The sequence below is a fragment of the Thermohalobaculum sediminis genome, assembly GCF_023487995.1.
Taxonomy (GTDB): Bacteria; Pseudomonadota; Alphaproteobacteria; order Rhodobacterales; family Rhodobacteraceae; genus Thermohalobaculum; species Thermohalobaculum sediminis.
In genome coordinates this window covers 1-674,617 of sequence record NZ_JAMFKN010000002.1, presented here as the reverse complement: position 1 = coordinate 674,617, position 674,617 = coordinate 1, and the positions used below count along the sequence as shown (strand labels likewise).

The window sequence follows — 674,617 nt, the reverse complement described above, 5'->3', positions numbered from 1 at the left end:
CCGAAACCCCTAGGTGGCCGATATGCGTCGATCCGTCCGTCGCCAAGACAAACCAAACCGCCCGCATATCCCTTCATTTTCAGTATCTTGTCAAAGAGCGGCTCCGCTTCCAGGAGCATCCGGCGCCGCGTCCCCGAGGGGTCTCCGTCGCCGGTGAGCGCGGCTTATATGGAGATTCGCCGGACCGCGCAACACCCATTTTCCACTTTTTTGAGCGGCCCCGCGAGGGGGTGCGTCAGCGCGTCCCGAGGCCCTGCGAGGCGGCCCCGAGCCGCCCCTCGCGGGCCAGCACGAGGTGCAGCACGAACCCAGTGACCAACAGCCCCTGCATGGTCAGCAGCGACGGCAGCACGGTGCCGTGCGGCAGGAAGCCGGCGACCTGGGCCATCACCCCGCCGCCCAGGAACTGACAGAAACCCATGAGCCCCGACGCGGCACCAGGGCGGTCGGGCGCCGCGCCAACGGCCCCCGCCATCGTGTTCGGGACCGAGAGCCCCGCACCCAGCGACTGCAGCATCATCGGGAGCATCAGGACCATGGGGTGGACCGCCCCGCCAAGCGCCAGCGCGACGCCCACGCCCACGCCTGCGATGGCGAAGGCCGCTCCCGCCCGTAGCGCGCGACGCTCGCCCAGCCGGCGCGTCAGCGGCCCGCACAGCATGTTCGAGACCATGTAGGTGGCCGAGATCAGCATGAAGTAGAGGCCATAGCCGGTCGGACCGATGCCGTAGGCCTCCTGCATCACGAAGGGCGCCGAGCCCACGAAGAACAGGAAGCTCGCGAAGGACCCCACACCATAGAGCGCATAGGCCCAGAACGTGCGGCGCCCGGCCACCTCGGCGAGGCCGCGCCCGACATCCATCCAGCCTCGCGGCTCGGCGGGGGGGGCGGTTTCGGGCAGGCGCGCCTGCGCGAGCAGGGCAAGGCCGACGGCGACCGCGGTGACCAGCGCGAAGACCACGCGCCAGCCGGCGAGCTCGACCACGACGCCCGAGATCACGGGCGCCACCATCGGAGCCACCACCATCGCCGCGGTGATCTGGCCGATCACGCCCGCCGCGCCCTGCCGGCCATAGACATCCTGCGCGATGGCCCGTCCCAGCACCATGCCGGCGACCGCACCCGCCGCCTGCAGCACCCGGCCCGCTACCGCGAGGCCCAGATCGGGCGCGACGCCCGCCGCCGCCGAGCCGAGCGCCGCGAGCCACATCGCGCCGATCAGGACCGGCCGGCGTCCCAGCCGGTCGCTGAGCGGCCCCCAGACCAGCGTCGCCACCGCCATCGCCGCAAGCGACACCGACAGCAGAAGCTGTGCGGCCGCCGCACTCACCTCAAGATCGCGCGCCACCGCCGGCAACGCGGGCGCCAGCGCCTGCATGGCGAATGGGCCGATCGCGGTGAGCGCCGCGAGCAGCGCGACGAGCGAGACGTGGCTGGGCATGGAAGGACCTCCGGGCGACAGATAGCCATCTGGCTTGCACCTGCCGCAAGGCAAACCGTGCCGCGCCCCGTGCAACCCTGCATCCCCTTGACCGTCCCCGCGCCCGATGATCTGTGGGGAGCCCGCCCGTGCGCCGAGGAGCCCGCAGATGCGCAACGCCTGGATCGTCACGCCCCAGTATTTCGAGCATCCCGAGCCCCGCCTCGTGGATTACGCTCCGGTCGACGCACGCCTCAACGGCCCGCATTCCATCCCCGACCGCGAGGCCGAGAGCATGGCGCGGCTGCACGGGCCGATCGCTCGCTTCACCGAGGCCGCGCTGAGGCGGGGCGAGCGGCCGGTCAGCCTCGCTGGCGACTGCTGCGCGGCGGTGCCGGCGCTTTCGGGCATGCGGGCGGCGGGGATCGAGCCATGGCTCGTCTGGATCGACGCGCATGGCGACTTCAACACTCCTCAGACCTCGCCCTCGCAGTTCCTGGGCGGCATGCCCCTTGCCATGATGGTCGGGCGCGGGCCGCAATGGATGTGCGAGAGCGTGGACCTCGCCCCCTTTCCCGAGGAGCGGGTGATCCTGGTGGACGGGCGCGACCTCGACCCGCTCGAGGCCGAGGCGGTGGCGGGCTCACGCCTCACCCATATCGGGGTTGGAGAGCTTGCGACGCTGGCGCTGGAGGGGCCCGTTCTGGTGCATATCGACCTCGATGTCATCGACGCGCGCGAGGCCCCGGCCTTCAACTACCCGGTCCGCGGCGGTCCCACCGCGTCGCAGATGGCGGTAGCGCTGGAAGGCTTCGCGGCGGGGACGGATATCCGCATGGTCTCGATCAGCGCCTGGTCCCCCTCGAAGGACCTCGACGGGGCGACGGGGCGGGCCTGCCGCCGCGTTCTGGCGGCGCTGACCAGCGATTAGCCAATGCAGCGGGGCGGACGGCGGCGTGCCCGGACCACGGAGGGCGCGTCTCAGTCCCGCCGGACCGCTCTGGTTCCCTCGGCGCGCCGGCCGAACGAGGCGCCCAGCGTCAGCACGGCGGCGGTGGCGCACATCGCGATGGGGAACATGGTAAAGACCGTGAAGCCGAATCCCCAGTACATGCCGACCGACGAGGCGGCTATGAGGGCGGTGGCGATGGCGGGACGCCCCGGCGCCATCGCGCCGCCCGCGATGCCGAGGATTGGTGCCGCGAGGCTGATCGCCTTGATCCGGTCGTAATGCTCGTTGATCGGCCCGCTGTCCGAGAGCCCCGAGAAGAAGGCGTCGACCACCACCAGCCCGTAGCCGAAGAAGCCGACGAAGATCCCGATGATCCCGCCGATGATCCCCAGCACCATCGCCGCATTGCGCATCCGCTCGCTTCCTGCCCCCGATGGATCCTGCTTCTGAATAGGCGTTGCGGGGGCGAATGAGAAGAGTGTGCAGTCCTGCCGACATTGGCCGGCTCCGCGCCTCGTGCCGCCGGCGCTGCTGGCGGGGGTGATGCGGGAGATCTTGCTGCGGCCACGCATCGTCGCGCGAGGGTCGCGGAAAGAACCCCTGTGAAAACTCCCCAAGGCTTGTATCCTTGGCCCGCGGGGAGCGGGGAAGTTGGAGGTGTGCCATGCTCCCACTCGCCCGAACGCCTCTTTTGGCGATGGCAACCCTGATGGCGAGTTCATCCGCGCTTGCCGACCCGCTCAGCCCGGAGAACACCCAGAAGCTCATGGCTCAGGCGCCTTGGCATATTCAGACCGGCGGCCTGACGAATTACTTTTTCTGGAACGAGGATGGAAGCCTCTGCGTGCGCATGCATGATGCGGCTGCCGAGTCCTGCGATGATGAAGGGAAATGGCATCGCAGCTGCTCTGAGATATGCTACGAGTTGACGTGGTGGGGCTCGGCTTACGGACAGGATGCAGCGTGCTTCAAGGTGGAGCGCGCCGAAGGGAGCCCGGTCGACTTTCACGCGAAGGAGTCGAACGGGATGACGCTTCTGTACTTTTCGGTGCCGGGCGCACAATAGGTGCGCTGCCGCGCCGGTCAGCGGATTCCCGGGAATGTCCATCGAACTCGTGCTGGCGGCCGCCATGGCGATACGACGTTCAGCTCGATCCGAGCCTTCATCGAGCCACACATGGGCATTGCCTCAGGGCCTATCCCTGCAATCCCGTGCACATCCTAAGGCCGGGATTCTGACCACCGACCACCCGATTCCACCTGACGAACGCTCAGCATCACGCCGCCAGGGCCGCACGGACACCCCCGCCCCACCCCACATGCACCTCGCCCCCCGCCACGATCACCGGGCGCTTCATCAGGGCGGGGTGGCGGGCGATCAGCGCCGCGGCGCCCTTGGCCGTGGCGACGGTTGCGCGCTCGCCCTCGGGAAGCCCGCGCCATGTCGTGCTCGCGCGGTTGACGAGGGCGTCCGCGCCAAGACGGGCGATCCATCCGGCCAGCAGGGCGGGTGGCACGCCGTCGGCGCGGACATCCCTGAACGTCACGCCCCGCCCCTCGAGCGCCTTCAGCGCCTTGCGGCAGGTGTCGCAGGTCCTGAGGCCGTATAGGATGATTTCGCTCACGCCGTACCCTTCAGCGCCGCCTCGAACTCGCGCCACTCGCCTTTCGACATGCCGGAATTCTCCTGCGTCACCGTCTCGCCCGCCAGCATCCGCCTGAGGCAAGCCATGCCGCTGGCCGAGAACTGCGTGGCCCCCAGCCGGTAGTCCTCGAAGGCGGCATAGGTCACCGGGACCCAGGCTTTCACGAGGTCGCAGATCGCCTCGGCATAGACGCGGATCTCGTATTGCGCGTGGGCGTCGGCGCGCAGGCGCAGGAAGTGCATGAGGTTGTGAAGGTCGATCTTCCAGTACCACTGGGTATAGATGTTCGCCGGCAGGTTCATCCGCGCAAGCTCGCGCGCCAGCCCCTGCTGGCCGTCCTGGGCCAGCATCGCCTCGTAATGGTCATAGGCGCGGCCGGCATCCGACTTCAGGATCTCGAGCACGCGCGCGGCTTCCTCGCCCTCCAGCACCGCGCCGCGGCCCTGGTTGTTGACGGTCGACTGGGCGGCGAGGTGTTCGGGCGCGGGGATGTAGAACTCGCGGTCGAGGATCGAGTAGCGGGCGGAATACTCGTTCACGTTGGCCGTGCGATGGCGGATCCACTGGCGCGCGACGAAGACCGGCAGCTTCACGTGCAGCTTGATCTCGCACATCTCGAAGGGCGTCGAGTGCCAGTGCCGCATAAGGTAGCGGATCAGCCCGGAATCGTCGCGCGAATGGCGCGTGCCCTGCCCGTAGCTCACGCGCGCCGCCTGCACGATGGCCGCGTCGTCGCCCATATAGTCGATCACGCGCACGAAGCCGTGGTCGAGCACCGGCACCGCCTCGTAGAGCCGGGCCTCGAGCCCCTCGGCCACGACGCGGCGTGTCTCGCGCGTTTCTGACCGGCTCGCCTCAATCTCGGCCTGTTGTTCCGCGGTCAAAGGCATATCTTCCCCCGTGAGCCCGATGCGCGGCCCGAGTCGCGCAACCTAGATATTGTATATACCGCGTGAGGGACCACGACATGAAGACCAAATATCTCCACACCATGATCCGCGTTCACGACCTGGACAAGACCGCGGACTGGTTCAAGACCTATCTGGGCCTCGAGGAGACGCGGCGCTACGAGAACGAGGCGGGCAAGTTCACGCTGGTCTTCCTCGCTCCCCCGGGCCAGCACGACGCGCCGATCGAGCTCACCTGGAACTGGGGCTCGGACGAGGAATACGGGCACGGCCGGGCCTTCGGCCATCTCGCCTATGGCGTCGAGAACATCTACGAGACTTGCCAGAAGATGATGGATGGCGGGATCGTCATCAACCGCCCACCCCGCGACGGGCGCATGGCCTTCGTCAAGACGCCGGACGGCATCTCGGTCGAGCTTCTGCAGATCGGCGACGCGCTTCCGGCGGCCGAGCCATGGGCGTCGATGCCGAACACGGGGAGCTGGTGAGCCGCCCCACGGCATCGCGGCGGGGGCGGGCGCCGGGATGATCCGGCGGGCGCGCCTCCTCGGCTCGCTCGCCGCGCTCGCGGGCGCGGCGTTGCCGGGGCCTGCGGCTGCCTTCTGCAAGCTTGCGCTGGCCTTCGCGCTCGACATCTCGTCGAGCGTGAACGACGCCGAATACCGCCTGCAGCTTGACGGGCTCGCTCATGCGCTCGAGCGGCCCGAGGTGATCGAGGCGATCCTGACGCCCGAGGGCGCGCATATCGCGGCGATCGCCTACGAGTGGTCCGGCTACAACCAGCAGGACCTGCTGACCCCGTGGACGCGGCTCGACAGCCCCGAGGCGGTCCGCGCCTTCGCCGGGCGGCTGCGGGCGCACCAGCGGATCTATTCCGACTTCCCCACCGCCATCGGCAAGGCGGTCGAATACGGCGCGCGGCTGTTCGAGACGGCGCCCGACTGCGGGCGGCGGGTGATCGACATCTCGGGCGATGGCGAGAACAACGACGGCGTGGGCCCCGAGTATTTCCGCGCCCAGGGGCTGCTCGACGGCATCACCATCAACGGGCTGGTGATCCTGGGCGCCTACCCGCATCCCGGCATATATTACCGCGAGCACGTGATGCAGGGCCCCGACGCCTTCGTCGCGCTGGCCCGGGACTTCGAGGACTATCGCGACGTGATGATCGGCAAGCTCCTGCGCGAGATCAACGCCGAGCTGGTGGTCGGCATGGACGCGGGCGGCGAGGCGGCGCGATGACCGCGCGCGCGGCGGCGGGGCTTGCGCTGGCGGGTGTCGTGTGGCTTGCGGCGCCGGCGGCGGGGGCCTGCGGGCTCGAGCTGATCCTCGCGGTGGACGTCTCCGGCTCGGTCGATGCGGACGAGTTCGCGATCCAGATGGGCGGGCTTGCCGACGCCTTCGCCAGCCCGTCGGTGGCCGCGGCCATCGCCGGGGTCGAGGGCGGGGTGCTGGCGACGCTGACGCAATGGTCGGGGGTCTCGCGCCAGCGCCAGATGGTGGGCTGGCACCGGGTGACCGACGCCGCCTCGGCGCAGGCCTTCGCGGCGGCGGTGCGCGCGAGCCCGCGGGCATGGCGCAACTTCTCGACCGCCATCGGCGAGGCGATCGCCCATGCCCACGCCATCGGCGCCGAGGCGCCCGAGCCCTGCGGGCGGCGGGTGATCGACATCTCGGGCGACGGCGCGTCGAACGAGGGTCAGCGCCCGCGCGACGTCTCGCGGGCGGTTGCCGCGGCGGGCTACACGATCAACGCGCTGGTGATCCGCGGCGCCGACCCCGACCCGCTGGAAGAGTACATGACCCAGGTGATCGCGGGCCCCGGCGCCTTCGTCGAGGTGGCGGAGGGGTTCGACGCCTATCCGCAGGCGATCCTGCGCAAGCTGCTGCGCGAGATCGAGCAGCCGCTCGCGGTCTCGGCGGCGCCGGGCGGCGCGGGCGCGGCGCGCTCGCCCTGAAACCGGCGAGGCGAGATCAGCGCCCGCATCGCGCGGCGCCTGTATCCGCGGCAGTGCCGGCGGAGGACTGCGGCGGGGACGCCGCGGCCCCTGCCCCGAGATGCGCACCTCCCCGCCGCCGCGGCGCGGCGCCGCAGGCCGCCGGAGCAGGAATCGCGATGGCGAGTTCGCAGGCCCCGCCGTCGAGATGCGCGACCGAGGCGCTTCCCCGCATCAGCGCGATGAGCTCGCGCGCGACGGTGAGACCCGACGCGTCGCCGGCGAGCCCGCAGCCGCCTAGGGTGGTGGGATCGAGGATCGTCTCGACCGGCCAACGCAGCCGCGTGCGGTCCGTGATAGTGATGGCGATGACGAGCTGCGCGCCGACCGTCCCCAGGCGGCAGTGGCAGTCCGTAGCGCCGAGGGTGTCGCCCGCGTGGAACAGCATCTGCGCGGCAAGCTGGGCGGTCCGCCGCAGGTCGCCCGCATGGCGCGCGGCCGGCCTGTCCCCGGGATCGACCCGCGGCAGCACCGCCCCGGGATGGGCCAGTGGCTCGAGCCGGTCCTCGATCGCGCGGGCAAGTTCGGCCAGCGAGAACTCGGCGTGGTCGAGGCTCAGCCGCCCGTCGCGCAGCTCGGACATGTCGAGCAGCGCCTCGATGGCGCCCAGCATGATGTGGCCCGAGCGGCAGGCGTGGCGGGCGTAGAGCGCCTGAACCGGCCCGAGCTGCGACGCCCGCAGCAGCGAGATCATGCCGAGAACGCCGTTCATCGGCGTGCGCAGCTCGTGGCTGACCATGGCGAGGAAGCGCTCGCGGGTCAGCGAGGCCGCCTCGGCGCGCATCGCCTGCGCGCGGATCTCGCGCAGCCGGCCGGCGTCGCGCCGCGCCTGGCGGCGGTGGGCGGCGACGATCAGGCCGCTGAGGACCAGCGCGAGGATCCCCGCGCCCTTGATCGCAACAGAGCTTGCCAGCATCGCGCCGTGGATTTCCTGCGTCCGGCTCTGCTCGGCGCGGTCGGCGAGGGCGGCGAGCCCGTTGACCGCGCGCTCGAACGCCTCGAACTCGGCCAGCATGGCCTCGTTGCCGCCGGCATCGCCCGGGTCGAACGCGGCCGCGCGCGCTTCGTGCCGATGCAGGAGCTCCATCAGGCCGGGCAGCACCGCCGAGCTGTCGACCGCGGCGAGGCGGGCCCCGATCGGTCCGGAGGTCGAGGCGACCATCCGGCTCCAAAGAAGGTCGAAGCGGAACGAGACCTCGGCGATTCGCGCCGCGCGCTCGGTGCCCGGCCGCGCGGCCGACGCCCTCGCCACGGCGCGGGTGAAGCGCAGCAGCTCGCGATCGAGGCCAGCGACATGCCACAGCGTGTTGTCGGCACCCAGCGCCTCGAGGCTGCGGGCATCGCGGCGCTGGCCGAGATAGGCGAGGGCGACGAGCGCGACCATGCCGAGCAGCGCAAGGGCGATCAGGAAGCCGCCGCGCGGTCGCCAGCGCGCCATGCGCTCAGCGCGCCTCGATCCGGACGAGCTGCCAGATCAGCCGGTCGACATACTGCGGCTGCCTGAGTTCGGGGAAGTCGTCGGCCGGATACATGACCCATATCGGCCCCCGGTCGCGCAGCGACAGGCGCCTGCCGTCGAGCTCGGTCGCGAGGATCACGCCATAGGCCCGGAAATCCGCGACGGGCACGGTCACGGCATAGTCGTTGGCGGCGACCAGCCGGACCTCGCGTGCGGCGCCGATCCCGGCGCGGTCGAGCAGATCGGCCGCGAGCGGGCCGCGGAACTCGGACCGCCCCTCGGTGAAATCGGTGCGGGTCGCGATCACGGCCTGCGGCAGGGCGTCGATCTCCGAGCGCGTGAACGCGGCCTGCCGGCCCGTGGCTGCGTCGACCACCGTCAGCAGCACCGGGTCGGCCTCGGCCCCCGCGAGGGATGGCGGCACCGGCACGACGAGGGCGAGCGCAGCTAGCACCGCGCGGCGGGTGATGAACGGCATCGGTCTGCTTCCGGAACTGTTGGCCCGCCTTCAGCCCTAGCGCGCGATCACGAAGGAAAAGTTAGCCGCATCCGGCGCGGACGGTGGCACGGGGACTTCACTTCCGCCCGCGCGGACCCTATGTTCGTCGCGTCCCTTCGGGGACTATGGCGATAAACGCGCACGGAATAAGCGGACCGGACCCGGGGGCGGTACCCGGCGGCTCCACCAACGTCCCGTCATTGGGGGGCAAAGGGGCCGAAACAGGATCGACGGACGTGTAAAGGTGTCTGCTTTCGCCCGGTGAGGTACCACCGTTATCGGTCCGAAAAGTACAGTTGCCAATGACAACCGTGCTCCGGTGGCCCTCGCCGCGTAATGCGGCGCTAGCCATCGAAAATCCAAGCCCTGACGCTTAGCCGCGGCAGGCGGGGTTCGCAGGCACCTGGCAACAGAAGCCTGCACTTCCCTCCCCCGCGCCATCGCCTTCCCCTGCCCGCACCGTTGCGGTTGTGCCGATGCTGGACGATTCTCGCGCCACCCCTCTACCCACGGGCCGCGAATCGTTTATGGTTCTGGCGGAGCAGTCTTGGGGGTCGCCGCGAGAGATGGCCGGGAAGCGAGGCATCAACTACGGCCGATTCATGGAAAGGGCGATGCGCGGCGTCGTGGCCGACGTTCTGGGCCATGTCGCGAAGCACGGGCTTTCGGGCGACCATCACTTCTACATCAACTTCGACACCACCCATCCGGGCGTCGACATCCCCGCCTACCTGCGCGAGCACTACCCGCGGGACATGACGATCGTGCTGCAGGACTGGTTCGAGGACCTCGCGGTGACGGGCGACCGCTTCCGGGTGACGCTCAACTTCTCGAACCGGCCCGAGACGCTGGTGATCCCGCTCGAGGCGGTCAAGACGTTCGTCGACCCGTCGGTCAAGTTTGGGCTCAAGTTCGACGACCACGACGAGGACGACGAGGGCGCCGAGGCCGCGCGCTTCGCGCCCGTGGCCGAAGACGAGGTCGACGCGGACGGCGACGGCGATGGCGGCCCGGACCATCCCGGCGGCACGCCGTCGGCCGATGTCGTGAGCCTCGACCGCTTCCGCAAGCGCTGAGGCGCGCCCCTTCCCCACCCCGCACGCAATCGTCACCGGCCTGCGGCGCAGGGCGCGCTTTCCAATCGCGCGGGCGGGGCGCTATACCCGCGCCAGTCCAAGGAACGCCTGATCGAACGAGGGGGCAAGACAGATGGCCACGCGCATCGAGACCGACAGCTTCGGACCCATCGAGGTCCCGGCCGACCGCTACTGGGGGGCGCAGACGCAGCGCTCGATCCAGAACTTCCCGATCGGCTGGGAGAAACAGCCCGTCGCCATCGTCCGCGCGCTGGGCGTCATCAAGCAGGCCTCGGCCGAGGCGAACATGGCGCTGGGCAATCTCGACCCGAAGCTGGGCGAGGCGATCGTCAAGGCCGCGGGCGAGGTCGTCGCCGGCAAGCTGGACGACCACTTTCCGCTGGTGGTCTGGCAGACCGGATCGGGCACGCAGTCGAACATGAACGCGAACGAGGTGATCTCGAACCGCGCGATCGAGATCCTGGGCGGCGAGAAGGGCTCTAAGACGCCAGTCCACCCCAACGACCACGTCAACCGCTCGCAGTCCTCGAACGACACCTTCCCCACGGCGATGCATGTCGCGGCCGCCCGCACGGCGCATGACGTGCTGCTGCCGGGGTTGCGCAAGCTGCACGCCGCGCTGGCCGCCAAGGCCGAGGCCTTCGCCCACATCATCAAGATCGGCCGCACCCACACGCAAGACGCGACGCCGCTCACGCTGGGCCAGGAATTCGGCGGCTATGCCTTCCAGGTCGAGCAGGGCATCCGGCGCATCGAGATGGCGCTCGGCAACATCTGGCCGCTGGCGCAGGGCGGCACAGCGGTGGGCACGGGGCTCAACTCGAAGGCCGGCTTCGCCGAGAAGGTGGCGGAACGGATCGCCGCGATCACCGGCCTGCCCTTCGTCACCGCGCCCAACAAGTTCGAGGCGCTGGCGGCCCATGACGCCATCGTCGAGATGTCGGGCGCCTGCAAGACGGTGGCGGCGAGCCTGTTCAAGATCGCCAACGACATCCGGCTCCTGGGCTCGGGCCCGCGCTGCGGCCTGGGCGAACTGATCCTGCCGGAGAACGAGCCCGGCTCGTCAATCATGCCGGGCAAGGTCAATCCCACCCAGTGCGAGGCGCTGACCCAGGTCTGCGCGCATGTCATGGGCAACGACGCGGCGATCGGCTTCGCGGGCTCGCAGGGGCATTTCGAGCTCAACGTCTACAAGCCGATGATGATCTACAACCTCCTGCAGTCGATGCAGCTGCTGGGCGACGCGGCATCGGCCTTCACCGACAACTGCGTGGCGGGCATCGAGGCGGACGAGACGCGCATCGCCAAGCTGATGTGGGAGAGCCTGATGCTGGTCACGGCGCTCGCCCCCGTCATCGGCTACGACAACGCGGCCACGGTGGCCAAGACGGCGCACAAGAACGGCACCACGCTGCGCGAAGAAGCGATCAACCTGGGCCTGTGCGACGGCGCGACCTTCGACCGCGTGGTGCGCCCGCAGGACATGCTCGGGCCGAAGTGAGCCCCGCCCCGAGGGACCCGTCGAGGGTCCACCACGCGCCCGTGCCGCCGCTGGCGGCACGGAGCGGCACCGCGGCGGGACGCCCGCGAGGGCTTCCCCCGACGGCCGCGATGACCCATCATCGCGCGCAACCTTCAACCCGGGGAACCGGCGGTCCGACATGACGGGCGATGTCATCAACCTGCGCCAGCGCCGAAAGGCGAAGGGCCGCGCCGAGCGCAAGGCCGAGGCCGACCGCAACGCGGCGGCTCATGGCCTGCCGAAGCACGCGACCCGGCTTGCGAGAGCCCGCGAGGAGAAGGCGCGCCTCGCGCTCGACGGTCACCGGTTGGACCCGCCCGGCGACAGCCCGGACGAGGACGGATGAGCGCCCCGGCGACGGGAAAGACGCCGGCGCCCGGCGAGAGCCGGAAGGCGCGCGCGGCCGACCCCTACCCCGCGCCTGTGAAGCGCTCGCTGACGCTGAGCGGGCACCGCACCTCGGTGAGCCTCGAGGAGCCGTTCTGGCAGGAGTTCCGCCGGATGGCCGAGGACGAGGGGCTGTCGGTCAACGCTCTGGCCAGCCGGATCGACGCGGCGCGGGGCAGCGGCACGACGCTCGCCTCGGCCATCCGGCTGCACGTGCTGGCGACCCTGAGCGGGGGGCGGTGAGGCAGCGGCGCGCCGCTCAGCCGAAGCTCGCGAGGACCGGGAAGGTTTCCAGCAGCCAGAAGGCGAGGCGCTCGAACTCGCCGGTCATGATCATGAGGCCGACGACGAGAAGGAGAACGCCCATCGCCTTCTCGATCAGCCCCATGTGGCGGCGCACCCCCTTGGCCCAGCGCAGGAAGGGGCCGATGAACAGCGCCGCCACTAGGAACGGCACGCCGAGCCCCGCGGCATAGACGGCGAGCAGCGCCGTGCCCGCGCCCAGCGTCTCCTGCTGCGCGGCGAGGGTCAGGATCGCGGCGAGGATCGGGCCGATGCAGGGCGTCCAGCCGAAGGCGAAGGCGATGCCGATGAGATAGCTGGCGCCGAGGCTGCCGGCGCGCGCCGGCCCGCCGAAGCGGGCCTCGCGGTTGAGGAATGGAATGCGGATGATCCCGAGGAAATGCGCGCCCAGCACCATGATGACGGCGCCCGAGACCTGCGCGAGCTCGGTCTTGTAGCTCAGGAGCGCCTGGCCCACCGCCGAGGCGCCCATGCCGAGCAGCACGAAGACCGTGCCGAGGCCGAGCACGAAGAACACCGCCGCGAGGAACACCCGCCGGCGCAGCGCGGCATCGGCCTCGCCATCCTCGCCCGAGATCTGGTCGAGCGTGGTCCCGCCCAGATAGGCGAGGTATGGCGGCGCCAGCGGCAGCACGCAGGGGCTGAGGAAACTGATCAGACCGCCGATGAAGGCGGTGAAGAGCCCTATTTCCATGCCTGCCGTCGCTGTCCGCCGCATCATCCGGGCCAGCCGGGCCCTGCCGTGCATCTAGACTGCTGCATCCGCGGGCGCAAAGGAAAGCGGCGCTTTGCCGCCTCACGTTCCCGTCAGGGTGGCGCAACAGGGCGTCGCGCTCAAGGCGCGCCGTCCAGCGTGGCGAGCCAGGCGACGAGGTCCTCGATCTCGGCCGGCGCGAGTCGCGGGCCGTTGTAGCGCGGATCGTCTGCCCCCTTGCGCTGCCCCGGGAGGAAATAGGCGGGCATCGCGCTGCCGGGGTCGACCGCCGCCGGATCGACGAGCCAGAGCCGGATCTCGCCCGGCGCGAGCCGCTGGCCCACGCCGTCCAGCGGGACGATCGCGCGCGCCTCCCCCTCGGATCCCGCCGGGCGGGCGTCCACGCCACCGCCGGTGCCATAGCCGCCCACGGGCAACCCGCTTGCCGCGCGCGCGGCATGGCAGGCCGTGCAGCCGGTGCGGACCGTGTCGAGGAACAGCGCCCGGCCGCGCTGGGGATCGCCCGCGACGCCGCCCAGTGGATCGGGGATCTCGTGGCCGTTGAGGACGGTGTAGGCGCTCAACGCATCAATCGCGCCCTCGGCCCGCGGCACACCCGGCGACCCGGCGACGAGCGCGCCCGCAAGGAGTGCGGCGGCCATGGCGGCGCGGCCCGCGGCGGGCCGGGTGCGGTCGATCGGCATGTTCATCCACGCGGGGTCCCGGCGCGGCGGCGGCAGGGACACGCCGGTCCGTGCGCGCGCCGCAACTGGGCCGCAAACTAGGGCAGCGGGGGCGCCCCGCGCAAGGGGCCCCTTGCGACGGGCCGATGCCCCGGCTAGGCCTGTGCGGGCCGAGCGACCGGATCACCGGGACCACCCGCAGCCCAATGAGCGACACGCCGATGACCGACGAGCCCCCCTTCGATGCCGAGCTCGACGCGCGCGGCCTCCTGTGCCCGCTGCCGGTGCTGAAGGCGCGCAAGCGCCTGGGCCCGCTCGCGCCGGGCGCGGTGCTGCGAATCCTGGCCGACGATCCGGCGGCGCGGGTCGATGTCCCCCATTTCTGCCGCGAGCAGGGGCACGAGCTGGTCCATCAGCGCGACGGGACGGGAGCCGAGTTGCTGTTCTGGGTGCGCAAGCGCCCGGCCTGACCGGCTCAGCGCGGCGTGAAGCCGGCGCAGGGATCCTCGCGCTCGGCTGCCTCGGAGAACCACACGAAGTCATAGGGCAGCGACGCGATCCCGGGCGGCTCGGCGCCGATTTCGAGCTGGCCCAGCGACACCACGTCGAGCCCGGGCGCCAGCCGGACCAGATAAAACGGCACGCCGCGGTCGGTCCGGGCGTGCCCGTTGCCGGTGATGAGCACGGAAGGCCCGCCGCCTTCGCGATGGGCACGCATGAGCGCAGCGGCGAAGCGGGCATCGCGCAGGCGCTGGGCCTCGACCATCGGCGCGGCGCGCTCGGCGGACAACTGGCCGCAATGCGAGGCGACCATCTCGGCCTCGGCGGCCTGCTGCTGCGCCTCGGGCAGCGGCTCGGCAAGCCCCGCCGCCTCGGCGCCCTCGCCATGCGCGGCGGCGGCCCCCTCGGCGAAGGCGCGGCGCGGGTCGGCGCGCGCGACGCCGCCGCCTGCCACGTAGGCATCGGGCGCGGCCTCGAAGATCGGCCGGTAGAGCGGCCAGTCGGGCCAGCCGAGGCGATCCCACCCGATCGCGGGACCGATCTCGCCGGCCGCCCCGCCCTGCGCGCGGAACACGGCGATGCCTTCCTCGGACGCCTCGGGCACCATCTCGAACGCGAGGCCGCGCGGTGCCGCCGCCGCCACCGCCCATGCCTGACGCGCGTGGTGGGTGGAGTTGTCGTGCACCTCGCCGAGGATCACGAGATCGGCGCGACGGAGCCGCTCGGCGAACTGGTCCGCCGGGATCTCGCGCCCGGCGGCGACGTCCCAGATCCGGCCGGTCAGCGGATCGGGCCCGACCGGGCCCGGCGGTGGCGGCAGGTCGCGAGTGCAGGCGCCAATTCCGACCGCAAGCAACGCTGCCCCGATGGCCGCCCGAAAACCCGACCTTGCCGCTGACCTTGCGCCCGTCACGTCCTCGCTCCGCGCCGATGCTCCCGCCCGAAGGCTAGACCCCAGCGCCGCGGTTGCAAGCCCGTTGTCTGGTATCAGGGCGGGTGGATTGCTATCTCTTGCGACGGGGGCGGCCCGAAGCGGGCGTCGTTCACGCCCCGGGAGGACGCAGATGTCGCGAAGCTGGGCAGGATGGCTGGCCTTCCTCGTGCTGGCGGCAACCGTCAGCGTCGTGTCCTGCCAGGCCTGGCGCGGCCCGGCGGCGGCGCAAGGCCCCGTGGCCGCGGCCCCGGAGCGGGCGGAATGATCGCGCGGCGCCATGGCGGCGCATACAGCCCCGGCGCGAGGACGGATACGGGCCCGAACGGGGCCGGAGCGCAGCCCGGCGCACGTTTCCGCGGCCGCCGCGCGGCGTCGGTCGACGTGCGCGGGCTTCTCCTATTCGTCCTTCCCACGCCGCTTCTTCTGGCGGCACTGTGGGACATAGGCGGCGGCGCGGTCGCAGCGGCCGGAGGCGATCTTGCAGCCTATGCGCTCATGATGGCGGGGGCGTGGCTGCTGCGCGAGGGGCAGAAGGCCGAGGCCGCGTATCAGGCCCGTGCCGTCGCGCGCCGCCCGGCGGTGCCGCGCAAGATCCTCGCGGCCTGCGCTGCGGGGCTCGGCGTGGCGCTCGGGACGCTTGCGGGATGGGGTCAGGGGCCGGTGACGGCGGCGGGGATGGGGCTGCTTGCCTTCCTCGCGCACCTGATGGCCTTCGGGGTCGATCCGCTGAGGCACAAGGGCATCGACGTTCTGGAGGGCGAGGCAGGGCGCGTGGCCGAGGCGCTCGACAAGGCCGAGGCGCGGCTCGCCGAGATCACGCGGCTTGCCCATGCGATCCGCGACCGCGAGATCGAGGGGCGCATCGACACGCTGATGACGGCGGTGCGCGGCCTCCTCAAGCAGATCGAGGGCGACCCGCGCGACCTGCCGCGCGCCCGGCGCTACCTGTCCGTCTATCTCGCCGGCGCCGAGGAGGCGACGCGCAAATACGCCGAAAGCCACGAGGCGCTGGCCGATCCGGGCCTGCGGGCGCAGTATCTCGAGCTGATCGGCGAGCTCGAGGCGAATTTCCAGCGCGGGCGGCGAATGCTGCTCGAGGACGACCGCACCGCCCTCGAAGTCGAGATCGAGGTGCTGCGCGAGCGGCTGGGACAGGAGGTCCGCTGAACATCCACCGCGTTTCCATCGAACGGTTCCCAGGGAGAGATTCGAGATGACCGAGATCGACCGCACCGCCGTCGCCGCCGAAGCCGAGGCCATCGCAGCCGTTCGCCTGCCCGAGCCGAAGGCGGAGATCGTCCCCGCCGCCGCGGCCGACCCGGCGCTCAAGGCCGAGATCGACAAGCGCGTGGCCGAGCTCGACATGAGCGACACCCAGTCGATCATCAAGTTCGGCTCGGGCGCGCAGGTCCGGCTCACCGAGATCTCGGACCGCATGCTGGAAGGCGTGCGCAACAAGGACACCGGCCCCGCGGGGTCGAGCCTGCGCACGATGGTGACGACGCTCAGGGGCTTCGACCCGGCCGAGATCGACCCCAACCGCAAGCAGAGCTGGTGGGATCGCCTGCTAGGCCGCACCCGCCCAGTGGCCGAGTTCGTGGCCCGCTACGAGACGGTGCGCGGCCAGATCGACACGGTGACCGAGAAGCTGCTCGAGCACGAGACGGTGCTGCTCAAGGACATCAAGTTCCTCGACAGGCTCTACGCCAACACGCTCGACTTCTACGACGAGCTCGCGCTCTACATCGCCGCGGGCGAGGCGAAGATCGGGGAGCTCGACGCCGAGACCATCCCGGCGATGGAATCGGCCGTGGCCGCCGCGCCCGAGAACGAGGCGGTGATCCGCGCGCAGGAACTGCGCGACATGCGCGCCGCGCGCGACGAGCTGGAGCGGCGGATCCACGACATGAAGCTGACCCGGCAGGTGACGATGCAGTCGCTGCCCTCGATCCGGCTGGTGCAGGAGAACGACAAGAGCCTCGTCAACAAGATCAACTCGACGCTGGTCAACACCGTGCCGCTGTGGCGCACGCAGCTTGCGCAGGCGGTGACCATCGTGCGCTCGCGCGAGGCGGCGGGAGTGGTGAAGGAGGCGACCGACCTCACCAACGAGCTGCTGACGAAGAACGCCGAGAACCTGCAGCAGGCCAACCGCGAGATCCGCACCCAGATGGAGCGCGGCGTCTTCGACATCGAGGCGGTGAAGGCCGCCAATGCCCGCCTGATCGAGACGATTGAGGAGAGCCTGAAGATCGCCGACGAGGGCAAGGCCGCCCGCGCCCGAGCCGAGGCGGAACTGAAGAAGATGGAGGGCGAGCTCAAGGCCACCCTTGCCGCGGCCCGGGCGCGCGGCGGTGCCGGGTCGCAGCCGGGCGGCGCGGCAAGCGCCGGCTGACGCCGCTGCGGGGCGCGCGCGGGCGCGGACCGGCGCGCCCCGCCTCACGCCGGGATCACGCAAACGTTTGCGGCCCGCGGATTTACATTTTGTCAACCATTGCGCCATCAGTCTGCCGCTCGCGAGCAAGGGACGGGAGTGGATGCGATGCGGTTCTGGGAGGCTGTTGCCGCGTGCCTCGGCGGTTTCGCGACCTTCACGGGCAGGTCGGGCCGGCGGGAGTTCTGGTGGTTCGCAGGCTTCGTGTTCTTCGCGTCGGCCCTGCTCGCGGCGCTCGCGGCCGAGGTGCCGGCGTTCGCGCCGATCGCCCACATCGCGATTGTCACGCTGGCGGTGCCGCTCGCGGCGGTGACGGTGCGGCGGCTCCACGACATCGGGCGGCCGGGCGGCTTGGCGCTGCTGGTGCTGGTGCCAGTCGCGGGCGTGCTCGTGCTCGGCCAGATGCTCGCGCGGCGCGGCGAGCCGGGCGACAACAGGTTCGGTGACGATCCCCGCTATACCGTCTTCGAGGTCGCGGGTTGATCGCCCGGCCGGGCCGCGCCAACCGCCCCCCGGCGGCGCGACCCGGCCGAGAGTTTGCAGGACGGGCAGGGGCCGGCAGGAGAAATGAGGCGCTCCCGCCGGCCGGTCCGCGGATCCTAGCGCCGACCGGAGCCGGCCCTCAGAGGCCGAGGCCGGCCGGCTCGACCAGCCCCGGCCCCTCGGCGCCGACCCGGTTCACGTCGCGCGACACCTCGGTCACGCGCACGCGCGCATCGGGCGCGGGATGCATCAGGACCGTGGCGTCCCCCGTGCCGGTCAGCCAGCCTTCCCATTCCTCCTCGAGCAACACCACCGGACTGCGGGGATGCAGGTGCCGGGTCGCCGCGCCCGCCGCCGTGGTGAGGATGGTGGCGGTGACGAGCGGCTCGCCCCCGAGCATCGGCGCGGCCCAGAGCCCGGCCATGCAGAAGCCGGGCGCGTTGGTGGCGAGGCTCACGAACCACGGCGTCTTGTCGCCGCGGGGACCCGTCCACTCGTAATAGCCGATCGCCGGGACGAGGCAGCGGCCATGCCGCCACGCATCGCGGAACATCGGCTTTTCGGCCGCTTCCTCGGCCCGCGCTTGAAGGTCGAGGCGCGCATTTCGGCCAGCGGCTTGCGCCACCAGCGCGGCACGAGGCCCCAACGCGCGACCGACATGGTGCGCCGCCCCGCCGCGTCCCGCCGCAGGATCGGGATCGGATCGGTGGGCGCGATGTTCCAGCGCGGCTCGGGCCACGCGCCCGGCGCCGCCTCGTCGAGGCCCAACCACGCCGCCGTCCCCGCCTGGCCGGCAATCAAACCGGTCGCAAATCTTCCGCACATCGCGCATACTCCGCTTCGAACTGACGGAATTCCGACTGATGTCCAGCATCTGGCTATCCGATCCCCGGCCGCTGCGCCATGACGCCGGGACGAGTGTTGTCGCGAGGCGGGCGCTCTCGGTGGCGGCTTTGTGCCTGGGCCTCGCCGCCTGCGCGGGCCAGCCATCGTCCTCGGCCTATCGCGAATACGAGCTTGCGCTGACCGCGATCGGCGATCTGCGCACCGACACCGCGCCCGACGACGCGCCCTTCACCAATGCCGACCTCGTGCGCAACTTCAGCCGCATCGCGCTGCGCCACGAGGTCGACATCGAGAAAGCGGGCGACGACAGCAACTCGGCACCCAACCCGTTGCAGCGCTGGGAAGGGCCGATCCGCTGGGGGCTCTATGGCCGCGGCGCCACGCCTGCCGATCACGCCGAGGTCGAGCGCTATCTCGCCCATATCTCCGAAATCACCGGGATCGAGATGGAGGAGGTCGAGCGCGACGTCAACCTGATGATCCTGATCACCGACCCCGCCGAGCGGCCCGCCTTCTCGGCGGCGCTGCGGCGGCTCTACCCGGCGCTGGCCGACGGCTTCGACACATGGCGCTCCTCGGGGCGCGTGGTCTGCATGGCGTCGAACCTGTTCTCGGCGATGGAGGACGACGTGATCGTCTTCGGCATGGTGGTGATCGGCTCGGAGGTCACCGGCCTGCTGCGCCGCTCGTGCATCCACGAGGAGATCGCGCAGGCGCTGGGCCTCGGCAACGACCACCCGGAGGTGCGGCCCTCGATTTTCAACGACGACGAGGAGTTCGCACTGCTGACCGAGCATGACGAATGGCTGCTGCGCATCCTCTATGACCAGCGCCTCGCGCCCGGCATGACCGAGGAGGAGGCCATCCCGGTCGTGCGCGAAATCGTCGAGGAGATCAGGCCCGGCCCCGACGGAGACGGGATATGACCCCGCGCGCCGTCCGCCCTGTCCGCTTTATGCAGTGGACGCACCGGGCGGGCGGGCCCATCGCGCTGGCAGCGGCCCTGGCGCTGGGCGGCGCGGCCTGCGCCCCCTACCAGGACGGCGCCGCCTGGACCGGCTATGCGCTCGAGCGCCAGGAGACCGGAGGGCTGCGCACCGACCGCGATGCGCCCGACGTGCCGTTCGACGCGACCGACATCGCACGCAACTTCCTCGTCGTCGCGCTGGGGGCCGAGCCGAACCCGGTGGGCGCCCAGCGCGGCGAGCGGACACTGCCCGCGGGCGTGCTGCGCCGCTGGGACGCGCCGGTCCGCTGGATCCTGACCGACGACAGCGTCACCGCAGGCCGCGACGGCCCGATCGTCGCCCGGACCTTCGAGCGGATCGCGGCCATCACCGGGCACGACATCGCCCCGGCGGGCGCAGAGGCGCCGAACCTCTACGTCTTCTTCCTGCGCCCCGAGGACTATACCGCGATCGCCGAGACGCCGCCGGAATGGCCATCGGGACGGTGGCTCACCGGCTTCGTCGACCGCTTCGGGCGGGCCCCCGGCACGCCCTGCGTCGCGACCTTCACGGCGACGCCCGCCAACTCCACCGGCGGGGGCGACCGCATCGCCTTCGCCGTCGTGCTGATCCGCGCGGGCCTGCCCGCGCGGCTGGCCCAGGCCTGCATCGAGGAAGAGCTGTCCCAGACCATGGGCCTGCCGAACGACGACCCCGGCATTCGGCCGTCCATCTTCAACGACGACCAGGAATTCGCCTTGCTGACCCGGCACGACGCGACGCTGCTGCGCATCCTCTACGACCCGCGGCTCGAGCCCGGCATGGAGAAGTCCGAGATCGAGCCGATCATCGGCGCCCTCGCGGACGAGGCCATTCGGCACGACCCTGGCGGCGCGCAGGCCGCACTCGACCGCCGCCGGGACGCTTCCGGCGGCTGAGCGCCGATCCCGCGGGATGCGACGTTCACGCTCACCGGCCGGCATGCCACGGATCGGTCGGGCGCGCGCGGCCATCCTGCTTCTCGCCGGGCTCGCCGCCTGCATCTCCGCGGGCATCCCCGGCCCGGAGACCCTGCAGGATTACCAGGACCGCCTCGTGGCAAGCGGCAGGATGCGCACTGACCGCAACCCCCCGGACGTGCCGTTCACGAACGCCGATCTCGTGCGCAACTTCGAGCGCGTGGCCTTCGGGCAGGACCCCGAGATCGAGCGCGCCCTCGGCGTGAGCCGCGCCGGGACCGACCGGATCATGCGCTGGGAGGAGGACATCCGCTACAGCTTCGGCGGCCGCGTCACCCTGAGCGACGCGCTTGCGCTGCGGGACATCGGCGAGCGGCTGTCGCGCGCGAGCGGCCGGGCGGTCGCTGCGGCCGCGGTGCCGGAGGAGGCGAATCTCCTTGTTCTCTTCGTCGCGTCCGAGGATCGCCCGATGCTGCGCGAGCAGTTCCTCGGCTGCGGGGCCGCGCCCGAGATTCTCGAGCGCCTCGTGGTCTCACTCTCGGACGAGTTCCTCTGCTCGGGCACGTTCTTCTGCGCGCCGCCCGGCCCGGACGGGCGCACGCACGCCTTCGGCACGATCGTCATCCGCGCCGAGGCGCCCGGGCTGCTGCGGCGCTCGTGCATCGAGGAGGAATTCGCCCAGGCCATGGGACTGCCGCGCGACGACGACCGCGTGCGCCCCTCGATGTTCAACGAGGACGAGGAGTTCGCGCTGATGACGACGCATGACGAGTATCTCGTCCGCATCCTCTACCACCCGAGCCTGCGGGCCGGGATGCCGCGCGCCGAAGCGATGTCGCGCGTGCCCGGCATCGTCGAGGAGCTTCGCCCCGGCGGGTGAGCCGGCGCAAGGCGTCTCCCCCTCGGCGCCGGAATGCTCTAGCGTCGGCAGGCGCAAGGATCGCGAGCCGAAGGGAGCGAGGCATGATCTGGGACATGCTCAAGGGCGAGTTCATCGATGTCATCGACTGGACCGACGACACCCGCGACACCATGGTCTGGCGCTTCCAGCGCCACGGCAACGCCATCAAGTACGGCGCCAAGCTGACGGTGCGCGAGGGGCAGGCGGCGGTCTTCGTGCACGAGGGGCAGCTGGCGGACGTGTTCCGCCCCGGCCTCTACATGCTCGAGACCAACAACATGCCGGTGATGACCACGCTGCAGCACTGGGATCACCTGTTCAATTCGCCCTTCAAGGCCGAGGTCTATTTCGTCTCTACGCGCCGCTTCCAGAACCTGAAATGGGGCACCCGCAACCCGATCATGCTGCGCGACCCGGAATTCGGGCCGGTGCGGCTCAGGTCCTTCGGAACCTACGGCATCCGGGTGTCGGACCCGGGCTTGTTCCTGCGCGAGATCGTCGGCACCGACGGCGAGGTCACGACCGACGAGGTGCAGTTCCAGATCCGCAACGTCATCGTCGCGCGCTTCTCGAACGCGCTGGCCTCGTCGGGCATCCCGGTGCTGGACCTCGCGGCCAACACCGACCAGCTCGCCGACTACCTGCGCACCCGCATCGCGCCCGAGATCGCGGCCTTCGGGATCGAGATGCCCGAGCTGTTCGTCGAGAACGTCTCGCTGCCCGAGGCGGTCGAGCAGGCGCTGGACCGGCGCACGGCGATGGGGGTGGTGGGCGACCTCACGAAGTACGCGCAATACCAGGCAGCCGAGGCGATGCGCGCGGCGGCCGAGAACCCCGGCGGCGGCGCCATGGGAGCGGCGATCGGGGCGGGCATGGGCGTCGCGATGGGCAGCCAGATGGCGTCAGGCCCCTGGGGGCAGGCCCCGGCCACACCGCCGCCACCGCCCGCGCCGGAGGTGGTGTGGCACATCGCCGAGAACGGGCAGACCACGGGGCCCTTCAGCCGCGCCGATCTGGGTCGGATGACCGCCGAGGGGCGCTTCACCCGCGGGACGCTGGTCTGGTCGCCGGGGATGGAGGGCTGGACCGCGGCCGGCGAGGTGGCAGCACTCGCCCAGCTCTTCACCATCGCGCCGCCGCCCCCGCCGCCGCCCGCGCCGAAGGGCTGAGGGCGCGGCCCCTCCCCCCGCCGGGGCGGTGGACCTACATTGAGGGGATGGCGGCGTCGGGCCGCCCGACCCTTGCTCCGAGCCGGAAAGCCGATGACCCCGCCCCAGCCGATGCCCCGCTTCGCCTTCGACAACAGTTACGCGCGCCTGCCCGACCGCTTCTTCGCGCGGCTGGACCCGACCCCCGTGCGCGCGCCCGCGATGATCCGGGTGAACGAGCGGCTGGCGGCCGAGCTCGGCCTCGACCCGGCGGCGCTGGCGAGCCCCGCGGGTGCCGCGGTGCTGGCCGGGAACGCCACGCCCGAGGGAGCCCAGCCGCTGGCGCAGGCCTATGCGGGGCACCAGTTCGGCAACTGGGTGCCACAGCTTGGCGACGGGCGCGCGATCCTTCTTGGCGAGGTGATCGACGCGCAGGGCCGCCGGCGTGATATCCAGCTCAAGGGCTCGGGGCGGACGCCCTTCTCGCGCATGGGCGACGGACGCGCACCGCTGGGGCCGGTGCTGCGCGAATACATCGTCTCGGAGGCGATGGCGGCGCTGGGCGTGCCGACCACGCGGGCGCTGGCGGCGGTGGCGACCGGCGAGCCGGTGATGCGCGAGGACGTGCTGCCGGGCGCGGTGCTGACACGCGTCGCGGCCAGCCATATCCGCGTCGGCACCTTCCAGTTCTTCGCCGCGCGCGGCGACGACGCGGCGCTGAAGGCGCTCGCCGATCACGTCATCGCGCGCCACTACCCGGATTCGGCGGAGGCGGAGGACCCGTACCTCGCGATGCTCGACGGCGTGATCGGGCGGCAGGCGGCACTTATCGCGCGGTGGATGAGCCTCGGCTTCATCCACGGCGTGATGAACACCGACAACATGACCGTTTCGGGCGAGACGATCGACTACGGGCCCTGCGCCTTCATGGACGCCTACCACCCGCAGACGGTGTTCAGCTCGATCGATACGATGGGGCGCTATGCCTATGGCAACCAGCCGCGGGTCGCGCACTGGAACCTCTCGCGGCTGGCGCAGGCGATGCTGCCGCTGATGGGGGAGGACATCGACGCCGCCGTCGAGCGCGCGCAGGCGGCGATCGACACCTTCCCCGCGCGATTCCGAGCCGCGTGGCTGTCGGAGATGCGCGCGAAACTGGGCCTGGGATCGGCTCGCGACGAGGACGAGGCGCTGATCGACGCGCTCATGGAGGCGATGGCAGCGAGCGGCGCCGACTTCACCCTGACCTTCCGTCGCCTCGCCGATGCCGCCGAGGGGTGCGACGGGCCGCGCGGGCAGTTCGCCGACCCTGCCGCCTTCGACGCCTGGACGGCGCGCTGGCGGTCGCGGCTCGAAGCAGACGCGATGACGCCCGCGGCACGGCCAGCCGCGCTGCGGGCGGCGAACCCTCTCTACATCCCGCGCAACCACCTGGTCGAGGAAGCGATCGCCGCCGCCATGGCGGGCGACGTCGCGCCGTTCGAGACGCTCAACGCCGTGCTCGCGCGGCCTTTCGACGAGCAGCCGGGGCACGAGCGCCACGCCGCCCCGCCACAGCCCGGGGAAGTGGTCGAGCGCACCTTCTGCGGGACCTGAGCGGGCGGGGGTTGCGCACGGGCGCAGGCGCGCCGACACTCCGCCCCCGCGGCGCGAGAGGGAGGGGGCCATGGCCCGGGCGAGGAGCAAGGCGGCAGGCGAGGGCGCAAGCACGCTCGCCTGCTCGAACTGCGGCGCCTCGCTCGAATACGCACCGGGGGTGGGCCGGCTTGTCTGCCCCTATTGCGGCACCGAGAACGAGATCCCGGACGCGGCGACCGGCCCATGGGAGAAGCCTGCCCTGCGCGAGATCGACCTCGCCACCACGCTGGCCGAGCGCGCGGGCGCGACCGACTTCGAGGAGACCGAGACCGTGGCCTGCCCCGGCTGCGGCGCCGAGATCGGGCTCGACGCCGGCACGCTGGCCGAGCAATGCCCGTTCTGCGCGACGCCGCTCTCGCGCCGGAACCTGCACCGCCACCGCCACCCGCGCCCGCAGGGGGTGCTGCCCTTCGCGATCACCGAACCCGAGGCCCGGGCGCGGATGAAGGCGTGGCTGGGTGGGCTCTGGTTCGCGCCCTCGGGGCTCAGGCGCTATGCCGAGGCGGGACGGCCGCTCGCCGGGGTCTACCTGCCGCACTACACCTATGACGCGGCGGCCGAGGCCGACTATGCCGGCTTCCGCGGCGATGCCTATTACGTCACGCAGATGGTGCCCGTGCGGCGCGGCAAGGGGATGTCGATGCAACCCCGGCAGGTGCGCAAGATCCGCTGGACGCCGGTGAGCGGGCGCCTCGCGCGCGACTTCGACGACGTGCTGGTCTCGGCCTCGGACACGCTGGGCGCGCTGGGGACGGGGGCCGAGGTGTTTCCCGGCTGGGATCTCCAGGGCCTTCGCCCCTATGCGCCCGACTTCCTTGCGGGATTCCGGGCCGAGGCGCCCGCGCTGGAACTGGGTGTGGGATTCAAGCAGGCGGGCGCGGCGATGGAGGGCGCGCTGGCGGCCGAGGCCCGCGCCCGGATCGGCGGCGACGCGCAGCGGCTGACCTCGCTGTCGGCGCGGTTCGAGCGGGTGACCTTCAAGCATGTGCTGCTGCCGGTCTGGCTTGCGGCCTACCGCTATGGCAACCGGCCCTATCGCGTGGTGGTGAACGGGCGCACCGGCGCGGTGACGGGCGAGCGGCCCTATTCGGCCTGGAAGCTCGCGATTGCCGTGGTGGCAGGGCTCGCGGTGGCGGCGCTGGTGGCCTTCGTGCTCGCACGCGGCTGAGGGGGTGGCGCAACGTCACGGGCCTTGCCCGCTTCCGCCGCCCGCGCGTGCCCGCTAGTCTGGCCACCCGCGCCAGCCGAGGACCGCAGATGACCTACCAGACGCTCAGCTACGACCTGACCGACCATGTCGCGACCATCGCGCTGGGGCGGCCCGAGAAGATGAACAGCCTCAACCGCGCGATGCGGCTGGAACTGGTGGACGCGCTTGGCCGCGCCGGGCACGAGGGGCGGGCGGTGATCCTGACCGGCTCGGGCCGCGCCTTCTGCGCCGGGCAGGACCTCGGCGACGGCGGGAGTGCCGCGCAGATCGACCTCGCGCGCACGCTGGCCGAGGAATACGAGCCGCTGCTGCGCCTGATCGCCGACTGCCCCGTGCCGACCATCGCGGCGGTCAACGGGGTCGCGGCGGGCGCGGGCGCGAACATCGCGCTCGCCGCCGACATCGTGATCGCCGCGCGTTCAGCGAGCTTCGTCGAGGCCTTCGCGCGCATCGGCCTGATCCCCGACGCCGGCGGCACCTTCTGGCTGCCGCGGCTCGTCGGGCAGGCGCGCGCGATGGGCATGTGCCTGCTGGCCGACGCCATCGACGCCGAGCGCGCCGCCGAGTGGGGCCTGATCTGGGAGGCGGTCGAGGACGACCTGCTGGCCGCCCGCGCGCGCCAGATCGCCGAGCGGTTGGCGGCGGGGCCGACGGTGGCCTACCGGCTGGCGAAACAGGCGCTGCGGGCCTCGGCCGAGAACGGCTTCGAGGCGCAGCTCGCGCTCGAAGCCCGGCTGCAGGGCGAGGCGGGGCGCACGCGCGACTTCGCCGAAGGCGTGATGGCCTTTCTCGAGAAGCGAAAGCCGGTCTTCGAGGGGCGCTGAGCGTCCCTTTGACCCCTTGATCGGCGCGGACTGCCCCGCCACGGTTGCGGAATGGACAGACCCTCGCTTGCCGCGCGCCTGAGTGCCGCGCCCATCCCGTTCGAGCCCGAGCGCGCCGCCGACCTCGCGAGCCGCCTGCCGGGCGAGCTCACCCGTGGTGCGCTGGGCGACGTCCTGCGCGGTGCGGCGGGGTCGAGCCCCTACCTCGCGCGGCTGGCCGAGCGCCACGCCGAGTGGCTGGCCGAGGCCGCATCGCTGCCGCCCGAGGTGAGCCTGCCCGCCCTGATTGCCGCCGCACGCAACGCCGCCGACGGGGGCGACGCGCGCGAACTGGCCTCGGCGCTGCGGCGCGCCAAGGCGCGGGCCGCGCTCCTGATCGCGCTTGCCGATCTTGGCGGAGCGTGGGACCTCGGCGCGGTCACCGGCGCGCTGACGGACCTCGCGGACGGGCTGACGGGGATCGCGGCGCTGTGGCTCCTGGGCCAGGAGATCGCGCGCGGGCGCCTTCCCGGCATGACAGCCGAGAGCCTCGCCAGCGGCGCGGGCTATGTCGTCCTCGCCATGGGCAAGCACGGGGCGCGCGAGCTGAACTATTCGTCCGATATCGACCTCATCTGCCTGTTCGACCAGGACCAGATCGCGCCCGACGACTTCGCCGAGGCGAAGGCGCGCTACATCCATGTCACCCGCGGGCTGGTGAAGCTCTTGTCCGAGCAGACCGGCGAGGGCTATGTCTTCCGCACCGACCTGAGGCTGAGGCCCGCGCCTTCGACGACGCCCGTCTGCCTCGCGATGGAGGCCGCCGAGCGTTACTACGAATCGGTCGGCCGGACATGGGAGCGCGCGGCCCACATAAAGGCGCGCCCCATCGCGGGCGACCGCGCGGCGGGGGCGGCCTATCTCGAGCGCCTCGCCCCCTTCATCTGGCGGCGCCATCTCGACTTCGCGGCAATCGAGGACGTCGAGGACCTGCTGCGCAAGATCCGCGAGAAGAAGGGCCGCTTCACGCCCTCGACCGTCCCCGGCCACGATCTCAAGCTGGGTCCCGGCGGGATCCGCGAGATCGAGTTCTTCGCGCAGACCCGCCAGCTCATCATGGGCGGGCGCGAGCCCGCGCTGCGCGACCCCACGACGCTGGGCGCGCTGGAGCGGCTGGTCGAGGCCGGCCATGTCCCTGCCGGCACGGCGGCCGAGCTTGCGGCGGATTACGTCGCGCACCGCACGCTCGAGCACCGCCTCCAGATGATCGAGGACGCGCAGACCCACACCATCCCCGTGCCCGAACCCGCCCGCGCGCGGCTGGCGGCGCTGGCGGGCTGGTCGGACCTCGCGGCCTTCGAGCGCGACATCGCCGAGCGGCTGGCGCGCGTGCATGGCACGACGCAGGCGTTCTTCGCGACGCCCGGGCGCGGCGCCGCGGCGGGCGACGGGCCGCGCCCCGAGATCGACGCCGAGGCGCTGGCCCGCGCGGGCTTCCAGCGGCCCGAGGACGCCCTGCGCACCATCGAGCGCTGGCGCTCGGGCCGGCTGCCGGCGACACGGACCGAGCGCGCGCAGCGGCTGTTCGCCGGGTTCGAGTCGCGGCTGGTCGCGGATCTGGGCGAGGCGGCGAGCCCCGACGATGCGATCGCCGAGTTCGACCGCTTCCTCTCGGGCCTGCCGGCGGGGGTGCAGGTGTTCTCGCTGTTCACCGCGAACCCGCATCTGCTGGACCTGATCGTCGAGATCTGCTCGGCGGCGCCCCGGCTGGCCGCGCATCTGGGGCGCGAGCCGCAGGCGCTCGACGCGCTGATCGGCGGCGGCTTCTTCGAGCCGCTGGAGGGTGAGACTGCGCTCGCCACCGATCTCGAGCGCTGGCTGGGCCGCGAGACCGACTACGAGCGCGAGCTCGACGCCGCCCGCGCCTGGGCGCGCGAGCAGATGTTTCGCGCCGGCGTGCAGGTGCTGCGCGGCGTGGCGGACGAAGCCGAGGCAGGCGCCGCCTTCTCGGCCATCGCTGGGGCGGCGCTCGACCGCCTGCTGCCGCGGGTGATCGCCGATTTCGCGTCTCGTCATGGCCCCCCGCCGGGGCGCGGCATGGCGGTGATCGGCATGGGGAAGCTGGGCACGCGCGAGATGACCGCGGGCTCGGACCTCGACCTCATCACCGTCTACGACCCAGGCGAAGCCGAGATGTCCGACGGCCCCCGGCCACTGCCGCCCGCCACCTATTATCCGCGGCTCACGCAGGCGCTGGTGGCGGCGATCACCGCGCCGACCGCGCAGGGGCGGCTGTTCGCGGTGGACATGCGGCTGAGGCCCTCGGGGCGGCAGGGGCCGGTCGCAGTCTCGCTCGCGGCCTTCCGGCGCTACCAGATGGAGCAGGCCTGGGTCTGGGAGCATCTGGCGCTGACGCGCGCGCGGGTGGTGGCAGGGCCGCACGACCTCGGCCGCGAGGCGACCGAGGTGATCCGCGAGGCACTGGCCCGGCGCAAGGGCGACCCGGCGGTTCTGGAGGAGGCGGCGGCGATGCGGCGCAAGCTGATCGAGGCCCATGCCGGCGCACGCGCCAACCCCTGGTCGCTCAAGCACGCGGCCGGCGGGCTGATGGAGATCGAGTTCCTCGCCCAGACGGGCTGCCTGTATCATGGGCTCGCCGTGGCGCTGCCCGCGCGGGCGCTGCTCGGGCCACTGGCCGATGCGGGCTGGATCGGCGCGGACGAAGCTGGCGCGCTCGCCGAGGCGCTCAAGCTCGAGGCGCGGCTGCAGCAGGTCGAGCGCGTGGCCCTCGAGCAGCCGCTCAATCCCGACACGGCGGGCGAGGGGCTGCGCCGCGTTCTCGCGCGCGTCGCCGGGACCGAGGATTTCCCCGCGCTCGCCGACCGGCTGGGCGCGCTCCAGGCAGAGGCCGCGGCAGCGGTCGAGCGGGTGTTCGCCGGCATCGTCCCCGCCGAGCCCGGCTGAGACACCCCTTCCTCCCGGCAGGACAGGGTGCGGGCGCTACTTCACCTCGGAGGCGAGCGCCCAGATCTTCTCGTTCGTCTCGGGCGTGCGCACCCGGCTGATCTCGACGCCGAGCCGCGCGCCGTTCGGCAGCCGGTCGAGCTTCTCGATGCGCACATGCACCCGCCGCGCGCGCGGATCGACCAGCACCGCCTGCGCCAGACGCTCGGCAAAGGTCTCGAGCAGCGTGATGCGCGGCCCCTGGGCGATGGTCTCGATCGCGTCCACGAGGTCGTCGTAGTTGATCACCCGCCCAACGCGGTCGTCGATATGGGCGGTGTTGCGGGTCACCTCGAGCACGATGTCGAAGCGCACCCTCTGCGTCACGCCCACTTCCTCGGCATATGCGCCGATCTCGATCTCGCGCAGGTAGTCCAGCAGGAAGATGCGGTCCGCGACCATGTCCTGGCCCATGGCCATCTCGGTCTCGACATCCAGCCTCTGCGGCAGGAGGGCCCGTTCCACCATCGCGATACTCCGATTTCGCCAGTGCCCGGATGCGGCGTCGCGGCATCCATGGCTCGACTCACGTTAACTCTTTACGCGCGGAACGGCCATGCCAAAGCGACGGGCGGGGGTGGTTTCGAGACATCCCGCCGCCCGGGCGCCCGTCAGCGCTGCGACAACTCGACGGGTCCGCGATAGAAGATGTGCTCACCGATCCGGGCGGTCCGCACCAGCCGCCTCGCCCATTTCGGGCGCACGGCCGTGGTGTGGTAATGCGTGGCCTTGCCGGTCAGCGTCCTCGGGCGGCCCTGCAGCATCACCCAGGCGATCTTGCCCAGCGCATCATAGGCCGCGCGGTTCCCGATCACCTCCTTCTTGCCGTCGCAGTTGTACGAGAACTGGCAGGAGCGTCCCTTGCCAGCGCCCTGACGCACGACGGCGCAGACGCTGTCGGGATAGCGCGCGCTGTCGACGCGGTTCAGGATCACCTCGGCGACCGCGATCTGGCCGATCGGGCTTTCGCCGCGGGCCTCGAAATAGAGCGCCTCGGTCAGACAGCGCCACTCGGTGTCGGTGGTCTCGACCTGCACGCGCGCCATCGCGGAGAGGTCGATTGTGCCGCCGGGATCGGCGATCAGGAGCTCGGTCAGCGTGCGGTCCTGGGCGCCCTCGATCAGCGCTGCGGTGCTGGCGTCGTCGCTGTTGAGCCGGGTGAGGCGGCCCATCGGCGCGTCCTCGCCATCGGGCATCAGCCGCGCCGCGCCGGGCGAGCCGAGGAAGCCGGCAAGGCCCGCGCGCTCGGCACCGATCATGTCGGCGATCTGGGCCCCGCGGCCGATCGGCGGGCGGACCTCGCTCCGGTCGACATCGGCGAGCGCGGCTCCCGCCACAGCCCCCGCCAGCGCCACCGCACCGAGAATTCGGCACACGCCGGAAAATACCGCGCGCGCGGCCTGAAGACGATCGCAGCCGATCATGTCGTTCCTCGTTTCCTCGGGCTTCGCCGCCTGTCGCGAGAGCCGCAGGACACGTCAATGGCTCCTTGCCCTTGGGAGCCGCCTGACCTCATCAAATCGGGGTGGGGAAGGTTGTCCCGGACACGCCCCGCGTCACGCGCTTGAGATTGCGCGCAGGGCGCTCAATAGCGTGGAATCGACCCAAGCGAAAAGCCCGGACGGCGCAATTGCCGCAGCGCACGCGAAAAACTCTTTTGGAATCAATACGGCGTACCGCAGCGCAGCGTCACTTTTTCACGACCGGGAACGCCGCATCGAGCGCCGCGTCGAGCTTTTCGCCCAGGGCGCGCGCCTCGCGGAAGGGGCCCGATTCGCTCCGGCCGGCCCGGCCGAGGGCACCCGAGGCCGCGATGCGGGCCAACCCGGCCTGGCCGTAGCGCTCCGACAGGTGGCGCCTCAGCCACTCCTGCGCCTGCACCTGCCGCCGGACGGCGAGGCGCGACGCAGGCACCGCCGCGCGTTCCTCGATCGCCGCGAGCAGCCGGTCGATGCCTTCACCGTCGAGCGCCGAGACGGCGATCACCGGGGGCGGCCCGCCCTCGCCCGCGGCGAGCCCCAGCGCGCCCTTCAGGTCGGCCGCGGTGCGGCGTGCGACCGCGCCCATGTCGGCCTTGGTGACCGCGACGATGTCGGGGATCTCCATGACGCCCGCCTTCATGTACTGTACTGCGTCGCCCGATCCGGGCTGGGCGCAGAACACCACGGTGTCGGCGATGTCAGCCACCGCGGTCTCGGACTGTCCGACGCCCACGGTCTCGACGATCACGCGGTCCATCAGCGCCCGCATCAGAACCGCCGCCGGATAGGCGAGATCGGCGAGCCCACCGAGCCGGTCGCGCGCCGCCATCGAACGCACGAACACGCCCGCATCCTCGGGGTCGCGGCGCATCCGCGTGCGGTCGCCGAGCAGCGCGCCGCCCGAGATCCGCGACGAGGGATCGACCGCGATCACTCCCACCGTCAGGCCTCGCGCCCGGCAGGCATGGATCAGCGCGTCCGTCAACGTCGACTTGCCAACCCCCGGCGGCCCGGTCAGGCCCAGCACGTGACCCCGCGGACTGGCCGCCGCCTCGTCGAGCAACGCGGCCACGGCAGCGGACTCGCCCTGCGCCTCGATCGCGGCAAGCGCCTGTGCGAGCCCCGCCTTGCCGCGCGCCGCAAGCTCGGCGAGAGCGGTCATGCGCCGCCGTCGACCTCGGCCCAGCGCCGCGCGCCGATCGCCGCCTGCGCCGCCGCGAGCCGCGCGATCGGCACCCGGTAGGGCGAGCACGAGACATAGTCGAAGCCCGCCCGCTCGCAGAAATCGACCGAAGCGGGGTCCGCGCCGTGTTCACCGCACAGGCCAACCGAGATGCCGGGGGCATGCGCCCGCGCCCGCTCGGCGGCGATCTTCATCATCTCGCCCACGCCCTCGAGGTCGAGCGAGTGGAAGGGATCGTGCGCATAGACCCCGCGCGCCACGTAGTCGGGCATGAACCGCCCGGCATCGTCGCGGCTGAGACCATAGACCATCTGCGTGAGGTCGTTCGTGCCGAAACTGACGAAGGCCGCGGCATCGGCGATCTCGCCCGCGCGCAGGCAGGCGCGCGGCGTCTCGATCATCACGCCGACGCGATAGTCGACCATCGCGCCCCGCTCGGCGCGCACGGCCTCGGCCACCTCGGCGATATGGCCCTTGAGCACGATCAGCTCGCGCACCGCCGAGACCAGCGGCAGCATGATCTCGGGCACCACGGCGCGCCCGGCGCGGGCGCCCGCCTCGAGCGCTGCCTCGAAGATCGCGCGGGCCTGCATCTCGTAGATCTCGGGATAGGCAATGCCGATGCGGCAGCCACGCTTGCCCAGCATCGGGTTGAATTCCGACAACTCCAGCACCCGGGCGCGCACGATGGCCGGCGCGATGCCCAGCGCCTCGGCCAGTTCCTCGATGTCGGCCTCGCCATGCGGCAGGAACTCGTGCAGCGGCGGGTCGAGCAGGCGGATCACCACCGGCTGGCCCGCCATCTCGGCGAACAGCTCGATAAAGTCCTCGCGCTGCATCGGCAGCAGTTCGGCCAGCGCGGCGCGGCGGTCGGCCTCGGTGTCGGCAAGGATCATGCGGCGCATGGCGCTGATGCGCCCGCGCTTGAAGAACATGTGCTCGGTGCGGCAGAGCCCGATGCCCGCGGCGCCGAAGCCGCGCGCGACGCGGGCGTCCTGGCCGGTGTCGGCGTTCGCCCGCACGCCCATCCGCCGCGCGTCGTCGGCCCATTCCATCAGCCGCGCGAAGGCGCCGGTGATCTCGGGCGGCACGGTCGGAACCTTTCCCGCCAGCACCTCGCCGGTCGAGCCGTCCACGGTGACCGCGTCGCCCGCGCGGAACACCCGCCCGTCGCGCGCCCGGATCTCGCCCGCGCGGCGGTCGAGGATCAGGTCCTTCGCCCCCACCACGCAGGGCGTGCCGAGGCCGCGGGCCACCACCGCCGCGTGGCTGGTCATGCCGCCGCGCACGGTCAGCACGGCCTTGGCCGCATGCATGCCGCGGATGTCCTCGGGGCTCGTTTCCACCAGCGCGAGGATCGCCGGGCGACCCGCTGCCGCCGCCGCCTCGGCCGCATCGGGCGAGAACACGAGCGCGCCCGAGGCCGCGCCGGGCGAGGCGGGCAGGCCATGCCCGATCCGGTCCCGCGCGGCGTCGGGGTCGATCGAGGGGTGCAGGTGCTGGTCGAGCGCGGCCGGGTCGATGCGCATCAGCGCCGCCTCGCGCCCAATCGCGCCAGCCTCGGCCAGTTCCACCGCGATGCGCACGGCCGCGCGGGCCGAGCGGCGGGCGGGCCTGACCTCGAGCAAGTGCAGCACCCCGTCATCCAGCGTGAACTCGAACGAGAAGGCCTCGCCCAGCGCCCGCTCGAGCCGGCGCGCGGCCTCGCCCAGCACCTCGGCCGCGGCGGGGCAGCGCTCCTCGAGCGAGGGCTCGCGCAGACCCTGGTCAAGGCGCTCGGCGACCGTCAGCACGGCGGGCGTGCGCAGGCCCATCAGCGCCTCCTCGCCCTGCGCCTGCTCGAGGAACCGGCCCGAGAGGCGTTGCGCGCCCGTCGTCTCGTCGCGCGTGTGGGCGAGGCCCGCCCCCGAGACGCCGGGGCCGAGGCCCAGCGTCATCGCCTGCACGATCAGCGCGAGCGGGGCGTCCTCGGGCAGCCCGCGGGCCAGCCGGCGCATCCGGGCGCGCGGCCCGCGCCAGAGCTCCGCCATCGCGGCGATCGCGCCCTCGAGCTGCGCGCGGGGGTCGTCCGGGAAGGGCTCGCCCGCTTCCTCCATGATCAGCCCGAGGCAGGTGTGGCTCAGCTCGGCCAGCGCCGCGGGACCGAGATCGGTCTCGCTCTCGACCCCCGCGAGGCGCATGGCGTCATGGAGGGCGTATTCGAACTCCTCGCCCTCGATGCCGAGCGCGGTGGCGCCATAGGACTGCACGAGGCGGCGATGCAGGTCGCGCGCCACCCGCTCGCCCCGCTCGGCGGCCAGCGCCGGCAGCGCGAGCCCGCTCGCGCCGATGTCGAGGATCGCGGGGACGACGCCGCCCGCGCCACCCTCGGCCGAGGGGCGGACCGACAGGAGCAGCGGCCGCGACGCCGCGCCGAGGCCGCGGCCGGTCGCGGCCTCGACCCGCTCGAGGCCCGCGTCGAGCGCCGCGCGGATGGCGGCCGGGCAGGCAAGCGTGGCGGGCGCGAGGACGAAGCCGGGCGGCACGGGCAGGCCAAGGGCCGCAGCATGGCCCAGCAGCGACGCCTTCTGGCCGAACACCGCCGCCTCCGGCACGGGATCCCCCGCGCCGAGCCCGATCCAGCCGAGATCCACGACCACGTCCTTCATGGTCCTGTCATACAGAATCTGTTCGCACCTGCACAAGCGGCGCGGGGGCGCGGCGACAGATGGGCGCGGGGGTGATGCCCGGCGCGCACGCCCGGTCCGGCATGGCGCGGTGCCCTTCGCGGGGTTTCGCGCGTGAGTCTCGTGGTAGAATATTGATTCAATTACATTATACGAACAGAGTCACTCGGCGGACGTGATCCGAAACGATCGCGGGCCCGGAAGGCCCCGGCTCGGAGGCCGGGGCAGCGAGAGTGTCGGGCGGTGGCGCGAGCCGGGAGGCGCCGGGCTCCTCTGCTGGGGCCGTTGGAGGCTCCGACCAAGGCGCAGGGCGCGCGCGGCACGCGAGGGCGGGGCCGGGCTCAGCCCTCGATGGCGTCCCAGACCGCGACCTGGCGCATGACCTGCCGGATGCGGGTGAGGAGGCAAAGGCGGTTGCGCCGCAGGATCTGGTTCGGCGCGTTCACCGTCACCTTGTCGAAGAACGCATCCACCGGCAGGCGCAGGCGGGCCATCGCGGCCATGGCGGCCGTGAAATCCTCGGCCCTCAGCGCCGCGGCGATGGCGGGTTCGGCGGCGTCGAGCGCCTCGAACAGTGCCGCTTCCTCGGCCCCTTCCGCGAACATCGGGTCGGGCGGCATCGAGTATTCGACGCCGTCCTTCTCCTCCTCGATGCGGACGATGTTCGAGGCGCGGCGGTAGGCAGTGAGCAGGTTCGCGCCGTCCTCGGTGGCAAGGAACTCCTGCGCGGCGCGGACCCGGTTGACAAGCAGCACGAGGTCGTCCTGCCCGCCGAGATCGAAACAGGCCTGGATCACGTCGTGCCGGATGCCCTGGTCTCGCAGGGCGACCTTGAGGCGGTCGGCGAGGAAGGTGAGGAGGTCGTCGCGAGGATCAGGAATGTCTGCCATCTTAGTATTCAGCAGATCTGCCAATCGCGCTTCTCGCCTATCGCTCCGAAAATTCTTCTCAATCAACCTCTTGGCGGAGTCAAAGTCTTCAACCTCGATACCAAGCTCGGCGCAAATCGAACGCCGCACTTCATCGACCTTTGCGAACGCTGAGGAGGCCCACTGGAGGTAGTGGAGGTCATCACCCAACGTCAGGAGAGGCTTGATGCGTAGCCTGATGTCGTTCTCCAGAACAGTTCGAATAACCCCCAGCGCCGCCCGTCTCAGCGCAAACGGGTCCTTGCTCCCGGTCGGCTTCTCGTCGATGGCCCAGAAGCCGGTCAGCATGTCGATCTTGTCGGCCAAGGCCACCGCGACCGACACCGGCTCGCTGGGCACCGCGTCGGACGGCCCCAACGGGCGATAATGCGCCTCGGCGGCGTTCGCCACCGGCTCGGGCAGCCCGGCGGCCCGCGCGTAATACTTCCCCATCACGCCCTGAAGCTCGGGGAACTCGTAGACCATGGCCGAGGCGAGGTCGGCCTTGGCGACCTTCGCCGCCTGTTCGGCCAGATCGGGGTCGGCGCCCACCGCCGGGGCGATCTCGCGCGCCAGCGCGGCGATGCGGGCGATGCGTTCGGCCTGGCTCCCCAGCTTCTGGTGAAACACCACCGAATCGAGGGGCTTTGCCATCGCCTCGATACCCGCGATCCCCTGGCCTGCGACCTTGCGCCGGTCGTTCTCCCAGAAGAACTTGGCGTCCGACAGCCGCGCCGCCAGCACGCGGCGGTTGCCCTTGAGGATGGCGGCGCCCCCATCGGGCGCCTCGATGTTCGCGACCGTCACGAAGCGCTCGATCCGGCCGGTTTTCGGGTTGCGCACCGAGAAGAACTTCTGGTGCTCGCGCATCGAGGTTTGCAGCACCTCGGGCGGCAGGTCGAGGAACTCGGCGCCGATCTCGCCCATCAGCACCACGGGCCATTCCGCGAGGCCCGCGACCTCGGCCAGCAGACCCTTGTCCTCGACCACCTCCATCCCCAGCGCGAAGGCCATCTGCGTCGCGTCGTGCCAGATGCGGTGGGCGCGTTCCTCGGGGTCGAGCACCACGCGGTGGGCGGCCAGTTTCGCCGCGTAGTCGTCGAAATGCGCCACGCGGAACGGCCCGCGCGCCATGAAGCGGTGGCCCTCGGTCTGGTCGCCCGAGCGGATGCCGTCGATCTCGACCGGCACGACGCTCGCCCCCGCCTCGTCCGACAGCACGCAGACGATGCGGTGGAGCGGGCGGACCCAGCGAAGGCTGCCCGGCCCCCAGCGCATCGACTTGGGCCAGGGGAAGTTGCGCACGGCATGCTCGACAGCCTCGGCGATCACCTCCGAAGCCGGGCGGCCGGGGCGGCGGATGACGGCGAAGAACACCTCGCCCTTCTTGTCGGCGCGGCGCTCCAGTGCGTCGAGCGTGAGACCCGTCGAGCGCAGGAACCCCTCGATGGCCGGTTGGGGCGCGTCGGTGCGCGGGCCCTTGCGCTCCTCGGCGGTGTCGGGCGTGACCTTCGGCAAGCCGGTGAGCGACAGCGCCAGCCGGCGGGGCGTCGCGAAGGCGGCCGCCGCCGCATAAGTCAGCCCGTTCTCGACCAGCCGGTCGGTGACGAGGCGCCTCAGGTCTTCGGCCGCGCGGGCCTGCATCCGCGCGGGGATTTCCTCGGAGAAGAGCTCGAGCAGGAGGTCGGCCATGTCTGCCTCAATCGGGAATTTCGGCGCTAGCGCAGACCACGGCGAAGCGGTCGGCCAGCGCGGCCAGCGCCGCGCGGTGGATCGTGTCGGCCGCGATCACCCCGCCCATGGGATCGGGCAGGTCGCGCGTCGCGGTCGCGTCCATCGCCACCGTCGAGAAGCGCCCGGCATCGAGCGCCGCGCGCACCGTGGCCGAGACGCACATATGCGTCATGAAGCCCGCGACGATCAGCGGCTTGCCCGGATGGGCGGCCAGCGCGTCGGCCAGCGTGGTGCCCGCGAATGAGTTCGGCAGACCCTTGTCGATCACCGCCTCGCCCGGGGCGGGGGCGACCGAGGCGTGGATCTGCCCGCGCGGCGCATCGGGGTCGAAGGCGCCCCCGGCGCGGCCGCGGTGGCGGACATGGATGACCGGCGTTCCCGCAGCGCGGGCGCGGGAGAGCAGGGTTGCCGCCTGCGCCGCCGCGGCCTCGACCCCCGACAGCCGCAGGGGCCCGTCGAAATACTCGTTCTGGATGTCGATCAGCACCAGCACGCCGTCCGCGAGGCGGGCGGGGCGGACATCGGCGCCGGCGAGTTGCAGCAGGGTCCTGGCCATCTCGGTCACTCCGCGAATTTCTCGTTCAACTGGCGCCAAAGGTATCCGCGCCCGTCCGCATAGACGGCGACGTAGAGGTCGAAGCCCTCGGGGCGGTCGGACTCGAGCCGGTAGGCCACCGCGCGCCCGGCGGCAAGGTCGTTAGCGATGGCCTCGGCGTCGAAGCAGTCGAACCAGAAGGGTGCGACGAGGGGCTGGGCCCGCTCCGCCAGGGGGGCATCGGCCAGCATCGCAGGATCGACCCGGAAGCAGCCGCGCAGCTTGAGGGGCGAGGACGTGGCGTCGATGCCGTCGTAATCGGAAATCGGCACGACCCGTTCGCCCACCTTCAGCGCGCCCACGCCCGCGGCCCGCTCGTAGAAGGCATAGTTCTGCGCATAGAACAGCGCCGCGCCGAACAGCGCCGCGAAGGCGACGAGGCCGCCCGCGATCCAGCGCCCGGGGACGCGCATCAGGCGGCCGCCCCGGCTTCGGTCTGCACGAAGGCGTCGGCGCATTTCTTCGCCAGCGCCCGCACCCGGGCGATGTAGGCCTGACGTTCGGTCGGCGAGATCACGCCGCGCGCGTCGAGCAGGTTGAACAGGTGCGAGGCCTTGATGCACTGGTCATAGGCGGGATGTGCCATGACGATGCGCTTGGCCGTTTTCGGGTCGATCGCGGGGTTCAGCTCCGGGTCGAGCAGGCGGGCGCATTCTGCCTCGGCGTCCTCGAAGTGGCGCAGCAGCATCGACACCTCGGCCGCATCGAAGTTGTGGCGCGAGTATTCCTCCTCGGTCTGGCGGAAGATGTCGCCATAGGTCAGCGGGATGGGGGCCGAGGGGTCGTTGAACGGCATCTCCATCACGTGGTCGATGCCCAAAACATACATGGCGAGGCGCTCGAGCCCGTAGGTCAGCTCGCCCGAGACCGGGCGGCAGTCATGCCCGCCTACCTGCTGGAAATAGGTGAACTGCGACACCTCCATCCCGTCGCACCAGACCTCCCAGCCCAGGCCCCAGGCGCCCAGCGTCGGGCTCTCCCAGTCGTCCTCGACGAAGCGGATGTCGTGCAGGGCCATGTCGATGCCGATGGCCCGGAGACTGCCGAGATAGAGGTCCTGCAAATTCGGCGGCGAGGGTTTGATAAGCACCTGGTACTGGTAGTAGTGCTGCAGCCGGTTGGGGTTCTCGCCGTACCGCCCGTCGGTGGGCCGGCGCGAGGGCTGGACATAGGCCGCGGCCCAGGCCTTCGGTCCCAGCGCGCGCAGGGTCGTCGCGGGGTGGAAGGTGCCGGCGCCGACCTCGAGGTCGTAGGGCTGCAGGATGGCGCAGCCCTGCGCGCCCCAGTAGGCCGAGAGGCGAAGCAGGATCTCCTGGAACGAGCGGGGCTGGTCGGGCATCGGGTCATCCTCGTCGCGGGGCCGCCGTTGTCCTAGTCCGGGGCGCGCGCCCGGGTCAATGCCGCCAAGCGCGCGGCTGGCGGAGCGCCTCGCGCGGGCAGGCGGCCTTAGGCCCCCTGCCGCCGCGCGCGGCGGGCTTTGAATTTGAGCGATCGTTCCGGACATGGCACAAACCCCCATGCCCTGGGAGAAGAAATACGACGAATCGGAGGTGCTGGACCGCGCGGTCGCGGCCTTCTGGGACCATGGCTACGAGGCAACCTCGATCAGCACGCTGGTGAAGGCGACCGGCCTCAACCGCGGCTCGCTCTACGCCGCGTTCGGTGACAAGCGGGGGCTGTTCCTGCGTGCGCTCGATCATTACGACCAGACGCGCCGGCAGGTCTTCCTCCACGCGCTCACGGCCGGCGAGCCACCGCGCGCGGCGATCCGCGCGCTGTTCCGCCGCGTCGCGGAGGGCAGCCTCGGCGGGCACGACCGGCGCGGTTGCCTGCTGGTGAACACCGCCCTCGAGCTCGCGCCCTACGACCCCGAGATCGAGCGCATCGTCACCGAACGGCTGGGCGAGCTCGAGGCCTTCTTCCGCGACCGCATCATCGCGGCCCAGCGCGACGACACGGTCGCGCCCGGGACCGATGCCGAGGATGCGGGGCGGCTGCTGCTGTCCCTGTTCATCGGGCTGCGCGTGATCACGCGGTCCTACCCCCGGCCGAAGGTCGTCGGCTCGATCCTCGGGCAGGTCGACGCGATCCTCGGCTGACCCGGTCATTCCCCGTCATGGGACGGTGAGCGGGAGGTGAGGCGGGGCCGCATGCCCCGCCGGGGCACGTCGCGCCGGGCCGGCTGGACAGGGGCGCCGCACGCGCATAAATCCTAGCGCCATGGTCGGAGATACCCCAACCCTCGCCCGCCCTCTGGCGCCGGACGGCTGGACGCTCGGAAGCCTCGCGCTGGCGGGGCTCCTGCTGATGCCGCTGGTCGCGGTGGCGTGGATGGCGCTGTTCCCGACCGAGAACATCTGGCCGCACCTGGTCGAGCATGCGCTGCCCGTCTATCTCTCAAACACCCTGATCCTGATGGGACTGGTCGGCGTCGGCGCGGCCTGCGTCGGCACGGGCGCCGCCTGGCTCGTGGTGATGACCGAGTTTCCGGGGCGGCGGGTGATGGAATGGGCGCTGCTCGCGCCGCTCGCCATGCCGGCCTACATCGGCGCCTACGCGCTGGTCGACATGCTGGAATATGCGGGGCCCGTGCAGACGGGGCTGCGCGCGCTGTTCGGCTGGAGCTCGGCGCGCGACTACTGGTTCCCCGAGATCCGCTCGCTGGGCTCGGCCGTGTTCGTGCTGACGATCACGCTCTACCCTTACGTCTACCTGCTCACACGTGCGGCCTTCCGCGAGCAGTCGGTCTGCGTGCTGGAAGTTGGCCGGTCGCTGGGCTGCGGGCCCTGGGGCGTGTTCTTCCGCGTGGGCCTGCCGCTGGCACGCCCCGCGGTCGCGGCGGGAACGGCGATCGTGGCGATGGAGACGCTGAATGATTTCGGCGCGGTCGACTATTTCGGGGTGCCGACGCTGACGCGGGGCATCTTCTCGATCTGGCTCGACACCTTCAACGCCGGCGGTGCCGCGCAGATCGCCTGCGTGATGCTGGTCTTCGTGCTGGCGCTGCTCGCGGTCGAGAAGATCTCGCGCCGGGGGCGCAAGTTCTTCCACACCTCGCGCCGCTACCGGCCGATCCGTCGCGCCGACCCTGGGCCGGTCGGGCGCTGGCTGGCCTTCGGGCTGTGCCTGCTGCCGGTCCTGATGGGGTTCGTGGCACCCGCCGCCATCGTCGGCTGGCACGCGCTCGATCACCTCGACCAGTGGCTCAGCCCGGCCTTCTGGCGGGCGCTGTGGCACACCGCGGCGCTGGCGGGGGTGGCGGCGGGGGTGTCGTGCCTGATCGGCGTGTTTCTGGTCTACGGGGCGCGGGCTTCGCGCCTCTCGGCGCCGCGCTGGCTCGCGCAGGCCACGGCGCTGGGCTATGCCGCGCCGGGGGCGGTGCTGGCGGTGGGGGTGCTGATCCCCTTCGCTGCGCTCGACAACATGGTGGCCGATTTCACGGCGGCCCGGCTCGGCTTCGACCCGGGGCTGATCCTGACGGGCTCGGCCGCGGCGGTGGTCTTTGCCTATGTTGTGCGCTTCGCCGCCATCGCGCATGGTGCGATCGATTCCGCATTCGGGCGGGTCACTCCGTCGATGGAACTGGCCGCGCGCACGCTGGGCGAGACGCGGGGCGGCACGCTGCACCGGGTGCATCTGCCGCTGATCCGAGGCTCGGTCCTGACGGCTGCGCTGCTGATCTTCGTCGATGCGGTCAAGGAGCTGCCGGCGACACTGATCCTGCGCCCCTTCAACTTCGAGACGCTCGCGACCACGGTCTATGGCGCGGCCTCGCTGGAACAGCTCGACCAGGCGGGGCCAGCGGCACTGGCGATCGTCGTGGTGGGCCTGCTGCCGGTCGTTCTGATCGTGCGGACGATGGACCGGAGCCGGCCGGGCGAGGCGCTGGCGCCCTGAGCGCGGCCGCCTCAGAGATCGACCTCCACCGCCCCCACGCTCCGGACCAACCGCTCCGCCACGATGCGCCGATGGCAACCCGCCGCATTGGCCTCGAAGCACAACAGCGCCGCGCGGCGCGCGGTGACGATGGATTCAGCCCGCGCCATGTCGAGCTGGGCCTCGGGGGTTTCCAGATGTGCCTCGAAAATCAGGCACATCTCGGCGGTCCGGCCCTTGCGCGCGGCCTCGCGCCCGGCCTTGGGGGGTGCCAAGAGCGCGCAGGTGCACGTAGTCGATCCCGGCCTCGGCCAGCGAGGCGGCGAGGATCGACTTCGAGAACCCTGCCCGGCGTGACGACGCGACCGCGCGGACATCGACCAGCACCTCGACCCGGGCGGCCCTGAGCTTTTCGATCACCTCGGCCTGCGTCGCGCCTTCGTAGCCGATGGTCATCAGTTGCGGCATCGCGCCCTCCCCCGCCCGGTGTCTCTGGGCCTTTCCATCCCGCGCCGCATCCGGTAAACCCCGCCGGTCCCGGATGGCGGGACAGTGTAACAAGGAACGGAGAGATGGGTTATCGGGTTGCCGTCGCGGGCGCCACGGGCAATGTGGGCCGCGAGATGCTCAACATCCTCGCCGAGCGGGAGTTCCCGGCGGACGAGGTGATCGCGCTTGCCTCGCGCAAATCGCTGGGCACCGAGGTGAGCTATGGCGAGAAAACCCTGAAAACCCGCGATCTCGACACGTTCGACTTCACCGGCACCGACATCGCGCTGTTCGCCATCGGCTCGGGGCCGACCAAGAAATACGCGCCCAAGGCCGCGCGCGCGGGCGCCGTGGTGATCGACAACTCGTCGCTCTACCGCTACGAGCCCGACATCCCGCTGATCGTGCCCGAGTGCAACCCGGACGCGATCGAGATGTACGCCAACCGCAACATCATCGCGAACCCCAACTGCTCGACCGCGCAGATGGTGGTGGCGCTCAAGCCCCTGCACGACCGGGCGCGCATCAAGCGCGTGGTGGTGGCGACCTACCAGTCGGTCTCGGGCGCCGGCAAGGAAGCGATGGACGAGCTGTGGCTGCAGACCAAGGGCCTCTACGTCCCGGGGCAGGAGGTCGAGCCATCGAGGTTCCAGAAGCAGATTGCCTTCAACGTCATTCCCCAGATCGACGTCTTCATGGAGGACGGCTCGACCAAGGAGGAATGGAAGATGGTGGTCGAAACGAAGAAGATCGTGGACCCCAAGATCCGGGTGCACGCGACCTGCGTGCGCGTCCCCGTGTTCGTCGGCCATTCCGAGGCGGTGAACGTCGAGTTCGAGGAGCCGCTCGACGAGGACGAGGCGCGCGAGATCCTGCGCGAGGCGCCCGGCATCATGCTGGTCGACAAGCGCGAGCCCGGTGGCTACGTCACGCCGATCGAATGCGTGGGCGAGTTTGCGACCTACATCTCGCGCCTGCGCACCGATCCCACGGTCGAGAACGGGCTCAGCTTCTGGTGCGTGTCGGACAACCTGAGGAAGGGTGCCGCACTCAACGCCGTCCAGATCGCCGAGCTTCTGGGCCGGCGCTGCCTCAAGAAGGGCTGAGGCTCCGGGGCGCAAGGCTTCCTTAACCATCCTTCCCGCGCCATTGGAGCGGGGAGGATGCCGCCATGACGCCCGATTCGATCCCGCTCGACCACCTGCCGCTGGCGCTGCGCGCGCGCCTTGCGCTCGAGAGCGCGCTCACCGGGCTCAGCCCGGCCGAGATCCTCGCCGACGCCCTGGCCGCCCATCTGCGCCCGGCGCCGCCCGCGCGTCAGACGAAGGCGCGCCGCGCCGCGTCGTAGACCGCGAGCTCGCCGCTGCCGATGTCGATCCAGCAGCCGTGAAGCGTGAGGCCGCCATCGGCCATCGCCCGCGCGACGAAGGGGAACGAGGCGAGGTTGGCGAGCGAGACCAGCACCGCTTCCTTCTCGAGCGCGGCGATGCGCGCCTCGCGGTTGCCGGTGCTTGCGGCCACGCGCTCGAAGCCGGGACGCAGGATGTCGATCCAGCGGCCGATGTAGCTCGACCCCTCGGCAAGCTCCGGCGCATCGCCCGCACACATGTCGTGGCAGGCGCTGATGCCGCCGCAGTTCGAGTGCCCGACCACCACGAGATGCGCGACCTTGAGCACCGAGACGGCGTATTCGACCGCCGCCGACGTCCCGTGGAAGCTGAGATCGGGGCTGTGCGGCGGCACTAGGCTTGCGACGTTGCGCAGCACGAACAGGTCGCCAGGCTCGCCGCCGAACATCTGCACGCTGTCAACGCGGCTGTCGCAGCAGCTGATGACCATCGCGCGCGGGTGCTGGCCGGAATGGGCCAGGCGCTGGTACCAGGCCCGGTTCTCGGAGAAGCGGGTGGCGTGCCAGAAGGCGTGGCGCTCGCGCAGGTAAGCCGGCAGGGCGGTGGCGGGCAGCGCCGCGCGCGTCGTCTCGTCCATGGCATCCCCTTCCCACGGTCGCGGGTCCTGCGCGCGTCGTCTAGCGCAGCTGGTCGCGCACCGCAACATAGCGCCGGCCGGCGGCCACGGCGCGCGCGTGATTGCCGATGCCGTCCCGCAGGGCTAAACCGTTGGCTCGCAGCCGAGAGGGAGGAACGCAATGAGCGACATGGCCGTGATCGAGATCTCCGAGCCGGGTGGGCCCGAGGTGATGCGCCTCGCCCGCCGACCGGTGCCGCAGCCCGGCCCCGGCCAGGTGCTGGTCAAGGTGACCGCGGCGGGCGTGAACGGCCCGGACCTCAAGCAGCGCAAGGGCGCCTATCCGCCGCCGCCGGGGGCTTCGGACCTGATGGGGCTGGAAGTGTCCGGCGAGGTGGTCGAACTCGGCGAGGGCGCCTGGCGCTGGCAGGTCGGCGACCGGGTCTGCGCGCTGACCAATGGCGGCGGTTACGCCGAATACGTCACGATCGACGCGCGGCACTGCCTCGCCCTTCCCGAGGGGGTGGACGAGGTGGACGCCGCCGGGCTGTGCGAGACCTACTTCACCGTTTGGTCCAACATCTTCCACGGCCATGCGATCCCCGATGGCGCGCTGTTCTTGGTGCATGGCGGCTCGGGCGGGATCGGCTCGACGGCGGTTCAGCTTGGCGCGGCGCGGGGCCTTCGGGTGTTCTCGACCGCGGGCACGGACAAGGGGCTCGACTTCATCCGCAGCCTCGGCGCCGAGCGGGCGATCAACTACCGCTCGGAGGATTTCGTCGAGATCGTCAAGGAGGCGGGCGGCGCTCGCGTGATCCTCGACTTCATGGGCGGCGACTACGTGGCGCGCAACTTCTCGGCGGCCGGGATGGACTGCCGCATCGTGCAGCTTGCCTTCGACCGTGGCGCCAAGGTCGAGCTGAACCTCGGCCCGATCATGATGAAGCGTCTGATCCTGACCGGCTCGACCCTGCGTCCGCGCCCGCCCGAGTTCAAGGCGGCGGTGGCGCGCGGCCTCGAGGCCGAGGCCTGGCCGCTCTTCGCGACCGGGCGCCTCAGGACCGTGACGCATGCCGTCCTGCCGATGAAGGACGTGGCCGAGGCGCATCGCATCCTCGAGGCCGGCGGGCATCAGGGCAAGGTGATCCTGAAGATGTGAGGCCTTCCCTGCGCGTGGGCGACGCTATCCGCACAGGAAAGGGCCCGCGCCATCCCGGCGCGGGCCCTTGTCGTTCGGAGGTTGAAGGTGGTCGCGTCAGGCGGCCATCTTCTGGCCCCGCATCTTGTTGCGGATCACCTTGAACAGCGGCAGCAGGATCAGGATGACCGCGATCACCGTGATCGGCCCTGCCACCGGGCGGTTCAGGAAGATCATCGGATCGCCCGACGACAGCAGCAGCGACTGGCGCAGCGTCGGCTCGGCGATGGGCCCGAGCACGATTGCCAGCACCGCGGGCGCCAGCGGGTAGTCGAACTTCCGCAGGAAGAAGGCGCTGATCCCGAAGACCACCATCAGCCAGATGTCGTGCATGTCGCGCACCGCCGCGTAGCCGCCGACGACCGAGAGCACGAAGATCATCGGCGCGAGGATGGTGAACGGCATCCGCAGCATCCAGATGAACAGTGGGATGAAGGCGAGGTTGATGACCAGCGCGGCGAAGTTCGATACGTAGAACGACCCGATCAGACCCCAGACGAACTCGGATTCATCCACGAACAGGCGGGGCCCGGGCGTCAGGCCCCAGATGACCATGCCGCCCAGCAGGATCGCCGTGGTGGGCGAGCCGGGAATGCCCAGCGTGATCATCGGCAGCATCGAGCCCGTGGAGGCCGAGTTGTTCGCGGCCTCCGGTGCAGCGACGCCGCCCGGATGACCCTGGCCGAACTCGCGCGGATTGCGCGAGACCATCTTAGTGACACCATAGGCCATCAGCGAGCCGGGGGTGGCGCCCGCCGCAGGCAGCACGCCGACGAAGAAGCCAAGCAGCGAGCCGATCGTCGTGCCCTTCCATCCGCGGCGGGTGGCTTCCTTCGCATCGGAGACCATGCCCTTCACGGTCAGCTTGGCCTCGGACATGGTGATCGAGCCGCGCGTCGAGTCGATCGTCCAGAGCATCTCGCCGATGCCGTAGACGCCGATGGCGAGCACGAGGAAGTTGATGCCGTGCAGGAAGCCGGAGATGTCGAACAGGATCAGCCGCGGCGCGCCCGACACCTCGTCATATCCGACGGCGGCCAGAACGAGCCCGAGACAGATCGACAGGATCGTCTTGGGAATATCATCGCCGCCGAGGCCGACGAAGGTCGCGAAGGCGAGCAGCATCAGGGCGAAGATCTCGGGCGGGCCGAAGCTGAGCGCGACCGAGGCGAGCGCCGGGGCAAAGCCGGTGAACAGCAGCACCGACACCGTGCCGCCAACGAAGGAGGCGAGCGCGGCAGTGACGAGCGCAAGGCTCGCTCGGCCCTGGAGCGCGAGCGGCCGGCCGTCGAAGGTCGTGGCCACCGCCGTCGAGGCGCCGGGAATTCCGAGCGTGATCGAGCTGATGGCGCCACCATACATCGCGCCGTAGTAGATCGCCGCGAGGAAGATGATCGCCGAGCCCGGCGGCACAAGGAACGTGATCGGCAGCAGGATCGCCACGCCGTTGACCGAGCCGAGGCCAGGCATCGCGCCGATCCAGAGGCCGACCGTGACGCCGATGAAGATCAGCGCGAGGTTGAGCGGCTCGATTGCTTCAAGCAGGCCGCTTCCGAGAAGTCCGAGGATTTCCATGGTCTTGGTTCCACTCCCACCAATGTCGGATCGCGTTGCCCGGCGGTCAGTAGATGATGCTGTAGAGCAGGTTGAACACCGGCTGCGTAAAGCTCATGCCGCTCGGCATCGTGATGCGCATCAACCCCTCGAAGAAGAAGAAGAACGCGACCGGTGACACGAGGGAGAGGGTCAGCGACAGTTTCAGCGAGTGGCGCCCGAGAAACCAGAGGTAGTAGAAGAGGAATACGGCCATCGCACCGTACATCGAGATGATGTTGATGAGCGCGACAAAGCCCACGATCCCGCCGCCGACCTGGATCAGCATCCGGCGCCCTTCGGCGTCGAGGACGGGTTCTTCGGATTGGGAAGGCGGAGAGGTCCGCCTTACCCAGTTGTATGCGATCATCGCCGTGCAGATCAGCATGATCGCGGAGAGCCAGAACGGCCAGGCTCCGCCTCCGGGACCTTGCCCTCTGATGTAGCCGACTTCCAGCTCGGTGCTCTTCCACATCATGTAGATGGAAAGCAGAGCCAGTATTCCGGCCGTAATGATCTCTCCGCGCCGCATCCTGACCTCCCGTTGATTGCGCGCCTGCTCTGGGACCTATTACTGGTCCATCTTCGCGAGCAGTTCCTTGTGCCTGTCGATCTGAAGCTGCCAGTAGGCCTTCTGCTCGTCCGGGTTCATCCACAGCGGCGCGAGGCTTTCGGACTCCATGTAGCCCTGCCACTCCGGCGTGTTGTAGATGGTCTCGAACAGCTCCTGGTAGTAGGCAGCCGCCTCGGCCGACTGACCCGGCGCGCCGACCACGGCACGCTGGTTGTAGTAGCTGAAGTCGTAGCCCTTCTCCTTGATCGTCGGGACGTCAGGGAAGGCCGGGAGCCGCTCGTCCGAGAAGGCGACCAGGGGCACCACGTCGCCCGAGGCGTAGAAGCCCTTGGCCTCGGACGGGTTGTTGACCGACGAGTTGATCTGCTGGCCGGCGAGATCCTTCGCGACGTCGCCACCGCCCTTGTAGGGGATGTACTTCATCTTGAGGCCGAAGGTCTGCTTGAGGAAGGTCGTGACCAGCGAATCCTCCTGGCCCGTGCCAGTGCCGCCCATCACCCACTCACCGTCCTTCGCCTTCACGGCGTCGAGCCACTGTTCGAAGCTGGTGATGCCGGTGTCCTTGTGGACCCAGAGCACGAACGGATCGACGCCCATCATGGCGACCGGCGTGAAGGTCATCACGTCGATGCCGAGGTTCTCCTGACGCAGCGGCGTCGTGAAGAACGAGTTCAGCGTGACCAGGATCGTGTGGTCGGGATCGTTGGTCTTGTTGAGGTGAATGAGCGCCTCGGCGCCCGAGCCACCGCCCTTGTTGTTCGGCACGAGCGGACGGCTGGTGAGCTTGTTCTTCTCGGCGGTCGACTGGATGAAGCGCGCGATCTGGTCCGCACCGCCACCGGCGCCCGCCATGATGACGAAGTCGACCGGCTTCACGGGCTCCCAAGCGAAAGCCGTGGCGCCGAAGCTCGCAAGCCCGATCGCGGCGGCGCTCGCAGCCATGACAAAGCGTCTGGTGAAAGTCATTCGATGTCCTCCCTTGATGGACGGTGTGTTCCAAGTCCGGTTCGCGGCATGCCCGTTCGTCCGGGTCTTTCGTCGCGCGTGGGGGGTGGCTCCCGCTGCCCTCCCACAACCCTCGTTCTCAGTTCGTCTTTCTGGTTACCCCTCTGGTATACCAGCGCCCCGATCATATTGGGGGGGGATGGAAATGCAAGGCTTGCCATCTCCCATGCCGCCCGGCAACCCCGTGCGGGGCCGCCGGGCGGAAGGCCTCAGTGCACCATCACCACCGGCATCGTCGTGTGGTCGACGACGTGCTGGGTCGCACCGCCGAACACCGTCTCGTGCTCGCGGCTGTGGCTGTAGGCGCCCATCACCAGCGTGTCGGCGCCCGATGCGGCCGCCTCGCGCAGGATCGTGGCGCCCGGCTCGTCGCCCGCCTTGATCGCCCGGATCTGCGAGGTCACGCCGTTGAAGCCGAGATAGCGCTGCAACTCGGCCCCGCTGCTCGCACCATGCGGCGAGCCGCCATCGAGGATCGTCACCATGTCGGCCTCGCGCAGCAGGTCGAGCGAGAGCGCGACCGCGCGGCTCGCTTCCATCGACCCGTTCCACGCGATCGCGATCCGGCGGCACAGCGCCGCCGGCACCTCGGCCCGCGCCGGCACCATCATCACCGGGCGGCCACAGTGATAAAGCGCGGCGCGAAGCGTGTTCGTGCCGAGATTGCGGTCCCGGTCGGGCTTGGCGACCACGATGAGGTCGGCGAGCCGGCCCCAGGGACGGATGGCGTCGGCCATCTTGCCCTGCTCTTCGTGCCAGCTTGCGGTCGCCCCGTCATGGCCGTTGGTGCCGTCGGTATGGGCAAGGCCCAGCTTCGGCAGGAGCGCGGTGAAGCTGGCCTTCAGCGCGGCCTCCTCGGCATTGGCGATCTCGACCGCGTGGCTCTTGATCTGCTCGCGCAGGGCTGCGGGCACCACCACCCCATAGGGGATCATGTCCGCCGGGCGGGCCCGGCAGTGCAGGACCTCGACATGCGCGTGGTGGTGTCGGGCGATGGCGGCGGCGTGGGCGAGCACGTTCTCGCCCTTGCCGTCCCCACGCACCGGGACCAGGATCTTCTTGACCGGCATCGCCCCTCTCCCTTCAGAACAGGCCTTCGATTTCGCCGTTCGCGTTCAGCCCGATCACTTCCGCCGCCGGCACCTTGGGCAGGCCCGGCATCGTCATGATCTCGCCGCAGATCGCCACCACGAAGCCGGCACCCGCCGAGAGCCGCACCTCGCGCACCGGGATATCGAAGCCGGTGGGCGCGCCGCGCCAGTTCGGGTCCGTGGTGAACGAGTACTGCGTCTTCGCCATGCAGATCGGAAGGTTGCCGTAGCCCGCATCCTCCCAGGCCTTGAGCTGGTCCTTGATCTTCTTGTCGGCCACCACGTTGTCGGCGCGGTAGATCGACTTGGCGATGGTCTCGATCTTCGCGAAGAGGCCCATCTCCTCGGGGTAGAGCGGCTTGTAGGCGGCACCGCCCTTCTCGATCAGGTCCACGACCTTCTGCGCCATCTCGGTGATGCCCTTCGAGCCGAGCGCCCAGTGCTTGTTCAGCACCGCCTCGACGCCCATCGCCGCGCAGTAGTCCTTGACGGCCTGCACCTCGGCATCGGTGTCGGTGACGAAATGGTTGATGCCGACGATGCAGGGCACGCCGAACTTCTTCACGTTCTCGATGTGCCGGCCGAGGTTCGAGCAGCCCTTGGTCACCGCCTCGACATTCTCCTTGCCGAGATCGTCCTTCTTGATGCCGCCGTTCATCTTCATCGCGCGCACGGTGGCGACGATCACCACCGCCTTGGGCGAGAGGCCTGCCTTGCGGCACTTGATGTCCATGAACTTCTCGGCGCCGAGATCCGCGCCGAAGCCGGCTTCGGTCACGACGTAATCCGCAAGCTTGAGCGCCGTCTTGGTGGCGACGACCGAGTTGCAGCCATGCGCGATGTTGGCGAAGGGCCCGCCATGCACGAAGGCCGGGTTGTTCTCGAGCGTCTGCACCAGGTTCGGCTGCATCGCGTCCTTGAGCAGCACCGTCATGGCGCCGTCGGCCTTGATGTCGCGGCAGTAGACCGGCGAGCGGTCGCGGCGATAGGCCACGATCATGTCGCCGAGCCGCTTCTTCAGGTCGTCGAGGTCGTTGGCGAGGCACAGGATCGCCATGACCTCCGACGCCACGGTGATGTCGAAGCCGGTCTCGCGCGGGAAGCCGTTCGAGACGCCGCCCAGCGGGCCCACGATCTCGCGCAGCGCGCGGTCGTTCATGTCCATCACCCGGCGCCACGCGACGCGGCGCAGGTCGATGTCGAGCGAATTGCCCCAGTAGATGTGGTTGTCGATCATCGCCGACAGCAGGTTGTGCGCCGAGGTGATCGCGTGGAAGTCGCCGGTGAAGTGGAGGTTCATGTCCTCCATCGGCACGACCTGGGCGTAGCCGCCGCCCGCGGCGCCGCCCTTCATGCCGAAGTTCGGACCCAGCGAGGCCTCGCGGATGCAGATCGCGGCCCTCTTGCCGATCGCGTTCAGCCCGTCGCCGAGGCCCACGGTGGTGGTGGTCTTGCCCTCGCCCGCGGGGGTCGGGTTGATCGCGGTCACGAGGATCAGGTTGCCGTCGGGGCGGCCCGCCACCGACTTGATGAACTCGGCCGAGACCTTGGCCTTGTCATGGCCGTAGGGCAGCAGGTGCTCGGACGGGATGCCGAGGCGGGCGCCAACTTCCTGGATCGGCTTCTTGTTGGCTTTGCGGGCAATTTCGATGTCGGACATGATCAGTGATATCCCCTCTGTCCCTTGTCGCGGTGTCTCAGGCGCCGAGCGCGGTGCCGGCCTTGACGCCGGCGTCGGCGGCCCATTCGGCAGCGGCCACCTTGGCCCCGCCCGCCGGGCGCACGCGTTTTACGACGATGCGGCCGCCCTCGGCCTGCACGGTTACGCCGTCCTCGGATACGGACACGACCTCGCCGGGCGTGCCGCTGCCGTCGGTGCGGCGGGCGTCGAAGATCTGGACCTCAGTCCCTGCCAGGGTGGTCCAGGCGCCGGGCTGCGGGTTGCAGCCGCGGATCAGGTTGTAGACGTCGGCCGCGGGCTTGGACCAGTCGACCTGGGCGTCCTTCTTGCGGCACCAGCTCTCGTAAGTGGCCTTCGACTCATCCTGCGGGCTGCGCGGCGGGTTGCCCGACCGGATCAGGTCGATGGCTTCCAGCGTCGTCTCGATGCCGAGCGGGAAGATCTTCTTGAAGTAGACATCGCCCAGCGTGTCGTCGGGGCCGACCGCCACCTCGCGCTGCAACAGGATGTCGCCCTCGTCGAGACCGTCATCCGGGAAGAACCAGCTCAGGCCCGTCTTGGTCGAGCCCCAGATGATCGGCCAGTTGATCGAGGACGGGCCGCGGTGCAGCGGCAGAAGCGACGGGTGGAAGCAGATCGAGCCGTGCTTGGGGATGTTCCGCGCCTCCTCGGGCACGAAGATGATCATGTAGGCCATGACCATCAGGTCCGCGTTGAGCGCCCGCATCTCGTCGAGCACCGCCTTGTCCTTGTAGTTCGGCGGCTGGAACAGCGGCAGGCCGTGCTCGAGCGCCGCCTCCTTCAGCGGGTCGATCGGCTTTCCTTCCTTGTCGGGGGCGGTGTAGACGCCGACGACCTCGTCCTTCCCGGCCTCGAGGATCTTCTCGAGCGCCGCCCGGCCGAAGGCCTGCTGTCCGTTGACGATGAGGCGCATGGTCTCTCCCTGTCTCTCGTATCGCCCGGCGGCGGTCCCGCCGGTCTGTCTCGCGCCGGCCCCGGCGCCGCAGGTCCTCCCCTTTCGCGGGGAGGTTGGTGGTTCGGTGCGCGGTCGACGAGTCCCGCGCCGCCGGTGTTCCGTCGCCGCCTACGCCGTCCGCACGCCGTAGACCAGGTACGGCAGCGCTGCGCCGGCGACGAGAAGTCCGAAGGCGATGATTGCAACCGCCCTGCTGCTGATGCCGGCCGCGAACAGCGTCACCTGCCGGTCTGCCCGAACCTCCATGACCACCGCCATCGCGGTCATGACGGCTCCGGGCGCGAGCGCGAGCGCCCGGAGCAGGATCGGTGCATCTGTCGCCGGCAGGGGCACGTGCTTACTCGGCCGCCTTGGGCAGGGCGCCGATGGCGCCCGAGCCCGCGATCTCGTGAATCTCGTTCTCCGTATAGCCCAGCACGTCGCGCAGGATCTCCTCGGTATGTTCACCCAGAAGCGGCGAGCGCTTCACCTCGACCTCGAGGTCCGAGAACTTGATCGGGCAGCCGACGCTCAGATACGCGCCGCGCGTCGGGTGATCGACCTCGACGATGGTGCCGGTGGCGCGCAGTCCCTCGTCCTCGGCGATCTCCTTCATGCTGAGGATCGGGCCGACGGGGATGTCGAGCGGGTTGCAGATCTCCATGACCTCGAACTTGGTCTTGGTCATGGTCCACTGCTCGATCGTCTCGAAGATGAAGTTCAGCCGCGTCAGGCGCGCCTTCGGCGTCGCGAAGTCGGGGTCGTCCTTCCACTCGGGCTTGCCGATCACGTCGCAGACCTTGGGCCAGGCCGCGGCCTGGGTGATGAAGTAGGTGTAGGCGTTGGGATCGGTCTCCCATCCCTTGCACTTGAGGATCCGGCCCGGCTGGCCGCCGCCCGAGTCGTTGCCCGCGCGCGGCACCGACTCGCCGAAGGGGATGCCCTCGCCATGCTGCGAGTACTCGGTCAGCGGTCCCTTCTCGAGGCGCTGCTGGTCGCGCAGCTTGACGCGGCAGAGGTTCAGCACCCCGTCCTGCATCGGCGCCAGCACGCGCTGGCCGCGCCCGGTGCGCTCGCGCTGGAACAGCGCCGTCATGATGCCCAGCGCTAGGTGCAGCCCGGTGCCCGAGTCGCCGATCTGCGCGCCCGTCACCAGCGGCGGGCCATCGAGGAAGCCGGTGGTCGAGGCCGAGCCGCCGGCGCACTGGGCCACGTTCTCGTAGACCTTGCAGTCCTCGTACTTGCCGGGGCCGAAGCCCTTCACGGATGCCATAATCATCCGCGGATTCAGCTCCTGGATGCGCTCCCAGCCGAAGCCCATACGGTCGAGCGCGCCGGGGGCGAAGTTCTCGACCAGCACGTCGCAGCTCTTCACCAGGCGCGTCAGGATCTCCTTGCCCTTCGGGGTCTTGGGGTTGAGCTCGATCGAGCGCTTGTTGTGGTTCAGCATCGTGAAATAGAGGCTGTCCGCACCGGGCACGTCGACAAGCTGCTTGCGCGTGGCGTCACCCTCGCCGGGGCGCTCGACCTTGATCACGTCCGCGCCAAACCAGGCGAGGAGCTGCGTGCAGGTCGGGCCCGACTGGACATGGGTGAAGTCGAGGATCTTGATTCCGTCGAGAGCTTTCATTGCATCCTCTCGTTCTCGTTGGGGCTGAGGTGCGTACCGATCACTTCTTGCTCAGCACGCTCTGCGGGTTGAGGTTGCCGATGCGGCCGCTCTCGGTGCCGGCATCCTCGGCGATGATCGCGTTGATGAGCGTCGGCCGCCCCGAGTCGAGCGCCGCGCGCACGGCGCGGCCCAACTCGTCCGGCGTGGTGACATAGACGCCGACGCCGCCGAAGGCCTCCATCATCTTCTCGTAGCGCGAGTCCTTGACGAAGACGAGCGGCGCGGGATCTCTGCCGCCCAGCGGATTCTTCTCGCTGCCGCGATAGATGCCGTTGTTGTTGAAGACGACGACGCAGATCGGCAGGTCGTAACGGCAGATGGTCTCGACCTCCATGCCGCAGAAGCCGAAGGCGCTGTCGCCCTCGACCGCCAACACCGGGCAGCCGGTCTCGACGGCTGCGGCGATGGCCGAGCCCATGCCGATGCCCATCACCCCCCAGGTGCCGACGTCGATGCGCTTGCGCGGCCGGTGCATGTCGATGATCGAGCGGGCGAAATCGAGCGTGTTGGCACCCTCGTTCACCAGTACCGTGTCGGGCCGCTCGGCGATGATCTCCTTCAGCCTGCCCAGCGCGCCGTGATAGTCCATCGGCACGTTGTTGTTCATCAGCCGCGGCGCCATCTTGGCGACGTTGCCCTCGACCTTCTCGCGGATCGCGCCGGTCCACTCGGCCGGCGGGGCCTGCCAGCCGCTGCCCATCGCGTCCGTCAGCGCCCGCACACACGAGCCGACATCGCCGACCAGCGGCGCCGCGATCTCGACGTTCGAATCCATCTCCTTCGGCTCGATGTCGATCTGCACGAACTGCTTGGGCGCACTGCCCCAGGTCTTGCCCTTGCCGTGGCTCAGCAGCCAGTTGAGCCGCGCGCCGATCATCACGACCACGTCCGACTGCTGCAGCACCATCGAGCGCGCGGCACCGGCCGACTGCGGATGGGTGTCCGGCAGCAGGCCCTTGGCCATCGACATCGGCAGGTAGGGGAAGCCCGACTTCTCGACGAAGGCGCGGATCGCCTCGTCCTCCTGCGCGTAGGCCGCGCCCTTGCCGAGGATGATCAGCGGACGCTTGGCGCCCTTCATCACCTCGATGGCGCGCGCCACCGCGTCCGGCGCGGGGATCTGCGCGGGCGCGGGGTCGATGACCTTCACCAGCGACTTCTCGCCTTCCAGCGCGTCCATGGTCTGGGCGAGCAGCGCCGCGGGAATGTCGAGATAGACGCCGCCGGGGCGGCCCGACACCGCCGCGCGGATGGCGCGGGCGACGCCGATGCCGATGTCCTCGGCATGCAGGATGCGGTAGGCGGCCTTGGCATGGGGCCGGGCGATGGCAAGCTGGTCCATCTCCTCGTAATCGCCCTGCTGCAGGTCGACGACCTCGCGCTCGGACGAGCCCGAGATCAGGATCATCGGCCAGCAGTTCGTCGTGGCGTTCGCCAGCGCCGTGAGCCCGTTGAGGAAGCCCGGCGCCGAGACGGTGACGCACACGCCCGGCTTCTTCGTGAGGAAGCCCGCGACCGAGGCGGCATAGCCCGCATGCTGCTCGTGGCGGAACGAGATCACCCGCATCCCCGCCGCCTGCGCCATGCGCATCAGGTCGGTGATCGGGATGCCCGGCACGTTGTAGAGCGTCTCGATGCCGTTGAGCTTGAGCGCGTCGATGATCAGGTGGAAGCCGTCGGTCAGCGACTGCGTGGCAGTGTCGTTTGCCGGGGCGGATGCGGTTTGCGAGGCGGCGGCCATGGTCTCAGGTCTCCTGCAGGCTCTCGGTCTGTGGTGTCGTAGACTGGTCGGCGAGGGCCTCGCCGACGATGAATTTCCAGCTGCGGCGGATGTAGGCGTGCAGCCGCATGGTGTGCTCGCGCACCAGTTCCTCGGCGAGACCGGCGTCGCGCGCCTCGATCGCCTCGATGATGTGCATGTGGTCGACCACCGAGCGGTCGGCGCGGCTGGTGTCGCGCAGCGCCTTGCGGCGCACCGCCTTGAGATGCGTGAACAGTCCCTGCGCGATCGTCTCGATCAGCCGGGTCTTGGAGAGGCGCAGGATGCAGAGGTGGAACTCGATGTTCGCCTCGGAATACTCGCTCAGCTCCGCCTTGGCGCGGTCCTTGGTATATTTCGTGCCAAGGCGCCTCAGTTCCGCGATCTCCTCGTCGGTGGCGTGCAGGCAGGCCATCCGGGCGGCCATGCTTTCGAGCGCGGCCCAGACCACGATCATCTCGAGGATCTCGTTGAGGCTCTTGCGCCGGATGAACACGCCGCGGCGGGGCTGGATGTCGACAAAGCCCTCCTGCTCGAGGCGCATGATCGCCTCGCGGATCGGCGTGCGGCTGATGCCCAGCTGGTCCGCAAGCGTGCGCTCGTCCATCCGCAGGTTGGTGCCCTCGTCATAGATGTCGAGATTCATGATCGACGTCTTGAGGACATCGTAGATGTGCTCCTTCAACGAGAAGGAGCCGTTGACCGGCTTCAGTTCCAGTTGAGTGCCCATCGGTCCTCCCGCGCGGGGCGCATCGGTCTTTCGCCGCTTCTCCCGCCTGCGCTCACGCGCTTTCGCAATCTGGTATACCATGAACCATGGACGCGCAATCCCTGTTTTTGGCATGCCAGAGACCACACGCCCGACTCCGGGACGGTTTTCCGTAACGTGGAAAATCCGTCGCACGGGGCGGCGCGCTTCCGGTCCATGCGCCGGGCGTGTTATCGAGCGGAAGCGGCAGCGGGCCGGGTGGACGAGGGCGCATGAACGACCAGCCGATCAGCGACGAGGCCGAGGCGGAGACGGGTGCCGCCACGCCGATGATGGCGCAGTATCTCGAGATCAAGGCCGCGCATCCCGAGGCGCTGCTGTTCTACCGCATGGGCGATTTCTACGAGCTGTTCTTCGACGACGCGGTGGCGGCGGCGGCGGCGCTCGACATCGCGTTGACCAAACGCGGCAAGCACTTGGGCGCCGACATCCAGATGTGCGGCGTGCCCATCCACGCCGCCGAGAGCTACCTGCTCACGCTGATCCGCAAGGGCTTCCGCGTCGCCATCGCCGAGCAGATGGAGGACCCCGCCGAGGCGAAGAAGCGCGGCTCGAAGGCCGTGGTCCGGCGCGAGATCGTGCGCCTCGTCACGCCCGGCACGCTGACCGAGGAGACGCTGCTGGACGCGCGGCGCAACAACTTCCTCGCCGCCTGGGCCGAGATCCGGGGCGACGGCGCGGTGGCCTGGGCCGACGTCTCGACGGGCGAGCTGGGCGTGGCAAGCTGCCCGCGGGCGGCGCTTGGCCCGATGCTCGCGCGACTCGCGCCGCGCGAGGTGCTGGTGCCCGAGCGCGCGGCCGGCGATGCGGGCCTCGACGCGCAGGTCGCGGATGCGGGCGCGGTGACCACGCCGCTCGGCCCCGCGAGCTTTGATTCGTCGGCGGGCGAGGGGCGGCTCTGCCGGCTCTTCGGGGTCGCGGCGCTCGACGGATTCGGGACCTTCGGGCGGGCGGAACTGGCGGTGCTGGGGGCGCTGGTCGATTACCTCGAGCTGACCCAGAAGGGCCGCCTCCCGCTGATGCGCCCGCCGGTGCAGGAAGCGCCCGGGGGCGTCATGCGCATCGACGCGGCGACCCGGCGCAACCTGGAACTGACGCAGGCGCTGTCGGGCGGGCGCGAGGCGACGCTGCTCGCCGCCATCGACCGCACCCGCACCGGGGCGGGGGCGCGGCTGCTGGCGCAACGCATCTCGGCGCCGCTGACCGACGTGGCGGCGATCCGCGCGCGCCACGACGCGGTCGAGTGGCTGGCCGGGAGCCGCCCGCTGGCCGACGCGCTGGGCGACGCGCTCGCCCGCGTGCCCGATATCGAGCGTGCACTGGCCCGGCTCGCGCTCGACCGCGGCGGCCCGCGCGACCTCGGCGCCATCCGCGGCGGGCTGGCGCAGGCCGCATCCATCGCCGACATGCTGGCGGGGGCCGAGCCGCCCGAACTGGTGGCCGGCGCCGCCACACGCCTCGGCGGACATGACGCGCTGATCGGCCTCCTGGACGCCGCGCTGGTCGCCGAGCCTCCGCTGCTCGCCCGCGACGGCGGCTTTGTCGCGCGTGGCCACGACGCCGATCTCGACGAGGCCCGGCGCCTGCGCGACGAGGGGCGCGGCGTGATCGCCGCGATGCAGGGCGATTACGCGGCCGAGACGGGCATCGACAGCCTCAAGATCCGGCACAACAACGTGCTCGGCTATTACATAGAGACCACGGCGCGCCATGCCGAGGCGATGTTCGAGCGCAAGGATCGCTTCATCCACCGCCAGACGCTGGCAAACGCCGTGCGCTTCACAACGGTGGATCTCTCGGACCTCGAGAACCGCATACTGAATGCCGGCAACCGCGCGATCGAGATCGAGAAGCGCATCTTCGAGGCCCTGCGCGAGGCGGTGCTGGCCGCGCGCGGCCCGCTGGGCGAGGCCGCGCGCGCGCTGGCCGAGCTCGACGTCGCCGCCTCCGCGGCCCGGCTCGCGGTCGAGGAGGGCTGGACCCGCCCCCATGTCGAGGCCTCTCGCGCCTTCGCGATTCGCGCGGGGCGCCACCCGGTGGTCGAGCAGGCGCTGCGCCGGCAGGGCGCAGGGCCGTTCGTCGCCAATGACTGCGACCTCTCGGCCGAGCCCGCCGGCCCCGCGCCGATCTGGCTGCTGACAGGTCCCAACATGGCGGGCAAGTCGACCTTCCTGCGCCAGAACGCCCTGATCGCGGTGCTGGCGCAGGCGGGGCTGTTCGTACCGGCGGCCGAGGCGCGGATCGGGATCATCGATCAGCTTTTCAGCCGTGTCGGGGCCGCCGACGATCTCGCCCGCGGGCGCTCGACCTTCATGGTCGAGATGGTCGAGACGGCCGCAATTCTCAATCAGGCCGGGCCCGGCGCATTGGTGATCCTCGACGAGATCGGGCGCGGCACCGCCACCTGGGACGGCCTCTCGATCGCCTGGGCGGTGCTCGAGCATCTGCACGAGGCGAACCGCTGCCGCGGCCTGTTTGCAACCCATTACCACGAGCTGACGGGGCTCGCAGACCGCCTCGACAAGCTCTCGACCGCCACCGTCGCCGTGCGTGAATGGGAGGGCGAGGTGGTGTTCCTGCACGAGGTCCGCCCCGGCGCCGCCGACCGCTCGTATGGCGTGCAGGTCGCCCGCCTCGCCGGTCTGCCCGAATCGGTGACCACGCGCGCCCGCGAGGTGCTGGAGAAGCTGGAACGCCACGAACGCGAGGGCTCGCCCGCCGATCTCGTGGACGCGCTGCCGCTGTTCCAGGCCCGCCCGCGGCAGGCCCCCGCGCCCGCGCCCGCGCCCGCGCCGAAGGTCTCGGTCGTCGAGGCGCGGCTCAGGGGCATCCACCCCGACGAGCTCACCCCGCGCGAGGCGCTCGACCTGGTCTACGAGCTGCGCGCGATGCTGGAGGACAAGCCATGACCGACACCCCGCGCATCGCGATCCTGGTGGATGCCGACAACGTGGACGCGGCCCATATCCGCTTTGCCGTGGACGATGCGCGCGCCCGCGGACGGGTGGTGATCCGCCGCGCGGTGGGCCGGCTCAGCTCGATCAAGGGGCGCGAGAAGGTGCTGACGGATCTGGGCTTCTCGGCCGAGGTCGCGTTCTCGGGCGCGCGCGCGACGAAGGACACGGCGGACCTGATGATCGCCCAGACAGGCATCCGGCTGGCCGAGCGCGGGACTGTCGAGATCATCGCGCTGGTCTCGTCCGACAGCGATTTCGCCACCATCGCGCGCGGCATCGCGGAATCGGGCGTCGAGGTGATTGGCTACGGCAAGGCCAATACGCCCGCGGCCTTCCGCGAGGCGGTGGCGACCTTCACCGCCTTCCCCGAGAACGGGGCCGGCGGCGCCGAGCCCGAGCGTTCGGGCCCCCGCGACATCGAGAAGGCGCGCCGCATCGTCACCGCACAGCTCGACCGCAAGGGCCGTGCGCGCACCCAGACCGTGGGCAGCCAGCTCAACCGCGCCTTCGACGGCAACTACAAGACCCGCTTCGGCGTGAGGACGCTGCACGAACTCGTCGAAATGATCGGCGGGTTCGAGATCGTGGACGAGCCGGGCGGCCAGGGCGTCTCGGCGCAGATGCTGCGCCGCAAGGCGTGAGGCGGGCCTAGTCCTTGCCGCCGCCGGCCTCGGCCTCGGCCGGGACGCCGTCGGGCCGGGTCAGGATGAACAGCGCCACGGCGGCGAGCGCCAGCGCCTGCAACACCATTACATGGCCCGGCACGCCCAGCGCCAGCGACAGCAGCAGGCTGAACGCCAGCGCCACCATCGCCGCGCGCTTGGCGCGGCGGCCGATCGCGCCGCGTTCGCGCCAGTCGCGGATGCCTGGTCCGAAGCGGGAATGGTTCACCAGCCAGTCATGGAAGCGGTCCGAGCCGCGGGCGAAGCAGAAGGCGGCCAGCAGCATGAAAGGCACGGTCGGCAGCAGCGGCAGAAAGGCGCCGACGAAACCGGCGGCGAATGCCGTGCCCCCTGCGATCGTCCACGCCATGCGCATCGCGCCCTCCGTCCGCCTGCGCCCCAAGAGATAGGGCGGCGGGCCGCCTCAGGCCAGAAGCTCCGCCAGCACCCGGTCGAGCACGAGCCGGCCCTCGGGCGTCGCGACCAGCCGGCCGGCCCGCCGGCTCACCAGCCCCGCGCCTTCCAGAGCCGCGATCCGCTCGGGCGCGATGGGCGCGCCCGCGACCGCCGCGTGGCGTGCGAGGCCGATGCCCTCGGCCAGCCGCAGTCCCATCAGCACCATCTCGTCACCATGCTCGGCCGGCGAGAGCGGCGTCTCCTCGACCAGCGCGTGGCCACGGTCCGCGACCTGCGCCATCCAGCCCGCGGGGTCGCGCGCCGTCGCGGTGGCAAGCCGCACGCCGTCCTCCCGGGTGATGCGGCCATGCGCGCCCGGCCCCAGGCCCGCGTAGTCGCCAGATCGCCAGTAGACCAGGTTGTGCCGGCTCTCGGCCCCCGGCGCCGCGTGGTTCGACACTTCGTAGGCCGGCATCCCGGCCGCCTCGGTCAGTTCCTGCGTGATCGCATACATCTCGGCCGATGCCTCGTCCGGGGGCACGACCAGCCGCCCGCGACGGTGGAGGTCGAAGAAGCGCGTCCCCTCCTCGATCGTCAGTTGATAGAGCGAGAGGTGGTCGACCGCCATCGCGAGCGCCGCGCCGAGCTCGGCCTCCCATGCCGCGGGGGTCTGGCCCATCCGGGCATAGATCAGATCGAAGCTCACCCGCCGGAACGCCGCGCGCGCCACGTCGAAGGCCGCGCGGGCCTCCGATACCGTGTGCATCCGGCCGAGCGCCTTCAGGTCCGCGTCGTTCAGCGCCTGCACGCCCATCGAGACGCGGTTGATGCCCGCCGCCCCATAGGCCCGGAACTTCGCGGCCTCGACCGAGGTGGGGTTTGCCTCCAGCGTGATCTCGGCCCCCGGCGCGAGTCCCCACAGCCGGTCGGCCTCGTCGATCAGCCGCGCCACGGTCTCGGGCGCCATCAGGCTGGGGGTGCCCCCGCCGAAGAACATCGTGTCGGCCCGTCGCGGCCCGGTGAGCTCGCGCATACGGCGCATTTCGGCCACCAGCGACTCGGCCCATGCGGCGTGGTCCACGACCCGCGAAACATGGCTGTTGAAGTCGCAGTAGGGGCATTTCGCGAGGCAGAACGGCCAGTGGACATAGACACCGAAGCCGCCCGCCCGCCAGTCGGGCGCGGTCACTTGCGCTCCAGATGCGCCCAGATCACCCATCCGAGCCCCGCAACTCCTGCCAGCCCCGCGAAGGCGTTGCCGCGCCAGCCGGCGAAGGCCAGCAGGCCGAGAAAGAACAACGCCAGCGCCACCGCATGGCGCCGCGCGAAGGCGGATCGGTCGGGCCTGCCCATCGCCTCACCCCCAGATCATCCGCGGTAGGCCGTGACCTCGATCTCGACCTTCATCTCGGGCGCGATCAGGCCCGCGACGACCATCGTGGCGGCCGGGCGCACACCGCTCAGTGCGCGGCGCAGCGCGGGCGCGATCTCGTGCCGCAATTCCGCATCCGTCACGGTGTATTGGACGCGCACGATGTCGGCCATGGCAAAACCCGCCTCGGCCAGCGTGGCCGCGATGGTCGCAAGGGCGTTGCGCGCCTGCTCGGCCGCGCCTTCGGGCATCGCCATCTTCGCGTAATCATAGCCCGTGGTCCCCGCGACGAAACACCAGTCGCCCGCGACCACCGCGCGGGAATAGGCGAACTCGTCCTCGAAGGGCGAGCCGGTCGAGATCAGGCGTCGCGTCATGGCGTTCCCCCGAAACAGGCAGCGACGAGCTTGCGGAAGGCGTCGGCGCGGTGCGAGATCGCGTGCTTGGCGGCGGGCTCCATCTCTCCAAAGGTGAGGCCGCCGCCCGCGGGCAGGAACATCGGGTCATAGCCGAAGCCCTGCGCGCCGCGGGGCGGCCAGATCACCTCGCCCTCGGCCGTGCCGCGAAAGGTCTCGTCATGCCCGTCGGGCCAGGCGAGAGACAGCACGCAGACGAAGCGCGCCCGCCAGGGCCGTGGGGCGCCCCTCGCCACCAGCGCGTCATGCGCCTTTTTCATCGCCGCGCCATAGTCGCGGCCGGACGGCGTCTCGGCCCAGTTGGCGGTGTAGACGCCGGGCGCGCCGTCGAGGGCGTCGATCTCGATCCCCGAATCGTCAGAGAGCGCGGGCACCCCGCTGGCCTCGGCCGCCGCATGGCTCTTGATCCGGGCGTTCGCCTCGAAGGTCGTGCCGGTCTCGTCTGGCTCGGGCAGGCCGAGATCGGCGACCGAAACGGTCTCGACCCCGAAAGGCGCGAGCAGCTCGCCGATCTCGCGCACCTTGCCCTTGTTGTGCGAGGCGACGACCAGCCGCCCGCCGCCGAACGCCCGCGTCATCCCAGCGCCGCCTTCTGCGCCGCCACCAGTTCGGCCACGCCCTGCTTGGCCAGCGCCAGCATCGCGTGGAACTCGGCCTCGGAGAAGGTCGCGCCCTCGGCCGAGGCCTGCACCTCGACCATCGCGCCGTCGCCCGTCAGGACGAAATTCGCGTCCGTTCCGGCCTCCGAGTCCTCGGCATAGTCGAGGTCGAGCACCACCTGCCCGCCATGCACCCCGGCCGAGACGGCGGCGATATGCGTGGTGATCGGGTTCATCGCGATCAGCCCGCGCGCGACAAGCGTCTCGGCCGCGAGCCGCAGCGCCACCCAGCCGCCGGTGATCGAGGCGGTGCGCGTGCCGCCATCGGCCTGGATGACGTCGCAGTCGACGATGATCTGGCGTTCGCCCATTATCACCCGGTCGGTGCCGGCCCTCAGCGCGCGCCCGATCAGGCGCTGGATCTCCTGCGTGCGGCCCGTCTGGCCGTTCTTGGCCTCGCGCCGGTTGCGGGTGTTGGTGGCGCGCGGCAGCATGCCATATTCGGCCGTCACCCAACCCAGCCCCGAATTACGCAGGAAAGGCGGCGCCTTGTCCTCGACCGAGGCGGTGCACAGCACATGCGTCTCGCCCATGCGGATCAGCACCGAGCCCTCGGCATGGCGGTTCACGCCGGTCTCGATGGTGACGGGGCGCAGGGCGTTGGCGGCTCGGCCAGAGGGACGCATCGGTGGCTCCTTTCGCGTGTCTGGCCGGCTCTCTAGCGCCAAGGGGCGCGGGCGTCCAGAACCCGCCAGCCGATTGACGCGGGGACGTGCGCGTCATACCTGAATCCGGCAACCCTGACACACGAGCGAGATGAGCGCACCGACCCCGAGCCTTGCGGATCTGAACGAGCGCAGCCGCGCCATCTTCCGGCGCCTGGTCGAAACCTATCTCGACACTGGCGAGCCGGTCGGCTCGCGCACACTGTCGCGCGGCTTCGACATGGCACTTTCGCCCGCCACCATCCGCAACGTGATGCAGGACCTCGAGTTCCTGGGCCTGCTCGACAGCCCGCACGTATCGGCGGGCCGGGTGCCGACGCAGCTCGGCCTGCGGCTCTTCGTCGACGGCGTGCTCGAGGTCGGCGAGATCCCGCCCGAGGAGCGCCAGCAGATCGACCGCCTCGCCGCCCAGCCCGAGCAGGACCTCTCGGCCGTGCTCGACGGCGCGAGCGAGCTGCTTTCAGGCCTGTCGCATTGCGCGAGCCTCGTCTTCGCGCCCAAGGCGGGCGCGCCGGTCGAGCACCTGGAATTCATCTCGCTCGCGCCCGAGCGCGCGCTCGCCGTGCTGGTGATGGGCGACGGGACGGTCGAGAACCGGCTGTTCTCGCCCCCTCCCGGCCTCACGCCCTCGGCGATGCGCGAGGCCGCGAACTTCCTCAACGCCAAGCTGCGTGGCCACACGCTGACCGAGGCGCAGGAGCTGATGGCACGCGAGATCGCGGCCCATCGCGCCGAGCTCGACGGCCTCGCGGCCAGCCTGATCGAGCGGGGCATCGCGCTCTGGGCGGGCGAGGGCGCGGAGGGCGCCGACCGGCTGCCGGACCGCCTGATCGTTCGGGGACGGGCGAACCTTCTGTCCGAGACGCAGGGCGCCGAGGAGCTCGAACGGATGCGCCGGCTGTTCGACGACCTCGAACGCAAGCGGGACCTCAGCCAGCTCCTCGATCTCACCGAGGGGGCCGACGGCGTGCGCGTCTTCATCGGGTCCGAGAACAAACTCTTCTCGCTCTCGGGCTCGACATTGGTTATCTCGCCCTACACCGACACGAACCGCCGGGTGGTCGGCGCGATCGGCGTGATCGGCCCGACGCGGCTGAACTATGGCCGGATCGTTCCCATAGTGGACTACACCGCGCGCCTGGTCGGGCGCATGGTCACGGGCGACGGCATGCAGAAAAGATGAGAGGCAAGGACATGGCGAAGACGCAAGCCAAGACCGATGAGCCCCAGACCACCGGGACCACCCCCGAGGAGGCGCTGCCCGAGATGGGTGCCGTGCCGGGGCCGGACGTCCGAATCGCCGAGCTCGAGGCCGAGCGCGACGAGCTGAAGGACCGCCTGCTGCGCGCGCTGGCCGAGGCCGAGAACACCCGGCGCCGCGCCGAGCGCGACCGCAAGGACGCCGAGACCTATGGCGGCACCCGCCTCGCGCGCGACATCCTGGCGGTCTACGACAACCTCACCCGTGCGCTCGCCGCCGCCGACGACAGCATCAAGACCGAGCATGCCGCCCTGTTCGAGGGCATCGAGCTCACCCGGCGCGAGCTGCTGAACGCCTTCGAGAAGCACAAGATCCGCGAGACCACGCCGCAGAAGGGCGAGAAATTCGATCCCAACCTGCACCAGGCGATGTTCGAGGCCCCGATTCCCGGCGCCCAGCCCGGCACCATCATCGAGGTGATGCAGGCGGGCTTCGTCATCGCCGACCGCCTGCTGCGTCCGGCTCTGGTCGGCGTGGCCCGGGCCATGCCGCAGGCGGCCGGGCCAGCGGCCGAGGCCGCGCCGGAGAATGGCGAGGACAAGGCCGGTTGAACCGTCGCAGCCGGAGGGCGCGCCCGATGCCGATCACGACCGAGGCGCGCCTGCGCGAGATCTACGGCGAGGCCCATCCCCGCGCCGCGGCCAAGGTCATCGGGCGGCTCGATGCCCATTGCCGCGCCTTCGTCGCGGCATCGCCCTTCGTGGTGGTGGCGACATCTGACGGCACGCGGCTCGACGCCTCGCCCAAGGGCGACCGGCCCGGCTTCGTGCAGGTCGAGGGCGAGCGTGCCCTGCTGATCCCCGACTGGCCCGGCAACTCCCGCATCGACGGGCTGCGGAACATCCTCGTCCACCCCCGCGCGGGGCTGATCTTCCTGATCCCCGGCGTGCGGGAGACGCTTCGGGTGAATGGCCCCGCCACGATCCACGACGAGTCCGCGATGCGCGCGCGTTTCGCCCGCGACGGGCGCCTGCCGCTGACGGTCCTGCGGGTCGAGGCCGAGGAGGTGTTCCTGCACTGCGCCAAGGCCTTCCTGCGCTCGGCCCTGTGGGACCCCGCAAGCTGGCCCGCGGCGCGCCCGGTGCCAACCATGGCCGAGATGCTGCGCGACCACTGCGACCTCGAGGGCGAGCCCGAGCCCGAGGAGGCGATGCTCGCCCGCTACCGCGCCGCGCTCTACTGAGACGCGGCCCGCTCAGGCCATCAGCCCCAGCACCAGCCCGATCAGCCCGCAGGCGATGGCCGCATGGCCGCCGTCGATCCACCACAGATCGCGCGGCCGCCCGGCGAAGGCGTAGTTCGTCACGATCCAGGGCAGCACCACGAAGGCGCCGAGGCCGAGTCCGGCGACGAAGCCCGCGCCGCCACTCGAAACGCCTGCCGCGGCAAAGACATGGCGCAGCATCCCGGCGGTCAGCAGAGCCGCAGCCGCCGCGATCAGGAACGGCACCGCGTTACGGTCGGCCTTGTGCTGCGCCACCGTCCGGCCGATCGCCTGCGCCCAGCGTCCGCCCAGCAGGCCATACCAGATGGCCCCCCAGGCGAAGCCCGCCGCCGCGGCGAGGATGACCGCAAGAACCCCCATCTGCCCCTCCCCCGGCATGTTGCGACCAACCGATCCTACTCCGCCCGGCCCCGGCAGGAAATGCCCCGCCGTGCCCGTCAGGCCGAGCGCACCACCCGCAGCGTGAGATTGATGCGCCCGCCGCCCGGCAGGAGGTCGCCCTCGCCCGACAGCACCCGGTCGATGCCGTGATAGGCGAGCCGTGCCGGGCCCCCCATCGCCAGCACGTCGCCCGAGCGCAGGAGCAGGCGGGTCGTCTGCCCGCGCCGCTCGGTGCCGCCGATGCGGAAGCGCGCAGGGTCCCCGAGGCTGATCGAGACGACCGGGGCGTGGAACCCCTCCTCGCCCTCGTCGGCGTCGCGGTGCAGGCCCATCCGCGCGCCCTCGCCATACCAGTTGACCAGGCAGCAATCGGGATCGTCGTCCCAGCCGGAAACCGCGCGCCAGACCGCCAGCACCGAGGCCGGGATCGGCGGCCAGGGAGTGCCAGTTTCGGGGTGGCGCGGCACATAGGCATAGCGCCCGCGCGCGATCACCCAGCCGACGCGGCCGGCCGAGGTCATGCGCACGCTCATCGGCCGCCCCCAGGCTGTGACCGGGCGCACCAGGGGCGCGGCCGCGATCACCCCGCGGATGTCGGCGACCATTGCCGCCTGCGCCGGCCGGTCGAGCAGGCCGCGCCACAACAGCAGCCCCGGCACCACCTCCTCCGCCATGCCGGTCATTGCCTCCGCCATCGCCGCCTCCGCACCGCGCGGCGGCCCCGCCGCTGCCGCCTCGCCGCCTTGCGACCACCATGCCACGGCCTTATATAGCCGCCAGTTTCGACCGAGACCGCAAGCAGTGTGGGATGAGTTCCGGGGGCCGCGCACGGACCCGGACGGACATCGCCGGAAGGGAGTGACAGATCCATGTCCAAAGTTATCGGTATCGACCTTGGCACCACCAACTCCTGCGTCGCCATCATGGACGGCAAGCAGCCCAAGGTGATCGAGAATTCCGAGGGCGCGCGCACGACCCCCTCGATGGTCGCCTTCACCGAGGATGGCGAGCGCCTCGTCGGCCAGCCCGCCAAGCGCCAGGCCGTGACCAACCCCGAGAATACGCTCTTCGCCGTCAAGCGCCTCATCGGACGGCGCCATTCCGACCCGACGGTCGAGAAGGACAAGGGGATGGTCCCCTACAAGATCATCGAGGGCAAGAACGGGGACGCCTGGGTCGAGGCCCGCGGCCAGAAGTATTCGCCCTCGCAGATCTCGGCTTACGTGCTGCAGAAGATGAAGGAGACGGCCGAGAGCTATCTCGGCGAGAAGGTGACGCAGGCCGTCATCACCGTCCCCGCCTATTTCAACGACGCCCAGCGCCAGGCCACCAAGGACGCGGGCAAGATCGCCGGGCTCGAGGTTCTGCGCATCATCAACGAGCCCACCGCCGCCGCGCTCGCCTACGGGCTCGACCGCGAGGGCGGCAAGACCATCGCCGTCTATGACCTCGGCGGCGGCACCTTCGACATCTCGGTGCTCGAGATCGAGGATGGCCTCTTCGAGGTGAAGTCCACCAACGGTGACACCTTCCTGGGCGGCGAGGACTTCGACCTGCGGCTGGTGGACTACCTCGCGGACGAGTTCAAGAAGGACAACGGGCTCGACCTGCGCAAGGACAAGCTCGCGCTCCAGCGCCTCAAGGAGGCGGCTGAAAAGGCGAAGATCGAGCTGTCTTCCTCGTCGCAGACCGAGATCAACCTGCCCTACATCACCGCCGACGCCTCCGGGCCCAAGCATCTGGCGCTGAAGCTCACCCGCTCCAAGCTCGAGAGCCTGGTCGAGGACCTCGTGAACCGCACGCTCGAGCCCTGCCGCAAGGCGCTCAAGGATGCGGGCGTCACCGCGGCCGACATCGACGAGGTGGTGCTGGTCGGCGGCATGACCCGCATGCCGAAGGTCATCGAGACGGTGAAGAAGTTCTTCGGCAAGGAGCCGCACAAGGGCGTCAACCCGGACGAGGTCGTGGCCATGGGCGCCGCGATTCAGGCGGGTGTGCTGCAGGGCGACGTCAAGGACGTGGTGCTGCTCGACGTGACGCCGCTCTCGCTCGGCATTGAGACGCTGGGCGGCGTGTTCACCCGGCTGATCGACCGCAACACGACGATCCCGACCAAGAAGTCCCAGGTCTTCTCGACCGCCGACGACAACCAGTCGGCCGTGACGATCCGGGTCTTCCAGGGCGAGCGCGAGATGGCGGCCGACAACAAGCTGCTGGGCCAGTTCAACCTCGAGGACATCCCGCCCGCGCCCCGCGGCGTGCCGCAGATCGAGGTCACCTTCGACATCGACGCGAACGGCATCGTCAACGTCTCGGCCCGCGACAAGGGCACGAACCGCGAGCAGCGGATCACCATCCAGGCCTCGGGCGGCCTTTCGGATGCCGACATCGACCGGATGGTGAAGGAAGCCGAGGAGAACGCCGACGCCGACAAGAAGCGCCGCGCGCTGGTCGAGGCGAAGAACCACGCCGAGAGCCTGGTTCATGCCACCGAGAAGTCGCTGGCCGAGCATGGCGAGAAGGTCGACGAGGCCACCCGCTCGAGCATCACCGACGCCATCACGGCGCTCAGGGGCGTGCTCGACGGCGAGGATGTCGAGGCGATCAAGGCCAAGACCCAGGCGCTGGCCGAGGCGTCGATGAAGCTGGGCGAGGCGATCTACAAGTCGGAGGCCGAATCGACCGCCGCCCCTGATAGCGACGGCGCCGGGTCGAAGGATGACGTCGTGGACGCCGAGTTCGAGGAAGTGGACGACGACGGCAAGAAGCGGTCCTGACCGCGCGCCGTCCGTGTCACCAGCATGACCGGCCCCGCCGATCCGCCGTTCGGCTCCCATGCCCTGCCCGCGCCGATGGAATGGCTCCGCCGCCTCGGCGCGGGTGTCGGGACGTGGGGCGCGCCCGGGCGGCGGGCGGCCTCGCTGATCCGCCGGATCGTCTGCCTCGGGCGTGACGACCCCTTCGACGTCGAGCCCTTCCCGCGCCAGCGGGCGCGCCTCTACCCGCGCGACAACCTGTCGGAGAAGCGCGTCTTCACCGCCCCCGGGCGCTGGGACGCGGCCGAGCGGGCGGTGATCGCGCGGGCGGCCGCGGCGGCGGGGCAGGTGTTCCGCTTCGTCGACGCGGGCGCAAATGTCGGGCTCTACACGCTGGCCGCGCGCGCCACGGCACCCCGCGGCTTCCAGGGCCTCGCCATCGAGCCCGATCCCGAGAACCTGAGGCGCCTGCGCTTCAACCTCGCGGCCTCGGGCGCCGCGGATGTGATCGTGGCACCCGTCGCGCTGTCGGACCGGGCGGGCGAGGCCACGCTGGCGGCGGCGGGAGGCAATCGGGGCGAGATCCAGCTGGGCGCCGAGGGCGCGGGGCTTCGCGTGCCGACCCGAACGCTGCTCGACATCGTGCGTGAGGCAGGTCTCGACGGGATAGATGCGCTCAAGATCGACATCGAGGGGCACGAGGAACCGGCGCTCGCCGCCTTCCTGCGCGACGCGCCCCCAGCGCTCTGGCCCGGCGTCGTGCTGATCGAGGCGCCGCACGGCGCGGACACCCCGGCTCTGGCACTTCTGCGGTCGAATGGCTATGTGGTGGCCGAGCGGACCAGGCTGAACGCGATCCTCACCCGCCCCGGACCGCACCGCGCGGCGGCGGGCGCAGGCAAGACCCAAGGAAGTCTCGATGGCCAAGCGTGACTACTACGATGTGCTCGGGGTCGCCCGTGGCGCCTCGGCCGAGGAGCTGAAGAAGGCCTATCGCGCCAAGGCGAAGGAACTGCACCCCGACCGCAACAAGGACAACCCCGAGGCCGAGGCACAGTTCAAGGAGGTGAACGAGGCCTACGACGTACTGAAAGACGCCGAGAAGAAGGCCGCCTACGACCAGTTCGGCCATGCCGCCTTCGAGGCGGGCATGGCCGGGGGCGGGGCCGCCGGCGCACGGCCGGGAGATTTCGGCTCGGCCTTCTCGGACGTGTTCGAGGACCTGTTCGGCGATTTCATGGGCGGCCGGCGCGGCGGGCGCGGCGGCAACGGCATCCGGCGTGGCGCGGATCTGCGCTACAACCTGCGCGTCAGCCTCGAGGACGCCTTCCGCGGCAAGCAGGCCACCATCTCGGTCCCGGGCTCGACGAAATGCGAGGCCTGCAGCGGCACCGGCGCCGAGGGCGGCGCCCAGCCGCAGACCTGCCCCACCTGCGCGGGCCACGGCAAGGTGCGCGCGAGCCAGGGCTTCTTCACCATCGAGCGGACCTGCCCCACCTGCCACGGCCAGGGCCAGATCGTGAAGAACCCCTGCCGGGCCTGCGGCGGCCAGGGCAATGTCCGCAAGGACCGCGCGCTCAACGTCAACATCCCCCAGGGCATCGAGACCGGCACCCGCATCCGGCTGGCCGGCGAGGGCGAGGCGGGCGTCAAGGGCGGCCCTCCGGGCGATCTCTACATCTTCATCGAGGTCGAGCCGCACCCGATCTTCGAGCGCGACGGGCTCAACCTCTACTGCCGCGTGCCGGTGCCGATGACCACCGCGGCGCTTGGCGGCGAGATCGAGGTGCCGCTGATCGACGGCGGCCGCTCGCGCGTCAAGGTGCCCTCCGGCGTGCAGACCGGCAAGCAGCTGCGCCTGCGCGGCAAGGGGATGCCGGCGCTGCAGCGCGCCGGGCAGGTGGGCGACCTGATGATCGAGGTGCAGGTCGAGACGCCGGTGAACCTGAGCAAGCGACAGCAGGAACTGCTGCGCGAGTTCGAGAAGGCGGGCGTCGACAACAGCCCCTCCTCGAAGGACTTCTTCTCGAAGGTCAAGAGCTTCTGGGACGGGATGACCGGGACCGGCTGAGCCCGCCGCTCGGCCCTTCGACCAACTGCCAACCCGCGCTGCCCCAGGCTTGGCCCGGGGCATCCCGGATCCGCCATCAAACCGCAACGGCCAGTTGCCCCGACAGCCGCACCCGGCGTCGCTGGCGCCATCGGGCGCCGCACTGTCGCGGCCCCGGGTCAAGCCAGGGACCGCGGGCGTTGAGCCCGACGCAGCACGCGCCGCCCTCGCGTCAGAGCGGCGCGCGGATCGGGATCGTTCTTCCTTCCTCGCCCTTGCCCTTGCGGCCGATCGTGACCGTCAGCACGCCCTTCGCGGCTTCCGCCTCGATCTTCTCGGGGTCGGCGTCGGCGGGCAGGCGGAAGCTGCGCTCGAAGCGGCCGTATTCGCGCTCGGTGAAGAAATAGCCCGCGCCTTCCTCGCGCCGCTCGGCGCGCTTCTCGCCCTTCACGGTGAGGATGCCGTCGCGCAGCGTGACCTCCATGTCGTCCTCGGCCACGCCCGGCAGCTCGATGCTGACCCGGTAGGCGGCGGTGTCGCCGCTGGCCTCGGAACGCGGCGCGAACCAGCCGGCGATGCGCGAGCCAAGCGCGCGGAACGGCTCGGCGATGTCGGGCAGCCAGCCATGGGCAGGCGTCTTCTCGACCATCATCGGTTCTCCCATGCAGTGTCCGGTGGAGCGATCACAGCACCGCGCCCGCCCGCCGGCCTTGACGGCGATCAAATCCGCGGAGCTTTCCCCGCCCCGGCCCGCCTGCTAGATGAAGGTGCGACAGCCGCCCCGGAGAGCCGCGATGACCGACGCCCGCCCCATCGACATCACCGTGACCGGCGCCGCGGGCCGCATGGGCCGGATGCTGGCGCAGGCGGTGCGCGAAAACCCCGCCTGCCGGCTGGTGGGGGCGACCGAGCGGCCCGGCCATCCCTGGATCGGGCGCGACCTCGGCGAGGCGATGGAGGGTCCCGCGATCGGCGTGATGGTCGAGGACGACCCGCTGCCAGTGTTCGCCCGCTCGCGCGCCGTGCTCGACTTCACCTCACCCGCCGCCACGGTTGCGCACGCCGCGCTGGCGGCGCAGGCGCGGCTGGTCCACGTGATCGGCACGACCGGGCTCGAGGCCGACCATCTCGACCGGATCGAGGCGGCGGCGCGCCATTCGACCGTGATCCGGGCGGGCAACTTCTCGCTGGGCGTCAACCTGCTCACGGTGCTCGCGCGCCGGGTTGCGGCGGCGCTGGGCGAGGAGTTCGACATCGAGATCCTCGAGATGCACCACCGCCACAAGGTCGATGCCCCTTCGGGCACCGCGCTGATGCTGGGCGAGGCGGCTGCCGAGGGGCGCGGCACCACGCTGGCCGAGGCGCGTCTGGCCGCGCGCGAGGGCATCACCGGCGCGCGTCCCGCGGGCGGCATCGGCTTCGCCGCGCTCAGGGGCGGCGACGTCGTGGGCGAGCACGAGATCCTGTTCGCCGGCCCCGGCGAGCGCGTGGCGCTGCGCCATGTCGCGACCGACCGGATGCTGTTCGCGCGCGGCGCCGTCAGGGCCGCGATCTGGGGTGCGGGCCAGAAACCGGGCGAGTACGGCATGACCGACGTGCTGGGCCTCGCCTGAACGTTGATAGGTTGCAAGATCGCGACTTATTCGCCGGCCCACCCGCGCTAGGTTAGTGGAGGCGGAACCATGCCACCTGAGGCCCGGAGCGAACCGGTCCATCTCGTCAAGCTCTGTGTCGGCGCCGACAGCGTCGAGGACCTCGCCGACTGGCAGGCCGCCCGGATCGCCGAACGCGCGGGCGCGGGCCTCGACCCCTGCCCGCGTCACGTCACGCGCATGTGGCCGCGCAGGCAAGACGCCCTGCTGGCAGGAGGATCGGTCTATTGGGTCGTCCGTGGCCTTATCCTGGTGCGCCAGCGCATCGTCCGGCTCGACCCGGTGACGGGCGAGGACGGGATCACGCGCTGCGCGCTGGTGCTCGACCCCGAGCTGGTGCGGGTCGAGGCACGGCCGCGTTCGGCCTTCCAGGGCTGGCGCTATCTCGCGCCCTCGGATGCGCCGCCGGATCTTGGCCACACGGGGTCCGGCGAGGCGGGTCTGCCGCAGGACATGCAGGCGGCGCTCGCAGCCCTGGGCGTCCTTGGCTGAGCCGCGCGCAGCCCGCCGCTGCGGCGCGGAGGGGCCTCGCATGAACCGGCTCGACTCGCGCCTCGCCGATCTGCTGGGGCCAGTCCGCGACGTCACCGTGGGCGCGCTGCTCGAGGTGCTGGCGCGGCGCCTCGATTCGGGGGCCGAGATCGAGGCCGAGCCGATGCAGCGCGAAGGCGAGGGCCGCGTCGCCCGCGACGGCACGCTCCAGCTGCCGCGCCGCGGCGACCTTCGGGTGACCGCGGGCGGACGCAGCCTGGTCGAGCGCGTCGCAAGCCCCGCGCCGCTCGCCTTCGCACCCGTCACGCTGGTCGAGGCCGATGGCTTCGTGACGACGCTTTCCCCCTTCCGCTGGGACGCGGCCGCCATCGTCGTCACTGCCGCCCAGCCGCGGCCGAACTGGGCACCGATCCGCCGCTGGTTCCTCGAATGGTTCCAGAGCCGCTATGCCGACGTGGCGCCCGACCTCGCGGGCGCGGTCCATTCGATTGACGGACCCGAGAAGCTGGGGCAGCAATGGCGCTTCACCGCCGATCTCGGCTCGGCGCCCATCGAGTGCATCTCGGACCTCATCGGCGCCTTCGTCGCCACGGGCGCGAGCCGCATCCACATCGGCGAGCCCGAGGGCTGAACCCGGGGCAGCGCGCCTGCTCCATCAGCCCACCCCGTCAGCCCGCCGCCCAGCGCGCCCTGCGGGGAAGGTCGACCGCGTTATCCACATCGCTCAGAACCGCCGCGAGCCGCGCCGGGCCTAGCCGACCCAGCGTCGCCTCGGTGTCCGTGAGCGCATGCGGGCCAGACCAGCGCACGCCTTCGAACAGCCCCGCCGGCAGCCGCCCGCCATGCGGCACCGCGACCAGCCAGTAGCCCCCATCCGTCGCCGGCCCCAGCACGGCACGACCGCCGCGCGCCATCGCAAGGGCCTCGGCCACCACGGCGGGGCTCACGCCCGGCACGTCGGCGCCCACGATTGCTACCGGTCCCGGCCCGAAGGCCGACAGCGCCCGCGCCATCCGCGCGCCCAGGTCGCCCGGCCCCTGCGGCCAGCGCGCGACCCCGGATGGCCAGGCGCGCGAGCCCAGCGCCGTGTCGGGCGCCACCGCCAGCACGGTGCGCCAGCGCCGGTCGCGCGCCATCGCCCGGATCAGCCGCGCCGTCTGGTGGCGGAACCACCACGCCGCCTCGACCATGCCGATGTCGCGGCCCAGCCGCGTCTTGACCCGGCCTGGCCGCGGCTCCTTGACGAACAGCACCAGCGTCGGCCTCATCCCTGCCCCCGGTAGAAGCGCGCCAGCCGCTCGGGCGAGGCGCCGAGGAACCACAGCGCAAGCGTCGCGAGGTTCCGCGCACCGCGCCCCATCCAGCCGCCGCGCCGATAGCGCGCGGCGGAGGTCATGACCTGCCCGGGCAGCCGTCTCAGCCCCCGCCGTCCGATCCGCCGGACCAGCGCCACATCCTCCATCAGCGGGATCGGCGGATACCCCCCCGCCGCACGGTAGAGCGCCACGGGCAGCAGCAACCCCTGGTCGCCATAGGGCAACGCGAACAGCGCCGAGCGCAGGTTCGCCCAGGCCCCGACCCAGCGCGCGCCCATGCCGCCATCGTCGAAGCCCAAGCCGAAATAGCCCGCCCGGTCCGCGTGGCCGGACAAATGCGCGGCCACGGTGTGCTCCCAGCCCTCGGGCAGCAGCGTGTCGGCATGGAGGACCAGCAGCCAGGCCCCGCGCGCGGCGTTGCAGCCTGCTCCAAGCTGCTGCCCCCGCCCCCGCGGCGCCACGACCAGCCGCGCGCCGACCGCGTCGGCCACGGCCTCGATCCCGTCGGACGAACCCCCGTCGGCGATGATCAGCTCGCGGATCAGTCCCGCCGCGAGCCCCGGCACCAGCCGCTCGATGCACGGCCCGATCCGATCGGCCGCCTCGAGCGTGGGAATGACGACCGAGACCGGCGCCGTCATGCGCCCTCCTCCATCCGCCCCCCGAAGGTGACGAGGCACGCCCCGATCAGGCCGAGCGCCGCGAACCCCGCGAACAGCGGCGTGACCGAGCCGTCATAGGCCTGTGCGATGGCCGCCCCGATCGCCGCCGCGCCCACCGTCGAACAGGCGAGGATGACCGACGACGCGGTCCCCGCGATGTGCCCAAGCGGCTGGATCGCCAGCGCGTTGAGATTGGCGAACAGGATCGCGACACACAGGAAGATCAGCCCCAGCACTGCCATGAAGACCCCGAGCGACGGTACGCCCCCGCTCGCGGCCGCAAGCCCTGCACCAGCCGTCGCGATACCCGTCAGCGCCCATAGCGCGCGGCGCGCCAGCGGCTGCATGCCAAGGTGCATCACCAGCCAGCCATTCAGCACGCTCCCCGCCGCGAACACCACGGCGAGCGCCGAGAAGGCCAGCGGAAACCACGGCCCCAGGCCGTAGAGCTCCTCCATCACCTGCTGGGCGGTGGCGAGATAGGCCACGAAGGTGCCGAACACCGCGATGATGGCGAGGATCGCGACCACGGTCTGGCGGGTGGTGGCCACCTCGGCGAAGGCCGCCGCCAGCACCCGCGGGCGAAAGGGGCGCCGCCGCGCCGGGTCCAGCGTCTCGGGCACCGCCACCAGGTACCAGCCGCCCGAGACCAGCGCGAGCGCGAGGTAGAGCCCGAAGATCGCACGCCAGCCCGCCACCGCCTCGATCCCCTGGCCCATCAGCGGCGCCAGCATCGGCACCAGCATGAACACCGTCATTACCATCGACAGCACCCGCGCCATTGGCCGCCCCGAGTAGAGGTCGCGCACGATCGCGACCGCCACCACCCGCGGCCCGCCCGCGCCCACACCCTGCAGGAAGCGCCCGGCCAGCAGCATCTCGGGATTGGCGGCCGCAAGCCCCATCAGCGTGCCGGCGAGATAGATCGCCCAACCGATCAGCGTCGCCCGCTTGCGCCCCAGCGCGTCCGCCAGCGGCCCGAACACCAGCTGCGCGAGGCCGAGCCCTGCGAACACCAGCAGCAGCACCAGCTGGCGGTCGTTCTGGTGCGCGAAGGCGAGGTCGGCCGCCATCGCGTCGAGCGCGGGCAGCACCGCGTCGATGGTCATCGCGACGACCGAGGTCATCAGCGCAAGGAATGTCACAAGGGCCAGCGGCGCGCGCCCCTCGGCCCGCGCGGTGTGGTCGGGCAGCGTCATCAGGTCCCCCTCCCCGGGGCTTGCCGCGGTATAGCCTTGGGCCGGACGCGGTGCGACCCCTATATCTTCACCGTTGCTTCAGGGGAGATGGGAATGCCGGGCTTGAGGGGTTTCGTCGCGCGCGACCGCCGCGTTCTGAGAATGGCGGGGGCGAATGCGCGCGAGGTGCTGCAGGGCGTGGTGACGAACGATGTGCAACGGCTTGCGCCGGGCCGCGCGGTCTATGCCGCGCTGCTGACGCCGCAGGGCAAGTATCTGTTCGACTTCTTCCTCGTGGACGGCGGCGAGGCGGTGCTGATCGACGTGGCCGCCGACCGCGCCGAGGCGCTGGCGCAGCGCCTGCGGATGTACTGCCTGCGCCGCGACGCCCGGATCGAGGGCGACACAGGCCTTTCCGTCGCGCTGATCTGGGGCGAGGGCGCGCCGCCCGACGGCGCGATCCCCGACCCGCGCCTGCCTGCCCTGGGCTGGCGGCTCTATGCCGAGGCGCCCGCGCTCGACAGGATGGAACCCGCCTCGCCCGCCGACTACCTCGCGCTGCGTGTCGCGCATCAGGTGCCCGAGACCGGGGTCGAACTGGTGCCCGACGACAGTTTCATCCTCGAAGCCGGCTTCGAGCGCCTCAACGGCGTCGATTTCCGCAAGGGCTGCTATGTCGGGCAGGAGGTCACGGCCCGCATGAAGCACAAGACCGAGCTGCGCAAGCGCCTCGTCCCCGTCCGCGTCGAGGGCGCGGCCCCGCCGGGGACGCCGATCACCTCGGACGGCAAGCCCGCGGGGACGCTCTACAGCCACCACGGCGGGCGCGGCCTCGCGCATCTCAGGCTCGACCGCGCCACTGGCGAGATGGAGGCAGGCGGTGCGCGGGTGATCTACGAGGAATGAGCGCTGCGCCGGGATCTCATGCCGCAGCTCGTGCACGCGGGTCCGCCCCGCACCCCTGTGGGGGGCTCCAGCCTGCCGCTGCTCTCCCGGACCCCCGATCTGTCGCGCGGCGCCGAGCCCGACCGCCATTCCGGCGGCAATAGTTTGCCGAATCGGGCTCGCATGAGATTGGCCGAAGTGTCGGTCGATTCGAGAGTTCGTTACAGATCAGAACGATGACTAAGCTTTCGCGCGTGCAAGCTCCTCCGCCAGCAGCGCCGCCAGCCCCTCGCGATAGGTCGGATAGGCCAGTTCCACCCCCAGCTCCTCGTGCATGAGGCCGTTCGCGACCCGCTTCGATTCGGCATAGAAGCTGCGCGCCATCGGCGTCATCTCGGCCTCGTCATAGGCCACGGCCTCGGGCAGCGGCAGGCCCAGAAGTTCGGCGGCATGGGCGATCACGTCCTCCGGGGGCGCGGCCTCGTCGTCGCAGACATTGTAAACCGCGCCCGGCCGCGGCCGCGCGATCGAGGCCTCCAGCACGCTGGCGATATCCTCGACATGGATGCGGCTGAACACCTGCCCCGGCTTGACGATCCGCCGTGCCGTGCCGTCGCGCACCTTCGCGAAGGGGCCGCGGCCGGGGCCGTAGATCCCCGCGAGCCGGAAGATGTGGAGGGGCAGGCCGGCCTCGCGGTGCAGCCGCTGCCACGCCTGCTCGGCCTCGAGCCGCCACTGCCCGCGCCGCGTCGAGGGGCGGCACTCCGAGCCCTCGTCGACCCAGTCGCCGCCCCGGTCGCCATAGACCCCGGTGGTCGAGAGATATCCCACCCATTCGAACTGCGTCGCCCGCGCCCGGATCGCCTCGCCCGCCGCCGCCAGAACCGGGTCGCCCGCCGCATCCGGCCCGGCCGAGACCATGAGATGCGTGGCCGCGTCCAGCGCCGGCCCGAGCGCGGCCCCCGGCCAGACCAGCGCCTCGGCCCCTGTCTCGCGGATCAGGGCGGCCTTCCCCTCCGAGCGGGTGGTGCCGATCACCCGCCAGCCCCGCGCCGTCAGCCGCCGCGCCAGCGCCTGCGCGCTGTAGCCATGGCCGAAGCTCAGAAGGGTCGCGCGGGGCATGGGCAAGGCTCCGTGGATCGACTAGTGTCGCGCCCGACAATAGCGGAGGATCGGACGAATGCGAGGGGCGGCTGCCATCATGTTTGGCGTTGCGCTGGCATTGCCCGCGGGCATGGCTCGCGCGGTCGAGGGCTATGACGCCTGCCTCGCGCTGGTCGCGACCGACCCCGGCCGCGCCGAGGCCGAGGCCGAGGCCTGGGCCCGTTTCGGCGGCGGCCCGGCGGCCGAGCACTGCCGCGCGATGGCCTTCGCCGCGCTTGGCGCGACCCGCCGCGCGGCCGAGTCGCTGACCGCGATCGCGTTCCGCGCCCGCGACCTGCCGGACGAGACCCGCGCCGAGATCCTGATTCAGGCCGCCGGCTTCCTCCTCGAGCTTCAGGAGATCAAGGCCGGGCTCGACGTCGCCGAGCAGGCCCTGCGCCTGGACCCGAGCGCCGAGGGCCTGACGATGCGCGCGCGGCTCCACGCTGCGGCGGGCCGCTACGGGGCGGCGCTGGGCGATCTCGACGCGGCCATCGACCGCTCGGGACCCACCCCCGACCGGCTGATGCTGCGTGCCACCGCGCGGCGCGAGGAGGGGCGGCTCCTGGAAGCGCGGCAGGACATCACCTGGGCGCTCGAGCTCGAGCCCGAGCTTCCCATCGCCTGGCTCGAGCTTGGCCGTATCGAGGCGGCCCAGGGCGCGAAGGACCGCGCGCGCGACGCCTTCATGCAGGCGATCGAGCTCGATCCCGGCGGCGATATCGCGGCCTCGGCGCGGCTCAGCCTGCAACGGATGGAAGCGGGGAATTGAGGGCTGCCGCCCATTCCTCGGCCACCATCGGATCGGGGTCCGCGACCGCCTCGGCGGCGAGCGCGCCGGGCGCCAGCAGCCGCGACAGTGCCCAGACACCATGCGCGCGCACCAGCGGATCGGCATCCGCCGCCAGCCGCCGCGCCGCCGGGATCAGCGCGGGGTCGACAGAGTTCCCGACCGCCACCGCGACGTTGCGCAGGAACCTTGCCCGCCCGATCCGCTTGATGGGCGAGCCCGAGAACACCTCGCGGAAGGCCGCGTCGTCCAGACAGGCAAGATCCGCAAGCCGCGGCGCCACCGTCTCGGGCCGGGCGCGGTAGACCGCATTCGCCGCCACGGCGAACTTGTTCCAGGGGCAAACGGCGAGGCAGTCGTCGCAGCCATAGATGCGGTTGCCCATCAGCGGGCGCAGCTCGCGCGGGATCGGCCCCTTGAGCTCGATCGTCAGGTAGCTGATGCAGCGCCGGGCATCCAGCCGGTAGGGCGCGGGGAATGCCCCAGTCGGGCAGATGTCGAGACACCGCCGGCAGCCGCCGCAATGGTCGCCCCCCGGCGCGTCGGGCGGCAGCGCCAGCGTGGTGAAGATCGCCCCGAGGAAGAACCACGAGCCCCCCTCGCGTGCCACCAGGTTCGTGTGCTTGCCCTGCCAGCCGATCCCGGCGGCGGCCGCCAGCGGCTTCTCCATCACGGGGGCTGTGTCGACGAACACCTTGATCTCGCCGCCCACGCGTTCGATCAGCCAGCGCCCCAGGCGCTTGAGCCGCTTCTTGACCGTGTCGTGGTAGTCCACGCCCTGCGCATAGACGCTGATCGCCCCGCGCCGGCGCCGCTCCAGCACCGCCATCGGGTCGGCGGCGGGCGTGTAGGCGTCGGCGAGCATCACCACCGACCGCGCCTCGAGCCACAGTGCCGCAGGGTCCGACCGCCAGGCGATCCGGTCTGCCATCCAGCTCATCTCGCCATGATGGCCCGCGGCCACCCAGTCCCGCAGCCGCGCGCCGGCCCCGGCCACCGCGTCCGGTCGCGTCACGCCCGCCTGCGCGAACCCCAGCGCGCGGGCCTCCGCGATCAGGTCGGACTTTATTAGGGCAGCGTCAGCCATGCCGGCAGCCTACACCCGATCCGGCACGCAGCGGGAGGCCGCGCTCAGAAATCGAGGTCGGCGTAATGCGGCGGTGGCTTCATCCCCGGCAGGTGATCGGCCAGGAGGCCGCGGAAGCTGGGGCGCGACTTCAGCACGGCATACCAGTCGCGCACCGCCGGATAGTCCTCCCACGGCACGTCGCCGCAATAGTCGAGACAGCTCAGATGCGCGGCTGCGGTGAGGTCCGCGATCGTCATCCGTGGCCCCGCCAGCCAGTTGTGCCCCTCGAGCAGGAAGGTCAGGTAGTCGAGATGCACCCGGATGTTCTGGCTGCCCGCCTTGAGACAGGCGCCGTCCGGATAGCCGAGCTTTGCGATCCGCTTGGTCACGCGCTCGAACAGCAGGTTCTCGGTGACCTCGCGGTTGAACTTGTCGTCGAACCAGGCGACCAGCCGGCGCACCTCGGCGCGGGCTAGGGGGTCTTGCGGCAGCAATGGCGGCTCGGGCGCCACCTCCTCGAGATACTCGAAGATGGCGACCGAATCGGCCAGCGCCCGGCCCCGGTCGGTCACGAGGACCGGCACGGTGCCGGCGGGGTTGAGGCGCAGGAAGTCGAGCCGCCGGTCCCAGGGACGCTCCTCGATCAACTCGGCCTCGATCCGCTTCTCGGCCAGCACGAGCCGGATCTTGCGGCAGAAGGGCGAGAGCGGCAGGTGATAGAGGCGGTGCATCGTCAATCGATCGTTCCTGTCCGGAGGCGAGACCTTCCTGCCCGAAAGCGGCACGGGCGCGCAAGGGTGCGGCGAAGATTGTGCCGGGGTGAGTCCCGCGCGCGACACCTGGCGGGGGCCTCGCGGCGCGGGCGGGCGGCGGGCTGAAGCCCGCCCTACGGGTTCGGGCCGCTTGGCACGCTAGGGGCGGATGAAGCAGGCGTCGTCACCGCGCGCCGCGATGGTCTCGGCCCCTTGCGCGATCTGGGCGGCGCGCCGGCGCAGGTTCGATCCCAGCCTCAGCGGGTCGCGCGCCTTCGGATTGGGCAGGATCGCCGCCAGCGCCGAGGATTGCGCGAGGCTGAGCTGGGAGGCCGCGACGCCGAAGTAATGCCGCGACGCCGCCTCCGCCCCGAAGATGCCCTCGCCGAACTCGGCGACGTTGAGATAGACCTCGAGGATCCGCCGCTTGCCCCAGGCCAGCTCGATCATCAGGGCGAACCCGGCCTCGAGCCCCTTCCTCGTCCAGCTTGGCCCATGCCACAGGAACACGTTCTTGGCGGTCTGCTGCGTGATGGTCGAGGCGCCGCGCACCCGGCCGCGCTCGCGCTCCTCGAGCGCCTTGTCGATCGCCTCCAGATCGAGGCCCCAATGGGCGCAGAAGCGGGCGTCCTCGGCCGCGACCACGGCGCGGGCGAGGTTGGGCGAGATGCGCCCGAGCCCGCGCCATTCGCGCTCGATGCCGCCGAGACGCCACGTCTCGGCTGCCATGTAGAGCCCGCCCGGCAGCGGCGCCACGCGCCAAAGCACGATCCAGACGAACACGACCAGCAGCACCCGCCCCGCGATGCGGAGCGCCCAGCGCATGACCCGGCGGCGCCGCCCGCCGCTCGGCAGCGCCTTGCCCGGCTTGCTGCCGCCGCGCTTTGGGGCCGTCAGTCTCGCCATGCGCCGCCGCCTCTCCTGCCTCCGGCCGAAAGAAGACCGTCCTCGCCGCAGGAAGGCAACGGGGATGCAGCGACTTTTCGAGCGGCCACCGGGCGCCGGATCGAGTCCCTGGCGGCGAATCACCTTCCGTATATGGGGTCGCGACCCGCGACCGGCTGGGAACTTTCCCGCCGTGTCGCCGGCTCGACCCGGGACATCGGGGTGGGGAACGCTCCCCTCCCGCGTTCCAGCCCCGAGATCGGCATGGCAAGTGGGAGCAATGGCCTCGGGCGTGCCGCACGCGGCAGGCCCGATCGGCGATCGGGGCTGGACCCCCGACCAAGGCAGATGCACTGATGGCTGGGAATCCACTGGAGATAAGATGAGATGAGATGACCGGGCAGGCTGCGCTACCTCGGCTCGATACGGCATTCTTTCTGGCGCTCGAATCCGCCATCTGGGAGGGGCTGGTCGCAGGCGACGCTTCGCGCGACGGTGCGGCGCTCGATCCCGATTTTCTCGGCGTCTATCCCGACGGCTTCGCCACGCGCGACGATCATGTCGCGCAGCTCGGCGGTGGCCCGACAGTGCAGAGCTTCAGCCTGTCATCGGCCCGCCTGATCGCACTGGGTGCCGATCACGCCCTGCTGGCCTATCGCGCAACCTTCACACGGTCCGGGCAAGTAGCGTCCGAGTGCATGCTTGTGAGCTCGGTCTGGCGCAGGACAACCGAGGGATGGCGCAACGTCTTCAGCCAGGATACGCCACTGGCGGAGGCCGCGCGCCGCGACTGAGCGGTGCCCCGCGGCACAAGCCGGTCCGCAGCATGTCACGGGGCCGCGGCGGCATTTTCCGGGGCGCGCGCGGGGCCCCAGCTCGGTGGCTGGGGCCCATGGCGGGGGCGTGCGTCTCAGGCGGTCTCGACCGCCGCCTGCTCGGTCAGCGGATGGTCGAGACGGCTCACCATCTCCTTCGGGCAGATCTGCCAGAAGCGGCCGACATGCTCGGACCAGTCGCGAATGATGCCCGCGGCAAGCGCCGATCCGGTCTGGCGGGCGTGCTCGGCCACGAGGTCGCGCAGCACCTCCTCCCAGTAATGCGCGGCGATGCGCTGGACGACGACCGTTTCGGGGTTCACCCGCCGCTGGAACTGTCCGTCCGCATCCAGCACGAAGGCCATCCCGCCTGTCATGCCGGCCGCGAAGTTGTCGCCCACGGGGCCGAGGATCACCGCCCGCCCGCCGGTCATGTATTCGCAGCCGTTCGAGCCGCAGCCCTCGACGACCACCTCGGCGCCCGAGTTGCGGACGCAGAACCGCTCGCCCGCGCGGCCGGCGGCAAACAGCTTCCCGGCCGTCGCGCCATAGAGCACCGTGTTGCCGATGATGGTGTTCTGGTGCGCAACCAGCGGCGAGTTGAGCGGCGGGCGCACGGTTATGACGCCGCCCGACAGCCCCTTCCCGACATAGTCGTTCGAATCACCCACCACCTCGAGCTTGAGGCCGGGGGCGGCAAAGGCGCCCAGCGACTGGCCGCAGGACCCCTCGAGCCGCACGGTCAGATGCCCTTCCTGCAACTGGTTGCGCATCCCGAAGCGGCGGACGATATGGCTGGAGACGCGGGTCCCGATGGTGCGCAGCGTGTTCTGAACCGAGTAGTTGAGCTGCATCTTCTCGCCGTCCTTGAAGAACGGGCCTGCATCCTTGACGATCTGGGCATCGAGCGTGTCGGGCACCTCGGTGCGGCCCCGCAGGCGGTCGAGCTTCACGGCCTCGCCCTCGTCGACGCGCACCAGCATCGGGTTGAGGTCGAGGTCGTCGAGATGGGCAGCCCCCCGGCTGACCTGCGTCAGCATGTCCGAGCGCCCGATGATCTCGTCGAAGCTCCGCACGCCAAGGCGTGCCATGATCTCGCGCACCTCCTCGGCCATCAGGGTGAAGAGGTTGACGACCTTCTCGGCCGAGCCGGTGAACTTCTCGCGGAGCGCCGGATCCTGGGTGCAGACGCCCACCGGGCAGGTGTTCGACTGGCACTGGCGCACCATGATGCAGCCCATCGCGATCAGCGCGGCGGTGCCGATGCCGAATTCCTCGGCCCCCATCATCGCGGCGATGACGATGTCGCGTCCGGTCCTCAGCCCGCCATCGGTGCGCAGCGTGACCCGCCCGCGCAGGTCGTTCAGCGCCAGCACCTGGTGGGCCTCGGTCAGCCCCATCTCCCAGGGCAGGCCGGCATACTTGATCGAGGTCTGGGGCGATGCGCCGGTGCCGCCGTTGTGGCCCGAGATCAGGATCACGTCGGCCTTGGCCTTGGCCACGCCCGCGGCAATCGTGCCGACCCCGGTGGCCGAGACCAGCTTCACGCAGACCTTGGCCTCGGGGTTGATCTGCTTGAGGTCGTAGATCAGTTGGGCGAGGTCCTCGATCGAGTAGATGTCGTGATGCGGCGGCGGCGAGATGAGCGTCACGCCGGGGGTCGAGTGCCTGAGCTTCGCGATCATCTCGGTGACCTTGAAGCCGGGCAGCTGGCCACCCTCGCCGGGCTTGGCGCCCTGCGCGATCTTGATCTCGAGTTCCGAGCAGTGGTTGAGATATTCGGCCGTCACGCCGAAGCGGCCCGAGGCCACCTGCTTGATCTTGGCGGACGGATTGTCGCCATTCGGCTCGGGGAGGAAATGCTTGGGGTCCTCGCCGCCCTCGCCCGAGTCCGACTTCGCGCCGATCCGGTTCATCGCGACGTTGAGCGCCTTGTGCGCCTCGGGGCTGAGCGCGCCCAAGCTCATCCCGGGGGTGACGAAGCGCTTGCGGATCGAGGTGATCGACTCGACCTCCTCCAGCGGCACGGCCCGGCCCACGGGCTTGAAGTCGAGAAGGTCGCGCAGGTGGATCGGCGGCTGTGCCCGCATCGCGTCTGAATAGCGCTTCCACGCGCCGTAGGAATTCGCGGCGACCGCGTTCTGCAGCGCGTGGATGACCTGCGCGCCCCAGGCATGGGCCTCGCCCTTGCGGCGGGCCTTGTAGATGCCGCCGATCGGCAGCATCTCGGTGCGCTCGTCCCAGGCGCGGGCGTGGAGGGCGCGCAGCTTAGTCTCGATGCCCGCGATGCCGATGCCCGAGATGCGCGAGGGCATGCCGGGGAAGAATTCCGCCACCACGGCGCGGCTGAGGCCCACCGCCTCGAAGTTGCAACCGCCGCGGTAGGACGAGATCACCGAGATACCCATCTTCGACATGATCTTGAGCAGGCCCTGGTCGATGGCGGTGCGGAAGTTCGCCACCGCCTGCTCGACCGTCATGTCGCCCAGCAATCCGCGACGCACCCGGTCGGCGATCGACTCCTGCGCCAGCCACGCGTTCACCGTGGTCGCGCCCACGCCGATCAGCACCGCGAAGTAATGCGGGTCGATGCACTCGGCCGAGCGCACGTTGAGCGAGCAGAAGGTCCTGAGCCCATGCCGGGTCAGCCAGGCATGGGCGGCCGAGGTGGCGAGGATCATCGGCATCCCGATGCGCCCGGTCGAGACCGCCTCGTCGGTCAGCACGATGTGACCGCAACCCGCGCGCACGGCCTCCTCGGCCTCGGCGCGGACCCGGTTGAGGTGCGCGCGCAGCGCCCGCGGCCCGTCCTCGGCGGGGAAAGTGCAGTCGATGACCCGGTAGCTCTCGCCGAAGGCCGCGATCATCTTGGCGTACTGGCCATTCGAGACGACCGGGCTTTCCAGCGTGATAATCTCGGTCTGGGACGAGTCCTCGTCCAGCACGTTCTTGAGGTTGCCGAAGCGCGTCTTGAGGCTCATCACCCGGTGCTCGCGCAAGCTGTCGATCGGCGGGTTCGTGACCTGGCTGAAGTTCTGGCGGAAGAAGTGGCTGAGCGGCCTGTAATGGTCCGAGAGCACCGCCGCGGGCGTGTCGTCTCCCATCGAGCCGATCGCCTCCTTGGCGTCCTCGGCCATCGGATGGAGGATCGCCTCGAGTTCCTCGACCGTGTAACCCGCGGCGATCTGGCGCCGGCGCAGGGCCTCGCCCTCGAGGCCGCGCGGCTCGCGCAGAGTCTCGATATCAGCCGATAGATCGGTGATCCGCTCGATCCACTCGGCATAGGGGCGCTCGGCGGCCAGCTCGTCCTTGATCTCGGCGTCGTGCAGCACGCGCCCCTCGGCCATGTCGATGGCAAGCATCTGGCCGGGGCCCAGCGCGCCCTTCTCGCGCACCGTGGCCTCGTCGGTCGGCACCATGCCGACCTCGGACCCGGCGATGACGAGGCCGTCGCCGGTGATGACGTAGCGCATCGGCCTGAGGCCGTTGCGGTCGAGCCCCGCGACCACCCAGCGGCCATCGGTCATCGCCAGCGCGGCGGGGCCGTCCCAGGGCTCCATCACGGCGTTGGAATAGGCATACATCGCGCGCCAGGATTCCGGCATCGCGCTGTCGTTCGACCAGGCCTCGGGCACCAGCATGGTCTTGGCCATGGGCGCGGTGCGGCCCGCGCGGACCATCACCTCGAAGACGGCGTCAAGTGCAGCCGAGTCGGACGAGCCCTGTGCCACGATCGGCTTGATGTCCTCGGCAAGCTCGCCGAAGGTCGCCGAGGCCATGCGGATCTCGTGGCTCTTCATCCAGTTGAGGTTGCCCTTCAGCGTGTTGATCTCTCCGTTATGGGCGAGCATGCGGAAGGGCTGCGCCAGCCACCACTGCGGGAAGGTGTTGGTCGAATAGCGCTGGTGGTAGATCGCGAAGGCCGACACGAAGCGCTCGTCCTTGAGATCCGGGTAGAACTCGGCGACCTGCTCGGCCAGCATCATGCCCTTGTAGATGACCGACCGGCAGGACAGCGAGCAGACGTAGAAGCCCGCGATCTGGGCTGATACCACGGCCTTCTCGATGCGGCGGCGGATGACGTAGAGCTCGCGCTCGAAGGTCTCCTCATCCACGCCCTTCGAGTTCGAGATCAGGATCTGCTCGATGGCCGGGCGCGTGGCGTTGGCCTTCTGGCCCAGAACGCCGATGTTCACCGGCACCTGCCGCCAGCCATAGATGTAATAGCCGAGGCGCAGCACCTCCTGCTCGACGATGGTGCGGCAGGTCTCCTGCGCGCCGAAATTGGTGCGCGGCAGGAACACCTGGCCCACGGCGAGCAGCGCGTCCGAGGGCTCGTGCCCGGTGCGGCGGACCTGGTCGCGGAAGAACTCGACCGGGATCTCGGTGTGGATGCCCGCGCCGTCACCGGTCTTGCCGTCGGCATCCACCGCGCCGCGGTGCCAGACCGCCTTGAGGGCTGCGATGCCGTATTCGACCACCTGCCGCCGGGGGGTGCCATCGACCGCACAGACGAGGCCGACGCCGCAGGAGGCATGCTCCTCCTCGGGCAGATACATGCCGGTGCCGGCCAGCTTCTCGGCCTTGGCCTCGCGCGCCGCGATCCACGTCTCGTCGATGATCCTGGTCATGGGCCGGCTCCTCCTTCGAGCTCCCGCGCCGGTGGGGCTGCGGGGATGATGCGTGCCGCGCGAGGTCCGCGCGGCGCAACGGTCATTCGGCGGCGATCGCCGCGGCCGCGTCGAAGCGCGCGAGCATGGCGTCGGCCGCCTCGCGCCCGTCGCGGATCGCCCAGACCACCAGGCTTGCGCCCCGCACGATGTCACCCGCGGCATAGACCCCGTCGAGCGCGGTCGCGTGCGTGCGGAAATCCGCCTTGATCGTGCCCCAGCGGGTGACATCGAGCCCCTCGACGCCCCACAGCTTCGGCAGGTCCTCGGGCTCGAAGCCCAGCGCCTTGATGGCAAGCTCGCAGGGCTCGGTATAGTCCGCGCCGGGGATCTCCTCGGGCACCTGGCGGCCCGTCGAGTCGGGCGCGCCGAGGCGCATGCGCTGGACCTTGACGCCGGTCACCCGGTCGGCCGAGGTGAAGCCCTTCGGGGCCGCGAGCCAGACGAACTCGACGCCCTCCTCTTCGGCGTTCTGGACCTCGCGCTGGCTGCCCGGCATGTTCGCCCGGTCGCGGCGGTAGAGGCATTTCACCGACTTCGCGCCCTGCCGGATGGCGGTGCGCACGCAGTCCATCGCCGTGTCGCCGCCGCCGATCACCACGACGCGCTTGCCTTCGGCGTTCAGCGTGCCGTCGTCGAACTCGGGCACCGCGTCGCCGCAGCCCTTGCGGTTCGAGGCGGTCAGATAGTCGAGCGCCTGCACGATGCCGGTCGCGCCCGAGCCAGGACCGCCGATCTCGCGCGCCTTGTAGACGCCGGTGGCGATCAGCACCGCGTCATGGACGAGGCGGATTTCCTCGAAGCTCTTGGCCGCGCCGATGTCGCAGTTCATGACGAAGCGCACGCCGCCCTTCTCGAGCTGCTCCCAGCGGCGCAGGACCACGTCCTTCTCCAGCTTGAAGCCGGGGATGCCGTAGATCATGAGACCCCCGGCCCGGTCGTAGCGGTCATAGACCGTGACCTGCACGCCGGCGCGGCGCAGCCGCTCGGCGCAGGCGAGGCCCGCGGGACCCGCGCCGATGATGCCGACCGACTCGGGACGCTCGTGGCGCGGCGTCGGGGCCTCGATCCAGCCCTCCTCGAAGGCGGTCTCGGTGATGTATTTCTCGATGGCGCCGATGGTCACGGTGCCGTGGCCCGACTGCTCGATGACGCAGTTGCCCTCGCAGAGCCGGTCCTGCGGGCAGATCCGGCCGCAGATCTCGGGGAAGGTGTTGGTGTCGGACGAGAGGCGATACGCCTCCTCCATCCGGCCCTCGGCCACGGCCTTGAGCCAGTCGGGGATGTTGTTGTGGAGCGGGCAGCCGGACTGGCAGAACGGCACGCCGCACTGGCTGCAGCGCGCCGCCTGCTCGGCCGCCTTCTCGCGCGCGAACTCGCGGTAGATCTCGTCGAAGTCCTGCGCGCGCTCGGCGGCCGCGCGCTTCGGCGGCATCTCTCGCCCGAGCGAGACGAATTTCAGCATCCGTTGAGCCATCGGCCCTGTCCCTTCTTCCTCGGCGGCGTCCCGGCCGTGCCGGGTTGCCGTCCGCTTCCTGTTCCCGGCGCAGCCCGACGGGCCGCCCGCCATCGGGGGTCGGAAACCGGGTTTCGGGGATACATCAAGGGATCGCGGATGAAAAGTCAGTATAGTTGACCTTTATTCATGTTTTTTTGGCCCGCCCGCACCCGCAGGATGGAAGAGGTGAATTTTTAAGTCAATTCTGCTGACCTTTCTTTCCCGTTGCCTTCCCCGCCGCGGGCTCTAGGACTGTCGTCACGCGGCTGAGAGAGCCGGGCGCGGATGCGGGCGCCGCGAATCAGGGTGGGCCATGGCGCTCTTCGACATCATCATGCTCGCCCTGATCCAGGGGGTGACGGAATTCCTGCCGATCTCGTCCTCGGGGCACCTGATCCTGTGGCCGTTGATGACCGGACGGCCGGACCAGGGGCTCATGATGGACGTCGCCGTGCATCTGGGCACGCTGGTGGCTGTCTGCATCTACTTCCGCCGCGACGTCGCCGTGCTGGGGCGCGGCACCTTGCAGATCGCCTCCGGGCAACGCCGCGGCGCCGAGGCGCGCACGGCGCTCCTCGTCGGGATCGCGACGTTGCCCGCGCTCGTCGCCGGGCTGGGCCTGAAGCTTGCGGGCGCCATGGATGCGCTGCGCGTGGTCGAGGTGATCGGCTGGACGACGATCCTTTGGGGTGTGGCGCTGTGGCTTGCCGACCGCTTCGGCGCCGAGCGGCGGATCGGTGCCGACTGGGGCCTGCGCGACGCGCTGGCGATGGGCTTCGCACAGGCGCTGGCGCTGGTTCCGGGCACCAGCCGGTCGGGCATCACGATGATGACGGCCCGCGCGCTGGGGTTCCGCCGCGACGAGGCGGCGCGCATCTCGCTATTGATGGCGGTGCCGGTGACGCTGGCGGCGGTGGTGCTGGAGAGCGCCGAACTGGTGAGCGCTGGCAGCTTCGCGGTGGGCGGTGAATTGCTGCTCGGCGCGGCCCTCTCGTGCATGGCGGCGCTGGCGGCGCTCTCTGTCATGATGCGGATGTTCCGGGCCAGCTGGACGATGACGCCCTTCGTGCTCTACCGGCTCGCGCTTGGAACGCTCCTGCTCGCGCTCGCGTATTCCTGAGGGGAGCGCCGCGAGAAGGAGACCCTCGGATGACCATTCAGGGAATCATCGCCACCCTGCTGATCGGCCTCGTCGCCGGATGGCTCGCAAGCTTCGTCGTGGGCGGCGGGGGGCCCCTGAAATACATCGTCTGGGGCATTCTGGGCGCAATCGTGGGCGGCATCGTCCTGCCCGCCCTGGGGGTCGCGATCAACCTCGGCTCGCCGGTCGTCAACCAGATCGTCGTCGCGGCGATCGGCGCGGTTCTGCTGGTGCTGGTCGCGCGCGCGATTGCCTGACGCGCGCTATCAGGCTTCGCGGTTCTCGGTCAGACGCGAGTACTGACCGTAGGGTCGACAGGCGTAGAGATAGGTCTCGATGATCCCTTCGGCGGCCTTCGGCTCGATGCCCAGCGCCTCGAAGCCCCGCGCGCCCGGGCTCACGACGTTGTCGCTCTCGAGCAGGCGCACCTGGTCCTCGGTCAGCGGCGGGTTGGGCAGGATCGACAGGAGCTTGCCCTGGATGCGCCCGATGAAGAAGGGCAGGTCGAGGATCAGCCGGCGGCGGCGGATCACCCTGAGCGTGAGCGAGACGAGATCGCGGAACGTGTAGATCCGCGGGCCGCCCAGTTCGTAGGCGCCCGGCGCGGCCTCGCCCGCCGCGGCCTTGGCGGCGGCGTCGGCCACGTCCTGCACCCAGACCGGCTGGAAGCGCGTGGCGCCGCCGACGATGGGCACCACCGGCGACAGCCGCGCCATGGCGGCAAAGCGGTTGAAGAAGCCATCCTCCTGCCCGAACACCACCGAGGGACGCAGGATCACCGCCTCGGGGAAGGCCGCGAGCACGCCGGCCTCGCCCGCAGCCTTGGTGCGGGCGTATTCCGAGGGGCTGTCGGCATCCGCGCCGATCGCGGAGATGAGGACGAAGCGGCCGACGCCGGCCTCGCGGGCAAGGCGCGCGGCGCGCGCCGGTCCCTCGGCCTGCACCGCTGCGAAGCGGTTCGCGCCCGACTCGAACAGCACGCCGACCGAGTAGATCACCGCGTCGGCGCCGGCGATCACGCGCGCCATCGAGGCGTCGTCCCGCACGTTGCACTGCACTGGCTCGACCTGGCCCACGACACCGTAGGGCTTGACGAACATCGCCTCGTTCGGCCGGCGCACGGCCACCCGGACGCGCCAGCCGCGGCGCGCCATGTTCTGCGCGATGTAGCGGCCGATGAAGCCTGAGCCGCCGACGATGGTGACGAGGGGGGCTTGCTCGGTCATGGCGCTCAACCTCGGTTGTGATGCCGCTTGCGCAGCGGTGGGCCGTTGCGTCCATCCGATAGCGGCTCGGCCCGGCCCGGGCAAGGGATCGCATGGCCGCAGGCACCGGCCGGGCGAGATCAAGATCGCGTGCGGCGCCCGTTGACAGCGCCCGCCCGCGCGTTTAGATGACGCACGCGCCGCGAGGCGAGCGGTTCCGTGCCCAGGTGGCGGAATTGGTAGACGCGCTGGCTTCAGGTGCCAGTGGCCGAAAGGTCGTGGAAGTTCGAGTCTTCTCCTGGGCACCACGCCGCTCGCAGACGATGACGAAGAAGAAGGCGCCGCGCCGAGGATGAGCGTCACCCTCCACAAGCGGGATCTGCCCGACGGGCTCGATCTGGGCCCCTTGGTGGCGATCGACACCGAGACGATGGGGCTCAATCCCCACCGCGACAGGCTCTGCCTCGTGCAGCTCTCGGCCGGCGACGGCACGGCGCATCTCGTGCAGATCGGCGCGGGGCAGCGCGAGGCCCCGAACCTCGCGCGCCTGCTGGCGGATCCGGCGGTCGAGAAGCTGTTCCATTTCGGCCGGTTCGACATCGCCGTGCTCGCGCATGCCTTCGGCGTGGTGGCGCGGCCGGTCTACTGCACCAAGATCGCGTCCAAGCTGGTGCGCACCTTTACCGACCGCCACGGCCTCAGGTATCTGTGCCAGGACCTGATCGGGATCGACATCTCGAAGCAGCAGCAGAGCTCGGATTGGGGCGCCGAGACGCTGACGCAGGCGCAGCTCGACTATGCCGCGTCGGACGTGCTGTATTTGCACCGGCTCAAGGCCGAGCTGGACCTGCGCCTCACCCGCGAGGGACGGGCCGAGACGGCCGCCGCCTGCTTCCGTTTCCTGCCGGATCGCGCCATGCTGGACCTGGCAGGCTGGCCCGAGGAAGACATCTTCGCGCACTGATGCCGGGGGCGCACGCCCCGACATCCGGCCTCGCGGAAAAGGAGAGCCCGTGACCCTCGCTGAAAGCCATCGGGGCGACGCCATCGCGGAAGCCGAGGCCGCGCGCGCGCGCGCGATCGAGACCGGCCGGCGCGTGCTGGCGACCGAGGCCGAGGCGCTCGCGCTCTACTCGGGTACGCTGGGCGAGGCCTTTGCCGACGCGGTCGATCTCATCATGTCGATCGAGGGCCGCGTGATCTGCTCGGGCATGGGCAAGTCGGGGCATGTCGCGCGCAAGATCGCGGCGACGCTGGCCTCGACGGGCACGCCCGCGCAGTTCGTGCACCCGGCAGAGGCGAGCCATGGCGACCTCGGCATGGTGACGCAGAAGGACGTGGCGCTGGTGCTGTCGAACTCGGGCGAGACGCGCGAGCTTGCCGACATCGTGGCCCACACCCGGCGCTTCTCGATCCCGCTGATCGGGGTGGCGAGCCGGCCCGGCTCGGCGCTGCTGCGCGCGGCCGACATCGCGCTGGTGCTGCCGCAGGCGCGCGAGGCCTGCTCGGTGGGGCTTGCCCCCACCACCTCGACGACGCTGACGATGGCGCTGGGCGACGCGCTGGCGGTGGCGCTGATGGAGCGGCGCGACTTCACCCCCGAACGTTTTGCCGTCTTCCACCCCGGCGGAAAGCTGGGCGCGCAGCTCGTCAAGGTCTCGGACGTCATGGCGACCGGCGCCGCGTTGCCGCTGATCCCCGAGACGACCCCGATGACGGAGGCACTGATCGTGATGACGCAGAAGGGCTATGGCGTCGCCGGCACGGTCGATGCGAAGGGGCGGCTCACGGGCATCATCACCGACGGCGACCTGCGCCGGAAGATGGACGGCCTGCTTACCCGGCGCGCCGACGAGGTGGCCACGCCCATGCCGCTCAGCATCCGCACCGACCAGCTCGCGCAGGAGGCGCTGGCGCTGATGAACCGGCGCAAGATCACCTGCCTGTTCGTCTGCGAGACGCCGCCCCCTTCGGTGCCGGTGGGGATCATCCATGTCCACGACTGCCTGCGCGCGGGCGTCGATGGCTGAGGACGGATCCGCCCCGCGCGAGACGGGCCGCGCGCTGCGCGCGCTCGATCGGCGGCAGCGGTCGGTGAGGCGGCACTCGCGGCTCGTGCGCGCGATGAAGGTGGCGCTGCCGCTCTGCGCGCTGGGGCTGGTCGCGCTGATCTTCCTGCAAGGCCGCGAGCGGGGCACGGTCGCGGACCTCTTCACCGCCGAGGAGCTGGCCCGCCTCGGCGCGGGCCTCAGACTGGAACAACCACGCTTCGCGGGCGTCACGGATGGGGGCGATCCTTACGTGGTGACGGCCGACTGGGCGCTGCCCGACCAGGCCATGCCCGAGGAGATCGTGCTGGAGCAGCCGCGCGGCGAGCTGAGCCTGCGCGATGGGCGGCAGGTGACGGCCTCTGCCACCAGCGGGCTGCTGCGCCGCCGCGCGCAGACCCTGACCCTGACGGGCGATGTCGTGATCCTCGCCACGGACGGCCAGCGGGTGGAGACGGACGAGCTTCTGATCGATTTCGGCAACAAGCGCGCCTCGACCCCCGGCGCGGTGCACGGAACCGGCCCCGAGGGAAGCATCGACGCCGGCCGCTTCCACGCCGAGGCCGGCGAGGGCGGCATCGCGGACGCCCATATTTGGTTTGAAAACCGCGTGCGCGTGCTGTTCATTCCGTCGAAGGATGGCTAGGTTCGGGCCGCCGTCCGGCGTGCCTTTGGGAGGATGACGTGTTGTTCAGCTCGATCCGGCTCGCGCTCGTCGCCGCCGCACTGGCGGCGGGTGGCGCAATCGCCCAGACCGCGAGCCCCTTCGGCGGCTTCAAGCACGACTCGACCGCGCCGATCGAGATCACGTCGGACAGCCTCGAGGTGCAGCAGGCGAACAACCTTGCGATCTTCGCGGGCAGCGTCGTCGCGGGGCAGGGCACGCTGCGCCTGACCGCCGACCGCGTCGCCGTGACCTACACCCAGGAGAAGGCCGACAGCGAGACCGGCGCCATCCGCAACATGCGCGCCGATGGCAACGTCTTCCTGTCGAACGGCGCCGAGACCGCGACGGGAAGCTGGGCCGAGTACGACGTCGCCGGCGGCGTGGTCCGAATGGGCGGCGCCGTGGTGCTGACCCAGGGCGGCAACGCGATCTCGGGCGAGTCGCTCACCATCGACCTCAATTCCGGCACCGGCCGGATCGACGGCCAGGGCAAGGGCCGCGTGAAGAGCGTCTTCACCCCCAGCCAGAACAACTGATCCGATGACGGCCAACTCGCAGGTCAGGGCCGTGCAGGAGGGGCTGGTGATCACCGGCCTCGGCAAGTCCTACCGCCGCCGCCCGGTGGTGCGGGATGTCTCGTTCTCTCTGAGGCGCGGCGAGGCGGTGGGACTCCTCGGCCCCAACGGCGCGGGCAAGACGACCTGCTTCTACATGGTGATCGGGCTGGTGCCCTGCGATTCGGGCTCGATCGTCGTGGACGGGATCGACGTGAGCCTGCTGCCGATGTACCGCCGCGCGCGGATGGGCCTTGGCTACCTGCCGCAGGAGGCCTCGATCTTCCGCGGCCTCTCGGTCGAGGACAACATACTTGCCGTGCTGGAACTGGTCGAGCGCGACCGCGTCAAGCGCAACCGCCGGCTCGATGCACTTCTGGCCGAGTTCTCGATCACGCACCTGCGGCGCACGCCCGCATCGGCCCTGTCGGGCGGCGAGCGGCGGCGCGTCGAGATCGCGCGCTGCCTTGCCACCGACCCGTCCTACATCCTGCTGGACGAGCCCTTCGCCGGCATCGACCCGATCGCGGTCGGCGAGATCCGCGAGCTGGTGGGCCACCTGAAGGAGCGCGGGATCGGGGTGCTCATCACCGACCACAACGTGCGCGAGACGCTCGAGATCATTGACCGGGCATACATCTTGCATGATGGTCACGTCCTGATGAGCGGCACGCCCGAGGAGGTGGTGCGCGACGAGAACGTCCGCCGGGTCTATCTGGGCGAGGGATTCCGCATCTGACGGGCCGCGCCCGGCGCCATGCCGGGGGGCGCGGGAGACGGGATGGCCCAGGGACTTCGGCTCGAGCTGAGGCAAAGCCAGCAGCTGGTGATGACGCCGCAGCTGCAGCAGGCAATCCGCCTGCTGCAGATGTCGAATCTTGAGCTGGCCGCCTTCGTCGAGCGCGAGATCGAGGAGAACCCCCTGATCGCGATGGCCGGCCCCGCCGCGCCAACACTGCCCGCCGAGCCGCCTGCCCCCGCGCCGCGGGCGACCGACGGGCCGCCGGGCGACGACCCCGGCCGCGCCGCGGAACCCTTCGACACCGGCACCGAGAACCTTTTCGAGCCCGAGCCCGGCCCGGCGCCGCGCGCGGGATGGGACGACGCCCTGCCATCGCACCCGGCCGGCGGGCGGCGCGGCTCGGGGCCGGATTCCGACGCCCCAGCGCACTGGCCCGAGACGGCGGCGGGCATCACGCTGCGCGAGCATCTCGTGGCCCAGATCGGGCAGATGCGGGCGTGGCCCGCGGCGCGGGCGCTGGCGATCCACCTGGTGGGTCTGCTCGACGACGACGGCTACCTGCGCGAGGATACCGACGAGCTTGCCGTGCAGCTTGGCGCGAGCCCAGCCCTGATGCAGGCGGCGCTGGCGCTGGTGCAGGGCTGCGAGCCCACCGGCGTGGGCGCGAGGTCGCTGGCCGAGTGCCTGGCCCTCCAGCTTGCCGAGCGCGACCGGCTCGACCCGGCGATGCGCCGCCTCGTCGATAATCTCCACCTGCTGGGGCGCGGCGAGCACCGGCGGTTGCGCGGCCTCTGCGGGGTCGATGCCGAGGATTATGACGACATGCTGGCGGAGCTTCGGGCGCTCGACCCGCGCCCCTGCGCCGCGTTCGGCCCCTCGACGGCTGCGACGGCTGCGACGGTCGTGCCCGACGTGCTGATGCGGCGCATGCCCGACGGCGCGTGGCAGATCGAGCTCAATCCCGACACCCTGCCCCGCGTGCTGATCGACCGGCGCTATGCCGCCCGGGTCGGACGCGGCGGCGCCGAGGTCGAGACATGGCTGGCCGAGCGCCGGGCGCAGGCAAACTGGCTGATCCGCAGCCTCGACCAGCGCGCCCGCACCATCATGACGATCGCGACCGAGATCGTGCGCCAGCAGGGGGCGTTCTTCGAGATCGGCATCGCCGGCCTCAGGCCGCTGACCCTGCGCATGGTGGCCGAGGCGACGGGGTTGCATGAATCCACCGCGAGCCGGGTCACCGCAAACAAGTACATCGCGACGCCGCGGGGAATCTTCGAGCTCAAGTTCTTCTTCACCAACGCGCTGGGCGGCTCGGCCGGGGGCGAGGACGGCGTCGCCGCCGAGGCAGTGCGCCACCGCATCCGAGCACTGGTCGACGCCGAGGCGCCGAACGCGATCCTGTCGGACGACGCCATCGTCGAGATGCTGCGCGCCGAGGGAATCGACATCGCGCGCCGCACCGTCGCCAAGTACCGCACAGCGCTGCGCATCCCGTCCTCGGTCGATCGGCGACGGATCAAGGGCGGTCGCGGCTGAAAAGGCTTACGGCGATCTGCATTTCGCCGCTCGCGCATTCCCGTTATCATTGACCAGAAACGAGTCGGCGTTTATGTAGCGCGTCTTTCCGGCCGCAGAGGTCCCGCGCATCCCCGTGCGCAGCCTGGGGCAGCCGGAAATGGCAGGGGAGGACCGGAATGTTGCCAGCTCCTGGTCCGGTAAATGCTGGAGACATCATGCACATCACGGTTTCGGGCAAGCACATCGACGTTGGCGATGCGCTTCGCAGCCATGTCGAGGATCGCCTGGACATTGCCGTCGCGAAATACTTCGATCGCGCGGTCGGCGCGACGGTCGTCTTCTCGCGGGATGCGCGGAACTTCTTCAAATGCGATGCCTCGGTGGACCTCTCGACCGGCCTGCACGCGCAGGCGCAGGCGCAGGCCGACGACATCTATGCCGCCTTCGAGCAGGCGGTGGAACGCATCGAGAAGCAGGTACGCCGTTACAAGCGCCGACTCAAGAACCACCACCAGCGCGACGCGTCCGAGCTGATCCCGGCGCAGTCCTACGTGCTTGCGGGCGGCGAGGACGAGGAGGACACCGGCGTCGATGGCGCGGCCGACCAGCCCGTGATCATCGCCGAGACCAAGACCGAGATCGGCACGCATTCGGTCGGCGACGCGGTGATGCGGATGGAGCTGGCGCACGCGCCCTTCCTGATCTTCCGCAACGAGGCGAACGGACGGCTCAACGTCGTCTTTCAGAGAGACGACGGCAACATCGGGTGGATCGATCCCGAGTTCGCAGCCGGCCGCGCCTGAGCGTGGCCGCTGGCCGTTCGGGATGGATCGAGGGTGGATGACACCGCATGGAACTCACTGAACTCGTGACACGCGAGGCCGTGCTCGCCACGCTCAAGGCGTCCGGCAAGAAGCAGGTCCTGCAGGAGATCGCAAACCGTGCCCGCGACGCCTACGGGCTGACCGCGCGGCGCGTCTTCGAAGGGCTGATCGCCCGGGAGAAGCTCGGATCGACCGCCATGGGCTACGGCGTCGCCATCCCGCATGCCCGGATCGAGGGGCTCGACCGAATCGTCGGGGTGTTCGCGCGGCTCGACCGGCCGGTGGATTTCGAGGCCGCGGATGGCGAGGCGGTGGATCTCGTCTTTGCCCTGCTCGCGCCCGAGGAAGCAGGGGCCGACCACCTGCGCGCCCTCGCGCGGGTCTCGCGCTTCCTGCGCGATGCCGAGACGCGGACCAAGCTGCGGCAGACCGATCGGGCCGAGGCGCTCTATGCGCTGCTGACCGAGCCCTCGGCCTCCCGCGCGGCCTGAACCCGCGCGTCGCCGTCCAGGCCGCCACGCGAAAGGCCCGGCACGCGGTGCCGGGCCTTCGTCATTCCGGCGCAATCGGGCGCGGCGCCGCTCAGTGGACGCTGCGCGGCTCGAGGTCGTTGCGCCGGGCGAGTGCGAAGGCGAGCTTGCGGTCGGGTGCCAGGGCAAGCCGATTGCCGGCCTCGTCGTGCAGCGCGTAGATCGGCCCCGGCAGGCGCCTCAGCTCGTCGGGCAGGCTGTCGAGCTCGGCCTCGCGGACATAGACGATGGGATGGCCGGACCCCTTGGGGAACCCGGCAGGATTGGCCTTGTCGGTCATCTCGCGCACTCCTTTGCTTCACTCGGCCCGGGCGATGCGGATCGTCTGCACCGTCGACTCGGGCGCACGGCGCACGAGGTCGATGTGCAGGAGGCCGCGATCGAGCGCCGCGCCCGCCACCTCGACCCGGTCGGCCAGCACGAAGCTGCGCTGAAAGGGCCGCGCGGCGATGCCGCGATGCAGGAACTGGCGCTCGGTGCCGTCCTCGACCTGCCGGCCGCGGACCACGAGATTGCGGTCCTCGACGGTGACCGACAGGTCCGACTCGCCGAAACCGGCCACGGCGAGCGTGATGCGGAAGGCATCTCCGCCGCGCTGCTCGATGTTGTAGGGCGGATAGCCGTCCGTACCGGCCTTGGACACGCGCTCGACCATGCGGTCGAGCTCGTCGAAGCCGAGCAGGAACGGGTGCGACGCGAACGAGATGCGCGACATGTCAGACGGTCCTCGGTTGCCAAGCGACGTCTTGCCGGGGCCCGGTCATCGGCACCCCGATGTCGGGGATATGGGCCTGCCAGGCAGACTGCGCAATAGCGGGATGCCTGCGGGACCGCTAACGTCCGGCTCCATGCGGAGCGAGCCCTCCCCTCTCATGATCGCCCTCGGCGGATTCGTGGCGCTGGCCGCCGCGATGGGTCTTGGGCGGTTCCTCTACACGCCAGTGCTGCCGATGATGGCCGGCGCGGGGCTTGGGCCGGCCGAGGCCGGGCTGGTCGCCAGCGCGAACTTCGCGGGCTATCTGGCCGGCGCGCTGGCCGCGAGCCTGCCGGGCCTGTCGCGCCACGCGCGGGGCCTGATGCTGGGCGCACTGGTGGCGAGCGCGCTGACCACGGGGGCGATGGCGGGGGCGCAGGCGCTCTGGCTCTGGGCGGCCCTGCGCTTTGCCGGGGGGGTAGCGAGTGCCTTCGTGCTGGTGCTGGCCTCGTCGCTGATCGTGGCGCGGCTGAACGCGGCGGGCCGCGGCGGGCTTGCCGCCGTGCATTTCGCCGGCGTGGGCGCGGGCATCGTGGTCTCGGCCCTCATAGCCTCGCCCGTGCTGGCCACGGCCGATGCCTGGCGGCAGGTCTGGCTGAGCGGCGGCGCGCTGGCCCTCACGGCGGCAGGAGTAGCGGCGCTGATGGTCCCTGCCGCCCCGGGCGCGGCACGCGGACCGCGGGCGAACGGGGCGGCACGCGCGCCGGGCCTCTGGCGGCTGGTAGCGGCCTATGCGGCGCTGGGCTTCGGCTATGTCGTCACCGCGACCTTCATCGTCGCGATCCTGCGCGAGGGCCCGTCGGGCCGGCTGGGCGAGACGGTCGTCTGGCTGATCGTGGGCCTCGCGGCCATCCCGTCGGTCTGGCTCTGGACGCGGGCGGGAGCGCGCTGGGGGGTGGTGCGGGCCTATCGCGCCGCGATGCTGGTCGAGGCCGCCGGGGTCGGGCTAAGCGCGGTGGCGACGGGGACGGCCGCGCTCGCCTTCGCGGCCGCAGCACTGGGCGGCACCTTCATGGGCCTCACCGCGCTGGGGCTGCAGGAGGCGGCGCGGCGGGCCGGCGGGGACGGGCGCGCGGTCATGGGGCTGATGACGGCGGCTTTCGGGCTGGGGCAGATGGCGGGCCCCGCCATCGCGGGCTGGATGCGGGACGCGAGCGGCAGCTATGCAGGGCCGAGCCTGATCGCCGCCGCGGTGCTGGTGGCGGGCGCCCTGATCCTTGCGCCGCTGGCGCGAGGGGACGCGCCTTCAGCCGTGAAAGCCTGCTCAAGCAATTGAAACGAAGGTGAGTGCCAAGCGGCACGCGCCGTCCGAATCGCGTGCGACGGGCGGTGCTGGGGCTCAGATCGAGATGTCGCCCTTGCCGCCATTGGCGGCCGACCATTCGAGCGGACGGTCGAGGAACGCTTCGACCTGGTCCATGGTCGCCGTGTCGAAATAGCTGCCGGCGCGGGCCTCGGCCAGCACGTCGCGCCACGTGGCGAGGTGGTGAAGCGCAATACCCTGATCGGCAAGGCGCCCCCGCACCTCGGGGAAGATATCGTAGTAGAACACGACGACGGTGTGGGCGCACTCGCCCCCGGCCTTGCGGATCGCCTCGACGAATTTCACCTTCGAGCCGCCATCGGTGGTCAGGTCCTCGACCAGCAGGACGCGCGCGCCCTCGGCCATCTGCCCCTCGATCTGCGCGTCGCGGCCGAAGCCCTTTGGCTTCTTGCGGACATAGAGCATGGGAAGGCCGAGGCGCTCGGCGATCCAAGCGGCGAAGGGGATGCCGGCGGTCTCGCCGCCCGCGACGGCATCGAACCGCTCGTAACCCGCATCGCGCATCAGGATCGAGCAGGCGAAATCCATCGCCGCCGCCCGGATGCGGGGGTAGGAGATCAGCTTGCGGCAGTCGATATAGACCGGGCTCGCCAGCCCCGAGGTCAGCATGTAGGGCGGATCGGCGCGAAAATGGACGGCGCCGATCTCGAGCAGCATCTTCGCGGTCTCGGGCGCGATCACGGCGCGGTCGGGCATGGCGGTGGGGATCACGGGCGGGGCTCCTCTTCCACCCGCCATGTCAGCGGGAAGCCGGGGTCGAAGACGGTGACGGTATCGGCGCCCACCTCGATCTCGGAGGGGAGGAGGCCGAGGGCGTCGTCCTTCACCAGCCGGATGCGCGCCTCATTCGGGGGCAGCCGATAGAAGGCGGGCCCGTTGAGCGAAGTGAAGGCCTCGAGCCGGTCGAGCGCGCCCTCCTCCTCGAACACCTGCGCGAGGATGGCCATCGCGTTCGGCGCGGTAAAGCATCCGGCGCAGCCGCAGGGCATGAGCTTGGCCGCATCGGTGTGCGGGGCCGAATCGGTGCCGAGGAAGAAGCGCGGATCGCCCGCGACGGCGGCGGCGCGCAGGGCGAGGCGATGCGTCTCGCGCTTGGCGACCGGCAGGCAGTAGTAGTGCGGCCGGATGCCGCCGGCGAGGATGTGGTTGCGGTTGATGACGAGGTGATGGACCGTCAGCGTGCCGGCGATCCCCTCGCCGCCCTCGCGCACATAGGCCACGCCCTCGCGGGTCGTCACATGCTCGAGCACCACGCGCAGGCCCGGCACGCGACGGCGCAGGGGCTCGAGCACCCGCTCGAGGAACACCGCCTCGCGGTCGAAGATGTCCACGGCGGGGTCGGTCACCTCGCCATGCACGCAAAGGGGAAGGCCGATCTCGGCCATGCGCTCGAGCACCGGCAGCACGCGCGCCATGTCGCGCACCCCGGAGGCCGAGTTGGTCGTCGCGCCCGCCGGATAGAGCTTGACCGCGGTCACGAGGCCCGAGGCCGCGGCGGCGGCCACGTCAGCGGGATCGGTCGATTCGGTGAGATAGAGCGTCATCAGCGGCTGGAAATCCGCGCCAGGCGGCATCGCCGACATGATGCGCGCGCGGTAGGCGGCGGCATCGGCGGCCGTGACGACCGGCGGCACGAGGTTCGGCATGACGATCGCCCTGCCGAAATGCGCTGCGCTGAAGGGCAGGACCGCAGCCAGCATCGCGCCGTCGCGGAGATGGAGGTGCCAGTCGTCCGGCCGCCTGATCGTGAGTTGCGTCACCACCCCGGTCCCCCCGTGCTGCCGATGTGCTGCCCCAGCGCCGCGGCGGATCGGACGCCACGCTTCACCGGCGCACCTGACAGGAGCGGGCCTCAGCCGTCAAGCCCGCGGGACAGCGCGCCCATTACCCCGGCCGCCGCCGCGTGGAAACGAAAAACCCGCCTTGCGGCGGGTTGTTCGGCATCGGCAGAGGCGTTCTTGGTGGAGCCAAGGGGAGTCGAACCCCTGACCTCTTGAATGCCATTCAAGCGCTCTCCCAACTGAGCTATGGCCCCCAAGAAACCCCGCCTTTCGGCGTGCGCGGAACATAGGGAGGTGGGCGCGGCGGTTCAAGCGGAATCTTGGGCCGCGCGCGCCCCGCCGCTTCAGTCGTCGTCCGGCCCCTTGACCTTGACGTCGTCGAGCGGGAGGTCCTCGTCCTCGTCTTCCTCGTCGTCGAGCAGGACATCGGCGACGAAATCATCCTCCTCGTCCTCGAGATCCTCGTCGATCACGTCGTCGTCGTCGCCGCCGGGAGCCGCAGCAGCGGCGGGCTTGGCCACCTCGTCCTCGTCATCGTCATCGGCGATGACGAGATCCTCCTCGGCCTCGTCCTCGTCGAGATCGGCATCCTCGTCGTCGAGCGCGTCCTCGTCCTCGTCGATCAGATCCTCGTCGTCATCGAGAACCACGGCGGCCTTGGCCGCAGGCTTGCCACGCTTGACGCGCGCAATGGTCGAGACGTCGAACTGCGACCCGCAGCTCGGGCACAGGATCGGATCGCGCATGAGGTCGTAGAACCGCGCGCCGCAGCTCTGGCAGGTGCGCTTCACGCCCCATTCCGGATTGGGCATCTGGACCACCCCTTTGACGGACCAACTGTCGTTTGAAGAAGGCGCCCTTGCCACAGAACCGCGGAGCTTGTCAAAGCCTATTCCCCGCGAGGCTCCCGCTGCGTGGCTGCGGCCCATTGTGCAGTTGCGAAGAAGCGCTTGCCGGGGGGAAACCACAAGCGTAAGCTGAATAAAAGAAACTGTCGCATATCCTGCGACGGACACAATCCGGGGGACGTTGGAGTGCTCTACCACGCATACGAGATGACCCATGCCGCCATGGGGCCGATGCGCACGGCCGCCCGGATGTCCTCGCAGGCGCTGCGCAACCCCTTCTTCCCGCTGCGCGAGGCGCTGCCCTTCCGGGCCACGGCTGCGGCCTTCGAGATGTTCGTGAACGCGACCCGGCGCTACGGCAAGCCGGACTTCGGCATCGAGGACGTCGAGATCTCTGGCGAGACGGTGCCGGTGGTCGAGGAGGTGGTGCTGGCGAAGCCGTTCGGCCAGTTGGTCCACTTCAAGCGCAATGCCACGGTGGCCGCGGTCCGCAACGACCCAAAGGTGCTGATGGTCGCGCCGATGTCGGGGCATTTCGCGACGCTGCTGCGAGGCACCGTCGAGGCGATGCTGCCCGAGCATGAGGTCTACATCACCGACTGGACCGACGCGCGCGATGTTCCGGTGTCGGAGGGGCGCTTCGATCTCGCCGACTACGCCGACTACATCTCGGAGTTCTGCCGGTTCCTGGCGAAGGACGGCGAGCGCGTCACCGTCATGGCGGTATGCCAGCCGGGGGTGCCCTGCCTGGCCTCGGCCGCGATGATGGCCGAGGACGCCGATCCCGCGCGGCCGGCCTCGCTGATCCTGATGGGAAGCCCGATCGACACGCGGGTAAGCCAGACCGAGCCCAACCGCCTGGCCACCACCCGGCCGATCTCGTGGTTCGAGAAGAACATGATCGTCATGGTGCCTTGGCCTAACCGCGGGTTCCTGCGGCGGGTTTATCCGGGTTTCCTGCAACTCTCGGGCTTCATGTCGATGAACCTCGACCGCCATGTCGACGCGCATGTCGACCAGTTCCGCAACCTGGTGCGCGGCGACGGCGATTCGGCGGCGGCGCATCGCGCCTTCTACGACGAGTATCTGGCGGTGATGGACCTCACCGCCGAGTTCTACCTGCAGACGGTTGCCGAGGTGTTCCAGAAGCATTCGCTGCCGAAGGGCGAACTGCGGCTGCGCGACCGCCCGATCCGCCCCGGCGCGATCCGCGACACGGCGCTCATGACCATCGAGGGCGAGAAGGACGACATCACCGGCCGCGGCCAGACCGAGGCCGCCATCGCGCTCTGCGAGAACATCCCCGAGCCGAAGAAGTTCCACTACACCCAACCCAAGGTCGGGCATTACGGCGTGTTCAACGGCTCGCGCTTCCGGCTTCACATCCAGCCCAAGATCCGCGACTTCATCCGCGCCAATCGCAAGATGATCCGGGGTTGAAGCGCGCGGGGGCCGGCGGCACTCTCGCCGACATGCGCCGAGACCGCATCGACCTGTCGCGCCTTCCCGTGACCGTGCAGCTCAATGTGAGCGCGCGGGCGCGCAGGTTCACCCTTCGGCTGGGCCCGCCGGGCGAGGATGCCGTCCTCACCCTGCCGCCCGGGGTGCCGCGGATCGAGGCCGAGCGATTTCTCGAGCGCCACGTCGGCTGGCTCGAACGCGCGCTCGCCCGCCAGCCGCAGGGGGTGGCGGTCGCGCCGGGCTGCCTGCTGCCGGTCGGGGGCGCCGCGGTCGTGATCGTCGTCCGCGACGGCCCGCGCCGCGCGCCGCGGCTCGAGGGTGGATGCCTCGTGCTGGCCGGAGCCGAGGCCGCGGGGCCGCGGATCGCCGCCTGGCTGCGCGAGCGGGCGCGCGAGGCGCTGGTCCCCGCCGTGCACGATCATGCCGCGCGGCTGGGCCGGAGCGTGCGGGGCGTGGCGCTGCGGGACACCCGCTCGCGCTGGGGCTCGTGCTCCTCGGCGGGGCGGATCAGCTTTTCATGGCGGCTGGCCATGGCGCCGCCCGAGGTGCTGGATTACGTCGCGGCGCACGAGGCGGCGCATCTCGCCGAGATGAACCACGGGCCGCGCTTCTGGGCGCTGGTCGAGCGGCTGCGCCCCGATCACCGGGCCGAGCGCGAATGGCTGCGCCGCGAGGGCCGGGCCCTGCACGCCTATCGCTTCGATTGACGCTCAAGGGGGGCGGCTGTCTCAGCGATCCGAGGTGTTCGGCCGGAAATCGCCGCCTCTGCGCGTGTCGCCGCCGCCACCGCCGCCGAGCAGGCCGCGCAGCACGTCGTTGAAGACGCGCTCGACCACGGTATCGGCACCGCCGAGGCTGCTCGCGCCGCCCGCCATCAGGAGCGAGCCGGGGCCGGGGGATTCGAGGCGCAAGGGCTTCGGCTCGATCCCCTCGTGGATGGCCAGCATTGCCTCGCGCCAGATCTCGGCCGGAAGCCCGCCGCCGGTGACGCCCGTCAGCGGCGTGTTGTCGTCGTTGCCCATCCAGACGCCGGTCACGTAATCCGCCGTGAAGCCGATGAACCAGGCATCGCGCGCGGCCTGGGTCGTGCCGGTCTTGCCCGCGGCTTCGCGCCCCGGCAGGCGGGCACGCCGGCCGGTGCCGGCCTCGATCACCTCGCGCATCATGTAGGTCAGAAGCGCCGCCGAGCGGGGCGCGATGACCTGCTCGCCCACCGCGGCGTCGCCGCGCATCAGCGGCAGATCCTCGCCGCGAAGGCGGATCTCGCGGATGCCGTAAGGCGCGGCCGAGCCCCCCGCATTCGCGATCGTGGCATAAACGCCGGTCATGTCGACGAGCGTGGCCTCGGACGTGCCGAGCGCGACCGCCGGACCCGGCGCAATCGGCGAGGTGATGCCAAGGCGCGTAGCCATTGCGGCGACGCGCTCACGGCCCACCTGCTCGGAGACGCGCACCGCCACGGTGTTGATCGAGTTCGCCAGCGCATCGGTCAGCGTGATCGGCCCGCGGAAGCGGTTGTCGTAGTTCGAGGGCGACCAGTTGCCGATGGTGAGCGGCGCGTCCTCGACGATGTCGTTCGGCGACCAGCCGGCCTCGAGCGCCGCCGCATAGACCACCGGCTTGAAGGCGCTGCCAGTCTGGCGCAGGGCCTGGCTGGCGCGGTTGAACTGGCCCGTGCCCTGCTCGCGCCCACCCACGATGGCACGCACCGCGCCGTCGCGGCTCATCACCACGATGGCAGCCTGGGCGGTCGACCCCTCCTTGACCTTTTCGGCGAACACGCGCGCCAGCGCCGCTTCGGCCTTGCGCTGGATCTCGGGATCGAAGGTCGTCGCCATGGTCACGTCCTCGGTCGTGTCCTTGGCGAGGAAGCCCGGCGCGGTCTCCATCACCCAGTCGGCGAAATAGCCGCCGGCGCGCGCGGCGGCCGCGGCGCTGAGTTCGGCGGGGCTCGCCAGCGCCTCGGTGACCTGGGCCTGGGTGAGGTATCCCTCCTCCTCCATCAGCCGGATGATGACGCTGGCCCGCCCCTGGGCGCGTTCGAGGTCCGAGGTCGGCGCATAGCGCGAGGGCGCGCGCAAGAGGCCCGCGAGCATCGCCGCCTCGGCGGAGCTCAGGAGCCGGGCCGACTTGCCGAAATAGCGCTGGCTCGCCGCCTCGAAGCCGAAGGTGCCGGCACCGAGATAGACCCGGTTGAGGTAGATCGAGAGGATGTCCTCCTTGTCGTATTTGAGTTCTAGCGCGAGCGCCATCGGCACTTCCTTGAGCTTGCGCTCGATCGAACGCTCGGCGGTGAGGAAGACGTTCTTGGCGACCTGCTGCGTCAGCGTCGAGCCGCCCTGCACGACGCGTCCGGCCCGCAGGTTCACCAGCATGGCGCGCGCGAGTCCGCGCACATCGACGCCGGGATGGTCCCAGAATCGGCGGTCCTCGGCCGAGACGACGGCGTGGATCAGGTGCGGCGAAACCTCGGTCGCGCGCAGCTCGCCGCCATATTGCTCGCCGCGCCACGCGAAGACGTTGCCATGACGGTCGAGCATCGTGACCGAGCCGCCACCACGCCCATCGAACAGGACGCCCGGCGCGGGAAGCTGGCTGTAGTAATACCCCGTCGCAAGCGCGAGCACCGCCGCGCCGACAAGCCCCACCCGCCAAAGGATGCGCCAGACGAGGCCCGCGGTGCCAAGCACCACGAAGCGCACGGCGCGTCCGACAGGACCCGGATCGGCCCCGTCGGGGTGCCGGGACTTGCGGCCCTTGCGCCGATTGGGCTCGTGCCCGTCCTTGCCCATGCCTCGCTGTGCCACGTCTCCCCCGGGTCGCGCTCGCTCGCCCGCCGCTGGCCTTCGCCCGCTAGATATGACCTCTGGCGGGTCCGCGCCAGTGCAGGCTTCGCGTGGCCGGCAGATTATGGACGGGTGTGACTGCGGCTGGACATATTGATTTTATGCATAATTTTTAGACATTTCTAATCAGATGATTACTGGATAGGCGAAATAGGTGCCGTTCTCGCGCCATCACTCTGCCCCGAAGCATTGAATCGCCGGTTGCTGCCACGAAGCGGCCGATCTGGCACGCAACTTGAATATGCCACCACGAGTGATCCGCGCGGTCACACGCAAGCTGGGGAGACAGATGAAACTCGTAATTGCCGTCATCAAGCCCTTCAAGCTCGAGGAAGTCCGCGAGGCCCTGACCGGGATCGGTGTGCAGGGGCTCATGGTTTCCGAGGTGAAGGGCTATGGCCGTCAGAGCGGCCATACCGAGATCTACCGCGGCGCGGAATACGTCGTGAACTTCGTGCCGAAGATCAAGATCGAGATCGTCGCAGTCGACGATCAGGTCGACCGCATCGTCGAGACGATCGCCTCGACCGCCCGCACCGGCAAGATCGGTGACGGCAAGATCTTCGTCGTCAATGTCGAGGCCGCGGTGCGCGTGCGCACCGACGAGCGCAACGAAGACGCGCTCTGAGCGCGCCGGGATCAGAGAGAGCCATGAGAAACACCATGAAGCAGTTCCTTCCCCTCGCAGGCGCCGCATCCGCGCTGATGCTGGCCGCTGGCCCCGCGCTCGCACAGGAGGCCTCGCCCGAGGTCCCGGCGAACTCGGTCTACATCTTCAACACGCTGCTGTTCCTGATCGGCGGCTTCCTCGTGATGTTCATGGCCGCGGGCTTCGCCATGCTCGAGGCGGGCCTCGTGCGCACCAAGAACGTGGCGATGCAGTGCACCAAGAACATGGCGTTGTTCTCGATTGCCGCCATCATGTTCTACCTCGTCGGCTACAACCTGATGTATCCGGGCGAGGGCTGGATCATCGGCGACGTGATCGGCGCGCTGGGCGCAAAGTCGATCGACGAGGTGGGCGGCGGCGACGTTGCCGCAGGCTACTCGGCGGGATCGGATTTCTTCTTCCAGCTGATGTTCTGCGCGACCACCGCGTCGATCGTGTCGGGCACGCTGGCCGAGCGGATCAAGCTCTGGCCCTTCCTCATCTTCACCGTGATCCTCACCGGCTTCATCTACCCGATCGAGGCATCGTGGGAGTGGGGCACCGGCTGGCTCGACGACCTCGGATTCGCCGACTTCGCGGGCTCGACGCTGGTGCATTCGGCCGGCGGCTGGGCGGCGCTGGCAGGCGCGATCATCCTTGGGCCGCGGCTTGGCAAGTACAAGGACGGGCGGGTCAACCCGATCCCCGGCTCGAACCTGCCGCTGGCGACGCTTGGCACCTTCATCCTGTGGCTGGGCTGGTTTGGCTTCAACGGCGGCTCGCAGCTTGCCATGGGTTCGATCGGCGACGTGACGGATGTGAGCCGGATCTTCGTGAACACCAATGTCGCGGCGGCGGCGGGGGCGCTGGTGGCGCTGGCGCTCACGCAGGTGCTCTATGGCAAGGTCGATCTCACCATGGTGCTGAACGGCGCTCTTGCCGGCCTCGTGTCGATCACGGCCGAGCCGCTGGCGCCGACGCAGTTCCTCGCGATCATCATCGGCGGCGTCGGCGGCGCGCTGGTGGTGTTCGCGGTGCCGATGCTCGACAAGTTCAAGATCGACGACGTCGTGGGCGCCATCCCGGTTCACCTGGTCGCTGGCATCTGGGGCACGATCGCGGTGGTCCTGAGCAACAGCGATGCGACGCTGATGGCGCAGCTCACGGGCATCGTCGCCATCGGGGCCTTCGTCTTCGTGGTCTCGCTGGTGGTCTGGTCGGTGCTCAAGTCGACCATGGGCATCCGCGTGAGCCAGGAGGAGGAGATGCTGGGCCTCGACAGCGCCGAGCTGGGCATGGAGGCCTATCCCGAGTTCGGCAAGGGCTCGCAGTTCGTCTGAGGCGAACCGGAATCCCCTGGGGGTGCGCCGCTGCGTGCCCCCGCCTTGACCCGGAGCCCCGCATATGGCTCCGGGTTTTTTCGTCCGTGGCCTGAGTTCAGCCGTGGGCGCGCGCGCCGAACAGCGCCGAGCCGACGCGGACATGGGTGGCCCCCTGCGCGATAGCCTGCTCGAAATCGCCGCTCATGCCCATGGAGATGCCGGTCAGGCCGCAGCGCTGCGCTAGCGCCGCAAGCCGCGCGAAATGCGGTGCCGGGTCGTCGTCCACTGGCGGGATGCACATCAGGCCACGCACATCGAGGCCCAGCGCCCGGCATTCGGCCACCAGCGCCTCGGTCTCGTCGGGCGGGCAGCCGGCCTTCTGCGGCTCGGCCCCGGTGTTCACCTGGACGAAAACCGGCAGGTGGCGGCCCGTCTCGGACATAACTTCGGCGAGGCGGCGGGCAAGCTTTGGCCGGTCGACCGACTCGATCACGTCGAAGAGCTCGACCGCCTGGCGGACCTTGTTCGACTGGAGGGGCCCGATCAGGTGCAGCTCGATGCCGTCATGGCGCGCGCGGAAGTCCGGCCACTTGGAGGCCGCCTCCTGAACGCGGTTTTCGCCGAAGACGCGGTGGCCCTGGGCGAGGATGGCCTCGATGCGGTCGAGGGGCTGGACCTTCGAGACCGCGACCAGCGTGATCGCGTCGGACGCGCGACCGGCCGCGCGGGCGGCCGCGTCGATGCGGGCACGGATGTCTTCAAGCGGGCTCATGCGCCGGCCGCGAAGGTTGCCGTCTCCTCGAGGAGCTCGGGATACCAGGTCTCGAGCGTCGGCAGGAAGGCCTCGCGCAAGCGGGCCACCTGGGCGGGGCTGAGATCCTCGCGCCAGCTTCCGGCCTTGCCCTTGGCGAAGAAGCGCTCCATGCCCGGGGGGCGCTCGACGAAGCCGGCCTTCTCCTCCTGCTTGCGGAGCTGCTCGAAGGAAGCCGCGCGTATGGCACGACGGAGCTGCCCGTCGTTCACCGGGGCGCGAAGGAAGCCGAGCAGGCCGCGGAAGGCGCGCTCGGGGTCGGCCACCATGTCCTCGTACCGCATGACATGGCGGGGAAGGCCGGGGGCACTAAGCCAGCTCTGGACATGGGTCTCCCAGCTGCCGAGGACCTCGCAGATCATCGTGGGGCCGTAATTCACCGCGCGCGCGTCCATCATCCGATCGATCGCCGCATCGAGGCTGCTGACGAGGTGACGTGCATAGGATTGCGCCACGTCGAAGGGATTGCGGATGATGTAGATCGCAGCAGCGGTTACCTCGGGCGGGATCAGATCGATGTCGCCGATCCGCTCGATACGGGAATGGGTCTTGACGAAATGGTGGTGCGGCTTCGAGAGCGCGATAAGCCGCAGCGCCTTGGGCCGCGTCAGCAACCATTCGTCGAAGTCGGCGGCATGAAAGGGCCGCCCCGCGGCGCGGTCGAAGAAGTCTTGGCGAACATCGCCCGTTGTGAAGCGGCGCAACGAGTTGATGTCAAGCTGCTCGCTCTTTGGAGCGAAGTAGTTCGCGAGAAACCCGCGCGTCCAGGTGTTTCCCGACTTCGGATAGGACGCGAGCCAGATGATGCGTTGCGCGGACTGCATGCGGTCTCCGTGGTCTCAGGCGCGGCAGCGGCGCGCCGGGGCGGCCTTCAGAGATACCCGAATTCGGCCATGACGTCGTGGTGATCCTTGCGGATGCGCTCGACGATCTCGGGCGCGAGTGCCTCTTTCCACTGGTCGGCCTTGCCGGTGTGGAAGAAGCGCTCGCTGTTGTCGGAGCGCTCGATGAAAGGCGCAGCCGTCTCCTGCCGGCTCACTTCCTCGAAGGACGAGAAGCGGATCGAGCGCTCGACCTTCGCGGGGTCGGGCCTGAAGCCGATATGGCGCAAGAGGGCGGTGAACGCCGTCTCCGGATCGGCAAGCATATCCTCGTAACGCACGACGAGGACAGGAAACGCCTTGGTGCGCGTCCAGGAGCGGACATGCGCCGACCAGTTCCCGAGATACTGCTTGACGGAATCGCTCTTGCCCACGGTGGTGTTGTCGTCGCGGGCGATTGCCGCGGCCGCGTCTGCCGGCGTCTTGCCGAAATGGCGCGCGTAGGAGAGCACCATGTCGAGCGGGTTGCGGATGATATAGACCGCGCCGCGGGTGAGATGCGGCGGGATCAGCTCGACGCCAAATGCCTTGGCATTGATGCAGTGGGTCTTGACGAAGTTCACGTCGGCATCGTTCGCAACGATGCCGCGCAGGACCTTACCGCGCAGTGCGAGCGTGCGCTGGTGATCGGATGGATCGAAGTCGCCCTTGGCGACCTTGCGATACGTGACGGTCACGGAATCTCCGATGCCGAGGCGGTGCACCTCGTTGATCGGGATAGGCGTATCGTTCGCAAACACGTAGTTGGCGAGGAAGATCCGGGTCCAGGTGTTGCCGGACTTCGGATACGACGCCAGCCAGACGATGCTCTTGGTCGGCATGGACCCGCGCTCCCGTGCTGCCGGTGGATGGAACAAGACCACGCCTATAACGAAAAAAGAGAGGGGGGCAAGGCCCCCCTCCCGGTATCCCTGGCAGATCGGGTCAGGATCAGAAGCTGATCTTGATGCCGGTGCCGATGATGAAGCCATCGACGTCGTTGCCGCCGCCGACGCCGCCGTCGCTCAGGTCCTCGTCGAAGTCGACATAGGCGCCGTAGGCACCGAGATCGACGCCCTTGGCCAGCGTGTAGTTCACGCCGAGCAGGAACTGGTCGAGCTCTTCATCCGCGCCCAGAGCCGCGTTCTCGTTGTCGACGTTCTCGCCGTGGAAGTAGGTGAACGAGAAGCCCCACGGACCGGTCTCGTAGCTGATGCCGGCATCCCACGCAGTACCGTCCTGCGAATTGAATCCGCCACCCGCGGTCGAGTTGTTCTGCTCGGCCCACGAACCACCAACGGTCACGCCGGCGAAGCCGAAGTTGGCGCCAAAGCCCAGAACGGTCGGGTCATCCTGACCGGCGCGGTCGTTGAAGGCGATGCCCCAGCGAGCCGACAGGGCGATGTCGAAATCGCCGAACGAGTTCACGTAGTTCGCCCCGAGGTCGATATAGTCACCCGTCAGGTTGTCGAGGTTCTGCTGGGTGTTGTTGTCCTGCGACGCGTCACGCGCATAGGACGCGCCGACCTGGAAGCCCGCGAAGCGCGGCGTGTAGTAGGTGATGCGCTGCGCGTCGTTGTTGCGGTCGTTCTCGAGGTAGGTGGTGCCCAGCGTGCCGCGGAAGATGTCGTCGCCGACGTCGACGCTGGTGCCGCTGTTGTTGCTGACGCTGCCCGAGAACGGGATGAACGCGGTGGTCGAGCCCGAGTTCACGTTCAGGAAGGTCACGTCGGGCGCGGCATACTGCATCTTGTAGCCGGCCGAGTTCTCGGACCCGAGGTTGACCTCGCCGAACGAGCCCTGGATGAACATGTAGGATTCGTCGATCGTGTCCGTGCTCGTGTTGCCCTCGAGCTGGATGTTCGCGCCGATCTTGATGCCGTTGTCGAGCGTGATCGACGGGATGAACCAGATTTCCGCGTCCTGCTTCGAGTCGACGCCGCCGAGCTGCTCGCCGGTGATGCCGTCAACGCTCGAGTCGGCGTAGGCGACAAACTGCTCCATGTAGCCGCCGACGCGCACGTTCCACTCGGCCGCGCTGGCGGTCGAAGCGAACGCCCCGGCAAGCGCGATCGCGCTGGTGCTGAGGAGAACTTTCTTCATTGTGTCCCTCTTTCGATTCCACACGTGTGTTTCAGAATCAGCAGTCGGCAAGGTTTTCCCCACCGAGTTTGTCAGGAGGCTCGCCTGCCCCACCTCGCTTTTCTCACCCGGGAGCCCCATGTCGTCAATCAGATGTGCGTCGCGGCTCAAGCGGCAGAGGCAGTGCGGTGCATTTTGGCAACAAGCCGGATGGTGGTCGCCGACGGCTAGGCAGCCCCGTTCCGCTATGTTAGAGACGGCGCGGCCGGCACGCTCCGCTCAAGAGACGCGAACCGGGCTCAGGGCTCAGGACACTCCGGGGGCAGGATGACACGACGACTGGCCATTGCTCTCATGGTCGCGGTGGCGCTTGCGGGATGCGGCGCAGGCAGCAACGAACTGGCGGCCGAGCCCTACGAGGGGCCAAAGGGATCGCCGCGGGATTTCAATCCCGACCGCGCGGATTCCGTGTTCGGCGAGGGCGGCTTCAGCGTCAACAATCTCAACAGTATCTTCGGTGGCGGCGACGAGACGGAGAGGAAGGGCGCGATCCCGGTCAACAAGTATCTGTGGCAGGCGTCGCTCGACACGCTGTCGTTCCTGCCGCTGGCGTCGACCGATCCCTTCACCGGCGTGATCGCAACCGACTGGGGCACGACGCCCGAAGCCGCGGGCGAGCGCTTCAAGGTCACCGCGTATCTGCTGAACACCGAGCTTTCGGCCTCGTCGCTCAAGGTCGCGGTGTTCCGCGAGCGGATGAGCGAGGCCGGCGCCTGGATCCCGGCCGAGGTCAACCCCGACACGGCGCGCCGGCTCGAGGACGCGATCCTGACGCGCGCGCGCCAGCTCAGACTGGCGGCCGACGGGACGCCGACTTCGGGCTGACGCCCGCACGCGCCGGCGCTCACCGCGCGCGCCTTCCGTTGAATTCGCGCCGCGCCCCTCGTATGACGGGCGCGGCTTTTTCGTCTGACACCGAGAGGGATCGCGCCGATGTCGCGCTACAACGCCCGCGAAGCGGAACCGAAATGGCAGCGGATCTGGGAGGAGCGCGGCGCCTTCCAGGTCGAGCGCGACCCCGCCCGGCCGAAATACTATGTGCTCGAGATGTTCCCCTACCCCTCGGGCCGCATCCACATGGGGCATGTGCGCAACTACGCCATGGGCGACGTAATCGCCCGCTTCAAGCGCGCCCAAGGCTACAACGTTCTGCACCCGATGGGCTGGGACGCCTTCGGCATGCCGGCCGAGAACGCAGCGATGGAGCGTCGCGTCCATCCGGGCGCGTGGACCTACCAGAACATCGAGGCGATGCGCGCGCAGCTCAAGGCGATGGGCCTGAGCCTCGACTGGTCGCGCGAGATCGCGACCTGCGACCCCGAATACTACGCGCAGCAGCAGGCGATGTTCCTCGACATGCTGGCGGCCGGGCTGGTCTACCGCAAGTCATCGGTGGTGAACTGGGATCCCGTCGACCAGACCGTTCTGGCCAACGAGCAGGTGATCGACGGCAAGGGCTGGCGGTCGGGCGCAGCCGTGGAGCGGCGCGAGCTCACGCAGTGGTTCTTCCGCATCTCGGACATGGCGGACGAATTGCTGACGGCGATCGACGGGCTGTCGAAATGGCCCGAGAAGGTGCGCCTAATGCAGCGCAACTGGATCGGCAAGAGCCGCGGGCTGCAATTCGCCTTCGAGACGAAGGGGGCGCCGGAAGGCTACGAGCGGCTGGAGGTCTATACCACGCGGCCAGACACGCTGATGGGCGCGAGCTTCGCGGCGATCTCGCCCGACCATCCGCTGGCCAGGGCGCTGGAGAAGGACAACCCGGACGTGGCCGCGTTCTGCGCCGAATGCCGGCGCGTCGGCACCTCGGAGGAGGCGCTCGAGACCGCCGAGAAGCGCGGCATCGACACCGGCATCAGGGTGGTCCACCCGCTCGACCCGAACTGGGAGATGCCGGTCTGGATCGCGAACTTCATCCTGATGGATTACGGCACGGGCGCGATCTTCGGCTGCCCCGCGCATGACCAGCGCGACCTTGATTTCGCACGGAAATACGGGCTTCCGGTCGAGGATGTCTTCCTGCCGCGCGAGGGCGGCGAGCCGGTCGGGACCGAGGCCTACGTGCCGCCCAAGACCGAGCCGGTACGTTATGTGCGCGGCTTTGCCGGGCCCGAGATCCAGACCGGCGAGGCCGCGGTCGAGGCGGCGATCCGGCACGCCGAAGCCAACGGCTATGGCCGCGGCGTCGAGAACTTCCGCCTGCGCGATTGGGGCATCAGCCGCCAGCGCTACTGGGGCTGCCCGATCCCGGTGATCCATTGCGACGCCTGCGGCGTCGTGCCGGTGCCGAAGGCTGACCTTCCGGTGCGCCTGCCGGACGATGTCGAGTTCGACCGCCCCGGCAACCCGCTGGACCGCCACCCGACCTTCACGAAGGTCGACTGCCCGGCCTGCGGAAAGCCCGCCCGGCGCGAAACCGACACGATGGACACCTTCGTGGACTCGTCCTGGTACTACGCGCGCTTCACCGCGCCGCGCGCCCAGACGCCGACGGACGCGGCGGATGTCGGCTACTGGATGAATGTCGACCAGTATATCGGCGGCATCGAGCACGCGATCCTGCATCTCCTGTACTCGCGCTTCTTCGCGCGGGCGATGCACCGCACGGGGCACCTGCCGGAGCGGTGCATCGAGCCCTTCGAGGCGCTGTTCACGCAAGGCATGGTCACGCACGAGACCTATGCGACCGTCCGCCCCGACGGCCGCCGGACCTGGCACATGCCCGACGAAGTCGAGCGCACGGTCGAGGGCGCACGCCTCGTCGCGACGGGGGCCCCGGTCGAGATCGGCCCCTCGATCAAGATGTCGAAATCCAAGAAGAACGTCATCGACCCCGAGGCGATCATCGAGCAGTTCGGCGCCGACACGGCGCGCTGGTTCATGCTCTCGGACAGCCCGCCGGAGCGCGATGTCGAGTGGACGACCGCGGGCGTCGAGGGGGCCTGGCGCTTCCTGCAGCGGATCTGGCGGATGCTCACGGCGGCGTCGATCGCGCCGCGGGGCACGGCCGAGCCGGCAGCCATCGGAGCCGAGGCCGAGGCGCTGCGCCGCGCCACCCACAAGGCCATCGCGGGCGTCACGCGGGACATCGAGGGCTTCACCTTCAACAAGGCGGTGGCGCGGATCTACGAGCTCGCCAACGCCATCCAGAAGGCGGAGAGCGCGGGCGAGGACATCGACTTTGCCCGGCGCGAGGCCTTCGAGACGCTGGCGCGGTTGATGACGCCGATGACGCCGCATTTCGCCGAGGAGATGTGGCAGGCCCTCGGCCACGCGACGCCGCTGGTGGACATGCCCTGGCCAGTGGCGGACCCCGCGCTGGCGCGCGACGAGCGCATCACCCTGCCCGTGCAGATCAACGGCAAGAAGCGCGCCGAGATAGAAGTCGAACGCGAGGCCGATGCGCCCACCATCGAGGGATTGGCGCTCGCGCTGCCGGACGTTCAGCGCTACCTTGAGGGCCGCCCGCCGAAGAAGGTGATCGTGGTGCCGGGACGGATCGTCAATGTCGTCATGTGATCGCAGACGCCTCATCGCACTTGGGGCTGCGCTCGCGCTGTTGCCCGGCTGCTTTCGTCCCATGCTGGCCGAGGGCGGCGGGGCGGCGGAGATGCGCGGGCGTATCGCCCTTCCGCAGACCACGGACCGCTTCAGCTTCCACCTGAGGGACCGGCTGGAGCAGCGTCTGGGAACGCCGCAGCAACCGGATTACCGGCTCGAAGTCGTCACCGCCGTGACCGAGAGCGGGCTTCTGGTCGCGCAGGACAACACGATCACGCGCATCCGCGTGCAGGCCGTGGCCGACTTCCGCCTCTACCGCGACGGGGTGGCCGAGCCGGTGCTCGCCGACCGGATCGTCACGGAATCGGGTTATGATTCAACCGCCTCGCTCTATGCCTCGCGCACCACGCAGCGCGACATCGAGCGGCGCGTGGCGCAGGACCTCGGCGAGCGGATCGCCCGCCGGATCCAGGCGCAGGCCGCGCAGATCGAGGCGGCGGCGCAGTCGTGACGTGAAGCTCTCGGGCCGCGACAGCGCGAGTTTCTGCCGGACCCCCGACATGCGGCTGGCGGCGGCGCTGTTGTTCGGGCCGGATGCCGCGACCGTCTCGGTGGCGCGGCGCGAAATCGTCGCCGCGCTGTCGGAAGGCGACGAGATGCGCGTGACCCGCCTCGATGGCGGCGCCGTTCGGAAGGATCCCGCCGCGCTCGACGAGGCGGTGCGGTCGCGCGGCTTCTTTCCGGGGCGCCGGGTCGTGCTGATCGAGGGCGCCCGGGACGAGCTTGCCGACACCATTGCGGCGGTGCTGGCGGACGCAACGCCGGAGGATGCGTTCGTCGTGGCCGAGGCCGGGGCGTTGGCGCCCCGCTCGGGCCTGCGGAAGCTGTTCGAGGCGAGCCGCGTCGCGGCCGCCTGCGGCCTCTACCCCGATCCGCCAGACCCCGCCGAGCTGAGCGCGGCGCTGCAGCGCGCCGGTCTCTCGGCGGGCGTCACGCGCGAGGCCGAGACCGCGCTCGCCTCGGCGGCGCAGGAGCTCGACCGCGCGCAGATGGCGCAGCTCGTCGAGACGATCGCGCTCTATGGTGCTTCGGCGAGCGCGCCCTTGCCGGCCGAGGCGGTGCTTGCCCTGCTCCCCGCGGCGAGCGATGCCGAAATCGACCGACTGATCGACGCGGTGGCAGGAGGCCGGGCGGAGGACGTGGTCGCCCTCTACGACCGCGTCGCCGCCGGCGGCGGCGGCCCGGTGCAGATCCTGATCGCCGCCGGGCGGATGTTCCGGCAGATCCTCACGCTCGCGAGCGCGCCGGACGGGCTCGACGCCGCGCTCGCGCGGCTACGCCCGCCGGTCTTCGGACCGCGCCGCACGGCGCTGGCGCGGCAGGTGGCGAACTGGCCCGCAAGCCGGGCCGAGGCGGCCCTGCGGCTGTTGCAGGACACCGACAGGACCTTGCGCTCGCCCGGCGCGCGGCCCGACCGGGCGCTGGTCGAGCGCTGTCTCATTCGGATCGCGATGATGGGCGCGCGCCGCTGAGCCCCTCGCCGCGGCCCTAGCCGGTCAGCCGCTGGCACAGGCGATCGAGATCGTCGAGATCGCGGTAGCGGATGCGCACCTCTCCAGATCCGTCTCCGACATGCTCGATCGTCACCCGCATGCCGGTCGCGGCCGAGAGATCGCCTTCGAGCAGCCGGGTGTCGGCGTCCTTCTCGCCTGCCGCGCGGCCCGTGCGGGGGCGGGCGCGGCGGGGTGCGGCGCTCGCCTCGCGCACCAGCTTCTCGACGTCGCGCACGGTGAGACCCGCGGCGACCGCGCGGCGGGCGAGCCCGACCGGATCGGGGGCGTTGATCAGCGCGCGCGCATGTCCCGCGCTCAGCTCGCCCTTGCGCAGGAGATCGAGCACCTCGGGCGGGAGGGCGAGCAGGCGCAGGATGTTGGCAAGATGGCTCCGGCTCTTGCCCACGATTCGGGCGAGCTCGTCCTGCGTGTGGCCATAGCGATCGAGCAGCTGCGAATAACCCTGAGCTTCCTCCACCGGGTTGAGATCGGCGCGCTGGACGTTCTCGATCACGGCGACCTCGAGAACCGTGCGGTCGTCGAAGTCGCGCACCACGACCGGCAGCCGGTGAAGCTGCGCGCGCTGCGCCGCTCGCCAGCGCCGCTCGCCCGCGACGATCTGGAACTCGCCGGGACGCGCGGGATGGGGGCGCACGATCACCGGCTGGATGATGCCGCGCTCGCGGATCGACGCGGCGAGCTCGGCAAGATCCTCCTCGCGGAAGTCGCGGCGCGGCTGGTCCGGATTGGGGTGGATCCGCTCGATCGGGGCGCTGGTCACGGCGCGCTCGGCCATACTGCCGGTCTCGACCGTGCCCGGCTCAGCCGCGCCTCCCCCGCGCGGTGCGGTGTCCTGCGGGCCGACCGGGACCTCGGCCGCCTCGATGTCGCCGAGCAATGCCGACAGGCCGCGTCCGAGGCTCTTGCGGTCGGGCTTCTTCATGGGTCTCTCCTCAGGCCGCGGCGCTGGCGGCGTTGCGCCGGATCAGTTCCTCGGCAAGCTGGCGGTAGGACAGGCTGCCGGCGCATTCCGGGTCGTAAAGCAGCACCGGGAGCGCGTGGCTCGGCGCCTCGGACAGCCGGACATTGCGCGGCACGATGGTCCGGAACACGGTATCGCCCAGGTTCTCGCGCACATCCTGAGCGACCTGCGCCGAGAGATTGTTGCGCCGGTCGTACATCGTCAGAACGATGCCCTCCATCCGCAACCTTGGGTTGATCTTCTGCTGAATGCGCCGAATGGTGCTGAGGAGCTGGCTCACACCCTCGAGCGCGAAGAACTCGCATTGCAGCGGGACGAGGATCGAGTCGGCGGCGACCATGGCGTTAACTGTCAATATGTTGAGAGATGGTGGGCAATCTATCAATATATAGTCATAGTTTGCCAGGGACTCGCCGTCATCGAGCGCTCGCCGCAAGCGCTCGCTTCGATCCGCCTGATCCGCGAGTTCGACATCCAGGCCCGAGAGATTGCCGCTGCCCGGAATGATCGACAACCCTTCGACCGGAGTCGGCGCGGCGGCGGCGGCAAGGTCGGCCTCGCCGGTCAGGACCTCGTAGACCGTCGTCTCGCGGCGCGATGCGAGCAGACCCAGACCTGTCGAGGCGTTACCCTGAGGGTCAAGATCGACCATCAGGACCGACTTGCCCGCCATCGCGAGGGCGGCACCCAGGTTGATGGCCGTCGTCGTCTTGCCGACGCCGCCCTTCTGGTTGGCAATGGCGATGATCCGTCGAGAGCCCATGCCGGCATTCCTCGGTTGTCAGCGACGCGCAGAGTAATCGTGGATTTTAACGATCCGCCCCGAGGGATCGGTCCTGCTCGGATGAAGACGGGCCTCAATATGCCAATGCGCCCGGGCCTCGGTCAATTCGCTTTCCACCGATCGGCCCTTGGGAAAGAGCAGGCAGGTGCGCGGCCCCCGGAATCGTTCGGCGAGCCGCAGCAGCGTGTCGAGCGGCGCGAGGGCGCGGGCCGAGATCACGTCGGCCGCGCGGGGCGGCGCCGTCTCGATGCGACAGTTCTGGATGGTCACCGCGACGTCCATCGCAGACGCCGCTCGGGCCAGAAAGGCGCATTTCCGCGTGTCGCTCTCGATCAGGGCGACATGCGCCGCAGGGGATCGTTCCGCAAGGACAGCCGCGACCACGAGGCCCGGAAATCCCGCGCCCGAGCCCATGTCGACCCAGAGCGCCACACCCGCAGGCGCAAGGTCGGTCAGTTGCGCCGAATCGGCCATATGCCGAGCCCAGACATCCCCGAGAGACGCCCGCGCCACCAGGTTGATGCGCGAATTCCATTGCCGCAGAAGGGCTTCGTATCGGGAGAGCCGTTCGAGTGTTTCACGTGAAACACCGAAGACTGCCGAAAACTCCTCCGGCGTCACACCCGCCTCCGCCGCCCATCCTGCGCCGTGATGGCGAGGAGAAGCGCAAGCGCGGCCGGTGTCATCCCCTCGATCCGCGAGGCTTGGCCCAGCGTCTCCGGCCTCACTCGTTCCAGCTTCGAGCGAAGCTCGGACGAGAGGCCCGGGATCGCCGCGTACTCGAGGTCCGGCGGAAGAGCGCGGCCCTGCTCGGCACGCAGTCGCGCCGCCTCCGCCCGCTGGCGCTCCTCGTAGCTGCGGTAGATCGCCTCGCGCTCGATCTGCCGCGCGGTCTCGGGGTCGAGCGCGCCAAGCGCCGGCCAGACCCGCGCAAGCTGCGCGAGATCGACACCCGGGAAGGCGAGCAGCGCATGGACGTCGCGGCGCAGCCCGTCTCGGTTGACCGCGATCCCGTGCGCGGAAAGCGCCGACGGCGTCGCCGAAAGCTCGGCGCAGATCCGGCGCCCAGCCTCGAGCCGCTCCCGCTTCGCCTCGAACGCCGCACGCCGGTCGTTCGACACGCAACCGGCCGCAATCGCCCGGGGTGTCAGCCGCTGGTCGGCATTGTCAGCCCGCAGGCTGAGCCGATACTCGGCGCGCGACGTGAACATCCGATAGGGCTCGGACACGCCCTGCGTCACGAGATCGTCGATCAGTACCCCGATATAGGCCTCGTCCCGCTCAAGGATCAGCGGCGGACGCCCAAGGCATGCTGCCGCCGCGTTGAGCCCCGCCACCAAGCCCTGGGCGGCGGCCTCCTCGTAGCCGGTGGTCCCGTTGATCTGACCGGCGAGGAACAGCCCCGGCAGGGCCTTGACCTCAAGGCTGCGCGCAAGCGCCCGGGGGTCGATGTAGTCGTACTCGACCGCATAGCCCGGCTGAAGGATCACGGCGTGTTCGAGACCCGAAATGCTCCGCACATAGGCCTCCTGCACGTCGACAGGCAGCGAGGTGGAGATGCCGTTCGGATAGACGGTATGGTCGTCGACGCCCTCGGGTTCGAGGAAGATCTGGTGCGACGGCTTGTCGGCGAACCGGGCCACCTTGTCCTCGATCGAGGGGCAGTAGCGCGGTCCAACGCCCTCGATCCGTCCGGAATACATCGCCGACCGGCCCAGGTTTTCGCGGATGATCTCGTGCGTGCGCGAGTTTGTATGGGTGATGTGGCACGGCACCTGAGGCGCCTGCAACCCCATGGTGAGGAAAGAGAAAAAGGAGGGCTCCTCGTCGCCTGGCTGGGCCTCGAGCTGTGCGTGGTCGATGGTTCTCCGGTCGAGCCGGGGGGGCGTTCCGGTCTTGAGGCGGCCCACCGGCAGTCCGAGATCACGGATCATCGCCGCGAGCCGGTTAGATGCCGGGTCGCCAATGCGCCCAGCCGGACGGCTCTCGGTCCCGACATGGATCACGCCCCGGAGAAAGGTGCCGGTGGTGAGAACCACGGCACGGCAGGCGATCTCCCCACCCCCGCCAAGCCGGACGCCCGCGAGTCGCCCCGACACGGCGAGAAGCTCAACGACCTCGCCCTCGACGACCGCCACGCCGGGCGCCGCGGCCACCGCGTCCTGGGCGAAGCGCCGGTAGAGCCCCCGGTCGCACTGCGCCCGCGGCCCCTGCACGGCGGGACCCTTGCGCCGGTTCAGCAGCCGGAACTGGATGCCGGCGGCGTCTGCCGCGCGGCCCATCAGGCCATCGAAGGCGTCGATCTCGCGCACGAGGTGGCCTTTGCCGAGCCCCCCGATGGCCGGATTGCACGACATCTCGCCGATCCGGTCGAAACGGTGTGTGACCAGGGTCACGCGTGCTCCCGCTCGGGCAGCGGCAAGTGCGGCTTCGGTGCCCGCATGGCCTCCGCCGACGACGACGACGTCGGTCTCAGATTGTTTCACGTGAAACACTCCTATTTCCCGACACAGAACGAGACGAAAACACGATCCAGCATCTCCTCGACACCCGACCTCCCGACGAGCTGGCCCAGCGACAACAGGGCCGCTCGCAGGTCTTCCGCAACGATCTCCGCCGCCGCCGAGGATAGTCCCTCACGCGCGCGGCACAACGCATCGCGGCAGTCGGTTAGCGACCCTCGCTGCCGTGCGTGGCTTGTCACGCCATCGGCAGGAACCCGCGCCGAAAGCCGCTCAAAGACATCGGTCAGGAGGTCCGCAACCCCCTCACCATCCAGCGTCGAGATGCAATGGTCTCCGGGCCCGGTCGCAAGGTCGGACTTCGTCCAGACCGTCAGATCGCCCTCCTGCCAAAGCCGTGCGGCGGCACCATCACCCATCGCGTCCTCCGTGCGGAAATGCAGCCGCAAATCCGCAGCGCCGGCACGCGCCATGGCCTTCTCGACTCCGATCCGCTCGACATCGTCATCGGTCGCGCGAAGCCCCGCCATGTCGAGAAACGTGACAGGCAAACCGCGAAGATCGTATCGCAACTCGATCACATCACGCGTCGTTCCCGGATGCGGCGACGTGATTGCCGCCTCGCGGCCCGCCAAGTGATTGATAAAGCTTGATTTCCCACAGTTCGGCGCACCCACCACCGCAACCTCGAAACCCTCACGCAGCCGCTCCAGCCCGACCGACGCGGACAATTCCGCCTCGAGTTCACCCACCATCCGCCCGAGAGCCTCATCGAGTGCGGGCGAGAGCTCCTGTGGCACGTCCTCGTCCGCCCAGTCGATCGTGATCTCGACCTGCGCGAGGATATCGAGCAGGGCCACTCGCCACGCCTCGGCGCGCCGGTGAACCGACCCCGCGACACCCGATGCCGCGAACTGGCGCTGTCGTTCGGTCTCGGCCGAGAGCAGATCGCCAAGCGCCTCGACCTCGGCAAGGTCCAGCCGGCCGTTGAGCAGTGCCCGGCGCGTGAACTCGCCCGCCTCGGCCGGCCGCAGGCCCGCGATCCGCGAAAGACGGGCATGGACCGCGGCAACGACCGCCCGCCCGCCATGGCAATGGATCTCGACCATCGGCTCGCCAGTGAAGCTGGCCCCCTCCGCGAACCTGAGCACGAGGGCCTCGTCGAGTATCCCGCCCGCCTCGTCCACCAGCCGCCGAACCGTCGCCACCCGCAGCGCCGGCAGTGGTGCCCCCGTCATCGCACGAAGCGCATCATCCGCCTTGCTGCCGGACAGACGCAGCACCGCGATGCCGCCGACCCCCGGCGGGGTCGCGAGTGCGAAGATCGTGGCGCAATCGAGCATGTGGGACACCAAAGCTGCATTCGCTCCTTGACCGCGGTGCGCCGAATAGCATCCTCTGGCGCCCGAGAACAGCCAGACGGAGAAAAGAGATGGCAGAGGTCCAGGGGATCCGGATCGCCGCTTTCGGCGGCCCCGAGGAGATGTCCTACACGAGTTGGGAGACGCCCGTTCCCGGCGACGGAGAGATCCTCGTGCGCCACGATGCGATCGGCGTCAACTTCATCGACACCTATCACCGCACCGGGCTCTACGCCATCCCGCTGCCGAGCGGCATCGGGCTTGAGGCCGCCGGCGTGGTCGAGGCGGTCGGCGGCGGCGTGACTCGCGTGCGGCCGGGCGACCGCGTGTCCTATTGCTCGGGGCCGGTGGGCGCGTATGCGCAAGCGCATGTGATCAAGGCCGATCGTTGCGTGAAAGTGCCGGACGGGCTTTCCAGCGACATTATTGCGGCGAGCATGCTTAAGGGCCTGACGGTGCAGTACCTGATCCGCCAGATCCATCGCTGCGGGCCCGAAGACACGGTGCTGTTCCATGCGGGCGCGGGCGGTGTCGGCCAGATCGCGATCCAGTGGCTGAAACACCTTGGCACCACGGTCATCGCAACCGCTGGCGGTGATGAAAAGTGCAATATCGCCAAGGCGTTGGGTGCAGACCACGTGATCGACTACCGCGCCGGCGAGGTCGCGCCGCAAGTCCGCGAGATCACCGGCGGCAAGGGCGTCCGGGTGGTCTATGACGGGGTCGGCAAGGACACCTGGCTCGCCTCGCTCGACTCGCTGCAGATGCGCGGGCTCATGGTGAGCTTCGGCAATGCCTCGGGCCCAGTGCAGGGGGTCGATCTGGGCATCCTCGCAGCCAAGGGCTCGCTGTTCGTCACGCGGCCGACGCTGGTGCATTACACGGCGACCGAACAGGCGCTGCAGGACGCCGCGGACGACTACTTCTCCGTCCTGCAGTCGGGAGTAGTGAAGATTGCACCGCCCACCGTCTATGCCCTCAAGGACGCTGTGCAGGCGCACAAGGACTTGCAGGGGCGCAAGACGACCGGCTCGCTGATCCTGCGGCCCTGAGGGCCGCGGCGTGTCCCCGGGGCAGGCCCCGGGGGCGCGCCTCAGGCGTTCATCGAGTCGAAGAACTCGGCGTTCGTCTTCGTCTGCTTGAGCTTCGAGAGCAGGAACTCGATGGCATCCGTCGTGCCCATCGGGTTCAGGATCCGCCGCAGGACGAACATCTTGGTGAGATCGGTCTTCGAGACCAGCAGATCCTCCTTGCGGGTGCCGGACTTGAGGATGTCCATCGCCGGGTAGACGCGCTTGTCGGCCACCTTGCGGTCCAGCACGATCTCGGAGTTACCGGTGCCCTTGAACTCCTCGAAGATCACCTCATCCATGCGGCTGCCGGTATCGATCAGCGCGGTCGAGATGATGGTGAGCGAGCCGCCTTCCTCGATATTGCGTGCAGCACCGAAAAAGCGCTTCGGGCGTTGCAGGGCATTGGCATCGACGCCGCCCGTCAGGACCTTGCCGGAACTCGGGACCACCGTGTTGTAGGCGCGGCCCAGCCGGGTGATCGAGTCGAGCAGGATCACGACGTCGCGGCCATGCTCGACCAGGCGCTTGGCCTTCTCGATCACCATCTCGGCCACCGCGACGTGGCGGGTTGCCGGCTCGTCGAAGGTCGAGGACACCACCTCGCCCTTGACCGAGCGCTGCATGTCGGTGACTTCCTCGGGCCGCTCGTCGATCAGCAGCACGATCAGGTAGCACTCCGGGTGATTGCGCTCGATCGAATGGGCGATGTTCTGCAGGAGCACCGTCTTGCCGGTCCGCGGCGGAGCCACGATCAGACAGCGCTGGCCCTTGCCGATCGGTGCCACCAGGTCGATGATCCGGGCCGAGCGATCCTTGATGGTGGGATCCTCGATTTCCATCTTGAAACGCTGATCAGGATAGAGCGGCGTCAGGTTGTCGAAATGGACCTTGTGCCGCGCCTGCTCCGGGTCCTCGAAATTGATCGTGTTGACCTTGAGAAGCGCAAAGTAGCGCTCGCCATCCTTGGGCGCGCGGATCGGTCCCTCGACGGTATCGCCGGTGCGCAGCGCAAAGCGTCGGATCTGGTTCGGCCCGATATAGATGTCGTCGGGGCCGGGCAGGTAGTTCGCCTCGGGCGAGCGCAGGAAGCCGAAGCCGTCCTGCAGCACCTCGAGGACGCCTGAGCCGATGATCTCGACGTCGCGCTCGGCCATCTCCTTGAGGATGGCGAACATCATGTCCTGCTTGCGCATGGCCGAGGCGTTCTCGACCTCGAGCTCCTCGGCCAGCGCAAGAAGCTCGGTGGGCGACTTCGCCTTGAGGTCGGATAATCTTTGCTGGCTCATGGGATCTCGTCCGGAAGCGTGGAACGGCGGTCGGGGATGCGAAAGGCAAATTTGCGCCCCGGGGGAGGGTTGGGCGCTCGCCAAGGCGACATGAAACCGCCTGTTGAGGGCCTATATGGGAACTGTTTCGGGCTTGTCAATCGTCGATGCCGCGCGCACGCGCGTCAGAACGGCTTGACGATCACCATCACCACGATACCGACCATCAGCAGGGTCGGCACCTCGTTCATCAGCCGGAAATACCGGCCCGGATGCCCGTTGCGACCCTGCTCGAAGGCGCGCTGCCATCTGACGAGCATGTGGTAGAAGACGGTCATCGCGATCACGAGGACCGCCTTCACATGCGCCCAGATGTCCGAGGACCAGTCGATGATTCCGGGCGTGAAGACCAGCGCAAGGCCGAACATCCAGGACGCGACGCCCGCCGGATTTATGATTAGCTTCAGTAGCTTGCGCTCCATCACGATCAACGTGGCCTCGAGCTCCGAGCCCGGCGACGCCCGTTCGGCGTGGTAGACGAAAAGCCTGGGCAGGTAGAAGAGTCCCGCCATCCACGCGATGACCGAGATCACGTGGAGCGATTTCGTCCAGGGGTAGGCGCTGGCAAGGAAGTCCCAGATCATGATGCCGCCTTCAGCCCCGGATAGCCTCGAGGAGAATGTCGACATTCGCAGGGTCGGCATCCGGCGTGATGCCGTGGCCAAGGTTGAAGATATGCGGATGCCCTGCCATCGCGTCCCGGATCCGCCGCGCCTCGTGGCGCAGGGCGTCGCCGCCCACGACCATCAGCATCGGATCGAGATTTCCCTGCAGTGCCACGCCGCCAAGGGCCTCGCGCGCCCAGCCGAGCGGCACCTGCGCATCGAGCGCCACCGCCTGAACGCCCGACTCCCGCGCGAAGTCCCGATAGAGCGCCCCCGCACCCCTCGGGAACCCGATGACCGGAATGCCGGGATGGCGCGCCGCGAGCTCGGCAACGATCCGCGTGACGGGCCGGATCGCGAACCGCTCGAACATCGGCGGCGTCAGGGCACCCGCCCAGCTGTCGAAGATCTTCACCACCTCGGCGCCAGCGTCGATCTGGCGCGACAGATAATGGATCGTCGCATCGGTCACGCGGTCGATCATGGCGACGAACCCGTTGGGGTCCGAGAACATCCAGCGCCGTGCCGGACCCTGGTCGGGCGTCCCGCGGCCTGCCGCCATGTAGGTGGCAACCGTCCAGGGCGCGCCGGCAAAGCCGATCAGCGTCGTCTCCGCGGGCAGTGAGGCGGACAGCCGGCGCACGGTCTCGTAAACGGGAGCGAGCTTCTCGTCGACCTCGTCGACCGGGCGCAGGCGGCCCGGGTCGCGGTTGCCATCGGGCCAGCGCAGCCGTGGTCCTTCGCCTTCGACGAAGGAAAGTTCGAGCCCCATCGCCTGCGGAACGAGCAGGATGTCGGCGAACAGGATCGCTGCGTCGAAGCCGTATCGACGGATCGGCTGCAAGGTGACTTCCTCGGCCAGCTCCGGCGTGTAGCACAAATCGAGGAACGAACCCGCTTTGGCGCGCGTGGCGCGGTACTCGGGCAGATACCTCCCGGCCTGTCGCATCAGCCATACGGGCGGTGTCGCCAAGGCTTCGCCGCGCAGCACTCTCAGCACGCTTTTCATGGCATCTCCCGGGGAGGTTGGACCGGAGTCTTTATCTTTATGGATGATGTGGTCTGGAGTGCGCTGAGTCATGGGGATTACCGCAATCTGTGAAGCATTCACAGGGTTATCCTCAGATCCGGCAGTTGCAATCGACCATGCTGCCGTTCCGCGCGGCGTTCCGGGGGCTGGCGGGGTTGCGAATTCCCCTTCGCAGTCAGTCTCTTGCAAACCGCGCGCGAAATGTATCGCTGATTGCTCGCCCAAGGGTTGTAGTTGCTTGCGACATCCGGCGAAATTGTCCACATACGTCGTCGCACGCCGCGGGTGGCAATTAACAGGTGGATATCTTTCTCCCTTACCCACAGCTTCCGGACTTGACGCGATCCTGTCACCGGTATCCACGATTCCCACAGCCCGGTCCGCGCGCGCCGGTCCCGCCGCAGGAGAGACGATGCCCCAGTCCGGCAGACCAAGCCTACATCTCGTGTCGGACTCGACCGGCGAGACGCTCTACGCCATGGGCAAGGCCGCACTCGCGCGCTTTGCGGGCACCGATGTCGCGATCCACATGTCGGTGTTCGTGCGCAGCGATGCCGATGTCGAGACGACGCTGCGCCGCATTTCGGCCCATCCCGGCCCCGTGTTCCACACGCTGGTCGATCCTGTCCATCGCGCCCGTGTCGACGAGGCCGCGCGCGCGGCCGGGCAGGAAACGGTGGCCGTGCTCGACCCGGTGGTCGATTGCCTCGCGCGCCATCTCGGGCGCGCGCCCGAGCACAGGCCGGGAATGCAGCACCGCCTGAACGACGCCTATTTCGAGCGGATCGCGGCGCTGGATTTTGCCATCGCCTTCGATGACGGCGCGCTGGGCGAGCGGCTCAAGGCCGCGCATGTAATCCTGACGGGCGTGAGCCGCACCTCGAAGACGCCCACCTGCATCTACCTCGCCTACCGGGGCATCAAGGCCGCGAACATGCCGCTCGTCCCGCGCCGCGAGCCGGACCCGGCCTTCTTCGAGGCGATGGCGGCGGGGATCCCCGTGATCGGCCTTACTGCCAGCCCCGCGCGTCTCGCGCAGGTGCGCAGCCAGCGGCTCGAGGCGCTTGGCGACCGTTCGCATGACTACGCCGACATCGAGCAGATCCGTGCCGAGGTCGCCGACGCCCGGCTTTTCTTCCAGCGGCATGGCATCCCGGTGATCGACGTGACGCGGCGCTCGATCGAGGAGACGGCGGCCGAGATCCAGGCAATCCTCCATGCCGGCGCGGGGAACGTGGAATGAGCGCCATCGTGCTTGCCAGCGCGAGCGAGGCGCGCGCGGCCATGCTGCGTGCGGCCGGGGTCGAGATCGAGACCATGCCCGCGCGGATCGACGAGGAAATGGTCAAGGCAGCAATGCGCGCGGAGGGTGCACCGCCACGCGATGTTGCCGACAAGCTGGCCGAACTCAAGGCGCTCCGCATCTCGGCCCGCTCCCCCGGCCGGCTCGTAATCGGTGCCGACCAGGTCCTGGTCTGCGAGGGGCGTGTGTTCGACAAGCCCTCCGCCCGCGATGCTGCACGCGAGCAGCTTCTCGCGTTGCGCGGCAAGGCGCACCAGCTTCTGTCGGCCGCGGTCGTGGCACGCGACGGTGCGCCCCTGTGGCGTCATGTAGGGCAGGCGCACCTGGTGATGCGACCATTTACGGATGCCTTCCTCGCGGGGTATCTCGACCAGATGGGAGATGCCGTCACCCGGACCGTGGGCGCCTACATGCTGGAGGGTCTGGGGGCGCAGCTCTTCTCGCGGGTGCAGGGCGACCACTTCACGGTGCTTGGCCTGCCGCTGCTCGAACTTCTGGGGTTTCTGCGCGCGCAAGGGATGCTGACCGAATGAGCGATCATGACGAGCGCCCGTTGCTGGCTGGCGTGGCCGGCTGGCCGATCCTGCATTCCCGCTCGCCGGTGCTGTTCGACCACTGGTTTCGCGTGACCGGCATCGCCGGGCGCTATGTGCCGCTGGCCATCCGGCCCGAGCGCTTCGCCGAGGTCTACGGGGTGCTGCCCCATGCCGGGTTCCGCGGCATCAATGTGACGATCCCCCACAAGCTCGAGGCATTGCGCCTCGCCGACGAAGCGACCGAGGCTGCCCGCGCGATCGGGGCCGCGAACATGATCCGCTTCGACCCGGCAGGCCGCATCCTTGCCGACAACACCGATGCCTATGGCTTCATCGAGAACCTGCGGCAGGGCGCGCCCGGCTGGATGCCTGCTTCGGGTCCGGCGCTGGTGCTGGGCGCAGGCGGCGCGGCGCGCGCGATCCTGCATGGCCTTCTGGCCGCGGGTGTGCCGCAGATCCGCCTTGCGAACCGCTCGCAGGACAAAGCCGAGGCCTTGGCGGACGCCTTCGGGCCGCGCGTGACCTGCGTGCCATGGTCTGCACGCAGCGATGCCGTGAACGGTGCCACGCTGATCGTCAATGCCACCAGCCTCGGCATGAGCGGCAAGCCGGCCCTCGACATTTCGCTCGCGGCGGCACCTGCCGGCGCAGTCGTCAACGACATCGTCTATGTGCCGCTCGAGACACCGCTGCTTGCGCAGGCTCGGGCCCGCGGGCTGCGCGCCGTCGATGGGCTGGGGATGCTGCTGCATCAGGCCCGGCCTGCCTTCCGCGCGTGGTTCGGCGTCGATCCCGTCGTCGATGCCGCGCTGCGGCGCGCCTGCCTGCCGGATGCGGCATGATCACGCTTGGGCTCACCGGCTCGATCGGCATGGGCAAGAGCACGACGGCGAAGATGTTCGCCGAGTTCGGGGTGCCGGTGTGGGACGCGGACGCGGCCGTGCACCGGCTCTACGGTCCGGGGGCGGAGGGGACGGCCGCCATCGCGCGGATCGCTCCGGTTGCGGCGGGGCCTGACGGGGTGGATCGCGACGCGCTTCGGGCGGCCGTCCTTCAGGACGCGACCCTCCTGCCGCGGATCGAGGCGGCGATCCATCCGCTCGTGGCGGCCGACCGGCGGGCCTTCCTCGATGCCGCGCGGGCAGGCGGTGCCGGGCTCGTGGTGCTCGACATCCCGCTGCTCTTCGAGACCGGGGCCGATGCCTGGCTCGATCGCGTTGCAGTCGTCTCGGCGCCCGCCGAGGCGCAGCGCGCGCGGGTCCTGTCGCGTCCGGGGATGACCGAGAGCGGCTTCGAGGCGATCCTTGCGCGGCAGGTTCCCGACGCGGAAAAGCGCAAACGCGCCAACTATGTGATCGAGACGGGCGACGGGCTCGACCCGGCGCGGCGCGCGGTGGCCCGCATCGTCGCCGAGCTCAGGGCCGAGGCAGAGAAGGAAGGACGTCCGCGACATGCGTGAGATCGTGCTCGACACGGAAACCACCGGGCTCGAGCCGGCCGACGGTCACAGGATCGTCGAGATCGGCGCAGTCGAGCTGTTAAATCATCTGCCAACCGGCCGCACCTATCACCAGTACATCAATCCCGAGATGCCGATGCCGCCCGACGCCTTCCGCGTCCACGGCCTCGGTGACGAGTTCCTCGCGGACAAGCCGGTCTTCCGCCGGATCGCGGCTGACTTCCTGGGGTTCCTCGGCGATGCGCGGCTGATCATTCACAACGCGGCCTTCGACATCGCGATGATCAACGCCGAATTCCGGCGGCTGGGGATCCCGGAGCTGCCGATGACCCGCGCGCTCGACACGGTGCTGGTCGCGCGCCAGCGCTTTCCCGGCGCGCCGGCAAATCTCGATGCGCTGTGCAAGCGCTTCGGCGTGGACAACTCGGCGCGCACGAAGCATGGCGCGCTGCTTGATTGCGAGCTCCTGGCCGAGGTTTATCTCGAGCTGATGGGCGGACGTCAGACCGGCCTGACGCTCGAGATGCACAAGAAGGCCGAGGCGAGGTCCGCGTCGGTGGCTGGCCGCGGGATACCCGCGGCCGCCCGTCCGCGCCCGCTCGGGCCGCGGCTCACCGACGAGGAGGCCGCGGCGCATGATGCCTTCGTCGCCGGCCTGGGCGACAACGCGCTGTGGAAGCGGCTGGTGGCGGGCGACTGAGCCGCGCCCCATGGTCCCGGGCCGCGTCCGCCTCAGGCGGTCCCCGCCTTCTCGGACTGGAACTGCGCGAGGCGCTGGCGATAGAGCGCGGCAAAATCCACATTGTCGATCATCAGCGGGGGATAGCCGCCGTCGCGGGTGACATCGGCGATCACGCGCCGGGCAAAGGGCAGGATCAGGCGCGGGCATTCGATGAACACCAGCGGATGCACGAAATCCTTGCGTGCGTTCGCGATCGAGAAGATCCCGGCGTAATCGAGCTCGACCAGGAACCGGGTGCGCTCGCCGGTCTTGGCGGTCGCGCTGATCTTCATCGCCGTCTGGTAGCGATCCTCGCCGATCGAGTTGCCCTCGAGGTTGACGTTCACGCTGATCTCGGGCGTGCCGTCCGCCGGCGTTCCCTCGATGGCGCCGACATTCTCGAAGCTCAGGTCGCGAACGAAATGCGCAAGGATCTTGACTTGCGGAAGCTGCTGCGGCTGGGCCTGCGCGCTGGCCTCGCCGCCCTCGTTCTCGTGATCTTCGGCCATTCGAAATCCCTTCCTGTCGAACATGTTCCGGTTTCGTCGCGGCGTAGCAGATCGACCCGGGCCGGGCAATTGCCCCGTGCGGCGCGTGGGCTCAGCCGTCGTCGCCGGGGCGGCGCGTCCAGCCGCTCGGCGGACCCGGATCGGCGCGCGGGGACGGCTCGGCCTCGGTGACATCCTCGTACTCGCCCTCGACGGTCCGGCCGCCGGGATGGGCGCGCGGCGCGTGGCCGCGACGGCCATGCACATGCACCACCGTCATCCGCCGCGCCGCCGCGGCGATCAGCGCCGCGCGGATCGGCGGTACCAGAAGCAGGAATCCGACCGCATCCGTGAAGAAGCCGGGCGTCAGCAGCAGAACTCCGGCGATCAGGATCATTGCTCCGTGGGCCAGGACCGCGCCGGGATCGCGCCCCTCGGAAAGCCGTGACTGCAGCTCGACCAGCGCCCGCAGCCCCTGCCGCCGCAGCAGCAGCGTGCCGGCGGCGGCGGTCAGGATGACGATGGCAATGGTGGGCCAGAGACCGATCAGGCCGCCGATCTCGATGAACAGGCCGATCTCGATCAGGGGCACGATCAGCAGGATGGCGAACAGCCACATCGTCCTCACTCCGCTCCCAGGGTCCCATCAGCTGCCTTGATGCGGCACTGGCGATAGACTTGGACCCGCGCGCCCCCTACATAGGATAGGATAATCCATGCACCAACCGCCCGCGCCGCCGGAACGGGTAGCTTTCGCGTGACAGGGCGAGCAGCAGGAAGACGAGAGGCCGGAAAGCGATGAGTCCCCAGATGATCGAGCTCCTGATCCTGGTCGCGGTCGCGGCCTTCGTGCTGCTGCGTCTGAAATCGGTCATCGGCACCCGGACGGGCTACGAGGCTCCGCCCGAGCACCGCGCCCCGGGCTACGACAACGGGGCGCCCGCGGCCGAGACCCAGCGGGCCGAGCCCCCGGCCGAGGAGATGGCGCTGCGCCATGCCTTGTCGCAGGACGCGCGCGATGCGCTGATGGCGATGCGCGCGGCCGAGCCCGATTTCTCGCTCGACGATTTCCTCGAGGGCGCACGCTCGGCCTACGAGATGGTGCTGATGGCCTTCGAGGAGGGCGACCGCCAGACCCTGCAGAACCTGCTGACGCCCGATGTCTATCGGGCCTTCGAATCGGTCATTGCAACCCGCGAGGCCGAGGGCCTGAAGGTCGAGGCGCGCTTCATCGGGGTGCGCGACATCCGCGTCGAGACCGCGTCTTTCGATCCCGAGACAAGCGAGGCGGACGTGACCCTGCGCTTCGTGGGCGAGATGATCACCGCCGTGCGCGACCCCGAGAACCGCATTGTCGAGGGCGACCCGAACGAGATCCGACGCCAAACCGATGTCTGGACCTTCTCGCGCGTGATGGGCGCGCCGAATCCGAACTGGCTTCTCAGCGCGACCGGCGACTGAGGATGGCGCGGGGACTGCCGCGCCGTGCGGTGCTCGCGGGCATTGGCGCTGCGGCGTTCGTTCCGGCCGGGGGCGTTGTCATGACCGCAGGTGCATCGGGCGTCCCCGGCTTTGCCGATCTCGCCGGCTGGGCCGGGGATGCGCATGATGCGGCACTTGCCGTCTGGCTCCGGGCGAACCCGCGCGAACTTGCGCACCGGCTCGATGCGCCTGCACCGCACGAGGGGGCCGACGTGGCGCGCCGGTGGTGGGAGACCCGTTTCCGCCCGGTGCTGGTCGGGGATCCTGCCCGGTCGCTGCTGACCGCCTATTACGAACCCGTCATCGACGCATCCGAGGCACCCGACGCGCGTTTCCGCGCGCCGCTTCTTGCGCCCCCGCCCGAGCTGGACGCGGGCGGCCCGTTGCCGGACCGCGGCGCCATCATGGGGGGCGCGCTGTCGGGGCGTGGGCTCGAGCTTTACTGGCTCGAGGACGAGGTCGACGTCTTCTTCCTCCAGATCCAGGGGTCCGGGCGCCTGCGGCTGCGCGACGGGCGGCTGGTGCGCGTGGGCTATGCGGGGCGCAACGGCCATGACTATGCCTCGATCGGCCGCATCCTGCTGGCCGAGGGGCATCTGCCGCCGAATGGCGCAAGCGCGGGGCGCATCAAGACGTGGCTGCGCGCGGATCCGGCGCGCGGTGCCACCATGATGGCCCGCAACCCGTCCTACGTGTTCTTCAGGGTGGTCAAGGGCCTCGGCGAGCGCGACGGGCCGATCGGCGCTATGGGCCTGCCCCTGACCGCGCATCGCTCGCTTGCGGTTGACACGGGCTATCATCCCTTCGGCAGCGCCATCTGGGTCGAGGCCGAGCGCCTCGCCCCGCGGCTGATGGTGGCGATGGATCGCGGGACCGCGATCCGCGGCGCCCAGCGCGGCGACATCTTCTTCGGAACGGGGGCGCAGGCCGGGCACAAGGCCGGCAGGGTCTCGGCCCGCGGCCGGCTCGTCCGCCTCGTGCCGGTGGAGAGCGACGCGTGAGCCGCACTTCGGAACGCGGCCGCCGCGGCTCGCGGCGGCTGACGCCCGAGGACCGCGCGGTGTGGGACCTGATCGCGCGGCAGGTGCGCCCGCTGGCGCAAGCCGCGCCGAGCGTGCCCGAGACGGCGGCTGGCAGCGATTCCGGGCGCGCGGCTGTGCCTTCCGCACCCACGGCCACCCCGGCCGCGACCTCGAGCGCCGCCCTCTTCGCCGCTGAGCAAGGCGGCACCCGCGACGACACATCGGTCGCGCGCGCGACGCTGCGCCCGTCCGTACCGACGCGTGCGCGGATCGCCTTCGATCTCCACGATTCCACGCCCACCGCCGTTGGACGGCCCGAGGCGGGGCTCGACCGCCGCACCGCCGAGCGGCTGCGGCGGGGCGAGCGGGCACCCGATGCGCGGCTCGACCTCCACGGCATGACGGCCGAACGTGCGCATCTCGCGCTTGATCGCTTCATCGCGAGCGCAGCGGCGCAAGGGCTGCGTTGCGTTCTGGTGATCACCGGCAAGGGCGGCCGCGGACGGTCGGGCGAAGATGGCTGGTTCGGACGACCGGACCGCGGCGTGCTGCGCCACGACGCGCCCCGCTGGCTGCGCGCAGGCCCCGCGGCGGCCGAGATCGTCGGCATCTACGCCGCGCACCGCCGCCACGGCGGGGAGGGAGCCTTCTACGTCTACCTGAAGAAGCGCCGCTGACGCCGATGCGCCGCCGCTTGACGCCTTGGCGGATTGCGATTAATTAAGCCGCCTCTTTGGGGCGCATAGCTCAGTTGGTAGAGCAGCTGACTCTTAATCAGCGGGTCCAAGGTTCGAGTCCTTGTGCGCCCACCAAATAAATCAAGGGCTTAGGTGGAAACGCCTGAGCCCTTGTTTCTTTCCGGGGTAATCCCTTCGCGACTCGGCCTCGGGGCCGGTCAGTCGCGCTCCGCGATCGGCGGGGGGTCGAAGGCGGTCACCGGCGGCAGCGGGCCATCCCAGCGCTCGACCTCGACCAGGGTCGAATGCGCCGAGGGCCCCTGGCCCAGCCGCGACGTGCCGCGATCGGCCGTGAGCACGTTCGGGTTGCCGTGCTTGCACATGCCGAAGGGCTCGATGGGGTCGTACCACGCGCCGGTCGAGAGCTGTACCACGCCCGGCCGTACCTTGTCCGACACGATCACCCCCGCGAGGCAGGCGCCGCGCTCGTTGTGGATGCGCGCGACATCGCCGTGCTTCAGGCCCCGGGCGGCGGCGTCCTTGGGGTGGATGGTCATCGGCTCGCGTCCCCGGATCTTCGAGGCGAGGCTGACGCCGCCCGGATCGAGCTGGCCGTGCAGACGGGTCTTGGGCTGGTTCGAGATCAGGTGCAGCGGGAAGCGCGCGGCCGCCTCGGCGCCCAGCCACTCGCGCGGCTCGATCCATGCGGGATGGCCGGGGCAGTCGTCATAGCCGAACGACGCCACGCGCTCGGAGAAGATCTCGATCCGGCCCGACGGCGTTCTCAGCGGCGCTCCCTCGGGATCGGCGCGGAAGGCGTCGTAGAGCACGGGCTCGCGACGGTTGGCCGGAAGCTCGACCATCTCGCGCGCTCGCAGCTCGGCGAGCGACGGCAGCTCGAACCCGGCCTCGGCCGCGCGCTGCCGGGCCTGGTTCCAGAGGTGCTCGATCCATTCCTCCTCGGTGCGCCCCTCGGTGAAGGCCTCCTCGACGCCGAAGCGCCGCGCGAGGCCTCGGAAGATCTGGTGGTCCGAGCGCGACTCGCCGACCGGGTCGATCGCCTTGCGCATGGCGACGATCAGCGGCTCCCAATGCGTCATCGCGATGTCCTCGCGCTCGAGCGCGGTGGTCGCGGGCAGCACGATGTCGGCATGGCGCGCCGTCGCGGTCCACCAGATCTCGTTGACGATGACCGTCTCGGGGCGATGGAAGGCGCGCACCAGCCGGTTGAGATCCTGGTGGTGATGGAACGGGTTGCCGCCGGTCCAGTAGACGAGGCGCAGGTCGGGATAGACGCGTTTCTGGCCATTGAAGTCGTAAGCCGCGCCCGGGTGCAGCAGCGCATCGGCGATGCGGGCCACCGGGATCGCCTCGCGCACGGCATTCATGCGCTGCGGCACCGCAGGGAACTGGAAGGGTAGCACCGGGTTGCCGATCCCGTTCTCCGAGCCGTAGCCGATGCCAAAGCCGCCGCCCGGCAGCCCGATCTGCCCCAGCATTGCGGCCAGCGCAACCGCCGCCCAGCCCGGCTGCTCGCCGTGGTCGGCGCGCTGGATCGACCAGGAAATCGTGATCATCGTACGGTTTGCCGCCATGCGACGGGCCAGGTCGCGGATTGTGCCGGCGTCCACATCGGTGATCGCGGCGGCCCAGTCGGCATCCTTGGGCTGGCCGTCGGCCTCGCCGGTCAGATACCCGGCAAACCGCTCGAATCCCGAGGTATATCGGTCGAGGAAGGCCCGATCGGCCAGCCCCTCGGTGATGAGCGTGTGGCCGAGCCCAAGCAGGAGCGCGGTGTCCGAGCCCGGCCGCGGCGCGATCCACTGGGCATGGAGGCCCGAGATCGCATCCGTCCGGATCGGGCTGATGTTGACGAACTCGCAGCCGCGCGCGCGTGCCTTGAGCAGCCACTCGCGCATCGTGTGGCGGCCGACGCCGCCCGAGGTCACCTGCGCGTTCTTGCGGGCAAGGCCCCCCAGCATGACGACCAGCGTCGCGTGCTCGGCGATCACCGGCCACGAGGTCGCGCCGTCGAGAATGTCGCGGAACGGCCCCGTGACATGCGGCATGGTCGCGCTGATCGCGGCGTAGGAATAGGTGTCGATCGCCTGCACATGGCCACTGATCAGGTTGAAGAAGCGGCGAAGCTGGCTCTGCGCGTGGTGGAAACGCCCGGCCGAGGCCCAGCCATAGGAGCCGGCGAAGATCGCATCATTGCCTTGCTCGCGCCGGACGCGCGCGATCTCGGCGGCGGCGAGGTCGAGCGCCTCGTCCCACGGCACCGCCACGAATGGCTCGCGGCCCCGGCCCGTGCGGTCGCCTCGGTGGCCGTGGCGCAGGAAGCCCTTGCGGACCATCGGGCGGCCGACCCGCGTGGGGTGGTCGATGGCCTCGACGATGCCGTGGCCGATCAGCGCGGGGTCCGGGTCACCCGCATAGTCGCGCACGGCCGTGAGGCGGCCGTCGCGGACCTCGGCGTGATAGGTGCCCCAATGGGTCGAGAACGGGGTGATGCGGGGGTCGTCGGCGCCGGCCATCGGGTCTCCTGCCTCCGGGTCGAGGGCTGGCGCCGCAGGCGCCATGGCCCGGTTCCCCTGTTCTAACGAGTCCGCCGGGCGGCGAAAACGGATTTTGCCGCGAAGCGCGCCTTCCGTTGACATGCGTCAATGTGGGACGGTATCGGGAGTGATACGCACTCAACCGTTGGGTGAGTCGCGTGCGGATCGCTGGCTCGCGTGCGTCGGGCATCGTTCGCGGAACATTGCCCAGGGCCTCCGACCAACCCGACTCGCAAAGGATGCTCGATGATGGCGAAGCAGAATGGAGGCCGGCCCGCCGCCGGCGCGGTAGATCTGGGCGAGGTCGCTCGCGTCGGCCAGCGGTCCTTCGCGACCATCGCTCACCTGCATGGCCGAATGATCCGCGACAGCCTGCGCTTCCAGGCCGAGCTCCTGGACTTCGCACGCCGTCGCGTCGGCGCCGACATCGAGGCGCAGGACCGGCTGATGCGCTGCAGCTCGCCCAACGATGCCGCGCAGGTGATGAACGATTTCTACCAGTGCGCGGCGCGCGACTATTCCGAGGAAGCGGCGGGCCTCATGAAGCTCTGCGTCGGCATGGCGGCCGAGGCCGCCGAGGAAACCGTGGCCGAGGCGAACCAGAAGGCGAGGCCTGAGAGCTGAGCGGCGTAGTGCACGATCTTGGCGGCCGGACGGCGCCGGCATAGGCTGCGCCGGGGTCCCGGGCCCGGGGCAGTCCGGGACCAGCCATCGCGATGGAGCCGCCATGAAGATCGACCGCATCGACCATATCGTGCTGACCGTCTCATCGCTCGACGCGACCTGCGAATTCTACCGCCGCGTGCTCGGCATGACGGTCGAGACCTTCCGCCCCGGCGATGGGACCGAGCGGCGGGCGCTCTGCTTCGGCCGCCAGAAGATCAACCTGCACCAGGCCGGGGCCGAGTTCGAGCCGAAGGCGGCGGCACCCGCGCCCGGGACGGGCGATTTCTGCCTGATCGCCGCCGTGCCGCTGGCCGAGGTCGTCGCGCATCTGGCGCGCGAGGGCGTCGAGATCGAGATCGGGCCGGTCCCGCGCACCGGCGCGCTGGGCCCGATCACGTCGGTCTATTTCCGCGACCCGGACGACAATCTGGTCGAGGTCTCGGCCTATTCCGAGGCGCCGGCCGCCTGAGCCTGCGCGTTCAGCGGATCTTCATCCTTCCGGCGCATCCTTGGCGCCCAGGCTGCGGGTCACCGGGTTTCAGGGAATGCAGATCAGCGAGCGGCGGGTGGGCGATCGGCTCGTGATCACCCTCGGGGAGGCACGCCTCGACCATGTGATTGCCGCGGACTTCCGCGATCACGTGCTTTCGCGCGCGGCGGGCGAGGTGACGGGGCTGGTGCTTGACCTCGGGTCGGTGCAGTTCATGGACTCGAGCGGGCTCGGCGCAGTCGTCGGCATCCGAAAGCGCCGTGGTTGGGGTGTCAGGATCGTGCTGGCTGGCCTGCGAAGCCCGGTATTCCGCTTGTTCGAGCTGGCTCGGATGACCGACGTCTTCACCTTTTACACCTCTGCGGATGCCGCGGTCGCCATGTCGGGCCTCGGCGGCTACCGCGCGCCGCGGGGTCAGAGCACGTAGCGGCTCACATCGACCGAGCGGGCGAGGTCGCCAAGCTGCGCCTCGACCATGGCGCCGTCCACCACCACGCTCTCGCCCTTGCGGTCGGGGGCGGTGAAGGAGAGCTCCTCGAACACCCGTTCGAGCACCGTGTGGAGCCTGCGTGCGCCGATGTTCTCGACCTGGGCGTTCACCTCGGCCGCGATCCGCGCGATCGCCGCGACCCCGTCCTCGGCAAAGCTCACTGCCAGCCCCTCGGTCTCCATCAGCGCGGCGTACTGGCGCGTGAGCGAGAAGTCGGTGTCGGTCAGGATCGCGCGGAAATCGGCCTCGGTCAGTGCCTTGAGCTCGACCCGGATCGGCAGGCGGCCTTGCAGCTCGGGCAGCAGGTCCGACGGCTTGGCGATGTGGAAGGCGCCCGAGGCGATGAACAGGATGTGGTCGGTCTTGACCGGCCCGTGCTTGGTGGCGACCGTGGTACCCTCGATCAGCGGAAGCAGGTCGCGCTGCACGCCCTCGCGGCTGACATCGGCGCCGCGCACGTCCTTGCGAGCGGCCACCTTGTCGATCTCGTCGATGAAGACGATGCCATTGCTCTCGACCGCCTCGACCGCCTCGCGGGTGATGGCTTCCTGGTCGATCATCTTGTCGGCTTCCTCGGCGATCAGGATCTCGTAGCTCTGGGCCACGGTCATCTTGCGCCGCCGCGTCCGGCCCGAGAACGCCTTGCCGAACAGGTCGCCCAGGCTGACCATCCCGCCCTGGCCCGGCATCCCGGGCATGTCGAGCATCGGCATCGGGTTCGAGGTGTCGGCCACCTCGATCTCGACCTCGGTGGCGTCGAGCTCGCCCGAGCGCAGCTTGCGCCGGAACGCCTCGCGCGTGGTCTCGGACGCGGTCTTGCCCACCAACGCCTCGATCACCCGGTCCTCGGCCGCCTTGTGGGCGGGGGCCTTGAGCTCCTCGCGCTTCGCGGCGCGGATCATGACGATCGCGGTCTCGACGAGGTCGCGGACGATCTGCTCGACATCGCGGCCGACATAGCCGACCTCGGTGAACTTGGTGGCCTCGACCTTGAGGAAGGGCGCGTTCGCAAGCTTCGCGAGCCGGCGCGAGATCTCGGTCTTGCCGACGCCGGTCGGGCCGATCATCAGGATGTTCTTGGGCGTCACCTCGTCGCGCAGGTCGGCGTCGAGCTGCTTGCGCCGCCAGCGGTTGCGCAGGGCCACGGCAACCGCGCGCTTGGCGTCGCGCTGGCCGATGATGAAGCGGTCGAGCTCGGAGACGATCTCGCGCGGGGTCAGTTCGGTCATGCCGGTCCTCGGTCCTCGTTCGGGTATTGGGACGGTCCGCGGGCGATCAGGCCCCGGGGCGGGCCTCGTGCCGCGCTTTTCGCTCTTCCATCAGGTCCTTCCACTGCCGGCGCGACATGAAGGCCGGGTCGGTCCACTCCCACCTAATGTTGCGGACCCTGCGCGTCCAGCCGGAGGCCGCCGTCCGCCGCCGCGCCAGCAGCCAGACGATCATCCCCAGCCCGACCATCGCGTTGTAGACCCCGCCCCACTGCCAGATATCGAGCCTCACACCCAGCGGCTCGATCACCGCGAGCGCAAGCGGCCGGGTCATCGCCACTGTCCCGGCGGTGAACACGGCCATCCGGTCGATACGGAGCGACCAGGCCAGCAGGATGCCGAACAGCACGATCAGCGCGGCCAGGTTGATGCCTGCGGGCAGGGTGCTCGCGAACTTGCCCGCGATCAGCGCAAGGATGCCGCCGCCCACGATATGCAGCGGCCGCGCCGCCTCGAGCCCGAAGTACCCCGCGCGGCGGTCGAGATGCCAGCCCAGCCAGCAGGCGCCGAAGGCAAGGGCGGTCGACGCGACGGCGATCAACGGCCGGTCGACCAGCGCCGCCAGCACGCCGCGTGGCGTCAGCCCTTCGACCTTGGCGAGCGCGCCCAGATTTCCGCCCGTCATCCACAGGAACAGCGCGAGGATGCCCGAAAGCGCGATCGGCGAGACCAGCCCGGGCAGCCGGAAGCGCAGCAGAAACAGCAGCATCCCCGCCGACGTCACGCCATAGATCACCGGCAGGCGTGCAAGCGGCGTCATCGCCCGCAGCTCGGGCGTCGCGATCGAGGCGGCGAGCCCGAAGGCGATCGGCCCGAGGATGCCGAGCGCCGAGCCGGGCCACAGCATCAACCGCCGCCGCGCCACCACCTCGGCAAGCCCCCAGCAGCCGAGCCCCAGCGCCACGAGCGCCGGCAGCGGCTCGGCCGTGCGGGCATGGGTGACGGCGACGCCGCCGAAGATCAGCCTGAGCGCCACGATCCAGGCCACCAGGATCAGGAGCGAGAGCAACAACTCGCGCGGCTTGTTCCGCGGCGGGCGGAACGCGGGCGCGGGCGTCGCGCCGGGGGTCATGCCCCGATCACCTCGACGATCATGTTGCCGTTGGTGTAGACGCAGATGCCCGCGGCGATCTCGAGCGCGCGGCGCGCGATCGCCTCCGCATCGCGGTCGGTGTCGGCCATAGCGCGCGCGGCGGCGAGGGCGTAATTGCCGCCCGAGCCGATCGCCGCGATCCCCCCTTCGGGCTCCAGCACGTCGCCCGCGCCGGTCACGACCAGCAGCGTCGCGCCGTCGGTGACGATCAGCATCGCCTCGAGCTTCTGCAGGTACTTGTCCGTGCGCCAGTCCTTGGCGAGCTCGACGCAGGCACGCATCAATTGCCCGGGCGCGGCCTCGAGCTTGGCCTCGAGCCGCTCGAGCAGCGTGAAGGCGTCGGCCGTGGCGCCCGCGAAGCCCGCCACCACGTCGTGCCCGCCGGGGGTCAGCCGGCGCACCTTGCGCGCGTTCCCCTTGATCACGGTCTGGCCGAGGCTCACCTGCCCGTCGCCCGCGACCGCGACCCGGCCACCCTTCTGCACGGCCACGATGGTCGTGCCGTGCCAGCCGGGAAATCCGCCGCTCTCCAACGCCATGTCGCACTCCCCTTGGTCTTTCGTCCCGCATATAAGACGGCAGGCGCGGTTTCCACCGCAAGGCTGGTCTCGGGCCGGATCACGATCTATAGAAGCGCCGACAGGCTCGGGAGGGAGCGATGCGCAAGGCAAGCCTCAGCCGCAAGACGGCCGAGACGGCGATCGAGGTCGAGATCGACCTCGACGGCACCGGCGCCTATGATTGCCAGACGGGCGTGGGTTTCTTCGACCACATGCTGGACCAGCTTGCGCGGCACTCGCTGATCGACATCCGCGTGCGGGCCGAGGGCGATCTGCACATCGACGACCACCACACCGTCGAGGACGTGGGCATCGCGCTGGGCCGGGCGCTGGCGCAGGCGCTGGGCGACAAGCGCGGCATCCGCCGCTACGGCGCGTGCCTGCTGCCGATGGACGACACGCTGGTGCGCGCGGCGCTCGACCTCTCGGGCCGGCCCTTCCTCGTGTGGAAGGTCGATTTCACGGCGCCGAAGATCGGCAGCTTCGACACCGAGCTGGTGCGCGAGTTCTTCACCGCCTTGGCGATGAATGGCGGCATCACGCTGCATGTCGAGCGCATCGACGGCATCAACAGCCACCACATCGCCGAGGCCGCCTTCAAGGCGGTGGCGCGCAGCCTGCGCGAGGCGGTCGAACCCGACCCCCGCAAGGCCGACGCGATCCCATCGACCAAGGGGACGCTGTGAGCCGATGGGCGGGCGCGTCGGCCTCTACACCATCCACTCGCGCGGCCGCGCCGACGAGGTGATCGCGGTGGGCGACCATCGCCACCCGCTGGGCGTGGTTCCGCCATTCTGGGCGCTTTGGCGCGGGCTCTGGATCACGGCCTCGCTGATGGCGCTTGCGATGATCGCGGCGGTGACGCTCCACCCGTTGGCGGCCGGCACGGTCTGGGGCGCGCTGATCGCGATCACGGTGTTCGAGGGCTCGGTGCTCGAGCGGCTGGAATGGCGGATCCGTGGCTGGCGCGAGGTGGGCGTCGTCGAGGCGCGCACCGAGGAAGGCGCCGAGGAACTCTTTCTCAGGGGCGAGGCATCGTGACCACGGCGATCATCGACTATGGCTCAGGCAATCTGCGCTCGGCCGAAAAGGCCTTCCAGCGCATGGCGGCCGAGACTTGCGGCGGCGATGTGATCGTCACCGCCGACCCCGACCGCGTGGCGCGCGCCGACCGGATCGTCCTGCCGGGCGTCGGCGCCTTCGCCGACTGCCACCGCGGGTTGCTGGCGGTCGCCGGCATGGCCGAGGCGATCGAATCGCGCGTGACAGCCGGCTATCCCTTCCTCGGCATCTGCGTCGGCATGCAGCTCATGGCGACCCGTGGCCTCGAGCATGGCGAGACGCCGGGCTTCGGCTGGATCCCCGGCGAGGTCGAGCGCCTCGCGCCGAACGACCCCGAGCTCAAGGTGCCCCACATGGGCTGGAACGAGCTGCTGATCACGATGCCGCATCCCGTGCTGGCGGGCATCGAGCCCGGCGCGCACGCCTATTTCGTCCATTCCTACCACCTGCGGGTGCGCGTGCCCGAACACCGTCTGGCGCATGTCCATTACGGCCAGATGGTCACCGCGGTGGTCGGCCGCGCCAACATGGTCGGCACCCAGTTCCATCCCGAGAAGAGCCAGGCGACCGGCTTGCGCCTGATCGCGAATTTCCTGAGCTGGCGGCCCTGAGCGCCGCCGCGGGCTCAGTTCACGCGGACCCAGTCCTGCCCGCGACAGATCAGGCCGCCCAGCACGCAGCCCGAGATCTCAAGCCCCGCACCCTGAACCTCAAGCTTGCCGCTGTAGGTCTTGTCGTCGTCCGGCGCCCAGATCTCGCCACCTGCCCAGCGGCCGTCGCCATCGGGCGCCATGCCCCAGAAGATCCGCTTGCCGACCGTGCGGTCGCTGGCCCCGCCGAAGGCGCCGATGGTGGTGCCGCACAGCGCCGCCGCGTCGTCCGCGCAGGGCGCGATCTCGACATGCAGATAGCGCCCGTCCTCCTTCGGCTCGGTCTTCCAGACGCCGAGCGGCCCGTCCGCCCGGGCCGCGCCCGCGATCGCGAAAGCCGCCACGGACAGCGCCAAGATTGCCCTCACCCGCATTCTCCACCCCTGTTCTGCGGGTCCCTGCGCCCGCGGGGCTGAGACTGGCGCGCCGGGACGGCCGGGCTCAAGCCGTGACTTCGCGTCATCACTGCAACGTCATTGGCCGCGAGCGGTCAAAGGGCGAGCAGGTGCCGGCGCATGAGTTCGGCAATACGCGCGGGGCCAACGATCGGCGGCAGCACGCTGCGCACCCGCCCGTCCGGCCCGACGAGGTATATGAAGCTTCCATGGGCGAAGATGGGCGCGCCCGCCGCATCCCTCGCGACCTCGGCGGCTTCGACCTGAAAGGCCGCGCGCGCCTCGGCAAGCGCCTCGGCCGTGCCGGTCAATCCGATCAGGCGGTCGTGATAGCGTGGCAACGCGCGGGCCAGCGCCTCGGGCGTGTCGCGGGAGGGGTCCACGGTGATCATCACTGGGGCAATTGCCGCGCCGTCGTCGCCCAGCAGGTCGAGCGCTTCGGCCATCGCCGGCAGGGCAACCGAGCAGATCGCCTCGCAGTTCGCGTAGCCGAAGAACAGCGCGACCGGGCGACCCGCGAATTCCGCCTCGCTGACCCGCCGGCCCGCCTGGTCGCTCAGGTCGAACCGCATCCTGATCTCGACAGGGAACGGCGGCGGCGCGGCATCGTTGGCTGCGTGCGGCGCCGGGGCGTCATGCGAGCGCCCGTCATGCGCCGCCGCGCCGCCGCTCGTGGCGAGAGCCACGAGCGCGGCTGCAACCGCGCGCCGCGGTGTCACTGGTTCTCCCGGATGAAGGCCTCGTCGGTCTCGCGCCCGAGGCCGAGATAGCCGTCTCGTTCGATCCGCTCGCGGATGCGCGGGTCGTTGCGGAACCACTCGCCTTCCTGCCCGCCATTCGCCGCACGCCACTGTTCGAGCCAGCGATTCGTCCGCTCGGGCATCGCGCTCCCCGCGGCGCTGACCGTCTGGACCTGCATCAGGCGCGCGCCCCGGGTCTGCTCGGGGTCTCCCACCATCAGCCCGTCGACGGTCACGGTCTGCCCGCACCACGGTGCAAGGTCGACGGTCGCCCCGGTGAAGATCGGCTGGATGTTCTTGAGAGCGAGCACCATCACGCCATCGGACTCGCGCAGCAGCACCATCTGCCGCAGGCCGGCGCCGCAATCGGCCGGGCAGTCGCCGGTCAGCGCGCAGACCGCGTCCGTGACCCGCGTCGAGAAGCGCGCAGGCTGTTCGCCGGTGAGGCCCCAGCCTTCCGCCTTGCTTCCAGCCGAGAAATCCTCGGTCGCCTGCGCCGCCGGGGCGAGTGCGAGTGTCGTCGCGATGATCCAAGCGGCCCGGATCATTGCGAAAGCTCCGGGATCGCGAAGGGCGGGACGACACCGTAGTCCTCGTGGCTGCGGTTGACGATGCCCTCGTCGGCCAGAACCTCGGCGACCATCAGGTAGTTGATGCCGTCCCGGACATGCAGGGTGCCATCGACCGTGATCCGGTGGCTCTGGGTGTCGAGAAGCGCCGTCCCGTCAGCGATCTCGGGCGCCCCCTGCCATTTCATCACCATGTAGACGGCGCCGTCGTCGGCGAGCACGCCCACCGGAATGCCGCCCGCCGCGCACCACATCGCGCAGGTGTGGTGGGCCGAGCCGACGACCGCCTCGGGTCCGCCCATCACCCCCGAGAAGTAGCACCAGGTGTCGATCACCTCGCCGGTGATCCGCACGGCCTCGCCCTGGGCCGCGCGCGCACCCGGCACCAATGCCGCGAAGAACAGGAACGCAAGCGGTACAAGCGGGATCCTTCGCATCTCTCTCCTCCGGTTGCCGCACGGGGGCCAAGGCTGCCGCATCCTTGCGGAGCCGTCGATTCACATCTGCTCGCCCGGGGTGACAAACTGCCCCTCGCCGGGGCGCTTTCCTTTCCGCCCCGGCTCCGCTAGAGCGGGCACGCCCGCCAGAATTGAATTACAGAAGCGCCTCGCATGATCCTTTACCCGGCAATCGACCTCAAGGACGGCAAATGCGTCCGCCTCGTGCGTGGCGAGATGGACGCGGCGACCGTCTTCAATGACGATCCGGTGGCGCAGGCGGTCGCGTTTGAAGAGGCCGGCTGCCGTTGGCTGCATCTCGTCGATCTCGACGGCGCCTTCTCGGGCCGGCCGGAGAATGCCGCCGCGGTCGACGCGATCATCGCGGCCACCTCGCTCCCGGCGCAGCTTGGTGGCGGCATTCGCAGCATGGCGACGATCGGCGACTGGCTCGACCGTGGGCTGGCGCGGGTCATCCTGGGCACGGCGGCGGTGCGCGACCCCGGCCTGGTCCGCGAGGCCGCGCGCGCCTTTCCGGGGCAGATCGCGGTCGGGATCGACGCCCGCAAGGGGATGGTCGCCGTCGCGGGATGGGCCGAGACGACCGACATCACCGCGCTCGACCTCGCGCGCCGCTTCGAGGATGCCGGCGTCGCCGCGATCATCTACACCGATATCGACCGCGACGGCGCGCTGGGTGGCCCGAATGTCGAGGCGACCGCCAGCCTCGCCCGGGCGGTTTCCATCCCTGTCATCGCCTCCGGCGGCGTGTCCTCGCTCGACGATCTGCGGGCGCTGAAGGACTGCGGCGCGTCCCTGAACGGCGTCATCTCCGGCCGCGCGATCTATGACGGGCGCATCGATCTGGTCGAGGCGATGGCGCTCCTGGCCGAGTGAGCCGCACCTTGGCGCTACCAACGCCGCGCGAAACCGGCTAAACCCCGGCACCGGAACGCAAGGGTCAGCGCCATGCTCAAGGTTCGTGTCATCCCCTGCCTCGACGTCAAGGACGGGCGCGTCGTCAAGGGCGTCAACTTCGTCGGCCTGCGCGATGCGGGCGACCCGGTCGAGCAGGCGCGCATCTACGACGCGGCCGGCGCCGACGAGCTGTGCTTCCTCGACATCACCGCGAGCCACGAGAATCGCGGCACGATCCTAGACGTCGTCCGACGCACCGCCGAGGCCTGCTTCATGCCGCTGACGGTGGGCGGCGGCGTGCGCACGATCGAGGACATCCGCGCGCTTCTGCTGGCCGGTGCCGACAAGGTCTCGATCAACACCGCCGCGGTCAGGAACCCCGATTTCGTGCGCGAGGCCGCCGAGAAGTTCGGCAGCCAGTGCATCACTGTCGCGATCGACGCCAAATCGGTCGAGCCGGGCCGCACGCCCTCGGGCTACGAGATCTTCACCCATGGCGGACGCCAGCCCACCGGCATCGACGCCGTCGAGTTCGCGAAGCTGGTCGAGACGAAGGGCGCGGGCGAGATCCTGCTGACCTCGATGGATCGTGACGGCACGCGCGAGGGCTTCAATCTCGGCCTCACGCGGGCCATCGCGGATGCCGTCTCGATCCCCGTGATCGCCTCGGGCGGGGTGGGCACGCTCGACCACCTGGTCGAGGGCGTGACCGAGGGCCACGCCTCGGCCGTGCTGGCCGCCTCGATCTTCCATTTCGGCGAGCACACGATCCGCGAGGCCAAGCTCCACATGGCGCGCGCGGGCGTGGCGGTGCGGCTGTGACGGGGGGCGTGCTCGAGCGGCTTGCCGCCACCATCGCGGCGCGCAAGGGGGCGGATCCGACCACCTCGCACACCGCGGCGCTGCTTGCGAAGGGCCCTGCCAAATGCGCCGAGAAATTCGGCGAGGAGGCCGTCGAGGCGATCATTGAGGCGGTCCGTGGCGACCGCGCGCGCCTGACGGCCGAAGCTGCCGACGCGCTCTATCACCTCCTCGTCATGCTTGCCGCGCGCGACCTTTCGCTGGCCGACGTGCTGGCCGAGCTCGAGCGGCGCGAGGGCGTCTCGGGGGTCGCCGAGAAAGCGGCCCGGGCCGCGCCTCTGGCGCCGGTGGACGTCCGCCCAGCCACGGCAGACGCGGACATCGCGCGCTGCCTCGCGATCCGCGAAGCGGTGTTCATCCACGAGCAATCCGTTCCTCGCGAGCTAGAGCTCGACGGGCGCGACGTGGAATGCCGACACTACCTTGCCACGCTCGGCGACCAGCCGGTGGGCGCGGCCCGGGTGCTGCAGCAGGGCGATCGGGCCAAGATCCAGCGCGTCGCGGTGCTTTCGGCGGCGCGCGGCCGCGGCGTCGGCGCGGCACTCATGCGGCGCATCCTCGACGATCTCGCCGCCGAGCCCGGCATGGCCGAGGCTTGGCTCGAATCCCAAACCCACGCGCTCGCCTTCTACGAGGCGCTGGGATTCGTCGCGGAGGGCGAGGAATTCCTCGACGCGGGCATCCCACACCAGGCGATGCGCAAGCGGCTGCGGGACGCCTGAGCGGGGCGTCGCGTCCGGTCAGTCGGGCGTGAGCCGTGCGATGTAGGCCCCTGCGATCTCGAGCGTCGCCTGGGCCTGCGGAATCCAGCCCTGGAAGATCGGCCAGCCATGCGGCACGCGGGGCCAGATTTCCAGCCGGACGTCGCCACCCGCCGCGGTGAGGCTGCGTGCCATTGTGCGCGCGTCGTCGACAAGGATCTCGTCGCGCCCGGCGAAGATCAGCGTGGGCGGCGGCGCGGCAAGCCCCGCGTGGACCGCCGACACTTCGGGATCGTCGGCCGCGTGCGGGCCGCGCGCCATGGCGCTCGCCTCGAGGATGCGGCTTGCCGGCAGCATCGGGTCGCGCCGGGCATTGCGCTGGATGCTCTCCCCCGAGCAGCCAAGATCCGTCCAGGGCGAGAAGGCGACGATCGCGGCCGGCCGCGGCAGTCCCTCGCGTTCGAGGCGCGCGGCCAGAAGGAAGCACAGCCCGCCGCCCGCCGAGTCGCCGGCAAGCGCGATGCGCTCGGCCCGCAGGCCTTTCGACAGCAGGAAGCGATAGGCGGCCAGCGCGTCCTCGGTCGCGGCGGGCAGGGGATGCTCCGGCGCGAGGCGGTATTCCGGGAGGAGGACGCGCGCCGCAGCCGTCTCGCCCAGCGCCGCGGCGAGCCGCCAGTGCGTCTGCATCGATCCCGCGATGAAGGCGCCCCCATGCAGGTAGAGAATGGCGCGATGCCGGTCGGGCCTGCCGGCCGAGCACCAGCGCGCGTCGATCCAACGCTCCGCCGGCTCCGGCCCAGGGCGCGGGATCCGCTCGGCGCTGACATACGCGGCCTCGGGCCCGCGCAGCATGTGCCTTGCCTGATCCTCGAACAGGCGGCGCATCTCGGCCGGGGTTTGCAGCCGGGCGAGACGCCGCTTCACACTGAAGCGCAGCGCTAGATTGAAGAGGGCGAGCCGAAGCGACATGGCAGTCCCCGCCCGCCCGCTCAGGCGCCGCGCCGGCGCTCGATCGCTTCCCAGATCAGGGCGGCGACGTTGGTGCCGTCGAACCGCTCGAGCTCCTGGATGCCGGTCGGCGAGGTCACGTTGATCTCGGTCATCATTCCGCCGATGACGTCGATGCCGACAAAGATCAGCCCGCGCTCGCGCAGCAAGGGGCCGATGCGCGCGGCGATCTCGTGGTCGCGGTCGTCGAGCGCGATCTTCTCGGGCCGCCCGCCGACGTGCATGTTCGACCGTGTCTCGCCCTTCTGGGGCACCCGGTTGATCGCGCCCACCGCCTCGCCATCGACGAGGATCACGCGCTTGTCGCCCCGCTCGACTGCGGGCAGGAACTTCTGCGCGATCAGCGGCTCGCGGTTGATCCCGGCGAACAGCTCGTAGAGCGCGGTGAGGTTCGTGTCCGAATGCCCCAGCTTGAACACCCCGGCCCCGCCATTGCCGTAGAGCGGCTTGAGGATGATGTCGCCATGGCGCCCCTTGAACTCGCGCAGCGCAACCAGGTCGCGCGCGATCATGGTCGGCGGCATCAGGTCGATGAAGTCGAGCACCAGCAGCTTCTCGGGGCTGTTGCGCACCCAGAAGGGGTCGTTCACCACCAACGTCGCCGGGTGGATCTTCTCGAGCAGGTGCGTGTTCGTCACATAGGACATGTCGAAGGGCGGATCCTGGCGCAGCAGGACGACGTCGGTGGTCGAGAGGTCGCGCGTCTCCTGCGCCCCAAGCGAAAAGTGATTGCCCTTCTCGCGCCGGACCTCGAGCGGCCAGCCGGTGGCACAGACCCGCCCACCCTCCCAGAAGAGGTCGGGCACGTGGTAATAGAACAGGGAATGCCCGCGGGCCTGCGCCTCGAGCGCCAGTCGAAAGGTCGAATCGGCGTCGATGTTGACGCTTGCGATCGGGTCCATCTGGATCGCGACGGACAACGGCATCAGGTCTCTCCTCTGCCGTCATGCGGCGTCAGACGAACGAAAGCCGGCGGCCCCCTGCCGCCGGCGGGTGTCGGACCGCAGCCCGCGGGCGCCGCTGTCTCAGCCCTGGCCGGCGGGTGCGAGCGGCGCCGACTCGATCGACTGCGGCGCGCCGGTTCCGCCCGGGCTCGTCGTTACGGTTGCGGTCGCGCCGCCCGCCGGGGCCACGGCATCCGCCGCGGGCGCCTGCGGGCCGCGCGCCGCCACCCTGCGGCGGGGATCGTCGATCGTCAATACGTGGCTGACCACCCGCTTGACGCCGTTGACCGAACGGGCGTGATCCACGACCCTTCCGATCTCGGCCTCCGAGCGGGCGAGACCCGTCAGATGCACCACGCGGTCGACCGTCTCGACATTGAAGTTGACCGAGCGCACGTCGAGATCGGTGAACAGCTCGTAGCGCACCCGGTTCGAGATCGCGACGTCCTCGAGATAGGCCATTGTGCCGGAATCCTCGGCCACGGTCAGCTCGTCCGTCACCTCGCGCACGCCCGGGGTCTCCCAGGCGAGCCGGGTGGCCGTGATCTTGTCGTCGCGCGTCGGGACCGAGCCGGTCAGCACCACGCGCCCCTCGATCGCATCGATCGAGACGTTCCGGTAGAGGCTGCCGGAATGGTTCGCCAGCCGATTGGCGAGCGAAAGTTCGATCTCGGTATCCGTGAGCGCGTCGAAGGTCGTGCGCTCCTGCGCCACCGAGCGCGCAACGACGGTGCTGGTGCCGATGACGGCGACCGGTGCACAGCCTGCCGCGGCGCAGGCGCAAAGCGCCAGCGTCGCCGCTGTCAGGGAAGGTTTCATCGTTCTGCTCCGCCTCAATGCTCGTCAAAGCTGCGGGCGTTCTCGATGATCTGCGGTATCGCGTCGGGGCCCACGATGGCCAGGTCGAAGCGGCAGCCGCGGATCGCACCCGTCTTTTCAGCTGCCGTCATCATATAGTGAGTTGCCGCTGCCTCCAAGCGCCGCCATTGGCGGGCGGTCACGACCTCGTCCGCGGGCACGAGGCGGGCGCGCCGCTTCACCTCGACGAACACCAGGATATCGCCTTGACGCGCGACCAGATCGAGCTCGCCGCCGGGTGTCCGCAGCCGCCGGGCGAGGATCTCGGCGCCCGCGCGGCGGTAGCGCCGTTCGACGCAATCCTCGGCAAGGAGCCCGGCGAGGTGGTTCCGGCGCCCCCGGACCTGCCGCAGGGCCGAAGGGTCCGCCGCCTGTCCTTGCGCTATGGCCCACGCCGCCTTTGGGATCATCCTGCGCCCCTCCCGCTGCTTTCCGCCGGCGAGGTTCGCGCAGCAGCACGAATTTTCGGTTAACGCGCGCCGTTCCCACCCTCCGCGACGGCAAGCGCGCGGGCATAGACATCGCGCCGCGGCAGGCCAAGGCGCGCGGCGACCTCGCGCGCGGCATCCTTGACGCTCATCCGGCCGAGCGCCTCGCGCAGCGCCGCGTCCAGCTCCCCGGCAGGCGCCCCGGCGGCCTCGCCCGGCGGGCCGACCATCACGACGATCTCGCCGCGCGGCGGCGCCCCTGCCGCCACGCGCGCCGCGAGCGCGCCGAGCGCGCCACGCAGCACCTCCTCGTGCAGCTTCGTCAGCTCGCGCGCGACGGCGGCCGGCCGCTCCTCCCCCAGCACCGCGGCCATGTCGGCAAGGCTGGCGGCCAGCCGGCGGGGGCTCTCGTAGAACACCAGCGTGGCGCGCAGCGGCGCGATCGCGGAAAGGGCGCGTCGACGCTCGCCCGCCCGCGCGGGCAGAAAGCCCGCGAACAGGAAGCGGTCGGTCGGCAGCCCCGCGAGCGGAAGGGCGGCCAGCAGCGCCGACGCGCCCGGCACCGTGGTCATGGGATGGCCGTCCGCGATCGCCAGCTGCGCCAGCCGATAGCCCGGATCTGCGACCAGCGGCGAGCCCGCATCGGTGCAATAGGCGACCGCCAGCCCCTGTTCCAGCCAGCGGGCGATCCGCGGCCGGGCCTGCGGGCCGTTGCGGTCGTGGTAGGGGGTCATGGGCCGCCCGCCCAGCGCGATGCCGTGGATTTCCATCAGCTTGCGGGTCTGACGGGTGTCCTCGGCCGCGATCGCGTCGGCGCGGGCGAGCACGTCGAGCGCCCGCAGGGTGATGTCGGCAGCGTTGCCGATCGGCGTCGAGACGAGATAGAGGCCCGGCGAAAGCCGCGCGCCGGCATCGGTGTCGATGGCAGCTGTGGCTGATGCGACGCGCTCGGTCCGATGCGGCTCGCCGCCCGGTGCCTTGCGTTTACTTTGCATACCGCTCCCCCTAACGTCGGCGCCCAAGTGTCGGTGGCCGAACTGCCGCCGGAATGCAAGGAGACTCGCTTGATGCTCGCTCGCGCCTTCAACTCCGCGCCGGGGCTCGGGTTCGCGTTTGGCCTGCTCGCGGCGCTGGCGGCCTGCGCGCCACGCGGTGTCGCGCCGGGGCCGCAGGCAACGGGGCCGGCGTCGCCCGCGCAGACCGCCCCGTCGCCCGCACCGCTCCGCGGCGGTCCGCCTGTCGTGGCGCTGCTGGCGCCGACGGGAGCCGCGAACGAGAAGGTCGCGGGCGATGCGCGGGCGATCGTGAACGCCGCGCGCGCGGCCGCGTCGGACCGCGGCGCCGGCCTGATCGAGCTCAGGGTCTACGACACGATGGGCGACCGCGCCCGGACGGCCGCGATCGCGCGCGAGGCCATGGACGACGGGGCGCAGCTCATCCTCGGACCGCTGTTCGGCGCGAACACGCCGGCGGTGGCCGAGGCGGTGGCCGGGCGCGGCGTCCCGGTGATCTCGTTCTCGACCGACGGCACGGTGGCCGGCGGGCCGGTCTACGTCTCGGGCTACATGCCTGAAGCCGAGGCCGAGCGGATCCTCGACTATGCCGCACGGCAGGGCATCACCACGGTCGGGGTCTACGCGCCGCAGACGCCCTATGGCGACGCCGCGCTGCGCGGGGCCGAGGCGGCGGCTCCCCCGACCGGCACCTTCATCGCCGTGCGGCGCAGCTATCCGCGCAGCTTCCAGGGCATCCAGGACACCGCCGCCGACTTCGCCGAATCGGCGCTTGCGTCGGGCGTGCAGGCGGTGCTGCTGCCCGACTCGGGCGACGGGCTCAAGATCGTGGCGAGCTTCCTCGACTTCAACGGGCTTGTGCCCTCGCAGGTCAGGTACATGGGGCTCGGCCAGTGGGAGACGCGCGCCACCCTTACCGAGCCCGCGCTTCGCGGCGGCTGGTTCGCCGGCGCCGACCCCGAGGCCGTGCAGGCCTTCGCGCGCGACTATGCCGCGCGCCACGGCGCGACGCCCCCCTTCATCGCAGTGCTGGGCCACGATGCGGTCGAAGTCGCGCTTGCCCTCGCGGCCGAGGCACGCGCGCAGGGTGGCGACGTGCCCGCCTTCACGCACGAGGCACTGACCCGGCCCGAAGGGTTCCGCGGCGCGCTCGGGCCCTTCCGGTTCGAGCCGGACGGCACCTCGCGCCGCGCGCTTGCCGTGCTCGCGGTCGGCGAGGGCGGCTTCGAGGTGCTCGAGCCCGCGCCGCCCGCGTTCGGAGCGGGCTTCTAGGAGCATCCGCAGTGAGCGACATCGGGATGCACGCGACGGACGTCACCGACGAGGGTGACGACGCGGGCGGCCTCAGCTTCGCGGGCCTCGGCCACATGGTCTTGCGCGCCGCCGAGCTGCCGCCGGTCGGGGAGATGCGCGCGCGCGTCGATGCGCTGGTGGCCGCAGCGCCACGACCCGCCGATGCCCGGCCCGCGATCCTCGACTTCCTTCTCGACACCCTCGCCGAGGGACGCGGCACGGTCCGGCAGGCGATGCTCGACGAGCCGCTCGCGGGGCTGCGGCTTGCCCGCACGACGGCGCATCTGACCGACCTCGTGGTCGCCTCGGCCTGGCATTACGCCTCGGCCCATCTGCACCCCGCCCCGATCCGCACGAAGGGCGAGCAGCTTGCCGTCGTGGCGGTCGGCGGCTACGGGCGCGGCGAGATGGCGCCGTTCTCGGATGTCGACCTGCTGTTCGTGACGCCGTGGAAGCGCACCGCCTGGGCCGAGAGCGTGGTCGAGTCGATGCTCTACCTCTTATGGGACCTGCGGCTGAAGGTCGGGCAGGCCGTCCGATCGGTGGACGAGTGCCTGCGCCTTGGCGCGGAGGACATCACGATCCGCACCAACCTGCTGGAAAAGCGCCTGATTGCCGGCGATCCCGCGCCCTTCGAGACGCTCGACCGACGGCTCTGGGACGATCTCTTCCTCAGGACAGGCCCTGAATTCGTCGAGGCCAAGCTCGAGGAGCGCGACCGGCGACACGAGCGGCATGGCGGCTCGCGCTACCTGCTCGAGCCCAATATCAAGGAAGGCAAGGGCGGCCTGCGCGACCTGCAGACGCTGCACTGGATCTCGCGCTACCTCTACCGTGTCGACAAGGCGTGGGAGCTTTGCGACATGGGCGTGTTCGAGCGCGAGGAGGTCGCCCGCTTCGCCGAGGCCGCCAAGTTCATCTGGGCCGTTCGCTGCCATCTCCACGACCTCGCCGGCCGCGCGCAGGAGCAGCTCACCTTCGACCGGCAGGTCGAGATCGCGGCGCGCATGGGATACCGCGATGCCGGCGGGCGGATGGGCGTCGAGCACTTCATGCACGCCTATTTCCGCCACGCCAAGGACGTCGGCGATCTCACCCGCATCTTCTCGGCGGCGCTCGAGGCCCAGCACGCCAAGGCGTTGCCGCGCTTCTCGATGCTCCTGCGGGCGCTGAGCTTCCGGCCGGCCGCGGCGGGGCCCTTCGTCGTGCGCGACGGGCGCCTCGCGCCGCGCGACGAGCAGGTGTTCCGCGAGAACCCCGTGAACCTCCTGCGCCTGTTCCGCGAGGCGGCGCGGCTCGACGCCCAGATCCACCCCGCGGCGCTGAGGTTGGTCACCCAGAGCCTCGATCTCATCGACGACGACCTGCGCGCGAACCCGCAGGCCAACGCGCTGTTCATGGAGATGCTGACCGACCGGCAGAATGCCGAATGGCTGATGCGGCTGATGAACGAGACCGACGTGCTGGGCCGCTTCGTCCCCGATTTCGGCCGCATCGTCGCGATGATGCAGTTCAACATGTATCACCACTACACGGTCGACGAGCACACCATCCAGACGATCGGCGTGCTGAACCGGATCGAACAGGGCCGCGCGGGCGAGGAGCACCCGGTCGCCACCGAGATCGCGAAATCGGGCGTGAACCGCCGGGTGCTCTACACCGCGCTCCTGTTCCACGACATCGGCAAGGGCGATGCGCGGGATCACGCCGAGCTGGGCGCCGAAATCGCCGAGCGGGTCTGCCCGCGGCTGGGCCTCGACGAGGCCGAGGCCGAGCTGGTGGTCTGGCTGGTGCGCCATCACCTGCTGATGTCGGACGTGGCGCAGAAGCGCGACATCGCCGACCCCGTGACCGTCGCCGACTTCGCCCGCGTCGTGCAGAGCCCCGAGCGGCTGCGCCTGCTGCTGGTGCTCACGGTCTGCGACATCCGCGGCGTGGGGCCGGGGGTGTGGAACAACTGGAAGGCCCAGCTTCTGCGCAAGCTCTATTGGGACACGCGCGCGGTGCTGACCGGCGGCGGCGACCTCAAGACCACGCAGGCCGCGCGCGTGCAGGAGGCGAAGGACGCGCTCGCGGCGCTCCTCGCCGGCTGGTCGGCCGACGAGATCGACGCGGAATGCGCCCGGCACTACCCGCATTACTGGCTCGGCCTCGAGCCCACGACGCACCGCATCTTCGCCGGGCTCGCGCACGAGGGCGCGCAGGGGCGGATCATCTCGCATTTCGAGCAGGACCCGGGGCGCGACGCGACCACCGCCTGCATCTACATGCCCGACCACCCCGGTATCTTCAGCCGCATGGCCGGGGCTTTCGCGCTGGCCGGGGCGAGCGTCGTCGATGCCCGCACCTACACCACGGCCGACGGCATGGCCTGCTCGGCCTTCTGGATCCAGGACGCCGACGGGCGGCCCTTCGAGGACAGCCGCCTGCCGCGGCTCAAGCGCACAATCGAGCGGACCGTGAAGGGAGAGGTGATCGCCCGCGACGCGCTGCGCGAGAAGCGGCGCGACAAGCCCCGCGAGATGAGCTTCCGCGTGCCCACCCGCATCGTCTTCGATAACGACGCCTCCGAGCTCTACACGGTGATCGAGGTGAACGCCCGCGACCGGCTGGGCCTGTTGCACGTGCTGGCGCGGACGCTGACGGACTGCAACATCAACATCTTCTCGGCCATCATCGCGACCTATGGCGAGCACGCGGTCGACGTCTTCTACGTCAAGGACCTGTTCGGGCTGAAGATCCGCAGCCCGCAGAAGCAGCGGCTGATCGAGAAGCGGCTGCTGGATGCGGTCGAGGCCCTGTCAGGCTCCGGCGCCGCCGCGAGTTCCGCCAGATCATGAGCGTCCCGCAGGTCCGGCTGTTCCGCGCCTTCGCGACCGTGGGCGGCTGGACGATGGCGAGCCGCGTGCTCGGCTTCGTGCGCGACATCCTGATGGCGGCCTTCCTCGGCTCGGGGCCCGTGGCGCAGGCCTTCGTCGTCGCCTTCACGCTGCCCAACCTGTTCCGCCGATTCTTCGCCGAGGGGGCGTTCAACACCGCCTTCGTGCCGATGTTCGCCAAGCGCCTCGAAGGCGAGGGCCCCGAGCCCGCGCGCCGCTTCGCCGAGGAGGCGATGGCGGGCCTCGCGGCCGTCCTGATCGTCTTCACCCTGCTCGCGCAGGCCGCGATGCCGTGGCTCGTGCTGGCGCTGGCCAGCGGCTTCGCGGGGGATCAGCGGTTCGACCTCGCGGTGCTCTATGCCCGGATCGCGTTTCCCTACATCCTGTTCATCTCGCTTGCCGCGCTGATCTCGGGCGTCCTCAACTCGCTCGGGCGCTTCGCGGCGGCGGCGGCGGCGCAAGTGGCGCTCAACGTCGTGCTGATCGCGGCCCTCGCGATTGCCGAGAGCGGCGCGCTTGCGGGCCTCGTCACCACGGGCGACGTGACCGGCGCGGGCAGCGAGGGGCTGCACCACGGCGCGCTGCTGACCTGGGGGGTCGGCGTCGCGGGGGTGGCCCAGCTGTGGCTGGTGTGGCATGCGGCAGCGCGCGCCGGGATGCGGCTGGAGCTGCGCCGGCCGCGGCTGACGCCGGCGCTGCGCCGGCTCGCGGCGATCGCGCTGCCGGCGGCGCTGGCGGGCGGCGTCATGCAGATCAACATCGTCGTGGGCCGCCAGGTCGCGAGCCATTTCGAGGGCGCGATCGCGTGGCTTTGGTATGCCGACCGTGTGTTCCAGCTTCCGCTCGGCGTCGTCGGCGTGGCCGTGGGCGTGGTGCTGCTGCCCGAGCTGTCGCGCCGCGTCCGCGCCGGCGACATGGCGGCTGCGCGCGATGCGATGAACCGCGCGGCCGAGTTCTGCCTGATCCTGACCGTGCCCGCCGCCGTCGCCTTCGTCGCCATCCCCGGCCTGATCAGCGCGGTTCTGTTCGAGCGCGGCGCCTTCACGGCCGAGGACACGGCCGCCACCGCGCTGGGCCTTGCGATCTACGCGCTGGGCCTGCCCGCCTTCGTGCTGCAGAAGGTGCTGCAGCCGGCCTTTTTCGCGCGCGAGGACACGCGCACGCCGCTGCGCTTCGCGCTGTGGTCGATGCTCGCCAACGTCGCGATCGCCGCCGGGGGGGCGCCGCTCATCGGCTGGACCGCGGCGGCGATCGGCTCGACGGTCGCGGCCTGGGTCAACCTGGCTCTGCTGTGGCGGGGCGCGCGCCGGCTCGATGGCGGCATCGACGTCGATCCGCGGCTCGCCGCGCGCGCGCCGCGTATCCTTGCCGCCTCGCTCCTGACCGGGCTGGCCGCGCTCGGCATGGCCGAATGGCTCTCGATCCATGCGCCGGGGATGCGGGCCGCGGGGCTCGGCGTCATCATTGCCGTATCTGCCGCGTTCTACTTCACCGCGGCGACGCGGCTCGGGGCCTTCCGTCTTGCCGACCTGCGGGCCTCGATGCGCCGCGGTTGAGGCGCGTCAGTCGAACTGCCACGGCCGGGGCGGCCAGACGCGCGCCATGAGCCAGCCGGCGACGAAACCGCCGAGATGCGCCTCCCAGGCCAGCGCGCCGCCAAGACCGGTGAAGCCGAAGGCCATCACGGCGTTGATGGCGACCAGCCCCGCCACCAGCCGCCACACCGGCGCGGTCGAGAGCCCCACGGCCCTGAGCGCCCTCAGCCGCCACGCCGTCGCCGTGCCGAGGAAGCCGAACACCGCGCCCGAGGCGCCGACCAGCGGCCAGCGCGTCTCGGCGATCAGCGCGAACACCAGCGCGCCCGCGGCTGCCGTGATCAGGAACAGCCCCACGGTGCGCCCGATGCCGATGCTGCGGCTGATGCCATGCCCCAGCGCCAGGAACACTGCGCCGTTCAGCGCCAGGTGCAGCCATCCGCCATGCAGGAAGGCATAGGTGACGAACGACCAGATCAGCTGCGGCTCGACCGCGATGCCCGCGCGCGCCAGCTCGAACTGCACGTCGAAGAAGGCGAACATCGTGTAGATCCAGACGCGGTGGAAGATCTGCGGCGCGAGGCCATGGTCGGCCGCGGTCATCAGCCCCTCGAGCGCGACCATCACGCCCAGCATGGTCCACAGCACGGGGTGGACGGGAACGCCCTCGGCGGGGCGGGGCCAGAAGGCGGGGCTCTCGCTCATCGCGGGCGGTTCTAGCGCGTCGCGGGGCCCGCCGCCAGTGCGGATGGCGCCGCCCGCTTGACGATGACGGCGGCGCCGGCGCATTAAGGCCGGCGCATTCCGGCAGGCCCGCCGTCGCGGGCAGGACGACAGGGACAGGACCACGATGACCGAGGCCGCAGCACCGACCGCGAAGCACCGCCCGCGCGTCTTCTCGGGCGTGCAGCCCACCGGGGCGCTCACGCTCGGCAACTATCTCGGCGCGCTCAAGCGTTTCGTCGAGATGCAGGACGAGGCGGGGATGGAGACGATTTACTGCATCGTCGATCTCCACGCGATCACCGTCTGGCAGGAGCCGAGCAGCCTGAGGGACGCGATCCGCTCGGTCGCCGCCGCCTATCTCGCCTCGGGGCTCGACCCCGCGCGCTCGATCATCTTCAACCAGAGCCAGGTCTCGGCCCATGCCGAGCTCGGCTGGATCTGCTCCTGCGTGGTGCGGCTTGGCTGGCTCAACCGCATGACCCAGTTCAAGGAGAAGGCGGGGAAGAACGCCGAGGCGCAGTCCGGCGGGCTCTACATGTATCCCGCGCTGATGGCCGCCGATATCCTGGCCTACCGTGCGACCCATGTGCCGGTGGGCGAGGACCAGAAGCAGCATCTCGAGCTGTCTCGCGACATCGCCGCCAAGTTCAACAAGGACTTCGGCGTGCCCGATTTCTTCCCGCTGCCCGAGCCGATGATCGGCGGCCCGGCGCCGCGCGTGATGTCCCTGCGCGACGGCACGAAGAAGATGTCGAAATCCGACCCCTCGGACATGAGCCGGATCAACCTCACCGACGACGCCGACACCATCGCCGCGAAGATCCGCAAGGCCAAGACCGACCCCGAGCCGCTGCCCGAGGCCGCCGAGGGCCTCGACGGCCGGCCCGAGGCGCGCAATCTCGTGGGCATCATGGCCGCGCTCACCGACCGCACGGTCGAGCAGGTTCTGGCCGAATATGCCGGGCAGGGTTTCGGCGTCTTCAAGCCCCGGCTGGCCGAGGCGGCGGTCGCGCACCTCTCGCCCATCACCGCCGAGATGTCGCGGCTGATGGCCGACCCGGCCGAGATCGACCGCATCCTCGCCGATGGCGCCGCGCGCGCCGACGCGATCGCCCGGCCGATCCTCGCCGAGGTCTACGACACGGTGGGCCTGCTGCGACCCCGGCCGTGAGCCCCTTGCCGGTGATTGCGCGCCGCCCGGCCGTCGTCTAGCGTTCCTGCGCACGGCCGGGGACGGAGAGGAACATGGTCGAGGTCACGCGCGCCGAAAGCTGGGAAGCGATGCGCGCCGCCCACCGCTGGCAGGTGCCGCAGCACTACAACATTGCCTGGGATGTCTGCGAGAAATGGGCGCGGACTGATCCGGACCGGCTCGCCCTCCTCTACCTGCGCCCGGACGGCGAGGCGCGGCACTACACCTATGCCCAGCTTGCCCGCGCCGCGCGCCGCCTTGCCAACGCGCTGGCCGAGCACGGGCTGAAGCGGGGCGAGCGGATCGCCGTACTGCTGCCGCAGATGCCCGAGACGCTTATCACCCACATCGCCGCCTACATGATGGGCGCCGTGGTGGTCCCGGTCTTCACGCTGTTCGGCGAGGACGCGCTGGCCTTCCGGCTGGGCGATTCCGGCGCGCGGATGGCGGTGACCGATGCGGCCAACCTGCCGAAGCTCATGGCCGTCCGCGACGGCCTGCCCGCGCTAGGGACCGTCTTCTCGGTCGACCGCCCGGGCGATGGCGCCTGGGGCTTCTGGCAGGAGCTGGGCAAGGCGCGCGACGAGTATCCCGTGGCCAAGACCGGCCCCGACGATCCGGCCTTCATCTCGTACACCTCGGGCACCACCGGCCCGCCCAAGGGGGCGCTGCACGGCCACCGGGTGCTGCTGGGCCATGTGCCGGGGGTGACGCTGACGCACGACTTCTTCCCGCAGCAGGGCGACCGCGCCTGGACGCCCGCCGACTGGGCCTGGATCGGCGGCCTGTGCAACATGGCGCTGCCGTCCTTGCGCGCGGGTGTCACGCTGGTTGCGCACCGGATGGAGAAGTTCGACCCCGAGCGCGCCTTCGACCTGATCGCGCGGCACGAGGTGCGCAACTCCTTCATCCCGCCGACCGCGCTCAGGATGATGCGCACGGTCGCCGATCCTGCGCGCTTTGGCGCCCGGCTCAGGACGGTGGGCTCGGGCGGCGAGGCGCTGGGGGCCGAGATGCTCGACTGGGGCCGCGCGGCGCTGGGGCTCACGATCAACGAGTTCTACGGCCAGACCGAATGCAACCTCGTGCTGGGCAACTGCGCGAGCGTGATGGAGGTGCGCCCCGGCTCGATGGGCAAGCCCTTCCCGGGTTCGGAGGTTGCAATCCTCGGCCCCGACGGCGCGCCGCTGGCCCCGGGCGAGACCGGCGAGATCGCCATCCGTCGCGGCGATGCGGCGATGTTCCTCGAATACTGGAACCAGCCCGAGAAGACTGCCGCGAAGTTCGTCGGCGACTGGATGCTGACCGGTGACGAGGGCCGGGTCGACGAGGACGGCTACTTCTTCTACGCCTCCCGCACCGACGACGTGATCACCTCGGCCGGCTACCGCATCGGGCCGAGCGAGATCGAGACCTGCCTCGCCGGCCACCCCGCGGTCGCGCTCGCAGCCTGCATCGGCGTGCCCGACCCGGTGCGGACCGAGATCGTCAAGGCCTATGTCACGCTCAAGCCCGGCGCCGAGGCCGGCGAGACCCTGGCCGAGGAACTGAAAGCCCTGGTGCGCAGCCGCATCAGCCCCCATGTCGCGCCTCGCGCCGTCGAGTTCATCGATCAGATGCCGGTCACCGCGACGGGCAAGATCATGCGCCGCGAATTGCGCGCCCGCGAGCGCAGCTAGGCGCGCGGGTCCCGCCGCGCTGTGGACGCGGCCCATGGGCACCGATATATGAGGCGCCTGACCGCGCACTCCGAGGGAGCACCGCATGTCCAGCCACCAGCCGCGCCCCGCCACCGCGCACCGATCCCGGGGGCTTTCGGGCACGGCGACGATCCCCGGCGACAAGTCGGTCTCGCACCGGGCGCTGATCTTCGGAACGCTCGCAGTGGGCGAGACCCGGGTCACGGGCCTGCTCGAGGGCGAGGACGTGCTGGGCACCGCGCAGGCGATGCGCGCCTTCGGGGCGCAGGTGATCCGCACCGGCAAGGGGGCCTGGACGATCCACGGCCTCGGCGTCGGCGGGCTGATGGAGCCCGAGGATGTGATCGACTGCGGCAACGCCGGCACCGGCGTGCGGCTCATCATGGGGATGATGGCGACCTGCCCGATCAGCGCCACCTTCACCGGCGACGCCTCGCTGAGGCGCCGGCCGATGGGGCGCATCCTCGACCCGCTCAGGCGGTTCGGTGCGACGTCGATGGGGCGCGCGGGCGGCCTTCTGCCGCTGACGCTCAAGGGCGCGGCCGATCCGGTTCCGGTCGAGTATTCTCTGCCCGTCCCCTCGGCACAGGTGAAGTCGGCGGTGCTGCTCGCCGGCCTCAACGCGCCGGGCGAGACCGTGGTGATCGAGCGCGAGCCCACCCGCGACCACACCGAGCGGATGCTGCGCGGCTTTGGCGCCGAGGTGGCGGTCGAGGATTTGCCCGAGGGCCGAGCGATCCGCCTGACCGGCCGCCCCGAACTGCGCCCGCAAACCATCGCGGTGCCACGCGACCCGTCCTCGGCCGCCTTCCCGGTGGCGGCGGCGCTGATCGCCGAGGGCTCGGAGGTGCTCGTCCCCAACATCTGCCTGAACCCCACCCGCGCCGGCTTCTACCAGACGCTCGCCGAGATGGGCGCCGACATCGCCCATGAAGATCCGCGCGAGGAAGGCGGCGAGCCGGTCGCCGACCTGCGCGTGCGCCACGGCGCCACGTTGAGGGGCGTCGAGGTGCCGCCCGCGCGCGCGCCCTCGATGATCGACGAATACCCGGTGCTCGCCTGCCTCGCGGCCTATGCCGAGGGCGACACGGTGATGCGCGGGATCGGCGAGCTGCGGGTGAAGGAATCGGACCGCATCGCCGCCGTGGTCGCCGGGCTGCGAGCGAACGGCGTCGAGGTGACGGAGGAGCCCGACGGCATGATCGTCCACGGCCGCGGCCAGGTTCCGGGCGGCGGCACGGTGGCCACGCATCTCGACCACCGGATCGCCATGAGCTTCCTCTGCCTCGGGCTCGGAGCCGCGGCGCCCGTGAGCGTCGACGACACGGCCCCGATCGCGACGAGCTTCCCCAACTTCATGAGCCTCATGGCGGCGCTGGGCGCCGAGATCGTCACCGCATGAGCTTCGTCGTCGCGATCGACGGGCCCGCCGCCGCCGGCAAAGGCACCATCGGGCGGCGGCTGGCCGAGCGCTTCGGCTTCGCCCATCTCGACACCGGGCTTCTCTACCGCGCCGTCGGTAAGCGCGCGCTCGACATCGGCCGCGGCGTGATCGACGAGGGCGTGGCCGAGATGGTGGCGCGCGAGCTGATGCCCGCCGACCTCGATCAGCCCGGCCTGCGCTCGATCCTGGTGGCGCGCGCGGCCTCGAAGGTCGCGGCGTTTCCGGGCGTCCGCAAGGCACTGCTCGACTTCCAGCGCCGGTTTGCTGACCAGCCGGGCGGGACCGTGCTCGACGGGCGGGACATCGGCACCGTGATCTGCCCCGACGCGGCCGTGAAGCTGTTCGTCACCGCCAGCGCCGAGGAGCGTGCCCGCCGCCGGCAGGCCGAGCTGGCGGCGAAGGGCGATGCGCCCAGTTTCGAGCGCGTCCTCGCCGACGTGCACGACCGCGATGCCAGAGACGCGGGCCGGGCCGACGCGCCGATGCGTCAGGCGCCCGATGCGATCTTGCTGGACACGACCGAGTTGGATATAGAAACGGCCGTCGCAAGGGCGGCCGAGATCATCGAGCAGGCGCTGAGTCGCGTGGGGCGCACCTAGCCCCCCGGCCCGGGCCTGTTTTGTTTCGTGCCCCCGAAATGACCCTCACCAAGACCGCCGGACCCAACCGGCTGGCCAGTGAAATCGAAGATCGAAGGAGAACTGAACGCATGTCCGCACTCGCCTCCATGGACGAATTCGAGGCCCTGCTCAACGAGAGCCTCGACAAGGAGACCCCCGAAGAAGGCTCGGTCGTAAAAGGTACCGTGATCGCCGTCGAGAACGGCCAGGCCATCATCGACATCGGCTTCAAGGTCGAAGGCCGCATCGATCTCAAGGAATTCGCCTCACCCGGACGCCCCGCCGAGATCAAGGTGGGCGACACCGTCGAGGTCTATCTCGAGCGCGTCGAGAACGCCCGCGGCGAGGCCGCGATCAGCCGCGACAAGGCGCGGCGCGAGGAGGCGTGGGACCGGCTCGAGGCCGCCAACGACAAGCAGGAGCGCGTCGAGGGCACCATCTTCGGCCGCGTCAAGGGTGGCTTCACCGTCGACCTCGGCGGCGCCGTGGCCTTCCTGCCCGGCAGCCAGATCGACGTGCGCCCGGTGCGCGACGTGGGCCCGCTGATGGGCATGCCGCAGCCGTTCCAGATCCTCAAGATGGACCGCCGCCGCGGCAACATCGTCGTGTCGCGCCGCGCCGTGCTCGAGGAGAGCCGCGCCGAGCAGCGCGCCGAGATCGTCGCCAAGCTCAGCGAAGGCGACATCGTCGATGGCGTGGTGAAGAACGTCACCGACTATGGCGCGTTCGTGGACCTTGGCGGTGTCGATGGCCTGTTGCACGTCACCGACATGGCCTGGCGCCGCGTCAACCACCCGTCCGAGATCCTGAACATCGGCGAGACCGTCAAGGTCCAGGTGATCAAGGTCAACAAGGACACCCAGCGCATCAGCCTCGGCATGAAGCAGCTCCAGGCCGATCCGTGGGAAAGCGTCGCGCAGAAGTATCCGGCGGGCTCGAAGTGGACCGGCCGCGTCACCAACATCACCGACTACGGCGCGTTCGTCGAGCTGGAGCCCGGGGTCGAGGGCCTCGTCCACGTCTCCGAAATGTCCTGGACCAAGAAGAACGTGCATCCGGGCAAGATCGTCTCCACCTCCCAGGAGGTCGAGGTGATGGTGCTCGACGTCGATCCGCAGAAGCGGCGCGTCTCGCTCGGCCTCAAGCAGTGCATGGGCAACCCGTGGGAGACCTTCGCGGCGACCCACCCCTCGGGCACCGAGGTCGAGGGCGAGGTCAAGAACATCACCGAGTTCGGGCTGTTCATCGGCCTCGAGGGCGACATCGACGGAATGGTGCACCTCTCGGACCTCAGCTGGGAGACCCCCGGCGAGCAGGCGATCCAGGAGTACCGCCGCGGCGACGTGGTGAAGGCCGTGGTCCTCGACGTCGACACCGAGAAGGAGCGCATCTCGCTCGGCATCAAGCAGCTCGAGGGCGATCCCTTCGCCGAGGCGACCAAGGGCGTGAAGCGCGGCGCGGTGGTGACCGTGACCGTGACCAAGATCGAGGAAGGCGGCATCGAGGTCGAGTATGACGGCATGAAGGCCTTCATCCGCCGCTCGGACCTCGCCCGCGACCGTCAGGACCAGCGCCCCGACCGCTTCCAGGTCGGCGACCGGATCGACGCCAAGATCACCAACGTCGACAAGGCGTCGCGCAAGCTCGCGCTGTCGATCAAGGCGCGCGAGATCGCCGAGGAGAAGGAGGCCGTCGAGCAGTACGGCTCGTCCGACTCCGGCGCCTCGCTCGGCGATATCCTTGGTGCCGCGCTCAAGCAGCAGCAGGGCAATTGACGAAGCCGGGGTCGCGGGGCATCTCTAGGGCATGACCGCGACCTCGGACCTCATCATCGAGCGGCGCCGGATTCGGCGCCGTCTTGCTTTCTGGCGGATCCTCGCCATCGTCGCGCTGGCGGCGGCGATCATCGTGCTGATTCCGCGCCCTTCGGGCGGCGTGCGCGGCGAGCATGTCGCGCGCATCACGATCAGCGGCATCATCGTGGACGACCCCGACCGCGATGCGGCGCTCACGCGCATCGCCGACGACACGAACGCGCGCGCCCTGGTCGTGCGGATCAACAGCCCCGGCGGCACCGTCGCCGGCTCGGAAGCCCTCTACGAATCGCTCCGCGCCGTCTCGCAGGAGAAACCCGTCGTGGCGGTCATGTCGGAGGCCGCGGCCTCGGGCGGCTATGTCGCGGCGATCGCGGCGGATCACATCGTGGCGCGGGCGACCACGCTCACCGGCTCGATCGGCGTGGTCGCCGAGGCGCCCAACGTCGCGGGCCTGCTCGACCATCTCGGGATCGAGGTCATGCGCACCAAGTCGGCGCCCCTGAAGGCCGAGCCCTCGTTCCTGACCGAGCCGGAGGACGGCTCGATCGCCGCGCAGCAGGCGCTGATCGACGACAGCTTCGCTTGGTTCCGCGACCTCGTCGCGGAGCGCCGCGGGCTGGCGGGCGACGGGCTCGCGGCGGTGACCGACGGGCGGGCTTTCACCGGGCGGCAGGCGCTCGGTCTCGGCCTCGTCGATACCATCGGGGGCGAGGAGGCGGCGCGCGCCTGGCTTGATTCGGAGCGTGGCGTCGCGGAGAGCCTGAAGATTCGCGACTGGAACTGGGACGAGCCCGAACTCCCCTGGCCTTTCACCGGAATCGAGGAAAGCCTCCTCGGCGGAGCCCCGCTCGAGCACCTTCTCGGGGCCGGGCCGCGCCTCTTTGCCGTTATTCAGTAGCCGAGCGCCTTCAAGGCGTTGACGTGGGGCCGACCCGCGTGACAGCCTTTGTCGCAAATAGAAATCGGGCATGGGCCCGACGCGCATCAGCACCGTGGGGAACGCGGGCAGCATGGTTCGGGGGGATGGAATGATCAAGTCGGAACTCATCCAGAAGTTGTCCGAGGACAATCCGCATCTGTTCCAGCGGGACGTCGAGCGCATCGTCTCGACTGTCTTCGAGGAAATCACCAATGCGCTGGCCCGTGGCGACCGGGTCGAGCTCCGCGGGTTCGGGGCCTTTTCGGTCAAGAAGCGCGATGCCCGCACCGGCCGCAATCCGCGCACTGGCGAGGCGGTACCGGTGCCCGAGAAGTCCGTGCCCTTCTTCAAGGCCGGCAAGGAGCTGCGCGAGCGGATGAACGGCTCCGAGTGATCGGAGGACCCGGCCGCGTGGCGTGAGAGGACGCGATGCTGAGACTGATCAAATGGGCGATCCTCGCCGTGCTCTGCGCGGCGCTGGTCGTTCTGGGCGTGGCGAACATGGCGCCGGTGGATCTGTATCTCGTACCCCCCGGCATCGTCCGGACGGACCTGATGCTGTCGGGCATTCCGCTCGCCGTGGTGATCCTCGCCGCCATCCTCCTCGGCGTCGTGATCGGCGAGCTGTTCGAGTGGCTGCGCGAACACAAGCACCGGCGCCGCGCTTCCGAGCGCAGCCGCGAGGTTGAGCGCCTCAAGGCCGAGATCGCCACGCTCAAGCGGCGGCTCGGCGACAAGGACGACATGCCGCGGATCGCGGCCCAATGACACCCGGCATGCCGGGCTCGCCCTGAACACGGGACCCATGCGCGTCAAGATCTGCGGCCTCAGCACATCCGAGGGCGTCGCCGCCGCCGTGGCGGCGGGGGCGCGCTATGTCGGCTTCGTCTTCTTCCCGCCCTCGCCCCGGTCGGTCGACCCCGAGACGGCGCGCGTCCTTGCGCTCGAGGTTCCGCCAGGCATCGCCAAGGTCGGGCTGTTCGTCGACCCTGATGACGCGCTGCTCGACGCGGTGCTCGCGAAGGTTCCGCTCGACATGATCCAGCTCCACGGCGAGGAGACGCCCGCGCGCGTGGCCGAGATCCGCCGCCGCCATGGGCTGCCAGTGATGAAGGCGGTGGGCATCCGCGAGACGTCCGATCTCGCGCTCATCGACCTCTACGCCCGGGTGGCGGACCAGCTCCTGATCGACGCCAAGCCCCCGAAGGGCGCGCCGCTGCCTGGCGGCAACGCGGTCCCATTCGACTGGCGGCTGATTGCCGGGCGGCGCTGGCCGGTGCCCTGGATGCTGGCGGGCGGGCTCGCGCCGGGAAACGTTGCCGAGGCGGTGCGCCTGACCGGGGCGCGGCAGGTCGATGTCTCGTCGGGGGTCGAGAGCGCGCCCGGGGTGAAGGACCCCGCAAGGATCCGTGCCTTCGTCGCCGCGGCGGGCGCATGACGCAGCAACCGCCGCGCCTGGCTAACGCCCGGAGGCCCGCCCGGGCGCCAGCCCCGCGACCCGAATGATCCGGTTTCGCGAGGCAGCGGTCGACGACCTCGGCGCCATCGCCGCCCTCCTGGCCGATGACGGGCTTGGCCGGGGGCGCGAGGCGCCGGGCGACCCGGCCTATTGGGCGGCCTTCGCGCGGATGTCGGCGCAGACGGGGAACATCTGCCTTGTGGCCGAGGAGGGCGGCGAGATCATCGCCTGCCTGCAGCTCACCATCATCCACGGTCTCTCGCGCCGCGGCATGTCGCGTGCGCAGATCGAGGGGGTCCGCGTCGCCGCGGGCCGGCGAGGCACCGGCCTCGGGCAGGCCCTGATGCGCGAGGCCATCGCCCGTGCCCGCGAGGCGGGATGCGGCCTCGTGCAGCTCACCACCGACCTGCGGCGCGGGGACGCGCACCGATTCTACGAGGGGCTCGGCTTTACCGGCACCCACCTCGGGATGAAACTGGAACTCTGACTCGACCGCCGGGGGCAGAGGCACTAAAGAGTGCCGGTTGCCGATCAGGAGCACGACAGGACCATGAACGACACCCCGCCCAACAGCTTCCGCACCGGACCCGACGAGCGCGGCCGCTTCGGCATCTTCGGCGGCCGCTTCGTGTCCGAGACGCTGATGCCGCTGATCCTCGCGCTCGAAGCGGAGTACGAGAAGGCCAAGACCGACCCCGCCTTCTGGGCCGAGATGGACGATCTGTGGACCCATTACGTCGGCAGGCCCTCGCCACTTTATTTCGCCGAGCGGCTGACCGAGCATCTGGGCGGCGCGAAGATCTACCTCAAGCGCGACGAGCTCAACCACACCGGCGCGCACAAGATCAACAACGTGCTGGGCCAGATCCTGCTCGCCCGCCGCATGGGCAAGACCCGCATCATCGCCGAGACCGGCGCCGGCCAGCACGGCGTCGCCACCGCCACGGTCTGCGCGCGCTTCGGGTTGGAGTGCATCGTCTTCATGGGGGCGACCGACGTCGAGCGCCAGAAGCCAAATGTCTTTCGCATGAAGCTTCTCGGCGCGAAGGTCGTGCCGGTGACGGCGGGCCGCGCCACGCTCAAGGACGCGATGAACGAGGCCCTGCGCGACTGGGTCACGAATGTCGAGAACACCTTCTACTGCATCGGCACCGTGGCGGGGCCGCATCCCTACCCCGCGATGGTGCGCGACTTCCAGTCGATCATCGGCAAGGAGACCCGCGCCCAGATGATGGAGCGCGAGGGGCGGCTGCCGGACACGCTGGTCGCCTGCATCGGCGGCGGCTCGAACGCCATGGGTCTGTTCCACCCCTTCCTCGACGACCCCGACGTGCGCATCATCGGCGTCGAGGCCGGCGGGCACGGCGTGGACGAGCGCATGGAGCACGCGGCCTCGCTGACCGGCGGGCGGCCGGGCGTGCTGCATGGCAACCGGACCTATCTCCTGCAGGATGCGGATGGCCAGATCCTCGAGGGGCACTCCATCTCGGCCGGGCTCGACTATCCCGGCATCGGGCCCGAGCATTCCTGGCTGCACGACATGGGCCGGGTCGAGTATGTCAGCGTCACCGACGACGAGGCGCTCGAGGCGTTCCAGCTCTCATGCCGCACCGAGGGCATCATTCCGGCTCTTGAACCCAGCCACGCTTTGGCGCATGTGGCCAAGCTCGCGCCGACCCTGCCGCCCGACAACCTTCTGGTGATGAACATGTGCGGCCGGGGCGACAAGGATATCTTCACGGTTGCCGAAGCGATCGGCGCCAAGCTCTGAAAGGACCACGGACGTGGCCAAGTTCGACATCGGGGACCTCGTGGTCCTCAAATCAGGCTCCATGCGCATGTGCGTCGAAGGCGTCGAGGACGACGCGATCTCGTGCGTGTGGTGCAACGAGGGGGTGATCGGGCGCGACACCTTCGACGTTCGCCTGCTGAACAAGTGGGAGGTCCGCGAGGATTCGGGCCCCCGCGAGCGCAAGCCTTACACGCCGCGTGGCGACCGCGACGGCGACGAGCGTCCGCGCAAGTCCTACGACCGCGACGGCGGCGACCGGCCGAAGAAGCCCTACACGCCGCGCGGCGAGCGGTCGGGCGACGACGAGCGTCCGGCGCGCAAGACCGGCTGGGACGGCAAGCCGCGCGAGAAGAAGTATTACCGCAAGGACGACTGAGACCAGCGGCCGCCACGGGGGGTCCCGGGCTCGGCCCGGGACCATGTGGGGCCGTCGCCGCACCCAGCCGGGCCTCGAGCCCCGGCGGGCGCGGAACTGAGGGGAGACCGGGAACATGTCCCGCATCGAGGCGAAATTCGCGAGCCTGAAGGCCGAGGGCAAGGCTGCCTTTGTCAGCTTCATCATGGCGGGCGACCCGGACTACGAGACCTCGCTCGAGATCGTGAAGGGCCTGCCCGCCGCGGGGGTCGATGTCATCGAGCTCGGCATGCCCTTCACCGACCCGATGGCCGACGGCCCGGCGATCCAGCTTGCCGGCCAGCGCGCGCTTGGCGCGGGCACGACGCTGAGGCGCGTGCTCGACATGGTGGGCGCCTTCCGCGCGGGCGACCAGACCACGCCCATCATCCTGATGGGCTACTACAACCCGATCTACTCGATGGGGGTGGATGCCTTCCTCGCCGCGGCGAAAGAGGCCGGGGTCGACGGCCTGATCGTCGTGGACCTCCCGCCCGAGGAGGACGAGGAGCTCTGCCTGCCCGCGAATCGCGCGGGGCTGCACTTCATCCGGCTCGCGACGCCCACGACCGACGACCGCCGCCTGCCGGCGGTTGCGCGGAACACCTCGGGCTTCGTCTACTACGTCTCGATCACCGGCATCACCGGCGCGGCCTCGGCCAATGCGGCATGCGTCGCGCCCGAGGTCGAGCGCGTGCGTGCGGCCACCGGCCTGCCAGTCTGCGTGGGCTTCGGCATCAAGACGCCCGAGGCGGCGGCGGCGATTGCCCGCGTGGCCGACGGCGTGGTGGTGGGCTCGGCCATCGTCGAGCGCATCGGCCAGGGCGCGCGCCCGGGCGAGGTGCTCGACTTCGTTCGTTCTCTGGCCGACGGGGCGCACGGCGCCTGATCCGGTCATCCGGCCTGCCCGCGGGTCGGAAAATCACCTCCCGACGCTTGCAGAACGCCGGCGCGTCCACACATCGTTAACCAAGGTTAACGATGTCCCACGCTCCGAGGCGAGGCCGCCATGCGCTTTCTGCTCGTGCTGCTGTGCGCCATGGCGCTGCCGTCAGCCGGCGCGCGGGCGCTAGAACTGCAGGGCGCCGCGCGGGTGATCGACGGCGACACGCTCGAGATCGCGGGCGAGGTCGTTCGCCTCCACGGCATCGACGCGCCCGAGGACGCGCAGCGCTGCGGCACGATTGCCTGCGGGGCGGAGGCATCCAAGGCGCTCGGCCGGCTGGTGCGGGGAGCCGTGGTGACATGCCGCGGCGAGACGCGTGATGCATATGGCCGGCTGATCGCTGTCTGCGAGGCGGGCGGGACCGAGATCAACGAAGGCCTGGTGGCGGCGGGCCTCGCGCGGGCCTTCCTGCGCTATTCCGACGCCTATGCCGCGGCCGAGGCTTCGGCCCGCGCGGCAGGGCGCGGCTTCTGGCGCGCGGGGTTCCCCGCCCCCTGGGAGTTCCGCGCAAACGCCTGGCGCGCTGCGGCCGAGGCCGCGCCGTTCCGCGATTGTCCGATCAAGGGCAACATCTCGGCGAACGGTCGGATCTACCACACGCCCCATTCGCGCTGGTACGAGCACACGCGGATCGACACGCGGCGCGGCGAGCGCTGGTTCTGCACCGAGGCCGAGGCGCTGGAAGCCGGCTGGCGCCCCGCGCGGGGCTGACCGCCTCAGCCGTGGGCATAGGCCCAGTAGAGTTCGCGCGCGCGCCGCGCCATCGGGCCGAACTGCATGTCACGCTCCTCGAAGCGGGTGACCGGCAGCACCTTGTTGGCATTACCGGTCGAGAATACCTCGTCGGCCTGCCGGAAGTCGTCGAGCGTCAGCGTCGTCTCGGTCACCCGGACCCCGTCCGCGCGCAGGAGCGCGATGATCCGCTGGCGCGTGATGCCGTTGAGGAAGCACCCGGTCGGGATCGGCGTGAGCACCTCGCCGTCGCGAGCCATGAAGATGTTCGACGTCGCGGTCTCGGCGACATTGCCCAGCATGTCGAGCACGATGGCGTTGTCGTAGCCCTTCGAGCGGGCCTCGCGCAGCATCCGCGCGTTGTTGGGATAGAGGCATCCCGCCTTCACGTCGGTGGGCATGCACTCGATGGTGGGGCGGCGGAAGCGTGTCGGCGTGATCGAGAAGCCGTTCGGGCCCGCCATCGGCCGTTCCTCGAGGCAGAGCGCAAAGGCGGTGGTTTCCGCCTCCGGCACGATCATCGAATGCCCGCCGCCGCGCGCCCACAGCATCGGGCGGACGTAGATTCCCGTGCCCCGCGGGAACTTCGCGATCCCTTCGCGCGCGAGCGCGGTCATCTCCTCGTCCGACATCGGCGGGGTGAGGCCCATCCGCCGGGCGCTCTCGTTCGCGCGGGCGCAGTGGAGGTCGAGATCGGGTGCCACCCCCTCGAAGGCGCGCGCGCCGTCGAACACCAGCGAGCCCAGCCAAGTGCCATGATCGGCCGCGCCGAGGATCGGGACATTGCCCTCCTGCCATCGGCCCTCGTACCAGGTCCAGATCGCGCCGATCCCGCTCATGTCATCCTCCATCTTGCGGCGCGCACAATGCCCTGCAAATACTCGGCGCTCAAGCGGCTGACGCATCCCGCGCGACCCGCCTCGTTTTCCACCGGAGCGACCCGAGAATGCCCATCCTCAGGATCGACGAGGCGAACGGCCTCTACCACCTCCATACGCCGCCTGCCCGCGCGGGCGCGCCCAGCTTCGTGTTCGTGAATGCGCTCACCGGCAGCACCGATGCCTGGGAGGCAAAGGTGGCGCCCGTGCTGCGCGAGGCGGGCTTCGGCACGCTGAGCTGGAACTTCCGCGGCCAGGCCGAGAGCCCGCGCGACCCTGCGCTACCGCTCACGGAGGGCCTCATCACCGGCGATCTCGTCCATCTCGTGGACCGGATCGCGCCCGCGCGTCCCATTCTGGTCGGCCTCTCGATCGGCGGGCTCTATGCCGCGCGCGCGATCGGGCGAGGCGTGAAGGCCGAGGGCCTCGTGCTCCTGAACACCCTGCGCGAGATCGGACCGCGGATCGCCTGGGTCAACGACGCGTTGCCCGCACTGGTGGGCCATGGCGGCGTCGCGCTGTTCATGGATGCGCTGCTGCCGCTTCTGGTGAATGCCGAATTCGCCGCCATGGCGCGGGCCGGCGCGCTCAAGGGCGCCTACGCGCCGATGGACCCCGGCCACGGCCATCTCAACCTCATGCGCCACGCGCCCGAGACGGACTGGGGGTTCGACTGGCCGTCGCTGCGCCTGCCCGTCCTCAACGTGACGGGGCTGCAGGATCGCGTGTTCCTCGACATCGAGGTGGTGGACCGCCTCGCCGCCACGATTCCGGACCTCACCCGCGAGGACTGGGAGGACGCGGGCCACCTGCTGCCGCTCGAGCGCCCCGAGCGGCTGGCCGAGAGCCTCGCCCGCTTCGGCGCCCGGATCGAGGCGCGGGCATGAACATCCCGGCGCGCTGGGCGTATCTTGCGACCTTCGTCGGCGTCTGCGGCCATGCCTCGTCCGAGTTCTTTTCGAAGCTCACGACGATCACCGGCCCCGAGGTCTCGGTCTGGCGCTATGTGCTTGGGGGTTCGGGGCTCGTGCTCTGGGCGCTCACCCGCGCTGACAGCCGGGACCTGATATCGCCCCTGCGGGCCGAGGGATGGCGGTTCATCGCGCTCTGCCTCGTGGGCGTCTCGGCCACCTATCTCGCCTTCCACTGGGCGCTCGACTTCGCCACCGTGATCCAGGTCGCGACGGTCGTGACCACCATCCCGATCTTCGTGGCCTTCGCCAACTGGATCGTGAACGGCACGCCGCCTTCGCGCGTCAAGGTGGTCACCGGGGCGCTGGCGACGCTGGGGGTCGTTCTGCTGATCACCGACGGCGCGCTCGAGTCGCTGTCGGGGGACGGGCGCTCGCTCTACGGCGTGCTGCTGGCCATCATCTGCGCGGCGCTGGGCTCGTTCTACTCGGTGCTGGCGCGGCCGATCATGGCGCGCCATGGCGGCATGCGGATCACCGCGCTCGCGTTGATGATCGGCGGCGTCGGGCTCTGGGTCGCGGTGGGCGCCTTCTGGGGCACCTGGGTGAATCCCCTGACCGCCTTCGATCGCGCCCCAAGCGAGGCGAGCCTCGGCGTGAACCCGGGCGTCTGGCTTCTGGTGCTCGCGCTCTGGAACACGACGGTCACGCAGCTTCTGTGGTTCGGCGGGCTCGCCTCGGCGCCCGACATCACGCGGGCATCGTATCTCTTCTTCCTCAAGCCGGTGATCGCCGCAGTCCTCGCGGTCTTCATCCTCGCCGCCCAGCCCACGATCTTCGAGATCGGCGCCATCGTCGTCGTCACCGGGTCGGTGCTGGTCGAGATCTTCTGGCCGCGCATCTCGCGCGCACTGGGCCGCAGCGCCGCCTGAGGCTCGGGCGCGCCCCGCGCCCGATTGCAACGGCGGGCGCGGGGGGCTATCTAGCCGGAACCGCAGGCGAGAGGGCGCGCGCGCATGAACTGGATCACCGACTACGTTCCGCCGAAGATCAAGTCGTTCTTCCAGCGGCGCGAGATGCCGGAGAACCTCTGGCACAAGTGCGACAGCTGCGGCCAGATGCTGTTCCACCGGGATCTGGCCGAGGCGCTGAACGTCTGCACCTCCTGCGGGCATCACATGGCGATCACGCCGCGGGATCGCTTCCGGGCCCTGTTCGACCATGGCGCCTTCGCCGAGATCGCGGTGCCCGAACCGCTGGCCGACCCGCTGCATTTCCGTGACGAGAAGCGCTACACCGACCGCATGAAGGACGCTCGCCGCAAGACCGGCGAGCACGAGGCGATGCTGGTCGCCAAGGGCAACATCTTCGGCCTTACCACGATCTGCGCCGGGCAGGACTTCAGCTTCATGGGCGGCTCGATGGGCATGCATGTGGGCAACGCCCTGCTGGCGGCCGCGGACGCGGCGGTGGCGGCGCGCGCCCCCCTCGTCGTCTTTACCGCCGCGGGCGGCGCGCGCATGCAGGAGGGGATCCTCAGCCTTATGCAGATGCCGCGCACCACCATCGCCGTGGCGCAGCTGCGCGATGCGGGGCTGCCTTTCGTCGTGGTGCTGACGAACCCGACCACGGGGGGCGTGACCGCCTCCTACGCCATGCTGGGCGACGTGCACATCGCCGAGCCGGACGCGCTGATCTGCTTCGCCGGCCCCCGGGTCATCGAGCAGACCATCCGAGAGACGCTGCCCGAGGGGTTCCAGCGCTCGGAATACCTGCTCGACCATGGCATGATCGACCGCGTGGTCAAGCGCGGCGAGATGCGCGAGGAGCTGGGCCGCATCCTGCGCCTGCTGATGGGTCTGCCGCCCGCGGTGCATGGCGAGCTGCCGCCGCCGCCTGCCGGGGGCAAGCCCGCCGCTGCCGCGGCGCAGGCCGGGACCAGCGGCCCGGCCGCTCCCGCGGGCGGCCCCGCGCCGAAGCCGGAGGCGCTCTGAGCCCGGATGCGCGACACGGTTCCCAGCGACGCCATCCTCGAGCGTCTGCTCTCGCTCCATCCCAAGGTCATCGACCTCACGCTCGACCGGGTCGAGCGCCTGCTCGCGCGTCTCGGGCATCCCGAGCGCGCCGTGCCCCCGGTCGTCCATGTCGCCGGCACGAACGGCAAGGGCTCGACCATCGCGATGATCCGCGCGGGGCTCGAGGCCGCAGGCGAGCGCGTGCATGTCTACACCTCGCCGCATCTCGCGCGCTTCCACGAGCGCATCCGGGTCGCCGGACGCCTGATCGAGGAACCGGCGCTTGCCGCGCTGCTTGAGGAGTGCGAGCAGGTGAACGGCGCCGAGCCGATCACATTCTTCGAGATCACCACCGCCGCGGCCTTCCTCGCCTTCGCCCGCGCCCCGGCCGACCGGCTGCTGCTGGAGGTGGGCCTCGGCGGTCGGCTCGATGCGACGAATGTGATCGCGCGCCCGGCTCTTACCGTCATCACCCCGGTCTCGATCGACCATCAGCAGTATCTGGGCGAGACGCTGGCGGAGATCGCGGGCGAGAAGGCCGGCATCCTCAAGCCCGGCGTGCCCTGTGTCGTGGGACCCCAGCCGGATGCCGCGCGCGCGGTGATCGAGGCACGGGCCGCCGCGGTCGGCGCGCCGCTGAGCATCCACGGCCAGGACTGGATGGCGCGGGCCGAGCGCGGGCGCCTGGTGTTCGAGGACGGCGCGGGCCTTCTCGACCTCGACCTCCCGAACCTGCCGGGGCCGCACCAGATCGACAACGCCGGCGCCGCGCTGGCCGCGCTGAGGCAGCTGGGCCATGACGAGGCGGCCTGCGCCGCCGCCGTGAGCCGTGCCGAATGGCCCGCCCGGATGCAGCGCCTCAAATCAGGGCCGCTGGTCGCGCGCCTGCCCGCAGGCGTCGAGCTCTGGCTCGACGGCGGCCACAACGCCTCGGCCGGCGAGGCCATCGCCGCGGTGCTCGACGCGATGGCCGCGAAGGGGTCGCCTCCCGTGCCGGTGCATCTCGTCGTCGGCATGATCGACACCAAGGCGGCCGAGGATTTCCTCCGTCCGCTGGCGGGGCGTGTCGGGCGGGTTGCCACCGTCACCATTCCCGCGACGCCGGCCGCGATCCCGGCCGGACGGCTGGCCGAGCGGGCGCGCAGCGCGGGCCATGACGCGATTGCGGCCGAATCTCTCCACGCCGCGCTCGACCATGTGCTCGCGGCGCATGACGGGACCACGGGGGCGCCCGCCCGCGTGCTGATCTGCGGCTCGCTCTACCTCGCGGGGCAGGTGCTGACGGAGAACGGCTGAGCGCAGATCACGCGCAAGCGAAAGCGACCAGCCGGTTGTTCGCCGGCATCGCGGTGACCACAGGCGCGCCAAGCCCCGCGGCGCGCGCGAGCGCTGCCACCTCGTCGAGATCGCGCACCCCCCATTCGGGGTTCTCGGCACGAAGGGCCGCGTCGAAGCGCGCATTGCCCTCGCCGGTGTGGCGGCCGCCCTCGGCGAAGGGGCCGTAGAGGATTAGCCTCCCGCCCGAGGCGAGGCTGCGCGCGGCGCCGGCCACGATCCCGTCGGCCACCGCCCAGGGGGCTATGTGGATCACGTTCATGGCGAAGACGGCCGCGAGCGGCCCGAGCGAGGTCACCTCTGGGTGCGCGGCCCAATCCTGCGCCGCGTCGAGGTCGAGCGGCGCCGCGAGGTTCAACGCCCCCGAGATTGTGCGCCACGCCGCGATGCTTGCGCGGTGTTCCGGCACCGGATCCGTCGGGACCCAAAGGAGCTCCGGGAACGCGGGCGCGAAATGTGCGGCATGCTGCCCGGTGCCCGAGCCGATCTCGAGCACCGCGCCGCCGCCGGGCGCCCCGCGCAGCAGCGGCGCAAGGGCCGCGCGAATCGGCCCGGCATTGCGCTCGAAACTGGGGGAAACGAGGCGGCCGTCGGGATGAGCGGCAACGGTCGACGGCGAGTATCGGCCGACATGCCGCGGCGGAGCCGTCATGCCGGCTCCGTGCTGCCCCGCGCGGAGCGGGTCAGCTCTTCGCCGCCGCGATGACCATGGTCATCTGCCGGCCTTCCAGCTTGGGGAAAGATTCGACCTTGCCGATGTCGGTCACATCCTCGGCGATCTTCTGGAGAAGGTCGCGCCCGATCTCCTGATGCGCCATCTCGCGGCCGCGGAATCGCAGCGTGATCTTGACCTTGTCGCCTTCGCCGAGGAACTTCTGCACCGAACGCATCTTCACCTCGTAGTCGTGGGTGTCGATGTTCGGGCGGAACTTCACTTCCTTGATCTCGATGATCTTCTGCTTCTTGCGGGCTTCGGCGGCCTTCTTCTGCTGTTCGTACTTGAACTTGCCGAAGTCCATGATCTTGCAGACGGGCGGGGTCGCGTTCGGCGAGATCTCGACCAGGTCGAGCCCGACTTCCTGCGCCATCTCGATCGCCCGCGACGGGCTGACGAGGCCGACATTGTTGCCTTCGTGGTCGATCAGGCGGATTTCGGGATTGCGGATCATGCGGTTGATGCGCGGACCCGTCTCGCGGGTCGGGGGCGCATTGTGCGGACGTCTGGCTATTGCTCACTCTCCTCGGCATCGTCGGCGCCGGCCGACAGCAAAGCCCGGCCACCCGGGTCGGGCGAGCCGCGCATTCGCGCGTTATACAACGCCGCGCCGGGCGCGGAAAGGCCGTGCGTCAGTCGAAGAAGCCCCAGGCGATGTTCGATGGCACCATGACCGTGGGCTCGGCCGGCAGTGTGTCGAGCGACACGGTGAGCGAGGGCCCGCCGATCTGGCGGATCGCGAACTCGTCCGACATGCCATCGAGGAAGATCCGCAGGCTCGCGCCGCCGAAGGCGTGCATCGGCAGGACGACGCGGGCCTTGAGGCGCTTGAGCACCTCGATCATGCCGGGCAGGTCCAGCGTGTAGGTCCCGTCCACCGGCGCCATCACCACGTCGAGCTGGCCCAGCATGGCATAGTGCGACTCGTCGAGACGGTGGTGCAGATGCCCCAGATGCCCGATGCAGATGTTCGCCACCTCGAAGACGAAGATCGAGTTGCCGTCGCGCCCGCGCTCGCCCCAGCCGCGGATATCGGTTGTGACGTTGCGGATCACGACGTCGCCTTCCTCGACCAGATGCTCGGCCGGGCCGTCGCCGAGCGGGTCCCAGCCGCGCAGCACGTGGCGGATCGCGGGGCTGGGATAATCCGTGAAATGCGTCTCGTGCGCCTGGTTCATGGTCACGACGTCGGGGGGCGGGCCGTCGCCGTGGCGGCCGAAATAGTCGGTCGCGATGACCACGTCGCCGGCGGTGTCGATGCGGTAGGTGGAATGCCCGATATAGGTGATCGTCACCTCCTCGGCCGCGGCGGCAACCGGGCCGAGGCTGGCCACCCGCACCCCGGGCACGCCCTCGACGAAGGCATGGCAGATCGAGGCGAGCGCGGCGGCGGGCACGAGGGCGGCTGCGGCCGCGATGGCGGCGGCGAGGAACCTTGGGACGACGGTCATGCGCGTGTCTCCTGCGACGGTGCGGGGCAGGGGTTCAGACCAGAACATAGCACGCGCTTCCGCGAGACCAGCACCGCTGGCGCCGATGTGACCGGATTGCGGGCGGCCCCGCCCCGCGGCTATCCTGATACAGAGCGCAGGCGCAGTCCGGCACGGAGCCGCGGGCCGACGCCGCGCCGCTGGGGAGGACGGGACATGGCGGCGAGCGGAGCACTCGACCGGGACCGGGGGCCGTGGCGCGAGGCGCGGGGGGTTCCCCCGGTGCGGCGCGCGAGCCCCGACGATCTTAGGGCCGCGCTGGCGGCCGGCTGGGCGGATTTCCGCGCCGCACCCTGGCTGGGCATCATGGTCGGCGCAATCTACGCGCTGGGCGGCTGGCTGCTGATCGCGGTGATCGAGGCGCGCGACTACCGCGGCCTCACCTTCCCCGTCATCGCGGGCTTCGCGCTGGTCGGGCCGTTCTTCGCGACCATCCTCTACGAGATCTCGCGCCGGCGCGAATACGGGCTGCCGTTCCGGGTCTCGGACGCGGCCGCGATGGTGCGCGCCACCGCCCGGCGGCAGATCATGTTCCTGGGCTTCGTGCTGATGTTCTGGCTGGCGGTCTGGAGCCGGATCGGTGTGATGCTGTTCGCGCTGCATTTCAGCGCCCAGCCCGACCGCTTCGTCGAGTTGATGGGGCAGTTCCTGACCACCTCGCACGGCATCAGCTTCCTGATCGTGGGCCACGCTTTCGGCGCCTTTTTCGCGGCGGTGGCTTTCGCGATCTCGGTGGTGGCCTTCCCGTTTCTGCTGGACCGCGACGCCGACGTGATCACGGCGATTGTGACGAGCTTCAAGACGGTGCTGGCAAGCCCGGTCGTGATGCTGGGCTGGGGGGTGTTCATCGGGGCCGTGCTGGCGGCGGCATCGCTGCCGGGCTTCCTCGGGCTGATCGTCGCGCTGCCGGTGCTGGGACATGCGAGCTGGCATCTCTACCGGCGGCTGGTCGAGGACTGAGCGGTCCTGCTGCGAACGGCGCGGTGGATTTCACGCTTGCAGGCGACATCAGGCGGAGGGTTTCATTGATCTTCTCAACACGCATCCGGGCTCGCAGCGCTGCATTGCAGCCGGGTGGTTTGCTGGTCGTCCTGCTGGCCGCCCTTTGCCTTGGCGCGGCCGCGCCCGGCAATGCCGCGTCGGACCTTGCGGAGGCGAGGCTCGCAGAGGCCAGCGCCGACTGCGAGGGCCTAGATGGCGGCGTCTTCTCGACCGACGGGGCCGCCATCACCGAAGTCGATCTCACGGGGGACGCCATCCCGGATGAGATCATCGACGAGGGCACGTTCCGCTGCTCGTCGGCCGCGTCGCTCTGGTGCGGCACGGGTGGTTGCGGGCTGACGGTGATCGCCGAGGGCACGGCGACGCAGCTTCTGGTCAAGGACTGGCGCGTCATCGACTGGCACGACCGCAAGATCCTTCTGACGGCCGTGCATGGCCATGAATGTGGCGGCAGCAACCTGCGCTGGTGCTACGAGGCGCTGGTCTGGTCCGAGGGAGCGCTGCGGAGCGTGAGCCCGTTCCGGCGGGGCGAGTAAGGGCGCGTTCGGGTGAGGGTCGTGTGCCCGCACCCACGAATCTCGGGTTGGGATAAACGTATGGTGCCGCCGGGAATGCCCCGCACGTGCCTCGGGGTCGGGGCCGGCCTCAAGGGCGAGTCCGATCTAGCGAGGCCCCGGGTCAAGCCCGGGACCCGGCCCACTCGCAGCGGCCGAGGGCGCCCTCGACGAACGGACAGAGTGCCCTGATCAGGCCCCGATTCCGTCGTCCGCGACGCGTCTCAGATCCGGCGCCGCCGCCTCGGCCGCGATGGCCGCGATGGCCTCGGCCAGCCCCATCACCTTCTGCCCCTGCTCGCCGAGGCGGCGGAGCGAGACGGTCTCGGCCTCGACCTCCTGCCGGCCGAGGGCGAGGATGACGGGGACGCCGGCGACCGAGTGTTCGCGGACCTTGTAGTTGATCTTCTCGTTGCGGGTGTCGGTCTCGACCCTGAGCCCCTTGGCGCGCAGATCGCGTGCCACGCGCTCGGCATAGCCGTCGGCGTCGGACACGATGGTCGCGACCACCACCTGCACGGGGGCGAGCCACAGCGGGAAACGGCCGGCGCAGTTCTCGATGACGATGCCCAAGAACCGCTCGAAGCTGCCCAGGATGGCGCGGTGCATCATCACGGGCCGCTTCTTCTCGCCATCGGCGTCCACGTACTCGGCATCGAGCCGCTGGGGCAGGTTGAAGTCGGCCTGCAGCGTGCCGCACTGCCATTCGCGGCCGATCGCGTCGGTCAGCTTGAAATCGAGCTTCGGCCCGTAGAACGCGCCCTCGCCGGGATCGACCTTGTAATCGTTGGTGACCTTGCGCACCGCGGCCTCGAGCGCCGCCTCCGCCTTGTCCCAGATCTCGTCACTGCCCACGCGCTGCTCGGGGCGGGTCGAGAACTTGATGTCGAAGCGCTCGAAGCCGAGATCGGCATAGATCGAGCCGAGGAGCTCGATGAAGCGCGCCGTCTCGTCCTCGATCTGGTCCTCGGTGCAGAAGATGTGCGCGTCGTCCTGCGTGAAGCCGCGCACCCGCATCAGGCCATGCATCGAGCCTGAGGGCTCGTAGCGGTGGCACGAGCCGAACTCGGCAAGGCGCAGGGGCAGATCGCGATACGACCGCAGCGAGTGGTTGTAGACCTGCACATGGCAGGGGCAGTTCATCGGCTTCAGCGCATTGATGCGCTTCTCCTTCGCGTGCTCCTCCTCGACGTAGGCCAGGAACATGTTCTCGCGATACTTGTCCCAGTGGCCCGAGGCCTCCCACAGCTTGCGGTCGACGACCTGGGGGGTCTTGATCTCCTTGTAGCCCGCGGCGGTGAGGCGGCGGCGCATGTAGTCCTCGAGCACGCGGTAGACCGCCCAGCCGTTGGGGTGCCAGAACACCATGCCCGGCGCTTCCTCCTGCAAATGGAACAGGTCCATCTGCTTGCCGATGCGGCGGTGATCGCGGCGCTGCGCCTCCTCGAGCATCTTCAGGTAGGCGTCGAGATCGGCCTTGCTGCGGAAGGCCGTGCCATAGATGCGCTGGAGCTGCTTGCGGCTGGAATCGCCGCGCCAGTAGGCGCCCGCGACCGACATCAGCTTGAAGGCGTCGGCCGGCACCTGCCCGGTGTGGACGAGGTGGGGCCCGCGGCAGAGGTCCTGCCAGTGCCCGTGCCAGTACATGCGGATCGGCTGGCCCTCGGGGATCGCCTCGACCAGCTCGACCTTGAAGGGCTCGCCCGTGCGCTCGTAATGGGCGATGGCGTCGGCGCGGGTCCAGACCTCGGTGCGCACGGGATCGCGCGCCTCGATGATCTGGCGCATCCGCTTCTCGATGGCGGCGAGATCGTCCTCGGTGAACGGCTCGTCGCGGTCGAAGTCGTAGTAGAAGCCGTTCTCGATCACCGGGCCGATGGTGACGCGCGTCGCGGGCCACAGCTCCTGCACCGCGCGGGCCATGATGTGGGCGCAGTCGTGGCGGATCAGCTCGAGCGCGTCCGCCTCGTCCTTCGCGGTGACGATGGCGAGCGCGGCATCATGCTCGATCGGCCGCGACAGGTCCGCGAGCGCGCCGTCGATGCGGCAGGCAAGCGCAGCCTTCCCCAGCGATTTCGAGATGTCGGCCGCGACCTGCGAGCCCGTCACGCCGGTGCCGTATGTCCGGGTCGCCCCGTCCGGCAGCGTGATCGTGATGCGGGCCTCGGCGAGATCGCTCATCGGTCTTCCCCGTGATGGGTGGGCGGACCCCAGCGGAGGGGTCCCGGAAATCGCGCGCACAATCGTTTAGGGGGGCCGAGGAAGTCAAGCGCCGGGGGCTGGCGCCCGGTGTCGCGGCCCGGCGGGCGTCACGCCTCGCTGAACAGCCGCCCAGTCGCGCGTTCGTAGACGCTCAGTGTCGCGCGGCGCATCGCGGCGATGGTGAAGCGGGCATGGATGCGCGCCTTGGCCTGCATGCCCATATGCGCGCGCGCCGAGGGGTCGAGCGCCAGCGCCGCGTCGATTGCCGCCGCCAGCGCCGCCGCGTCGCCGGGGGGGTAGAGCCAGCCGGTCTCGCCATGCACCACAGTCTCGCGCGCGCCGCCATGGTCGGTGGCGATCACGGGGCGGCTCATCGCCTGCGCCTCGACCGCGACGCGGCCGAAGGCTTCGGGCTCGATCGAGGCCGAAACGACGACCGAGGCGAGCTTCATCGCCGCCGCCATGTCCGAGGTGGCGCCGGTCAGATAGACGAAATCGCCGACGCCGCATTTCTCGATCCGGCGGCGCAGCTTGACCTCGAAGCCCGAGCCACCGTCGTCGCCGACGATCAGCACGAGGAAATCGGCTATGCCGTGGCGCTCATGAAGGATGGCGGCGGCGTCGATCACCGTCTCGGCCCCCTTCCAGCGCGTGAGCCGCCCCGGCAGCATGACGATGGGCCGCGTGTCGTCCAGAAGCCCCCAGGCGTCGGCGAGCGAGGCCGCGCGCTCGTTCGAGACCATGTCCTCGGAGAATACCGCCGTATCCGCCCCGCGCGGGATCACCACGATGTCGGCGGGATCGACATGGTGGCGCGCGATCACGAGGTCGCGGATGAACTCCGAGATCGCGATCACCGGACGGCCCTTCGCCATGACCGAGTTGTAGAAGCGCTTTAGCGGAAAGCCCTCGCTGTAGGCGCCGTGATAGGTCGTGACGAAGGGAACGCGGCAGCGTTCCGCCGCCCATCTCGCCGACCATGCGGGCGCGCGCGAGCGGGCGTGCACGAGGTCGATCCCCTCGGCCCGGATCAGGCGCTCGAGCACGCCCGCATTCTGCCAGATGTTGAGCGGGTTCTTGGTGGCGGCGTTCATCACCACGATCTCGGCGCCCGCGCGCAGGGCCTTCTGCGCGAGCTGGCCGCCTTCGGTCGCGATGATCGCCCGCCCGCCCGCCTGCACGATGGCCTCGGCGATCTCGACGGTGCCGCGCTCGACCCCACCGATGCCGAGGCGGGGGACGACCTGCAGGATCGTGAGCGGGTGCGGATGGTGCGTCGGCCCTTTTCGGGCGCCGGCCTCGGCCGGGATGGCGGCCCCTGTCGCGTGCGGGCGCTCGCGTGTAGTGTCCCCGGCAGTGCTGCCGACGATGGAGGACGACGCGGACATGAACGCTCCGGACCTGCTCGAGATCTCACCAGACCGAAGGCTCGCTTATCACAGGACCGCGGCCCGAGGCGACGGCAAAGCGGCGCCGGGCGTGGTTTTCCTTGGCGGCTTCCGGTCGGACATGACGGGGACCAAGGCGGTTTGGCTCGAGGACTGGGCGCGCGAGCGTGGCCGGGCCTTCCTGCGCTTCGACTATCGCGGGCATGGGGCAAGCTCGGGCGGGTTCCTTGACGGCGCGATCGGCGACTGGGCGGACGATGCGGCCGAGGCGGTGACCCGACTGACGGAAGGCCCGCAGATCCTGGTGGGCTCGTCGATGGGCGGCTGGATCGCGCTCCTGCTCGCCCGGCGGATGCCGGGGCGGGTGGCGGCGCTGGTCGGGATCGCCGCGGCGCCGGACTTCACCGAGGACTCGATGTGGGCGGGCTTCGACACGGAGGCGCGCGCGGCGCTGCTGCGTGACGGCCGGGTGGAACTGCCCTCGGATTATTCGGACGAGCCCTATGTCATCACCCGCCGGCTGATCGAGGAGGGGCGGAACAACCTCGTGCTGCGCGACCCCCTGCCGCTGCCCTTCCCGGTGCGGCTGCTGCAGGGCACCGCCGACACCGACGTGCCGCCCGAGGTGGCGCTGCGACTGCTCGGCCACGTCGATTGCCCGGACGCGCGGCTCACGCTGGTCAAGGGGGCGGATCACCGCTTCTCGGGCCCGCGCGAACTGGCGATCCTTGGTGCGACGCTCGACGAGGTGACGGGCGCGATCTCGCAAGGGTTGTGACGATTGCCACTGGCATCGCGCACTGCGTGCGCGCAAACTGTCTCTCGCGTCAGCACCGGGAGGCGGAGATGCCGATCGAGATCAAGGAACTCATCATTAGGGCCGAGGTCAACGACCGTGCAGCGGGGACCGGGCCGGCCGATCGCCCCGGGCAGGGGCCGGACAGGTTCGACTTCATCGAGATCGGAATCCTCGTGGCCGACGAGGGTCCCGACGGCGTCACGGTGACCGGCCCGAGCCTCGGCGGGTGGCAGCCGCCCGGCATCGAGGGCGAGCCCCCGATCGAGGTGCCGGCCGCGCCCGAGGCGGCGTTCCTGTTCGCCGACGACTGTGGCTGAGCGGCCGCGGATCAATACGGGATCGGCGTGCCGCGGTAGTCCTCGAACACGCCTGTCGTGTCGAGGTCGAGCGTCTCGAAGCGCGCGAGAAGCCCCGCGGCCGAGGTCGCAGCGTCGAGCTCGGCGCCCGTGCCGCCCATGTCGGTGCGCACCCAGCCGGGATGGTAGGCGCCGACCGCGATTCCCCGCGGGCCGAGATCGGTGGCGAGGTTGCGCGCAAGGTTCGTGGCCGCCGCCTTCGAGGCGCGATAGATGTAGCTGCCGCCCGGCGCCTTGGCGCTTGAGGCCATCACCGACGAGATGATGGCGATTTTCGGGTTCGGCGCGCGCTCGAGATGCGGCAGGAACGCGCGAACGGTGAAGAACACGCCCGCCACGTTGGTCATCATCGTCTCGGCCCAGGCGTCGGCGGTGTAGCCGGGCGCCTCGATCCCGCCGCGGGCGCGGTAGACGCCGGCATTGCACACGACGACGTCGATCGCGCCCTGCTCGGCCAACGCGGCGGCGGCGAGGCTCGCGGGGTCCGTCACATCGGCCGCGCGGATCGCGATCGCACCCGGCGCGGCGCCTCGTGCCGCCGCGGCGAGGTCCGCCGCCGAGCCGGGGTCGCGGACGCAGGCGATCACGCGGTCGCCGCGCCCCGCGGCCGCGCGGACCATCGCGAGCCCGATTCCTCGGCTCGCGCCGGTGATCAGCAGTGTTCTTTGCATCGCCGCCTCCCTAGAGTCGGACCAGTCTATGGCGCGGGATGGCGCCGCGCCAACCGTCACGGGGAGGTCGAGCAATGCGGCAGGCGTATCGTCATGCCCTGATCGTGGGCGTTGGAACCGGGCTCTCGGCCTCCTTGGCGCGGGCCTTCGCGGGACGTGGCATGAAGGTGACCCTGACGGCGCGGGGCGCGGGCAAGCTCGCGGCGCTGGCGGCCGAGCTTGGCGCGACGGCCCATGCCTGCGACGCGGCCGATGCCGCCTCGGTCGCCGCGCTGTTCGCGGCGCTGGATGCGGGGGGCGAGCCGGACGTGGTGGTCTACAACCCCTCGGCGCGGCTGCGCGGGCCGATCGCCTCGCTCGATCCCGCGGCGGTGGCTCACGCGGTGACGGTCACCGCGCTCGGCGCCTTCTACGTCGCGCGCGAGGCGGTGATCCGGATGGAGCCCGAGAGGCGCGGCGCCGTGCTTTTCACCGGCGCCTCGGCGGGCGTGAAGGGCTATGCGCAGTCGGCGCCATTCGCGATGGGCAAGTTCGCGCTGAGGGGACTGGCGCAGTCGATGGCGCGTGAGCTGCATCCCAAGGGCATCCACATCGGCCATTTCGTGATCGACGGCGCGATCCGAAATCCGGGCCGCGAGGAACCGGCGGACGCGCCCGACTCGATGCTGGACCCCGACGCGATCGCGGCGAGCTATTGCGATTTCCTCGACCAGGACCGAAGCTGCTGGGCGTGGGAGGTCGAATTGAGGCCTTGGGTCGAGCGGTTCTGAAGGTTTTGCGGGCAGATGCCGCGACACACTCCGTTCGTGCGCCGGGCAATGCATCACGGTATGAGTTCGGTTCCGCGCCGAACGAGCGCGGTATTGTGGTTATCCGTGAGATCACTCACGCATCATGGTGTGTGACTGGAATTCGTAAGAATATTTCTTGGATATTATATGAGCACTACAATAAAAATTGCAAAAATATCCATTTTGACGCTCTCTTTTTTGGCGTGGATGACCATATTTTCTGTGGTGATCTTGAAGAATATCGAACTGCTCGCGCTTCGGCCGGAAGCTGCGACGACAGATGTCGATATTTCGACCTTCTGGTCGGCGGCTGTGTTCGCGTGGAACGGCGCACACTTGGCGGCCTTCGATCTCGATGCCATGCGCGCGCTTCAGGCGAATGCCAGCACGGGCGGCGCGTTCGTCTATCCCTGGCTGTACCCCCCTGCGGTGATGTTGATCCTGATGCCGCTCGGCGCCCTGAGTTTCATCAATGCCTGGATTGCGCTGGTGATAGGCTCGCTTCTTGTCCTTCGCGCCGCGCTTCGAAAATTCAGCCACCCATACGAAACGCTCAGTTTCTTGGTGCTCTTTTCTCCGGCGACATTGTATTGCGGACTCCGCGGCCAATTGACGATGCTGCTCGCGGCGGCACTCCTGATGGGGTTCGCGAACCTCATTCGCGGCCGCGAACTGCGCTCGGCGGCATGGATGTCGCTCGTGACGCTGAAACCTCAGATCTGTCTGGTTCTCCCGGTGGCGCTTGCGGTCTCGCGATCATGGTCGCTCATGGCGTTTGGTCTTGCCTTCATCCTCGTTCTGTCCGTCGTGCCGCTACTGATCCTTGGCCTTGGATATTGGGCGGAGTGGCTCAATGCGCTTGAGGCGCAGGCCGCATGGCTAGAGAGCGTGAAAGCGCAGCAAGATGGTTTTTTTACCCCCGAGGCATTTTCAATGTATTCGATGACTTGGGAGGCATTCTTCGTGAATCTCGGGCTCGAGCAGCTTGCAGGTCGGCTGCAATGGGTGTTCGGGTTGCTGATGCTCTCGGCGATGACGGCGGTCTGGGCGGCGAAGGGCTCTTCGCCCGAACTGCGTGCATCGGCCCTTTTGTTCTCGATGATCGGCGCTTCGCCTTACGCGTGGAGTTACGAGGTGTTGTTCCCGCTCCTTGGGGCGCTTGTCCTCGTGCAGGTCACCTGGACGGCCAGGGGACGGCCCCGGTACGGTTGCTGGATGGCGGGCATGTCCGCAGCGCTGTTCCTCGCGGTCTGGTTCGGGCCGTTGGTGAGGTTGGGGGAGCAACCGATTTCTGTGGCAATGATGCCACTCTGTCTTGCCGGACTGACGCTCGCCCTCATCCTGAGCCGAACGAGCGCCTGCGCCGACGGCGAATCCGCGAGGCAACCCTAGGCCGCTCAGTGTTGATCGACCAACCGATTCAAATCAGCATCCCCACCACCATCACCGCGAGGCCGAAGAAGCCGATGCCGACGGCCGCGCCGTTCATCAGGATCAGGCGGCGCAGTTCGGCCTCGAGCGCGCCGGGCTCGAACTGCGAGGCGCGGATGCGGGCGGCGCGCTGGATGCAGCGGACCAGCATCAGCACGCCCGCCACGGCGATGGCGATGCCGGCATAGACGATGACCGTGCCGGTCATCCCGGCCGGCCCCAGCCGCCGCCGCCCGGGGTTTCCAGCACCCAGGTATCGCCGGCGGCAAGCTCGCGCTTGTCGGCGGAGTTCAGCACCTCCTCGCGCCCGTCCGCGCGCAGGATGCGCGAGCGACCCAGCGCGCCGGGCGCACCGCCCTCGAGGCCGGGCGGGGGCACGACACGGTGGCCCGACAGGATCGCGATGGTCATGTCCTCGAGGAACCGGATGCGGCGGGTCACGCCGTTTCCGCCCCGGCAGCGCCCCTCGCCACCGGTGCCCTCGCGGATCGCGAATTCCTCGAGCACCACGGGGAAGCGCCATTCCAGCACCTCGGGGTCGGTGAGGCGCGAATTGGTCATGTGGGTGTGCACGCCCGAGGTGCCGGGATGCCCGGTGCCGTCGTTCAGCACGCCCGCGCCCGAGCCGCCGCAGATCGTCTCGTAGTATTGATACTTCGCGTTGCCCCAGGTGGTGTTATTCATCGTGGACTGCGCCGCCGCCTGCACGCCGAGCGCAAGGAACAGCGCCGAGGTCACGGCTTGCGAGGTCTCGACATTCCCCGCGATCACCGCCGCCGGATACTCGGGCGACAGCATCGTGCCCTTGGGCAGGATGACGCGGAGCGGCTTCATCACCCCCTCGTTCATCGGGATCGCGTCGTCGACGAGGCAGCGGAAGACATAGAGCACGGCCGCCCGCGTCACCGGCTCGGGCGCGTTGTAGTTGGTGCGCAGCTGCGCGGTCGTGCCGGTGAAGTCGACCGTGGCCGAGCGCGCGGCATGGTCCACGGTGATCTTCACCCGGATCTCGCGCGGCTCGCCGTCGAAGCCCGGATCCATCCGGTAGACATACTCGGAATCCCGCAGCGCCTCGATGCGCTGACGCACCAGTTCCTCGGCATTGTCCTGGACATGGCCCATGTAGGCGCGCACCACGTCGAGCCCGAAGTGATCGACCATGCGGCGCAGCTCCAGCGCGCCCTTCTCGCACGAGGCGACCTGCGCCTTGAGATCGGCGATGTTGATGTCCGGCGCGCGGGCGGGATACTTCGCGCCGGTCAGAAGCGCGCGCATCTCGGCTTCGCGGAACTGTCCGGTCGGGCCGTCGACCAGCAGGAAATTGTCGATCAGCACACCCTCGTCCTCGACCACGCGGCTGTCGGGCGGCATCGAGCCGGGGGTGAGCCCGCCCACATCGGTGTGGTGGCCGCGGGCCGAGGTGTAGAACAGCACCTCGCCGCCCGCATCGTCCCACACCGGCGTGACCACGGTGATGTCGGGCAGATGCGTGCCGCCATTGTAGGGCGCGTTCAGTACGAACACATCGCCCGGGCGCATCCTTGGGTTCTGCGCGATCACGGTCTTCACCGAGGCGGCCATCGAGCCCAGATGCACCGGCATGTGCGGGGCGTTGGCGATGAGATCACCCTCCGCGTCGAACACGGCGCAGGAGAAGTCGAGCCGCTCCTTGATCGTTACGCTGGCCGCGGTGTTTTCCAGCACCGCGCCCATCTGCTCGGCGATCGACATGTAGAGGTTGTTGAAGACCTCGAGCATCACCGGATCGGCCTGGGTGCCCACGGCCACGCCCTCGCGCGGCGCGACGCGGTGCAGCACGACGTGGTCGTGCGCGGTGATGCGGGCCTGCCAGCCGGGCTCGACCACGATCGAGGTGTGCGGCTCGACCAGCACGGCGGGGCCGGTCAGGCGGTCGCCGGGGCGCATCGCCTCGCGCAGCACGAAGCGGGCGTCGTGCCATTCGCCCTGGCTGAAGAAGGGGGCCGTCTTGGCGGTCTCGATGTGCGACTCGGGCCGCTCGCGGATCGGTTGGGTGGCTTCGGCAAGGTCGGCGGCGGCGCCGATCGCTTCGGCGGAAACCGCCTCGATCACGAGGGGCACGTCGCCCGCGTCGAAGCCGAAGCGGGCGCGGTGAGCCTCGCGGAAGGCGGTGCGCATCGCGGCCTCGGTGCCGAAGGGGATCGGCAGGGCGGTGTCGGTGCCCTTGACCTTCAGCATCGCGGTCCGGGCGACCCGGATCTGGGCCTGCGCCACGCCCTGGCGCTCGACCTCCGAGAGCGCATCGACCCCAAGCCGGTCGAGATCGGCCGCGGCCTGCAGGCGGCTGTCGGCCGACAGCACCGCCTCGACCGCCTGCTGGCGGCTCGCGCGGATGTCGGCCAAGCCCATGCCATAGGCCGATAAGAGCGAGGCCATCGGGTGGACGAGGCAGGTCTCCATGCCCAGCACATCGGCGATCAGGCAGGCGTGCTGCGCCCCCGCGCCGCCGAACACGGCGAGGCAGTATTCGGTCACGTCATGGCCCTGCTGGACGCTGATCTTCTTGATCGCGTTGGCCATGTTCTCGACGGCGATCCTGAGGAAGCCGTCTGCGAGTTCCTCGGGCCGCTTGCCGACCTGCGTTGCCATCGCCTCGAACGCACGCCGCGTTGCCGCGGCGTCGAGCGGGCGGTCGGCATCGGGGCCGAAGATGGCGGGGAAGAATTCGGGGCGCAGCTTGCCGGTCAGCACGTTCGCATCCGTCACCGCGAGCGGCCCGCCGCGGCCGTAGCAGGCAGGGCCGGGGTTGGCGCCTGCGCTTTCGGGGCCGACCCGAAGGCGCGTGCCGTCGAATTGCAGGAGCGAGCCGCCCCCCGCCGCCACGGTGTGAATGTTCATCATCGGCGCGGTGATGCGCACGCCCGCGACCATGGTGTTGAGCACCCGTTCGTAGTCGCCCGCGTAGTGGCAGACATCCGTCGATGTACCGCCCATGTCGAAGCCGATCACCTGACGGAAGCCTGCAATCTCGGCGGTGCGGGTGCAGCCCACCACGCCGCCCGCGGGACCCGACAGGATCGCGTCCTTGCCCTGGAAGAAGCGCGCGTCGGTGAGGCCACCGGAGGACTGCATGAACATCAGCTTCGAGCCGAGGTCCTGTGCCTCGTCCGCGCCCTCGAAGGCCTCGGCCACGCGATCGACGTAAGCGCGCAGGATCGGGCTGAGATAGGCATCGACTACGGTGGTGTCGCCGCGGCTGACCATCTTCATCAACGGCGAGACCTCGTGGCTGACCGACACCTGCGGAAAGCCGATTTCGCGGGCGATGGCGGCGGCGCGGGCTTCGTGCGCCTGGTGGCGGTAGCCGTGGACGAAGACGATGGCGACGGCGCGGACGCCCTCGTCGAATGCCGCGCGCAGGTCGGCCTCGAGCCGCGCTTCGTCCAGCGGCCGCTCGACGGTGCCGTCGGCGCGGATGCGCTCCTCGGCCTCGATGGTGCGGCTGTGCAGCATCTCGGGCAGGACGATGTGGCGCGCGAACAGGTCGGGCCGGTTCTGGTAGGCGAGGCGCAGCTGCTGGCCGAGGCCGCGGGTCGTGACCAGCACCGTCGGCGCACCCTTGCGTTCCAGCAGCGCGTTGGTCGCGACCGTCGTTCCCATCTTCACCCGGCCGATGCGCGCGGGCGGGATCGGGGCGTCGGGCGCGAGGCTCAGGAAGCCGCGAATCGCATGGAGCGCGGCATCGTCATACTGCTCGGGATTCTCGGACAAAAGCTTCCGCGTGGCGAGGCTGCCTTCCGGGTCGCGGGCGACGACGTCAGTAAAGGTGCCGCCACGGTCGATCCAGAAGTCCCAGGCACCGTCCGACATGACCCCAGCCCCTTGCATCGACGTGGCAAAAGTCCACTTAACTGTGGACCCGCACCGCTTAGACGATTAGCGTGAGAAGGGAAAGAGAGGGAGACTGGCATGATCCTGGCCATTGTCGCGTTCGCTCTTCTGACTGCCGGGCTCGTGCTCCTGTCCCGGCGGCCCGAGGAGCGTCGGGTGCCCATCCGGGTCCGCCGCGACGTCCATCCCCGCGACCGGCGCCGCTGACCGGGCCCGCGCCGCTTCTCGCCACGGCAGGTCCTTGCATCAGGCCCGCCGGGGAACGGGATCTCGACTCGATCCGCGACATCCTGAATGCCGAGATCCGCTCCGGCACCGCAAGCTGGGCCGAGACCCTCAGGACCGCCGATGACATGACCGCCTGGCTCGCCGCGCGCGAGGCCGGGGGCTTCCCCGTGATCGTTGCCGAGGCCGATGGGCGCGTCGCGGGCTATGCGAGCTTCGGCCCCTTCCGCACGGGCGAGGGATATCGCTTCACGGTCGAGCACTCGGTCTATGTGGCACACTGGGCCCGGCGGCGCGGCGTCGCGCGCCTGCTGATGGAGCGCCTGATCGCCGAGGCCCGCCTGAGAGGGCTGAGACGGATGGTGGGCGGCGTGAGCGCCGACCAGACGGCGAGCCTTGCGCTGCACCGGGCGGTGGGTTTCGAGGAACAGGGGCGGCTTGGCGGCGTCGGCGTGAAGTTCGGGCGCCCGCTCGATCTGGTGCTGATGGTGCGCCCGCTCGACGCGCCCGGCTGACGCGGACCCCTCTGCGGCGCCGTGCCGCTGCGACTCACCGCGGCTTGAGGCGACGTGCGAGTCGCGCGTGCTAACATCCGAATCATGTCGATCTGGACGCGAATCGGGGAAAGCCTGGCCGCGCTCGCCCGTGGCGAGCCGCTGAGCCGCGTCTTCGAGCGGCTCTCGACGCCGCCCGAGCGCACCGTCGCCTTCACCATCGCGGTGATCGCGCTGGGCGCCAAGATGGCCAAGGCCGACGGGCAGGTGACCCGCGACGAGGTGGCGGCCTTCCGCGAGATCTTCACAATCCCTCCCGCCGACGAGGCGAACGCCGCGCGCATCTACAACCTCGCGCGCAGCGATGTGGCGGGCTTCGACGTCTATGCCCGCCGCATCGCGCGGATGTTCGCCGACCGGCCCGAGGTGCTGGCCGATCTGCTGGAGGGGCTGGTCTACATCGCGGTGGCGGATGGCGAGTATCACCCCGCCGAGGACGCCTACCTGGCCGAGGTCGCGCGCATCTTCGGCATCGGGGAGGCGCGTTTCCGCGCGATGCGGGCCCGCCACCTGCCGGGCGAGATAGACCCCTGGGCGGTGCTGGGGATCGAGCCGGGCGCCGACCCGGCCGAGATGCGCGCGCGCTACCGCGCGCTGGTGCGCGAGTTGCACCCCGACCGGATGGTGGCGCGCGGCGTACCGCGCGAGGCGCTCAGGCTGGCCGAGCAGCGGCTCGCCGTCGTGAACGAGGCCTATGCGCGGCTGAGGGCCGAGATGGCCGAGTGACGGCCGCTCGGCCCCGGCCACCGAACCGGGGCAGCGGCGGATGGAGGGCCGTGCAGGATGGGCCGAGACCCGCGCTCAGCCCAGTGCCGCGAAGGCGCCGCCGTGGTAGACCAGCGCCTTGCCCTCGTGCCGCGAGAAGCCGAGCACACGGCCCATCAGGATGTCGTGATCGCCCGCCGCCACGCGCTCGTGCATCGCGCAGTCGAAGCGCGCGAGCGAGCCGTCGATCAGAGGCGCGCCGTGGCGGCCGGGCTTCCACGAGACGGCGGCGAACTTGTCGGCGCCGCGGGTGGCGAAGACGCGGGCCACCGCCTCCTGCTCGGCCGCGAGCACGTTCACGGCGAAGCCCCCGGACGTGCAGAAGATCCGGTAGCTCGCCGCCGTATGGGCGAGGCAGACCAGCAGCAGCGGCGGGTCGAGCGAGACCGAGGTGAATGAGTTGGCGGTGAAGCCCACCGGCTCGCCGGTCTCGCCGTCCATCGCGGTCACGATGGTCACGCCGGTCGCGAAGGCGCCGAGCGCGCGGCGCAGGCCGGCCGTGTCGGTGGGCGGGTGCATCATGGGCCGTTCCGTCTCCTTCGTGCTGCCCGCCATAGATAGTGCGCCCGCGGCGCTCAGACAGGATCGGCCTCGCCCGCGAGCCAGGACGACAGGAGGACGCGCGCAATCGCATCCGCCCGCGGCGAGCCGAGGCGCGGGTGCCGCCCGTCCAGCATCGAGGCCAACTCGGCCCGCGGCAGCCACAGCGCGTCCTCGAGCTCGGTTGCGTCGCGGGTGATCTCGTCCGTCAGCGCCTCGGCAGTGCAGCCGAGCATGAGGCTCGCGGGGAAGGGCCAGGGCTGGCAGGCGAGATAGCGCACCCGGCCCACGCGCACGCGGGTCTCCTCCCAGACCTCGCGGCGCACGGCGTCCTCGATGGTCTCGCCGGGCTCCATGAAGCCGGCGAGGCAGGAATAGAGCCCTGCGGGCCAGGCCGACTGGCGCCCCAGCAGCACGCGCGTGCCGTCGGTCACCAGCATGATCACCACCGGGTCGGTGCGCGGGAAGTGCAGCGCGCCGCAGCCGCCGCAGCGCCGCCGCCATCCGCCGTCGTCGGGCGCGGTGGGCTCGCCGCAGCGGGCGCAGCGGGGATGGGTTTCGTGCCAGCCCAGAACGCCCTTGGCGGTGGCGGCGATGCTCGACTCGGCCGGCGCAAGCTGGGCTGCGACCGAGCGCAGGTCGATGAACTTGACCCCCTCGGGAAGGCGGGGGTCGGGGCCTTCGGCGGAATACGCGGGCACATCGGCCGCGAAGCAGGGTGCCCCGCCCGCGAGGCCGAGGAACACTGGCGCCTCGCGCGCCTCGGCCAGCAGCGGGTCGGCCGGGGCAAGCCAGTTCAGCGCCGGCGCCGCACCGCGCAGGTCGATCGCCGGCCGCCCGCCCGCGAGCGCGAGGACCCGCGCCTCAGCACCGGCAAGCAGCCCCGCCGCCCCCGCCCGCAGATGCGCCGCGCGGTCGAGCGCGGCCGAGCCGTCCGCGAAGGTGATGGGAAGCGAGAGCGTCATGGGCGGGCAGCCTGCAGGCAAGGGGCGAGGAGGCCCTGAATGCCAGACCGGCGCTGGGGCCGCAATCCCGCAGCCGCCCGCGCCACGCACCTTCCCGCGCGCGCCCTGACCCCTGCCCGGCCCCGGTTGTGCGCCGCGCCGCGAATCGCTATATCCGCGGGCGAGAGGTTGGCGCGGGCGAGCGCCTCGCCAACCCGGTCAGGTCCGGAAGGAAGCAGCCGTAACGAGCCCCGCTTGGGTCGCTGTCCAGCCTCTCACCTCCCGCGCCGCATCATCCCTGCGCCCCGACGCCGTGCCCGGGCCTGCGCGCCGCGCCGGGGTCATCCGTGCTTGCCGCGGCCCGCATCCGCGCCCTAATCTGCCGCCGATCCCCCTGAGACCGGAGAGCCGATGGCCGATGCCGCCCCCCCGACCGATGCCGCCACGCCCTATCAGGTGCTGGCGCGCAAGTATCGGCCGGGCCATTTCCGCGACCTGATCGGGCAGGAGGCGATGGTGCAGACGCTCACCAACGCCTTCGCGCTGGACCGTATCGCGCATGCCTTCATCCTCACCGGCGTGCGGGGCGTGGGCAAGACCACGACGGCGCGGATCATCGCCAAGGGGCTCAACTGCACGGGTCGGGGCGATCAGCCCACCATCGACCCCTGCGGCGAGTGCGACGCCTGCCTGTCGATCGCGGCGGGTCGCCACGTCGACGTCATCGAGATGGACGCGGCCTCGAACACCGGTGTCGACAGCATCCGCGAGATCATCGACTCGGTGCGCTACCGCGCGGCGCAGGCGCGCTACAAGGTCTACATCGTCGACGAGGTGCACATGCTCAGCACTTCGGCCTTCAACGCGCTCCTGAAGACGCTGGAGGAGCCGCCAGCGCATGTGAAGTTCATCTTCGCGACGACCGAGATCCGCAAGGTGCCCGTCACCGTGCTCAGCCGCTGCCAGCGCTTCGACCTGCGCCGGATCGAGCCCGAGGTGATGATGGAGCATCTCGGCGCGATCGCGGCGCGCGAGGGGGCGAAGGTCGCGGCCGACGCGCTCGCGCTGATCACTCGGGCGGCCGAGGGGTCGGTGCGCGACGCGCTCTCGCTGCTCGATCAGGCGGTGGCGCATGGGCAGGGAGGCGAGACCGACGCGGCCGATGTGCGCCGGATGCTGGGGCTCGCGGACCGCGGCCGTGTGTTCGACCTCTTCGAGGCGATCATGCGGGGCGATGCGGGGGCCGCGCTGGCCGAGCTTGGTGCGCAATACGCCGAAGGAGCGGACCCCGCCGTGGTGCTGCGGGATCTGGCGGAACTCACGCACTGGATTTCGGTCCTCAAGATCTCGGAGACGGCCGCCGAGGACCCCACCGTCTCGCCCGACGAACGCAGGCGGGGGCGGGAACTGGCCGCGAAGCTGTCCATGCGGGTGCTGACGCGGGCCTGGCAGATGCTGCTCAAGGCGCTCGAGGAACTCGGCGTCGCGCCCTCGGCCATGATGGCGGCCGAGATGGCGGTGATCCGGCTTTGCCACGTCGCCGACCTGCCGACGCCCGGCGATCTGGTGCGGCGGCTGCAGGAGGCGGGCGGCCCAGCAGCTGCCGGCGCGCCGTCGGCTGGCGGCAGCGGTGGCGGTGGCGGCACGCGGGCCGAGGGCCCGCCGCTCAGGGCGATCGCGGGCGGGGTCACGGCGGCCGCGGCGCCGAGGTCCGCGCCGGCCGCCCGGCTCGCCCCCGCCGGGATGCCGCTCGAGGACATCGCCGCGATGGTGGCGGGCGAGCGCGACATCAAGCTGCTCGACGAGCTCGAGCGCTTCCTCAGCCCCGTGGCGCTACATCCGGGCGTGATCGAGTTCAACCCGCGCCCCGGCGCGCCCGCCGACCTTGCGGGGCGGCTTGCGCAGATGCTGCACCGCGTGACCGGACGGCGCTGGTCGGTGGCGGTGAGTGACCAGCCGGGCGGGCAGACGCTGGCCGAGCGCCGGGCCGAGGCCGAGGCGGGGCGGATGCGCGATGCAGCGCGCCACCCGCTGGTGGCCGCCGCGCTCGCGGCCTTCCCCGGCGCGAAGATCGGCGCGGTGCGCCCGCTCAGCGATCTGGCGCCGGGCGCCGAGCCCCATTATCTCGCCCCCGTGCCCGAGGACGACGCCGTCGACATCGAGGGCGACATCCTCGACATGGACGACCCCTTCGGAGAGGAGAGCTGACATGCTCAAGGGACTGGGCGACATGGCCAAGCTGATGCGCGAGGCCCAGAAGATGCAGGAGCGCATGGCCGAGGCGCAGTCCCGCATCGCCGGGATGACCGCCGAGGGCTCAGCCGGCGCGGGGCTGGTGCGCGCGACCGCCACGGGCGAGGGCGAGGTCAAGGCGCTGAAGGTCGATCCCTCGCTCCTCGACGGCTCGATGGAAAAGGAAGTGCTCGAGGACCTCATCGTCGCCGCGGTGAACGACGCGGTGCGCCGTGCGCGCGAGCAGGCGCAGGGCGAGCTTGCGAAATTGACCGAGGGGCTGCCCCTGCCCCCGGGCTTCAAGTTCCCCGGCATGTGAGATGGCGATGGACGGCGAGACGCGAGGCGCGCCGCTCGGCAACAGCTTCGGCACCGCCGCGTATGGCGGCGAGGCGTGGTCGCAGCGCGTCGCGTCGCATGGCGAGGAAATCGGCACGCACTGGGCCGCGTGCGGAATCGCCAACGAATGGGCGCCGCTGACCGCGGTGCTGCTATCGGCGCCCGGGCCCGCGCTCGCGGCTGCCGGGAAAGAGGCCGACCGCAACCAGCTGCTCGCGCCCGTCGACCTGGGCCGCGCGGCCGAGGAGCATGCCCGCATGGCCGACGCCTACCGCGCCGCGGGCGTCGCGGTGCTCGAGGTGCCGCCCTCGGCCACCCATCCCAACCAGATGTTCTGCGCGGACCTGTTCGTCATGACCCCCGAGGGCGCGATCCTCGCGCGCCCCGCCTCGACCGTGCGGGCGGGCGAGGAGGTGGCGGTGGCGGCCTGCCTCGCTGCCGCGCGGGTGCCGATCCTGATGACGCTGCGGGGCGAGGCCACCTTCGAGGGCGCCGACCTCATGTGGCTCGACGCGGGCTGTGCCATCATCGGGCGGGGGCTACGCACCAACGACGCCGCGATCGCGCAGATCGGCGGGCTGCTGGGCCAGATGGGGGTCGAGACGCTGGCCGTCGACATGCCCTTCGGCACCATGCACCTGATGGGGATGCTGCGCATTCTGGACCGCGACCTGGCCGTCGCCTGGCCGCGGCGCACGCCGCATGCGGCGGTGATGGCGCTGCGCGCGCGCGGCTATCGGGTCGCCTTCCTGCCGGATCTGGGCGAGGCCGGCACCAACAACGCCATGAACGTGGTGACGCTGGGACCACGGCGCATCCTGATGCCGGGCAACCCCGCCGCGCGGGCCTTCTATGAGGCGCTGGGCGTCGAGGTGACCGAGACGCCCACGGCGGAACTCAGGAAGGCCGCGGGGGCGGTGGGCTGCCTCTCGGGCGTGGTGGCGCGGGCGCGGACGTGAGCGGCGGGCCCGAGATCGAGCGGCTGATCGAGCTGATGGCCAAGTTGCCGGGCCTCGGCCCCCGCTCGGCCCGGCGCGCGGCGCTGGCGCTGGTGAAGAAGCGCGAGCGGCTGCTGCTGCCGCTGGCGCAGGCGATGGCGGAGGTTGCCGACAAGGTCGGGCTCTGCGAGGTCTGTGGCAACATCGCCACCGGCCCGCGCTGCGCGATCTGCATCGACGCGCGGCGCGATGCGACGCGGCTCTGCGTGGTCGAGGACGTGGCCGACCTCTGGGCCCTCGAGCGCGCGGGCGTGTTCAAGGGGCGCTACCACGTGCTGGGCGGCACGCTCTCGGCGCTCGACGGTGTGACGCCCGAGACGCTGCGGATCCCGGAACTTGCGGCACGGGTGCGCGCGGAAGGGGTGGTCGAGGTCATCCTCGCGGTCGGCGCCACGATGGACGGGCAGACCACGGCGCATGTGGTGGCCGACTATCTGGACGGCACCGGAGCCGAGGTCACGTCGCTCGCCAAGGGCGTGCCGGTGGGGGGCGAGCTCGACTATCTCGACGACGGGACGATTTCCGCCGCGCTGGCGGCGAGGAAGGCGTTCTGAGGACGATGCAACGCGACGCCCCCCCGCCCCGGGGCGACGTGGAAGAGGTGCCGCGGCTGCGAGGGGGCCCCGGCTCCGGGGCCGGGGCTGCGGAACTCCGGCCGAGCGGCGCTTCCTCGGATGCTGGCGCAGCCTTCGCTGCCGCGGACTCGACCCGGGGCCTCGCGGAGGTGGCATTTCGCACAGGCGCTGACCCCGGCGCCGAGGCCGGGACAGCGACGATGGCCGGGCCCGTCAGCGCGGGTCGCCAAGAAAGCGCGTGAGGCAGGTGATGCGCCGGTCGACGTGATCGGGCGCCTTCTCGCCCGCCTTGTGGCAGACCCAGACCGTCGCCATGCCGCGGGCCTTGGGGACCGCGAGGTTGCGGGCATCGTCCTCGACCATGGCGGCGCGGGCGGGGTCGAAGCGGGCGTGCTCGCGCACCCGGTCATAGGCGGCGGCCGAGGGCTTGGGGATCAGCCCCTTGTCCTCAATGCCGTAGACAGCCTCGAACAGCCCGTCGAGGCCGCGGGCGCGCAGGACCCGCTCGGCATGGGCTCGGGCACCGTTGGTGTGCACAATCCGCCGCCCCGGCAGGCGGGCGAGGGCGTCCGAAAGCGCGGGGTCCGGCTTCAGCCCCGACAGGTCGATCTCGTGCACATTGTCGAGGAAATCCTGCGGATGGATGCCGTGGTGGTCCACGAGCCCCTTCAGCGTGATGCCGTAGCGCTCCCAGTAGAGCCGCCGCAGCCGGTCGGCCTCGGTCCGCGCGACACCCAGCGCGCCGGAAATGAAATCGGTCATCCGGCGGTCGATCTGGTCGAACAGCCGCGCCGAGGGGTGATAGAGCGTGTTGTCGAGATCGAAGACCCAGGTCTCGATCCGGGCGAAGTCGGTCGCGGCGGGCGCGGCGGCGGGCATTGTCAGCGGGGCTCGGGTCATCGCAGGATCCGACTATGGCCAATGCGGCGGCCTGATGGGAGGGCGAAGATGGCCGAAGCCGAGGAATGGGCCGGGCGGATGGGTCTCGAGTGGGCGCGCCACGTGCAGGCGCTCGACCGCCAGCTTGCGCCCGCGGGGGCGCTGGCCGTCGCGGCGCTCGACCCGAAGCCTGGCGAGCGCGTGATCGATCTCGGCTGCGGGGCGGGCGCGATGGCGCAGGCCATCGCCGCCGCCGTCGTGCCGGGCGGGTCGGTCACGGCGGTCGACATCTCGCCCGATCTTCTTGATATAGCCCGGGCGCGCGCCGGCATGGGCTGTGTCCGCTTCCACGAGGGCGACGCCGCGCGCCTCGATCTGGGCGAGCCGCATGACGCGCTGTTCTCGCGCTTCGGCTGCATGTTCTTCGACGACCCGACGGCCGCCTTCACGCGGCTGCGGCGCGCGCTGAAACCCGGCGCGCGGGCGGTGCTCACGGTCTGGGCCGAGATGGCGCGCAACCCCTGGGCGCGGATCCCGGCCGAGGCCGGGCAGCGCGTGCTGGGCCCGGCCGAGGCGAAGCCCGCCTATTCGCCCGGCCCGTTCGCATGGGCCGAGCCCGCCTATCCGCGCGCGATCCTCGAGGCCGCCGGGTTTCGCGACATCGGCTTCGACGAGTACGCGATCGAGCTGGTCATCGGAGACGGCACCGACCCGGACCCCGTCGAGCGCGGCATCGCGCTTGTCCTGCGGATCGGCCCGCTCGCGCGGCGGCTGAGGGCCGCCGATCACGACACCCGCGCCCGCGTGGCGGCCGAACTGCGGACCGCGCTCGCGCCCCATGTCCGGGACGGCTGGCTGCGGATGGAGGGCGTCATCCGGATCATTCGGGCTCGAAGCTGAGCGCCACGCCGTTGATGCAGTAGCGTAGCCCCGTGGGCCGCGGTCCGTCGGGGAAGACATGGCCCAGATGCGCGTCGCAGGCGGCACAGACCACCTCGGTGCGGCGCATGAACCAGCTCCGGTCGTCATGCTCCTCGACCGCGCCGGGGGCGGCGGGCTGCCAGAAGCTGGGCCAGCCGGTGCCGCTGTCGAACTTGTGGGCGGCGTCGAACAATCCGGCGCCGCAGCAGACGCAGCGGAAGGTACCGGGCGCTTTCGGGAAATCGTCATGGGTGAAGGGCCGCTCGGTCCCCTTCTTCCGGGTGACGCGATAGGCTTCGGGCGAGAGCTGCGCGCGCCATTCCTCGTCGCTGCGGGAAACCTTCTGCCTCATCGCGGGTTCTCCATGTGATGACGTTGCGGCAGCCGTCATACTGCTGTCGCGCCCGGCCCCTTATATAGATCGCAGGGCGCGCCCGCGCATCCCGCGCAGCGCCGCCGCTCCGGGACGGAGGTCTCACATGTTCGGAATCGGGAGATACAGCGCACGCCTGGCCGCGACGCCCGAGGACATCCGGCGCTGTCAGCAGCTTCGCTATCTCGCCTTCATCGCCGGCCGGGGCCTCGGTGGCGAGGGGCAGGACCTGGACGCGGATCGTTTCGACGAGGTCTGCCAGCACATGATGGTCGAGGAGGTCCGCACAGGGCGACTGGTGTGCTGCTTCCGCATGATGCCCCTGCCCGACGGCACCGAGATCGAGCGAAGCTATTCGGCGCAGTACTACGAGCTTTCCGCCCTCAGGTCCTTCCCCGGCAAGATGGTCGAGATGGGGCGCTTCTGCATCCATCCCGAGCACCGCGACCCCAACATCCTGCGCACCGCCTGGGCCGCGATGAGCGCCCATGTCGAGCGCGAGGGGGTCGAGCTTCTGTTCGGCTGCTCGTCCTTCCAGGGCGTCGATGCCGAGGAATACCGCGACGCCTTCGCGCTGCTGCGCGAGAAGCATCTCGCGCCCCGCCGCTGGCTGCCGCGGGTCAAGGCGCCGGCGGTGTTCCGTTTCGCCACGGCGTTTCGCTTCCTCAAGCCGGACCTCAGGCTTGCCATGCGCCGAATGCCGCCGCTTCTGCGCAGCTATCTGGTGATGGGCGGCTGGGTGTCGGACCACGCGGTGATCGACCGCGACCTCAACACGCTCCATGTCTTTACCGGGGTCGAGGTCAGGCGCGTGCCGCAGGCACGCGCGGCGCTGCTGCGGCCTCGCGGTCCCAGCCCGGCCGGGGCGTGACGCTCGGGCATTTGCGCGGGAACCGTGGCGCGTTATGACGGCAGGCGCCGGGGCCTCGCCCGGCCACTTGCCGGAGCCTGCCGATGACCGCCGCCTCGCCGTTCGACCCCGCCGCCGTCGCGCCCGAGACGGCGGCCTTCAACGAGACGCTGGAAAAGGCGCTGGCGCTGATGCCGCCGGTCCACACCATCCCGCCCGAGCTCACGCGCAAGGCGCGGGCCGAAGGGCGCGGGGTGTTCCCGATGGCGGGGCCGCTGCCGGGCTCGGACTGGGTCTCGATCCCCGGCGCGCCGGGTGGACCCGGGCGGGTGCGCCTGACCCCCGGCGGGGGGCGGGGCACCTACCTGCACATCCATGGCGGCGGCTGGACGCTGGGTTGCCCGGACCAGTCCGACGCCCACAACCAGCGCATCGCGCGCAACACGGGGCTCGATGTCGTCTCGGCGCAATACCGCCTCAGCCCCGAACACCGCTGGCCCGGTTGCGCCGAGGATGCCGAAGCCGCCGCACGCTGGGTGCTGCAGACGCGCCCCGGTCCGGTGGTGATCGGCGGCGAGTCGGCGGGGGCGCACCTGACCATGGTGACCTTCCTCCGCCTTGCCGCGGCGGGGCTGGCGGGGCGCGTCGCGGGACTGGTGCTGAACTACGGCGTGTTCGACCTGCGCATGACGCCCTCGGCGCGGGTCTGGGGGACGCGCTACCTCATCCTCTCGACCCCGGTGATCGACTGGTTCGCGGCGAACCTGCTGGATGGGGCCGACCGTGCCGATCCCGCCGTCTCGCCGCTGCTGGCCGCCCTGCCCGCAGGGCTGCCGCCCGCGCTGTTCCAGTGCGGCACGGCCGATCCGCTGATCGACGACACACTGTTCATGGCGGCGCGCTGGCAGGCGGCGGGCGGACGGGCCGAGGTGGCGCTCCATCCCGGCGGGGTCCATGCCTTCGACATGTTCGACCTCTCCATCGCGCGCGACAGCCACGCCCGGCAGGATGCGTTCGTGGCCGCCTGCGCGGCCTGAGAAGCCGTTTCAGAATCGCGTCGCCCCATGCTATGGATTGGGGCATGAACACGCCTCACCGCAACATGCTGGGCGAGCCGCCCCGAATCCGCCGCCTGTCCGAGGCAGCCGCCAACCGCATCGCGGCTGGCGAGGTGGTCGAGCGCCCGGCCTCGGCGGTCAAGGAGCTGGTCGAGAACGCGATCGACGCGGGCGCGGGCCGGATCGAGGTGGCGCTGGCCGATGGCGGCAAGACCCTGATCCGGGTGGCGGATGACGGCATCGGCATCCCCGAGGACCAGCTGGCGCTCGCCTTCGAGCGGCACGCGACATCGAAGATCGACGGCTCGGACCTCGTGAACATTGCAAGCTTCGGCTTCCGCGGCGAGGCGCTGCCCTCGATCGGGGCGGTGGCAAAGGTGCGGCTGACCTCGCGCGCGGTAGGCGCCGACGGAGCCTGGGAGATCGCGGTCGGCGCGGGCGAGATCGGTCGCCCCCGCCCCGCCGCGCGCGGGCAGGGCACCACGGTAGAGGTGCGCGACCTGTTCTCGGCCACCCCCGCCCGGCTCAAGTTCCTCCGAACCGAGCGCGCCGAGATGCAGGCGGCCTCCGAGACGCTGCGCAGACTCGCGATGGCCGAGCCGGGCATCGGCTTCGTGCTGCGCGACGTGACCGGGGGCGGCGAGGGGCGGGCGCTGATGAGCCTCGCGCCCGAGACCGGCAATGCAATGGAGGCCCGGCTCGCCCGCATCGACCGGGTGCTGGGGCAGGGCTTCGCCGGCAACGCGCTCGCCATCGAGGCCGAGCGCGAGGGCGTGCGCCTCACGGGCTTCGCCGGCCTGCCGGCGGCGGCGCGGGGAGCGGCGGTGCACCAGTACCTGTTCGTCAACGACCGCCCGGTGCGCGACAAGCTGCTGGCGGGGGCGCTGCGCGCGGCCTACGGCGATTTCATCGCCCGCGACCGGCACCCTGCCGCCGTGCTCTGGATCGACCTCGCGCCCGAGCGGGTGGATGTGAACGTCCACCCCGCCAAGGCCGAGGTGCGCTTCCGCGAGTCGGGCGTGGTGCGGGGCCTCGTTATCTCCGCGCTTCGCCACGCGCTGGCCGAGGCCGGGCACCGGGGTATCGCGACGCTGACCGATGCGGCGCTCGGCGCCTTCCGGCCGGCGGCGCCCGCCCCGCGCATGGGCTGGAGCGGGGGCGAGTGGCGCCCGCCCGCGCCGGACCTGCTGGCGGCGGGGCATGCGATGCAGGCGCCCGCCGCGGCCAGTCCCGCGGGATTTGCCGAAGCGCCCGGCCTGTCGGCGCGTGCCGAGGCGCCCCAGGCCGACGAGCCCACCGCCTTCCCGCTGGGGGCCGCGCGCGCGCAGATCCACGAGAACTACATCCTCGCCCAGACCGACCGGGGCATGGTGATCGTCGACCAGCACGCGGCGCACGAGCGGCTGGTCTACGAGCGCCTCAAGCGGCAGATGGAAGCCGATGGCGTCAGGCGCCAGGGCCTGCTGATCCCCGAGATCGTCGATCTGGGCGGCGGCGCAAGCCCTGTCATCGACCATGCCGACATCCTCGAGACGCTCGGCCTGGTGATCGAGCCCTTCGGCGAGGGCGCGGTCTGCGTGCGCGAGGTGCCCGCGATGCTGGGCGACTGCGACGTGGCGGGACTGGTCCGCGACGTGGCCGACGAAATTGCCGACGGGGGCGCTGCGGGCGGCCTGCGCGCCCGGCTCGATGCCGTGCTTTCGCGCATGGCTTGCCATGGCTCGGTGCGCTCGGGCCGCAGGCTTTCGGTCGCCGAGATGAACGCGCTGTTGCGCGAGATGGAGGCGACGCCGGGCGCGGCCACCTGCAACCACGGGCGGCCCACTTCAGTCACCCTCTCGCTCTCCGAGATCGAGCGGCTGTTCGGGCGGCGGTGATGGAGGCGTTTGCGGCGGCGCTCCGTGCCACCATCGCCGGGTCCGATCCACTGCATCTGCTGGCCGGGGCGGCCGCTGCCCTGATTCTCGCCGTTCTCATCACCGCGCGGCTCGCCGGGCGGGGCGGCGGTGCCGAGGCGCTCGACCGGCTGGGACGCGGCCAGCAGCAGCTTGTCGGTGCACTGACGCAAATGGCCGAGGCGCAGGCGGGCGCGCAAATCCGGGCGATGGAAGCGATGGAGCGTCGGCTCGACGAGGTCTCGGCCCGCGTTTCCGCCTCGCTCGCGGGATCGGCCAGCCAGACGGCCCAAAGCCTCGGCGCGCTGGGCCAGCGCCTCTCGGTGATCGACGCGGCACAGGGCCGGATCGAGCAGCTTTCCGGCAACGTGCTGGGGTTGCAGGAGATCCTGTCAAACAAGCAGGCCCGCGGCGTGTTCGGCGAGGTGCAACTGGCCGAGATCCTGCGCCACGCCCTGCCGTCCGATGCCTATGCGCTGCAGGCGACGCTGTCGAACGGGCGTCGGGCCGACGCGCTGATCCGCTTGCCGCAGCCGCCCGGGCCGATCGCGATCGACTCTAAATTCCCGCTGGAAGCCTATCGCGCGCTGGCCGAGGCGAAGGGCGAGCGCGACAGGCGCGAGGCCGCCCGCGCCCTGCGCGCGGCGGTGCAGACCCACATCGCCGACATCGCCGGGCGCTACATCATCGAGGGCGAGACCGCCGAATCCGCGCTGATGTTCCTGCCGTCGGAGGCGGTCTATGCCGAGCTCCATGCGAACCATGCCGAGGTCGTGCGCCATGGCTTCGAGCGCCGTGTCTGGATCGTCTCGCCCACCACCACCATGGCGCTTCTGACCACCATGCGCGGCGTGATGCGCGACGCCCGCATCGCGTCGGAAAGCGGCCGCATCCGGGCCGAGCTTGGCGCGCTCGGCCGCGACATCGGGCGGCTGGTCGAGCGGGTCGGCAATCTCGAGCGGCATCTGGCGCAGGCGGGCGAGGACCTGCGCGGCATCCGCATCTCGGCCGACCGGACGGCGGCGCGCGCCACCCGGCTCGAGGAGGTCGAGTTCGGCGAGGAGGTGAAGGCCGCGGAATAGCGCTGCCCCGCCTTCCGGCCTCTGCGCCCGGGCCTTGCGGGGTCAGCGCCGCGAGGGACCCCGAGGCCCCGGGTCAAGCCCGGGGCAGCGCGGTGTCCGGCGGCGCGCCAACATCCGCCACCGGTTCCGGGCCTGACCATGGACCGTCCTGACCCGGACCTTCGCGTCAAAGCCAGTCGATCCGCGCCACCAGTTGCCCGTGATCCGAGGCCAGCAGGTCATACCGCCCGCGCGGCAGCCCGCCATCGTTGAGGTGATCGTTGAAGGCGCGCAGATGCCTCATCCGCCCGATCTGGCGCGCATCGCCATCGCGGAAATGCACCGACAGGAGCAGTCGGTCGAGGCTCTCGTAGACTCCGCCGAAGGCCGCGGTGTGGAACGCCGCCCGCCCCACGCGCGCCGAGGCGACGGCCTCGGCCGAGTCGAGCCGCAGCCCCTCGATGCGGGCGCGGATGGCGCTGGCTTCCTCGGCGGACCACGTCCCCTCGCCACCCACGCGCGGCTCGGCGGTGTAGTCGGGCTCGGGCCGCTCGCCCGAAAGGATCAGCGCGGCATCGCCCATGTGCGGCGCGTTCACGTCGCCCGCGACGATGACCGGCAGCCCTTCGTCCAGCACCGTGACCACCTCGCGCCGCACCGCCAGCGCCTCGCCCATGCGCCGCACGCTTGCGCGGATCGCGCCCCGCGCCCGGCCCACGGCGTCGTAGGCCATGAGATCCTCCTCGGGCGCCGCCGGGCCGCCATGGGGGAACTCGGGCGTGGGCGACTTGAGATGGACGTTGAACAGCACGATCTCGCGCCCCCCGGCGTCGATGCGCGCCCACTGGATCGGGCGCGACAGGCGCGTGAGCGTCCATTCCCCCGCGAGCCCCGAGCCGAGCTGCATGAAATCGACGGAAATAGGGCGCTCGGCGATGTCCTGAAGATGCCCCGAATCGAGGATCGGGTGGCGCGACAGGATCGCAAGGCCCGGCCGGGCATGGCTCGCCGTCTCGTTGAGGTTGCGGGCAAAGCGCATGTCCTCGCGATAGGGCCGCCATTCCCCGCCCCGCCACAGCGTGCCGCGATAGCGGGCCGTGCCTGCGCCGCGCGCGTCGGCCCGCGCCGCCAGCGCGCGCAGGGCGTCGGCGTCGAACACCTCCTGCAGCGCCACGATGTCGGCATCCATGGCCAGAAGCTGGTCCGCTGCCCAGTCGAGCTTCCAGTCGAAATCGGCGTCGCTCAGTCCCTCGCCGTGATAGAACGGCCGGCCCGGCGAGACCAGGTTCTGCAGGTTGAAGGTGGCGATCGTGAAGCCCATCCCGGCCTCAGAGCATGGCGAGCGCGCGGGCGAACATCGCGGGGTCGACATTGCCGCCAGTGGCGACCGCGATCACCGCATCGCCCGCAATCTCGTCCCCGCGCGATAGCGCCGCGGCAAGCCCCACCGCTCCGCCGGGTTCCAGCACGATCTTGAGACGCAGGAACGCGGCCGCCACAGCAGTCAGCGCCTCGTCGTCCGTCACCGCAAGGCCCGGCCCTGCGCGGCGGCTCAGGATCGGCCACGTCAGCGCTCCGGGGCTGGGCGTCACGATGGCATCGCAGACCGAGCCCGACTCGGACGGGTTGCGCAGCCGCTCGCCGGCGGCGAGCGAGCGCTTCCAGTCGTCGAAGCCGGCGGGCTCGGCGGTCCGCACCCTGAGACCCGGCGCCTCGGCCTCGAGCGCGAGCGCGATGCCCGAGGCGAGGCCCCCGCCGCCGGTGCAGACCAGCACGTCGGCCTCGCGCAGCCCCGCCGCGCGGGCCTGCTCGGCCAGCTCCAGCCCCACCGTGCCCTGCCCCGCGATCACCATCGGCTCGTCATAGGGCCGCACGATGGTCAGGCCGCGCGCCTCGGCGATCTTGGCGCCCACGACCTCGCGGCTCTCGCCGCCAGCGCGGTCATAGGTCACCACCTCGGCGCCATGGGCGCGGGTGTTGGCGAGCTTGAGATCGGGCGCGTCAGCGGGCATCACGATCACGGCGGGCACGCCCATCAGCTCGGCCGCATGGGCCACGCCCTGCGCGTGATTGCCCGAGGAATAGGCGATCACGCCGCGCCTGCGGGCGTCCTCGGGCAGCGCGCTCAGCGCCGACCAGCCGCCGCGGAACTTGAAGCTACCGGTCTTCTGCAGGCATTCCGCCTTGACCAGCACCCTCCGCCCGGCCGCGCGATTGAGCAGCGGGCTCTCCAGCAGCGGGGTCCGCACCGCATGGCCGTCGAGCCTGGCTGCCGCGGCGCGGATGTCGTCGATGGTTGCGGCTTCGGTCATGCTGCGTGCTCCGCAAGAAAGGCGTCGATGGCGGCCACCGCCACCGGCTCGTCGAGGAAGGGGACATGGCCGCGGTCGGGCACCGTCACCGCGACGAGGCCGGGCTTGCGGGCCTGCATCTCGGCCAGTGTCGCGGGGCTCAGCAGGTCGGAATGCTCGCCCCTCAGCGCAAGGATCGGCACCTCGATCGCATCGAACAGCGGCCAGAGGTCGGCCGGCCCGGCGGCGAGCGCGGCCTCGACCGCGTCGCGCAGCCTTGGATCGTAGTCGAGCGCCGGGCGTCCGCCCTCGTCGCGGAAGATGCGCCGCGCCTGCGCGAGCCACGCCGCTCGCCCGAGCCCCGGAAAGCGCGGCCCGAAGCTCGCCTCCAGCCCCGCCGCCGCGGTCTCGAAATCGGGGAAGCCCGGCTCGCGGCCAAGATAGCCCATGATCGCGGCCAGCCCCGCGGGCTCGACCACCGGCCCCACGTCGTTGAGGACGAGGCACGAGACCATGCCCGGCGCCTTGGCGGCCAGCCCCATGCCGATCAGTCCGCCCCGCGAGGTGCCGAGGATCGCCGCCCGCGCGATGCCAAGATGTGCCATCAGGAGGGCTGCGTCGCCGCCCTCGACCATCGGCGTGTATTCCGCCATCGGGTCCGCGGCCCAGTCCGATCCGCCGCGCCCGCGATAGTCCATTCGCACGACCCGGTGGCGGGGCGTCAGATGCGCGCCCACCGCCTCGAAATCGCGCATGTTGCGGGTGAGGCCCGGCAGGCACAGCACCGCCGGTCCCGCCCCCGCCACGTCATAGGCAATCCTCCGCCCGTCGGCCGAGGCGAAGCGCAAGGGCGTGCCCCCGCTCACGCCGCGCCCGCCAGCCGTGGGATGCCGGTCAGGTCCGACATCTCGTGCACCGGGCGCCAGGGCAGGCGGTCGACCGGCTCGCCCCGGCGGTTCACCCAGGCGGTGACGAAGCCATAGCCCGTGGCGGCGCAGGCGTCCCAGCAGTTAGACGAGACGAACAGCACCTCGCCCCGCGCCGCGCCGAAGGTCTGGCCCACCAGGTCATAGACCGAGCGGTGCGGCTTGAACACGCCCACCTGCTCGACCGAGAGCACGGCGTCGAGCACGTCGCCGATGCCCGCGCTCTCGACCGCGCCGCCCAGCATCTCGGGCGAGCCGTTCGACAGGATCGCGGTCCTGAGCCCCGCGGCCTTCAGCGCCGCCAGCATCGAGGGGACCTCCGGGTAGGCCGCAAGCTCCCAGTAGAGCTGCAGCAGGCGGTCGCGCAGGTCGGGGTCGGCGATGCCATGGGCCTCGAGCGCGTAGTCGAGGGCGTGCGTCGTCACGCTCCAGAAATCGGTGTGGGTGCCATAGGTCGCGCGCAGCCAGGTGTATCGCAGCTGCCGCTCGCGCCAGGTGGCGGCGATCTTCGACCAGACCGAGGCGAAGGCGTCACGCCCCGGCTCCTCGGCCGCCTCGCGCGCGGCGGCGTTCACGTCGAACAGCGTCCCGTAGGCATCGAAGACGCAGGTGGTGATGGTCATGGTCGTCCCCCTCGGCTGGCATCCGGTCGCGGGCGCAGATTGCACGGGGGGGGCGGCAATGAAAAGGCCCGCCGCATCACGTGGCGGCGAGCGCGGCGGCGCCGGCGAGGGCGCGCCCGCCCGGCCCGTCGAGGGCCGGCCGGCCGCCACGTCCCGGGCTGCGCCCGTCCCGTGCGGCGCCCCCACATGCGGGGCTCGATGCCCGGCATCGCGCGACCGTCAGCGCCGGCCGAGCCAGCCCCGCCGCTTCGCAAGCCGGTGCAGCACGGCGATCGCGACGATCCCTGCGGCCGAGACGCCGATCAGCCAGGGCCAGCTCAGCTCCGCCATCGTCGCGCCCATATGCACCATGAGCACGGTGAGCGGCAGGATGCCGAGCCCCGTCGTCCAGAGGAAGGTCCAGAAGCTCACCCGCGTGAGCCCGGCCGCGTAGTTGATCAGGTTGAACGCGATCACCGGGATGAAGCGGCTCGCGAGCAGGGTGACCGCGCCCTGGTCCGCCGCCCAGTCGTCGAGCGCCGCGCGATGGCGCGCGGGCAGAAGGGCCTCGATCGCCGCCCGTCCCATCGCCCGCGCCAGCCAGAACGAGAGCGCGGCGCCCAGCATCGCGCCCGACCAGATTACCGCGGTGCCCACGAGCGTCCCGAAGGCTGCGCCCGCCGCGAGCGCGAGCAGCTCGGCGGGAAACGGAACGAAGCAGTGTACCACCATCAGTCCCGCGACGGCGAGCGACCCCCAGATCCCCGTCTGCTCGATCCAGCCCGAGAGATCGGCCCCGGCGATCCAGCGCTGGTCCAGCACCAGCGCGAGGACCCCGCCCACCACGATCAGCACGAGCAGGCCCGCGACGGCGAGGCAGTGCTGCATCTTCGGCCCGCCGGTCATCCTGTTCACGTCCCCTGCTTTGTCCTTCCCCCTTGCCGCCTGGCCGTGCTGGCGGGGCCTTGGGAGAGCGTGCGGCGACGCTAGCGCCCCTCGCGGGCGGCGACCAATTCACACTCGCGTGGGCGGGCTGGGCGCGCGCGCAGCCCGGTGGCGGGGCTCAGACGACCAGCCGCCGCGCCACCTGCTCGCCCACCCCGAAGACGCGCTTGTAGCGCGCGACCGCCGCGGCCGATCCCATCGCCTTGTTGGGGTTGTCGGAGAGCTTCACCGTTTCGCGCCCGTTGGCCGAGACGACCTTGCAGACCAGCGAGAACGGGTCGAGCCGCGCATCCCCGATCAGCCCGCGGAAGTCGTTGGTGAGCAGCGTTCCCCAGCCGAAGCCGAGTTGCGTGCGCCCCGCGAAGCGGCGGTAGAGCGTCTCGATCAGCTCGACATCCAGCCCGTCCGAGAAGATCATCAGCTTCTTCGCCGGGTCCTGCCCGCGCCGGCGCCACCAGTCGATGACGAATTCGCCGCTCTCGACCGGGTCGCCTGAATCGATCCGCACGCCGGTCCAGTTGGCGATCCAGTCGGGCGCGCGTTCCAGGAACCCGCGCGTGCCGTAGGTGTCGGGCAGCACGATGCGCAGGTTGCCGAGATAGTCCTGCTGCCAGTCGGCAAGAACCTCGTAGGGCGCCTCGGCCAGCGCCTCGTCGCTGCCGGCGAGCGCGGCATAGACCATCGGCAGCTCGTGCGCGTTCGTGCCCACGGCCTCGACCTCGCGTCGCAGCGCGATCAGGCAGTTCGAGGTGCCGGTGAAGCGGCTCCCCAGTCCCTCGATCATCGCCTGCACGCACCAGTCCTGCCAAAGGAAGCCATGCCTGCGGCGGGTGCCGAAATCCGCGACCGCGACATGGGGCAGGCGGCGCAGGCGCTCGATCTTCTCCCAGACCCGCGTCATGGCGCGGGCGTAGAGCACCTGCAGCTCGAAGTGCCCCATGCCGCGCAGCACGGCGCGCGAGCGCAGCTCCATCAGCACGGCGAGGGCGGGGACCTCCCACATCGTGGTCTCGATCCAGCGGCCCTCGAAGGTCAGCTCGTACTGATCGCCGCGGCGTTCCAGATGGTATTCGGGAAAGCGGAAGCCCTCGAACCAGTCGAGGAAGTCGGGGTCGAACATCCAGCGCCGGCCGTAGAAGGTGTTGCCCCTCAGCCAGGTCGACTCGCCGCGCGAGAGCTTGAGCGTGCGGATATGGTCGAGCTGCGCGCGCAGCTCGCCCTCGTCGATCAGCCGGGCCAGCGGCACCTCGTCCGAGCGGTTGATGACCGAGAAGGTCACCCGCGTCTGCGGGTGGTGGCGGAAGATGCTCTGCGCCATCAAGAGCTTATAGAAGTCCGTGTCGATCACCGACCGCACGATCGGGTCGATCTTCCAGCTTCGGTTGTGCACGCGGGTGGCGATGTCGGTCATGTCCGGGTCCGCTCAGGCAGGGCGCTCATCGGTGACATGACCGGCATTCCGCCCCGAATTGCAAGCCCCGCGAACCCGTGGGATGTCGCGATGGCGCGGCCGTGAGTTCCTCCGGCCGCGCCGCCGCAAGCGTTCAGCAGCTCAGGGTCGCCGCCGGCTGGCAGCGCCCGCCGCGCGCGAGGTCGTCCAGGATCGTCATCTGCCCCACCTGCCCCGCGAGGCGCGAGCGGTAGACATAGAGCCCCTCGATCACCCGCTGCACGTAGTTGCGGGTCTCGGAGAACGGGATGTCCTCGATCCAGTCGATGATGTCGGTGCCGGGCAGGCGCGGATCTCCATTGGTGCCGATCCATTCGTCGACCCGCCCCTTACCGGCATTGTAGGCGGCGGCCGCGAGCACGTAGGAGCCGCCGAATTCCTCGATCCGGCGCGAGAGATAGGTATGCCCCAGCCGCGCGTTGTAGCGCCAGTCGGCGGTCAGGCGCGGCTCGGAATAGTCCTCGCCGATCCAGCTTGCCACCTTCTTCGCGGTCGCGGGCATGACCTGCATCAGCCCGCGCGCCCCGGCAGGGCTGATCGCCGCGGGGTTGAGCTCGGTCTCCTGCCGGGCGATCGACATGGCCAGCGCCGGCTCGACCGCGCTCGCGTATTGCGCAAGCTCGGTCAACGGGTAGTAGGCGGGCATCAGCACATGCCCCTTGCGGGTCGCGTTCTTGGCGATGCGCACGGCGTAGTGCGGCCGGTCGAGCGCGAGCGCGAGATCGGCCAGCGCGCCCAGCGCCGCGCCCCCCTCGATGTGGCGCGACAGGTGCGTGAAGGCCTGGAAGGCCAGCGAGTCCTCGCCCGCGAAATGGACGATCGCGGCCATCCGAACATCGTCCGTGCGGGTGACCGGGCTCTTTTCCCAGTCCGGCAGGTCCGTTGCGGTCAGCGCGGGATCGCCCGGCGCGCCGATCGCGGCCGCCGCGAGCTGGCCGTAGAACGAGGTCTGGTGCTGCGCCGCGCGGGCATAAGCGGCCTGCGCCGCGGCCGGGTCGCCCGCGGCCTCGTGGGCCCGGCCCAGCCAGTAGCCGGCGCGGCCGAGGCTGATCGGCGTCTCGACGGTCGCCTCGAACCGCTCGAAATGCGCGATCGCCCGCTTCGGGTCGCCCAGCCGGCGCAGCGCGGTCCAGCCAGCGAGCCATTCGAGGTCGGAATAGTCGTAGCCCGCCGCCGGCGTGAGGCCGTGGCGCGTGGCGATCCTGTAGGCCCGCTCGCCGCGTCCCTCGCGCACGGCGCGGCGCACCAGCATCGCCCGGCGCTCGGCCCACAGGCCGGGGTTGCCGAGCTCCGACGCGTCCACGCCGTCGAGGAACCGCTCGGCCGCGTCGTAGTCGCGCGACTTCATCAGACGGTCGAAGGCATCCCATTTCGCCCGCGCCTGCGGCGTCAGCATCGAGCCGCCGCTGTCCGGCACCGGCCGCTCGCCCAGCACCGCCTCGGCGAGGCTGTCGAGGCCCGGCCACGTGCCGCGGCGGCTGACGAAGGACTGGTATTCCGGGACCGTGCCGCTGCCCGCCCGCAGCTTGCGCCACAGCACGATGTCCTGCAGCACCACGTCGTTCGTGCCGCGTGCCAGCGCCTCGGCGCCCGTCCAGTCGCCCTTTTCGCCCAGCGCCAGCGCGCGCCGCAGCACCTCGCCCTGCACCCTGGTTTCCTGGAGGTCGAGCGCCCGCGCGGCCTGCGGCGCGGCCAGCGCCGCGGCGAGTATGGGAATCGCGTGAAGAATCGTTCTCATGCTCCGGAACGGCGTTCTGCGCACCATTCTCATTGCTCCTGTACCTGCTTCAGTCTGCCTCGAGGACAAGCCTAGCACATCGCCGCCCCATCGCCGAGGACCGCCGGGCCCCGGGCGCGCAAATTTCGCCGCGGTGGCGCCTTGCCGCACCATCTGGCGGGGGGTGACCGGCGCGGGGTCGTCTCTTGTCAACCGGGGGCTTTGGGCATAGGGTCGCGAACCTCGAAAACCGCGCCCGTGCCGCGCAATCGCGAGTGAGCCCCATGTTCAAGGGATCGATGCCCGCCCTCGTCACCCCCATGTCGGACGGGCGCGTGGACGAGAAAGCGCTGGAGGCGCTGGTCGAGTGGCAGATCGCCGAGGGCAGCCACGGTCTCGTGCCCGTGGGCACCACCGGCGAGAGCCCGACGCTGAGCCACGATGAGCACGAACGCGTCATCGAGATCGTGGTCAAGACCGCCGCCGGACGCGTGCCGGTCGTCGCGGGCGCGGGCTCGAACAACACGGCCGAAGCGGTGAGCCTGATCCGCTTTGCCGAGAAGGTGGGCGCGGACGGCGCCCTCGTCGTCACGCCCTACTACAACAAGCCCACGCAGGCGGGTCTGGTCGCGCATTTCACCGCCGTGCACGACGCGGCGGACCTGCCGATCATCATCTACAACATCCCCGGCCGCTCGGTCGTCGACATGAGCCCCGAGACGATGGGCACGCTGGCCCGGCTGCCGCGCATCGTCGGCGTCAAGGACGCGACCGGCGACATCACCCGCGTCTCGAAGCAGCGCGAGACCTGCGGCAAGGACTTCATCCAGCTCTCGGGCGAGGACGCCTCGGCGCTCGGCTTCAACGCGCATGGCGGCGTGGGCTGCATCTCGGTCACCGCGAACGTGGCGCCGCGGCTCTGCGCCGAGTTTCAGGAGGCCACGCTGAGGGGCGACTATGCCCGCGCGCTCGAGCTTCAGGACCGGCTGATGCCGCTCCATGTGGCGATCTTCCTCGAACCGGGCCTCGTCTGCGCGAAATACGGCCTGTCGCTGCTGGGCCGCTGTTCCGAGGAAGTGCGCCTGCCGCTGGTCGGCGCGACCGATCCGGTCAAGGCCCGGGTCCGCGCGGCGATGGTCCATGCCGGCGTGCTCAACGGCTGAGGGGGCATGGCCGGGGCGCTGCTGCATCTGGTCTGCGGTTCGACCGGCGCTGGCAAGACGACCTATGCCGCGGCGCTCGCGGGCCGGCTGGGCGCGGTGCTGTTTCCGATCGACGAGTGGATGAACCGCCTCTACTGGCCCGACGCGGCGCCCGGCGCGGATCCCGACTGGGGGATGGAGCGGATCACGCGGGCGACCGCGCAGATGCGCGCGGTGATCGGCCAGCTTGCGCGCCTCGGCGTGCCGTCGGTCGCGGATGCGGGCTTCACGACCCGCGCCGACCGCGCCGAGTTCGCGGACTGGGCACAGGGCGCGGGGATCGCCGTGCAACTGCATTGGCTCGATGTGCCCCGCGAGGTCCGCTGGGCGCGGGTCGAGGCGAGGAACCGCGCCGGCGGGGAAGGAACGGGCTTCGAGGTGACGCGCGAGATGTTCGATTTCGTGGAAGGGCTGTGGGAGGCGCCAGGCGCGGCGGAGATGGCGGCGTTGGGCGGCATCCGCCTCGGCGCGGAGGGACGGCCATGACCGCGAAGAAGCCCAGCCCCCAGCGCATCGCCGCCGAGAACCGCAAGGCGCGCCACAACTACTTCATCGAGGACAGCCTCGAATGCGGCATCATGCTCGAGGGCTCCGAGGTCAAGGCGCTGCGCGAGGGCCGGGCCAACATCGCCGAGAGCTATGCCTCGATCGAGGGGGGCGAGCTGTGGCTCATCAACAGTTACATCCCGCCCTTCAGCCAGTCGAAGGACCGCGCCTTCGGTCACGAGGAACGCCGACGCCGCAAGCTGCTGGTCAGGCGCGACCAGCTTGCCCGCCTCGCCAAGGGCGTGGGGCGCGAGGGCATGACGCTGGTGCCCCTCAAGCTCTATTTCAACGAGCGCGGCATCGCCAAGATCGAGATCGGCATCGCCCGCGGCAAGAAGATGGCCGACAAGCGCGAGACCGAGAAGCAACGTGACTGGGCGCGCGAGAAGGCGCGGCTCATGAAGCAGGGCTGACGCCCCCGCCACATCGCCCGCCGTCACGGGTTCGACCCGGGACCTCTGGCGCACCGACGCGCCGGCCGGGGCAAAGGCACACAATCTCCACCCCCTTGCACCGCGCCGCCGTGCGGCGTCTAATCCGGCCCGATCCCTTGCCACGCCGGTGACCGCCCGCCATGCCCGATCGTGCCGACCCTGTGCGCCCCGGCGCGTCCGCCTTGCCCGATGCCGCGCGGCTCCTTGCCGCCGTCGACGCCACCTGGCCCCCGGCCGGGATGCGCGAGGCCGCAGGCTGGTGCCTCAGGCGCGGCTCGGGCGGGGGCAAGCGCGTCTCGGCCGCCTCGGCGGTGAGGTCGGGCGAGGTCCCCGACATCGGCGCGGCGGTCGCGAGGCTAGCCGCCTGGGGTCAGGAGCCGCTGTTCCGCATCGGGCCGGGCGAGGCGGCGCTCGATGCCGAGCTGGGCGCACGGGGCTATGGCGTGATCGACCCCGTGGCGATCTATTGCGCGCCCTCTGCGGCCATCGACGACGGCGCCGACCAGACCGCGCGGGTGATCCGCGTGGCCACGCCCTTGCGCATCGTCGAGGAGATCTGGGCCGAAGGCGGCATCGGCCCCGGCCGCCTCGCGGTGATGGAGCGCCCCGCGGGCCCGCGCAGCGTGCTGCTCGCGCGCGTCGAGGACCGCCCGGCGGGCGTCGCCTTCGTGGCCGTCGACCGCGAGGTCGCGATGATCCACGCGGTCGAGGTCGCCACGGGCTTCCGGCGCAAGGGTGCGGGTGGCGCGCTTCTGCGCGGGGCCGCGCGCTTTGCGCTCGAGCATGGCGCGCCCTGGCTCGCGCTCGCGGTGACCGAGGCGAACGAGCCTGCCCGCACGCTCTATGAACGGCTGGGCATGGGCATCGCCGCCCGCTACCACTACCGCATTCTGGACTGAGCCGGGGAGCGCCCGATGCACCTGCCGAAACCCACCGCCCTCGACCTCGTCCTGCCCGACCCGCTGCCCGAGGACGTGGCCGAGCTGTTCGGGAAATGCCAGGCGAAGCTTGGGCTCGTCCCCAACGTGCTGGTGGCCTATGCTCACCGGCCCGAGAAGCTGCGCGCCTTTGCGCTGATGTACAACGACCTGATGCTCGGCCCCTCGGGGCTGAGCAAGCTGGAGCGCGAGATGATCGCGGTCGCCGTCTCGGCCGAGAACCGCTGCTGGTATTGCCTCGTCGCCCATGGCGCGGCGGTGCGCGTGCTCTCGGGCGAGACGGCGCTGGGCGAGGCGATGGCCTTCAACCACCGATATGCCCCCCTCGATCCGCGCCAGCGCGCGATGGTCGATTTTGCCGTCAGGATCACGCGGGCGAGCGCCGAGATCACCGAGGCCGACCGCGAGCGCCTGCGCACCCATGGCCTGAGCGACGAGGATATCTGGGATCTCGCCGCGGTCGCCGCCTTCTTCAACATGTCGAACCGGATGGCGAGCGCGACCGGAATGCAGCCAAACCCCGAGTATCACGGGCAGGGACGGGGTTGAGCGCGTGCGGCGACGGCTGACGGCGGCACTGGTCTGGATCGCGGCCGGGCTTGCGGCGGCGGCTCCGGCGCAGGAGCAGGCGCCGCAACCCGCCCCGGCGCCCGCGTCCGCGCCCGTCGATCCCGGCGCGCCCGAAGGGGCGACGCCCACCGCCATGCAGCGGCAGGCCTTCGACCGCTACGACCTGCCGGTGGGCATCTATGGCCCGGCCGGGCCGAACGCGCTGAGCCTCGAGGGCGAGGTGACGATGCGCGCCTTCCGCCTCGACGACCCGGCCGCTAGCACCGCCGGCACGATCGCCGGCTATCGCGAGCGCCTGGCCGCGCTGGGCTTCGAGACGGTGTTCAGCTGCCGCACCGCCGAGTGCGGCGGCTTCGACTTCCGCTTCGGCGTGGCGCTCCTGCCCGCCCCCGCGATGCTGATCGATACCGCCGATTTCCAGCAGCTTTCGATGCGACGCGACGCCGGGGACGGCTCGTCGGTCTATGTCTCGGTGCTGGCGAGCCGGGTGCTGGGGCAGGTGCATGTGCAGACCGTGACCGTCACGCCGGGCGAGCGGGCGACGCGGGTCACGACCTCGCCCGGCATCGACGCCGGGGCCGGAGCCCTCGTGCTCCCGCAGGATGAGGCGGACCTGTTCGACCGCCTGATGGCCGATGGCCACGTCCCGGTCGAGGGGCTGGCGTTCGACACCGGCGGCGCGCGGCTCTCGCCCGGCTCGGCCGCCGCGCTCGACCTGCTCGCGCAACTTCTCGCGCGCAATCCCGACATCCTCGTGGCCATCGTCGGCCACAGCGACAACCAGGGCGCGCTCGACGTCAATGTCGACCTCTCGCGCCGCCGGGCTGAGGCGGTGATGGCGGCGCTGACAGAGCGCGGTGTCCCCGCCGGCCGGATGGAGGCCCATGGGGCGGGCTGGCTCGCTCCGGTGACCGCGAACGACACCGAGGCCGGGAGGGCGTTGAACCGGCGGGTCGAATTGGTGCTGCGCTGAGCTGCGCGCCCGCTTCCCTCTTGCCGCGGCACGCGATGGTGGCGATGCTCGCGCCGGCCGCCATCGCGGCGGCACGGCGGATGCAGAGGAGACCCTGTCATGGCCCACGAATTGGCCCCTGAACTCTACTGGCTTGCGCTGACGGCAATTGCGACCGGGCTGATGTGGCTGCCGCATATCCTGTGGCTGCTCGGCGATCGCGGCGTCGGGCCCGCGCTGATGGATGGCGAGCACGACATCGCCTACACCGCGCCCTGGGCCGCACGGGCGCGGCGCGCGCATCTCAACGCGGTCGAGAACCTCGCGGTCTTTGCGGCGCTGGTGGCGGCGCTCGTGATCTCGGGGCAGGGCGACGGGCTGACCGCGGCGGCGGCGGCGCTCTACTTCTTCGCGCGCGTCGCGCATTTCGCGGTCTATGTCGCGGGGCTGCCGGTCGTGCGCACGCTGGCCTTCGCGGTCGGGGTGGGCTGCCAGCTGGTGATCGGCTTCCGCGTGCTCGGCATCATCTGAACCGTGGCGCGGACGCCCGCCGGACGCTCATGGCGCGGCAGGTTGACGCGATTTTTTGCCGGCGTGATCTGGTCATCCGCCGCCTTCGTAGCACTTTCCATGCCGAGCAGGGTCGGGAGACGCGTTGCATGGAAAGACTTAGACTGGCCGTCGTCGGTGGCGGGATCGCCGGGCTGGGGGCGGCATGGCTGCTCTCGCGCGGACATGATGTCGTCCTTTACGAGGCCGAGGATCGCCTGGGCGGTCACGCCCGCACGATCGCCGTTCCGGGGCGCGATGGCGCCGTCCCGGTCGATACCGGCTTCATCGTGTTCAACCACGTCAACTACCCGCACCTGAAGGGGCTGTTCGAGCATCTCGACGTGCCTACCAAGCGCAGCGACATGTCTTTCGCCGTCACCGTGGATGACGGCGCGATCGAGTATGGCTGCAAGACCATCAACGCGGCGCTCGCCCAGCGGGCCAACGCGCTGCGGCCCGCCTTCTGGCGGATGGTGCGCGACATCATGGTGTTCAACCGCACCGCGCTCGCGGTGGCGCAGCGCGACCCGCGCATGACCATCGGCGGGCTGATCGAGGCCCAGCGCCTCGGCGAGTGGTTCACCCGCTACTACCTTCTGCCCATGAGCGGCGCGATCTGGTCCACCCCGCGCGAGGAGATGCGCAACTTCCCCGCGCTCGCGCTCGCGCGGTTCTTCGAGAACCACGGGCTCCTCTCGCTCAATGGCCAGCACCAGTGGTGGACGGTCGAGGGCGGCTCGCGCGAGTATGTCGCGCGGATGGCCGCGAGCATGGCCGCGCAGGTCCGGCTCGGCGCCCCGGTGCGCGAGGTGACGCGCGACGACCAGGGCGTGATCGTCAGGGCCGAGGGCGCCGAGCCCGAGCGCTTCGACCAGGTGGTGCTCGCCGGCCATTCCGACCAGACCCTGGCGATGCTGACCGACGCCGACGCGGCCGAGCGGCGGGTGCTCGAGCGGGTGCGCTACAAGCCCAACCTCGCCGTCCTGCACAGCGACGCGAGCCAGATGCCCAAGCGCCGCGCCTGCTGGTCGAGCTGGGTCTACCAGGCCTCGAGCACCGCGACCGAAAACGCGGCCTCGGTCACCTACTGGATGAACAGCCTGCAGGGCATCCCCGGCACGACGCCCCTGTTCGTCTCGCTCAACCCCGCGCGCCCGATCCCGGAGGAGAAGATCCTCGACCAGCATGTATGCCATCACCCGCAGTTCGACCTGCACGCGATGGCGGCGCAGGCCGAACTGCCGACCATCCAGGGCCGCAAGCGCACGTGGTTCTGCGGCGCGTGGACCCGGCACGGCTTCCACGAGGACGGGCTCGCGAGCGCTGTTTCGGTCGCACGCGAGCTTGGCGTCACCCCGCCATGGCCGAGCTGAGCCCCGCAGTCATCGCGGCGCGCGTCACCCACGCGCGGACCATGCCGGTGAAGAACGCCTTCGCCTACGGCATGGACTACGTGATGCTGTCCGAGGATCAGCTTTCTGGCGGCCGCACGCCCAAGCTGTTCTCGTTCGGGCGGCGCAACCTCGTGAGCCTGCACCCCGCCGATCACGGCTTCGCGGGCGAGGGGGGCGCGCCGTGGGTGCGCCGCCTCGCCGCCGAGGCGGGGGTTGGCGAGGTGGCCACAGTCTCGCTCCTGACCCATCCGCGCTACTGGGGCTATGCCTTCAACCCGGTGAGCTTCTGGTTCATGAAGGATGCGGGCGGGGCGCTGATCGCGGTGCTGGCAGAGGTGCACAACACCTTCGGCGACCGGCACTGTTACCTGTGCCGCGCGGCCGATGGCGGCCCGATCCGTCCCGATCAGTGGGTCGAGGCCGAGAAGCGTTTCCACGTCTCGCCCTTCTTCGCCATCGAGGGGCGCTACCGCTTCCGCTTCGTGCTGGCGCCCGAGCGCGTGGGCGTCTGGATCGACTACCAGGACGGCAGGGGCGGCGGGCTCTACACTGCGCTCACGGGTCATCGCCGTCCGCTCTCGGACGCGGAGCTGGTGCGTGCGCTGGTGCGCCGCCCGCTCGGCGCCGCCAAGGCCACTGCCCTGATCCACTGGCAGGCGCTGAAGCTTTTCCTCAAGGGGGTGCGCTACCGCACCCGGCCCGAACCGCCAAAGGAGCGCGTGACATGATCCGCCATGCCCTTGCCTCCCTGATCGCCACGCTTCTTGCCGTGCCGGCCGCGCAGGCGACGCCCAGCGAGCTTGCGCCGCTGGTCGATTCCGAGCGCCCTGCCGGGTGCAGCGAGTACCGCTTCCTGTTCTGGGACTTCTATCGCGCCGAGCTGTGGACCGACGCCCGCGACCTGCCGGGCGAGGCCTATGGCCTGTCGCTCACCTACCGCTCGAAATTCTCGCGCGACGAACTGGTCGAGGCCTCGATCGACGAGATGGCGCGCATCGCGGGCCGGCCGGAGGCCGATTTCGACGCGGCGCGCGCCCAGATGGCGCAGGCCTTCCGGGACGTGGTGCCGGGCGACCGCATCACCGCCTGGCGCGAGGCTCCGGACCGGGTGATCTTCTTCGTGAATGGCGCCGAGGCGGGAGCCCTCACCGAGGACGCCGAGCTGTTCCTGTCGATCTGGCTGGGCGAGAAGACCCGCCACCCCGAGGGGCGCATGGCGCTGCTCGACGGGCGGTGCGATGGCTGAAACGGGGCTCGCGCGCGCCGATCTCGCGCGCAGCGGCGTCATGGCGGCGGCGCTGGCCTTCGGCGGCCTGCCGCTCTATGTCCACGCGCCGCGCTTCTATGCCGAGGAAATGGGCCTCGGTCTGGGTGCGCTGGGCGCGATCCTGCTGGCCGCCCGCGCAGTCGACAGCGTGCAGGACCCCATCCTAGGCTGGCTCGCGGACCGAACCCATGCGCGCCGACAGGTCTGGGCGCTCGGGGCGGCGGCGATGCTCGCCGCGGGCTTCGTGATCCTGTTCTCGCCGCCCGGCTGGGGCAGCCCGGCGCTGCGGCTGGGGTTGGGGCTGCTCGCGGCCTTCACCGGATTCAGCGCTCTGCAGATCGCGCTTTACGACCATGGACTAGCGCTCGCCCGCGCGGCAGGGGGTGGGCACACGCGCGTGGCGCTGTGGCGCGAGGCAGGGGGCCTGATCGGCGTGTGCCTCGCCGCGATGGCGCCTGCCCTGCTGGGCGCGGCGTTCGGTCCTGCGGCGGGGTTCCTCGGATTCGCGCTCCTTTTCGTCGCGGTTGCCGCCATCGCCTCGGCCGCAATGGCGGGACGCTGGCGGGCTTCGGGGAACGCGGGCGCCGCGGGTGGTTTCCGCCAGGCACTCGCCGCGCCGGGCGTCGCGCCGATGCTCGCCTTCGGCTTCGTCAACGCGCTGCCCACGGCCGTGACGTCGACGCTGTTCCTGTTCTTCGTGGCCGACGTGCTGGAGGCCGAGGATCATGCTGGCCCCATGCTGCTCCTGTTCTTCGCCGCCGCCGCCGCGGCCGCCCCGTTCTGGGCGCGGCTTGCCGGGTGGCTCGGGCGGCGGGCGACGCTGGGGCTTGCCATGTCGCTCTCGATCGCGGCGTTCGCCTGGGCCTGGGTGCTGGGGCCCGGCGATGTCGCGCCGTTCTACGCGGTTGCCATCGCCTCGGGCGCCGCGCTGGGCGCCGACATGACGCTCGCCCCCGCCATGCTGGCCGCGCGCATCGAGGGCGAGGGCGGGCGGGTCTTCGCGCTCTGGACCTTCCTGCAGAAATCGGCGCTCGCGCTTGCCGCGGGCGTCGCCCTGCCGTTGCTGGCGCTTTCGGGCTTCGAGCCGGGGGCGGTGGACGCCGAGGGCCGTGCCGCGCTGTCGGTGGCCTACGCGCTGGTGCCCTGCATTCTCAAGATTGGCGCCATCGCGATGCTGGCCGTTCTACCCGTCGAGAAGGAGACCGCCCTTGCCAATGCCTAGGCTCGCCGCCGCCCTCGCGCTCGTGGCACTGCTCGCGGGCTGCGCCGGCCAGCGGCTGGAGGATTACGCAGCCGAGACGCCGAGGCTCGACCTGCGCGAGTATCTCGACGGGCCCCTCCAGGCCTCGGGGATCTTCTTCGGCCGCTCGGGGCGGGCCGACCTGCGCTTCACCGTGGACATGGTGGGCAGCTGGGACGGCAACACCGGCACGCTGGAGGAGGATTTCGTCTACAGCGACGGCCGCACCGAGCGGCGGGTCTGGACCCTGACCTTCGCCGATGACGAGGCTTTCACCGGCACCGCCCATGACGTCGAGGGGCAGGCCGTGGGCCGCCAGTCCGGCAGCGCCGCGACCATGACCTACCGACTGCGCCTCACGCGCGAGGGCGGCGACGAGATCACGGTCTCGATGGAGGACTGGTTCTACCTGCTTGAGGACGGGACGCTGATCAACCGCGCGCGGATGTCGAAATTCGGCATCACGGTGGGCGAGCTGATCGTGACCTTCCGCAAGCCCGCGCCATGACCGATCTGCGCGGCAGACGCTACTGGCTGGTCGGCGCCAGCGCCGGGATCGGCCGGGCGCTGGCGGCGGAACTGGCGCGCGCGGGTGCGGTGCTGGTGCTCTCGGCCCGCGACGGCGCGGCGCTTGACGCCTTGCTGGCCGAATTGCCCGGAGCGGGACACAGGGCCGTGCCCTGCGACGTGACCGACGAGGCGTCGGTGGGGGCCGCATTCGGGCAGGCGGGCGCGCTCGATGGCGTGATCTACAACGCCGGCGCCTATCAGCCGATGTCGGCCCGCGTGCCGGACGTGGCCGCGCTCGAGCAGATGGTGGACGTGAACCTCGCAGGCGCCTTCCGGGTGCTGGCCGCGGTGGTGCCGGACTTCGTGGCGCGGAAGGCGGGGCATGTGGTGCTCGTGGGCTCGGTCTCGGGCTATCGCGGCCTTCCCGACGCCTGGGGCTATGGCGCCACCAAGGCCGCGCTGATCCACATGGCCGAGAACCTGCGCTGCGATCTGCGCGGGATGCCGATCAAGGTGCAGGTCTGCAATCCGGGCTTCGTGGCGACGCGGCTCACGGACAAGAACGACTTTCCCATGCCCTTCCTGATGCAGCCCGACGAGGCCGCGCGGCGGATGCGCCGGGGCATGGAGGGGGGCGCCTTCGAGATCGCCTTCCCTCGCCGCTTCGCGCTGATCCTAAAGGCGCTCGCCTGGCTGCCGCGCCCCGTCTACTTCTGGCTGGTCGGACGGATGTCGAAACCCGTGGGCTGAGGGCGTCGTGCGCCGCCGTCGAGCGCCCGAGGCGGACGCTCGGTGCGCATGGAGCGGCGCGAAGGAGGCCCCGGCTCGGAGGCCGGGGCAGCGCGGGCGGAGGCGTGGGGTTGCTCGCCCCGCGCGGAGGCTCAGAGGCTGACCACCTGCGCGCGCCCCGCGGCCTTCGCGAGCTCTGCGGCGACCGACGCCACCGCGAGGTCCTGCAACCCCACGCCCGTGCCGTCGAACAGCGTGATTTCCTCCGCGCTGGTCCGCCCCGGATGCGCGCCGTTGATGACCGCGCCGATGGGCGTGATGTCGGCCTCGGCCTTCAGCCCCTGCGCCACCGCGTGCTGCGCCTCGCCGATGGTGACCGACTGCGCCACCTCGTCGGTGAAGACGGTCGCGTCGGCAACCAGCGCGGCATCGACCTCCTGCTTGCCCTTGGTGTCGGTGCCCATGCAGGCGATATGCGTGCCGGGCCTGATCCATTCGCGCCGCATCAGCGGCTCGAAAGCCGAGGTGATGGTGATGATCACGTCGGCCTCGGCGCCCAGCCGCTCGCGCTCCACCGCCTCGAAGGGCAGGCCGATCTCGGCCGCGACCTTGCCCAGCGCGGGCAGCATCTCGGGGTGGAAGTTCCAGGCGACCACCTTCTCGAAGGCGCGCTGTTCCGCCGCCGCGCGCAGCTGGAACGCCGACTGGTGGCCCGCGCCGACCATGCCCAGAACCTTCGCGTCAGGCCGGGCGAGATGGGCGATCGAGACCGAGCTTGCCGCCGCCGTGCGCACCGCGGTCAGGTAATTGCCGCCCACCAGCGCCTTCAGCCGCCCGGTATCGGGGTCGAACAGGAACACCGTGGACTGGTGGTTCGTGAGCCCCTTCGCGGCGTTCCCCGGCCAGTAGCCGCCCGACTTCAGCCCCAGCGCCAGCCCCGCCCGGTCGAAGCCGGACTTGAAGCCATAAAGCGCGTCGGCATAGCCGATCGCCTCGCGGATGACGGGGAAGTTGTAGGCATCGCCCCGCGCCATCGCGGCGAACACGGCCTCGACCGCGTCGAAGGCGGCCTTGCGGCCGACCAGTTCGCGGCAGGCGTCTTCCGAGACCACGAGAATTCCGGCATCGGTCATGGCGGTGTCCTTGTCCTTGGGGCGGGAGTCGCGGGAGCGGAAGGGGCGTGCCTCCCGCACGCCCTTCCCCCCAAGCGGGGGAAGGGCAGGTCTCAAGGCGCGCGCGCGTCCGCGCCGGCCTCAGTAGGCCTTGCCGCGCGCGCTGATCGGCCAGACCACCTCGACCTTGCCGCCCCGCACGCCGACATACCAGTCATGGACGTTGCAGGTCGGATCGCAATGCCCCGGCACCAGGCGCAGCTTCTCGTTGACCCTGAGCACGCCCTTGGGGTCCTCGATCACGCCATGCTCGTCCGAGCACTTGATGTATTTCACGTCGTCGCGGCCATAGACGAAGGGCAGGCCGGAATCGACCGACTGCGCCTTCAGGCCCGCATCGCAGATCGCCTTGTCGGCCTTGGCGTGGCTCATCACGCTGGTCAGGATGAACAGCGCGTTCTCCCACTCGCCCTGGTCGATGCGGTTCCCGTCCTTGTCGTGGATGCGGCCGTAATCGGCATCCATGAAGGCGTAGGAGCCGCACTGGAGCTCGTTGTAGACGCCCGACTCGCTCTCGAAGTAGTAGCTGCCGGTACCGCCGCCCGAGACGAGCTCGGGCTTGAGCCCTTCGGCCTCAAGCGCCGCGACCGCGTCCTTCACCTGGGCGATGGCGGCGTCGAGCTTGGCCTTGCGCGCCTCGAAGCTGTCAATGTGCTGCATCGCGCCCTGGTAGGCCTGGATGCCGGTGAACTTGAGACCGGGGGCCGCGTCAATCGCCTTGGCGATCTTCACCACGTCGGCGCTGGTGGTCACGCCGCAGCGCCCGGCGCCGCAGTCGATCTCGACGAAGCACTCAATGGTCGTGCCATGCTTCTGGGCGGCCTTGCTCAGGTCGGCCACGTTCTCGACGTCATCGACGCAGACGATGATGCGCGAGCCCAGCTTGGGCAGCCGCGCAAGCCGGTCGATCTTGGCCGGGTCGCGCACCTGGTTCGAGACCAGCACGTCCTTGATGCCGCCGCGCACGAAGACCTCGGCCTCGGACACCTTCTGGCAGCATACGCCGACGGCCCCGCCGAGCTTCTCCTGAAGCTTCAGCACGTCGACCGACTTGTGCATCTTGCCATGCGCGCGGTGACGCATGCCATGCGCCTTGGCGTAGTCGCCCATCTTCCTGATGTTGCGCTCCAGCGCGTCGAGATCGAGGATCAGGCAAGGCGTCTGGATATCGGCCTCGTCCATGCCCGGCAGGGCGGGAATGTCGTAGCCGACCTCGAAGCCCGAGAGGTTGGTGGGTGCGTTCATGGCGTCCTCCTCAGCCCTTGATCCAGGGCAGCTTGTCCAGGTCCACATTGCCGCCGGTGATGATGACGCCGACACGCTTGCCCGCGAACACCTCCCGGTTCTTCAGAATGGTGGCGAGCGGCACGGCGCAACTCGCCTCGATCACGATCTTCATCCGCGCCCATGTGAGCTTCATGGCGTCGATGATCTCCTGCTCGCTCGCGGTCAGGATATCGGTCACATGGTTCGACACGAAGTGCCAGGTCAGCTCCTTGAGCGGCACCTTGAGCCCGTCGGCCACTGTCACCGGCGCGTCGTCGGCGATGATGTGGCCTGCCTTGAAGCTGCGATAGGCGTCATCCGCCTGTTCGGGCTCGGCGGCGTAGATCTTCACGCCGGGCGCGATGGTCGAGAGCGTGAGGCAGGTGCCCGACACCATGCCGCCACCGCCGATCGGCGCGATCACCGCGTCGAGCCCCGGCACCTGCGCGTTGAGCTCCAGCGAGCAGGTGCCCTGGCCCGCGATCACGCGGGGGTCGTTGTAGGGGTGCACGAACTCGGCGCCGGTCCGGGCCTCGACCTCGGCGAAGACCGCCTCGCGCGAGCTGGTCGAGGGCTCGCATTCGGTGATCATGCCGCCATAGCCGATCACCGCGTCCTTCTTGGCCTGCGGCGCCGTGCGCGGCATCACCACGTGACAGGGGATGCCCCGCCGCCCGGCGGCGTAGCTCAGCGACAGCGCGTGGTTGCCCGAGGAGTGGGTGGCGACGCCCTTGGCGGCCTTCTCGTCCGACAGGCCGAAGACGGCGTTGCACGCGCCCCGCACCTTGAAGGCCCCGGCCTTCTGGAAGTTCTCGCACTTGAAGAACAGCTCCGCCCCGGTGAGCCGGTTGAGGAAGCTCGAGGTCAGAACCGGCGTGCGGTGGATGTAGGGCGCGATCCGCCGCGCGGCCGCTTCGACATCGTCGAAAGTCGGGATCTGCATCGTCATCTCCTCAGGCCGCGGCCTTGCGGGGCGCTGCCCGCGTCGCGCGATAGTAGTCCTGCGCCGCGGCGACACCCTGCCCCAGCCGGACCGGGTATCCCAGATCCTTCATCGCCATCTCGATCGTTGCAATGCCCGACAGCGCCATGACGTCCGTGAGCGAGCCCAGATGCCCGATCCGGAAGGCCCTGCCCGCCATCTGCCCCAGCCCCACGCCGAACGACACGCCATAGGCGTCGAAGGCGTGGTTCGTCAGCACGTTGCTGTCGAAGCCCTCGGGGACGTAGATGCAGCTCACGGTGTCCGAGTAGAGCTCGGGCGAGGTCGCGCAGAGGCTGAGGCCCCACGCCCGGACGGCCTCGCGCACCCCTTCGGCGATGCGGCGGTGGCGGGCGAAGACATTGTCCAGCCCCTCCTCCAGCAGCATCCGCAGGCTCTCGCGCAGGCCGTACATGATCTGCAGGGGCGGCGTGTAGGGGAAGCCGCCCCGCGCATTCGCGCCGCCCATGTCGCGGAAGTCGAAGAAGCAGCGCGGGCATTTCGCGGTCTTCGTCGCCTCCATCGCGCGCTGCGAGACGCCGACGATCGCCATGCCGGTGGCCAGCATGAAGCCCTTCTGGCTGCCGGTGACGGCAAGGTCCACGCCCCACTCGTCCATGCGGAAATCCATCGAGGCGAGCGACGAGACGCAATCGACATAGAGCATCGCCGGATGCCCCGCCGCGTCCATGGCCCGGCGCACGGCGGCCACGTCCGAAACCACGCCCGTGGCCGTCTCGTTGTGCGTGACCAGAACCGCCTTGATCGCGTGGCCCTTGTCGGCCGACAGCCGCGCCTCGAAGCGGTCGGCGGGGGCGCCGGTGCCCCATTCGCACTCGATCACCTCGACATCGAGGTTGTGGCGCTGGCAAAGGTCGATCCAGCGGTGCGAGAACATGCCGTAGCGAGCGACCAGCACCTTGTCGCCGGGCGACAGCGTGTTGGTGATCGCCGCCTCCCAGCCGCCGGTGCCGCTGGCGGGGAAGGTGATGACCTCGCCCGTCGCCGTCTTGAAGACCTTCTTCAGGTCGCCCAGAAGCGGACCCAGCAGCTCGACGAAATCGGGCGCGCGGTGGTCGGTGGTCTGGATGCTCATGGCATAGCGCAGACGGTCGGGGATGTTGGTGGGGCCCGGGATGAAGACCGGGTTCTGGCCGATGAAGACAGGCAGATGCGCAGTCATGGCGTCTCCTCCTCGCCTTGATGGGGGGAAGATGCGCGCGCCGAGGGGAATTTGCAATTTTTCTGAAAAAATATTCCATAATGCCGTTGAAAAATTCCAAGATGCTGACAGGTTAAGGCAAATCCAATTTTCCATTGATGCGCCTCCGGTCCATGGCGGAAAATGATTCCGGGCGGCGGCGAGCGGAACAAGGGGGTGCGGATGACCGGTCAGGACGCAAGGCGCCGCGCGCGCGGTCGGCCGCGTACCGTCGAGCCCGAGGCGCCAGGCACGACTGTGCAGGCGCTCGACCGGGCGGTGATGCTGCTGAGGGCACTGGCGCGCGAGGGCAAGGCCACGCTGACCGACCTTGCCGCGATCACCGGGATGCCGGCGTCCTCTGCGCACCGGCTGCTCGCCACGCTCGAGACCCATGGTCTCGTCGAGTTCTCGGACACCACGCAGGACTGGATGATCGGGGTCGAATCCTTCCGCATCGGCACAGCCTTCGTGCAGCGCTCGAACCTTGTGGACGCAAGCCGCGAGGTGATGCGCCGGCTGGTGGACGAGACCGGCGAGACCGCGAACCTCGCCATCGCCGACGAGGGCGAGGTGGTCTTTCTCGCCCAGGTCGACACCCAGAACCCGATCCGCGCCTTCTTCCGCGCGGGCACGCGGGTGCACATGCATTCCTCGGGCATCGGCAAGGCGCTGCTGGCGTTCTTCGACCGCGCGCGGTGCGATGCGGTGGTGAAGCGGCGCGGCCTGCCGGGCTTCACGGCGCGGACGCTCACCGACCCGGTGGCGCTCACCGCCGATCTCGACCGCACCCGTGCCCGCGGCTGGTCGCTGGACGACGAGGAACGCTTCGACGGCATGCGCTGCATCGCGGCGCCGATCTTCAACACCTATGGCGAGCCGGTGGCGGGCGTCTCGATCTCGGGCCCCGCGGTTCGCTTCGGGGATTCGGCGCTCGCCACCCTCGGCGCCCGGGTACGCGCCGCGGCCGACGAGATCACACGGTTGACCGGCGGCACCCCGCCCGCAGTGCGGGGATAGCGCCCGCCCGTGACGAGGCGCTGTCCCGGGCGCGCCGCAACGCGCAGCGGTGTGGTGCAGACCCGGGACCTCCCGGACAGAGTTCCGCGCTCAGGGCGCCTCCGGCCCGATCATCCAAGGCTCGGAAAAGCGGTGCTCTTCGAGATTCACCCCCGGCCCGCTGCGATCGACGATCAGGAAATCCTGCGTCCCCTCGAGCGGCGTCAGCACCCCGTGCCAGACATTGCGCCGGTAGTTCACCCCCTGCGCGCCATTCGTCAGGAACGCAAGCGGCTGTCCCGGCCGGCCGCTGTCGTCGGTCGCGACGACCACGAGGAATGGCGCGGACGAGAGCGGCATGAAGGCCTGGCTGCCCAAAGGATGCCGCTCGACCAGCGTAAGCGCCAGCGGCAGCGCATATGGCGCGGCGCGGGCGAGGCTGATGGCGACCCGCCCCCCCTCGCCCGCCACCTCGGGGAAGGCGAGGCCCGCCCATCGCTCGGCCATGCCTGCGTTGAAGGCGAAATCGGGCTCGCCCGCAATCTCCAGCACCTCGCCGAAGGGAGCGAAGGCCGCCGCCGTCAGGGCCTCGACCGCGACCCGCCTGCTCATGCCCCGAGCCTCAGCCGGGGATGGCGGTTCACGTCCTTGTAGAGCAGGTAGCGGAACCGCCCCGGCCCCCCCGCATAGCAGGCCTGCGGGCAGAAGGCGCGCAGCCACATGAAGTCGCCCGCCTCGACCTCGACCCAGTCGCGGTTGAGCCGGTAGGCGGCCTTGCCCTCGAGCACGTAGAGCCCGTGTTCCATCACATGCGTCTCGAGGAAGGGGATGCAGGCGCCGGGCTCCATCGTGACGATGGTGACGTGCATGTCGTGGCTGAGGTCGTCGGGGCTCACGAAGCGCGTCGTGGCCCAGGCTCCGTTCGTGCCCGGCATCGGGTCGGGCGCGACCTCGCGGTCGCTCGAGATCACGGGGCGGGGCGCGGCCAGCCCGTCGACCGGCTCGTAGGCCTTGCGGATCCAGTGGAAGCGTGCGGGCGCGCCGCCCCGGTTCCTCAGCCGCCAGTCGGTCCCCGGCGGGATGTAGGCGAAGCCGCCGGGTTCCAGCCGATGCGGGGTCCCCTCGATCGTCAGCGTCACCGCGCCGTCCACCACGAACAGCACGCCCTCGGCGCCCGCGTCGGGCTCGGGGCGATCGCTGCCGCCGCCCGGCAGCACCTCGACGACGTACTGCGAAAAGGTCTCGGCGAAGCCCGTCATTGGCCGGGCGATGATCCAGGCCCGCGTAGCCTCCCAATGCGGCAGGCGGCTGGTGACGATGTCGCGCATCACGCCCTTGGGGATGACGGCATAGCTCTCGGTGAAGGTCGCCCGCCCGCTCAGCAGCTCGGTCTGGCCGGGGTGTCCGCCATGCGGCGCGAAATAGGTTCTGTGGCTCATGCTCGGACCCTGTTCATGGTGGGCTTCGATTTTCGCGCTGTCGTCAGGCATGGATGGCCTCCGCAGGATGCTCGCGGTGCCAGTGCTCCGCAATCTCGATGCGCCGGGCAAACCAGACGCCCTCGTGTCCGGCCGCGTAGTCGAGGAAGCGTGCGAGCGCCGCCGCCCGGCCCGGACGCCCCGCCAGCCGGCAGTGCAGCCCGATCGACAGCATCTTCGCCGCCCCCGCCTCGCCCTCGGCATAGAGCGTGTCGAAGCTGTCCTTCAGGTAGCTGAAGAACTGGTCGCCCGAGTTGAAGCCCTGTGGCGTCGCGAATCGCATGTCGTTGGTGTCGAGCGTGTAGGGCACGATCAGGAATGGCCGCTTCGGCCCCTGCACCCAATAGGGCAGATCGTCGGCATAGGCGTCCGAGCAATAGGCGAAGCCGCCCTCCTCCATCACCAGGTCGAGCGTGTTGACGGAACACCGCCCCGTGTACCAGCCGCGCGGGCGCGTGCCGGTCACATCGGTGTGGATGCGGATCGCCTCGTCGAGATGGGCCCGCTCGTCCTCGCGCGTGAAGTCGCGGTATTCGATCCATTTGAGCCCGTGGCTCGCGATCTCCCAATCCGCCTCGCGCATCGCGGCGACCTGCTCGGGGCTGCGCGCGAGAGCAGTGGCCACGCCATAGACCGTGACGGGAATGCGCCGCCCGGTGAGCATCCGCCACAGCCGCCAGAACCCCGCGCGGGCGCCGTATTCGTAGATCGATTCCATGTTCATGTGGCGCTGGCCGGGCCAGGCCTGCGCGCCCACGATCTCCGACAGGAACGCCTCGGATGCCGCATCGCCGTGGAGGATGCAGTTCTCGCCCCCCTCCTCGTAATTGACGACCACCTGCACCGCGATGCGCGCCCCTCCGGGCCAGCGCGGGTCGGGGGGCGTGCGTCCATAACCGGTCAGGTCGCGCGGGTAGGTCATCGGGCTCTCCTTCTCGTGGCGGACGGGGCGTCAATCGAACTCGCCCAGCGCCTCATGCTGCGTCTCGATCCATTCCAGGTGGTCGTGCCCGGCCTTGCCTGCCCGGCGCATCGCGGCGACGGCCAGCAGCCGCAGCACCGCGAGCACACCGGCATAGGAATCCAGCACATGCGGGTTCTCGACGGGGCAGGTGACGGTCCAGCGCGCCAGCGCCGGCATGCCGCGCGCCGAGGGGTCAGCGATCAGCAGCACCGGCACCCCGCGCCCCGCCAGCGCCTCGAGCGCGCGCGAAAGCGTGCCCACGACGCGTCGCACGCCAACCACGACGACCATGTCCTCCGGGCCGAAATCCGCGATCCCCTCGGCCAGCGTCTCGCCCGGGCCGGGCAGAAGCCGCGTGTCGGGCCGGAACTGGATGAACTGCCAGCGCGCATAGCCGGCGAAGAAATGGCTGTTGCGAAAGCCCAGGAACCCCAGCCGCCGCGCCGCCACCAGCGCCTCGGCCAGCTCGTCCACCAGTGCGGGCGCGAGCCCGTCGAGCGCGGCGCCAAGGGCCGCCATCTCGGCCTCCGCGAAGCTCGCTATCAGACCCTCGCGCCCGTTGCCCTCGCCCTCGCGCGGCGCGAGGAACAGCGGCGAGCCCCAGCTTCGCGCCTCGCGCGCGGCGAGCCGCATCTCCTCGTAGCTCTCGAAGCCCGCGCGCTGTACGAAGCGGGTGACGGTCGAGTTCGACACCCCCACCAGCCGCGCAAGTTCCGAGGCCGGATACATGCTGATCTCGCCCGGTGATTCGAGGATGAAGTCCGCCACCTGCCGCTCGCGCGCGCTCAGGCCGTCATAGGCGCGATGGATCATCTCGACGATGGATTTCAACGGCTTGGTCACGGTCTCACCCCAGGGCTGCGGCACGAACCGGAAAGGTGCGGTCGGCTAATTGGAATGTTATTTCCATGTATATTGACATTTTGGAAAATTGTTTGCAACATCCTTGCATCACCGCCGACCATCCATCCCGGGCCGCCAGAAGCGCACCACCCGCCACCGCGCCGCCCCGCAGAGAGGCCGATATGACTCACAACCACTACGACATCACCAGCAAGGATGGCGCCCTCTGGAACGAGGACCTCGCACCCCTGGCGCCCGAAAAGCGCCACTGGGGCGCCTTCGAGATCTTCAACGTCTGGAACAATGATATCCAGAGCCTGTTCGGCTACACGCTGGCTGCCTCGCTCTTCATCAGCTACGGGCTGAACGGCTGGTGGACGCTTCTCGCCATCGTGCTCGCGGGCTTCTTCGTGATGTGGCTCGTGAACCTCACCGGGCGGCCGTCCGTGAAGTACGGCGTGCCCTACCCGGTGATGGCGCGGGCCGCGATGGGGGTCGAGGGAGCGAAGTTCCCGGCGCTGGTGCGCGGCATCGTCGCGATCTTCTGGTATGGCGTGCAGACCTATTTCGCCTCGACCGCCGTGGCGCTGCTGATCCGCTCGGTGTTCGGGATCGAGGGCGGCGCCGAGTTCCTCGGCATGACCGGGGTCGGCTGGGTGTCCTACATCATCGTCTGCGTGTTCCAGCTCGGGCTCTTCATGATGGGCATCGACTGGGTGGGCCGGTTCCTGAACTGGGCGGGGCCCTTCGTGTACGCCGTGATGATCGCACTGATGCTGGCGATCTGGTGGAAGGCGGGCAATGGGCTCCTGACCGAGCTTGGCGTCATCTTCCAGGGCGGCGCTGTCGAGAACGGCCGCCACCCCGTCGCCGCCTTCTTTGCCATCACCGGCACGATGATCGCCTATTTCGCCGCCGTCGTGATCAACTTTGGCGACTTCTCGCGCTTCGTGAAGACCGAAGGGCAGATGCGGCGCGGCAACTTCTGGGGCCTGCCGGTGTCGATGGCATTCTTCTCGTTCATCGCGCTGTTCATCACTGCGGGCACCGTGGTGCTGTTCGGCGAGCGGCTGACGAACCCAGCCGACATCGTCGAGCGCGTGGACAACATCTGGCTCACCGTCATCGCCGCGATCACCTTCTTCGCAGCCACCGTCGGCATCAACCTGGTCGCGAACTTCATCCCGCCGGCCTATGACCTGGCGAACCTCGCGCCCTCGAAGATCAGCGCGAAGACCGGCGGCATCCTGACGGCCGTGATCGCCTTCTTCATCGGCGCCTTCTGGGTGTCGGTGATCTCCGAGATCGGCATCGCGGGCTTCGTCGACACTCTTGGCGCCTTCCTCGCGCCGCTCTACGGCATCCTGGTCGCGGACTACTACCTGATCCGCCGCCAGAAGATCGAGGTGCAGGACCTGTTCTCGATGAGCTCCGATGGCGCCTACCACTATACCGCTGGCTGGAACCGGATCGCGATCACCGCCTTCGGCATCTCCGCGGTGTTCTCGGTCGCCACGGTTTGGGTGCCGGCGCTGAGCGATCTCTCGGGCTTCGGCTGGGTGATCGGCGCGGTGCTGGGCGGCGGGCTCCATGTCGTGCTGATGCGCCGGGCCGGGCATGCCTTGACGGCGGCCGCGACGGCGGCGGGGTCGTCCAGCTACTGAGCCGCGCTGGAGAGACCGGGGGCCGCGCCCGGAGGGGCGCGGCCGTTCGCATGTCGCGACACTTTTACCCCGGACCGAAGTGGGGCCGGGGTTTCGACAACCACGCTGCCCCGGCCTCCGCGCCGGGGCCTCCCCGACAAGACGCGCCCTTGCCACGAGGCCCCGGGTCGAGCCCGGGGCAGCGGCGCGTCCGACGCCGTGCCCGGAACCAGACCCACGCAGCGACCGCGCCGCCACGCGCTCCCCGCCGATCCCCCGCGCAGGGCCGCCATCATCGCGCTGCCCCTGCCCCCGAGCCGGGGCTTCGTAGTCACCGCCGCCGCGCCGCCCCGGCCTTCGTGCCGGGACCGCCATGCCCTGCCCCTCAGCTCATGGCCCGGCGGTAGGCCACGGCCTCGGCCACGTGCACCTTGCGCACAGCGTCCACGCCCTCGAGGTCCGCCAGCGTCCGCGCGAGCCGCAGCACCCGGTGATAGCCGCGCGCCGAGAGCCGCAGCTTCTCGGCCGCCGCCTGCAGAAGCTGGCGCCCGGCATCATCGGGCCGGCTCACCCGGTCGAGCGCCTCGCCCTCCAGCTCGCCATTCGTCACCGGAGCATCGCCAGGCTCCGCGCCCGCCCGGTCGGCCTGCGCCGCCCGCGCCCGCGCCACGCGCGCGGCCACCCGGGCAGACGAATCCTGATGCGCGGGCAGGCCGAGCACGTCCGCCGTCACCGGCGGCACCTCGATGCGGATGTCGAAGCGGTCGATCAGCGGCCCCGACAGGCGCGCCGCATAATCCGCCCCGCATTTCGGCGCGCGCGAACAGGCCCTCGCAGGGTCGCCCAGATATCCGCAGCGGCAGGGGTTCATCGCCGCCGCCAGCAGGAACCGGGCGGGATAGGTCACATGCGCCTCGGCGCGCGCCACAACGGCCGTGCCGGTCTCGATCGGCTGGCGCAGCGCCTCCAGCACAGGCCGCGCGAACTCGGGCAGTTCGTCGAGGAACAGGACACCGCGGTGCGCGAGGCTGATCTCGCTGGGCTTGGCGTTGCGTCCACCCCCGATCATCGCCGCCATCGAGGCCGAGTGATGCGGCGCCCGATAGGGCCGCTCGCGCATCATGCCGCCATCGCCGGGTTCGAGCGCGAGGGAGTGGATGATCGACACCTCAAGCGCCTCGCGCGGGCTCAGGGGCGGCATGATCGAGGTCAGCCGCGCCGCCAGCATCGACTTGCCCGAGCCGGGCTCGCCGACCATCAAGATGTTGTGGTTGCCCGCCGCCGCGACCTCGAGCGCCCGGCGCGCGCCCTCCTGCCCCTTCACGTCCGAAATGTCCGCACCCGGCCGCCGCGCCGCCACCGCGCCCAGCGCGGGCGGGGGCAGCGCCGCCGTGCCGCGGAAGTGGTTGACGAGCGCCAGCAGGCTGTCAGGGGCGAGGATCTCGGCCCCGCCCACCCAGGCGGCCTCCGCGCCCGAGCCCGCCGGGCAGACCAGACCCTTGTCGAGCTCGGCCGCCTTCAGCGCCGCCGGCAGCGCCCCCTGCACCGCCCGGATCTGCCCGTCGAGCGACAGCTCGCCCAGCGCCAGCGCGCCGTCGGCCTCGTCCTTCGGGATCACGTCGAGCGCGGCCATCAGTGCCAGCGCGATGGGCAGGTCGTAATGCGAGCCCGCCTTGGGCAGGTCGGCGGGCGAGAGGTTCACGGTGATCCGCTGCGGCGGCAGGGCGAGGCCGCAGGCGGTCAGCGCCGCGCGCACCCGCTCGCGCGATTCCGACACCGCCTTGTCCGCGAGTCCCACGATCTGGAACGACGGCAGCCCCGGCGCGATGGCGCACTGCACCTCGACCGGCCGGGCCTCGACGCCGAGAAACGCAACCGTGTGGGCGCGCGCAAGCATGGGATCACCGCAAGGGGACAAGGACGCCATCGCATCAGGTGCCCGGCCGTGGTTAATTGCGGGTTAAGGCGGGTTAAGATCGCGCGCCGCAGCGTCGATCCCAGCGCGCCGCTGCAAGATGACCGGAGATCCAGATGCCCCTGCGCCTTCCCGCCGCCCTCGCCCTCCTGCTCGCCGCCGCGACCGCCCTCGCGCCCGCCGCTCGGTCGGGGGACGCGGACGTGGTCGCGGCAAGTGCCATCCGCACCGGTGCCGCATGGCGCTTCGATGTGACCGTTGCCCATGCCGACGAGGGCTGGGACCACTACGCCGACGCCTGGCGCGTCGCCGGCCCCGATGGCGCCGTCTACGGCATGCGCGAGCTTCTGCACCCCCATGTGGACGAGCAGCCGTTCACCCGCTCGCTCACGGGCGTCGCAATCCCCGCGGCCGTGACCCGCGTGCGCGTCGAGGCGCGCGACAAGGTGCATGGCTGGGGCGGCGCGGTGGTCGAGGTCGATCTTGGCGGCTGAGCCGCGCGGCCTGCCCCCGCCCCGAGTCGCGTCGCGACATTCGGGGTGGGGATTCTGAAAATCGTTTTGAACCAGTCAATTGACCCCCCCTCACGTGTGAAAGTGGGGTGCTTGCGTCACGCCGCCGCGCGCGCGGCCACTGCCGCGATGATGGCGTCGCCCATCTCGATCGTGCCGACGGTCCGCGTCCCCTCGCCCGACCCGAGGTCCGGCGTGCGGAGCCCCTGCGCCAGCACGTCGTTGACTGCGGCCTCGATCATCTCCGCCTCCGCGGCGAGGTCGAAGGAATAGCGCAGCGCCATCGCGAAGCTCAGGATGCAGGCGATCGGGTTGGCCTTGCCCTGGCCGGCAATGTCCGGGGCCGAGCCATGCACCGGCTCGTAGAGCGCCTTGGGCCGGCCGTTCGCCATCGGCGCGCCGAGCGAGGCCGAGGGCAGCATGCCGAGCGAGCCCGTCAGCATCGCCGCCGCGTCGGACAGCAGGTCCCCGAACAGGTTGTCGGTCACGATCACGTCGAACTGCTTGGGCCAGCGGACCAGCTGCATGGCACCGGCATCGGCGTACATGTGGGAAAGCTGGACGTCCGGGTATTCGGCGTCGTGCACTTCCTGCACCACCTGCCGCCACAGCACGCCCGATTCCATCACGTTGGCCTTCTCCATCGAGCAGACCCGGTTCGCCCGCTTGCGCGCAAGCTCGAAAGCCGAGCGCGCGACGCGGGCGATCTCTCCCTCGGTATAGCGCTGGGTGTTGATGCCGACCCGCTCGTTGCCCTCGGTGTGGATGCCGCGCGGCTCGCCGAAATAGATGCCCGAGGTGAGCTCGCGGATGATCATGATGTCGAGGCCGGCCACCACGTCCTTCTTGAGCGACGAGAACTCGGCCAGCGCGTCGAAGCATTGCGCCGGCCGGAGATTGGCGTAGAGGTCCATCTCCTTGCGCAGCCGCAAGAGCCCCCGCTCGGGCTTCACGCTGAAGTCGAGGATGTCGTAGTTCGGCCCGCCGACCGCGCCCAGCAGCACCGCGTCGACCGACTGCGCCTTCTCCATCACCGCGTCGGTGAGCGGCGTACCGTGCACGTCGTACGAGGCGCCGCCGATCAGATCCTCGTCGATCTCGAACGGCAGGCCGCGAACGGCCTTGAACCAGTCGATCAGCTTGCGGACCTCGGTCATCACCTCGGGGCCGATGCCGTCGCCGTGCAGGATCAGGAGTTTCATGGGGGTCATCGCGCGCTCTCCGGACAGGATTTCGCGCGCGGTTTTGGGCGATCCGGGCGCGATTGGCAAGGCCCGGCTGCGCAATGGTGGTGCAAGATCAGGATTCTGGTAAGCTTCATCGGGGACCATGCTTCCGGATGGCGTGCGGTGGGTCGAAGGGATGCCCCGCGGGCATGAGATGTGCGTGTGAGTGAATGACCCTCGGAATTGACCAGCGTGTCGGCGGACCCGCGCTCACCATGCCGGGCGAGGTGCTCGATCACCTCTCGGACGGCATCATGCTGTTCGACGCCGAGCTGCGGGTCGTCGGCTTCAACCGCGCCTATGCCCGGATCTTCGAGCTAGGCCCGGACGAGCTGGGGCCGGGCGACACGCTGGAGACCGTGCTGCGAACCCTCGCGGGCCGCGGCATGCTCGACCTCAACCCCGGCGGCAGCGAGCACGAGATCGCCCGGCGGCTCGCCGGCTGGCGCTTGCCGGAGAACCGGCTGGAGACGCGGCGGCTGCGCAACGGGCGGCTGATCCGCATCACACGGCGCGACCTCCCGGATGGCGGGATGATCAGCATCCATGTCGAGCTGACCGAAGCCGCCGACCGCGAGCGCGAGCTCGAGCGCCAGCGGGCGCTGATGGCCAGCATCCTGTCGAATATCACCGATGGCGTGGCGCTGGTCGATTCAGCCTGCCGGTTCATCGCGTTCAACGACCGGTTTCTCGATCTTTACCGTGTGCCCCGCGGCGCGGTGCAGTGGGGCGTGCATTTCTCGGAGCTTGCACGCCATTTCGGCGACCTCGCCGCGCTCGGCGAGGCGCGCCGCAAGACCGAGATAGACCGGCGCTACCGCTTCCTCTCCGATCCCACGCGCAGCCGCGTGGTCCGCAACCTGTTCGACGGGCGCACCATCGATGTGGTCAAGTCGATCCTTCCCGGGGGCGCTGCGGCGGTGCTGACGCTGCGCGACGTGACGACCGACCTGCGTCGCCGCCGCGAGGTCGAGGAGGCGCGCCGCGAAGCCGAGGAGGCGAGCGAGCGCAAGACCTCGTTCGTCGCGCATCTCAGCCACGAGATGCGCAACGCGCTCAACGGCATCCTCGGGGTTGCCGCGTTGCTGGAACATGCCGAACTGGGCGCGCGCGAACGCGCGCAGGTCGGGCTGATCGCGACGTCCGGGCGGATGCTGCTGCGGCTGATCGACGATGCGCTCGACTTCAGCCGCATCTCGGTCGAGACCTCGACCATTCGCGAGGAGCCCTTTTCGCTGATCGACCTGCTGGACGAGTGCTTCGCGCTGGTCGAGCCCGCGGCGCGGGAGAAAGGCCTCGAGTTGTGCCGCGCCTTCGGCTCGACGCCCCTGCCGGCGCTGCTGGGAGACGCGGTGCGGTTGAAGCAGATCGTCCTCAACCTGCTGACGAACGCCGTCAAGTTCACCGAAACCGGCCACGTCTCGCTCGGGCTCGGCGCCGACCTCGGGCCGAACGCGGCCTATGTCACGCTGTGGGTTGCCGACAGCGGCATCGGCATCGCGCCCGACCAGCGAGAGGCGATCTTTGGCGAGTTCTACCAGATCCGCGACCGAACGGCTGGCCGCGCGGGCGGCGTGGGGCTTGGGCTTGCGATCACCCGACAGCTGCTGGCGGCGATGGGCGGCAGCATCCGGGTGGACGACGAGTCGCCGCAAGGAACCCGCTTCACCATGTCGTTGCGCCTGCCCTTCGCGCGCGACGACGATGCCGAGGCCCCGCAAGACGCGTGAGGGGGCAACAACCCGGCCGTCCCCGTCACGCCCCCCGGTGCCCGGGCATTGCCTTGGCGAGCGTGGCGAAACGGGCGAGGAGGGCTTCCTTCACCTCGGTGATCGGGCGGGGCGCTAGCCGGATCTCCCGCGCCCAGGCCGCGCGCGGGCGGGGGAAGAACTTCGCCGCCTCGGCCTCGGTAAAGCCGGCAAGCTGGGTCGCCTCGAACCAGGCGGCGAGACGGTCGGCGCGCTTGATCTGCTTCTCCAGCGCCTCGGGCGTGACGGGGGGAAGGCCGAAGCGGATGTGGACGGCCGCCATCAGCCGCTGCTCGAAGGCCTTGTAGTCCAGTCCAAGCGCGGCCTTGAAGGGCGAGATCATGTCGCCGATCACGTATTCCGGGGCGTCGTGGAGGAGCGCGGTCAGCCGCTCGGCCACGCTCGCCCTGGGTTTCAGCGCGCCGAAGATGCGCTCGACCAGCAGCGAGTGCTCGGCCACGGTGAAGGGGTGATCGCCCAGCGTCTGCCCGTTCCAACGCGCGACGCGCGCGAGCCCGTGGGCGATGTCCTCGATCTCGACGTCGAGCGGCGAGGGGTCGAGCAGGTCGAGCCGCCGCCCCGACAGCATCCTCTGCCATGCCCGCGCCGTCATGCCCTGCCACCCCCGCCGTCCCGCTGTGTCATGCGCCCTCCCGTCTCACTCGGCTTGACTATGGGCAGATCGCTTCATTGTCGAGACGGGGCGGGGCTGCTATAGCCGCAGCCGGAATTCAGGGGCGCCCGGCCGGGCCGCCCGGTCACGCAAGGAGCAGTCGATGACCGATTACGTCGTCAGGGATCTTGGCCTCGCCGATTACGGCCGCAAGGAGATCGCGATCGCCGAGACCGAGATGCCGGGCCTGATGGCCTGCCGCGCCGAGTTTGGCGAAGCAAAGCCGCTGAAGGGCGCGCGCATCACCGGCTCGCTGCACATGACGATCCAGACGGCGGTGCTGATCGAGACGCTGACGGCGCTGGGCGCCGAGGTGCGCTGGGCGTCGTGCAACATCTTCTCGACCCAGGACCATGCCGCCGCCGCCATCGCCGCCGCCGGCATCCCGGTCTTCGCGGTGAAGGGCGAGACGCTGAAGGACTACTGGGACTACACCGACCGCATCTTCCAGTGGCCGGATGGCCAGCCCACCAACATGATCCTCGACGATGGCGGCGACGCCACGATGTACATCCTTCTGGGCGCCCGCGCCGAGGAGGGCGAGGACGTGCTGTCGAACCCGGGCTCGGAGGAGGAGGAATACCTTGTCGCCCAGATCCGCAAGCGCATGGCAGCCAGCCCCGGCTGGTTCACGCGCCAGCGCCACGCCATCCGCGGCGTGACGGAGGAGACGACCACGGGCGTTAACCGGCTCTACCAGCTGATGGAAAAGGGCCGCCTGCCCTTCCCGGCGATCAACGTCAACGACAGCGTCACCAAGTCGAAATTCGACAACAAGTACGGCTGCAAGGAATCGCTGGTCGACGGCATCCGGCGCGGCACCGACGTGATGATGGCGGGCAAGGTCGCGGTGGTCTGCGGCTATGGCGACGTGGGCAAGGGCTCGGCCGCTTCGCTCAAGGGCGCGGGCGCGCGCGTGCTGGTGACCGAGATCGACCCGATCTGCGCGCTTCAGGCGGCGATGGACGGCTTCGAGGTGGTCACGCTGGACGAGGCAGCACCCCGCGCCGACATCGTCATCACCGCGACCGGCAACAAGGACGTCGTGACCGTCGATCACATGCGCAGTCTCAAGGACATGGCGATCGTCGGCAACATCGGCCACTTCGACAACGAGATCCAGGTGGCCGCGCTGAAGAACTTCAAGTGGACCAACATCAAGCCGCAGGTGGACATGATCGAGTTCCCCGACGGCAAGCGGATGATCCTCTTGTCGGAGGGGCGGCTCCTCAACCTCGGCAACGCCACGGGGCATCCGAGCTTCGTCATGTCGGCGAGCTTCACCAACCAGGTGCTCGGCCAGATCGAGCTCTACACCAAGGGCGCGCAGTACGAGAACAAGGTCTACGTCCTGCCCAAGCATCTCGACGAGAAGGTGGCGCGGCTGCATCTGGAAAAGCTCGGCGTGAAGCTGACCGAACTCAGCGACAAGCAGGCCGACTATATCGGCGTGAAGCAGACCGGGCCGTTCAAGCCAGACCACTACCGCTACTGAGTCAGGACGCGCGCGGCACGGCCCCGGACCCCGTCCGGGGCCTTTCGCATTCAGCGTCGGTGAAAGACGGCCACCAGCGCGCGGTCGGCGGCATGCTCATGCGTGGCGCCGCGGTAGATCGGCGCGCTCGCGAAGTCGATGGGCGTGATCCGGCGCTCGGCCACCAGCATGGCGAAGGCCGAGCCGAACCCCGCCTTGTCGAACGCGTCCGCCTTGATGCCCAGCACGAACAGAGCGCCTGGCGCGGCGATCCGCATCAGCTCGGGCAGGCAGGCCGGGCCGACATGGCCATGTGTGAAGGTTCCGGTGCTGATGAAGCCGGAATAGGCGCCGTCGCCAATCATCTGCAGGGGCCGGGTGAGGTCCGCGACGATCCGCCTGCGATAGAGCCCCTTCGCCTCGGCGACCGCCAGCATCTCGGCGGAGATGTCGATGCCGTCGATCGTGACCCCGGGCAGCGCCTCGGCCACGAGGCCCGTGCCGGCGCCGATGTCGAGGACTTGGGCGTGCGCGGCGCTGCCGCGCTCCGTGAAGAGCTTCGCGACCTCGGCCGGAAAGACGTAACCATGCGCCGCGGCGAAGTCGCGGTCGTAGTCCTGCGCCCATCCGCCGTAGAGCCGCACCGAGTCCTCGGGCGTCTGCAACGCATAGGCGGCGTCGAGGCTTGCGTCCGTCTCCTTCATGCCGCCGAGCCTAGCACCCCGATCCGGCGCGGGGAACCGGTTCGGCGCGCTCAGTCGGCCCGGTCCCTCGGCAGACCGATCATCGCCAGCATGTCGCTGTAGCTCCCGGCCCGCGCCTTCTCGGGCGAAAAGCCCGGGGGCGCCACGTTCTCCTTGAGACCCGCGCCTTCCAGCAGCCGGTTCATCATCGCGTAGACGCCGGTGATGAAGATGATGTCGTTGATGCCGTTCTCGGACCAGCCGGCCGACAGCAGCGCGTCGAAATCCGCCTGTGCCACCGCCCATGGCTCGCGCGTCAGCTTGGCGGCATAGGCCAGCGCCGCGGTCATGCCCGGGCGCAGGCTCGGATGCGCGGGATCGACGCTCATCTCGCCGAACACGCCGTCGTCGATGCCGAAGGCGCGCGCATAACGGGCATGCGCGGTGAAGCAGTAATGGCAGCGGTTCAGGGCCGAGACATGGGTGGCGATCAGCTCGCGCTCGCCGACCGAGAGCTCCGAGTCCTCGCCGCGGCAGAGCGCGTCGTGCAGGTGCAGCAGCGGCGCGATCCCCTTCGGGAAGCGCTTCCACAGCGCGCTGAGGTGATGCTTGCCGGGGAGCGAGGGATAGAAGCTCATGCGCCGTGCCTTCCGGGGCCGCATGCCGCGCGGCGATCGCCGGTGCCCGGGGGAATTCCCGGCCGGAAGGGCAAGCTAGGGCGAAACCGCGGGCCGCGAAAGACGACGGGCCGGGGAAGCGATGCCCCGACCCGCGTATTCTCTCGCTGCTCGCTCAGAAGTGAACGACGAGGTCCGTCAGAATGCGCCAGCCATAGACGTGATCCTTGTCCTGGAGCACGTTCACGTCGGCGCCGACGCCGAACATCACGTTGTCGGTGACGGCGTAGCGGAAGCCGCCGCCCAGCGTGAGGATGGTCTCGGGTTCGTCCGAGGCGAGGTCGAACAGGTCCGCGCCGGTGAGCTTGCCGAGCACCGGGCCCGCGAGCTGGTCGCCGCCGTCGATCGGCGCGAAGAGGTTCATCTCGAGCATCGGGTAGAAGCCCGGGAGCACCTCGTAGTCCGCGTGCAGGGCGGCGAGGAAGGTCGAGGTCCCGTCATCGGTGAACGAGATGTTGGCACCGACCATGCCCTGCAGCTGCATCTTGTCCCAGATCTTCGCGGCCGACACGAACGGGTTGAAATACCCGCCGGCATGGCCGTTGAGGTCGATCCCTGCCGTGTCGATGTTGCCCACCGGAATCGTGTAGCGCAGGCCCGGCGTCACGATCAGGCCCGAGGCAGGATCGCTGATCAGCGCGTATTTCACGCCGACCGTGATGTCGTTCCAGCCATCCGCGTCCGGCAGGACGTTGTCGAAGTCGAGCCACGAATAGCCGTCGGTTGTCGCGATGATTCCAAGCCGGTCATTGACGGCCAGGCGCGCCTGGATCGCTGCCACGTTGACGTTGCCGCCACCGGTGACGAAATCATCCGGGATATCGTGATAGACATAGATCGGCCGCACCTCGGTGGTGATGAAGGGCGACTCGTTAAAGATCGGGTTGGTGATCGGCGGGCGGTAGTTCTTGAAGCCACCCTCGCCGAACGAACCCTCGAGTTGCAGGCCGAATGGACCTTCCGCCGTGGCGGGCGATGCGGACAGGGCGGCGGCCAGCACGGCGGCTCCGGCCGCGGCAGTAGCACCTCTCATTGTCGTTCTCCGTTCCTTGATGTACCCCGGCGCCACAATCTCCCCGTTCGGCGCCGCGTGAAGCTTTTGCGACCGCTGGGACCGACCGACCTTGATCTCGATCAGATGCGCCTTTCGGTCGCACAAGAAGTCACGTTTTCGTGGCGAGCCGCGAGGACTTGCCGCGCTCGATTCGTCGCGGCCCGGATTTCGGGGTTGCCTCGGGCGCGCGGCGGCGACAGGGTCTGCGCGGGAGGTCGGGCGGAGCAGGTCGCATGCCGGGCCTTGCCAGCGGCGCGCGGAGTCGATGGATGATCAGTCTCTACACCCCCATCCTGCCGCAGCGTACGGGGACGGCGGACTACGCGAACCTGATGCTGCGCGACCTCGCCCGCGCAGGGGTGCCGCGCGGCCGCCTGCGCGTCGTCGTCGACAGCGACCGGATCGACGTCCTCGAAGCCAGCGTGCCGGGCGGGTACGAGGTGCTCTCCTACCGCGCGCTGCCCAATGTCGTCGCCCCGGGCGACACGGCGGTGTTCTTCGTCGCCAACAACGAGCATCACGGCTACATCCACGCCACGCTGCGCGATCTCACGACGTTGCCCGGCGGCCGGGTGATCGCGGTGGTGCACGAGCCCTGCTGCGCGATGCTGCTCGACTCGCCGGCATTCCAGCACCGGCATGGCTTCACGCTCGAGTCGCTCAAGGCGGCGCTCGCCAACCAATACGGCGCGATGACGCCGGTGTTCCTCTCGCAGTTCCGCGACGGCTGGCTACCCGACATCTTCCACTACACCAGCCACGCGCTCGGCCATGTGCTGACGAAGGCGGACGAGATCTGGACCCACAGCATCTTCGCCGCGCTCAAGCTCTCGCTCGAGTCGGCCCTGCCGCCCGAGACGCTGCCGCGCTTCCGCCTGGTCGAGCATCCCGATTACGACCCGCCCCCAGCGGAACCGGCGCTGGCCGCCGCGGCTGTGCCGGAGGAGGCGGCCGATCGCCGCTTCGTGGTCGGCGTGTTCGGCTGGGTGGCGCGGCCCAAGCGCGTCATCGAGGCGATCCGCGGCTTCCACCGCTTTCTCCTGAAGCTCGACCCGTCGGAACTGGACCGCGTCGAGATGCGCGTCGTCGGCGCCTTGCCCGACCCGCGCCATTACGACCCGCGCGGGGTGGCGGCCGAGCTCGACCTCGGCGACCGCGTCTCGTTCCATGATTTCGTCGAGGCCGAGACGTTCCGCCAGCTCCAGGCGAGTTCGACCGTCCAACTCAACCTGCGCTTCCCGTCCTGCGGCGAGACGAGCGGGACGCTGAAGGGCGCGAGCCAGAGCGCGATCCCCTCGATCGTGACGGATTATCAGGCGTTTCGCGAGAGCGACGCCGACGAGGCGGTGGGCTTCCTGCCGGGCCGCGAGGTCGGCGAGATTGCCGACGCCCTGTTCCGGCAATACGAGATCTGGGCGGGCCGCACCGCGCCCGGGCGGCGGCGCGTCGTGCCGGCGCCCGTCCGCCAGCGCCTCGACCGGCTGCTCGCGGGGCTCGCGATGGAGCGGGGCCCTCTTGATGCGCCGGCGGTTCGCGACATAGATGACGGGGTGCGGAGGATCGGAGCGGCATGAAGTTTGGCCTCGGAGGAAAGACCGCGCTGCCGGCGTTCAGCGGAGGGTCGAAGGTCACGGCGCTCGAGCGCAAGCTCGAGCGGATGGAAGCGCGCATCGCCGATCTCGAACAGCGCCTCGCCCGCAGCGAGACCCGCTTCGAGATGTCGGTGCGGTTCTTCGAGCACCGGGTCGACCAGATCTATGCCCGGATCCTTCCGGTTCTGGGGCGCGAGACGGGCCTGTTCGCCGGACCCGACGAGCCGGTGGCTGCCCCGCCGCTTGCGGCTCCCGCCGCCCCGGTCGCTCTGGCGGCCGATGCGCTCGACTGGGCGGCCGACGATTCCGGCGGGTTCATCCGGCCCGGGCGCTATGTGGCCCCCCTTGCGGATGCCGGCTTTCGCCTCGCGCTCGGTCTGGTGGTCGAGCGCGACGGTGTGATGGAACTGCAGGCCGGCCAGCGCGGCGCGGCGGTTTTCGGCCCCTACAAGCGCCTCTCGCCCGGCTCCTACCGCTTTCGCTGGATTCTCGAGCCGGCCGGCGCGGACGACGAGGCCGTCGACCTGGGGTTCGATCTCTACTCGCCGAGCACGGACCGCGTTCTCGCGCAGACGAGGCTGACGGGGCCGGTCGACGGCGAGCGGCTGGTCGAGTTGCCCGTCACGGTCGGCGCAGAGTTGAGCGGGTCGGTCTTCGAGCTGCGGCTCCATCAGCATGGCGGGGGGGCGGTGGGCCTCGTGGCCATCGAGGTCGAAAGGACATGACCAGCTCCCGCAGGCGCGCGATCCTGCATCTCGGGTTCAACAAGACGGGGACGTCCTCGCTCCAGGACTTCGTCGCACTGAACCGCGAGCGGCTGCGGGAACGCGGCATCTGTTATCCGAAGGCCGGCTCGGACGGTGTCGCGCATCATCCGCTCGCCGAGGCGCTGCGGGCCAACGACCGCGAGGCCCTGCGCCGGATCCGGGACGCCCTGTCCGCCGAGGCGGCGGCTGGCGAGGACCTGCTGTTCTCCAGCGAGGCGCTGGCGTCCGTGACGGAACTGGACGCGCTGCGAGATCTTCTCGCCGATTTCGACGTCACCATCGTCGCCTATGTGCGGGAGCACACCAGCCATCTCGTGAGCTGGTATCAGCAGGACATCCAGATGAGCGACATGTCCTGCTCCTTCCGGCAGTATGCTTGGCAGAATCGCCGCGTGTTCGGATGGCAGCTGGAGTCGTGGCGCAAGGCGTTCGGGCGCGAGCGGATGCAGGTGCGGCTCTACGATCGGCGGGTTCTCGCGGATGGCGACATCGTTGCCGATTTCATGGGCCTTGTCGGCGTGGGCGACCGGGACGGCTGGCAGCGCAAGCCATACGAGAACAACCCGTCGGTGACCGGTAACCTGCTGTTCTTCAAGAAGCTCTGTAACTGCTTCGGGGGGCCGGAGCTTCGCGCGATCACGTCGGAGATCCAGCAGCTCTCCAAGCTCAGCCCGCGGTTCCGCGGAAATCTGCACGTGCCCGAGGCGCTCGTCGCAGACATCGTCCGGCAGAATTCCTCCGATCGCGAGATGCTGCGCGCCACCTATGGCATCGAGATCCCGGAGCGGAAGGGGGCGCTCGACGGCCAGCCGATGCCGGATGCCGCGACGCTGCGCGAGGACTGGGACCTGGTCTTCGGCGCGGCGCGGGAGGGCGACATGGCATTCGCGCGGCTGCTCGCGCCGTTCCGCATCGTCGGCGTCTGAGGGGCCGTAGAAGCCCGGAGGCCGCGCCGGCCACGGCGATCATCTGGAGAGACAACGACATGCGCCGATGCATTGTCCATCTGGGCTGCGAGAAGACCGGCACCACGAGCGTGCAGGCGCATTTCGCGCGCAACCGTGCCGGCTATCGCGCCGCGGGGGTCCTCTACCCCAAGACGGGATGCGATCCGCGTGGGTCCGTGCACAAGCGCATCAGCGGCGCCATCCGGGGCGAGCCGCCCGAGGTCGAGGCGGAGGTCTTCGAGGCCCTCGCTGCCGAGGTTGCCGGGGCCGGGGGGTGCGGCACGGTCGTGCTCTCGTCCGAGTTCTTCCACAGCCAGTTCCGCCGCCACGCCCGCATCGCCGCATTGCGCGACGCGCTTGGCGCGATCTTCGACCGGGTGGAGCTGATCCTCTATGTCCGGCGTCAGGACCGGATGGCCCTGAGCATGCATTCGACCGCGCTGAAGGGCGGCTGGACGGCAGAGAAGAATCCGCTCTCGGTCCGAAAGGGCAAGGGCGACTATTACTTCGACTTCGCCGCGATCGCGGACAACTGGGCGGGCGTGTTCGGGCGGGACGCGCTCAAGGTGCGGATCTATGACCGGAGGCTGCTGCTGAACGGCAGCATCGTCGACGATTTCTGCAACATGGCCGCCGTCCCGCGGCTCGAGGGCGCCGACGAGCCGGTCCTGAATGCCTCGCCCTCGTGGCAGACGCTCGAGGTGATCCGGCTATTCAACGCCGGCGGGTGCCGCGAGGACGACGCGTTGCGCCAGATGCTCTGGCGGCGTCTGTCCGAGCAGGCGGGCGAACGAATGCCGCTGCTCTCTCGCGCGCAGGCCCGCGAGTTCCTCGCGCGGTTCGCCAACTCGAACGAGCGGCTGGCGCGCGAGTATCTGGGCATGGACGCGGCTACGCCCTTCGACGATGACTTCTCGGACTATCCCGAAGAGCGGCCACAACTTCGCCCGGCCGAGATCGTCGAGCGTCTCGCAAGCTGCCTCGCGAGGCGCCCGGCCTGAGGCCGCGCGACGCAGGCGAAGCTCCGCGCGGCCCTTGCGCGCAAGAATGACATGGCGCTGTTGCCATGTCGGTGCCGGCTCGCCGCGCCCCGCGACGCGAAGGAGCGGCCGATGGCGCGTGCAGAGCATGTGGTGCGGCTGGGCATCCGCTCAGGCGCTTGCTCCCTGCACAAATACCTCGGACGGCCAGGTGTTGAGATCGAGCCATTCGACGAAGCTGTCCTCGGGCATCGGGCGTGCGATGGCGAAGCCCTGCTGGCCGTCGCAGCCGACCTCGGTGAGGAGATCGATCTGGATGCGCGTCTCGACGCCCTTGGCGATGATCGAGACGCCGCGCGACTGCGCCAGGCGGGCAAGATCCTGCAACCGCTGCTCGGCCGCGTCGTCCTCGCCCAGGCGGCCGACGATGGCCATCGCGACCTTGGCGGTGGCAAAGCCCACCCGGTCGAGCACGGCCGGATCGCAGGGCCCGGCGCCGAAATCGTCGAGGCAGACCTCGACGCCCAGTCCCTTGAGCCGCCCGAGGGCGGTGGCCGCGACGCCCGCGCGCGCGCCATGCAGAACGTCCTCGGTCACCTCGACGGCGATCTCGCGGGGCGAGACCTGCGCGTGGTCGAGCGCCCAAAGCATCCGGTCGAGCACCGCGCCCGAGCACAGCTCGTCGCCGGTGAGGTTGAACGACATGCGCCGCGGCGCGAGCCCGCGGGCGCGCCACTCGGCCAGAGCGGCGAAGGCCCGGGCGTGTAGCGCGCCGCTGACCACCGCCAGCGTGTCGGTGCGAATCGCCTGGGTGATGAAGGCACCGGCCGGAATGACGCCGGCGACCGGGTCGTCCCAGCGCGGAAAGGCCTCGGCCGACAGCAGCGCGATGCCGTCCGTGTCCATCACCGGCTGGAACCATGGCACGACATGCCCCGCTTCGACGGCCGCGGCGAGGCGGTCGGGAAAGGTCTGGTCGGAAATCTCGTTGCTCGGCACGCGGCTCTCCTTGTGCTTGTTCGCGGCTTGAAGGGGGACCCGCCTTTGCGGCCGGGCGGCTGCTGCGGCCAACTGCTCGCATCACGAGATTAAGAACCCGTTTTCGCGGCCATGCGCCGGACATGACCCCTGCGCGCCGGGCCGAGCGCCGGCTTAAGCCAGTTTTAGGGTTCGCGTCGAATGATGCCGCCGAACCGCCCCCGGTGACGAGGCTGCGCACGATCCGCGCTTGCTGCCGGGCCGCATGCGACGGAGGCCGAAGTGAGCGCCGGACAAAGCCCGATCGACACCTTTCTGAGCGAGGCTGCCGAAATTCTCGAATCGCTCGAGGGGCATCTCCTCGAACTCGAGGCCGCGCCGGACGATTCCGAGCGGATCGGTGCCGTGTTCCGCAACCTGCGCACACTGAAGGGCTCGGGCGAGATGTTCGGGTTCTCGGCACTCGCCCATTTCGTGCACCGATTCGAGAACGCCTACGACGCGGTCCGCGCTGGGCGTGCCCGCGTCACGCCGGGGCTGATCGACGTCTCGCTGCGCGCGCGGGATCACATCGCGCGCCTGATCGAGATCGGCACCGATCCGGTCGAGAACGCGCGGATCGAGCGGGCGCCGGAAGCGCGCACGCTTGTCGAGGCGATCGACGCCTGCCTGGGTGCCCCGGGTGGTGCGGGCGATTCGTCTTCCCCGGCGGGCCGGGCGACGCCGGGCCAGCCCGCAGGCGCCGGTCCGCGGCGCTACGAGCTGACTTTCGCCCCCGGCCTCGATGCGCTTCGCAACGGCATGCGCCCCGCCATGCTGTTCGACGAGCTCGCAATGCTGGGGCAGACCGAGATCGCCTGCTTCACGGACGAGGTGCCCTGCCTCGACGAACTGGACCCCACCGCGTGTCACCTCGCCTGGAAGATCCGGCTGACCACCGACCGCGGCCGCGCGGCAATCGAGGATGTGTTCATCTTCGCCGATGACGGGGCCGTGACCATCGGTGACGCGGGTCCCGCGGAAGGCACGGACGGCGGCGCCGGGGCCGCAGGCGTGCCCGCCGCGACCACGCAGATGCGCACCATACCCTCGGCCTCGGCCGCGCCGGATCCCGATGGGCGCGGCGCGGGTGCGGGCGCCGCGCGGACCGAATCGGTTCGCGTCCAGTCGTTCCGCCTCGACCAGCTGATGGACCAGCTTGGCGAGCTGGTGATCGCGCAGGCGAGGCTCAACCGGATCGCCGACCAGATGCGCGAGCCCGGGCTCACGGGGGTGGCGGAGGAGATCGAGCGGCTGGTCACCGGGCTCAGGGATGCCACGCTGTCGATCCGCATGCTGCCGATCGGCATGGTGTTCGCGCGCTTCCGTCGACTCGTGCGGGACCTGTCGGGCGAGCTTGGCAAGGACGTTCAGCTCGTTACCGAGGGTGGGCAGACCGAGCTCGACAAGAACGTCATCGACAGCCTTGGCGAGCCGCTGGTTCATCTGATCCGCAATTCGGTCGATCACGGCATCGAGACCGTCGAGCGCCGCCGGGCCGCCGGCAAGCCCGAGCAGGCGACGGTGCGAATCGTGGCCGAGCAGCTTGGCGGCGAGGTTCTGGTCCGGATCACCGATGACGGGGCCGGCCTCGACGCCGCGGCGATCCGCGCCCGGGCGATCGAGCGGGGCCTTATCGCCCCTGATGCCGACATCGCGCCCGAGGCGCTCTATCAACTGATCTTCGAGCCGGGCTTTTCGACCGCCAGGACGGTATCGAACCTCTCCGGGCGCGGGGTCGGCATGGATGCGGTCCGGGCGGTGATCGGCGAACTGCGCGGCACGGTCGAGGTGCATTCCGTGCCCGGTCGGGGGACCACGGTCACGCTGCGCCTGCCGCTGACGCTCGCGATCATCGACAGCCTGCTCGTCCGCGTGGGCAAGGGGGTCTTCGTGCTGCCCCTGCCCAGCGTGATGGAATGCGTGGAGTTGCCGGCGGCGGAGGCGGGGCGCGAGAGCGGCCGCTCGATCCTGAAGATCCGCGACCAGCTGGTGCCCTTCGTCGAGGTCGGCCACCTGTTCGGCTTCGAAACCGACCCGGCGCGGGAGGCGCGGATCGTCATCATCGCGGCCGAGGGCAAGCGCGTCGGCCTCGTCGTAGACGACATCATCGGCCAGCACCAGACCGTCATCAAGTCGCTCAGCGCCTACCACCGCGACATCGCGGGCCTCGCCGGGGCGACGATCCTCGGGGACGGCTCGGTTGCGCTGATCCTCGACCCGCCCGCGCTGGTCAAGAGCAACCCCCCGATTTCGCTGGAGGCCGCGTGGTGACCCATGCCCCGCAAGCTAGCGCGTCGAGCCGGGAGGGGTCGAGCCTCGTGCTCACCTTCTCGCTGCAGGGCGAGACATTCGCACACGATGTCGCGCGCGTGCACGAGATCATCGACCCGCTGCCGATGACCCGCGTGCCGCGCGCGGATCCCTTCGTGCCCTGCCTGATCAACGTGCGCGGCGCGATCGTCCCCGTGGTCGATGTGCAGACCCGCCTGGGCATGCGCCGGGCTGCCGACGAGAAGGCGATGCGTCTCGTCGTGATCGAGGTGCCGATCGACGACGAGGCCACCAAGGTCGCGATGATCGTCGATGGCGTCAACGAGGTGATCGAGATCGACGGCTCCGCCATCGCGGAGATTCCCGAACTCGGCTCGCGCTGGCCCGCGGATTTCATCCGCGGGATCGCGCTGAGGGGGGATGAACTCGTCGTCCTCCTGAACACCGAAACCCTCTTCCGGCCCCGCCGCAGCCCGGCCCGGACCCTCAACTGAAAGGTTCTCGCGTGAAACTCTCCATCAAGGCCCGCCTCATTGTCGTCTTTGGCATCGTCATGACGATGTACGGGGCGTCGAGCTTTCTCACCCTCGAGCAGACCTCGCGCGTGCAGCGCGACGTCGACGCGCTCGGCGACCGGGAGATCGTCAAGCTGAGCCAGGCGCTCAGGATCGAGACCGCGGCGACCGCCACGATGCAGCACATTCGCGACTATGTGATGACCCCCGATCAGGCCGCCTCGACCGAGGCGGCGGCGCGCGTCGACCAGGGGTTCGCCGCGCTCGATGCGCTCGTCGCGGGCATGGAGGCCCTGCTTCTGGCAGAGGAAGAGCAGGCCGAGATCGCACGCGTCAACGAGGCGCTGCGGCTGTTCCGCGACTTCGAGGATCGCCTGCGTCCCGTCGGTCTTGCCAATTCATCGTTGCAGGCGCGCGCGAAGAGCCAGGAAGAGGGTGGAGCGCTCCACGCAACTGCGGTCGCGGAGAGCGAAGCCTACCTCGATGATCTGGGCGCGCAGCTCTCGCGCCTCGGCCGGTTCCAGGGGGCGCAAGTTGCCGGGCTCGAGGCGGCAATCGGCGCCGCGCTGGACAATCTGCGCGCACTGCGCTCGATCGAGAAGGATCTCCTGCTTGAGGTCCATGCCGCCCACATGGCGCCGGTTGTCGATGCGATCCGCGCCGAGCAGGCGGGCCTCGCCGACACCCTTGCACGGGCGAGGGCCGCCGCCCGGCCCGAAGATGCGGCACCGCTCGAGCGGATCGAGGCCGCGGTTCGCGCCTATGGCGGCGTGCTCGACGACGTCATCGCGCTCACCCTGGACGACACCAACCGCCGCGCGCTCGACATGATCGCAGCGGATGGCGACCCCGCCTACGAACATCTCCTCGAGGTTGCGGAAGACTTCGTCGCTTCGATCGAGCATCAGGTCGCCGGCGTCCGCGCCGGCGTCGCCGGCGACTTCCAGCTCGTGCGCAAGATCGTGGTGGGCTTCGGCGTGGCGGCTGCCCTCGTCGCGCTCATTGCCGCGATCTGGATCGTCGTCACGATCACGCGCCGTCCGCGCGCCGCGGCCGCTGTGAGCGAACAGGTCGCGCGCGGCAATCTCGACACCGAGGTCGACGCGAGGACCGGCGACGAGTTCGGCGCCCTGCTCGGCGCAATCGACCGCATGGTCAAGGCGCTGCGCGAGACCACTCAGACGGCCGGCGCGATCTCCGAGGGCGACCTCACCGCCGAGTTCCGTGCGAGCTCGGATGAGGACCAACTCGGGATCGCCGTGGAGCGGATGCAGATCCGGCTGCGTGAAGTCATCGCGCGGGCGAGCGAGAACGCCTCCGGCGTGGCCGCAGGCGCGTCCGAGCTGAGCGCGACGGCCGAGCAGATCAGCAGCGGCGCGAACCAGCAGGCGGCCGCTGCCCAGCAGGCCTCGGCGGCGATCGAGGAGATGACGGCCAATATCCGCCAGACCGCCGACAATGCCGCCGAGACCGAGCGCATGGCCGACCAGTCCGCCGACGATGCACGCCAGAGCGGCGATGCCGTGGGGCGCGCGGTCGAGGCGATGAAGACGATCGCCGACAAGATCACCATCATCCAGGAGATCGCGCGGCAGACCGACCTGCTGGCATTGAACGCCGCGGTCGAGGCGGCACGCGCGGGGGAGCATGGGCGCGGCTTCGCCGTGGTCGCCTCCGAGGTGCGCAAGCTGGCCGAACGCAGCCAGCTCGCGGCCTCCGAGATCAGCCAGCTCTCGGGCGAGACCGTCGAGGTCTCGACGGTCGCCGGACGGATGCTGGGGACGCTGGTTCCCAACATCCAGCGCACGGCGGATCTGGTTCGCGAGATCTCGGCCGCGACCCGTGAGCAGAACATCGGCGCCGAGCAGATCAACCAGGCGATCCGGGATCTCGACCGGATCATCCAGCAGAACGCGGCGGCCGCGCAGCAATCGGCGGCGACGTCCGAGCAGTTGGCGGCACAGTCGCAGCAGATGAATGGCGTGATCGGGTATTTCCGCTTGCCACCGCGCGACGCCGACGCTGCGCACGCCACCGGGTCGCCCCCCGGCTCGCGGCCTCCGCTGCTGTCTGGCGCCAGCGCTGGGGCCGAGAACGATCGCATGGCGGTGGCCGCGCGTGGCGAGGCCGCGATCCGGCCGACCCATCGGCCGCACCGCCCGGCAGCCGCCGGCGCGATGAACGGGATTGCACTCGATCTCGGCGGCGCGCGGGTTTCCGATGACGATTTCCAGCCATATCAGGCGTGATCGATGACAACCGGCTTCGTCAGATCGTCGCCTGCGGGCGAGTTGGCCCCGAACGGCGCAACCTATGTGGTCTTCGACCTTTTCGGACAGACCATGGGGGTCGATGTGCGCCACGTCCGCGAGATCCTGGCTCCGCAGGAGATCGCGCGGCTCCCCGGCGCACAGCCCGAGGTTACCGGCGTGATCGATCTCAGGGGACGTTGCGTGCCGATCGTGGACCTCGCGTCGGGCTTCGGCATGAGCCGGGTCGAGCCCGGCACCGACGCGCGGATCGTCGTCTTCGACATCGAAGCGGGCGAGCGCCGGTGTCAGATCGGCGTGATGGCCGACCGGGTCCGCGACGTCGTCTGGATCGAGGGCGCGCGGATCGAGCCCGCATCGGGCCGCGGCCTCGCGGGATGGGACGGGCCCGGGTTGCTCGGTGCAACGCGCCGCGAAACCGGCCTGGTTTTCCTGATCGACATCAAACATTTCCTTGCCGCCCGCTGCGATGCGGGCCTTCTCGAGACGGCCTGAGATGAGCGGGGGGGCTCCGTCATGCCAGCTCAGAGCGGATCGGGGATTTCCCGCTCTGATGTCCTGCGGCTCGCCGCGATCGCGCTCCGCGAGTCGGGGCTCCGCATCGACGAGAGCAAGGCCGATTTCCTGCTCGCCCGACTCGGCAGTCGCATCGCCGAGCTCGGCCTCTCGAGCTTCTCCGACTATGCCGCGCATCTCGAAAGCGCGGGTGGCGGCGGCGAGATGAGCCGTTTCATCGAGAGCATCACGACGCACACCACCGAGTTCTTCCGCGAGCGCGCGCAATATGACTGGCTTGCAGCGCAGGGCATCCCTTCACTCTGGTCCGCCGGCGTCGGGCGCAGCCGCGACCTCGTGGTGTGGAGCGCCGCCTGTTCGACAGGGCAGGAGCTCTATTCGGCTGCGATGATTCTCGAGGATCTCGCCCTGCGCGCGATGCGTGGGCTGCGGTGGCGGGGGATCGGCACCGATATCTCGCGAGCGGTGCTGGAGCCGGCCGCACTTGCGGTCTACCGCATCGACGAGATCGGCGCGATTCCGTCCGGCTTTCGCGTCCAGTCGCTGCTTCACGGGCGGCGCGACCCGCGCCTCGTGCGGTTCCGGCCGGAGATCCGGCGTCGAACCGAATGGAGGCGGGCGAACCTCTGTGTCGCGGGGGACCTTGAAGGAATCCGCTGCGACGTCATCTTCCTTCGGAACGTGCTGATCTACTCCGACGCCGAGATGCGACGGCGCATCCTCAGGAATGTCGTGGCCTGCCTCCAGCCGGCGGGATACCTGCTGACCGGGCATTCTGAGCCGATCGAGGCGGCGAGCTACGGGCTCGTCTCGCTCCGCCCGTCGGTCTATCGGAAGGCGGGCGGATGACGGAGCCCGGACGAAAGCGGCGCGTCCTTGTGGTCGACGACTCGGCGGTCGTGAGCGAGGCGCTGCGTAGCATCATCAGCGCCCATCCCTCGCTCGAGGTAATGGCCTGCGTGAACGACCCGCTGCAGGCGGCTGAACGCCTTCGGCACGAGATCCCCGACGTCATCATCCTCGACGTCGAGATGCCGCGCATGGACGGGCTCATATTCCTGAGGCGGCTGATGTCGCAGCATCCCATTCCGGTGGTGATGTGTTCCTCGCTTCTGGCAGAGGGGTCGAAGACGCTGATGGAGGCGCTGGAGGCAGGAGCCGTCGACATCGTCAAGAAGCCGCAGATGGCGACGCGCCAGTTTCTCGAGGACTCGGCGATCCGCATCCAGGATGCACTGATCGCGGCCGCCCGTGCCCGGGTCGGGCTGCGGCGTCCGCCCTCGCCACCCTCGCCGCGGCTCGGCGCAGACTTGGTCGTGCCCGCGACGCAGAGGCGCCCCGTGATGCGGACGACGCAGCGGATCGTCGCGGTCGGCGCCTCGACCGGCGGGACCGAGGCGCTTCGCTTCCTGCTCGAAAGCATGCCGGGCTACGCGCCGCCCATCGTGATCGTCCAGCACATGCCCGAGCAGTTCACCTCGGCCTTCGCCGATCGGCTGAACGGGCTCTCGGCGATGACGGTGCGGGAGGCACGTGACGGCGACCGGCTGATCCGCGGGCAAGCCCTGATCGCGCCGGGAAACCGCCATCTGGTGCTGCAGCGAAGTGGCGCGACCTACTTCGTCGAGGTCAGGGACGGCCCGCCCGTGAATCGCCACCGCCCATCGGTCGATGTGCTGTTCCGGTCGGTCGCGGCGGCTGCCGGCGGGAACGCCATCGGGATCATCCTCACGGGCATGGGCGATGACGGCGCGCGCGGTTTGCGTGAGATGCGGGACGCAGGGGCGCGAACCCTCGGCCAGAACGAGGCAAGCTGCGTCGTCTACGGCATGCCGAAGGAGGCGAAGCGCCAGGGCGGCGTCGAGGAGGAAGTGCCGCTCGCCGACATCCCCAAGCTGCTGCTCAAGCTCGGCGCCGAGGAAGCCGCCTGACGGCGCAGGGCGACCGCAGGCCACTCCCGGCACCAAGCTCCGGCACCGGCACGGGGGGCTGAGTGCCGTTGCACCGACGGGGGGCGCTCGCCGAACCCGCAATGGCCCGAGGGCCGCCGGAGCCCGGAAGGCATCGGGGCGCCTCTCGCGCTCGGCGCGGAACCGGCCATGGCCGTATTGCCGCGCCCGGCTCGCGTCGCGTCGGGTTTGCCATACCAGCCTGGTCCTCGGCCCCGGTGCGACATCTCGGGCGGTCGCCGCGCCGCAGCCGCAGCACGTCGCGCCGGGGCGCCTTGCGATCCGGGCCCCTGTGGCAGCCGTGGTGCCGGAATGCCCGCGCGCGGGTGCGCGCGGTCCGCGCTCAATCATCTCCCGAGCGCGTCGTGCGGCCGCGCGACGCGATGACCGGAGTTCGCGCTGCCGTCATCCGGCCCCTCGCGGCCCGGCCTGCGCCGTCAAGCCAGCGCGCGGGCATGCACCTCCCGCTCGGCATCCATCGTGTAGAGCGCGGTGAGCCATCCCAGATCGGCGCGGCTCGCCGCCTCCACGATCATGCCGCCGGCATGGCCTGGATCGACCTGCCGGCCGAAGGCGTCGATCTCCCGCGCCAGCCCCGACAGGAGCGCGGCGTCGAGGCGCATTCCCGCGACGCTCACGGCCCCCGCGCCATCGCCGACGGCATTCGAGATCGGGACGAGCTCCGCCTCGATCTGGTTGACGACCCCGGCGAGCGTCTCCCCCAACGATGCGAGCTGGCGCGCCATGATGCGCGCGACCGCGAGGCCGTCAGCGCCCTCCAGCGCGTCGTGGCGCAGGGCCATCGCCTCGACATGGGCAAGACGCTGGTCGCTTGCGTCGGCTGCCTGGAGCGCCACGGCAAGCCGGCCCACCGGGGCTGCGAGCCTTGGCGACGAGCGGCCAAGCGTCGCGCGGAGCGTGGCGCTCGTCTCCAGCATCGCAGTGAAACACGCGGCCAGCCGCGCGCGCAGCGTCCCCAAGGCCTCGGCCGCCGCCATCGGGGATGGGGCGTGATCGGGTGTCGTCATGTCTCTCTCCTCGCATCACTAACACCGCCGCGCGCCGGGCCCGACCCGCGCGCGGCGCGCCGGCCTCTGGCGGCGCGCGGCACGTTAGGCAGCAATTCACGAATTTCCGGTTATCCCGGACGAAGCGCAGCGAGGGAGGACGGGATGACAGCCGCGGGGAACGAGCCAGCCGGGCGCGAGCCGGAGACGCTGCAGATTCCGCCCGACCTCCTGCCGTCGGAGGCGGACGCGGTGCGCGTGGCGCTTCTCGAACGGCTGCGTGGTGGCGCGCCGTGCGATGTCGAGCTTGGCGACGGCGCGGCATCGCCCACCGCGCTGCAGCTTCTGGTCGCGGCCCGGCGTATGGCGCTCCGGGACGGCATTCCGGCCCGCGTCGGCGCGCGTGCCAGCGCGGCGCTGGCGCAAATCGGGACCTTTGAAAAGATCGGAGACTGAACGCGATGGCAAAGACGATCCTCGCCGTGGACGATTCGAAAAGCATCCCCGAGCTCGTCCGCTTCGCCCTCGAACCGATGGGCTATGGGGTCGTTCTGGCCGAGGACGGCGTCGAAGGGCTGGAGCGGCTTGGCGAGGGCAAGGTCGATCTCGTGATCACCGACCTCAACATGCCGCGCATGGACGGGCTCGAGTTCATCAGCGCCGTCCGCCGCGATGGCCGCTATGCCGGCCTGCCCATGATCATGCTCACCACCGAGGGGCAGGCAGAGACCATGCGCTCTGGCAAGCAGGCGGGCGCCTCGGGGTGGATCGTCAAGCCGTTCAACGATTTGCAGCTCGAGATGACGGTCCGAAAGTTCATCGGCAAACCGGACTGAGCGGTGCTGGACACAGGCCCGGAAGCCCGGCCCGTCGAAGGCTCCCAAGCGATCGGGCAGCCGCCGGGCCGTCCCTATCGTCGGTCCGGGCCTGCCGCGTCGCGCCCGTCCCCTCGGCGTGTCGCAGAGACGGCAGAATCGGGACTTCGCCGCATCGGCCGATGGCGTTTCATGCCCTGGCGCGGCAAGCTGGCGGTGGCCAGTCCCGGAACTCGGCCCCGCGTGACGGGGCGCGCGCTGCCGGGCTCGCGCCTTGGACGACAGCGGATGCGAGACACATGATGACCGGCACACCTGACACCCGTGCGATCGCCTATCGCCATCCGCAACCGACGGCGATGGTGCCCGACCTGTTGACGGGCGGTGCCCTCGACCTCGACGCCAACCCGGAAAGCTGGGTGCCGCAGGCCGAGGGGGTCTGGTTCCGACCGCTCCTGCTCTCGGTGTCAGGCGGCTATTACGTCAATCTGCTGCGGGTGCGGAAGGCGGGGATCCTGTCGCGCCACCGGCATTCGGGCCCCGTCCACGCCTTCACCCTGCGCGGCGCGTGGCACTATCTCGAGCATGACTGGATCGCGCGCGCCGGCGATTACGCCTTCGAGCCACCCGGCGAGACCCATACGCTCGTCGTGCCCGAGGGGGTCGAGGAGATGGTGACCCTCTTCCACGTCACCGGAGGTTACACCTATGTCGACCCGGACGGGGTTGCCTGCGGCTACGAGGATGTCTTCACCAAGCTCGACGCCGCGCTCGCCCACTGCGAGCGGAGCGGCCTGCCGCGCGCGTGCATCAACGCCCTGATCCGCTGACCCGGGGCGAGCTGCTCTCCGATTTGCCGACGCAATGGTGTCGTGGCATCGCCGCCCGGCCCTCGGCGGCGTGCGCGGTGAAATCGATTTTCGCAAAAATTGGCCAGACCAGTTGACCGATCCCTGCCCTTGGGGAAAGGTGGGCCCGACAATCAGCGGCCGATCCAAGGCCCAACCGTCAAGGGGAGGACATCATGACGATCTCGCGCAGATCCGCCGTCCTGGCGCTCTCGGCACTCGCGCTCGCAGCGGGCCTCGGTGAGCCGCGCACCGCCAGCGCGGCCGAGGATATCCCGGTCGGCATCCTCTTGCCGCTGTCCGGCTCGGTCGCGCCGATCGGGATCAACAACCGCCGCGGCCACGAACTCGCGATCGAGGAAATCAATGCCGCCGGCGGCATCAAGTCGCTGGGCGGCGCCAAGCTGGTCATGATCGACGGCGACACCCAGGGCAACCCGAACGTCGGCATCTCGGAGGTCGAGAAGCTCGCCCGCCGCGGCGTGGTGGCGATCATGGGGGCCTACCAGTCGGGCGTCACCTTCCCGACGACGCAGATGGCCGAGCGGCTGCGCGTCCCCTATATCGACCCCGTCGCGGTGGCGGATTCGATCACCGAAGGGCGCGGCTTCAAGTACACCTTCAAGGTCTCGCCGCTCGCCTCGTGGTATGCGCGCGACCAGGTCCGCTTCGTTCTGGACACCTCGACCGCGGCGGGCAAGCCGGCCAAGAGCGTCGTGCTGCTGCACGAGGACACGCTGTTCGGCACCTCGACCGCCGAGGGGCAGGTGAAGGCGGCCAAGGAGTTCGGCCTCGAGGTCCTCGCCGACATCTCCTACCCCAAGGACACGCCGGACATGACCTCGACGATCGCGCAGATCAAGGAACTCAATCCCGACGCTCTGCTGCTGGTCTCCTACATCAACGACGCGGTGCTGATCACCAAGACGATGAAGGAGTTGGGGGTCAATATCCCGATCATCGGCACGTCGGCCGGGCATATCGATCCTGCCTACATCACGAACCTCGGCAAGGACGCCGATCTGACCTTCACCGTCGGCGAGTGGAACGTGGACATCGAGAAGGCGGGCGCGGCCGAAATCGCCAAGCGCTTCGAGGAGAAGTTCAGCGTGCCGATGAACGGCCATGCGGCCGAGACCTACATGTCCACCATGGTGCTGCGCGACGCGCTGGAGCGGGCGGGCTCGACCGACCGCGACAAGCTGCGCGACGCGCTGGCCGAGACGAAGATCTGCGGCGACGCGAACATCCTGCCCTATGACTGCATCCGCTTCGGCGAGAGCGGCCAGTCGCCCGAGGCGCAGCTCGTGGTGCTCCAGATCATCGACGGCGTGCACAAGACCGTCTGGCCGGCCGAGGTCGCCGCCGCGCAGCCGACCTGGCCGGTGCCCGCCTGGGACGCGCGCTGAGCGCGTCTCGAGCGCATCCGGCCGGCGCGCCAGGGCACGGCGCGCCGGCCGATCCTCCCAGCCCGAGCCAGACGGAACAGCAGCCATGTCGGACGTCTATCTCCAGGCCCTGATCAGCGGGCTGATGATCGGGGGCGTCTACGCCCTCGTCGCCGTCGGGCTCACCCTGATCTTCGGCGTCATGGACATCATCAACTTCGCCCATGGCGAGTTCCTAATGTTCGGCATGTATGGCGCCTTCTTCGCCTCGGTTCTGTTCGGGATCGACCCCTATCTCAGCGCGGTGCTGGCGCTGCCGCTGTTCTTCGCGATCGGCTGGACGGTGCAGGGGGTCCTGATCCGGCCGGTGGTGGGCAAGAGCCACGCGATCCAGATACTGCTGACGCTCGGGCTTTCGCTGCTGATGCAGGCGCTGGCGCAGTTCCTGTTCTCGGCCGACTTCCAGAGCCTCAAGCTCGACTACGGCTCGGCCACCTTCGACCTTGGCGGCGCGCGGGTCAGCTACACGCGGCTTGCGGCCTTCCTGATCGCGATGGGCCTTTGTGCGGCGCTGTGGGTGTTCCTGCAGCGGACCGACACCGGCAGGGCGCTCAGGGCCTGCGCCGAGGAGCACGAGGGCGCGCTCGCCGTGGGCATCGACCTGAGGCGGATGTACAAGATCGCCTTCGGGCTTGGCATCGCCTGCGTCGCGATCGCAGGGATCGCGATGACACCGTTCTTCTACGTCGCGCCGGTGGTTGGGCCCAAGTTCACGCTGGTGGCCTTCGTCATCGTCGTCCTCGGCGGGCTCGGGAACATCCCCGGCGCGGTCGCAGGCGCCCTGATCGTGGGCGTGGTCGAGAGCGTGGGTGCGCTGGTGATGCCATCGCCGTCGCTCAAGGACCTTGGCGTCTACCTGCTGTTCATCCTGGTGCTGCTGTTCCGGCCGCAGGGCCTGTTCGGCGCCAAGGGGTCCTGAGATGGCGGGGCTGCGCGCGAACTGGTTCTATCTGATCGTGCTCGCGGGGCTGCTGATGCTGCCGCTCTTCGCGGAATCCGACGCGGTGGCGGCGGTGATGCCGCGGGGGCTCACGGGCTCGGCGCTCCTGCACGTCTTCGTGCTGATCTTCTTCTTCGCCTACATGAGCCAGGCGTGGAACATCATCGGCGGCTTCGCCGGGCAGCTGTCGATCGGCCACGCGGCGTTCTTCGGCATCGGCGCCTATGTCTCGACGATCTGCTACATCCATTTCGGCCTTACGCCGTGGCTGGGGATGATCGTCGCGGCCGCCGTGACCGGGCTGATCGGCGCGGGGCTTGGCCTCGTGAGCTTCCATTACGGGCTCAAGGGGCCGTTCTTCGCGCTCGTGACCGTGGCCTTCGCCGAGATCACGCGCCTCGTGTTGCTGCACTGGGAGTTCGTGGGGGCGGCGAACGGCATCCTGCTGCCCTTCTCGCCAGACCCCACCTTCTGGGAATTCCAGTTCACCACCAAGGAGCCATACTACTACATCGCGCTTGCGATGATGCTGGGCTCGATCGCGCTGGTGGGATGGATCGCGCGCTCGCGCTTCGGCTACTACCTCCACGCCATCCGGCAGGACGAGGACGCGGCCGAGGCCGTGGGCGTGCCGACCAAGCGCTGCAAGATACAGGCGATCGCGTTGTCGGCGGCGCTGGCGGGGCTGGGCGGGACCTTCTACGCGCAATACACCCAGTACATTGTCCCCGACGACATGGTGGTGGGCCGCGTCTCGGTCGAGATCCTGCTCGGCGCCGTGATCGGGGGGGCGGGCACCGTGATGGGGCCCATCGTCGGCGCCTTCATCCTCATCCCGGTGGGCGAGGCCACGCGCGTGATCTTCGAGGGCGGCGGCACCGGGACATCGCTGTCGGCCCTGATCGCCAGCGACATGGGCTTTGCGGACAAGTTCCTCGCCTACCTGGACTACCTCGCGGCGGGCGGCGGCGGCGGGCTCGCGATCATCCTCTACGGCTTCCTGCTGATGGCGGTCGTGCTGGGGATGCCGGGGGGTGTGCTGCCCTGGCTCGCGGGGCTGAGGGCGCGCGCCGCGCGCAGGACGAGGGCGCGGTCATGAGCCTGCTCGAGGCCCGCAGCGTCACCCGCCGCTTCGGCGGCCTCACGGCGGTCAACGCCGTCGATTTCCGGGTCGAGACGGGCGAGATCGTCGGCCTCATCGGCCCGAACGGCGCGGGCAAGACGACCTTCTTCAACCTGATCTCGGGCTTCCTGCGGCCGGACGAGGGCGACGTGCTGTTCGACGGGCACAGCATCCTCGGCCACAAGCCCTCCGACATCTGCAAGCGCGGCATGACGCGCACCTTTCAGATCGTGAAGCCCTTCCCCGAGATGACGGTGACCGACAACGTGCTGGTCGGCGCCTTCAACCACCATGGCGACACCGGCGCCGCGCTCGCCAAGGCGCGCTCGGTGATCGAGCTGGTGGGCCTTGGCCCGCAGGCCGGCAAGCTCGGCCGCGAGCTGACGGTCGCCGGCCGCAAGCGGGTCGAGCTTGCCAAGGCGCTGGCGACCGAGCCGAAGCTGATGCTGCTCGACGAGGTGATGGCCGGGCTCACCCCGTCCGAGGTCGGCGCGATGATCGAGGTCCTGGGCCGCGTCCGGGACGCCGGCGTGACCATGGTCATCGTCGAGCATGTGATGCAGGTGATCATGAACCTCTCGGACCGAATCTATGTCCTCCACCATGGCGAGGCGATCGCCGAGGGCCCGCCGCGCGAGATCGTCGCGAACCCGCGGGTGATGGAGGCCTATCTCGGCGAGAGCTTCGTGGCCGAGGCGGGCGCGGAGCCGGCGACATGAGCGTGCTGGGGATTTCCGGCCTGCACACCGGCTATGGCGACGTGCCGATTCTGCACGGCCTCGACCTCGCGATCGACGAGGGCATGATCGGCGCCGTCGTCGGCGCGAACGGCGCGGGCAAGACCACCATGATGCGCGCCGTTGCCGGCATCCTGCCCGCCTGGCGCGGCGAGATCCGGCTCGACGGCATGCGGCTCGACGGGCTGCCCTCGGGCAAGCGAGTCGAGGCCGGCGTCATCCTCGTGCCCGAGGGGCGCAAGCTGTTCCCCTCGATGAGCGTGCGCGAGAACCTCGAGCTCGGCTCGCTCCACCCGCGGGCGAAGGCAGCACGGGCGCGGACGCTGGAACAGGTCTTCGAGATCTTCCCGCGGCTGCGCGAGCGCGAGGGGCAGCGTGCCGGCACGCTCTCGGGTGGCGAGCAGCAGATGTGCGCGATTGGCCGCGGCCTGATGGGCCTGCCGCGGGTGCTGATGCTGGACGAGCCATCGCTCGGCCTTGCGCCGATCGTGGTCGAGACGATCTTCGACGTGGTGCGTCGGATCCGCGCGGAAGGCGTGACCGTCCTTATGGTCGAGCAGAACGTGCGCCACGCTCTGGCCCTGTCGGACCGCGCCTGGGTGCTCGAGCACGGCCGGATCGAGATCGAGGGCGCCGGGCGCGAGATGCTCTCGGACGAGCGCGTGCGGCGCGCCTACCTGGGAATGTGAGCCGGGCCGCCCTGGCGCGGTGCCGCGGGAGATGGACATGGCCAAGACCTACGGCGTCGCCATCATCGGGCTGGGCGTGATCGGCCGACGGATGCTGACCAACATGCCGCAACAGGGGCGGCTCGCGATCGTCGGCGGCTGGGATCTCGACCCCGCGGCCTGCGCGCGCGCCGCCGCGGATTTCCCCGGCCTCGCCATCGCCGCGAGCGCCGAGGCGCTGATCGGCTCGCCGCAGGTCGATGCCGTCTATATCGGCGTCCCGCCGCGCGCCCATGGCCTCTACGCCCGCGCCGCCATCGCTGCCGGCAAGGCGGTGTTCTGCGAGAAGCCGCTCGGCGTCGATCTCGCGGATAGCCGCGCGCTGGTCGAGGTCGCGCGCGAGGCGGGGGCGGTGCAGGCGGTGAACCTCTCGCTCGCGGCCGCGCGCGGCGTGAGCGCGATGCGCGCGGCGCTGGCCGAGGGCAGCCTCGGCCCGGTGGCGGGCGCCGACATCCGGCTGCATTTCACGCGCTGGCCGCGCGGCTGGCAGGCGTCGGCCAGCTGGCTGGCCGGGCGCGCCGAGGGCGGCTTCACCCGCGAGGTGGCCACCCATTTCCTCTATCTCGCCGACGCGCTGTTCGGGCCGGGCGAGCTGATCGCGGCCTCGGCCGCCTATCCCGGCGACGACGGGCGGGCCGAGACGCATGTGCTGGCGCAGCTCGATTTCGGCGGCGTGCCGGTCACGCTCGCGGGCTCGGTCGGCGGCGCCGGGCCCGACCTCGTGGAATTCACGCTTTGGGGCGAGCGCCGGTCGCTGCGGCTGAGCGACTTCTACCGCCTCTCGGCTTCGGCCGGCGAGGGGTGGGAGAATGCCCTGCCGGAGATCGGCAATCCCGCGCTCGACGCCTACATGCTGCAACTGGACGAGCTAGTGCGGATGCTCGATGGCGAGGCCCATGTCCTGCCGGACTTCGCCACGGCCTTGCGCGTGCAGGAACTGGTCGAGGGCATCCTCGCGGACTGAGCGGCGGCGCGCTCAGACCGGTTCGACCCCCGCGTCGAGGCCCAGCACATGCCCCACCCAGCCCAGATGCGACAGGAAGGCGGCATCGCGCCGGAAGGCGCCGACAAGCTGCACCCCCACCGGCATGCCATTCGGTCCGCTGGCTGCGGGCAGCGTGGCGCAGGGGCCCAGCAGCACCGTCCACATGCGGTTGAACAGCGGGTCGCCGGTGGTCTCGAGGCCGCGCGGCGCCTCGCCCTTCGCGGCCGGGGCCAGCACGACGTCCACATGGCCGAACAGCCGTGCCAGCGTCGCATGGCACGATTCCGCCAGCATCCGCGCGTCGGCCAGCGCCTCGGCCGGGATCGCCTCGCCGCGCGCCAGCACCTCGCGAAGCTGCGGGCTCAACCGGTCGCGGTCCGAGCGCCACTCCAGCGCCAGCGCCGCGACCGCCCCGGCCGCGAAGATCGCGTCCTGCGCCCCGGCCAGCCGCGCGAAGCCCTCGGGCAGCGCGGGCTCGCTCACCTCGGCCCCTGCCGCTGCAAGCCGGGCTGCCACGGCCTCGACGGCCGCGCGCGTCTCGGGCTCGGCCTCGTGCCAGTGCGCGGTGCGGACCAGGGCGACGCGCGGGGCCGAGCCGTGCTGCACCGGCACGCGCTCGCCCGAAAGGGTCTCGAACCACAGGACGGCGTCGGCCACGCTGCGGGCAAAGACCCCGAGCGAGTCGAGCGCCGCCGCCAGCGGCTTGACGCCAGTCAGCGGCAGCCGCCCCTGGCTCGCCTTGAAGCCCACCACCCCGCAGAACGCCGCCGGGCGGATCACCGAGCCCACCGTCTGCGTGCCCAGCGCCAGCGGCGCCATGCCAGCGGCGACCGCCGCGGCCGAGCCGCTCGACGAGCCGCCCGGCGTGCGGTTCGGATCATGCGGGTTGCGCGTCTTTCCGGGTCGGAAGGTCGCGAACTCGGTGGTCACGGTCTTGCCGAGGATCACCGCCCCCGCGCCCCGCAGCCGCGCCACGCAGTCGGCATCGCGCGTCGGGCGATGGCCCGCATAGATCTCCGAGCCATAAGCCGTGGGCATGTCGGCGGTTTCGATGATGTCCTTGACTGCCACCGGCACGCCGTGGAGCGGGCCATGCGGGGTCTCGGCGTCGCGCGCGCGGGCCTCGGCGAGCGCCGCATCGGCGTCGAGCCACTCCCAGGCACCGACGGTGCCGTCCCGCGCGGCGATGCGTTCGAGGCAGGCACGCACCGCGGCCTCGCTGGTCAGCGTGCCGGCGCGGATCCGCGCGGCCATCTCGGTTGCGGTAAGGCTCCAAGACGCGGCCATCCGACGCCTCCCGTCGCAGATCCCGCACCTCGGGGGATCGCGGCGATCCTAGCGCGCCGGCGCGGCCCGCGCCAAGCGCCGTGGCCGGTCAGGTCATCAGCACGTAGCTGCCGGGCGCGTCCGGCAGGCCCGGCTCGGCCGCGAGGCCCAGCCCCGGCGGCACCGCCAGCGCGCCTGAATGGCGCGCGAGCCATTCGGTCCAGGCGGGCCACCACGACCCCTCGTGCTGCGCGGCCTTCTGGAGCCATTCGTCCGGCGACAGGTGATTGGCGTCGCGTCCGCGGGTTCGGATGCGATAGCGCCGCCGCGGGTGGCCGGGTTCGGCCACCACGCCCGCGTTGTGGCCGCCATTGGTCAGCACGAAGGTCGCCTCGGTGTCGGTCTGCTGGTGCACCTTGAAGGCCGAGCGCCAGGGCGCGACGTGGTCGGTCTCGGTGCCCACGGCGAAGATCGGCACGCGGATGTCGCCCAGCGAGACGGGCCGCCCCTCGACCTCGTACTTTCCGGCCGAGAGCTCGTTCTCGAGGAACAGCTTGCGCAGGTATTCCGAATGCATCCGGTAGGGCATGCGCGTGCTGTCGGCGTTCCAGGCCATGAGGTCGTTCATCCGGTCGCGCTCGCCCATCAGGTAGGTGCGCAGCATCCGAGACCAGATCAGGTCGTTCGAGCGCAGGATCTGGAAGGCCCCCGACATCTGCTTCGAGTCGAGGAAGCCCTGCTCCCACATCATGTCCTCTAGGAAGGTGACCTCGCTCTCGCTGATGAACAGCATCAGCTCGCCCGCATCCGAAAAGTCGCTCTGCGCCGCGAAATAGCTGATGGTTCCCAGCCGCTGGTCGCCGTCGCGCGCCATCGCCGCCGCGGCGATCGACAGGAGCGTGCCGCCCAGGCAATAGCCCACCGCGTGCACCTTCTCGCCCGGGCAGACCTGCCCGACCGCGTCAAGCGCGGCCATCGGCCCCAGCCTGCGGTAGTCCTCCATGCCGAGGTCGCGGTCCTCGGGCCCCGGGTTGCGCCACGAGATCATGAAGACGGTGAAGCCCTGTTCGGTCAGGTACTTCACCATCGAGTTCGCGGGGCTCAGGTCGAGGATGTAGTACTTCATGATCCAGGCGGGCACGATCAGCACCGGCTCGGGCCGCACCTTGTCGGTCGCGGGGGCATACTGGATCAGCTCGATCAGGCGGTTGCGGTAGATCACCTTGCCCGGCGTGATGGCGACGTCGCGGCCGACCTCGAAGGCCTCGGCCCCGACCGGGGGCTTGCCGGCAACGGCGCGGTCGAAATCCTCGACGAAGTTCTGCATCCCGCGGACCAGGTTCTGCCCCAGCTCGTCGCGGGTGCGGGCCAGCAGTTCGGGATTGGTCGGCAGGAAGTTCGACGGCGAGAACACGTCGAGGATCTGCCGCGCCGCGAACTCGACGCCGCGCTCGTGGTGGCGGGTGACGCCGCGCACGCCCGTGGTCGCGTTGTGCCACCACTGCTGGGTCAGCAGGAAGCTCTGGTAGATCAGGTTGAAGGGCGGCTCCTGCCAGCTCTCATGCGCGAAACGCCGATCCTGCGCCAGCGGCTCGATGCAGGCCTCCGCCGTCCCGCCCGAGAGTGCGCAGTCGCAGGCATGGCGGTGCAGGCGCATGGCTTTGCGCAGGGCCTTGGACACGAGCTGGCTCTGCTTGCCGGGCGACGTGGCGAGGTGGATCGCCCAATCTGCCCATGTCGCCCACATCGCCGCGGGCGACAGGCCAGCCGTCGTGCGCGCGATCAGGGCGCGTGTGGCGTGATCCATGATCTCGCCCGCGGCGGTGACCGAGTAGCTGTCCATCTGCGACTCGGGCGGCAGGGGAATCGGCCTTGGGAATGCGGGTCCCGTCGCGCTCCCGGCCTGCCGCGCCGGGGCGCGCCTCTGCGTTCGGGCGAGGCTGCGGGCCATGATGTCCTCCGTCCTGCTTCTGGCTTCCCTATAGCCCTGCACGCGCGTGGCGCATTGATGCAGCGCAAGAGCGCCCGCCGCCACATCGGCCGTCGCGCGGGAACGGCCCCACGGCCCGGCTGTGCATCCGCATGTGCTGCCACGTCCGCTTCGGCGGCGGGCATCGAGACCCAGCGGAGCCAGGCCCGATCATCCCTGCGTCAGCCGTCGGCCCGAACGCATGAGCCGCACGATCGAGGGTGAGACCCGCGAACGCGGTCATTCCGACAGCTACGGCCGGCCCCGCCGGAACGTCATCGGCGTACGCGAATTTGGACGCCGGCCCGGGCCGCTGCAAGGGCCGGTCCCCCGTGCATACCTCCGTAGGCCCTGCGCTTCAGGCTCGGATCGAAGCAGCCTCGATCCAATCCACCGAATGTTGCGACCGACCACCGGGCGCGGGCCGCGGCCGTCAGAGCCCGCCGCGCGGGCGCACGATCAGCCGCGAGCGCATGCCCCAGCGCCGCAGGATCCAGTCGAGATCGGCGCGGCGGAAGGCGACGCAGCCGGCCGTCGGGTGGCGCGGCTTGCGCCACAGATGCACGAAGATCGCCGAGCCCGCGCCCGGCACCACGGGCGCCGCGTTGTGGTCGGTGGCGGCACAGATGTCATAGAGCCTGTCACCGCGCGCCATCCGGTCGGCTGGGAAGGCGTGCGGGAGCCGGACCGGGCGGTTGTAGGCCGGATCGGCGGGATCCTCGGCCCAGCCCTGCTGCGGGCCGAGCGGCCGGGCGGCGAGCAAGCTGCGCGGCTGGCGCGCGCGGTCGGCGCGCCAGTAGAGGGCGGCGAGCCGCCATGTGCCTTCGGGCGTCGCAAGGTCGCCCTCGCGCTTCCAGGCCGCGGGCAGCGTGCCGCCTCGCCCGAGCGCGCACGGCATCCGCCGGCCCATGAAGCGCGCGCCCCAGGGGCCGACGACGAGGTCGCGCGGGCCCGGCGGGCGGCTCACAGCAGGTGCCCGCTCTTCCGCGCCTTGGTGGCGAGATAGCGGGCGTTGTGACGGTTGAGGCCAACCCGGAGCGCCACCCGCTCCGCCACGCGGATGCCCGAGGCTTCCATCATCGCGATCTTGCCGGGGTTGTTGGTCATCAGCCGCACGGCCGAGAAGCCCATCGCCCCGAGGATGGCCGCGCCCAGCCGGAAGTCGCGCTCGTCGTCCTCGAAGCCGAGTCGGTGGTTCGCCTCGACGGTGTCGTAGCCCTGATCCTGCAGCGCATAGGCGCGCATCTTGTTGGCGAGCCCGATCCCCCGCCCTTCCTGGTTCATGTAGAGGAGGACGCCCGCCCCCTCGGCCGCGATCTGGTCCATGGCCGCGGCAAGCTGGGGGCCGCAGTCGCATTTGAGCGAGCCGATCACGTCGCCGGTGAAGCAGGCCGAATGGAGCCGCGCGAGCACCGGGCGGTCGCGCGGGGGCTGGCCGATCTCGATGGCGTAATGCTCCTCGGCGCCATCGTCGGGGCGGAAGACATGGACCCGGCCGGCCTCGGCGAAGCGGGTGGGGACGCGGGCGCCCGAGACCTCGCGAAGGCGGATCGTGGCGGCGGCGGCCTCCTCGACGGTCTCGGCGGTGAGGCCGGTGAGGCTCGCGCCGTCAGCAATGCGTCGCACGGCTTCGGCCTCGCGCCAGACCGCGACCACCGCCGCGGGCAGGAGGCGCGCCTGCTTGGCCAGCACCAGTGCCAGCGCATGCAACTCGCACGGCCCCTCGCGGCGCGTGGCGTAGGGACCCTTCAGCGGATGAGCGAGGTCGAGGCTGGGATCGGCGGTCGCCATGACCCACGCGGCATCTGCCTCTCCCGGCACCACGATGCGCGCGAGCTCGCCGTCATAGGCGCGCGCCTTCAGCGTCTCGGCCCGCCGGTGCGTGACGGCGAGGTCGAGCGCATCGGGCGCGAGCCCGCGAAGATCCGCGAGCCGCGCGTCGGACAGGGTCTCGGCCGCCATCACCAGCGCGCCCCCGGTGCGCCCAAGCAGCGCGATGGGTGCCCCGATCCGCAGGTCCGCGCGGGCGCGCGATACCAGTTCCTCCCCGCTGAGCGAGAGCGCCATGTCCGCCGGTCCCCTTGCCTCGTGCGACGCTATATAGGAACAGCACGCGGTCGATTCCCAGATGCGCCACGGTGGCCTTGTAACAAAGCTCGCGACAGCTTGCAGCGGCCACACGGATCGGTGAGAGATTGACGAAAGACATAGGATTACGAAAGGCTATCCACCATCTTCCGTTTGGAACGGTCGGTCAAAGGGCCGGGTGGTAAGGAGGAAGCGATGGCGGTGTCGAAGAAGATCCTGCTGGTCGACGATGATGGCGACCTGCGCGAGGCACTGGCCGAGCAGCTGATGATGATCGACGAGTTCGACGTCTACGAGGCCGGTAGCGGCGCCGAGGGCATCGAGCGCGCCAAGGACGAGCTGCACGACCTCATCATCCTGGACGTGGGTCTGCCCGACATGGACGGGCGCGAGGTCTGCCGCCGGATGCGGCGCGAGGGCATCCGCTGCCCGGTCCTGATGCTGACCGGCCACGGCACGGACGCCGACCAGATCCTGGGGCTGGATGCGGGCGCGAACGACTACGTGGCCAAGCCCTTCAAGTTCCCGGTGCTCCTGGCGCGCATCCGTGCCCAGCTGCGCCAGCACGAGCAGTCCGAGGATGCGGTCTTCCTGATCGGGCCCTACAGCTTCCGCCCCAGCGCCAAGGTGCTGGTCGACGAGCAGGACCGCAAGATCCGGCTGACCGAGAAGGAGACGAACATCCTCAAGTTCCTCTATCGCGCGGGAGGGCGGGCGGTCGACCGCGACACGCTCTTGCGCGAGGTCTGGGGCTACAATGCCGGCGTCACCACCCACACGCTCGAGACGCATGTCTACCGCCTGCGCCAGAAGATCGAGCCCGACCCGCAGAACGCGCGCATCCTGATCACGGAGAGCGGCGGCTACCGGCTTGGAATGTGATCGGCAGGGGGTTGAAGGACGGCCGTCACGAGACCATCTCACGCTCATCGGCAGCGGCTCCCCCCAACGTACTGCTGCCGGCGGGCGGATCCCCCTCATTCCGCCCGCATGCCCCATAAGGGCGGCGCCCGGTGCTCCCCCCGCACCGGGCGCTTTCTTTTGCGCCGCGCCCGAAAGGGCTTGAGCCGCCCCCTTGCGCGGGCCATGCTCCGCCCCCGCTGGGAGATGGGTGCGAGGAACATGCCGGTCACGATTTCGACGTGGAATATCAACTCGGTGCGCCTGCGCGCGGGACTGGTTGCGCGACTCCTTTCCGAGGAGCGGCCGGACATCCTGTGCCTGCAGGAGACGAAATCGCCGGTCGATAAGATCCCCTTCGAGGTGTTCGCCGAACTTGGCTACGTGCACGCGGTGGCGCGTGGGCAGAAAGGCTACAACGGCGTCGCGATCCTCTCGCGCGTGCCGATCGAGGACGCAGGCTCGATCGACTGGTGCGGCAAGGGCGATGCGCGTCATGTCGCCGCACGGCTGCTGGGCGGGGTGCTGCTGCACAACCTCTACATCCCCGCCGGGGGCGACGAGCCCGACGCCGCGATCAACCCGAAATTCGCCCACAAGCTCGCCTTCCTCGATGAACTGGCCCGGTGGGGCGAGCGGCTGCGCGACCCCGCGATCCTGGTTGGCGACCTCAACATCGCGCCGCTCGAGGACGATGTGTGGTCTCACAAGCAGCTCCTGAGGGTCGTCAGCCACACTCCGGTCGAGGTGGACGGGCTCGGGCGCGCGCAGGGCGAGGGCGGCTGGACCGACGTGACGCGCGCCGACATCCCGGCGCCGGAGAAGCTCTATTCCTGGTGGTCCTATCGTGCCCGCGACTGGGACGCGGCCGACCGCGGCCGCAGGCTCGACCACATCTGGTCTCGCGGGGGCGTCCCGGCCGTGCCCGGCTCAAGCCGCATCCTGCGGGCGTGGCGCGGCGCCGAGCAGCCCTCGGACCACGTGCCGGTGATGGCGAGCTTCGACATCTGAGAGCCGGCCGCGACCGCGCCCCACTGGCCTCCCTGACGCGACCGACGCGCACCCGCCACGCGGCGAGAGCCGAGGCCCGCGGCGCTCCCGTCTGCCGGGACCGCCGGCGCTTGACCCTCGGACCGAGGTGCCGGCCCGCCCGCCGGGCAGCATCCGGCCGCCGCCGCGGGCGGCCCTTGCCGGTCTGTGGCGTTCCTGACGCAGGAATCCCTGAACGGTGCAGCGGAATCCAAAAACGGGACTAGAGCGGGGCTGCACTCGTGTTAGGGTTGTGTTATCGAAGAGCCTGTAAAGCGAGTGTGCGTAGCCTGCCTGACGTGTAGAGCCGCCCGGCGTCGTGTGACCTGGGCATGTGTAAAGTGGAGAGTTACATGTTTTTCGTTCGCAGATTCCTCCGCGAGGAAGACGGCGTGGTGACCATCGAGTGGGTCGCCTTGGGCGCAGGGGTTGTGGTTCTGGCCCTTGGGATCGTCATCGCGCTCGATCCCGCGATCGGCGCGGTGGTTGTGGGCATCGCCGACACGATCGGACAGGTGTCGTCGGACCTCGCCGACAAGGCCGTCAACGGCTGAGACAAGTCCCGACGCGGCGCCGGCCCGTGATGGCCGGCTGATGAATGCGGGCGGCATGGGCACCCCCCCTTGCCGCCGGATCGTCGCCGGCGCCGGGGCGCATGTCAGTTGCGCGCGGGCTCGGCGATGAAGAACTTCTCGCCGTCGATGTCGACATTCGCGCGCAGCTCGGACAGCGCGATCGTGGTCGTGAGGCCCTGCGCATCGACCACCACCCATTGGCGCAGTTCCAGCGGATTGTCGCTGAAGATCATGGTGATCGAGCCCTGGTCCGGCGCGTCGGGGTCGATCGCACGCACGCGGATCTGGCCGTCCGAGCGCTCCATCGCCGTGACCACGCCCTCGCGCCTGAGGTCGACGCGGTCGCGCAGCAGGATGTCGAGGGGCGTCTGGCCCAGCGGCACGCGGTCCAGCGTCTCGAGCGAGCGGTCGTAGATGCCCACCCAGGTGCCGTCGGCGACGATCAGCGCCGGGTTCGGCAGGTCGTACTCGAAACGCACCCGCCCGGGGCGCCGCATCCAGAAGGTGCCGGTCGACAGGTCGCCATCCGGGCCGACCTGAACGAATTCGCCCGTCAGCGTGGTGGTGCCGTTGAGATAGTTGGTGATCCGCGCGAGGTCGCGCGCATCCACGCCCTGCGCCCCGGCGAGGCCCGCCGCCGCCAGCATCATGGCCCCGCCAAGGGTGCCGAGGATGAAATCGCGTCGTTTCATGCCACCTGTCTCTTGACTGCCCCTTGCCGGATTGAACGGCTGGCGCGGGCATTCCGTTGCCGGCGCGCACCGCGTACGGGCCGCGGCCCGCTTGTGCGGGGCCGGGCCACCCGAGTCAAGGGCCGCGCCCCGGCGGTGCCTCAACGCTCCTCGATCAGGATCTCGCGCTTGCCGACCGCGTTGGCCGGGCTGACGACGCCCTGGTTCTCCATCATCTCGACCAGCCGCGCGGCCTTGTTGTAGCCGATCGCAAGCTTGCGCTGGATGTAGCTGGTCGAGCACTTGCGGTCGCGCGCGACGATGGCCACGGCCCGGTCGTAGAGCTCGTCGTCCGAGTCGCCGGGTTGGGCGAGGCCGAGCTTCTCGTCGACGATCGCCTGGACCTCGTCGTCGGCCCCCTCGGTCACGGCGCCGACATAGTCGGGCTGGCCCTGCGCCTTGAGGTGGCGCACGATCTCCTCGACCTCCTCGTCGGACACGAATGGCCCGTGCACGCGCCGGATGCGCCCGCCACCAGCCATGTAGAGCATGTCGCCCTGGCCCAGGAGCTGCTCGGCCCCCTGCTCGCCGAGGATGGTGCGGCTGTCGATCTTCGAGGTGACCTGGAAGCTGATGCGGGTCGGGAAGTTCGCCTTGATCGTGCCGGTGATGACGTCGACCGACGGGCGTTGGGTCGCCATGATCAGGTGTATGCCGGAGGCGCGCGCCATCTGGGCGAGGCGCTGGATGCAGGCCTCGATCTCTTTCCCTGCCACCATCATCAGGTCGGCCATCTCGTCGACGATGACGACGATGAAGGGCATTTCCTCGGGCTCGAAGAACTCGGTCTCGTAGATCGGCTCGCCCGTGGTCTCGTCGAAGCCGGTCTGGATGGTGCGGCTGAACTCCTCGCCCTTGTCCAGCGCGTCGCGGACGCGCGCGTTGTAGCCGTCGATGTTGCGCACCCCCATCTTCGACATCTTGCGGTAGCGCTCCTCCATCTCGGCCACCACCCATTTGAGGGCGACGATCGCCTTCTTGGGGTCGGTGACGACGGGGGCGAGCAGGTGCGGGATGTTGTCGTAGACGCTGAGTTCCAGCATCTTGGGGTCGATCATGATCAGCCGGCACTGCTGCGGGCTCAGCTTGTAGAGCAGCGAAAGGATCATGGTGTTGATGGCCACCGACTTGCCCGAGCCGGTGGTGCCCGCGATCAGCAGGTGCGGCATCTTGGCGAGATTCGCGACCACCGGCCGCCCCTCGATGTCCTTGCCGAGTACGAGGGACAGCATCACCCGGCCGTCGCCGTATTCGGGGGTCTCGATCACCTCGCGCAGCCAGACCTTCTCGCGCTCGGCATTCGGCAGTTCGATGCCGATGACCGAGCGCCCCGGCACCGTCGAGACGCGGGCCGAGAGCGCCGACATCGACCGGGCGATGTCGTCCGAGAGGCCGATGACGCGCGAGGCCTTCAGCCCCGGCGCGGGCTCGAGCTCGTAGAGCGTGACCACCGGCCCCGCCTTAACGGCCGTGATCTCGCCGCGCACGCCGTAATCCTCGAGCACGGTCTCGAGCATCCGGGCGTTTTCCTCAAGCGCCGCCTGAGACATCTGCGGGCGCTGGATCGCGATGGGCTTGGCCAGCAGCGCCAGCGGCGGGGGCGCATAGCCCTCGGCGTCGCCGTCGAACAGCGTGGGCTGGGCCTCGCGCTCGGCGCGCCGGCTCTTGCGGGGAAGACGCTGGCTGCCCACCCCGGCGACGGCCGGGCGGCTGGGCGGCAGGTCGTCGTCCTCGTCCTCCCACGCCTCGGCGGCTGCGGGGGCGGTTCCGGCCGCGTTGAGCGAGCGGATGGCGGCGGAAAGCGCGCGGTCGTCGCCGGCGGGACCGGCGGGCGCCGCGGGGGATGCGGGGGCGGCGACCTGCGGTTCGGCAGGGCGGCGGGCAAGCTCGGGCTCGCGGCGGCGCAGGGCGCTCGCGACCGGCGGTTCGTCGATGGCGTCGAGGCGACCGAGCGGGCGATCGGCCGCAGGCTCGTCCCCGCGCCCGGTCAGGCGGCGCGCGAGGGCGCCAAGGCCGAAGCCGCGGCGCGCGGGGGCGGATGGCACTGCCGTGTCGTCCGCCTCGTCCCCGGCGGGCTCGGCATCCGGCGCGGCGCCTCCGGGCCTGCGCCAGCTGCCAGTCGGGCGCGCGGGTTCGAGGCGCTCCGAGCGGGGCAGGGCGGGTTCGGCCGGGGCTGGGCGACGCGCGAGGCTCAGCGCGGCCCGCAGCCCGCGCCCGAGGATGCGCAACAGGCGGTGGAGCACCGCGGCCAGCGAATGCCACAGCCAGCCCAGGATCGCCCGCGTCTCCGCCCCCGAGAGGCCGAGCGCGAAGCCGAGGACGCCCAGCGCCACCAGCGCCGCGCCCAGCGTCCCCCACAGCACCGCCTGCGGCGACAGCGCCGGCAGAAGGCCTAGCAGCGCATGGCCCGCCTCGTCGCCCACCATGCCGCCAAGGCCGAGCGAAAGCTGCCAGCCCGCCCAGGGCGCGTGCAACGCGGCGAATATCGACACGAGCGCGACCGCCACGGGCATGGCAAGGAGGCGCACCCAGATCCGTTCCTCGCCGCGCCCGAAGGCGAAGCGCCAGCCCCAGACGCCCAGGAGCACCGCGACCGCCCAGGCGCCGAGCCCCAGCGCCTGCATGACCGGCGCCGCAACCATTGCGCCCAGCGGCCCCAGCCAGTTCGCGGGCGGCTTGGGCGTCGCGCTGAAGAAGCTGGGATCGGTCGCGTCGAAGCTGGCGAGCGCCAGCGCCAGCGCCACCGCCAGCACGAGCACGAGCGACCCACCCGCGCGTTTCAGCACGGCCCGAAGCGCGCGGCCCGCGCCGCTGCCCGCACGCCCGCTGTCCTCGCCCATGCCCCAGATCAGCGCCATGCCTCCCGGCTCCCTCACCGTTGCGCGGCCGGGTCGCGCCGCGCGCGTCCCCGTGCGTCCGCCCGTGCTGCGTCCACTCCCGTCAGGCAAGACATTCCCTCACCGCTTCCAGCCCGCGCCGCACCTCGGCCGCGGGCGCCACGAGCGCGAGGCGCAGATAGGCCCGCCCCGGATCGCCCCCGCCCAGCGCCGCCGGCACCTCGCGCGACAGATACGCCCCCGGCAGCGCCTTGACGCCCGCCTCGCGCCACAGCCGCTTTGCCGCCGCCTCGCCATCCCCGACGCGCAGCCACAGGAAGAACCCGGCCTCGGGCGACATGTAGCCCGGCAGGTTGCCGAGGATCTCGTCGGCAAGATCGAACTTCTCGCGGTAGAGCGCGCGGTTCGCCTCGACATGGCCCTCGTCGCGCCAGCAGGCGGCAGCGGCATGCTGCGCCGGGATAGGCAGCGGCGCCCCGGCATACGATCGCAACTGCAGCAGCGCGGCGCGCGCGCCCGGCCCCGTCGCGCAGAAGCCCGAGCGCAGCCCGGCGAGGTTCGAGCGCTTCGACAGCGAATGGAACACCACCAGCCGCTCGGGGTCGGCGCCCATGTACGACGCCACCTCAAGCGCGCCGGTGGGCGGGCGCTCGCGCCAGATCTCGGAATAGCACTCGTCGGCGAAGACGCGGAAGTCGTGCGCTTCGGCCAACTCCAGCAGGCGCCGCCAATAGGCTTCGTCCGCCGTCGCGCCCTGCGGGTTGGCGGGCGCGCAGATGTAGACCACCGCGGTGCGGTCCAGGAGGTCGCGCGACAGGCCCGCGAAGTCGGGCAGGTGCCCGGTCTCGGCGGTCGCCGGCACATAGACGGGCTCGGCCCCGGCGGCGAGCGCGGCCACGGCATAGCACTGGTAGAACGGGTTCGGCAGCAGCACTGCGGGGCGCGCGCCGTTCTTTTCCTCGGGGCAGAGCGCGAGGCAGGCATTGAACAGCCCCTCGCGCGTGCCGTTGAGCGGCAGGATCGAGCGTTCCGGGTCGCGGTAGTCGGGGGCCGCGCCGTAGCGGCGGCCCAGCCAGTCCGAGATCGCCTCGCGCAAGGGGGCGATCCCCTCGTTCGGCGGGTATTTCGAGAGCGTCGCCGCGTGCTCGGCCATCACTGGCATGACGAAATCGGGCACCGCGTGCTGCGGCTCGCCGATCGACATCGCAATCTCGGGCCCGCCCGGGGCAATCCCTTCGAGCAGGCGCCTCAGGCGCGGAAACGCATATTCCGGCAGGTCCGCGAAGCGCGCTGGATACTGCATCACTACCCTCACATCCGGGCGTCTGGCGCGCCCTGAGTGACGGAAGATACAGATGCGGAGGCCCCAGGTCCAGAAATGCCCGACAGGTGGCGCGCTTGGCCCCCGCTCTTAACTTTCGAGCGTGCCTTCAGGACAACGCGCGCTCAATGACGCGGCCCGCGCGCAGCAGCCGGGCCTCGTCTCCCGGCCTGCCCACCAGCATCAGCCCCACCATCGGCGTGCCGGTCGGCAGGGTCAGCGCCGTGCAATCCAGCAGGTTCCCCAGCCGCGTGTTCCGCAGCGCCAGCAGGTTGCGCGCGATGTAATAGTCGTCATCGGCCATGAGCCGCTCGACCGGCGGCGGCAGGATGGCCGAGGTCGGCATCACCAGGAACCCGCGCTCGGCGATCAGCGCATGTACCGCGGCCTTGAGCGGCGCGAGCGCTGCGCGCGCGGCGCGGTCGGCCTCGGGGGTGATGCTCGCGCCGGTGCGGAAGCGCGCCTCGATCATCGGGAACATGACACCGGGCTGCGCCTCGATGGTGGGGCCCCATTCTGCCCAGCCCTCGAAATTGACGATGGCCGAAAGCCGCGCCGCGATATCGAGGCATTCGGCGAGCTGCGGCACCGACGCGCGCGCGATGCGCACGCCCGCCCGGCCGAGGCGGCCGAGCGCATCCGCGTGCCCCGCCGCGACCGCGGCGTCGGCGGTGTCGAGCACCAGCGCCTCGGGCTCGACCAGCGCCACCTCGGCGGGTTCGAGCCCCTCGACCTGCGGCGCCGGGACGCCCGCGAGCACGCCGAACGCGAGTGCCGCGTCCTCGACCGTGCGGCAGAGCGGCCCCACCGTGTCGAGCGAGCGCGCCAGTGGCACGGCGCCCTCGCAGGGGATCAGCCCCCAGGTGGTCTTGAGCCCCACGAGATCGTTCCAGGCCGCCGGGATCCGCACCGAGCCGCCGGTGTCCGACCCGAAGCCGATTGCGGCCAAACCCGCCGCGACCGACACGGCCGCGCCCGAGCTGGAACCCCCCGGCGCAAGGGCGGGGTCGTGGATGTTGGGCGGCGTCGCGGTGACCGGGTTCACCCCGAGGCCCGAGAAGGCGAGTTCCGACAGGTGCGTCTTGCCGAGGCACACGAGTCCCGCCGCGGCGCCCCGGCGCACCACCTCGGCGTCATGGGTGGGCGTGCGGCCTTCCAGCAGCTTCGAGCCCGCCTCGGTCGCCACGCCCGCTGTGTCGAACAGGTCCTTCCAGCTCACCGGCACGCCGTCGAGCGGCCCCAGCGGGTGGCCCGCCTGCGCCCGGCCTCGCGCGGCCAGCGCCTCGCCGAAGGCACGCTCGGTGGTCAGGCGGGCATAGATGCGCGCGCCATGCTCGTGCGAGCCGATGGCGGCGAGGAAGGTCTCGGCCAGCTCCACCGGGTCGATCCGGCAGGCCCTGATCCCGCGCGCCAGATCGGCCGCGCTCATCTTCCGCCAGTCCGCCCTGCCTGCCATTTCCCGCCCCCGATGCCGATCTGTCGCAGCCGCGCCCGCGCCTCGCCCGCCCGCGGCGGATGGACATTCGTCAACCCCGCTCCAATAGTAAAGCCCATGGAGGGCAACGGGATCATTCGCGCCGACGTGGCGGTGGCGGGCGGCGGGCTGATCGGCCCGGCGCTGGCGCTGGCGCTGGCGCGCGCAGGGTTCGAGGTCGCGGTGATCGACCGGCTGGCCGAGCCGGTACGCGCCGACCCCGAATTCGACGGCCGCGCCTACGCGGTGGCGCTGGCCTCGGCGCGGCTTCTCGGCGTGCTGGGGCTGTGGCGCGGGCTCGAGCCGCTGGCCCAGCCGATCCGCGACATCGTGGTCGGCGAGGGCGTGCCCGGCAGCCATCCCGGCGCGATGCTGCATTTCGACCCGCGCGAGACCGACGAGGGGCGCGTGGGCTGGATCCTCGAGGATCGCTACCTGCGCCGCGCGCTGATCGACGCCATGGACGCCGAGCCGCGCATCCGCCAAGTCGCCCCGGCCGAGGTGGCGGGCGCCGCCTTCGACGGGCCACGCGCGCGGATCGCGCTGGCGGACGGGCGGGCGGTCGAGGCGGGGCTGGCGGTCGCGGCCGACGGGCGGCGCTCGGCGCTCGGGGCGGCCGCGGGCATCCGGCGGCAGGTGTTCGGCTACGACCAGACGGGGCTCGTGAACGCCATCGAGCACGAATTGCCGCATCACGGCACGGCGCATCAGAGCTTCTTCCCCGGCGGGCCCTTCGCGGTGTTGCCGCTGCCGGGCAACCGCTCGTCGCTGGTCTGGTCCGAGCGCAGCGCCGAGGCGCGGCGGCTCCACGCCCTGCCCGACGATGTCTTCACCGCCGAGATCGCGGCGCGCGTCGGCGGGCGGCTGGGTGCGATCAGGCTGGCGGGGCGGCGCTGGGCCTATCCGCTGGACCTGACTCTGGCCGAGCGTTACGCCGCGCCTCGCCTGGTGCTGGCTGGTGACGCCGCCCATGGCGTCCACCCGATCGCGGGGCAGGGCATGAACATGGGGCTGCGCGACGTCGCCGCGCTGGCCGAGGTGCTGGTCGAGGCCGCGCGGCGCGGCGAGGATATCGGGGCGGTGGACGTGCTCGAGCGCTACCAGCGATGGCGGCGGTTCGACGCGACCGCGATGGCGCTGGGGATGGACGCGCTGAACCGGCTGTTCTCGAACGCGAACCCCATGCTCAGGGGCGTGCGCGACCTTGGCCTCGCGGTTGTCGGCCGCATCGGCCCGCTGAGGCGGGGCTTCATGCGCGAGGCGACGGGACTTGCGGGCGACGTGCCGAGGATGCTGCGCGGGCATCCGCTGTGAGCACGCTTGCCGCGCTCTTCGACCGCGCGGCCACGGCCTACGACGCCGAGCGGCGCGCGCTGGTGCCCTGCTTCGATGCCTTCTACGGCGCGGCACTCGGGGAACTGCAGGGCATTCCGCGCGGGGCGCGCGTGCTCGATCTTGGCGCGGGAACCGGGCTCTTCGCGGGCCTGCTCGCGGCCGCGCGGCCCGACCTGCGCTTCACGCTGTGCGATATCGCGCCCGCCATGCTCGACGCGGCGCGCGCGCGTTTCGGCGCGCTGGGGGTGGGGGCCGAGTTCGTCACCGCCGACTATGCGCGCGCCATGCCGCAAGGGCCGTTCGGGGCTGTCATCTCGGCGCTGTCGATCCACCACCTCGACGAGGCGGGGAAGCGCGCGACCCTTGCCGCCGCCCGCGCCCGGCTCGTGCCCGGCGGCGTCTTCGTCAATGCCGAGCAGGTGGCGGGCCAAAGCCCGGAAGCCGAGGCCGCGCTCGACCGCGACTGGGAGGCTCGCGCCCGCGCGCTGGGCGCCACCGCCGCCACCATCGCCGCCGCCCGGGCGCGGATGGCGCATGACCGCTGCGTGAGCGCGGCCGCGAACCTCACCCTGATGCGCGATGCGGGCTTCGACGCGGTGCGCGAGGTCTTCCGCGACGGGCGCTTCTCGGTCTTCTCGGGCCGCACAGCAGGGGCGCCGCCTCGGACCTGAGCAGCCGCTTGCCGCGGCGCCGGGCGTAAGGCCCGGCAGGAATTCTTGCGGCGGCACACGCTTTGCGTGTATTCGTCATTTGGGCAATTTCATTGATCAATATGTGGGGACCATGCATCTGGACGGAATTATCGTAGATGCCCTGGGCTACCTTGCGGCGGGCATCGTCTTTCTGACTTTCTGCATGAAGACCATGCTGGCACTGCGGATCATCGCGATCGCCAGCAATACCGCGTTCATCGTCTACGCGCTTGCGGCGGATCTCATGCCGGTCCTGCTGCTGCACGCCGCGCTTTTGCCGCTCAATCTGCTGCGGCTCGCGCAGATGCGCCGGATGGCACGGCTGGCGGGCGAGGTGGCGAGGACCACGCCGACGGCGGATCAGTTCGACTGGCTGATCCCGCTGGGACACCGCCGCAACCTTCCCGACGGGGCCACGCTGTTCAGGAAGGGCGAGCCAGCCAACAGCCTCTTCGTCATCGCCGAGGGCAACATCGTGCTGCCCGAGATCGGCGTCACCCTCGGCCCCGGCGCGCTGCTCGGCGAGGTCGCCCTGTTCTCGCCGAGCAATCTGCGGACCACGAGCGCCGAGGCCCGCGGCCCGGTTCAGCTTTTCGAACTCACCGAACGGCGGGTGGAGGAACTCTATTTCGACAACCCGGTCTTCGCCTACAGGCTCATCCGACTGATCACACGGCGGCTTCTGAGCAACATGGTGCAGCAGGAAAGGGAGTTGGAGGCCCGCCTCGCAGCTGCAACGCTGCCCGCGGGCGCGGCGCGGCGCTCGGGGACCGGATGACCCCGCCGCACCCCGGAACGGGCGACCGCTCGGGTTGACTATTCTCCGAACAGTCTCCCGACATGCGCACAGAATCCGGGCAGTTTCCCGAATGGGCGCGTCGATTGGGCCGGTCGGGCCGCGGCGGCGTGTCTTGCAGCTTTCCGCCACGCCGTTAAGGATGGAGATCGAGGGCTCCGAAGTGGGCCCGTGGAAAGTTCCGGCGACCGGGGATCGCGATGTTCGATGAGATGTCGGTCGAGGGTGGCACGACCCGCCCGCCCTATGCGCGGGTCGAGGGGTGGATCGCCGATTCCGGCCTCGAGCTGCTGCACAAGCGCTCGGCCGAGGCGGAGGCGATCTTCCGGCGCATCGGCATCACCTTCGCGGTCTATGGCGAGGGCGGCGACCCGGAGCGCCTGATCCCCTTCGACCTGATCCCGCGCGTCTTTTCGGCGGCCGAGTGGCGGCGTCTCGACCGCGGCATCCGCCAGCGGGCGCGTGCGCTCAACGCCTTCCTCTACGACGTCTACCACCGCGGCGAGATCCTTCGCGCGGGCATCGTGCCGGAGCGCCTCGTCTACCAGAACGCCGCTTTTCAGCCCGCCATGATGGGCGTGGAGCCGCCGGGGCGGGTCTATTCCCACATCGTCGGCATCGACATCGTGCGCACCGGCGAAGCCGCCTTCCAGGTGCTCGAGGACAACTGCCGCACCCCATCGGGCGTGAGCTACATGCTCGAGAACCGCGAGATCATGATGCGGATGTTCCCCGACCTCTTCGGCGGCGGCGGCGTCGAGCCGGTGGACCGTTACCCGGACGACCTGCGCAAGACGCTGGAGGAGGTCGCGCCCCCCGCCTGCAAGGGCGATCCAAACGTCGTCGTGCTGACGCCGGGGCCGTTCAACTCGGCCTATTACGAGCATTCGTTCCTCGCCGACCTCATGGGCGTGGAGCTGGTCGAGCCGCAGGACCTGTTCGTGGACGAGGGGCTGTGCTGGATGCGCACCACGCGCGGGCCGCAGCGGGTGGACGTGATCTACAAGCGCATCGACGACGATTTCATCGACCCGCTGGCCTTCCGCCCGGAATCGGTGCTGGGGGTGCCGGGCCTCTTCAACGTCTATCGCGCGGGGGGCGTCACGCTCTGCTCGGCGCCCGGCGCGGGGGTGGCGGACGACAAGGCGATCTACACCTACGTGCCCGAGATGATCCGCTTCTACATGGGCGAGGCGCCGATCCTTGAGAACGTGCCGACCTTCCGGTGCGCAGACCCCGACCAGTGCGCCCATGTGCTGGCGCATCTCGAGGAACTGGTCGTCAAGGAGGTCCACGGCTCGGGCGGCTACGGCATGCTGATCGGCCCGCGCTCGACCGCCGAGCAGCGCGCGGAATTCGCGAAGAAGCTCGCGGACGACCCGGCCAACTTCATCGCCCAGCCCACGCTCGACCTCTCGTCGGTGCCGACGCTGGGTCCACGCGGCATCGCGCCCCGCCATGTCGATTTCCGCCCGTTCTGCCTCGTCGGCAAGTCGATGCGCCTCGTGCCCGGCGGGCTCACGCGCGTGGCGCTGCGCGAGGGGTCGCTGGTGGTCAACTCCAGCCAGGGCGGCGGCGTCAAGGACACGTGGGTGCTCACCGAATGAGGGCGGCGCATGGGATGGAGGACATCGCTCCTGACGAGTGCCGCGCCGGCACTGGCGCTGGGCGGCCTGCTTTCGGCTGCTCTCTACGCCGCGCTCATCTGGCCGCCCGAGGTCGACCGCTGCCTCGACGCGGGCGGGGCCTTCGACCATTCGGCCGGGCGCTGCCTGGGGCTCGAAAGGGGACGCTGACGCGATGCTGAGCCGGACCGCCGAGAACCTCTACTGGATGGGCCGCTACATGGAGCGGGCCGAGTGCACCGCGCGGCTCATCGAGATGGGCCACCGCATGGCGATGGTGCCGGGCTCGTGGTCGGACGACGAGTGGCGCTCGGTCGCCGCCGCCTCGGGCTCGGCCGACCTGTTCGACAAGGACGCGGCCATCACCGATGCCGCGATCCTGCGAACGCTGATGCTCGACCTCGACAACCCGTCCTCGATCCGCTCGTGCCTCAGGCAGGCCCGGGCAAACGGCCGGGCGGTCAGGAACGCGCTGACCCGCGACATGTGGGAGACGCTGAACGAGGGCTGGCGCCGGCTCGACGAGGTCGACGTGGCGGGCGCCCAGCGCGACCTCAGGACGCTGCTCGACTGGATCAAGGGCAGGGCGATCATGTTCCGCGGGGCTGCGTCGACCTCGATGCTGCGCGAGGACCGCTACGATTTCCTGCTGCTGGGCGCCCATGTCGAGCGCGCCGACATGATGCTGCGGCTTCTGGACGTGAAGTATTACGTGCTGCTGCCGGAGACCGAGGTGGTGGGCGGCGGGCGCGACTATCACCAGTGGACCTCGCTCCTGCACGCGACCTCGGCGCTCAGGGCCTTCCACCATGTCTACCGGGGCGACTACAGCCCCTGGAAGATCGCCGATTTCCTGATCCTCAACCGCGCCTTCCCTCGCTCGGTCGCCTTCTGCTACGACCAGATCGGCCATTTCCTCGACCGCCTCGCGCGCGGCTACGGCCAGCGGCATGTCTGCCATTTCACGGCGTCCGAGATGATCGCCCGGCTTGGCGATCTCGAGATGGGCGAGATCTTCCAGCAGGGCCTGCACGATTTCATCACCGGCACGATCGCGACGACGCGGCGGCTCAATGCCGAGATCTACCGCGCGTATCACTTCTGAGGGGGCGGAGCCATGCGCCTGACCGTCGAGCACCGCACCCGCTACGCCTATGAGCCGCCGGCCGTGCACCTGCACCTGCGGCTCAAGCTGTTCGCGCCCGCGACCGCAGCGCAGGCGGTGAAGGCGTGGGAGGTGACGGTCGATGGCCGCCCGGTCGAGCCGCTGGTGCGCGACGCCTTCGGCGACGCCGAGGCGCTGGTGGCCCTGCGCCGCAAGACCGAAAGCGTCGAGATCATCGCCCGCGGCACCGTCGAGACCACCGACACCGCGGGCGTTCTGGGCCGCATCGGCGCCGCGCGGCCCGAGGTCGCGCTGCGCACGACGCCGCTGACCCGCCCCGACGCGGCGATCGAGGCGATGGCGCGCGAGGCGGCAGGCGAGGACGGCGCGCTGGCCCGGATGCACCGGCTCTCGGCGCTGGTGGCCGAGGCGCTCGACTACCGCCCCGGCGCAACCGAGGCTGGCACCACGGCGGCGCAGGCGCTGGCCATCGGCGGCGGCGTCTGCCAGGACTTCGCGCATCTGCTGATCGCGGGCGCCCGCGCGATGGGGGTGCCGGCGCGCTACGTGGTGGGCTACCTGCACGACCCCGAGGCCCCGCTCGCCGAGACCCACGCCTGGGCCGAGGCGCATGTCCATGGCCTCGGTTGGGTCGGCTTCGACCCCGTGCACCAGGTCTGCCCGGCCGAGAGTTACGTCCGCCTCGCCTCGGGCTTCGATGCCGCCGATGCCGCGCCGATCCGCGGAACGCTGTCGGCCGGGCACGAGGAGGAGATGGAGGTTGCGGTCCGCGTGAGCGCGGGGCAGATGCAACAGCAGCAACAGCAGGGCTGAGTCGCGGCCCTGCGTCACGGGACACGGGACATGACCTACTGCGTCGCGCTCAAGCTCAAGGCGGGGCTCGTCATGCTCGCCGACACCCGGACGAATGCGGGCGTCGACAACGTCTCGCGCTTTCGCAAGATGTTCGCCTGGGAAGTGCCGGGCGAGCGCGCCATCTGCCTGATGACGGCGGGGAACCTCTCGATCACGCAGGGCGTCGTCACCCGGCTCGACACCGACGTGAAGGCGAGCCTCGCGGGCGAGGAGGTGGAAAGCCTCGTCTCCGCCCCCTCGATGTACCGCGTGGCCGAACTCGTGGGCCGCCAGATGGCCGCGATGCAGGCCGAATACCGCGAAGCGCTGGCGGCACAGGGGGCGGCCCCCGATGCCGCGATCCTGGTCGCGGGCCAGCGCCGCGGCGGCGAGCACCGGCTGTTCATGATCTACAGCCCCGGCAATTTCATCGAGGCGACCGAGGACACCCCCTATCTGCAGATCGGCGAGCACAAGTACGGCAAGCCGATCCTCGACCGCGTGATCACCCCCGCGACGCCGCTGCCGCGGGCGCTCAAGGCGGTCTATGTCTCGATGGACTCGACGCTGCGCTCGAACCTCTCGGTCGGCATGCCGCTCGACCTCGCGGTGATCCGGGCGGGCGAGCACCGCTTCGCCACCCGCCGCCGGATCGAGGCCGACGACGAGGAATTCGGCCAGATCAGCCAGATGTGGTCGGCGGCGCTGCGCGACGCGTTCCAGAGCTTGCCGGACATCGGCGAGGGCTGAGAAAGCCGCGCGTCGGGCGTGCCGCCCGTGGTGGCGGACCGCCCGCGCGGCGTTGCACCGTTCGCGCCTGTGGCGGGGACGGGCGCCCGGCCGGGGACTCCGGCGACGGATCGCGGCCATGCCATGCGCGACACTCCGACGGCCGAGGCGCGCGGCGGATCACCGTGGACGAGAAGCGGCGCCGCCACTTCTCCCCAGCCCGCAGGCGCTGCCCGTGGAGCGCCGGAGGGGCGCATCGACCGATCGCGGGGCGTAAGGTCCCGCGATGCCGCGCGATCGCTCAGCGCGGGCTGCGCTTGGCCAGGATGCGCTGCAGCGTGCGGCGGTGCATGTTGAGCCGGCGCGCGGTCTCGGACACGTTGCGGTCGCACAACTCGAACACCCGCTGGATGTGTTCCCACCGCACGCGGTCGGCGGACATCGGGTTCTCGGGGGGCGCGGGCTTGTCCTCGCCGGTCGAGAGCAGCGCCTTCTCGATGTCGTCGGCGTCCGCGGGCTTGGCGAGGTAGTCGACGGCGCCGATCTTGACCGCCGCGACCGCCGTGGCGATGGCGCCATAGCCGGTGAGCACGATCACCCTGCTGTCGGGCCGGGTCTCGCGCAGCGCCTCGACGACATCGAGGCCGTTGCCGTCTTCGAGGCGCAGGTCCACCACTGCGAAGGCCGGCGGGCGCGAGCGCGCGACGCCCAGCCCCTCGGCCACCGTCGCCGCCTGCACCGGCTCGAAGCCGCGCCGCTCCATCGCACGGGCAAGCCGCTGGCGGAAGGCCGCGTCGTCGTCGAGGATCAGGATCGAGGGGTCCTGCCCGATCGCCGGGCTCCGCCCGTCCTGGCCCGTCATCTCGTCTGCCATGCGCTCTCTCTCCCAAGCCGCCCTTCGGGGCTCCACGGCCTTTTTCTTTGCCGAGGATTGTGATCAAAGACGGATCGAAGTCAAACCCTCGTCCACCAGACGGAGCGCGATCCCGGATGGCTGCACAGTCAAGGGCCGGCCTGATGGTCGCCCGGCTCTTCGTCGTGCTGTGGAGCACGGGCTTCATCGGCGCCAAGCTGGGCCTGCCGCACGCCGAGCCGCTGACCTTCCTTTCGCTGCGCTTCGCCATCGTGATGGCGATCATCGGCGCCTGGGTCGCGCTGTCGGACGCCCGTCGGCTGACGGCGCGGCAGGCGGCGGATGCGGCGCTGATCGGCGCGCTGATCCATGGCGTCTATCTGGGCGGCGTGTTCGTCGCGATCTCGCTCGGCACCGAGGCGGGGATGTCGGCGCTGATCGTCGGGCTCCAGCCGATCCTTACGGCGCTGATCGCGGGGCGCGTGCTGGGCGAGCGGCTGGGCCGCGTGCAATGGGCGGGCATGGCGCTGGGGGTCGCGGGGGTGGCGCTGGTGGTCGCGCGCAAGCTGGACGGCGGGGTGGGCGACTGGTGCGGCGTCGCGCTCTGCCTCGTCTCGCTGGTGGCGATCTCGGTGGCCTCGATCCTGCAGAAGACCCGCGCGGCCGACCATCCGATGCGCGCCGCGGCCTTCGTGCAGTTCGCCGCGGCGCTCGCGGTGACCGCGCCTGTCGCGCTCCTTCTCGAGACCAACCGTATTGCCTGGACGGGCGAGTTCGTGTTCGCGCTGGGCTGGCTGGTGCTGGTGCTCTCGGTGGGGGCGATCACGCTCCTCTACGTGCTGATCCGGCGGGGCGCGGCCTCGAACGTCGCGAGCCTCTTCTTCCTCGTCCCGGCCTCGACCGCGCTGATCGCCTGGGGCCTGTTCGGCGAGACGCTGACCGCCGTCGAACTGGGCGGGGTCGCCGCCACCGCGCTCGGCGTCCTGATGGTCAACCGGCCCGGCCTGTTCCGCCTGCCCGGCCGGGGCTGAGCGCGGGCTCTCAGCCGGCGAGCCCGCGCGCCTTCAGCACGCGCTCGATCTCGCCCGCCATCTCCTCGGCCGGGAAGCCCCGTCGGAACAGCGCGGCGATCCCGTCGGGCAGCATGAAATAGGTGAAGCCCGTGTGGTTCATCAGGTACTCGGCCGCCGAGCCCTCGACATCGACGCGGGCGAAATAGACCTTGTAGGCGTCGGCCGCCGCCTTGATCGCCGCCGCCTCGCCGGTCAGGCCGACCATCTTCGGGTGCATCGCCTCGACGAAGGGGGCGAGCGCCTCGGGCGTGTCGCGGGCGGGGTCGACGGTGACGAAGACCGGCGTGACGTCGATCCCCCGTTCGGCCAGAAGGTCCACCGCGTCGGCCATGATCTGCACGTCGATCGGGCAGATGTCGGGGCAGAAGGTGTAACCGAAATAGACCAGCGTGGGCCCGGTGATCACGTCGGCGTCGGTCACCGGCATGCCGTCGTGGCGGATCAGCGCGAAGGGACCGCCGATCTCGGCGCCCGAGACGTTCACGGCGGCGGGCGAGACCGGCGCGTCCTCGCGCGGCGCGAGCAGGAAGAACAGCGCCGCCGCGGCCACCGCGACCATGACGATCCCTGCCACCGCGATCATTGCCTTCTGCATGCCCGTCCTCCCGTTGCCCGACTCGGGCGCCTTGCGGCGCGCCACCTAGGAATGCCCTCGGGCGCCCGAATGCAACCCCGCGCGGCGCGATGGCGCGGCCTGGGGCTGCTGCGCCCTTCCCTTGGCCCCCGCTTGCGGCGATAGTCGGCGCGATGAGCGAGGCGGCGCGCAATTACCTGTTCGACATGCGGGCGCGGGGCGACTGGGTGCGCCTGCGCACGCTGGTAGTGCTGCGCTGGGTGGCAGTGATCGGCCAGAGCATGGCGGTGCTGATCGCCTCGCAGCTTCTGGGCTTCCAGCTGCCGCTGGCCTACTGCGCGCTGCTGATCTCGGCCTCGGTGATGGTCAACCTGATCGCGGTCACGATGTTCCCGGTCGAGACGCGCCTCACCGAGCAGGGCACCTGGGCATCGCTGATGTTCGACCTCGTGCAACTGGTGGCGCTGCTGATGGTCACGGGCGGGCTCAACAACCCCTTCGCGCTGCTGATTCTCGCGCCGGTGACGATCTCGGCCACGGCGCTCAGGCTGCAGCCGACGCTGCTGCTGGGGATTTCGGCCATGGGGTTCGTGACGCTGATGGCCAATGTCCACCTGCCGCTGATCCAGGCCGACGGCACGGCGATGGAGGTGCCCGAGCTGTTCCGCAGCGGCATCTCGGCGGCGCTGGCGATCGGGGTGGTGTTCCTCTCGCTCTATGCGCGGCGCGTCACGGTCGAGGGCTACGCGATGAGCCAGGCGCTGAACGCGACCCAGGTGGCGCTGGCGCGCGAGCAGCGCCTCGCCGCGATCGGGGGTCTTGCGGCGGCGGCGGCGCACGAGCTGGGCACGCCGCTTGCCACCATCAAGCTGGTGGCGGCCGAACTGGTGCGCGAGCTGGCCGACCGCCCCGAGCTGGCCGAGGACGCGCTCCTGATCCGCGCCGAGGCCGAACGCTGCGGCGGCATCATGGCTGATCTCTCGCGCTCGGGTCGCGACGACAGCCATGTCAAGACGGCGCCGATCTCGGCGGTGCTCGAGGAGGCGGCAGGCCCCCATGCCGGGCGCGGCAAGCGGGTCATCCTGCGTATCGGCGGGCGCCTCGCCGCCGAGGCCGGCGACGCGCAGCCCAGCGTGCGCCGCACGCCGGAATTCATCCACGGGATGCGGAACCTGGTGCAGAACGCCGTCGATTTCGCCGAGACGACGGTATGGATTGACGTGGACCACGACGACGGACATCTGCGGATCGCCGTGGGCGACGACGGCCCCGGCTTCAGCCCCGAGCTGATGCCGCGCCTGGGCGAGCCCTACGTGTCGACCCGCGCCCGCGGACAGCGCCGCCATGCGGACGGCGAATACGAGGGCATGGGCCTCGGCCTGTTCATCGCCCGGACGCTGCTGGCGCGGACTGGCGCGCGCATCTCGTTCGCCAACGGCACCGACCTTCGCGGCCGTCGCGCGCAGGTCCCGCAGACGCCGCCCGAGGCCGCGCGCCCTCCCGGCGCGATCATCGAGCTGGTCTGGAACGCGGCCGAGGTGGTGGTCGACAAGGCCGCGACCCGCCGCGCGCTGGGGCCGAACGCGCCGGTCCGCCGCCCCCTCTGACCCGATCGGCCGCGCGTCACGCCAGCCGGTCGGCGATGTCGTTCAGCGCGTTCCAGCCCGCGCGCGCCGCGTCGTGCTTGACGTTGAGCGCCGAGCGCAGCGCTTCGGGCGTCGTCGCGTCCACCTCGGCGGGGTCGGGCATGCGGCCCAGCGCGGCGTCGAGATTGCCGCCATCGAGCCCAGGCACCCGCCAGCCGCCATCGAGATGGCGCTTCAGTCGCCGCGCGGCCCGGCGCAGCCGGTCGTTGCAGTCGGCTAGGAGCCTGTGGAAGTCGGTGTTGACCTGTCGCACCGCGTCCGGTCCGGCCTCGACGTTGAGCCGGTTCAGCCGCCGCATGCTCTTGATGTGCTTGTCCGTGAGCGTGACGGTGTCGACGAAGGTGCGGACGTCGCCCTTGACCATCTCGTTCATGCGATCGCGCGCCAGTTCCACGATCCTGAGCTTGATCTTCGGGTTGACCAGGTCCTTCCTGCAATCGGCGACGCAGGTCTGGATCTTCTTTAGGCGCTCGATCAGGGCCTTGTCCTTCGGCGCCGCCTTCCTGGCGGCGGCGAGCGCCTTGTCGGTCAGCTTCGCCACCGTCGCAAGCTTGTGGCCCAGGTCGGAATAACCGTGATCAGCCGCCTCGACGGCTGCGGCCTCTAACGCGACCACGGCGGCGAGGTCGCGGGCCTTCGAGAAATCCGCGAGCCCGCGCATCATCGTCTCGAACGAGGTCTTGGCCGCGCCGAGCGCGACGACGAGCGGGTCCCTCGCGTCCTTGACCGGTGGCCTGAACTCCTCCGGCCAGTCGTAGCGGTCCTGACGATAGAGCTTCCATGCCATGCACAGCCCTCCCGGCCTCGGCACTCGCGGACCCCGCCCCCCCCACGCGCCCCCGGCGGCATAGTCCGCAAGGGTACACACCCCGCCGGGGCATCCCAAGGCTTTCTTCCCGCCGGCGCGTGCCCGCCCCCGCCGATGGCGACAGGCTTTGCAATTCGTAAACCATTTGTTGACACTCTCGCGCCGGCCTCGTCGTCGGCCTGGCAGGCGGCGCGGCAGTGGGGCGCGGGGGAAAGATGCGGCGGTGAGCGGCGCGGGGTTCGATCTTCTCGGCAGCGTGACGGTGCTGCTTTCGCTGGCGCTGTGCCTGATGGGCGCGCTGGTGGCGCGGCTGCGCCGGGCGCTGCTCCGCGAGCGCCGCCGGCGCGAGGATCTCTGCGACGGCATGGTCCTGCGCGCGCGGGACGGGCGGATCACCGACCTCTCGGATGCAGCAGCCGAACTGCCGGGCGCGCGGCCGGGCGCGCGTCTCGCGGCCGTGCTGGAGGCCGCCATAGGAGAGGGGCGCGAGGCGGCGCTGGCCGCGCTCGGGCGCCTCGTCGACAGCGGCGAGCCGATGCACCTCATGGTCCGCCGCACCACGGGGGCGCATTGCGAGCTGATCGGCCAGCCCAGCGGAGGCGAGAGCCTGCTGGTCATGCGCGACGCGCGCCTGATCGCGTCCGAGCTCGAGCGCGCCGAGGCCGCCCTCGCCGTCCGCGAGCGCAGCCTCTCGGCCGGCTGGTACGAGCGCGAGACCATCGCGAGCCTGCTGGAGAGCGGGGCCACCATCGCCTGGCATCGCACCGCGGACGGGGCCGTCTCGTGGTGCGCGGGGCAGGTCCGCAGCGACAACGGCACCGTCGGCGCCGAGCAGGTGGTGGCCTTCCTGGGCATCCGCCCGCCGCAGGCCGAGCCCGCCGGCGCGGTCGAGCGCACGCGCATCGACATCCTGCCGCCCGGCGGCATCGAGCCCGTGCCGCTGAGGGTGGTCGAGGTGCTGCGGCCCGACGGGCGGCGCTATGACTTCGCCACCGACGCGAGCCACGCGGTCGCCGCCGAGCGCACGCTGAGCCGCTTCGTGCAGACGATGACCGAGACCTTCGCGCATCTCACCGTGGGTCTCGCCATCTTCGACCGCAGCCAGAAGCTTGCGCTGTTCAACCCGGCGCTGGCGCAGATGCTGCAGCTCGACCCCGCCTGGCTCGCCGGCCGGCCCGCGCTGAGCGATCTGGTCGACGCCATGCGCCATGCCCGGCGGATTCCCGAGACGGCCGACTATCACCTGTGGCGCCGCCGCCTGCTGCGGCTGTTCGACGACACCGAGGCGGCCGATTACGAGGAGATCTGGCACCTCGCCGACGGCTCGTCGATCAACGTGCTGGCGCGCCCGCATCCGCATGGCTCGCTCGCCTTCGTGTTCGACGACGTGTCCGAGCGGATGCGGCTCGAGCAGAACTACCGCCGCTCGGTCGACCTGCGCCACGCGACGCTCAACCGGCTCGAGGAAGGGCTCGCGGTGTTCGGCGCCGACGGGCTGCTGCAGTTCGTCAACGACGCCTTCCACAAGATCTGGGGCACCGATGCCGAGAGCATCCGCCCCGGCATGCATGCGCGCGAGGTGATGCGCCTGTGCCAGGGCCTGACCATCGAGACCGAGGTCTGGCGCCGCGTGACCGGCTTCATCACCTCGGACGAGACCCGGCGCGCGTGGAGCGCGCGGGTCACGCTGGGATCGTCGCGCACGCTCTCGGCGCGGCTCGCGCCCCTGCCGGGGGGCGCCAGCATGGTGGTCTTCGCCGACATCACCGACAGCGAGCGCATCGCGCTGGCGCTGCGTGAGCGCAACGAGGCGCTCGAGGCGGTCGAGGAGATGCGAACCGCCGTGCTCGACCAGATCTCGCACCGCCTGCGCACGCCGCTCAACACGATCTTCGGCTTCGGCCAGCTTCTGGGCGACCCGCGCTTCGGCTCGCTCACCGCCGACCAGCGCGAATATACCGACGGCATCCTCGAGGCATCGGGCCAGCTTCTCGACACCATCGACGACGTGACCGAACTCGCCTCGTTGCAACTCGACCCGCTGCATGACGAGGGCGCCGATCCGCCGCTGGCCGAGACGCTGGAGCTGACCCGCCAGCTTCTCGACAAGCGCGCCGGCGAGGCCGGGGCCGTGCTCGCGACCGAGCTGCCCGACGCGACGGTCAAGGTGCGATGCGATGCGGTGCGCCTGCGCCAGATCGTGTTCAACATGGTGGCGGGCGCGATCCAGCGCAGCCCCTCCGGGACGAGGATCATCCTCGCCGCCGAAGAGGTCGCGTCCGGCCGCGTCGAGATCCGCGTGAGCCAACGGCGCGAGGCGTCGATCCCGCTTGCCGATTTCGCCGAGGACGGCGAGTCGCTCGCCTTCTCGGTCATCCGCCGGATGGTCGCGAACGAGGGGGGCCGGTTCGAGCGCCGCCGCGGCACCAATTCAAGCGACGCCGTCAGCGTGTGCAGCTTCGACAGCAGCGCCGCGTCGCGCGATGCCGGCGCCCCGGCCGCGCCAAAGCCCGCCGCCGGCACACTCCCCCTCGCGCGCTGAGACGTGCCGAACATCTGGCACGCCTTCGCCGATCGCGCTAACACCGGGGGCGTGGCGGCGCGGAGCATGCGCCCCTGCGGGAGAGCGAGGCCCATGATTGCAGAGACGGCGGGCGCCACGCGCCTGATCCTGCCCGACGAGGCCGCGACCGCGGCGCTCGGCGCGCGGCTCGCCGCGGCGCTACGGCCGGGCGATCTCGTGGCGCTCTCGGGCGGGCTCGGCGCGGGCAAGTCGGTGCTGGCGCGCGCCATTGTGCGCGCCCTCCTGGGCGAGCCCGACGCGATCGTCCCCTCGCCCAGCTACACGCTGGTGAATGTCTACGCCGCGCGAGCGGGCGAGGTCTGGCACGCCGATCTCTACCGCCTCGGAGGGCCACCCGATGCGCTTGAGCTGGGACTGGTAGAGGCGCTCTCGCACGCCATCGTGCTGGTCGAATGGCCCGAGCGGCTGGGCGCCGATCTGCCCGCGCGCCATCTCGAGATCGCCCTGGAGCTCCTGCCGGGCAGCAATGGCGCCGAGCCGCGCGAGGCCCGCGCAACGCCCCGCGGTCCCGGCTGGGACCGCGCGCTCGCAGCCATCGGGGGCGACGCATGAGCGCCGCGCGGGCCGAGGCGCTGTCGCGCTTCCTGCGCGCTGCCGGCGCAGGCGGCGCCGTGCCGCGCCCGCTGGCGGGCGATGCCTCGAACCGGCGCTACCTGCGGCTCGACCTGCCCTCGGGCCGGCCCGCGGTGGTGATGGATGCGCCCCCGGAGCGGGGCGAGGATGTGCGCCCCTTCGTTGCGGTCACCCGTTGGCTGCGCGGCCTCGGCCTCGCGGCGCCCGAAATCCTCGCGGCCGACGAGGCGGGCGGATTCCTGCTGCTCGAGGATCTGGGCGACGATCTCTATGCCCGGGTCTGCGCGGGCGACCCCGGCGCCGAGGCCCCGCTCTACGAGGCTGCCGTGGATCTCCTTGCCACGCTCGCGGACCACCCCGCCCCCGCCCGGATGGGCGACCGCCCGCTGCCACCCTACGACGCCGCCGTGCTGTGGCGCGAGGCAGCGCTCGCGATGGAATGGTGGCTGCCGGCGGTCACCGGCGCCCCCGCCTCGCCCGATGCCGTGGCGGAACTCCGCGCGCTCCTGGCCGCCGCGACGGCCCCGGTCGAGCCCGCCCGCGATGTCGTCGTGCTGCGCGACTATCACGCCGAGAACCTGATCTGGCTGCCCGACCGGGCGGGCGACGCCCGCGTGGGGCTCCTCGACTACCAGGACGCGCTGGCGGGGCACGCCGCCTACGATCTAGTCTCGCTGCTTGAGGACGCGCGCCGCGACACCTCGGCGGAGCTGCGCGCGGCGATGGTCGCGCGCTATCTCGACCGCCGCGGGCTCGGGTCGGGGGACGCGCGCGCTTTCCGCACGGCCTATGCCGCCCTGGGCGCGCAGCGTAACCTCAAGATCGTCGGCATCTTCGCGCGGCTTGCCATCCGCGACGGCAAGCCCCGCTATCTCGGACTGATCCCGCGGGTCTGGGACCACCTTGCGCGCGACCTCGCGCATCCCGACTTCGCGGCGCTCGCGGGCTTCGTGGCCCGCCACATCCCGGCGCCCGCCGCGGACGCGCTGGCGCGCGCCGAGGCCGCGGCCCGCGGCCCGCTTGCGGCCGCGCCGTGACCGACCCGATGGTGGGCGCGCCGCCTCGCACCGCGATGATCCTCGCCGCGGGCCTCGGCACGCGGATGAGGCCGCTGACCGACCGGCTGCCGAAGCCCCTGCTCGAGGTCGCGGGTCGCACGCTGATCGATCGCGCGCTCGATCTTGCCGAGGGCGCGGGCGTCGCGCGCGCGGTCGTCAACCTGCACTATCTGGGCCACATGATAGGCGCGCATCTGGAAGGCCGCGACCGGCCCGAGATCCTGTTCTCGCCCGAGGAGCCTGCGATCCTCGAGACGGGCGGCGGCATCCGCCACGCCTTGCCGATGCTGGGCCCCGACCCGTTCTTCACGCTCAACTCGGATGCCGTCTTCGCGGGCCCGAACCCGCTTACCCTGCTCGCCCGCGCCTGGGACCCTGTGGCGGCGGACGCCCTAATGCTGCTGGTCCCCCGCGCGCGGGCCCGGGCCTACGCGCGGCCTGGCGACTTCTTCATCTCGGGGCAGGGCGCCGCCCCCGTCCGCCGCGGGGCCGAGGCCACGGCGCCGCTGGTCTTCACCGGAGCGCAGATCATCGCGCCCGGCGCCTTCGCGGACATGCCCGAGGGGCCGTTCTCGCTCAACCTGGTCTGGGACCGGCTGCTGGCCTCGGGGCGGCTCCGGGCCATCACCTATCCCGGCCTCTGGGTCGATGTCGGAACACCCGCGGGCCTCGCTGCGGCCGAGGCGGCGCTGGCCGAGGCCGGCCCTGCCGGGTCGGGGCCGGACGCGTGAGCCTGTTCCCCGCGACCGACGCGCCGCGCGTCTTCGCGGTGCTGCCTGGCGCCGATTACGCGGCCGCGCTGGCCGAAGGGCTGCGCCGCCGCCTCGGTCGCGCGCCGCCCGAGGCGTTGGCGCGGGTCGAGATACTCGCCAACACCCCGCGCGCACTCCGCGCGATTGCAGACGCTCTCGCAGCGCCGACGGGCACCACCTTCCTGCCGCGGCTCGGCCTGATCGCGGCGCTTGCCGACGACCCCCTCGCCCTGCCCGGCACGCCGCCCGCGGTCGATCCCCTGCGCCGCCGCCTCGCGCTCACCCGGCTCGTCGAGCGGTTTCTCGCCGCCGCCCCCGGCCGCGCGCCGATGGCGGCTGCCCCCGACCTCGCCGAGAGCCTCGCCACCCTGATCGACGAGCTCGACGAATGGGGCATCGCGCCCGCCCGTCTCGACGGTCTGGTCGAGGGCGAGCTTGCCCGCCACTGGCAGGAGGCGCTGGCCTTCGCCGACATCGCCCGCGCCGCCTGGCCCGCCATCCGCGCCGAGACCGAAGGCGCAGCCCTTGACCCCGCCGCGCGGGCCAGCATGGCGGTCGAGGCGCTGGCCGCGCGCTGGGCTTCGGCTCCACCCGGCCATCCGGTGATCGCCGCCGCCTCGACCGGCGCGCGGGCGATGACGGCGCCGCTTATGGCCGCGATCGCGCGTCTGCCGCAGGGCGCCGTGGTGCTGCCGGGCTTCGACCCCGCCATCGCGCCCGAGGTGTGGGAGGCCGCGGGCCCCGACCACCCGATTGGCCCGTTTCGCCGGTTCCTCGACCTCGTCGGGATCGCGCCCCGGGACGTCGCGCTCTGGGTCGACGCCGCCCCCGGCCCGCGCCTGCGCCTGTTGGGGCAGGCGCTGCGCCCTGCTCCTGTGACCGATGCCTGGGTGGCGGTGCGCCCGGCGCTGGCCGCCGAGGCCGGCCCTGCGACCGAGGGGCTCGCGCTGATCGAGGCGCGCAACGAGACCGCCGAGGCCGCAGCCATCGCGCTCGCCATCCGCCGCGAGATCGCGACGCCCGGCCGCCGCGTCGCCCTCGTCACCCGCGACGCCACGCTGGCCCGCCGCGTGACGGCGGAACTTTCGCGCTTCGGCATCGAGCCCGACGACTCGCTCGGCCGCCCGCTGGCCGAGAGCGCGGCGGGCGTGTTCCTGCGCCATGTCGCGGCGGCGGCCTCGGGCAGGGGCGACGCGCTGGGGCTGGTCGCGCTGTTGCAGCACCCGCTCTGCGCGCCGGGGATGGCGCGGGCGGCGCATCTCCGGATAGCTCGGGCTTACGAGCTGGGCTGCCTGCGGCGGGTTGCGGACCCCGGCCTCGCGCCAGGCCGCCTGCCGCCCTGGCCCTTCCGCCCCGCCGACGAACGCACCGACTGGACCCCGCCGCCCGAGGGGTTTGCCGCCTGGCGCGCCGCGATCGAGGCCGCGCTCGCGCCGCTGGCGCGGGCACTGGCCGAGGGCGCGCCGCTTGCCGCGACCGTCGCCGCCCACATCGCCGCCGCAGGCGCGCTCGCTGCCCCCGAGGGCGAGCCGATTGCCTGGCAGGGCGCCGACGGCCGCGCCGCCCGCTCGCTGCTCGACCGGCTCGCAGGCGCGGCCACCGCCTATGGCGATGGCGCGCCGCCGCGCTATGCCGCGCTGGTCGCGAACCTCATGCGGGCCGAGACGCTGCGCCCCGAGCCCGTCCGCCCGCACCCCCGCGTCGCCATCCTCGGCACCCGCGAACTGCGGGCCGAGGGGGCAGATCTCGTCATCCTCGCCGGCCTCAACGAGGGCAGCTGGCCGCCGGCCCCCTCGCCCGACCCGTGGCTGAGCCGCCCGATGCGCGAGAGCCTGGGCCTGCCCGCGCCCGAGCGCGAGATTGGCCTCTCGGCGCATGACTTCCTGCAGGCGGCGGCGCGCCCGCGGGTGATCCTCAGCCGCGCGCTGCGCGCGGGCGGCGCGCCCACCGTGGCCTCGCGCTGGCTGGTGCGGCTCGAGAACCTGCTGGGCGGCACCGACCCCGCGGCGCTCGGTGCCATGCGGGCGCGGGGGGCCGAGCTTCTGGCGCTGATCCCCACGATCCACCGCCCCGCCGCCGCCCTGCCGCCCGCCGAGCGCCCGGCGCCGCGCCCGCCCGTGGCCGCGCGCCCGCGGCGCCTGTCCGTCACCCGGATCGAGACGCTGATCCGCGACGCCTATGCGGTCTATGCCGAGCGCATCCTGCGGCTTTCTCCCCTCGGCCCGCTGGGCAAGGCGCCCGACTTCCTCGACCGCGGCAACGCGATCCACGCGATCCTGCACCGCTTCGTGGCCGAGACCCCGCCGGGCAGCCCCGACCTGGCCGCCGAGCGCGCCCGGCTGATGGCGATCGCCGAGGCCGAACTGCGCGCCCGCATCCCCTGGCCCGCAACCCGCCGCGCCTGGGCGGGCCGGATCGCGCGCGCGGCGGACTGGTTCGTTGCGGGCGAGGCTCAACGCCGGGCCGAGGGCCGCCCGCTGGGGCTCGAGGTCAGAGGACAGCTGGAAATCCCGTTGCCCGGCGGCGCCTTCACCCTGTCCGCCACCGCCGACCGCATCGACGCGGTCGAGGGCGGCGCCATGATCTACGACTACAAGGCCGGCCTGCCGCCCAGCCCCAAGCAGATCGGCGTCTTCTCGCAGCAGTTGCACCTTCAGGGCCTGATCCTCGCGACCGGGGGCTTCGAGTGCATCCCCCCCATGCCCGCGCTTGGCGGCGCCTATCTCGGCCTCACCGGCTCGGGCGAGGGTGGCAAGGAAACCCGACCCGAGACGCCGCTGCCCGACACGCTGGCCGAGCATCACGCGCGGCTGATCGCGCTCCTCACGGCCTACGATTCGGCCGAGATGCCATACCTTGCGCGCGGCCGGGTCGAGTTCGGGGCCGAGGAAGGCACCTACGATCACCTCGCGCGCCGCGCGGAATGGGAGGCGGCAGGTCCTGCCGGCGACACCCCGTGAGCGCGCGCCTCAGCCCAACGGGCCCGCAGGTCGAAGCCGCCGACCCCGCCGTCTCCGCCTGGGTGGGGGCCAACGCGGGCTCCGGCAAGACGCGGGTGCTGACGCAGCGCGTGGCGCGGCTGCTGCTGTCGGGCGCGCGGCCCGAGCGGATCCTGTGCCTCACCTACACCCGCGCGGCGGCGGCCGAGATGCAGACGCGCCTCTTCGCCATGCTGGGTGGCTGGGCGATGGCGCCCGACGCCAAGCTCGCGGCCGAGCTTGCGGGGCTGGAAGGCGGCGGGGGCGCCCCGGCCGATCCCGCCCGCATCGCCCGCGCCCGCACGCTGTTCGCCGCGGCGCTGGAAACCCCCGGGGGGCTCAGGATCCAGACCATCCACGCCTTCTGCGACGCGCTGTTGCGCCGCTTCCCGCTCGAGGCCGGGGTCTCGCCGCGCTTCGAGGTGCTGGACGACCGGCAGAAGGCACTGATGGTGCAGGCGATCCTCGCGGACCTCGCGGCCGAGGCCGAGGTGGCGCCCGGCGCCCCCTTCGACCGCATCGCCGCGCGGCTCAACGAGGGCGGCATCAGCGATCTGGTGGACGCGATCTTCGCGAAACGCGAGCACTTCCCGGTGGCGGCGGTCGCCCCCCGCATCGCCGCACATCTGGGCGAGGCCGCGCTTGCGGGGGCCGATGCCACCGCCACGGCCCGGCTCGGCCTGCTCGACTGGGATGCCCTCGCGGCGCTCGCCAGGGTTCTGGCGGCGCTCGGCGGCAAGACCGACAAGGCGGTGGCCGAGGGCATCCTCGACGCCCGTACCCTGCGCGCAAGCGTGCCGCTGGCTGCCGTGCAGGCACTCCTCGCAGCCTATCTCACCGGGAAGGGCGAGCCGCGCAGCCGCCGCGGTTTTCCGGTGCAGGCCGTCCTCGCCGCGGCGCCCGATGCCGACAGCCTGACCGCCGACATGCTCGAATGGGCCGTGGACACGGCCGATGCGCTCAACGCCGCCGCTGCCGCCGCGCGGGCGGCCGACCTCGACGCCTTCGCCCGCGCCGTCCTGGACCGCTATGCCGGCGCCAAGGCCGCGCGGGGCCTCCTCGACTTCGACGACCTCGTGGCGCGGGCGCGCGACCTCGTGGCGCGATCGGACCTCGCGGCCTGGGCGCTCTACAAGCTCGACCGCGGCATCGACCATATCCTGGTGGACGAGGCGCAGGACACCGCCCCCGCGCAGTGGGAGGTGATCCGGGCGATCACGCAGGAATTCTTTGCGGCCGAGGGCCCGCGCAACCGCAGCCTCTTCGTCGTGGGCGACGAGAAGCAGTCGATCTATTCCTTCCAGGGGGCCGAGCCGGGCGCTTTCGGGGCAACCCGGAAGGCGCTGGCCGACTGGCTGGGCGGCATGGGCCGCGCGCTGGCGCGCCCCGCGCTCACCACCTCGTTCCGCTCGGCGCCCGGCATCCTCGACTTCGTCGACGCGGTCTTTGCGGGCGAGGCGGCGGCGGGCCTCACGGTCGACGGCGCGCCGGTCGAGCATGCGGCCCATCGCGCTCAGGATGGCGCGCGCATCGACCTCTGGCCGCTGGTGACGCCGGGGCCGCGCGACGATGACCGCGAGTGGTGGCGCCCGGTGGACCAGCCGCCGCCCGGCGCGCCCAAGCTGCGGCTTGCCCGCATGCTCGCGGCCGAGATCGCACGCATGATAGCCGAGGACAGCCTGCCGCCGCGTGCCGGCCGGCCCGCGGCCCGCGTGCGCCCCGGCGACATCCTGGTGCTGGTGGCGCGGCGCGACCTGCTTGCACGCTCGCTCATCCGCCGGCTGAAGACGCTGGGCGTGCCGGTGGCGGGGGCCGACCGGCTCAGCCTCGCGGGCGAGCTTGCGGTCAGGGACCTGATGGCGCTGGTCAAGGTCGCGATCACGCCGGCCGACGACCTCTCGCTCGCCGCGCTGATGCGCTCGCCGATCCTGGGGCTTTCCGAGGACGACCTCTTCGCCCTTGCCCATGGCCGGGCGCGGGGCGAGCGGCTGATCGACCGCCTGCGCGGCGCGCGCGCGCGTCACCCGCAGGCCACCGAGCTGATCGACGACCTCGCCGCCCGGGCCGACTACCTCAGGCCCTACGAGTTCCTGCAGCGCGCGCTGATCCGCCACGGCGCGCGCGCGCGCCTGATCGCCCGGCTCGGCGCCGAGGCCGAGGACCCGATCGACGAGCTGCTCGAACAGGCGCTGGCCTTCGAGAGCCGCGAGACGCCCAGCCTCGCGGGCTTCACCGCCTGGGTCGAGGCGGGCGAGATCGAGGTCAAGCGCGAGATGGAGGCGGGCGCGGGCGAGGTCCGCGTCATGACTGTCCACGGCGCCAAGGGGCTGGAAGCCCCCATCGTGATCCTGCCCGACACCATGGCCCGTCCCGGCGGCGGCGGCGGTCGCCCGCGCCTTCTGGCGCTGGAGGGCGAGGGCAACACGCCGCTGCTGGTCGCTTGGGCCGGTGCGGCCTCGGGCGAGCCCAAGGCGGTGCGCGCGGCCGCGGACGCCGCCGCGGGGCGCGAGGCGGATGAGCGCAAGCGCCTCCTCTACGTCGCGCTGACGCGCGCCGAGGACTGGCTGATCCTGTGCGGCGCGGGCGACCCCGCGCGGGTCGAGGGCACGTGGTACGGCATGATCGAGGCGGGCGCGGCACGCCTCGATGGCTGGTCGGAGATCGCGGGGCCCGAGGGGCTCGACACCCCCCGTCGCCGCCTCGAGACCGGGGACACCGCGCCGGAGGTCGCGCCCGCATCCGCGCCCGAACCCGCGGGCCCGCCCGAGCGCCCGGCCGCGGTCGCGCTTCCGTCCTGGCTTGCCCCGGCGCCGCCCGAGGCGCGCGCGCCGGCCCCGCTCGCGCCGTCGGCGCTGGCGCCCGACGAGGCGGCGCCCTCGGGCGGCGCCGGGCGGGGTCGTGAGGCCGCGCTCGACTACGGCACGGCGGTGCATCTGGTGCTCGAGCGCCTCGCGGGCCGGCTGCCGGACGAGCGCGCGGCGCTGGGCCCCGCCCTGCTCGCCGGGGCGCTTCCCGCGCTCGACCCCGCGCTGCGCGACGCGGCGCTGGCCGAGGCGGGGGCGGTGCTGGACGCGCCCTTCGCCGAATCGCTCTTCGGCGCGGGCTCCCTCGCCGAGGCGGGTTTCTCCGACCGGCTCGAGGACGGCACCGCGATCGAGGGGCGCATCGACCGGCTGATTTCAGGCGACGGCGGCGTGCTCGCGGTGGACTTCAAGACCGACCCCGTGCCCCCCTTCGCCGAGGACGCGGTGCGCGCCGAATATCTCGCCCAGCTTGGCGCCTACAGGGCCGCACTGTCGCGGCTTTATCCCGGACGCGCGGTCTCGGTCGCCATCCTGTGGACCGCGGGGCCGCGGCTGATGCGGCTGCCCGACGCGCTGGTGGACGCGGCCTTCGCCGCCGCGCGGGCCGGCGTAGGCGACGGCAGCGCACGCGGGCGTTGACGATCGAGTGGCTTGATTCCCGTGGGCACGGTTCATAGCTTCGTCACTCGCGGTCATCGACCGCTGCCCCCGCGGGGGCTGCCAGACAAGGGGAAGACTCATGGCGACCATGCATGTGAGCGACGCCAGCTTCGAAAGCGACGTCCTCAAATCCGACCTTCCGGTCGTGGTGGACTTCTGGGCCGAGTGGTGCGGCCCCTGCAAGCAGATCGGCCCCGCGCTGGAGGAAATCGCCAGCGAGATGAAGGGCCGCGTCAAGGTCGCGAAGGTGAACATCGACGACAACCCGAACGCGCCGTCGAAGTATGGCATCCGGGGCATCCCGACGCTGCTGATCTTCAAGGACGGCAAGATCGTCGAGCGCAAGGTTGGCGCCGATTCGAAGCGGGGCATCGCGAACTGGATCGAGGACGCGATCTGAGCCACCCGCCGGGCCGCCCCGGCGCATCGCGAGAGCCAGACCCGCCCCCGCGCATCGCGACGGGGGAGTTTTCCGTTCTACGGCCCGCGCGACCCGGCGGACGCCCCTGGCGACATGCGCGCGATCATCTCGCCGATGGCCGGGCGACGACATCCGGCGTCATTCTTCCCGAGCCCCACAGGTGCAACGCAGATGCCGCTCGCGCCGATACAGTTCAACGGGACGGGCGGATCATAGGGAAGAGCGGCGGCGCGCGCGCCCGGTATCGATCAGCCCGATCTGCTCGAACCCGTGACGCCTGTAGAGCGACAGGTTCGCGGGATTGGTCGATTCCAGATAGGCTGGCCTCCCATCCCTTTCGCATTGCCGCAGACCTTCCCCGAGCAGCGCCGACCCGAGCCCCTTGCCGTGACGTGACGGGTCCACGGCAATGAACGCGAGGTGCCAGCAGGGCTCGTCGGGGTGATAGCTGGCCATCTGTTCGAAGGTCGCGAACAGGGCATCATGCTTTTCGGGTGCAACCGTCTCCTGAAAGCAGGCAACGAGCTGCTCCTCGTCGGGATGCACACCGGGCGGCAGCCAGAGCGCACCCGCCGTGAATTCCTCGTTCCCGTAGGCCGCCCCGTGCTCGAACGCCCGGCCACCAAAGTGTTCGATCACCGAAGGGAAGTTTTCCAGATACGCTCGCGGCTCGGGGAAAAGCCAGCGAACGAACGGATCGGCGGCAAAGCCGAGAGCAAGACCGGAAACGACCTGCTCCGCCTCGCACCGGTTGGAGATGTGGAACATGGCGACCCGCGAGCAAAGCTCCGTGACCCACCCATATCGAATGGTCACGCCGCGGCGCCGACAAGTCAAACAGGATCTGACCTGACCCGGAGCGAGCTTACCGAATTGCGCAAGGCCGGTTCCCGAACTGCCCTCTTGGCGGCGCACTCGCCGCGGGCTAGCGTGACCACCATGCAGGATGATTTCGACACCGGCCGGCGCTGGCACGACATGGGCGGCTTGCCCGCGGGCGGGATCGACCGCGCGGGGCACGACTTCGCGCTGTGGGAGAAGCGGGTCGATGCGCTCGTCATCCTCTGCGGGGTCAAGGGCCTGTTCTCGGTCGACGGGCTCAGGCGCGCGCTCGAGGACATGGGGCCGCAGGCCTTCGAGGAGCGCACCTACTACGAGCGTTGGGTGCAGGCCTGCGCGCAGAACCTAGTCGAATGCGGCGCCATCACGCTCGAGGAGCTGAACGCCCGGATGGCCGAGATCGTCGCCCGCGGTTCCACCTATGGCGAGGCGCAGGGCCATGGCGAGACAGCGGGGGATGCGGCGTGAGCGGGCCGGGCCAGATCCTGCGTGCGGCTCAGATCGACGCGGCGGCGCGCGACTTCGTCCACTCGCTGCAGCCGGCGGCCGCCTGCCGCATCACCGATCTCTCGCGGCTCGCGGGCCATCGCGGGGCGGGGCTCAACATGGTGAGCGTGGCACCGGGCGGCCAGGCGTTCCCGCATCACCGCCACCACGCCGAGGATGAATGGACCTTCGTCGTCTCGGGCAGGGCCGCGGTGCGGCTGGGCGACGAGACGCACGACCTCGGCCCAGGCGATTTCGTGAGCTTCCCGGCCGGGGGCGAGGCGCATTCGATACGCAACGCCTCGGACACCGAGCCGCTCGTCTGCCTGATGGGCGGCAGCATCGTGCCTGCGGACATCACCGACTTTCCCGAGCTCGGCATGCGCGTGACGCGCAGCAGCGCCGGCCTCGAGGTGGCCGAGACCACCGCCTTCGGGCCTTTCAGCTTCCGGACCGGCGCCCGAGCGGCGGAGCGCGCGCCATGAAGCCCGTTCTGCCCGACGTCACGCCCCCCGGCTTCGCGCCGCCCTATCCGACCGCGGGCGGACGCTTCCGGCCCGGTCAGGCGGTGCGCGTCAAGCCCGGCATGTCGATCGGCCACCTGCGCACGCCCTTCTATCTGCGCGGCCGCACCGGGCGGATCGAGCGGATCTGCGGCGATTTCCACAACCCCGAGGAACTGGCCTACAACCATCGCCGCGGGAACCCGGTCACGCTCTACCGCGTGCGCTTCACCATGGCCGAGATCTGGGGCGGGACGGCCGAGCGTCCCGGCGACACGCTCGATGCCGAGATCTTCGAGCACTGGCTGGAGCCCGTCGATGCCGCATGACCACGATCACGACCATGGCCACGATCACGGGCATGACCATCACGGCCTCAGCCCATCGGGCCACCCCTACCGGCCGGACGACGACACGGCCCTGAGCCGCTTCCAGATCATGGAGATCGCGCTGCGCGAGATCCTGATCGAGAAGGGCATCACCACCGCGGCCGAGATCATGGCGCAGGTCGAGCGCATGGACGCCCGCTCCCCTGCCCTCGGTGCGCGGGTGGTGGCCCGCGCCTGGGTGGACCCCGCCTTCAAGGCGCGGCTCATGGTCGATGGTTCCGCCGCCTGCCGCGAGCTTGGCATCGAGGTCGATGCGCTCAAGCTGGTGGTGGTCGAGAACACGGCCGAGGTTCACAACGTCGTCGTCTGCACGCTCTGCTCGTGCTACCCGCGCAACCTTCTGGGATTGCCGCCCGACTGGTACAAGACCCGCGCCTACCGCTCGCGCGTCGTGCGCGAGCCGCGCGCGGTGCTGGCCGAGTTCGGCACGCGGCTGCCCGGGGACATGCGCGTGCAGGTCCACGATTCTACCGCCGACATGCGCTATCTGGTCCTGCCTGCCCGCCCCGCCGGCACCGAGGGGTGGACCGAGGACCGCCTCGCCGCTCTCGTCGGGCGCGACGCCATGATCGGGGTTGCGCTGGCCGGCGTACCGGAGGGGGCGCCCCCCGCATGATTGCCCGCATCGCCGCCGCCTCGGAGCGGCTGAGGCCCGAGACGCGCGGCGCGCTCGGCATGGTGGTCGCCACGCTCTTTTTCGTCGCCATGGATGCGATGGCCAAGGATCTCGCGGATCGCGTGCCGCCCCTGCAGGTCGTCTGGGCGCGCTACACCGGGCAGACGGCGTTCCTGATGCTGGTCTTCGCGCCGCGGCTGCGCTCGGTCCTGCGGACCACCAACCTGCGCATCCAGATGCTGCGCTCGGCGCTGCTGTTCGGGGTGACGATCCTCTACTTCACCTCACTCAAATATCTCGATCTTGCCGAGGCGGCGGCGCTGATCCAGCTCGCGCCCCTGATGATCGTGGGCCTTGCCGCGCTGGTGCTGCGCGAGCAGGTGGGCCCGCGGCGCTGGACCGGCGTGGTGCTGGGGCTGTGCGGCGCGGTGGTGATCCTCAAGCCCGGCGTGGGCGTGTTCCAGCCCGCGGCGCTGCTCGCGGTCGGCTCGGCCTTCTGCCTCGCTTGGTACCAGATCGCGACGCGGATGCTGGGACAGGCCGATTCGATCTGGACGACGATGCTCTACACCACGGGCTTCGGCACCCTCTGCGGCGCGCTGGCGCTGCCCTTCGTGTGGGTCACGCCCGACGCGGGGACGGCAATGATGCTCACGGTGATCGGGCTCGTGGGCTTCGTCGGGCATCTCTGCCTCGTCTGGGCGCTGGGGCAGGCGCCGGCCTCGCAGCTTGCGCCGTTCAACTATGCGGGTCTGGTCTGGGCCATCGCCTTCGGGATGATTCTGTTCGCCGAGGTGCCGCAGACCACCACGCTGATCGGCGCGGGCGTCATCGTTGGCGCGGGCCTCTACGTCTGGCATAGAGAGCGCGTGCGCAAGGCGCCCACCCCCGATTGAGCCCCCGGTAACCCGAGCCCGGAGCGATGAGAGACACCCCAGCCGCCACCCAGGGGACCGAGAGCCTCGGCCCGCGCATCGCGCGCCACGTCGCGGACCTCCTGCGCCTCGCCTGGCCGGTGATGCTGTCGCGCGCGGGCATCCTGCTGATGGCGTTCTGCGACATCGCCATGCTGGGCCGCTACGGCCCCGGCGCGGTGGGCGAGGCCAACCTCGGGCTTTCCGTCTTCGTCCCGGTCCTGGTGATCGCGATCGGCCTGTCGTCGGGCATCGCCCCGGTGGTGGCGCATGCCTTTGGGCGCGGCGACTGGGCCGAATGCGGGCAGGCCTGGCGGCGCGGCATGGTCTGGGCGGTGGTGATCTCGACCCTCGGCGCCTGGGCGGTGTGGCAGGGGGAATGGGTGCTGGCGGCGCTGGGCCAGTCGCCCGACTTCGCCGCCCCGGGCGGCGCGGTCGCGCAGGCGCTGGCACCGGGGCTGGTGGCGCAGACCGTCTTCGCCGTCTCGGCCTTCTATCTCGAGGCGACGCGCCGACCGATGGCGGGGCTCGTGGTCATGCTGTTCGCGAACCTTGCGAATTTCGGGCTCAACTGGCTGCTGATCTACGGCAATGCGGGCTTCCCCGAGATGGGCGCGGTGGGCGCCGCGCTCGCCTCGACCGTCGTGCGCTTCGGTGCGGCCGTCGCGATGGTCGGCATGATTCTGACGCAGCGCGAGGCCCGGCGCGCCGGCGTCACCGGCCCGCAGGAGACCTTCTGGGGCCCCGGCGGCTGGCGGGCGGGGTATCTGATGCGCAAGCTGGGCCTGTCGGCGGGGCTCTCCAACGGGTTCGAAACGGTGGGCTTCGCGACCATGAGCCTGTTCGCCGCGACGCTGGGCCCGCTCGCGCTCGATGCCTACTCGATCTCGCACAACCTCGTCTCGACGCTGTTCATGGTGGGCCTCGGGCTTGCGGTCGCGACCGGCGTGCGCGTGGGCATCGAGACGGGCCGCGGCCGGCCGGACGAGGCCGCCTTCGCCGGCTGGACCGGGCTGGGCGTGGCCTTCGTCACCATGGGAATCCTGGGCGCCGCGGTGTTCCTCGGCCGCCACCAGATCGCCGCCATCTACACCGACGACCCCGCGATCATCGCGCGGGCGGGCGCGCTCTTCATGTTCGCGGCCTTCGCGTTCATCCCCGACTCGGCGCAGGTGGTGATGGGCCAGGCGGTGCGGGCGCTGGGCGATGCCTGGGTGGCGATCGTTGCCTATATCCTCGCCTTCACGGTCCTTCTGATCCCGATGGGCTGGTGGATGATCAACCGCGGCGGCTGGGACGAGAGCGGGCTGCTGGTTGCCATCATCTTCTGCTGCGCCGTGGCGGTCGCGCTCCTGGCCTGGCGCTTCAGGGTGCTGACCCGCGGGGCGCGTGCGCCATGAGGCGGCGCGGGGGGATGGCGACCCGGGCGGGGGAATGGCTGGTCTATGCCCTTGGCCGCAGCTTCGCGGCGCTCACCCGCTTCGTGCCCCTCTGGCCGCTCGAAGGGGCGTTCGGCGGGCTTTGCGGGCTTCTGGTCATGGCCGTGCCGGGCTTCCGGCGCCGGGTAGGGGACAACCTTGCCCTAGTGCGCCCCGATCTCGACGCGCCGGCGCGCCGACGGCTCACGCGCGACGCGGCGGCCCAGTTCGGCCGGCTGATGGTCGAATATGCCCAGTTCCGCCGCTTCCTGCGCGAGATCGAGATCCGGGCCGAGGGGCTCGATCGGCTGGCCGAGGCCGCGGCCTCGGGCCGGGGCGCGGTCCTCGTCACCGCCCATTACGGCAACTGGGAGGCCGCCCGGATCGCCGCCCTGCGCGCGGGCATCGAGTGCGGCATCATCTACCGTGCCTTCAACAACCGTTACATCGACCGCCGCGCGATGGTGGTGATCCCCGAGGCCGGGCGCCCCGTGCTCCAGAAGGGACCGCGCGGCATGCGCGCCTTCCTCGAGCACGTCGAGCGCGGCGGCATCGCGATGGTGCTGATCGACCAGCGCAACACCGGGGCGCCCCTGATCCCATTCCTCGGCCATCCGGCCGAGACGGTGACCATCGCGGCCGAACTCGCGCGCCGCACGGGTGCGGCCCTGATCCCGGTCGTTGCCCGGCGCAACACTGCCGCGCGGCGCTTCGACGTGCGCTTCGAGCCCGAGGTGCCGCCCGCCGACCCGCGCGAGATGATGGCCGAGGTCAACCGCCGCATCGGCGCCTGGATCGAGGCCGACCCCACACAATGGTTCTGGTTCCATCGCCGCTGGAAGCTCCGGGGCAGCCTGCGTCGCAGCGGCGACAGGCGGCGTGCCACGCGGGATGGCGGGGGCGGTGCGGCGTCGGCCCGGCGCGGCGACAGGGATGGCTGAGGGCGCGGCAGCGGCGCTTTACGAGGTCGGGCCGTGCCTCGCAACGGCGAGGATGCGCCCGCCGCCGGGCTCCTGAAGCCAGATGGCGACGCCCCGCCCCGCCTCGGGCAGCGGCATCACCAGGTCGTCCTCGCCCACGGCGCTCACCGTCCCCAGCGCCTCGATCGAGCGCACGACGTTGTGGTAGGTCATCTGCCGGCCGGCGTTCTCTCCGCGCTCGATCTCGACCGTCCGCTCGCGGTCGTATTGCGCGAGCCAGACGACGCTTCCCTCGGGCGCGCCGCCCATCGCGTAGCGCAGGACCGCGCCCTCGGCCGTCAGCTCGATCCAGGCGGAGGGCGCATCGGCCCGCGCCGCGGCGATCGCCGCGTCGAGCTCGTCGGCGCGCGCGCCGCGCACCTCGACACGGCCGTCCACCACCATCTGCGGCGTGTAGACGTAGCGCGCGTCCCAGGCATCGCGATATTGCTTCTGGCGCTCGGTCACCTCGGGCATTCCGAAGGTGTCGCGCCAGCCCAGATAGTCCCAGTAATCGACATGCAGGCTCAGCGGCAGCACGTCGTCGCGCCCCACCAGCTCGCCCAGCAGCCGGTCCGCGGGCGGGCACGAACTGCAGCCCTGGCTCGTGTACAGCTCGACGAGGACCACGTCCCGCCCGGCCCGTCCGGGCGCCGCCACGCCACACAGCAGGATGGCAAGGGCGTAGAGAAGGACTCGGTGGCCGGATGCGATCATGCCGCGAGGATATGCAGCCTCGCGGCATCGTGCCAATCACCCTCGTGTTACGCCCCGTCATCCGGCGCGCAACGCCGGACCGATGCGGGCCGGGCCTGCGCGCCGCGATTCAGTGCAGCACGAACTCGTGTTCGACCATCCGGATCTCGGCGGGGCGCAGCAGCCGCGCATGCGCAAGCCTGACCGAGTGGATCGGCCCATCCAGCTCGCGCGTCCAGAAGTCGAGGAATTTCCGAAGGTTGGGGAACTCCGGGGCAACGTCGTAGTCCTGCCAGACATAGGTCTGGATGAGCGACCGCGCGTCGGGCATCCGGTAGAAGATCTCCGCCGTCGCGAGCGAATAGCCCTCGAGCTGGCGGCGGAAGTCGGGGTCGGGTCTCGTCATCTCGTGGTCCGTATGGCTGCTCCCTTCGCCGTTTGCGCGCCATGCCCGGCGTGCGTTGCGGCACGGGCCCGGACCGGTGCGGTAAGATCATGCTGCCATCGAAACATGGCGAAATGGTAGCGATAAATTTCATGGTCCCGGGCGAAAAGCTCTTGCGGGGGAAGGGGCTGGCGGCCCTCGTTCGACCCTGGCCGGAACCTGTCGGGGCAGGTGCCGCGGGCAGGCCCGCGCTCCGGGCCTAGGCCGGCAGGCCGGCGCGCCTCAGGGCCTCGGCCAGTGGTGTTGCGACGGCGGGAGCGATGTCGAAGGTCCGCTGCCAGCTCGTGATCGTGTAGTCGGGCTCGAGCTCCAGCACCTTCGCCGCCGCCATCCGGGCGGCTTCGGCCCGGCCGAGCACGGCATTGGCCGCGGCCAGCAGCACATGCGCCGAGCTCCAGTAGGGATTGGCCTGGAAGGCCCGGCCCGCGGCCTCGGCCGCCGCCTCGAACTCGCCGCGCTGGAAGCGGCCCAGCGTGATCGAGAACCAGGCGGCGTAGCCCAGCGGGTCGAGCGGGCTGAGGCGCAGCCCGCGCTCGCCCCAGTCCACCGCGCGCTCGGCATCGCCGGCAAAGGCCGCCATCACGCTGCCGAGGATGTAGGTCAGCGCGGTCGAGGGGCTGAGCGCCGCCGCCGCCTCGAAGGCCTGCCGCGCCGCCGCGCGGTCATGCCCGATCAGCCCGATGCAGAAGCCCCCCAGCGCAAGCGCCGTCGCGTCGTCGCGGCCATGCGCCAGCGCCGCGTGGGCATGGCGCAGGGCGCCGAGGCGGTCCTCCTCGCGGCCGCCGCCGCGGGCGAACCGGATCTCGTGCGCCCAGGCGGCGAAGCCATGCGCCAGCGCGTAGTCGGGCTCCTTCGCCAGCGCGTCCCCGAGGATGCCGAGCGCTTGCGACGCGCCCTCGGGCATCGCGGTATAGACATGGGGCAAGGCGCGCAGCACGAGGTCGTAGGCGTCGAGGCTGTCGGGCCGCCGGCGCTTCACGCGCTCGATCTCGGCCTGCCGCAGGCTGGGTTCGAGCGCGGCCACCACGCTCATGGTCAGCTCGTCCTGCAGGGCGAAAACGTCGTCGAGCGTCCGGTCGTAGCGGTCGGCCCAGACATGGCGCCCGGTCTCGGCCTCGATCAGCTGCGCGGTCAGTCGCAGGCGGCTCCCGGCCTGCCGCACGCTGCCCTCGAGCACGTAGCGCACGCCAAGCTCGCGCCCGGCTTCCTTCACGTCGACGGCGCGGCCCTTGTAGGCGAAGGTCGAATTGCGGGCGATCACGAACAGCCACTTGATCCGCGCCAGCCCCGTGATGATGTCCTCGACCATGCCGTCGGCGAAGTAGTCCTGTGCGGGATCGCCGCTCATGTTCTGGAACGGCAGGACCGCGACCGAGGTCCGCTCCGGTGCCGCCGCGGCCGGCGCCCCTGCCGCCCCCGCGCCGGCACGCGCCGCCCCGTCGGGACCCACGCGCAACGCGTAGAGCCGCATCGGCTCGGCCACGTTCTTGAGGCTGGTCTCGCCGAGATCGCTGATCGCCATCTCGAGCCGCGCGCGCACCTGCCGGTAGGCGTCCTCGGACAGGCAGATCGCCCCCGGCTCGGCCACGACCTCGAGGCGGGCGGCGATGTTGACCCCGTCGCCCATCAGGTCGCCGTCGGCCTCCTCGACCACGTCGCCCAGGTGGATGCCGATGCGGAACTCGATGCGCCGGTCGGGCGGCAGGCCAGCATTGCGCTCGACCATCGCGGTCTGGACCTCGATGGCGCAGCGCACCGCATCGACGACGCTGCGGAACTCGACCAGCGCGCCGTCGCCCGTGCGCTTGACGACGCGGCCCTGATGGATGGCGATGGTGGGGTCGATCAGGTCGCTCCGGAGCGACCTGAGCCGCGCGAGCGTGCGTTCCTCGTCGGCGCCCGCGAGCCGCCCGAATCCGACCACGTCTGCCGCGAGGATCGCCGCCAGCTTCCGTCGTTCGGCCATCGCAGCTTATCCCCCCGGCCCGGCTTCCATGGCCGACCCAGCCAAGCGCGAATCGACGGGCGACGCAACGCGGATGATGCCGGGCGCGCCACGCGCTGCCGTGGCGGACGCGAAAAGGGCGCCGCGGCTTCCCGCAGCGCCCCGTCGGATCTCGCTGGCCAGTTGATCAGGCGGCGAGGTTCCTCAGCACATAGTGCAGCACGCCGCCGTGCTCGACATACTCGATCTCGATCTCGGTATCGATCCGGCACAGGAGGTCGATCTCCTTCACCGTCCCGTCCTTGTAGGCGATCGTGGCCTTCACCGTCTGGCGGGGGCGCAGGTCGCCCGAGAGGCCCTTGATCGAGACCGTCTCGTCGCCTGTCAGGCCCAGCGACTTGCGGGTCTGCCCGCCGGTGAACTCGAACGGCACGATGCCCATTCCGACGAGGTTCGAGCGGTGGATGCGCTCGAAGCTCTCGGCGATCACGGCCTTGACGCCAAGGAGAGCGGTCCCCTTTGCCGCCCAGTCGCGCGACGAGCCGGTGCCGTATTCCTTGCCGGCGAAGATCACCAGCGGCACGCCCGCGGCCTTGTAGGCCATGGCGGCATCATAGATCGCCATCTGGCTGCCGTCGGGCCCCTTGGTGTAGCCGCCCTCGACGCCATCCAGCATCTCGTTGCGGATGCGGATGTTGGCGAAGGTGCCGCGCATCATCACCTCGTGGTTGCCGCGCCGGGCGCCATACGAGTTGAAGTCGCGCACCGGCACCTGGTGCTCCTCGAGATACTTGCCCGCGGGCGTCGTGGCCTTGAACGATCCGGCGGGCGAGATGTGGTCGGTCGTGACCGAGTCTGCCAGGAGCGCCAGCACCCGGGCGCCCTCGATGTCCTCGATCCGGCCCTTCTCGCGGCCCATGCCGACGAAATAGGGCGGGTTCTGCACATAGGTCGAGGTCGAGGGCCAGTGATAGGTCAGTCCGCCGCCCGCATCGATCGCCTGCCACTTGTCGTCGCCCTTGAAGACATCGGCATATCTCGACTGGAACGCCGCGCGCGTCACGGTGCGCTCGACCAGTTCGGCGACCTCGCGGGCGGTCGGCCAGATGTCCTTGAGATACACCGGCTTGCCGTCCAGCCCTTCGCCCAGCGGCTCGCGGGTGATGTCGAGGTTCATGTCGCCCGCGATCGCATAGGCCACCACGAGGGGCGGCGAGGCGAGGTAGTTCGCCCGCACGTCGGGGTTCACCCGCCCCTCGAAGTTGCGGTTGCCCGAGAGCACCGAGCAGGCGACGAGGTCGCCCTCGGCGATCGCCTTCGAGATCGGCTCGGGCAGCGGGCCCGAATTGCCGATGCAGGTGGTGCAGCCATAGCCCACCAGGTTGAAGCCGATGGCGTCGAGATCCTCCTGCAGCCCCGCGGCCTCCAGATACGCCGAGACGACCTGCGAGCCCGGCGCGAGCGAGGTCTTGACCCAGGGCTTGCGCGTGAGCCCCAGCGCGCGCGCTTTCCGAGCCACCAACCCCGCGCCGATCATCACGTAGGGGTTCGAGGTGTTGGTGCAGGACGTGATCGCCGCGATCACCACCGAGCCGTCGCGGATGGCGTAATCCGCCCCGTCGACGGCCTTGGTCTTGCGCGGGTCACTGGCTTCGGCCGCGACCGTGGCGCCGCCTTCGGCCGCCATGTCCTTGGCCCCGTTCGAGATGTCGGCACCGCGATAATCGGCCACGACCTTCAGGAACGCCGGCGCTGCCTCGCTCAGCAGCACCCGGTCCTGCGGGCGCTTGGGTCCCGCGAGCGAAGGCTCGACCGCGCCCATGTCGAGCGCGAGCGTGTCGGTGTAGACCGGCTCGTAGCCGGCACCGCGCCACATGCCGTTGGCCTTGGCATAGGCCTCGACCAGCGCGATGCGCGCCTCGTCGCGGCCGGTGGTCCGCAGGTAGCGCAGCGTCTCGTCGTCTACCGGGAAGAAGCCGCAGGTCGCGCCATATTCGGGCGCCATGTTGCCGATGGTCGCGCGGTCCGCCAGCGGCAGGTGGTCGAGGCCCTCGCCGTAGAACTCGACGAACTTGTTCACCACGCCCTTCTTGCGCAGCATCTGCGTGACCGTCAGCACGAGATCGGTGGCTGTGACGCCTTCCTTGAGGCGGCCCGTCAGCTTGAAGCCCACGACCTCGGGGATCAGCATCGAGATCGGCTGGCCCAGCATCGCGGCCTCGGCCTCGATGCCGCCCACGCCCCAGCCCAGCACGGCCATGCCGTTGACCATGGTGGTGTGGCTGTCGGTGCCGACCAGCGTGTCGGGATAGGCCACCTCCTCGCCCGCCTGGTCCGTGTCGGTCCAGACCGTCTGCGCGAGGTATTCGAGGTTCACCTGATGGCAGATGCCGGTGCCCGGCGGCACCACGCGGAAGTTGTCGAAGGCGCCCTGGCCCCATTTCAGGAACTCGTAGCGCTCGCCGTTGCGCTCGTATTCGCGCTCGACATTGAGCTGGAAGGCCCGCGGGTTTCCGAACTCGTCGACCATCACCGAATGGTCGATCACCAGGTCCACCGGGTTCAGCGGGTTGATGCGGTCGGGATTGCCGCCCAGCGACACCATCGCGTCGCGCATCGCGGCAAGGTCCACCACGGCGGGCACGCCGGTGAAGTCCTGCATCAGCACGCGCGCCGGGCGATAGGCGATCTCGCGGTCGGCCTTGCCGCCCTGCGCCGCCCATTGCGCGAAGGCCTTGATGTCGTCGGTCGTGACCGTCTTGCCGTCCTCGAAGCGCAGCATGTTCTCGAGCACGACCTTGAGCACGGCCGGAAGCTGCGAGAAGTCGCCAAGCCCCGCGCGCTCGGCCGCATCGATCGAGTAATAGGCGTAGGATCTGCCATCCACGCTCAACGTGCGGCGCGTCCTTGCCGTGTCGGTTCCGACGGTGATCGGCATCTCGTATCCCTCCCGGATCAGGCGTGTTCGCTCGCGGGCCCGCGGCACGCGATTGCCCCGCGACTCGGGGCTCGCGCCGGGGGGCTTAAGATGGACCCTCTATGCACAAAAAATTATCTTAAGACAACCCGTGCGCATGTCGCAGGTCCCGCCGCACCCCGCGGCACTCCGATGCCCGGAGGCGCGCCCGTCAGGATGCGCCCAGATGGCATCTTTGCAAAGCCCGGCAGCCTCTCTAACAGGGTGCGATGGAGCTCGTCCTCGAGAATCTGGCCTGCCGCCGCGCCGGGCGCATCGTCTTCCGCGGCCTCGACTTCCGGCTGGCCGCCGGCGAGGCCGCGAGCCTGCGCGGGCCGAACGGCGTGGGCAAGTCCACGCTGCTGCGCGTGCTCGCAGGGCTCATCCCGGCGGCCGAGGGCGACGCGCGGCTCGGCGGTATCTCGCTTGCACGCAGCCGCGGCGCGTTCCAGGAGAGAGTGGCCTATGCCGGCCACCTCGATGCCGTGAAGCCCGCGCTGGGCGTGGCCGAGAACCTCGCGATCTGGGCCGGGCTCCATGCCGCGGACCCCTCGCGCGTCGGCGCGGCGCTCGAGCGCTTCGGCATCGCGCACATCGCCGGCCACCCGGCGGCACAGTGCTCGGCCGGGCAGAAGCGCCGGCTGGGGCTGGCCCGGCTCATGGTGATGGACCGCCCGCTGTGGCTGCTCGACGAGCCCACCGTCTCGCTCGACGCCGCCGCCTCGGCGCTGGTCGCGGAACTCGTGCGCGAGCACTGCGCGGGCGGAGGCATGGCGCTGATCGCCACGCATATCGACCTCGGCCTAGGTGGTGGACCGGTCCTCGGGATGGCCCCCTTCGCCGAGGCCGCCGAGACCGGCGGCGCCGACCCCTTCCTCGAGGGGGCATGGTGAGAAGCCCCTTCGCCGCCCTCGTGCGCCGCGACACGCGGCTCGCGCTGCGCCTCGGCGGCGGCGGCGCGGTGGGGATCGCCTTCTTCGTCCTCGCGGTCGTGCTGATCCCGCTCGGCGTGGGGCGCGAGACGGCGACGCTCGCCCGCATCGCGGGGGGCGTGCTGTGGGTGGCAGCGCTGCTCGCGGCGCTGCTGTCGCTCGACCGGCTGTTCCAGGCGGATTACGAGGACGGCTCGCTCGACCAGCTGATGCTGGCGCCGATGCCGCTCGAGCAGGTGGTGCTGGCCAAGACCATCGCGCACTGGCTGACGACGGGCCTGCCGATGACGCTGATCGCGCCGGTCCTCGGCGCCATGCTGCAACTGCCTGACACCGCGCTGCCCGCGCTGGTGCTGGCGATGGCGGCGGGCACGCCAGCGCTCAGCTTCATCGGCGCCATCGGTGCCGCGATCACCGTGGGCGTGCGGCGCGGCGGCCTCCTGCTCTCGATCCTCGTGCTGCCGCTCTACATCCCGACACTGGTGTTCGGTGCGCGGGTGGTCGAGCATGCGCTGCTCGGCCTCTCGACCGCGGGGGTAATGGGACTCCTCGGCGGGCTCACGCTGTTCGCCGCAGCGCTCTCGCCCTTCGCCTCGGCGCTCGCGCTCAGGATCAACGCGCGCTGAGGCGCCTGCGGCACGGCGTATCAATGGGCGCGGGGACATTGCCGGGCGCCGCCGGACCGATTACCTAGGGCCTCATGTCGATCTGGCGCTATGCGAACCCGGCCGAGTTCATGCGGATCACCGACCCGCTGGTGGCGCCCCTGTGGGGGGCGGCGGCGGTGCTGCTGGCGGTGGGGCTGTGGTGGTCGGTGGCGCTGACGCCCGACGACTACCAGCAGGGCTCGACCGTCAAGATCCTGTTCATCCACGTCCCCGCCGCGATGCTGGCGATCAACACCTACGCGGTGATGGCGGTGGCCTCGGGCGTCGGGCTGATCCGGCGCCATCACGTGAGCTTCCTCGTGGCCAAGGCCGCCGCCCCGGTGGGCGCGGCCTTCACGGCGATTGCGCTGATCACCGGCGCGGTCTGGGGCCAGCCGATGTGGGGCACCTGGTGGGTGTGGGACGCGCGGCTCACGGCTGTCCTCATCATGTTCTTCTTCTACCTGGGCTACATGGCGCTCTGGGCCGCGGTCGAGGAGCCCGAGAAGGCCGCCGACCTCTCGGCCGTGCTCTGCCTCGTCGGCGTCGTCTTCGCGTTCCTGTCGCGCTACGCGGTGAACTTCTGGGCGACGCTGCACCAGGGCGCCTCGCTGAGCGTGGCCGAGGGGCAGCGGGTCGACGACGCCTTCCGCACGCCGCTGTATCTGATGATCGTGGCCTTCTACCTGTTCTTCGTCGCGATCCTCCTGGTGCGCGCGCGCACCGAGATCCGCGCGCGGCGCGCCCGCTCGCTCAGGCTGCAGGAGGCCCGCGCGTGATCGAGTATCTGACCACCGACCGCCATGCGCTCTACGTCGTCGCGGCCTATGGCGCGACGGCGGCGATCCTCGGCTGGCTGGTCTGGACCACCCTCGCGGCCAACGCCCGCGCGCGCCGCGAGATGCAGGACGCGGAACAGAGGCGCAAGCGATGACCGACGACGCGAACGACACGCCCAAGGGCGGCTTCCGCCTGTGGATGATCGTGCCCGCGCTGGGCGCGGCTTCGGTGATGGCGGTGTTCCTGCTGGGGCTCGAGCGCGAGAACCCGCGCGACCTGCCCTCGACCTTCATCGACAAGCCCGCGCCCGAATTCAGCCTGCCCCCGCTCTACGAGGGCCAGCCCGGCTTCTCGACCGCCGACCTGCGCACGCCCGGCGCCAAGGTCGTCAACATCTGGGCAAGCTGGTGCGTCCCCTGCCGGGCCGAGCATCCGATGCTGGAACAGCTCGCGGCCGAGGGGGTGACCATCCACGGCATCAACTACAAGGACGACCCCGAGAAGGCCAAGGCCTTCCTCGACGAGCTGGGCAACCCCTTCGCGCTGATCGGCGCCGACACCAGCGGCCGCACCGGCATAGAGTGGGGCGCCTACGGCGTGCCCGAGACCTTCGTGATCGATGGCCAGGGCCGCGTCGTCTACAAGCATATCGGCCCGATCGTTGGCGCCGATATCGAGAAGAAGATCCGTCCAGCCCTGGCCGAGGCTGCCAGCCGCTGAGGCTGGCTCAGCCGGTCAGCGCCTGCCCGACGATCCCCACCGCGAACCCGCCGAGTGCCGCGAGCGAGGGCGCCTGAGCGTTGCGCAGATGCGCCTGCACAGCGATGTCCTGGAACATCAGGAACAGGATGCCGCCCGCCGCGGCCATCATGATCGCCCCGGTCACGACCGGCAGCCCCGACAGCAGCAGCAGGCCCGCGAGCACGGCGACCGGCCCCAGCGCCGCGAGGCAGAAGAACAGCACCATGATGCGCCGGGCCGAAAGCCGCCCGTCCGCCCGCAGCTCGCGCCAGGCGTTGAACGCCTCGGGCAGGTTCTGGACGGCGATCAGCACCGCCAGCAGCCCGACCTCGGGCGAGCCAGTGGCGAGGAAGGCGCCGAGCGCCAGCGCCTCGGGCAGGAAGTCGGCGAGCATCGCGATGAACTGCGCGTGCGACCCGCCGCGCCCGCGATGCCCCCGCTCGATCGCCGCGAACAGGAGGCCTCCGCCCCCGAAGGCCGCAAGCGCGAGCCAGAGCGGCAGCACCTCCATCGCCTCGGGGACCAGCACCAGGGCGACCGCGGCAACCAGTACGCCGCCCCCGAAGGCGATGACGCTGTGGCGCACCTCCTGCTCCAGCCACTTCCGCTGAAAGCCGGGAATGCGCCCGAGCGCCCCGCCCAGCGGGATCGTCAGCCCCACCAGCAGGCCGTAGAGGATTGCGCGCGCGATTTCGTCCATGCCGCCGAGCCTACCGCCCGCGGGCGCAGCGGCAAGCGGGATCTCAGCCGCGCTCCTCGATCATGTGGCGCCTGAGCAGCGGCAGTTGCAGGGCGGTGAACCCCATGGTCAGCGGCAGGTTGCCGAAGGTCTTGAAGCTCACCCAGAACTCGGTCGTCTGCGTGCGCCAGACCGCCTCGTTCAAGAGCGCCATGAACAGGAAGAACACCGCCCAGCGCCGGGTGAAGATCATCCAGCCGCGGTCGTCCATCGGGATCGCCTCGCCCATCAGGTACTTGATGTAGCTGCGCCCCTGCATCAGCCCGATGCCCAGCGCGATGGCGAAGAGGCCGTTCACGATGGTGGGCTTCATCTTGATGAAGGTCTCGTCCTGCAGCCACAGCGTCAGCCCGCCGAACACCGCGACGACCACGCCCGTGACCACCGCCATCCGCGGCAGCCGGCGGGTCAGCCACCACGAGGCCGCAAGCGACGCCGCGATCGCCACCATGAAGGCCGCCGTGGCGACGAACAGCGGCCCCGACGCCGAGGCCAGCGCCGCCTCGCCGGTGGCGCGCGCCATCAGGTCGTGCAGCGGCCCGATGTCCAGAAGTTCGCGCCCGTAGCGGAACACGAGGAAGAACACCACGAGCGGCCCGAGTTCGAGCGCAAGCTTGAGGAAGGACGACGGTTCGGCGGGTGTCCGGGTCTCGGCGGTCATGGGCCAGATGTAGCGGCGCCGTGGCCGCATGTCACCCACCCCGCGACAGCTTGTTCAGCCGAACTCGACCAGCATCGCGCCCGTGGCGATCAGCCCGATCAGCCCCAGCCGCAGCGCATCGATGCGCTCGCGGAACACCAGCACGCCGATGGCGGTGGCGAAGATGATCGAGGTCTCCCTCAGCGCCGCCGCCTCCCCCACCTTGTCGAGCCGGGTGGCCAGCATGATCGCGCCGAAGCTGACGAAGGCGATGATCGCGCCGAACACGCCGCGCACCGCCAGGTCGAAGGGCTCGGGACGCCGCTCGGGCGGCATGGTCCGCCAGCGGTGGAGCGCAACGAAGGGAAAGCCGAAGCCGCCCAGCACGAAAAACCAGGCGAGGAAGGTGAAGGGGTTCTCGGCCAGCCGGATGCCATAGGCGTCGACGATGGTGTAGACCGCGATCATGCCGCCGGTCATCAGCGCGACCCCGATCGCCTGCCTCAGGCCGTGCAGCGCCGCGATGTCGACGCGGCGCGCCCTCAGGTTCGCCGCCGCGAGCCCCCAGATCGAGGCAGACAGCAGCGCGAGTCCCGCCCATTGCACCGGCCCCAGCCGCTCGCCGAAGATGAACACCGCCCCCACCGCCGTCGCCAGCGGACCCGTGCCGCGCGCGATCGGATAGACGAGGGTGAAATCGCCCTTGTGGAAGGCCGTGCTCTGCAACCATTCATAGAGCAGGTGGATGAGGTAGGTCAGCGCCAGCACCTGCCAGACCGCGGCCGAGGGCAGCGGAAAGACGAAGAAGGCAAACGGCATCGCCATCAGCGAATAGGCCGCGTTGATCGCGCCGCGGTTCAGGTAGGGGTCGGCGCCCCCCTTGTTGATCGCCCCGAAGGTCGCGTGCGCGAAGGCCGACAGAAGCGCCAGCGCCAGCGCCAGCACGCCACCTTCGGGCGTGCCCGCCATGGTCACGATCATCTCGCTCACGAACGACCCCCGTCGCCCTGCCCCGGCACCGCGAACCCCGCCGCGGCCAGCCGCTCGCGGAAATAGGCCTCGACGGCGGCGGCCACCGCCTCGACGCCGCAGCCGTGGAAGGCGCCCGAGTGATCCGCGCCGCAACCGGGGGTCACCAGGCGCAGGCTCTCGGGGAAGCGGGCGGTCAGGAAACCAAGCTGATCGGGCCGGTTCCAGGCATCGTTGCTGAAGGCGACCAGAAGCCCGGTGATGCGCTCCGCCGCCGTCATTTGCCCCCATAGCGCGGCCTGCTCGCCCTCTCCGATGCCCTCGCCGCGCATCATCCCCTCGCCGCGGCCGAAGCAGGCGGGGGCGAAGAGGATGCCGGCGTTCATCGCCTCGGGCGCCGCGCCCAGCGCCATCAGCGAGGCGCAGGAGCCGCCGGACTGCCCCGCCACGAAGATCCGTCCCGCCGGCACACCCAGCGCCCGGAAACGCGCGACCAGCGCCAGGATCTCGTCGCGCCGTTGCAGGGCGAAATGCGGCGTTCCAGGCTTCTGGGTCGAGCGGGTGCAGAGGTAATACACCCGCGTGCGGCCGATGCGCTCCAGCCGGATGATCGCCGGCGGCGGGAAGTAGAGCGAGCCGAGGCAGGAGGGCGGGCCCTCCATCGCCTCGGTGTGATGGTTCCAGATGATGATGTTGGTCTCGGCCGGGTGATCGACGCGCAAGGCCAGCCGGTCCGACCACCACCAGGTCCAAGGGGCGACATCGGCATGGTCGTTGACGAAGCCCGAAGCCATCATCGAGCGCCGGTCCTCGGACGGCGGCGCCGCGATCCAGGCGGGCGGCATCACCGCCATCGCGCCCGCGGCGACGATCAGCAGCAGGAACAGCGCGCCCAGAGACCTCAGGACCGCCCGCTGCCCCACCGCCGCCCCCTCAGTCGCCGAGGCCGGTCAGCGCGCGGGCGAACTCGTCGGGCTCGAAGGGCGCGAGGTCGTCAATCCCCTCGCCCACGCCGATCGCGTGGATCGGCAGCCCGAAGCGGTCGGCCAGCGCGACCAGCACGCCACCCTTTGCGGTGCCGTCGAGCTTGGTCATCACCAGTCCCGAGACATCCGCGATCTTGCGGAAGATCTCGACCTGGCTCAGCGCGTTCTGCCCCGTCGTGGCGTCGAGCACCAGCACCGTGTTGTGCGGCGCCTCCGCGTCCTTCTTGCGGATCACGCGGACAATCTTGGCCAGTTCCTCCATCAGGTCCTGACGGTTCTGCAGCCGGCCCGCTGTGTCGATCAGCAGCATGTCGGCGCCCTCGCGCTCGGCCCGTTCCATCGCCTCGAAGGCCAGCGAGGCGGGGTCCGAGCCCTGCGGCGCGGTCATCACCGGCACGCCCGCGCGCTTGCCCCAGACCTGCAACTGCTCGACGGCGGCGGCGCGGAAGGTGTCGCCGGCGGCGATCACCACCGATTTGCCCGCCGCGCGCAACTGCGAGGCGAGCTTGCCGATGGTCGTGGTCTTGCCCGACCCGTTGACGCCCACCACCAGCACCACCTGCGGGCGCCTCGCGTAGATCGGCAGGGGCTTTGCCACCGGCGCGAGGATCGCCGCGATCTCGCCCGCCAGCGCCGCCTTGATCTCGCCCGCGCCGACGCGCCGACCGAAGTGCTTCTCGGCAAGCCGGGCCGAGAGCTTTATCGAGGTCTCGACCCCCATGTCGGCCTGGATCAGCACCTCCTCGAGGCTCTCGAGCATGGCGTCGTCCAGAACCCGCCTGGCCTCGGCCGACTTCGCCCCGAAGGCGCGGGCGATGAGGCCGGGCCGTGGTTGCGGCGCCGCCGCATCGGTCCCGGCTCGCGGCGCCTCGGCGCCGGAGACGGCCTCCGCGGGCTCGGGCCCGCCGACCCGCTCCTTCCCCGGCGCTTCGGCCGGTGCAACGGCCAGCGCGACAGGCGCCTGGGCGCGGGCCTCGGGCTCGGCCGTCCCGCCTTCCTCGACCAGCGCCCCGATGCCTTCGTCGAGCTTCGACGACGACTTGAAGAGCCGCTCTTTCATCTTCTTGAAGAAGGACATCGGGCCGCCTCGTTTGGGTTCTGCACGTCCCTTAACGTTTTCGCGCCGCCGAGAAAAGGCGGCGGGGGCGCCACGTTGTCGAAAGGACCCCGGTCGATGCGCTCCCCGGCACCGCCGCGAGGCTCGCGGCTCAGGCGGCCGACAGCCGCTCCGTCTCGCCGTCGGCGCCCGCGATCTCTGCGCTCACGATCTCGCCGACCGGCTGGTCGGCGGCGAAGGCGACCTCGGCAAAGCCCTCGGTCCGGCCAAGCCGCGGGCGCTCCATCAGCACCCGCTCGGTCGCGCCGATGCGGCCCGCGAGATAGGCCGCCACCCGCTCGGCCCCTGCCGCCCGCAGACGCGCCGCGCGCTCGGCCCGCAGCGCCCTCGGCACCTGCGGCATCCGCGCGGCCGGCGTGCCCTTGCGGGCCGAGTAGGGGAAGACATGCAGCCAGGTCAGCCCGCACTCCTCCACCAGCCTGAGCGAGTTCTCGAACATGCCATCGGTCTCGGTCGGGAAGCCCGCGATGATGTCGGCGCCAAAGACGATGTCCGGCCGCCGCGCCCGCATCTCCTCGCAGAAGCGGATCGCGTCTTCACGCAGGTGGCGCCGCTTCATGCGCTTGAGGATCATGTCGTCGCCTGCCTGCAGGCTGAGATGCAGATGCGGCATCAACCGTGCCTCGGATGCCATGGCATCCACCAGCGCCGCGTCCGCCTCGACGGAATCGATCGACGAGATCCTCAGCCGGGCGAGGTCGGGCACCATCCTGAGAATCCGCTGCACCAGATCCCCCAGCGGAGGTCGCCCCGGCAGGTCGCCGCCCCAGGATGTGAGGTCGACCCCGGTCAGCACCACTTCGGCAAAGCCCCGATCCACCAGCCGCCGGATCTGCTCGACCACCACCCCCGCCGGCACCGAGCGGGAATTTCCCCGGCCATAGGGGATGATGCAGAAGGTGCAGCGATGGTCGCAGCCGTTCTGCACCTGCACATAGGCCCGCGCCCGCGTGCCGAAGCCGTCGATCAGGTGCCCCGCGGTCTCGCGCGCCGACAGGATGTCGTCCACCTGCACCCGCTCGGTGCGGCCCACGAAGTCGGGGGTCGCGAGCGCGCGCCAGGTCTCGCCCCGCATCTTCTCGAGGTTGCCGATCACCCGGTCGACCTCGGGCATTGCGGCGAAGGTCTGGGCCTCGGTCTGCGCGGCGCAGCCGGTGACGATCAGCGTGGCGTCGGGGTTCTCTCGCCTCAGCTTGCGGATCTGCTGGCGCGCCTGACGCACCGCCTCGGCGGTCACGGCGCAGGTGTTGACGACCACCGCGTCGCCGAGCCCCGCCTCGGCCGCGAGATCGGTCATCGCCTGGGTCTCGTAGGCGTTGAGCCGGCAGCCGAAGGTGACGAAGACGGGCGGGCGCGCGCTCATGCCCCCACCCCGGCGAGGAAGGCGGGCGAGAGGCGCCCCTCGAAGACCTCCGACACCGGGCCGGTCATTAGCACATGCCCGTCATCGCGCCATTCGAGCTCGAGTTCGCCGCCGTCGAGCTCGATCGTGACCCGCCGGTCGAGGAGCCCCTTGCGCACGCCCGCCACGACCGTCGCGCAGGCGCCCGAGCCGCAGGCCAGCGTGATCCCCGTGCCCCGCTCCCAGACCCTCAGGCGCAGGTTGTCGCGGCTTCGCACTTCGGCGAACTCGACATTCGTGCGCTCGGGGAACAGGGGGTGATGCTCGATCCGCGGCCCGATGGCGGCAAGGTCGATGGCCGCCACGTTTGGCACGAAGAAGACGCAGTGCGGATTGCCCATGCTGACCCCGCCCGGCGCGCCGTCGAGCGGCAGGCTCACCGTGTCGCAGGCCTCGGCCAGCGGGATCTCGCGCCAGCCGGTGCGTGCCGGCCCCATGTCGACCGTCACCCGGCCGTCGGGCAGCCGGATGGCGCCGAGCCGCCCGTTCCCGGTCAGCATGGCGGTGTCGGCCCGTCCGGTCTCGGCCATCAGCAGATGTGCCACGCAGCGCGTCGCATTCCCGCAGGCGCCCGCCATCGTCCCATCGGCGTTCCAGAACTCGACGCTTGCATCGGCCCCCTCGGCGCCGCGGATCACCGCGAGCTGATCGAACCCCACGCCGCGGTGCCGGTCGCCCAGCGCACGCGCGAGCGCAGGCGTCACGCCATCGCCCCGCGCGTCCCGCGCGTCGATGATGACGAAGTCGTTGCCGAGCCCGTGCATCTTGCGAAAGCCGAGGCTCGGAGACGCGCTGTCGTTCCCGGTGCTCATGCGCGAGCATATAACGCCAGACGCCGCGCTGCACCAGTGCGCCCCGCCCCTTGACCCGAACCCGCCCCGGCCCTAGGGTCCGCGCCGTCCGCGGCCCGCTGGGCCTGTTCGGCAAGGGCGGGTAGCTCAGTGGTAGAGCAGCTGACTTTTAATCAGCTGGTCGTGGGTTCGATCCCCACCCCGCTCACCAACAAAATCAACGGCTTGGGTGGAAAACGCCAAAACCCTTTGAGTTTTGTGTCACCACTATGTCGCCAGAAAGCGGATTGTGTGGCGGCGAGAGAGTGGTGAATCGTCTTGCGACTAGATCTTCTGTCGGAGGGCGTATTGGCCACTCCATGGAAGCGCTCGCCTTTGCCCTGTCTTCATCTCGACGTCTCGTGCGAGGCTTGTCGGAGCCAATGCCGGCGATCTTGCGACGCTTATCTCCCATAGGCTACCGTAGTTTATTAGTATCGTTCTTCAGCCACGCTGTGTCACGAGAAGGCGCGGTCGAGAAAGATCAAGGAGCCCAAAATGCGGACTGCCCTATCGAGCGGGCTTATTTTTCTTTTCGCTACACTAGTTACACCCTTCGCGGTAGCCGCCGAGAGAGTGGAGGTCTGCGCCGAGTACGAGAGCACTGGGAAAAAATATCGGGTGATGGCGACAATCGCTAAGGGCTCGGAACTCAACCGGGCGACGAAGAGCTACTCCTACACGGGCTTCTCGACCTACGTGGTCATCTTTTGGTCCCAGGAGAACGCTTCGATAATAAAGATGCCGTTCGGACCGCCGAGCGCGTTCGGAAGCGCTGGAGAGGATCAAGAAGGGAGGAAGTGGAGGGTTTCGACCAGCACCACGTTTTGTTTTTAGTCGAGAGGTAAGAGCCTAACCCGGAGAGAGTAGAGCGGTTTCCGCATGAAGGGGTGGATGCCTCGTTTTTGTTACGTGTCCAGAGACTCCCAAGAGACTCGGATAAACTTCTCCGTTGATCTGGGAAGCGCTTTTCGGTCGATCATCCGACCCGACACCTCGAAATCTTCGTCGATCTTCACGATCAAGAGTTTCGAGAAGTTGCGATCGAGCCTAATGGTAACCTCGTCGCTCCCTTTGAACGGACTAATCGTCTTGATCTCCACGAAGTCATTGCCGAGGCGGCCATCGGAACCTTGTGCATATGGGCGATGGAGCTTGATGCCGTAGGTGATCGCCCCGAAGAGTTCGCCCAACTCTCCATAGACCTGAAGATGTCTGCCGGTCGTCAGGTGATAATCCTGGGCAAGGTCTAGGCCGTGGACTCATAAACACCCAACCAAAGGCGGATTGCCGCGAGTTTGACGAAGGCGAGGAAGTTTGCTGCTCGCTTCTCATACCGCGTTGCGATGCGGCGGCAGTGCTTGATGCGGTTGAAGAACCGCTCGACCAGGTTTCGGTCCCGATAGAGGTACGGACTGAAGCAGATCGGATCTCGCCGATTGCGACGTGGCGGGATGTTTGCCCAGCCTCCACGCGAAGCGACGAGCGACCTGATGGCGTTCGCGTCATACGCCTTGTCGGCTAGTAACATTCCGCCTTCAGGCAGTCCCTCGATGAGAGCGGTGGCGCTCAAGCTGTCGTGTTGATGCCCGGGTGCGAGAGCCAACCTGAGCGGCAAACCATTCCCGTCCACCACGGCATGGATTTTGGTCGTCAGTCCTCCGCGGGAACGTCCAAATTCCTCGGTGACACCATGTTTGATGCATGTGGCGTGCTGATGAGCCCGGACAATCGTGCTGTCGATCATCTGAACATCAGCGTCGTCGCGGCGCGAGATTGCAGCCAGGACACGATCCCAAACGCCCGCAAAACGCCACCGAACGAACCGATTGTAGCAGGTCGTGTAGGGGCCGTACCGCTCCGGCAAGTCCCGCCATGGCGCTCCCGATCTCAAGACCCAGAATATCCCGTTCAGAACCCTCCGGTCATCCACACGCGGAACGCCTCTCGGCTTGCAGGGCAGGGTGGGTTTGATGAGACGCCACTCGGCGTCGGTGAGGGCGTAGCGCATTCAGACTGCTCCTTTTCGGAGCTTGAATCACGCTGACGCGGCTCGTTCAATGTCTGCGTCGCCGCCAAAACCTGACATTGCGCTCCGCAGGCCAATCGTCTTGAGAGAGCCCGAAGCGGACGCTGACTGACATCTGAGAAAATCGAACCTCTTTGTACCTCTCCACCTCGGAAAAAATTCCAATGTCGGCCTGGGATGGGAACGAAAGTGTGGCGCGGAGCCAAGACACAGTTACTATGACATAAAGTCGCCTTACGCTTCGCTCGGCGCTGCCGGTCGATTTCTAAGCTGCGGTCAAAAAATAAAAGATGCCAGGGGGACGCGCATCGTATGAATCTATTGCATGATTACCCGGAGATCAGCTTCGCTCTCATGGTTGCGGTGGCTTTGGCCGCGTCGCCCTTCCTTCAACGGTTCATCGGCCGTGTGGCGCTTCGCGTGGCTATACGGACAGAGACGGTCTTGGATGATCTGATCGTCGATGCCCTGCGCCCTTTCCGGTTTATCTATGTTCTGCCTGCGTCTCTCGGGTACTACCTCTCCGACTGGGTTGCGCCTTTCGACTACGAAGCCCGTTTGGTTTCTGGGCTGGTACTAATTTTTCTTGGGGTCGAGTTTGCAATCAAGATCCTAGGCGCAATTGCTGCCGTCATCCGTCACAAAGCGGGCGTGCGAGGCGTCAGCTCCACCGGGTACATCGACCTTCTCAAGATCTTGGCTGTACTCGTTGGCCTGGCGGTTGCGGCCTCCGTAACGCTTGATGCCGAGCTTTCGAGGATCATCGCCGGGCTCGGCGCCGCCACCGCTGTCGCTGGATTTATCTTCCACGACACCCTCCAATCGCTGTTCGTTGGTATCAAGATCGCTTCGTTTGACTTGATCCGCGAGGGAGATTGGCTGTCTGTTCCGAGCTACGATGCAGATGGGATCGTCGAGCATATCGGCCTTTACGACATCAAGATACGCAACTGGGATCAGACCACGTCCCTGATACCCACGCATAAGGTTCTCGACGTTGCAAACCGGAACTATTCTAGCATGCAGAACGAGGCCAAGGCGCGGCAGATCGTTGCGAAGCTGATGTTCGACATCGATAGCGTACGCTTGTGCGACCGGGACTTTCTCGAGATGCTGAAAGAGGTTGCGCTAGTTTCGGATCTGGCTGTCGAAAAACTTGAGACCATGGGCGACAGCGGTGCCGTCGAGCCTAATCCTCAAGCCGCACATGAGCTGGCCACCAACTACGACTTGTTCCGTGTTTATGCCGACCGCTACCTCCGACAGCGGCAAGATCTGCATCAGAAGCGATACTTCATTCTCGTTCGTACGCTGGAACCCAACAGAGATGGATTGCCCATGCAGATTTTTGCCTACGCGCGGGAAACAGGGATGGTCGCATTCTCGGACACCCAATCGAACATCCTTGGCCACCTGATTGTCATGGCCCGGGTCTTTGGTCTGAAGTTTTTCCAATACCGACTCGAAGGGTAACGCTATGCCCCACGCAGATAGCATTCTTGGCATGATGGACCGGCGGGATGCGGCGTTGGCAGCGAAGAGCAGCACGGCCGCATGGTCCTTCATTCCAATCCTGCCGATCTGCAATAACATTTTGACTTCGTTCGGAAATTCTTGCGTGGCGCGGGTGACCGCGCTTCTGGGTCGTCCCGCCTCCTCGCGCACCCCCATGGCCACGCTCTGCAAACCTCTTCTCCTGGGCCTCCTCCTTGCTGGCGCGCTGCCCAGGCTGGCCAGTTCGGAGGAACTGGGTACGATACGGATTGGCGTCTTGCATTCTTTGACCGGGACGATGGCATTCAGCGAGGCGCCTCTCAAGGACCTCATGGAGATGTTGATTGAAGATCAGAACGCCCTAGGCGGATTGCTCGGCCGCCCGCTGGAAGCGGTGATTGTAGATGCCGGATCAACCGATACGGCCTATGACGCCGGCGCGCGGGAACTTATCGTGCAGCATGGAGTCGATGTAATCTTCGGCTGCTGGACGTCGGCCTGCCGCAAAGTCGTCCTCCCGATGGTCGAAGAGCATAACGTATTGCTCTTTTACCCTGTCCAATATGAGGGTCAGGAAACTTCTCGCAATGTATTCTATTTTGGGGCCACGCCAAACCAGCAAGCCATTCCCGCCGTCGACTACCTGATCGACGAGAATGGCGGTGCGACGCGGCGTTGGGTCCTGCTCGGGACAGATTACGTCTATCCGCGCACGACCAACGCCATACTACGCGCCTATCTGAGGTTCCTTGGTGTGTCGGAGGACGACATTTTGGAAATCTACACGCCTTTCGGACATTCCGACTGGACCTCGATTGTCGATGAGGTCCGTGCTTTCTCGGCGATTGGTCTGAAGACGGCGATCATCTCAACCATCAACGGCGATGCGAACCTATTCTTCTTTCGCGAACTCGCGGCACAGGGGATCGAGCCTTCGAATATTCCTGTAATGTCCTTCTCCATCGGCGAGCCTGAAATCCGCCAGCTGGGCACGGCTGCGGTGGGGCATCTGGCGTCGTGGAACTACTTCATGAGCTCCGGGACACCACAAAACCAAGCCTTCGTGGAACGCTGGCGGGATCAGACGGGTGATCAGCAAGCGGTCACAAACGATCCTATGGAAGCCCACATGATCGGCTTTCGGATGTGGGCACAGTCCGTTCTGCAGGCGGGCACGACGGACACAGATGCGGTTCGCCAGGCGATGTACGGTCAGAAGGTTCGCAACCTCAGTGGCGGCATCTCAATGATGCAGGGCAATCACCATATTTCCAAACCGGCTTTGATCGGTCGCGCAGGTCCTGACGGCCAGTTCGAATTGGTCTGGTCCAGCGATGATCTGATACCGGCGGACGCCTGGTCCGATTTTCTTCCCGAAAGTGCTGCTCTGACGGCTGATTGGCGGTACCCTTGGGTTTGCGGTGGCTGTCGAGTGCCGACATACGGTTTTCCCGAGAACTGACAGGGGAACCGGCCGCTCATGTTTTCCAATCTCAGCATCCGCTCGAAATTCCTTGTCGCCCTCATCGTGACATCCTTTGTGACCTTGCTCGCGACATCTCTAATTGTCTTCAATACCAATCGCTCGGCGCTGGAGCACGCAGCCTTCCAGAAACTGACGCTCGTTCGGGAGATGAAGGCGCAGCAGATCGAGGATTATTTCGATCAGATCATCAACGAGATGCGGATTTTCACCGAACTCGAAGCGGTCAAGAATGCTGTTCAGAATTTTGCCCTGGGCTTCGAGATCCTCGAAGGAGAGGCATCGCGGAAGCTCTCGGACCTTCAGACCCGGCGCACCTTCGAGGATGATCTGGAAAAACTGGGGCACTACTACGCGACGGAGTTCTTTCCGCGGCTCGAGCCCAACCTCGCGGCGACCGAAAAGGTCGATCTCGACAGCTTTGTCCCGGAAGCCGGTGTCACAAGCCTGCTCCAAGCGCGCTTCATCGCGAACAATCCAAATCCGACCGGAGAGAAGCATCGGCTGGATGCGGTCAGCGACAACAGTGTTTATGACGATCTGCACGAACGGTATCATCCGCTCTTCCGCAGCTTCCTCGACAAATTTGGCTTTTACGACATCTTTCTAGTCGAGCCTGAGGATGGCCATATCGTCTACTCGGTGTTCAAGGAGGTGGACTACGCGACCTCTCTGTTCGGCGGGCCATACCGCGATACGGGGCTAGCCCAAGTCGTTCGTCAGGCCATCGAAAGCGGCCGGCCTGGCGACGTCTTCATAGCTGATTACGCGCCCTATGCGCCGTCTTACAACGCGCCCGCGGCCTTTCTGGCAGCTCCGGTCTTCGCAGGTGGCGCGCTGGTCGGCGTCGCGGCGTTCCAGATGCCGGTGGACAAGATCAACGACATCATGACAAGCCATCAGGCATGGTCCGACGTCGGGCTAGGGGCGACTGGCGAGACCTATATCGTCGGCTCCGATCTTCTGATGCGAACCCAGTCGCGTTTCCTGATCGAGGACCGGGAGGGATATCTCGGTATGGTGCGCTCGCTGGGCGTACCGGAAGAAACCGTGCAGCGGATTGATGCTTTCAATAGCTCCATCGGCCTGCAAAAGGTCGAGACCAAAGGCACTCTGTCCGCTCTCTCCGGATCAGAGGATACGCAGATTTTCCCCGACTATCGGGGGGTCAGTGTGCTTTCGTCATATCGCCCGCTACGTCTTCAGGGGCTGGATTGGGTGATCATGAGCGAGGTCGACGAGGCCGAAGCATTTGCCGAGATCGCGAACCTGCGCAACCTCATGTTGGCAGTCGGGGCCGGTATCGTGTTGCTCGCCGCCGGATTCTCGCTTTTTCTGGCGCGAAACCTGAGCAACCCGATCAAGGAACTGACCTCCAAGGCACAAAGCCTCTCGGCTGGAAATCTCGACGTGGCGATCGACACGCGCGGCGGAGACGAGATCGGGCAACTGGCGCGCAATTTCGATCAGATGCGACAAGCATTGCAAAGCCTGATCGAAGGCCTTGAGGCAAAAGTCGCAGAACGCACGAAGGAACTTACCGACAGCGAGGTCAGGATCCGCTCCATCCTGAACAACGCGGCGGACAGCGTAATTGTCATTGATGGCAATGGCGTGATCAGAGAGTTCAATCCGAGCGCCGAGGCAACCTTCGGATACAAGGCGAGCGAAGTCGTGGGGGGCAAGGTAGACGTCTTGATGCCCAAGAGGCACGCGCGCGACCACGACGCTCATCTTAAACGCTACCACGATACCGGGGAGAAACGTGTCGTCGGCTACACCCGAGAGGTCGAGGGGCTTCGGAAAGACGGCACCGAATTCCCCTTGGAACTCCACGTCGGAGAGGCCAAACTGGAAGACGAAAAGCTTTTCGTCGGGATTATCCGCGACATTACCGACCGCAAGAGGCAGGAAAAGGAAATTGCGGACAATCTGAGCTTTGTCACAACGCTTGTGGACTCGGTTCCCAATCCGATCTTTGTCAAGGATACCTCGGGCCGATACCTGAACTTCAATAGAGCCTACGAAAAAGCGTTCAGTGTTAGGCGCGAAGACATCATCGGAAAAACGGTGAACGAGCTGGAGTTCTTCCCCGAAGACTACCGGAATGAGCGGCACGATGAGGATGTCCGGCTTCTGCGAGATGGCGGAAGTACGCACCGGGAGACAGGCGTCGTCCTAGGTGACGGAAAACTGCATGACATGCTTTTCTGGGCACGCGCATTCGACCTGTCCGACGGCTCCCGCGGCGGTGTGCTCGGTGTCTTCGTTGATATCAGCCAGCAGAAGGATCTCGAACGGCAACTAGCGATTGCGAACAAGCGCATGGGCGACGAGCTCAATATTGGGCGCCAGATCCAGATGAGTATGATACCACTGACCTTTCCGAGGTTCCCAGAGCATAAGGATCTGGACGTCTGGGCCTACATCCGCCCTGCGCGTGAGGTTGGGGGGGATTTCTACGACTTCTTCATGATTGATGACCGGTATTTCGCCTTCGTGATTGCGGATGTCTCCGGCAAGGGGGTTCCCGCAGCCCTGATGATGGCGGTCGCGAAAACGCTGCTCAAGTCACGATCACAGGACACCAAGTCGACGGCCAACATCATTTCTTCGACAAACAACGAACTCAGTCAGAACAACGATGACTGCATGTTCATCACGGCCTTCTTCGCTATTGTCGACACGAAGACTGGACAACTCACCTACACGAACGCAGGGCACAATCCTCCCTATCTGATCAAGAATGACGGGACCGTGCGCGCCCTGGAAGAGCTTCACGGCCCGATGGTCGGGGTGATGCCTGACGCTCCCTATGGGGAGGCGCAGATGACGCTCGACGTGGACGACAAGATCATACTCTACACCGACGGCGTGACGGAAGCCTTTGACGCAAAGGGAAATATCTACGGGGAAGAGCGGCTCGAGGAATTCCTCGAACGGTCGAAGACGCTTGGCACGAAATATCTCGTCGAGTCGGTCCTGCGGGATGTGGATGGCTTCGTCGATGGTGAGGAACAGTCGGACGATATTACTCTCTTCTGCCTCCGCTATGTTGCCTGGGACGTGCGCGACGCTCGGGGCACAGTAGAGCTGCGTCTGGTCAACGAGCTTGGCGAGATCGATCGCTGTCTTGCCGCCCTTCAGGAGATCTGCCAGAGGTTCGAGCTGCCGCTCGAGATCCAGAACAATTTCTCCGTGGTCCTGGATGATCTTCTGAACAACGTGATCAGCTATGCCTATGACGATGAAGGCGAGCACGTCATCGACGTCGTGCTGTCGACAGATGGTCAACGGTTCATCGTGTCGGTTAGTGACGAGGGAATTGAATTCGATCCTTTCGCGAGGAAGGAGCCCGACACAGACTCCGATATCGAGAAGCGGGAAATCGGCGGGCTAGGAATTCATCTCATTCGCAACCTCATGGACGACTATTCCTACCGACGCGTCGGCGGAAAGAATGTCACGACGCTGATGAAGCGGTTTTCTGGAAATACAACAACAGAAAAAGACGAGATAGCAAAGGCCTGAGGGAAACAAGATGCATACGGAAGTGACCCACCGTTCAACAGATGCGGCTGTAGTGATCTATGTGGACGGCGATTTGACAACCAATACCAGTCCGGACGTGGAAGCCGAAATTCTTGAACTCATGAAGAATGAGGCAAAGCACGTGGTGATAAATGTCGAGAAGGTGAATTTCATCGCTTCCACCGGACTACGGGTGATTCTTGCGCTCGGAAAGAAGTTGAGTGGCAAGGGTATGAAGCTGATTGTGTGCTCGATGAACCCGTCTACGAGGTCCGTCTTCGAGATGTCGGGCTTCACAAAGCTCTTCCCGATATATCCGAATGAAGAGGACGCTATAAAGGACTTGTAGCCGGTTAGCGCAGTTATTTTCCCGGAACCGAATTAAAAGGAAACTTTAGCCAGGAAACACCGAAGGAGCATGAGATATTCTGCCGGGGAAGTGATTATTAACTGAGCGCTCGAAACCGGGCACTGCAAAGTCCGATACACCATCACAATATGAAGTGGGGCGAAGAGAAGTGGAAATCAGAACAAAGGAAGTTGCGGGCATAACCTTTGTCTATCTCAAGGGCGAGATTAAGAGCACGACGTCTGGCGAGGTAATGGATTCCTTGGTGAACTTGGTAAAAGGAGGGGCAGACAAGCTGCTGCTCAACATCAAGGGCGTTGATTTCATGAGCAGCGCCGGGCTGAGAAGTATTCTCGTTGCGGCCAAGGTGCTCAAGAACTCAAACGGTCAGATGAGGATCTGCGGCGCAAACGAGTCCGTTAAAAAGGTTCTCGAAACATCCGGCTTTACAAGTCTGGTGAGCCTGTACCCTGATGAGAACGAGGCGCTGGCGGCGTTCACCTAAGTCAATCTGATTGACGAACAAAGACTTTGTGTCCGAACGTCCGCTTTGTCCGCAACTCCGACCTTGTCGGCCCTGCACCCCATGTCCGGTCAGCAATCGAAATCCGACTTCGCCGTTTATGAGTACACGGCCTAGCAATTCCTTGAACAGGTTGACGAGGGAGAGATCCGCGTTCGGGTAGCGCTCTCGCATTTCCAACTCTGCGAGATGGCTGTTGATGAAATCCCAACTAACCCATTCTCCGTCGTCCCAAATGGCGTCGTCCGGTCCGAGCGTCGATCCCCCGAAGTTAACGGCAAGCCCGCTAGCGCGACCGTAGCGACTTTGTTGTCCAGTGCAGCCATGCTAGGCGAGGCGCATGCGCGCGGCCACGTTCATTTTTCTCATCAGCGTTCCTTGCATCGCCGTCGCTTCGGACCTCCGAGGCGTCCCGCGCGTGATCGATGGCGACACGCTGGCGCTTGGCGATGTTCGTATCCGGCTTCACGCGCTGCATGCGCCCGAGATGGACGAGCCACGCGGGCGAGAGGCAAAGGCCGCGCTCGCCGCGATAGTCGGGCGCAAGCCCATCACCTGCCGAGCCGTGGATCGTGACCGGTATGGACGGATCGTCGCGGACTGCCAGAACGCGGATGGTCGCGACCTTGCCCGCGCCATGATCGAGGCGGGTGCCGCGCGGCATTGCCCACGCTACGGACGGCGCGACTTGGCCGAGCTTCCCGACAACGGACTCAAGCTTCCCGGGTACTGCCAATGACGTCAGGATTTGTTTGTCTGGTGAGCACCTGACGGTGAGCGGCCCGCCTCAGCCGTCTTCAAGCGTCAGGACAAGTTTTGCCATCGCCCTCAGAAATGCCGACGCCCGCCGCCTTTGCGCGATGTTTTCGGCCCTGTAATGCCCATGCTTGAGGGCATTCTGATTGCCCGGGGGCGCCCCGGAAGACGCGCCGCCATGCATGCGGCACCTACCGTTCGTCATCGCGGGTGACTGGCACTGGCTCCCGCGCCTTGTCCTCGCACCGCAACGGCGGCTCAGGTGCATCGGTAATCTGCTTTGCATGGGATTGTTCCTCCGATATCGCGCGCCCCCCTCCCCCAGAGCGTTCGACATGGCCGACAATTGCCTGCCCGCCCGCATGAACGTGGACATGCTCGACCGTAACTTTCTGCTGGCCTTTCCCCCGATAGCGGTTCAGTGCCTCGAGGAGAGTGCAGAAGGTGCGGGATAGCTTGTTCGCCTGGTTGAGACACTCCTTGCGCGCTTCGCTGAACTGCTCGGGGATCATCGCTCGTCGAAAGCACTCCATCGAAGCATGATGCGCCGCAATCATTTGGGCTGCGAGCATGCCCTCAATCTCGTCTCTCGGTTCGATTCCCGCGAGGCCCATCACTGCGGCCTGAATTTGCTCCTGCCTCTTCGGGCCGGGAGGCTCAAGCCAGAGCGCGTTGCCGACCTGCTTGATCAGGATCTCGTTCCAATCGTCGCAAACGGACCCGCCAAAACTCTTGAGGCGGCCGTGACCTTGCGCCGGACTGTCCGAGTCGATGCGCCTGCTCTCGGTCTCGGGCTTCTTTCTCTTCATAGTGTCAGCCTCGCTGTTCGTGTTCGGTGAATGGCCGCCCGCGCCAGTGTCACTGAAAGTCCCGCCAGTCGTCCCGGAACCCGGAAGCATCATCCGAAACCTCGAAACTTTCTTTGTTTGTCAGAGCGTTAGAGGCGGGCGAAACCGAAACCTGATAGGTGCAGGTTTCGGGTTGAGCATGGCCTAAGCCACTGGTGTCATTGGTCGGTTTCGGGGTTTCGACTCGATCGGGCATCGTGGCGCAGTACCGGTCGTAGGCGTCGCGGATCTCCGACCGCTGGTAGCCCTTCGCGCCATACGTACCGAACTTCATCTGCCTCGGCTTTATGCCGAAGGGCTTCAGGAGGCGGGCGAGACTGATGGCCGTTATCGGGCGCCCCTGCTTCAACTCTCCCCACGGCCGGTCCTCCATCTGGACGAGCCAGGCAACCAGCTCGGAGGATTGGAGCCGCTCGCAGGCGTGCTGCTCGAAGAGCGCCATCAGGTCCCGGATCGCCACGACACCGTCGCGCTCGTCGCGGTCCTCATCGACCGCTTCCTTCAGGAGGTAGGCTGCAGCCACGCGCTCAGGCCAGGGGTCGCCGAGCAGCGTGGCGATGCGAAAAAGCGGCGCCCAGTTGTCCTGCGCCCGGTCGTTGCCGCAGGCCGGCGGGACGAGATCGAGGTCGCCGATACGGCGGGAGTTGTCAGCTGCCCAGCGTTGCAGCTTCTGCCGCACGATTGCCCTCTGCTCGAAGTAGTCGACCGGGAGCGCGGACACGCTCTCCGATGCCAGCCTTCGGCGGAGGCCGATGCGGATCGCGCGATCCTCGAGGGTGTCCATCTGCCGGCCGATGCAGGCTATGGCCTGGGCACCCCAAACCGAGAACTTGCGGGCCTCATGCGTGCCGTTCACCTCGACGGTGCGGATCACTGTCGCCGTCCGCCGCGTATGGCCCGCGTTGATGATGCCGTTCGCCTGCTCGTTATCGCGGAGGAACCGGTCGGCCTCATCGATCAGGAGCGTCGGGCGGGCGGTCTCGATGACCCGGAAGAGGGCCGCCGCGGTGATGTTCGCCGTCATCATGGGACGGCAGGCATGCGCCTCGACGACCTCGAGCAAGGTGGACTTGCCGCACCGCTTTTCCGGGCTCTGTATGAGAAGCTTCGGCCAGAGCCGCCAAGCATCCATCAGCCACGCTCCGATGAGCCAGAGGGTCGCTGCGTCTGCATCCGCCTCGCTCGGAAAGACGACATGGGCGAAGAGGGCGCGACGGATGTCTTCGGCAAGGTCACATCCGCTCACCGGCCCGGGCCAGGGCTCCGTGACCTCGACGAGTTGAAGCTGGTCCGCGTCGTCATTCCCGCCGCTCTCGCGATGACGCACGACCGCCTTGTCGAGGGCGCTGACACGAATGCCGAGATCCTTTGCCTCGGACTCGCGGCACTGCTCGTATTCCAGCCGCGGAAGAAGTGCGAGCTGCTTCGCCCGAGCCTCCGCGTCGGGCCTTGGATCGGCGATCGGGACCGCATCGGTCTCAAGTGCGTTTGGCCAGTCGAAGGTCATGCCGCGTCCCTCGCCGCGCGGAGAAAGGCGGCTTTCTCTGCGCCCGGAAAGCGCCGCCAGATCGCGGCGAAGTAGGCCCTGCGTTCGCCGAGGAGCGCGAGAGCGGCCCAGTTCTCAGCCTCTGCGGTGATCGTATCGAAGGGCGCGATCGGGGGCCCGGCGTGTGTGGCCTCCTCCATCGCCGCGAGGAGTTCCTCGGCCTCATCACGATCAAGGCTTTCGATCGAGGCGCGCGCCAGCAAACTCCGCTGCCCAGGCTGCAACCACGCCCGCAATATCGTCCCGACCCCATGAGCGAGCGCCCCGGGCGTGGCGTGGCCTGGCTCGGAGGACGCCGGCAAGAGCTCTAACGCCTGCCGGATGGCATTCATCACTTTCTCCACCCTCACCGCCCTCCTCCATCGTAGGCGTGTGTGGCGATGAGCGCGGCGAGCGGCCCTAGGAGAAGGTGCAGGCGACGCAGGCGCTCAAGGCGCATCGCGTGATGGAGATCGACCGGAGCCGTACGATGCTCGCGACCGACCCGATGCCCCCTGTGGAAGGTCATTTCAGCACCGGCGCGGTGGATTAGACCGCGCCCGGGGTTTCCGGTGCGGGACATCTCAGGCCACCTCGTCGTTTTCGACGCGGCGAGCGGCAAGCCAGGCAAGCACGTCGGCTCCGAGATAAAGCACGCGGGAGCCGGACTTGATGTAAGCTGGCCCTTTCCCCTCGTGCCGCCAGCGGGCGAGGGTCTGAACGGCGCCAATCGTGCGCATCTCGTTGGCTGACGGCGAATAGTAGCAGTCAGATTCTATCTTCACGGTGCATCCTCCGGAAAGCCCAGCTACGGGCGGGGATGCGACTACAATGCGAAGAATGAGTGGACGTATTAATCCTCGGACTTCTCGAGGTTCGGGTAGGTTATCTCTGCGCCCGTCATTCGAAGTCGATCGAGAAGCCGCTGTCCGTGTTCTCTGTGCGCGCGCGCAATGCGCTTCCTTCCGACCCGGCCGGGACCATCGTAGCCCTCAAATTGGACGGCGACCTCGTCGATTGCCTTACCAACGCTGATCATCTTCCCCGTTTGTCCGAGATGCGATTGGGTTACAAGGACTTGCAAGGCAAGGTATTCATCGACCTCAAGGGCGTTGAAAGCGTCCCGATCGTTTGACAAGCCTTGGCCGCTTGCTTTCCCTTTAGCTTCCACTCCCGCCGCTCTTCCAAGCGAAAGATTGTGGTCGGCCTCCCGATATCTGCCCCATGCCTCTGTGAGTGCGCCAAGCATCGCGAGCGGAATCGTGACTGTTGGTTGAGAACCCTTGTAACGGCTGGTGATCTCTGAAAACTCCCTCACCCATTCCGGATCAGTCACCGACGTCAACGTTATGAAAGAAAGTATCTCCGCATAATATCCGAATAGCGAAATTTCATTTCTAGAATATAGATATTCTAATCTTTCCATTAGGCACTGAAATTGAAAATCGGACTTTAACTCCTTTAAATCTTCATTGAGGCGCTCAAGCTCCTCTACTGGCACAACTGGTGGGTTTGGCTTGCGCCCCATCAGTCTTTCCTCTTCCATGGTAAAGCGTGCAAATCCGCTGCCGGGGAGTTGGAGAGCTTCGCAGCCATGCTGGCGCCCATCCTCTCGCGCAACTCGGTAAGCGGCGCCCCGGCGCGCCGCGCGTAACGATCGGCCATAGCGGTGGTCTTGTGGCCAACCATGTCGCGGAGGAGATGCGAGCCAACGCCGAGTGCTGCGGCTTCCGTCATGATGGTGCGCCGCAGATCATTCAGACGCGCGCCCCTGATACCGGCGGCGTCGCAGGCACGGTCCCAGTGGTTGCGGATGCTGGTGTAGTCGAGCGGACGATCAGGGTCCCGACCTGGAATCACGCAAGCGCCGATCCTCGGGGCGTCAGCCAAAAGCGCAAGAGCTGCACTGGGCAGCGTGTGAATGCGTCGACCGGTCTTGGTCTTCGGCAGGGTCAGGAAGCTCCCTTCGAAGTCAACGTCCTCCCACTTCATGTTCTTTATTTCACCGATCCGCAGTCCCGTGATCGCCGCCAAGCGTATGGCCAGGATCGCGCCCTGGTTGCCATCGAGTTGGTCCAGAGCCCGTCCAAGCACGGAAAACTCGCTCTCCGAAAGAGTGCGGTCCCGCGCATCTTCCACTGCCTTTTCGATGCCGCGCGCAGGATTGGTGTGCTGCGGCCGGTACTCCCAGTGCTCGAACAGGGTGAATAGGCGCGAGACCAGCGCTCGCACACGGTTCGCCATTATTGGCGGCAGAGGCGCCAGAACCTTTTCCACATCGTGGCGCGTGACATCGCAGATCCGCCGCTTCCCAATTTTCGTCAGAATGTACGTGTTGGATTGCCGGAAATACTCGCGCCGCGTCGTCTCGGCCATCCGGCCCATCGCCATGCGCTTTGGCACATACTCTGAAAAGAAGCGCTCGACCCCCTCAGCGACCGTTGGCAACTGGCGCCGCGCAGAGCGTTCCTCCAGAGGGTCGCCACCACCGCGGATCTGGATCTTCGTTTCCGAAGCCAGAGCCCGCGCCCGGGCGAGTGACATCTCCGCGGCCCGGCCAAGGGTCATGAGGCGTTTGCGCCCGTCGGCCCTGTAACTGAGCACAAATGATTTCACCCCCGCAGGCGTGATCCGGAGCCCGAGGCCCTTAACCTCATCATCCCACTCGATCCGCGTGCGATCGCTCGCTTTAGCGTCTCGGACTTTCTTGGCTGTGAGGGACATCCCGCTCTCCAACGCGGTGACACAGGGGGCTCCATGTCACCACCATATCACTAGATCACTGGAATATGAGGGAATGCAGGTCAATCGACAAGAAGCCAAATCACTGCTTTTAATGATATAATGGAATTTGAGGGAATAAACAGGAATGGCGATAAATCTAAATCCCAGTGACTTTTAATCAGCTGGTCGTGGGTTCGATCCCCACCCCGCTCACCAAATAAATCAATGGCTTGAAGATTATCTTGAGGCGCGAGCGGCGCCTCATCTTCCACCTGCCTTCCACCACGACAGTGTTTCGCGATCACCCCTCTTTGCGTGGAAGTGCTCGCCACTGCTCTCCCACAGGTTCGATGATCATATGGGGGAACCGAGAAAAGCGCGGGCACTCCCGCTCTTGCTCCTGAACGTCGAGGACTTGCTGCACGAGCGGGGCATCGACATCAGCCATGAAACAGTGCGGTTCTGGTGGCACCGATTTGGCCCGATGTTCGCCGCCGAGATCCAGAAACGACGCGTCGAGGGCATGCGGTCAACGGGCGTGGTGGGGCTTTATCGAGAAGGGCCCTACCGGACGCCATTGCGACTGCCTCGACGCGCGCTAGAGACGACTTCCCAACGCCACCAGGAGCAGCCGTCACCGAGACGAAGCCCGCAATTAGGTGCCGGTCGTAGAGCCAGCGGCGAGGCGGCAGAGCCGTCGGGTCTGGCAGGGTGAGTGGAGTTGGCCGGATCGTTGCCGCAGACGACGTCTGCAGAGCCGTCGGCGCTTGCGCAGCCTGCCTGTAGCAGGTCGTCCACCCGCCCAGAAGATACACGACAGAGCCCAGTGAAAGGCTTCCGTTCGGCTTCGCGCTGTCCCACACACGCTCCGCTTCACCGGGAGTATTTTGCCCAGCATAGCGCGCCGAGAACGCAAGCCAGTCTTCGCGCGCCCTAACGCCAAAGTGGGCCTTCAGAGCATGGCAAACTCTGACCCAATCATCGCGTTCCAGCGTATTCGGCGATGCCCTGAGAAGAGCGAGGACGCGCTCGCCACTGTCACTGGCGCTGTCGACCGTGCCATCGGCGATGAGCGCGTCTGCCCGCCGCTTTCCGCCCGTCTCATCTTCGGGGTGCGAGGCAAAAACCTTCTCCAAATCTGATGGATCGTAGCTTTTTACGCCCTCTCGCTCAGTCAGCGTAACCAGTTCCAGCACGCGCCCCTGCTTGCCCGTCTTCGGCCAGGCCAGAGAGCCCGCCAACCGCATGACGCGGTTCGCACCCTTCGCTCCCGTGTCCGCATTCGTAGCAGCGACCGCTCGGTCCAGTAGTCGGTTCAGACGATCCCGATCGATCTCCTCGGAAAGAAGGAAGAACGCCTGAGCACGGACGTGCGGCACCCTGCCGGTCGTGACCCAAAAGGTTGGCGGCACGCCCCATTCCTGAAGCCTTGCATGCGCTTCCTTCACCCCGCCTTCGTGATCGAAATCGAGCCATATCCACCGGGACCCCACGACGTGCGATGCTTCGGCTCGTGCATCTTCTGGGGCGCCTTCTCGACGGGCGGGGCCAATGTAAACGCAGACACCCTCCGCGGCATTCACTTCCGCCGCATAGGCCAGCATCTCGTCGATCTGGTTGGCCCTGAAATGGCGCGCCCCACGCGCCCAGCTGCCCTCAAAGACATTCCCAGCGCAAATCTCAATCTCGCCCGTCGCGTATGCGCCGCAGATTAGCTCCAGCATCCGCCGAGCATCCACGTTGTCGAAAGCTGGGACCCTTGCTGGCGCGTTCAAAGCGCACCTGCCCGTCTGAACCGCAGAATTTGAGCGGTATGGAGCCGACGCCCATGCTTTGCGGCCCACGCTCGCGCGGCACGCCCTGCGTCGACCCGCAGGTCATAGACGCCAATGCGTCGCGTCCGAAAAGTGGCTCGATACCGGCTTTTCGCAACGTTCCAAGCGCGTGCTCGCGGCGAACGACAAAACGATCGGAGCCGTAGATCGCATACTTTTGCCGGTTCTCTTCGGGTGTGAAGTTGATCGTGATCACGTTCGCTCCCGCCGCGAATCCAAGCACTTGTCCGCCCGGCTCCGGTTTCTCCAGTGCGCTGACGGCTGGTATCAATGCACTGGGGTGCAAGAGGCGCATGACCGCCAGCATGTTCAGGGTGAGACCCAAGTCTCCCATCAACGCGCCTGACAGGGGGGAGTTGGCTGCAGGGATGAAGGGTGACGCACTCATCATCTGCGCCCCGATGCGGCCGGGCAGCAATACATCCTCGATCAGCGAGGCCGTACCTTGACCCGGAAGCCCGACAATCGCTCCCATTCCGGTTCGAAAGCCCAAGGCGACGAGATCGTGCGCGCAGCCGAGGCGTGAACTGAGTGGCACTGCGCGCATGGTGAGATGGAGCTCGGGATCTGCCGTCTCCTGCTTGAGGATATAACTATCCGCGCCGGCGCGTTTCAGGCGTTCCAGGTCGGCACGGCTCTTGTCCCCCAGGCAGAGAAGAACCTCGACATCGTCGTCGAAGGCCTGGCGAATTGCAGGTATCAGTCGTGTTGCGAGGGTGGTTGATGCCGGTGTCTCGCCGCCCTGAAGGGCAACGACCCCAAGGCCTGCCTGCCGGATCGCGTCGGTGGCCTGCAAGATGTCATCCGAGCGCTGGAAGTACCGCTGGTAACGGTTCTCCACACGCATCGGGCAATAGAGGCAGGACTTCACACAAACGTCTGTGATCTCGATAACGCCACGAACAACCGCGGTTCTCCCGAAAAACGTATCGCGCACCTCCGAGGCTTCGTCGAAGAGCCTTCGCTGCGCGGCACCGGTCGCCTCGAGCATCCCGGCAATCGCACGACGCGTTCGACGTCGGGCCGGGAGGTAGCTGTGGGCTGGCGCGGTCGTCATCTCGGTTCCTCAAGCGTGTTCCATCATCGGAAAGCGACGTCTGGGCGCGCAGCATCGCTGATCAACGGGCCCGCCAGCCCTTTCTTGGGGAGGGGATGCTTGTCCGCCTTCTGCGGCGCCTCGAGCATGAATTCCCAGCGATTCTCGATGTCTGCGCAATTTGCGGGCGCAAAACCGTAGAAATATGTTGCACGTGAATTTCTCTCGGTGGCTCTATCGAGATTGAAATTACCTCGGTCAGAACGTCAAAGGAAAATCCGGTGAGATTGGCAATTTTGTTCGCCTTGATGACCCTCGCAGGCTGCGCCATCGGCAACGAATACGATTATCGTGCGGCCTCTGCCCCGGTGCCGGCGAGTTCGGCGGAGACGCTCGCCGTCGCCGTTACCGATCATCGTCCCTATGTCCTGAGCGGCGACAAGAGCCCCGACTTCGTCGGGTTGCAGCGTGCGGGCTTCGGCATCCCATACAATGTTACCACCGCATCGGGCGCGCCTCTGGCGGACGACCTGTCAGTCCTCCTCGCCAATTCCTTCGCCGCTGCGGGCACCGAGGTGGAGATCATCCGGTTGCCGAACGGTGCGAGCGCAGACGCTGCGTTGGAGCAGTTCAAGGGGACGGCCGCCGATCGATTCCTTCTGATCGAGATGCTCGAGTGGAAGTCGGATCATTACGCGCAAGTGACCATTCACTGGAACCTCGTTGGGCAGGTCTATGACCGGTCTGGAAGGCTACTGGGCGAGGACCGAATACAAGGCACAAGGGGCACTGGCGAGGGGTTCTGGTCACTTGAGGCCGGGAAGAACCGGATCGTTACGGCCGAGGCGAAGCGCCTTTTCGGGGAGTTGTTGGCCAGGCCTTCAATCGCAGGAGCCCTTGGCTAGCCAGGGCACTTCCGTGGTTTCCTGTCTTTCAAGGGGGGCGAAGATGGGAGGCGGAGGGCAGCGGAGACATTCCCCTCGATTGGTGACTGCCAAGGAGATCCGAAGCAGGGAGTAGATCATGCCGGGCAACGACCTGACGCGAAGGACGATGCTTGTTTCCGGTCTCGCTGTTCTGGCTTTCCAAACCCCGGCCCGCGCGACGACGTTCGGACCCGAGGCGGCGCGAGCCCATGTGGATGCGACGATTGACGAAATTCTTGCCCTGATCGTCGCCAGCCTCCCGAGAGGCGAGACGGCCGTCCGCTTGAACCGCATTCTGCGGGAGAAAGCTGCGCTCCCGCAGTTGGCAAAGTTCGCGGCAGGCCGCCACTGGCGCACGATGGCCGCAGGGCAGCAGGAGCGGTTCGTTGCGGCGTTCGGGCGCTATGTCTCGCGCGTCTATGCCGGCTATTTCCGTTCCTTCGAAGGCAGCGTGGAGGACTTGAGGAAGTATGTCCTTCTCGGCAAGGCCCACGATGCAGGATCCAAGGGGATCATGATCGAAAGCGAGATCCGCCCACTCGATGCGCTCGCCATTTCGGTCAACTGGCTCGTCTCCGACAGGTCGGGTCAGATCGCCATATCCGACCTGGTCGTCGAGGGTATCTCTCTTGCGGTCACTCAGCGCGAGATCGTCGGCGCACTCGTCGAGAAGCACCGCGGCGACATTGACGCAGCCATTGCAGAACTCGATGGCATTGGCATCGGGGACTGAGCGCTCGTCGGGCTTCAGACGGAGCCGCCCGCCCGGCCCCGTAGGAAAGCTCGGCGTTGGGCCGGCTCGCCCGGGTTCGCCGCGTCCTGGGACGAGCAAACCGATCCGGTTCAGGGGCTTTCAAGGAAGCGCCTAGATCATTCGCCTTGCCGAGATGATGTGCATCCGGTTCCCTCTCTCGCTGGGGAATGTCGAGTATGTGCCGGATGAGCGCGGCACCGATGCGCGCTACGAGACGGTCCGTTTCCGGTGGCATTGCTTGTTCCCGCCCAGGGCGCGAGTGCTTCAGCACGCCTGCAATGCAGCATCGCCCGTCAGTTGATCTCGCGCAGGAAAGCCCGAGCCTCGCGAACCTTGATGACGCAATTCTGGTATTCGCCGAACTGTTCCTGCACCTTCGCGGCCCCGAGAAGGCTGGCGGCCTTGCTCCACTTGACGCTCCCGCTCAGGCCGCTTGCTTCGGCCTGATTGAGTTCGCGATAGCCCGCCTCCAGCCCGCCGGCGCAAGCGGGGCCCAGACCCACATCGGCGCGATCGCCGGAACATCCGGCGGCGAGCGCGCCGAGAACGATCCCGATGGCGAACGGGTGGATCGACTGCATGCTGATCTCCATCCTGACTGGCCCGAAGCCACCCCTGCGCCATCAGCGCCGATGCGGCTCGAGGGGGCTACCTTCGAAAGGGAACGGCCGCTGGTCCATCTGCAAACCGACAGACAGAAGCCGATCCTTTTCAACGTTGATGAACACCTCGAGTTCCTGCATCAGCGCCGCCGAACTCTGGCCCGGCTCGACGGGCGTGCAGAAACGAAGGGTAACGAGACCGGGGATCTTGGTCCGGAACCCGTCGAGCCAGAGCAGCCCGGCATTGTGCACGATGGGGATGACCGGCACACCCGACGACCGATAGAGAGCTTCCAGCCCCCGCTCGAAAGTGCGACGGCCGCCCGGCGGCACACGTGTGCCCTCGGGGAAGATCAGAATGCTCCTGCCCTCGCTCAGCGTCGCCTTGGCCTCGCGAAGCACGCGGCGCAGGTTGGTCCCGCGACGGTCACGATTGACGAAGATCATGGGCGCGTGCCGCAAGCCCCAGCCAAAAACGGGAATGCCGGTCGCCTCGGCCTTCGAGACGACATTGATGTCGGCGATCAGAGCCGTGAGGGCGATCGACTCCCAATAGGACTGGTGATTGCAGACGAAGATGGCAGGGGCGTCGGGGATGTTCTCGCGTCCCTCGATCACGTAGCGCACGCCGACGATCCAGCGTGCCGCCGCGATGAACCCCGTCGACCAGAGCCGAAGCGCGCGGCGGACGACATGCGGGGGCCGCCAGACCTGGAACAGGGTCAGGATCAGCACCCCGAACGGCAGACTCCAGAGCAGGATCGCGACCTCGAACAGGCGCGTGCGCGCGGCGCCGACAAGACGGCCGATCCGCTTCGCTTCTCCGTCCATGGAAACGTCAGCGAGATTCGCCATGCCTTCCTGAAGCTGTGTCCGTGAATCGGATATCTCGGCTTACCCCGCCCGGGAGGCGGGAGCAAAAGTTGCGTGCGGGCTCCGCAATGCCTTGCACTTCCCACCCGGCTGTGCAGTCCTCACCAAGCCGCCCGAGATTGCGTGCACGGGCCCCGAGGCAGGCGCCCCGGTTGCTGAGAGGGATTGAGATCAGTGACAAACCGTAAACCCTATGTCATTGGCCAGTATTATTCCTGCCCTGACGAGAAGCAGGCTTTCCTTCGCGAGATCTTCGATCGCACCGCACCATATTACGAAGGCATCGCGAAGTGGGGGTGGTTCGGCTCGGGTCAATTATACCGGCGGAATGTCCTGAAGCGTGCGGGCCTCAAGCGGAACATGCGAGTGATCGACGTGGCCTCGGGCACAGGCCCAGTGGCGCGGGCGCTGATGTCGCTGCTCGACAGCCCCAGCCAGATCGTCTGCGTCGAGCCGTCGGCCGGGATGATCGCCGAGTCGCGCAAGACCGTGCCCTGCGTCCACCACCAGGCCACGGCGGAGAACCTGCCGGTCGAGGACCAAAGCTTCGATTTTCTCACGATGGGTTTCGCGCTTCGCCATGTCGACGACCTCGACAAGACCTTCCACGAGTTCCGCCGCGTGCTGAAGGACGGAGGAAAGGCGCTGGTGCTCGACGTCACCATCCCGGACAATCCCGTGGGGCGTTTTCTCTTCAAGGCCTACTTCAAGCACATTCTCCCAACGCTGACGCTCGTCTTCAGCCGTAATCGCGAGGCGCACAGGCTGATGAAGTATTATTGGGAGACGATGGAGCAGATGACCGGGCGCGAGGAGGTGGCCGAGATCATGCGCGAGGCCGGCTTCAGTCCCGTCACCCACCGCGTCCTGCTCGGCTGCTTCTCGGAATACGAGGCAGTGCGCTGATGCCGCAAGTCGCGCGGGACAGTCCGCACTGGACGGTCATCATCCCCGCCCACAACGAGGAAAAGACCATTCGGGCCATTGCCGAGGGCGCGCTCAGGCATGCAAGCGACGTGATCGTGATCGATGACGGGTCCACCGATTCGACGGCCGAGGCGCTTGAAGGCCTGCCCGTGGAAATCATCCGGCACAAGCTCAACCGAGGGAAGGGCTGGCGGCTCGCCGAGGGCCTTGCGCATGCGGCCGCCCGGGGGGCGGATGGCGTGCTTACGCTCGACGCGGACGGCCAGCACGATCCCGACGACATCCCCGCCTTCCTTGCCGCAGCCCAGGCTCATCCCGGGGCGCTGGTCCTCGGCGACCGCTCATCCGACAGGATGTCCATCCCTTTCAGCAGGCGCGCGGCGATCGGGTTCGGGGACTTCTTCATCGGCTGGGCGGCTCGGCGGCCGATCCGGGATGCGCAATGCGGCATGCGGCTCTACCCCGCGGCCGTCGCTGCGGAACTCGACGTGCCGCAGTGCGAACGGGAGCGCTTCGTGTTCGAGACGGCCATTCTGTTGCGGGCTGCGCTCGCGGGAAAACGATTCGCACGCGTTCCGATTCGCGCCCGGTATCACGGCTTTCAGCAGCGGCCGAGCCATTTCCGGCCAATCGTCGATACGCTCGAGATCGCGCGCGTTGTCACCCGCCTGCTCTGGCGGACGCGGTTGAGCCCCAGCCGTCTCTTGATCCCGCTCCGCGCAGTGCGATAGCCTGACCACAATCAGAAGTATTTGAAATTGGGGGATGAAATAAAGTCGTTTCTATCGGGAGCTGTCCTTGTGATCGCGCTGGCAATGGCTGGTTGCCGCGCTGCGCCGATCTACGACGCCGAAGACGTCGCCTACGCCGCGGCACCGACGACCGCATCGAAGACCTTCACCCTTGATGACTACCGCGCCGCAATCATCCGGGCCGGTGCAAAACGGGGCTGGACGTTCACCGAAGAGGGCCCGGGGCATCTCGTTGGCGATGTCGCAGTTCGCAACAAGCACTTCGCGACAGTGGATGTCACCTTCGACACCGAGTCGTTCTCGATCCGGCACAAGTCGTCTCAAAACCTGAACTACAATGCCAGCCGGGGCGAGATTCATCCGAACTACAACTCCTGGATCTCCAACCTTCAGAAGGACATTCTGGCGGAGATCGCCGTCATGAAGGCAGGCTGAGGCCAGAAGCCGAGAACCGATGGAAAATCTGAGATGCCCGCTCGTTGGCTCCTTCCGGGCGGAGAGCCCGTTCCTCGATGGGCACTTCGTGGGAAATCCGATCGTGCCGGGTGCGATCATCCTCGGCTTTCTTGCCGCCGGCTTGAAAGAGCGTGGGCAGCGGCTCGTGAATGTTCAGCGAATGAAGTTCATCCGCCCGTTGCGGCCCGACGTGTCCTTCGAGGTGACCATCGGCCGGCGCGGCTCCGGCCTTCGCGCCGAGTTCAGCGACGGCGAAGGTATCTTTGCCACTGCCAGCCTCGTCATCCGGCCGATCGATGAGTGACGCCGCGCCGGATTGGCTTCGCGAGCCCGAGCGCGGCAGCCAACTGGCACTTCGCGTGATGCGCACCATCGCCCAGAGCGCGCCGCCGCAGGTGACCGATCCGCTGATCTGGCTGATCTCGCTCTACTTTGCGGCCTTGCCAAGCCATGCTTCCGCCACGGGCGCGAAAGCCTATCTCGCGGCCGTGCTCGGTCGCGCGCCGCGTTTCTCCGACCGGCATCGCCAGGTCCGGACCTTCGCCCATGTCATTCTCGACCGGGTCGGGCTGCTGTCCCACGGGGCACCGGCCTTCGACCTGCGCGCGCGCGGAGAGGGGCTCGTTGCAGGTCTGCATGCGCAGAGACGGGGCGCGGTGCTTCTTGGTGCCCATTTCGGCAGCTTCGAGGCGATGAGAGCCTTCGATCGGACCCTCCCGGGTCTTGCGGTGCGCTACCTGATGTTCGAGGACAATGCTGAGAAGACCTCAAGGCTGCTGGAGGGGATCAACCCGGAACTGGCGCATCAGGTGATTCCCCTCAGGGATGGCATCGACGCCATGCTCGCGGCTTGCAGCGCCCTCGAAGAAGGCCAGTTCGTCGCCTTCCTAGGCGACCGGGCGCAGCGCAGGAACCCGCGTGCTGAAGTCGAGGTCGAGTTCCTCGGGCGCCCTGCGCGGTTTCCCCGCGCGCCCTATGTAAGCGCCATGCTGGCGCGGGCGCCGATCATCCTTTGCTTCGCCCCCCGGGTCGGTCGGAGAACCTATGAAATCACCTTCACGGAGTTGCATGACGGATCGCCCGTTCCGCGCCATGAGCGGGACGCGAAGTGCCGCGAGTGGGCGCAGCGCTATGCCGATGCTCTCGGCGAAATGTGCCGCCGTCATCCTTACAATTGGTTCAACTTCTTCGACATATGGCGCTGAGATGACCTTCGGTGCCTGCGCCGCCCCATCCCCCGCGAGCGCGGCCGAGACCCTCGAGGGGCTAAGGATCGACAGCGCGGCTACCATCGCCTACCGCGAGGAGGTCCACCACCCGGCGCTGGCCGAGCCGGAACGGGCGCACGGCCTGATGTGGGTGACGCCAGACGGCCGTCTGATCAAGGAGCAGGCGGCCCCGAGGCGGGAGATCAGCGAGATCGGCAAGGATTTCGTGTCCGTGCGCGAGTTTCCCGAAGATGCGGCGAACCTGCTTCCGATACCGCCCGAGGCGAGACGGATGCTCGATGCGCTGCGCGCCGTCATGTCGGGAAGGGTCGGATCGGTGGCCGCGGAATACGCGCCCGAACTGACTGAGGTGCGACCGCTCTGGCGCCTTCGGCTGGCCGTGCACGACGACCCGGAATATCTGCCGGTCTTCCTGATCGGCTGCGGTGCCGAACTGCGGGGGATGGAGATCCGCGAGCCGGGCGCGGTTCGCCGTCTGATCCTGTTCGACCGGCAGCCATGACGCGGCTCTCGCTGGCTGCCCTCGTCGCCCTCGGCCTTGCGGCCGCGGCGGTCGCGACGGCCGAGATCGACACCGACGCGCGTGCTCTGCTCGGGGACGACGGATCGATCGTCTCGGCGCTCGACACGGCGGACGGGCGGTCGGCGCTGCTCGCGGTCGTCGATGCGGACCGCGAGAGGCGCAACGCGATCGCGCGGGCGATCGTCGAGGATCTGGCGGACGAGCCGATGGTTGCGCGCGCGTCGGCGGGCGTCATGACCCCGCCGCCGGGCCTCGCGGACTGGCTCTGGCGCGAGAGGTTCACGCTGTCGCCGCCGCCGCCTCCGGCCTTCGCATCCGAGGCCATGACGATGGAGCTGATGTCGGCGCGGGCGGCGCTCACCAGCGTCGGCGGCGGGGGGCTCGCCCATTACTATCTGCTCGATCCGACGGGCAGCTTTCGGCGCCTGATCGAAGCCCTGGCCCTCGCGGCCGGCGGCGGCCTGCCGGTCGCTGACGGGGTGGTGCAGTCGCTCGATGACAGGGCGGCGCTCGTCACCATCGAGCTCGCGGCCCGCCCGTTCGACGTCGATGCGCAACGAGCGCTCGACCGATCGATCATCGAGCATGTGGAGCATGCGGGCGCCGAGGCCATCATGGTCGGTCCGCGCCCCATCGCGGCCCGCGTCAGCGCCGGTCTCGAGCGAAGCTCGAAGATCGTCGCCGGTGTTGGCGGCGGGCTGCTCCTTCTCTGGCTCGTCGCGGTCCTGCGATCCGCGCTCTCGCTCGCGCGCGTTTGCCTCCCGCTCGCGATCGGCCTCGCGGGGGCCGTGCTGGCGGTCCAGACAGTCTTCGGCAGCGTGCATGTCGTGGCCCTCGGGTTCGGGGGCGCTCTCACCGGCCTCGCGCTGGACTACCCGCTGCATCTGCTGTCCCATGCACGGACAGGCGGCGACATGGCACGGACGCGGCGGCTCATTCTGCTCGGGGCATCGACGACTGGCGTTGCCTTCCTCTCCCTGCTGGGCGCCGGAATTCCCGCGATCGGGCAGGTCGGGCTCTTCGTCGCGGCAGGCCTCTCCGCCGCCGCGGTCGCCGCGATCGCCATCGGCGTCGAAGGCGAGTCAAGGCACGCCTGGCAGTCCCCGCGCAGAACCCCACCGCCGGCGATACGCTGGAAGCTGCCTGCTCTCGCCATACTCGGCCTCGTTGCGGGCGCCGTCGTCTCGGTCTCCTCGGGGCCCGGCACGCGCGGGCTCTTCGAACTGCCGTCGGCGGTCACGGAGTCGATCGCCGCTCTCGATCGCATGATCGGCCTGCCCTCTGGTCGCTACCGAATCGAGGTCGAAGCATCGACGCTCGGCAGCCTTCTTGCCCAGCAGAGACGGCTGGAGAAGGTCCTTGCCGAAGCCCGCGCGGCCGGAGCGATCGGCCGCTCCTCGATGCTCGCAGACAAGCTGCCCGGCGGCGACGATCCGTCGCTTCCGGACGTCGAGGCCTTCGCTGCCGCGCTGTCAGGGGGCCTGCGCAAGGCCGGCATGCGCGAAGGCTTCGGCGCCGAGATCATCGACGCGTACCGCAAGGCTCTGCAGGGACCGCCACTCGGCTCCGGCGAGGTCGCGCCGATGGCCGGGCCGCTGGCGTCCGCGCGCCTCGTTCGGGTCGAGGGCGACCGCCTCGTCGCGACGGTGAGCCTCTGGGATGTTGCGGACCCCGCCCGGATCGAGGACGCCGTCCGAGGACTCTCCGGGGTTCGCTTCATCGACGAACAGACCGCGCTCTCGGAGCGGCTCGACCAGTTGATTGCGCGCATTGGTGTCTGTTTCCTGATCGGCATTGCCGGATGCGCGACCATTCTTGCCCTTGCGCTCCGCAGCGTGAGACCCGTCGTCGAGATTCTCGCATCATGCCTGGCCGCAGCCGCCCTCGCAGCCGCCTCGCTCGCCATCGTGGGAGATGGGATCAGCGTCTTCACCCTGATCGCCCTCGCCCTTGTTGTAGGTATAGGGATCGACTATGGGATCTTCCTGACGTCGAGCGAGGATCCCGAGGCGTCCGCCGTGGCCTTGAGCTCGGTCGGCTTGTGCGCGAGCACGACGCTCATTGCGTTCCTTGTCATGGCATTTTTCGGCACCGGCTTGCTAAGGGATATTGGCATGACTGTTTCCATCGGTGTGGCCGCGACTGCCGTCGCGTCATCGCTTCGCCAGAAATGGAGCGTCGGGCGCGGCTGATGACCAGGACCGCGCACCTGCCCCCGCTCGACGAACTCGCCATCACCGCGCGGGTCGCCGTGTCGTGCATAGGCCACGGGCGGGACGCGCATGTCGAGGCGATGTCCAGCGGTCGATCCGGTCTCACCCCCTGCGATTTTCCCGGAGCGGCGATCCCGTGCTGGATCGGGCAGGTGAGCGGCATCGAGCAGGGCGCGTTCCCGCGTGGGCTGGCCGCCTACGATAACCGCGCGACACGGATTGCATTGGCCGGCCTCGAGGCAGACGGGTTCGCGGCTCGCGTCGCGGCAGCGATCGCGCGCTGGGGCAGCGACAGGGTCGGGATCGTGATCGGCACCTCGACCTCGGGCGTCGAAAAGCTCGAGCAGGTATACCGACGATGGTCGGGGGACGGGCCGCTCGATCCCGCCTACTCGCTCCGGCACCACAACGACCATCACGCCGTCACGGCGTTCCTTGCGGAGCATCTCGGGATCGCAGGGGTGGGCTACACCGTCTCCACCGCCTGCTCGTCCGCGGCCAAGGCCCTGATCGATGGCGCGCAGCTGGTCCGTCTCGGGCTGTGCGACGCCGTGCTGACGGGAGGCGTCGACAGCCTGTGCTTGACCTCGCTCTATGGCTTCGAGGGGCTCGAGCTTCTCTCGCGCGCGCCCTGCAGGCCGTTCGACGTCCGGCGCGAGGGCCTGTCGATCGGCGAGGGCGCGGGCTTCCTTCTGATCGAGCGCGAGGGGGATGGACCGCGGCTTCTCGGCTATGGCGAGACGTCGGATGCCGTCAGCATGTCGACGCCGCCACCGGACGGTGCGGGTGCCCAGGCGGCTATGCGCGAAGCGCTGGCACGCGGCGGTCTCGCCGCCGCCGAGATCGGCTTCGTCAAGCTGCACGGGACCGGGACCCGGACGAATGATGCCGCCGAGGCGGCGGCCGTCGCGGCCGTCTTTCCGCACGTCCCGCCGGCGGCGTCGCTGAAGGGGATGATCGGCCACACGCTTGGCGCCGCCGGCGCGGTCGAAGCGGTGCTCTGCCTCGACGCCATGGAGGCGGGCGTCGTGCCCGGGACGGTGGGCCTCGATCAGCCCGACCCGACACTCGCGATCGCTCCCGGCGCGCGGCCATCGACCGGGGAAATCCGCCGCGCCATCTGCAACGCCTTCGGCTTCGGGGGCAGCAATTCCGCACTCCTGTTCGGACTGGCATGAAGGCGCGACTGCATATCGACGGCGTGGGCTTCGCCGCGCCGGGACTGCCGACGGCCGAGGCGCTGCGGGGCCACCTCGAGGGCGCGCCGTTCGCGCCCGAGGCCGAGTGGAAGCCAATGCCTGCGTCGCTCGCCCGTCGCCAGGCGCTGAGGCTGAGCGAGGCGACGCGCGTCGCGATCATGGCGGCCGAGCAGATCGCGGCTGCGTTGCCCGCCGATTGCCCCTGGGTCTTTGCTAGCTCGACGGGCGAGGGTGGCACGCTCAACGAGATCCTACTCGCGCTCCGCTCGGACCCGATCATGATCCAGCCCCTGCGGTTCCAGAACGCGGTCCACAACGCCGCCCAAGGCAACTGGTCGATCGCCGCCGCGAACAAGGGCGCCATGACCAGCGTTGCGGCCTATGACGCGACGCCGGGCATCGGATTTCTCAAGGCGGCGATGCAGGCATTGACCGACGACCGGCCGGTCGGGCTGGTCGTGTTCGACGCGCCGATGCCGCCGCCGCTGCATGACAAGCGCCCGTTCGGACTTGCGATGGCGGCGGCCTTCGCCCTCTCGCCGCGCCGGGGGCCCGAGAGCCTCGCGGCTCTCGATCTCGCGGTCGTGGCGGACGAGGAGGCCACGGCCCCATCCGTCTCGGGGGCCGATCCGAGGCTTGCCGACAATGGCAACCCGGTCCGGATGCTCCTCCCGCTCCTGCGCCGGATCCATCGGCCGGAGGATGGGGCAATCCTTCTGGACCTACCCGGATCGCACGCATTGAGGATAACGGTTTCGGGCTGCCGCGATGGATGAGGACGCCCTGAGCCGCATGCCCCATTCGGGCCCGATGCGACTGATCGCGTCGGTGATTGCCTCGGATTCCCAGCGGGTGCGGTGCCTCGCGACGGATCACCGGGCGCCCTCCTTTCCCCTTCGTCTCGGAGGCGTGCTTCATGGCGCTGCGATGATCGAGATCGGCGCTCAGGCGGCGGCGGTTCACGCATCGCTCCACGCGCTTGACGCCGCGCATACGGGCCTCGTTCTGGCGCTCGGCGATGTCGTCATCGCGCGCGACGTGGTCGAGAGCGCGGGGCGCGTCGAGGCCATGGCCGAGCGGATCGCGGGCGACGATGCCGGCGCGCGCTACCGCTTCGAGGTGGTGGACGGGGATGGCGTCATCGTCTCGGGCGAGCTTCTTCTCAGCATGCGGCGGAGGGACGGTTGAAGCGCGCGCTCGTCACCGGCGGGTCGAGCCCGATCGGCTCGGCCATCGCGTGGGAACTCTCGCGCCAAGGTCACCATGTCATCGTCCACGCTGGCCGGAACGAGGCCGCCGCGAGAATGACGGCCGAGGCCATCCAGCGGGCGGGTGGGAGCGCCGAGGCGATCGCGCTCGATCTCACGCGGATCGAGGAGACACAGGAGCGGCTTGGCAAAGTCGTCGATACCGCCCCGATCCAGATCTTCGTCCACAATGCGGGCATGCACCGCGACATGCCGTTTGCAGCGATGGAGCCCGATGACTGGCGCGCCGTCATCGACGTCAATCTCAACGGTTTCTATGCGGCGCTGAAGCCGCTGATCCTGCCCATGATGCGCATGCGCTGGGGGCGGATCGTCGCCATCTCGTCGCTGACCGCGATCACCGGCAACCGCGGCCAGACGAACTACGCCGCCGCGAAGGGCGGGCTCCTGCCGCTCGCCAAGTCGCTGACGCGGGAGTGCGGCAGCCGGGGCATCACCGCGAATGTCGTGGCGCCTGGCCTCATCGCGACGCCCGAGACCGAGCGGCTCGCGAACTTCGACCAGCTCAAGGGCCTCTGTCCCGCGGGACGGGCCGGCCGCCCCGAGGAGGTCGCTGCAATTGTGGGCTTCTTGGCGTCCGAGGCGTCGGGGTATATTTCAGGCCAGCTGATCGCGGTCGATGGAGGAACGAGCTGATGGATGGCGCAGCCCCCCAGCCCGAGCGAGGCGTCACCGCGTCCAGGCGCTGCGATGTCATGGTGATCGGCGGCGGCCCCGGCGGCGCGGCGACCGCGGCCTTCCTGGCCGCGAAGGGCCACCAGGTCGTCCTGATCGAGAAGGACCGCCACCCGCGCTTCCATATCGGCGAGTCGCTGCTGCCACGCAGTCTGCCACTGCTGGACGAGCTTGGCGTGCATGACGAGGTGCGCCGGATCGGCGTCCTGAAGCCGGGGGCCGAATTCATCAGCGAGGACGGCAGCCGCGAGGCGATCTTCGAATTCCGCCGCGCCCTGCGCGACGGACCGGCGCATGCCTATCAGGTGCGCCGGTCGGAGTTCGACCAGATCATCTTCGACCGGGCCGTCGCGCTCGGCGTCGAGGTGCAGCAGGAGGCCACCGCCCGTGTCGTCTCGCTCGATGACGATGGCGCGAGCGTGAGGACCGAGGGCGCGGATGGCGAGAAAATCGACTGGGAGACCGGTTTTCTCGTCGACGCTTCGGGCCGCTCCACGCTGGTCTCAAAGATGCTCTCCGAGAAGCTTCCGGACCCGCGCAACACCTCGGCGGCAATCTTCGGGCATTTCCGCGGCGTGCCCCGGCGGGACGACGAGCGCAGCGGCAACATCCGGATCTACCTCACCCGGCCGGGGTGGATGTGGCAGATTCCCTTGCGCGACGATGTGACCTCGGTGGGGTTCGTGGCCCCGGGCGAACATCTCCAGACACGAGACGGCTCCATCGAGGCGTTCTTCGATGCGCACTGTGCCCGCCATCCGCACATAGCGGAGATGCTGGCTTCGGCCGAACGCCTTGGCCCGCTGCACGCGACCGGCAATTTCTCGTATCGCGCGACCGCAGCCGCGGGTGCCCGCCACGTCAAGGTCGGCGACGCCTATGGCTTCATCGACCCGATCTTCTCGACGGGTGTCCATCTCGCGCTGACGAGCGCGCGCGAGGCGTCCATCGCGATTGCCGACATCCTCGCGCAGCCCTCCACCCGGGCCCGGCGCCTGGCCCAGTATCACGACGAGATCGAGCGGCGGTTGAAGTTCGTCTCGTGGTTCATCTACCAGATTCACGATCCCAGCTTCCGCAAGATGATGGTGAATCCGAAGAACATACTCGGCGTCGAGCGGGCGATGATCTCGCTCCTCTCGGGCGATTTCCGACCCGACTTCCAGATCCGGTGGCGCATTGCGCTGTTCAGGCTGTTTCGCTACATGGTCGCCGCGACCGAGCGGCAGGACAGGAGAAACCCGAATGGATGATTTGACCTCGGTCGGCCGCTTTCATGCCTTCCGCCACGAGGTGGCATGCATGATCGTCGAGGAACTGGTCCTCGACGATGTTGCGCCCGAGGACATCGACCCAGACGCTCCGCTGTTCATCGACGGGCTCGGCCTCGACTCGATCGACGCGCTCGAACTCTCCTTCGCGATCACGAAGCGCTATGGCGTCCAGCTCCGGTCTGGCGACGAGCGCAACCGCGAGATCTTCTCGTCGCTCGATGCCCTCAGCCGTTACCTGCAGGAGCACAGGACGAAGTGAGCGGGAACCGATCATCGATCGGCTACTTGGTCGTTGGAACACTGATCATCGCCTTGGCCGGAAGAGCGGCGGGATGGCTGTCGGACGAGACCGCGGATCTCGTGTTCCTTGTTTCGTTCGGGTGGTTTGCCTACAGTGCTCTCGTCACGCGCATCCGCGCCACGCCAGCCGCCCTGGCGGTGCTGTCCCTGGTCCTTGGGCTCATCGCGTTGCGGCAGAGCTTTCCGTCGTTGCGCTACATGCCGTTCCTGATGATCGCTCCAGTCAATTTTGCCCTGGCTGCGATCTTCGCCCGCGGTCTGATGCCGGGTCGTCGCCCAGTTCTCCTCAAGTTGATCGATATCATCGGGATGGCGCCGGCGGAGGATCTGGCGTTCCAGCGCTTCGTCGCGCGTCAGTGCCTGCTCTGGAGCCTCATGGCACTTGCCACCGGGCTTCTGGCGCTTGGCGGGATCTTCGTCGAGGCGGCAAGACCCGCAATCTCGCTGGCGCTTCAGGTCCTGATCGGCGCACAAGTCGTGTGGTTCGCGCTCTCCCACCACTATGCGTCGCTGCGCTATCGGCGGCCGGAAACGTGGTGGACGACCCTGAAGACCATGGCCCAGCCTGGCGTGTGGTCCCGCCTCGGGAAGCTGTCGTGATGCCGCACAATCGACCCCTCCCGCTCTCGGAGCCATTCTGCGTGACGGCAGGCGGCGCGGTCGGCGGCGCATCCTTCCTCGCAGATGTCGCGGCCGCGCGCCCACGCCTCGCCGGCCATGACGCCATCTGCAACATGGCCGATCGGCGCTACGACTTCGCGGTGGTGCTGACCGCCGCCATGGCGAACGGGCAGACCACCGTCCTTCCACCCTCACGCGCGGCCGGGGCGGTCGCTTCGGCGCTCGAGGGCTGGCAGTCGCCGAGGATGGTGCACGCTCTGTCGGATCTCGGTATCGGCGATCGCGACCCGGGGACGGCCATGGAAGGGCCTCCCCTCCCGAAGCTGGCAGGACCTGTCCATGTCTTCACATCGGGATCGACCGGCAAGCCTGTTCGCCATCTGAAAGACTGGCATTCGCTCGCCGAAGGGGCTCGCCTGACCGCAGAGATCATCGCCAGGGCAGGTATTCGACGCGCCCGCTCGGCGCTTCTCGGGACCACTCCGCACCAGCACATGTACGGTCTCGAAGCCGCAATCTTCGCTGGCCTCGCGCACGGTTACTGCTTGCATGATGCGACGGTCTTCTACCCGGCCGATCTCGAGCGGGCCGTCAGTGACGCGAAGGCCGCGGGCATATCGGAAATCGTCCTTGTCACGAGCCCGGCACATCTTCGGTTCCTCGAGGAATCGATCGTCGCGGTGCCCGAGATACGCTGCATTATCTCGGCGACGGCACCGCTTCACCGCGAGGTCGCGCGTCGCCTCGAAGCGGGCGGCGAGCGCAAGGTCTTCGAGATCTACGGCAGCACCGAGACCGGCTCCCTCGCCTGGCGGAGGAGTGCGTCGGCGGAACTCTGGACCCCCCTCGAGGGCTTCACGATCGTTGGCGTCGGCGACCGCTGGTTTGCATCCGCCCCCCATCTCGCAGCGACAATCCCGCTCGGGGATGATCTCGACCTCGAGCCGGACGGGCGCTTCCGTCTCGTCGGCAGGCATGGGGACATGATTCGGGTTGCAGGCAAACGCCAGAGCCTTGCCGGACTGAACGCCGTGCTCGCCCTGATGCCGGGGCTGTCGGATGGCATCATCCTGAGCGAGGCGGGCCCCGACGGCGACCTGCTGAGCCTGTTCGTGGTAGCGGACCCGGCGATGAGCGCCGATCCTGAAGCCCTGCGCAGAGCCGTGCGGTCGCATCTTCTCGGCTATGTCGACCCGATTTTCGTTCCGCGCCATCTCTGTGTCGTCGACCGGATCCCTAGGGGCGAAACCGGAAAGGTCTCGGCGGCCGATCAGGCGATGTTGCTGAGTCTCGCGCGCGGATGTCCCAACGAGGGCGAGCACCGCGGGGCCAAGAAAGGCGGGTGATTTCCTGTCAGGGGGCAATGTCGAGGGAAACGCGCTCGGGGCGGAGTGCTGGCCTCCCTACCCTCGCGGCATGAGCAGACGCAGCCCCATCCGCTCCTTCAAGACGAGCCCGGAGATCATACGCCTGGCGGTCATGGTGGACGTCCATGTCCCGCTGCCGCTCCGGCAAGTCGGGGATCTGCTGCACGAGCGCGCGATAAACCTGAGCGATGAGACGGTGCAGTTCTGGTGGCCGGGTAGGGCCGATCCCCGCCGCGGGGAGCCCCAACATCGCCAGCGGCAATGGGGAGCTGTCCGATCCCGATCTCGGGGCGTTCAACCCATTCTTGCCGAGAGGCGACATCTTTTCCGAGGCTCCTATTCTGGGGCCGAGCAGTTCCTTCAACGTCCGCCCATTCCTGACCACCCATCGGAACGGCAACTGGTCTTCGACAACCGATCTGAACGTCTTCTGGCGGATGAAGGCCGAGGGCGGCGTCTGTCCGCCAGGCGGGCAGATCATTCGGCCCCGAACGGCAGCGGCGAGCGCTTCGTTGGCTCGGCCATCACGCCCATGCCCGCCGTCAACTACGTTGAACCCGCGCGGTGGACGGGTCGCAACCTCAAATCTCGCCAAGCATGATTTCGCAGCCGGTGTGCCCACCGAGCAGTCGTCCAAGATGAAACAACGGAAGCGGATCGGTGTCGTCCGCTCCAACGAGGCCCGCAAAGGCTTGGCGGGCACGCGCATCCCCCGCTTCGAGCAGGGCGAAGGCTTCAGCATAGCGTGCAACTGCCGCCTCGTCGCAACCGCCAGGCCCGAGGGGCTCGTAGCATCTCAGAGACCGCGACTTGCCCCGGAGAAGAAGGGCGCCGATCGGGCGTCCCGCGAAGGCGGTTGTGTGCTCCACGACGCTCTCGCTTACGCAGATCCGCGTGCCCACGATCTTGTTGGCCCCCTCGAGTCGCGCCGCAACATTCACCGCGTCTCCAAATGCGGTGTAGTCGAAGAACCGCGCGCCCCCGAAGTTGCCGATGACGGCATGGCCCGTGTTGACGCCAATTCGCGTCGCGCCGAGTGCGATGCCGCGGCCGCGCTGCTCGGCCTCGAAGTCCCGCGCAAAACGGTCGATTGCGAGCGCGCAGGTAATCCCTTGGTCGGCGTGCGCCGCATCCTCGACCGGCGCGCCGAAGATGGCCTGCACCGAGTCGCCTATGATCTTCATCACCGTGCCCCCGTGGGCGAAGACGATCTCGGTCAGACCCTCGAGGTAGGCATTGAGGAGGCTCACGAGCCCGCCCGGCTCCAGCGCCTCGGCGAGCGGCGTGAAGTCCGCGAGATCGGTAAAGAGGAAGGTCGCCTCCCGCCACTCGCCATGCGGCGTCAGGCAGTCCGGCTGCGCGCTCAGCGCAGCGACCACGCCGGGCGAGAAGTATCGCGCGAGCGTCGCGGCGGTCTGTTCCGCCACGCGTTTCTCCTCGCGGAGCCGCCGCATCAGGATCTGGTGTTCGAGCGTCTTCTCGAGGGTGGCCTCGAGGTCCTGGAACTCGATCGGTTTCGTCACGAAGTCGAAGGCGCCGCGGTTCATCGCGATCCTGATGTTCCGCATGTCGCCATAGGCCGAGACGATCACCGTCTTGGCCTCGTGTCCGAGTGCGCCGAGCCGGTCGAGGAGCGTGAGTCCGTCCATCCGCGGCATGTTGATGTCGGAGAGCACGATGTCGAAGTCGGGGTCGACCATGAGCGTCTCGAGCGCCTCCTGCCCGTCGCGGGCAAAACGGAAATCGAGCTCGCCCGCACGAATCCGCCTTCGGAACCGCTGGCTCACGAGCGCCTCGACGTCAGGCTCATCGTCGACCACAAGGATGCGGGCTGCGCTCACGCCCCGTCTCCAAGCGCTTCAGCGACCTGACGGCGAAGCTTCTCGAAGTCGACTGGCTTCGTCAGGAAGGCCTCCGCCCCAAGCGTCCGCACCTGCGTCTCCGTCGCGGCGTCGCCGTACGCAGTGATCATGCAGACTGCAACCTTCGGCCATTCCGCTCGAATGGCAGCAAGAAGGTCGACACCTGACATCCCGGGCATGTTGATGTCGGAGAGCACAAGAAGGATGTCGGGTGGCACACCGTGGCGCAGCACATCAAGCGCCTCGGTTGCAGAGAAGGCGAAATCGAACCGGTACCGCCCCGCCCGGATCTCGCGCCGGAAGTTCTGGCGGAAGAGATCGGCAACATCGGCCTCATCGTCGACGACAAGGATTCGGACAGTCATGCCCTGGCCTCCCGATTTCCGGCCGTGCGCGGCAGGGTGACGCGAAACAGGGTAAAGCTGCCGGGCTCGCTCTCGACCGTGAAGGTGCCGCCATGCTGCTCGACCACGATGTCGTGGCTGATCGAAAGGCCGAGCCCGGTGCCCTCGCCTGCGGGCTTCGTCGTGAAGAAGGGGAGAAAGATCCGGTCCCTGATCTCGACCGGGATGCCGCTGCCGTTGTCGCGCACCTCGATCTCCACACCGTCCTCCGCGTTCCTGGTGGAAATATCGAGCCGCGGCGTGAAACCCGCGACCGCCCCCGCGCGCTTCCGGTTCGCGGCGTAAATGCCATTCGAGACAAGGTTCAGGATAACGCGCGTCAGGTCCTGGGGGCAGCACTCGATCTGCCCGAGCCCCGGGTCGAGCGACCGCGCGATCTCCACGGTGAAGTCGGGATGCTCGGCACGCGCGCCGTGATAGGCGAGGTTCAGCGCCTCCTCGACGAGTGCGTTGACATCAGCCATGCGCCATTCCGCCGCCCCATGCCGAGCGTGCTGGAGCATGTTCTTGACGATCGAGTCTGCGCGTGCGCCGTGGTGGGCGATCTTGGCAAGGTTGTCGCGCACCATCGCGAACAGTTCGACTGCCTCGTCCCGGGCCGTCTGATCGAGCGCCGCGATCGGCGCCTCCAGGAATTCCGCCAGCTCGACGAGCAGATCGCTCGAGAGCGTGGCGAAGTTGTTGACGAAGTTGAGCGGGTTCTTGATCTCGTGCGCGATGCCCGCGGTGAGCTGGCCGAGAGACGCGAGCTTCTCGGTCTGGATCAGCCTGTCCTGCGTGGTTCGCAGGTTCTCGAGCGACGCGGCCAGCTCGCCCGTCCGGGCCTCGAGCTCGCCGAAGAGCCGCGCGTTCTCTATGGCGATCGCAGCCTGGTCGGCGAAGGTCTGCAGCCGCGCCACCTGCTCGCGCGAGAAGGGCTGCACCTCGGTCCGGCGAAGCGAGATGACCCCCTGTGCTTGCCCTTCCCGGATCAGCGGAACGGCGAGCACGGTCCGGACGCCTGCCTCCCGGGCCAGCGCGCGTCCGGTCGGGAAGTCCTCCGCTGCGAGGAGGTCGACGACCTCGACCGGGCGTCCGTCCAGCACCGCGCGGCCGAGCACCGTCTCGCGCGAGAGCTCGAGGCGGTCGAAGCGGCGGGGTATCGTGCCCTTGGAGGCCGACAGCCGGAGGCCCTCGCTCTCGCGCAGGAAGACGGCGCAGTCTGCCGCGTTGCAGAGGCTGGCGGCGCGCCCCACGATGGCGTCGAGAACGGGGCCGATGGCGCCGGGTGAACGGCTGATCGTCTCTAGAACCTCGCTCGTTGCGGTCTGGTAGTCGAGCGCCTCCTGAAGATCCTCGGTCCGGGCCTGAACCTCCTGAAACAGACCGACATTGCCGATCGCGATCACAGCCTGGTCGGCGAAGGTCGTCACGGCTTCGACCTCGACTGCGGAGAACGGCTCGACGACGTTGCGCTGGAGCGCGATGACGCCGAGAACCGTCCCGCCGCGCATGAGCGGCACCGCGAGGGCTGTGCGGTAACCGCCGGCCTGCTGGGCATCGTGCCAGCGGTACTCGGGATCCTCGAGGACGTCTTTGACGTGCACGGGGCCTGCGTCGAGCACCGCGCGGCCGACAAGGCTGCCCCGGTCGACGGGGCGCGGGCGGCTGGCCACGTAGTCGAGGAAACCCTGCGTCCCCCCGCTGCCGGCCACACAATGCAGCAGCCCGTCATCCAGAAGCCGGAAGATTACGGCCCAGCCGGCCCGGCAGAGTCGACAGGATGTCGCCACTATGGTGTCGAGGACGGGCTGCAGCTCGTCGGTCGCACGGCTGATGACAGCCAGCACCTCGCTCGTCGCGGTCTGGTACTCGAGCGCCTGCTGAACTTCGAGCGTGCGGGACTCGACCTCGTGAAAGAGCCGAGCGTTCTCGATCGCGATGAGGGCCTGGTCAGCGAAACCCTCGAGAAGGTCCTGCTGGCGCTTCGGGATGGGCCCGGGCTCTGCCCAACCGACCACGATCACACCAAGCGCGACGCCTTCGCGCATCATCGGCACGCCCGCGACCCTGCGCCAGCCGCGCTTTCCGCGGAAGCGCTCGTCGTACTCGGCATCGGCAAGGGTGTCGTCGATGCAGATCGTCTTGCCCGAGAGCACTGCCCGTCCCGCCACCTGCGACCGGTCGGGGGGTGTCGGATACTTCTCGGTGAGCAACTTTTGGTGGAGCTTCAGGGCTTCGCCGTCGTGCCCGTTCCAGCGCGTGGCGACGAAATGGAGGAACTCCCCATCGTAGCGGAAAACATTGGCGTAGAGTCCGTCGCAGAGTGTCACCGCGTTCTCGACGATCGCCTCGAACACCGGTTGGGCGTCGGCGACCGAGAGACTGGTGAGGCGTTGAATCTGCGACGTGACCTCTAGAGTGCGGAGAGCGTCCTGCAGTTCCTCGGTGCGCTCGCGCAGCGCATGGAAGAGTTCCGCATTGTTTATCGCGATGACCGCCTGATCGGCGAAGGACTCGACGAGCCTGATCTCGTCGAGCGAAAAGGGCTGCACCTCCCGGCGCCTCAGGTTCAGGACGCCGATGACCTCACCGTCGCGCAGCATCGGCACTCCGAGCATGGATCGGTAGCCGAGAAGGCGCTGGACATCGTGGAACGTATAGCGAGGCTCCCGCAGAACGTCCGGCAGGTGGACCGTCGAACGGCTCTCGAGGACCATGCCGACCAGGCTGCCGCAGCCGGGGCGATGGGTGATCTTGCCCAGGATCTCGAATTGTTCATCCGTGATGCCGTGCTTCGTGACGTAGTGGAACACGTCGCCTTCCCTGCGCATGATCGACATGAGATCGACGTCGCAGAGCCTGACGAGGGAGGACGTGAGGGCATCAAGAACGGTCTGCAGATCGAGCGCCGAGCGGCTTATCGTCCTCAGCACTTCCGCCGTCGCCGTCTGGTGGTCGAGCGCCTGCTGGAGCTCCCCCGTCCGGGCCTCCAGCTTCTCGAAGAGCTCGACATTGTTGATCGCGATAACCGCCTGATCGGCGAAAGCCTCGAGAAGACCGATCTGCCGATCCGTAAAAGGGCGCACTTCGAGGCGGCGGATCAGGATTGCGCCGAGCGCTTCGTCCCCGCGCATGAGTGGCGTTGCCAGCGTGGTGCGGTGCCCGTAGCGGCGCTGGTAGGCGACGCCTAGCGGAAACTCCTCCCCGGCAGCGGCCAGATCCTCGACGTGTACGGTGACGCCGTCGACCACCGCGCGGCCCGTCACCCACTCCCGGTTCACGGGGTGGAGGCCGCCGTGTAACGGCAAGGCTCCGTAGGACGCGCGGAGGCGGAGGCCCCCATCATCGAGCCGGAAGATCTGCGCATCCGTCGCATCGCAGAGGCGTGCAGCGTGTTCGGCCATCGTCCGGAACACGGGATCGAGGTCGGTCGGCGAGGACGAGATAACCCGCAGGATCTCGCCCGTCGCGGTCCGCTGCTCCGACGCCTCGGCGAGTTCGCGGTTGCGCGCCGCGACGTTCTCGAAAAGCTCGGCGTTGTTGATGGCGATCACAGCCTGAGCTGCAAAGGTCTCAAGGAGCTCGATCTCGCGCTCCGAGAAGGGGGCGACCTCGGCGCGCATCAGCGTGACGACTCCGATGGCGACATCCTCGCGCACGAGCGGAACGCCGAGGATCGTGCGGTGCCCCCCGAGGCGCTCATAGTTCTTTGCCGAGAGGTCCGGGTCCTTGGTGCAGTCGGCGACGTGAGCTGTCCGGCCTTCCAGCACGGCACGACCTGAGACCGCCCCAGTCTCGACTGCAAGTGGGTTCGCGCGCATGTAGCTCATGAACGCGTCGCTCGCATTGCTTGCCGAGGCGAGCTCCAGCCGGCCGTTGCGCACCAGGAGCACGAAGGCGAACTCGGCGCGGCAGAGCTCAGCAGCCAGTTCGGCAATGGTGTCGAGGACGCGCTGCACTTCGGCTGGCGAGTGATCGAGAAGTGCCAGCACGGCCGACGCGGCGCGCTGCCGCTCTCGATCCAGCGCAAGGAGTGCCTCGAGTTCCGCGCATCGACGCGGAAGGCCGGTGACGCAGTCCGACTCGGACGTATCCATGTCGCTTCGCCCCAACACGTCCCGTGTCCGGAACGGACTGGCGAACCCAGAGAGGCAGGTCCGGTCGCGCGCGACGTGCAGCACGCCGACAACTTTTTCTTACTCCAGCACGCCTGCGAAGACCACAACTCCCGGGAAAAGCGCGGGGCCGATGACGTCGCGCGATCCGACAGACAGATGAGCGTCGGGAGGTGGTGTCAGACGGGGAATATCAAAGGAACCTGGCTTGAGGCGGGATGCCGGCCACCCTACCCTCGCGGCATGAGCAGACCCAGCCCTTCTCGCTCCGTCATTACGTAGGGTTCAGACGGATGCGACGTCTGCAGACCTTTGCCGCCATCCACGCCTCCGTCCACAATCACGTCAACCAGGAACACAGGCGCTCCAGCACGGGCGTCTTCAAGCTCAATCGTGCCCCCGCACTTGCCCAGTGGCGTCAGTTCGGCGTGGCCTGAAAGATCCCGGCCCCGGCAGAACCGAGACGGGTTTGCACTCGTCCGACAGCACCTTCTTCGGGTCGAACAAGCGTTTTCGACGCGGGCCTGAAATTCACACGTCCATGCCTATGAGACGGTAGCCCTGGCGCCAGTGCTCCCGGTCCTCCTCGCGCTCACAGAGCCGGATGTGGCTCTCGAACAGCAGCTTCTCGTCGTAGCTCTGCGGCAGCGAGGCGCGGTACTGCGCCATGTGGCGCTCGGCGGCCTCGGTCTCGCCAAGCTGGGCGAGGGCGATGGCGATCTGCTGGTGATGGTAGAAGATCGGAAGCTTCAGCATCTGCTCCAGCACCGCGATCGACTCGCTGTACTTTCGCAGCATGTAGTAGGACTCGGCCAGAATCTCCTTTCGGATGTTCTCCTCGCTGAAAGGATCGAGCCGGACCGCACGGTGGAAGGTCTCGATCGCCCCGTCCGGATCGCCGGTATAGGCCTGCAGCATCGCCCAGTCGCCCAGCACCGCGACGCTGTTGGGGTTGAGTGCCATGGCGCGCTTCAAATGCTGGCGGGCCAGGGCATGGCGGCCGAGCTGGCGCAGGGCCGAGCCGTAGGCGGCGTGCGAGCGGTAGTCGTTGGGATCGAGTTCAAGCGCACGGCAAGCCGCGGCCTCGGCCCGGGCCAGCGGGTTGTCGTCATAGGTCGAGAGATCCCAGACCGACATACCCTCGGCGCGGGCGATACCGGCATAGGCGGCGGCAAAGTCCGGGTCGATGCCGATCGCCGCCTTGTAGTGCTCCAGCGCCTTGCGAATGCTGTCGCCGCGGCGCACCAGCACATGGTTGCCGCGCAACAGATGGTCGAAGGCGGTCAGACTGCCGGTGGGCTTGCGGCGGCTTGACTCGGCGCCCGCGTCGGCGATCCGGCCCGGCAGAACGGCGACGATGGCGCGGACCACGTCGTCCTGAACCTCGAAGATGTCCTCCAGCTTCCGGTCGTAGCGCTCGGCCCAGAGATGGGCGCCGGCCTGCGCGTCGATGAGCTGCGCGCTGACGCGGACACGATTGCCAGCCTTGCGCACGCTGCCTTCGACCAGGTACCGGACCCCAAGGCGCCGGGCCACCTCCTTCAGGTCGACCGCCTGACCCTTGAACACGAAAGACGAGTTGCGGGCGATGACGAAGAGTTCGGAGAAGCGTGAGAGCTCGGTGATCACGTCCTCGGCAAGGCCGTCGGAAAAATAGTCCTGATCCGGGTCGCCGGACATGTTGGTGAACGGCAGCACCGCGATCGACGGCTTGTCCGGCATGTGCAGCGGCCCAATCGTCGTTGTGTAATCCGCCCCGACTCCGGGGCTCCAGAGGAAAATCCTGACGGGTCGGGCTATGTTCTTCAATTGCTTCTCGCCGGCGGCGACGAACCCGGCCGGCGCGCGGCTTCCGAGGCTTTCCTGAACGATGCCAGAAATGCAGATGCCGCCGGGCTTGGCCAACGCCTCGAGTCGCGCCGCCACGTTGACCCCGTCGCCGTAGATGTCGTCGCCCTCGACGACCACATCTCCGAGATTGATGCCGATGCGGAGCTTCAGCCGCTCCGTCGGATCCCGGGACAGCGCGGTCTGGATCGCAACCGCGCATGCCGTTGCATCGACCACCGACGCAAACTCGGCCAGCAGGCCGTCGCCCAGAAGCTTGACGATCCGCCCGGAATGGCGGGCGATCTCGGGCTCGAGGATTGCGTTTCGCTGGGCAATGAGCGCCGCGAGCGTGGCGTTCTCATCCTCGGACATCAGGGCCGAGTAGCCGACGACGTCGGCGGCCAGGACTGCGGCAAGCCTGCGTGCCAAGGGCAATCTCCGTTTGGCAAAAGACTAGCATCAGAAAAACCCCTTCTCATAGGGACTTGGTGAGAGAGTATCGCGCCCGATTGCACTATTGAGAATTGGTCCCTGCGGCAGCAATCGGGATAAAGCCGGACAGCACAGCATCTTGTCGATGCGGCAGCCTTGTCCCGCTGAGCCGGAATTCGGTGCTGAGCGCGGCGAAAGTCGGCTCTCCGCCCCTTCCGGCGGCCCCGTCAGCGTCGCTCACCGCCCTTGGTTGTCCCTGGAGCCTCGCGCAGCGCGGCCCGCTTCGAGCTTGTTCTGGAATCAGCGAACGCGTGCCTCCGCTCATCCCTTTGCGGCGATCGCCTGGACCTTCACCTTGCCACCAAAAGGCAGTCGCGCGGCCTCGTAGATCGTGCGGGCGGGTCGACGTCCAGGCTCGAACAGCGTCTCATAGAGGGCATTCACTTCGGGAAGGTCGCCGAGATCGGAGAACGCCAGATCGACGTAAACGATGTCGGCGGGCGCGAAGCCAGCCGCCTCGGCGATCCGGAAGACGTGCCCGAACGCGATCTCGGCTTCTTCACGTGCCGTGCCGGGGATGTAGCCGTTCTGCCCGACCGAAAGTTGGCCGCTGATCCAGCAGGTGTTTCCGACCACGACCGCGTTGCTGATCGGCGAAGGAGACGCGGGCACTCCCTCGACCTCGACGATGTATCTTCGCGACATTGCGGTCCCCAGGATGGAGTTGCGAGGCAACCATGAATGAGCGGCACCCTCGGAGTGGTCAAGTTCCGTTGTTGGTGGGTCACCGGCCTGCGGACGACCGGAACGATTGCATCGAGAGCGGGCGGTCGCCGGTCGAGGGTGCCATGTGGCTGGACCCTATTACGGCGCAGTTGCCATTTCTCGATGACGGCCTCTCCTTGGCGGTGTGGGAAGGAGATCTGCCTTCACAACGGCTCGTCTCGGAGGCCCGAATGGAAGCTCCGGAAGAAGCGCGTCGATGACTGACCGGCGGTCATGGCCGTCGCGCGTCGCGGGCTCGGGATCCATGTCGGCTGCCGGGGCCTTCTGAAAGCCGATCTTGCGAGCGGTGTCCTCGGAACGCCGTTCGACAGCACCGTCGAGAAACGACAGATATCTCGACCGTCGCCATCCTACCCCCGGCAAGCGGGGGCGACCTAGGACGGATGTTCTCCGGCCTCCGCGGTGGTGGTGACCGATTGTTCTTCAGGGAGAGTGAACACCTCGATCCGGCGGGCGACGTCGCGGATCTCGACTTCGCCGTCGGAGAGCCACCCTCCGGGCGCCACGGCGGCGAAGCCGGCATCGGCCAGCACGACCCGATCGACCGTCTTCGTCGCCGTCTCGATGCGCTGTACCAGGTTGACCACGCGGCCAATGGCGGAGAAGGCCAGTCGGCTCGATACGCCGATGTTGCCGAACTTGACCTCGCCGATGGCGAGGCCGATGCCAAAATCGAGCGGCGCCCCGCCCGGCGTGCCGCGCGCGACCGCCTCGGCGCGCAGCCGGCGCGTCGCGCGCACAGCGGCTTCCGCATTCGACGCAGCCACGCCGGGGTTGCCGCTGATCGGAAAGATCGCGAGGACACCGTCGCCAATGAAGTTCAGGATCTCGCCGCCATGGTGGATCACCGGCGCTGCCGTGCACTCGAAGTAGCAGTTCAGCAGCGCGAGGTAGTCGTCGGGATCCATCGTGTCCGAGAGCTGCGTCGAGGCGCGCAGGTCCGAGAACCAGACGACCGCATGGATCCGCTCACCGTCGCCGCGCCGGATGTCGCCGGCGAGGACACGGCCGCCTGCAGTCGGGCCCAGATAGGCGTTGGCAAGATTGACGGACACGCGCTTCTGCACTGTCGAGCGGCACGCGACGCCGAAGATCCTGTGAATCCGCTTCAGAACGTCGATGTCGTCGTCGGTGAAGCCGTCCGGCTGTTTCGTCGACCAACTTGCGACGATTCCCGGTGTGCCAGCGCCGACGTCGTCAACGTCGGCGATCCGAAAACGCAACGACGTCACCAGGTAATCGGTGAAGCCTTGGCTCTGGAACTCCTCCAGCACCGGGAAGTCGAGGAGCGCCGCCGGCCCCGTCAGATGCCGGCGCAGATGCGGCAGGCCATGACTGACGACGTGGTAAAGTGGCGAGACGAGCCACGCCTCGTTGTTCGCGCTCGCGTGCATGTACTGCGCGAACCGCGTGCCCGTTTCACGTGACCAGAACACCTGCTCCGAGCGGAACAGCGGGTGCAGCGTTGCCCAGCTCAGCCGAGCACGATCGAGCGGCACGCCCAGCGCATGCAGCCGCTGGCACAGGATCTCGAACACTGCCGGAATGTCGGCATCGCCCAGCGCCTTGTCGATCAGCCAGTCCTCAATCTCGCCGAGGAAGGGTGCGTGCGACATTCGCGCAACCAAAGTTTCCCTTTAAGGATCTTTGCTTAGAAATATCGCGACCGATTGCCGCGATCCAGATGATTTCGATCCCCGAAGGGACCGTCGTTGAACCGAGAGCGGTTTCTCGGGGCCTGTCAGCGCAAACCGGATTGAGGCGGGACGCAGGCTTCCCTGCCGTCTCGGCATGAGCCGACGCAGCCCTTTTCGCTACTTCAGGAGATCACTCGAGATCATCGGCGCGGCGGAGATGGTGTACGTCCGTTCCGACCTGGTCTCTGGTCCGTTCGTCATGCAACACTCCGAACTGGATGGTCTATCCCCGGAACCTGGGCCAGTTCAGATGAGAGCCTCCGGCGCTTCGGGAGCTCGGCCGTCAGGGCCCGACCAAGCGGTTGTGTCGACCGACAGTCAGGGTCTCCAGGCAGAACGTCGACGAGCGAAGGTATCGGTGACTGCGCGGTGAGCGGAATGGGATTGCACACAGCGCGCCAAGGATGGACGCTGGCCGTGTTGCGCCCGCCCGGCGCGCCGTTGGGGAGGCCCGAGAGCATGTACCGCGCCCGACTCTTCGCGATCCGGCATTCCGGCGCCTTCGGATGGATCTACGGGCGGCTCGAGCGGCTGATGATCGCGCTCGATCCCGTGTTCGCGCGGCTCGGCTATAACCGCGTCGAGCGGCCCATCGCGCTGGTCGAGCGCGTCGTGAAGGGCGTGCTGTTCGACTGCCGCATGTGCGGGCAGTGCGTCCTGTCCTCGACCGGCATGTCTTGCCCGATGAACTGTCCCAAGGAGCTGCGCAACGGCCCCTGCGGGGGCGTCCGGCCCGGTGGCTTCTGTGAGGTGCGCCCGGCGATGCGCTGCGTCTGGGTTCTGGCCTGGGACGGCGCCACGCGGATGCAGGGCGGCGACCGGATCCGCGAGGTTCTGCCGCCCGTTGATCGCAGCCTGAAGGGCTCGTCGGCCTGGCTGCGCGTGAGTCGCGAGAAGGCCGCACGCCTGCGCGAGGCGCGCGAGGCCTCGCGCACCACGCTGGCGCAGGCCTTCCCCGGCGCGCGGCGCAACGAGCCCTCGACCGCGCCGCTGGCCGAGGAGCCGCCCAGCGCGGTGAACCGGGGGCAGCGGCGATGAGCGGCCTCGGCGAGCACGCGGACGCGCTCCCCGCCTACGAGGAGCCGCCTCCCGGCCATGTCTCGGGCAGCCGGCTCGAGCGCGTGCTGCGCGCGGGGCGCTTCGCGGTGACGGCCGAGCTCAACCCACCCGACAGCGCCGATCCGGCCGACGTGTTCGAGGCGGCGCGCCCGCTCGGCGAGGTGGCCGACGCGATCAACGCCACCGACGCCTCGGGCGCCAACTGCCACATGTCCTCGATCGGCATCAGCGCGCTGCTCACGCGCGCGGGCTATGGCACGGTCTACCAGATCTCGTGCCGCGACCGGAACCGGATCGCGATCCAGGGCGACGTGCTGGGTGCGGCGGCGATGGGCGTGCGCAACGTGCTGTGCCTGACCGGCGACGGCGTGGGCGTCGGCGACCAGCCGGGCGCGAAGCCGGTCTTCGACTTCGACTCCGTCTCGCTCTTGCGCACGATCCGCACGATGCGCGACGAGGGGGTGTTCCTGTCGGGCCGCAAGATCACCCGGCCGCCGCGCATGTTCCTGGGCGCCGCCGAGAACCCCTGCATCGAGCCGCATGAGTGGCGCCCGGAGCGGCTGGCCAAGAAGGTCGAGGCGGGGGCCGAGTTCATCCAGACCAACTACATCTTCGACATTCCGCTGTTCGAGAAGTTCATGGCGCGGGTCCGCGATCTTGGGCTCGACAAGCGCGTGTTCATCCTCGCGGGCGTGGGGCCGCTGGCCTCGGCGCGGGCGGCTCGCTGGATGCGCTCGAACGTGCCGGGCATCCACATCCCCGACCCGGTGATCGAGCGGCTGGAGCGCGCGGCCAAACCCGCCGAGGAGGGCAAGGCGCTCTGCATCGAGCTGATCCGGCGGATCCGCGAGATCCCCGGCGTCGCGGGCGTCCATGTCATGGCCTACCGGCGCGAGCACCAGGTGTCCGAGATCATCCTCGAATCGGGCGTGCTCGAGGGCCGACGCCCGCGCCGCCGCGGCGCCGAGCATTCGACCCCGCCGCCGAGCGACGGACCCGCCGCACCCTGACGCGGCGCGCGATTCTCTCGTCCCGTCAAAGGCCCCCACGCGGAGTTGCCCGAAGATGATCGCCAACGAGATCCCCGCCATCGCCAATTCGCTCTGGTCCGCGAGTGCGAATCCGACGCCGCCCTGCCCACCGCTCGAGGGCGAGGCCGAGACCGAGGTCGCCATCGTCGGCGGCGGCTTCACCGGGCTCTCGGCGGCCCTGCACCTGGCCGAGGTCGGCATCGCCGCAACCGTGCTCGAGGCGGAGACCCCCGGATGGGGCGCCTCGGGGCGCAATGGCGGGCAGGTCAATCCGGGGCTGAAGGAAGACCCCGACACGGTCGAGACCCGCTTCGGCGCGGAGATGGGCGGACGCATGGTGCGGATGTCGGGCGAGGCCGCGGACCTCGTCTTCTCGCTGATCGAGCGCCACGGCATCGACTGCGCTGCGGCGCGGACGGGCTGGGTGCAGCCGGCGCATGACGCCCGGGCGATGGAAACGGCCCGGACCCGCGTCGGACAATGGGCGCGGCGCGGTGCGGCGGTGCGGCTCCTGACCGCCTCCGAGACCGCCGACATCCTCGGGACCGAGGGCTATCTCGGCGCGATGCTCGACGAGCGCGGCGGCAACCTGCACCCGCTCAACTATGCGCTGGGTCTCGCATGGGCGGCGCAGCGGGCCGGCGCGGTGCTTCACGGCGCAAGCCGCGTGACCGGGCTGAAGCGCGAGGGAGAGCGCCATGTGCTGCACACCGCGCGCGGCAGGCTGGCGGCGCGGCGCGTCCTTCTCTGCACCAACGGCTACACCGACGGGCTGGCACCCCCGATGGCGCGCACGATCGTGCCGGTCCGCTCGGTGCAGGTCGCGACGGCGCCGCTTGGCGACAATGTCCGCAGATCGATCCTGCCGGGCGGGCACGCCGCCTCCGACAGCCGCCGGCTGCTGCTCTATTTCCGCCTCGACCCGCAGGGCCGCTTCGTGATGGGCGGGCGCGGGGCTTACGATACCGCTGGCACCGAGCACCAGATGGCGCGGCTGCGACAGGTCTCGCGCGAGCTCTATCCGCAGCTTGGCGATGCCGAATGGACCCATGCCTGGGGCGGCTATGTCGCCATCACTGCCGATCATTACCCCCATCTCGACGCGATCAGGCCGGGGATCATGGCGGCGCTGGGCTACAACGGGCGGGGCGTCGCGATGGCGACCGCGATGGGCCGCGTGCTGGCCGAATGGGCCGCGGGCCGGCCCGAGGCCGAGCTCGACTTCCCCGTGACACCGCCGCGTCCGATCCCGTTCCACTTCCTGCGCCGCCCGGCGGTCGCGGCCACCGTGGCGCTGCATCGGCTGCGCGACCGGATCGGGATCTAGGCTGCGGCGCGGCGGGCAACGCCCTCCGGCTGCCCGCGACGCGAAAGGGCGAGGGGATGCCCCCTCGCCCTCGCGTGGTTCCAGGTGCGGGACCGGCTCAGCCGATATGCGGCAGCAGCGCGTCCATCGAGGCCTTGGCGTCGCCGTAGAACATCCGGCTGTTCTCCTTGAAGAACAGTGGGTTCTCGATGCCGGAATAGCCGGTGCCCTTGCCGCGCTTGCAGATGAACACCTGCCGCGCCTTCCAGACCTCGAGCACCGGCATGCCGGCGATCGGGCTGCCGGGATCCTCCTGTGCCGCCGGGTTCACGATGTCGTTCGCGCCGATCACGATCACCACGTCGGTCTGGGGGAAGTCCTCGTTGATCTCCTCCATCTCGAGCACGATGTCGTAGGGCACCTTGGCCTCGGCCAGCAGGACGTTCATGTGCCCCGGCAGGCGACCCGCGACGGGATGAATGGCGAAGCGCACGGTCTTGCCCGCCGCGCGCAGCTTGCGGGTGAGCTCGGACACCGACTGCTGCGCCTGCGCCACCGCCATGCCGTAGCCCGGCACGATGATGACGCTGTCGGCGTCGTTCAGCGCGCTCGCGACGCCATCGGCGTCGATGGCGACCATCTCGCCCTCGATCGCCTGCCCCGCCTGCTGCTCGCCGCCCCAGCCGCCGAGGATGACGCTGACGAAGCTGCGGTTCATGCCCTTGCACATGATGTAGCTGAGGATCGCGCCTGACGCGCCCACCAGGGCGCCCACGACGATCAGGAGGTCGTTGCCCAGCGTGAAGCCGATCGCCGCCGCCGCCCAGCCCGAGTAGCTGTTCAGCATCGACACCACCACCGGCATGTCTGCGCCGCCTATCGCCATGATCAGGTGCCAGCCGATCGCACCCGCGATCAGCGCGACCAGCACCAGATAGGTGACGTCGCCCGACGCCATGTACTGCCCGCCGAGGATGACGCAGAGCGCCGCCCCCGCGAGGTTGAGCTGGTGCCGGAAGGGCAGCGTCAGCGCCGCCGAGGTGACCTTCCCGGCCAGCTTGCCATAGGCGACGATCGAGCCCGTGAAGGTGATCGCGCCGATGATGATGCCCAACAGCAACTCGACCTTGAGGATGTTGAGCTCGACCGCCGACTTCTTGGCGATGGTCGCGGCAAAGCCCGCAAGCTCCTTGGCCGTTCCCGCCTCGACGGCGGCCATGGCGCGCACCATCTCGGCATCGGCGTTGAAGCCGATCAGCACGGCGGCAAGGCCCACCAGGCTGTGGAACCCCGCGACCAGCTCGGGCATCTGGGTCATCTGGACCTTCTTGGCGACATACCAGCCGCCCGCGCCGCCGACCGCGATCATCGCGAGGATCAGCGGGCCTACGCCGCCGCCCGCGCCCGGCGTGCCGATCGTTGCGCCCACGGCGAGTGCCATGCCGATGATGCCGTACCAGATCGCCCGCTTGGCCTTCTCCTGGTTCGAGAGACCGCCGAGTGCGAGGATGAAGAGGATGGCCGCCACGACATAGGCGGCCGTCACCAGACCGATGCTCATTCTGCGCGCCCCCCGCTCAGCTCTTCTGGAACATGGCGAGCATCCGGCGCGTCACGAGGAAGCCGCCGAAGATGTTCACCGCCGCGATCAGGATCGAGAAGGCCGCAAGATTCGTGACCATCGAGTCGGATGACCCGATCTGCAGCAATGCGCCGACGATGATGATCGAGGAGATCGCGTTCGTGATGGCCATCAGCGGCGTGTGCAGCGAGTGCGCGACCCCCCAGATGACGTGGAAGCCCACGAAGCACGACAGCACGAAGACGATGAAGTGCTGCATGAAGCTCGCAGGCGCCACGGTGCCAACCAGCAGCAGCAGACCGCCGCCCACGGCCAGCAGCTTGGCGGTGCGGTCGAGAGACGCCTTCAGCTGGGCCGCCTCGCGCGCCGCCTTCTGCTCGGGCGTCTCCTCGGCTTCCCGCTTCTTCGGCTGTGCCGCAATCGCCTTCACCTTGGGCGGCGGCGGCGGGAAGGTGATCGCGCCCTCGTGGCAGACCAGCGCCCCGCGGATCACGTCGTCCTCCATGTTGACGAAAGGCACGCCATCCTTCTTCGGCGTGAGATCGTCCATCATGTGGCGGATGTTGGTGGCGTAGAGGTTCGACGACTGCGTCGCCATCCGGCTGGGGAAGTCGGTGTAGCCGACGATGGTGACGCCGTTCTCGCTCACGACCTTCTCGTTCGGCACCGTCAGGTCGCAGTTGCCGCCGCGCTCGGCGGCAAGGTCCACGACGACCGAGCCGGGCTTCATCGCCTTGACCATATCCTCGAGCCAGAGCTTCGGCGCGGGGCGGCCGGGGATGAGCGCCGTGGTGATCACGATATCGACCTCGGGCGCAAGCTCGCGGAACTTGGCGAGCTGCTTTTCGCGGAACTCGGGCGAGGACGGCTTAGCATAGCCACCGGTCTCGGCGCCGTCGGTTTGCTCTTCCTCGAAGTCGAGATAGACGAACTCGGCGCCCATCGACTCGATCTGCTCGGCCACCTCGGGGCGCACGTCGAAGGCATAGGTGATGGCACCCAGCGCGACCGATGTGCCGATCGCGGCCAGACCCGCGACGCCCGCGCCCACCACCAGCACCTTGGCCGGCGGCACCTTGCCCGCCGCCGTCACCTGTCCGGTGAAGAAGCGGCCGAAGTTGTTCCCGGCCTCGATCACCGCGCGGTAGCCCGCGATGTTCGCCATCGACGACAGCGCGTCCATCTTCTGCGCGCGGCTGATGCGGGGCACCATGTCCATCGCCAGCACGGTCATGCGCTTGTCGTTGAGCTTCGCCAGCAGATCCTCGTTCTGGGCGGGCCAGACGAAGCTGATCAGCGTCTTGCCCTCGGGCGCCTTCTTCACCTCGTCGAGGCCCGGCGCGCGAACCTTGACGATGATGTCGGCCTCCTTCCAGAGCGCGGCCGCGGTCTTGACGACCTTGACCCCCGCCGCCTTGTAGGCGTCGTCCGATATCGACGCCGCAGCGCCTGCGCCGCTCTCGACGAGGCATTCATAGCCAAGCTTCTGCAGCCGCCCGGCGCTCTCGGGCGTGAGCGCCACGCGCGCCTCGCCCGGCTCTGTCTCTCTCGGTGCTCCGATCTTCATGTCGGCATCCTTGTTCTCTTCGGACGAATCCTGGGTGAGCTGACCCCTGCCACTATCAGGATTGTCCCCCCTGTTTCAGCAGGAAAGCGAAGCCGCGGCCCCTCGCAGGCCGGAAAACCTGCCCGGCGTGGCGCTTCTCATAGCGGCAGGCGGCGCCCGCGTCACGCCACGTGGCGGAAAATTCCGTCCCTCGGCCCTCGGACGCCGCTTCGCAGGGCATGGGGACGATTCGCCGCAGGGCCCGGACGGAGGTCCGCGCCCGCCCCTGTTCAAGACATCCGCCGCGCGCTACTCAGGCGCAAGGGCGCGGCGACGGCGGGCGGCAGGCATGACGGATACCTTCGACTACGTGGTGGTCGGCGCGGGTTCGGCCGGGTGCGTGCTTGCCGCGCGGCTCTCCGAGGATGCGGGCGCGACGGTCTGCGTGCTCGAGGCCGGCCCCCGAGACTGGCATCCGATGATCCATGTTCCGGTGGGCTGGATGAAGCTCATGCGCAACCCTCGCCTCAACTGGATGTACGAGACCGAGCCGTCGGAATGGACCGGCGGGCGCCATGTCCCCGTGCCGCGCGGCAAGACGCTGGGCGGCTCGTCGGCGATCAACGGCAACATCTTCAACCGCGGAACGCCGGGCGACTTCGACCACTGGGCGCAGCGGGGCAATCCGGGCTGGGGCTATGCGGACGTGCTGCCGCTGTTCCGCCGGCTCGAGGACTGGCAGGGTCCCGACCCCGACGATCGGCGCGGCCGCGGCGGCCCGCTGCGCATCACCCCGAGCCCCTGGCGCCACCCCCTGTGCGACGCCTTCATCGCCGGGGCCGCGAGCCTCGGCATTCCCCCGAACCCCGACTACAACGGCGTGCGGCAGGAGGGCGCGGCCTACACCCAGCGCACGATCGCGCGCGGCCTGCGCCAGAGCGCGGCGCGCGCCTTCCTGCTTCCCGCGATGCGGCGACCGAATCTCGAGGTCCGCACCTCGGCCCATGCCTGCGCCGTCCTTTTCGACGGGCGGCGCGCCACCGGCATCCGCTACCGCCGGGACGGGCGGATGCACGAGGTCCGCGCCCGGCGCGAGGTGATCCTCGCGGGCGGCGTCATCAACTCGCCGCAGCTCCTGCAGGTCTCGGGCATCGGCGATCCGGAACATCTCGCCGCGATCGGCGTGCCACTACTCATGGCCCTTCCGGGCGTCGGGCGCAACCTGCGCGACCATTACACGCCGCGCTTCACGGCGCGGGTCAGGAACGCGCGGACCTTCAACGAGCTGGCCCGCGGCCTGCCCTTCGCGGCCGAGGTCGTCCGGTGGCTGATCGGCAAGCCCTCGATCCTCAGCCTGCCGTCCACCGCCTGCTATGCCTTCGCCCGCTCGGACCCCGCGCTCGAGGTCAACGACCTGCAGATCACCTTCATGCCCGCGAGCTACATGGAAGGCCATCAGAGCCGGCTCGACGACCGGCCCGGCATGACCATCGCGGCCTGGCAGCAGCGGCCCGACAGCCTGGGCCACGTGCTGGCCCGCAGCGCCGACCCGTTCGAGAAGCCCCTGATCCAGCCGAACTACCTCGCCGAGGCGAGCGACCGGCGGGTCCTGCTCGCGGGCCTCAGGCTGGCCCGCGCGATCCTGCGCAGCGCCCCCATGGCGCCCTATTTTGACGGCGAGATCTTTCCCGGCGATGCGGTGCAGTCCGATGACGAGCTGCTCGCCACCGCCAAGGCGCGCGGCACCACCACATTCCACATGATGGGCACCTGCCGCATGGCGCCCGAGAGCGACCCGACCGCGGTCGTGGATCACCGCCTGCGGGTGCGCGGCATCGGCGGGCTGCGCGTGGCCGACGCCTCGATCATGCCGACCATGCCGTCGGCGAACACCAATGCCGCGGCCCTGATGATCGGTGAAAAGGCGGCCGACCTGATCCGCGAGGACGCGCGCGCCTGAGCACTGCCGCGCCTCAGCCGCCGAGTTCGCGGATTGCCGCCGCAAGCCCGGCGGTAGAGGCATCGGCCTGCGCCAGCGGCGCGCCGTCGCGGATCGCGGGGATCAGCGTGCCGGCCAGCGCCTTGCCCAGCTCGACCCCCCACTGGTCGAACGAGTTGACGCCCCAGACCGCGCCCTGCACGAAGACCTTGTGCTCGAACAGTGCCGTAAGCCGCCCCAGCGCGAAGGCGTCGAGCTCGCGGAACAGGATGGTGGTGGAGGGACGGTCCCCCGGAAAGGTCCGGTGCGGCGCGAGGCGGGCGATCTCGGCCGGCGACCGGCCGGCGACCGCCATCTCGGCCTCGACCTCGGCGGCGCTGCGTCCGAAGGCCAGCGCCTGCCCCTGCGCGAGGCAGTTCGCCAGCAAGAGCGCATGGTGTCCGGCGTCTGCGGCCCGCGGCCGGGCAGCGGCGATGAAGTCGACCGGCACGATGTCGGTGCCCTGGTGGAGGAGCTGGAAGAAGGAATGCTGCGCGTTCGTCCCCGGCTCGCCCCAGATCACCGGGCCGGTCGCCATGGCCACCGGCGTGCCGTCGCGCGTCACGCGCTTGCCGTTCGATTCCATATCGAGCTGCTGGACATAGGCGGCGAAGCGCTCGAGCCGCTGGTCGTAGGGGATCAGCGCGACGCCGGGCCAGCCCATGACGTTGCGCCGCCAGATGCCGGCCATCGCCAGCAGAACCGGCAGGTTCCGTTCGAGCGGCGCCGTCAGGAAATGGCGGTCCATCGACGCCGCGCCCGCCAGCAGCTCGCCAAAGCGCCTCGCCCCGATGCCGATCGCCAGCGCCAGACCGATCGCCGACCACATCGAGTAGCGCCCGCCCACCCAGTCCCAGAAGCCGAACACCCGCGACTCGGGGATGCCGAACCCGGCGCAGCCCGCGAGGTTCGTCGACACCGCCGCCATCTGCCTCGCCGCATGCGCCCCCAGCCAGTCGCGGACGAGCCGTGCATTCGCCATGGTCTCGAGCGTGGTGAAGGTCTTAGAGGCCACGACTGCCAGTGTCCGCGCGGGATCGAGCCCGGCCAGCGTGTCCGCCATGTGCGCGCCATCGACATTCGAGACGAAGTGGAGCCGCGGCCCGTCGCAGTCGGGCCTGAGCGCCCGCGCGGCCATCGCCGGCCCGAGGTCCGAGCCCCCGATGCCGATGTTGACGACATCCGAGAACGGCCCGCCCGCGCCGGTGAATCGGCCGGCGCGCACGGCCTCGGCGAAGTCGAGGAACCGCGCGCGGGTGCCCGCCACGTCGTCGCCCTCGGGCGCCGGCACGCTGTCGCGCAACGCCATGTGCAGAACCGCCCGGCCCTCGGTCAGGTTGATCTCGTCGCCTGCGGCCATCGCGTCGCGCAGCCGCTCGACCCCGGCCGCTCGGGCGAGCGCGACCAGCGCGCCGAGCGCGGGGGCGTCGAGCTTCTCCTTCGACAGGTCCACGACGAGGTCGTCGAGCCGGAACGACAGCCGCGCGAAACGCGCGGGATCCTCGGCGAAGAGCCTGCGCAGCTGCCGGCCCCGCAGCCGCTCGGCATGGGCGTGAACCTCGGTCCAGTGCTCGGTCATCGCGATCTCCTAGCCCCCGCGCGGGCTGCCACGGCATCCCGCCCCCCCGTTTTGCCCCCGATCCGCCGCGTCGCCAAGCGCCCGCGCGGCACATGGAAGGTCGCGCGCTTGGCGGGCTGTTGATCCTGCAGCGCAGGGTTGGCTCCATCCCGGCCGCGACACGGGCGCCTCGGGCGGTCACGTCGCACGCCATGGCCGGCACCCGCGGGGAGCGAGGGGTTGCGCAGGGAAGCTCTCGTCAGCGGCGCGGCTCGCGGCTTCGGGGGCTTGCGGGCGCGCGCCCGATCGCGTGGCTCACCCGCCTCGACATCGTCGAGCCGCCAGGCCAGCGGACTTCGCCGGACCATCGAGGCCTACATCGCCGACGATATGGACGGCCGGGGGCCTTGAGCGCCGGGGGCAGGCCGCAGCCGCGCCCGGCCGCTTCAGCCCGGCTGGTCCGTGCGCTGGTTGCCTTCGAGGCGGGCGAGCGCGGCCTCGAGCTCGGCAATCCGAGCGGTCATCGGCGCCGTCATGGCGCGCACATCGTCGAGCGTGAAGTGGGGCGTGATGTGCTGCGGACAGTTCCAGTCGAAGGCTTCGACCGTGATCACGAAGCCACGCTCGATCCGGGCGCGATACTCGGGCATCTCGAGACGCGCGAGCGTCGCCCGGTCGTCGAGGCCGACCAGGCGCGCCCGGCCGAGCAGCTTGAGCCGGGTCCGGTTCGGGTAGTCCATGAAGAACAGCGACACGCGGTCATTGTTCGCCAGGTTGCCGACGCTGACATACTGGCGGTTGCCGCGGAAATCGGCGAAGCCGATCGTGTTGGCGTCGAGCACGCGCACGAACCCGGCCGGTCCGCCGCGATGCTGGATATAGGGCCAGCCGGTCTCGCCCACCGTCGCCATGTAGAACGACTCGCGTCCCGCGATGAAGCCTGCCTCGGCCTCGCTCAGCTCGTGGTTCATCGGCTCGTCGAAGTCCTCGAGCCGGGCATAGGACGCGCGGCTGCCCTGCTGTTCCTGCACCTTCTTCACCGTGGGCGTGAAGGCGAGCTCGGCGAAACGATGCGACATCACTTCCTCCTGCGGGCGACGGCCCGCGCATCGAGGCCCGCGGCCCGAGGGCCGGGGCGGGCGAGGTCTCCGGCGCGGCGTGCCGCGCCGGAGCTTGCGTTCAGTCGGTGTAGGACCAGTCCGCCGGCAACCACCTGAGCGAGTCGCCATCCTTGACGATCCGCCCGACGCCGGGGAAGGGCATGTGCGTGGCCGCGAGAAGCGAGCCCCGCTCCGCCGCCTGCGGGAAGAAGCGGGCGCGGGTGGCGTCGGCCGCCGCCTTGTCCATCTCGAAGATGATGCCGAAGCCTGGCAGCGCCGGGTGGGCGGCGGGATGGAACAGCATGTCGGACACGAGCTCTAGGCTCTCTCCGCCATCCTCGATCCGCACGCCGATCTGCCCCGGCGTGTGTCCCGAGAGATCGAAGACCGACACGCCCTTCACGATCTCGCGCTCGCCGTCGATCCGCTGGAGCCGGGGATAGAGGTCCACGAGCTGGCGCGCCGCGGCGAAGCTCGACTTCGTGATGGCGGGCGTGCGGGCCTCGATCGACGGGTCGGTGAACGCCGCCACGTCGCGCCGGTCGATGAACACCTCGGCGTTCGGATAGTTGTTCCTCCCGCCGGCCACCATGCCGCCGATATGGTCGATATGGGCATGGGTGAGGATCACGGCGTCGATGTCCTCGGGGCCGATGCCGAGCGCCGCGAGCGTTCCCGGCAGGTAGCCCGATGTCGGGCTCACGGTGCCCGCGGGGCCGCTGTCGACCAGGATGAAGCGCTCGCCGTCGTTGATCAGCCAGGTAGAGAAGCTGCCCCGCACGCCGTTCACGCCCGCGGCATGGACCGCCGCGGTGGCTGCCCGCGCCTGATCGGGCGTGACGCCGGTGAAGAAGTCGAAGGGGAAGTCGATGTAGCCGTCCGAGATGACGGTGACCTCGAAGCGCCCGATCCGGAGGCGCGCAGTCACCGGAAGCCGAGGCAGCGGGCCGGACGAGCGCGCCCGGAGCGGCGCGGGCATGGCCGCCACGATCGGCAGGGCGGCAAGCGATGCGGCAAGGCCGCGGCGGGTCAGGTTGACCATGTCGGCTCCTTTGGTGTGGCCCGGCCGCGCGGCCGGGCCGGTTGCGGGATCGGGCTCAGGCGGCGGCGGTGAGGTCGACCTTCGGGAAGTCGATCTCGACCTGCGTGGCCTTGCCGAGCAGGTTGGTGAAGATGTTCATCGCCACATGGGTGATGATCTCGACGATCTCGCCGTCGGAATGGCCGGCGGCGCGCACCGCCTCGACCTCGGCCGCGCTCACCTGGCCGGTATGCTCGACCAGCGCCCGCGCGAAGGTCAGCGCGGCTTCCGCCTTGGCATCCGCCGAGCGGCCCTTGCGGTTCGCCAGCATCTCGTCGTTGTCGAGGCCCACCTTGCGGCCGATCGCGGTGTGGGCCGAGACGCAGTACTGGCAGGCGTTCTGCTCGGCCACCGCGAGGGCGATGCGCTCGCGCGTCAGCGGGTCGAGCGCGCCGGCGCCGGCGATTCCGTGGATGCCGAGGAAGGCGTTCAGCGCCGCCGGGGAATTCGCCAGCACGCGGATGAAGTTCGGAACGATGCCGAGGCCGGACTGGACGGCGTCGAGCAGCTGCTTCGCTTCGCCGGTGGCGCTCTGGGGGTCGATGACGGCAACACGGGCCATGTGATCAGTCCTTGTCTGGTTGCGGATGCGGCGCGGGCCTGCGCCGGTCCGCCAAAAGTTGGCTTCCTGCTGCTCTTGAAAGAATGCCCGATGCGTGGAATTCATTATTCCGCCTGGAGGAAATAAAATGGACCGGCTGCATGAGCTCGAGGTCTTCGTCGCGGTGGCCGAGGCTGGCAGCTTCGCCAGGGCCGGCCGGCGTCTGCGCCTTTCGCCGCCCGCGGTCACCCGCGCGATCTCGGCGCTCGAGACCCGGCTCGGCGCCCGGGTGTTCAACCGCACCACGCGGAGCCTCGCGATCACCGATGTCGGGCAGCGCTTTCTCGAAAGCGCGAGGCGCATCCTCGCCGACCTCGACACCGCCGAGAAGGAGGCGGTCGGCGAGACCGCGACGCCACAGGGCCACCTCACGGTCACCGCGCCGGTGACGTTCGGCCGATCGGTGCTCGCGCCCGTGATCCGCGATTTCCTGGGTCAGCATCCGCGCGTGACGGCATCGCTGGTTCTCGTCGACCGGGTCGTCAACCTGGTGGACGAAGGGGTCGACCTTGCCGTGCGGATCGGCCCACTGCCGGATTCGAACCTGATCGCGAAGCGCGTCGGAGCCGTGCGCCGCGTGCTGGTCGCGAGCCCCGAATACCTTGCCCGGCGCGGAACGCCTGCGGCGCCCGCCGACCTGAAACTCCATTCGGTGATCGCCTTTACCGGCCTCATGCCCGGCCGGGAATGGCGCTTCGAGGGCGAGCGCGGCCACCATGGCGTCGCGCTGCATCCAACCTTCGAGGTCAACGACGCGCTCGCCGCCATCGAAGCCGCCGAGACGGGGCACGGGATCACGATCGCGCTGTCCTACATGGTCCATGACAAGGTGCGGGACGGCAGGCTGGTCCCCGTCCTCGACGACATCGCGCCGCCGCCCAGCCCCGTTCACCTCGTCTACCCGCAAGCCCGTCTCGTCGCCCCCAGGCTGAGGGCGCTGGTCGACTTCGCAGCTCCACGCCTCAAGGCGGCGCTCGACCGGATCACGGCCGGAGGCGCCGCCGAGGCTTCGGGATAGCGGGGCACGCCAGCGTCCGGTGCTCGCCTCTCGCGAACGGGCGCGTTCTTCCACCCTGCCGAGGCATCCGACGCGGCGGGGCTTGGAGCGCAATGCCGTGCGTCCGAACGAAGCCGCGATGCGATGGCGGGGCTGGCTGGGGCGGCAGGATTCGAACCTGCGGATGGCGGTACCAAAAACCGCTGCCTTACCACTTGGCGACGCCCCAACGCGGCGCGACATTAGTCGGCGGCATCGGGCCCGGCAAGAGCACGCGCCGACGCAAATGCCGCTTGCTCCGCCCCGCCGCCGCCGCTATACACCGCGACGCTGGTTTTCGGAGTGTAGCTCAGCCTGGTAGAGCACTGTCTTCGGGAGGCAGGGGCCGCAGGTTCGAATCCTGCCACTCCGACCAGCCAGCCTTCCCCTGCTCCATGCTCCCGCGTCACTCGGCGCTCCAGACCTGGTTGCGCCCGGCCTCCTTCGCCCGCAGCACGTAATCCTCTAGCCGCGCGACCAGCTTGAGCGCCGTGTCGCCGGGACGCAGCGACGTCACCCCGAACGAGGCGGTCAGGCTCGCGACCCGCTCGCGCGTGCCGGCGCGCACGAGCTGCAGGCTGCCGAACTGCAGGCGCAGCCTGTCCGCGACCGCGCGCGCCGTCTCGAGCGAAGCGCCGGGCAGGAGAAGCGCGAACGCGTCGCCGCCGAAGCGGGCGCCGAGATCGCCCTCGCGCAGGCTCTGGCGCAGGACCGCGGCGAACCGCAGGACGACCTGATCGCCCGTCGCCTTGCCCCAGCGCTCGTTGAACGCGCGGAAATGGTCGATATCGGCGACGATCGCGCCGAAGCCGGTCCGGTCGCGGCGCGCGCGCAACATCGCGGCGTCCAGCGCCTCGTCGAACATGCGCCGGTTCGCTAGCTGGGTGGTGTGGTCGATCAGGACGCTCTGGCGCAGCTCGCGCAGCTCCTTCTGCATCGAGGTGAACTGTGCGCGGAGCGCCATCACCCCGTCGCTGAAGCGCGACACGCGCTCGGCATGTTCGCGGTTCGCCTGGCGCAGCGAGGAGATCTGCCGGCGCAGCTCGGCCTCGCCGGCGCCGGGGCGGATCGTGGTGTCGATCCGCCGGATCGTCGCGGCGTAGCCTTCGCTCGCCGCCATGCCATCCTCGATGAGGTCGACCGCCTGCGCAAGCTCGCCGTCCATCTGATCGCCAAGCCGCGTCACCCCCGCGCTGACCCCCGCGGAGGAAAGACACTCGTCATGGAGGCGATGGATCAGCGCGGCCGGGACCGAGCCGTCCGAATCGAGCGCCCGGTCGATCCGGTCGCAGATCGTGCTGTTCAGCCGACCAGCATAGGCGAACCAGACCTCGAAGGCCGCGGGAACGGGCGGAATGCCGTGCTGGCGCGCGAGGTCGAGGGCGCGCTCGGCAATCCGCAGCGCGGCCTCGTAATCCTGCCCGCGAAAGGTGAGATCCATGTCCCGGTGCAACATGCGCGGCGTGCTCCCCATGCGAAACCGGGACGATCATCGCCGGCGCAGGTTTCGGAGCGGTAAACCGCGGCGTCCGGGACGCGCTGGCCGCAGGCGCCAACGGCCGCTAGACTGCGCCAGAGTAAAAGAGAAGGGCCACGCATGACCCGCCGCTTCACCGTCGCCTGCCTGCAGACGCGACCCCGCGAGACCGCCGATTCAGCAACCGCCGAGGCGATGCCGCTGGCCGAGCGCGCCGCCGACGCCGGTGCCGCGCTGATCTGCCTGCCGGAATACGCCGGCGGGCTTGCTACCGACGGCGCCGCCGTTCGGCCCCCGGCGATCGCGGAGGGTGCCCACCCCCTCGTCGCCGCGCTGACCGGGCTTGCACGGGCGCGCGGCGTCTGGATCCTGCTGGGGTCGGTCGCGGTGCCGGGCGCGGGCGGGCGCATCCTGAACCGCGGCCTCATGATTGCGCCAGATGGGCGCGTCAACGGCCACTACGACAAGATCCACATGTTCGACATCGACCTAGCGCCGGGTCAGAGCCACCGCGAGTCGGCAACCGTGAGCCCCGGAGCGCGGGCGGTGCTGCACGACACGCCGCTGGCGCGCATCGGTCACACGATCTGCTATGATCTGCGCTTCCCGATGCTCTACCGGGACCTTGCGCAGGCGGGGGCCGAGATCCTCGCGGTCCCGGCGGCGTTCACGCGGAGCACGGGCGAGGCCCACTGGCACATCCTGAACCGCGCGCGGGCGATCGAGAACGGCGCCTTCGTGATCGCGCCCTGCGCCGTCGGTCCGGTGCCCGGCGGCGGCGAGGTCTATGGTCATTCGCTGGTCGTCGACCCCTGGGGCACCGTGCTCGCCGATGGCGGGACCGAGCCCGGCGTGGTGCTGGCCGAGATCGATCCCGAGCAGGTGGCGCAGGCACGCCTGCGCATCCCCAGCCTTCGCCACGGTCGTCCCTACGACGCGCCCGAGCAGCGCCGCCCGGCGGCAGAATGAGCGCCCGGCGCGGCCCGCTGACGGGCCGGAGACCCGCTCAAATCGCGCTTGCGCCCCCAGATCGAATCTGCAATAACCCCGCCACTTTCGGAACGCGGGTGTAGCTCAGGGGTAGAGCACAACCTTGCCAAGGTTGGGGTCGTGGGTTCGAATCCCATCGCCCGCTCCAAAATTCGCCTTGCAGACAAGCAAGAAGGGCCGGTCCAAGCGACCGGCCTTTTGCTTGTCGGGCAGCCTCTTGCGTGCCCGGCTCCTATCTGCGCTGATCTCGACACCCGCGCCATGGAACGTCGGAAGGAGAGCCGACATGAGCCTCGAGTTGTGGATTGCCTTTGCCCTTGCCTCGGCCGTTCTGGTCGCGATTCCCGGCCCCACGGTGATGCTCATCGTGAGCTATGCGCTGGGCTACGGCAGGCGCAGCGGCTTGGCGACCGTCCCCGGCGTCACGCTCGGCGATTTCACCGCGATGAGCCTCTCGCTCGCGGGGGCGGGCGCGATGCTGGCGGCGTCGGCCAGCCTGTTCACGGCGCTGAAGCTTGTCGGCGCGGCATATCTCGTCTGGCTCGGGCTGTGCCTGTGGCGAGCCGAACCGCAGCCGGTCGCGGTGCCTGGCGGCGCCCATGTGCCGGGCGATCTGAGGCGGATGTTCTGGAGCTCCTATGCGGTGACGGCGCTGAACCCAAAGAGCATCGTCTTCTTCATTGCGTTCGTTCCGCAGTTCATCGATCCGGCGGCGCCGCTGCTGCCCCAGATCGCGATTCTCGAGGCAACCTTCCTCACGCTCGCGGCGATCAACATCGCGCTCTGGGCGGCGATGGTGGGCGGGATGCGGGCCCGCTTCCGCGATGCTGCGACGCTGCGCCTCGTCAACCGGATCGGCGGGAGTTTCCTGATGGGGGCCGGGGTGCTGACCGCGATGATGCGCCGCGTGGCCTGAGCGGCGGTGCCTGTCCCGCCTTCCCGGCACGCGGGCGCAACCGCGGCCTCAGCGATCGGCGGGAAGCGGGGCTGATGCGGTCGCGATGGCTTCGTCGTCGCCGAGCTTCGAGAACAGCCGCTGGAAGCCCTCGCGGACGCCCTTGAGGTCGCAGCCGAAGCTCTGCTTGCCGACGATGCGCCCGTCGTCGCCGCGCTCGCATTCCGACCGTCCGTCCGGCGGCACGCTCGCCTCGGGGGCAGTGTCCGAGGGGGCTGCCATGCTGGCGTAGCGGACGCGCGCTGCGTCCCACTCGTTCCAGGCGGTGGCCGAGCGTTCCTCGATCGACGCGAGCTGGACGGCGTCGACATAGCCCGTCTGGTGAAAACCGAAATCGCGCTGCCAGGCCGCGATCGCCTCGCGGCTCAGCGGGCCCAGGACGCCGTCGACGCCCCTGGGGTCATAGCCGATCAGGGCGAGCCGGCGCTGAAGCTCGGCGCGCGTCGCGCGGGTGAGCCCGAGTTCGGCCTCCCTCGTCGGCGCGGTCGCAACCATGTAATCCCAGAGATGCGCGTCCTGCTCGGGCGCGGGCTCGGGCGCAGGCTCAGGCTTGACCTGCTGGACGTCCGGCGGGGCCGGGACCGCCGCGGGCTGCTCGTCCGCCCGGGAAGCCAGGAAAAGGCGCGGTTCGGGCAGAACGCCTGCCAGCGACAGCCCGGCCGGGGTTTCGCTGGTGACGACGATGGGCCCATGCGCGCGGACATGATCGGTCATGCGGACAACCGGATCGCTGATCGACACGGCGACCACGACCCCGCCGATCAGCAGACTGATCCAGCTGAGAGAAAGATTGGGCGCCCGCGCAGATGCAACGACACGCCGCCCACCAACGGGTTCACGGTTCCAGACCACCCCCGTAACCCTCGCACAAAGGATGCACTCGGCACCCTAACACCACACCCGAATTAACATTATCTTAAAATGGGACACCCGCCAAGCGCGATTCCGCAATTGATCCGGATCAATGCTGGGGCCTGCCGCAACTGCGAAACGTGGCTCATCGCGATTCCGGCCGGACAGGAGCAGTCACATGAGCGGAGCGAAGGGTGCGGCCTCGGGCGGGGCGGGCAACCTCTACGCCGCGCGCGAGCCCGTGTTCCCGAAGGCGACGCAGGGGTTCTACCGGCGCCTGAAATGGCTGATCATGCTGGTCACGCTGGGCATCTACTACGTGACCCCGTGGATCCGCTGGGACCGTGGCCCGCATCAGCCGGACCAGGCGGTGCTGGTCGATCTCGCGAACCGGCGCTTCTATTTCTTCTGGATCGAGATCTGGCCGCAGGAATTCTATTACGTCGCGGGCCTGCTGATCATGGCGGGGCTGGGGCTTTTCCTCGTGACCTCGGTGCTGGGCCGCGCCTGGTGCGGCTACACCTGCCCGCAGACGGTTTGGGTCGATCTGTTCCAGCATGTCGAGCGCTTCATCGACGGCGACCGCAACGCGCAGTGGCGGCTATGGAACGCGCCATGGACACCGCACAAGATCGCGCGCCGGTCGATCAAGTGGTTCGTCTGGCTGGTGATTTCCGTCGCGACCGGCGGCGCGTGGATCTTCTACTTCGCCGACGCCCCCACGCTCGCGCTGGACTTCCTCACCGGCGAGGCTGCCTTCGTGGCCTATGCGACGGTGGGCGTGCTCACCGCAACGACCTTCGTCTTCGGCGGCTTCATGCGCGAGCAGGTGTGCATCTACATGTGCCCCTGGCCGCGCATCCAGGGGGCGATGCTGGACGAGAACTCGCTGATCGTCACCTACAAGGACTGGCGCGGCGAACCGCGCGGCAAGCACCGCAAGGCCGAAGGCGCCGACAAGCTGGGCGACTGCATCGACTGCAACGCCTGCGTCGCGGTCTGTCCGACGGGCGTCGACATCCGCAAGGGTCAGCAGATCGGCTGCATCACCTGCGCGCTGTGCATCGACGCCTGCGACGACATCATGGCGAAGATCGGCAAGCCACGCGGCCTGATCGACTACTGCACGCTGAAGGACGAGACGCTGGAACGCGCGGGCAATCCGCCCGTCGCCCCCTGGCGCCGCGCCGTGCGGCCGCGCACGATCCTCTATTTCGCGCTTTGGTCGGCGATCGGCGTTGCGATGGTCGTCGCGCTGTTCATGCGCAGCAACATCGACCTTGCGGTGCATCCCGTGCGCAACCCGGTCTATGTCACCCTGTCGGACGGCACGATTCGCAACGCCTACGACATCAAGGTGCAGAACATGCAGGGCCAGCCGCACAGTTTCCGCCTGTCCGTCCGGTCCTACGAAGCGAACCTCGCGATCTCGCTTCAGGGCGAGGACAGCACGAGCTTCGAGGTGAAGGCGGACGAGGCCCGGCGGATGCGCGTCTTCCTCGATGCCGTGCCGACGATCCCGCTGCCGGAGCGGATCCCGGTCCGCTTCTGGATCGAGGATCTCGAGACGCGCGAGCGAGCCCATTACGACACCACCTTCCGCAGCCCGACCGCCGACTGAGGGCGGGAGGGACGGCAGGCAAGAGGGGACAGACCCGATGCAGACCAGGGAACTCACGGGACGCAAGGTGCTCGTCATCGCATTGGCGGCGTTCGGCGTGATCCTCGCGGCAAACCTGACCATGATGTTCGCGGCCACGGGGACCTTCCCGGGCCTCGTGGTCAAGAACTCCTACGTGGCCAGCCAGGACTGGAACCGCAGGACCGAGACGCAACGCGCCCTCGGGTGGCGGGCCGAGGCGGCGATCGTCCCCGAGGGCCTCGCCGTGCGCTTTACCGACGCCGCGGGCGCGCCGGTGCGGGGTCTTGCCGTGACCGCGGTCATCGGACGGCCGGCGAGCCAGGCGGGCGACCGCAGCATCGAGCTGCGCGAGCAGGACGGGCTCTACCGCGGCGCAATCGGTCTCGCGCCCGGCCTGTGGCGCGTCGAGATCCGCGGCACCGACGCCGCGGGCCGCAGCTTCGATGCCAGGGTGGAACTCTACGCGAAGGCGGCCTCCTGATGCGCGACACGACACGCGGGTCCGTGGTCGGGCTTCCCGGCAGCACCGCGTCGGGGGGATGCTGTCCGACGGGCCTCGCGGCCCAGCTTGCGGCCGAGCGCATGACCGACACCGGCGCCGGGCGTTGGGTGCGGCCGGCGGCGCAGGACGCGGTCGCCCTCGATCTCATGGTCCCCGCGATCCGCTGCGCGGCGTGCATGTCGGCGATCGAGACGGGTCTGTCGAATCTTCCGGGTGTCGCCTCGGCGCGGGTCAATCTCAGCCTGCGCCGGGTCCGAGTGCTGTTCGATCCGGCGCGCAGCAGCGCCGAGGATGTCGTCGGCCGTCTCTCCGCGCTTGGCTACGAGGCCCGCCCGTTCGACGCGAAGGCGATGGCCGACATCGACCGCGACGCGGTCGGGCGCGACCTGCTCGCACGGCTCGGCGTCGCGGGTTTCGCGATGATGAACGTGATGCTGCTGTCGGTCGCCGTCTGGTCCGGGGCGGATGCCGCGACACGCGACCTGATGCACTGGATCTCGGGGCTGATCGCCTTGCCCGCGATCGCTTTCTCGGGCGTGCCGTTCTTCCGCTCGGCGATCGCCGCGCTGCGCGCGGGGCGCGTCAACATGGACGTGCCGATCTCGCTCGCCGTCGTCCTCGCCGTCGGCGTCTCGCTCTATGAGACCGCGCATTCGGGCGAACATGCCTATTTCGATGCCGGCATCAGCCTCGTGTTCTTCCTGCTGATCGGGCGTTATCTCGACCATCGCACGCGGGCGGTGGCGCGGTCCGCGGCGGCCGAACTCACCGCGCTCTCGGCGCGGGCGGCGACCGTGATCGCGGCGGACGGCAGCCGCACGACCGTGGCGGCCGAGGATCTCGCGGCCGGCATGCTGGCCGAGGTCCTGCCGGGCGAGCGCATCCCCGCCGACGGCCGGGTCGAGTGGGGCCAGTCCGATCTCGACCGCTCGATGGTCACGGGCGAGACGATGCCCGAGGCGGTGGGCCCGGGCGCCGCGGTTCATGCCGGCATGCTCAACGTCTCGGGCCCGCTGCGGGTGCGCGTGGGCGCGACCGGCGAGGCCACGCTGCTGGCCGAGATCGCGCGGATGATCGAGGCGGCCGAGCGCGGCAGGACGCGCTACGACCGCTGGGCCGACAAGGCGTCGCGCCAGTATGTCTGGGGCGTCCATGTCATGTCGTGCGTGGCCTTCGGCGGGTGGATGTGGGCCACCGGCGGCGACGTCTACCGCTCGGTGATGATCGCGGCCGCGGTGCTGATCATCACCTGCCCCTGCGCGCTGGGCCTTGCCGTGCCCGCGGTCCATGCCGTGGCGGGCGGGCGGCTGTTCCGGCGGGGGATCTTCCTCAAGGATGGCGCGATCCTCGAGCGCCTGGCCGAGATCGACACGGTGGTGTTCGACAAGACCGGGACGCTGACCGAAGGGCGCCCCGTCCTCGTCTCGTCGCCCGAGTGCGACCGGGCGTGGCAGTTCGCCGCGTCGCTTGCGGTGGCCTCGCGGCATCCGCTCGCGCAGGCCCTGGCCGAGAGCGCGCGCGGGCGGGGCATCGAGCCCGTCGCGCTCGACGGCGTGACCGAGGTGCCGGGCGCGGGCGTCGAGGGCTGGCTCGGCGGCAAGCGCCTGCGCCTCGGCCGCGCCGACTGGGTGGGTGCGGCCCCGGACGACCGCACGGCCGTCTGGCTCGCAGAGGGCGACGCGGCGCCGCAAGCCTTCGCTTTCGAGGACCGGCTGCGCGCGGACGCGCCCGAGACCGTGGCCTGGCTTCGGGCGCAGGGACTGCGGGTCGCACTCTTCTCCGGCGATTCAGAGGGGCCCGTCGCACGCGCGGCGGAGGCGGCGGGCATCGGGGACGCGCGCGCCCGCATGACGCCGGCCGCCAAGCTCGCGGCGCTCGAGGCGCTGGCGCGCGGCGGCGCGCGGGTGCTGATGGTCGGCGACGGCATCAACGACGCGCCCTCGCTCGCCGCGGCGCACGCCTCGATGTCGCCGGTCGCGGCCTCGGACGTGAGCCGCGCGGCGACGGGGCTCGTGTTCACCGGGCAGCACCTCGCCCCGGTGCGCTTCGCCATCGAGACCGCGCGCGCGGCGCGGGCGCGGGCGCTTGAGAACTTCGCCTTCTCGGCGCTCTACAACGTCGTCGCCGTGCCGGTGGCGCTGTTCGGCTTCGTGACGCCGCTGATTGCCGCGCTCTCGATGTCGGGCTCGTCGATCGTCGTCACGCTCAACGCCCTGCGAATCCGGAGGGGCCGGCCATGACCGTCCTGGGGTTGCTGATTCCCGTCTCGCTGCTGCTCGGCGCAATCGGGCTCGCGGCGTTTCTCTGGTCGCTCAGGTCGAACCAGTACGACGACCTCGAAGGCGACGCCGCGCGCATCCTGTTCGACGAGGCCGACAAGCCGCGGGACTGAGCGGGGTCAGGACAGCGCGGACGCGCGGACCTCGACGAGGATCGCGGCATAGAACACGAAGCTCGCCGCCAGGACCAGCGCGTGCCAGATCGCGTTCTGGAACGGCAGGCCGTGCCAGAGGTGGAAGACCACGCCCAGCGTGTAGAGCGCGCCGCCCGTCACCATCAGGATCAGGCCTGCCTCGCTCAGCCCCTCGATGATCGGCCCGCCGACGACCAGCGCCGCCCAGCCCATGCCGAGATAGAGGACAAGGCACAGCGCCTCGAGCCGCCGCGGCGCGGTCACCTTGATCGCCAGCCCCACCAGCGCCGCGGTCCAGATCCCGGCGAGGATGGTCGCGGCCTCGTCGCGGCCCAGGAGCACCGCGAAGGGCGTGTAGGTGCCCGCGATCTTGACATAGATGGCGGCGTGATCGAGCCGGCGCAGGATCTCCTTCGCCCCGGGATGCCGGACCAGGTGATAGGCCGCCGAGAACGCGAACATCGCGATCAGCGAGGCGCCATAGACCGACGCCGCGAGAACCGCCGGCAGGCTGCCATGCCAGACCGCGGCCAGCGTCACCAGCACCGGCACCGCCACCAGCGCCGCGACGACGCCCAGCACATGCAGCACCGCGTCCGCGATGTGCTCGGCCCGGCTGTAGGCGGGGAAGGGCTGGCTGCGCGTCACCGGCGCTGCGGACATCTCGCGGCTCCGTCACCGATCGTCGACCTTCGAATCCTAGCAGCCGACGGCACGGGCTTTCAATGCCGCGGGCCTCACGCCGACGTGCCCCCCGGTGAGGGCCCGGCGGCGGGCATGCTGCGGACTTTTCCGTCCCCGCAAAGCATGCAATCCTCGGCCCCGCACGGCGCGCCGGGGGGCCGGCGGCCTTCAGGGAGAATCCGTCATGTGCCATCACTGCGTCACCGACAGCGTCAAGCGCCGGATGCTGAGCCGGCGCGACTTCCTCGGGGCGGCTCTTGCCGCGGCCGCTGCCGTGGCGCTCGCCTCGACGGCTCAGGCGCCCGCGGCGCTCGCAGCCGGCGCGGCGAAGGTCGAGGACCTGACGCACGAGTTGCACCATGATTTCCCGACCTATTTCGGCGAGCCCGGTATCACGGTGACGCCGAAATTCATCTGGGCCGAACACAAGTTCAACCTCAACACAATCGCGCTCAACGAGCACACGGGCACCCACATGGACGCGCCCCTGCACTTCTCGGCCGATGGGCAGAGCGTGAACGAGATCCCGGTGGGCAGCCTCGTTGTGCCGCTTGCCGTCGTCGACATCCGCGAAAAGGCAGCCCAGAACCCGGACGCGCAGGTCACGCCCGACGATCTCGCCGCATGGCAGGCCGCGCATGGCGACTTTCCCGAGGGCTGCTGCGTGGCGATGCTCTCGGGTTGGTCGGAAAAGGTCTCGGGCGACGGCTTCCGCAATGCCGACAGCGCGGGCGTGATGCATTTCCCCGGCTTCCATGTCGAAGCTGCGAAGATGCTGCTCGAGCAGACCAGCGCCGTCGGCATGGCGGTGGACACGCTCAGCCTCGACCATGGCCCGAGCGGCGATTTCGCGACGCATTACGCCTGGCTGCCGACGAACCGCTGGGGCATCGAGTGCCTCGCCAATCTCGAGCGTCTGCCGGCGACGGGCGCGACGCTGATCGTGGGCGCGCCCAAGGTGCGTGGCGGCACGGGCGGTCCCGCCCGGATCTTCGCGCTGGTCTGATGCCGACCGTCCGCCCCGCTGCCGACGCCGGGCTCTCGCCCCGGGCCGCCGCCGTCTTTGCCGACATCCGCGCGACCCGGGGGAGCGATTTCGTCAACAACTTCTGGCGCTCGCTCGCCGCGCTCGACGACGCGCTGCTCGAACGGGTCTGGGGCCAGCTCAAGGCGGTGATGGCGGCTCCGGGGACGCTCGACCCGGTGACCCGCGAGATGATCTACATCGCCGTGTCGGTCACGAACGGCTGCTCGTACTGCGTGCACTCCCACACCGCCGCGGCCCGTGCGAAGGGCATGACCGGCGCGATGGAGGCCGAGCTCCTGTCGATCATCGCCCTCGCGAGCCAGACCAACGCGCTTGCGACCGCGCTGGCCGTGCCCGTCGATGCGGCGTTTGATGCGTCCGATGGCCCGCCTTGACGGTTGATTTCGGGGCCGCCTTCCCGCGAGTATCGGGGAAAATTCCTGGGGAGGACCCGCCCATGTGCCAGATCTTTGCCGGACAGGATCCCGCCAACTACGATTGCGAGACCCGCTCGATCCGCATGAACGGCCTTTCGACCTCGATCAGGCTCGAGCGCGCCTTCTGGCGCGTGCTCGAGGAGATCGCGGCCGCGGAAGGCATGACCGCCTCGCAGTTCATCTCGCGTTTGCACTCCGAGGTGCTCGACCTGCATGGCGAGGTGCGAAACTTCACCTCGCTGCTGCGCTGCGCCTGTCTGGTCCATCGTGGACGGGCGGCGCCGGAGCTCGACCGGATCGCCGCCGAGTAGTAGCAGGCTAACACCCGGCCCCCCGCCCTCTGCGCTAGCCTGACGCAGGACGGGCAGAAAGGGAGATGCCGGTGGCCAAGGCCATTCATTCCATGATCCGCGTGCTCGATGAGGCGCGCTCGGTGTCGTTTTACGAGACCGCCTTCGGGCTGAGTGTCGCCGACCGTTTTGATTTCGACAGCTTCACGCTGGTCTATCTGCGCAATTCCGAGGCCGATTTCGAGCTGGAGCTGACGATCAACAAGGGCCGGACCGAGCCCTACGACCTCGGCAGCGGCTACGGCCACATCGCCTTCGCCGTCGACGACCTCGATGCCGAGCATGCGCGCTTTACCGCCGCAGGCCTGAATCCGCGCAAGATCGTCGAGTTCAATCGCGACGGCGCGCTGATGGCGCGCTTCTTCTTCGTGGCCGACCCCGACGGCTACCAGATCGAGGTCCTGCAACGGCATGGCCGCTATCGCTGAGAACCGGAGGGGCGGCGCCAGACCCGCCCCCCAACGTCATCATCCCAAGGGAGGGAAACCCATGTCACAGCATCAGTCCCCAAGGGGCCTGACCCGGCGCGAGCTGCTGAAATCCGGCGTCGCGGCCGGCGCGGCCTTCGTCGTCGGGTCGGGCTTCGTGCTACATTCCCGCGAGGCCTGGGCGATGGAGACCAAGGCGCTCGCCCCCGCCACCATGGCGACGCTGATCCAGATGGCGCGCGACATTTATCCGCATGATCGCGTTCCGGACCAGTACTACGCGATCGCCGTGAAGGGCTACGACACGTCGGAAGCGGCCCCCGCGATCGAGGCGGGTGTCGCCGCGCTCGACGCGGCGGCGCAGGGAATGGGCCATGCGAGCTATCTCGCCACGCCATGGGAGCGCGACCGCGTCGACATCCTCCGGTCGATGGAGGGAGGTCCCTTCTTCCAGACGATCCGCGGCGGCCTCGTCACCGGCCTCTACAACAACAAGGAGGTCTGGCCGATCTTCGGCTACGAGGGCGAGTCCTACAGCGAAGGCGGGTACATCAACCGCGGCTTCGACGACATCAGCTGGCTCTGAGCGACGGGTCGGGAGGAACACATCATGGCTGCACCATTCGACCTGAACGACGACAGCGTCGTTGTCATCATCGGCACCGGCGCCGGCGGTGGCGTGCTTGCGAACGAGCTCGCGCAGAAGGGCGTCTCGGTCGTCGCGCTCGAGGCGGGCGGGCGCTACCTGCCCGAGGACTACATCAATGACGAGTGGGAGAGCTTCGGGCAGCTCGCCTGGCTCGACCCGCGCACCACGTCGGGCGACTGGCGCGTCGCGAAGGACTTCTCGGGCCTTCCCGCCTGGATCGTGAAGGCAGTCGGCGGCACCACCGTTCATTGGGCGGGGGCCTCGATCCGCTTCCAGGAGCATGAGTGGAAGGCGAAGACGACCTATGGCGACGTGGCGGGGGCGAACCTGCTCGACTGGCCGATCGACGCGGCCGAGATGGCGCCCTGGTACGAAAAGGCCGAGACCAAGCTCGGCGTTACCCGGACGGGCGGCCGGGCCGGACTGCCCGGCAGCAACAATTACAAGGTCTTCGAGGCGGGCGCGAGGGCGCTCGGCTACAAGGAAGTCCATACCGGCCGGATGGCGATCAACTCGGCCGACTACGACGATCGCATGGCCTGCCAGCAGACGGGCTTCTGCTTCCAGGGCTGCAAGTGGGGGGCCAAGTGGTCCGCCGCCTACACCGACATCCCGCGCGGCGAGGCGACGGGCAATCTCGAGGTCCGCGAGCGCGCCCATGTCGCACGCATCCTGCACGATGCGTCGGGCAAGGTGACGGGAGTCGAGTATTTCGACAAGGACGGCACCCTTCAGATGCAGAAGGCGCGGATCGTCTGCGTCGCTGGCAACTCGTTCGAGAGCCCGCGCCTGCTGCTCAACTCGGCCTCGTCGATGTTCCCCGACGGGCTTGCCAACTCTTCGGGCCAGGTCGGGCGGAACTACATGCGCCACACCACAGGCTCGGTCTACGCGGTGTTCGACAAGCCGGTGCGGATGTGGCGCGGCACGACCATGGCGGGGATTGTCCAGGACGAGGCGCGGCACGACCCGTCGCGCGGCTTCGTCGGCGGCTACGAGCTCGAGACGCTCTCTCTCGGCCTGCCCTTCATGGCCGCCTTCCTTGATCCCGGTGCCTGGGGGCGCGAGTTCACCTCGGCGCTCGACGGCTACGAGAACATGGCCGGTATGTGGATCGTCGGTGAGGACATGCCTCAGGAGACGAACCGCGTCACCCTCAATCACGAGGTCAAGGACCAGTACGGCCTGCCCGTGGTCGACGTTCATTTCGACGACCATCCGAACGACGTGGCGATGCGCAACCATGCCTACAGGCAGGGCGTGGCGATCTATGAGGCGGTCGGCGCGACGCGGACCTTCCCGACGCCGCCCTATCCCTCGACGCACAATCTCGGCACCAACCGGATGTCGGAAAATCCGCGCGACGGCGTCGTGAACAAATGGGGCCAGGCCCACGACATCGCGAATCTGTTCGTCTCGGACGGCTCGCAGTTCACGACCGGCGCGGCCGAGAACCCGACGCTCACGATCGTCGCGCTGGCCATCCGCCAGGCCGACCACATCGCGCGCGAGATGGGCAAGGGCGCGCTCTGAAGTTTCCCTGTCGTGGCGGCTCCAAGGGCGGGCCGCGCGCGAAACTCGGGCCGGGTGCCAGCGGCACCCGGTCTTTTTTTCCCTATTATCCACGAGAGAAAGCGGGAGACGAGCCGGACTTGTGTGCGACAGCATTCGCGGAATGCAGCAAGCATCGGAACAGACCCTGTGGTCAACCTGTTGAAGATCGGCATCGCCTCTCTATCCAAAGGCCAAGAAATGTGCCGGCCACGATCAGTCCCGCGCCGAGCAGCGCCGTCGGGGTGGCGCGTTCGGACAGGAGCATCCAGGCCAGGGCAAAGCCGAACAGGGGCTCGGTCCCCATCAGGAAGCCGACGCGCGTGGGGCTGGTGCGGCGGACCGCCGCGTTCTGCATGTAGAAGGCCCCCACCGTGCAGAAGAGCGACAGGAAGGCCACCGCGCCCCAGGCGGCGACATCGGCCCTGACCAGGAGCCCCGTTGGCCCCGATTGGCCCAGAAGCAGCGCCATGGTTAGCCCCGCAACGGTGGCGGCCTGCACCGCCGTCAGCGCGGCAGAGGAGAGGCGGCTGCCCTCCATCAGGCGCTTGGTCGACACCACCATGACCGCCCGCAGCCCGGCCGCGCAGAGAACCAGCAGGTCTCCCGCAACGATCGCTCCCATGCCGCCCGACAGCACCATGACGCCGATCACCGCCACGACCGCTCCCGCCATAACCCCGGCAGGGGGCAGCCTTCGCTGTAGTCCGAACTCGAGGAAGGGCGTGAAGATCGTGCAGAGCGAGATGATGAGCGCGGTATTGGTCGCCGTGGTCATCGACACGCCCCATGTCTCGGCGAGGAAGATGGCGCAGAGAATGGCTCCGAGCAGTACGCCCGCCGATAGGTTCCGCCGGGGCGCTGCGCGCAGGTCGCGGTAGGCCACTGCAGTCATCACCAGCGTGGTCAATGCAAAGCGGTAGAAGATCAGCAGGAGCACCGGCATATGCGCCAGCGCGCCCTTGGCGACAGGGTAGCTCGCCCCCCAGACCAGCGCCACGCCGAGCACCGCCAGATCCGCCCAGAGCGTGGTCCGCCGTGCCATGAAACTTTCCGATACCGTCACCTTGGTCCCCGTGTCCCGTGTGAAATCACGGCGGGATAGGCCAGCGGGCGCGTCGCAATATAGAACGAAAACGCGGTGTCAGCCCCTGGCGAAGGCGGCTGGGGTGATGCCGACGATGGCCCGGAAGTGGCGGCCCATGTGGCTCTGGTCTGCAAAGCCCACCTGCGCAGCCGCTTCTGCCGGAGATAGGCCCGTGCGGAGCAGGCGTTTCACCATAAGGATTTTCCTCTGCAGGTGCCAGGCGTGGGGCGGTAGACCGGTGGCGCGCCGGAAGGCCTCGATCGTCTGCCTGCGCCGCAGACCGGTGATCCGGCACAACTCGTCGAGCGAGACATCCTCTTCGACGTGGCTGTCCAGATAGTCGACCGCATCCGCTATCCGCCCGTTGCCCCGCCTTTCGGGAGCGGAAAGCTGGGGCGCCAGTTCCCGCAGGAGCGCGCCGAGCAGCGTTTCGAGCGCCACGTCCCGGGACAACCGCTGAACCGATGCGTGCAGCGCCTCGTGCAGGGCGGAAAACCTCTGCGCCAGATCGGGCCGGGCATGAAAGGCTGCGCCAAAATCCAGCGTTCCGGTCGGCGCGCGGCCGAAGCTGTCTTCCACCAGCTCTCGCATCCCGGCTTCCGGAATGTAGAGCATCCGCTGCCGCCATCCGGTCTCGCTCCCTGCGCCGCCGTGATGGATGTCGCCGGGGCGCATCGTGACCACCGAGCCGCGCGGCACTTGGTGCATCTCGCCGCGGCACCAGACGGTATGGACGCCGCCGTCGATCACGCCGAAGAGGTATTCGTCATGGGCGTGGGGCTTGAAGGTTTGCTTCAGGTAGCGCGCCGAAAGGGTTTCGATGCCATAGAGGTCGGGGCGCGACCGCAGGGTTACCTCGTCTCTCCGGCTGTGCAGTTCCACTTCTGGCAAGACAGGACGTCCCCTCCGGTTGACCGCCAGACGTTTATCGTCGGGGCTTTTGCCGGTCAAACATGGCAGTTTCCGGGAGGGGCTCCCGTCAGACCTTTGCCGGGGCCTGGTCATGGCCACCGAAGACCCCATGATGGTGTGCGTCTTAGCTGGCGACCGTGGGCCTCGCAGAGCAGGCCGCGCATCTGATCCGCGACAGGGTTCGGCTTCCAGACCGTTGTGGTCTCGGTCGACGGGAGGCCGGATGAAGACTTCCGATTGCGCACCTTTGCATCCGGGACACGGTGGTTCCATCGCCAGATGATCTCGTCAAGATATCGCTGGAGGTGCTTCCTCCCCAGTCGATGATACACACCTATCAGAGCACGCAGGACAACCGCGTCCACGGCCTCGACGGGGTTAAGGTGCGCGCCGGTCTTCCTGTTAGCATACTGGCGCTTGTTGTGCTGCACAGTAAGATGGTTTGCAAAGGACTTTCCGATCTTCGTGTAGCTGGAGTTCTTGTCAGTGATGATCACTTAGGCCGGGTCAATCCGGTCCTCCATGATGGGCTTCATCGTGCGCCCTTGCGTGTTCGGTATAAGGACCGCCCGAGCCTGACCGTTCCGCCCAGCAGCAACGAGGGCGCTCGGCTTGCCAGTCCCTCGCCCACGCTTGTTCTTGACTCCATGGCGGAACGTCGGCTTGCCGCCGACGAAGGCTTCGTCGACCTCGACGACCCCCGACAACCGTCCTGCGACACCCTGCCGATCGTCCATCATCTCGCGGATGGCGTGGGCGAGCTTCCATTCTGTCTTCTGGTTCACGCCAAGGATGCGCGACATCACGACCCACGAGATACCCTTGGAGGATGTCAGCACGAGGAACATCGCCGCAATCCAGATCCGCAGGTCGAGCTTTGTCGCATGGAGTGGCGTCCTGGTCGTGACGGTGAACTGGCCGCGGCATTCCTTCTCACTGCACTGATACAGACCGGGGCGGACGGACGCCCCGCGCAGCGGGCGTGAGCTCAGGCTGCCGCAGTGCGGACAGAACCGGTTATCGCCCCAGATGGCGTTCTCGAGAAAGAGCCCCGCGTGACGCACGGTGGGCATCTTCTTCCAGACGTCGCGGACGGAATTCAGTTCGGTTATCATGACTTAGCCTCGCTTCGGGTCATAACCCAGAAGATTGGCTCGTTGCTCCGAACCGGAAGCGATTACGTCATGGCGTCTTCGAGGCGGTCGAGAGGCAAGCAACCTGAGTGTTCACGACGAGCCTGCTTTTTCTCGAGGATAGTAGGGTTTTTTTTGACCTGAATCATGGGCGCGGGCGCGCTGGGCTGCGATGCCCGGGAGCCGGCGCACCGGGAGATGACGACGCGACGCCGAGGACGGTTGGCCATCCCCGCCGCAGGATGGCAGACTGGCGCGAACCACGCCACGGGAAGCGACGAGGGGTCATGTTCCGCAACCTGCTGCGCCTTGCCGCGCTTGCCCTGCTGGCGTCGGCCGCACTCTGGTTCTGGGCCCTGCGCCCGCAAGGCGTGACGACGGCCGAACTCACCCGCGGCGATGCCGCCGAGATCGTCTATGCCACCGGCGTGGTCGAACCGGTGCGCTGGGCCGAGGTGGCGCCGCTCCGGCGCGGGCGCATCGTCCAGACCTGCCGCTGCGAGGGGCGCGTGGTGCTCGAGGGCGAGGTCCTCGTGCGCCTCGACGCGAGCGAGCTCAAGGCGCGCATCGCCGAGCTCGAGGCCCGCCTCGACTTTGCCGAGAAGGAACTGACCCGCGCCGAGGGCCTGTTCGAGCGCCGCGTCGCCACCCGCGAGACGCTGGAGGAGCGGATCTCGACCGTCGCCGAATATCGCGCAGCACTTGGCGCGACCCGTACGCAGCTCTCCGAGATGGAGATTCGCTCGCCGATGGCGGGGCAGGTGCTGCGGCTCGACGGCGAGGTGGGCGAGGTCGTCGAGCTGGGGCAGACGCTCGCCTGGGTCGGGCAGTCGCGCCCCCTCCAGGTCGTGGCCGAAGTGAACGAGGAAGACATCCCGCGGATCCGCGAGGGCCAGTCGGCGCATATCCTGGCCGACGCCTTTCCCAGCCGGAACCTGCCTGCCACCGTCGGCTCGATCACCCCGAAGGGCGATCCCGAGCTCAAGACCTACAGGGTTTACCTCGCGCTCCCCGACGACACGCCGTTGTTCATCGGCATGTCGGTGGACGTGAACGTCGTCATCCGCGTCGTGCCGGCGGCGGTGCTTGCGCCCGCGCCCGCGGTCACCGGCGGCGCCGTCTTCACCATCGAGGACGGTCGGGCACGGCGCGTCGAGGTCGAGACGGGCATCCGGGGCGCCGGCGCCGTGCAGATCACCGCCGGCGCCACCGAGGGGCTCCTGGTGGTGTCGCCCGTCCCGCCGGACCTTGCGCCGGGCGACCGGGTCAGGGACATCGGCCCGGCGGCGCCATGAGACTTCTGCTCGAGATCGCGCTCACCCATATCCGCGGTCGCGCCCGGCAGACGGTCGTCTCGGTCGCGGGGGTGACGCTCGGCGTGGGCTTCGCGATCGGGATGGCGGCGCTGATGCAGGGGAGCCAGGACGAGTTCGTCACCACGCTCATCGACGCGATGCCGCATGTCCAGATCACCGACGAGACCCGCACGCCACGCACCCAGCCGGCCGAGCGGATCTACGGCGCGGTCGAGATCCACGGCCTCAAGCCCCGCGACGACCCCCGCGGGATCCTGAACCCCGTCGAGGCGATGACCGGCCTGCGGAGCTGGGTCCCCGGTGCGATCTCGGCCGGTCTCAGGGTGTCGGGCGTCGCTCGCTATGGGGGCACCGACCGGGGCGTGTCGATCCTGGGGATCGAGCCGGCCGACGAGTTGCAGGTGTCGAAGGTCGCCGAGGACATCATCGCTGGCGGCCTGTCCGACCTCGTGGGCGGTGGCTTCGCCGCGGTGATCGGCGACAGCCTTGCCGAGCGGCTGGGCGCAGGGATGGGCGACAGCATCCGCCTCTCGGCATCGACCGGGGTGGCGCGCAACTTCAAGATCGTGGGCCTGTTCCACACCGGGGTCGTCGCCACGGACGAGACGCTCGTCTATGTCCGGCTCAAGAGCGCGCAGGTCCTTGCCGGTCGGCAGAATGCCGTGAACGACATCCGCATCCGCCTCGGCGATCCCGACGCCGCCCCGGCGGTCGCCGCGCGCGCCGAGGAGCTTCTGGGCCTCAAGGCCGTGAGCTGGCAGGAGGCCAACGAGAGCATCCTCGAGGCCTTTGCGGTCCGCAACATCATCATGTACACGGTCGTGGCCGCGATCCTCGTCGTCGCGGGCTTCGGCATCTTCAACATCGTGTCGATCATCACGCACGAGAAGGCGCGGGACATCGCGATCCTGAAGTCGATCGGCTTCCGCGAGCGCGACGTGCGCATCGTCTTCATGGCCGAAGGGGCCGTGATGGGAGGGCTTGGTGGCGCGCTGGGCGCGCTCCTCGGCGCGGCGCTCACAGCCTATATGGGAACCATCGAGTTCGAGTTTCGCGAGGCGACCGAGGTCACGCATCTGCCGGTCACCTGGAACTGGATCCACTACGCCATCGCGGCTTCGCTCGCGCTGGTGACGGCGGCGCTCGCGGGATACCTGCCGGCGCGCAAGGCCGCGCAGGGCAACCCGGTCGACATCATCCGAGGGGCAACCTGATGGCCCCGCTGGTCGAGGCCAGGGGTGTGACCCGCGTGCTGCCGCTCACCGTGCCGGTGACGCTGGTCGAGGGCGTCGATCTGGCCATCGGGCCGGGCGAGCTCGTGGCCATCACCGGGCCGTCGGGGTCGGGGAAGTCGTCGCTGCTCTACCTGCTCGGCCTGCTCGACAGCCCGACCGAGGGCGAGGTCCTGATCGACGGGGCGCCGACCCATGCAATGTCGACCGACCAGCGGGCCGCGCTCAGGCTCGAGCGGATCGGGTTCGTCTTCCAGTTCCACTTCCTGCTGCCCGAATTCAGCGTGCTCGGAAACGTCGCGATCCCGATGCGGCGGCTGGGGCGGCTCGCGCCGGGCGACATCGAGGCGCGCGCGGCCTCGATCCTCACGCGCCTCGGGCTGGGCGATCACATGCACAAGCGGCCCGACCAGCTTTCCGGCGGGCAGCGCCAGCGCGTGGCCGTCGCGCGGGCGCTGGCGAACGACCCGCCCCTGATCCTGGCCGACGAGCCGACCGGCTCACTCGACAGCGCGGCATCCGAGCAGGTCTTCGAGATCCTCGCGGGAATCGCTGGACAGGCGGGCAAGAGCGTCGTGGCAGTCACGCACGACATCGACATGGCCGAGCGCATGGACCGGCGTGTCCATCTCGTCGATGGCAGGATCGTCAGTGACGAACGCCGCAGCACGCGATCCGAGGGCAAAGAGGCCCGGACCTGACGGACCGGGCCTGCAAGGATCCGCGCATTGGGTCTCAGTTCAGCCGGGCGCCAACCGTCCTGATCGAGTCCGCGACCAGCGCGTCGGCCTTCTCGGCCGGAAGGCGCTGCTTCATCACGTCGGCCGCGGCGGCGACGGCGACCTGGACGGCACGATTGCGCACTTCCTTGATCGCGCTCGCCTCGGCCATCGCGATCTGCTCGTCCGCCCCGCGCAGGCGGCGCTCGACGGCCTCCTTGATCTCGGCCTTGGCACGTTCGGCCGCCCGCTCGGCCTCGAGCTTGGCGTGCTCGACGATCTCGGCGGCCTGACCCTCGACTTCGAGGCGCTTGCGCTCGAAGTCGGCGAACACCTTCTGTGCTTCCTCGCGAAGGCGCCGCGCCTGATCGAGCTCGGAGCGAATGCGCTCGGACCGCGCGTCGAGGGCGCCCGCGAGCTTGCGGTGCACACCGACGTAATAGAGGATGCCGACGAAGATCAGGAAGCTGATCGCGACGACCAACGTGCTGTTCGCATACCACATGCTGGCGCCTCCCCTCAGGCCCTGGCCTTGACCGCCGCAGCGACCGCCTTGGCGTTCTGCGCCTCGGGCAGGATCGCGTCGATCAGCGCGCCGGCGGTGTCGGTGGCGACAGCGACGACAGCCGCGGCAGCCTCGTCGCGGATCTCGCGGATGCGCTTCTCCGACTCGGCGGTGCGGGCCGAAATCTCGGCGTCCGCCCTTGCGAGTGCCTCGTCGACCTGCGCCTGGATCTCCGCGCGTGCCTCGGCGGCGATCGCCTGGGCCTTTGCGCGGGCATCCGCCAGCGCCTGCTCATAGGCCTTCTCGGCCTCGGCGGCACGGCGGCGGAACTCGTCGGCCTTGTCGAGGTCGTCGGCTATGGCGTCCGCGCGCTCCTCCAGCGTCTCGGAGATGCGGGGCAGCGCGATCCGCGACATCAGGTAGTAGAGCACGACCATTGCGACCGCGAGCCAGAAGATCTGGCTCGGCCAGGTCGCGAAATCGAGCTGGGGGAGCCCCCCGGAGCCATGCGCCGCCTCGGCAGCATGGCCTGCAGCGTCGGCTGCGGTCTCGGTCGCCATCACGTTCTCCGCGAATTCGGAGCCCGGTTGTCCCCGGGCCTTGTTCGAGCGGCCCCGGTCTGCCGGGGCCGCGCCGCACTCTCGTCAGCCGATCCGACGTGGATCAGACGGCGAACAGCAGCAGCATCGCGACCACGAGGCCGAAGATGCCGAGGGCTTCGGCGAAGGCCATGCCGATGAAGAGCGTCGCGGTCTGCTCCTTCGCGGCGGCCGGGTTGCGCAGCGCGCCCGCCAGGAAGTTGCCGGCCACGTGGCCCACGCCGATGCCGGCGCCCGCCATGGCGAGACAGGCAAGACCGGCACCGATGTACTTGCCCAGCAGGGCCGCAGCTTCAGCTTCCATGATCCTTACTCCTTGGTTTGGCTGAATTTCGTCGAAAGTGGCGGGGCGTATCCTCAGTGCATGTGCAGCGCGTCGTGCAGGTAGACGCAGGTGAGGATCGCGAAGACATAGGCCTGGATGAAGGCGACCAGGAACTCGAAGGCGGTGAGGCCCACCATCGCCGCGAGCGGCACCACCGCCATCGGCCCGAGGCCGCCCGCGATCACCATCGCGAAGAGGCCGGCAAAGACCTTCAGCACCGCGTGGCCGGCCAGCATGTTGGCGCCAAGACGGATCGAGTGGCTGACCGGGCGGACGAAGTAGGAGATCAGCTCGATGACGCACAGGACCGGGCGAAGCCAGCCGGGCGCCTCCTTCGGCCAGAAGAAGGTCAGGAAATGCGTGCCGTGCCGCAGGAAGCCGATGACCGTGACGGTAATGAAGACGGCGAGCGCCAGCGTCGCCGTCACGGCGATATGGGCGGTCGGCGTGAACGAGCCGGGGATCATGCCCAGCATGTTCGAGAACAAGATGAAGGCGAACAGCGTGAAGATGTAGGGGAAGTACTTCATCGAGCCTTCGCCCGCGACCTCCTCGACCATTTGCCGCACGAAGCCGTAAAGGAGTTCCGCAACCGACTGGACGCGGGTCGGCACCAGCGCGCGGCCCGAGGTTCCCCAGACCGTGAGGGCCGTGATCGCGAGCACCGAGATCGCCATCCACAGCGTCGAATTCGTGATCGACAGAAGCTGGACCTCGCCGCCCCCGAAGAGCGGCTTGATCACGAACTGGTCCATCGGGTGGATGAAGCTCTCTTCGCCGTTCGCTGCCGCCACGTCCTGCCCTCGCGTCTCGTCCCCGCGTCACGCGGGTGGGTTCTCGTCCTTCGGGGGCGCATCCCTGCGGGACGCCGCCTCCTGCTTCCGCTGGATCTCGGCGGCCGAGCGAAGCATCGTCTTCACCCCGGCCGCGAAGCCCAGAATCCCGAACACGATCAGGAACAGGGGAAGCGTGCCCGCCAGGCGGTCGATCCCCCATCCGATCGCGGCGCCGATGAACACACCGACGACCAACTCCGTCACCATGCGCCACGCGATTGAGGCGGCACGGACCTCACCTTCGGCCTTGCTCGTCACGGGGCGCTGGGCATTGCGCGCGGCCGAGATCCGGTTGCCCAGATCGTCGAGAGGCTTCCCACGATCCCCGGGCGCGGCCATCGGTGGCTCCTTGCACGGCACCAGCGCCGGCCCGACTGGCCCGGCGAAAGTTGCGGCGGACATTACGGAGGGGTCAGGCCTGAGTCAAGCCGGGCGTTCACCCGTCGAATTGTAGTCAACCATTTGATTTATATGTAATTTCCGACCATGCGACCGCGCGGCGCACCGGCCGGCGCGCCTGCGGCAGATCGCCCGCGCCGCTTGCCCGCCCCGGTCCCGGGCACGATCGGGGCGCGTCCATGCGCGGCAATTCCGCAGAGCGGCAGGGGCCGGGCACCGGCGCCGGTTGCGCCGGGCCGCCTTGCTGCTACCATTCAGGGTGCCAATTCCGTGCAAGGAGGCAGTCGATGACGAAGCTCGTCCTTCCCGCCTCCATGGCGCTCGCCCTCGGGATCTCCGGGGCGGCATGGGCCCAGTGCAGCGGCTATTCCAAGCAGACGCAGACGACGGCCGAGGCTCCGGTCGAGAAGCCAGCCGAGCCCGCGCCGCAGAGCTGATCAGACGAAAGCCGGGCCGGTCACGCTGGCTGGCCCGGTGCGCGCGCCCTCCCGTCAGGCGTCGACCATCTCCGCGGCCCGCGCGAGGTCGACCGACACCAGCTGGCTGACCCCCTTCTCGACCATCGTGACGCCGAACAGCCGATCCATGCGGCTCATGGTGATGGCGTGGTGCGTGATGATCAGGAAGCGCGTGGTGGTCACGCGGCACATCTCGTCGAGCAGATCGCAGAAGCGCGTCACGTTCGAATCGTCGAGCGGCGCGTCCACCTCGTCCAGCACGCAGATCGGCGCGGGGTTCGACAGGAACACCGCGAAGATGAGGCTGAGCGCGGTCAGCGTCTGCTCGCCGCCCGAGAGCAGCGACAGCGTCGAGAGCTTCTTGCCCGGCGGCTGGCACAGGATCTCGAGCCCGGCGTCGAGCGGGTCGTCGGACTCGACCATGATCAGCCGCGCCTCGCCGCCGCCGAACAGGTGGCGGAACAGGCGGGCGAACTTCTCGTTCACGCTGTCGAAGGCCTTGACGATGCGCTCGCGCCCCTCCCGGTTCAGCTCGCTGATGCCGCCGCGCAGCTTGGCGATGGCGGCGTCGAGGTCGGCCTTCTCCTGCGCAAGCTGGTCGCGCTCGGCGGCGACCTCGCGGGCGTCCTCCTCGGCGCGCAGGTTGACGGCGCCCAGCGCATCGCGCTGGCGGCGCAGGCGCGCGACATCCGTTTCGGCGGCGCTCACGGGGGGCAGGGTCGCGACCTCGGCGAGCTCGGCCGCGAGCGCGTCGGGCTCGATCTCGAGATCCTCGCGGATGCGCGCGGCGGTCTCGGCGACCTTCTCGCCCGCCCCTTCCAGCACCGCCTGAAGCCGCGCGCGCGCCTCGCGCCGGTCGGAGGCCGCGCGCTCGGCCTCGCGCTCGGCCGCCTCGGCCTGGCGCAGCGCGGTCTCGGCCTCGGCGAGGTGGTCGGAGGCCGCGCGCCGCCGCGTCTCGGCCCGCTCGATCTCGTCGGCGAGCTTGCCGGCCTTTGCCGCGATCTCGTCGGGCAGCGCGTCGGCGGCCTTGCGGGCGGCGGCGGTCTCGGCGCCGCGGCGGTCGAGGTCTGCAAGCCGCGTCGAGGCGTTGGCGAGCCGGTCCTGCCAGCCCTTGGTCTCGCGCGCAATGTCGCCAAGGCGCTTCTCCCGCGCCAGCCCCTCGCGGCGCACTTCGTCGGCCCGCCCGCGCGCGGAAAGCATGGCGGTGCGGGCGAGATCGACCTCGCCGCGCTGGCGCTCGACCGCGGCGCGGGCCTCGGCCACGTCGTCGAGCTCGGCCACCGCCGCCTCGGCCTCGGCCAGCGCCTTGGCGGCGGCCGCCATCTCGTCGCGCCGCGCGGCCAGGCTGCCGCGCTGGGTCTCGAGCCGGCCGCGGCGCATCTCGAGCTCGGCCTCGGTCTTCGAGAGAGCGCGCGCGGCGTCCGCCACCGACTGGTCGGCGGCGCGGCGCCGGGCCCGCGCCTCCTGCTCGGCGCTTGTGGCGGCGTCGAGGGCCGCGCGCGCCTGCCCATGCGTTTCCTTCGCCGCGTCGCGCGCCGCCTGCGCCTCGGCCTGCGCGCGGCGCAGCGCGACGAGGCGGTTCTTCTGCTGGAGCCTCAGCGCCGCGGCCGAGGGTGCGTCCTCGGCCCGCTGGCAATAGCCGTCCCAGCGCCACAAATCGCCCTCGCGGCTCACCAGCCGCTGGCCGGGCGCGAGCAGGGGCTGCAGCCGGGCGCCGTCCGTGCGCCCGACGACACCGACATGCTGGAGCGTGCGGGCGAGCTCGCCCGGCGCCTCGACATGGGTCGCGATGGGCGCCGTGCCCGCGGGAAGCGCGCCGGGCGCTGGGTAGGGATCGAGCGCGAGCCAGCCCGTCGCGCCGGCGTCGCGCACGCCCGAGGCGCGCAGGTCGTCGCCAAGGGCCGCGCCCAGCGCCGCCTCGAAGCCCGGCGCCACGCTCACCCGGTCGAGAAGCTGCGCGCCGTCGCCCCGGTCGCGGGCGAGCAGGCGCTCGAGCCCCTGCACCTCGGCGGCGAGCGCCGACAGCGCGCCTTCGGTTTCCGACGCCCGCCCGCGCGCCTCGCTCTCGGCCCCCTGCGCGGCGGCCCGCGCGGCCTCGGCGGCCTCGAGCCGGGCTTCGGCCTCGTTGGCTGCGGCGCGGACCTGCACCTCCGCGGCGGTGGCGGCGGCGAGCGCGCCCTCGGCGGTCGCGATCTCGGCGGCGAGCGCGGTCTCGGCGGCCTCGGCCCGCGCGATCTCGGCCGAGAGCCGGGCCTGGTGGCCGCGTGCCTCGGTCAGACGCCGCTCGGCCGCGGCGGCGCGGGCGGCGAGGCGGGCCGCTTCCTCGGTCAGCCGGTCGAGCGCGGTCTCCTGCTGCGCGAGCCGCTCGCCCGCCGCGCGCGCGCCCTCGGCGGCGGCGGCCTGGGCGGCGTCGTGACCCTGATGCGCGGCCGACAGTTCGGCTCCCTCAGAGGCGAGGCGCCCGATCGTCGCATGGGCGTCGCGGCCCAGGGTCTCCTCGCGCTCGCGGTCGGCGGCGATCTGGCGGGCCAGCGCCGCGAGGCGCTCGATCTCGCCGCGGGCGCGGGCCTCCTCCTCGGCCAGCCGGTCCCGCTCGATCGCGAGGCGCTGGTGCACGGCGGCGGCGATCGCCTCCTCCTCGCGCAGGGGGGGAAGCGCCGCCTCGGCCGCCTCGCGCACCTTGCGCGCAGCCGCCACCTCGGTCTCGGCGCGGGCGGCAGCGCGCACGCCCTCGGCCAGTTCGGCCTCGGCGCGCGCGCGCGCGGCCTCGGCCTGCTGCCAGCGCAGGTAATTGAGCACCGCCTCGGCGCGGCGCAGTTCCTCGGCGATCTCGCGGTAGCGCCGGGCCTGCGCGGCCTGCCGCTCGAGGCTGCGGAGCTGCGTCTCGAGCCCGTCGAGCACGTCCTCGACACGGCCGAGGTTCTGCTCGGCGCCGTTGAGCTTGAGTTCCGCCTCGTGGCGGCGCTGGTAGAGGCCCGAGATGCCGGCGGCTTCCTCGAGGATGCGGCGGCGGGCCTTGGGCTTGGCGTTGATGAGCTCCGAGATCTGCCCCTGCCGGACCAAAGCCGGCGAGTGCGCCCCGGTCGAGGCGTCGGCGAACAGCATCTGCACGTCGCGCGCGCGGACGTTCTTGCCGTTGAGCGTGTAGGCCGAGCCGATGTCGCGGGTGATGCGCCGGCTCACCTCCAGCGTGTCGGCATGGTTGAAGGCGGCGGGCGCGAGCCGGTCGGCATTGTCGATCACAAGGTCCACCGAGGCCCCGTTGCGGGCGGGCCGCGACGAGGTGCCGGCGAAGATGACGTCGTCCATCCCCTCGCCGCGCATCGCCTTGGCGCGGTTCTCGCCCATCACCCAGCGCAGGGCTTCCAGCAGGTTGGACTTGCCGCAGCCGTTCGGCCCCACGACCCCCGTCAGTCCCTCGCGGATGACGAGTTCCGTCGGGTCGACGAAGGACTTGAAGCCCTGGAGCCTGAGCCTGGTGAACTGCACGCGGCCTGCCTCTGCCGTTTGTTGTCCGGCAATGGTGGTCGAGTCGGGCGGGCCTGTCAATCCGGACGCGCGCGATGTGGGGGTTATCCACAGCGCGCGCACAAGATGTGGGGCCGGCCCACCCGCATCGCTGCGTGGCAGCGGTGCCGCGTCAGAGATGCTTGTCGATCAGCGCCGCGAAATCCGCGATCGGCATGTTGCCGGTGTGCTTCTCGCCGTTGATGAGGAAGGTCGGCGTCGAGCGCACATCGTCGGAGGTGGCAAAGCCCTGGTAGCGCTCGATCAGCGCCTTGGCATAATCCTGGTCCGAGAGGCAGGCGTCGATCGCCTCGGCCGAAAGGCCGTTGAGCCGCCCGATCTTGCGGATCTCGGCGGCGATGTCCTCGGCGCGGCTCCACTGGTCCTGCCGCTTCAGGAACTGGTCCGCCATCGGGTAGAACCCCGCCTCGCCGCCGCAGCGCGCGACCATCGATGCCCACAGGCCGTAGCGGTCGAAATAGACCTCGCGCAGGACGAAGCGCACCTTGCCGGTTTCGACGTAGCGCGCCTTGATCTCGGGCCAGGTGTTGACGTGGAAGGCGGCGCAGTGCGGGCAGGTGAAGGAGGCGTACTCGATCACCGTCACCGGCGCGTCCGATGCGCCGAGGGCCACATCCTCCATGAACGGCTCGGCCCATGCCGCCCCGGGCAGGGCTGCGGCCAGCGCGGCCGCGGCGGCGGCGGTCATCAGGTCACGGCGGCTCGGGCGAAACTGCATCGGTCACTCCTCGGTGCGTCGGTCGCGGCCCGCTGCGCGGGCCAAGGCTGCGTCCCCAGCCAGATAGGCGGGCCGTCGCGGAATGTCACGTCAAACCCGCGTCATTCCGGCGGCTTGGGGCGCGAGAGCACGAAGGCGCCCATGCGCGCGAGCGCGTCGCGCAGCTCCGGGTTGCGCAGGCCCTCGGCCATCTCGGCGGCCCGCGCGCGCGCCTCGGCGGTGACCGGGACGGGCGCGCGCGCCTCGCCGCGCCACGGGTTCGCGGCGGGCTTCGCGCCGGGCGCGGCCGACACGGCCCCGGCGAAGGCGGCCGGGTCCTCGGCGAAGCCGACGCGGCTCTCGCCCGCCAGCCCCGAGCCTTGCGTGATCCTGAGCCGGGCAATCGCGCGGTAGCCGTAATGCGCGTTGATACGCTCGACGATCTGCGGTGCGCGATGCTCGAGCTCGAGCGCGGCGGGGCCGTCGGCCCGCACCATCAGGGTGGCGCCGAGCTCGGCGCCCCGCCCGTAGGTCACCTTCACCGGATGGCACAGCCCGGCCCATGCCGCGCCCACGATCTCGGGCCAGTGCAGCAGCACCGCGGCCTCGGCGAAGCCCTGCCTGCCGGCCAGCGGCACGACCCGCGCGCGTGCCGCCGCGCCCGCCGCGCGAAAGCACTGGCACCGCGGAGCGGGCTCGCGCCCGCCGCCCTTGCCCCCCGGGTCCGATGCCGCCATGCTCGCCGCTCCCCTGCCGTGCCGCCCGCCGCCGCGGCACGGATTCGCTGTGGCGGAGGATAGGAACTGCAGGCCCAGACCACAACGTCCGGGACAGAGGCGATCGGTGCCGGGGCGGCGCTCGCGCCCCTGATCCTCGAATGGTACGACCGCCACCACCGCGACCTGCCCTGGCGCGTGCCGCCCGCGGCGCGCGCGGCGGGCGTCCGGCCCGACCCCTATCATGTCTGGCTGTCCGAGGTGATGCTGCAACAGACCACCGTTGCCGCGGCGACCGGGCATTTCCTGCGCTTCCTCGGGCGCTGGCCCGACGTTCACGCCCTTGCCGCGGCGCCGCGCGAGGCGGTGCTCGCGGCATGGGCGGGGCTGGGCTACTACGCCCGGGCGCGCAACCTGCATGCCTGCGCGGGCGAGGTCAGCGCCCGGCTGGGTGGCCGCTTCCCCGAGACCGAGGAGGAGTTGCGCCGGCTCCCCGGCGTCGGCCCCTACACCGCCGCGGCGATCGCCGCGATCGCCTTCGACCGCCCGGCAGCGGTCGTCGACGGCAATGTCGAGCGCGTGATGGCGCGACTCTTTGCCGAGCGGGAGCCCCTGCCGGCCGTGAAGCCCCGGCTTGGGGCCCATGCCGCGCGCCTAACGCCCCAGCTGCGGCCCGGCGACTACGCGCAGGCGGTGATGGATCTCGGCGCCACGATCTGCACGCCCCGCAGCCCGGCTTGCGGCATCTGCCCGTGGCGCGAGCCCTGCGCGGCCCGCGCGCGCGGCCTGCAGGCGGCCCTTCCGGCCCGCGCCGCGAGGACCGCGAAGCCCGTCCGCCATGGCGCGGTCTATGTCGCCTCGGACGGTGCGGGCCGGGTCCTGACGGTGCGGCGGCCCGATGCCGGGCTTCTGGGCGGCATGCTGGCCCTGCCCTGCGACGAATGGGCCGAGACGCCGGCGCCGATGCCCCCCTTCGAGGCGGAGTGGCGCGACCTCGGCGAGGTGACGCATACCTTCACGCATTTCCACCTGCGCCTGACGGTGAAGGCGGCACCGCTCGGCGCCTCGGCCACCGGCGGCGAGCTTGCGCCCGCACGGGCCGCCATCGCGGCGATGCCGACGGTGTTTGCCAAGGCGTTGCGCCTCGCGTTGACGCATCCCGACAGCGGGATCGCCTGAAGCGAGGGCCCACCCTGAAACGGCACGGCCTTCCCGCGCTAGTCGGGAAGGCCGCGGCATCTGCGTGGCGCAAAGCCCCGCGGCGGAACGCATCCGCAGGGACGATTTGAGAGTGGCGCCGAACCCGCCCCGAGCGCAAGTGACGTTCGCGTAAGCCATGTTTCAGCACCGGGCGGCGTGGCGCCACGGCATCTGTAAGGTTAAAAAAAACGGACCCGCGAGGGGTCCGTCGAAGGTGTGGCCGCAGGCAACCGGCCAGGCAGAGAACCTTGAATTCCTGTGCGTGCGTCAGTCCGTCATCTCGGCGCGCACCTGCTGGCGCAGCCAGTCGATCGGCACCGGGCGCCCGTCGCGCTGCACGTGCCAGTAGGTCCAGCCGTTGCAGGACGGCGCCCCCTCGAGTTCCGCGCCCACCTTGTGGATCGAGCCGGTGGTGCGCTCGGCGACCAGCGTGCCGTCGGCCCGCACCTTTGCGCGGTGGCGACCGTTCACCGAGACCAGCACCTCGCCGGGGCTGAGCAGCCGCCGCTCGACCAGATGGCCGAAGGGGATGCGCGGCTCGGCGCGCTTCGAGACGGCGACGCTCAGGCTCTCGCGGTCATGGGCGCTCACGGCCGCGATCCGGGCGCGGGCGATCTTGGCGTAGCGCTCCTCGCGCTCGATGCCGATGAAGCGGCGGCCGAGGCGTCGCGCGACCGCACCAGTGGTGCCGGTGCCGAAGAAGGGATCGACCACGACGTCGCCCGGATGCGTCGTGCCCAGCAGGACCCGGTGCAGCAGCGCCTCGGGCTTCTGGGTCGGATGGGCCTTCTGGCCGTCGGCGTCCTTCAGGCGCTCGCCCCCCGAGCAGATCGGCAGCATCCAGTCGGAGCGCATCTGGAGCCCTTCGTTCAGCTCCTTCAGTGCCTCGTAGTTGAAGGTCGGACGCGCTTCCTCGGACTTCGCGGCCCAGATCAGCGTCTCGTGCGCGTTGCAGAACCGCTTGCCGCGGAAGTTCGGCATCGGGTTGGTCTTGCGCCAGACGACATCGTTCAGGATCCAGAAGCCAAGATCCTGCAGGATCGCGCCGACGCGGAAGATGTTGTGATAGCTGCCGATCACCCACAGCCCGCCATTCGGCTTGAGGATGCGGCGAGCCTCGGTCATCCAGGCGCGGGTGAAATCGTCATAGGCCTTCAGGCTCTCGAACTTGTCCCAGTCGTCGTCGACCGCGTCGACGAGGCTGTTGTTCGGCCTGTGAAGGTCGCCCCTGAGCTGCAGGTTGTATGGCGGGTCGGCGAACACGAGGTCCGCCGACCCCTCCGGCAGCGCCGCGAGATGCGTGACACAGTCCCCCACCAAAACCGTGTCGAGCGGCATGCTGCTCATTGCGTCCAAGCTCCCTGCACCAGCGATGCAAGGACCATGATCGAAAGATGATTCGCCGTCAATAGTGTTTTGAATCAGTGGCTTGAAGAACTTTCCTCAAGTTCCGCATTCACACAACATCTTGTGGATGGGCGCGAAGCTGCGTCTATGCAGCGGGGTCACACCGTGTTGCAGCAGCGCCGCGCGGTGGGCCGCGGTGCCATATCCGGCGTTGTGCTCCCAGCCGTAATGCGGGAAGTCGAGGGCCAGCGCCGCCATGATCCGGTCGCGCGTGACCTTGGCGACGATGGAGGCCGCCGCGATCGACAGGACCGAGCCGTCGCCGCGCACCACGGCCTCGGCGGCGCAGGGCAGGCCGGGCGGCACGCGGTTGCCGTCGATCAGGACCCGGGCGGGCGGCCCGGGCAGGGCTGCGAGCGCGCGGCGCATGGCGAGGTCGTTGGCGAGAAGGATGCCGAGCGCGTCGATCTCGTCCGCCTCGGCGCGGCCGACGCCGATGGCCGCGACCGTGGTCAGGGCGTCGAACAGCACCGCGCGCCGCGCGGCCGTCAGCTTCTTCGAATCGTCGAGCCCGGGCGGCAGCCGCGCGGGATCGAGGACGACGGCGGCGGCGACCACAGGTCCCGCCCAGGGCCCCCGCCCGGCCTCGTCGATGCCTGCGCATGGCATGACGCCCGCGCGTTCGGCGGCGAAATCCAGCATGTCAGTCGTGCGTGACCACCACGCGCCGGTCGTCGTCCTGGTCGGATGAGAGCAGGCCGAAGAACGTCACCGCCTCGTCCTGCAGCGCGATCTTGATGCTGTCGGGCTTGACGCCATGCTTGATCAGGAAGTCGCGCACCTTCTGGGCGCGGCCCTTGGCGACCTTCTCGTTGGCGGCCTTGGTCCCCTGCTTGTCCACCTGTGCAAGGATGCAGATGCCGAAGCGGCGGCTGGCGGTTTCCGCGAACTTCTCCAGCCGCTCGACCTGGTCCTTCGGGATGGTTGTCGACCCGACCGGATACCCCTTGATCACGACCCGCCCCGATTCGGAGAAGCCGCAGGGATTGGCAAACGCGGCTGTCGCACTTACGAGAACAAAAGCTGCGGCGAGGCAGAGATGGCGCATGGCGGACCCCCATCCATCCGGACGATACGCCAAGTCTAGACTGTCGCCAGGCCGCGGGGAAGCCGCCTCAGAACAGCGCGAGCTGGTCGCCCGGCCGCGGCGGGGGCCGGAACAGGTCGCAGCGCAGCGCCGGTGCCCGCGCCCACAGCCCCAGCCGTGCCCGCGCCACCTCGAATCGCCGGGCGATCAGGGCCGCGTGAACGCCCTCGCCGCTCAGCCGGCGTCCCCAGGCGGGGTCGTAGTCGCGCCCGCCATGCATCTCGCGCACCCGCCCCATGATCTTCGCGGCCCGGGCGGGGAAGGCGCGCTCGAGCCATTCGCGGAACAGCCCCGCCACTTCCATCGGCAGCCTGAGGGCGATCCAGCCGGCGAAGCTGGCCCCCGCCTCGGCCCCCGCTTCCATCAATTTCTCGAGCTCGTGGCAGGTCAGGCCCGGCACCACCGGGGCGATGTTGACGCCGACCGGCACGCCGGCGCGCGCCAGCGCCCGGATCGCGGCGATCCGCCGCCCCGGCGCCGCGGCGCGCGGCTCCATCGCGCGGCTGACATGCGGGTCGAGCGTGGTCAGCGACACCGAGACACGCGCGAGCCCGGCGCGCCCCATCCGGCCGAGGATGTCGAGATCGTCGAGGATCGCCGCCCCCTTGGTGGTGATCGTGACGGGGTGGCGATGCGCCTCCAGCACCTCGAGCACCCGGCGCATGATCCGGTGCTCGCGCTCGATCGGCTGGTAGGGGTCGGTGTTCGTGCCGATCGCGATCGGTCGGCAGTCGTATCCGGGCTTGCGCAGTGCCCGGTCGAGGAGCTCGGCCGCGCGCGGCTTGACGACGAGGCGCGTCTCGAAGTCGAGGCCGGGCGAGAGGCCCAGATGCGCATGCGTCGGCCGCGCGAAGCAGTAGACGCAGCCATGCTCGCAGCCGCGGTAGGGGTTGATCGAGCGGTCGAAAGGCACGTCGGGCGAGCTGTTGCGCGCGATGATCGAGCGCGACGCATCAACGCTCACGGTCGTGCGCAGCGGCGGCGCTTCGCCATCCGGCTGCCAGCCGTCGTCGACGCTCTCGGTCGCGTACCGCTCGTGGCGCCCGGCCGGATTGACCGCGGCCCCCCGCCCCCTGCGCCGATGCTCGGGCACCCTGTCGTCGAAAAGCTGGGCCATGCGGCACCTCCCGACGCGGAACAATACAGGAACATTCCCATGGCGCGCAAGCTGCGGAGCAGGGCGCGTCGACCATCGCGCGGAGCTGGGGTGAGAAAGGGGCGTGGCGGTCCTGACATGACTCATTTTACTTCATAATTTCAATATCTTAATTTAAATGCGACCTGGCTGGCGCACGATGCGGATCAATGGGTTGCAAGGAGTCTTGGAACGCTCCAAGAAGGGCGGTGAACGGACCACGAACACCGGTGCAGCCGTGGATGCGGCGATGCGTCCGGCCACGCAGTTGGACCAGATGCGGGTTGGATCTCCTTCTGATCCTTCGGTGCCAGGCGAAGGTTCGAACTCGAAGGATGAGGCCCGCCCAATGGCTCAAAGCCCGCGTTGCGGACGGTCGTCACGACGCTGCTCTCGATCCCTTGCAGACGCCGGTTTCGCACGCAGCACCCGGTTGAATCGGGCGAAAAGCAGAAGTTCGCTGCAGAAGCACCGAATGTCAGGTTATCGGATCCAGTCAAAAGCCAGCAGCGAATAGCAGATCTCGAAATTCCTGCCTCTTCGCCGCATCCCTCAGCGGCATGCGCTCGGCATCCGCTAGCGAGATGCCAGGCAGCACCGCACGGCAGGCCTCGACTGCGGCGCGGGCCCTCTTGGGTCGCCCGAGCGCGGCGTGACTGGCCGCCAGGAGGAAATGTGCCAGATACCAGCGCGGCATGCGGTGTATGGCGCGTTCAGCCCACAGGATTGCCGTGTCGAAATCCCCTGCCGTGTAATGGGCCAGCGCGAGACCAGAGAATCGAAAGAAGATGCTCGGATCGCGAGGGTTCATGCGGATGGCGATTTCCTGGTTCGCGATGGCATCCTCCACCCGGCCGGCAATCGCCAGCGCTGTGCCGAGGCTGCCATAGGCGACCGAGCAGTTGGGATTGAGCTCGACGGCGCGTTCCAGCGCCGCGATTCCCTCGTCGAGCCGGTGCAACCCCCAGCAGCTGATGCCAAGCGCCCAATGCGCGTACTCGTTCCGATCGTCGAGCTGCACGGCGCGGCGGCCGAGCGCATAGGCCGCTTCCATCGCCGGGGTCGGGTCCGGCGCGAAGCCCAGGATGGCGATGTGATGGTTGATCAGCGACAGCACCATGTTCGCCTCGGCGCTCTCGGGGTCGATCGCGAGGGCGCGCTCCAGCAGCGTCTTGGCTGAGGCATAGGCCTCGGGGGTGAAATCATAGAGCAGGTGCCAGGACCGCATGGTCAGCTCCCACACGGTCAGGTCCGGACGGTTCAGGCGTTCGACAGGTTCTTCGATGGTGCTGCGATGCACGATGGTCTGGACCTGTGCGACGACCTGTCGGGTGATCTCGTCTTGCAGGTCGAACACATCCTCGATGCGGCCATCGTAGCGTTCCGACCAGACGTGCCCCCCTGTCAGCCCATCGATCAGTTGCGCGGTGACCCGCACCCGCTGGCCCGCGCGCCGGACGCTGCCTTCGAGCACGAAGCGCACACCAAGTTCGGCCGCGACGCGCCGGACATCGACGCGTTGGCCCTTGTAGGTGAAGGTCGTGTTTCGGGCGATGATGAAAAGCCAAGGCGACCGCGACAGGGCGGTGATGATGTCGGCGGTGATCGCGTCCGAGAAGTATTCCTGCCCGGGATCGTCTGACATGTTCTCAAATGCCAGCACGGCGATCGAGGGCTTGTCGGGGCGGGGCGGCAGGTCGGATGCCGGATCGGCGGGCGGCGATGCCTCGATCTGCTTGCGCAGGTCCAGCTTCGTCGAGACCCCGAGCTTCCGGTAGATCGTCGCAAGATGGGTGCGCACGGTCGATGGAGCGAGGCTGAGGCGGTCCGCAATCTGCTGATAGGTCTCGCCCGTGGCGAAGGCCTCGGCAATCTGGCGCTCGCGCGGGCTGAGCGGGTCGGCGGAGACGCTCATGCCGGCGCTGCCTTCTGACGCAAGGCGTCGATCATCCGCGCGTTGTCGAGCGCGATGACGCTCTGATCGGCAAACGTCTGCGCCAGCGAGGTTGCCTGCGCGCCGAAGGGACGGACGGTCTGGCGGTAGATCGTGAAGGCGCCGACCAGCGCATCGCCCGACATCATCGGAATGGCGACGAAGGACCGAGCACCCCCCAGGTCGATCGTCGCGCGGCGCAAGGGGTCGTCGCTGTGCGCGAGTTCTTCGGCGCGGACGTCGAGGATGTTGACCACGTCGCGCAGCTGCGCCATGCGCCCCAGCCCGGTTCGGCTTCCGGGGTGAAATCGCCCCCGTTCGGCGAACCATGTCCGGAACGCATCGGGAAGCCCGAGCGAGTAACCCGCGGAAAACCGTCCGTCCGGATGATGGTCGAGCAAGAGGCCGAACTCGGCCTCGCAAAGGTCGAGGGCAAAGCCGAGGATCGCCGACATCACCGCGTCGATGTCGCCTCGCGACCGGCTGATGATGCGCAGCACCTCGGCCAGCGCCTGTTCGCGGCGCAGCGACTCCTCGAGGCTGAGCGCGAGTTCCGAGATGACGGCGGCGTGGTCAGTCTGCATCTCCGTGGTGGACCGAGCGCCGCCGAGCCGGGCATGCAGGTCCAGCTTCGATGACACCTCGAGCTTGCGGTATATCGTGGCGAGATGCGTGCGAACCGTCGAGGGGGCGATGCCCAGCCGGGCCGCGATCGCCTGATAGGTATCGCCCTGCGCGTAGGCGCCGGCGATCTCGATCTCGCGCGGGCTGAGAATTTCGTTGGGCGACACGAGGTTGGCACATCCTTCCGTGAAGTCACCCCGATCCTGTTGCACGAGGATCCATCAGGCAATCCTGCAGATGCTGTAGCAGAATACTGCAGGCGCCGGGCGCAGATTACTGCAGCTGACCGATATCCGCCGGTCCGTCATGGGAGCATCCTGACCCCATCTTCAATTGGGGAGACGGACCGATGACACATGAACGGACGGCCCGCGATTTCTTCGAAGCCTGCGAAACCGGCGGCGGCTGGGAGGCCTGCAAGGGCTATTGCCATGCCGACGCGAGCTTCGCCTGCCAGGCGGATGCGCTCGCAGACACCACGACGCTGGCCGGGTATGCCGAGTGGATGAAGGCCCTGCTCGGTCCGATCCCCGACGGGCGATATGAACTGACGGCCTTCGCGGCGGACGCCGATCGCGGCACGGTGGTTGCCTCGGCCGTGTTCCGCGGCACGCAGACCGGCGCCGGCGGACCGGGCGAGCCGACCGGGAAGGCCGTGGCATCCGACTACGCCTATGTCATGCGGTTCGACGGCGACCGCATCGTGCACATGACCAAGATCTGGAACGACGCGCAGGCGCTGCGTCAACTTGGCTGGGCGTGATGCGCTGGCGGATCCTCGCGCTGCTCTTCGCCGCCCGCGTCGGCCTCGGCTTCCAGTTCCAGACCATGGGCGCGGTCGGCGGAGAGCTTTCGGATGCGTTCGGGCTCGACAATGCGCAGATCGGCCTGATGATCGGTCTGTTCATGGCGCCGGGCCTGTTCCTCGCCCTGCCGGCCGGGTTCTCCGGACGGTTCGCCTCGGACCGCGTTCTGGCCGGGCTCGGGCTCGGCGCTCTGGCGCTCGGCGGCGCATTGTCGGCGACGGCGGGCGAGCTTGCCGGCATCGGGTTCGGGCGCATCCTGTCCGGCGCCGGGTTCCTGTTCGCCACACTCTACTTCACCAAGATGACCGCCGACTGGTTCGAGGGCCGCGAGATCGCCACGGCGATGAGCATCCTGGTGATGAGCTGGCCCTTCGGCATCGCCATGGGCCAGGTCGTGCACACCTGGCTCGCCGAGGTCTATGGCTGGCGCGTCCCCTTTGCCGTCGCCTCTGTCTGGTGCGCGGCGGCGGCCGTTGCCGTCTTGACCCGTTACCGTCCGCCGCACGACCTTCCCCCCCGCATTGCAAGCCGGATCAGGGGTCTCTTGCCGCGCGAATGGGGGCTGATCGTGCTTGCGGCGATCGCCTGGGGCGTGTTCAACGCGGGCTACGTCGTCTACCTGAGCTTCGGCCCGAGCATGTTGCAGGCGCAGGGGATGGGCACGCTTGCGGCGGCCTCGGTGATCAGCGCCGGCAGCTGGCTGATGATCCTGTCGGGAACCGCCTGCGGCCAGATCGCCGACCGGTTCGGGCGGCGCGAGACGATCCTTGCCATCTGCATGGCGGGCGCGGTTCTGGCGCTGATTCTGCTCGCCCTGCCCGGAGCGGGCCTCGCTGCAAGCCTGCTCTTCGGCCTTGTCGGCATGGCCCCCGCCGGCGTCATCATGGCTCTCGCGGGCCAGGCCGTGGCGACCGAGCGACGGGCCTTCGGCATGGGGGTCTTCTTCACAGTCTATTATGCCATCATGACGGCTAGCCCGCCGGTCGCCGGCAGGCTTTTCGACCTGACCGGCGCGCCCGACGGTGCGATTCTGTTCAGCGCCGTGCTCTTTTCTCTCGTCTTGCCCGCAGCCGTCCTGTTCGGGATGCTCAAGACAAGAGCAATCGGCACCCCCACAGAAGAGGTTGTCTGATGCAGATCCGAAAGACGATGTTGTTCCGGGACCGGACCGAGACCGACGAAATGGGCGCACCCTGCGACCCGCTGACCCGCGCGGCGGCACTTGCCGTGCTGCGCAATCCCTTTGCCGGCGTCGATCAGGACGATCTGACCGAGTTGTTCGAATACGGCGCAATGCTTGGCGCGCAACTGGCGGCAGAGGCCGTGGCCGCTCTGGGTGCGCCGCCTGTCAGTTATGGCAAGGCCGCCATCGTCGGCGCTCATGGAGCTGCGGAGCACGGCGCGGCGCTCCTGCATCCGCGGCTGGGGAAACCCGTCCGCGCCGCCATCGGCGGCGGTCGGGCGCTGATGCCGTCGAACGTGAAGATGGGGGTGGTCGGCGCCGTCATCGACGTGCCGCTCGGGCACAAGGACGAGCCTTGGTCCTTCGATCATATCGACACCCTGAGCATCGCCGTGCCAGATGCCCCGCTCCCAAATGAGATCGTTGTCTGTGTCGGCATGTCGGATGGCGCGCGGATCCGTGCGCGTGTTGGAAAGGGACCAAGCTGATGACAGTGCCGTGCGGTGTCGCCGGTCAGACAGTCTCCTGACCGCGGCGGACATTCGCCGCAACGCGAAGCCGGCGGCAGGTACGGGCCGTGAGCCGCCATCGGGCGAGGCTTTGCGAATGGCAATCGTGTTCGCGCTCTGGGCGATCACGTCGAGCGGAACTCGAAGCGTTTGAGTCGGACCCCCAGCGTGGCAAACAATCTCACCCTGCGATCCTGCCCATAATGTACCCTCGCTGAACGTCGCGGTCAGAGCAGGACGACGCCGAGCGACGTCCTTGAGCCAAACTACTGACCCCAGGTCGATGCTCATCCTGACCATCGGAGAGCTCTTTAAGGTCAGAACGGAAAAAGAACATTTAAACGCTTGGCAATGCGCGTTCCAAGGGGCCTTGCTAAGTGGCTGATATCAAGTGGATTTAATTTCATTTGGCGACCCCGACAGGATTCGAACCTGTGACCTGTCGCTTAGGAGGCGACCGCTCTATCCTGCTGAGCTACGGGGTCCCGACGGGCAGGGGTAGTGGAACCGCGCGCCGCGGTCAATCCACGCCGCCCCGGACTGGGGCACGGGAAAGGGACGAGGGGCACGGGACGCGGAGGTGGATGATGAACCTTGCAGGACTTCTCCGATCAGTCGTGCTGGCGCTGGGCGCGGGCGCGCTTGTCGCGTGCCAGACGACCGGCGGCTCGGGCGGCTTCAGCGGCGCGGAGCCCCAGACCTCGCCGGTGCGCTCGGTCTCGGAGCAGCGGCAGGGAGATTCCAACCATGCGAAGATCGTTGCCCGTTTCGGCGGCGAGTATCGCGACGCCCGTATCCAGGACTATGTCGAGCGGATCGGGCGGCGCGTTGCCGCCATCTCGGAGCAGCCGAACGAGCGCTGGACCTTCACCGTGCTCGACAGCCCCGATATCAACGCCTTCGCGATCCCTGGCGGCTATGTCTACGTGACCCGCGGCCTGCTGGCGCTGGCCGAGAACGAGGCCCAGCTTGCGGGCGTGATCGGGCACGAGATCGGCCATGTCACCGCCGGGCACAGCGGCCAGCGCGAGGATCGCTCGACGGTCGCGGGGCTTGGGCTGCTCTTGGGCGCGATCGGACTGTCGGCGATCGGGGTAGACCCCTCCGTGACCCGCGGCGCGCTCGAATTGGGGCAGGTGGCGGCGGGGGGCATCGTCGCGAGCTACTCGCGCCAGGATGAGCTCGAGGCCGATCACCTCGGCATCCGCTATCTGGCGCGGGCGGGCTACGACCCCTACGCGCAGGCCGAGTTCCTCGACAACATGGCCGCGTCCGCGGCGCTCGACGCCCGGGCCGCGGGCAGGCGCTACGATCCGAACCAGGTCGATTTCTTCGCCTCGCACCCGGCGACGGGCCAGCGCACGCGCCAGGCGATCGACACCGCCCGCGCGCAGGGTGCGATCTCGGGCACGGGCGAGTTGGGCGCGGATCGGCACCTCGCCGCGATCGACGGCATGGCCTGGGGCCAGTCGCCGGAGCAGGGGATCGTCGAGGGCGTCTCGTTCCGGCATCCGAGGCTCGGCTTCGCCTTCGAGGCGCCGTCCGGATACCGGCTCACCAACACCCCCTCGGCCGTGCTCGCGCAAGGCTCGGGCAACACACGGCTGATCTTCGACGGCGGCGCGGACCCGGGGGGCGCGCTCGATTCGTACATCGCGAACCGCTGGGTGCCCGAGATCGCGCGCCAGACCAGGGTGGGCCAACTGGCGCGGCTCGAGCAGCTTACCATCAACGGGCTTCCGGCCGCGCGCGGCGTGCTGCCCGTGGCGCTGCAGAACGGAACCTACGACGCGCTTCTGGTCGCGATACGGATGGACGGGACGATCTACCGTTTCACCGGGCTCGCGCCGCGCGGCTCGCGCGCCCTCAACGACATGGCGGTCGCGGCGAACAGCTTCCGCCGGCTGAGCGCCGCCGAGCGCAGCGCCATCAAGGCGCGCCGGGTCGGCATCGTGACGGTCGGACGCGCCGACACCGCCGAGAGCCTGGGGCAGCGGATGGCTGTGGACGCGCTGCCGGTCGAGCGCTTCCGCGTGCTCAACGGGCTCAGGCCCGGCGAGCAGCCGAGGCCGGGCGAGCGGGTGAAGCTGGTCCGCTGAGGCGGCCAGAAAAACGGCCCGGTGCAGGACGACTGCACCGGGCCGAGGAACCGATCGCCTGGGAGAACGATCAGGAATGCATCACAGGGTGTTGGCAAGCTCGGTCACGGCGGGGCCATGCACGGTCTCGAGCCGGGTGCGCATCTTGCGCAGGGCCTGCGCCTCGAGCTGCCGAACGCGCTCCTTCGAGAGGCCCAGCTTCTGGCCGAGGCTCTCGAGCGTTTCCGGCTCGTCGGAGAGCTTGCGCGCCGCGATGATCATCTTCTCGCGGGGCGTAAGCGCCGTGAAGGCGTCCGTGAGCCAGCCGCGGACGGTGCCGATGTCGGAGCGGCGCGAGACGATCTCGTCCGGCTGCGGGCCGTCGTCCTCCAGCGTCTCGACCCATTCGCGGCCTTCCTCGCCCGCCTGCTGGGCATTGAGCGAGAAGTCCGAGCCGGCGAGCCGCGCCTCCATCATCTCGACGTCGCGCAGCGGCACGCCCAATTCCTCTGCGATCTCGCGGCGCAGGTCGGCCGGCGTCGCCTCGGCGCCGTCATTGGCGAGTTCGGTCTCGATCTTCGCGCGCACGCGGCGCATGTTGAAGAACAGCGCCTTCTGCGACGAGGTCGAGCCCGTGCGCACCAGCGACCAGTTGCGCATCACGTAGTCCTGGATCGAGGCCTTGATCCACCAGACGGCATAGGTCGAGAAGCGCACGCCGCGGTCGGGGTCGAACTTCGAGGCCGCCTTCATCAGGCCCACGCCCGCCTCCTGGATCAGGTCGGACATCGGCGCGCCATAGCGGCGGTATTTCGCGGCCATCGAGATCGCGAGCCGCATGTAGGCGGTCACCAGCCGGTGCAGCGCGGCCTCGTCGTGCTCGTCGCGCCAGCGGCGGGCGAGGGCAAGCTCGGTCTCGGCATCGAGGAGCTCGGCGGACATCGCGCGGCGGGCGACGTCGCCAACGGCAGGATGGGGTGCGGCGGTCATGCGAAACCTCTTCCTTGGGAACGTCCCCGCCGTCTTGAGCGGCTTTCGGAAGAGGATACGGCGCGCCCGCGGGACCGGATCACCGCGGGCGCGAAGATTTTTTGGAAAACGGCTGGCCGGCGCGCGGCGCGGGATCAGACGGCGCCGGTATACTCGCCCCGCGCCGGGTAGTTCTTGGCGATCGCGAAGTCGAGCGCGGCCACCAGTTCCGAGAAATGCGGCCGCACGAAGGGCATGGTCTGGACCGAGCCGTAATAGAGCGTGCCCTCGGGCGTCACCATGAAAAGCCCCGGCTCGCCGAAGAGCGCGGGCTCCTCGATGCCGATCGAGGTCGCGCCGCGCCCGGTCGAGATGTAGAGCCCCCATTCGCGCGCCTGCGCGAGCGGCAGGCTATGCGCGAAGCGCAGGGCATTGGCGCCGATCTTCTGGGCCATCGCCACCGCGCGATCCTCGCCATCGGTCGAGACCGCGATGGTGCTCACGCCGCGCTCGGCGAAGGCGGGGGTCTGCTTTTCCAGCTCGGTCAGGTAGTTCGCGCAGATCGGGCAGTGCAGGCCGCGGTAGAAGCAGACGACCGTGCCGCGCTCGGATTTCTCGGCGGCAAGGTCGAAGGTGCCGCCGCCGACCAACGGCAGGCTCAGCGCGGGGACGGGCTTGCGGGGGGTGAGCATCGGTCTCTCCTGTGGATGGCTGTGTTGCCCTGTGCCATATCAGAGGTTATGGACAGGGAATTCCGATTTTCCTGACCGGGACGCCGGACATGTCGCGCATCGACCGCCTCTCCGCCCTCATCGCCCGCTTTTCGCTGTCCGTTCGCCCGGTGACGGGGGGCGAGGCAAATCTGGGCGTGCTTTGCGACGCGGGCGAGGCGGGGATGCACGTCGTCCTGACGCCACGGGCGACGGGAGCGCTGGGGCTCGGGCCGGGGGCGCTGGCGGCGCGGCTGGACTGGGGAGGCGCGTCGAACCCGCTGATCGCGGCGCTGCCCGAGCGGGTCGAGATGGCGGTCGACGCGGCCAGCGAGACGGCGGCGCTCCTGCGCGTCTTCGCGGCCGAGGCGCGCGAGATGCGCTGCGGCGCGGGCTCGGTCCTCGACCGGCTGGGCGAGGTGATCGTCATCCGCCTGCTGCGCGCCGAGATGGGACGGGGCGCGGCCGGGCCGGGCCTGATCGCGGGGCTCGCGGATGCGCGCCTCAGCCGGGCCATCGTCTCCATGCATGACGACCTCGGTCGGGCCTGGACGGTCGCCGATCTCGCGGCCGAGGCGGGGCTCTCGCCGTCGCGGTTTGCCGAGGTGTTCGCCGGGGCGGTGGGCGAGACGCCGTTCGCGTATCTCAGGGGCTGGCGGATGGCGCTGGCGCGGCAGGACCTCGCGGGCGGCGCGCGGGTCGAGAGCGTGGCGCGGCGATACGGCTACACCTCGGGCGAGGCGCTGACGCGGGCCTTCCGCAAGGCGTTCGGCGAGAGCCCGACGGCGCTGCGCCGCCACGCGGCCTGAGGCGGCTCAGTCGCCCGGATAGCGCACCCCCGTCAGCGTCAATCCATCCGGCGGCGCGACCGGCCCGCAGGCTGCGCGGTCGCGGGCGGCCAGCGCCTCGGCCATGCGCGCGACCGGCCAGCGGCCCGCGCCCACGCGCTCGAGCGTGCCGACGAGGCTGCGGACCTGATTGTGCAGAAAACTGCGCGCGCCGAGATGACACAGGATCTCGTCACCCTGCCGCTCGACATGGAACGCATCCAGCGTCTTGACCGGCGATGGCGACTGGCACTGGACCGACCGGAACGTGGTGAAGTCGTGCCGCCCCACCACGAGATCCGCCGCCGCCTGCATCGCTCCATCATCGAGGGGGGTCGACACCCGCCAGGCCAGCCCCGCGTCGATGGTCAGCGGCGCGCGACGGTTGAGGATGCGGTAGGTGTAGGTCCGGAAGGTGGCCGAGAAGCGGGCGTGGAAGTCGTCCGCCACCCGTGCCGCGGCCAGCACGGCGACCGGGTGCGGGCGCAGGTGGTGGTTGAGTGCCTCGGCCAGCCGGAAGGGGTCCCAGTCGCGCCCAAGGTCGCAATGCGCGACCTGCCCCGTCGCGTGCACGCCCGCATCGGTGCGTCCCGCGCCCTGCACCGCGCGCGGCCCGGGCTCGAGTGCCGCGAGCGCCGCCTCGACGACGCCCTGCACCGAGAGCCCCTGCGCCTGGCGCTGCCAGCCGACGAATGGGCCGCCATGGTATTCGAGCGTGAGGCGATAGCGGGGCATGGCCCCGCCTCTTGCGCGAAAGACCGCCGCCACGCAAGGCATGGCGTGCGGCGCGATTTGCATGTGCCGCGCGCCGCCCCCATCTTGGGGGCCTTCGCGGCGATGGGGACAAGGCGCTTGGCAATCGGCAATCTCGGGCTCGGGGGGCTCGCGGATGACCTTCTGGGCGGGCTCGACCGGCTGCGCGAGCAGGCGGGCTCGGCGTTCGACCCGACGCTCAGGCTGGGCGTGACCGGGCTCGCGGGCGCGGGCAAGACGGTGTTCATCACCGCGCTGGTGGCGAGCCTCATCAGCCGCGACCGGATGCGCCTGCTCGGCGCCGAGGCCGAGGGGCGGATCGAGGCCGTGATGCTCCGCCCCCAGCCCGATCCCGACCTGCCGCGCTTCGCCTTCGAGGCGCACATGGCGGTGCTGGGCGCGACGCCGCCGCACTGGCCCGAGTCGACCCGCAGCGTGAGCCAGATCCGCGTTGCCATCCGCCACCGCCCGCGCGGGATTCTGGCGGGACTGGCGGGGCCGGTGACGCTCAATCTCGACATCGTGGACTATCCCGGTGAGTGGCTTCTGGACCTGCCGCTGATCGAGCAGGACTATGACGAATGGGCCACGGGCGCGCTGGCCGCCGCCGCAAGCCCGGCGCGGCGCGACCACGCCGCCGGCTGGCGTGGGGCGCTCGCCGCAACCGATCCCGCGGGGCCGCATGACGAGGCGGCGGCCGAGCGGCTGGCCGAGGCGTATCGCGGCTATCTCGCCGCCTGCCGGGCGGCAGGGCTGTCGGCGCTGGCGCCGGGGCGGTTCCTGATGCCGGGCGAACTGGCGGGCTCGCCCGCGCTCACCTTCGCGCCGCTGCCGCGCCCGGAGGGCGGCGCGCCGCGCGGCAGTCTCTACGCCGAGATGCGCGCGCGCTTCGACGCCTATCGCCGCGTGGTGGCCAAGCCGTTCTTCCGCAACCACTTCGCCCGGCTCGACCGGCAGGTGGTGCTGATCGACGCGCTGGGGGCGCTGGCGGACGGGCCGCGGGCGCTGGCGGACCTCACCGCCAGCATGGGCGAGACGCTGGCGGCATTCCGCCACGGGCGGCCCGGCTGGCTCGACCGCATCACCGGGGCGCGGCGGATCGACCGCATCCTGTTCGCCGCCTCGAAGGCCGATCACCTGCACCACGCACAGCACGCCCGGCTCGCGCGCCTTGTCGAGACGATGCTGGCCGAGGCCGCCCGCCGCGCCGCCTTCCGGGGCGCGCGCACGCGCGGCATGGCGATCGCCGCGATCCGCGCCACCGCCGAGCAGGAGGTGACCGAGAAGGGCCGGAGCGTTGGCCTCGTCCGCGGCGTGCGGGCGCGCGACGGGCGCGAGGTCGCGATCTATCCCGGCGCGCTGCCCGAGGAGCCCGGCGCGCTGATGGCCGCGGCCGAGGCCGCGCGGCCGGGCGACGCGCCCGCCGACTGGCCCGACATGCGCTATGCGACGCTCGACTTCGCGCCCCCGCGCTGGCCCGAGGGGTCGGGGCCGCCGCACCTGCGGCTCGACCAGGCGCTCGACTTCCTCATTGGCGACAGGCTGGAGTGACGGCGATGACTGGCGAGCGCCGCGAGCCCCTGATCCTCGACCTTGGCGAGACCGCGCTGCCGCCCGCGCCCGCGCCGTCGGACGCGCCGCCGCCGCCCGATGCCGCGATGATGCCGCCCGCCGCCGCCGAACGGGCGCTGCGCGGCGCGGGGGGTGCGGGCCTCTCGGCCCTCGGGCGGCTGTTCTGGCTGTCGGCCTTCGGGCTTCTGGGGATCTGGCTGGCGACGGGCATCGAGGCATTCGTCGCCGATCTGTTCGCGCGCTCGGACGCGCTCGGCTGGGCTGCGACGGCGCTGGCCGCGGTGCTCGGGCTTGCGCTCGCGGGCTTCTTGCTGCGCGAGCTTGCTGCGCTCGCGCGCGTCCAGCGGATCGCGGGGATCCGCCGCCTCGCGGCGCGGGCGCTGTCGGGCGAGACCGGCGCGGATGCGGCGCTCGCGGCGCTGGCGCGGCTCTACCGCACGCGGCCCGAGATGGCCGAGCCACTGGCCCGCGTCGCCGCGGCGCGGCCCGACACGCCCGATGCGCCGGCAATGCTGGCTTTCGCCGAGCGGCAGGTGCTGGCCCCCCTCGACCGGCGGGCCGAGCAGGCGGTGGCGCGGGCCGCGCGGCGGGTCGCCGCGATCACGGCGGTGGTGCCGTTGCCGGTCGCGGACGTCCTGGCGGTGCTGGCGGCCAACCTCGCCATGGTGCGCGAGGTGGCGCAGATCTATGGCGGGCGAGCGGGAACGATGGGGTCGTGGCGGCTCCTGCGGGCGGTGGCCGCGCATCTGCTGGCGACGGGCGCGGTCGCGGCGACCGACGACATCCTGGGGCCGATGGTGGGCGGCGGCGTGCTCGGCAAGCTCTCGCGCCGCTTCGGCGAGGCGGCGGTCAACGCGGCACTGACCGCCCGCGTCGGCACGGCCGCGATCGAGGTGTGCCGCCCGCTGCCCTTCGCAGTCCGTCCCTCGCCGCGCGCCGGGATCCTCGTGCTCGACGCGCTCCGGCGCTGGCGCGAGGTGCCGGAGGGGAGCGGCGAGGCCAGGGTCCCGCAGGCCGGCGGGAAGGCCTGACCGGCACCGCGACGGAAGTCTGCGCCTGCGGCGTATCACGATCCGAGGCGCCTGCGAACGACCTCGGAACCCGGCATTTGCGCGCGTGGATTTCATGCGTGAGCCGGGGTTGATGTGTCTGAAATGAAATCGTTTCCCCGGCAGTCCGGACCAACGGCACGCCGCCGCGGCCGAACGGGGCACGAGGCGCAGGCGTGGCGGCACCCCCCTCTGCCGCCATGCCTGCAGGCGCCTGCCGGTCCCCCAACCGGCAGGCGCCGACGCGCGCGCGGCTTGACCCGGGGCGCGCGGGATGCGCTTCTCGGGCGATGCGCACGACCGACAAAGCCGCTCCCGCCAACAGCGCCACGCCATGACGCTTGCAGACCATGTCGTCCTCGTCACCGGCGCCGCGGGCCTTCTGGGCCGCGCGAGTGCCGATGCCATTCGCGCGGCGGGCGGGATCGCCGTCTGCACCGACCTCGCCGCGGGCGAGGGGATCGACCACGCCCACGACGTGGCCGACGAGGCCGACTGGTCGCGAGTGATCGACGCGGTGGCGGCGCGCCACGGCCGGCTCGACGGGCTGGTGAACGCGGCCGGGATCGTCCATGTCGGCCTGCTGGCCGAGACATCCTTCGCGGACTGGCGGCGGGTGATGGCGGTCAACGCGGACGGCACCTTCCTCGGCTGCAAGACCGCCTGGCCGCTGCTGCGCCAGAGCCGCGCCGCGTCGATCGTCAACCTCTCGTCGGTGTCCGGGCTGACCGGCCACGCGCGGCTGGCGGCCTACACCGCGTCAAAGGGGGCGGTGCGGCTGCTGACGAAGTCGGTGGCGCTGGAGGGCGCGCGCCTCGACCCGCCGATCCGCTGCAACTCGGTCCATCCGGGCTTCGTCGAGGGGCCGATGGTGGACCGGATCGCGCTGGCGCTGCGCGACCCGGGGACGGCGCACGAGCGGATGCGCGCGGGCATTCCGATGCGCCGCTTCGCCCGGGCCGAGGAGGTTGCGGCGGCGGTGGTGCACCTGCTCTCGCCAGCCTCGTCCTTCATGACGGGCGCCGAGATGGTGATCGACGGCGGGCTGACGGCCTGACTCCGGGACTGGGGCTTGCGAATCCCCGGCGCCGGTCGTATATGAGCCGCAACATCGCGGCGGCCTCGCTGGACACGGCGAGACCCCCACCGGGTATCGTCAGGCGGGCCGCGTGGCCCGCTTTTCGTTTCGAGCCCCGGAGGCACACCAGCCAATGACCAGCATGGTCGCCAAGGCACCGATGGACGAGCGCCTCGCCACGATCGTGCAGCCCACGGTCGAGGCGATGGGCTTCGAGCTCATCCGCCTGCGCTTCATGGGCGGAAAGCGCAAGACGTTGCAGATCATGGCCGAGCGCCCCGACGGCACGATGGAGGTCGAGGACTGCGCCCAGCTCAGCCGCGCGCTCTCGGCGGTGCTGGATGTCGAGGACCCGATCTCGGATGCCTATGCGCTGGAGGTCTCGTCGCCCGGCATCGACCGGCCGCTGACGCGCCTTGCCGACTTCGCGCGCTGGGAGGGCTACGAGGCCCGGCTCGAGACCGCCGAGATGATCGAGGGGCGCAAGCGCTTCAAGGGCATCCTCGCCGGCGTCGAGGGCGACGAGGTGCTGATCGAGATCGACGAGGGCACGATCGGGCTCAAGTTCGACTGGCTCAGTGACGCCAAGCTCGTGCTGACCGACGAGCTGGTGGCCGAGAGCCTGAAGGCCCGCAAGCACGCCTTCGACGAGGCCGAATACGACGAGATCGAGACTGACGAGGAGGGGGAGACCCCCGAGACCGAGGAGGAAGAGGTTCCGATGCACAGGAAGGATGCCTGAGATGGTCAGTGCAAACCGTCTCGAGCTTCTCCAGATCGCCGACGCCGTCGCGCGCGAGAAGCTGATCGACCGTGAACTGGTGCTGGACGCGATGGAGGACAGCCTCGGCAAGGCTGCCCGCTCGCGCTATGGCGCCGAGTACGACATCCGCGCCTTCATCGACCGCAAGACCGGCGAGATCAAGATGAGCCGCGCGCTCGAGGTCGTGGACGAGGTCGAGAACCACTTCACCCAGATCTCGGTCGAGGAAGCCCGCCTCAAGAACCCCGAGGCCGAGGTCGGCACCTTCATCACCGAGCCGCTGCCGCCGATGGATTTCGGCCGCATCGCCGCCCAGACCGCCAAGCAGGTCATCGTTCAGAAGGTGCGCGACGCCGAGCGCGAGCGGCAGTACGAGGAATTCAAGGATCGCGTCGGCGAGATCATCAACGGCATCGTCAAGCGTGTCGAATACGGCAACGTGATCGTCGACCTGGGCCGCGGCGAGGGCATCATCCGCCGCGACCAGCTGATCCCGCGCGAGGCGTATCGCGTCGGCGACCGCATCCGCGCCTATGTCCGCGACGTGCGGCGCGAGGCGCGCGGGCCGCAGATCTTCCTCAGCCGCACCGCGCCCGAGTTCATGGCCAAGCTGTTCGCCATGGAGGTGCCCGAGATCTACGACGGCATCATCGAGATCAAGGCGGTCGCGCGCGACCCCGGCAGCCGGGCCAAGATCGGCGTCATCTCCTACGACAGCTCGATCGACCCCGTGGGCGCCTGCGTCGGCATGCGCGGCAGCCGCGTCCAGGCGGTGGTGAGCGAGCTGCAGGGCGAAAAGATCGACATCATCCCGTGGAACGGCGATGCCGCGACCTTCATCGTCAACGCGCTCCAGCCCGCCGAGGTCACCAAGGTGGTGATGGACGAGGACGCCCAGCGCATCGAGGTCGTGGTCCCCGACGAGCAGCTTTCCCAGGCGATCGGCCGGCGCGGCCAGAACGTGCGCCTCGCCAGCCAGCTCACCGGCTGGGACATCGACATCATGACCGAGGCCGAGGAATCGGAGCGCCGCCAGCAGGAGTTCAACGAGCGCACCGCCATGTTCATGGAGACGCTGAACGTGGACGAGATGGTGGCGCAGCTCTTGGTGTCCGAGGGCTTCACCTCGCTCGAGGAGGTGGCTTACGTCGAACTCGAGGAACTCACGGTGATCGACGGCTTCGACGAGGACACCGCCGAGGAGTTGCAGGCCCGCGCCCGCGAGAGCCTCGAGGAGATGAACCAGAAGGCGCTCGACGAGGCTCGCGGCCTAGGCGCCGAGGACGCCCTGATCGGGTTCGAGGGGCTCACGCCGCAGATGGTCCTGGCGCTCGCCAAGGAGGGGATCACCTCGCTCGACGAGTTCGCCAAATGCGCGGACTGGGAGCTTGCCGGCGGCTACACCACGGTCGATGGCAAGCGGGTGAAGGACGACGGCATCCTCGAGCCCTTCGACGTGAGCCTCGAGGAGGCACAGTACCTGGTGATGAAGGCGCGGGTCGCGCTGGGCATCGTCGATGCCGCCGACCTCGAACCCGCCGAGGTCGAGGTGGAGGCGGCCGAGCCCGCGGCGATGAGCGAGGCCGAGGCGCTGTTCAGCAACGAGGGGGCGGCGCAGCGGTGAACATGGCGGCGGCCGGGGACGGAGAGGCGGAGATGGCCCGCGGCGGGCGGCGCGAGACGCGCGGTGAGCCCGAGCGGCGCTGCATCGCCTCGGGCGAGAGCGGTCCCACGGGGCCGCTCCTGCGCTTCGTTCTCGGCCCCGACGGCACGGTGGTGCCCGATCTCGCGGGTCGGCTACCCGGACGCGGCGCCTGGCTGACGGCAGACCGGGCGCTCGTGGCGAAGGCGGTGAAGAAGAACCTCTTCTCGCGCGCCTTCCGCCAGCCCGTGAAGGTCGAGCCGGACCTCGCCGACCGGCTGGAGGTGCTGATCGCGCGGCGGCTGGTCGAGCTGATCGGTCTCGCGCGCAAGGCCGGGCAGGCGGTGACGGGCTTCGAGAAGGTCCGCGCGCGTCTCGCCGAAGGCAAGGCCGCGGTGCTGGTGACCGCCAGCGACGCAGCTCAGGACGGGCGGGCCAAGATCGCCCGCGCGGCGCCGGAAGGGACGGCACGGGTCGACCTCCTCGACAGCGGGGAATTGGGTTTGGCTTTTGGACGTGATTTTGCGATACATGCCGCGCTCGACGCCGGCGGCATCGCGGACCGCGTCCTGATCGAGGCAGGGCGGCTCGCGGGATTCCGCTCCCCTCCTGCGATGGACGAGGCAGCGCGGGTCCCCGCGGGGGCCTCGGGCAACTGACGGAAGAAGGGGCCGCATGGCTCCCGGACAAGGTGATCGATGAGCGACAAGGACAACGACGGCAAGACGGGTGGGCGTGGGCGCGGGGCGCCGGGCGGCGGCATGCGCGGCTCGGTGCGCCAGAGCTTCAGCCACGGCCGGAGCAAGGCCGTCGTCGTCGAGATGAAGCGCTCGAAGCGCATCGTCGCGCCCGGCGCGGGTGCGGCTGCGGGGACGACGCAGGCCGCGGGCCAGGCCGGCACGCAGACGCCGCAGCCAGGTGCGAAGCCCGCGACCGTGGCGCTGAGGCCGCGCGCGGAAGGCGCCGAGGCGCCCGCCCAGGCGCCCGCCGGTGCGCGGGCCGAGGCGGGTGACGCCCAGCGCGCGCGCCAGCCGCGGCCGAAGATGCTCAACACCCTCTCGGAGGAGGAGTATGCCCGCCGGCTCGAGGCCCTGAAGCAGGCCAAGATCGACGACGAGCGCCGCCGCAAGGCCGAGGAGGAGGAAGCCCGCCGCCGCGCCGAGCGCGAAGCCCAGCGCCGCGCCGAGGAGGAGGCCGCCCGCCGCGCCGCCGAGGCGGAGGCCGAGGCCCGCCGCGCCGCCGAGACGAAGGAAGCCGAGGCCCGACAGGCCGCCGAAACCGAGACCGAGGCCGAGGCCGCAGCGCCCGCGGCCGCGACGGATGCTGTGGCGACCCCCGCGCCCGCGGCGCGGCCGCGGCCCGCCGCCGCCCCCGCGGCCGAGGCGCCGTCCCCGCGCGCGCTCGACGACGACGAGGGCCGCGGCCGCGGCCGTGGCGGTGCTGCGGGCGCCGCGAAGAAGCCCGCCCCCTCGCGCCGCGCCGGCGACGAGAAGCGGCGCACGGGCAAGCTCACGATCTCGAAACTCGGCGACGACGAGGGCGGGCGGCAGCGCTCGCTCGCGGCGATGCGCCGCCGGCAGGAGCGCGACAAGCGCCGCATGGGCGGCGGGCAGGAGGCGCGCGAGAAGGTCATCCGCGACGTGCGCCTGCCCGAGGCGATCACCGTGCAGGAGCTGGCCAACCGCATGGCCGAGCGCGTGGCCGATGTCATCAAGGCCCTGATGAAGAACGGCATCATGGCCACGCAGAACCAGTCGATCGACCAGGACACGGCCGAGCTGATCGTCGAGGAATTCGGCCACCGCGTCACCCGCGTGTCCGAGGCCGACGTCGAGGAGGCGATCGAGACGGCGAAGGATCGCGACGAGGACATGATCCCGCGCGCGCCGATCGTCACGATCATGGGCCATGTGGACCACGGCAAGACGTCGCTCCTGGACGCCCTGCGCAAGACCAACGTCGTCGCCGGCGAGGCGGGCGGCATCACCCAGCACATCGGGGCCTACCAGATCACGACCGAGGGCGGGCAGAAGATCACCTTCCTCGACACGCCGGGCCACGCGGCCTTCACCTCGATGCGCGCGCGCGGTGCGCAGGTCACCGACATCGTGATCCTGGTGGTCGCGGCCGATGACAGCGTGATGCCGCAGACCATCGAGGCGATCGCCCACGCCAAGGCCGCTGGCGTGCCGATGATCGTGGCGATCAACAAGTGCGACAAGCCCGCCGCCGACCCGCAGCGCGTGCGCACGCAGCTCCTGCAGCACGAGGTGGTGGTCGAGGAGATGTCGGGCGACGTGCTCGATGTCGAGGTCTCGGCGGTCACCGGCAAGGGTCTCGACCGGCTGGTCGAGGCGATCGCGCTGCAGGCCGAGCTGCTGGAACTCAGGGCCAACCCCGGCCGGGCGGCCGAGGGCGCGGTGATCGAGGCAAAGCTCGACGTGGGCCGCGGGCCGGTCGCGACCGTGCTGGTCCAGCGCGGCACGCTGAAGCTCGGCGACATCTTCGTGGTCGGCGAGCAGTGGGGCCGCGTCCGCGCCCTCATGAACGACAAGGGCGAGCGCGTCGAGGAAGCCGGTCCCTCAGAGCCGGTCGAGGTGCTGGGCCTGCAGGGCACGCCCGAGGCGGGCGACACGCTCAACGTGGTCGAATCCGAGGCCAAGGCGCGCGAGATCGCCGACTACCGCCAGCGCAAGGCGCGCGAGAAGCAGGCGGCGCAGGGGGCGCGCGCGACCCTCGACCAGCTGCTGGCGCAGGCCGGCGCGGCCGACGTCAAGGAACTGCCGCTGGTCGTCAAGGCCGACGTGCAGGGCTCGGCCGAGGCGATCGTGCAGGCGCTGGAGAAGGTCGGCAACGAGGAGGTGCGGGTGCGCATCCTGCACTCGGGCGTCGGCGCCATCACCGAATCGGATGTGACCCTGGCCGAGGCCTCGAAGGCCCCGATCATCGGCTTCAACGTCCGCGCCAACGCCCCGGCGCGCGAGAGCGCGAACCAGAAGGGCGTCGAGATCCGCTACTACTCGATCATCTATGACCTGGTGGACGACGTGAAGCAGGCGGCGTCGGGCCTTCTGTCGCCGGAAGTGCGCGAGAAGTATCTGGGTTATGCCAAGATCAAGCAGGTCTTCAAGGTCTCCGGCGTCGGCAAGGTCGCGGGCTGCGAGGTCACCGACGGCGTGGCGCGGCGCGACGTGGGCGTGCGGCTCTTGCGCGACAACGTCGTGATCCACGAGGGCAAGCTCAAGACGCTCAAGCGCTTCAAGGACGAGGTCAAGGAGGTCCGCGCCGGCCAGGAATGCGGCATGGCCTTCGAGAACTACGAGGACATCCGCGAGGGCGACGTCATCGAGATCTTCGAGAAGGAGGAGGTCGAGCGCACGCTCTGACCGCCTCCGCCGCGCGCCCGCGCGGCAGATTTCGCCTCGCCGCGCCGTGGCGCGGCCGGAGAGACCCGCCGCGGCGTCGCAAGGCGCCGCGGCATGCGTTTGAGACCCCGGGCGGGAAAGGAACGGCCAATGTCGAGACGGGGACACGAACGGGCCGAGGGCCCCAGCCAGCGCCAGCTTCGCGTCGGCGAGACCATCCGCCGCGTGCTGTCGGGCATCCTGCTGCGCGGCGACCACCATGTCAGCGACCTCGAGGGCGTGCCGGTCACGGTGGGCGAGGTCCGCATCTCGCCCGACCTGCGGCAGGCCACGATCTATGTCATGCCGCTGGGCGGGCGCGACGCCGCGGGCGTGCTGGCCGCGCTCAACCGCGCGCGCGCCGAGTTCCGCCACCTCGTCAGCCGCGAGGTCACGCTGAAATTCGCGCCCGACCTGCATTTCGCGCTGGACGAGACCTTCGACCGGATGGACGAGACGCGGCGCATGCTGTCTGACCCCGCGGTGCGGCGCGATCTCGAAAGCTGATCCCAGGCGTCGCGTTTCACGCCATGGCGAACGCTTTGTTCACGTTTGTTCTCTTTTCTTTCCGCGTTACTGACCGGGCGCGCCTCGTGCCGTCCGTCGCGGAAAGGGATGGGGCATGGCGTCGACGGTGCAGTCCGGCAGCATCTTCTTCGGGCGCAGCGAGGGCGCGCGGCTCGGCTATTCCGCCTCCGTCGCAGGCGATATCGATGGGGATGGATGGGCCGACTGATCCTGGGCGCGCCGGGCGCCGCGGCGCGCGACGCCGGCGGCGCAGTGGTCTCGCAGATGGCGGGCGAGGCGGTGGTGATCCTCGGCGGGCCCGGCGGCTTCGCGCCTGTCACGCGGCTGGCCGTCGCGGCCAATGGCCCGGGCGTCGCGCTGTTCGAGGGCTCGCAGGCGATGGACCGGGTCGGCACGGCCGTGGCGGGCGGCGGAGACATCGACGGTGACGGCTACGACGACATCCTGATTGGCGCGCCGTTCCGCGATCAGGTGGCGGGCACCGATGCGGGCGCGGCCTTCGTGGTGTTCGGCGGCGGCGAGGCACTCGCAGGCTGGCGCGCAGGGGCACCTGCGGCCGGCAGCGTCTCGCAGGAGATGCAGGGCGGCGCGCCCCGCGCCTATGCGGGCTTCTCGGTCGCGATGGTGGGCGACATCGACGGCGACGGACGCGCCGATTCGGCCATCGGCATGCCGGGGGCGAGCCTCGGCGCCCGCTTCGGCGCCGGGACGATCGAGATCCGCTTCGCGGGAACCGGCGACCGCGACCTCGACGACGATGGTCAGGGCGGCGGGCGCCTCGCGATCCACGGCGGCGCGGCCCTCGACGCGGCGGGCGCGGCGATCTCGGCGGCGGGCGACGTGAACGGCGACGGCATCGGCGACCTGCTGATCGGCGCCCCGGCGGCCGCGGGCGCGGCGGCGGCGTCGGGCGCGGCCTATGTCGTCTTCGGGCGCGCGGGCGGGTGGCAGGCCGATCTCGACCTCGGCGCGCTCGGCCCCGGCTCGGGCGTCGTGCTGCGCGGGGCTGCCTCGGGCGATCTCGCCGGGGTTGCGGTCGCCTCCGCCGCCGATGTGAACGGCGACGGCATCGGCGACGTGATCGTTGGCGCGCCTGACGCGGTCGGCGGCCGTGGCGCGGCTTATGTGGTGTATGGACACCGCGACGGATTGCCGGCGGCGATCGACCTCGGCGCGCTCGACGGCGCCGCGGGCTTCCGGATCGAGGGCGCCATGGCCAGCGAGGCGCTGGGAACCTCGGTCGTGGGCGTCGGCGACGTCAACGGCGACGGATTCGACGACGTTCTGATCGGCATCCCGCGCGCCGCGGCACCGGGGCGGCTCTCGCCCGGCGCGGCAATCCTGGTGTTCGGCTCGGCTGAGGGGCCGGCGGGCGGCGCCCTGCCGGGCCGCCCCGCGCCGGGCGAGGGCTATGTCTTTCGCGGTGGCGGGTGACGTGAACGGCGACGGCTGGGCCGACTTCATGATCGGCGCCGACCTTGCCAATGACGGCAGCCGCGTGGACGCCGGCGCGGTCTATCTGGTGCATGGCGGGCCGGGCATCCTCGCCGCCCTGGATGCCCTCGACGGGGCGATCGACAGCGTGATCGAGCTTGCGCGCGTGGGCTCGTCGGTCACGGTCGAGACGGTGTTCGCGCCTGCGCCGCAGAGCAATCTCGCGCCGCCCCCGGTGACGGAGATGGACAACGACCCGGATACCGCTCCGGCCCTGCGCGGGCCCTACGACATGATCGCGGACGACAGTGTGGCGAGGCTAGGGGCGGGGCCGTCCGTGGCCGTCAAGCCGCGTGCCGGGCGGGACGGATCGGCGGTTCCGGATGGCGATGCCCCAGCGGCCGAGGCCGCCGAGGCCCAGGCGACACGCGCATGGAGCGGCACCGGGGCCGACGCCTCGCGCCCGCGCGGCGGCATCGACCGATGGGAGCCCGGCGACGACAGCTTCGACTTCGCCGCGATGGGCGATGGCGAGGCGGCGCGCTCCGCGGTGCTCCACCCGCTTGCCGAGGACTGGCGCATGTCGACCGGATCCGGTGCCGGGACGGAGAGCCATGACGCCGGCATCGAGCCGGCCGATGCAATTCAGTTCCCGGTTCCGGACGATGGCGCCAACTGGGACGGGCTGCTCTGAGCGCACGCCCGTGGTGCGAGGCCTGTGCGCGCGGCGACCGCAGCGCGTGCGGCAGCGACGGGGCAGGGCGTGTCTCGAACCGACGCGCCACTGTGGGTCGGCGATGCCTCGCCGGACCCGCGCTGCTGGGGGGGAGATACCGAGCCGGACCCTTGCCGCTGATGGGTCGGCGATGCCGCGGCGGACCGGCGCCGCTTGGGGGGCGGCGATGCCGCGCCGGGCGCGCGCGTCAGGCGAAACGATCGGTCGCGCGGACCAGTTCGGCGGCGATACCGGGTTCGGACAGTGCGTGGCCCGCGTCGTCCACCATCCTGAGCGCCGAGGCGGGCCAGGCGCGGACGAGCTCCACCGCGGTCGCGGGCGGGCAGATCATATCGTAGCGGCCCTGCACCACCACCCCCGGCACCCGGGCGATCCGGTCCATGCGGGCGAGGATCCGGCGATCGTCGTCGAGCCAGCCGCCATGCTGGAAATAGTGGCACTCGATCCGGGCGAAGGCCCGGGCATAGGCGCCGTCGACGAAACCCGTGCCGACCGGCCGGAGTGCCGCCGTCGCGGTCTCCCAGCGCACCCAGGGACGCGCGAAGCGCAGCTGCTCGGCCTCGCTGGGGCCGGTCAGGCGGCGGTGATAGGCGCCAATCAGGTCGTCGCGCTCGGCCGGCGGGATGGGCTGGACGAAATCCGCCCAGGCCTCGGGGAAGAAGCGCGCGGCCCCCCCGCCATAGAACCAGTCGAGCTCGGCGCGCGTCAGCGTGAACACGCCGCGCAGCACCAGCCCGGTCACACGCTCGGGATGGGCCTGGGCATAGAGAAGCGCGAGCGTCGAGCCCCAGGAGCCGCCGAAGGCGAGCCAGCGGTCGATGCCCAAATGCGCGCGGATCGCCTCGATATCCTCGACAAGATGCCAGGTGGTGTTCGCGCCGAGTGCGCCCTGCGGACGCGAGCGCCCCGCGCCGCGCTGGTCGAACATCACGATGCGCCAGCGCTCGGGGTCGAAGAAGCGGCGCATGAAGGGGCTCGACCCGGCGCCTGGCCCGCCATGCAGGACGATCGCCGTCGGGCCCTGCCGGCGGCCCGAGATCTCGACATAGATCTCGTGCCCGTCGCCCACGTCGAGATGGAAGCGCGTGTGCGGCTCGACCGGCGGGTGCAGCCGCGCCTCGTCCTGCGCTCTCTGGCGGATGTTCACGCGGCGGCGACTCCCTCGGGCCGTGGCGATGCGACGCAGCCGCCGGCCCGGTGGCGGCAGACGCGGGCTTGACCTATGTCAGCCGGTGGGCCCATGCAAGGCAAGCCGAAAAGGGAGCGCGTCCGATGGCACTCAGCGCGAGCGTCGATACCGCCGAGATCGCCAAGTTCGAGGCGATGGCCGACGAGTGGTGGGACCCGAACGGCAAGTTCCGCCCGCTGCACATGCTGAACCCCTGCAGGCTGGGCTATGCCGTCGAGCAGATCGCCCTGCAGCACGGCCGCGACCCGGCCTCGCTGCGCCCCTTCGAGGGCCTGCGCGTCCTCGACATCGGCTGCGGCGGCGGGCTCCTGTCCGAGCCGATGGCCCGACTCGGCGCCAGCGTCACGGGGGTGGACCCGGCCGCGCGGAACATCCCCGTGGCCCAGATCCATGCCGAGCGCATGGGCCTTGCCATCGACTACCGCGTCTCGACCGCCGAGGAGCTGGCCGCCGCGGGCGAGAGCTTCGACGCCGTGCTGAACATGGAGGTGGTCGAGCATGTCCCCGACCCGCAGGCGTATCTCGACGCCTGCGCCGCGCTGGTGCGGCCGGGGGGGATCATGATCTGCTCGACCATCAACCGGAACCCCAAGAGCTACCTCATGGCCATCGTCGGCGCCGAGCAGATCATGCGGTGGCTGCCGCGCGGCACGCATGACTGGCGCAAGTTCATCACGCCGGACGAGCTGTTCGCCATGATCGCGAGATCGGGCCTCACGCCGGTGGACCGCAAGGGCTTCCAGTTCAACCCGGTGACCTGGGGATGGCGCATCTCGGAGCGGGATCTCACGGTGAACTACGTCACCGCCTCCGTCAGGCCCGCCGCCGGGGCCTGACCAGCGCAAGCCCCGCGAACAGGAGCGCGAGCGCCGCCCAGACGTAGGGCGAATGCCGCTCGCCCAGCACCAGCATGCCGAGTGCCACGCCCGAGCCGGTGACGACATAGGCCGTCTGCGCCGCGAACACCGCGCCCCCGTTGGCAATGAGCCAGACGAAGCCGAGATAGCAGCCGACATTGAGCACAGCCGAGCCCAGCAGCGCCCCCTCGCGCCAGCCGAAGCCCGACAGGTCCGGCACCGCGTCCGCGGCCAGCATCACCGGCGCCACCATGATCGCCGCGGCCCACAGCAGGCCGCACATGGTCTGCACCGCGTCGATCCCGCGTGGCATCCAGCGCGCGATCACCACGTTCTCGGCCGAGTAGGACAGCGCCACCATCACCGGCAGCGCCACCCAGGCGGCCTGCGCGGGGTCGGGGAGGCTCGCCTCGGGGCCCACCAGCAGCAGCATCGCGGCAAGGCCCAGCCCGAGCCCCGCGACCCGCGCGGGCTCGGCCCGCTCGACACGCAGCGGAAGGGCCAGGACCAGCGTCATCATCGGCACGGTCGAGAGCACGATCGACTGCACGCCCACCGGCAGGTGCCTGATCCCCTCGTAGCTGAGCGTCGAGGGCAGCGCCGTTCCCAGCAACCCGCAGACCGCGTAGAACACCAGATGCCCCCGCCCCAGCGGCAGGCGCCGGCCCGAGAGCCGCATCGCCGCGGTGATGATCGCAAGCCCGATCACCGCCTGCCAGAAGGTCACGCCGATCGGGTGATGCCCGGCCGCCATGCCGATCTTCGAGAGAAGCTGCGTCGAACCCCAGGCCGCGCCGATCGCGACCATCGCGAACCAGAGCAGCGCGGGACGCGCCCCGGTTGCAGCGGCGGCGATGGTGTCGGCGGGCATGGCGGGCGGCCTTCGATGACGCCGCCGGGAATGCGGCGGAGCCCGACATCAATCACCCCGGAACGGGCGCCACGTCAACACCGACCGTGAGGCGCTGAGCGCCAGCGCCGACGACGAAGCCCGAGACCGGGCTGACATCGGCATAGTCCCGCCCCCAGGCCAGCGTGACATGGTCCTCGCCGGGGACGAGGTCGTTGGTGGGGTCGAACTCGACCCAGTCGAACACGGGGTCCCATACCGCGACCCAGGCGTGACTGGCATCGGCCCCGGCAAGCCGCGGCTGCCCCTCGGGCGGGATGGTCCGCAGGTAGCCCGAGACGTAGCGCGCCGGCACCCGGTGCGCGCGCAGCGCCGCCAGCATCACATGCGCGAAATCCTGGCAGACGCCGTGCCTGGCCTCGAAGCTCTCGGCCGGCAGGGTGTCGGCGCCGGTCGCACCGGGGATGTAGTCGAACTCGGCGTGGATGCGGGCCGAGAGCGCCGCCGCCGCCGTGAGAACCGGGCGGCCGGGCGCGAAGCAGGCGCGCGCCCAGTCCTCGATGGCGGGCGAGGCGGCGGTGAGCGCGGTCGGGAACGCGAAAGGCGCGACCTCGGCCGGGGCGGGGCCCGCCGCCGCGCCGGTCGCGCGGGCGCGCACGTCCTCCCATGGCGACGAGGCCTCGAAGATGAACTGCGACGGCGCCTGCCGCTCGACCCTGCTGACGGCGAGGATCTCGAGCCGGCCGTGCGGGCGGCTCACGGTCGCGGCATGGGCGAGGTTGCCGAACATGTCGCGCTCGGGCTGCAGGGCATCGGGCCGAGGGTCGACCGTGATGCGGCTCTCGAGCACGCGCTGATCGCCCGTCTCGCGCGGGGTCAGCCGCAGCAGGTGCTGCGAGAAGGCCGCAGCCTCGGCATAGTCGTAGACCGTGCGGTGGGTGACCTCGTAGATCATCGCGTCTCTCCCGAACGGCCCTGGCTCACCAGCGCCACAGGGGCCTCGGCATGGGCGAAATAGGCGCGCGCTAGGGCGTCCGAGATCTCGGCGAGGTCGGCCCTGCAGCGCGCCATCAGCGCGGCGAGGGCCGGGCGCGCGCTGCCGCCACCATCCGGCCCCGTCGCCACCAGTCGATCCGCCTCGATCAGCCTCAGCTCCGTCAGCAGCGCGAGCGCGCGGCGGTGCTCGGGCCGCCGATAGGGGCTGTCCGAGGGCAGCAGCGCCAGCACTGCCTCGAGCTGCACGAGCTGGAAGGCGAGCGCGCGGGGATTCGTCTCGTCGAGGATCAGCAGGTCCATCACCGCGGCGGGCGTCGGCACCATCATGTAGCGCGTGCGGTAGGCCGAGGCCGAGTCCGAATAGGTGAGCAGCGCCCGAAGGAAGCTCTCCTCATGCGCGCGCTGGTGCCCCGCGATGCGGCTGACCACCCGGGCGATCTGGGTGCCACGCTCGATCCGGCGGCCCATCTCGAGGAAGCGCCAGGCGAAGTTGCGGGTCAGGTTCTCCTGCGCCGAGCCCGCGAAGGCCGCGAGCGAGCGCAGCGCGTCCTCGATGAGCCGCGCGATCTCGCCCGAGGCGCGGAAATCGAGCTTCGCCCGCCAGCGCGGATCGGCGCTGAGCCGGTCGATGTAGCGCCAGCTTTCCTCGGAGATCGACATCCGCGCCCGCACCGCGCCCGAGCGCAGGGCGCCGAGCGTCGGGACCAGCCCTTCGGGCTCGTCGGGGTCGCAGGCAAGCCGCAGCATGGTCTCGCGCAGCCGCGCGGCCGAGGGCGGGCGGTCGTCGCCCCGGGCGTGGATGGCGAGCAGTTCGGCCAGCGCCCCCGGGTCGGCGTCGATCCGGTTGCCCGAGAGATAGCGGCGTAGGCAGACGCTGAGGATGCGCAGCACCGACTCGGCGCGCTCGGCGTTGCGGCCCAGCCAGAACACCTCGTCCGCGACGCGGCTCAGGAGGTCGCGCCCGGTGCGGCGCAGATGTCCCTCGGCCAGGCGCGCCGCCAGCAGGCTGCCGGGCTCGTCGGGCGCCGGGGCCGCGGGATCGGGCAGTACCCAGACATCCTTGCCGAAGCCCAGCGCCGGCGGCGGGCAGCCGGGCTCGACCGTTGCGGCGACGCCGCCGGGGGCGACGCTCCATGCCTCGCCCGTCCAGTTCGCGAAGGCGCGCATCATCCATTCGCGGGGCGCGAGGCGGCCACCGCTCCAGACCGGCGAGGTGGCCAGGGGTGGCGTCGCCACCGCCGCGAAGGCCTCGCCCGTCCGCTCGAGATCGCGCGCGAGGCGGTCGCGCCGCTCGCCCGTCAGCGGCGCCGCGGGGTCATCGGGCAGCGCGGGCGGCCGGTCGGGGCTGGCGCCGCCGGTGAGCGGCTCGATCCGCCAGAAGGGCAGCTCGTCCAGAACCTGCGCGCGCGCCGCCGCATCGCCCAGCCACAGGCAGGGCGCGTCGGCGATCATCAGGGGCTCGCCCAGCAGCCGCTCGCACAGCACATGAGCATAGGGCGCGAGCGCGCGGTAGGCCATCACCGCGGTGCCGATGGCGTTGCCCATCACCAGCCCGCCCCCGCGGGCCGCGACGGTCAGCGCGGGCGCCCCGGGTGCCGCGCTGCGCGGGCGGTGCAGCGCGTCGATCCGCCGGTCCGGGACGCCGCGCAGCAGGACATCGACCTTCTTGAGCCCGTCCAGCGTCTTGAGGAAGGCCGCGCCCTCGCGCACCGTGAGATCGGCGGGCTCGACCAGCGTGGCGTTGAGATAGCGCGCGAGATAGGCGTGGCTGAAGTAGCGGGGGTCGCCCTCGCCCCCGGTCAGCAGCGCAAGGCGTCCCTCCCAGCCGGTAATGCTGTCGAGCAGGTCCTGGAAGCGCGCGAAATGGCTCGCCAGCCGGCGCACGCCGAAGTCGACGAAGGGCTCGGCCAGCGCCTGGCTTGTGGCGATGCGGTTGGCGATGAGCCAGCCGTCGCCCAGTGGCGCGTCGAGCCGGTCGGCGAGGATCATCCACCGCCCGTCCGCGCCGCGTGCGACATCTGCCTCGTAGACCAGCGTGAAGCGGGCCGGTGGCGTCTCCCAGCCCGCCGCATGTGCCGCGAAGGCGTCCGAGCCGAACACCAGACCCGGCGGGATCAGCCCCTCGCGCAGCGTCGCACGGGGCCCGTAGATGTCGGCGATCACCGCCTCGGCAAGCCGCGCGCGCTGCGCGAGCCCCAGTTCCAGCGCCGCCCAGTCGGCGGCAGACAGGACCACCGGGACGGGGTCGGCGGCGTCGGGCGCCAGGGGCGCCGCGCGCGAGGTGAAGGCGATGCCGGATTCGTCCCTGAGCCGCGCCAGCTCGCGCGCCGCGGCCTCGACCGCGCGCGGGCCCGCCTCGTCGATCCAGCCCGCGAGCCGGGCCCAGTGCGGACGCACCCGGCCGGCGGCGTCGAAGCCCTCGTCGTGCCGCCCGGCAAAGGGCAGATAGGCCGCGGCGCCTTGCAGCGCCGCCTCAGCCTTTCCCCCGCCCGCCGCACGCGCGCCTTCGGCCATGCCACCCTCACCCTGCCCTGCCGCGCGCCTCGCCGCGGCCCGCGGCGACTTTCTCAGGCCTGAAGCCTAAGGTCCAGCGTCAGCGGGAACTCGGGCGACAGGCGCGGCGCCCTCGGCCAGACCTGCCCCGGCCGGTGGCCCATCGCCTCGAACCGCGCCATCCGCCGCCCTTCGGCCTCGAGGTCGTTCACCGGCTGCGTCTCGAAGCTGCGCCCGCCGGGATGAGCCACTCGATAGACGCAGCCGCCCAGCGACCGCCCCGACCACGTGTCCCATAGATCGAACGTCAGCGGCGCATGCACCCCGATGGTCGGGTGCAGGCACTGCGCCGGGCGCCAGGCGCGGAAGCGGATGCCCGCGACATGCTCGTCGGCGCGGTCGGTTGGCGTCAGCGGCACGTCGAGGCCGTTGCAGAGCACCCTGTAGCGCCCCGCGAGGTCGCCCTCGACCCGCAGCTGCACCCGTTCGAGCGAGCTGTCGACATAGCGTGCCGTCCCCCCGATCGCCCCGGTCTCGCCCAGCACGTGCCAGGGCTCGAGCGCGGCGCGCAATTCCAGCCCGACGCCGCGGTGGCGCACGTCGCCCAAAAGCGGGAATCGGAACTCGAACTGCGCCTTGAACCATTCGGGGTCGAAATGGATGCCGAGGCCGCCCGACAGGTCCGCCAGCACGTCGAGGAAGTCCTGCCAGACATGGTGCGGCAGCATGAAGCGGTCGTGCAGCGCCGTGCCCCAGCGCACGGGGGGCCGGGTGAAGGGCTGGCGCCAGAACCAGGCGATCAGCGCGCGCAGCACCAGCGCCTGCGCCATCGCCATGCGCGGGTGGGGCGGCATCTCGAAGGCGCGGAACTCCACGAGCCCCAGCCGTCCCGTGGGCCCGTCGGGCGAGTAGAGCTTGTCGATGCAGATCTCGGCGCGGTGGGTGTTGCCGGTCAGGTCCGTCATCAGGTCGCGGAAGATGCGGTCCACCAGCCAGGGCGGCGGCGCGCCCTCGGGCCCCGGCACCTGGCCGAGCGCGATCTCGAGTTCGTAGAGCACGTCCTGCCGCGCCTCGTCGATGCGCGGCGCCTGGCTGGTGGGCCCGATGAACACGCCCGAGAACAGGTAGCTGAGCGAGGGATGCCGCTGCCAGTAGCGGATCAGGCTGGCCAGAAGGTCGGGCCGGCGCAGGAACGGGCTGTCCTCGGGGCTCGCGCCGCCGACGACGATGTGATTGCCGCCGCCCGAGCCCACCATCCGCCCGTCATGCAGGAACTTGACCGTGTCGAGCCCGGCATGGCGCGCGGCGTCGTAGAGCGTGTCGGTCACGCGGCACTGCTCGGCCCAGCTGGTGGCGGGGTGGATGTTCACCTCGATCACGCCGGGGTCGGGGGTGGCCTTGATGACGTTGAGCCGCGGGTCGAAGGGCGGCGCGTAGCCGTCGAGATGCACCGGCTGCCCGGTCTCGGCCGCGGCCTCCTCGATGGCGGCGATCAGGTCGATATAGGCCTCGGCGTTAGGCACCGGCGGCAGGAAGACGCACAGCTTGCCGTCGCGCGGCTCGACCGTCACGGCGGTGCGCACGAATTCGGTGTGAATCGCGCGGGCCGGGTCGGGCGGCAGCGCGGGGGCGCCCACGTTGACCCACGCCCCGCCTGCGGGGGCGTCCCAGTAGCGCGCGCCCTCGCCAGGGCGCTGCGGCTCGGGGCCCGGCGCGCCGGCATCGCCACGCTCCTGCATCCGGATCGAGGTGACGGGCAATTCGGGGCGCGCCGCGAAGGGGTCGCGCTGGAACAGGAAGGGGTAATCGCCCTCGCCAAGGAACGGCAGCGAGGTCAGCGGCAGCCGGTAGCCGGCCGAGCTGTCGCCCGGCGCCAGATAGAGCCGCCCGCGCCGGGTCCTCCACTTCTCGGTCGCCCAGCGATAGCGCCGGCGCGGCCCGCGCTCCGCCGCCTGGCTCATGGCAAGCTGGCAGGGGATCACCATGCAAGTGGGCTGGCCCAGCCCCCGCTCGAAGGCCGCGGCCATCTGCCGGCGCTCGAGTGGGTCGTCGAGGCGGTTCGAGGCGGGATCGAGGTTCACCGGCAGGCGGCTCTCCTGCAGCACATAGGTGATCGGGTCCTCGTACGCGGGTTCCGGCGCGTCGGGCGGCAGGTCGAGCGCACCCGCCAGCGCGGCGGCGAAGCGCTCGGCCTCGGCGATGCCCGCGCCCGTTGCGCCCTCGGGCGCGATCAGCTCCGGGTCGTGCCACAGCCGCACCCCGTCGCGCCGCCAGTAGAGCGCGAAGGCCCAGCGCGGCAACTGCTCGCCCGGATACCACTTGCCCTGGCCGTAATGCAGCACGCCACCGGGCGCGAAGGCGTCGCGCAGCCGCCGGATCAGCCGGTCGGCATGATCGCGCTTGGTGGGACCCACGGCCGCTGTGTTCCACTCGTCGGCGTCGCGGTCATGGGCCGAGACGAAGGTGGGCTCGCCCCCCATCGTCAGGCGCACGTCGCCCTCGGACAGCATCGCGTCCACCGCCTGCCCGGCCGCGTCGATCCGCGCCCAGTGCTCGTCGGTGAAGGGGAAGGTCACGCGCGGCTCCTCGCGCACGCGGCGGACCTCCATCTGGTGGTCGAAGGCGACCTCGCATTTCTCCAGCATGCCCGAGATCGGTGCTGCCGATTTCGGGCTGGGCGTGGCGGCGAGCGGGATGTGCCCCTCGCCCGCGAACAGCCCCGACGTCGGGTCGAGCCCGATCCACCCCGCGCCGGGCGCATAGACTTCGCACCAGGCGTGCAGGTCGGTGAAATCGGCGGCCGGCCCGCTGGGTCCGTCGATCGCCTTCACGTCGGGCGTGAGCTGGATGAGGTAGCCCGACACGAAGCGCGCCGCGAGGCCGAGCCGGCGCATCAGGTGCACCATCAGCCAGCCGGAATCGCGGCACGAACCGGTGCCCTTTTCCAGCGTCTGCTCGGGCGTCTGCACGCCCGGCTCCATGCGGATGGTGTAGCCGACCGCCGCCTGCACGCGCTGGTTCACGTCCACGAGGAAATCGACCGTCTGCTGGCGCGCGCGCGGGATCGAGGCGAGCAGCGCCTCGAAACGCGGGCCCTGCGGAGCGGTTTCCAGGTAGGGGGCGAGATCCTTGCGCGTCTCCTCCTCATAGGCGAAGGGGAAGTGGAAAGCGCTGTCCTCGAGAAAGAAGTCGAAGGGGTTCACCGCCGCCATGTCGGCCACGAGGTCCACCGTCACCTCGAAGTGGTCGACCTTCTCGGGGAACACGACGCGGGCAAGGTAGTTGCCGAAGGGATCCTGCTGCCAGTTGATGAAATGCGGCTCGGGGGTGATCTTCTGGCTGAAGGCGAGGATCTTCGTCCGCGAATGCGGCGCCGGCCGAAGGCGGATGACCTGCGGCCCCAGCGTGATCCGCCGGTCGTAGCGGTAGGTCGTGCGATGCGTGATCGCGGCGTTGATGCTCATGCGCCCCACCTCGGATGCTGCGACGCAATAACCAAGCCCTGCCGCGCCGCGGGTGTCAATCGCGCCGGCGCGCGACCGGCGGCTTGAAGCGCTGCGGCTTTCGCGCTTAAGTCGGCCTCCGCGGCACAAACCGGATGACGATGTTCCGTTTCCTGCACAGCTCGGACCTGCACCTCGGCAAGCGCTTCGGCCAGATGCCCGAGGAGCTGCGCGGCCAGCTCACGGCGGCGCGGCAGGGCGCGCTGGCGCGGCTGGCCGAAGCCGCGCGGGCGGCGGGGGCGGGCACCATCCTGGTCGCGGGCGACGTGTTCGACACCGGCACGCCGACGCCCGCCACGCTGCGGCAGGCCCTGACCCAAATGGCGGCGGACCCCGGGCTCGACTGGGTGCTGCTGCCGGGGAACCATGACGCGCTGGCGGCGGACGAGCTGTGGGCCGAGGCGGCGCGGCGCGCGCCGCCCAATGTGCGCCTGGCGCAGCGGCCCGAGCCGATCGAGCTGGCGCCGGGCGTCGTGCTGATGCCCGCGCCCTGCACGACGCGGCGGCCAGGGCGCGACCTCACCGCCTGGATGGACGACGCCGCGACGCCCGAGGGGGCGATCCGGCTCGGGCTCGCGCACGGCGCGGTGCAGAGCTTCGGCGAGGAGGGGGCCGAGGACGTGATCGCCCCGGACCGCGCGGCGCGGGCGGGGCTCGACTATCTCGCGCTCGGCGACTGGCACGGGCAGGTCAGGCTGGACGCGCGAACCTGGTACAGCGGCACGCCCGAGCCCGACCGCTTCAAGCATGACGCGCCGGGCCGGGCGCTGGCGGTTTCGGTTGCGGGGCCAGGTGCGGCGCCCGAGGTCGACCCGGTCGACACCGGCAGCTTCGACTGGACAAGGCTCGCGATCGGCCTTCTGCCGGGCGAGGACCCGGCGGCCCGCCTCGGCGCCGCGCTGCCCGATGTCGGCCGCCGCGGCCGGACGCTGCTGCGCGTCGAGGCGACGGGGCGGGTGCGGCTGGCGGGACAGAGCGCGCTGGCCGCGGCGGTGGCCGAGGCGGCGCCGGATTTCGCCTTCCTCGAGTTCCGCGGCGCCGGCCTCGCTCTCGAGCCCGAGGCGGCCGATCTGGACGCGATCGACCGGGAAGGCGCGCTGCGCCGTGCCGCCGATGTCCTGATGGCCGAGGCAGCCGACCCCGCGCGCCCGCCAGCCGAGCGCGCGGCGGCCCGCGCGGCGCTTGCGCGCCTCTACGCCTTCGTGGCTGAGGACGCATGAGGCTGCGGGCGCTCCGCCTCTGGAACGTCCGCCGCTTCGCCGGGCGTGGCGTCGCGATCGAGGGGATCGCCGACGGCGTGAACGTGCTGGCCGCGCCCAACGAGGCGGGCAAGTCGACCGCCTTCGACGCGCTGCACGCGCTGTTCTTCGCGGCTCATGGCTCGACCGCGCAGGCGGTCCGCGACCTGCGCCCTTATAGCGGCGGCAGCCCCCTGGTCGAGGCCGAGATCGACCTCGGGCCGTCGAGCTTCCGCGTGAGCAAGCAGTTCTCCCGCGGCGCCTTCGCCCGTGTCACTGACCTCGCGTCAGGCCGCCTGATCGCACAGGCCGACGAGGCCGAGGCGTTCATCTCGGGCCTCGTGTCGGGTGGCGCCGCGGCGCCCGCGGGGCTCCTGTGGGTGCGGCAGGGCGTGACCGCGATGGGCGGCGGCACGAACGCCGAGCGGGCCGAGGAGCGGCGCGCGAGGCAGGATGTGCTGGCTTCGGTCGCGGGGGGCGAGGTCGAGGCCCTGACCGGCGGGCGGCGCATGATCCGCGCGGCCGAGCGGTGCGCCGCGGCGCTGACCGAGCTTGCAACAGCGACGGGCCGACCGAGGGCAGGCGGCCCCTGGGCCGAGGCGATCGCCGAGGTCGAGCGGCTGACCGCCGAGGAGAAGCGGCTCGGAGACGACATCGCAACCTTGCGGCGCGACCTCGAAGACCGGCGCCACGCCCGGACCCGCCTCGCCGCGCTCGACGATGCCGAGGCGCGAGCGGCGCGCGAAGCGGCGGCGCGGACCACGGCGCGGGCGTTCGAGGCCGCGCGCGCCCATGCCGAGCGCCTGCGCGCCGCCGAGAGCGCCGAGACGCTGGCCGCCGAGCGCGCCCGCGCGGCATCCGTGTCAGCCGCCGAGTTCGAGCGCGCCGCGACCCGCGCGACGGCCCTTTCGGCGACGTTGCGCGAGGCCGAGACCCGCCGGGCCGAGACGGCGATCACGCGTGCCGCCGCCGCGGCTGCGGATGCCGAGGCCGCCGCCGCCTTGCGCGTGGCCGAGGAGGCGGCGGCCGCCGCGCGCGCCAGGCTGGACGACGCCCGCCGCGCCGCACGTGCCGCCGAGGCGCAGGCCCGGCTGGCCGAGCTGCGCACGCGGCTCGAACGCGCCGAGGCTGCGCGCCGGCGCGGCGAGGAGGCGGCGGCCGAGGCCCGCGGCCTGAGCGTGCCGGAAAGCGCCTTCACTTCGCTCGACGCGCTCGAGCGCCGGATCGCGGGGCTCGAGGCGGCGCGCGCCGCCGCGGCGGTCCATCTCGCCGCCACCTACCTGCCGGGCGCCGAGGGGCGGGTGCGCATCGACGGCGCGCCGCTCGTGGCGGGCGCGGTCCACGCGCTGTCCGGGACGGCGACGATCGAGCTCGACGGCATCGGCCGGCTCACGCTGACGCCGGGCCACGCCGCCGGGGCCGAGGACGCCGACGCCGCCCTCGCCGCGGCCGAGGCCGAGCGGCAGGCGATGCTCGGGCGTGTGGGCGCCGCGAGCCTTGCCGAGCTGCGTGCCCGCGCGGCCCGCGCGGCCGACGCGCTGAGTGCCGCGGGCGGCGCAAGGGCCGAACTCGACGCGCTCGCGCCCGAAGGCCTCGACGCGCTGCGGCTTGCGATCGGCGAGTTGGAACGCCTCGCCGCACGCGCCGGCGAGGCCGACGCGCCGTCGCCGGACCCCGAGCAGGCGGAGGCGGCCCTGGCCGAGGCCGAGGCAGCGCTGCGCGCCGCACGTTCCGCGCGCGAGTCAGCCCGGAGCCGCCATGATACCGCGAAGGAGGCGGACATGGCCGCCGCCCACGAGCTTGCCCGCGCGGAGGAGGCGCTGGCGGCGCTCGACGCCACGCTCGGCCCGGCCGACGAGCGGCCCGCGCGCCTTGCCGCGCTGGCCGCCGACGCGACGCAGACGGCCGAGGCTCTGGCCTCCGCCCGCGCGGCGGTCGAGGCGCTGCGCGCCGATGCGCCCGACCTCGCGAGCGCCGAGGCGGCGGCGGCCCGAGCGGCCTCGGCGCTGTCGCGGGCGCGGGAGGAGGCCGAAATGCTGGAGCGCGAGATCGCGGGTCTCACCGGCCGGATCACGGCACGGGCCGAGGAAGGCATCGAGGAGCGCCACGAGGAGACCGTGGGCCGCCTCTCCGCCGCGCGGGGGCGCCTTGGGCATTTCGAGGCCGAGGTTGCCGCGCTCACCCGGCTCGGGCGGGCGCTCGACGAGGCCCGGGCCGAGGCGCGCGAGCAGTATTTCGGCCCCGTCATGGCCGAGCTGAGGCCGCTGCTCGCGATGCTGCTGGACGAGGCGGCGGTGAGCTTCGACGATGCCACCCTGCTGCCCGGCACGCTGGCGCGAGACGGGCAGGACGAGGAGGTCGCGGCGCTCAGCGGCGGCACCCGCGAGCAGCTGGCGGTGCTGACGCGGCTTGCCTTCGCGCGGCTGCTGGCCAAGGGCGGCCAGCCTGTGCCCGTCATCCTCGACGACGCGCTGGTCTATTCGGACGACGCGCGCATCGAGCGGATGTTCGACGTGCTCCACCGCCAGGCGCGCGACCTCCAGATCCTGGTCCTGACCTGCCGCGCCCGCGCCTTCGAGCGGCTGGGCGGGCGCGGCCTCGGCATGGCCGACTGGCGCCCCGAGGGCTAGGTTCCGAAGGCGCGTGAGGCTGTGGGTGAATGCGTCGACGATATGTGCCGCGGCGGGCACGCCTGAGGCGTGCTTGTCGTGGCAGGTGGCAAGGTGGCGCCCGGCCTCGATGTGGCACCGCGTGCCCTCGGCGAGATTGCGAGCCTTGCAGGCCCTGGCGCCGAAGGGCGCGCGCCTTGCGACATGGTCGCGTCAACCGACCGCTACCCCATGTGTGCGGCACCTCGATCGGTGACCTGCCGTCCCGCAGGAACGGTCCCACGGCCCGGCTGTGCAGCCATATGTTCGGCCCGTCTGCCCCGGCAACGGGCATCGGGCATCGCCGGACCACGCCCAGTCATCCCGGGACCAGCGGCCGTCCCGAACGCATCGGCCGCACCACCACCCCGCGATCGTCAGGCGCTCGCGCCACGAACGGCCCCGCCGGCATGTCGCCGATGCGTGCAACGCAAGGCGCCGGCTCGAGACGGTGAGGGGGCGGCCCTCCCGATGATTGCATCTGCAAAAGCGACACGCCGGAAACGGGTCGATCCAGCCTCGATCCAATCCACCAGATGCCGAGACCGAACGCCTAGCGCGGTCCGAAGATCAGCCAGACGATGAAGCCGATCAGCGGGAAGACGATCACCACCAGTATCCAGACCACCTTCACGCCCGTGCCGGCGGCCGAGCCCGCGATCTTCAGCACGGCGTAGATGACGAGGGCGAGCTGGATCAGCCCGAGAAGTCCGAGTTCCATCGGCGATGCTCCCTGCCTCGGCGGCGCGCGTGACCTCTCGCGGCCATGCCCGCGATCATGCCCTGCCCCCGCCCGGCTGGACAACTGCCTGCGGGCACAGGGCAGAGCGCGCGCGTCCGCTCTCCGGGCCGCGACCGCTCTGCCGCTCGTCCCGTCGATCGGGCGCGACGTGCCGGAGCGCCTGCGCCGTCTGGCGCCGGCCGACCCGCCGACGCGCGGCGCACGAGGGTCAGAGGTTGTTGCGCGCCATCAGTTCGGCGAGGTCCGTCTCGGGCCGCGCGCCGTAATGGCTAATGATCTCGCCCGCGGCGATGCAGCCCATATGGGCGGCCTTGCGGTCGTCATGGCCGCGGATCAGCCCCGCCATGAAGCCCGAAGCGAACAGGTCGCCCGCGCCGGTCGTGTCGACGACATCGACGCCCTGCGCCGGCACAGCGGTGCGGGACTTGCCCCGTACGATCACCGCGCCGTCGCCCGACAGCGTGACGGCGGCGATCGCGACCTCGCGCGACAGCACGCCCAATGCGATCTCGAGGCTGTCGGTCTCGATCAGCGACAGTGCCTCGTCGCGGTTGGCGAACAGCAGGTCCACCTCCTCGGCGATCAGCCGGCGGAAATCGGCGCGGTGGCGGTCGATGCAGAACGGGTCCGAGCAGGTCAGCGCCACCTTGCCGCCGCCGCGGCGGACGGCGGCGATGGCGCGGGCATAGGCCGCCTTCGCCTCGGGCGTGTCGAACAGGTATCCCTCGAGATAGAGCCAGTCGGCGCGCTCCAGCATCGCCTCGTCGATGTCGGCGGCATGCAGCGTCGTCGAGATGCCGAGATATGTGTTCATCGACCGCTCGCCGTCGGGGCTGACCAGGATCAGCGAGCGCGCCGTCTCCTCGGCGGCCTCGCCGTTCACCACGGGGCCGGCATAGTTCACCCCCGCCGCGCGGATGTCGTGGGCGAAGATGCGGCCCAGCTGGTCGCCCTTCACCTTGCCGATGAAGCCCGCGCGGCAGCCCAGCGCCGCCGCGCCCGCGATGGTGTTGGCGCCCGAGCCGCCCGAGACCTCGCGCGCCGGGGGCATCGCGGCGTAGAGCTCGGCCGCGCGAGGGCGGTCAATCAGGGTCATCACGCCCTTGGTCACGCCGTTGGCGGCAAGGAAGGCGTCGTCCACCGGGGCGATCACGTCGACGATGGCGTTGCCGATTCCGACGATGTCGAGACGTTCGGTCATGCGGTCTTGTCCTCGTAGGGGCAGAGGTCGCGGATCACGCAGGTCCCGCAGGCGGGCTTGCGCGCGGTGCAGGTGTAGCGCCCGTGCAGGATCAGCCAGTGATGGGCGTGCAGCGCAAATTCGGCGGGCACGTTGTCCTCGAGCGCGCGCTCGACGGCGAGGACGTCCTTCCCGGGCGCGATGCCGGTGCGGTTGGCGACGCGGAACACATGCGTGTCCACCGCCATCGCGGGCTGGCGCCACCACATGTTCAGCACGACGTTCGCGGTCTTGCGCCCCACGCCGGGCAGCGAGGCGAGCGCCGCGCGCGAGGACGGGACCTCGCCGCCGAAATCGTCCACCAGGATGCGGCTGAGGCGGATCACGTTCTTCGCCTTGTTGCGGTAGAGCCCGATGGTGTGGATGTGCTCGACCAGCCCGTCCTCGCCCAGCGCCAGCATCTTCTGCGGCGTGTCGGCGATGGCGAAGAGCGCCCGGGTGGCCTTGTTCACGCCCTTGTCGGTCGCCTGCGCGCTCAGCGCGACGGCGACCAGCAGGGTGTAGGCGTTGACATGCTCGAGCTCGCCCTTCGGCTCGGGGCGCTCGGCCCGGAAGCGGCGGAAGATCTCGCGGATCGTGTGGTAGTCGAGCTGCGCGGTCATGGCGCGCGACCAAGCACAGCGCCCGCGCTTTGGCAAGCGTCCTGCACCGCCGCGCTGCGCGCAGGGTCCACGACAATTGGCGACTCCCAAGATCCCGGTTTCCGGCTACGCTGTCAGAGATGCCCGACGTCAGAAGGGGGTGACACCTTGCGATTCCTGCATGCTGTGGCAGCCGCGATGCTGCTCCTTCCGTCCGTCCCCGCCGCCGCCGAGGGGCCCGTGCTCGATGCCGAGGCGATCGAGCTCGCCCGCGCGTCGGCCGAGTTCCTCGCCAGCCGCCCGGCGATGTCGTTCAACTGGTTCGTCAGCTACGACGAGGTCCGGGACGGCCGCGAGAAGCTGACCTACATGCGCTCGGGCACCAACCTGCTGGTGCGCGACAAGGGGTTCTATTCCTACGTCGAGGATGATGACGGCGTGCGCGAATACTTCTTCGACGGCGCGGCGGTGACCGTCGCGGCGCCGGATGAGGGCTTCTATGCCACCGGGCCGTTCGACGGCAGCTTCGAGGCGCTGGTCGAGGCGATGCGCGCCGAGGCCGCCAGCGAGCTGCCGCTCTACGGGCTCATGACCCGGGATCTCGCGCAGTCGCAGACCGAGGGGCTCGACGGCGCCGCCTATCTCGGGATCACCCGGATCGCGGGGCGCGAGGTGCACCACCTCGCCTTCTCGGACTACGACGAGGACTGGCAGATCTGGATCTCGACCGACCCGGCCCAGCCGGTGCCGGTCGCGATCGTCGGCACCGATCCCTACGAGCAGGGCTGGCCGCAATACCGCGCCTATCTGACCAACTGGGAGTTCGAGCCCGAACCGGCGGAGGGCGCCTTTACCTTCACGCCGGCGCCCGACGACGAGCGGATTACCTTTCCGGACCTGAAGGCACGCGTGCGGGGCGACGCCGAAGCGGGTGCAAGTCCGGCGGCGCCGAAGGCCGGGGCGGATCCCGCCAATCCGCCCGCGGCCGTGCCGGGCGCTGCTGACGCGGCGAAGAACTGAGGGCGGCCGGATCATGAGAAAGATCCTTCTGTCCCTCACCGTCGCCATGGCCGCGGTCCTGTTCTCGCCCGAGGGCATGGTCCGCCTCGACCAGCCCGCGGGAGAGGCCCAGGCCAAGGGCCGCGTGGGCGGCGGCATGAAGGCGGGTGGCGGCGGCCACCGCGCCGGTGGCGCCAAGTCGCGGCCCAGCATGGGCGGCGGGCAGCGTCCACGGCCCGGCGCGTCCGGGGGCGGACGCCTCCGGCCGGAGGCCAGCAGCGGCCGTCCGCGCCCCAGCGCCGGTGGCGCGCGTCCAAGCCGGCCCGGCGCAGGCGCGCGGCCGAACCGGCCCGATGCAGGGACGCGGCCCTCCCGCCCCGGTGCGGGGGACCGGCCGAACCGGCCCGGGCGCCCCGACGCCGGGAACCGCCCGAACCGTCCGGATCGCCCGAGCATGGGCGATCGTCCGAACCGGCCCGGCAGGCCGGATCGTCCCGATTCCGGGAACCGCCCCGGCCGTCCCGAATTGCCCGGCGAGGGCCTTCGCCCCGGCCGCCCGGATCGCCCCGACGCGGGGAATCGTCCGAACCGGCCCGGAACCGGGAACCGGCCGAGCCGCCCGGATCGTCCGGGTGCCGGGAACCGCCCCGGCCGCCCCGATCGCCCGGACTGGGGCAACCGCCCAGGCCGTCCGCCGAACTGGCGGCCCGGCAACCGGCCGCCCGGCTGGCGCCCGCCCTATTACCGCCCGCCCTACTGGCGCCCGCCCGGGTGGCGTCCGCCCTACTACCGCCCGCCCTACTACCGGCCGCCCAATTCGATCTGGGGGCCGTACTTCTGGTATCCGCGCTGGGGCTGGTACTTCACCGCCGCGGTCGCAGGCGCCACGCTCGCCTATGTGATTAACCTTCCAGACGACGATCCGTGCGAGCGGGTGCGAGTGGATGGCGAGGATCTCTACATCTGCGACGGGGTGCTCTACCGCCCGGCGATGTATCGCGACCAGCGGGTCTACGAGATCGTCTCGTCCAGCGAGGACGAGCCCGCCCCGGCCGCCGCGCAGGGCATGTTGCGGCTCGCCTCGCCCCTCATGCGCGGCCCGGCAGTGCGCGAGGTGCAGGAGGCGCTGGTCTACTACGGCTATGATGTCGGCACGGTGGACGGCATCTTCGGCCGCGGCACCGACCAGGCGCTGCGCCGCTTCCAGCGCGACGAGGGGCTGCCGGTGAGCGGCGTGGTCGACGACGAGACGGCCGCCGCGCTCGGCCTCTGAGCCCAACCCGCGGCGCGCGCCGCCGCGGGCACGCCCCGGATTGCGTGCGGCCGTCGCCCGCTCCTATCGTGGAGCCCGGCAACGGAGGGCATTTCATGCGCAATCTCGACCCCCGCCTCTACACCGATCCCGCGACCTTCGCCGCCGAGCGTGCACGCATCTTCTGGTCCAGCTGGCAGATGATCGGGCCCGCGGCGCCTTTGGCCGAGCCCGGCGGCTACATCGCCACCGAGATCGCGGGGGCGAAGGTGCTGGCCATCCGCGATCACGACGGGGGCTTGCGCGCATTTCGCAACGTCTGCCGCCACCGCGGCGCGCGGCTGCTGGAGGAAGGCACGGGGCACTGCCGCATGATCCGCTGCCAGTATCACAACTGGGTCTACGACCTCTCCGGCGCGCTGATCCGCGCCCCATGGTTCGGCGACCGCGAGGGCCGGGCCGAGGGGTTCGACATGGCCGACTGGCCGCTCGAGCCCTTGTCGGTCGAGCTCTGGCGCGGTCTCGCCTTCGTCGCCATCCGCCCCGTGCAGCCGCTGGCCGAGCAGCTTGGCGCGCTGGTCCCCGAGATCGCCGACGAGCCGATCGAAACATTTCACCCGGTCGCCGAGCGGCGTCTGGTGTTCGACGCCAACTGGAAAACCTATACGGACAATTTCGTCGAGGGCTACCACATCCCCGGGATCCATCCGGGCTTCTTCCAGGCCATCGACTTCGAGGCCTTCGAGACGGTGGCCCGCGACAACCTCGTGCGCATGACCGCGCCGCCGCGCGAGGGGTTGTTCTACAAGGGCAAGTGGCTGTGGATGTGGCCGAACTGGACGCTCTCGCTGTTCGGGGGCGGTATGAACACGAGCCGCATCAACCCCCTGGGGCCCGGGCGGACGGAACTGATCTATCACTTCTATTTCGCCGACACCTCGGGTGCTGCCGCCGAGGCCCGCGCCGACACGATTGCGCGCAACATCGCCGTGGTCGAGGAGGATTTCGGCATCTGCATCGAGACGCAGAAGAACTACGAGACCGGCGGCTATGCCCCCGGCCCGCTGAGCCCGCGCCACGAGCAGGGCGTGGCATGGTTCCAGAACCGCATCCGCGAGGCGCTGGAGCAGGCCGCAGCGGAGTGATCCGCGGGGGCGGGGTCACGGCGGACAGCATCGGATGCGCGGGACCGGCCCATCCGGCGCCGCGCGGTTGCGGCTCGGGGCCGGGACGGCGCCAGTTTCGACGTTGGCGTCCCGCCGCCGCGCCACGACGAGCGCGGCCCCGGCTCGGGGCCGGGGCCACGGCGGCTTCGAGGGCGGTACCTCGTGCGCCGGATTTGGCGGCGGCACCCTGCCGCCGCGTGCGGGGATCAGAGGCAGACCACCTCGAGCGGCGGGAAGCCGTTGAAGCCGACCGACGAATAGCTCGACGTATAGGCGCCGCAGCACAGGATGCGGATGCGGTCGCCCGCCGCCAGCGCCATCGGCAACTGCACCGGGCGCTTCTCGTAGAGCACGTCGGCCGAATCGCAGCTTGGCCCGGCCAATATGCAGGGTCCGGTCTCGCCGCCATCCGCCGTGGTCTCGAACTGGTAGCGGATCGCCTCGTCCATCGTCTCGGCGAGGCCCGAGAACTTGCCGATGTCGAGATACACCCAGCGCACGATGTCCGAGGGACGCTTCTTCGAGACCAGCAGCACCTCGGCCGCGATCACGCCGGCCTCGGCCACCATGCCCCGGCCGGGCTCTGCCATGACATAGCCGGGCATCTGCGGGAAGCGGGCGCGAATTTCCTCGGTCACGCCGCGGGCATAGGCCTCGGGGCCCTCGACCGGGTCGCCGTAGAAGGCCGGGAAGCCGCCGCCGATGTTGAGCACGTCGAGCGCGAATCCCGCCTCGGCGGCCTCGGCCCAGACCTCGGCCACCATGTCGAGCGTGGGGCCCCACATTGCCGCCGCCCGGGTCTGGCTGCCGACATGGAAGGACAGGCCCGACGGGCGCAGGCCCAGAGCCGAGGCGACTTCCATCAGCCGCACGGCCTCATCCGGCGCGCAGCCGAACTTGCGCGAGAGGGGCCAGTCGGCCTCGGAATGCTCGACCAGCAGGCGGATGAACACCCGCGCGCCGGGGGCATGGGCCGCGATCTTGGCCAGTTCCTCGTCCGAGTCGGCGGCGAAGAGATCGACCCCGACGGCATGGGCGAAGGCGATGTCGGAGGGCCGCTTCACGGTGTTGCCGAAGCTCACGTGATGGGCGGGCGCACCGGCCTCGAGGCACAGCGCGATCTCGGCCCGGCTGGCCGCGTCGAAGCGGCAGCCGAGCGAGGCGAGCCGCGCCAGCACCGCCGGGTGCGGGTTCGCCTTGACCGCGTAGTGGATATGGGCATCGCCCAGCCCCGTCGAGAGCGCGCGGAACTGCGCCTCGACCCGGTCGAGGTCGATCACCAGCGTCGGGCGGTCGAACTCGGTCCCGTCGAGGAAGGCCGCGACCTTCTCGCCATAGGGCGCGGGTGCGTCGGAGTCGGAGAGTCGTCGGAGGAACGCCCCACGGGCGCCCCCCATCGAGTATGCAAGCATGATCGTTCCCCATGCAGACCCGGATTTTCGCCCGGACGGTCCAGACAGAGACGCGACCGTCGCTGCGTTAACTCATGCTGTGGGGGGCATGGCCAGAGGCGCGTGCGTTGGCGTCGCCGCGACATATGCGGCCGATGCGATCAAATCGCAAGGGGTAATTCCTTGAGCGTCCATGCAAATTTCATATCCCGCGCGGGGTGTTGCAGGCCCGCACGATCCGGGTGGCGCGGGCGGGCGGCAGGGGCCATGATCGCGGGACGCAACCAGACGATCACGGACCGACCGAGATGACCGCCAGCGCCCCCCGCGACCCCTACCGGCTGATGGCAGAGGCCATCGCCTACATCGAGGACCGCCGCCTCGACCAGCCCAGGCTCGACGAGGTGGCCGCCGCCGTCGGCCTCTCGCCCCAGCATTTCCAGCGCGAATTCTCGAAATGGGTGGGAGTGAGCCCCAAGCGATACCTGCAATACCTCACCCTCGACCATGCCCGCCGGCTGCTGGCCGAGCGGTTCAGCGTGCTCGACGCGGCGCTCGAGACCGGGCTCTCGGGCCCCTCGCGGCTGCACGACCTGTTCCTGCGCTGGGAGGCGATGACGCCGGGCGACTACGCGCAGAAGGGCGCAGGCCAGGTGATCCGCTGGACATGGTTTCCCAGCCCCTTCGGCGAGGCGCTGATGATGGCGACCGAACGCGGCATCTGCGGGCTGGCCTTCGCCGCCGAGCAGGGTCGCGACGCGGTGATGGCCGACATGCGCGCCCGCTGGCCGGACGCCACGTTCCGCGAGGACAGGGGCGGCCTCGGGCCCTTCGTGCGGGCGCTCACGGGCGGCGAGGGCGAGGTGCCGCTCGCGCTGTTCGGCGCACCCTTCCAGATCAAGGTGTGGGAGGCGCTGCTGTCCATCCCCTCGGGCCACGTCACCACCTATTCCGAGATCGCGAAGGCAATCGGCCACCCTTCGGCGGTGCGCGCGGTGGGCACGGCGGTCGGGCGCAATCCGATCTCGTGGCTCATCCCCTGCCATCGCGCGCTCAGGCGCGACGGCGCGTTGGGCGGCTATCACTGGGGCCTGCCGGTCAAGCGCGCGATGCTGGCCTGGGAGGCGGCACGGGCCGACGCGCGGGAAGGTGAGGCGGCCTGAGGCTCACGCGGCCCGGCCGCTCGCGCCGCCGCCGACGGTCCGCAGCCGGGCAGCCGGGGCAGCTTGGGGCATGGCGTCGCCGCGCTCTTCGCCCGCCTCGTCCCGCTCGCGGCCAAGGGCGCGGATCGCCCGCAGCGCCGTGAACACGATCGCCACCGCAACCATCGCCGTCAGCCAGTAGACGAGCATGTCCTGCTGGGCCGGCAGGTAATCCGGCCAGTCCGGCAGGCCGGCCAGCGCGGTCGCAGGACCGGGCTCCTCGGTTATCGGGGCCTTCTTGAACTCGATCATGACTCACTCTCTGACTGCACGCACAACTGTTCATGCAATCATGACGCGAATTTTCGAATCTGCAAGCCATGTCGGTCGGGCCCCGCGCCGCGCGCGGTCTGCCGGGTTGAATGCCTAGGCCACCAGCTTCGCCACATAGCCTGGCAGCGCGAAGGCCGCCTTGTGGACCTCGGGGGTGTAGTAGCGCGTTTCGATCGCGGCGGCGGCGTAGCGGCGCTCCAGCTCCTCCAGCGCCACGTGCCGCCCGTCGCCCATCGCGCCCCAGCCGAAGGCCATCGGCCCGCCCGCGTAGGTCGGCACGCTGGCGAGGTAGCAGGTCGCGTCGCGGAACAGGGCCCGGAAAGCCCGCATCGTGCCCCTCAGTTCCTCGGGCTGCATGAAGGGCACGCCGTTCTGGGTCGCGAAGATGCCATGTTCCGTCAGCAGGCCCCGGACATGGCCGTAGAAGCTGTCGGTGAACAGCACCTCGCCCGGGCCGATCGGGTCGGTCGAATCCGAGATCACCACGTCGAAGCGGCGGTCGGTATGGCGCACGAAATCGGCCCCGTCGGCGATCACGAGGTCGAGCCTCGGGTCGTCGAATGCCCCGTTCGAGATCGCTGGCAGGTGGCGCTTCGAGAACTCGACCACGCCCGCGTCGATCTCGACCATGGTGACATGCTCGACCGAGGCGTGGCGCAACACCTCGCGAGCCATGCCGCCATCGCCGCCGCCGATGATCAGCACCCGCCGCGCCGCGCCATGCGCGAGGATCGGTACATGGGCCATCATCTCGTGGTAGATGAACTCGTCCCCCTCGGTCACCTGCACCACGCCGTCGAGCGTCAGCACCCGGCCGAAGCGGGGGTTCTCGATCACCCTGAGCCGCTGATGCGCGGTCGCGCTGTCATAGAGAACGCGGTCTACCCGCAGCGCCTGCCGGTAGTCGTCATGGAGCGTCTCGACGCTCCAGCCCGGCATGATGTCGTCGCTCATCGCAGCCTCCGCTCGCTGGCCCAGGTCAGGGGCCTGAATGGGTCACGCGCCGCCGCCTGTCCAGCCCCAAGGCAACCCGTCCGGCCGCCGCGAGGTTGCCTTCGGGTTTCCGCCGACGCAGGATCGCCGCCGCATCATCCGTCCGAACAGGGAGCCCTCGATGGCCGAGATCATGACCCTTCTGACGTTGCCCGAAGTCTGGATCGCGCTGGCGACGCTGATCGTGATGGAAGTGGTGCTGGGCATCGACAACCTGATCTTCATCTCGATCCTGACGAACAAGCTTCCCGTCGGGCAGCGGACGCGCGCGCGGCGCATCGGCATTGGCCTCGCCCTGGTCCTGCGGCTCGGCCTGCTCGGCGCGGTCGCCTGGATCGTCCGGCTCACCTATCCCGTGGTGACCGTCTTCGGCGAGGCGTTCTCTTGGAAGGACATCATCCTGCTGGCGGGCGGCCTGTTCCTCGTCTGGAAGGCGACGAAGGAGATCAACCACAAGGTCGATCCCGACCCCGAGGGCGACATGTTCACCGGCAAGGCGGTGCAGGCGACCTTCGTCGCGACGATCGCGCAGATCCTTGTGCTCGATCTGGTGTTCTCGGTCGACAGCATCATTACCGCGGTCGGCATGACGCCGCACGTGCCGGTGATGGTGGTCGCGGTCTGCGTGGCGGTGGGGGTGATGCTGCTCGCGGCCGACCCGCTCGCCGCCTTCATCGAGGAGCACCCCACGGTGGTCATGCTGGCGCTGAGCTTCCTCATGATGATCGGCATGACTCTGATCGCCGAGGGGCTCGGCTTTCATGTCCCCAAGGGCTATGTCTATGCCGCCATGGCATTCTCGGCCGCGGTCGAGGCGCTGAACCTGCTCGCGCGGCGGGCGCGCGAGAAGCGCCGAGCCGCGGGCGGCGCCGGGCACTGAGCCGGATGCGAAAGCCCCGCCCGGAGCTTCCGGGCGGGGCTTCATGGGATCGCGGCTGCGGCATGCATGTCAGAGGCGGGCAGCCACCACTTCCTCGCCCCGCAGCAGTTCCTTCACGCGGATGTCGCCCGCGTTGAAGGCCGCGCGCAGCACCTCGACCGCGCGCCAGGGCTGCGCGTCGCCGCACATGAAGACGTCGAAGGCGCCGTAGCCGATCTCGGGCCAGGTGTGGACCGAGATGTGGCTCTCGGCCAGCACCGCCACGCCGCTCACGCCCTGGGGCGAGAACTTGTGCGTGTGGATGTGCAGCAGCGTCGCGCCGCAGACCTCGACGCAGTCGCGGAACGCCTGCTCGATGCGGTGCTGGTCGTCCAGCCCCTCGCCATCCACCACCTCGATGATGAGGTGCGTGCCGGCAAAGACCTTGCCGTCACGACGGATGAAATGGTCGTCGCGGGAATCGTCGAAGATATCCCGATCGGCAACGACGGTCAGGTGACCGCGGTTCCCCGTGGTGTCTTCCGCATGGGTGGTGCCTGTCTCCAGGTCCATCCCCAGTTGGAAGAGGTGTGCCTGGCTCATGGCATCGCCTCCCCTACCAGCAGATGAAGTCCCAGAGGCCCCTTAGCGCCCCCCCGCGGACGGGGTTGGGATCGGTGACCCTGTGGCGGGGGGACATACTGGTTCCATGCGCGCGTTTCAATCGCGGAATTGCGACGAGGCCGATAAATATTTCGATGGGTGGCGCCTCGGCGCGTGCGGATTCATTAAGGTTGCGTTAAGGTTTATGCCGATAACGTTTGCTCCAAAGCGGCACACCTCGCAGAGCCTTTGCGCCACGAAGGAGACAAATTGCGAGGATCGGGACCGGGGCCGAACGGGGTGTGTGATTGCCTCTGGCCCGGAGGTCCGACCGGATCATGCGGCACATGTGCGCCACTCGTGCGCCAGGCGTGCGGGGCCTTTTCTTGCGCGATCAGTGGCGAAAGTGGCGCCGGCCGGTGAACACCATCGCGAGCCCCCGCTCGTCCGCCGCCGCGATCACCTCGGCATCGCGCATCGAGCCGCCCGGCTGGATGATCGCGGTCGCGCCTGCCTCGGCGGCGGAAATCAGGCCGTCAGCGAAGGGGAAGAAGGCGTCCGACGCGACCACCGATCCGCGGACCGTGGGCTCGGGCAGGCCCAGCGCCTCGGCCATGTCGGCGGACTTGCGCGCGGCGATCCGGGTCGAATCGATCCGGCTCATCTGCCCCGCGCCAATGCCCACGGTGGCGCCTGCCTTCGCATAGACGATGGCGTTCGACTTGACGTGCCTTGCCACCGACCAGGCGAAGAGGAGGTCCTGCAACTCCCCGGTCGTCGGCGCGCGCTTTGTCACCACCCTCAGCGCCGCGGGGTCGAGACGGCCGGCATCTTGGTCCTGCACGAGGAACCCGCCCGACACCTGCCGCACCGCGAGCCGCGCGGCATCGGGGTTCGGCAGGGCTTCGGTGAGCAAAAGCCGCAGGTTGGGCTTGGCGGCGAACACCTCCTTCGCCGCCTCGTCCGCGCCGGGGGCGATCACGACCTCTGTGAAGATCTGCGCGATCGCCTGCGCCGTTTCCCCGTCGAGCGGACGGTTGAGCGCAACGATCCCCCCGAAGGCCGAGACGCGGTCGCAGTCGTAGGCGCGCGAATAGGCGTCGAGCAAGCGAGCGCCGCGCGCCACGCCGCAGGGATTCGCATGCTTGATGATGGCGCAGGCCGCCGCCTCGGCCGGGTCGAACTCGGCGACCAGCTCGAATGCCGCGTCGGTGTCGTTGATGTTGTTGTAGCTCAGCTCCTTGCCCTGCACCTGCATGGCGGTGGCGACGCCGGGTCGGGCGCTGTGATCGACATAGAAGGCGGCGCGCTGATGCGGGTTCTCGCCGTAGCGCAGCGTCTGGGCGAGGTAGCCCGCAAAGGTGCGCCGGCGCGGGGTCTCGTCGCCCACGGCCTGCGCCATCCATGTAGAGACCGCCGCGTCATAGGCCGCCGTGCGGCCATAGGCGATGGCGGCGAGGCGCCTGCGAGTGGCGAGCGAGGTACCGCCGGTCGCCTCGATCTCGGCCGCGACTGCATCGTAGTCCTGCGTGTCCACCACCACGGTGACGTCGGCGTGGTTCTTGGCGGCCGCGCGGATCATCGCGGGACCGCCGATGTCGATGTTCTCGATGCACTCGTCATACGAGGCGCCGCGCCCGACGGTGGCCTCGAAGGGATAGAGGTTGACCACCAGCAGGTCGATCGGCGCGATTCCGTGCGTCTCCATCGCCGCGACATGCTCGGGGTTGGCGCGCTGGGCGAGCAGCCCGCCATGCACCATGGGATGGAGCGTCTTGACCCGCCCGTCCATCATCTCGGGGAACTCGGTGAGGTCGGCGACGTCACGCACCCCGAAGCCCGCGTCGCGCAGCCGCCGGGCGGTGCCGCCGGTCGAGATCAGCTCGACGCCAGCGTCCGACAGGCGGCGGGCCAGCGCCTCGAGCCCGGTCTTGTCCGAGACCGAGATGAGCGCGCGGCGGATCGGGGTGATGGCGTCGGTCATGGCGGTCTCCGTTGCCCGGGCTGCTTGGCGGATGCCGCAGCCTCTATGCCATGATCGCGCGCAGCGCCACAGACACAGTTGTCGCGCCGCACAGCCGCGGCGCCATAGACAGGTTTGTTGCGCCGCTTAGCCGCGGCGCCCCAGACACAACTGGCGCGCCGCTCAGCCGCGGCGCTCGATCCGGGTGGCGAAAAAGCCGTCGAGCCCGCCGAGCCCCGCCAGCATCGACGGGCGGGTGCGCAGGTCGCCCTCGGGTGTGAGGAACTCCGGCGGAAGGTCGTCCGTCGTGAAGGCCATGCGCCGGGCCGAAGGCGAGCGGGCGAGAAAGCCCGCCGCCTGCGCCTCGCCCTCGGCTTTCAGCAGCGAGCAGGTGGCGAACACGAGCCGCCCGCCCGGCGCGAGCCAGCCGAAGGCGCGGTCCAGGAGCCGCGCCTGAAGCCCGGCAAGCGCCGTCACGTCGCCCGCGCCCTTGCGCCAGGGCAGGTCCGGGTGCCGCCGGATCGTGCCGGTGGCCGAGCAGGGCGCATCGATGAGGATCGCGTCGAAGGGCGCCTCGGGCTCCCACTCCAGCGCGTCCGCGGTCACCAGCTGCGCCGCGAGCCCGGTGCGCGCGAGGTTGTCGGCGAGCCGCGTCATCCGCGCGGCCGATATGTCGAGCGCCGTGACCTCGGCCCCGGCCGCGGCGAGCTGCATGGTCTTGCCGCCCGGCGCGGCGCAGAGGTCCAGCACGCGCGCGCCCGCCACGGGGCCGAGCAGCCGGGCCGGCAGGCTGGCGGCGAAATCCTGCACCCACCATTTCCCCTCGGGATGACCCGGCAGGGCGCTGATCTGCGGCCGGTCGGCCAGCCGCAGGACCCCGGCCGCGAGCACGGTGCCGCCCAGCGTCGGGGTCATCGCCTCCGCCTCGTCGGGGTCGCGGAACACGAGGTCGTGCGGCGCCGGCATGAGGTGCGCCGCGGCGATGGCGTCGGTCTCGGCCTCGCCCCAGTCGGCGGCGAGGCGCGTCCAAAGCCAGCGCGGCAGGTTGCGCCGCCGCGCGACGGGATCGTCGGCGGGCGGGGGGGCTTCCGCGATGCGGCGCCCGATGGCGTTGACGAGGCCGGCGAGCCGTCCGGCGCCCTCGGTCGCGCGGGCAAGGCGCACGGCGGTGTCGACGGCGGCATGCGGGGCCACGCCGCCGAACGTCAATTCGGCTGCCATCAGCCGCAGGACGTGGCGGACAGGGGGCTTCGGCATGTGCTCGAGAAGCCCCGCGAGCAGGTGGTCGATCTGGCCGAGCCGGCGGAGCGTTAGGTCGGCGAGGCTACGCGCCTCGGCCCGCGCGGCGGGGGGCAGGCGGTCGAGCCGCCCCTCGCCCAGCATCCCGCCACGCTCGAGGACATCGCCCAGCAGCATCATCGCGCCGCGCCGCGCCGCCATGCCGGGCGGCTCCTGTACCGGGTGCGCGGTGGGGCGGCGCCGCTTGAGCGAGGGCGCGCCGGGGCGCGGATCGCGGCTCACCGCCAGCCGCCGCGGGTCGAGGGCATGCCGAAGCTGCGGCCAGGCCGCGTCGCCGCCACCGAAGGCCCGCCGCCGCCCCCAAGGCCCATCTCGGCCGCCTGCGCCTGCAACGCCGCTATGCGCTTCGCCGGGTTCGGATGGGTCGAGAACAGATCGTCCACCCCGCGATGCGTCAGCGGGTTCACGATGAACATGTGGGCGGTCGCCGGATTGCGCTCGGCCGAGCGCATCTCTGCGCGCCGCCCGTCCGAGATCTTGCCGAGCGCCGAGGCCAGCCACAGCGGGTTGCCGCAGATCTCGCCCCCCGCGCGGTCGGCGGAATACTCGCGCGTGCGGCTGATCAGCATCTGGATCATCATCGCGGCAAAGGGCGCGAGGATCACCGCGAGGATGACGCCGATGATGCCCAGCGGGTTGCGCTCGCGGTCGCCGCCCCCGCCGAAGAACAGCCCGAACTGCGCGAGCATCGAGATCGCGCCCGCGACCGTCGCCGCGATCGTCATGATCAGCGTGTCGCGGTTGCGGATATGGGCCAGCTCGTGCGCCATGACGCCCGCAAGCTCCTCTCGGCTCAGGGTCTGCATGATGCCGGTGGTGGCGGCGACGGCGGCGTTCTCGGGGTTGCGGCCGGTTGCGAAGGCGTTGGGCTGGGGGTCCTCGATCACGTAGACCGCGGGCATCGGAAAGCCGGCGCGGGCCGAGAGCTGCTCGACCATCGACCACAGTTCGGGCGCGGTCTGCCGGCTCACGGGCCGTGCGTTGTGCATCCTCAGCACCAGCTTGTCCGAGTTCCAGTAGGCAAATGCGTTGGTCGCGAGCGCGAAGATGAGCGCCAGGAGCGCGCCGCCCGTGCCGCCGATCATGTAGCCGACGCCAAGGAACAGCGCGGTCATCGCCGCCAGAAGGAGCGCCGTTTTCGCGTAGTTCATGCCGTCATTCTCCCGTTGTCACGCGGCCCCGGCAGGGCCATATCGTGCCCGAGGCCCGCTGCGGAGGGATATATGGACGACTCGAAAGACAGGGAAGCCCGCATCAGTGCCGCCGCCGAGCGGGCGCTGGCCGAAGCCGAGGCGCGCCGCGAGGCCGCGCAGGCGCCAGCTCTGCCACGGGAGCTTGGTGGCCGCCGCGGCCCCGAGCCGACCCGCTTCGGAGACTGGGAGAAGGACGGCATCGTCTCGGATTTCTGAGCGCATCAGGCGAGCACCGGGTAGCCCGCGCGCCGCGCCGCAGCCTCCATCGCCGCGATCTCGTCATAGGCCGCGTCGGGGAGGATCTCGACGCCCTCGATCAGGAGCGCCGCGAGAACGGGCGCGAGCGTCTCGTCCGCCATCACAGCGCGCAGCGCCGCGCGCAGTGTCGCGACCGTCCCCTCGGACCGGGCTGCGGCGGTGATGAAGGGCAGCGCCGGCGCTGAGGGGGTGAACCCGATCACCCTGAGCGCGCCACCGAGCCGTGGGCGCAGCGCCGCGAGATGCGCCCAGCTCACGCAGTCGAGGGCGGCGACATCGGCCCGCCCCTCGGCGACGGCGAGCGCCGAGGCGGCATGGCTTCCGGTCTCGACGACCGCGCCGAAGAAGCGCCCCGCCACGGCCAGCGGCGCCGCCGCCGCGCGCAGGGCGTTCATGCCGGATTGCGAGTCGGGCGCGTTGACGGCGGCGCGCCGGCCGCGCAGGCCCGCGAGCGTGCCGGCAGGATCATCCGCGCGGACCACGATGGCCGAGCTGTAGCGTGGCCCCTCGCAGCCCGGCGCGCGATAGACGGGCGTCGCCACCAGCCGCGCCCGGCCGCGCAGGCGCATCGCATAGGGATAGCCGCAGGTCTGGCTGAACAGGAGCGCCGGGTCGGCCCATGGCGCGGCATGGTCGTCCTCCCGCGCCAGCTCCCGCGGCGCATCGATGCCCGCGGCGGCAAGCTGCCCGCGGAGGGCCGACCAGAAGGCATCGGTCGCCGCCCGTAGCTCGGCGAAATCGTACATCGGCAGCGAGACGAGCAGTCGGCTCATGCGGCGGGCTCCAAAGGGGCCGGGGACGACGCCCAGCCATACCCTGCCCTCGCGCCGTCCGCCACGGCGGATGCGGCTTCGCCGGCGCTCAGTGCTTGATCGCGGCGGCGGGCGGCGTCGTGATGCGGCGCGCGGCCTGTGCCTCGCGGTGCGAGATATAGGTGACCGAGGCCACGACGATCCCGCCGCCGACCAGCACGAAGGGGTCGAGCGCCTCGCCGAACAGCACGATCCCCAGGATCGCCGCCCACACGAGCTGAAGGAAGCCGATCGGCTGCGTCACCGTCAGGGGGGCCGCGCGGAAGGCGCGGGTCAGAGTGTAATGCCCTGCCGTCGCAACCGCGGCGCAGAGCGTGAGCCAGGCGATCTCGTCCAGCGTCGGCGGGCGCCAGACCATGATCGCGCCGGGCAGGAGCGTGAGTGTGCAGCCAAGCGACAGCATTCCCACGATCACGCCGGGGCTCTGATCCCGCGTGAGGCCCTTCGCGATCAGGAACGAGCAGGCGAACAGCGGCGCCGCCGCGAGCTGCGCGAGATGGCCTGGCGCGATCTCGGCAAGGCCAGGGCGCAGGATCACCAGCGTGCCGGCGAAGCCGATCAGGACGGCCGCGATCCGGCGCAGGTGCAGCCGCTCGCCGTAGAACAGGGCGGCGCCCAGCGTGACGTAGATCGGCGCGGTGTAGCCGATCGCGGTCACCTCGGCGATCGGGATGCGCGCCATGGCGTAGAACCACAGCATCACGGCGACGCCATGCACCAGCCCGCGCGCGGCATAGAGGCCGAGCACCCATGGTCGCACGGGCTGCGTGACGAGTGGGTGCAGCATCGGCAGCACCATGACCAGCCCGATGCCGTAGCGGATGAACGCCGCCTGCACGGCGGGAATGTCCGAGCCGAGATGCCGCACGATGAGCGTGACGCTGACGAACAGCACGGTGGTCAGGACCATCCAGCCGATGCCGGCAAGAGTGCCCTCGCCCGCCTGTCCGGCGGCGGCATCGGCGGTCGCGCTCACCCGGCCGCCCCGGCGCGCCGGGGCCGGGCGCGAGGTCGCTGACGGGTGGCGGTCAGGGACATGGCGGGACTCCGTCGGCATGTTCAGCCGCGCGCCGCCGGTGGCGGGCGCGCATGAACCCTCACGCTAGGGCGAAACCCATCCCCGGCGCATCTGTCGCGAAACCAAACCGGCTTTGCGCGTCGTGCAACCCTGCCTTGCCGGCCGGGCGGCAGGGGCGGCTTTGTGCCCCGCGCCGGGTCTGCTAGGCAGTCCGGGTCGCGCCAGTCGGGAGGAGCCGATGCCCGAACGCCTCAGCCGCGCGGTCGAGCGGCTCAACGCCGCGCCCGCGCTCCTGCTCACGCTTACCGCGCTGTTCTGGGCGGGGAACGCGATCGCGGGACAGCTTGCGGTGGGCGAAATCGGGCCCTTCACGCTCACTTTCCTGCGCTGGATCCTCGTCAGCGTCGTGCTCTGGATACTCTATGGCGGTGAAGTCGTCGCGGCGTGGCCGCAAGTGCGGCCGCGGATGCCGCGGATCGTGGTGATGGCGAGCCTCGGCTTCACGATCTTCAACGCACTCTTCTATGTCGCCTCGCATCGCACGACCGCGGTCAACATCGGCATCCTGCAGGGGTCGATCCCGGTCTTCGTGCTGATCGGCGCCTTCGTCTTCCACGGCACGCGGGTGGGCGCGCTGCAGGGCGTGGGGGTTCTGGCGACGATCGCCGGCGTCGTGCTGGTCGCGACGCGCGGGGCGCCGGGCGATCTGCTCGCGCTGGGGGTCAATCCGGGAGACGCGCTGATGCTGCTCGCCTGCGCGCTCTATTCGGGCTACACGGTCATGCTGCGCTCGCGCCCGGCGATCCCGGGCCGGGCGTTCTTCACCCTGATGACGCCGATCGCGGCTGCGACCGCGCTGCCGCTCGCGGCAGTCGAGGCGCTGTCCGCCGGCTTCGAGCTGCCGACGCTGCAGGGCTGGCTGGTCACGCTCTATGTCGCGGTGTTTCCGTCGTGCCTGTCGCAACTGTTCTTCATGCGGGGCGTCGACCTGATCGGGCCGGGGCGGGCGGGGGTCTTCGTCAACCTCGTGCCGGTGTTCGCGGCGCTGCTGGCGGTGGCGCTGCTGGGACAGGAGTTCGCGTGGTTCCACGGCCTCGCGCTGGTGCTGGTGATCGGTGGGATCTGGCTGGCGCAGCGGGGAGCGGATCCGTCCGCCATGCCGGCCGTGAGGCGCAGCAGCTGAGGATCCACCCCGTTCTGTCACGCGGGCTCGTCAAGATGCCGACAAACATTTGACTTTACACACCTTCCACGTCAATATTCCCTGTCAAACACGTGCCCGGAAGGAGCGTGCGTCGAGGGAGCGGAGCGTGGCACGCAGCATCATCGGGGCCCGGATCCGCGAGCGCCGGCGCAGCATCGGCGTGACGCAGAGCGAGCTTGCGCACCGCATCGGGATATCGCCCTCGTATCTGAACCTGATCGAGAGCAACAAGCGCGGGGTTGGCGAGAAGCTGGTCGGCAGGCTGGCGCGCGAGCTCGGCGTCAGGGTCGAGGATCTGGACGGCGCCGCCGAGCGGCGGCTCCTCGACCAGTTGCGCGACGTCGCGGCCGACCCGCGGCTGTCGGGGCTGGGCGTCGAGGACGAGCAGGCCGGCGAGGTGGTGGGCCGCTTCCCCGGCTGGGCGCGCGCGATCGCCACGCTCGCGCGCTCCGAGCGCGAGCTTGCCGCGATGGTGCGCGCGATGTCGGACCGGCTGAAGCACGACCCCTTCCTCGGCGAGGCCGTGCACCGGATGCTGACGCACACGGCGGCGCTGCGCTCGGCCTCCGAGATCCTCACCGACGTCCCGGACCTCGAGCCGGCGCAGCGCGAGCGCTTCGAGGCGATCCTCGCGACCGAGAGCCGGCGCCTGTCGGACGTGGGCGGGGCGCTGGCGGCCTATTTTGACCGCAGCAACACGACACGCGTCGCCGCCACCCCCGCCGACGAGATCGACGCGGTGTTCGAGGCCAACGCCAACCGCTTTGCGGCGATCGAGGCGGCCGTGGCCGGCGACAGCCCATCGCCCGCGCCCGGCGCGACGACCGAGGACGACCTCGTGACCGAGGCCGAGGCCCGGGCCGGCGGCGCGATCGAGGCGGTGCTCGACGCGGCCGCAGACCTCGCGGGCGAGCCCGCGCGCGCGCGCCTCCGTGCCCGCCTCGTGCGCTACGCGGCCGATGCGATCGCGCTGCCCGATGCGGCCTTCGCGTCCGCTGCCCGGTCGGCCGGCTACGACCTCGACGTCATCGCGGCGCGCCTGGGCCAGCCGCACGACCGTGTCTGCCGGCGCCTGACCAGCCTCGCCCCGGCGCCCGGTCGTCCGCGCTTCGGCTATCTCGCGACCAATGCGGCCGGCGTCGTGACCGAGTGCTTCACGATCCCCGGCCTCGCGCCGCCGCGGCATGGCGAGGCCTGCCCGCTCTGGGTGAACTGCCGCGCGGCAGTCACCCCCGGACGCACGCTGCGCCAGCGGGCGCTGTTCCCGACGGGGCTCGGCTTCGTCTTCGTCGCGCGCGCGCGTCAGGTCGGCGCGCCCGGTTTCGGCAGCCCGACGGTGCATGTCACCGACCTCCTTGCGATGGACGAGCACGACGCGACGCTGACCGTCTATGCGCCGGGCCGGCACGGCGACACCCCGGCCGAGCCGGTCGGCACGAGCTGCCGCATCTGCCCGCGCGACGGTTGCCTGCACCGCGTCGGCGAGATGCGCGCGGGCGGCTGAATACCCGCCCTCCCGTTCCTGCGGCACCGGCGTTCGCAGGCGAGACTTGCGCCGCGCGATAGGCTAGGTTCGGAAACGAAACCCCGGATCACGCGGGGGTCGAGGGGGAAGCGTGCCGATGACGAGGAGCGTTCTGCTCGCCGAGGATGAGCCGCATATCGTGGAGTCGCTCGAGTTCCTGCTCGGGCGGGCGGGGTTCTCGGTGACCGTGGTCTCGGATGGCGAGGCGGCCGTGGCGCGCGCCATGGCCGACACGCCCGACGTGCTGGTGCTGGACGTCATGCTGCCGGGCATCAACGGCTTCGAGGTGCTGCGCCGACTGCGCGCCGAGGCGGGAACGGCCCGGCTGCCGGTCGTGATGCTGACCGCGAAGGGCCAGCGCGAGGACCGCGAGACGGCGCGGCGCTGGGGGGCGGACGTGTTCATCGCCAAGCCCTTCTCGAATGCCGAGCTGGTCGAGACGGTGTCCCGGCTGGCGGCGTCCGGCACGTCATGACGCCCGAACCCGCCCCGCGGCGGCGCAGGGGCGCGTCGGGCGATCCCGGCCTCGCGGTGCGCAAGGCGCGGGACGCGGCGCTGGCGCTGCCGCTGGTCGGGCTGATCCTGGTTATGCCGCCGGTCGCCCAGATCTTCGCGATCGACGCGCGGATCGGCGGAGTGCCGGTCGTCCTCGCCTACATCTTCGGCGTCTGGATCCTGCTGGTCGCGGGCGCGCGCAGCGTTGGCCGGCGCATCCTCGAGACCGAGACGCTGGCCGATCCCAAGGCCCCGCCGGCCGAGGCGCAGGGCGGCGGCGAGGCGGTGTGATGCTGTCGAGCGACCTGCTCCTCGGCGTCGCCATCGCCTATGTGGTGCTGCTGTTCGCGGTGGCCTTCATCGGTGACAGCCGGGCGCGGCGGGGGCGCAGCGCCTGGCTGCGCTCGCCGCTGGTCTACACGCTGTCGATCTCGGTCTACTGCACGTCCTGGACCTTCTACGGCGCGGTGGGCTCGGCCGCGCGCTCGGGGCTCGAGTTCGCGACGATCTATCTCGGCCCCACGCTCGTCTTCATCGGCTGGTGGTGGTGCCTGCGCAAGCTGGTCCGGATCGGCCGGGTCCATCGGATCACGTCCATCGCCGACCTGATCTCGTCGCGCTACGGCAAGAGCCCGAGCCTTGCGGTCATCGTCACCCTGATCGCGATTGCCGCGACCACGCCCTACATCGCGCTTCAGCTCCAGTCGGTGACGCTCAGCTTCGAGGCGATCACCGGCACCGACCAGGACCTGCGCTCGGCCTTCTGGGTGGCGGCGGGGATGGCATTGTTCACCATCCTGTTCGGCACGCGGACGATCGACGCGAACGAGCGCCACCATGGCGTCGTCGCGGCCATCGCGGTCGAGGCGGTCGTCAAGCTCGTGGCCCTCCTCGCGATCGGCATCTTCGCGGTCTGGGGCCTTGCGGGGGGCGTGCGCGAGATCTTCGCCGAGATGCCGGTCGGCCTCGTCGAGGTCGAGCAGATCTTCGGCCCGCGCTGGGTGACGCTCACCTTCCTGTCGGCGGCGGCGATCCTCTGCCTGCCGCGGCAGTTCCAGGTGACGGTGGTCGAGAACGCCGACGAGCGCCACCTCGTGACCGCCTCGTGGATGTTCCCGTTCTATCTGTTCCTCATGTCGCTGTTCGTGATCCCGATCGCGATCGCCGGGCTCGCCTACCTGCCGGCGGGCTCGAACCCGGACCTCTTCGTGCTGAACCTGCCGCTGGCCTTCGGCGAGGACGAACTGGCGCTGCTCGCCTTCATCGGCGGCTTCTCGTCGGCCACCTCGATGGTGATCGTCGCGGCGATCGCGCTCTCGACGATGGTGTCGAACCATATGGTTGCGCCGTTCGCGATCAAGATCCTGCTGAAGGGCGACGCCGCGTCGGGCGATGTGCGCGACCTGCTTCTGGCCAGCCGGCGCGTGTCGATCGGCATCATCCTCGGGCTCGGGTACCTCTATTACGAGCTGAGCGGCGGCGCGGGCGCGCTGGCGGCGATGGGGCTGATCGCCTTCGTGGGGGTCGCGCAGATCCTGCCGGCCATGCTGGGGGGCATCTTCTGGCGCGGCGCGACGCGGTCGGGCGCGCTGGCGGGCCTTTGCGGGGGCGCGGCGCTGTGGCTCTACACCCTGTTCCTGCCGAGCCTCGGCACGGGGGGGCTGCTGCCCGAGGCATGGCTGGTCGATGGCCCCTCCGGCATCGCGCTGTTGCGGCCGCAGGCGCTGCTGGGGCTCGCCGGCGCCGATCCGCTGGTGCATGCGACCGTCTGGAGCCTCGGCGTCAACACCGTGCTGTTCATCGGGGTCTCGGCGCTGTCGCGGATCGAGCCGCTCGACCGCTTGCAGGGGGCGCTGTTCATCGAGGTCTTCCGCTCGCCCGAGGGCGAGAGCCACCGCCTGATCCGGCGCGACGCGGCCGCCGAGGACCTCTACGTCCTGGCGCAGCGCATCCTTGGGGCGGGGCCCGCGCGCGCCCTGTTCGACGAGATGGCGCGCGCGCAGGGCGTGACGCGCGGCCTGCCGAACCCGACAGATGCCCTGATCGCCCGTCTCGAGCGCGAGCTGGCGGGTTCGATCGGGGCGGCGTCGGCACATGCGATGGTGACGCGCGCGGCCGGCGGCGAGGTGATCTCGCTGACCGAGCTGATGGACATCGCGGACGAGACCCAGCGGCTGATCGAGACCTCGGCGCGGCTCGCCGACAAGACGCGCGAACTCGAGCGCACGGCGGCCGAGCTGCGCAAGGTCAACGAGAGGCTGCGCCGGCTGGACCGGCAGAAGGACGATTTCCTCAGCCAGGTCAGCCACGAGCTGCGCACGCCCATGACCTCGATCCGCTCCTTCGCCGAGATCCTGCTCTCGGGCACGCGGCTCGAGCCGGGCGAGATCCGCCGCTTCACCACCATCATCCATGACGAGAGTCTGCGGCTCACGCGGCTGCTCGACGAGATCCTCGACATCAGCCGGCTCGAGGCCGGCCACGCCGCCATCCCGCTTCGTCCGGTCGTGCTGGCCGACGCCATCGCGGGGGCGATGGACACCATCTCGGGCCTGGCGCGCGAAGCCGGCGTGGGCATCTCGGCCGATGTCCCGCCACGCCAGCTCTGGGTCAGCGCCGATGCCGACCGGCTGAGGCAGGTGCTGATCAATCTCCTGTCGAACGCGATCCGCTACAACACGGCGCCCGAGCCGCGGATCGAGATCCGCTGGCGCGCCGAGGGCGAGAAGGTCGAGGTCGATGTCGCCGACAATGGCGGCGGCGTCAGCCGCGCCGAGGCAGAGGACGTCTTCGCCAAGTTCACCCGCGGCACGCGTGCGGTCGAGGGGCAGGGCGCGGGGTTGGGCCTGCCGATCAGCCGCGCCATCATGCGCCGGATGGGAGGCGACCTCTCGGTCGTCTTTGCCGAGGACGGCACGAGCTTCTTCCGCGTGACGCTGGCCAATGCCGAGCGCAGGCCCGTGCGGCGTTCGGCGGCGGCGGAGTGAGGCCGGTCCGACCCACGGCGCAGGCCGTGCGACCGGGCCGGGCGCCGGCTCATGCGCCGGTCAGTTGCAGAAGGCCGTCCACGCCTCCATGTCGTTGTTGCGCACCCAAGTGCAGCTTCGATAGCGGCTGCAGCTGTAGAACTCGTAGCCCCACTGGTAGATGTAGGTGTCATACTGCACCTTGCCCGGGTTCGCCGGGCCGGACTGGCAGACCACGTCGCCCCTTGTCCCGGGCACCCTGCGGTCGATCAGGGTCACGCCGCGCGCCTCGCATGTCTCGGCCAGCGGAAGCTGGGTGCAGGTCTGCGCGTCGCCCGCCATCGGCAGCAGGATGCCGGCGGCGGCAAGGCCGCCGACAAGGCCCGTTCTCGTCATTCTCGTCTGTCCCCCAAAAAAGTGCAAAGTGGGCAAAGATCCGCTCAGAAACGCAACCTTAACCTCGCCAAGGCTGCAAAATCACGCGCGAATCGTGGTGCGGCGACCGGGACGGTGACGCCCTCGATGGGCCGGTCCTCAAAGCCGAAATCGGCATCCACCACGTTCATCAGATCGAGGCTCAGCACGCCCCGCCGGTCGGGCAGGCGATAGCCGAGCGAGAGCTCGGTGATCGGGAAGATGTCCGAACCCCGGTCGCGGAAGCTGTTCCTGCGGTTGACGAACTCCGTCCACCCGATGCCGGCACGGCCGCTCGCAAAGAAGCCGCTCGGGTGGAACCAGCCGAGCCCGGCGGTGACCTCGGTGACCTCGAAGCGGCCGAGATCGTTGGCAAGCGCCGAGCCCGACGATTCGGCGTCGAGATGCCGGACATCGAGCCGCGCCGCGAAACGCTCGAGGAAGGTGGCGTTGAGATAGGCGCGGATCTCGAGCTCGTCGGTGTCGCCCTCGGTAATGAGCGGGTTCACGTCGATCCAGCGCCGGACGCCCTCGGCGCCGATGTCGAGCCAGCCGGTCAGCGCCGCGTCGAGCCCGACGCCGGCCTGATTCACCACCGAGCCGCTGAACTGGTCGATATACTGCACGAAACCCGCGACGGTCACCGGCTCGAGCCGCTCGTCGGCAGGCTGCGCGTGCTGCACGGTCCGGGTATAGGCGCCGCGCAGCGTCACGCCCTCGACCACCTCGAGCCGCGCGCCGACCTTGGGATTGGCGCGCGTGAGGTCGGCATCGCGGGGCAGGTCGGTGTCGAGCCTGTCGAAGCTGACACCGCCCGTCAGCTCCAGCGCCGCGAATGGGCCGGGATTGTCGATCAGCCAGGTGCCATAGAGATAGGCCGAGACCCGGCTCTGCTCGATCGCGAGCGGGGGCAGCGCGAAGCCGCTGCCGCCGAAATCGAGGATCGCTACGGCATCCCCTTCGAAGTCGTCGTAGGAGAGGCCGGCGACCGTCGAAAGCGGCCCGAAGCGGCCGACATGCTGAGCCTGAAGGTTGAAGCTCTCGGAATGGCCGGCCGAGATCAGGAACGGCACGGCGGGCGTGCCCTCCCCCGAGCGCCGGCCGTCATTGGTGCGGATGTAGGTTCCGACCACCGCGACATCGTGGTCGGCGCCGATCCGCGCATGTCCGCCCAGCCGGAAGAGATTGCGCTCGTCGCGGATCTCGACGCTTTCGTCCACGTCGCGCAGGTCGAATTCCAGCGTGCGGTCGCCGCCATCCATGCTGCGGTAGCGATATTCGCCGAACAGGTCGAGCCAGGGCGTCGCCTGCCCCTTAAGCCGCACGCTCACCACGTCATGCCGGACGTCGTTGTTCGTCCGGAAGCCGTCCGTCTGGTAATGGAACTGGCCCACGCCCACGGCCACGCCGCGATGGAGCGCGGTGAACGACGCCTCGTCGCCGAACGTCGACTGCGTGCCGCCAAAGCCGAGAAGATCCGCGCGCATGCCGTCGGACTCGAAGAAGGGCGAAAGCTCGGCAAAGCTCGGCCGCGTCGCGCCGGGGCCGTTCAGCAGCGCGAGGTCCGACTCGGTCAGCGACGGCTGGATCGGGGCGGTGGAAGGCGGCTCGAACACCTGGGCGCGGAAGGCCGAGCTCGCGCGCGCCGTGTCGGCGTTCTCGCGCCCGCGCAGCACGTCCGCCAGAACCCGGTGGGCCGCGGCGTTGGCCGGGTCCTGCTCGGCGCCGCGCGCGCCCTCGCGCACCGCCTGCTCGGTAAAGCCCAGCGTGTCGTAGGTCCGGGCGATCGCTGCGCCACGGATCGCTCGGTCCTCGCCAAGGCCGCGGGCCGAGCGCAGCACGCTCCGCGCGCCCGCGCGCTGCTCGGCGGCGCGCAGATCGGCCAGAGCCGCGACGGGTCGGTTCTCGGCGAACAGCACCTCGGCCCGGGACAGCCGCGGCGCCGGGTCGTCGGGGTCGCGCGCGATGGCGAGGTCGAGCTGCGAGAGCGCCTTGTGCGGCAGCCCCTCCTGGTCGTAGGCGCGGCCGAGCAGGTCGCGCGTGGCGGCGCGGCGGGGATCGAGGCTCGCGGCAAGCTCGAGCGCGCGCCGCCCGGCGGCAATGTCGCCCCGGCGGATCGCCAGCATGGCCTCGCCGATGCGCGGCGTGGGGTCCTCGCTGTCGAGCGCGACACCTGCGGCGAAGGCCGAGGCCGCCGCCTCGTAGTCGTTGGCGTGCAACCGGGCGAAGCCCTGGATGGCATGGGCGAGCGAGGTGGGCTCGATCGCGAGCGCCTCGGCCGCCATGCGCCCCGCGCCCACGGGATCGCCCGCGATGAAGCGCAGTTCGGCCAGCCGCGCGCGCGAAGCCGTCGCCGGGCGCCACGGTGACGGCCCGCGCTGCCGCGGCGAGCGCCGCATCCACGTCGCCCTGCGCCTGGAGCGCATAGCTCTGCGCCACATGCGCGGCGCCAAGGCCCGGATCGGTCTCGACCGCCCGCGCGGCCAGCGCCGCGCCTTCGGCCGCGCGGTTGCGCAGGATCGCCGCGACCGCCCCCAGCGCGAGGGCGCGCGCGTCGTCGCGGCCGGCGAGAAGCGCCTCTGCCCCGTCGGGATCGCCCGCGTCGAGCCGGCGCGCGGCCTCCGCCAATTCCGGGTCGCTGCCGCCCGCGAGCAGGATCGGCGGAAAGTGGATCGCCCAGTCCGACGCGGCCTCGGGCGCGACGAGGAGCGCGCGGAAGGCGGGCGGCAGTGCCGCCTCGCCAGCCGGGCGCGGCGCTTGGCCGGGCGCGGCGAACCCCGCGGCGCCGGCGGGCAGGGCGAGTTGCGCGCCCGCCTGGCCGCGCATCGTCACGTCCCCCTCGGCGACCATGACGAGCGTGCCCGCGGCGCCGGTCGCCACGACGGCCTCGGTGCCGTCGATGCCGGCATTGGCGTGGCGGGTGTCGATCGAGAAGAAGCCGCGGACCGAGCTGATGAACCGCATGAGGCCCGAGCTCAGCTCGACATTCGCCTCGCCGTCGGCGCGTTCGGGGATCCGCACCTCGCTGTTGCGGGCGAGGCCGATCGTGGTCTCGTCGGCGCTGAAGCGCAGCTCGACGCGGCCGTCGTCGCCGGCGCGGACCGTGTCGTCCGGACAGATGAGATCCCCGAGCGCCGCCTGCCGCGCTGCGCCTTCGCGCGGGACGATCGCGACCTCGCCGCTGATGGCGACGATCTCGGCGCCCTGCCCGGTCGCGCAGCTCGCGTCGGCGGAGGCGGCGCCCGGCGTCCCCGCGCCGAGTGCAATGGCGATGGCAACAAGACGCGACACATGGTTCCACTTCATCCGCCCATCCCCGCGCAACCGCTGATCCGCGAACAAACAAGACAACACGACCGCAACGCAGAAGCATCGCGGCCGTCCGTGGTCCGGCTCCCCATGTCCGGCCGAACTTATCGGGGCTTTGCCGGGCTTGTCGACATGTCAAGCAGGCGGAACACCTGCATTGCGTCCCTTTTTCCGCGCAGCGCGAACTCGCCAAGGCTCTCCACTGCCTCGTCGGGCAGGCCCCCGGCGTCGCGCGCGGTCTGAGAGAGCAGGATAACGTCGCGCTCGCCGTCGTCGAGCGCCTTGCCGAGCTGTTCGAGCCGGGCGGCGGTGTTCACCGCGTCACCCAGAACCTTGAAATTGAAGCGATGGGCCGGACCCATGCCGCCGGTCGAGGCTGTGCCGGTGTGCACGCCCATGCGCAGCCGCTGCCGCCCGCCGGGGTTGGCGCCGTCCATGGCGGCGTCCTGCTGCATCATCCGGCTGAGACGGCGCGCCGCCGCGCAGCCCGCGGCGGCATGGCGGGGGCCGGTCACGCTCTCGGTGAAGGCCGCGAGGATGCCGTCGCCCATGAACTCGACGACCATCCCGCCCTCGGCCTCGACCGCCGCCGTCGCGCGTTCGTAGTAGTGGTTGATCACGGCGCTATAGCTCGTGGGGTCGAGGCGGTCGCCAAGGCCGGTCGATCCGACCAGATCGGTATAGAGCACGGTCACCGTCTCGGTCCTCAGCACGCGGCTTGCCCGCTCCGGCCGGTCGAGCAGCCGGATCGCCATCGGCCGGGGAGCGAGCCGCGCCACCATGCGTCGCGCCAGCGCGTAGCGCGCGATCAGCGCCCAGAGCACCAGCGCCGGCACGCCCACGAACAGCGGCGTCGCGTAAGGAAGCCAGATGCGGGCGCCGACGAACGCCGCGAAGCCGGCCAGACCGTAGCCGGCGCCCAGGGCGACGACGAGGGCGAGGCCATGCCAGCCGCCGACGAACTGCACGGCGAGGGCGCCGAGCAGGCCGAATGCCGCGACGATGCCAGCCGCCGCCATCCGCTCGGGGCGGTCCAGTAGGTCGCCGTGAAGCAGGTTGAGAAAGGCAGCGGCGCCAAGCTCGACGCCGCCGATGTCGTTGGCGCGCCGATCGGAGATCGGGATCTTGAAGTGATCCTTGGTGCCGAGGAACTCGGGGTCCGAGACGCCGATGAAGACGGTGGTTCCGCTCAGGTCGCCGGGCAGCGGGCGGTCGCTTGCGCGGTCGAAGATGTCGCGCAGGCTCCAGGTCGGGATCGCGCGCGGCGGTCCGTAGAGCCAGATCGGCTGCACCGCGGGCCCGGTCGCGGGCGGCGCGGGCGCGGGCTCGCCGCGATGCAGGGCGGCGGCGATGTCGGGCAATGCCGCGAGGTCGGGGAAATCGGCTGTCCGCGTGATGTAGCCCTCGACGAAGTTTCCGCTCGGCGCATTGACGAGGAACGATCCGGTCGCTGCGGCGGCTTCGGCGAATATCGGGCGTGGGCGGACGCGCTGCGGGGGCGCGATGCTGCCGCGGCCTGCGCCCTGCTCGACCGCGTCGCGGATGCGCTCGAACAGCACGACGGGCGGGCCGGCGCGGATCGCCGCCGCCAGCGCCGCGTCGTCGGGGGTCTCGATGCTGAACAGGATGTCGAAGACGACCAGCCGCGCGCCCCGCCGTCCAAGCTCGTCAAGCAGGCAGGCATGGATCCCGCGCGGCATGTCGCTGACGTTGCGGAGCCGCCCGAGCGTCGCGCGCGTCGTCTCGGGCAGGCAGCGCGGCAGGCCGTCCGAGACCCGCGCGAAGTCGCCGGCGTGAAAGGCGAGCCAGTCGCTTGACTTCTGGTCGAGCGCGATCACCAGCGCCTCGGGCGGCACCTCGACGCTGCCGCGCAGGGCGTAGAGCGCCGCCAGCCCGACATTGCGCTCGAGACGCTGCCCCTGCCCGCTGGCGAGGAACGCGGCCAGCACCAGCCCGAACGCGGCCGCCGCCAGGAGCTGCGGGAGCGCGCGCCTCATCCGCCGCCGCGCGGCCGCGCCGGCCCGGCGCGGCGATGGTCAGAGGGCGCGTTCATAGATGCCGAGCGCGGCCTCGAGCGTCATTTCCCGCGGGTTGTTGACCAGGAGCCGGGTCTGCTTCATCGCGTCCTCGGCCAGCATTGGCAGGTGGTTGTGACTGACGCCCATGTCCGAGAGGCGGGTGCGCATCCCCAGCTCGGGCCCCAGCGCTGCGAGGTTGCCGATCAGCCCCGACACCCGCATCTCGGGGTCATGGGCGGCGAGCTCGGGGAAGATCAGGGGCGCGAGCTCGGCATACATGGCCTCGGCGGTGCCCGTGGGATCGCCACGGTTGAAGTCGAGCACGTAGGGCAGGACCACGGCGTTCGACAGGCCATGCGGCACCTTGAAGTGCCCGCCGAGCGGGTAGGCCAGCGCATGGACGGCCGCGACCGGGGCATTGGCGAAGGCCATCCCGGCCAGCATCGAGCCCAGCAGCATCGCGCCGCGCGCGTCGAGATCGCCCGGCTCGGCCACCGCGCGGCGGATGTTGGCGCCAAGCAGCCGCAGCGCCTCGCGGGCGAGGCAGTCCGAGACCGGGTTCTTGCGGTGCCGCGAGGTGAAGGCCTCGATGGCGTGGACCATCGCGTCGATCCCGGTCGCGGCGGTCACCTCGGCCGGCAGCCCGGTGGTCAGCGCGGCATCGAGGATCGCGGCGTCGGGCAGGAGCTGCGGCGCGACGACCCCCTTCTTCTCGGCGTCGCCGGTGGTGACGATGGCGATCGGGGTGACCTCGGACCCGGTCCCCGCGGTGGTGGGCACGAGCACGAGCGGCACGCGCGCGCCCGACACGTTGCCGATGCCGTACATCCCTGCAAGCGGCTGGTCCCGGCCCAGCAGCACCGCCACCAGCTTGGCCGTGTCCATCGGCGATCCGCCGCCGATCGACAGGACGCCATCGACCCCGGCGGCCCTGCACGCCACGACGGCCGCGAGGACCTTGGCCTCCGGCGGATCGGCCACCACGTCGGACCAGATGAACAGGCTCAGCCCGTGGCTCGCGAGGCTGGCGCGCGCGGCGTCGGTGAGGCCCGCGCCGATCACGCCCGGATCGCTCACCAGCGCGACCGTCCGGCAGCCCAGCCCGGCAAGGATCTCGCCCGCCTGTTCGGCCGAGCCCGGGCCCGCGACGATGCGGGGGGTCGTCTGGAAGGTGAAGGGCGTCATGGCAGCCTGTCTCCGGCGCGGCTTTCAGACGCCCCAGATGAAACGATGCGCGCGCCGCTTGCAACCCCCGCTCAGCCGCTGGCGGCGGTCATCGGCGTGGCCGGCATGTCGCCGCGCCCGGCGCGGGTCTGCGGCAGCTTCAGCCCCAGCTCGGCGCTCGCGACCTGCGTGCGCAGGATTTGCGCCGTGCCGCCCCCGATCGTGAACATGCGCGCGTCGCGCACCATCCGCTCGAGCGGTTGGCTGCGGGAATACCCCGCCGCACCGTGCATCTGGAGCGCGTCGTTCGTCACCTTCACCGCCGTCTCGGCCGCGAGGATCTTGGCCTGCGCCGCGGCCGTCATGTCGGGGAACCCGCCCTCCGGCGCCGACCGCGCGGCGCGCCACACCAGCGCCTCGGCCGCCGCGAGCCCCACCGACATGTCCGCGAGCATCCATTGCAGTCCCTGGAACTCGGCCAGCGGACGGCCGAACTGCTCGCGCTCGAGCAGGTGGTCGCGGGCCAGCGCGAAGGCCCCCTGGCCCAATCCCAGCGCAACTGACGCCGCGCCGACCCTCTGGCCGTTATAGGCGGTCATCAGCTTCGCGAAGCCGTGCGCGGGATCGCCGTCGGGGATCAGCGCCATGTCGTCCGGCACGAACAGGCCGTCGAGCAGGATCTCGGTCTCGGGGATGCCGCGCAGGCCCATGGTGGGCTCGCGGCGGCCGACCTCGAGCCCCTTGCTGCCGCCAAGCGCGAGGAACGCGCCGATCCCGCGCGCCCGGCCGCCCTCGACCACGCGGGCGAAGATCAGGTGCAGGCGCGACACCCCGCCGCCGGTGATCCAGTGCTTGCGCCCGTCGAGGACATAGCCTCCGGCCACCCGGCGCGCGGTCGTGGTCATCTGCGTCGCGGCCGAACCCGCGCCCGGCTCGGTGATGCAGATCGCGGGCTTGTCGCCGGCCAGCACCAGATCGGCGGCAAGCTGTTTCTGGGCGGGAGTGCCATAGGCGAGGATGGCCCCGATCGCGCCCATGTTGGTCTCGACCACGATGCGCGCGGTGACTGCGCAGTGCCGGGCGATCTCGCTCACCGCCAGCACCGCGGCCATGAGCGACGCACCGCGGCCGCCCAGCGCGATCGGGATGGTCATGCCCGCGAGGCCCGCGTCGCGCAGCGCCTCGACGTTCTCCCACGGGTATCGCTCGTCGCGATCGATCCCGGCCGCCCGTTGTGAAAAAACGGTTTCTGCGAGATGGCGCGCCGTTCGGCGGATCGCGTCCTCATTCCTGCTCGGATCCGACATCCTGGCCTCCCGCACGTTCATACTATTCACGTTCTCGTGACGATGATACATATGTTCCAAGCTCAAACCGGAATGAGATCTTCTGACAGTCTTGTTTAATAAAACTCACGATTAAGCCGGTTCCGCATGAATCTGCGTCAGCTTCGAACGCTCGTTGCAATCGCCGAACAGGGCAGCTTCACTGCCGCGGGCGAGGCGATGGGGCTAAGCCATTCGGCGGTGAGCCTTCAGATGAAGGCCCTCGAGGACGAGCTTGGCGTCTTGCTGGCCGATCGCAGCCTGCGTCCGCCGCGCCTGACGGACCGGGGCCTTGCGCTTGTCGAGCAGGCGCGGCGCATCGGGCACATCGTCGACGAGATCCGCGCGCTTGGCGCGGAGGGGGGGCTTGCGGGCTCGCTGGCGCTGGGGGTGGTGCCCACCGCGCTGGTCCATCCCCTGCCGCCCGCGCTGGCCCGGCTGCAGGCGGCGCACCCGCAGCTTGCGATCCGGGTGCGCTCGGGCCTGTCGGGCGATCTTGCGCAGGCGGTGCGGGCGGGCGAGCTCGACGCCGCCCTCGTCACCGAACCCGCGCTGTTGCCCGAGGGGCTTGCCGCGCGCCACGTCAGCGCCGAGCCGCTTCAGCTGATCGCCTCGCCCGGGATGGAGGGCGCCGAGCTCGCCGACCTGATCGCGCGGTATCCCTTCATCTGGTTCAGCCGCAAGACCTGGGCGGGCCAGCAGATCGAGCGCGTCCTGGCACGGCGGGGCCTGCGCCCTCGCGAGGCGATGGAGGTCGACGCGCTAGACGCTGTCGAGGCGCTGGTGCGCGCGGGCCTCGGCGTGTCCGTGGTGCCGGCGCGGGCTGGCGCGGCGTCCGGCGCGGACAGCCTGCGTCGCCTGCCGCTCGAGGGCGAGGACGCCATACGGCGGCTCTGCGTGATCGAGCGCGAGGCCCATCCCCGGGCGCATGTCGTCGCGGCCCTGCACACCGAGCTGGTGCGTGCGGCCGCGGGCGTCAGCGCGCCAGAATCCGCCGCATCAGGAGCGGCGTGAACAGCATCGGGATCTGGTAGAGCGCCACGAAGAGTGTGAATCCCGGATCCGGCGGCAGCGCCGCGAGGTAGATCGCGACCGTCCGGTTGCCCCACATGAACCCCGCCGCGCCGGCCTCGCCGGGCCCGAGGCCGCGATGCACCGTCCAAGCGGCGGCGACCTGCATCCCGAAGTTCACCGCCACCGCAAGGCCGAACACCCACAGCCCGTGCAGCGGGTCCGCCAGCAGCATGTCGCGCACGCCGTCGAACAGAGGCAGCACGAAGGTCACCATCGTCAGCGCCGCCAGCCCGTCGAAGGCCCGGTTCTCGCGCGCGATGCGCTCGGGCCCGACGAGACGCCGCAGGCCGAGCCCCAGCAGCGTGCCGAGGACGATCATCGCCCCGGTCCTGAGCCCCAGCGTCACGGCGTCGAGCGGAACCGCCTCGCCCAGCAGGAGGCGCACCACGGCGGGGCCGATCAGCGGGGTCAGCGCGCTCGCGACCACCGTGATTTCAAGCGCGAACAGCCCGTTGAGGCCGAGCATCAGGCAGATCGCGGCGGATGACGTGATCGGCGGCGCGGCACCGGTGTAGACGAGGGCGGCGATCGCCCCCTCGTCGAGTCTCAGCGCATGGCCGGCCATCCACAGAACCGCCGGCGTCGCCACCAGAAAGCCGCTGACCCAGAGCGCGAGTCGCGCGGCGCCCCGCCCGGTGGCCGCGCGCCGGACCGCGGGCCGAAGGTCGAGGCGCGACACCGCGACCGCGAAGATCAGGACCACCAGCGCCGGCAGGAACGGGCGCAGCGCCGCGGCTGCCGAGGGCAGCACCAGCCCCGCCAGCACCCCGGCCGCCATGATCCAGCGCGCCCGCCCGCCGATCCATCCGAGCAGGGTCATACGGCCTCGCCCCGCCCCGGCCGCACATGGCTTTCCGAGGCGGCGCCTGACGTCAAGTGGCGCTCCATCGCGGCTGCGGCCTCATCGCGCCCGCGCCGCGCGGGGCGCCTCGAGCGAGGCAAGGAGGTCGGTGAACCGCTCGCCCTGCACGACGATGTGCGCGCGCATCGCCTCGGCCGCCGCGTCCGCGTCATGCGCGAGGATTGCGCGGACCACCGCCTCGTGCTCGTCGAACGAGTTCCGCACCCGGCCGCGGGAGCGCAGCTGCAGGCGCCGGTAGGGCTTGAGCCGGCGCCGCAGGGCGCGGGTCTGCTCGGAGAGGAACTCCTGATGCGCGGCGGCGTCGATCGCCTCGTGGAACTCCTCGTTCTCGTAGTAGTAGGCGTCCTCGTCGGATGCCGCGGCGGCGGCGGCGCAGGCGCGGTGATGCGCGCCGATCCGCTCCTCGTCGGCCGGCGTCGCGCGCCGCGCGGCAAGCCGCGCGCAGATCGCCTCGAGCTCGGCCATCACCTCGAACATCTCGACCATCCGTTTCGGCCCGACCTCGGCGACCACCGCGCCGCGCCGTGGGCGCAGCTCGATCAGCCCGGTCGCCGCGAGCTGCATCAGCGCCTCGCGGATCGGCGTTCGCGAGACGCCGAAGCGCGTCGCCAGCGAGACCTCGTCGAGCCGGTCGCCGGGCGCGAGGTCTCCCGTCAGGATCAGGTCCTCGATCTTGTCGTGCAGCAGGTCGGCGCGGCGCTCGCTCATCGGAAGGCTCCGGGGAAGTCTCGACCTCTCATAGCTCAAGTGAATGCCAAAGACAAATCCTTGTATACAATTTCGTTGACTCATGCATTTTTGCCCCATATGCCTTCCCCAGCGGCGGGCCCTCTGCCCCCGCCAGCAGCGAAGAGGGCGCCCAAGCCGCCCGTCCAAGGGAGGACACCATGTTCATGAACTTCCGCGCGACCGCCGCCGCCGTCATTGCGGTCGCTCTCACCGCCGGCGCGGCCGATGCCGCCGAGCTTCGCCTGAGCCATCAGTGGGCAACCAGCGACGTGCGCCACAAGGTGGCCGAGATCGTCGCCAACCACGTCGCCGAGGCGAATGTCGATCTCTCGATCCAGATCTTCCCGACGGGCTCGCTGTTCAAGGCGCAGGAGCAGTACAACCCGCTGTCGCGCGGCCAGCTCGACATGACCGTCTATCCGCTCTCCTACGCGGGCGGCCAGCGCCCGGAATACAACCTCACCCTGATGCCCGGCCTGGTGAAGAACCATGACCACGCGGCGCGCCTCAACGAATCGGCCTTCATGCAGAAGATCGAGGAGATCATGGCGCAGGACGACGTCATGGTGCTGGTGCATGGCTACCTCGCGGGCGGCTTCGCCGGGAAGGACAAGTGCGTCTCGGCCCCCGCGGACGTGAAGGGCCTGCAGATGCGCTCGGCCGGCAAGGCGTTCGAGGAGATGCTGGCGGGTGCCGGAGCCTCGATCGCCTCGATGGCCTCGTCCGAAATCTACAACGCGATGCAGACGGGCGTGCTCGACGCGGTCAACACCTCGTCCTCGAGCTTCGTGAGCTTCCGGCTCTACGAGCAGTCGAAGTGCTTCACGCCGGCGGGCGACTATGCGCTGTGGTTCATGTACCAGCCGCTGCTGATGAACAAGTCGACCTTCGACGGGCTGACCGACGCGCAGAAGTCCGCGCTCGTGAAGGGCGCGAAGAAGGCCGAGGCCTTCTACCTCGATGAGGCGAAGAAAGAGGATGCCGCCGCCGCGAAGGTGTTCGCCGATGCGGGCGTCGAGATCCACCAGATGACCGAGGCCGAGTTCAACGCCTGGCGCGAGCTTGCGAAGGAGACCTCGTACAAGAGCTTCGTGAGCAAGGTCGCGAACGGGCAGGAGCTGCTCGACCTCGCCCTCTCGGTCGAGTGACCGCGCGCGGCGGCGCCGGCCCGTCGCCGGCGCCGCCGCCACCTTTGACACGGCGGCGCCTCGCGCGCCGCGCGCAAGACGCAAGGGCCCGGCAGCGCCGATGATGGCGGGACCGCGCCCGAACCCAGACCGGGATAGACACAGCGATGTCCGGCCATTCCCCCACTCTCACGGTTGCGCGCGACGGCGGAAACCCCGTCCTGCGCGCAATCGGGATGATCTCGACCGCCTGCGGCGTGCTCGCGGCGCTGATGATCGTCGCCTCGGTGATCGTGACCTGCCAGATGATCTGGGTCCGCTTCGTGATGGGCCAGTCGACGATCTGGCAGACCGAGGCGGTGATCTACCTCATGGTCGGGGCCACGATGATCGGGCTTCCTTACGTGCAGCGCCTGCGCGGCCATGTGAACGTCGATCTCGTGCCGATGATGCTGCCGCGCGGCGCGCGCTTCGCGCTGGCGATCGTCACCCTAGGCGCGGGGATCGTCGTGACCGCTGTGATGTTCTGGTACGGCTTCGACCTCTGGCACGTGGCGTGGGAGCGCAACTGGCGCTCGGACACCGTGTGGGCGCCGAAGCTTTGGGTGCCCTACCTCGTTCTGCCGGTGGGCTTCGGGCTCTATCTCCTGCAACTCGCCGCGGATTTCTACGCACTCCTCACGGGCATCGAGCGGCCCTTCGGACTGTCGGAGGACAAGTGATGGACCCGTTGACGATTGGCGTTCTCGTCGCTCTTGCCACCATCGCCGTCCTGTTCTCGGGCGTCTCGGTCGCGACCGGGCTTCTGATCGTGGCGGGCGGCTTCCTGCTTGCCTTCGATGGCATGCGCTCGGTCGAGCTAATGCCCGAGATCTTTTTCGGCGAGCTCGACAATTTCGCGCTGCTGTCGATCCCGATGTTCATCATCATGGGGGCGGCGATCGCCTCGACCCGGGCGGGGGCGGATCTCTACGAGGCGCTCGACCGCTGGCTCACCCGGGTGCCAGGGGGCCTCGTGGTGTCGAACCTCGGAGCCTGTGCGCTCTTTGCCGCGATGTCGGGCTCGTCGCCTGCCACCTGCGCCGCGATCGGCAAGATGGGCATCCCCGAGATGCGCAAGCGCGGCTACCCGGACGGCGTCGCGGCGGGCTCGATCGCGGCGGGTGGCACGCTGGGCATCCTCATCCCACCCTCGGTCACCATGATCGTCTACGGCATCGCCACCGAGACCTCGATCGGGCGGCTGTTCCTCGCCGGCGTGATGCCGGGTGTCCTGCTGGTCCTGCTGTTCATGGCCTGGTCGATCTTCTCGACGTGGCGGCAGGGCGGGCTGGACGTGCTGTCCGGTCGCAGCTTCACCTGGACGCAGCGGGTCGAGATCCTTCCCCGGGTTCTGCCGTTCCTGCTGATCATCCTCGGCGTGCTCTACGCGATGTATGGCGGCATCGCCACGCCGTCCGAGACCGCCGCCGTGGGCGCGCTCTTGTGCATCGTGATCGCCGTGCTGATCTACCGGCTGTGGTCGATCAGCGGGATCTGGGTCGTGCTGCGCGACTCGACGCGCGAGAGCGTGATGATCCTGTTCATCATCGGCGCGGCCGGCGTCTTCAGCTACATGCTGTCGTCGCTGTTCATCACCCAGTCGATCGCCGGCTGGATCGCCGAGTTGGACGTGAACCGCTGGGTGCTGATGGGGGCGATCAACGTCTTCCTGCTGGTCGCCGGCTTCTTCCTGCCGCCGGTCGCCGTGATCCTGATGTCGGCCCCGATCCTCTTGCCCATCGTGACCTCGTCGGGCTTCGACCCCTACTGGTTCGCGGTGATCGTGACCATCAACATGGAGATCGGGCTGATCACGCCGCCCGTGGGGCTCAATCTCTATGTCATCAACGGTATCGCGCCGGACATCAAGCTCAAGACCATCCTGTGGGGGTCGATGCCCTTCGTGTTGTGCATGGTGCTTGCGATCGTGCTGCTCTGCCTGTTCCCGGGCATCGCGACCTGGCTCCCCGATGCGGTGATGGGGCCCGCGGTCTGATGGCGAACGCGGGGATGAGATTTGGCGACATGCTCGCCCGGATCGCCGAGACGGGTCGCGCGCTGATCGGCGCCGAGGAGCCCAAGGCCCTGATCGAGCAGGCCCGCACGATCCTCGGATCGGAGGGCGAGGTGTCCGGGACGGCGCGCGCGCGGGCCTTCCTCGACGCCTATCGCGCCCTCGGGGAAAAGGCGCGGCTCGACTTCCTGCGCGAGGCCTCGACCGGCCTTGGCGCCGAAGCGGCGACGCTTGGTGCCGCGGTCGAGAAATACCTCGCCTCGCGCTCGGACACGGACGCGCGCGCCCTCCACATCGCCGCCGAGCCCCGAAGCCAGGAGCTGATCCGCCGCCTCAACCGCGCGCCCGGCGCGATGCCCGACCTCGTGGCGATGCGCGAGGACCTGCTGCGCCATCTGCGCGACGAGCCGGCGCTCGCCGCGCTGGACGAGGACTTCCGGCACCTCTTCGCCTCGTGGTTCAACCGCGGCTTCCTGGAACTGCGGCGCATCGACTGGAACACCCCCGCGGCCATCCTCGAGAAGATCATCGAATACGAGGCGGTCCACGAGATCCACGATTGGTCCGACCTGCGCCGGCGCGTCGCGGCGCCGGACCGGCAGCTCTACGCCTTCTTCCATCCCGCACTCCCCGGCGAGCCGCTGATCTTCGTCGAGGTCGCCCTGACCGCCGAGATCCCCACGGCGATCGGCCCGATCCTCGCCGCCGGGCGCGAGACGCTCGAGCCCTCGCGGGCGCGCACGGCGGTGTTCTACTCGATCTCGAACTGCCAGGAGGGGCTGAGAGGCGTGAGCTTCGGCAACTTCCTCATCAAGCAGGTGGTCGAGGAGCTGAGCGCCGCCTTCCCGTCGCTCGAGACCTTCGTCACCCTCTCGCCGGTGCCGGGCCTGCGCGCCTGGGCGGGGCGCCAGGGCATCGAGGCGCCGGCGCCGGACGCGCTGGGGCCGCTCGCCGCGCGCTACCTGGTTGAGGCCAAGCGCCCCTCGGGCGGTCCGGTCGATCCGGTCGCGCGCTTCCACCTCGGCAACGGCGCGCGGCTCGAGCGGATCAATCTCGGCGCCGACACGTCCGGGCGCGGCGAGGCGCAGGGCTGGGGGGTGATGGTCAACTACCTCTACGACCTTCGCGACATCGAGAAGAACCACGAGGCGTTCGCAGAGAGCGGCGAGGTGGCGCACTCCGCCGCGGTGCGCCGGCTGGTGAAGCAGGCAGGGCAGGCAGGAGGCGCGCGCGCATGACCGGGGTCAACCATCTCATCGACGGTCTGTGGCAGGGCTTCCGCGGCCGCGAGGCGGCCGTCTTCGCCGAGCTGGGCGATGGGCGGCACTACACCTATGCCGATCTCGACGCGGTCTCGGCCCGCTTCGCCGCGGCGCTGGTCGGGCTGGGCGTGAAGCCGGGCGACCGGGTTGCCGCGCAGGTCGAGAAGTCGATCGAGGCGCTGATGCTTTATCTCGGCGCGGTGCGGGCTGGGGCGGTGTTCCTGCCGCTCAACACGGCCTACACGCCCGCCGAGATCGGCTATTTCGTGGGCGATGCCGAGCCCGCGCTGCTGGTCTGCGACCCGGCACGCGAGGCGGCGCTGCGCCCGCTGGCCGAGGGCGTGGGCGCGCGGCTCGAGACGCTGGGCGCGTCGAAGGGCGGCGCCGTGCCGCAAGGCAGCCTGCTCGGCCTCGTGCCGGCGACGGCCGACGATTTCCGCGACGTCGCGCGCGGCCCGGACGATCTGGCCGCGATCCTCTACACCTCGGGGACGACGGGACGCTCGAAGGGAGCGATGCTGAGCCACGACAACCTCTTGTCGAACGCGCGCGTGCTGGCCGCGACCTGGGCATTCACCGCCGCCGACGTGCTGATCCACGCGCTGCCGATCTTCCACACGCACGGGCTGTTCGTGGCCACCAACACAACGATCGTGTCGGGCGCGCGGCTCATCTGGATGGAGAGGTTCGACGCCGACGCGGTGATTGGCGCCATCCCGCGCGCGACCGCGCTGATGGGGGTGCCGACCTTCTACACGCGCCTGCTGGCCGACCCCCGGCTCGACCGCGAGCTGACGAAGGGAATGCGGCTGTTCATCTCGGGTTCGGCGCCGCTGCTGGCCGAGACGCACCGGCAGTGGGAGGCGCGCACCGGCCACGCCATCCTCGAGCGCTACGGGATGACCGAATGCTCGATGAACACCTCGAACCCCTATGACGGCGAGCGCCGAGCGGGGACGGTGGGCTTCCCGCTCGCCGGGGTCGAGTTGCGCATCACCGAGCCCGAGACCGGCCGCCCCCTCGCGCAGGGCGAGATCGGCATGATCGAGGTGCGCGGCCCCAACGTCTTCAAGGGCTACTGGCGGATGCCGGAGAAGACCGCCGAGGAGCTGCGCCCCGATGGCTGGTTCATCACCGGCGATCTGGGCATGATCGACGACCGCGGCTATGTCGTGATCGTGGGCCGCGGCAAGGACCTGATCATCTCGGGCGGCTTCAATGTCTATCCCAAGGAGGTCGAGGGCGAGATCGACCGCATCCCCGGCGTGCTCGAGTCGGCGGTAATCGGCGTGCCGCATCCCGATTTCGGCGAGGGCGTCGTCGCCGTCGTCGTGCCCGCGAAGGGCGCGGCGCTGACCGAGGCCGACATCGTCGGCCCGCTCTCCGAGCGGCTGGCCAAGTTCAAGCAGCCCAAGCGCGTGTTCTTCGCCGACAGCCTGCCGCGCAACACCATGGGCAAGGTCCAGAAGAAGGAGCTCCGCGACCAGCACGCCGGCGCCTTCGCCTGACCCGCCGGGCGGGTTCCGAATCCCCGGGCTTCGGTCTAGGCTGGGGCGAAATCGCCCGCGCACCCGCGGCGCGAGAGGGGAGGAGACCGATGTCCCACGTCTTTCCCAGGCACACCAAGGCCGCCCTGCCCACCGTGGCGGGCGGCGATGGCTGCTACCTGATCGACAGCACGGGCAGGCGCTATCTCGATGCCTGCGGCGGGGCTGCGGTCTCGTGTCTGGGCCATTCGCCCCGCGCCGTAACCGAAGCGGTGAAGGCGCAACTCGACCGGGTCGCCTATGCGCATACCAGCTTCTTCACCTCCGAACCCGCCGAAGCGCTCGCCGACCGGCTGATCGCGAAGGCGCCGAAGTGGATCGAGCGCGTCTATTTCGTCTCAGGCGGATCCGAGGCGACCGAGAGCGCGATCAAGCTGGCGCGGCAGTATTTCATGGAGAAGGGCGAGAGCGCGCGGCGCCACGTCGTCGCCCGCTGGCAAAGCTATCACGGCAACACGCTGGGGGCGCTCGCGGCCGGCGGCAACCGCTGGCGGCGCGCGCAGTTCCAGCCGCTGCTCACGGGCGCCATGCACCACATCTCGCCTTGCCACCACTGGCGCTGGGCCGAGCCGGGCGAGAGCCCGGAGGATTACGGCCAGCGCGTGGCAAACGAGCTCGACGAGAAGATCCGCGAGCTGGGCCCCGAGACGGTTGCGGCCTTCATCGCCGAGCCGGTGGTGGGTGCCACCATGGGTGCGGTGCCCGCCGTGCCCGGCTATTTCAAACGGATCCGCGAGATCTGCGACCGGCACGGCGTGCTGCTGATCCTCGACGAGGTGATGTGCGGCATGGGCCGGACCGGCCATCTCTTCGCCTGCGAGGCGGACGGGATCGCGCCCGACATCATCTGCATCGCCAAGGGCTTGGGCGCCGGCATCCAGCCGATCGGCGCGATGCTGTGCTCGGGTGAGATCTACCGCACGATCGAGGCGGGCTCGGGCTTCTTCCAGCACGGCCACACCTATCTGGGCCACCCGGCGGCCTGCGCGGGATCGCTTGCGGTCATGGACGAGATCGAGGGGCGGGACCTGCTCGCGCGCGTGCGCGAGACCGGGGCGAAGCTGCGCGCGGCGCTCGAAGCGGCGTTCGGCCAGCATTGGGCGGTGGGCGACATCCGCGGGCGGGGGCTGTTCCTCGGCATCGAGCTGGTGGCGGACAAGGAGACCAAGGCCCCCTTCGATCCCGCGCTGGGCATCGCCGCGAAGATCAAGAAGGCGGCCTTCGCGAATGGCCTGATGGTCTATCCGATGGGTGGGACGGTCGATGGCCAGCACGGCGATCACGTGCTGATCGCGCCGCCCTACATCCTCGAGGTGCGCCAGATCGGCGAGATCGTCGACAAGCTCGGCCCTGCAATCGACAGCGCGCTCGCCGTCGCCAGGGTCGCCTGAGCGAACCGGCGGCGCCGCGCGCGCGCGCCGTCGCGGCCCGCCGCGCCTCAGACCGCGAGGCTGTGCCTGGCCGGGCGGCTCTGGAAATAGGCGTCGAACTCGGCCGCCACCAGCCGGGTATGGGCGCGCCAGTCGTCGGCGATGGTGAATCCCTGCGGGCCCGACACCAGCGCACCCTGCGGCGCCGCGGCGATGATGGCCTCGGCGACCTCGATGACCGGCGTTGCGGCGACCCCATGCCGCGCCCTCAGCGCGTCGAGATCGAGCGAGAAGTGGCAGAGGATCTGCTCGATGGCGTCACGCCGCGCGAGATCGTCGGCTGTGAACGCCTTGCCGCGCGCGGTCGCCAGCTCGTCCGCTTCGATCGCCTTCTGATAGGCTGCGGTCGAGGGATCGTTCTGGACATATCCCTGCGGCAGTGAGCCGATGGCGGACGCCCCCATGCCGATCAGCGCGACGGCCGAATCGACGGTGTAGCCCTGGAAGTTGCGCCGCAGCGTTCGATCCGCGGCAGCCTTGGCCATCGCGTCGCCGGGCTTGGCGAAATGGTCGATCCCTATGGGGATGTAGCCCGCCTCGCGCAGCATCTGCGCGGCCAGCGCCGCCTGCCGGCGCCGCAGCGTCGTGCCGGGGAGGATCGATTCGTCGATCATCTTCTGCCGGCGCGCCATCCAGGGCACATGTGCATAGCCGAACAGCGCGAGCCGGTCCGGCGCAAGTCCGATCACCTTCTCGATCGTGCTCATCAGCGTCTCGGCCGTCTGGCCCGGCAGACCATAGAGAAGGTCGATGTTGATCCCGGTCACGCCGCGCTCGCGCAGCCCCTCGACCACCTTGCGGGTGATATCGTAGCCTTGCCGGCGGCCGATCGCCTCCTGCACGCGCGGCTCGAAGTCCTGCACGCCGATCGAGGCGCGGGTGAGCCCCGCCTCGGCCAGCGCGTCGAGCCGCGGCCCCGTCATGTCGCGCGGGTCGATCTCGACGGCGAACTCCGCGCCCCTGCTCGACGGGAAATGACGATGCATCGCAGCCGCGAGCCGCACCATGTCATCGGGCGAGAGGATCGTCGGTGAGCCGCCGCCCCAGTGCATCTGGCTGACCGGGCGCCTCGGCCCCACCAGCTCCGCCACCATGGCGATCTCGGCGATCAGCAGGTCGAGATAGCGCGACACGGGGCGGTAGTTTCGCGATCCCTGCGTGCGGCAGGCGCAGAACCAGCACAGCTCGTCGCAGAAGGGCACGTGCAGGTAGAGCGACACCGGCGCATCGGGCGCAAGCCCGGCCAGCCAGCGACGATATGTTGCGCCGCACACGCCTTCGGTGAAGTGCGGAGCGGTCGGATAGCTGGTATAACGCGGCACGCTGCGTTCGAGCGCGTCGGTATCGAAGGCTGTGACATGGCTCATCATGCCGAGCACAAAGACATGTCTGAAGCCGGTTCTCATTGACGCAGATCAAGCGAATCCGCAGACTGAAATCAGTTGCTGAGAGGAATGAATGTCCGGCACCGAGCGCATGATCGCCCCGAACCTGCGCAAGCAGCACGATCGATGCGCCGACTGTGCCATCCGTCACCGCGCCGTCTGCTCGTATTGCGGGCCGCAGGAGCTGAGCCTGCTCGACGCCATCAAGTTCTACCGCAACTACGAGCCCGGGCAGGAGATCGTCGCGGCCGGCGAGCGCACGGATTTCCTCGGCTCGGTGGTCGATGGCGTCGTGTCGCTCTCCAAGACGATGCCGGACGGACGGCGGCAGATGGTCGGCCTGATGTTCGCGTCGGACTTCGTCGGGCGCCCGATGCGCCCGATCGCGCCCTATGACGCGATCGCGGTGACGCCGGTGCGGCTTTGCCTGTTCAACCGGACCCGGTTCGAGCGGCTGCTCAGGGACACGCCGGTGCTGGAGAAGCGCCTGCTCGAGATGACGCTCGACGAGCTCGACGCGGCGCGCGACTGGATGCTGCTGCTCGGCCGGAAGTCGGCGCGCGAGAAGATCGCGACCTTCCTCGCCATCCTCGCCCGCCGTGCGGCGAGCGCCCACAACACCCATGCGGATGACGGCTTCGCGTTCGACCTGCCGCTCACGCGCGAGCAGATGGCCGATTACCTGGGCCTGACGATCGAGACCGTGAGCCGGCAGATCACCGCGCTCAAGAAGGACGGGGTCGTCGAGTTCGCCGATGCCCGCCGATGCCTCGTGCCGGATTTCGTCGTGTTGCTCGACGCCGCGGGCGAAGACGCCGACGGCGGCATGATCGACTGATCCCCCGGCGCAGCCTCCCTGCCACTATCGCTGCTTTCTGATCCGCTTGCACCGGGCGGAGGTCCCGCTCGCCGCCCGGAGCGGGTCTGCGCGCGGCGCGGCGCCGCGCCCTCGCGCCGCACCCGGCGTTGATGCAGATCAAGGTCGATCCCTGTTGCGTCCGCGAGAAGACCGTGAGGGCGCGGCCGCCGACTCCGGCTGCCGTGACTGCTGCCACACGGGGAAAGCGATATGGGTATTGTCATAAAGCTCGCCGCCCTGGGGGTGATCGCGGTTCTCGCGGCCTATGCCGCGAACATGGCGCATGACGTGGCCTACATGGTCAATGCGCTGACCGTCTTCATCGTCGCGGTCGGTCTGTTCATCTACACCATCAAGCGGTCGGACCTGCCGAACCGCATGCCGAACGGCGATGGCGCGCCGGCCGAAGGCTACATGGACGGCGTCGTCCGCTATGGCGTGATCGCCACGGCGCTGTGGGGCGTCGTGGGCTTTCTCGCGGGCGTCTACATCGCCTTCCAGCTCGCTTTCCCCGAACTGAACCTCGGGTTCAGCTTCACGAGCTTTGGGCGGCTTAGACCGCTGCACACCTCGGCGGTGATCTTCGCATTCGGCGGCAACGCGCTGCTCGCGACCTCGTTCTACGTCGTGCAGCGGACCTCGGCGGCGCGGCTGTGGGGTGGCAACCTCGCCTGGTTCGTGTTCTGGGGCTATCAGCTCACCATCGTGCTCGCGGCAACGTCCTACGTGCTCGGCGGCAGCCAGGGCAAGGAATACGCCGAACTGCCCTGGCATGTGGACCTCTGGCTCACGGTGGTCTGGGTCGCCTATCTCGCGGTGTTCCTGGGCACGCTGATCAAGCGCAAGGAGCCGCACATCTACGTCGCGAACTGGTTCTACCTCAGCTTCATCGTCACGGTGGCGATGCTGCATGTGGTGAACAACCTTGCGCTGCCGGTGTCGGTGTTCGGCTCGGCCTCCTACTCGGCCTTCTCGGGCGTGCAGGACGCGATGACGCAGTGGTGGTATGGCCACAACGCGGTCGGCTTCTTCCTGACGGCGGGCTTCCTCGGCATGATGTACTACTTCGTGCCAAAGCAGGCCGAGCGCCCGGTCTATTCCTACAAGCTCTCGATCGTGCACTTCTGGGCGCTGATCTTCCTCTACATCTGGGCCGGTCCGCACCACCTGCACTACACGGCGCTGCCGGAGTGGGCCTCGACGCTGGGGATGGTGTTCTCGATCATCCTGTGGATGCCGTCCTGGGGCGGCATGATCAACGGGCTGATGACGCTCTCGGGCGCCTGGGACAAGCTGCGCACCGATCCCATCATCCGCATGATGGTCGTCTCGATCGGCTTCTACGGCATGTCGACCTTCGAGGGGCCGATGATGTCCATCAAGGCCGTGAACTCGCTCAGCCACTACACCGACTGGACGATCGGCCATGTTCATTCCGGTGCGCTTGGCTGGAACGGCATGATCACCTTCGGCGCGCTCTACTTCCTCGTGCCGCGGCTGTGGAACCGTGAGCGGCTCTACTCGCTCAGCCTGGTGAACTGGCACTTCTGGCTCGCGACCATCGGCATCGTGCTCTACGCGGCATCGATGTGGGTGACCGGGATCATGGAAGGGCTGATGTGGCGCGAATACGACGACCAGGGCTTCCTCGTGAACTCGTTCGCGGACACGGTCGCTGCCAAGTTCCCGATGTATCTGGTGCGCGGCTTCGGAGGCGTCCTGTTCCTCGCGGGTGCGATCATCATGTGCTTCAACCTCTATCAGACGATCCGCGGTCGCCTGCGCGACGAGCGCATGCCCACAGCCGCCGCCGTCGCGGCCGAATAAGGAGGGCCAGGCCATGAGCATCATGGAAAAGCACAAGGCCATCGAGAAGCACGCGACGCTGCTGCTCGTCCTCTCGTTCCTCGTGGTGACGGTGGGCGGGATCGTCGAGATCGCGCCGCTGTTCTGGCTGCAGAACACCATCGAGAAGGTCGAGGGGGTGCGTCCCTACTCGCCTCTCGAGCTCGCGGGGCGGCAGATCTATGTCCGCGAGGGCTGCTATGTCTGCCACAGCCAGATGATCCGGCCGATGCGCGACGAGGTCGAGCGCTACGGCCATTACTCGCTGGCGGCCGAGTCGATGTACGACCGGCCCTTCCAGTGGGGCTCGAAGCGGACGGGGCCCGACCTCGCCCGCGTCGGCGGGCGCTATTCGGACGCCTGGCATGTCGACCACATGGAAAACCCCCAGGCGCTGGTGCCAGAGTCGGTCATGCCGAAATACCCCTGGCTGGCCGAGACCCCGCTCGACTTCGCGCATATCGCCGACCACCTGCGCACCAACGCGGCGCTGGGCGTGCCCTACACCGACGAGCAGATCGCCAACGCCAGGACCCATGTCATGGCACAGGTCAACCCGGATCACGCGGCGGTCGAGGACCTTCTGGCCAGCTACCCCAAGGCGCAGGTTCGCAACTTCGACGGCCAGCCGGCGATCACCGAGCTGGATGCACTGATCGCCTATCTGCAGATGCTCGGCACGCTGGTCGACTTCTCGACCTACGAGGCGACCGCCGACGCCAACCTGCGCTGACGGGAGGGAACGATGGAAACCTACAGCCTTCTCCGCCAGATCGCCGACAGCTGGGTGCTGCTTGCGATGTTCGTCTTCTTCCTCGGCGTGTTGGCCTGGGCCTTCCGGCCCGGCTCGCGCAAGATCCACGACGACATCGCGCAGATCCCGCTACGCAACGACAGCCCGAGGGAGTGAGCGATGGCTGATCACAGGAACGAGGTCGACGAGGTCAGCGGGACCGAGACGACCGGCCATGAATGGGACGGGATCAAGGAGCTCAACACGCCGCTTCCACGCTGGTGGCTCTGGACCTTCTACGGCACCATCGTCTGGGGGGTGATCTACACGATCCTCTATCCGGCATGGCCGTTGGTGAGCGATGCCACGGCAGGCGTGCTGGGCTATACCAGCCGGGCCGCGGTGCACGAGGCGATCGACGAGGCGGCGGCCGCGCAGCGCGTCTTCACCGACCGGATCGCCTCCCTCGACATCGACGAGATCGCCTCCGACGCCGAGCTCGTGCAGTTCGCACAGTCCGGCGGCGCCGCGATCTTCCGCAACTACTGCTCGCAGTGCCACGGCTCGGGCGCGGCGGGGGTCCAGGCGTCGGGCTATCCCAACCTGCTCGACGACGACTGGATCTGGGGCGGCACGCTCACCGACATCGAGACCACGATCCGCCACGGCATCCGGTATGACGGCGACGACGACACCCGGATCTCGGAGATGCCCGCCTTCGGCCGCGACGAGATCCTCAGCGCCGACGAGATCGCGGCGGTGGCCGATCACGTGCTCTCGCTGAGCGGCAAGGCCGACGCGACCGAGGAGGGGGCGACGATCTATGCCGACAACTGCGCCGCCTGCCATGGCGAGGGCGGCATGGGCGAGCCCGCGCTGGGTGCGCCGAACCTGACGGACGCGATCTGGCTCTACGGCTCGGACCGCGCGCGGGTGATCGAGTCGATCACCAATTCCCGCGGTGGCGTGATGCCCGGCTGGAGCGGACGCCTCGGCGACGCCCAGATCAAGCAGGTCGCCATCTACGTTCACGGCCTCGGCGGAGGCCAATGACCCTCGGTCCGTCCGGGAGCGATCCCGGGCGGCCGCAATGCAGACCCCAGAACTTCTCGCCCGGCCTCGCGGCCGGGCTTTCTCGTTCCGCCGCCGGGCGTCGCGGGCATCCCGCCTCAGGACCTCGCGAAGGGGTCGACTGGCCCGATCGGCGGGTTGTGGGCCTCGATGATCGCGCCCGCGTCGAGTAGGGTCTCCTCGCGGCACCTTCCAGCGATCAGCTGCACGCCCATCGGGTGGCCCGGCGAGCCGGTCGCGACCGTCAGGCCGGGCAGGCCCAGCGCGGGCAGTCCCACTTGCGTGAGCTGCGCCTCGGAGACGCGCGCGAAGGCCGCCTCGCCCGCGACGTCCAGCAGGTCGGGGAACGGGGGTTCGGCGGAGACCGGACATAGCAGCACGGGCCAGTCCTCGAGGAAGAGCTGCCAGTCGCGCAGCAGCGTCGCGCGCTCGCGCAGTGCGTCGAGCGGCTCGCCCCCCTTCGCCGCGACAGCCCTGAGCGCGGCGGCAACGATCCGCGCATCCGGATCCGCCTCCGTGTCGAGCTTCGGCAGGCCCGAGACGCGGAACTCCTCCATCCACAGCGTCATGTTGATCCGGGCAGCATCGCGGAAGGATGGCGGCGCGCATTCCTCGACCTCCCACCCGGCCGCGGCCAGCGCGGCGGCGGCGGCGCGCAGGGCGTCGGCGACCTCGGGGGCCGTGGGCATCCCGTCCGGCGCGAGGCAGAGCGCGACGCGGCGCGGCGGCTCGGGCATCGCGGCGGGCGCAGGCATCCACCACGGGTCGCGCGGGTCGGGCGCCGACATCGCCGCGAAGGCGAGGCGAAGGTCGCCGATGCGCCGCGCAAGCGGCCCCGACACGGCCGTGAGCTGCGCGCCCATCGTGCGGTCGGGCCCCGTGAAGTTGTGCGCGGCGATCCGCCCGAGACCGGGCCTCAGGCCATGCACGCCGCAGGCATAGGCCGGGTAGCGGATCGAGCCCGCGATGTCCGTGCCATGCGCGATCGCCCCGATCCCCGCGGCCACCGCGGCCCCGGCGCCGCCCGACGACCCGCCCGGCGTCAGCCCGCGATCATGCGGGTTGAGGGTTGCCCCGTGGAGGCTGTTGCGCGTGAACCACCTGAGCGAAAAGGCGGGCGTGTTCGTCTGTCCCACGATCACCGCGCCCGCCCGCCGCAGATTGGCGACGACCGGGTTGTCCGTCCCGGCGATCAGGTCGCGTTGCAGGCGCAGGCCATTCGTCGTGGCGTGACCGGCCATGTCGACATTGACCTTCACCGTGACCGGAACGCCCGCGAGCGGCCCGGCCGACTCGCCGCGCGCCAGCGCCGCGTCCACCCGTCCCGCCTCGGCCAGCGCCTCGGCCGGAAACTCGGTGACCACCGCGTTGATGGCGGGGTTCACGGCCGCGAGCCGGGCGAGCGCGCTGCGCGCCACTTCCTGCGCGCTGACCTCGCGGTTGCGCACGAGCGCCGCGAGCGTCTCGGCCGAATGTTTCCAGAGTTCCGTCATGCGCTACCCCTCCCGTCGCTTTCGCCCGATCCTTGCCGTCGGGGAAGCCGCCGTCAATCGACCCGCCGTCTCGGCCTGTCGCAGCCGGCCAACATGCCGGGCGGCGCGGTGCCGGAACCCCTCGGCCGCGCTGAGGACAGCCGTCGTCGCGGGGCCACTCAGGGTCATTGCCCACGACGCAACGGCGGGGCGGGGTGACGCCATTCAGTGACCGCACTAGCAAAGATGCCACAGTCTTTCCGCCAAACTGGAAAGATGGAGAGAAGCCGAAGGAAGGAATTGCGGATAACGCAACGTCAGGTAAATTTTTCGTTAACGTATCGTTTCGCGTTCACGTTCCGGGGGGAACACCATGAAGCCTGTTAGAATCCTTCTGTGCAGCACCGCTCTCGCCGGCGTCATGGCCGGCGCCGCTCAGGCGCAAAGCCTGATCGACAACGGCCTGATCGCGCTCGGGGTCAACCCCCAGGGGAACCTGATCGTCTCGAGCGAATCCGGCTTCATTGGCCTGACCTATATTCCGACGTTTGGCGAAGCCCTCGCGCCCGGCTGCTTCTGCGAGGGCTGGGGCGTCGCGGATCTCGGAACGGACTATTTCGGCAAGGCGGGCGAGGCCTTCTCGGACGCCAACCTCTTCAATGCGAACCTCACGGTCGACGGGACGGGCACGCTGCTTGGCTCCGCCGGCAGTTCGGCGGTCGCGTCGGTCGATGTCGGCAACGGCGACAAGATCCTGAACGTCACCCACGCCTACAGCCCCGCGGCGGCGACCGCGAACCTCTAACAGGTGGACGTGACGATCACGAACATCGGCACCGAGAGCATCGTCCGTCTGGTCTACCGCCGCGCGATGGACTGGGACGTGCCGCCGACCGAGTTCGACGAGTTCGTCACCATCCAGGGCACCTCGGCCACGAACCTGATCTTTTCCAGCGACAACGGCTTTGCCGATGGCAATCCCAACGTTCCGGCAGGTTCGGTCAACCCCGAGACCGTGAACACGGACTTCGTCGACAACGGGCCGTCGGATCATGGCGCGGTGTTCGATTTCGACTTCGGCGGCCTCGCCCCGGGCGAGGTGCAGACCTTCACGATTTAATACGGCGCCGCGGGCAGCGAAGCGGAAGCCCTGGCGGCGCTGGCGGCGGTGGGCGCCGAGGTCTATTCGCTCGGACAGCCCGATACCGAGGGCGGCGCGACCGAGGGCACGCCGAACACCTTCATCTTCGCCTTCGCCGGCGTTGGCGGCACCCCGATCAACGGCGGCGGGAGCAACCCGCACGGCTTCCTGAACGTCTATCGCGACGTCGCCGCGCTGATCATGAACAGCCACCGCCGCGTCGTCGGCCAGTTCACCACCGTCGATCCGGGCGCACGCATCGCGGTCGAGCAGGTCGCGCGGATGTCCGAGAACTCGCAGGTCATGAGCCTCGATGCCTCGCTCGGCAAGATCCCGCTCCGGGTCTATGGCGCGGTGAACGGCGAGTTCGGCAACTTCGACCGCAAGGGCAGCAGCGCCGGGTTCGACTACACCGGCGGCGGCGTGACGATCGGTGCGGACTACCAGCTTCCGGCCGGCATGGTCGGCGGTGCCGACATCGCGGTGGGCGCGGCCTTCAGCTTCCAGCGGGTCAGCGCCGATGTCGATGCCAATGCCGGCGATGTCGATGCCGACGGCTATACCGGGTCGATCTACGCCTATGGCGCGGCGCCGATGGGCGGCATGGGCCAGCTGCATGGCGAGCTTGGCTTCTCGCTCGGCTATATCGACTACGACCAGACCCGCGTCTCCGGCGGGCAGGTTTTCAGCGGCGACCCCGACGGGATGGTCTTCTCGGCCGATCTCGAGGTTGGGTACCAGTTCGACAAGTTCCCGGTCGACGAGGGCTTGGGCGTCGATCTGCAGGCGGGGCCGTTCGTGGGGCTCTCCTACGGCTTCAACGATGTCGATTCCTTCACCGAGTCGGGCGGCCTCGCGGTGTCGAGCTTCGACGACGACCGGCTGGTGACCACGCTGGGCGGCCGCGTCTCGCTGAGCAAGGAGGCCGAGGGCAACATCTACTTCGGCATGCTCGAGGCCACCTACAACCATGACTTCCTCGCCGACGGCCAGTCGGTCGCGATCAACGGGGGCGCGCTCACCTCGCTGCTCTCGTCGCCGGACGATGACTTCATCGGGCTGCGGGCGCTGGGCGGCGTCAGCCTGAACGAGCGGCTGCGCGTCATGCTGGAATACAACGGCGGCTACGCCTCGAACTCGACCCAGCACGGCTTCCTGGGGCGCCTCGACTACGCGTTCTGAGCTAGCGGCCGGCCATCGGACGCAAAGGGCGCCCTTGTGGGCGCCCTTCTTCTTGCGCGCGCCCCATCCGCGCCGCCGTCTCACTACACCCGCGCGTCCAGCCCGACCCGACGACCCCGCCCGGCGTTGCGAAACGCGCTTCAATTCCCGGCGTGGCTCTGCAACGATCGCGGCGCCGGCGCGGTGGCGGTCGGGGCGCGCGCGCCGCGGCCGAAGGATGAGGGGAAGGCATGCAGGACCAGCCGTTCACGCTCGGCGCGCTCAGGGCCGCCTATGCCGCGGGGCTGAAGCCCGAGGCCGTCGTGGCCGAGGTCTTCGGCCGGATCGCGGCGTCGGGAGACCCGGGCATCTTCCTACACCAGCGCGCCGAGGCCGAGGTGGCCGCCGAGGCCCGCGCGCTCGGCGCCTTCGATCCGGACCGGCCGCTCTGGGGCATGCCATTCGCGGTCAAGGACAACATCGACGTCGCGGGAGCGCCCACGACAGCCGCGTGCCCGGCCTTCGCCTACCGCGCCCGGCGCGACGCCTTCGTGGTTGCCCGGCTCCGCGCGGCGGGGGCGCTGGTGATCGGCAAGACCAATCTCGACCAGTTCGCCACGGGGCTCGTGGGCGTGCGCACGCCCCACCCGGTGCCGCTGAACGCCATCGACCCCGCGATCGTGCCTGGCGGCTCGTCCTCGGGCTCGGCCGTCGCGGTGGCCCGCGGCATCGTGAGCTTCGCGCTCGGCACCGACACCGCCGGCTCGGGCCGCGTTCCGGCCGCGCTCAACAATATCGTGGGCCTCAAGCCCAGCCTCGGCGCGCTCTCGGCGGGCGGGGTCGTGCCGGCCTGCCGGACGCTCGACACGGTCTCGGTCTTCGCCCTCACGGTCGATGATGCCTACGCGGCCTTCCGCGCGGCGGCCGGCTACGACGAGGGCGACGCCTTCTCGCGCCGCATCGCCGTGCCGCCGCTGGCCGCGCCGCCGCCGGTGGTGCGGATCGGCATCCCCGACCGCGCGAGCATCAGGTTCCATGGCGACGCGGCGCAGGAGGCTTCGTTCCGCGCGTCGGTGGCGGCGCTCGCGGATGCGGGCGCGCAGGTGGTCGAACTGGACTTCACGCCCTTCTTCGCGGTGGCCGAGATGCTCTACGAGGGCGCCTGGGTGGCCGAGCGTCACACGGTGATCGGCGAGCTGATGGCGCGCGACCCGGAGGCGGTCCACCCGGTGACCCGTTCGATCGTCGGCAAGGCCGAGGCGCTGAGCGCGGCCGACGCCTTCCGCGGCATCTATCGGCTCGAGGAACTCAAACGCGCGGCCGAGCCCGCGATGGCGCAGGTCGACATGCTGTGCGTGCCCTCGATCCCCACCTTCGTGACGCGCGCCGAGGTCGAGGCCGATCCGGTCGGGCCGAACAGCATGCTGGGCACCTACACCAATTTCGTGAACCTCATGAACCTCTGCGGCATCGCGGTGCCGACCGCGCCGCGCGGCGACGGCCGGCCGGGCGGCGTCACGCTGCTTGCTGCCGCCGGACGGGATGCGCTGGTTGCCTCCGTGGCGCGCACCTTCGAGGCGGCGGGCGGACGCACCCTCGGCGCGACCGGCTGGCCGGTGTCCGAGCCCGCACCGCTGCCCGCGCGTGCCCAGCCCGGCGAGATCGAGATCGCGGTCTTCGGCGCGCACATGTCGGGCATGGCGCTCAACCGGGATCTGACCGCCCTCGGCGCGCGCTTCCTGCGGGCGGCGCGCACCCGGCCGGACTATCGGCTCTACGCGCTGCCGGGCGGCCCGCCCGCGCGCCCCGGGCTGGTGCGGGTCGCGGGGGGCGAGGGCGGGGCGGTGGCGGTCGAGGTCTGGGCGATGCCCGAGGCCGCGGTCGGGCGCTTCCTTGCGGCGATACCGCCGCCGCTGGGCCTCGGGACACTGCGGCTCGGGGACGGCACGACGCCCAAGGGGTTCCTGTGCGAGGCCGCGGGTGTGGCCGGGGCCGAGGACGTGACAGCACTGGGCGACTGGCGCGCCGTCGTGGCGCGCGAGGAAGGGCAGGGGGCAGGCCCATGATGCGGAAAACGGTGCGGGCGGGCGTGCTCGAGATCGCCTATTTCGAGACCGGCGCGCCCGATGGCTGGCCCTGCATCCTGGGGCACGGCTTTCCCTATGACCCGCACGCCTATGCCGAGTGTGCGCCGATCCTCGCGGCGGCGGGCGCGCGGGTGATCGTGCCGTTCCTGCGCGGCTACGGCCCCACGCGGTTTCTGTCGGCGGCGACGCCGCGCTCGGGCGAGCAGGCGGCGCTGGCGGCGGATCTCGGGGCGCTGATGGACGCGCTGGGGATCGGGCGCGCGGTGCTGGGCGGCTATGACTGGGGCGGGCGCGCCGCCTGCATCGTCGCGGCGCTGTGGCCCGAGCGGGTGACGGCGCTGGTCTCGGGCAATTCCTACAACATCCAGGACATCCCCCGGTCCTGGGAGCCGCGGCCGCCCGAGGAGGAGGCGGCGCTCTGGTACCAGTACTATTTCCACTCGGAACGCGGTCGGCGCGGGCTCATGCGCGACCGGCGCGCGGTGGCGCGGCTGCTGTGGCGGATGTGGTCGCCGGAATGGGGTTTCGACGCCGCCACCTTCGAGCGCAGCGCGGCCGCCTTCGACAACCCCGATTTCGTCGAAGTGGTGATCCACTCCTACCGCCACCGCTTCGGGCTTGTGCCGGGCGACCCCGCCGTCGCCCATATCGAGACGCGGCTGGTGGCGCAGCCCCCGATCACCGTGCCCGCGATCACGATCGATGGCGCAAGCGACGGCGTGAACCCCGGCACGGCGCACCACGCCCACCGCTTTGCCGGGCCGCACGAGCACCGCGTCTGGCAGGGTGCCGGGCACAACCTGCCGCAGGAGCGACCCGCCGACTGGGCGAGCGCCGTGCTCGATGCCCGCGCGATGGCCCTGCGGCACGGGCGCGACCCCGCCGGCGGCTGACCGCCCGAGGGGTTACAGCAGGAACTGGCGCAGGGCGGGGTTGTCCGTCTCCTCGCTCGACCAGAAGCCGAGGCGGGCCAGGTCGGCCTCGAAGGCCGCGTCATCGTTCAAAGGGACGGCAAAGCCCGCGAGTACGCGCCCATAGGCCGCCGCGCGGTTGCGGTAGTGGAACAGCGTGATGTTCCAGCGCGTTCCCAGCGTCTCGAGGAACTGCAAGAGCGCGCCCGGCCGTTCGGGGAACTCGAAGCGGAACAGCCGCTCGCGGCCCAACCCCGCGGCCGGCCCGCCCACCATGTGACGCACATGCAGCCGCGCGACCTCGTTCTGCGTGTAGTCGGCCACCGCGTAGCCGGCGGCGGACAGCGCCTCGCGGATCGCCGCGCGTTCGCCGGGGGCGCCAAGCTGGATGCCGACATAGACCTCGGCCAAGTGGGCCGCGCGGAAGCGGTAGTTGAACTCGGTGACCGGCCGGCGCCCGATTGTGCGGCAGAAGCGCAGGAAGCTGCCGGTTTCCTCGGGGATGGTCACGCCGAACAGCGCCTCGTGCTCGCCGCCGATCTCGGCGCGCTCGGTGATGTGGCCGAGGCGGTCGAAGTTCATGTTCGCGCCCGACAGCACGGCGACGAGTTCCTGCCCCGTGGCGCCGGTCCGGGCGACCCAGCGCTTCATGCCGGCAAGCGCGAGGGCGCCGGCGGGCTCGACGATGCTGCGGGTGTCCTCGAACACGTCGCGGATTGCGGCACAGACCTGGTCGACGCCGACCGTCACCACCTCGTCGATCCGCTCGCGCATCAGTGCGAAGGTGATGTCGCCTACCTGCCGCACGGCGCAGCCATCGACGAAGAGGCCGACCTGGTCGAGCGGCACGGGGCGCCCGGCAGCCATCGCCGCGGCGAGGCAGGCGGCGTCCTCCGGCTCGACCGCGATGATGCGGATCGCGGGGTCGAGCGCCTTGAGATAGACGGCCATCCCGGCGCAGAGCCCGCCGCCGCCCACCGGCACGAACACCGCGTCGATGCTGCCGCGATGGTCGGCGATCAGCTCCATAGCGACGGTGCCCTGGCCCGCGATCACCGCCGGGTCGTCGAAGGGCGGGACCAGCGTGCGCCCCTCGGCCGCCGCGATCGCATCGCCGCGGGCGGCGGCGTCGGAATAGCTGTCGCCGCACAGCTCGATCCGGGCGCCAAGCGTCTCGACGGCCTCGATCTTGATCCGCGGGGTGGTGAGCGGCATCACGATCACCGCGTCGATGCCCAGCTCGCGCGCCGCCAGTGCCACGCCCTGCGCGTGATTGCCCGCCGAGACCGCGACCACGCCCGCCGCGCGCTCGGCCGGCCCGAGCTGGCGCATCCGGTTGTAGGCGCCGCGCAGCTTGAAGCTGAAGACCGGCTGGAGATCCTCGCGCTTGAGCCAGATCCGGTTGCCGAGCCGGGCGGACAGCCGTGGCGCGAGTTCCAGCGGCGTGCGGCGCGCGACATCGTAGACCGGCGCGGTCAGGATCTCGCGCAGCCAGTGATCGGCGTCCTGCGGGACCGCCGGGCGCGGTGACGCCGGGGGCTTCGGTGGTTGCATCCTTGGCTCCTCGCGGCACCGGGCAAGTCGTCACGGGACAATCCCGGGCCCTCTGCACCGGCGAGCGTAGCGCGGTACGTCAGGCGAACGAAACGGGGTTCGGTGGTGCGCCGGGGCCTCGCGGCCGCGCAGAACCCGCGGCAGGGCTTGCCGGCTGGCGTCTCCATGGTCGACGGGGCAAGGCGGTCGGCCGGTCATCCGTCTGTCGCGCCGCCCGGCCGGAAAGCGGGCAGCGCGGCGCCTTCAGACCCGCGCCGCGCCATTCACCGCCGGATCACCCCGCAGGCGATGCGCCCGCCCGCGTTCCCGGCCGGGTCCGAGGCGTAGTCGTCCGGGCCCTCATGCACCACGATCGCCGCGCCATCCGCGTCGAACAGTGCATCGTCGAGGCGGAGCGAGGCGTTGAAGACCTCGATCTCGAGCGCGCCCGAGGCAGGCACATGCAGGTTCGGCATGTCGCCCGCATGATGTCCCTCGTCAGCCGTGAGCCCGTGCTTCGCACCGCCCGGGTTGTAATGCCCGCCGGCCGACGCGAAGGGTGGCGTGCAGTCGCCCACGGCATGGACGTGGAAGGCGTGCGGTCCCTCGGGCAACGCTGTGAAGTTCGCTCGCAGAAGGACGCCGTGCGGCACGGCGTGCAGCGTCACGATGCCGACCGAGGTGCCGTTCGCGTCCTTCAGCTCGGCGCTCGCCTCGGCGGCGAGAGCGCCGGTCGCCCCGAGGCTCGCGGCGAATACCAGCGCGGCGGCGGTTTGGAATGCATGCATGGCGGTATCCTCCCCTTCTGAGAGGACCGAGCCTAGCGCGGCGGCTCCGGCGCGTCGATCACGCCTGCGTCATGTCCGGCATGCTGCGTGCGCCGCGGCGTCAGAACCGGTCGATGGCGAAGGGCTCGGGCGCGACCGTCGGCGCGCGCCCGGCGACCAGATCGGCGATGATCTGCCCGCTGATGGCCGAGAGGCTGAGCCCCATATGGCCGTGGCCGAAAGCGAACCACACCCCGCGGTGCCGCGGCGACGCGCCGATCACCGGCTTCGAGTCCGGGGTCGAGGGCCGGTGCCCCATCCATTCGCGCGTGATCTCGCCCGAGAGCCCCGGCAGCGCCTGCTGCGCCAGTGGCAGCAGCGCCTTGATCCGGCGGAAGTCCGGCGCGGCCTCGAGCCCCGCGAGCTCGACGCCGGCGGTGAGCCGCACCCCGTCCGCCATCGGGCACAACACGAATTGCGGCCCGCCGATCACGGTGGGCCGGTTCAGCACCGGCCCGTCGCCCCAGGCGAGGTTGAGATGATAGCCCCGCTCGGTGTCGAGCGGCACGCGGTGGCCAAGCTGGCGCGCAAGGCCCCGTGACCAGGCGCCGGTGGCGACGACGACGCCATCCACCGCGTGCCTGCCCTGCGCCGTGACGACGCCGGTCACGCGGTCGCCCTCGAAGGTGAAGGACGTCACCTCCTCGCGCAGTTGCCGCCCGCCGCGCTCGGTGAGGGCGCGGAAATAGGCCTGGCTCAGCGTGTAGGGGGTGCTGACGAAGCTCGATCCCGGCTGGAACAGGCCGATGGTGAAGTCGCGCGACAGGCCCGGCTCCAGCTGCCGCAGCTCGTCGGCGTCGAGCACCTCGTATTTCACCCCGGCCCGGTCCATCAGCCCGCGGTCATAGGCCGTGCCGTCGAAGGCCGCGCGGTTGCGATAGACCTTGAGCCAACCCACCGGCTTGATGATGTCCATGGCCCCGGCCATCCGCGCGAGGCGGTGGTGGGCGTCGAGGCAGTGGCCGGTCAGGGTCGCAAGCTCGCCGCTGATCCGCTCGGCATTGGACGCGCGCCCGGCGTCGAGGAAGCGCACGAGCCATGGCGCAAGCCGCGGCAGGTAGCTCCAGCGGATCTTCAGCGGGCTCATCGGGTCGAGCAGCATCTTCGGCACGTTGCGCCACAGCCCCGGCGTCGCGGTGGGCACGACGCCCCCGGTGACGATGGCCCCGGCATTGCCGAATGACGTGGCGGTGCCGGGCTCGCGCGGGTCGCAGAGCGTGACCTCATGCCCCTCCGCCTGCAGGCTCAGCGCGGTGGCAAGGCCGACGATGCCGGCGCCCACGACGGCAATCCGGCGCGGCTGGGGTTCGGTCACGCGCTCTCTCCCGCACTCGCCGCCCGGACGGGGCCGAGGGTCGCCCTCGGGGTCTCGCAGCCGGTCACGGCGTCCCTGAGAATGTCGAGAAACTGCGCCACCGGCTCGGGCATGTGGCGCCCGGCCTGCGTCACGGCCCCCCACTGGAACGGAACCTCGGGCAGGAAGGGGCGCACGTCAAGACGCAGATCGGGGCGCAGGAGCGGCGTGAAGGGGTCCACCACCGCGACGCCGAGGCCGCGCTCGACCAGCAGGCACGCCATCTCGGAGAGCTGGGTCTCGAGCCGCATCTCGCGCGCGACCCCGGCCTCGCGGAAGATGCGGTCCACCGACTGGCGCGTGCGATAGTTGGCGCCCAGCGAGATGAAGGGCTCGCCGGCGAGATCGGCCGGGCGAACAGTGTCAAGCGCCGCCAGCCGGTGCCCGCGCGGCAGCACGCAGACCGCCGCCGCCGTGGCGACGAACGCCACCCTCAGCCCCGGATCGTTGAGCGGCAGCCCCGCGATGCCGACGTCGCACTGGCGTTGCAGCACCGACTGCACCACCCAGTCGCTGCTGCGCACCTCGAGCGTCATTCGGATCTCGGGGTGCGCCTCGGCCATTCGCTGCGCCGCGATGGGAAGGATGCTGAACGAGATCGCGGGCATAGCCGCGACATGGACATGCCGCCGCCGCCGCCCACCGATCGCGCGCGCGGCCTCGGCGATGTAGTCGAGGCTCTGGAAGGCGCGCTCGACCTCCTTGAACAGCAGCACCGCCTCCTCGGTCGGCACCATGCGGCGGTTCACGCGCTCGAACAGGCGGTAGCCGAGCGCCGCCTCGAGATCCGCGATCGAACGGCTGACGGCGGGCTGCGATCGGCCCAGCGCCGCGCTCGCCTCGGTTACGCTGCCTGCGACCATGACGGCCCGGAAGGCGGTCAGCATCCGGAAGTTCATGCAGTGTCTCCCTTCCGTTAATCCATAAGATTTTCGCATGCGACACCGCAAGGATTGCATTGGAGACCGATCGTTCCGCCATGCTACCCACGGTGGAATGAAAGGCGTTTCCGGCGTGCAGGATGTGGTCGTCGTCGGTGGAGGGCTCGTGGGGCTCGCCACGGCCCATGGCCTCGCGCGCCGCGGCCGCGAGGTTACGCTGGTCGCGGAGGGCGACGCGGCGCGCCCGGCGTCGGCCGGGAACTTCGGCCTGATCTGGGTGCAGAGCAAGGGGCAGGGGATGCCTGCCTATTCCGCCTGGACGGCGCGCTCGGCGACGCTCTGGCCGGACTTCGCCGCGCGGTTGGCGGAGGAGACCGGGATCGACGTGGCCCATCGGCAGACCGGGGGCCTGCATCTGTGCCTGGGCGAGGCCGAGGTCGAGGAGCGCGCGCGCTTCGTCGCACAGATGAGCAACCAGATGGGCGCCGCCGGCGTGCGGGTCGAGATGCTCGACCGCGCCGCGTTGCGCGAGATCGCCCCGGCCGTGGGCGACGCGGTCGCGGGCGCCTCGTGGTGCGCGATGGATGGCGATGCCGATCCCTTCCGGCTGGCCCGCGCGTTGGGCGATGCCGCGCGCGCGCGCGGGATGCGGCGGATCGGTGGCGCCGGCGTCGCGGCGATCCGGCCCGACGATGCGGGCTACCGGCTGGAGATGCGCGACGGCACGACGATCCGCGCCGCGCGCGTGGTGCTGGCGGCGGGGCTCGGGAACGCGGCGCTTGCGGCGGCCTTGGGCCGGTCCTTCCCGGTGCGACCGCAGCGCGGGCAGATCCTGGTGACCGGGCGGCTGCCGCGCTTCCTCGGCGTTCCCACCACCCATGTCCGCCAGACGGCCGAGGGCTCGGTCCTGCTCGGCGACAGCAAGGAGGACGTGGGCTTCGACTACGGCACGACGATGGCGGTGGGCGCGCAGATCGCCGCCCGTGCCGTGGCCTCGTTCCCGGTGCTCGGCGGCGCGCGCGTGGTGCGGACATGGGGCGCGCTGAGGGTGATGTCGCCCGACGGCTTCCCGATCTACCAGACATGGCCCGACCTGCCGGGGCTGTGGGCGCTCGCCTGCCACAGCGGGGTGACGCTGGCCGCCGCCCATGCCGGGCCGCTGGCCGACGCCATCGACGGCGAGGCCGCGCCGCCCGAGATCGCGCAGTTCACGACGGAGAGGTTCGATGTTCCGACGGCTCTCGCCGGCTGAGGCGGGCGGCACGCCCGTCACCTTCCGCTTCGAGGGACGCGAGATCGCGGCCCGCGCGGGCGAGAGCGTGGCGGCGGCCCTTCTGGCGGCGGGCGAGGCGGTGTTCCGCGCGTCCCCGGTCTCGGCCGCGCCGCGGGGGCCATTTTGCATGATGGGCGCCTGCTTCGATTGCCTCGTCGAGATCGACGGGCTGCCGGGCTGCCAGGCCTGCATGACCATTGTGCGCCCCGGCATGGAGGTGCGGCGCGACCGGATCGCGGGGGCGCCTGCATGAACGCGAGGCTCGAGGCGCCGGTCTTCGACCTCGCCATCGTGGGCGCGGGGCCCGCCGGCATGGCTGCGGCGGTCGAGGCGGCGGCGCGCGGCCTCGCGGCGGTGGTGCTGGACGAGCAGCCCGCCCCCGGCGGTCAGATCTGGCGCAACATCGAGGCGTCTGGCGGGCGCGCATCCCTCGGCGGCTCCTACGCCAAGGGCGCGGCCCACGCGGCTGCCTTCCGCGCCGCCGTGGCCGACTACCGTCCCGGCACGCTGGTCTGGCATGTCGAGACCGCCGACCACGAGCCCGCCCGGCTGTGGCTGATGCAGGGCGAGCGGGTGGGTCAGCTTCGCGCCCGCCGCGTCCTCATCGCCCCCGGCGCCACCGAGCGCCCGGTCCCCGTGCCCGGCTGGACCCTGCCCGGCGCGATGACGGTGGGGGCGCTCCAGACGTTGCTGAAGGGGGCGGAGGTCGTGCCGTCCGCGCCGGTCGTGCTGGCCGGGAATGGGCCGCTCCTCTATCTGACCGCCGTGCAGCTTGCGGCCTGCGGCGCGCGGATCGCGGCGGTGCTGTGGACCGCGCCTCCGGGCGCGTGGCGCGGGGCGGTTCCACACCTGCCGGGCTTCCTTGCCAGCGGGACATGGCGCGCGGGGCTCGGCCTGATGCGCGATTTCCGTGCGCTGGGGATCAGGGTCGTGCGCGACGTCGCGGCGATCGAGATCACTGGCGACGGGCGCGCCGAGGCCGTGCGCTACCGCACCGCCGGCGGCGCCTCGGGCGAGATCGCGACGGGGCTGGTCGCCCTCCACGAGGGTGTCATCCCGGCCACCAACCTCGCGCGCGCCATCGGCTGCGAGCATCTCTGGGACGAGGCGCAGGCCGCCTTCCGCCCGCGGCTCGGCCCCTGGGGGCAGACCAGCGTCGAGGGCGTCCTGATCGCGGGCGACGGCGGCGGCATCGCGGGCGCGGACGCGGCTCCGCTCGCCGGACGGCTCGCCGTCCTCGGCGCCGCGCACGCGCTGGGCCGGCTGACCCTGCCCGAGCGCGACGGGCTGGCCGCTCCCCTGCGCCGCGACCTCGACCGCATCCTGCGGGGCCGCGCCTTCATCGACCGCCTCTACCCCCCACGCCTCGCGCGCGCGGCCCTCCCCGACGCGGTGGTCGTCTGCCGCTGCGAGGAGGTCACGGCCGGCGCTGTCCGGGGGGCCGTCGCTTCGGGCGCGCAGGGGCCGAACCAGATCAAGGCCTTCCTGCGCTGCGGCATGGGCCCCTGCCAGGGCCGGTTCTGCGACCCCACCGTGACGCGCCTGATCGCCGAGGCCCGCGGCGTGCCCGAGGCCGAGGTCGGCCAGTTCCGCCTGCGCCCGCCGGTCAAGCCCGTCCCACTCACGGCCTTCGCCGCGGCGGGGGAGGAGGTGGCATGAACACCGCCGATGTCATCGTGATCGGCGGCGGCATCCATGGCTGCTCGACCGCGCTCCACTGCCGGCTGCGCGGCCTCTCGGTCGTCGTGGTCGAGAAGGACCACGTCGCGCGCCATGCCTCGGGCGTGAACGCGGGCGGCGTGCGGCGGCTCAACCGCCACCCGGCGGAGATCCCGCTCGCCATGGCATCGGCCGCGCTGTGGCAGCGGATCGAGGACCTCGTGCACGACGACTGCGGCTATCGCCAGACCGGCCAGATCCGCGTGGCCGAGGGCGAGCCGGGTCTCGCCGCCATCGCCGCCCGGCGCCGGCTGGTCGAGGGGCTGGGCTACAGCCACGAGCAATGGATCGGGCCCGAGGAGTTGTTCGAGCTCGTCCCCGCCATCTCGCGCCATTGCCTCGGCGCGCTCTGGACCGCCGACGATGGCCACGCCGACCCCACGCGCACGACGCGCGCCTTCGCCCGGCAGGCGGCTGCGCTGGGCGCCGAGTTCCTGACGCCGTGCCGCGCCGGCATGCCCCGCCGCGCGGGCGGCGGCTGGCAAGTGCCGACCGACCGTGGCACATTTTCGGGCGCGCAAGTGGTCAACTGCGCGGGCGCCTGGGGCGGCGCCGTCGCCGCCGCGCTGGGCGAGCCGGTGCCGATCGAGCCGATCGCGCCGATGATGCTGGTCACCGCCCGCATGGCACCCTTTGTCGATCCCGTGGTGGCAAGCTTCGACCGCATGATCTCGTTCAAGCAGTCACCCAACGGCAGCGTGGTGATCGGCGGCGGCTGGCGCAGCCGGGCCGAGCCCGATGCGAACCGCGCCCATGTCGAGTTCGGCGAGCTTCACCGCCTCATCGGAACGACGCTGGACCTGTTCCCCGTCATGCGCGGCGCGCGGATCGTCCGAAGCTGGGCCGGGATCGAGGGGGCGATGCCCGACGCCATCCCGGTGATCGGGCCCAGCATGACAGCGCCGGGGGTGATCCATGCCTTCGGGTTCTCGGCGCACGGCTTCCAGCTTGGACCGATCGGCGGGGCCATCGTCGCGGATCTGGTGGAAAGTGGCGCAACCTCGCTGCCGATCGAGCCATTCTCGATCGCACGCTTCGCCGGGCAGGCGTGGAGGGAGGCATCATGAGCGGCGCGCGTTTCCGTCGGCTGGCCGAGACCGGCCGCCCCCGGGTCGCCATCACCGTCGATGGTGCGCCGGTCGAGGCGATGCAGGGCGACACGCTGATGACCGCGATCCTCACCGCCCGAGGGCGGCTGCGCGTCTCGGAATTCGGGGATGGCCCGCGCGCGGGCTTTTGCCTGATGGGCGCCTGCCAGGACTGCTGGGTGCGGCTGGAGGACGGGCGGCGGCTGCGCGCCTGCACGACCTTCGCCGAAGCCGGGATGGCCATCCTGACCGGGGCCGAGGAGGGCGCCGATGCGTTCTGACCGGATCGTCATCGTCGGCGCGGGCCCGGCGGGGATGCGCGCGGCGCTGGTGCTGGCCGGGGCGGGGCTGAACCCCGTCGTGCTCGACGAGGCGCCCGCCTCGGGTGGCCAGATCTACCGCCGTCAGCCGCGCGGCTTCACCCGTGCCTATGACAAGCTCTATGGCTTCGAGGCCGGGCGGGCGCGGGCGCTGCACGCGGCCTTCGATGCGGACAACCGCATCGACCACCGCTCTGGCACGCTCGTGTGGAACATCGAGGGGCGGCGCTTGCAGACGCTGCACGACGGCCGGCCCGAGACGGTCGAGTTCGACCGCCTGCTGCTGGCCACGGGCGCGATGGACCGGGTGATCCCCTTCCCCGGCTGGACGCGGCCCGGCGTCTACACGCTGGGCGGGGCGCAGGTCGCGCTGAAGCATCAGGCCTGCGCCATCGGGCGGCGCGTTGTGTTCTTCGGCGCAAGCCCGCTGCTGCCGCTCGTGGCCTCGCAATACGCCGCCGCAGGCGCCGAGGTGGCGGCGGTGCTCGACACCACGCCCCTGCGCGCCAAGCTCGCGGCCATGCCGGGCCTGCTGGCCGGGGGCAAGACCGGCTGGAAGGGCCTCGTCTATCTCGCGCGCCTCGCGGCGCGGCGCATTCCCTACCGGCACGGCATCACGCCGGTCGCGGCACTCGGCTCCGAGAGCGTCGAGGGCTTCGCCTACACGGATGCCAGCGGCCGGCGCCACGAGATCGAATGCGACGCCATCGCCTTCGGCTACGGGCTCAAGAGCGAATGGCAGCTTGCCGACCTCGCGGGCTGCGGCTTCGAGTTCGACGCGGGCAACTACCAGTGGCAGGTCGTGGCCGACGAGGCCGGGCGCAGCACCGTGCCGGGCGTCTACCTCGCCGGTGACGGCACCCGGATCGGTGGCGCGGAGCTGGCCGAGATCGCGGGCGAACGGGCGGCACGCGCCATCCTCACCGACCTCGGCGACACCGGGCAGGGCGCGGCGCTCGCGGCCTGCGCGCGGCGCATCGGCGGGCAGGCGCGGCTGCGCCGGGCGATCGAGCGCGCCTTTCCCTTCCCCGCGCCTCTCGCCCGCGCCATCCCCGACGACTGCATCCTGTGCCGCTGCGAGGCGGTGACGGCAGGCGAGTTCCGCGCCAGCATCGACCGGCTGGCGCCGCATGACGTGAACCGTGCCAAGGCATTCTCGCGCGTCGGCATGGGCCGCTGCCAGGGCCGGATCTGCGGCCCCGCCGCGGCCGAGATCCTTGCCGCCGCCCGGGGCGTGGAAGTCAAGGAGGCCGGGCGCCTGCGCAGCCAGCCGCCCGTCAAGCCCGTGCCGGTCGCGGCCTTCGCCGATGCGGCGGAGGACGCGGCATGACCGGCCATCTCGATCTCGACGCCGCCATCATCGGCGGCGGCACGGCGGGCTGCGCCGCGGCCCTGCATCTGGCCACGCGCGGCCTGAGGGTCGCGCTGTTCGAGCGGCGCACCGTCGGCAGCCAGGCAAGCGGCGTCAATTTCGGCGGCGTGCGCGAGCATGGCCGCGACTTTGCCGAACTGCCGCTAAGCCGCCGCGCGCGCCGGATCTGGGACCGGTTGCCGGAACTCATCGGCTCGGACGGCGAGTTCATGGCCACGGGGCACCTCAAGCTCGCCCGGTCGGACGAGCAGATGGCGAGCCTCGAGGACTTCGCCCGCGGTGCCGCCGATTACGGGCTCGCGGTGGAGCTGATCACCGGCAACCGCCTGCGCGCCGACTTCCCGTGGTTGGGGCCGCGGGTGGTGGGCGCCTCGCTCTGCCGCAGCGACGGGCAGGCGAACCCCCGGATCGTCGCGCCCGGCTTCGCGCGGGCGGCGCGGCAGGCGGGCGCGCAGATCTTCGAGCACGAGGCGGTCGAGGGCGCGCTGCGCGACGAAGGCGGCTTCCGGCTGGAAACCGAGCGCGGCCGGCGCGTGAGCGCCCGCACCCTGATCAACGTCGCCGGCGCCTGGGGGGCGAAGGTGGCAGCCTGGTTCGGCGAGAGCGTGCCGATCGAGCCGCAATCGCCCAGCATGCAGGTGACCGAGCCACTGCCCTACCGCCTGCCGGTCAACATCGGCGTCGCGGGCGGCGACGTCTATGCGCGCCAGATCCCGCGCGGCAACGTGATCTTCGGCGGTGGGCGGGGCTGGAACGATTTCGGCGCCATCACCTCGCGGGCGGGTGGCGGGAACGTGACGCAGGCCATGGGCCGGCTCACCGACATCCTGCCCTGGACCCGCCACGTCCATGTCATCCGCACCTGGTCGGGGATCGAGGGCTACACGCCCGACGAGATCCCGGTCATCGGCCCCAGCGACACCACGCCGGGGCTGATCCACGCCTTCGGTTTCAGCGGGCATGGCTTCCAGCTCGGTCCCGCGGTGGGCGAGGTGCTGGCGGAACTGGTCTTTTCGGGAGGGAGCGAGACGCCGCTCGCCCCCTTCGCGATCGGGCGCTTCACGGGCGCGGCGGCGCCCGTCGGGGCGCAGGGGGACGGCCGCGACCCCATCGCGGCGATGCAGCAGGGAGAAACGAGATGAAGCTGACCAGACTGACCGCGGGCCTCGCGCTCGCAAGCGGGGTGGCGCTGGGCGCGCTCACCGCGCCGCAGGCCCTCGCGGGGCCGGACACCAACATCCTCAACGTGGGCATCGCCGCGCCCGACGCGGGGCGGCTCGACCCGCACCTGTCGGCCACGACCATCGACAAGGCGGTGTTCGGCTGGATGTTCAACGGCCTCGTGCGCTTCAAGCCGGGCACGGCCTCGCCCGAGACCATCGAGCCCGATCTCGCCGAAAGCTGGACCGCCAGCGACGACGGCCTCGTGTGGACCTTCAACCTGCGCAAGGGCGTGCAGTGCCATCATGGCTATGGCGAGCTGACGGCCGAGGACGTGGTCTATTCGCTCAATCGTGCCGCCGACAAGGAGCGCTCGAGCTTCTCGAGCGATTTCGGCGTGTTCGCCTCGGTCGAGGCGCCCGATACCCATACCGTGAAGATCACGCTCAAGAACCCGGTGCCCAGCCTGCTCGGCCTCGTGACCAACTACCATGGCGGCAACGTCGTCTGCAAAAAGGCGGCCGAGGAGATGGGCGCCGACTTCCAGAAGCGTCCGATCGGCACCGGCCCCTTCATGTTCGGCGAATACACGCCGCAGCAGAGCCTGAAGCTGGTGGCGAACCCCGACTACTTCCGCGGCAAGCCCGCGCTCGCCGGGATCAACTACCAGTACATCCCGTCCGACTCGGCGCGCGACCTCGCCTTCCAGTCGGGCGAGCTCGACATGGTCTATGGCAAGCAGGACCAGACTTGGGCCGAGCGCACCAAGAAGATGGACGGCGCCGTCGTCCATGTCATGGAACCGGCCGAGATGTCCGTCATGTATCTCAACATGGCCTCGGCGCCGCTCGACGACATCCGGGTGCGCCGCGCCATCGCGATGGCGACGAACCGCGACCAGTTCATGGAGTTCAAGGGCCGCGACGTCACCCGCGTCGCCAACTCGCCGGTGCCGCAGGGCTATCTTGGACACGCCGACATGAGCGAGGTCTTCCCCGGCTACGACCTCGCGGGGGCCAAGGCGCTGCTGGCCGAGGCGGGGCACCCCGACGGCATCACGCTGAAGGTGATCCACACCGCGCTGCCCGGCATGCTGGGCACGATGGAGGTGTTCCAGGCGCAGATGGCCGAGGCGGGGATCAAGCTCGACATCGAGGTGGTCGAGCACGCGACCTTCCACGCCCAGATCCGCAAGGACCTGAGCCAGGTCGTCCACTACTCGGCCGCGCGCTTCCCGGTGGCGGACACGTATCTGACGCAGTTCTACCACTCGGCCAGCACGGTCAACACGCCGACGGGCATCACCAACTTCGCCCATTGCGCGGTCGCGGACGCCGAGATCGAGGCCGCCCGCGTCGAGCAGGACCCGGCGAAGCAGAAGGCGCTGTGGAAGACCGCGCAGGAGAAGATCGCGGCCGAGCTGTGCGGCGTGCCGATCTACGAGAACCTGCAGATCTGGGCCACGCGCGACAATGTCGATCTGGGCTATGATCTGATCGGCTCGCTGACGCTCGGCCCGCCGGTGACCGAGACGACGCAGTTCCGCAAGTAACGCGGATCGCCGCGGCCCGTGTGGCACCCGCCACCCGGCCGCGCACCGCATCGCGAGGGCCCGACGCCGCCGCGCGCCGGGCCCCGCCACGAGGGAGGGACAGCCACATGCTGCGATTCACCGCCCGTCGCCTGCTGTTCGCGGTGCCGACGCTGCTCGCGGTCATGACGATGGTCTTCGTGCTGGTGCGCATCGTGCCCGGCGACCCCGCGCAGACGATCCTGGGCGACCAGGCCAGCGCCGAGGCGTTGCAGATCATGCGCGAGCGCCTCGGCCTCGACCGCCCGATCTGGGAGCAGTATCTCGAATTCATGGGCGGCGTATTCACCGGCGACTGGGGCCAGTCGATGGTCACCGGCAAGCCCGTGCTGGACGAGATCCTGCGCGTGCTGCCCTACACGGTCGAGCTGACGATCGCCTCGCTGGTGATCGGCTCGCTGATCGGCATCCCGCTTGGGGCGTGGTCGGCGCTGCACCGCAACCAGTGGATCGACTACCTTACCCGGGTGGGATCGCTGCTGGGCCTGTCGTTCCCGGCCTTCGTCTCGGCGATTCTGCTGCTGATCGCCTTCTCGATCCAGCTTCGCTGGTTCCCGGTCATCAGCGGGGGCGGGCGGGCGACCTTTTCCGAATGGGCGCTCAGCCTCGCGCTGCCCGCGATCAATCTCGGCCTCATCATGGCGGCCTACATCACGCGCGTCACCCGCTCGTCGATGCTGGGCTCGCTGGGCGAGGACTATATCCGCACCGCGCGCGCCAAGGGCGTGCCGATGCGCGTGATCGTCTGGCGCCATGCCATGCGCAACGCGCTCATCCCGGTCGTGACCGTGGTCGGCCTCTATCTGGGCATCCTGATCGGCAATTCGGTGCTGACCGAGATCGTGTTCAACCGCCCTGGCCTCGGCAAGCTGATCGTGGGGGCGCTGGGACAGCGCGACTACACGCTGCTGCAGGGGCTGATGGTGATCTACACCTTCGTCATCGTGGTGGTGAACCTGATGACCGACCTGACCTATGGCCTGATCGACCCGCGGGTGAAGTACCAATGACCGACCAGACCGAAGCCCTGCCGCGGGGGGTGTCGCGCCATCCCTTCGTCGATCAGCTCGCCAAGGCGTTCCGCACCAACAAGCTGACCTGGGTCGGCGCGGTGATCTTCGTGCTGATCGTCCTCGTCGCGATCGCGGCCCCCCTGCTGTCGCCGCATGACCCGCTTCAGCAGAACATCCTGCACCGCCTCAAGGGGCCGGGGCCCGAGTTCTGGCTGGGGACCGATGCCTATGGGCGCGACATCCTCTCGCGGCTGCTCTATGGCGCGCGGGTGTCGCTGATCATCGGGGTCGCGGCGATCGGTTCGGCCATGGTGATCGGCTCGGCCATTGGCGTCGTCGCTGGCTATTACGGCGGCAAGGTCGATCTGGTGATCATGCAGGCGATGGATGTGCTGCTGGCCTTCCCGGCGCTCATCCTTGGCCTCATCGTCGTCGCCATGCTGGGCCCCAGCATGGAGAATCTGATCATCGCGATCTCGCTCACCGCCATCCCGCCGTTTGCGCGCATCGCCCGGGCGCCCACGATCGTGGTGAAGGAGCGCGACTACATCGAGGCCTGCCGCGCGCTGGGGTACGGCGACCTGCGCATCATGACGCTGCATGTCCTGCCGAACGTGCTGTCGGAAATCCTCGTGATGGGTTCGCTGTGGCTTGCCACCGCCATCCGCGTCGAGGCCTCGCTCAGCTTCATCGGGCTCGGCGTGAAGCCGCCGACCGCCAGCTGGGGCGGCATGATCCGCGAGGGGTTCGAGAACATTCTCGACAACATCTGGCTGTCGATCTTCCCCAGCCTCGCCATCCTTCTGGTGGTGTTCTCGCTCAACCTGCTGGGCGACGGGCTGAGGGACGCGATCGACCCGAGGACGAGGAGCGACGCATGACCGCCCCCGCCACCCCTGCCCCGGTGCTCGACGTGTGGAACCTGACCACCAGCTTCCGTATCGAGGGGACATGGTATCCGGCCGTGCGCGGCATCAGCTTTGCGCTCGCGCCCAACGAGACGCTGGCGCTGGTGGGCGAATCCGGCTGCGGCAAGAGCATGACGGCGCTCTCGATCCTCGGTCTCGTGCCCACGGCGAATGGCCGGGTCGAGGCCGACGGGATCATGTTCGAGGGCCGCGACCTCGCGCGCCTCTCGGACGAGGAGATGCGCGAGGTGCGCGGCAACGGCATCTCGATGATCTTTCAGGAGCCGATGACCTCGCTCAACCCGGTCCTGACCATCGGCTTCCAGGTGACCGAGGCGCTGATCTACCACCAGAACCTGAGCCGCGCCGAGGCCGAGCGCGAGGCGCTGGCGCTGCTCGATCTGGTCAAGATCCCGTCCGCGAAAAGCCGCTTCCGGGAATACCCGCACCAGTTCTCGGGTGGCATGCGCCAGCGGGTGATGATCGCCATGGCGCTGGCCTGCCGGCCCAAGGTGATCCTGGCGGACGAGCCCACCACCGCGCTCGACGTGACGATCCAGGCGCAGATCCTCGCGCTGCTGAACGAGCTGAAGGCCGAGACCGGGATGTCGATGATCTTCATCACTCACAATCTCGGCGTCGTGGCCGCGCTCGCGGACCGGGTGGCGGTGATGTATGCCGGCGACATCGTCGAGATCGCGTCGGTGGGCGAGCTGTTCGCGCGCCCCACGCACCCCTACACCGAGGCGCTTTTGCGCTCGATCCCGCGCTCGGACCGCGACACGGCCGAGCTTCACACCATCCCCGGCGCGGTCCCGCCGATCCATCGGATGCCGAAGGGCTGCCGATTTGCCGCGCGCTGCCCGCTGGCGCAAGACATTTGCCGCGCGATGGACCCGCCGCTGGAACCGCTGGATCCCGAGAGCCCCCACGCCGTGCGCTGCTGGGTGCGCGGCGGCCACGACCTAGCGGCGCTGACGGAGGATGCGAATGTCTGATCCCCTCCTGCGAGTGCGCGACCTCAGGACCCATTTCCGGGTCAAGCGCGGCTTCCCGAACCCCGAGACGGTGACGGTTCGCGCGCTCGACGAGATCTCGTTCGAGGTGAAGCGCGGCGAGGCCTTCGGGCTGGTGGGCGAATCCGGCTGCGGCAAGTCCACCGCCGGGCGCTCGATCCTGCGGCTGGTCGAGCCCGATTCCGGCTCGATCGAGTTCGATGGCGAGGATGTCCTGCGCGCCGACAAGGCGCGGATGCGCGCGCTGCGCCGCCGGCTCCAGATCATCTTCCAGGACCCCTATTCCTCTCTCAACCCGCGCATGCGCATCGGCACCGCGCTGGCCGAGCCGCTTCTCGTCCACGGGATCATGGGCAAGGCCGAAGCCGCGGAGAGGGTGCGCGACCTTTTGGTCGAGGTGGGCCTGCCGCGCGACGCCGGCATCCGCTTCCCGCACGAGTTCTCGGGCGGGCAGCGCCAGCGCCTCGGCATCGCCCGGGCGCTGACGCTGAACCCCGAGCTGATCATCGCCGACGAGCCCGTCTCGGCGCTCGACGTCTCGATCCAGTCGCAGATCCTGATGCTGCTGCGCAATCTCCAGGAGACGCACGATCTCAGCTTCATCTTCATCAGCCACGACCTCGGCGTGGTGCGCTATTTCTGCCAGGTGATGGCGGTGATGTATCTGGGCCGGATCGTCGAGAAGGGGCCGATCCCGCGCATCTTCGACGAGCCGCTGCATCCCTACACGGTGATGTTGCGCGACGCCTCGCCGGTGCCCGATCCGACCGCGCGCAAGGCCTTCGAGCGGATCGAGGGCGAGGTGCCCTCGGCGATCAACCCGCCCTCGGGCTGCCATTTCCACCCGCGCTGCAAGCACGCGACCGAGCTGTGCCGCAAGGTCTATCCGAAATGGATGGAGGTCGACGCCCAGCGGGGCGTGGCCTGCCATCTCTACGACCCCGCCTCGGGCATGTCGCCGAAACCATGAGGGGGCACGCATGACCGCCATCTCGCCCCTCCCGGTCGCGCTCATCTCGGGCGCGAGCCGCGGCATCGGTGCTGCCATCGCGCGCGAGCTTGCCGCCAATGGCTGGGCCGTCAGCCTCGGCTGCCGCGACCCGGCCGCCAGCGCGCTGCCCGAAGGCGAAGCGGTTCACGTCCAGCCCTTCGACGCGCTCGAGGGGCGCGAGGGACAGTGGGTCGCGGCCGCCCAAGCCCGCTTCGGCCGCATCGACGCGGTGGTGAACAATGCCGGCATCTCGGTGCCCCGCAGCATCATCGAGGCCGACGAGGCCGATCTCGACCTGCTGCTGGCGGTGAACCTCAAGTCGCCCTTCCGCCTCGTGCGCGCCGCCTGGCCGCATCTGGTGGCCTCGGGCCGGGGCAGGGTGGTGACGATCGCCTCGCTCTCGGGCAAGCGGGTGAAGTCGGCGCGGGCGAGCCTCTATGCCATCTCGAAATTCGCCGTGGTGGCACTCTCGCACGGGCTTCGGCAATGCGGCGCCGAGGCTGGCGTGCGCGCCACCGCCATCTGCCCGGGCTTCGTCAACACCGAACTCGGCCTCTCGGGCATCGACCGCGCGCCGAACGAGATCACCCAGCCCGAGGACGTGGCCCGCGTCGTGCGCATGGTGATCGAGCTTCCCAACACCGCCGCGATCGCCGAAATTCCGATCAACTGGCGGGTCGAGGACATCTACTAGGCCCGGCCCGGCACCCTGCCCATCAGCCGCCGGGCGCGAGGGCGTCGCGGTAGGTGCGCGCCTCGATCGGCACGGCGTCGATCTGCGCGAGGATGCGGGCAAGCAGCGCCTCCTCGGCGCGGTTGCGGCGCGCGCGGGGGTGCCAGACGACGTGGACGTCGATCTCGGGCGGGTCGTCATAAGGCGGCAGGCGCCACAACAGGCCGGCCGCGACGTCGCGGGCGGCGACGTGGATCGGCAGCGGCCCCACGCCCAGCCCAGCGACGATCATGCGCCGCACCTCCTCGAGATGCGACGAGGTTGCCACCACCCGGTCGTCGAGCCGGGCCGAGGCGCGCAGGATCGCGACATTGCGCAGCGCGTCCGAAATGCTGTCGGTGACGAACGACACCGAGGACTGCCCCTCGAGATCGGCCATCGCCAGTCCCTCGCGCCCGAACAGCGGGTGCGGCGGGCCGCAGAACAGGCCGAAATATTCGCGGAAGAGCCGCCGGTACGAGAGGCGCGGGTTCTTCTCGGCGACGAGGCAGACGGCGAACGAGGCCCGCCGGGCGGCGACGGCCTCGATGGCGAGGCGGCTTGCGCTGACCTCGATCGAGAGGGTCGCGCGCGGATGGGCCTTGTGGAAGCCCGCCAGCGCCTCGTCGAACAGCGGGCAGACCACGTGGCTTGCCATCATGATGCGCACATGGCCCGAGATCTCCTCGCCCACGTCGCGCAAGGCGATGCCGAGGCGGTGGATCGCGCCGTGGATGTCGACCGCCTCGCGATAGAGCACCTCGCCCGCCTCGGTCAGCCGGAAGCGCCCCGGCCCCCGGTCGACGAGGCGCCGGCCCAGCCGGTCCTCGAGCCGGCGCAGCGCGTTCGAGACGGTGGGTTGCTTCAGCCGCAGCCGCTCGGCGCCGCGGGTGATGCTGCGCTCCTCGGCCACCGCGACAAAGGTGCGCAGGAGGTTCCAGTCGAGATCGCGGGCGAGGCGCTCGCCGGGGTCGTGGCGCTGGGACATGGCGCCATTTTCCAGAACGATGAGGGGCTTTCAATCATTGATTCGGAGAATGCCGGGCAGCGATGCGCCGGGTCACGCGCCAAGCGACAGATGGGTGAGCCTGCGGTCGCGCCGCTCGGTCATCCGGTCGATCAGCCTCTGGCGCAGGCGCGAGACCTCGGCGGCGTGGGCGGGCAGATCGGCAAGGTTGCGCGTCTCGGTCGGATCCGCCTCGAGGTCGAACAGCATGGGCGGCACGCCGCCGCCGAAATGGACGTATTTCCAGCGCCGCTCGCGCAGGATCGCGACGCCGGCCTGCTCGGGCGCGAGGCCCAGATGGCGCTGGAAGCGGGTCGGCCGCTGCGGGTGGCCGAAATCGGCCTCCATGAAGCCCGCATCGCGCCAGTCGGGGGGCGTCGCGCCCGCGATCAGCGGCAGGAGCGAGCGGCCATCCATCGCCGGGGGCGCCGCGCGGCCGATCCAGTCGAGGATCGTGGGCGCGACATCGACCGACTCGGTCAGGGCATCGACGCGCCGCCCGGCGCCGCCGGCCGCGCGCGGGTCGCGGATGACCAGCGGCACGCGGAAGGCGGGGTCGAACACGCTCTCCTTGCCCCACATGCGCTTGGCGCCCAGCATCTCGCCATGATCGGCGGTCAGCACCACCAGCGTGCGCCCGGCCTGCCCGGTCGCGTCGAGCCAGTCGAGCAGCCGCCCCAGATGGTGATCGACCTCGGCCACCAGCCCCAGATAGACGGCGCGCAACTCGGCCACCGTTTCGGCCGGGAGGGCGTCGCAGTCGCCGTCGAAGCCCCAGTAGAGGCCCCGCACGGCGGGCGCGCTGAACCAGGCGTCGAGGAAGGGGTGGGCGGGTCGCGCCAGGTCGGGCCGAGGCAGGTCGCCCGGCGCGATCAGCCTGTTGTAGGGCTCGGGCGCGACCAGCGGCGGGTGGGGGCGGATGTAGGTGACATGCGCGAACCAGGGCGCATCGCGGCGGATGTCGAGCGCCTGCAGCGTCCGGTCGGTCAGATAGGCCGTGTCGCTGTCCTCGGCGCGGTAGAACGCGGGGTCCGAGGGGCGCGGCCTGTTGCCGGTGGCGCACGGCCGGTAGACGCCCGAGACCGGCGCGCCGCGGTCGAGGTCGAAGGCGTAGCCCTTGGCGCGCAGGTAAGCGGGCCATTCCAGCCCGTCATCGAAGCGCATCTCCACCAGTTCGCGAAAGCCCGGCGCCACGCCCTCGTAGCTCAGCAGGTCGGGGTCCTCGGGGTCCAGCGCGGCGGGGTCGGGCGTCGTGTCGGTATAGCCGAGCAGAAGCGGCTCGTAGCCCGCCCGTCGCGCCTCGCCCGCCAGCGTCGCGTGATGGCGCGCGAGCGGCGTGCCGTTGCGGATCGAGCGGTGGTTCATCGCGTAGAGCCCCGTCAGCAGGCTCGCCCGCGCCGGGCCGCAGGGAACGGTGACGGTGACATGCGCGCCAAAGCTGGTGGCCGAGGCGCGCAGCCGGTCGATTGCGGGCGTCGGCACGAAGGCCGCGAGCGGCCCGTCGAGCACCTCGGCCGCCATCTGGTCGATGGTCACGAAAAGGACGTTGCCCCGCTCCATCGCCCGTCAGCCGCCCGCGGCACCGGCATGCGCGGGCCCGTGCGCGCGGGTGAAGTCGAACTCCTCTGCGAAGTGGCAGGCGGTGACGTGCTCGGGCCCGATCTCGCGCAGCGCCGGCACCTCGACCCGGCAGCGCTCGCGCGCGAAGCGGCAGCGGGTGTGGAACTTGCAGCCCGGCGGCGGCGCGGTGGGCGAGGGGATCTCGCCCTCCAGCTTCTCGGCGCTGCCGCGATCGTCGGGGTCGAGCGAGGGGATCGCCGAGAGGAGCGCCGAGGTATAGGGGTGGCGCGGCCGGGAAAACAGCGCCCGCGTCGGCGCCGATTCCACCAGGCGCCCCAGATACATCACCGCCACATGGTCGCAGACATGCGCGACCACCGAGAGATCATGGCTGATGAACAGGAACGAAATCCCCATGTCGCGCTGGATCGCCTTGAGCAGATTGAGCACGTCGGCCTGGATCGACACGTCGAGTGCGGCCACGCTCTCGTCCGCCACAACGAAGCGCGGGCCCGACACCAGCGCCCGGGCGATCGAGATGCGCTGGCGCTGCCCGCCCGAGAAGGCATGCGGGAAGCGGCGCAGGTGTTCGAGGTTCAGCCGGCATTTCGCCGCGATCTCGCGCACGCGGGCATCCGTCTCCTCGCGGCTCGCGGTGAGGCCCATCACCTCGAGCGGCTCGGCGATGATGTCGCGCACGGTCATGCGCGGCGAGAGCGCGGCATAGGGGTCCTGGAAGATCAGCTGCGCGCGCTTGCGGTAGTCCTTGAGCTGGGGCTTGGCGAGGCTGCGGAGGTCGTAGCGGACCTCGCTGTCCTGGTAGATCACCTCGCCCCCGCTGATCGGTGCGGCGCGCAGGAGCGCGCGGCCGAGCGTGGTCTTGCCCGAGCCGCTCTCGCCCACCAGCCCGAAGAAGTTGCCGCGCTCGATCCTCAGCGAGACGCCGTCCACCGCGTTGAGGTGCACCTTGGGCGTCAGCAGGCCATGGCCGATGGTGTAGCGGACCGAGAGGTCGCGGGCGTCGATCACGGGCGGGGTCATCCGACGGCCTCCGCGGGCGCCTCGGCCGCGACGAGATGGCAGGCGACCTGCCGCCCGCCGGGTTGCACGCTGTTCGGCGGGACCTCCTCGCGGCAGCGCGCGATCGCGACCGGGCAGCGCGTGTGGAACACGCAGCCGTGCGGGCGCTCGAGCGGCGAAGGGATGTCGCCCGGCACCGGGGTGAGCTCGGCGTCGAGATCGTCGAGCCTGGGCAGCGCGTTCAGGAGCCCCAGCGTGTAGGGGTGCGCGGGCGCGCGGATGACCTGCCGCACCGGCCCCTTCTCGACGATCCGCCCGAGATACATCACCGCGACGCGGTCGGCCGTCTGCGCGATCACGCCCAGATCGTGGGTGATGAACAGGATCGCCATGCCGAACTCGCGAACCAGGTCCTTCATCAGGTCGAGCACCTGCGCCTGGATCGTCACGTCGAGCGCGGTGGTGGGCTCGTCGGCGATCAGCAGCCGCGGCCGGGTCGAGAGCGCCATGGCGATCATCGCGCGCTGGCGCATGCCGCCCGAGAACTCGAAGGCGTATTGCCCGAAGCGGCGCGCGGGCTCGGGGATGCCGACGCGCGCCAGCATCTCGATCGACAGGTCCCGCGCCGCGGCTCTGGTCAGCGAGGTGTGGATCAAGAGCTGCTCGACCATCTGCTCGCCCACGGTGATCGCGGGGGCGAACGATGCCATCGGCTCCTGGAAGATCATCGAGATCGCGCCGCCGCGGACGACCATCATGTCGCGCTCGCGCTTCAGCCCCAGCACGTCGACCTCGCCCTCGGGCAGGTTCAGCACGATGCGCGAGGCCGGGTCGTAGCGCGTGTTGCCGGCGTTGAGCCGCATCAGCGCCTTGGCGGTCACGGACTTGCCCGAACCGCTCTCGCCCACGAGGCCAAGGACCTCGCCCGGCGCGATGTCGAAGGCGACGTCCTCGACCGCGGTCACCAGCCCCTCGTCGGTGCGGAAGCGGATGGTCAGGTCCTGCACGGAGACGAGCGGCTTGGTCATTTCTTGGTCCCCGAATAGGGGTCGGCCGCGTCCCTCAGCCCGTCGCCAACGAATACGAAGGCGAGCACGAGCGCCACGAAGAAGATCACGGGGATGAAATACCACTGGTAGTTCAGCAGCACGTCGGCCTGGCTCACGTTCTGCATCAGGGCGCCCAGCGAGTTGACCGGGTCCTTCAGCCCCAGGCCGATGAACGACAGCGCAGTTTCCGAGCGCACCATGTAGGGGAACGAGATCATCAGGTCGACGATGATGTAGCTGGTGAAGCTGGGCAGCAGGTGCCGCCGGATCACGTGCGGCGAGGACGCCCCGCACAGCTCCGCCGCCAGCACGTATTCCTGCGTGCGCTCGGTCAGCAGATGCGTTCGTATTCGGCGCGCGAGCGTGGGCCAGCCGATCACGCCGAGGATGATCGAGATGAAGAAGAACCGCGTCTCGGAACTCCAGTGATCGGGCATGAAGGCCGCGAGCGCCATGAACAGCGGGATCGAGGGCACCGTCCGGATCGCGTCGGTGACCATCTGCAGCACGCTGTCGATCCAGCCGCCGAAATAGCCCGCGACGCCGCCGATCACCAGCGCCAGCACGAACGAGATCAGAACCCCCAGCGTGCCCACCGCCAGCGAGGTCCAGATCGCGTGCAGCGTGCGGCTGAAGATGTCCTTGCCGCTTGCGTCGGTGCCGAACAGGTGGATCTTGCCGCCCTCGACGCCGAACAGGTGGATGTCGGAGCGGATCAGCGCCACGTCCACGTCGAAGCGGTCGCCGGGCAGATCCCAGTTCAGGTGGAAGAGCGTGTATTCCCAGTCCCGCACGAAGAAATGGACATAGAGCCGCTTGTCGCGGTTCTCGGTCACCACCCAGCGGAAGTTTGTCTTGATCGAGCGCTCGCGCTCGGTGGCGTAGATGAATGGGCGGAATGAGAAGCCGTTCTCGTCCCAGAAGCGGGGGATCTGGGGCGCGCCGTTCTCGTAGTCCTTGTCGCGCCCGGCGATGGTGGGGTCGTAAGGCGAGAGGAACGGCGCGAAGATCCCCATCAGGATCATGATCACGAGCGCCCAGCCCGCGATCATCGAGGTGCGGTTCGAGCGGAATCGGGCCCAGATGAGCTGACCCTGCGAGGCGGTGAAATACGCCTCCTTGGCGCGCTGGTCGACGCCGGTCTCTCGCTTCCGCAGGCTCATCAGCATGTCTTACCCCATCAGGCCGCGCCGCACGCGCGGGTCGAGCAGCGCGAGCAGGATGTCGGTGAGGAAATTGAGCAGCACGATGCTGGCGGTCAGCAGGAAGATGATTGCCCCCGCCAGCTGCTGGTCGTTCGAGCGGGCGAGCGACTCGAACAGCAGCGCGCCGGCCTCGGTCAGCGTCAGGATCAGCGCGACGATCGGCAGCTCGTTGAAGATGCGGTTGAGGTCGAAGCCGAGCGAGTTGACCACCGGCCCCAGCGCATGCCGCGCGGGATAGCGCCACAGGAGCCGCGAGCCCGTCACCCCGCGCGCCGAGGCCGCGGTGACGTAGAGCTTGCCGATCTCGTCGAGCATCAGCGCCCGCACCGTCTGCAGCGCGAAGGCGGTGGCCGACCAGCCGAGGATGAAGATCGGCAGCCACGCGCGCGACAGGAAGTCCTGGAACTTCTCCCAGCTCCAGGCGGCATCTCGGAACTCCTTGGAGAAGAGCCCGGTCAGCGAGTCGCCGAACAGCACCGTCGAGATCAGCATGATGATCAGCGCGAGCAGGAAGTTCGGCAGCGCGAGCCCCAGATAGCTGGTGAATCTCAGCCCGTTGTTGACGACGGCGTTGCTGGTGCTGGCCGAATATATCCCGACCGGGATCGCGATCATGTAGGACAGCAGCAGCGCCGCCATGCAGATGCCCAGCGAGATCCAGAACTTGTCGGCGAGAAGCTGGTTGATGTCGAGCCGGAGGATGCAGCTGTCGCCGAACTCGCCGCGGAAGAACACGTTGCCGACCCATTTGCCCCAGCGCTCGACGAAGGGGCGGTCGAGCCCGAGGCGGCGTTCCTCGGCCTCGATGTCGTCGATGGTGATCTGCGCGCCTTGCGTGTTCTTGAAGGCGAGGTAGCGCTCGGCGCAGCTGCCGGGCACCATTTCCATCAGGGTGAAGACGATCAGCGAGACCGTGAGCAGCGTCACCAGCGCCATGAAGGCACGGGTCAGCGCGAACTGGATGAACTGCAGCATGACAGGCGCTCGTCTCGCTCGCTCCGCGCGCGTCGCGGATACCGGTCGGGGCGGGCAAGGGATGCCCGCCCCATGGTCAGTCGGCGGCCCGGCGGGCGCTCACTCGTCGAGATACCACTGGTGCGCCCGGTAGGGGAACGTGCGGTAGTACTCGTATGACGCGGTCTTGAACTCCGGGAAGTTGCCGAGCTTGTTGCTGTGATAGATCGGATCGGGCGTCAGCGCCGTGCCGATGAACAGCAGGTTCCCGGTCATGTTCTCGACCAGTCGCGCGCCAAGCGCCTTGAACTCGTCGGTGCCCGAGGGCGTCGACTGGAAGGCGTTGATGTCGGCGATAAGCTGCTTGACGTAGTCGGGCGGCTCGACGCCCTTGGCGCCCTGCGAGTCGACCCATTCGGCCCACAGCATGCCGACGCGATGGGCGAAGTAGTTCTCGAAGGGAGGCACCCAGAGCTCGTTGTTGCCCATGATGATGCCGAGCGGCTGGCCCTTCTCCCACAGCCCGACGTCGAGCTGGTTCGAGGACTGGGCCGAGCGGTACTCGTCGGGCGTGATCTCCTTGACCGTGCTCTTGATGCCGACCTCGGACCAGTGCTGGCCGAGCAGTTCGACCACCTGTCCGGCGATACCCTGCGTGGCAAACTGGAGGTTGAGAACCAGCGGGCTGCCATCGGGCAGGTCGCGGAAGCCGTCGCCGTTCTTGTCCACGACGCCGACCTCGTCGAGCAGCGCCTTAGCGCCCGCCGGGTCGTATTCGGTGGCGAAGCTCAGCCACTTGGGATCGACGAACTCGGGTGCCGGCGAGAAGCCGACATACTGCTGGATCGTGCCCTCGCCGAAATAGGCGGCGTTGTTGAGCTCCTCGCGGTTGATCGCGATCGACATCGCCTTGCGGAACCGCAGGTCGCCGAAGACCGCGCGCTTGGCGGGATCCTCGGAGGTCGTGTTGAACGAGATCGCATGCATCGCGATCTTGGGCTTGAGCTGGACCGAGTAGTTGCCCTTCTCCTGGTTCTCGAGCAGGAGCGGCGCGTCCGACAGCTGCAGCGACTGCGACTTGTAGTCCGCCTCGCCGTTGATGAGCTTGAGCAGCCGCACCTCGCGGTCGTTGGCGTAGAGCTCGTCCTGCTCGTTGATGTAGGGGAGCTGGTTGCCGGCGGTGTCGACCATGAAGAAGTAGGGGTTGGCGACGAAGTGGCGCCCCTCGGTCGTCTCGCGCACAAGGAAGTGGCTCTCAAGCGTCGGCAATGCGTCGGCCGGCATCTTCGCCACCTTGTCGGGCGCGTTCAGCATCGGCGAGGGCGTGTCGGTCCAGTCGGAATTGCCGAAATAGGACATGATCACGGCATAGCCGTTCTCGAAGCCCAGCTCCTGCGCCCTCTTGTCGGCATCCGGGTTCACGTCCGGGTGGAACTGCCCGAGGAAGTGCTTCGGCTGGAAGCCCTGCGCGAAGCTGGTGGCGAAATGGGCGAGTAGGCCGGGCTTCGGCGCGGGCAGCTTGAAAACCACGGTCTGCGGGTCCACCGCCTCGACCGTCATCCGCTCGCCGCCTACCAGCACATAGTCCTTCGGCTTCTCGTTCACCTTCGGGTCGAGCGCGAGGTTGTCATACCAGAACTTGACGTCCTCGGCGGTGAAGGGCGCGCCGTCGGACCATTTGTGGCCCTTGCGCAGGAAGAAGGTGAGCTCGGTGTAGTCGTCGTTCCAGCTCCAGTCCTTGGCGACGTTGGGAACGATGGTCTGCAGGTCGTCGGAGTAGCGGACGAGGTTGACGTGGCGGGTCGACAGGAAGTCGGAGGTCCCCGCCTCGGTCGCGTTCGACAGCGCATCGAGCGTGCCGCCATACCTGCCGATCGAGGCATAGGGCACGACCACCAGCGGCTCCTCGGGCAGGCGCTCGGCCAGCGGCGGCAGCGCGGGATTGCCGCGGATCATCTTGTTCAGATCGCCGATCGCCGGATTCTCGCTGAAGGCGAGCGTGCAGTTGGCGAGCGACTGGAACTCCGAGAGTTCATACTGCTGCGGATACTTCCCCGCGGCGACGCCCTTCATGTCCTCGACGGTCATCGCCGGGCAGGCGGCCTGCGCCGCTGCCGCGAGCAGGGTCCAGGCGACCCCGCCCAGCATCAGCGTCCTCGTCCGAATGTTCATTACGACCTCCTTGTTGGGATACTGCCGCAACGGCATGCCTGATGATTTTTGCGATGTTCTTGGAGGATCTTAACGGTTTCTTTACAGTGGATTTTTCCCCGCCGTCACTTTGTCGAAGTTGCGCGACGCGAGTCAAGCGATCCGAACATTCGGCGCCGGGCCGGGCGCCACGGCTGCAGGCCGCGGAAGGACGGGCGCCGGCGTGCCTCGCGACCCGGTGGCGCGATGCATTCATTTCATCAATGTTGGATATTTCGATTATGTATTTGAGGAATGATCCGCTGCCCGCCACCCTTCGCGTTGCAGTTGCGCGGAGGAGTCGCGGCGCATGGCGACGGTCGAGACGAGGGAAGCCCGGCAGCCCTGGATCCTGCTCGCGCCCGCGCTCACGGCGGTGGCGCTGCTGCTGCTGGTGCCGCTCGCCTTCATCGCCGTCTATTCGTTCTGGCTGAGGACGGCGACCGGCGCGGACATCGCGGGCTTCCATACCGACAACTGGGCCGAGGCGCTGAGCGATCCCTTCTATCGCGACATCCTGCTCGGCACGCTCAGGATCGCGGCTATCACGACGCTGGTCTGTGCGCTGGCGGGGTATCCGGCGGCCTATTTCATCGCGCGCTCGAAGGCGAACCGGGCGATCCTGCTGCTGCTGCTCATGCTGCCCTTCTGGGTCAGTTACATCATCCGCACGATGAGCTGGATCAACATCCTGGGCGTGTCGGGGGCGTTCAACTCGGCACTGCTGGCGATGGGCGTGATCGGCCAGCCGATCCAGATGCTCTACAACGAGGCGACCGTGATCCTCGGTCTCGTCCACTTCCTGCTGCCCTTCATGGTGCTCAACGTTTATGTGAGCCTCGAGGGCATCGACGAGACGCTCGAGCAGGCCGCGAACTCGCTGGGCGCCACCCGCTGGCAGGCGTTCCGCGAGGTGACGCTGCCCCTGTCGCTGCCCGGGCTCGCCGCCGGGGGCCTTCTGTGCTTCGTGCTAGCGGCGGGCACCTACATCACGCCGCTGGTGCTGGGCGGGCCCACGGACGCGATGTTCGCCAACCTCGTCTTCGAGGCGATCATCACGCAGCTCGACTGGCCGCTCGGCTCGGCATTGTCGTTGATGCTGCTGGCGATCCTTGGCGCACTGGTCGCGCTCTACAACCACTTCGTCGGCATGAGCCAGATCGCCCGGGGGTTCGGCTGATGTCGGGCTGGGCGCTGATCCGCATCTGGACCGTCGTGGTCTACCTGTTCATGTTCCTGCCGGTCGCGGTGGTGGTGCTGCTCAGCTTCAACGCATCGCAATTCGGGGCCTTCCCGATGACCGGGCTCAGCCTGCGCTGGTTCGGCGAGTTGTGGGCCAACGAGGCGATCCTGCGCGCCTTCCGGGTGTCGTTCCTGCTGGGCGCGCTGACGGCGGCGATCTCGACCACCCTGGGCGTGCTCGCCGCGCTCGCGCTGGTGCGCTACGACTTCCGGGGCAAGAACCTCGTCTCGACGGTGCTGATCGCGCCCATCCTGGTGCCCGAGGTGGTGCTGGCGGTGGCGCTCCTGCTGTTCCTGCGCTTCCTCCAAATGCCCAAGAGCTTCGCGCTGCTGCTGCTCGGCCATGTCATCTTCACGCTGCCCTTCGTCGTGCTGGTGGTGCAGGCGCGTCTCGTCGGCATCCGCCGCGACGTCGAGGAGGCGGCGCTGTCGCTCGGCGCCTCGCCGCGCCAGACCTTTTTCGCGGTGACGCTGCCGCTGCTCGCGCCCGCCATCTTCGCGGGGATGCTGTTCGCCTTCACCATCAGCTTCGACGACATCACCGGCACGCTGTTCTGGAAGCCCGGCGGAGTCGAGACGGTGCCGACGCAGATCTTCGCGATGCTGCGCAACTCGATCAGCCCCGAGATCAATGCGCTGGGCACGGTGATGATCGTGCTCACCGTCGGCCTGCCACTGCTGGGCGCCGCCATCGCGCGGCGCCTTGGCGCACGAACCAGATGACCACAACAGGGAGAACGACGATGGACCACACCAGGCGTTACGAGCGGCTCCGCGAGCGGTATCTGAATGGCGGCCTCGACCGTCGCAGCTTCCTCGGGCTGATCGGCGCGGCGGGGCTGGCCTACGGCGTGCGCACCCCCTTCGCCGGCCACGCGCTGGCGGCGGCCGGCGAGGTGCGCTTCGATGGCTGGGGCGGCGTGGTGTCCGAGGCGTTCCGCAAGCACGCCTTCGACCCCTACACCGCCAAGACGGGCGTCACGGTCATCGACGGCACCTTCGGCGGCGGCGACGAGTATCTGAGCCGTGTCAAGGCCGGCCAGCCGGGCGAATACAACATCGCGCATCTGTCGGGCGTGTTCGATTACGCCCGCTACCACGATCTGGGGCTGTCGTCCGAGCTGAACCGCGCGAACATCCCGAACCTCGACTACGTGATCCCCAAGCTCGTGACGGTGCTGTCGGACTACTCGGGCGGCGCGCTGTCGGCGGTGCCCTACGACTATGGCACCACGGGGATCGCCTACAACCGCAAGCACATCTCGGACGACGAGGCGAAGGCGAAGGGCGCCTCGCTGCTGATCGACGAGACGCGCAAGGGCAAGATCGGCGGCTGGGCCGACTGGCGCACGCGCATCTGGATGGCGGCGCTGCAGACCGGGCAGGATCCCAACAACGCCACCGACATGGACGCGGTGTGGGACGCGATCCGCAAGCACCGCGACCTCGCGCTGAAATACTGGGGCTCGGGGGCGGAGCTGATGAGCCTGCTGGCCGAGGAGGAGATCTACGTCACCGAAGGGTGGTCGGGCCGCATCTACGCGCTGCAGGAGCAGGGCCACGACATCGGCTATGTCGATCCGCCGAACGGCTATGGCTGGCAGGAATGCCTGTTCGTCATCAAGGGCTCGCCGATGGCCGAGTGCGAGGAGTTGCTGAACTTCATGCTCGACCCCGCGACCTCGATCGCCGTAGCCGAGGGGCAGAACTACCCGCCCGCGCTCGACCCGCAGAAGGTGGACCTCGGCGCAAAGATTCCGACGCTGCCGGCCTTCGATCCCACCGGCACCCTCTCGGGCCTGACCTTCGCCAATCCGGCCTACTGGAACGGCAACGAGCAGGAATGGTCCAAGACCTTCGGCCGCGTGCAGAAGGGCTACTGACCGCCGTCCGCCACGGGTCCCGGCCGCCGAGCCGCGACCGCCTTGGTGCCGCCCACGCGCGGCGCCGGGTCAGCCCCGGCGCCCGTCCCATCACCGGAGAACGACCGTGATCCAGCCCGCCGTCCAGCTTCGCGACATCGTCAAGCGCTTCGGCAGTTTCGTCGCCGTGCACCCTACCTCGCTCGAGATCCCCGAAGGCGCCTTCGTGACATTGCTGGGCCCGTCGGGCTGCGGCAAGACGACGACGCTCAGGATGATCGCGGGGCTGCTCGACCCCTCGGAGGGCGAGATCGCGATCAAGGGCCGGCGGGTGAACGAGGTGCCGATCCACAAGCGCAACCTCGGCCTCGTGTTCCAGAACTACGCCCTCTTTCCGCACCGCACGGTGGCCGAGAACGTGGCCTTCGGGCTGCGTTATCGCGGCGTCGCGCGCGAGGACATCCGGCGCCGGGTGGCCGAGGCGCTGGCGCTGGTGCAGCTGCCGGACCTTGGCCACCGCTACCCGCGCGAGCTGTCGGGCGGGCAGCAGCAGCGTGTGGCGCTGGCGCGCGCCATCGTGATCGAGCCCGACGTGCTGCTGCTCGACGAGCCGCTCTCGGCGCTCGACGCCAACCTGCGCGAGGACATGCGCGTCGAGCTCAAGCGCATCCAGCACCGGCTGGGCATCACCACCGTGTTCGTGACGCATGACCAGGGCGAGGCGCTGGCGATGTCCGACCGCATCGTCGTGATGAGCGCGGGCCGCGTCGAGCAGGCGGGCCCGCCCGAGGAGGTCTACAACACCCCCGCCACCGAGTTCGTGGCCCGCTTCCTCGGCGCCTCGAACATCCTCGGCGCCCGCGTCGCGGCGGCAGGCGATGGCGAGGTCGTGCTCGACGCCGACCATTTTGGCCGCATCACGCTGCCGCCCGAGCGCGCGCGCGGTGTCGGCCCTGGCGCGCGGGCGAAGCTGGTGATTCGGGCCGAGAAACTGGGCCTGTCGCCGCCCGGCGCGCCGCCGGGCGACGGGATCTCGATTGACGGACGCATCGAGACCGTGGACTACCAGGGACAGGTCGCCCGCTACTTCGTCCGGGTCGGCGACACGCAGCTTCAGGCCATAAACATGATCGACGAACACCCCTTCTCGGAAGGCGACGCCGTGGCGATCCGCCTCCGCCCCCGCGACTGCGCGGCGCTTGCCGGAGACGCGACATGACCATCCCCAACCGCAAGCCCAGCCACCTGTTCTACCAGTCGCGCCGGCGCCGCCCGATGCTCGACCAGGCCCGCGGCGTCTACATGTGGGATGTGGATGGCAAGCGCTATCTCGACGGCTCGTCGGGCGCGATGGTCTGCAACATCGGCCATTCCAACGAGCGCGTGCTGGAAGCGATGCGCCGGCAGATGGAGAAGTCGACCTTCGGCTATCGCCTGCACTTCGAGACCGAACCGGCCGAGCGGCTGGCCGAGAAGACCGCGAGCCTGTGCCCTCCCGGCCTCGAGAAGGTGTTCTTCGTCTCGGGCGGGTCCGAGGCGGTCGAGAGCGCGATCAAGCTCGCCCGCCAGTGGGCGCTCGCGGTGGGCCAGCCCCAGCGCTACAAGGTGATCTCGCGCTATCCCAGCTATCACGGCTCGACGCTGGGGGCGCTGGCGCTGACCGGCTACGCGCCGATGTCGGCGCCCTTCGATCCGATGATGCGGGCGATGCCGAAGATCCCCGCCCCGCGGGCCTATCTCGACGGGCTCGACGCGGACGACCCGGCGACGGGCGCGCATTACGCGGGGATGCTCGAGCGCAAGATCCTCGAGGAAGGCCCCGAGACCGTGCTCGCCTTCATCGTCGAGCCGATCGGCGGGGCGTCCACCGGCGCGCTGGTGCCGCCGGCGGGCTACATGGCGCGCATCCGCGAGATCTGCGACCGCCACGGCGTGCTGCTGATCCATGACGAAGTCATGACCGGCGGCGGGCGCACCGGCGCGTTCTGGGGCGCCGAGCACTGGGACACCGCGCCCGACATCCTCGTCACCTCCAAGGGCTTCGGCGGCGGGTATGCGCCCCTCGGCGCGATGGTGGCGCATGAGCGTCTGGTCGAGCCGGTGCTGGACAAGGGCGGCTTCATCCACGGCTATACCTATGCCGGCAACCCGCTGGCCTGCGCGGCCGGTCTTGCGGTGATCGAGGAGATCGAGCGCGAGGGGCTGATCGCCAATGCCGCGCGCATGGGCTCCGAGCTCAAGTGCCGCCTGACCGGCCTGCTGGATCGCTACCCGATCATCGGCGACGTGCGGGGCAGGGGCCTGCTGCTGGCCTTCGAACTCGTCGCCGACCGGCGCACGATGCGGCCCCTGCCGAAGCACCTCAACGCCTTCGACCGGGTGGTCGAGTTCGCCTATGCGCGCGGCCTGATCATCTACGCCCGCCGCACGCGCGGCGGCATCGAGGGCGACCACTTCCTGGTCTGCCCGCCGATGATCGTGACCGAGGCCCATCTCGACGAGATCATGGCCGGGCTCACGGGCGCGCTCGACGATTTCATTGCCGAGGCTGGCGAGGGGCTTGCCGCATGACCGATCCCTGCATCATCTCCTGCGCAATCACGGGGTCGATCCACACCCCCTCGATGACGCCCTACCTGCCGATCACGGCCGACGAGATCGCCCGAAGCGCGATCGACGCGGCCCATGCAGGCGCCACGATCCTGCACCTCCACGCCCGCAACCCTGCGAACGGCCGCCCCTCGGCCGATCCTGACGACTACATGGCCTTCCTGCCGCGCATCGCGGCCGAGACGGACGCGATCATCAACATCACGACCGGCGGCAGCGCGATCATGACGTTGGCTGACCGCCTCGCTCCCGCGATGCGGGCCGAGCCCGAGATGTGCTCGATCAACATGGGCTCGATGAACTTCGCCATGTATCCCGCCGCCGCCCGGATCACCGAGTGGAAGCACGATTGGGAAAAGCCGTTCCTCGAGGGCAGCGAGGACCTGATCTTCAAGAACACGCCGCGCGACATCGCCCATGTGCTCGACGAGATGGGGGCAAAGCGCGGCGCGCGCTTCGAGTTCGAGTGCTACGAGGCGGGCCATCTGCACATGCTGCACCACTTCGTGCAGCGCGGAGTGGTGAAGCCGCCCTTCTTCGTGCAGTTCGTGCTTGGCGTTCTGGGCGCGATGATGGCCGAGCCCGAGCACGTGATGCACCTCAAGGCCACCGCCGACCGGCTGTTCGGCAAGGATTACCGCTTTTCGGTGCTCGGTGCCGGGCGCCAGCAGATGCCGCTCGCCGCCATGTCGGCCGCGATGGGCGGGCATGTGCGCGTGGGGCTCGAGGACAGCATCTGGATCGAGCGCGGCCGGCTCGCCACCTCGAACGCCGAGCAGGTGACGCGCGTCCGCGGCATCGTCGAGGGCATCGGGCGGCGGGTCGCCACGCCCGATGAGGCGCGCGCCATGCTGGGCCTGAAGGGCCGCGACCGGGTGGCCTTCACGCGCTGAGCGGGGCCCCTGTCGACCGCGGCGCCGCCATGCCGTATCAAGGCAGGCGGCGCCGCGCCGGCGCCCGCCGATGTCGAGGTCCGCGAGGGGATGACGCCGCGACTGACGCCTGACGACGAGGCCGCGCTGTCCGGTGCGCGGGGGCCGGGCGTGGCCCTCGCCATGGACGTACTGGTCTCGTTCGCGCGTGCGATCGGGGCGCCCTCGTTCCTCGACATCACGCGCGCCCATGTCGACGGCTGTCTCTATCATGGGCAGGCCAGCCTCGATTTCGTCGAGCGGCTGGTGGCCGGGGGCACGCGGGTCGCCGTGCCGACGACGCTGAACGTGGGCTCGTTCGACCTGATCCACCCCGAGATCATGCGCCTGCCGGACGCCGAGGCCGATCCGGCGCGGCGGCTGATGCGGGCGCACGAGGCGCTGGGCTGCACGCCCTCGTTCACCTGCGCGCCCTACCAGACGCTGCTGCGGCCCGGCTTTGGCGAGCAGATCGCCTGGGGCGAATCGAATGCCATCGTCTTCGCCAATTCGGTGATCGGCGCGCGGACGAACCGCTATGGCGACTTCATCGACCTGTGCTGCGCGGTCACGGGGCGCGCACCCGCCTGGGGGCTGCATCTCGACGAGAACCGGCTCGCGACCATGCTGTTCCGCCTCAGCGGCTTTCCCGCCTCGGCCGAGGCGACGGATGCGCTCGTCGTGGGGGTCGGGCTGATCGTCGGCTTGGAGGCCGGGCCGGCCGTCCCGGTGATCGAGGGGCTGCCGCCGCCGCGCGACGAGGATCAGCTCAAGGCGCTGGGGGCGGCTGCGGCCTCGGCGGGCGAGGTGGCGCTGTTCCACGCGGTGGGGATCACGCCCGAGGCGCCGGATCTCGCGCGAGCAACGGGCGGAAAGGCGCCCCGCGCGATGCGCGACATCACGCCCGGGGACGTGGCCGAGGCCGTCGCCCGGCTGTCGCGCGTGCCCGAGGGCACGGCCCTCGCCGCCGTCTGCCTCGGCACCCCGCATTTCTCGGACGCCGAGTGGACGCGGCTCCTGCGGCTCCTGCGCGATGGCGGCGGGGCCTCGCAAGTGCCGATCTACGTCAACACCGGGCGCGAGACGCTGGCGAGGCTGGAGGCAGGGGACGCCTTCGCCGGGCTCGATGCGGCGCGGATCGTCCCGGTCACCGACACCTGCACCTATGTCACCGCGATCCTCGAGGATCTCGCCGGCGCTGTGATGACGAATTCCGGGAAATGGGCGCATTACGCGCCCGGCAACATCGGCGTCGAGGTGGCCTTCGGCGAGCTCGAGGACTGCGTCCTGTCCGCCCGTGCAGGCCGCGTGGTGAGGGCGCGATGACCTGCGAGCCGGTGGCGGTCCTGCTGGAAGGCAGCGCCGAGGCGCGGGCCTGCGTCCTATCCGGGCCGCTGAGCTTCTGGGGCGGCGTCGACAGCCTCGACGGCCGGGTGATCGACGCGACGCATCCCGATCGGGGGCGCGTGCTTGCGGGGACGATTCTGGTGATGCCCTGCGGGCGGGGATCGTCCTCGTCGGCCTCCGTGCTGGCCGAGGCGTTGCGGCGCGGTACCGGCCCCGCGGGGATCGTGCTCGAGCGCCCCGACCCGATCCTCGTGGTGGGCGCCATCGTCGCGCGCAGGCTCTACGGCGCCGTCTGCCCGATCGTGGTCCTCTCGGGCCCGCCGATCGCGGATGGATGCCTCATTCGCATCGAGGCGGGGGCCGAGGGCGGCTTCATCGAGATCGTGGCGCCCGGAGCCCCGGACGCCTGTCGCCCCGGCGCGCCTCAGCCGAGCGGCACGGTGTAGGTCGTCGCGGTCCCGGCGAGGCAGACCTCGCCGGCCTCGTTCCTGACCTCGGTCGCCAGCGTGCAGATCGGCTTGTCGTCGCGAACCGACGTCACCTCGACGCGCCCGGTGATGCGCTCGCCGACCATCACGGCCTTCGTGAACCGCCATTCCACCCCCAGGAACACCGTGCCGGGGCCCGGCAGATCCTCTGCGACGAGCGCGTTGAGCAGCCCCGAGGTCACGCCGCCCTGCACGATCAGCCCGCCGAAGGGCGAGCGTCCGGCCGCCTCGGCATCGTAGTGCAGCGGGTTCATGTCGCCGGTCATCGCCGAGAACATCTCGACGTCCTGCATCGTCGTGCGGCGGCTGCGCGTGGCGCTGGCGCCGGCGGCAGGCTTGCCCCTCAGCGTGCGGCTCCACGCGGTGGGCGGGGCCTTCGCGGTCATGGTCATCGCTCGATCTCCCTTCCGGTTTGCGATGCCTCGCAGCCTAGCGGGCGAGGCGTCGGGACGAGCGTGGAAAGACCGGCTCACACGGGCGCGGCCCGGAAATTCCACTGTGGCTGCCACGTCCGCTCACACGCTCGCCGCCTATTGCCGTTCTGGCCGGCGGGGCACCGGGCTCCGGCCGGACGCATCGAGACAAGGAGACCAGAGCGATGACGACTCAGACGATGGAAAAGCCCCGCAAGGCGACAAGCCCGCATCACGGCGTCAAGACGCCGGAGCTGTTCGCGACGATCGGCGCGGTCGCCGGCCAGCCCGAGCTCGCCCGCTTCACCTGGCGCGCCAAGAGCCACTGGGTGCTCGGCACCCACATGCAGAGCCAGATCGGTGGCTATTTCGGTGCGGGGGCCGAGCAGAGCCGGGGCAAGACCTTCACGGTCGATGCCGATCATCCCGCGGTGCTGTGCGGCGACGACGCGGCGCCCACGCCGGTCGAGTTCGTCCTGCACGCGCTGGCCGCCTGCCTGACCGCCGGGATCGCCAACATCGCCGCCGCCCGCGGCGTCGAGCTGGACGAGGTCACGGCGGTGGTCGAGGGCGACATGGACCTGCGCGGGATCCTCGGCCTCTCGGACGAGGTGCGCAACGGCTACGAGGGGATCCGCATCCGCATCACAGTGCAGGGCGACGCCCCGCCCGAGAAGCTGCGCCAGATCGTCGAGCAGTCGCGCGCGCGCTCGGCCGTCTACGACATCCTGACCAACCGCACCCCGGTCTCGATCGAGGTGATGTGACCGAGCCGCCCGTCACCGGCGGGTCGCCCCGCCGGTGGCCAAGCCGCAGGGAGAGCGACATGAAGCGCACTGATGTGATCGTGATCGGCGCAGGCCAGGCCGGGCTCGCGATGAGCTGGCAGCTCACGTCGCGCGGGATCGACCATGTGGTCATCGAGCGCGGCCGCATCGCCGAGCGCTGGCGCAGCGAGCGTTGGGATTCGCTGAGGCTCCTGACGCCGAACTGGATGACCCGCCTGCCGGGCCGGTCGTATCGCGGCCCAGAACCGGACGGGTTCATGACGATGCCCGAGGTCACGCGGTTCTTCGAGGACTACGCCGCGTCCTTCGCCGCGCCGGTCGTCGCGGAGACGACCGTCCACGCGGTGGCCCGCTGCGGCGCGGGCTGGGGGGTCGCCACCGACCATGGCGCCTGGAGCGCGCGCGCCGTGGTGATCGCGACCGGCCATTGCGACCTGCCGCAGGTGCCGGCGATGGCCGAGGGAATGCCCTGGCATGTCGCGCAGGTGATGCCGGGCGCCTACCGCAACCCCGGCCTGCTGCCCGGGGGAAACGTGCTGGTGGTCGGGGCGTCGGCCTCGGGCGTGCAAATCGCAGACGAACTCTTGCGCGCCGGGCGCGGCGTGACGATCGCGGTCGGCAGGCACACGCGGCTGCCGCGTTCCTACCGTGGGCGCGACATCATGTGGTGGCTCGACCGCGCGGGCGTGCTCGACGAGCCGATCGACGGCCAGCGCGACATCGAGGCGGCGCGGGGACAGCCCTCGCTCCAGCTGGTCGGCGACCCGCGGTGCGAGGCGCTCGACCTCGGGACCCTGCACGCCGCCGGCGCGCGTCTGGTCGGCCGCGCTCTTGGCGCCGCGGGGGGCCGGATGCACTTCGCGGGCGATCTCGACGAGACCGTGGCCGCGGCCGAGCGCCGGCTGATCCGGCTTCGGAATCGGATCGACGGCTTCATCGCCCGCCATCCGCCGGATCAGCCGGTCCCGGCGGCGGAACCCTGGCGGCCGCTTGGCTTCGCCGGCGGCGCGGGGACCATCGACCTCGCGGCCGAGGGGATCACGTCGGTCGTCTGGGCGACCGGGTTCCGGCGCGGCTATCGCTGGTTGAAGGTTCCCGCCCTCGATGCCCGGGGCGAGATCGCCCACCACCACGGAGTGACCCGCTGGCCGGGTCTCTACGTCCTGGGCCTGCGGTTCCTGCGAACCCGCAAGTCCAGCTTCATTGACGGTGTCGCGGCGGACTCGCTCGCGCTCGCCGCCCATCTCCAGCGCCATCTCGACGCCGAATGTCGCGTCGCCGTTTAGAAAGGAATTTCCCCATGAAGAGGATGACGACCCGTCCCCGGACCGATTACGACGCCATCATCGCCGGCGCCCGCTGCGCCGGTGCCGCGACGGCGATGCTGCTGGCGCGGCGGGGGCTGCGCGTGCTGGTGGTCGATCGCGGCGACTATGGTTCGGACACGATCTCGACCCACGCGCTGATGCGGGGCGCCGTGATGCAGCTTGCGCGCTGGGGCTTGCTCGACGCGGTTCGCGCGGCGGGGGCGGCTCCGATCCGGTCCGCGACGTTCCACTACGGCGCCGAGGCCGTGACGGTCCCGATCCGGCCCGACGGCGATGTCGATGCGCTTTATGCGCCGCGGCGCGCCGTCCTCGACCGGATCCTTGTGGATGCGGCCGCGGCGGCGGGCGCGGAGTTCCGCTTCGGCGTGACGCTCAGTGACCTTCTGCGCGATCGCGATGGCCGCGTCACGGGCGCGCGCCTCGCGGACCGCGGCGGCGCGCTGCACGAGGTCTCGGCCCGGATCGTGATCGGCGCCGACGGCGTGCGCTCGACCGTCGCCGAGAAGGCCGGGGCGGGCGGCAACGCGCTGGGACGGGCCGCGACGGCCGTGATCTTCGGCTATTTCCCGGGACTGCCGAACGCGGGCTATAACTGGCACTACATGCCGGGGATGACGGCGGGCGCGATCCCCACTACGGGCGGCGAGACCTGCGTCTTCGTGAGCCTGCCGGCCGCGGGCTTCCGGCGCGAGGACGGTGTGGACGCGCTGTTCCGCGCGGGGCTCGCATGCGCCGCCCCCGCGCTGAGCGCGCAGCTTGCCGGACGCGAGCCGAACGGCCGCCTGCGGCTGTTCGGCGGCGTCCGTGGGCACATGCGCGACTGCGCGGGCGCGGGCTGGGCGCTGGTCGGGGATGCAGGCTACTTCAAGGACCCCGTCACCGCCCACGGCATCACCGACGCCTTCCGCGACGCCGAGCTGTTGGCCCGTGCCGTGATCGCCGGGAGCGACCAGGCGCTGGCCGACTATCAGCACCTGCGCGACGCGCTCTCGCTGCCCTTGTTCGGCGTGACGGACGCGATCGCGGCGTTCGATTGGACGCTCGAGACGCTGAAGCCCAGGCTCGCCACGCTGAACGAGGCGATGAAGACCGAGGTCGCGGTCCTGTCGATGATCACCGCCCGCGCGCCGCTGCCGCCGCTGCCGCAGACGGGCCTCGCGCGGGCGTGACGGGGGCCCGGGGAGCATGCCGGCCGCGGTTCGGCATGCCCCACCCCGCAGGGCGCGAAACTTTCACTGCGCGGCCCCGTCGTCTACAGTCCGGGATCGGGTATGATCCGCCAGGGAATGGCCGCTGGCATATGACGAACGGGCAGCCGCATCAGGGGCTCGCGCTCAGGGCCCTCGGACCGCTGGAAGTCGCCTTCGGCGACCGGCCCGTCGAGATGCCGCCCTCGCGCAAGACGCGCGCGCTGCTTGCCTTCCTCGCGCTCGCGGATCGGCCGTTCCGGCGCGAGCGGCTGTGCGAGATCTTCTGGGAGCTGCCCGACGACCCGAAGGGCGCCCTGCGCTGGAGCCTGTCCAAGATCCGCCGCGTCCTCAGCGTCGACGGCAGCGAGCGCCTCGCGGCCGACCGCACCATGGTCGCGCTCGACGCGCGCGGGCTTGCGATCGACCGCAGGGAGCTTGGGCAGGCGGCGCAGGAGGGGTTCGGGGCCCTCGGCCTCGAGCGCCTCGAGGCGATCGCCGCCACGTTGCGCGGCGGCTTCCTCGAGGACCTCGCCCTGCCACGCTGCCCGGACTACGAGGCCTGGCGCATCGCCGAGGCCGCCGAGGCCGAGCGCCTGTGCTCGCGGCTGCTGATGGAGCTCATTTCGCGGCTGGGCGACCAGCCCGAGCGCGCGCTGCGCCATGCCGTCAGGCTGCGCAGCGTCACCGCCGACGTGGCCGAGGCCGACCGGCTGATCGAGCGCCTGCGCGCCGAGGCGGCAGGCCGGGGCCTGGCCGCGGCGCCGCGCGCGCCCGTGCCGGATGCGGTCCCTACGCCGCCCACGGCCGATGCGGGCGCAGTCCGCTTCTGCACCGCGCCCGACGGCGTCCGGCTTGCCTGGACCGCCGAGGGCGAGGGGCCGCCTATCCTGCGCGGGCCGCACTGGATGACGCATCTGGGCTACGACCGCGAAAGCCCGATCTGGCGCCCCTGGATCGAGGCGCTCTCGCGCGAGAACCGCTTCGTGCGCTTCGACCAGCGCTGCAACGGCCTGTCGGACCGCGGCGTCGCGGACATCTCGTTCGAGCGCATGGTCGACGACATCGGCACTGTCGCCGATGCGGCGGGGCTGGATCAGTTCGTCCTGCTGGGCGTCTCGCAAAGCTGCGCCTACGCCATCGCCTATGCCCTGCGGCACCCCGAGAGGGTGCGGGGCCTGATCCTCTGCGGTGGCTTTCCGCGCGGCTGGCGCGCCCGCGGCGATCCGCAGGAGATCGAGCGGCGCGAGGCGATGCATGTCCTTCTGCGCCAGGGCTGGGGGATGGACGCGCCGACCTTCCGGCAGCTCTTCACGGCGATGTTCCTGCCCGGAGCGACACCCGAGCAGGCGTCGTGGTACAACGAGCTGCAACGCCGCGCCGCGACGCCCGAGGATGCCGAGCGGCTGTCGGAGATGTCGGGCGCCATCGATGTCGAGGAGCTGCTCGGGCGCGTCCGCGTGCCGACGCTCGTGCTGCATGCGACGGGTGACCGCATCGCGCTGCTGGCTTCGGGCCGCCGGCTGGCCGAGCGGATCCCCGGCGCCGAGTTCGTCGAGCTCGCAAGCAGCAATCACATCCTGATGGGCGACGAGCCGGCCTTCGGCCGCTTCGTGGGGGCTTGCCGCGAGTTCTCGGCCCGCGTGTTCGCCGGGCCGGGGGGCGAGCGGCTACAGCCAGCGCCGGCGATCCCGGGGCCAGCGCCGGGCCACGCGCCGCAACGGGACGTCCGGCGCGAGGTCACGGTGCTGGCCGCGGACATCGTCTCGCCGCTCCAGTCCTTCGCCCAGGCCGATCCCGAGCTGATGCTGCTCGCCGCCCGCCCCGTGCACGACGCCGCGCGGCGCGTCGTGGCGGCGAACCGGGGCACGTTGCTCGAGCTTTCGGACAGCGTGGTCACCGCCGTCTTCGGAGCGGGCGAGCCGACCGAGGTGCATGGCGTTCTCGCCGCCCGCGCGGCCCTTGCCATGCAGGCCGAGCTTCGCCGCAACGCGCCGGGCACGACGCGCCTGCGGATCGCGCTCGACACCGGCGAGGCGATCGTGGGCCGCGACGCGCGCGGGCAGGTGTCGCTCAGCGGACCGCCCCTGCGCCACGCCCGGCGGCTGGCCGAGGCGCTGCGCCGGCCGGTCATCGCCGCGTCGGACCGGCTGCGTGCCTCGGTGGGCGGATATGTTCGCCTCGCGCCCCTCGAGCAGGACGAGCATCCCGGCTTCGCCCGTGGCCAGCGGACCCACGAGGTGCTCGCGCTCAACTCGGCGCTGTCGCGCTGGCATTTGCGGGCGCACGAGACGCTGACGCGGTTCGTCGGGCGCGAGGCCGAGGTGCAGACGCTGCGCCAGCTCTGGCGCCATGTGATCGAGGGGCGCGGGCAGGTCGCGCTGGTGACGGCCGAGCCCGGCATCGGCAAGTCGCGTCTCGGCCACGAGTTCCTGACGGGCATGGCGGGCGAGGACTGCCAGATCGTCGAGGGCGGCGCCTTCGAGTTCGACCGCGACGCCGCTTATGCGGTCGCGCGGCGCCTGCTCCGCTCGCTCCTCGCGATCGCCGAAGCCGACGACCCGGCGATGGCGCGCGACAAGCTGGAACGCGGGCTCGACCGTCTCGGCCTCGACGCGGCGCTCGCGGTCCCGCTTGGCTTCGTGCTCGAGTTGCCGGCATCCGAGCCGGATTGGGAAGCCCTGCCGGCCGAGGATCGCGCGTGCCAGATCGCCGACGCGATGCGCCGCCTGGTCGCGCACATGGCGCGCCATGTGCCGCTGCTCGTCCTGATCGAGGACCTGCACTGGATCGACGATGCCAGCCGCGCGGTGCTCGATCGCCTCGTCGAGGGGGTCGACCGGCAGCGCATCCTGATGGTGATGACCTGCCGGGCCGAGTTCCGGCACGACTGGGGCGCGCGTAGCGCCGTCCATGTCATGCGGCTCCATCCCCTCAGCATCGAGGATGCTGACGCCTTCGTGCTCGCCCTGGTCGGCGAGCATCCCAGCGTCAGCATCCTGCGCCGGCTTCTGGTCGAGCGCACCGACGGCACGCCGCTGCTGATCGAGGAGACCGTGCGCGGGCTCATCGAGGACGGGCGGATCATCGGGGCGACAGGCGCCTGTGTGGCGCCGCACCCGATCGTCGACATCGAGACCTCGAGCAGCGTAGAGCCGGTGATCGCCGCGCGGATCGAGCGGCTGGCGCCGCGCGAGCGTTCGGTGCTCCAGACGGCGTCGGTTCTCGGGCGCAACGTCTCGCGCGGCCTGTTGGCGGAGCTTTCGCGGATTGGCGAGACGGCGCTGGACGCGGCGCTCGCGGCCCTCGAGCGGGCCGAGTTCCTGTTCGAGGTGATGAGCGCGGCCGAGCGCGAATACACCTTCAAGCACGCGCTGATCCAGGATGTGGCCTACGCCTCGCTGATGCGGGCCGATCGCGAGCGCCTGCACGCCGCCGCCTTCGACGCGATCCGGCGCCTCCATGCCGGCGCCCTGGGCGAGCACACCGAGGCGCTGGCCGAGCATGCCTACCGCGCCGGGCTGCGCGAGGACGCGGCGCGCTGGCTGGCCGAGGCGGGCGAGCGGGCGATCGAGCGCTCGGCCTATGGCGCGGCGATCGTCCATCTCGAGCGGGCCATCGCGATGATGGAGGGGCTCGCCGAGACGCCGGAGCTGGTGCGGCTCGGCATCGACGTGCGGACCCGGCTGCGGCTCGGCTTCATGGCGACGGGCGACTATGCGACGGGTGTCAACCGGCTCAAGGAGGCGCGCGACCTCGCCGCCCGCGCGGGCGACGCCAATCGGCAGGCCGAGGTGCTGCTGCATCTTAGCCTGCTCCACAGCACCTTTGGCCGGCACGAGAAGGCGATCCGTGCGGCCGACGGCGCCGGCGAGATCGCCCGCCGGCACGGCATGCAGCGCCACGCTGCCGAGGCCGATCTCGCCGCGGCCCAGGCGCTGCTGTTCCGCAGCGACGCACGGGCGGCGATTTCACGCCTCGAGGGCTATTTCGACTGCTTCGTCACCGACTGGCGCTATGACCGCTTCGGCTTCCTCGTCACGCGCTCGGTCTGGTATCTCGGCTCGCTGAGCCAGGCGCATGCGCTGCTGGGCGACTTCGGGGCGGCGGCGCGCGAGGTGGAGGAAGCCGTGGCCGTCGCGCGCGAGACGCGCAGGCCGCTGGACCTCTATGCCGCGCAGTTCTTTCGCAACATGCTCGACACGATGCGGGGCCCCGGCGAGGCCGAGCTGGCGCGCATGGCTCAGGCCGCCGAGGAATGCCTGAACCGGGCCCCCTTCCCGTTCTCGCCTATGCTGATGGTGACCTGGGGCTATGCGCAGACCCTTTCGGGCCGGCATGCGGCCGCGCAGCAGACGCTCGAGCGGGCGCTCGCGGCGGCACGATCGGTCAACATGCTGCATTTCGGGAACATCGCGCGCGGCCTGCTCGCCACGGTCCGCGCCGCGCGAGGCGATGCCGGCGCGCGCGACGAGCTCCTCTGGGCCGCGCGCAGGGCCGAGAAGGACAGCGACGACTGGCTGCGGATCCGGGTGCTGGTCGCGCTGTCGCGGATCGAGGCGGACCCGGACGAGCAGGTGCGCCATCTCGAGGAGGCCGCCCGGATCGCCGCGGCCGGTGGCTACCGCCCGATCGAGGCGCGGATCCTCGTCCGCCTCGCGCGCGCCATCGCGCCTTCGGATCCCGCGCGGGGCGAGTGGCTGACCGGCGAGGCGGCCGCGCTCTTCGGCGCGATGGGTCTCGCCGAGCAGGCGGAGGCGTTGCGCGGGGGTCTTGCCGCGCCACCCCCGGCACAGGTCGCGTCAGCCCTCGACGATCACGCGCCGTAGGCCCGCGAGGCGCCGCAGGACCGCCTCGGTGTCGTCCTGCTCGAAGCCCTGCTCGAGCATCGCCGCGCGCATGAGGTCCAGCATCTCGTCGAAATGCGCGGGCTCGATCCCGAGGCCGGCATGGACCCCGCGCAACTCGGCGTCGGAATGGCTGTCCGGTCCCCCCATCACCGCCGAGACATATTTCGACTGGTGTTCGATCAGGCGCCGCATGTCGCAGTCGCGGAAGAACGGGCCGAGCCGCTCGGACGCGAGCACCCGGTCGTAGAAGGCCAGCACGAGGCCCGAGACCCGCTCGAAACCGCCATAGCGCTCGAACATGCTCTGCATTCCCGAGGCCCCCGTGTTCGCCCGGCCGCCCGGCCGGAATGCCGCTCAACACTGCCCAAGAACCGGGCCTGCGTCAAAAGAACGGGCGCGGGCCCGCCGCTTCGCGCGCCGTCTGCGGGCGCTCAGATCCGCTCGAGCGTCCAGTCGGGCGAGATGCGCGAGCGGCGGACGAACGGCGCCGTTTCGAGCCCCGCGAACAGCCCGTCCCGCGTGATGAGGGCGGTCTTCCAGCCATGCGCCTGCGCGCCAAGGATGTCGGTGTGGAGCGTGTCGCCGCACATAACGATGCGCTCGCGCGCGATGCCTGGAAGCGAGTGCTCGGCCAAGTCGTAGACCTCGGGGAAAGGCTTGCCGAAGAAGCGGACGGGCGCGGGGGTGCGGTCGAGCAGGAGATGGCCGTAGTAGCCGGGCTCGCGCGACAGCGACTGCCCCCGCGGCGCCACGAGGTCGGCATTGGCGACGAGCACGGGCAGCGGCCGCGCTCGAAGGCCGGCTTCGAGGCGCGCATGCCGCTCGGCCGTCCAGTCGGCCGCGGACAGGAACAGGATGCCCTCGATCCCCTCCGGCAGCGGCCCGTCGCCCGGCAGGCGCACCGCCTCGACCCCAAGGTCCGCAAGCCGGTCGTCCGGCGCCGCGATGACGCCCCAGCGCCGTCCGCGGAGGTGCCGCAGCGTGGCGTCGCGGCTGGTGATGATCTCGTGGCCCGCGAAGTCGAAGCCCAGCCGGCCGAACTTGGCGCAGGCCCCGGCATGGTCGTAGCTCGCGGCATTCGTCAGGACGCGGACCTGCTTGCCGGCCTCGCGCAAGGCATCGACACAGGTCCGCGCCCCGGGGATCGGCGTATCGCCGACATTGAGGACCCCGAAGGCATCGAACACGAAGGCGTCCGCGTCGCCGGCGATCTGCCGGAGCGAGGCGACCGGCGTGGCCGGGCCGCACCGCACGGCGCGCGGCAGGCGCGGGCGGATCTGCTCGTAACGCGTGAAGGTCTGTTCGGCGTCGTCCAAGTCGGGCGCTCTGTGCATGGCGGGCGATGCGGCTGGGTGGTCTTCCCGGGAGCCGGGGCGTCGTGCGGCGGCAGCCTCGGCATTTTTGGTCATTCGGTCAATCGCCTTTTCCCGCATCCGACACGAAACCGTTATAAATATATGCTTTATCAGGGAAAGGCGACGGCCGGGAGAGATTCCGACGCGCCGACACGCGGGAATCATTGACTCGAATATGATCGAATGGTCGGATTGACGTATCGAAAACTGGCCGAATGACCAATCATGTCCAGCAAGGTTGCCGCGCGGAGAGAGCGAATCCTCGAGCTGATGCAGCGCCGCGGGGCGGTCGATGTCGGCGATCTGTCGGAATTGCTCGGCGTCTCGCCGCAGACGGTCCGGCGCGACATAAACCATCTGTGCGACATCAGCGCCCTGCGCCGGCGCCACGGTGGCGCTGCCCTGTTCGAGCCGCGGCTGAACCTACCCTACGACGAGCGCAAGACCACGAACACCGAGGCCAAGCGCGCGATCGCCGCGGCGGTGGCGGCGATGGTTCCCAGCGGGGCCACGCTGTTCATCTCGGTCGGCACGACGCCGGCGATGGTCGCGCAGGCGCTGCGCAGGCACCGGCAGCTGACCGTCGTGACGAACAACCTGAACGCCGCCATGTCGCTGGCGCACGAGACGACGAACCGCATCATCCTGCCCGGCGGCGAGATGCGGCTGCCCGACCGCGACATCCTGGGCGATCACGTCGTGCGGCACTTCGCGGGCTACCGGGCCGAGTTCGGGATCTTCGGCGTCGGCGGGATCGCCGAGGATGGCGGGCTGCTGGACTTTCACATGACCGAGGTGCAGGTCCGCGAGCAGATCCGCTCGTCCTGCCAGGTCTCGGTGCTGGTCGCCGATCGCAGCAAGTTCGGCCGCATGGCCCCGGCGGTCGGCGGCACGATCCGCGATGTCGACCGGATCGTGATCGACGTGCCCCCGCCCGCGCCCTTCGCGGCGCTGATCGAGGCCGTGCCGGAGCGGGTGATCTGGGCGGGGGGGGAGGCCCGATGACCGCGGACGGCTTCGTCGTGCTCGAGAACGTGGCCAAGCGCTGGAACGGGCAGCTGGGCGTCGAGGGGGTGTCGCTCGCGGTTCCGCGCGGCGCCTTCGTGGCGCTGCTGGGGCCGTCGGGCTGCGGCAAGTCCACGACGCTTCGGCTCCTGTCGGGGCTCGAGGTTCCCGACGAGGGGCGCATCTCGATCGATGGCCGCGACGTGACGGCGGCGCCGCCATCGGCGCGCAATCTCTCGATGGTGTTCCAGTCCTATGCCCTGTTCCCGCATCTGAGCGTGGCCGAGAACGTCGTCTTCGGGCTCAAGGTGCGCGGGATCGGGCGCGCCGAGCGGCGCGAGAAGCTGCACCGCGCGCTCGAGATCACCGGGCTCGCGGGCCTCGAGGACCGCAAGCCGGGCGAGCTTTCGGGCGGGCAGCGCCAGCGCGTGGCGCTCGCGCGCGCGATCGTCGCCGGACAGCCCCTGTGCCTGATGGACGAGCCGCTGTCCAACCTCGACGCCAAGCTGCGGCACTCGGTCCGCAAGGACATCAAGAAGCTGCAGCGCGACCTGGGCATCACGGTGGTCTACGTTACCCACGACCAGACCGAGGCGATGAGCATGGCCGACATGGTGGTGCTGATGAAAGCGGGCCACATCCAGCAGGCCGGCACGCCCGAGGAGCTTTATTACCGGCCCGCGAACACCTTCGTGGCGGAATTCGTGGGCTCGCCGCCGATGGCGCTGATCGACGCCGCGGTCCTGCCGGGCTTCGAGGGCGCGGCCAGGATAGGCATCCGGGCCGAGAACGTCGCGGTCGCCGGGCCCGGCGACGGGAGGCTCGCCTGCCGGGTGTCTGAGTGCGAGTTCCTCGGCTCCGAGACCTTCGTGGGGCTGAGCCACGAGGGGGCCACGGGCCTTACGGTCAGCATGCCGGGACTGAGGAACATTCCCGCCGGCGAGCGGATCGAGATCACCTTCTCGGACGAGCACCTTCATTTCTTCGACGGCGCGGGGCGTCGGATCGAGGCGATCGGAGTGGAGCGGCCCGGAGGCTCGGCGGGCTAGCGGTCCGGGCGCAAAGTCGAAGCAGCGAACAGGGAGTCAGTCATGGGAATCCTGAAGAAGATCGGCCTCGGGGCCGCGGTCGCGGCGCTTCTCGCCTCGGCTGCCGCCGCGAAGACGGAGCTCACGATGTACTATCCGATCGCGGTCGGCGGCCCGCTGACCGAGGTCGTGAACGGCATGGTCGCCGAGTTCGAGGCGAAGCACCCCGACATCAAGGTGAATGCGATCTACTCGGGCAATTACGACGACACCCGGGTGCGCGCGCTCTCGGCCCTCAATTCGGGCGAGCCCGCACAGCTTGCGGTGATGTTCTCGATCGACGTCTACGACCTGATCGAGCAGGACATCATCCTGCCGTTCGACGACGTGGTCTCGGGCGACGAGGAGACGGCGTGGCTCGGCAGATTCTATCCCGCCCTAATGGCCAATGGCCGGGTCGAGGGCAAGACCTGGGGCATTCCGTTCCAGCGCTCGACCATCGTCGCCTACTACAACAAGGACAAGTTCCGCGAGGCCGGGCTCGACCCCGAGGCCCCGCCCAGCACATGGGCCGAGATGGTCGAGATGGGCAAGGCGCTGACCCGCGACGGAACCTGGGGACTGATGATCCCCTCGACCGGCTATCCCTACTGGATGTTCCAGGCGCTCGCGATCCAGAACGGCAAGGAGCTGATGTCGGATGACGGGCTGACGACCCAGTTCGACGACCCCGCGGTGATCGAGACGCTGGAGTTCTGGAAATCGCTTTCCACCGAGCACGGAATCATGCCCGCCGGGACGGTCGAGTGGGGCACGTTGCGCCAGGCCTTCCTCGAGGGGCAGACCGCGATGATGTGGCACTCGACCGGCAACCTGACGGCGGTGAAGGGTGCGGCCGCGTTCGACTTCGGCGTGGCCGAGCTGCCTGCCAATGTCCGCCCCGGTTCGCCGACCGGCGGCGGCAACTTCTACATCTTCAAGGACACCTCGGAGGAAGAGCGCCGCGCCGCGCTGGAGCTGATCAGGTTCATGACGTCGCCCGAGCAGGCCGCCGCCTGGTCGATCGCGACCGGCTACATGGGCGTCTCGCCCGCGGCCTACGAGACCGAGGCGCTGAAGGCCTATACCGCCGAGTTCCCGCCCGCGCTGGTCGCGCGCAATCAGCTTGAGCATGCCGTCGCGGAGTTCTCGACCTTCGAGACGGCCCGCGTGCGCGAGGGTCTCAACAACGCGATTCAGGCGGCGCTGACCGGCACGAAGCCGCCCGCCGAGGCGCTGGCCGAGGCGCAGGCCGCGGCCGAGCGGCTGCTCAAGCCCTATCGGTGAGGGTTTCCCGCCGGGCGGCGCGCCGAGGCCGCCGCCCGGTCTTTTCCGCGACAGGGGCGTGAGCGATGTCGGCACAGGCAGCTCTCGAGCGCAGGCGGCAGGCCATCTACGGATGGCTCCTGCTGTCGCCCGCGGCCGTCCTGCTCACGACCTTCGCCTTCTACCCCTCGATAGCGACCCTCTGGTCCAGCCTCTTCTCGCGGGGGACGCGCCGCAAGCCTCCGGAATTCGTGGGGCTCGAGAACTACCGCGATCTCATGGCCGACCCGACCTTCTGGCTCGTCGTCAAGAACAACCTCATCTACGCCGCGGTGACGATCCCGGTCTCGATCACCATCGCGCTTGCCATGGCGCTGTGGGCGAATTCGAAGATCCCGGCGCGGGGGCTCGTGCGCACGGCCTATTTCACCCCCACGGTGCTGCCGATGATCGCCGCGGCCAACCTGTGGCTGTTCTTCTACACGCCGGGGCTTGGCGTGCTCGACCAGATCGGGGCGCTGTTCGGCCTGCCCTCGGTGAACTGGCTGGGGCAGCCCGAGACGGCGCTCTGGGCCGTCATCATCGTGACGGTCTGGAAGGAGGCGGGGTTCTTCATGATCTTCTACCTCGCCGCGCTCCAGACCATCCCCGAGGACCTGCGTGAGGCGGCCGACATCGAGGGCGCGAGCCGCTGGACCTACACCCGGCGCATCGTGCTGCCGCTGCTGATGCCCACCACGCTGTTCATCGTCGTGAACGCGCTGATCAACTCCGTGAAGCTTATCGACCACCTCTTCATCCTCACGAAGGGTGGGCCGTCGGACGCCTCGAAGCTGATCCTCTACTACATCTGGGAGATGGCCTTCGCGTTCTTCGACGCGCCCCACGCGGCTGCGATGACGATCCTGGTGCTCGGCGTGCTCGCGGTCGTGGCGGGGATCAAGTTCAGCTATCTCGACAAGCGGACGCATTACCAATGAGCGCGGCCATGCGACATGCCGAGGGCCTTGGCGCGCTGCTGCTGGCGGCGGTCTGGATCTCGCCGCTCCTGTTCGCGTTCTGGGCGGCCTTCCACTCGACCTCGGATGCGGTGAACCTCAACATTTGGGCGCCGTGGACGCTCGACAACTTCCGCACGGCCTGGGCGGGGGCGCCGTGGCTGCGCTACTTCGTGAACACGTTCATCCTTGTCACCGTGGTGCTGATCGGGCAGTTCGTGGTCACCACGCTCGCGGGCTTCGCCTTCGCCAAGGTGGCGTTTCCGGGAAAGGACCTCGTCTTCATCCTCGTCCTGATGCAGCTGTTCATCCTGCCCGAGGTGCTGATCGTCGAGAACTACGCCATGGTCTCGCGCATCGGGCTGTTCGACACGATCCTCGGGGTCGGGATGCCCTACATGGCCAGCGCCTTCGGCATCTTCCTTATGCGGCAAGCCTTCAAGTCGGTGCCGATCGAGCTGCACGAGGCCGCGCGGATCGAGGGGTGCGGCTGGCTGGGGTTGCTTATGCGGGTCTATGTGCCGCTGGCCTGGCCCACGTACCTGGCCTACGCGCTGGTCTCGGTCTCGACCCACTGGAACAATTTCCTGTGGCCGCTGATCGTGACGAACTCGCCCGAGACGCGGCCACTGACGGTTGGCCTTTCGATCTTCGGGGCGCCCGAGAACGGTGTCGACATCTCGGTCATCTCGGCCGCGACGATGATGTCCATCGCGCCGCTGCTGGTGGCCTTCCTGGTGTTCCAGCGCCAGTTCGTGCAGGCCTTCCTGCGGGCGGGGATCAAGTGACGCGCGCGACGGCGGACCGGCGCGAGGCCCGATGCCGCGCGTGATCCAGATCAGCGACCTGCATGTCGTGGCGCGCCCGCGCCGGGTGTCGGGGCAGCTCGACACCGAGGGGCTGCTCGAGGACGCGATCGGCCGCATCCTTGATGACATGCGTGGCTTCGGGCCCATCGACGCCGTGCTGGTGACGGGCGATGTCAGCGACGACGGAAGCCCCGAGAGCTACGCCCTGGCGCGCCGCCAGCTCGACCGGCTGGGGTTGCCGCTGATGGTGGTGCCCGGCAACCACGACCGGCGCGAGCCGATGCGCGAGGCCTTCGCCGACCTCGCCGGCGTGCCGGCCCGAGGCCCGATCGACTGGGCGGTCGACCTTGGCGAACTGCGCGTGATCGGCCTCGACACGCTGGTCGAGGGCGAGAGCGGCGGCAGCCTGAGCGACGCATCCCTGTCCTTCCTCGCCGCCGCGCTCGAGGGCGCCGGCGGGCGGGCGGTGCTGATCGCGATGCACCATCCGCCCTTCGAGACCGGAATCCGCTTCATGGACCGGATCGGCCTCAGCCGCGGCGGCGAGCTTGAGGTGGCGCTGGGCGGGGCGGGCGGCCCCGTCCGCATCATCTGCGGCCATGTGCACGCCCCGATTGCCGGCGCGGTCGGCAGCCATGTGGCGCTGGCCGCGCCGTCGGTCTGCAGCGCCTTCGCCATCGACTACCGGGTGGAAGCGCCGGTCGGCTTCAGGACCGGGCCGCGCGGCTACATGGTCCACGAGTGGAACGGCCGCTTCCTGAGTGCCACGCTCACCTTCTGCGAGACCCAAGGCCCGTTCCCGTTCTGAAATCCCCCTCCCCGATCACGACATTGCCCGAAGCGCCATGGGTGGTCTGCGCGGCGGCTCGTGGGGCTTGAGGGAAGCGTCTGGCTTGCGGCGGCGGGCCGCGCGCGCCTCTCCCTTCGTCATTTTGTCCGGCGCAAGGGTGCGGATCTCGAAACGAATTTGACGTCCGTCAAAGTCTTAAACACATCGAACCTGTAGAACCCTCGGCGAGGGTGCGGCCTCAATCGCACAAGTGTCGGCAAGGCGGAACTGACGCGCGTTCGCGTGGTCGGAAAGAGGATCTTCAGGACTGTCTACAATTCGCCAATTCATGTTTTCAGCATCGATGACCTGGCAGGGACATTTTCCGGTCTGCCATTCGCCGACAACCCGAGCTTCCTCGACCTTGCAGGCTCGGTCGTGACGCCCTTCATCGACGAGGACGGCAACGTCCTCTACGGCATCGACAACGAGTTCGGCTTCTACGCCACCGACTTCATCGGCGCCGAGCAGAAGGTCCTAGACGGCGATTACGCCGAGGGGTTCGCCGGGAAGTGCTACGATCCGAGCGACCCGACGACCGTGCTTGGCCTCGCGCTTCGGAACGCCGAGACCGATGTCTTCCGTTCGGGCGCGCCGCTCGGCACCTGGGCGCTCGGTATCGGTGGCGAGACCGTCAAGGCCTCGACCGAGCACTTTGCCACGATGGCCGACCTGCTCTCGGACCACGCCTTCCCGGGTGATGCGGACGCGATCGCGCCGCTCGGCAACGACCACAAGCTGCTGGACCTGCGACCGACGGGCCCCGTCGGCACGCTCGAGCCCGGTCTCGTCCACGACTTCTATGTCGAGGAGCTGGCCGAGGCGCTGTAGCGGGCGATCGACAAAGTGGGCGGCGCCGACACGCTCCACGACGATCTCGACTTCGACCGTGCCGTTGGTCCCGAACACGCCGCCGCCCTATCAGCGCGACAACATCAAGTACGAGACGGGGGTGCGGACCACCACGACCCTCAACCTGCTCGACCGGGGCGCGGACGCGGACGGCGACGGGATCCCCGATCCCTCGCCGCTCGGCACCAGCCTCGGCTGGAAGGTGATCGACCCCACGCGGCTGGATGTCGATGGTGACGGCATCATCGACGAGGGATGGTCGCGGGTGAATGGCACTCTCGGTGCCGGCGACGCGTTGCCCGAGGGGCTGATCCTGTCGGCGGTCACGCCCAACGGCGTCACCCTCGACCAGAACTTCCTCGATGCGGCCGCCTACCTCAAGGGCGACCGGCAGGATGCGGCCAACCTCTACGACATCCGGCTGGTGATCGAATACGAGCCGATCCCGGAGGAAGTGACCGTGGGTGCGGTGCAGGAGATCACGCTCAGCCACAACGCGCGGGTCGTCGGCTACCAGTACGGAGCGACCTTCGCCGCCCCGGTGGTCGCCCTCCCGCCCCCGACGCTGGCGGGCAACCAGCCGGTCTCGGTGACGGTGAGCGGGGTGACGGCAACCGGCGCGACGGTCGCGCTCCATGAGCCCGACTACCTCGACGGCTGGCATAACCCGGAGACGGTGTCGATGCTCACCCCTCGAGTAGGGAAACTGGACCCTGCCGGACGACACGCGGCTCGAGGTCGGGACCGTCGATCTCGCGGCGGGGGCGGTGTCGACCTTCACCGCCGTGACGTTCGAACATGCCTTCGACGAGGCGCCGACGGTGCTCGTCCAGCGCCAGACCGACACGGCACCGGCTGGGCGATCGCGCGGGTGCGCAACGTCACGACGACCGGGTTCGAAGTCGCCACCCAGGAGCAGGAGGCCAGCGACGGCCTGCACAGCGCGGAAGTGGTCGGCTGGGTCGCGATCGATGCGGCGAGCGCGTCGGGCGTGATCGACCGGGGCGTGGTCGATGCCCAGGCCTTCACGATCGCGCAGGGCGTCAACCACAAGGGTGGCTCGTTCGCCTTCGACGCGGCGAGCGGCCTCGATCCGCGGGTGTCGGCGGGCATCTCCAGCTTCTTCGGCGAGGATCCGGCCATGCTGCGGCTGACGGATCTCGCGAATGACGGGTCGGCCGCGACGGCGGACTTCCTCGTGCTGGAGGAGCGGAGCGCCGACGACGAGATCTGGCACGTGCTGGAGGACGTCTCCGCCATCGCCTTCGAGACGGCCGGTCTGCTGACGGGGTCGGCGACGTCGGTCGACATGTTCGCCTTCGCCTGCGAACCGGGCGGAACATCCGCCGGGCGGCGCCATCGCCGCCCGGTATTCCTCTCGACCCGAGGATGCGCGGGGCCGAGGAGCGCCAAGTAACACGCCCGGCCGCCGGCGCGGCGTCTCACGGTGCCGAGGGGCTGCGCTCGAGTATGGCCTTCAGGTCATTGGCGGTCTGCGACGGCGCCAGGTACATCGCGACCCCGAGCGCGAGCAGCGCGATGCAGGCGGCCAGAACGAGCCAGTCGAGGATCGCTGGTGCTTTCGCCTGCGACCCCTGCCGATGCGCGAACGGGCGACCCTGATCGAACACTGCCAGCTCCCGCGCATGAGGTCGGCTTACGCAAATCGAAGCGCCCCATAATTGCACACACCCTCTCAAATGCAATCTAAGGTTGTTCGGCAGCGCCCCTCGCGCACCCGCTCGCGATCCGAAGCGCGGCCTGGGTTTCGTCGCGCGCTCCGTCCTGTCGGCGTTCCCGATCACGCGGCGGCGCGGGGCGCGCCACCGGGATGGGCGGCGGCGCCCTCAGTCTAGGGCGGAGACCTGGTAGGCCGAGCGCGCGAGCCACTCGGCCGAGATCTCGACGCCCCAGCCGGGCGCGTCCGTCACCATCGCCGCGCCGTCCTCGATGCCATAGGGGCTAACGACGAAGAGCCCCTCCTGCCATGGGTAATAGTCCGGCCCCTCGATCGAGAATTCGAGGTATTTCCCCGCATTCGGGATGGCGCGCAGCAGGTGCATGGTGAAGAGCGTGACCATCGAGAGGTTCGCGCAATGCGGCGTGACCGGGAGGCCTGCGGCCTCGGCCATCCGCGCGACCCGCAGCGTCCGCGCGATGCCGCCCAGGTAGCAGACATCGGGCTGCACGATGTCGACGGCGCGCATCTCGATCATGTGCCGCCAGGTCGAGAGGTCGCAATCCTGCTCGCCGCCCGTGACGTCGATGTCGAGCGCGTCCGCGACCTCCTTGGTCTGCTCCAGTTCCCAGTAGGGGCAGGGCTCCTCGTAATGGCAGAAGCCATGCGCCTCGAGCACCCTCCCGACCTCGATCGCGCGGGGCGGGCTGTAGCAGCTGTTCGCGTCGATCAGCAGGTCGGCGTCGGGGCCCAGCGCGCGGCGCATCTCGGGGATGATCTCCTCGGTCCGGCCCGGCCACTCGTCGCGGTTGCGCCCGACCTCGGCGCCGGCGCGGACCTTGAAGGCGGTGAAGCCCTGCTCGCCGGCAAGGCGCTTCAGCCGCTCGCCCTCGGCCTTCGGCGTGATGTCGCGCTTCATCGACGAGGCGTAGGCCCGGATGGGTCCCGGCGTGCCGCCGAGAAGGGCGACCACCGGCTTGCCGGCCAGCTTGCCGCGCAGGTCCCAGATGGCGGTGTCGAGGCCCGCGAGCGCGCGCCGCAGATACGAGCCGGGGAACTTGTGCTCGCGCTCGGTCACGAGGTCCAGGAGGTCGTCGAGGTCGGTCGTGTCCTGCCCCAGCGTCCAGGGCGCGACCTGCCGGTGCATCACCTCGCAGGTGATGTCGGAATTGTAGGTCGAGACCTGGCCCCAGCCCTGCGCGCCGTCCTCGGACGTGACGCGGACGAAGCCCACGTACCGGTTGCAGAAAGTCTCGATGCTTCGGATCTTCATGATGGCCCCCTCAGGTGCGCGCCCCGCCCAAGATCAGGTCGGCGGCTTTCTCGCCGACCATGATCGCGGGCGCGTTGGTGTTTCCAGTCGTGATGTTCGGAAATATCGAGGCGTCGGCGACGCGGAGGCCCTCAATGCCGTGGACCTTCAGCGTCGGGTCGACCACGGCGTTTTCGGGATCGCGGTCCATCCGGCAGGTTCCGCAGGGGTGGAACACCGTCCAGGATCGGGCGCGCACGAAGGCTTCGAGCTCGGCGTCGGTCGTGGTCCCGGCGCCCGGCTCAAGCTCGCTCTCGATCACGGCGGCGAGCGCGGGGGCCGCCGCGATGCGGCGCAGAAGGCGGATGCCCGCCAGCATCTGCGCGAGGTCCTCGGGCGCCGCGAGGTAGTTGGGATGGATCGCGGGGGGCTCGAAGGGGTCGGGCGAGCGGATCTGCAGGCGACCCCGGCTCTGGGGGCGGCAGGGGTTCATGCCGAAAAGGAAGCCGGGGAAGGGGTCGGGGCTCATCAGCGGCCGCTTACCGGCCGGCGCGCGCGTGTAGCTGACGGGCGAGAAATAGAGCTGGATGTCCGGCCGATCGATATCCGCGCGCGAGCGCAGGAAGCCGCCCGCCTGGTTGACGCTGAGGCTGAGCGGGCCGCGGCGCGTCAGCAGGTAGCGAAGCCCCACCCGCAGCTTGCCCGCCCAGGGCCCCAGGACCTGGTTGAGCGTCGGAACGCGCGCACGGTAGAGGTTGTCGGTGCAGAGATGGTCCTGCAGGTTCCGCCCCACCGCGGGAACATCGCGCACCACCGGAACTTCCATGGATTGCAGCAGCGCGCCTGGCCCTATCCCTGAAAGCTGGAGGATCTGCGGGCTGCCGATGGCGCCTGCCGCCAGCACGATCTCGCGCCGGGCGCGGACGGTCCGCTCGGCGCCGTGCTGTCGATAGTGGACAGCTACGGCACGGCGCCCCTCGAACGCTATCCCCGTGACATGGGCATGAAACACCGTCGCGAGGTTCGCGCGGCGCATCGCCGGGCGCAGGTAGCAGCGCGCGGTCGAGGCGCGCCGCCCGCTGCGCGTCGTGATCTGGTAGAGCGCCGCCCCCTCCATCGTCGCGCCGTTGTAGTCGGCGGTGACCGGAAAGCCCGCCTGCCGCGCGGCCTCGAGGAACCGGTGGCACAGCGGGTGCACCTCGTCCGACACGTCCGAGACCGCGAGCGGGCCGCCCGCGCCGCGATGGGTATCGGCCCCGCCCGACCAGTCCTCCATCCGCCGGAACAGGGGTCCCACATCGGCCCAGGACCAGCCGGGCGCGTGCTCGGCCCACCCGTCGAAGTCGGCCGGATGGCCGCGGACATAGACCATGGCGTTGATCGAGCTCGACCCGCCCGCGACCTTGCCGCGCGGCCAGTAGCTGGTGCGCCCGCCCAGCGCCTCGACGGGCTCGGTCACGTACTTCCAGTTCACGCGGGCGTCGTAGTAGACCTTGCCGTAGCCGATCGGCAGATGAAGCCAGGGGCTGCGGTCCGGGCCGCCTGCCTCGAGCACGAGGACGCGGTGGCGCCCGTCCGCGCTGAGGCGGTTCGCGAGCACGGCGCCCGCCGAGCCCGCGCCGACGATGACGAAGTCGAACTCCGCCCCCTCCATCGCGGGGCTCAGTCGGCGCGCGACCGGTCCCGGCCGAACAGCTGGGCCAGGACCATCAGGAGCGAGGTCACGACGATCATGATGGTCGAGATCGAGGCGATCGTCGGGTCGATCTGGTCGCGCAGCGCGTTGAACATGTTGCGCGTGAGCGTCGAGTTGTCCCCGCCCGAGATGAACATCGCCACCACCACCTCGTCGAACGACGTGAGGAAGGAAAGCAGCGCCGCGGTCACGACCGAGAAGCGGATCTGCGGCAGCGTCACCGTGAGGAACGCCCGCGCCCGCGAGGCGCCGAGGCTGCGGGCCGCCATCTCCTGGTTCATGTCGTAGCTCTTGAGCCCCGAGGCGGTGACGATCAGCACGAGCGGCAGCGCCAGCATGCTGTGCGCGAGCACGAGCCCGGCAAGCGTGTAGAGGATCTGGAGCTTGACGTAGACGTAGAAGGCACCGATCGCGACCAGGATCAGCGGCACCATCATCGGCGTGATCAGCAGCACGAAGACGGCCCGTCCCCATCGCAGCTGCGAGGCGTGGAGCCCGTAGGCGGCCATCACCCCGAGCGGCGTCGCCACCAGCATCGTCAGCGTGGCGGCGGCAAGCGAGGTCCGCGTCGCCGCCATCCACTCGGCCGAGCCGAAATATTCGCGGTACCAGCGCGTCGACCATTCCTGCGGCGGGAACTCGAGATATTGCGAGCCCGAGAAGGACATCGGCACCACGATCAGTGTGGGCGCCACCAGAAAGACCATCACGATCGCGGCGAAGGCATAGAGCCAGAGGCGCTGGCCATGGCTCACCTGCGTCTCGGAGGCGGGGGCGGCGAGCCAGCGTCGCATCAATGCGCCCCCGTCAGCCGTTCGAGCCGGATGAACCGGGCGGCGAGCCACAGCGTTGCGAGGGTAAGCACCATGAGCACGACGCCGAGCGCGCTGGCCGCGCCCCAGTTCACGAACAGCTCGATGTTCGAGGCGATCCGCATCGACACCAGGATCACCTTGCCGCCGCCCAGCACCGCCGGGGTGACATAGAAGCCGAGGCAGAGCACGAAGACCATCAGCGCCCCGGCGAACAGCCCCGGCAGCGACAGCGGGAAGAACACCGTCCAGAAGGCCCGCACGGGTCCCGCCCCCATGCTGGCGGCCGCGCGCATGTAGTCGCGCTCGATCGCCTTCATCGAACTGAGGGCCGGCAGCACCAGGAAGGGCAGCATGATATGCACCATGCCGATCAGCGTGCCGCTCAGATTGTGCACGAACTTGAGCGGCTCGTCCCAGAGGCCGAGCTCGATCGCCCAGCTGTTCACCAGTCCCTGCTTCTGGAGGAGGACGAGCCAGGCATAGGTGCGTACGAGCAGCGAGGTCCAGAACGGCAGCAGCACCGTGATGAGGCACAGGTTCGCCGCCCGGCGGGGAAGCTGCGACAGGAAATAGGCGAAGGGATAGCCGATCAGGATGCAGATGGCGGTCGTCGCGAGGCTGACCTCGAAGGTGGTGCGGAAGATCCGGGCATAGGATTTCTGCTCGATCATCCGCGCGTAGTTCTCGAGCGAGAAGGCGCCGCCCGCGCCTATGAAGGAAACATAGAACAGCCATCCCGCCGGGATGACGAGCACGATCAGCACGACGACGATGGCAGGCGAGCAGAGGCCGAAGAGCGCAAGCCGCTCGCGTGCCGCGTCGCGCCGCAGCCCCGCGGCATTGGCCGCCGCATCCCCGGGCGCGAACGCCCCGGCGATGGCCTCGGCTGCCATCGTCAGCCCTCCCCGTCCGGCACGAGGACGGTGTCGCGGACATTGAGGCCCAGCACGATGCGCTCGCCCGGCTTCGGCAGGGCCGCGATGGTGTCGCGCCGCACCACGTCGCGCAGCGCGATCTCGGTCCCGTCGCCCAGCCGCGCCGTCAGGAGGAAGCTGTCCCCCTGGTAGACGATGCCCTCGACCGTCGCGGCGAAATGGTTCATGTCGGGCGCCGGATCGCTGGCGACGAGCTGCAGCCGCTCGGGGCGCAGCACCAGCAGGAGCCTACCCCCGCGGGGCGGCGGGGCGTCGAGACGGAGCGGGCGCCCCTCGTGCCGCACCTCGCCGTCCTCGACGGCGACGGCCAGGAAGGCCGACTCGCCGATGAAGTCGGCGACGAAGCGGTTTGCCGGGCGGTCGTAGATCGCCACGGGATCGCCAAGCTGCATGAGCCGCCCGTGATTGATGACCGCGATGCGGTCCGACATGGTCAGCGCCTCGCGCTGGTCGTGGGTGACATAGACCGTGGTCATGCCCAGCTTGTCGTGAAGCTGGCGCAGCTCGATTTGCATCCGCTCGCGCAGCTTCTTGTCGAGCGCCGAGAGCGGCTCGTCCATCAGGAGGATGCGCGGCTCGAACACGATGGCGCGCGCCAGCGCCACGCGCTGCCGCTGCCCGCCCGAGAGCTGGTCGATCCGGCGCGCGCCGTAGCCGCCGAGCTGCACGGTCTCGAGCGCCCAGTCGACGCGCCGCGCGATCTCGGCCTGGGGCACGCGGCGGATGCGCAGCGGATAGCCCACGTTCCCCGCAACGCTCATATGCGGGAACAGCGCATAGTTCTGGAACACCATGCCCACCCCGCGCAGATGGGGGGGCGTGCGGATCATCTCGGCCTCGCCGAACCGCAGGCTGCCCGCGTCCGGCCGCGTGAAGCCCGCCAGCACCATCAGGAGCGTCGTCTTGCCCGACCCCGACGGGCCGAGCAGCGTCATGAACTCGCCGCTGCGGATGTCGAGGTCCATCGCGTCGAGGGCGCGCACCCGGCCATAGGCCTTGGTCACACCCTGGATCCGTATCGGCAGGGCCGCCGCACTGGCATCTCTCACGCGCTCTCTCCCGTCGCGGGAGCGGCGCGCGCCGCTCCCTCCGTTGGCGCAAGCCCGTGGCTCACTCGGTCAGCATCTCCTGATACATCTCGGATGCAATGGTCTCCCACTCGGCATACCACTCGAGGCTGATCGGAAGCTGCATCGCCGCGTTGTCGGGATGCGACGGCAGGGCGCGCGCGACCGTCTCGTCGATGGTCCCGAGCCCGTAGGCCGCCTTGTTGGTCGGTCCGTAGGTGATGTATTTGGGCAGGTTCGCCTGATATTCCGGCTTCGATATCTCGGCCAGGAACTGCATCGCGACGTCCTTGTTGGGCGCGCCCTTGGGGATCGCGAAGCAGTCGTAGTCGAGCAGGGCCTGGTTGAAGCTGTAGGCCACCTTGGCGCCGTCCTTCTTCGCGTTGTCGAACCGGCCGTTCCAGCCGGTGATCATGTCGACCTCGCCATCCTTCATCAGCTGGGCGTGCTGAGCGCCCGAGGTCCAGAACACCTCGATATGGGGCTTCAGCTCGCGGATCTTGTTGATCGCCCGCTCGATGCCTTCCTTCGAGGACAGCGTCTCGTAGACCTTGTCGATCGGCACCCCGTCGGCCATCAGCGCGGGCTCGAGCGCGCCCGCGACCGAGCCGCGATAGGAGCGCGAGCCGGGGAACTTCTCGACATCCCAGAAGTCGGCCCAGCTTTGCGGCCCGTTCTCGCCGAAGGTGTCGGTGTTCCAGGCATAGACGGTCGAGAACACGTCGCCGCCGACGCAGAACTTCGAGTAGGCCGTCGGGTAGAAGCTGCTCACGTCGATCACGCCGTAATCGAGTTCTTCCAGAAGCCCCTCGGCGCCGGCGCGCGCCGCGCTGCCCGAGCCGCTTGCGACGATGTCGAAGGTCACCGCGCCGGTCTGCACCTGCAGCCGCACGTCGGCCATGCCGCCATAGGTCTCCTGCTTCACGGTCACGCCGGTCGCGGCCGAGGCGGGCTCGAAGAGCGCCTTGCTTTGGGCCTCCTGGTACGAGCCGCCCCAGGACGCGATGGTCACGCTCTGGGCGGCGGCGACGAGCGGCGTGGCGGCGAGTGCGGCCGCGGCCACGCCCGCAAGAAGGTGATGCTTCATCGTGTTCCTCCTCCGTTGTTGCGATCCGGCTGCCCGTGCCCGGTGGGCATGTCGCGCCGGGTCGTTTGCGGGCGGGCCGCAGACCGGGCCGCCCCCTCGCTTGCGCCCCCCGTCCCCCGCGTCACGAGGCGGCAGATACCCGCCCGGCCGAGTTGGCCGCCCGGGCACAGTCGATGCGGTCCCGCCAGCGGTACCAGGCGACCGCCGCCGGCAGGAACCATGGCTGCCCGTCGTAGAGCGGCCGTGTCGGGAAGGGCAGATCGTCGAAGGCCGTCCGGCCGTCCGGATGGTCCAGAACCCGCCGGCCCGTCCGCATCCCCAGGTAGCTGGCCATCGAGACGCCCGAGCCGCAGTAACCCATGGCGTAGTGGATGCCCTCGTGCACGCCGGTGTGGGCCAGTTCGTCGAAGCTGTAGGCGACCGTCCCGCCCCAGGAGTGCGAGATCCGCACGCCCTTAAGTTCCGGAAATATCCGCGACATCTCGGCATGCAGGCGCGGCCCGCTCACCGCCGGGTCGGTCTCGCCGGCCGAGACGCGGCCGCCGAACACGACCCGCCTGCGGTCGGGCGAGAGGCGGTAGTAATAGACGACCCGCCGCGTGTCGCAGGCGGTCCGGCCGGAGGGGAAAAGGCGGTCGGCCAGATCGTCCGGCAGCGGCTCGGTCGCGATCACGTAGCTCCCGATCGGGATCACCCGGCGCCTGAGCCACGGCGTGAGCCGCGAGGTGTAGCCGTTCGTGGCGACCACGACCTGTTCGGCGCGGATCGGGCCGCGCGCCGTCTCGACGGTGAAGGCGGCGCCCGCGCGCGAGATGGCGACGGCGGGGCAGTTGCCGATGACGGTCGCGCCGCTGGCCTCGGCCGCCGCAAGCAGGCCACGATGGAACTTCGCGGGATGCAGCGCCGCGTGGCGGGGATAGACGACCCCGCCATGGTAGAAATCGGTGCCGAGTTCCGTGCGCTGGTCCGGGCGGCGGACGACGCGCGCCTCGATGCCCTCCTCGGCCGCGGTGCGCTCGGCGGTTCGGGCGAGCCGGTCGAAGGCGTCGGGCGTGTGGGCGGCGAAGAAGCGGCCGCGGCGCTCGAAGTCGCAGTCGATCCCCTCGCGGGCCACGAAGGCCTCGATCCAGTCGAGCGCGGTCACGCCCTCCATGCGGATCGCGCGCGCGCGCTCGGCCCCGACGCGGCGCGTGAGGTCGGCGAGCGAGGGCTTCACGCTGGTGCTGATCTGCCCGCCGTTGCGGGTGCTGCATCCCTGGCCGGGATCGCCGGCCTCGAGCACCACGGTGGAAAGCCCGCCGCGCGCCGTCTCGATGGCGGCGCTGAGGCCCGTGTATCCCGATCCGACGATGACCACGTCCGCCCGCTGCGGCAGGACAGGCGTCGCGCCCGTCAGTGGCGGCACGTCGTCGAGCCACGAGGGGTGTTCGCCATAACCCTCGGCGAACGGCCAGCTCCGGCTGGCTCCGGTGGCCGGGTCACTGCGCATCGGTATGGTCCGCCGCCGTCCGCACCCTCGACGCCCCCCCATCACGGGTTCCTGAAAACCTAGCGTCTCCCATTCAGAAAGATAAAATCAATTGAATTAAAGTTATAAAATTATTATCAATATTTATATAAAGACGCTGGATGGTTGCATGCATCTGAAGCTGAGACATCTCGAGGTGTTCAACGCGCTGATGGAGGCGGGCTCGGTCTCGCAGGCCGCGGCGCGGCTCAACGTGACGCAGCCGGCCGTGAGCGTCGCGCTGTCGAACCTCGAGAGCGAGCTCGGTTTTCGGCTGTTCCACCGCACGCGCGGCTTCTTCGCGCCGACCGACGAGGCGGTGCAGCTCCATGCCGAGGCCGAGCAGGGGCTGCTTGCGCTCTCGCGCATCGCGCGCCGGGCCGAGGAACTGCGCGACCGCACCCTGGGCAGCATCGTCGTCGCCAGCAACGGGGCGGCGGCGATCAACGTCCTGCCCTGGCTCATCTCGGACTTCCAGCGCGACCACCCCGGCATCCGCGTCGATCTGAGGGTCTGGAGCTCACGCAAGACCGCGGCCTGGGTCAGCGACCGGCAGGTCGATATCGGGCTGATCGACGCGCCCGTGCCGGTGGCCGGACTCGTGGCCGAGGTGTTCCGGCTGCCCTGCGTCTGCGTGATGCGCGCCGAGGACCCCCTGGCGGCCGAGCCGCTCATCCGCCCGGCCATGCTGGCGGGCCGGCCGGTCGTCGCGATCACGGGCGACCACCTGATCGACCTGCGGCTCGACGCGCTCTTCGCCGAGGCCAATGTCCGCGTGCAGCGACGCGTGTCGTGTTCCTATTTCGCTATCGCCCGCAACCTGGTGAGCGCGGGAGCGGGGGTCGCGATCATCGACTGTATCAACGGGAGCCGGGATCTGGCCGACGGCGTCGTCTGGCGTCCGTTCGAGCCGCGGATCGACTTCGAGCTGGCGATGATCGTGCCGCAGGGGGTCGAGCTCTCGCCCATCGTCGGCGATTTCCTCGCGCGTCTGCGCGCGACGCTGGGCGGTGCGGCGGGCCTGCCGATCCCGGCTCGGTAGGCCGGTGATCGCTCATCCGCGCGCCCGCGGCACCTGCCCGTCGGACGGCGAGGACGTCTCGCCCCCGCCGAGGGCGGCATAGCCGGCGGCGACCTCCAGCAGCTCGGTGGTGATGCCTTCCTGGCGCCGCGCGCGGTAGCCGGCCTGCATCTCGGCGATGTGCTCGGCGATGTTGCGTTCGGCGCCCTGCATCACCGCAAGGCGGGCCGCGTGCTCGGCGGCCAGCGATTCCGCCAGCGCGCGATGCAGCCGGACGTGAAGGTGCTGGCGGATCAGATGGGCCAGCACCCGCTCGCGCGCGTCGAACAGCATCGGCAGGCCGCGCCCCGGCCAGGGCCGGGCCGCGAGGTCCCGCAGCCATGCGGGCGAGACGGGCAGCAGCCGGCTCGACACCGGCCGAGCCGCGCCGTCGCCGCTGGGCGCGTTGTGGAGCAGCAGCACCTCGACCACCCCCTTCTCACGCCGCCACGCGTCGATCCCGACGAGCAGCGCGTCCGCCGTCTCGGCGAGACCCCTGACCGAGCCGGGCGTCGCGTGCACGGTCCCGGGCGCGGCCTTCCCCCCGGCCAGCCGGTCGGCCAGACGCAAGCCGACGGCGGCGACCGGGACGCCACCGCTGCCGGCGGCCTCGCGTGCCAATCCCGCCACCGCATCGTCGAAGCGGCCGCAAAGCCCATGATCGGCCCCGATCGCGATGAGGGCGCGAAGTCCGCCGCGCGCGGCCTCCTCGGGCGGCGGCTCGGGCCCGAACTTCGTCTCGCGCAGCGCCGCGACAAGGCCCAGCTCGACGACCTCGCTGTAGCCCCGCACGGCCTCGGCCGCCTGTTCGAAGCGGCGCACTCCGATGGCGGAGAGGGTCTTCATCGTCCTCACCACCTCGCGCAGCCCCTCGGCCGCGGCGATGCGGCGGCCCAGCCGCTCAATCGTCTCCATCGGCCCTCTCCCTCGGTCCGTCCTGGCTCTGGAGCGGCAGGACCGCCTCGTGCGCGGCCGCGAGCAGCGCGGCGCGGTCCTCGTCGCGCAGGGCCTCGCCGTCGAGGATGCGCTGCCGCGCCTCGGACGCCTTCTGCGCGATGAGCTCGCGGATGGCCCGGTCGGCGCCCGCGATCGCGTGCTCGGGCACGTCATCGAGGAGCCCCTCGGTTGCGGCCATCAGCACGGCGATCTGCGCAGCCGCATCCGGCCGGTCGTCCTCGCGCTGGCGAAGCGCCGCGCGGACCCGCATGCCCCGGGCGAGCCGGCGGCGGGTGGCCATGTCCAGCCGGGCACCGAAGCGGGCGAAGCTCTCGAGTTCGTCGAACTGCGCGAGCATCAGCCGCAGGTCGCCCGCCACGGCGCGGAACGCCGGCGGCTGCGCCTTGCCGCCGACGCGCGAGACCGAGCGGCCGATGTCGATCGCAGGGAGATGGCCCTTCTGGAACAGGTCGGGCGAGAGATACACCTGACCGTCGGTGATCGAGATCAGGTTGGTCGGGATGTAGGCCGAGATGTTCTGCGCCTGCGTCTCGACGATCGGCAGCGCCGTCATCGAGCCGCCGCCGAGTTCCTGGCGCAGGCGGGTCGCCCGCTCCAGCAGGCGCGCATGCAGGTAGAACACGTCGCCGGGATAGGCCTCGCGCCCCGGCGGACGGCGCAGCAGCAGCGACAGCTCGCGCCAGGCCCGGGCGTGGCGGGTGAGATCGTCGAACACCACCAGCACGTCGTCGCCGCGCCGCATGAACCACTCGGCCACCGTCGCCGCGGCGAAGGGCGCAAGGGCCTGAAGGCCGGGCGCCGTCTCGCCGCCGGCCGCGATCACGACGGCGCGCGCCATCGCGCCCTCGCGGCGCAGGGCGGCGATCACGGCCGCGGTCGAGGCGGCGCGCTGGCCGACGGCGCAGTAGACCGCGACGGCGCGCCGCTCGTGCGGCCCGCGGGTGCAATGGCTGAGCATGGCGCTGAGCGCGATCGCCGTCTTGCCGGTCTGGCGGTCGCCGATGATCAGCTCGCGCTGGCCTAGGCCGACCGGCACGGCGGCGTCGATCGCCTTGATGCCGGTGTGCAGGGGCTCGGCAACCGGCGCGCGGTCGAGAATCGGGGGCGCGGGGCGCTCGTGCCGCCAGCGGGTCGCGGTGCGCGGCGGGGGGCGGTCGTCGAGCGGCCGGCCCAGCGGGTCGAGGATACGACCCAGCATCGCCGCCCCCACGGGCAGGTCGGCGGCGCGGCCGGTGCGACGCGCTTCCACCCCCACCTGCAGCTCGGCCGCGGGTCCCAGCAGCGCTATGCCGGCGCGGCGGGCGTCGATGTCCATGGCAAGGCCCAGCAGGCCGCCTGGAAAGCGGACCAGCTCGTCGGCGAAGAGCCGGTTCAGGCCGTCCACCTCGGCGACGCCCGCGCCGACATGGACCACCCGGCCGACCTCCTCGACCACCGGCCCGCGTGACGGGGCCTCGAGTGCGCGGCCGAAGGCGGAGAAGAGCGCGTCGGGGATCGTGTCGAGCGGGTTCATCGCGTCAAGTCGCCTCCCCGTCGGACCGCACCTCGGGCGCGAGGTCGGCGATTGCCTCGTCGAGGGCCGCCGCGAACCGGTCGAGCCATGCGTCGAGGCTCAGCTGCACCGAGCGCCCGCGCGCCTTGAGCCGGACGCCGCAGACCAGATCGGGGTTGCGGGCGAGGGTGAGCGCCACTTCGTCGCCGAGAAGCCTGCGCGCCGCGGCGGTCAGCAGCCGCGCCGGCTCCTCGCCAAGCGTGAAGGCGGCTTCCAGAACCGCGGCGCCCTCGTGGCGGGCGGCCTCGCGCAGCGCCGCGGCATCCTCGTCGGCGAGCTCGTCGAGCCGGCGCGCGAAGGCATGGGCGATCGCCTCATCGAGCGGCAGCGAGGCGAGTTCATCGAGCGCGCGGCGGGCGGTCTCGGCGAGGGCGCCGGCCGCCCGCTCGCGCATCTCGCGCACGAAGGCCTCGCTTGCCGCCTCAAGGCGGTCCGCCCAGGCCCGGCGCTCGGCCTCCGCCTCCTCGCGCGCCTCGACCGCGAGGCGCTGGCGCAGCTCGCCCGCCTCGTGCGCGGCGGCGTCCAGGAACTCGCGTCGGCGCGCCTCCAGCTCGGCGCGCTCCTCGCGCAGGCGCTCCGCCTCGCGGGCCGCCTCGGCCGCCTTCGCCTCGGCCGTCTCGAACCCCTCGCGCACTCGGCGCTCCCGCGCCTCCATGGCGCGCGAGAGCGGGCGGTAGACCAGCCGCTGCAGGATCCACAGCAGAACGAGGAAGTTCACGATCTGGGCCGCGACGGTGATCCAGTCGATCTGCACCGGTTCAGCCTCCCGACGCGGCCTGTTGCGCGGCGTTCCAGAACGGGTTCGCGAACAGCAGGATCATCGCGACCACGAAGCAGTAGATCGCCGTCGATTCGATCATCGCGAGGCTCACGAACAACGTGCGCGTGATGGTGTTGGCCTCGTCCGGCTGCTGCGCCAGCGAGGCCAGCGCCTGCGCCGCCGCGCGCGCCTCGCCCAGCGCGGGCCCGATCGAGCCGAGCGCAATCGTGAGCCCCGCCGTGACAATCGAGGCGATGGCAATCCAGGTGGGATCCATCATCCGTCTCCTTCGCTGTCGGATTTCCTTTCGGGCGCGCCCCCCGCCGCTCGCGTCGCCGAAGCGATGTAGACCATGGCGAGGACCGCGAAGATGTAGGCCTGGACGAGCCCGGTCAGCAGGCCCAGCAGTTCGAGCGCGACGGGGAACAGGAAGGGCGCGATCCCCAGCAGGATCGCCCCCAGCACCGCCCCGCTCATCATGTTGCCGTAGAGGCGGACTGCCAGCGCGACGGTGCGCGACAGCTCGCCGATGATGTTGAACGGCAGCATCAGGGGCGTCGGCCTAAGGTAGTCGGCCAGGTAGCCGCCGATGCCCTTCCGCGCGATTCCGAAGGCCGGCACCGCCACCAGCACGCAGAGCGCGAGCGCCGCAGCCGTCGACAGCGAGCCCGTGGGCGCGCGAAAGCCCGGCACGACGGCGAGAACGTTGCAGGTGGCGATGAACAGGAACAGTGTCGCCACGAAGGGCAGGAAGCGGCGCGGGCGCGCGGCGCCCATGCCGCCGATCTGTCCCTCGACGGTCTCGACCAGCGCCTCCCACCAGCTTTGCAGGCGGCTCGGCTCGGGTCCGGTCGAGAGCCCGAGCCGCAGCGCCGCGGCCGCGAGCGTCAGCAGCCCCATCACCGCCCAGGTGAAGACCAGCGTCGCATTCAGCGCGACCGTGCCAAGCTGCAGCATGGTCCAGCTGTCGGGGCTCAGTTCCATTCCCGGCCCTCCCCGGCGCGCCGCGATGCCAACAGCCGGACTGTCGTCCAGCCGGCCGCCGCCGCCCCAAGCTGCTCCGCCGCCGCGCCCGCCGCCGCCGCCCCGCCGATCACCGCCGCGATTGCCCCAAGGCGCAGCGCCGTGCCGGCGACGAGGCCGGCAGCGTTGCGCCCGGCCACGGCCCGGCGCGCGGCGCGCCAGAGCGCCGCGCAATGCAGCGCTCCCGCAAAACCGCCGATGACGGTCGCGACAATCAGGCCCTCAATCATTCCGGCTCTCCCGCTTCACCCACCACCAGGCATTCGCCGCGCCCAGCACGACGCCCGCGAGCAAGAGCGCGAGCGTCCACGAGAACCCCGGCACCGGCGCCACGCGGTCGAGCCATGCGCCCAGCCCGACCCCTGCCAAGGTCGGTATGGCGACGGCCCACCCCACCAGTCCGAACATGCCGAGCCCGAACCAGACGCTGCGGCGCTCGCGACTGCCGGCGGCCTCCTTGCGCCGGGCCTTGCGCCGGACCTCTTCGGCCGGCGACCCGGATGGGTGGGAGGCGCTCATCCCGCCCGCTCCATTTCCATCAGGCGGCGCATTACCCCGACCTCGAGCCGGGCGAGCGCCCCGCGTGCGGCGCGCTCGGCCTCGTCGGGCGCGAGGAAGACCTCGCGCACCATGCGCCGGACCTCGGCGAGATCGTCGGCGACCGCCACCCGCCATGCGGCAACGGTCACGATGGCGCCGCACTTGACGAGCGCCGCCTCGTCGTGCCCCGCCCAGTGTCGTCCCCCCTCCGCGTCGTCCCAGCCGAGCACGCCGGGCGGCAGCGGCACCACCGCGTCGGCATGGCGCGGCAGCATCACGAAGGCGCCGTGGCTCCCGTCTGCGACGACCTTCGTCACCTCGGCGTCGATGTGCCGGCGGCCCGGCGTCAGCAGCTTCAGCCTCACGATGCCGCCTCCCCGAACCCGCCGATCATGTAGAAGGCAGCCTCGGGCCGGTCGTCGCCCTCGCCGTCGAGCAGGCGCGCGCACCCTTCCACGGTGTCGTCGAGTGACACGAAGCGCCCCTCGCGACCGGTGAATTGGCTGGTGGTGAAGAAGGGCTGGGTCAGGAAGCGCTCGAGCCTGCGGGCGCGCTCGACCGTGCGGCGGTCGGCCTCGGACAGCTCGGCCATGCCCAGCATGGCGATGATCTCCTTGAGGTCGTCATACTCGGCGAGCGTGCGGCGGACCTCGCGCGCGACCTCGTAGTGGCGGCCATGCACGCCGCCCGGGGTGAGCAGCTTGGACGCCGAGCGCAGCGGGTCGATCGCCGGGTAGAGTCCCTCCGACGCCCGCTTGCGCGACAGCACGACCGAGGCCGAGAGATGCCCGAACACATGCGTCGCAGCCGGGTCGGTCAGGTCGTCGGCGGGGACGTAGACTGCCTGCACCGACGTGATCGCCCCGGCTTCGGTGTTGCAGATCCGCTCCTCCAGCGCCGCGATCTCGGTCGCGAGGGTCGGCTGATAGCCCACGCGGGACGGGATGCGGCCAAGCAGGCCCGAGACCTCCTGTCCTGCCTGCACGAAGCGGAAGATGTTGTCGATCAGCAGCAGCACGTCGCGCCCGAGATCGTCGCGGAAGTGCTCGGCGATGGTCATCGCCGCGTGGCCGACGCGGAACCGCAGGCCGGGCGACTCGTTCATCTGACCGAAGATCAGCACGGCGCCGTCGCGCACGCCGCTCTCGCCCATCTCGCGGTAGAGCTCCTCGGCCTCGCGCGAGCGCTCGCCGATGCCGCAGAACAGCGAGACGCCGGCATGCGCCGAGACCATGTTGCGGATCATCTCGCCGATCAGCACGGTCTTGCCGACACCCGCGCCGCCGAAGAGCCCCGCCTTGCCGCCGCGCTCGAGCGGCGACAGCAGGTCGATCGCCTTGATTCCCGTCTCGAGCGCCTCGCCGCCGGGGCGGCGCGCGGCGAGCGGCGCCGGCGGCTGGTGGATCGAGCGCCGGCGCATCGCCGGCAGGGGGGCGCCGCCGTCGATCGGCTGGCCGAAGGCGTCGAGCATCCGCCCTAGCAGCGCCTCGCCGACCGGAACCTCGATCGGCCCGCCCGTGTCGACGGCGGCCATGCCCAGCGCGAGCGGCTCGACCGGGTTCAGCACCAGGCCGCGCACGGTGGTTGGGTCGAGCTGGGCGGCGACCTCGATGGTGACGCGGCGTCGGGCGCCCGACAGCAGCCGGTGGTTGATCCCCGGTGCGGCATCGGCAAAGCGCACATCGGCCACCGCGCCGCGCAACGCGACGATCTCGCCCTCGGGCTGTGGGCCCGACCGGGACACTCTCGGGGGCATCGCTCCTCCAACCTGTGACCTTGCACGCGCGAGGATTGCAGACGGCCGGCGCCCTCGCCTTGTCCCTGATCAAGTCGCAGGTCCTCGCGTCGTGCCGGTTGCCGCAGTGAATTGCGTTGACAGCGGCGATCCGGGATTGTACCGATCGGTACAAACAACGGAGAGCCCGATGACCGAGACCCGCCCGCCCCTGCCTCCCTTCACGCGCGACACCGCGACCATCAAGATCAGGGCGGCCGAGGACGCCTGGAACGGGCGCAACCCCGCGAAGGTCGCGCTCGCCTACACGCCCGACAGCCGCTGGCGGAACAGGGCGGAATTCGTGACGGGTCGCGACGAGATCGCCGCCTTCCTCACGCGGAAATGGGCGCGCGAGCTCGAATATCGCCTGATCAAGGAGCTGTGGGCCTTCACCGACACGCGCATCGCGGTGCGCTTTGCCTATGAATGGCACGATGATTCCGGCCAGTGGTACCGCTCGCACGGCAACGAGAACTGGGAGTTCGCGCAGACCGGGCTGATGGCGCAGCGCCACGCCAGCATCAACGACCAGCCGATCTCGGTATCGGAGCGGAAATTCTTCTGGGATTGGTCGGGCGTGCGTCCGTCCGATCACCCGGGGCTCTCCGATCTCGGGCTTTAGGCGGAATGGCGCCGCGGGCAGCATCGCGCGAGGAAGCCGTTGCGCGGCTGGTCGAGCTGTTCCGCACCCATGGCTATGACGGTGTGAGCCTATCGCGCGTGACGGCAGCTACCGGGCTGGGAAAGGGGAGCCTTTTCAACTATTTCCCCGGCGGCAAGGAGGAGATGGCGAACGCCGCGCTTGACCACATCGACGGCTGGTTCGAGACGCGGATCTTCGCGCCCCTGCGCGCCGTACCCACGGCCTCGGCGGGGCTCATTGCCATGCTGGACGGGGTCGAGGCCTATTTCCACTCCGGGCGGCGGGCCTGCCTGATGGCGGTCTTCGCCCTCGAAAGCCATCCAAACCCGTTCAGCGCGAGGATCGGGAGCTATTTCCGGGCCTGGCTCGAGGCCATTGCCAGCGCGGTCGAGCGTGACCCGCAGGCCTCGGGCCGCGCGCAAGACTTTGCCGAGAACATGCTCTCCGCGATCCAGGGGGGGCTGCTTCTGGCGATCGCTCTGAACGAGCCCGCCCGCTTCACCAACACCATCGAGCGCCTGCGCCGGGACTGCTGCGCGCACCTCGCCCCGTGTCCGGCAATGGCATCGCCCTCATGACTGCCGCGCGCGAAAGCATGCCGCATGTCGCAAGGGGCGTGCCGGCGGGAGCGGGCCGGGCGGCCCGGTCGCCCGGATGACGGCGCAACCCGGCGAGCTGCGTGGCGCCCCCGACCCGCAAGGCGACGCGGCTTTCGGGCCGCTGCTCTCGAAGGTGTCGATCCTCGTGGTGGACGACGAGCCGGGCATCCGGAACTTCCTCGTCCGAATCCTGGGACCGCGCTGCAAGCGGATCGAGGCCGCTTCCGACGCGGCCGAGGCGTCGGCGCGCCTCGATGCGCAGCATTTCGACATCGTGATCCTCGACAACCTCATGCCCGGAAAGACCGGCGTCGAATGGCTGGCCGAGCAGCGCCGGATCGGCTTCTTCGCCGATGCGATTCTGATGACCGCCTACGCCGATCTCGACACCGCGATCCTCGCGCTCAGGGCAGGGGCGGCCGACTTCATCCTCAAGCCGTTCCGCTCGAACCAGATCCTCAACGCGATGGCGCGCTGCCTCGAGCGCGGGCGGCTCGCGCGCGAGAACTACGTGCTGCGCTACGAGTTGCGGTCGACCTCGGACCACGTGCTGCTGCGCGAGCGGCTGATCGGCGAGTCGCCCGCGATCCGGGCGGTTCGCGAGACCATCGCGCGGGTGGCGCCGCTGCCCACCTCGGTGCTCCTCACCGGTCCGTCGGGCACCGGCAAGGAGGTCGCGGCACGGTCGCTGCACGCCCTTTCGGACCGCGCGGACAAGCCTTTCGTGCCGGTGAACTGCGCCGCGATCCCGGCCGATATGATCGAGAGCGAGCTGTTCGGCCATGCGCGGGGCGCCTTTACCGGCGCGGAGGGCGCGCGCGAGGGTCTGTTCCTGCACGCGCGCGGCGGCACGCTCTTCCTCGACGAGATCTGCGAGTTGCCCCTGCCGCTGCAGAGCAAGCTGCTGCGCGCGCTGGAGGACCGGCGAGTTCGCCCGGTCGGTGCAGAGCGCGAGGTGCCGGTCGATCTGCGCTTCGTCTTCGCCACGAATGCCGACCTTGCCCGCGAGGTCGCGCGCGGCCGCTTCCGTGCCGATCTCTACTTCCGCATCAACGTGCTCCAGATCGACCTGCCGCCGCTGAAGGATCGCGGCGGCGATGTCCACGACCTTGCCGAGCTGTTCATGCAGAAGCTCTCGCGCCAGCTTGGCATGCCGGCGGTGCCGATCGGCGCCGAGGTGCGCGCGGCGCTTGCCGCCTATGACTGGCCCGGCAATGTGCGCGAGCTGCGCAATCTCGTCGAGCGCGCGCTGATCCTCGGCCGGTTCCCCGAGCTGTCGGGCGGACGCGCCGCGCGGGGCGACGCTGGCGAGGGCCCCGCCTCGCTGGCCGAGGTCGAGCGGCGTCACATCCTTTCGGTCCTCGAGATGGCAGGCGGCGACCGCGAGGAGGCGGCGCGCCGCCTGGGCGTCTCGCGCAAGACGGTCGATCGCAAATGCGCGCTCTGGGGAGCCTGACCGGCGGCCTGCCTCGTCTCTTCCGGCCCCGGCGCGGCGGCGGCGAGGGGCGCGGCCGTTCGGTCCGCTTCCGGCTCCTCGCCATCGCGCTTCTGCCCACCCTCGTGATCCTGCCGCTGCTGCTGGGCGTCACCATCCTGCGCTGGAACGCCAAGTTCGACGCGACGCTGATCTCGAAGGTCAACGGCGACCTCACCATCGCGCATCAGTACCTGTCGCGGATCGTCGAGAACACCGGCGAGCAGATCGCGGCACTTGGCGCCTCGGCGCGCCTGCGCGACGCGCTCGCGGCGAGCCCGCGGGGCGGGCGCGACCTCGGCCCGCTGCTTGCAGAGATGCGGGCGGGTCTGGGGCTCGACTTCCTTCACCTCGTCGAGGCCGACGGAACCGTCCGGGCCGCGGCGGCACCGTCGACCGGGGCGCGGCTCGGCGCCGACTGGCCGATCCTCGACTCGGCGCGCGCGGGCCAGCGGGCGGCGGCGATCGACGTGTTCGGCGCGGGCGAGCTTGCCGCGATCGACCCCGCCCTCGCCGCGCGCGCGGATCGAGCTGGTGCCGACCGCGAACGCGGTCCCAACGGGGCGCAGCGTCGAGACGCGCGGCATGGTGGTCCATGCGGCCGCGCCGGTCGGGCCCGGCCCCGGCGCAGGGCTGGTGCTGGCGGGCGGTGTCCTGCTGAACCAGAACCTCGTCTTCATCGACACGATCAATGACCTCGTCTATCGCGAGGCGACGCTGCCCGAGGGCAGTCGCGGAACGGCGACGCTGTTCCTCGACGACGTGCGGATCAGCACCAATGTGCGCCTGTTCGAGGGGAGGCGCGCGCTTGGGACGCGCGTGTCGGCGGCGGTGCGGGCGGCCGTGCTCGACCGGGGGCGGACCTGGCTCGACAGCGCCTTCGTGGTGAACGACTGGTACATCTCGGCCTACGAGCCCATCCTCGACAGTCACGGCGCGCGCGTGGGGATGCTCTATGTCGGGTTCCTCGAGGCCCCCTTCACGCAGGCCAAGGCCTCGACGCTGGGGGTGATCGCGCTCGCCTTCGTCGTCATCACCGCGGCCAGCGTGCCGATCTTCCTCGGCTGGGCGCGCGCGATCTTCCGGCCGCTCGAGCGCATGACGCGAACGATCGCGCGGGTCGAGGCGGGCGATCTGGCGGCCCGGACCGGGCATTCGGACGTCGGCGACGAGATCGGGCGCGTCGCCGTCCATCTCGACCAGCTGCTCGAGCGCCTCGCGGCGCGCGAGCGCGAGCTCAGGGCATGGAACGACGAGCTGAACGCCCGCGTGGAGGCGCGCACGCGCGAGCTGCAACGCGCCAACGACCGGCTCGAGGCCACGACGAAGCAACTGGTGATGTCCGAGAAACTGGCCGCGATCGGCGAGATCACGGCGGGCGTCGCGCACGAGATCATCAACCCGCTCGCGGTGATGCAGGGCAATATCGAGGTCGTGCGCAGCACCATGGGACCCCGTGCCGAGCTTGCCGTCACCGAGTTCCGCCTGCTCGACGAGCAGGTCCAGCGCATCGGCCAGATCGTTGCGAAGCTGTTGCAGTTCGCGCGGCCCGAGGAATACGCGGTCAGCCTCGAGCAGCATGCTCCCGCCGAGGTGGTGAGCGACGTCCTGCCGCTGTTGCAGCATCTTCTGGACCGCTCCGGGATCGAGCTCTGCCGCGACGACCGCGCGAGCCGGCGGCTCCTGATGAACCGCGTCGAGCTCCAGCAGGTTCTGGTCAATCTCGTCGTCAATGCCATCCATGCAATGCCCGGCGGCGGAGTGCTGACGCTGGCCACGCGCGACGAGGACCGCGACGGGCGGCGCGGTCTCGTGATCGAGGTGCGCGACACCGGCTGCGGCATCCCGGCGGGAGTGATCGGCCGCATCTTCGACCCCTTCTTCTCCACCAAGGCGCGCGAGGGCACGGGCCTCGGCCTCTCGATCAGCCAGAGCCTCGCGACCCGCCAGGGCGGGCGCATTTCGGTCTCAAGCACGCCAGGCGAGGGGGCGATCTTCACCGTCTGGCTGCCCGAGGCGACCTGACCGCGCGGACAATCTGTCCGGCGCCCGCGGACAAACTGTCCGGTGCGGCGTCGGCGCTTTAACGAATCCTTGATAGATCAGTGGCTTCCAGGCTGGCACGGGCATTGCATCTCGCCCTTAGCCATCACGGCTGACAAGAATCGACTGGGAGGATCACTGATGCCAGCGCGCCACCGCGGCGGATAACCGCCCCACAAGATCCCGCGCCGCGGCGGCGGCCGCAGTCGCGGGACATGCGCCGAGGCCGGGAGTGCCTTCCGGGCCTCGCAATCCGAAGGAACGGCAAAGACTGACAGCCGCGGGGGCCGGGCGCCCTGCGCGGAACGAGGGAGGACTGCATGACGATTTCAACGGACACCGACGTCGGCGGCTATGGCGGCGTCGGGCTGCTCGACCGCGAGCGGATCATCGCGACCCCGGGCTTCAACCGCTGGCTGGTGCCGCCGGCGGCGCTCGCCATCCATCTGTGCATCGGCATGGCCTATGGCTTCAGCGTGTTCTGGCTGCCGCTGTCGCGCGCGATCGGCATCGACCAGCCGGTTAGCTGCGCCGACCACAGCGTGGTCTCGGCCCTCTTCACCACCACCTGCGACTGGCGGGTGGCTGACCTCGGCTGGATCTACACGCTGTTCTTCGTGCTGCTGGGCTCGTCGGCCGCGATCTGGGGCGGCTGGCTGGAGAAGGCCGGGCCGCGCAAGGCGGGCGTCGTCTCGGCAATCTGCTGGTGCGGCGGCATCGCGGTGGCGGCGCTGGGCGTGATGTTCCACCAGCTCTGGCTGATGTGGCTGGGCGCGGGCGTCATCGGCGGGATCGGGCTGGGGCTTGGCTATATCTCGCCGGTCTCGACGCTCATCAAGTGGTTCCCGGACCGGCGGGGCATGGCGACCGGCATGGCGATCATGGGCTTCGGCGGCGGGGCGATGATCGGCGCGCCGCTCGCCGACAAGCTGATGAATCATTTCCGCACCCCCGAGTCGGTGGGCGTGTGGGAGACGTTCCTCGTGATGGCGGTGATCTACTTCGTCTTCATGATGGCAGGCGCCTTCGGCTACCGCATCCCGCCCGCCGGCTGGCGGCCCGAGGGCTGGACCCCGCCCGCCGGGACCGGGCGTGCGATGATCACCACGCGCCACGTCCATCTGCGCGACGCGCACAAGACCAAGCAGTTCTGGCTGATCTGGGCGGTGCTGTGTCTCAACGTCTCGGCCGGGATCGGGGTGATCGGCATGGCCTCGCCGATGCTGCAGGAAATCTTCGGCGGCCGGCTGATCGGCCAGCCCGATCTCGGCTTCACCGACCTTGACGCCGCGCAGAAGACCGCCATCGCCGCGATCGCGGCGGGCTTTGCCGGGCTGCTCTCGCTGTTCAACATCGGCGGGCGCTTCTTCTGGGCCTCGCTCTCGGACCGGCTGGGGCGCAAGAACACCTACTACGCCTTCTTCGCGCTCGGCATCGTGCTCTATGCGCTGGCGCCGACGGCGGCGCACATGGGCAGCCAGCTCATGTTCGTCGGCATCTTCTGCATCATTCTGTCGATGTATGGCGGCGGCTTCGCGACCATCCCGGCTTATCTTGCGGACATCTTCGGCACGCAGTTCGTGGGCGCGATCCACGGCCGGCTGCTGACCGCCTGGGCGACGGCGGGGATCATCGGTCCGGTCGTCGTGAACTACATCCGCGAGTTCCAGATCGACGCAGGCATCCCCCGAGAGCAGGTCTACGACTTCACGATGTACATCCTCGCAGGGATGCTTGCCTTGGGTCTCCTGGCGAACGCGATGGTCCGGCCGCTGTCCGACAAGTGGTTCATGTCGGACGACGAGGTGGCCAAGCTCCAGGCCAAGTCGGCGGCGGCGCAGGCCGGCCCCACGGGGTCGTTCGGCATCGGCAAGGGTGGCTTCGACGGCAAGGTGCTGGCCGCCTGGGCCTGCGTGGGCCTGCCGATCCTGTGGGGCGTCTGGATCACGCTGCAGAAGACGGCCGCGCTGTTCTGAGGCCACGGGCACGCGCCAAGGCCATTCCCGGCGACACTACGCCGGGGATGGTCATCGCGTCCGTAGCAGCGGGGACGCCCACGCAAATCGCTGCCGGCCCGGTGTCCGTGACGGCGCGCGCCGCGTTCTCGAAGGCCTCGGCCGGGGTCATGTCGAAGCCGCGCACGCCGACATCGCCTTCGTGGAGGAAATGCTCCCAAGCGGGTGGGTGGACGGCGGTGCGCTCGGGCGCCTCTATGTTGAAGCATTACACGTCACGTGCCGCGCGCGCCTTGCGCTCGGTCAAGCCGCGTGCTGCCCGGAAAACTGTACTGTCGGTGCAGTTCGGGCGCGCGGGGATGCGTGCGGCCGGGCGGATCGGTCGCATGAAAGCATTCACAAGACTATGAAAATAAACAGATAAGCAGGAAATTCCGACCCCGTGAACCACGAGTTCACTATCCTGAAGGAGCCCCCGCGGCTAGTCATCCGGCATGCGCGGCGGAGGCAATTCAGCCCGGCGGCGCAGGGGCCGGGGGACGCCCTCCGGCCCGAGGGGAAGGAGAGAGAAAGATGATTTTCGACACTCAGGGCAATTCGCTGACCGGCGCGACCGAGGCCGCGGCCACCGCATTCGAGCAGGCCGTGCGCGCCTTCAATATCTATCGCGGCGACCCGGTCGCCAGGCTCGACGAGGCGATCGCCGAGGCCCCGCGCTTCGCCATGGCGCATCTGACGAAGGCCGCGCTCTACGCGCTGGCGACCGAACCCGCTGCGGCGGCCGAGGCCCGGGCGATCCTCGGCCATGCCCGGACGCTGCGGATGGACGAGCGCGAGGCGTCCTTCGCGGCGGCGATCGACCACGTCCTGCGCGGCGACTGGACGGCGGGGGCGGTCGCGCTCGACCACCACAACATCGCCTGGCCCCACGACCTCGTGGCGCTGCAATGCGGGCACCTGATCGACTTCTACCGGGCGAACGCGCGCAACCTGCGCGACCGGATCGCGCGGGTCCTGCCGAAGTGGTCCGCGGACAGGCCGGGCTATTCGATCGTGTTGGGCTTCCATTCCTTCGGGCTGGAGGAGACCGGCGATTACGCCTTCGCCGAGGCGCGCGGGCGCGAGGCCTGCGAGCGCGAGCCACTCGATGCCTGGGCGCACCATGCGGTCGCGCACGTCCTCGAGATGCAGGGCCGCGCCGCCGAGGGTGTCCAGTGGATGACGAGTCGCGAGCCGCACTGGTCGGGAGACGGCAACTTCATCCAGGTTCACAACTGGTGGCACCGGGCGCTGTGTCACATCGATCTCGGCGAGACTGCCGAAGCACTGGCGCTCTACGACGCGCCGATCCGGGGCGGGCTAAGCGCGGTGGCGCTGGACCTGGTGGATGCCTCGGCACTGCTTTGGCGCCTGGCGATGGAGGGGGTCGATGTGGGCGACCGCTGGCAGGAGCTCGCGAGCGCATGGGACGCGCATGCGGATGGCGAGCTCTACGCCTTCAACGACTGGCACGCGGCGATGGCGTGGCTGGGCGCGGGCCGGGCGGGGGACGTGGACGTGCTGCTCAGGCGCTATCGCGAGAACTCCGCCACGACCGAGGCGGCGGGTTGGGCGCGCGGCACCGGGCATGACCTGATCGCGGGCTTCGCGGCCTTCTGGCGCGGCGACCATGCGGAGGCGGCGGAAAAGCTGTTCCGGGCGCGTCACATCGCCAACGCCTTCGGTGGCAGTCATGCCCAGCGCGACATCATCGACTGGACGCTCACCGAGGCCGCGCTGCGCGGCAAGATCGGCGGGCTGGCCGAGGCGATGGCGAACGAGCGCCTGGCCCTGAAGCCGCACAGCCCGGTCAACCGCCGCTTCCTGTCGCGGGCGTCGGCCTTGCCGATGGCGGCCGAGTGAGGACGGCCCCGGCCGTGGCGCGAGGGGGCGCCGCGGCCGGGGCGCGCGTTCCCGGCGCGCGGACCGGGCAGGTTGGTCACGGTCGGGGGGGGCGGCCGCCCGTCCGCCTGCGAGGATCGGCGGTGGTCCCCGGCCCGGAAGTTGCGTGCGGCGCGGCTCAGTCCGCCGCTTCGGTATTCGGCACGCCCTCGGCCCCCATGTAGACGACCAGGATGCGCACGGCCGTGCTGCCGTCGTTGCGACCGTTGTGCGGCCAGTCCATCGCCTCGAGGATCGAGGCGCCGGCGGGCAGGACGCGCTCGCCGCGCGCGCCGTAATCGACCGTGAGGGTCCCTTCCAGAACCTGCCCGTAGAGCGGCACGGCATGGCTGTGCCAGCCCGTCTCGGCCCCCGGCGGCAGGGTCACGACCGCCGCGGTGACCTGTGGCGTGCCCGCGGGGTACGCGAGCGGCCGGCCCAGCACGTCCGCGCCGCCCTGCAGCAGCAGCGTCACCTCGGGCCTCGCCGCGGGCTTTGGCGCATCGGCGCGGGCGCATGCCGCGAGGCCGAGCCCGATCGCCGCCGCCATCGCGGCCCGCATGCCGGTTGTCGTCGATGTTCTCATCGGCGGCTTTCCCCTCAGCCGAGTTCCATGGTGGCGATCGCCTGAAGGCCGGGCCCGGCCTCGGGCGCCGGGCCGCGATACATCCGGGCGGTGGTGAAGGGCACGGTCCAGCCCATGGCCTCGAGCTCGCGGCGCAGAGCGAGATTCGCCTCGGGCAGGTCGATCACCAGCGGACCGGCCCCCGCGCGCCGCGCCGCCGCGCCGACGAGACCGAGCGCCGCCCCGGTGCCGGGCGCGACGAGGGGGCCGATCTTGGTGCCGCGCCCGCACGCGCGCAGCGTCGCGAAGCCCGTGATGGCGCCGTCGCGCTCGAGCACCAGCGTCTCGCGCCCATCGCGCGCTGCAAGCCAGGCGGCGAGGAAGCGCGGTCGGTCGATCCCGTTGGCCGCGCGGTCGAGGCGGGCGAGATGCGGCAGGTCCGGGGGTATGGCTGGGCGGACCCCGGGCAGCGGGTCCGGCGCCGCCGTCCCCTCGTGGCGCAGGCTCGAGCCCGCGGCGACGAAGCCCGACCTGCGGTAGTTCGCCTGCTGCGCCGGCACGCCGTCGAGCCCCACGGTCCGCGCGCCGGCATGCTCGAGCGCAGCCGTCCATGTCGCAATCCCGTGCCCCTGCCCGCGGAACTCGGGCCGGCAGATGTAGAGACCGAGGAAGGCAGAGCCGGGCGCGTGGTTGACGACCGAGATCGCGGCGGCCGGCACGCCCCCGACCCGACGGAGGAAGAAGCCCTCGGGATCGGCGGCGTGGAAGGCGGCGGCGTCGCCGAGGCCAGGGTTCCAGCCTTCCTCGGCCGCCCAGCCAAGCACCTCGGCGAGCCCGTCCGGGCCGAGCGTCTCGATCGTCGCGGTCATCGCTTGCGCCCCTGGCCGGCAGCCGCGCCGCGGCCATTTGCGGCAGGGTGCGCGCGGGCCGCGAGGGCGTCAAGCGGCGGCGCGTTGCGCGTGGCCCATGCGGTCGCGTGGCCGTGTCACTTGCGGATGTAGCTGCCGTCCGGCTGGCGGAAATAGGTGCCCTTCGGCGCCTGGCCCACGATCTTGGTGGCGAACAGCTTGCCCACTTCGGCGGGGGCGACATTCGTCTCGCGCGCCCGCTTCTCGTAGAGCGCGCGGCGCTGGGCGTTGACGTCGTTCACCAGCGCACGCGCATCCGCCGCCGCGCCCGGGTCGCGGAGCTCGACGAAGCCGTCGAACCGCTCCGCCACCACCCCGTTCGCGCGGTAGGTGTCGAGCTTGGACTGCGCCGCGGCGTCTTGCGGGGCGGCGACCAGCGCCGCGAGGAGGAAGCCGAGCGCCGCAATTGCGCGGGCGGCCAGGGACAGGGGGCGAGCCATCTCAGAAGATCTCCGGCGCATTCCTGATGTCCTTCTCGGCCTGTTCCTCGAGCTTCACCCGGACCTCGGCGTCCACCTTGACGTTGAGGTTGATGGTGATCGGCTCCTTCGGCGCCTCGACCCGCACCGTCGGCTCGCATGCCGCGGTCGCGAGGCAGGCGAGGAGGAGCGAGATCGGGCGGCCTGCTGTCATCTGGAGCACTCCATCACCCTCGCGGGCAGTCGTGAGGTGAACGCAACTATAGCCGCGCTCCGTCGCCGGTGGACAGGGTTTCGCTCACCGCGCGCCGCCAAGCCCGCCCTGCAGCAGCCCCGCGCCGATCCTCCGGCCCTCGCGCACGGCGGCGAGGATGCGGTCGAGCTGCCCGCTGAGGTTGATGTTGAAGTCGAACGGGTGACCGTCGAGCACCGCCGGATTCGCCCCCTCGAGCCGGATCGCGAGCGTCATCTCGCCGCCCGGCGCCTGCTCGACGCCGATGGCGAGGGCCTGGTAGTGGAAGTCCTCGAGCGCGCGGACGGCGAGCTCGACCTGCTGGCCGGCCGCGATCAGCGTCTCGCGCGCGCCGCCCCAGTCGACCCGGACGATGCCGGGGCCCTCGGCCGCGAGCCGGCCGCCGGCGATGCCGATGCCCGCGCGGCCGATGCCGAGCGGGAGCGTGCCCGACAGCGTGCCGGTGCCGCTGACCCCCTCGATCCGCCAGTCCGCGAGGAGCGTTCCGAGCGAGAGACCGCGCAGGTCGAGCGTAAGGGCGTTTGTGGCCACGCCCGTGTTCCAGACGGCGTCCTCGAACGCCACCGTACCGCCCGCGAGCGCCGCCGACGCCCGCGCGATGCGAACGCCCGCGCCGCGGCGGCCGGGCTGGATCGAGAAGCGCAGATCCGCATCGGTCACGGGGACCCCGGCGATCAGCCGTCGTGCCCTAAGGCGCTGGGTCCCCGCGGTTGCGGGCGGCGCGAGGCCGGTGAGATCGACGGTGCCGGAGAGGCCCTCGACATCCGCCTCGGCCGTGCTCGCCGAGATGTCGTCGAAGCGCAGCCGAAGGCGGGTGGTCGCGCCCCCGGCCCCGGCTGCGATGGTGCCGTCCAGCGTGACCGGCCCCTCGACGTCGCGCAATCCGGCGAGGAGGGGCGAGAGCGCGGCCGGTTGCAGCCCCTTGCGCCGGAATGCGATTCGGGTGGGCCCGAGGCGTGCCTCGACCGCGGGGGCGGCGAGGTCGGCCGTCACCTCGACCGGCAGGGCGAGGCCCGCGCCCGCGACCGCGCCCGACGCGCGCAGCCCGGTGCCATCGAGCCGGCCCGCGAGGGTGAGCTCGGCGGGCGTGAACCGGCGCGGCGCCGCGGTGTCGCGCAATCCTGCGCCAAGGGCAATATCGGCGGCTTCGGCTCCCGTCGGGCGCTCCAGCGCGAGGCTGCCGCCCGTGATGGAGAGTTCGTGGTCGGGCACCGTGGCCGCGACGTCGGCAAGGGCGAGGCGGCCCGTCATTTCGGCGTCGGCATCGACCGTGAGGCGCGCCTCGACGCTCCGCAGCGCCGTGGGCCCACCGCGCGTCTCGATCATCGCTTCGAAGGGGTCCACCCGCGCGGCGAGCGCGATCCGGGTGCCGGCCGCGTCCTGTTCGAGGCGGGCGTTCCCGGCGGTCAGCACGATCGGCCCGGCGGTCGCGCCGATCCCCGGCGCCTCGATGGTGTCGGCGGCCAGCCTGAGCCCCGGCGCGGCGCCGAGCGACCAGCCCGAGGCGGTGGCGGCGAGGTCGAGCACGCCCTCGGCGCTTGTGGCGGCGGCCCGAGCCAAGGGTCCGTTCAGATCGGCCGTTTCGGCCATGAAGGGGCCCGTCAACCCGATCTTCCCGTCCGGCGTCACCCGGCCCTCGGCCTGCCAGTCGAGCGACCCGAGATGCCCGGACCAGCCGCCTTGCGAGAGCGGAACGTTGTGCGCGGCCAGCGCGAGGCCGAGCGGCGCGGGCTCCGCGAGCCGGAGGTCCCCACCAAGCGCCGCCTCGGTTTCGAGCCGCAGCGCGACGGCGGCGTCCGCGGCGGTGAGCCGGAGATCGGCCGACGCCTCGATGGTGCCGCCCTCGGCGGTGCGGCGCCAGGCTAGCCGCGCCTCGGCGCCCCGTGTCTCGGCGACGATCGGGCTGCTTGGCGTCCAGCCGGGCGGTGCGAAGGGCTGGAGCAAATCGGGCGCGACGCCGCGCATCTCGAGGCGCGAGATCGGCGCCAGCGCCAGATCGAGGCCGTCCGCGCGCCCGGCGAGCGACCAGCCGAGATCGCCCGAGAGCTCGCGCCCGGTGGCGTCCGCGAGCCCGTCGAGCCGCAGCCGCCCGCGGAGCTCGAGCCCGGCCAGCACCGCAAGCGCGTCGGGGCGCGCGGGCAGGCGCAGGCTGCCCGCGACGTCGAGACTGCCGGAGCCGCGGCGCAGGGACAGGGGCCGCATGCCCGCGATCTCGTGGGCGCGGGCGAGGTCAAGGGCGGCATTGCCCGAAATCGCGAGCGGCCCGCCTCCACCCGGCGCGGCCGACGCAACCCGCGCCCGTCCCGTCAGTGGCCCGAGGTCGAGCGCGATGTCAAGGTCGGCCGCGATGCCGCCGGCGCCGGGCCGGAGACTGCCGTCGAGCGCCACCGTGCCCGCGAGCGGCGCGCCGAGGGCCACCCGGGCGTCGGCGACGATGATCCGCTCGACCGCGACGGGGACGTCCGCGCCACCCGCCGCGGCCCCCAGCGGCCCCGCGATCTCCTTGAGCCCCGCCGAGGCGTCGAGCCTCAGCCCCTCGATCCGGACCTCGCGGAACCGGCCGCGGGCAAGCGCGGACGGGTCGTAAAGGATCCTGACCCGCTTTGCCGAGACGGCCGGGGCAGCGAGGCGGATGTCCTCGATAAGCGCCGCCGTGTCGCCGAGTTCGGCGACGCGGAGGGCCTCGACCCGGAACCCGCGCGCCTCGAGAACCTGGCGCGCCGCGTGTCCGGCGATCTCGCGGCGCTGGTGGTGGATTGCGGCGAGGGCGGCGGCCAGCATGCCGAGGATCAGGAGAAGTCGAACCGCCCGCCGCCGCATCTGCTCCGATCCCCGCATCCTAGTCCCGGCGCGATGCTAGCACGTCACGGGACGGGGAGTCGGCAGCACGCCCGCAGATGGCGCTTGACATCACTCAGTTTATGATATTGACATCATTTTCATTTTACGGAGAGCGGCGTGCGGGCTGTGGCACATCTCGCGGACGAGGCGACGGAGCACCGCTTCGAGCGGGCCCTGACGCGCGCAAGCGCCGCTGCGCGCAAGTCCGAACGGACGCAGGCGCGCCTTCAGGCCGCCGCCTGCCGCCTGCTGGAGACGGGCGCCCCGTCGGAGCTGCGAATCGCCGACATCTGCGCCGAAGCGGGCTTGGCCCATGGCACCTTCTATGTCTATTTCCGCGACATCCGGCACCTCATGGCCGAAACGCTCACAGCCTTCGTGGGCTTCCTCAAGGCAGGGATGCGAAAGGCCGCGCGCGAGCGGGGCGGCCATCGCATCCGCAGCACGACCGCGGCCTATGTCGCACTGTTCGAGCAGAATGCGGGCTTGATGCGCTGTCTCGTCTCGCGCGTCGACGCCTTCCCCGAGGCGAGCGCCGCCTTCGAGCGCCTCAACCGGGAATGGGCCGAGACCGTCGCCGATGCGCGGTTGCGCCGGCTTGCGCGCGAGCCCGGCGCGCCGGTGCCGGGCCGGGACGAGGTGCTCCGCCGCGCCTACGCGCTGGGGGGGATGGTGGACCAGTATCTCATCATGCTGCTGTTCGGGGGCGATCCCGTGCTGACCGCGGTCTCGCGCGACCGCGACGCCGTGATCGACACCCTGAGCCAGATCTGGGAGCGGGGGATGGACCCATGACATCATTGCCGACCGCGCTGATGCCCGGCGCCGAGTTCCGCGCCCCGGCCGAACTGGCGGCCCATCAGCAGGCCGCCTGGGACGTGCAGCGGCGCCATGTCGCGGCGAACTCGGCCTTCTACCGCCGGCTCTGGGACGGCGTCGCGCCGCCCGCGGACCTGCGCGAGCTGCACCGGCTGCCGCTGTCGGACAAGGGCCAGTTGCGGCTGTCGCAGGCGGCGCATCCGCCGTTCGGCGACTATCTCGCGGCACCCGAGAGCATGGGCGCGCGGCTGCACCGGACCTCGGGGACCACGGGGCAGGCGATGAACCTCGCGCTCTCGGCCGCGGACTGCCGGGTGACCGAGGCCGTGGGCGGGCGGTGCCATTCCGCCGCCGGGCTGGGGCCGGGGCACAAGGTGGTGCACTGCCTCAACTACCAGATGTGGATGGGCGGGCTGACCGATCACCTCACGCTCGAGGCCACAGGCGCGCTGGTGGTGCCCTTCGGCGTGGGCGGGACCGAGCTGCTGATCCGCACGATCCGCGAGGTCGGGATCACCGCGATCTCGTGCACGCCTTCCTACCCGGCGGTGCTGGAGCGCGTCCTGGCCGAGAGGTTCCCCGGCCTCGCGCCGCGCGAACTGGGGCTGAGGCTCGGGCTGTTCGGCGGCGAGGCGGGGCTCGACGACCCGGCGCTGCGCGAGCGGATCCGCGCGACCTGGGGGATGGAGCCGCGCAACGCCAATTACGGCGTCTCGGACGTGTTCTCGAACTTCGCCGGGCAGTGCGCCCACGACACGCGCCTCCACTTCATGGCCGCCGACGTGCTGTGGCCCGAGCTGGTCGAGCCCGAGACCGGCGCCCCCGTGGCGCTGGAGGACGGGGCCGAGGGCGAGCTGGTGCTCACGCATCTGGTGCGCGACTGCCAGCCGCTGGTGCGCTTCCGCACCGGCGACATCATCGCCGTCGATGCGACGGCGCCCTGCCGTTGCGGCCGCACCGGCTTCCGCTTCCGGGTGATCGGGCGCAGCGACGACATGGTGGTGGTGCGGGGCCTCAACCTCTTTCCCACCATGGTGGCCGCGGTGCTGGGCGAGATGCCGGAGCTGTCGGGCGATTACCGCATCGTGCTGTCCGCGCCGCCGCCCTACGATCGCCTGCCGCTGCATGTCGAGCGGGCGCGGGGCGTGCCCGACAGCCCCGGCCTGGCCGCCCGGGTCGCCGCCGCGGTCAAGGCGCGGCTCGGGGCCACCGCCGAGGTCACGGTGCTGCCTCCCGGCAGCTTCCCGGTGACCGAGGGCAAGACGAAACGGGTGATCCGGGAGGGGCGATGATGAGCAGTTTCAGCTATGCCACGGTCCTGAGCGCGCTTGAAGAGGGGAGCGTGCGCCGCATCAGCCTCAACCGGCCCGAGCGGCTCAACGCGATGAACCGCCAGCTCATCGACGACGTGGCGCGCGCCTTCGATGACGCCAATGCCGATCCCGCGACGCGCGCGATCGTATTCACCGGCGAGGGGCGGGCCTTCTGCGCCGGCGACGACCGGCGCGAGCACGCCCACCCCGAGAGCGAGGAAGCCGCGCGTGACCTGGTCGAGGCCATCCAGCGCGCGACGCGGGCGATCTCTTTCGGGCCCAAGCCCGTGGTCGGCGCGATCAACGGCTGGGCCGTGGGCGGCGGCTTCGAATGGGCGATCAACTGCGACTTCCCGATCTGGGCTGAGGGTGCGCGCGCCTTCTTCCCCGAGGTCTCGCTCAACCTGTTCGTGACCGGGGCGGTGACGGCGCTTCTGCCGGCGATGGTCGGGCTCGCCAAGGCGCGCGAGATGCTGATGCTGGGCGAGCGTTACGACGCGGCCGAACTGGGCCGGCTGGGCGTGGCCTGGCGCGTGGTGCCAGATGATGCGCTGGCGGGCGAGGCGATGGCGGTCGCCCGGCGGCTCGCTGCCCTGCCGCCGCTGGCGGTGCGGGCGATGAAGCGCACGCTGAACGCGACGGCGACGGCGGACCTTCACCGGGCGCTGCAACTCGAGACGGACGCCACAGTCGCGGGCTTCATGGACCCCGAGACGACGCGGCTCCTCAAGGCGTTCTGAGCGCCTTGCGCGCGTCTGCCCCGCCATGCCCGGGCGGGGTGTCGGGTTGCTCGATCGGGGCCGTACCCGCGAAGAGCGCCTGGGCGCGCTTCAGCGCCAGCTCGCCGATGATGCGGCCCATCTGCTGGCCGCGCAAGTTCGCGTCCTGGATATGGATGCCGCCATAGAGCCGGGATGCGCCGGCCTCTCGCGCGGCGTCGAACAGCGTTGGCCAGACCAGGACCATCGGCGGCCCGGCATGGTCGTCGAAGGCGAGGTCCCGGGCGACAAAGCGCCCCAGGATGTCCGGGCCCGGCTCGTCATCGAGGTCGAGCACGATCGTGGTGGGGTGGATCGGGTCGTGGAAGCGCTCGCTGCCCGTGAAGCCCGCGATCGTCACGGCGGCGGCCATGCTGAACACGCTGTGGCCCGAGACGTATTCGGGGAAGGCGGGCGTCAGGAATGTGGGATCCTGATAGGGGAGCCAGTCGCGGCCGGGGAGTTCCCCGACGCCGCGATGCGGCCCCACCCATGACACGACCGTCGCGTCACGCCAGTGATGGCGGATCGCGGTGATCGGGCGCGCCGAGTCGTAGGCGCGCTTGGCGTCCCACGCTGCGATCGCCGCGTCATGGAGCGCGCCGGAGAGGGCGAGGAACAGCCTCGCGGTCTCGCCCGTCCCGTAACCTTCGCGCAGCGCGATGCCGTGGGCGATCTGGTTCCAGTGGCCGGGCGGCGTCTCGGAGCGAGGGCCGTCCGCCCAGAACTCGGCAACGCAGCGCCGCAAGGCGCCGAGGGGCGTGTCGTCGAGCGTGCCGTGCAGGGCCAGCACCTCGGCATATTGTTCGACCCATGCATCGTGGCCGGTGCTCCGGCGTCCGCGCGCATCGAAATAGGGGCGGGGGTCGCCATGCACCGGCGGCCCCGCCGGGCGCACCGCGTCGCCCGCGGGCAGCGCGAAGGGGCGCACGCCGCCCCAGTGCGGGGTCAGGAACGCCTGCGCCATGTAGGAGCCGGGGTCGCTGGTCGCCACCGGGTTGCCGAAGCCGTCGCGCGCCGTGCCGTTCGGCACCTTCAGGGGCTGCCAGCGGTTCGGATCGTAGCCCGGCGCGCCCGGCACCGCCGCGAGCCCGTTGACCGGCCGGTAGCCGGTCGGGTCGCGGAAATCCTCGCGCCAGTTCGACCCGTCCTCGGCCCAGAACGCAAGGACGGCATCCGCGACGACGGCGCCGATCCGTGCGGGTCCGTCCGGGTCATCCTCGTCACGGCCCGACCGATGGCCGAGCCGCCGGTGCAGGCTGTCGAAGATCTCGCGGCTCGCCGGATAGAGCGCGGATGCGACCCGGTGCGCGGCATGGCTCACCGCGGCGGAGATGTTGGCCTCGGTGCGGTCCGCCGCGGGGCGGCGCAGCGCGGTGCCAAAGCGTGTGCCGGCGGCCCGCGCGTCGTAGGCGGCCCAGGCGTCGTAGATCGCGCTGTGGAAGATGTGGAGATTGCGCGCGGTCACCGTCGGCCGCGGCGGATGCGCGCGGATGGCCGCGAGCATCGCCTCGTTCCAGTTCAGCACGAGGTTCTGGTAGGGCATCGGCCGGTAGGCGCGGCCGGGCGCACCGCCCTCCGGCCGGACGGCGGGATCTGCCGCGCTCGCAGCCGCGCCCTGCAGGGCGAGCAGGACGCAAAGGATGAATGTCGCACTCCGCGTCACGGCCGAGTTCCCCCCCCCCGACCTCCTCGGTGCCCCGAGCCGAACGCGCGACAGACCGTGCCGCCCGATCGGCGCGGCGGTCCCGGGCAATGACCCGATGCTACCCGATGGCAGAGCCTTTCGCCATCCCGGGCGTTCCATCGGGCACCGGGAGGCCACGCCGAGGCCGCGGCGCGGCGTGGTCCAGCGGATCGCCGGGCGCGACTTGATCGAGCGCATCCCGCGGGCGGCGACGGGCGGTTATTGGTGGGCCATGCGACCCCGATTCTTCCCCCTGCTGGTGAATGGCCGGACCGGCGATCCGGCCCTGCATGTCGACCTGCCGATGGAGCGGCGCGCGCTGATGTTCGACCTTGGCGATGTCTCGCGGCTGCCCCCGCGCGCGGCGCTGAGGCTGAGTGACGTGTTCGTCTCGCACACCCATGTCGACCATTTCATCGGCTTCGATCAGCTGCTGCGGTTGCTGGTCGGGCGCGAGAAACAGCTTCGGCTGCATGGCCCCTCGGGCTTCGCCGACCGGGTCGAGGCGAAGCTGCGCGCCTACACCTGGAACCTCGCCGCGAGCTTCCGGGCCGATCTGGTGCTGACGGTCACCGAGATGCATTCGCGCGGCCGCGGGCTCCGCACGCAGTTCCGGCTGACCCGGGGCTTTGCCCGCGAGGCGGACGAGGCGGTGGCGCTCGCGGACGGGGTGCTGCGCGCCGAGCCCTCGCTGAGCGTGCGGGCCGCGGTGCTCGAGCATCGCACGCCATGCCTCGGCTTCGCGCTGGAGGAGCCCGAGCATGTCAACGTCTGGCCCAACCGGCTGGCGGAGATGGGCCTCGCGCCGGGCCCGTGGCTTGCCGGGCTGAAGGCCGCGCTGTTCCGCCGGATGCCTGACGAGACACCCATCGCGGCGATGGGTCCCGGAGGCACGCGGCACCTCCCGCTCGGGGTCCTGCGCGAGCGGGCGGTGTCGATCACGCCGGGGCAGAAGCTCGCCTATGTGACGGATGCCGCCTTCACGCCAGAAAACCGCGCCGCGATCGTCGCGCTGGCGCGGGATGCCGACATCCTTTTCATCGAGGCGGTCTTTGCCGCGCGCGATGCCGCGCTGGCCGTCCGGCGCGCGCATCTGACGACGGCTCAGGCGGGCGGGCTCGCGCGCGAGGCGGGGGTGGCGCGGGTCGAGCCCTTCCACTTCTCGCCGCGCTATGGCGGGGCCGAGGCGGCGATGCTGGCCGAGGTCGAGGCCGCGTTCCGTGGCGCGTGAGCGACGATCGTGCCCGCGGGCGGGCATCCCTCGCCCGGTGTCAGCGTGGCCTTGGATCGAACAGGCCGCGGACGAACTCGCGATAGAGCAGCGTCTGGCGAGGCAGCGCCGCGGCGTCGTTCGTGACCTTCGACAGGATGATGCCGCCGTCGATCACCGCCGAGAACATGTCGGCGAGGTCGTCGAGGTCGATCTCGGCCCGCGGCGGATAGAGGGCGGCGATGTGGTCGAGCCGCTCGCGCAGCCGGCGGCGGAAGCCGAGCACGGCGGCGGTGTTGATCTCGCGCACCTCGCGGTCGAACAGCTGCTCGTGATAGCAGATCGAGGCGATCATGCAGCCGGGGTGGCCGCGCGGCAGGTCGGCGAACACCTCGGCAAGCATCCGCAATGCCGCAAGGAAGGCTTGCAGCGGATCGTCGACGAGCTGGTCCGCGCGGGTGAAGATGTCGTCGAGGATGCGCTCGTCCTCGGCCACGTAGCGCTGGAGCAGGGCCTTGGCGAGGTCGCCCTTGTCGCGGAAGTGGTAGAAGAAGCCGCTCTTCGAGATCCCGACGGCGGCGATCAGCTCATCGATCGAGGTGCCGCTGAAACCCTTGGCGAGAATCGCCGCCTCGGCGGCTTCGAGGATCTGCTCGCGCGTCGGCGCGCGCCGCGGCGGGGCGGTGGTTTCCATCTCGCGCTCTCCTGTCGCGATCGATCCTAGCACGGCCGGGGGCGCGGGCGCATGACTTCCTCGCCTCGGCTGCCACCTCGGATCGGCGCAACGACCCACATGCACAGGGCGGTTCCGCCACATGGCAGCTGTTCAAGCGCGGCGTAGGGATCACGCGGGCGCGCTAACGCCAGCACTTTGCCGCGATGCGGCAGCGGTGAGCGATCTGGCCGCCGCGGCACCGGGATCGCGCCATCAGCGCGTGCTTATGGCGCGGGGTCTAAGCGTGGCGCCGATGGATCGCGGGCCGCGGTGAGGCCAGCTTCGACGCGAGGGAAGGCCGGTGCGGTCCGGCGCCCCACATTCAGAAGGAGTATCGCCATGACACGCATCCTGCTGGTTCCCGCGATGGCAGCGGCGCTGACCGCCCTGCCCGCCCTGGCCGTCGAGCCGGCAATGGGCGCGCGGCTCGGCGCCACGCTGGACGAGATTTCGGCCTCGCTGGCGGCGGACGGCTACGCGCTGACCGAGTTCGAGAGCGAGGACGGGCGCATCGAATTGACCGTCATCAAGGAAGCCCGCCGCATCGAGGCTTATGTCGATCCTGTCACGGGCGAGGTCACGCGGGCCGAATCGCGCAGCCGTGGCGGTCCCTGGCCGCTGCCGGGCGTGAACGACGCCGAGTGGCGGGCGCGCCTGGCCTTGGAGGGCTACGAGATCGTGAAGTACGAGCGCGAGCGCGGCGAGATCGAGGTCAAGGCGATGCGCGACGGGCACCGCTGGGACCTCGAAATCGACCCGCGTGACGGCCGCACGGTCAAGGTCGAGGAGGACGACTGATGTCCGAGACTGGGTCTGGCGGTGGGGCCGATCGGCCCTGGGACCCGATCGTGCGCCTGACGCACTGGGGGATCGCGGTAGCGGTCCTCCTCAACGGTCTGGTGACCGAGGATGGTGGGCAGGTGCATGTCTGGATCGGCTATGCGGCGCTCGCGCTCCTGGCGCTGCGGCTGGTCTGGGGCGTGGTCGGGACACGGCGGGCGCGGTTCACCGCCTTCCCGCCCAGCCTCTCGGCGGCGCGGGAGCATCTGGGCGAGCTGGTCGGGCTGCGCTATCGCGACTACCCGTCCCACAATCCCCTTGGCTCGCTGATGGCTTATGCGTTGTGGGGGCTGCTGGCGGTCGTCACGCTCACCGGCATCGGCATGGCGGGCTCGCCCTTCGACGAGCGGCCCGCCTTCGTGCAGGCCGAAGGCCAGCTCGACCGCGATGACGACGAGCGGGAGGAGGAGAACGAGGTTCTCGAGGAGATCCACGAGGTGGCGGCGAACCTGATGCTGGTGCTCGCGGCCCTGCATGTCGGCGGCGTCGCGCTCGAGAGCAGCCTCGCGGGCCGCAACCTCGTGCGCCCGATGCTGGGCACGCGGCGCGGCGGCGGGCGGTGACGGGGCCCGAGCCCGGCGAACGGCGGGGCGGTGCGCGCAGCACCGCCCTTGCCGTCGTGCTGGTGCTGCAGGCGCTGGCCGCGGCCTTCTTCGCCGGCGACGCCGTGGCCGACATCACCCTTGCGGGCCTCGATCTGCACGTCGCGATGGAGGCGGTGATCGCGCTGGCGCTGGCGGCGGGCGTCGTCTTCGGCGCGCGCGAGATGCGGCGGATGGTCGAGCAGGCCGACCGCAGCGAGGCCGCGCTGATGGCCGCGCGCGGCGCGCTGGGCGAGCTGATCGAGGCGCGCTTCGCGCATTGGGGCCTCACGCCGGCCGAGGCGAGCGTCGCGCTGATGGCGCTCAAGGGCTTCGACGTTGCCGCGATCGCCGGGCTTCGGGGCGCGGCGCTCGGCACGGTGCGCGCGCAGCTTGCCCATGTCTACGCCAAGGCGGGCGTCGCGAGCCGCGCGGAATTGCTTGCCGTGTTCATCGACGACCTGCTGGAGGGCCCGGTCGACGGCCCAGCTGCCGGCGGGGACGAGCTCCCGGCGGCACGCGAGGGCTGACGGGCCCCGCGCGCCCTGTCGCGGACGCAAGGCGGGGGCGTCGAAATCGGCGTGGTTCTCGGCGGGCGAATGCGCTATCGCGGTGGCCGCGCCGAAGGGGATGGCCGCGCGATGCGCAACGAGGACACGCGGCGGGGCTTTGCCCTGGGGGTCACGGCCTATGTGCTGTGGGGCTTCCTGCCGCTCTACATGAAGCTGCTGTCGCACATCCCGCCCGCCGAGGTGATCGTGCACCGGGTGATCTGGTCTATCCCGATCGCGGGCGCGGTGCTTCTGGCGATGGGGCGCACGGCCGACCTGCGCGCGGCGCTGCGATCGCCCCGCACGATCGGGATGGCCGCGGTCACGGCGGCGATCATCTCGCTCAACTGGGGCATCTATGTCTGGTCGATCGTCTCGGGCCATGCGCTCGATGCTGCGCTGGGCTACTACATCAACCCGCTGTTCAGCGTGCTTCTGGGCGCGGTGCTGCTGGGCGAGCGGCTGACCGGCGCGCAGATCGCTGCCATCGCGCTGGCGGCGGCAGCCGTCGTCGTGCTGACGCTCGACACCGGCAGGCTGCCGCTGGCCGCGGTGGGGCTGACCCTGTCCTGGGGCGCCTATGCATTCTTCAAGAAATGGCTGCCGGTGGGGCCGAACCAGGGTTTCCTGCTCGAGGTCCTGCTGCTCATGCCGCCGGCGCTCGGGTATCTGGCATACCTGACCGCGACCGGGCAGAGCCATTTCCTCACCGCCAGCGCTGCCGATACCTGGCTGCTGCTGGGCTGCGGCGCGGTCACGGCGGTACCGCTGATGATCTATGCCAATGGCGCCAAGCTGCTTCGGCTCTCGACCATCGGCGTGCTGCAATACATCGCGCCCACGATGATCTTCCTCGTGGCCGTGTTCGTGTTCGGCGAGCCGTTCGGCCGCGCGCGGATGATCGCCTTCCCGATGATCTGGGCGGCGCTGGCGATCTACACCGCTTCGATGCTCAGCGAGGCGCGGCGGACGCGCAGGCAGGCCGCGCATCTGCGGGAGGGCGAGGCGGGCGGCCGCCCGGCCTGAGCGGCGCCCTTTTCCCGCGGCGGGATCAGGCGTCGCCCCAGCCGCTCACGGCCTTGACCTCGCAGAAATCCTCGAGCCCCCAGACGCCGCCCTCGCGCCCGTTGCCGGATGCCTTCATGCCGCCGAACGGGCTGCCCGCCCCGCGCGGCTGGCCGTTCATCTCGACCATGCCGGACCTCAGCTTTCTGGCGAGGCGCCGGCAGCGCGCGGCGTCCTGGCTCTGGACGTAGTTGGTCAGGCCATAGGGCGTGTCGTTGGCGATGGCCACCGCCTCGTCCTCGGTCTCGAAGGGGATGATCGACAGGACAGGCCCGAAGATCTCCTCGCGCGCGATGGTCATCTGGTTGTTGACGCCGGCAAATACCGTGGGCCGGACGTAATAGCCGCGGTTGACCCCCTCGGGTCGGCCGGGGCCGCCGGCCACCAGCCGCGCGCCCTCGGCGATGCCGGTCTCGATCAGGCCCTGGATCTTGTCGAATTGCGCCTGGCTGACCACGGGGCCGATGTGGCGTCCCGGCTCGTACGTGGGGCCGACCCGGGTGGCGTCGGCGGTGCGGGCCGCGATCTCGACTGCCTGGTCGTAGACCTCGCGCTGCACCAGCATCCGCGTGGGCGCGTTGCACGACTGCCCGCTGTTATTGAAGCAGTGCCGCGCGCCGCGCTCGACCGCCTTGTCGTCGGCGTCGGCGAAGATCAGGTTCGCCCCCTTGCCCCCCAATTCCAGATGCACCCTCTTGAGCGTGTCGGCCGCGGTCTTGGAAATCGCGGTTCCCGCCCGGGTCGAGCCGGTGAACGAGATCATGTCGATGTCGGGGTGACCGGACAGCTGCGAGCCCACCCCCGCGCCGTCGCCGTTCACGAGGTTGAACACGCCCTTGGGCACGCCGGCTGCGTCGAGGATCTCGGCGAACAGCATCGACGAAAGCGGCGCGATCTCGGAGGGCTTGAGCACCATGGTGCAGCCCGCCAGCAGCGCGGGGATCACCTTGAGCGTGACCTGGTTCATCGGCCAGTTCCACGGCGTGATCAGGCCGCAGACGCCGACCGGGTCGTAGAGAATGCGGTCGTTGGGCGCGTGCTCGCCCAGCGGGCGCTCGAAGGCGAAGCCCTTGGCGGCGCGGATGAAGTTGCGGATGTGCCAGCTTCCCGAGGGCGCCTGGCTGGTGCGCGCGAGGTCGATCGGCGCGCCCATCTCGAGGCGGATAGCCTCGGCCATCTCGCCCTCGCGCGCGACATAGCCCTCGAGGATGCGCTCGACGAGGGCGATGCGCTCGACGGGCGGCGTCCCAGCCCAGCCGGGAAAGGCGGCCTTCGCGGCGGCGACGGCGGCATCGGTGTCAGCCCGGCCGCCAAGCGAGATCACCGCGCAGGGCTCTTCGGTCGCGGGGTCGATCACCTCGAGGCTGGTGCCCGCGCGCGGGGACACCCAGGCGCCGTCGATGTAGAAGTCGCGTTTCTCCAGCATGTTGCCTCTCTGGCTCAAGGTTTCTGGCGGCGGAGGAACGAGCCGCGCCGCCCGAGAATCCGGCGGGGCGAGCATCGGCACGGTCAGGCAGCGCGGTCAATGGGCGGATTGCGCGCACCCCGCGCCCTCAGCGCAGCACGAAGGGGTTTCCCGGCGCCGCGTCCGAGGTGTTGATCCAGACCGATTTCGTCTCGAGATACTCGTGCACCGCGCCGATACCGCTCTCGCGGCCCAGGCCCGAATGCTTCATGCCGCCGAAGGGCATCATGTAGCTGACCGCGCGGTAGGTGTTGACCCAGACGGTGCCCGCCCTGAGCGCGCGGGCCATGCGATGCGCGCGGCCGATGTTCTGCGTCCAGACCCCGGCGGCGAGGCCGTAGATCACGTCGTTGCCGATCCGCACCGCCTCGGCCTCGTCGTCGAAGCCGATGATCGCGAGCACGGGGCCGAACACCTCCTCCTGCGCGATGCGCATGTCGTTGCGGACATCGGTGAAGATCGTCGGCTGCACGAAATTCGGCCCGGCGTCGCTGGGGCCGCCGCCGGCGATCAGGCGGGCGCCCTCGGCCTTGGCGATCTCGATGTAGTCGAGGATCTTGCGATACTGCGGCGGCGTGGTGACGGGGCCGATGTTGGTCTCGGGCAGCATGGGATCGCCGATCCGCGCGCCCCTCGCCATCTCGACCAGGCGCTCGGTCACCTCGGCCCTGATCGAGTTCTGCACGAGCAGCCGCGAGCCCGCGATGCAGGTCTGCCCCGTGGCCGCGAAGATACCCGACACCGCCCCCGCCACCGCGGCGTCGAGATCGGCGTCCTCGAAGATGATGTTGGGCGATTTGCCGCCCAGCTCGAGGCTCACGCGCTTCATCGACTTGGCCGCCTGCTGGTAGATCCGCTTGCCGGTGGCGTCCGAGCCGGTGAAGGTGATCTTGGCGACGTCTGGGTGGTCGACCAGCGCCGCCCCCGCCTCGGCGCCGAGCCCGGTGACCACGTTGAACACGCCGTCCGGCAGCCCGGCCTCGCGGGTGAGGGCGGCGAATTCCAGCGTCGAGGCCGAGGTGAACTCGGAGGGCTTGACCACCACCGCGCAGCCCGCGGCCAGCGCCGGCGCGCATTTCCAGGCGATGAAGATGAGCGGCGAGTTCCACGCGGTGAGCGCGCCGACGACGCCCACGGGCTCGTGCGTGGTGAAGGCGAAATGGTCCGGCTTGTCGATCGGGACGACGCCGCCCTCGATCTTGTCGGCAAGGCCGCCGAAGTAATACCACCACTCCGGGTGGTAGCGGAGCTGGCCCAGCATCTCGGTCATCAGCTTGCCGTTGTCGCGCACCTCGATCGCCGCGAGCCGCTCGGCGTTCGCGGCCACCAGATCGCCGATCCGGCGCATCACCTTGCCGCGGGCCGAGGGCGACATGCCGGCCCAAGGTCCCGTCGTCATCGCGCGCCGCGCCGCGGCGACCGCCCGGTCGACATCGGCGGCACTGCCGCGCGGGATGCGCGCCCAGACCTCGTTGCGATAGGGGTCGGTGCTGTCGAGCCAAGCGCCGCCGGCCGGGTCGACGAAGGCGCCGTCGATGAAGTTGCGGTAGACGGCGGGATGGGCGGCGGTTCTCGCCGGGTCGGTCGCCATGTCAGTGATCCTCGTGCCGGGCCGTTTGTCGCGCGGGCGATGCTAGCGCGGCACCGGGCGGAAGGACAGGCGCATGGCCCTTGGCTGCCGGCCCGTCCTTGGCTAATCGATAACGACAGTGCCGCGCCCCGCCGGCGCCATCGAGGGAGGAGATGCCGATGACACCGCAGCGCGTGCCCGAGGCGATCTTTCACACCCGCGTCCGCAACGATGCGATCGGCGGCCCGAACCCTTTCGAATGGAAGGACCTGACCAGCGCCGATGTCTTTGGCGGACGGCGCGTGGTGCTGTTCGCCGTGCCGGGTGCCTTCACCCCCGCCTGCTCGGACAGCCATCTGCCGGGCTACGAGCGGCTCCACGATGCGCTGACCGCCAGGGGCGTGGATGCGGTCGTCTGCCTCTCGGTGAACGACGCCTTCGTGATGCACCAGTGGGCGCTGTCGCGAGACATCCGCAAGGTGACAGTGCTGCCGGACGGCAATGGCGAGTTCACCCGCAAGATGGGGATGCTGGTCGAGCGCACCGGCCAGGGCATGGGGATGCGGAGCTGGCGCTACTCGATGCTGGCCGAGGATGGCGCCATCGCCGCTCTGTTCGCCGAGCCGGGCTTTCGCGACAACCCGCCGGGGGTGCCGGTCGAGCGCTCGGGCGCCGAGACGATGCTGGACTACCTCGGGTCGAGGTAACCGGGGCGGCGCTCCCCGATGCCCGTGGACGGCGCGCGGGCGGGCATCCCGCCGCGCGCCGCCTTGCGTCAGACCACGGTGACGGTGAACGTGCCCACGCCCTCGATCCGGCCCTCGAGCACGTCGCCCCGCTGCACCGCGGCCACGCCCGAGGGGGTGCCCGACATGATCACGTCGCCGGCGGCAAGCTCGAAATAGTCCGAGAGATAGGCGATCATCTCAGGCACCTTCCAGATCATCTGCCCGAGATCACCGGTCTGGCGGGCCGTCCCGTTCACCTTGAGCTCGACCAGCCCGCGGTCGGGGTGGCCGATCCGCGCGGCCGGCACGACCGGGCCGCAAGGCGCCGAGCGCTCGAACGCCTTGCCGATCTCCCAGGGGCGGCGCAGGTCCTTCGCCTCGCCCTGCAGGTCGCGCCGCGTCATGTCGAGGCAGACGGCATAGCCGAAGACGTGATCGAGCGCCTTGTCCACTGGGATGTTCGTGCCGCCCGACTTCAGCGCCACCAGCATCTCGAGCTCGTGGTGCACGTCCGAGGATTTCGGCGGGTAGGGGAACTCGCCTGAGCTGTCGAGGTTGTCGGGGTTCTTCTGGAAGAAGAAGGGGGGCTCGCGGTCGGGATCGCCCCCCATCTCGATCGTGTGCGCCGCGTAGTTGCGGCCGATGCAATAGACCCGGCGGACCGGGAACAGCGCATCGGAGCCCTCGACGGGCAGGGTGGGCACGCTGGGCGCATCAATCACGAAACGGGGCATCCGAATCTCCATGCTCTCGACGACTGACCACGAGCCTTAGACGGTCGGGGGTCTCAGATCAATCACAACCAATGCGCCAACTCCGCCCCTGAGGCGTTGCATATCGGGAATGATTGGGTCTATCCTCTGCATTGATCAGAATTGATCAACCAATAGCGGAGGCACGACGAGGTGCTGACACGGCCCGAGCGAAGCGAGCGGAACGAGGCGGCAGCGGTGCTGCGGGCCTTCATCGCCGCGGGCGACTACACGCCCGGCGACCGGCTGCCGCCCGAGCGGGAGCTGATCGGCACGCTGGGCATGAGCCGGACCGCGCTGCGCAAGGGGCTCGACGAGCTCGAGCGGCAGGGCGCGATCTGGCGCCATGTCGGCAAGGGAACCTTCGTCGCGGGCGGGGAGGCCGAGGTGGACGCCGAGCTCGGTGCGCTCGCGGCGCTGACGCATCAGCTCACCCCCATGCGCATGATGCGCGCGCGGCTGTGCATCGAGCCCGCCATCGCCCGGGAGGCCGCGATCAACGCCTCGCGCGAGTCGGTCGCGCGCATCAAGCTGCTGAACGATCGCGCCGCCTCGGCGGGCTCGTGGGCCGAATACGAGCGGTATGACGACCTGTTCCACCGCGCGGTCGCCGAGGCGTCGGACAACCTGCTGCTGGTGACCCTGTTCGACCAGCTCAACGAGGTCCGGCGCGCCGTCGCGGGCGCAAGCGTCGTGCGCCAGTCCGAGCGCCCGCCCGCGGGGCATTCGAGCTTCACCGAACATGCCGGCATCGCCGGCGCGATCGAGGCGCGCGACCCGCTGGCCGCGCAGGAGGCGATGCGCCGGCATATCGGCTCGGTCTCGGCCCGGCTGTTCGGGGAGGGCTGAGGCAAAGCGAGGCGGCCGATCGGGCGGAACGAGACCGGAGAAACCGGCACGGAAGCGACGATCACAAGAACGGTTCTCAGGGAGGGAACGCCATGACACTGTTGCTCAGGACCATGACGGCGGTCTGCGCCGCGGTTCTTCTCGCGGGCGGGCTGAGCGTGTCGGATGCGAGGGCCGACAAGATCCGCATCGCGCTTGCCGAGACGCCCTCGGATGAGCTCGCGGCTTTCTTCGTCGCGCTCGACCGGGCCAGGGCGAACGGGCTGGAATACGAGTGGACCGCCTTCTCGGACGAGGAGCTGGCGATCCAGGCGGTGCTCAGCGGGCAGATGGACATCGGCTTCGGCACGCCCTACGCGGCGATGCAGAAGTCGAAGGCGCCGATCCGCATCATCTTCCAGCTCTCGAAGCTCAAGTTCTTCCCGGTCACCTCGAAGAAGTACGGCAAGCTCGAGGACCTCGACGGCCAGCCGATCATGCTGCACTCGCGAGGCGGCGGCACGGACTCGATCGCGAACGTGATCGAGGAGAAGGTGGGGATCAAATTCGGCACCCGGTCCTACGTGCCGGGCTCGGCCAACCGGGTCGTCGCGCTGGTGGCGGGGCAGACCGACGCGACCATCGTCGACCTCTCGAACAAGAACAAGCTGATGAAGCAGCACGGCGACAAGTTCAACGTGCTGCCGATGTTCGAGGTGGACGCCAGCGACGAGGCGCTGTTCGGCAACCTCGACTGGATCAAGGCGAACGAGAAGGACGTCGAGATCTTCGTCAAGGCGCTGCTGAGCGTCTATCGCGACATGGCGAAGGACCCGACCATCATCCGCCGCGAGACCAACCCGGACGGGCCCATCGGCCAGCTTCCGAAGGAGATCCTCGACGAGCTCGACGCCTTCTACACCGACGCGGTCGAGGGAGGGCTCTACGACCCCGACGGCGGCGGCCGGAAGGCGGCGCTCGCGGACATGGACTGGTACTCGCGCGCGGGGCAGCTCACCGGCGATCCCTCGGCGCTCGCCATCGAGGATTTCTGGTACCTCAAGCCGCTCGACGCCGCGCAGTGACGCGCCGGGCACGGCCATCGGCCCCCGATGCGGCCGATGGCCCCCGCCCTTCGCCACACCGGTAGGGACCGATGCCAAGCCGTTCATTCCTGCTCAAGATGCTGTCGCTCGCCATCGTCTTCGGCGCATGGGAGATCGCCGGGCGCGTCCCGGTGAGCTACGCCTTCCCGACCTTCCTCGAGTCGATGCGCGCGCTCGCCCTCCTTGCCATCGACGGGACGCTTTTCACGGCCTATGCCGAGACGTTGCGCCCGCTTGCGCTGGGCGTGCTGATCTCGGCCATCCTCGGGATTGCGCTGGGGCTGTGGATCGGGCTCAGCGCGCGCTTCGACTGGCTGTTCTCGCCGATCTTCGTCGTCATGCAGTCGGCGCCGCTGGCCGCGCTGATCCCCCTCCTGGTGATGGCCTACGGCATCGGGCTCACCTCGAAGGTGTTCGTCGTGTGCATCATGGCGATGCCGGTGATCGTGCTGAACACCGCGAGCGCGGTCCGCAACACGCCGTCGTCGCTGACCGAGATGGCGCGCTCGTTCCTCGGCTCGCGGCTCGACGTGATCCTCAAGGTGATCATCCCCGCCGCCTCGCCGGTGATCTTCTCGGGGCTTCGCCTCGGCATCTCGGCGGGGTTCATCGGGGCGATCCTGTCCGAGCTCAAGATCACGCCGACGGGCGTTGGCGACATCATCACCTACAGCCGCTCGATCGCCGATTACGCCAGCATGTACGCCGCGATCTTCTCGATCATCCTGCTCGCCGTGCTCTTCCTCAACCTGCTGGAGAAGCTCGAGCTCCATCTCTTCAGGGGGAACAATCGTGGCTATGTCACAGACTAGGGCGGCGCCCCGCTCCACCGTCCCCCTGGCGGCGGACATCGCCGTCAGGACGCGCGACGTCTCGAAGCACTACGGCACGGTCGAGGCGCTGCGGAACCTCTCGCTCGATTTCCCGCGCGGGCAGCTCACCTCGCTGCTGGGCCCGTCGGGCTGCGGCAAGACCACGCTGCTCAAGATCATCGCGGGACTGATCCCGGCCACGTCGGGCCAGATCGAAGTCAGTGGCAAGACCGTGACGGGCCCCGGCCCGGACCGCGCCTTCGTCTTCCAGGACTTCGCGCTGCTGCCCTGGGCGAGCGTGCTGCGCAACGTCGCCTTCGGCCTCGAGCTTCGCGGCGTGGCGCGATCCGAGCGCGAGGCGATCGCCGAGAAGTACATCAGGGACGTGGGCCTCGCGGGCTTCGAGACGAGCTATCCGCACCAGCTGTCGGGCGGCATGCGCCAGCGGGTCGGGCTGGCGCGCGCACTGTCGGTTAATGCCGAGGTGCTGCTGATGGACGAGCCCTTCTCGGCTGTCGACGAGCAGACCAGGCGCAAGTTCCAGGAGGACCTGCTGGCCCTCGTCGCGAACGAGAACAAGACCTTCATCTTCGTGACCCACTCCATCGAGGAGGCGGTCTACGTCTCGGACCAGATCGCGATCCTGCTGCCGCGCCCCAGCCGGGTGTCGGAGGTGATCAGGCCGACCGGGATCCGCGACAAGGGCGCCGACAACATCCGCCGCGACCCCGAGTATCTGGACATCGTCGACCGGATCTGGGCGTCGCTGCGCAGCTACGTGGAGTGAGCCAGCCGTGACGATCTTCGGCTTCCGTCTCCCCGGCATGTCGTCGCTGCTCCTCTGGGGGCTGGTGTGGGAGATCGTCGGGCGCCTGGGCATCACCTTCTTCGTGCCGCCGCTGAGCGCGGTCTTCGCCACGCTGTTCGAGATCATCGGGACGCCGGCCTTCCTCAAGGCGCTGTCCGAGACGGCCTATGCCTTCGGGGTCGGCGTGACGGCCGCGATCGCCATCGGCGTGCCGACCGGCATCCTGATGGGCCGCAGCCGGCTGCTGGACGAGTTGCTTCTGCCCTGGGTGAACATCTTCCTCAGCGCGCCGCTGACCGCGCTGGTGCCGGTGCTGATGGTGCTGTTCGGCTTCGGCATGACCTCGATCATCATCACGACGGCGCTGTTCGCGATCTGGATCATCATCCTGAACGCGCGCGCGGGGGTCATGCAGATCAACCGCTCGCTGGTCGAGATGGCGCGCTGCTTCGGCGCATCGCCCCTGGCCGCCTTCACCAAGATCTACTTCTGGTCGGCGCTGCCCGAGATCCTGAGCGGCGTCCGGATCGGGGTGATCCGGGCGGTCAAGGGCGTGATCATCGGCCAGCTCCTGATCTCGATCGTGGGCTTCGGCGCGCTGTTCGAGCTCTATTCGGCCAACTTCCTGATGACCCATTTCTGGGCCGTGCTGATCGTGCTCTTCGCGATGGCGTTCTCGATTTCCGAGCTGCTCGCCTATCTCGAGCGGCGCGTGTCCTACTACGCCGCGAAGCGCTGAGGCGGCCGGGGCTGTGAGTGGGCGCGCGCGCCCCGGCCTCGGGCTCAGCCGGGCACGATCCGCTCGTCGAGCCTGGTGTCGACGACCTCGACGGTGCGGTCGATCTCGGCATTGGGCATGCCGAGCTGGTCGCCGATCAGCTTCACCAATAGGTCCACGCGCTCGATGAAGGGCGCGCCGCGCGCCACTGCCCTGGCGGCCGACGAGGGCTTGAGCAGGCTTTCGGCCGCGCCTGCGTATTTCTCGAACGGCACCTGGTCGGCGGGGTCGGCGCCGAGACGGCGGGCGATGGCGTCGACATGCTCGTAGATCGAGCGCGACAGCGCGAGATCCTGGTGCACCGCGTCGCGGATCGAGCGGGGCTCGTGCGGCGTGATGCAGCGGTAGTTCCCGGTCAGCAGCATCGACCACTTGGCGAGCGGCACGAAGAGCGAATCGAACACCCTGAGCTTGACCGGCACGTCCTTGCCGTCGAGCGTCACGGCATCGATGCCGGCCTCGAGCTCACGCAGCAGCGCGCTGTGCGCCGGGTCCTCGAAGCTCGCCGCCTTGAAGTTCGTGGGCAGGCCCACATGCAGGACGTTCGCCGCCTCCTCCGGCGGGCGGAAGGCCTGCGGATCGGGCGAGCAGAGCGTCACCAGCCCCGGCTCGAAGCGCTCCCAGACCTGGGCGTTGGTGTAGGCCTCCTCGAGGTCCATTCGTGCGAACGCCGGGATTCGCTTGAGATAGGGCAGCGGCGGCATGTTCATGATCGAGAGGCAGGGCAGACGCGCCTCGGCGATCCGGATCAGCAGCACCCGGATGGTGTGGTTGGCGTATTGCGGCTCCTGCATGGCGAGCCCGACGAGGTCGTAGCGCTCGAGGTCGACATCCTCGGGCGGGCTCGCGTCGAGCCTGCCGGGCAGATCGCGCGACATGATCGCCCGGTGCACCGCCTCGTCGCGCAGCTTGATGCGGACTTCGGTCCCCTCGCGATTGATCAGCTCGGCCGTCTTCCTGCGGCACACCAGCGTGACATTGTGCCCCGCCATCAAGAGCTTGGTCGCCAGCAGGGAGCCGTAAGAGGCCCCGAGGATGAGAATGTTGCGCGCCATGCCGTCCTCCCGCGCGTTGTGCCTGATGATTCTCTAATGCCCCGGCGCGAAATTCAGCGCAATTTTATTTCGCACGGACCTGCGGCGTCTCGCCGCTCGCCGCGCCTGAGGCGCAGGCCACCTCAGCCGGGTGGAAAGAACCAGGGGCGGGCGAGGGTGACGGCGAAGCCTCGCTTGTAGGCCCGGGGCGAGGTGCGCAGGCGCGTGCGGAAGGAGCGCGAGAAGCTCGAGGCCGAGCCGAAGCCGGTGGCGAGCGCGACCTCGGTCACCGGCATGTCGGCATACATCAGAAGGTAGCGCGCGGCGCTGAGGCGGATCGACAGGTAGCGCGCCGACACCGTCTCGCCCAGGTGGCGGCGGCTGAGCGTCTGCAACTGGCGCGGCGAGATGCCGACCTGCGCGGCGAGCGCGGGCAGGGGCAGGGGCGTCTCGACATTCGCCTCCATGATCGCGACCGCGCGGCGCAGGTGTGCGTTGGGGATAAGCGGCCCCGTGGTCAGCGGGTCGCCCTGCCGGGTCTCGGCCGGACGGGCGCGGCCGGCGATGAGGTCCGCCTCGACGAAGCGGGCGACGGCGGCACCGTGCTCGCGCTCGACGAGAGTGAGAAAGAGGTCGTGGCAGGCGAGATGCCCGCCGCAGGTCAGTCGGGGCCCGTCGATCACGAAGATCTCGTCGCGGAAGGCGACGCGGGGGAAGCGGGCGGCCACGGACTTGCGCACCTCCCAATGCGTGGTGGCGCGACGGCCGTCGAGAAGGCCCGCCTCCGCAAGGAACACCGCCCCGTAATCGACACCGCAAAGCGTTGCGCCCGCGCGGGCCTGACGACGCAACCATCGGGCGAGGGCGCGGCGGTAGGGCTCGGGCTGGTCGTAGGCCGACACCGCGAGGGCGAGGTCGAAGATTGCCCCGTCGCCGAAAGTGGCCGCGGGGGTCACGGCGATGCCGATGCCGCTGGCTACGGGGTCGGCCGAGGGGCCGACGAACACGATCTCGTAGGCCGGGCGCTGGAAGAACCGGTTGACCGAGCGCAACGGCTCGACCGCGAGCAGGAGCGAGGAGAGCGACATCGCGGGCGACAGCGCCACGCCCACGCGCCGCGGGCGCGGGGCCGCCGTGGGCGCAGACGATCGCGCCGGGCGTTCGGCTGGGTTGCGGGTGGCGGTGGGCATGTCGCTTCGCTTTTCGTCGATTCCGGTTCGTATCATGTCAAGCAACGGCGGCCCGAGTCGACCCAAGCTTTTCCCGCAGGCCGCGAACGGCCCGTGATGCCCCTCTCTCACGGAGGCTCGCCAATGCTCGACCGCACCGGGACGCCCCGCGGCCTGCCCCCCGGACTGCCGCGCGACGCCGCGCTGCGCGAGCGGGCGCGGCGGGTGATCCCCGGCGGGCTGTGGGGTCACATGAACGCGGCGCGGTTGCCCGAGGGATACCCGCAGTTCTTCGAGCGCGCCGAGGGGTGCCGCATCTGGGATGCGGACGGCAACGAATACATCGACTTCATGTGCGGCTTCGGGCCGATGGTTCTGGGCTACCGCGATCCGGAGGTCGAGGCGGCGGCGGCGGCGCAGGCGCGGCTGGGCGACATCTTCGACGGGCCTTCCGCGCGGCTGGTCGAGTTGGCTGAACTGTTGACCGAGACGGTCGCCCATGCCGACTGGGCGATGTTCCAGAAGAACGGAACGGACGCGACCACCGCCTGCGTGACGATTGCGCGCGCGGCGACGGGGCGGCGCAAGCTCCTGGTGGCGCGGGGCTCGTATCACGGCGCGGTGCCGTGGTGCACGCCCTCGCTCGCGGGCGTGACCTCCGAGGACCGGGCGCACCTGATCCATTACGACTACAACGACGCCGCCTCGCTGAGGGCCGCGGCGGCAGAGGCGGGGGGCGACCTCGCCGGCGTGATCGCCACCGCCTTCCGGCACGACACGCGGCGCGATGAGGAGATGGCGACGCCCGAGTTCGCGCGCGCGGCGCGGGAGGTATGCGACGCGGCAGGCGCGGCCCTGATCCTTGACGACGTGCGGGCGGGATTCCGGCTCGATGCCGGGGGTAGCTGGGAGCCGCTGGGGGTGTGGCCCGATCTCTCGGCCTGGAGCAAGGCGATCGCGAACGGCCATCCGCTGGCGGCGGTCACGGGGGCGGATTGGCTGCGCGAGGCGGCGGCGGCGGTGTTCGTCACCGGCTCGTTCTGGTGCAATGCCGTGCCGATGGCGGCGGCACTGGTCACCATCCGGCGCCTGCGGGACACGGACGCCATCCCGCACATGGCGGCGATGGGCGAGCGGCTGAGGGCGGGCATCGCCGCGCAGGCGCGCGCGCATGGCGTGTGGCTCAGGCAGAGCGGGCCCGCGCAGATGCCAATGATCCTGTTCGACGACGACCCCGAGTTTGCGAAGGGCAACCTGTTCGTGACCGAGGCGCTGGCGCGGGGGGTCTATCTGCACCCTTGGCACAACATGTTCCTGTCGGCCGCCCATACGCCCGCCGACATCGACCGGGCGCTGGAGGCGACGGATGCCGCGCTCGCGGCGGTGGCGCGTCGCTTCGGGGAGAAGGGCGCATGACGCAGGCCATGCGCAACAGCGATGCCTTCCTCGCGGACCGCGCGCGCTTCGTGCGGACCGAGACCGTGCGTCTCTCGCGCATCGCCGGGGCGGGGCATTATTCCAGCACCTTCTCGGCGGCGGAACTGTTCGCCGTGCTCTATTATGCGCATCTGCGGATCGACCCGAAGCGGCCGGACTGGCCCGGGCGCGACCGCTTCATCCTGTCGAAAGGCCACGCGGCGATCGGGCTCTATCCGGTGCTGGCGGATCTGGGGTTCTTCGAGGCGGGGCTGCTCGACGACTACACCCGGCTCGGCAGCCCGTTCGGGGATCACCCCGACATGAAGCGGATTCCGGGGATCGACTTCTCGTCGGGCTCGCTGGGGCATGGGCTGTCGGTCGGCCTTGGCATGGCGCTGGCGGGGCGGGTGCGGGGGTTGGATTATCGCGTGCACGTCATGCTGGGCGACGGCGAGCTGCACGAGGGGCAGGTCTGGGAGGCGGCCATGGCGGCGGGGCATTTCCGCACGCGGGGGCTGGTGGCCATCGTGGACCGCAATGGCCTGTGCATCGACGGGCACACCGAGGAGATCATGGGGGTCGAGCCGATCCCAGAGCGGTTCGAAGCCTTCGGCTGGGAGGTGCGGCGCATCGACGGCCACGACATTCCCGCCCTTCGCGCCGCGCTGGCGGCGCTGCCCCCGGCGGGCGAGGGCAGGCCGCAGCTCATCGTCGCCGACACCGTGAAGGGCAAGGGCGTCAAGCGCATGGAGATGGCGCTCAACTGGCATGTCGGCAACCTGGTGGGCGAGGACTACGACGCGGTGATGGCGGAGCTTGCGACACCCGCCGCGGGGGAGGCGTGAGCATGGCCGAGTCGCAGGACCAGTCCGAGATCTTCCGCGGCACCGCGGCGGGCGGGGCCTTGCGCGACACGCGCTCGGTGCAGGGCACGCCCGCTGCCGCCATGCCCGCCTTCGTCCTGGGCGAGGAGCTGGCGGATCTGGCCGACCGCGACCCGCGCGTGGTGGTGCTGACGGCGGATCTGGCCTCGGCCAACCGCACGGTCGAGTTCAAGGCGCGCCATCCGGGGCGGTTCTTCGACCTCGGCATCGCCGAGAAGAACATGCTGACGGTGGCGGCGGGGATGGCCTCCTGCGGTTTCGTCCCCTTCGCCGCCACCTTTGCCTCGTTCTCGGCAATCCTGGGGGCCGAGCAGATCCGCACCGATCTGGCCTATCCGAAGATGCCTGTGCGGGTGATCGGGCATCATTCGGGCATCTCGATGGGGTTCTACGGCACCTCGCACCACGCGATCGAGGATCTTGCGATGATGCGGGCGATCCCCGACCTCACGGTTGTCTGCGCGGCGGATGCGAACGCCCTGCGGGCCGTGCTGCGCGCGAGCCTCGACCGCAAGGGTGCGATGTATATCCGGCTTGGGCGCGGGCGCGATCCGGTGGTCTATGACGCGGTGCCCGATCTCGTCTTCGGCCGGGCGATTCGGCTGCGCGAGGGGCGCGACCTCACGCTGATCGCCACCGGCGCGGTGGTGCGCGCGACGCTCGATGCGGCCGACATTCTGGCGCGCGAGGGGATCGCCGCGCGGGTGGTGGACATGCACACCGTCAAGCCCCTCGACCGCGACGAGATCGCGGCGGCGGCGGCCGAGACCGGCGCCATCGTCACGGTCGAGGAGCACAGCACGGTGGGGGGTCTGGGCGGCGCGGTGGCCGAGGTTCTGGTGGACCTGCCGCGCGTCCCCTTCCGCCGCCATGGCATCCCCGACGAATTCGCGCCGGTGGGCCCGCCCGCCGCGCTCTACGCCCACTACCGGCTGGACGCGGCGGGCATCGCCGCCGTCGCCCGCGAGACGATCGACAGAGCCTGACGCCCGCGCCCCGGGCCGATCGGGCCGAACCACAGGAGAGGAGGCTCAAATGCTCGACACCATCCCGGCGCGGCGCCATTCGCGGAGGGCGCGGCCGTTCGCGCTCGCGCTCGTCGCGCTGATCGGCCTTTCGCCCGCACTCGCGCCGCGCGCGCAGGCGGCGGAAGCCACCCTCGTGATCGCGCGGGATATGGACATCACCTCGCTCGACCCGGCGCGGGCATTCTGCGACACCTGCCAGATCGTGCTGAGCGCGACCTACGAGCGGCTGGTGGACCTCGGCCCCGACAACCGCACCATCGTGCCGTTGCTGGCCGAAAGCTGGGAGGTGAATGCCGACCAGACCGTGTTCACCTTCAAGCTGGACGAGCGCGCGCGCTTCGCGGACGGCGGACAGGTCACATCGGCCGACGTGGCCTGGAGCCTCGAACGGCTGAAGCACCTCAAGGGCAACCCCTCGTTCCTGATGGACGGGGTCGCGGCGGTCGAGACGCCCGACGCGCGGACCGTGGTGATCCGCACCACGGCGCCGAATTCCGAGCTTCTGGGCATCCTCGCCGCGCCCTACGCGGCGGTTGTCAACCGCGCGGTGGCCGAGGCGAACGGCGCCAAGGCGGGCGAGGGCGCCGATGCCGCCGATCAGGCGGATGGCTGGTTCCTCGCCAATTCCGCCGGCAGCGGGCCGTTCACGCTGGCGGCCTACGCGCCCGACGACGAGGTGCGGCTGGCGCGCAACGCGGGCTATTGGCGCGACGCCGCGCCGGTCGCGCAGGTCGTCATCAAGCAGGTCAAGGACAGCGTGACGCAGGCGCAGATGCTGCAGAGCGGCGCCGCCGACATCGCCATGCAGATCGACGCCGACACCGCCGCGGGCGTGACCGACCCGAACGTGGTGATCGAGCCCACGGCCTCGTTCAATTTCGTCTATGTCGCGCTGGGCGCCGGCGCCGATGGGATGCCGATCAGCATGACGCGCCCGGTGCGCGAGGCGATCGGGCTCGCGCTCGACTATGAGGGCATCATCGACCTCACGGTGGCCGGCAAGGGGCGCAGGATCGCGGCCCCGATCCCCAACGGCTTCCCCGGCACCGAGGGCCTGCCGCTGCCCGCGCGCGACCTCGATCGCGCCAAGGCGCTGCTGGCCGAGGCCGGGATCGGCGGGCGCGTGACGCTCGAGGCGGTCTATCCCTCCGTGAACATCTATGGCGTGGACTTCGACATCCTGATGCAGAAGGTGCAGCAGGACCTGGGCGACGTGGGGCTCGACCTCGCCCTTCAGCCGGTCACGTTCCCGGTCTGGCGCGAGAGGATCACCGCGACCGGCATCCCGGTGACGGCGGTCTATTACGCGCCCGACTATTTCGGCTCGGGGCAGTATGTGCAGTTCTTCGGCACGCAGGAGGGCTCGCCCTGGTACAAGCGTTCGCATGTGGCCAAGGCGCCGGACGCGGTCAACCCCCGCATCCCGGACCTGCTGGCGGCAGCCCTCGCCGCGCCCGCGGAAAAGGTGGACGAGGCCTTCGCGGCGATTGCGCGCGAGATGATCGCCGACCGCATCATCCTGCCGGTGGTGAGCCCGGACCTCACGCTTGCCTACCGCAAGGGGGTGAAGGGCGTGCGCTACAGCGCCTGCTGCAACCTGCCGCTGGCCGAGATCTCGGTCGAGTGAGCGGGCGGCGCGACCTGGACAGGGGGCGGGCCGCGCGGACCGGTCCCCACGGCCGGGCGCGGGGTTGCAGGGGGCCGCGATGACGCGATACCTGCTGCGCCGCCTGATCGCCATGCCGCTCCTGATGCTGGGGGTGGCGACGGCGACATTTCTGCTGTCGCACATCACCAAGGCAGACCCGCTGGCGGCGATCGTCAGCGAGCGGCAGATGAACAACCCCGAGATCGTGGCGGCGGCCAAGGCGCGCTGGGGGCTCGACCGCAGCCTGCCCGAGCAATACGCGGTCTACATCTCGAACCTGGTGCAGGGCGATCTCGGCGTCTCGTTTCGCACGCGCCGGCCGGTGGCGGACGACATCGGCGCGCGGCTGCCGGCGACGCTGGAGCTGGTGGTCTTCGCCATGATCTTCGGTGTGACGGCGGGGATCGGGCTGGGGGTGGCGGCTGCGCATTGGCGCGACGGCTGGATCGACCACGGGGCGCGGCTGGTGGCGCTGATCGGCTCATCGATGCCGGTGTTCTGGACGGGGCTGATCCTGCTCTATGTCTTTTCTGTCGTGCTGGGGGTGTTTCCGGGGCCGGGGCGGATCGATGCGCGCGTCGCGCCGCCGCCGGGGGTGACGGGGTTCTACACGCTCGACGCCCTGATCGCAGGCGACATGGAACGGCTGAGGCTCGCGCTCGCGCATCTGGTCCTGCCCGCCTTCGTGCTGGGCTGGGCGGTTATGGGCATAATCTCGCGGCTGGTGCGAGGCTCGATGCTCGACGTGATGGAGCAGGACTACATCCGCACGGCGCGCGCCAAGGGGGCGGGCGAGGGGCGGGTGCTGTTCGCCCATGCATTGCGCAACGCGCTGATCCCGACTCTGACCATCATCGGGCATTCATTTGCCTATCTTATCACCGGCGCCGTGCTGACCGAGACGATCTTCGCCTGGCCCGGCATCGGCGCCTATGCGGTGGACAGTGCGCGAAGTCTCGACCACCCCGCGATCATCGGGGTCACGCTGGTGGGGGCGGCGGCCTTCCTGATCGCTAATCTGGTGACCGACATCGCCTATGCGCTGGCGAACCCGCGGATCGAGATCGGGCGCGCGGATGGCTGAGGCGGTGCGCATCCGGCCCGGCCTGCCCGGCTGGCTGACGCCGCCTGTCGCGGTGGGGCTGGCGGTGGTGGCGTTCTGGGTGGCGGCAGCGCTGACAGCTGACCTGTGGGGGCTTGCCGACCCTCTGCGCATGGTCGCGCGGCGGTTGCAGCCGCCCTCGGGCGCGCACTGGCTGGGGACCGACGCGCTGGGGCGCGATGTCCTTAGCCGGACGCTGCACGGGGCGCGGATCTCGCTGACGATCGCGGCGGTGGTGGTCGCGGCGGCGGTGTCGCTGGGGGCCGCCCTGGGGGCGATCGCGGGTTTCGTGGGCGGCTGGGTCGATGGGCTGGTGATGCGGCTGGTGGACGTCACGCTCGCCTTCCCGCCCGTCCTGCTGGCGATGGCAGTGGCGGCGACGCTAGGGCCGGGGCTCGAGAACGCGGTGGTCGCGCTGGTCGCGGTGTGGTGGCCGGTCTATGCGCGGCTGATGCGGGCGCAGGTGCTCGAGGTCCGGACGCGCGAGCATGTCGAGGCGGCGATCGCCTGCGGCGCGGGGCCGATGCGGCTGTTGACCAGGCACATCCTGCCGCTGTGCTGGACGCCCGTGCTGATCAACGCGACGATGGATGTGGGACAGGTGATCCTTCTGGCCGCGGCGCTGTCGTTCATCGGACTGGGTGCGACGCCGCCGACGCCCGAATGGGGTGCGATGATCTCGGAGGGGGCGACGCAGTTCTATTCCTGGTGGATCGCCTTCGGCCCCGGCTTCGCCATTCTGACCGTGGTCCTGGGCTTCAACTTCCTGGGCGACGGGCTGCGCGACTTCCTCGACACGCGGTCCGCGCGATGACCGGAGCGGCGGGGCTCGAGATCCGCGGGCTGCGGGTGGGCTTCCCCGGCGGGCTCGAGGCGGTGCGGGGCGTGGACCTCAGCCTCGCGCGCGGCGAGGTTCTGGGCGTGGTGGGCGAGTCGGGCTCGGGCAAGTCGCTGACGTGGCTTGCCGCGATGGGCCTCGCGCCCCGTGGCGCGCGGGTTGAGGGCTCGGTCAGGCTGATGGGCGAGGAGCTGATCGGTGCCCCACGCGCGCGGCTGCGCGAGCTGCGCGGCAACCGGATCGCGATGATCTTCCAGGACCCGCTGAGTGCGCTGAACCCGGTCCTGACCGTGGGCACGCAGATCGCCGAGGCGATCCGGCTGCACAACCCGGACCTTGGCGGGCGAGAGGTCCGGGAGCGGGTTCGCGAGCTGCTCGACCGGGTGGCGGTGCCGCAGGCGGCGCGCCGTGCCGGGCAGTATCCGCACGAGTTCTCGGGCGGCATGCGCCAGCGGGTGATGATCGCCATGGCGATCGCCAACGACCCCGACATCCTGATCGCCGACGAGCCCACGACCGCGCTCGATGTGACCGTGCAGGCGCAGGTTCTCGAGGTGTTCGAACGGCTGCGGGCGGAGCTGGGGATCGGCATCGCGCTCGTCACACATGATCTTGGCGTGGTCGCGGGGCGGGCCGACCGCGTGGCGGTGATGTATGGCGGCCGGGTGGTCGAGGAAGCGGGGGTCGATGCGCTCTTCGCATCGCCGCAGCACCCCTACACGCGGGGACTGATCGGGTCGCTGCCCACGGTCGCAGGCGCGGGCGGGCGGCTCACCGCTATTCCGGGCGCGCCGCCCTCGCTCGCCGCACGGCCGCCGGGATGCAGCTTCGCCCCGCGCTGCCCGATCGCCGAGGCGCGCTGCCAGGCCGAGGACCCGGTGCTGATGCCCGCGGGCGACGGGCGCCGCGCCGCCTGCCACTTCGCCGGAGCCCGGCCCGCGGCGCCTGCCGCGACCGGCCCGGCACGAGCGCCCGTGAGCGGCGAGCCGGTGCTGTCGGTGCGGGGGCTGGTCAAGGACTACCGGATGGATGGCGGCCTCCTGCCCCCCGTCCTTGGCGGCGCGGGGGCGGCGCGGCTGCGGGCGGTGGCAGGGGTCGATCTCGACCTCGCCGCGGGCGAGACGCTGGGGCTGGTGGGCGAGTCGGGCTGCGGGAAATCGACGCTCGGGCGCTGCATCCTTGGGCTGGTCGCGCCCACGGCGGGGTCGGTGCGGCTGAGGGGGACCGAGCTTGCGGGCCTGACGCGGGCCCAGATGCGGCCGTGGCGGCGGCACCTCCAGATCGTGTTCCAGGACCCCTACGCCTCACTCCATCCCCGTATGCGGGTGGGCGAGATCATCGCCGAGCCGATGCGGCTCCTGCTGGGCCGCGCGCCGTCGGCGGCGCAGGTGGCGGTGCTGCTCGAGCGCGTGCGGCTGGAACCCGCCTTCGCGCGGCGCTATCCGCACGAGCTCTCGGGCGGGCAGCGCCAGCGGGTGGGGATCGCGCGCGCGCTCGCCGTCGATCCCGACGTGCTGGTGCTGGACGAGCCGGTCTCGGCGCTCGACGTGTCGATCCAGGCGGGGGTGCTCAACCTGCTGGCGGACCTGCAGGCAGAGCTTGGCCTCGCCTATCTTTTCATCGCGCATGATCTCGCGGTCGTGCGGCATGTCTCGCATCGTGTGGCGGTGATGTATGCCGGGCGCATCGTGGAAAGCGGGCCGGCCGAGGCGCTCCATACGGCGCCGCGCCATCCCTACACGCAGGCGCTTCTCGCGGCGGCGCCCGTGCCGGACCCGCCGGCCGAGCGGCGCCGGCGGCGGCAGTTGCCCGAGGGCGAGCCGCCCGATCTCTTGGCCGCGCCGCGCGGCTGCGCGTTCCGGGCGCGTTGCTGGCGGGCGAGCGACCGCTGCGGGGCGGAACTGCCGGCGCTCCGGGCGGTGGATGGCGGGCATGCGGTCGCCTGCCACCACCCCGAGCCTGTCGCGGCAACGGCGCCGGCGGGGGCGTGACGGCCGTCCCGGCAGGGGTGCGGACGGCGCCGCGCTCAGCCCTCGACCAGCGGGAAGGTCGCGGCGATCGCCCAGGCGAAGGCGATGGCCGTGGCAATGCCGCCCACGAAGGGATGCCCGGTGCGGCGCTGGAGAACCGCGCTCGCATGGCCGTAGATCGCGAAGAAGATCGCGATCACCGGCACGATGATGAGGAGGAAGAACAGCCGCTCGAAATCGAGCGCGACGGCGGCGATGAGCGAGGCGAGGAAGCCCGCCTGCATCGCAGCATAGCCGCCGCGGCCGGCACCCGGCCCGCGGGTCGCCCATTCGGCCGCCAGGAAATGCGCAGCGGTCCCCGCGAGCAGGGCAAGAAACAGCGTCAGGCGGCCGGGCGACAAGGCGAAGGAGGTGAGCAGCCTGTCGATCGGCCAGGCGACGCCCACGAGGCCGAAGGCAACGGCGCCAAGCGTGGCCAGCACGAGCGCGCGCCTCGACAGGGCGGGAGGCGGGGCCGGCCGGATCGGGCCACGCCCGCACGCGGCGAGGCAGGCCGCCGCGATCAGCCCGAACGCCAGGAAATGCATCGCCAGATAGTCGCCGACCAGCACAGGAAGGAACTTCGTCGGCAGGACCCGCAGCACGAGCGGCGTCGCCACCGCGGGCACGACGATCACCGGCCACAGCGCCCGCCAGCCGAGGCCAGCTCCCGCGGGCGGGGAGGACACGACCGGCAGCAGGCGCGCGAGCGGGCGCATCAGCGCGACGACGCCCGCGAGCAGCAGCACGATCCACGGCCCGCGCATGTCGGTGCGCGGCGGCCCCGCGCGCGGGATGCCGAAGGCGAGGTCAAGCCAGCCGACCGTCTCGGCAAGGCTCGCCTGGGCGAACAGGACGCTCACATGCTCGGTCCACGGACTCGCGGCTGCCCGGCGGGCGGTGCCGGCGGCCGGGTCGCCATGGGTCACCCTCATCTGCGCCGCCCCGGGCGCCGCGGCCAGACCCACCGCCCGAAGCGCCTCGGCCGCGAGCGCCGTCTCGAGCGCCCCGACGATGACGAGGAGATTGGGCGGCGTGGTCTCGGTGACCGTGGGGGCGAACATCGACACGGCGATGGTGGCCCCGATGCCCGGTGTCTGCTGCGCGAAACGCACCACGATGTCGGAGGCCATCGAGTGGCCGAGCACGGCGACTCGCCCGTCGCCGAGGCGGCGCGCGACCTCGACGACGCGGCCAAGCTGGTCCACCAGTCTCCGGGTCGCGCCCTCGGGGTCGGTGATGCTGCCCCCGAGCGGGGCGGGGTTGCGGCCGTGCCCGGCAAGGTCGTAGGTGACCGCGGCATAGCCGTTGCGCGCGGCGGCAAGGGCGAAGGACTGCATGAGCTGCTGCGAGCCGGCGAAGCCATGGGCGATTACCAGCACCGGCCCGAGCGCGGGCCCCTCGGGCAGATGGGCGGTGGCCGGCGTCCCGGCGACATCGAACGCGCGCCGCTCGACACCTTCGCCGGCCGCGTCGAGCCGGGTCAGCGCGAGCAGGATCGCGGCCATAGCCGCGATGCCGAGCAGCGCGTCGGTGATCCTCGAAGCCCTCGCCGCCGTCATCCGGGTGCCTCGCCACCTTCGGGTTCGGGCGGCCACAATAGGGCTGCGCCGGCGCCGCGTTAAGGCCCCGGCTGCGCCCGGGCCAGCCGTCTTTTTGCCGGGGCGCATCGCGGACATGGACGGGCGGCGACGAAAAGGCCACGATTGCGGGTGGGACGATTCCTGTCCCGCTGCAATCGCACGGGAGCAGCAGGGCGAGATGAACGGCGCAAGCGTCACGATCCGGCGCGACGGCGAGGGCGCCGTGCTCGAGCTTGCGGGCCGTGTCGTCATGGGTACGCTGCACCTGATCGAGCCGGGGCTGCGCCGCGCGCCGTCCGGCGTCCCGGTGGTGATCGACCTCGGCGGGGTCGCGGCGCTCGACACCGGCGGCGCCTGGCGCATTCTCGAACTGCGCCGCACGCTGGAGGCCGAGGGCGCGCGGGTCGAGATCGTGGGCGCCGACCCCCACGAGGCAGAACTGCTCGACGCCGTCGCCCGGAGCCTCCCAAGAGCCGAGGGCATCGAGGAGCCGCCGCGCGGCCTTGTGCCATGGATCGCCGGCGTCGGCGAGACGATTGTCGATCTGGGGCGCACCAGCATCGAGATCCTCGGCTTCATCGGGCTCGTGGTCGCGCGGGCCGGGCGCACGCTGGTGCAGCCGGGCCGGCTGCGGCTGACCGCGCTCGTCCATCACATGCAGGAGGTGGGCTTCAACGCCGTGCCGATCGTCTCGCTGATGGCGTTCCTGATCGGCGTGGTGCTGGCGTTCCAGGGCTCGGTGCAGTTGCGGCAGTTCGGCGCCGAGGTCTTCGTCGTGAACCTCATTGCCATCTCGGTGCTGCGCGAGCTGGGCATCCTGCTCACCGCCATCATCGTCGCGGGGCGGTCCGGCTCGGCCTTCACCGCGGCGATCGGGTCGATGAAGATCCGCGAGGAGGTCGACGCCATGCGCACGCTGGGCCTCGACCCGATCGAGGTGCTGGTGCTGCCGCGGGTGTTCGCGCTGATTCTGATGCTGCCCGTGCTCGGCTTCATCGCCAATGTAATGGGGCTGGTCGGCGGCGGGCTGATGAGCTGGATCGAGCTGGGCGTGAGCCCCGGCATGTTCGTCACCCGCCTCTACGAGACGACCGACGTCTGGCACCTGGGCGTCGGATTCATCAAGGCGCCGTTCTTCGCCTTCGTCATCGGCGTGATCGGCTGCTACGAGGGCCTGAAGGTCGAGGGCAGCGCCGAGTCGGTCGGCCGGCTAACGACCGCCTCGGTGGTGCTGTCGATCTTCTCGGTGATCGTGATCGACGCGGTGTTCTCGGTGTTCTTCGCGGAGATCGGCGTATGAGCGGGTCGCGCGAGGCCGTGATCGAGGTGCGGGGCCTCGTCAACCGGTTCGGCAGCCAGGTCGTGCATGACGGGCTCGATCTCGACGTCTACCGGGGCGAGGTGCTGGGCGTCGTCGGCGGCTCGGGCACGGGGAAGTCGGTGCTGCTTCGGACGATCGTCGGCCTCAACCGGCCGCAGGCGGGCGAGATCCGGGTGTTCGGCCGCGACGTGCTGCGCGCCAGCGAGGCCGAGCGGCGCGAGATCGAGAAGCGCTGGGGCGTGCTGTTCCAGGATGGCGCGCTGTTCTCGTCGCTCACCGTGCTGCAGAACGTCGAGGCGCCGATGCGCGAACAGCTCGCCCTGCCGCATTCCATGATGAAGGCGCTGGGCGAGCTCAAGATCTCGATGGTCGGCCTGCCGCCGCTGGCCTGCGGCAAGTTCCCGTCCGAGCTCTCGGGTGGGATGCGCAAGCGGGCGGGGCTGGCGCGCGCGCTTGCGCTCGACCCCGAGATCGTCTTTCTCGACGAGCCGACCGCCGGCCTCGACCCGATCGGCGCCGCGGCCTTCGACGACCTGATCGGCCAGTTGCAGAAGTCGCTCGGCCTCACCGTCTTCATGGTCACCCACGATCTCGACAGCCTGCATGCCATCTGCGACCGCATCGCCGTGCTGGCCGAGCGCAAGGTGTTGGTCACCGGCAGCATGGCTGACATGCTGAAGGTCGACCACCCCTGGGTGCACGAGTATTTTCATGGTCCGCGCGCCCGCGCGGCAATGGCCTGACAGCGGCGCGACGAGGTCCCGGTCCTGATGGAAACACGCGCGAACCATGTCCTGATCGGGCTCTTCACGATCCTTGGCGTTCTTGGCGCGCTGGGCTTCTTCCTATGGCTCGCCAAGGTCGAGATCGACCGGCAATACGCCTATTACGACGTCCTGTTCGACAGCGTGGCCGGCCTCGGCGAGGCGGGCGACGTGCGCTACAACGGCCTGCCGGTCGGACAGGTCGTCTCTCTGGCGCTGGACCCCGCGAATCCCGGCAAGGTGCGGGTTCGCCTCGAGGTCGGGGCCGACACGCCGGTCACCACCGAGACCGTGGCGACGCTCGAGTTCCAGGGCGTGACCGGGGTCTCGTATGTCGCGCTCTCCGGTGGACGCCCGGGGGCCCCGCCCCTGCCGGCGCCGGCGGACGGCTCGAACCCGGTGATCCCTTCGGCGCGCTCGGCGGTGCAGAGCCTGTTCGAGGGCGCACCCGAACTGCTGGAGAAGGCCATCGCGCTGCTCGAGGACGTGCGCGAGGTGGTGAGTCAGGACAACCGCGAGGCGGTCACAAGGATCCTCGGCAATCTCGAGAGCGCATCGGGCGAGCTCGATACCGTGCTGGGCGATTTCTCGGCGCTCTCGACGGATCTTTCGGCCGCCGCGCGCGAGGTGAGCGCGTTCACCGGGACGCTCGACGGGCTCGCGGTGACGGCGGACCGGACGCTGAACACGGCCGACGAGACGCTGCGCACGGCGACCGAGGGGATCCGCAGGGCCGAGGCGGTGCTCGAGGACGTCTCGGCCGCGCTGAGGAGCGCGCAGACGACCTTCGACAGCGCCAATGCCCTGATCGCGGACGACCTGCCGGGGCTGATCGCCTCGGTTGACCAAGCGGCCCTCACGATCGGCGGGGTCGCGACGGATCTCGGCGCCCGGGCGGACGAGCTTGCCGGCAGGATCGGGACGCTGGCCGACACCGCGACGGCCCGGCTGGTCGAGGCGGAGGCCACGATCGCGCGGCTCGACGGCACGATCGGGCAGGCCGACACGACGCTGAAGTCGGTCGACACCCTGAGCCGCAACGTCGATGCGCTGGTCACGGGAGAGGGCGCTGCGCTGGTCAGCGAGGCGCGCGCCGCAGTCGCCGCCGCAAGCGCCGCGATCGCGCGCGTGAACCGCGTGATCGACGAGGACGTGCCCGGCGTGGTGGCCGACATCCGCAGCGCGACCGCCGAGGTCAACCGCCTCGTCACCACGCTGGGCCCGACCATCGAGACCGCGGCGGGCCGGCTCGATGCCATCACCTCGGGGGCCGAGCGCACGCTGAGCGCCGCGGCCGATACCTTCGAGCGCGCCAACTCGACCCTGCAGGCGATCGACGGCACGCTGGCCGGGGCCGACGCGGCGCTCGCCTCGGCGACGCGGACCTTCGACAGCGCCAACGTGCTGCTGGAGGAGGATGCGGGGGCGATCATTGCCGACATCCGAAAGGCAGTGGCGACGCTCGAGACCTCGGTCAGCACGGCCTCGGCGGATCTGCCGCTGATCACCGCGGATGTCCGCGCGGTGCTGGCGAATGCCCGCTCGCTGGTCGGCAATGTCGATGCCATCGTGCTGGACAACCGCGACGAGATCGAGAGCTTCACGCAGGTCGGCCTCGTCGAGTTCGTCCGCTTCGTGCAGGAGGCGCGCAAGCTGATCCAGAACCTCGAGCGCCTGACGGCGCGGATCGAGCGTGACCCGGCGCGGTTCTTCCTCGGAACCCAGGCCCCCGAATTCCGGAGATGAAGATGGCCCTCACCCGTCTCGGCGCCCTTGGCGCGATGCTGCTGCTTTCGGGCTGCGCGGGTCTTGCGACCCTGACCGCGGTGACCACGCCCAAGGACCTCTACGAGCTGACGCCGAAGAGCAGCTACGACGCGTCGCTGCCGCGGATCGAGTCGCAGCTGGTGGTCGACGAGCCGACTGCCGCCGCGGGGCTCAACACCGACCGCATCGCGGTAAAGCCGAACCCCTTCGCCGTGCAGTATTTCCCGAATTCGAGTTGGGTCGACCGCGCGCCCCTGATGGTGCAGACGCTGCTGGTCGAGAGCTTCGAGAACACGGGGGCGGTGCGCTCGGTCGGTCGCGAGGCGATCGGCATCACCGCCGACTACACCCTGCTGACCGACCTGCGCGAGTTCCAGGCCCGGCTCTCGCCCGGCGAAGGCGAGGGCATCGTCGTGCAGGTGCAGCTCAACATCAAGGTCGTCGAGGAGCCGCGCGGCCTCATCATCGCCTCGGAATCCTTCGGGAACACGACGCCCGCGGCCTCGGGCGAGATCCTCGACGTCGTGGCGGCTTTCGACGAGGCGCTGGGCAAGACGATGCGGGCCGCCGTCGACTGGGCCGTGCGCCGGATCGCCGAGGCGGGCGACGGGAACTGAGGACGCGGACGGCGGCGGCACCGGAAGGCCTGCGCCCGGCGCGGCGTTCTGGCAGGGTCCGGCGGGGGTGTCCTGCGACACGCTTCGGCGGATCGGTGCAAGTCGCCAGCCGGTCAGGCATCGCCGGGACGCTCTGCAAACCCGCCATGAGCACCGGTGCGGCGGCCTCGTGCGGGGCGATGCCGGCCGTGCTCGCGCGAGGGCGTCCTAGCGCTTGAAAGTCCTTCGAGCTTCGCCGCGCAAGTAACGCGGAAAGTCATGCGCCTCGATGCCGGTCCCGAGTTCGCCGGAATGGAATCTTGCGCAAATATATCCCCGAGGAATCGATCCTGCGCGGCGTCGCTGCCAAGTTGAAGTGATGATAGGTTGTGCGTGCTTGTAGCGTTTCAACATGACTTATCCGGCCGTCATGGCAGCGCGTCGAGCGGGCTCGGCGGAGAGCCCGCGGCGCGCCGACCGCGCGCCGCCTGGCCGGTCCGGGGCGTCCGGCCTTCGGTGCGATCACGTCTTGAGGCAGATCGATGAAATTCAAGTTCGTCGCGGCGCTCCTGGTGGCTGGCGCCCTCGTCTGCGGGCCCGTCCGGGCGCAGGACGCCGACGCGATCATCCATTCCGATCTCGTCGAGGTGCTCGCGGCCACGAACGCGGCGCTCGACGCTCAGTCGGCGTTCTGGTCGAAGCTGCTCCGCCAAGAAGTGGCGGCCCGCAGTACGAACCCGGAGATAGTCACGATCGCGGCCGAGCTGAACGAGTTCGCGGCGCGCGCCGTTACCCGGATCGCGTCGGTGTTGCTGGAGGGCGACATGGCCGGACTCGAGCGGGTGCTCGATGAGTCCGCCGACACTCTCACCGGCCTTGCAAACGCGTTCCGGCCGTTGATCCTGTCGATGAATGCAGGCTGATCTGCGCGGCGCGGCCAGCCGCCCACCGGGCGGTCCCGGGGCCCGACGGCCGCGTCAGGTCCGGGCGATGGCCTCCGGGCCGTCCGTGACGACGCTGACCGGGGGCATCGCACCGGCCGCCACTGGTGTGGATGCGTGGGTCGCCGCCCTTGCCTTGCCCGGGGTGATCCCGAATGCGCGCCGGAATGCCCGGTTGAACGACGCGATCGAGTGGAAACCGTGCCGCTCGGCGATGGCCGCGATTGGGACTTTCGCCTGACCGGGGTCCCGCAGCGCCGTGCGCACGCCTTCGAGGCGGATCATCCGGACATGGGCCGCGACACCGGCGCTGCCTTCGAAGATGCGATAGAGCGTGGTCCGCGAGACCCCGGCTAGCTTGGCGATGCGCGCGGCGTCGAGCCGGGCCGAGGCGATGTTCCGCTCGATCACGGCGTCCACCCTCAAATGACGTGCATGTTGCACTGCAACCTAGATCGCGCAGTTCTCTCGCAGGCGCAAGAGATTTGGGCGGAGCGCGGACGTTTCGTCGCGCGCCGTCGCGGTCCGCATCTTTCGCGCCGGAGGAACTTCCCGCCCGGCCCGCGCCGCGCCAGAATGGCCGCGAAGTCGTGCGAAGGAGTCGCCATGGCATTCGTGCGGGACCGCGCAGCAGGGCGCCGGCGACCGGCTGCGCTTCCGCCTCGATGCGCTGGCCGGTTCGCGGCCGTGACGATACCGGATCGCTCATGATGACCGCAGCGGGCAAGCCTGCCGCGCAGCGACCGGGCGAGGCGGGCGTCAGCGCCATCGGGCAGCTGGGCGCGCTGGGCCGGGCGCTGCTGCGCGCGCGCGGGCGCCATCGGGTCCTCGCGATCTCGGCAGGCCTCGTCGCCGTGATCGCGATCAACGCGGCGGGCCAGATCCGTCTGAACCTCTGGCAGGGCGATTTCTACGACGCGCTCGCGCGCAAGGCGACTGGCGACTTCCTCGTCCAGACGCTGGTGTTCCTCGCGATCGTCGCGGTGCTGCTGGCGCTGGTGGTGTCGCAGGTGTGGCTGCTGGAGATGCTGAAAGCGCGGCTGCGCGAATGGCTGACCAACGACCTGATCGGCCGCTGGCTCGCGCCCAGCCACGCCTATCGCCTCGGCCTCGCCGGCGAGATCGGCACGAATCCCGACCAGCGCCTGCACGAGGACGCCCGCAAGCTGACCGAGCACACGGCCGAGCTTGGCGTTGGGCTCCTGCAATCGACGCTGCTGCTGGCGAGCTTCGTGGGCGTGCTGTGGACGCTGTCCGCGGGCGTCGCGTTCCACTGGGGCGAGCGGACCTTCACCGTGCCGGGCTACATGGTCTGGTGCGCGCTGGCCTATGCGGCCGGGGGCTCGGCGCTGGCGTGGTGGCGGGCGCGTCCCCTGGTCCGGCTGAACGAGGCGCTCTACGGCCGCGAGGCCGAGCTGAGGTTCGGGATGGTGCGGGTCGCCGAATCGGCCGAGGGCATCGCGCTCTATCGCGGCGAGTCCGACGAGAGGGCGCGGCTCGGGGCCATGCTCGACCGCGTGATCGACGTGATGTGCCGCCGGGCGGGGGGGCTTGCGCAGCTCACATGGGTGACCTCGGCCTATGGCTGGCTGGGGATCGTGGCGCCCGTTCTGGTCGCGGCGCCCGGCTATTTCGGGGGCGATCTCTCCTTCGGGGGCCTGATGATGGTGGTGGGCGCCTTCTACCAGGTCCAGCAGGCGCTGCGCTGGTTCGTCGACAACGCGCCGCGGATCGCCGACTGGCGTGCCACGCTGACGCGGGTGATGGCGCTGCGCGACGCGCTCGACCACATCGACCGCGCCGCGCGGCCCGACGACGCGGTGCCGCGCCTGACGGTCTCGCGCGGCGATGCGCCGCGGTTCGAGCTGCGGGGCGTGGCGGTCCGGCTGCGCAATGGCGAGGCCCATGTCGCCGAGGGGGATGTCAGCGTCGGCCGCGGCGAGCGGCTGCTCGTGGTCGGCGCCGCCGGGGCCGGCAAGAGCACGCTGTTCCGCGCCATCGCCGGGATCTGGCCCTGGGGGCGCGGCGAGATCGTCCTGCCCGGGTCGGACGGGCTCCTGTTCCTGCCGAACCGCCCCTATCTGCCGCCGGGAACGCTGCGCGATTCGGTCATCTACCCGGCGCCGCGCGGCAGCGTCATGGACGAGGCGGCCCGGACGGCGCTGTCGGAGGTCGGGCTCGGCCATCTTGCGGCCGAGCTCGACCGCGAGGCGCGCTGGGACCGCGAGCTCGCGCTCGACGAGCAGCAACGCCTCGCCTTCGCGCGCGTCCTGCTGCATCGCCCGGGCTGGCTGTTCATGGACGATGCGGCATCCGCGCTGGGCGGCACGGAACGCGCGGCGCTGCGTGCGACCCTCGACCGCCTGCTCGGCGACATGACGGTGATCGCCTTCGAGCGGAACGGCGAGGAGCATGCGGGCTTTCCGCGCCGGATCCACGTGGTCCGCACGGCCGTCCCCTGATGACCCCGCCGCTGTCGACGGACTTGGTCCGTTCGGGGGGCGTAAGATCGACCGCCCGACCCGTGCCCGAGGTCAGGCCCGCTCGCGCCTGCGCGGCGCGCCGTCTCCTCCGCGGGGAACCAGTGCCGCGTACGGTTGGCGAAGGCCACCAGCGAGAGCATGACGGGCACGTCGACCAGCGCGCCGACCACCGTCACCAGCGCCGCGCCCGAGTTCAGGCCGAACAGTCCGATGGCGACCGCGACGGCCAGCTCGAAGAAGTTCGAGGTGCCGATCAGCGCGCTGGTCGACGTGCCCGTCGTGACGGCTCCCCGCCCGCGCGTCGCGCGGGGGGTCGAGAACCCCGACCCGCCCGGAGGACCAGCCAGTGGCACGGATCGCGATCAACGGCTTGGGCCGCATCGGCAAGCTGGTGCTGCGCGCCCTGATCGACGAGGGTGCGCCCGGCGAGATCGTGCTGCTGAACGACCCCGCCGGCGACCCCGCGCAGCACGCCATGCTGCTGGAGTTCGACAGCGTCCACGGCCGCTGGCCCGCCCGCTTCGCGCATGACGGGTCCGGCGTCGCGGTGAACGGTCAGCGGATGCCGCTCACGGCCGCGCGGCGGATCGAGGACCTGCCGCTGGCGGCCCTCGGGGTCGATCTCGTGCTCGACTGCACCGGGGTGTTCAAGACACCGGCCAAGCTCCAGCCCTATTACGACGCGGGCGTGACGAAGGTCGTCGTCTCGGCCCCGGTCCATCGGGCGCCGGCGCTGAATCTCGTCCATGGCGTCAACCACCACCTCTACGATCCCGCGCGCCATCATCTCGTGACGGCCGCAAGCTGCACGACGAACTGCCTCGCGCCGGTGGTCAAGGTGCTGCACGAGGCGATCGGCATCCGGCACGGCTCGATCACCACGATCCATGACGTCACCAACACCCAGACCATGGTCGACCGGCCGGCGAAGGACCCGCGCCGGGCCCGCTCGGCGCTTTTGAACCTGGTCCCGACCACCACCGGCTCGGCCACCGCGATCACGCTGATCTACCCGGAACTGAAGGGGCGGCTGAACGGGCACGCGGTGCGCGTGCCGCTGCTCAACGCCTTGCTGACCGACTGCGTGTTCGAGATGGCGCGCCCGACCAGCGTCGCCGAGGTCAACGACCTGTTCGAGGCCGCCGCGCGCACCAGCCTTGCCGGCATCCTCGGCTTCGAGCCCCGCCCGCTCGTCTCGTCCGATTTCCTGAACGATCCGCGCTCGGCCGTCATCGACGGGCCCTCGACCATGGTCGTCAATGGCACGCAGGTGAAGGTCTACGCCTGGTACGACAACGAATGGGGCTATGCCTGGCGCATGGCCGACATCGCGCGGCTGGTCGCGCGGGATCTCTGAGGCCCGGGATGGCGCAGGATCGCGCGACCCGAAAGCCCGATGGCCTTGCCGCCTATGTCGCGGTCACGGTGGCCTACTGGGCCTTCATGCTCACGGACGGCGCGCTCAGGATGCTGGTCCTGCTGCATTTCCACATGCTGGGCTTCTCGCCGGTGCAGCTTGCATACCTGTTCGTGCTCTACGAGGTGATGGGCATCGTCACCAACCTGTCGGCCGGGTGGGTCGCCGCGCGCTTCGGGCTTGCCGGCACGCTCCATGCCGGGCTCGCGCTGCAGATCGTGGCTCTGGCGCTGCTGGCGCGGCTCGACCCCGGCTGGACGATGGCGGCCTCGGTTGCCTTCGTGATGGCGGCGCAGGGGGTTTCGGGCGTCGCCAAGGACCTTGCCAAGATGAGCGCCAAGAGCGCCGTCAAGTTCCTCGCGCCGGGCGAGGACAAGGGCGCGCTGTTCCGCTGGGTCGCGCTGCTCACCGGCTCGAAGAACGCGGTCAAGGGGGCGGGCTTTTTCCTTGGCGCCCTTGCGCTGGGCCTCGCCGGCTTCGAGGTGTCGGTGATCGCGATGGCCGCGATGCTGGCGGCGATCCTCGTGGCGGTTGCCGTGCTGATGCCCGCCGGTCTGCCGCGCGGGCGCAAGGACGCGAAGTTCCGCGCGGTCTTCTCGAAGGACCGCAACATCAACCGCCTCAGCGCGGCGCGCCTGTTCCTGTTCGGCGCGCGCGACACATGGTTCGTGGTCGGCGTCCCGATCTATTTCCACGGCGTGCTGTCGGACGGCACGGCCGAGGGCAGCCGGGCGGCCTTCTTCCAGATCGGCGGCTTCATGGCGGTGTGGATCATCGGCTACGGCGTGGTCCAGGCGCTTGCGCCGTCGATCCTGCGGGCGGGCGGGCAGAGCATTGCGGACAGCGTGGCCGCCGCCCGGTTCTGGGTCGGCGCCCTGACGCTGATCCCGGCGGGTCTTGCGCTCGCGGCGGTGGCATCGGGGGGCGCCCCGTGGCTGACGCCGGCGGTCGTCGCCGGGCTCCTCGCCTTCGGTGCCGTGTTCGCGCTGAACAGCGCCCTCCATTCCTACCTGATCCTCGCTTTCGCGCAGGCCGGGCGCGTGACGATGGACGTGGGCTTCTACTACATGTCGAACGCCGCGGGGCGGCTTCTCGGCACCCTCCTGTCGGGCCTCAGCTACCAGCTTGGCGGCCTGCCCGCCTGCCTCGCGGCCGCCGCCGCGATGTCGGCCATGAGCTGGCTCTGTGCCAGGGCGCTGTCGCGAACCGTCGTTGCGGATGCGCGGTGATCCCGGTCCGCCCGCCGGGCAAAAAGTTGCCACGGGCGGTTGCGGCGCGCACCGTCAGTCGGTTTCGAGCCGGAACTTCAGGAACGCCGCGCCCCCAAGCTCGACCTCGCCGACGAAGGTCGCCCCAAGCCTCGCGAGCGCCCCGAGGTTCCTCCGCGACGGCGGCAGCAGGAAGGTGACGAACGGGATGCGCGGATCGGCCCGGGCCAGCGCGATCGCCTCGCTGGCGATGCGCCAGCCCATTCCGAATGCCTCGGGCCTGAGGACCAGGCCGAAATCCCACTCCGCGCCCTCCTTCTGGAAACCGCCCCAGCCGACATAACGCCCGTCGCGCAGGATCGCCCAGTGGCCCAGGCCGTCGCGGCGCCAGCAGTCCTCCTTGGCCGCAACGAAGCGTGCGGCTGTATCGAGGTCCCACGGGGGCGTCAGAAGCGGCATATGCAGGGCCACTCGCGGGTCCGACATGTGCGCGATAAGTTCGGCGAGCGGAATCGCTGTGAGGCGCGCGAAGGCGATGCATGACTGACCCGGTTGCATGGGGCTCCCCTTGTCGCGGCGCTTCCCGGTCTTGCGGTTCATGACTGCGGCTCCCTCGGCCAATCGACACGAAGCGGCGCGGGCATTTCCGGCTCGATCGGACCCGCCAAGGCCGGGGCCGAGATTGCCTTCGGGAAGCCCGAGCCGTGCATCGTTCGTCGCGGCCCTCGCGCCAAGGGCGTCCCGCACCCTCAGGACGCGACGTTCCAGCCCGTGGGCGTGGCTCGCGGTGCCGGCCTTGGGGGCCGCGGTGCGAGGCGTCCGTCGCTTCTTCACGGTCCCGCGCTCGGGGCGATGCATCCGACACTCTCTCCTGCTGGCCCCGGCGCCTGGGCCGGTGGCGTGGCCGGGCGATCCCGCGGCGAGCCGCGCCCATGAAGCACGGCGTCGCCGGTTTCCGAATGTTTCAGCGTCCACATCGGATGCGTGATCGTCCAGCGCCTCGGAGGGCGACGCCGCGGTGTCCGCTCGCCCGCCGCCTTCCGGCAAACCAGTACGGCAGCCGGGGCGGCCGCGCGATCTGGACCCCGGAAGTTCGGACGATCTGCACTGAAAGCCGGACCATCTGAACTTCAGCGTCCATTCCAGGCCGCATAGTTAGTGAGCGCCGCGGATAGCCCGTGGCCTCGGAAATCTGTCTGGAGGACCCTGCGCGATGCGCTTCGTCACCAAGACCGTGCATGCCTGGCTCGACTATCCGGTCGCGCTTGCGCTTGTCGCCCTGCCGTTCCTGCTGGGGCTTGGCGGTTCACACCCGCTTGCGCTGGCGATCTCGCCGATCGTGGGCGTCGCGGCTTTCCTGCTGACCGTCTTCACCGACCATCACCTCGGGCTGGTTCGCGTCCTGCCCTACAAGCTGCACCTCGCCGTGGATCTGACGGTGGGGCTGCTGTTCCTCGTCCTGCCGCTCGCGCTTGGCTTCTCCGGGCTCGACGCGACCTATTACTGGCTGAACGGCGCCGCGGTCGTGACCGTGATCGCCCTGTCGACGCCCGAGACCGAGCCGGCTTCTGCCTGACGGCTTCCCCACCACGAAAGGACACATCGAATGGCCCGGATCACGCAACTCTCCGACGCCGCCGCCGGTCCCGAGGCCGGGGCCCTCTTCACCGCGATCAGGGGCAAGATCGGCATGGTGCCGAACCTCTACCGCGTCGCCGCCAACCAACCCGCGGTGCTGAACGGCCTGCTCGGGCTGGGTGAGGCGCTGGCGCGGGGCGACTTCGACGCCCGCACGCGCGAGGCGATCGCGCTGGCCGTTGCCGGCGCGAATGCCTGCGACTACTGCGCGTCGGCCCATGCGGTGATCTCGGCCGGGCTCAAGGTCGCGCCCGAGGCGGTCGAGGCCCATCTCGCCGGCCGGTCCGATGATCCGCGCATCGACGCGATCCTGACGCTGTCGGTCGCCATCGTGGCCGCGCGCGGCATGGTGAGCGACCGCGATCTCGCCGCAGCCCGCGAGGCCGGCCTGTCCGAGGCCGACATCGTCGAGACGGTGGGCCACGTGGTCGCGAACATCTTCACCAACTACCTCAACCACGTCGCGGACACGGACATCGACTTCCCCTCGCGTTCCGCCCGCGCGGCCTGAACGAGCGGGCCCGGCCCCGGCGCTCCGGGGCCGGGGATAGCGATCTGCTGCGCGGCAGGTGGGGACCCACGTCGCGCGACCTTGCCGACCGTCCCGGCCGACATCGAGAGGAGAGTTTCATGAATGTGCCAAGCAGACGACGCCTGATCGTCGGGGGCGGGCTCGCCGCCGTCGCGGGCGGCGCACTCGTGCTCTCGAAGGGCTTCGTGCCCTTCGCCGCGGGGTTCGAGGAACTGCCGCCGGCCCCGGTATTCGCGGTGGGCGGGCTGGCCATTCGCGGCATCGACCCCGTCGGATACTTCCGCGACCGGGGCCCGGTCGCCGGCGAGGCCACCTTCGAGATCGCCTGGAACGGAGCGCGCTGGCGCTTTGCGAGCGCGGCGAACCGCGACGCCTTCGGCGCCGACCCCGAGGCCTTCGCGCCACGGTATGGCGGGTTCTGCGCCTGGGCCGTCGCCGCCAAGGGGATGCTCTACAGCACGCAACCGCAGAACTGGTCGATCGTCGAGCGCAGGCTCTATCTCAACTTCAACGACGAGATCCAGCGCCGGTGGGAAGCCGAGATCCCCGGCTTCATCGCCACCGCCGACCTGCGCTGGCCGGAGCTGATCCGCCCAGCTTGAGCATGGCCGGGGACCTGGATGTGGACCCGATCCGCGCGGCGCGCTGGCCGCGGCCGGCATCCGCGTTCCTCCGCCCTTGCCTCGGCCCCATCTGACTGGGAGTTGGCGAGCGTCCCGCGGAGCCTGGGGCGGACCTCGGCTTGAATCGAGGCGACGTCCGGGCGCAGGCCGCGGTGGACGCCTCTCCTCCGGCAGAACGTCCCGCACCTGCCCGCGCGGCCGGGTCGCATGGCCCTGCCGTTCGGGCGCGTCGAGGGCAGGCGGACGAAGCCGACACCCCCCCGACGAGCACGAGACGCGTGCGAAAATGCCGCCGCCGCCTTATGCTGGCGCACGATTGATCCTGTGCGAATTCAACCCCGCCGGAAGGCCAACCCCGTTCACGCACGTTCGAGGCCCCGCGAGACACCGAGATTTCCGCCCGAGTTCCGTCCAGAGGAGAGAGACGATGTTCGCTGCCGGTTGGAACGTCCCGCCTCGTTCGATGGCAGCAGGCGCGATTGCCGCGCTGCTGCCGTGGTTCGCCCAGACGTCGCTCGCCGACGAGCGGGTCTGCCACGCAAGCGGGATCGAGGGCGGCGGTGCCGCACTCTGGAACGGCGGGACCTGGGCTCCGCTGTCCGGCGCGGCGTTGCCGGCGGGCGAGTCGAAGATCCTCACCGACGGGGAGTCCCGCGTCGAGGTCACCTGCTCGGACGGCATCACCCTGACCATTGCGCCGGGCACCGAGGTCAACCTCGAGGAGCTCACGGCCGTCGCTGTCCCGCAAGCCGGCATCGTGCTGCAACTGATCGAGGGGATCGTCGGCCTCGTCGCGCCCGAGCGGAGCTTCCGCCGCTTCGAGATCCGCACGCCGCTGGCCATTGCCTCGGTTCGCTCGACCGATTGGGCCGTCATCCACCGCGATGGCGCAAGCGCGGTGTTCACCCGTGCGGGCGAGGTCGTCGTCAGGACCCTGGGCCAACCGGTCGTGCTGAGGCAGGGCGAGGGGATCGACATAGCCGCCAGCGGCCTGCCGGGGCCGGTGCGCCAATGGGGCGCGCCGCGCGTGGCCGAGCTCAACGAGGCACTGGGGTTCGCCTGGAGATGATGCGCCGCACTGCCGCCGCGCTGGCGCTGGTCGCGGTCGCGGCGGCGGCGATCGGCACGCTGCGGACGGCGCCGGTCGATCCGCCCGGCCAGCGGGTCGAGAATGCCCTGCTGGATCTGCGCTTTCGCCTGCGGGGGACGCTTGTGCCGCCGACAAAGCTGGCGATCGTCGCGATCGACGAGGCGACCCTCGCGCGCTTCCCCGGCACCGGCGAGATCCGGGCAGCGCTGGCCGTCGCCCTCGACCGCGCCCGCGATGCCGGCGCGGCTGGCTTCGCGCTGGACCTGCTGCTTCTCGAGTCGAGCGGGGCGGACGAGGACCTCGCCCGCGCTATGGCGCGGCTGCCGCATGTCGTGATGGCGTCGGGCGCGTCGGCCGGCGACGCCGGGATTGCGGCCCCGCCGCCGGACGAGAGCCTGCAGAGCCTTGGGCGAAGCCTCTTTCCGGTCGTTGCCGGGCGCGCGCGGCCGCACGCCACGGGCGGGGCGCTGCTGCTGCCGCAGCCGCGCTTCGCGCCCCTCGGGCTGATCGGTCATGTCAACATCCCGCGCGCCGACGACCGCGTCGCGCGGCAGGCCCTGGTCGCCATCCCGGTGGCGGAGGGCGAGGTGCATGGCTTTCTGCCTACCCTGCCGCTGAGCGACGTGCGCCTTGCGCTGGGCATCCAGCCCGGCGCCTTCGCCCTCTGGCCGGGCGAGCGCGTCGCGATCGGGCCGCATGTCCTCCCGACCGGGCCTGACGGGACGGTCACGCTCAACCATTACGGTCCGGCCGGCACCATCCCGACCATCGGCCTCGGCGAGCTCGTGGCGGGCGAGACGCCGCCGGACGCCCTCCGTGGCAGGCTCGTCCTCTTCGGCGCGACGGCCGAGAGCCTGCGCGACGTCTTCGCGACGCCGTTCGGCTCGAACGTGCCGGGCGTCGAGGTGCTGGCAACCTTCGCGGGGAACGTGATGGATGGCTCGCTGATCCGCCGCGATCGCGTGGCGGATGCGGTGACGGTTGCGCTCTGCATCGCGCTTGCGGGGTTTGCCATGGCGGCAGCTCTGCCAGCCGCCCCGGCGCTGGGGCTTGGCCTTACCTCTGCCGTCTGGCTGGCGGGGGCCGGATCGCTGATCGCCGCGTTCGGAGCCTGGGGCCTCTGGCTCGACGGGGTCGCGGTGCTCGGCTCGCTCGCGGTCGGCTCGGGCACGGGCGCATCGCTTCGCGAAAGGGCGCAGCGCGACAGGAGCGCGCGGCTGGCCCGGGAGAAGGCCAACATCATCCGCTACTTGCCCGCGGGCCTGGTCGGGGCGCTCGCGGACAGCGAGCGCCCGGCCTTCGACCGCCGCCGGCAGGATTGCGCCGTCCTGTTCGTCGATGTCGCGGGCTACACCTCGCGCGCCGAGCGGCAGGACCCCGTGGCGGTGGCCGAGTTTCTCGCGCAACTCCATGCCGATTTCGAGGAGATCGCGGTGCGCCATGGCGGCGTCGTGGTCGATTTCCTCGGCGATGGCGCGATGATCGTCTTTGGCCTGCCCGACCCGGCGCCGACCGATGCCGCGGCGGCCATCGCCTGCGGCAGGGACTTCGCGGACTATCGCGGAACCGCCGGGGGCTTTGGCGGGCCGCCCCTCGCGCTGCGGGTGTCGGTGCATTGCGGGCCTGTCGCCGCCGCGATCCTCGGCGGGCGGCGACAGGCGCATGCGACGGTCACGGGCGACACGGTGAACCTTGCCGCGCGCCTGCAGGAAATCGCGAAGCATCACGGCGCCCGCTTCGTCGTGTCGCGCGCGGCGCTGGATGCGGCCGTGGGCCCTGCCGGCGGCCAGCCGCCGGATTTCGCGTTCCTGACGGTGGAACTGCCGCGCGGGCGCGAGTCGAGGGTCGAGGTCTGGGCGTACAGCCCTGCTCCTCCGCCGGCCGAGACGCACGCGCCATGACCTTTCCTGGCCGCGCCCCGCCAGTGCGCGGCATGCGGGCGTTTCGACCGGCGCGGACCGTGTCATGGCAGAATGGGCCTGTCGAGTCGCGGCGCGCTGCCGTAGGATTTCGCTCCGAATGATTGCGATGGCGAATTCATCTCGCGTTGATTGCGGCGGCCGCCAAGCAGTTCGGCGGGCGCGCATGGCCCTTGGTGCGAGCCTTGCGATCTCGCTTCTCCCCTCGCGGCACATGCGCAGGCGCCGTTCGATGCCGAAGTCCGGGCAGCCGCCGAGGCCCTGCCCGACGATGTCCGGCGCCAGATCGAGGCGGGCCCGGATCGGTATCTCGCACGGGTGATGAACCACTTCCGCCGCTACACCGCCTCGGACGCGGTGACCGAGGAAGCCATCCGCCGGACCGAGGCGGCGTGGCGCGCCGAGGATCGGGCGGGTGCGCTCGCCCGCCTGATGCGCCGCGATCTCGACGGCGACGGCCGCGTCTCCCGCGCCGAGTATGCCGAGGGCGGCGGCGATCATGCGGCGAGGGTGTCGGAGGAGTTCGCCAGGCTCATCGCGCGCGCCGACCGCGACGGCGACGGCGCGATCGGCCTCGGCGAGATGCTGTCCGCGCTGCGGACGGAGGAGGCGGACGAAGGGGGCGGGTCGGCCGGGCGCCGCGGCGCGCCGGATCTGAGGCTGTTCGACGCCAATCGCGATGGCACGATCAGCGCCGCCGAGATCCGGTCGGTGATCGCGGCGGTCGCGCCGCCCGCCCCGCTCGCAAGGCCCACGCCGGTGCCGGTGGCCCAGCCACGCCAGACGCGCCCGGCGGCCGCGCCGCCGCCCGTGCCGAACAGCACCCGAAGCTGCGACGTGCCTTCGCTGCCGGAAGGGGCGGAGGTCGTCTACCTGAGCGGGCATCTCGGCGTGGGAATGTCGAACGTCGCGATCGATGGCATGGACACGCTCACCTCGGTCGCAACCGTCGAGATCGAGGCGGGCGAGCGCCCGCTCTACGTGTTCGCGAGCGCGGCGCGGCCGACCATCTGGCGGGTCGGCGGCGCAACCGGACGCGTCGCCCGCTTCGTCGTCGAGCCGCAGAACCCGGTGCTGGGGCCCGGAGCGGGTGTCGCGGGCCTGCCGCGCGATGCCGTCACCTTCCTTCCGGCGGGGTCCTGCGCCGAGAGCGTCGCCTGGCCCGGCAGCGCCCGCGCCAAGGGGGTCGCCCGCAGGCTCGCATGGGGGCTCGGCGTGGCTCTTGGCGACATCCGCATCGTCGCGCTCAGCCGGCTCGACCGCGTGCGGATCCCGTCCGGCGAGGCGCAAGCGCGCGTCGCCGCACCTCCGACCGGGCCGCTCGCGGTTCGGGATGGCGCGGTGGTGATGGGCGGGGGGGCCTCGTTCGGAGGCAGCCTGGCCGCGCGCGGCCGCGACGAGCCCCCGACGAAGCCCCGGGGCCTGCCCAACAGCCGCCGCGTCCCTGACGCGCCCACGCCGCGCGAGCGCGCGCCCCGGCAGTGGAAGAGGACCGCACGCGGCCGGTTGGAGGCGCGGCTGCACGCGCTCTTTCCCGATGGCCTTGTCGAGCTCGAGCCGGCCGTCATCGTCGCGGCGGGGCCGGTGGTTCCCTATGACGTGCTGCCCGGACATGCGGGGATGATCCAGCTGCTCGATGCCGGGGCGATGCGCGAGGTCTCGCCCGGCATGTACCTGCTGACCCGCGCCGTGCCCCGCTTTCCCGCCGACCTCCAGGAGGCCCCCGCGGTCAGGATCGTGCTGGACGAGGGCGTGCCCATACCGGCCGGCAGGCCGGGGCACACCCGCGTCTTCCGGCGCGAGGTCCCGAAATGCCTTCTTGGACCGGATTGCGGATGAGGGTGTCGGCCCAAATGGCACGCCGGGAACGCCCCGCCCCCGGGCGATGGCTGCTCTACGCGGCCCTCGCGCTCGCAGCCGGCGCGCCCGGGGCGGAGACCGTGCCGGAGATCCCGATGCCCCTGTCGCGTGACCTGCCCGAAACGACCCTGCGCCTGATCGCACGCGATCCCGACCGGTTCCTCGACGGCCTTCTCGCGAAGATGCGCCGGATCAGCGATGACGGCGCCGTGTCGCCCGAGGACGCGGCCCGCGCCGAGCAGCGGCGGCGCGCGGCCGAGCGTGCAAGGCAGCTGGAGCGGCTGTTCGGCTACGATATCGACGGCGATGGCACGGTCACCCGCGCCGAGTTCAACGCGCGCATCGCGCCAGGGAAGCCCGTGGATCGGGAACGGTTCGACAAGTTCCTCGCTGCGGCGGATGCGGACGGCGATGCTGTCGTCGAGCCGGACGAGCTCTATGCCCATGCGGATCGCATCGCCGCGCGCAGCCCGGGCCTCGAGCAGCAGCGGTACGACCCACATGACCTCGCGCAGTTCGACGGCGATGGCGACGGCACGGTGACGGAGGCGGAGGCGACGCAGGCGATCCGCGCGATCGCGGCCGAGCTCGACCCGCTGAACGACTTCCTTCCGGCCAGGCCGACGGCTGCATCCTGCGCTCTGCCCCTGCCGCCGGCCGAGGCCGAGGTCGTGCTGCTCAGCGGCTACGAGGGGGCGGCGCTGTCGACCGTCGCGACAGACGGGATGGACGCAGTCACGACCGTGGCGACCGTGACCATCGAGGATGGCGAGCGCCCCGTCTACATCTTTGCCACGGCCTACGGCCAGATCATCTGGAAGCTCGATGGCGCCGTCGACCGGGTTGCGCGCTTCGTCGTGCAACCCCCGGCGGCGACGCTCGGCCCCGGCGCGGGCGTCGTCGGAGTGCCGACGGGCGCCGTGTCGTTCGTCGCTCCGGGCGTCTGCATGGAATATTTCACCAGCCGGAAGGACGCCTCCGCGCGGCGGGTGGCCGAGCGCTTCGCGACGCCGCTAGGGCGCGATGCCGCCGAATTGGTCGTCATCGGTCACTACGAGCTCGACGGCGTCCAGGTTCCATCGGGCAAGGCGCGGAAGAAGACCGCAGGGACGTTTCTCGGGATGACGTTCACGTCACCGGTGGCGGAGGACGACGCCACCGAGCGTGGCGCGCGCACGCCACTGGTTCCGCCGGGCGCGGACGGCGCGGAGCCCGGCGCCGAGTCGCGCAGCGCCCTTCCGCACGGGCAGCTCGCACCAACCGCCGAGGACGCGTCGGAGGGGCAGTCCGCCAGCGGCATTGCGGCCGAGATCGAGGAACTGACCCGCGAGCTGCTGAGGGTCCATCCCGCCGGCGTGATCGAGCTCGACCCGGACGCGGTCGTGGCGCCCGGGGTTGTCCGGCCCTTCGACCTGCGGCCAATGCAGGCCGGGCTCATCGAGCTGATCGAGGCGGGCGCCCTGCGCGAGACCTCGGACGATGGCTATCTGGTCACGCAGGCGATCCCGCGCTTGCCGGCCGGATGGACGGTCCACGCCAGACCCCACCGGACATTCACCTTCGGCGATGACGTTCCGCGCCCCGACAGGGGGCCAGGCCGCGTCGCGCCGCGGGGCGAGGACTGACCCGAGCCATGGCGGGGCAGTGCGCGCCGCGCATCGCCTGCGAGCGCCACCGCTGAGAGCGCAGGCACGTCGTCACCGCGCGGCGAAAGTATCCGGCGAGGCATGGAAGGAGCGGAGCGAATTGGGTGCTGCCATTCCGGGAGGTCGGAATGACCGCAACCTGCCTCGCGCGAGCTTTCGCTTGGTAGATGCGCCCGGATTCCCCGGGAGGGGCCGGATCATTTAACAGCGCATGATGGGACATTCCCGCATATGATGTGGCGGTTACAGCCAAGGCAGCCGGGCGCGAACGACTCGGCACCTGCGACACAGGGGAGACGTTCAGATGACACTCAGACCGGATCCGACCTTCTACCCGTCCGCCAAGCTCGCCATGCAGGCGCCGCCCGAGAGGCTGGCCTACACGCTCATGCTGAGCCCCGATGGCTCGCAGCCCGACGGGCTGGCCGTCGTCGATGTGGATCCCGGGTCGACGGATTACGGCAGGATCGTCCATCAGGTGATCATGCCGCACAAGGGCGACGAGTTTCACCATTTCGGCTGGAACGCCTGCTCGTCGGCGCTCTCGCCGCTGACCGGGCATGCCTTCCTCGAGCGGCGCTATCTCATCGTCCCCGGCATCCGGTCGTCGCGCATCTACGTGATCGACGTGAAGGGCGGGCCGAAAGCGGCCAAGATCCACAAGGTCATCGAGCCCGAGGAGGTCTTCGCCAAAACCGGCTATTCGCGCCCCCACACCATCCATTGCGGGCCCGAGGGGATCTACGTCTCGACCCTCGGCGGTGGCGGCAAGGACGGGACGGACGGCCCCCCGGGCATCTTCATCATGGACTGCGAAAGCTTCGACGTGATCGGGCGCTACGAGATCGACCGCGGGCCGCAGGACAAGCAGTACGATTTCTGGTGGAACCTGCCGCGCGACTACATGGTCAGCTCGGAATGGGGCCTGCCGCCGCAGTTCGAGAATGGGCTGGTCCCCGAGGACCTGCTGTCGAACAAGTATGGCCACCGGCTGCACTTCTGGAACCTGCGCGAGCGCAAGAACGTCCAGACGATCGACCTCGGCGCCAACCACCAGATGGCGCTGGAGGTGCGCCCCGCTCATGACCCGGTGAAGGAATACGGCTTCTGCGGCGTCGTGGTGGACACGACCAACCTCGAAGGCTCGATCTGGACCTGGTGGCGCGAGGGGGGGAAGTTCCACGCGAAGAAGACGGCGACGATCCCGCCCGAGCCTGCCAAGGCGGACGACCTGCCGCCGCTTCTCAAGGGCTTCGAGGCGGTGCCGCCTCTGGTGACGGACATCGACCTCAGCCTCGACGACCGCTTCCTCTACGTCTCGTGCTGGGGAACGGGCGAGATGCGGCAATACGACGTCAGTGACCCGATGAACCCGAGGCTCGCGGGCTCGGTCCATGTCGGGGGCATCGTGCGTCAGGCGGCGCATCCCGGGGGCAAGTCCTTCGGCTACGGCCCGCAGATGGTCGAGATCAGCCGAGACGGCAAGCGCGTCTACTGGACCAACTCGCTCTACTCGACCTGGGACGACCAGTTCTATCCCGGCGACCGGGGCGGCGCGATGGTCAAGGCCGACGTCGGCGAGGGTGGCGGGCTGACGCTCGACAAGGACTTCTTCGTCGAGTTTCCCAAGGGTTATCGCTCGCACCAGATCCGGCTCGAGGGCGGCGACTGCTCGACCGACAGCTTCTGCTACCCCTCCGCCTGATCGATGGAGGGGACAGCGGGCCTCTGGCTCGCCGTCGTCGCGAGCGGCCTCTATCACGGGGTGAACCCCGGCATGGGCTGGCCGCTGGCGGTCTCAGCCGCGCTGATGGAGCGGCGGGCGGGCGCGCTCTGGCGCGCGCTCGCGGCGCTCGCGGCCGGGCATCTCGCGGCCACGCTCGCCATCCTGATGCCCTTCGCGGCGCTGAGTCTGCTGATCGAGTGGCAGGTCGAGATCCGGGTCGGCGCCGCGGTCCTGGTCATCGCGCTCGGGGCATGGATCCTCGTGACGAAGCGCCACCCGCGATTCCTTGCCCGCGTGCCGCCCTCGCGCCTCGCCCTCTGGTCCTTCCTCGTCGCCCTCGCGCATGGCGCGGCGCTGATGCTGGTACCGATCTATCTCGGCCTCTGCCGGGCCGGGGCGGACGCGGGCCATGCGGCGGCGGGGGACCTGATGGGCGGCAATCTGGGCATCGCGGCCGTGGTCGCGGTGGTGCATTCGGCCGCGATGCTCTCGGCGGGCGGCGCGCTCGCCTGGGCGGTCCACCGCTGGCTCGGCCTTGGCTTCCTCACGCGCAGCTGGTTCGACCTCGAGCGGGTCTGGGCGGCGAGCCTGATCCTCGTGGGCCTCATCGCGCTTGCGACCGCGGGGCACCGGTAGGGTGCTGGCATGGCGCTGCAGATCGTCACCCAACCGGCAGTCCTTACCCGATCCCGGCGCGCCGTTGCCGCCGCGCCGTAGGGCCAACCCGCCCCGCCGCCTCAGCCGGTCGGGTCTGCCACGACCATGTAGATGACGTTCGAGCCGCTGTAGAACGGCTGGTACCATGTGTCCGCGTAGGCGAAGTAGTCGGTGTCGTTCACCGGCCGCTTCTCGGCGCCCTCCGGCAGCTCTGGCACGCTGGCGCCGATAGGCGGGGCCACGACCTCAAAGGTCGGCGCGGCCTCCTCGTCGGCCGGCGGCTTCACGTCGTAATAGGCGCCGTTGGCATAGCCGTATTCCTTCTCGCCGACATAGACGTTGGTGACCTGCGAGGGTGCATTGTTGACCGTCGCGCCGACCGGGGGGGCCACCACCTGGTACTGGTCGCCCGACTGCCGGTAGTAGGTGCCGTCCGAGTAATAGTAGGTGTCGCCCTCGATGACGATGGTCTCGTGCGCCGGCGGCAGCGACGCGATCAGCGCGCCCAGGGTGACGACGCCGACGAACGCCCAGGCCGCGTTCGCGGCCCAGTAGCCGCCATAGCCATAGCCCCAGCCATAGCTGTGGTAATGGCCCCAGTAGCGGTTGTCGGCAATGTCGTCGGCAACCTGGCGGTAGGTCTCCTGCCGGTTGCCCTGCCGCTCGGTGCGGTTCTCCTGGCGGGTCTGGGTCCGGTCGGTGCGGCCCTCCTGCCGGTTCTCCTGACGGTCCGTGCGCTCGGACTGCCGATCGCCCCGGTTCTCGCCCCGGTTCGCCTGCCGGTCGCTGCGGTCGGTCTGGCGGTCGCCCTGCCGGTCGCCGCGCTCGGCCTGCCGATCGGTCTGCCGGCCACCGCGGTCGGTCTGCCGGTCGCCGCGGGTCACCTGGCGGTCCTGCCGGGTGCCCGCCGTGCGCTCGCGGCTTCCGCCGCGCGCGCTGCCAAGGCCGCCGCCGAAGTCACCGCCCCGGTTGCGCTGGACGGATTGCCCGCGCGGCGCCGAGCGGTTGGCCCGCGCCCCGCCGCCACCGCCGCCACCGCCACTGAACCGCTGGGCCGCGCCGCCGCCACCGCCGCCGCCACGGGCGCGCGCTTCGGCATAGTCGACCGCGATCATCGAGAGGACGGTGACAACCGCGACGAACACCGTCGCGAGCCCCAGACGTCTGCGAAGGTTGCTCAGGCTTGCCATGGCTCACTCTCCCTGGCGAGGAAGGAAGGCGGCCAGCGCCGCGCCTTCGGGGATCTGGGGCGTGAAGAGGTCGTCGGGCAGGTCGGCGGCGAGGTCCCAGTCGGTGAAGAGGAAGATCGACTGCGGCTCGCCGGGCTCGTCGAGATAGGTCACGACGAGCTTCAGCGGCAGCGGCACCTCGCCCGCGTCGATCCAGACCTGCCACTGCGTCGCGCCGTCGGTGAAGTAGAGGTGATGCGCGGGGGTGCCGTCGACGTCGTGCAGCCCGATGTAGAGGCTCTCGACCACTTGGTCGGCGAATGCGGCATAGGCGTCGGACGAGAGCAGGCTGGCGAGCGGCATGCGCAGGCCGTAGCGCTCCGCCACGGCGTCGAGGGTCGCGTCGATCGTCGCCGCGGCCGGCAGGTTGCCGTGGACATTCGCCCTGAGGTCGAGCAGCACGAGCGCGCTGCCGTCGTACCACACTTCCTTCGCGCTGAGGTCGTCGCCATAGGAGACGTGGAACCGGTCGGGACGGCGCAGCGCGATGTCGATCGCGCCGGCGTAGTTGATCTTCTCGCCCGTCACCAGCAACTCGTCGAACATCTTCTCGACATGCAGGGTGATCGACGTCGCGTCGGCAAGCGTCGCGGTCATCGATCGCACCAGGTCGTCGACGACGGGCGCCTGCTGCGCCGGGGCGGGGCCGTGCAGCGGCAAGGCCACGCTCAGCGCGAGGCAGGCGGCCGCGTATCGGATCTGCGGTAATGACATCGGCTTCCTCCGTTCGGGCGGGGCTCGCGGGCCCACCGCCCCTACTGCGCGTCCGGCATGGTGATCGTGAGATCCTCCCACGAGGCGATCCCGAAGCCGGTTTCGCGGATCACCCCGTCGGCGATGCTGAGTTCGGCTTCGGTGCGGCGGATCACGATCCGCCCGCCGCCGCCGATCCCGGCGAGGCGCCCCTCGCCGCCGGTGAACTCGAACGACCCCGCGCAGCCCACCAGCCGCAGCCCCTCGCAGCTGAAGCGCGCGAAACCGACGGCGCCGTCGTCGGCCGTGACCCTGCACTGCGCCGCGCCATGCTGCCGGCCCGAGGATGTCTCGGCCATGATGGTGCCGATGCAGGCGATCTCGCCCGCCGGCATTGGTCCCTGCCCGGCATCGACGATATAGGGCCCGCGCATCGCGCCGGCGAAGACCGTCTGGTCCGGTCCCGTCTGCAGCACCGAGCCCTCGGCCGTCCACAGCGAGAACGCGTCGATCACGACGCTCTCGGCGCGTGCGGCCGCACTCATGGCCAGCGTGGCGACAAGGGCCGCAGCAGGCAATCTGACGATGGTCGATGTCATGGCGCCCTCTCAGTCGAAGGTGATGTAGACGGCGTCGCCGCCGAGCGAGAGCGCGAGTCCTTCGCGTTTGGCATCGAGCCTGAGGCCGATCCCCTTGGCGTTCTCGAGCCAGAGCTCCCCAGTGCTCTTCTGGCCTGCGGCCAGACCGTAGCGGCCCTGCACATAGGCGCCCTCGAAATCCTCGAGCCGTTCGAGATTGAAGACCTCTCCCTTGGCTTCGATCTTCGATGCCCCGATCCCGCCGATCCCCAGCCCGCCGATGCGGAAGCGGTAGCTCTTGTCCCGGAAGTGCAGCGTCCCGCCGCCGACATTGCCGCTATAGAGGAAGGCCACCTGGATCTGCGAGATCTCGACGGTTCCCGTCACCTTGCGCTCATCGGCCCGAACCGCCGCGCCAAGGACGAGCGGGATGCCCGCCGTCAGCGCCACGGCGAGGCCGCCGCCCCGGCCAAGCCGTTTCATCCAGTCTCGTCGCGCCATCGGGCACTCCCCTTCGTGAAGCTGTCGTGAGCCAGTCGCCAGTCGATCTCCTACCCGTCCGAACTCCGCGGCGGCCGGCAGGGGGCACAGGTCAGAAATCCCCCGCGCCGTGAACGGGCCATGGTGCGATCGGCACCGGTCGGCGGCATGGATATCGCGCATTCACTTCCCGGCATTGGCGAGCTTGCCACCTGCAAGACACCGGGTCCAGACGGAGCCCGGGCCGACGCCCACCCACTTTGGCGCAAAGTCTCGGCCGTCATGTCGTCGGAGACGGTCGCAGGATGTCCGTTGGCCCGCCCGCGTCTCGTCTGTTCTGCGCTGATGGCGGAGCCGGGGCGATGGCCAGCGGGCGTCTCGCCTACGGCGACAGGACCGCCGGATTCCCGGTCGGGCCGATTCGGGGGGCGCCATGTCGTCGAAAGCATCGTTCCCCCCGGTGACACAGCTGCATTGGCGCGGAAAGGCGCGGCCCCGGTCACCCGCAGCGCTGCCCCGGCTCGGCCCGATCGAGGCGCGACAGGATCTCGCTGTCGAGCTCGCTCAGGAGCGCGCGATATTCCTGAATCCTCTGGTCGGCGTCTTCCGCGACCTTCTGCCAGTAGCAGAGCGCCTTCTCCGCCTCGCCATGATCCGCGCAGATTGCTCTGAACTGCGGATCGGTGGCCGAGCGCCGCGCAATCTCGAACTCGCGATGCGGAAACCGGTCGACCACCGAGCGGATGCCGTCCATTACCCCTTTCCCGACTTGGTCCGACGTGCCTCGGCCTCCGGGGCGGCGCCCCGCGCAGCGTGCCGATGGCCACCCCGCGGAAAGCGGGGCGGGATCAAGGTAGCGCGATCCCGGGCACGCGGGCAGGTGCGAACATGTTTGCACGGCCGGCGCGGCACAGGGCCGCCTTGCCGCAGCCATCACGGCGCGTCGGGAGAGAGGGTGATCGGCGCCATTTTCCTGTGCTATCCTTGATGTCGAAAGCCTCGTTGGCCGCCACCTCGTTGCGGGCGGGGAAGGGTCGGCGGCATGCCTGCCGGCGCAGTTCGAACGTTGTGGATGACCCAGCGCCGAGGAGCCTCGATGCCGGAGCCGACCGTCGCGATGACCGCCGGAGCGCCGGACGATGGGCCGACGGCCGATGATGTGCGTGCCGAGCTTGGGCGTATCCTCTCCAGCCCCGCGCTCCAGGCAAGCGCGCGGCGGCGGGCATTCCTCCGTTTCGTGGTCGAGGAGACGCTTGCGGGCAGGGCCGGGCGTCTCAAGGGGTTCACCGTCGCCGTGGCCGTGTTCGACCGCGATGAGACCTTCGACCCGCAGAGCGACCCCGTGGTGCGTATCGAGGCGCGGCGGCTCCGTCGCGATCTCGATTGCTACTACGTCGATGCCGGCCGCCGGAACCCGGTGCGGATCTCGATCCTTAAGGGGTCATACGTCCCCAGCTTCGAGTGGCGCGAGCCGCTCCCATCCACCGAGCCCCAGACCAGCGGCGCGGAGGCGCTAGCCGAAGACGCGCCGCCGGGTCGCGCCCGCCCCGCCGCCGACACAAAGGGTGGGCGGCGGATACCGCCCCGGCGGATGGCGCTCGCGGCGATGGCGATCGCCTTTCTCGCCGCTGCCCTGAGCTTCGCCATGCACTACGGCGAGGGTGAGCGAGCCACGCCGGCCGGCGCTGGCGAGCCCGAGCTGGTCGTGCTTCCCTTCGACTCGCTGAGCCACAGCGCGAAAGACCACGCCATCGCCGAGGGAATCGGCCAGGAGCTGGTCCGCAACATCATGCAGTTCCCGGGCTTCAGGCTCTTCGTCGTTCCGCCGGGCTCGTCAGCCGCTGATGCATCGGATCCGCTCGATCGAGGGCGACTTCTCGGGGTCGCGTATGTCGTGACCGGCAGCGTTCGGACGGACGAGGGCAGGGTGGGTGTTGCGGCGCAGGTGCTCGACGCCGCCAGCGGCCGCGTCCTCTGGACGGGAAGTTACGACCGCAAGCTCAGTCCCGGCTCGCTGATGCGCGTCCCCGCCGAGATCGCGGCCGAAATCTCCACGGCGATCGGCCAGCCCTATGGGGTCGTGAACACCGATCTCGCGGTGCGCACCGCGGGCGCGGACGCGGCCAGCATCGAGAGCTATGTCTGCGTGCTGCGGGCCTACGCGTTCCGCCGGAGCTTCGCGCTTGCCGAACTCGCCCCGGTCCAGCAATGCCTCGCCGAGGTGGTTCGCCGCGACCCGGCCTATGTCGATGCCTGGGCGATGCTGGGCTGGGTGCATCTCGACGAGGGCCGCATCAACTATCGCGGTGACGGCGACGGGGTCCCGGCGTACGAGAAGGCGCTGGAGGCGACCACGCATGCGGTCGCGCTCGACCCCGAAAACACGCGCGCGCTCAAGGCCCTTGCGGCCGTGAACCATTATCTTGGCCGCTACGCCGAGTCCGAGCGGCTCGCTCGGCGGGCGCTCGAGCTCAATCCCAACGATCCCGAGACGATGGCACAGCTCGGGTGGCGCCTCGCGGTCCGCGGGAACTTCGACGAAGGCGTGAAGATCCTGAAGCAGGCGATCGAGCGGACCCTGAACCCGCCAAGCTGGTACTTTCACCTCGTCGCGATCGACCTCTATCTCAGGGGCGACTTCGGCGAGATGCGGCGCATCGCCGAGCGCTCGGCCCTCAACGATCGCGGCGTCGGGCAGGCGCTGGTTGCCATCGCCTGCGGCGAACTCGGAGACGCGGCCTGTGCGCGGCGCGCGCTGGACGACATGGCGCAGGACCGCCCCTTCGCACGCGACCCGGAGGCTTTTCTGCGCCGCCATGGGGCGATCAACGAAATCGTCGACGCGCTTCTCGCCGGCCTCGACAAGGCGCGCCGCGTCGCAAGCTGAGGGGCGGTGCCGGTCGCCGGCGCGACTCTGGCGTGCCGCCCTTCGACGCGGATCCGGGGCCGGGCATTCTCGCGCCGGATCAGGGATGTAACCGGGGCCCAAACATGTTCGCACCTTCCCAGGGCGAGGCCGTGTGCCCAAGGATTTACGTTCGCTCGAGCTTTAGCGCCGTTTTCCGGAAAGGAGATTGAACCATGAGAGGTCTGGGGCCACTCGCCCTTGCCGCGATGCTGGCATCGACGCTGCCGGTCGTCGCGCAAGACGCAGCTGACAAGCCGAACATCCTGGTGATCTGGGGGGACGACATCGGCCAGTCGAACATCTCGGCCTACACCTTCGGCCTGATGGGTTATCGCACGCCCAACATCGACCGCATCGCCGCCGAGGGCATGATGTTCACCGACTATTACGGCGAGCAGTCCTGCACCGCCGGCCGGTCGTCCTTCATCATGGGGCAGTCGGTGTTCCGTACCGGCCTTTCGAAGGTCGGCCTGCCGGGCGCCCAGGAGGGCATGCAGATCGAGGATCCGACGATCGCGGGCCTGCTCAAGGCCGAAGGTTACGCCACGGGCCAGTTCGGCAAGAACCACCTCGGCGATCGCGACGAGCACCTCCCCACAAATCACGGCTTCGACGAATTCTTCGGCAACCTCTACCACCTGAATGCCGAGGAGGAGCCCGAGAACGAGGATTATCCCCGCGACGCCGTTCTGCCTGACGGGAAGACGTTCCTCGAGAAGTTCGGCCCGCGTGGCGTGATCCGCTCGACGGCAAGCTACGGCGACGGCGAGATCACTCAGGACATCGAGGACACGGGTCCGCTGACGCGCAAGCGGATGGAGACGGTCGACGACGAGACCTCGGCCGCCGCACTCGCCTTCATCGAGCAGAAGACGGCTGAAGGCACGCCCTGGTTCGTATGGTGGAACGGGACGCGGATGCACTTCCGCACGCATGTCGCGGACGATTTCCGGGCACAGGCCGAAGAGGCCGCCGGCCGGAACCTCGACGAGTATCAGGCCGGCATGATCCAGCACGACATGCATATCGGCCAGTTCCTCGACAAGCTCGACGAGCTTGGCATCGCGGACAACACGATCGTGTTCTATTCGACCGACAACGGCCCGCACATGAACACCTGGCCCGACGCCGGGATGACGCCGTTCTGGAGCGAGAAGAACACGCAGTGGGAAGGTGGCTGGCGCGTGCCCGCCATGGTCCGCTGGCCCGGCAAGATCGAGGCCGGCGCCGTGAGCAATCAGATTGTCCACCACATGGACTGGCTGCCGACCTTCCTCGCCGCCGCGGGCAACGAGACGGTGAAGGACGATCTTCTTGCCGGCGTCGAGGTGGCCGAGATGGCCGGCCGGGAATACAGGGTGCATCTCGACGGCTACAATCTCCTGCCGATGCTGACCGGCGAGACGGCCGAGAGCCCGCGTAAGGAAATCTTCTACTTCACCGATGACGGCGACCTTGCGGCGCTTCGCTATACCGACTGGAAGATCACCTTCCTCGAGCAGAAGGCCTGGGCCACCCTGCGGGCGTGGATGGAGCCGCTGACGCCGCTGCGCGTGCCGCTGATCTTCAACCTGCGCCGCGATCCGTACGAGCGCGGCTACCGGACGTCGAACACCTACTACGACTGGATGATCGACCGGGCCTACATGCTCGTCCCGGCGCAGGCCTATGTCGCGAACTTCCTCGCCACCTTCAAGGACTACCCGCCGCGCCAGGAAGCGGCGAGCTTCAGTCTCGACAAGGTGATGGAGAAGCTCTCGCGGCCGGGCGGCGCGCAGTAGGAGCCGGCCCGGAACCGGGTCCGTCGCGCGTCATGCGCGCCGGACCGCTCCAGCCTTCCGTGACAGGGATCGACCATGAAACACATCCTGGCGCTTGCCATCGCTTGCGCGCCCCTTGCCGCCACGGCGGATCCCTTGCCTTCGTGGAACGAGACCGAGGCAAAGTCGCGGATCATCGCCTTCGTCGAGGGTGTGACCGACACCGGGTCCGCCAGCTATGTGTCCCCCGCCGATCGGGTCGCCGTGTTCGACAACGACGGCACGCTCTGGGCCGAGCAGCCCGTCTATTTCCAGTTCCTCTACGCCGTCGACCGGCTGAAGGAGAAGGCCGCCGGGGACCCCTCGATCCTGGCCTCGGACGTGCTCAAGGCGGCGGCGGCGGGCGACATGAAGGCGGTCGCCGCGTCAGGCAAGAAGGGGCTGCTCGAGATCGTCGAGGTATCGCATTCCGGCATGTCGGTGGACGCCTTCATCGCGGATGCCCGTGCATGGCTCGACAGCGCGCGCCATCCCCAGACGGGCATGTCCTACGACGCAATGATCTATCAGCCGATGCTCGAGCTGCTGAGTTATCTCAGGGACGAGGAATTCACGACCTACATCGTCTCGGGCGGGGGAGTGCATTTCATCCGTTCCTTCTCGGACGACGCCTACAACATCCCGGCCGAACAGGTCATCGGCTCGATCGGCAAGTCGGGCTACATGGTGACCGACGCCGGCCCGATCATCATGAAGGATCCCGGCATCGTTTTCATCGACGACGCCGAAGGCAAGCCACTGGCAATCGACACCCGCATCGGCAAACGTCCGATTTTCGCTGCCGGAAACTCGGACGGCGACTTCCAGATGCTGGAATGGACCACGACCGGCGACGGACCTCGTTTCGGGATGATCGTCCATCACACCGACGCCGAGCGCGAATGGGCCTATGACCGTGACAGCCACGTCGGCAGGCTCGATCGCGGCCTCGACGAGGCCGGGACGCGCGGCTGGTTGCTGGTCGACATGGCAAGGGACTGGGAGCAAGTCTGGCCCCATGCCCGATGAACCCACCGGCGGCGTAGGGCTGCAAGCGGCCCGACGCCGTTGCGGCGTGAACCAAAGGGCGCAAATGTCGTGCCCGCCTGCGATCAGACACTCGTCCACTCGGGCGGGGCGCTCCACGGCAGCAGGTGCGATGCGCCGTCCGACGCGGATTGGCGGGCGCTCTGCGATGGCCTTGAAGCCCCGGCACCCACGCGCCAGCATGCAACCCTCGATGCCCTGCCACCGCTGAGCCCAAGCGAGGTCTCGTGACCCGGTATTTTCCCGCACTTGTCATGGCAATCGTCCTCGCGACGCAGGCGGCCGCGCAGGCGCCGCACAATGTGGGCTCGGACACTTGCGCCACCTGTCATGCCGCCGAGACCGAAAGCTGGGCCGGGTCGCACCACGCCCTCGCCTGGACCCGACCCCGCCCGCCGACCGTCCTCGGCGACTTCGACGACGCCGCCTTCACCCATGACGACATGACCGCGCGGTTTTCGCGCGATGGCGAGGGCTATCGCATCTCGGTGCGCGAGCGGGACGAAAGCGAGCGGTCCTATCCGGTGCATTCGGTCGCCGGGATCGAGCCGCTCCAGCAATACCTGCTCGAGACCGAGCCGGGGCGGCTGCAAAGCTTCGACGTCGCCTGGGATGTCGCGCGCGGGCGGTGGTATCATCTCTACCCCGACGCGCAACTGCCGCCCTCGGACGGTCTCCACTGGACCGGTCCCTACAAGAACTGGAACGGCCGCTGCGCTGAGTGCCATGCGACCGGGTATGAGAAGAATTACGATCACCGCACCCGCGCCTACGCCTCGTCCCAAGCCGAGATCGGCGTGGGCTGCGAGGCCTGCCATGGCCCCGGCAGCGCGCATGTCGACTGGGCAAGGACCGGGCGGACATCCGCCGAGGCGGGGCTTGCCGCCAATGGCCTCGCCATGGGGGCAGGCGCGGGCACCGAGGTATGGATCCAGCAATGCGCGGGCTGCCACTCGCGGCGCGAACCGTTCGGCGACGGCAATCCGGTTCCCGGCACGCCATATCACGATGCCTATCGGCTGGCGTTGCTGCAGCCCGGCCTCTACCACGCAGACGGGCAGATCCTCGACGAGGTCTACGTCTACGGCTCGTTCCTGCAATCCCGGATGTACGCGCAGGGCGTCGGCTGCGGCAATTGTCATGACCCGCACGCCGCGCGGCTTAAGGCCGCGGGCAATGCCGTCTGCACACAGTGCCACTCGCCGGCAGGCAACCCGGGCTTCCCGACGCTGAGGCGGGCCGAGTACGACACGGCGGCGCATCACTTCCACCCGCCGGGGAGCGATGGTGCCCAATGCCGAAACTGCCACATGCCCGAACGGACCTACATGGGCATCGACGCGCGCAGCGATCACAGCTTCCGCATCCCGCGTCCCGACCTGGCGGCGAAAACCGGCGCGCCCGATACCTGCACCGCCTGCCACGAGGACCGCGATCCGGCATGGGCGGCGGCACGGATCGCGCAGTGGTATCCGGATTCCGCGAACCGCGGGCCGCATTTCGGCGAGGCCTTCGCGCTCGGTCGGATCGACCCCGGGCTTGCGCGGGACGATCTCCTCGCCATCGCCCTGAAAGGTGGCGCGCCGGATATCGTGCGGGCGACCGCGCTCTCGCTCCTCGAAGGTGTGGGCGACCCGGCGGTGGCCGACGCCGCGGTTCCGCTTCTCGCCGATGCGAGCCCGCTGGTGCGTGCGGGTGCCGTGCGCGTGCAGCGGGCGGCAGGGGGGCAGGACCGGGTCCTGCGGATCGTGGATCTGCTGGACGACCCGGTGCGCCTCGTCCGGTTCGCGGCGGCGCAGGAAATGCTGAGCGCGCCGGTCGCACGACTGCCCAAGGCGATGGACGCCGCCATGCGCCGCGCCATGGCCGAGTGGCAAGCGTCGCTTGCCACTCGGCTCGACTTTCCCGAGACCCATATCGTTCTCGGCGGCATCGCGATGACGACGCGCCGTTTCCCGGCGGCGCTCGGCGCTTTCCGCTCGGCCGTCGAGCTCGACCCCCAACGGCTCGAAGCCTGGTCGGTGCTCGTCCGCCTGACGGCCGCGCTCGAGGGCGCGCAGGCGGCGCGGGCGGTGCTCGTAGAGGCCCTTCGCGAGAACCCTGGGGCGCCTGAGCTCGTCGCCCTGGAGTACCAGTTCGGGCGGTGATCGCGGTCCGCGTGCCGACGACACGCCTTGGCAGGCGTCGGCCCGTTTCTTGTTCGTGATCTGGGCCCGCCAAACTGGAGTGCATCGCTGGAATCTTCCTCGGGCGCACCTCCGTCGCCCGGCAGGAGCGGACAGCGATGGACGCGGACGATGCCGGGCTCGCCCGCCGGCTCCTCCCGATCCTCGCGCGCAAGGCGGGCCGGGTGCTGGCCAACGGCTATCCCACCGGCGTCGAGGTCTGCGATGCGATGGTGCATGGCGGCCGCTATCCGGCCTTGGCCAATTTCGGCGCGACCAGCTTCGGAACCCTGTCGATCCGGCGCTTCCTGCGCGCGGTCAGCTATCAGAACCTCCCCGCGGCGGTCCTGCCGGACGACCTGGCCTGATCGCGGCGGACGTGCGCGCCGGTGCGTTGACGGCGATCTGCGTCTCGACCCCGTGATGCCGGATGGCGTGCACCGACGAGGCGCGGATGACCTGTTTGATCCCGCTGTTCCTCGCGACCTCTTAGATGCGATCCGAGCCGAGACTGCTGGCGTCCGGGATCGTCTGCGACGGGATTTCGAGCGAAGCGCCGCCAAAATAATGGGCGCGTCGCAGCCCTTTGTGGCTGCGATCGTTACATCCATGCCGGCCAGATCGAAGACCGCTGCCTCCTCATGCGGGGCGAGATCACCGAGAGGCCGTCGCTTCGTGAGGCGCGCGTGGAGCGTCGCGGCGCCGCGGGCGAGCGCCGGGGTGATGGCAGCCCCGAGATGGAGTGCCAGCGGCCCGAGGGCGCCTCGGGTCGGGTGGGAGAGGGATCCGCGTTTCCCGGGGCTCGATCAGCGAGAAACACTTAGCCATCTTGCAAACTTTCTGGTTGCCTTCCGGCGGGCCCGAGTATAGTTAGAGACATGGCTAAGCATGATCCCGATCTCTCGCTGCTCTTCCATGCGCTCTCGGACCCGACCCGGCGGTCGATCCTGACGCGCCTCGCCGAGGGCCCCGCGCGGGTGACCGAGCTGGCGGATCCCACGGGCCTGCGGCTCCCGACCGTGATGCGGCACCTGTCGGTGCTGGAGGAGGCCGGCCTGATCGCCACGGCGAAGGACGGGCGGGTGCGCACCTGCGCCCTCGTGCCCGAGGCGCTGACCCCGGTGCGAACGTGGCTCGATGACCAGAGGGCGATTTGGGAGGCCCGGCTCGACCGGCTGGAGGACTACGTGACCAAGCTGATGAAGGAACGCTCGCAATGACGCCCGACCTGGACCCGAACACGGATCTGAGCTTCACCCGCACGCTTGCCGCGCCGCGACAGCTGATCTGGGAATGCTGGACGCGGCCCGAGCACATCCCGCATTTCTTCGTCCCCGCACCGCACAAGGTGACGGCCGTGGACATCGACCTGAGGGTCGGCGGGCGCTTCAACACGACCTTCGAGGTGGACGGCAACGTGATGGACAACAAGGGTGTCTACCTGGACGTGGTGCCGGGCGCGAAGCTCGTCTTCACCGACGCCTACACCGAAGGCTGGAAGCCGGCGCCGGAGCCGTTCATGACCGCGATCCTGCTGCTGGGGGATGCCCTCGGGGGCGGCACGACCTACACGGCGATCGCGCGCCACCGAAATCCCGAATCCCGCAAGACGCACGAGGAGATGGGCTTCTTCGACGGCTGGGGCACGGTGGCAACCCAGCTCGAGGCCTATGCGAAGGGCCTGATGCGATGAGCGACCGATTTGCGACGCTGACGTTCGAGCGGGCGGTGGCTGCGCCGGTATCGGTGCTGTGGCAGGCCTGGACGGCCCCGACCGCGCGGGCGCTCTGGGCCGCCCCCGTACCCTCGGTCACGGTCGAGTTCCTCGAGGCCGATACCAGGGTCGGCGGGCGCGAGGTCTCGCTCTGCAAGGTCGAGGGCCAGTCGGACATCCGCTGCGAGGCCGGCTGGCTGGCGTTGCAGCCGGGCCGGCGCAGCGTGAACTACGAGGTGATCTCGTCCGAGGGCGTGACGCGATCGGCGGCGCTGGTGACGGCAGATCTGGAAGGCGCGGGCGACGACAGCCGGCTCGCGGTAACAGTGCAGCTCTCGTCGCTGGCCGAGGACATGGCGGCCGGCTATCGGCAGGGCTTCGGCGCGGGGCTGGACAATCTTGCGGGCCTCAGCGAGCGGACCATGGTGCTGGAGCGGGTGATCCGCGCGCCGCGGGCTGTGGTCTGGGGCGCCTGGACCAACCCCGAGACGCTGCCGCGCTGGTGGGGGCCGGACGGCTTCACCTGCCGGACGAAGCGGATCGACCTGCGGACCGGCGGGGAATGGGTCTTCGACATGATCGCGCCGGACGGCACGGTGTTCCCGAACCACCATCTCTATGGCGAGATGCGGCCCGAGGAGCGGATCGGCTACACGCTCCTGTGGGGCGAGAACGGCCCGAAGCACGCCGACGCCTGGGCCGCGTTCGAGGAGCGGGACGGGGCGACGACGGTGACGCTGGGCATGGTCTTTAGCACGGCGGCAGAGTTCCGGGAGGCCAAGGGGTTCGGCGCCGTCGAGCTGGGGCTGCAGACGCTCGGCAAGCTGGCGCGCGTCGTCGGGGCGGAGTGATATTGGCAGGTTGCTGCGCTAGTGCGACGGACGCTACGCCCGCCCGTCCATCGTAGCGGCGAACAGGAGGGCGAAGGCGATGCGCCGCCGCCAGACGGGCGTCAGCGGCTCCTCGATGACGCGAAGCCGCGCATAGGCATGGATGAGCCGATCCGGCGCGGACAAGGGCGCGCGCCCATTCGATCTCATCGTGAACGAAGGAGCGGATGTCGATCTCGCTCGGACGCCCCTCGCGCGCCTCCCAATCCTTCGCCATCGCATCAGCCGACGCTGCAGCACCTTCGTTTCCTTCGCGGGCGCCTGACGACCGAGTCGCCTTGAGTCCCCCTGATCTTCCCGAGCAGGTTGTTCCGCTGGACGCGCGCCTCTGGGAGGCGGCGGGTCTTGAGGCCGAGCTCGATTTCCTTGCCGAAAGCCACGCCGGTCAGTGGTTTCGTCGTCCCGATCAACGCAGCCGGTGTCCTGAGCCGGAAAACCCACGTCGTGCCGGGCCCTCGAAGCTGCTCCAGTTGCCTCATCTCCTCGCCCTTCGCGTGCTCCACGGAGGACAACGGGCGCGATGAGCAGATCAGGATTTTCTATTTTATATCATATGTTTGTTAGGCGTGGCGGTGGTGTCAGGCCAATGCGAACCAGTTTCAGGTTGGCAGTCAACGCTGGCCTTCAGGCTGCGCCGAACTGGCGCCACTCAGCGAGAGCGGCGGCGCGGTACAGCTTGAAGATGTCCCTGCTGGAGAGGCTGCGTTCCCGGTTGAAGTGGTTCGAGACGGAGGCGTGGACAGCGGCGAACTTCTGCAGACTTGGCATGCGCTGGAACCTGAGCATCGCGCGCTCGCGTCGTCGGAGAGGGAGGTGTGAGTTCTCTATCTTGTCGTTCGCCCAGCGACCGGTTTCCTGCCGAGCCTCGGCGCCGCTCTAGTTCATGGTTGCTCCGTACGATCGGAGCCGGTCGGTCACGATCGCTTTGGGCTGACCGTGCTTATGCATTGCTTTACGGAGGATTTCAGCGCGGCGCTCTTGTCGCGTGACTTGGTGACGAAGCTCTCCAGGACTTCGCCCTCATGATCCACGGCCCGCCGCAGGTAGCGCGTCTCGCCGTTGATCTTCAGGAACATCTCATCGAGATGCCATCGCCAGCGGCTCGACCGCATGGCCTCGATCCTTCGCGTCCGGATCTCCGCCGCGAACATCGGACCGAACCGATGCCACCAGAACCGGATCGTCTCGTGGCTGACGTCGATGCCGCGCTCGTGAAGCAGGTCCTCGACGTTCCGGAGCGAAAGCGGGAAGCGGATATCGAACACCACCGCCAGGCGGATGATCTCGGGCGACGTCTTGAAAAAGCGGAAGGGGTTCGGCTTCGTGATCCCGAGAGGGTAGGGAGGTTGCTTAGGCACCTCAAGAAGGGTTGCTCTGACAGAACCTTCAAATTGCCTCTCCTGCCGCGATGCGCCAAGCTAACGTTGGGGCGAGTGAACCTAGTCAAGCGGTACAAAGTCGGCTTGGCGGAAACTCGGACCGGGCCATGGATCTCCTCCGCCGCCTCAGCATTGACCGTGGAACCTTCGACGGGCGAGTCGCGGTCGTCACCGGCGCGGCGCGCGGGCTGGGCGAGCAGGTGGCGCGTGGGCTCGCCTGGCTGGGTGCCGACACGATCTTGGTCGACAACCGGCCCGAGGGGCAGCGCGTCGCGGACGAGATCGCCGCACAGCAGGGAAGGGCCGAGTTCCGGCTTCTCGACCTGCGGGACGAGGCGGCACTCGAGGCTTTTCAACGGACGGTCCTGGCAAGCCGGGGGCGCGTCGACATCCTGGTGAACAACGCTGCAAGGATGGCGGGTCTACCGCTTGCCGAAACGCCAATGGAACTATGGGACGACCTTTACCGAACGACAGTAAGGGCCTCGGCATTCCTGATCTCAAAATTCCTACCTGGCATGCGCACCGCCGGCCAGGGTGTGATTGCCAACACCGTCGGCGCCGAGGGACTGTCCAATGACGCGCCCTTTTCTTTCTCTATGGTCGGCCAGCGCTCGATGGTGCTCTCGCTTGCCGGCGAGGCGACGGCGGCGGCGGGCGTGAGTGTCTTCGGCTTCGCGCCGGGCGTTATGGACACACTGCTCTGGACCGAGGACCGCGCGCATTTCGAAAAATACTACGGCATGACGCTCGAGGAGTATGTCCGGGACTATGTGGACAATCCCGGCTATGATGGGTTGATGCCACCCGATCACGCCGCGGCGAGCTACATCTACTGCCTGGCTCATGCACGCGAATATCACGGACAAATCGCCGATGCCTTCCATCCCCTGATCAGCCACGGCATCATCGTTCCCGATGACACCACGAAAAAGGTCTCGGCCAGTGACAAGGACGGAGACACCGGGATCTGGGCGACCAACGATTACCTTCAGGGGATCTCGATCCTCAATCGCAATCTGGAGATGCGGATCGAGGAACGGACGCGGAAGCTGGAGGATGCAAACCGGCAGCTTGCCGAGCAGAAGCGCTACATCGAGGACATCTCGGCGCGAATTTCTCGCTACATCCCTCAACAACTCTATCAGTCGATTTTCCGCGGCGAAATCGGTGGTGGCATCGAGTCGCGTCGCAAGTACCTGACGGTATTCTTTTCTGATATCCGTGACTTCACGGTGCAGACCGAGCGACTCGAGCCCGAGGGGCTGTCGGAGATCCTTAACAATTATTTTTCGGCGATGACCGAGATAGCCCGAGCGCATGGTGCGACCATCGACAAGTTCATCGGCGATGCGATCCTGGCCTTCTTTGGCGAGCCGGAGACTGAGGGGCAGGAGCGCGATGCGGCCCGCTGTATCGAGATGGCGGTTGAGATGCAGCGGCGCATGGCGACGATGGGCGGCGCGTTCACGCGGCACGGCCAGCATGACCCGCTGGAGATCCGGATTGGCATCAACAGCGGCTATTGCACGGTCGGTAATTTCGGCAGCTTCGAGCGAATGGACTACACGATCATCGGCAGTCCGGTGAATCTTGCCGCCCGGCTGCAGGCGGCTTGCCCGCCTGGCGGCATCCTCGTTTCGGCGAATACGTTCGCGCTGGCGGGCCAACGGTTTAACTTCGTGCCACGCGGATCGCTGCAGCTAAAGGGAATTACCGGGCCGGTCGAGACCTACGAGGTCTCCTTCGACCGCAGCGGAGGGGGCGACAAGGGGGCGGCGGGGCCATTGGAAGCGCTGCGCGAGCAACTCGCGCGGATCGACCCGGAGCGGCTGGGAGAAGCCGAGCGCCGGAGTTTGCTGGAGCTGATGGCGAAGCTCGTTGAGGAGTGAAGGCCGGCGTGTTCCCCACTCGATCGCGCCGGTGGCCAGCTTCATCTGATTGGTCCGAGCGATTTGTCAGTTCATGACCGGCCTAGGGTCTTTTGAGACGCTAACCTCGGGTGCAGGCGGCCGGTATCCAAGAGAGCTGTGAAGCCTCGCGGCGTTGCAATGACGCCGGGCTCTCGATGACGATCTGAGCCTCTCGCAGTGAGTTAACGATCTCCCCGTTCAGGGGCGCATCTCGGGGTCGGCCATTGAAATTTTCGTAGGAGCCGTTCTCCCAAGGCGAGCCGGGTTCAATGAAGGCGGTCGTTGCGCCGACGGCGGCGGTCCAGTCCCTGACGACCTTGGCGACGAACACGGGCCCGTTATCCGAGTGGATGTATGCGGGAACGCCCTTCAGGATGAAGAGATCCGTGACCACGTGGCGGTGTCCTCTCGAAGGATCGGGCGAACGCTGAGGTCTTAAAAGGGCCGGGGCTCCCCCTCGTGAAGCGGCCGTGCGCATCAATGCCGGCCATTGTGACACCGTTGTTGCCGCTCGTCATGAATTCCAGGTCACCCATTATCGATCTTAAGATGGGGTATCATGATACCCCATACTGCCCTGCCACGCCAAGCGGCAGATCAACGCGCGACCGCCAACCCGAGAAGCGATGCCACTAGGACTGAACTGTCTCATGGCTGACGTGGATGCCGCGCTCGTGGAGCGGGTCCTCGACGTTACGGGGCGACAGCGGGACCCGCACACAGCATCACCGCCAGGCGGATGGTCTCGGGGCTGCTTTGGAAGCCATTGAAAAGATTAGATCTGCTCATCTCCGGGCGCTAGGAAAGCACTCCGATCGGCTCAAGGCTGATCTTTCTGACATCGCCCTCAGTCCAGCTTGAGCTCCCGAGTAAAGTGCGGCACGAACTCGGGTGCAAGGCGGTGAGCGAAGAGGAAACCGTGCCTGATCTCAAGGGCTATGGCTGGTTGCTGCTGGACGGCATGGTGATGACGCTCGGCGTGGCGACCGCCTCGATGATCGGAGCGCTCGCGGTCGGGCTCGCTGCGGCGGTGGGCAAGATCTTCGCACCTCGAGCGGGACGTGCATTGATCGAGGCGTACACGACCGTCGCGCGGGGTGTCCCGGAACTCGTCCTTCTGCTGCTCATCTATTACGGCCTGCCTACGCTCGCGCAGGACATGCTGGCGGGCCTCGGTCATGATGTTTCCCTTCGGATCGACCCCTTCATCGCGGGGATCGGGACGCTATCCCTCATCTACGCGGCCTTCGCCTGCGAGGTGTATCGCGCCGCCTACCTGGCCGTCCCCTCGGATCAGGGAGAGGCTGCGCGGGCGCTGGGCCTCTCTGCGGCACAGGCATTCCGATGCGTGATCCTCCCACAAATGATGCGCTACGCCCTTCCAGGGCTGGGCAATGTCTGGATGGTGCTTCTGAAGGCCACCGCGCTGATTTCGGTCATTCAACTCCCCGAGCTCATGCGAAGCGCCGACGTCGCCGCGCGCTCGACCCGGCTGCCGTTCACCTTCTTCTTCATGGCCTGCCTGCTCTATCTGGCGCTCACGCTCGTCTCGATGTGGGGGCAGGTGCGGCTCGAGCGCTGGGCATTGCGCGGCGTCCCGGGGAGCTCGCTCTGATGTCTGGGTTCCTCGCAGAGAACCTGATGCGCTTCCTCGAAGGTGCCCTTATGACGGTGCAGCTCTCGGCTCTGAGTTGCGCCCTTGGTTTCATGATCGCAGTGCCCGTGGCGCTCGCCCGTCTCTCAAGCGATCGCGCGCAATTCAGCCTTGCCACCGCCTACGTCTTCTTCTTCCGGGGTACGCCGCTGCTCGCCCAGATATTTCTGATCTACTACGGCAGTGGACAGTTCCGACCAGAACTCGATGCCCTGGGCCTCTGGGCTTTCTTTCGAGATCCCTGGTTCTGTGCGGTTCTAGCGCTGAGCCTGAACAATGGAGCCTATACGTCGGAGATCCTGCGGGGCTCTATCGCGGCGGTCCCGATCGGTGAGGTGGAGGCGGCGCGCGCACTGGGGCTGAAGGCGTGGATGCGGCTCTGGCTCGTGATCCTGCCGCGCGCGATCCGCATCGGATGGTCCGCCTACAGCAATCAGGTCGTGTATCAAATCCAGGCGACGTCGCTGGTCTCGGTCATCACCATGATGGATATCACAGGCGTCGCCCGTTCCATCGGGGCGCGCGACTTCACATTCTACGAAGCCTTCGGGCTCGCTGCCGTCCTCTACATCGTCCTAATCTACTGCACGATCCTCGTGTCGCGGCGGATCGAGCGGCACCTTAACGCCTATCTCGGAGCATCTCCCGCGCCCAGTCCCCCCTTCGGCACAGACGTCGTTCCATGAATGGCCGGGCCGTCCTCGAAGAACACCCGAGACGCGAACAGCTTGAGCATGCGTCCGACAAGGCGGCGAGCGCTTCGGGGTTGAGCCCGAACGTCCGGGTTCGGAACGCCCAAAATAGTGAGTGGCACCGCTGGCGAGAGCGCTACCCCTTCGCCCAGCGCGTCAGTAGACTGTTATATCGAAGCCGAACCATTTCTCAGAAAGTGCTTTCATCGTGCCGGCTTGCTTCATGTCGGCAAGCGCCTCGTTCACCCGCCTCAGAAGTTCGGTTTCATCCTTGCGGATGCCGATGCCGGTGCCCTCGCCGAGTACCGGATACTCGGTCCCTGTAAGAGGCGGACCGAAGGTGTCGAACATGGCACCGTCCATGCTCGCGAAGAAGGCTTGCCAACTCGAGCGGTGCGCCAGGGCGGCATCAATTCGGCCTGAAACAAGGTCGAGAATTATGTTGTCCTGCGTATCGTAGAGTCTCATGTCAACGGTGTCGCCCAGATACGCCTGAAGGAAATCCGCGTGGACTGTCGCGGGCTGGACGCCGACGGATTTACCGGCGAGCAGCGCCTGCACCTCTTCCAGTTGCTTCGCCGCTTGAAGCTCGGAACTCCGGGCCGCGACGAAAAACACCGGATCGGCGACGTAAGCGTCGGAGAAGGCAATTCTCTTCCGACGCTCGTCGGTGATCGACATGCTGGAAATTATCAGATCGTAGTGGCGGGCGAGCAGACCTAGGATGATGCCATCCCATTGCTGAGGCACCCATTCGCACGTCGCCCCAATCCGCTCGCAGATGGCGTTGCCTACGTCGATGTCAAAACCGACTAACTTTCCTTCCGCATCGGTCGCGTTCCAGGGTGGATAGGAGCCCTCCGTAGCGATCCGCAGGGACTCGGCAGCGAGCGGGGCGCTGCCGATGGTGAAGGCCAGCGCGGAGGCGGCGATCCGATGAGCAAGCGTATTCACGCAATAATCCGCCTTATCCAGTGGTCTCACCGACCCGCTGAGTTTAACGCCGGCCGACCACACTCGAACACTTCATCGGGAGACTGCCGATTGGTCAAGCGCCTGCAACTCGCCTCCGCCGCGAGCTCCTTCAAACGTCGGACAAAGAAACGACAAGAACTTCCTCGCCAGAGGCTTGCGCGACGCCAGGGCCGTCCATCGGCGTCGCTGTTGCACAGGGAGCGCTCCGCGGCGCGGTCTCATTGGCAATCGCTCGAAAGACTCTCAGGCTCGCTCGAAGCCGCGCCGGATTTCCCAGAGGGTGACGTCAGCCAGCTCGGCCATCCATTCGTTTCGGGCAAGTCGGGCAAGGTGTTTGTGCACAGCGGGCGTCAGCGCTTCAGCCGCGACAATAGAGTCCTCGAAGGCAGCGATCGCATCGCCGAGCGTCCGAAGAAGGGGCGCTGCGGCTTCCGGGGCGGCACTGTAGGCATCGCCCGTTACTGGCGCTGGGAGAGGTGCTCTGGCCTCCAGACCCGCAATTCCTGAGGCGAGCAATCCGCTGATCGAGAAATACGGGTTCATGTCGGCCCCCGGCAAGCGGAACTCGAGACGTAAATTAGCTCCGTGGCCGACGGTGCGGACCATGACCGTACGGTTCTCCGGCGCCCAGCAAATGTTGGTCGGCGCGGAGCGGTTCGGCTGCAGCCGTTTGAAGGAATTGTGGTAGGGCATGTGTAGAAGCTGGAAATCCCGCGCATGCGCGAGCACACCGGCCAGGAAAGCAGCCCCGCGCGGGCTCAGCCCGTGCGCGTCGGCACCCGTATCCATCGACGCCCCCATGATTCCATGTCCGTCCAAATCGGTGAGCTGGATGTGAACATGGCCGCTGGAACCCGGCATGGCCCCCTCGATCTTGGCCATGAAGGTGGCAGCCATTCCCTCTCGCAGGGCCAGCCCCTTGGCAAGGTACTTGAAGAGCGCGTGCTGCCAAGCGGCGGCGATCGGATCGCGCGGCGTCAGATTAAGCTCGATCTGGCCGACCCCAGATTCGCTGAGTGTGCACTCGACGAACATTCCGGCCTCAGCCACCAGCGCACGTAGCGGTTCGGTGAAGCTCTCTGCGACGCTCGAGACAAGTGCGTCGTGACCGCCGCGCAGGTGGTAGTAGGGTTCCAGGTTCCGATAGTCGTTAGAATGCGCTTCGCGATAGCTGGTTCGGTAGAGATAGAACTCGAGCTCCGTCGCCACTTTCACCCGCAGGCCGTGGGCCGCGAGCCGCTCCACCTGGCGGGCAAGGATCGCGGGAGGAGCCTCGGCCACCGGTACGCCGTCGAGATCGAGCACGTCGGCGAACACGATGGCGGTGCCGGGCTCGAGGGCGGTGCTCACCGCTGTCTCCGGCCGTGGCATAAGCAAGCCATTTCGCCAGCCCGTATGTGATCCCGTCACGGCGAGGTCGGTGGCCGGCACGTTCTCGATGCCCGTGGCGAGATGAAAGCTGGGCATCGGCATGCCTTCGGCAGCGATCTCGGGCCAGCGACGGACCGGCACGCGCTTGCCCATCAGCCGGCCAACGTTGTCCGGGGTTGAGATCGCGACCAGCTGCGCGTTCTCGAGGGCCTTCACGCTCATCGACGTGTCTCCTGGTTCGATTGGCAGCGGCACGCAGGGATTGCAGGCGATGGTCGGCGCGCCCGGCTCCGGAGGGGCTGTGTCGTGGGAACAGTACCAAGGAGCACGGGGCCTGGGTAGCGCGGCTCACGATCCACGATGTCGAAGACCTACAGCAGCCCGAACGGGCTCGAGGCGGCCGTTCGCTTCTGCGAGCTGTCGCGCGCCTGCGTCTTCACGGTGGAGTATTCCGTGCGCTCGGCCTGGACGGCGGTGCACGGGCTGACCGGATCGGTTGCAGCACCGCCGTCCGTCGTGCGCAGCGACCGCGACCCCGGCGCACTGCTCATGGCAACCAGGGTCCTGTTCTCAAGCTAGCCAATGGCGTGCAGAAGCAGACGGCCACACTCGCGCCACCGAAGAAGATGTCGATCTCCGGGGTCTCGAAGCCTGTGATGTCGATGTCGAAGGCGGGATCCTCCGCAAGGCAGAGGTCCTTCAGCTCGTCGAGCTCGATGCTGAGGGGCTCTTCGTTCCAGTCGGACCAAGGCCTCGAAGGTCACTCTCATCTCCGAGAGCATCCGATCCCCGGGTTTGCGCCGGATCTCTGCGGCGAACGTCGGCCCGAACCGATGCCACCCGAACCGCGCCGTCTCATGATTGACATCGATCCCGCGCTCATGGAGCAAGTCCTCGACGTTCCGGAGCGAGAGCGGGATCCTCGATCGAGAAGTCGTAGAAAAGCGCGCCATGCGCCACCTGCCGTGGACCCATCCTCGTCGTCGCCTCCCTCGCCCAGCGACAACGGAATCAGGACATTCCCACTACGTCAACGCCGAGTTCTACAACTGCGTTATACCGAAGCGGGCATTCCTCGGAACTCTACTCGCGCTGATCCCGCTGCGGCGCGGTCCCGAAGAGATGCGCCGGAATGAGGTCTCCCGAGTCCAGCGCTCCCTGTCGTCCGCGTGCGCTGACGAGACGACTCATCGCCATCTGCTCGCCGACGACGGACGACAAAGGCCCGAACATCGGTCCTTCCAAAGCGTTCACTTCCTCGCGGTTCGAGACTTGCAGCGCGGCTCGCTGATCCGTGATCTTCACGTCGCGAAAGCCTGCCCGTCTCATGGTTTCAGCTGCCTCGGCAGGTGTCGTGAATGCAAAGCTGAGGGGTCCCTTCGAGAGCCAGGCATTGACCACAGGACTTTGCTCGGCACCGGCGGCCCAAAGCCAATCAGCCGCGATAAACCTCCCTCCGGGCTTGAGAACTCTGAGCACCTCTGAATAAAGCGCCTGCTTGTCGGGAATGTGCACCATCGCGTCCTTGGAGAAGACGACATCGAAGCTCACGTCATCGAAAGGAAGCGCGCCAGGCTCGACGAGCTCAAGCCGAATGCGCTCGCCGAGACCCTTTTCTGCGATCAGACCGCGGGCCGCTGCAACAAGCTGTTCCTCCACGTCGATCCCGACGACCTGCGCCGCACCATGCGTCTCTACCAGCAGGACATCGACCCCTCCCAAGCCGGAACCAATGTCCAGGACGGACTTGCCAGCGAGATCGTCGTCGGAAAGCATCTGCGCGACCTCGCCTGCCCCACCGGGTGAAAGGAACCCCTCGCCCCACATGAATTGCAGGGCGTCCGTAAAAGTCTTCGCATACTGCATTTTCGGGGCCTCCGGACTCACTTCAGGCAGCGGGCCCGTCCGTACCTGTCGAGGTTGAACTTCTCCGTAGTGTTAATCACCCGCGTTCGTGGGAGCATCAGATTGAGTGAGCCTTGCGTCAAGTGTTCGTGAGGATGGTATCCATCATCACGTACATGCTCAGATGGCGTGCCGTCAGAACGGTGCGAACCAGTCTCAGGCCGCCCGACCGCCAACGTCACTGCCTGCCGCGCGCGGCCTAATACGCCACCGCCGCGTACATTGGCTCACTTGGGCATCACACTGTTCATCGGCCGAGTCCATCGGCCGACTTCGGCACGCACTCAGATCAATGCAGCGAAGAGCGCCGGGACGCCCAGCATTCCACCGATGATCAGCGTGAGGGCGAGGTCAAGTCCTTTGAACATTTCACTTTGTCTCCTGCGCGGGATTGATCTTCCGTGGTGGAAATAGACGTGACGGTGGCTGCTTGCATGCGACACCTCAGCACACCGAATGCCCCACCCGCTCGGGCCGAAAGAGATGTCAAAGGGAAGCCGGCTCGAGGCGGACTTGGGGCCTGCGTCGCGTCCCAGCACGAGCGAGCAAAGCGGCGTTCCCAATAGAAAGGACGGTCCGGAGCGAAAGCGGAAACCGGACGTGCATCATCACCGCCAGCCGGATGATCTCGGGCGATGTCTTGAAGTAGCGGAATGGGCTGCGTTTGGTCATGCCAGGAGGGTAGGGAGGTCAATCACCCGCCTCAAGCCGGGTTCCTTTGACAGAGCCGCGGCGCCAGCTCATCCGGTCGCGCAGGCGGCAATAAGCCGAGATTGCCTCGAGCACCGGACGGCGCAGGGCGTGGAAAGGCAGCGGCCTCAACGGCACGGGCGCGAGCGGCAGCACGCCCGCGTCGCCCGTGGCGATCCACTCGCCCATCGCGCGGCCCATCACGCTCGCCATCGCCACGCCCCGGCCGTTGTAGCCAAGACAGGCGCGTAGGCCCGGCGCCAGTTCGTGCACCCGCGGCAAGTGGTCGGCCGTCAACGCGACCTTACCTGCCCAGCGGAATTCCCAGTCCGTCCGCCTGATCTGCGGGAACAGCCGGCAGGCCGCGTCCTCGACGAAGCGGTAGAGCCCGTCGCGGTTGGTCTCGCCCAGCGAGCCGCGCCCGCCCATCACCAGCCGCCCCCGATCGTCCAGCCGGAAATAGAGCAGGATGCGCTGCGTGTCCGACACCACCTGCCCGCCCGGAAGGATGCTCGTCCGCACCGCCTCGGGCAGCGGGCGGGTTGCGACCTGCAGCGAATGGACCGGCACCACCTCCTGCGCGAGGCCGGACCACAGCCCGTCGGTGTAACCGTTGGTGGCGAGCAGGACCTCGCGCGCGCGCACCACGCCCGCGGCCGTGCTCACCCGCCAGCCCTCGCCGTCGCGCTCGAGCGAGAGCGCCCGCGTGCCCCCGTGCAGCCGCGCCCCCAGCCGCTGCGCCGCCGCCGCGAGCCCCCGCGCATACGAGAGTGGATTGAGCGCCCCCGCCCGCTCGTCGAGCATCGCGCCCCGGTAGCGCCCGGTGCCCATGAGCGCAGCCGTCTCGGCCCGTTCCAGCATCCGCACCGGCGCGCCGCGCGCGGCCCACTGCCCGGCGATGCCTGCAAGCCGGTCGAACGCCGCCCCGTCCACCGCCGCATTGAGCCAGCCGCAGCGGCGCAGGCCGCAGTCAATGCCGTGGCGCGCGATCAGGCCATAGACAACCTCGGGTGCCGCGCCCCCGAAGGCTGCGAGCCGCCCGCCCCGCTCGGCCCCGTATGCCGCCACGATCTCGTCCGGCGACCACTTGAAGCCCGCGAGCACCTGCCCGCCATTGCGCCCCGACGCGCCATGCCCTGCGCCGCCCTGATCGATGCAGACGACCGAGGCCCCGCGCCCCGCCAGCTCGAGCGTCGCCGAAAGCCCGGTGAATCCCGCGCCGACGACGCAGACATCCGCCCGCACCTCGCCCGAAAGCGGCCCCTCCGAGGGGTCGGGCGGCGCCGTCGCTTCCCACAGCGACCCGGCCGGCGCGGCCCCGCCATTCCCCGTCATCGCCGCCCCTGCTTGCGCACCGGCCGGTCGGGCCCCTTGTCCCGCCCCGGCTTGCGCCCCGCCCGAGCCGCCCGCCGTCGTCACGCGCTCCCACCCCGGCGCCCCTCGCGCCAGGCGATCGCGGCCTTCAGCCCGCTCTCGCGCCGGATGCGGTTGAACTCGGCCCGCTCGGGCCCGCCGCTCGCCTCGATGAAGATGTCGAGCTCGAGCGCCTGCCTCAGCGCCGCGCGCATCCCCATCAGCTCATAGCTGCGGTTGATTGCGAGCTTGGTCAGGCGCACCGAGTCGCGCGCCCCGGCGCGAATGTCCTGTGCCATGTCGTACGCCGCCGCCATCAGCTCGCCAGGCGCGACCACGCGGTTGACGAGCCCCATCTCCAGCGCCCGCGCCGCCGTGATCCGGTCGCGCCCGGCCAGCAGGATCTCCTTCGCCTGCTTCGGACCGGTGATCCAGGGCAGGATCAGCGCGACGATACCCGAGCCGAATCGCACCTCGGGCTCACCCATCACCGCGTCCTCGGCGGCGAGCGTCATGTCGCAGGCCATGGCGATCTCGAAGCCGCCGCCGACGCAATGGCCATGCACCGCCGCGATGGTGGGTTTGGGACAGTCCCAGAAGCGCATGATGAGGTCGAAATCCGCCTCGAGAATCTCGCGCCACTGGCGCGCCGAGGTCTCGCCCCGCGCCGCGGACTCCTTCAGGTCGAACCCGGCCGAGAAGGCCCGGCCCTCGCCCGCCACCACGATGGCGCTCACGCTTTCGTCGGCTTCGGCGATGTCGAGCGCGGCGCCAAGTTCGGTCAGCATCGCGCTGTCGATGGCGTTCAGCACCTGCGGGCGGTTCAGCCGGATCTCAGCCACCCCTTCCACGATCTTCAGCGTGATGGTCCCGAAGCTGCCCGGCGCCGCCATTTCCCCTCCCCCTCCCGCAGGGCCGGGGCCGGCCAATCCGGCCCCGGAGCATCCTCGCGAGGCCTCAGCCCAGCATGAACTGCTGCCACCTCTCCTCCCACCTGGTCCAGTACTTCGCGACCTCCTCGTCGTTGAAGACGACAGCGTCCTTCGAATTGTCAGGATGGTGGTGTCAGACCAATGCGAACCAGTCTCAGTTTGGCTGGGGCAGGGGTCTTTCAGGCCGCGCCGAGCTGACGCCACTCCTCAAGTGCGGCGGTTCTGTTGACCTTGAACATGTGCCGGCTTGAAAGACTGCGTTCCTGATTGAAGTGGTTCGAGACGGAGGCGTGGACAGCGGCGAACTTCTGCAGACTTCGCATGCGCCGGAA

At 70.1% G+C, this 674,617-nt stretch carries 640 protein-coding genes, 8 tRNA genes, 2 other RNA genes and 17 pseudogenes; 380 read left to right on the top strand and 287 right to left on the bottom strand.

The features are described from left to right. Positions 1 to 235: 235 nt before the first annotated feature. Positions 236 to 1,441 carry a multidrug effflux MFS transporter gene (locus tag M1105_RS07220; protein WP_249579662.1) on the bottom strand — a complete coding sequence of 402 codons (1,206 nt, stop codon included), beginning with the start codon at positions 1,439 to 1,441 and terminating at the stop codon, positions 236 to 238. 148 nt (positions 1,442 to 1,589) lie between these two features. On the opposite strand from M1105_RS07220, the gene M1105_RS07215 reads away from it, so the two are divergent. Then, complete coding sequence (locus tag M1105_RS07215) at positions 1,590 to 2,351, top strand: arginase family protein (protein WP_249579661.1); 762 nt, start codon at positions 1,590 to 1,592, stop codon at positions 2,349 to 2,351. 50 nt (positions 2,352 to 2,401) lie between these two features. Here M1105_RS07215 and M1105_RS07210 read toward each other — a convergent pair whose 3' ends face one another. After that, entirely contained in the window at positions 2,402 to 2,785 is a 384-nt protein-coding gene (locus M1105_RS07210) for a hypothetical protein (RefSeq protein WP_249579660.1), read from the bottom strand. 251 nt (positions 2,786 to 3,036) lie between these two features. Between M1105_RS07210 and M1105_RS07205 the strand changes: the two genes are divergently transcribed. Further along, positions 3,037 to 3,438, top strand: a complete 402-nt coding sequence (locus M1105_RS07205; RefSeq protein WP_249579659.1) for a hypothetical protein — start codon at positions 3,037 to 3,039, stop codon at positions 3,436 to 3,438. 211 nt (positions 3,439 to 3,649) lie between these two features. Here the strand turns inward: M1105_RS07205 and M1105_RS07200 are convergent, their stop codons facing one another. Together M1105_RS07200 and thyX are read right to left on the bottom strand one after the other, a co-directional pair. After that, positions 3,650 to 3,997 (bottom strand): ArsC/Spx/MgsR family protein, encoded by a 348-nt coding sequence (locus M1105_RS07200; protein WP_319936772.1) that lies wholly within the window; start codon positions 3,995 to 3,997, stop codon positions 3,650 to 3,652. Further along, positions 3,994 to 4,908: an FAD-dependent thymidylate synthase gene (gene thyX / locus M1105_RS07195; protein WP_249579658.1), complete on the bottom strand. Its 915-nt coding sequence runs from the start codon at positions 4,906 to 4,908 to the stop codon at positions 3,994 to 3,996. Before thyX ends, M1105_RS07200 begins: the two co-directional genes overlap by 4 nt. Before the next feature lie 77 nt (positions 4,909 to 4,985). On the opposite strand from thyX, the gene M1105_RS07190 reads away from it, so the two are divergent. From M1105_RS07190 to M1105_RS07180, 3 genes are read left to right on the top strand one after another with little or no spacing between them, the layout of a single operon-like run. After that, positions 4,986 to 5,414, top strand: a complete 429-nt coding sequence (locus tag M1105_RS07190) for a VOC family protein (protein ID WP_249579657.1) — start codon at positions 4,986 to 4,988, stop codon at positions 5,412 to 5,414. Positions 5,415 to 5,451: 37 nt separating this feature from the next. Beyond that, positions 5,452 to 6,168, top strand: a complete 717-nt coding sequence (locus tag M1105_RS07185; RefSeq protein ID WP_249579656.1) for a DUF1194 domain-containing protein — start codon at positions 5,452 to 5,454, stop codon at positions 6,166 to 6,168. Next, positions 6,165 to 6,884: a DUF1194 domain-containing protein gene (locus M1105_RS07180; RefSeq protein WP_249579655.1), complete on the top strand. Its 720-nt coding sequence runs from the start codon at positions 6,165 to 6,167 to the stop codon at positions 6,882 to 6,884. The genes M1105_RS07185 and M1105_RS07180 overlap by 4 nt, the downstream gene beginning before the upstream one ends. Positions 6,885 to 6,900: 16 nt before the next feature. On the opposite strand, the gene M1105_RS07175 is transcribed toward M1105_RS07180, so the two are convergent. Both M1105_RS07175 and M1105_RS07170 read right to left on the bottom strand, forming a co-directional pair. Then, complete coding sequence (locus M1105_RS07175) at positions 6,901 to 8,361, bottom strand: sensor histidine kinase (RefSeq protein ID WP_249579654.1); 1,461 nt, start codon at positions 8,359 to 8,361, stop codon at positions 6,901 to 6,903. Positions 8,362 to 8,365: 4 nt separating this feature from the next. After that, positions 8,366 to 8,860: a molybdopterin-dependent oxidoreductase gene (locus tag M1105_RS07170; protein WP_249579653.1), complete on the bottom strand. Its 495-nt coding sequence runs from the start codon at positions 8,858 to 8,860 to the stop codon at positions 8,366 to 8,368. Between the two features lie 92 nt (positions 8,861 to 8,952). On the opposite strand from M1105_RS07170, the gene ssrA reads away from it, so the two are divergent. The 5 genes from ssrA to M1105_RS07145 all read left to right on the top strand — a co-directional run bounded on the left by ssrA (position 8,953) and on the right by M1105_RS07145 (position 12,130). Continuing rightward, positions 8,953 to 9,305: a transfer-messenger RNA gene (gene ssrA, locus M1105_RS07165) on the top strand. 142 nt (positions 9,306 to 9,447) lie between these two features. Further along, positions 9,448 to 9,957 (top strand): SspB family protein, encoded by a 510-nt coding sequence (locus M1105_RS07160; RefSeq protein ID WP_249579652.1) that lies wholly within the window; start codon positions 9,448 to 9,450, stop codon positions 9,955 to 9,957. 133 nt (positions 9,958 to 10,090) lie between these two features. Next, entirely contained in the window at positions 10,091 to 11,479 is a 1,389-nt protein-coding gene (gene fumC / locus M1105_RS07155; protein ID WP_249579651.1) for a class II fumarate hydratase, read from the top strand. A gap of 160 nt (positions 11,480 to 11,639) precedes the next feature. Further along, positions 11,640 to 11,846 (top strand): DUF4169 family protein, encoded by a 207-nt coding sequence (locus M1105_RS07150; protein WP_249579650.1) that lies wholly within the window; start codon positions 11,640 to 11,642, stop codon positions 11,844 to 11,846. 77 nt (positions 11,847 to 11,923) lie between these two features. Continuing rightward, complete coding sequence (locus tag M1105_RS07145; RefSeq protein ID WP_249579680.1) at positions 11,924 to 12,130, top strand: ribbon-helix-helix domain-containing protein; 207 nt, start codon at positions 11,924 to 11,926, stop codon at positions 12,128 to 12,130. A 16-nt stretch (positions 12,131 to 12,146) separates the two neighbouring features. On the opposite strand, the gene M1105_RS07140 is transcribed toward M1105_RS07145, so the two are convergent. After that, positions 12,147 to 12,884, bottom strand: coding sequence for a cytochrome c biogenesis CcdA family protein (locus M1105_RS07140; protein ID WP_249579649.1), 738 nt, complete (start codon positions 12,882 to 12,884; stop codon positions 12,147 to 12,149). Between the two features lie 140 nt (positions 12,885 to 13,024). Continuing rightward, positions 13,025 to 13,594 carry a c-type cytochrome gene (locus tag M1105_RS07135; protein WP_249579648.1) on the bottom strand — a complete coding sequence of 190 codons (570 nt, stop codon included), beginning with the start codon at positions 13,592 to 13,594 and terminating at the stop codon, positions 13,025 to 13,027. 194 nt (positions 13,595 to 13,788) lie between these two features. Here M1105_RS07135 and M1105_RS07130 point away from each other — a divergent pair, with 194 nt between their 5' ends. Continuing rightward, a complete protein-coding gene (locus M1105_RS07130) occupies positions 13,789 to 14,037 on the top strand; it encodes a sulfurtransferase TusA family protein (protein WP_249579647.1) in 249 nt (82 codons plus the stop codon). A 5-nt stretch (positions 14,038 to 14,042) separates the two neighbouring features. Here the strand turns inward: M1105_RS07130 and M1105_RS07125 are convergent, their stop codons facing one another. Continuing rightward, complete coding sequence (locus M1105_RS07125) at positions 14,043 to 14,981, bottom strand: ChaN family lipoprotein (RefSeq protein ID WP_249579646.1); 939 nt, start codon at positions 14,979 to 14,981, stop codon at positions 14,043 to 14,045. Positions 14,982 to 15,132: 151 nt separating this feature from the next. On the opposite strand from M1105_RS07125, the gene M1105_RS20645 reads away from it, so the two are divergent. The 4 genes from M1105_RS20645 (at position 15,133) to M1105_RS07110 (ending at position 17,919) form a co-directional block, all read left to right on the top strand. Then, entirely contained in the window at positions 15,133 to 15,267 is a 135-nt protein-coding gene (locus tag M1105_RS20645) for a hypothetical protein (protein ID WP_264759507.1), read from the top strand. Then, the gene (locus M1105_RS07120) at positions 15,264 to 16,169 is read left to right on the top strand and encodes a 5-bromo-4-chloroindolyl phosphate hydrolysis family protein (protein ID WP_249579645.1); all 906 of its coding nucleotides are present in this window, start codon (positions 15,264 to 15,266) and stop codon (positions 16,167 to 16,169) included. Before M1105_RS20645 ends, M1105_RS07120 begins: the two co-directional genes overlap by 4 nt. 46 nt (positions 16,170 to 16,215) lie before the next feature. Further along, positions 16,216 to 17,397, top strand: coding sequence for a toxic anion resistance protein (locus M1105_RS07115; protein ID WP_249579644.1), 1,182 nt, complete (start codon positions 16,216 to 16,218; stop codon positions 17,395 to 17,397). Between the two features lie 147 nt (positions 17,398 to 17,544). After that, complete coding sequence (locus M1105_RS07110) at positions 17,545 to 17,919, top strand: DUF805 domain-containing protein (RefSeq protein WP_249579643.1); 375 nt, start codon at positions 17,545 to 17,547, stop codon at positions 17,917 to 17,919. Between the two features lie 139 nt (positions 17,920 to 18,058). On the opposite strand, the gene M1105_RS07105 is transcribed toward M1105_RS07110, so the two are convergent. Both M1105_RS07105 and M1105_RS20915 read right to left on the bottom strand, forming a co-directional pair. Further along, positions 18,059 to 18,544 carry an SOS response-associated peptidase gene (locus M1105_RS07105; protein WP_406600603.1) on the bottom strand — a complete coding sequence of 162 codons (486 nt, stop codon included), beginning with the start codon at positions 18,542 to 18,544 and terminating at the stop codon, positions 18,059 to 18,061. Next, positions 18,535 to 18,744: pseudogene (locus M1105_RS20915) on the bottom strand (SOS response-associated peptidase family protein); the annotation flags it as partial. The gene M1105_RS07105 and the pseudogene M1105_RS20915, both read right to left, overlap by 10 nt. A 38-nt stretch (positions 18,745 to 18,782) precedes the next feature. On the opposite strand from M1105_RS20915, the gene M1105_RS07100 reads away from it, so the two are divergent. The 8 genes from M1105_RS07100 to M1105_RS07065 all read left to right on the top strand — a co-directional run bounded on the left by M1105_RS07100 (position 18,783) and on the right by M1105_RS07065 (position 29,335). Continuing rightward, positions 18,783 to 19,691, top strand: a complete 909-nt coding sequence (locus tag M1105_RS07100) for a DUF2927 domain-containing protein (protein WP_249579642.1) — start codon at positions 18,783 to 18,785, stop codon at positions 19,689 to 19,691. Continuing rightward, entirely contained in the window at positions 19,688 to 20,650 is a 963-nt protein-coding gene (locus tag M1105_RS07095) for a DUF2927 domain-containing protein (protein ID WP_249579641.1), read from the top strand. The genes M1105_RS07100 and M1105_RS07095 overlap by 4 nt, the downstream gene beginning before the upstream one ends. Before the next feature lie 43 nt (positions 20,651 to 20,693). After that, positions 20,694 to 21,551 (top strand): DUF2927 domain-containing protein, encoded by an 858-nt coding sequence (locus tag M1105_RS07090; protein WP_249579640.1) that lies wholly within the window; start codon positions 20,694 to 20,696, stop codon positions 21,549 to 21,551. A gap of 83 nt (positions 21,552 to 21,634) precedes the next feature. Continuing rightward, positions 21,635 to 22,741, top strand: a complete 1,107-nt coding sequence (locus tag M1105_RS07085) for an SPFH domain-containing protein (protein ID WP_249579639.1) — start codon at positions 21,635 to 21,637, stop codon at positions 22,739 to 22,741. Between the two features lie 93 nt (positions 22,742 to 22,834). Further along, positions 22,835 to 24,316, top strand: coding sequence for a protein adenylyltransferase SelO (locus tag M1105_RS07080; RefSeq protein WP_249579638.1), 1,482 nt, complete (start codon positions 22,835 to 22,837; stop codon positions 24,314 to 24,316). Between the two features lie 70 nt (positions 24,317 to 24,386). Next, positions 24,387 to 25,526: a primosomal protein N' (replication factor Y) - superfamily II helicase gene (locus tag M1105_RS07075; protein WP_249579637.1), complete on the top strand. Its 1,140-nt coding sequence runs from the start codon at positions 24,387 to 24,389 to the stop codon at positions 25,524 to 25,526. An 89-nt stretch (positions 25,527 to 25,615) separates the two neighbouring features. Then, positions 25,616 to 26,392, top strand: a complete 777-nt coding sequence (locus M1105_RS07070; protein ID WP_249579636.1) for an enoyl-CoA hydratase-related protein — start codon at positions 25,616 to 25,618, stop codon at positions 26,390 to 26,392. A 51-nt stretch (positions 26,393 to 26,443) separates the two neighbouring features. Next, entirely contained in the window at positions 26,444 to 29,335 is a 2,892-nt protein-coding gene (locus tag M1105_RS07065) for a bifunctional [glutamine synthetase] adenylyltransferase/[glutamine synthetase]-adenylyl-L-tyrosine phosphorylase (protein ID WP_249579635.1), read from the top strand. A gap of 36 nt (positions 29,336 to 29,371) precedes the next feature. Here M1105_RS07065 and M1105_RS07060 read toward each other — a convergent pair whose 3' ends face one another. The 8 genes from M1105_RS07060 to M1105_RS07025 all read right to left on the bottom strand — a co-directional run bounded on the left by M1105_RS07060 (position 29,372) and on the right by M1105_RS07025 (position 39,280). Beyond that, positions 29,372 to 29,842, bottom strand: coding sequence for a dihydroneopterin aldolase (locus M1105_RS07060; RefSeq protein ID WP_249579634.1), 471 nt, complete (start codon positions 29,840 to 29,842; stop codon positions 29,372 to 29,374). Between the two features lie 143 nt (positions 29,843 to 29,985). Beyond that, a complete protein-coding gene (locus tag M1105_RS07055; RefSeq protein WP_249579633.1) occupies positions 29,986 to 30,798 on the bottom strand; it encodes a cell wall hydrolase in 813 nt (270 codons plus the stop codon). A gap of 265 nt (positions 30,799 to 31,063) precedes the next feature. Continuing rightward, positions 31,064 to 32,017, bottom strand: a complete 954-nt coding sequence (locus tag M1105_RS07050) for an ArgK/MeaB family GTPase (protein ID WP_249579632.1) — start codon at positions 32,015 to 32,017, stop codon at positions 31,064 to 31,066. Beyond that, positions 32,014 to 34,686 carry a pyruvate, phosphate dikinase gene (gene ppdK / locus M1105_RS07045; RefSeq protein WP_249579631.1) on the bottom strand — a complete coding sequence of 891 codons (2,673 nt, stop codon included), beginning with the start codon at positions 34,684 to 34,686 and terminating at the stop codon, positions 32,014 to 32,016. Before ppdK ends, M1105_RS07050 begins: the two co-directional genes overlap by 4 nt. A 359-nt stretch (positions 34,687 to 35,045) precedes the next feature. Next, on the bottom strand, positions 35,046 to 37,304 hold the full coding sequence (gene glyS, locus M1105_RS07040; RefSeq protein WP_249579630.1) for a glycine--tRNA ligase subunit beta: 2,259 nt from the start codon (positions 37,302 to 37,304) through the stop codon (positions 35,046 to 35,048). Between the two features lie 7 nt (positions 37,305 to 37,311). Next, a complete protein-coding gene (locus M1105_RS07035; protein WP_249579629.1) occupies positions 37,312 to 37,902 on the bottom strand; it encodes a cysteine hydrolase family protein in 591 nt (196 codons plus the stop codon). A gap of 5 nt (positions 37,903 to 37,907) precedes the next feature. After that, positions 37,908 to 38,354, bottom strand: a complete 447-nt coding sequence (locus M1105_RS07030; RefSeq protein WP_249579628.1) for a DUF6446 family protein — start codon at positions 38,352 to 38,354, stop codon at positions 37,908 to 37,910. Beyond that, positions 38,354 to 39,280 (bottom strand): glycine--tRNA ligase subunit alpha, encoded by a 927-nt coding sequence (locus M1105_RS07025; protein WP_249579627.1) that lies wholly within the window; start codon positions 39,278 to 39,280, stop codon positions 38,354 to 38,356. The genes M1105_RS07030 and M1105_RS07025 overlap by 1 nt, the downstream gene beginning before the upstream one ends. 163 nt (positions 39,281 to 39,443) lie before the next feature. Between M1105_RS07025 and M1105_RS07020 the strand changes: the two genes are divergently transcribed. Together M1105_RS07020 and M1105_RS07015 are read left to right on the top strand one after the other, a co-directional pair. Further along, positions 39,444 to 40,040, top strand: a complete 597-nt coding sequence (locus M1105_RS07020) for a TetR/AcrR family transcriptional regulator (RefSeq protein ID WP_249579626.1) — start codon at positions 39,444 to 39,446, stop codon at positions 40,038 to 40,040. Between the two features lie 121 nt (positions 40,041 to 40,161). Continuing rightward, positions 40,162 to 41,838: an ABC transporter permease gene (locus M1105_RS07015; RefSeq protein WP_249579625.1), complete on the top strand. Its 1,677-nt coding sequence runs from the start codon at positions 40,162 to 40,164 to the stop codon at positions 41,836 to 41,838. Positions 41,839 to 41,849: 11 nt separating this feature from the next. Here M1105_RS07015 and M1105_RS20640 read toward each other — a convergent pair whose 3' ends face one another. Further along, positions 41,850 to 42,038, bottom strand: a complete 189-nt coding sequence (locus M1105_RS20640) for a DUF488 domain-containing protein (protein WP_264759505.1) — start codon at positions 42,036 to 42,038, stop codon at positions 41,850 to 41,852. Next, entirely contained in the window at positions 41,974 to 42,285 is a 312-nt protein-coding gene (locus M1105_RS20635; RefSeq protein WP_264759504.1) for a DUF488 domain-containing protein, read from the bottom strand. Before M1105_RS20635 ends, M1105_RS20640 begins: the two co-directional genes overlap by 65 nt. Positions 42,286 to 42,389: 104 nt before the next feature. Here M1105_RS20635 and M1105_RS07005 point away from each other — a divergent pair, with 104 nt between their 5' ends. Then, a complete protein-coding gene (locus M1105_RS07005; protein ID WP_249579624.1) occupies positions 42,390 to 43,412 on the top strand; it encodes an aspartate-semialdehyde dehydrogenase in 1,023 nt (340 codons plus the stop codon). Positions 43,413 to 43,477: 65 nt separating this feature from the next. After that, entirely contained in the window at positions 43,478 to 43,654 is a 177-nt protein-coding gene (locus tag M1105_RS07000; protein ID WP_249579623.1) for a hypothetical protein, read from the top strand. Here M1105_RS07000 and M1105_RS06995 read toward each other — a convergent pair. Further along, positions 43,624 to 44,292 (bottom strand): carbonic anhydrase, encoded by a 669-nt coding sequence (locus tag M1105_RS06995; protein WP_249579622.1) that lies wholly within the window; start codon positions 44,290 to 44,292, stop codon positions 43,624 to 43,626. The two genes, M1105_RS07000 and M1105_RS06995, sit on opposite strands and share 31 nt — an antisense overlap. A gap of 160 nt (positions 44,293 to 44,452) precedes the next feature. On the opposite strand from M1105_RS06995, the gene M1105_RS06990 reads away from it, so the two are divergent. Next, on the top strand, positions 44,453 to 45,430 hold the full coding sequence (locus M1105_RS06990) for an NAD(P)H-quinone oxidoreductase (protein WP_249579621.1): 978 nt from the start codon (positions 44,453 to 44,455) through the stop codon (positions 45,428 to 45,430). Positions 45,431 to 45,526: 96 nt separating this feature from the next. Here M1105_RS06990 and M1105_RS06985 read toward each other — a convergent pair whose 3' ends face one another. The 10 genes from M1105_RS06985 to M1105_RS06940 all read right to left on the bottom strand — a co-directional run bounded on the left by M1105_RS06985 (position 45,527) and on the right by M1105_RS06940 (position 56,529). Further along, a complete protein-coding gene (locus M1105_RS06985) occupies positions 45,527 to 47,044 on the bottom strand; it encodes a tripartite tricarboxylate transporter permease (RefSeq protein ID WP_249579620.1) in 1,518 nt (505 codons plus the stop codon). A gap of 46 nt (positions 47,045 to 47,090) precedes the next feature. Next, entirely contained in the window at positions 47,091 to 47,594 is a 504-nt protein-coding gene (locus M1105_RS06980) for a tripartite tricarboxylate transporter TctB family protein (RefSeq protein ID WP_249579619.1), read from the bottom strand. Between the two features lie 39 nt (positions 47,595 to 47,633). Then, the gene (locus M1105_RS06975) at positions 47,634 to 48,602 is read right to left on the bottom strand and encodes a Bug family tripartite tricarboxylate transporter substrate binding protein (protein WP_249579618.1); all 969 of its coding nucleotides are present in this window, start codon (positions 48,600 to 48,602) and stop codon (positions 47,634 to 47,636) included. Between the two features lie 248 nt (positions 48,603 to 48,850). Further along, positions 48,851 to 49,711 carry a universal stress protein gene (locus tag M1105_RS06970; protein WP_249579617.1) on the bottom strand — a complete coding sequence of 287 codons (861 nt, stop codon included), beginning with the start codon at positions 49,709 to 49,711 and terminating at the stop codon, positions 48,851 to 48,853. A 13-nt stretch (positions 49,712 to 49,724) separates the two neighbouring features. After that, positions 49,725 to 51,392: a formate--tetrahydrofolate ligase gene (locus M1105_RS06965; RefSeq protein ID WP_249579616.1), complete on the bottom strand. Its 1,668-nt coding sequence runs from the start codon at positions 51,390 to 51,392 to the stop codon at positions 49,725 to 49,727. A gap of 37 nt (positions 51,393 to 51,429) precedes the next feature. Next, entirely contained in the window at positions 51,430 to 52,347 is a 918-nt protein-coding gene (locus M1105_RS06960; RefSeq protein ID WP_249579615.1) for a methionyl-tRNA formyltransferase, read from the bottom strand. A gap of 150 nt (positions 52,348 to 52,497) precedes the next feature. After that, positions 52,498 to 52,656, bottom strand: coding sequence for a hypothetical protein (locus tag M1105_RS06955; RefSeq protein ID WP_249579614.1), 159 nt, complete (start codon positions 52,654 to 52,656; stop codon positions 52,498 to 52,500). A gap of 70 nt (positions 52,657 to 52,726) precedes the next feature. After that, the gene (frc, locus tag M1105_RS06950) at positions 52,727 to 53,998 is read right to left on the bottom strand and encodes a formyl-CoA transferase (RefSeq protein ID WP_249579613.1); all 1,272 of its coding nucleotides are present in this window, start codon (positions 53,996 to 53,998) and stop codon (positions 52,727 to 52,729) included. A 40-nt stretch (positions 53,999 to 54,038) separates the two neighbouring features. Continuing rightward, entirely contained in the window at positions 54,039 to 55,781 is a 1,743-nt protein-coding gene (oxc, locus tag M1105_RS06945; RefSeq protein ID WP_249579612.1) for an oxalyl-CoA decarboxylase, read from the bottom strand. Between the two features lie 4 nt (positions 55,782 to 55,785). Further along, positions 55,786 to 56,529, bottom strand: coding sequence for a GntR family transcriptional regulator (locus M1105_RS06940; RefSeq protein ID WP_249579611.1), 744 nt, complete (start codon positions 56,527 to 56,529; stop codon positions 55,786 to 55,788). 251 nt (positions 56,530 to 56,780) lie between these two features. Between M1105_RS06940 and mutS the strand changes: the two genes are divergently transcribed. Further along, positions 56,781 to 59,477 carry a DNA mismatch repair protein MutS gene (gene mutS / locus M1105_RS06935; RefSeq protein WP_249579610.1) on the top strand — a complete coding sequence of 899 codons (2,697 nt, stop codon included), beginning with the start codon at positions 56,781 to 56,783 and terminating at the stop codon, positions 59,475 to 59,477. Next, complete coding sequence (locus M1105_RS06930) at positions 59,474 to 60,166, top strand: NYN domain-containing protein (protein ID WP_249579609.1); 693 nt, start codon at positions 59,474 to 59,476, stop codon at positions 60,164 to 60,166. Before mutS ends, M1105_RS06930 begins: the two co-directional genes overlap by 4 nt. 7 nt (positions 60,167 to 60,173) lie before the next feature. On the opposite strand, the gene M1105_RS06925 is transcribed toward M1105_RS06930, so the two are convergent. Genes M1105_RS06925 through rph form a run of 6 tightly spaced genes read right to left on the bottom strand, consistent with a single transcriptional unit; the run spans position 60,174 to position 63,656 of the window. Then, positions 60,174 to 60,557 (bottom strand): YbaN family protein, encoded by a 384-nt coding sequence (locus M1105_RS06925; protein ID WP_319936771.1) that lies wholly within the window; start codon positions 60,555 to 60,557, stop codon positions 60,174 to 60,176. A gap of 54 nt (positions 60,558 to 60,611) precedes the next feature. Next, entirely contained in the window at positions 60,612 to 61,772 is a 1,161-nt protein-coding gene (gene hemW / locus M1105_RS06920) for a radical SAM family heme chaperone HemW (protein WP_249579607.1), read from the bottom strand. Further along, a complete protein-coding gene (locus M1105_RS06915) occupies positions 61,769 to 61,936 on the bottom strand; it encodes a hypothetical protein (protein WP_249579606.1) in 168 nt (55 codons plus the stop codon). Before M1105_RS06915 ends, hemW begins: the two co-directional genes overlap by 4 nt. Before the next feature lie 15 nt (positions 61,937 to 61,951). Next, entirely contained in the window at positions 61,952 to 62,332 is a 381-nt protein-coding gene (locus M1105_RS06910; RefSeq protein WP_249579605.1) for a RidA family protein, read from the bottom strand. Then, the gene (rdgB, locus tag M1105_RS06905; protein WP_249579604.1) at positions 62,329 to 62,949 is read right to left on the bottom strand and encodes an RdgB/HAM1 family non-canonical purine NTP pyrophosphatase; all 621 of its coding nucleotides are present in this window, start codon (positions 62,947 to 62,949) and stop codon (positions 62,329 to 62,331) included. The genes M1105_RS06910 and rdgB overlap by 4 nt, the downstream gene beginning before the upstream one ends. Beyond that, positions 62,946 to 63,656 (bottom strand): ribonuclease PH, encoded by a 711-nt coding sequence (gene rph / locus M1105_RS06900; RefSeq protein ID WP_249579603.1) that lies wholly within the window; start codon positions 63,654 to 63,656, stop codon positions 62,946 to 62,948. The genes rdgB and rph overlap by 4 nt, the downstream gene beginning before the upstream one ends. Before the next feature lie 130 nt (positions 63,657 to 63,786). Here rph and hrcA point away from each other — a divergent pair, with 130 nt between their 5' ends. The 3 genes from hrcA to M1105_RS06885 are packed head-to-tail and all read left to right on the top strand — an operon-like array spanning position 63,787 to position 66,139. Beyond that, the gene (gene hrcA, locus M1105_RS06895) at positions 63,787 to 64,878 is read left to right on the top strand and encodes a heat-inducible transcriptional repressor HrcA (protein ID WP_249579602.1); all 1,092 of its coding nucleotides are present in this window, start codon (positions 63,787 to 63,789) and stop codon (positions 64,876 to 64,878) included. 11 nt (positions 64,879 to 64,889) lie between these two features. After that, the gene (gene grpE, locus M1105_RS06890; RefSeq protein ID WP_249579601.1) at positions 64,890 to 65,507 is read left to right on the top strand and encodes a nucleotide exchange factor GrpE; all 618 of its coding nucleotides are present in this window, start codon (positions 64,890 to 64,892) and stop codon (positions 65,505 to 65,507) included. Between the two features lie 26 nt (positions 65,508 to 65,533). Continuing rightward, the gene (locus M1105_RS06885; protein ID WP_249579600.1) at positions 65,534 to 66,139 is read left to right on the top strand and encodes a pyridoxamine 5'-phosphate oxidase family protein; all 606 of its coding nucleotides are present in this window, start codon (positions 65,534 to 65,536) and stop codon (positions 66,137 to 66,139) included. A gap of 12 nt (positions 66,140 to 66,151) precedes the next feature. Here the strand turns inward: M1105_RS06885 and M1105_RS06880 are convergent, their stop codons facing one another. Both M1105_RS06880 and M1105_RS06875 read right to left on the bottom strand, forming a co-directional pair. Continuing rightward, positions 66,152 to 66,541, bottom strand: a complete 390-nt coding sequence (locus tag M1105_RS06880) for a DUF1761 domain-containing protein (RefSeq protein WP_249579599.1) — start codon at positions 66,539 to 66,541, stop codon at positions 66,152 to 66,154. Between the two features lie 77 nt (positions 66,542 to 66,618). After that, positions 66,619 to 67,257 carry an alpha-ketoglutarate-dependent dioxygenase AlkB family protein gene (locus M1105_RS06875; protein WP_249579598.1) on the bottom strand — a complete coding sequence of 213 codons (639 nt, stop codon included), beginning with the start codon at positions 67,255 to 67,257 and terminating at the stop codon, positions 66,619 to 66,621. A gap of 174 nt (positions 67,258 to 67,431) precedes the next feature. Between M1105_RS06875 and dnaK the strand changes: the two genes are divergently transcribed. From dnaK to dnaJ, 3 genes are read left to right on the top strand one after another with little or no spacing between them, the layout of a single operon-like run. Then, entirely contained in the window at positions 67,432 to 69,339 is a 1,908-nt protein-coding gene (gene dnaK / locus M1105_RS06870; protein WP_249579597.1) for a molecular chaperone DnaK, read from the top strand. A 24-nt stretch (positions 69,340 to 69,363) separates the two neighbouring features. Next, complete coding sequence (locus M1105_RS06865; RefSeq protein ID WP_249579596.1) at positions 69,364 to 70,251, top strand: FkbM family methyltransferase; 888 nt, start codon at positions 69,364 to 69,366, stop codon at positions 70,249 to 70,251. Continuing rightward, positions 70,238 to 71,389, top strand: coding sequence for a molecular chaperone DnaJ (gene dnaJ / locus M1105_RS06860; RefSeq protein WP_249579595.1), 1,152 nt, complete (start codon positions 70,238 to 70,240; stop codon positions 71,387 to 71,389). The genes M1105_RS06865 and dnaJ overlap by 14 nt, the downstream gene beginning before the upstream one ends. Positions 71,390 to 71,600: 211 nt before the next feature. On the opposite strand, the gene M1105_RS06855 is transcribed toward dnaJ, so the two are convergent. Next, positions 71,601 to 72,020 (bottom strand): Hsp20/alpha crystallin family protein, encoded by a 420-nt coding sequence (locus M1105_RS06855; protein ID WP_249579594.1) that lies wholly within the window; start codon positions 72,018 to 72,020, stop codon positions 71,601 to 71,603. A gap of 142 nt (positions 72,021 to 72,162) precedes the next feature. Between M1105_RS06855 and dapB the strand changes: the two genes are divergently transcribed. The 3 genes from dapB to M1105_RS06840 all read left to right on the top strand — a co-directional run bounded on the left by dapB (position 72,163) and on the right by M1105_RS06840 (position 74,143). After that, positions 72,163 to 72,981 carry a 4-hydroxy-tetrahydrodipicolinate reductase gene (dapB, locus tag M1105_RS06850; RefSeq protein WP_249579593.1) on the top strand — a complete coding sequence of 273 codons (819 nt, stop codon included), beginning with the start codon at positions 72,163 to 72,165 and terminating at the stop codon, positions 72,979 to 72,981. 69 nt (positions 72,982 to 73,050) lie between these two features. After that, complete coding sequence (locus M1105_RS06845) at positions 73,051 to 73,512, top strand: DUF1489 family protein (RefSeq protein WP_249579592.1); 462 nt, start codon at positions 73,051 to 73,053, stop codon at positions 73,510 to 73,512. Between the two features lie 40 nt (positions 73,513 to 73,552). Beyond that, on the top strand, positions 73,553 to 74,143 hold the full coding sequence (locus M1105_RS06840; RefSeq protein WP_249579591.1) for a hypothetical protein: 591 nt from the start codon (positions 73,553 to 73,555) through the stop codon (positions 74,141 to 74,143). Positions 74,144 to 74,180: 37 nt separating this feature from the next. On the opposite strand, the gene M1105_RS06835 is transcribed toward M1105_RS06840, so the two are convergent. The 3 genes from M1105_RS06835 to M1105_RS06825 are packed head-to-tail and all read right to left on the bottom strand — an operon-like array spanning position 74,181 to position 76,689. Then, positions 74,181 to 74,780 carry a TIGR04282 family arsenosugar biosynthesis glycosyltransferase gene (locus M1105_RS06835; RefSeq protein WP_249579590.1) on the bottom strand — a complete coding sequence of 200 codons (600 nt, stop codon included), beginning with the start codon at positions 74,778 to 74,780 and terminating at the stop codon, positions 74,181 to 74,183. Continuing rightward, positions 74,777 to 75,469, bottom strand: coding sequence for a TIGR04283 family arsenosugar biosynthesis glycosyltransferase (locus M1105_RS06830; protein ID WP_249579589.1), 693 nt, complete (start codon positions 75,467 to 75,469; stop codon positions 74,777 to 74,779). Before M1105_RS06830 ends, M1105_RS06835 begins: the two co-directional genes overlap by 4 nt. Next, a complete protein-coding gene (locus tag M1105_RS06825) occupies positions 75,466 to 76,689 on the bottom strand; it encodes an MFS transporter (RefSeq protein ID WP_249579588.1) in 1,224 nt (407 codons plus the stop codon). The genes M1105_RS06830 and M1105_RS06825 overlap by 4 nt, the downstream gene beginning before the upstream one ends. A gap of 93 nt (positions 76,690 to 76,782) precedes the next feature. Here M1105_RS06825 and ygfZ point away from each other — a divergent pair, with 93 nt between their 5' ends. Continuing rightward, a complete protein-coding gene (gene ygfZ / locus M1105_RS06820; protein WP_249579587.1) occupies positions 76,783 to 77,574 on the top strand; it encodes a CAF17-like 4Fe-4S cluster assembly/insertion protein YgfZ in 792 nt (263 codons plus the stop codon). Between the two features lie 219 nt (positions 77,575 to 77,793). On the opposite strand, the gene M1105_RS06815 is transcribed toward ygfZ, so the two are convergent. Continuing rightward, complete coding sequence (locus tag M1105_RS06815; protein ID WP_249579586.1) at positions 77,794 to 78,675, bottom strand: SDR family oxidoreductase; 882 nt, start codon at positions 78,673 to 78,675, stop codon at positions 77,794 to 77,796. A gap of 58 nt (positions 78,676 to 78,733) precedes the next feature. Here M1105_RS06815 and M1105_RS06810 point away from each other — a divergent pair, with 58 nt between their 5' ends. Next, complete coding sequence (locus tag M1105_RS06810) at positions 78,734 to 79,468, top strand: tetratricopeptide repeat protein (protein ID WP_249579585.1); 735 nt, start codon at positions 78,734 to 78,736, stop codon at positions 79,466 to 79,468. On the opposite strand, the gene queG is transcribed toward M1105_RS06810, so the two are convergent. The 3 genes from queG to mtgA all read right to left on the bottom strand — a co-directional run bounded on the left by queG (position 79,437) and on the right by mtgA (position 82,213). Beyond that, positions 79,437 to 80,573 (bottom strand): tRNA epoxyqueuosine(34) reductase QueG, encoded by a 1,137-nt coding sequence (queG, locus tag M1105_RS06805; RefSeq protein WP_249579584.1) that lies wholly within the window; start codon positions 80,571 to 80,573, stop codon positions 79,437 to 79,439. The genes M1105_RS06810 and queG overlap by 32 nt on opposite strands. A 44-nt stretch (positions 80,574 to 80,617) precedes the next feature. Next, positions 80,618 to 81,286, bottom strand: a complete 669-nt coding sequence (fzlA, locus tag M1105_RS06800) for an FtsZ-binding protein FzlA (protein ID WP_249579679.1) — start codon at positions 81,284 to 81,286, stop codon at positions 80,618 to 80,620. Positions 81,287 to 81,466: 180 nt separating this feature from the next. Next, positions 81,467 to 82,213 carry a monofunctional biosynthetic peptidoglycan transglycosylase gene (mtgA, locus tag M1105_RS06795; RefSeq protein ID WP_249579583.1) on the bottom strand — a complete coding sequence of 249 codons (747 nt, stop codon included), beginning with the start codon at positions 82,211 to 82,213 and terminating at the stop codon, positions 81,467 to 81,469. Positions 82,214 to 82,584: 371 nt separating this feature from the next. Between mtgA and M1105_RS06790 the strand changes: the two genes are divergently transcribed. Continuing rightward, a complete protein-coding gene (locus tag M1105_RS06790; RefSeq protein ID WP_249579582.1) occupies positions 82,585 to 82,986 on the top strand; it encodes a nuclear transport factor 2 family protein in 402 nt (133 codons plus the stop codon). A gap of 116 nt (positions 82,987 to 83,102) precedes the next feature. Here M1105_RS06790 and gltB read toward each other — a convergent pair whose 3' ends face one another. Both gltB and M1105_RS06780 read right to left on the bottom strand, forming a co-directional pair. Then, positions 83,103 to 87,638, bottom strand: a complete 4,536-nt coding sequence (gltB, locus tag M1105_RS06785; RefSeq protein WP_249579581.1) for a glutamate synthase large subunit — start codon at positions 87,636 to 87,638, stop codon at positions 83,103 to 83,105. A gap of 82 nt (positions 87,639 to 87,720) precedes the next feature. After that, on the bottom strand, positions 87,721 to 89,154 hold the full coding sequence (locus tag M1105_RS06780) for an NAD(P)-dependent oxidoreductase (protein WP_249579580.1): 1,434 nt from the start codon (positions 89,152 to 89,154) through the stop codon (positions 87,721 to 87,723). Between the two features lie 334 nt (positions 89,155 to 89,488). Between M1105_RS06780 and M1105_RS06775 the strand changes: the two genes are divergently transcribed. Together M1105_RS06775 and M1105_RS06770 are read left to right on the top strand one after the other, a co-directional pair. Next, on the top strand, positions 89,489 to 90,295 hold the full coding sequence (locus tag M1105_RS06775; protein WP_249579579.1) for an undecaprenyl-diphosphate phosphatase: 807 nt from the start codon (positions 89,489 to 89,491) through the stop codon (positions 90,293 to 90,295). A gap of 29 nt (positions 90,296 to 90,324) precedes the next feature. Next, positions 90,325 to 90,573, top strand: a complete 249-nt coding sequence (locus M1105_RS06770; RefSeq protein ID WP_249579578.1) for a GlsB/YeaQ/YmgE family stress response membrane protein — start codon at positions 90,325 to 90,327, stop codon at positions 90,571 to 90,573. 9 nt (positions 90,574 to 90,582) lie between these two features. Here the strand turns inward: M1105_RS06770 and M1105_RS06765 are convergent, their stop codons facing one another. After that, a complete protein-coding gene (locus tag M1105_RS06765) occupies positions 90,583 to 91,542 on the bottom strand; it encodes a complex I NDUFA9 subunit family protein (protein ID WP_249579577.1) in 960 nt (319 codons plus the stop codon). 200 nt (positions 91,543 to 91,742) lie between these two features. On the opposite strand from M1105_RS06765, the gene M1105_RS06760 reads away from it, so the two are divergent. From M1105_RS06760 to ptsN, 9 genes are all read left to right on the top strand, one after another. After that, positions 91,743 to 91,829, top strand: a tRNA-Leu gene (locus M1105_RS06760). A 44-nt stretch (positions 91,830 to 91,873) separates the two neighbouring features. Beyond that, a complete protein-coding gene (locus M1105_RS06755; protein ID WP_249579576.1) occupies positions 91,874 to 92,485 on the top strand; it encodes a ribonuclease D in 612 nt (203 codons plus the stop codon). Between the two features lie 115 nt (positions 92,486 to 92,600). Continuing rightward, a complete protein-coding gene (locus tag M1105_RS06750; RefSeq protein WP_249579678.1) occupies positions 92,601 to 93,551 on the top strand; it encodes a KpsF/GutQ family sugar-phosphate isomerase in 951 nt (316 codons plus the stop codon). Continuing rightward, positions 93,514 to 94,215, top strand: coding sequence for an LPS export ABC transporter periplasmic protein LptC (lptC, locus tag M1105_RS06745; protein ID WP_249579575.1), 702 nt, complete (start codon positions 93,514 to 93,516; stop codon positions 94,213 to 94,215). Before M1105_RS06750 ends, lptC begins: the two co-directional genes overlap by 38 nt. A gap of 38 nt (positions 94,216 to 94,253) precedes the next feature. Next, positions 94,254 to 94,772, top strand: coding sequence for a lipopolysaccharide transport periplasmic protein LptA (gene lptA, locus M1105_RS06740; protein ID WP_249579574.1), 519 nt, complete (start codon positions 94,254 to 94,256; stop codon positions 94,770 to 94,772). Between the two features lie 4 nt (positions 94,773 to 94,776). Then, entirely contained in the window at positions 94,777 to 95,529 is a 753-nt protein-coding gene (lptB, locus tag M1105_RS06735; protein WP_249579573.1) for an LPS export ABC transporter ATP-binding protein, read from the top strand. Between the two features lie 42 nt (positions 95,530 to 95,571). Further along, complete coding sequence (gene rpoN / locus M1105_RS06730; RefSeq protein ID WP_249579572.1) at positions 95,572 to 97,071, top strand: RNA polymerase factor sigma-54; 1,500 nt, start codon at positions 95,572 to 95,574, stop codon at positions 97,069 to 97,071. Positions 97,072 to 97,268: 197 nt separating this feature from the next. Next, complete coding sequence (hpf, locus tag M1105_RS06725) at positions 97,269 to 97,856, top strand: ribosome hibernation-promoting factor, HPF/YfiA family (protein WP_249579571.1); 588 nt, start codon at positions 97,269 to 97,271, stop codon at positions 97,854 to 97,856. Positions 97,857 to 97,903: 47 nt separating this feature from the next. Further along, positions 97,904 to 98,368: a PTS IIA-like nitrogen regulatory protein PtsN gene (ptsN, locus tag M1105_RS06720; RefSeq protein ID WP_249579570.1), complete on the top strand. Its 465-nt coding sequence runs from the start codon at positions 97,904 to 97,906 to the stop codon at positions 98,366 to 98,368. Between the two features lie 91 nt (positions 98,369 to 98,459). Here the strand turns inward: ptsN and M1105_RS06715 are convergent, their stop codons facing one another. Together M1105_RS06715 and M1105_RS06710 are read right to left on the bottom strand one after the other, a co-directional pair. Next, complete coding sequence (locus tag M1105_RS06715) at positions 98,460 to 98,687, bottom strand: DUF1150 family protein (protein WP_249579569.1); 228 nt, start codon at positions 98,685 to 98,687, stop codon at positions 98,460 to 98,462. A gap of 18 nt (positions 98,688 to 98,705) precedes the next feature. After that, positions 98,706 to 99,122: an Hsp20 family protein gene (locus M1105_RS06710; RefSeq protein ID WP_249579568.1), complete on the bottom strand. Its 417-nt coding sequence runs from the start codon at positions 99,120 to 99,122 to the stop codon at positions 98,706 to 98,708. Positions 99,123 to 99,279: 157 nt separating this feature from the next. Here M1105_RS06710 and M1105_RS06705 point away from each other — a divergent pair, with 157 nt between their 5' ends. Continuing rightward, positions 99,280 to 100,437, top strand: a complete 1,158-nt coding sequence (locus M1105_RS06705) for a YbfB/YjiJ family MFS transporter (protein WP_249579567.1) — start codon at positions 99,280 to 99,282, stop codon at positions 100,435 to 100,437. A gap of 63 nt (positions 100,438 to 100,500) precedes the next feature. Here the strand turns inward: M1105_RS06705 and M1105_RS06700 are convergent, their stop codons facing one another. From M1105_RS06700 to M1105_RS06685, 4 genes are all read right to left on the bottom strand, one after another. Next, positions 100,501 to 101,196: an orotate phosphoribosyltransferase gene (locus M1105_RS06700; RefSeq protein WP_249579566.1), complete on the bottom strand. Its 696-nt coding sequence runs from the start codon at positions 101,194 to 101,196 to the stop codon at positions 100,501 to 100,503. Continuing rightward, on the bottom strand, positions 101,193 to 102,185 hold the full coding sequence (pyrC, locus tag M1105_RS06695) for a dihydroorotase (RefSeq protein WP_406600606.1): 993 nt from the start codon (positions 102,183 to 102,185) through the stop codon (positions 101,193 to 101,195). Before pyrC ends, M1105_RS06700 begins: the two co-directional genes overlap by 4 nt. A gap of 259 nt (positions 102,186 to 102,444) precedes the next feature. Further along, positions 102,445 to 102,520: transfer RNA gene (locus tag M1105_RS06690), tRNA-Ala, on the bottom strand. A 90-nt stretch (positions 102,521 to 102,610) separates the two neighbouring features. Continuing rightward, entirely contained in the window at positions 102,611 to 103,078 is a 468-nt protein-coding gene (locus tag M1105_RS06685; protein WP_249579564.1) for a TIGR02300 family protein, read from the bottom strand. Positions 103,079 to 103,300: 222 nt separating this feature from the next. Here M1105_RS06685 and M1105_RS06680 point away from each other — a divergent pair, with 222 nt between their 5' ends. Then, positions 103,301 to 104,554 carry a polyhydroxyalkanoate depolymerase gene (locus M1105_RS06680; RefSeq protein WP_249579563.1) on the top strand — a complete coding sequence of 418 codons (1,254 nt, stop codon included), beginning with the start codon at positions 103,301 to 103,303 and terminating at the stop codon, positions 104,552 to 104,554. Between the two features lie 32 nt (positions 104,555 to 104,586). Beyond that, the gene (locus M1105_RS06675) at positions 104,587 to 105,282 is read left to right on the top strand and encodes a M48 family metallopeptidase (RefSeq protein ID WP_249579562.1); all 696 of its coding nucleotides are present in this window, start codon (positions 104,587 to 104,589) and stop codon (positions 105,280 to 105,282) included. Positions 105,283 to 105,303: 21 nt separating this feature from the next. Here M1105_RS06675 and M1105_RS06670 read toward each other — a convergent pair whose 3' ends face one another. Further along, positions 105,304 to 107,382 (bottom strand): transglycosylase domain-containing protein, encoded by a 2,079-nt coding sequence (locus M1105_RS06670; protein ID WP_249579561.1) that lies wholly within the window; start codon positions 107,380 to 107,382, stop codon positions 105,304 to 105,306. Positions 107,383 to 107,710: 328 nt separating this feature from the next. Here M1105_RS06670 and M1105_RS06665 point away from each other — a divergent pair, with 328 nt between their 5' ends. Together M1105_RS06665 and amt are read left to right on the top strand one after the other, a co-directional pair. Next, entirely contained in the window at positions 107,711 to 108,049 is a 339-nt protein-coding gene (locus M1105_RS06665) for a P-II family nitrogen regulator (RefSeq protein WP_249579560.1), read from the top strand. 23 nt (positions 108,050 to 108,072) lie between these two features. Then, positions 108,073 to 109,410: an ammonium transporter gene (gene amt / locus M1105_RS06660; RefSeq protein ID WP_249579559.1), complete on the top strand. Its 1,338-nt coding sequence runs from the start codon at positions 108,073 to 108,075 to the stop codon at positions 109,408 to 109,410. 97 nt (positions 109,411 to 109,507) lie between these two features. On the opposite strand, the gene M1105_RS06655 is transcribed toward amt, so the two are convergent. The 4 genes from M1105_RS06655 to M1105_RS06640 form a co-directional block, all read right to left on the bottom strand. Then, positions 109,508 to 110,164, bottom strand: coding sequence for a YggS family pyridoxal phosphate-dependent enzyme (locus M1105_RS06655; protein WP_249579558.1), 657 nt, complete (start codon positions 110,162 to 110,164; stop codon positions 109,508 to 109,510). Further along, positions 110,161 to 111,027, bottom strand: coding sequence for a sulfotransferase domain-containing protein (locus M1105_RS06650; protein ID WP_249579557.1), 867 nt, complete (start codon positions 111,025 to 111,027; stop codon positions 110,161 to 110,163). The genes M1105_RS06655 and M1105_RS06650 overlap by 4 nt, the downstream gene beginning before the upstream one ends. A gap of 47 nt (positions 111,028 to 111,074) precedes the next feature. Then, the gene (locus M1105_RS06645) at positions 111,075 to 111,905 is read right to left on the bottom strand and encodes a sulfotransferase domain-containing protein (RefSeq protein ID WP_249579556.1); all 831 of its coding nucleotides are present in this window, start codon (positions 111,903 to 111,905) and stop codon (positions 111,075 to 111,077) included. Positions 111,906 to 112,014: 109 nt separating this feature from the next. Further along, entirely contained in the window at positions 112,015 to 113,166 is a 1,152-nt protein-coding gene (locus tag M1105_RS06640) for a porin (protein ID WP_249579555.1), read from the bottom strand. Positions 113,167 to 113,472: 306 nt separating this feature from the next. Here M1105_RS06640 and M1105_RS06635 point away from each other — a divergent pair, with 306 nt between their 5' ends. The 4 genes from M1105_RS06635 to holA all read left to right on the top strand — a co-directional run bounded on the left by M1105_RS06635 (position 113,473) and on the right by holA (position 118,241). After that, entirely contained in the window at positions 113,473 to 114,030 is a 558-nt protein-coding gene (locus M1105_RS06635) for a DUF3576 domain-containing protein (protein WP_249579554.1), read from the top strand. Between the two features lie 108 nt (positions 114,031 to 114,138). Next, the gene (gene leuS / locus M1105_RS06630; RefSeq protein ID WP_249579553.1) at positions 114,139 to 116,727 is read left to right on the top strand and encodes a leucine--tRNA ligase; all 2,589 of its coding nucleotides are present in this window, start codon (positions 114,139 to 114,141) and stop codon (positions 116,725 to 116,727) included. A 91-nt stretch (positions 116,728 to 116,818) separates the two neighbouring features. Then, positions 116,819 to 117,220: an LPS assembly lipoprotein LptE gene (lptE, locus tag M1105_RS06625; RefSeq protein WP_249579552.1), complete on the top strand. Its 402-nt coding sequence runs from the start codon at positions 116,819 to 116,821 to the stop codon at positions 117,218 to 117,220. 1 nt (position 117,221) lies between these two features. Beyond that, a complete protein-coding gene (gene holA, locus M1105_RS06620; RefSeq protein WP_249579551.1) occupies positions 117,222 to 118,241 on the top strand; it encodes a DNA polymerase III subunit delta in 1,020 nt (339 codons plus the stop codon). Positions 118,242 to 118,257: 16 nt separating this feature from the next. On the opposite strand, the gene M1105_RS06615 is transcribed toward holA, so the two are convergent. Genes M1105_RS06615 through mnmE form a run of 5 tightly spaced genes read right to left on the bottom strand, consistent with a single transcriptional unit; the run spans position 118,258 to position 123,833 of the window. Next, positions 118,258 to 119,205 (bottom strand): ParB/RepB/Spo0J family partition protein, encoded by a 948-nt coding sequence (locus M1105_RS06615; RefSeq protein ID WP_249579550.1) that lies wholly within the window; start codon positions 119,203 to 119,205, stop codon positions 118,258 to 118,260. 10 nt (positions 119,206 to 119,215) lie between these two features. Continuing rightward, positions 119,216 to 120,007, bottom strand: a complete 792-nt coding sequence (locus tag M1105_RS06610; RefSeq protein ID WP_249579549.1) for a ParA family protein — start codon at positions 120,005 to 120,007, stop codon at positions 119,216 to 119,218. 18 nt (positions 120,008 to 120,025) lie between these two features. Next, the gene (gene rsmG, locus M1105_RS06605; RefSeq protein ID WP_249579548.1) at positions 120,026 to 120,649 is read right to left on the bottom strand and encodes a 16S rRNA (guanine(527)-N(7))-methyltransferase RsmG; all 624 of its coding nucleotides are present in this window, start codon (positions 120,647 to 120,649) and stop codon (positions 120,026 to 120,028) included. Beyond that, positions 120,646 to 122,529: a tRNA uridine-5-carboxymethylaminomethyl(34) synthesis enzyme MnmG gene (gene mnmG / locus M1105_RS06600; protein WP_406600605.1), complete on the bottom strand. Its 1,884-nt coding sequence runs from the start codon at positions 122,527 to 122,529 to the stop codon at positions 120,646 to 120,648. The genes rsmG and mnmG overlap by 4 nt, the downstream gene beginning before the upstream one ends. Next, on the bottom strand, positions 122,526 to 123,833 hold the full coding sequence (gene mnmE, locus M1105_RS06595; protein WP_249579677.1) for a tRNA uridine-5-carboxymethylaminomethyl(34) synthesis GTPase MnmE: 1,308 nt from the start codon (positions 123,831 to 123,833) through the stop codon (positions 122,526 to 122,528). Before mnmE ends, mnmG begins: the two co-directional genes overlap by 4 nt. A gap of 89 nt (positions 123,834 to 123,922) precedes the next feature. On the opposite strand from mnmE, the gene M1105_RS06590 reads away from it, so the two are divergent. Beyond that, positions 123,923 to 124,903, top strand: coding sequence for a quinone oxidoreductase family protein (locus M1105_RS06590; protein WP_249579546.1), 981 nt, complete (start codon positions 123,923 to 123,925; stop codon positions 124,901 to 124,903). A 41-nt stretch (positions 124,904 to 124,944) separates the two neighbouring features. On the opposite strand, the gene rho is transcribed toward M1105_RS06590, so the two are convergent. The 3 genes from rho to hemE all read right to left on the bottom strand — a co-directional run bounded on the left by rho (position 124,945) and on the right by hemE (position 127,863). Beyond that, entirely contained in the window at positions 124,945 to 126,210 is a 1,266-nt protein-coding gene (gene rho / locus M1105_RS06585; protein ID WP_249579545.1) for a transcription termination factor Rho, read from the bottom strand. A 164-nt stretch (positions 126,211 to 126,374) separates the two neighbouring features. Beyond that, a complete protein-coding gene (gene hemJ, locus M1105_RS06580) occupies positions 126,375 to 126,833 on the bottom strand; it encodes a protoporphyrinogen oxidase HemJ (RefSeq protein ID WP_249579544.1) in 459 nt (152 codons plus the stop codon). Between the two features lie 10 nt (positions 126,834 to 126,843). Continuing rightward, a complete protein-coding gene (gene hemE / locus M1105_RS06575) occupies positions 126,844 to 127,863 on the bottom strand; it encodes a uroporphyrinogen decarboxylase (protein ID WP_249579676.1) in 1,020 nt (339 codons plus the stop codon). A 433-nt stretch (positions 127,864 to 128,296) separates the two neighbouring features. Between hemE and M1105_RS06570 the strand changes: the two genes are divergently transcribed. From M1105_RS06570 to dnaQ, 5 genes are read left to right on the top strand one after another with little or no spacing between them, the layout of a single operon-like run. Beyond that, complete coding sequence (locus M1105_RS06570) at positions 128,297 to 129,127, top strand: pyruvate, water dikinase regulatory protein (protein ID WP_249579543.1); 831 nt, start codon at positions 128,297 to 128,299, stop codon at positions 129,125 to 129,127. Next, positions 129,124 to 129,720: a Maf family protein gene (locus M1105_RS06565; RefSeq protein ID WP_249579542.1), complete on the top strand. Its 597-nt coding sequence runs from the start codon at positions 129,124 to 129,126 to the stop codon at positions 129,718 to 129,720. The genes M1105_RS06570 and M1105_RS06565 overlap by 4 nt, the downstream gene beginning before the upstream one ends. Then, a complete protein-coding gene (locus M1105_RS06560) occupies positions 129,717 to 130,565 on the top strand; it encodes a shikimate dehydrogenase (RefSeq protein ID WP_249579541.1) in 849 nt (282 codons plus the stop codon). The genes M1105_RS06565 and M1105_RS06560 overlap by 4 nt, the downstream gene beginning before the upstream one ends. Then, entirely contained in the window at positions 130,562 to 131,182 is a 621-nt protein-coding gene (gene coaE / locus M1105_RS06555) for a dephospho-CoA kinase (RefSeq protein WP_249579540.1), read from the top strand. Before M1105_RS06560 ends, coaE begins: the two co-directional genes overlap by 4 nt. Then, complete coding sequence (dnaQ, locus tag M1105_RS06550; RefSeq protein WP_249579539.1) at positions 131,175 to 131,882, top strand: DNA polymerase III subunit epsilon; 708 nt, start codon at positions 131,175 to 131,177, stop codon at positions 131,880 to 131,882. Before coaE ends, dnaQ begins: the two co-directional genes overlap by 8 nt. 32 nt (positions 131,883 to 131,914) lie before the next feature. On the opposite strand, the gene secB is transcribed toward dnaQ, so the two are convergent. Together secB and M1105_RS06540 are read right to left on the bottom strand one after the other, a co-directional pair. Then, positions 131,915 to 132,412: a protein-export chaperone SecB gene (gene secB, locus M1105_RS06545; protein WP_249579538.1), complete on the bottom strand. Its 498-nt coding sequence runs from the start codon at positions 132,410 to 132,412 to the stop codon at positions 131,915 to 131,917. 91 nt (positions 132,413 to 132,503) lie between these two features. Continuing rightward, positions 132,504 to 133,010, bottom strand: coding sequence for an FxsA family protein (locus M1105_RS06540; protein ID WP_249579537.1), 507 nt, complete (start codon positions 133,008 to 133,010; stop codon positions 132,504 to 132,506). 191 nt (positions 133,011 to 133,201) lie between these two features. Here M1105_RS06540 and M1105_RS06535 point away from each other — a divergent pair, with 191 nt between their 5' ends. The 4 genes from M1105_RS06535 (at position 133,202) to M1105_RS06520 (ending at position 135,707) form a co-directional block, all read left to right on the top strand. Then, positions 133,202 to 133,852: a Tim44/TimA family putative adaptor protein gene (locus M1105_RS06535; RefSeq protein WP_249579536.1), complete on the top strand. Its 651-nt coding sequence runs from the start codon at positions 133,202 to 133,204 to the stop codon at positions 133,850 to 133,852. Positions 133,853 to 133,932: 80 nt separating this feature from the next. Beyond that, complete coding sequence (gene mltA / locus M1105_RS06530) at positions 133,933 to 134,874, top strand: murein transglycosylase A (RefSeq protein ID WP_249579535.1); 942 nt, start codon at positions 133,933 to 133,935, stop codon at positions 134,872 to 134,874. Then, positions 134,871 to 135,572, top strand: coding sequence for a Smr/MutS family protein (locus M1105_RS20805; RefSeq protein WP_249579534.1), 702 nt, complete (start codon positions 134,871 to 134,873; stop codon positions 135,570 to 135,572). The genes mltA and M1105_RS20805 overlap by 4 nt, the downstream gene beginning before the upstream one ends. 59 nt (positions 135,573 to 135,631) lie before the next feature. After that, positions 135,632 to 135,707, top strand: a tRNA-Lys gene (locus M1105_RS06520). A gap of 83 nt (positions 135,708 to 135,790) precedes the next feature. Here the strand turns inward: M1105_RS06520 and M1105_RS06515 are convergent. Next, a complete protein-coding gene (locus M1105_RS06515; RefSeq protein WP_249579533.1) occupies positions 135,791 to 138,109 on the bottom strand; it encodes a molybdopterin-dependent oxidoreductase in 2,319 nt (772 codons plus the stop codon). 270 nt (positions 138,110 to 138,379) lie between these two features. Between M1105_RS06515 and M1105_RS06510 the strand changes: the two genes are divergently transcribed. From M1105_RS06510 to M1105_RS06500, 3 genes are all read left to right on the top strand, one after another. Continuing rightward, on the top strand, positions 138,380 to 138,754 hold the full coding sequence (locus M1105_RS06510; RefSeq protein WP_249579532.1) for a phasin family protein: 375 nt from the start codon (positions 138,380 to 138,382) through the stop codon (positions 138,752 to 138,754). Between the two features lie 103 nt (positions 138,755 to 138,857). Beyond that, positions 138,858 to 139,265 (top strand): VOC family protein, encoded by a 408-nt coding sequence (locus tag M1105_RS06505; protein WP_249579531.1) that lies wholly within the window; start codon positions 138,858 to 138,860, stop codon positions 139,263 to 139,265. A 76-nt stretch (positions 139,266 to 139,341) separates the two neighbouring features. Next, entirely contained in the window at positions 139,342 to 139,713 is a 372-nt protein-coding gene (locus M1105_RS06500) for an STAS domain-containing protein (RefSeq protein WP_249579530.1), read from the top strand. On the opposite strand, the gene hslU is transcribed toward M1105_RS06500, so the two are convergent. Genes hslU through hslV form a run of 3 tightly spaced genes read right to left on the bottom strand, consistent with a single transcriptional unit; the run spans position 139,701 to position 142,676 of the window. Then, complete coding sequence (gene hslU / locus M1105_RS06495) at positions 139,701 to 141,005, bottom strand: ATP-dependent protease ATPase subunit HslU (protein WP_249579529.1); 1,305 nt, start codon at positions 141,003 to 141,005, stop codon at positions 139,701 to 139,703. The two genes, M1105_RS06500 and hslU, sit on opposite strands and share 13 nt — an antisense overlap. A gap of 46 nt (positions 141,006 to 141,051) precedes the next feature. Beyond that, the gene (locus M1105_RS06490) at positions 141,052 to 142,116 is read right to left on the bottom strand and encodes a hypothetical protein (protein WP_249579528.1); all 1,065 of its coding nucleotides are present in this window, start codon (positions 142,114 to 142,116) and stop codon (positions 141,052 to 141,054) included. Continuing rightward, positions 142,113 to 142,676, bottom strand: a complete 564-nt coding sequence (gene hslV / locus M1105_RS06485) for an ATP-dependent protease subunit HslV (protein WP_249579527.1) — start codon at positions 142,674 to 142,676, stop codon at positions 142,113 to 142,115. Before hslV ends, M1105_RS06490 begins: the two co-directional genes overlap by 4 nt. Positions 142,677 to 142,795: 119 nt before the next feature. Here hslV and hisB point away from each other — a divergent pair, with 119 nt between their 5' ends. From hisB to hisH, 3 genes are read left to right on the top strand one after another with little or no spacing between them, the layout of a single operon-like run. Further along, positions 142,796 to 143,383: an imidazoleglycerol-phosphate dehydratase HisB gene (hisB, locus tag M1105_RS06480; protein WP_249579526.1), complete on the top strand. Its 588-nt coding sequence runs from the start codon at positions 142,796 to 142,798 to the stop codon at positions 143,381 to 143,383. Positions 143,384 to 143,387: 4 nt separating this feature from the next. Continuing rightward, positions 143,388 to 143,738, top strand: coding sequence for a hypothetical protein (locus tag M1105_RS06475; protein ID WP_249579525.1), 351 nt, complete (start codon positions 143,388 to 143,390; stop codon positions 143,736 to 143,738). Continuing rightward, positions 143,735 to 144,370 carry an imidazole glycerol phosphate synthase subunit HisH gene (gene hisH / locus M1105_RS06470; RefSeq protein WP_249579524.1) on the top strand — a complete coding sequence of 212 codons (636 nt, stop codon included), beginning with the start codon at positions 143,735 to 143,737 and terminating at the stop codon, positions 144,368 to 144,370. Before M1105_RS06475 ends, hisH begins: the two co-directional genes overlap by 4 nt. 14 nt (positions 144,371 to 144,384) lie before the next feature. Here the strand turns inward: hisH and M1105_RS06465 are convergent, their stop codons facing one another. From M1105_RS06465 to M1105_RS06450, 4 genes are all read right to left on the bottom strand, one after another. Beyond that, complete coding sequence (locus tag M1105_RS06465) at positions 144,385 to 144,777, bottom strand: DUF2147 domain-containing protein (protein WP_406600602.1); 393 nt, start codon at positions 144,775 to 144,777, stop codon at positions 144,385 to 144,387. Positions 144,778 to 144,899: 122 nt separating this feature from the next. Then, a complete protein-coding gene (locus tag M1105_RS06460) occupies positions 144,900 to 145,523 on the bottom strand; it encodes an SCO family protein (RefSeq protein ID WP_249579522.1) in 624 nt (207 codons plus the stop codon). After that, on the bottom strand, positions 145,520 to 146,092 hold the full coding sequence (locus tag M1105_RS06455) for a hypothetical protein (protein WP_249579521.1): 573 nt from the start codon (positions 146,090 to 146,092) through the stop codon (positions 145,520 to 145,522). The genes M1105_RS06460 and M1105_RS06455 overlap by 4 nt, the downstream gene beginning before the upstream one ends. Next, positions 146,089 to 146,550 carry a hypothetical protein gene (locus tag M1105_RS06450; RefSeq protein ID WP_249579520.1) on the bottom strand — a complete coding sequence of 154 codons (462 nt, stop codon included), beginning with the start codon at positions 146,548 to 146,550 and terminating at the stop codon, positions 146,089 to 146,091. Before M1105_RS06450 ends, M1105_RS06455 begins: the two co-directional genes overlap by 4 nt. 174 nt (positions 146,551 to 146,724) lie before the next feature. On the opposite strand from M1105_RS06450, the gene hisA reads away from it, so the two are divergent. From hisA to M1105_RS06430, 4 genes and pseudogenes are all read left to right on the top strand, one after another. Continuing rightward, the gene (hisA, locus tag M1105_RS06445) at positions 146,725 to 147,447 is read left to right on the top strand and encodes a 1-(5-phosphoribosyl)-5-[(5-phosphoribosylamino)methylideneamino]imidazole-4-carboxamide isomerase (protein WP_249579519.1); all 723 of its coding nucleotides are present in this window, start codon (positions 146,725 to 146,727) and stop codon (positions 147,445 to 147,447) included. 72 nt (positions 147,448 to 147,519) lie between these two features. Further along, positions 147,520 to 148,290 carry an imidazole glycerol phosphate synthase subunit HisF gene (gene hisF, locus M1105_RS06440; protein ID WP_249579518.1) on the top strand — a complete coding sequence of 257 codons (771 nt, stop codon included), beginning with the start codon at positions 147,520 to 147,522 and terminating at the stop codon, positions 148,288 to 148,290. A gap of 8 nt (positions 148,291 to 148,298) precedes the next feature. Beyond that, positions 148,299 to 148,598 (top strand): annotated as a pseudogene (locus tag M1105_RS06435) (phosphoribosyl-ATP diphosphatase); the annotation flags it as partial. An 18-nt stretch (positions 148,599 to 148,616) separates the two neighbouring features. Beyond that, on the top strand, positions 148,617 to 149,051 hold the full coding sequence (locus M1105_RS06430; protein ID WP_249579675.1) for a GNAT family N-acetyltransferase: 435 nt from the start codon (positions 148,617 to 148,619) through the stop codon (positions 149,049 to 149,051). 18 nt (positions 149,052 to 149,069) lie between these two features. Here M1105_RS06430 and M1105_RS06425 read toward each other — a convergent pair whose 3' ends face one another. From M1105_RS06425 to rsmI, 5 genes are all read right to left on the bottom strand, one after another. Continuing rightward, a complete protein-coding gene (locus M1105_RS06425) occupies positions 149,070 to 149,999 on the bottom strand; it encodes an alpha/beta hydrolase (protein WP_249579517.1) in 930 nt (309 codons plus the stop codon). Between the two features lie 20 nt (positions 150,000 to 150,019). Then, on the bottom strand, positions 150,020 to 150,964 hold the full coding sequence (gene gshB / locus M1105_RS06420; protein WP_249579516.1) for a glutathione synthase: 945 nt from the start codon (positions 150,962 to 150,964) through the stop codon (positions 150,020 to 150,022). A 99-nt stretch (positions 150,965 to 151,063) separates the two neighbouring features. Next, positions 151,064 to 151,801, bottom strand: coding sequence for a BON domain-containing protein (locus M1105_RS06415; protein ID WP_249579515.1), 738 nt, complete (start codon positions 151,799 to 151,801; stop codon positions 151,064 to 151,066). A gap of 14 nt (positions 151,802 to 151,815) precedes the next feature. Further along, positions 151,816 to 152,250 (bottom strand): YraN family protein, encoded by a 435-nt coding sequence (locus M1105_RS06410; RefSeq protein ID WP_249579514.1) that lies wholly within the window; start codon positions 152,248 to 152,250, stop codon positions 151,816 to 151,818. A 59-nt stretch (positions 152,251 to 152,309) separates the two neighbouring features. Further along, positions 152,310 to 153,263, bottom strand: a complete 954-nt coding sequence (rsmI, locus tag M1105_RS06405) for a 16S rRNA (cytidine(1402)-2'-O)-methyltransferase (protein ID WP_249579513.1) — start codon at positions 153,261 to 153,263, stop codon at positions 152,310 to 152,312. Between the two features lie 72 nt (positions 153,264 to 153,335). Here rsmI and M1105_RS06400 point away from each other — a divergent pair, with 72 nt between their 5' ends. Genes M1105_RS06400 through murJ form a run of 3 tightly spaced genes read left to right on the top strand, consistent with a single transcriptional unit; the run spans position 153,336 to position 159,009 of the window. Continuing rightward, complete coding sequence (locus M1105_RS06400) at positions 153,336 to 154,553, top strand: penicillin-binding protein activator (protein WP_249579512.1); 1,218 nt, start codon at positions 153,336 to 153,338, stop codon at positions 154,551 to 154,553. A gap of 11 nt (positions 154,554 to 154,564) precedes the next feature. After that, positions 154,565 to 157,414 (top strand): [protein-PII] uridylyltransferase, encoded by a 2,850-nt coding sequence (locus M1105_RS06395; RefSeq protein WP_249579511.1) that lies wholly within the window; start codon positions 154,565 to 154,567, stop codon positions 157,412 to 157,414. After that, positions 157,411 to 159,009, top strand: coding sequence for a murein biosynthesis integral membrane protein MurJ (murJ, locus tag M1105_RS06390; RefSeq protein WP_249579510.1), 1,599 nt, complete (start codon positions 157,411 to 157,413; stop codon positions 159,007 to 159,009). The genes M1105_RS06395 and murJ overlap by 4 nt, the downstream gene beginning before the upstream one ends. Positions 159,010 to 159,015: 6 nt before the next feature. On the opposite strand, the gene M1105_RS06385 is transcribed toward murJ, so the two are convergent. Then, positions 159,016 to 159,693 carry a rhomboid family intramembrane serine protease gene (locus tag M1105_RS06385; RefSeq protein ID WP_249579509.1) on the bottom strand — a complete coding sequence of 226 codons (678 nt, stop codon included), beginning with the start codon at positions 159,691 to 159,693 and terminating at the stop codon, positions 159,016 to 159,018. 145 nt (positions 159,694 to 159,838) lie between these two features. Here M1105_RS06385 and trpS point away from each other — a divergent pair, with 145 nt between their 5' ends. The 14 genes from trpS to M1105_RS06315 all read left to right on the top strand — a co-directional run bounded on the left by trpS (position 159,839) and on the right by M1105_RS06315 (position 172,708). Continuing rightward, positions 159,839 to 160,885 (top strand): tryptophan--tRNA ligase, encoded by a 1,047-nt coding sequence (trpS, locus tag M1105_RS06380; protein WP_249579508.1) that lies wholly within the window; start codon positions 159,839 to 159,841, stop codon positions 160,883 to 160,885. A gap of 74 nt (positions 160,886 to 160,959) precedes the next feature. Beyond that, positions 160,960 to 162,585, top strand: a complete 1,626-nt coding sequence (locus tag M1105_RS06375) for an AMP-binding protein (protein WP_249579507.1) — start codon at positions 160,960 to 160,962, stop codon at positions 162,583 to 162,585. Between the two features lie 85 nt (positions 162,586 to 162,670). Next, entirely contained in the window at positions 162,671 to 164,008 is a 1,338-nt protein-coding gene (gene aroA / locus M1105_RS06370; protein WP_249579506.1) for a 3-phosphoshikimate 1-carboxyvinyltransferase, read from the top strand. After that, positions 164,005 to 164,649 carry a (d)CMP kinase gene (gene cmk, locus M1105_RS06365; RefSeq protein WP_249579505.1) on the top strand — a complete coding sequence of 215 codons (645 nt, stop codon included), beginning with the start codon at positions 164,005 to 164,007 and terminating at the stop codon, positions 164,647 to 164,649. The genes aroA and cmk overlap by 4 nt, the downstream gene beginning before the upstream one ends. Before the next feature lie 110 nt (positions 164,650 to 164,759). Next, complete coding sequence (gene rpsA, locus M1105_RS06360; RefSeq protein ID WP_249579504.1) at positions 164,760 to 166,445, top strand: 30S ribosomal protein S1; 1,686 nt, start codon at positions 164,760 to 164,762, stop codon at positions 166,443 to 166,445. Between the two features lie 31 nt (positions 166,446 to 166,476). Beyond that, positions 166,477 to 167,385 carry a signal peptide peptidase SppA gene (gene sppA / locus M1105_RS06355; RefSeq protein WP_249579503.1) on the top strand — a complete coding sequence of 303 codons (909 nt, stop codon included), beginning with the start codon at positions 166,477 to 166,479 and terminating at the stop codon, positions 167,383 to 167,385. Positions 167,386 to 167,515: 130 nt separating this feature from the next. Continuing rightward, positions 167,516 to 167,800: an integration host factor subunit beta gene (gene ihfB / locus M1105_RS06350; protein ID WP_249579502.1), complete on the top strand. Its 285-nt coding sequence runs from the start codon at positions 167,516 to 167,518 to the stop codon at positions 167,798 to 167,800. Positions 167,801 to 167,835: 35 nt separating this feature from the next. After that, positions 167,836 to 168,174 carry a lipopolysaccharide assembly protein LapA domain-containing protein gene (locus M1105_RS06345; RefSeq protein WP_249579501.1) on the top strand — a complete coding sequence of 113 codons (339 nt, stop codon included), beginning with the start codon at positions 167,836 to 167,838 and terminating at the stop codon, positions 168,172 to 168,174. Positions 168,175 to 168,211: 37 nt separating this feature from the next. Beyond that, on the top strand, positions 168,212 to 168,844 hold the full coding sequence (locus tag M1105_RS06340; RefSeq protein WP_249579500.1) for a phosphoribosylanthranilate isomerase: 633 nt from the start codon (positions 168,212 to 168,214) through the stop codon (positions 168,842 to 168,844). Between the two features lie 64 nt (positions 168,845 to 168,908). Next, positions 168,909 to 169,352 carry a GNAT family N-acetyltransferase gene (locus tag M1105_RS06335; protein WP_249579499.1) on the top strand — a complete coding sequence of 148 codons (444 nt, stop codon included), beginning with the start codon at positions 168,909 to 168,911 and terminating at the stop codon, positions 169,350 to 169,352. Positions 169,353 to 169,415: 63 nt separating this feature from the next. After that, positions 169,416 to 170,636 carry a tryptophan synthase subunit beta gene (gene trpB, locus M1105_RS06330; protein WP_249579498.1) on the top strand — a complete coding sequence of 407 codons (1,221 nt, stop codon included), beginning with the start codon at positions 169,416 to 169,418 and terminating at the stop codon, positions 170,634 to 170,636. A gap of 13 nt (positions 170,637 to 170,649) precedes the next feature. Beyond that, on the top strand, positions 170,650 to 171,033 hold the full coding sequence (locus M1105_RS06325; protein WP_249579497.1) for a hypothetical protein: 384 nt from the start codon (positions 170,650 to 170,652) through the stop codon (positions 171,031 to 171,033). 115 nt (positions 171,034 to 171,148) lie between these two features. Further along, a complete protein-coding gene (gene trpA / locus M1105_RS06320) occupies positions 171,149 to 171,940 on the top strand; it encodes a tryptophan synthase subunit alpha (protein WP_249579496.1) in 792 nt (263 codons plus the stop codon). Between the two features lie 120 nt (positions 171,941 to 172,060). Then, the gene (locus M1105_RS06315) at positions 172,061 to 172,708 is read left to right on the top strand and encodes a thermonuclease family protein (protein ID WP_249579495.1); all 648 of its coding nucleotides are present in this window, start codon (positions 172,061 to 172,063) and stop codon (positions 172,706 to 172,708) included. Positions 172,709 to 172,713: 5 nt separating this feature from the next. Here the strand turns inward: M1105_RS06315 and M1105_RS06310 are convergent, their stop codons facing one another. After that, a complete protein-coding gene (locus tag M1105_RS06310) occupies positions 172,714 to 173,568 on the bottom strand; it encodes a branched-chain amino acid aminotransferase (RefSeq protein WP_249579494.1) in 855 nt (284 codons plus the stop codon). Positions 173,569 to 173,675: 107 nt separating this feature from the next. On the opposite strand from M1105_RS06310, the gene M1105_RS06305 reads away from it, so the two are divergent. The 4 genes from M1105_RS06305 (at position 173,676) to M1105_RS06290 (ending at position 177,829) form a co-directional block, all read left to right on the top strand. Then, entirely contained in the window at positions 173,676 to 174,494 is an 819-nt protein-coding gene (locus tag M1105_RS06305) for an alpha/beta fold hydrolase (protein WP_249579493.1), read from the top strand. Continuing rightward, positions 174,491 to 175,450 carry a DMT family transporter gene (locus tag M1105_RS06300; RefSeq protein WP_249579492.1) on the top strand — a complete coding sequence of 320 codons (960 nt, stop codon included), beginning with the start codon at positions 174,491 to 174,493 and terminating at the stop codon, positions 175,448 to 175,450. Before M1105_RS06305 ends, M1105_RS06300 begins: the two co-directional genes overlap by 4 nt. Positions 175,451 to 175,534: 84 nt before the next feature. Further along, positions 175,535 to 176,512, top strand: a complete 978-nt coding sequence (gene accD, locus M1105_RS06295) for an acetyl-CoA carboxylase, carboxyltransferase subunit beta (protein ID WP_249579491.1) — start codon at positions 175,535 to 175,537, stop codon at positions 176,510 to 176,512. A 6-nt stretch (positions 176,513 to 176,518) separates the two neighbouring features. Then, positions 176,519 to 177,829 carry a bifunctional folylpolyglutamate synthase/dihydrofolate synthase gene (locus M1105_RS06290; RefSeq protein ID WP_249579490.1) on the top strand — a complete coding sequence of 437 codons (1,311 nt, stop codon included), beginning with the start codon at positions 176,519 to 176,521 and terminating at the stop codon, positions 177,827 to 177,829. Positions 177,830 to 177,836: 7 nt separating this feature from the next. On the opposite strand, the gene M1105_RS06285 is transcribed toward M1105_RS06290, so the two are convergent. The 3 genes from M1105_RS06285 to M1105_RS06275 all read right to left on the bottom strand — a co-directional run bounded on the left by M1105_RS06285 (position 177,837) and on the right by M1105_RS06275 (position 180,034). Then, the gene (locus M1105_RS06285; protein WP_249579489.1) at positions 177,837 to 178,520 is read right to left on the bottom strand and encodes a DUF938 domain-containing protein; all 684 of its coding nucleotides are present in this window, start codon (positions 178,518 to 178,520) and stop codon (positions 177,837 to 177,839) included. A gap of 31 nt (positions 178,521 to 178,551) precedes the next feature. Then, positions 178,552 to 179,097 carry a translation initiation factor IF-3 gene (infC, locus tag M1105_RS06280; protein ID WP_319936774.1) on the bottom strand — a complete coding sequence of 182 codons (546 nt, stop codon included), beginning with the start codon at positions 179,095 to 179,097 and terminating at the stop codon, positions 178,552 to 178,554. A gap of 118 nt (positions 179,098 to 179,215) precedes the next feature. Continuing rightward, positions 179,216 to 180,034 (bottom strand): MBL fold metallo-hydrolase, encoded by an 819-nt coding sequence (locus M1105_RS06275; protein ID WP_249579487.1) that lies wholly within the window; start codon positions 180,032 to 180,034, stop codon positions 179,216 to 179,218. A 195-nt stretch (positions 180,035 to 180,229) separates the two neighbouring features. Between M1105_RS06275 and M1105_RS06270 the strand changes: the two genes are divergently transcribed. Both M1105_RS06270 and M1105_RS06265 read left to right on the top strand, forming a co-directional pair. Beyond that, entirely contained in the window at positions 180,230 to 181,033 is an 804-nt protein-coding gene (locus tag M1105_RS06270; RefSeq protein ID WP_249579486.1) for a DUF2189 domain-containing protein, read from the top strand. A 65-nt stretch (positions 181,034 to 181,098) separates the two neighbouring features. Beyond that, positions 181,099 to 181,611, top strand: a complete 513-nt coding sequence (locus M1105_RS06265; protein WP_249579485.1) for a hypothetical protein — start codon at positions 181,099 to 181,101, stop codon at positions 181,609 to 181,611. Between the two features lie 210 nt (positions 181,612 to 181,821). On the opposite strand, the gene thrS is transcribed toward M1105_RS06265, so the two are convergent. Both thrS and M1105_RS06255 read right to left on the bottom strand, forming a co-directional pair. Continuing rightward, positions 181,822 to 183,810 (bottom strand): threonine--tRNA ligase, encoded by a 1,989-nt coding sequence (gene thrS / locus M1105_RS06260; RefSeq protein WP_249579484.1) that lies wholly within the window; start codon positions 183,808 to 183,810, stop codon positions 181,822 to 181,824. Positions 183,811 to 183,938: 128 nt separating this feature from the next. Then, on the bottom strand, positions 183,939 to 185,219 hold the full coding sequence (locus tag M1105_RS06255; RefSeq protein ID WP_249579483.1) for a glycosyltransferase: 1,281 nt from the start codon (positions 185,217 to 185,219) through the stop codon (positions 183,939 to 183,941). Between M1105_RS06255 and M1105_RS06250 the strand changes: the two genes are divergently transcribed. Both M1105_RS06250 and M1105_RS06245 read left to right on the top strand, forming a co-directional pair. Beyond that, the gene (locus M1105_RS06250) at positions 185,218 to 185,997 is read left to right on the top strand and encodes an alpha/beta fold hydrolase (protein WP_249579482.1); all 780 of its coding nucleotides are present in this window, start codon (positions 185,218 to 185,220) and stop codon (positions 185,995 to 185,997) included. The two genes, M1105_RS06255 and M1105_RS06250, sit on opposite strands and share 2 nt — an antisense overlap. Before the next feature lie 68 nt (positions 185,998 to 186,065). Next, on the top strand, positions 186,066 to 186,335 hold the full coding sequence (locus M1105_RS06245; RefSeq protein ID WP_249579481.1) for a DUF5908 family protein: 270 nt from the start codon (positions 186,066 to 186,068) through the stop codon (positions 186,333 to 186,335). Positions 186,336 to 186,346: 11 nt separating this feature from the next. Here the strand turns inward: M1105_RS06245 and M1105_RS06240 are convergent, their stop codons facing one another. Beyond that, positions 186,347 to 187,045 carry an SDR family oxidoreductase gene (locus tag M1105_RS06240; protein ID WP_249579480.1) on the bottom strand — a complete coding sequence of 233 codons (699 nt, stop codon included), beginning with the start codon at positions 187,043 to 187,045 and terminating at the stop codon, positions 186,347 to 186,349. Positions 187,046 to 187,119: 74 nt separating this feature from the next. Between M1105_RS06240 and M1105_RS06235 the strand changes: the two genes are divergently transcribed. Both M1105_RS06235 and M1105_RS06230 read left to right on the top strand, forming a co-directional pair. Further along, complete coding sequence (locus M1105_RS06235) at positions 187,120 to 187,815, top strand: SDR family NAD(P)-dependent oxidoreductase (RefSeq protein ID WP_249579479.1); 696 nt, start codon at positions 187,120 to 187,122, stop codon at positions 187,813 to 187,815. A gap of 168 nt (positions 187,816 to 187,983) precedes the next feature. Then, positions 187,984 to 189,228 carry a glycosyltransferase family 87 protein gene (locus tag M1105_RS06230; protein ID WP_249579478.1) on the top strand — a complete coding sequence of 415 codons (1,245 nt, stop codon included), beginning with the start codon at positions 187,984 to 187,986 and terminating at the stop codon, positions 189,226 to 189,228. 28 nt (positions 189,229 to 189,256) lie between these two features. Here the strand turns inward: M1105_RS06230 and M1105_RS06225 are convergent, their stop codons facing one another. Further along, positions 189,257 to 189,475: a hypothetical protein gene (locus M1105_RS06225; protein WP_249579477.1), complete on the bottom strand. Its 219-nt coding sequence runs from the start codon at positions 189,473 to 189,475 to the stop codon at positions 189,257 to 189,259. Further along, a complete protein-coding gene (locus tag M1105_RS06220; RefSeq protein WP_249579476.1) occupies positions 189,472 to 193,116 on the bottom strand; it encodes a hydantoinase B/oxoprolinase family protein in 3,645 nt (1,214 codons plus the stop codon). The genes M1105_RS06225 and M1105_RS06220 overlap by 4 nt, the downstream gene beginning before the upstream one ends. Before the next feature lie 99 nt (positions 193,117 to 193,215). On the opposite strand from M1105_RS06220, the gene M1105_RS20625 reads away from it, so the two are divergent. The 3 genes from M1105_RS20625 to M1105_RS06210 all read left to right on the top strand — a co-directional run bounded on the left by M1105_RS20625 (position 193,216) and on the right by M1105_RS06210 (position 194,642). Continuing rightward, positions 193,216 to 193,344, top strand: coding sequence for a hypothetical protein (locus tag M1105_RS20625; protein ID WP_264759551.1), 129 nt, complete (start codon positions 193,216 to 193,218; stop codon positions 193,342 to 193,344). Further along, a complete protein-coding gene (locus tag M1105_RS06215) occupies positions 193,341 to 193,877 on the top strand; it encodes a GNAT family N-acetyltransferase (RefSeq protein ID WP_249579674.1) in 537 nt (178 codons plus the stop codon). The genes M1105_RS20625 and M1105_RS06215 overlap by 4 nt, the downstream gene beginning before the upstream one ends. A gap of 84 nt (positions 193,878 to 193,961) precedes the next feature. After that, positions 193,962 to 194,642 (top strand): molecular chaperone DjiA, encoded by a 681-nt coding sequence (locus M1105_RS06210; RefSeq protein ID WP_249579475.1) that lies wholly within the window; start codon positions 193,962 to 193,964, stop codon positions 194,640 to 194,642. Between the two features lie 75 nt (positions 194,643 to 194,717). Here the strand turns inward: M1105_RS06210 and M1105_RS06205 are convergent, their stop codons facing one another. After that, complete coding sequence (locus M1105_RS06205; RefSeq protein ID WP_249579474.1) at positions 194,718 to 195,203, bottom strand: flavin reductase family protein; 486 nt, start codon at positions 195,201 to 195,203, stop codon at positions 194,718 to 194,720. Positions 195,204 to 195,256: 53 nt separating this feature from the next. Continuing rightward, the gene (gene nudC, locus M1105_RS06200) at positions 195,257 to 196,186 is read right to left on the bottom strand and encodes an NAD(+) diphosphatase (protein WP_249579473.1); all 930 of its coding nucleotides are present in this window, start codon (positions 196,184 to 196,186) and stop codon (positions 195,257 to 195,259) included. Between the two features lie 162 nt (positions 196,187 to 196,348). On the opposite strand from nudC, the gene ffs reads away from it, so the two are divergent. From ffs to recR, 5 genes are all read left to right on the top strand, one after another. Beyond that, positions 196,349 to 196,445, top strand: an RNA gene (gene ffs, locus M1105_RS06195) — signal recognition particle sRNA small type. A 131-nt stretch (positions 196,446 to 196,576) separates the two neighbouring features. Beyond that, entirely contained in the window at positions 196,577 to 198,373 is a 1,797-nt protein-coding gene (locus M1105_RS06190) for a DNA polymerase III subunit gamma/tau (protein WP_249579472.1), read from the top strand. A 1-nt stretch (position 198,374) separates the two neighbouring features. Then, positions 198,375 to 198,716, top strand: coding sequence for a YbaB/EbfC family nucleoid-associated protein (locus tag M1105_RS06185; RefSeq protein WP_249579471.1), 342 nt, complete (start codon positions 198,375 to 198,377; stop codon positions 198,714 to 198,716). Positions 198,717 to 198,723: 7 nt separating this feature from the next. Then, positions 198,724 to 199,695, top strand: a complete 972-nt coding sequence (locus tag M1105_RS06180) for a dimethylarginine dimethylaminohydrolase family protein (protein WP_249579470.1) — start codon at positions 198,724 to 198,726, stop codon at positions 199,693 to 199,695. Then, positions 199,692 to 200,288, top strand: coding sequence for a recombination mediator RecR (gene recR / locus M1105_RS06175; protein WP_249579469.1), 597 nt, complete (start codon positions 199,692 to 199,694; stop codon positions 200,286 to 200,288). Before M1105_RS06180 ends, recR begins: the two co-directional genes overlap by 4 nt. A 234-nt stretch (positions 200,289 to 200,522) precedes the next feature. Here the strand turns inward: recR and M1105_RS06170 are convergent, their stop codons facing one another. Beyond that, complete coding sequence (locus tag M1105_RS06170; RefSeq protein ID WP_249579468.1) at positions 200,523 to 201,209, bottom strand: pyrimidine 5'-nucleotidase; 687 nt, start codon at positions 201,207 to 201,209, stop codon at positions 200,523 to 200,525. 21 nt (positions 201,210 to 201,230) lie between these two features. Here M1105_RS06170 and M1105_RS20910 point away from each other — a divergent pair. Beyond that, positions 201,231 to 201,689: pseudogene (locus M1105_RS20910) on the top strand (class I SAM-dependent methyltransferase); the annotation flags it as partial. Between the two features lie 379 nt (positions 201,690 to 202,068). Here M1105_RS20910 and msrB read toward each other — a convergent pair. Then, positions 202,069 to 202,461 carry a peptide-methionine (R)-S-oxide reductase MsrB gene (gene msrB / locus M1105_RS06160; protein ID WP_249579466.1) on the bottom strand — a complete coding sequence of 131 codons (393 nt, stop codon included), beginning with the start codon at positions 202,459 to 202,461 and terminating at the stop codon, positions 202,069 to 202,071. Positions 202,462 to 202,588: 127 nt separating this feature from the next. Between msrB and M1105_RS06155 the strand changes: the two genes are divergently transcribed. The 4 genes from M1105_RS06155 (at position 202,589) to M1105_RS06140 (ending at position 207,367) form a co-directional block, all read left to right on the top strand. After that, positions 202,589 to 203,353, top strand: a complete 765-nt coding sequence (locus M1105_RS06155) for a GNAT family N-acetyltransferase (protein WP_249579465.1) — start codon at positions 202,589 to 202,591, stop codon at positions 203,351 to 203,353. 83 nt (positions 203,354 to 203,436) lie between these two features. After that, positions 203,437 to 204,369, top strand: a complete 933-nt coding sequence (locus tag M1105_RS06150; protein ID WP_249579464.1) for an alpha/beta hydrolase — start codon at positions 203,437 to 203,439, stop codon at positions 204,367 to 204,369. Positions 204,370 to 204,413: 44 nt separating this feature from the next. After that, positions 204,414 to 206,267, top strand: coding sequence for a DNA mismatch repair endonuclease MutL (mutL, locus tag M1105_RS06145; protein WP_249579463.1), 1,854 nt, complete (start codon positions 204,414 to 204,416; stop codon positions 206,265 to 206,267). After that, positions 206,267 to 207,367: a DNA recombination protein RmuC gene (locus tag M1105_RS06140; protein WP_249579462.1), complete on the top strand. Its 1,101-nt coding sequence runs from the start codon at positions 206,267 to 206,269 to the stop codon at positions 207,365 to 207,367. Before mutL ends, M1105_RS06140 begins: the two co-directional genes overlap by 1 nt. Before the next feature lie 166 nt (positions 207,368 to 207,533). Here M1105_RS06140 and M1105_RS06135 read toward each other — a convergent pair whose 3' ends face one another. From M1105_RS06135 to M1105_RS06105, 7 genes are all read right to left on the bottom strand, one after another. Continuing rightward, positions 207,534 to 208,667 carry an endonuclease/exonuclease/phosphatase family protein gene (locus M1105_RS06135; RefSeq protein WP_249579461.1) on the bottom strand — a complete coding sequence of 378 codons (1,134 nt, stop codon included), beginning with the start codon at positions 208,665 to 208,667 and terminating at the stop codon, positions 207,534 to 207,536. A 7-nt stretch (positions 208,668 to 208,674) separates the two neighbouring features. After that, positions 208,675 to 209,658, bottom strand: coding sequence for a threonine ammonia-lyase (locus tag M1105_RS06130; protein WP_249579460.1), 984 nt, complete (start codon positions 209,656 to 209,658; stop codon positions 208,675 to 208,677). After that, complete coding sequence (locus tag M1105_RS06125; RefSeq protein WP_249579459.1) at positions 209,655 to 210,503, bottom strand: alpha/beta fold hydrolase; 849 nt, start codon at positions 210,501 to 210,503, stop codon at positions 209,655 to 209,657. Before M1105_RS06125 ends, M1105_RS06130 begins: the two co-directional genes overlap by 4 nt. Beyond that, complete coding sequence (locus M1105_RS06120) at positions 210,500 to 211,186, bottom strand: haloacid dehalogenase type II (protein WP_249579458.1); 687 nt, start codon at positions 211,184 to 211,186, stop codon at positions 210,500 to 210,502. Before M1105_RS06120 ends, M1105_RS06125 begins: the two co-directional genes overlap by 4 nt. A 219-nt stretch (positions 211,187 to 211,405) precedes the next feature. Then, positions 211,406 to 212,071, bottom strand: a complete 666-nt coding sequence (locus M1105_RS06115) for a TVP38/TMEM64 family protein (protein WP_249579673.1) — start codon at positions 212,069 to 212,071, stop codon at positions 211,406 to 211,408. A gap of 157 nt (positions 212,072 to 212,228) precedes the next feature. After that, the gene (gene pncB, locus M1105_RS06110; RefSeq protein WP_249579457.1) at positions 212,229 to 213,521 is read right to left on the bottom strand and encodes a nicotinate phosphoribosyltransferase; all 1,293 of its coding nucleotides are present in this window, start codon (positions 213,519 to 213,521) and stop codon (positions 212,229 to 212,231) included. A gap of 133 nt (positions 213,522 to 213,654) precedes the next feature. Then, entirely contained in the window at positions 213,655 to 215,298 is a 1,644-nt protein-coding gene (locus M1105_RS06105) for a lytic transglycosylase domain-containing protein (RefSeq protein WP_249579456.1), read from the bottom strand. Positions 215,299 to 215,561: 263 nt separating this feature from the next. Here M1105_RS06105 and dapA point away from each other — a divergent pair, with 263 nt between their 5' ends. The 13 genes from dapA (at position 215,562) to M1105_RS06040 (ending at position 225,632) form a co-directional block, all read left to right on the top strand. Further along, positions 215,562 to 216,440, top strand: a complete 879-nt coding sequence (gene dapA, locus M1105_RS06100) for a 4-hydroxy-tetrahydrodipicolinate synthase (protein WP_249579455.1) — start codon at positions 215,562 to 215,564, stop codon at positions 216,438 to 216,440. Positions 216,441 to 216,446: 6 nt separating this feature from the next. Further along, on the top strand, positions 216,447 to 216,965 hold the full coding sequence (locus M1105_RS06095; RefSeq protein WP_249579454.1) for an AAA family ATPase: 519 nt from the start codon (positions 216,447 to 216,449) through the stop codon (positions 216,963 to 216,965). After that, positions 216,962 to 217,438 (top strand): SsrA-binding protein SmpB, encoded by a 477-nt coding sequence (gene smpB / locus M1105_RS06090; RefSeq protein ID WP_249579453.1) that lies wholly within the window; start codon positions 216,962 to 216,964, stop codon positions 217,436 to 217,438. The genes M1105_RS06095 and smpB overlap by 4 nt, the downstream gene beginning before the upstream one ends. A gap of 161 nt (positions 217,439 to 217,599) precedes the next feature. Next, on the top strand, positions 217,600 to 218,358 hold the full coding sequence (locus M1105_RS06085; protein WP_249579452.1) for a GNAT family N-acetyltransferase: 759 nt from the start codon (positions 217,600 to 217,602) through the stop codon (positions 218,356 to 218,358). 15 nt (positions 218,359 to 218,373) lie between these two features. Then, positions 218,374 to 218,946 (top strand): peroxidase-related enzyme, encoded by a 573-nt coding sequence (locus M1105_RS06080; RefSeq protein WP_249579451.1) that lies wholly within the window; start codon positions 218,374 to 218,376, stop codon positions 218,944 to 218,946. 4 nt (positions 218,947 to 218,950) lie between these two features. Beyond that, positions 218,951 to 219,940, top strand: coding sequence for an OmpA family protein (locus tag M1105_RS20800; RefSeq protein WP_249579450.1), 990 nt, complete (start codon positions 218,951 to 218,953; stop codon positions 219,938 to 219,940). 99 nt (positions 219,941 to 220,039) lie between these two features. Then, positions 220,040 to 220,450, top strand: coding sequence for an MAPEG family protein (locus tag M1105_RS06070; protein WP_249579449.1), 411 nt, complete (start codon positions 220,040 to 220,042; stop codon positions 220,448 to 220,450). A 128-nt stretch (positions 220,451 to 220,578) separates the two neighbouring features. Further along, the gene (locus tag M1105_RS06065; RefSeq protein ID WP_249579448.1) at positions 220,579 to 221,844 is read left to right on the top strand and encodes an NAD(P)/FAD-dependent oxidoreductase; all 1,266 of its coding nucleotides are present in this window, start codon (positions 220,579 to 220,581) and stop codon (positions 221,842 to 221,844) included. Beyond that, positions 221,832 to 222,593, top strand: a complete 762-nt coding sequence (locus M1105_RS06060) for a DUF1365 domain-containing protein (protein WP_249579447.1) — start codon at positions 221,832 to 221,834, stop codon at positions 222,591 to 222,593. Before M1105_RS06065 ends, M1105_RS06060 begins: the two co-directional genes overlap by 13 nt. After that, a complete protein-coding gene (locus M1105_RS06055) occupies positions 222,590 to 223,111 on the top strand; it encodes a chalcone isomerase family protein (RefSeq protein WP_249579446.1) in 522 nt (173 codons plus the stop codon). The genes M1105_RS06060 and M1105_RS06055 overlap by 4 nt, the downstream gene beginning before the upstream one ends. Continuing rightward, complete coding sequence (locus M1105_RS06050; RefSeq protein WP_249579445.1) at positions 223,104 to 224,354, top strand: MFS transporter; 1,251 nt, start codon at positions 223,104 to 223,106, stop codon at positions 224,352 to 224,354. Before M1105_RS06055 ends, M1105_RS06050 begins: the two co-directional genes overlap by 8 nt. Continuing rightward, a complete protein-coding gene (locus M1105_RS06045; RefSeq protein WP_249579444.1) occupies positions 224,347 to 224,880 on the top strand; it encodes a DUF3833 domain-containing protein in 534 nt (177 codons plus the stop codon). Before M1105_RS06050 ends, M1105_RS06045 begins: the two co-directional genes overlap by 8 nt. After that, positions 224,877 to 225,632 carry an SDR family NAD(P)-dependent oxidoreductase gene (locus tag M1105_RS06040; protein WP_249579443.1) on the top strand — a complete coding sequence of 252 codons (756 nt, stop codon included), beginning with the start codon at positions 224,877 to 224,879 and terminating at the stop codon, positions 225,630 to 225,632. The genes M1105_RS06045 and M1105_RS06040 overlap by 4 nt, the downstream gene beginning before the upstream one ends. Before the next feature lie 131 nt (positions 225,633 to 225,763). Here the strand turns inward: M1105_RS06040 and bhcD are convergent, their stop codons facing one another. The 4 genes from bhcD to bhcA form a co-directional block, all read right to left on the bottom strand. Further along, positions 225,764 to 226,744 carry an iminosuccinate reductase BhcD gene (gene bhcD / locus M1105_RS06035; protein WP_249579442.1) on the bottom strand — a complete coding sequence of 327 codons (981 nt, stop codon included), beginning with the start codon at positions 226,742 to 226,744 and terminating at the stop codon, positions 225,764 to 225,766. A 120-nt stretch (positions 226,745 to 226,864) separates the two neighbouring features. Beyond that, positions 226,865 to 228,028, bottom strand: a complete 1,164-nt coding sequence (gene bhcC / locus M1105_RS06030; RefSeq protein ID WP_249579441.1) for a 3-hydroxy-D-aspartate aldolase BhcC — start codon at positions 228,026 to 228,028, stop codon at positions 226,865 to 226,867. Positions 228,029 to 228,038: 10 nt separating this feature from the next. Further along, positions 228,039 to 228,998 (bottom strand): beta-hydroxyaspartate dehydratase BhcB, encoded by a 960-nt coding sequence (gene bhcB, locus M1105_RS06025; RefSeq protein WP_406600601.1) that lies wholly within the window; start codon positions 228,996 to 228,998, stop codon positions 228,039 to 228,041. A 4-nt stretch (positions 228,999 to 229,002) separates the two neighbouring features. Continuing rightward, entirely contained in the window at positions 229,003 to 230,214 is a 1,212-nt protein-coding gene (gene bhcA, locus M1105_RS06020; protein ID WP_249579439.1) for an L-aspartate--glyoxylate aminotransferase BhcA, read from the bottom strand. Positions 230,215 to 230,415: 201 nt separating this feature from the next. On the opposite strand from bhcA, the gene bhcR reads away from it, so the two are divergent. Beyond that, positions 230,416 to 231,252, top strand: a complete 837-nt coding sequence (gene bhcR, locus M1105_RS06015) for an HTH-type transcriptional regulator BhcR (RefSeq protein WP_249579438.1) — start codon at positions 230,416 to 230,418, stop codon at positions 231,250 to 231,252. Positions 231,253 to 231,342: 90 nt separating this feature from the next. Here the strand turns inward: bhcR and M1105_RS06010 are convergent, their stop codons facing one another. From M1105_RS06010 to M1105_RS05995, 4 genes and pseudogenes are all read right to left on the bottom strand, one after another. Further along, complete coding sequence (locus M1105_RS06010; RefSeq protein WP_249579437.1) at positions 231,343 to 231,843, bottom strand: ureidoglycolate lyase; 501 nt, start codon at positions 231,841 to 231,843, stop codon at positions 231,343 to 231,345. Continuing rightward, on the bottom strand, positions 231,840 to 232,670 hold the full coding sequence (locus tag M1105_RS06005) for a bifunctional allantoicase/(S)-ureidoglycine aminohydrolase (protein ID WP_249579436.1): 831 nt from the start codon (positions 232,668 to 232,670) through the stop codon (positions 231,840 to 231,842). Before M1105_RS06005 ends, M1105_RS06010 begins: the two co-directional genes overlap by 4 nt. A 64-nt stretch (positions 232,671 to 232,734) precedes the next feature. After that, positions 232,735 to 233,631 (bottom strand): annotated as a pseudogene (puuE, locus tag M1105_RS06000) (allantoinase PuuE); the annotation flags it as partial. Positions 233,632 to 233,661: 30 nt separating this feature from the next. Continuing rightward, positions 233,662 to 234,516: a MurR/RpiR family transcriptional regulator gene (locus M1105_RS05995; protein ID WP_249579435.1), complete on the bottom strand. Its 855-nt coding sequence runs from the start codon at positions 234,514 to 234,516 to the stop codon at positions 233,662 to 233,664. A 182-nt stretch (positions 234,517 to 234,698) separates the two neighbouring features. Here M1105_RS05995 and M1105_RS05990 point away from each other — a divergent pair, with 182 nt between their 5' ends. Then, positions 234,699 to 236,180, top strand: coding sequence for an NCS1 family nucleobase:cation symporter-1 (locus M1105_RS05990; protein WP_249579434.1), 1,482 nt, complete (start codon positions 234,699 to 234,701; stop codon positions 236,178 to 236,180). A 364-nt stretch (positions 236,181 to 236,544) separates the two neighbouring features. Here the strand turns inward: M1105_RS05990 and M1105_RS05985 are convergent, their stop codons facing one another. Continuing rightward, on the bottom strand, positions 236,545 to 238,056 hold the full coding sequence (locus tag M1105_RS05985) for a YifB family Mg chelatase-like AAA ATPase (protein WP_249579433.1): 1,512 nt from the start codon (positions 238,054 to 238,056) through the stop codon (positions 236,545 to 236,547). A 134-nt stretch (positions 238,057 to 238,190) separates the two neighbouring features. On the opposite strand from M1105_RS05985, the gene M1105_RS05980 reads away from it, so the two are divergent. Continuing rightward, positions 238,191 to 238,568, top strand: a complete 378-nt coding sequence (locus M1105_RS05980) for a hypothetical protein (protein ID WP_249579432.1) — start codon at positions 238,191 to 238,193, stop codon at positions 238,566 to 238,568. 116 nt (positions 238,569 to 238,684) lie between these two features. On the opposite strand, the gene leuB is transcribed toward M1105_RS05980, so the two are convergent. After that, complete coding sequence (gene leuB / locus M1105_RS05975) at positions 238,685 to 239,797, bottom strand: 3-isopropylmalate dehydrogenase (protein WP_249579431.1); 1,113 nt, start codon at positions 239,795 to 239,797, stop codon at positions 238,685 to 238,687. Between the two features lie 185 nt (positions 239,798 to 239,982). Here leuB and M1105_RS05970 point away from each other — a divergent pair, with 185 nt between their 5' ends. Continuing rightward, entirely contained in the window at positions 239,983 to 241,542 is a 1,560-nt protein-coding gene (locus tag M1105_RS05970) for a sensor histidine kinase (RefSeq protein WP_249579430.1), read from the top strand. A 25-nt stretch (positions 241,543 to 241,567) separates the two neighbouring features. Here the strand turns inward: M1105_RS05970 and M1105_RS05965 are convergent, their stop codons facing one another. Then, positions 241,568 to 242,173: an HD domain-containing protein gene (locus tag M1105_RS05965; protein ID WP_249579429.1), complete on the bottom strand. Its 606-nt coding sequence runs from the start codon at positions 242,171 to 242,173 to the stop codon at positions 241,568 to 241,570. A 163-nt stretch (positions 242,174 to 242,336) separates the two neighbouring features. Here M1105_RS05965 and ahcY point away from each other — a divergent pair, with 163 nt between their 5' ends. Continuing rightward, the gene (ahcY, locus tag M1105_RS05960; RefSeq protein WP_249579428.1) at positions 242,337 to 243,728 is read left to right on the top strand and encodes an adenosylhomocysteinase; all 1,392 of its coding nucleotides are present in this window, start codon (positions 242,337 to 242,339) and stop codon (positions 243,726 to 243,728) included. 50 nt (positions 243,729 to 243,778) lie between these two features. Here ahcY and M1105_RS05955 read toward each other — a convergent pair whose 3' ends face one another. The 3 genes from M1105_RS05955 to M1105_RS05945 all read right to left on the bottom strand — a co-directional run bounded on the left by M1105_RS05955 (position 243,779) and on the right by M1105_RS05945 (position 246,100). Then, the gene (locus M1105_RS05955) at positions 243,779 to 244,411 is read right to left on the bottom strand and encodes a class I SAM-dependent DNA methyltransferase (protein ID WP_249579427.1); all 633 of its coding nucleotides are present in this window, start codon (positions 244,409 to 244,411) and stop codon (positions 243,779 to 243,781) included. A gap of 50 nt (positions 244,412 to 244,461) precedes the next feature. Further along, complete coding sequence (locus M1105_RS05950; protein WP_249579426.1) at positions 244,462 to 245,028, bottom strand: carboxymuconolactone decarboxylase family protein; 567 nt, start codon at positions 245,026 to 245,028, stop codon at positions 244,462 to 244,464. A gap of 154 nt (positions 245,029 to 245,182) precedes the next feature. Then, complete coding sequence (locus M1105_RS05945; RefSeq protein ID WP_249579425.1) at positions 245,183 to 246,100, bottom strand: hypothetical protein; 918 nt, start codon at positions 246,098 to 246,100, stop codon at positions 245,183 to 245,185. 290 nt (positions 246,101 to 246,390) lie between these two features. Between M1105_RS05945 and M1105_RS05940 the strand changes: the two genes are divergently transcribed. Genes M1105_RS05940 through M1105_RS05925 form a run of 4 tightly spaced genes read left to right on the top strand, consistent with a single transcriptional unit; the run spans position 246,391 to position 250,428 of the window. Beyond that, the gene (locus M1105_RS05940; RefSeq protein WP_249579424.1) at positions 246,391 to 247,695 is read left to right on the top strand and encodes a glycosyltransferase family protein; all 1,305 of its coding nucleotides are present in this window, start codon (positions 246,391 to 246,393) and stop codon (positions 247,693 to 247,695) included. Continuing rightward, a complete protein-coding gene (locus M1105_RS05935; RefSeq protein ID WP_249579423.1) occupies positions 247,692 to 248,438 on the top strand; it encodes a hypothetical protein in 747 nt (248 codons plus the stop codon). Before M1105_RS05940 ends, M1105_RS05935 begins: the two co-directional genes overlap by 4 nt. Continuing rightward, positions 248,435 to 249,406 carry a hypothetical protein gene (locus M1105_RS05930; protein ID WP_249579422.1) on the top strand — a complete coding sequence of 324 codons (972 nt, stop codon included), beginning with the start codon at positions 248,435 to 248,437 and terminating at the stop codon, positions 249,404 to 249,406. The genes M1105_RS05935 and M1105_RS05930 overlap by 4 nt, the downstream gene beginning before the upstream one ends. A gap of 59 nt (positions 249,407 to 249,465) precedes the next feature. After that, a complete protein-coding gene (locus tag M1105_RS05925; RefSeq protein ID WP_249579421.1) occupies positions 249,466 to 250,428 on the top strand; it encodes a hypothetical protein in 963 nt (320 codons plus the stop codon). A gap of 150 nt (positions 250,429 to 250,578) precedes the next feature. Here M1105_RS05925 and M1105_RS05920 read toward each other — a convergent pair whose 3' ends face one another. Continuing rightward, positions 250,579 to 251,406: an EAL domain-containing protein gene (locus M1105_RS05920; protein WP_249579420.1), complete on the bottom strand. Its 828-nt coding sequence runs from the start codon at positions 251,404 to 251,406 to the stop codon at positions 250,579 to 250,581. Between the two features lie 261 nt (positions 251,407 to 251,667). On the opposite strand from M1105_RS05920, the gene M1105_RS05915 reads away from it, so the two are divergent. From M1105_RS05915 to M1105_RS05890, 6 genes are read left to right on the top strand one after another with little or no spacing between them, the layout of a single operon-like run. Continuing rightward, entirely contained in the window at positions 251,668 to 253,698 is a 2,031-nt protein-coding gene (locus tag M1105_RS05915) for a chemotaxis protein CheA (protein ID WP_249579419.1), read from the top strand. Then, positions 253,695 to 254,192 carry a chemotaxis protein CheW gene (locus M1105_RS05910; RefSeq protein ID WP_249579418.1) on the top strand — a complete coding sequence of 166 codons (498 nt, stop codon included), beginning with the start codon at positions 253,695 to 253,697 and terminating at the stop codon, positions 254,190 to 254,192. The genes M1105_RS05915 and M1105_RS05910 overlap by 4 nt, the downstream gene beginning before the upstream one ends. Before the next feature lie 11 nt (positions 254,193 to 254,203). Next, the gene (locus M1105_RS05905; protein WP_249579417.1) at positions 254,204 to 256,462 is read left to right on the top strand and encodes a HAMP domain-containing methyl-accepting chemotaxis protein; all 2,259 of its coding nucleotides are present in this window, start codon (positions 254,204 to 254,206) and stop codon (positions 256,460 to 256,462) included. Positions 256,463 to 256,465: 3 nt separating this feature from the next. After that, positions 256,466 to 256,978, top strand: coding sequence for a chemotaxis protein CheW (locus M1105_RS05900; RefSeq protein WP_249579416.1), 513 nt, complete (start codon positions 256,466 to 256,468; stop codon positions 256,976 to 256,978). A gap of 21 nt (positions 256,979 to 256,999) precedes the next feature. Beyond that, entirely contained in the window at positions 257,000 to 257,848 is an 849-nt protein-coding gene (locus M1105_RS05895; RefSeq protein WP_249579415.1) for a CheR family methyltransferase, read from the top strand. Next, complete coding sequence (locus M1105_RS05890) at positions 257,845 to 258,930, top strand: protein-glutamate methylesterase/protein-glutamine glutaminase (RefSeq protein ID WP_249579414.1); 1,086 nt, start codon at positions 257,845 to 257,847, stop codon at positions 258,928 to 258,930. Before M1105_RS05895 ends, M1105_RS05890 begins: the two co-directional genes overlap by 4 nt. 455 nt (positions 258,931 to 259,385) lie before the next feature. On the opposite strand, the gene M1105_RS05885 is transcribed toward M1105_RS05890, so the two are convergent. Next, positions 259,386 to 259,976 (bottom strand): hypothetical protein, encoded by a 591-nt coding sequence (locus tag M1105_RS05885; RefSeq protein ID WP_249579413.1) that lies wholly within the window; start codon positions 259,974 to 259,976, stop codon positions 259,386 to 259,388. Between the two features lie 144 nt (positions 259,977 to 260,120). On the opposite strand from M1105_RS05885, the gene M1105_RS05880 reads away from it, so the two are divergent. From M1105_RS05880 to M1105_RS05840, 9 genes are all read left to right on the top strand, one after another. After that, a complete protein-coding gene (locus tag M1105_RS05880) occupies positions 260,121 to 260,411 on the top strand; it encodes a hypothetical protein (RefSeq protein ID WP_249579412.1) in 291 nt (96 codons plus the stop codon). Between the two features lie 5 nt (positions 260,412 to 260,416). Further along, positions 260,417 to 260,791 (top strand): response regulator, encoded by a 375-nt coding sequence (locus M1105_RS05875; protein ID WP_249579411.1) that lies wholly within the window; start codon positions 260,417 to 260,419, stop codon positions 260,789 to 260,791. 281 nt (positions 260,792 to 261,072) lie between these two features. Beyond that, on the top strand, positions 261,073 to 261,600 hold the full coding sequence (locus M1105_RS05870) for a 2,4'-dihydroxyacetophenone dioxygenase family protein (protein WP_249579410.1): 528 nt from the start codon (positions 261,073 to 261,075) through the stop codon (positions 261,598 to 261,600). A gap of 194 nt (positions 261,601 to 261,794) precedes the next feature. Then, entirely contained in the window at positions 261,795 to 263,027 is a 1,233-nt protein-coding gene (locus M1105_RS05865; RefSeq protein WP_249579409.1) for an ABC transporter substrate-binding protein, read from the top strand. An 85-nt stretch (positions 263,028 to 263,112) separates the two neighbouring features. Further along, positions 263,113 to 263,985, top strand: a complete 873-nt coding sequence (locus M1105_RS05860; protein WP_249579408.1) for a branched-chain amino acid ABC transporter permease — start codon at positions 263,113 to 263,115, stop codon at positions 263,983 to 263,985. A 1-nt stretch (position 263,986) separates the two neighbouring features. Continuing rightward, on the top strand, positions 263,987 to 265,105 hold the full coding sequence (locus M1105_RS05855) for a branched-chain amino acid ABC transporter permease (RefSeq protein WP_249579407.1): 1,119 nt from the start codon (positions 263,987 to 263,989) through the stop codon (positions 265,103 to 265,105). Next, positions 265,102 to 265,848, top strand: a complete 747-nt coding sequence (locus tag M1105_RS05850) for an ABC transporter ATP-binding protein (RefSeq protein ID WP_249579406.1) — start codon at positions 265,102 to 265,104, stop codon at positions 265,846 to 265,848. Before M1105_RS05855 ends, M1105_RS05850 begins: the two co-directional genes overlap by 4 nt. Next, complete coding sequence (locus M1105_RS05845; protein ID WP_249579405.1) at positions 265,845 to 266,555, top strand: ABC transporter ATP-binding protein; 711 nt, start codon at positions 265,845 to 265,847, stop codon at positions 266,553 to 266,555. The genes M1105_RS05850 and M1105_RS05845 overlap by 4 nt, the downstream gene beginning before the upstream one ends. Before the next feature lie 37 nt (positions 266,556 to 266,592). Then, positions 266,593 to 267,558, top strand: coding sequence for a Gfo/Idh/MocA family protein (locus M1105_RS05840; RefSeq protein WP_249579404.1), 966 nt, complete (start codon positions 266,593 to 266,595; stop codon positions 267,556 to 267,558). A gap of 12 nt (positions 267,559 to 267,570) precedes the next feature. On the opposite strand, the gene M1105_RS05835 is transcribed toward M1105_RS05840, so the two are convergent. The 4 genes from M1105_RS05835 to ribA form a co-directional block, all read right to left on the bottom strand. Continuing rightward, positions 267,571 to 268,866 (bottom strand): amidase, encoded by a 1,296-nt coding sequence (locus tag M1105_RS05835; protein WP_249579403.1) that lies wholly within the window; start codon positions 268,864 to 268,866, stop codon positions 267,571 to 267,573. Positions 268,867 to 268,954: 88 nt separating this feature from the next. Continuing rightward, positions 268,955 to 270,688, bottom strand: coding sequence for a PHA/PHB synthase family protein (locus M1105_RS05830; protein ID WP_249579402.1), 1,734 nt, complete (start codon positions 270,686 to 270,688; stop codon positions 268,955 to 268,957). A 559-nt stretch (positions 270,689 to 271,247) separates the two neighbouring features. Then, a complete protein-coding gene (locus M1105_RS05825) occupies positions 271,248 to 271,781 on the bottom strand; it encodes a L,D-transpeptidase family protein (RefSeq protein ID WP_319936769.1) in 534 nt (177 codons plus the stop codon). Beyond that, the gene (gene ribA, locus M1105_RS05820) at positions 271,778 to 272,881 is read right to left on the bottom strand and encodes a GTP cyclohydrolase II (RefSeq protein ID WP_249579401.1); all 1,104 of its coding nucleotides are present in this window, start codon (positions 272,879 to 272,881) and stop codon (positions 271,778 to 271,780) included. Before ribA ends, M1105_RS05825 begins: the two co-directional genes overlap by 4 nt. Positions 272,882 to 273,097: 216 nt before the next feature. Between ribA and M1105_RS05815 the strand changes: the two genes are divergently transcribed. From M1105_RS05815 to M1105_RS05805, 3 genes are all read left to right on the top strand, one after another. After that, positions 273,098 to 273,784: a response regulator transcription factor gene (locus tag M1105_RS05815; RefSeq protein WP_249579400.1), complete on the top strand. Its 687-nt coding sequence runs from the start codon at positions 273,098 to 273,100 to the stop codon at positions 273,782 to 273,784. Between the two features lie 240 nt (positions 273,785 to 274,024). Then, positions 274,025 to 274,813, top strand: a complete 789-nt coding sequence (locus M1105_RS05810) for an exodeoxyribonuclease III (RefSeq protein WP_249579399.1) — start codon at positions 274,025 to 274,027, stop codon at positions 274,811 to 274,813. A gap of 371 nt (positions 274,814 to 275,184) precedes the next feature. Further along, complete coding sequence (locus tag M1105_RS05805; RefSeq protein WP_249579398.1) at positions 275,185 to 275,385, top strand: Flp family type IVb pilin; 201 nt, start codon at positions 275,185 to 275,187, stop codon at positions 275,383 to 275,385. 104 nt (positions 275,386 to 275,489) lie between these two features. Here the strand turns inward: M1105_RS05805 and M1105_RS05800 are convergent, their stop codons facing one another. The 4 genes from M1105_RS05800 to M1105_RS05785 all read right to left on the bottom strand — a co-directional run bounded on the left by M1105_RS05800 (position 275,490) and on the right by M1105_RS05785 (position 281,724). Next, positions 275,490 to 276,098, bottom strand: coding sequence for a LolA family protein (locus M1105_RS05800; protein ID WP_249579397.1), 609 nt, complete (start codon positions 276,096 to 276,098; stop codon positions 275,490 to 275,492). A 140-nt stretch (positions 276,099 to 276,238) separates the two neighbouring features. Beyond that, entirely contained in the window at positions 276,239 to 278,995 is a 2,757-nt protein-coding gene (locus tag M1105_RS05795) for a DNA translocase FtsK (protein WP_249579396.1), read from the bottom strand. An 82-nt stretch (positions 278,996 to 279,077) separates the two neighbouring features. After that, positions 279,078 to 280,277 carry an aminotransferase class I/II-fold pyridoxal phosphate-dependent enzyme gene (locus M1105_RS05790; protein WP_249579395.1) on the bottom strand — a complete coding sequence of 400 codons (1,200 nt, stop codon included), beginning with the start codon at positions 280,275 to 280,277 and terminating at the stop codon, positions 279,078 to 279,080. Positions 280,278 to 280,404: 127 nt separating this feature from the next. Continuing rightward, positions 280,405 to 281,724 (bottom strand): amidase, encoded by a 1,320-nt coding sequence (locus tag M1105_RS05785; RefSeq protein WP_249579394.1) that lies wholly within the window; start codon positions 281,722 to 281,724, stop codon positions 280,405 to 280,407. A gap of 123 nt (positions 281,725 to 281,847) precedes the next feature. Between M1105_RS05785 and M1105_RS05780 the strand changes: the two genes are divergently transcribed. The 8 genes from M1105_RS05780 to M1105_RS05745 all read left to right on the top strand — a co-directional run bounded on the left by M1105_RS05780 (position 281,848) and on the right by M1105_RS05745 (position 288,927). Continuing rightward, complete coding sequence (locus M1105_RS05780; RefSeq protein ID WP_249579393.1) at positions 281,848 to 283,083, top strand: UbiH/UbiF/VisC/COQ6 family ubiquinone biosynthesis hydroxylase; 1,236 nt, start codon at positions 281,848 to 281,850, stop codon at positions 283,081 to 283,083. After that, positions 283,080 to 283,775, top strand: coding sequence for a class I SAM-dependent methyltransferase (locus tag M1105_RS05775; RefSeq protein WP_249579392.1), 696 nt, complete (start codon positions 283,080 to 283,082; stop codon positions 283,773 to 283,775). Before M1105_RS05780 ends, M1105_RS05775 begins: the two co-directional genes overlap by 4 nt. Before the next feature lie 79 nt (positions 283,776 to 283,854). Beyond that, positions 283,855 to 284,574: a cyclic nucleotide-binding domain-containing protein gene (locus tag M1105_RS05770; RefSeq protein ID WP_249579391.1), complete on the top strand. Its 720-nt coding sequence runs from the start codon at positions 283,855 to 283,857 to the stop codon at positions 284,572 to 284,574. 218 nt (positions 284,575 to 284,792) lie between these two features. Then, entirely contained in the window at positions 284,793 to 286,199 is a 1,407-nt protein-coding gene (locus M1105_RS05765; RefSeq protein WP_249579390.1) for a circularly permuted type 2 ATP-grasp protein, read from the top strand. Between the two features lie 9 nt (positions 286,200 to 286,208). Continuing rightward, complete coding sequence (locus M1105_RS05760) at positions 286,209 to 286,388, top strand: hypothetical protein (protein ID WP_249579389.1); 180 nt, start codon at positions 286,209 to 286,211, stop codon at positions 286,386 to 286,388. A gap of 4 nt (positions 286,389 to 286,392) precedes the next feature. Beyond that, on the top strand, positions 286,393 to 287,322 hold the full coding sequence (locus M1105_RS05755) for an alpha-E domain-containing protein (protein WP_249579388.1): 930 nt from the start codon (positions 286,393 to 286,395) through the stop codon (positions 287,320 to 287,322). Positions 287,323 to 287,334: 12 nt separating this feature from the next. Then, positions 287,335 to 288,156 (top strand): transglutaminase family protein, encoded by an 822-nt coding sequence (locus tag M1105_RS05750; protein ID WP_249579387.1) that lies wholly within the window; start codon positions 287,335 to 287,337, stop codon positions 288,154 to 288,156. A 30-nt stretch (positions 288,157 to 288,186) separates the two neighbouring features. Then, complete coding sequence (locus M1105_RS05745; protein ID WP_249579386.1) at positions 288,187 to 288,927, top strand: peptidase; 741 nt, start codon at positions 288,187 to 288,189, stop codon at positions 288,925 to 288,927. A 280-nt stretch (positions 288,928 to 289,207) separates the two neighbouring features. On the opposite strand, the gene M1105_RS05740 is transcribed toward M1105_RS05745, so the two are convergent. Continuing rightward, positions 289,208 to 289,768 (bottom strand): ActR/PrrA/RegA family redox response regulator transcription factor, encoded by a 561-nt coding sequence (locus M1105_RS05740; protein ID WP_406600604.1) that lies wholly within the window; start codon positions 289,766 to 289,768, stop codon positions 289,208 to 289,210. Between the two features lie 128 nt (positions 289,769 to 289,896). Between M1105_RS05740 and M1105_RS05735 the strand changes: the two genes are divergently transcribed. After that, complete coding sequence (locus tag M1105_RS05735; protein ID WP_249579384.1) at positions 289,897 to 290,790, top strand: DMT family transporter; 894 nt, start codon at positions 289,897 to 289,899, stop codon at positions 290,788 to 290,790. A 10-nt stretch (positions 290,791 to 290,800) separates the two neighbouring features. On the opposite strand, the gene M1105_RS05730 is transcribed toward M1105_RS05735, so the two are convergent. Next, positions 290,801 to 291,427, bottom strand: a complete 627-nt coding sequence (locus M1105_RS05730) for an SCO family protein (protein WP_249579383.1) — start codon at positions 291,425 to 291,427, stop codon at positions 290,801 to 290,803. A gap of 152 nt (positions 291,428 to 291,579) precedes the next feature. Here M1105_RS05730 and regB point away from each other — a divergent pair, with 152 nt between their 5' ends. Then, positions 291,580 to 293,013, top strand: a complete 1,434-nt coding sequence (gene regB, locus M1105_RS05725) for a sensor histidine kinase RegB (RefSeq protein ID WP_249579382.1) — start codon at positions 291,580 to 291,582, stop codon at positions 293,011 to 293,013. 16 nt (positions 293,014 to 293,029) lie between these two features. Here the strand turns inward: regB and M1105_RS05720 are convergent, their stop codons facing one another. Then, positions 293,030 to 293,839, bottom strand: a complete 810-nt coding sequence (locus M1105_RS05720) for a hypothetical protein (RefSeq protein WP_249579381.1) — start codon at positions 293,837 to 293,839, stop codon at positions 293,030 to 293,032. Between the two features lie 244 nt (positions 293,840 to 294,083). On the opposite strand from M1105_RS05720, the gene M1105_RS20795 reads away from it, so the two are divergent. The 7 genes from M1105_RS20795 to trxA all read left to right on the top strand — a co-directional run bounded on the left by M1105_RS20795 (position 294,084) and on the right by trxA (position 305,669). Then, entirely contained in the window at positions 294,084 to 296,402 is a 2,319-nt protein-coding gene (locus M1105_RS20795) for a sensor histidine kinase (protein WP_249579380.1), read from the top strand. Between the two features lie 93 nt (positions 296,403 to 296,495). Further along, the gene (tsaE, locus tag M1105_RS05710; RefSeq protein WP_249579379.1) at positions 296,496 to 296,996 is read left to right on the top strand and encodes a tRNA (adenosine(37)-N6)-threonylcarbamoyltransferase complex ATPase subunit type 1 TsaE; all 501 of its coding nucleotides are present in this window, start codon (positions 296,496 to 296,498) and stop codon (positions 296,994 to 296,996) included. After that, complete coding sequence (locus tag M1105_RS05705) at positions 296,993 to 298,054, top strand: aminoglycoside phosphotransferase family protein (protein WP_249579378.1); 1,062 nt, start codon at positions 296,993 to 296,995, stop codon at positions 298,052 to 298,054. The genes tsaE and M1105_RS05705 overlap by 4 nt, the downstream gene beginning before the upstream one ends. Then, positions 298,051 to 298,806, top strand: coding sequence for a nucleotidyltransferase family protein (locus M1105_RS05700; RefSeq protein ID WP_249579377.1), 756 nt, complete (start codon positions 298,051 to 298,053; stop codon positions 298,804 to 298,806). Before M1105_RS05705 ends, M1105_RS05700 begins: the two co-directional genes overlap by 4 nt. Then, positions 298,803 to 301,787, top strand: coding sequence for a double-strand break repair protein AddB (gene addB, locus M1105_RS05695; RefSeq protein WP_249579376.1), 2,985 nt, complete (start codon positions 298,803 to 298,805; stop codon positions 301,785 to 301,787). The genes M1105_RS05700 and addB overlap by 4 nt, the downstream gene beginning before the upstream one ends. Beyond that, positions 301,784 to 305,248 (top strand): double-strand break repair helicase AddA, encoded by a 3,465-nt coding sequence (gene addA / locus M1105_RS05690; protein WP_249579375.1) that lies wholly within the window; start codon positions 301,784 to 301,786, stop codon positions 305,246 to 305,248. Before addB ends, addA begins: the two co-directional genes overlap by 4 nt. A 100-nt stretch (positions 305,249 to 305,348) precedes the next feature. Then, complete coding sequence (trxA, locus tag M1105_RS05685; protein ID WP_249579374.1) at positions 305,349 to 305,669, top strand: thioredoxin; 321 nt, start codon at positions 305,349 to 305,351, stop codon at positions 305,667 to 305,669. A 231-nt stretch (positions 305,670 to 305,900) separates the two neighbouring features. On the opposite strand, the gene M1105_RS05680 is transcribed toward trxA, so the two are convergent. Next, positions 305,901 to 306,458: a GNAT family N-acetyltransferase gene (locus M1105_RS05680; protein ID WP_249579373.1), complete on the bottom strand. Its 558-nt coding sequence runs from the start codon at positions 306,456 to 306,458 to the stop codon at positions 305,901 to 305,903. A 171-nt stretch (positions 306,459 to 306,629) separates the two neighbouring features. On the opposite strand from M1105_RS05680, the gene M1105_RS05675 reads away from it, so the two are divergent. The 7 genes from M1105_RS05675 to M1105_RS05645 are packed head-to-tail and all read left to right on the top strand — an operon-like array spanning position 306,630 to position 311,797. After that, entirely contained in the window at positions 306,630 to 306,998 is a 369-nt protein-coding gene (locus M1105_RS05675) for an SH3-like domain-containing protein (RefSeq protein WP_249579372.1), read from the top strand. Continuing rightward, positions 306,995 to 307,501 (top strand): cupin domain-containing protein, encoded by a 507-nt coding sequence (locus M1105_RS05670; protein WP_249579371.1) that lies wholly within the window; start codon positions 306,995 to 306,997, stop codon positions 307,499 to 307,501. The genes M1105_RS05675 and M1105_RS05670 overlap by 4 nt, the downstream gene beginning before the upstream one ends. Next, positions 307,498 to 307,848, top strand: coding sequence for an SH3-like domain-containing protein (locus M1105_RS05665; RefSeq protein ID WP_249579370.1), 351 nt, complete (start codon positions 307,498 to 307,500; stop codon positions 307,846 to 307,848). Before M1105_RS05670 ends, M1105_RS05665 begins: the two co-directional genes overlap by 4 nt. Next, positions 307,838 to 308,524, top strand: a complete 687-nt coding sequence (nthA, locus tag M1105_RS05660) for a nitrile hydratase subunit alpha (RefSeq protein ID WP_249579369.1) — start codon at positions 307,838 to 307,840, stop codon at positions 308,522 to 308,524. Before M1105_RS05665 ends, nthA begins: the two co-directional genes overlap by 11 nt. Beyond that, positions 308,521 to 309,420 carry a DMT family transporter gene (locus M1105_RS05655; protein ID WP_249579368.1) on the top strand — a complete coding sequence of 300 codons (900 nt, stop codon included), beginning with the start codon at positions 308,521 to 308,523 and terminating at the stop codon, positions 309,418 to 309,420. Before nthA ends, M1105_RS05655 begins: the two co-directional genes overlap by 4 nt. Positions 309,421 to 309,446: 26 nt before the next feature. After that, a complete protein-coding gene (locus M1105_RS05650) occupies positions 309,447 to 310,838 on the top strand; it encodes an MATE family efflux transporter (RefSeq protein ID WP_249579367.1) in 1,392 nt (463 codons plus the stop codon). Positions 310,839 to 310,852: 14 nt separating this feature from the next. After that, positions 310,853 to 311,797, top strand: a complete 945-nt coding sequence (locus M1105_RS05645; RefSeq protein WP_249579366.1) for a lysophospholipid acyltransferase family protein — start codon at positions 310,853 to 310,855, stop codon at positions 311,795 to 311,797. Positions 311,798 to 311,815: 18 nt separating this feature from the next. On the opposite strand, the gene M1105_RS05640 is transcribed toward M1105_RS05645, so the two are convergent. The 4 genes from M1105_RS05640 to acnA all read right to left on the bottom strand — a co-directional run bounded on the left by M1105_RS05640 (position 311,816) and on the right by acnA (position 317,839). Beyond that, positions 311,816 to 312,532: a DUF1223 domain-containing protein gene (locus M1105_RS05640; RefSeq protein WP_249579365.1), complete on the bottom strand. Its 717-nt coding sequence runs from the start codon at positions 312,530 to 312,532 to the stop codon at positions 311,816 to 311,818. 109 nt (positions 312,533 to 312,641) lie between these two features. Continuing rightward, the gene (locus tag M1105_RS05635; RefSeq protein ID WP_249579364.1) at positions 312,642 to 312,917 is read right to left on the bottom strand and encodes an usg protein; all 276 of its coding nucleotides are present in this window, start codon (positions 312,915 to 312,917) and stop codon (positions 312,642 to 312,644) included. Between the two features lie 238 nt (positions 312,918 to 313,155). After that, positions 313,156 to 314,922: an adenylate/guanylate cyclase domain-containing protein gene (locus M1105_RS05630; RefSeq protein ID WP_249579363.1), complete on the bottom strand. Its 1,767-nt coding sequence runs from the start codon at positions 314,920 to 314,922 to the stop codon at positions 313,156 to 313,158. A 166-nt stretch (positions 314,923 to 315,088) separates the two neighbouring features. Then, entirely contained in the window at positions 315,089 to 317,839 is a 2,751-nt protein-coding gene (gene acnA, locus M1105_RS05625; RefSeq protein ID WP_249579362.1) for an aconitate hydratase AcnA, read from the bottom strand. A 248-nt stretch (positions 317,840 to 318,087) separates the two neighbouring features. On the opposite strand from acnA, the gene ccmA reads away from it, so the two are divergent. The 5 genes from ccmA (at position 318,088) to M1105_RS05600 (ending at position 320,936) form a co-directional block, all read left to right on the top strand. Further along, positions 318,088 to 318,750, top strand: coding sequence for a heme ABC exporter ATP-binding protein CcmA (ccmA, locus tag M1105_RS05620; protein ID WP_249579361.1), 663 nt, complete (start codon positions 318,088 to 318,090; stop codon positions 318,748 to 318,750). Continuing rightward, on the top strand, positions 318,744 to 319,415 hold the full coding sequence (gene ccmB / locus M1105_RS05615; RefSeq protein ID WP_249579360.1) for a heme exporter protein CcmB: 672 nt from the start codon (positions 318,744 to 318,746) through the stop codon (positions 319,413 to 319,415). The genes ccmA and ccmB overlap by 7 nt, the downstream gene beginning before the upstream one ends. A gap of 74 nt (positions 319,416 to 319,489) precedes the next feature. Continuing rightward, on the top strand, positions 319,490 to 320,215 hold the full coding sequence (locus tag M1105_RS05610; RefSeq protein WP_249579359.1) for a heme ABC transporter permease: 726 nt from the start codon (positions 319,490 to 319,492) through the stop codon (positions 320,213 to 320,215). Next, positions 320,212 to 320,370 carry a heme exporter protein CcmD gene (gene ccmD / locus M1105_RS05605; RefSeq protein WP_249579358.1) on the top strand — a complete coding sequence of 53 codons (159 nt, stop codon included), beginning with the start codon at positions 320,212 to 320,214 and terminating at the stop codon, positions 320,368 to 320,370. The genes M1105_RS05610 and ccmD overlap by 4 nt, the downstream gene beginning before the upstream one ends. Next, the gene (locus M1105_RS05600; RefSeq protein ID WP_249579357.1) at positions 320,367 to 320,936 is read left to right on the top strand and encodes a DsbE family thiol:disulfide interchange protein; all 570 of its coding nucleotides are present in this window, start codon (positions 320,367 to 320,369) and stop codon (positions 320,934 to 320,936) included. The genes ccmD and M1105_RS05600 overlap by 4 nt, the downstream gene beginning before the upstream one ends. Positions 320,937 to 320,943: 7 nt before the next feature. Here M1105_RS05600 and M1105_RS05595 read toward each other — a convergent pair whose 3' ends face one another. The 7 genes from M1105_RS05595 to dapF form a co-directional block, all read right to left on the bottom strand. After that, a complete protein-coding gene (locus tag M1105_RS05595) occupies positions 320,944 to 321,657 on the bottom strand; it encodes a ZIP family metal transporter (RefSeq protein WP_249579356.1) in 714 nt (237 codons plus the stop codon). Between the two features lie 43 nt (positions 321,658 to 321,700). Beyond that, positions 321,701 to 322,387, bottom strand: coding sequence for a septation protein A (locus M1105_RS05590; RefSeq protein ID WP_249579355.1), 687 nt, complete (start codon positions 322,385 to 322,387; stop codon positions 321,701 to 321,703). A gap of 24 nt (positions 322,388 to 322,411) precedes the next feature. Then, entirely contained in the window at positions 322,412 to 323,326 is a 915-nt protein-coding gene (locus tag M1105_RS05585) for an EamA family transporter (RefSeq protein ID WP_249579354.1), read from the bottom strand. Continuing rightward, positions 323,323 to 324,228 (bottom strand): hypothetical protein, encoded by a 906-nt coding sequence (locus M1105_RS05580; RefSeq protein WP_249579353.1) that lies wholly within the window; start codon positions 324,226 to 324,228, stop codon positions 323,323 to 323,325. Before M1105_RS05580 ends, M1105_RS05585 begins: the two co-directional genes overlap by 4 nt. A 10-nt stretch (positions 324,229 to 324,238) precedes the next feature. Continuing rightward, on the bottom strand, positions 324,239 to 325,369 hold the full coding sequence (gene ftsY, locus M1105_RS05575) for a signal recognition particle-docking protein FtsY (protein ID WP_249579352.1): 1,131 nt from the start codon (positions 325,367 to 325,369) through the stop codon (positions 324,239 to 324,241). 130 nt (positions 325,370 to 325,499) lie between these two features. Next, positions 325,500 to 326,771, bottom strand: a complete 1,272-nt coding sequence (gene mtaB, locus M1105_RS05570; RefSeq protein WP_249579351.1) for a tRNA (N(6)-L-threonylcarbamoyladenosine(37)-C(2))-methylthiotransferase MtaB — start codon at positions 326,769 to 326,771, stop codon at positions 325,500 to 325,502. After that, positions 326,768 to 327,622: a diaminopimelate epimerase gene (gene dapF / locus M1105_RS05565; RefSeq protein WP_249579350.1), complete on the bottom strand. Its 855-nt coding sequence runs from the start codon at positions 327,620 to 327,622 to the stop codon at positions 326,768 to 326,770. Before dapF ends, mtaB begins: the two co-directional genes overlap by 4 nt. A gap of 115 nt (positions 327,623 to 327,737) precedes the next feature. On the opposite strand from dapF, the gene M1105_RS05560 reads away from it, so the two are divergent. Together M1105_RS05560 and M1105_RS05555 are read left to right on the top strand one after the other, a co-directional pair. Further along, positions 327,738 to 327,812 (top strand) — tRNA-Lys (locus M1105_RS05560). Between the two features lie 326 nt (positions 327,813 to 328,138). Next, positions 328,139 to 328,477, top strand: coding sequence for a hypothetical protein (locus tag M1105_RS05555; RefSeq protein ID WP_249579349.1), 339 nt, complete (start codon positions 328,139 to 328,141; stop codon positions 328,475 to 328,477). Between the two features lie 71 nt (positions 328,478 to 328,548). Here the strand turns inward: M1105_RS05555 and M1105_RS05550 are convergent, their stop codons facing one another. Then, positions 328,549 to 328,833: a DUF4211 domain-containing protein gene (locus M1105_RS05550; protein ID WP_249579348.1), complete on the bottom strand. Its 285-nt coding sequence runs from the start codon at positions 328,831 to 328,833 to the stop codon at positions 328,549 to 328,551. Positions 328,834 to 328,889: 56 nt separating this feature from the next. Continuing rightward, positions 328,890 to 329,651 (bottom strand): IS5 family transposase, encoded by a 762-nt coding sequence (locus M1105_RS05545; protein WP_249579347.1) that lies wholly within the window; start codon positions 329,649 to 329,651, stop codon positions 328,890 to 328,892. 330 nt (positions 329,652 to 329,981) lie between these two features. On the opposite strand from M1105_RS05545, the gene M1105_RS05540 reads away from it, so the two are divergent. The 6 genes from M1105_RS05540 to M1105_RS05515 all read left to right on the top strand — a co-directional run bounded on the left by M1105_RS05540 (position 329,982) and on the right by M1105_RS05515 (position 337,788). Next, entirely contained in the window at positions 329,982 to 331,142 is a 1,161-nt protein-coding gene (locus M1105_RS05540; protein WP_249579346.1) for a mechanosensitive ion channel family protein, read from the top strand. 4 nt (positions 331,143 to 331,146) lie between these two features. Continuing rightward, complete coding sequence (locus tag M1105_RS05535) at positions 331,147 to 332,625, top strand: ABC transporter substrate-binding protein (protein ID WP_249579345.1); 1,479 nt, start codon at positions 331,147 to 331,149, stop codon at positions 332,623 to 332,625. A gap of 18 nt (positions 332,626 to 332,643) precedes the next feature. Beyond that, positions 332,644 to 336,177, top strand: a complete 3,534-nt coding sequence (locus M1105_RS05530) for a SpoIIE family protein phosphatase (protein ID WP_249579344.1) — start codon at positions 332,644 to 332,646, stop codon at positions 336,175 to 336,177. 10 nt (positions 336,178 to 336,187) lie between these two features. Then, complete coding sequence (locus M1105_RS05525) at positions 336,188 to 336,526, top strand: STAS domain-containing protein (RefSeq protein ID WP_249579343.1); 339 nt, start codon at positions 336,188 to 336,190, stop codon at positions 336,524 to 336,526. Between the two features lie 169 nt (positions 336,527 to 336,695). Further along, entirely contained in the window at positions 336,696 to 337,031 is a 336-nt protein-coding gene (locus tag M1105_RS05520) for an STAS domain-containing protein (protein WP_249579342.1), read from the top strand. Between the two features lie 358 nt (positions 337,032 to 337,389). After that, a complete protein-coding gene (locus M1105_RS05515; protein WP_249579341.1) occupies positions 337,390 to 337,788 on the top strand; it encodes a thermonuclease family protein in 399 nt (132 codons plus the stop codon). 48 nt (positions 337,789 to 337,836) lie between these two features. Here M1105_RS05515 and M1105_RS20790 read toward each other — a convergent pair whose 3' ends face one another. From M1105_RS20790 to M1105_RS05500, 4 genes are read right to left on the bottom strand one after another with little or no spacing between them, the layout of a single operon-like run. Next, a complete protein-coding gene (locus M1105_RS20790) occupies positions 337,837 to 338,073 on the bottom strand; it encodes an HGGxSTG domain-containing protein (protein WP_319936768.1) in 237 nt (78 codons plus the stop codon). Then, on the bottom strand, positions 337,997 to 338,614 hold the full coding sequence (locus M1105_RS05510) for a hypothetical protein (protein ID WP_249579340.1): 618 nt from the start codon (positions 338,612 to 338,614) through the stop codon (positions 337,997 to 337,999). The genes M1105_RS20790 and M1105_RS05510 overlap by 77 nt, the downstream gene beginning before the upstream one ends. A 49-nt stretch (positions 338,615 to 338,663) precedes the next feature. Then, positions 338,664 to 340,160, bottom strand: coding sequence for a DUF3631 domain-containing protein (locus M1105_RS05505; RefSeq protein WP_249579339.1), 1,497 nt, complete (start codon positions 340,158 to 340,160; stop codon positions 338,664 to 338,666). Then, entirely contained in the window at positions 340,157 to 340,543 is a 387-nt protein-coding gene (locus M1105_RS05500; protein WP_249579338.1) for a hypothetical protein, read from the bottom strand. The genes M1105_RS05505 and M1105_RS05500 overlap by 4 nt, the downstream gene beginning before the upstream one ends. A gap of 65 nt (positions 340,544 to 340,608) precedes the next feature. Here M1105_RS05500 and M1105_RS20610 point away from each other — a divergent pair, with 65 nt between their 5' ends. Further along, positions 340,609 to 340,731 carry a hypothetical protein gene (locus M1105_RS20610; RefSeq protein ID WP_264759500.1) on the top strand — a complete coding sequence of 41 codons (123 nt, stop codon included), beginning with the start codon at positions 340,609 to 340,611 and terminating at the stop codon, positions 340,729 to 340,731. A gap of 31 nt (positions 340,732 to 340,762) precedes the next feature. Here the strand turns inward: M1105_RS20610 and M1105_RS05495 are convergent, their stop codons facing one another. The 4 genes from M1105_RS05495 to M1105_RS05480 form a co-directional block, all read right to left on the bottom strand. Further along, the gene (locus M1105_RS05495) at positions 340,763 to 340,963 is read right to left on the bottom strand and encodes a helix-turn-helix transcriptional regulator (protein WP_249579337.1); all 201 of its coding nucleotides are present in this window, start codon (positions 340,961 to 340,963) and stop codon (positions 340,763 to 340,765) included. A 68-nt stretch (positions 340,964 to 341,031) separates the two neighbouring features. Continuing rightward, positions 341,032 to 341,706, bottom strand: a complete 675-nt coding sequence (locus tag M1105_RS05490; protein ID WP_249579336.1) for a hypothetical protein — start codon at positions 341,704 to 341,706, stop codon at positions 341,032 to 341,034. Beyond that, a complete protein-coding gene (locus tag M1105_RS05485) occupies positions 341,706 to 342,902 on the bottom strand; it encodes a tyrosine-type recombinase/integrase (protein WP_249579335.1) in 1,197 nt (398 codons plus the stop codon). Before M1105_RS05485 ends, M1105_RS05490 begins: the two co-directional genes overlap by 1 nt. 80 nt (positions 342,903 to 342,982) lie before the next feature. Next, a complete protein-coding gene (locus tag M1105_RS05480) occupies positions 342,983 to 343,234 on the bottom strand; it encodes a hypothetical protein (protein WP_249579334.1) in 252 nt (83 codons plus the stop codon). A gap of 56 nt (positions 343,235 to 343,290) precedes the next feature. Here M1105_RS05480 and M1105_RS05475 point away from each other — a divergent pair. Further along, positions 343,291 to 343,434, top strand: a pseudogene (locus M1105_RS05475) (IS6 family transposase); the annotation flags it as partial. Between the two features lie 52 nt (positions 343,435 to 343,486). On the opposite strand, the pseudogene M1105_RS05470 reads toward M1105_RS05475, so the two are convergent. Both M1105_RS05470 and M1105_RS05465 read right to left on the bottom strand, forming a co-directional pair. Continuing rightward, positions 343,487 to 344,149: pseudogene (locus M1105_RS05470) on the bottom strand (PriCT-2 domain-containing protein); the annotation flags it as partial. A gap of 433 nt (positions 344,150 to 344,582) precedes the next feature. Further along, positions 344,583 to 345,728 carry a biotin synthase BioB gene (locus tag M1105_RS05465; RefSeq protein ID WP_249579333.1) on the bottom strand — a complete coding sequence of 382 codons (1,146 nt, stop codon included), beginning with the start codon at positions 345,726 to 345,728 and terminating at the stop codon, positions 344,583 to 344,585. 326 nt (positions 345,729 to 346,054) lie between these two features. On the opposite strand from M1105_RS05465, the gene M1105_RS05460 reads away from it, so the two are divergent. Both M1105_RS05460 and M1105_RS05455 read left to right on the top strand, forming a co-directional pair. Further along, entirely contained in the window at positions 346,055 to 346,678 is a 624-nt protein-coding gene (locus M1105_RS05460) for a hypothetical protein (RefSeq protein WP_249579332.1), read from the top strand. 118 nt (positions 346,679 to 346,796) lie between these two features. Beyond that, the gene (locus M1105_RS05455; RefSeq protein ID WP_249579331.1) at positions 346,797 to 347,432 is read left to right on the top strand and encodes an MlaC/ttg2D family ABC transporter substrate-binding protein; all 636 of its coding nucleotides are present in this window, start codon (positions 346,797 to 346,799) and stop codon (positions 347,430 to 347,432) included. 314 nt (positions 347,433 to 347,746) lie between these two features. On the opposite strand, the gene M1105_RS05450 is transcribed toward M1105_RS05455, so the two are convergent. Both M1105_RS05450 and M1105_RS05445 read right to left on the bottom strand, forming a co-directional pair. Further along, the gene (locus tag M1105_RS05450; RefSeq protein WP_249579330.1) at positions 347,747 to 348,034 is read right to left on the bottom strand and encodes a hypothetical protein; all 288 of its coding nucleotides are present in this window, start codon (positions 348,032 to 348,034) and stop codon (positions 347,747 to 347,749) included. A gap of 42 nt (positions 348,035 to 348,076) precedes the next feature. Further along, positions 348,077 to 348,886, bottom strand: coding sequence for a lysophospholipid acyltransferase family protein (locus M1105_RS05445; RefSeq protein WP_249579329.1), 810 nt, complete (start codon positions 348,884 to 348,886; stop codon positions 348,077 to 348,079). Between the two features lie 216 nt (positions 348,887 to 349,102). On the opposite strand from M1105_RS05445, the gene M1105_RS05440 reads away from it, so the two are divergent. From M1105_RS05440 to M1105_RS05365, 16 genes and pseudogenes are all read left to right on the top strand, one after another. Continuing rightward, on the top strand, positions 349,103 to 349,834 hold the full coding sequence (locus M1105_RS05440; RefSeq protein ID WP_249579328.1) for a class I SAM-dependent methyltransferase: 732 nt from the start codon (positions 349,103 to 349,105) through the stop codon (positions 349,832 to 349,834). Then, a complete protein-coding gene (locus tag M1105_RS05435) occupies positions 349,834 to 350,586 on the top strand; it encodes a glycosyltransferase family 2 protein (RefSeq protein ID WP_249579327.1) in 753 nt (250 codons plus the stop codon). Before M1105_RS05440 ends, M1105_RS05435 begins: the two co-directional genes overlap by 1 nt. A gap of 69 nt (positions 350,587 to 350,655) precedes the next feature. Further along, a complete protein-coding gene (locus M1105_RS05430) occupies positions 350,656 to 351,042 on the top strand; it encodes a hypothetical protein (protein ID WP_249579326.1) in 387 nt (128 codons plus the stop codon). 19 nt (positions 351,043 to 351,061) lie between these two features. Next, positions 351,062 to 351,367, top strand: coding sequence for a hypothetical protein (locus tag M1105_RS05425; RefSeq protein ID WP_249579325.1), 306 nt, complete (start codon positions 351,062 to 351,064; stop codon positions 351,365 to 351,367). After that, positions 351,360 to 352,268: an LpxL/LpxP family acyltransferase gene (locus M1105_RS05420; protein ID WP_249579324.1), complete on the top strand. Its 909-nt coding sequence runs from the start codon at positions 351,360 to 351,362 to the stop codon at positions 352,266 to 352,268. The genes M1105_RS05425 and M1105_RS05420 overlap by 8 nt, the downstream gene beginning before the upstream one ends. Before the next feature lies 1 nt (position 352,269). Beyond that, the gene (locus M1105_RS05415) at positions 352,270 to 352,794 is read left to right on the top strand and encodes a hypothetical protein (RefSeq protein ID WP_249579323.1); all 525 of its coding nucleotides are present in this window, start codon (positions 352,270 to 352,272) and stop codon (positions 352,792 to 352,794) included. Continuing rightward, positions 352,791 to 355,007, top strand: a complete 2,217-nt coding sequence (locus M1105_RS05410) for an MMPL family transporter (protein WP_249579322.1) — start codon at positions 352,791 to 352,793, stop codon at positions 355,005 to 355,007. Before M1105_RS05415 ends, M1105_RS05410 begins: the two co-directional genes overlap by 4 nt. After that, positions 355,007 to 356,206: a beta-ketoacyl-ACP synthase gene (locus M1105_RS05405; RefSeq protein ID WP_249579321.1), complete on the top strand. Its 1,200-nt coding sequence runs from the start codon at positions 355,007 to 355,009 to the stop codon at positions 356,204 to 356,206. The genes M1105_RS05410 and M1105_RS05405 overlap by 1 nt, the downstream gene beginning before the upstream one ends. Beyond that, the gene (locus tag M1105_RS05400) at positions 356,203 to 357,003 is read left to right on the top strand and encodes a beta-ketoacyl synthase chain length factor (protein WP_249579320.1); all 801 of its coding nucleotides are present in this window, start codon (positions 356,203 to 356,205) and stop codon (positions 357,001 to 357,003) included. The genes M1105_RS05405 and M1105_RS05400 overlap by 4 nt, the downstream gene beginning before the upstream one ends. Before the next feature lie 133 nt (positions 357,004 to 357,136). Further along, entirely contained in the window at positions 357,137 to 357,415 is a 279-nt protein-coding gene (locus M1105_RS05395; protein WP_249579319.1) for a hypothetical protein, read from the top strand. Continuing rightward, positions 357,412 to 358,131, top strand: a complete 720-nt coding sequence (fabG, locus tag M1105_RS05390; RefSeq protein WP_249579318.1) for a 3-oxoacyl-ACP reductase FabG — start codon at positions 357,412 to 357,414, stop codon at positions 358,129 to 358,131. The genes M1105_RS05395 and fabG overlap by 4 nt, the downstream gene beginning before the upstream one ends. Continuing rightward, positions 358,131 to 359,423 carry an NAD(P)/FAD-dependent oxidoreductase gene (locus M1105_RS05385; RefSeq protein WP_249579317.1) on the top strand — a complete coding sequence of 431 codons (1,293 nt, stop codon included), beginning with the start codon at positions 358,131 to 358,133 and terminating at the stop codon, positions 359,421 to 359,423. Before fabG ends, M1105_RS05385 begins: the two co-directional genes overlap by 1 nt. Next, on the top strand, positions 359,416 to 359,703 hold the full coding sequence (locus tag M1105_RS05380) for a phosphopantetheine-binding protein (RefSeq protein WP_249579316.1): 288 nt from the start codon (positions 359,416 to 359,418) through the stop codon (positions 359,701 to 359,703). Before M1105_RS05385 ends, M1105_RS05380 begins: the two co-directional genes overlap by 8 nt. Next, positions 359,700 to 360,344, top strand: a complete 645-nt coding sequence (locus M1105_RS05375) for a hypothetical protein (RefSeq protein ID WP_249579315.1) — start codon at positions 359,700 to 359,702, stop codon at positions 360,342 to 360,344. The genes M1105_RS05380 and M1105_RS05375 overlap by 4 nt, the downstream gene beginning before the upstream one ends. A gap of 41 nt (positions 360,345 to 360,385) precedes the next feature. Beyond that, complete coding sequence (locus M1105_RS05370) at positions 360,386 to 361,711, top strand: AMP-binding protein (RefSeq protein ID WP_249579314.1); 1,326 nt, start codon at positions 360,386 to 360,388, stop codon at positions 361,709 to 361,711. A 70-nt stretch (positions 361,712 to 361,781) separates the two neighbouring features. After that, positions 361,782 to 361,943: pseudogene (locus M1105_RS05365) on the top strand (IS6 family transposase); the annotation flags it as partial. Between the two features lie 370 nt (positions 361,944 to 362,313). Here the strand turns inward: M1105_RS05365 and M1105_RS05360 are convergent. The 6 genes from M1105_RS05360 to M1105_RS05335 all read right to left on the bottom strand — a co-directional run bounded on the left by M1105_RS05360 (position 362,314) and on the right by M1105_RS05335 (position 372,759). Next, entirely contained in the window at positions 362,314 to 363,573 is a 1,260-nt protein-coding gene (locus tag M1105_RS05360) for an adenylate/guanylate cyclase domain-containing protein (protein WP_249579313.1), read from the bottom strand. Then, positions 363,570 to 363,959 (bottom strand): response regulator, encoded by a 390-nt coding sequence (locus M1105_RS05355; protein ID WP_249579312.1) that lies wholly within the window; start codon positions 363,957 to 363,959, stop codon positions 363,570 to 363,572. Before M1105_RS05355 ends, M1105_RS05360 begins: the two co-directional genes overlap by 4 nt. Then, a complete protein-coding gene (locus M1105_RS05350) occupies positions 363,956 to 368,077 on the bottom strand; it encodes a GAF domain-containing protein (protein ID WP_249579311.1) in 4,122 nt (1,373 codons plus the stop codon). The genes M1105_RS05355 and M1105_RS05350 overlap by 4 nt, the downstream gene beginning before the upstream one ends. Before the next feature lie 549 nt (positions 368,078 to 368,626). After that, on the bottom strand, positions 368,627 to 370,354 hold the full coding sequence (locus M1105_RS05345) for a tetratricopeptide repeat protein (protein ID WP_249579310.1): 1,728 nt from the start codon (positions 370,352 to 370,354) through the stop codon (positions 368,627 to 368,629). A gap of 324 nt (positions 370,355 to 370,678) precedes the next feature. Continuing rightward, positions 370,679 to 371,062, bottom strand: a complete 384-nt coding sequence (locus tag M1105_RS05340; RefSeq protein WP_249579309.1) for a RidA family protein — start codon at positions 371,060 to 371,062, stop codon at positions 370,679 to 370,681. Positions 371,063 to 371,517: 455 nt separating this feature from the next. Further along, entirely contained in the window at positions 371,518 to 372,759 is a 1,242-nt protein-coding gene (locus M1105_RS05335) for an adenylate/guanylate cyclase domain-containing protein (RefSeq protein ID WP_249579308.1), read from the bottom strand. Between the two features lie 540 nt (positions 372,760 to 373,299). Here M1105_RS05335 and M1105_RS05330 point away from each other — a divergent pair. From M1105_RS05330 to M1105_RS05320, 3 genes are read left to right on the top strand one after another with little or no spacing between them, the layout of a single operon-like run. Further along, a complete protein-coding gene (locus M1105_RS05330) occupies positions 373,300 to 373,878 on the top strand; it encodes a methylenetetrahydrofolate reductase C-terminal domain-containing protein (RefSeq protein WP_249579307.1) in 579 nt (192 codons plus the stop codon). Continuing rightward, positions 373,875 to 374,909 (top strand): methylenetetrahydrofolate reductase, encoded by a 1,035-nt coding sequence (locus M1105_RS05325; protein ID WP_249579306.1) that lies wholly within the window; start codon positions 373,875 to 373,877, stop codon positions 374,907 to 374,909. Before M1105_RS05330 ends, M1105_RS05325 begins: the two co-directional genes overlap by 4 nt. Before the next feature lie 55 nt (positions 374,910 to 374,964). After that, the gene (locus M1105_RS05320) at positions 374,965 to 376,257 is read left to right on the top strand and encodes an NAD(P)/FAD-dependent oxidoreductase (protein WP_249579305.1); all 1,293 of its coding nucleotides are present in this window, start codon (positions 374,965 to 374,967) and stop codon (positions 376,255 to 376,257) included. A gap of 97 nt (positions 376,258 to 376,354) precedes the next feature. On the opposite strand, the gene M1105_RS05315 is transcribed toward M1105_RS05320, so the two are convergent. Both M1105_RS05315 and M1105_RS05310 read right to left on the bottom strand, forming a co-directional pair. Then, on the bottom strand, positions 376,355 to 377,797 hold the full coding sequence (locus M1105_RS05315; RefSeq protein ID WP_249579304.1) for an NAD(P)(+) transhydrogenase (Re/Si-specific) subunit beta: 1,443 nt from the start codon (positions 377,795 to 377,797) through the stop codon (positions 376,355 to 376,357). A 16-nt stretch (positions 377,798 to 377,813) separates the two neighbouring features. Then, on the bottom strand, positions 377,814 to 379,385 hold the full coding sequence (locus M1105_RS05310) for a Re/Si-specific NAD(P)(+) transhydrogenase subunit alpha (protein ID WP_249579303.1): 1,572 nt from the start codon (positions 379,383 to 379,385) through the stop codon (positions 377,814 to 377,816). Positions 379,386 to 379,713: 328 nt separating this feature from the next. On the opposite strand from M1105_RS05310, the gene M1105_RS05305 reads away from it, so the two are divergent. After that, positions 379,714 to 381,324 carry a GMC family oxidoreductase gene (locus M1105_RS05305; protein WP_249579302.1) on the top strand — a complete coding sequence of 537 codons (1,611 nt, stop codon included), beginning with the start codon at positions 379,714 to 379,716 and terminating at the stop codon, positions 381,322 to 381,324. Positions 381,325 to 381,337: 13 nt separating this feature from the next. Here M1105_RS05305 and pgi read toward each other — a convergent pair whose 3' ends face one another. The 4 genes from pgi to M1105_RS05285 all read right to left on the bottom strand — a co-directional run bounded on the left by pgi (position 381,338) and on the right by M1105_RS05285 (position 385,643). Further along, the gene (pgi, locus tag M1105_RS05300; protein WP_249579301.1) at positions 381,338 to 382,921 is read right to left on the bottom strand and encodes a glucose-6-phosphate isomerase; all 1,584 of its coding nucleotides are present in this window, start codon (positions 382,919 to 382,921) and stop codon (positions 381,338 to 381,340) included. Positions 382,922 to 383,346: 425 nt separating this feature from the next. Next, entirely contained in the window at positions 383,347 to 383,979 is a 633-nt protein-coding gene (locus tag M1105_RS05295; RefSeq protein ID WP_249579300.1) for a pyridoxamine 5'-phosphate oxidase family protein, read from the bottom strand. 100 nt (positions 383,980 to 384,079) lie between these two features. Further along, entirely contained in the window at positions 384,080 to 385,042 is a 963-nt protein-coding gene (locus tag M1105_RS05290; RefSeq protein ID WP_249579299.1) for an MBL fold metallo-hydrolase, read from the bottom strand. A gap of 55 nt (positions 385,043 to 385,097) precedes the next feature. Next, the gene (locus M1105_RS05285; RefSeq protein WP_249579298.1) at positions 385,098 to 385,643 is read right to left on the bottom strand and encodes a carboxymuconolactone decarboxylase family protein; all 546 of its coding nucleotides are present in this window, start codon (positions 385,641 to 385,643) and stop codon (positions 385,098 to 385,100) included. Between the two features lie 127 nt (positions 385,644 to 385,770). On the opposite strand from M1105_RS05285, the gene M1105_RS05280 reads away from it, so the two are divergent. Next, entirely contained in the window at positions 385,771 to 386,700 is a 930-nt protein-coding gene (locus tag M1105_RS05280) for a LysR family transcriptional regulator (protein WP_249579297.1), read from the top strand. 133 nt (positions 386,701 to 386,833) lie between these two features. On the opposite strand, the gene M1105_RS05275 is transcribed toward M1105_RS05280, so the two are convergent. Next, positions 386,834 to 386,908 (bottom strand) — tRNA-Gln (locus M1105_RS05275). A 109-nt stretch (positions 386,909 to 387,017) separates the two neighbouring features. On the opposite strand from M1105_RS05275, the gene M1105_RS05270 reads away from it, so the two are divergent. Beyond that, positions 387,018 to 387,094: transfer RNA gene (locus M1105_RS05270), tRNA-Pro, on the top strand. A 30-nt stretch (positions 387,095 to 387,124) separates the two neighbouring features. Here the strand turns inward: M1105_RS05270 and M1105_RS05265 are convergent. Then, positions 387,125 to 388,174 (bottom strand): GGDEF domain-containing protein, encoded by a 1,050-nt coding sequence (locus tag M1105_RS05265; protein WP_249579296.1) that lies wholly within the window; start codon positions 388,172 to 388,174, stop codon positions 387,125 to 387,127. A 141-nt stretch (positions 388,175 to 388,315) separates the two neighbouring features. On the opposite strand from M1105_RS05265, the gene M1105_RS05260 reads away from it, so the two are divergent. The 3 genes from M1105_RS05260 (at position 388,316) to M1105_RS05250 (ending at position 390,101) form a co-directional block, all read left to right on the top strand. Further along, on the top strand, positions 388,316 to 389,164 hold the full coding sequence (locus tag M1105_RS05260) for a carbon-nitrogen hydrolase family protein (RefSeq protein ID WP_249579295.1): 849 nt from the start codon (positions 388,316 to 388,318) through the stop codon (positions 389,162 to 389,164). A gap of 94 nt (positions 389,165 to 389,258) precedes the next feature. After that, positions 389,259 to 389,333, top strand: a tRNA-Gly gene (locus tag M1105_RS05255). Between the two features lie 138 nt (positions 389,334 to 389,471). Then, positions 389,472 to 390,101 carry a LysE family translocator gene (locus tag M1105_RS05250; protein WP_249579294.1) on the top strand — a complete coding sequence of 210 codons (630 nt, stop codon included), beginning with the start codon at positions 389,472 to 389,474 and terminating at the stop codon, positions 390,099 to 390,101. Positions 390,102 to 390,149: 48 nt separating this feature from the next. On the opposite strand, the gene M1105_RS05245 is transcribed toward M1105_RS05250, so the two are convergent. Continuing rightward, on the bottom strand, positions 390,150 to 390,854 hold the full coding sequence (locus M1105_RS05245) for a peptidoglycan-binding domain-containing protein (RefSeq protein ID WP_249579293.1): 705 nt from the start codon (positions 390,852 to 390,854) through the stop codon (positions 390,150 to 390,152). 316 nt (positions 390,855 to 391,170) lie between these two features. Here M1105_RS05245 and ccoG point away from each other — a divergent pair, with 316 nt between their 5' ends. The 4 genes from ccoG to ccoS are packed head-to-tail and all read left to right on the top strand — an operon-like array spanning position 391,171 to position 395,528. Further along, complete coding sequence (ccoG, locus tag M1105_RS05240; protein ID WP_249579292.1) at positions 391,171 to 392,613, top strand: cytochrome c oxidase accessory protein CcoG; 1,443 nt, start codon at positions 391,171 to 391,173, stop codon at positions 392,611 to 392,613. Positions 392,614 to 392,650: 37 nt separating this feature from the next. Beyond that, positions 392,651 to 393,115 (top strand): FixH family protein, encoded by a 465-nt coding sequence (locus M1105_RS05235; protein ID WP_249579291.1) that lies wholly within the window; start codon positions 392,651 to 392,653, stop codon positions 393,113 to 393,115. Then, positions 393,115 to 395,376 carry a heavy metal translocating P-type ATPase gene (locus M1105_RS05230; RefSeq protein WP_249579290.1) on the top strand — a complete coding sequence of 754 codons (2,262 nt, stop codon included), beginning with the start codon at positions 393,115 to 393,117 and terminating at the stop codon, positions 395,374 to 395,376. Before M1105_RS05235 ends, M1105_RS05230 begins: the two co-directional genes overlap by 1 nt. Further along, on the top strand, positions 395,373 to 395,528 hold the full coding sequence (gene ccoS / locus M1105_RS05225; protein WP_249579289.1) for a cbb3-type cytochrome oxidase assembly protein CcoS: 156 nt from the start codon (positions 395,373 to 395,375) through the stop codon (positions 395,526 to 395,528). The genes M1105_RS05230 and ccoS overlap by 4 nt, the downstream gene beginning before the upstream one ends. Positions 395,529 to 395,534: 6 nt before the next feature. On the opposite strand, the gene trhA is transcribed toward ccoS, so the two are convergent. Further along, the gene (gene trhA, locus M1105_RS05220) at positions 395,535 to 396,212 is read right to left on the bottom strand and encodes a PAQR family membrane homeostasis protein TrhA (protein ID WP_249579288.1); all 678 of its coding nucleotides are present in this window, start codon (positions 396,210 to 396,212) and stop codon (positions 395,535 to 395,537) included. 205 nt (positions 396,213 to 396,417) lie between these two features. On the opposite strand from trhA, the gene M1105_RS05215 reads away from it, so the two are divergent. From M1105_RS05215 to M1105_RS05190, 6 genes are all read left to right on the top strand, one after another. Beyond that, positions 396,418 to 397,239, top strand: coding sequence for a cyclase family protein (locus M1105_RS05215; protein WP_249579287.1), 822 nt, complete (start codon positions 396,418 to 396,420; stop codon positions 397,237 to 397,239). After that, the gene (locus M1105_RS05210) at positions 397,239 to 397,655 is read left to right on the top strand and encodes a carboxymuconolactone decarboxylase family protein (RefSeq protein ID WP_249579286.1); all 417 of its coding nucleotides are present in this window, start codon (positions 397,239 to 397,241) and stop codon (positions 397,653 to 397,655) included. The genes M1105_RS05215 and M1105_RS05210 overlap by 1 nt, the downstream gene beginning before the upstream one ends. A gap of 62 nt (positions 397,656 to 397,717) precedes the next feature. Continuing rightward, a complete protein-coding gene (locus M1105_RS05205) occupies positions 397,718 to 398,008 on the top strand; it encodes a ribbon-helix-helix domain-containing protein (RefSeq protein ID WP_249579285.1) in 291 nt (96 codons plus the stop codon). Positions 398,009 to 398,079: 71 nt separating this feature from the next. Next, entirely contained in the window at positions 398,080 to 398,475 is a 396-nt protein-coding gene (locus M1105_RS05200; RefSeq protein WP_249579284.1) for a VOC family protein, read from the top strand. A 61-nt stretch (positions 398,476 to 398,536) separates the two neighbouring features. Next, complete coding sequence (locus M1105_RS05195; RefSeq protein ID WP_249579283.1) at positions 398,537 to 399,061, top strand: Twin-arginine translocation pathway signal; 525 nt, start codon at positions 398,537 to 398,539, stop codon at positions 399,059 to 399,061. Positions 399,062 to 399,085: 24 nt separating this feature from the next. Continuing rightward, entirely contained in the window at positions 399,086 to 400,657 is a 1,572-nt protein-coding gene (locus M1105_RS05190) for a GMC family oxidoreductase (RefSeq protein ID WP_249579282.1), read from the top strand. A gap of 172 nt (positions 400,658 to 400,829) precedes the next feature. On the opposite strand, the gene M1105_RS05185 is transcribed toward M1105_RS05190, so the two are convergent. The 3 genes and pseudogenes from M1105_RS05185 to M1105_RS05175 form a co-directional block, all read right to left on the bottom strand. Further along, entirely contained in the window at positions 400,830 to 401,720 is an 891-nt protein-coding gene (locus M1105_RS05185; protein ID WP_249579281.1) for a DMT family transporter, read from the bottom strand. Between the two features lie 99 nt (positions 401,721 to 401,819). Continuing rightward, positions 401,820 to 402,713 (bottom strand): AraC family transcriptional regulator, encoded by an 894-nt coding sequence (locus M1105_RS05180; RefSeq protein WP_249579280.1) that lies wholly within the window; start codon positions 402,711 to 402,713, stop codon positions 401,820 to 401,822. Between the two features lie 50 nt (positions 402,714 to 402,763). Beyond that, positions 402,764 to 403,789: pseudogene (locus M1105_RS05175) on the bottom strand (IS1595 family transposase). A gap of 305 nt (positions 403,790 to 404,094) precedes the next feature. On the opposite strand from M1105_RS05175, the gene M1105_RS05170 reads away from it, so the two are divergent. Genes M1105_RS05170 through M1105_RS05160 form a run of 3 tightly spaced genes read left to right on the top strand, consistent with a single transcriptional unit; the run spans position 404,095 to position 407,056 of the window. Then, the gene (locus M1105_RS05170) at positions 404,095 to 405,102 is read left to right on the top strand and encodes an efflux RND transporter periplasmic adaptor subunit (RefSeq protein ID WP_249579279.1); all 1,008 of its coding nucleotides are present in this window, start codon (positions 404,095 to 404,097) and stop codon (positions 405,100 to 405,102) included. After that, entirely contained in the window at positions 405,099 to 406,337 is a 1,239-nt protein-coding gene (locus M1105_RS05165) for an ABC transporter permease (protein ID WP_249579278.1), read from the top strand. The genes M1105_RS05170 and M1105_RS05165 overlap by 4 nt, the downstream gene beginning before the upstream one ends. Continuing rightward, entirely contained in the window at positions 406,337 to 407,056 is a 720-nt protein-coding gene (locus tag M1105_RS05160) for an ABC transporter ATP-binding protein (RefSeq protein WP_249579277.1), read from the top strand. The genes M1105_RS05165 and M1105_RS05160 overlap by 1 nt, the downstream gene beginning before the upstream one ends. A gap of 34 nt (positions 407,057 to 407,090) precedes the next feature. Here M1105_RS05160 and M1105_RS05155 read toward each other — a convergent pair whose 3' ends face one another. From M1105_RS05155 to M1105_RS05135, 5 genes are all read right to left on the bottom strand, one after another. Further along, complete coding sequence (locus M1105_RS05155) at positions 407,091 to 407,579, bottom strand: F0F1 ATP synthase subunit B family protein (RefSeq protein WP_249579276.1); 489 nt, start codon at positions 407,577 to 407,579, stop codon at positions 407,091 to 407,093. 14 nt (positions 407,580 to 407,593) lie between these two features. Continuing rightward, positions 407,594 to 408,139 (bottom strand): F0F1 ATP synthase subunit B', encoded by a 546-nt coding sequence (locus M1105_RS05150; RefSeq protein WP_249579275.1) that lies wholly within the window; start codon positions 408,137 to 408,139, stop codon positions 407,594 to 407,596. A gap of 103 nt (positions 408,140 to 408,242) precedes the next feature. Then, positions 408,243 to 408,482, bottom strand: a complete 240-nt coding sequence (locus tag M1105_RS05145) for a F0F1 ATP synthase subunit C (protein ID WP_200612960.1) — start codon at positions 408,480 to 408,482, stop codon at positions 408,243 to 408,245. 53 nt (positions 408,483 to 408,535) lie between these two features. Continuing rightward, complete coding sequence (locus M1105_RS05140) at positions 408,536 to 409,258, bottom strand: F0F1 ATP synthase subunit A (protein ID WP_249579671.1); 723 nt, start codon at positions 409,256 to 409,258, stop codon at positions 408,536 to 408,538. Positions 409,259 to 409,324: 66 nt separating this feature from the next. After that, positions 409,325 to 409,678: an AtpZ/AtpI family protein gene (locus M1105_RS05135; protein WP_249579274.1), complete on the bottom strand. Its 354-nt coding sequence runs from the start codon at positions 409,676 to 409,678 to the stop codon at positions 409,325 to 409,327. A 347-nt stretch (positions 409,679 to 410,025) separates the two neighbouring features. Here M1105_RS05135 and M1105_RS05130 point away from each other — a divergent pair, with 347 nt between their 5' ends. Next, the gene (locus tag M1105_RS05130) at positions 410,026 to 410,175 is read left to right on the top strand and encodes a hypothetical protein (protein WP_249579273.1); all 150 of its coding nucleotides are present in this window, start codon (positions 410,026 to 410,028) and stop codon (positions 410,173 to 410,175) included. A gap of 54 nt (positions 410,176 to 410,229) precedes the next feature. On the opposite strand, the gene smc is transcribed toward M1105_RS05130, so the two are convergent. From smc to M1105_RS05115, 3 genes are all read right to left on the bottom strand, one after another. Further along, on the bottom strand, positions 410,230 to 413,685 hold the full coding sequence (smc, locus tag M1105_RS05125) for a chromosome segregation protein SMC (RefSeq protein ID WP_249579272.1): 3,456 nt from the start codon (positions 413,683 to 413,685) through the stop codon (positions 410,230 to 410,232). 151 nt (positions 413,686 to 413,836) lie between these two features. Beyond that, positions 413,837 to 414,442 (bottom strand): DsbA family protein, encoded by a 606-nt coding sequence (locus tag M1105_RS05120; RefSeq protein ID WP_249579271.1) that lies wholly within the window; start codon positions 414,440 to 414,442, stop codon positions 413,837 to 413,839. 101 nt (positions 414,443 to 414,543) lie between these two features. Then, on the bottom strand, positions 414,544 to 415,158 hold the full coding sequence (locus M1105_RS05115) for a DUF721 domain-containing protein (protein ID WP_249579270.1): 615 nt from the start codon (positions 415,156 to 415,158) through the stop codon (positions 414,544 to 414,546). A 102-nt stretch (positions 415,159 to 415,260) separates the two neighbouring features. Between M1105_RS05115 and mutY the strand changes: the two genes are divergently transcribed. Beyond that, positions 415,261 to 416,316: an A/G-specific adenine glycosylase gene (gene mutY / locus M1105_RS05110; protein ID WP_319936773.1), complete on the top strand. Its 1,056-nt coding sequence runs from the start codon at positions 415,261 to 415,263 to the stop codon at positions 416,314 to 416,316. Between the two features lie 288 nt (positions 416,317 to 416,604). Here the strand turns inward: mutY and M1105_RS05105 are convergent, their stop codons facing one another. The 6 genes from M1105_RS05105 to M1105_RS05080 form a co-directional block, all read right to left on the bottom strand. Next, the gene (locus M1105_RS05105; RefSeq protein ID WP_249579268.1) at positions 416,605 to 417,684 is read right to left on the bottom strand and encodes a site-specific DNA-methyltransferase; all 1,080 of its coding nucleotides are present in this window, start codon (positions 417,682 to 417,684) and stop codon (positions 416,605 to 416,607) included. Between the two features lie 96 nt (positions 417,685 to 417,780). Then, complete coding sequence (locus M1105_RS05100) at positions 417,781 to 418,386, bottom strand: ribonuclease HII (protein ID WP_249579267.1); 606 nt, start codon at positions 418,384 to 418,386, stop codon at positions 417,781 to 417,783. Between the two features lies 1 nt (position 418,387). After that, positions 418,388 to 418,792 carry an OmpA family protein gene (locus M1105_RS05095; RefSeq protein ID WP_249579266.1) on the bottom strand — a complete coding sequence of 135 codons (405 nt, stop codon included), beginning with the start codon at positions 418,790 to 418,792 and terminating at the stop codon, positions 418,388 to 418,390. 67 nt (positions 418,793 to 418,859) lie between these two features. Beyond that, positions 418,860 to 419,948, bottom strand: coding sequence for a PA0069 family radical SAM protein (locus M1105_RS05090; RefSeq protein WP_249579265.1), 1,089 nt, complete (start codon positions 419,946 to 419,948; stop codon positions 418,860 to 418,862). Positions 419,949 to 420,462: 514 nt separating this feature from the next. Continuing rightward, positions 420,463 to 421,881 carry a tetratricopeptide repeat protein gene (locus tag M1105_RS05085; RefSeq protein WP_249579264.1) on the bottom strand — a complete coding sequence of 473 codons (1,419 nt, stop codon included), beginning with the start codon at positions 421,879 to 421,881 and terminating at the stop codon, positions 420,463 to 420,465. Further along, entirely contained in the window at positions 421,878 to 422,690 is an 813-nt protein-coding gene (locus M1105_RS05080) for a LuxR C-terminal-related transcriptional regulator (protein ID WP_249579263.1), read from the bottom strand. Before M1105_RS05080 ends, M1105_RS05085 begins: the two co-directional genes overlap by 4 nt. 182 nt (positions 422,691 to 422,872) lie before the next feature. On the opposite strand from M1105_RS05080, the gene M1105_RS05075 reads away from it, so the two are divergent. The 3 genes from M1105_RS05075 to M1105_RS05065 are packed head-to-tail and all read left to right on the top strand — an operon-like array spanning position 422,873 to position 425,000. Continuing rightward, positions 422,873 to 423,286 (top strand): ester cyclase, encoded by a 414-nt coding sequence (locus M1105_RS05075; protein WP_249579262.1) that lies wholly within the window; start codon positions 422,873 to 422,875, stop codon positions 423,284 to 423,286. Further along, positions 423,286 to 424,461 carry an MFS transporter gene (locus M1105_RS05070; RefSeq protein WP_249579261.1) on the top strand — a complete coding sequence of 392 codons (1,176 nt, stop codon included), beginning with the start codon at positions 423,286 to 423,288 and terminating at the stop codon, positions 424,459 to 424,461. Before M1105_RS05075 ends, M1105_RS05070 begins: the two co-directional genes overlap by 1 nt. Continuing rightward, on the top strand, positions 424,461 to 425,000 hold the full coding sequence (locus M1105_RS05065; protein WP_249579260.1) for an amino acid synthesis family protein: 540 nt from the start codon (positions 424,461 to 424,463) through the stop codon (positions 424,998 to 425,000). The genes M1105_RS05070 and M1105_RS05065 overlap by 1 nt, the downstream gene beginning before the upstream one ends. A gap of 429 nt (positions 425,001 to 425,429) precedes the next feature. Here the strand turns inward: M1105_RS05065 and M1105_RS05060 are convergent. After that, positions 425,430 to 425,506 (bottom strand) — tRNA-Arg (locus M1105_RS05060). A 102-nt stretch (positions 425,507 to 425,608) separates the two neighbouring features. Here M1105_RS05060 and M1105_RS05055 point away from each other — a divergent pair. Continuing rightward, a complete protein-coding gene (locus M1105_RS05055; RefSeq protein WP_249579259.1) occupies positions 425,609 to 427,120 on the top strand; it encodes a M48 family metalloprotease in 1,512 nt (503 codons plus the stop codon). 81 nt (positions 427,121 to 427,201) lie between these two features. On the opposite strand, the gene M1105_RS05050 is transcribed toward M1105_RS05055, so the two are convergent. Together M1105_RS05050 and M1105_RS05045 are read right to left on the bottom strand one after the other, a co-directional pair. Further along, on the bottom strand, positions 427,202 to 428,089 hold the full coding sequence (locus tag M1105_RS05050; RefSeq protein ID WP_249579258.1) for an RNA polymerase factor sigma-32: 888 nt from the start codon (positions 428,087 to 428,089) through the stop codon (positions 427,202 to 427,204). 134 nt (positions 428,090 to 428,223) lie between these two features. Further along, positions 428,224 to 428,760: a peroxiredoxin-like family protein gene (locus M1105_RS05045; RefSeq protein ID WP_249579257.1), complete on the bottom strand. Its 537-nt coding sequence runs from the start codon at positions 428,758 to 428,760 to the stop codon at positions 428,224 to 428,226. Positions 428,761 to 428,849: 89 nt separating this feature from the next. Between M1105_RS05045 and M1105_RS05040 the strand changes: the two genes are divergently transcribed. Continuing rightward, positions 428,850 to 429,587, top strand: a complete 738-nt coding sequence (locus tag M1105_RS05040; RefSeq protein WP_249579256.1) for a helix-turn-helix transcriptional regulator — start codon at positions 428,850 to 428,852, stop codon at positions 429,585 to 429,587. 6 nt (positions 429,588 to 429,593) lie between these two features. Here the strand turns inward: M1105_RS05040 and truA are convergent, their stop codons facing one another. Continuing rightward, complete coding sequence (truA, locus tag M1105_RS05035) at positions 429,594 to 430,340, bottom strand: tRNA pseudouridine(38-40) synthase TruA (protein ID WP_249579255.1); 747 nt, start codon at positions 430,338 to 430,340, stop codon at positions 429,594 to 429,596. Positions 430,341 to 430,457: 117 nt separating this feature from the next. Here truA and M1105_RS05030 point away from each other — a divergent pair, with 117 nt between their 5' ends. From M1105_RS05030 to M1105_RS04985, 10 genes are all read left to right on the top strand, one after another. Continuing rightward, positions 430,458 to 431,909 (top strand): YcjX family GTP-binding protein, encoded by a 1,452-nt coding sequence (locus M1105_RS05030; protein WP_249579254.1) that lies wholly within the window; start codon positions 430,458 to 430,460, stop codon positions 431,907 to 431,909. A gap of 5 nt (positions 431,910 to 431,914) precedes the next feature. Continuing rightward, positions 431,915 to 432,961 carry a TIGR01620 family protein gene (locus M1105_RS05025; RefSeq protein ID WP_249579253.1) on the top strand — a complete coding sequence of 349 codons (1,047 nt, stop codon included), beginning with the start codon at positions 431,915 to 431,917 and terminating at the stop codon, positions 432,959 to 432,961. Between the two features lie 352 nt (positions 432,962 to 433,313). Beyond that, complete coding sequence (locus M1105_RS05020; protein WP_249579252.1) at positions 433,314 to 434,036, top strand: SDR family oxidoreductase; 723 nt, start codon at positions 433,314 to 433,316, stop codon at positions 434,034 to 434,036. Between the two features lie 154 nt (positions 434,037 to 434,190). Beyond that, positions 434,191 to 434,799, top strand: coding sequence for a ribosome maturation factor RimP (gene rimP / locus M1105_RS05015; protein ID WP_249579251.1), 609 nt, complete (start codon positions 434,191 to 434,193; stop codon positions 434,797 to 434,799). A gap of 1 nt (position 434,800) precedes the next feature. Then, positions 434,801 to 436,444, top strand: coding sequence for a transcription termination factor NusA (gene nusA, locus M1105_RS05010; RefSeq protein WP_249579250.1), 1,644 nt, complete (start codon positions 434,801 to 434,803; stop codon positions 436,442 to 436,444). 32 nt (positions 436,445 to 436,476) lie between these two features. Further along, complete coding sequence (locus tag M1105_RS05005) at positions 436,477 to 437,121, top strand: RNA-binding protein (protein ID WP_249579249.1); 645 nt, start codon at positions 436,477 to 436,479, stop codon at positions 437,119 to 437,121. Between the two features lie 39 nt (positions 437,122 to 437,160). After that, positions 437,161 to 439,848 carry a translation initiation factor IF-2 gene (infB, locus tag M1105_RS05000; RefSeq protein WP_406600600.1) on the top strand — a complete coding sequence of 896 codons (2,688 nt, stop codon included), beginning with the start codon at positions 437,161 to 437,163 and terminating at the stop codon, positions 439,846 to 439,848. 129 nt (positions 439,849 to 439,977) lie between these two features. Next, complete coding sequence (gene rbfA / locus M1105_RS04995; protein ID WP_249579248.1) at positions 439,978 to 440,373, top strand: 30S ribosome-binding factor RbfA; 396 nt, start codon at positions 439,978 to 439,980, stop codon at positions 440,371 to 440,373. A 216-nt stretch (positions 440,374 to 440,589) separates the two neighbouring features. Next, the gene (locus M1105_RS04990) at positions 440,590 to 441,828 is read left to right on the top strand and encodes an integrin alpha (RefSeq protein ID WP_249579247.1); all 1,239 of its coding nucleotides are present in this window, start codon (positions 440,590 to 440,592) and stop codon (positions 441,826 to 441,828) included. Continuing rightward, positions 441,806 to 442,522, top strand: coding sequence for an integrin alpha (locus tag M1105_RS04985; protein WP_249579246.1), 717 nt, complete (start codon positions 441,806 to 441,808; stop codon positions 442,520 to 442,522). The genes M1105_RS04990 and M1105_RS04985 overlap by 23 nt, the downstream gene beginning before the upstream one ends. Before the next feature lie 229 nt (positions 442,523 to 442,751). On the opposite strand, the gene pip is transcribed toward M1105_RS04985, so the two are convergent. Beyond that, positions 442,752 to 443,711, bottom strand: a complete 960-nt coding sequence (pip, locus tag M1105_RS04980; protein ID WP_249579245.1) for a prolyl aminopeptidase — start codon at positions 443,709 to 443,711, stop codon at positions 442,752 to 442,754. A gap of 125 nt (positions 443,712 to 443,836) precedes the next feature. On the opposite strand from pip, the gene ubiG reads away from it, so the two are divergent. Continuing rightward, a complete protein-coding gene (ubiG, locus tag M1105_RS04975) occupies positions 443,837 to 444,589 on the top strand; it encodes a bifunctional 2-polyprenyl-6-hydroxyphenol methylase/3-demethylubiquinol 3-O-methyltransferase UbiG (protein WP_249579244.1) in 753 nt (250 codons plus the stop codon). Here the strand turns inward: ubiG and M1105_RS04970 are convergent. From M1105_RS04970 to M1105_RS04955, 4 genes are read right to left on the bottom strand one after another with little or no spacing between them, the layout of a single operon-like run. Next, on the bottom strand, positions 444,567 to 445,481 hold the full coding sequence (locus M1105_RS04970) for a DMT family transporter (RefSeq protein ID WP_249579243.1): 915 nt from the start codon (positions 445,479 to 445,481) through the stop codon (positions 444,567 to 444,569). The two genes, ubiG and M1105_RS04970, sit on opposite strands and share 23 nt — an antisense overlap. Before the next feature lie 52 nt (positions 445,482 to 445,533). Continuing rightward, positions 445,534 to 446,415 carry a transglutaminase family protein gene (locus M1105_RS04965; protein ID WP_249579242.1) on the bottom strand — a complete coding sequence of 294 codons (882 nt, stop codon included), beginning with the start codon at positions 446,413 to 446,415 and terminating at the stop codon, positions 445,534 to 445,536. Beyond that, entirely contained in the window at positions 446,412 to 448,970 is a 2,559-nt protein-coding gene (locus M1105_RS04960; RefSeq protein WP_249579241.1) for a circularly permuted type 2 ATP-grasp protein, read from the bottom strand. Before M1105_RS04960 ends, M1105_RS04965 begins: the two co-directional genes overlap by 4 nt. A 53-nt stretch (positions 448,971 to 449,023) precedes the next feature. Next, positions 449,024 to 452,413, bottom strand: coding sequence for a transglutaminase family protein (locus tag M1105_RS04955; RefSeq protein WP_249579240.1), 3,390 nt, complete (start codon positions 452,411 to 452,413; stop codon positions 449,024 to 449,026). A gap of 134 nt (positions 452,414 to 452,547) precedes the next feature. On the opposite strand from M1105_RS04955, the gene M1105_RS04950 reads away from it, so the two are divergent. Together M1105_RS04950 and M1105_RS04945 are read left to right on the top strand one after the other, a co-directional pair. Then, complete coding sequence (locus tag M1105_RS04950; protein ID WP_249579239.1) at positions 452,548 to 453,672, top strand: metallophosphoesterase family protein; 1,125 nt, start codon at positions 452,548 to 452,550, stop codon at positions 453,670 to 453,672. Then, positions 453,669 to 456,320 carry an AAA family ATPase gene (locus M1105_RS04945; RefSeq protein ID WP_249579238.1) on the top strand — a complete coding sequence of 884 codons (2,652 nt, stop codon included), beginning with the start codon at positions 453,669 to 453,671 and terminating at the stop codon, positions 456,318 to 456,320. The genes M1105_RS04950 and M1105_RS04945 overlap by 4 nt, the downstream gene beginning before the upstream one ends. Before the next feature lie 571 nt (positions 456,321 to 456,891). Here M1105_RS04945 and M1105_RS04940 read toward each other — a convergent pair. The 3 genes from M1105_RS04940 to nth all read right to left on the bottom strand — a co-directional run bounded on the left by M1105_RS04940 (position 456,892) and on the right by nth (position 458,922). Then, positions 456,892 to 457,059 (bottom strand): PLDc N-terminal domain-containing protein, encoded by a 168-nt coding sequence (locus M1105_RS04940; RefSeq protein WP_249579237.1) that lies wholly within the window; start codon positions 457,057 to 457,059, stop codon positions 456,892 to 456,894. A 229-nt stretch (positions 457,060 to 457,288) separates the two neighbouring features. Next, positions 457,289 to 458,281, bottom strand: coding sequence for an adenosine kinase (locus M1105_RS04935; protein WP_249579236.1), 993 nt, complete (start codon positions 458,279 to 458,281; stop codon positions 457,289 to 457,291). After that, on the bottom strand, positions 458,278 to 458,922 hold the full coding sequence (gene nth / locus M1105_RS04930) for an endonuclease III (protein ID WP_249579235.1): 645 nt from the start codon (positions 458,920 to 458,922) through the stop codon (positions 458,278 to 458,280). The genes M1105_RS04935 and nth overlap by 4 nt, the downstream gene beginning before the upstream one ends. A 177-nt stretch (positions 458,923 to 459,099) precedes the next feature. Here nth and M1105_RS04925 point away from each other — a divergent pair, with 177 nt between their 5' ends. The 3 genes from M1105_RS04925 to M1105_RS04915 all read left to right on the top strand — a co-directional run bounded on the left by M1105_RS04925 (position 459,100) and on the right by M1105_RS04915 (position 462,297). Beyond that, positions 459,100 to 459,921 (top strand): DUF2092 domain-containing protein, encoded by an 822-nt coding sequence (locus M1105_RS04925; RefSeq protein ID WP_249579234.1) that lies wholly within the window; start codon positions 459,100 to 459,102, stop codon positions 459,919 to 459,921. A 13-nt stretch (positions 459,922 to 459,934) separates the two neighbouring features. Beyond that, positions 459,935 to 461,173: a peptidoglycan-binding domain-containing protein gene (locus tag M1105_RS04920; protein WP_249579233.1), complete on the top strand. Its 1,239-nt coding sequence runs from the start codon at positions 459,935 to 459,937 to the stop codon at positions 461,171 to 461,173. A 95-nt stretch (positions 461,174 to 461,268) separates the two neighbouring features. After that, positions 461,269 to 462,297 carry an aromatic ring-hydroxylating oxygenase subunit alpha gene (locus tag M1105_RS04915; protein WP_249579232.1) on the top strand — a complete coding sequence of 343 codons (1,029 nt, stop codon included), beginning with the start codon at positions 461,269 to 461,271 and terminating at the stop codon, positions 462,295 to 462,297. Between the two features lie 227 nt (positions 462,298 to 462,524). Here the strand turns inward: M1105_RS04915 and M1105_RS04910 are convergent, their stop codons facing one another. Then, positions 462,525 to 463,730 (bottom strand): type III PLP-dependent enzyme, encoded by a 1,206-nt coding sequence (locus tag M1105_RS04910; protein WP_249579231.1) that lies wholly within the window; start codon positions 463,728 to 463,730, stop codon positions 462,525 to 462,527. Positions 463,731 to 464,017: 287 nt separating this feature from the next. Here M1105_RS04910 and M1105_RS04905 point away from each other — a divergent pair, with 287 nt between their 5' ends. Beyond that, a complete protein-coding gene (locus M1105_RS04905; RefSeq protein ID WP_406600599.1) occupies positions 464,018 to 464,872 on the top strand; it encodes a methylated-DNA--[protein]-cysteine S-methyltransferase in 855 nt (284 codons plus the stop codon). Positions 464,873 to 464,875: 3 nt separating this feature from the next. On the opposite strand, the gene M1105_RS04900 is transcribed toward M1105_RS04905, so the two are convergent. Both M1105_RS04900 and speE read right to left on the bottom strand, forming a co-directional pair. Next, a complete protein-coding gene (locus M1105_RS04900) occupies positions 464,876 to 465,163 on the bottom strand; it encodes a hypothetical protein (protein ID WP_249579230.1) in 288 nt (95 codons plus the stop codon). 114 nt (positions 465,164 to 465,277) lie between these two features. After that, positions 465,278 to 466,138: a polyamine aminopropyltransferase gene (gene speE, locus M1105_RS04895; protein ID WP_249579229.1), complete on the bottom strand. Its 861-nt coding sequence runs from the start codon at positions 466,136 to 466,138 to the stop codon at positions 465,278 to 465,280. Positions 466,139 to 466,298: 160 nt separating this feature from the next. Between speE and M1105_RS04890 the strand changes: the two genes are divergently transcribed. Then, entirely contained in the window at positions 466,299 to 467,057 is a 759-nt protein-coding gene (locus M1105_RS04890; RefSeq protein WP_249579228.1) for a TerC family protein, read from the top strand. Between the two features lie 69 nt (positions 467,058 to 467,126). Here the strand turns inward: M1105_RS04890 and speD are convergent, their stop codons facing one another. From speD to htpX, 4 genes are all read right to left on the bottom strand, one after another. After that, a complete protein-coding gene (gene speD, locus M1105_RS04885; protein ID WP_249579227.1) occupies positions 467,127 to 467,639 on the bottom strand; it encodes an adenosylmethionine decarboxylase in 513 nt (170 codons plus the stop codon). A gap of 394 nt (positions 467,640 to 468,033) precedes the next feature. Next, positions 468,034 to 469,623 carry a bifunctional phosphoribosylaminoimidazolecarboxamide formyltransferase/IMP cyclohydrolase gene (purH, locus tag M1105_RS04880; RefSeq protein ID WP_249579226.1) on the bottom strand — a complete coding sequence of 530 codons (1,590 nt, stop codon included), beginning with the start codon at positions 469,621 to 469,623 and terminating at the stop codon, positions 468,034 to 468,036. A 162-nt stretch (positions 469,624 to 469,785) separates the two neighbouring features. Continuing rightward, complete coding sequence (locus M1105_RS04875) at positions 469,786 to 471,123, bottom strand: RsmB/NOP family class I SAM-dependent RNA methyltransferase (protein WP_249579225.1); 1,338 nt, start codon at positions 471,121 to 471,123, stop codon at positions 469,786 to 469,788. After that, complete coding sequence (gene htpX, locus M1105_RS04870; protein WP_249579224.1) at positions 471,120 to 472,052, bottom strand: zinc metalloprotease HtpX; 933 nt, start codon at positions 472,050 to 472,052, stop codon at positions 471,120 to 471,122. The genes M1105_RS04875 and htpX overlap by 4 nt, the downstream gene beginning before the upstream one ends. 72 nt (positions 472,053 to 472,124) lie before the next feature. Here htpX and M1105_RS04865 point away from each other — a divergent pair, with 72 nt between their 5' ends. Next, positions 472,125 to 472,310 (top strand): DUF1674 domain-containing protein, encoded by a 186-nt coding sequence (locus tag M1105_RS04865; RefSeq protein WP_249579223.1) that lies wholly within the window; start codon positions 472,125 to 472,127, stop codon positions 472,308 to 472,310. A 5-nt stretch (positions 472,311 to 472,315) separates the two neighbouring features. On the opposite strand, the gene M1105_RS04860 is transcribed toward M1105_RS04865, so the two are convergent. Further along, positions 472,316 to 473,125: a phosphate/phosphite/phosphonate ABC transporter substrate-binding protein gene (locus tag M1105_RS04860; RefSeq protein WP_249579222.1), complete on the bottom strand. Its 810-nt coding sequence runs from the start codon at positions 473,123 to 473,125 to the stop codon at positions 472,316 to 472,318. Positions 473,126 to 473,213: 88 nt separating this feature from the next. Continuing rightward, the gene (locus tag M1105_RS04855; RefSeq protein WP_319936767.1) at positions 473,214 to 474,140 is read right to left on the bottom strand and encodes a DMT family transporter; all 927 of its coding nucleotides are present in this window, start codon (positions 474,138 to 474,140) and stop codon (positions 473,214 to 473,216) included. A gap of 280 nt (positions 474,141 to 474,420) precedes the next feature. Between M1105_RS04855 and M1105_RS04850 the strand changes: the two genes are divergently transcribed. The 5 genes from M1105_RS04850 to M1105_RS04830 all read left to right on the top strand — a co-directional run bounded on the left by M1105_RS04850 (position 474,421) and on the right by M1105_RS04830 (position 480,393). After that, positions 474,421 to 475,365: a DMT family transporter gene (locus M1105_RS04850; protein WP_249579221.1), complete on the top strand. Its 945-nt coding sequence runs from the start codon at positions 474,421 to 474,423 to the stop codon at positions 475,363 to 475,365. 127 nt (positions 475,366 to 475,492) lie between these two features. Beyond that, entirely contained in the window at positions 475,493 to 476,890 is a 1,398-nt protein-coding gene (locus tag M1105_RS04845; protein ID WP_249579220.1) for a short-chain fatty acyl-CoA regulator family protein, read from the top strand. A gap of 118 nt (positions 476,891 to 477,008) precedes the next feature. Continuing rightward, entirely contained in the window at positions 477,009 to 477,386 is a 378-nt protein-coding gene (locus tag M1105_RS04840; protein WP_249579219.1) for a response regulator transcription factor, read from the top strand. Next, positions 477,383 to 477,697: a hypothetical protein gene (locus tag M1105_RS04835; protein ID WP_249579218.1), complete on the top strand. Its 315-nt coding sequence runs from the start codon at positions 477,383 to 477,385 to the stop codon at positions 477,695 to 477,697. The genes M1105_RS04840 and M1105_RS04835 overlap by 4 nt, the downstream gene beginning before the upstream one ends. After that, positions 477,697 to 480,393, top strand: coding sequence for a sensor histidine kinase (locus M1105_RS04830; protein ID WP_249579217.1), 2,697 nt, complete (start codon positions 477,697 to 477,699; stop codon positions 480,391 to 480,393). The genes M1105_RS04835 and M1105_RS04830 overlap by 1 nt, the downstream gene beginning before the upstream one ends. 60 nt (positions 480,394 to 480,453) lie before the next feature. Here the strand turns inward: M1105_RS04830 and M1105_RS04825 are convergent, their stop codons facing one another. The 6 genes and pseudogenes from M1105_RS04825 to acdA form a co-directional block, all read right to left on the bottom strand. Next, the gene (locus tag M1105_RS04825; protein ID WP_249579216.1) at positions 480,454 to 480,768 is read right to left on the bottom strand and encodes a hypothetical protein; all 315 of its coding nucleotides are present in this window, start codon (positions 480,766 to 480,768) and stop codon (positions 480,454 to 480,456) included. A gap of 44 nt (positions 480,769 to 480,812) precedes the next feature. Next, positions 480,813 to 483,185, bottom strand: a complete 2,373-nt coding sequence (locus M1105_RS04820) for a TonB-dependent receptor (protein WP_249579215.1) — start codon at positions 483,183 to 483,185, stop codon at positions 480,813 to 480,815. A 490-nt stretch (positions 483,186 to 483,675) separates the two neighbouring features. After that, a pseudogene (locus tag M1105_RS20905) lies at positions 483,676 to 484,092 on the bottom strand (FecR domain-containing protein); the annotation flags it as partial. A gap of 107 nt (positions 484,093 to 484,199) precedes the next feature. After that, positions 484,200 to 486,092, bottom strand: coding sequence for an adenylate/guanylate cyclase domain-containing protein (locus M1105_RS04815; RefSeq protein ID WP_249579214.1), 1,893 nt, complete (start codon positions 486,090 to 486,092; stop codon positions 484,200 to 484,202). Between the two features lie 39 nt (positions 486,093 to 486,131). Further along, positions 486,132 to 487,298, bottom strand: a complete 1,167-nt coding sequence (locus M1105_RS04810; RefSeq protein WP_249579213.1) for an iron-containing alcohol dehydrogenase — start codon at positions 487,296 to 487,298, stop codon at positions 486,132 to 486,134. A gap of 71 nt (positions 487,299 to 487,369) precedes the next feature. Further along, positions 487,370 to 488,584, bottom strand: a complete 1,215-nt coding sequence (gene acdA / locus M1105_RS04805) for a 3-sulfinopropanoyl-CoA desulfinase (protein ID WP_249579212.1) — start codon at positions 488,582 to 488,584, stop codon at positions 487,370 to 487,372. Positions 488,585 to 488,710: 126 nt separating this feature from the next. Between acdA and M1105_RS04800 the strand changes: the two genes are divergently transcribed. Next, complete coding sequence (locus M1105_RS04800) at positions 488,711 to 489,616, top strand: LysR substrate-binding domain-containing protein (protein ID WP_249579211.1); 906 nt, start codon at positions 488,711 to 488,713, stop codon at positions 489,614 to 489,616. Here the strand turns inward: M1105_RS04800 and M1105_RS04795 are convergent. Then, the gene (locus M1105_RS04795) at positions 489,579 to 490,496 is read right to left on the bottom strand and encodes a hypothetical protein (protein ID WP_249579210.1); all 918 of its coding nucleotides are present in this window, start codon (positions 490,494 to 490,496) and stop codon (positions 489,579 to 489,581) included. The two genes, M1105_RS04800 and M1105_RS04795, sit on opposite strands and share 38 nt — an antisense overlap. An 81-nt stretch (positions 490,497 to 490,577) precedes the next feature. Then, positions 490,578 to 491,246, bottom strand: coding sequence for a GntR family transcriptional regulator (locus tag M1105_RS04790; protein ID WP_249579209.1), 669 nt, complete (start codon positions 491,244 to 491,246; stop codon positions 490,578 to 490,580). Positions 491,247 to 491,431: 185 nt separating this feature from the next. Here M1105_RS04790 and dctP point away from each other — a divergent pair, with 185 nt between their 5' ends. The 6 genes from dctP to M1105_RS04760 all read left to right on the top strand — a co-directional run bounded on the left by dctP (position 491,432) and on the right by M1105_RS04760 (position 498,650). Continuing rightward, the gene (gene dctP / locus M1105_RS04785; protein WP_249579667.1) at positions 491,432 to 492,415 is read left to right on the top strand and encodes a TRAP transporter substrate-binding protein DctP; all 984 of its coding nucleotides are present in this window, start codon (positions 491,432 to 491,434) and stop codon (positions 492,413 to 492,415) included. A gap of 146 nt (positions 492,416 to 492,561) precedes the next feature. Next, positions 492,562 to 493,116 (top strand): TRAP transporter small permease, encoded by a 555-nt coding sequence (locus M1105_RS04780; protein ID WP_249579208.1) that lies wholly within the window; start codon positions 492,562 to 492,564, stop codon positions 493,114 to 493,116. Continuing rightward, positions 493,116 to 494,432: a TRAP transporter large permease gene (locus M1105_RS04775; RefSeq protein WP_249579207.1), complete on the top strand. Its 1,317-nt coding sequence runs from the start codon at positions 493,116 to 493,118 to the stop codon at positions 494,430 to 494,432. Before M1105_RS04780 ends, M1105_RS04775 begins: the two co-directional genes overlap by 1 nt. A gap of 14 nt (positions 494,433 to 494,446) precedes the next feature. Further along, positions 494,447 to 495,688: a malonyl-CoA decarboxylase gene (locus M1105_RS04770; RefSeq protein WP_249579206.1), complete on the top strand. Its 1,242-nt coding sequence runs from the start codon at positions 494,447 to 494,449 to the stop codon at positions 495,686 to 495,688. Then, complete coding sequence (locus tag M1105_RS04765) at positions 495,685 to 497,220, top strand: malonate--CoA ligase (RefSeq protein WP_249579205.1); 1,536 nt, start codon at positions 495,685 to 495,687, stop codon at positions 497,218 to 497,220. The genes M1105_RS04770 and M1105_RS04765 overlap by 4 nt, the downstream gene beginning before the upstream one ends. 89 nt (positions 497,221 to 497,309) lie before the next feature. Next, positions 497,310 to 498,650 (top strand): aspartate aminotransferase family protein, encoded by a 1,341-nt coding sequence (locus M1105_RS04760; RefSeq protein ID WP_249579204.1) that lies wholly within the window; start codon positions 497,310 to 497,312, stop codon positions 498,648 to 498,650. Positions 498,651 to 498,697: 47 nt separating this feature from the next. On the opposite strand, the gene hemN is transcribed toward M1105_RS04760, so the two are convergent. Further along, positions 498,698 to 500,095 (bottom strand): oxygen-independent coproporphyrinogen III oxidase, encoded by a 1,398-nt coding sequence (gene hemN, locus M1105_RS04755; protein WP_249579203.1) that lies wholly within the window; start codon positions 500,093 to 500,095, stop codon positions 498,698 to 498,700. A gap of 70 nt (positions 500,096 to 500,165) precedes the next feature. Here hemN and fnrL point away from each other — a divergent pair, with 70 nt between their 5' ends. The 5 genes from fnrL (at position 500,166) to ccoP (ending at position 504,564) form a co-directional block, all read left to right on the top strand. Then, positions 500,166 to 500,912 (top strand): transcriptional regulator FnrL, encoded by a 747-nt coding sequence (gene fnrL, locus M1105_RS04750; protein ID WP_249579666.1) that lies wholly within the window; start codon positions 500,166 to 500,168, stop codon positions 500,910 to 500,912. 231 nt (positions 500,913 to 501,143) lie between these two features. Then, entirely contained in the window at positions 501,144 to 502,760 is a 1,617-nt protein-coding gene (gene ccoN / locus M1105_RS04745; RefSeq protein WP_249579202.1) for a cytochrome-c oxidase, cbb3-type subunit I, read from the top strand. Between the two features lie 13 nt (positions 502,761 to 502,773). Beyond that, positions 502,774 to 503,511, top strand: a complete 738-nt coding sequence (gene ccoO, locus M1105_RS04740; RefSeq protein ID WP_249579201.1) for a cytochrome-c oxidase, cbb3-type subunit II — start codon at positions 502,774 to 502,776, stop codon at positions 503,509 to 503,511. A 12-nt stretch (positions 503,512 to 503,523) separates the two neighbouring features. Beyond that, positions 503,524 to 503,688 carry a cbb3-type cytochrome c oxidase subunit 3 gene (locus M1105_RS04735; protein WP_249579200.1) on the top strand — a complete coding sequence of 55 codons (165 nt, stop codon included), beginning with the start codon at positions 503,524 to 503,526 and terminating at the stop codon, positions 503,686 to 503,688. A 3-nt stretch (positions 503,689 to 503,691) separates the two neighbouring features. Then, entirely contained in the window at positions 503,692 to 504,564 is an 873-nt protein-coding gene (gene ccoP / locus M1105_RS04730) for a cytochrome-c oxidase, cbb3-type subunit III (protein ID WP_249579199.1), read from the top strand. Positions 504,565 to 504,680: 116 nt separating this feature from the next. Here the strand turns inward: ccoP and M1105_RS04725 are convergent, their stop codons facing one another. Then, positions 504,681 to 506,075, bottom strand: coding sequence for an amidase family protein (locus M1105_RS04725; RefSeq protein ID WP_249579198.1), 1,395 nt, complete (start codon positions 506,073 to 506,075; stop codon positions 504,681 to 504,683). 352 nt (positions 506,076 to 506,427) lie between these two features. Between M1105_RS04725 and M1105_RS04720 the strand changes: the two genes are divergently transcribed. The 5 genes from M1105_RS04720 to M1105_RS04700 all read left to right on the top strand — a co-directional run bounded on the left by M1105_RS04720 (position 506,428) and on the right by M1105_RS04700 (position 511,336). Then, positions 506,428 to 506,859: a hypothetical protein gene (locus M1105_RS04720; protein WP_249579197.1), complete on the top strand. Its 432-nt coding sequence runs from the start codon at positions 506,428 to 506,430 to the stop codon at positions 506,857 to 506,859. A gap of 9 nt (positions 506,860 to 506,868) precedes the next feature. Further along, entirely contained in the window at positions 506,869 to 507,174 is a 306-nt protein-coding gene (locus tag M1105_RS04715) for a hypothetical protein (RefSeq protein WP_249579196.1), read from the top strand. Between the two features lie 48 nt (positions 507,175 to 507,222). Further along, positions 507,223 to 508,377: an autotransporter outer membrane beta-barrel domain-containing protein gene (locus tag M1105_RS04710; RefSeq protein ID WP_249579195.1), complete on the top strand. Its 1,155-nt coding sequence runs from the start codon at positions 507,223 to 507,225 to the stop codon at positions 508,375 to 508,377. 230 nt (positions 508,378 to 508,607) lie between these two features. Continuing rightward, positions 508,608 to 510,422 (top strand): allophanate hydrolase, encoded by a 1,815-nt coding sequence (gene atzF, locus M1105_RS04705; protein WP_249579194.1) that lies wholly within the window; start codon positions 508,608 to 508,610, stop codon positions 510,420 to 510,422. Beyond that, entirely contained in the window at positions 510,419 to 511,336 is a 918-nt protein-coding gene (locus tag M1105_RS04700) for an alpha/beta fold hydrolase (protein WP_249579193.1), read from the top strand. The genes atzF and M1105_RS04700 overlap by 4 nt, the downstream gene beginning before the upstream one ends. A gap of 12 nt (positions 511,337 to 511,348) precedes the next feature. Here the strand turns inward: M1105_RS04700 and ilvA are convergent, their stop codons facing one another. From ilvA to M1105_RS04680, 4 genes are all read right to left on the bottom strand, one after another. Beyond that, positions 511,349 to 512,908, bottom strand: a complete 1,560-nt coding sequence (ilvA, locus tag M1105_RS04695; RefSeq protein WP_249579192.1) for a threonine ammonia-lyase, biosynthetic — start codon at positions 512,906 to 512,908, stop codon at positions 511,349 to 511,351. A gap of 263 nt (positions 512,909 to 513,171) precedes the next feature. Further along, positions 513,172 to 513,675 carry a superoxide dismutase family protein gene (locus M1105_RS04690; RefSeq protein WP_249579191.1) on the bottom strand — a complete coding sequence of 168 codons (504 nt, stop codon included), beginning with the start codon at positions 513,673 to 513,675 and terminating at the stop codon, positions 513,172 to 513,174. Positions 513,676 to 513,775: 100 nt separating this feature from the next. After that, positions 513,776 to 515,029, bottom strand: coding sequence for an NAD(P)/FAD-dependent oxidoreductase (locus M1105_RS04685; RefSeq protein ID WP_249579190.1), 1,254 nt, complete (start codon positions 515,027 to 515,029; stop codon positions 513,776 to 513,778). Beyond that, a complete protein-coding gene (locus M1105_RS04680; protein ID WP_249579189.1) occupies positions 515,026 to 515,967 on the bottom strand; it encodes a LysR family transcriptional regulator in 942 nt (313 codons plus the stop codon). Before M1105_RS04680 ends, M1105_RS04685 begins: the two co-directional genes overlap by 4 nt. Positions 515,968 to 516,064: 97 nt before the next feature. On the opposite strand from M1105_RS04680, the gene M1105_RS04675 reads away from it, so the two are divergent. The 13 genes from M1105_RS04675 (at position 516,065) to M1105_RS04615 (ending at position 529,095) form a co-directional block, all read left to right on the top strand. After that, positions 516,065 to 517,201 carry an NAD(P)/FAD-dependent oxidoreductase gene (locus M1105_RS04675; RefSeq protein WP_249579188.1) on the top strand — a complete coding sequence of 379 codons (1,137 nt, stop codon included), beginning with the start codon at positions 516,065 to 516,067 and terminating at the stop codon, positions 517,199 to 517,201. After that, positions 517,176 to 517,475, top strand: a complete 300-nt coding sequence (locus M1105_RS04670; protein ID WP_249579187.1) for a (2Fe-2S)-binding protein — start codon at positions 517,176 to 517,178, stop codon at positions 517,473 to 517,475. Before M1105_RS04675 ends, M1105_RS04670 begins: the two co-directional genes overlap by 26 nt. Further along, positions 517,472 to 518,881, top strand: coding sequence for an FAD/NAD(P)-dependent oxidoreductase (locus M1105_RS04665; RefSeq protein WP_249579186.1), 1,410 nt, complete (start codon positions 517,472 to 517,474; stop codon positions 518,879 to 518,881). Before M1105_RS04670 ends, M1105_RS04665 begins: the two co-directional genes overlap by 4 nt. After that, positions 518,878 to 520,008, top strand: coding sequence for an NAD(P)/FAD-dependent oxidoreductase (locus tag M1105_RS04660; protein WP_249579185.1), 1,131 nt, complete (start codon positions 518,878 to 518,880; stop codon positions 520,006 to 520,008). Before M1105_RS04665 ends, M1105_RS04660 begins: the two co-directional genes overlap by 4 nt. Then, positions 520,005 to 520,310, top strand: coding sequence for a (2Fe-2S)-binding protein (locus M1105_RS04655; RefSeq protein ID WP_249579184.1), 306 nt, complete (start codon positions 520,005 to 520,007; stop codon positions 520,308 to 520,310). The genes M1105_RS04660 and M1105_RS04655 overlap by 4 nt, the downstream gene beginning before the upstream one ends. Further along, positions 520,300 to 521,679 carry an FAD/NAD(P)-dependent oxidoreductase gene (locus M1105_RS04650; RefSeq protein WP_249579183.1) on the top strand — a complete coding sequence of 460 codons (1,380 nt, stop codon included), beginning with the start codon at positions 520,300 to 520,302 and terminating at the stop codon, positions 521,677 to 521,679. Before M1105_RS04655 ends, M1105_RS04650 begins: the two co-directional genes overlap by 11 nt. Continuing rightward, positions 521,676 to 522,863 (top strand): NAD(P)/FAD-dependent oxidoreductase, encoded by a 1,188-nt coding sequence (locus tag M1105_RS04645; RefSeq protein ID WP_249579182.1) that lies wholly within the window; start codon positions 521,676 to 521,678, stop codon positions 522,861 to 522,863. Before M1105_RS04650 ends, M1105_RS04645 begins: the two co-directional genes overlap by 4 nt. Next, a complete protein-coding gene (locus M1105_RS04640; RefSeq protein WP_249579181.1) occupies positions 522,860 to 524,434 on the top strand; it encodes an ABC transporter substrate-binding protein in 1,575 nt (524 codons plus the stop codon). Before M1105_RS04645 ends, M1105_RS04640 begins: the two co-directional genes overlap by 4 nt. Positions 524,435 to 524,541: 107 nt before the next feature. Beyond that, entirely contained in the window at positions 524,542 to 525,483 is a 942-nt protein-coding gene (locus M1105_RS04635) for an ABC transporter permease (protein ID WP_249579180.1), read from the top strand. Beyond that, entirely contained in the window at positions 525,480 to 526,367 is an 888-nt protein-coding gene (locus tag M1105_RS04630) for an ABC transporter permease (RefSeq protein WP_249579179.1), read from the top strand. The genes M1105_RS04635 and M1105_RS04630 overlap by 4 nt, the downstream gene beginning before the upstream one ends. Next, positions 526,364 to 527,392, top strand: a complete 1,029-nt coding sequence (locus tag M1105_RS04625; protein ID WP_249579178.1) for an ABC transporter ATP-binding protein — start codon at positions 526,364 to 526,366, stop codon at positions 527,390 to 527,392. The genes M1105_RS04630 and M1105_RS04625 overlap by 4 nt, the downstream gene beginning before the upstream one ends. After that, positions 527,385 to 528,380, top strand: a complete 996-nt coding sequence (locus tag M1105_RS04620; protein ID WP_249579177.1) for an ABC transporter ATP-binding protein — start codon at positions 527,385 to 527,387, stop codon at positions 528,378 to 528,380. The genes M1105_RS04625 and M1105_RS04620 overlap by 8 nt, the downstream gene beginning before the upstream one ends. A gap of 10 nt (positions 528,381 to 528,390) precedes the next feature. Further along, positions 528,391 to 529,095 carry an SDR family NAD(P)-dependent oxidoreductase gene (locus tag M1105_RS04615; protein ID WP_249579176.1) on the top strand — a complete coding sequence of 235 codons (705 nt, stop codon included), beginning with the start codon at positions 528,391 to 528,393 and terminating at the stop codon, positions 529,093 to 529,095. A 22-nt stretch (positions 529,096 to 529,117) separates the two neighbouring features. Here M1105_RS04615 and M1105_RS04610 read toward each other — a convergent pair whose 3' ends face one another. The 7 genes from M1105_RS04610 to M1105_RS04580 form a co-directional block, all read right to left on the bottom strand. Then, complete coding sequence (locus M1105_RS04610) at positions 529,118 to 530,101, bottom strand: LysR family transcriptional regulator (RefSeq protein WP_249579175.1); 984 nt, start codon at positions 530,099 to 530,101, stop codon at positions 529,118 to 529,120. Positions 530,102 to 530,173: 72 nt separating this feature from the next. Next, complete coding sequence (locus tag M1105_RS04605; RefSeq protein ID WP_249579174.1) at positions 530,174 to 531,679, bottom strand: alkaline phosphatase family protein; 1,506 nt, start codon at positions 531,677 to 531,679, stop codon at positions 530,174 to 530,176. A 6-nt stretch (positions 531,680 to 531,685) separates the two neighbouring features. Continuing rightward, positions 531,686 to 532,720, bottom strand: coding sequence for an ABC transporter ATP-binding protein (locus tag M1105_RS04600; RefSeq protein ID WP_249579173.1), 1,035 nt, complete (start codon positions 532,718 to 532,720; stop codon positions 531,686 to 531,688). After that, complete coding sequence (locus M1105_RS04595) at positions 532,717 to 533,727, bottom strand: ABC transporter ATP-binding protein (protein ID WP_249579172.1); 1,011 nt, start codon at positions 533,725 to 533,727, stop codon at positions 532,717 to 532,719. The genes M1105_RS04600 and M1105_RS04595 overlap by 4 nt, the downstream gene beginning before the upstream one ends. Continuing rightward, positions 533,724 to 534,911, bottom strand: a complete 1,188-nt coding sequence (locus M1105_RS04590) for an ABC transporter permease (RefSeq protein ID WP_249579171.1) — start codon at positions 534,909 to 534,911, stop codon at positions 533,724 to 533,726. The genes M1105_RS04595 and M1105_RS04590 overlap by 4 nt, the downstream gene beginning before the upstream one ends. Before the next feature lie 9 nt (positions 534,912 to 534,920). After that, entirely contained in the window at positions 534,921 to 535,928 is a 1,008-nt protein-coding gene (locus M1105_RS04585; RefSeq protein WP_249579170.1) for an ABC transporter permease, read from the bottom strand. 99 nt (positions 535,929 to 536,027) lie between these two features. Beyond that, positions 536,028 to 538,079: an ABC transporter substrate-binding protein gene (locus M1105_RS04580; protein ID WP_249579169.1), complete on the bottom strand. Its 2,052-nt coding sequence runs from the start codon at positions 538,077 to 538,079 to the stop codon at positions 536,028 to 536,030. Between the two features lie 328 nt (positions 538,080 to 538,407). Between M1105_RS04580 and M1105_RS04575 the strand changes: the two genes are divergently transcribed. From M1105_RS04575 to M1105_RS04540, 8 genes are all read left to right on the top strand, one after another. Next, positions 538,408 to 539,277: an ABC transporter permease gene (locus tag M1105_RS04575; protein ID WP_249579168.1), complete on the top strand. Its 870-nt coding sequence runs from the start codon at positions 538,408 to 538,410 to the stop codon at positions 539,275 to 539,277. Next, positions 539,277 to 540,062, top strand: a complete 786-nt coding sequence (locus M1105_RS04570; protein WP_249579167.1) for an ABC transporter permease — start codon at positions 539,277 to 539,279, stop codon at positions 540,060 to 540,062. The genes M1105_RS04575 and M1105_RS04570 overlap by 1 nt, the downstream gene beginning before the upstream one ends. A 20-nt stretch (positions 540,063 to 540,082) precedes the next feature. Next, the gene (locus M1105_RS04565) at positions 540,083 to 541,222 is read left to right on the top strand and encodes an extracellular solute-binding protein (RefSeq protein WP_249579166.1); all 1,140 of its coding nucleotides are present in this window, start codon (positions 540,083 to 540,085) and stop codon (positions 541,220 to 541,222) included. A gap of 106 nt (positions 541,223 to 541,328) precedes the next feature. Beyond that, entirely contained in the window at positions 541,329 to 542,420 is a 1,092-nt protein-coding gene (locus M1105_RS04560) for an ABC transporter ATP-binding protein (protein ID WP_406600598.1), read from the top strand. Continuing rightward, on the top strand, positions 542,417 to 543,772 hold the full coding sequence (locus M1105_RS04555) for an aminotransferase family protein (RefSeq protein ID WP_249579165.1): 1,356 nt from the start codon (positions 542,417 to 542,419) through the stop codon (positions 543,770 to 543,772). The genes M1105_RS04560 and M1105_RS04555 overlap by 4 nt, the downstream gene beginning before the upstream one ends. Then, a complete protein-coding gene (locus M1105_RS04550) occupies positions 543,769 to 544,704 on the top strand; it encodes a BKACE family enzyme (protein WP_249579164.1) in 936 nt (311 codons plus the stop codon). The genes M1105_RS04555 and M1105_RS04550 overlap by 4 nt, the downstream gene beginning before the upstream one ends. A 90-nt stretch (positions 544,705 to 544,794) precedes the next feature. After that, positions 544,795 to 546,048 (top strand): aconitase X, encoded by a 1,254-nt coding sequence (locus tag M1105_RS04545; protein WP_249579163.1) that lies wholly within the window; start codon positions 544,795 to 544,797, stop codon positions 546,046 to 546,048. Continuing rightward, positions 546,045 to 546,515 (top strand): aconitase X swivel domain-containing protein, encoded by a 471-nt coding sequence (locus M1105_RS04540; RefSeq protein WP_249579162.1) that lies wholly within the window; start codon positions 546,045 to 546,047, stop codon positions 546,513 to 546,515. The genes M1105_RS04545 and M1105_RS04540 overlap by 4 nt, the downstream gene beginning before the upstream one ends. Here the strand turns inward: M1105_RS04540 and M1105_RS04535 are convergent. Continuing rightward, positions 546,494 to 546,949, bottom strand: coding sequence for a MaoC family dehydratase (locus M1105_RS04535; protein WP_249579161.1), 456 nt, complete (start codon positions 546,947 to 546,949; stop codon positions 546,494 to 546,496). The two genes, M1105_RS04540 and M1105_RS04535, sit on opposite strands and share 22 nt — an antisense overlap. Before the next feature lie 206 nt (positions 546,950 to 547,155). Between M1105_RS04535 and M1105_RS04530 the strand changes: the two genes are divergently transcribed. From M1105_RS04530 to M1105_RS04515, 4 genes are all read left to right on the top strand, one after another. Further along, positions 547,156 to 547,737: an OsmC family protein gene (locus M1105_RS04530; RefSeq protein ID WP_249579160.1), complete on the top strand. Its 582-nt coding sequence runs from the start codon at positions 547,156 to 547,158 to the stop codon at positions 547,735 to 547,737. A 59-nt stretch (positions 547,738 to 547,796) separates the two neighbouring features. Beyond that, positions 547,797 to 549,044 (top strand): NAD(P)-binding domain-containing protein, encoded by a 1,248-nt coding sequence (locus M1105_RS04525; RefSeq protein ID WP_249579159.1) that lies wholly within the window; start codon positions 547,797 to 547,799, stop codon positions 549,042 to 549,044. A 14-nt stretch (positions 549,045 to 549,058) separates the two neighbouring features. Continuing rightward, entirely contained in the window at positions 549,059 to 550,255 is a 1,197-nt protein-coding gene (locus M1105_RS04520) for an NAD(P)/FAD-dependent oxidoreductase (protein WP_249579158.1), read from the top strand. A gap of 131 nt (positions 550,256 to 550,386) precedes the next feature. Next, the gene (locus tag M1105_RS04515; RefSeq protein ID WP_249579157.1) at positions 550,387 to 555,102 is read left to right on the top strand and encodes an alpha/beta fold hydrolase; all 4,716 of its coding nucleotides are present in this window, start codon (positions 550,387 to 550,389) and stop codon (positions 555,100 to 555,102) included. On the opposite strand, the gene M1105_RS04510 is transcribed toward M1105_RS04515, so the two are convergent. Together M1105_RS04510 and M1105_RS04505 are read right to left on the bottom strand one after the other, a co-directional pair. Continuing rightward, positions 555,076 to 555,432: a group I truncated hemoglobin gene (locus tag M1105_RS04510; RefSeq protein WP_249579156.1), complete on the bottom strand. Its 357-nt coding sequence runs from the start codon at positions 555,430 to 555,432 to the stop codon at positions 555,076 to 555,078. The two genes, M1105_RS04515 and M1105_RS04510, sit on opposite strands and share 27 nt — an antisense overlap. 122 nt (positions 555,433 to 555,554) lie before the next feature. After that, a complete protein-coding gene (locus M1105_RS04505) occupies positions 555,555 to 556,439 on the bottom strand; it encodes an HAD-IIA family hydrolase (protein WP_249579155.1) in 885 nt (294 codons plus the stop codon). A 264-nt stretch (positions 556,440 to 556,703) separates the two neighbouring features. Here M1105_RS04505 and M1105_RS04500 point away from each other — a divergent pair, with 264 nt between their 5' ends. The 8 genes from M1105_RS04500 (at position 556,704) to M1105_RS04465 (ending at position 564,721) form a co-directional block, all read left to right on the top strand. Then, a complete protein-coding gene (locus M1105_RS04500) occupies positions 556,704 to 557,483 on the top strand; it encodes a DeoR/GlpR family DNA-binding transcription regulator (RefSeq protein ID WP_249579154.1) in 780 nt (259 codons plus the stop codon). Next, complete coding sequence (locus M1105_RS04495) at positions 557,480 to 558,532, top strand: ABC transporter ATP-binding protein (protein ID WP_249579153.1); 1,053 nt, start codon at positions 557,480 to 557,482, stop codon at positions 558,530 to 558,532. Before M1105_RS04500 ends, M1105_RS04495 begins: the two co-directional genes overlap by 4 nt. Before the next feature lie 42 nt (positions 558,533 to 558,574). Further along, positions 558,575 to 559,837 (top strand): ABC transporter substrate-binding protein, encoded by a 1,263-nt coding sequence (locus M1105_RS04490; protein WP_249579152.1) that lies wholly within the window; start codon positions 558,575 to 558,577, stop codon positions 559,835 to 559,837. 65 nt (positions 559,838 to 559,902) lie between these two features. Next, the gene (locus tag M1105_RS04485; RefSeq protein ID WP_249579151.1) at positions 559,903 to 560,796 is read left to right on the top strand and encodes a carbohydrate ABC transporter permease; all 894 of its coding nucleotides are present in this window, start codon (positions 559,903 to 559,905) and stop codon (positions 560,794 to 560,796) included. After that, positions 560,793 to 561,602 (top strand): carbohydrate ABC transporter permease, encoded by an 810-nt coding sequence (locus M1105_RS04480; RefSeq protein ID WP_249579150.1) that lies wholly within the window; start codon positions 560,793 to 560,795, stop codon positions 561,600 to 561,602. Before M1105_RS04485 ends, M1105_RS04480 begins: the two co-directional genes overlap by 4 nt. A gap of 31 nt (positions 561,603 to 561,633) precedes the next feature. Beyond that, positions 561,634 to 562,431, top strand: a complete 798-nt coding sequence (locus M1105_RS04475) for a phosphodiesterase (protein ID WP_249579149.1) — start codon at positions 561,634 to 561,636, stop codon at positions 562,429 to 562,431. A 399-nt stretch (positions 562,432 to 562,830) separates the two neighbouring features. Further along, on the top strand, positions 562,831 to 563,283 hold the full coding sequence (locus M1105_RS04470) for a hypothetical protein (protein ID WP_249579148.1): 453 nt from the start codon (positions 562,831 to 562,833) through the stop codon (positions 563,281 to 563,283). Between the two features lie 121 nt (positions 563,284 to 563,404). After that, a complete protein-coding gene (locus M1105_RS04465) occupies positions 563,405 to 564,721 on the top strand; it encodes a hypothetical protein (RefSeq protein ID WP_249579147.1) in 1,317 nt (438 codons plus the stop codon). 25 nt (positions 564,722 to 564,746) lie between these two features. Here M1105_RS04465 and M1105_RS04460 read toward each other — a convergent pair whose 3' ends face one another. The 8 genes from M1105_RS04460 to M1105_RS04425 form a co-directional block, all read right to left on the bottom strand. Next, positions 564,747 to 564,935 carry a hypothetical protein gene (locus M1105_RS04460; protein ID WP_249579146.1) on the bottom strand — a complete coding sequence of 63 codons (189 nt, stop codon included), beginning with the start codon at positions 564,933 to 564,935 and terminating at the stop codon, positions 564,747 to 564,749. Between the two features lie 216 nt (positions 564,936 to 565,151). Next, on the bottom strand, positions 565,152 to 566,255 hold the full coding sequence (locus tag M1105_RS04455) for a mandelate racemase/muconate lactonizing enzyme family protein (protein WP_249579145.1): 1,104 nt from the start codon (positions 566,253 to 566,255) through the stop codon (positions 565,152 to 565,154). Between the two features lie 10 nt (positions 566,256 to 566,265). After that, positions 566,266 to 567,888 (bottom strand): GMC family oxidoreductase, encoded by a 1,623-nt coding sequence (locus tag M1105_RS04450; RefSeq protein ID WP_249579144.1) that lies wholly within the window; start codon positions 567,886 to 567,888, stop codon positions 566,266 to 566,268. An 8-nt stretch (positions 567,889 to 567,896) separates the two neighbouring features. Then, entirely contained in the window at positions 567,897 to 568,724 is an 828-nt protein-coding gene (locus M1105_RS04445; RefSeq protein WP_249579143.1) for an ABC transporter permease, read from the bottom strand. Further along, the gene (locus tag M1105_RS04440) at positions 568,724 to 569,638 is read right to left on the bottom strand and encodes an ABC transporter permease (RefSeq protein ID WP_249579142.1); all 915 of its coding nucleotides are present in this window, start codon (positions 569,636 to 569,638) and stop codon (positions 568,724 to 568,726) included. The genes M1105_RS04445 and M1105_RS04440 overlap by 1 nt, the downstream gene beginning before the upstream one ends. Positions 569,639 to 569,640: 2 nt before the next feature. Next, positions 569,641 to 570,729 (bottom strand): ABC transporter ATP-binding protein, encoded by a 1,089-nt coding sequence (locus M1105_RS04435; protein WP_249579141.1) that lies wholly within the window; start codon positions 570,727 to 570,729, stop codon positions 569,641 to 569,643. A gap of 61 nt (positions 570,730 to 570,790) precedes the next feature. Continuing rightward, a complete protein-coding gene (locus M1105_RS04430) occupies positions 570,791 to 571,834 on the bottom strand; it encodes an ABC transporter substrate-binding protein (RefSeq protein WP_249579140.1) in 1,044 nt (347 codons plus the stop codon). Positions 571,835 to 571,955: 121 nt separating this feature from the next. Then, positions 571,956 to 573,323: an NAD(P)/FAD-dependent oxidoreductase gene (locus M1105_RS04425; RefSeq protein WP_249579139.1), complete on the bottom strand. Its 1,368-nt coding sequence runs from the start codon at positions 573,321 to 573,323 to the stop codon at positions 571,956 to 571,958. Positions 573,324 to 573,471: 148 nt separating this feature from the next. Here M1105_RS04425 and M1105_RS04420 point away from each other — a divergent pair, with 148 nt between their 5' ends. Then, positions 573,472 to 574,383 (top strand): LysR family transcriptional regulator, encoded by a 912-nt coding sequence (locus M1105_RS04420; RefSeq protein WP_249579138.1) that lies wholly within the window; start codon positions 573,472 to 573,474, stop codon positions 574,381 to 574,383. A 12-nt stretch (positions 574,384 to 574,395) separates the two neighbouring features. Here M1105_RS04420 and M1105_RS04415 read toward each other — a convergent pair whose 3' ends face one another. Genes M1105_RS04415 through atpD form a run of 9 tightly spaced genes read right to left on the bottom strand, consistent with a single transcriptional unit; the run spans position 574,396 to position 580,989 of the window. After that, positions 574,396 to 575,316, bottom strand: coding sequence for a F0F1 ATP synthase subunit gamma (locus M1105_RS04415; protein ID WP_249579137.1), 921 nt, complete (start codon positions 575,314 to 575,316; stop codon positions 574,396 to 574,398). After that, on the bottom strand, positions 575,303 to 576,871 hold the full coding sequence (locus tag M1105_RS04410; RefSeq protein WP_249579136.1) for a F0F1 ATP synthase subunit alpha: 1,569 nt from the start codon (positions 576,869 to 576,871) through the stop codon (positions 575,303 to 575,305). Before M1105_RS04410 ends, M1105_RS04415 begins: the two co-directional genes overlap by 14 nt. Positions 576,872 to 576,875: 4 nt before the next feature. Continuing rightward, positions 576,876 to 577,664, bottom strand: a complete 789-nt coding sequence (locus M1105_RS04405; protein ID WP_249579135.1) for a F0F1 ATP synthase subunit B family protein — start codon at positions 577,662 to 577,664, stop codon at positions 576,876 to 576,878. A gap of 4 nt (positions 577,665 to 577,668) precedes the next feature. Continuing rightward, positions 577,669 to 577,947, bottom strand: coding sequence for a F0F1 ATP synthase subunit C (locus M1105_RS04400; protein WP_249579134.1), 279 nt, complete (start codon positions 577,945 to 577,947; stop codon positions 577,669 to 577,671). Beyond that, the gene (locus M1105_RS04395; RefSeq protein WP_249579133.1) at positions 577,947 to 578,654 is read right to left on the bottom strand and encodes a F0F1 ATP synthase subunit A; all 708 of its coding nucleotides are present in this window, start codon (positions 578,652 to 578,654) and stop codon (positions 577,947 to 577,949) included. The genes M1105_RS04400 and M1105_RS04395 overlap by 1 nt, the downstream gene beginning before the upstream one ends. Further along, entirely contained in the window at positions 578,645 to 578,923 is a 279-nt protein-coding gene (locus tag M1105_RS04390; RefSeq protein ID WP_249579132.1) for a hypothetical protein, read from the bottom strand. Before M1105_RS04390 ends, M1105_RS04395 begins: the two co-directional genes overlap by 10 nt. Beyond that, positions 578,916 to 579,212 (bottom strand): AtpZ/AtpI family protein, encoded by a 297-nt coding sequence (locus M1105_RS04385; protein WP_249579131.1) that lies wholly within the window; start codon positions 579,210 to 579,212, stop codon positions 578,916 to 578,918. Before M1105_RS04385 ends, M1105_RS04390 begins: the two co-directional genes overlap by 8 nt. After that, a complete protein-coding gene (locus tag M1105_RS04380) occupies positions 579,209 to 579,598 on the bottom strand; it encodes a hypothetical protein (RefSeq protein WP_249579130.1) in 390 nt (129 codons plus the stop codon). Before M1105_RS04380 ends, M1105_RS04385 begins: the two co-directional genes overlap by 4 nt. Then, the gene (gene atpD / locus M1105_RS04375) at positions 579,595 to 580,989 is read right to left on the bottom strand and encodes a F0F1 ATP synthase subunit beta (protein ID WP_249579129.1); all 1,395 of its coding nucleotides are present in this window, start codon (positions 580,987 to 580,989) and stop codon (positions 579,595 to 579,597) included. The genes M1105_RS04380 and atpD overlap by 4 nt, the downstream gene beginning before the upstream one ends. 169 nt (positions 580,990 to 581,158) lie before the next feature. On the opposite strand from atpD, the gene M1105_RS04370 reads away from it, so the two are divergent. From M1105_RS04370 to M1105_RS04345, 7 genes are all read left to right on the top strand, one after another. Further along, a complete protein-coding gene (locus tag M1105_RS04370; protein ID WP_249579128.1) occupies positions 581,159 to 581,632 on the top strand; it encodes a nuclear transport factor 2 family protein in 474 nt (157 codons plus the stop codon). A 5-nt stretch (positions 581,633 to 581,637) separates the two neighbouring features. Further along, the gene (locus M1105_RS04365) at positions 581,638 to 582,231 is read left to right on the top strand and encodes a TetR/AcrR family transcriptional regulator (protein ID WP_249579127.1); all 594 of its coding nucleotides are present in this window, start codon (positions 581,638 to 581,640) and stop codon (positions 582,229 to 582,231) included. A 76-nt stretch (positions 582,232 to 582,307) separates the two neighbouring features. Next, complete coding sequence (locus M1105_RS04360; protein WP_249579126.1) at positions 582,308 to 583,708, top strand: sigma-54-dependent transcriptional regulator; 1,401 nt, start codon at positions 582,308 to 582,310, stop codon at positions 583,706 to 583,708. After that, positions 583,687 to 584,421 (top strand): hypothetical protein, encoded by a 735-nt coding sequence (locus M1105_RS20785; RefSeq protein WP_319936765.1) that lies wholly within the window; start codon positions 583,687 to 583,689, stop codon positions 584,419 to 584,421. The genes M1105_RS04360 and M1105_RS20785 overlap by 22 nt, the downstream gene beginning before the upstream one ends. Next, a complete protein-coding gene (locus M1105_RS04355; RefSeq protein WP_319936764.1) occupies positions 584,312 to 585,751 on the top strand; it encodes a sensor histidine kinase in 1,440 nt (479 codons plus the stop codon). Before M1105_RS20785 ends, M1105_RS04355 begins: the two co-directional genes overlap by 110 nt. A 338-nt stretch (positions 585,752 to 586,089) precedes the next feature. Continuing rightward, positions 586,090 to 587,745 (top strand): OFA family MFS transporter, encoded by a 1,656-nt coding sequence (locus tag M1105_RS04350; RefSeq protein ID WP_249579125.1) that lies wholly within the window; start codon positions 586,090 to 586,092, stop codon positions 587,743 to 587,745. A gap of 552 nt (positions 587,746 to 588,297) precedes the next feature. Next, positions 588,298 to 589,626, top strand: coding sequence for a tetratricopeptide repeat protein (locus tag M1105_RS04345; protein WP_249579124.1), 1,329 nt, complete (start codon positions 588,298 to 588,300; stop codon positions 589,624 to 589,626). Positions 589,627 to 589,783: 157 nt separating this feature from the next. On the opposite strand, the gene M1105_RS04340 is transcribed toward M1105_RS04345, so the two are convergent. The 5 genes from M1105_RS04340 to M1105_RS04320 form a co-directional block, all read right to left on the bottom strand. Then, positions 589,784 to 590,230, bottom strand: a complete 447-nt coding sequence (locus M1105_RS04340; protein WP_249579123.1) for a cupin domain-containing protein — start codon at positions 590,228 to 590,230, stop codon at positions 589,784 to 589,786. Between the two features lie 14 nt (positions 590,231 to 590,244). Further along, entirely contained in the window at positions 590,245 to 591,078 is an 834-nt protein-coding gene (locus M1105_RS04335) for a GNAT family N-acetyltransferase (protein WP_249579122.1), read from the bottom strand. A 116-nt stretch (positions 591,079 to 591,194) separates the two neighbouring features. Continuing rightward, a complete protein-coding gene (locus M1105_RS04330) occupies positions 591,195 to 591,557 on the bottom strand; it encodes a YdbL family protein (protein WP_249579121.1) in 363 nt (120 codons plus the stop codon). Position 591,558: 1 nt separating this feature from the next. After that, positions 591,559 to 591,750, bottom strand: coding sequence for a YnbE family lipoprotein (locus M1105_RS04325; protein ID WP_249579120.1), 192 nt, complete (start codon positions 591,748 to 591,750; stop codon positions 591,559 to 591,561). Between the two features lie 84 nt (positions 591,751 to 591,834). Continuing rightward, a complete protein-coding gene (locus M1105_RS04320) occupies positions 591,835 to 594,609 on the bottom strand; it encodes an intermembrane phospholipid transport protein YdbH family protein (RefSeq protein ID WP_249579119.1) in 2,775 nt (924 codons plus the stop codon). Positions 594,610 to 594,747: 138 nt separating this feature from the next. On the opposite strand from M1105_RS04320, the gene M1105_RS04315 reads away from it, so the two are divergent. The 3 genes from M1105_RS04315 to M1105_RS04305 are packed head-to-tail and all read left to right on the top strand — an operon-like array spanning position 594,748 to position 597,502. After that, positions 594,748 to 595,425, top strand: coding sequence for a TetR/AcrR family transcriptional regulator (locus M1105_RS04315; RefSeq protein WP_249579118.1), 678 nt, complete (start codon positions 594,748 to 594,750; stop codon positions 595,423 to 595,425). Further along, a complete protein-coding gene (locus M1105_RS04310; protein WP_249579117.1) occupies positions 595,422 to 596,741 on the top strand; it encodes a phenylacetate--CoA ligase family protein in 1,320 nt (439 codons plus the stop codon). The genes M1105_RS04315 and M1105_RS04310 overlap by 4 nt, the downstream gene beginning before the upstream one ends. Further along, positions 596,741 to 597,502: an enoyl-CoA hydratase/isomerase family protein gene (locus M1105_RS04305; RefSeq protein WP_249579116.1), complete on the top strand. Its 762-nt coding sequence runs from the start codon at positions 596,741 to 596,743 to the stop codon at positions 597,500 to 597,502. The genes M1105_RS04310 and M1105_RS04305 overlap by 1 nt, the downstream gene beginning before the upstream one ends. Here the strand turns inward: M1105_RS04305 and M1105_RS20780 are convergent. Beyond that, a complete protein-coding gene (locus M1105_RS20780) occupies positions 597,489 to 599,186 on the bottom strand; it encodes a vanadium-dependent haloperoxidase (RefSeq protein ID WP_249579115.1) in 1,698 nt (565 codons plus the stop codon). The two genes, M1105_RS04305 and M1105_RS20780, sit on opposite strands and share 14 nt — an antisense overlap. A 253-nt stretch (positions 599,187 to 599,439) precedes the next feature. On the opposite strand from M1105_RS20780, the gene M1105_RS04295 reads away from it, so the two are divergent. Beyond that, positions 599,440 to 600,438 (top strand): ribonuclease Z, encoded by a 999-nt coding sequence (locus tag M1105_RS04295; RefSeq protein WP_249579114.1) that lies wholly within the window; start codon positions 599,440 to 599,442, stop codon positions 600,436 to 600,438. Positions 600,439 to 600,478: 40 nt separating this feature from the next. On the opposite strand, the gene M1105_RS04290 is transcribed toward M1105_RS04295, so the two are convergent. After that, positions 600,479 to 601,111: a TetR/AcrR family transcriptional regulator gene (locus tag M1105_RS04290; RefSeq protein WP_249579113.1), complete on the bottom strand. Its 633-nt coding sequence runs from the start codon at positions 601,109 to 601,111 to the stop codon at positions 600,479 to 600,481. Between the two features lie 360 nt (positions 601,112 to 601,471). Between M1105_RS04290 and M1105_RS04285 the strand changes: the two genes are divergently transcribed. The 4 genes from M1105_RS04285 (at position 601,472) to rarD (ending at position 604,130) form a co-directional block, all read left to right on the top strand. After that, positions 601,472 to 601,930 (top strand): PepSY domain-containing protein, encoded by a 459-nt coding sequence (locus M1105_RS04285; protein WP_249579112.1) that lies wholly within the window; start codon positions 601,472 to 601,474, stop codon positions 601,928 to 601,930. Further along, the gene (locus M1105_RS04280) at positions 601,930 to 602,535 is read left to right on the top strand and encodes a cytochrome b/b6 domain-containing protein (RefSeq protein WP_249579111.1); all 606 of its coding nucleotides are present in this window, start codon (positions 601,930 to 601,932) and stop codon (positions 602,533 to 602,535) included. The genes M1105_RS04285 and M1105_RS04280 overlap by 1 nt, the downstream gene beginning before the upstream one ends. Continuing rightward, positions 602,532 to 603,083: a helix-turn-helix transcriptional regulator gene (locus M1105_RS04275; RefSeq protein WP_249579110.1), complete on the top strand. Its 552-nt coding sequence runs from the start codon at positions 602,532 to 602,534 to the stop codon at positions 603,081 to 603,083. The genes M1105_RS04280 and M1105_RS04275 overlap by 4 nt, the downstream gene beginning before the upstream one ends. A gap of 111 nt (positions 603,084 to 603,194) precedes the next feature. Then, on the top strand, positions 603,195 to 604,130 hold the full coding sequence (rarD, locus tag M1105_RS04270; protein WP_249579109.1) for an EamA family transporter RarD: 936 nt from the start codon (positions 603,195 to 603,197) through the stop codon (positions 604,128 to 604,130). Between the two features lie 25 nt (positions 604,131 to 604,155). Here the strand turns inward: rarD and M1105_RS04265 are convergent, their stop codons facing one another. Together M1105_RS04265 and M1105_RS04260 are read right to left on the bottom strand one after the other, a co-directional pair. Then, entirely contained in the window at positions 604,156 to 605,595 is a 1,440-nt protein-coding gene (locus M1105_RS04265; RefSeq protein WP_249579108.1) for an aldehyde dehydrogenase family protein, read from the bottom strand. A 127-nt stretch (positions 605,596 to 605,722) separates the two neighbouring features. Next, the gene (locus M1105_RS04260) at positions 605,723 to 607,225 is read right to left on the bottom strand and encodes an aldehyde dehydrogenase (RefSeq protein WP_249579107.1); all 1,503 of its coding nucleotides are present in this window, start codon (positions 607,223 to 607,225) and stop codon (positions 605,723 to 605,725) included. A gap of 158 nt (positions 607,226 to 607,383) precedes the next feature. On the opposite strand from M1105_RS04260, the gene M1105_RS04255 reads away from it, so the two are divergent. Next, a complete protein-coding gene (locus M1105_RS04255) occupies positions 607,384 to 607,911 on the top strand; it encodes a peroxiredoxin (protein ID WP_249579106.1) in 528 nt (175 codons plus the stop codon). A 68-nt stretch (positions 607,912 to 607,979) separates the two neighbouring features. Here the strand turns inward: M1105_RS04255 and M1105_RS04250 are convergent, their stop codons facing one another. Further along, positions 607,980 to 608,666 carry a fumarylacetoacetate hydrolase family protein gene (locus M1105_RS04250; RefSeq protein ID WP_249579105.1) on the bottom strand — a complete coding sequence of 229 codons (687 nt, stop codon included), beginning with the start codon at positions 608,664 to 608,666 and terminating at the stop codon, positions 607,980 to 607,982. Between the two features lie 171 nt (positions 608,667 to 608,837). Here M1105_RS04250 and M1105_RS04245 point away from each other — a divergent pair, with 171 nt between their 5' ends. The 5 genes from M1105_RS04245 (at position 608,838) to M1105_RS04225 (ending at position 612,977) form a co-directional block, all read left to right on the top strand. Next, on the top strand, positions 608,838 to 609,533 hold the full coding sequence (locus M1105_RS04245) for a FadR/GntR family transcriptional regulator (RefSeq protein ID WP_249579104.1): 696 nt from the start codon (positions 608,838 to 608,840) through the stop codon (positions 609,531 to 609,533). Between the two features lie 92 nt (positions 609,534 to 609,625). Beyond that, entirely contained in the window at positions 609,626 to 610,597 is a 972-nt protein-coding gene (locus tag M1105_RS04240) for an ABC transporter substrate-binding protein (protein ID WP_249579103.1), read from the top strand. A 71-nt stretch (positions 610,598 to 610,668) separates the two neighbouring features. Further along, positions 610,669 to 611,430, top strand: coding sequence for an ABC transporter permease (locus tag M1105_RS04235; protein WP_249579102.1), 762 nt, complete (start codon positions 610,669 to 610,671; stop codon positions 611,428 to 611,430). Beyond that, positions 611,417 to 612,217 (top strand): ABC transporter ATP-binding protein, encoded by an 801-nt coding sequence (locus M1105_RS04230; protein ID WP_249579101.1) that lies wholly within the window; start codon positions 611,417 to 611,419, stop codon positions 612,215 to 612,217. Before M1105_RS04235 ends, M1105_RS04230 begins: the two co-directional genes overlap by 14 nt. A 7-nt stretch (positions 612,218 to 612,224) precedes the next feature. Next, positions 612,225 to 612,977 carry an ABC transporter permease gene (locus M1105_RS04225; protein ID WP_249579100.1) on the top strand — a complete coding sequence of 251 codons (753 nt, stop codon included), beginning with the start codon at positions 612,225 to 612,227 and terminating at the stop codon, positions 612,975 to 612,977. Between the two features lie 44 nt (positions 612,978 to 613,021). Here the strand turns inward: M1105_RS04225 and M1105_RS04220 are convergent, their stop codons facing one another. Further along, the gene (locus M1105_RS04220; RefSeq protein WP_249579099.1) at positions 613,022 to 614,071 is read right to left on the bottom strand and encodes a ketopantoate reductase family protein; all 1,050 of its coding nucleotides are present in this window, start codon (positions 614,069 to 614,071) and stop codon (positions 613,022 to 613,024) included. 122 nt (positions 614,072 to 614,193) lie between these two features. Further along, complete coding sequence (locus tag M1105_RS04215; RefSeq protein ID WP_249579098.1) at positions 614,194 to 615,240, bottom strand: GlxA family transcriptional regulator; 1,047 nt, start codon at positions 615,238 to 615,240, stop codon at positions 614,194 to 614,196. Between the two features lie 123 nt (positions 615,241 to 615,363). Here M1105_RS04215 and M1105_RS04210 point away from each other — a divergent pair, with 123 nt between their 5' ends. The 7 genes from M1105_RS04210 (at position 615,364) to M1105_RS04180 (ending at position 624,129) form a co-directional block, all read left to right on the top strand. Further along, positions 615,364 to 616,635: an aminotransferase class III-fold pyridoxal phosphate-dependent enzyme gene (locus M1105_RS04210; protein ID WP_249579097.1), complete on the top strand. Its 1,272-nt coding sequence runs from the start codon at positions 615,364 to 615,366 to the stop codon at positions 616,633 to 616,635. Continuing rightward, positions 616,632 to 617,483, top strand: coding sequence for a transketolase (locus M1105_RS04205; protein ID WP_249579096.1), 852 nt, complete (start codon positions 616,632 to 616,634; stop codon positions 617,481 to 617,483). Before M1105_RS04210 ends, M1105_RS04205 begins: the two co-directional genes overlap by 4 nt. A gap of 2 nt (positions 617,484 to 617,485) precedes the next feature. Next, positions 617,486 to 618,508, top strand: coding sequence for a transketolase family protein (locus tag M1105_RS04200; protein ID WP_249579095.1), 1,023 nt, complete (start codon positions 617,486 to 617,488; stop codon positions 618,506 to 618,508). Positions 618,509 to 618,557: 49 nt separating this feature from the next. Next, positions 618,558 to 620,177, top strand: coding sequence for an ABC transporter substrate-binding protein (locus tag M1105_RS04195; RefSeq protein WP_249579094.1), 1,620 nt, complete (start codon positions 618,558 to 618,560; stop codon positions 620,175 to 620,177). A gap of 79 nt (positions 620,178 to 620,256) precedes the next feature. After that, a complete protein-coding gene (locus tag M1105_RS04190; protein ID WP_249579093.1) occupies positions 620,257 to 621,282 on the top strand; it encodes an ABC transporter permease in 1,026 nt (341 codons plus the stop codon). Continuing rightward, a complete protein-coding gene (locus M1105_RS04185; RefSeq protein WP_249579092.1) occupies positions 621,275 to 622,114 on the top strand; it encodes an ABC transporter permease in 840 nt (279 codons plus the stop codon). The genes M1105_RS04190 and M1105_RS04185 overlap by 8 nt, the downstream gene beginning before the upstream one ends. Further along, positions 622,111 to 624,129 (top strand): ABC transporter ATP-binding protein, encoded by a 2,019-nt coding sequence (locus M1105_RS04180; RefSeq protein ID WP_249579091.1) that lies wholly within the window; start codon positions 622,111 to 622,113, stop codon positions 624,127 to 624,129. Before M1105_RS04185 ends, M1105_RS04180 begins: the two co-directional genes overlap by 4 nt. 35 nt (positions 624,130 to 624,164) lie before the next feature. On the opposite strand, the gene M1105_RS04175 is transcribed toward M1105_RS04180, so the two are convergent. Next, a complete protein-coding gene (locus M1105_RS04175; RefSeq protein ID WP_249579090.1) occupies positions 624,165 to 625,709 on the bottom strand; it encodes an alpha/beta fold hydrolase in 1,545 nt (514 codons plus the stop codon). A gap of 199 nt (positions 625,710 to 625,908) precedes the next feature. Between M1105_RS04175 and M1105_RS04170 the strand changes: the two genes are divergently transcribed. The 5 genes from M1105_RS04170 (at position 625,909) to M1105_RS04150 (ending at position 631,101) form a co-directional block, all read left to right on the top strand. Further along, a complete protein-coding gene (locus tag M1105_RS04170; RefSeq protein WP_249579089.1) occupies positions 625,909 to 627,030 on the top strand; it encodes an ABC transporter permease in 1,122 nt (373 codons plus the stop codon). Next, on the top strand, positions 627,027 to 627,794 hold the full coding sequence (locus M1105_RS04165) for an ABC transporter ATP-binding protein (RefSeq protein ID WP_249579088.1): 768 nt from the start codon (positions 627,027 to 627,029) through the stop codon (positions 627,792 to 627,794). The genes M1105_RS04170 and M1105_RS04165 overlap by 4 nt, the downstream gene beginning before the upstream one ends. A 27-nt stretch (positions 627,795 to 627,821) precedes the next feature. Next, positions 627,822 to 629,561: an MlaD family protein gene (locus M1105_RS04160; RefSeq protein WP_249579087.1), complete on the top strand. Its 1,740-nt coding sequence runs from the start codon at positions 627,822 to 627,824 to the stop codon at positions 629,559 to 629,561. 2 nt (positions 629,562 to 629,563) lie between these two features. Beyond that, positions 629,564 to 630,199, top strand: coding sequence for an ABC-type transport auxiliary lipoprotein family protein (locus M1105_RS04155; protein WP_249579086.1), 636 nt, complete (start codon positions 629,564 to 629,566; stop codon positions 630,197 to 630,199). A gap of 521 nt (positions 630,200 to 630,720) precedes the next feature. Then, positions 630,721 to 631,101 carry a hypothetical protein gene (locus M1105_RS04150; protein ID WP_249579085.1) on the top strand — a complete coding sequence of 127 codons (381 nt, stop codon included), beginning with the start codon at positions 630,721 to 630,723 and terminating at the stop codon, positions 631,099 to 631,101. Between the two features lie 54 nt (positions 631,102 to 631,155). Here M1105_RS04150 and M1105_RS04145 read toward each other — a convergent pair whose 3' ends face one another. Further along, a complete protein-coding gene (locus M1105_RS04145) occupies positions 631,156 to 631,530 on the bottom strand; it encodes a helix-turn-helix transcriptional regulator (RefSeq protein WP_249579084.1) in 375 nt (124 codons plus the stop codon). 296 nt (positions 631,531 to 631,826) lie between these two features. Between M1105_RS04145 and M1105_RS04140 the strand changes: the two genes are divergently transcribed. Continuing rightward, positions 631,827 to 633,581: an ABC transporter ATP-binding protein/permease gene (locus M1105_RS04140; protein WP_249579083.1), complete on the top strand. Its 1,755-nt coding sequence runs from the start codon at positions 631,827 to 631,829 to the stop codon at positions 633,579 to 633,581. A 113-nt stretch (positions 633,582 to 633,694) separates the two neighbouring features. Here M1105_RS04140 and M1105_RS04135 read toward each other — a convergent pair. Then, positions 633,695 to 633,862: pseudogene (locus tag M1105_RS04135) on the bottom strand (arsenic resistance protein); the annotation flags it as partial. Between the two features lie 86 nt (positions 633,863 to 633,948). On the opposite strand from M1105_RS04135, the gene M1105_RS04130 reads away from it, so the two are divergent. Both M1105_RS04130 and arsJ read left to right on the top strand, forming a co-directional pair. Further along, complete coding sequence (locus tag M1105_RS04130) at positions 633,949 to 634,959, top strand: ArsJ-associated glyceraldehyde-3-phosphate dehydrogenase (protein ID WP_249579082.1); 1,011 nt, start codon at positions 633,949 to 633,951, stop codon at positions 634,957 to 634,959. Positions 634,960 to 634,967: 8 nt separating this feature from the next. Next, a complete protein-coding gene (arsJ, locus tag M1105_RS04125) occupies positions 634,968 to 636,248 on the top strand; it encodes an organoarsenical effux MFS transporter ArsJ (RefSeq protein ID WP_249579081.1) in 1,281 nt (426 codons plus the stop codon). Between the two features lie 54 nt (positions 636,249 to 636,302). On the opposite strand, the gene M1105_RS04120 is transcribed toward arsJ, so the two are convergent. Then, positions 636,303 to 636,785 carry a GNAT family N-acetyltransferase gene (locus M1105_RS04120; RefSeq protein WP_249579664.1) on the bottom strand — a complete coding sequence of 161 codons (483 nt, stop codon included), beginning with the start codon at positions 636,783 to 636,785 and terminating at the stop codon, positions 636,303 to 636,305. Between the two features lie 655 nt (positions 636,786 to 637,440). On the opposite strand from M1105_RS04120, the gene M1105_RS04115 reads away from it, so the two are divergent. The 9 genes from M1105_RS04115 to M1105_RS04075 all read left to right on the top strand — a co-directional run bounded on the left by M1105_RS04115 (position 637,441) and on the right by M1105_RS04075 (position 647,897). Then, positions 637,441 to 637,803 carry a hypothetical protein gene (locus M1105_RS04115; protein ID WP_249579080.1) on the top strand — a complete coding sequence of 121 codons (363 nt, stop codon included), beginning with the start codon at positions 637,441 to 637,443 and terminating at the stop codon, positions 637,801 to 637,803. Between the two features lie 30 nt (positions 637,804 to 637,833). After that, the gene (locus tag M1105_RS04110; protein WP_249579079.1) at positions 637,834 to 638,376 is read left to right on the top strand and encodes a carboxymuconolactone decarboxylase family protein; all 543 of its coding nucleotides are present in this window, start codon (positions 637,834 to 637,836) and stop codon (positions 638,374 to 638,376) included. A gap of 119 nt (positions 638,377 to 638,495) precedes the next feature. After that, positions 638,496 to 638,999, top strand: a complete 504-nt coding sequence (locus tag M1105_RS04105; protein ID WP_249579078.1) for a YHS domain-containing (seleno)protein — start codon at positions 638,496 to 638,498, stop codon at positions 638,997 to 638,999. A 448-nt stretch (positions 639,000 to 639,447) separates the two neighbouring features. Next, positions 639,448 to 640,089 carry a FecR family protein gene (locus M1105_RS04100; protein WP_249579077.1) on the top strand — a complete coding sequence of 214 codons (642 nt, stop codon included), beginning with the start codon at positions 639,448 to 639,450 and terminating at the stop codon, positions 640,087 to 640,089. Further along, positions 640,089 to 642,011 carry a CHASE2 domain-containing protein gene (locus M1105_RS04095; protein ID WP_249579076.1) on the top strand — a complete coding sequence of 641 codons (1,923 nt, stop codon included), beginning with the start codon at positions 640,089 to 640,091 and terminating at the stop codon, positions 642,009 to 642,011. The genes M1105_RS04100 and M1105_RS04095 overlap by 1 nt, the downstream gene beginning before the upstream one ends. 339 nt (positions 642,012 to 642,350) lie before the next feature. Then, positions 642,351 to 643,868, top strand: a complete 1,518-nt coding sequence (locus tag M1105_RS04090) for an EF-hand domain-containing protein (RefSeq protein ID WP_249579075.1) — start codon at positions 642,351 to 642,353, stop codon at positions 643,866 to 643,868. A gap of 116 nt (positions 643,869 to 643,984) precedes the next feature. Next, positions 643,985 to 645,514: an EF-hand domain-containing protein gene (locus tag M1105_RS04085; RefSeq protein ID WP_249579074.1), complete on the top strand. Its 1,530-nt coding sequence runs from the start codon at positions 643,985 to 643,987 to the stop codon at positions 645,512 to 645,514. A gap of 325 nt (positions 645,515 to 645,839) precedes the next feature. Continuing rightward, positions 645,840 to 647,240, top strand: a complete 1,401-nt coding sequence (locus M1105_RS04080) for a selenium-binding family protein (protein WP_249579073.1) — start codon at positions 645,840 to 645,842, stop codon at positions 647,238 to 647,240. 3 nt (positions 647,241 to 647,243) lie between these two features. Continuing rightward, positions 647,244 to 647,897 carry a hypothetical protein gene (locus M1105_RS04075; protein WP_249579072.1) on the top strand — a complete coding sequence of 218 codons (654 nt, stop codon included), beginning with the start codon at positions 647,244 to 647,246 and terminating at the stop codon, positions 647,895 to 647,897. 101 nt (positions 647,898 to 647,998) lie between these two features. Here M1105_RS04075 and M1105_RS04070 read toward each other — a convergent pair whose 3' ends face one another. From M1105_RS04070 to M1105_RS04050, 5 genes are all read right to left on the bottom strand, one after another. Further along, a complete protein-coding gene (locus M1105_RS04070) occupies positions 647,999 to 649,108 on the bottom strand; it encodes a DUF6515 family protein (protein ID WP_249579071.1) in 1,110 nt (369 codons plus the stop codon). A 3-nt stretch (positions 649,109 to 649,111) separates the two neighbouring features. Further along, positions 649,112 to 649,861: a DUF2092 domain-containing protein gene (locus tag M1105_RS04065; protein WP_249579070.1), complete on the bottom strand. Its 750-nt coding sequence runs from the start codon at positions 649,859 to 649,861 to the stop codon at positions 649,112 to 649,114. A gap of 41 nt (positions 649,862 to 649,902) precedes the next feature. Beyond that, positions 649,903 to 650,439, bottom strand: a complete 537-nt coding sequence (locus M1105_RS04060; RefSeq protein ID WP_249579069.1) for a hypothetical protein — start codon at positions 650,437 to 650,439, stop codon at positions 649,903 to 649,905. A 9-nt stretch (positions 650,440 to 650,448) separates the two neighbouring features. Then, positions 650,449 to 650,919, bottom strand: a complete 471-nt coding sequence (locus M1105_RS04055; protein ID WP_249579068.1) for a hypothetical protein — start codon at positions 650,917 to 650,919, stop codon at positions 650,449 to 650,451. Positions 650,920 to 651,397: 478 nt separating this feature from the next. After that, a complete protein-coding gene (locus tag M1105_RS04050) occupies positions 651,398 to 651,652 on the bottom strand; it encodes a hypothetical protein (RefSeq protein WP_249579067.1) in 255 nt (84 codons plus the stop codon). A gap of 342 nt (positions 651,653 to 651,994) precedes the next feature. On the opposite strand from M1105_RS04050, the gene M1105_RS04045 reads away from it, so the two are divergent. The 8 genes and pseudogenes from M1105_RS04045 to M1105_RS04010 all read left to right on the top strand — a co-directional run bounded on the left by M1105_RS04045 (position 651,995) and on the right by M1105_RS04010 (position 661,382). Next, positions 651,995 to 653,785: a tetratricopeptide repeat protein gene (locus tag M1105_RS04045; protein ID WP_249579066.1), complete on the top strand. Its 1,791-nt coding sequence runs from the start codon at positions 651,995 to 651,997 to the stop codon at positions 653,783 to 653,785. Between the two features lie 194 nt (positions 653,786 to 653,979). After that, positions 653,980 to 655,587 (top strand): arylsulfatase, encoded by a 1,608-nt coding sequence (locus M1105_RS04040; protein ID WP_249579065.1) that lies wholly within the window; start codon positions 653,980 to 653,982, stop codon positions 655,585 to 655,587. 75 nt (positions 655,588 to 655,662) lie between these two features. Next, positions 655,663 to 656,634: an HAD family hydrolase gene (locus tag M1105_RS04035; RefSeq protein ID WP_249579064.1), complete on the top strand. Its 972-nt coding sequence runs from the start codon at positions 655,663 to 655,665 to the stop codon at positions 656,632 to 656,634. Between the two features lie 245 nt (positions 656,635 to 656,879). Then, a complete protein-coding gene (locus tag M1105_RS04030; protein WP_319936763.1) occupies positions 656,880 to 658,799 on the top strand; it encodes a multiheme c-type cytochrome in 1,920 nt (639 codons plus the stop codon). A 137-nt stretch (positions 658,800 to 658,936) separates the two neighbouring features. After that, positions 658,937 to 659,185 (top strand): annotated as a pseudogene (locus M1105_RS04025) (aldehyde dehydrogenase (NADP(+))); the annotation flags it as partial. A 510-nt stretch (positions 659,186 to 659,695) separates the two neighbouring features. Further along, entirely contained in the window at positions 659,696 to 660,037 is a 342-nt protein-coding gene (locus tag M1105_RS04020; protein ID WP_249579063.1) for an ArsR/SmtB family transcription factor, read from the top strand. Further along, positions 660,034 to 660,510: an SRPBCC family protein gene (locus M1105_RS04015; RefSeq protein WP_249579062.1), complete on the top strand. Its 477-nt coding sequence runs from the start codon at positions 660,034 to 660,036 to the stop codon at positions 660,508 to 660,510. The genes M1105_RS04020 and M1105_RS04015 overlap by 4 nt, the downstream gene beginning before the upstream one ends. Next, positions 660,507 to 661,382: an SRPBCC family protein gene (locus M1105_RS04010; protein WP_249579061.1), complete on the top strand. Its 876-nt coding sequence runs from the start codon at positions 660,507 to 660,509 to the stop codon at positions 661,380 to 661,382. The genes M1105_RS04015 and M1105_RS04010 overlap by 4 nt, the downstream gene beginning before the upstream one ends. 33 nt (positions 661,383 to 661,415) lie before the next feature. Here the strand turns inward: M1105_RS04010 and M1105_RS20590 are convergent, their stop codons facing one another. Then, the gene (locus tag M1105_RS20590; protein WP_264759497.1) at positions 661,416 to 661,547 is read right to left on the bottom strand and encodes a C40 family peptidase; all 132 of its coding nucleotides are present in this window, start codon (positions 661,545 to 661,547) and stop codon (positions 661,416 to 661,418) included. Between the two features lie 498 nt (positions 661,548 to 662,045). Further along, positions 662,046 to 662,749: pseudogene (locus M1105_RS04005) on the bottom strand (IS6 family transposase). 158 nt (positions 662,750 to 662,907) lie between these two features. Here M1105_RS04005 and M1105_RS04000 point away from each other — a divergent pair. Further along, on the top strand, positions 662,908 to 664,692 hold the full coding sequence (locus M1105_RS04000; RefSeq protein ID WP_249579060.1) for an SDR family NAD(P)-dependent oxidoreductase: 1,785 nt from the start codon (positions 662,908 to 662,910) through the stop codon (positions 664,690 to 664,692). A gap of 66 nt (positions 664,693 to 664,758) precedes the next feature. On the opposite strand, the pseudogene M1105_RS03995 reads toward M1105_RS04000, so the two are convergent. After that, positions 664,759 to 665,104, bottom strand: a pseudogene (locus tag M1105_RS03995) (integrase core domain-containing protein); the annotation flags it as partial. Positions 665,105 to 665,351: 247 nt separating this feature from the next. After that, positions 665,352 to 665,502 (bottom strand): annotated as a pseudogene (locus M1105_RS03990) (IS6 family transposase); the annotation flags it as partial. A gap of 130 nt (positions 665,503 to 665,632) precedes the next feature. Between M1105_RS03990 and M1105_RS03985 the strand changes: the two are divergent. Then, entirely contained in the window at positions 665,633 to 666,328 is a 696-nt protein-coding gene (locus M1105_RS03985; RefSeq protein ID WP_249579059.1) for an ABC transporter permease, read from the top strand. Further along, entirely contained in the window at positions 666,328 to 667,053 is a 726-nt protein-coding gene (locus M1105_RS03980; RefSeq protein WP_249579058.1) for an ABC transporter permease, read from the top strand. Before M1105_RS03985 ends, M1105_RS03980 begins: the two co-directional genes overlap by 1 nt. A 162-nt stretch (positions 667,054 to 667,215) precedes the next feature. Here M1105_RS03980 and M1105_RS03975 read toward each other — a convergent pair whose 3' ends face one another. Together M1105_RS03975 and M1105_RS03970 are read right to left on the bottom strand one after the other, a co-directional pair. Continuing rightward, complete coding sequence (locus tag M1105_RS03975) at positions 667,216 to 668,013, bottom strand: transporter substrate-binding domain-containing protein (RefSeq protein WP_249579057.1); 798 nt, start codon at positions 668,011 to 668,013, stop codon at positions 667,216 to 667,218. A 264-nt stretch (positions 668,014 to 668,277) separates the two neighbouring features. Continuing rightward, positions 668,278 to 669,627: a glutamine synthetase family protein gene (locus M1105_RS03970; RefSeq protein WP_249579056.1), complete on the bottom strand. Its 1,350-nt coding sequence runs from the start codon at positions 669,625 to 669,627 to the stop codon at positions 668,278 to 668,280. A gap of 138 nt (positions 669,628 to 669,765) precedes the next feature. On the opposite strand from M1105_RS03970, the gene M1105_RS03965 reads away from it, so the two are divergent. Then, positions 669,766 to 669,984: a hypothetical protein gene (locus M1105_RS03965; RefSeq protein ID WP_249579055.1), complete on the top strand. Its 219-nt coding sequence runs from the start codon at positions 669,766 to 669,768 to the stop codon at positions 669,982 to 669,984. Positions 669,985 to 670,199: 215 nt separating this feature from the next. Here M1105_RS03965 and M1105_RS21030 read toward each other — a convergent pair. The 6 genes and pseudogenes from M1105_RS21030 to M1105_RS03935 form a co-directional block, all read right to left on the bottom strand. Next, positions 670,200 to 670,328: pseudogene (locus M1105_RS21030) on the bottom strand (IS6 family transposase); the annotation flags it as partial. A 160-nt stretch (positions 670,329 to 670,488) separates the two neighbouring features. Next, complete coding sequence (locus tag M1105_RS03955) at positions 670,489 to 671,271, bottom strand: class I SAM-dependent methyltransferase (RefSeq protein WP_249579054.1); 783 nt, start codon at positions 671,269 to 671,271, stop codon at positions 670,489 to 670,491. Positions 671,272 to 671,880: 609 nt separating this feature from the next. Further along, positions 671,881 to 671,982, bottom strand: a pseudogene (locus M1105_RS03950) (IS6 family transposase); the annotation flags it as partial. Between the two features lie 18 nt (positions 671,983 to 672,000). After that, positions 672,001 to 673,335, bottom strand: a complete 1,335-nt coding sequence (locus M1105_RS03945) for an NAD(P)/FAD-dependent oxidoreductase (RefSeq protein WP_249579053.1) — start codon at positions 673,333 to 673,335, stop codon at positions 672,001 to 672,003. A gap of 80 nt (positions 673,336 to 673,415) precedes the next feature. After that, positions 673,416 to 674,246, bottom strand: coding sequence for an enoyl-CoA hydratase/isomerase family protein (locus M1105_RS03940; protein ID WP_249579052.1), 831 nt, complete (start codon positions 674,244 to 674,246; stop codon positions 673,416 to 673,418). Positions 674,247 to 674,464: 218 nt separating this feature from the next. Next, positions 674,465 to 674,617, bottom strand: a pseudogene (locus M1105_RS03935) (IS6 family transposase); the annotation flags it as partial.

Bases quoted from the DNA above. Each gene is read 5' to 3' on its own strand.
- M1105_RS07220 (WP_249579662.1), bottom strand. From the start codon at position 1,441: ATGCCCAGCCACGTCTCGCTCGTCGCGCTGCTCGCGGCGCTCACCGCG.
- M1105_RS07215 (WP_249579661.1), top strand. From the start codon at position 1,590: ATGCGCAACGCCTGGATCGTCACGCCCCAGTATTTCGAGCATCCCGAG.
- M1105_RS07210 (WP_249579660.1), bottom strand. From the start codon at position 2,785: ATGCGCAATGCGGCGATGGTGCTGGGGATCATCGGCGGGATCATCGGG.
- M1105_RS07205 (WP_249579659.1), top strand. From the start codon at position 3,037: ATGCTCCCACTCGCCCGAACGCCTCTTTTGGCGATGGCAACCCTGATG.
- thyX (WP_249579658.1), bottom strand. From the start codon at position 4,908: ATGCCTTTGACCGCGGAACAACAGGCCGAGATTGAGGCGAGCCGGTCA.
- M1105_RS07190 (WP_249579657.1), top strand. From the start codon at position 4,986: ATGAAGACCAAATATCTCCACACCATGATCCGCGTTCACGACCTGGAC.
- M1105_RS07185 (WP_249579656.1), top strand. From the start codon at position 5,452: ATGATCCGGCGGGCGCGCCTCCTCGGCTCGCTCGCCGCGCTCGCGGGC.
- M1105_RS07180 (WP_249579655.1), top strand. From the start codon at position 6,165: ATGACCGCGCGCGCGGCGGCGGGGCTTGCGCTGGCGGGTGTCGTGTGG.
- M1105_RS07175 (WP_249579654.1), bottom strand. From the start codon at position 8,361: ATGGCGCGCTGGCGACCGCGCGGCGGCTTCCTGATCGCCCTTGCGCTG.
- M1105_RS07170 (WP_249579653.1), bottom strand. From the start codon at position 8,860: ATGCCGTTCATCACCCGCCGCGCGGTGCTAGCTGCGCTCGCCCTCGTC.
- M1105_RS07160 (WP_249579652.1), top strand. From the start codon at position 9,448: ATGGCCGGGAAGCGAGGCATCAACTACGGCCGATTCATGGAAAGGGCG.
- fumC (WP_249579651.1), top strand. From the start codon at position 10,091: ATGGCCACGCGCATCGAGACCGACAGCTTCGGACCCATCGAGGTCCCG.
- M1105_RS07150 (WP_249579650.1), top strand. From the start codon at position 11,640: ATGACGGGCGATGTCATCAACCTGCGCCAGCGCCGAAAGGCGAAGGGC.
- M1105_RS07140 (WP_249579649.1), bottom strand. From the start codon at position 12,884: ATGGAAATAGGGCTCTTCACCGCCTTCATCGGCGGTCTGATCAGTTTC.
- M1105_RS07135 (WP_249579648.1), bottom strand. From the start codon at position 13,594: ATGAACATGCCGATCGACCGCACCCGGCCCGCCGCGGGCCGCGCCGCC.
- M1105_RS07130 (WP_249579647.1), top strand. From the start codon at position 13,789: ATGACCGACGAGCCCCCCTTCGATGCCGAGCTCGACGCGCGCGGCCTC.
- M1105_RS20645 (WP_264759507.1), top strand. From the start codon at position 15,133: ATGTCGCGAAGCTGGGCAGGATGGCTGGCCTTCCTCGTGCTGGCGGCA.
- M1105_RS07120 (WP_249579645.1), top strand. From the start codon at position 15,264: ATGATCGCGCGGCGCCATGGCGGCGCATACAGCCCCGGCGCGAGGACG.
- M1105_RS07115 (WP_249579644.1), top strand. From the start codon at position 16,216: ATGACCGAGATCGACCGCACCGCCGTCGCCGCCGAAGCCGAGGCCATC.
- M1105_RS07110 (WP_249579643.1), top strand. From the start codon at position 17,545: ATGCGGTTCTGGGAGGCTGTTGCCGCGTGCCTCGGCGGTTTCGCGACC.
- M1105_RS07100 (WP_249579642.1), top strand. From the start codon at position 18,783: ATGTCCAGCATCTGGCTATCCGATCCCCGGCCGCTGCGCCATGACGCC.
- M1105_RS07095 (WP_249579641.1), top strand. From the start codon at position 19,688: ATGACCCCGCGCGCCGTCCGCCCTGTCCGCTTTATGCAGTGGACGCAC.
- M1105_RS07090 (WP_249579640.1), top strand. From the start codon at position 20,694: ATGCCACGGATCGGTCGGGCGCGCGCGGCCATCCTGCTTCTCGCCGGG.
- M1105_RS07085 (WP_249579639.1), top strand. From the start codon at position 21,635: ATGATCTGGGACATGCTCAAGGGCGAGTTCATCGATGTCATCGACTGG.
- M1105_RS07080 (WP_249579638.1), top strand. From the start codon at position 22,835: ATGACCCCGCCCCAGCCGATGCCCCGCTTCGCCTTCGACAACAGTTAC.
- M1105_RS07075 (WP_249579637.1), top strand. From the start codon at position 24,387: ATGGCCCGGGCGAGGAGCAAGGCGGCAGGCGAGGGCGCAAGCACGCTC.
- M1105_RS07070 (WP_249579636.1), top strand. From the start codon at position 25,616: ATGACCTACCAGACGCTCAGCTACGACCTGACCGACCATGTCGCGACC.
- M1105_RS07065 (WP_249579635.1), top strand. From the start codon at position 26,444: ATGGACAGACCCTCGCTTGCCGCGCGCCTGAGTGCCGCGCCCATCCCG.
- M1105_RS07060 (WP_249579634.1), bottom strand. From the start codon at position 29,842: ATGGTGGAACGGGCCCTCCTGCCGCAGAGGCTGGATGTCGAGACCGAG.
- M1105_RS07055 (WP_249579633.1), bottom strand. From the start codon at position 30,798: ATGATCGGCTGCGATCGTCTTCAGGCCGCGCGCGCGGTATTTTCCGGC.
- M1105_RS07050 (WP_249579632.1), bottom strand. From the start codon at position 32,017: ATGACCGCTCTCGCCGAGCTTGCGGCGCGCGGCAAGGCGGGGCTCGCA.
- ppdK (WP_249579631.1), bottom strand. From the start codon at position 34,686: ATGAAGGACGTGGTCGTGGATCTCGGCTGGATCGGGCTCGGCGCGGGG.
- glyS (WP_249579630.1), bottom strand. From the start codon at position 37,304: ATGGCCGACCTCCTGCTCGAGCTCTTCTCCGAGGAAATCCCCGCGCGG.
- M1105_RS07035 (WP_249579629.1), bottom strand. From the start codon at position 37,902: ATGGCCAGGACCCTGCTGCAACTCGCCGGCGCCGATGTCCGCCCCGCC.
- M1105_RS07030 (WP_249579628.1), bottom strand. From the start codon at position 38,354: ATGCGCGTCCCCGGGCGCTGGATCGCGGGCGGCCTCGTCGCCTTCGCG.
- M1105_RS07025 (WP_249579627.1), bottom strand. From the start codon at position 39,280: ATGCCCGACCAGCCCCGCTCGTTCCAGGAGATCCTGCTTCGCCTCTCG.
- M1105_RS07020 (WP_249579626.1), top strand. From the start codon at position 39,444: ATGGCACAAACCCCCATGCCCTGGGAGAAGAAATACGACGAATCGGAG.
- M1105_RS07015 (WP_249579625.1), top strand. From the start codon at position 40,162: ATGGTCGGAGATACCCCAACCCTCGCCCGCCCTCTGGCGCCGGACGGC.
- M1105_RS20640 (WP_264759505.1), bottom strand. From the start codon at position 42,038: ATGTGCCTGATTTTCGAGGCACATCTGGAAACCCCCGAGGCCCAGCTC.
- M1105_RS20635 (WP_264759504.1), bottom strand. From the start codon at position 42,285: ATGCCGCAACTGATGACCATCGGCTACGAAGGCGCGACGCAGGCCGAG.
- M1105_RS07005 (WP_249579624.1), top strand. From the start codon at position 42,390: ATGGGTTATCGGGTTGCCGTCGCGGGCGCCACGGGCAATGTGGGCCGC.
- M1105_RS07000 (WP_249579623.1), top strand. From the start codon at position 43,478: ATGACGCCCGATTCGATCCCGCTCGACCACCTGCCGCTGGCGCTGCGC.
- M1105_RS06995 (WP_249579622.1), bottom strand. From the start codon at position 44,292: ATGGACGAGACGACGCGCGCGGCGCTGCCCGCCACCGCCCTGCCGGCT.
- M1105_RS06990 (WP_249579621.1), top strand. From the start codon at position 44,453: ATGAGCGACATGGCCGTGATCGAGATCTCCGAGCCGGGTGGGCCCGAG.
- M1105_RS06985 (WP_249579620.1), bottom strand. From the start codon at position 47,044: ATGGAAATCCTCGGACTTCTCGGAAGCGGCCTGCTTGAAGCAATCGAG.
- M1105_RS06980 (WP_249579619.1), bottom strand. From the start codon at position 47,594: ATGCGGCGCGGAGAGATCATTACGGCCGGAATACTGGCTCTGCTTTCC.
- M1105_RS06975 (WP_249579618.1), bottom strand. From the start codon at position 48,602: ATGACTTTCACCAGACGCTTTGTCATGGCTGCGAGCGCCGCCGCGATC.
- M1105_RS06970 (WP_249579617.1), bottom strand. From the start codon at position 49,711: ATGCCGGTCAAGAAGATCCTGGTCCCGGTGCGTGGGGACGGCAAGGGC.
- M1105_RS06965 (WP_249579616.1), bottom strand. From the start codon at position 51,392: ATGTCCGACATCGAAATTGCCCGCAAAGCCAACAAGAAGCCGATCCAG.
- M1105_RS06960 (WP_249579615.1), bottom strand. From the start codon at position 52,347: ATGCGCCTCATCGTCAACGGACAGCAGGCCTTCGGCCGGGCGGCGCTC.
- M1105_RS06955 (WP_249579614.1), bottom strand. From the start codon at position 52,656: ATGACCGCGATGGCGGTGGTCATGGAGGTTCGGGCAGACCGGCAGGTG.
- frc (WP_249579613.1), bottom strand. From the start codon at position 53,998: ATGAAAGCTCTCGACGGAATCAAGATCCTCGACTTCACCCATGTCCAG.
- oxc (WP_249579612.1), bottom strand. From the start codon at position 55,781: ATGGCCGCCGCCTCGCAAACCGCATCCGCCCCGGCAAACGACACTGCC.
- M1105_RS06940 (WP_249579611.1), bottom strand. From the start codon at position 56,529: ATGGGCACTCAACTGGAACTGAAGCCGGTCAACGGCTCCTTCTCGTTG.
- mutS (WP_249579610.1), top strand. From the start codon at position 56,781: ATGAACGACCAGCCGATCAGCGACGAGGCCGAGGCGGAGACGGGTGCC.
- M1105_RS06930 (WP_249579609.1), top strand. From the start codon at position 59,474: ATGACCGACACCCCGCGCATCGCGATCCTGGTGGATGCCGACAACGTG.
- M1105_RS06925 (WP_319936771.1), bottom strand. From the start codon at position 60,557: ATGGCGTGGACGATCGCAGGGGGCACGGCATTCGCCGCCGGTTTCGTC.
- M1105_RS06915 (WP_249579606.1), bottom strand. From the start codon at position 61,936: ATGGGCAGGCCCGACCGATCCGCCTTCGCGCGGCGCCATGCGGTGGCG.
- M1105_RS06910 (WP_249579605.1), bottom strand. From the start codon at position 62,332: ATGACGCGACGCCTGATCTCGACCGGCTCGCCCTTCGAGGACGAGTTC.
- rdgB (WP_249579604.1), bottom strand. From the start codon at position 62,949: ATGACGCGGGCGTTCGGCGGCGGGCGGCTGGTCGTCGCCTCGCACAAC.
- rph (WP_249579603.1), bottom strand. From the start codon at position 63,656: ATGCGTCCCTCTGGCCGAGCCGCCAACGCCCTGCGCCCCGTCACCATC.
- hrcA (WP_249579602.1), top strand. From the start codon at position 63,787: ATGAGCGCACCGACCCCGAGCCTTGCGGATCTGAACGAGCGCAGCCGC.
- grpE (WP_249579601.1), top strand. From the start codon at position 64,890: ATGGCGAAGACGCAAGCCAAGACCGATGAGCCCCAGACCACCGGGACC.
- M1105_RS06885 (WP_249579600.1), top strand. From the start codon at position 65,534: ATGCCGATCACGACCGAGGCGCGCCTGCGCGAGATCTACGGCGAGGCC.
- M1105_RS06880 (WP_249579599.1), bottom strand. From the start codon at position 66,541: ATGGGGGTTCTTGCGGTCATCCTCGCCGCGGCGGCGGGCTTCGCCTGG.
- M1105_RS06875 (WP_249579598.1), bottom strand. From the start codon at position 67,257: ATGGCGGAGGCAATGACCGGCATGGCGGAGGAGGTGGTGCCGGGGCTG.
- dnaK (WP_249579597.1), top strand. From the start codon at position 67,432: ATGTCCAAAGTTATCGGTATCGACCTTGGCACCACCAACTCCTGCGTC.
- M1105_RS06865 (WP_249579596.1), top strand. From the start codon at position 69,364: ATGACCGGCCCCGCCGATCCGCCGTTCGGCTCCCATGCCCTGCCCGCG.
- dnaJ (WP_249579595.1), top strand. From the start codon at position 70,238: ATGGCCAAGCGTGACTACTACGATGTGCTCGGGGTCGCCCGTGGCGCC.
- M1105_RS06855 (WP_249579594.1), bottom strand. From the start codon at position 72,020: ATGATGGTCGAGAAGACGCCTGCCCATGGCTGGCTGCCCGACATCGCC.
- dapB (WP_249579593.1), top strand. From the start codon at position 72,163: ATGACCGACGCCCGCCCCATCGACATCACCGTGACCGGCGCCGCGGGC.
- M1105_RS06845 (WP_249579592.1), top strand. From the start codon at position 73,051: ATGCCACCTGAGGCCCGGAGCGAACCGGTCCATCTCGTCAAGCTCTGT.
- M1105_RS06840 (WP_249579591.1), top strand. From the start codon at position 73,553: ATGAACCGGCTCGACTCGCGCCTCGCCGATCTGCTGGGGCCAGTCCGC.
- M1105_RS06835 (WP_249579590.1), bottom strand. From the start codon at position 74,780: ATGAGGCCGACGCTGGTGCTGTTCGTCAAGGAGCCGCGGCCAGGCCGG.
- M1105_RS06830 (WP_249579589.1), bottom strand. From the start codon at position 75,469: ATGACGGCGCCGGTCTCGGTCGTCATTCCCACGCTCGAGGCGGCCGAT.
- M1105_RS06825 (WP_249579588.1), bottom strand. From the start codon at position 76,689: ATGACGCTGCCCGACCACACCGCGCGGGCCGAGGGGCGCGCGCCGCTG.
- ygfZ (WP_249579587.1), top strand. From the start codon at position 76,783: ATGCCGGGCTTGAGGGGTTTCGTCGCGCGCGACCGCCGCGTTCTGAGA.
- M1105_RS06815 (WP_249579586.1), bottom strand. From the start codon at position 78,675: ATGCCCCGCGCGACCCTTCTGAGCTTCGGCCATGGCTACAGCGCGCAG.
- M1105_RS06810 (WP_249579585.1), top strand. From the start codon at position 78,734: ATGCGAGGGGCGGCTGCCATCATGTTTGGCGTTGCGCTGGCATTGCCC.
- queG (WP_249579584.1), bottom strand. From the start codon at position 80,573: ATGGCTGACGCTGCCCTAATAAAGTCCGACCTGATCGCGGAGGCCCGC.
- fzlA (WP_249579679.1), bottom strand. From the start codon at position 81,286: ATGCACCGCCTCTATCACCTGCCGCTCTCGCCCTTCTGCCGCAAGATC.
- mtgA (WP_249579583.1), bottom strand. From the start codon at position 82,213: ATGGCGAGACTGACGGCCCCAAAGCGCGGCGGCAGCAAGCCGGGCAAG.
- M1105_RS06790 (WP_249579582.1), top strand. From the start codon at position 82,585: ATGACCGGGCAGGCTGCGCTACCTCGGCTCGATACGGCATTCTTTCTG.
- gltB (WP_249579581.1), bottom strand. From the start codon at position 87,638: ATGACCAGGATCATCGACGAGACGTGGATCGCGGCGCGCGAGGCCAAG.
- M1105_RS06780 (WP_249579580.1), bottom strand. From the start codon at position 89,154: ATGGCTCAACGGATGCTGAAATTCGTCTCGCTCGGGCGAGAGATGCCG.
- M1105_RS06775 (WP_249579579.1), top strand. From the start codon at position 89,489: ATGGCGCTCTTCGACATCATCATGCTCGCCCTGATCCAGGGGGTGACG.
- M1105_RS06770 (WP_249579578.1), top strand. From the start codon at position 90,325: ATGACCATTCAGGGAATCATCGCCACCCTGCTGATCGGCCTCGTCGCC.
- M1105_RS06765 (WP_249579577.1), bottom strand. From the start codon at position 91,542: ATGACCGAGCAAGCCCCCCTCGTCACCATCGTCGGCGGCTCAGGCTTC.
- M1105_RS06755 (WP_249579576.1), top strand. From the start codon at position 91,874: ATGAGCGTCACCCTCCACAAGCGGGATCTGCCCGACGGGCTCGATCTG.
- lptC (WP_249579575.1), top strand. From the start codon at position 93,514: ATGTCCACGACTGCCTGCGCGCGGGCGTCGATGGCTGAGGACGGATCC.
- lptB (WP_249579573.1), top strand. From the start codon at position 94,777: ATGACGGCCAACTCGCAGGTCAGGGCCGTGCAGGAGGGGCTGGTGATC.
- rpoN (WP_249579572.1), top strand. From the start codon at position 95,572: ATGGCCCAGGGACTTCGGCTCGAGCTGAGGCAAAGCCAGCAGCTGGTG.
- hpf (WP_249579571.1), top strand. From the start codon at position 97,269: ATGCACATCACGGTTTCGGGCAAGCACATCGACGTTGGCGATGCGCTT.
- ptsN (WP_249579570.1), top strand. From the start codon at position 97,904: ATGGAACTCACTGAACTCGTGACACGCGAGGCCGTGCTCGCCACGCTC.
- M1105_RS06715 (WP_249579569.1), bottom strand. From the start codon at position 98,687: ATGACCGACAAGGCCAATCCTGCCGGGTTCCCCAAGGGGTCCGGCCAT.
- M1105_RS06710 (WP_249579568.1), bottom strand. From the start codon at position 99,122: ATGTCGCGCATCTCGTTCGCGTCGCACCCGTTCCTGCTCGGCTTCGAC.
- M1105_RS06705 (WP_249579567.1), top strand. From the start codon at position 99,280: ATGATCGCCCTCGGCGGATTCGTGGCGCTGGCCGCCGCGATGGGTCTT.
- pyrC (WP_406600606.1), bottom strand. From the start codon at position 102,185: ATGCTGGCTGCGGTCCTGCCCTTCAGCGCAGCGCATTTCGGCAGGGCG.
- M1105_RS06685 (WP_249579564.1), bottom strand. From the start codon at position 103,078: ATGCCCAATCCGGAATGGGGCGTGAAGCGCACCTGCCAGAGCTGCGGC.
- M1105_RS06675 (WP_249579562.1), top strand. From the start codon at position 104,587: ATGCGCCGAGACCGCATCGACCTGTCGCGCCTTCCCGTGACCGTGCAG.
- M1105_RS06665 (WP_249579560.1), top strand. From the start codon at position 107,711: ATGAAACTCGTAATTGCCGTCATCAAGCCCTTCAAGCTCGAGGAAGTC.
- amt (WP_249579559.1), top strand. From the start codon at position 108,073: ATGAGAAACACCATGAAGCAGTTCCTTCCCCTCGCAGGCGCCGCATCC.
- M1105_RS06655 (WP_249579558.1), bottom strand. From the start codon at position 110,164: ATGAGCCCGCTTGAAGACATCCGTGCCCGCATCGACGCGGCCGCCCGC.
- M1105_RS06650 (WP_249579557.1), bottom strand. From the start codon at position 111,027: ATGCAGTCCGCGCAACGCATCATCTGGCTCGCGTCCTATCCGAAGTCG.
- M1105_RS06645 (WP_249579556.1), bottom strand. From the start codon at position 111,905: ATGCCGACCAAGAGCATCGTCTGGCTGGCGTCGTATCCGAAGTCCGGC.
- M1105_RS06640 (WP_249579555.1), bottom strand. From the start codon at position 113,166: ATGAAGAAAGTTCTCCTCAGCACCAGCGCGATCGCGCTTGCCGGGGCG.
- M1105_RS06635 (WP_249579554.1), top strand. From the start codon at position 113,473: ATGACACGACGACTGGCCATTGCTCTCATGGTCGCGGTGGCGCTTGCG.
- leuS (WP_249579553.1), top strand. From the start codon at position 114,139: ATGTCGCGCTACAACGCCCGCGAAGCGGAACCGAAATGGCAGCGGATC.
- lptE (WP_249579552.1), top strand. From the start codon at position 116,819: ATGCGCGGGCGTATCGCCCTTCCGCAGACCACGGACCGCTTCAGCTTC.
- M1105_RS06615 (WP_249579550.1), bottom strand. From the start codon at position 119,205: ATGAAGAAGCCCGACCGCAAGAGCCTCGGACGCGGCCTGTCGGCATTG.
- M1105_RS06610 (WP_249579549.1), bottom strand. From the start codon at position 120,007: ATGGGCTCTCGACGGATCATCGCCATTGCCAACCAGAAGGGCGGCGTC.
- mnmE (WP_249579677.1), bottom strand. From the start codon at position 123,833: ATGCTCGATTGCGCCACGATCTTCGCACTCGCGACCCCGCCGGGGGTC.
- M1105_RS06590 (WP_249579546.1), top strand. From the start codon at position 123,923: ATGGCAGAGGTCCAGGGGATCCGGATCGCCGCTTTCGGCGGCCCCGAG.
- rho (WP_249579545.1), bottom strand. From the start codon at position 126,210: ATGAGCCAGCAAAGATTATCCGACCTCAAGGCGAAGTCGCCCACCGAG.
- hemJ (WP_249579544.1), bottom strand. From the start codon at position 126,833: ATGATCTGGGACTTCCTTGCCAGCGCCTACCCCTGGACGAAATCGCTC.
- hemE (WP_249579676.1), bottom strand. From the start codon at position 127,863: ATGAAAAGCGTGCTGAGAGTGCTGCGCGGCGAAGCCTTGGCGACACCG.
- M1105_RS06570 (WP_249579543.1), top strand. From the start codon at position 128,297: ATGCCCCAGTCCGGCAGACCAAGCCTACATCTCGTGTCGGACTCGACC.
- M1105_RS06565 (WP_249579542.1), top strand. From the start codon at position 129,124: ATGAGCGCCATCGTGCTTGCCAGCGCGAGCGAGGCGCGCGCGGCCATG.
- M1105_RS06560 (WP_249579541.1), top strand. From the start codon at position 129,717: ATGAGCGATCATGACGAGCGCCCGTTGCTGGCTGGCGTGGCCGGCTGG.
- coaE (WP_249579540.1), top strand. From the start codon at position 130,562: ATGATCACGCTTGGGCTCACCGGCTCGATCGGCATGGGCAAGAGCACG.
- dnaQ (WP_249579539.1), top strand. From the start codon at position 131,175: ATGCGTGAGATCGTGCTCGACACGGAAACCACCGGGCTCGAGCCGGCC.
- secB (WP_249579538.1), bottom strand. From the start codon at position 132,412: ATGGCCGAAGATCACGAGAACGAGGGCGGCGAGGCCAGCGCGCAGGCC.
- M1105_RS06540 (WP_249579537.1), bottom strand. From the start codon at position 133,010: ATGTGGCTGTTCGCCATCCTGCTGATCGTGCCCCTGATCGAGATCGGC.
- M1105_RS06535 (WP_249579536.1), top strand. From the start codon at position 133,202: ATGATCGAGCTCCTGATCCTGGTCGCGGTCGCGGCCTTCGTGCTGCTG.
- mltA (WP_249579535.1), top strand. From the start codon at position 133,933: ATGACCGCAGGTGCATCGGGCGTCCCCGGCTTTGCCGATCTCGCCGGC.
- M1105_RS06515 (WP_249579533.1), bottom strand. From the start codon at position 138,109: ATGGCCGGCGCCGACGACCCCCGCATCACCCCGTTCTCGACCCATTGG.
- M1105_RS06510 (WP_249579532.1), top strand. From the start codon at position 138,380: ATGGCGAAGCAGAATGGAGGCCGGCCCGCCGCCGGCGCGGTAGATCTG.
- M1105_RS06505 (WP_249579531.1), top strand. From the start codon at position 138,858: ATGAAGATCGACCGCATCGACCATATCGTGCTGACCGTCTCATCGCTC.
- M1105_RS06500 (WP_249579530.1), top strand. From the start codon at position 139,342: ATGCAGATCAGCGAGCGGCGGGTGGGCGATCGGCTCGTGATCACCCTC.
- hslU (WP_249579529.1), bottom strand. From the start codon at position 141,005: ATGACCGAACTGACCCCGCGCGAGATCGTCTCCGAGCTCGACCGCTTC.
- M1105_RS06490 (WP_249579528.1), bottom strand. From the start codon at position 142,116: ATGACCCCCGGCGCGACGCCCGCGCCCGCGTTCCGCCCGCCGCGGAAC.
- hslV (WP_249579527.1), bottom strand. From the start codon at position 142,676: ATGGCGTTGGAGAGCGGCGGATTTCCCGGCTGGCACGGCACGACCATC.
- hisB (WP_249579526.1), top strand. From the start codon at position 142,796: ATGCGCAAGGCAAGCCTCAGCCGCAAGACGGCCGAGACGGCGATCGAG.
- M1105_RS06475 (WP_249579525.1), top strand. From the start codon at position 143,388: ATGGGCGGGCGCGTCGGCCTCTACACCATCCACTCGCGCGGCCGCGCC.
- M1105_RS06455 (WP_249579521.1), bottom strand. From the start codon at position 146,092: ATGATCCGGGCCGCTTGGATCATCGCGACGACACTCGCACTCGCCCCG.
- M1105_RS06450 (WP_249579520.1), bottom strand. From the start codon at position 146,550: ATGCGAAGGATCCCGCTTGTACCGCTTGCGTTCCTGTTCTTCGCGGCA.
- hisA (WP_249579519.1), top strand. From the start codon at position 146,725: ATGATCCTTTACCCGGCAATCGACCTCAAGGACGGCAAATGCGTCCGC.
- hisF (WP_249579518.1), top strand. From the start codon at position 147,520: ATGCTCAAGGTTCGTGTCATCCCCTGCCTCGACGTCAAGGACGGGCGC.
- M1105_RS06425 (WP_249579517.1), bottom strand. From the start codon at position 149,999: ATGTCGCTTCGGCTCGCCCTCTTCAATCTAGCGCTGCGCTTCAGTGTG.
- gshB (WP_249579516.1), bottom strand. From the start codon at position 150,964: ATGCCGTTGTCCGTCGCGATCCAGATGGACCCGATCGCAAGCGTCAAC.
- M1105_RS06415 (WP_249579515.1), bottom strand. From the start codon at position 151,801: ATGAAACCTTCCCTGACAGCGGCGACGCTGGCGCTTTGCGCCTGCGCC.
- M1105_RS06410 (WP_249579514.1), bottom strand. From the start codon at position 152,250: ATGATCCCAAAGGCGGCGTGGGCCATAGCGCAAGGACAGGCGGCGGAC.
- rsmI (WP_249579513.1), bottom strand. From the start codon at position 153,263: ATGCAAAGTAAACGCAAGGCACCGGGCGGCGAGCCGCATCGGACCGAG.
- M1105_RS06400 (WP_249579512.1), top strand. From the start codon at position 153,336: ATGCTCGCTCGCGCCTTCAACTCCGCGCCGGGGCTCGGGTTCGCGTTT.
- murJ (WP_249579510.1), top strand. From the start codon at position 157,411: ATGAGCGTCCCGCAGGTCCGGCTGTTCCGCGCCTTCGCGACCGTGGGC.
- M1105_RS06385 (WP_249579509.1), bottom strand. From the start codon at position 159,693: ATGAGCGAGAGCCCCGCCTTCTGGCCCCGCCCCGCCGAGGGCGTTCCC.
- trpS (WP_249579508.1), top strand. From the start codon at position 159,839: ATGACCGAGGCCGCAGCACCGACCGCGAAGCACCGCCCGCGCGTCTTC.
- M1105_RS06375 (WP_249579507.1), top strand. From the start codon at position 160,960: ATGGTCGAGGTCACGCGCGCCGAAAGCTGGGAAGCGATGCGCGCCGCC.
- aroA (WP_249579506.1), top strand. From the start codon at position 162,671: ATGTCCAGCCACCAGCCGCGCCCCGCCACCGCGCACCGATCCCGGGGG.
- cmk (WP_249579505.1), top strand. From the start codon at position 164,005: ATGAGCTTCGTCGTCGCGATCGACGGGCCCGCCGCCGCCGGCAAAGGC.
- rpsA (WP_249579504.1), top strand. From the start codon at position 164,760: ATGTCCGCACTCGCCTCCATGGACGAATTCGAGGCCCTGCTCAACGAG.
- sppA (WP_249579503.1), top strand. From the start codon at position 166,477: ATGACCGCGACCTCGGACCTCATCATCGAGCGGCGCCGGATTCGGCGC.
- ihfB (WP_249579502.1), top strand. From the start codon at position 167,516: ATGATCAAGTCGGAACTCATCCAGAAGTTGTCCGAGGACAATCCGCAT.
- M1105_RS06345 (WP_249579501.1), top strand. From the start codon at position 167,836: ATGCTGAGACTGATCAAATGGGCGATCCTCGCCGTGCTCTGCGCGGCG.
- M1105_RS06340 (WP_249579500.1), top strand. From the start codon at position 168,212: ATGCGCGTCAAGATCTGCGGCCTCAGCACATCCGAGGGCGTCGCCGCC.
- M1105_RS06335 (WP_249579499.1), top strand. From the start codon at position 168,909: ATGATCCGGTTTCGCGAGGCAGCGGTCGACGACCTCGGCGCCATCGCC.
- trpB (WP_249579498.1), top strand. From the start codon at position 169,416: ATGAACGACACCCCGCCCAACAGCTTCCGCACCGGACCCGACGAGCGC.
- trpA (WP_249579496.1), top strand. From the start codon at position 171,149: ATGTCCCGCATCGAGGCGAAATTCGCGAGCCTGAAGGCCGAGGGCAAG.
- M1105_RS06315 (WP_249579495.1), top strand. From the start codon at position 172,061: ATGCGCTTTCTGCTCGTGCTGCTGTGCGCCATGGCGCTGCCGTCAGCC.
- M1105_RS06310 (WP_249579494.1), bottom strand. From the start codon at position 173,568: ATGAGCGGGATCGGCGCGATCTGGACCTGGTACGAGGGCCGATGGCAG.
- M1105_RS06305 (WP_249579493.1), top strand. From the start codon at position 173,676: ATGCCCATCCTCAGGATCGACGAGGCGAACGGCCTCTACCACCTCCAT.
- M1105_RS06300 (WP_249579492.1), top strand. From the start codon at position 174,491: ATGAACATCCCGGCGCGCTGGGCGTATCTTGCGACCTTCGTCGGCGTC.
- accD (WP_249579491.1), top strand. From the start codon at position 175,535: ATGAACTGGATCACCGACTACGTTCCGCCGAAGATCAAGTCGTTCTTC.
- M1105_RS06290 (WP_249579490.1), top strand. From the start codon at position 176,519: ATGCGCGACACGGTTCCCAGCGACGCCATCCTCGAGCGTCTGCTCTCG.
- M1105_RS06285 (WP_249579489.1), bottom strand. From the start codon at position 178,520: ATGACGGCTCCGCCGCGGCATGTCGGCCGATACTCGCCGTCGACCGTT.
- M1105_RS06275 (WP_249579487.1), bottom strand. From the start codon at position 180,034: ATGACCGTCGTCCCAAGGTTCCTCGCCGCCGCCATCGCGGCCGCAGCC.
- M1105_RS06270 (WP_249579486.1), top strand. From the start codon at position 180,230: ATGGCGGCGAGCGGAGCACTCGACCGGGACCGGGGGCCGTGGCGCGAG.
- thrS (WP_249579484.1), bottom strand. From the start codon at position 183,810: ATGAGCGATCTCGCCGAGGCCCGCATCACGATCACGCTGCCGGACGGG.
- M1105_RS06250 (WP_249579482.1), top strand. From the start codon at position 185,218: ATGAACGCTCCGGACCTGCTCGAGATCTCACCAGACCGAAGGCTCGCT.
- M1105_RS06255 (WP_249579483.1), bottom strand. From the start codon at position 185,219: ATGTCCGCGTCGTCCTCCATCGTCGGCAGCACTGCCGGGGACACTACA.
- M1105_RS06245 (WP_249579481.1), top strand. From the start codon at position 186,066: ATGCCGATCGAGATCAAGGAACTCATCATTAGGGCCGAGGTCAACGAC.
- M1105_RS06240 (WP_249579480.1), bottom strand. From the start codon at position 187,045: ATGCAAAGAACACTGCTGATCACCGGCGCGAGCCGAGGAATCGGGCTC.
- M1105_RS06235 (WP_249579479.1), top strand. From the start codon at position 187,120: ATGCGGCAGGCGTATCGTCATGCCCTGATCGTGGGCGTTGGAACCGGG.
- M1105_RS06230 (WP_249579478.1), top strand. From the start codon at position 187,984: ATGAGCACTACAATAAAAATTGCAAAAATATCCATTTTGACGCTCTCT.
- M1105_RS06225 (WP_249579477.1), bottom strand. From the start codon at position 189,475: ATGACCGGCACGGTCATCGTCTATGCCGGCATCGCCATCGCCGTGGCG.
- M1105_RS06220 (WP_249579476.1), bottom strand. From the start codon at position 193,116: ATGTCGGACGGTGCCTGGGACTTCTGGATCGACCGTGGCGGCACCTTT.
- M1105_RS20625 (WP_264759551.1), top strand. From the start codon at position 193,216: ATGATCCTGGCCATTGTCGCGTTCGCTCTTCTGACTGCCGGGCTCGTG.
- M1105_RS06210 (WP_249579475.1), top strand. From the start codon at position 193,962: ATGTCGATCTGGACGCGAATCGGGGAAAGCCTGGCCGCGCTCGCCCGT.
- M1105_RS06205 (WP_249579474.1), bottom strand. From the start codon at position 195,203: ATGATGCACCCGCCCACCGACACGGCCGGCCTGCGCCGCGCGCTCGGC.
- nudC (WP_249579473.1), bottom strand. From the start codon at position 196,186: ATGACGCTCTCGCTTCCCATCACCTTCGCGGACGGCTCGGCCGCGCTC.
- M1105_RS06190 (WP_249579472.1), top strand. From the start codon at position 196,577: ATGGCCGATGCCGCCCCCCCGACCGATGCCGCCACGCCCTATCAGGTG.
- M1105_RS06185 (WP_249579471.1), top strand. From the start codon at position 198,375: ATGCTCAAGGGACTGGGCGACATGGCCAAGCTGATGCGCGAGGCCCAG.
- M1105_RS06180 (WP_249579470.1), top strand. From the start codon at position 198,724: ATGGACGGCGAGACGCGAGGCGCGCCGCTCGGCAACAGCTTCGGCACC.
- M1105_RS06170 (WP_249579468.1), bottom strand. From the start codon at position 201,209: ATGACCCGAGCCCCGCTGACAATGCCCGCCGCCGCGCCCGCCGCGACC.
- msrB (WP_249579466.1), bottom strand. From the start codon at position 202,461: ATGAGGCAGAAGGTTTCCCGCAGCGACGAGGAATGGCGCGCGCAGCTC.
- M1105_RS06155 (WP_249579465.1), top strand. From the start codon at position 202,589: ATGTTCGGAATCGGGAGATACAGCGCACGCCTGGCCGCGACGCCCGAG.
- M1105_RS06150 (WP_249579464.1), top strand. From the start codon at position 203,437: ATGACCGCCGCCTCGCCGTTCGACCCCGCCGCCGTCGCGCCCGAGACG.
- mutL (WP_249579463.1), top strand. From the start codon at position 204,414: ATGAACACGCCTCACCGCAACATGCTGGGCGAGCCGCCCCGAATCCGC.
- M1105_RS06140 (WP_249579462.1), top strand. From the start codon at position 206,267: ATGGAGGCGTTTGCGGCGGCGCTCCGTGCCACCATCGCCGGGTCCGAT.
- M1105_RS06135 (WP_249579461.1), bottom strand. From the start codon at position 208,667: ATGGGCTTCACGATCGCCACCTTCAACCTGCAGAACCTGGTCTCGCCG.
- M1105_RS06130 (WP_249579460.1), bottom strand. From the start codon at position 209,658: ATGACCGAAGCCGCAACCATCGACGACATCCGCGCCGCGGCAGCCAGG.
- M1105_RS06120 (WP_249579458.1), bottom strand. From the start codon at position 211,186: ATGACCATCACCACCTGCGTCTTCGATGCCTACGGGACGCTGTTCGAC.
- M1105_RS06115 (WP_249579673.1), bottom strand. From the start codon at position 212,071: ATGACCGGCGGGCCGAAGATGCAGCACTGCCTCGCCGTCGCGGGCCTG.
- pncB (WP_249579457.1), bottom strand. From the start codon at position 213,521: ATGACCGACATCGCCACCCGCGTGCACAACCGAAGCTGGAAGATCGAC.
- M1105_RS06105 (WP_249579456.1), bottom strand. From the start codon at position 215,298: ATGAGAACGATTCTTCACGCGATTCCCATACTCGCCGCGGCGCTGGCC.
- dapA (WP_249579455.1), top strand. From the start codon at position 215,562: ATGTTCAAGGGATCGATGCCCGCCCTCGTCACCCCCATGTCGGACGGG.
- M1105_RS06095 (WP_249579454.1), top strand. From the start codon at position 216,447: ATGGCCGGGGCGCTGCTGCATCTGGTCTGCGGTTCGACCGGCGCTGGC.
- smpB (WP_249579453.1), top strand. From the start codon at position 216,962: ATGACCGCGAAGAAGCCCAGCCCCCAGCGCATCGCCGCCGAGAACCGC.
- M1105_RS06085 (WP_249579452.1), top strand. From the start codon at position 217,600: ATGCCCGATCGTGCCGACCCTGTGCGCCCCGGCGCGTCCGCCTTGCCC.
- M1105_RS06080 (WP_249579451.1), top strand. From the start codon at position 218,374: ATGCACCTGCCGAAACCCACCGCCCTCGACCTCGTCCTGCCCGACCCG.
- M1105_RS06070 (WP_249579449.1), top strand. From the start codon at position 220,040: ATGGCCCACGAATTGGCCCCTGAACTCTACTGGCTTGCGCTGACGGCA.
- M1105_RS06065 (WP_249579448.1), top strand. From the start codon at position 220,579: ATGGAAAGACTTAGACTGGCCGTCGTCGGTGGCGGGATCGCCGGGCTG.
- M1105_RS06060 (WP_249579447.1), top strand. From the start codon at position 221,832: ATGGCCGAGCTGAGCCCCGCAGTCATCGCGGCGCGCGTCACCCACGCG.
- M1105_RS06055 (WP_249579446.1), top strand. From the start codon at position 222,590: ATGATCCGCCATGCCCTTGCCTCCCTGATCGCCACGCTTCTTGCCGTG.
- M1105_RS06050 (WP_249579445.1), top strand. From the start codon at position 223,104: ATGGCTGAAACGGGGCTCGCGCGCGCCGATCTCGCGCGCAGCGGCGTC.
- M1105_RS06045 (WP_249579444.1), top strand. From the start codon at position 224,347: ATGCCTAGGCTCGCCGCCGCCCTCGCGCTCGTGGCACTGCTCGCGGGC.
- M1105_RS06040 (WP_249579443.1), top strand. From the start codon at position 224,877: ATGACCGATCTGCGCGGCAGACGCTACTGGCTGGTCGGCGCCAGCGCC.
- bhcD (WP_249579442.1), bottom strand. From the start codon at position 226,744: ATGACCGATGCCGGAATTCTCGTGGTCTCGGAAGACGCCTGCCGCGAA.
- bhcC (WP_249579441.1), bottom strand. From the start codon at position 228,028: ATGAACGCACCCACCAACCTCTCGGGCTTCGAGGTCGGCTACGACATT.
- bhcB (WP_406600601.1), bottom strand. From the start codon at position 228,998: ATGACGATGCAGATCCCGACTTTCGACGATGTCGAAGCGGCCGCGCGG.
- bhcA (WP_249579439.1), bottom strand. From the start codon at position 230,214: ATGACTGCGCATCTGCCTGTCTTCATCGGCCAGAACCCGGTCTTCATC.
- bhcR (WP_249579438.1), top strand. From the start codon at position 230,416: ATGACCGGTCAGGACGCAAGGCGCCGCGCGCGCGGTCGGCCGCGTACC.
- M1105_RS06010 (WP_249579437.1), bottom strand. From the start codon at position 231,843: ATGAGCAGGCGGGTCGCGGTCGAGGCCCTGACGGCGGCGGCCTTCGCT.
- M1105_RS06005 (WP_249579436.1), bottom strand. From the start codon at position 232,670: ATGAGCCACAGAACCTATTTCGCGCCGCATGGCGGACACCCCGGCCAG.
- M1105_RS05990 (WP_249579434.1), top strand. From the start codon at position 234,699: ATGACTCACAACCACTACGACATCACCAGCAAGGATGGCGCCCTCTGG.
- M1105_RS05985 (WP_249579433.1), bottom strand. From the start codon at position 238,056: ATGCTTGCGCGCGCCCACACGGTTGCGTTTCTCGGCGTCGAGGCCCGG.
- M1105_RS05980 (WP_249579432.1), top strand. From the start codon at position 238,191: ATGCCCCTGCGCCTTCCCGCCGCCCTCGCCCTCCTGCTCGCCGCCGCG.
- leuB (WP_249579431.1), bottom strand. From the start codon at position 239,797: ATGACCCCCATGAAACTCCTGATCCTGCACGGCGACGGCATCGGCCCC.
- M1105_RS05970 (WP_249579430.1), top strand. From the start codon at position 239,983: ATGACCCTCGGAATTGACCAGCGTGTCGGCGGACCCGCGCTCACCATG.
- M1105_RS05965 (WP_249579429.1), bottom strand. From the start codon at position 242,173: ATGACGGCGCGGGCATGGCAGAGGATGCTGTCGGGGCGGCGGCTCGAC.
- ahcY (WP_249579428.1), top strand. From the start codon at position 242,337: ATGACCGATTACGTCGTCAGGGATCTTGGCCTCGCCGATTACGGCCGC.
- M1105_RS05955 (WP_249579427.1), bottom strand. From the start codon at position 244,411: ATGAAGGAGACGGACGCAAGCCTCGACGCCGCCTATGCGTTGCAGACG.
- M1105_RS05950 (WP_249579426.1), bottom strand. From the start codon at position 245,028: ATGAGCTTCTATCCCTCGCTCCCCGGCAAGCATCACCTCAGCGCGCTG.
- M1105_RS05945 (WP_249579425.1), bottom strand. From the start codon at position 246,100: ATGAGAGGTGCTACTGCCGCGGCCGGAGCCGCCGTGCTGGCCGCCGCC.
- M1105_RS05940 (WP_249579424.1), top strand. From the start codon at position 246,391: ATGATCAGTCTCTACACCCCCATCCTGCCGCAGCGTACGGGGACGGCG.
- M1105_RS05935 (WP_249579423.1), top strand. From the start codon at position 247,692: ATGAAGTTTGGCCTCGGAGGAAAGACCGCGCTGCCGGCGTTCAGCGGA.
- M1105_RS05930 (WP_249579422.1), top strand. From the start codon at position 248,435: ATGACCAGCTCCCGCAGGCGCGCGATCCTGCATCTCGGGTTCAACAAG.
- M1105_RS05925 (WP_249579421.1), top strand. From the start codon at position 249,466: ATGCGCCGATGCATTGTCCATCTGGGCTGCGAGAAGACCGGCACCACG.
- M1105_RS05900 (WP_249579416.1), top strand. From the start codon at position 256,466: ATGACAACCGGCTTCGTCAGATCGTCGCCTGCGGGCGAGTTGGCCCCG.
- M1105_RS05895 (WP_249579415.1), top strand. From the start codon at position 257,000: ATGCCAGCTCAGAGCGGATCGGGGATTTCCCGCTCTGATGTCCTGCGG.
- M1105_RS05890 (WP_249579414.1), top strand. From the start codon at position 257,845: ATGACGGAGCCCGGACGAAAGCGGCGCGTCCTTGTGGTCGACGACTCG.
- M1105_RS05885 (WP_249579413.1), bottom strand. From the start codon at position 259,976: ATGACGACACCCGATCACGCCCCATCCCCGATGGCGGCGGCCGAGGCC.
- M1105_RS05880 (WP_249579412.1), top strand. From the start codon at position 260,121: ATGACAGCCGCGGGGAACGAGCCAGCCGGGCGCGAGCCGGAGACGCTG.
- M1105_RS05875 (WP_249579411.1), top strand. From the start codon at position 260,417: ATGGCAAAGACGATCCTCGCCGTGGACGATTCGAAAAGCATCCCCGAG.
- M1105_RS05870 (WP_249579410.1), top strand. From the start codon at position 261,073: ATGACCGGCACACCTGACACCCGTGCGATCGCCTATCGCCATCCGCAA.
- M1105_RS05865 (WP_249579409.1), top strand. From the start codon at position 261,795: ATGACGATCTCGCGCAGATCCGCCGTCCTGGCGCTCTCGGCACTCGCG.
- M1105_RS05860 (WP_249579408.1), top strand. From the start codon at position 263,113: ATGTCGGACGTCTATCTCCAGGCCCTGATCAGCGGGCTGATGATCGGG.
- M1105_RS05855 (WP_249579407.1), top strand. From the start codon at position 263,987: ATGGCGGGGCTGCGCGCGAACTGGTTCTATCTGATCGTGCTCGCGGGG.
- M1105_RS05850 (WP_249579406.1), top strand. From the start codon at position 265,102: ATGAGCCTGCTCGAGGCCCGCAGCGTCACCCGCCGCTTCGGCGGCCTC.
- M1105_RS05845 (WP_249579405.1), top strand. From the start codon at position 265,845: ATGAGCGTGCTGGGGATTTCCGGCCTGCACACCGGCTATGGCGACGTG.
- M1105_RS05840 (WP_249579404.1), top strand. From the start codon at position 266,593: ATGGCCAAGACCTACGGCGTCGCCATCATCGGGCTGGGCGTGATCGGC.
- M1105_RS05835 (WP_249579403.1), bottom strand. From the start codon at position 268,866: ATGGCCGCGTCTTGGAGCCTTACCGCAACCGAGATGGCCGCGCGGATC.
- M1105_RS05830 (WP_249579402.1), bottom strand. From the start codon at position 270,688: ATGGACAGCTACTCGGTCACCGCCGCGGGCGAGATCATGGATCACGCC.
- ribA (WP_249579401.1), bottom strand. From the start codon at position 272,881: ATGGCGCTCTCGCTCAGCGGGGAGGAACTGGTATCGCGCGCCCGCGCG.
- M1105_RS05815 (WP_249579400.1), top strand. From the start codon at position 273,098: ATGGCGGTGTCGAAGAAGATCCTGCTGGTCGACGATGATGGCGACCTG.
- M1105_RS05810 (WP_249579399.1), top strand. From the start codon at position 274,025: ATGCCGGTCACGATTTCGACGTGGAATATCAACTCGGTGCGCCTGCGC.
- M1105_RS05805 (WP_249579398.1), top strand. From the start codon at position 275,185: ATGTTTTTCGTTCGCAGATTCCTCCGCGAGGAAGACGGCGTGGTGACC.
- M1105_RS05800 (WP_249579397.1), bottom strand. From the start codon at position 276,098: ATGAAACGACGCGATTTCATCCTCGGCACCCTTGGCGGGGCCATGATG.
- M1105_RS05795 (WP_249579396.1), bottom strand. From the start codon at position 278,995: ATGGCGCTGATCTGGGGCATGGGCGAGGACAGCGGGCGTGCGGGCAGC.
- M1105_RS05790 (WP_249579395.1), bottom strand. From the start codon at position 280,277: ATGCAGTATCCAGCGCGCTTCGCGGACCTGCCGGAATATGCGTTTCCG.
- M1105_RS05785 (WP_249579394.1), bottom strand. From the start codon at position 281,724: ATGAGCGCGGCCGATCTGGCGCGCGGGATCAGGGCCTGCCGGATCGAC.
- M1105_RS05780 (WP_249579393.1), top strand. From the start codon at position 281,848: ATGGAGGGCAACGGGATCATTCGCGCCGACGTGGCGGTGGCGGGCGGC.
- M1105_RS05765 (WP_249579390.1), top strand. From the start codon at position 284,793: ATGTTCGATGAGATGTCGGTCGAGGGTGGCACGACCCGCCCGCCCTAT.
- M1105_RS05760 (WP_249579389.1), top strand. From the start codon at position 286,209: ATGGGATGGAGGACATCGCTCCTGACGAGTGCCGCGCCGGCACTGGCG.
- M1105_RS05755 (WP_249579388.1), top strand. From the start codon at position 286,393: ATGCTGAGCCGGACCGCCGAGAACCTCTACTGGATGGGCCGCTACATG.
- M1105_RS05750 (WP_249579387.1), top strand. From the start codon at position 287,335: ATGCGCCTGACCGTCGAGCACCGCACCCGCTACGCCTATGAGCCGCCG.
- M1105_RS05745 (WP_249579386.1), top strand. From the start codon at position 288,187: ATGACCTACTGCGTCGCGCTCAAGCTCAAGGCGGGGCTCGTCATGCTC.
- M1105_RS05740 (WP_406600604.1), bottom strand. From the start codon at position 289,768: ATGACGGGCCAGGACGGGCGGAGCCCGGCGATCGGGCAGGACCCCTCG.
- M1105_RS05735 (WP_249579384.1), top strand. From the start codon at position 289,897: ATGGCTGCACAGTCAAGGGCCGGCCTGATGGTCGCCCGGCTCTTCGTC.
- M1105_RS05730 (WP_249579383.1), bottom strand. From the start codon at position 291,427: ATGCAGAAGGCAATGATCGCGGTGGCAGGGATCGTCATGGTCGCGGTG.
- regB (WP_249579382.1), top strand. From the start codon at position 291,580: ATGAGCGAGGCGGCGCGCAATTACCTGTTCGACATGCGGGCGCGGGGC.
- M1105_RS05720 (WP_249579381.1), bottom strand. From the start codon at position 293,839: ATGGCATGGAAGCTCTATCGTCAGGACCGCTACGACTGGCCGGAGGAG.
- tsaE (WP_249579379.1), top strand. From the start codon at position 296,496: ATGATTGCAGAGACGGCGGGCGCCACGCGCCTGATCCTGCCCGACGAG.
- M1105_RS05705 (WP_249579378.1), top strand. From the start codon at position 296,993: ATGAGCGCCGCGCGGGCCGAGGCGCTGTCGCGCTTCCTGCGCGCTGCC.
- trxA (WP_249579374.1), top strand. From the start codon at position 305,349: ATGGCGACCATGCATGTGAGCGACGCCAGCTTCGAAAGCGACGTCCTC.
- M1105_RS05680 (WP_249579373.1), bottom strand. From the start codon at position 306,458: ATGTTCCACATCTCCAACCGGTGCGAGGCGGAGCAGGTCGTTTCCGGT.
- M1105_RS05675 (WP_249579372.1), top strand. From the start codon at position 306,630: ATGCAGGATGATTTCGACACCGGCCGGCGCTGGCACGACATGGGCGGC.
- M1105_RS05665 (WP_249579370.1), top strand. From the start codon at position 307,498: ATGAAGCCCGTTCTGCCCGACGTCACGCCCCCCGGCTTCGCGCCGCCC.
- nthA (WP_249579369.1), top strand. From the start codon at position 307,838: ATGCCGCATGACCACGATCACGACCATGGCCACGATCACGGGCATGAC.
- M1105_RS05655 (WP_249579368.1), top strand. From the start codon at position 308,521: ATGATTGCCCGCATCGCCGCCGCCTCGGAGCGGCTGAGGCCCGAGACG.
- M1105_RS05650 (WP_249579367.1), top strand. From the start codon at position 309,447: ATGAGAGACACCCCAGCCGCCACCCAGGGGACCGAGAGCCTCGGCCCG.
- M1105_RS05645 (WP_249579366.1), top strand. From the start codon at position 310,853: ATGGCGACCCGGGCGGGGGAATGGCTGGTCTATGCCCTTGGCCGCAGC.
- M1105_RS05640 (WP_249579365.1), bottom strand. From the start codon at position 312,532: ATGATCGCATCCGGCCACCGAGTCCTTCTCTACGCCCTTGCCATCCTG.
- M1105_RS05635 (WP_249579364.1), bottom strand. From the start codon at position 312,917: ATGACGAGACCCGACCCCGACTTCCGCCGCCAGCTCGAGGGCTATTCG.
- M1105_RS05630 (WP_249579363.1), bottom strand. From the start codon at position 314,922: ATGGCCGAACGACGGAAGCTGGCGGCGATCCTCGCGGCAGACGTGGTC.
- acnA (WP_249579362.1), bottom strand. From the start codon at position 317,839: ATGCCGATCACCGTCGGAACCGACACGGCAAGGACGCGCCGCACGTTG.
- ccmA (WP_249579361.1), top strand. From the start codon at position 318,088: ATGGAGCTCGTCCTCGAGAATCTGGCCTGCCGCCGCGCCGGGCGCATC.
- ccmB (WP_249579360.1), top strand. From the start codon at position 318,744: ATGGTGAGAAGCCCCTTCGCCGCCCTCGTGCGCCGCGACACGCGGCTC.
- M1105_RS05610 (WP_249579359.1), top strand. From the start codon at position 319,490: ATGTCGATCTGGCGCTATGCGAACCCGGCCGAGTTCATGCGGATCACC.
- M1105_RS05600 (WP_249579357.1), top strand. From the start codon at position 320,367: ATGACCGACGACGCGAACGACACGCCCAAGGGCGGCTTCCGCCTGTGG.
- M1105_RS05595 (WP_249579356.1), bottom strand. From the start codon at position 321,657: ATGGACGAAATCGCGCGCGCAATCCTCTACGGCCTGCTGGTGGGGCTG.
- M1105_RS05590 (WP_249579355.1), bottom strand. From the start codon at position 322,387: ATGCGGCCACGGCGCCGCTACATCTGGCCCATGACCGCCGAGACCCGG.
- ftsY (WP_249579352.1), bottom strand. From the start codon at position 325,369: ATGTCCTTCTTCAAGAAGATGAAAGAGCGGCTCTTCAAGTCGTCGTCG.
- mtaB (WP_249579351.1), bottom strand. From the start codon at position 326,771: ATGAGCGCGCGCCCGCCCGTCTTCGTCACCTTCGGCTGCCGGCTCAAC.
- dapF (WP_249579350.1), bottom strand. From the start codon at position 327,622: ATGAGCACCGGGAACGACAGCGCGTCTCCGAGCCTCGGCTTTCGCAAG.
- M1105_RS05555 (WP_249579349.1), top strand. From the start codon at position 328,139: ATGCGGACTGCCCTATCGAGCGGGCTTATTTTTCTTTTCGCTACACTA.
- M1105_RS05545 (WP_249579347.1), bottom strand. From the start codon at position 329,651: ATGCGCTACGCCCTCACCGACGCCGAGTGGCGTCTCATCAAACCCACC.
- M1105_RS05540 (WP_249579346.1), top strand. From the start codon at position 329,982: ATGAATCTATTGCATGATTACCCGGAGATCAGCTTCGCTCTCATGGTT.
- M1105_RS05535 (WP_249579345.1), top strand. From the start codon at position 331,147: ATGCCCCACGCAGATAGCATTCTTGGCATGATGGACCGGCGGGATGCG.
- M1105_RS05530 (WP_249579344.1), top strand. From the start codon at position 332,644: ATGTTTTCCAATCTCAGCATCCGCTCGAAATTCCTTGTCGCCCTCATC.
- M1105_RS05525 (WP_249579343.1), top strand. From the start codon at position 336,188: ATGCATACGGAAGTGACCCACCGTTCAACAGATGCGGCTGTAGTGATC.
- M1105_RS05515 (WP_249579341.1), top strand. From the start codon at position 337,390: ATGCGCGCGGCCACGTTCATTTTTCTCATCAGCGTTCCTTGCATCGCC.
- M1105_RS20790 (WP_319936768.1), bottom strand. From the start codon at position 338,073: ATGCACCTGAGCCGCCGTTGCGGTGCGAGGACAAGGCGCGGGAGCCAG.
- M1105_RS05510 (WP_249579340.1), bottom strand. From the start codon at position 338,614: ATGAAGAGAAAGAAGCCCGAGACCGAGAGCAGGCGCATCGACTCGGAC.
- M1105_RS05505 (WP_249579339.1), bottom strand. From the start codon at position 340,160: ATGACCTTCGACTGGCCAAACGCACTTGAGACCGATGCGGTCCCGATC.
- M1105_RS05490 (WP_249579336.1), bottom strand. From the start codon at position 341,706: ATGGGGCGCAAGCCAAACCCACCAGTTGTGCCAGTAGAGGAGCTTGAG.
- M1105_RS05485 (WP_249579335.1), bottom strand. From the start codon at position 342,902: ATGTCCCTCACAGCCAAGAAAGTCCGAGACGCTAAAGCGAGCGATCGC.
- M1105_RS05465 (WP_249579333.1), bottom strand. From the start codon at position 345,728: ATGCTCGAGGCGACCGGTGCCGCGCAGCGAAGGCTCTTCGACGAAGCC.
- M1105_RS05455 (WP_249579331.1), top strand. From the start codon at position 346,797: ATGCCGGGCAACGACCTGACGCGAAGGACGATGCTTGTTTCCGGTCTC.
- M1105_RS05450 (WP_249579330.1), bottom strand. From the start codon at position 348,034: ATGCAGTCGATCCACCCGTTCGCCATCGGGATCGTTCTCGGCGCGCTC.
- M1105_RS05445 (WP_249579329.1), bottom strand. From the start codon at position 348,886: ATGGACGGAGAAGCGAAGCGGATCGGCCGTCTTGTCGGCGCCGCGCGC.
- M1105_RS05435 (WP_249579327.1), top strand. From the start codon at position 349,834: ATGCCGCAAGTCGCGCGGGACAGTCCGCACTGGACGGTCATCATCCCC.
- M1105_RS05425 (WP_249579325.1), top strand. From the start codon at position 351,062: ATGGAAAATCTGAGATGCCCGCTCGTTGGCTCCTTCCGGGCGGAGAGC.
- M1105_RS05420 (WP_249579324.1), top strand. From the start codon at position 351,360: ATGAGTGACGCCGCGCCGGATTGGCTTCGCGAGCCCGAGCGCGGCAGC.
- M1105_RS05415 (WP_249579323.1), top strand. From the start codon at position 352,270: ATGACCTTCGGTGCCTGCGCCGCCCCATCCCCCGCGAGCGCGGCCGAG.
- M1105_RS05410 (WP_249579322.1), top strand. From the start codon at position 352,791: ATGACGCGGCTCTCGCTGGCTGCCCTCGTCGCCCTCGGCCTTGCGGCC.
- M1105_RS05405 (WP_249579321.1), top strand. From the start codon at position 355,007: ATGACCAGGACCGCGCACCTGCCCCCGCTCGACGAACTCGCCATCACC.
- M1105_RS05400 (WP_249579320.1), top strand. From the start codon at position 356,203: ATGAAGGCGCGACTGCATATCGACGGCGTGGGCTTCGCCGCGCCGGGA.
- M1105_RS05385 (WP_249579317.1), top strand. From the start codon at position 358,131: ATGGATGGCGCAGCCCCCCAGCCCGAGCGAGGCGTCACCGCGTCCAGG.
- M1105_RS05380 (WP_249579316.1), top strand. From the start codon at position 359,416: ATGGATGATTTGACCTCGGTCGGCCGCTTTCATGCCTTCCGCCACGAG.
- M1105_RS05355 (WP_249579312.1), bottom strand. From the start codon at position 363,959: ATGACTGTCCGAATCCTTGTCGTCGACGATGAGGCCGATGTTGCCGAT.
- M1105_RS05350 (WP_249579311.1), bottom strand. From the start codon at position 368,077: ATGGATACGTCCGAGTCGGACTGCGTCACCGGCCTTCCGCGTCGATGC.
- M1105_RS05340 (WP_249579309.1), bottom strand. From the start codon at position 371,062: ATGTCGCGAAGATACATCGTCGAGGTCGAGGGAGTGCCCGCGTCTCCT.
- M1105_RS05335 (WP_249579308.1), bottom strand. From the start codon at position 372,759: ATGTCGCACGCACCCTTCCTCGGCGAGATTGAGGACTGGCTGATCGAC.
- M1105_RS05330 (WP_249579307.1), top strand. From the start codon at position 373,300: ATGTACCGCGCCCGACTCTTCGCGATCCGGCATTCCGGCGCCTTCGGA.
- M1105_RS05325 (WP_249579306.1), top strand. From the start codon at position 373,875: ATGAGCGGCCTCGGCGAGCACGCGGACGCGCTCCCCGCCTACGAGGAG.
- M1105_RS05320 (WP_249579305.1), top strand. From the start codon at position 374,965: ATGATCGCCAACGAGATCCCCGCCATCGCCAATTCGCTCTGGTCCGCG.
- M1105_RS05315 (WP_249579304.1), bottom strand. From the start codon at position 377,797: ATGAGCATCGGTCTGGTGACGGCCGCCTATGTCGTGGCGGCCATCCTC.
- M1105_RS05310 (WP_249579303.1), bottom strand. From the start codon at position 379,385: ATGAAGATCGGAGCACCGAGAGAGACAGAGCCGGGCGAGGCGCGCGTG.
- M1105_RS05305 (WP_249579302.1), top strand. From the start codon at position 379,714: ATGACGGATACCTTCGACTACGTGGTGGTCGGCGCGGGTTCGGCCGGG.
- pgi (WP_249579301.1), bottom strand. From the start codon at position 382,921: ATGACCGAGCACTGGACCGAGGTTCACGCCCATGCCGAGCGGCTGCGG.
- M1105_RS05295 (WP_249579300.1), bottom strand. From the start codon at position 383,979: ATGTCGCATCGTTTCGCCGAGCTCGCCTTCACGCCCACGGTGAAGAAG.
- M1105_RS05290 (WP_249579299.1), bottom strand. From the start codon at position 385,042: ATGGTCAACCTGACCCGCCGCGGCCTTGCCGCATCGCTTGCCGCCCTG.
- M1105_RS05285 (WP_249579298.1), bottom strand. From the start codon at position 385,643: ATGGCCCGTGTTGCCGTCATCGACCCCCAGAGCGCCACCGGCGAAGCG.
- M1105_RS05280 (WP_249579297.1), top strand. From the start codon at position 385,771: ATGGACCGGCTGCATGAGCTCGAGGTCTTCGTCGCGGTGGCCGAGGCT.
- M1105_RS05265 (WP_249579296.1), bottom strand. From the start codon at position 388,174: ATGTTGCACCGGGACATGGATCTCACCTTTCGCGGGCAGGATTACGAG.
- M1105_RS05260 (WP_249579295.1), top strand. From the start codon at position 388,316: ATGACCCGCCGCTTCACCGTCGCCTGCCTGCAGACGCGACCCCGCGAG.
- M1105_RS05250 (WP_249579294.1), top strand. From the start codon at position 389,472: ATGAGCCTCGAGTTGTGGATTGCCTTTGCCCTTGCCTCGGCCGTTCTG.
- M1105_RS05245 (WP_249579293.1), bottom strand. From the start codon at position 390,854: ATGACCGATCATGTCCGCGCGCATGGGCCCATCGTCGTCACCAGCGAA.
- ccoG (WP_249579292.1), top strand. From the start codon at position 391,171: ATGAGCGGAGCGAAGGGTGCGGCCTCGGGCGGGGCGGGCAACCTCTAC.
- M1105_RS05235 (WP_249579291.1), top strand. From the start codon at position 392,651: ATGCAGACCAGGGAACTCACGGGACGCAAGGTGCTCGTCATCGCATTG.
- M1105_RS05230 (WP_249579290.1), top strand. From the start codon at position 393,115: ATGCGCGACACGACACGCGGGTCCGTGGTCGGGCTTCCCGGCAGCACC.
- ccoS (WP_249579289.1), top strand. From the start codon at position 395,373: ATGACCGTCCTGGGGTTGCTGATTCCCGTCTCGCTGCTGCTCGGCGCA.
- trhA (WP_249579288.1), bottom strand. From the start codon at position 396,212: ATGTCCGCAGCGCCGGTGACGCGCAGCCAGCCCTTCCCCGCCTACAGC.
- M1105_RS05215 (WP_249579287.1), top strand. From the start codon at position 396,418: ATGTGCCATCACTGCGTCACCGACAGCGTCAAGCGCCGGATGCTGAGC.
- M1105_RS05210 (WP_249579286.1), top strand. From the start codon at position 397,239: ATGCCGACCGTCCGCCCCGCTGCCGACGCCGGGCTCTCGCCCCGGGCC.
- M1105_RS05205 (WP_249579285.1), top strand. From the start codon at position 397,718: ATGTGCCAGATCTTTGCCGGACAGGATCCCGCCAACTACGATTGCGAG.
- M1105_RS05195 (WP_249579283.1), top strand. From the start codon at position 398,537: ATGTCACAGCATCAGTCCCCAAGGGGCCTGACCCGGCGCGAGCTGCTG.
- M1105_RS05190 (WP_249579282.1), top strand. From the start codon at position 399,086: ATGGCTGCACCATTCGACCTGAACGACGACAGCGTCGTTGTCATCATC.
- M1105_RS05185 (WP_249579281.1), bottom strand. From the start codon at position 401,720: ATGGCACGGCGGACCACGCTCTGGGCGGATCTGGCGGTGCTCGGCGTG.
- M1105_RS05170 (WP_249579279.1), top strand. From the start codon at position 404,095: ATGTTCCGCAACCTGCTGCGCCTTGCCGCGCTTGCCCTGCTGGCGTCG.
- M1105_RS05165 (WP_249579278.1), top strand. From the start codon at position 405,099: ATGAGACTTCTGCTCGAGATCGCGCTCACCCATATCCGCGGTCGCGCC.
- M1105_RS05160 (WP_249579277.1), top strand. From the start codon at position 406,337: ATGGCCCCGCTGGTCGAGGCCAGGGGTGTGACCCGCGTGCTGCCGCTC.
- M1105_RS05155 (WP_249579276.1), bottom strand. From the start codon at position 407,579: ATGTGGTATGCGAACAGCACGTTGGTCGTCGCGATCAGCTTCCTGATC.
- M1105_RS05150 (WP_249579275.1), bottom strand. From the start codon at position 408,139: ATGGCGACCGAGACCGCAGCCGACGCTGCAGGCCATGCTGCCGAGGCG.
- M1105_RS05145 (WP_200612960.1), bottom strand. From the start codon at position 408,482: ATGGAAGCTGAAGCTGCGGCCCTGCTGGGCAAGTACATCGGTGCCGGT.
- M1105_RS05140 (WP_249579671.1), bottom strand. From the start codon at position 409,258: ATGGACCAGTTCGTGATCAAGCCGCTCTTCGGGGGCGGCGAGGTCCAG.
- M1105_RS05135 (WP_249579274.1), bottom strand. From the start codon at position 409,678: ATGGCCGCGCCCGGGGATCGTGGGAAGCCTCTCGACGATCTGGGCAAC.
- M1105_RS05130 (WP_249579273.1), top strand. From the start codon at position 410,026: ATGACGAAGCTCGTCCTTCCCGCCTCCATGGCGCTCGCCCTCGGGATC.
- M1105_RS05120 (WP_249579271.1), bottom strand. From the start codon at position 414,442: ATGCAGTTTCGCCCGAGCCGCCGTGACCTGATGACCGCCGCCGCCGCG.
- M1105_RS05115 (WP_249579270.1), bottom strand. From the start codon at position 415,158: ATGGCGGCATCGGACCCGGGGGGCAAGGGCGGCGGGCGCGAGCCCGCT.
- M1105_RS05105 (WP_249579268.1), bottom strand. From the start codon at position 417,684: ATGAGCAGCATGCCGCTCGACACGGTTTTGGTGGGGGACTGTGTCACG.
- M1105_RS05100 (WP_249579267.1), bottom strand. From the start codon at position 418,386: ATGCTGGATTTCGCCGCCGAACGCGCGGGCGTCATGCCATGCGCAGGC.
- M1105_RS05095 (WP_249579266.1), bottom strand. From the start codon at position 418,792: ATGCGCCATCTCTGCCTCGCCGCAGCTTTTGTTCTCGTAAGTGCGACA.
- M1105_RS05090 (WP_249579265.1), bottom strand. From the start codon at position 419,948: ATGGCCCAGCTTTTCGACGACAGGGTGCCCGAGCATCGGCGCAGGGGG.
- M1105_RS05085 (WP_249579264.1), bottom strand. From the start codon at position 421,881: ATGAGCGTCTCCGCCGACCCGCTCAGCCCGCGCGAGCGCCAGATTGCC.
- M1105_RS05075 (WP_249579262.1), top strand. From the start codon at position 422,873: ATGACACATGAACGGACGGCCCGCGATTTCTTCGAAGCCTGCGAAACC.
- M1105_RS05070 (WP_249579261.1), top strand. From the start codon at position 423,286: ATGCGCTGGCGGATCCTCGCGCTGCTCTTCGCCGCCCGCGTCGGCCTC.
- M1105_RS05065 (WP_249579260.1), top strand. From the start codon at position 424,461: ATGCAGATCCGAAAGACGATGTTGTTCCGGGACCGGACCGAGACCGAC.
- M1105_RS05055 (WP_249579259.1), top strand. From the start codon at position 425,609: ATGAACCTTGCAGGACTTCTCCGATCAGTCGTGCTGGCGCTGGGCGCG.
- M1105_RS05050 (WP_249579258.1), bottom strand. From the start codon at position 428,089: ATGACCGCCGCACCCCATCCTGCCGTTGGCGACGTCGCCCGCCGCGCG.
- M1105_RS05045 (WP_249579257.1), bottom strand. From the start codon at position 428,760: ATGCTCACCCCCCGCAAGCCCGTCCCCGCGCTGAGCCTGCCGTTGGTC.
- M1105_RS05040 (WP_249579256.1), top strand. From the start codon at position 428,850: ATGTCGCGCATCGACCGCCTCTCCGCCCTCATCGCCCGCTTTTCGCTG.
- truA (WP_249579255.1), bottom strand. From the start codon at position 430,340: ATGCCCCGCTATCGCCTCACGCTCGAATACCATGGCGGCCCATTCGTC.
- M1105_RS05025 (WP_249579253.1), top strand. From the start codon at position 431,915: ATGACTGGCGAGCGCCGCGAGCCCCTGATCCTCGACCTTGGCGAGACC.
- M1105_RS05020 (WP_249579252.1), top strand. From the start codon at position 433,314: ATGACGCTTGCAGACCATGTCGTCCTCGTCACCGGCGCCGCGGGCCTT.
- rimP (WP_249579251.1), top strand. From the start codon at position 434,191: ATGACCAGCATGGTCGCCAAGGCACCGATGGACGAGCGCCTCGCCACG.
- nusA (WP_249579250.1), top strand. From the start codon at position 434,801: ATGGTCAGTGCAAACCGTCTCGAGCTTCTCCAGATCGCCGACGCCGTC.
- M1105_RS05005 (WP_249579249.1), top strand. From the start codon at position 436,477: ATGGCCCGCGGCGGGCGGCGCGAGACGCGCGGTGAGCCCGAGCGGCGC.
- infB (WP_406600600.1), top strand. From the start codon at position 437,161: ATGAGCGACAAGGACAACGACGGCAAGACGGGTGGGCGTGGGCGCGGG.
- rbfA (WP_249579248.1), top strand. From the start codon at position 439,978: ATGTCGAGACGGGGACACGAACGGGCCGAGGGCCCCAGCCAGCGCCAG.
- M1105_RS04990 (WP_249579247.1), top strand. From the start codon at position 440,590: ATGGGCCGACTGATCCTGGGCGCGCCGGGCGCCGCGGCGCGCGACGCC.
- M1105_RS04985 (WP_249579246.1), top strand. From the start codon at position 441,806: ATGTCTTTCGCGGTGGCGGGTGACGTGAACGGCGACGGCTGGGCCGAC.
- ubiG (WP_249579244.1), top strand. From the start codon at position 443,837: ATGGCACTCAGCGCGAGCGTCGATACCGCCGAGATCGCCAAGTTCGAG.
- M1105_RS04970 (WP_249579243.1), bottom strand. From the start codon at position 445,481: ATGCCCGCCGACACCATCGCCGCCGCTGCAACCGGGGCGCGTCCCGCG.
- M1105_RS04965 (WP_249579242.1), bottom strand. From the start codon at position 446,415: ATGATCTACGAGGTCACCCACCGCACGGTCTACGACTATGCCGAGGCT.
- M1105_RS04960 (WP_249579241.1), bottom strand. From the start codon at position 448,970: ATGGCCGAAGGCGCGCGTGCGGCGGGCGGGGGAAAGGCTGAGGCGGCG.
- M1105_RS04955 (WP_249579240.1), bottom strand. From the start codon at position 452,413: ATGAGCATCAACGCCGCGATCACGCATCGCACGACCTACCGCTACGAC.
- M1105_RS04950 (WP_249579239.1), top strand. From the start codon at position 452,548: ATGACGATGTTCCGTTTCCTGCACAGCTCGGACCTGCACCTCGGCAAG.
- M1105_RS04945 (WP_249579238.1), top strand. From the start codon at position 453,669: ATGAGGCTGCGGGCGCTCCGCCTCTGGAACGTCCGCCGCTTCGCCGGG.
- M1105_RS04940 (WP_249579237.1), bottom strand. From the start codon at position 457,059: ATGGAACTCGGACTTCTCGGGCTGATCCAGCTCGCCCTCGTCATCTAC.
- M1105_RS04935 (WP_249579236.1), bottom strand. From the start codon at position 458,281: ATGACCGAACGTCTCGACATCGTCGGAATCGGCAACGCCATCGTCGAC.
- nth (WP_249579235.1), bottom strand. From the start codon at position 458,922: ATGACCGCGCAGCTCGACTACCACACGATCCGCGAGATCTTCCGCCGC.
- M1105_RS04925 (WP_249579234.1), top strand. From the start codon at position 459,100: ATGCTGCTCCTTCCGTCCGTCCCCGCCGCCGCCGAGGGGCCCGTGCTC.
- M1105_RS04920 (WP_249579233.1), top strand. From the start codon at position 459,935: ATGAGAAAGATCCTTCTGTCCCTCACCGTCGCCATGGCCGCGGTCCTG.
- M1105_RS04915 (WP_249579232.1), top strand. From the start codon at position 461,269: ATGCGCAATCTCGACCCCCGCCTCTACACCGATCCCGCGACCTTCGCC.
- M1105_RS04910 (WP_249579231.1), bottom strand. From the start codon at position 463,730: ATGCTTGCATACTCGATGGGGGGCGCCCGTGGGGCGTTCCTCCGACGA.
- M1105_RS04905 (WP_406600599.1), top strand. From the start codon at position 464,018: ATGACCGCCAGCGCCCCCCGCGACCCCTACCGGCTGATGGCAGAGGCC.
- M1105_RS04900 (WP_249579230.1), bottom strand. From the start codon at position 465,163: ATGATCGAGTTCAAGAAGGCCCCGATAACCGAGGAGCCCGGTCCTGCG.
- speE (WP_249579229.1), bottom strand. From the start codon at position 466,138: ATGAGCGACGACATCATGCCGGGCTGGAGCGTCGAGACGCTCCATGAC.
- M1105_RS04890 (WP_249579228.1), top strand. From the start codon at position 466,299: ATGGCCGAGATCATGACCCTTCTGACGTTGCCCGAAGTCTGGATCGCG.
- speD (WP_249579227.1), bottom strand. From the start codon at position 467,639: ATGAGCCAGGCACACCTCTTCCAACTGGGGATGGACCTGGAGACAGGC.
- purH (WP_249579226.1), bottom strand. From the start codon at position 469,623: ATGACCGACGCCATCACCCCGATCCGCCGCGCGCTCATCTCGGTCTCG.
- htpX (WP_249579224.1), bottom strand. From the start codon at position 472,052: ATGAACTACGCGAAAACGGCGCTCCTTCTGGCGGCGATGACCGCGCTG.
- M1105_RS04865 (WP_249579223.1), top strand. From the start codon at position 472,125: ATGGACGACTCGAAAGACAGGGAAGCCCGCATCAGTGCCGCCGCCGAG.
- M1105_RS04860 (WP_249579222.1), bottom strand. From the start codon at position 473,125: ATGAGCCGACTGCTCGTCTCGCTGCCGATGTACGATTTCGCCGAGCTA.
- M1105_RS04850 (WP_249579221.1), top strand. From the start codon at position 474,421: ATGCCCGAACGCCTCAGCCGCGCGGTCGAGCGGCTCAACGCCGCGCCC.
- M1105_RS04840 (WP_249579219.1), top strand. From the start codon at position 477,009: ATGACGAGGAGCGTTCTGCTCGCCGAGGATGAGCCGCATATCGTGGAG.
- M1105_RS04835 (WP_249579218.1), top strand. From the start codon at position 477,383: ATGACGCCCGAACCCGCCCCGCGGCGGCGCAGGGGCGCGTCGGGCGAT.
- M1105_RS04830 (WP_249579217.1), top strand. From the start codon at position 477,697: ATGCTGTCGAGCGACCTGCTCCTCGGCGTCGCCATCGCCTATGTGGTG.
- M1105_RS04825 (WP_249579216.1), bottom strand. From the start codon at position 480,768: ATGACGAGAACGGGCCTTGTCGGCGGCCTTGCCGCCGCCGGCATCCTG.
- M1105_RS04820 (WP_249579215.1), bottom strand. From the start codon at position 483,185: ATGCGGCGCTCGCCGCGGCAGCGCGGGCCGTCACCGTGGCGCCCGGCG.
- M1105_RS04815 (WP_249579214.1), bottom strand. From the start codon at position 486,092: ATGAGGCGCGCGCTCCCGCAGCTCCTGGCGGCGGCCGCGTTCGGGCTG.
- M1105_RS04810 (WP_249579213.1), bottom strand. From the start codon at position 487,298: ATGACGCCCTTCACCTTCCAGACGACCCCCCGCATCGTCGCGGGCCCG.
- acdA (WP_249579212.1), bottom strand. From the start codon at position 488,584: ATGTCGGATCCGAGCAGGAATGAGGACGCGATCCGCCGAACGGCGCGC.
- M1105_RS04800 (WP_249579211.1), top strand. From the start codon at position 488,711: ATGAATCTGCGTCAGCTTCGAACGCTCGTTGCAATCGCCGAACAGGGC.
- M1105_RS04795 (WP_249579210.1), bottom strand. From the start codon at position 490,496: ATGACCCTGCTCGGATGGATCGGCGGGCGGGCGCGCTGGATCATGGCG.
- M1105_RS04790 (WP_249579209.1), bottom strand. From the start codon at position 491,246: ATGAGCGAGCGCCGCGCCGACCTGCTGCACGACAAGATCGAGGACCTG.
- dctP (WP_249579667.1), top strand. From the start codon at position 491,432: ATGAACTTCCGCGCGACCGCCGCCGCCGTCATTGCGGTCGCTCTCACC.
- M1105_RS04780 (WP_249579208.1), top strand. From the start codon at position 492,562: ATGTCCGGCCATTCCCCCACTCTCACGGTTGCGCGCGACGGCGGAAAC.
- M1105_RS04775 (WP_249579207.1), top strand. From the start codon at position 493,116: ATGGACCCGTTGACGATTGGCGTTCTCGTCGCTCTTGCCACCATCGCC.
- M1105_RS04770 (WP_249579206.1), top strand. From the start codon at position 494,447: ATGAGATTTGGCGACATGCTCGCCCGGATCGCCGAGACGGGTCGCGCG.
- M1105_RS04765 (WP_249579205.1), top strand. From the start codon at position 495,685: ATGACCGGGGTCAACCATCTCATCGACGGTCTGTGGCAGGGCTTCCGC.
- M1105_RS04760 (WP_249579204.1), top strand. From the start codon at position 497,310: ATGTCCCACGTCTTTCCCAGGCACACCAAGGCCGCCCTGCCCACCGTG.
- hemN (WP_249579203.1), bottom strand. From the start codon at position 500,095: ATGAGAACCGGCTTCAGACATGTCTTTGTGCTCGGCATGATGAGCCAT.
- fnrL (WP_249579666.1), top strand. From the start codon at position 500,166: ATGATCGCCCCGAACCTGCGCAAGCAGCACGATCGATGCGCCGACTGT.
- ccoN (WP_249579202.1), top strand. From the start codon at position 501,144: ATGGGTATTGTCATAAAGCTCGCCGCCCTGGGGGTGATCGCGGTTCTC.
- ccoO (WP_249579201.1), top strand. From the start codon at position 502,774: ATGAGCATCATGGAAAAGCACAAGGCCATCGAGAAGCACGCGACGCTG.
- M1105_RS04735 (WP_249579200.1), top strand. From the start codon at position 503,524: ATGGAAACCTACAGCCTTCTCCGCCAGATCGCCGACAGCTGGGTGCTG.
- ccoP (WP_249579199.1), top strand. From the start codon at position 503,692: ATGGCTGATCACAGGAACGAGGTCGACGAGGTCAGCGGGACCGAGACG.
- M1105_RS04725 (WP_249579198.1), bottom strand. From the start codon at position 506,075: ATGACGGAACTCTGGAAACATTCGGCCGAGACGCTCGCGGCGCTCGTG.
- M1105_RS04720 (WP_249579197.1), top strand. From the start codon at position 506,428: ATGAAGCCTGTTAGAATCCTTCTGTGCAGCACCGCTCTCGCCGGCGTC.
- atzF (WP_249579194.1), top strand. From the start codon at position 508,608: ATGCAGGACCAGCCGTTCACGCTCGGCGCGCTCAGGGCCGCCTATGCC.
- M1105_RS04700 (WP_249579193.1), top strand. From the start codon at position 510,419: ATGATGCGGAAAACGGTGCGGGCGGGCGTGCTCGAGATCGCCTATTTC.
- ilvA (WP_249579192.1), bottom strand. From the start codon at position 512,908: ATGCAACCACCGAAGCCCCCGGCGTCACCGCGCCCGGCGGTCCCGCAG.
- M1105_RS04690 (WP_249579191.1), bottom strand. From the start codon at position 513,675: ATGCATGCATTCCAAACCGCCGCCGCGCTGGTATTCGCCGCGAGCCTC.
- M1105_RS04680 (WP_249579189.1), bottom strand. From the start codon at position 515,967: ATGAACTTCCGGATGCTGACCGCCTTCCGGGCCGTCATGGTCGCAGGC.
- M1105_RS04675 (WP_249579188.1), top strand. From the start codon at position 516,065: ATGAAAGGCGTTTCCGGCGTGCAGGATGTGGTCGTCGTCGGTGGAGGG.
- M1105_RS04670 (WP_249579187.1), top strand. From the start codon at position 517,176: ATGTTCCGACGGCTCTCGCCGGCTGAGGCGGGCGGCACGCCCGTCACC.
- M1105_RS04665 (WP_249579186.1), top strand. From the start codon at position 517,472: ATGAACGCGAGGCTCGAGGCGCCGGTCTTCGACCTCGCCATCGTGGGC.
- M1105_RS04660 (WP_249579185.1), top strand. From the start codon at position 518,878: ATGAACACCGCCGATGTCATCGTGATCGGCGGCGGCATCCATGGCTGC.
- M1105_RS04655 (WP_249579184.1), top strand. From the start codon at position 520,005: ATGAGCGGCGCGCGTTTCCGTCGGCTGGCCGAGACCGGCCGCCCCCGG.
- M1105_RS04650 (WP_249579183.1), top strand. From the start codon at position 520,300: ATGCGTTCTGACCGGATCGTCATCGTCGGCGCGGGCCCGGCGGGGATG.
- M1105_RS04645 (WP_249579182.1), top strand. From the start codon at position 521,676: ATGACCGGCCATCTCGATCTCGACGCCGCCATCATCGGCGGCGGCACG.
- M1105_RS04640 (WP_249579181.1), top strand. From the start codon at position 522,860: ATGAAGCTGACCAGACTGACCGCGGGCCTCGCGCTCGCAAGCGGGGTG.
- M1105_RS04635 (WP_249579180.1), top strand. From the start codon at position 524,542: ATGCTGCGATTCACCGCCCGTCGCCTGCTGTTCGCGGTGCCGACGCTG.
- M1105_RS04630 (WP_249579179.1), top strand. From the start codon at position 525,480: ATGACCGACCAGACCGAAGCCCTGCCGCGGGGGGTGTCGCGCCATCCC.
- M1105_RS04625 (WP_249579178.1), top strand. From the start codon at position 526,364: ATGACCGCCCCCGCCACCCCTGCCCCGGTGCTCGACGTGTGGAACCTG.
- M1105_RS04620 (WP_249579177.1), top strand. From the start codon at position 527,385: ATGTCTGATCCCCTCCTGCGAGTGCGCGACCTCAGGACCCATTTCCGG.
- M1105_RS04615 (WP_249579176.1), top strand. From the start codon at position 528,391: ATGACCGCCATCTCGCCCCTCCCGGTCGCGCTCATCTCGGGCGCGAGC.
- M1105_RS04610 (WP_249579175.1), bottom strand. From the start codon at position 530,101: ATGTCCCAGCGCCACGACCCCGGCGAGCGCCTCGCCCGCGATCTCGAC.
- M1105_RS04605 (WP_249579174.1), bottom strand. From the start codon at position 531,679: ATGGAGCGGGGCAACGTCCTTTTCGTGACCATCGACCAGATGGCGGCC.
- M1105_RS04600 (WP_249579173.1), bottom strand. From the start codon at position 532,720: ATGACCCCGCCCGTGATCGACGCCCGCGACCTCTCGGTCCGCTACACC.
- M1105_RS04595 (WP_249579172.1), bottom strand. From the start codon at position 533,727: ATGACCAAGCCGCTCGTCTCCGTGCAGGACCTGACCATCCGCTTCCGC.
- M1105_RS04590 (WP_249579171.1), bottom strand. From the start codon at position 534,911: ATGAGCCTGCGGAAGCGAGAGACCGGCGTCGACCAGCGCGCCAAGGAG.
- M1105_RS04585 (WP_249579170.1), bottom strand. From the start codon at position 535,928: ATGCTGCAGTTCATCCAGTTCGCGCTGACCCGTGCCTTCATGGCGCTG.
- M1105_RS04580 (WP_249579169.1), bottom strand. From the start codon at position 538,079: ATGAACATTCGGACGAGGACGCTGATGCTGGGCGGGGTCGCCTGGACC.
- M1105_RS04575 (WP_249579168.1), top strand. From the start codon at position 538,408: ATGGCGACGGTCGAGACGAGGGAAGCCCGGCAGCCCTGGATCCTGCTC.
- M1105_RS04570 (WP_249579167.1), top strand. From the start codon at position 539,277: ATGTCGGGCTGGGCGCTGATCCGCATCTGGACCGTCGTGGTCTACCTG.
- M1105_RS04565 (WP_249579166.1), top strand. From the start codon at position 540,083: ATGGACCACACCAGGCGTTACGAGCGGCTCCGCGAGCGGTATCTGAAT.
- M1105_RS04555 (WP_249579165.1), top strand. From the start codon at position 542,417: ATGACCATCCCCAACCGCAAGCCCAGCCACCTGTTCTACCAGTCGCGC.
- M1105_RS04550 (WP_249579164.1), top strand. From the start codon at position 543,769: ATGACCGATCCCTGCATCATCTCCTGCGCAATCACGGGGTCGATCCAC.
- M1105_RS04545 (WP_249579163.1), top strand. From the start codon at position 544,795: ATGACGCCGCGACTGACGCCTGACGACGAGGCCGCGCTGTCCGGTGCG.
- M1105_RS04540 (WP_249579162.1), top strand. From the start codon at position 546,045: ATGACCTGCGAGCCGGTGGCGGTCCTGCTGGAAGGCAGCGCCGAGGCG.
- M1105_RS04535 (WP_249579161.1), bottom strand. From the start codon at position 546,949: ATGACCATGACCGCGAAGGCCCCGCCCACCGCGTGGAGCCGCACGCTG.
- M1105_RS04530 (WP_249579160.1), top strand. From the start codon at position 547,156: ATGACGACTCAGACGATGGAAAAGCCCCGCAAGGCGACAAGCCCGCAT.
- M1105_RS04525 (WP_249579159.1), top strand. From the start codon at position 547,797: ATGAAGCGCACTGATGTGATCGTGATCGGCGCAGGCCAGGCCGGGCTC.
- M1105_RS04520 (WP_249579158.1), top strand. From the start codon at position 549,059: ATGAAGAGGATGACGACCCGTCCCCGGACCGATTACGACGCCATCATC.
- M1105_RS04515 (WP_249579157.1), top strand. From the start codon at position 550,387: ATGACGAACGGGCAGCCGCATCAGGGGCTCGCGCTCAGGGCCCTCGGA.
- M1105_RS04510 (WP_249579156.1), bottom strand. From the start codon at position 555,432: ATGCAGAGCATGTTCGAGCGCTATGGCGGTTTCGAGCGGGTCTCGGGC.
- M1105_RS04500 (WP_249579154.1), top strand. From the start codon at position 556,704: ATGTCCAGCAAGGTTGCCGCGCGGAGAGAGCGAATCCTCGAGCTGATG.
- M1105_RS04495 (WP_249579153.1), top strand. From the start codon at position 557,480: ATGACCGCGGACGGCTTCGTCGTGCTCGAGAACGTGGCCAAGCGCTGG.
- M1105_RS04490 (WP_249579152.1), top strand. From the start codon at position 558,575: ATGGGAATCCTGAAGAAGATCGGCCTCGGGGCCGCGGTCGCGGCGCTT.
- M1105_RS04485 (WP_249579151.1), top strand. From the start codon at position 559,903: ATGTCGGCACAGGCAGCTCTCGAGCGCAGGCGGCAGGCCATCTACGGA.
- M1105_RS04480 (WP_249579150.1), top strand. From the start codon at position 560,793: ATGAGCGCGGCCATGCGACATGCCGAGGGCCTTGGCGCGCTGCTGCTG.
- M1105_RS04475 (WP_249579149.1), top strand. From the start codon at position 561,634: ATGCCGCGCGTGATCCAGATCAGCGACCTGCATGTCGTGGCGCGCCCG.
- M1105_RS04455 (WP_249579145.1), bottom strand. From the start codon at position 566,255: ATGAAGATCCGAAGCATCGAGACTTTCTGCAACCGGTACGTGGGCTTC.
- M1105_RS04450 (WP_249579144.1), bottom strand. From the start codon at position 567,888: ATGGAGGGGGCGGAGTTCGACTTCGTCATCGTCGGCGCGGGCTCGGCG.
- M1105_RS04445 (WP_249579143.1), bottom strand. From the start codon at position 568,724: ATGCGACGCTGGCTCGCCGCCCCCGCCTCCGAGACGCAGGTGAGCCAT.
- M1105_RS04440 (WP_249579142.1), bottom strand. From the start codon at position 569,638: ATGGCAGCCGAGGCCATCGCCGGGGCGTTCGCGCCCGGGGATGCGGCG.
- M1105_RS04430 (WP_249579140.1), bottom strand. From the start codon at position 571,834: ATGAAGCATCACCTTCTTGCGGGCGTGGCCGCGGCCGCACTCGCCGCC.
- M1105_RS04425 (WP_249579139.1), bottom strand. From the start codon at position 573,323: ATGCGCAGTGACCCGGCCACCGGAGCCAGCCGGAGCTGGCCGTTCGCC.
- M1105_RS04420 (WP_249579138.1), top strand. From the start codon at position 573,472: ATGCATCTGAAGCTGAGACATCTCGAGGTGTTCAACGCGCTGATGGAG.
- M1105_RS04415 (WP_249579137.1), bottom strand. From the start codon at position 575,316: ATGGAGACGATTGAGCGGCTGGGCCGCCGCATCGCCGCGGCCGAGGGG.
- M1105_RS04410 (WP_249579136.1), bottom strand. From the start codon at position 576,871: ATGAACCCGCTCGACACGATCCCCGACGCGCTCTTCTCCGCCTTCGGC.
- M1105_RS04400 (WP_249579134.1), bottom strand. From the start codon at position 577,947: ATGGATCCCACCTGGATTGCCATCGCCTCGATTGTCACGGCGGGGCTC.
- M1105_RS04395 (WP_249579133.1), bottom strand. From the start codon at position 578,654: ATGGAACTGAGCCCCGACAGCTGGACCATGCTGCAGCTTGGCACGGTC.
- M1105_RS04390 (WP_249579132.1), bottom strand. From the start codon at position 578,923: ATGATTGAGGGCCTGATTGTCGCGACCGTCATCGGCGGTTTTGCGGGA.
- M1105_RS04385 (WP_249579131.1), bottom strand. From the start codon at position 579,212: ATGAGCGCCTCCCACCCATCCGGGTCGCCGGCCGAAGAGGTCCGGCGC.
- atpD (WP_249579129.1), bottom strand. From the start codon at position 580,989: ATGCCCCCGAGAGTGTCCCGGTCGGGCCCACAGCCCGAGGGCGAGATC.
- M1105_RS04370 (WP_249579128.1), top strand. From the start codon at position 581,159: ATGACCGAGACCCGCCCGCCCCTGCCTCCCTTCACGCGCGACACCGCG.
- M1105_RS04365 (WP_249579127.1), top strand. From the start codon at position 581,638: ATGGCGCCGCGGGCAGCATCGCGCGAGGAAGCCGTTGCGCGGCTGGTC.
- M1105_RS04360 (WP_249579126.1), top strand. From the start codon at position 582,308: ATGACGGCGCAACCCGGCGAGCTGCGTGGCGCCCCCGACCCGCAAGGC.
- M1105_RS20785 (WP_319936765.1), top strand. From the start codon at position 583,687: ATGCGCGCTCTGGGGAGCCTGACCGGCGGCCTGCCTCGTCTCTTCCGG.
- M1105_RS04355 (WP_319936764.1), top strand. From the start codon at position 584,312: ATGGTGGTCCATGCGGCCGCGCCGGTCGGGCCCGGCCCCGGCGCAGGG.
- M1105_RS04350 (WP_249579125.1), top strand. From the start codon at position 586,090: ATGACGATTTCAACGGACACCGACGTCGGCGGCTATGGCGGCGTCGGG.
- M1105_RS04345 (WP_249579124.1), top strand. From the start codon at position 588,298: ATGATTTTCGACACTCAGGGCAATTCGCTGACCGGCGCGACCGAGGCC.
- M1105_RS04340 (WP_249579123.1), bottom strand. From the start codon at position 590,230: ATGAGAACATCGACGACAACCGGCATGCGGGCCGCGATGGCGGCGGCG.
- M1105_RS04335 (WP_249579122.1), bottom strand. From the start codon at position 591,078: ATGACCGCGACGATCGAGACGCTCGGCCCGGACGGGCTCGCCGAGGTG.
- M1105_RS04330 (WP_249579121.1), bottom strand. From the start codon at position 591,557: ATGGCTCGCCCCCTGTCCCTGGCCGCCCGCGCAATTGCGGCGCTCGGC.
- M1105_RS04325 (WP_249579120.1), bottom strand. From the start codon at position 591,750: ATGACAGCAGGCCGCCCGATCTCGCTCCTCCTCGCCTGCCTCGCGACC.
- M1105_RS04320 (WP_249579119.1), bottom strand. From the start codon at position 594,609: ATGCGGCGGCGGGCGGTTCGACTTCTCCTGATCCTCGGCATGCTGGCC.
- M1105_RS04310 (WP_249579117.1), top strand. From the start codon at position 595,422: ATGACATCATTGCCGACCGCGCTGATGCCCGGCGCCGAGTTCCGCGCC.
- M1105_RS04305 (WP_249579116.1), top strand. From the start codon at position 596,741: ATGAGCAGTTTCAGCTATGCCACGGTCCTGAGCGCGCTTGAAGAGGGG.
- M1105_RS04295 (WP_249579114.1), top strand. From the start codon at position 599,440: ATGCGACCCCGATTCTTCCCCCTGCTGGTGAATGGCCGGACCGGCGAT.
- M1105_RS04290 (WP_249579113.1), bottom strand. From the start codon at position 601,111: ATGGAAACCACCGCCCCGCCGCGGCGCGCGCCGACGCGCGAGCAGATC.
- M1105_RS04285 (WP_249579112.1), top strand. From the start codon at position 601,472: ATGACACGCATCCTGCTGGTTCCCGCGATGGCAGCGGCGCTGACCGCC.
- M1105_RS04280 (WP_249579111.1), top strand. From the start codon at position 601,930: ATGTCCGAGACTGGGTCTGGCGGTGGGGCCGATCGGCCCTGGGACCCG.
- rarD (WP_249579109.1), top strand. From the start codon at position 603,195: ATGCGCAACGAGGACACGCGGCGGGGCTTTGCCCTGGGGGTCACGGCC.
- M1105_RS04265 (WP_249579108.1), bottom strand. From the start codon at position 605,595: ATGCTGGAGAAACGCGACTTCTACATCGACGGCGCCTGGGTGTCCCCG.
- M1105_RS04260 (WP_249579107.1), bottom strand. From the start codon at position 607,225: ATGGCGACCGACCCGGCGAGAACCGCCGCCCATCCCGCCGTCTACCGC.
- M1105_RS04255 (WP_249579106.1), top strand. From the start codon at position 607,384: ATGACACCGCAGCGCGTGCCCGAGGCGATCTTTCACACCCGCGTCCGC.
- M1105_RS04250 (WP_249579105.1), bottom strand. From the start codon at position 608,666: ATGCCCCGTTTCGTGATTGATGCGCCCAGCGTGCCCACCCTGCCCGTC.
- M1105_RS04240 (WP_249579103.1), top strand. From the start codon at position 609,626: ATGACACTGTTGCTCAGGACCATGACGGCGGTCTGCGCCGCGGTTCTT.
- M1105_RS04235 (WP_249579102.1), top strand. From the start codon at position 610,669: ATGCCAAGCCGTTCATTCCTGCTCAAGATGCTGTCGCTCGCCATCGTC.
- M1105_RS04230 (WP_249579101.1), top strand. From the start codon at position 611,417: ATGTCACAGACTAGGGCGGCGCCCCGCTCCACCGTCCCCCTGGCGGCG.
- M1105_RS04220 (WP_249579099.1), bottom strand. From the start codon at position 614,071: ATGGCGCGCAACATTCTCATCCTCGGGGCCTCTTACGGCTCCCTGCTG.
- M1105_RS04215 (WP_249579098.1), bottom strand. From the start codon at position 615,240: ATGCCCACCGCCACCCGCAACCCAGCCGAACGCCCGGCGCGATCGTCT.
- M1105_RS04210 (WP_249579097.1), top strand. From the start codon at position 615,364: ATGCTCGACCGCACCGGGACGCCCCGCGGCCTGCCCCCCGGACTGCCG.
- M1105_RS04205 (WP_249579096.1), top strand. From the start codon at position 616,632: ATGACGCAGGCCATGCGCAACAGCGATGCCTTCCTCGCGGACCGCGCG.
- M1105_RS04200 (WP_249579095.1), top strand. From the start codon at position 617,486: ATGGCCGAGTCGCAGGACCAGTCCGAGATCTTCCGCGGCACCGCGGCG.
- M1105_RS04195 (WP_249579094.1), top strand. From the start codon at position 618,558: ATGCTCGACACCATCCCGGCGCGGCGCCATTCGCGGAGGGCGCGGCCG.
- M1105_RS04190 (WP_249579093.1), top strand. From the start codon at position 620,257: ATGACGCGATACCTGCTGCGCCGCCTGATCGCCATGCCGCTCCTGATG.
- M1105_RS04185 (WP_249579092.1), top strand. From the start codon at position 621,275: ATGGCTGAGGCGGTGCGCATCCGGCCCGGCCTGCCCGGCTGGCTGACG.
- M1105_RS04180 (WP_249579091.1), top strand. From the start codon at position 622,111: ATGACCGGAGCGGCGGGGCTCGAGATCCGCGGGCTGCGGGTGGGCTTC.
- M1105_RS04175 (WP_249579090.1), bottom strand. From the start codon at position 625,709: ATGACGGCGGCGAGGGCTTCGAGGATCACCGACGCGCTGCTCGGCATC.
- M1105_RS04170 (WP_249579089.1), top strand. From the start codon at position 625,909: ATGAACGGCGCAAGCGTCACGATCCGGCGCGACGGCGAGGGCGCCGTG.
- M1105_RS04165 (WP_249579088.1), top strand. From the start codon at position 627,027: ATGAGCGGGTCGCGCGAGGCCGTGATCGAGGTGCGGGGCCTCGTCAAC.
- M1105_RS04160 (WP_249579087.1), top strand. From the start codon at position 627,822: ATGGAAACACGCGCGAACCATGTCCTGATCGGGCTCTTCACGATCCTT.
- M1105_RS04155 (WP_249579086.1), top strand. From the start codon at position 629,564: ATGGCCCTCACCCGTCTCGGCGCCCTTGGCGCGATGCTGCTGCTTTCG.
- M1105_RS04150 (WP_249579085.1), top strand. From the start codon at position 630,721: ATGAAATTCAAGTTCGTCGCGGCGCTCCTGGTGGCTGGCGCCCTCGTC.
- M1105_RS04140 (WP_249579083.1), top strand. From the start codon at position 631,827: ATGATGACCGCAGCGGGCAAGCCTGCCGCGCAGCGACCGGGCGAGGCG.
- arsJ (WP_249579081.1), top strand. From the start codon at position 634,968: ATGGCGCAGGATCGCGCGACCCGAAAGCCCGATGGCCTTGCCGCCTAT.
- M1105_RS04120 (WP_249579664.1), bottom strand. From the start codon at position 636,785: ATGCAACCGGGTCAGTCATGCATCGCCTTCGCGCGCCTCACAGCGATT.
- M1105_RS04115 (WP_249579080.1), top strand. From the start codon at position 637,441: ATGCGCTTCGTCACCAAGACCGTGCATGCCTGGCTCGACTATCCGGTC.
- M1105_RS04110 (WP_249579079.1), top strand. From the start codon at position 637,834: ATGGCCCGGATCACGCAACTCTCCGACGCCGCCGCCGGTCCCGAGGCC.
- M1105_RS04105 (WP_249579078.1), top strand. From the start codon at position 638,496: ATGAATGTGCCAAGCAGACGACGCCTGATCGTCGGGGGCGGGCTCGCC.
- M1105_RS04100 (WP_249579077.1), top strand. From the start codon at position 639,448: ATGTTCGCTGCCGGTTGGAACGTCCCGCCTCGTTCGATGGCAGCAGGC.
- M1105_RS04095 (WP_249579076.1), top strand. From the start codon at position 640,089: ATGCGCCGCACTGCCGCCGCGCTGGCGCTGGTCGCGGTCGCGGCGGCG.
- M1105_RS04090 (WP_249579075.1), top strand. From the start codon at position 642,351: ATGAACCACTTCCGCCGCTACACCGCCTCGGACGCGGTGACCGAGGAA.
- M1105_RS04085 (WP_249579074.1), top strand. From the start codon at position 643,985: ATGCCCCTGTCGCGTGACCTGCCCGAAACGACCCTGCGCCTGATCGCA.
- M1105_RS04080 (WP_249579073.1), top strand. From the start codon at position 645,840: ATGACACTCAGACCGGATCCGACCTTCTACCCGTCCGCCAAGCTCGCC.
- M1105_RS04075 (WP_249579072.1), top strand. From the start codon at position 647,244: ATGGAGGGGACAGCGGGCCTCTGGCTCGCCGTCGTCGCGAGCGGCCTC.
- M1105_RS04070 (WP_249579071.1), bottom strand. From the start codon at position 649,108: ATGGCAAGCCTGAGCAACCTTCGCAGACGTCTGGGGCTCGCGACGGTG.
- M1105_RS04065 (WP_249579070.1), bottom strand. From the start codon at position 649,861: ATGTCATTACCGCAGATCCGATACGCGGCCGCCTGCCTCGCGCTGAGC.
- M1105_RS04060 (WP_249579069.1), bottom strand. From the start codon at position 650,439: ATGACATCGACCATCGTCAGATTGCCTGCTGCGGCCCTTGTCGCCACG.
- M1105_RS04055 (WP_249579068.1), bottom strand. From the start codon at position 650,919: ATGGCGCGACGAGACTGGATGAAACGGCTTGGCCGGGGCGGCGGCCTC.
- M1105_RS04050 (WP_249579067.1), bottom strand. From the start codon at position 651,652: ATGGACGGCATCCGCTCGGTGGTCGACCGGTTTCCGCATCGCGAGTTC.
- M1105_RS04045 (WP_249579066.1), top strand. From the start codon at position 651,995: ATGCCGGAGCCGACCGTCGCGATGACCGCCGGAGCGCCGGACGATGGG.
- M1105_RS04040 (WP_249579065.1), top strand. From the start codon at position 653,980: ATGAGAGGTCTGGGGCCACTCGCCCTTGCCGCGATGCTGGCATCGACG.
- M1105_RS04035 (WP_249579064.1), top strand. From the start codon at position 655,663: ATGAAACACATCCTGGCGCTTGCCATCGCTTGCGCGCCCCTTGCCGCC.
- M1105_RS04020 (WP_249579063.1), top strand. From the start codon at position 659,696: ATGGCTAAGCATGATCCCGATCTCTCGCTGCTCTTCCATGCGCTCTCG.
- M1105_RS04015 (WP_249579062.1), top strand. From the start codon at position 660,034: ATGACGCCCGACCTGGACCCGAACACGGATCTGAGCTTCACCCGCACG.
- M1105_RS04010 (WP_249579061.1), top strand. From the start codon at position 660,507: ATGAGCGACCGATTTGCGACGCTGACGTTCGAGCGGGCGGTGGCTGCG.
- M1105_RS04000 (WP_249579060.1), top strand. From the start codon at position 662,908: ATGGATCTCCTCCGCCGCCTCAGCATTGACCGTGGAACCTTCGACGGG.
- M1105_RS03980 (WP_249579058.1), top strand. From the start codon at position 666,328: ATGTCTGGGTTCCTCGCAGAGAACCTGATGCGCTTCCTCGAAGGTGCC.
- M1105_RS03970 (WP_249579056.1), bottom strand. From the start codon at position 669,627: ATGAGCGTGAAGGCCCTCGAGAACGCGCAGCTGGTCGCGATCTCAACC.
- M1105_RS03965 (WP_249579055.1), top strand. From the start codon at position 669,766: ATGTCGAAGACCTACAGCAGCCCGAACGGGCTCGAGGCGGCCGTTCGC.
- M1105_RS03955 (WP_249579054.1), bottom strand. From the start codon at position 671,271: ATGCAGTATGCGAAGACTTTTACGGACGCCCTGCAATTCATGTGGGGC.
- M1105_RS03945 (WP_249579053.1), bottom strand. From the start codon at position 673,335: ATGACGGGGAATGGCGGGGCCGCGCCGGCCGGGTCGCTGTGGGAAGCG.
- M1105_RS03940 (WP_249579052.1), bottom strand. From the start codon at position 674,246: ATGGCGGCGCCGGGCAGCTTCGGGACCATCACGCTGAAGATCGTGGAA.